The organism is Paenarthrobacter sp. A20 (genome assembly GCF_024168825.1).
Taxonomy (GTDB): domain Bacteria; phylum Actinomycetota; class Actinomycetes; order Actinomycetales; family Micrococcaceae; genus Arthrobacter.
Window position 1 is genome coordinate 1,245,737 of the sequence record NZ_JALJWH010000001.1, and the last position, 922,746, is coordinate 2,168,482.

Annotated in this window: 837 protein-coding genes, 12 tRNA genes, 3 rRNA genes, 1 other RNA gene, 4 pseudogenes and 7 riboswitches (2 of these 864 only partly in view); of the genes and pseudogenes, 474 read left to right on the forward strand and 383 right to left on the reverse strand. The window is 63.2% G+C overall.

All coding sequences use genetic code 11. The annotated features are described in order from the left end of the window. The 4 genes in view from J3D46_RS06005 to J3D46_RS06020 are tightly spaced (each overlapping or abutting the next) and all read left to right on the forward strand, a layout consistent with a single transcriptional unit that may run on beyond the window. Positions 1–492, forward strand: the 3' end of a protein-coding gene (locus J3D46_RS06005; protein WP_308292018.1) for an aspartate aminotransferase family protein. Its footprint begins 1,071 nt before the window's first position; the window shows 492 of its 1,563 coding nt (coding positions 1,072–1,563); its start codon lies off the left edge, out of view; its stop codon occupies positions 490–492. Beyond that, the gene (locus tag J3D46_RS06010) at positions 489–1,832 is read left to right on the forward strand and encodes a lysine N(6)-hydroxylase/L-ornithine N(5)-oxygenase family protein (RefSeq protein ID WP_253465727.1); all 1,344 of its coding nucleotides are present in this window, start codon (positions 489–491) and stop codon (positions 1,830–1,832) included. Before J3D46_RS06005 ends, J3D46_RS06010 begins: the two co-directional genes overlap by 4 nt. After that, complete coding sequence (locus tag J3D46_RS06015) at positions 1,829–2,419, forward strand: GNAT family N-acetyltransferase (protein ID WP_253465730.1); 591 nt, start codon at positions 1,829–1,831, stop codon at positions 2,417–2,419. Before J3D46_RS06010 ends, J3D46_RS06015 begins: the two co-directional genes overlap by 4 nt. After that, entirely contained in the window at positions 2,416–4,257 is a 1,842-nt protein-coding gene (locus tag J3D46_RS06020) for an IucA/IucC family siderophore biosynthesis protein (RefSeq protein ID WP_253465733.1), read from the forward strand. Before J3D46_RS06015 ends, J3D46_RS06020 begins: the two co-directional genes overlap by 4 nt. Here the strand turns inward: J3D46_RS06020 and J3D46_RS06025 are convergent. Then, entirely contained in the window at positions 4,244–5,566 is a 1,323-nt protein-coding gene (locus tag J3D46_RS06025) for a BNR-4 repeat-containing protein (RefSeq protein WP_253465736.1), read from the reverse strand. The two genes, J3D46_RS06020 and J3D46_RS06025, sit on opposite strands and share 14 nt — an antisense overlap. A gap of 135 nt (positions 5,567–5,701) precedes the next feature. Here J3D46_RS06025 and J3D46_RS06030 point away from each other — a divergent pair, with 135 nt between their 5' ends. Together J3D46_RS06030 and J3D46_RS25040 are read left to right on the forward strand one after the other, a co-directional pair. Further along, positions 5,702–6,487, forward strand: coding sequence for an SDR family oxidoreductase (locus J3D46_RS06030; RefSeq protein WP_253465739.1), 786 nt, complete (start codon positions 5,702–5,704; stop codon positions 6,485–6,487). A 149-nt stretch (positions 6,488–6,636) separates the two neighbouring features. Continuing rightward, positions 6,637–8,406, forward strand: coding sequence for a sigma-70 family RNA polymerase sigma factor (locus tag J3D46_RS25040; protein WP_308292019.1), 1,770 nt, complete (start codon positions 6,637–6,639; stop codon positions 8,404–8,406). A 25-nt stretch (positions 8,407–8,431) separates the two neighbouring features. Here the strand turns inward: J3D46_RS25040 and J3D46_RS06040 are convergent, their stop codons facing one another. After that, positions 8,432–9,520 carry an FUSC family protein gene (locus tag J3D46_RS06040; RefSeq protein ID WP_253465742.1) on the reverse strand — a complete coding sequence of 363 codons (1,089 nt, stop codon included), beginning with the start codon at positions 9,518–9,520 and terminating at the stop codon, positions 8,432–8,434. Positions 9,521–9,652: 132 nt separating this feature from the next. Between J3D46_RS06040 and J3D46_RS06045 the strand changes: the two genes are divergently transcribed. Genes J3D46_RS06045 through J3D46_RS06060 form a run of 4 tightly spaced genes read left to right on the forward strand, consistent with a single transcriptional unit; the run spans position 9,653 to position 12,434 of the window. Next, positions 9,653–10,123 (forward strand): SRPBCC family protein, encoded by a 471-nt coding sequence (locus tag J3D46_RS06045; protein ID WP_253465745.1) that lies wholly within the window; start codon positions 9,653–9,655, stop codon positions 10,121–10,123. Continuing rightward, on the forward strand, positions 10,120–10,635 hold the full coding sequence (locus J3D46_RS06050) for a GNAT family N-acetyltransferase (RefSeq protein ID WP_231342809.1): 516 nt from the start codon (positions 10,120–10,122) through the stop codon (positions 10,633–10,635). The genes J3D46_RS06045 and J3D46_RS06050 overlap by 4 nt, the downstream gene beginning before the upstream one ends. A gap of 57 nt (positions 10,636–10,692) precedes the next feature. After that, positions 10,693–11,235: an RNA polymerase sigma factor gene (locus J3D46_RS06055; protein WP_253465748.1), complete on the forward strand. Its 543-nt coding sequence runs from the start codon at positions 10,693–10,695 to the stop codon at positions 11,233–11,235. Next, positions 11,232–12,434, forward strand: a complete 1,203-nt coding sequence (locus J3D46_RS06060; RefSeq protein ID WP_253465751.1) for a hypothetical protein — start codon at positions 11,232–11,234, stop codon at positions 12,432–12,434. Before J3D46_RS06055 ends, J3D46_RS06060 begins: the two co-directional genes overlap by 4 nt. Before the next feature lie 27 nt (positions 12,435–12,461). Here the strand turns inward: J3D46_RS06060 and J3D46_RS06065 are convergent, their stop codons facing one another. Both J3D46_RS06065 and J3D46_RS06070 read right to left on the reverse strand, forming a co-directional pair. Further along, the gene (locus tag J3D46_RS06065; RefSeq protein WP_231342803.1) at positions 12,462–13,085 is read right to left on the reverse strand and encodes an FMN-binding negative transcriptional regulator; all 624 of its coding nucleotides are present in this window, start codon (positions 13,083–13,085) and stop codon (positions 12,462–12,464) included. A gap of 6 nt (positions 13,086–13,091) precedes the next feature. After that, the gene (locus J3D46_RS06070) at positions 13,092–14,012 is read right to left on the reverse strand and encodes a DMT family transporter (protein ID WP_231342802.1); all 921 of its coding nucleotides are present in this window, start codon (positions 14,010–14,012) and stop codon (positions 13,092–13,094) included. On the opposite strand from J3D46_RS06070, the gene J3D46_RS06075 reads away from it, so the two are divergent. Beyond that, entirely contained in the window at positions 14,011–15,426 is a 1,416-nt protein-coding gene (locus tag J3D46_RS06075; protein ID WP_253465754.1) for a PLP-dependent aminotransferase family protein, read from the forward strand. The genes J3D46_RS06070 and J3D46_RS06075 overlap by 2 nt on opposite strands. 140 nt (positions 15,427–15,566) lie before the next feature. On the opposite strand, the gene J3D46_RS06080 is transcribed toward J3D46_RS06075, so the two are convergent. Both J3D46_RS06080 and J3D46_RS06085 read right to left on the reverse strand, forming a co-directional pair. Continuing rightward, positions 15,567–17,189 carry an MFS transporter gene (locus J3D46_RS06080; RefSeq protein ID WP_231342798.1) on the reverse strand — a complete coding sequence of 541 codons (1,623 nt, stop codon included), beginning with the start codon at positions 17,187–17,189 and terminating at the stop codon, positions 15,567–15,569. A 263-nt stretch (positions 17,190–17,452) separates the two neighbouring features. After that, entirely contained in the window at positions 17,453–18,265 is an 813-nt protein-coding gene (locus J3D46_RS06085) for a putative protein N(5)-glutamine methyltransferase (protein WP_253465757.1), read from the reverse strand. 244 nt (positions 18,266–18,509) lie between these two features. On the opposite strand from J3D46_RS06085, the gene J3D46_RS06090 reads away from it, so the two are divergent. Together J3D46_RS06090 and J3D46_RS06095 are read left to right on the forward strand one after the other, a co-directional pair. After that, positions 18,510–18,755: a hypothetical protein gene (locus tag J3D46_RS06090; RefSeq protein ID WP_253465760.1), complete on the forward strand. Its 246-nt coding sequence runs from the start codon at positions 18,510–18,512 to the stop codon at positions 18,753–18,755. Positions 18,756–18,844: 89 nt separating this feature from the next. After that, positions 18,845–19,105 (forward strand): hypothetical protein, encoded by a 261-nt coding sequence (locus J3D46_RS06095; protein WP_231342791.1) that lies wholly within the window; start codon positions 18,845–18,847, stop codon positions 19,103–19,105. A 32-nt stretch (positions 19,106–19,137) separates the two neighbouring features. On the opposite strand, the gene J3D46_RS06100 is transcribed toward J3D46_RS06095, so the two are convergent. Continuing rightward, positions 19,138–21,699 (reverse strand): ATP-dependent DNA ligase, encoded by a 2,562-nt coding sequence (locus tag J3D46_RS06100; protein WP_253465763.1) that lies wholly within the window; start codon positions 21,697–21,699, stop codon positions 19,138–19,140. 38 nt (positions 21,700–21,737) lie between these two features. On the opposite strand from J3D46_RS06100, the gene J3D46_RS06105 reads away from it, so the two are divergent. Continuing rightward, positions 21,738–22,604, forward strand: coding sequence for a Ku protein (locus tag J3D46_RS06105; protein WP_253465766.1), 867 nt, complete (start codon positions 21,738–21,740; stop codon positions 22,602–22,604). A gap of 66 nt (positions 22,605–22,670) precedes the next feature. On the opposite strand, the gene J3D46_RS06110 is transcribed toward J3D46_RS06105, so the two are convergent. Both J3D46_RS06110 and J3D46_RS06115 read right to left on the reverse strand, forming a co-directional pair. After that, on the reverse strand, positions 22,671–23,183 hold the full coding sequence (locus J3D46_RS06110; protein ID WP_231342782.1) for a DUF6328 family protein: 513 nt from the start codon (positions 23,181–23,183) through the stop codon (positions 22,671–22,673). Between the two features lie 171 nt (positions 23,184–23,354). Beyond that, complete coding sequence (locus J3D46_RS06115) at positions 23,355–23,525, reverse strand: hypothetical protein (protein WP_231342779.1); 171 nt, start codon at positions 23,523–23,525, stop codon at positions 23,355–23,357. Between the two features lie 309 nt (positions 23,526–23,834). Between J3D46_RS06115 and J3D46_RS06120 the strand changes: the two genes are divergently transcribed. Together J3D46_RS06120 and J3D46_RS06125 are read left to right on the forward strand one after the other, a co-directional pair. After that, positions 23,835–24,314, forward strand: coding sequence for a Dps family protein (locus tag J3D46_RS06120; protein WP_231342776.1), 480 nt, complete (start codon positions 23,835–23,837; stop codon positions 24,312–24,314). A 35-nt stretch (positions 24,315–24,349) separates the two neighbouring features. Further along, positions 24,350–25,306 carry a DNA topoisomerase IB gene (locus J3D46_RS06125; RefSeq protein WP_231342774.1) on the forward strand — a complete coding sequence of 319 codons (957 nt, stop codon included), beginning with the start codon at positions 24,350–24,352 and terminating at the stop codon, positions 25,304–25,306. Positions 25,307–25,385: 79 nt separating this feature from the next. On the opposite strand, the gene J3D46_RS06130 is transcribed toward J3D46_RS06125, so the two are convergent. The 5 genes from J3D46_RS06130 to J3D46_RS06150 all read right to left on the reverse strand — a co-directional run bounded on the left by J3D46_RS06130 (position 25,386) and on the right by J3D46_RS06150 (position 30,537). Further along, positions 25,386–25,664: an HPr family phosphocarrier protein gene (locus tag J3D46_RS06130; RefSeq protein ID WP_231343400.1), complete on the reverse strand. Its 279-nt coding sequence runs from the start codon at positions 25,662–25,664 to the stop codon at positions 25,386–25,388. A 55-nt stretch (positions 25,665–25,719) separates the two neighbouring features. After that, positions 25,720–27,720: a fructose-specific PTS transporter subunit EIIC gene (locus J3D46_RS06135; RefSeq protein ID WP_253465769.1), complete on the reverse strand. Its 2,001-nt coding sequence runs from the start codon at positions 27,718–27,720 to the stop codon at positions 25,720–25,722. Beyond that, complete coding sequence (locus J3D46_RS06140) at positions 27,717–28,709, reverse strand: 1-phosphofructokinase family hexose kinase (RefSeq protein ID WP_253465771.1); 993 nt, start codon at positions 28,707–28,709, stop codon at positions 27,717–27,719. Before J3D46_RS06140 ends, J3D46_RS06135 begins: the two co-directional genes overlap by 4 nt. Continuing rightward, on the reverse strand, positions 28,706–29,497 hold the full coding sequence (locus J3D46_RS06145) for a DeoR/GlpR family DNA-binding transcription regulator (protein ID WP_231343397.1): 792 nt from the start codon (positions 29,495–29,497) through the stop codon (positions 28,706–28,708). The genes J3D46_RS06140 and J3D46_RS06145 overlap by 4 nt, the downstream gene beginning before the upstream one ends. A 707-nt stretch (positions 29,498–30,204) precedes the next feature. Then, positions 30,205–30,537 carry a hypothetical protein gene (locus J3D46_RS06150; RefSeq protein WP_231343396.1) on the reverse strand — a complete coding sequence of 111 codons (333 nt, stop codon included), beginning with the start codon at positions 30,535–30,537 and terminating at the stop codon, positions 30,205–30,207. Positions 30,538–30,813: 276 nt separating this feature from the next. On the opposite strand from J3D46_RS06150, the gene J3D46_RS06155 reads away from it, so the two are divergent. The 3 genes from J3D46_RS06155 (at position 30,814) to J3D46_RS06165 (ending at position 33,447) form a co-directional block, all read left to right on the forward strand. Continuing rightward, positions 30,814–31,587: a GAF and ANTAR domain-containing protein gene (locus J3D46_RS06155; RefSeq protein ID WP_231343395.1), complete on the forward strand. Its 774-nt coding sequence runs from the start codon at positions 30,814–30,816 to the stop codon at positions 31,585–31,587. Positions 31,588–31,800: 213 nt separating this feature from the next. Then, positions 31,801–32,256, forward strand: coding sequence for a hypothetical protein (locus J3D46_RS06160; RefSeq protein WP_231343394.1), 456 nt, complete (start codon positions 31,801–31,803; stop codon positions 32,254–32,256). 33 nt (positions 32,257–32,289) lie between these two features. Continuing rightward, a complete protein-coding gene (locus J3D46_RS06165; protein WP_374110767.1) occupies positions 32,290–33,447 on the forward strand; it encodes a glutamate--cysteine ligase in 1,158 nt (385 codons plus the stop codon). Positions 33,448–33,466: 19 nt separating this feature from the next. Here the strand turns inward: J3D46_RS06165 and J3D46_RS06170 are convergent, their stop codons facing one another. Both J3D46_RS06170 and J3D46_RS06175 read right to left on the reverse strand, forming a co-directional pair. Beyond that, positions 33,467–33,868 (reverse strand): VOC family protein, encoded by a 402-nt coding sequence (locus tag J3D46_RS06170; RefSeq protein WP_159704170.1) that lies wholly within the window; start codon positions 33,866–33,868, stop codon positions 33,467–33,469. A 10-nt stretch (positions 33,869–33,878) separates the two neighbouring features. Then, positions 33,879–34,340 carry a helix-turn-helix transcriptional regulator gene (locus J3D46_RS06175; protein ID WP_231341406.1) on the reverse strand — a complete coding sequence of 154 codons (462 nt, stop codon included), beginning with the start codon at positions 34,338–34,340 and terminating at the stop codon, positions 33,879–33,881. A 26-nt stretch (positions 34,341–34,366) separates the two neighbouring features. Between J3D46_RS06175 and J3D46_RS06180 the strand changes: the two genes are divergently transcribed. The 4 genes from J3D46_RS06180 (at position 34,367) to J3D46_RS06195 (ending at position 39,366) form a co-directional block, all read left to right on the forward strand. Beyond that, entirely contained in the window at positions 34,367–34,990 is a 624-nt protein-coding gene (locus J3D46_RS06180; RefSeq protein WP_253465775.1) for an alpha/beta hydrolase, read from the forward strand. A gap of 249 nt (positions 34,991–35,239) precedes the next feature. After that, positions 35,240–36,241: a LacI family DNA-binding transcriptional regulator gene (locus tag J3D46_RS06185; RefSeq protein ID WP_231341407.1), complete on the forward strand. Its 1,002-nt coding sequence runs from the start codon at positions 35,240–35,242 to the stop codon at positions 36,239–36,241. 14 nt (positions 36,242–36,255) lie between these two features. Beyond that, a complete protein-coding gene (locus J3D46_RS06190; protein WP_253465777.1) occupies positions 36,256–36,981 on the forward strand; it encodes an HAD family phosphatase in 726 nt (241 codons plus the stop codon). 30 nt (positions 36,982–37,011) lie between these two features. After that, positions 37,012–39,366, forward strand: a complete 2,355-nt coding sequence (locus tag J3D46_RS06195) for a glycoside hydrolase family 65 protein (protein WP_231341409.1) — start codon at positions 37,012–37,014, stop codon at positions 39,364–39,366. 28 nt (positions 39,367–39,394) lie between these two features. On the opposite strand, the gene J3D46_RS06200 is transcribed toward J3D46_RS06195, so the two are convergent. Continuing rightward, positions 39,395–41,074, reverse strand: coding sequence for a CdaR family transcriptional regulator (locus J3D46_RS06200; RefSeq protein WP_253465779.1), 1,680 nt, complete (start codon positions 41,072–41,074; stop codon positions 39,395–39,397). 128 nt (positions 41,075–41,202) lie between these two features. Here J3D46_RS06200 and J3D46_RS06205 point away from each other — a divergent pair, with 128 nt between their 5' ends. The 6 genes from J3D46_RS06205 (at position 41,203) to J3D46_RS06230 (ending at position 46,551) form a co-directional block, all read left to right on the forward strand. Continuing rightward, on the forward strand, positions 41,203–42,501 hold the full coding sequence (locus J3D46_RS06205) for an alpha-hydroxy acid oxidase (protein WP_253465781.1): 1,299 nt from the start codon (positions 41,203–41,205) through the stop codon (positions 42,499–42,501). Further along, positions 42,501–43,430, forward strand: a complete 930-nt coding sequence (locus J3D46_RS06210; protein ID WP_231341412.1) for an ABC transporter substrate-binding protein — start codon at positions 42,501–42,503, stop codon at positions 43,428–43,430. The genes J3D46_RS06205 and J3D46_RS06210 overlap by 1 nt, the downstream gene beginning before the upstream one ends. A 44-nt stretch (positions 43,431–43,474) precedes the next feature. After that, a complete protein-coding gene (locus J3D46_RS06215) occupies positions 43,475–44,398 on the forward strand; it encodes an amino acid ABC transporter permease (RefSeq protein ID WP_231341413.1) in 924 nt (307 codons plus the stop codon). After that, entirely contained in the window at positions 44,398–45,162 is a 765-nt protein-coding gene (locus tag J3D46_RS06220) for an amino acid ABC transporter ATP-binding protein (protein ID WP_305884636.1), read from the forward strand. The genes J3D46_RS06215 and J3D46_RS06220 overlap by 1 nt, the downstream gene beginning before the upstream one ends. 32 nt (positions 45,163–45,194) lie before the next feature. Further along, positions 45,195–45,575, forward strand: coding sequence for a RidA family protein (locus J3D46_RS06225; protein ID WP_231341414.1), 381 nt, complete (start codon positions 45,195–45,197; stop codon positions 45,573–45,575). A gap of 166 nt (positions 45,576–45,741) precedes the next feature. Further along, positions 45,742–46,551: a sigma-70 family RNA polymerase sigma factor gene (locus tag J3D46_RS06230; protein WP_253465784.1), complete on the forward strand. Its 810-nt coding sequence runs from the start codon at positions 45,742–45,744 to the stop codon at positions 46,549–46,551. Here J3D46_RS06230 and J3D46_RS06235 read toward each other — a convergent pair. The 3 genes from J3D46_RS06235 to J3D46_RS06245 all read right to left on the reverse strand — a co-directional run bounded on the left by J3D46_RS06235 (position 46,522) and on the right by J3D46_RS06245 (position 49,170). Next, positions 46,522–46,929: a hypothetical protein gene (locus J3D46_RS06235; protein WP_253465786.1), complete on the reverse strand. Its 408-nt coding sequence runs from the start codon at positions 46,927–46,929 to the stop codon at positions 46,522–46,524. The genes J3D46_RS06230 and J3D46_RS06235 overlap by 30 nt on opposite strands. Before the next feature lie 159 nt (positions 46,930–47,088). Further along, entirely contained in the window at positions 47,089–48,591 is a 1,503-nt protein-coding gene (locus tag J3D46_RS06240; RefSeq protein WP_253465788.1) for an MFS transporter, read from the reverse strand. 87 nt (positions 48,592–48,678) lie between these two features. Continuing rightward, positions 48,679–49,170, reverse strand: coding sequence for a MarR family winged helix-turn-helix transcriptional regulator (locus J3D46_RS06245; protein WP_231341418.1), 492 nt, complete (start codon positions 49,168–49,170; stop codon positions 48,679–48,681). 64 nt (positions 49,171–49,234) lie between these two features. On the opposite strand from J3D46_RS06245, the gene J3D46_RS06250 reads away from it, so the two are divergent. After that, a complete protein-coding gene (locus J3D46_RS06250) occupies positions 49,235–49,993 on the forward strand; it encodes a class I SAM-dependent methyltransferase (protein WP_253465791.1) in 759 nt (252 codons plus the stop codon). A gap of 4 nt (positions 49,994–49,997) precedes the next feature. On the opposite strand, the gene J3D46_RS06255 is transcribed toward J3D46_RS06250, so the two are convergent. Further along, a complete protein-coding gene (locus J3D46_RS06255; RefSeq protein ID WP_231341420.1) occupies positions 49,998–50,393 on the reverse strand; it encodes a hypothetical protein in 396 nt (131 codons plus the stop codon). Between the two features lie 76 nt (positions 50,394–50,469). Between J3D46_RS06255 and J3D46_RS06260 the strand changes: the two genes are divergently transcribed. Then, a complete protein-coding gene (locus tag J3D46_RS06260; protein ID WP_231341421.1) occupies positions 50,470–50,805 on the forward strand; it encodes a hypothetical protein in 336 nt (111 codons plus the stop codon). A gap of 49 nt (positions 50,806–50,854) precedes the next feature. Here J3D46_RS06260 and J3D46_RS06265 read toward each other — a convergent pair whose 3' ends face one another. Continuing rightward, a complete protein-coding gene (locus J3D46_RS06265) occupies positions 50,855–52,378 on the reverse strand; it encodes an HNH endonuclease (protein ID WP_374110768.1) in 1,524 nt (507 codons plus the stop codon). A 127-nt stretch (positions 52,379–52,505) separates the two neighbouring features. Next, positions 52,506–53,297 (reverse strand): tryptophan-rich sensory protein, encoded by a 792-nt coding sequence (locus J3D46_RS06270; RefSeq protein ID WP_253465797.1) that lies wholly within the window; start codon positions 53,295–53,297, stop codon positions 52,506–52,508. A gap of 124 nt (positions 53,298–53,421) precedes the next feature. On the opposite strand from J3D46_RS06270, the gene J3D46_RS06275 reads away from it, so the two are divergent. Then, on the forward strand, positions 53,422–53,943 hold the full coding sequence (locus tag J3D46_RS06275; protein WP_253465800.1) for a MarR family winged helix-turn-helix transcriptional regulator: 522 nt from the start codon (positions 53,422–53,424) through the stop codon (positions 53,941–53,943). Here J3D46_RS06275 and J3D46_RS06280 read toward each other — a convergent pair. From J3D46_RS06280 to idi, 6 genes are read right to left on the reverse strand one after another with little or no spacing between them, the layout of a single operon-like run. Continuing rightward, positions 53,938–55,149: a prenyltransferase gene (locus J3D46_RS06280; RefSeq protein WP_253465803.1), complete on the reverse strand. Its 1,212-nt coding sequence runs from the start codon at positions 55,147–55,149 to the stop codon at positions 53,938–53,940. The genes J3D46_RS06275 and J3D46_RS06280 overlap by 6 nt on opposite strands. Then, positions 55,146–55,502 (reverse strand): lycopene cyclase domain-containing protein, encoded by a 357-nt coding sequence (locus J3D46_RS06285; protein WP_253465806.1) that lies wholly within the window; start codon positions 55,500–55,502, stop codon positions 55,146–55,148. Before J3D46_RS06285 ends, J3D46_RS06280 begins: the two co-directional genes overlap by 4 nt. Beyond that, positions 55,502–57,154: a phytoene desaturase family protein gene (gene crtI, locus J3D46_RS06290; RefSeq protein ID WP_253465809.1), complete on the reverse strand. Its 1,653-nt coding sequence runs from the start codon at positions 57,152–57,154 to the stop codon at positions 55,502–55,504. The genes J3D46_RS06285 and crtI overlap by 1 nt, the downstream gene beginning before the upstream one ends. Next, a complete protein-coding gene (locus J3D46_RS06295; RefSeq protein ID WP_231341428.1) occupies positions 57,151–58,089 on the reverse strand; it encodes a squalene/phytoene synthase family protein in 939 nt (312 codons plus the stop codon). Before J3D46_RS06295 ends, crtI begins: the two co-directional genes overlap by 4 nt. Beyond that, entirely contained in the window at positions 58,086–59,180 is a 1,095-nt protein-coding gene (locus tag J3D46_RS06300; RefSeq protein WP_253465812.1) for a polyprenyl synthetase family protein, read from the reverse strand. Before J3D46_RS06300 ends, J3D46_RS06295 begins: the two co-directional genes overlap by 4 nt. Next, positions 59,177–59,731, reverse strand: a complete 555-nt coding sequence (gene idi / locus J3D46_RS06305; RefSeq protein WP_231341430.1) for an isopentenyl-diphosphate Delta-isomerase — start codon at positions 59,729–59,731, stop codon at positions 59,177–59,179. The genes J3D46_RS06300 and idi overlap by 4 nt, the downstream gene beginning before the upstream one ends. 104 nt (positions 59,732–59,835) lie before the next feature. Between idi and J3D46_RS06310 the strand changes: the two genes are divergently transcribed. Next, a complete protein-coding gene (locus tag J3D46_RS06310; RefSeq protein ID WP_253465815.1) occupies positions 59,836–60,417 on the forward strand; it encodes a MarR family winged helix-turn-helix transcriptional regulator in 582 nt (193 codons plus the stop codon). Between the two features lie 19 nt (positions 60,418–60,436). Here the strand turns inward: J3D46_RS06310 and J3D46_RS06315 are convergent, their stop codons facing one another. Next, on the reverse strand, positions 60,437–61,255 hold the full coding sequence (locus J3D46_RS06315; RefSeq protein WP_253465818.1) for a CPBP family intramembrane glutamic endopeptidase: 819 nt from the start codon (positions 61,253–61,255) through the stop codon (positions 60,437–60,439). Between the two features lie 173 nt (positions 61,256–61,428). On the opposite strand from J3D46_RS06315, the gene J3D46_RS06320 reads away from it, so the two are divergent. Beyond that, entirely contained in the window at positions 61,429–62,568 is a 1,140-nt protein-coding gene (locus J3D46_RS06320; RefSeq protein WP_253465822.1) for an EAL domain-containing protein, read from the forward strand. Here the strand turns inward: J3D46_RS06320 and J3D46_RS06325 are convergent. The 5 genes from J3D46_RS06325 to J3D46_RS25080 form a co-directional block, all read right to left on the reverse strand. Further along, positions 62,565–63,449 (reverse strand): SGNH/GDSL hydrolase family protein, encoded by an 885-nt coding sequence (locus J3D46_RS06325; protein WP_253465825.1) that lies wholly within the window; start codon positions 63,447–63,449, stop codon positions 62,565–62,567. The genes J3D46_RS06320 and J3D46_RS06325 overlap by 4 nt on opposite strands. A 47-nt stretch (positions 63,450–63,496) precedes the next feature. Beyond that, a complete protein-coding gene (locus J3D46_RS06330; protein WP_253465828.1) occupies positions 63,497–64,261 on the reverse strand; it encodes a maleylpyruvate isomerase family mycothiol-dependent enzyme in 765 nt (254 codons plus the stop codon). After that, positions 64,261–65,085 carry a fumarylacetoacetate hydrolase family protein gene (locus J3D46_RS06335; protein ID WP_253465831.1) on the reverse strand — a complete coding sequence of 275 codons (825 nt, stop codon included), beginning with the start codon at positions 65,083–65,085 and terminating at the stop codon, positions 64,261–64,263. Before J3D46_RS06335 ends, J3D46_RS06330 begins: the two co-directional genes overlap by 1 nt. Continuing rightward, entirely contained in the window at positions 65,086–66,222 is a 1,137-nt protein-coding gene (locus J3D46_RS06340) for a cupin domain-containing protein (protein ID WP_253465833.1), read from the reverse strand. A gap of 99 nt (positions 66,223–66,321) precedes the next feature. After that, positions 66,322–67,161, reverse strand: a complete 840-nt coding sequence (locus J3D46_RS25080) for an IclR family transcriptional regulator (protein WP_253465835.1) — start codon at positions 67,159–67,161, stop codon at positions 66,322–66,324. Between the two features lie 48 nt (positions 67,162–67,209). Here J3D46_RS25080 and J3D46_RS06350 point away from each other — a divergent pair, with 48 nt between their 5' ends. From J3D46_RS06350 to J3D46_RS06360, 3 genes are all read left to right on the forward strand, one after another. Then, complete coding sequence (locus tag J3D46_RS06350) at positions 67,210–68,493, forward strand: aromatic acid/H+ symport family MFS transporter (RefSeq protein ID WP_253465839.1); 1,284 nt, start codon at positions 67,210–67,212, stop codon at positions 68,491–68,493. Further along, positions 68,486–69,736: an FAD-dependent oxidoreductase gene (locus J3D46_RS06355; RefSeq protein WP_253465842.1), complete on the forward strand. Its 1,251-nt coding sequence runs from the start codon at positions 68,486–68,488 to the stop codon at positions 69,734–69,736. The genes J3D46_RS06350 and J3D46_RS06355 overlap by 8 nt, the downstream gene beginning before the upstream one ends. 134 nt (positions 69,737–69,870) lie before the next feature. Continuing rightward, a complete protein-coding gene (locus tag J3D46_RS06360) occupies positions 69,871–70,980 on the forward strand; it encodes a DNA alkylation repair protein (protein ID WP_253465846.1) in 1,110 nt (369 codons plus the stop codon). Positions 70,981–71,002: 22 nt separating this feature from the next. On the opposite strand, the gene J3D46_RS06365 is transcribed toward J3D46_RS06360, so the two are convergent. Then, a complete protein-coding gene (locus J3D46_RS06365) occupies positions 71,003–71,830 on the reverse strand; it encodes a helix-turn-helix transcriptional regulator (RefSeq protein WP_253465849.1) in 828 nt (275 codons plus the stop codon). A gap of 86 nt (positions 71,831–71,916) precedes the next feature. Between J3D46_RS06365 and ilvD the strand changes: the two genes are divergently transcribed. Further along, complete coding sequence (gene ilvD, locus J3D46_RS06370) at positions 71,917–73,779, forward strand: dihydroxy-acid dehydratase (RefSeq protein WP_231341442.1); 1,863 nt, start codon at positions 71,917–71,919, stop codon at positions 73,777–73,779. A 66-nt stretch (positions 73,780–73,845) separates the two neighbouring features. Here the strand turns inward: ilvD and hxlA are convergent, their stop codons facing one another. Further along, positions 73,846–74,469 (reverse strand): 3-hexulose-6-phosphate synthase, encoded by a 624-nt coding sequence (hxlA, locus tag J3D46_RS06375; RefSeq protein WP_231340532.1) that lies wholly within the window; start codon positions 74,467–74,469, stop codon positions 73,846–73,848. Positions 74,470–74,530: 61 nt separating this feature from the next. After that, positions 74,531–75,127: a 6-phospho-3-hexuloisomerase gene (hxlB, locus tag J3D46_RS06380; protein ID WP_231340533.1), complete on the reverse strand. Its 597-nt coding sequence runs from the start codon at positions 75,125–75,127 to the stop codon at positions 74,531–74,533. Positions 75,128–75,266: 139 nt separating this feature from the next. Between hxlB and J3D46_RS06385 the strand changes: the two genes are divergently transcribed. Next, positions 75,267–76,538: a response regulator transcription factor family protein gene (locus J3D46_RS06385; RefSeq protein WP_231340534.1), complete on the forward strand. Its 1,272-nt coding sequence runs from the start codon at positions 75,267–75,269 to the stop codon at positions 76,536–76,538. A gap of 55 nt (positions 76,539–76,593) precedes the next feature. Here J3D46_RS06385 and J3D46_RS06390 read toward each other — a convergent pair whose 3' ends face one another. From J3D46_RS06390 to J3D46_RS06415, 6 genes are read right to left on the reverse strand one after another with little or no spacing between them, the layout of a single operon-like run. Further along, the gene (locus tag J3D46_RS06390; RefSeq protein WP_231340535.1) at positions 76,594–77,271 is read right to left on the reverse strand and encodes a response regulator; all 678 of its coding nucleotides are present in this window, start codon (positions 77,269–77,271) and stop codon (positions 76,594–76,596) included. Then, positions 77,264–79,822, reverse strand: coding sequence for an ATP-binding protein (locus tag J3D46_RS06395; RefSeq protein WP_231340536.1), 2,559 nt, complete (start codon positions 79,820–79,822; stop codon positions 77,264–77,266). The genes J3D46_RS06390 and J3D46_RS06395 overlap by 8 nt, the downstream gene beginning before the upstream one ends. Before the next feature lie 29 nt (positions 79,823–79,851). After that, on the reverse strand, positions 79,852–80,463 hold the full coding sequence (gene kdpC / locus J3D46_RS06400; protein WP_231340537.1) for a K(+)-transporting ATPase subunit C: 612 nt from the start codon (positions 80,461–80,463) through the stop codon (positions 79,852–79,854). A 9-nt stretch (positions 80,464–80,472) separates the two neighbouring features. Next, positions 80,473–82,611 carry a potassium-transporting ATPase subunit KdpB gene (kdpB, locus tag J3D46_RS06405; protein WP_231340538.1) on the reverse strand — a complete coding sequence of 713 codons (2,139 nt, stop codon included), beginning with the start codon at positions 82,609–82,611 and terminating at the stop codon, positions 80,473–80,475. After that, complete coding sequence (gene kdpA, locus J3D46_RS06410; RefSeq protein ID WP_231340539.1) at positions 82,608–84,275, reverse strand: potassium-transporting ATPase subunit KdpA; 1,668 nt, start codon at positions 84,273–84,275, stop codon at positions 82,608–82,610. The genes kdpB and kdpA overlap by 4 nt, the downstream gene beginning before the upstream one ends. Positions 84,276–84,281: 6 nt before the next feature. Beyond that, positions 84,282–84,380 carry a potassium-transporting ATPase subunit F gene (locus tag J3D46_RS06415; protein ID WP_159708520.1) on the reverse strand — a complete coding sequence of 33 codons (99 nt, stop codon included), beginning with the start codon at positions 84,378–84,380 and terminating at the stop codon, positions 84,282–84,284. A gap of 477 nt (positions 84,381–84,857) precedes the next feature. On the opposite strand from J3D46_RS06415, the gene J3D46_RS06420 reads away from it, so the two are divergent. Next, on the forward strand, positions 84,858–85,079 hold the full coding sequence (locus J3D46_RS06420; RefSeq protein ID WP_253465852.1) for a hypothetical protein: 222 nt from the start codon (positions 84,858–84,860) through the stop codon (positions 85,077–85,079). Between the two features lie 53 nt (positions 85,080–85,132). On the opposite strand, the gene J3D46_RS06425 is transcribed toward J3D46_RS06420, so the two are convergent. Next, positions 85,133–85,273, reverse strand: coding sequence for a hypothetical protein (locus tag J3D46_RS06425; protein ID WP_231340541.1), 141 nt, complete (start codon positions 85,271–85,273; stop codon positions 85,133–85,135). Between the two features lie 128 nt (positions 85,274–85,401). Here J3D46_RS06425 and J3D46_RS06430 point away from each other — a divergent pair, with 128 nt between their 5' ends. Next, the gene (locus J3D46_RS06430; protein WP_231340542.1) at positions 85,402–86,139 is read left to right on the forward strand and encodes a GAF and ANTAR domain-containing protein; all 738 of its coding nucleotides are present in this window, start codon (positions 85,402–85,404) and stop codon (positions 86,137–86,139) included. Between the two features lie 105 nt (positions 86,140–86,244). On the opposite strand, the gene J3D46_RS06435 is transcribed toward J3D46_RS06430, so the two are convergent. From J3D46_RS06435 to J3D46_RS06445, 3 genes are all read right to left on the reverse strand, one after another. After that, the gene (locus tag J3D46_RS06435) at positions 86,245–86,556 is read right to left on the reverse strand and encodes a hypothetical protein (RefSeq protein ID WP_231340543.1); all 312 of its coding nucleotides are present in this window, start codon (positions 86,554–86,556) and stop codon (positions 86,245–86,247) included. 97 nt (positions 86,557–86,653) lie between these two features. After that, positions 86,654–87,370 carry a hypothetical protein gene (locus J3D46_RS06440; protein WP_231340544.1) on the reverse strand — a complete coding sequence of 239 codons (717 nt, stop codon included), beginning with the start codon at positions 87,368–87,370 and terminating at the stop codon, positions 86,654–86,656. A 37-nt stretch (positions 87,371–87,407) separates the two neighbouring features. Next, positions 87,408–88,331 (reverse strand): AraC family transcriptional regulator, encoded by a 924-nt coding sequence (locus J3D46_RS06445; protein WP_231340545.1) that lies wholly within the window; start codon positions 88,329–88,331, stop codon positions 87,408–87,410. A gap of 207 nt (positions 88,332–88,538) precedes the next feature. Here J3D46_RS06445 and J3D46_RS06450 point away from each other — a divergent pair, with 207 nt between their 5' ends. The 6 genes from J3D46_RS06450 to glsA all read left to right on the forward strand — a co-directional run bounded on the left by J3D46_RS06450 (position 88,539) and on the right by glsA (position 94,691). Then, positions 88,539–89,891, forward strand: a complete 1,353-nt coding sequence (locus tag J3D46_RS06450; protein WP_231340546.1) for a sugar ABC transporter substrate-binding protein — start codon at positions 88,539–88,541, stop codon at positions 89,889–89,891. 21 nt (positions 89,892–89,912) lie between these two features. Next, entirely contained in the window at positions 89,913–90,881 is a 969-nt protein-coding gene (locus J3D46_RS06455; protein ID WP_253465855.1) for a carbohydrate ABC transporter permease, read from the forward strand. After that, on the forward strand, positions 90,878–91,792 hold the full coding sequence (locus tag J3D46_RS06460; protein WP_231340547.1) for a carbohydrate ABC transporter permease: 915 nt from the start codon (positions 90,878–90,880) through the stop codon (positions 91,790–91,792). Before J3D46_RS06455 ends, J3D46_RS06460 begins: the two co-directional genes overlap by 4 nt. Positions 91,793–91,831: 39 nt before the next feature. Further along, complete coding sequence (locus tag J3D46_RS06465) at positions 91,832–92,944, forward strand: NAD(P)-dependent alcohol dehydrogenase (RefSeq protein ID WP_231340548.1); 1,113 nt, start codon at positions 91,832–91,834, stop codon at positions 92,942–92,944. 311 nt (positions 92,945–93,255) lie between these two features. Next, positions 93,256–93,636 (forward strand): META domain-containing protein, encoded by a 381-nt coding sequence (locus J3D46_RS06470; protein ID WP_231340549.1) that lies wholly within the window; start codon positions 93,256–93,258, stop codon positions 93,634–93,636. Positions 93,637–93,683: 47 nt separating this feature from the next. Then, complete coding sequence (glsA, locus tag J3D46_RS06475) at positions 93,684–94,691, forward strand: glutaminase A (RefSeq protein ID WP_231340550.1); 1,008 nt, start codon at positions 93,684–93,686, stop codon at positions 94,689–94,691. A gap of 13 nt (positions 94,692–94,704) precedes the next feature. Here glsA and J3D46_RS06480 read toward each other — a convergent pair whose 3' ends face one another. Continuing rightward, positions 94,705–95,112, reverse strand: a complete 408-nt coding sequence (locus tag J3D46_RS06480) for a DUF6855 family protein (protein WP_253465858.1) — start codon at positions 95,110–95,112, stop codon at positions 94,705–94,707. 30 nt (positions 95,113–95,142) lie between these two features. Continuing rightward, positions 95,143–96,447, reverse strand: coding sequence for an MFS transporter (locus J3D46_RS06485; protein WP_231340552.1), 1,305 nt, complete (start codon positions 96,445–96,447; stop codon positions 95,143–95,145). A 242-nt stretch (positions 96,448–96,689) separates the two neighbouring features. Here J3D46_RS06485 and J3D46_RS06490 point away from each other — a divergent pair, with 242 nt between their 5' ends. The 3 genes from J3D46_RS06490 to J3D46_RS06500 are packed head-to-tail and all read left to right on the forward strand — an operon-like array spanning position 96,690 to position 99,061. Beyond that, the gene (locus J3D46_RS06490; protein ID WP_231340553.1) at positions 96,690–97,508 is read left to right on the forward strand and encodes a hypothetical protein; all 819 of its coding nucleotides are present in this window, start codon (positions 96,690–96,692) and stop codon (positions 97,506–97,508) included. Further along, positions 97,492–98,241, forward strand: a complete 750-nt coding sequence (locus J3D46_RS06495; protein WP_231340554.1) for a LamB/YcsF family protein — start codon at positions 97,492–97,494, stop codon at positions 98,239–98,241. The genes J3D46_RS06490 and J3D46_RS06495 overlap by 17 nt, the downstream gene beginning before the upstream one ends. Positions 98,242–98,269: 28 nt before the next feature. Then, positions 98,270–99,061 (forward strand): biotin-dependent carboxyltransferase family protein, encoded by a 792-nt coding sequence (locus tag J3D46_RS06500; RefSeq protein WP_231340555.1) that lies wholly within the window; start codon positions 98,270–98,272, stop codon positions 99,059–99,061. Positions 99,062–99,189: 128 nt separating this feature from the next. Here J3D46_RS06500 and J3D46_RS06505 read toward each other — a convergent pair whose 3' ends face one another. The 3 genes from J3D46_RS06505 to J3D46_RS06515 are packed head-to-tail and all read right to left on the reverse strand — an operon-like array spanning position 99,190 to position 101,876. Beyond that, positions 99,190–99,999: an MBL fold metallo-hydrolase gene (locus J3D46_RS06505; protein ID WP_231340556.1), complete on the reverse strand. Its 810-nt coding sequence runs from the start codon at positions 99,997–99,999 to the stop codon at positions 99,190–99,192. 45 nt (positions 100,000–100,044) lie between these two features. After that, positions 100,045–100,479: a VOC family protein gene (locus J3D46_RS06510; RefSeq protein WP_231340557.1), complete on the reverse strand. Its 435-nt coding sequence runs from the start codon at positions 100,477–100,479 to the stop codon at positions 100,045–100,047. Between the two features lie 41 nt (positions 100,480–100,520). After that, positions 100,521–101,876, reverse strand: coding sequence for a DUF445 domain-containing protein (locus tag J3D46_RS06515; RefSeq protein WP_231340558.1), 1,356 nt, complete (start codon positions 101,874–101,876; stop codon positions 100,521–100,523). A 50-nt stretch (positions 101,877–101,926) separates the two neighbouring features. Here J3D46_RS06515 and J3D46_RS06520 point away from each other — a divergent pair, with 50 nt between their 5' ends. From J3D46_RS06520 to J3D46_RS06535, 4 genes are all read left to right on the forward strand, one after another. Then, positions 101,927–102,814, forward strand: coding sequence for a glycerophosphodiester phosphodiesterase family protein (locus J3D46_RS06520; protein ID WP_231340559.1), 888 nt, complete (start codon positions 101,927–101,929; stop codon positions 102,812–102,814). Between the two features lie 98 nt (positions 102,815–102,912). Next, on the forward strand, positions 102,913–103,347 hold the full coding sequence (locus J3D46_RS06525; protein ID WP_231340560.1) for a hypothetical protein: 435 nt from the start codon (positions 102,913–102,915) through the stop codon (positions 103,345–103,347). After that, on the forward strand, positions 103,344–104,102 hold the full coding sequence (locus tag J3D46_RS06530; protein ID WP_231340561.1) for an AzlC family ABC transporter permease: 759 nt from the start codon (positions 103,344–103,346) through the stop codon (positions 104,100–104,102). Before J3D46_RS06525 ends, J3D46_RS06530 begins: the two co-directional genes overlap by 4 nt. Next, a complete protein-coding gene (locus J3D46_RS06535) occupies positions 104,099–104,410 on the forward strand; it encodes an AzlD domain-containing protein (protein ID WP_231340562.1) in 312 nt (103 codons plus the stop codon). Before J3D46_RS06530 ends, J3D46_RS06535 begins: the two co-directional genes overlap by 4 nt. Here J3D46_RS06535 and J3D46_RS06540 read toward each other — a convergent pair. Beyond that, positions 104,407–104,895: a DUF5684 domain-containing protein gene (locus J3D46_RS06540; RefSeq protein ID WP_231340563.1), complete on the reverse strand. Its 489-nt coding sequence runs from the start codon at positions 104,893–104,895 to the stop codon at positions 104,407–104,409. The two genes, J3D46_RS06535 and J3D46_RS06540, sit on opposite strands and share 4 nt — an antisense overlap. 74 nt (positions 104,896–104,969) lie before the next feature. Further along, a complete protein-coding gene (locus J3D46_RS06545; RefSeq protein WP_253465861.1) occupies positions 104,970–105,599 on the reverse strand; it encodes a TetR/AcrR family transcriptional regulator in 630 nt (209 codons plus the stop codon). A 92-nt stretch (positions 105,600–105,691) separates the two neighbouring features. Here J3D46_RS06545 and J3D46_RS06550 point away from each other — a divergent pair, with 92 nt between their 5' ends. The 7 genes from J3D46_RS06550 to J3D46_RS06580 all read left to right on the forward strand — a co-directional run bounded on the left by J3D46_RS06550 (position 105,692) and on the right by J3D46_RS06580 (position 110,805). Next, on the forward strand, positions 105,692–106,024 hold the full coding sequence (locus J3D46_RS06550) for a thiamine-binding protein (protein ID WP_024819214.1): 333 nt from the start codon (positions 105,692–105,694) through the stop codon (positions 106,022–106,024). Between the two features lie 40 nt (positions 106,025–106,064). Beyond that, positions 106,065–106,736, forward strand: coding sequence for an O-methyltransferase (locus J3D46_RS06555; RefSeq protein ID WP_253465864.1), 672 nt, complete (start codon positions 106,065–106,067; stop codon positions 106,734–106,736). Further along, the gene (locus J3D46_RS06560) at positions 106,737–107,255 is read left to right on the forward strand and encodes a GNAT family N-acetyltransferase (RefSeq protein ID WP_231340567.1); all 519 of its coding nucleotides are present in this window, start codon (positions 106,737–106,739) and stop codon (positions 107,253–107,255) included. It begins immediately after the preceding gene. A 68-nt stretch (positions 107,256–107,323) separates the two neighbouring features. Then, entirely contained in the window at positions 107,324–107,584 is a 261-nt protein-coding gene (locus tag J3D46_RS06565) for a hypothetical protein (protein WP_253465866.1), read from the forward strand. A gap of 3 nt (positions 107,585–107,587) precedes the next feature. Beyond that, complete coding sequence (locus tag J3D46_RS06570; RefSeq protein WP_253465870.1) at positions 107,588–108,799, forward strand: cupin domain-containing protein; 1,212 nt, start codon at positions 107,588–107,590, stop codon at positions 108,797–108,799. A 75-nt stretch (positions 108,800–108,874) separates the two neighbouring features. After that, entirely contained in the window at positions 108,875–109,783 is a 909-nt protein-coding gene (locus tag J3D46_RS06575; protein WP_308292020.1) for a sucrase ferredoxin, read from the forward strand. Between the two features lie 98 nt (positions 109,784–109,881). Further along, the gene (locus J3D46_RS06580; RefSeq protein WP_253469165.1) at positions 109,882–110,805 is read left to right on the forward strand and encodes a spermidine synthase; all 924 of its coding nucleotides are present in this window, start codon (positions 109,882–109,884) and stop codon (positions 110,803–110,805) included. Here J3D46_RS06580 and J3D46_RS06585 read toward each other — a convergent pair. Both J3D46_RS06585 and J3D46_RS06590 read right to left on the reverse strand, forming a co-directional pair. Then, on the reverse strand, positions 110,788–112,542 hold the full coding sequence (locus tag J3D46_RS06585; protein WP_253465873.1) for an ABC transporter ATP-binding protein: 1,755 nt from the start codon (positions 112,540–112,542) through the stop codon (positions 110,788–110,790). The genes J3D46_RS06580 and J3D46_RS06585 overlap by 18 nt on opposite strands. Continuing rightward, positions 112,539–114,311, reverse strand: coding sequence for an ABC transporter ATP-binding protein (locus tag J3D46_RS06590; RefSeq protein ID WP_253465876.1), 1,773 nt, complete (start codon positions 114,309–114,311; stop codon positions 112,539–112,541). The genes J3D46_RS06585 and J3D46_RS06590 overlap by 4 nt, the downstream gene beginning before the upstream one ends. Before the next feature lie 40 nt (positions 114,312–114,351). Between J3D46_RS06590 and J3D46_RS06595 the strand changes: the two genes are divergently transcribed. The 6 genes from J3D46_RS06595 (at position 114,352) to J3D46_RS06620 (ending at position 120,231) form a co-directional block, all read left to right on the forward strand. Next, on the forward strand, positions 114,352–115,218 hold the full coding sequence (locus J3D46_RS06595; protein ID WP_231340572.1) for an AraC family transcriptional regulator: 867 nt from the start codon (positions 114,352–114,354) through the stop codon (positions 115,216–115,218). A gap of 135 nt (positions 115,219–115,353) precedes the next feature. Next, complete coding sequence (locus J3D46_RS06600) at positions 115,354–116,307, forward strand: ABC transporter substrate-binding protein (protein WP_231340573.1); 954 nt, start codon at positions 115,354–115,356, stop codon at positions 116,305–116,307. Continuing rightward, entirely contained in the window at positions 116,304–117,185 is an 882-nt protein-coding gene (locus J3D46_RS06605) for a siderophore-interacting protein (RefSeq protein ID WP_231340574.1), read from the forward strand. The genes J3D46_RS06600 and J3D46_RS06605 overlap by 4 nt, the downstream gene beginning before the upstream one ends. Continuing rightward, positions 117,186–118,295 (forward strand): Fe(3+)-siderophore ABC transporter permease, encoded by a 1,110-nt coding sequence (locus J3D46_RS06610; protein WP_253465879.1) that lies wholly within the window; start codon positions 117,186–117,188, stop codon positions 118,293–118,295. Next, a complete protein-coding gene (locus J3D46_RS06615) occupies positions 118,292–119,380 on the forward strand; it encodes an iron chelate uptake ABC transporter family permease subunit (RefSeq protein WP_253465882.1) in 1,089 nt (362 codons plus the stop codon). The genes J3D46_RS06610 and J3D46_RS06615 overlap by 4 nt, the downstream gene beginning before the upstream one ends. 23 nt (positions 119,381–119,403) lie before the next feature. Next, entirely contained in the window at positions 119,404–120,231 is an 828-nt protein-coding gene (locus J3D46_RS06620) for an ABC transporter ATP-binding protein (protein WP_253465885.1), read from the forward strand. 19 nt (positions 120,232–120,250) lie between these two features. Here the strand turns inward: J3D46_RS06620 and J3D46_RS06625 are convergent, their stop codons facing one another. Next, positions 120,251–121,147, reverse strand: coding sequence for a LysR family transcriptional regulator (locus J3D46_RS06625; protein ID WP_253465887.1), 897 nt, complete (start codon positions 121,145–121,147; stop codon positions 120,251–120,253). Positions 121,148–121,284: 137 nt separating this feature from the next. Between J3D46_RS06625 and J3D46_RS06630 the strand changes: the two genes are divergently transcribed. Both J3D46_RS06630 and J3D46_RS06635 read left to right on the forward strand, forming a co-directional pair. Then, complete coding sequence (locus J3D46_RS06630; RefSeq protein WP_253465890.1) at positions 121,285–122,673, forward strand: MFS transporter; 1,389 nt, start codon at positions 121,285–121,287, stop codon at positions 122,671–122,673. A 4-nt stretch (positions 122,674–122,677) separates the two neighbouring features. Further along, complete coding sequence (locus J3D46_RS06635) at positions 122,678–123,427, forward strand: 3-hydroxybutyrate dehydrogenase (protein ID WP_091464813.1); 750 nt, start codon at positions 122,678–122,680, stop codon at positions 123,425–123,427. A gap of 24 nt (positions 123,428–123,451) precedes the next feature. On the opposite strand, the gene J3D46_RS06640 is transcribed toward J3D46_RS06635, so the two are convergent. Beyond that, positions 123,452–123,829 carry a helix-turn-helix domain-containing protein gene (locus J3D46_RS06640; RefSeq protein WP_231340580.1) on the reverse strand — a complete coding sequence of 126 codons (378 nt, stop codon included), beginning with the start codon at positions 123,827–123,829 and terminating at the stop codon, positions 123,452–123,454. A 106-nt stretch (positions 123,830–123,935) separates the two neighbouring features. Between J3D46_RS06640 and J3D46_RS06645 the strand changes: the two genes are divergently transcribed. Then, complete coding sequence (locus tag J3D46_RS06645) at positions 123,936–124,799, forward strand: SDR family oxidoreductase (RefSeq protein ID WP_231340581.1); 864 nt, start codon at positions 123,936–123,938, stop codon at positions 124,797–124,799. Between the two features lie 81 nt (positions 124,800–124,880). On the opposite strand, the gene J3D46_RS06650 is transcribed toward J3D46_RS06645, so the two are convergent. After that, positions 124,881–126,317 carry an amino acid permease gene (locus tag J3D46_RS06650; protein ID WP_253465892.1) on the reverse strand — a complete coding sequence of 479 codons (1,437 nt, stop codon included), beginning with the start codon at positions 126,315–126,317 and terminating at the stop codon, positions 124,881–124,883. A gap of 265 nt (positions 126,318–126,582) precedes the next feature. Between J3D46_RS06650 and J3D46_RS06655 the strand changes: the two genes are divergently transcribed. The 4 genes from J3D46_RS06655 (at position 126,583) to J3D46_RS06670 (ending at position 131,291) form a co-directional block, all read left to right on the forward strand. Continuing rightward, the gene (locus J3D46_RS06655; RefSeq protein ID WP_231340583.1) at positions 126,583–127,389 is read left to right on the forward strand and encodes an IclR family transcriptional regulator; all 807 of its coding nucleotides are present in this window, start codon (positions 126,583–126,585) and stop codon (positions 127,387–127,389) included. 129 nt (positions 127,390–127,518) lie between these two features. Further along, positions 127,519–129,246 carry a urocanate hydratase gene (locus J3D46_RS06660; protein WP_231340584.1) on the forward strand — a complete coding sequence of 576 codons (1,728 nt, stop codon included), beginning with the start codon at positions 127,519–127,521 and terminating at the stop codon, positions 129,244–129,246. A gap of 4 nt (positions 129,247–129,250) precedes the next feature. After that, complete coding sequence (gene hutH, locus J3D46_RS06665; protein ID WP_253465895.1) at positions 129,251–130,843, forward strand: histidine ammonia-lyase; 1,593 nt, start codon at positions 129,251–129,253, stop codon at positions 130,841–130,843. 199 nt (positions 130,844–131,042) lie between these two features. Then, complete coding sequence (locus tag J3D46_RS06670) at positions 131,043–131,291, forward strand: hypothetical protein (RefSeq protein WP_159709121.1); 249 nt, start codon at positions 131,043–131,045, stop codon at positions 131,289–131,291. A 135-nt stretch (positions 131,292–131,426) separates the two neighbouring features. Here J3D46_RS06670 and J3D46_RS06675 read toward each other — a convergent pair whose 3' ends face one another. The 9 genes from J3D46_RS06675 to J3D46_RS06715 form a co-directional block, all read right to left on the reverse strand. After that, entirely contained in the window at positions 131,427–131,648 is a 222-nt protein-coding gene (locus J3D46_RS06675; RefSeq protein ID WP_090823628.1) for a hypothetical protein, read from the reverse strand. A 102-nt stretch (positions 131,649–131,750) separates the two neighbouring features. Beyond that, a complete protein-coding gene (locus tag J3D46_RS06680) occupies positions 131,751–136,649 on the reverse strand; it encodes an NAD-glutamate dehydrogenase (protein WP_253465898.1) in 4,899 nt (1,632 codons plus the stop codon). 87 nt (positions 136,650–136,736) lie between these two features. After that, complete coding sequence (locus tag J3D46_RS06685; RefSeq protein WP_374110765.1) at positions 136,737–137,921, reverse strand: IS30 family transposase; 1,185 nt, start codon at positions 137,919–137,921, stop codon at positions 136,737–136,739. Between the two features lie 95 nt (positions 137,922–138,016). Further along, positions 138,017–138,877 (reverse strand): phosphogluconate dehydrogenase C-terminal domain-containing protein, encoded by an 861-nt coding sequence (locus J3D46_RS06690; protein WP_231338825.1) that lies wholly within the window; start codon positions 138,875–138,877, stop codon positions 138,017–138,019. 1 nt (position 138,878) lies between these two features. Further along, positions 138,879–139,691: a sugar phosphate isomerase/epimerase gene (locus J3D46_RS06695; RefSeq protein ID WP_253465901.1), complete on the reverse strand. Its 813-nt coding sequence runs from the start codon at positions 139,689–139,691 to the stop codon at positions 138,879–138,881. Beyond that, the gene (locus tag J3D46_RS06700; RefSeq protein WP_308292021.1) at positions 139,688–140,512 is read right to left on the reverse strand and encodes a triose-phosphate isomerase family protein; all 825 of its coding nucleotides are present in this window, start codon (positions 140,510–140,512) and stop codon (positions 139,688–139,690) included. The genes J3D46_RS06695 and J3D46_RS06700 overlap by 4 nt, the downstream gene beginning before the upstream one ends. Then, the gene (locus J3D46_RS06705) at positions 140,496–140,966 is read right to left on the reverse strand and encodes a ribose-5-phosphate isomerase (protein ID WP_024819245.1); all 471 of its coding nucleotides are present in this window, start codon (positions 140,964–140,966) and stop codon (positions 140,496–140,498) included. The genes J3D46_RS06700 and J3D46_RS06705 overlap by 17 nt, the downstream gene beginning before the upstream one ends. Next, on the reverse strand, positions 140,963–142,723 hold the full coding sequence (locus J3D46_RS06710) for a dihydroxyacetone kinase family protein (RefSeq protein WP_253465904.1): 1,761 nt from the start codon (positions 142,721–142,723) through the stop codon (positions 140,963–140,965). Before J3D46_RS06710 ends, J3D46_RS06705 begins: the two co-directional genes overlap by 4 nt. An 85-nt stretch (positions 142,724–142,808) precedes the next feature. Next, positions 142,809–144,176: an MFS transporter gene (locus J3D46_RS06715; RefSeq protein WP_231338829.1), complete on the reverse strand. Its 1,368-nt coding sequence runs from the start codon at positions 144,174–144,176 to the stop codon at positions 142,809–142,811. Positions 144,177–144,388: 212 nt separating this feature from the next. Between J3D46_RS06715 and J3D46_RS06720 the strand changes: the two genes are divergently transcribed. Next, complete coding sequence (locus J3D46_RS06720; RefSeq protein ID WP_231338830.1) at positions 144,389–145,129, forward strand: FadR/GntR family transcriptional regulator; 741 nt, start codon at positions 144,389–144,391, stop codon at positions 145,127–145,129. 94 nt (positions 145,130–145,223) lie between these two features. On the opposite strand, the gene J3D46_RS06725 is transcribed toward J3D46_RS06720, so the two are convergent. The 4 genes from J3D46_RS06725 to J3D46_RS06740 form a co-directional block, all read right to left on the reverse strand. Continuing rightward, positions 145,224–145,294, reverse strand: a tRNA-Cys gene (locus J3D46_RS06725). Positions 145,295–145,455: 161 nt separating this feature from the next. Continuing rightward, positions 145,456–145,920: a hypothetical protein gene (locus J3D46_RS06730; RefSeq protein WP_253465907.1), complete on the reverse strand. Its 465-nt coding sequence runs from the start codon at positions 145,918–145,920 to the stop codon at positions 145,456–145,458. Between the two features lie 54 nt (positions 145,921–145,974). Then, positions 145,975–146,919: a formimidoylglutamase gene (gene hutG, locus J3D46_RS06735; protein ID WP_253465910.1), complete on the reverse strand. Its 945-nt coding sequence runs from the start codon at positions 146,917–146,919 to the stop codon at positions 145,975–145,977. Between the two features lie 74 nt (positions 146,920–146,993). Next, positions 146,994–148,436 (reverse strand): NCS2 family permease, encoded by a 1,443-nt coding sequence (locus J3D46_RS06740; RefSeq protein WP_159705375.1) that lies wholly within the window; start codon positions 148,434–148,436, stop codon positions 146,994–146,996. Positions 148,437–148,550: 114 nt separating this feature from the next. On the opposite strand from J3D46_RS06740, the gene J3D46_RS06745 reads away from it, so the two are divergent. Together J3D46_RS06745 and J3D46_RS06750 are read left to right on the forward strand one after the other, a co-directional pair. Further along, on the forward strand, positions 148,551–149,180 hold the full coding sequence (locus tag J3D46_RS06745) for a copper resistance CopC family protein (RefSeq protein ID WP_253465913.1): 630 nt from the start codon (positions 148,551–148,553) through the stop codon (positions 149,178–149,180). Positions 149,181–149,330: 150 nt separating this feature from the next. Beyond that, a riboswitch (cyclic di-AMP (ydaO/yuaA leader) is annotated at positions 149,331–149,523 on the forward strand. A gap of 3 nt (positions 149,524–149,526) precedes the next feature. After that, positions 149,527–150,303 (forward strand): NlpC/P60 family protein, encoded by a 777-nt coding sequence (locus tag J3D46_RS06750; RefSeq protein ID WP_231338834.1) that lies wholly within the window; start codon positions 149,527–149,529, stop codon positions 150,301–150,303. Between the two features lie 164 nt (positions 150,304–150,467). Here the strand turns inward: J3D46_RS06750 and J3D46_RS06755 are convergent, their stop codons facing one another. Beyond that, positions 150,468–151,160, reverse strand: a complete 693-nt coding sequence (locus tag J3D46_RS06755; protein ID WP_231338835.1) for an FAD-binding protein — start codon at positions 151,158–151,160, stop codon at positions 150,468–150,470. A gap of 417 nt (positions 151,161–151,577) precedes the next feature. Here J3D46_RS06755 and J3D46_RS06760 point away from each other — a divergent pair, with 417 nt between their 5' ends. Both J3D46_RS06760 and J3D46_RS06765 read left to right on the forward strand, forming a co-directional pair. Further along, complete coding sequence (locus J3D46_RS06760) at positions 151,578–152,615, forward strand: universal stress protein (RefSeq protein WP_253465916.1); 1,038 nt, start codon at positions 151,578–151,580, stop codon at positions 152,613–152,615. A gap of 20 nt (positions 152,616–152,635) precedes the next feature. After that, positions 152,636–155,404 carry a PEP/pyruvate-binding domain-containing protein gene (locus tag J3D46_RS06765; protein WP_253465919.1) on the forward strand — a complete coding sequence of 923 codons (2,769 nt, stop codon included), beginning with the start codon at positions 152,636–152,638 and terminating at the stop codon, positions 155,402–155,404. Here J3D46_RS06765 and J3D46_RS06770 read toward each other — a convergent pair. Both J3D46_RS06770 and J3D46_RS06775 read right to left on the reverse strand, forming a co-directional pair. Further along, positions 155,401–156,321 (reverse strand): cation diffusion facilitator family transporter, encoded by a 921-nt coding sequence (locus J3D46_RS06770; protein ID WP_159705357.1) that lies wholly within the window; start codon positions 156,319–156,321, stop codon positions 155,401–155,403. The two genes, J3D46_RS06765 and J3D46_RS06770, sit on opposite strands and share 4 nt — an antisense overlap. A 10-nt stretch (positions 156,322–156,331) precedes the next feature. Continuing rightward, entirely contained in the window at positions 156,332–156,841 is a 510-nt protein-coding gene (locus tag J3D46_RS06775; RefSeq protein WP_231338838.1) for a metallopeptidase family protein, read from the reverse strand. Between the two features lie 91 nt (positions 156,842–156,932). Here J3D46_RS06775 and J3D46_RS06780 point away from each other — a divergent pair, with 91 nt between their 5' ends. Beyond that, on the forward strand, positions 156,933–157,856 hold the full coding sequence (locus J3D46_RS06780) for a carbohydrate kinase (RefSeq protein ID WP_231338839.1): 924 nt from the start codon (positions 156,933–156,935) through the stop codon (positions 157,854–157,856). Between the two features lie 7 nt (positions 157,857–157,863). Here J3D46_RS06780 and J3D46_RS06785 read toward each other — a convergent pair whose 3' ends face one another. Next, complete coding sequence (locus J3D46_RS06785; RefSeq protein WP_159705348.1) at positions 157,864–158,805, reverse strand: DMT family transporter; 942 nt, start codon at positions 158,803–158,805, stop codon at positions 157,864–157,866. A gap of 247 nt (positions 158,806–159,052) precedes the next feature. On the opposite strand from J3D46_RS06785, the gene J3D46_RS06790 reads away from it, so the two are divergent. From J3D46_RS06790 to J3D46_RS06800, 3 genes are all read left to right on the forward strand, one after another. Continuing rightward, positions 159,053–159,125, forward strand: a tRNA-Glu gene (locus J3D46_RS06790). 84 nt (positions 159,126–159,209) lie between these two features. Continuing rightward, a tRNA-Asp gene (locus J3D46_RS06795) sits at positions 159,210–159,283 on the forward strand. A 46-nt stretch (positions 159,284–159,329) separates the two neighbouring features. After that, positions 159,330–159,405 (forward strand) — tRNA-Phe (locus tag J3D46_RS06800). Positions 159,406–159,610: 205 nt separating this feature from the next. Here the strand turns inward: J3D46_RS06800 and J3D46_RS06805 are convergent. Together J3D46_RS06805 and J3D46_RS06810 are read right to left on the reverse strand one after the other, a co-directional pair. Further along, on the reverse strand, positions 159,611–160,339 hold the full coding sequence (locus J3D46_RS06805; RefSeq protein WP_231338840.1) for a PKD domain-containing protein: 729 nt from the start codon (positions 160,337–160,339) through the stop codon (positions 159,611–159,613). Positions 160,340–160,571: 232 nt separating this feature from the next. Then, the gene (locus J3D46_RS06810) at positions 160,572–161,036 is read right to left on the reverse strand and encodes a DUF6318 family protein (protein ID WP_231338841.1); all 465 of its coding nucleotides are present in this window, start codon (positions 161,034–161,036) and stop codon (positions 160,572–160,574) included. A 383-nt stretch (positions 161,037–161,419) separates the two neighbouring features. On the opposite strand from J3D46_RS06810, the gene J3D46_RS06815 reads away from it, so the two are divergent. The 8 genes from J3D46_RS06815 to J3D46_RS06850 all read left to right on the forward strand — a co-directional run bounded on the left by J3D46_RS06815 (position 161,420) and on the right by J3D46_RS06850 (position 165,527). Next, on the forward strand, positions 161,420–161,950 hold the full coding sequence (locus tag J3D46_RS06815; protein WP_231338842.1) for a hypothetical protein: 531 nt from the start codon (positions 161,420–161,422) through the stop codon (positions 161,948–161,950). Between the two features lie 90 nt (positions 161,951–162,040). Then, a complete protein-coding gene (locus J3D46_RS06820; protein WP_231338843.1) occupies positions 162,041–162,487 on the forward strand; it encodes an Asp23/Gls24 family envelope stress response protein in 447 nt (148 codons plus the stop codon). Continuing rightward, positions 162,484–162,675, forward strand: coding sequence for a DUF2273 domain-containing protein (locus J3D46_RS06825; RefSeq protein ID WP_018779541.1), 192 nt, complete (start codon positions 162,484–162,486; stop codon positions 162,673–162,675). The genes J3D46_RS06820 and J3D46_RS06825 overlap by 4 nt, the downstream gene beginning before the upstream one ends. Next, positions 162,672–163,052, forward strand: a complete 381-nt coding sequence (locus J3D46_RS06830; protein WP_231338844.1) for a hypothetical protein — start codon at positions 162,672–162,674, stop codon at positions 163,050–163,052. The genes J3D46_RS06825 and J3D46_RS06830 overlap by 4 nt, the downstream gene beginning before the upstream one ends. Next, the gene (locus J3D46_RS06835; protein ID WP_231338845.1) at positions 163,049–163,684 is read left to right on the forward strand and encodes a DUF6286 domain-containing protein; all 636 of its coding nucleotides are present in this window, start codon (positions 163,049–163,051) and stop codon (positions 163,682–163,684) included. The genes J3D46_RS06830 and J3D46_RS06835 overlap by 4 nt, the downstream gene beginning before the upstream one ends. Next, complete coding sequence (locus tag J3D46_RS06840; RefSeq protein WP_231338846.1) at positions 163,681–164,292, forward strand: hypothetical protein; 612 nt, start codon at positions 163,681–163,683, stop codon at positions 164,290–164,292. The genes J3D46_RS06835 and J3D46_RS06840 overlap by 4 nt, the downstream gene beginning before the upstream one ends. Before the next feature lie 102 nt (positions 164,293–164,394). Further along, positions 164,395–164,730 (forward strand): hypothetical protein, encoded by a 336-nt coding sequence (locus J3D46_RS06845; protein ID WP_231338847.1) that lies wholly within the window; start codon positions 164,395–164,397, stop codon positions 164,728–164,730. A gap of 116 nt (positions 164,731–164,846) precedes the next feature. Then, the gene (locus tag J3D46_RS06850) at positions 164,847–165,527 is read left to right on the forward strand and encodes a DNA alkylation repair protein (RefSeq protein WP_374110770.1); all 681 of its coding nucleotides are present in this window, start codon (positions 164,847–164,849) and stop codon (positions 165,525–165,527) included. 13 nt (positions 165,528–165,540) lie between these two features. Here J3D46_RS06850 and J3D46_RS06855 read toward each other — a convergent pair whose 3' ends face one another. Next, positions 165,541–165,942: a helix-turn-helix transcriptional regulator gene (locus tag J3D46_RS06855; protein WP_231338848.1), complete on the reverse strand. Its 402-nt coding sequence runs from the start codon at positions 165,940–165,942 to the stop codon at positions 165,541–165,543. 252 nt (positions 165,943–166,194) lie between these two features. Here J3D46_RS06855 and J3D46_RS06860 point away from each other — a divergent pair, with 252 nt between their 5' ends. The 4 genes from J3D46_RS06860 (at position 166,195) to J3D46_RS06875 (ending at position 170,729) form a co-directional block, all read left to right on the forward strand. Continuing rightward, a complete protein-coding gene (locus J3D46_RS06860) occupies positions 166,195–167,541 on the forward strand; it encodes an ABC transporter substrate-binding protein (RefSeq protein ID WP_231338849.1) in 1,347 nt (448 codons plus the stop codon). Between the two features lie 96 nt (positions 167,542–167,637). Next, positions 167,638–168,603, forward strand: a complete 966-nt coding sequence (locus tag J3D46_RS06865; protein WP_253465922.1) for a carbohydrate ABC transporter permease — start codon at positions 167,638–167,640, stop codon at positions 168,601–168,603. Continuing rightward, entirely contained in the window at positions 168,600–169,562 is a 963-nt protein-coding gene (locus J3D46_RS06870) for a carbohydrate ABC transporter permease (protein WP_231338851.1), read from the forward strand. Before J3D46_RS06865 ends, J3D46_RS06870 begins: the two co-directional genes overlap by 4 nt. A 114-nt stretch (positions 169,563–169,676) precedes the next feature. Further along, positions 169,677–170,729: a LacI family DNA-binding transcriptional regulator gene (locus J3D46_RS06875; protein ID WP_231338852.1), complete on the forward strand. Its 1,053-nt coding sequence runs from the start codon at positions 169,677–169,679 to the stop codon at positions 170,727–170,729. Positions 170,730–170,760: 31 nt separating this feature from the next. Here J3D46_RS06875 and J3D46_RS06880 read toward each other — a convergent pair whose 3' ends face one another. From J3D46_RS06880 to J3D46_RS06900, 5 genes are read right to left on the reverse strand one after another with little or no spacing between them, the layout of a single operon-like run. Then, positions 170,761–171,648 (reverse strand): hypothetical protein, encoded by an 888-nt coding sequence (locus J3D46_RS06880; RefSeq protein ID WP_231338853.1) that lies wholly within the window; start codon positions 171,646–171,648, stop codon positions 170,761–170,763. 35 nt (positions 171,649–171,683) lie between these two features. Next, a complete protein-coding gene (locus tag J3D46_RS06885) occupies positions 171,684–172,490 on the reverse strand; it encodes an exodeoxyribonuclease III (protein ID WP_231338854.1) in 807 nt (268 codons plus the stop codon). 60 nt (positions 172,491–172,550) lie between these two features. Then, complete coding sequence (locus tag J3D46_RS06890; protein WP_231338855.1) at positions 172,551–173,117, reverse strand: HdeD family acid-resistance protein; 567 nt, start codon at positions 173,115–173,117, stop codon at positions 172,551–172,553. A gap of 26 nt (positions 173,118–173,143) precedes the next feature. Continuing rightward, positions 173,144–173,770 carry a response regulator transcription factor gene (locus tag J3D46_RS06895; RefSeq protein WP_253465925.1) on the reverse strand — a complete coding sequence of 209 codons (627 nt, stop codon included), beginning with the start codon at positions 173,768–173,770 and terminating at the stop codon, positions 173,144–173,146. Beyond that, positions 173,767–174,933 carry a sensor histidine kinase gene (locus J3D46_RS06900; RefSeq protein ID WP_253465928.1) on the reverse strand — a complete coding sequence of 389 codons (1,167 nt, stop codon included), beginning with the start codon at positions 174,931–174,933 and terminating at the stop codon, positions 173,767–173,769. Before J3D46_RS06900 ends, J3D46_RS06895 begins: the two co-directional genes overlap by 4 nt. 194 nt (positions 174,934–175,127) lie before the next feature. Here J3D46_RS06900 and J3D46_RS06905 point away from each other — a divergent pair, with 194 nt between their 5' ends. Then, on the forward strand, positions 175,128–175,703 hold the full coding sequence (locus J3D46_RS06905; RefSeq protein WP_231338858.1) for a heme-binding protein: 576 nt from the start codon (positions 175,128–175,130) through the stop codon (positions 175,701–175,703). An 80-nt stretch (positions 175,704–175,783) separates the two neighbouring features. Continuing rightward, complete coding sequence (locus tag J3D46_RS06910; RefSeq protein WP_231338859.1) at positions 175,784–176,461, forward strand: ankyrin repeat domain-containing protein; 678 nt, start codon at positions 175,784–175,786, stop codon at positions 176,459–176,461. On the opposite strand, the gene J3D46_RS06915 is transcribed toward J3D46_RS06910, so the two are convergent. From J3D46_RS06915 to J3D46_RS06925, 3 genes are read right to left on the reverse strand one after another with little or no spacing between them, the layout of a single operon-like run. Beyond that, on the reverse strand, positions 176,458–177,672 hold the full coding sequence (locus J3D46_RS06915; RefSeq protein ID WP_253465931.1) for an acetyl-CoA acetyltransferase: 1,215 nt from the start codon (positions 177,670–177,672) through the stop codon (positions 176,458–176,460). The genes J3D46_RS06910 and J3D46_RS06915 overlap by 4 nt on opposite strands. Further along, entirely contained in the window at positions 177,669–178,355 is a 687-nt protein-coding gene (locus J3D46_RS06920; RefSeq protein WP_253465933.1) for a CoA transferase subunit B, read from the reverse strand. Before J3D46_RS06920 ends, J3D46_RS06915 begins: the two co-directional genes overlap by 4 nt. A 19-nt stretch (positions 178,356–178,374) precedes the next feature. After that, positions 178,375–179,091, reverse strand: a complete 717-nt coding sequence (locus J3D46_RS06925) for a CoA transferase subunit A (protein ID WP_253465935.1) — start codon at positions 179,089–179,091, stop codon at positions 178,375–178,377. A 177-nt stretch (positions 179,092–179,268) separates the two neighbouring features. Between J3D46_RS06925 and J3D46_RS06930 the strand changes: the two genes are divergently transcribed. After that, positions 179,269–180,033: an IclR family transcriptional regulator gene (locus J3D46_RS06930; RefSeq protein WP_253465937.1), complete on the forward strand. Its 765-nt coding sequence runs from the start codon at positions 179,269–179,271 to the stop codon at positions 180,031–180,033. On the opposite strand, the gene J3D46_RS06935 is transcribed toward J3D46_RS06930, so the two are convergent. Beyond that, positions 180,030–180,602 carry a GNAT family N-acetyltransferase gene (locus J3D46_RS06935; protein WP_231338864.1) on the reverse strand — a complete coding sequence of 191 codons (573 nt, stop codon included), beginning with the start codon at positions 180,600–180,602 and terminating at the stop codon, positions 180,030–180,032. The genes J3D46_RS06930 and J3D46_RS06935 overlap by 4 nt on opposite strands. A 207-nt stretch (positions 180,603–180,809) precedes the next feature. On the opposite strand from J3D46_RS06935, the gene J3D46_RS06940 reads away from it, so the two are divergent. After that, complete coding sequence (locus tag J3D46_RS06940; protein WP_253465940.1) at positions 180,810–181,184, forward strand: VOC family protein; 375 nt, start codon at positions 180,810–180,812, stop codon at positions 181,182–181,184. Between the two features lie 206 nt (positions 181,185–181,390). Next, the gene (locus J3D46_RS06945; protein ID WP_231338866.1) at positions 181,391–182,077 is read left to right on the forward strand and encodes a fasciclin domain-containing protein; all 687 of its coding nucleotides are present in this window, start codon (positions 181,391–181,393) and stop codon (positions 182,075–182,077) included. Positions 182,078–182,421: 344 nt separating this feature from the next. On the opposite strand, the gene J3D46_RS06950 is transcribed toward J3D46_RS06945, so the two are convergent. The 9 genes from J3D46_RS06950 to purU all read right to left on the reverse strand — a co-directional run bounded on the left by J3D46_RS06950 (position 182,422) and on the right by purU (position 195,895). After that, the gene (locus J3D46_RS06950) at positions 182,422–184,443 is read right to left on the reverse strand and encodes a BCCT family transporter (protein ID WP_231338868.1); all 2,022 of its coding nucleotides are present in this window, start codon (positions 184,441–184,443) and stop codon (positions 182,422–182,424) included. A 453-nt stretch (positions 184,444–184,896) separates the two neighbouring features. Next, on the reverse strand, positions 184,897–185,703 hold the full coding sequence (locus J3D46_RS06955) for an IclR family transcriptional regulator (RefSeq protein WP_231338869.1): 807 nt from the start codon (positions 185,701–185,703) through the stop codon (positions 184,897–184,899). Positions 185,704–185,847: 144 nt separating this feature from the next. Next, positions 185,848–187,092 carry a molybdopterin molybdotransferase MoeA gene (locus tag J3D46_RS06960; RefSeq protein ID WP_253465943.1) on the reverse strand — a complete coding sequence of 415 codons (1,245 nt, stop codon included), beginning with the start codon at positions 187,090–187,092 and terminating at the stop codon, positions 185,848–185,850. Positions 187,093–187,212: 120 nt separating this feature from the next. Next, positions 187,213–188,430 carry a formaldehyde dehydrogenase, glutathione-independent gene (fdhA, locus tag J3D46_RS06965; protein WP_026005570.1) on the reverse strand — a complete coding sequence of 406 codons (1,218 nt, stop codon included), beginning with the start codon at positions 188,428–188,430 and terminating at the stop codon, positions 187,213–187,215. A 161-nt stretch (positions 188,431–188,591) separates the two neighbouring features. After that, on the reverse strand, positions 188,592–190,910 hold the full coding sequence (locus J3D46_RS06970; protein WP_253465946.1) for an FdhF/YdeP family oxidoreductase: 2,319 nt from the start codon (positions 190,908–190,910) through the stop codon (positions 188,592–188,594). 10 nt (positions 190,911–190,920) lie between these two features. After that, on the reverse strand, positions 190,921–191,805 hold the full coding sequence (locus J3D46_RS06975) for a bifunctional 5,10-methylenetetrahydrofolate dehydrogenase/5,10-methenyltetrahydrofolate cyclohydrolase (RefSeq protein WP_253465949.1): 885 nt from the start codon (positions 191,803–191,805) through the stop codon (positions 190,921–190,923). Continuing rightward, the gene (locus J3D46_RS06980) at positions 191,802–192,428 is read right to left on the reverse strand and encodes a cyclodeaminase/cyclohydrolase family protein (protein WP_231338873.1); all 627 of its coding nucleotides are present in this window, start codon (positions 192,426–192,428) and stop codon (positions 191,802–191,804) included. Before J3D46_RS06980 ends, J3D46_RS06975 begins: the two co-directional genes overlap by 4 nt. Before the next feature lie 3 nt (positions 192,429–192,431). After that, entirely contained in the window at positions 192,432–194,924 is a 2,493-nt protein-coding gene (locus J3D46_RS06985) for an FAD-dependent oxidoreductase (RefSeq protein WP_253465952.1), read from the reverse strand. 56 nt (positions 194,925–194,980) lie between these two features. Next, on the reverse strand, positions 194,981–195,895 hold the full coding sequence (gene purU, locus J3D46_RS06990) for a formyltetrahydrofolate deformylase (protein WP_231338875.1): 915 nt from the start codon (positions 195,893–195,895) through the stop codon (positions 194,981–194,983). 121 nt (positions 195,896–196,016) lie between these two features. On the opposite strand from purU, the gene J3D46_RS06995 reads away from it, so the two are divergent. After that, positions 196,017–196,697: a GntR family transcriptional regulator gene (locus J3D46_RS06995; protein WP_231338876.1), complete on the forward strand. Its 681-nt coding sequence runs from the start codon at positions 196,017–196,019 to the stop codon at positions 196,695–196,697. A 149-nt stretch (positions 196,698–196,846) separates the two neighbouring features. Next, positions 196,847–197,761 (forward strand): pyridoxal 5'-phosphate synthase lyase subunit PdxS, encoded by a 915-nt coding sequence (pdxS, locus tag J3D46_RS07000; protein WP_308102696.1) that lies wholly within the window; start codon positions 196,847–196,849, stop codon positions 197,759–197,761. A gap of 231 nt (positions 197,762–197,992) precedes the next feature. On the opposite strand, the gene J3D46_RS07005 is transcribed toward pdxS, so the two are convergent. Further along, positions 197,993–198,925 (reverse strand): LysR family transcriptional regulator, encoded by a 933-nt coding sequence (locus J3D46_RS07005; RefSeq protein WP_231338877.1) that lies wholly within the window; start codon positions 198,923–198,925, stop codon positions 197,993–197,995. Positions 198,926–199,087: 162 nt separating this feature from the next. Between J3D46_RS07005 and J3D46_RS07010 the strand changes: the two genes are divergently transcribed. Then, positions 199,088–200,389 carry an SRPBCC family protein gene (locus J3D46_RS07010; RefSeq protein ID WP_231338878.1) on the forward strand — a complete coding sequence of 434 codons (1,302 nt, stop codon included), beginning with the start codon at positions 199,088–199,090 and terminating at the stop codon, positions 200,387–200,389. Continuing rightward, the gene (locus J3D46_RS07015; RefSeq protein WP_253465954.1) at positions 200,386–201,801 is read left to right on the forward strand and encodes a ferredoxin reductase; all 1,416 of its coding nucleotides are present in this window, start codon (positions 200,386–200,388) and stop codon (positions 201,799–201,801) included. The genes J3D46_RS07010 and J3D46_RS07015 overlap by 4 nt, the downstream gene beginning before the upstream one ends. An 8-nt stretch (positions 201,802–201,809) precedes the next feature. Here J3D46_RS07015 and J3D46_RS07020 read toward each other — a convergent pair whose 3' ends face one another. After that, entirely contained in the window at positions 201,810–203,963 is a 2,154-nt protein-coding gene (locus J3D46_RS07020; RefSeq protein ID WP_253465957.1) for a glycogen debranching N-terminal domain-containing protein, read from the reverse strand. A gap of 295 nt (positions 203,964–204,258) precedes the next feature. Between J3D46_RS07020 and J3D46_RS07025 the strand changes: the two genes are divergently transcribed. The 8 genes from J3D46_RS07025 to J3D46_RS07060 all read left to right on the forward strand — a co-directional run bounded on the left by J3D46_RS07025 (position 204,259) and on the right by J3D46_RS07060 (position 211,831). Continuing rightward, complete coding sequence (locus J3D46_RS07025) at positions 204,259–204,600, forward strand: hypothetical protein (protein ID WP_231338881.1); 342 nt, start codon at positions 204,259–204,261, stop codon at positions 204,598–204,600. A gap of 95 nt (positions 204,601–204,695) precedes the next feature. Then, positions 204,696–206,102 carry a deoxyribodipyrimidine photo-lyase gene (locus J3D46_RS07030; RefSeq protein WP_253465959.1) on the forward strand — a complete coding sequence of 469 codons (1,407 nt, stop codon included), beginning with the start codon at positions 204,696–204,698 and terminating at the stop codon, positions 206,100–206,102. A 152-nt stretch (positions 206,103–206,254) separates the two neighbouring features. Next, positions 206,255–207,754, forward strand: a complete 1,500-nt coding sequence (locus J3D46_RS07035; protein ID WP_231338916.1) for a CoA-acylating methylmalonate-semialdehyde dehydrogenase — start codon at positions 206,255–206,257, stop codon at positions 207,752–207,754. After that, complete coding sequence (locus J3D46_RS07040; RefSeq protein ID WP_253465962.1) at positions 207,754–208,818, forward strand: enoyl-CoA hydratase/isomerase family protein; 1,065 nt, start codon at positions 207,754–207,756, stop codon at positions 208,816–208,818. The genes J3D46_RS07035 and J3D46_RS07040 overlap by 1 nt, the downstream gene beginning before the upstream one ends. 11 nt (positions 208,819–208,829) lie before the next feature. Then, on the forward strand, positions 208,830–209,771 hold the full coding sequence (gene mmsB, locus J3D46_RS07045) for a 3-hydroxyisobutyrate dehydrogenase (protein WP_231338884.1): 942 nt from the start codon (positions 208,830–208,832) through the stop codon (positions 209,769–209,771). A gap of 45 nt (positions 209,772–209,816) precedes the next feature. Next, complete coding sequence (locus tag J3D46_RS07050) at positions 209,817–210,596, forward strand: enoyl-CoA hydratase (protein ID WP_253465965.1); 780 nt, start codon at positions 209,817–209,819, stop codon at positions 210,594–210,596. Between the two features lie 73 nt (positions 210,597–210,669). Continuing rightward, positions 210,670–210,963: a DUF4190 domain-containing protein gene (locus J3D46_RS07055; RefSeq protein ID WP_231338886.1), complete on the forward strand. Its 294-nt coding sequence runs from the start codon at positions 210,670–210,672 to the stop codon at positions 210,961–210,963. Positions 210,964–211,252: 289 nt separating this feature from the next. Beyond that, a complete protein-coding gene (locus J3D46_RS07060) occupies positions 211,253–211,831 on the forward strand; it encodes a dihydrofolate reductase family protein (RefSeq protein ID WP_253465969.1) in 579 nt (192 codons plus the stop codon). On the opposite strand, the gene J3D46_RS07065 is transcribed toward J3D46_RS07060, so the two are convergent. Further along, positions 211,828–212,490, reverse strand: coding sequence for a TenA family protein (locus tag J3D46_RS07065; RefSeq protein WP_253465971.1), 663 nt, complete (start codon positions 212,488–212,490; stop codon positions 211,828–211,830). The two genes, J3D46_RS07060 and J3D46_RS07065, sit on opposite strands and share 4 nt — an antisense overlap. Before the next feature lie 106 nt (positions 212,491–212,596). On the opposite strand from J3D46_RS07065, the gene J3D46_RS07070 reads away from it, so the two are divergent. The 4 genes from J3D46_RS07070 to J3D46_RS07085 are packed head-to-tail and all read left to right on the forward strand — an operon-like array spanning position 212,597 to position 214,813. Beyond that, the gene (locus tag J3D46_RS07070; RefSeq protein ID WP_253465974.1) at positions 212,597–213,457 is read left to right on the forward strand and encodes a universal stress protein; all 861 of its coding nucleotides are present in this window, start codon (positions 212,597–212,599) and stop codon (positions 213,455–213,457) included. 60 nt (positions 213,458–213,517) lie between these two features. Next, on the forward strand, positions 213,518–214,408 hold the full coding sequence (locus J3D46_RS07075) for a helix-turn-helix transcriptional regulator (RefSeq protein ID WP_253465977.1): 891 nt from the start codon (positions 213,518–213,520) through the stop codon (positions 214,406–214,408). Continuing rightward, positions 214,368–214,664 carry a hypothetical protein gene (locus J3D46_RS07080; protein WP_253469286.1) on the forward strand — a complete coding sequence of 99 codons (297 nt, stop codon included), beginning with the start codon at positions 214,368–214,370 and terminating at the stop codon, positions 214,662–214,664. The genes J3D46_RS07075 and J3D46_RS07080 overlap by 41 nt, the downstream gene beginning before the upstream one ends. Continuing rightward, a complete protein-coding gene (locus tag J3D46_RS07085) occupies positions 214,619–214,813 on the forward strand; it encodes a PDDEXK nuclease domain-containing protein (RefSeq protein ID WP_253469169.1) in 195 nt (64 codons plus the stop codon). The genes J3D46_RS07080 and J3D46_RS07085 overlap by 46 nt, the downstream gene beginning before the upstream one ends. Positions 214,814–214,980: 167 nt before the next feature. Here the strand turns inward: J3D46_RS07085 and J3D46_RS07090 are convergent, their stop codons facing one another. The 5 genes from J3D46_RS07090 to J3D46_RS07110 all read right to left on the reverse strand — a co-directional run bounded on the left by J3D46_RS07090 (position 214,981) and on the right by J3D46_RS07110 (position 218,176). Further along, the gene (locus J3D46_RS07090; protein ID WP_231338892.1) at positions 214,981–215,685 is read right to left on the reverse strand and encodes an RES domain-containing protein; all 705 of its coding nucleotides are present in this window, start codon (positions 215,683–215,685) and stop codon (positions 214,981–214,983) included. A 3-nt stretch (positions 215,686–215,688) separates the two neighbouring features. Beyond that, on the reverse strand, positions 215,689–216,081 hold the full coding sequence (locus J3D46_RS07095) for a hypothetical protein (protein ID WP_231338893.1): 393 nt from the start codon (positions 216,079–216,081) through the stop codon (positions 215,689–215,691). A gap of 96 nt (positions 216,082–216,177) precedes the next feature. Next, positions 216,178–216,336 (reverse strand): hypothetical protein, encoded by a 159-nt coding sequence (locus J3D46_RS07100; protein ID WP_231338894.1) that lies wholly within the window; start codon positions 216,334–216,336, stop codon positions 216,178–216,180. Positions 216,337–216,476: 140 nt separating this feature from the next. Further along, the gene (locus J3D46_RS07105; protein WP_231338895.1) at positions 216,477–216,983 is read right to left on the reverse strand and encodes a cyclophilin-like fold protein; all 507 of its coding nucleotides are present in this window, start codon (positions 216,981–216,983) and stop codon (positions 216,477–216,479) included. Beyond that, the gene (locus tag J3D46_RS07110) at positions 216,980–218,176 is read right to left on the reverse strand and encodes an MFS transporter (protein WP_231338896.1); all 1,197 of its coding nucleotides are present in this window, start codon (positions 218,174–218,176) and stop codon (positions 216,980–216,982) included. The genes J3D46_RS07105 and J3D46_RS07110 overlap by 4 nt, the downstream gene beginning before the upstream one ends. Before the next feature lie 147 nt (positions 218,177–218,323). On the opposite strand from J3D46_RS07110, the gene J3D46_RS07115 reads away from it, so the two are divergent. Then, complete coding sequence (locus J3D46_RS07115; protein ID WP_253465980.1) at positions 218,324–219,697, forward strand: HNH endonuclease signature motif containing protein; 1,374 nt, start codon at positions 218,324–218,326, stop codon at positions 219,695–219,697. Between the two features lie 33 nt (positions 219,698–219,730). On the opposite strand, the gene J3D46_RS07120 is transcribed toward J3D46_RS07115, so the two are convergent. Together J3D46_RS07120 and J3D46_RS07125 are read right to left on the reverse strand one after the other, a co-directional pair. After that, entirely contained in the window at positions 219,731–220,237 is a 507-nt protein-coding gene (locus J3D46_RS07120) for a MarR family winged helix-turn-helix transcriptional regulator (protein WP_231338898.1), read from the reverse strand. 41 nt (positions 220,238–220,278) lie between these two features. Beyond that, a complete protein-coding gene (locus tag J3D46_RS07125; RefSeq protein WP_231338899.1) occupies positions 220,279–221,997 on the reverse strand; it encodes an AMP-binding protein in 1,719 nt (572 codons plus the stop codon). Positions 221,998–222,112: 115 nt separating this feature from the next. Here J3D46_RS07125 and J3D46_RS07130 point away from each other — a divergent pair, with 115 nt between their 5' ends. Then, positions 222,113–223,330 (forward strand): acyl-CoA dehydrogenase family protein, encoded by a 1,218-nt coding sequence (locus tag J3D46_RS07130; protein ID WP_253465983.1) that lies wholly within the window; start codon positions 222,113–222,115, stop codon positions 223,328–223,330. A 17-nt stretch (positions 223,331–223,347) separates the two neighbouring features. Here the strand turns inward: J3D46_RS07130 and J3D46_RS07135 are convergent, their stop codons facing one another. The 3 genes from J3D46_RS07135 to J3D46_RS07145 form a co-directional block, all read right to left on the reverse strand. Further along, complete coding sequence (locus tag J3D46_RS07135; protein ID WP_253465986.1) at positions 223,348–224,931, reverse strand: APC family permease; 1,584 nt, start codon at positions 224,929–224,931, stop codon at positions 223,348–223,350. 144 nt (positions 224,932–225,075) lie between these two features. Beyond that, positions 225,076–226,728 carry a GMC family oxidoreductase gene (locus J3D46_RS07140; protein ID WP_253465989.1) on the reverse strand — a complete coding sequence of 551 codons (1,653 nt, stop codon included), beginning with the start codon at positions 226,726–226,728 and terminating at the stop codon, positions 225,076–225,078. Continuing rightward, entirely contained in the window at positions 226,729–228,240 is a 1,512-nt protein-coding gene (locus J3D46_RS07145; RefSeq protein ID WP_253465992.1) for an aldehyde dehydrogenase family protein, read from the reverse strand. It lies immediately after the preceding gene. Positions 228,241–228,365: 125 nt separating this feature from the next. Here J3D46_RS07145 and J3D46_RS07150 point away from each other — a divergent pair, with 125 nt between their 5' ends. Then, positions 228,366–229,952, forward strand: coding sequence for a molybdopterin-dependent oxidoreductase (locus tag J3D46_RS07150; protein WP_253465995.1), 1,587 nt, complete (start codon positions 228,366–228,368; stop codon positions 229,950–229,952). 91 nt (positions 229,953–230,043) lie between these two features. On the opposite strand, the gene J3D46_RS07155 is transcribed toward J3D46_RS07150, so the two are convergent. Further along, a complete protein-coding gene (locus J3D46_RS07155; RefSeq protein ID WP_253465998.1) occupies positions 230,044–230,274 on the reverse strand; it encodes a hypothetical protein in 231 nt (76 codons plus the stop codon). 193 nt (positions 230,275–230,467) lie between these two features. Between J3D46_RS07155 and J3D46_RS07160 the strand changes: the two genes are divergently transcribed. The 3 genes from J3D46_RS07160 (at position 230,468) to J3D46_RS07170 (ending at position 233,948) form a co-directional block, all read left to right on the forward strand. Next, the gene (locus J3D46_RS07160; RefSeq protein ID WP_231338906.1) at positions 230,468–231,934 is read left to right on the forward strand and encodes a cytosine permease; all 1,467 of its coding nucleotides are present in this window, start codon (positions 230,468–230,470) and stop codon (positions 231,932–231,934) included. Between the two features lie 38 nt (positions 231,935–231,972). Then, the gene (locus J3D46_RS07165; protein WP_253466000.1) at positions 231,973–233,139 is read left to right on the forward strand and encodes a Xaa-Pro peptidase family protein; all 1,167 of its coding nucleotides are present in this window, start codon (positions 231,973–231,975) and stop codon (positions 233,137–233,139) included. Between the two features lie 62 nt (positions 233,140–233,201). Next, on the forward strand, positions 233,202–233,948 hold the full coding sequence (locus tag J3D46_RS07170) for a carbon-nitrogen hydrolase family protein (RefSeq protein ID WP_253466003.1): 747 nt from the start codon (positions 233,202–233,204) through the stop codon (positions 233,946–233,948). Between the two features lie 7 nt (positions 233,949–233,955). On the opposite strand, the gene J3D46_RS07175 is transcribed toward J3D46_RS07170, so the two are convergent. Then, positions 233,956–234,690, reverse strand: a complete 735-nt coding sequence (locus J3D46_RS07175) for a LacI family DNA-binding transcriptional regulator (RefSeq protein ID WP_253466006.1) — start codon at positions 234,688–234,690, stop codon at positions 233,956–233,958. Between J3D46_RS07175 and J3D46_RS24945 the strand changes: the two genes are divergently transcribed. After that, positions 234,689–234,811 carry a hypothetical protein gene (locus J3D46_RS24945; RefSeq protein WP_256490977.1) on the forward strand — a complete coding sequence of 41 codons (123 nt, stop codon included), beginning with the start codon at positions 234,689–234,691 and terminating at the stop codon, positions 234,809–234,811. The genes J3D46_RS07175 and J3D46_RS24945 overlap by 2 nt on opposite strands. Positions 234,812–234,867: 56 nt before the next feature. Here the strand turns inward: J3D46_RS24945 and J3D46_RS25130 are convergent. The 7 genes and pseudogenes from J3D46_RS25130 to J3D46_RS07205 form a co-directional block, all read right to left on the reverse strand. Next, positions 234,868–234,972, reverse strand: a pseudogene (locus J3D46_RS25130) (LacI family DNA-binding transcriptional regulator); the annotation flags it as partial. Next, entirely contained in the window at positions 234,954–235,937 is a 984-nt protein-coding gene (locus J3D46_RS07180; protein WP_253466009.1) for a polyprenyl synthetase family protein, read from the reverse strand. The pseudogene J3D46_RS25130 and the gene J3D46_RS07180, both read right to left, overlap by 19 nt. 97 nt (positions 235,938–236,034) lie before the next feature. After that, on the reverse strand, positions 236,035–236,625 hold the full coding sequence (locus tag J3D46_RS07185) for a TetR/AcrR family transcriptional regulator (RefSeq protein WP_253466012.1): 591 nt from the start codon (positions 236,623–236,625) through the stop codon (positions 236,035–236,037). 44 nt (positions 236,626–236,669) lie between these two features. Beyond that, the gene (locus J3D46_RS07190) at positions 236,670–237,428 is read right to left on the reverse strand and encodes a MerR family transcriptional regulator (RefSeq protein ID WP_253466015.1); all 759 of its coding nucleotides are present in this window, start codon (positions 237,426–237,428) and stop codon (positions 236,670–236,672) included. A gap of 76 nt (positions 237,429–237,504) precedes the next feature. Beyond that, the gene (locus J3D46_RS07195; protein ID WP_253466018.1) at positions 237,505–238,155 is read right to left on the reverse strand and encodes a PadR family transcriptional regulator; all 651 of its coding nucleotides are present in this window, start codon (positions 238,153–238,155) and stop codon (positions 237,505–237,507) included. Positions 238,156–238,412: 257 nt separating this feature from the next. Continuing rightward, positions 238,413–239,234, reverse strand: coding sequence for an ammonia-dependent NAD(+) synthetase (gene nadE, locus J3D46_RS07200; protein WP_253466021.1), 822 nt, complete (start codon positions 239,232–239,234; stop codon positions 238,413–238,415). A gap of 67 nt (positions 239,235–239,301) precedes the next feature. Beyond that, on the reverse strand, positions 239,302–240,321 hold the full coding sequence (locus J3D46_RS07205; RefSeq protein WP_231342019.1) for a LacI family DNA-binding transcriptional regulator: 1,020 nt from the start codon (positions 240,319–240,321) through the stop codon (positions 239,302–239,304). A gap of 212 nt (positions 240,322–240,533) precedes the next feature. On the opposite strand from J3D46_RS07205, the gene J3D46_RS07210 reads away from it, so the two are divergent. From J3D46_RS07210 to J3D46_RS07310, 20 genes and pseudogenes are all read left to right on the forward strand, one after another. Next, positions 240,534–241,379, forward strand: a complete 846-nt coding sequence (locus J3D46_RS07210) for a sugar phosphate isomerase/epimerase (RefSeq protein WP_253466024.1) — start codon at positions 240,534–240,536, stop codon at positions 241,377–241,379. Positions 241,380–241,421: 42 nt separating this feature from the next. After that, a complete protein-coding gene (locus J3D46_RS07215; RefSeq protein WP_231342025.1) occupies positions 241,422–242,429 on the forward strand; it encodes a Gfo/Idh/MocA family protein in 1,008 nt (335 codons plus the stop codon). A 245-nt stretch (positions 242,430–242,674) separates the two neighbouring features. Next, positions 242,675–244,213: an ABC transporter substrate-binding protein gene (locus J3D46_RS07220; RefSeq protein WP_253466026.1), complete on the forward strand. Its 1,539-nt coding sequence runs from the start codon at positions 242,675–242,677 to the stop codon at positions 244,211–244,213. Positions 244,214–244,219: 6 nt separating this feature from the next. Next, positions 244,220–245,161 (forward strand): ABC transporter permease, encoded by a 942-nt coding sequence (locus tag J3D46_RS07225; RefSeq protein ID WP_026542293.1) that lies wholly within the window; start codon positions 244,220–244,222, stop codon positions 245,159–245,161. After that, a complete protein-coding gene (locus tag J3D46_RS07230) occupies positions 245,158–247,038 on the forward strand; it encodes a dipeptide/oligopeptide/nickel ABC transporter permease/ATP-binding protein (RefSeq protein WP_253466029.1) in 1,881 nt (626 codons plus the stop codon). Before J3D46_RS07225 ends, J3D46_RS07230 begins: the two co-directional genes overlap by 4 nt. Then, positions 247,035–247,910, forward strand: a complete 876-nt coding sequence (locus J3D46_RS07235; RefSeq protein ID WP_253466032.1) for an ATP-binding cassette domain-containing protein — start codon at positions 247,035–247,037, stop codon at positions 247,908–247,910. The genes J3D46_RS07230 and J3D46_RS07235 overlap by 4 nt, the downstream gene beginning before the upstream one ends. A 66-nt stretch (positions 247,911–247,976) precedes the next feature. Next, positions 247,977–248,837 carry a sugar phosphate isomerase/epimerase gene (locus J3D46_RS07240; RefSeq protein ID WP_253466035.1) on the forward strand — a complete coding sequence of 287 codons (861 nt, stop codon included), beginning with the start codon at positions 247,977–247,979 and terminating at the stop codon, positions 248,835–248,837. A gap of 26 nt (positions 248,838–248,863) precedes the next feature. After that, the gene (locus J3D46_RS07245; RefSeq protein WP_253466038.1) at positions 248,864–250,030 is read left to right on the forward strand and encodes a Gfo/Idh/MocA family protein; all 1,167 of its coding nucleotides are present in this window, start codon (positions 248,864–248,866) and stop codon (positions 250,028–250,030) included. A gap of 77 nt (positions 250,031–250,107) precedes the next feature. Further along, positions 250,108–251,154 carry a LacI family DNA-binding transcriptional regulator gene (locus J3D46_RS07250; RefSeq protein WP_253466041.1) on the forward strand — a complete coding sequence of 349 codons (1,047 nt, stop codon included), beginning with the start codon at positions 250,108–250,110 and terminating at the stop codon, positions 251,152–251,154. Between the two features lie 91 nt (positions 251,155–251,245). Next, positions 251,246–252,652: a glucuronate isomerase gene (uxaC, locus tag J3D46_RS07255; RefSeq protein ID WP_253466043.1), complete on the forward strand. Its 1,407-nt coding sequence runs from the start codon at positions 251,246–251,248 to the stop codon at positions 252,650–252,652. Then, on the forward strand, positions 252,649–254,016 hold the full coding sequence (locus tag J3D46_RS07260; protein ID WP_253466046.1) for a mannitol dehydrogenase family protein: 1,368 nt from the start codon (positions 252,649–252,651) through the stop codon (positions 254,014–254,016). The genes uxaC and J3D46_RS07260 overlap by 4 nt, the downstream gene beginning before the upstream one ends. A 172-nt stretch (positions 254,017–254,188) precedes the next feature. Next, entirely contained in the window at positions 254,189–255,586 is a 1,398-nt protein-coding gene (gene uidB / locus J3D46_RS07265) for a glucuronide transporter (protein WP_253466049.1), read from the forward strand. Between the two features lie 121 nt (positions 255,587–255,707). Continuing rightward, positions 255,708–256,937, forward strand: a complete 1,230-nt coding sequence (manD, locus tag J3D46_RS07270) for a D-mannonate dehydratase ManD (protein ID WP_091328003.1) — start codon at positions 255,708–255,710, stop codon at positions 256,935–256,937. Next, a pseudogene (locus J3D46_RS25135) lies at positions 256,927–259,210 on the forward strand (gluconokinase, GntK/IdnK-type). Before manD ends, J3D46_RS25135 begins: the two are co-directional and overlap by 11 nt. Positions 259,211–259,571: 361 nt before the next feature. Continuing rightward, positions 259,572–260,696, forward strand: a complete 1,125-nt coding sequence (chvE, locus tag J3D46_RS07285; RefSeq protein WP_374110772.1) for a multiple monosaccharide ABC transporter substrate-binding protein — start codon at positions 259,572–259,574, stop codon at positions 260,694–260,696. 120 nt (positions 260,697–260,816) lie between these two features. After that, positions 260,817–262,346, forward strand: coding sequence for a multiple monosaccharide ABC transporter ATP-binding protein (gene mmsA / locus J3D46_RS07290; RefSeq protein ID WP_253466056.1), 1,530 nt, complete (start codon positions 260,817–260,819; stop codon positions 262,344–262,346). Between the two features lie 5 nt (positions 262,347–262,351). Then, complete coding sequence (mmsB, locus tag J3D46_RS07295) at positions 262,352–263,635, forward strand: multiple monosaccharide ABC transporter permease (protein ID WP_231342055.1); 1,284 nt, start codon at positions 262,352–262,354, stop codon at positions 263,633–263,635. Between the two features lie 63 nt (positions 263,636–263,698). Beyond that, positions 263,699–264,706 carry a LacI family DNA-binding transcriptional regulator gene (locus J3D46_RS07300; protein ID WP_253466058.1) on the forward strand — a complete coding sequence of 336 codons (1,008 nt, stop codon included), beginning with the start codon at positions 263,699–263,701 and terminating at the stop codon, positions 264,704–264,706. Between the two features lie 5 nt (positions 264,707–264,711). After that, positions 264,712–265,284 (forward strand): orotate phosphoribosyltransferase, encoded by a 573-nt coding sequence (gene pyrE, locus J3D46_RS07305; protein ID WP_253466060.1) that lies wholly within the window; start codon positions 264,712–264,714, stop codon positions 265,282–265,284. 106 nt (positions 265,285–265,390) lie between these two features. After that, on the forward strand, positions 265,391–266,515 hold the full coding sequence (locus J3D46_RS07310) for an alpha/beta hydrolase (protein WP_253466062.1): 1,125 nt from the start codon (positions 265,391–265,393) through the stop codon (positions 266,513–266,515). 10 nt (positions 266,516–266,525) lie between these two features. On the opposite strand, the gene J3D46_RS07315 is transcribed toward J3D46_RS07310, so the two are convergent. Both J3D46_RS07315 and J3D46_RS07320 read right to left on the reverse strand, forming a co-directional pair. Then, positions 266,526–267,275 (reverse strand): tyrosine-protein phosphatase, encoded by a 750-nt coding sequence (locus J3D46_RS07315; RefSeq protein WP_253466064.1) that lies wholly within the window; start codon positions 267,273–267,275, stop codon positions 266,526–266,528. Between the two features lie 12 nt (positions 267,276–267,287). Continuing rightward, positions 267,288–268,118, reverse strand: a complete 831-nt coding sequence (locus tag J3D46_RS07320; protein WP_090826227.1) for an HAD-IIA family hydrolase — start codon at positions 268,116–268,118, stop codon at positions 267,288–267,290. 263 nt (positions 268,119–268,381) lie between these two features. Between J3D46_RS07320 and J3D46_RS07325 the strand changes: the two genes are divergently transcribed. The 4 genes from J3D46_RS07325 (at position 268,382) to J3D46_RS07340 (ending at position 271,921) form a co-directional block, all read left to right on the forward strand. Continuing rightward, the gene (locus tag J3D46_RS07325; protein WP_253466067.1) at positions 268,382–269,575 is read left to right on the forward strand and encodes a hypothetical protein; all 1,194 of its coding nucleotides are present in this window, start codon (positions 268,382–268,384) and stop codon (positions 269,573–269,575) included. A 56-nt stretch (positions 269,576–269,631) separates the two neighbouring features. Then, positions 269,632–270,318 (forward strand): TrmH family RNA methyltransferase, encoded by a 687-nt coding sequence (locus J3D46_RS07330; RefSeq protein WP_253466070.1) that lies wholly within the window; start codon positions 269,632–269,634, stop codon positions 270,316–270,318. A gap of 161 nt (positions 270,319–270,479) precedes the next feature. Further along, positions 270,480–271,499 (forward strand): class II fructose-bisphosphate aldolase, encoded by a 1,020-nt coding sequence (fbaA, locus tag J3D46_RS07335; RefSeq protein WP_024819363.1) that lies wholly within the window; start codon positions 270,480–270,482, stop codon positions 271,497–271,499. Further along, positions 271,499–271,921, forward strand: a complete 423-nt coding sequence (locus tag J3D46_RS07340; RefSeq protein WP_159705111.1) for a DUF3151 domain-containing protein — start codon at positions 271,499–271,501, stop codon at positions 271,919–271,921. Before fbaA ends, J3D46_RS07340 begins: the two co-directional genes overlap by 1 nt. Positions 271,922–271,988: 67 nt before the next feature. On the opposite strand, the gene J3D46_RS07345 is transcribed toward J3D46_RS07340, so the two are convergent. Genes J3D46_RS07345 through J3D46_RS07355 form a run of 3 tightly spaced genes read right to left on the reverse strand, consistent with a single transcriptional unit; the run spans position 271,989 to position 274,959 of the window. Further along, positions 271,989–272,810, reverse strand: a complete 822-nt coding sequence (locus J3D46_RS07345; protein WP_231340291.1) for an ABC transporter ATP-binding protein — start codon at positions 272,808–272,810, stop codon at positions 271,989–271,991. Then, the gene (gene fepG, locus J3D46_RS07350) at positions 272,807–273,871 is read right to left on the reverse strand and encodes an iron-enterobactin ABC transporter permease (RefSeq protein ID WP_231340292.1); all 1,065 of its coding nucleotides are present in this window, start codon (positions 273,869–273,871) and stop codon (positions 272,807–272,809) included. The genes J3D46_RS07345 and fepG overlap by 4 nt, the downstream gene beginning before the upstream one ends. Beyond that, a complete protein-coding gene (locus tag J3D46_RS07355) occupies positions 273,868–274,959 on the reverse strand; it encodes a Fe(3+)-siderophore ABC transporter permease (RefSeq protein ID WP_374110773.1) in 1,092 nt (363 codons plus the stop codon). The genes fepG and J3D46_RS07355 overlap by 4 nt, the downstream gene beginning before the upstream one ends. A gap of 150 nt (positions 274,960–275,109) precedes the next feature. Here J3D46_RS07355 and J3D46_RS07360 point away from each other — a divergent pair, with 150 nt between their 5' ends. Then, positions 275,110–276,102: an ABC transporter substrate-binding protein gene (locus tag J3D46_RS07360; protein ID WP_374110834.1), complete on the forward strand. Its 993-nt coding sequence runs from the start codon at positions 275,110–275,112 to the stop codon at positions 276,100–276,102. 152 nt (positions 276,103–276,254) lie between these two features. On the opposite strand, the gene J3D46_RS07365 is transcribed toward J3D46_RS07360, so the two are convergent. Continuing rightward, complete coding sequence (locus tag J3D46_RS07365) at positions 276,255–276,887, reverse strand: uracil-DNA glycosylase (protein ID WP_231340294.1); 633 nt, start codon at positions 276,885–276,887, stop codon at positions 276,255–276,257. A gap of 242 nt (positions 276,888–277,129) precedes the next feature. Between J3D46_RS07365 and J3D46_RS07370 the strand changes: the two genes are divergently transcribed. The 7 genes from J3D46_RS07370 to J3D46_RS07400 all read left to right on the forward strand — a co-directional run bounded on the left by J3D46_RS07370 (position 277,130) and on the right by J3D46_RS07400 (position 282,082). Beyond that, entirely contained in the window at positions 277,130–277,468 is a 339-nt protein-coding gene (locus J3D46_RS07370) for a hypothetical protein (protein WP_253466073.1), read from the forward strand. A 111-nt stretch (positions 277,469–277,579) separates the two neighbouring features. Beyond that, complete coding sequence (locus J3D46_RS07375) at positions 277,580–278,197, forward strand: SipW-dependent-type signal peptide-containing protein (RefSeq protein ID WP_231340296.1); 618 nt, start codon at positions 277,580–277,582, stop codon at positions 278,195–278,197. 3 nt (positions 278,198–278,200) lie between these two features. Then, positions 278,201–278,860, forward strand: a complete 660-nt coding sequence (locus tag J3D46_RS07380) for a SipW-dependent-type signal peptide-containing protein (protein ID WP_231340297.1) — start codon at positions 278,201–278,203, stop codon at positions 278,858–278,860. After that, on the forward strand, positions 278,857–279,381 hold the full coding sequence (locus tag J3D46_RS07385) for a signal peptidase I (protein ID WP_231340298.1): 525 nt from the start codon (positions 278,857–278,859) through the stop codon (positions 279,379–279,381). Before J3D46_RS07380 ends, J3D46_RS07385 begins: the two co-directional genes overlap by 4 nt. Next, positions 279,368–280,030, forward strand: a complete 663-nt coding sequence (locus J3D46_RS07390) for a hypothetical protein (protein ID WP_253466076.1) — start codon at positions 279,368–279,370, stop codon at positions 280,028–280,030. Before J3D46_RS07385 ends, J3D46_RS07390 begins: the two co-directional genes overlap by 14 nt. After that, a complete protein-coding gene (locus tag J3D46_RS07395) occupies positions 280,027–280,557 on the forward strand; it encodes a hypothetical protein (RefSeq protein ID WP_253466079.1) in 531 nt (176 codons plus the stop codon). Before J3D46_RS07390 ends, J3D46_RS07395 begins: the two co-directional genes overlap by 4 nt. Positions 280,558–280,792: 235 nt before the next feature. Further along, positions 280,793–282,082 carry an adenylosuccinate synthase gene (locus J3D46_RS07400; protein WP_011773318.1) on the forward strand — a complete coding sequence of 430 codons (1,290 nt, stop codon included), beginning with the start codon at positions 280,793–280,795 and terminating at the stop codon, positions 282,080–282,082. Positions 282,083–282,142: 60 nt separating this feature from the next. Here the strand turns inward: J3D46_RS07400 and J3D46_RS07405 are convergent, their stop codons facing one another. Beyond that, positions 282,143–282,868 (reverse strand): DUF2306 domain-containing protein, encoded by a 726-nt coding sequence (locus tag J3D46_RS07405; RefSeq protein ID WP_253466081.1) that lies wholly within the window; start codon positions 282,866–282,868, stop codon positions 282,143–282,145. A 142-nt stretch (positions 282,869–283,010) separates the two neighbouring features. On the opposite strand from J3D46_RS07405, the gene J3D46_RS07410 reads away from it, so the two are divergent. From J3D46_RS07410 to J3D46_RS07430, 5 genes are all read left to right on the forward strand, one after another. Further along, positions 283,011–283,751 (forward strand): TetR/AcrR family transcriptional regulator C-terminal domain-containing protein, encoded by a 741-nt coding sequence (locus J3D46_RS07410; RefSeq protein WP_231340302.1) that lies wholly within the window; start codon positions 283,011–283,013, stop codon positions 283,749–283,751. After that, positions 283,732–285,189 (forward strand): MFS transporter, encoded by a 1,458-nt coding sequence (locus tag J3D46_RS07415; RefSeq protein WP_253466084.1) that lies wholly within the window; start codon positions 283,732–283,734, stop codon positions 285,187–285,189. The genes J3D46_RS07410 and J3D46_RS07415 overlap by 20 nt, the downstream gene beginning before the upstream one ends. 9 nt (positions 285,190–285,198) lie before the next feature. Then, on the forward strand, positions 285,199–286,071 hold the full coding sequence (locus J3D46_RS07420) for an SMP-30/gluconolactonase/LRE family protein (RefSeq protein ID WP_253466086.1): 873 nt from the start codon (positions 285,199–285,201) through the stop codon (positions 286,069–286,071). Between the two features lie 219 nt (positions 286,072–286,290). Next, complete coding sequence (locus J3D46_RS07425; protein WP_231340348.1) at positions 286,291–286,665, forward strand: MarR family transcriptional regulator; 375 nt, start codon at positions 286,291–286,293, stop codon at positions 286,663–286,665. Continuing rightward, positions 286,662–287,924 carry an MFS transporter gene (locus J3D46_RS07430; RefSeq protein ID WP_253466089.1) on the forward strand — a complete coding sequence of 421 codons (1,263 nt, stop codon included), beginning with the start codon at positions 286,662–286,664 and terminating at the stop codon, positions 287,922–287,924. The genes J3D46_RS07425 and J3D46_RS07430 overlap by 4 nt, the downstream gene beginning before the upstream one ends. Positions 287,925–287,945: 21 nt before the next feature. Here the strand turns inward: J3D46_RS07430 and J3D46_RS07435 are convergent, their stop codons facing one another. Next, entirely contained in the window at positions 287,946–289,295 is a 1,350-nt protein-coding gene (locus J3D46_RS07435; protein ID WP_253466092.1) for an MFS transporter, read from the reverse strand. A gap of 265 nt (positions 289,296–289,560) precedes the next feature. On the opposite strand from J3D46_RS07435, the gene J3D46_RS07440 reads away from it, so the two are divergent. Together J3D46_RS07440 and J3D46_RS07445 are read left to right on the forward strand one after the other, a co-directional pair. After that, entirely contained in the window at positions 289,561–290,646 is a 1,086-nt protein-coding gene (locus J3D46_RS07440; RefSeq protein WP_231340307.1) for an App1 family protein, read from the forward strand. A 249-nt stretch (positions 290,647–290,895) separates the two neighbouring features. After that, positions 290,896–292,401 carry a CoA-acylating methylmalonate-semialdehyde dehydrogenase gene (locus J3D46_RS07445; RefSeq protein ID WP_253466095.1) on the forward strand — a complete coding sequence of 502 codons (1,506 nt, stop codon included), beginning with the start codon at positions 290,896–290,898 and terminating at the stop codon, positions 292,399–292,401. A 30-nt stretch (positions 292,402–292,431) separates the two neighbouring features. Here J3D46_RS07445 and J3D46_RS07450 read toward each other — a convergent pair whose 3' ends face one another. Both J3D46_RS07450 and J3D46_RS07455 read right to left on the reverse strand, forming a co-directional pair. Continuing rightward, positions 292,432–293,631, reverse strand: a complete 1,200-nt coding sequence (locus J3D46_RS07450; RefSeq protein ID WP_231339521.1) for an IS110 family transposase — start codon at positions 293,629–293,631, stop codon at positions 292,432–292,434. A gap of 353 nt (positions 293,632–293,984) precedes the next feature. Then, the gene (locus J3D46_RS07455) at positions 293,985–295,514 is read right to left on the reverse strand and encodes a PucR family transcriptional regulator ligand-binding domain-containing protein (RefSeq protein WP_253466098.1); all 1,530 of its coding nucleotides are present in this window, start codon (positions 295,512–295,514) and stop codon (positions 293,985–293,987) included. Between the two features lie 125 nt (positions 295,515–295,639). Here J3D46_RS07455 and J3D46_RS07460 point away from each other — a divergent pair, with 125 nt between their 5' ends. The 8 genes from J3D46_RS07460 to J3D46_RS07500 all read left to right on the forward strand — a co-directional run bounded on the left by J3D46_RS07460 (position 295,640) and on the right by J3D46_RS07500 (position 304,084). Then, on the forward strand, positions 295,640–296,968 hold the full coding sequence (locus J3D46_RS07460) for an aspartate aminotransferase family protein (protein WP_253466100.1): 1,329 nt from the start codon (positions 295,640–295,642) through the stop codon (positions 296,966–296,968). 136 nt (positions 296,969–297,104) lie between these two features. After that, positions 297,105–297,560, forward strand: a complete 456-nt coding sequence (locus tag J3D46_RS07465; RefSeq protein ID WP_253466103.1) for an iron chaperone — start codon at positions 297,105–297,107, stop codon at positions 297,558–297,560. Between the two features lie 367 nt (positions 297,561–297,927). Continuing rightward, a complete protein-coding gene (locus J3D46_RS07475; protein ID WP_253466107.1) occupies positions 297,928–298,974 on the forward strand; it encodes a saccharopine dehydrogenase in 1,047 nt (348 codons plus the stop codon). Continuing rightward, positions 298,971–299,585 carry a TetR/AcrR family transcriptional regulator gene (locus tag J3D46_RS07480; RefSeq protein WP_253466110.1) on the forward strand — a complete coding sequence of 205 codons (615 nt, stop codon included), beginning with the start codon at positions 298,971–298,973 and terminating at the stop codon, positions 299,583–299,585. The genes J3D46_RS07475 and J3D46_RS07480 overlap by 4 nt, the downstream gene beginning before the upstream one ends. Further along, entirely contained in the window at positions 299,582–300,838 is a 1,257-nt protein-coding gene (locus J3D46_RS07485; protein WP_253466113.1) for an alpha-L-fucosidase, read from the forward strand. Before J3D46_RS07480 ends, J3D46_RS07485 begins: the two co-directional genes overlap by 4 nt. 268 nt (positions 300,839–301,106) lie before the next feature. Next, complete coding sequence (locus J3D46_RS07490; RefSeq protein ID WP_374110835.1) at positions 301,107–302,348, forward strand: HNH endonuclease; 1,242 nt, start codon at positions 301,107–301,109, stop codon at positions 302,346–302,348. Between the two features lie 339 nt (positions 302,349–302,687). Further along, a complete protein-coding gene (locus J3D46_RS07495; protein ID WP_231340316.1) occupies positions 302,688–303,242 on the forward strand; it encodes an RNA polymerase sigma factor in 555 nt (184 codons plus the stop codon). Next, positions 303,239–304,084: a hypothetical protein gene (locus J3D46_RS07500; protein ID WP_253466118.1), complete on the forward strand. Its 846-nt coding sequence runs from the start codon at positions 303,239–303,241 to the stop codon at positions 304,082–304,084. The genes J3D46_RS07495 and J3D46_RS07500 overlap by 4 nt, the downstream gene beginning before the upstream one ends. 17 nt (positions 304,085–304,101) lie before the next feature. Here J3D46_RS07500 and J3D46_RS07505 read toward each other — a convergent pair whose 3' ends face one another. Genes J3D46_RS07505 through acs form a run of 4 tightly spaced genes read right to left on the reverse strand, consistent with a single transcriptional unit; the run spans position 304,102 to position 309,273 of the window. Next, complete coding sequence (locus tag J3D46_RS07505) at positions 304,102–304,596, reverse strand: CoA-binding protein (RefSeq protein WP_253466120.1); 495 nt, start codon at positions 304,594–304,596, stop codon at positions 304,102–304,104. Then, positions 304,593–305,960 (reverse strand): O-acetylhomoserine aminocarboxypropyltransferase/cysteine synthase family protein, encoded by a 1,368-nt coding sequence (locus J3D46_RS07510; RefSeq protein ID WP_253466122.1) that lies wholly within the window; start codon positions 305,958–305,960, stop codon positions 304,593–304,595. The genes J3D46_RS07505 and J3D46_RS07510 overlap by 4 nt, the downstream gene beginning before the upstream one ends. Further along, on the reverse strand, positions 305,960–307,150 hold the full coding sequence (gene sfnG, locus J3D46_RS07515; protein ID WP_253466125.1) for a dimethylsulfone monooxygenase SfnG: 1,191 nt from the start codon (positions 307,148–307,150) through the stop codon (positions 305,960–305,962). Before sfnG ends, J3D46_RS07510 begins: the two co-directional genes overlap by 1 nt. After that, the gene (gene acs / locus J3D46_RS07520) at positions 307,147–309,273 is read right to left on the reverse strand and encodes an acetate--CoA ligase (RefSeq protein ID WP_253466128.1); all 2,127 of its coding nucleotides are present in this window, start codon (positions 309,271–309,273) and stop codon (positions 307,147–307,149) included. The genes sfnG and acs overlap by 4 nt, the downstream gene beginning before the upstream one ends. A 217-nt stretch (positions 309,274–309,490) precedes the next feature. Between acs and J3D46_RS07525 the strand changes: the two genes are divergently transcribed. From J3D46_RS07525 to J3D46_RS07565, 9 genes are all read left to right on the forward strand, one after another. Then, positions 309,491–309,916, forward strand: a complete 426-nt coding sequence (locus tag J3D46_RS07525) for a CoA-binding protein (protein ID WP_231340322.1) — start codon at positions 309,491–309,493, stop codon at positions 309,914–309,916. Between the two features lie 126 nt (positions 309,917–310,042). Continuing rightward, entirely contained in the window at positions 310,043–310,822 is a 780-nt protein-coding gene (locus tag J3D46_RS07530; protein ID WP_253466131.1) for a polysaccharide deacetylase family protein, read from the forward strand. A gap of 9 nt (positions 310,823–310,831) precedes the next feature. After that, a complete protein-coding gene (locus J3D46_RS07535; protein ID WP_159705716.1) occupies positions 310,832–311,242 on the forward strand; it encodes an MmcQ/YjbR family DNA-binding protein in 411 nt (136 codons plus the stop codon). A 97-nt stretch (positions 311,243–311,339) separates the two neighbouring features. Further along, positions 311,340–311,606, forward strand: coding sequence for a hypothetical protein (locus tag J3D46_RS07540; protein WP_253466134.1), 267 nt, complete (start codon positions 311,340–311,342; stop codon positions 311,604–311,606). Between the two features lie 176 nt (positions 311,607–311,782). Continuing rightward, complete coding sequence (gene ngcE / locus J3D46_RS07545; RefSeq protein WP_253466137.1) at positions 311,783–313,192, forward strand: N-acetylglucosamine/diacetylchitobiose ABC transporter substrate-binding protein; 1,410 nt, start codon at positions 311,783–311,785, stop codon at positions 313,190–313,192. A gap of 5 nt (positions 313,193–313,197) precedes the next feature. Continuing rightward, positions 313,198–314,214: a carbohydrate ABC transporter permease gene (locus J3D46_RS07550; protein ID WP_231340326.1), complete on the forward strand. Its 1,017-nt coding sequence runs from the start codon at positions 313,198–313,200 to the stop codon at positions 314,212–314,214. Continuing rightward, positions 314,214–315,107, forward strand: coding sequence for a carbohydrate ABC transporter permease (locus tag J3D46_RS07555; protein WP_231340327.1), 894 nt, complete (start codon positions 314,214–314,216; stop codon positions 315,105–315,107). The genes J3D46_RS07550 and J3D46_RS07555 overlap by 1 nt, the downstream gene beginning before the upstream one ends. 79 nt (positions 315,108–315,186) lie before the next feature. Next, complete coding sequence (locus J3D46_RS07560) at positions 315,187–315,729, forward strand: GNAT family N-acetyltransferase (RefSeq protein ID WP_253466140.1); 543 nt, start codon at positions 315,187–315,189, stop codon at positions 315,727–315,729. 98 nt (positions 315,730–315,827) lie between these two features. Then, positions 315,828–316,145, forward strand: coding sequence for a putative quinol monooxygenase (locus J3D46_RS07565; RefSeq protein WP_231340329.1), 318 nt, complete (start codon positions 315,828–315,830; stop codon positions 316,143–316,145). Between the two features lie 76 nt (positions 316,146–316,221). Here the strand turns inward: J3D46_RS07565 and J3D46_RS07570 are convergent, their stop codons facing one another. From J3D46_RS07570 to J3D46_RS07595, 6 genes are read right to left on the reverse strand one after another with little or no spacing between them, the layout of a single operon-like run. Further along, positions 316,222–316,746: a flavin reductase family protein gene (locus tag J3D46_RS07570; protein ID WP_231340330.1), complete on the reverse strand. Its 525-nt coding sequence runs from the start codon at positions 316,744–316,746 to the stop codon at positions 316,222–316,224. A gap of 1 nt (position 316,747) precedes the next feature. After that, entirely contained in the window at positions 316,748–317,119 is a 372-nt protein-coding gene (locus tag J3D46_RS07575; RefSeq protein WP_231340331.1) for a cupin domain-containing protein, read from the reverse strand. Positions 317,120–317,121: 2 nt separating this feature from the next. Next, on the reverse strand, positions 317,122–318,594 hold the full coding sequence (locus tag J3D46_RS07580) for a 4-hydroxyphenylacetate 3-hydroxylase family protein (RefSeq protein ID WP_253466142.1): 1,473 nt from the start codon (positions 318,592–318,594) through the stop codon (positions 317,122–317,124). Beyond that, on the reverse strand, positions 318,591–319,277 hold the full coding sequence (locus J3D46_RS07585; protein ID WP_253466145.1) for a DUF2848 family protein: 687 nt from the start codon (positions 319,275–319,277) through the stop codon (positions 318,591–318,593). The genes J3D46_RS07580 and J3D46_RS07585 overlap by 4 nt, the downstream gene beginning before the upstream one ends. Positions 319,278–319,313: 36 nt before the next feature. After that, on the reverse strand, positions 319,314–320,108 hold the full coding sequence (locus J3D46_RS07590) for a carbon-nitrogen family hydrolase (RefSeq protein ID WP_253466148.1): 795 nt from the start codon (positions 320,106–320,108) through the stop codon (positions 319,314–319,316). Then, positions 320,105–321,472: an MFS transporter gene (locus tag J3D46_RS07595; protein WP_253466150.1), complete on the reverse strand. Its 1,368-nt coding sequence runs from the start codon at positions 321,470–321,472 to the stop codon at positions 320,105–320,107. The genes J3D46_RS07590 and J3D46_RS07595 overlap by 4 nt, the downstream gene beginning before the upstream one ends. Before the next feature lie 221 nt (positions 321,473–321,693). Here J3D46_RS07595 and J3D46_RS07600 point away from each other — a divergent pair, with 221 nt between their 5' ends. The 7 genes from J3D46_RS07600 (at position 321,694) to J3D46_RS07630 (ending at position 331,435) form a co-directional block, all read left to right on the forward strand. After that, on the forward strand, positions 321,694–322,335 hold the full coding sequence (locus tag J3D46_RS07600; protein WP_231340336.1) for a GntR family transcriptional regulator: 642 nt from the start codon (positions 321,694–321,696) through the stop codon (positions 322,333–322,335). A gap of 197 nt (positions 322,336–322,532) precedes the next feature. Continuing rightward, the gene (locus J3D46_RS07605; protein ID WP_253466152.1) at positions 322,533–324,575 is read left to right on the forward strand and encodes a cellulose biosynthesis cyclic di-GMP-binding regulatory protein BcsB; all 2,043 of its coding nucleotides are present in this window, start codon (positions 322,533–322,535) and stop codon (positions 324,573–324,575) included. Then, positions 324,565–326,259, forward strand: coding sequence for a glycosyltransferase family 39 protein (locus J3D46_RS07610; protein WP_253466155.1), 1,695 nt, complete (start codon positions 324,565–324,567; stop codon positions 326,257–326,259). Before J3D46_RS07605 ends, J3D46_RS07610 begins: the two co-directional genes overlap by 11 nt. Beyond that, entirely contained in the window at positions 326,256–328,214 is a 1,959-nt protein-coding gene (locus J3D46_RS07615) for a glycosyltransferase family 2 protein (protein WP_231340339.1), read from the forward strand. The genes J3D46_RS07610 and J3D46_RS07615 overlap by 4 nt, the downstream gene beginning before the upstream one ends. Before the next feature lie 124 nt (positions 328,215–328,338). Next, entirely contained in the window at positions 328,339–329,517 is a 1,179-nt protein-coding gene (locus J3D46_RS07620) for a GGDEF domain-containing protein (protein ID WP_253469171.1), read from the forward strand. After that, positions 329,514–330,017, forward strand: a complete 504-nt coding sequence (locus J3D46_RS07625) for a hypothetical protein (RefSeq protein WP_231340340.1) — start codon at positions 329,514–329,516, stop codon at positions 330,015–330,017. Before J3D46_RS07620 ends, J3D46_RS07625 begins: the two co-directional genes overlap by 4 nt. Continuing rightward, the gene (locus tag J3D46_RS07630; protein ID WP_253466157.1) at positions 330,014–331,435 is read left to right on the forward strand and encodes an EAL domain-containing protein; all 1,422 of its coding nucleotides are present in this window, start codon (positions 330,014–330,016) and stop codon (positions 331,433–331,435) included. Before J3D46_RS07625 ends, J3D46_RS07630 begins: the two co-directional genes overlap by 4 nt. A gap of 84 nt (positions 331,436–331,519) precedes the next feature. On the opposite strand, the gene purL is transcribed toward J3D46_RS07630, so the two are convergent. The 3 genes from purL to purS are packed head-to-tail and all read right to left on the reverse strand — an operon-like array spanning position 331,520 to position 334,852. Then, positions 331,520–333,829: a phosphoribosylformylglycinamidine synthase subunit PurL gene (gene purL / locus J3D46_RS07635; protein WP_253466160.1), complete on the reverse strand. Its 2,310-nt coding sequence runs from the start codon at positions 333,827–333,829 to the stop codon at positions 331,520–331,522. Continuing rightward, positions 333,826–334,599, reverse strand: a complete 774-nt coding sequence (gene purQ, locus J3D46_RS07640) for a phosphoribosylformylglycinamidine synthase subunit PurQ (protein WP_253466163.1) — start codon at positions 334,597–334,599, stop codon at positions 333,826–333,828. Before purQ ends, purL begins: the two co-directional genes overlap by 4 nt. Before the next feature lies 1 nt (position 334,600). After that, positions 334,601–334,852: a phosphoribosylformylglycinamidine synthase subunit PurS gene (gene purS, locus J3D46_RS07645; protein WP_011773385.1), complete on the reverse strand. Its 252-nt coding sequence runs from the start codon at positions 334,850–334,852 to the stop codon at positions 334,601–334,603. A 329-nt stretch (positions 334,853–335,181) separates the two neighbouring features. Between purS and J3D46_RS07650 the strand changes: the two genes are divergently transcribed. After that, complete coding sequence (locus J3D46_RS07650) at positions 335,182–335,367, forward strand: hypothetical protein (RefSeq protein ID WP_231340344.1); 186 nt, start codon at positions 335,182–335,184, stop codon at positions 335,365–335,367. A gap of 161 nt (positions 335,368–335,528) precedes the next feature. Continuing rightward, entirely contained in the window at positions 335,529–335,819 is a 291-nt protein-coding gene (locus J3D46_RS07655) for a DUF1540 domain-containing protein (protein WP_159705675.1), read from the forward strand. A gap of 73 nt (positions 335,820–335,892) precedes the next feature. On the opposite strand, the gene J3D46_RS07660 is transcribed toward J3D46_RS07655, so the two are convergent. After that, entirely contained in the window at positions 335,893–336,840 is a 948-nt protein-coding gene (locus tag J3D46_RS07660; protein ID WP_253466166.1) for a phosphoglycerate dehydrogenase, read from the reverse strand. Positions 336,841–337,022: 182 nt separating this feature from the next. On the opposite strand from J3D46_RS07660, the gene J3D46_RS07665 reads away from it, so the two are divergent. Beyond that, the gene (locus J3D46_RS07665; protein WP_253466168.1) at positions 337,023–339,965 is read left to right on the forward strand and encodes an exo-alpha-sialidase; all 2,943 of its coding nucleotides are present in this window, start codon (positions 337,023–337,025) and stop codon (positions 339,963–339,965) included. A gap of 348 nt (positions 339,966–340,313) precedes the next feature. Then, complete coding sequence (locus J3D46_RS07670; RefSeq protein ID WP_374110836.1) at positions 340,314–343,400, forward strand: S8 family serine peptidase; 3,087 nt, start codon at positions 340,314–340,316, stop codon at positions 343,398–343,400. 101 nt (positions 343,401–343,501) lie between these two features. Here the strand turns inward: J3D46_RS07670 and J3D46_RS07675 are convergent, their stop codons facing one another. Together J3D46_RS07675 and J3D46_RS07680 are read right to left on the reverse strand one after the other, a co-directional pair. Next, the gene (locus J3D46_RS07675; RefSeq protein WP_253466171.1) at positions 343,502–344,758 is read right to left on the reverse strand and encodes a nitrate/nitrite transporter; all 1,257 of its coding nucleotides are present in this window, start codon (positions 344,756–344,758) and stop codon (positions 343,502–343,504) included. Positions 344,759–344,772: 14 nt separating this feature from the next. Then, positions 344,773–345,570, reverse strand: coding sequence for an alpha/beta fold hydrolase (locus J3D46_RS07680; RefSeq protein WP_253466174.1), 798 nt, complete (start codon positions 345,568–345,570; stop codon positions 344,773–344,775). Positions 345,571–345,729: 159 nt separating this feature from the next. Between J3D46_RS07680 and J3D46_RS07685 the strand changes: the two genes are divergently transcribed. Continuing rightward, the gene (locus tag J3D46_RS07685) at positions 345,730–346,983 is read left to right on the forward strand and encodes an FAD-dependent monooxygenase (RefSeq protein WP_253466177.1); all 1,254 of its coding nucleotides are present in this window, start codon (positions 345,730–345,732) and stop codon (positions 346,981–346,983) included. On the opposite strand, the gene J3D46_RS07690 is transcribed toward J3D46_RS07685, so the two are convergent. Continuing rightward, the gene (locus J3D46_RS07690) at positions 346,976–347,443 is read right to left on the reverse strand and encodes a MarR family winged helix-turn-helix transcriptional regulator (protein WP_231340473.1); all 468 of its coding nucleotides are present in this window, start codon (positions 347,441–347,443) and stop codon (positions 346,976–346,978) included. The genes J3D46_RS07685 and J3D46_RS07690 overlap by 8 nt on opposite strands. A 90-nt stretch (positions 347,444–347,533) precedes the next feature. On the opposite strand from J3D46_RS07690, the gene J3D46_RS07695 reads away from it, so the two are divergent. Next, positions 347,534–348,268, forward strand: a complete 735-nt coding sequence (locus J3D46_RS07695) for a S9 family peptidase (protein ID WP_253466180.1) — start codon at positions 347,534–347,536, stop codon at positions 348,266–348,268. Between the two features lie 42 nt (positions 348,269–348,310). Here J3D46_RS07695 and J3D46_RS07700 read toward each other — a convergent pair whose 3' ends face one another. From J3D46_RS07700 to J3D46_RS07715, 4 genes are all read right to left on the reverse strand, one after another. Further along, a complete protein-coding gene (locus tag J3D46_RS07700) occupies positions 348,311–348,712 on the reverse strand; it encodes a serine protease inhibitor (RefSeq protein ID WP_231340475.1) in 402 nt (133 codons plus the stop codon). A 29-nt stretch (positions 348,713–348,741) separates the two neighbouring features. Further along, positions 348,742–349,680, reverse strand: a complete 939-nt coding sequence (locus J3D46_RS07705) for a 3-methyladenine DNA glycosylase (protein ID WP_253466183.1) — start codon at positions 349,678–349,680, stop codon at positions 348,742–348,744. Continuing rightward, complete coding sequence (locus tag J3D46_RS07710; protein ID WP_231340477.1) at positions 349,667–350,176, reverse strand: SSI family serine proteinase inhibitor; 510 nt, start codon at positions 350,174–350,176, stop codon at positions 349,667–349,669. The genes J3D46_RS07705 and J3D46_RS07710 overlap by 14 nt, the downstream gene beginning before the upstream one ends. Positions 350,177–350,294: 118 nt before the next feature. Beyond that, the gene (locus J3D46_RS07715) at positions 350,295–350,762 is read right to left on the reverse strand and encodes a MarR family winged helix-turn-helix transcriptional regulator (protein ID WP_253466186.1); all 468 of its coding nucleotides are present in this window, start codon (positions 350,760–350,762) and stop codon (positions 350,295–350,297) included. A gap of 111 nt (positions 350,763–350,873) precedes the next feature. Between J3D46_RS07715 and J3D46_RS07720 the strand changes: the two genes are divergently transcribed. The 3 genes from J3D46_RS07720 (at position 350,874) to J3D46_RS07730 (ending at position 351,860) form a co-directional block, all read left to right on the forward strand. Beyond that, positions 350,874–351,098, forward strand: coding sequence for a hypothetical protein (locus J3D46_RS07720; RefSeq protein WP_026541816.1), 225 nt, complete (start codon positions 350,874–350,876; stop codon positions 351,096–351,098). A gap of 96 nt (positions 351,099–351,194) precedes the next feature. Beyond that, complete coding sequence (locus J3D46_RS07725) at positions 351,195–351,431, forward strand: hypothetical protein (protein WP_253466189.1); 237 nt, start codon at positions 351,195–351,197, stop codon at positions 351,429–351,431. Positions 351,432–351,500: 69 nt separating this feature from the next. Further along, positions 351,501–351,860: a lipopolysaccharide assembly LapA domain-containing protein gene (locus J3D46_RS07730; protein WP_231340480.1), complete on the forward strand. Its 360-nt coding sequence runs from the start codon at positions 351,501–351,503 to the stop codon at positions 351,858–351,860. Between the two features lie 109 nt (positions 351,861–351,969). Here J3D46_RS07730 and J3D46_RS07735 read toward each other — a convergent pair whose 3' ends face one another. From J3D46_RS07735 to J3D46_RS07745, 3 genes are all read right to left on the reverse strand, one after another. Continuing rightward, the gene (locus J3D46_RS07735) at positions 351,970–352,269 is read right to left on the reverse strand and encodes a DUF4193 domain-containing protein (protein ID WP_011773410.1); all 300 of its coding nucleotides are present in this window, start codon (positions 352,267–352,269) and stop codon (positions 351,970–351,972) included. Between the two features lie 155 nt (positions 352,270–352,424). After that, on the reverse strand, positions 352,425–354,920 hold the full coding sequence (locus tag J3D46_RS07740; protein ID WP_253466192.1) for a beta-glucosidase: 2,496 nt from the start codon (positions 354,918–354,920) through the stop codon (positions 352,425–352,427). Further along, a complete protein-coding gene (locus J3D46_RS07745) occupies positions 354,921–356,201 on the reverse strand; it encodes an MFS transporter (protein ID WP_253466195.1) in 1,281 nt (426 codons plus the stop codon). It abuts the gene before it with no gap. Positions 356,202–356,336: 135 nt separating this feature from the next. Here J3D46_RS07745 and J3D46_RS07750 point away from each other — a divergent pair, with 135 nt between their 5' ends. Continuing rightward, the gene (locus tag J3D46_RS07750; protein WP_253466198.1) at positions 356,337–356,933 is read left to right on the forward strand and encodes a TetR/AcrR family transcriptional regulator; all 597 of its coding nucleotides are present in this window, start codon (positions 356,337–356,339) and stop codon (positions 356,931–356,933) included. 69 nt (positions 356,934–357,002) lie between these two features. Here J3D46_RS07750 and J3D46_RS07755 read toward each other — a convergent pair whose 3' ends face one another. Next, positions 357,003–358,349 (reverse strand): aspartate kinase, encoded by a 1,347-nt coding sequence (locus tag J3D46_RS07755; RefSeq protein WP_159705651.1) that lies wholly within the window; start codon positions 358,347–358,349, stop codon positions 357,003–357,005. 144 nt (positions 358,350–358,493) lie between these two features. After that, positions 358,494–359,021 (reverse strand): DUF427 domain-containing protein, encoded by a 528-nt coding sequence (locus J3D46_RS07760; RefSeq protein ID WP_253466201.1) that lies wholly within the window; start codon positions 359,019–359,021, stop codon positions 358,494–358,496. Positions 359,022–359,136: 115 nt separating this feature from the next. Between J3D46_RS07760 and J3D46_RS07765 the strand changes: the two genes are divergently transcribed. Next, the gene (locus tag J3D46_RS07765) at positions 359,137–360,231 is read left to right on the forward strand and encodes a hypothetical protein (RefSeq protein ID WP_253466204.1); all 1,095 of its coding nucleotides are present in this window, start codon (positions 359,137–359,139) and stop codon (positions 360,229–360,231) included. Here the strand turns inward: J3D46_RS07765 and J3D46_RS07770 are convergent. From J3D46_RS07770 to ffs, 4 genes are all read right to left on the reverse strand, one after another. After that, on the reverse strand, positions 360,212–360,817 hold the full coding sequence (locus J3D46_RS07770; protein ID WP_253466207.1) for a dihydrofolate reductase family protein: 606 nt from the start codon (positions 360,815–360,817) through the stop codon (positions 360,212–360,214). The genes J3D46_RS07765 and J3D46_RS07770 overlap by 20 nt on opposite strands. Before the next feature lie 35 nt (positions 360,818–360,852). Then, positions 360,853–361,452, reverse strand: a complete 600-nt coding sequence (gene recR, locus J3D46_RS07775) for a recombination mediator RecR (protein WP_253466209.1) — start codon at positions 361,450–361,452, stop codon at positions 360,853–360,855. Positions 361,453–361,485: 33 nt separating this feature from the next. After that, the gene (locus tag J3D46_RS07780; protein ID WP_253466211.1) at positions 361,486–364,812 is read right to left on the reverse strand and encodes a DNA polymerase III subunit gamma and tau; all 3,327 of its coding nucleotides are present in this window, start codon (positions 364,810–364,812) and stop codon (positions 361,486–361,488) included. 34 nt (positions 364,813–364,846) lie between these two features. Beyond that, positions 364,847–364,943, reverse strand: an RNA gene (ffs, locus tag J3D46_RS07785) — signal recognition particle sRNA small type. Positions 364,944–365,407: 464 nt separating this feature from the next. Here ffs and J3D46_RS07790 point away from each other — a divergent pair. Then, a tRNA-Ser gene (locus tag J3D46_RS07790) sits at positions 365,408–365,492 on the forward strand. 64 nt (positions 365,493–365,556) lie between these two features. Here J3D46_RS07790 and J3D46_RS07795 read toward each other — a convergent pair. Next, positions 365,557–366,486: a LysR family transcriptional regulator gene (locus tag J3D46_RS07795; RefSeq protein ID WP_231340529.1), complete on the reverse strand. Its 930-nt coding sequence runs from the start codon at positions 366,484–366,486 to the stop codon at positions 365,557–365,559. 123 nt (positions 366,487–366,609) lie between these two features. Here J3D46_RS07795 and J3D46_RS07800 point away from each other — a divergent pair, with 123 nt between their 5' ends. Further along, positions 366,610–370,071: a bifunctional proline dehydrogenase/L-glutamate gamma-semialdehyde dehydrogenase gene (locus tag J3D46_RS07800; protein WP_231340488.1), complete on the forward strand. Its 3,462-nt coding sequence runs from the start codon at positions 366,610–366,612 to the stop codon at positions 370,069–370,071. Positions 370,072–370,185: 114 nt separating this feature from the next. On the opposite strand, the gene J3D46_RS07805 is transcribed toward J3D46_RS07800, so the two are convergent. Beyond that, complete coding sequence (locus J3D46_RS07805; RefSeq protein WP_231340489.1) at positions 370,186–371,109, reverse strand: oxygenase MpaB family protein; 924 nt, start codon at positions 371,107–371,109, stop codon at positions 370,186–370,188. Between the two features lie 97 nt (positions 371,110–371,206). Beyond that, on the reverse strand, positions 371,207–372,649 hold the full coding sequence (locus J3D46_RS07810) for an MFS transporter (protein WP_231340490.1): 1,443 nt from the start codon (positions 372,647–372,649) through the stop codon (positions 371,207–371,209). Positions 372,650–372,763: 114 nt separating this feature from the next. On the opposite strand from J3D46_RS07810, the gene J3D46_RS07815 reads away from it, so the two are divergent. Next, positions 372,764–373,141 (forward strand): MarR family winged helix-turn-helix transcriptional regulator, encoded by a 378-nt coding sequence (locus tag J3D46_RS07815; RefSeq protein WP_159705631.1) that lies wholly within the window; start codon positions 372,764–372,766, stop codon positions 373,139–373,141. 101 nt (positions 373,142–373,242) lie between these two features. On the opposite strand, the gene J3D46_RS07820 is transcribed toward J3D46_RS07815, so the two are convergent. Beyond that, the gene (locus tag J3D46_RS07820; protein WP_231340491.1) at positions 373,243–375,963 is read right to left on the reverse strand and encodes a carboxypeptidase regulatory-like domain-containing protein; all 2,721 of its coding nucleotides are present in this window, start codon (positions 375,961–375,963) and stop codon (positions 373,243–373,245) included. Positions 375,964–376,393: 430 nt separating this feature from the next. On the opposite strand from J3D46_RS07820, the gene J3D46_RS07825 reads away from it, so the two are divergent. The 6 genes from J3D46_RS07825 to J3D46_RS07850 all read left to right on the forward strand — a co-directional run bounded on the left by J3D46_RS07825 (position 376,394) and on the right by J3D46_RS07850 (position 380,124). After that, complete coding sequence (locus J3D46_RS07825; protein WP_231340492.1) at positions 376,394–377,002, forward strand: DUF2185 domain-containing protein; 609 nt, start codon at positions 376,394–376,396, stop codon at positions 377,000–377,002. Positions 377,003–377,072: 70 nt separating this feature from the next. Further along, positions 377,073–377,537 (forward strand): immunity 26/phosphotriesterase HocA family protein, encoded by a 465-nt coding sequence (locus J3D46_RS07830; RefSeq protein WP_231340493.1) that lies wholly within the window; start codon positions 377,073–377,075, stop codon positions 377,535–377,537. A gap of 559 nt (positions 377,538–378,096) precedes the next feature. Then, entirely contained in the window at positions 378,097–378,282 is a 186-nt protein-coding gene (locus tag J3D46_RS07835; protein WP_231340494.1) for a hypothetical protein, read from the forward strand. A gap of 90 nt (positions 378,283–378,372) precedes the next feature. Further along, a complete protein-coding gene (locus J3D46_RS07840; RefSeq protein ID WP_253466215.1) occupies positions 378,373–378,897 on the forward strand; it encodes a hypothetical protein in 525 nt (174 codons plus the stop codon). Positions 378,898–379,096: 199 nt separating this feature from the next. Next, on the forward strand, positions 379,097–379,438 hold the full coding sequence (locus J3D46_RS07845; protein WP_231340496.1) for a hypothetical protein: 342 nt from the start codon (positions 379,097–379,099) through the stop codon (positions 379,436–379,438). 170 nt (positions 379,439–379,608) lie between these two features. Beyond that, positions 379,609–380,124, forward strand: coding sequence for a DUF4265 domain-containing protein (locus tag J3D46_RS07850; RefSeq protein ID WP_253466218.1), 516 nt, complete (start codon positions 379,609–379,611; stop codon positions 380,122–380,124). A gap of 55 nt (positions 380,125–380,179) precedes the next feature. On the opposite strand, the gene J3D46_RS25140 is transcribed toward J3D46_RS07850, so the two are convergent. Both J3D46_RS25140 and J3D46_RS07855 read right to left on the reverse strand, forming a co-directional pair. Continuing rightward, positions 380,180–380,791 carry a suppressor of fused domain protein gene (locus J3D46_RS25140; RefSeq protein WP_369122338.1) on the reverse strand — a complete coding sequence of 204 codons (612 nt, stop codon included), beginning with the start codon at positions 380,789–380,791 and terminating at the stop codon, positions 380,180–380,182. Between the two features lie 174 nt (positions 380,792–380,965). Then, complete coding sequence (locus J3D46_RS07855; protein ID WP_231340498.1) at positions 380,966–381,505, reverse strand: hypothetical protein; 540 nt, start codon at positions 381,503–381,505, stop codon at positions 380,966–380,968. Between the two features lie 207 nt (positions 381,506–381,712). Here J3D46_RS07855 and J3D46_RS07860 point away from each other — a divergent pair, with 207 nt between their 5' ends. Beyond that, the gene (locus J3D46_RS07860; protein WP_231340499.1) at positions 381,713–382,258 is read left to right on the forward strand and encodes a hypothetical protein; all 546 of its coding nucleotides are present in this window, start codon (positions 381,713–381,715) and stop codon (positions 382,256–382,258) included. An 870-nt stretch (positions 382,259–383,128) separates the two neighbouring features. On the opposite strand, the gene J3D46_RS07865 is transcribed toward J3D46_RS07860, so the two are convergent. Then, positions 383,129–383,467 carry a hypothetical protein gene (locus J3D46_RS07865; RefSeq protein WP_231340500.1) on the reverse strand — a complete coding sequence of 113 codons (339 nt, stop codon included), beginning with the start codon at positions 383,465–383,467 and terminating at the stop codon, positions 383,129–383,131. A gap of 42 nt (positions 383,468–383,509) precedes the next feature. On the opposite strand from J3D46_RS07865, the gene J3D46_RS07870 reads away from it, so the two are divergent. Further along, positions 383,510–383,746, forward strand: a complete 237-nt coding sequence (locus J3D46_RS07870; RefSeq protein WP_231340501.1) for a hypothetical protein — start codon at positions 383,510–383,512, stop codon at positions 383,744–383,746. 369 nt (positions 383,747–384,115) lie between these two features. Here the strand turns inward: J3D46_RS07870 and J3D46_RS07875 are convergent, their stop codons facing one another. Beyond that, positions 384,116–384,616: a barstar family protein gene (locus J3D46_RS07875; RefSeq protein ID WP_308102718.1), complete on the reverse strand. Its 501-nt coding sequence runs from the start codon at positions 384,614–384,616 to the stop codon at positions 384,116–384,118. Between the two features lie 11 nt (positions 384,617–384,627). After that, positions 384,628–384,927, reverse strand: coding sequence for a ribonuclease domain-containing protein (locus J3D46_RS25145; protein WP_374110837.1), 300 nt, complete (start codon positions 384,925–384,927; stop codon positions 384,628–384,630). Between J3D46_RS25145 and J3D46_RS07880 the strand changes: the two genes are divergently transcribed. Beyond that, the gene (locus J3D46_RS07880) at positions 384,853–385,203 is read left to right on the forward strand and encodes an N-acetyltransferase (protein ID WP_256492137.1); all 351 of its coding nucleotides are present in this window, start codon (positions 384,853–384,855) and stop codon (positions 385,201–385,203) included. The genes J3D46_RS25145 and J3D46_RS07880 overlap by 75 nt on opposite strands. A 155-nt stretch (positions 385,204–385,358) precedes the next feature. Here the strand turns inward: J3D46_RS07880 and J3D46_RS07885 are convergent, their stop codons facing one another. Together J3D46_RS07885 and J3D46_RS07890 are read right to left on the reverse strand one after the other, a co-directional pair. After that, positions 385,359–385,886, reverse strand: coding sequence for a hypothetical protein (locus J3D46_RS07885; RefSeq protein ID WP_231340503.1), 528 nt, complete (start codon positions 385,884–385,886; stop codon positions 385,359–385,361). 30 nt (positions 385,887–385,916) lie between these two features. Further along, on the reverse strand, positions 385,917–386,309 hold the full coding sequence (locus J3D46_RS07890) for an ankyrin repeat domain-containing protein (protein ID WP_231340504.1): 393 nt from the start codon (positions 386,307–386,309) through the stop codon (positions 385,917–385,919). A gap of 148 nt (positions 386,310–386,457) precedes the next feature. Between J3D46_RS07890 and J3D46_RS07895 the strand changes: the two genes are divergently transcribed. The 7 genes from J3D46_RS07895 (at position 386,458) to J3D46_RS07925 (ending at position 389,987) form a co-directional block, all read left to right on the forward strand. Beyond that, entirely contained in the window at positions 386,458–386,916 is a 459-nt protein-coding gene (locus J3D46_RS07895; RefSeq protein ID WP_231340505.1) for a DUF4262 domain-containing protein, read from the forward strand. A 76-nt stretch (positions 386,917–386,992) separates the two neighbouring features. Continuing rightward, positions 386,993–387,571, forward strand: coding sequence for a hypothetical protein (locus J3D46_RS07900; protein WP_231340506.1), 579 nt, complete (start codon positions 386,993–386,995; stop codon positions 387,569–387,571). Between the two features lie 204 nt (positions 387,572–387,775). Continuing rightward, the gene (locus tag J3D46_RS07905; RefSeq protein ID WP_231340507.1) at positions 387,776–388,015 is read left to right on the forward strand and encodes a hypothetical protein; all 240 of its coding nucleotides are present in this window, start codon (positions 387,776–387,778) and stop codon (positions 388,013–388,015) included. Next, entirely contained in the window at positions 388,016–388,243 is a 228-nt protein-coding gene (locus J3D46_RS07910; protein ID WP_231340508.1) for a hypothetical protein, read from the forward strand. It begins immediately after the preceding gene. A 90-nt stretch (positions 388,244–388,333) separates the two neighbouring features. After that, positions 388,334–388,966: a hypothetical protein gene (locus J3D46_RS07915; protein ID WP_253466220.1), complete on the forward strand. Its 633-nt coding sequence runs from the start codon at positions 388,334–388,336 to the stop codon at positions 388,964–388,966. A gap of 118 nt (positions 388,967–389,084) precedes the next feature. Beyond that, entirely contained in the window at positions 389,085–389,507 is a 423-nt protein-coding gene (locus J3D46_RS07920; protein WP_231340510.1) for a hypothetical protein, read from the forward strand. A 132-nt stretch (positions 389,508–389,639) separates the two neighbouring features. Continuing rightward, positions 389,640–389,987 carry a hypothetical protein gene (locus tag J3D46_RS07925; protein WP_231340511.1) on the forward strand — a complete coding sequence of 116 codons (348 nt, stop codon included), beginning with the start codon at positions 389,640–389,642 and terminating at the stop codon, positions 389,985–389,987. Positions 389,988–390,610: 623 nt separating this feature from the next. On the opposite strand, the gene J3D46_RS07930 is transcribed toward J3D46_RS07925, so the two are convergent. Then, positions 390,611–391,150, reverse strand: a complete 540-nt coding sequence (locus J3D46_RS07930) for a hypothetical protein (RefSeq protein ID WP_253466223.1) — start codon at positions 391,148–391,150, stop codon at positions 390,611–390,613. A 215-nt stretch (positions 391,151–391,365) separates the two neighbouring features. On the opposite strand from J3D46_RS07930, the gene J3D46_RS07935 reads away from it, so the two are divergent. The 4 genes from J3D46_RS07935 (at position 391,366) to J3D46_RS07950 (ending at position 395,625) form a co-directional block, all read left to right on the forward strand. Beyond that, positions 391,366–391,932: a recombinase family protein gene (locus J3D46_RS07935; RefSeq protein ID WP_374110838.1), complete on the forward strand. Its 567-nt coding sequence runs from the start codon at positions 391,366–391,368 to the stop codon at positions 391,930–391,932. Between the two features lie 403 nt (positions 391,933–392,335). Next, positions 392,336–393,898: a M23 family metallopeptidase gene (locus tag J3D46_RS07940; RefSeq protein ID WP_231340514.1), complete on the forward strand. Its 1,563-nt coding sequence runs from the start codon at positions 392,336–392,338 to the stop codon at positions 393,896–393,898. 119 nt (positions 393,899–394,017) lie between these two features. Then, entirely contained in the window at positions 394,018–394,500 is a 483-nt protein-coding gene (locus J3D46_RS07945) for a glutathione peroxidase (protein ID WP_231340515.1), read from the forward strand. 141 nt (positions 394,501–394,641) lie between these two features. Beyond that, positions 394,642–395,625: a phosphodiesterase gene (locus J3D46_RS07950; protein ID WP_231340516.1), complete on the forward strand. Its 984-nt coding sequence runs from the start codon at positions 394,642–394,644 to the stop codon at positions 395,623–395,625. On the opposite strand, the gene J3D46_RS07955 is transcribed toward J3D46_RS07950, so the two are convergent. The 6 genes from J3D46_RS07955 to J3D46_RS07980 all read right to left on the reverse strand — a co-directional run bounded on the left by J3D46_RS07955 (position 395,603) and on the right by J3D46_RS07980 (position 401,973). After that, the gene (locus tag J3D46_RS07955; protein ID WP_374110774.1) at positions 395,603–397,018 is read right to left on the reverse strand and encodes a stealth family protein; all 1,416 of its coding nucleotides are present in this window, start codon (positions 397,016–397,018) and stop codon (positions 395,603–395,605) included. The two genes, J3D46_RS07950 and J3D46_RS07955, sit on opposite strands and share 23 nt — an antisense overlap. A gap of 224 nt (positions 397,019–397,242) precedes the next feature. Continuing rightward, positions 397,243–398,163: a hypothetical protein gene (locus tag J3D46_RS07960; RefSeq protein WP_231340517.1), complete on the reverse strand. Its 921-nt coding sequence runs from the start codon at positions 398,161–398,163 to the stop codon at positions 397,243–397,245. 128 nt (positions 398,164–398,291) lie between these two features. Then, positions 398,292–398,684, reverse strand: a complete 393-nt coding sequence (locus tag J3D46_RS07965; protein WP_231340518.1) for a hypothetical protein — start codon at positions 398,682–398,684, stop codon at positions 398,292–398,294. 183 nt (positions 398,685–398,867) lie between these two features. Continuing rightward, complete coding sequence (locus J3D46_RS07970; RefSeq protein WP_231340519.1) at positions 398,868–399,257, reverse strand: hypothetical protein; 390 nt, start codon at positions 399,255–399,257, stop codon at positions 398,868–398,870. 180 nt (positions 399,258–399,437) lie between these two features. Further along, complete coding sequence (locus J3D46_RS07975) at positions 399,438–399,833, reverse strand: hypothetical protein (protein WP_157731655.1); 396 nt, start codon at positions 399,831–399,833, stop codon at positions 399,438–399,440. A gap of 151 nt (positions 399,834–399,984) precedes the next feature. Continuing rightward, on the reverse strand, positions 399,985–401,973 hold the full coding sequence (locus J3D46_RS07980) for an alpha/beta hydrolase (RefSeq protein ID WP_253466226.1): 1,989 nt from the start codon (positions 401,971–401,973) through the stop codon (positions 399,985–399,987). A 321-nt stretch (positions 401,974–402,294) separates the two neighbouring features. Here J3D46_RS07980 and J3D46_RS07985 point away from each other — a divergent pair, with 321 nt between their 5' ends. Both J3D46_RS07985 and J3D46_RS07990 read left to right on the forward strand, forming a co-directional pair. Beyond that, the gene (locus J3D46_RS07985; protein ID WP_011773432.1) at positions 402,295–402,594 is read left to right on the forward strand and encodes a type II toxin-antitoxin system VapB family antitoxin; all 300 of its coding nucleotides are present in this window, start codon (positions 402,295–402,297) and stop codon (positions 402,592–402,594) included. A gap of 16 nt (positions 402,595–402,610) precedes the next feature. After that, positions 402,611–403,300: a LytR C-terminal domain-containing protein gene (locus tag J3D46_RS07990; protein ID WP_253466229.1), complete on the forward strand. Its 690-nt coding sequence runs from the start codon at positions 402,611–402,613 to the stop codon at positions 403,298–403,300. Between the two features lies 1 nt (position 403,301). Here the strand turns inward: J3D46_RS07990 and J3D46_RS07995 are convergent, their stop codons facing one another. Continuing rightward, positions 403,302–403,988 (reverse strand): TetR/AcrR family transcriptional regulator, encoded by a 687-nt coding sequence (locus J3D46_RS07995; RefSeq protein WP_231340522.1) that lies wholly within the window; start codon positions 403,986–403,988, stop codon positions 403,302–403,304. 44 nt (positions 403,989–404,032) lie between these two features. Continuing rightward, positions 404,033–405,040 (reverse strand): LacI family DNA-binding transcriptional regulator, encoded by a 1,008-nt coding sequence (locus J3D46_RS08000; protein ID WP_231340523.1) that lies wholly within the window; start codon positions 405,038–405,040, stop codon positions 404,033–404,035. 107 nt (positions 405,041–405,147) lie between these two features. Here J3D46_RS08000 and J3D46_RS08005 point away from each other — a divergent pair, with 107 nt between their 5' ends. From J3D46_RS08005 to J3D46_RS08035, 7 genes are all read left to right on the forward strand, one after another. Continuing rightward, entirely contained in the window at positions 405,148–406,269 is a 1,122-nt protein-coding gene (locus tag J3D46_RS08005; protein ID WP_253466232.1) for a Gfo/Idh/MocA family oxidoreductase, read from the forward strand. After that, positions 406,266–407,057 (forward strand): TIM barrel protein, encoded by a 792-nt coding sequence (locus J3D46_RS08010; RefSeq protein ID WP_231340525.1) that lies wholly within the window; start codon positions 406,266–406,268, stop codon positions 407,055–407,057. Before J3D46_RS08005 ends, J3D46_RS08010 begins: the two co-directional genes overlap by 4 nt. Positions 407,058–407,214: 157 nt before the next feature. After that, on the forward strand, positions 407,215–408,216 hold the full coding sequence (locus J3D46_RS08015; RefSeq protein ID WP_231340526.1) for a LacI family DNA-binding transcriptional regulator: 1,002 nt from the start codon (positions 407,215–407,217) through the stop codon (positions 408,214–408,216). Between the two features lie 184 nt (positions 408,217–408,400). After that, positions 408,401–409,735 carry an extracellular solute-binding protein gene (locus J3D46_RS08020; protein ID WP_231340527.1) on the forward strand — a complete coding sequence of 445 codons (1,335 nt, stop codon included), beginning with the start codon at positions 408,401–408,403 and terminating at the stop codon, positions 409,733–409,735. A gap of 35 nt (positions 409,736–409,770) precedes the next feature. Continuing rightward, on the forward strand, positions 409,771–410,691 hold the full coding sequence (locus tag J3D46_RS08025) for a carbohydrate ABC transporter permease (RefSeq protein ID WP_231340528.1): 921 nt from the start codon (positions 409,771–409,773) through the stop codon (positions 410,689–410,691). A gap of 2 nt (positions 410,692–410,693) precedes the next feature. Then, positions 410,694–411,596 (forward strand): carbohydrate ABC transporter permease, encoded by a 903-nt coding sequence (locus J3D46_RS08030; protein ID WP_253466235.1) that lies wholly within the window; start codon positions 410,694–410,696, stop codon positions 411,594–411,596. An 80-nt stretch (positions 411,597–411,676) separates the two neighbouring features. Continuing rightward, on the forward strand, positions 411,677–413,215 hold the full coding sequence (locus J3D46_RS08035) for an alpha-N-arabinofuranosidase (RefSeq protein WP_231341935.1): 1,539 nt from the start codon (positions 411,677–411,679) through the stop codon (positions 413,213–413,215). Between the two features lie 98 nt (positions 413,216–413,313). Here J3D46_RS08035 and J3D46_RS08040 read toward each other — a convergent pair whose 3' ends face one another. Then, positions 413,314–414,012, reverse strand: coding sequence for a DsbA family oxidoreductase (locus J3D46_RS08040; protein ID WP_231341936.1), 699 nt, complete (start codon positions 414,010–414,012; stop codon positions 413,314–413,316). Between the two features lie 147 nt (positions 414,013–414,159). Here J3D46_RS08040 and J3D46_RS08045 point away from each other — a divergent pair, with 147 nt between their 5' ends. Further along, a complete protein-coding gene (locus J3D46_RS08045) occupies positions 414,160–415,194 on the forward strand; it encodes a glycosyltransferase family 4 protein (protein WP_253466239.1) in 1,035 nt (344 codons plus the stop codon). Continuing rightward, positions 415,191–415,535: a hypothetical protein gene (locus tag J3D46_RS08050; RefSeq protein ID WP_374110775.1), complete on the forward strand. Its 345-nt coding sequence runs from the start codon at positions 415,191–415,193 to the stop codon at positions 415,533–415,535. The genes J3D46_RS08045 and J3D46_RS08050 overlap by 4 nt, the downstream gene beginning before the upstream one ends. A gap of 47 nt (positions 415,536–415,582) precedes the next feature. On the opposite strand, the gene J3D46_RS08055 is transcribed toward J3D46_RS08050, so the two are convergent. Continuing rightward, positions 415,583–416,626, reverse strand: coding sequence for a LacI family DNA-binding transcriptional regulator (locus tag J3D46_RS08055; RefSeq protein ID WP_231341938.1), 1,044 nt, complete (start codon positions 416,624–416,626; stop codon positions 415,583–415,585). 195 nt (positions 416,627–416,821) lie between these two features. On the opposite strand from J3D46_RS08055, the gene J3D46_RS08060 reads away from it, so the two are divergent. From J3D46_RS08060 to J3D46_RS08085, 6 genes are read left to right on the forward strand one after another with little or no spacing between them, the layout of a single operon-like run. Further along, positions 416,822–418,192, forward strand: a complete 1,371-nt coding sequence (locus J3D46_RS08060) for an FAD-binding protein (RefSeq protein ID WP_231341939.1) — start codon at positions 416,822–416,824, stop codon at positions 418,190–418,192. Continuing rightward, a complete protein-coding gene (locus tag J3D46_RS08065; RefSeq protein WP_231341940.1) occupies positions 418,189–419,190 on the forward strand; it encodes a zinc-binding dehydrogenase in 1,002 nt (333 codons plus the stop codon). The genes J3D46_RS08060 and J3D46_RS08065 overlap by 4 nt, the downstream gene beginning before the upstream one ends. Before the next feature lie 52 nt (positions 419,191–419,242). Beyond that, positions 419,243–420,610, forward strand: coding sequence for an MFS transporter (locus J3D46_RS08070; protein ID WP_231341941.1), 1,368 nt, complete (start codon positions 419,243–419,245; stop codon positions 420,608–420,610). After that, a complete protein-coding gene (locus J3D46_RS08075) occupies positions 420,607–421,725 on the forward strand; it encodes a Gfo/Idh/MocA family protein (protein WP_231341942.1) in 1,119 nt (372 codons plus the stop codon). The genes J3D46_RS08070 and J3D46_RS08075 overlap by 4 nt, the downstream gene beginning before the upstream one ends. Then, entirely contained in the window at positions 421,722–422,582 is an 861-nt protein-coding gene (locus tag J3D46_RS08080) for a sugar phosphate isomerase/epimerase (protein WP_231341943.1), read from the forward strand. The genes J3D46_RS08075 and J3D46_RS08080 overlap by 4 nt, the downstream gene beginning before the upstream one ends. After that, positions 422,579–423,313, forward strand: coding sequence for an SDR family NAD(P)-dependent oxidoreductase (locus J3D46_RS08085; protein ID WP_231341944.1), 735 nt, complete (start codon positions 422,579–422,581; stop codon positions 423,311–423,313). Before J3D46_RS08080 ends, J3D46_RS08085 begins: the two co-directional genes overlap by 4 nt. A 22-nt stretch (positions 423,314–423,335) precedes the next feature. Here the strand turns inward: J3D46_RS08085 and J3D46_RS08090 are convergent, their stop codons facing one another. The 8 genes from J3D46_RS08090 to J3D46_RS08125 all read right to left on the reverse strand — a co-directional run bounded on the left by J3D46_RS08090 (position 423,336) and on the right by J3D46_RS08125 (position 432,260). Beyond that, positions 423,336–423,866, reverse strand: coding sequence for a GNAT family N-acetyltransferase (locus J3D46_RS08090; protein WP_253466241.1), 531 nt, complete (start codon positions 423,864–423,866; stop codon positions 423,336–423,338). A 77-nt stretch (positions 423,867–423,943) separates the two neighbouring features. After that, complete coding sequence (locus tag J3D46_RS08095; RefSeq protein ID WP_253466244.1) at positions 423,944–425,299, reverse strand: NosD domain-containing protein; 1,356 nt, start codon at positions 425,297–425,299, stop codon at positions 423,944–423,946. 46 nt (positions 425,300–425,345) lie between these two features. After that, entirely contained in the window at positions 425,346–426,287 is a 942-nt protein-coding gene (locus J3D46_RS08100; RefSeq protein ID WP_253466247.1) for a carbohydrate kinase, read from the reverse strand. 12 nt (positions 426,288–426,299) lie between these two features. Further along, positions 426,300–427,889: a glycoside hydrolase family 32 protein gene (locus tag J3D46_RS08105; protein ID WP_253466251.1), complete on the reverse strand. Its 1,590-nt coding sequence runs from the start codon at positions 427,887–427,889 to the stop codon at positions 426,300–426,302. Positions 427,890–427,930: 41 nt separating this feature from the next. Next, positions 427,931–428,980, reverse strand: coding sequence for a LacI family DNA-binding transcriptional regulator (locus J3D46_RS08110; protein WP_231341949.1), 1,050 nt, complete (start codon positions 428,978–428,980; stop codon positions 427,931–427,933). A 97-nt stretch (positions 428,981–429,077) separates the two neighbouring features. Further along, entirely contained in the window at positions 429,078–430,007 is a 930-nt protein-coding gene (locus tag J3D46_RS08115) for a carbohydrate ABC transporter permease (protein ID WP_253466255.1), read from the reverse strand. Beyond that, the gene (locus J3D46_RS08120; protein WP_105692744.1) at positions 430,007–430,894 is read right to left on the reverse strand and encodes a carbohydrate ABC transporter permease; all 888 of its coding nucleotides are present in this window, start codon (positions 430,892–430,894) and stop codon (positions 430,007–430,009) included. Before J3D46_RS08120 ends, J3D46_RS08115 begins: the two co-directional genes overlap by 1 nt. Positions 430,895–430,973: 79 nt before the next feature. After that, a complete protein-coding gene (locus J3D46_RS08125; protein ID WP_172325718.1) occupies positions 430,974–432,260 on the reverse strand; it encodes a sugar ABC transporter substrate-binding protein in 1,287 nt (428 codons plus the stop codon). Positions 432,261–432,572: 312 nt separating this feature from the next. On the opposite strand from J3D46_RS08125, the gene J3D46_RS08130 reads away from it, so the two are divergent. The 3 genes from J3D46_RS08130 (at position 432,573) to J3D46_RS08140 (ending at position 436,668) form a co-directional block, all read left to right on the forward strand. Further along, positions 432,573–432,764: a hypothetical protein gene (locus tag J3D46_RS08130; protein ID WP_253466258.1), complete on the forward strand. Its 192-nt coding sequence runs from the start codon at positions 432,573–432,575 to the stop codon at positions 432,762–432,764. Between the two features lie 72 nt (positions 432,765–432,836). After that, positions 432,837–434,042: a NosD domain-containing protein gene (locus tag J3D46_RS08135; protein WP_253466261.1), complete on the forward strand. Its 1,206-nt coding sequence runs from the start codon at positions 432,837–432,839 to the stop codon at positions 434,040–434,042. A 34-nt stretch (positions 434,043–434,076) separates the two neighbouring features. Further along, positions 434,077–436,668 carry a GH32 C-terminal domain-containing protein gene (locus tag J3D46_RS08140; RefSeq protein ID WP_253466264.1) on the forward strand — a complete coding sequence of 864 codons (2,592 nt, stop codon included), beginning with the start codon at positions 434,077–434,079 and terminating at the stop codon, positions 436,666–436,668. A gap of 66 nt (positions 436,669–436,734) precedes the next feature. Here J3D46_RS08140 and J3D46_RS08145 read toward each other — a convergent pair whose 3' ends face one another. The 4 genes from J3D46_RS08145 to J3D46_RS08160 are packed head-to-tail and all read right to left on the reverse strand — an operon-like array spanning position 436,735 to position 440,219. Then, positions 436,735–437,127: a universal stress protein gene (locus J3D46_RS08145; RefSeq protein ID WP_253466267.1), complete on the reverse strand. Its 393-nt coding sequence runs from the start codon at positions 437,125–437,127 to the stop codon at positions 436,735–436,737. A 46-nt stretch (positions 437,128–437,173) separates the two neighbouring features. Continuing rightward, the gene (locus tag J3D46_RS08150) at positions 437,174–438,712 is read right to left on the reverse strand and encodes a tripartite tricarboxylate transporter permease (RefSeq protein WP_231342892.1); all 1,539 of its coding nucleotides are present in this window, start codon (positions 438,710–438,712) and stop codon (positions 437,174–437,176) included. Further along, positions 438,712–439,215: a tripartite tricarboxylate transporter TctB family protein gene (locus J3D46_RS08155; RefSeq protein WP_231342888.1), complete on the reverse strand. Its 504-nt coding sequence runs from the start codon at positions 439,213–439,215 to the stop codon at positions 438,712–438,714. Before J3D46_RS08155 ends, J3D46_RS08150 begins: the two co-directional genes overlap by 1 nt. Next, a complete protein-coding gene (locus J3D46_RS08160; RefSeq protein WP_231342885.1) occupies positions 439,212–440,219 on the reverse strand; it encodes a tripartite tricarboxylate transporter substrate binding protein in 1,008 nt (335 codons plus the stop codon). The genes J3D46_RS08155 and J3D46_RS08160 overlap by 4 nt, the downstream gene beginning before the upstream one ends. A gap of 274 nt (positions 440,220–440,493) precedes the next feature. Here J3D46_RS08160 and J3D46_RS08165 point away from each other — a divergent pair, with 274 nt between their 5' ends. The 4 genes from J3D46_RS08165 (at position 440,494) to J3D46_RS08180 (ending at position 444,468) form a co-directional block, all read left to right on the forward strand. Beyond that, positions 440,494–442,092 carry a sensor histidine kinase gene (locus tag J3D46_RS08165; RefSeq protein WP_253466270.1) on the forward strand — a complete coding sequence of 533 codons (1,599 nt, stop codon included), beginning with the start codon at positions 440,494–440,496 and terminating at the stop codon, positions 442,090–442,092. After that, on the forward strand, positions 442,089–442,757 hold the full coding sequence (locus J3D46_RS08170; protein WP_253466273.1) for a response regulator: 669 nt from the start codon (positions 442,089–442,091) through the stop codon (positions 442,755–442,757). The genes J3D46_RS08165 and J3D46_RS08170 overlap by 4 nt, the downstream gene beginning before the upstream one ends. Before the next feature lie 475 nt (positions 442,758–443,232). Then, positions 443,233–443,817, forward strand: a complete 585-nt coding sequence (locus J3D46_RS08175; protein ID WP_231342880.1) for a sugar O-acetyltransferase — start codon at positions 443,233–443,235, stop codon at positions 443,815–443,817. Positions 443,818–443,826: 9 nt separating this feature from the next. Continuing rightward, a complete protein-coding gene (locus J3D46_RS08180; RefSeq protein ID WP_231342879.1) occupies positions 443,827–444,468 on the forward strand; it encodes a TetR/AcrR family transcriptional regulator in 642 nt (213 codons plus the stop codon). Positions 444,469–444,517: 49 nt separating this feature from the next. Here J3D46_RS08180 and J3D46_RS08185 read toward each other — a convergent pair whose 3' ends face one another. After that, complete coding sequence (locus tag J3D46_RS08185; protein WP_253466276.1) at positions 444,518–445,192, reverse strand: TetR/AcrR family transcriptional regulator; 675 nt, start codon at positions 445,190–445,192, stop codon at positions 444,518–444,520. A gap of 307 nt (positions 445,193–445,499) precedes the next feature. Between J3D46_RS08185 and J3D46_RS08190 the strand changes: the two genes are divergently transcribed. From J3D46_RS08190 to J3D46_RS08215, 6 genes are all read left to right on the forward strand, one after another. Continuing rightward, the gene (locus tag J3D46_RS08190; RefSeq protein WP_253466279.1) at positions 445,500–447,116 is read left to right on the forward strand and encodes a GMC family oxidoreductase; all 1,617 of its coding nucleotides are present in this window, start codon (positions 445,500–445,502) and stop codon (positions 447,114–447,116) included. Beyond that, a complete protein-coding gene (locus J3D46_RS08195) occupies positions 447,109–448,902 on the forward strand; it encodes a thiamine pyrophosphate-binding protein (protein ID WP_253466281.1) in 1,794 nt (597 codons plus the stop codon). The genes J3D46_RS08190 and J3D46_RS08195 overlap by 8 nt, the downstream gene beginning before the upstream one ends. Before the next feature lie 12 nt (positions 448,903–448,914). Then, a complete protein-coding gene (locus J3D46_RS08200; RefSeq protein WP_253466283.1) occupies positions 448,915–449,772 on the forward strand; it encodes a sugar phosphate isomerase/epimerase in 858 nt (285 codons plus the stop codon). Between the two features lie 15 nt (positions 449,773–449,787). Further along, positions 449,788–451,101 (forward strand): ABC transporter substrate-binding protein, encoded by a 1,314-nt coding sequence (locus J3D46_RS08205; protein ID WP_231342868.1) that lies wholly within the window; start codon positions 449,788–449,790, stop codon positions 451,099–451,101. 128 nt (positions 451,102–451,229) lie between these two features. Beyond that, positions 451,230–452,072, forward strand: a complete 843-nt coding sequence (locus tag J3D46_RS08210) for a carbohydrate ABC transporter permease (protein ID WP_231342866.1) — start codon at positions 451,230–451,232, stop codon at positions 452,070–452,072. After that, entirely contained in the window at positions 452,069–452,926 is an 858-nt protein-coding gene (locus J3D46_RS08215; protein ID WP_253466286.1) for a carbohydrate ABC transporter permease, read from the forward strand. The genes J3D46_RS08210 and J3D46_RS08215 overlap by 4 nt, the downstream gene beginning before the upstream one ends. Before the next feature lie 220 nt (positions 452,927–453,146). Here J3D46_RS08215 and J3D46_RS08220 read toward each other — a convergent pair whose 3' ends face one another. Together J3D46_RS08220 and J3D46_RS08225 are read right to left on the reverse strand one after the other, a co-directional pair. Further along, positions 453,147–454,112, reverse strand: a complete 966-nt coding sequence (locus J3D46_RS08220; RefSeq protein WP_231343429.1) for a LysR family transcriptional regulator — start codon at positions 454,110–454,112, stop codon at positions 453,147–453,149. A 9-nt stretch (positions 454,113–454,121) separates the two neighbouring features. Further along, entirely contained in the window at positions 454,122–455,576 is a 1,455-nt protein-coding gene (locus J3D46_RS08225; RefSeq protein WP_231343428.1) for an aspartate ammonia-lyase, read from the reverse strand. A 247-nt stretch (positions 455,577–455,823) separates the two neighbouring features. On the opposite strand from J3D46_RS08225, the gene hisD reads away from it, so the two are divergent. Together hisD and J3D46_RS08235 are read left to right on the forward strand one after the other, a co-directional pair. After that, positions 455,824–457,122 carry a histidinol dehydrogenase gene (gene hisD / locus J3D46_RS08230; RefSeq protein ID WP_253466288.1) on the forward strand — a complete coding sequence of 433 codons (1,299 nt, stop codon included), beginning with the start codon at positions 455,824–455,826 and terminating at the stop codon, positions 457,120–457,122. Positions 457,123–457,633: 511 nt separating this feature from the next. After that, the gene (locus tag J3D46_RS08235; RefSeq protein WP_231343425.1) at positions 457,634–457,789 is read left to right on the forward strand and encodes a hypothetical protein; all 156 of its coding nucleotides are present in this window, start codon (positions 457,634–457,636) and stop codon (positions 457,787–457,789) included. A 34-nt stretch (positions 457,790–457,823) separates the two neighbouring features. On the opposite strand, the gene J3D46_RS08240 is transcribed toward J3D46_RS08235, so the two are convergent. Then, complete coding sequence (locus tag J3D46_RS08240; protein ID WP_231343424.1) at positions 457,824–458,714, reverse strand: LysR family transcriptional regulator; 891 nt, start codon at positions 458,712–458,714, stop codon at positions 457,824–457,826. A 143-nt stretch (positions 458,715–458,857) separates the two neighbouring features. Between J3D46_RS08240 and J3D46_RS08245 the strand changes: the two genes are divergently transcribed. From J3D46_RS08245 to J3D46_RS08255, 3 genes are all read left to right on the forward strand, one after another. Further along, complete coding sequence (locus J3D46_RS08245) at positions 458,858–460,018, forward strand: iron-containing alcohol dehydrogenase (protein WP_231343423.1); 1,161 nt, start codon at positions 458,858–458,860, stop codon at positions 460,016–460,018. A gap of 75 nt (positions 460,019–460,093) precedes the next feature. Further along, positions 460,094–461,587, forward strand: a complete 1,494-nt coding sequence (locus J3D46_RS08250; protein ID WP_253466290.1) for a CoA-acylating methylmalonate-semialdehyde dehydrogenase — start codon at positions 460,094–460,096, stop codon at positions 461,585–461,587. 152 nt (positions 461,588–461,739) lie between these two features. Next, entirely contained in the window at positions 461,740–462,759 is a 1,020-nt protein-coding gene (locus tag J3D46_RS08255) for a Gfo/Idh/MocA family protein (RefSeq protein ID WP_231340641.1), read from the forward strand. A gap of 82 nt (positions 462,760–462,841) precedes the next feature. Here J3D46_RS08255 and J3D46_RS08260 read toward each other — a convergent pair whose 3' ends face one another. Further along, a complete protein-coding gene (locus tag J3D46_RS08260; protein ID WP_253466293.1) occupies positions 462,842–464,101 on the reverse strand; it encodes an MFS transporter in 1,260 nt (419 codons plus the stop codon). A gap of 203 nt (positions 464,102–464,304) precedes the next feature. Next, positions 464,305–465,600, reverse strand: coding sequence for a sugar MFS transporter (locus J3D46_RS08265; protein ID WP_253466297.1), 1,296 nt, complete (start codon positions 465,598–465,600; stop codon positions 464,305–464,307). 294 nt (positions 465,601–465,894) lie between these two features. Here J3D46_RS08265 and J3D46_RS08270 point away from each other — a divergent pair, with 294 nt between their 5' ends. Beyond that, on the forward strand, positions 465,895–466,569 hold the full coding sequence (locus J3D46_RS08270; protein ID WP_231340638.1) for a ThuA domain-containing protein: 675 nt from the start codon (positions 465,895–465,897) through the stop codon (positions 466,567–466,569). Here J3D46_RS08270 and J3D46_RS08275 read toward each other — a convergent pair. From J3D46_RS08275 to J3D46_RS08335, 13 genes are all read right to left on the reverse strand, one after another. Next, entirely contained in the window at positions 466,566–467,042 is a 477-nt protein-coding gene (locus tag J3D46_RS08275; protein ID WP_253466300.1) for a heme-degrading domain-containing protein, read from the reverse strand. The two genes, J3D46_RS08270 and J3D46_RS08275, sit on opposite strands and share 4 nt — an antisense overlap. Then, on the reverse strand, positions 467,039–468,061 hold the full coding sequence (locus tag J3D46_RS08280) for a Gfo/Idh/MocA family protein (RefSeq protein WP_253466303.1): 1,023 nt from the start codon (positions 468,059–468,061) through the stop codon (positions 467,039–467,041). The genes J3D46_RS08275 and J3D46_RS08280 overlap by 4 nt, the downstream gene beginning before the upstream one ends. 4 nt (positions 468,062–468,065) lie before the next feature. Then, the gene (locus J3D46_RS08285) at positions 468,066–468,950 is read right to left on the reverse strand and encodes a biopolymer transporter Tol (protein ID WP_253466306.1); all 885 of its coding nucleotides are present in this window, start codon (positions 468,948–468,950) and stop codon (positions 468,066–468,068) included. Further along, positions 468,947–469,834, reverse strand: coding sequence for a DUF1080 domain-containing protein (locus J3D46_RS08290; protein ID WP_253466309.1), 888 nt, complete (start codon positions 469,832–469,834; stop codon positions 468,947–468,949). Before J3D46_RS08290 ends, J3D46_RS08285 begins: the two co-directional genes overlap by 4 nt. A 3-nt stretch (positions 469,835–469,837) precedes the next feature. Beyond that, entirely contained in the window at positions 469,838–470,839 is a 1,002-nt protein-coding gene (locus J3D46_RS08295) for a sugar phosphate isomerase/epimerase (RefSeq protein ID WP_253466312.1), read from the reverse strand. A 2-nt stretch (positions 470,840–470,841) separates the two neighbouring features. Then, the gene (locus J3D46_RS08300; RefSeq protein WP_253466314.1) at positions 470,842–472,032 is read right to left on the reverse strand and encodes a Gfo/Idh/MocA family protein; all 1,191 of its coding nucleotides are present in this window, start codon (positions 472,030–472,032) and stop codon (positions 470,842–470,844) included. Positions 472,033–472,053: 21 nt separating this feature from the next. Next, entirely contained in the window at positions 472,054–473,175 is a 1,122-nt protein-coding gene (locus tag J3D46_RS08305; protein WP_253466318.1) for a Gfo/Idh/MocA family protein, read from the reverse strand. Next, entirely contained in the window at positions 473,172–473,918 is a 747-nt protein-coding gene (locus J3D46_RS08310; protein WP_253466320.1) for a sugar phosphate isomerase/epimerase, read from the reverse strand. The genes J3D46_RS08305 and J3D46_RS08310 overlap by 4 nt, the downstream gene beginning before the upstream one ends. A 58-nt stretch (positions 473,919–473,976) precedes the next feature. Further along, entirely contained in the window at positions 473,977–474,870 is an 894-nt protein-coding gene (locus tag J3D46_RS08315) for a carbohydrate ABC transporter permease (protein WP_253466323.1), read from the reverse strand. Continuing rightward, positions 474,870–475,832 carry a carbohydrate ABC transporter permease gene (locus tag J3D46_RS08320; protein ID WP_253466326.1) on the reverse strand — a complete coding sequence of 321 codons (963 nt, stop codon included), beginning with the start codon at positions 475,830–475,832 and terminating at the stop codon, positions 474,870–474,872. The genes J3D46_RS08315 and J3D46_RS08320 overlap by 1 nt, the downstream gene beginning before the upstream one ends. Before the next feature lie 12 nt (positions 475,833–475,844). Further along, on the reverse strand, positions 475,845–477,173 hold the full coding sequence (locus tag J3D46_RS08325) for an ABC transporter substrate-binding protein (RefSeq protein WP_253466329.1): 1,329 nt from the start codon (positions 477,171–477,173) through the stop codon (positions 475,845–475,847). 118 nt (positions 477,174–477,291) lie between these two features. After that, positions 477,292–478,107, reverse strand: coding sequence for a hypothetical protein (locus tag J3D46_RS08330; protein ID WP_253466332.1), 816 nt, complete (start codon positions 478,105–478,107; stop codon positions 477,292–477,294). After that, the gene (locus J3D46_RS08335; protein ID WP_253466335.1) at positions 478,104–479,195 is read right to left on the reverse strand and encodes a Gfo/Idh/MocA family protein; all 1,092 of its coding nucleotides are present in this window, start codon (positions 479,193–479,195) and stop codon (positions 478,104–478,106) included. Before J3D46_RS08335 ends, J3D46_RS08330 begins: the two co-directional genes overlap by 4 nt. A gap of 144 nt (positions 479,196–479,339) precedes the next feature. Here J3D46_RS08335 and J3D46_RS08340 point away from each other — a divergent pair, with 144 nt between their 5' ends. Further along, positions 479,340–480,557, forward strand: a complete 1,218-nt coding sequence (locus tag J3D46_RS08340) for an ROK family transcriptional regulator (RefSeq protein WP_253466337.1) — start codon at positions 479,340–479,342, stop codon at positions 480,555–480,557. Between the two features lie 50 nt (positions 480,558–480,607). Further along, positions 480,608–481,801 carry a CynX/NimT family MFS transporter gene (locus J3D46_RS08345; protein WP_253466341.1) on the forward strand — a complete coding sequence of 398 codons (1,194 nt, stop codon included), beginning with the start codon at positions 480,608–480,610 and terminating at the stop codon, positions 481,799–481,801. A 126-nt stretch (positions 481,802–481,927) separates the two neighbouring features. Here the strand turns inward: J3D46_RS08345 and aceB are convergent, their stop codons facing one another. Both aceB and aceA read right to left on the reverse strand, forming a co-directional pair. Next, a complete protein-coding gene (gene aceB / locus J3D46_RS08350; protein WP_253466344.1) occupies positions 481,928–483,580 on the reverse strand; it encodes a malate synthase A in 1,653 nt (550 codons plus the stop codon). A 229-nt stretch (positions 483,581–483,809) separates the two neighbouring features. Then, complete coding sequence (aceA, locus tag J3D46_RS08355) at positions 483,810–485,138, reverse strand: isocitrate lyase (protein WP_253466347.1); 1,329 nt, start codon at positions 485,136–485,138, stop codon at positions 483,810–483,812. A gap of 144 nt (positions 485,139–485,282) precedes the next feature. On the opposite strand from aceA, the gene J3D46_RS08360 reads away from it, so the two are divergent. Both J3D46_RS08360 and J3D46_RS08365 read left to right on the forward strand, forming a co-directional pair. After that, positions 485,283–486,797 (forward strand): helix-turn-helix transcriptional regulator, encoded by a 1,515-nt coding sequence (locus tag J3D46_RS08360; RefSeq protein ID WP_253466350.1) that lies wholly within the window; start codon positions 485,283–485,285, stop codon positions 486,795–486,797. 140 nt (positions 486,798–486,937) lie between these two features. Continuing rightward, entirely contained in the window at positions 486,938–488,239 is a 1,302-nt protein-coding gene (locus J3D46_RS08365) for a serpin family protein (RefSeq protein WP_253466353.1), read from the forward strand. Here the strand turns inward: J3D46_RS08365 and J3D46_RS08370 are convergent. Beyond that, a complete protein-coding gene (locus J3D46_RS08370; protein ID WP_231340620.1) occupies positions 488,211–488,849 on the reverse strand; it encodes a TetR/AcrR family transcriptional regulator in 639 nt (212 codons plus the stop codon). The genes J3D46_RS08365 and J3D46_RS08370 overlap by 29 nt on opposite strands. A gap of 301 nt (positions 488,850–489,150) precedes the next feature. Here J3D46_RS08370 and J3D46_RS08375 point away from each other — a divergent pair, with 301 nt between their 5' ends. Further along, entirely contained in the window at positions 489,151–490,083 is a 933-nt protein-coding gene (locus J3D46_RS08375; RefSeq protein WP_253466355.1) for a cytochrome b/b6 domain-containing protein, read from the forward strand. Between the two features lie 69 nt (positions 490,084–490,152). Here the strand turns inward: J3D46_RS08375 and J3D46_RS08380 are convergent, their stop codons facing one another. The 7 genes from J3D46_RS08380 to J3D46_RS08410 form a co-directional block, all read right to left on the reverse strand. Next, a complete protein-coding gene (locus tag J3D46_RS08380; RefSeq protein ID WP_374110780.1) occupies positions 490,153–490,989 on the reverse strand; it encodes a hydroxymethylpyrimidine/phosphomethylpyrimidine kinase in 837 nt (278 codons plus the stop codon). 61 nt (positions 490,990–491,050) lie between these two features. Then, complete coding sequence (locus J3D46_RS08385) at positions 491,051–492,067, reverse strand: TAXI family TRAP transporter solute-binding subunit (RefSeq protein ID WP_253466361.1); 1,017 nt, start codon at positions 492,065–492,067, stop codon at positions 491,051–491,053. Further along, positions 492,060–493,472 (reverse strand): HAMP domain-containing sensor histidine kinase, encoded by a 1,413-nt coding sequence (locus tag J3D46_RS08390; RefSeq protein WP_253466363.1) that lies wholly within the window; start codon positions 493,470–493,472, stop codon positions 492,060–492,062. Before J3D46_RS08390 ends, J3D46_RS08385 begins: the two co-directional genes overlap by 8 nt. Further along, entirely contained in the window at positions 493,469–494,131 is a 663-nt protein-coding gene (locus J3D46_RS08395; RefSeq protein WP_253466366.1) for a response regulator transcription factor, read from the reverse strand. Before J3D46_RS08395 ends, J3D46_RS08390 begins: the two co-directional genes overlap by 4 nt. Positions 494,132–494,249: 118 nt before the next feature. After that, positions 494,250–495,647 carry an MFS transporter gene (locus J3D46_RS08400; RefSeq protein ID WP_253466369.1) on the reverse strand — a complete coding sequence of 466 codons (1,398 nt, stop codon included), beginning with the start codon at positions 495,645–495,647 and terminating at the stop codon, positions 494,250–494,252. A 797-nt stretch (positions 495,648–496,444) separates the two neighbouring features. Then, positions 496,445–497,344, reverse strand: coding sequence for a TIGR01777 family oxidoreductase (locus J3D46_RS08405; protein WP_253466372.1), 900 nt, complete (start codon positions 497,342–497,344; stop codon positions 496,445–496,447). Continuing rightward, positions 497,341–498,003 (reverse strand): TetR/AcrR family transcriptional regulator, encoded by a 663-nt coding sequence (locus J3D46_RS08410; RefSeq protein WP_253466375.1) that lies wholly within the window; start codon positions 498,001–498,003, stop codon positions 497,341–497,343. Before J3D46_RS08410 ends, J3D46_RS08405 begins: the two co-directional genes overlap by 4 nt. Positions 498,004–498,307: 304 nt before the next feature. Here J3D46_RS08410 and J3D46_RS08415 point away from each other — a divergent pair, with 304 nt between their 5' ends. Continuing rightward, complete coding sequence (locus J3D46_RS08415; protein WP_231340610.1) at positions 498,308–499,018, forward strand: queuosine precursor transporter; 711 nt, start codon at positions 498,308–498,310, stop codon at positions 499,016–499,018. Positions 499,019–499,033: 15 nt separating this feature from the next. On the opposite strand, the gene tgt is transcribed toward J3D46_RS08415, so the two are convergent. From tgt to J3D46_RS08455, 8 genes are all read right to left on the reverse strand, one after another. After that, positions 499,034–500,344: a tRNA guanosine(34) transglycosylase Tgt gene (gene tgt, locus J3D46_RS08420; RefSeq protein WP_253466378.1), complete on the reverse strand. Its 1,311-nt coding sequence runs from the start codon at positions 500,342–500,344 to the stop codon at positions 499,034–499,036. Between the two features lie 47 nt (positions 500,345–500,391). Next, the gene (locus J3D46_RS08425) at positions 500,392–501,102 is read right to left on the reverse strand and encodes an SRPBCC domain-containing protein (RefSeq protein ID WP_231340608.1); all 711 of its coding nucleotides are present in this window, start codon (positions 501,100–501,102) and stop codon (positions 500,392–500,394) included. 50 nt (positions 501,103–501,152) lie between these two features. Further along, positions 501,153–502,199, reverse strand: coding sequence for a DUF6707 family protein (locus tag J3D46_RS08430; RefSeq protein ID WP_253466381.1), 1,047 nt, complete (start codon positions 502,197–502,199; stop codon positions 501,153–501,155). Between the two features lie 73 nt (positions 502,200–502,272). Continuing rightward, the gene (locus J3D46_RS08435) at positions 502,273–502,812 is read right to left on the reverse strand and encodes an NUDIX hydrolase family protein (protein WP_091465301.1); all 540 of its coding nucleotides are present in this window, start codon (positions 502,810–502,812) and stop codon (positions 502,273–502,275) included. A gap of 77 nt (positions 502,813–502,889) precedes the next feature. Next, the gene (locus J3D46_RS08440) at positions 502,890–503,498 is read right to left on the reverse strand and encodes an RraA family protein (RefSeq protein WP_253466383.1); all 609 of its coding nucleotides are present in this window, start codon (positions 503,496–503,498) and stop codon (positions 502,890–502,892) included. Then, the gene (locus J3D46_RS08445) at positions 503,495–503,914 is read right to left on the reverse strand and encodes a RidA family protein (RefSeq protein WP_253466385.1); all 420 of its coding nucleotides are present in this window, start codon (positions 503,912–503,914) and stop codon (positions 503,495–503,497) included. The genes J3D46_RS08440 and J3D46_RS08445 overlap by 4 nt, the downstream gene beginning before the upstream one ends. Continuing rightward, positions 503,911–505,278 carry an MFS transporter gene (locus tag J3D46_RS08450; protein WP_253466387.1) on the reverse strand — a complete coding sequence of 456 codons (1,368 nt, stop codon included), beginning with the start codon at positions 505,276–505,278 and terminating at the stop codon, positions 503,911–503,913. The genes J3D46_RS08445 and J3D46_RS08450 overlap by 4 nt, the downstream gene beginning before the upstream one ends. Before the next feature lie 156 nt (positions 505,279–505,434). Further along, positions 505,435–506,646, reverse strand: a complete 1,212-nt coding sequence (locus J3D46_RS08455; RefSeq protein WP_253466389.1) for a CdaR family transcriptional regulator — start codon at positions 506,644–506,646, stop codon at positions 505,435–505,437. Positions 506,647–506,782: 136 nt separating this feature from the next. Here J3D46_RS08455 and J3D46_RS08460 point away from each other — a divergent pair, with 136 nt between their 5' ends. The 5 genes from J3D46_RS08460 to J3D46_RS08480 are packed head-to-tail and all read left to right on the forward strand — an operon-like array spanning position 506,783 to position 514,147. Beyond that, positions 506,783–508,114 carry an MFS transporter gene (locus J3D46_RS08460; RefSeq protein WP_231340602.1) on the forward strand — a complete coding sequence of 444 codons (1,332 nt, stop codon included), beginning with the start codon at positions 506,783–506,785 and terminating at the stop codon, positions 508,112–508,114. Next, positions 508,111–509,733, forward strand: coding sequence for a thiamine pyrophosphate-dependent enzyme (locus J3D46_RS08465; RefSeq protein WP_253466391.1), 1,623 nt, complete (start codon positions 508,111–508,113; stop codon positions 509,731–509,733). Before J3D46_RS08460 ends, J3D46_RS08465 begins: the two co-directional genes overlap by 4 nt. Before the next feature lie 12 nt (positions 509,734–509,745). Then, a complete protein-coding gene (locus J3D46_RS08470) occupies positions 509,746–511,152 on the forward strand; it encodes an aldehyde dehydrogenase family protein (protein WP_253466394.1) in 1,407 nt (468 codons plus the stop codon). An 8-nt stretch (positions 511,153–511,160) separates the two neighbouring features. After that, positions 511,161–512,882: an amidohydrolase gene (locus J3D46_RS08475; protein ID WP_253466396.1), complete on the forward strand. Its 1,722-nt coding sequence runs from the start codon at positions 511,161–511,163 to the stop codon at positions 512,880–512,882. An 8-nt stretch (positions 512,883–512,890) separates the two neighbouring features. Next, the gene (locus J3D46_RS08480) at positions 512,891–514,147 is read left to right on the forward strand and encodes a M20 family metallo-hydrolase (protein ID WP_253466399.1); all 1,257 of its coding nucleotides are present in this window, start codon (positions 512,891–512,893) and stop codon (positions 514,145–514,147) included. A gap of 5 nt (positions 514,148–514,152) precedes the next feature. Here J3D46_RS08480 and J3D46_RS08485 read toward each other — a convergent pair whose 3' ends face one another. Then, positions 514,153–514,875, reverse strand: a complete 723-nt coding sequence (locus J3D46_RS08485; RefSeq protein WP_231340597.1) for a hypothetical protein — start codon at positions 514,873–514,875, stop codon at positions 514,153–514,155. Positions 514,876–514,976: 101 nt separating this feature from the next. Here J3D46_RS08485 and J3D46_RS08490 point away from each other — a divergent pair, with 101 nt between their 5' ends. Then, entirely contained in the window at positions 514,977–515,570 is a 594-nt protein-coding gene (locus tag J3D46_RS08490; protein WP_231340596.1) for a YdeI family protein, read from the forward strand. A 14-nt stretch (positions 515,571–515,584) separates the two neighbouring features. Here the strand turns inward: J3D46_RS08490 and J3D46_RS08495 are convergent, their stop codons facing one another. From J3D46_RS08495 to J3D46_RS08510, 4 genes are all read right to left on the reverse strand, one after another. Beyond that, positions 515,585–516,751 carry an ABC transporter ATP-binding protein gene (locus J3D46_RS08495; protein WP_231340595.1) on the reverse strand — a complete coding sequence of 389 codons (1,167 nt, stop codon included), beginning with the start codon at positions 516,749–516,751 and terminating at the stop codon, positions 515,585–515,587. Then, a complete protein-coding gene (locus tag J3D46_RS08500) occupies positions 516,748–518,349 on the reverse strand; it encodes an iron ABC transporter permease (protein WP_231340594.1) in 1,602 nt (533 codons plus the stop codon). The genes J3D46_RS08495 and J3D46_RS08500 overlap by 4 nt, the downstream gene beginning before the upstream one ends. 4 nt (positions 518,350–518,353) lie before the next feature. Then, entirely contained in the window at positions 518,354–519,400 is a 1,047-nt protein-coding gene (locus tag J3D46_RS08505) for an iron ABC transporter substrate-binding protein (RefSeq protein ID WP_231340593.1), read from the reverse strand. Positions 519,401–519,581: 181 nt separating this feature from the next. Further along, on the reverse strand, positions 519,582–520,742 hold the full coding sequence (locus J3D46_RS08510; protein WP_253466402.1) for a glycoside hydrolase family 76 protein: 1,161 nt from the start codon (positions 520,740–520,742) through the stop codon (positions 519,582–519,584). An 84-nt stretch (positions 520,743–520,826) separates the two neighbouring features. On the opposite strand from J3D46_RS08510, the gene J3D46_RS08515 reads away from it, so the two are divergent. Further along, on the forward strand, positions 520,827–521,630 hold the full coding sequence (locus J3D46_RS08515; RefSeq protein ID WP_253466405.1) for an SDR family NAD(P)-dependent oxidoreductase: 804 nt from the start codon (positions 520,827–520,829) through the stop codon (positions 521,628–521,630). Beyond that, positions 521,630–522,901, forward strand: coding sequence for an acyl-CoA dehydrogenase family protein (locus J3D46_RS08520; RefSeq protein ID WP_253469178.1), 1,272 nt, complete (start codon positions 521,630–521,632; stop codon positions 522,899–522,901). Before J3D46_RS08515 ends, J3D46_RS08520 begins: the two co-directional genes overlap by 1 nt. Here J3D46_RS08520 and J3D46_RS08525 read toward each other — a convergent pair. The 3 genes from J3D46_RS08525 to J3D46_RS08535 form a co-directional block, all read right to left on the reverse strand. Continuing rightward, a complete protein-coding gene (locus J3D46_RS08525) occupies positions 522,898–523,728 on the reverse strand; it encodes a DUF1684 domain-containing protein (RefSeq protein WP_231340590.1) in 831 nt (276 codons plus the stop codon). The two genes, J3D46_RS08520 and J3D46_RS08525, sit on opposite strands and share 4 nt — an antisense overlap. Positions 523,729–524,010: 282 nt before the next feature. Beyond that, on the reverse strand, positions 524,011–525,381 hold the full coding sequence (locus J3D46_RS08530; RefSeq protein ID WP_253466408.1) for an Ig-like domain-containing protein: 1,371 nt from the start codon (positions 525,379–525,381) through the stop codon (positions 524,011–524,013). 94 nt (positions 525,382–525,475) lie between these two features. Beyond that, positions 525,476–526,240 carry a hypothetical protein gene (locus J3D46_RS08535; protein WP_231341255.1) on the reverse strand — a complete coding sequence of 255 codons (765 nt, stop codon included), beginning with the start codon at positions 526,238–526,240 and terminating at the stop codon, positions 525,476–525,478. A 147-nt stretch (positions 526,241–526,387) separates the two neighbouring features. On the opposite strand from J3D46_RS08535, the gene J3D46_RS08540 reads away from it, so the two are divergent. From J3D46_RS08540 to J3D46_RS08555, 4 genes are all read left to right on the forward strand, one after another. After that, positions 526,388–527,947 carry a sigma-70 family RNA polymerase sigma factor gene (locus J3D46_RS08540; protein ID WP_231341256.1) on the forward strand — a complete coding sequence of 520 codons (1,560 nt, stop codon included), beginning with the start codon at positions 526,388–526,390 and terminating at the stop codon, positions 527,945–527,947. 173 nt (positions 527,948–528,120) lie between these two features. Beyond that, positions 528,121–529,035 (forward strand): ATP-grasp domain-containing protein, encoded by a 915-nt coding sequence (locus tag J3D46_RS08545; RefSeq protein ID WP_231341257.1) that lies wholly within the window; start codon positions 528,121–528,123, stop codon positions 529,033–529,035. Between the two features lie 473 nt (positions 529,036–529,508). Further along, a complete protein-coding gene (ppc, locus tag J3D46_RS08550) occupies positions 529,509–532,307 on the forward strand; it encodes a phosphoenolpyruvate carboxylase (RefSeq protein ID WP_231341258.1) in 2,799 nt (932 codons plus the stop codon). A gap of 199 nt (positions 532,308–532,506) precedes the next feature. Next, on the forward strand, positions 532,507–532,812 hold the full coding sequence (locus J3D46_RS08555; RefSeq protein WP_253466410.1) for a hypothetical protein: 306 nt from the start codon (positions 532,507–532,509) through the stop codon (positions 532,810–532,812). A 10-nt stretch (positions 532,813–532,822) separates the two neighbouring features. Here the strand turns inward: J3D46_RS08555 and J3D46_RS08560 are convergent, their stop codons facing one another. Beyond that, on the reverse strand, positions 532,823–533,467 hold the full coding sequence (locus J3D46_RS08560) for a DedA family protein (RefSeq protein WP_253469180.1): 645 nt from the start codon (positions 533,465–533,467) through the stop codon (positions 532,823–532,825). Between the two features lie 54 nt (positions 533,468–533,521). Here J3D46_RS08560 and J3D46_RS08565 point away from each other — a divergent pair, with 54 nt between their 5' ends. Next, positions 533,522–534,070: an O-acetyl-ADP-ribose deacetylase gene (locus J3D46_RS08565; protein WP_253466413.1), complete on the forward strand. Its 549-nt coding sequence runs from the start codon at positions 533,522–533,524 to the stop codon at positions 534,068–534,070. Positions 534,071–534,098: 28 nt separating this feature from the next. Here the strand turns inward: J3D46_RS08565 and J3D46_RS08570 are convergent, their stop codons facing one another. Together J3D46_RS08570 and J3D46_RS08575 are read right to left on the reverse strand one after the other, a co-directional pair. After that, entirely contained in the window at positions 534,099–534,755 is a 657-nt protein-coding gene (locus J3D46_RS08570; RefSeq protein WP_253466416.1) for a hypothetical protein, read from the reverse strand. Positions 534,756–534,843: 88 nt separating this feature from the next. Then, on the reverse strand, positions 534,844–535,773 hold the full coding sequence (locus J3D46_RS08575) for an RluA family pseudouridine synthase (protein WP_231341279.1): 930 nt from the start codon (positions 535,771–535,773) through the stop codon (positions 534,844–534,846). Positions 535,774–535,916: 143 nt separating this feature from the next. Here J3D46_RS08575 and J3D46_RS08580 point away from each other — a divergent pair, with 143 nt between their 5' ends. Together J3D46_RS08580 and J3D46_RS08585 are read left to right on the forward strand one after the other, a co-directional pair. After that, positions 535,917–536,567 (forward strand): helix-turn-helix domain-containing protein, encoded by a 651-nt coding sequence (locus J3D46_RS08580; protein ID WP_253466419.1) that lies wholly within the window; start codon positions 535,917–535,919, stop codon positions 536,565–536,567. Beyond that, positions 536,560–537,252 (forward strand): SRPBCC domain-containing protein, encoded by a 693-nt coding sequence (locus tag J3D46_RS08585; RefSeq protein ID WP_253466422.1) that lies wholly within the window; start codon positions 536,560–536,562, stop codon positions 537,250–537,252. Before J3D46_RS08580 ends, J3D46_RS08585 begins: the two co-directional genes overlap by 8 nt. Positions 537,253–537,264: 12 nt before the next feature. On the opposite strand, the gene J3D46_RS08590 is transcribed toward J3D46_RS08585, so the two are convergent. Continuing rightward, a complete protein-coding gene (locus J3D46_RS08590) occupies positions 537,265–537,840 on the reverse strand; it encodes a TetR-like C-terminal domain-containing protein (RefSeq protein WP_253466425.1) in 576 nt (191 codons plus the stop codon). 88 nt (positions 537,841–537,928) lie between these two features. On the opposite strand from J3D46_RS08590, the gene J3D46_RS08595 reads away from it, so the two are divergent. Further along, positions 537,929–538,423 carry a DUF4188 domain-containing protein gene (locus tag J3D46_RS08595; RefSeq protein ID WP_231341266.1) on the forward strand — a complete coding sequence of 165 codons (495 nt, stop codon included), beginning with the start codon at positions 537,929–537,931 and terminating at the stop codon, positions 538,421–538,423. Here the strand turns inward: J3D46_RS08595 and J3D46_RS08600 are convergent. Continuing rightward, positions 538,420–539,874, reverse strand: coding sequence for a PLP-dependent aminotransferase family protein (locus tag J3D46_RS08600; protein ID WP_253466428.1), 1,455 nt, complete (start codon positions 539,872–539,874; stop codon positions 538,420–538,422). The two genes, J3D46_RS08595 and J3D46_RS08600, sit on opposite strands and share 4 nt — an antisense overlap. A gap of 61 nt (positions 539,875–539,935) precedes the next feature. Between J3D46_RS08600 and J3D46_RS08605 the strand changes: the two genes are divergently transcribed. Beyond that, positions 539,936–540,574, forward strand: a complete 639-nt coding sequence (locus J3D46_RS08605) for a YitT family protein (protein ID WP_253466430.1) — start codon at positions 539,936–539,938, stop codon at positions 540,572–540,574. Between the two features lie 78 nt (positions 540,575–540,652). On the opposite strand, the gene J3D46_RS08610 is transcribed toward J3D46_RS08605, so the two are convergent. The 10 genes from J3D46_RS08610 to J3D46_RS08655 all read right to left on the reverse strand — a co-directional run bounded on the left by J3D46_RS08610 (position 540,653) and on the right by J3D46_RS08655 (position 560,093). Further along, complete coding sequence (locus tag J3D46_RS08610; protein WP_253466432.1) at positions 540,653–541,483, reverse strand: DNA-formamidopyrimidine glycosylase family protein; 831 nt, start codon at positions 541,481–541,483, stop codon at positions 540,653–540,655. Continuing rightward, positions 541,476–546,413, reverse strand: a complete 4,938-nt coding sequence (locus J3D46_RS08615; RefSeq protein WP_253466435.1) for an ATP-dependent helicase — start codon at positions 546,411–546,413, stop codon at positions 541,476–541,478. The genes J3D46_RS08610 and J3D46_RS08615 overlap by 8 nt, the downstream gene beginning before the upstream one ends. A 55-nt stretch (positions 546,414–546,468) precedes the next feature. Continuing rightward, positions 546,469–547,101, reverse strand: a complete 633-nt coding sequence (locus J3D46_RS08620; protein WP_253469182.1) for a DUF4232 domain-containing protein — start codon at positions 547,099–547,101, stop codon at positions 546,469–546,471. Between the two features lie 104 nt (positions 547,102–547,205). Beyond that, entirely contained in the window at positions 547,206–547,946 is a 741-nt protein-coding gene (locus J3D46_RS08625) for a YcnI family protein (protein ID WP_231341271.1), read from the reverse strand. Positions 547,947–548,065: 119 nt separating this feature from the next. After that, positions 548,066–548,686 carry a hypothetical protein gene (locus J3D46_RS08630; RefSeq protein ID WP_231341272.1) on the reverse strand — a complete coding sequence of 207 codons (621 nt, stop codon included), beginning with the start codon at positions 548,684–548,686 and terminating at the stop codon, positions 548,066–548,068. Between the two features lie 152 nt (positions 548,687–548,838). Continuing rightward, positions 548,839–549,393 (reverse strand): SRPBCC family protein, encoded by a 555-nt coding sequence (locus J3D46_RS08635; RefSeq protein WP_253466438.1) that lies wholly within the window; start codon positions 549,391–549,393, stop codon positions 548,839–548,841. Positions 549,394–549,489: 96 nt separating this feature from the next. Then, entirely contained in the window at positions 549,490–551,472 is a 1,983-nt protein-coding gene (locus tag J3D46_RS08640) for a serine/threonine-protein kinase (protein ID WP_253466440.1), read from the reverse strand. Between the two features lie 73 nt (positions 551,473–551,545). Then, positions 551,546–555,835, reverse strand: coding sequence for an FtsK/SpoIIIE domain-containing protein (locus J3D46_RS08645; RefSeq protein ID WP_253466443.1), 4,290 nt, complete (start codon positions 555,833–555,835; stop codon positions 551,546–551,548). A 56-nt stretch (positions 555,836–555,891) separates the two neighbouring features. Continuing rightward, a complete protein-coding gene (locus J3D46_RS08650) occupies positions 555,892–557,235 on the reverse strand; it encodes a hypothetical protein (protein WP_253466446.1) in 1,344 nt (447 codons plus the stop codon). Next, positions 557,232–560,093, reverse strand: coding sequence for a hypothetical protein (locus J3D46_RS08655; RefSeq protein ID WP_253466449.1), 2,862 nt, complete (start codon positions 560,091–560,093; stop codon positions 557,232–557,234). The genes J3D46_RS08650 and J3D46_RS08655 overlap by 4 nt, the downstream gene beginning before the upstream one ends. Before the next feature lie 232 nt (positions 560,094–560,325). On the opposite strand from J3D46_RS08655, the gene J3D46_RS08660 reads away from it, so the two are divergent. From J3D46_RS08660 to J3D46_RS08685, 5 genes are all read left to right on the forward strand, one after another. Next, entirely contained in the window at positions 560,326–560,607 is a 282-nt protein-coding gene (locus J3D46_RS08660) for a pyrophosphorylase (protein ID WP_144653423.1), read from the forward strand. Positions 560,608–560,796: 189 nt separating this feature from the next. Next, positions 560,797–566,574, forward strand: coding sequence for a DUF6531 domain-containing protein (locus J3D46_RS08665; protein ID WP_308292022.1), 5,778 nt, complete (start codon positions 560,797–560,799; stop codon positions 566,572–566,574). Positions 566,575–567,302: 728 nt separating this feature from the next. Further along, positions 567,303–567,677 carry a hypothetical protein gene (locus J3D46_RS08675; protein WP_231343311.1) on the forward strand — a complete coding sequence of 125 codons (375 nt, stop codon included), beginning with the start codon at positions 567,303–567,305 and terminating at the stop codon, positions 567,675–567,677. A 263-nt stretch (positions 567,678–567,940) separates the two neighbouring features. Beyond that, the gene (locus tag J3D46_RS08680) at positions 567,941–568,501 is read left to right on the forward strand and encodes a DUF805 domain-containing protein (RefSeq protein ID WP_231343309.1); all 561 of its coding nucleotides are present in this window, start codon (positions 567,941–567,943) and stop codon (positions 568,499–568,501) included. A gap of 297 nt (positions 568,502–568,798) precedes the next feature. Continuing rightward, a complete protein-coding gene (locus J3D46_RS08685) occupies positions 568,799–569,056 on the forward strand; it encodes a hypothetical protein (RefSeq protein WP_231343308.1) in 258 nt (85 codons plus the stop codon). A gap of 160 nt (positions 569,057–569,216) precedes the next feature. Here J3D46_RS08685 and J3D46_RS08690 read toward each other — a convergent pair. Then, positions 569,217–569,306, reverse strand: a tRNA-Ser gene (locus J3D46_RS08690). Between the two features lie 137 nt (positions 569,307–569,443). Between J3D46_RS08690 and J3D46_RS08695 the strand changes: the two genes are divergently transcribed. Genes J3D46_RS08695 through J3D46_RS08705 form a run of 3 tightly spaced genes read left to right on the forward strand, consistent with a single transcriptional unit; the run spans position 569,444 to position 571,864 of the window. Beyond that, positions 569,444–570,451 (forward strand): zinc-binding alcohol dehydrogenase, encoded by a 1,008-nt coding sequence (locus tag J3D46_RS08695; RefSeq protein ID WP_231343307.1) that lies wholly within the window; start codon positions 569,444–569,446, stop codon positions 570,449–570,451. A 3-nt stretch (positions 570,452–570,454) separates the two neighbouring features. Then, complete coding sequence (locus J3D46_RS08700; RefSeq protein WP_231343306.1) at positions 570,455–570,853, forward strand: 6-carboxytetrahydropterin synthase; 399 nt, start codon at positions 570,455–570,457, stop codon at positions 570,851–570,853. Next, entirely contained in the window at positions 570,854–571,864 is a 1,011-nt protein-coding gene (locus J3D46_RS08705; protein ID WP_231343305.1) for a glycosyltransferase family 4 protein, read from the forward strand. Here J3D46_RS08705 and J3D46_RS08710 read toward each other — a convergent pair. The 3 genes from J3D46_RS08710 to J3D46_RS08720 all read right to left on the reverse strand — a co-directional run bounded on the left by J3D46_RS08710 (position 571,842) and on the right by J3D46_RS08720 (position 573,233). Then, a complete protein-coding gene (locus J3D46_RS08710) occupies positions 571,842–572,132 on the reverse strand; it encodes a hypothetical protein (RefSeq protein ID WP_253466451.1) in 291 nt (96 codons plus the stop codon). The two genes, J3D46_RS08705 and J3D46_RS08710, sit on opposite strands and share 23 nt — an antisense overlap. Before the next feature lie 156 nt (positions 572,133–572,288). Then, positions 572,289–572,669, reverse strand: coding sequence for a VOC family protein (locus tag J3D46_RS08715; RefSeq protein ID WP_231343303.1), 381 nt, complete (start codon positions 572,667–572,669; stop codon positions 572,289–572,291). 27 nt (positions 572,670–572,696) lie between these two features. Continuing rightward, the gene (locus J3D46_RS08720) at positions 572,697–573,233 is read right to left on the reverse strand and encodes a nucleoside deaminase (RefSeq protein ID WP_231343302.1); all 537 of its coding nucleotides are present in this window, start codon (positions 573,231–573,233) and stop codon (positions 572,697–572,699) included. Positions 573,234–573,255: 22 nt separating this feature from the next. Here J3D46_RS08720 and upp point away from each other — a divergent pair, with 22 nt between their 5' ends. The 5 genes from upp (at position 573,256) to J3D46_RS08745 (ending at position 578,309) form a co-directional block, all read left to right on the forward strand. Next, positions 573,256–573,891 (forward strand): uracil phosphoribosyltransferase, encoded by a 636-nt coding sequence (gene upp, locus J3D46_RS08725; RefSeq protein WP_159704801.1) that lies wholly within the window; start codon positions 573,256–573,258, stop codon positions 573,889–573,891. A gap of 283 nt (positions 573,892–574,174) precedes the next feature. Next, entirely contained in the window at positions 574,175–574,945 is a 771-nt protein-coding gene (locus J3D46_RS08730) for a hypothetical protein (RefSeq protein WP_231343301.1), read from the forward strand. A gap of 812 nt (positions 574,946–575,757) precedes the next feature. After that, positions 575,758–576,135, forward strand: coding sequence for a VOC family protein (locus J3D46_RS08735; RefSeq protein ID WP_253466454.1), 378 nt, complete (start codon positions 575,758–575,760; stop codon positions 576,133–576,135). A 45-nt stretch (positions 576,136–576,180) separates the two neighbouring features. Next, on the forward strand, positions 576,181–576,864 hold the full coding sequence (locus J3D46_RS08740) for an HAD-IA family hydrolase (RefSeq protein WP_253466456.1): 684 nt from the start codon (positions 576,181–576,183) through the stop codon (positions 576,862–576,864). Between the two features lie 53 nt (positions 576,865–576,917). Then, positions 576,918–578,309, forward strand: coding sequence for an aminotransferase class V-fold PLP-dependent enzyme (locus J3D46_RS08745; protein ID WP_253466458.1), 1,392 nt, complete (start codon positions 576,918–576,920; stop codon positions 578,307–578,309). Here J3D46_RS08745 and J3D46_RS08750 read toward each other — a convergent pair. The 4 genes from J3D46_RS08750 to J3D46_RS08765 all read right to left on the reverse strand — a co-directional run bounded on the left by J3D46_RS08750 (position 578,306) and on the right by J3D46_RS08765 (position 582,869). Beyond that, positions 578,306–579,319 (reverse strand): glycosyltransferase, encoded by a 1,014-nt coding sequence (locus tag J3D46_RS08750; RefSeq protein ID WP_253466460.1) that lies wholly within the window; start codon positions 579,317–579,319, stop codon positions 578,306–578,308. The genes J3D46_RS08745 and J3D46_RS08750 overlap by 4 nt on opposite strands. 170 nt (positions 579,320–579,489) lie before the next feature. After that, entirely contained in the window at positions 579,490–580,332 is an 843-nt protein-coding gene (locus J3D46_RS08755) for a hypothetical protein (RefSeq protein ID WP_253466462.1), read from the reverse strand. 3 nt (positions 580,333–580,335) lie between these two features. After that, a riboswitch (cyclic di-AMP (ydaO/yuaA leader) is annotated at positions 580,336–580,523 on the reverse strand. A gap of 108 nt (positions 580,524–580,631) precedes the next feature. Further along, on the reverse strand, positions 580,632–582,125 hold the full coding sequence (locus J3D46_RS08760; RefSeq protein WP_253466463.1) for a HAMP domain-containing sensor histidine kinase: 1,494 nt from the start codon (positions 582,123–582,125) through the stop codon (positions 580,632–580,634). Positions 582,126–582,128: 3 nt separating this feature from the next. Further along, positions 582,129–582,869, reverse strand: a complete 741-nt coding sequence (locus J3D46_RS08765) for a response regulator transcription factor (RefSeq protein ID WP_090825045.1) — start codon at positions 582,867–582,869, stop codon at positions 582,129–582,131. A gap of 653 nt (positions 582,870–583,522) precedes the next feature. Between J3D46_RS08765 and J3D46_RS08770 the strand changes: the two genes are divergently transcribed. Both J3D46_RS08770 and J3D46_RS08775 read left to right on the forward strand, forming a co-directional pair. Continuing rightward, a complete protein-coding gene (locus tag J3D46_RS08770; protein ID WP_253466465.1) occupies positions 583,523–584,389 on the forward strand; it encodes a winged helix-turn-helix domain-containing protein in 867 nt (288 codons plus the stop codon). Between the two features lie 237 nt (positions 584,390–584,626). Next, positions 584,627–585,151, forward strand: coding sequence for a histidine phosphatase family protein (locus J3D46_RS08775; protein ID WP_253466467.1), 525 nt, complete (start codon positions 584,627–584,629; stop codon positions 585,149–585,151). 4 nt (positions 585,152–585,155) lie between these two features. Here the strand turns inward: J3D46_RS08775 and J3D46_RS08780 are convergent, their stop codons facing one another. Then, positions 585,156–585,482: a hypothetical protein gene (locus J3D46_RS08780; RefSeq protein ID WP_253466469.1), complete on the reverse strand. Its 327-nt coding sequence runs from the start codon at positions 585,480–585,482 to the stop codon at positions 585,156–585,158. Between the two features lie 116 nt (positions 585,483–585,598). Then, entirely contained in the window at positions 585,599–586,519 is a 921-nt protein-coding gene (locus J3D46_RS08785) for a LysR family transcriptional regulator (protein ID WP_253466472.1), read from the reverse strand. A 21-nt stretch (positions 586,520–586,540) separates the two neighbouring features. Here J3D46_RS08785 and J3D46_RS08790 point away from each other — a divergent pair, with 21 nt between their 5' ends. Further along, positions 586,541–587,506: an EamA family transporter gene (locus tag J3D46_RS08790; RefSeq protein WP_253466475.1), complete on the forward strand. Its 966-nt coding sequence runs from the start codon at positions 586,541–586,543 to the stop codon at positions 587,504–587,506. Positions 587,507–587,548: 42 nt separating this feature from the next. Here J3D46_RS08790 and J3D46_RS08795 read toward each other — a convergent pair whose 3' ends face one another. Both J3D46_RS08795 and J3D46_RS08800 read right to left on the reverse strand, forming a co-directional pair. After that, on the reverse strand, positions 587,549–589,027 hold the full coding sequence (locus J3D46_RS08795; RefSeq protein ID WP_253466477.1) for a gamma-aminobutyraldehyde dehydrogenase: 1,479 nt from the start codon (positions 589,025–589,027) through the stop codon (positions 587,549–587,551). 113 nt (positions 589,028–589,140) lie between these two features. Beyond that, a complete protein-coding gene (locus J3D46_RS08800; protein ID WP_253466480.1) occupies positions 589,141–589,818 on the reverse strand; it encodes a TetR/AcrR family transcriptional regulator in 678 nt (225 codons plus the stop codon). Positions 589,819–589,996: 178 nt separating this feature from the next. Here J3D46_RS08800 and J3D46_RS08805 point away from each other — a divergent pair, with 178 nt between their 5' ends. Genes J3D46_RS08805 through J3D46_RS08830 form a run of 6 tightly spaced genes read left to right on the forward strand, consistent with a single transcriptional unit; the run spans position 589,997 to position 598,346 of the window. Further along, a complete protein-coding gene (locus J3D46_RS08805) occupies positions 589,997–591,709 on the forward strand; it encodes an amidohydrolase (protein WP_253466483.1) in 1,713 nt (570 codons plus the stop codon). Then, positions 591,706–593,403, forward strand: coding sequence for an ABC transporter substrate-binding protein (locus tag J3D46_RS08810; RefSeq protein WP_253466486.1), 1,698 nt, complete (start codon positions 591,706–591,708; stop codon positions 593,401–593,403). Before J3D46_RS08805 ends, J3D46_RS08810 begins: the two co-directional genes overlap by 4 nt. Before the next feature lies 1 nt (position 593,404). After that, a complete protein-coding gene (locus J3D46_RS08815; RefSeq protein ID WP_374110783.1) occupies positions 593,405–594,433 on the forward strand; it encodes an ABC transporter permease in 1,029 nt (342 codons plus the stop codon). Further along, entirely contained in the window at positions 594,430–595,287 is an 858-nt protein-coding gene (locus tag J3D46_RS08820; RefSeq protein ID WP_253466490.1) for an ABC transporter permease, read from the forward strand. The genes J3D46_RS08815 and J3D46_RS08820 overlap by 4 nt, the downstream gene beginning before the upstream one ends. Next, complete coding sequence (locus tag J3D46_RS08825; protein ID WP_231341367.1) at positions 595,284–596,888, forward strand: ABC transporter ATP-binding protein; 1,605 nt, start codon at positions 595,284–595,286, stop codon at positions 596,886–596,888. The genes J3D46_RS08820 and J3D46_RS08825 overlap by 4 nt, the downstream gene beginning before the upstream one ends. Positions 596,889–596,927: 39 nt before the next feature. Beyond that, positions 596,928–598,346 carry an FAD-binding oxidoreductase gene (locus J3D46_RS08830; protein ID WP_253466492.1) on the forward strand — a complete coding sequence of 473 codons (1,419 nt, stop codon included), beginning with the start codon at positions 596,928–596,930 and terminating at the stop codon, positions 598,344–598,346. A 78-nt stretch (positions 598,347–598,424) separates the two neighbouring features. On the opposite strand, the gene J3D46_RS08835 is transcribed toward J3D46_RS08830, so the two are convergent. The 5 genes from J3D46_RS08835 to J3D46_RS08855 form a co-directional block, all read right to left on the reverse strand. Further along, positions 598,425–598,988: a hypothetical protein gene (locus tag J3D46_RS08835; protein ID WP_253466495.1), complete on the reverse strand. Its 564-nt coding sequence runs from the start codon at positions 598,986–598,988 to the stop codon at positions 598,425–598,427. A gap of 85 nt (positions 598,989–599,073) precedes the next feature. Continuing rightward, positions 599,074–599,706: a TetR/AcrR family transcriptional regulator gene (locus J3D46_RS08840; RefSeq protein ID WP_253466498.1), complete on the reverse strand. Its 633-nt coding sequence runs from the start codon at positions 599,704–599,706 to the stop codon at positions 599,074–599,076. Beyond that, positions 599,703–601,739: a YhgE/Pip domain-containing protein gene (locus tag J3D46_RS08845; RefSeq protein ID WP_253466501.1), complete on the reverse strand. Its 2,037-nt coding sequence runs from the start codon at positions 601,737–601,739 to the stop codon at positions 599,703–599,705. The genes J3D46_RS08840 and J3D46_RS08845 overlap by 4 nt, the downstream gene beginning before the upstream one ends. Then, the gene (locus J3D46_RS08850; RefSeq protein ID WP_253466504.1) at positions 601,736–602,593 is read right to left on the reverse strand and encodes an ABC transporter ATP-binding protein; all 858 of its coding nucleotides are present in this window, start codon (positions 602,591–602,593) and stop codon (positions 601,736–601,738) included. The genes J3D46_RS08845 and J3D46_RS08850 overlap by 4 nt, the downstream gene beginning before the upstream one ends. Before the next feature lie 70 nt (positions 602,594–602,663). Further along, positions 602,664–604,121: an NAD(P)/FAD-dependent oxidoreductase gene (locus tag J3D46_RS08855; protein ID WP_253466507.1), complete on the reverse strand. Its 1,458-nt coding sequence runs from the start codon at positions 604,119–604,121 to the stop codon at positions 602,664–602,666. A gap of 155 nt (positions 604,122–604,276) precedes the next feature. On the opposite strand from J3D46_RS08855, the gene J3D46_RS08860 reads away from it, so the two are divergent. Beyond that, the gene (locus J3D46_RS08860) at positions 604,277–605,107 is read left to right on the forward strand and encodes a sulfurtransferase (RefSeq protein WP_253466509.1); all 831 of its coding nucleotides are present in this window, start codon (positions 604,277–604,279) and stop codon (positions 605,105–605,107) included. A gap of 60 nt (positions 605,108–605,167) precedes the next feature. Here the strand turns inward: J3D46_RS08860 and J3D46_RS08865 are convergent, their stop codons facing one another. The 7 genes from J3D46_RS08865 to J3D46_RS08895 all read right to left on the reverse strand — a co-directional run bounded on the left by J3D46_RS08865 (position 605,168) and on the right by J3D46_RS08895 (position 613,434). After that, complete coding sequence (locus J3D46_RS08865) at positions 605,168–605,854, reverse strand: N-acetylmannosamine-6-phosphate 2-epimerase (RefSeq protein ID WP_253466511.1); 687 nt, start codon at positions 605,852–605,854, stop codon at positions 605,168–605,170. Continuing rightward, positions 605,851–606,861, reverse strand: a complete 1,011-nt coding sequence (locus J3D46_RS08870; protein ID WP_253469186.1) for an ROK family protein — start codon at positions 606,859–606,861, stop codon at positions 605,851–605,853. The genes J3D46_RS08865 and J3D46_RS08870 overlap by 4 nt, the downstream gene beginning before the upstream one ends. An 18-nt stretch (positions 606,862–606,879) precedes the next feature. Next, positions 606,880–607,797, reverse strand: a complete 918-nt coding sequence (locus J3D46_RS08875; protein WP_253466513.1) for a dihydrodipicolinate synthase family protein — start codon at positions 607,795–607,797, stop codon at positions 606,880–606,882. Between the two features lie 37 nt (positions 607,798–607,834). Next, positions 607,835–608,641: an ATP-binding cassette domain-containing protein gene (locus J3D46_RS08880; RefSeq protein WP_231341342.1), complete on the reverse strand. Its 807-nt coding sequence runs from the start codon at positions 608,639–608,641 to the stop codon at positions 607,835–607,837. Continuing rightward, the gene (locus J3D46_RS08885) at positions 608,638–610,749 is read right to left on the reverse strand and encodes a dipeptide/oligopeptide/nickel ABC transporter permease/ATP-binding protein (RefSeq protein WP_253466515.1); all 2,112 of its coding nucleotides are present in this window, start codon (positions 610,747–610,749) and stop codon (positions 608,638–608,640) included. The genes J3D46_RS08880 and J3D46_RS08885 overlap by 4 nt, the downstream gene beginning before the upstream one ends. A 3-nt stretch (positions 610,750–610,752) precedes the next feature. Further along, positions 610,753–611,709: an ABC transporter permease gene (locus tag J3D46_RS08890; RefSeq protein WP_024819607.1), complete on the reverse strand. Its 957-nt coding sequence runs from the start codon at positions 611,707–611,709 to the stop codon at positions 610,753–610,755. Between the two features lie 102 nt (positions 611,710–611,811). Then, positions 611,812–613,434, reverse strand: coding sequence for an ABC transporter substrate-binding protein (locus J3D46_RS08895; RefSeq protein ID WP_374110784.1), 1,623 nt, complete (start codon positions 613,432–613,434; stop codon positions 611,812–611,814). A gap of 338 nt (positions 613,435–613,772) precedes the next feature. Between J3D46_RS08895 and J3D46_RS08900 the strand changes: the two genes are divergently transcribed. After that, a complete protein-coding gene (locus tag J3D46_RS08900) occupies positions 613,773–614,501 on the forward strand; it encodes a FadR/GntR family transcriptional regulator (protein WP_253466517.1) in 729 nt (242 codons plus the stop codon). Positions 614,502–614,663: 162 nt separating this feature from the next. Here J3D46_RS08900 and J3D46_RS08905 read toward each other — a convergent pair. Beyond that, positions 614,664–614,737 (reverse strand) — tRNA-Arg (locus tag J3D46_RS08905). Between the two features lie 284 nt (positions 614,738–615,021). Between J3D46_RS08905 and J3D46_RS08910 the strand changes: the two genes are divergently transcribed. Next, on the forward strand, positions 615,022–616,848 hold the full coding sequence (locus tag J3D46_RS08910; RefSeq protein ID WP_017198121.1) for a phosphoenolpyruvate carboxykinase (GTP): 1,827 nt from the start codon (positions 615,022–615,024) through the stop codon (positions 616,846–616,848). A gap of 93 nt (positions 616,849–616,941) precedes the next feature. Here the strand turns inward: J3D46_RS08910 and J3D46_RS08915 are convergent, their stop codons facing one another. From J3D46_RS08915 to J3D46_RS08930, 4 genes are all read right to left on the reverse strand, one after another. Next, positions 616,942–618,099 (reverse strand): globin domain-containing protein, encoded by a 1,158-nt coding sequence (locus J3D46_RS08915; protein WP_253466519.1) that lies wholly within the window; start codon positions 618,097–618,099, stop codon positions 616,942–616,944. Positions 618,100–618,255: 156 nt separating this feature from the next. Then, positions 618,256–618,726, reverse strand: coding sequence for an Rrf2 family transcriptional regulator (locus J3D46_RS08920; protein ID WP_231343207.1), 471 nt, complete (start codon positions 618,724–618,726; stop codon positions 618,256–618,258). Positions 618,727–618,766: 40 nt separating this feature from the next. Beyond that, on the reverse strand, positions 618,767–619,222 hold the full coding sequence (locus tag J3D46_RS08925) for a hypothetical protein (RefSeq protein WP_253466522.1): 456 nt from the start codon (positions 619,220–619,222) through the stop codon (positions 618,767–618,769). A gap of 8 nt (positions 619,223–619,230) precedes the next feature. Further along, positions 619,231–620,649, reverse strand: a complete 1,419-nt coding sequence (locus J3D46_RS08930) for a phosphomannomutase/phosphoglucomutase (RefSeq protein ID WP_231343213.1) — start codon at positions 620,647–620,649, stop codon at positions 619,231–619,233. A gap of 125 nt (positions 620,650–620,774) precedes the next feature. Between J3D46_RS08930 and J3D46_RS08935 the strand changes: the two genes are divergently transcribed. Then, positions 620,775–622,940, forward strand: a complete 2,166-nt coding sequence (locus J3D46_RS08935) for an ATP-dependent DNA helicase RecQ (protein WP_253466525.1) — start codon at positions 620,775–620,777, stop codon at positions 622,938–622,940. 121 nt (positions 622,941–623,061) lie between these two features. Continuing rightward, entirely contained in the window at positions 623,062–624,495 is a 1,434-nt protein-coding gene (locus tag J3D46_RS08940) for an MFS transporter (RefSeq protein WP_231343216.1), read from the forward strand. Between the two features lie 38 nt (positions 624,496–624,533). Here J3D46_RS08940 and J3D46_RS08945 read toward each other — a convergent pair. Beyond that, positions 624,534–624,621, reverse strand: a tRNA-Ser gene (locus J3D46_RS08945). Between the two features lie 153 nt (positions 624,622–624,774). Next, positions 624,775–627,021 (reverse strand): prolyl oligopeptidase family protein, encoded by a 2,247-nt coding sequence (locus J3D46_RS08950; protein WP_253466528.1) that lies wholly within the window; start codon positions 627,019–627,021, stop codon positions 624,775–624,777. 60 nt (positions 627,022–627,081) lie between these two features. On the opposite strand from J3D46_RS08950, the gene J3D46_RS08955 reads away from it, so the two are divergent. Beyond that, positions 627,082–629,019 carry an FAD/NAD(P)-binding protein gene (locus J3D46_RS08955; RefSeq protein WP_253466532.1) on the forward strand — a complete coding sequence of 646 codons (1,938 nt, stop codon included), beginning with the start codon at positions 627,082–627,084 and terminating at the stop codon, positions 629,017–629,019. A gap of 24 nt (positions 629,020–629,043) precedes the next feature. Here J3D46_RS08955 and J3D46_RS08960 read toward each other — a convergent pair whose 3' ends face one another. Continuing rightward, positions 629,044–630,279 carry a transposase family protein gene (locus J3D46_RS08960; RefSeq protein ID WP_253466535.1) on the reverse strand — a complete coding sequence of 412 codons (1,236 nt, stop codon included), beginning with the start codon at positions 630,277–630,279 and terminating at the stop codon, positions 629,044–629,046. A 185-nt stretch (positions 630,280–630,464) separates the two neighbouring features. Next, positions 630,465–630,563, forward strand: a riboswitch (glycine riboswitch). Between the two features lie 150 nt (positions 630,564–630,713). On the opposite strand from J3D46_RS08960, the gene cycA reads away from it, so the two are divergent. Beyond that, on the forward strand, positions 630,714–632,174 hold the full coding sequence (gene cycA / locus J3D46_RS08965) for a D-serine/D-alanine/glycine transporter (RefSeq protein ID WP_231341794.1): 1,461 nt from the start codon (positions 630,714–630,716) through the stop codon (positions 632,172–632,174). 98 nt (positions 632,175–632,272) lie between these two features. Here the strand turns inward: cycA and J3D46_RS08970 are convergent, their stop codons facing one another. From J3D46_RS08970 to J3D46_RS08985, 4 genes are all read right to left on the reverse strand, one after another. After that, positions 632,273–636,805 (reverse strand): ExeM/NucH family extracellular endonuclease, encoded by a 4,533-nt coding sequence (locus J3D46_RS08970; RefSeq protein ID WP_253466537.1) that lies wholly within the window; start codon positions 636,803–636,805, stop codon positions 632,273–632,275. A 182-nt stretch (positions 636,806–636,987) separates the two neighbouring features. Beyond that, entirely contained in the window at positions 636,988–637,479 is a 492-nt protein-coding gene (locus tag J3D46_RS08975) for a septum formation family protein (protein WP_253466541.1), read from the reverse strand. A gap of 171 nt (positions 637,480–637,650) precedes the next feature. Beyond that, positions 637,651–638,436 carry a VOC family protein gene (locus J3D46_RS08980; RefSeq protein WP_253466543.1) on the reverse strand — a complete coding sequence of 262 codons (786 nt, stop codon included), beginning with the start codon at positions 638,434–638,436 and terminating at the stop codon, positions 637,651–637,653. A gap of 202 nt (positions 638,437–638,638) precedes the next feature. Next, a tRNA-Ser gene (locus J3D46_RS08985) sits at positions 638,639–638,729 on the reverse strand. Between the two features lie 103 nt (positions 638,730–638,832). On the opposite strand from J3D46_RS08985, the gene J3D46_RS08990 reads away from it, so the two are divergent. From J3D46_RS08990 to J3D46_RS09025, 8 genes are all read left to right on the forward strand, one after another. After that, complete coding sequence (locus J3D46_RS08990; RefSeq protein WP_253466546.1) at positions 638,833–639,816, forward strand: NAD(P)H-quinone oxidoreductase; 984 nt, start codon at positions 638,833–638,835, stop codon at positions 639,814–639,816. 30 nt (positions 639,817–639,846) lie between these two features. Next, positions 639,847–640,389 carry a PadR family transcriptional regulator gene (locus J3D46_RS08995; RefSeq protein ID WP_231341800.1) on the forward strand — a complete coding sequence of 181 codons (543 nt, stop codon included), beginning with the start codon at positions 639,847–639,849 and terminating at the stop codon, positions 640,387–640,389. Positions 640,390–640,542: 153 nt separating this feature from the next. Beyond that, complete coding sequence (locus J3D46_RS09000) at positions 640,543–642,858, forward strand: carbon starvation CstA family protein (RefSeq protein WP_253466548.1); 2,316 nt, start codon at positions 640,543–640,545, stop codon at positions 642,856–642,858. After that, positions 642,858–643,049 (forward strand): YbdD/YjiX family protein, encoded by a 192-nt coding sequence (locus J3D46_RS09005; RefSeq protein WP_231341818.1) that lies wholly within the window; start codon positions 642,858–642,860, stop codon positions 643,047–643,049. The genes J3D46_RS09000 and J3D46_RS09005 overlap by 1 nt, the downstream gene beginning before the upstream one ends. A 79-nt stretch (positions 643,050–643,128) precedes the next feature. Beyond that, on the forward strand, positions 643,129–643,827 hold the full coding sequence (locus J3D46_RS09010) for a bacterial proteasome activator family protein (protein WP_253466552.1): 699 nt from the start codon (positions 643,129–643,131) through the stop codon (positions 643,825–643,827). An 8-nt stretch (positions 643,828–643,835) separates the two neighbouring features. After that, a complete protein-coding gene (locus J3D46_RS09015) occupies positions 643,836–644,276 on the forward strand; it encodes a hypothetical protein (protein WP_253466555.1) in 441 nt (146 codons plus the stop codon). Positions 644,277–644,413: 137 nt separating this feature from the next. Then, positions 644,414–645,253 (forward strand): aldo/keto reductase, encoded by an 840-nt coding sequence (locus J3D46_RS09020; protein WP_231341804.1) that lies wholly within the window; start codon positions 644,414–644,416, stop codon positions 645,251–645,253. A 149-nt stretch (positions 645,254–645,402) separates the two neighbouring features. Further along, entirely contained in the window at positions 645,403–646,359 is a 957-nt protein-coding gene (locus tag J3D46_RS09025; protein ID WP_231341805.1) for an Lrp/AsnC family transcriptional regulator, read from the forward strand. On the opposite strand, the gene J3D46_RS09030 is transcribed toward J3D46_RS09025, so the two are convergent. After that, a complete protein-coding gene (locus tag J3D46_RS09030) occupies positions 646,340–647,788 on the reverse strand; it encodes an amidase (protein ID WP_253466558.1) in 1,449 nt (482 codons plus the stop codon). The genes J3D46_RS09025 and J3D46_RS09030 overlap by 20 nt on opposite strands. 270 nt (positions 647,789–648,058) lie before the next feature. On the opposite strand from J3D46_RS09030, the gene J3D46_RS09035 reads away from it, so the two are divergent. The 4 genes from J3D46_RS09035 (at position 648,059) to J3D46_RS25150 (ending at position 651,311) form a co-directional block, all read left to right on the forward strand. Then, complete coding sequence (locus J3D46_RS09035; protein WP_231341807.1) at positions 648,059–648,808, forward strand: DUF5058 family protein; 750 nt, start codon at positions 648,059–648,061, stop codon at positions 648,806–648,808. A gap of 52 nt (positions 648,809–648,860) precedes the next feature. Further along, positions 648,861–649,598 carry a hypothetical protein gene (locus tag J3D46_RS09040; protein WP_231341808.1) on the forward strand — a complete coding sequence of 246 codons (738 nt, stop codon included), beginning with the start codon at positions 648,861–648,863 and terminating at the stop codon, positions 649,596–649,598. A gap of 67 nt (positions 649,599–649,665) precedes the next feature. Next, positions 649,666–650,895 carry an amidohydrolase gene (locus tag J3D46_RS09045; RefSeq protein ID WP_253466561.1) on the forward strand — a complete coding sequence of 410 codons (1,230 nt, stop codon included), beginning with the start codon at positions 649,666–649,668 and terminating at the stop codon, positions 650,893–650,895. A gap of 74 nt (positions 650,896–650,969) precedes the next feature. Beyond that, positions 650,970–651,311, forward strand: a complete 342-nt coding sequence (locus tag J3D46_RS25150) for a DUF6226 family protein (protein WP_374110785.1) — start codon at positions 650,970–650,972, stop codon at positions 651,309–651,311. On the opposite strand, the gene J3D46_RS09050 is transcribed toward J3D46_RS25150, so the two are convergent. From J3D46_RS09050 to J3D46_RS09060, 3 genes are all read right to left on the reverse strand, one after another. Beyond that, positions 651,238–652,500, reverse strand: a complete 1,263-nt coding sequence (locus tag J3D46_RS09050; RefSeq protein WP_253466564.1) for a type II toxin-antitoxin system HipA family toxin — start codon at positions 652,498–652,500, stop codon at positions 651,238–651,240. The two genes, J3D46_RS25150 and J3D46_RS09050, sit on opposite strands and share 74 nt — an antisense overlap. Then, positions 652,497–652,757, reverse strand: coding sequence for a helix-turn-helix transcriptional regulator (locus tag J3D46_RS09055; RefSeq protein ID WP_231341811.1), 261 nt, complete (start codon positions 652,755–652,757; stop codon positions 652,497–652,499). The genes J3D46_RS09050 and J3D46_RS09055 overlap by 4 nt, the downstream gene beginning before the upstream one ends. 165 nt (positions 652,758–652,922) lie before the next feature. Then, positions 652,923–652,995 (reverse strand) — tRNA-Thr (locus tag J3D46_RS09060). Between the two features lie 216 nt (positions 652,996–653,211). Here J3D46_RS09060 and J3D46_RS09065 point away from each other — a divergent pair. Next, a complete protein-coding gene (locus tag J3D46_RS09065; RefSeq protein WP_253466567.1) occupies positions 653,212–653,958 on the forward strand; it encodes an HAD family hydrolase in 747 nt (248 codons plus the stop codon). Here the strand turns inward: J3D46_RS09065 and J3D46_RS09070 are convergent. From J3D46_RS09070 to tmk, 3 genes are read right to left on the reverse strand one after another with little or no spacing between them, the layout of a single operon-like run. Then, entirely contained in the window at positions 653,955–655,550 is a 1,596-nt protein-coding gene (locus tag J3D46_RS09070; protein ID WP_253466570.1) for an alpha/beta hydrolase, read from the reverse strand. The two genes, J3D46_RS09065 and J3D46_RS09070, sit on opposite strands and share 4 nt — an antisense overlap. Before the next feature lie 8 nt (positions 655,551–655,558). Further along, the gene (locus tag J3D46_RS09075) at positions 655,559–656,710 is read right to left on the reverse strand and encodes a DNA polymerase III subunit delta' (protein WP_253466573.1); all 1,152 of its coding nucleotides are present in this window, start codon (positions 656,708–656,710) and stop codon (positions 655,559–655,561) included. Then, positions 656,707–657,366, reverse strand: a complete 660-nt coding sequence (tmk, locus tag J3D46_RS09080) for a dTMP kinase (RefSeq protein WP_231341815.1) — start codon at positions 657,364–657,366, stop codon at positions 656,707–656,709. Before tmk ends, J3D46_RS09075 begins: the two co-directional genes overlap by 4 nt. 83 nt (positions 657,367–657,449) lie before the next feature. Between tmk and J3D46_RS09085 the strand changes: the two genes are divergently transcribed. Next, positions 657,450–658,634: a PLP-dependent aspartate aminotransferase family protein gene (locus J3D46_RS09085; RefSeq protein ID WP_231341816.1), complete on the forward strand. Its 1,185-nt coding sequence runs from the start codon at positions 657,450–657,452 to the stop codon at positions 658,632–658,634. A gap of 10 nt (positions 658,635–658,644) precedes the next feature. Next, on the forward strand, positions 658,645–658,986 hold the full coding sequence (locus tag J3D46_RS09090) for a DUF2516 family protein (RefSeq protein ID WP_159704615.1): 342 nt from the start codon (positions 658,645–658,647) through the stop codon (positions 658,984–658,986). 13 nt (positions 658,987–658,999) lie between these two features. On the opposite strand, the gene J3D46_RS09095 is transcribed toward J3D46_RS09090, so the two are convergent. Then, positions 659,000–659,833 (reverse strand): class I SAM-dependent methyltransferase, encoded by an 834-nt coding sequence (locus tag J3D46_RS09095; RefSeq protein WP_231341819.1) that lies wholly within the window; start codon positions 659,831–659,833, stop codon positions 659,000–659,002. Positions 659,834–659,903: 70 nt separating this feature from the next. On the opposite strand from J3D46_RS09095, the gene J3D46_RS09100 reads away from it, so the two are divergent. Further along, positions 659,904–660,650, forward strand: a complete 747-nt coding sequence (locus J3D46_RS09100; RefSeq protein WP_253466575.1) for a phosphoglyceromutase — start codon at positions 659,904–659,906, stop codon at positions 660,648–660,650. A 73-nt stretch (positions 660,651–660,723) separates the two neighbouring features. On the opposite strand, the gene phoU is transcribed toward J3D46_RS09100, so the two are convergent. Then, a complete protein-coding gene (gene phoU / locus J3D46_RS09105; protein ID WP_024819653.1) occupies positions 660,724–661,377 on the reverse strand; it encodes a phosphate signaling complex protein PhoU in 654 nt (217 codons plus the stop codon). A 199-nt stretch (positions 661,378–661,576) separates the two neighbouring features. Here phoU and J3D46_RS09110 point away from each other — a divergent pair, with 199 nt between their 5' ends. Both J3D46_RS09110 and J3D46_RS09115 read left to right on the forward strand, forming a co-directional pair. Continuing rightward, a complete protein-coding gene (locus J3D46_RS09110) occupies positions 661,577–662,881 on the forward strand; it encodes a cell wall metabolism sensor histidine kinase WalK (protein WP_253469188.1) in 1,305 nt (434 codons plus the stop codon). Further along, positions 662,878–663,558: a response regulator transcription factor gene (locus J3D46_RS09115; protein WP_020608526.1), complete on the forward strand. Its 681-nt coding sequence runs from the start codon at positions 662,878–662,880 to the stop codon at positions 663,556–663,558. Before J3D46_RS09110 ends, J3D46_RS09115 begins: the two co-directional genes overlap by 4 nt. A gap of 84 nt (positions 663,559–663,642) precedes the next feature. Here J3D46_RS09115 and J3D46_RS09120 read toward each other — a convergent pair whose 3' ends face one another. Continuing rightward, positions 663,643–664,185: a hypothetical protein gene (locus tag J3D46_RS09120; protein ID WP_231343363.1), complete on the reverse strand. Its 543-nt coding sequence runs from the start codon at positions 664,183–664,185 to the stop codon at positions 663,643–663,645. A gap of 293 nt (positions 664,186–664,478) precedes the next feature. Between J3D46_RS09120 and J3D46_RS09125 the strand changes: the two genes are divergently transcribed. The 8 genes from J3D46_RS09125 to J3D46_RS09160 all read left to right on the forward strand — a co-directional run bounded on the left by J3D46_RS09125 (position 664,479) and on the right by J3D46_RS09160 (position 670,903). Next, positions 664,479–664,961, forward strand: a complete 483-nt coding sequence (locus J3D46_RS09125) for a CarD family transcriptional regulator (RefSeq protein ID WP_011690592.1) — start codon at positions 664,479–664,481, stop codon at positions 664,959–664,961. Positions 664,962–665,072: 111 nt separating this feature from the next. Next, positions 665,073–665,855, forward strand: a complete 783-nt coding sequence (gene ispD, locus J3D46_RS09130; RefSeq protein WP_253466578.1) for a 2-C-methyl-D-erythritol 4-phosphate cytidylyltransferase — start codon at positions 665,073–665,075, stop codon at positions 665,853–665,855. After that, positions 665,855–666,406 (forward strand): 2-C-methyl-D-erythritol 2,4-cyclodiphosphate synthase, encoded by a 552-nt coding sequence (ispF, locus tag J3D46_RS09135; RefSeq protein ID WP_253466580.1) that lies wholly within the window; start codon positions 665,855–665,857, stop codon positions 666,404–666,406. The genes ispD and ispF overlap by 1 nt, the downstream gene beginning before the upstream one ends. Beyond that, positions 666,399–666,755, forward strand: a complete 357-nt coding sequence (locus tag J3D46_RS09140) for a hypothetical protein (RefSeq protein WP_253466583.1) — start codon at positions 666,399–666,401, stop codon at positions 666,753–666,755. Before ispF ends, J3D46_RS09140 begins: the two co-directional genes overlap by 8 nt. A gap of 35 nt (positions 666,756–666,790) precedes the next feature. Beyond that, positions 666,791–668,245, forward strand: coding sequence for a cysteine--tRNA ligase (gene cysS / locus J3D46_RS09145; RefSeq protein WP_253466586.1), 1,455 nt, complete (start codon positions 666,791–666,793; stop codon positions 668,243–668,245). Positions 668,246–668,325: 80 nt separating this feature from the next. Beyond that, a complete protein-coding gene (gene rlmB, locus J3D46_RS09150; protein WP_159704595.1) occupies positions 668,326–669,318 on the forward strand; it encodes a 23S rRNA (guanosine(2251)-2'-O)-methyltransferase RlmB in 993 nt (330 codons plus the stop codon). Between the two features lie 335 nt (positions 669,319–669,653). Further along, positions 669,654–670,052, forward strand: a complete 399-nt coding sequence (locus tag J3D46_RS09155; RefSeq protein ID WP_231343490.1) for a helix-turn-helix domain-containing protein — start codon at positions 669,654–669,656, stop codon at positions 670,050–670,052. After that, positions 670,049–670,903 carry an IS3 family transposase gene (locus J3D46_RS09160; RefSeq protein ID WP_231343491.1) on the forward strand — a complete coding sequence of 285 codons (855 nt, stop codon included), beginning with the start codon at positions 670,049–670,051 and terminating at the stop codon, positions 670,901–670,903. Before J3D46_RS09155 ends, J3D46_RS09160 begins: the two co-directional genes overlap by 4 nt. A gap of 116 nt (positions 670,904–671,019) precedes the next feature. Here J3D46_RS09160 and J3D46_RS09165 read toward each other — a convergent pair whose 3' ends face one another. Then, positions 671,020–671,829, reverse strand: coding sequence for a carbon-nitrogen hydrolase family protein (locus J3D46_RS09165; protein WP_231342673.1), 810 nt, complete (start codon positions 671,827–671,829; stop codon positions 671,020–671,022). 237 nt (positions 671,830–672,066) lie between these two features. On the opposite strand from J3D46_RS09165, the gene glgX reads away from it, so the two are divergent. The 6 genes from glgX to J3D46_RS09195 all read left to right on the forward strand — a co-directional run bounded on the left by glgX (position 672,067) and on the right by J3D46_RS09195 (position 678,156). Further along, positions 672,067–674,181, forward strand: coding sequence for a glycogen debranching protein GlgX (gene glgX / locus J3D46_RS09170; RefSeq protein ID WP_253466589.1), 2,115 nt, complete (start codon positions 672,067–672,069; stop codon positions 674,179–674,181). Positions 674,182–674,207: 26 nt separating this feature from the next. Next, positions 674,208–674,669: a ribonuclease domain-containing protein gene (locus J3D46_RS09175; RefSeq protein ID WP_253466592.1), complete on the forward strand. Its 462-nt coding sequence runs from the start codon at positions 674,208–674,210 to the stop codon at positions 674,667–674,669. A 6-nt stretch (positions 674,670–674,675) separates the two neighbouring features. Beyond that, the gene (locus J3D46_RS09180; RefSeq protein WP_231342681.1) at positions 674,676–675,035 is read left to right on the forward strand and encodes a barstar family protein; all 360 of its coding nucleotides are present in this window, start codon (positions 674,676–674,678) and stop codon (positions 675,033–675,035) included. Positions 675,036–675,343: 308 nt separating this feature from the next. Beyond that, entirely contained in the window at positions 675,344–675,526 is a 183-nt protein-coding gene (locus tag J3D46_RS09185; RefSeq protein ID WP_253466594.1) for a hypothetical protein, read from the forward strand. A 384-nt stretch (positions 675,527–675,910) separates the two neighbouring features. Next, entirely contained in the window at positions 675,911–676,567 is a 657-nt protein-coding gene (locus J3D46_RS09190; RefSeq protein ID WP_231342684.1) for a hypothetical protein, read from the forward strand. 167 nt (positions 676,568–676,734) lie between these two features. After that, positions 676,735–678,156, forward strand: coding sequence for an ABC transporter permease (locus J3D46_RS09195; RefSeq protein ID WP_253466596.1), 1,422 nt, complete (start codon positions 676,735–676,737; stop codon positions 678,154–678,156). Positions 678,157–678,279: 123 nt separating this feature from the next. On the opposite strand, the gene glgP is transcribed toward J3D46_RS09195, so the two are convergent. Next, the gene (glgP, locus tag J3D46_RS09200) at positions 678,280–680,904 is read right to left on the reverse strand and encodes an alpha-glucan family phosphorylase (protein WP_231342686.1); all 2,625 of its coding nucleotides are present in this window, start codon (positions 680,902–680,904) and stop codon (positions 678,280–678,282) included. A 104-nt stretch (positions 680,905–681,008) separates the two neighbouring features. Here glgP and J3D46_RS09205 point away from each other — a divergent pair, with 104 nt between their 5' ends. From J3D46_RS09205 to J3D46_RS09240, 8 genes are all read left to right on the forward strand, one after another. Next, positions 681,009–683,114: an alpha-1,4-glucan--maltose-1-phosphate maltosyltransferase gene (locus J3D46_RS09205; protein WP_231342687.1), complete on the forward strand. Its 2,106-nt coding sequence runs from the start codon at positions 681,009–681,011 to the stop codon at positions 683,112–683,114. After that, positions 683,114–684,910: a maltose alpha-D-glucosyltransferase gene (gene treS, locus J3D46_RS09210; protein ID WP_231342690.1), complete on the forward strand. Its 1,797-nt coding sequence runs from the start codon at positions 683,114–683,116 to the stop codon at positions 684,908–684,910. Before J3D46_RS09205 ends, treS begins: the two co-directional genes overlap by 1 nt. A gap of 1 nt (position 684,911) precedes the next feature. Beyond that, complete coding sequence (locus tag J3D46_RS09215; RefSeq protein WP_253466598.1) at positions 684,912–688,565, forward strand: 1,4-alpha-glucan branching enzyme; 3,654 nt, start codon at positions 684,912–684,914, stop codon at positions 688,563–688,565. 511 nt (positions 688,566–689,076) lie between these two features. Then, positions 689,077–690,596: ribosomal RNA gene (locus tag J3D46_RS09220) — 16S ribosomal RNA — on the forward strand. A 550-nt stretch (positions 690,597–691,146) separates the two neighbouring features. Next, positions 691,147–694,291, forward strand: a 23S ribosomal RNA gene (locus J3D46_RS09225). Positions 694,292–694,436: 145 nt separating this feature from the next. Next, positions 694,437–694,553, forward strand: a 5S ribosomal RNA gene (gene rrf, locus J3D46_RS09230). Together the 16S, 23S and 5S rRNA genes form the textbook arrangement of a ribosomal RNA operon. Positions 694,554–694,657: 104 nt before the next feature. After that, positions 694,658–695,152: an SRPBCC domain-containing protein gene (locus J3D46_RS09235; RefSeq protein WP_231343238.1), complete on the forward strand. Its 495-nt coding sequence runs from the start codon at positions 694,658–694,660 to the stop codon at positions 695,150–695,152. A 31-nt stretch (positions 695,153–695,183) separates the two neighbouring features. Next, positions 695,184–695,666 carry an N-acetyltransferase gene (locus J3D46_RS09240; RefSeq protein ID WP_231343236.1) on the forward strand — a complete coding sequence of 161 codons (483 nt, stop codon included), beginning with the start codon at positions 695,184–695,186 and terminating at the stop codon, positions 695,664–695,666. 9 nt (positions 695,667–695,675) lie between these two features. Here the strand turns inward: J3D46_RS09240 and J3D46_RS09245 are convergent, their stop codons facing one another. Then, positions 695,676–696,698 (reverse strand): LacI family DNA-binding transcriptional regulator, encoded by a 1,023-nt coding sequence (locus J3D46_RS09245; protein WP_253466600.1) that lies wholly within the window; start codon positions 696,696–696,698, stop codon positions 695,676–695,678. A 19-nt stretch (positions 696,699–696,717) separates the two neighbouring features. Next, positions 696,718–698,463 carry a glycoside hydrolase family 13 protein gene (locus tag J3D46_RS09250; protein WP_253466602.1) on the reverse strand — a complete coding sequence of 582 codons (1,746 nt, stop codon included), beginning with the start codon at positions 698,461–698,463 and terminating at the stop codon, positions 696,718–696,720. 283 nt (positions 698,464–698,746) lie between these two features. Here J3D46_RS09250 and J3D46_RS09255 point away from each other — a divergent pair, with 283 nt between their 5' ends. From J3D46_RS09255 to J3D46_RS09265, 3 genes are all read left to right on the forward strand, one after another. Continuing rightward, a complete protein-coding gene (locus J3D46_RS09255) occupies positions 698,747–700,192 on the forward strand; it encodes an FAD-binding oxidoreductase (protein ID WP_253469191.1) in 1,446 nt (481 codons plus the stop codon). A gap of 178 nt (positions 700,193–700,370) precedes the next feature. Next, positions 700,371–701,630 (forward strand): MFS transporter, encoded by a 1,260-nt coding sequence (locus J3D46_RS09260; RefSeq protein ID WP_253466604.1) that lies wholly within the window; start codon positions 700,371–700,373, stop codon positions 701,628–701,630. Between the two features lie 102 nt (positions 701,631–701,732). Beyond that, entirely contained in the window at positions 701,733–702,221 is a 489-nt protein-coding gene (locus tag J3D46_RS09265) for a pyridoxamine 5'-phosphate oxidase family protein (protein ID WP_253466606.1), read from the forward strand. Between the two features lie 51 nt (positions 702,222–702,272). On the opposite strand, the gene J3D46_RS09270 is transcribed toward J3D46_RS09265, so the two are convergent. The 6 genes from J3D46_RS09270 to J3D46_RS09295 all read right to left on the reverse strand — a co-directional run bounded on the left by J3D46_RS09270 (position 702,273) and on the right by J3D46_RS09295 (position 709,526). Further along, positions 702,273–703,502, reverse strand: coding sequence for an amidohydrolase family protein (locus J3D46_RS09270; protein WP_231343228.1), 1,230 nt, complete (start codon positions 703,500–703,502; stop codon positions 702,273–702,275). Between the two features lie 37 nt (positions 703,503–703,539). Further along, positions 703,540–704,562 (reverse strand): ABC transporter ATP-binding protein, encoded by a 1,023-nt coding sequence (locus tag J3D46_RS09275; RefSeq protein ID WP_253466608.1) that lies wholly within the window; start codon positions 704,560–704,562, stop codon positions 703,540–703,542. Between the two features lie 8 nt (positions 704,563–704,570). Then, the gene (locus J3D46_RS09280) at positions 704,571–705,626 is read right to left on the reverse strand and encodes an ABC transporter ATP-binding protein (protein WP_253466610.1); all 1,056 of its coding nucleotides are present in this window, start codon (positions 705,624–705,626) and stop codon (positions 704,571–704,573) included. Continuing rightward, positions 705,623–706,624, reverse strand: a complete 1,002-nt coding sequence (locus J3D46_RS09285) for an ABC transporter permease (protein ID WP_159708702.1) — start codon at positions 706,622–706,624, stop codon at positions 705,623–705,625. The genes J3D46_RS09280 and J3D46_RS09285 overlap by 4 nt, the downstream gene beginning before the upstream one ends. Positions 706,625–706,705: 81 nt before the next feature. Further along, complete coding sequence (locus tag J3D46_RS09290) at positions 706,706–708,430, reverse strand: ABC transporter substrate-binding protein (RefSeq protein WP_253466615.1); 1,725 nt, start codon at positions 708,428–708,430, stop codon at positions 706,706–706,708. Between the two features lie 43 nt (positions 708,431–708,473). Continuing rightward, positions 708,474–709,526 (reverse strand): ABC transporter permease, encoded by a 1,053-nt coding sequence (locus J3D46_RS09295; protein WP_253466619.1) that lies wholly within the window; start codon positions 709,524–709,526, stop codon positions 708,474–708,476. 148 nt (positions 709,527–709,674) lie between these two features. Here J3D46_RS09295 and J3D46_RS09300 point away from each other — a divergent pair, with 148 nt between their 5' ends. Together J3D46_RS09300 and J3D46_RS09305 are read left to right on the forward strand one after the other, a co-directional pair. Next, positions 709,675–711,141 (forward strand): chlorohydrolase family protein, encoded by a 1,467-nt coding sequence (locus tag J3D46_RS09300; RefSeq protein ID WP_253466622.1) that lies wholly within the window; start codon positions 709,675–709,677, stop codon positions 711,139–711,141. A gap of 34 nt (positions 711,142–711,175) precedes the next feature. Beyond that, positions 711,176–711,877, forward strand: coding sequence for a GntR family transcriptional regulator (locus J3D46_RS09305; protein ID WP_253466625.1), 702 nt, complete (start codon positions 711,176–711,178; stop codon positions 711,875–711,877). Between the two features lie 63 nt (positions 711,878–711,940). Here J3D46_RS09305 and J3D46_RS09310 read toward each other — a convergent pair whose 3' ends face one another. From J3D46_RS09310 to J3D46_RS09330, 5 genes are all read right to left on the reverse strand, one after another. Further along, positions 711,941–713,356, reverse strand: coding sequence for a DUF4032 domain-containing protein (locus J3D46_RS09310; RefSeq protein WP_231341011.1), 1,416 nt, complete (start codon positions 713,354–713,356; stop codon positions 711,941–711,943). Next, complete coding sequence (locus J3D46_RS09315) at positions 713,353–714,933, reverse strand: beta-N-acetylhexosaminidase (RefSeq protein ID WP_231341010.1); 1,581 nt, start codon at positions 714,931–714,933, stop codon at positions 713,353–713,355. Before J3D46_RS09315 ends, J3D46_RS09310 begins: the two co-directional genes overlap by 4 nt. 93 nt (positions 714,934–715,026) lie before the next feature. Then, on the reverse strand, positions 715,027–716,109 hold the full coding sequence (locus J3D46_RS09320; protein ID WP_159735410.1) for an ABC transporter ATP-binding protein: 1,083 nt from the start codon (positions 716,107–716,109) through the stop codon (positions 715,027–715,029). Between the two features lie 206 nt (positions 716,110–716,315). Further along, a complete protein-coding gene (gene otsB, locus J3D46_RS09325) occupies positions 716,316–717,113 on the reverse strand; it encodes a trehalose-phosphatase (protein WP_231341009.1) in 798 nt (265 codons plus the stop codon). Then, positions 717,103–718,596, reverse strand: coding sequence for a trehalose-6-phosphate synthase (locus J3D46_RS09330; RefSeq protein ID WP_269215732.1), 1,494 nt, complete (start codon positions 718,594–718,596; stop codon positions 717,103–717,105). The genes otsB and J3D46_RS09330 overlap by 11 nt, the downstream gene beginning before the upstream one ends. A 176-nt stretch (positions 718,597–718,772) precedes the next feature. On the opposite strand from J3D46_RS09330, the gene J3D46_RS09335 reads away from it, so the two are divergent. From J3D46_RS09335 to J3D46_RS09345, 3 genes are all read left to right on the forward strand, one after another. Beyond that, positions 718,773–719,651 (forward strand): thioredoxin domain-containing protein, encoded by an 879-nt coding sequence (locus J3D46_RS09335; protein ID WP_231341008.1) that lies wholly within the window; start codon positions 718,773–718,775, stop codon positions 719,649–719,651. 143 nt (positions 719,652–719,794) lie between these two features. Beyond that, a tRNA-Thr gene (locus tag J3D46_RS09340) sits at positions 719,795–719,871 on the forward strand. A 144-nt stretch (positions 719,872–720,015) separates the two neighbouring features. Then, positions 720,016–720,273 (forward strand): hypothetical protein, encoded by a 258-nt coding sequence (locus J3D46_RS09345; RefSeq protein WP_231341007.1) that lies wholly within the window; start codon positions 720,016–720,018, stop codon positions 720,271–720,273. A 79-nt stretch (positions 720,274–720,352) separates the two neighbouring features. Here J3D46_RS09345 and J3D46_RS09350 read toward each other — a convergent pair whose 3' ends face one another. From J3D46_RS09350 to J3D46_RS09370, 5 genes are all read right to left on the reverse strand, one after another. Further along, a complete protein-coding gene (locus tag J3D46_RS09350) occupies positions 720,353–720,640 on the reverse strand; it encodes a hypothetical protein (protein WP_231341006.1) in 288 nt (95 codons plus the stop codon). 90 nt (positions 720,641–720,730) lie between these two features. Continuing rightward, positions 720,731–721,198, reverse strand: coding sequence for a hypothetical protein (locus J3D46_RS09355; RefSeq protein ID WP_231341005.1), 468 nt, complete (start codon positions 721,196–721,198; stop codon positions 720,731–720,733). A gap of 326 nt (positions 721,199–721,524) precedes the next feature. Further along, entirely contained in the window at positions 721,525–722,130 is a 606-nt protein-coding gene (locus J3D46_RS09360) for a TasA family protein (protein WP_253466628.1), read from the reverse strand. Between the two features lie 207 nt (positions 722,131–722,337). Then, complete coding sequence (locus J3D46_RS09365; RefSeq protein WP_231341003.1) at positions 722,338–722,568, reverse strand: hypothetical protein; 231 nt, start codon at positions 722,566–722,568, stop codon at positions 722,338–722,340. Between the two features lie 238 nt (positions 722,569–722,806). Next, entirely contained in the window at positions 722,807–723,112 is a 306-nt protein-coding gene (locus tag J3D46_RS09370; RefSeq protein ID WP_231341002.1) for a hypothetical protein, read from the reverse strand. 316 nt (positions 723,113–723,428) lie between these two features. Here J3D46_RS09370 and J3D46_RS09375 point away from each other — a divergent pair, with 316 nt between their 5' ends. From J3D46_RS09375 to arr, 4 genes are all read left to right on the forward strand, one after another. Next, on the forward strand, positions 723,429–723,713 hold the full coding sequence (locus J3D46_RS09375) for a DUF1905 domain-containing protein (RefSeq protein WP_231341001.1): 285 nt from the start codon (positions 723,429–723,431) through the stop codon (positions 723,711–723,713). Positions 723,714–723,935: 222 nt separating this feature from the next. Then, a complete protein-coding gene (locus J3D46_RS09380) occupies positions 723,936–724,139 on the forward strand; it encodes a hypothetical protein (RefSeq protein WP_159708676.1) in 204 nt (67 codons plus the stop codon). An 8-nt stretch (positions 724,140–724,147) separates the two neighbouring features. After that, entirely contained in the window at positions 724,148–724,597 is a 450-nt protein-coding gene (locus J3D46_RS09385) for a Clp protease N-terminal domain-containing protein (protein ID WP_231340999.1), read from the forward strand. Between the two features lie 2 nt (positions 724,598–724,599). Continuing rightward, positions 724,600–725,010, forward strand: a complete 411-nt coding sequence (gene arr / locus J3D46_RS09390) for an NAD(+)--rifampin ADP-ribosyltransferase (protein ID WP_231340998.1) — start codon at positions 724,600–724,602, stop codon at positions 725,008–725,010. Between the two features lie 12 nt (positions 725,011–725,022). Here the strand turns inward: arr and J3D46_RS09395 are convergent, their stop codons facing one another. The 6 genes from J3D46_RS09395 to J3D46_RS09420 form a co-directional block, all read right to left on the reverse strand. Further along, a complete protein-coding gene (locus tag J3D46_RS09395) occupies positions 725,023–725,676 on the reverse strand; it encodes a DedA family protein (protein ID WP_231340997.1) in 654 nt (217 codons plus the stop codon). 109 nt (positions 725,677–725,785) lie between these two features. Next, positions 725,786–726,868 carry a LacI family DNA-binding transcriptional regulator gene (locus J3D46_RS09400; RefSeq protein ID WP_253466630.1) on the reverse strand — a complete coding sequence of 361 codons (1,083 nt, stop codon included), beginning with the start codon at positions 726,866–726,868 and terminating at the stop codon, positions 725,786–725,788. A gap of 38 nt (positions 726,869–726,906) precedes the next feature. Continuing rightward, positions 726,907–727,809: a carbohydrate ABC transporter permease gene (locus J3D46_RS09405; RefSeq protein WP_231340996.1), complete on the reverse strand. Its 903-nt coding sequence runs from the start codon at positions 727,807–727,809 to the stop codon at positions 726,907–726,909. Further along, complete coding sequence (locus J3D46_RS09410; protein WP_231340995.1) at positions 727,809–728,687, reverse strand: carbohydrate ABC transporter permease; 879 nt, start codon at positions 728,685–728,687, stop codon at positions 727,809–727,811. The genes J3D46_RS09405 and J3D46_RS09410 overlap by 1 nt, the downstream gene beginning before the upstream one ends. Positions 728,688–728,733: 46 nt before the next feature. Beyond that, positions 728,734–730,071, reverse strand: coding sequence for an ABC transporter substrate-binding protein (locus J3D46_RS09415; RefSeq protein WP_253466632.1), 1,338 nt, complete (start codon positions 730,069–730,071; stop codon positions 728,734–728,736). A gap of 53 nt (positions 730,072–730,124) precedes the next feature. Next, positions 730,125–731,561, reverse strand: a complete 1,437-nt coding sequence (locus J3D46_RS09420) for a GH32 C-terminal domain-containing protein (RefSeq protein WP_253466635.1) — start codon at positions 731,559–731,561, stop codon at positions 730,125–730,127. Positions 731,562–731,907: 346 nt separating this feature from the next. On the opposite strand from J3D46_RS09420, the gene J3D46_RS09425 reads away from it, so the two are divergent. Next, positions 731,908–733,467 (forward strand): glycoside hydrolase family 32 protein, encoded by a 1,560-nt coding sequence (locus J3D46_RS09425; RefSeq protein ID WP_253466638.1) that lies wholly within the window; start codon positions 731,908–731,910, stop codon positions 733,465–733,467. Positions 733,468–733,593: 126 nt separating this feature from the next. Continuing rightward, complete coding sequence (locus tag J3D46_RS09430) at positions 733,594–734,202, forward strand: dihydrofolate reductase family protein (RefSeq protein ID WP_231340991.1); 609 nt, start codon at positions 733,594–733,596, stop codon at positions 734,200–734,202. Between the two features lie 4 nt (positions 734,203–734,206). Here J3D46_RS09430 and J3D46_RS09435 read toward each other — a convergent pair. Both J3D46_RS09435 and J3D46_RS09440 read right to left on the reverse strand, forming a co-directional pair. After that, positions 734,207–734,709: pseudogene (locus tag J3D46_RS09435) on the reverse strand (NAD(P)H-hydrate dehydratase). Continuing rightward, positions 734,693–734,983: a hypothetical protein gene (locus J3D46_RS09440; RefSeq protein ID WP_231340990.1), complete on the reverse strand. Its 291-nt coding sequence runs from the start codon at positions 734,981–734,983 to the stop codon at positions 734,693–734,695. The pseudogene J3D46_RS09435 and the gene J3D46_RS09440 overlap by 17 nt, the downstream one beginning before the upstream one ends. A gap of 133 nt (positions 734,984–735,116) precedes the next feature. Between J3D46_RS09440 and J3D46_RS09445 the strand changes: the two genes are divergently transcribed. Together J3D46_RS09445 and J3D46_RS09450 are read left to right on the forward strand one after the other, a co-directional pair. Continuing rightward, the gene (locus J3D46_RS09445) at positions 735,117–736,397 is read left to right on the forward strand and encodes an NAD(P)/FAD-dependent oxidoreductase (RefSeq protein WP_253466641.1); all 1,281 of its coding nucleotides are present in this window, start codon (positions 735,117–735,119) and stop codon (positions 736,395–736,397) included. 72 nt (positions 736,398–736,469) lie between these two features. Then, the gene (locus tag J3D46_RS09450) at positions 736,470–736,931 is read left to right on the forward strand and encodes a GatB/YqeY domain-containing protein (protein WP_231340988.1); all 462 of its coding nucleotides are present in this window, start codon (positions 736,470–736,472) and stop codon (positions 736,929–736,931) included. A gap of 18 nt (positions 736,932–736,949) precedes the next feature. Here J3D46_RS09450 and J3D46_RS09455 read toward each other — a convergent pair whose 3' ends face one another. Then, entirely contained in the window at positions 736,950–737,192 is a 243-nt protein-coding gene (locus J3D46_RS09455; RefSeq protein ID WP_231340987.1) for a hypothetical protein, read from the reverse strand. A gap of 101 nt (positions 737,193–737,293) precedes the next feature. Beyond that, on the reverse strand, positions 737,294–737,752 hold the full coding sequence (locus J3D46_RS09460) for a MarR family winged helix-turn-helix transcriptional regulator (RefSeq protein WP_231340986.1): 459 nt from the start codon (positions 737,750–737,752) through the stop codon (positions 737,294–737,296). Between the two features lie 139 nt (positions 737,753–737,891). Here J3D46_RS09460 and J3D46_RS09465 point away from each other — a divergent pair, with 139 nt between their 5' ends. The 12 genes from J3D46_RS09465 to J3D46_RS09520 all read left to right on the forward strand — a co-directional run bounded on the left by J3D46_RS09465 (position 737,892) and on the right by J3D46_RS09520 (position 748,445). Next, the gene (locus J3D46_RS09465; protein WP_231340985.1) at positions 737,892–738,845 is read left to right on the forward strand and encodes an SDR family NAD(P)-dependent oxidoreductase; all 954 of its coding nucleotides are present in this window, start codon (positions 737,892–737,894) and stop codon (positions 738,843–738,845) included. A gap of 2 nt (positions 738,846–738,847) precedes the next feature. After that, the gene (locus J3D46_RS09470; RefSeq protein ID WP_231340984.1) at positions 738,848–739,744 is read left to right on the forward strand and encodes an amidohydrolase family protein; all 897 of its coding nucleotides are present in this window, start codon (positions 738,848–738,850) and stop codon (positions 739,742–739,744) included. Next, complete coding sequence (locus tag J3D46_RS09475) at positions 739,741–740,991, forward strand: acyl-CoA dehydrogenase family protein (RefSeq protein WP_231340983.1); 1,251 nt, start codon at positions 739,741–739,743, stop codon at positions 740,989–740,991. The genes J3D46_RS09470 and J3D46_RS09475 overlap by 4 nt, the downstream gene beginning before the upstream one ends. Before the next feature lie 31 nt (positions 740,992–741,022). Then, on the forward strand, positions 741,023–741,478 hold the full coding sequence (locus J3D46_RS09480; RefSeq protein WP_231340982.1) for a MaoC family dehydratase: 456 nt from the start codon (positions 741,023–741,025) through the stop codon (positions 741,476–741,478). A gap of 50 nt (positions 741,479–741,528) precedes the next feature. Further along, entirely contained in the window at positions 741,529–742,854 is a 1,326-nt protein-coding gene (locus tag J3D46_RS09485) for an MFS transporter (protein ID WP_231340981.1), read from the forward strand. Between the two features lie 12 nt (positions 742,855–742,866). After that, a complete protein-coding gene (gene menE, locus J3D46_RS09490; protein ID WP_231340980.1) occupies positions 742,867–744,417 on the forward strand; it encodes an o-succinylbenzoate--CoA ligase in 1,551 nt (516 codons plus the stop codon). Further along, positions 744,414–744,884: a DUF3237 domain-containing protein gene (locus J3D46_RS09495; RefSeq protein WP_231340979.1), complete on the forward strand. Its 471-nt coding sequence runs from the start codon at positions 744,414–744,416 to the stop codon at positions 744,882–744,884. Before menE ends, J3D46_RS09495 begins: the two co-directional genes overlap by 4 nt. 184 nt (positions 744,885–745,068) lie before the next feature. Continuing rightward, positions 745,069–745,566 (forward strand): DUF805 domain-containing protein, encoded by a 498-nt coding sequence (locus J3D46_RS09500; protein WP_231340978.1) that lies wholly within the window; start codon positions 745,069–745,071, stop codon positions 745,564–745,566. A 168-nt stretch (positions 745,567–745,734) separates the two neighbouring features. Next, on the forward strand, positions 745,735–746,955 hold the full coding sequence (gene lhgO / locus J3D46_RS09505; RefSeq protein ID WP_231341017.1) for an L-2-hydroxyglutarate oxidase: 1,221 nt from the start codon (positions 745,735–745,737) through the stop codon (positions 746,953–746,955). Between the two features lie 72 nt (positions 746,956–747,027). Beyond that, entirely contained in the window at positions 747,028–747,249 is a 222-nt protein-coding gene (locus tag J3D46_RS09510) for a hypothetical protein (RefSeq protein ID WP_231340977.1), read from the forward strand. A 132-nt stretch (positions 747,250–747,381) separates the two neighbouring features. After that, positions 747,382–747,684 carry a DUF4193 domain-containing protein gene (locus tag J3D46_RS09515; protein WP_090820569.1) on the forward strand — a complete coding sequence of 101 codons (303 nt, stop codon included), beginning with the start codon at positions 747,382–747,384 and terminating at the stop codon, positions 747,682–747,684. A 215-nt stretch (positions 747,685–747,899) separates the two neighbouring features. Continuing rightward, positions 747,900–748,445, forward strand: a complete 546-nt coding sequence (locus tag J3D46_RS09520; protein WP_231340976.1) for a hypothetical protein — start codon at positions 747,900–747,902, stop codon at positions 748,443–748,445. 130 nt (positions 748,446–748,575) lie between these two features. Here the strand turns inward: J3D46_RS09520 and J3D46_RS09525 are convergent, their stop codons facing one another. After that, entirely contained in the window at positions 748,576–750,114 is a 1,539-nt protein-coding gene (locus J3D46_RS09525) for an APC family permease (protein WP_231340975.1), read from the reverse strand. A gap of 12 nt (positions 750,115–750,126) precedes the next feature. After that, positions 750,127–750,309: pseudogene (locus tag J3D46_RS09530) on the reverse strand (agmatine deiminase family protein); the annotation flags it as partial. Positions 750,310–750,806: 497 nt separating this feature from the next. Here J3D46_RS09530 and J3D46_RS09535 point away from each other — a divergent pair. Beyond that, on the forward strand, positions 750,807–752,321 hold the full coding sequence (locus tag J3D46_RS09535; RefSeq protein WP_231340974.1) for an HNH endonuclease signature motif containing protein: 1,515 nt from the start codon (positions 750,807–750,809) through the stop codon (positions 752,319–752,321). A 51-nt stretch (positions 752,322–752,372) separates the two neighbouring features. On the opposite strand, the gene map is transcribed toward J3D46_RS09535, so the two are convergent. After that, a complete protein-coding gene (map, locus tag J3D46_RS09540; protein WP_231340973.1) occupies positions 752,373–753,152 on the reverse strand; it encodes a type I methionyl aminopeptidase in 780 nt (259 codons plus the stop codon). 70 nt (positions 753,153–753,222) lie between these two features. On the opposite strand from map, the gene J3D46_RS09545 reads away from it, so the two are divergent. Beyond that, positions 753,223–753,525 carry a helix-turn-helix domain-containing protein gene (locus J3D46_RS09545; protein WP_231340972.1) on the forward strand — a complete coding sequence of 101 codons (303 nt, stop codon included), beginning with the start codon at positions 753,223–753,225 and terminating at the stop codon, positions 753,523–753,525. A 17-nt stretch (positions 753,526–753,542) separates the two neighbouring features. Here J3D46_RS09545 and J3D46_RS09550 read toward each other — a convergent pair whose 3' ends face one another. After that, positions 753,543–754,124, reverse strand: a complete 582-nt coding sequence (locus tag J3D46_RS09550; RefSeq protein WP_231340971.1) for a helix-turn-helix domain-containing protein — start codon at positions 754,122–754,124, stop codon at positions 753,543–753,545. Between the two features lie 130 nt (positions 754,125–754,254). Here J3D46_RS09550 and J3D46_RS09555 point away from each other — a divergent pair, with 130 nt between their 5' ends. Together J3D46_RS09555 and J3D46_RS09560 are read left to right on the forward strand one after the other, a co-directional pair. Next, positions 754,255–755,232, forward strand: coding sequence for an NAD(P)/FAD-dependent oxidoreductase (locus J3D46_RS09555; RefSeq protein WP_231341016.1), 978 nt, complete (start codon positions 754,255–754,257; stop codon positions 755,230–755,232). 151 nt (positions 755,233–755,383) lie between these two features. Further along, a complete protein-coding gene (locus J3D46_RS09560; RefSeq protein WP_231340970.1) occupies positions 755,384–755,596 on the forward strand; it encodes a hypothetical protein in 213 nt (70 codons plus the stop codon). Between the two features lie 112 nt (positions 755,597–755,708). Here the strand turns inward: J3D46_RS09560 and J3D46_RS09565 are convergent, their stop codons facing one another. Then, positions 755,709–756,932 (reverse strand): amidohydrolase, encoded by a 1,224-nt coding sequence (locus J3D46_RS09565; RefSeq protein ID WP_231339632.1) that lies wholly within the window; start codon positions 756,930–756,932, stop codon positions 755,709–755,711. A 90-nt stretch (positions 756,933–757,022) separates the two neighbouring features. On the opposite strand from J3D46_RS09565, the gene J3D46_RS09570 reads away from it, so the two are divergent. Further along, positions 757,023–757,682 (forward strand): cyclodeaminase/cyclohydrolase family protein, encoded by a 660-nt coding sequence (locus J3D46_RS09570; protein ID WP_231339631.1) that lies wholly within the window; start codon positions 757,023–757,025, stop codon positions 757,680–757,682. Positions 757,683–757,720: 38 nt separating this feature from the next. Here J3D46_RS09570 and J3D46_RS09575 read toward each other — a convergent pair whose 3' ends face one another. Then, a complete protein-coding gene (locus J3D46_RS09575; RefSeq protein WP_231339630.1) occupies positions 757,721–759,271 on the reverse strand; it encodes an MFS transporter in 1,551 nt (516 codons plus the stop codon). 73 nt (positions 759,272–759,344) lie between these two features. Between J3D46_RS09575 and J3D46_RS09580 the strand changes: the two genes are divergently transcribed. The 9 genes from J3D46_RS09580 to J3D46_RS09620 all read left to right on the forward strand — a co-directional run bounded on the left by J3D46_RS09580 (position 759,345) and on the right by J3D46_RS09620 (position 771,723). Further along, on the forward strand, positions 759,345–759,884 hold the full coding sequence (locus J3D46_RS09580) for a TetR/AcrR family transcriptional regulator (RefSeq protein WP_231339629.1): 540 nt from the start codon (positions 759,345–759,347) through the stop codon (positions 759,882–759,884). A 92-nt stretch (positions 759,885–759,976) separates the two neighbouring features. Continuing rightward, positions 759,977–760,074, forward strand: a riboswitch (glycine riboswitch). A gap of 181 nt (positions 760,075–760,255) precedes the next feature. Further along, a complete protein-coding gene (gcvP, locus tag J3D46_RS09585) occupies positions 760,256–763,102 on the forward strand; it encodes an aminomethyl-transferring glycine dehydrogenase (protein WP_231339628.1) in 2,847 nt (948 codons plus the stop codon). Positions 763,103–763,111: 9 nt separating this feature from the next. Beyond that, entirely contained in the window at positions 763,112–764,245 is a 1,134-nt protein-coding gene (gene gcvT / locus J3D46_RS09590) for a glycine cleavage system aminomethyltransferase GcvT (protein ID WP_231339627.1), read from the forward strand. Between the two features lie 261 nt (positions 764,246–764,506). Beyond that, positions 764,507–764,893, forward strand: coding sequence for a glycine cleavage system protein GcvH (gcvH, locus tag J3D46_RS09595; protein WP_231339626.1), 387 nt, complete (start codon positions 764,507–764,509; stop codon positions 764,891–764,893). 407 nt (positions 764,894–765,300) lie between these two features. After that, a complete protein-coding gene (locus J3D46_RS09600) occupies positions 765,301–766,713 on the forward strand; it encodes an L-serine ammonia-lyase (RefSeq protein ID WP_231339625.1) in 1,413 nt (470 codons plus the stop codon). Positions 766,714–766,751: 38 nt separating this feature from the next. Then, entirely contained in the window at positions 766,752–767,573 is an 822-nt protein-coding gene (locus J3D46_RS09605; protein WP_231339624.1) for a DNA/RNA non-specific endonuclease, read from the forward strand. Positions 767,574–767,691: 118 nt separating this feature from the next. Continuing rightward, entirely contained in the window at positions 767,692–768,780 is a 1,089-nt protein-coding gene (locus tag J3D46_RS09610; RefSeq protein ID WP_231339623.1) for a peptidoglycan bridge formation glycyltransferase FemA/FemB family protein, read from the forward strand. Between the two features lie 111 nt (positions 768,781–768,891). Continuing rightward, complete coding sequence (locus J3D46_RS09615; RefSeq protein ID WP_231339622.1) at positions 768,892–770,208, forward strand: peptidoglycan bridge formation glycyltransferase FemA/FemB family protein; 1,317 nt, start codon at positions 768,892–768,894, stop codon at positions 770,206–770,208. A gap of 27 nt (positions 770,209–770,235) precedes the next feature. Next, the gene (locus tag J3D46_RS09620) at positions 770,236–771,723 is read left to right on the forward strand and encodes a threonine/serine exporter ThrE family protein (RefSeq protein WP_159709126.1); all 1,488 of its coding nucleotides are present in this window, start codon (positions 770,236–770,238) and stop codon (positions 771,721–771,723) included. A gap of 76 nt (positions 771,724–771,799) precedes the next feature. Here the strand turns inward: J3D46_RS09620 and J3D46_RS09625 are convergent, their stop codons facing one another. Continuing rightward, positions 771,800–772,639 (reverse strand): siderophore-interacting protein, encoded by an 840-nt coding sequence (locus J3D46_RS09625; RefSeq protein WP_253466644.1) that lies wholly within the window; start codon positions 772,637–772,639, stop codon positions 771,800–771,802. A 141-nt stretch (positions 772,640–772,780) separates the two neighbouring features. Next, positions 772,781–773,551 carry a uracil-DNA glycosylase gene (locus J3D46_RS09630; RefSeq protein ID WP_231339634.1) on the reverse strand — a complete coding sequence of 257 codons (771 nt, stop codon included), beginning with the start codon at positions 773,549–773,551 and terminating at the stop codon, positions 772,781–772,783. Between the two features lie 106 nt (positions 773,552–773,657). Here J3D46_RS09630 and J3D46_RS09635 point away from each other — a divergent pair, with 106 nt between their 5' ends. From J3D46_RS09635 to J3D46_RS09655, 5 genes are all read left to right on the forward strand, one after another. After that, entirely contained in the window at positions 773,658–773,993 is a 336-nt protein-coding gene (locus J3D46_RS09635) for a DUF3263 domain-containing protein (protein ID WP_374110786.1), read from the forward strand. A 49-nt stretch (positions 773,994–774,042) separates the two neighbouring features. Continuing rightward, the gene (locus J3D46_RS09640; RefSeq protein WP_231339620.1) at positions 774,043–774,651 is read left to right on the forward strand and encodes a LytR C-terminal domain-containing protein; all 609 of its coding nucleotides are present in this window, start codon (positions 774,043–774,045) and stop codon (positions 774,649–774,651) included. A 172-nt stretch (positions 774,652–774,823) separates the two neighbouring features. Continuing rightward, positions 774,824–775,027: a cold-shock protein gene (locus tag J3D46_RS09645; RefSeq protein WP_011773737.1), complete on the forward strand. Its 204-nt coding sequence runs from the start codon at positions 774,824–774,826 to the stop codon at positions 775,025–775,027. A 315-nt stretch (positions 775,028–775,342) separates the two neighbouring features. After that, positions 775,343–776,968 carry a chaperonin GroEL gene (gene groL / locus J3D46_RS09650; protein WP_091465695.1) on the forward strand — a complete coding sequence of 542 codons (1,626 nt, stop codon included), beginning with the start codon at positions 775,343–775,345 and terminating at the stop codon, positions 776,966–776,968. A gap of 137 nt (positions 776,969–777,105) precedes the next feature. Further along, a complete protein-coding gene (locus tag J3D46_RS09655) occupies positions 777,106–778,173 on the forward strand; it encodes an RNase H family protein (protein WP_231339619.1) in 1,068 nt (355 codons plus the stop codon). A gap of 133 nt (positions 778,174–778,306) precedes the next feature. Here J3D46_RS09655 and J3D46_RS09660 read toward each other — a convergent pair whose 3' ends face one another. From J3D46_RS09660 to J3D46_RS09675, 4 genes are all read right to left on the reverse strand, one after another. Beyond that, complete coding sequence (locus tag J3D46_RS09660; protein ID WP_231339618.1) at positions 778,307–778,597, reverse strand: WXG100 family type VII secretion target; 291 nt, start codon at positions 778,595–778,597, stop codon at positions 778,307–778,309. Positions 778,598–778,768: 171 nt separating this feature from the next. Then, positions 778,769–780,235: a cell wall metabolism sensor histidine kinase WalK gene (locus tag J3D46_RS09665; RefSeq protein ID WP_253466647.1), complete on the reverse strand. Its 1,467-nt coding sequence runs from the start codon at positions 780,233–780,235 to the stop codon at positions 778,769–778,771. Positions 780,236–780,237: 2 nt separating this feature from the next. Beyond that, positions 780,238–780,948 (reverse strand): response regulator transcription factor, encoded by a 711-nt coding sequence (locus tag J3D46_RS09670; RefSeq protein ID WP_026543233.1) that lies wholly within the window; start codon positions 780,946–780,948, stop codon positions 780,238–780,240. A 101-nt stretch (positions 780,949–781,049) separates the two neighbouring features. Continuing rightward, positions 781,050–781,685 (reverse strand): LysE/ArgO family amino acid transporter, encoded by a 636-nt coding sequence (locus J3D46_RS09675; RefSeq protein ID WP_231339616.1) that lies wholly within the window; start codon positions 781,683–781,685, stop codon positions 781,050–781,052. A 68-nt stretch (positions 781,686–781,753) separates the two neighbouring features. Between J3D46_RS09675 and J3D46_RS09680 the strand changes: the two genes are divergently transcribed. Both J3D46_RS09680 and J3D46_RS09685 read left to right on the forward strand, forming a co-directional pair. After that, positions 781,754–782,677, forward strand: a complete 924-nt coding sequence (locus J3D46_RS09680; RefSeq protein WP_231339615.1) for a LysR family transcriptional regulator ArgP — start codon at positions 781,754–781,756, stop codon at positions 782,675–782,677. Between the two features lie 69 nt (positions 782,678–782,746). Then, complete coding sequence (locus tag J3D46_RS09685; protein WP_231339614.1) at positions 782,747–782,971, forward strand: hypothetical protein; 225 nt, start codon at positions 782,747–782,749, stop codon at positions 782,969–782,971. A gap of 22 nt (positions 782,972–782,993) precedes the next feature. Here J3D46_RS09685 and J3D46_RS09690 read toward each other — a convergent pair whose 3' ends face one another. The 5 genes from J3D46_RS09690 to J3D46_RS09710 all read right to left on the reverse strand — a co-directional run bounded on the left by J3D46_RS09690 (position 782,994) and on the right by J3D46_RS09710 (position 790,207). After that, positions 782,994–785,075: a multicopper oxidase family protein gene (locus tag J3D46_RS09690; protein WP_231339613.1), complete on the reverse strand. Its 2,082-nt coding sequence runs from the start codon at positions 785,073–785,075 to the stop codon at positions 782,994–782,996. 12 nt (positions 785,076–785,087) lie between these two features. Continuing rightward, on the reverse strand, positions 785,088–785,561 hold the full coding sequence (locus J3D46_RS09695) for a hypothetical protein (RefSeq protein WP_231339612.1): 474 nt from the start codon (positions 785,559–785,561) through the stop codon (positions 785,088–785,090). A gap of 200 nt (positions 785,562–785,761) precedes the next feature. Then, a complete protein-coding gene (locus J3D46_RS09700) occupies positions 785,762–787,420 on the reverse strand; it encodes a DNA repair helicase XPB (protein ID WP_231339611.1) in 1,659 nt (552 codons plus the stop codon). 55 nt (positions 787,421–787,475) lie between these two features. Next, complete coding sequence (locus J3D46_RS09705) at positions 787,476–789,938, reverse strand: helicase-associated domain-containing protein (protein WP_231339610.1); 2,463 nt, start codon at positions 789,936–789,938, stop codon at positions 787,476–787,478. Between the two features lie 53 nt (positions 789,939–789,991). Beyond that, complete coding sequence (locus J3D46_RS09710) at positions 789,992–790,207, reverse strand: hypothetical protein (protein WP_231339609.1); 216 nt, start codon at positions 790,205–790,207, stop codon at positions 789,992–789,994. A gap of 238 nt (positions 790,208–790,445) precedes the next feature. Here J3D46_RS09710 and J3D46_RS09715 point away from each other — a divergent pair, with 238 nt between their 5' ends. Together J3D46_RS09715 and J3D46_RS09720 are read left to right on the forward strand one after the other, a co-directional pair. Beyond that, the gene (locus J3D46_RS09715; RefSeq protein WP_011773749.1) at positions 790,446–790,829 is read left to right on the forward strand and encodes a cold-shock protein; all 384 of its coding nucleotides are present in this window, start codon (positions 790,446–790,448) and stop codon (positions 790,827–790,829) included. An 8-nt stretch (positions 790,830–790,837) separates the two neighbouring features. Then, on the forward strand, positions 790,838–791,452 hold the full coding sequence (locus tag J3D46_RS09720; RefSeq protein WP_231339608.1) for a DUF3027 domain-containing protein: 615 nt from the start codon (positions 790,838–790,840) through the stop codon (positions 791,450–791,452). Positions 791,453–791,629: 177 nt separating this feature from the next. Here J3D46_RS09720 and serC read toward each other — a convergent pair whose 3' ends face one another. After that, positions 791,630–792,760, reverse strand: a complete 1,131-nt coding sequence (gene serC / locus J3D46_RS09725) for a phosphoserine transaminase (protein WP_231339607.1) — start codon at positions 792,758–792,760, stop codon at positions 791,630–791,632. Between the two features lie 293 nt (positions 792,761–793,053). Here serC and J3D46_RS09730 point away from each other — a divergent pair, with 293 nt between their 5' ends. The 10 genes from J3D46_RS09730 (at position 793,054) to J3D46_RS09775 (ending at position 806,390) form a co-directional block, all read left to right on the forward strand. After that, positions 793,054–793,749 carry a metal-dependent transcriptional regulator gene (locus tag J3D46_RS09730; RefSeq protein WP_231339606.1) on the forward strand — a complete coding sequence of 232 codons (696 nt, stop codon included), beginning with the start codon at positions 793,054–793,056 and terminating at the stop codon, positions 793,747–793,749. A 185-nt stretch (positions 793,750–793,934) separates the two neighbouring features. After that, positions 793,935–794,176, forward strand: a riboswitch (cyclic di-AMP (ydaO/yuaA leader). A 4-nt stretch (positions 794,177–794,180) separates the two neighbouring features. Then, entirely contained in the window at positions 794,181–795,011 is an 831-nt protein-coding gene (locus J3D46_RS09735) for a M23 family metallopeptidase (protein ID WP_253466651.1), read from the forward strand. Positions 795,012–795,136: 125 nt separating this feature from the next. Next, a riboswitch (cyclic di-AMP (ydaO/yuaA leader) is annotated at positions 795,137–795,318 on the forward strand. Positions 795,319–795,322: 4 nt separating this feature from the next. Continuing rightward, positions 795,323–796,066, forward strand: coding sequence for a C40 family peptidase (locus J3D46_RS09740; protein ID WP_253466654.1), 744 nt, complete (start codon positions 795,323–795,325; stop codon positions 796,064–796,066). Positions 796,067–796,166: 100 nt separating this feature from the next. After that, complete coding sequence (locus J3D46_RS09745; RefSeq protein ID WP_231339604.1) at positions 796,167–796,940, forward strand: NlpC/P60 family protein; 774 nt, start codon at positions 796,167–796,169, stop codon at positions 796,938–796,940. 217 nt (positions 796,941–797,157) lie between these two features. Beyond that, entirely contained in the window at positions 797,158–797,658 is a 501-nt protein-coding gene (locus J3D46_RS09750) for an HNH endonuclease (RefSeq protein ID WP_159703451.1), read from the forward strand. 42 nt (positions 797,659–797,700) lie between these two features. Further along, positions 797,701–798,606, forward strand: coding sequence for an NTP transferase domain-containing protein (locus J3D46_RS09755; RefSeq protein WP_253466657.1), 906 nt, complete (start codon positions 797,701–797,703; stop codon positions 798,604–798,606). Beyond that, the gene (locus J3D46_RS09760; RefSeq protein ID WP_231339602.1) at positions 798,603–799,961 is read left to right on the forward strand and encodes a molybdopterin molybdotransferase MoeA; all 1,359 of its coding nucleotides are present in this window, start codon (positions 798,603–798,605) and stop codon (positions 799,959–799,961) included. Before J3D46_RS09755 ends, J3D46_RS09760 begins: the two co-directional genes overlap by 4 nt. A 51-nt stretch (positions 799,962–800,012) precedes the next feature. Further along, complete coding sequence (locus tag J3D46_RS09765) at positions 800,013–802,319, forward strand: FdhF/YdeP family oxidoreductase (protein ID WP_253466660.1); 2,307 nt, start codon at positions 800,013–800,015, stop codon at positions 802,317–802,319. A 1-nt stretch (position 802,320) separates the two neighbouring features. Beyond that, positions 802,321–803,211, forward strand: coding sequence for a formate dehydrogenase accessory sulfurtransferase FdhD (gene fdhD, locus J3D46_RS09770; RefSeq protein WP_253466663.1), 891 nt, complete (start codon positions 802,321–802,323; stop codon positions 803,209–803,211). A 149-nt stretch (positions 803,212–803,360) separates the two neighbouring features. After that, positions 803,361–806,390 (forward strand): glycoside hydrolase family 38 C-terminal domain-containing protein, encoded by a 3,030-nt coding sequence (locus tag J3D46_RS09775; protein ID WP_253466666.1) that lies wholly within the window; start codon positions 803,361–803,363, stop codon positions 806,388–806,390. Between the two features lie 52 nt (positions 806,391–806,442). Here the strand turns inward: J3D46_RS09775 and J3D46_RS09780 are convergent, their stop codons facing one another. From J3D46_RS09780 to J3D46_RS09810, 7 genes are all read right to left on the reverse strand, one after another. Next, positions 806,443–807,501 carry a hypothetical protein gene (locus J3D46_RS09780; RefSeq protein ID WP_253466669.1) on the reverse strand — a complete coding sequence of 353 codons (1,059 nt, stop codon included), beginning with the start codon at positions 807,499–807,501 and terminating at the stop codon, positions 806,443–806,445. A gap of 2 nt (positions 807,502–807,503) precedes the next feature. Further along, on the reverse strand, positions 807,504–808,412 hold the full coding sequence (locus J3D46_RS09785; RefSeq protein ID WP_253466672.1) for a hypothetical protein: 909 nt from the start codon (positions 808,410–808,412) through the stop codon (positions 807,504–807,506). 13 nt (positions 808,413–808,425) lie between these two features. Then, the gene (locus J3D46_RS09790; protein ID WP_253466674.1) at positions 808,426–809,232 is read right to left on the reverse strand and encodes an amino acid ABC transporter ATP-binding protein; all 807 of its coding nucleotides are present in this window, start codon (positions 809,230–809,232) and stop codon (positions 808,426–808,428) included. Beyond that, complete coding sequence (locus tag J3D46_RS09795; protein ID WP_231339595.1) at positions 809,219–809,878, reverse strand: amino acid ABC transporter permease; 660 nt, start codon at positions 809,876–809,878, stop codon at positions 809,219–809,221. The genes J3D46_RS09790 and J3D46_RS09795 overlap by 14 nt, the downstream gene beginning before the upstream one ends. Then, positions 809,879–810,694, reverse strand: a complete 816-nt coding sequence (locus tag J3D46_RS09800; RefSeq protein ID WP_231339594.1) for an amino acid ABC transporter substrate-binding protein — start codon at positions 810,692–810,694, stop codon at positions 809,879–809,881. Positions 810,695–810,934: 240 nt separating this feature from the next. Then, a complete protein-coding gene (locus J3D46_RS09805; protein ID WP_231339593.1) occupies positions 810,935–811,642 on the reverse strand; it encodes a hypothetical protein in 708 nt (235 codons plus the stop codon). Then, on the reverse strand, positions 811,639–812,361 hold the full coding sequence (locus J3D46_RS09810) for a hypothetical protein (RefSeq protein ID WP_231339592.1): 723 nt from the start codon (positions 812,359–812,361) through the stop codon (positions 811,639–811,641). Before J3D46_RS09810 ends, J3D46_RS09805 begins: the two co-directional genes overlap by 4 nt. A 210-nt stretch (positions 812,362–812,571) precedes the next feature. On the opposite strand from J3D46_RS09810, the gene J3D46_RS09815 reads away from it, so the two are divergent. Further along, positions 812,572–814,233 carry an ABC-F family ATP-binding cassette domain-containing protein gene (locus J3D46_RS09815; RefSeq protein ID WP_253466676.1) on the forward strand — a complete coding sequence of 554 codons (1,662 nt, stop codon included), beginning with the start codon at positions 812,572–812,574 and terminating at the stop codon, positions 814,231–814,233. A gap of 2 nt (positions 814,234–814,235) precedes the next feature. Beyond that, positions 814,236–816,149 (forward strand): ABC transporter ATP-binding protein, encoded by a 1,914-nt coding sequence (locus tag J3D46_RS09820; RefSeq protein ID WP_253466678.1) that lies wholly within the window; start codon positions 814,236–814,238, stop codon positions 816,147–816,149. A 12-nt stretch (positions 816,150–816,161) separates the two neighbouring features. Here J3D46_RS09820 and J3D46_RS09825 read toward each other — a convergent pair whose 3' ends face one another. The 3 genes from J3D46_RS09825 to J3D46_RS09835 form a co-directional block, all read right to left on the reverse strand. Next, positions 816,162–816,569: an NUDIX domain-containing protein gene (locus J3D46_RS09825; RefSeq protein WP_253466680.1), complete on the reverse strand. Its 408-nt coding sequence runs from the start codon at positions 816,567–816,569 to the stop codon at positions 816,162–816,164. After that, positions 816,566–817,024 carry a DUF6314 family protein gene (locus tag J3D46_RS09830; RefSeq protein WP_253466682.1) on the reverse strand — a complete coding sequence of 153 codons (459 nt, stop codon included), beginning with the start codon at positions 817,022–817,024 and terminating at the stop codon, positions 816,566–816,568. The genes J3D46_RS09825 and J3D46_RS09830 overlap by 4 nt, the downstream gene beginning before the upstream one ends. 1 nt (position 817,025) lies before the next feature. Next, positions 817,026–817,098: transfer RNA gene (locus J3D46_RS09835), tRNA-Arg, on the reverse strand. Positions 817,099–817,206: 108 nt separating this feature from the next. Between J3D46_RS09835 and J3D46_RS09840 the strand changes: the two genes are divergently transcribed. Both J3D46_RS09840 and J3D46_RS09845 read left to right on the forward strand, forming a co-directional pair. Beyond that, the gene (locus J3D46_RS09840; protein WP_253466684.1) at positions 817,207–817,992 is read left to right on the forward strand and encodes a DUF998 domain-containing protein; all 786 of its coding nucleotides are present in this window, start codon (positions 817,207–817,209) and stop codon (positions 817,990–817,992) included. A 70-nt stretch (positions 817,993–818,062) separates the two neighbouring features. Beyond that, positions 818,063–818,890 carry a DUF998 domain-containing protein gene (locus J3D46_RS09845; RefSeq protein ID WP_253466687.1) on the forward strand — a complete coding sequence of 276 codons (828 nt, stop codon included), beginning with the start codon at positions 818,063–818,065 and terminating at the stop codon, positions 818,888–818,890. Here the strand turns inward: J3D46_RS09845 and J3D46_RS09850 are convergent. Further along, positions 818,829–819,455 carry a hypothetical protein gene (locus J3D46_RS09850; protein ID WP_253466690.1) on the reverse strand — a complete coding sequence of 209 codons (627 nt, stop codon included), beginning with the start codon at positions 819,453–819,455 and terminating at the stop codon, positions 818,829–818,831. The two genes, J3D46_RS09845 and J3D46_RS09850, sit on opposite strands and share 62 nt — an antisense overlap. Positions 819,456–819,488: 33 nt before the next feature. Between J3D46_RS09850 and J3D46_RS09855 the strand changes: the two genes are divergently transcribed. From J3D46_RS09855 to J3D46_RS09885, 7 genes are all read left to right on the forward strand, one after another. Then, positions 819,489–820,334 (forward strand): inositol monophosphatase family protein, encoded by an 846-nt coding sequence (locus J3D46_RS09855; protein ID WP_231339584.1) that lies wholly within the window; start codon positions 819,489–819,491, stop codon positions 820,332–820,334. 142 nt (positions 820,335–820,476) lie between these two features. Beyond that, a complete protein-coding gene (locus J3D46_RS09860) occupies positions 820,477–821,766 on the forward strand; it encodes a choice-of-anchor G family protein (RefSeq protein WP_253466692.1) in 1,290 nt (429 codons plus the stop codon). Positions 821,767–821,808: 42 nt separating this feature from the next. After that, positions 821,809–821,991: a hypothetical protein gene (locus J3D46_RS09865; RefSeq protein WP_231339582.1), complete on the forward strand. Its 183-nt coding sequence runs from the start codon at positions 821,809–821,811 to the stop codon at positions 821,989–821,991. Positions 821,992–822,085: 94 nt separating this feature from the next. Beyond that, a complete protein-coding gene (locus J3D46_RS09870; RefSeq protein ID WP_231339581.1) occupies positions 822,086–823,447 on the forward strand; it encodes a glycosyltransferase family 2 protein in 1,362 nt (453 codons plus the stop codon). Positions 823,448–823,452: 5 nt separating this feature from the next. Continuing rightward, positions 823,453–824,043: an exosortase S gene (gene xrtS / locus J3D46_RS09875; protein ID WP_253466695.1), complete on the forward strand. Its 591-nt coding sequence runs from the start codon at positions 823,453–823,455 to the stop codon at positions 824,041–824,043. Further along, positions 824,033–824,914, forward strand: a complete 882-nt coding sequence (locus J3D46_RS09880) for a septum formation family protein (protein WP_253466698.1) — start codon at positions 824,033–824,035, stop codon at positions 824,912–824,914. The genes xrtS and J3D46_RS09880 overlap by 11 nt, the downstream gene beginning before the upstream one ends. Further along, a complete protein-coding gene (locus tag J3D46_RS09885; protein WP_253466701.1) occupies positions 824,907–826,595 on the forward strand; it encodes a hypothetical protein in 1,689 nt (562 codons plus the stop codon). Before J3D46_RS09880 ends, J3D46_RS09885 begins: the two co-directional genes overlap by 8 nt. Here the strand turns inward: J3D46_RS09885 and J3D46_RS09890 are convergent. From J3D46_RS09890 to J3D46_RS09900, 3 genes are read right to left on the reverse strand one after another with little or no spacing between them, the layout of a single operon-like run. Further along, positions 826,569–827,210, reverse strand: coding sequence for a hypothetical protein (locus tag J3D46_RS09890; protein WP_231339577.1), 642 nt, complete (start codon positions 827,208–827,210; stop codon positions 826,569–826,571). The two genes, J3D46_RS09885 and J3D46_RS09890, sit on opposite strands and share 27 nt — an antisense overlap. Then, positions 827,204–828,349, reverse strand: coding sequence for a hypothetical protein (locus J3D46_RS09895; protein ID WP_231339576.1), 1,146 nt, complete (start codon positions 828,347–828,349; stop codon positions 827,204–827,206). The genes J3D46_RS09890 and J3D46_RS09895 overlap by 7 nt, the downstream gene beginning before the upstream one ends. After that, the gene (locus tag J3D46_RS09900; protein WP_231339575.1) at positions 828,346–829,572 is read right to left on the reverse strand and encodes a sensor histidine kinase; all 1,227 of its coding nucleotides are present in this window, start codon (positions 829,570–829,572) and stop codon (positions 828,346–828,348) included. The genes J3D46_RS09895 and J3D46_RS09900 overlap by 4 nt, the downstream gene beginning before the upstream one ends. 89 nt (positions 829,573–829,661) lie before the next feature. Here J3D46_RS09900 and J3D46_RS09905 point away from each other — a divergent pair, with 89 nt between their 5' ends. Beyond that, a complete protein-coding gene (locus J3D46_RS09905; RefSeq protein ID WP_253466704.1) occupies positions 829,662–830,315 on the forward strand; it encodes a response regulator transcription factor in 654 nt (217 codons plus the stop codon). A gap of 78 nt (positions 830,316–830,393) precedes the next feature. Further along, on the forward strand, positions 830,394–832,937 hold the full coding sequence (gene pcrA, locus J3D46_RS09910) for a DNA helicase PcrA (protein ID WP_253466707.1): 2,544 nt from the start codon (positions 830,394–830,396) through the stop codon (positions 832,935–832,937). Positions 832,938–833,092: 155 nt separating this feature from the next. On the opposite strand, the gene J3D46_RS09915 is transcribed toward pcrA, so the two are convergent. Further along, positions 833,093–833,350, reverse strand: a complete 258-nt coding sequence (locus tag J3D46_RS09915) for a hypothetical protein (protein ID WP_253466710.1) — start codon at positions 833,348–833,350, stop codon at positions 833,093–833,095. A 56-nt stretch (positions 833,351–833,406) separates the two neighbouring features. Between J3D46_RS09915 and J3D46_RS09920 the strand changes: the two genes are divergently transcribed. The 12 genes from J3D46_RS09920 (at position 833,407) to J3D46_RS09975 (ending at position 847,081) form a co-directional block, all read left to right on the forward strand. Next, positions 833,407–834,096, forward strand: coding sequence for a hypothetical protein (locus tag J3D46_RS09920; protein ID WP_253466713.1), 690 nt, complete (start codon positions 833,407–833,409; stop codon positions 834,094–834,096). A 276-nt stretch (positions 834,097–834,372) separates the two neighbouring features. Next, entirely contained in the window at positions 834,373–835,542 is a 1,170-nt protein-coding gene (gene sucC, locus J3D46_RS09925) for an ADP-forming succinate--CoA ligase subunit beta (RefSeq protein ID WP_089593935.1), read from the forward strand. A 12-nt stretch (positions 835,543–835,554) separates the two neighbouring features. Next, the gene (gene sucD / locus J3D46_RS09930) at positions 835,555–836,457 is read left to right on the forward strand and encodes a succinate--CoA ligase subunit alpha (protein WP_253466716.1); all 903 of its coding nucleotides are present in this window, start codon (positions 835,555–835,557) and stop codon (positions 836,455–836,457) included. Positions 836,458–836,670: 213 nt separating this feature from the next. Beyond that, positions 836,671–837,075 carry a tautomerase family protein gene (locus tag J3D46_RS09935; protein ID WP_231339569.1) on the forward strand — a complete coding sequence of 135 codons (405 nt, stop codon included), beginning with the start codon at positions 836,671–836,673 and terminating at the stop codon, positions 837,073–837,075. Between the two features lie 160 nt (positions 837,076–837,235). After that, positions 837,236–838,255 carry a 5-dehydro-2-deoxygluconokinase gene (gene iolC / locus J3D46_RS09940; protein WP_231339568.1) on the forward strand — a complete coding sequence of 340 codons (1,020 nt, stop codon included), beginning with the start codon at positions 837,236–837,238 and terminating at the stop codon, positions 838,253–838,255. Continuing rightward, complete coding sequence (locus J3D46_RS09945; protein ID WP_231339567.1) at positions 838,252–839,226, forward strand: deoxyribose-phosphate aldolase; 975 nt, start codon at positions 838,252–838,254, stop codon at positions 839,224–839,226. Before iolC ends, J3D46_RS09945 begins: the two co-directional genes overlap by 4 nt. Positions 839,227–839,232: 6 nt before the next feature. After that, positions 839,233–841,179, forward strand: coding sequence for a 3D-(3,5/4)-trihydroxycyclohexane-1,2-dione acylhydrolase (decyclizing) (gene iolD / locus J3D46_RS09950; RefSeq protein WP_231339566.1), 1,947 nt, complete (start codon positions 839,233–839,235; stop codon positions 841,177–841,179). A gap of 30 nt (positions 841,180–841,209) precedes the next feature. Continuing rightward, positions 841,210–842,721 (forward strand): CoA-acylating methylmalonate-semialdehyde dehydrogenase, encoded by a 1,512-nt coding sequence (locus J3D46_RS09955; protein WP_253466720.1) that lies wholly within the window; start codon positions 841,210–841,212, stop codon positions 842,719–842,721. Positions 842,722–842,748: 27 nt separating this feature from the next. Then, a complete protein-coding gene (locus tag J3D46_RS09960; protein WP_231343421.1) occupies positions 842,749–843,666 on the forward strand; it encodes a sugar phosphate isomerase/epimerase in 918 nt (305 codons plus the stop codon). Between the two features lie 50 nt (positions 843,667–843,716). Continuing rightward, a complete protein-coding gene (locus tag J3D46_RS09965; RefSeq protein ID WP_231343419.1) occupies positions 843,717–844,730 on the forward strand; it encodes a Gfo/Idh/MocA family protein in 1,014 nt (337 codons plus the stop codon). A gap of 10 nt (positions 844,731–844,740) precedes the next feature. Beyond that, positions 844,741–845,613, forward strand: a complete 873-nt coding sequence (locus J3D46_RS09970) for a sugar phosphate isomerase/epimerase family protein (protein ID WP_231343416.1) — start codon at positions 844,741–844,743, stop codon at positions 845,611–845,613. 25 nt (positions 845,614–845,638) lie between these two features. Continuing rightward, positions 845,639–847,081, forward strand: coding sequence for a sugar porter family MFS transporter (locus J3D46_RS09975; protein ID WP_231343414.1), 1,443 nt, complete (start codon positions 845,639–845,641; stop codon positions 847,079–847,081). Positions 847,082–847,151: 70 nt separating this feature from the next. Here J3D46_RS09975 and iolB read toward each other — a convergent pair whose 3' ends face one another. Together iolB and J3D46_RS09985 are read right to left on the reverse strand one after the other, a co-directional pair. Continuing rightward, entirely contained in the window at positions 847,152–848,045 is an 894-nt protein-coding gene (iolB, locus tag J3D46_RS09980) for a 5-deoxy-glucuronate isomerase (protein ID WP_231343412.1), read from the reverse strand. Positions 848,046–848,062: 17 nt separating this feature from the next. Then, positions 848,063–848,803 (reverse strand): GntR family transcriptional regulator, encoded by a 741-nt coding sequence (locus J3D46_RS09985; RefSeq protein ID WP_231343410.1) that lies wholly within the window; start codon positions 848,801–848,803, stop codon positions 848,063–848,065. A 318-nt stretch (positions 848,804–849,121) separates the two neighbouring features. Here J3D46_RS09985 and J3D46_RS09990 point away from each other — a divergent pair, with 318 nt between their 5' ends. The 3 genes from J3D46_RS09990 to J3D46_RS10000 are packed head-to-tail and all read left to right on the forward strand — an operon-like array spanning position 849,122 to position 852,159. Next, positions 849,122–850,117, forward strand: coding sequence for a substrate-binding domain-containing protein (locus J3D46_RS09990; RefSeq protein ID WP_231343408.1), 996 nt, complete (start codon positions 849,122–849,124; stop codon positions 850,115–850,117). A gap of 53 nt (positions 850,118–850,170) precedes the next feature. Further along, the gene (locus J3D46_RS09995) at positions 850,171–851,220 is read left to right on the forward strand and encodes an ABC transporter permease (RefSeq protein ID WP_231341792.1); all 1,050 of its coding nucleotides are present in this window, start codon (positions 850,171–850,173) and stop codon (positions 851,218–851,220) included. Between the two features lie 12 nt (positions 851,221–851,232). After that, on the forward strand, positions 851,233–852,159 hold the full coding sequence (locus J3D46_RS10000) for an ATP-binding cassette domain-containing protein (protein ID WP_231341791.1): 927 nt from the start codon (positions 851,233–851,235) through the stop codon (positions 852,157–852,159). Between the two features lie 72 nt (positions 852,160–852,231). Here the strand turns inward: J3D46_RS10000 and J3D46_RS10005 are convergent, their stop codons facing one another. After that, positions 852,232–853,251 (reverse strand): LacI family DNA-binding transcriptional regulator, encoded by a 1,020-nt coding sequence (locus J3D46_RS10005; RefSeq protein WP_231341790.1) that lies wholly within the window; start codon positions 853,249–853,251, stop codon positions 852,232–852,234. A 158-nt stretch (positions 853,252–853,409) separates the two neighbouring features. Between J3D46_RS10005 and J3D46_RS10010 the strand changes: the two genes are divergently transcribed. The 4 genes from J3D46_RS10010 (at position 853,410) to J3D46_RS10025 (ending at position 857,857) form a co-directional block, all read left to right on the forward strand. Then, on the forward strand, positions 853,410–854,597 hold the full coding sequence (locus J3D46_RS10010; protein ID WP_231341789.1) for a Gfo/Idh/MocA family protein: 1,188 nt from the start codon (positions 853,410–853,412) through the stop codon (positions 854,595–854,597). Next, entirely contained in the window at positions 854,594–855,613 is a 1,020-nt protein-coding gene (locus J3D46_RS10015) for a sugar phosphate isomerase/epimerase (RefSeq protein ID WP_231341788.1), read from the forward strand. Before J3D46_RS10010 ends, J3D46_RS10015 begins: the two co-directional genes overlap by 4 nt. Before the next feature lie 84 nt (positions 855,614–855,697). Further along, complete coding sequence (locus tag J3D46_RS10020) at positions 855,698–856,720, forward strand: Gfo/Idh/MocA family protein (RefSeq protein ID WP_231341787.1); 1,023 nt, start codon at positions 855,698–855,700, stop codon at positions 856,718–856,720. A 111-nt stretch (positions 856,721–856,831) separates the two neighbouring features. Further along, positions 856,832–857,857, forward strand: coding sequence for a Gfo/Idh/MocA family oxidoreductase (locus J3D46_RS10025; protein ID WP_231341786.1), 1,026 nt, complete (start codon positions 856,832–856,834; stop codon positions 857,855–857,857). A 75-nt stretch (positions 857,858–857,932) separates the two neighbouring features. On the opposite strand, the gene J3D46_RS10030 is transcribed toward J3D46_RS10025, so the two are convergent. Beyond that, the gene (locus tag J3D46_RS10030) at positions 857,933–860,848 is read right to left on the reverse strand and encodes a chitobiase/beta-hexosaminidase C-terminal domain-containing protein (RefSeq protein WP_231341785.1); all 2,916 of its coding nucleotides are present in this window, start codon (positions 860,846–860,848) and stop codon (positions 857,933–857,935) included. Positions 860,849–860,975: 127 nt separating this feature from the next. Next, positions 860,976–861,767 (reverse strand): gamma-glutamyl-gamma-aminobutyrate hydrolase family protein, encoded by a 792-nt coding sequence (locus J3D46_RS10035; protein ID WP_231341784.1) that lies wholly within the window; start codon positions 861,765–861,767, stop codon positions 860,976–860,978. Positions 861,768–861,841: 74 nt separating this feature from the next. On the opposite strand from J3D46_RS10035, the gene J3D46_RS10040 reads away from it, so the two are divergent. After that, the gene (locus J3D46_RS10040) at positions 861,842–862,993 is read left to right on the forward strand and encodes an LOG family protein (protein ID WP_231341793.1); all 1,152 of its coding nucleotides are present in this window, start codon (positions 861,842–861,844) and stop codon (positions 862,991–862,993) included. Here the strand turns inward: J3D46_RS10040 and J3D46_RS10045 are convergent. The 3 genes from J3D46_RS10045 to J3D46_RS10055 all read right to left on the reverse strand — a co-directional run bounded on the left by J3D46_RS10045 (position 862,990) and on the right by J3D46_RS10055 (position 866,157). After that, a complete protein-coding gene (locus J3D46_RS10045) occupies positions 862,990–863,880 on the reverse strand; it encodes a matrixin family metalloprotease (RefSeq protein WP_253466723.1) in 891 nt (296 codons plus the stop codon). The two genes, J3D46_RS10040 and J3D46_RS10045, sit on opposite strands and share 4 nt — an antisense overlap. A 110-nt stretch (positions 863,881–863,990) precedes the next feature. Then, positions 863,991–864,881 carry a matrixin family metalloprotease gene (locus J3D46_RS10050; protein ID WP_253466726.1) on the reverse strand — a complete coding sequence of 297 codons (891 nt, stop codon included), beginning with the start codon at positions 864,879–864,881 and terminating at the stop codon, positions 863,991–863,993. Between the two features lie 85 nt (positions 864,882–864,966). Then, positions 864,967–866,157, reverse strand: a complete 1,191-nt coding sequence (locus J3D46_RS10055) for a VIT1/CCC1 transporter family protein (protein WP_231341781.1) — start codon at positions 866,155–866,157, stop codon at positions 864,967–864,969. Positions 866,158–866,388: 231 nt separating this feature from the next. On the opposite strand from J3D46_RS10055, the gene J3D46_RS10060 reads away from it, so the two are divergent. Further along, on the forward strand, positions 866,389–866,577 hold the full coding sequence (locus tag J3D46_RS10060) for a hypothetical protein (protein ID WP_231341780.1): 189 nt from the start codon (positions 866,389–866,391) through the stop codon (positions 866,575–866,577). Here J3D46_RS10060 and J3D46_RS10065 read toward each other — a convergent pair. After that, positions 866,574–866,900 carry a hypothetical protein gene (locus J3D46_RS10065; RefSeq protein ID WP_231341779.1) on the reverse strand — a complete coding sequence of 109 codons (327 nt, stop codon included), beginning with the start codon at positions 866,898–866,900 and terminating at the stop codon, positions 866,574–866,576. The two genes, J3D46_RS10060 and J3D46_RS10065, sit on opposite strands and share 4 nt — an antisense overlap. 16 nt (positions 866,901–866,916) lie before the next feature. Then, positions 866,917–867,036: riboswitch (SAM riboswitch) on the reverse strand. Between the two features lie 114 nt (positions 867,037–867,150). Beyond that, complete coding sequence (locus J3D46_RS10070; protein ID WP_231341778.1) at positions 867,151–868,686, reverse strand: sodium:solute symporter; 1,536 nt, start codon at positions 868,684–868,686, stop codon at positions 867,151–867,153. 266 nt (positions 868,687–868,952) lie between these two features. Between J3D46_RS10070 and J3D46_RS10075 the strand changes: the two genes are divergently transcribed. Then, positions 868,953–869,528 carry a helix-turn-helix domain-containing protein gene (locus tag J3D46_RS10075; RefSeq protein ID WP_024819844.1) on the forward strand — a complete coding sequence of 192 codons (576 nt, stop codon included), beginning with the start codon at positions 868,953–868,955 and terminating at the stop codon, positions 869,526–869,528. A gap of 27 nt (positions 869,529–869,555) precedes the next feature. Here the strand turns inward: J3D46_RS10075 and J3D46_RS10080 are convergent, their stop codons facing one another. Next, positions 869,556–871,529 carry an amino acid transporter gene (locus tag J3D46_RS10080; protein ID WP_253466729.1) on the reverse strand — a complete coding sequence of 658 codons (1,974 nt, stop codon included), beginning with the start codon at positions 871,527–871,529 and terminating at the stop codon, positions 869,556–869,558. 229 nt (positions 871,530–871,758) lie between these two features. Between J3D46_RS10080 and speB the strand changes: the two genes are divergently transcribed. Both speB and J3D46_RS10090 read left to right on the forward strand, forming a co-directional pair. Then, complete coding sequence (gene speB, locus J3D46_RS10085) at positions 871,759–872,820, forward strand: agmatinase (RefSeq protein ID WP_253466732.1); 1,062 nt, start codon at positions 871,759–871,761, stop codon at positions 872,818–872,820. Beyond that, positions 872,817–874,517: a thiamine pyrophosphate-binding protein gene (locus tag J3D46_RS10090; protein WP_253466735.1), complete on the forward strand. Its 1,701-nt coding sequence runs from the start codon at positions 872,817–872,819 to the stop codon at positions 874,515–874,517. Before speB ends, J3D46_RS10090 begins: the two co-directional genes overlap by 4 nt. A gap of 63 nt (positions 874,518–874,580) precedes the next feature. Here the strand turns inward: J3D46_RS10090 and J3D46_RS10095 are convergent, their stop codons facing one another. Beyond that, entirely contained in the window at positions 874,581–875,915 is a 1,335-nt protein-coding gene (locus J3D46_RS10095; protein ID WP_253466739.1) for an MFS transporter, read from the reverse strand. Between the two features lie 30 nt (positions 875,916–875,945). Continuing rightward, complete coding sequence (locus tag J3D46_RS10100; RefSeq protein WP_231341773.1) at positions 875,946–876,974, reverse strand: MBL fold metallo-hydrolase; 1,029 nt, start codon at positions 876,972–876,974, stop codon at positions 875,946–875,948. A gap of 94 nt (positions 876,975–877,068) precedes the next feature. Between J3D46_RS10100 and J3D46_RS10105 the strand changes: the two genes are divergently transcribed. From J3D46_RS10105 to J3D46_RS10135, 7 genes are all read left to right on the forward strand, one after another. Next, the gene (locus J3D46_RS10105; RefSeq protein ID WP_231341772.1) at positions 877,069–877,968 is read left to right on the forward strand and encodes a LysR family transcriptional regulator; all 900 of its coding nucleotides are present in this window, start codon (positions 877,069–877,071) and stop codon (positions 877,966–877,968) included. 83 nt (positions 877,969–878,051) lie between these two features. Further along, positions 878,052–878,534 (forward strand): MarR family winged helix-turn-helix transcriptional regulator, encoded by a 483-nt coding sequence (locus J3D46_RS10110; protein ID WP_231341771.1) that lies wholly within the window; start codon positions 878,052–878,054, stop codon positions 878,532–878,534. A gap of 9 nt (positions 878,535–878,543) precedes the next feature. After that, positions 878,544–880,619 (forward strand): MFS transporter, encoded by a 2,076-nt coding sequence (locus tag J3D46_RS10115; protein WP_253466742.1) that lies wholly within the window; start codon positions 878,544–878,546, stop codon positions 880,617–880,619. A gap of 322 nt (positions 880,620–880,941) precedes the next feature. Next, positions 880,942–882,675, forward strand: a complete 1,734-nt coding sequence (locus tag J3D46_RS10120) for an ABC transporter ATP-binding protein (protein ID WP_231341694.1) — start codon at positions 880,942–880,944, stop codon at positions 882,673–882,675. Beyond that, a complete protein-coding gene (locus tag J3D46_RS10125; protein WP_305884637.1) occupies positions 882,672–884,750 on the forward strand; it encodes an ABC transporter ATP-binding protein in 2,079 nt (692 codons plus the stop codon). The genes J3D46_RS10120 and J3D46_RS10125 overlap by 4 nt, the downstream gene beginning before the upstream one ends. Before the next feature lie 74 nt (positions 884,751–884,824). After that, positions 884,825–885,241 (forward strand): thioesterase family protein, encoded by a 417-nt coding sequence (locus J3D46_RS10130; RefSeq protein ID WP_253469195.1) that lies wholly within the window; start codon positions 884,825–884,827, stop codon positions 885,239–885,241. Between the two features lie 80 nt (positions 885,242–885,321). Further along, positions 885,322–886,086, forward strand: coding sequence for a copper homeostasis protein CutC (locus J3D46_RS10135; protein WP_253466745.1), 765 nt, complete (start codon positions 885,322–885,324; stop codon positions 886,084–886,086). Positions 886,087–886,101: 15 nt separating this feature from the next. On the opposite strand, the gene J3D46_RS10140 is transcribed toward J3D46_RS10135, so the two are convergent. Further along, positions 886,102–886,263, reverse strand: a complete 162-nt coding sequence (locus J3D46_RS10140) for a hypothetical protein (protein ID WP_253466747.1) — start codon at positions 886,261–886,263, stop codon at positions 886,102–886,104. Between J3D46_RS10140 and J3D46_RS10145 the strand changes: the two genes are divergently transcribed. From J3D46_RS10145 to J3D46_RS10185, 9 genes are all read left to right on the forward strand, one after another. Then, positions 886,262–889,282: a glycoside hydrolase domain-containing protein gene (locus J3D46_RS10145; RefSeq protein WP_253466750.1), complete on the forward strand. Its 3,021-nt coding sequence runs from the start codon at positions 886,262–886,264 to the stop codon at positions 889,280–889,282. The two genes, J3D46_RS10140 and J3D46_RS10145, sit on opposite strands and share 2 nt — an antisense overlap. A 1-nt stretch (position 889,283) precedes the next feature. Beyond that, positions 889,284–891,221 carry a DUF5107 domain-containing protein gene (locus J3D46_RS10150; protein WP_253466753.1) on the forward strand — a complete coding sequence of 646 codons (1,938 nt, stop codon included), beginning with the start codon at positions 889,284–889,286 and terminating at the stop codon, positions 891,219–891,221. A 186-nt stretch (positions 891,222–891,407) separates the two neighbouring features. Next, the gene (locus J3D46_RS10155) at positions 891,408–895,694 is read left to right on the forward strand and encodes a family 43 glycosylhydrolase (RefSeq protein ID WP_253466756.1); all 4,287 of its coding nucleotides are present in this window, start codon (positions 891,408–891,410) and stop codon (positions 895,692–895,694) included. Positions 895,695–895,785: 91 nt separating this feature from the next. Further along, a complete protein-coding gene (locus J3D46_RS10160) occupies positions 895,786–896,415 on the forward strand; it encodes a hypothetical protein (protein WP_253466759.1) in 630 nt (209 codons plus the stop codon). A 47-nt stretch (positions 896,416–896,462) separates the two neighbouring features. Next, positions 896,463–899,357, forward strand: a complete 2,895-nt coding sequence (locus J3D46_RS10165; RefSeq protein ID WP_253466762.1) for an RICIN domain-containing protein — start codon at positions 896,463–896,465, stop codon at positions 899,355–899,357. Between the two features lie 97 nt (positions 899,358–899,454). After that, the gene (locus tag J3D46_RS10170) at positions 899,455–900,528 is read left to right on the forward strand and encodes a WxL protein peptidoglycan domain-containing protein (RefSeq protein WP_253466765.1); all 1,074 of its coding nucleotides are present in this window, start codon (positions 899,455–899,457) and stop codon (positions 900,526–900,528) included. 235 nt (positions 900,529–900,763) lie between these two features. Then, on the forward strand, positions 900,764–902,080 hold the full coding sequence (locus J3D46_RS10175; RefSeq protein WP_089593958.1) for an ABC transporter substrate-binding protein: 1,317 nt from the start codon (positions 900,764–900,766) through the stop codon (positions 902,078–902,080). A 116-nt stretch (positions 902,081–902,196) separates the two neighbouring features. Then, complete coding sequence (locus J3D46_RS10180; RefSeq protein ID WP_231341685.1) at positions 902,197–903,207, forward strand: carbohydrate ABC transporter permease; 1,011 nt, start codon at positions 902,197–902,199, stop codon at positions 903,205–903,207. Beyond that, on the forward strand, positions 903,204–904,106 hold the full coding sequence (locus J3D46_RS10185; protein WP_091465792.1) for a carbohydrate ABC transporter permease: 903 nt from the start codon (positions 903,204–903,206) through the stop codon (positions 904,104–904,106). Before J3D46_RS10180 ends, J3D46_RS10185 begins: the two co-directional genes overlap by 4 nt. 31 nt (positions 904,107–904,137) lie before the next feature. Here the strand turns inward: J3D46_RS10185 and J3D46_RS10190 are convergent, their stop codons facing one another. Continuing rightward, positions 904,138–905,271, reverse strand: coding sequence for a LacI family DNA-binding transcriptional regulator (locus J3D46_RS10190; RefSeq protein WP_253466768.1), 1,134 nt, complete (start codon positions 905,269–905,271; stop codon positions 904,138–904,140). Positions 905,272–905,394: 123 nt separating this feature from the next. Continuing rightward, entirely contained in the window at positions 905,395–906,432 is a 1,038-nt protein-coding gene (locus J3D46_RS10195; protein WP_253466770.1) for a Gfo/Idh/MocA family protein, read from the reverse strand. Between the two features lie 413 nt (positions 906,433–906,845). Between J3D46_RS10195 and J3D46_RS10200 the strand changes: the two genes are divergently transcribed. After that, positions 906,846–909,134 (forward strand): alkaline phosphatase family protein, encoded by a 2,289-nt coding sequence (locus J3D46_RS10200; RefSeq protein WP_253466774.1) that lies wholly within the window; start codon positions 906,846–906,848, stop codon positions 909,132–909,134. A 41-nt stretch (positions 909,135–909,175) separates the two neighbouring features. Here J3D46_RS10200 and J3D46_RS10205 read toward each other — a convergent pair whose 3' ends face one another. Beyond that, on the reverse strand, positions 909,176–910,267 hold the full coding sequence (locus tag J3D46_RS10205; protein WP_231341681.1) for a LacI family DNA-binding transcriptional regulator: 1,092 nt from the start codon (positions 910,265–910,267) through the stop codon (positions 909,176–909,178). A 64-nt stretch (positions 910,268–910,331) separates the two neighbouring features. Here J3D46_RS10205 and J3D46_RS10210 point away from each other — a divergent pair, with 64 nt between their 5' ends. Beyond that, positions 910,332–911,249, forward strand: coding sequence for a carbohydrate ABC transporter permease (locus J3D46_RS10210; RefSeq protein WP_231341680.1), 918 nt, complete (start codon positions 910,332–910,334; stop codon positions 911,247–911,249). Here J3D46_RS10210 and J3D46_RS10215 read toward each other — a convergent pair. Then, positions 911,246–911,413, reverse strand: coding sequence for a hypothetical protein (locus J3D46_RS10215; RefSeq protein WP_253466777.1), 168 nt, complete (start codon positions 911,411–911,413; stop codon positions 911,246–911,248). The two genes, J3D46_RS10210 and J3D46_RS10215, sit on opposite strands and share 4 nt — an antisense overlap. On the opposite strand from J3D46_RS10215, the gene J3D46_RS10220 reads away from it, so the two are divergent. The 9 genes from J3D46_RS10220 (at position 911,403) to J3D46_RS10260 (ending at position 919,699) form a co-directional block, all read left to right on the forward strand. Beyond that, entirely contained in the window at positions 911,403–912,209 is an 807-nt protein-coding gene (locus J3D46_RS10220; protein ID WP_229785142.1) for a carbohydrate ABC transporter permease, read from the forward strand. The two genes, J3D46_RS10215 and J3D46_RS10220, sit on opposite strands and share 11 nt — an antisense overlap. A 67-nt stretch (positions 912,210–912,276) precedes the next feature. After that, complete coding sequence (locus J3D46_RS10225) at positions 912,277–913,632, forward strand: ABC transporter substrate-binding protein (protein ID WP_253466780.1); 1,356 nt, start codon at positions 912,277–912,279, stop codon at positions 913,630–913,632. A 70-nt stretch (positions 913,633–913,702) separates the two neighbouring features. Further along, complete coding sequence (locus J3D46_RS10230) at positions 913,703–915,472, forward strand: beta-galactosidase family protein (RefSeq protein WP_253466784.1); 1,770 nt, start codon at positions 913,703–913,705, stop codon at positions 915,470–915,472. 2 nt (positions 915,473–915,474) lie between these two features. After that, positions 915,475–916,470: an aldose 1-epimerase family protein gene (locus tag J3D46_RS10235; protein WP_253466787.1), complete on the forward strand. Its 996-nt coding sequence runs from the start codon at positions 915,475–915,477 to the stop codon at positions 916,468–916,470. A gap of 2 nt (positions 916,471–916,472) precedes the next feature. Further along, entirely contained in the window at positions 916,473–917,447 is a 975-nt protein-coding gene (galE, locus tag J3D46_RS10240; protein WP_253466790.1) for a UDP-glucose 4-epimerase GalE, read from the forward strand. A gap of 30 nt (positions 917,448–917,477) precedes the next feature. Further along, positions 917,478–917,693 carry a hypothetical protein gene (locus J3D46_RS10245; RefSeq protein WP_089593971.1) on the forward strand — a complete coding sequence of 72 codons (216 nt, stop codon included), beginning with the start codon at positions 917,478–917,480 and terminating at the stop codon, positions 917,691–917,693. After that, entirely contained in the window at positions 917,683–918,048 is a 366-nt protein-coding gene (locus J3D46_RS10250) for a hypothetical protein (RefSeq protein WP_253466793.1), read from the forward strand. The genes J3D46_RS10245 and J3D46_RS10250 overlap by 11 nt, the downstream gene beginning before the upstream one ends. 322 nt (positions 918,049–918,370) lie before the next feature. Continuing rightward, entirely contained in the window at positions 918,371–918,994 is a 624-nt protein-coding gene (locus J3D46_RS10255) for a hypothetical protein (RefSeq protein ID WP_089593973.1), read from the forward strand. A gap of 102 nt (positions 918,995–919,096) precedes the next feature. Beyond that, positions 919,097–919,699: a DUF1349 domain-containing protein gene (locus tag J3D46_RS10260; protein WP_253466796.1), complete on the forward strand. Its 603-nt coding sequence runs from the start codon at positions 919,097–919,099 to the stop codon at positions 919,697–919,699. A gap of 42 nt (positions 919,700–919,741) precedes the next feature. Here J3D46_RS10260 and J3D46_RS25085 read toward each other — a convergent pair whose 3' ends face one another. Further along, positions 919,742–921,589: a peptidoglycan DD-metalloendopeptidase family protein gene (locus tag J3D46_RS25085; protein ID WP_253466799.1), complete on the reverse strand. Its 1,848-nt coding sequence runs from the start codon at positions 921,587–921,589 to the stop codon at positions 919,742–919,744. A 131-nt stretch (positions 921,590–921,720) separates the two neighbouring features. Next, positions 921,721–922,008 carry a chorismate mutase gene (locus J3D46_RS10270; RefSeq protein ID WP_253466802.1) on the reverse strand — a complete coding sequence of 96 codons (288 nt, stop codon included), beginning with the start codon at positions 922,006–922,008 and terminating at the stop codon, positions 921,721–921,723. A 67-nt stretch (positions 922,009–922,075) separates the two neighbouring features. Here J3D46_RS10270 and J3D46_RS10275 point away from each other — a divergent pair, with 67 nt between their 5' ends. Continuing rightward, positions 922,076–922,746, forward strand: partial view of an McrB family protein gene (locus tag J3D46_RS10275; protein WP_253466805.1) — the 5' end (the start) only. The gene runs 1,564 nt beyond the window's last position; the window shows 671 of its 2,235 coding nt (coding positions 1–671); its start codon is at positions 922,076–922,078; the stop codon falls past the right edge of the window.

A 922,746-nucleotide genomic window follows, 5' to 3' on the forward strand; every position in this document is an offset into this window, starting at 1 on the left:
TATCTCAACCCGGAGAGCGCCGCGAAGGCCGAGATCCCCAACCAGGTGGACAAGAGCATCCAGACCACCCGCCGCTTTGACGCCCTGAAGCTGTGGCTCACGCTGCGCATCATGGGTGCCGACGCGATCGGCGCCCTGTTCGATGAAGCGATCGACCTCGCCGCCCGGGTGGGGACGCTGCTGGCTGACGACGCCGAATTCGAGCTCGCCGCCGAGCCCCAGTTGAGCACCCTGGTGTTCCGCTACCGCCCGCTGGTTGATGGCGCGACCCTTAACGACGATGCTGCAGACGTCCTCAACCCGGCCATCCGCGCAGCCATCTTCGCCTCCGGCGAGGCCGTGGTTGCCGGCACCAAGGTGGCTGGCCGCCACTACCTCAAATTCACCCTCCTCAACGCCGAGGCGAGCCTGAGGGACATCCAGGAAATCATCGAACTTATCCGCCGGACGGGCCACAGCCTGCTTGCGGACACCACGGAGGCTGCAGCGTGAGCACCCAAGACAACGGCAAGATCTACGACGTCGCCGGAATCGGCGTCGGGCCTTTCAACCTGGGCCTGGCCGCGCTGAGCGAACCGGTGGAGAACCTGGACTGCGTGTTCCTGGACCGCCGTGAGTCCTTCGACTGGCACCCTGGCATGATGCTGGAGCCCGCGCACCTGCAGGTCCCGTTCATGGCGGACCTCGTGACGCTTGCCGATCCGACGTCGCCGTTCTCGTTCCTGAACTTCCTGAAGCAGACAGGCCGCCTGTACCGCTTCTATATCCGGGAGAACTTCTACCCGTTGCGCGCCGAGTACAACCAGTACTGCCAGTGGGTGGCCGGCCAGCTTGAATCCGTTCGTTTTAGCACGGATGTGCTGGATGTGGCGTACGACGACGGCGTATACCGCCTTTCGGTGCAGGGCCCGGACGGCGCTGAGGTGCTTCGCGCCCGCAAACTGGTCCTTGGCACTGGCACGTCCCCGTATGTTCCGGACTCCTGCGCGGGGATAGTCGAAGCCGGCGGACTTGTCCTCCACAACGCCGACTACCTGTCGAGGAAGAGTGAGCTGCAGTCCAAGCGCAGCATCACCATCGTGGGCAGCGGCCAGAGCGCCGCGGAGCTGTATTACGAACTGCTTCAGGAAATCGACGTCTACGGCTACCAGCTCAACTGGGTGACCCGTTCCGGCCGCTTCTTCCCGCTGGAATACACCAAGCTCACCCTTGAGATGACTTCCCCGGAATACGTGGACTACTTCCACTCGCTCCCGGGCGGGCAGCGGGATTCCCTGATCAAGAGCCAGAAGAACCTGTACAAGGGCATCAACTCGGACCTGATCGACGACATTTACGATCTCCTCTATACCAAGAGCCTCTCCGGCATGGTGGATACGCAGTTGCACACGCACTCGTCCCTCACCGCCGCAGAGTGGGACCCCACCACTGGTACCCACGCCCTCCAGTTGCACCACGAGGAACACGGCCGCGACTACAGCCTGGAGTCCGAGGCCGTCGTCCTCGCTACCGGCTATACCTACAAGGAGCCCGCCTTCCTGGCCGGCATCCAGGACCGGATCCGCCGCGATTCCAAGGGCCGTTTCGACGTCGAGCGCAACTATGGGACCGGCGTCGAACCCGGCGAAATCTTCGTCCAGAACGCGGAGCTGCACACGCACGGCTTCGTCACCCCGGACCTCGGTATGGCGGCCTATCGCAACTCCTGCATCCTGCGCGAAATCACGGGCCGCGAGGTCTACCCGATCGAGCGCAGCATCGCCTTCCAACAGTTCGGCGCTCCCGCTCCCGTGGCCGCAGCGCTTCCGGATGCAGTGGGGGCAACCGTATGAGCTTCACCTTCCGGCCCGTCGATCCAGTGACGGACGCACCTGTCCTCCACAGCTGGGTCAGCCAGGAGTACGCGCGGTTCTGGGGCATGGTTTCCGCCAGTGAGCAGGATGTTGTGGAGGAGTACACGAAGATCTCGGATTCGGGCCATCACCAAGCGTTCCTGGGGCTCGACGACGGCGTTCCCGCCTTCCTGATGGAGCGGTACCGTCCCGAGTTATCGCCGTTGGCGGACGTCTACGAGGTCCAGCCCGGTGATGTGGGCATGCACCTCCTGGTATCCCCGCCATCCGGCGAACCGCAGCCTGGGTTCACTACGTCCGTCATGCAGGCCGTGATGGCCGAACTGTTCGCTGACGCGGAAACCCTGCGGGTCGTCGTCGAGCCTGACGCCCGGAACCACAAGATCCATGTCCTGAACGAAAAAGTGGGCTTCCGTCCGCATGGCGTGGTGACCCTTCCCGCCGTCGATCCCGCCGAAGACCACAAGCAGGGCCTGCTGAGCTTCTGCACGCGCGAGGATTTCCTCGCAACCCTGACCCCGATTCTGGCCGCGCCTGTCGCGGCGACCAGAGGAGAATCCCTGTGACCACCACTGCCGACAACGCGACTGCCACCGCCGTTGATTCCGTGTTCCACCTGGCCCCTGAACGCTGGGCCATTGCCAACAGGCACCTGGTCCGCAAGGCCATCGCCGAGTTCTCGCACGAACGCATCCTGGTCCCGGAGCTGATCCGGGAGGAGGGCGCCGGCGTCGGCCTTTACAAGGTGGTGAGCGACGACGACACCGTTGAGTACCGCTTCCGGGCGCGCCTCCTGCAGTTGGAGCACTGGTCCGTCTCCGCGGAATCCATCGTGAAGCTGCGCGACGGCGAGGAATTGCCGGTGGACGCTTTGGACTTCATCGCCGAGTTCCATGAGGCACTGGCCATCCGCCAGGAAATGCTGCCTGTCTATCTGGAGGAAATCAGCAGCACGCTGGCCAGCCACGCGTACAAGCAGGGCAAACCGTTCAGCTCAGCCCAGTTGGCTGCGGGCATCACTGGCGGGGCTGACCGCGCTGCCGACTTCCAGGCCATCGAACACAGCATGACCGAGGGGCACCCTTGCTTCGTGGCCAACAATGGCCGGCTGGGCTTCGGGATTGCCGACTACCACGCCTTCGCGCCGGAAACGGGTGCCACGGTGAAGCTGCAGTGGATCGCGGTGCACCGCAGCAAGGCGGTGTTCACGTCCAGCGCAGGACTGGATTACCGGACCCATTTTGAAGCCGAACTCGGACCAGCCACGCTTGATTGGTTCAACGCTGAACTCTCCGCATCCGGACTGGACCCCGAGGACTACCTGCTCATGCCAGTCCACCCCTGGCAGTGGGACAACAAACTCACCGTGACGTTCGCGGCAGAAATCGCCCAGCGCCACATTGTCCACCTCGGAGCCGGGGAGGACGCCTACCAGGCGCAGCAGTCCATCCGCACGTTCTTCAACACCGACTACCCGGAGAAGGCCTACGTCAAGACGGCCATGTCCGTGCTGAACATGGGCTTCATGCGTGGCTTGTCCCCGCAGTACATGAAAGCGACGCCGGCCATCAACGACTGGTTGCAGGAACTGATCGGAAACGACCAGGAGCTCCAGAACCGGGGCCTGGCCATGATCCGCGAATCAGCAGCCATCGGTTACCACAACCACTACTACGAGGCCGCCTCCGCCAAGGGCTCTCCCTACCGGAAGATGCTCTCAGCGCTGTGGAGGGAAAGTCCCCTTCCGCTGCTCAAGGACGGCCAGCAGTTGGCCACCATGGCATCGCTGCTGCACGTTGATGGGGCCGGGAACTCCGTGGTCACGTCCCTGATTGAACGTTCAGGCCTGGCACCCACAGAGTGGCTTCGCCGCTACTTCGACGCCTACCTGGTGCCGCTGGTCCACTGCCTCTACGAGTACGAGCTCGCGTTCATGCCCCACGGCGAGAATGTCATCCTGATCCTCGAGGACGGTGTGCCGGTCCGCGCAATCATGAAGGACATCGCCGAGGAAATCGTGGTCATGGGGGACAGGCTGGAACTGCCGGAGGAGGTCTCCCGCGTGAAGGCCGAGATCCCTGCCGAGGAAATGGTCCTGGCGATCTTCACGGACGTGTTCGACTGCATCTTCCGCTTCCTTGGAGCCATCCTTGTGGAGGACGGGACGTTGCGCGAGGACGAGTTCTGGGGAACCGCAGCTGCCGTGCTCCGCGAATACCAGCAGCGCCACCCGGAGCTTGCAGACCAGTTCGCCATGCACGATCTCTTCGCGGCCGACTTCGAACTGTCATGCCTCAACCGCCTGCAGTTGCGGAACAACCAGCAGATGCTGGACATCTCGGATCCCTCCGGAGGACTCCAGATGGCAGGCCGGCTGGCGAACCCGTTGGCTAAGTTCGCCTAGTCAGGCGCAGTACCACCTCGGTCTCATACGCCTGCGAGGACTTCATTGATCCCCTGAACCAGCACACTGCGTGCACCGAAGGGTCGCCGGGCACCACCATCGGGCGGAGGTTGTCCACGGAGGAGTCTTCGGTCACGGCTTCCCACGTCCAGCTCACTCCGGCGTCGGAAGTTACACCGCGGTAGATCTCGTAGTGCGCGGTAGCAACAGCCGTCCGTGGATCTACCGGCGTGGAGATGTACACCCGGTCCAGGTTGTTGGGGTCCACGGCGCCCAGCCCTGTGTAGTCCTGCTCGTGCGGCAGCAGGCCCGCACCGGCGACGGCGAGCGGATGAAGTTCCCAGCGCACCCCATCAAAGCGGGCGTACAGCAGGCGGTGATCGTCGACGTCGAGCATTTGCTCCCGCTGCAGCGGACCGTTGACGTCGTTGGCCCGGCAGGTGACGATCGCGGCAAGTTCCTTGCCCTGCCGGCGAAGGTCAGTAGTCCAGCCATGGGTGAGGGTGTCGCCGTCGAGCGTCATCCCGGCCTCAAAAACGGTGGTGAGGGCCATCTGGTTGACGCCGGCCGAACCGATGACGGGCTTGCCAACCACGGTCCCCCCGGCGTCGTGGAGCCCATCGCCTTGGATGTAGCCGTGGTAGATGCTGTTGTTGAAGTCGCGCGGGTGGTGGTCCGTGGTGATGAGGTCGATGCGGTCAACGCCGTTGGACACGTACCGGGTGTAGCCGTTGACATAGCCGATCTTAGGGCGGGTGAAGAGCTTGCCGCCGTAGCTCCAGGTGCTGCCGTCATCGTCGGAGACCAGCAGCGTGGGGTCGTCGTTGATGGCGCGGACAAAGTTGTAGACCCGTTCTTCGGCGTCGAGCCGCTGCAGGTTGGAGTAAGTGGCACCGCGGCCGTCCGCAAGCTCAGTCCAATCGAACTGCTGCTCCGGTTCCCATGCTGAAGCGTCGTGCGGGTGGGTGGAAACCCGCCACCGTGAGTAGTTGTCCGTCTTGTGCTTGGCGTACATTGCCACGTAACGGCCATCCGGCCGGATCAGGAGAGCCGGCGCATTGTGGTCATCGGCCTCCAGGCGTTCGTGGAGGACGTGGATGCTGCACTCGCCGGTAGCAAGATCCAGGACAGAGATCTCGATGTTGCCCCCGCGTTCAAGCCCTCCCGGGCCCTCCGGTGCGGCAACCGACCCGAGCAGCAGCGAGTTGTTGGCGGGGTCGATGAGTGCCCGCTCATCCTGGAACCAGCACCAGGCGCCGTTGTTGTTGAGGACCAGTGGCTCCTGCAGGGATGGTGCGTCGTTGACCATGGAAATCCTTTGCGGCTTTGCATCGTTTCAAAACCATCTTACGCACCGACGTTCCCGTTAGTGGCAATCCTCCTCGGCCGTATCGTCATGAGGTGCCATCCCGGCGCGGGCCGGGGAGGGGACTAGTCTTGGCGCATGACGACACGAGCCAATGAACTCACCGCCTTGGTCACTGGGGCCACCGCCGGGCTCGGTGCGGAATTCGCCCGCCAACTCGCCGAAGCCGGACACCACCTGGTCCTGGTAGCCCGCGACGAAGAACGCCTGAAGGAAAAGGCAGAAGAGCTTGAACGCGACTTCAGTATCTCGGTGGAGGTCCTGTCCGCGGACCTGACCACCGACGTCGGGGTTTCGGCAGTGGCGGACCGGTTGCGGGACGCTGGCCGTCCGGTGGACGTGCTGGTCAATAACGCCGGCATCGGGTTGTTGAAGCCATTCGAGAGGAACGGCCTGGATGAGGAACGGCGACACCTTCGGCTGCACGTCCAGACACCCATGGAGCTGTGCCACGCTGCGCTCGAAGTGATGCTGGCACGGGGGAAGGGCCGGATCATCAACGTCGCCAGCGTGGCAGCGTTCGCCAACAGGGGCACCTACTCTGCTGCCAAGGCCTGGCAAGTGACGTTCAGCCGGTGGGCCAACATCACCTACGCGAAATCCGGAGTGCAGGTCACCGCGGTTTGCCCGGGTTTCACCCACACCGAGTTCCACGATCGCATGGGCATGGATAAGTCCGTGGCTCCCCGATTCCTGTGGCTCACAGCCGAACGAGTGGTGCGCGAAGGGCTGGAGGACAACGCCGAAGGCAAAGGCGTTTCCATACCGACGCGCAGGTACAAGGTGGTCAGCTTCTTCGCCCGCATCCTGCCAGCCAAGCTCACGTCCGGCCCACCTCGTCGGCCACTGGAGCCATCGACGTAAAACCCGGTCCGGTGGTGTTCACTTGATCGGTTCCGGGCCTTAGGCTGGGGCTGGAATGTGGCACCGGGCGCGGCTGCCGCACTGGGGCTACAGCAGCGTGGTCCCGCATGCAGGCCTCACGAAGGTCTTGTTTGCCCGCGTATGATGCCGTGTCCGAAGCGGGTAGCGGCATGGGCGAATCGGCTCCAATGGGTGGCCAGGGGCGGCGCGGAACGCACGACGGCGGTGCCGTCGCCATGGCGGACAGCGACATGGAACTGGTCCTGCAGGTCCGTTCGGGGGACAAAGCTGCGTTCGAGACGCTCTATGGGCGGCACCATTCCATTGCCCGAACGGTGGCCGCAGCGCAACTGGACAACTTTGCTGACGTGGACGATGTTGTGGCTGACGCTTTCGCCTCTGTTTACCAGGCCCTGGCCGCGGGGAAGGGACCTGATACCTTTTTCCGCGCGTACCTTCTGACCGCGGTCCGGCGAACGGCCCACCTCATGAACAGGGCGGCGACCCGTACGCGCCCAACATCTGAGTCTTACATGTTGGATTCGGCAATTGCCCATGATGATCCAGCCCTGGCTGCGTTCGAATCAACAGCGGTGGCCCAGGCGTTCCGCTCTCTTCCTGCCCGTTGGCAGGAAGTCCTTTGGTACGTGGACATCGAGGGGCTGAAGCCCGCTGCAGTTTCGCCGCTGCTTGGCCTGACTCCCAATGGAGTCTCCTCCCTTGCCCTCCGCGCACGGGAACGCCTGCGCCAGGCCTACCTTCAGAACCACATCAGGTCCTCGGCAGGGGAAGACTGCGAGGAATGCTCAACCCAGTTGGGCGCGTACTCCCGGGACGGGCTGAACCGGAGGAGCCAGGACAGGGTTCAGGCACATCTTGAGAACTGCCCCAAGTGCACTGCCTTGCTCCTGGATCTCAATGACGTCCAGTCAGCCATGCGGGCTGTGGTCTTCCCGTTGGTCGCAGGTGCAGCGTTTACCTCCGTCTTTCCAGCTCTTGCAGGGGCGGGCACCGGCGCCGGGGCGGGCGCCGGCTTGGTGCACGGCGTGCCGCACAAGGAGATGGCCTTCTTCTTGAAAGTGGGCGCAGGTGTGCTGGCCGTCGCGGCAGTGACGGTGGGCGCGGCCGTGGCGTTTGGAGGTGGAGGACCGGCCGCGGTGGGCCCGCCTGTGGCGGAGGCGTACCCTACCTCTGGTGGGCAAGTTTCCCATGGCACAGATCCGCCCGGCCCTGGAGCCGGGGAAGACGAGGAGTCCGAACTACCGGGCCCCGATGAGCCGTCAAACGGAGGGATCGAGAAGCCAGCCTTGTTTCCCTTTCCCATGCCCACGAAAACAACACCCATCGGGTTCCCAAAGCCCGCGCCGTCCCCGACGCAACCACTGTTTCCGACGTTCGCACCCACAGGGCCACCGACCTTCCCGGCCCTGGTGCCGACTCCGGGCCCAACCCTTGCTCCAGGCCCAACGTCAACGCCGAGTCCTTCCGCAACGCCAGTCCCCCCTCCGCCGCAAACCCCCACGGCCACGCCCACCCCTACCGCCACCGACGCACCGACACCGGAGCCCGCAGTGACGGCGACGTTCACAGCAGAACCGGGTACCACGGCCTCGGATACCAATGTCTCCATCACCTTCCACCTGCAGGGAGGGACTGTGCCGGCCGCCGCCGAGGTGGTGTTCACGATTTCTGCCGGCGCGGACATGATTCCAGGAAAATTGATCGAACCGCCAGGCTGGAACTGCTCGTCAGCTGACTCGGCCACCAGGCAATTCCGCTGCACCAGCACCGCTGTGGACCCGGAGGCCCTGGAGTTCCTGCTCGGCGTCTCCAAAGTGGACGACGCGGGGACCACCACGATGTACTACGAGTTCAGCGGTACAGGCATTGAGACGGCAACATTCTCCAACACCTTCTAAGCAACACGTTCGGAGGTGACTGGCTTCAGGTGCGGGGGACCGGGTTAATCTGCGGTCCTTGAGGAACGCTCCTCCGCGGTGCCCGAACCAACACGGCCACCGCGATGCCCACCACCGCTCCCACGAACGTCTCGATGGCACGCTCCATCACCAGCACGCCTGGATCCATGGGTGCCGCAAGCTGGGCGATGAGCAGGATCACGGGAGTGAAGAACACCATGGCCCATCCGTAATGCCGCGCCATGAACAGCTCGGTGGGGAACTGGCACACCACCACCAGCACGGCGAGGACCACTGCGGTCTGGCCAGGGAAGTACTGAAGCGGCGATAGTGGACCGGGGAAAAGTACGACGGCGACCACCGCCAACCCGAGGAACGTCCCCACAATGCGGTGGATGCCCCGGTGGACTCGGCTGGGGAGGTCAGCGCCGGCGAGTGGAACGGCTGCGGCAGCCATGGCCCAGTGCGGGTGGCCACTGCCGCTGAGGACACCGATGGCCCCGGCGGCACTTACTGCGAGGGAATAGCGCGCAGCATGGACCAGCGCTGCCTGACGCAGCGGGCCGCGGAGGACGGGAACATCACGGGCGGCGCCAGCCTCCCACGCGCGGTGCCGGAACCAGCCGGCGAAGCCAACCAGCAAGGAAAAGCCGGCGGATGCAGCTCCGATGAGTACCGCCGTCGTCCAGGGAACATTGGTGGGCACGGACGCGCAGGCGCCCAATGCGAGGATGCCGAAGAACGGTCCGATGGGCCTGAGGCGCACGGCGTCCGCATAGAGGGAACCGGCGCCGGCGAACACGGTGACCACGAGGACCAACCACCAGGAGTGGATGTGGTTGACGGACAGGAACACGCCGATGGACAGCCCACCCACCAGGAACAGGGCCGCTTGGGACTGGTGCTTGAGCCTGAGCTGATGTGCCTCGTTGCGCCCGTACATCCCGGTCAGAGCACCAAACACGGCGTACATCATGAGGTCCGGGCGGCCGATGAGGATAAGGAACAGTCCCGGCACCGCGACACTGAGGGCAACACGTACAGCCGAGAGGCGATCGTTGTTGGCAGGGCCCAGCCGGTGTAGTTCGCGGGCATGGGCGATGATTGCGGGCACGGGGAAACACCACCAATCATCGAGGGACTCCCTTGAAAATTATCAGGATGACCAGCACCCCGCCATTAGCCCGGTCACAAGCCGTAGCGGGATAGGGCACACGCACCCCGGATGGTCTGGGAAGATCGAGGTATGCCCGTCGCTTTCGTCTGCCGCACCCGCTCCGCCATGCCGCCGCAGGAGTTGTTCGATCTCGCCCGCAACATTGACGCCCACGTGGGGTCCATGACCAAGAGCCGCGAGAAGGCCGTGGACGGTGTCACCACTGGTTTGATCTCCGAAGGTGAGACTGTCACCTGGCAGGCGTGGCACCTCGGCGTCCGGTTCCGCATGACCAGCCGCATCACGCGGATGGAGGCACCGGCGTCGTTCTCGGACGAACAGGTGAAGGGCCCCTTCAAGTACCTCCGCCACACGCACGAGTTCCGGCCCAACGGAAGCGGGACACTCATGGTGGACACTGTGGAGTTTGCCGCACCGTTCGGTCCATTGGGCCGATGGGTGGAGAAGCTGGTGCTGGCCCGCTACCTGCAGAACCTGATCGAAGTACGCAACGAATTCCTGGTGGCCCAAGCACCTCCAGCGCTGGATAGCCGGCCATGATCAGGCTCGCGCATGCGGACGATCTCCTGATTTTGCAGGACATCGAGCGTGCCGCGGGCCAGGCTTTCCGGGCATTGGGGATGGACTCCATCGCCGAGGACGAGCCCCTCTCCGTCGAGGAGCTGAACCACTATGCCGTAGCTGGCCGGGCATGGGTGTTCGTGGACGGGCTCGACTATCCAGTGGCTTATCTCCTGGCGGACATCGTGGATGGAGCCGGCCACGTTGAGCAAGTCAGCGTCCACCCCGACTATGCCCACCAGGGCCTGGGCCGCGAACTGCTGCACGCGGCGCGGGTATGGTCCAGGGGACATGGGATGCATCGGCAAACCCTCAGCACTTTCCGGGATGTGCCGTGGAACGCCCCGTACTACCGTCGGCTTGGGTTCGAAGTGCTCGACGCCGGCACCTGGGGGCCCGAACTGGCCCGCCTCATGGAGCACGAAGCCGGGTTGGGCTTGACCCGCTGGCCACGAGTAGCGATGTGGCGCCCGGCGGTACCGCCGAAGTAGGGCAGGAAACTTTCGTACCGTGGTTACACTTGCCGGGCTGCCGGACATTAACCGGGTATGAGCTTGCAAACGCATCTGGGGGATCGCGTGGACGTGAAAAGACAAAAGCGGTTTACGGCGGCCCATGCAGCCTGTCACGACGCCGTGTACCGCTACTTTCGTCGCCGAACCACGAATCCTTCCACGGCGGAAGACCTATGCGCCGAGGTCTTTCGGATCACGTGGGAGAAGTCCGCGCATGAGGACCAAGACCTCTCGGCCATGGTCCTCTTCGGCATCGCCCATAACGTATTGCGCAATCACATGAGGTCCTCGGCTCGTTCCGCCAACCTTTTGTCTTCCCTTCTCATGGAGCGCATGGACTTGGGCCAAGACCACGGAACCGACGCAGACGCGTCCGTCCGGGATGCCTTGGACCAGCTCAAGCCGGACGACCGCGAGGTCCTGCTGCTCACGTACTGGGACGGATTCACCTCGAGCGAGGTATCCGACCTCCTCAACACCTCGGCCACCGCCGTACGGATGCGCCTTCACCGTGCCAGGAAAGCGCTCGGCCACCTGCTCCAGCGCGAACGAGAGTCACAGGAGTCCCAACGATGAAAGAGCTTTCCGCAAAGGATGTGGACCGCCTGCTCGCTGCCGACCCTGCCTCGGATGTCACAGAGTCCGAGTTGGAACGGAGCCGGGCCAGAAGCCTGTCATTCCAGGACTCGGACCTGACCCACATCTTTGCCGGCGGTTCCGGGATCGGCCGCCAGCGGAGGGCCGTGAGGCGCCGCCGCTGGGTCGGCGGCATAGTGGTGGCCGCCGCGGTGGTGGGGGCCACAGTCCTTGTTCCCGCCATCCTTCAGTCACCGCCCTCCACTCCGCCGGCGGCAATAGAGCTGCCGGCTGGTACGGGGACCGGGGCAGCAACTCCGACGCCCACCGCCGCGCAACTTCCGCCGGCCGGGCCGTTCCATGACATGTTCGTCTCCGCGGACGAAGTGCTGGTGGTTGAAGCATTGCCCACCGGGAGCATGCAGCAACTCGGCATCGAACCGGTCAACGTCAGGCAGGTGTTGAAGGGCTCAAGTGCTGTGGGAACCACCTCGGTTGACGTGTCTGCAGCTGACGACAGGATCAGCGGAACGCTGCTTTGGCGGGATTCCCAGAAGGAAGCACCCATGACGTTCCTCGGCTTCTTTGCCCGGGGTGGTGACGGCGGTCTGCAGTTGATGAACACAGCACACTCACTGCTGCGGGTTCAAAATATCCGTACCTCCACCACAGTAAATCCGGTCACGGATGAGCCCGTCGACATCGGCGATGACCTGCGTGCACGCATAAATGTCGCACCCATGGGGGATGTTCCGGTATCGACATACGAAGGAAACCGTTCAGGAGGGGTGGCTCCCGATGTCGTCAAGGGAACGGAGGGCACGGGAGGATCAAGGGAAGGGGTGGTCCGTGGGCACATGTCCGTTGCCGGGGCCTGCTTCACCTTTGAGAACAGTGCCGAGAAGGTGTACCTGCGCTGGCCCACCGGATTCACAGCGGCCATCAGGTCGCTGCCCGTGGATGCCGAGGGCCGCGTTTACGCTAATGCAGCGGTGCAGGCGGACACTCCGGTCATTCTTAATGAGTGGGGCTTCATTTACATGACCGACCTTGAACCGCGGCCCCAAGTGTCCGGCGAATTGACCACGGAGACCGCTTCCTGCGCTGGCGAGACGCTGCGGGTCTTCGAAGTCACCCCCGAGCTTCCAGGGGCCAGCCCGTTCCAGAAGAAGCACGGAGTTGCGCTGCCACGGCCCTAACGCGCCACGAGTTCAACCTCGAAGCTTCTATGAGGTCCGCGCCCGTTCCACATCTGCCGCGCTCGCCGGGTCGCCCACGGTGCGCAAGCCCTCGATGACCCCGGCCACGTCTGCGGCGCTCCGGTTCTGGCTGAGCTTCGTCTTCGCCTCCACCCGGGTGATCACAAGTTCGACGCCGACAATCGCCTTCAGCTGCCCGGCGATGAACCGCTCGGGTGCTTCGTCCACAGTCCAAGGCTGCGGCATCGCGGCTTCGTGCTGGTGTGACAGGCGGCGCACGTGCCGGGCCAGCCATTCGGCGTCGTCATGGATCACCAGCTCGCCGTAGACGTGGGCGGTGGAATAGTTCCAGGTCGGCACCACCCGGCCGTGCTCGGCTTTCGAGGCATACCAGGAGGGCGAGATGTAGGCGTCGTTGCCCTGCACGATCATGAGTGCCTCACCGGTAACGGGCGAGGACCACTGCGTATTGTTGCGGGCCATGTGGGCGTGCAAGGCACCGTGGTCACCTATCGATGGCTCGTAGACAAACGGTAGGAGCGTGGCGAGCAGTCCATCCTCCGACATGGTCACGAGGTTTGCGGCACCGGCGTCCTGGAGCAGCGCCTCCACGGCTTCGGCGGAGGGGGCAAAGTGTGCGGGTGTGTACATGGCTTCCTACTTCCTGAGCCTGACGCGGACAGCGGCACCGGCGCAGACGATGACAGCGAGGCCACCCACTACGGTGGTCCACGTCATCGGCTCGCCCAGGAGAAGGGCGGCCCACGCGATGGTCATGACGGGTTGGACGAGCTGGATCTGGCTGACCTGCGCCATGGGCCCAATGGCCAGGCCCCGGTACCAGGCGAAGAAGCCGAGGAACATGCTCACTACACCCAGGTACGCGAAGGACAACCATTGGACGGGCGTAGCGTTCGGCATGCCGGAGTCCAAAGACAACAGAGTCAGCACGATCATCGCTGGCGCAGCCACCACCAGTGCCCACGAGATGGTTTGCCATGAGCCGAGTTCGCGGGCCAGCAATCCTCCTTCTGCGTAGCCAACGGCTGCAGCAAGGACCGCTCCGAGCAGCAGGAGGTCGGCCCAATGCAGGGAGCCGAAACCACCGGCCTGAACCAGCGCGAAAACAAGCGCGGCCACAACACCCACGGCCGTAAGGATCCAGAAGAGCAGGCGTGGACGTTCCCGTCCCCGGATGACCGCCGCGGTAGCCGTGGCTGCGGGTAGTAGCGCGATCACCACGGCGCCATGGCTGGCAGAGGTGCTGGTGAGGGCGAAGGTGGTGAGCAAAGGGAACCCGGCCACAATTCCGCCGGCCACCACGGCCAGTCGGATCCACTGGCGGCCCTGTGGAAAACGCTGCCGGGTCAGGGCCAGTGCCAGCGCCGCAAGGATGGCTGCCACAACGGCCCTGCCCGCTCCGATGAACAGGGGAGACATTCCCTCCACAGCCACGCGGGTGAGCGGCACGGTGAAGGAGAAGGCAACAACACCGAGGAGGCCCCACCAGATTCCGATCGATGTCGGAGTGGATACCACTGTCCGCGAAAGAGTAGTAGCGCTACTATTGTGACTCATGAACAACGATAGCAGTTCCCTCATCGTCTCGCGAGTAAAGGAATGGATCGCAGGGGCGGCCCCGGGAGCTAAACTGCCATCTACCCGGCAACTCGTAACTGAACACAAGGCAAGCCCGGTCACCGTTCAAAAGGCCCTGCGGACGCTCACAGCCCAGGGTTTGATCGAGAGCCGCCCGGGCGTCGGGACATTCGTCCGGGCGTACCGCACGGCACGGCCTTCGGACTACGGCTGGCAAACAGCCGCTCTGAGGGCAGCCAAGGCCGCGCGTCCCCTGAATTCAGCCGCCATGCGCAGCGCCTCCAACGACGTCATCGCGTTCCACTCAGGCTACCCGGCCCGCGAATTGCTTCCCGAACGGCTCGTACGTGCGGCGCTGACGCGGTCTGCCCGCGGAGACGCTGCCCTTTCAAGACCGCCGGCGCAAGGCATTCCCGAGCTGCAATCATGGTTCGCGCAAGAGCTCAGCACCTCAACGCCAGTGGGCGTCACGCCGCCCCAGCCGAGCGACGTCGTCGTACTTCCCGGCAGCCAGAGCGGACTCAGCTCGATCTTCCGAGGTCTGGTGGGGCACGGCCAGCCCCTGCTGGTGGAGTCCCCCAGTTACTGGGGCGCGCTGCTGGCCGCCGGCCAGGCCGGCGTGAATGTCATCCCTGTCCCCAGCGGCCCGGAAGGCCCCGATCCCGACGAGCTGGACAGGGCCTTTGCGGAATCCGGGGCACGCCTGTTCTACGCCCAGCCCAACTTCGCGAACCCCACGGGTGCGCAATGGTCGGCGGAACGCGGCGAGGAGGTCCTGCGGATCGTCCAGCGACACGGCGCTTTCCTTGTGGAGGACGACTGGGCCCACGACTTCGGCATCACTGCCCCGTCCGTTCCGATCGCAGCCAAGGACGATTCCGGCCACGTGGTCTATATCCGCTCGCTGACCAAGAGTGTCTCGCCATCCGTCCGCGTGGCCGCGATCATCGCCCGTGGTCCGGCGCGCGAACGCATTATGGGCGCGCAGGCCGCGGAGTCGATGTACGTTAGCGGACTGCTTCAGGCGGCGGCGCTCGACGTCGTCACGCAACCGGGGTGGCAGACCCACCTTCGCGGTCTCAGCCATCAGCTGCAATCACGCCGCGACCTCCTGGTCACCAGCCTGCGGGAGCACGTGCCGCAGGCGCACCTCAGCCATCTGCCCAAAGGCGGCCTTAACTTGTGGTTGCGGATGCCGGACGGGTTCGACGTCGAGCAACTCACCAGGGATTGCGAGGCGGCCGGGGTGCTCATTGCCGCCGGCACGGAGTGGTTCCCCGCTGAACCGGAGGGCCCGTACATCAGGCTCAATTACGCGGGACCCAACCCGGGCGCCTTTCCGGAGGGTGCACGGATCATCGGTGAGGCAGTCAAAGGCTTGCTGCAGGCCTGAGCCGCGGGCGCCGTCGAACCCCACTTAACAGCCGTAGCCACCAGCACCAAGGAGAGCGCCTTGGGGTTGGTGGCTACGGTGGGCGGCAAGCTGCCGCGAACTATCTGAATCGCTGCGCAGAAGTTGCAGGCAAAGAGTTCCTAAGCGGGTGTCAGGTCCTTGTTGCCTTTGCCAAACACGGCATCATCGATTGGCTGGCCGTCGAACGGCATCTCGTCCAGGTTGATGAGCGGGTTGGTGTCCTGCGTTGCTACGAGCTCGCGTGCTTCAGCCTGGGTGTCCACGCTGGGCATGGAGCCCGGCAGGGGGCGCTGGGCCGATTCGCGCAGGAAGTAGATGGCGATCGCACCGATGATGGACGTACCCATCAGGTAGTACGCCGGCATCATGTCATCGCCGGTGCCCTCAATGAGTCCCTGGACGATGAACGGCGTGGTTCCGCCGAAGATCGCCACAGAGAAGTTGTAAGCGATACCCATGCCGCCATAGCGGCTGGACGTCGGGAACAGCGCCGGCAGGGCCGAAGCCAGGTTGGCGATGTAGAACGTCACTGGGAATGCGATCAGCGCAAGGCCGGCCAGTGTGGACCAGATGTCGCCAATGCCGATCAGAAGGAAGGCAGGTACCGAGAACACGATGGTGCTGCCTGCGCCTACCCACAAGACGGGGCGGCGGCCGATACGGTCCGAGAGCTTGCCGGTCAGCGGGATGCATACGGCCATGATCACCAGGACCGGGATGGTCAGCAGGGTGCCGTGGACGGGGTCGTAGCCCTTGGAATCCGTCAGGTACGTGGGCATGTACGAGGTCAGCGCGTAACCAACGGTGTTGGCTGCGGCCGCGAGGATCATGGCCAGCACGATCTGGCGCCAGTAGGCCTTGATGATGCCAATGGGTCCCTTGGCGACAGCTGCATCCTGGGATGCGGCGTCCTTGGCGGAGGCCTCCTGGGCGTCAAGGGTTGCCTGGAACTGGGGAGATTCCTCGATCTTGCTACGGAAGTACACGGCGATAAGGCCCAGCGGACCAGCGATCAGGAACGGAATCCTCCAACCCCATTCCTCCATGGCTGCCTGTCCGAGCGTGAGCTGCAGGACCGAAACCAAGGCGGCGCCGAGGGCGAAGCCGATGTAGCTGCCCATATCGAGGAAGCTGGCGAAGTAACCGCGGCGCTTGTCCGGGGCGTACTCGCTGACGAACGTTGTGGCACCGGCGTACTCGCCACCGGTGGAGAAGCCCTGGATGAGCTTCAGGATCACCAGCAACGCGGCGGCCCAGATGCCGATCTGCGCGTAACCGGGAAGGAGGCCGACGGCGAATGTACTTGCCGCCATCAGCATCAGTGTTGCTGCGAGGACCTTCTGGCGGCCCACCTTGTCGCCGAGCCAACCGAATACGACGCCGCCGAGGGGGCGCGCGATGAAGGTTGCGGCGAAGGTGCCCAGAAGGAAGAGTGTCTGGACGGACTTGTCTGCTTCCGGCAGGAAGACAGGGCCCATGGTGGTGATGAGGTAGCCGAACACGCCGACGTCGTACCACTCCATGGTGTTGCCGACGATCGTGCCGCCGAGTGCTTTGCGCAGCATCGGCTTGTTCACCACGTTAACGTCGGACTCTTTGAGCCGGCGCTTCGGGCGAAGCTTCGTTTTCTTCGTTGCGTTCTTTACTGCGTTTGCGGCGCCCGTGGGGGCTGCCGGTTCCTGGTTTCCGGTGGCGTTCCTTGCGCCATCCGGAGAGACGGACTTGCTTTGGTCTATGGGCATTTGGGCTTCTCCTAGGGAGGTCATTTGCTTGCGACTTCTGCTGCCCCGCTCTGGGCAGGGTTTCAATTTTACGCGTTTTGGGCCGAAAACCCGAGTTGAGATCGGATTTTTGGGCCAAATGAGGGTGCAAATTGCCTAGCTGTGTTGCATCTCATTACCCGCTCTTGCCCTGCAATCAAGCGGAACGTGGCCGGTTTTTGCCCCGGTGAGCACGTTGTTACCAAATTGTTTAGCTGAGCCCACTTAACGGGGCGGATTCGGGCCTAAAAGCTGATGGTTTGCCGGGTCCCGTGGTTCCAGCCGAGCACCACGGTGGCGCCCAGTTCCTCATCGGCAGCCACCGCTGCGAGCAGGCCCGCCGTGGTCAGGATCCTTACCGTCTGCCCGGCCTGCTGCAGCGAGGTTTCGACCAGGAGTACACCGCCCGGTGCCAACCACTGAGCCGCCCCCTGCGCAACCCGGCGTTGAACGGCCAAACCGTCAGCGCCGCCGTCGAGCGCCACCAGCGGCTCGTGGAGCCGCGCCTCCGGTGGCATCATCCCGATGGACCGGGTGGGAACATACGGCGCATTCGCCAGAAGCACGTCCACCCGGCCCATGAGTTCCAGCGGGAGCGCCGTGTAGAGGTCGCCTTGGTGGACGTTTCCGCCGCGGGGCTCAACGTTGCGTCGTGCGCAGCGGACCGCTGCCGGGTCGATGTCCGCAGCGTGCAACTCGCAGCGCCCCAGACAGTCGCTTAGCGCCGCACCCAAGGACCCCGAACCACAGCAAAGGTCGACGACGACGGCACCAGGCCGGGCGATCATCGCCGCCTGACGCACCAGGAACTCCGTGCGACGACGCGGCACGAACACTCCGGGTTCCACTGCCATGCGCTTCCCGGAAAACTCCACCCAACCAACGATGTGCTCAAGGGGAAGCCCACTGACGCGTTGGCTCACCATGCGGTTGAGCTCGTCCACGTGGCGGGCCGCGTCAACCAGGAGCTGGGCCTCGTCGTCGGCAAAGACGCATCCAGCAGCGCGCAGGGTGGTGGCAACGTTGGCGGTGGTGGCAACGTCGGATACCCGGGTCATGTTGGCCATGCTAGCCAAGGGGTTCCCAAAGTTCGCAGTTTTTGGTTAGGGTAAGAGGCATGGGAACACTGATTTTTGAGTAGACCGGCGCCTGCTTCTGTAGCACGCACCGAGTTTCACCTGACAAAAATCCACGCCTGTCGAGGCCCTGCCTCCATGCCGTTCCCGTTGTCGACGCCTTTTCTCGAACCGCAACGCCATGGCACAAGTGTCTCTTCAGGACTCACACTCTAGGAGTCCACGCATGACTGCCAACCCTTCCGACAACACCTCACCTGAGAACACCACCCCTGGGAGCGGAACCGAATCCGCTGCCCAGGCTCCGGCCTCCGGCGGCATCAAGTCCAAGCTGACCGACGCCCAAAAGGCCATGCTCGCCAGCAAGTCCGGTGGCGGGGCTCCCGCTGGCTGGCAAAGCACGGGCAAGGGCCACAAGCCCACATCGGCCAGCGGCAAGCTGGCCAAAACGGAGAAGAAGGTCCGCTGGTAGGAAGCAGCAGCCAGCTGATTCCTGCAGACAAGCCTCTCCGGCGCACCTAGTATTGAAATCCCTTCGTTTCACTCTGGAAAGGAAGAATCATGACTGCGAAACATGAAGCTGAAAACATCAATCCTGAGGTAGCCAGCCACTTGGTGGAGTCCATGGACATGGCTCCGATGCCCGAACCGGCAACCATCGCGGTTGCGCTGGGCACGGAACAAGGCAATCAGTGGCCTGACGGGAATGGCAAACGCCGGCACCCGAAAGACCGCGACCAGGCCCACGGCCGCATGGGCCAAGGCGCAGCTGTGACGGCAATCCACAGAACCAGCCGCCCGCAGATGCCACACTCCTCCTAGGCCCGTACCCCCGCAGCCAGCCCAACTGTGACTCAGTTGGGCTGGCTGACGTCTAAGGGGGACTTGTCCGGACGCCACCCACGCCACACGGGGTGCCGCAGCCGGCCGGGGCCCGTCCATTCGCCGAACGTCACCTCGGCCACAAGGCCAGGACTCACCCACTTCGCGCCCGCAGCGTCTTCCCGGGGAATATCGGCAAAGGGAGAATCAGCAATCACCAGGGGCTCCAGCTTTTCCATGATGTCCCGGAGCTGCCAATCCTTGAACCCGCTGCCAACCCTGCCCACATAGTGCAGCTTGTCGCCGTCCGGAATGCCCAACAGCAACGAGCCGAACGTCCCGCTTCGGGCCCCCGCGCCGGTACGCCAGCCACCCACCACCACCTCCTGGCTCTGCTCCAGCTTGAGCTTGAGCCAGGACCTGCTCCGGCGCCCGATCACGTAGCGGCTGTCCGCCTTCTTCGCCATGACGCCTTCCAGGCCAAGCTCGGCGGCGCTGGCCATGAGGTCTTCCACGTCGTGGTCCAACACGGCGGATAGGTGAAGGGGACAGCCTTTGCGCAGGCGATCCGCAAAGGCTGAAAGCCGTTCGCGGCGCTCGTGGAATGGCAGGGCGCTCAGGTCCGTGCCGCCGTCGTAAAGAAGGTCGAACAGCATGAGCTGCACCGGCACCGATGCGCGTGCCCGCTCGATATCTGCGGTTTTGACCAGGTTCATCCGCAGCTGCAGCCGACCGAAATCCGGTCGGGAGCCCTTGCCCAGCGCCACGATTTCGCCGTCCGCCACGAAGTCACCGTCGGGCCAGCACGAACGGTCAGTGAGCTCCGGGTACGTGGCCGTGAGGTCGTTCCCGTTGCGGCTCATGAGGCGGATCCTTCCCTCTGTACCTGTGATAACTGCGCGGATCCCATCCCACTTCAGCTCATACAGCCAGTCGTCGCCGTGGAGATCGTCCGTGGACCCCGAGGTGGCCAGCATGGGGGTGTAGTCCGGCATGGCCTGGGGTGCGGGCGGCTTGACCGGCGGCTGGGAGAGCGCCGGCTTCACGTCCTTGCTTGGTGGGCCCTTCCGCCCTCCAGGCTGCTCCTTCATGAGGTGGATCAGCCAGTTCTGACCAGTGTTGATGAGGGCGAACCGCTTGGTCCCATGCAACCCACCGCCGGGCTCGCCCGTGAGGGTCGCGATCACTTCCTTGCCATCGCGCCATTTCTCGCAGGTGTACTCCCCGCGGTCCCAGATGGTGACCGTCCCGGCGCCGTATTCACCTTTGGGAATGACGCCGGCGAAGTTGGCATAGTCCATGGGATGGTCTTCGGTGTGCACGGCAAGGTTGTTCCGGTCCGGGGTTTCGGGCACGCCGCGGGGGAGTGCCCAGGAGACCAGGACGCCGTCGTGTTCCAGCCTGAAATCCAGATGGTAGCGGCGGGCGTGGTGCTCCTGGATGACGAAGGTGCCGCCCGGTGGCGGTGGCTCGCCGGGTTTCGGCTGGTCCGGGGACGAGCTACCGGACGGCGCCCTCGCGGCAGATGCGGCCGACGACGACGGAAACGGCTCCGGAGTCTTGTCCGGATCGCGCATCCCAACGTACTTGGCGAGACGGTTCTCGACCGTCACCGCCCGCTCACGGGCGGCCCCACCCGTGCCTGAACTGCCGCCGGCAGCACCGCCGTCGTCATTGCCATCCTCGCCGTGCGGCGGCAGGTGCCGGTCGGAGATCGAAGCGAAGTGGTCCTTGCCTGACTTGACCCGTTTCATCACGGAAAGAAAGTCCAGGTGCTCCAACGAGGGGGAGGCGAGCTCCCGCCACGTACGCGGCGCTGCGACGGTGGGCCGAGCTTTTCCGCGGAGTGAGTAGGGGACGATCGTCGTCTTATTTCCGCTGTTCTGGCTCCAGTCCACCAGGACTTTGCCTTTGCGGAGGGACTTCTTCATGTCGCTGACCACCAGTTCCGGGTGGTCGGACTCCAGGGCGCGCGCGAGCTCGTGGGCGAAGGCGGAAACCTGCTCGGACTTCAGGGTCCCGTCAACGCCCGTGTAGAGGTGGATGCCTTTGCTGCCGCTGGTGACCGGGACGGGGTCCATGCCCATGTCCTGCAGGATGGAGCGGGCCAGCTTGGCCACTTCAACGCATTCGGGAAGGCCGGCTCCGGGGCCGGGATCAAGATCCAGCACGAAGCGGTCGGGCCGGAGCGGATTCCCGGCGGCGTCCACCTGCCATTGCGGAACGTGGATCTCCAGGGAGGCGATTTGGGCCATCCAGGTGAGCGTGGCCAGGTTATTGACCATGGGGTAGTCGTTGGTGTGGTCCGAGTGGTGGATGGTGGCCCGCGGTATCCACTTGGGCGCGGAGTCCTCAAGGTTCTTCTGGAAGAACACCTGGCCTGGGTGCTCTGCCGTACCAACGCCGTTGACCCAGCGCTTTCGCGTCACGGGCCTGTTCGCCGCTGCCGGGATGAGAAAAGGCGCCACGGCGGCGTAGTACTCCAGTACTTCAGCCTTGGTTGTCCCGGTTTCCGGGTAGATGATTTTGCCCAGGTTGGTGAGGGTGAGCTCGTGGCCTTCCACGTTTACCCGCTCCTGTTGCTTGCCTGCCACCTCTTCTCCTCTGCTGTCTTGTGCTGTTGACTGGGTGCATGAGGGCCATATGGAAGGGATCCATCGCGTTCGGTCTGGTCAACGTACCAGTGAAGCTCTACAGTGCCACGGAGGATCACGATATTGGCCTGCACCAAGTCCACAATAAGGACGGCGGGCGGATTCGGTACCAGCGAAAATGCGAAATTTGCAGCGAAGTCGTGGCCTATGAGGATATCGACAAGGCCTACGAAGAAGAAGGCCGGACAGTGGTCCTTACCGCCGCTGAATTAAAGTCCTTGCCCGAGGAGAACAGCCGTGAGATCGAAGTGGTGGAGTTTATCCCCGCTGAGCAGCTGGATCCCATCATGTACGAGCGCAGCTATTTCCTTGAGCCGGATTCCAAATCCCCCAAGGCCTATATGCTGTTGCGGCAGACGCTGGAGGACACGGACAGGATAGCCATTGTCCAGTATGCGCTGCGCCAAAAGACCCGGCTGGGGGCGTTGCGGGTACGCGGCGATGTGCTGTTGCTCCAGGCACTGCTATGGGGCGACGAAGTCCGTGAGGCCAAGTTCCCGTCGCTGGAGACGGACATCAAGATCTCCGACAAGGAACTCGAGATGTCCTCCGCCCTGGTGGAGTCCATGGCGCACGACTTTGATCCGGACGAATACACCGATGACTATCAAGCGCAGCTGAAGACACTGATCGAGGCGAAGCTGGAGAAGGGCGAGGCCCTGGACACCGAGGCCACCTTCGGCGTCGTGGAAGGCGAAGGCGAGGGCGGCGACGTCATCGACCTCATGGAAGCACTCAAGCGCAGTCTGGATAAGAAGCGCGGCAAGGAAAAAGAGTCCGACGACGATGCTGCCGCCAGCAAAACTGCCAGCAAGCCAAAGGCGCGGGCAAAGAAAAAGGCGTGAACCGGCGTCGTCAATTTCCTTTCCCGGATGAGGTCGCCGCATTGCTCACTTGGGTCGCCGCATTGCTCACTCTTCCTTCGAGTCGCCGTTGTTGCGCATTCCTTGCCGGTACAGCCATAAAGGCATTCCGACCACCAGGACAAGCAGCACCAGGATGATGAAGCCGCCCGCCACCAATCCGGCGGTCCTGCCTGCCGTGACGTCGAAGACCAGCGATGCGGAGCCGGTGATCAAGATGGCGACTCCACCCAGCGCCCATTTGGTAATGGTGTCTGCGCTGGAGACGAGCACGGATTTGAGGCCGCGGCGGAAGAGTCTTCGGTGAACGCTGACGGGAAGCACTATGAGCACGGTGGTCAGGGCGGCAACCATCACGTTGGTGAGGTAGAGGCTCCGTTGCCAGTCGTCCAGCTCGCCAAAGCGCGGTTGAAAAGGCAACGTCAGCAGGAACCCGCCCAGGATCTGCACTCCGGTTTGAAGGACACGAAGTTCCTGGATTAACTCCATCCAGTTCCGGTCCATCCGTTCTTCGGTGGACTCGTTCCTGCCGAATCTGGGTGCCGGTTCCGGCTCTACCATTCGTGAACCTCCGCGTATTGGTGGACGCCGACGAACGCCTGCGCCCGAACAGGAACTGCCCGCCCAAGGATCCCGACGCGGCGCCGCCGCCCTCAGCAACTGGTAGCGCTTCGGACGGCGGTTGATCACGCCGGAGGATCGACCTCAGTGCGCGTTGGGGTCGCGGTGTGTCTAAACCGTATGGCCCCGACGGCCTGACATGAAGCTCAGCAACCATCCGATGGCCGCGACGACGAGGAGGATGACGCCCACCCAAAGCAACCAGTTAAGGGCTTGGGAGAAACCGCCTACAAGGAGGAGAACAATTGCCACTACACCAGCAATGATCAGAAGCGTATTCATGGTCAGCACATTCCTTTCTGGGGGAACTTTGGCTATTGCCGCCCGTTCCCAACTATGCATTCCGTTTACTTCGATTTAGTGATGCCGGTACTTTGAAGCGGCCCTGCCGCCTCGAAGTGCCTTTCAGTTATCACATACTGGTCTTCGCTGAAGGGCGAAGTTCGCCAGTCGTGAACAGTAACACTTCTCATTGTACTACTAAGCACCCTTATGAAAGGCTTGTTGAAGTCGTCACCTGATGATGGGGGCAGATGCCGTGGGTATTAGGCGGCATCTCTTCGCTCACATGAACGTCCACGAGAGGAACACATGAAAGCGTCACAGCAGCTTGCAGACAACCTTCAGATCGTCCTGACAGACCTTATCGAGCTACAGCTCCAAGGGAAGCAGGCCCACTGGAACATCGTGGGACCGAACTTCCGCGATCTGCACCTTCAGTTGGACGAGCTGGTCCTCGCCACCCGCCAGTTTGCCGATGACACCGCCGAGCGCATGCGGGCCCTTCATGCATTGCCTGATGGCCGCAGCGCAACCATCGCCAAGGGCACCCGCCTGGAGGAATTCCCAGCCGGCCTGGTCAACACCAAGAACGCCGTCAAATTGGTGACCGACCGCGTGGAGCGCGCTGTCCAGACAATGCGCGACGTCCATGATGAGGTGGACGAGGAAGATCCCACGACGGCGGACCTGCTGCACGCGTTCATCGCCCGCCTTGAGCAGCTGGTGTGGATGATCAACGCGGAAATCATGAACGCCGGCGCTTCCGTAACGGACCCGGACGAAGCCTAGCCTGGCCGGCTGATCACGGACAGGGCGGATCAACCGTGCCAAGGCTTAAGCGGAGTGACCTTTCCAAGCCCGGCATTGTTCGCCGCAAGGTAGGAAAAGGATTCAGCTACCGCCACCCGGACGGGAGTCTGGTCAGCAAGGAGGATCGCCAGCGCGTCAATGCGCTGGCGATCCCGCCTGCTTGGACCGATGTATGGATCAGCCCTTTCGAGAACGGGCACATCCTGGCGACTGGCGTGGATGATGCGGGGCGCAGCCAGTACATCTACCACCCCACATGGCGGGAACGGAAGGACACCGAGAAGTTCATTCGGGCTGCCACGCTGGGGAGGGTCCTGCCGTCCGTCCGACGTAACGTGACCGTGCATCTCCAGGATTCAGGGGACCCCCGGCAGCAAACCCTTGCTGCCGCAGTGCGGTTCATGGATCTGGGTGCCCTGCGCGTCGGGTCGGAGATCTACATGAAGCAGAACGGCTCCTACGGGCTCACCACTCTCCGGTGCCGTCACGCGCGGGTGGAAGGACCGGACGTCTTCCTCAAGTTCCCCGGCAAGAGCGGCCAATTGTGGGACACCTCCATCCGCGACCCTGCCCTGGCGGCCTTTCTGGAACCACTGGCGGAGCGGCCAGGCAAGGAACGCCTGCTGGCTTACCAATCCGACGGAACCTGGGTACCCGTCGACGCGTCCATGATCAATGAATACCTGCGTGGCATCGCGGGGGAGGCCTATTCCTCGAAGGATTTCCGGACATGGAAAGGCACTGCGGCTGCGGCGCTCTGCCTCATCAAATCCGGCCACAAAGGCACTCCCCGCCAGGCCGTAGTGCGGGCCATCAAGGAAGCCTCGGAACTTCTGGGCAATACTCCATCCGTGGCGCGATCCTCCTACGTGGACCCGAGGATCATCGAGGGGTACCTGTCCGAAGAACTCAAGGACGTGAAGCCCACCGAAGCGTCGATTGCGGCCTACCTGAACGGAAGCGACTCCTAGAGGCGGGTGCTACAGAAAGAGCCTGGCGACACCCATATCCGGGTGTCGCCAGGCTCTTTCTGCGTCGCTGAGTGGTTCCCTACTCGGCGTCGTGGTCCGTTTCGAGGATCTTCACCAGGCTGTCCAAAGCGGCGTCCGCACCTTCACCCTCGGCACGCAGAACCACCACGTCACCGTGGGATGCTCCCAAGCTCATCAGGGACAGGATGCTGGCAGCGTCCATGGCGTCGTCGGCAGGCTCGCCTTGGCGGGCGATGGTGATGTCGAGGTCAAGGTCGCCGGCAGCTTCGGCGAAGATTGCGGCGGGGCGGGCATGGAGGCCCACACGGCTTGCGATGGTGGCGGTACGTTCAGGCATTGGTGCTCCTTTGTGGTGGTGGGTGGCTTTGTGGGAAGTCTAGACCGTAGGACCTTTAGACACTGGCGGTTGCAGGAACGGGTTCTGCTTCAACCGGCTTCTTCACGGCCCAGCGCTTGAGGGCGATGACAGCCAGGGCGCTGACCACCATTCCGGCCACGATGGCGACGACGAACATCACCAGGTTGCCGATGGCGAAGAAGACGAACAAACCGCCATGGGGAGCCTGCGAGGTGACCCCGGTGGCCATGCAGAGTGCGCCGGTCAGTGCGCCGCCCAGCATGCTGGCGGGGATAACACGCAGCGGGTCGGCTGCGGCGAAGGGAATGGCGCCTTCGGAGATGAAGGATGCACCCAGCAGCCAAGCCGCCTTGCCGTTCTCACGCTCGTTGAGGGTGAAGACCTTCTTGTCCAACGCGGTAGCCAAGGCCATCGCCAGCGGCGGGACCATGCCGGCCGCCATCACGGTGCCCATAATCATCCACGGAGCCTGGTTGTCGGCGCTGCCCGCGCTCAAGCCGGCAACTGCGAAGGCGTAGGCAACCTTGTTGACCGGACCACCCAGATCGAAGCACATCATGAGGCCGAGGATGATGCCAAGGACCACGGCGGAAGCGCCGCTCATGCCGGTGAGCCAAGTGTTCAGGGCTACCGTGAGGCCTGCGATGGGACCGCCGAGAACCAGGAACATCAGGCCGGACGCGACGATGGAGGCAAGCAGCGGGATGATGACGACGGGCATCAGGCCACGGAGCCAGCGGGGTACCTGCCAGGTTCCGATCAGATGCGCGATGTAACCGGCCAGTAGGCCGCCGACGATGCCGCCGAGGAACCCTGCACCCATGAAGCCTGATACGGCACCGGCGACGAAGCCCGGGGCAATACCCGGACGGTCGGCGATGGCGTAGGCAATGTAGCCAGCCAGGGCCGGGACCAGGAAGCCCATGGACAGGGCGCCGATCTTGAACAGGACCGCACCGAGGTAGATGGTGAGGCCGCCCTCAGGCAGGTTGCCGAAGTTGTTCTCCAGCACCACCTTGTCCGCCACGGCAGTGATGTCATAGCCGCCCAGCAGGAACCCGAGGGCAATCAGCAGACCACCACCGGCCACGAACGGAATCATGTAGCTCACACCGGTGAGGAGTGCGCGCTTCAGCTTCTGGCCGATGTGCTCGCCCTTCTCGTCCTCGGCACGCTCAGCCTGCTCTTCGGCGCCGGAGTGCGGAACACGGCGGGCATGCGGATCTTCAGCGGCGGCGAGAGCTTCCTGGACCATCTTGGTGGGTTCGTCGATGCCGCGCTTGACCGGTGCGTTGATGACAGGCTTTCCGGCGAAGCGCTCCTTGCCGCGAACATCAACGTCGACGGCGAAGATCACTGCGTCAGCCGCAGCGATCACCGCCGGGTCCAACGGCTTGGCGCCGGAAGAACCCTGGGTTTCGACCTGCAGGTCAACGCCCATTTCCTTGGCGGCGGCGACGAGCGAATCAGCGGCCATGTAGGTGTGTGCAATACCCGTTGGGCAGGCGGTCACGGCGACAATGCGCTTTGGTGCGGCAGCCGCCGTCGTGTTTTCTACAGGAGCTGCGGCAGCAGCCGCAGGCTTGTCTGCCAGCGCGCCGTCCACGAGGTCCACGATGTCCTGCTCAGTGGCGGCCGCACGCAGCGCCGCCGTGAAGTCCTTCTTGATCAGCGAACGAGCCAGTTTGGAGAGCAGCTTCAGGTGTTCCTGGTCCGCGCCGTCCGGGGCTGCGATGAAGAAGATCAGGTCTGCCGGGCCGTCCTTGGCGCCGAAGTCCACCTTGTGCGAGAGGCGGGCCATGGCAAGGGCAGGTTCGGTGACGGCGGCCGAGCGGCAGTGCGGGATGGCGATACCGCCGGGGACGCCCGTTGCGGTCTTCTGCTCGCGGGCAAAGGCATCAGTGAAGAGCCCTTCAACCTCGGAAGCACGGCCGGTGTCGGCAACTTTGCCGGCCAGGACGCGGATGACGTCGGCAGGGGAGTCGCCCAGGTTTTGGTCGAGGGTGACCAATTGGGTTGTGATCAGCTGGGTCACTGTGAGTCCTTCTGGAGGGCCGTGATGGTTACGGCATCGGGGGTTGTTTGGTGGACTGCCGGGACAGTGGAGCCCGGCAGGGAAGCAGCAGCGGCACCATGTGCCACGGCCTGACGAAGGCAGTCCTGCGCGGACCCGCCTTGGGTTGCAGCCAGCAAATATCCGGCCAATGCAGAGTCCCCGGCGCCTACCGTGCTGACGGCTTTGATGGGCGAATGAGTGGCAAGCCACGCTCCGTCTGCCGTCACCAGGATTGCTCCCTTGGACCCGAGTGTTGCGAGAACGGCGCCTACACCGCTGGCGACGACGGCGGCGGCGGCTTGGACGGCCTTGGCCGGGTCCGCTTCCAGTTCGTCAGCTGTGGAGACGTTGGTGAAGCCGGCGGCGGCGGCAAGCTCTGCGAGCTCTTCAGCGTTCGGCTTGAGGAGGTCCGGTTTACCTGGGGCGTCGCCCACCAGCGCAGCCGCAAGCGGTGCCCCGGAAGAGTCGATGGCGATGCCGGGGGCGGCCGTTCCGTCCGCGTTCGACCGGAGCCGACGCGCGATTGTGGCGTAGAAATCCGCGGGAACTCCTGGTGGGAGCGATCCTGCGAGTACCACCCAGCTGGCGCCACGGGAGCGCTCCAGCAAGAGCCCGATCAGGGCCTCCTGCTGGTCACCGCTCAGCTCCGGGCCGGGTTCGTTGATCTTGGTAGTGACGCCATCCGGTTCCGTGAGCGTGACGTTGCTGCGCAACGCCTGACCGATGGGCAGCGCCGCGAACGGCACGCCGGCGTCGTGCAGTCCTGAAAGGACCGGGTCCGAATCTGCGCCCGGAAGCACTGCCAGGGTGTCGAGTCCGGAGGCCACCAGCGCCCGGGAAACGTTGACGCCCTTTCCGCCGGACTCCTGGTGGACGGCCACGGCGCGCTGTACCTCACCGCGGGCGAGGGCTCCTGGAAGTTCCACGGTGCGGTCCAGGCTGGGGTTGGCGGTCAGGGTGACGATCATGCGATCACCACGTCAACGCCGGCATCGGCCAGGGCCGCTGCGAGTTCCGCGGACGGTTCGCTGTCTGTAATCAAGGTGTCAACATCCTTCAAAGTGGCGAACTGGACCAGCGTTTCGGCGTCCAGCTTGGAAGAGTCGGCCAGGGCCACCACTCGGCGGGCTGACGTGACGAAGGCGGCTTTGACCGCGGCTTCCTCAGGATCGGGAGTGCTAAGCCCGAAGGTGGAGTGAATGCCGTTTGCGCCCACAAATGCGATGTCGGGGCGAAGTTTGTAGGCGGCCTCCACAGTGGACTGCCCGACGGCGGCCTGCGTCAGTCCGCGGACACGGCCGCCAAGGATCTGGAGTGCGATGCCCTGCGTGGAGGAAAGTTTGCCGGCGATGGGAATGGCATGGGTGATCACCACGAGTTCATCGTTTCCATTGGCCGATGGTGTCCGCTGGGCCAGCAGGTCCGCCAGGATTTCCGTGGTGGATCCTGCGTCCAGCAGGATGCTGCCTGTCGTAAGTTCCGGGATAAGCGCCAAGGCCGCGTTTGCGATGCGAAGCTTCTCTATCTGACGTTGGACCGCACGTTCCAGGATGCTTTCTTCACGTGTGCTGAGACGGTCCGACGGGACGGCGCCACCGTGGACTCGCCTCAGGTTCCCCGAGACTTCAAGGGCTGCGAGATCCCGGCGGACTGTCTCAGTAGTGATGCTGAAACGGTCGGCGAGGTCGGTAACGCTCACCCGTCCGCGCTCTGCGACGAGTGCGGAGATCAGTTGCTGGCGCTCTTCTGCGAACACTTACCCTCCATTGCGGTAAAAGCCAAGATTTTCAGTTCAGCCACCTTGGTGACTGCTGTCACAACGTTGTGGAATTGCTTGACTCTATCTTTGTTTATGTTGGTAAGTCAATAGAAATCAACATAAACAAAGATCGCTGGGGTGGGCTGCCTCCGGACATGCCAAAGGGCATGCCGCGCTCCCTGTGGCGCGACATGCCCTCGTTCGGATCCCGACTGGGGGATTTGCCGGGATCCGGTCCTTGGATGTGCCCGGTGGACCCTAGGTCAGGGGAGCGGGCGGTTCTCCCTGTCCGGGCGGCGACGGCATGGTCGGTCCGGGCGTGGGGTCAGGAATGGGCGGTGGCCCAGGCTCCGGCAAGGGGACGGGCTCGGGAGTAGGGCCGGGCTCCCGGGTTGGATCCGGACTTGGATCGCGTGTGGGATCAGGCTGTGAAGGGTCCGGTGGGAACTCGCTCATGATCAGGCGCTCCTTCGGTGTGAGGGGTGTTTTGGTTCCGGACTTTTGGGGACGGCGGAGGGGTTTCGCTGGGAATCCCACCCGGCGGCCCTGTAGTCAATGGGCAAATTGTCCGGATCCGGCGGGTCGGGAAGTTTGTGCCTGCTGGCCGGCCGCGGCGTGGAACCTGTTGTGGACGTTTCTTTCCTCTGTGATTCTGCGTGCATGCTTTCCCTCCCTGTAGCTCCGAAACTGCTGTGCGCTGGTCCTCAGTCCGGGATTTCCATGCGGAAACCGCACTGGCACCCCAGGATGCGCGTGTTGATGAGTACCTCGTAGATCCGCAACTGTCCACCGGGCTTCAGGGCAAGGGGAGCCTGGATCCTCCGCAACTCGCAGCTCTTGGTTTTCATGGGCTCACCGCAGTGCAGGTACTGGCCGCCGAATTGAAGGACACCCTGCGAGACGCCGGGACGGTTCAGTATCACCGCAACCCTCTGAACGGAGGCGATCTGTTGGTAGGCGTACTTGCAGGCATGGCATTCATAGCTGACGTCAACCATGTTGGGCGCGGGTGGATAGTGCGACTGGATGGAATTCACCAGCAAGTGCTTGTCCGAATTGCACCGCTGGCACCAAAGAGGTTGGTCAGGCGGTTGGTGGGCTTCGTCCGGGACTCTGGACGCTGGCTGGGCGGGCATGGGTGTAACCTCTGCATCAAAAAATGCGGGACGCCCGTCTGCATGAGCTAAAAGCCTGGGTCCTGTGATGGGGACTGTTAGCTAGATTGTGCACATAGGTGCACCGCAGATGCAAGGATTTCTGCGGCCTTTCGCCAGAGGGTGACAAGCCGAACCCGGACGACCGTAAACTAAGGCATGGACGAAATGAACGTTGAATTGGCGCTGCCTGATGCCGCCTCAGCGCCCGACGATTCTTCGGTGCCTGAACGGCTGCAGGACCTTGTGATCGACAGCGAAGACGTGGGTGGATTCCTGGGAGAACTCGCTGTGTTCTCGGCTGCGGCCGTGTCCCAGGCCGTTGGCATGAATGTTCATTGTGGCATCACCCTTAGCCGGCGCCGCCGTACGGCAACGGTGGCCGGCAGCACCCACGAAGCCAGGCTGATCGATGAAGTTCAGCAGGCCTACGGTGATGGGCCGTGCCTGGAGGCGATGCGCAGCCACGCAACCGTGCATGTTCCCCATACTTCCACCGAGGAGCGGTGGCCGGAGTACTGCACGGTGATTGCGGAGCGTGGTCATCTTTCCGCCCTCTGCGTCCCGCTGGAGCTGGATGAAGGAGCCACTGCGGCCTTGAACTTCTTTGCTCCGCAGATCGACGCCTTCGATGCAGCCACCATCCAAAATTGCGAGCTGTACGCCAGCCAAGCCGAGCGCTCCCTGCGGTTGGCTGTGCGGATAGGCGTGAAGCAGCAACATGCTGATGACCTCCAGGAGGCCATGCAGTCAAGGACTGTCATCGACCTTGCATGCGGCATCATCATGGGGCAGAACCGCTGTACCCAGGAAGAAGCATTCCAGATCCTCAAGAAGGCCTCGAGTACCCGGAACCAGAAGCTGCGGGTCGTCGCCGAGTCGTTGGTCAAGACCGTGGCGCAGCAGGCTCCCGTTGCCCACTTTGAGGCCTGACCCCACAAAGGGTGCAAGCCGGCAAACCCATGACTTGTGACGCGCGCCACTGGTGAACTACATTTTAGGTGGGTTAAGCAGATAGCCCTTGGAGTCTCATGACGTTGTGCCATCCCGGATGGACCAAGAACTGCACCTTTAGCCGTGGCCGCTTTCGGCCGGCTCGCAGCGTGCCGCATGCAGGCTCCTTGGAGTACTAAAAGGAGAATGGCAATGACGCTTGGATCCCTGCCCGTCCCGAAGCCTGCGCGAGAGACAGAACCCGCAACTGCCGAGACCGGGGTACGTCCTTGGTGCACAGCTTGCGGCACTGATTCCTACATTTTTGTGGAAACGGTGGTGGAAGCGGAAGCGAATCAGTCAGAGGTTGTCGAAGTCAGCTACACCTGCAGCGAGTGCGATACGTTCTATGCCCACACAGTCCGCCTGGAGTCATTGGTACCGGAGATCCAGCGGGAATTTCTTTCCACTTCGGCAGCGGGACTCTGGTTCAGCTGTACCCATTGCGGCGATCCGATGACCTTGGGGCGTCCCGCCGAGCGGGTGATTGAGGCCCCCCGGACCACCGATGATCCGGAAAGCCCCAGCCTCCTGGAGGTCTACTTGCAGACGCAGGTGCTGCATTGCCGTTGCGGTTTCCAAATGGAGGTTCCACGCCACGTTGGATGACCGCCGTCTCTGAATAACTCATCGCGGGGAGGGGTGGCTGTGCGCACGTTTGGTGTTGAAGAGGAACTGCTGATCTCGGATCCCTCGGACGGCTTGCCGTTGGCGCTGGCGGCCGACGTCCTGGACGTGGCAGCTCCTCGGAGTGGGGAGGCCGGGCGCGGGGAGTATGGCGCTGATGAAGCGACGCTCAAATCGGAGTTCAAGCAGGAGCAAGTGGAGGTCAATTCACGCCCCTGTAGAACTGCGGCCGAGCTCCGTGCTGAAATCCGTGCCGGACGGGCGATGTCGGACGAGGCCGCGAGTGCCGTGGGTGCGCGGGTTGCCGCGCTGGCCACACCCCCGGTTTTTCATGCCACGCCTACCTTGGGTAATCAGCGGTACAGCACCATGGGCAACGAGTTTGGGTTGATAGCGCGCGAGCAGCTCACCTGCGGCTTCCACGTGCACGTCTCCATCGAGTCGCCCGAGGAAGGTGTCGCAGTCCTGGACCGGATGCGCCATTGGCTGCCCGTACTCCTGGCGTTGAGTGCGAACTCGCCGTTCTGGATGGGGGCCGATACCGGCTTTGCAAGCTACCGTACCCAGATTTGGAACAGGTGGCCCACGGCCGGACCCATGGACGTTTTCGGTTCCGCCGATGGCTACCGGGCAGTGCTTTCCGAGCTTCTGGAGACGGGAGTTCCGCTGGATGAAGGCATGATCTATTTCGATGCCCGGCTGTCCAGGGGGCACCCCACGGTTGAAGTGAGGATCGCCGACGTCTGCCTCTACGCCGAAGATGCACTGACCATTGCGGTCATCGCGCGTGCCCTGGTGGAAACAGCGGCCGCCGAATGGCGGAGCGGCGGGCCGCCGTCGAGCACCATGACCCCCGTGATTCGTATGGCGAACTGGAAAGCCAGCCGGTTTGGTGTCAGCAACCAGCTGCTCCACCCGCTGGAGCAGCAGCCCTATCCCGCCGCGGACGTGGTGGGCGCCCTGCTCCGACACGTCCGCCAAGCCTTGAGCGAGGCCGGGGACTTGGGGCTCGCGCGGGCTGGAGTCGCGAACATTTTGCGCCGCGGAACCGGCGAGCGGCTGCAACGCCAGGCGTACGGTCAACGGCGCCGATTGTCCGACGTCGTGTCCGCCGCCATTGCGTCGACGCACCAGGACGGTGAACTGTCCGACGCCGGCCTGCTGAGTCTCTAGCAGGCCGGCGTCGCCTGAATCAGCCTTGGTTGATGCGGATCATATTGCCCGAGGGATCGCGGAAGGCGCAGTCGCGCGGACCCCACGGCTGGTCGATCGGTTCCTGGAGTACTTCGGCGCCGGACGCGCGGAGCTTCTCAAAGGTGCCGTCCAGATCGTCCGTGTTGAACACGAGCATCGGCATGACGCCCTTGGTCAGCAGTTCCTGGATGGCGTCGCCGTCGGCCTGGGAGCGGCCGGCGTGCGGAGGGGACAGGACCAGTTCAAGGTCAGGCTGGGCATCGCTGCCCAAGGTGACCCAGCGCTGGCCGTCGGAGCCGACGTCGTTCCTTACTTCCATGCCCAGGGCGTCCCGGTAGAAGGCGAGCGACTCATCGACATCGTTGACTGTGACGTGTGCGTACTTCAATGAAATGTTCATGAATCACACGCTATTGCAGCTGTGACGTGGGCGCTTCTTCAATCCTGCTCAGGTTTTTGTTGCTGTCACTGTTCCTGGTTCTTTCAGGGCGGGTTTGTTGCTTGGCGATGCAATTGGGCATGGCTTTCACCGCGTGATGTTCACGGGAGCGGTATTCGCTGGGGTTGATGCCCACGATTTCGGTGAAGCGTGCGCTGAAGGAACCCAACGACGTACAGCCCACTTCCATGCAGGCATCGGTGACGCTGGTGCCCGCACGAAGCAGGGCCATGGCCCGCTCGATCCGCCTGGTCATGAGGTAGTTGTAGGGGGATTCGCCGTATGCGGCTTTGAACTGGCGGGAGAAATGCGCAGGAGACATGAGCGCGCCGGCGGCCATGGTGGGCACATCCAATGGACGCGCATACTCGCGATCGATGAAGTCGCGTGCGCGCCGCAGATGGGCCAGGTTGGCCAGTTCCTGCGGAGTCATGGCGACAGTCTACTAGGCTCGTGACCATGGATTCAGTGGTGTGGTCGAAGCCCGAAAGCCAGCGCAAGGACACTCCTCTGCTGGTGATGATGCACGGTTATGGAACCAGCGAACAGCGCATGGTGGACCTCTTCCCGCACCTGCCCGGCGAGTTCGCGTGTGCCGCACTTCGGGGTCCCAAAGTGATCGGCGACCACTACGGATGGTTCCTGCTGGACTACTTCCTGACCAACGACTTCGCCGACGTCATCGCGTCCACCAACTCGGTGTTCAACTGGATCAACTCCGTCAAGGACAACCACAGCAGTGTCAGCCTGCTGGGCTACTCGCAGGGTATGGCCATGGCCAGCACCCTCCTGCGTTTGCGGCCGCACGCCTTCCAAGCCACCGTCGGCCTGTCCGGTTTCGTCCTGGACAACGACCTCCTCGCCCTGAGTGAGTCCTTCGATTCCCCGCCGCCGTTCTTCTGGGGCCGGGACAAGGCTGACCCCGTGATCAACGAGGACGCGATCGCCCACACCGAAGAGTGGTTGGAGGCCAACGTTGCCCTCACCGCGCGAAGCTATCCGGGCATGGGGCACAGGATCGAAGCGCCGGAGTTGGTGGATGTCAGTGCATTCCTGAAGTACTACGTCCTGAACGGTGCCTGACCTGTCCTGAACGGTGCCTGACCGCTGCCGGACCGTGGAAGGAATGCCCGGATTAGAAGGCATCAGGGCTCCGGAATCAAGCCCTTGGTGAGATTCGCGTCACAATATCGCATTCGACTGCACTCTATTGAATGACAAAATTGTAAGCGCTTACACTTTTGGCTGGTGACCCGGTCGGGGTCTCACGCCCCAGGCGTCAGGCGAGCATGGAAAGGGTTGAGGCCGTGTTGCATGGTTAGGACTCACAGGGTGACGATCCAGGACGTAGCCGTCCTCTCCGGATTGTCCATTTGCACGGTGTCGCGGGCACTCAGGAAGCTCCCCAATGTTTCTGAAAAGGCACAACGACAGGTGGCGGAGGCCGCCAGCAAACTTGGCTACAAAGCCTCGGCTGCCGCGTCACGGCTGGCAGGCGGCACCACGGGATCGGTGGCCATCGTTGCACCGACGGCCACGGCCTGGTTCTTCGCCCAAGCAGTGGAAGCAGCAGAAGAAGTCTTCGGCGACAGCGGCTATGACACAGTCCTGATCAGCCTGCGCAACAAACCCAGCGTGAGGAAGCAGGTCTTTGGGGAGTTGGAGAACCTCGCCCAGCGGGTGGACGGGCTTCTCCTGCTCAATATTGACCTCGCGGCCGCGGAGGTGGAAGCGTTGCAAGCGTCCGGGCTGGCAGTGGCCAGCGTGGGTATGGGAAATGTTCCGTGGGACAATGTAGGTATCGATGACGAACACGCGGCCTGGCAGGCCACCCAACACCTGCTGGGGCTGGGCCATTGGGACTTGGCCGTTCTCTCGAGCAATGAGCACCCCGTTGTGACTGAGACCCCACGGTTCCGTGGTTTCAGGCGTGCGCTGGATGAACACCACCTCACCGTCCACCCGGACTTTGTGGTGGGTTCCGGGCCAAGCATCGACGACGGCCGGCGGGCAATGACAGAACTCGTCGCCCGCGGTGCAAGGCCCACGGCAGTGTTTGCCCACTGTGATGAGGCCGCGTTCGGTGTGTTGACTGCGCTGCGAGAACACGGCCTGTCCGTGCCCAAAAACGTGTCCGTGATCGGTATGGACGACCACCCCATGAGCGGGTTCCTTGGCCTGAGCACTGTGGCGCAGCCCGTCGCAGACCAAGGCGCCTTCGCAGCAAACCTGCTGTGTGAACGCCTGCTGAATATCGAAACTCCCCATCAACCGACCAACCACCTGCTCGATACCAAGCTCATCGAACGCAAAACCACGCGCCACAAGCGCTGAACGGAATACTGCACATGACTGATCTTCGTACTGCCTGGACGGGCGCCTCTGCGCTGCTGTTCGACCTCGACGGCGTGCTGACGCCCACTGCCGTGGTGCACGAGCATGCGTGGCAGGAGCTGTTCGATGGCTACCTGACTGGTGCGGGCCATCCGCAGGGTTACCAGGAGAGCGACTACTTCGATCACATCGACGGGAAGCCGCGCTTCGACGGAGTCCGGGATTTCCTGGCCTCCCGTGGCATTACCTTGCCCGAAGGTCCGGTCCACGACGACCCCGACAACGAGACGGTGCAGGGCCTGGGCAACCGGAAGAACGCGATTTTCAATGAGATCGTAAATTCCCGCGGCGTCGAGCCGTACGAGGGCTCGGTCAAATTCATCAACGCGGCGGTGGAGTTGGGGCTCAAGGTGGCTGTGGTGTCCTCCTCCCGCAACGCGCCCGCAGTACTGAAGGCCGCGGGCCTGGACCACCACTTCGAGGTTGTCGTCGACGGTCAGGTGGCCGCCGCCGTCGGACTTCCCGGTAAGCCGGACCCGGCCACGTATGTCTATGGAGCAAGCCTGCTGGGCGTGCCCGTGGAGGAATGCATCGTGGTGGAGGACGCAGTGTCCGGCGTGCAGGCCGGCGCCGGTGCCAACTTCTTCGCCGTGATCGGTGTGGACCGCGGAGCAGGCCGACAGGCCTTGCTCGACGCCGGCGCCACGCTGGTGGTCGACGACCTCAACGATCTTCTCTGACCCTACTTTTTCGAAGGACTTCAACAGCCCATGGCACTCATCAGCTCCGATCGGCTGCGCTTCCCCTGCGAGCCCTGGAAGCTCGTGGAAAACATCCACGTCGCCGGTGACGAGGGAACGCTGGAAACGCTGTTCGCGCTCGGCAACGGCCACCTTGGTATCCGTGGCTCGCATTCAACGGCCGGGGACAGCGAACTTCCCGGTACGTTCGTCAACGGTTTCCATGAGATCTGGGACATCAAGCACGCCGAGAATGCTTACGGCTTCGCCCGGACGGGCCAGCGGATCGTCTACGTGCCGGACGCCAACAATTTCACGGTGTCCATTGACGGTGAGGCCCTGAGCCTGGCGGAGTCCACGGTGGTGGACTACCACCGCAGCGTGGACTTCTCCACAGGCGTCTACGAGGAAAGCATTACCTGGGCCTGCCGTTCAGGTGCCACGGTCACCACGGTGGAGCGCCGTGCGGTCGGGTTCGATTCGCGCGGATGCCTTGGCTTGGAACTGTCGCTGACAGCTGACCGGGACGTGTCCGCGGACATCACTTCCGGCGTCGTCAACCGCCAGGACCAGCCTGTGGAGGACCACTCCGTCCATGATCCGCGCCGCTCCGGCCGGCACGCCGGCCGCGTCCTGTTGCCCTTGCACCTGCAGGGAGCCGACGGTTCCCTCCGCCTGGCGTGGGAGACCTCCGAATCGCGACAGCGTGTTGCCATGGCCGTGGATCACTGGATCTCTGCCGAAGGCCAGCCGTTCGAGACGTTGGTGGCTGAGGACGAATCGTCCGTGCGCTATGTCCTGGCAATCCACGACGGCGACACTTTCCGCGTCGAGAAGTCGGTCAGTTACGTCGTGGCCGGCTCCAGCGACGCCGAGGACCGCGGCGAGAGCCTGGCCGCCGATGCGGAAGCCAACCTCGTTTCCTTCGCCGAGGTCCTGGCGCAAAGCAAAGCGCACTACGAGCAGTACTGGACCACGGCCGACATCTCCATCGGCGGCCAACCCGAGATGCAGCAGGCCGTTCGCTGGGGACTCTTCCAGCTGGCGCAGGCCACTGCACGTGCCGGGGTGGCCGGTATTCCGGCAAAGGGCGTCAGCGGGTCCGGCTATGAGGGCCACTACTTCTGGGACCAGGAGGTCTACCTCCTGCCGTACCTGACGTACACCAACCCCTGCGGTGCCCGGAAGGTGCTCGAATCCCGCCATGCCATGCTGCCGGATGCCCGGGTGCGGGCCAAGGAGCTCAGCGTTGATGGCGCACTGTTCCCGTGGCGCACCATCAACGGGCTTGAGGCCAGTGCCTACTACGCTGCCGGGACTGCCCAGTTCCACATCGCCGCGGCCATCGCTTTCGCGGCCAACCGGTACCAGTGGGCCAGCGGCGACGACACCTTCAGCGGCGAACTGGGGGCCGACCTGCTGATTGAAACAGCACGCATGTGGGCCTCCCTGGGGTTCTTCGGCAAGGACGGCATGTTCCACATCCACGGCGTCACCGGCCCGGATGAATACACGGCCGTGGTCAACGACAACCTGTACACAAACGTCATGGCGCGTTTCAACCTGCGTGCCGCTGCCGCCCTGGAGGATGAGGGAATCGCCGACACCGAGCGGATGGTGTGGCGCCAGGCCGCCGAGCGCATGTCACTGCCTTACGACCCCCACCTTGAAGTGTTCAGCCAGGACAACGACTTCATGACCCTGGAGCCATGGGACTGGAACACTCCCAAGTCCAAGTACCCGTTGCTGCTGAACTTCCACCCGTTGGTGATCTACCGGCACCAGGTCCTCAAGCAGGCCGATACCGTGTTGGCGATGTTCCTCCAGTGGCAGGACTTCACGGCGGAGGAAAAGCAGCGCGCCTTTGACTTCTACGATCCCATCACCACCGGCGACTCCACCCTGTCTGCGTGCGTCCAAGGCATCATGGCGGCCGAGGTCGGGTATGGCGACGTTGCCTTGAAGCACTTCACCGACGCCCTGTTCATCGACCTCGACAATTCCCACGGCAACACGATCGACGGCGTCCACATCGCCTCCACCGGCGGAATCTGGAGCTCCTTGGTGTGCGGTTTCGCGGGCATGCGGGACCAGGGCGAGGTGCTGCGCTTCGATCCGCGTCTGCCCGTGGAGTGGGAGGGTTTGTCCTTCCGGCTCAAGGTCCAGGGGCGCTTGCTGGCCGTGGATCTTTCGCAAGGTTCCATCGCGCTCACACTCGCAGGCGGACCGGACTACAGCGACGAGCCGCTGCGCCTGAACGTGCGGGACCACCACGTTACAGTCGGCGCGGACACCGTGACGGTGCCGCTGGAAACCGTACCGGTCCCGCCGCCGTCGATCTTCCCCAGCGTCTTCCCGACGGCGGGCCTCCCGATCATCCGTTAAGTCCCGCCTTCGCGGGGCTACTTGGCGGCTACTTGGCCGCGAGGTCCATGGTGGTCAGGCGCAGCCACAACCACAGCCGTTTCTGCGGGTCCGCCAGGTCCAGGTTGAAGTCCTCGGCCAGGCGGGCCACGCGGTAGCGGACGGTGTTGTTGTGTACATGGAGTTGGGTGGCCATGGCGGAGATGTTGCCGTTGGACGCCAGATAGGCCCGGAGGGTTTCGAGGTAATCTGTTTGCTGCTCGGCGTCGCGGGCCTGGATCCTGGCGATCCCGTCCGAGCCGCCCAGCCCGTTGTCTTCAATGAACGCGCCGATTTTCAGCAGGTCCAGCGGTATTTGAAAGTCTTCAAAAAGTGCAATGCCCGGCGCTTTTATCCCGCGTGCCTTGTTCTCCCGTGACTGGAGGTTCAGCAGGTGGTGCAGGGTTTGCATGGCCTCGGACCTGGATCGGGCAAGGCCCTCGATGCTTTCGGCGATGCCTCCCACGGTGGCGATGACCGGGAAGGAGCTGATGGTATGCGAGTACGCCTCAATTTCCTGGATGATCCGTCCGTGCAGTGCCCGCGGTGAGGTCCCGTTGCAGGGGAGCAGTGCGTAGACCACAGACCCGATCAAGGCGCTGTGGCTGGTGCCGAACTGCACATTGCACACAGTGGTTACAAGGTGCAGCAGGCGATGGATGTCACGCACTGATTCAAGGCTTCCGGTCTCCGGCCGGACTATGGAAAAGGCTGCCACGGCCAGGCCGTTGGCTGTGTCCAGGCCCAGTTGGGCAGCAGCAAACGATGCGTGCGGAGTGTCATCCATGAGGGTCCGGATGAGGTCGGCATTGCGTCGCTCGCCAAAGTCCGAGGCCGAGCGCGCGTGGAGCATGTGCAACCCGGCCAAGGGCGCCATCCGGTCCAGTGCGTTCAACGCGGTGGCGCGTTTCTCCTCACCAGGGTCGATGATCCAGACGGAACCCAGCAGCTCACCGCCGGCCCGGACGGCCAGCGCAAGGCGGGCCATGCCGTCGTCGGGCGCCGGCACCAGCACCGCTCCCGGGGCTGCGTAGACGATCTTGAAGTCCTGGTCGAAAGCCGGTTGGGTGGTCTCCTGCAGGGTGAGCGTGGTGATGCGCCTGAGCTCATCGATGGGCTGGCCCGGCAAGGTGGAATAGCCAAGGATGCGGCCGAGCGGATCTACTATGCTGGCGGCGCCGTTGGTGATGGAGGCCGCGGCGTTGGCGAAGGCGTAGAGGTCACCGAGCCGTACCCCTGAGACTGAATCCGCTGCCGCACCCATCACCGATGCCCTGGCCAGTGCCACCAACCGCGTCCAGTCCGCGGTATCAGGGGCGACGAGCACGGACAGGCTGTAACCAACCGCAGCAGAACGCAGCTGCTCCATCTTTGCGCCATGTGCCTTGACGATCACTGCAGCCGCGTTGCTGTTCGCCGCCCTGTGGAGGAGTTGATCGAAATCCGGGGACCCGAAGGTGCATCCGACCGCCAGGATGATGCGGTCGCCCACACTGGACCAGTTATCCAGGGGGTCGTACATCAGTACGTCAGAAACGGGGTGCCCCAGGTTCTCCGGTGTGGGATTGGCGTGCACCAGGTCCGCCTGCATGAGTTGGATGCAGTCGGACAACCGCACCACGGATTGCTGCATCCCTGACTGGGAACGCTCGGCCTGTTGAGGATCGGGAAGCGGCGCTGCTTGGTCCATGAATGGACGTTATCACAAGAGGGATTCCTATCTTATAGAGGAATTCACATATAGAGAGATGGAGATCTGCGTCACTATTGGGAAAGGAGCTGGGAGGGTAACCCCAGCAGGAACGCAGAGGACACACCATGAAACTCAAGGACATCAAGGCGCTCGCCTCGGTGCAGGGACCGGCCCGATCCGTCTCGGAGCGCCTGTCGCGTAAGTGCTACAGCGTGGAGGACATGCGGAAGCTGGCGGCCAAGCGCCTGCCCAAGAGCATCTTCGAATACATCGAAGGTGGCGGCGAGGACGAGGTGTCGCTGCGCCGCAACCGCTCATCGTTCGACGATTGGTCCTTCCTCCCCAAATGGGGCTCCGTGGAGAACCTGGACCTCAGCTCAACCCTCCTGGGCGGACCCGTTTCGATGCCGGTGACCCTCTCACCCACAGGCGGTACCCGGCTGTTCCACCCGCAGGGCGAGTCCGCCGTCGCCCGTGCAGCGCTCGCCGAAGGTATTCCGTACGGCCTGGCCCACCTGAGCACCACCACCATGGAAGACGTCAGCGCGGCGGCACCGGGACTTCGCCGATGGTTCAACCTGGAACCCACCTCGGACAAGGGCCTCCTGCAGGCCGTCCTGGACCGGGTATCCAACGCCGGCTACGAAGCTCTGCTGGTCAATGTCGATTGCCGGGCCATAGGACACCGCGAGCGCGATTACCGCAACGGATTTACCGCCCCGCCGTCCATCAAGCCGAAGACGGTTGTGGAGGGAATGTTGCACCCCGCGTGGGCGCTGGGATTCCTGGCCAATGACGCGATCGCCTTCCCCAACCTGGACGCCGAGGTGCCTGAGGGCCCACTGGCCAGCTCGCCGGACATGTGGCGCACGCTGCTTGCCGGTTCCTATGAGCCCACCGATTGGGACGATATCAGGGACCTGCGGGATCGCTGGAACGGTCCCATCGTGCTGAAGGGCGTTGTGAACGCGAACGACGCCGCGCTGGCAGCTGCCATGGGAATCGACGCCATCCAGGTCAGTAACCACGGCGGACGGCAGCTGGACCACATGGCTGCTCCACTGGATGTCCTCGCGGACATCGTTGAGAGGACCGCCGGCCGGATGGAAATCATTGTCGACGGCGGAATCCGCCGGGGTTCGGACGTGGTCAAGGCGTTGGCGCTGGGCGCGGATGCCTGCTCCATCGGCCGCCCCTACCTTTACGGGCTGGCTGCGGCCAGTGAAGCGGGCGTTGCCCACGTCCTAAAAATGTTCCGGGCCGAAATGACCCGCACCATGATGCTCCTCGGAGTATCCACCATCAAGGAACTGCGTACCGAAGGCCGGGACTTGATCCGGCACCGCAACGAAGCGTTCACCCGCACCCAACCCAACCTAATCCCTGGGGCCCCTTCGGGCCTCGAAGAAATGAGGACCCCCTGATGAAGAACTTGCCTGCCAAACTCGGCTTACCCACCGTCGTCGTCACGGCAGCGCTCATGCTGGCAGTGACGGCATGCAGCCCCACCGGCAACGCATCGGCGTCGAACCCGTCCGGCGACGCAGCCGCAGCGGGGACCGGCGTCCCCGCGCTGGAAGTCAACCAAGCCGCCGTCGACCTTCTTCCGGAGTCCATCAAGGCTTCCAAGGTCCTGCGCGTGGCCATCCCCACCAACGAACCGCCAACGCAGTTCTACCGCGAAGGCACGCAGGAAATGACCGGAACCAATCCGGATGTGGCCCGTCTCATCGGCGAGGCATTGGGTGTCAAAGTGGACATCCAGGTGGCAAACTTCGACTCCATCATTCCCGGCCTTGCAGCCGACCGCTACGACATGACGGTCTCCTCCATGACCCCCACTGAAAAGCGCATGGAAGTCCTGGACTTCGTTGACTACATGCAAATCGGTAACGCGATCGCTGTTCCCAAGGGCAACCCGGCAGGCATCAAGGACGAGAACGCACTGTGTGGAAAGAAGGTAGGACTCCTCACGGGCTCGTACCAGCTGACCGTCAACGTTCCTTCATACGACGAAGCGTGCGTCGCGGCCGGCAAGGAAGCCATCCAGAAGAGCGAATTCCAGGACACCCGGCAGGCAATCTCCGCACTGACCAGCGGACGGCTGGATACGGTATTGGCTGACTCGCCCATCCTCAATTACGCAGCTACCCAGAACCCGCAGATCGAGGTTGCCCGTACGTACGAGTTCGCTCCCGTAGGGGTGGGGATGCCTAAGGAATCCGGCTTGGTGAAGTCCGTTTCCGCCGCCCTGGACGTCGTGATCAAGAGCGAGTCCTACATCAAGGTCCTCGGTAAGTACGGCCTGGAGACCAGCGCCATCACCGACGCCCGCGTCAACTTCGCCCAGTAGCGGAATACACAGTAATGAATTCCACCAGCAAAGAGGTGACGGCAATGCACAATCAACCCCCAGTCCCTGACACCAAGGAGCCGGCGACAGCGGCTTCCGGAGATTCGATTCCCGTAGTGCCCCTGAAGCACCCGGTCCGCTTGGCCCTGGCCATCGTCCTCATCCTTGTTGCGCTGAGCGCCGCCTGGGATGTGGCGGTGAACGAGCGTTACCGCTGGGACGTCGTGGTGTCCTACCTGTTCGCCCCGCAGATTCTTGCCGGCGCCGGACTGACAATCGTGCTGACAGTGGTGTCCATGACCGTCGGCATAGCCCTGGGTACGCTGCTGGCCATCATGCGGCTTTCCGACAACCCGATCCTGAGCACCATCAGCCGTGCCTACATCTGGTTCTTCCGCGGTACGCCGCTGCTGGTCCAGCTGATCTTTTGGTACAACATTGCAGCCCTTTACCCGGTGATCGCCTTCGGTCTTCCGTTCGGGGGACCGTCCATGGTCCTGGGCTCGGCCAACGTGCTGATCTCACCGCTGGGGGCTGCGCTCCTGGGATTGTCCCTGAACGAGGCCGCGTACATGGCCGAGATTATCCGCGGCGGCATCGGCTCCGTGGATAAGGGCCAGTACGATGCAGCCCGTGCCTTGGGAATGAGCGGTGGCAAGCTGATGAACCGGGTCATCCTGCCCCAGGCCATGCGGGTGGTCCTTCCGCCCACCGGCAACCAGGTCATCTCGATGCTGAAGGGCACGTCCCTGGTGAGTGTCCTGGCGATTTCGGACCTGCTCTACTCGGCCCAGATCATCTACGCGAACAACTACCAGACCATCCCGCTGCTCATTGTGGCCAGCCTCTGGTACCTGCTCATGACCACTGTCCTGAGCTTCTTCCAAAACAAACTTGAACGCCGTTACGGACGTGGCTTCGACTCAGCACCCCGACGGATCCGTAAGCCTAAGACAAGGACAGCATGATGACTACCGCCATGGTGGAAGCCCGGGGAGTCCGGAAGAACTTCGGCGTTATCGAAATCCTGAAAGGCATCGACCTCAGGGTTGAAAAGGGATCGGTGACCTGCCTGATCGGTCCGTCCGGTTCCGGCAAGACCACGTTCCTTCGCTGCATCAACCACCTCGAAAAGGTTGACGCCGGCCGGCTCTACGTGGACGAGCACCTGGTGGGCTACGCAGAGCGCAACGGGAAGCTCTACGAAATGAAGGAACGCCAAACGGCCCGCTCACGGCTCAATGCCGGCATGGTGTTCCAACGCTTCAACCTCTTCCCGCACATGACCGTGCTGGAGAACATCATCGAGGCACCCGTGCACGTTCTTGGCCGGCCCCGGCGTGAAGTTGTTGTCGAAGCCCAGGCCCTGCTGGACCGGGTGGGCCTGGGTGACCGCGGGCACTCCTACCCCCAGGAGCTCTCCGGCGGGCAGCAGCAGCGCATTGCGATCGCCAGGGCCTTGGCCATGAAGCCCAAGCTGATGCTCTTCGACGAGCCCACCTCCGCTCTTGACCCCGAACTGGTGGGCGAAGTCCTGGACGTGATGAAGTCCCTGGCTGAAGCAGGAATGACCATGGTTGTGGTCACGCACGAACTCGGTTTCGCCCGGCAGGTGGCCGATCAGGTGGTGTTCATGGACGGCGGCGTGGTGGTGGAAAGCGGCCCGCCCGAGCAGGTCCTGGGCGATCCGCAGCACGAACGCACCAAGGCGTTCCTCTCCAAGGTTTTGTAAGTTCTCCAAGCACCGCGAAAGGCATCACCATCATGACCCGTCACCAAGTCACCACGGACCTCGCACCCAGCCCGGCCGGTCCCTACTCCCAGGCCATCGTGGCCAACGGATTCCTTTTCACCGCAGGCCAGACCCCGCACGACCCCATGACGGACGAACGCGTCGGGATCACCATCGAGGAACAAACCATCCAGGCCATGAAGAACCTGGGTGAGGTCCTGGGTGCCCACGGTCTGGACTTCTCCCACGTGGTTAAGGCGACCGTGCACCTGCACCACCCGGGGCGCGACTTCGAGGGCTTCAACGCCATCTATGAAAAGTACGTCGTGGCTCCTTACCCGGCGCGGACCACCGTTGGTTCGTTCCTGGGTGACTTCCTGGTGGAGATCGACGTCGTGGCGGCCATCCCGTAACAACCGCGACCCCGCAGGAACGTCCCAACACCTTCACGCGGCCCCGTCCGATGCATGTCACAGCGTATTTGGGCGGGGCCTTCCTTGACTGCGCCCACGACACTGCCCGCATCACCTCAATCCCGGCAGCTCCGTCCAGGCTTCTCCATCCCTTGAAAGGCCCGTTATGGCAGTCCAAACGACGCCCTGCCCAAACGGTGGTGACCCGGCTTCCGCAGAACCACTGAGCGACCAACAGCTGTTGGCGTTGGTGCGGGGAGGTGATGTTGCAGCCTTCGGGGAACTGTTCATCCGGTACCGGCGGGTGGGAAGTTTCGTGGCCCGCGCGGAATCAGACAACCCCTTTGACGCCGCAGACGTAGTGGGTGAAGCTTTTGCCGCCGTCTTCCAAGCGACCATTAAGGGCAAGGGTCCTGTGGAGTCGTTCCGGCCCTACCTCCTGACCACCATCCGCAGGATGGCCCACCGAAAGAACCAGACGTCCGCCCGGCTGGTTCTCACTGACTCCAGCGCGATGGATGCCCTGGCCTTTGCCGGTGACGATCACGTCCTGGGGACCCACGAGACCATCATTTTGGTGCAGGCCTTCCGTGATCTTCCCCGGCGCTGGCAGGATGTGCTCTGGTATGTGGACGTTGAGGGTCTCAAGCCGGCACAAGCCGGCCCGTTGCTGGGGCTGACCCCGAACGCCGTGTCCGCGTTGGCCCTGCGTGCACGCGAGGGGCTCCTGCAAAGGTACCTGCAGAAGCATGTGGGCGAGCCCACCATCCAGTCCTGCGCACAATATCTGAAGCATTTCGGCAGGTACGTCCGCAACGGCTTGAGCGGAAATGCGCAGGCCAGAATCAGGCAGCACGCGGATCACTGTCACCACTGTTCAGCAGTCCTGGCGGAACTGAGGGAGCTTCAGGTTTCCATGGGGGCCAACGCCAAAGGCCAGCCAGCCTCAGGAGGCGTCCTTGTCCGGGGCGACTGATGCCTGTCCTGCCACCACTGCGTCTCCGACCGGTGCCGTTCCGGACGCCTGATTCCCCGCCACACGTCGACGCTCCAACTCGCAGTTGATGAGGTCCAGCAGCGCCTGCGCTGGTTCGGATAAGTGATGCGTGTCGGGTGAACCGAGTTGATCGCAATGGATCAGTACGTGGCGGATGCGTTCCAGTTCACGGGATGGCACCAAGGGCCAGCGGTGGAACAGCTGACGGACTGCAATCGCTCCGAGGAGGGCATCGGGCTTGTTTGCCACGCCATGGTTGCCGTGCTGAGCGGCTGCCCGTCGCCTGGCGATGGTGGCCGCCGAGAGCGCGACGCCATGGGCCATGAGATTCTCGGCCTTGAGTGAATTCGGGGCCATGGGGACCTCCCCGGGTAGGGCGAAGGAAGCCGTATGCCTGACTTTGAAATTAGCTTACAGAATGTGACTTATGTCATGTCAATATTAACGCGAGATATCCGCCGAGCCGTACTAAAGATGCGGGCGCCGCCACCCGGACAGGGTGGCGACGCCGATCGTTCAGCCCAGGTGAACGTGCGGGGTATCGCTTGTTCCGCTGAAGCTCCTGCGGTCGATCCTGATCAGGAGGAGTGTGAGTGGGGTTATCAAAACCGCCACCCCGGCCGCCCAAAGGAACACCATTGAATAGCCCGAGGTCAGCGCCGTAAGGGGACCGCCGCCAGCTGCCGTAGTGGTCGCTGCCGCGGTGGTAGCAGCCGCTATGGCGCTGAAGAGTGCAATGCCCAGCGATCCGCCGATCTGCTGCGAAGCGTTGACCAGGGCGCTGGCCACCCCGGCGTCGTCCTTGTCCACACCGAAAAGGGCCAGGTTCTGCATGGGGACGAAGACCAGGCCCAATCCGATGCCCATGAGGATCAACGCAGGCAGCATGTTCACCGCGTACGTCCCATCCGGCGTGACCTGAGTGAGCCACAGCATGGCTGCGGCCATGAAGACCGGACCCACTGCGCTGGGGACCTTGGCGCCCAGTCGGGGCAGGTTCTTCGCCGCAACGCCCGCCGTGATGATCAGCACCACCGTCATGGGCAGGGATGCGATTCCGGCCGCGAACGGGGCGAAGCCCAGAACGATCTGGAGGTAGAAGTTGATGAACAGGATGCCGCCGATCAGCACTGCTCCGGCAAGGAAGGACGCCAGGAATGCAGCGGCGCGGTTACGCTCGGTGGCGACGCGCAACGGAAGCAGCGGGTTCTTGACCTTGCGTTCGACGGCGACGAAAAGTACCAGCAACAGCGCACCTGCCGCAATGAAGCCCCACGATTCCACCGCACCCCAGCCGTGTTCGGCGTTGGCGAAGCCGTAGACCAATGAGCCCAGGCCCAAGGCGGCAAGGACGACGCCGGGCCAGTCGTATTTGGTGGAGCCTCCCGCTTTGCTTTCGCCCACCAAGGTCCACACGCCGATCAGCGCGATGACCGCGATAGGTACGTTGACGAAGAAGCACCACCGCCACGAGACAAATTCGGTGAGGAAGCCGCCCAGCAGAACTCCCACCGCTGCACCGACGCCGCTGATGGAGCCGAAGATGGCGAAGGCTGTGCCGCGGTCCTTGCCACCGGGGAAGGCTACCGTCAGGAGTGCCAGGGCCGCCGGCGCGAGGAGGGCAGCGAAGATGCCCTGAAGTGCGCGGGCCCCGATGAGTTCCCAGGGCTGCTGGGCCAGTCCGCCGATGAGTGATGCCACCGCGAAGCCTGCCGAGGCCGTGATGAAGGTCCGCTTCCGTCCCCAGAAATCGGAGATCCGTCCGCCCAAGAGGAGGAAGGCGCCGAAGACGAGGGCGTACGCAGTGACCACCCAGGAGCGGGTGGAATCGCTGATGCCCATTTCCATCTGGAGGCGGGGGAGTGCCAGGTTCACGATGGTGCCATCCAGGACCACCATGAACTGGGCGAGGGCCAGGAAGGGTAGGGCCCGCCAGCCGATGTTGCCTTTACCGCCCGGTGGGGCTGGTGTGTTTGCTTGGGCTTGTCCGCCCGATGTCTCCAGTAGTTGCGATGCCACGCGTCACCCATTCTTGAAAGTAGTAATACTTATAAATGTATAAGTACTTATGGTGGCGGGTGTAAGCCCGGATCAGGGTGACGTGCCTTACGTGTTCCTGGGGTGCGGAAGCTTGGGGTGTGCCGGGTCCATCTCAGGTTCTGAAAGGAACGAAGCCAACCGCTGCAGCGCCGGAAGGCTGGCCGCGATCTGCTCGCGCTCTTCGGGAAGCAGGCGGGCGCTCGCCGCGATGATGGCGTCAGCCCACCCATTCTCCAGGAGCGCCTTGATCCGTCTGGATTCGTCCGTGGGGTGGAGGGAAACGTAGCGCTTGTCTGAGGCATCCTTGACCCGCGTGACCAAGCCGGAAGCTACGAGCTCGCGCAACTGGGAACTGATGTTGCTCAACTGCCGCCCAAGTCTGGCCGCCACCTCGGCAACGGTGACACCAGGATGGCTTTCAACAACGCGAAGGATTTCCAGCAGACCATTCGAGATGGGGCGGAGGCCGGTCTCGTTCAGTGACTTGCGGCGAATGTCGGACGAGATATCAATCATGCAGACGGCCAGGGCCTTGTGGTCCACAGTCTCTTCTCCCATCCCTCAAGCATAGGTGGGGCCATGCCTCTTCAACTCGCCGGCGGTCGGCTGCAATAGTGGCAGGATGATCAACCAGCAACAACTCTGGGACGACGATGCCGCGCAGCAGTACGACACTCCCGGGCAGGGGATGTTCTCCCCTGACGTACTTGGCCCCACCGTGGAGGTGTTGTCGGAACTCGCGTCGGGAGGTCCCGCCGTCGAGTTTGCGATCGGAACCGGGCGCGTGGCCATCCCGCTCCTGGAAGCCGGCGTGCCGGTCAGCGGCATTGAGCTGTCCCACGCCATGATCGCGCGCTTACGCGAAAAGGTGGGCGAGGACCAGATTCGCGTGGTTCAGGGCGACATGTCCGAGGCTTCAATAGGCGGGAATTTCACCCTGGCCTTCCTGGTGTTCAACACCATCGCGAATCTTCTGACACAGGACCAGCAAGTCCGGTGCTTCGAGAACGCTGCCGGCCATCTCGCCCCCGGCGGTCGGTTTGTCATTGAACTCTGGGTCCCACAACTGCGTTCACTGCCCCCGGGACATGGGGGAACGGTGGAAGTGAGCGAGCCCGGCTACTTGTTGGTGGACACTTACGATGTGCTCCGCCAGCACGTTGTCTCGCACCATGTGCGGTTCGGCTCTGAGCTATCCGATGGGCGTGAGGCCCTGATTGGCCGGACGCCACACCGCTATATCTGGCCGAGCGAGCTCGACCTCATGGCACGGATAGCAGGTTTTGAACTGGAATCCAGGTGGGCCGACTGGGACCGCAGCGAATTCACCGCTGAGTCCCGCAGCCACGTATCGGTGTACCGGCTCATAGAACGCCCCTAGCCAATCACTGCCCTGACCTGGCGAATAGGCGTCGCATCCCACCACGCGCCAGCATCAGCACGATGATGAGGGCTGTCACTGCGAAGAACCCGCCGAGTTGTACGGCGTCGCCGAACACGAAATCGACCAACTCCAGCACCACGAACTTGCTTCCCGGCATGACAAACAGCAGTGCGACAACGCTGACAATCCGGGCTGCCACGGTCTTTCCATCCCTGATGCGTCCGACGATCTTCTTCTTGGCGAACATCACGATCTCGAGCACTGCTTTCAGCAGGATCGCCGTGAGAAGGGCCAGCAGGAAGGACTCTGAAATGACGGCGGGGAACAGCTGGATAAACACGCCCAACACGACCAAGTAGACGAGTACATCCACAAGATCGATCGGCCGGATCCGCATTCCGCGAGCGTATCAATCCAAGCAACCACGGACTAGGCAAACATGGGCCATGCTGCCGGATTGCTAGGCTGGACTCATGACCCGTCGCCTTGCAGCCCTGTCCGCCGTCCCTCTTTTGCTGCTGCTTGTCGGCTGCGGAGCAGTAGAGGAAGCTGCCGGAAATGCCGCCAGCGAGGCCGCCTCAAAGGTAGCCACTGCCGCTGCCGATGAAGTAACCAAGCAGATTTGCGCAGTGGTCCAGGACGGCTTGGTCAGCGTTCAGGACAAGCAGCTGCTGTCCGGTTTGGTGTCGGCAGCCAATGCTGCTGGAGTTCCCTCGGACATCACGACGCCGTTGAACCAGATCGCGGAGGCCGGCGACCAAGTGCCAGCTGAGTCCGTTCAGGCATTGAAGGACGCCTGCCCGGCATAGGGCGCGGCTGCGCTGGGGCTGCGCGGCGTTGCTGCTGCCCGGCCGGTTTCTAGGCTGGGACCCGCTTCTTTCTCCGGTGAAACTTGCCTGCCTTCGCGCGCTTGATGTGCCTGCGTCGGTTGTGCTGGGACTGCCGTTGGTGTGACTGCTGTTGCTGTTCAAGCGTGGGAACTCTGCTTGCCGGTGGAGGCGCCGCCACGTGCCCGTAATTATGCCCGGGCAGAGGCTGGGCCTTCGATTGATAACTGTGACCGGTGGGTGTGCGGATTTCGAGAGTGTGGACACCTTCGGGGAGGGTTTTCGCCGTCCAGCCGGGGTTTTCTTTGGTGTGGTTGCAGGCTTCGCAGAGTCCGGCCCCGTTGGCCAGGGTGGTGGTCCCGCCGGAATGCCAAGGGACCACGTGATCGATATGCCGGATGGGCGCGTCGCAATATGGGGTGCGGCAGGTGTCATCACGGGTTTCGATGAAACGCCTGAGTCGTGGTGGAAAGAGCCTCGCTTTGGAGTCCATGCTCAGGAGTTCGCCTGTGGCCGGCGCGGTGTAGAGCCGGCGGAGCCACACGGTTAGCTCGTCGTCCCGCGTTGGCGCCGGCTCCTGCCTTGGTGCGGGGTCTTGCTCGGACAGGGCCCCGCTTCCGGCGCGAAGTAGCTTCCTGGCCCATTCAGCGGGGACGATTCCGTAGCCTTCGAGCCGGGCAGGTTCGCTGTCGCCCTGTAAGAGGGTTCGATCGGTCATGACGAGCTGCAGGTCGATTCCGCTGATCCCGCCGCGCCTGCCGGTGATGCGCTCGACGAGGGTGTCTGCCATGACCTGGCCCCGGATCCGGGGGTCCCCGGCCGAACGGGCAGAGTCAGCAGCCCGGGTCAGAGCGGTGTACGCCGCCACACCCTTCGCGACCGGAAGGAGGGCGGTCAGGTAGGTCATGGCGTCCGGCGCCGGGCGCAGGGTCACGGTCCGTTCGGTGGAAGCGTGGGCGGCGCGTTGGGCAACGGAACGCGGATCACGCCGGTAGGCGGCTGCCTTCGCCGCGGCGATGATCGCCCGGTCGCCCTTCCCCTCGAACGTGCCGGTGTCTGCGGAGAGTTCCTCGTCCACGGCGCAGCGGTCCTCCGCAGACAGGCATGCTGTTTCCTTGACCAGCAGCGTGGCCCGCCATTCATTCAACTGGCCCGATTCCAGCGCTGCCATGGTGTGCGGCATCTCTGTCACCAGCGCCTTCGCCATGCCCAGGAGTCGCGAGCCCCGGTTCGGGGATTCCCGCCGGGCCAACGCGATCTGCGCCCCAACACCGTGGCCCCGTTCGGACGCGGGCACACCCGCCGCGGCCTGCTCCTGCCGTTGGGCGAAGTCAAAGGCCACCGCGGCACGGGCCTGCAACCCCACGATGGCGGACTTCAGGTCTTCAAGCCCGCGGATCTGGTCGATAAGCTCCCGGCTCGCGGTGCCGAGGGGGATCGCGCCCAGGAGCGTGATGAGATCAGAAACCCGAGGCGTGGTCTCGTCGGTCCAATGCCTCGAGACAGGAACAAGCGCCGCGTCTGGCGGTGTCTGCATGCCCCGAATCTGCTCCATGCCTCAACTCTTCCAGCAGGCATTGGGCGCCATAAGGTCGAAAGCCCCCTATGTGGAAAAGCGATGACGTCTACGTCCAACGAGCAACTGATGCCATGCCGGAGCTGTCGGGGAAACGTGGTTGGATCTAGCGGCCTGCCAACACAGTCCGGGCCCTCACCGTGATGGCCGCCCCGAGAACCAGGGCAGCAGCGACGGCCGCCGCGACCGCCGTCGGGAAGGACTCGGGTGCATCGGTACTGCGGCCGACCGTGATCCAGACGAGGCCCCACGCGATGGCGGCTGCCAGGGCGAGGCGCCCGTGTCCTTTGATAGCCAAGGCGACACCGACGACCGCCACCACCACGAGCACAGCGACGGACCAGATCTCAGGACGCAGTCCGAAGCCCAGAAAACCAAACGCTTTCAAAGCTGCTGCGATGTTGGCGCACACGGCCACGCTGGTCCAGCCCAGATACAACCCCAGGGTTCCGTCCACCACAACTGCCTCAACCCACGAGGCAGCGCGGCTCTGGCTGTAGCGAAGGAACGCCAGGACGAGGGACACCAGCAGCGCCAAGATCACCAGAACACTGACGAAGAGCCACCCAGCCTGCACGGACAGGATCCACGCGGCGTTCAGGACCATGGACACGGCCACGATCCAGCCGAGGGAGCGCTGCCGCGGATTGGCCTGCTGGGACGGCAGCCACTGCCACACCGTGTAGGCAACAAGGCCGGTGTACACCACGGACCAGATGGAGAACGCGGGGGTGGCCGGAGCCAGCAGAGTGGAGTCGGCGGACAAAGCCCCGCCCGCTGCCTGCGCAATCGGGGTGCCGCCGAACACCCCCACGCCGATCATCGAGCCGATGATGCAGACCGCCAAGCTCACGGTGACCGTGATTTGCCGGGCGAGGTCGGAGCTTGCTGTTGCCATGTGCAGTGCCTCTTTCCTGGTGCTGCGTGGGTGTGGGATGGACGGTGTCATGCATTCACGAGGTCCTTGACCTAGTATCAAAATGCTAGTGAATCAAGCTTTACGCTTATCGAAGGAACATCGGATGGACTCGGAAGGCCACTCAAAGGGCTACTGGTACGGCAAAGACCCAGGTCAGAAGGCCATTGCCATTGACGTACTGAACGCCCTGCGCGACTACCGCGCCTCCGAGCAGGCGATGCGCCGGAGGACGCGTTCGTCCATGGGAATGGGTGAGAAGGACCTGCTGGCCCTGCGTTATTTGTTCGAGGCAGAGGCCGCCGGCAAGGTGATGAAGCCGAAGGACTTGGGCGACAAGCTGGGGATAACGTCGGCGTCCATGACCACCCTGATCGACCGTTTGGTGGAATCCGGCCATATTCGCCGCGAACCCCACCCCACTGACCGGCGGGCCTTGATCCTGAAGGCCACTCCCGGTTCAGACCAGGAAGTGCGGCACACCCTGGGCGGAATGCACCGCCGGATGCTGGATGCGGCGTGCGCGTTGAGCCCGGACGAATCCCAGATCGTGGTGAATTTCCTCCAGCACATGCGCGAGGCCCTGGATACCCTTGACGAAGAGCCCGGGGACCAGCCCCGTTCATGATGTGAGGCTCCACTGCAGGATCAGTATCAGGGTCACCAAAAACCCTGAACCGTAATTGAGCCAGATGAACCGCCGCCAGGCCACATTGGTGCGTGCCGCCGTCGTATCCGTCACGTTCCTGTAAGGCGCGCAGTTAACGATGTACGGGACGGCGATGATCGCCGCCAGGGGTCCGGGCCACGGCGTGGCCAACATTGCCAGACCGGCAACAAACCAGAGCACGACGGCGAGCCTCACCGTTCGTCGGGCACCGATGACTGTCGCTATGGAGCCGATGCCGGCCTGCCGGTCGGGCTCGATGTCCTGGACGGCGCCGAAGGCGTGCGCGGCCATGCCCCACAGGAAGAACGCCGCCAGCACGACGATCAAGCCCGGTGTCACATTGGCGCCGGCCAAGGCAAGGCCGACGACGGCGGGACTCACGAAGTGCGTGCTGGACGTCAGCGAGTCCAAGACCGGGCGTTCCTTGAAGCGCAGGCCGGCCACGGAGTAGGCCACAACGGCGAAGGCGCTGACGGCCAGGCTCAGCCATGCGGCTGGTCCTCCGGCGACGGCGAGCAACAGCAGGAACGGCACATTGGTGATCGCCGCGAGCCACAGCATGGGCCGGTGCAACCGGGGCTGGAGCAGCGCACCCTCGATCCCACCCTTGCGCGGATTCTTCAGGTCCGACTCATAATCGAAGACATCGTTGATCCCGTACATGGCCAGGTTGTAGGGGATCAGGAAATAGAACGTGCCGACAACCAGCACCCAATCGATCTCGCGGGTGGTCAGGAGCATGGCCGCGGCGAATGGGTAGGCAGTGTTGATCCAGCTGACCGGGCGGGATGCGAGCAATGCTTGGGGGACAAGGCCCTTGAGCCCCGGTTCCGCGCCGCCCTCGCTGGGTTGCTTGCGCTTGCGCGTCAACCACATCCACAGTCCTGGAAGTGCCACGACGCCGGCCAGCGGATAGGCGAAATCCTCGATCGGCGCGAGTCCTACCTTGACGCCAAGGATGTGCGATGCGTCGTAGTGGAAGAGCTCCATGCCGATCATGACGGAGTCGAACACAGCGGTCAGGACAACCAAGGCCGCGAACGCGAGGCCAACCGCTTTCCAATGCCTGCCTGCCTCGCCGGGAAACGCGCCATGGCGGGCAAAAACCACGCCGGCCACCACTGCCGCCGCGATGAAGACGAGCGCGAGCCACAAGTACGTCATACGTTCACCCGCTCCCGCTGCTTCCCGCTGCGGGTGGACGGGATCCGGTCAAGCAGCCGCCGGGAGCCTGTGTACAAAACCATCGTGCACAGCACCAGGAAAAGCAGGAAGACTGGCTCCTCGATGGGCAGCTCGGGGGCGATCAACAGACCTGTCGCGATGGTACCTTCACCGCGCAGGAAGATCCCCAAGCCGATTCCGGCCAGGTCCCAGAAGAGAAGGAACAAGACCCCGACGGCGGTGACGATCGCCGCTGCTTTGGCATCGCGCCAGAAAAACAGGCGGAAGCGGTGGTCCAGCAGGAGCATGCAGCCGATCCCGAGCAGCAGCGAGAGCAAATAGAGGACACCCATCAGCCAATCCTGCTGGCTACGGGCCTCACCGTGGTGGGGCCGGGACTGTGGTCGCCGCGGATCCGCTTCAGTACCAGCTCTGCACTGATGAGGCACATCGGTACCCCCACGCCGGGGGCAGTGGTGGCGCCGGCGTAGTAGAGGCCACGCACACGCTTGGAGGCGTTCTGGGCCCTGAACATTGCGCTCTGCCTTAGCGTGTGTGCCGGTCCCAGCATGCCGCCGCGCCATGAGTTGTACTCGTGGACGAAGTCAGCGGGGCCCGTGGTGTGCCGGACAACGATCCTCTCGCGGAGGTCCGGGATGTTGGCCCAACGGGCGATCTGGTCGATGGCGGCGTCGGCGGTCCGCTCGATGAGGGCATCGCCGCTACCGTCGGGACCACCGGCGCCAAGCTGCGGATCGGCCGGGACGGGAACCAGGACGAAGAGGTTTTCGTGGCCCTGCGGGGCGACGCCGGAGTCGGTGGCGCTGGGTTTGCAGACGTAGATGGAGGCGGGGTCGGGGATGCTGGTCTCCTCCCCGAAGATCGCGGCGAAGTTCGCCTCCCAGTCCCGCGTGAAGAACAGGGAGTGGTGGGGAAGTTCCGGCAGCGAACCCTTCACGCCAAGCATGACCAGGACTGCGCCGGGACCGCTGGTGCGGCTCTGCCAGTACTTGCTGTTGTAGCTCCGGTCCCTGACACCCAGCAGTTGGGTTTCGGTGTGGTGCAGGTCGGCGCCGGAGACCACGAGGTCCGCAACGCTGTAATGCTCCGCACCGGCATGGTCGCGCCACTTTACCCCGGTGACCTCCCGGCAGTCCTTCCCGGAAAGAGGAGCAGGGAGCCTGACGCCATCGAAGCGGCCCAGCTTCTTGGTCCGGGAGGCCTCGCGCGTGGTGATCTTTTGGGCTTCCGCTCCGGTGTGGATCCTGACGCCGGCGTCCACTGCCAGCGCCTCAAGCCGGCCCACGAGCTCGTGGAACCCGCCCATCGGATACTGCACGCCGTCGCCCAGGTCCAAGGCACTCATCAAGTGGTACATGGCGGGAGCAGCTGCGGGGTTGGTGCCAAGGAAAACCGCCGGGTATCCGAGGACCTGACGCAGAACAGGGTGCTGGAACCGCTGGGAGACGTACTTATCGAGGGGCGTCAGGAGCAGTTGCGCGAGCCTGGGCAAACTCCGCACCACCTCCGGATGGAGCAGTGCCTGCAATTTGGTGAACGGGTTATAGAGGAAAAAGCGTTCCGCCATCTCCGTCGTGTGCCTGGCGGAGGCGAGGTAGGAGGTGAGCTCCTTCGCGCTGCCAGGCTCAACTCCCTCGAAAGTCTCCAAGACCTGATCGCTGCCCAAGGGGACCGTCAGGGGGTCCGGCCGCACGCCGTCGTGGTTTGGTTCGCTGAAGACGCGGTACGCGGGACTGAGGGTGTGAAGGTCCAACTGTTCGGCAGCGCTGGTGCCGAGCAACCGGAAGAAGTGGTCGAAGACTCCCGGCATCAGGTACCAGGAAGGGCCGGTGTCCCACCGGAAGCCGTTCCGTTCAAGGCTGCCCGCGCGCCCGCCAACCCGGTCGCGCTGCTCGAGGAGCTGGACCTCGTGTCCTTCATGGGCGAGGAGTGCGGCCGTGGCAAGCCCCGCGATGCCACCGCCGATCACCACTGTCCGGGTCATCGGTGCAACTCCATCCAGGTAGAGGCGACCGCGCGGGCGGCGAGGCCGGCCTTCACGGCGTCCGGAACCCGCACCCGGTGGCGGTACAGCTCGTCCACGGTTGTCTGTTCAATCCGGTCCGTCAGTGCGGAGAACAGGGCCAGGGCGCTGCGGACTGCCGCCCGGGCGTCGCGCGGCAACAGCGGAATGACGGCGTTGGCATCGGCCAATTGGGACCGGATGGTGCTGACCCATTCCATGCGATCGCGGTCCTCAAGGTGGTCCGAGGTGCCGAGGTAGCTGCGGCCCAAGCGGGTGGTGTCGTCGGCGAGGTCCCGCAGGAAGTTGATGTTTTGGAAAGCAGCGCCCAACCTGCTGGCACCATGCTGCAAAGCCGCTGCGTCGCCGTCGTCGATGTTCTCATCCCGCATGAAGACGCGCAGGCACATCAGCCCCACCACCTCGGCGGAGCCGTGGACATAGCCGTCGTGGGCATCGGCATCGAAGCGGAGGGGTGCCGGCTGTTGCGAAGACGCGCGTGAGCCGGTGCCCTTGAGAGAGTCAGTGCGCTCGCCGAGGTCCATGCGCATGGAGTCAAAGAACGGATCGATGAGCGTGTCATCGATGCCCGCAGTCCGGGCCGTTTGGGCAAATGCATGGACGATGAGGTCGCTGCTGTAGCCGAGTTTGACGGCGCGGTGGGTCTCATCAATGAAGTGGGCCAAGGCGTCGCACTGTTCCTGGTAGCTGAGGCCGGCTTCGGCAGTGACGCCATCGACGAGTTCGTCCGCCACCCGCACCAGCGCATAAATATTGCGGACGTGTTGGCGGTGCCTTGGTCCCAGCAGCCTGCATGCCAGGCCGAAGGACGTGGAGTAGGCGGCGATGACCTGGTTGGCCGCGCGCTCGGCTGTCCGGGTGAAATGGATGAACGAGGTTTCGGTGGCGACGCTCATGATTGCCGTCCTTCCAGCTGCCCCGCAAGGTCAAGCAGTACATTGCGTGCGCCCGGCGGAATCGTGCTTGTCAGCAGTGTGTTGAAGGCCTGTACCTGGTCTTCGATGAGGCCCTGGACAAAGGCTTCCGCCCCGCAGTCGCTGAGGTGCCGGCGAACATGCTCGCCTTCGTTGCCATTTAGCCTGGGCCTGCCGAAGTAGGGCTCGATGTCCGGCCACGTGCTGGTGGTGCGGGCATGGGCGATGATGGCGGTTTCCTTGCCTTCCCGGAGGTCCGAAAAAGGATCTTTGCCGTGGCGGCGGGGATCTCCGAACGTGGACAGGAGGTCGTCCTGGAGTTGGAACGCGAGCCCCAGATGCCGGCCTGCAGTTGCCAGGGCAGTCTCGACGGCGAAGTCGGCGCCGGCCAGGGTCGCGGCCGCCCGCAGCGGGAGTTCGAAAGTATAGGTGGCGGTCTTGTAGCCGCACATGACCAGGATGGTCTCGAGGTCCGGGGCAATGATGCCGTCGCCCAGGCCGACATCCAGTTGCTCACCGGCAACGGTCTCGTTGATGGTGTGTTCCAGGAGGTCCAGCAGGCGCAGACGCGGTTCCCGGGGTAGATCGGCACGCGCAAAGGCTTGGTGCGTGGCGGCGAGCAGCATGTCACCCATCAGTATCCCGCCGGTTTGTGCCCAGTGCAGTCCGCTTCCGCTGCGTGCGCCATGGGTGTTGTCCGGGAGTTCGCCGGCCTCCGCGAGGAGGGAACCAATCAGGTTCGGGTGCCCGCGGCGGACGAGGTCGCCGTCGATCACGTCATCGTGGAGGAGGAAGGCATAGTGGAGGAGTTCGACGGCGGCGGCGATGTTGATGGCGGTTTCGCGCTGTTTGGAGCCGGCCTGTTCCAGGGCGTCGAACATTTCCATGAGCAGCAAGGGCCGGACGAACTTGCCGCCGAGCACATTCCGGCCTGCCAGCGCCCATAGCCGTGCGAAGTTGGGGCCATAGGCCGCTGCCGCGCTGGCCCTCTTGCCGATAAGTCCGCCCAGTTCGTTTTCGATGGCGGCGCAGAGATCGGTACGGCTTCGAATGGCGCCGGAGGTGACGGTCATGCGTCGGCCCCAGCTTGGAGGGGCAACGCGCGCGCTTTGAGGAGCTGCGGGAACTGCAGCCCGAGCCAGGGGCTGAAAGCGGACGGCGTGTGCTCCAAAGCGTCAGCGAGCAGCGAGGGCGAAATCCAGGCCCAGTCAGCGACCTCGGCGGGATTCGGGTGCAGTGCGCCGCTGATCCGGGCCACAAAGACGGGGCACACTTCGTTCTCCACGATGCCCGTGGGGTCCACCGCCCGGTAGCGGAAATCGGGGAGGACGAGTTCGATCCGGTTCGCGTCCACCCCGAGTTCGAACTGCGCACGCCGCAGCACGGCGTCTTCGAAGTCTTCGCCCGGTCCAGGGTGTCCGCAGAAGCTGTTGGTCCAGACTCCCGGCCAGGTCTTCTTCTCAGGTGAACGGCGGGTCAGGAGAATTTCGCCGGCCTCGTTGAGCAGGTAGCAGGAAAAGGCCAGATGGAGTGGGGTTTCCAGTGTGTGCACACTGCTCTTCGGGGACTCCCCGATGGGAGCTCCGGCGTCATCAAGGAGGACCACCATCTCTGTCGCGTTCATCTTGCGCCTTCCTCCCACACCCTGTGCCTTAGAGAAACTTGAATATTGCTAGACAAGCTAGAAGAAAGGCTACCATGTAGGAAGTTAGGTGTAACATACTCAACATGTCCAGTCCAGAACAGATTCCTGAAGAAGCCGGGACCCCGGTTTCCTTCGGGATTTACCATTTGGACGCCAATGATCCGAACCACGAACTGGTGGATCGCTCAGGTCTGTCCGAATCTGATGTTGAGCAGATCAGTGACCTCATGGCTGCACTGGGAAGACTGCGAGAGGCCGAACAGCGACTCTCCGACGCCTCACTGCGGTACATGAAACTCAACCAATCAGACATGCGCGCACTGCATTACCTGATCATCTGCGCCAACCATGGCGTGATTGCCACCCCTGGCGCAATAGCCGCCCAGCTTCACATTTCGACGGCGTCCACCACCAAGCTGCTTGATCGGCTGGAACGCGCGGGCCACGTCACGCGACACGCCCACCCCTCCGACCGCCGCGCGCTTGCCATCGCCATCACGCCCGCAACGCACGACGCTGCTATGCGGACAGTCGGGCGGCAGCAGGCCAAGCGTTTTCTGGCTGCGGCCCGACTGACGCCCGCGGAACGTGAAACGGTGATGCGCTTCCTGGACGACATGGCCCGGGAAATCGAAGTGACCGAAGAGGCATGGGCAGGGAGCTAGCCAGCTACTGCAGCGAGGGCTAGTACAGGAAGATCGGCAGCCACTCCCGGTTGTGGGCGTGCACCAGCGCCAGGAACAACACGAAGTCAAAAAGCAGGTGCACCGACACCACGTAGGTGAACGACTTGGTCAGCTTGAACGTGTGGCCCTGCAGCAGTGCGAAGGGGAACGTCAGCAAGGGACCCCAGGATTGGTAGCCGATCTCCCAGAGGAATGAGGAGAACACCACGGCCTGCAGGAGGTTGGCCAGCCAATCCGGGAAGTGCTGGCGGAGCAGGGTGAACGTGGTGCAGATGAAGAATAACTCGTCCCAGATCCCCACGGCATTGACGCCAACGAAGAGCCGCCAGAAGACGTCGGGATCGGAAGCATCGGGCCAGTTTTGGTACACGCCGGTGCTGATCAGGTAGACGGGAAGAATGAAGTAGCCCAGTGCCACTACGCCAACCAGGTACAACTTTGCGGCCAACGGCCACTTACGGCCGGTGTTGACGGGGAACTTGATGATGTCTTCGCGATACACGAAGCGGGACACCAGCCAGGGCACCACGACAGCCAGCGCCAGCGCACCACCCATGAGGGCCATGTGTTCGGTGCTGAGGTCCGCGTTGAGGGGGACCTGGCTGAAGATGAACATGCCCGCAGCTATCAACGCGAGGTGACGCATCAACCGGTAGTCGATGAAAGCGGCCGTGACGACACCCGCGAGCAGCAGGCCGTACCCGAGAAGCTCGTTGCCAAAGGCGAAGAGCGGTACACCGGATAAGGAAAGCAACGCTGCGGGCAACAGTTTCCAGCTGACCGCGGTGCGGGATGCTTCCGTTGAGATGGACGTCACCCCCTAAGCATCTCAGGGCTTGTGGCGCTGCGACACGGTTTTGCGCGTCTGGAAAAGCGCACCGCCACAACGTCGGAGGGTTCTTCTGTATTATTCGTGACAGGGCCCACAGATGGGTCGGTCGGGTAGTTGTCTGGCTCAGCCAGCGGGGGATACACATAAAGGAATAGCCGATGGCTCAAGAAGAGGGCTCTCTCTCACCGGACGGCGGTGCGGAATCCGTACGCCCGAACGGCGTTGACGCGTCACCGCCCGCTGGGGCGACCGTATCTGCTGAAACGACCGCGTCTGCCGCAGCGACCATGCGCGAGCAGGTGAAGGACATTATCGAGTCCATCCTTGCCGATTCTGAACCGCGCAGCGAAGGCGCCAGAATCAAGCTCCGCGAGTTGGTGGAAGCAAATCCGGACGATCCTGCGGGGGCCCTGCTGGAGCACCTGCTGGAAACGCGCAAGGAGCCTTCATCGGCAGCCGCCGTCCCCGTTCAACTTGAATCCTCCAGCGTCCACCTTGAGTCCGTTGGCGCCGCCCGGACCGTTTCAGTCCCCGTCAGCCACGAGGTGCGCGAAGGTATCCAGGCGATCCTCGCGGACAAGCTCCTCCTGACGGCCTTCCAACCTGTCCATGCACTCCCAACCGGCGATGTGGTTGGCGTGGAAGCATTGACAAGGTTCGTCGGAGAAGATGGTGCCGGCGCCGACGTCTGGTTCAACGAGGCTGCTGCCGCTGGGCTGGGGACCGAGTTGGAGATTGCTGCGCTGCACTGCGCGCTGACGGCGGCGCACGACGTCCCGGACAACATGTCTGTTGCACTGAACCTCACTCCGGCAACTTCCAGTGACCCGAGGGTGCGGAACCTGCTGGCCGCCGCGTCCCTCGCCCCGGACCGGATCATTGTTGAACTGACCGGCAGCCTGGCGGATGTTGAGGCCCAAACCGGCAACGACGGACTGGGGCCGCTGCGCACACTCGGCCTGCGGGTAGCCATCAGCGCATCCGGCGCAGCTTTGGTCTCCTTGGAGCGGGTGGAACAACTGCGCCCCGACATCATCAAACTGGACCGGCACCTGATTGAGGGCATCGAAGGCAGCGAGGGGCAACGGATCCGGGCCCGGGCCATCGTTGAGCTTGCCAGGGAGATCGGTGCCGAAGTCATTGCAGTCGGCGTCGAAACCGCGGAAGAACTCCAGGAAGTCACCGCGCTCAAGATCACCGCAGCCCAGGGATACCTCTTGGGACGCCCTTCGGTTCACCCCCTGGACTGGTCGGCTTGGAGCATCCGCGCGCAAGCGGAAGCCCAGCCTGCAGGCTAGGTGTCCGCGATGTGCCGGGGATCGTTGCCAACGAACGTTCCGGGAGGCATCCCGGCGCCAAAGACAGGGCCCGGGTCCGGTCGCTTGGGGTGACGGCCGTCGTCGGCATTCCGCTGCGTCAGGCGGCGCACCACCCACGGAAAGAGGTGTTCGCGCGCCCAGACGATGTCGTCCGCCCGTGCTTCGCGCCAGTTGCGCTCGGGCAGGGGTTTAGGCGTTAGGGGCTCCAAGGAATGTGGGACATTCAGGGTATCGAGCACCATGGTGGCGATGGTGTGCTGCCCCAGCGGCGAGAAATGCAGCCGATCCGGGTCCCACATCCGGGGATCGGTGAGTCGGCGCAGCGCCCACAGATCCGCCACCACAGCGTCATGGCGGGCAGCTACTACCCGGATGTTCTCGTTGTAGATGGCAACCTTGCCGCGGGCCAGGCCCAACACCGGGGTAGCGCCCCAGTCCGGCCCGGTGAACAGCAGGATGGCGGCGCCGGTGGAGGCAAGTTCTGCCACGCCTGCGTCCAGTTCCAGCGCGAGTTTGTCGGGGTCGCTCCTATGGAAGAGCAGGTCATTGCCGCCGGCGTTGAGGGTGATCAGATCCGGCTTGAGGTCCAGTGCCGGGCCCACTTGCTCTTCGAGGATCTGATGGAGCAGGCGTCCGCTGATCGCCAGGTTCGCATAGGCGAAATCATCGTGACCGGCGCTCAATTCTTCCGCCACCCGGTCCGCCCACCCGCGGAGGCCGCCGGGGCTCCGCGGCTCCGGATCGCCTAAACCCTCGGTGAACGAGTCGCCCAAAGCCACATAACGGCTCCACGGGTGCAGGCCGGCCCCGAAGCTGCCGGAACCGCCCTGTGACCATCCATTGGCACTCTGGGCGTTCATCCCCCCATAGTGCGCTTAGTCGACCCGCTGCGCCATGGGTGGAGTGGCTAGATCCACTGTGGCGCTGCCGGTGTGATGCTGTTGTTGTTGGGTCCGGTTGCTGTGACGCCCGTAGTTCCGCGGCCGGTGGCCCATTCGACGACGGCGGGAAGGGAGCCGGTGATGATCGTCGGGTCCGTGGCGGTGGTGTCGCCGAACGTGAGGTCGGTGCCGTTCCCGGCAGTGTTGGTGGCCTTGATGACGAGTCCGGTGTCTGTGCCGCGGGTTTTCCAGGCGCCGGTGATGTCTTTGAGCAGACGTTCGAGGACGAGGGCTGGGATGTCGTTGAACGTGGCTCCGTTGTCCAGGTCAATGGCGTGGATCCAGACTTCGCGGGTGCGCATCCACACGGTTTCCGAGGCGGGGACTGTGCGGCCTTGGGCGGTGCGGACTTCGTTGGCCCAGTTCGCGTCGGGCAGGTCGCGCCATTCGACGGACAGGTGCACCGCGGAGTGGTCGAACAGGTTCCGCAACGCAATCGGAGACAGGGTCGCGCCGAAGTTGATTTCGTGGTTCCGCGCCTCGGGGGAGGGATACATGGGCGTTTCGACGCCGGTGGCAGCCCATTCGATCAGGCGTGCGATTGCACGGGCGTTGTAGCCGACGTGTGCCACGACGTGGCGGCGGGTCCAGTCCGGAAGGCGGGTGCCGCCGTCGAGCTCTGCATCGGTGAGTTCGTTGAGTTTGCGGGCGAAGAACGCGGTGCCCCGCCGCGCCTGCAGGAGGTCTTCCTGCAGGCCCGGATCGGTGGCGAGGTCGTGGCGGGCTGCCATCAGGCTTCCTTGACCACGCGGTTGTTCAGTTGGCCCAGGCCCTCGATGGTGGTGACCAGGAGCTGGCCTTCCTGCAGGTACCTTTTGGGGTCCTGGGCGTGGCCGACACCGCCGGGGGTGCCGGTCGCGATCACGTCACCGGGGTTCAAGGTGATGATCGTGGAAATATACGAGACCAGGAACTCCGGAGTGAAGACGAGGTCGCCGGTGGGGGTGGACTGCTGGATTTCGCCGTCCACGGCGGAGGTCATGAGCGGGCCGGCGGTGAATTCGTCGCGGGTGACCAGGGCCGGGCCGAACGGGGTGGAGTTCTCCCACGTCTTGCCCTGCAGCCACTGGATGGTGCGGAACTGGTAGTCCCGCATGCTGATGTCGTTCAGGACCGCGTAGCCGGCGATGTGGTCGGCGGCGTCTGCCTCGGCGATGCGGCGGCCCTTTTTGCCGATGATGACGGCGAGTTCGGCTTCCCAGTCCACGGTGTCCGATTCCTGCGGCAACGCCAGGTCATCATTCGGGCCGATCAGCGATTCCTGGTACTTGGCGAACAGGGTGGGGTGTTCGGGGATGTCCCGGCCCATTTCCTTGATGTGGTTGCGGTAGTTGTGGCCCACGCAGATGATCTTTCCCGGTGCGGGCACGACGGCGGCCAGGTCCGCGCCGTCGGCCGCGTGCGTTGCGCCGTTGGCCGCCGCAGCGGTGGTTTCCCAGGCGGGGTCCGCCAGCAGCGCGCCGACATCGGCGAAGCCTGGGATTTCGGTGAGGGTGTCGCCGTCCTGACGGACGGCCTTGGTTCCGGTTTCGGTGCGGAGGGTGAGGAGTCTCATTTACTTGCGTCCTTCGGTGTAGCTGCGGTTGAAGTTCAGTCGTTCGAAGATGGGGGCGTCGCTGAAGCGGAACAGATCAAACCCTGGCTGGTCAGCGTCGGCGGTCAGGGACCACTCCTGCCAGGACGGGACCACGAACAGGTCACCCCTGGCCAGCTGCTTGGTTTCACCGTTCAACACCACGGAGCCGGTACCCTCGAAGACCTGCCAGACACTGGAGCCGACCTCGCGGAGCGGCTCGGTGGAGGCGCCGGGACGGAGGCGGTGGAACTCGGCCCGGATAGTGGGCATAACGTCCCCGCCCGTGGTCGGGTTCGAGTACCGGACGGCAGCGTGGCCCTGGGACACCGTGGCCGGGTGGCCCTCATCCTCCAACAACAACTGCTCACGGAGGGCAGCGTCGGTGTGTTCCCAGCGGTACGCCGCGATGGGGGAGTTGGTCGTGTCATCCAACCCGGACAGGGGACGCAGGCCCGGGTGGGCCCAGAGCCGTTCGGAACGGGAAATATCCGGGGTCGCTTCGTCGGTGACGCGTTCGGTGCCGAACTCGAAGAACCCGGCATCGGCGTAATGCACGAACGGGATGTCGAGGCCGTCGATCCACGCCATGGGCTGGTCGGTGTCATTGTGGTGGCCATGGAAGTTCCACCCCGGGGTGAGCAGGAAATCGCCGCGGCGCATCGCCACCGGATCCCCGTTCACCACGGTCCACACGCCTTCACCCTCCACCACGAAACGGAACGCGTTCTGGGAATGGCGGTGCTCTGGAGCGACTTCGTGTGCGCCGAGGTACTGGATGGCGGCCCACAACGTCGGAGTCGCGTACGGGGTGCCGGCAAGGCCCGGGTTCGCCAGGGCAATCGCGCGGCGTTCCCCACCTCGGCCCACCGGAACCAGATCCCCGGCACGGGCGGCCAACGGGTACAAGTCATTCCAGCGCCACACATGCGGAACAGCCTTCGGAGTAGGGACCATCGGCATCAAATCACCGATCTCCGTCCACAAAGGCACCATGTTCCCCGCAGCGAAATCCTTGTACAGCTGCTCCAACTGGGCAGCTTCCTCCGGAGTCGGCTCCGGCAAGGCGTGGCTGGCGGCCACGGATTCATGGGTCGTGTTCTCGGCGCTGATGGACACGTAGGCCTCCTCGATAGGGTCCGAACAGTTTTTGGCGTAGTTCGACCCTAGGGATGCCAGGCTGCGACATCGAGTCAATTCTGCTGTACAGAATTATTCTTATTCGGGATCAGCCGGGTTTGCAGCGATGTCGATCTCCAACTGCCGGCAGGTTTCGCGCAGGGCGGCGACCAATCCGGCGTCGAACACCTTTCGGAACCGTGTGGCAGGCGTGGCGACGCTGAGCGCCCCAACTACCTGGCCGTGCCGGTTATGCAGAGCCATGCCCAGGGCGCTGACGCCTTCCTCGGTGCCCTCGAAGTTGGCCGCGAAGCCGTTGGCGCGGATGCTGTCGAGTTCGCGCAGGAAGGCCTGGTACTCGGCCTCCGGAATGGTGTCCCCGCCGATTTCGGCGTTCTGGCTCCGGAACAGTTGCTCGATCATGGCCGGGTCCAGTTCGGCCAACATCACCTTGCCACCGGACGTCTTGTCGGCAGGCATCACGGTACCCTGGCGGTCTCCGATCCTCAGGACGTTGCCGCCTTCAACTGTGCTGAGGAAGCGGACCTTGGTGCCGACGCGGACCATCAGGTTTACGGTCTCGTCGAGCCGCGAGGACAGGAGCTCCATGTGGGGCTGGGCGAGGTTTCGAAGGAGCCTGGTCCAGCTAAGTCCCGCCGGGCCAACACCCATTGCTGGCCCGGGCACGTAGCGGCGGTTTTCATCCTGGACCGCGAAACCGCGATAGACCAGCATCGCCAGGAGTCGATGGGCGGTTGACGGGGCTACGGCCAACTCCGCCGCGGCATCCTTGAGGCGGAGGGCGCCGCCGTCGCGGAGCAGCTGGAGGAGTTGAAGGGCGTTGTCCACGGCGTCAATGGAATACGTGGGCCGCTTCTGCACGGGTTTCCGGTTTTGGGCTGGCTTCCGGCTGGCCCGACCCGGGTTGATGTTCTGCACAACAGAATTGTATGGCCCTTCGCTTGCCGTTCACCGGACAGTGGTGGGATGAATCACACACTTCCCGCTGCAGCGTCGCAAGGGTCAATCGTCAACGCTGCCGGCAGTGCGCCGCGGTTCTCCAAAGGCTCTGCACTCGCCGTCCTGGTTTGTTGGCTGTTGGTGGTCTTCGACGGCTATGACCTCATCGTTTACGGAACGGTGCAGTCCTCCCTGATCTCCGAAACAGGCTGGGGCCTCACCAAGGCAACCGCAGGGACCATTGGCTCCATGGCGTTCCTGGGCATGATGATCGGAGCCATCTTCGCCGGACGCATGGCCGACTCCTGGGGCAGGCGCAAGACCATCCTGGGTTGCGCGATCGTCTTCTCCATCTTCACCATCCTCTGCGCCTTCGCCCCCAACGCGGCCGTGTTCGGTGCTCTGCGGCTGCTCGCCGGCATCGGACTCGGCGGTTTGGTGCCGTCCGCCAACGCCTTGGTGGCCGAACTGGTTCCCACCAAGTGGCGGTCCACTATTGCCACGCTGATGATGTCCGGCGTCCCGATCGGCGGCTCAATCGCCGCACTGGTGGGCATCCCGCTGATTCCCGCGTTCGGTTGGGAGGCCATGTTCTTGGTGGCCGTGCTGGCACTCGTGATCGTGGTGCCGCTGGGGCTGAAGTACATTCCGGAGACACTGACACCCGCCGGATCCGCAAGCAAAGCCTCCAAGGGCTCCGCCGGTTTCGGTTCACTGCTCCGGGCGCCCTACCTAGGCGTCAGCGTACTGTTCGCAATGGCCACGATTGCCACTCTCTTCGCTTGGTACGGCCTGGGCACGTGGCTGCCTAACCTCATGCAGCTGGCTGGCTACAACCTGGGATCGGCGCTCACCTTCGCCCTGGCCCTGAATCTCGGCGCCGTTGCCGGTTCGGTCATTACCGCTTGGGCCGGCACGCGCTTCGGTCCGATTCCGACGGCGATAGCGGCAGCCGCGGTGGCCGCCGTCGGGCTTTCCGTCCTCCTGGCCAGCCCGCCCGTCACCGTTGTTTACCTCGCCCTGGTGCTTGCCGGCGTCGGAACCCACGGCACGCAGTGCCTCATCATCGCCGCAGTCGCCAGTCACTATCCCGACCATTTGCGGGGGACCGCGCTCGGCTGGGCGCTCGGAACCGGCCGCATTGGCGCCGTCGTCGCACCGCAGGTGGGTGGCCTCCTGCTGGCAGCCGGGCTGGGCGTCAACTCCAACTTCCTCGCGTTCGCCGGAGCCGCCGCCATCGCAGCGGTCCTGTTGGCCGCCGTCGGACTCAAAATCAAATCCACCATCTCGCAAGGAGCACGCAATGCCTGAGTACACCACATCCACCGATGTCCTGGTGGTGGGAGGGGGCATGGCCGGTTTGGCCGGAGCCCTGGCCCTCCGCGAAAACGGTGCCAACGTCACGCTCGTGGAACGGGCACCGGAATTTGGCGAGGTCGGTGCCGGCCTGCAGATGGCCCCGAACGCCTCCCGGGTTTTGAAGCGTTGGGGCCTGTTGGAGAAGGCGCTGGAGATCGGGGTGCAGCCCAGGCATCTGGTGTTCCGCGACGCGACCACCGGTGAGGAGCTCACCCGTCAGTCGCTGCGCGGGGAGTTTGAGGAACGCTACGGCGCCCCGTACGTAGTGATCCACCGCAGCGACCTGCACCGCGTGCTCCTCGAAGGATGTGAAGCTGCCGGCGTGAAGCTGGTCAACGACGTCATGGTTGAGAGCGTGGAAACCGTGGACGGACGCGGCGTAGTGCACACGGCAGCCGGCGTGGACTATGAAGCAGACGTAATCATCGGCGCAGACGGTCTCAAGTCCACGCTTCGCCCGCTCGTGGCAACAGATGAGCCCGTGTCCTCTGCCTACGTTGCCTACCGCGGCACCGTGCCCATTACCTCCGAGACCCCGGCGGCCGACCTGGAGGACGTGGTGGTTTACCTCGGCCCGGACTGCCACCTGGTGCAGTACCCGCTGCGCAAGGGTGAACTGCTGAACACCGTGGCCGTCTTCAAATCGCCGTCGTTTGAGCGCGGTGAAGAGCAGTATGGGGGAGTAGACGAGCTCCAGGCCGCCTACAAGGACTGCATTCCCGCGGTGCAGGCAGCCCTCGCGAACCTCGGCACGGGCATCCGCTGGCCCATGTACGACCGCGATCCGATCGAGAACTGGATTGCCGGCCGAATGGTCCTGATGGGCGACGCCGCCCACCCCATGCTCCAGTACTTGGCCCAGGGTGCCTGCCAGGCACTCGAAGACGCCGCCGTGCTGCAGGACGTCAGCGCAGGCACCGTCTTCACCACCGACGGCGTCAACCCGGCGGCGTGGGACGAGGCAATTGTCGCGTTCAACTCCGCCCGCGCCGCCCGGACCGCCCGTGTCCAAAGCACGGCCCGCGTGTGGGGAGAGTCCTGGCACGTCTCCGGCTTGGGGCGCACGCTGCGAAACCTGCTCTTCAAGAGCCGCAAGGACAACGACTTCCAGTACAACGACTGGTTGTATGGCCAGGCGGGCGAGGGCGTGCCTGCCCCCGTGGCGCCCCGCGTCGCCAACCAGCTGCCTGCCTGACGGATGGCGCTTAAGCCGCCTGCCGCCGTCGTGCCTTATTAACAGCAGCACGACGGCGGTGGGCGGCTTTGCGTGTCTGCTTTCGGTGTCACTCCCATCGCCTACGATGACAGCACCGGCGAAGGAGGACGTATATGGGCGCCATGGATGAGCTGATCAATTCCACGGTGGTGACCGAGCTGCGCTCCATACTCATGGGCGCCAGTCCGGGCATTGAGCTGCCAACACTGGAGCGCTCACATGGTGACCTCGACGGGCAACGCCTCCGGCAGCGGGTGGATGTAGTGAGGGATGCCCTCCTTCAGGACTTACCGGCGGGATCCTCCGATGTTCAGAGGATCATGATCGATGCTCTCGACGACCCCCGCTTTACGGGATGGATGGTCTGGCCGGCCACCGAAGTGGTGACCGGAAGGGCTCTTCACTCGGGATCGCTCACCGATTTTGATGCTGCGCTCGCGGTCCTGTCCCGCCTGACGGGGAGGCTCACGGCAGAGTTCGCTATCCGCGACCTCATAGCCACCCGGCCGGAACGTGCCATTGCGACGATGCAAACCTGGACGAATCACAACGACGAACACGTCCGCCGACTCGCAACGGAGGGCTCCCGCGCCTACCTGCCATGGGCTAAACGGGTACCTTGGCTGGTGGCCAATCCAGCGGCAACCCAGGGGATCCTTGATGCCACCTACCAGGATCCCACCGACTATGTCCGGCGCTCCGCAGCGAACCATCTCAACGACCTGAGCCGGATCGATCCGCAGCTGGTGCTGGCTACAGCGCGCCGTTGGTCAGGCAAACCTGATGACACCACACCCAAGGTGATACGGCATGGACTTAGGACCCTGGTTAAACAAGGCAATCCGGACGCGCTCGCCCTCCTGGGCTACACCGGCGGCCAGCTGGTGGTCAGGGAGCCTCACCTCCGCCACACGGCAGTGGCATGGGACGGAACCGTGGAATTTTCAGCCGAGGTAGTCAACGAAGGCCCCCAGCCCGCCAACGCAGCCATCGACTACTCCATCGGGTTCCAGCGTTCCAACGGCACGGTCAGCGCAAAGACCTTCAAGCTCACGTCCCGCCGCATTCCACCCGGCGAGACCGTCACAGTCACAAAAACACACTCGTTCCGCCCCATAACAACCCGCTCCTATTACCCAGGGCAGCACTACGTTGTGGTCCAGGCAAACGGCGTCGCTTCGACCCCTGCGCACTTCGTCCTGGACAAGCAGGAGCTCAGCTGAACCGGGTGCCCGGCAGCGTGCTTCAGCTCCCCATCAACCGCCGCATCTGCTCACCGGCGTCATTCCCGGGTGCAGGTGTATAGACCACGATGTGGAGGTCCGGCCGGTCCGATGGGGAGACCTGGTGATGTTCCATGTGGAGAACGCCAACCGCGGGGTGGTGGAACTGCCGCTCGCGGGATTCGAAGCCCAGGATGTCGTACCGGTCCCAGCTCTCTTGGAACTCCGGGCTGGCTGCTTTGAGCCGTTCCACTTGGTACTCCACATCCGGATCACCCAACCGTTGGCCGGTTTCGGCCCTGAACTCAGCCAAAAAGCGTTTGCTCGTGACGTCCCAGTCCGGGAGCAGGTCGCGGATGTAGGGGTCGGTGAAGACAAGCCACAGCAGGTTCCTGTCCGAGGCATCGAACGTTCCGATGTTGGGGTACAGCGCCTCGTACGCTCGATTCCAACCGGCGATGCCCCAATCCGGGGACAGTGCGTAGGAGGGGTTGGGGTCCAAGGCATCGAGCAGGCGTTGGACATGGGCCGGTGCATCGGCGGCCACCGGGCCCTTCGGTGGAGCGGAGGAATAGCCACCCAGGGAAAGCACGTAGCTCAACCCGGTATCGGAGAGATGCAGCGCCCGCGCTATGGATTCCAGGACCTGCCGCGAGGGACTGATGTCCCGGCCTTGCTCCAGCCAGGTGTACCAGGTGACGCTCACGCCGGACAGGAAGGCGATCTCTTCCCGGCGAAGCCCTCGCTCGCGGGATCGTCCTACCGGGGGCAGCCCGTAGTCCGAGCGCAGGGCCTGGGTGCGGCGTGTCCTGAGGTATAGCCCCAGCTCCTTGCGCCTCTCATCTTTCACGCCTTCAACACTATTACTCTGGTACTTTCACTACTAGTAGCAACACCGTCTTCCACCGACCAAGGAAGAACAGCAGGATGGTATTCATGCCTGCACTACGCTCAAGAACAGTTACCCATGGCCGCAACATGGCCGGCGCCCGCGCACTGCTGCGTGCCTCCGGCGTCGCCAACACGGACATCGGCAAGCCGATCATCGCCGTCGCCAACTCCTTCACGGAATTCGTCCCCGGACACACCCACTTGGCTCCCGTGGGCCGGATCGTCTCCGACGCGATCCTCGCCGCCGGCGCTGTTCCGCGCGAATTCAACACCATCGCCGTGGACGACGGCATCGCCATGGGCCACTCCGGCATGCTCTACTCCCTGCCGTCCCGCGACCTGATCGCCGACTCCGTTGAGTACATGGTCAACGCACACTGCGCCGACGCCCTGGTCTGTATCTCCAACTGCGACAAGATCACCCCCGGCATGCTCATGGCGGCGCTCCGCCTGAACATCCCCGTAGTGTTCGTTTCCGGCGGTCCCATGGAGGCCGGCCGCGTGACCCTGACGGATGGGTCCGTCCGCTCCCTGGACCTGGTCAACGCGATTGCCGACGCCGTGGACGAATCCATCTCCGATGAAGACATCAACCTCATCGAAGAGAACGCCTGCCCCACCTGCGGTTCCTGCTCGGGCATGTTCACCGCCAACTCCATGAACTGCCTCGCCGAGGCCATCGGCCTGGCCCTGCCGGGCAACGGCTCCGTGCTCGCGACCCACACCGCCCGCAAGGCGCTGTACGAGAAGGCCGGCGCCACCGTCGTCGATCTCGTGAAGCGCTACTACGACGGCGACGACGACTCCGTCCTGCCGCGCTCCATCGCCACCGCCGAGGCCTTCGACAACGCCATGGCCCTGGACATCTCCATGGGCGGCTCCACGAACACCATCCTGCACCTGCTGGCCGCGGCGCAGGAGGCGGGCGTGGAGTACGGCCTGGCCGAGATGGATGCCAAGTCCCGCCAAGTGCCTTGCCTGGCCAAGGTGGCCCCGAATGTTGCCGGGGACAAGACGTATTACATGGAGGACGTGCACCGCGCCGGTGGCATTCCCGCCCTGCTGGGTGAACTGAACCGTGGCGGCCTCCTGCACAAGAATGTTCATTCCGTGCACTCCAACGACCTGGACGGCTGGCTGGACGACTGGGACGTCCGCGGCGGCAAGGCCACCGAGGAGGCGCAAGCGCTCTGGCATGCGGCTCCCGGAGGCGTCCGCTCCTCCACCGCGTTCTCGCAGTCGAACGAGTGGACCTCCCTGGACACCGACGCCGAGGGTGGCTGCATCCGTTCCGTGGAGCACGCCTTCTCCAAGGACGGCGGCCTGGCTGTGCTGCGCGGCAATGTCGCAGTGGACGGCGCCGTGGTGAAGACCGCAGGCGTGGATGAGTCCATCTGGATCTTCGAAGGCCCGGCCGTTGTGTGCGAGTCACAGGACGAAGCCGTGGAAAAGATCCTGAACAAGTCCATCAAGGAAGGCGACGTGGTGGTCATCCGCTACGAAGGCCCCAGGGGTGGTCCGGGCATGCAGGAAATGCTCTACCCGACGTCGTTCCTCAAGGGCCGCGGCCTGGGCAAGAAGTGCGCCCTCATCACGGACGGCCGCTTCTCCGGCGGCACCTCGGGCCTGTCGATCGGCCACATCTCCCCGGAGGCTGCCTCCGGCGGCGCGATCGCCCTGGTTGAGGACGGCGATATCATCAGCATCGATATCACGCAGCGCTCCCTCCAGTTGCAGGTCTCCGACGAGATCCTCGCCGAACGCCGCGAAAAACTTGAAGTCAACGGTGGCTACAAGCCAAAGGACCGTGAACGCCACGTCTCACCCGCGTTGCGCGCTTACGCCGCCATGGCACTGTCCGCGGACAAGGGCGCCGTCCGCGACGTCTCGCTGGTGGAAAACCTGTAACGCACCGCGGCACGCGAACGTCGACCTGCCCGGTTGGGCAGGTCGACGTAGCGGAATTGGTCTGAGCTAGTTAATGGCTGCCTTCAGTTCCTTGGCGGCCAACCCGGGGTCTGAAGCGCTGTAGATGGCACTGCCTGCAACGGCGACGTCTGCGCCAGCCAGCTGCACGGCTGCAATGGTTCCGACGTTCACGCCACCAGCTACGGAGAACGGCACGCGTGCTTCCTCGCCTGCGTTGAGCAGCGTGCGCAGGTTGTAACCGGGCTGTGCCTGCTCATCCAGGCCTGCATGGAACTCAACGAACTTGGCTCCCAACGCGCGGGCTTCCTTGGCACGGGAAACCTTGTCCGCCACACCGATCAAGTCCACCACGATGCCCTTGTTGTGAGTCTTCGCGGCCTTGACCGCGCCGGCAATGGTGGAGTCATCGGCCGTGCCCAGGACAGAGACCAGGTCCGCTCCGGCGCTGAAGGCGATGTCGGCTTCGAGCTCACCTGCATCCATGGTCTTCATGTCCGCGAAGACGATCTTGCTGGGGTGGGCTTCCTTGATCGCGGTGACTGCGCTCAGGCCTGCAGCTTTGATCAGCGGTGTGCCGAGCTCGATGATGTCCACGTGCTCGGCCACTTTGGCGGCCAGTTCCAAGGCGTCCTCGACGGTGAGGAGATCCAGTGCTACCTGAAGTTTCATGGTGTTCTTCTTTCATTCGGAATGTTTCGTGTGGAGCGGGTAGTGCGGGCTAGGGGTGGGATTACTCGAGATTGGCGTGGCGCAGCCAGAGGTGTTCCGCAGGCTCGTTGGTGTCCTCCCAGAGCGTTTGGAACACTGTCTCCGTTGCAAGGAAGAGGGATTGCTCGAACAGGCTGCCGGAGTACTGGCGGGAACGGCTGGAGCCGTGATCGGTTTTCTGCGCTGCGGGTATGATCACCAGCGCATCGGCCAGGGCGGCCAAGGGTGATTCCTGGTCGGTGGTCACGGCGGCAACGTCCGCCCCGGCGGCGGCTGCGGTTTGCGCTGACTTGACCACACCTGAGGTGGTTCCCGAGCCGGATGCCACCAGCAGGAGGTCACCAGAGGCGATGGCGGGCGTGGTGGTGTCGCCGGCAACATGGACCGTCAGGCCCAAGTGCATGAGTCGCATGGCTGCCATGCGAAGAACCAGTCCGCTGCGCCCGGCTCCTGCGAGGAAGACACGCTCTGCCCCTCGGATTCTGTCGGCGAGGACTGCCAGCTGGTTGACGTCGATCGCGTTGGTGGTGCTGACAAGTTCGTCCTGGATCAGGGACAGGTTGAGCGCGGCCCGGGCTGGCGTTTGGCTCAGGGCGGGCTTTTCTGCGACAGCGTCCACACTCTCTCCTTCAGTAACCGTGGTGTTTGCTTCCCTTCCAGCTTGGTGCAGTCCAAGGGTGGGGAGAACGCTGATTTGTGACAGTCTTTCCTATCCGTTTGGGTAGTACCGGACCCTGTTTGGCACATATGCTGGCCGAATGCAGAACTGGGCACTCCTCCACTCCGTCAGCGACCTGGCTGCCGCGCCGCTGAACCGCATTGCCGAAAGCCTCCGTGAGGCCACTCTCCCGTTCCTGGCAAGCAGTGCTCTGGTCATCTTCACGGAGGACTGCACGGGACGGCCCCAGAAGAAGGCGGGCGACGAAAGCATAGTCAGCCGCGTGTCCATCACGGAACTGGACCAGTTGCGCTCGGCGATGCCGGGTGAGGATCCGTGGCGCACGTCCGCGGTCATCGCCGGTGAGGAGCGGCAAGTCCTTGCCTTGGGCTATGCGCCCAGCCAGGCGCTGCTGGTGCTGACCGACCCCTCCGTGACTGCCGGGTTGGAAGGATCGGAAGCAGCAGGGGAAGCGCACCGTCTTCTCAGCTATCTGTGGGGATTAACCGCCCGACGCATCCAGGAGAAGGTAACCGACGCGCCGCCGTCGTACCTTTTGGAATCACGGGCCGCATCCGCTGAGCGGATCCGCGTAACGGCCGAGCTGGTCGACCAGCACTCCACGACCCTTGAAACGCTGCTGGCGGCCTTGCGGTCGACCTCCATGAACGACGCCGTGGCGCGCGCCTCAGTGACGGACCTAGCCGTCAAGGCACTGGTGGATTTGCGGACGCTCAGCGACCGGACCAGTGATCTGGTGGAGGAACCGGTGGCGACCGCATTTGAGCGGCTTCGCGAAGACCTCCGCCCCCTGATGCACTTCAGCAATATCGACATCCAGTTCATCGAGCCGCCCGCCAACGGGCGTGCACTCCCTGGTGAGGTTGCCCATGCTGCCCGCGCCGTTGTCCGTGGGCTTGTGCTGGCCATCGCGGAGCAGCCGGACGTCCGCCGGGTCCGGGCACAGTGGGATTGCGACGGCGAGAACCTGCTGATCAATGTGCGCGACGACGGCCTGGGCGCCCTCTCGCCGGATTCTCCCAACATCGTCCGGCTGCAGCAGCGGGTGCAGGCAGTTGACGGGCGGATGTCCCTCGAGGTGATGCAGGGCTGGGGTGCCGATATTTCCGTGGTGTTGCCGCTGGATCCGCCGGCGGCTCCAGCAGGTGATGTTGCCGTCTGGGATCTGGCGCCCCGCGAGTTGGAGGTCCTGCAGTTGCTCACTTCAGGGCAGCGGAACCGGGGCATCGCTGGTGCGCTCCACATCAGTGAGAACACGGTGAAGTTCCATATCCGGAACCTCTTCCGGAAACTCGACGTGCGTTCCAGGACCGAGGCGATTGCTTTGGCGCACTCAGCTGGCCTGCGGTAAAGGAATCTATTTCGCACGACATCATGAACGCACGACGCCGGTGGGCGGCTTTCGTTTATGGGACGAACCGGTAGCCCATCCCGGGCTCGGTGATGAAATGGCGCGGGTTGCCCGGTTCAACTTCCAGCTTTCGGCGGAGCTGGGCCATGTAGACGCGCAAGTAGTTGGCTTCCTTGGCATACGCCGGGCCCCAGACTTCGCTGAGGAGCTGCTGTTGGGTGATCAGTTTGTCCGGATTGCGGACCAGGATGTCCAGGATGTTCCATTCGGTGGGCGTCATCCTGACGTCCTGTCCGGACTTGGTGATTTGCCTCTTCGCAAGGTCCACGGTGAAAGAGCTGGTCTCGATCGTGGTGGTTTCCCCGCTGGATTCGGTGCTTCGCCGCAGGATGGCCCGGAGGCGTGCCAGCAGTTCGTCCAGTCCGAAGGGCTTGGTGATGTAGTCGTCCGCGCCGGCGTCGAGGGCTTCCACCTTGTCGCTGGACCCGTGCCGGGCTGACAGGACCAGGATGGGCACGGCGCTCCACTCGCGGAGCCGGGTGATGACCGTGGTGCCGTCGATGTCCGGCAAGCCCAGGTCAAGGATGACGACGTTGACTGGCCGTTGCGCGGCAGCGTGGAGTGCCGATTCCCCATCCATGGCTGTTGTGACCGTGTATCCCTGCCCTTTGAGGGTGATGGCAAGTGCGCGGACAATGTGGGGATCGTCGTCCACTACCAAAACGCTATTCATGCCGGATGCCATTCACTGGGTGTCTTTCGGGGGACGGGAGGAAGTACACGCCCGTGGATAAGGGCAGCCGGATCACCATGGTCAGGCCGCCGCCGGGTGTTTCCTCGGCGGTGAGGGTGCCGCCCATTGCCTCGGTGAATCCCTTGGCCACGGCGAGTCCCAACCCCACTCCAGTGGCGGCCGGGACGTCGTCGAGCCGCTGGAAGGGCTGGAACATTTGGAGCACGCTGGCCGCGGGGACACCTTGGCCATGGTCGATGATTCGGAGTTCGCTGGCCGGTTGCCCGGCCAAGGTGGTGGTGCTGAGTCCGCCGGCGGCGCCAACAATCACGATGTCGGAGGTCGGCGCGTATTTCACGGCATTCTCCACGATGTTGGCAACCACCCGTTCAAGCATGCCGGCGTCGGCGTCCACCTCGGGCATGTTGGGGAGGAGGTCCACACGGACCCGTCCAGCCGGGACTCCGTGAAGTGCAGCTGGAATCACGTCGAACCAACGGACGGGCTTGATCAGGGCGTTCACAGAATCGGAGGTAATCCGGGACATGTCCAGGAGGTTCCCCACCAGCACGTCCAAGCGGTCCGAGCATTCATCGATGGTGGCCAGGAGCTCCTGTTCCTCTTGTTCCGTGTAGTGGATACCGGGCTGCCGCAGGCCGCCGACGGCCAGTTTGATGCCGGCCAGGGGGGTGCGGAGGTCGTGGGATACGGCGCGGAGAATGGACGTGCGCATCGTGTTGCTTTCGGCCAGCCGCATGACTTCGCGGCGGCTCGCTGCAAGTTGCCGGCGTTCCAGCTGTGCTGAGAGGTGTGAGCCGAAGGCACCGAGCAGGCGGCGGTCGCTGGCAGGGAGGACCCGGCCGGTCAGGACCAGTCGCGTGCTGGCGTCGATCTGTTCGATGTTCTCGTTGTCGTCCGGGGCTTCATCCCCGGCCGCGGCTACGAGTCGCCAGCCGTCGTCAGGGGAAGACGACTCGTAGAGGGCGGCCCGGCGGACTTGGAAGACGTCCACAGCCTGCTCCAGCAGGCCCACCACCGTGTCCTCGGCCGTGGTCGCTCCGCGGGTGAGATCGCCCAGGGTGGCTGCTTCCGAACGGGCCCGGGCGGCCTCCTTGGAGCGCCTGGCCGAAAGGTCCACCACCACGGCCACAGCCGAGGAAACCCCCGCGAAGACCAGCAGTGCCAGCAGGTTCTGGGGATCGCTGATGGTCAGGGTGCCAAGGGGCGGAACGGAGAAGAAATTCACCAGGGCACTGCTCCACAGGGCACCCAGCAAAGCGGGCCACAGGCCACCCACCAGGGCAACGGCAACAGAACCGCTGAGCTGGACCAGGACGGCCGTCGCGATGTTGTGCGATGGGCTTGCGGCCAACAGGAGTTGCAGCAGGACGGGCACCACAATGGCCATGGCAAAGCCAACCATCACCCGGACCCGGCCCAGGTCGCGTGGCCGCGAAGGTTCCTTGCCGCGGCCACCAAGGGGATGCGAAACCATGTGGACGTCGATGTCGCCCGAGTCCCGGACCACTTTGTTCCCTACGCCGCCGGTGAGCCGCCCGGCCAGGGCCTTCCGACGCGATACGCCCACCACGATCTGGGTGGCATTGACGCTTCGGGCGAAGTCGAGCAAGGCTTTGGCGGGGTCCTCACCAGCCACAATGTGGTAGCTGCCGCCGAGATCCCGGATGAGGGTGCGTTGGGCTTCCAAGGCCTGCGGGGATTCGGCGGCCACGCCATCGGCCGCGCGAACATGGACGGCCAGCAGATCGCCTCCGTTGACACGTTTGAGGATCCTCGCGGCCCGTCGGATCAGGACCTCACCTTCGGGACCACCTGTCAGTCCGATGACGATGCGTTCCCTGGCCGGCCAGCTTTCCTCGATCTGGTTTTCTTCACGGTAGCGGGCCAGGCCTTCGTCCACCCGGTCCGCAAGCCACAGCAGGGCAAGCTCGCGGAGCGCCGTCAGGTTACCCACCCGGAAGTAGTTGGACAGGGCCGCGTCGATCTTGTCCGCGGCGTAGATCTTGCCGTCGCCCAGCCGCTGCCTCAGCAGTTCCGGTGAGATGTCCACCAGGTGGATCTGGTCGGCGCGACGCACGACGTCGTCCGGGACAGTCTCCGCCTGGTGCACATCGGTGATGGCGCTGACGACGTCGCCCAGGGAGGCCAGATGCTGCACGTTGACGGTGGAGAGGACATCGATACCCGCTTCCAGCAGTTCCTCAATGTCCTCCCAGCGCTTGTGGTTGCGGCTGCCGGGGATGTTCGTGTGCGCGTACTCGTCAACGATGGCTATGCGCGGCCGACGCTCCAGGACGGCGTCCAGGTCCAGTTCCTCAAACGAACTGCCCCGGTAGTCGATGCTCCGGGTGGGGATGACTTCGAGCCCTTGGGTCAATGCGCGGGTATCGGCGCGGCCGTGGTGCATGGCGAAGGCCACCACCACGTCCTCGCCACGGCCAAGCAATCTGTGGGCTTCCTCGAGCATGGCGTAGGTCTTGCCGACGCCCGGGGCGGCCCCCAGGAATATTCTCAGTGTTGCCCGCGCCATAACGTCATTCTTCCACTCGGAACGGGAGCCTACTGATCATTGCCGGCCGCGGCGACATCCAGGTTCAGCAGTGTCACGTTGACCGACGGTTGGCCGAGGAACGCTTCCAGCCCGCTGCTCGTCCGCTTGTCCACCAAACCCTGCACAACGTCCGTGCTGAGCCCGTGGGCTGCAGCAACCCGGGCGACCTGGAGGGCCGCGTAGTCAGGTGAGATGTGTGGATCAAGGCCGGACCCGCTGGCCGTCACCGCATCGGCGGGGACGTCGGCCTCACTGACGCCTTCTGCCGCGGCCACTGCGGCGCGGTTGGCGGCAACGGCGTCGAGCAGTTTCGCGTCGTTGGGGCCCAAATTGCTGGCCGAAGACGATGCGGGATCCCATCCGACGGCCGAGGGCCGTGCGTGGAACCACGCGGGATCCTGCGTGCCGGCGTCGTCTGCGGACACCTGGGCGATCAGTGCCGATGCCGCGGGTTCGCCCGCAGAGTCCTTGACCACTGAACCGTTCGCTTGGAAGGGAGCCACCAACTGCCCGACCCCGAAGATCGCAAGCGGGTACAGGAGCCCCAGGACGATGGTCGCGAGAAGCAGGAACCGGGCTGCGGTGCCCGCCTGGCGAAGATAACCGGTAAACACATTCATGGTGGAGTCCTAGCCGATGCCGGGGATGAGGGAAATGATCAGGTCAATGAGCTTGATCCCGAGGAACGGTGCCACGAGGCCGCCGAGGCCATACAGCAGCAGATTCCTGGCAAGCGCTTGATTCGCGGACACGGCACGGTACTTCACGCCACGCAGCGCCAAAGGAACCAGTACCAGGATGATGAGGGCGTTGAAGATCACCGCCGAAAGGATGGCCGACGACGGACTCGCCAGGCCCATGATGTTCAGCATCCCGAGTCCCGGGAACGCAGCAGTGAACAGCGCCGGCACGATCGCGAAGTACTTCGCCACGTCATTGGCCACCGAGAACGTGGTCAGCGCCCCGCGTGTTATCAGCAGTTGCTTGCCGATGCCCACGATGTTGATCAGTTTGGTGGGATCGGAATCCAGGTCCACCATGTTGGCCGCCTCCTTGGCAGCGGGTGTTCCCGAATTCATCGCCACGCCCACGTCAGCCGCGGCCAACGCTGGGGCGTCGTTGGTGCCGTCACCCGTCATGGCAACCAACCGCCCTTCGCCCTGCTCGCGCCGGATGACGTCCAGTTTGTCCTCGGGCGTGGCTTCCGCCACGAAGTCGTCGACGCCGGCCTCCGCCGCGATTGCCTTTGCCGTCACGGGGTTGTCGCCGGTGATCATCACCGTGCGGATCCCCATCCTGCGCAGCTCCGCGAAACGGGCGTGCATGCCGGGCTTGACCACATCGGCCAGGTGCACTGTTCCCAGAACCCGGGCGCCGCCGTCGTGCGTGTGCTCGGCGACCAGCAGCGGCGTGCCGCCCTCGGCGGAGATTTCCTGCACTCGACGCTGGACTTCTGCAGGCATGCGCCCACCGGCTTCGGCGACGAAGCGTTCGACGGCGGCCGCGGCGCCTTTGCGGATCAGGCGCCCGTCGACGTCCAGCCCGCTCATGCGTGTGCTGGCCGTGAACTCCACGATGCTGATGTCCTTGGAGTCCTTACGGAGGTGGTCAAGCTCCGGGCCGTCCACGCCTTTGTCGTTGGCGAGTTCCACAATGGAGCGGCCCTCAGGGGTTTCATCCGCGAGGCTGGACAACCGGGCCGCGGTGATGAGTTCGTGGCGTTCCACGTCGTTGGCCGGGAAGAAGTTGACCGCCCGCCTGTTGCCGTAGGTGATGGTGCCCGTCTTATCCAGCAGCAATGTGGTGATGTCACCGGCAGTTTCCACTGCCCGCCCGGAGGTCGCCAGCACGTTGTGTTGGACCAGTCGGTCCATGCCGGCGATGCCGATAGCCGGAACCAGGGCGCCAATGGTGGTGGGAATGAGGCAAACCAGGAGGGCGACCAGGACGATCGGCGACGGTGTTGCTCCCGCCAGCGACGCGAGCGGGGCCAGGGTCATGGTGACCACCAGGAACACGATGGTCAACGAAACCAGGAGCACGTGCAGGGCGATCTCATTGGGAGTCTTTTGACGGACGGCTCCCTCAACGAGTTTGATCATCCGGTCAATGAACGTAGCTCCGGGTTCAGCCGTGATGCGGACCAAGATCCGGTCCGACAAAACCTTGGTACCGCCGGTCACTGACGAACGGTCACCGCCGGACTCCCGGATGACCGGTGCTGACTCGCCCGTGATGGTGGACTCGTCCACGCTTGCTAGGCCTTCGATGATTTCGCCGTCGGAGGGGATAACGTCACCCGCTTCGCAGATGACGACGTCGTTGAGCTTGAGGTCCGTGCCGGCCACTTCCTTGGTGGTTCCATCGTCCAGCCGCAGGCGGGCCAGGACGCCCTTGCGGCTGGCGCGGAGGCTGTCCGCCTGGGCTTTCCCCCGGCCCTCGGCGATGGCCTCGGACAGGGTGCCGAACAGGACCGTCAGCCAAAGCCACGCCGTGACAACAATGCCAAAGACTGCCGGTTTGAACACACAAATCAAGGTGCAGGCGGCGGCTCCCACCAGCACCACGAACATGACGGGCGAATGGACCATCTGCCGGGGATCCAGCTTTTTGAACGCCACCGGCAGGGCCGCGCGGAGAGTGGCGGCATTGAGTTTCGCCGGAGCCTTGGTGTGGTGTTTGTGTTCCCCGGGTGTTCCGAGTGGGTTGCCGTCAGCGTAGGTGAGTGCTGACGTGTCCGCGGCTGTAGCCGTGCTGGACCGGGTCATTTGATAAGTCCTTCTGCGAGTGGGCCCAGGGCGAGGGCAGGGAAGTAGCTGAGGGCCGTCATGATCACGGTGACGCTGAGGAGGAGTGATCCGAAGAGCCCTCCGTGGGTTGGCACGGTTCCCGCTGATGCGGGGATCTTCCGTTGCCGCGCCAAGGACCCGGCCAGTGCCAGGACCAGGACGATCGGGAGGAAGCGACCCAGCAACATGGCAATTCCGAGCATCACGGACAGATACGGTCCGGAGCTGGTGATACCACCGAAAGCTGAACCGTTGTTGTTGGCGCCTGAGGTGAAGGCATACAGCAACTCACTGAACTGGTGGGGTCCGGCCGCCGGCGCGTTGGCCATGACGTCAGGGAGCAGCGCTGTGATGCCTGCCAGGACCAGCACCAGGGTGGGGGTCACCAGGATGTAGAGGGCCGCGAGCTTCATTTCCCGCGGGCCGATCTTCTTGCCCAGGAACTCCGGCGTCCGGCCGACCATCAGGCCTGCGATGAAGACGGCGATAATCGCCAGGATCAGCATGCCGTACAGTCCGGAACCGGTGCCTCCGGGGGCCACCTCGCCCAGCATCATGTTCACCATGGCGATTCCGCCCGCGAGAGGGGGAAGGGAATCATGGGCCACATTCACCGCTCCGGTGGAGGTGAGGGTGGTGGACGCGGCGAAGATGGAGCTTGCGGCTGGCCCCAGGCGTTGTTCGAAGCCTTCACCCAAGCCTCCGGCCGCCGACGATGCAGCCCCTTGGCCCGACGCGACCGCCCAGCCCATCAGGGCAGTGGAGGTCAGCCAAAGAGCGGCCATGACGCCGGCAACGGTGAAGCCTTGGCGCCGGTCGCCGACCATCCTTCCGTAGGTATAGGGAAGGGCGGAAGGGATGAGCAGGATCAGGAACACCTGGAACAGGCTGGTGAAGACACTTGGATTCTCGAAGGGGTGGGCGGAGTTGGCGTTGAAGTAGCCGCCGCCGTTGGTGCCCAGGACCTTGATGGCCTCCTGGGAGGCTACCGGTCCGCCAGGTATCACCTGGGTGACCCCCGTGGCTTGGTTGGCAACCTCGGTGGACCAGAAATTCTGTACGACGCCGCCCATCACCAACGCGATGGCGCCCACTGCGGCGATGGGCAGCAGGAGCCGGAAAGATGCCCGGGTGACATCAACCCAGAAGTTACCCAAACGGTCCGTCTTTGTCCGCACGATGCCGCGGATCAAGGCCACGGCCACCACGATTCCAACTGCGGCGGAGAGGAAATTCTGCACTGCCAGGAGGCACATCTGGACGAAGGTGCCCACGGTGGCCTCAGGCACGTACGTTTGCCAGTTGGTGTTGGTGACAAAGGAGATGGCCGTGTTCATGGCGATCCACGGATCTACGCCCGGAAGCCCGTTGCTCCCGGGCAGCAGACCCTGAAGCCGCTGCAGGGCAAAGATAGCCAGGATGGAAACGGCCGAAAAGACCAGAACGCTGCGCAGATACACAGACCAGCTCTGTTCAGTTCCGACGTCCACCCCCGCGAGCCGGTAGAACACCCGCTCCAACCTGGAATGCGTGCTCCCCGCGAAAACGCGTTCCATGTAGAGGCCCAAGGGCTTGTGCAACAGAAGCAACGCGAGGAGAAGGACAACTATTTGGGTGATGAATGCTGCCGTGCTGAAAACCACTTGCCGTCACCACTTTTCCGGGTGAAGCAACACAGCCAGCAAGTACCCGGTCATGGCCAGGCCCACGATGAACAACGCAACCCACATGATGGCGTCCAGGTTCATTGCCCGCTCACCGGGCCCTCGCCGTCGATCATTTTGCCCAAAAGGTGGGCCACCCACATCACGATTCCCATGCTCACCACGAGAATCGCCACAACAGCCACGTCGGCCATTGGAACGTCCTTTCATCCGCGCCCCGTTCGCGGGGCTGATGTCAGTCAACCCCCGTGAAAGTGGCCAAAAGGCGTTCCTTACGGTTCCTTAACGCGGCGGCCCCAAATCTTGACGCGCTCTTAACGTTCCCCCGTATGGCGGGCTTCCCAAGGCAGCAGGGTGGCGCGGCCAGCGACCCGGTTCACGCATGCCTGGGCAATTTATGGTTCAGAGGCCAACAAATTTGCGCCATTGTGGGCTATCTTGATCGTTAGGCGGCTCAAATTGACAATTCCCCCGGGAGGGTCCGCAGGCTGCTTGGTAATAATGCTGTTGTTTCATGTTCTGCACGTTTGTAATTGTTCTGTATCGATGAAAGGAAAAGCCTTGGCTGTTTCTGTTGAATTGGGCAAAGCACTCGACAAATCCTACGAAAATGCAAGCCTGGACGAAGTCCTCGCCGCACCGCCGTCGGCGCTTGCCGGACTGACCGAAAAACACGATGAATTACTTGCAGGGCTGGGCATCAAGACGGTGCGCGATCTCGGCAGCAACAAGTTCTTTGCCACCGCCGGCGTGCTGGTGGCGTTGGCTGGAAAAGCTGACTGAAAGACTCAACGCCAAGCGAACGACGACGGGACTTCCCGTCGTCGTTCGCTTTGTCAGCGCAGTATCTCCACCAGGGCCACCCACGAAAAAACCACCGCACCGATCAGCGCGATGATCGTTCCGAGGGCCACCACCACCAAACCGGCCGGAAGGGATATAACGATCAGGACGCCGCCCACGGCGTAGATCACCAAAGGGAAAACGAACGAGGCGATGTGCTGGGCATCCCAGCGGTGCTGATGTCCGGGAGTGTCGTCCTCCAGGAAGGTGGTTTACCCGGCAACAGGTGACGGGAGGCCGAACTCTTCCTACGATTAGGCCCATGGAACCCATGGACAATGCCGAACACATCCGAAGCCTGCACGAATTGGTAGTCGGCAGCTCAGACATCCACGGAATTTTGAACGGCGTGACTGGCTTCGCCTCCGACGCAATGAGCAAAGTGGCCGGGGAGAACATCGATTGTGCCCTCACACTGCGTCGCCGCAAACGGACCTCCACTGTTGCAGGTAGCAGTGAGAGGGCAATTCAGCTGGACAAGATTGAACAGGCCCTTGGGCAGGGCCCCTGTCTGGAAGCGTTGGACGCCGGCCGTCCGGTGCTTCTGGCAGACGTTGCCACCGACACCAACTGGCCGGAGTACAGCCGGGCTTTGGCTGCAGAAGGTATCCACAGTGCCTTGGGTGTACCGATGGCCCTGGGTGAGACATCCCAGGCGGTCATCAACTTCTTCGCCCCAAAGGCGGGTACATTCACTGATGCTGTGATAGCCGAAGCTGCCTCGTTTACGGAGGTCACGGGAAGTACCCTGCGTCTGGCCATCAGGATCGAAACCGTGGAGCAACTGAACGCGGACCTGAAGACGGCGATGTCCTCCAGGACTGTCATTGACCTTGCCTGCGGCGTCATTATGGCCCAGAACCGTTGCAGCCAGGACGAGGCCTTCGAGTTCCTGACCAAGGCCTCGAGCCACAGGAACAAGAAACTGCATGCCGTCGCAACGGACATCATCGCGCACTTGAGCGGCAGCACCGAAAGCCATCTGCGCTTCGAAGACTGAAACCAGCGGTACAGCCCCCTCAGCAGTTCCACAATCTGCTCACGCTCGCGCGGTGGTGCCGGAATCCTGGCGTCCTCATAAGCATCAACCCAGTGTTTGCCGCGATCATCGGTGCCGTAGCCCTGCATCAGGACCTTGCCGTGGGGCAGTGGGCCGGGATCGGTCTGATCGTCGCAGCCACTGCGGCCGTGCTGCTGCTAAGCGGGTGCCGGGAGTCGTCGCGGCAACCTTGCGTTGATAGCCACGGCCCATGAGGGCCAAACTGATGATGGGTGCGAACAGCAGGAGCAGCAGGACGCTGCCCGTACCGGCTAGACCCGCCAGGAACACCAGTCCTGCCATGAACAACAGGCGGAAGTCCGGCGCTTCGGGCAACACAAAGGCGGCCGTCATGGCCATTCCGTGGGGTGAGTTCATTTCTTGCTCCTGGGGCGCATCCGTTGGCAGTTTTTCCGTCCACTGATAAGTGGGCGGAACCAGCTGAAAGTGACGCGGGTTCAGGCGGCCTTGTTGGTCAGGGCCGGCGCAACGGCATGTCCTTGGCCAGTTTCACCACGATCTTCTTGTCATTGCCTGGGTCCAGGGGGTCGTACCAGAGAGTGGTCTCCTGGCCGTCCACTACAGGCTCGGCGGCAGTAATCAGCAGCGGGCGCTGGACCCAGCGTTGGGTCCCGTTCGCATCGTGGAAAGTGAAAGTCACAGTAGTGAGGATCTTGGCGCTGTCGCTGAAGGACAGGTAGCCCTTGTCGGTGACCCTCGCTGACGTCATGGTGCCGGTGCTCATCACCATCGCTTCGCGGTGCGCGATGGCCCTGCGGGTCCTTGCGCCGATGATTCCCAGGATGCCGAGGAACAAGGCAATGGCCAGGCAGCCGGCGCCCACCCAGGTGAGCAGCGGCGTCAGGCCCGACTGGACCGCGATCGCTGCGACTCCGAGCGAGGCGCCAAGCCACGCCAAGGTCCCACCAAGGGCGAGTCCGAGTTTGCTGTGCTTTATGGCCACGGCAGTCCACGCGATGGAGCTCAGGACCAAAACCGGGATGCTTGAGACGATCGCGATCATGGGCAATGCCGGCGGTTCGACCTCTTCCAACAGGGCCAGGTGCGGCCAGCCATAACCTGCGGCGAGTCCGCCGATGAATTGGAAGGCCAGCGCCAGCACGATGCTGACCGGACCGGGGCGTTTGTTTGCGCGGAGTTTCCTGAGGGCGATGGGGTCCACAGTGCTCATGGGGCCCATTAAACAGGGTGGATGCAGTCATTCGGTGCTAGCCCTGCATCCGTTGCCTGAATTTTCGCGGCGTCTCGCCGGTTTCCCTGAGGAACTGACGGTTGAAGTTGGACAAGTTGCTGAAGCCTACCTCGTAGCAAATGTCCGATACTGGCTTGTCGGTGCGTTCCAGCAGGCGCCGTGAATGGGCCAGCCGCAGCTTCCGGACAAGGTCCGTGAAATTTTGCCCGGTGGCACGTTTGAAGTATTTGGAGAACGTGGGCTCGGCCATGCCCACCATCGCTGCGGCCTCTGACATGGAGACGCTGCCGGCATGGTTGCTGAACACGTACTCCAGGACAATGTCCACCACAGCTTCGGCCTGGCCGTCCAACTGCGGCCGGAACCATTCGTCGGCGAGGTATTTGCGTTCGTGGTCCGGTGCCCGGGAGAGGATCGCGAACAGGGCCAGCAGGTGACGCAGCCGTTCCAATCCGTTGGAGCCGCCCATGGCTTCAATGGAGGCGGCTGCCGTTTGTGCCGTCTGGCCAAAGAATTCGATCCCACGAGCCGACTGTTCCAGGAGCGGCAGTACCTCGGTCAGTTCGGGCACCAGTACAGCAGCCTGCTCCACCCATTTGCCGTCGAACTGGATCACGGCATCGCGATTTTCAAGGACTTCCCCTGGGTCGAGGTCGCTGACCCAGTCGTGAGGTAGTCCGGCCCCGACCAACGCGACGTGGCCGGCCTCGAAGGTGCCGATATGGTCGCCCACAATGAACTTCCCGGTGCCCTTGCGGATCAGGTGGATCTCGTACTCGGGATGATAGTTCCAGCGGGCTATAGGGCTGGGGTAGTCGTGTTCGTGCCATCTGACCGAATGATGTGGATCTTCGGGAATCACTTCGCGGTTGGCGCGCATCCCCACCAGACGGTGTGCCAGCCGCGTCGCTGCACCGTCTCCAGGATCGGTTGGACTCATCAGAGGCCTCCAGGGGAGCAGGGAAAATAAGTATCAGTATGCGTCATCAAGGACGCTAGTTGTGTCCCACCCCACACGCCTAGTGTTGAGGAACACAGCGAGGCTCCCCGGATATCCCGGCTGAATGCCCCGCCCAGGTCTTGTACTTCCACGCAGTAGTAGGAGTGCGGAGACTGCGCACCCCCATGAAGAACGAAGGAGTCCTCAATGCGCCCAAATACACGTGCGGCAGCCCTTGCAGCCGGCGCCCTGTGCATCGCGCTCACCGCCACGGCCTGTGCCGGAGCGGGCGGAACAGGGGCTGGTGACCGGAACAGCATCAGCGTCCTCATGGTCAACAACCCGCAGATGGAAGATCTGCAGAGGCTCACTGCGGATAACTTCACCAAGGAGACCGGCATCCGGGTCAACTACACGGTGCTGCCGGAGAACGATGTCCGGGCAAAGATCAGCCAGGAGTTCTCCAGCCAGGCCGGCCAGTACGACGTCGCCTCGTTGTCCAACTACGAGATCCCGTTCTACTCGGCCAACGGCTGGTTGGCGCCTCTTGACGATGTCGCGGACGACCCGGAGTTCAATCAGGCCGACATCCTCCCGGCCTACACCGCGTCCCTCACCGGCACCGACGGCAAGCTCTACGGTGAGCCGTTCTATGGCGAATCCTCATTCCTGATGTACCGGAAGGACGTTTTCGACGCCAAGGGCCTCACCATGCCGGACAAGCCCACCTGGGACGAAGTGGCACAGCTCGCCGCCAAAGTAGACGGTGCGGAACCAGGGATGAAGGGCATCTGCCTCCGGGGCCAGCCTGGGTGGGGGCAGGTCTTCGCGCCGCTGACAACGGTGGTCAACACCTTCGGCGGTACGTGGTTCGACAAAGACTGGAACGCCAAGGTCAACTCGCCCGAATTCACTGAAGCAACAGAGTTCTACACCAAGCTGGTGCGGGAACATGGTCAGGCCGGTGCAGCCCAGGCGGGCTTCACCGAATGCCTGAACAACCTCACCCAAAGCAAAGTGGCCATGTGGTACGACGCCACGTCGGCTGCCGGCGCGCTGGAGGCTGAAGCTTCCCCGGTGAAGGGCAAGATCGGTTACGCCCAGGCACCGGTGAAGGAAACCGCATCCTCCGGTTGGTTGTGGACGTGGTCCTGGGCCCTGCAGGCGGCTTCAAAGAAAAAGGACTCCGCTGAGAAGTTCATCGCGTGGGCCAGCTCCAAGGAATACGAAGAACTGGTGGCCTCCGAACTCGGTTGGGCCAAGGTGCCCTCGGGCAAGCGCATCTCCACGTATGAGAACGCCGACTTCCAGGACGCAGCCCCGTTCTTCGAAGCCGAACGTTTCGCCATTGAGAATGCAGACCCGAAGAACCCCGGCCTCCAGGAGCGGCCCGCCGTCGGCATCCAGTTTGTCGGCATCCCCGAGTTCGCCGCGCTTGGCACCAATGTCTCCCAAGGCGTGAGCTCTGCAATCGCCGGTCAAGGGAGCGTGGCCGATGCGCTGGCCAAGGGCCAGGAGGCCGCGCAAAAGGTTGGCGACAAATACAAGAAGAAGCAATAACGGAAACCGCAGGAGAACATCATGACTACCGCAACGGCGCGCATCTCCCGCCCGGGACATGCCACTGCCAAACCTTCACGAAACAAAGCATCGCGGGAACGCGCCCTGGCCTGGGCACGGCGCGCGCCGCTGCTTCCTGCCCTCATCTTCCTCATCATCGTCACGCAACTGCCGTTCGTGGTGACCCTGATCATCTCGTTCCTGAACTGGAACAGCCTGAGCCCCGGCACCACCGGCTTTGCTGGCTTCGAGAACTACGTCACGGTCCTCACCGATCCCGATCTCCGCCAGGCAATCTTCACTACCATCCTCCTCACGGTGGCCGTGGTCCTGGCGAGTCTGGTCATCGGCCTGGGACTGGCGCTGCTGTTGGATAAGAAGTTCATCGGACGCGGCTTGGCAAGGACGCTGCTGATTGCACCGTTCCTGGTAGTGCCCGTGGCCGCTGCCCTGATTTGGAAGCACGCACTGCTCAACCCCACCTACGGGCTGATCAATGGCGTCCTGACGTGGACCTGGTCCCTGTTTGGCAGCGATACTCCTCCGCAGCTGGACCTGCTGTCGCAAGCACCGCTGATGGCCGTCATCATCTCGCTGGTGTGGCAGTGGACTCCGTTCATGATGCTGATTCTGCTGGCAGGCCTGCAGTCGAGGCCCATGGATACCGTGGAGGCAGCCCAGATGGACGGCGCCACGCCGTGGGCCATCTTCCGGCACCTGACGCTCCCGCACCTGCGCCAGTACCTGGAACTCGGCGGCCTCCTGGGCGCGATCTACATCGTTCAGAATTTCGACGCCGTTTTCACCCTGACGTCGGGTGGCTTGGGTACCGCGAATCTTCCGTACGCGATTTACCAGACGTTCTACTACGCCAATGAGTACGGGCTGGCCTCCGCTGCCGGCGTCGTGGTGGTCATTGGCACCATCCTCGTGGCGACGTTCGCCCTCCGCACCGTTTTCTCGCTCTTCAAGAAGGAGGCAGCACGATGAGCACCCTCAGTCCCGCCGCAGCCCGCACGACGCCTGAAAAATCGAGCGCGCCCGCCGTTGTCCGACGTCGCGGCAAATCCCGGATGGATCCAACGCGAAACAACACGGCCGCCGGCATCACAGCCTGGCTGCTGGCATTGCTCTTTGCCACACCCGTCCTCTGGATGATCCTGACCTCGTTCCACTCCGAGACGGACGCCGCCACCAACCCGCCATCCGTGGCTGCCAATCTCACCCTGGATGCCTACAAGGAGTTCTTCGGGGAGGCCTCAGGCGTGAGCCCGTGGCCGTCGCTGATCAACTCCGCCACCGCCTCCATCCTGTCCACGGTACTGGTGCTCGCCCTGGCCATTCCCGCCGCGTATGCCCTGTCCATCCGGCCGGTGAAGAAGTGGACGGACGTCATGTTCTTCTTCCTCTCCACGAAGATGATGCCGGTGGTGGCAGCTATCCTGCCGCTCTACCTTTTCGCCAAGACAGTGGGCGCACTGGACAACATCTGGTTCCTGATCCTCATGTACACGTCCATGAACCTGCCCATCGCCGTGTGGATGATGCGGTCCTTCCTCGCCGAAGTCCCCGTCGAAATGCTGGAAGCGGCACAGATCGACGGCGCCAACCTGATCCTCACGCTCCGCAAGGTGATCGCACCAGTGGCAATGCCGGGCATCGCCGCCACAGCCCTGATCTGCTTCATCTTCAGCTGGAACGAACTGCTCTTGGCCCGGGTGCTCACAGGCGTTGTCGCCGGCACGGCCCCCGTGTTCCTGACCGGATTCGTCTCCAGCCAGGGCCTCTTCCTCGCGAAAGTCTGCGCGGCCGCCGTCGTCATTTCGCTCCCTGTACTGTTCGCCGGATTCGCGGCGCAGGACAAGCTCGTCCAGGGCCTCTCGCTCGGCGCGGTCAAGTAATTCAGCGCGGTCAAGAAACCAACTCCAAGGACTTTCATCATGACAACCTCAACCACTCAAGCCCCTCTGCCCAACCAGCCCGGGCTGCCGGCCACCATGCGTGCGGCCATCCTGCAGCGCCAAGGCGAGATGACCATGGAAACCCTGCCCATCCCGCACCTCGAAGCCGATCAAGTCCTGGTGCAGGTATCCGCCGTCGGAGTCTGCGGAAGCGACGTGCACTACTACGAGCACGGCCGGATCGGCGATTACGTGGTGGACCACCCCTTGATCCTCGGCCACGAACTCGCGGGGCGGATTGCCGCCGTCGGAAGTTCCGTGGACCCGGCCCGCATTGGTGCCAGAGTTGCCGTCGAGCCGCAACGCCCGTGCCGGACCTGCAAGCAGTGCAAGGCAGGACGCTACAACCTCTGCCCCGAAATGGAGTTCTACGCGACCCCTCCCGTGGACGGTGCTTTCGCCGAGTACGTCACCATCCAAAGCGACTTCGCGCACGACATCCCGGACAACGTCAGCGACGAAGCCGCTGCCCTGATCGAGCCGCTCTCGGTAGGGCTCTGGGCGTGCGAACGCGCTGAAATCAAGCCCGGCAGCCGGGTCCTGATTGCCGGCGCCGGCCCCATCGGCATCATCGCCGCGCAGGCCGCCCGGGCCTTTGGCGCAAGCGAAATATATGTCACGGACATCGCCGGGGACCGCCTCGCCTTCGCCTTGGAACACGGCGCCACCCACGCGCTGAACGCGCTGACGGACACCGTGGAAGGGCTCGACGTCGATGCCTTCATTGACGCTTCCGGCGCACCTCAAGCTGTCCGTTCCGGCATCAAAGCAGTGGGGCCCGCAGGCCGGGTGATCTTGGTGGGACTCGGCGCAGACGACGTCGAACTGCCCGTTTCCTACATCCAGAACCGCGAGATCTGGCTCTCCGGCGTGTTCCGCTACACCAACACCTGGCCCCTTGCCATCCAACTGCTCGCAGACGGCAGAGTGAACCTGGATGTCCTGGTCACCGGCAAGTTTGCCCTCTCCGAGTCCGAAGCCGCACTCAAGGCCGGCAAACAGCCCGGCCAGCTCAAAGCCGTGGTGTACCCGGGAGAGCGTGCGTCAAGGGCGACGGCGTTGCCAGATTGCGCGCCCGAAAACAATTTTTGAAACACCGCGTCACGTTTACGCAGGTCAGAGCACATATTCAGTGCCCATGTCGCTGAACTGCGGAATGCGCCGTTGCCCTTTTCGGCTGCGTTGCGGTTCATCGACGGAGTTAGCAGCGATGGGTGTGGCGGGTTCTGGGGCCCGCCCGGGGCGCCGTCGCTGCGTAAAACGGGGCTAGTGCGGTCGGTCGTCTGAGTCGCGATCGACCGCACGATCCTTTTCTACGGCCGAATTGTGAGCGCAATTAGGTGTTTGTAGGCAGTTTGCCCAAGCTCTGGTGAATTCCGGAGATGTAAACCTAAACTGACCGCATGGCGCAGACCCAGACCCGCATTATTCGCACTGTTTCCCTGGCCTTCGTTGCTGCTTCTTTTCTGGCAGGCTGTGCGGGAAGCGGCACCAGTCCATTCGTCGGAGTCTGGGGCGACACCAGCGATGCCAAGCAACCGTCCCTCGATATGAAGTCCGACGGCAGCGCCACGGGAACTGACGGTTGCAACAGGCTGGTCGGCTCCTGGAAAGAAGACGGCAAAACCATCACGTTCGGGGGTTTCTCGTCCACTCGCATGGCTTGTGAGGGCGTTGACACGTGGCTGTCGAATGCCGTGACCGCCAAGATCCAGGAAGACGGAAAGCTGGCAGTATTCGGCCAGGGCGGGGATGATCTCGGCACGCTTGCCCCCGGCAAATAGCAGGTGTCTCACGATCAGGGTTTATAAGCCAACCTTTGGGGGCAGCCGTGTTGGATTCGAATGTTGAAGGCGTGGAGCAGTCGGTCTCCACAGGAACATTGCCCGGCTGGGAGCAGGTTGATTCGCTGGTCGTCGAATCGCATAGCCGGAATCGTGCGTGCAAGGACGGTGCTGTCGCAGACTACATTCCTGCCTTGGCACATGCCGATCCGGAACTCTTCGGCGTCTGCTTGGTGGAGGTGGACGGCGGAGTGCATGCGGCCGGCGACGCGAACGTGGAGTTTTCCATACAGTCCATTTCCAAGGCTTTCGTTTACGCCTTGGTCTGTGGGGAATTTGGCCATGCCGCTTTGGCAGGCCTTGTGGGCGTCAACAACACCGGCCTGGCGTTCAACTCCGTGATTGCCCTTGAGCTCAACGACGGCCATCCCATGAACCCCATGGTTAACGCGGGTGCCCTGGCCACCACAGCACTGATGCCCGGCAGTACTCCCGATGAGCAATGGGAGGCCATTCACTCAGGACTATCGGCTTTCGCGGGTCGGGACCTGGTGCTGGATGAGGAGGTGTGCCGGTCCGAGGCAGCCACCAACACCCGCAACCGTGCCATTGCCCGCCTATTGGAAAGCTACGGGAGGATCGCTCGCGATCCGATGGAAGTGGTGGACGTCTATACCAAACAATGCGCACTCCGGGTCAGTGCCCGCGACCTTGCCACCATGGGCGCCACACTCGCCGATGGCGGCGTCAACCCTGTGACAGGCACGCGGGTGGTCTCAGCTGACGTCTGCCGGGACACCCTGGCGATCCTTGCAGCAAACGGGCTGTACGAAAGGTCGGGGGAATGGTTGTTCGAGATCGGCCTTCCGGGTAAGTCCGGAGTGTCCGGCGGCCTGCTGACCGTGTCTCCCGGGAAGGCCGGAATCGGGGCCTTCTCTCCGCGGCTCGATCCCGCCGGCAACAGCGTTCGTGGCCAGCAGGCCACAGCGTATCTCTCCCGCGTCCTGGGCCTGAACATCTTCGCTTCCCGGGCACAAGGTCAACCAAACGATTGATGGTCCGGCAGTCCTACCGCGTGATGGCCCGCATGGTGTTGTTCCGCTTCTCGTGGGTGAGCTCAGCCAAACCGAGCGCCTCCAGCAGCGGCGGCATGTACATGCCGAACCTGCCACGGTAACCCTTGCGAAGCCCGTACCAGCCACCCACGGGGTTGCTTTCGCTGCGGCCCCAGGCTTCGACGGTTCCGGGGGCGGCGTCCTTGCCTTCGTCAGCAGCACCCAGGGGAACCCAATCGCCTTGTTCCACGAGCCATGCATGGAGGTCCTCTATGGCGCGCAGCTGGTAAAGCAACTTGGTGGAACCCACTTGGCAAACAAGGGCAGGCGGATCTGCGGCTTCGTCCTTGTACATGGTGTAGTCGGAGGATCCCGGGGCAGTGGTGAGTTGCCAGGGATCGTCTTTGATTCCAGCGGCCATGGATGTGTCCTTCCTGAGGTACTGCACACGCTACACAGAGTCTGGCTGCGTGTCTGCAGATTCCGGATCCTCGGCACCGGAGGTCAAGGGGTTCTCGATCTCATCAGTCATCATTCGTGCTGCGAAGAGCGCCACGAAGGCCATGATGGGGCACGCCAAACCACCGATAAAGAAGATCAGCCAGAGGGGAACAACCTCCGCAACCGGGCCGGCCAGAGCCATGGAAACCGGCATCAGAGCCAAGGAAACAAAAAAGTCCAAACTGGAAATCCGGCCCAGCAAATGCCGTGGCACGCGCCGTTGCAGCAACGTGCCCCAGATGACTGTCCCGATGCCCTCTGTGACTCCGAAGATGAGCATGGCAGCACCGAGCATCCAGAAGCTGTCCATGAAACCAATAGCGGCAACCGGCAGGCTCCCCAAACCCCATGTCACCACCATCACCGTCAGGTAGCGCCGGGGGAGGCGTAAGGATGCCGTTGCCAGTGCAGCTATGGCGCTGCCGACTCCCATGATGGCCAGCAGGAAGCCAAACATCCTCGAATCGCCTCCCAACTGGTCCTGGACCACGAAGGGAAGCAGGACCTCGATTGGACCGATCAGGAACAGTACGGACAGGCATGCCCACATCAGCGTCCACAGCAGCCACGGGGTGCGGATGGTGTAGCTGAATCCTTCCCGGAGGTCCTTGAAGAGGGATGACTTTGCCGGTGGCCCGCCAGGATCGGGGGAGGACGGACCGAACGTTTGGCGGCTAAGGAAGTTCACGATCCCGAACGCCAGCAAATGGCAGACAGCAACCCCTGCGACAGCGTGTGCCGGAGACAGTGCAGCCACCAGGATCCCCGCAAGGGCTGGGCCGGCGGCCTGCTGCAGAACCGGCCGCACAGTACCTTCCAAGCCATTGGCTGCCAGGAGATCATCAGCAGGCAGGATGCGCGGCAGGATGGCCGAGTAGGCGGGGAAGAAGAACGCCTGTCCAACGCCCAGGACGAAGGCGCCGATGGCCAGGTGCCACAGTTGCAGGACATTGAGCATGGCCAGCGCCGTCACCGTGGCGATGACGGCCAGGTTGGCGCCTTCCACCGCGATGATCAGCAGCCGCTGCGGCAGCCTGTCAGCCGCGATGCCGCCCGCCAGAACGAACCCCACCAAACCGACGCTGGCGGCCGTAGCAACCAGCGACAACTCCAGCGGGCCGCCGCCGAGGTGGATCACTTCATAGACCATCGCCACTGCCCACATACCGGATCCGAAGATGGAGATGGACAGCGCAGAAATCAGCACCCGGAATTCCCGGTGTGCAAAGGGACGCAGCGCCCTCAACGCGGCCATCCCACCAGCCTAAACCTGTGCGATGACACTGTGGAAGGCGGGGTTTGTGCTGTGGCCGGCGCCCGGGGCACCGGAACGGCGAGCGGGAGGAGGTCACCCTCCGCCGGAGCTCCCCTGTGGTGTGCGCTCTGCGCGGAATCCTGTCCACATAGGGCCATTTGCGGGTCCAGCATGTCAGGGGCGTGGCATAGGCTGAATCCAGCAGTTCCCGTGAAACGACTAACTGCCAAGGAGAGGTGAAGATGCCAAAGCGACCCAACCCGGCGGTGAAAATCGCCCAGGAAACAGCCCACAACGCTGTGTTTGACGAGCAAGGCAACACCAAGCCCGGAGTGCACAACGTCTTGCTGAAAGCGGTGGAAGTCCAGCGTCCACTCGTCCTGGCCAACCTCCGCAGGCTGCAACGCCGGCACCCTAACGACTCACCGGCCCAGCTCGCCGCGAAACTGGAGCGCCACTACCTGCTGGCCATCTCCGGCGGGGGAGCAGCGGTGGGTGCTACCGCCGTCGTGCCCGGTATTGGAACCGCCGCGTCGCTGGGACTTTCCGCGCTCGCAACAGTGGGCTTCCTGGAGACAACCGCGCTGTACGCGTCGTCCCTGGCCGAACTCCATGGCATCCGCCTGACTGACCCGGTGCGGGCGCAGACCATGGTCATGGCCATCATGTTGGGCGAGGAAGGTACTTCCATGCTCGGGGCACTGAGCGGACAGTCTTTGGGGCGCGGCAAGGGCGTCACCAACGCGTGGGGCAGGACGCTGACCAAGAAGATTCCCGGCAGCGGCTTCGGGGTCATCCGTGACACCATCCAGCGGGCATTCCTCAAGAGCCTGGTGAAGCGGCAAGGTTCCGCATTCCTGGGCCGCGCCCTGCCGTTCGGCGTAGGTGCCGTGGTAGGTGGTGCGGGCAACCTGATGATGGGGCGTGCCGTGGTGTCCACCGCCAAGGATGCGTTCGGCCCGCTGCCGGACACCGTCCCGGGCGAATTGCTCCCGAACGCACCCAAAAACGCCCTGATCAACACAACGCTGGAAGGCGGTAGCAGTGGACCTGAACGCTGACCTCGGGGAGTCTTTCGGCTCATGGACCATGGGAGACGACGCATCGATGTTCCGCATCGTGACCAGCGCCAATGTGGCCTGCGGCTTCCACGCAGGCGATCCCCTCACCATGCTGGACAGCTGCCGCGCGGCCTTTGAACTGGACGTCCGCGTTGGAGCCCACGTGGGATACAGGGACCTGGCTGGCTTCGGGCGGCGTTCCTTGGACATGACGTTCGACGAACTCTTCGGCGATGTGCTCTACCAACTTGGTGCACTCGATGGCATGGCCCACGCGGTGGGAGCCTCGGTGGATTATGTGAAACCGCACGGCGCCCTCTACAACAGGATCGTCCGTGATGAAGAGCAGGCCGAGGCCGTGGTAGCCGCCGTCCACGCGTACGATCCCGGGCTGCCTGTGCTTGGCCTGCCGGGCTCGGCATGGCTGACACTCGCCGAACAATCCGGTCATCCGGTGTTCCGCGAGGCGTTCGTGGACAGGGCCTACCTGCCGGACGGCACGCTGGTACCCCGCACCCAGGAAGGTGCAGTTCTCCATGACCAGGCCGCCGTGGTGGCACAGGCCGTGCGGCTGGCAACGCGCAAGGAAGTGCTGGCCATCGACGGAACCGTGGTGCCGGTGCAGGCCGATTCGCTGTGCATCCACGGGGATACGCCCGGCGCCGTCACCATGGCTGCCGCTGTCCGGGAGGGCCTTGACCAGGCCGGCGTTCAGATTGAAGCGTTCGCATAGGTCTGGATCCTTAAGGAGGGTTTGCCTGATGAGTGCAGTCGTGACGGATCCGGGGACGTTGACACTTGCTGTCGAGCCCGACCACGCCTTGGACCGCGCGTCCATGTACCTCGCCAACACCCTGCTCGGCAATCCGGACACCTCAGCCGGGCTTGAGGTGCTGCTGGGCGGGCTCAAGCTGAGGTTCGTGACAGGGTCAGCCGTGGCAGTTACAGGTGCCGAGGGCATGGTGACGCTCAACGGCTCTGAACTTCCCCTGAACAAGGCGGTCCGGGTGGCCCCGGGGGCAGTGCTGGAATTCGGTCCCGCGCTGTTTGGCATTCGGTATTACGTAGCTGTTCAGGGCGGCGTGGAAGCTGGGACTGCACCCTTGCGGGCCGGTGCTTCGGTGACGTTCGGACGGCCGCACGGCCACGGCTTCCCCGAGCTCAATCATCCCGCCCGGCGTGCGCTGGATCCGGAACGACCGGTGGTCGCCAGGGTTACGCGGGGGCCCCAGGCCAGGAATGACGACGCCGGCAGTTGGCTTCGGTTGACCAGCGAACCTTGGATTCTCTCGCCGGAGTCGGACCGGGCAGGTGCGCGACTGGCGGGGCGGCCTCTTGAGGTCGCTCCGAGGGAGGGCGGCGCGACTCAGGTACCCCAACCACAACCGCTGGAAGCAGGCTTGGTCCTCTTGCCGCCGTCGGGCCTTCCCGTCATTGCGTTGGCCGGCCACCCGCCAACTGCCGGGTCCCCCGTGATAGCGGTGGTCCGCGACGAGGACCTGGACTTGATCGGCCAGGCAAGACCGGGACAGATGGTGCATCTGCTCGGCTGAGAAAGCGCGATATCGATTTTCTCGCGATGGGCTGGCTTTGGGAAACTGCTCGCCAGAGGACCATCTAAGGCCGCCGTGCCGCCTCCTATCGCCGACTTGATTCTGTGTCGTCGGATCCTGCCCTGAACCTATCCTTGCCGTTTCGCGGCCAGTTGCTGCATCTGCCAACCATGTACGTCAGCCAGCCATTCCAACGGGGCCGAGGGGCCGATGCGGGGATCGTCGGGTTCCCGGCCATCTCTGAGCGCCTGCGCGTACGCGCGATCCATGCTGACCCGTTCCCCCAGTTGCACGGATCCGCCCACCGAGCCGTGGCCGGGGATGACGGCAACAACGTCGTCGGCCACCGACTCGAAGAGCCGCAAAGCGTGGAGGTAGTCGTCCAGGGGATCCGCTGCCTGCAGGTCGAGGAACGGCATCAGGATGTCGGAAAGCATGTCGCCCGCCACCAGGACGCCGGCTCCCTCGATCAACAGCGCCGCATGTCCGGGCGCATGGGCCTGATGCTCCAGGATGCGGACTGCGGGGCCATCCCAAGGAATGTGCGGGGTCTCTGCCGGCAGTCCGGTGATGAGCCCGAGCAAGTCCATCGGGATATCGTCGGCGTGCTCCGGCGGCAGCCCTTCGGCCACCTGTTCCTTCCAGTCCGCGTTGGACAGGACATCCTGGATGGAAGCCGCGCATCGGGACGTTCCGTACCGGGGCGGATCACCAAAATCGGGGTGCCACAGCACGTGGTCCCAATCAGGATGTGTGGAAAAGCCTGCAACCACCGGTTGGCCCAGCCAGCGAAGGTCCTTCGCGATCGCCGCCATTTCGTTGGCAGTGATCCCGGGGTCGATCAGCAGCACCCCGTCCCGGCCTTGAACCACGGTGCAATTGCTCTGGATGAATTCGCTCTCGTGAACCAGAACGCCCTCAGCAAGTTGCTTCAGCATGGAAGGGCCTCCTTCCTGCAGTGCAACATTGTGCCCGCCCCGGTCTCAGCCTTGGAGTTTCTGGGCCAGCATGACCAAAATCCCGCTGGGGCCGCGGAGATAGGTGAGTTTGTAGACGTCGCCGTAGGTCGCCACGCCCCGCAGGGGGTGGCATCCATGCTTCGCAGCTATGTCCAGCGCGTGATCGATATCGTCCACCGAGAAGGCCACCCGGTGCATTCCGATCTCGTTGGGAAGAGTCGGGTTGGTTTCGATCGCGTCAGGGTGGATGTATTCGAAAAGCTCCAGTTGCCCGTTGCCATCCGGGGTCTGGAGCACCGCAATTTTTGCGTGGTTGCCATCCAGCCCCACGGCAGTGTCGGCCCACTCACCGCTGACTGTGTCACGGCCCAGCACTGTGAGGCCGAGGTCCGTGAAGAACGCGATGGTTTCTTCGAGATCCCGAACCGCAATACCGACGTTCTCAAGTTTGATAGGCATGCGTTGAAGGTACCAAGGCCCACTGGATAGCTCCAGTGCCCCTAACCGAACAGCAGATGCGCCACCGTGAAGATCGCCAACCCGGCCAGCGCACCAACCACGGTTCCATTGATCCGGATGTACTGGAGGTCCTTGCCCACCTGCAGTTCGATCTTCTGTGACGTTTCCTCGGCATCCCAACGGGCCACGGTATCCGAGATGACGCCGGCGATATCCGAACGGTAGGTGTTGACCAGGTACCCGGCCGCATCACCGATCCACGCGTTGACCTTGCCGGCCAGTTCGTCGTCGTTGACCAGGCGCGCACCGAACTCGCGGACGGCGGTCTTGAAGCGCAGGCTCAGTTCGCTGTCGGGATCGTCGACGGCGTTGAGCAGCGCAGTCTTCACGGTTCCCCATGTGCGGGATGCCAGTTCGCGGACCTCGGGGTCGCCCAGGATTTGCGCCTTGATGCTTTCAGCGCGCTCAATCATGGCGGGATCGTGCTGCAGGTCCTGTGCCAGGTCCGTGAGGTACGCATCGATCGACTGGCGGACCTGGTGGTTCTGGTCCGCTTGTACGGCCCGAACAAATTTGGAGAGTTCAACGTACACCCGGTCGCCCACCAGGCCGTCCACGAACGTCGGCACCCACAAAGGCGAGCGGTCCGAGACGAGCCGGTTCACCGTGGCATGGTTGGCGTCCACCCAGTCGGCGGCACGGTCAACCAACAAGTCAACCAGCGTGTGGTGGTGCCCGTCCGCGAAGATCCGTTCGGCCATCCGTCCAACGGGCGGTCCCCAAGGCGGGGTGAGCAGGTGCTTGCGGACCATACCCTCGATAACTGCCTGCACGTCGTCGTCGTTCAGGACGGTGAAGGCACCGCGGATCATCGCGCCGCCTTCCTTGGCTACACGTTCGGCGCCGCCCGGCGCGGACAACCAGCGGCCGGCCTTGCGGGCAATATCGATGCTGGCCAACTTGTCCTGCACAACTTCCTGGGACAGGAAGTTGCTTTCGACGAAGTCGCTGAGCGATTCGCCGATCTGGTCCTTGCGGCGCGGAATGATGGCCGTGTGGGGGATTTTCAGGCCCATGGGGTACTTGAACAGCGCCGTCACCGCGAACCAGTCAGCCAAGGCGCCCACCATGCCGCCTTCGGCCGCTGCACGGACGTATTCCAGCCACGGATACTGCTTCTGGAACGCAAACGCCAGCGTAAAGATGACGGCCATCGCGATCAGCAGCGCCAACGCCAACCGTTTCATTCGGAGCAGCGCTGCCGCTTTTTCCATGTCGCCGGCAGAAAGGCCGACGACGGCGGAACGTCCTTTCGCGGGAGCGGAACCTGTGGCCGGGGCTGGCCGGGCGGGGTTGGTGACGTCTTCGGTTGGGATTTGTTCAGAGTTCACCTGCATGAGCCCAGCGTAGCCCCCGTACATGCACCAGCGTGGGCTACCGTGTCTGCATGACTAGCGACGACTCCACCCCAAGCCGGCCCAAGGTCTACGCCCATCGAGGTGCCAGCGCGGCCTTCGCCGAGCACACCCGTGCCGCTTACCTGAAGGCCATTGACGAGGGTGCCGATGGTGTGGAATGCGATGTCCACCTGACCCGGGACCAACACGTTGTGCTGCTGCACGACGCCAACCTGGACAGGACCTCCACCGGTACGGGGCCAGTCGCGGAGCACACCCTGGATGAACTCCGTGGGTTGGATTTCTCCTCATGGAAAGGCGCACGCATTCCCGAGGCCTATGGGGGAGTGGCAGACCAACTCCTTACCCTGCCCGAACTCCTGGATATCCTGCGCGGGGCGGGCCGGGAGATTGGCTTGGCCATTGAGCTGAAGCACCCCAGCCCCTACAAGCTCAAGCTCGAGGACCGCGTGCTGGCCCTTCTGGAAGAAGAGGGCTGGACTCCGGAGGAGTCCCGGTTGGAGAACATCCGGATTTCCTTCATGAGCTTTGATACCGATTCTGTCCAGCGCCTCCTGCACAGCGTGCCGAAGGAATACATCTGCCAACTGGTGGACGACTTTACGGTCCAGGAACTCCGGCAGGAACTCGGATTGGGCTTCCTGACGGGCGGCGCCGTAGCCAACGTGATGCGGGCAACCCAGCTTGAGGCCGAACGAGTATTGGACGAAGGAGAAGTGGTCATTGCCGGCCCCGGAATTGAATACGTGAGGGAGCATGCACGGAACGTTCAGCGCTGGTTGGAGTCGGGCCGCATCTTCCGGGTTTGGACTGTCGACTCGGAAAGGGACGTCGCGCTCTGCCAAGGCCTCGGCATTCACGAAATCACGACCAACAGGCCGGCGCAGGTACTTGCGCAGCTGATGGTGTCCAGGTAGGTCGCAGCTGGCGACGTTTTGAGCCGTCAAAACGGCATCTTCTGCTACTTACTTGGGTCCGGCTTTGGGGGTCACCGCGCTTGTGATTGAGTGGTCTCATGTCACTTCGCTGGTCAGCACAAGCAACCCGAACAACTTCCGCAGTAGCCTTGAGCGCACTGCTCCTGGCCAGCGCAGCGAAGCACTTCCGCACGCCCAAGTTCTATTACCCAGTGGTCCCGGAGTACCTGTGCCGAAAGGACGAGCCGGGGAGCCGGCCCAACGGGCCCCTGGCAGTTATGTCCCGCGAGGAATGGGTTGCCTCCTCCGGCCTGCTTGAGGCGACTGCCGCCGTCGGACTTCTGATCCCTGCTACCCGTAAGGTTGCCGCGAACGCAACGACAGCGATGTTTGCTGCATTCCTGGCGGGGCATATTGACGCCCTCCGGCGTGCCTATGGCCCCCACGGCACAGCGACCGAGCGGCGTATCCATACCCTTCGCCTGCCCCTTCAGGTTCCCCTCATCCTGTGGTCGTGGAGTCTCCGGAAATGAGCGGCAATGCCGCTCCCATGAAGCTCCGGGATTCGCCCGCCTTCAAGATCGCGGTGTCCCTGAGTATCGCCACGGGTCTTTACGGCGTGTCTTTTGGCGCCCTTGCCGTGGCGTCGGGGTTCGATTTCTGGCAGACGATGGTGTTGAGCCTCCTGCTGTTCAGCGGGGGATCGCAGTTTGCCTTCATCGGTGTCGTGGCCGGCGGGGGTTCCGGCGTGGCGGCCATGACGGCCAGTGCCCTTTTGGGCCTCCGCAACGGCATCTACGGTATGCAGATCAACGCCATGCTGCGCCCCGGAGGGTGGAGACGCTACATATCCGCCCATGTCACCATTGATGAATCGACGGCCACGGCGTCCGGCCAGTCCGATCCCGATGAGCAGCAACGCGGTTTTTGGACTGCCGGAATCGGAATATTCATCTTGTGGAATATTTTCACGGCCATCGGCGCCCTGGCTGGTGACGCGATGGGAGACCCCAAGCAATGGGGCTTGGACGGAGCAGCTGTTGCGGCGTTCCTGGCCTTGCTGTGGCCGAGGCTGAAGGGCCGTGAACCGTGGGCCATCGCCGCCGCGTGCGCATTGGCCACCATCCTGGCCGTGCCGTTTGTGCCCTCAGGTGTTCCCATCCTGGTGGCGGCAGTGGTGGCGGGCGTTATCGGATGGTTCAGCCACGCACGCATGGATGAAGGGCTTGAACCGGACGTGGATCCCTACGCAGGGCAGCACAAGCGCGAACACGGGGGCGGGAAATGAACCTCTGGCTTTGGATTCTTATTGCCTGCGCGCTGGCGTACCTCACCAAGCTGGTGGGCTATTTTGTGCCCGCAAAGCTGCTGGAGAGCCCGCGGATCATGCACGTCGCCGGAACCATGACCATTGGCCTCCTGGCCTCCCTGACAGCGGTGAACGCCGTAGCTTCGGGCCAGGGCTTGGTCCTCGATGCCCGCATCGGCGCCTTGGTGGCTGCCGCCGTCGCGCTATGGCTTCGGGCTCCGTTCCTGGTGGTCGTCATCTCAGGGGCAGCAGCCGCAGCGTTGCTGCGGCTGCTGGGTTGGGGCTAGCGGTACTGCTGCCCGTTGGGCTGCTGGACCGGCGGCTGGGCGTAGCCTTGCGGGTACGCCGGCGGATAGGCCACGAACTGTCGACCGGCAGCAGGTCCGAGGTACTGGGCGGAGCCGTAGGAAAGCATCGGCACGAAGACAACTGGCAGCAGGACCAGGCCGACCGTGTAGCCGGCGTCCTTTCCAAACGACTTGGCGAGGTCGTTCAATGACACGATGCCGAAGTAGATGCCTGCAAACGGGATGAAGAACAGCAGGTACCAGTACCAAGGACGGCCTGCGATCTCCAAGAGTTTAATGCCGTTGTAAACCGGCACGAAGGCACCCCACGCGGGGCGGCCGGCCTTGGTGAAGATTCCCATGTAAAGCACGCCAACGATCGCGAAAACCACGGCGAAGTAGATCAGCATAAACAGCAGGACGAGGCCAGCCGTGGCAGCGGACTCGGCGCCGCTGGAAGAGTATGAGCTCAGGGGAATATTCATGCGATCGACACTACGTGGGGTTGGGCTGTCCTGCCATGGGCAGGACTCACCATCGCAGGCCCGGCAAATGGGCCTTAGAGAGGCTCCGCGAACGTCACGCCAGGGATATCCGATTGCTCAGGAAGCGGCCGGGACGGGCGCTCGGTACGGATAGCGTCTTCGATCAATGCCACCGGACGCTTCCAGGCTTCTGATCCGGGTTCCATGGTGTCCACTGCCCCGATCAGCATTGCAACCAGTCGGACCATATCTTCGATGGTGATGTCACGTCGCAAGGACCCTTGGCCCTGGCCGCGCTCAAGAAGGGTCGCCATGGATCCGATGAGGCCGCCGGTGATGCCCATGAGGAGTCCGCGTCGGCCGGCGACGGCGTCAAGCAGGTTCGCATCGTCGCTGGCGACCTTCATCACGGCGTCGATGACGTTGATCAGGCCCTCAGCGGCGTCCATGCCGTCCAGGGCATCCGCAGCCACCGGGTCCACATGCTGCCGCAGCTGGCGGGACAGCGCGGCGAGGACCAATTGCTCTTTATCCGAGAAGTTGCGGAACAGCGTTGCGGGGCCAACTCCAGCGGTGGCGGCAATGGTCTGCAAGGGTACGTCGGGGCCATGTTCCCGGAAACACTGCCGGGCCGCCGTAATGATCTTGTCCACATTGCGTGCGGCGTCGGCCCTGAGGGGCTTGCGTTCAGAGGGCTGTTCCATGCTTGCCAGATTAGCAACGGAGGACTGCTGGCCCGTTGTTACGCGGGAGTACGTTGTTATATGACAAACCAGCACGTGAAACACTGGATTTCATGTTGCTTGCATTCTCAGTCGCCCCATCGGGCCAGCCCGCTTCCGCCGCCAATGGGGGACCGACCCCCGACGCTTCGGTTCACGACGCCGTAGCTGCCGCCGTCAAGATCGTCCGAGAGTCTGGATTGCCGAACCAAACGGACTCCATGTTCACCACCATTGAAGGTGAATGGGACGAAGTCTTCGACGTCGTCAAGCGCGCCACCGAGGCCGTCGGCCGCTATGGGAGCCGCGTCTCCCTGGTGATCAAGGCAGACATCCGTCCCGGTTACAGTGGAGAACTCACCGGCAAGGTGGAACGCTTGGAAGACGCCATCTCCGCCACGGACTAGATCCTTCCCCCGGGGTGCCGCGGATGCCAGACTGGGGGCCATGATTGAACACGTGACTGAACCCGGGTGGGTTGACGTCGAGCGTTACTTGACTGACGTCGTCGTCCGTCCTGATCCTGCCCATCAGCGCGCCCTGGCATCCGCCGTCGAGGCAGGCATGCCTGCCATCGAAGTCGCGCCCAACGCGGGCAAGCTGTTGCGGATGCTGGTGCAGATGTCGGGAGCCAGGCGGGTCCTGGAGATCGGAACCCTGGCCGGGTTCAGCAGCATCTGGATGGCGCAGGGACTGCCCGACGACGGCAGGATAGTTACGTGCGAATTCCTCCAGAAACACGCGGACGTAGCGCGGGCAAACGTGGATGCTGCGGGCGTGGGGCACAAGGTGGACATCCGGGTGGGGGCTGCGCTGGACACCCTCCCCACACTGACGAGCCAGGAATCGTTCGATTTTGTCTTCATTGATGCGGATAAGGAAAACGACTCCAACTACCTGGAGTGGGCCATCAGGCTTGGCCACCCGGGAACGGTGATCGTGGTGGACAACGTCATTTGGGACGGCGCCATCCTTGAACCCGGGCGGGACGATGTCAATGCGCCCGGAATCGTGAAGGCGTTGGAAATGATGGGGCAGGATCCGCGCTTGGATGCCACGGCGATTCAGACCGTTGGCAGCAAAGGCTGGGACGGTTTCGCGATAGCGCGGGTGCGGTAGGTGGATTTCACTCTTCGCCCGGCAACGGTGGATGACGCCGAAGCCATGGCCATCATGCACGTCCAGTCATGGCGCGAGAGCTACGGGTCCTTGTTGCCTCCGGAGTTCTTCGCAAAGCAGGAGGCGGCGCTGCCTGATCGCATCGAACGGTACCGGGCCTTCATAGCAGCGGGGCACACACGGATGCTGGCCCACGGTCCTGACGGTGATCTTGTGGGGCTCGGGGCGGCCGGACCCAGCAGGGACGAGGACGGCCCCTGCGACGTTGAGCTGTTCATGCTTTACACCCTGGAGCGCATCCATGGCCGTGGTGTGGGCCAGGCCTTGATGGATGCCTTGATCGGCGACGGACCGGCCTACCTCTGGGTCCTTGATGACAACCCCCGGGCCCAGGCTTTCTACCGGCGCAACGGTTTTGTGCCGGACGGAAAACGGCAGTTGTGCGATCCCTCGTGGCATTCGCTGCCGGAACATCGGATGGCGCGTCCCGGAGCGCCCGCGGACTGTTCCCAGGGCTGACTCATCTCGATATGGTGATCACGGGCGGTGTCGATGGGGATCGCCCGGGTCGATTCTTGGGAGGAAACATGTCCAATCCAGAGCAGGATCCAAGCGAGCAGGAAGGGCCGGCAGACGGCGGTGCGGCCGGAGTCCCTGGCGCCCACGACGGCGGCGCGGATGGTGGTGCCGACGGCGGCGCGGATGGTGGTGCTGAAGGGCCGGCAGACGGCGGTGCGGATGGTGGTGCTGAAGGGCCGGCAGACGGCGGTGCGGCTGGAGTCCCTGGCACCCACGATGGTGGCGCCGACGGTGGCGCGGATAGTGGCGCCGAAAGACCAGGCAGCTAGGTTTTGAGTTCCACCAGCACTGATTTCCAGGACCCCGGAGCTGTCAAGGATGCCGGGGTCCTGGAAACGCGCCTGATCGACATCGGCTATGAGAGGTTCGCCCGCGACGTCTGGGGGCGGACCGCGTTGCTCACGCGTGGTGTCAGTGACTTCTCTGATTTGTTCTCGGCCAACGCCGTCGACGAACTGGTCTCGCGCCGCGGATTGCGGACACCTTTCCTGCGCGTCGCCAAGGGGGGCTCGACACTTCCAGAGTCCTCATTCACTTCCCCGGCGGGCGTCGGGGCCACCATCTCCGACCAGCTCGACGACACCGAACTTTGGCGCAAATTCGCCGACGGAGCCACCCTTGTCCTGCAGGCGCTGCATCGTACATGGGAGCCGGTATCGAGCTTCAGCACCCAGCTAAGCACCGAGCTGGGACATCCAGTGCAGGCCAATGCCTACATCACCCCGCCCCAGAACCGTGGTTTCGACGATCACTACGACATCCACGACGTCTTCGTCCTGCAAATCGAGGGCACCAAGCGCTGGATCATCCATGAGCCAGTCCATGTGGACCCGCTGCGCAGCCAGCCTTGGACCGATCGCCGTTCCGCCGTCGCCGAGGCCGCTCAGGGCAAGGCCTACATCGATACGGTCCTCGAGCCCGGTGACGTCCTCTACCTGCCGCGTGGATGGTTGCACGCCGCAGAGGCCCAGGGCAAGGTCTCGATCCATCTCACACTGGGAGTCCATAACTGGACCCGCTACGCGCTGGCCGAGCAGCTCGCCCAGGCCGCATTGGCGGCTCTCAACGACGATCCCGAGATGCGCCGGTCCCTGCCATTGGGCGTCGATGGACCCGATGGGGACATCGCCGCCGTCCGTAAACGTCTCGCCGAGGCAGTCGTCGAGGCTGATTCCGCTTCCCTTTTCCACCGCACCCGGAGGGGACAGGGACGCCCGTCTCCGCTTGGTCCCGTCGCCCAGCTCGCGGCTGTCGAGGGCCTCGGCCCCGAGTCGCTGGTGCGGCTTCGGGATGCCTTGGAGGCCAGGCTCGAGGGCTCACGCCTGACGACCCGCGTGGGTTGGCTCGACTTTGCCGAGGCAAATCTGTTGACTGTAAGGCGCCTGCTCGACGGCGGGGATCACCTCGCGGCCGATCTCGGCATTGAACTCGTCGAAAGGCTGTTACGCGCAGGCGTTCTCGTCCCAGCTGAACAGTCGCATTGAGTTGAACAGTCGCATTGAGTTGAACAGTCACGTTGAGCTGAACAGTGACCTTGAGCTGAACAGCGACGGTGGACAGTGACGACCCCGGTGGCCGCAACAGGACGTTTCTTCTGCGCGGACAGCGCCCGGATACGCGGCGACTCGATGGCGGGCACGGCGTCACCAGGCGTGGTTTGGGTCCTCATAGAGCACCGGGGTGGGTGGCCATCCACCGGCTTCGACGGCCTTGAGCTGGAGGCTGGGACCAAGGCCCTGGTGTTGGCGGCGGCGCGGACGGCGCGAGCACGGGTTCTCCTGGTCCGGCGGCCTGGCCCCCGCCAGAGCCGCGGTCCGAGCCGTTGGGCCGTGCTGCGCCATCAAAGTACCGGCGCCTATCAACAACTCTGGGGAACGTGGGCTCGGGATGGGGACCTTGCCGATATTGTTCCAGCACTGGCGTCACCTGGAATGCCCGGTTACCCGCCGGTCATCCTGGTCTGTGCGCATGGTCGGCATGATCCTTGTTGCGCAGTGCGGGGCCTGCCCGTGGGGCGTGCGCTCGGTGAGCGGTGGCCGGAGCAGGTATGGGAGTGCTCCCACATTGGGGGTGACAGGTTCGCAGCCAACGTCGTCGTCGCTCCGGACGGTGTGTACTACGGCGGACTCGATGCGAAGTCCGCCGTCGCTACCGTTGAGGATCATCTCGCAGGCCTCATCCACGCAGAATTCCTTCGGGGGTATACGGATCTATCCCCACCGCAACAAGCTGCTGTCGTGGCCGTGCTCGACCGCTTCGGTCCTGCCGGCCGGAATGACTTTCTGGTCACTGAGTCCTTGCGCGAGGGCGACTATTGGCACCTCCATGTCACTGGCCGCCCACCCCACCCGGCAATGATCGAGGTGGAGCTGCGAGCCCGCCGCGAACCGGCGACCCAGTTGACGTGCCGGGCCCCGGCGGCACGCTCGGCCACCGTCTACGAACCCATCTCCATCCGCAGCTCCTGACACTTGTGGACCACCGGCACGAGCCAGCAGTCGACGGTCGATACCTCCGTCCCCATGCTCCACTAGGCTTGAAGTATGACTGGGACAGGGCGGCAGTAGTGGCGAAACGCGGTAAACCAAACAGGTCTCAGAGGTCGACGGCGGGAGTCGTCGAGGTGCCGGTCGGCGCCCGTCCTGACGGTCCGGTGGCGGGCGTTTACTACATCGATACCGGCGACTGCGAGTTGGTCCCGGACCAGGACAACTCCAACGGCTGGCTCCTGAAGATCAACGGTGTGATGAGCTCGCACATCGACCTCGCCGATCCGCTGTTCCTCGACTTTGAATACATGCGCTGGATCGCGGCGTTGGTGGAATCGCGGTGGCCGCGGGAGCAGAAACCGAAACTCCGCGCACTGCATTTGGGCGGGGGTGCCTGTTCCATGGCGCGCTACTTCCATGCCGCTTACCCCGAGGCCCGTCAGGTAGTCGTTGAGCTCGACGGCAAGCTGGCCGACTACGTCCGTGGCTGGTTCGATCTTCCCAAGGCCCCCTTGCTGCGGATCCGTGTGGGGGAGGCCCGGCACGTGACCGAGTCACTTACTCCGGACACCCGCGACCTCATCATTCGCGATGTATTCGCCGGAGCCTTCACACCCCGTGCCCTCACCACTCGTGAATTCACTGCGTATGCGGACGCTGTCCTGGCCCCCGACGGCTTGTATGTGGTCAATTCCGGTGACGCCCCGGACCTCAAGAACGCCCGGGCCGATGCTGCCACCATCGCGGACACGTTCGAGCACACCATGATCATCGCCGACCCCGCCATGCTGAAGGGCCGCCGCTACGGCAACATGATCATGGCAGGGAGCCATGCGCCGTTCGGTGAAGACCCCACGTTGGCCCGTAAGCTCCTGGGCGGCGGCGTCCCCGCGCACATCTGGGATGATGCCAAGGTGCGCGCGTTCGCCGCAGGTACGCCGGTCCGGCACGACCCAGCGCCGGAGCCGGCCCCCGAGCCGGCGTCAGCTCCGGCTGAGTGAGCTGTTCCACGCTTCCCAGAGCGTTGCGTAGCGGCCGCCGTTAGCCAACAGTTCCTGGTGGGAGCCCGACTCGACAATCCCACCGTGGTCCATCACTACTACGATGTCCGCCGAGGCAGCCTGGGACAGGCGGTGCGCGATCACCACGGACGTCCTTCCTGCCAGCGCAGCCTCGGCGGCCTGATCCAGCATGGTGGCCGAGCCCGTTCCTGCCTCAGCGGTGGCTTCGTCAAGGACCGCGATGGGCGGGTCCTTGAGCATCAGGCGTGCGAGCGCCAACTGCTGCGCCTGCTCGGGTGTGAGTTGGTGGCCGCCGGCACCTACGGACGTCTGCAGCCCGTCGTCGAGCGTTTGAACCCAGGCAGCCCCTACTTCCTGGAGGGCGCGCGTAAGTTCCTCGGCGGAAGCGTCGGGCTTGGCGAGCAGGAGGTCCTCGGCGAGCGTGCCGGAGAAGACGTGCACCTCCTGGCTGACCATGGCGATGCGCTCATGCAAGTCTTCCGGGGGAGCCGCCGCGGAGTCCAGCCCACCCACCCAGGCCGTCCCGCTTCCCGGATGTTCCAATCCCATGATGACTTTGGCCAGGGTGGTTTTGCCTGCGCCGGAGGTTCCCACAATCGCCACTCGCTCGCCGGGCTTCACGGTGAGGGAAACGCCGCGGAGGGCGGGGCGCTGGCCGGGGTAGGCGAACGTGACGTTGTCCAGGACGATGCCGGCGTCAGTGACCGGTGCCCTGGTCGGGGCGGGGGCCGGCGCCGCGGATATGGTCAGACCGAACATCCGGCCCAGGCCGGCCGCGGCTTTCTGGAGCTCGTCGAACTGTCCCAGGACAAGGCCGATCGGATCGAAGAGCCGGTAGAAGTACAGTGCGGCAGCCGTGGCCGCACCAATGGTCACTGCGCCCTCGGCATGGAGCCAGAAACCCACCACCAGCACGGCGGACAGGCCGATGAGTTCCGCCAGGTTGAGGCGGTTGTAGAAGCGGGTCAGGTAGTTGACGCCCTTGAGTGCATGGCCGATGTTCTCCCGGGAAGCGGCAGCAACCAGGTCGGCGTGACGTGCCCCGAGCCCAAGGGCCAGGACGGAAGCGGATCCGTGAACCGTCTCGATGATCTGCTCGGTCCTGTTGGCCTCGGTAATCCGGACAGTCCGATAAATGGGTGCGGTGCGCCGGAGGAACCAGCGGAGGGTGAAGACCTGCAACGGGGCGGCAATGAGCACCGCGACGGCGAAGCGCCAGTCGATCACGCCCAGGCCCAACAGCGTCACGGCGATGGTGAAGGCCGCGCTGGTGAACGCGGGCAGTACTCCGGAAATTGCCTCGCTGACGGCCTCAACGTCGCCGGACACGCGGGCCACGACGTCGCCGATGCCTGCCTTTTCGAGTTGCGCGAGCGGCTTGCGGACAGCTGCGGCGAACACTTCCTCGCGAAGTCCGGCGAGGGCTTCCTCGCAGATCCGGGCCAGCAGGTTCTGTCCCAGTATGCCCAGCAGGGCACCCAGGCCACCGGCAACCAAGAGCCCGATCGCCAGCCAGAGCAGGGCCATGACGTCTCCGCCGCTGGCTGCAATATTGACCATGATGCCCAGGATGGCCGGTGCCGCCAGCCCACAGCAGGATGCTGCCAGCAGCACCAGGATGGTCAGGGTGAGTCGGCCGGGCCGCTGCGCCAGCAGGCGCCACATGGCCTTCCGGGTCTCGCGGGGTGTGGCAATGGGAAGGATTTCGGTGCTCAAGAGCCCACCACCCCGCGGTAGCCAGCGGACGTGGCAAGCAGTTCGCGGTGCGTGCCGGTTTCAGATGCAGCAGCGCCGCTTCCGCCCATCACCACCCGGTGGCAGACGGCCAGCAGCGTGGGACTGGTGGTCACCAGCACCAAGGCCTTGTCAGGGAAGTTCCGCAAGCCATCGGCGATCACGGCTTCGGTGGCGGTATCGACGGCGGTAGTGGGGTCGTGCAGGACCAGCACCGCTTGCTTTTGGTGCAGGGAACGGCCCAGGACCAGTCGCTGACGCTGACCGCCGGACAGGCTCTGGCCGTGCCCGGTAAGTACAGTTTCGGTGCCTTCGGCCAGTTGCGAGACGAAGTCCCCGACGGCGGCAGCTGCCATGGCGCGTTCCTCCAGTTGGGCGTCGGCTGCTGCGACGTTCTCGCGGACACTGCCGCGGAACAGCACTCCGTCATGGCTGTCTGCGAAGATCCTGGACCGGACGTGGACCGGGTCCAGGTCTGCGGCGTCCTGGCCATCGATGGCCACCAATCCGCGGGGAGCGGGCGTGCGAAAGCCCAGGGTGTCCACCAGGAGCCGGGCTTGAGTACCGCTGGGAAGAACGACGCCCACGATTTCGCCGGCCGAGGCTGTGAAGGGAGGGAAAGCAGCGTCGCCGGAGCCGGGCCGGAGTTCCAGCAGCGGGACTGGTTCGCCCCGGGAGGTGAGCGTTGCTGCTGAGGTGGCTGCCGCCGTCGTGCGTTCTTCTGATTCAGGTGCGGGGACAGCATCCGGTTCCGCGAGCAGGACTGCTATGCGGGCCGCTGAGGCGCGCTTCCGAGCGAGTTCGACGCTGAGGAAGCCAAGGGCGGTCATGGGGCCCTGAACGAATTGGGTCACGCCAACAACTGCCACCAACTGTCCCACTGTGATGCTGCCCTGGACGGCGAACCAGGCCGCGAAGAAGGCGATTCCGGCCAGGAACGCTGCGGACAGCGCGGTGCTGGCGCCGTTGTAGGCAGATCGGGAGCGGACAGCCCGCAACCCCGCCACCAAGGAGGTCCGGCTGGCGGTCCGATAGCGGGTCACGGCTGCATCTTCGGCGCCCAAGCCTTTGAGGGGTCGTGATCCCGTGATGAAGTCCGTCGCCAGGGCGCCGGCGCGGGCCGCCGTCGACTGCTCCACGTCGCTTCGGTCCTCCAAGGGTTTGGTGAGCCGGCGCATGACCAGCAGCATCACGGGAGTCGCAATGAGAACGGCCAGTCCCAGGGGGACGGAAATGAGGAGGAGTGTGACGGCTGATGTGACGACGCCGGCCGTGGCAGCGAGGGCGCCGGCGATCAGCCACGCCAAGCCGGCCACCCTGTCAGCGTCGGAGGATGCAATGGCAACAATTTCGCCGGGTGCGCGCCGGGCGGCCATCCCGCGGGGGTGCAGGGTGCGCTCCACGGCAAGTTGCCGGAGGTCGTGGGAGCTCAGAAGGAAGGAACGCTCGGTGGCCAGTGTGCCAAGCCGCCAGGAAAGTGCCAGCACGACGAACACCACAGCCAACGCGCCGAGCCATCCGAGGAGGGCGCCGAAATTGTTCGGTTGAATGGCGTTGTCCACTGCGGCGCCGATGGTTGCAGGGACCAAAGCCTCGCTGACCTGGTGCAGTCCAAGCCCGGCACAACCGGCCAGCAGGAGCTTCCAGCGGCCGTTGGCGAACAGTGCGACGGTGAAGAGTCTGGAGACCTTCCAGGGTGCTTGCTTGTTACGCCCGGGTGGGCAGGACGGAATGGCAGAACTGGAGGGCATGCTTACCATAGTAAGGCTCACCTAACTTCAAGAAGGCCAGATGACCCGCCAAGCTTTATCGCAATCCGGACAGTCCGTACCGCCGGTGGATGCAGAGCCGGACTTGCGGCCGGTAGCCCCCGACGAGGACCCGGCGTCCTTTCCGGTGTACGGCGTCTACACGGGATACTTCGAGTGCGCCACGCCCGCGACGTGGACTGAACATGTCCACGAAACCCATGAGCTGCTATGGGGTGCCCGTGGCGTGCTGACCGTTGAGGCCGATGGCGGCTTCTATGCTGTTCCGGCCACCTTGGGGCTATGGATTCCCGCGGGCGTGGTCCATGCCGTGAAATCCACGCAGGGGACCGGGTTTTACTGTTCGCATATTGATGCGCGGGTTGCCCCGAACCTGGCAGCTCGGACCGTGGCGGTCACGGTGCCCACTGCGGCTCAGGAGCTGTTGCGCCATATGAGCAATTTCGACATGGACGACTCCCTGAGGAGGCGTTCGGAGCGGGTGGTGCTGGGGTTGCTCGACGTAGTGGATGCGCGCCCCATGCTGCTGCCGATGCCCACCGATCCGCGGCTGGAACTCATTGCCCGCGCCCTCCTGGACAACCCCGCCCTGGACCGCTCGCTGGAGGAATGGAGCATCGAAGTATCCATCAGTGTCCGCAACCTGTCCCGCTTGTTCCACAAGGAAACCGGCATGACGTTTGCGCAGTGGCGCATCCATGCCCGGGTGCGCGTGGCGCTGGGATTGCTGGCGGCGGGGTATCCGGTGTCGTCCGTCAGCAGGCGGGTGGGCTACAACAACCCCAGCGCCTTTGTTCAGGTGTTCCGGAAGGTCATGGGGCACACCCCCGGTTGGTACGTGTCCTCACTTAAGGCCGGAAACCACCACTCTTTGGCCGGTTCCGAATAGAATCGAGCGGTTTCAGGGGTCGATGCATTGTTAGGGTAGGTATACCTAACTTCGGTAGCCGCTCAGAGAATCCATCAACGGGTCGCGGCGCCAACGGGAGCTTCCCCAACTCCCCTGAGAATCAAGAGGACCGCAGTGATTTCACGCACCAAAACCATGTCCGCCGCCGTTGCGGCCCTGGCCTCCGCAGCTCTTCTCCTGAGCGGATGCGCCACCACCGACGCCAGCGCCACCGCCACATCGGAAACCCGGACGGTCCAAAGCGAGGTCAAGGAAGTAGTCATGCCGGCCGAGCCCAAGAAGGCTCTGGGCATGTACACCACGGACCTGGACATGCTCATCACCCTCGGGATTCCGCTTGCCAGCCAGCAGCCCATCCGCGACAGCGGTTACTCGGGCTTCCCGTACTTCTTCGACCAGGACGCCCTCAAGGACATCACACCGTTCACCAACTACCCGGAGTTCAACTTTGAGGCCATCCTCAAGGCGCAGCCGGATGTCATCCTGAACGGCCTGGGTTACGAGAAGGAGCTTGACGCCAAGCTCTCCGACATCGCCCCGACCTACACTTTCAACGGATTCGACGGCAGCGACTGGCGCACCAAGTTCAAGACCGTCGCCGAGGCCTTCGGCAAGACCGGGCAGTACCAGGCGTGGATGGACAAGTACCAGGCCAAGGTTGACGACGTGAAGAAGCGTCTGGCCGAGGCAGGCAAGAGTGACCTGGTCATCGGCCCGGTGGACTACTACGAAGACCAAGTATCGGTCAGCTGCTACGGAACGCCGTGCCTGGTCATCAAAGACCTCGGTTTGAAGGTTTCCCCGCTGGCCGATGGTGAAGGCGTCAAACTCAGCGCCGAGCAGCTCGAACAGCTCAACGGAATCGACGCCATCATCACCACCGAGGTCCCCGAAAAGGACGGCGCCAACCCTGATGCCTTCGCTCCTTTGGCCAACAACAAGCTGTGGACCTCGCTGCCCTTCGTGGCCAACAAGCAGATCCACACCTACGACCTCGAAATGATCTACGGCTCCCCGAGCGGCCAGTACGCACTGCTGGAGAAGTTCGAAAAGGCCCTCCTGTCATGATGGGCATCTACCGGGCCGAGGTAGTCGCTACCCGCAAGCTCACCCCCGGAATGGTCCGGATCACCTTTGGCGGTCCAGGGCTGGCCGGCTTCGACACCACGGGTGTCGGCGACGAATACCTCCGTGTGTTCCTGCCGGATCCGGGCACCCATGAGGCTCGCCTGCCGATCTCCACCGGGGACTCCTGGGATTGGTCCGAGGGCGTCGAACCGTCCGCCATGCGGACCTACACGGTCCGCGCTGTGGACGCCGCTGCAGGAACCGTGGACATCGACTTCGTCGTCCACGACGGCGGTTTGGCAGCTTCGTGGGCGCAGCGCGCCCAGGTGGGTGACGCCGTCGGGCTTAACTCGCCTACCGGACTGTATGAACCGCCGGCCGGGCTGCAGTGGCAGATCCTGCTGGCCGACGCCACTGGCCTTCCGGCTGTTGCCCGGCTGGTGGAGCAGACGCCGCCGGGTGTCCGGACGCGTGTGCTGATCGAGGTTGAGGACCCGTCGCACCAGCAGGAGCTGACGCTCGGCGCTGGAACGGAAGTCGCATGGATTCACGGCGGGAACGGCCACAGCCAGTCCCGGCTGGACGAGGTCCTCAAGAGCATGGAGTTCCCCGGCGGCGTCGGCTACATCTGGGTGGCCGGCGAGACCAAGGTGCTGCGTGGGATCCGCAAGTACCTTCGGCACGAAAAGAAGCTCACGCCCGAGTCCTACAAGCTGATCGGCTACTGGACGGACAAGAGCGAAGCCTGGGAAGAGCGCTGGGAAAACCTCGACGCCGAAACCCGGCGCTGGTTCGACGACCTCTGGTCCAACGAGAAGCGGGATCGCGAGGAAATCGTGGACCTGCAGGACGCCAAGTTCGAATTGCTGGGCCTCTAAATGGCGTCCGGAACCATGGTGCCGCGTTCTGTTGCACCTCAAGCGCAGGACGCGGCACCGGTTTCTGCCCAGGACGCGCGCCAGGGTGGTCCACGCCCAGCGGGCTTGGCGGGCGTGAACCGGTACCGGTTCCTGGGGTTGCTGGGGGCGGTCGCCGTGCTGGCCCTGGTTCTCTGGTTGAGCCTGGTGGTGGGCTCCAAAGACGTGGACATGGCCAAGCTGTGGCCCGCGATCACCGCATACGACGGCTCGCCGGAACACGTGATCATCCACGACCTCCGCCTGCCCCGAACCGTCACCGGCGTGGTGGTGGGCATTGCCCTGGGACTGTCCGGGGCACTGATCCAGGCGCTGACACGCAACCCGTTGGCGGACCCCGGCATCCTGGGCGTCAACGCTGGTGCGGGCTTCTTCGTGGTCCTGGGAGTGGCACTTTTCGGAGTGACCAGCATCCAGGACTACATCTGGTTCTCCTTCGCCGGTGCCGTGGTGGCCACTGTGGCTGTGTACTTCATAGGGTCGCGGGGCAGGGGAGGGGCAACCCCGCTCCGACTCACCCTTGCCGGAGTTGCCCTGGGAGCAGTCCTGGGCGGTATTTCGTCCGGCATCACGCTCCTGCGCCCCGCCGTTTTCGACAGCATGCGCAGTTGGAGCGCGGGTACTTTGAACAACCGCACATGGGAAATCTTCACCACCGTGGCATCGTTCATCCTGGTTGGAACCCTCATCGCCCTCGCCATGGCCCGACCCTTGAACGCCGTTGCCATGGGTGACGATACCGCCAGGTCGCTTGGTGCCAACATTGTGCGAACCCGGATCTGGACCATCGTCTCAGTCACCCTGCTCTGCGGCGCCGCGACGGCAGCCGCCGGCCCTATCGGATTCGTAGGGCTCATGGTCCCGCACGTCGCCCGGTGGATCGTTGGGCCGGACCAGCGCTGGATCCTGGCCTACACCCTGGTGCTCTCGCCCGTGCTGCTCCTGGTGTCCGACATTCTTGGCAGGCTCGTTCTCCGCCCCGGCGAAATGCAGGTAGGAATCATCACCGCATTCGTTGGCGCACCCGTCCTCATCTGGCTCATTCGACGCCGGAAAGTGAGCACGCTATGACATCGGTTGATCAGGCGACGTCCGCTGATCGTGCGTCTTCCATCGACTTCGGTCGTCGCACCTTCGCCGTTCGCCATTTTGGCGGACGCGTCTCACTTCGCGTCGACGTCCGCACCCTGGTTGTCACCGCCGTCCTGTTTGCCGCCGCACTGGCGCTCGCCGTCGTCGCCCTTGGCCTGGGCGAGTTCAGAGTTGCGGTACCGGACGTTGTTTCGGCGCTGCTGGGGCACTCCAGCGGTGCCGTGCACATGGTGGTGGTGGAGTGGAGATTGCCCCGCGTCCTCCTGGCCCTGTTGTTGGGGGCGGCCATGGGGGTCAGCGGGGCAATCTTCCAATCGCTGACCCGCAACGCGCTGGGAAGCCCGGACGTGATCGGTTTCAACACCGGCGCCTACACGGGAGCGCTGGTGGTCATCCTGTTGATGGGCGGCGGCTACTTTGCCGTGTCTGCCGGTGCGCTGGTGGGCGGGCTGGTGACTGCCGCACTGGTTTACTTGTTCGCCTTCAAGAAGGGCATCCAAGGTTTTCGGCTCATCATTGCCGGCATCGCAGTGAGCGCCATGTTGGCGTCGGTGAACACCTTCATGATCCTCAAGGCGTCCTTGGAGCAGGCCATGTCCGCTGCCGTCTGGGGTGCCGGGTCCCTGAACAAGATCACATGGGACCAAGTTCTGCCTGTGGTGATCGTGTTCGTGGTGCTGCTGGCGGTGCTGTCATTGTACGGGCGGCGGTTGGGGCTCCTGGAGATGGGCGACGACGCCGCCCGGGCCTTGGGCGTCCGGCTGGAAGGCTCGCGGCTGGTCCTCGCAGTGGTGGGCGTGGCTTTGACCGCGATGGTCACCGCCGCGGCTGGTCCCATTGCCTTTGTTTCTTTGGCGGCACCACAGCTGGCCCGCCGCCTGACCCGTTCCGCTTCCGTGGGAATGGTTCCCTCTGCCGCCATGGGTGCATTCCTCCTGGTGGCCAGCGACATCGTGGCGCAGAACCTTTTCGCGCCGATCCAACTGCCCGTGGGCGTAGTGACCGTCAGCATCGGTGGCTGCTACCTCGTGTGGCTCCTTGCCCGTGAGGTGAAGCGGCAATGAGTGAAGAATTGAAGGAGATTGCTATGACTGACGTGGTGCTTGAAACGGTTCCTGTTCCTGGGTTGGCGCCGGTTGCCGCACGCCTCAGCGCCGAGAACGTGAGCCTGGGTTACGCGGGCCGCACTGTGTCTTCGGCGCTGGACGTGCGGATTCCCGACGGCGAATTCACGGTCATCGTGGGCCCCAATGCCTGCGGTAAATCGACGCTGCTGCGGGCGCTGTCCCGGCTGCTGGAGCCCAGCTCCGGGTCCGTGCTGTTGGACGGCAAGAGCATCTCGTCCTACGGTGCCAAGGAGGTGGCCCGACGTCTGGGTTTGTTGCCGCAAACCTCCATTGCGCCCGACGGGATCACCGTGGCGGACCTCGTTGCCAGGGGGCGCTACCCGCACCAGAAGTTGCTGCGTCAGTGGTCTGAGGCAGATGAGGCCGCGGTCGTTGCCGCCCTGGAGGCCACCAACGTGACCTCGCTGTCCGGCCGATTGGTGGACGAACTCTCCGGCGGGCAGCGGCAGCGCGTGTGGGTGGCCATGGTCCTCGCTCAGCAAACCCCGCTGCTCCTGTTGGATGAGCCCACCACGTTCCTTGATATCGCGCACCAGATCGAGCTTCTGGAGTTGTTCCGGCGCCTCAATGGCGAAGGCAACACCCTGGTGGCCGTGCTCCACGACCTCAACCACGCCTGCCGCTATGCCACCCACCTGATCGCGATGAAGGACGGCGCAGTGGTTGCCGAGGGCCGGCCCGCCGATGTTGTGACGGCCGAGCTGGTGGAGCACGTGTTCGGGCTGCCGTGCATCGTGATCGACGATCCCGTGAGCCACACGCCGCTGGTGATCCCGCTGGGGTCTTGATTTACCCGCGGGGTGGACCTCAGCCTGCGCCCAACAACTCCTCCCGCCGGTTCTCCGTCTCTTCACGCAAGGCCTGCACGACGGCGGCTACCGCGGGGCGGCGCATGGAGTCCGGGCGGAGGACCATCCAGTAGGGGAGGAGCTCGGCGAAGTCCGACGGCAGGAGCCGCACCAAATCCGCGTGCCGATCGGCCATGAAGCACGGCAGGAACCCGATGCCTGCCCCTGCCCGGGTGGCCTCGACGTGGACGAACACATTGGTGGAGCTCAGCCCGTCGCGCATGGTCGGGACCAACCTGCGGGGCGCATCCAGGTCGTCCACTTGCAGCATGGAATCCACGAAGTAGACCAGTTGGTGCTCCGTGAGCTCTTCGACGCTGGCGGGTGACCCGTGGTCCGTCAAGTACGCGCGGGACGCGTACATTCCCAGCCGGTATTCGCCGAGCCTGATCGCTTGGGCACGGTGCACCTGCGGCGTCCCGACCACCACCTCGATGTCCAAACCGGACCGCTGCTGCAATGCCCGCCGGGTCACTGTCACGATCTCGAAACTCAGCCCGGGGTGCGCCCTCCGCAAGCGCGCCACCGCTGGGGCCGCGATATATGCGCTGAAGCCATCGGTCGCGGTCATGCGCACGACGCCGGTAATCGGGTCTGGTGCGCGGTCGCTGGGTCCCAGCGTGCCCACCGCAGCTTCGATTCGCTCTGCGGCCTGCACGGCTTCGGTGCCCAACTCCGTCACCTCCCAACCACCGGCTGCTCGTGCAAGGACCCTGCCGCCCAGCGCCTTCTCCAGCGCCGCTATCCTGCGCGAAACGGTGGTGTGGTTGAGCCCCAAGGCTTGGGCCGCCGTCGTGAATCTTCCTGAACGTGAGACGGCCAGGAAGATGAGAAGGTCATCGGGATTCGGCTTCATATCTGCAATTTTGCACACACATGGTGCCTCTTTGGTCATTGAGGCGCGGCAAATCTGCGGCAATACTCAGTGGAGCATTTCGTGTTGTGGATCACATCACGTTCACAAGGGTCAAAGAGGACACTGAGGAGATGGATATGAGCGTAGAGCAGCGCTCCGCATCAAGAGCCGGGAAAGACGCCGGCAAGGGCTCCGGCCTGAAGAAGATCGTCGCGGCGTCGATGGTGGGCACCGTGGTGGAGTGGTACGAGTTCTTCCTGTACGCCACCGCCGCCACCCTGGTATTCGGCAAGTACTTCTTCCCCAGCACGGGCAACGAACTGGACGGCATCATTCAGGCGTTCATCACCTACGCTGTGGGTTTCGTAGCCCGGCCACTCGGCGGAATCGTGTTCGGCCAGATCGGTGACAAACTCGGCCGCAAGCCCACCCTGCAGCTGACCATCGTGATCGTGGGCGTCTCCACCTTCCTGATGGGCTGCCTCCCTGGCTTCATGGAAATCGGGTACTGGGCACCGGCCATGCTGGTGGCTCTCCGCTTCATCCAGGGCTTCGCGCTCGGCGGGGAATGGGGCGGCGCCGTTCTGCTCGTGGCTGAGCACAGCCCCAACAAGTCCCGCGGCTTCTGGTCCTCATGGCCACAGGCTGCCGTGCCGGTGGGCAACCTCCTGGCCACCCTGGTCCTGTTCGTCATGTCCACCACGCTCAGCAGCGAGGCCTTCCTCGGCTGGGGCTGGCGCGTCGCGTTCTGGCTGTCTGCCGTGATCGTGTTCGTTGGCTACTACATCCGTACCCACGTCACCGAAGCCCCGATCTTCCTTGAGGCCAAGGCGCAGGTGGAGGAGTCCAAGGCCATCAGCTACGGCGTGGGCGAGGTCATCCGCAAGTACCCCAAGGGAATCCTCCAGGCCATGGGCCTGCGCTTCGCGGAGAACATCATGTACTACCTGGTGGTGAGCTTCGCGATCGTCTACCTCAAGAGCGTCCACAAGTACGACACGTCCTCGCTCCTGATGGCACTGCTGATCGCCCACGTCATCCACTTCCTGGTCATTCCCCAGGTGGGACGACTGGTGGATTCATGGGGACGCAAGCCCGTGTACCTGGTTGGCGCGATCGCCGGTGCAACCTGGCCGTTCTTCGCCTTCCCCATGTTCGACACCAGGAACGCTGTGGTGATCGTGCTCGCCGTGACCATCGGCCTCTGCCTGCATGCCTTCATGTACGCCGGGCAGCCGGCCATCATGTCCGAGCTCTTCCCCACCCGCATGCGCTACTCCGGCGTTTCCCTCGGCTCGCAGGTCACGTCGATCTTCGCCGGCTCACTCGCGCCGCTCCTGGCGACCCAGTGGCTCAAGGACACCGGCTCATGGGTTCCCACCGCGATCTATCTTGTGGTCGCGTGCGCCATCACCGTCGTCGCCGTCGTTTCGCTCAAGGAAACCAAGGGCATCGCGCTCCAAGAGGTGGACGAGGCCGACGCGATCCGGCACGGGCTGGTTACTTCATCCGCTTCGAAAGGCTAGACCCATGGACAACTCCCTGAACGGACGCAAAGCCCTGGTGACCGGTGGCGCGAGCGGAATCGGGGCCGCCTGTGCCCGGGCCCTCGCCGCCCGCGGGGCGAAGGTAGTAGTGGCCGACGTCGATGCCTCCGGAGCCGCGGCCTTGGCCGACGAGCTGGGCGGCACCGCCTGGACGGTTGATCTGCTGGACGTGGACGCCCTGGCCGCACTGAGCCTCGACTGCGACATCCTGGTCAACAACGCCGGCATCCAGAAGGTCGCGCCGATCGAGGAGTTTGAACCCGCGGAGTTCCGGCGGATCCTGGCCCTGATGCTGGAGGCTCCGTTCCTCCTCATCAGGGCCGCGCTCCCGCATATGTATGCCAACGGGTTCGGCCGGATCATCAATATCTCATCGGTCCACGGCCTCCGGGCCTCCGCCTACAAGAGCGCGTACGTCTCCGCCAAGCACGGCCTTGAGGGACTCAGCAAGGTCACTGCCTTGGAGGGTGGCGAGCACGGCGTCACGTCCAACTGCATCAACCCGGGCTACGTACGCACGCCGTTGGTGGAGAAGCAGATCGCCGACCAGGCCCGGCTCCACGGCATCCCCGAGGCCGAAGTCCTGGCCAAAGTGATGCTGACGGAGTCCGCGGTCAAGCGCCTGGTGGAGGTGGAGGAAGTTGCGTCGCTGGCAGCCTGGATGGCCTCCGACGACGCCGGCATGGTCACCGGCGCGAGCTACACCATGGACGGTGGTTGGTCGGCCCGGTAGGCCCGGTCGGCGGGGGAATTCGGGCTAACTTTGGCCGCCGATGATTTCTTCGGCATTATCGAAGGCCCAGGTCACCAGGGGGATCAGCAGTGCCGTGAGCTCGCGGCCGCGTTCAGTCAGGCTGTAGTCCACGCGCGGCGGGATGACGGGTCGTGCGTCGCGGCGTACCAGTCCGTCCCGTTCGAGCGTTTTCAGGGTTTGGGCCAGCATTTTCTCGCTGATGCCCTCAGCCCGTCGGCGCAGTTCGCTCCATCGCTGATCTCCTTCGGACAGCGACAGCAGGATCAGCACGCCCCATTTGCTGGTGATGTGGTCCAGTACCGTCCTGCTCGGGCAGCCGGCTGGGAAGACACCGTCCGCGACGCCGGCAGGGAGGGGAGCCAAGAGGGTACTTACTTTCATGTCAGTACCTTACCTTTAAGTGCGTACTCTCTTTCGGGAAGTTATCCATGAAAGCACTGGTTGTGATCGGTGACCGACCCAATAACTTCCTTGAAAGGAACCAGTCATGAGCATCGTCATTACCGGAGCAACAGGCCAGCTGGGCCGCCACGTCATAGAGGCCCTGCTCGAGCGCAATGTCCCCGCTGACAGCATTGTTGCCACCGGCCGCTCCATCGAAAAGCTGTCCGGCTTTGTTGCCCGCGGCGTTCGCGCGGCTGCAATGGACTACGACGACGCTGCTTCGGTGGCCCAAGCGCTTAAGGGTGCCACCAAGGTCCTTCTCATTTCGGGAAGCGCCGTCGGTCAGCGGGTAGAGCAGCACCGCACGGTCATCGAGGCAGCAAAGGCCGAGGGCGTGGAGCTTCTGGCCTACACCAGCATTGCCAACGCAGACACCACCCGCATGAAGCTGGCCGCAGAGCACCAGGCCACGGAATCCATCCTCAAAGAATCCGGCGTTCCCTTCGCCCTCCTTCGCAACAGCTGGTACATCGAGAACTACACCGATCAGCTGCCGGGAACGCTTGCGCAGGGGGCGCTTGCTGGCAGCGCCGGAAACGGCAAGGTCAGCGGCGCTTCCCGCGCAGACTATGCACAAGCTGCAGCCGCGGTTCTGGTCGCGGAGCACCAGGCCGGCAAGATCTACGAACTGGGTGGGGACGAGGCCTTTACCTTGGACGAGCTGGCCGCCGAAATCAGCGCTGCATCAGGGAAGTCCATCGAATACCGAGACCTCCCGGCAGACCAGTACGCCGATCTCTTGACGGGCGCAGGGGTACCGGAAGGCTTCGCGCAGATCCTGGCCGATACCGATCTGGGCATTGGCCGCGGCGAACTGTTGGTCACCACCGGTGATCTCCGGAAACTGATCGGGCGCCCGGCAACTCCCTTGTCCGACGCCGTGCGCTCCGCAGCTGCTGCAATCTGAGCCGAACCCCCTCGCACGACAACAGTTAATGCCAATGTTCCGCGCGAACATTGGCATTAACTGTAGTTTCGGCGCAGGGAATCAGGCGGTTTCGTCCACCAGCTCTGCCCGGCGCAGCCCTCCACCGCGGACCCACAGTTTGTAGGCCACGAACAGCAGCACCAGCCACGTGCCACCTACATACAGGGCTACCCGGGTGTCCTCGAAAACGCCGAGGATCACGATCACCATGGCCATGAACGCCATGGTCAGGATGGACGCGGCAGGCCACAGCGGTGAACCGAATTCCGACGCCGGCAGGCCCTTGCGCTTGATCTCCCGCTTCATGGCGACGTGCGAAGCGAGGATCATCACCCAGACCCACACGGTGGCGAACGTGGCGATCGATGCAATCAGCACGAACACGTCCTCTGGAATGACGGCATTCAGGACGACGCCCACCAGCAGGATTCCGCCCATCATCACCACGGTCATCCACGGAACACCATGGCGGGAGATCTTGCTGAAGCTCTTGGGTGCGTGGCCCTGCTGGGCCAGTCCAAACAGGATGCGGCCGGCGCCGAAAATGTCGCTGTTGATCGCCGAGAGAGCAGCCGTGATGACCACGGCATTGAGGATATGCGGAGCGGCAGGGATGCCCAGTCCGTCAAAGATCTGCACGAACGGGCTTCCACTGCTGCCGATTTCATTCCACGGGAAGATGCTCATCAGCACGCCCAAGGTCAGGACATAGAAGAGCAGAACGCGGACCGGAACAGTGTTGACTGCCTGCGGGATGACCTTCTTGGGATTGGCCGCTTCGCCGGCGGTGATACCGATCGTTTCGATCCCGCCGAAGGCAAACATCACGACGGCGAACGCGGCCAGTAGCCCCTCGAAACCGTTCGGGAACAAACCGCCGTGGTTCACGAGGTTCCCCAGCCCCGGTGCCACGCCACCGCCGTCGCCCGTTTGGAAGCCGAACACGACGATCGCTGCGCCTCCGACGATCATGGCGACAATCGCCACCACCTTGATGAGCGAGAACCAGAACTCGAGCTCACCGAACACCTTCACGCTGAGCAGGTTCATGGCGCCCAGGAACAGGATGATCGCGAGCACCCAGATCCATCTCTCCACCTGAGGGAACCAGAAGCCCATGTAGATACTGAAGGCCGTGACGTCGGCAATGGCTACGATCGCCATCTCGAACACGTAGGTCCACCCGGTCACAAAGCCTGCGAACGGTCCCAGATACTTGCTGGCGTACTGGCCGAACGAGCCCGACACGGGGTGTCGAACTGCCATTTCGCCGAGGGCGCGCATCACCATGAACACGGCCGCGCCGCCGATGATGTAGGCGAGCAGGACGGCCGGTCCGGCCTTTTGGATGGCGGAGGCGGAGCCGTAGAAGAGGCCCGTGCCGATCGCGGATCCGAGTGCCATAAAGCGGATGTGGCGGACGTTGAGGCCTCGGCTGAGCGCCGTACCCGCGGCTTGGAGCACAGAGCTCTCCGCAGCCAGCTTGGTCTGTTGCATAGTAAAACCTTCTCGTCTTTGGGAGGGGATCGCTATCCAGCAGATCACTTTTGGGCCGCTTGTGATCGGACTCACGGGGGTTTGGTGTCTTTGATCGCAGACACTTCCCGGAAGGCTTGGGTGGCGGGAACGGCAATGTCTGGCATTTCAGACATCACCCCGGCGTGGTGGGCTGGCGCCTGCCCTGCCGAGGGTGCACGCTGGAGTACGGGATACCGGACATGCGCTGTTCGACGAGATACCGACCCCCCAGCAGTGAGGAACCATGACAACGTCGCCAATGGCACCAGGCAAGGCCACCTCCAAAGTCCCTGCCGCCGAAAACACGCTGCGGATCCTGAAACTGTTGGCCTCGCGCCGTGGTCCCATGGCGGCGTCGAATATTGCCACCGCGCTGGGTCTCCCGCGCTCCAGCGTGTATCACCTGCTGGGTGTGATGGAGGCCAATGGCTTCGTCCTGCACCTGCATGAGGAACAGCGTTATGGTCTGGGCATCAGCGCCTTCGAGCTCAGCTCGGCCTACTCACGCCAGGAACCACTGTCGCGTCTTGGCCGGCCCATGCTTGCTTCGCTGGTGGACGTGATCGGCGAGAGCGCCCACCTCGCCGTGCTCCATGGCCGCGACGTTCTCTACATCGTGGAGGAACGCGCCAAGAACCGCCCGAGCCTGGTGACCGACGTCGGGGTCCGCCTGCCCAGTCACCTCACGGCCTCGGGCCGCGCGATTCTGGCCGCCCTGCCAAAGTCGCAGGTCCGTGCCCTTTACCCCAACGCCGCAGCCTTTACCTCACGGCACGAGGTGGAGTTCCCCATCATGAAGTACTCCGCATTGTCCTCGCATTTGGACCAGGTGCGCCAGCGTGGCTACGCCACGGAAAACGGCGAAATTACGCCGGGGTTCTGCTCCATCGCGGCCGCAGTGACGGACCACGTTGGATGGCCGACGGCGGCAGTCGCCGTCACGTTCTTGGAGGACAAGGTGCCGGCTGAGCAATGGCCGGTGCTGGCTGCCCGCATCCGCAAAGCGGCAGACGAGTTGTCGGTCCGGATCCACGGGCGCCCTGCCCAGTAGGAAACGCCGGGCGCGTCTGTAATCCCGGACAGCACCCTTCCAAAAGCCGTTCCGGCCGCGGGATAAAGGGGCTTTAGTAGAAGCAGAAGATCTTTCCACCACACACTTCCCACAGACGAAGGAGTCACCATGGCACCCGCCGATTTCACCACTGGTGCCCGTCCGGTCAAGGCCGCCCGGGGTACTGAACTTACTGCCAAGTCGTGGCAGACCGAGGCGCCGTTGCGCATGCTGATGAACAACCTGGATCCCGAGGTCGCTGAGCGCCCGGATGATCTGGTGGTGTACGGAGGCACGGGCCGTGCTGTGCGTTCCTGGGCTGCGTTTGATGCGATCACCCGGACCCTGGAAACCATGGAGAAGGACGAGACGCTGCTGGTGCAGTCGGGGAAGCCGGTGGGTGTGTTCCGCACCCACGAGTGGGCGCCCCGTGTTCTCCTCGCCAACTCCAACCTCGTCGGTGACTGGGCCACGTGGCCTGAGTTCCGCCGGCTCGAGGCTGAGGGTTTGATGATGTACGGCCAGATGACGGCTGGTTCCTGGATCTATATCGGCACCCAGGGCATCCTGCAGGGCACCTACGAAACCTTTGCCGCCGTCGGAAACAAGTTGGCTGCTGAGGGACGCCACCCGGCACCCGCCGCGGAGGGTTCCACCGAGGGGCCGCTGGCCGGGACGCTGACGTTGACGGGTGGTTGTGGTGGCATGGGCGGGGCCCAGCCGCTGGCCGTGACCCTGAACGACGGCGCCTGCTTGATCGTGGACGTCGATGAGACCCGTCTCCGCCGCCGCGCCGGCAAGCGCTACCTGGACGAGGTCGAAACGGACCTGGATGCTGCGATCGCGAAGGTCCAGAAGGCCAAGGACGAGCGCCGTGGCTGGTCCGTCGGTTACGTGGGTAACGCCGCGGAAGTGTTCCCGGAACTGCTGCGCCGCCACAAGGCCGGCGAGGTCACTTTTGATGTGGTCACCGACCAGACCAGTGCGCATGACCCCCTGTCCTACCTGCCCGAAGGCATCACCGTCAACGAGTGGCACACCGAAGCCGAGGCGGATCCGGAAGGGTTCACCAAGAAGGCCCAGGCTTCGATGGCCCGCCACGTCCAGGCGATGGTGGAGTTCCAGGACGCCGGCTCTGAGGTGTTCGATTACGGCAACTCCATCCGGGATGAGGCACGCAAGGGCGGGTACGAGCGGGCGTTCGAGTTCCCCGGCTTCGTGCCGGCCTATATCCGGCCGTTGTTCTGCGAGGGTTTGGGCCCGTTCCGCTGGGTCGCGCTCTCCGGTGACCCGGAAGACATCGCCGTAACGGACAAAGCCATCAAGGAACTGTTCCCGGAGAACACCCACCTGCACAAGTGGCTCGATGCCGCGGCGGACCGGGTGGAGTTCGAGGGCCTCCCGGCACGTATTTGCTGGCTCGGGTACGGCGAACGTGCCAAGGCCGGGTTGTTGTTCAACCAGCTCGTGAAGGAGGGCAAGGTCAAGGCCCCGATCGTGATCGGCCGTGACCACCTGGATTCGGGTTCCGTGGCGTCTCCATACCGTGAGACGGAGTCCATGGCTGACGGGTCCGACGCGATTGCTGACTGGCCGTTGCTGAACGCCCTGATCAACACCTCTTCGGGCGCTACCTGGGTTTCGATCCACCACGGCGGCGGTGTCGGTATTGGCCGGTCCCTGCACGCCGGACAGGTTTCGGTCGCCGACGGCACCGACCTGGCTGCCGAGAAGCTCGAACGGCTCCTGACCAACGACCCCGGTATGGGCGTCATCCGCCACGTCGACGCCGGCTACGACCGCGCCGTCGAAGTCGCCAACGAACGCGGCGTCCGCATCCCCATGAATGAGAAGTAAGAACATGACCATTACATCCAACGAACAGCTCACCGTCACCCTCGGCTCCAGCGGCGTCACGCCGGAAGACGTCGTCGCCGTCGCACGCCACGATGCCAAGGTGACCATCGCCCAGGACGCCCTGGACAACGTTGCCAAGGTCCGCGCCCACATTGACGACCTCGCCACCAGCGATGTCCCCGCCTACGGCATTTCCACGGGCTTCGGCGCGCTGGCCAACCGCCACATCCCCAACGACCTCCGCACCCAGCTGCAGAAGTCGCTGATCCGCAGCCACGCTGCCGGCATGGGCCCGGCCGTGGAACGTGAAGTGGTCCGCGGCATCATGTTCCTCCGCGCCAAGACCCTGGCCTCCGGCCGCACAGGCGTCCGCCCCGTGGTCCTGCAGACCATGGTGGACGTCCTCAACGCCGGCATCACCCCGCTGGTCCGCGAGTTCGGTTCACTGGGCTGCTCCGGCGACCTCGCCCCGCTGTCCCACTGTGCGCTGGTCCTCATGGGCGAAGGCGAAGCAATGGGTCCCGACGGCGAACTGTACGGAACCGCAGGCAAGCCGCCTGTCGCTGAGCTTCTTACGCAGCACGGCATCGAGCCGGTCACCCTTGCCGAGAAGGAGGGCCTGGCCCTCGTCAACGGCACCGAAGGCATGCTCGGCATGCTGCTGATGGCCATCGCCGATATCCGCTTGCTCCTTGCGACGGCGGATGTCACCGCCGCGCTCAGCGTCGAGGCGCTGCTCGGCACGGACCAGGTGTTCCTCCCGGAGCTCCACGCCGCACTCAGGCCGCACCCCGGCCAGGCTGCCAGTGCGGACAACATGCTGCGGGTGCTGTCCAACTCGCCGATCGTCGCATCCCACCGGATCAACGACACCAAGGTCCAGGACGCCTACTCGCTGCGCTGCGCTCCGCAGGTTGCCGGCGCTGTCCGCGACACCGTGGACCACGCCGCGCTGGTGGCGTCCCGCGAGCTCGCCGCAGCGATCGACAACCCGGTGGTCCTCCCGGACGGCCGCGTGACGTCCAACGGCAACTTCCACGGCGCTCCCGTGGCCTACGTCCTGGACTTCCTGGCCATCGCCGTGGCGGACCTGAGCTCCATCGCCGAACGACGCACGGACCGTATGCTCGATCCCGCCCGCTCGCACGGACTGCCGGCCTTCCTCGCCGGAGACCCCGGCGTTGACTCCGGCCTGATGATCGCCCAGTACACCCAGGCCGGCCTGGTCTCGGATAACAAGCGCCTGGCCGTTCCGGCGTCGGTGGACTCGATCCCGAGCTCCGCCATGCAGGAAGACCACGTGTCCATGGGCTGGCACGCTGCCCGGAAGCTGCGCAAGGCCGTGGAGAACCTCCGCCGAGTGCTCGCCGTCGAGCTTGTCACCAGCGCCCGTGCCATTGACATGCGGACGCAAATGTCCGACGGCGAACTCACCCCGGGTCCCGCCGGTACGGCTGTGCTTGAGGTGCTTCGTGAAGTGGTCCAGGGTCCCGGTACCGACAGGTTCCTGTCGCCGGAACTGGAAGCGGCTGACCGTTTGGTCGGCTCCGGAGCGGTCCGCGCGGCCGCCGAATCCGCCGTCGGCATATTGGCCTGACGTCGAATAAAACGCTCATTTGATGGGCATATTTGTCACGCCCCGGTCTTTGTTCGCAACGCAATCACCGGGGCGTGGCAAATGTAGTAGAACTTATGGTGTACGTCACGTCCACGCCAATGATGTCGTGGGCTTGACGGTCAACCGTTCGAACAACTCAATACACAACAGAGAACATCCACAAAGGGGTAGAAGTTCAATGAAGGCACGCGGAGCAGTCCTGTCCAGGCGAAACGCTCACTCGGCTACGGTTTCCGACTGGAAGACGCTGAACGTTGGCGAGGCGGTGGAAGTGGTCAAATACGCCCACGTGATCGCCACCGGCCGGGTCGAGGAAATTTCCAGCAGCGGGAATGTGGTGTGGCTTGAGCACTCGGGCCCCGGCGTCACCGAAGAGGGCAAGGAACTGTTCATGAAGTCCGACGGCGTCACTCTCCGCCGGGCATAGGTACCCAATTGCGACCTGCTTGGGTGGGATAGTTGTTAAACAGAAACCGGGGCTCGTTCCCTTCCGCGGGTAGTAGATGCGGAAGGGAACGGGCCCCGGTTTTTGGCGTCGCTGCCAGAAAATACGTTGGGGGTATCAGGCGGCGAGGACTTCGTGGGTCTGACCGAAGGGAACGGATTCGTCCAGGGCCACGGTGTAGGTGCCGGGCTCGTGGCGCGTCACCAGAATTCCACAGGCAGCGTCTGCTGCTGCGTTTTCGATCAGGGCATCCACTGCGCGGTCGAGTCCGTCGTGGATCTCGTCTGCCTTCGAGAAGGACAGGCGAATTTCGCGTTCTGCAGTCATTGCAGGGGTCATTGGGGGCCTCCTATTACGTGCCGCATGCGAGGGCGACCCATCAATCATAATCGCTGAGACCCGAAAATATGTAAGATGACTGGCAGGTGAGTGACCTGGGTCTCATCTGCGAACCATGGCGCGGAGCAGTTTTACCGCCACGGAAAGAGCCGCGATGTCCACCGGACCTGGCTTGATGGCTTCCTGGATGGTCTCCTGGATGCGCGCCAATTGTTCGATGTTTCCGTGCTCCCAATCCATGATCCGTTCCACGGGATCAGCAGCCACGGTGGACCGCGGAGTATGCCGGACCACCGCCTTGGTCATGTCGGCCAGGACCAGATACATGTCGTCCCTCAGCGCTGCCCTCGCCAACGACTCCCAGTGCGTGTCGCGCGGAAGCATGGTGATGTGTTCCAGCAAGGGGATTGCGGAGATCCGCTCAAAAACGGCGAAGTACACCTCCGCCACACCCTCTGCCGGCTCCTGCAGTTCCTCGGCGATGGCGGAAATGTCCAGCAGTCCGTAGCTGACCAGGAGCTCTGAAGCGCGGATCCCCAAAGAGTGCGGCAGGCCGACGGCGTCAGTGTGGGCGAGGCGCTTCAAAGAGTGCGCCAGATTGATGCCATGCAGCAACCCGGTGAAATTGGCGCGCATCAAGGACATCGGTTGTTCAAGCCGGGCCAAGGCATCGGAGATCGGCTTGTCACGGAAATCGTGGGTCACGTACCAGCGCACGGACCGGTCCAACAGGCGCCGCATGTCCAGGGCCACGGCTGCGCCATGCTCGCTGGGTGTGCTGGCCGGCAGTCGGGCGATTGCCTGCGTTACCGAGTCCAGATCCCAGACGTTCCGCATCACCACGAACGCGCGTGCTACGGCCGCGGCTGACACGGTGGTCTCTTCCATGGCCCGGAAGGCGAACGCAATGCCACCCATATTGATCATGTCGTTGGCCACCACAGTGGCTACGATCTCCCGGCGCAGGGGGTGGGTGGACAGATGTTCGCCGAACCGCTCCGAGACTTGTTGGGGGAAATAGTCGTGGAGCGTCTGCGAGAACCACGGATCGTCGGCAAGGCCTCCCTCCGTGAGTTCCCGGGCCAGCTCGATTTTGGCGTAGGCGGCCAGCACTGCGAGCTCGGGGGTTGTCAGCCCCTTGCCCGTCAGGACGCGGGCCTGGAGTTCCTCGTTGCCGGGGAGGAACTCCAGGTCCCGGTCCAGGTCGGTGACTGACTCAAGCCAGTCCATGGTCCTTTCGAAGCTGGGGCTCCACTCGACGGCCAACTGCTTGTCATTGAGCAACAGGACGTTCTGGTGGTCATTGGTTTTCAGCACCAGCTTCCCCACTTCACCTTGGAGTGAGTGCAGGAATACGGTCCGTTCGGCCGCAGGCATCCTGCCGGCCGCGATCATACGGTCCAGGAAGACCTTGATGTTCACCTCATGGTCGGAACAATCCACCCCTGCCGAATTGTCGATCGCATCGGTGTTCACCAGGATGCCCGCCAGCGCAGCCTGGATCCGGCCGCGCTGGGTGACGCCGAGGTTGCCGCCTTCAGCGATGATGTGGGTGCGGAGCTGGTTGCCATCAACGCGGATGGCATCGTTCGCTTTATCCCCGACGTCGGCATGGGACTCCGTGGACGACTTCACGTAGGTGCCAATTCCGCCGTTGTACAGCAGGTCCACCGGCGCCATGAGGATCGCCTTGAGGAGCTCCGGCGGACTCATGACCTGCTGGCCGTTGGGTTCGGAGCCTGCTTCCAGCCCTGCACCCTCTTCCAAACCCAGGGCGAGCCGGACCTCCTCGGTAATCACTATTGACTTCGCCGTCCTCGCGAAGACACCGCCACCCGGGCTCAACCTTCCCGGGTTGTAGTCCGCCCAGGATGACCGGGGGAGCTTGAACAGGCGTTCCCGCTCGGCATAGGACTCCAGCGGATCCGGTGTGGGGTCCAGGAAGATATGCCGATGATCGAACGCAGCTACCAACTTGATGTGCTTGGAGAGAAGCATGCCATTGCCGAAGACATCACCGCTCATGTCCCCGATGCCCACCACGGTGAAATCCTCCGCGGTTGAATCGATCATGAGTTCACTGAAATGGTGGCGCACCGATTCCCATGCGCCGCGGGCCGTGATGCCCATCTGCTTGTGGTCGTAACCCACTGAGCCGCCGGAAGCGAAGGCGTCCCCCAGCCAGAAGCCGTACTCCTCCGCCACAGCGTTGGCGATGTCTGAGAAGGCGGCAGTTCCCTTATCCGCCGCGACCACCAGATAGTAGTCGTCGCCATCGTGGCGTACCACCCGGGGCGGGGTCGCCACCCGGCTGTTGCTGCCGCCGTCGGGATCCGGCATGAGGTTGTCCGTGACGTCCAGCAGCCCACGAATAAAAGTCCGGTAGCTTTCCTGGCCCTCCGCGAGCCAAGCAGCGCGATCCTCCGCCGGGTCCGGTAGTAGTTTGGGGAAGAAACCACCTTTGGCGCCGGTGGGAACAATCACGGCGTTCTTGACAGTTTGTGCCTTCACCAGCCCAAGGATTTCCGTCCGGAAGTCCTCGCGCCGGTCCGACCACCGGAGTCCTCCGCGGGCCAACGGTCCGAAGCGCAGGTGGACCCCCTCAACGCGGGGTGAGTAGACCCAGATTTCGAATTTAGGACGTGGCGCCGGTGCGGCCGGAATGCCGGACGGATTGAGTTTGAAGCTGATGTACGGCTTGTCCAAGTAGAAATTGGTGCGCAGGGTGGCGTCCACCAGGCTTGCGAGCGTCCGGAGGAGTCGGTCGGCGTCCAGGACCGGGATGGCGTCAATAGCCTCGCCAAGTCTGGCACGGGCTGCGTGGATGGCCTGCGTACGATGGCTCAGTTCGCTGCTGCCTTCCTCAAAAACATCGCCGTCAGGCCGGTGTGCGTGGCTGTTGAGTTCGGGATCAAACAGGTCCGGCGCGTAGCTGTCCGGATTGAACTTCGCCTCGAAGAGTTCCAGGAGCGCATGTGTTGCCTCCGTGTTCGCCCGGAGTGTGTCCGCGATGAAGCCGTAAGAGTTGGTGCTCCCCAATTGCCGCAAGTACTTGGCGTAGGCGCGGAGGATAGCCACCCGCCGCCAACCGATGCCTTCGCGGATGACCAAGGCATCGAAGGCGTCCGACTCCGCAGCGCCGCGCATGGCGGCGCAGAACGCGCCGCCCAGCAGTTCGCCCGTGGTCAACGGGTCCACCCCGCGCGGGTACTTCAGCCCGAGGTCGTACAGAAAGAACTGTCGGCCATCTCCACGCTGGACGTCGAACGGACGCTGGTCCAGTACCTTCAAGCCAAGGTTGTGGAAGAACGGAAGGATCTGGGTGAGGCTCTGGGGGCGGGTCAAATACAGCCTGATCCTGGCATCTTCGATGAGAACAGCAGTTCCGGGTCGTTTGTAGACGGTCAGCAGCGGGTCTGGTTCCTCGCTTTGGCCTGGCGGAAAGCTCTCGAACTTCGAGATGTCCTCCACCGCGTCCTCTACTTCGAAATCGGCTTTGTAACTGGCAGGGAAGGCCGCGGCCCATTCGCGGGAAAGCCGCCCGGCCTCCTCCAACGGGTAGCGCGCCTGCAGCGCTTCGGCCAGGCCTTGGGCCCAGGTCCTGGTGGCGGCGATGATCCGCGGCTCCAGTACCGAGGCATCTACGACGCCGGGAGTCCCCTGACGCGTCGACGCCGCCTGCGGTAACAGCACCCGGAAGAACACCCTGGCCATGGCGGATTCGCCCAAGCGGAGCTCAAACTCGATGGAGTCCGCACCGAATGCCTCGCGCAGTTCGCGTTCAATGTTGAGCCTGACTGCGGTGCTGTACCGACGGCGCGGGAGGAACACGAGCGCTGTCATGAACCGTCCATAGGAGTCCGGGCGCAGGAACAGTCGGGTGCTGTGGCGTTCCTGGAGTCGCAGGATTTCGCGGGCATGGGCGGCGAGCTGTTCGGCGTCGATGTGGAATAGCTCATCGCGGGGATAGCCCTCCATGACGGCCAGGAGTTCCTTGCCGTGATGCGAGCTGGGCGGGTAGCCAAACGCCCGCAGCACTTCCTTCACGGTGTCCCGGATGACAGGAATCTCCAAGGCCGATTGCGCCGTGGAATTGGGGGAGAAGAGACCAACAAAGGTTTGTCCGCCGTCCTTCCCCTCCGGGCCGGACGAGGCCACCGTAATCTCGTCGAGGTAGGCGCGGCGCAGGACCGTGGAACGCTGGGCGGACTTGGTGAGCGTGAGGATCCGGGGTTCTGCCCCCGGAGGATTCCTGTGCAGTTCCTCCGCGTCCATCGGTTCCCGCAGAACGCCTAGCCCGCGGCGCCCGCGAAATCCGAGGAACACGAAGTTCCCGTCGCCCAGCCATTGCAGCAGCTCGCGGGCTTCCCTGGCTTCAGGATCCGAGCCTGCCCGCTCACCCAAGGCCCTGACCTCGCGGGCCAGTTCCTCATGGATTGCAGCATGGTCCTCAGCGGCGGTCCGGACATCGTGCAGGACCCTGTGCAGCCGGCCAATGAGGAGTTCCGTCCCGGGCTCGTCCGGGAGCCTTGGAATCTCGATCGCCATCCACGCCTCGGCGAGTGGTCCGCCGTCGTACTCCTCGTGTTGGGCGGGCACCTGCGCACTGGTGCCGGCGGCGGAAGCTTCGACGCTGGCGGGGAGCCCGGTGCGGTGCGGTGCCCGCTGGATTTCGGTCAGGCGATGGGTGGCTGGATCGCGGGTGACGCTGAAGGTGGGATGGACGAGGAGTCGGATGGAGGCGGTATCCCGGGCGATCTCCGCAGTGACGGAGGGGAGGAGGTAGGGCATGTCATCTGCCACGACGGCCACCACGCTGGCGTCGGACTCATGCAGAACTCCGATGACGGCCTGCCCCGGTTCCCGCCGTTCGGCCAACGACCGGTGGTAGCGGGCGCGTTCCAGCAGCGTTTCCGGCGTGTAGTTGCGGGCGTCGTCCTCGGCCACGTGCTCGTAGTAGTCGGTCAGGAATCCGTCCGCCGGCTCGGTGCTGGAGGACATATTCTCATGATCGCTTAAACCCCGCGAGATGGCACCTCATGCCACTGTTTGAGCGGCAAAGTCAACTGGTGGGAGCAACGCTGGGGGTTAGGCCGCTTGTAGCAGCTGGTTTAGTCGGTTGGCTGGTGTTTCGAGGTTCAGGGTTGGTCTGGGTCGGCGGTTGAGTTTCGCTGCGACCAGGCGGAGGTCCTCGGGGGTGTGCACTGAAAGGTCGGTGCCTTTCTCGAACCAGAACCTCAGGAGCCTGTTGGTGTTCTCGTTGGTGCCGCGTTGCCAGGGTGAGTGCGGGTCGCAGAAATACAGGGTCGTTTCGAGTGCGGTTTGGATCTTCGCGTAGTCGGCCAGTTCGGTTCCGCGGTCCCAAGTGATCGAGAGTCGCAGGTGATCCGGGAGGGAAGCCATCTCCCGGATCATCGCAGCGGCAACGGTCTCCGCGGTGTGGTCCCCGGGCAGGTGCAGCAGGATCGTGAACCGGGTCGAGCGTTCCACCAACGTGCCGATCGCGGTCCCGTCGGTCCCGATGATGAGGTCCCCTTCCCAGTGGCCAGGCACTGCCCGGTCTTGGACCTCGGGCGGGCGTTGGCTGATCTTGAATGCCTCACCGTAAGGGCTGTTCTTACGGCGGTCACTGGTGTGCGGAACGCGTTGCTTGCGTTTCAGGCTGAGCTTTTCGGCCAGGTCCGCCCGCAGGTTCCCGCGGGTTTGGACATACAGCGCTTGATAGATCGTCTCGTGGCTCACCTGCATAGTCTGATCGTCGACGAAGTAGTGCGCCAACATTGAGGAGATCAATTTCGGGCTCCACCCGTCATCCATCCACACACCGATCAGCCGGCAGAGGTCCTCGTCCTGGACGAGTTTGAACGGTTTGGGCCGGCGCCTGTCCTGGTGCGCTTTGGCGTGGGCGACCGAGGCGTAATACTTCCCGTCCGCGCTTCTGTGCCGTTTCACCTCCCGCCAGACCACGGACTTATCCCGGCCAATCAATTCACCGATCTTGGCGTAACTGAGCCCCAGCAGAACACCCATCTGGATCATCCCCCGCTCGCCCAGACCCAAGGCCCGGCCAGGTCCCTCTGCCGAAGGCGCAGGATCGGCAAGACCCCCGACAGCGCCACGGTTCAACGTCATCATCAGGCCAGACTGAGCCCACCAGTTTCCCCCGGTCGCGTGCACCGCCCCGACACGCCGGGAAGCCTCAAGAACCGAGACCCCCGCACACACCAAATCAACAAACTCGGCACGCGCACCCGAAGGAAACAACTTGACCATGAAACGCTCCATCAATCAGAGCGTTGCAACGACCCTATGACTTTGCCAGCCAAACATTGGCATCAAATGCCACCTCGGTGGAGGGATGGGAGGCCTTAGCGCTTGACGGCGTCCAGCTTGAGCATCTTGGCGATCACGCCGTCGAGTTCGGAGTCGTCGAAGATCTTCTTCCAGTCGTCCTTGATGATGGTGTCCTTGCCGTACTGGATGGCGATTTCGCAGGCTTCGGAGAACGGGTTGGATCCGCGCAGGGCGTTGGTGAGGGCGATCTGGACGTGGCCGAACAGCATGGCCTTGGCTGCTTCCTCGGGAACGCCGGCGGTGTGCACGGTCTCGTGGAGTGCCTCGTTGAGGAGCGTGCCGATCATGCAGGCCACGGTTTCCACCAGGGTGGGTTCCAGGATGGCGAGTTGCTTGACCGTGACCCAGTGAACGTCGATCACGGGTGCGTAGATGGTGCGGATGACGGCTTCGGCTACGTCGCGGGTTGCTGCGGGTGCGTCCTCGTCGATCGCGGAGACCACGTTCTGTGGGGCGCCCTGGCCGCCGAAGGTGTCGGCCCATTCTTCCTTGGTGGTGCGCTCCAGGAACACGGACGGGTGGCAGGGGTGCGCGACCGCCTGGACGACGTCGTCGCGCTTGGCCAGCAGGCCTGCGTACGCGGCGGCGGGATCGAGAGTCAGCAGGATCGCGCCTGACTTCATCTGCGGGACGACGCCCTCGGAAACGATGCCGAGGACGGTGTCCGGTACGGCGAGGATGACGACGTCGGCTGTGGGAACGGCGTCGTCGGTGGCGGTGATGTCGCGGCCTTCGGCGCGGACGCGGTCCTGGCCGGCGGGGGAGTTCTCACTGTAGAAGACGTTGTGGGTGGACTTCTGGAGGTTGCGGGAAACGCGCATCCCCATTTTGCCACCGGCTCCGACAACGGCGACGGTCAATTGTTCTGCTGACATTTCACTTGCTCCTTAGGAAATCGAGGCTTTGTTGGGTCCACTGGTTTTCGAGGCGGATGGTCTCCGCTTCGGAGTCCTTCCACGGCAGCCAGTGCTCCACGATTTGGTTGATGTTTCTTTCTTTGGGCTGGATCTTTTCGACCATGTAGTCGTAGTCGAGAAGGCCTTCGCCGAGGGGTGCGCCCGAGTACGTAAACCCGACCCATCCCTGCTTGCGGCTGAACGCAAAGTCTTTGATGTGCATGTTCAGGACATAAGGCGCGACGGCGTCAATCACCTGCCGCGGCATCTCCAGCGCAGCCACGGTGTTGGCGGGGTCGCTGCAGATTCCGAGGTAGGGGCTGTTGACGTGGCGGACGACGTCCAGGATCCGTTCCGTGGGGACCTGTTCATAGGTCTCGACGGCGATCCTCACCCCGGCTGCCTGGAATTCCGGCAGGATCCCGGTGAAGATCCTGACGGTTTCCTCGGTGTCCGGGGTGTGGCCGGGGACGTTGAACATGGTCCGCAGCAGGTCCGAGCCCAGCATCTGGGCGATGTGCAGGAACTTCGCCAGGTGCTCCGGACGGATACCCTTGGTCCCCACTTCCAGGGTGATGCCCAGCTCGTCCGCCGTACTGCGGACGGCGGCGAGCCCGGCGTCGTTCATGTCTTCCAGCGGCGCGTAGTCGCAGATCTGGAAGAGGTCCACGCCCATATCCGACGCCTTACGCAGCGCGTCATGGATGCTCAGCGGCTGGCTGACCTGGTCCGAGAGCTGCCAGAAGAACGCGTAGCTGCTGAGGCCGATCCTGCTTTGCGAGGCGCCGTTCATGCTGCCACCGCCTTAGCGGCCAAGCGCGCGGCGGTCTCGTCCAGGATGGTTTTCAGCGCTGCGGGATGGTGCGCGAAGCGGCCCAGGAACAAGCCGGCGACGGCGGTGTCCAGTTCCGTGATGAGGCCCGGTCCGGCGCTGCCGCCGTAGATGACGCGGCTCTCTTCCTGGCCGGGCAACGAACGCAGGTGCTCGTCCAGTCCGCGGACCACGGCGCTGATGTATTCCGGTGTTGCAGGTTCCGGGGCGCCGATGGCCCATTGCGGCTCGTAGGCCACGATGGTCCGGTCTGTGGGGCCGAGAGTTGCGGCGCGGTTGAGGGCGGCGTCGATTTCGGCCGTGCACTGGGCGATGGCTTCCTCGGGGGAGCCTGCGATCAGTTCGCCAACGCACAACACCGGGGTGAGCCCGTTGCGGTAAGTGGCAGCGGTCTTCAGGCCGATGATCCGTTCGTCTTCGCCGAAGATCCTGCGGCGCTCCGCGTGCCCAACCTCAACGTACCGTCCGCCGAGTTCGGCGACGGTTTTGCCGCCTACCTCGCCGGTGTACGCGCCTTCGTCTTCCCAGAAGATGTCCTGCGCTCCGGTACCAACGCCGGCCGCGCCCAGGATCCGGGCAGCTTCGGGCAGGGCGGGGAGAGTGGGCAGCACGAACAGTTCGATGTCGCCGCCCACCACTGCCGGGTGCTTGAAGGCGATGGTGGCGATGTCGCGGCAGTAGTCCACGGAGCGCTGGTAGCCGAAGTACATCTTCAGGCTCACGCCGATCACCGCACGTGGTTGCCGGGAAGCCGCGTCGGTGGTCTTAGCAGGAAGTGACACCCTCGTAGTCCTTAATCAGTGTGACCTTCTCGGCCGAGGCAGAGGTTTCGTCGAAGGTGTAAGTGAGCCATTCCTTGGCCAGGCGGCGGGCGAGTTCCAGCCCGACCACGCGCTGGCCGAACGTGAGGACCTGGGCGTTGTTGCTCAGGACCGAGCGTTCCACGGAGAAGGAATCGTGGGCGGTGACGGCACGGATGCCGGGGACCTTGTTGGCGGCGATCGCGACGCCCAGGCCGGTGCCGCAGACCAGGAGTGCCCGGTCGGCCTTGCCGGCGGCGATCAGTTCAGCAGCGGCGATGGCTACGGACGGGTACGGAGTGTGGCTCGTGGCGTCCACTCCGACGTCGGTGACGGACTCAACGAGGCCGTTCGCTTCCAAGTCGGCTTTGAGGGCTTCCTTGTACTCGAATCCGGCGTCGTCCGATCCTATGACCAGGCGCAGTTTGGTGCTCATGCGTTCTCCTTAACTGGTGTGTTCCCTGCGGTTTGTGTTTCCGCGAAAGTGTTGTGGATGGCCCGGACGATCAATGCCATGGAGACGGCTCCGGCGTCGGGGGTTCCGAGGCTCTTTTCGGCGTGCGGGCGGGCGCGGCCCATGAGGGGCAGCAGGTTGGCGGTCGCTTCGGCGGATTGCTCGGCGATGGTGGCAGCGGCGCCCCATGCATCCCGAAGTGTTGCTCCGCCCTGAACTGCCGCGGTGAGTGCTTCGCTGAACGGCGACAGGACGTCCACCAAGGTTTTGTCGCCTACCTTGGCCTTGCCGAAGTCCATGATGGAACGCTTCGCTTCGGCCACACCCTCGGCCACGGCTACGGCGCTGGGGGCGTCGGTGTCGCCGACGGATTGTCCGACGGCGCGCAGGGCCATGCCCCACAGCGCGCCCGAGGTGCCACCGGCTTTGTCCGCCCAGGCGTCGGCGGCCAGGTTCAGGGCGGTCCCTGCCCCTGCACCGCGTTCGACGGCGTCTGCCGCAGCAGCGACGGCGGCGTGGATTCCACGCTCCATGCCGATCCCGTGGTCACCGTCGCCGGCGATCGCGTCGATCCGGCCGAGTTCTTCCACGTTGGCGTCAACCACGGCTTTGGCGGCGTTGAGGGCCGCGAGGATGGTGGGCGCTGCGGTTTTGGACTCTTTGCTGGCGTCCGGGATCACGGATTGCTGCTCGGCGGCCATGGTGAGCTGGTCGGCGTCGAGCGCTTGAGCGCTGACCGCACCGCGGCGGAAAGCCGGGGCGTCCGCGGGTGCGAGCCAGAGTTCCTCGAGCTCGGAGTCCAGCCAGAACAGTGTGAGGGAGGTGCCGGCCATGTCGAAACTGGTCACGAGCTCGCCCACCTGCGGGTCCACAGCCTCGATACCGGCCTCGGCGAGCAGCTGGGCCACGCGGCGGTAGACCACGAACAGCTCTTCGTATTTGACGCTGCCCAGGCCGTTGAGGATCGGGACCACCCGTGCGCCGTGCACGGAAAGGGCGTCCGGGATCTCGGCAAGGAGGTCCTTGACCAGCAGTTCGGCGAGTTCATCCGCCGTCGGGATGTTCGTCTCGGCAATGCCGGGTTCGCCGTGGATGCCCATGCCCACTGCCATGCGCCCTTCGGGAACGGAGAAGAGCGGGTGGTCCGCGCCCGGGAGCGTGCACCCGGTGAACGCGACGCCGAAGGAACGGGTGCGGTCATTGGCGCGCTCGGCGATCTCCACCACAGCGTCCATGGAGTAGTCGGCCTCAGCGGCAGCGGCCACCACCTTGAAGACTGTCAGGTCCCCGGCGATCCCGCGGCGCTTGTGTTTCTCGGCCAGGGGAGCCGAAGAGATGTCGTCCGTGACTGCGATGCTCCTGCAGTCGATGCCCTCGGCACGGAGTTTTGCCTGGGCCTGGGTGAAGTGCAGGACGTCGCCGGCGTAATTGCCGTAGCCCAGGAGTACGCCGCCGCCGTTATCCGCTGCCTTGGCCACGTTATAGACCTGCTGTGCCGAGGGTGAGGCGAATAGGTTGCCCATCGCCGCGCCGTGCGCCAGGCCCTGGCCAACCAGCCCGGCGAAGGCCGGGTAGTGGCCGGAGCCCCCGCCGATCACCAAGGCGACCGAATCCGGCGTCGACCGCGTGCTGCGGGCAACCCCACCGGAGACGCGCCGGACCCACCGGCTGTGCGATGCGACGAAGCCTTCGATCATTTCATCAGCGAAGGCTGAGGGCTCGTTGAAGAGGCGGGTCATGGGGTATCTCCTGGGCTGTACTGAAGGGTGTGAAGTGTGGTGGTTGTGCCCTCCCTGCTGGAAGGGCACAACCTGCTTGTGGTGGTTACGGCTCCGCGTGCTGCCCGGCCCCTTGTGGGTCCAGCGCCTCGGCAGGCGTGCCAGCAGATGCCTTGCCCTGCTTGCTGAGGGTCACCATGAGGATGGAGGAGAGCAACATGAAGCCGCCGACGACGAACATCGGGACCGTGTAGCCGCCCGTCAGATCCTTAAGCCAGCCGGTGATGTAGCCGGCGCTGAAGCCCGCCAGGTTGCCCACCGTGTTGATCAGTGCGATGCCTGCTGCTGCGGCTGCGCCGGTGAGGAACTGCGTGGGGACGGTCCAGAAGTTCGGCAGGGCAGCGAAGATGGACATGGCCGTGACCGTGATGACGGCGATGGTTGCCGCGGGGGATCCGGCAAACAGCGCCAGAGGGATGCTGACACCGCCGATGAGGGCCGGAAGGGCGATGTGCCAGGTCTTCACGCCGCGCTTGGTGGCGTCCTTGGACCAGAAGTACAGGGCAAAGGCTGCCGGCAGATACGGAATGGCCGTGATGAGTCCCTTCTGGAACACATCGAACTTGGTGCCGTAGAGGCCTTCGAAGCCGGCGATGATGGTCGGCAGGAAGAAGCCCAGCGCGTACAAGCCGTAGATGAAGCCGAAGTAGATCAGGGAGAGCATCCAGACGCGGCCGTTGCCGAACACCGTGCGAACGCTGACGTGCTTGTTGCTGGCGGCGGTTTCCTTCTTTTCCTTTTCGAGGGCGCCGGTCAGCCAGGTCTTCTCTTCTGCGGTAAGCCACTTGGCCTTGGAGGGGTTGTCTGCCAGGTAGAACCAGGCGATGATGCCGACGATGATCGCGGGGATGGCGACTCCGAAGAACATGAAACGCCAGCCCTCGAGGCCAAAGAACATTCCGTGCTGCTGGATCAAAGCGCCTGCGAGGGGAGCACCGATCACCGTGGTGAGCGGCTGCGCCAAGTAGAAGAGGGCCAGGATCTTGCTGCGGTGCTTGGACGGCACCCAGAGGCTCAGGAAGAGGATGGCGCCGGGGAAGAAGCCGGCTTCTGCCACACCCAGGATGAATCGGAGAATGTAGAGCTGCTCAACGTTGCCCACCCAGGTGAAGAGCAAGGACACGATGCCCCAGCTGACCATGATGCGGGCCAGCCAGCGGCGGGCGCCGAACTTGTGGAGGGCCAGGTTGCTGGGGATTTCGAGCAGGATGTACCCGATAAAGAAGACTCCGGAGGCGAAGCCGAACTGTGCCGCTGAGAGGGCGAGGTCGTTATTCATGCCGTTGGGGCCGGCGAAAGAAATGGCGGTGCGGTCCAGATAGTTGATGAAGAACATCAGGGCGACGAACGGCACAAGCCGGACTGCCACCTTCTTAATTGCGGATTTTTCGACCACCGATTGTGTGGTGTCCACATTGACTCCTAGATGTTGGTGTCCCTGCGGATCCTGCACTGGATGCGCCGGGCTGGTTCGTGGCATGGCCGGCGGGGATCCGGCGATGGCGAAGCTTGTGATTTAAACCATAGGACTGGATTCTAAATTGGTCAACCGGTTGACTGGTTAAAGTTTTTTGGGCGCTGACTAGTCGCCGCAGGGATTGGTCATCCGGTTGCTACGCTGTGAAGGTGTCAGCGAACTCAGCAGCAGCGGCCCACATGACGGCCGCGCTTGCCCCCATGGAGCAGGGCTCCGTTGTGTCCGAAGTAGCGGAGCGCCTCCTTGCCTACTTCACGAGTGGAGACATCGCCCCCGGCACCCGGCTTCCGGCAGAGCGGCAGTTGGCGGCTTCACTTGGTGTTGGACGTTCGGCCGTCCGCGAGGCCCTCGCTGCCCTGGAGATCCTCGGGATCGTGATCGTCCGTCCCGGCTCGGGAACGTACCTGCGCGACGGTGTCTCCGAACTTTTGCCGCGGACGCTCAGCTGGGGGTTGATGCTGGGGGAGCCGCGGACCCGCGAGCTGGTGGAATTGCGCAGCGGACTGGAAGTTCAGGCTGTTGAGTTGGCGGCCCTGAGGGTCACGGATGAAGCCTTGGAACGGATGCGGGCCGACCTTGACGTCATGGAGAGGAACCTCGACGACCTCGCAGCCTTCGTGGAAGCCGATGCGGCCTTCCACCGCGAGATCGCCGCGGCCTCCGGCAACATGGTCCTGGAAGAACTCCTCCAAAGCATCCGCTCGCTGCTGCGGATCTGGGTGGACCGGGCACTGACCGATGAAGGCCACGCCGAGGCTGCCCTGCGCGAACACACTGCCATCTACGAGGCACTTGTTGCCCGGGACGCGTCCGCCGTTTCACAGAACATGCGCTCGCACATGGCTACGGCATCGCGGCGCCTGTTGGCGGGCTTCGACGCAGCCCAATAATCTCCCGCCAGACGGCGAATAATGCCAATGCCTGAGCGGAACATTGCCATCAAATGCCATCCCGCGAAGGGGATTCCGGCTCAGGTCCCCCGAGACGTGGTGGCGGGATTCGAACCCGCGTGCGCTGCTTTGCAGGCAGCTCCCTGGCCTCTCGGGTACACCACGTGCAAACGACACTAGGCGCCTGGGCGCAGCCGGATCAAAGTTCATTTCGCAGGCTTTCGCAGGGCTACGAAGCGTTGCCGCAGGTTGCTGCCCGTGACCTCAAAGCTGTCAAATGCGACCCCATCCCCGCGGCCGTACACGGCCCAACAAGCGGTGGGCGGTCAGAGGCTGTGGTTCGCCCTTCGAAGCGGCTGTGCTCGTTTCTGCGCCGCCAGCCTGCTCACACCCGCGGCAATCACAAGTGTGAGGATTGCCGCTGCCATGTGGGTGTAGAGCAACAGGTGCACGGAGCCACCGCTGGGAGCGGCCCCTGCTGGCACTTCTCCCAGGACCTGGCCGCTGTGTAAGTGGTCCAGCAGTCCGCTGCCGGCAAAGAAGCCACCGAATGCGACGAAGCCGAAGTGAAGCAGTTGCTGCGCCAGCCCGGAAAACAGCAGCAACAACAGCGGCCCGTGCACCCAACGGGCAATGAGCTGGGCGGCGAGTGCAGCCAGCGCAGCGAAGGCCAAGACGACAGGTATGGCCGGAGCGCTGCCGCCCGCGAGCATGTGCGCTGCGAGTCCCAGAACCACAGCCACGGGCCCGGCAATCCAGGCCCACTTGTCCTGCACAGGAGTTTCGCGCATCGCCATCCTTCCCTCCCCACAGGCTAAGCGGAGGAGGCGGCTGGCAACAGGGGCCTAGGCGAGCAGCGTGTTTACCAGACGTGCCGCTACTTTTGCTGTCCTGGAATCAATGTCGAACTCCGGATTCAGTTCCGCGACGTCCAAGTGCACCAGCTTCCCGCTCGCAGCGACCTGACGGCAGATTGCGCTGATCACCGGCAACGGCACGCCATATGCGGCAGGCGCGCTCACTCCGGGCGCCACGGATGCCGGCATGACATCCAGGTCGATCGTCAGGTACAGCGCGTCAACGCCAGCCAGGAAGCCGGCAACAAATACCTCCACGGCCTCCGGGGAGCACAACTCATCAAGCATGTACTTCACGCCCAGCCGGTCTGCGGTGTCGAAGAGTGTTCGCGTATTGTTCGGCTCCGAAATGCCCACGACGGCGTACTGGAGTTCGCGCCCGGCGGCCGCTTCAGCGTGGGCCATCTGAAGGAACGGCGTACCCGAGCTCGGCGTGGGTTCATCGCGCAGGTCAAAGTGGGCGTCCAGGTTCAGCACGCCCAGTCGCTTCCCACGAACGGCTTCAGAGCCGGCTACGCCCAGGTAACTGGCAAACGCGGTCTCGTGGCCGCCGCCCAGCACTACAGTGAGGTTTCCGGCGTCGAGCAGTCCCGAAATGGCGCGTCCGGCGCGCTCTTGGCCCGCTTCCAGTGAGTCGTCCTCCACAACCACATCGCCGGCGTCGAATACGTCACGGTCAAGGTGGAAAGCCAGCGGACCCAGCGCCGAGCGGATGGCGGCCGGTGCCGCCGCGGCACCCACGCGGCCCTTGTTGCGGAGGACTCCGGCGTCGCTGCAGAACCCAAGTACGACGGCGGGACGCGATGCCGTTGCGGGCGCGGGCGACGTCAGGGGTGCTACAGCCTGCCACCACCGGCGGTGCCCGGCACCGTCGCCGTCAAAGCGGCCGGTCCACGGGGTGGGGCTGACATCTACGGCGAGGGTGGTTTCCATGCTTCAAGCACACCCGAACGGGCACGCGAAAACCAGCCACCCCGCACCGCGCGTGTCTGAAACCCCGGATTTCCCTATTTGACCCCGAGCAGCTCTTCCACGGTTCCGATGCCGAAGAACAGCAGGAACGCGGCAGCCACAGCCCACATGAGCGGGTGGACTTCGCGGGCACGGCCTTGGAACGTGCGGATCAGGACGTAGGAGATGAAGCCGGCGCCCAGGCCGTTGGCGATGGAGTACGTGAACGGCATCAGGGCGATGGTCAGGAACGCCGGGATGCCGACGCCCCAGTCCTGCCAGTCGATCTTGCCCACCTGGGAAACCATCATGAAGCCCACGACAACCAGTGCCGGGGCAACGGCTTCGAACGGAACCAGGTTGATCAGCGGCGTGAAGAACATGGCCACCAGGAACAGCACTCCGGTAACGATCGAGGCGAGGCCGGTGCGTGCGCCTTCGCCGATGCCCGCTCCGGATTCAACGAAGATCTGGTTGGACGATACGGACGCGCCGCCACCGACGATTGCGCCGAGGGCGTCAACCTGCAGGACCCGGTCCACGTTGGGGATGTTGCCGTCCTTGTCCACGGTTCCGGCCTCGTTTGCCAGGCCCACCATGGTGCCCATGGCATCGAAGAAGATGCTCAGGAGGATCACGAAGGCCAGCAAAGCAGCAGCGATGAAACCGAGGTGCTCGAACGCGCCGAAAGGGTTCGCCTTGCCGATCAGGGACAAGTCCGGGGCGCCCCATTCGGAGAGCGTGGGCGCCACGAGCGACCATCCGCGCGGGTTGACGTTCTTGCCGTCAAAGCTCGGGCCGATGTGGAGCGTGAATTCAAGGATGGCTGCCAGGGCGGTGGAAACCACGATCCCGATCAGGATGGCGCCGCGGACTTTGCGAACCACCAGGGCGATGGTCAGGATCAGGCCCACCGCAAAAACCAGGGTGGGCCAGCCCATGAGCTTGCCGTCCACGCCCAGCCCCAGGGGAACCGTGGTGCCGGCGGCGTCCGGGATGCGGCGCACGAATCCGGCATTGACCAGGCCGATCAGTGCAATGAAGAGACCAATGCCCACCACGATTGCCGTCTTGAGGGCTTCTGGAACGGCTTTGAACACCGCAGTACGGAAACCGGTGAGCACCAGGATGAGCATGGTGACGCCGGAAAGCACCACGAGGCCCATCATGTCCGGCCAGGTCAGTCCGGGGTGTGAGGCCACGGTGACGGCCACGAACGCGTTCACGCCGAGCCCCGTTGCAACGGCGAACGGGTGCTTGGCCCACGCGCCCATGAGGATGGTCAGGATGCCCGCCACGAAAGCAGTAGTGGCTGCGACGGCCGTGAAGCCCAGGGACGCTCCGCTCGAGTCCGCTCCGGAGAGGATCAGGGGGTTCAGCACCACGATGTAGCTCATGGCGAAGAACGTTGCGAAGCCGCCACGAATTTCCCGGGAGTACGTGGATCCACGTTCAGTGATTTTGAAGTAGCGGTCGACTGCAGAACCTTGTTTAAGCATGAAGGACTCCGGGGATCGAGGGGAGTGTGCTCTCAAATCCTATGCGGTCGGATACGGGCGCCCCGGACGATTCGCCTAGTCTGTAAGGAAGCCAACACTAGGAGAAACCGCCCCATGCGTACCATCCGCCCGCTTCTGGCCGCCGTCGTTGCTGCCCTCGCCTTCGCGTCGGCCTTGCTGTTTTCCGCGGCTCCGGCGTCCGCCCATGACGTCGCCGAATCCACCACGCCGGCCAACGGTGCCAGCGTGACTGTCGTCCCGGCGTCGGTCTCCATCACGTTCAACAACCGGCCGCTGGCCATCGGTTCGGGCGTAACAGTCACGGCGGGCGGCGAAAACTGGGCAGACGGTCCCGTGGAAATCATTGACAACCAAGCTGTCCAGAAGCTGCGCGAAGGCGCACCCGCGGGCGAGTACACGGTGGTCTGGCGGGTCGTCAGCAGCGATTCGCACCCCATCGAGGGCACCTTTACGTTCACGGCAGCCGGAGGCGCGACGTCGGCAAGCGGTTCGGCGGTTGCCTCACCGTCTGCTTCGGCTCCTTCAGCCTCGGTACCGACGGCCGGTACCGGTGCGCCGGGAACGGGCACCAGCGAACCGGCCGCGGATGCCTCCCAGCCGTTCCCGTGGAGCATCGTGGGACTGGCCGTTGTTGCTATCGGACTCGTTATCTTTCTGGCTGTTACGGCACGTAGGAAACTCGCTGCTTCCAACGACGCGGATGGCGAGAATCCCGCGGAATAACGGGGTTTTCTACGTACCTGCGAATATCTCGAAACGGTCACCGCGACACGCCAGAAGAGTAGTTCTCGTTACTTAAATGTGACTTCGGCGTGATCATCGCGTACGGTTGTACCTGTGCCTGTTCCACGTAGCGGGCACTTCCGGCCTGATTGCCTAGCTCTGCCGCAGTCCGGAATCCGTTCGCAGACAAACCTTACGGCAGAGACGGGGAACCCATTTTAGGTCGCTTTCGAGCGTGCCTTGGGGTGAAGTCACGAAGCTTCCGCTGAACAGCGGGGGATAGTGACCGGGTGACTCCCATCCGAATCCGACAGCTAACCTCGCAGGCATCGGGAGAGGCTCTTTCATGTCTTCACGCATTCTTCGCGGCCGTCGTAAGGCGGACAGCGTACGTCCTAATCCGTTCATCTCCATCTCCAAGGCAGTTGCCAGCAACGCCTCCGGCGCTGGCCGCCAGGCAGCTGTCATCGCAGCAGCCTCGGGCCTCGTCTTGACCGGCTCCATCGCCGCCCACGCAGCTGAAGCTCCGGTTCAGCGGGACTCCAGCCCCGCCACGGTCGCAGAGACCGCCTCCGAAGCTCCCACCCAGGTTGTTACCGCCGCCTCCACGGCGACCATCAACTTCGAGCGCCCTGCCGTTGCTTCCGTAGCGGCTCCGGTCATCGAGAAGCCGGCTCCCGTCGTTGAGGCTCCCGTAGCCAAGAAGGCAGCAGTCACCACTGCCGCTGCAACGGCTCCTGTCGCCAAGGCCGCAGCTGCCGCTCCGGCTGCTGCTGCTCCCGCTGCTGCTGCCCCGGCAGTCGGTGGCGTCAACGCAGCCATGGTTGCCTCGGCTTACGCCCAGATCGGCATCATGCAGGACTGCACCGCCATGGTGGAACGGGCTCTCGGCTCCGCAGGCATCCCTGTTGGTGACCTTGGCCCCATGCAGTTCATGAACTACGGCAAGGTCGTCAGCGACCCCCAGCCCGGTGACATGATCGTTCAGTCCGGCCACGTCGCCATCTACATCGGCAACGGCCAGGCCATCAGCGGTGGCATCAACGGCAACCAGACGGGCATCCACCCGATCAGCTGGTTGACCGCAACGGGTCCCCTGACCTACGTACGCGCTGGCGCATAAGCCTCACGCTTCAGTCCAAAGGCCGGTGTCTTTGAGGAATCACTCCTCGAAGGCACCGGCCTTTGGCGTTAAGTTTTGTGCGTAAAAGTTCCAGACATGGACGTACGACGGCGGGTAGGCGCGCCTTTGCCGCGTAGTGGGGCAGGGTGTGCCGGTTGGATCGGCTAGGCGGTGGCCAGGCCTGGCCCTGCCGGGAGGGCAACCTTGGAAGAGATCGCCTGACCCACTGCTTTGGCCTGCCGAAGGACTTCCTTGGGGGTGGGCGTAATGAGTTCGCCGACGCCTACAAGATGCATCCCGACTGCCCTCATGGCCGCGGCCAGGTTTTGGCCGATGGCAATCCCGAGTTCGGCCAGCATCCGGCGCAGCTGGCTCTGCGCACAGCGCGTGACCACGATGTGGTCGGCCAGGAGAACCCCGTTGGCGGTGTGGACTGCCCACTGGCGACGGGTGGATTCGAGGGGGCCGGATACGTGGAGTCCGGTTCTCAGCCCCGCAGTGGTCATGCTGGCGGCCAAACCGTAGCCAATCTGCTGTGACGGATCCGAGCCCAGGAAATCAAGGCGCACGGCGCGCGTGGTGCTGCGGACGTCCAGCTGATGGCTTGCCGCGTAGTTCCGCAAGTGGCGGAGGATCTCGTTGCGTTCCTTCATTGCAGCGGGATCGGCGGCGTCGCAGCGTTGAAGCATACCTGTATGGACCGACGGGCCCGTTGCGGACAACGCACCAAAGCCGTCCACGACGATGGAACCCACGCCATAACGGCTGAGCTCACTGGCAACTGCCAAGCCGGACAAGCCGGCTCCGATGACCACGGTGGTGGTGCGTTCCGTGGCGGAATCAGGCGTGAGTGACACTGCTTGGTTCCTCCTTGACGTGTGTGCCCTTCGGCATCGCGTGGGGTCGCGTCCGAGTTCCCCAAGCGGCCGCAAATAAATGGCCGGAGTGTGTCGTGAAACACGTTTGCCGGCCATTCGGTGACTCGAACACTACCGAACTTTTTCGGCCATGGATAGCCTCCCGGATGCGCGTGTTTGGGTTGTTCATCCGGAGCGCAAAATGGACCTCCGATAACCGAGCCCGGACCGTTATACACATAGCCCAAAGTCGCCTTGATTCGGCGTTGCCGACCGAGAATAGTGGGCCTTGGAAGGAGAAATTTCCAGGTTTCTCCTGCCCCGGCCATTGACAATGAAGCAGTCAGGGAATCCGACCCGGAAAACCTCTGGCAGAATAGCCGGAACATCAAGCAGTAGGTGGAGAGGCGGGCCCCAATGGACCAGCACGGCAGACACAGTGAAGAGCCACAGCGGGGCGACGACCAAGCTGTCGCACCAGGCGGCATCGTCGTTGGAGTGGACGGTTCGGAGCACGGTCAGTGTGCCTTGGTTTGGGCCGCGCGGGAAGCAGAGCGCCGGCAGCTTCCGTTGCACATCGTCACGGCCTACTCAGTGCCCATCTTCGCCGCATCAGGGCTGGACGGTGGCTACGCAACCGTGGACGATTCAGTGATTCGCGAGGGCGCGGATGCGATCGTGAAGCAGGCCATGGACAAGATCTCCGGCTATGCCATCGACGTCGACGCTTCGGTGGAGAACGGCGACGCTGCAGGTGTCCTGCTGGATCTCTCTGCAGAGGCCGCACTCCTTGTTTTCGGCAGCCGGGGCCGTGGGGGTTTCGTCGGGCGCCTGTTGGGTTCCGTCAGCAGCGCCTTGCCGGCCCACGCCAAATGCCCCACCGTGACGGTGCCCCTGTATTGCGCCGACCGGCTGGGGGAGAATACCGAGGACAAACACATCAAGGCCGAGCATGCCAAGGCAGGCCCCCGCACCGTGGAAAACGTGGTTGCAGTGGGCGTGGATGGCTCCGAGCAAGCCCGTGTGGCAGTGCTCGAAGCAGCTGAGCAAGCCCAGCGCATGGGCGCCAAGCTCCGAGTGATCTGTGCTGTGCCGCAGTACAGCGGTTCCCTGGCCTGGGTCCCGGCCCCGTTGGACCGCGATGCTCTGTTTGCGGACATCAGGGTCCAGCTCGACGCAGGTGTCGCGTGGCTTAGGAGCCACTTCCCGCACCTGACCATTGAGACGGACCTCCGCGATGGATCGCCGGTGGACGTCCTGGTGGAGACGAGCCGCAGCGTGGAGTTGGTGGTGCTGGGGACCCGTGGCCGCGGCGGGTTCGCTGGCATGCTCCTGGGTTCCACCTCGGACGGCGTCCTGCACCACGCCAAGGGGCCGGTGCTGGTGGTCCCGGACCGTGAGGATCCCCGGCTTGCTGACCGCGACAAGTTTGGGCCGATGCTCGGCGCAGCCTAAGCCGCGGATTGCCACCTTCCATGGACAGCCAGCAGGCCGGGGAGCAGCCGCAGGACCAAGGAGCGGACCCAGTCGCGTCCGGGTCGGTGTTCACGCTGGATATTGCCGACATCCGCGCACCTATGCTTCCGGAAGTGGGTGGCAAGGCCGCGAACCTGGGTGAGCTGGCAAGCGCCGGGTTGCCCGTCCCTCATGGCTTCTGCCTCACCACAGCGGCATACCGGCTCGCGCTCTCGGACATCGGCCTGCAGGAGGTCATTGCCGCCTTGGAAGCGGCCGGCCCTTCTGATCTTGACCAGTTGAACGGGCTCGCCACCCGTGCCCGGTCCTTGGTGCTCGACGCCGGAGTCCCGGTTGCGGTGGCTGACGCCGTGCGGTCCGCCTACCAGCAGTTGGGAGGCAACGTCCCTGTCGCCGTCAGGTCGTCAGCTACCGCCGAGGACCTGGCCTTCGCGAGTTTCGCTGGCCAACAAGACACATACCTGAACGTCGTCGGCGTCGACGCTGTGCTGGAGGCCGTTAGCCGCTGCTGGGCCTCGCTCTGGACAGACCGTGCCGTGGCCTACCGGACCACCAACGGCATTGACCATGCTTCGGTGACGCTGGCCGTGGTCGTGCAGGAAATGGTGGATTCCGCTACCGCCGGTGTCATGTTCACCGCCAATCCGGTCACAGGGAACCGGTATGAGGCAGTGATTGACGCCAGCCCTGGTTTGGGAGAGGCCGTGGTGTCCGGAGCGGTGAATCCGGACCAGTATGTTGTGGACGTCCGTCGAAGGTCCATTGTGAAAAGGACCATCGGGGACAGGCGGGTGGAGATCCGTTCGCTTCCTGGTGGTGGCACGGAACGTGTCGAGCGCCCCGGCCGGGATGGTCCTGGTGCTCCTGCCCCGCACCCTTGCCTCAGCGATCCCCAAGTCCTCGCCTTGGCGGACTTGGGCCGTAAAGTCCAGAAGCACTACAGCGCTCCGCAGGACACCGAGTGGGCCATCGATGATGATGGAAAACTCTGGCTAACCCAGGCCCGGCCCATTACCACCCTGTATCCGCAAACCACGCGCACACCTCCGGGCGCCGGCGAGCACGCTTTCCTGAACTTCAGTCTTGCGCAGGGCCTCACCAGGCCACTGACACCCATGGGCCTGGCCGGTATCCGCCTCATAGCCTCGTCCGTTGCCAGGACTGCGGCGTTCGATGTCCCGGATCCCCGGTCCGGGCCACCGCCGTACTACGAGGCGGGCCAGCGCATCTTCTTCGACCTCACTGCGGTGCTGAGGAGCCGGGTTGGCCGGGCAATCGTGCCGCGGGTTTTCGATGTCATGGAGGCCCGGTCAGCCACGCTCATGCGTGGCCTGTTCGACGATCCACGCTTCACAGTCAGAATCAAGACACCCCTGAAGCTGATTCGCCACGTCGCTCCGGTCGCTGCCAAGTATCGTGTGCCGGAGTCACTCTTCCGCGGCCTGTTCCGCCCGGCTGCCGCCATGAAACGTCTAGAGGCGCTGACCGCGGAACTTCGCAAAACCCTCGATGTCCCGCGTACGGCAACGTCCCATCAGCGGCTCGCCCACGTCCAAAGAATCCTTGGCGAGGAGCTGTTCGCCACAGTGCCGCAGGTACTGCCCCTTCCCGCGCTCGGTTTTGCGATGCTGGCGCTGGTGAGGCGGATCCTGGGGGATCAAGCCACGTACGACGAACTTCAGACGGTGATCCGCGGCCTGCCCAACAATGTCACCACAGAGATGGATCTGGCCCTGTGGCAGCTTGCCTCGCAGATCCGCGACGACCCCGACGCCGTTGCCTTCATGGCTGGCCGGACGGCAGCGGCGTTGGCGGAACAGTATCGGGACGGAAGCCTCCCACCCGTTGCACAGTCAGGACTGGATTCCTTCCTGAGCCTGTACGGGCACCGGGCCGTTGCCGAGATCGACCTCGGCATGTCCCGCTGGTCAGACGATCCCACCCACATCCTTGGGGTCGTCGCCAACTACTTGAGGCTCGCGGACGGCGCAGAACCTCCGGATCAGCAGTTCCAAAAAGCCGCTCGGGAAGCGGATGAGCAGGTTGCGCGCTTCGTGGCGCGGGCCAGGGCGAAGAGCCCGGTGCACGCGGCGATCGTGCGCGTCGCGTTGGACCGGACCAGGAGGTTCGCGGGGCTTCGCGAATTGCCCAAGTACAACCTCGTCCTGGGACTGGCTGCCGCGCGGGAGCAGTTGCTCTCGGTGGGACGCGAACTGGCAGAGTCCGGGCGCATTGAGCGTGCTGAGGACATCTTCTTCCTGGATCTTGACGAAGCTGAGGCTGCGCTGGCTGGAGATGACCTCCATGGAAGAGTGGCCGAGCATCGTGCGGCCTACCAGCAGGAACTCCGGCGCAGGCATATCCCGCGGGTGCTGTTGTCTGATGGAACCGAACCAGAGGCCACGCCGGGGATCAGCGGAAAACAGCGCCCAGGCACCTTGTCCGGCAGCCCGGCGTCGGCAGGCCTCGTGACAGCACCGGCGCGCGTCATCATGGATCCCGTTGGCGCGCACCTCGAGCCAGGAGAAATCCTCGTCGCACCGTCAACGGACCCAGGATGGACGCCGCTGTTCCTTACTGCTGGGGGACTGGTCATGGAGATGGGCGGGCCCAACTCACACGGTGCAGTGGTGGCCCGTGAATACGGGATCCCCGCAGTGGTCGGGGTTCCGGACGCAACATCGCGCCTTGGGACCGGTCAGCGCGTCACGGTGGACGGGGGCGCCGGGACGGTCAGCGTTGAGGACGCGGGTGGCGGGACAGCCTAGGCGTGCTGGTGCGATTCGTGCTCGGAGTGGCTCACAGGCTCCAACTGGAAGGTGCAGTGCTCGGTGTCGAAGTGCCGGCCAAGGCAGGACCCCAGCTGGTCAAGGATGCTGTCCGCCCCGCTGGCGTTGAGGACCGCGTCCTCCACCACAACATGGGCTGAGAACACGGGCACGCCGGAAGTGATGGTCCAGATGTGAATGTCGTGGGCCTCGACCACCCCATCCACAGCGAGGATGTGCTCGCGGATCATGTTCACGTCCACGCCCTTCGGGGTGGCCTCCAGGAGGACATCCACCACGTCGCGAAGCAAGTGCCAGGCACGGGGAATGATCATCAATGCGATCACCACAGAGGCGATGGGGTCTGCCGCGCTGAAGCCCGTGGTCATGATGACGATTGCTGCCACGATGACCGCGATGGAACCCAGGAGATCTCCAAGGACCTCAAGGTAGGCGCCACGGACATTGAGGCTTTCCTTTTGTGCACCCTGCAGGATCAGGAGCGAGACAAGGTTGGCCACGGCACCCAGAATGGCGGCCCACAGCATGACATCGGTATGAATGTCCGGGGATTCCCCGAAACGGCGGATGGCCTCGATCATGATCACAACAGCGATGACAATCAGAATCAGGGCGTTGGCCAGGGCAGCCAGCACTTCGGCCCGCTGATAGCCATAGGTGCGCTGGTCACTTGCTGGACGCGTAGCAATCCACGCCGCCATGAGGGCGATGAAAACGCCTGCTGCATCAGAGAGCATGTGGCCGGCATCAGCCAGCAGGGCCAAGGATCCAGACACGACGGCGCCAACAACCTGGATGCCCACCACCCCTAAGGTGATGGCCAGGACGGCAATGAGCCGCTTCCGATGCTTGCCGGTTGCTGTGACTCCGTGGGAGTGGTTGTGGTCGTGCCCCATGGATATAAGGCTAGCCCCAGCCGAGCTCATGCAAGCGGTCGTCGTCTATCCCAAAATGGTGAGCTATCTCATGGACCACAGTGATGGCCACTTCATCAATGACTTCTTCACGCGTGCTGCAGATGTCCAGGATCGGCTGGCGGTAAATGGTGATCCGGTCAGGCAGGGAGCCCGCCTCCCACCAGGAATCACGTTCGGTCAGCGGGACGCCCTCGTAGAGTCCCAACAACACTGTGTCCGGATCTTCTCCGGCTTGCGGCGTGTAGTCGTCCTCAATGAATATCGCTACGTTGTCCATGGCGCTGGCCGCCTTGGGCGGGATCAGTTGGAAGGCGTCACTGACTGCCTCTTCAAATTCCTCGGGAGACATTTCGAAAGGCCGGGCCGCTCCAGCCGCGTAGGCCTCGTCCACGGGATTGTGCTCAACGGGACTGTGCACCGCGTTCCGTTCCCTGAGGGGAGACGAAGGGCGCTCGCCGTCCGGGACGATGGGCAAGCCGGGAGGAAGATTCGCGGGCATGATCCGACTTTAGTCCGCTGCGGCCGCATCGGCGCCGTGTGTGATGAGAGATACTAAAAGTCAATCTCTTTTCGACAGACACAGGAACCGCATGACCGGCACCTCTTCCCTCGCGCCTGAGCCCCTCGACGTCGTCGTTGTAGGTGAGGCCTTGATCGACATCGTGCAGTCCTCCGATGGGCAGGTGGAGTACCCCGGTGGTTCGCCGGCCAACGTCGCCTTCGGCCTGGGCCGATTGGACGTCAAAGCCGGCTTGCTGACCGCCATTGGCCGTGATGCGCGGGGCGACGCCATCGCAGCACATCTGCACAGCGCGGGTGTGGTGCTGTTGCCCGGCTCCATGTCAGCCGGAAAGACCGCGACGGCGACGGCCCGCATAGCTGCCGACGGTTCTGCTGATTACACCTTCGATATCGATTGGGACTTGCCTCCGATTGCCTTGCCCTATGCGCCGAGAATCCTGCACACAGGCTCAATCGCCACCTTCCTTGAACCCGGCGCAAGCGTTGTCCGGAGTTTGCTGGAGCAAGCTCAGGGTGGGTGCATGGTCACCTACGACCCCAACATCCGCGCCGATCTTCTGGGGAGCCACCACGAGGCCCTGGCGCTCTTCGAGGAAATAGTGCCGCTGACCGACGTCGTAAAGCTCAGCGGCACCGACGCCCGCTGGCTGTATCCGGGCAAAGCGCTCGAGGATACGGCGAACCACCTCCTCGCCCTTGGCGCCGGATTGGTAGTGGTGACCCAAGGGGTCAAGGGCTCCCTCATGGCTACCCGGCACATACAGCTCAACGTTCCCGCCGTTCCCGCCACTGTCGCGGACACCATCGGGGCGGGCGACTCCTACACGGCTGCGCTCATCATGGGGCTCCTGCTTCGTGGAAGTGACGGACTGGCTCCTACCGTCATGGAACGAATCGGCACCATTGCCTCCATGGCTGCCTCCATCGCCGTCGGCCGGCCGGGCGCCAATCCGCCCACGCACCGCGAACTTTTGGCCGGAATGGCCCGCTAACGGGAAGCTAACGGGTTCGACGACGGGTCAGGCCGACGCCGATCAGGCACACCACGCCTCCGATCAGCCCCCAGATGGTGGGGACCTCCTGAAGTACGGCCCATGAAATCAGGATGGTGGTGCCCGGCACCAGGTACGTGGTGGCAGCCAGCTTTCCCGCCGAAATCAGTGACAGGGCGTAAGCCCACGTGGTGAATGCGATGGCCGTGGGGAAGATGCCAAGGTAGATCAAACCCAGAGTGGCGGGGAGCGGTGCTGCTTGGACCTCGGAAATCAGCTGCCCTGTCCAAGGCAAGCAGCAGATCGCGCCCACCATGATCCCGAACCACGTCGCCTGTCCTGCCGTGAACTTCCGGAGCACGGGCTTCTGCAGGATGGCACTCACCGAAGCGAGTACGGCGGCGAGCAAGCACAACAGCACCCCGGCGACGTCCGCCGTCGAACGCTGTCCCGAACCCAACGCGATCATCGCGACGCCGCAGAATGCCACCCCGCTGCCAATCAGCAGCCAACGCGGGAAGCCCTCCTTGAGGAAGATTCCGGCAAGGATCGCGATCAGGATGGGCGAGACGTTGATCAGCATGGCGCTGGTCCCGGCGTCCAGCATGTGCTCCGCAGCGTTCAGAGCTACGTTGTAACCGCCAAACCACATGACACCGTAGGCCACGATCGGCAACCATTCCCGGCCGCTTGGCCAGACTTTCAGCGTTGGAAGCACCACGATTCCCAGCACGACGGCGGCAACCGCCAAGCGTCCGAGCGTCAAGGAACCGGGGGAGAAGCTGGGGCCGACTGCGCGGATGCCCACGAAAGCCGAAGCCCAAAGGACGACGGTGACGATCACGGCCGCGATGCCGAGCTTGCTGATGGCCGGTGCCGGCGCGGGGGTGGTGCGCTGGGGCAGGTCCGGGGAAGGCTGGCCGGGTTCGGCCGGGGAGGTGGTTGTCATAGAGCCAAATCTAGCCGTCAGACAGTCGGTGCGGCTGGCGGTTTTCGGACGCGTCAGGGCAATATCCTGCCAATGTTCGGCGACCGGCCCGATGGCCTCAGCTGTGGGTCCCTGGACCGTGCGCAGACCTCGATTTGGGAATATCGCCATCTATGCTCTAAAGTTTTAGAGTCCAGTTCGGACGAGCGAGACACGGAAAGAACGCGTAAAGCGTCGCTTTTCTTTGCGAAATCCGAATTGAGTTCAGGCCCCCATCGTCTAGCGGCCTAGGACACCGCCCTTTCACGGCGGCGGCACGGGTTCGAATCCCGTTGGGGGTACGCAAGGAAGTGGTAAATCGGATGAAAAAAGTCTGGTAAGCTAGAAGCCTTGAAAAAAACGCGGTAGAGATACTGCAAACGCAAGGCCCTGTAGCGCAGTTGGTTAGCGCGCCGCCCTGTCACGGCGGAGGTCGCGGGTTCAAGTCCCGTCAGGGTCGCTCTGAGCGCCGAAGAAATTCGGTTCTCAAGGTGACACGTCACCTAGGCTCTGTAGCTCAGTTGGTAGAGCGTTCGACTGAAAATCGAAAGGTCACCGGATCGACGCCGGTCGGAGCCACCACTGGGAAGCATCAGTTCTTCGGAACTGGTGCTTTTCTTCTTTAACGCGATCAACCCGCCTGACGCGTAGGGCCGTGTGCGGCCAGCATTTACTCTGATTCTTCGCAGGGGCTGACCCGCCGGATCTCCGGTGTGTCGAAGCTCACGTCAGTTCATAGAGGGTGGTGGCGGTACGGATACTTCGCCCGCTGGCTCCTCCGCATCCCCTAATGTGCGGATTCACCGCCGGGGCAGCCCCAGGATTTGGGGTTCTCTTCGCAGGTGTCGGCTACGAGTGCTCTTTCTGTTTTCCAGACCTGGATGGTTTTGGGCGGTGTGCTGATGTCCAGGGTTCCGTTGATGGGCAGTGGTGGGCCGTTGTTGACGGAGTAGGTGCCGGTGAAGCTTGCTGTGAGGGTGGCTTGGTAGTTGCCGGTTTCGGTGTAGATGTGGCTGGTGCGGGTCTCGTTGCTGAGCCATTCGGTCTCGGGGATGGAGTAGCCAGCTACCGGGGTCGGTCCGAGGTTTGTTCCGTCGCCGAAGGTGTAGGTGTAGCTGGCGGGTGTTGCGGTGAGGTGGACGCCTTGGCCGAGGATGGTGACGTCGAAAGCCTGTTCTCCTGCGGTGGCGTAGAAGTTGGTGGGTCCGCCTTTGAGGGTGTGTGGGAAGGGTTGGGCTTCGAGGGTTCCTGGACTTACGGGTAGTTGGCGGAAATCGTTGAGGATTCTGGCGGCGATGTTGGCCAGGACGTTCTCGGGGTGGGGGTCGTACAGGCACGTGGGTCCGCTGACGGGGATCCAGTCGGTCCAGCCGGGGTTGGTGATGGCTTTCGGCGCCTGTTTCCAGATAACAGGGGTGCCTTCTTCGCCGCCAACTGTGGTTGCAGGGCATTCGAGGGCGTCACAGCCGGGGTCCTTGGTATCGGGCCCGTCGGCGCGGCAGTGAGTATCAGCCATGTACTGGTTTGGGTCGTCAGTGGCCGGCGAATCGCCAGATCCGCCGAGGCTAGGGGCTAGCTGTCCTGTCAAAGGATCGACGTGAAACCTTGCACCTATTTCGATGCCCCGGTCCCCAGCATTGTTTGCTGCCCACGCACCATCGGCCGGGGTAGAGGGAAGGGCAAGAGCCAAGGTGAGGATGATCCAACCTAGGACCCCCAGAGCGAAGAGGGACAGCCCTCTGGCGGTCTCATTCAATGACGCCAAGGTCCACCACCGTCCATTTTCCCTCGACATACTTAGCGAATATGGCGAAGGCATCATTGGAGGCTTCCGACCTTGACCTCCCGACAGTTCCGTCAGCGTTGTAGTAGTCAATTTGACCTTGAATGACCTGCACCTTCACCGCCTGTACGGCTTCGGCGGTCCATAGCGCTTCTATGGCCGGTACGGAGATTTTCCCTCCGGCTAACCAGCGCCCATCGACGAAGCCATCTTCACCGGACTCCTGAAGGCCAAGACAAAGCTGGCATTCCGGCGAGCTCAAAGGGAGCCACAATGACATGTCACCTGTTTCTCCAACGTAGGACAGTTGTGCATACCAATATCTGATAAACGCTTCCAGCCCAGCCTTCGAGTTCTCTTTCGCCAGGTCGGGCATCACAGGAACCGGCACATTCTGTGCCTTCCCCTGGGCATCCGCAGGCTTGTACACGGCAGACGCCGACGCTGTACCCGTGGTAGCCGAAGCTGCCGGGACCGAAGAGCTTGTGGTGGGTGACGCCGTCGTCGTGCCCGTATTAGATGGTGAACCGCCGGGCGTGGAGCCGTTCTGGCAGCCCGCCAGAAGCAAAGCAAGCCCCACGCCCAAGGCCGCCGTCCGGGAGAGCGCAAAAGGAAAAGTGGCAGACGAAAGGCGTGGCATGACAGGCTCCCCAGCAGCTGTTTGGCGGTGTGTCGGCCAGTCTAGGTGCGTCAAACGCGCCCACCACAGTCACGAACCGGGTCTTGTGGATAACCCAACCCTTTTCACCGCGGGGTGCTGGGCGTAGTCTTGCCTCGCTGGCCCGTCAATCGCACGCATCCTATGGGGGAACCATGGTCACCATCCCACGTTCAAGTACGCCCAAGCGCCGCCGCCTCATTCCGGTAGCCCTTCTGATTGCCACGCTGACCCTCAGCGCGTGCACCATCCCGTCGCCGGTTGCGCAGCAGTCTCCCAGTGCGTCGTCGGAGGCTCCGGCCGCGGAGGTGGGAACCAGTTCAGCCGCACCCTCAGAATCGAGCCCGGACGCAACAGCCAGCACCGGCGCCACCACTGGCATGGGCGGAGCCTATGGTGAGTTCACGTCGATTTCCGAAGCCTGCATCTCGGTCAGCGCCACCATGCTGAGCGTCACCATCCTGCCGTTGGCTGGACTGGTGGGCGGCAATCCCGATGACGTGGAGAAGGCCAAGCAGGAGTTGTCCCAAATGCAGGGCAAAGTGCCGGATGAATTGAAGCCCGCCTTCGAAAAGCTCAGGGCTTTCACGGAGTCCGCAGGATCGGATTTCAGCAAGTATGGCGATGGGAAGTTCGAAGAACTCATGAAGCCCATTCAGGACTGGATGGATAAGAACTGTAAGTAGCCGCCGCGCGCACTCCCCTCTCGCCTGACGCTTCTCCCAAAGCGTCGGAGCTAGACGCTAGGGTGGTACTCAAGAGAAGGGGAGTGCTCCATGGAAGACCAGAACGTGCAGTTTGATCCCGTGCCTGGGGGCGAGATCCTTGGTACCGGACGCACCATCATCTCCGAGGCGGCCGTGGCCAAAGTTGCGGGCATCGCTGCTCGAACCGTGCCGGGCGTCTACTCGTTGGGATCGGGGCCGTCCCGTGCTCTGGGCGCCATTCGCGACGCCGTCGGCAGTTCGGACCATGCAGCGGGCGTCCGCGCAGAAGTCGGCGAAACCCAGGTGGCCGTGGACATCAATCTGGTAGCCCTTTATGGACATCCCCTGCACAGCGTCGCCAACCAGGTCCGGAGTGCTGTTTTCCGTGCGGTTGAGGAACTTGTTGGCCTCCAGGTCATTGAGGTCAACATCGAGATCAACGACGTTTACGTGGCCCCATCGGCCAAACCTGTTGGTACCAAGAATGTCCTCGCTGAAAGGGAGGCACTCCAGTGAGCATGACCGTTGTTGGAATTGCGATCGGCGCCTTCGTGGCCTTCATGTCCTTTTCGTTCGGACTCTGGGGTTTCCTGATCTCGCTTCTTTTCATGGGCATCGGTGCGCTGCTGGGCCGCGCAGCTGAGGGCAAACTGGACCTCCGCAGCGTCCTGGATGCCATTACGGGCCGGCGCTCTTCGTCATGAGCGTGGCTGAGGCTGTGGACACCACCACCAGCCTGGCCGGCCACAACCGGATCAGTACCCAGGCATTGACATCCTTGGCGCGCGCTGCCGCCGCCGAGGCTCTTGGCGTTCCCGCCACCGACATCCGCGCCGATTGGGCGGACGACGACGGCCTGCTGGCTTTGTCGATCGTGGCACCGATCAGCATCCCGGCTTTGACCGAGGTCCTTCGGGATCCGTTGCGTGTACAGGGCTTCGGGGGATCCATCTGGGATCGTGCGGTGGCAGCCAAGGCAAGTGTTCTTGACACGGTCACGAGACTCAGCGGCTCCCAAATAAGCCGGGTAGACATCAGGATCAGTGGAGCGCATGTGACGGAGGGAGGCCGCGTTCAGTGACACAGGACCAGGAAACACAGGTGGACTCGAACGCAGGAGCAGGCCCGGTGGCAGGTGAAGACCCAGAAATGAGCCGAATCCTGCGCCGTGAGACCCATTCGTCCCGGGCAGGGGCATCCGTCATCGCCGCGGTGCTGGTGATCCTTTTCTGCGTCTATGCGCTGCTCGAAGCAGGTGTTCGCGCAGTTGGGCAACCGCCGTGGCTCATCGACCCCACCACAGCGGCCGAACGCATTATCAAGCTCCCCGACGGCATTACGCCCCTGCTGTTGGGTGCCAGTGGTGCCGTTATCGCGATGATCGGCCTGTTCTTTTTCCTGCATGCAGTGCTGCCCGGCAGGCGGGCACGGCATCTGCTCCGGGACCCGCGTACCGCCGTCGTAGTTGATGATGAGGTCCTTGCCTCCGCCCTGGCACGTCGTGCACGAACTGCTGCGAACGTGACCCAGGAGCAGGTCATGGTGGTTGTCTCGCGCCAAATGGTGGTGGTCAATGTACGGCCCACCTCGGGCAGCAGGGTCAGTGAAGAGGCTGTTCTGGCTGCGGTGCAAGCCGAACTTGATGAGATGTCGCCGGTACCGATGCCTTCTGTCCGGGTAAACCTGGCGTCGTCGGGGGTGATTGGCGCGTGAACGGAACACCAAGGGCCCTCAACCGTGTACTGCTGTTCATTATTGGCGTGAAACTCCTGGCCGTCGGTCTGCTTCTCCTGTTGTTGGCCACCGTGCCAGCGGTGGCTGCATGGTGGCATGGCTGGTCCGCCAGTGTCTGGGCTGGCATGGAGACCGCCTTCCGCGAGACGCGCTTCCCAGGGCGGGAAGAAAGCTGGCTGTGGATTGCGGCCGGCGCGATCCTGGTGGTCATCATCATCGCCATGGTCGCCTGGCTCTCCCAGCAAGGTAAGGGCCGGGCCAACCTTTTGGTCGCCAGTGACGACGACAGCCATATCAATGGCGAAGTCCGGATTGGTGGAGGGGTCGCCGAGCAGGCGCTCAGGGCGGCCTTGTCTGAGAGATCAGACCTCGCGGGCGCCTCAGTGGCGACCTATGAAGTGAAGGGCAAGCCTGGCCTGCGTATTCGGATCCAACCGAGGCAAGGAGTGGCGCCGCATATCCTCGCGGCCGAGGTGTCGCAGCTTGTTGAAGTATTGGACCAAGTAATTGGTCAGAAGACGCCGGTGCTTGTCCACATGGTTTCCGGAGCCCGGTCCCGTTTCACTAAGGCGGAACGTGTCCGCTGATATTGCAGAACCCGACACCAAGCCAATAGGTTGAATCCAAAGGGGGAATAACTTCCTTTGGCACGTACTGTCCCAGATCCAACCGTCACAAAGGAGAGCACCATGAGTGAAGAGACCACGGGAGCCGAAGCGGTCAACGGCGCGGCGGAAAATGCCAAGGATGCCGCTGGCGATGCCTTGGAGAATGCCAAGGAATTTGCTGGCGAGGCTGTTGAGAATGTCAAGGAGTTTGCCGGTGACGCTGCTGAGAATGTCAAGGAGTTTGCCGGTGACGCAGCCGAGAATGTCAAGGAATTCTTCTCCGGTGATGTAGGAGAAAACGCCAAGGAATTGGCGGGCGATGTCGCGGAGAAATCCAAGGAAATCGCCGGAGACGTTGCCGAAAACGTCAAGGGTTTGGGCTCGAAGATCGCCGGTCTGTTCAAGGGCGAGAAGTAACCACGCAAAACAACTGATGGCAGCCCCCACCGCGGACAACCGACGGGACGGGGGCTGCCATCTTCTTGTCCTTGCCTAGTAGCCTGAGATTCATACGCAATGGACAGGAGACTGCAGTGGCTGGAACGACGGTGCTGGAAACGACCGTGGCCGAACTCATGGACGAGCTGGCCGCTCTGGAGGAACCCCGGGCCCGGGAAGTCAACGAAAAGCACGGCGACGACCACGGCGTGAACCTCAGCAAGCTGCGCGCCGTCGCGAAGAGGCTGAAAACGCAGCAGGAGCTGTCGCGCGAACTGTGGTCCACGGGCGACACCGCTGCCAGGCTGCTGTCACTCCTGATTTGCCGCCCCAAGGCCTTTGAAAGCGAGGAGCTGGACAGCATGCTCCGTGAGTCCCGGACTCCCAAGCTGCAGGACTGGCTGGTGAACTATGTGGTGAAGAAGAGCCCGCACTCCGAGGACCTGCGGGTGGCGTGGTTTTCTGACCCTGACCCTGTTGTGGCGAGTGCGGGGTGGGCGCTGACGTCCGAGCGGGTAGTCAAGAAACCTGAGGGCCTGGCCCTGGAGCAGCTTCTGGACATCATCGAGGCCGAAATGAAGGGCGCTCCGGACCGCCTCCAGTGGGCCATGAACCAGTGCCTGGCCCAGATCGGGATCGAGTTCCCGGAACATCGAGCCAGGGCTTTGGATATCGGCGAGCGGCTTGAAGTCCTCAAGGACTACCCCACGCCGCCTAACTGCACGTCACCTTTCGCGCCCAGCTGGATCAATGAGATGGTCCGGCGCAAGGGCTGACCATCCGCCGGGCCTAGCCCCTGTTGCGGTGCATCATCCGGTAGGTGAGCTCTGCGAGGAGTTCTTCGTCGGAGAGGTGCGAAGCCCGGGCGATGGGAGCGGCGGGTACTGCTATGCGCGGAGGCCCCTGACGCGGTTCGTCGCCCGAACGCATGTCGTCGGGGGTGATCATTTCCGGCGCAAAGCTGGATTTTCCTTTGAGGACCTCTGAGACGGAGCCGGCCCGCCAACCCAACGCGTGTTCCAGCTTGCGCTGGTTGATTTCCTGGGTGCGCCGCGTGCCCGATTCCAACGTGCGGACGGTCTTGATGGCGGTGCCTGCCTGCTTGGCCAACTGCACCTGGCTCAAGCCTTGCGCCAGGCGTTCTTCCTTGATCAGTCGGCCGATAGTCTGCAGTGCTTCAAGTTCATCCACACTTCCTACCCTTCCATAGGCAACACTGGGTAAACAAATCGGAAGGCTGCCCTGCCGGTCGCGGCGGACTTCCGAAGAGGCGGCTCCAAGGGGTCGCTACTGACCCTCAATCGAGATCAGCAGACTGCTTGGTATCGATGCGGTTACGTTCGGTGTAAGCGCTTGCATTTATGCTTCCATCATGGCTAGTGTGAGCGTCACCACATCAATTGCGCCGCCGAAATCACTTGTACTCAGCGAGGAGTCTTTAGCATGAAGAAAACCAAGTACCTGCTACCGGTCGCAGCCGCCGGTGTTCTGGCACTTACCCTCTCAGCCTGTAGCGGAGATGGTGGTGGTGGGGGATCCACCGCCGGCTCGGATAACTGCTCCGCCTACGAAAGCTACGGCAAGCACGACGGCAAGACCGTCTCCGTCTACTCGACGATCGTCGATATCGAAGCCACCAACCTCGAGGAATCCTGGAAGCAGTTTGAAGACTGCACGGGAATCACCATCAAGTACGAAGGCAGCAAGGAATTCGAAACGCAGATCGGCGTCCGGGCCCAGTCCGGCACCGCTCCTGACGTGGCAATCTTCCCGCAGCCCGGTCTTCTTGCAACCCAGGCCCGGGCCGGGTACTTGAAGCCTGCTCCCAAGACCGTCTCCGACCTCGTGGACAAGAACTGGTCCCCGGACTGGAAGAAGTACGGCACCGTGGACGGAACGTACTACGCGGCCCCGATGCTTGCGAACGTCAAGGGCTTCGTTTGGTACGCGCCCAAGACCTTCAAGGACAAGGGCTGGGAAGTCCCCAAGACGTGGGACGAAATGATCGATTTGTCCAAGAAGATCGCGGCAGATGACAAGAACATGAAGCCGTGGTGTGCCGGATTCGAGTCCGGTGAGGCTACGGGTTGGCCCGGCACTGACTGGATCGAAGACGTCGTCCTGCGTGCCCACGGCCCCGAGGTCTACGATCAGTGGGTTGCCCACCAGATTCCGTTCAACGACCCCAAGATCGTGGAGTCCTTCGATAAGGCCGGCGACATCCTGCTCAACCAGGACATGGTCAACGGCGGCTTCGGTGACGTCCGCTCGATCCTGAGCACCGGCTTCGCCCAGGCTGGCCAGCCGGTCCTGGATGGTACGTGCGCGATGCACCACCAGGCCAACTTCCAGGCCGCCAACTGGCCTGCAGGAACCAACGTTGCCGAGGACGGCGATGTGTGGGCCTTCATCACCCCGCCGATTGACGAAAGCAAGGGCAAGGCAGTCACCGGTGGCGGAGAGATGGTTGGAGCGTACAAGGACACCGCAGAGGTCCAGTCGTTCCTGGCCTACCTGGCAAGCGCCGACTTTGCCAACAACCGCGTCAAGCTGGGCGGCGTTGTCAGTGCAAACAAGGGCCTGGACCCCAACAACGCACAGTCCGACCTCGACAAACTGACCGTCAAGATCCTCCAGGACCCCGAGACTGTCTTCCGTTTCGATGGCTCGGACCTCATGCCGAGTGCAGTTGGTTCCAACTCGTTCTGGAAGGGCATCGTGCAGTGGATCAACGGCACGTCTTCCCAGGATGTTGCCAACAGCATCGAGTCCAGCTGGCCTAAGAGCTAACTCCCAAAGTGCTGCCTCCCCTGACTGGAATGCCCAGCCGGGGAGGCAGTGCTTTTCCCGGAACTCAGTGATTCACTCACGCCCCGGAGGTTGGGTATGGAATTTATCGGAGGAAAACTCCTTCAAGTAGTGATAGCCCTGGCGATATTCGCAGCGGTTATCGGCATCATCATGCTGGTGGTGGACAGGGCACCGAAATCGGTCAAGGACAGGGTTACCGTGGCCGGCTTCCTTGCCCCGGCCGCAATCCTTATGCTGGTGGGCCTGGTGTATCCCGCGATCCGCACATCAACGCTGGCCTTCACCGATGCCAGCGGCAATGGCAACGGATTCGACAACTTCGTCTGGATGTTCACGCAGCCGGAGGCTCTGACCACGCTGCGGAACACCGTCATCTGGACTGTCCTGGTTCCCCTGCTGTCCACGAGCTTTGGACTCGCCTACGCAGTCTTCATCGACAAGGCCAGGGGCGAGAAAGTACTGAAGTCCTTGGTCTTCATGCCGATGGCCATCTCGTTTGTGGGCGCCGGCATCATCTGGAAGCTTGTGTACGACTACCGTGGTCCTGGCATTGAGCAAACCGGTGTCCTCAACTTCTTCCGCGACGCCCTGGGAATGGACCCGAAGCAGTTCCTCCTGGACGCCCCGGAAAACACGTTCTTCCTGATCATCGTGATGGTCTGGATCCAGACCGGCTTTGCCATGGTGATCCTTTCGGCCGCCATCAAGGGTGTCCCGGTGGAACTCGTCGAGGCAGCCCGCCTTGATGGAGCGAACGCCTGGCAGCAGTTCCGCAACGTCACCATTCCGGGTATCCGTGGAGCACTGGTGGTGGTGCTGACCACCATCACCATCGCCACCCTGAAGGTGTTCGACATCGTCCGGACCATGACTGCCGGAAACTACGACACTTCTGTTGTGGCCAACGAAATGTACACACAGGCCTTCCGCGCAGGTGAGCCGGGACGCGGTGCCGCATTGGCGCTGGTCCTGTTCCTGATGGTTCTGCCCATCGTCGTGTACAACGCTCGAGTCCTTCGCAAGCAAAGGGAGATCCATTGACAGCCACGCCAGCCCCGAAAGAGGCCTCGAAGGCCACCCGGCAGCGTCCTGGATCCGACCCTACGGAGGACGCCCAGCCGATCATGCGGAGGGTCAAAACCAAACTGACCTCCAAGTGGGCAACAGCGGCAGCGATCGTTATCGCCGTCGTCTGGTCCGTCCCGACGTTCGGTCTGTTTGTCACCTCGTTCAGGCCGGCTGCCAAGCAAGTTGGACCCCGGTCCAACGGCTGGTGGAATGCCTTTGTGGACTGGGACTTCACGTTCAAGAACTACACGGACGTCCTCACACCGGCCGGCTCACAGTCGGCCAACTTGTCCCAGTACTTCGTCAACTCCATAGCGATCGTCATCCCGGTCACCATCTTTGTGCTGGTGCTGGCATCCATGGCTGCCTACGTGTTCGCCTGGGGCAAGTTCAAGGGGCGGGACGCACTGTTCATCTTCGTCTTTGCCCTGCAGATCATCCCGCTCCAGATGGCGTTGATTCCGCTCCTGCAGTTCTTCACGCAGACCCTGCACCTGCCGGCGGGCTCGTACGCCCAGCTCTGGATCGCCCACACCATGTTCGGTCTTCCGCTGGGTATCTTCCTCCTCCACAACTTCATCTCCGAAATTCCCGGTGAAGTCATCGAGGCGGCAAGGGTCGATGGTGCCGGACACAGCACCATCTTCTGGCGGATCATCCTGCCGCTCTCCGTTCCGGCTCTGGCATCCCTGGCGATCTTCCAGTTCCTGTGGGTCTGGAATGACCTGCTGGTGGCCCTGGTGTTCTCCGGTGGAACAGCGGATGTAGCCCCGATTACGCAGCGTTTGGCGGAGATTTCCGGTACGCGCGGCGCCAGGGACTACTTGAACCCGGCGGCGGCATTCGTTTCCATCATCATCCCGCTCCTGGTGTTCTTCGGCTTGCAGCGCTACTTCGTGCGCGGCCTGCTGTCCGGCGGCCTCAAGGGCTAGGAACCGCAGCCCTCGGCTGCGCAGCGCATTACGACGCCGCGTAACCGAGGGCTGCAAACCACCCGTCCACATTTAAGGTGAAGGCGGAGCAACGGCGGCCGGAGAGGGGAGCCTGTGTCACGAACAACGGGTAGGTCCCAACGCGGCGGCCACACCGGCGTCAGTATTGAGGACGTCGCTGCAGCCGCTGGCGTCTCGACGGCGACCGTCTCACGGGCGGTGCGGGGACTGCCGCGGGTGTCTCCGGCGACCCGCGAAAAGATCCTCGAAGTTGCCAGTTCGCTGGGATACGTGGCGTCGTCGTCGGCGTCCGGGCTTGCAACGGGCCGCACCCGTACCATCGGCGTCCTGGCACCCTTCGTCAGCCGATGGTTCTTCTCCAAGGCCATCGAGGGCGCGGACCGGGAACTGCATTCCCGCAAGTACAACCTTTCCCTGTTCAACCTTGGTGGCCACGGCAGCAACCGTGAGCGGCTCTTCAGTTCCACCATGGTCTACAAGCAGATCGATGCATTGTTGGTCCTGTGTATGTCCTTGACCGAGGAAGAACTCGAACACCTCCACAAAATCGACATCCCGCTGGTAGTGGTGGGTGGCCATGTTGAAGATTGCGCCTACATCGGCATCAATGATTACGACGCCGCTTCCACGGCCGTGCGGCACCTCCTGGACCTGGGCCACAAGGACATCGCCCTGCTCCACGGCGACGACGAAACGGACCTGAACTTCGACGTCCCCCGGGTGCGGATCCGCGCCTTCCAGGAGGTCATGGCCGACGCCGGGCTGGAAGTCCGCCCCGAATGGGACCAGTGGGGCGATTTCACGGTTGCCAGCGGCCAGCAGGCCTTCAACAGGCTTTGGAGCCAGCCGGGGCGCAAGCCCACGGCCATCTTCTGCTCTTCGGACGAGATGGCGATGGGCGTTATTTTCGAGGCGGGCCGCCACGGGGTCAGGGTGCCGCAGGATCTCTCGGTCATCGGCATTGACGACCACGACTTCTCGTCCTCCATTGGCCTGACCACCGTGGGCCAACGGCCCGACAACCAGGCCGAACTTGCCACGAAAATGCTCCTTGACGAGCTGGACGGCAACCCGGAAGCCGTGCATTCGGAAGTTGCCCCCCATGAGCTGATCGTTCGCGAGACAACAGCCCCGCCAAGCGCCTAAAGCCCCCTTCGGCGCCTCAAGCCCCGCCAAGCTAGGAAGCGCGCGCCAACTGCCGGATGGGGATCCACCGCGACGCGAGCCGGCGGTAGGCAGCGGCCGCTCCGGTCATGTCGCCCTCAGCCAAGCACTCGATACCCAGCCGCACATCCATGGGCGACTCGTCCGGGTACACCTTGTCGGCCACGGCTCCATAGTCCAGCTCAACCATCGACTGAAGGTGGAACAGCTCCAGCCATTCCGTCAGCTGCGTCAGGTCATCCAGCATGTCCAGGTCCGGCGCGGCCAGGGCCAGGTGGGCCACGGCGAAGCGGGCCCGATCCAGGGCCTCCGTCAGGGGAGTCCACACCCGCACGGTCAGAATGCGCCCCTCGGATTCCACCACGTCCTTGCGGTCCGACTCGGCAAAGAGCGAGAACCAACTGAACGGGATTCCCCATGTTGACGCCCGGGTGTGGACGCGCTTGGCGTCTTCCCCGGCATTGATGCGATCGATTCTGACCTGGTGCCTATCCCTTTGAGAGACCGGAATCAGAAGGTCGGCCAGCGGACTATGCACACCGTCCATGAGCGCGTTCGCCGCCAAGCCGGCCCGAATCACCAGTTGGCTGGGGCAGTAAAGCAGCCGACCGGCGTCGTGATCTTCTTTATCCGCCCCGGCGGCATGCCGCCCGGCGGGCACCCGCGTCATGCGGACCAGGTCCGTTCGCCCGGTGGGAAAAGGATCGCCGCCGGACCGCGTGATGCGGCCCAGCGAGGCCTGCAGCTCCGCATTTTCGACGGCGGCCCGGGAACCTATCTTGCCGCCCTCCGCCACGAGTTGGCGCTGCTGTTCGGGCGGGAACGCTTCGAGCGGCTCATAAATGCGCAGCGACGAAGAGAACGGCAGTCCTGCCTGGCCCCGATACAGGTTTCCAGTCATGTCCAGCCGTCCCCTTTCGTCGCGGTGAGCTGTTCTTAGTCTGCGAGCTCCACCATCACGGGAGCGTGGTCCGAGGCGCCCTTGCCCTTGCGTTCCTCACGGTCGATGGAGGCACCTGTGACACGCGATGCCAGCGCCGGGGACGCGAGGCAGAAGTCGATGCGCATGCCTTCCTTCTTGGGGAAACGCAGCTGCGTGTAGTCCCAGTAGGTGTAAACGCCGGGGCCGGGAGTGTAAGGGCGGACGACGTCGGTGAACCCGGCGGCTTCGAAGGCGTGGAAGGCGGCGCGCTCGGGTTCGGAGACGTGGGTGTAGTTGTTGGTGCGGAACAGCTCGATGTCCCACACGTCGTCGTCGAACGGGGCGATGTTCCAGTCACCCATAAGTGCGATCTGGGCGGTCGAGTCGGACTTGACCCACTCGGCTGCGTGGCCCTGCAAGACGTCGAGCCACTTGATCTTGTACGGCATGTGTTCGTCGTCCAACGAGCGGCCGTTGGGAACGTAGAGGCTCCAGATCCGGATGCCGCCGCAGGTGGCTGCAATGGCACGCGCTTCCTGGGCGGGGTCCTTGCCTGCCTTGCCGAATGCCGGCTGGTCCAGGAAGGTGCGCTCCACATCGTCCAAACCCACACGGGAGGCGATGGCCACCCCGTTCCACTGGTTGACGCCGAAGTGTGCAACCTCGTACCCCATGCGCTCAAAGAGCTCCCACGGGAAGTTCTCGTCCTTGCATTTGGTTTCCTGGATGGCCAGGACATCGCAGTCGCTGCGCTCAAGCCAGGCTTCAACGCGGTCGGCACGGGCGCGGAGGGAGTTCACATTCCAGGTAGCTATCTTCACAGCCACTAACTTACCGAACTTGGCGCTGAGCGCATCCCCTCACGGCTTTTTACCGGGATACTAGTGGCCATACAACGGCCGGGTATCGGCCAGTTTGCGCAGCCCGATGCCTGAGGCAATGAGCAGCAGGCCAGTCAGGATCGCGAACCCTGCCAGCATCCACACCACGCCCAGGAAGCCGAGGCCCGGATTCACCAGCACCACAATCCCGAACACCGTGGTGATGAGCCCGGTCAGGAACCAGAGCCCCCAGTTGCTGACGAAGTTCCTGGCAGCCAAGGACAAGACAATCTGTGAGAGCCCGAGCACCAGGGCCCACAACCCGATGAGGACGCCTACGGCCGCTGCCGTGATCCCGGGCCAGGCGATGGCCAGGATGCCGGCAGCGATCGAGATGAGGCCACCGGCAATCGACCACCGTGACCGGCCCGCGGGGTCATAAAAGTAATGGGCCAGGCTGGTGATGCCGTCGATGATCGCGAAGAACCCGAACATCACAACCACAACGAACGCCGTGGCGCTTGGCAAAGCCAGGATTAACAGGCCAAAAACGATGGCGAGGACACCCCTGACGATCAAAGCCGTTCCCGGGGTCTTGAACAATTTTCGATCCGCTGCGTCCGACATACGGTCAGCGTAGCCAACCACGTGTCCTACCGCATCCCCTCGCGCCGGATAGCGGTGGCAATTGCTGCAGCCCGTGTCTCGACACCGAGTTTGGCGTAGATATGGGCGAGGTGGGTTTTGACGGTTGCCTCGGAGATGAACAGGCGTTTCCCGAGATCGCGGTTGCTGAGGCCCTCGGTCAGCAGGCTGAGCAGTTCGGCTTCGCGCGGGGTGAGGATCTCGTCCGGATTTCGAAGCTGTTGGAACAGGCGCGAGGCCACTGGCGCGCTCATCACGCTCTTACCCTCCACAGCGCCACGGACCGCTGCGAAGATCTCTGCCGGCGCCGCGTCCTTGAGCAAATAGCCCATGGCCCCTGCGTCCACGGCACGGACGATATCGGCATCGGAGTCATAGGTGGTGAACACGATGACTGCCTGCTTGGGTCTGCGCTGGCGGAGCTGTTTGATGGCTTCGATGCCGTCCATCCCTGCGCCCATGGCAAGGTCCATGAGGACGACGTCGGGTGCGTGCTGCTGGGCCACTTCGAGCGCTTCCTCACCGGATGCGGCTTCGCCGACGACGGCGATATCAGGTTGGGTGCCCAGAAGCGCCTTGAGTCCGCTCCGGACTACGGTGTGGTCGTCCACGAGCACCACGGAAATGGTGGTCACAGGGCCTCCTTGGAAGAACTGGCCGGCGGGCTGACAGGCAGCTGCGCCGCGATAATGGTGCCTTCTCCCGGCGCGCTTTCCACCGACAATTCTCCGCCCAACTGTTCCACCCGTTGCCGCATGGCCCTCAGCCCGTAACCGCCCTTTTCCGACGGCGATGGCAGCGCTGCGGGGTCAAAGCCGCGACCGTCGTCGAATACGTCCAAGGTCACCGCATCCGGAAGGTACCCAAGCGTCACGCTGGCGTGGTCGGCACTGGCGTGCAGCTTGATGTTGGCCGCGGCGCTCTGGGTCACGCGCAGAAGGGCGTGCCGTACCTCGGAGGGAAGGAGCCTCGGGTCTCCGGTGACTTGGACCCGGATGGCATCGACGTACTGACGGGCCGCATGTTCCAGCGCCTCGGGGAGGGGCGCGGCCTCCAGGCCCGGGGCGGAGAGTTCGTGAACCAGGCTGCGGGTGTCGGCGAGGTTTCGTCGCAGCACATCGGTTGCCTTGCGCACGTCAGGGTTCGCGGCATCGGGCCAGGACCGCTGTGCTGCCTCCAGGAGGAGCAGGCTGCTAGCCAGGCCTTGGGTGACGGTGTCGTGGATTTCGCGGGAAACACGCTCGCGTTCCGCGGCGATGCCGGCCTCCCGTTCGCTTACGGCAAGCTGCTCCTGGCCGCGCTCGACCTTGTCATAGATCAACGTGAGCATGGCACCGGCGGCGAGCGGGCCCAGGAGCATGGCAACGTCCGTCCACTCGCTCATCCGGAAGAGTCCGACGGCGGTGGCGGCCACTGTTGCGCCGCCCGCCACATACGCGGCCGGCCCGCGGAAGGCCGTCCGGGTGAGGAAGAAGATGGCGAAGGAACACCACGCGAAGCTCGGGGCGACCACCACCAACGCGGCCCACGCTGCAACCAAAGCGATCATCCATGCCAACCACAGCTGGTGCCTGCGTTCGCCGGGTTGCCGCCGATGGGCCAGGAGCGCGGTCACGGTGTACAGCGCACAGACTGCTGCTGCCAACGCCACGGTCCAGAGGTTGTCCGCGGGGGAGTGCCGCATGACGTAGCGGACCGCCGAAGCGACCATCAGGACGGCAAAGCCCGAGTGCACGACGGCGTCGATGCGGCCGTCGATCCGGCTGCTTGTGTCCGGCCGTGGCGCGGCTGCTGGCATGCGTGGTTCCCGTTTCCGATTCTGTAGAGGGCGTTCTTCCCATGCTAGATGCCCCGCGTTCATTGGTCTCTCCACCTTTTGGCTGATACCGCTGGCGGAAGGTATGAGGCCGTGGCCTGCTTCGGGCCGATGCCGCAGCGGTTCCGTCCCGGGAGCATGGAGATGTACCCGATGCTTACTACGAGGAGAACTCTGTGAAGAAGTCCAACAAGATGATTGCCGCCGCCGCAGCCGGAGCACTGTTGCTTACCGGCGGTGTTACAGCCGTGGCCAATGCCGTTGCGCCTGCCGCCGCGCCGGTTGCCGCCCCCGTCAAGGTCGCAGCCGACGTTCAGCCTGCACCGGAGAACGTCGTGGCCCAGAACCGCATCACCGTGGGAGCTTCGAGCAAGGCCGTGAACGCCGCGCTCGCCAAGTGCCAGGCTGACAAACTGCCTTTCGTGACAGTGGCCCTGGTGGACCGGTTCGGCACCGTTCAGGCGCTCCTCCGTGGTGACAACGCCGCCGAGCACACCATTGAGGCGGCCAAGCAGAAGGCGTACACGGCGGCTGCGTTCGGTGCTCCCACCAGTGAACTGGCCAAGCGCATCAATGGCAACGGACCCTCGATTGCCGACCTCCCCGGCACCCTGTTCCTGGCCGGTGGCGTCCCGCTGAAGGTCAACGGTGTTTCGGTGGCCGGCATCGGCGTGGGTGGAGCACCGGACGGTGCCCTGGACGAAGCCTGCGCCACCGCCGGCGCTGAGGCCTTGGCCGTGGCAGCGAAGTAGCCATGAATCCTCGTGGAGTTTTTGTACAGATACCGCCCTTATGGAAGCGTTTTAGGGGCGTTTTCTGTACAAAAACTCCCGTGGTTGGGGCGGGATTGCTGGTGCTCGCGCTGCTGTCCGGATGTACGACGGCGACAGCCCCGCCGTCCGGCGCGCAGCCTTCCAGCCCGAGCCCGACTCAAGCAGCTCCCACCTCAGCCGCACCGTCGAGCGTGGGCCCTGGCCCGGCGTCGTCGGCTGCCGCGCCGCCCCAACTGTCACCGGAGGCCCAGATCAAAACCGACCGTCTCCTGATCCTCGCCGCGAAAGCCAACGATGTTGTGAAGGTCCGTGAACTGATCGCGGCCGGTGGCAACGTCAACGCGAAGGATGACATCCAGGACTCAGCGTTCCTCTACGCGGGAGCCGAAGGATTCAACGAGGTCCTTCAGCTGACGTTGGGTGCCGGGGCGGATGTTCGCAGCATCAACCGATACGGCGGCACTGCCCTGATCCCGGCGAGCGAACACGGGCACACGGACACTGTGCGCATCCTCATCGCGGCGGGCGTTCCTGTGGACCACGTGAACAACCTGGGATGGACCGCCATGCAGGAAGCCATCCTGCTCAACAACGGCGGACCCAACCAGCAGGACGTGGTCCGGCAGCTCCTCGCTGCGGGAGCCAACCCGGATATCCGTGACCCCCAAGGCCGAACCGCCCTGCAGAACGCAGAGCGGCTCGGGTTTGCGGAGATCGCGGCGCTGATCCGGGGTTAGACAGACTCCAGCACGCTCACGTAGTTCGCGATGCCCACGCCGCCCATGTTCTGCACGGCACCGCGGCGCGCGTTGGGCAGTTGCATGTCCCCTGCGGTTCCGCTCAGTTGCATGGCCGAGATGACGTGCTGCGAGACACCTGTGGCGCCGACGGGGTGGCCCTTCGCTTTCAGGCCGCCGGAAACGTTGATGGGCAGCTTGCCGTCCTTGTAGACCCAACCCTCCTGGACGGCACGGCTGCCTTCGCCGCGCGGTGTCAGCCCCATGGCCTCGTACATGATGAGCTCGGCGATGGTGAAGCAGTCGTGCACCTCGGCGAAATCCAACCCCTCGATGCCGACGCCCGCCATGGTGAAGGCGCGCTCCCACGACGCCCTGGTGGAGGCGAATTCGGTGGGATCGCGCTTCTCTGCCGGGAAAAAGTCGTTCGCGTGGCCAAAACCAGCCAAGCGCACAGGTGCGGTTGCGCCCCCGGTTGCCGACGTTGAGAGCACGACGGCGGCGGCACCGTCCGATACCGGCGAACAGTCCGTGCGGCGCAAGGGCTCGGCCACCATGGGGTTCTTGTCGGAAATAGTCCGGCAGAACTCTACGCCGAAGTCGCGGTGCATCTGGGCGTACGGGTTGTCCATGCCGTTGTGGTGGTTCTTGGCGGCGATGGAACCGAGGATGTCGCCGAGGCCACCGGGGTACTTTTCAGCGTCGATGCTGGACCCGTAGCGCTTCCCGTAATGCTTGGCCACCTCTGCGAACAAGCCCGTGAATCCGGTGCTGGATGCCTTGCCGGCCATTTCATACGAAGCACCGAGGAGGGCTGCTCCCACCACATCTGCGCCGGCGTCGGTCATTTTCTCTGCGCCGATCACCAAAACGTTGCGTGCTGTTCCGGCGAGCACTGCTTTCACGCCCTGCTGGAACGCCGCGGATCCTGAAGCGCAGGCGTTCTCAGTGCGGGTGGCCGGGACATTGCCCAGGTCCGCTGAGAGTTGGAGCGCCAGGGACGACGTGAATCCCAGGGGCTGCATGCCGGAATTGAACTGGCCCAGGTAGATCTCGTCGATGTCCTTGGGGTCGAGCCCGGAGTTGCTGATTGCTTCCCCCGCAACCTGGACAATTAGTGATTCCAGGGTGTCGTCCGTCAGCTTGCCGAACTTGCTGTGTCCCCATCCCGTGAGCAGGATGTCCTTGCCGAACTGGTCTTTCAGGCTCATGCGTTGGCTCCTTCAAGCGTGTGTTCTTCAGACGTGTGCGCTTCCGCGAACTCCGCGTCCGTCTTGCTGCGGATCTCCTCCACCGTGACGCCGGGCGCGAGGCGGGTCAGCAGAAGGCGGGTGCCGCCGTCGTGCGTTTCTTCGATATCGAAAACGGCGAGGTCCGTGATGATCCGGTCAACGCATCCGAGCCCGGTCAAGGGCAGGGTGCATTCGCTGACGATCTTGGCCGTGCCGTCCTTGGCATTGTGCTCTGTGAGGACCACGACGCGCGGTGTCCCGGCCACTAAGTCCATGGCTCCGCCCATTCCCTTGACCATCTTGCCGGGGATGGTCCAGTTGGCGAGGTCGCCGGAGCCGGAGACCTGCATGGCACCCAGAATGGCCACCTTCACGTGCCCGCCGCGGATCATGCCGAACGACGTTGCGGAATCGAAGATGCTCCCGCCGGGGGTGATAGTGACGGTCTGCTTGCCTGCGTTAATAAGGTCGGCGTCTTCGTCCCCTTCATAGGGGAAGGGGCCCATGCCGAGCAGGCCGTTCTCGCTCTGGAGAACCACCCGCACGCCGTCGGGCAGGTTGTTGGCCACCAGCGTGGGGATGCCGATGCCGAGGTTGACGTAGTCGCCGTCGTTCAATTCTTCGGCCGCGATGGCGGCCATCTGGTCGCGTGTCCATGCCATGGTGAATGCTCCTTTGTTTCTAAACCGTGAGGGATTCGCGTCGCGACCGGACCGTACGCTGTTCGATGTCTTTGACGCGATCGGTCGCCTGCACCAGCCGTTGGACGTAGACGCCCGGGGTGACGATGTGGTTGGGGTCCAGCCCGCCCGGCTGCACAATGACTTCGGCCTCGGCGATGGTCACCTTGCCTGCGGTGGCGACCACGGGGTTGAAGTTCCGTGCGGTATAGCGGTAAATCAGGTTGCCGTCTGTATCTGCCGTGTGGGCATGGACCAGCGCGACGTCGGCGGTGATGGCGCGCTCGCGGACGTACGTGACGCCGTCGAACTCTTCCAGAGGCTTGCCTTCGGCAACCAAGGTGCCCACACCCGTCCGCGTGTAGAAGGCAGGGATGCCTGCGCCACCGGCGCGGAGGCGCTCGGCCAGCGTCCCCTGCGGCGTGAACTCGACCTCGAGCTGCCCGGCCAGGTATTGCTCGGCGAAAAGCTTGTTCTCGCCGACATAGGACGCGATGACCTTCCGGACCTGGCCCGCCTCAATCAGGACGCCCAGGCCCTTGCCGTCCACGCCCATGTTATTCGAGACGATGGTGAGGTCCTTGGCGCCCGACTCCTGGACGGCGTCGATCAGGTCTGCGGGGATGCCGCTCAGGCCAAAACCGCCGACGGCGATGATCATGCCGTCTGCCATCAGGTCATGGAGCGCCTGGGCTGCGCTCGCGTGGATTATGGACATTCTGGACTCCTCGTTGAGTGTGGCTGGATGGTATCCACTTTGTGGACTCGTTGCCTCTGTACTGGAGCCTAGGTTTCTTCGGGTGGGTGGTCAACGATCAATGGTGTTGGCTACTCACGGTGTGGACGCTACGCTAGAAGGTGTCCATATTGTGGATGAATTCTCCAGGAGGATGCCGTGGCAGTACAAGGAGCCCAAGTAGTGGGCCGAGTGGCCTTGTTACTGCGCCTGGTGGGTCGGAAGCCCGAGGGCACGTCGTTGGCGGGCTTGGTGCGCGAATCCGGGCTGACCAGGCCAACGGTTCACCGGCTGCTGACGTCCTTGGCCGCAGAGGGTTTGCTGGAACATGATTCCGCCTCCGGAAAGTGGGTATTGGGACCGGAGATCTTCCTGCTGGGATCGGTGGCCGCGGCTCGCTTTCCCATGGAGGACATTGCCCGGCCGTCCCTGCGCAGGCTCGCTGCGGAGACGGGCGAGAGCGCGTTCTTCTCCATCCGCCGCGGGAACGAAACCGTATGTGTCCTGCGGGAAGAGGGCTCGTTTCCGGTGCGTTCATTCGTACTCCACGAAGGTGTGCGTTTCCCGCTGGGAGTGGCGTCAGCGGGCACAGCCATCATGGCTTTCCTGTCTTCCGAAGAACAGGAGTCGCTGCTGGCGGATTGGCCGTCGCATGCGGGCGACTTTGCTGGAGGGCATCCTGCGGACGTGGTGCGGAGTAACCTTTCTCAGACCCGGCTGGCGGGCTTTTCCGTTAATCCCGGGCTGATCCTGGAAGGCAGTTGGGGGATGGGCGCCGCCGTCTTTGACCAGCAAGGCCGGCCGGCCTGGGCACTTTCCTTGACGGGAATTGAACCCCGGTTCCGTCCGGACCGCCAGGAATTCCTCGGCAAGCTGTTGCTCGAGGAGGCGCACCGAATGACGGCCCGGTTGCAGGGCGGCTAGCTGAGGTCCAGGCGCATCAGCACCCGGGGGAAACCGTTGAGCACGGAGGTCGTCTCAGCTACCTTCTTGAAACCTGCCTTCTCGAAGAGCTTCCGCGTGCCTACGTAGGCCATGGTCAGATCAACCTTGCCGCCCTTATTGTCCACGGGATAGCCCTCGATGGCCGGGGCGCCGTGGCTCTTGGCGAAGTCGATGGCGCCGCGCAGGAGTTCATGGGAGATGCCTTTGCCGCGATGCCCGGGCCTGACGCGGATGCACCAGACCGACCACACCTCGGCGTCGTCAACGTGGGGGATCTTCCGGTTCTTCGCGAAAGTGGTGTCCGCGCGGGGGTGGACAGCTGCCCACCCCACCACTTCGTCGCCGTCGTACGCCAAAACGCCGGGAGGAGGGTCCTCGGCCACCAGCTTCTTCACGAACTTTCCACGGTCCTGCCTCTGGAGTTCTTGGTTGAGTTTGGAGGGGATCCTGTAACTCAGGCACCAACACACATTGGAGTCGGGGCTCTTGGGCCCAACAAGGGCTTTCACGTCATCGAACACCGTCGCGGGCCGCACTTCGATTGCCATGGCGCCCATCTTGTCATTGGGTTGAGCCCCTCAGCTAGACTTGCGGACGTGATGACCGGATCGGGCTTCTGCCCTGCACGGATCGGCTACCCGGCCGACCTCTGACGCGCTGCGGCGCCCACCGTGGTGTTGCCCCGCGGGCGCCTCCTTGTGGATCGATGAACCCTTCAGCCCATCGACATAACCCCGCATACAAAGGAGTTCCGCATGCCCGCGTTGTTCAACCACACCATCATCGCGTCCCTCGACCGCACGGCGTCAGCCGAGTTCTATCGTTCCATCCTTGAAGCTGAGGAAGCCCCAGGCTGGGGGCCCTTCACCAACCTCACGCTGGACGGCGGGGTGATGCTGCAATTCGCCGAGCCGCCGGTCGAGATCCAGATGCAGCACTACGCATTCCTGGTTGATGACCAGCACTTCGACCGCGCCTATGAGCGTCTGGTGAGTGCCGGCGTCGAACATTGGGCGGATCCGCAGATGACCCGCCCGGGCGAGACAAACACCGAACACGGCGGCCGCGGCGTGTATTTCAAAGACCCCGCCGGTCACGCGCTGGAGCTGATCACCAAGCCGTACTTCTAAAGGCGGAGCGGCGGCTGTCGAGGGGCCGCGGTGGGGTGGGTATCGCTGGTTTAAAAAACTTTTTCAATCCGGACCCATCCACCCCGTCCCATCCTCCGAATAGCTGGTGAGACACAAACCGCCGGTGTAGCAAAAGCCGCACCTGCAGCCCGTGTCCCACCACCCGATGGATCCAACGCCCTGGTTCCAAAAACAAGGAGAATGACATGTTGTCCACAAAGCGCCCCGCCCTCGCCTTCGTTGGCCTCACTGCAGCCGCCCTTCTCGGACTCACTGCCTGTGGTGGTTCGAGCACACCTTCATCCTCGTCGGCAGCTCCGTCCTCCGCGCCGGAGTCGTCGTCGGCCATGCCGTCTGCTTCGCCGTCGGCCTCCATGAGCAGCGCCGCCATGGATCCGGCCGCTAACCTTGTGGGCCCCGGCTGCGCCGGTTACGCCGCACAGGTTCCGGACGGTGCCGGTTCGGTCATGGGCATGGCCCAGGACCCGGTAGCCGTAGCAGCATCGAACAACCCGCTGCTCAAGACCCTGACCGCCGCTGTGTCAGGCAAGCTCAACCCCAAGGTGGACCTGGTTTCCACCCTGAACGGCAGCGAATTCACGGTGTTCGCACCGGTTGACGATGCCTTCGCCAAGATCGACCCCGCAACAATCGAGACGCTCAAGACGGACGATGCCCTGCTGAGCAAGATTCTCACCTACCACGTAGTCCCCGGTCAGCTGACCCCGGACCAGATCGTCGGCACCCACAAGACTGTCCAGGGTGGCGAAGTGACGGTTGCCGGCACCAAGGATGCCCTCACGGTTGACGGCGGAGCCAACGTGATCTGCGGTGGCGTCCAGACTGCCAACGCGACGGTTTACCTGATCGACTCGGTGCTGATGCCCAAATAAGCCTTAGGGTTTTGGCAGTAGCAACAACAAAGCAGTAGCAACAACAAAGCAGGCGCCGGGATCCGGCGCCTGCTTTGTTGTGTTGCGGAGTGTTGTGGTGAGGCCTAGCGGCCGAAGTCACTGTCGACGTACGAGCCGGCCCTGTTGTGTTCCGATCCACACGGGCAGTGGTCAACCTCAATCCGGACTGTCATTGGCTTGGATAAGTCCAAGGTGAGGCTCACATCCTCGCTGGCTCGGGCATTGCGACTTGCCTGGGTGTTGAGGCGGAGGGTGCCTGGGGCAGACGTGTTGGGCATGGTGGACCTTCCTGATGCGTGAATGGGTGTTGGCCGGAAACCGGGTTACTTGGTGTCTGGGTCCTGAGGTGGTTTGCCAACCAGGGGGATGGTTCCCGTCGGTGTTCCCCCGGCGCAATCGGATTCCGTGCACTTTTCGGCGCAATCGTGCCTGGTGACGAGGTCGAACTGAACGCCGCCGTGTTGTTCCACCCCGGTCCGGATGGCTCGTTCCACCACCGAGGTGGCCAGGCGTTTATGCAATTGCAGGGGATCGCGGCGAAGGTCCTTGACCAAGGCGAAACAGAGCAGCAGCATGACGATCACAAAAGGCAGGGCAGCCACAATGGTCACTCTTTGCAGCCCGGACAACGCTTCCGAGGGTTTATCGCCGCCTGCAAGCAGCATGACCGCTGCCACTGCACCGGTGAGGCTTCCCCAGAAGATCACGACTCCTCGACGCGGGTGCTCAGCACCATTGGAGCTGAGGGATCCCATCACGATGGAAGCCGCGTCGGCACCGGTGACGAAGAAGATCGCCACCAGGACCATGGCCAGGACAATGACGGCTGCGGTCAGCCAGCCGGGCATGCCCAGGTTCTTTACCAAGTCGAAGAGGGCGCCGTCGAAGTTGATGGAGGGGGCGCCGTCCACCATGGTCACCAGCCCGGGAGTTCCGGCCTTGTCCGCCTCCTGCTGAACGTGGAAGGCGGCACCGCCGAAGATCCCGAACCAGATCACGCTGACTACGCTCGGCACCAGCAGCACGCCGGTGACGAACTGGCGGATGGTGCGTCCACGGCTGATGCGGGCGATGAACATTCCCACGAAGGGCGTCCAGGAGATCCACCAGGCCCAGTAGAAGATGGTCCAGCTGGTCATCCAGCTGCGCAGGGAGTCATCTCCCACGGCCTCGGTGCGGGAGGACATTTCAGCCAAATCCCGGGCGTAGTCACCCACGGCGGAGGGGATCAGGTTGAGGATGAACAGTGTCGGCCCGGCCACGAACACAATGAGAGCGAGGACAACGGCCAGGACCATGTTGATGTTGGACAGCCACTGGATGCCGCGGCTGATGCCTGAAACGGCTGATGCCACGAAGCAGAAGGTCAGGATCGCGACGATGACCACCAGCACGGGAGTGCCGATCTCGCCCAGCCAGCCGTTGGACGTCATGCCGCTACCGATCTGGAGGGCACCGAGGCCCAGCGAGGCGGCAGTTCCGAAAAGCGTGGCGAAGATGGCCAGGATGTTGATGAACTTGCCGAGCGGCCCTTCCACCATGCGGATGCCAAAGAGCGAGGTGAAGGCCGCGGAAACCAGTTGCTTGCGGCCCAGACGGTAGGTGCCGTAAGCCATGGCGATGCCGACTACTGCGTACATGGCCCAAGGGTGCAGGGTCCAGTGGAAGATGGAGGTGGCCATGGCAGTCTGGATGGCTGCCGGTGTGCGGCCGTCCACTGTTCCTGGTGGTGGCGAGATGTAGTGGTACAGCGGTTCAGCCACGCCATAGAACATGAGCCCGATGCCCATGCCGGCGGCGAACATCATGGCCACCCAGGAGATGGTGCGGAATTCGGGCTTCTCGCCGTCCTTGCCCAGCGGGATGTTGCCGAATTTTCCGAGTGCGAGCCAGAGGACGAAGATCACGAACAACGAGGCGAGGACCATGAAGAGCCAGCCCGTGTATTCCATGACCCAGTTGAGGGCACCTTTCGAAGTTTCAGAAAGGCTGTCCCTTCCAACAAAGCCCCAGACCACGAAGGCGACGGCGATGGCGCCCGTGATCCCGAAGGTGACTTTGTCGAGGGTAAGTTTGCGGTTCCGGCGGGCCGAAACGGCCTGCTCGGTCTTGGCATGGCGCAGCTCTTCCATGATCTGTTCGTGTTCTACAGAATCGGAGAGGGGCTCTGCGCCTCCGTCCTCAGCGTTGAGGGCGGCCAAGTTGGTGTCGTCGGGGGAGACGCTGATGACTGCTTCAGGGTTCTCCGCGTGGGCGGGGCTGGCTGCGGCCGGGGTACCTGCCACGTGATCATTGGCAGGTAATTCGTCGGGTGTTAGCGGTTTTGTGTCACTGTTTATAGCCATGAGCGGGTCCTTTGCTCGGCGTGTCATGAGCCTGCATTTCTACGAGGCCTTGGTGAATGGACTGGTGGGAAGGTTGGGTCTTCCTCCGATCCGATGGTCATGGCGGGCCGTGGCGCCTCCCCGAGTGCGCGGTCACGGAGCGGGCAGGCGATAGCGATGATGCACCTCTTCTGGTTCGTGGGGCGGGGGCGGTTGAATCGTCCTTCCGCGCTCCGAAAGCGTGTTCCGCAGGAATCAACAACATCCGCACTATGCAACAGAGTGCTCTCCGTCACATCCAAAGTCAAGGGATTTTCACTCTTTAACGGCAGATTGATATATCAATTGGCTGGAAGCATACGCGTTGCGTATCATGGATGACGTTGCAAATAGCGCGTCACCTTGGGGTGCTTGGAGCAGCGGGCGTTATGCCGGCGAACGCCATCCCGGAGTGTTGGCCGATGCGTGGTCGCGCTAGCGGCGCCTGTAGCCCATTCGGTCGCTGATGGTCAGCCCGGCCTCGCGGAGACCGTCAATGAGTCCTGGCTGGTCCTCGGGTGAGAAGCGGAACGCGGGGCCGGAAATGCTCACCGCGGCAATGACGCTTCCCGCGTGGTTGTAGATGGGCACGGCAACGGCCGTGAGGCCGATTTCGAACTCTTCGTGCACTGTGGCATACCCTCTGCGGGCCACGTCCAGCAGCTGCTTTTCCAGCTCTCCACGGTTCGTCACGGTGCGGGGCGTACGCGCGGGCAGGCCCACCGTTTTGAGGACCTGGCTTCTCTCGTCGGCCGTCAGTGCAGCAAGAAGAACCTTGCCGCTGGACGTGGCGTGCAGGGGTGTCAGGCTGCCGACCCAGTCGTAGGTGGCAAGCGTCGACGGTCCCATCGCCTGGTCCACGTTTACCGCGTAGTTCGACCTCAGCACGGCCAGGTTGACGGTCTCCTTGTATTCGGCCGCCAGCGCCTCCAGGACTCCGCGTGCCTCATGCACCACACTGAGCCGGCCGGGGATGGAAGAGGCCAGGCGGAGGATCCCAAAGCCCAGCTGGTACTTGCCGCGTTCACTGTTCTGCCGGACGATGTCGCGGTTGACCAAGGAGCCCACCAGCCTGGACACGGTGGATTTATGGACGCCCATTTCTTCGGCGATTTCACTGACTCCGGCATCACCTTGGCGAGCCAGGATTTCCAGGATCTGGAGCGCGCGGTCCACAGATTGGACGCCGCCGCCTTGGGCGTCTGCGTCCTTGTCGATGTCCGGGTTGTTGCGTGCGGCCATGGTGCCTCGTGTCGTTGTCCAGGCAGGCCGCCCCGGGCTGATCGCTCTGTCCGGCCTGCACCCCTAGTCTGTCCTCATCCTAGACGGAGTTTTGCACGGACCCTTTCACACCGAGGGAACCCGCGATGGTCAACGGACCGCTGGTCAGCGGGGCTGCTGGAGGTCTGTCCACGGCAACGGCAGGACGGGTACTGGAGAGCCGGCTGCCACGCCCTCCGGAGGGACAGCCATGTATGCGTCCGCCCATGAAAGCCCACGCATCATCCCGGGCCCAGTGTGGGAGGCGGGGAACACGAGGCCGTGGATCAGGGTGCACGGTATGAGACGGGTGCTTCCGGGGGCGGGGTCAAGGTCCGCCCCGGAGACCATCTGCGCGGCCGGTTGGAAGGAACGGCTGCCCAAAGCGGCGAAGAGGGGTTCACCGAGGGTCATCAGGGCCATCATGGCGGCCAGCGGGTTTCCCGGTAATCCGATGACGAAACGGCCATCAGGAAGTTCCGCCAACACTGCCGGATGGCCCGGCCGCATGGCAATCCCGTCCAGGATGAGGCGCCCACCGAGTGCCGCAACGGCGTCGCGGAAGTGGTCTGTCCCCGATTTCCCGGTTCCGCCGGTAGTAATGGTCACGTCCGGCCGCGGTCCATCAGGGGCGCAGCCCAGGGCTGAAAGCCACTCTTCGTACGAATCGCCAATCCTGAGCTGGCCCCCGGGCGTCCCACCCAATTGCGAAATGACGGCATCGAGCTGCGGCCCGAATGCGTCGCGGACCCGTCCCGGCACAGGCTCACCTGAGGTCACCACCTCCGATCCGGTAAGTACGACGGCGACCCTCGGCTTGCGCTGTACCGGCAGGTGATCGTGTCCAGCCACAGCGGCGAGGGCAATGTGGGCTGGATTGAGGACCGTTCCTGCGGGTATGAGGACTTCACCCGCGGAGGCTTCTTCACCAGCGGGACGGATGTGCCGACCAGGGGCAGCTTCGCCCGGCTTCGTGTCGTGCCTGACTGAGAGGTGCGCGTCCCCGCAGGCCTCTCCACTCTCCTTGCGGAGTACCGCAGTGGCACCGGATGGAATCAAGCCGCCGGTGGCAATAACACTGGCTTCACCGACGGCGAGCGTCCGGCCTGACTCTGTGACGATCCACGGACCGCTGCCATTGACGGCCCAGCCGTCCATGGCCGATGACGCGTAATGGGGCAGGTCCTGGTGGGCAGTGACGGGGCTGGTCAACGTGCGCCCGATCGCTTCGCCGAGGGCGACGTTCGACGACGGAAGCGGGCCGGCCCAGTCGTAGGCCAGCTGCCGGGCTTCGGCCCAAGCCAGGGCATGCCTTCGTTCATCCGCAACCAGGGGACTGGGAGCGTCGGTAAAGATTGCTTGTGCGAGCATGGATGCCCCTGCCTGATGTGGTGGTGCTGATAAGAGCAGATACCGGGGACTGCACGGCCTTCCCGTCATGCTTGCCGCGCAGTCCCCGGTATCCGTTGGTGCGTACTGAATTTGTTCGTACTACGCCTTCACGTAGCCGTTGGGGTTCAGCACGAACTTTGTTGCCGCTCCGGCGTCGAATTCGGCGTAGCCTCGGGGAGCGTCCTCGAGCGGGATCGCTTGGGCGTTGACTGCCTTGGCGATCTGGACCTTGTCATGCAGGATGGCCATCATCAACTGACGGTTGTACTTCATGACCGGGCACTGGCCAGTGGTGAAGGACAAGGACTTGGCCCAGCCGGTACCAAGGGACAGCGAGAGGGAGCCGTGCTTGGCGGCGTCGTCGATTCCACCCGGGTCGCCGGTGACGTAGAGCCCCGGGATACCCAGGGATCCGCCGGCGGCAGTGATGTCCATGAGGGAGTTCAATACAGTGGCCGGAGCCTCATGTGAGGCATCCTTGCCGTGACCGCGGGCTTCGAAGCCAACTGCGTCCACGCCGCAATCCACTTCCGGAACGCCAAGGATCTGTGCGATCTGTTCCTTGGGATCGCCGTTGGACACGTTGACGGTTTCGCAGCCGAAGGAGCGCGCCTGCGCCAGCCGGTCCTCGTTCATGTCGCCCACAATCACGACGGCGGCGCCCAGCAGTTGCGCGCCCACGGCGGCAGCAAGGCCCACGGGCCCGGCACCTGCGACGTAAACCGTGGATCCGACGCCCACGCCGGCGGTGACGGCGCCGTGGAAGCCGGTGGGGAAGATGTCCGAGAGCATGGTCAAGTCCATGATCTTTTCCAGTGCCTGATCGCGGTCCGGGAAACGCAGAAGGTTCCAGTCGGCGTAGGGAACCAGCACAAACTCGGCCTGTCCGCCCACCCAGCCTCCCATGTCCACGTAGCCGTAGGCGCTGCCCGGGCGGTCAGGGTTGACGTTGAGGCAGATGCCGGTCTTTTGCTCCTTGCAGTTGCGGCAGCGGCCACAGGAGATGTTGAACGGTACCGAGACGATGTCGCCCACCTTGATGAACTCGACGTCGGGGCCAACCTCCACCACTTCGCCGGTGATTTCGTGGCCGAGGACCAGGTCCTGCGGAGCTGTGGTGCGGCCCCGGACCATGTGCTGGTCCGAACCGCAGATGTTGGTGGTTACCGTCCGGAGGATCGCGCCATGCGGCACCTTCCGCCCGACGTTTGCCGGGTTGACGCCCGGTCCGTCCTTGAGCTCAAACGTTGGGTAGTCAGTGTCGATGATTTCAACGACACCGGGTTCCTTGTAGGCGACTGCTCTGTTTCCTGACATGGTCACTCCCTATTCTTTGGCTGTTGCTGCAAAGTGCTGCCCAATGATCCGAAAGCGGTGCTTCGATGAGGAAATACCTCCCCAGGTTTCAGGCACCGAAGCACCATTCACGGACCATTGGACACGTGGAAAATTAGACGGGTGGGAATCTTGTTATGGATCTATGCCTTTTCCAGCCGGATGATCACCGACTTTGAGGTGGGCGTTCCGCTGGTATCCGCTACGGAATCGAGGGGCACAAGGACGTTGGTTTCGGGGTAGTACGCGGCCGCGCAACCCTTCGGCGTCGAATAGGACACGATGCGGAAGTTCTCGGCCCGTCTGTCGGTTCCCTCGAACTCGGAGATCAGGTGGACCATGTCCCCGTCGGCAAAGCCGAGCCCGCTGATGTCCTCCGCGTTCACGAGGACTACGCGCCGGCCGCCATGGATGCCACGGTAGCGGTCGTCCTTGCCATAGATGGTGGTGTTGTACTGGTCGTGGGAGCGCAGGGTTTGGAGGACCAGCCGGCCAGGCGGGATCTTGATGAACTCCAGGGCGTTGCCTGTGAAGTGCGCTTTCCCGGAGGCGGTGTCGAACTTCCTGGCATCGCGTGGCGGGTGTGGCAGCACGAAGCCGCCCGGATGTTGGATCCGCGCTTCGAAGTCCTCAAATCCGTCGAACACGGCTTCGATGTGTTTGCGGATCAGGGTGTAATCGTCCCGCATGGCCAGCCACGACGCCTGCGGTGTGTTGGGCAGGCGGGCATTCCCATCAGTAAAGAGCCTGTGGGCCAGATTGCAGACGATCGCCACTTCTGAGTGGAGGTGGTCGCTGGCGGGCTTGAGCCGTCCCCGTGAGGCATGGACGGCGCTCATGGAGTCCTCCACGGTGACGCGTTGATCGCCGGTGCGCTGGGTATCTTTCTCGGTGCGGCCGAGTGTGGGCAGGATCAGCGCCCGGCGTCCGGTGGACAGGTGCGAGTGGTTCAGTTTGGTGGAGATCTGGACACTCAGCCGGGTGTTGGCCAGCGCCAGTTCAGTTACGTCCGAATCCGGGGCTGCCCTGACGAAGTTGCCACCCATGCCCATGAAGAAGCGGACTTTCCCGTCCTGCATGGCGCGGATGGCTGCCACGGTGTCATAGCCGTGCTCCCGGGGAGAGCGGAACTCGAATTCCTGGTCCAGCCGGTCGTGGAACGTCGAAGGCATTTTCTCGAAGATGCCCATGGTGCGGTCGCCTTGGACATTCGAGTGGCCGCGCACGGGGCATACGCCGGCTCCGGGCTTGCCGATGTTGCCCTGGAGCAGCAGGACGTTGACCACATCGCGCAGGGTAGGGACAGAATGCTTGTGCTGTGTCAGTCCCATGGCCCAGCACACGATGGTGGCATTGGATGCGAGCAGCCGCTCACCCGTCGAATGGATCTGATCCAAGGTCAGGCCGGTTGCCTCCACGATGTCATCCCACTCCACCTTCTCCAGGAACCGCAGGTAGTCGTCGATACCCACGGTGTGGTTGTCGATGAATTCATGGTCCAGCACAGTGCCCAGGCCCGGGGTGTTCCGTCCCGCAGCTTCGGCCTCCAGCAGGTACTTGCCGAGGCCCTGGAACAGGGCTTGGTCCCCGCCGGCCCGGATCTGCAGGAAGTCGTCCGTCAGCTGGGTCCCTTGAATCATGCCGGCCACATGCTGTGGGTTTTCGAAGTGCAGGAGCCCGGCTTCGGGAAGGGGGTTGACGGACACGATGATCGCGCCGTTCTTCTTCGCCTTTTCCAAGGCACTGAGCATGCGCGGGTGGTTGGTGCCGGGGTTCTGGCCGGCCACGAAGATCAGCGACGCCGTTTCCAGGTCCGTCAGGCTGACAGAGCCCTTGCCGATGCCAATGGTTTCCACCAGCGCGGAGCCGGAGGATTCGTGGCACATGTTGGAGCAGTCCGGGAGGTTGTTGGTGCCCAGGCCGCGCACCAAAAGCTGGTACACGAACGCGGCCTCATTGGAGGTCCGGCCGGAGGTGTAGAAGACCGCTTCGTCAGGGTGTTCCATGCCCCGCAGCTCCTCGGCCATGAGGTCATAAGCGTCGTCCCAGTCGATGGGTTTGTAGTGCGTCGCACCTTCGTCCAGGTACATCGGGTGCGTGAGCCTGCCCTGTTGACCCAGCCAGAAGTCATCGCGGGTCTTGAGCTCGGCAATGGAATGCTTGGCGAAGAACTCCGGCGTGACACGGCGACGGGTGGCTTCCTCGGCCACTGCCTTGGCCCCGTTCTCGCAGAATTCCGCTGCATTGCGCTTTTCATGTTCGGGCCAGGCGCAGCCCATGCAGTCGAACCCGTCCAGCTGGTTCACTGCCAGCAGGGTCTGGACACTGCGAAGCGGTCCCATCTGTTCCAGCGAAATTTTCAACGCGTTGGCAACGGCCGGGATGCCGACAGCCTTGGTCTTGGGCTTGCTGACGGTCAGCTTTGACTCGTCGATGTTCTCGCGCGGAGCTTTGGAATGCATGGGAGACCCTTCAGATCCGGGAAGTGGAAGCGGCCAGCAACCCGCTGCGGGACTGCTGCCGGGCGGCTTCGACCGTGTGCAGCAACAAAAGCGCGGTGGTCACTGAGCCTACGCCCCCCGGAACCGGACTCAGGCCGGCCGCGACGCCGGTGACGCTGGCTTCGTCAACGTCCCCCACCAGGGAACCATCGCGCAGGACATTCGTGCCGACGTCGATCACTACTGTCTCCGGCGAGAGGTGGCTGCCCTTCAGCAGCCCCGTCCGGCCGGCAGCAACAACCACGACGTCGGCTGGCTGGGTATAGCGCTCCAGCGGTCCCGATTTTGAGTGGCAGATGGTGACGGTCGCGTCCCGTTCGAGCAGGAGCAGGGACAGCGGCTTGCCCACCACGGCGGAACGCCCGACGACGGCCACGTTCCGTCCTGCGACGGGGATGTGGAAGTGGTCCAGCAGTTCCACGACGGCGCGTGCAGTGGCGGGTGCGAAGGCGGGCTGACCGACAGCCAAGCGGCCGAGGCTGAGGGGATTGGCGCCGTCGATGTCCTTTTCCGGAGTTATGAGCCCCACCAAGCCGTCAGCCCTGACGCCGTTGGGCAGTGGCGTCTGGAGAATAATGCCATGTACGGATGGTTCAGCGCTGAGGTCCTCCAGGACACCAGCCAGCGCTTGTTCGCTGGCATCGTGGCCGAGGTCGACGATCCTGCATCCGACGCCGGCGCGTCCGGCGGCGCGTTCGATGGACCGCACGTACCAGTGCGTTGATTCGTCGTCCGTGGCGACGACAACAGCCAACGCCGGGCGAAGTCCATCGTTTTCGAGAATGCGCGCGCCGTCCTGTGCCTGTTGCTGGATGAGGCCAGCGAGCACCCTGCCGGAGAGTATTTCGGTGTTCACGCAAGGATCCTTTCGCGGACACGCTTCGCCAGGGAATCGGCCGCCAGGACTACCTTGTCCTCGATGCCGTTGGTCTGCCCGGCCAGGACGGAGCGGGCATCGAAGTCCTTGATGGCGACGACGTTGATATCGATGTTGACGCGGGCGGTTGTGGCGGCTGCGCGGGCTGCATCGGCGGCAGCTGCGACGTCGCTGATGACGTTGGGGTTGGCCACGTCAAAGAGTTCGGTGGCGAGGTCCACCACCTCACCGGCAACCTTGATGAGCTGGGCCGGAGTATGGGCAGCCTGGACCAAGGCGTCTTGGATGGCTGTTGTCTTAACTGCCTTGAGCTCGTCGGTTTCCGAGGGGAGCTTGTAGGAATCGATGACGGACTGGAAAGCGTGTTCGTCGGCGTCCGCAAGGCGCAACGCCTCGACGATCAGGTGGTCGGCGGCGCTGGTGATCCGGCTGACAAGTGCGGCATGTTCCTCATATTTTGCACCGGTGGTGTACCTGGCGACCATGGCGACCAAGGCAGCGCCCTGGGCGGCATGCAAGGCTGCGGCTGCGCCTCCGCCGGGAGTGGGCTGACGTGAGGCAAGCCTGGAGAGGTAGTCGTTGATGGTTTCTGAGCTGATCATTGATTAGCCCCGGAGCCGGCTCATGGTGGGGTCGTACAGCGGGTCCTGGGTCACGGTCGCCTGGATGCGGCGGCCGAAGTACTCGATTTCCACGGAGTCGCCGATTGATACTGCAGCGGGTAGGTACGCGTAAGCAATCGGTTTGCGGACCGAGTAGCCGTAAGCGGCACTCGTGACGTAACCCACCGCCTGGTCCTTGTAGAACACCGGTTCCTTGCCCAGCACCAGGCTCCTGCCGTCGTCGACCGTCAAGCAGCGCAGGCGGCGCTTGGAGCTTTCCTCGCTGCGCCCCTCCAAAGCGGCCTTGCCGACGAAGTTCTCCTTGGTCATCTTCACCGCGAAACCAAGGCCCGCTTCGTAAGGATCATGCTCAGTGGTCATGTCCGTGCCCCAGGAACGGTAGCCCTTTTCGAGCCTCAGCGCGCTGAAGGCTGCGCGGCCTGCGGCGATGACGCCGAACGGTTGTCCGGCCTTCCACAGGGCGTCCCAGAGGCGCTGCCCGTTGTCCGCGCTGGTGTAGAGCTCCCATCCGAGTTCACCCACGTAGGACAGGCGCATTGCGGTGACGGTAACGCCGCCGATGGTGACCTTCTTGGCACGGAAGTACTTCAGGCCGTCGTTGGTGAAGTCATCGCTGCTGACCGTGCTGATGAGGTCACGGGCGAGGGGACCCCACAGGCCAATGCAGCAGGTGCCACCGGTGGTGTCGCGGACCTGGACCCAGTCGCCGGCGCTGCCGTTCTCGGTTTGGTGCCGGGCTGCCCGCTCGAAGTAGGCGGTGTCGATGTTGCCGTTGGCGCCGAGCTGGAACGTGTCTTCGCTCAGGCGGGCCACCGTGATGTCGCTTCGGACGCCGCCGGCTTCGTCCAGGAGGAGGGTGTAGGTGACTGCACCCGGCTTCTTGGCCAGGTCTCCAGTGGTCAGTTCCTGGAGCAACTTCAGGGCGCCGGGACCGGATACTTCAAGGCGCTTGAGCGGCGTCATGTCGTACATGGCGACCGCGGTACGGGTCTTCCACGCTTCGGCGGCGGCGATGGGGGAGCTGAACATTCCGGACCAAGCATCGCGGGCCGGCGGCTGCCAGTCGTCCGGCATCTCCTTGAGCAGCTCAGCGTTGGCTTCGAACCAGTAAGGGCGTTCCCACCCGGCGCCTTCCAGGAAGTATCCACCCAGTTGCTTGTGGCGGGCATGGAAAGGGCTGACGCGAAGGTTGCGGGGGGAAAGCTTGGGCTGGAGGGGGTGCATGACGTCGTAGATTTCCACGAAGTTCTGCTGGGAAGTTTCGCTGACGTATTCGGGGGTCAGCTGGACCTCCTCGAAGCGGTGGATATCGCAGTCGCCGAGGTCGATCTGCGACTTGCCGGTGGTGAGCAGCTCCGCCACGGCTCGGGCGATGCCGGCGGAGTGGGTGACCCACACGGCTTCAGCAACGAAGAATCCGTCCACTTCCTTGGACTCGCCCACCAGCGAGCCGCCGTCCGGGGTGAAGGAGAAGATGCCGTTGAAGCCATCCTCAATTTCGCTTTCCCGCAGTGCCGGCAGGATCTGCTTGGTTGCCTCCCACGCGGGGAGGAAGTCTTCCAGGGTGAAGTCCAGGCGGGAGGGCATGTTGTGTTCGCTGATGCTGCTGGGCTCGTAGCTTCCCAGCTCATCGAGGTCCACGGGCATGGGGCGGTGCGCGTACGAGCCGATGCCGTAACGGTCGCCGTGCTCGCGGTAGTAGAGGTCCTGGTCCTGGTGGCGCAGGATGGGCAGCTGGGCGCCGTTGGGCAGCTCGTTCTTGCCCTTCTGGGCGGGAACCGGGGTGGTCTTGACGTACTGGTGTGCCAGTGGGAGGAGCGGAACGGACATCCCGATCAACTCGCCCACCTTGGCGCCCCAGAATCCGGCGCAGGAAACCACGATATCTGCGGGGATGACGCCATCGGCGGTTTCGACGCCGGTCACGCGGCGGTTTGACTGCTCAATTCCGGTGACCTCGGTGTTGCCGATGTACTTCACGCCGGCAGCTTCGGTGCGCTTGATCAGCAACTGCACGGCGCGGGCGGCAAGCGCCAGGCCATCGGTGGGGACGTGAAGGCCACCCAGGATGTCTTCCTCATTGATCAGGGGGTAGAGCTCCTTGCATTCCTCGCGGGTGAGGATCTTGCCGTCGATGCCCCACGATTGTGCGTAGCCGAGCTTGCGCTTCAGGTCAGCCAGGCGCGTCTCATTCGTGGCAACTTCAAGGCCGCCCACTTGGTTGAAGCAGCTCTGGCCGTCCTCGGTGAGGGATAGGAGCTTTTCCACCGTGTACTTGGCGAAGAGCGCCATGGACTTGGAGGGGTTGGTCTGGAACACCAGGCCCGGTGCGTGGGACGTGGAGCCACCGGGCATATTCAGGGGTCCTTGGTCCAGGACGGTGATGTTGTTCCAACCGCGGGTGACCAGTTCGTCGGCGAGGTTGGTGCCAACAATCCCAGCTCCGATGATGACAATGCGAGGCGTGGATGCCATGGGGGTTCTCCTGCTGAAGTTAAAGGGGTGAGTCTGCTGGTGTTCTAGTGCGGTGTCTAGCGGAAAACCACTGTGCTGGTCTGGTCCAGCAGCACGCGGTGTTCGCAGTGCCACCTGACAGCGCGGGACAATGCCAGGGCTTCGGCGTCCTGGCCCACGGTTGAGAGGGTGGTGGGGCCGTAGCTGTGATCGACGCGGATGACTTCCTGCTCGATGATCGGTCCCTCGTCCAGGTCCGCAGTGACGTAGTGGGCAGTGGCACCCACCAGTTTCACGCCGCGGTCATAGGCCTGGTGGTAAGGGCGGGCGCCCTTGAATCCCGGCAGGAACGAGTGGTGGATGTTGATGGCACGTCCTTCGAGGGCGCGGCACAAATCGTCCGAAAGCACCTGCATGTAGCGTGCCAGCACAACGAGGTCCACGTTGTACTCCTCCACCAGGTCCAAAAGCTTCTGCTCGGCCTCTGCCTTGGTATCCGGGGTGACGGGTAGGTAGACGAAAGGCAAGCCTGCGGCTTCAGCCATGGCCCGGTGGGTTTCGTGGTTGGAAGCAACCACTACGAGGTCGCCGCCAAGGCTGCCACCCCGCCAGCGGAAGATGAGATCGTTCAGGCAGTGCCCGAACTTGGACACCATTACCAGGACGCGTTTCTTGGTTTGGTCGTGGAAGCTGAACTTCATCTCGAAACGGTCGGCAATCGCGCTGAATTCCTCTTCAAGCCGCTCCGGTGAGTAGGACAGCGGGCCCGAGAAAGCGGTCCGCAGGTGCAGCGTCTGGCGGAGGCCGTCGTCGAACTGCTGGTGTTCTTCGATGTTGAAGCCGCGGTCAAACAGGAAGGTGGTTACTGCCTGAACGATTCCGGCGCGTTCGACGCACGACAATGTGAGTACGAACTTCTGTGCTTGCTCTTCTTTGAGCAATTCGGGCTTCGGCAGGGTGCTTACCGGTGAGTCTGTCGCCATGAGGGTCATGTCGCCTCCTTTAGATATATTCTTGGGTCCTGAACTGATATATTAGGATTGGGATTCAGCGTATACTGGTGACTCAGGCAGGTCAATAGCTTTTTTTGGTTGTGAAGAAGGGGATGGCGCTGTGGCTTTTGGAACTTTGGCATTAGCCGGCGAGGACACGAAGAAGTCCTTGGCCGACATCGCCTATGAACGCCTCCGGGATCGACTCCTGATGTTGGATATCAAACCCGGCGACCTCCTTAACGACGATCAGCTCGCCAAGGACCTGGAGATCGGCCGGACGCCGGTGCGTGAAGCACTGAAACGCCTGGAGCTGGATCGCCTGGTCATTACGTATTCGAGGCGGGGGACGTTTGCCACCCGCGTTGAAGTAACCGACCTCGCCTTTATCTCCGAAATTCGGGCACAGCTGGAACCCCTTGCCGCTGCCAGGGCGGCGCGGGTTGCTTCCGCTGCCACCAAGGAGCACCTGCGCGAAGTGATGCGCGCAGTGGAGGACTTTGACGTTGACGCCGCCTCGGTGGTTGAAACCCTACGGCTTGACGCCAGCGTTCACCGTGGAATCTATGCAGCGGCGGCGAACCCGCACCTCGAAGACATCCTGATTCGCTACGACAATCTGGCAACCCGGATCTGGTGCATGGTTTTGGATCGCTTGCCCGATCTTGAGCACCACGTGCGTGAACACCTGGACTTGCTCAGGGCGGTCATTGACGGTGATGAGGATCAGGCTGCCGAGTTGGCCCGTGTCCACGTCAGCGGCTTCGAGCAGGCCGTGCGCCAGGCGCTTTTCGCGGCTTAGTTCCAGCGCTAAAACCCCTGTTGACTCCGCGCTTCCGTGATTGCATACTGAAGATTCCATCTAATATATCACCCGGATATCAGTAGCTCTTCCAGCCTGCGTCCGGGCGCTTGTGATGCAATCACAGCCTTCAGCCCTTGGAGTATCACGTGCCTACAAGACCCCTCCTTTTTGAAAACATACCGTTGACGGGCAGCAGCCGCGTTAAGCGGGGCATGGCGGAGATGCTCAAGGGCGGCGTCATCATGGACGTCGTTAACGTCGAGCAGGCCCGCATCGCCGAAGACGCCGGTGCCGTCGCTGTCATGGCGCTCGAGCGTGTCCCGGCCGATATCCGCGCCCAGGGTGGCGTGTCCCGCATGTCGGATCCGGACATGATCGATGCGATCATCGCCGCCGTGTCCATCCCGGTCATGGCCAAGGCCCGCATCGGCCACTTCGTCGAAGCCCAGGTCCTGCAGTCCCTCGGTGTTGACTACATCGACGAGTCCGAGGTCCTGACCCCGGCGGATTACATCAACCACATCGACAAGTGGAACTTCACTGTCCCGTTCGTGTGTGGTGCCACCAACCTTGGTGAGGCTTTGCGCCGCATCAACGAGGGTGCGGCGATGATCCGGTCCAAGGGTGAAGCCGGTACCGGTGATGTTTCCAACGCGACCGGGCACATGCGCAAGATCCGTTCGGAGATCGCCAAGCTCGCAGCACTTCCCGAGGACGAGCTCTACGTTGCGGCCAAGGAGTTGCAGGCCCCGTACGAGCTGGTCAAGGAAGTTGCCGCGACCGGCAAGCTTCCCGTGGTGTTGTTTACCGCCGGCGGCATCGCCACTCCGGCTGATGCTGCGATGATGATGCAGCTCGGCGCTGACGGTGTGTTCGTTGGCTCGGGGATCTTCAAGTCCGGCAACCCGGCAGAGCGCGCCGCCGCAGTCGTCAACGCCACCGCCTACTATGACGATCCTGACGTCATCGCCAAGGTCTCCCGCGGCCTCGGCGAAGCCATGGTGGGCATCAACGTCGACGACATCCCGCAGCCCCACCGCCTCGCAGAACGCGGCTGGTAGGTTCCGTTGCCCCCGGCGTGCCCTGATCCTCTGCGTGCTATTCCCCGCTCTCGCTGCCGCCATTTTGCTGGCGGGCCGGGGCGGGGACCCTTTTACGCACGCTGCCGGATCAGCGCTCACCGCTCCGTTGTGGGAGTGTTTGTTTGTTAGTGAGGGACTCTCCACCAGGAAGTTGTTCGATAAGTCGACGGGCTACCAGGTCTGGGCCTGAGCGGCTGTTACTCCGGACTTTTAGCGGTCATCCTCTGGGCGGGCCGTGAGGATCCGATGAGCGCTCTCCTGCAGGATGGCGAGCGACTCCTGGATGAGGGGCGAGGCGATGCTGCCCCTGCGAACCGCAGCGACGATGCGGCGTGAGGGCCTGCCTTTGCCGCTGATACGAAGCCGAACCACGTTTTCGGTGCTATGCAAGGGTGCCAACCGCGGCAGCAGACCCACGCCCAGCCCCGCTCCGACGAAGGCGATCTGGGTTTCCCACTCAACGGCCTCATGGGCAATCCGCGGCGTCACCCCGACGGCCGTGAACGCCGCTGTGAAAAGGGCGTGGTAGGTGGAGCCGGCGGCTTCGGTGATCCATGGTTCAGACGCGAGCTCTTCCAGCGTCACCGTTTCCCGCGAGGCCAAGGGATGGTCAGCCGGAATGATCACGTCCAGGGGATCGTCGAGCAGGACCGTCTGTTCGAAGCGAGGATCGTCTTCCACGTAGGTGTCGGACTGCATGGCGACGATGACCGCAAGATCAATTCGTTCTGCCACCAGCAGGTCGAAGCAGCGGGCCGGGTTGGCCTCGAGTACCTGCACCTCCACTAGTGGGCGCGTGGTGCGGAGGGTGGCGGCCAGCGGGGCGAGCAGCTGCGCGGCCGCCGTCGAGAATCCGCCGAGGCCAAAACGGGACTGCACCTGATCGCCCGCCTCCATGGCTGCCGCGCGCAGGCTTTCCCACTCGGCAATGAGGGTGTCCGAGCCCTCCACGAGAAAACGGCCCGTGGCGGTCAGCCGAACGCCCCGGCCGTCCTTGGTCAGCAACTGCATTCCCAGCATGCGCTGGAGCTCCCGCAGCTGTGCGGAAACAGCGGACGGGGAGTAGCCGGTGAGCTCCGCGGTTGCGCCAATGGTGCCGCACCGGGCAAACACCCGAAGTGTGATGAGCCTCGCATCGATCATGCACCTATTGTGCACGGTTATCTTCTGAATCTTGCGCTTTTGTTGCGGTTCAATCGTCCCTAATCTCATGACTATAAGGTTTTCGACCACGCCGCCCGCCCCCAACGCAGCGGTGCTCCCCACGAAACACACTCTGACCCACGCCTCCCGGGAGGAAAACATATGTCTGCTCCAGTCTTGCCCCTCAACTCACGCGGAAAACTCGCCTCATCTTTGCCTGCAGAGCAGCTGGCGGAGATCAGCGCGTTGTTCGAGTTCCGGCGCAAGGGATTTTCCCTCGATGCGCCCTTCTACACCGATGCCACGATCTTCAAGATCGACATGGAAGCCATTTTTGGCCAGCACTGGATCTTTGCCGGCAGCGTCGCCGAGCTGCCGGAGCCAGGCGACTACATCACGGTGGACTACGGGCCCTACTCCCTGATCGTGCTGCGCAATGACGACGGCGGCGTGAACGTCCTGCATAACGTCTGCCGTCACCGTGGCGCCCGCGTCCTGACCGAGGCTGCCGGGTCCACAGGAAACCTGGTGTGCGGCTACCACTCGTGGACGTACTCTCCGGAAGGCAACCTGATCCACGCCTCGGCGCCAGGGGAGACGAAGTTCGACAAAGGCTGCTTCGGCCTCAAGCGCGCCCACAGCCGTGTGGTGGCCGGACTCATCTTCGTCTGCATTGCCGACGAGCCACCAGCCGACTTCGACGAAACCTCAAAGATCTTTGAGCCGTACCTCGCGCCCCACGATCTGTCGAAGACGAAAGTCGCCTACCAGCAGAACATCATTGAGGAGGGCAACTGGAAGCTCGTCATGGAGAACAACCGTGAGTGCTACCACTGCGACGGACACCCGGAGCTCGCCTGTTCCCTCTTCCCCACCTGGGGCCTGACGGAGGGCCTGATCCCCGCCCACCTCGAAGAAGTGTGGGACCGCAACAAGGAGGCACAGTCCTCGCTCGAGGAGCGTTGCCGCCGCTATGGCCTTCCCTACGAAGTGGTGGAGGAGCTGGACACCCGCATCGCCGGAATCCGTATTTCACGCGAATCCCTCGACGGCGAGGGCGAATCGTTCTCGGCCGATGGGCGCAGGCTCTCCAAGAAGCTGCTCGGTGACTTGCCGGACTTCCGCCTTGGCCGCTGCTCCATGCACCTGCAGCCCAACAGCTGGTTCCACTTCCAAAGCGACCACGTCATCACGTTCGGCGTCTTCCCCGTCAACGAGCACCAGTCCTTGGTCCGCACCACCTGGCTGGTAGCGGATGACGCCGTGGAAGGCGTGGACTACGACCTGGAGAAGCTCACCTACACCTGGAAGCAGACCAACCTGCAGGACAAGGCATTCGTGGAGCTGTGCCAGACCGGTGCCGGCAGCCCTGCCTACGAGCCCGGCCCGTACATGAAGAGCGAGTACCAGGTGGAGGCCTTCATCAACTGGTACGTACAGCGCGTCCAGGAGCACTTGGCATGACCGAACTCCTCACTGAGACGCTGGTCCAGGAGCCACATCGCATTCGCGGCCTTGAAATGCCGTGGAACAGGGTGATGGGAAGCAGCGAGGGACCCGCCAGCGCAGCCCGTGCGTTGGGCCCCTGGCATCCGCAGGAGTTTACGGCCGAATGCGTGGAGATTGTTGCCGAAGTGGGCGGCATGATGACCTTCGTGTTCCGTCGCTCCGATGGTGCACCCCTGGCGTTCCGAGCCGGCCAGTACGTGAACGTGGCCTTCCCTGTGAACGGGGAAGACCAGGACCCGGCGGACCGCAGCTACTCGCTGTCCAGCGCCCCCACCAGGCCGTGGACCTTCGACATCACTGTTAAACGCGATCCGACGGGCCTGGTTTCACCGTGGGTGCACCAGAACATCAAACCCGGCACCGTTTTGGAGATGCTGGGGCCCGTGGGGGCCTTCCACCTGCCCGACGTCGACCGGCGGGCACGGTACCTCCTGCTGGCTGCCGGGGCCGGCATCACCCCCATCATGTCCATGGTTCGGACCATCCATTCCCTCCCTGGACAGGCCGATGTGGTGGTGCTTTATCACGGGGCGGCGGACGAGGGCTTTGCCTTCAACAAGGAACTCGCCTACATCGCCTCCGTGGACTCGCGCATCAAGGTCTTCTACTCCCTGGGCAACCGAGCCAAACCCGCGGACTGGGAAGGGCTGAGTGGAAGGCTCACGGCGGCCATGCTGGATGAGGTGGCTCCGGATGCCAACGGACGGCAGGTCTATGCGTGTGGTCCCGAGGGCTACCTGAACACCGCCACTGAGCTCCTGGGGAAGGTGGGCGTGGACGACACCTCCATCCACATGGAGTTCTTCACCGGAGACCGCCAGACCATCCTTGAATACCAGGCGGAGCTTGCGCATGCGGCGGACATCGCGGAGGAGATCGCCGAGGAAATAGCGGAATCCGCCGAGGATTACTACGAAAGCCAGCCCGCTGCGTTTGGGCTCTACGAGCCAGGCTACGACGCCGAGGGAACCTTGCAGGCGACCGGCCTGGAGCTGGAATCCGCGGAGCCGGACCTGACCGGTCCCGAAGCTTTCGACGGCGGTGCGGATGCGGGAGCGGAGGTCTCAACTCCCGATGCTTCGAGCTTTGAGACAGTGGGAACGGGGAGCCTCACCCTGTCCTTCATGCGCACCGGCATCAATGTGCGCGTGGACCCGTCCGAGCACATCCTGGGCCCGGCCCAGCGTGCCGGCGTCAGGATCGGCGCCAACTGCAAAGAGGGCATGTGTGGCTCCTGCAAGATCGTCAAGCTTTCCGGTGACGTCGAGATGAACCACCAGGGCGGCATCCGGGCACGCGAAATCGACGCTGGAAAGTTCCTGCCCTGCTGCTCAACGGCGCTCACTGACATGGTGATCGACGCTTAGCTCAGGGCTCAGGGCTCAGTACGCCGCAGCTCTGCCCGTTCCACGAGCTCCGTGATCCACGGCCGTTGGGCACGGTGGAGCGTCAAACCTTCCGGAAGCCCCTCAACCCGGGAGGAAGAACCGACCACGTCGATGGTGATGCGCCCGCTTCCCATGGGGGCGTTGCTGATGTGCAGGTCACCGTAGGACTCGGGCAATACGGGATCCAGCCAGACGCCGCCCAAGGAAATGTGGGCGTCGTAGCGCATGAGTCCGGTGATGAGCTGGATGGGAGTAGCGGCAGCCCAGGCCTGTGGGGAACATGCCGTGGGGTACGGCACGGGCTCCCTGAACTGTTCGCGCGCAAACCCGCAGAACAGTTCGGGGAGCCTGCCGCCGGAGAACTCGGCTGCTTCAAGCAGGGCAGTGGCGATGCGCTGCGCTTCCTCCACGAATCCGTAGCGGAGCAAGCCTGCCGCTATCAGCGCATTGTCATGCGGCCAGACCGAGCCATTGTGGTAGCTGGCCGGGTTGTAGGCGCCCATGTCGCTGGCCAGGGTGCGGACTCCCCAACCGCTGAACATTTCCGGAGACATCAGCCGCTCCACCACACGGGGAGCCTTGTCTTCGTCCACCAAGCCAAACCACAGGCAGTGCCCCATATTTGACGCGCAGGCGTCGACAGGGCGCTTGTCCTTATCCAAGGCCACCGCGTAATAGCCCTTGTCCGGGAGCCAGAAGTCCTCGTTGAACTTCTTTTTCAGGCGATCCGCGCGTTCCCGAAGCTCGGCTGCCAAGGTGTGGTCGCCGTCGTCGTAAGCCATCCAAGCGCGCGCCATGTAGGCGCCATGTACGTAGGCCTGGACTTCGCACAGGGCCAACGGTGGCTCAGCGATGGTGCCATCGGCAAAGTTGATACCGTCCCAGGAATCTTTCCAGCCCTGGTTGATGAGGCCGTGCTCGTTGGGACGCCCGTACTCCACGAAGCCGTCGCCATCCCGGTCGCCATAGTCCCTGATCCACTCGAGCGCGCGATCCGCGTTGGGGAGGAGCTCGGAAATCACGTCCTTGGCGAAGCCCCAACGGCTGACCGAACCCAGGACAGCGACAAAAAGGGGAGTGGCGTCGACGCTGCCGTAGTAGGCGGACTTGCCGCCGAGGGCCAGGCTGCTGGAGACGTCCAGCCTCACCTCATGCAGGATCTTGCCGGGTTCTTCCTCCGTAGCGGTGTTCACCTCGCTTCCTTGGCGGTCAGCCAGGGTGCGCAGCGTGCCCAACGCCAGGGATGGATCCACGGGAAGTGCCATCTCTGACGCCCAGAGGGAGTCCCGGCCGAACAACGTCATGAACCATGGCGCTCCTGCGGCCACCACCACCCTGTCCGGGTGCGCCGGATCCTGAATGCGGAGGGCACCCAAGTCCTCGTAACTCCTGCGGAGGGTCTTTTCGATGGACCGGTTGCCTATTTGCATCACCGGGATCTTGCCCACCCATTCCTGCCTCCGCCGATCACTGGGGGACATCTCGCCCCGGCCGGGATGGGTGAAGGGAGCTGCCGACCCGTCAAGGGTGGGCATCGCGCTGATACGTGTACTCCATTGCCCATAGGGCGGAATGCTCGTCCTGAAACCCAAGGCCTTGGCTCCGGCGCCGGCGCCTTCGGCCCTGATCATCACGCCCTTCTTCAGCCCCTCCCACAGCCCGCGGATTTCCAGCGAATCACCTTCCAAACGACGCGTTTCCTTCCATTCGCGGGTGATCCGGGCTTCCTTCACTTCAAAGAGATCCGCGAAGTCCGCTTCGACCGCCAGCGTGATGCTGCACTCAGCCGGTTCTTTGGAGTAGTTCCGGATAGTGATTTCCTCAAGCATGCCGGCCCCTACTTCACGGAGCCGTTCTACGAGCAGGGGACTGTCGGCGTAGCCGCCTGAGCGCGGCACACGGCCTGCGAACAGGGCCCGGTACGGCTCTTTGGTTTCTGCCGCCAGGGGTTCGACGGTCTGGCCGTTGATGGTCAGCTCCCAGCGGGACAAGATGCGTGTGTCCAAGTGGAACAGGCCCTGCGGCAGGTCAGGCCTGATGTCTCCGTTGGCTGCAGAGATGCAGAAAGTAGAGCCTTCCACGAGGGTTACGGTGCCGGAGCCCAGTGGGCCGGCTGCGGTGTCTGCGTTCCATCCAGCCACGGCTTGCCTCCAATCATCACGCCCTGATTGCCCGCTCCGCTGGGGGACGCAGGATTCCGGGGTGTGTGGCTGTATCTGAAGCTACGCCGAACTCGGGGATGGCGCCAGAGCCCGCGCATCGGTTGCCACGGCCCGGTGTGGCGCCGGTTTCGGCGCGGGACAGCACCTCTTCGAAACCCAGAGTTAATCTGTTTTCCGGTTACTCCGCGGTACGGGGGGTCTATAGTGGGGGAACAGGACATTCGCTGATGCAGCCCGGCGGCCCGTATTTTCTTCCGACGCCGGAGGCCCCGTAATGACCGACACCCAAATAGGCAGCTTTATTCGCGACTGCGTGGTGTTTGAGGACGACACCGAGAACGGCTTGGATTTTGACACTTTCTATGGCCTGTACATCAGTTGGTGCGTTCTTGGACGAAAAATTCCCATTCCAGACTCCGCTTTCAAAACGGCCCTTGTCCGTGAGGGTCTGAGGTCCATCAAGGAAAACGGCCGCAGGATCTATGCAGGATTGAGCATGGTAGGCCCTGCAGCCAGGGACTACGTGGTAAACAGCGTTCCCGTGTGGGATGCAACGGGGGCCGATGCTCCCGCACTTTCCGAGATCGTCGAGGAAGCTGTTCCATCCATCGCCTAGCCTTATTCAACAGCGAGCGTTCAGCCCATGCCCCTAGGATTCATAAGGGGGCATGGGCTGTTCCCATTTCCGGGGGTGCCCGCTGAAAGGAATTAATGAAACCGTCCATCGTTTGGTTTCGCGACGACCTGCGGGTCGCCGACAACCCGGCCCTGCGTGCCGCCGTCGACGACGGTGAAGCCGTTGCCTTATTCGTCCTCGACGAAGAATCGCCAGGCATCCGCGCCCACGGCGGTGCCGCACGGTGGTGGCTCCACCACTCGCTGACGGCGCTCCGTGATGAGCTGGACAAGCTGGGCATACCGCTGCTGCTCCGCCGCGGAGCGGCCTCTGACGTGGTCCGGAAGACGACGACGGCGGTTGGCGCCGGCGCGCTTTACTGGAACCGCCGGTACGGCTCGGCTGAGCGGACGGTCGACGCCGGAATCAAGGCCTGGGCGGGTGACGCAGGACTGCATGTGGCGAGTTTTCAAGCGTCCCTGCTCCACGAGCCATGGAATGTGGCCACGAAAACGGGCGGGCAATACAAGGTCTTCACTCCTTTCTGGCGGACCGTGTCTGCACAGGATTTCCGCGAGCCGTTGGCTGTGCCCGCAAAGGGCCATGGGTATGCCGGCGAACTGCCGGGGTACGACGAACTGGACTCCTGGCATCTCTTGCCCACCGACCCGGACTGGTCCGGCGGATTGGCCGACATGTGGACGCCGGGGGCTGCTGCCGGGCACCAGCGCCTTGCCGGGTTCGTGGAGAAGGGGCTTTCCAATTACAGCGAGGGGCGGAACCGTCCGGACACCGATGGCAGCAGTTGCCTCTCGCCTTACCTGCGCTGGGGTGAGCTGAGCCCGTTTGAGGTGTGGCATGCCCTGGGTTCCAAAAGGTCGGACAGCGCTTCGATTTACGCTTCCGAGCTGGGCTGGCGTGAATTCTGCTGGCACCAGTACTTCCACAACCCTGGGCTCGCAACGGCTAACCTTCGCCCTGAGTTCGATCGCTTCCCCTGGGCGTGGCCCGGGGTTGCTGGAGACGGAAGCAGTGGTGGCGACGGTAAACACCCCGGCCACGAAAGTGCGCCGGAGGAGCTCCGCGCATGGCAGCAAGGCCGCACCGGCTTCCCCATGGTGGACGCCGGACAACGGCAGCTCTGGCATACGGGGTGGATGCACAACCGTGTCCGCATGGTTGCCGCGAGCTTCCTGGTGAAGAACCTTGGCATCCACTGGCAGCTCGGCGAGCAGTGGTTCTGGGACACCCTGGTGGACGCTGATCCGGCGTCGAACCCCGCCAACTGGCAGTGGGTGGCAGGGTCCGGGGCCGATGCGTCGCCGTTCTTCAGGATCTTCAACCCGGAGGCCCAGCGCATTAAGTTCGATCCCCAGGGAAAATACATTGCCCATTGGATTCCGGAGTTCGGCACACCCGGCTACCCGGAGGAGATCGTGGACCTCAAGACCACCCGGGCGGAAGCGCTGGAGGCGTACAAGGGGATGAAAGAGGTCCATTAGGCGTCCCAGGACACCCCTCTGGAAATTAGTAGGAAGTCCGAGTATATTCGGGTTCAGAGATGACCTGGATCACAGTTGGTCACGTGTTCCCCGCAGCGGTCCCAGCACCCGGCGGCATGGCAGTCATTCACGATGCAAAGGAGCATTCCACCATGGTGCGCGAGCTTTCACACTACGTAGACGGCCAAAGGATTGACGGCACGTCCGGTCGGTTCAGCGATGTCTACGATCCCTGCACCGGCGAAGTCCAGGCCCGGCTTCCGCTGGCCAGCGCGGACGAGGTCCGCAACGCCGTCGCAAATGCGGAGAAGGGCCAGCTCGAATGGGCGGCCATGAACCCGCAGCGCCGTGGACGCATCCTGCTCAAGTTCGTGGACCTGGTCAACGACAACATGGACGAGCTCGCCAAGCTCCTGTCCTCCGAGCACGGCAAGACGTTCGCCGATGCCAAGGGCGACATCCAGCGCGGCATCGAGGTAGTCGAGTTCTCCGCAGGGGCACCACACCTGCTCAAGGGAGAGTTCTCGGACAACGCGGGGCAGGGCATTGACGTCCACTCACTCCGCCAGCCCTTGGGCGTCGTCGCGGGCATCACGCCCTTCAACTTCCCGGCCATGATCCCGCTGTGGAAGTCGGGCCCCGCGCTCGCCGCCGGAAATGCGTTCATCCTCAAGCCCTCCGAACGGGACCCGTCGGTTCCCCTGCGCCTGGCCGAGCTGTACAGCGAAGCCGGGGTTCCGAACGGCGTCTTCAACGTGATCAACGGCGACAAGGAAGCCGTGGACGCGTTGCTTGAAGATCCGCGCGTCAAGGCAATCGGCTTCGTGGGCTCCACACCGATCGCCCAGTACATCTACGCCACAGCAGCCGCGCACGGCAAGCGCGCGCAGTGCTTTGGCGGCGCGAAGAACCACATGGTGATCATGCCCGACGCCGACCTGGACATGGCCGCCGACGCCCTGATTGGTGCTGGGTATGGTTCGGCGGGCGAGCGCTGCATGGCGATCTCGGTGGCCGTGCCGGTGGGCCAGGAAACCGCCGATGCCTTGGTGGCCAAGCTGACCGAGCGCGTCAAGGACCTGAGGGTGGGCCACAGCCTGGACAAGGACTCGGACTTCGGACCCGTAGTGGCTGCTTCAGCCAAGGAACGGATCGAGGGGTACATCCAATCCGGCGTGGATGAAGGCGCAACGCTGGTTACTGATGGCCGCGGCCTCACCGTGGACGGCTACGACGGCGGTTTCTGGGTTGGTCCTACGCTCTTCGACAATGTCACCAAGGACATGAAGATCTATAAGGAAGAGATCTTCGGCCCTGTCCTCAGCGTGCTGCGCGCGGCTGACTATGACGAAGCGCTCAGGCTCTGCAGCGAGCACGAGTTTGGCAACGGCGTCGCAATTTTCACCCGCGACGGCGACTCCGCCCGGGACTTCGCCAGCCGCGTGGAGGTAGGCATGGTGGGCATCAACGTGCCTATCCCCGTCCCGATCGCGTACTACACGTTCGGTGGTTGGAAGGCGTCCGGCTTCGGCGACCTCAACCAGCACGGCGCCGACGCCTTCCGCTTCTACACCAAGACCAAGACCGTGACATCACGGTGGCCCTCCGGCATCCGACAGGGCGCCAGCTTCGTGATGCCGGCAGGCAGCTAATGGGGGCATTGGAGACAGAAGACGAGGTTCTCTTTGAGCGCCGGGGCCATTTGGGCATCGTGACCCTGAACCGACCCAAGGCCGTCAACGCGCTCAACGCGGGAATGGTGAAAGCCATGCTCGGGCAGTTGGCGGACTGGGCGGACGACGACGCCGTCGCCACAGTTTTGGTGCGCGGCACCGGCGACCGCGGCCTGTGCGCGGGCGGGGACATCGTGGCCATCTATAAGGACATGCTCCACAGTGGAACAGAAACAGCGGAGTTCTGGGCCGACGAGTACCGGCTGAACGCCCTGATCTCGCACTATCCCAAACCGTATGTGGCCTTCATGGACGGCCTGGTGCTGGGCGGTGGTGTCGGCATCTCGGCGCACGGTTCCTTGCGTGTCGTCACCGAACGGACACGCACCGGAATGCCCGAAACCACCATTGGATTCGTGCCCGACGTCGGCGGCACGCTCCTGCTGTCACGCTCGCCGGGGGAGACGGGAACCCACGCTGCCCTGACGGGTGCCCATCTGGCCGGCGCCGATGCCCTGTTCCTGGGCCTCGCGGACCACTTTGTGCCGTCCGAAAGCCTGCCCGCGTTGGCGGAAGCGCTGGAAACCTCGACGGCGGAAGCCGCCGTCGAGCGCTTCGCCCAAGCCGCGCCGGACTCGGCCCTGGCGGCCCAACGCGGGTGGATCGACGCCGCGTACGCGTACGACGATGCCGAGGAGATCGTGCGGGGCCTGCGCTCGGCGGGGGCTGAAGCGGCTGCCGTTGCGGACACGATCGAGGCGAAATCGCCAACGTCGGTGAAAGTCGCTTTGGCATCCCTGCGCCGGGTCCGGGGGCTCTCGCTCGAGGAAGCGCTGGACCAGGAGTACCGGGTAGGGCTTCGTTGCCTTGCAGGTCCGGACTTCCGTGAAGGCATCCGCGCGCAGGTGGTGGACAAGGACAGGAATCCGCAATGGAAGCCGCCGACGCTCGCTGACGTCCGCACGTCCGACGTCGAGGGCTACTTCGCGCCGCTTGGAGAACGCGAGCTGGGGCTTTCAGCCAGTCCAGTCCAGTCGAATTGAAGGAGACGAGCATGACAGAGAACGCAGCCACGTCAGATATCCAAGCCCCCTCAACAGGACTCATCGCTTTCCTCGGCCTCGGCCACATGGGCGGACCCATGGCGGCGAACCTGATCAGAGCGGGGCACGAAGTCATCGGCTATGACCCAGTCCCTGCGGCTGTCGAGGCAGCGCTGGCCCACGGGATTCCCATGGCGTCCACGGCACATGAGGCCGCAGCGGAAGCGGCGGTGGTGTTGACCATGCTCCCCAGCGGCAAGCACGTGCTGGACGCCTACCGGGGCGTGGACGGTCCTGGGCTCCTTTCCGTTGCGAAGCCGAACACCCTGTTTCTGGACTGCTCAACCATCAACGTGGACGAAGCGCGCGAAGCGGCTGCCGTTGCACTGGAAGCCGGGCACCGCTCCGTGGACGCCCCGGTTTCCGGCGGCGTGGTGGGTGCCGAAGCGGGCACCCTGACGTTCATGGTGGGTGCATTGCCGGAGGATTTCGAGACCGTGAAACCGATCCTGGAACTCATGGGCAAGAGGATCGTCCACTGTGGTGACCATGGTGCAGGGCAGGCCGCCAAGGTCTGCAACAACATGATTCTGGGCGTGTCCATGATCGCTGTTGCGGAGGCTTTTGTCCTCGGCGAGAAGCTGGGCCTCACGCACCAGGCGTTGTTCGACGTCGCCTCCAACGCGTCCGGACAATGCTGGGCACTGACCACCAACTGTCCCGTTCCGGGACCTGTGCCCACCAGCCCCGCCAACCGCGATTACCAGCCGGGGTTTGCCGGTGCGTTGATGGCCAAGGACCTGCGCCTGGCACTGAACGCGTTGGAAAGCACAGGTGTTGCGGCAGAGATGGGACCGCTGGCATCGCGTATTTACGATGCTTTTGCCGCCGGCGAGGGTGCCGGCAGGGACTTCTCCGGCATCATTACGGAGATCCGCGACAAGTCCGTGTGAAAGGTTGGAACTGAACTTATGACGAGCTTGGCGGAGAGGGAGAGCATGACGGAGCAGTACAAGAACATTGTGATGGAACGGCGGGGCCGGGTGGGCCTGGTGACCCTGAACCGGCCGGAGGCATTAAATGCGCTGAACACGGCGCTCATGACTGAACTCGTGGATGCTGTCACGGCCATGGACACCGATCCGGACGTGGGCGCGGTGGTCATCACGGGCTCCGCCAAAGCGTTCGCTGCCGGGGCCGACATCAAGGAAATGTCTTCCAACAGTTACATGGACATGTACGCCGCAGACTGGTTCCGGCGGTGGGAGGACCTCACACGCCTGCGGATTCCTGTCATTGCTGCTGTCTCCGGTTTCGCCCTCGGCGGTGGCTGCGAACTGGCGATGATGGCCGATTTCATTATTGCCGGAGACAACGCCAAGTTCGGCCAGCCCGAGATCAACCTCGGTGTAATTCCGGGGATGGGCGGCTCGCAGCGGCTCACCCGCGCCGTGGGCAAGGCCAAGGCGATGGACATGATCCTGACGGGCCGGTTCATGGATGCCGACGAGGCCGAACGCTCCGGCCTGGTCTCCAGGGTTGTTCCTGCCGCTGAGGTGATCGATGAAGCAGTCAAGGCTGCCGACGTCATCGCGTCCAAGTCCAAACCGGTCGCGATGGTGGCCAAGGAGGCCGTCAACGCTGCCTTCGAGACGGGCTTGGCCCAAGGGGTTGTCTTTGAACGGCGGGTGTTCCACTCACTCTTCGCCACTGAGGACCAGAAGGAAGGCATGGCCGCGTTTAGCGAGAAGCGCCAACCGGAGTTCAAACACCGCTAATTCGCAGGCGGGGCAGCCAGGGTTTTGGGCACTGCGCGGATAGACTCGGGGCACTTACAAATGGGGAGAGAACATGTCAACGGAGATCGTTCAGGCTAACCACACTGAAGCGTCCACCCAGCCGATCAACCGGCAGGCCCTCGTAGCCGCCGCGATGGCAGTAGTTGCCCTCGTGGGGCTGTTCTTCGCGGGTATGGCAGTCATCGCGGTCTTCGTCGTCGGGGCGGGCCATGTGGCCTTGAACCAGATACAACAGCGCGGTGAGCGCGGACGGGGCTTCGCCATTGCGGCTTTGGCTGTGGGCTACGGCATCGGTCTCCTGTCCTTGGGCTCGGCGCTGATCTTCGCGTTCACCTCGGCAGGCTGATCTTCACTTCGGCAGGTCAATAGGGTGCAGGTCACGGTCCTTCTTTCGTCACGTTCCGCCTGCTCGCGTGTCCTATCAATGGACACACGAACAGGCGACGACGAGGGACCCATGACCTGGCAATTTTGCGATAACGACGACTGCCCTAACAGCTGGCACTGGACGAACCTGGCGGGAACTCCGGAGGCCTGCCGAGGGTCCGCTGAACAGGAGAACCGTGCAAGGGTTGTCCCCTCATACTTCGCGGCGTAGGCTCCTGCGGGCCATCACCGCGTTCGAGGAGTGAGTCATGGGACAACTGATCGTCCAGGATTTTGTCACCGCCGACGGATTCGCCGCCGACACCAACAATGAGTTCAAGGCCTATGAACTGCTGGAAGGTGGAACGGCTGAGTTCGACCGCGCCCAGCTCGAGTGGCTCGGCAGCGTTGAAGCCATGGTTCTGGGCGCCACCACGTACAGATACTTCGCCGAGTTCTGGCCTACGCCTGCATCGGAGGGCGAAATCATTGCACCGGCCCTCAATGGCCTGCGCCGCCACGTGTTTTCGCGCCAACTGAAGGAAGCCCCGTGGGGTGACTTCCCGCCGTCGACTATTGAATCCGGCGACGCGATCGAAGCGATCCGCCGCATCAAGCGCGAGTCCGAAAAGGACATTGTCCTGTGGGGCAGCCTGTCCCTCGGCGGGACGTTCTTCGCGGCAGGCGAGGTGGACGCGGTCCGGTTGGTGGTCATGCCGGTGGGCCAAGGCGCCGGCCGCGGCGTCTTCCCCGCCGGACACGACCCCGCGCTGTTGAAGCTAGTGGACGTGAACAGCTACGACCAAGGCCTGGTGGAGCTCAGTTACACCCTGCGGAAGCAGAGCTAGCGGATAGCTGCGCTGACAAGCGCCGCGTCGAAGAACGCCCGCTCCAGCCGCACCGCTTCCGCGAAAGTACCGGTCACACGGTGCCGATCCTGCGGGGATGAAGGCTCGACGGCGTCGAACTCGTCGCGCAACCACGTCACCCACGCGTTGTACTCAGGGTTGTTGTGGAGACGGATCCACTCGGCATGCTTGGGTTCGGCGGGCCAGCTGTCAGGATCGCCGGCGCGGGCCGCCCAGTCGCCGTAGAGCCACTCGGCAACCAGCAGGACTGCCAGGACATCCGGGTAGGAGCGGGTGGCGAGGGCGCTGCGCATGAGGGCATCGAAAGCGCGGGTGGCAGGTCCGAGGACTGGTGTTGTCCTGTCTGCTTCCGGTACGTCCAGTTCATTGAAGCAATCCTGGAAGAACGTGTTCTCGTCCGAAGCGAAGGCCCCGAGGACTCCAGCGAACACCAGCCGCGAAGGAAGGGATGGAGCCGACGCCACGGCCTGGCCCAGGAGGGCCGTGAACGCGTCGCAGAACTGGTAATCCTGCACGAGGTAGTGGCGCAGGTCCTCGTCCAGGAGGGACCCGTCCAGAAGTTGGTCCACGAACGGATGGTTGACGGCAGCGTCCCAATCTTCGGCGTACTGGTTCCTGAGTTCTTCGGCAAAGCCCACGGTGTTTCCTCCTGAAGTGTCAGCATCGGAGCCTAGCAGCGTACTGGGTTTTGGCGGCGGGCGTTACGCTATGGTGCCGCTTCCCGCGCCAGCGTAGGCTCTGGCCATGACGGAAACCCGCACGATCGTGGTTGGCTATGACGGATCCGAAGAAGCGAAGCGTGCCGTCCAATGGGCAGCCCGACACGCGGTCCGGCGGGACTGTTCCCTGCAGATTGTCCACTGTTCCCTGTGGGTCCTGCTGTCCCATAACAGGGGGCCGGTCCCCGGGGTGGCTGACAGCGGCCTCGAACGTGCGGCACAAAAAGTCCTGGAAGAGGGGTTGGCCCTCGCCCAGGAGACTGTTCCCGAGCTGACTGTCCACACCACCTTGTTGCATGGGATGCCCCGCGACCATCTTGCCCACGTTTCCGTCGGCGCGGAGATGCTGGTGCTGGGAAGCCGGGGCCTTGGCGGGTTCATGGGATTGCTGGTGGGATCCGTCAGCCTTGAATTGGCCGCAACCGCAGAATGTCCCGTGGCCGTGATCCGTGCGGATGACCACCCCTCCGGCCCCGTGTTGCTTGCCGTGGATGACTCAGGATCACCGGCAGCACTCGACGATGCCTGCGTATTCGCTGCGGCAACGGGCGCGGACCTCATGATCGTCCATGTACTTCACGAACCTGCCGGCTACCGCCTGCTGCGTGAACCTGTGGAAGCGTACCCGGACGCTGAAGCCTTGCTGGACTCCGTGCTGAGCCAGGCCCGCCACAAAGCACCCGGGATCACCGTGGCCGGAGAGTTGTTAGTGGATGCTTCCTTCTCCCGGGCGGTGGTCAAGGCCTCCCAAGGAGCACGCCTTACGGTGGTGGGGACCAAAGGGCACGGCGTCATCAAGGGCACCATCGGCTCCACCGCCCACGCCGTACTCCACCATGCCCACAGTCCAGTGTTGGTGTCGCGCCGGAAGGCCGGGCCGGCGTAAGCCGTTGGGGGCCCTCAAAGGGACTCCCTCTGATGGCCAGACCGGCCCTATGGTGAAGTCATGGACAATCGGGCAGAAGTACGCGAATTCCTGATCTCCCGGCGCGCCCAAGTGGCCCCCGAGCAGGTTGGATTGCCGGTCGGCTCCAATCGGCGCGTGAAGGGATTGCGTCGCAGCGAGGTGGCCACGCTGGCCGGGCTGAGTGTCGAGTACTACACCCGCCTGGAGCGCGGCGCCATCAGTGGCGCTTCGCCACAAGTACTCGAGAGCCTAGCCAGGGCGCTGAATATGGATGATGCCGAGCGCGCCCACCTCTTTGATCTGGCCCATGCAGCGAGTCCAGTTGCCCGACCGCCGCGACGCCGGAACTCGAAGTCCTATGTGCCCCACCAGAGCCTGCAGTGGGCGTTGGATGCTGTCACGGCAGGACCTGCGTTTGTCCGCAACGGCCGGATGGATCTGCTGGCCGTGAACCCGCTGGCCCGGGCGTTCTACAAGGACTCCTACGACATGCCGGGCCAGCCACCCAACATCGCCCGCTTCACCTTCCTGGACGATCGCGCACATGAGTTCTATCCGGACTGGGATGCGTTTGCCGAGGCGACTGTCTCGATTCTCCGCACGGAGGCCGGACGCGACCCGCACAACAAGGAGCTCCACGATCTCATTGGTGAGCTCAGCACCCGCAGCGATGAGTTCCGCACCCGCTGGGGCGCACACAACGTCCGCCATCATGGCACCGGTTTCAAGACCTTCAAACACCCCATCGTTGGTGAAATGACACTCGCCTATGAGGGCCTGGAAATGGCCGCGGAACCTGGACTGACCCTCACGATCTATGCAGCCGAGCCTGGATCGCCGTCGGCCGAGCGCCTTCAGCTGCTGGCATCGTGGGCGGCCAGCGAATACGGTGTTCAGCCTGCTGCCGAAAGGACCGTCGCGGACAGCTGACTGCCGGACGGCTGATGCGTCTTCAGCGGCTGACTTCTACACGGACTTCCTGGCCTTCGAAGCGTGCAAGCTCTTCGGGGAAGTCTCCGAACGCGAAATGGAAAACGCCCTGACCAACCGGATTGCCGAAGGCCTCCGGGAACTTGGACCGGGCGCTCCGATCGACAACGACTTGGTCGATCTGCTCTTCCTCGCTACGTCGTCGTTGAACTGGAGACGGGCAAGTTCCAGCTCGACTTCCACGTCGCCCTTATAGAGGAAATGCTGCGACGCGAGAACCGCAACGAAACCATCGGCATTCTCATCTGCGGTACCCAGAACGATCGCAGCGCCTGGCACAGCCTCGGCCGCTCAACCTCACCAATGGCAGTCGCAGCCTACGCCAACGACCATCGACAGACGTGAAGCGTGCCCGACCCAATGGTGGACCCGTCGTGGACGCCCTGGAATGGTCCAACCCAACCACCGCCCTTAGAACTGAACGCACCACGGTCCGGTTAAAACGCCGATAAGCACTCTTTCGTCCGCTTGCCGATAGCTGGAGCTGTCGAAGAGCCTCGTTGAGGAGTGCGCTACGCTTCACGCCAGTTGAGTTTGAGGATTTCGAATGCTTCGTTGATCGCCGCAGCGTCGTGGTGGATGTCAACCACTTGGGTCCGGCCAAGTTTGGGGCTGGTTGGGGGATCCCCGGGCCGCTCGAAGATTGCCCACAGCCGGAGCTCGTCGCCGTGGCGGGAGTTGAAGGTGACACCATCGACAGTGGTTGTTTCGTATAGCCAGGCGGCGACGCCCTGAGTCAGTTGTCTCGGGCGGGCGTCTTTCAACGCCGCCGCGTCGAAATCGGCCAGTCCGAGACTCAAGGCAGTAGCGATGAAGTTCGGATAGAGGGCGGCGATGGTTTGGGAGGCGGTGACGGCGCAGTAGTGCCCGGAGAGTTCGGCGCGGGTCGCTGCTCGTGGTTCCAGCCATTCACGTGGAACTTCTCCTGGCGGGATGGTCGGGTGCAGCACTTGGTCTTCATCGTCTTCGACGATTTCGTCCAGTTCCGCGGCGAGTCTGGCGTCGCGGCGGAAGCCGGCCAGGACTTCCAGGAGGCATGCCTTCAGGCTTGAGCCGGCGTAGACGGTGCGGAAGTTGCCGTGCAGGTCATCCCAGCGTCCCGGGAAACGGCCATCCGTTGCCCATTCCCAGCCGCTCCACGCCCAGGGCTCGGGGCGGAACCCGATGCGCCACACAGGGCCGGCCGCTGGGATGATGGCTAGTTCGTTCTGTTCCACCCGTCAGCCGGCGGCCGCGAAGGCCCGGGCAGCTGCAAGGACCGATTGTGCGGCCTCGTCGATATGGCCTTCGCGCAAGAGCCTGGCCGGCGGCACATCGTCCAGCTGCGGGTTCATGCCCTGGAACCAAGCCTGGACCACGGCCCTGGAATCGCGCTCTGCCAGCAAGGCCGCGACATGGTAGGCGTGCCGCAGCCGGGTCATGACCTCTGCGGAGGGTTTCCGTTCACCGTCTGCCCATTGGCGTACCGCACGGGTTTCCTTGACTGAGCCGATGTAGGCGACAAGTTTTGCGCCCAGGATGTCCCTGAGGTCGCGGACTAGCTCGGCCTCGGGCAGCCGAATGGAATCCTGATGGGCCTTCAGCCCTCCCCGGGCTCCTGCAACTGCTGTCATGTCTCCATGCTGTCATGAATGACACTTTGTTTCAACGGTTAGAACACACCATTGATCACACCCGAAATCTCACGCACGGAAAGCCGACAACCGTGTCTATGACATGTTGAAGCGCACTGTATGCCTTCGGCAGCGCGTGGCCAGCTCAAGGTTGGCAAGACTCTCTACGGGCACTTGGTGGCCTTCTACTTCCGATCCGAGTTTCGCCGCCTGCTCACGGACATCTTCGGTGCGGCGAAGTGCGAGGAGCTGCATGGCCTTTTCTTGCTCAGCCGCCGCTTCAAGGCCTCTTCCTGGGCTGGGTGCAAGTGCGACCTAGCGACCCCTCTCCGTGGTGACGGTCCGACTCGAGGCAAGTGGCGTCCGTGCCGACGTCGTGGATGTCGATGCCACGCTCAGCGGCTGACTTCTACCCGGACGTCCGGCCCCTCGAACTGCGCAAGCCGTTCCGGGGTGGCGGTGTAGCGCCCCAAATGGATGGTCTGGTCCGAAAATCCGATACCTGAGGCATCGTAGTAGAAACCAAGATTCCCCCAAGGGACGAAGTAGATCAGGTCGCCGTTTTCAGGGTCGGACCCGGGGGATCCTTGGTGGTTGAGAGGTCTCGGCAGCTCAGCGATTTTCTCCCGGCCGGCGAACTCTTCCATAGTGAGCGTGAGCGGCAGCAGGCTCAAGAAGTCCCGGGTGGCCGGGTTGTCCTCACCGATGGTCACGTCAAGTGATGCCGAGCCGGTGCTGAAGCGGACCACGGTACCTACGACGCTGCCGGTGGCGGGAGTTGATGTTTCGTCGGCCGGACTCGGTGCGGGTTCGCCGGAGGGCGTTGTGTTGCAGCTGGCCAGCGCCGCGGCCGCCGCAATGGTGATGGCGGGCAACAATCTTCCAGCGACGCTGCGCCTCATGCCACGGCACCTTCCTTCCGATCCTTGAGCATCAGCACCGTGAGCGGCAGGAAGTAGAGCGCAGCTACTCCCGCACCCACCAGCACCGGACCGCTGGCTCCCAGCGCGGACTCCAGCGCGAAGCCGGCCATCCACGATCCCACGGCCGTGCCCAGATTGAACGCCGAAGTGCTGAGTGCCGAGGCCAGGGTTGGAGCTTGCCCGGCGTAGCGCACTGCCTTGCCGATCAATATTGGGTTCGTTGCCATGCCGAAGAGGCCCAGCAGGAAGATCAGGACCACTGTCACCACGGCGTAGTGGGAGAACAGGAAGAGGGCTCCGAGAACCAGGAATGTCATGCCTGCTGAGATGAACAGGGCCGGGTAGGGGTGGTGTGCCCCGAAGTGGCCACCCAGGGTGGATCCGATGAACGCCCCGATGCCGTAGGCCATCAGCACCAGCGGAACCGCGGCTGCGGCAAGCCCAGTGTTCTCGGTGAGCAGCGGAGAGATGAAGGTGTAGGCGGCCAAGGAAGATCCGCACACCATCGCGCAGCCCGCCAGGACAAGCCAAACCCTCGAGTCCCGCATACTCGCCAGCTCAGCACGGACCGACGGGGTGGGTCCGGAAACAGGATCCGAGGCAACCAACCGGTACACGGTAACTGCACCCACCAGGGCCAGGCCAGCGAGTACCCAGAACGGTCCCCGCCAGCCAATGACCTGACCGGCAAACGCCCCAAGGGGAACACCCACCACGTTGGCAAGCATCCCGCCGCCCAACACCACCCCTAGCGCCCGCGAGGCTGCCGCAGCGCCTGCCGCTTTGGCACCCACGACGGCGGCTACCGCCCAGAAAGCGCCCGTCGCCAAGGCCGTCAGGAAACGTGCGCCAAGAATGAGCGTGAAATCGGAGGTGAGCGCCACGATGACGTGACCAACAGAGAACACCACCAGCGCGAGGCTCAGCGTCAGCCGGCGTGGCAGCTTGAGGGTCAGGATGGACATCGTGGGAGTGCCCACGATCATGCCGACAGCAAACACCGTGATCATGAGTCCCGCACTTGCCACGGAGGTGCCCAGGTCGCTGGCGATCTCCGGCAGTATCCCCGCAACAATGAACTCGGTGGTTCCCATCAGGAACACACCCGCAGCCAGAACGTAGGTCACCAGGGGTAAACGCCGGGTCCTGGCGGTGGAAATTGTAGTGGTCATGACTTCAGAACATCAGGTTCGCAGCGGGGGAGGGAGTCCCGCTTGAGGGAGGTCCTCCAAGGGACTCCCTCACCTCGCGGCCAGTGAATGGGGCTCCCCTGTGATCGCTGGCCTTATATTGTCAGTGCCTGCTGCCAGAGTTAGGGCATGGAGCGGATTGGGGAGAGGCAAGCGGGCGCAGTAGTGGCGCTCGGGCGCGCTCCAGTCGTCGTGGATTCCGTTCAGCGCGGCAGGGGTACAGCCAGCACCGTTAGTGGGGACCTGATCGAGCAGTTGCGGGCCCTGGAGGAGATGAAGTCGGCAATCACCGCTTTGCAGGCGCGGGTTGCTGTGGCTTTTGATCTTGCCCAGCGCGCCGAGCAGGCCGAGGCAGGGGTCCCCGCCTCGGAGCGTGGCCAGGGCGTGGGAGCCCAGGTGGCACTGGCACGGAGGGAATCACCGAACCGTGGCTCCCGGTTGCTTGGTTTGGCGAAGGCGCTCGTGATCGAGATGCCGCGCACCTTGGCGGCGCTGCAGGCCGGGCAGCTGAATGAGTGGCGTGCCACGCTGCTGGTGAAAGAAACCGCCTGCCTGTCTGTTGAGGACCGAACCGCTGTCGACGAGGAGCTCGCCCCCGACACAGGGACCTTTGCCGGGAAGGGCGACAAAGCGATCGTGGCCGCGGCGAAGGCTGCCGCGTATCGGCGGGATCCGCGGTCGGTAGTCGGGCGTGCCAGTCGCGCTGCGGCCGAGCGGACTGTCAGCCTGCGCCCGGCGCCGGACACCATGACCTACCTGACGGCCCTCCTTCCGGTTGCCCAGGGAGTGGCGGTCTACGCGGCGCTGACCCGAGCGGCTGATTCGGCCCGTTCCAGTGGGGATCCCCGAGGTCGGGGCCAGGTTATGGCCGACACCCTGGTCGAACGCAGCACCGGTACCCCGGGCGGGATTTCGGGGATCAACGTGGACCTCGTTATGACGGACCGCACCTTGTTCCAAGGTGACAGCGAACCAGCCCGGCTCAAGGGCTACGGAATCGTCCCCGCTGAATGGGGAAGGGAACTGCTCGGATCGGCGCAAGCCGCAACCCTGGGACAGGAGGGCGCGAACTCAGCTTCCGGAACAGGGCAAACCGGTCAAGGTCATGCGGTAGTGCCGAAGACAGAGCTCACTGTCTGGCTTCGCCGGCTCTACACCGCGCCAACCACGGGAGAACTCCTTGCCGCCGACTCCAAGGCCCGGGTCTTCGCTGGTGGGCTTCGGCACTTCATCGAAACCCGTGACGACATCTGCCGGACCCCGTATTGCGATGCGCCGATCCGGCATATTGACCATGTGGTTCCGTGGCGTTCCGGAGGGCAAACAAACCTCGCTAATGGCGCAGGACTCTGCGAAGCCTGCAACCACACCAAGGAAAACCCCGGCTGGAGCACCAAAGCCGTGCCCGGTGACGTGCACACCGTGGAAATCAGCACCCCCACCGGACACTCGTACCAATCAAAGGCACCGCCCCTGCCGGGACACCGCCCCTCCAGAACGTAGAAACCCCGGACACGAGAAAGCCCGTTGAGCGCCTTAGTCTTCGAAATCTCCCGCATCCCTGCGGAAGGTGCCCAGTACGCGGATGAGGTGATCGACGTCGTCGTCTCCGAAACCTGACTTGCCGAAAACCTCGGAGTTGAGTGCCGCCGTCGCCTTCTTGGCGAGGGTCCGGCCCTCGGCGGTGAGTTCTATCAGGGTGGTGCGGCCGTCGGTGGGATGCGGCGAGCGGGCCACCAGGGCGGCTTTTTCCAAGCGGTCGACGGCGTTGGTCACCGAGGTGGGGTGCACCTGCAGGAGCGCGCTGGCTTTGTTCATGGGCAGCGCACCGCTCCGGGCGAAACTCAGCAGCGCCAGAAGTTCGTAGCGTGCGAAGGTCAGCCCGAACGGCTTGAGGACCGTTTCGATGCGCGCCAGCAGGATTTGCTGGGTGCGCATGATCGCGGTGATGGCAGCCATGGGCGCGGCGACATCGCCCCAGCCATGCCGTTCCCAGTTGCGCTGGGCATCGGCAATGGGGTCGCGGGGGAGTGGGGTGCCCATGGGCCTCCTTCGTTTGCTTGGTTGGCCGAGTGTTCGGTTGGCTAGTCTTTCAGATTCGGGAACTCCTCCTCGGAGTATTCGACGCCCAAACCTGACGGGAGCGGACCGTCGCCGTGCCGAGCAACCTCTGTACCGCGCAGTTCGACGCGCCGGATCTTGCCGGAAATGGTCTTGGGCAACTCGCCGAATTCCAGCCGCCGGATGCGCTTGAACGGCGCCAGATGCTCACGGCAATACTTGAGAATGTCCTCGGCCACAGCAGGTCCCGGTTCGTAGCCGGCGGCCAGCACCACAAACGCCTTGGGTACCGACAACTTCACGGCATCAGGTGAAGGCACGACGGCGGCTTCCGCCACTGCGGGGTGTTCGATCAGGACGCTTTCAAGTTCGAATGGCGACAAACGGTAGTCGGAGGACTTGAAGACGTCATCGTCCCGGCCGACATAGGTGATGACGCCATCGGCGTCCCGGCTGGCCATATCGCCGGTGTGATAATAGCCATCGCGGAAGGCCTCGGCCGTCTTGGCCTCGTCACCGAAGTAGCTCTTCATGAGCCCCACGGGCCGGGGGTCCAAGCGCAAGCAGAGTTCGCCGTCGTCGGCTTCCTGGCCGGTGACCGGGTCCACCAGGACGACGTCGTACCCGGGCAGCGGCCGTCCCATGGAGCCGATCTTTACCGGCTGGGCAGGAGTGTTGGCGATCTGGACCGTGGATTCGGTCTGGCCGAAGCCGTCACGGATGGTGACGCCCCAGGCCTCCTCTACTTGCCCGATGACTTCCGCGTTGAGTGGTTCGCCGGCCGAAACCACCTTCAGCGGAGGAGTGGTGAGCTGCGTGAGGTCTGCTTGGATGAGCATGCGCCACACCGTGGGCGGCGCGCAGAAACTGGTGACGCCCTCCCGGCCCATCTGCTCCATGAGGGCGGCGGCATCGAAGCGTTCGTAGTTGTAGATGAAGACGCAGGCCTCAGCGATCCAAGGAGTGAAGACGTTGGACCATGCATGTTTGGCCCAGCCGGGGGAGGCGACGTTGAGGTGGACATCGCCGGGTTCGAGGCCGATCCAGTACATCGTAGACAGGTGGCCCACGGGGTAGGACGTGTGGGTGTGCTCCACCAGCTTGGCGCGGGAAGTGGTGCCGGAGGTGAAGTAGAGGAGCAGCGTCTCGTCGGCGCGAGTGGGGGCGTCGGGCGCGAAGTCCGTTCCGGCGTCGTACGAATCTGCGTACTGTTTGGCGTCCGCGTTGGTGGGTTCCGCGCCGATCTCGATCAGGGTGTAATCGCCTTCCACTGCGGCGAACTTGCTGATGTTGGCACTTCCGACGGCCACCCAGCTGGCCCCACCGCGCTCAACGCGGTCCTGGAGATCGCGGGCGCCCATGAGGGTGGTGGTGGGGATCATGACGATGCCCAGTTTGATGCCGGCCAGCATGAGTTCCCAGAGTTCAACCTGGTTGCCGAGCATGATGATCATGTGGTCGCCGCGCTGGACGCCCTGGCCGCGCAGCCAGTTGGCTACCTGCGATGACCGATCTGCGAGCTCCTTGAACGAGCGGCGGGTGGAACTGCCGTCCTGTTCCACGATGACCAGCGCGGGCTTGCCGCCTTTTTCCTGGTCCGCCGCGATCTGGTCGAACCAGTCCAAGGCGAAATTGAACTCCTCGAAGCGTGGCCACGCGAATTCGCTGTGTGCCTGCTTGTAGTCCTCGCGCAGTTCCAGCAACCGGTCGCGGGCCGCACGGAAGTCATCGGTGACTGTCATAGTCCGCCTTTCGCTGGGGCTTCATTGCCCGGCCTAGTGATCCACATCACCTTGCAATATACTAGGACATCCAAGGGTTTGGAAGAGCCTGTGCGGGACATGACGAAGGGGTCTAATGCTCGACGAAAAAGCTGCCGGCACCGTCACCAGCGGTGCGGCAACAGAACGTGTCCTCCCTCCTTACCCGGAGGCGGACCTTATGCACGTAGTGGATCTGCTCCCACCATCGGAGCGTGTGCGCTACCTCGAGATCAGGGAATTCCTGCAGGCACGCATCCGGGCGGCCAGTATCGAGTACTGGAACCGGGAGGAATTTCCGTTCGGACTGCTGGCCGACATGGCCAAGTTCGGGCTTGGAGGACTACAGACAGACGGCTCCACCAAGCTCTTCAAGGGCCTCATGTACACCGAGATCGCCAGGGCGGACGTGTCTCTTTCGGCGTTGGTGGGCATCCACAACGAACTCATCGTGGGCATGATCCACGAGCTCGGCTCTGATAAGCAGAAGCGCACGTGGCTGCCTGGGCTGGAGGCCTTTACCCAGTTGGGCGCCTTCGCCCTCACCGAACCTGACCACGGCTCCGACATCGCCGGAGGACTCTCGACGACGGCGCGGCGCGACGGCGGCGAATGGGTCATCAACGGTGCCAAGCGCTGGATTGGTGCAGGCACCATCGCCGACTTTGCGCTGGTGTGGGCCCGGGACGAATCCGACGGGCAGATCAAGGGCTTCATTGTGGAGACCGATCGCCCCGGGTACTCGGCCACTAAGATCTCCAACAAAATCGGGCTCAGGATCATGCAGAACGCGGACATTCTCCTGGATGAGGTCCGCATACCTTTGGAGAATCTCCTGCCGGGGGCCACGGAGTTCTCGCGGGCGAACGATCTTTTGCGTGATTCCCGGGCTTGGGTGGGTTGGCAGGCTGCAGGGATTCAACTGGCCGCGTTTGATATCGCCCGTTCTTACGCCTTGGAACGCCAGCAATTCGGCAAGGAGCTGGCCCGTTTCCAGCTGGTGCAGCAGCAGCTCGCGGATATTTTGGGCAACGCGAATGCCTCACTGTCCATGATGGTTGAGCTCGCGCGGATCCAGCAGGCCGGCAAGCTCGAAATGGTCCAAGCTGCCATGTGCAAGGCCACCACCACCCGGCTGGCGCGCTCATCCGTGGCGATGGGCCGTTCCCTCTTGGGCGGGAACGGGATCACCACGGATTACGAGATGGGCAAGCTCTTCGGTGACGCCGAGATCCTTTACACGTATGAGGGCAGCTACGAGATCAATTCGATGATCGTTGCCCGGGCGGTGACAGGGAAGTCGGCCTTCGTCTGAGACCGCCCGGGCATGCGTCAGGCTTTCCGGGCTGCGACCAAGGCCGGATCCGGGTCCGAAGGCGCAGCGACGGCTGCGTGTTCGGCCAGGACTCCGGTCTTGTGCCGGATGCGCAGGCGGTAGAGGAGCGTCCCGCCGATGATGACCGTGCCGACAAACATGACGCCGCCCCATTGCAGGTACCACTCGAACGGCGGCACCGAGTTGTAAATCTCCGGCCGCGGCCACACCAGGTTCAGTGTCATGGCACCGCCCCACAGCACCGCCAGGATGTTCACGGGCAGCCCCCATTTGCCGAGGCTGAATCCCGGTTCTGATCCGTCGTCCTTGAGGGGCCACTTCTTCAAGAAGCGGCGCCGCAGCATGGGCACCGTCACCAGGAGGTATGACAGGTAGATCAGGACGATGCTGATGCTGGAGAGAATCGTGAAGATAGCTGGCTGGGAGATGTTGACGATCAGGGGAATCACGGCCACGACACCGATAACGATGGCGGCCACTGTGGGGGTTTTGCGGGTGGGATGGACTTTGCTGAGCTGACGGCTGAACGGGAGGTTGTTGTCCCTGGCCATGGCGAACATCATCCGGATGGCTGCTGCGTGGACGGCCAACGTGCAGACCACCACGGCCACCACGATGCACGCCAGGAAGGCCTTGCCGAATGGACCGCCCAGCACCGACAGCACGATGTACTGCAGCCCGCCATCGGCCGCTCCGAGTTTGGGATCTGAAAGATCGGGCGCGGCAAGGATTCCGCCGAGGAGGAGCAATCCTCCCAGGAGGAAGGACGCCGTAACGGCGCGCAGGATCGCCCTGGGCGCCGTTTTCTTGGGGTCCTTGGTTTCTTCACCCAGGGAACTGGCGGTGTCGAAGCCGTACATGACGTAGCCGGACGCCATGGCGGCAATGAGGAACACGCCAAAGAAGCCCAGGGGATGTTCTTCGCCGAATCCCGCAGTATCCAAGAGGACTTCCGGTCCGCGAACGGAGTGCCAGATGAGCGCCGCAATGAGCAGGACGGCTGCAACCAGCTCCACGAACACGCCCACGCTGTTGATCATGGTCATGAGTTTCACGCCAAAAGCGTTGATGAGGGTGGAAATACCGATCATGATGCTGGCCAGAATGACCCCGTTGACGGCGAAGTCGTAAGGACCTGTTCCGTCGCCCACCAGTTGGAAGCCGCTCCAGATTTGCGGGAGGGTGATTTGGAGGGCCAAGGCAACGGACCCCAGGGCCATGATGGAGGAGAGCAACAGCAACCAGCCCGCCAGCCACGCCCACGTTCCAGTCGAGAGCCTCTTGGCCCAGTTGTAGACCGACCCGGCCACCGGGTAGCGTCCTGCCAATTCCGCAAAGCACAGGGCGACCATCAGCTGGCCGACGAAGACGATGGGCCACGACCAAGCGTAGGCAGGTCCCGCCGTCGAGAATCCGAAGTAAAACAGTTGAAAAACGCCGGTGAGGATGGAGATGTAGCTGACGCCGGCGGCGAAGCTGGCGAACTTACCGATGCTGCGGTCCAGGGTTTGGGCATAGCCAAACTCGTCCATGCCGCTTGCATCGCTCTTGCAGGGTCCTAATTTGCTGGGTTCTGACATGCGAACTCCTAGTTCAGACGTGCACGAATGGTGACTTTCTGCGGCCGCCATTGGACGCAGATGAAATCAAGGCCGGGCACCGCGTTGTGCCTCCGGCTGTTTCCCCCATTGTTTGTTGCGTGGGTCTAAAAGCAGGGTGCCTGGTCAGGCGAGGGACAAGCTGAAGCCGGCTTCCGCCGTCGTGGTGTCCTCCGTCCGGCTGTTGTTGAAATCGGCCTTGATGAAATCGGCGCAGCGCTCGCCAATCATCATCACGGTGATATTCGGATTGACGGTGATGTGTTCCGGCATGACGGAGGCGTCCGCCACGCGCAATCCGGTAACGCCCTTGACCCGCAGTTCGGGATCCAAGGGTGACATATGGTCGTCCACCGATCCCATGCGGACTGTGCCGACGGGGTGGTAGACGGTGTTGTGCGTTTTGCGGATGTAATCCTGCAGTTCTTCATCGGTCTGCGCTTCGATGCCAGGGGAGAGTTCCCGACCGGTCCATTCGGCCATTGCCGGCTGCGTGGCGATTTCGCGGGCCTTGCGGATACCGGCCACCATGACGCGCATGTCGTGCCCCTCCGGATCGGTGAAGTACCGGGGATCCACCATGGGCTTGTCGCGGAAGTCCCGGCTGCGCAAGCGAACGGTCCCGCGGGAACGCGCGTGGGTGACATTCGGAGTGAGGCTGAAGCCGTTCTCCGTGGTGGGGTAGCCGTACCGCAGGGTGTTCATGTCGAACGGCACGGAGCCGTAGTGCATCATCAGGTCCGGGCGGTCCAGGCCATCCTGGGTGGGAGTGAAGATGCCGATCTCCCACCACTGGGTGGAGGCCTGCACCATGGGCTGCTTGGCCTCGAACTGAACCACGCCTTCCGGGTGGTCCTGCAGGTGCTCGCCGACGCCGGGGGAATCCACCAGGACCTCGATGCCGTGCGTGGCCAGGTGTTCGGCCGGGCCTATGCCGGAGAGCATGAGGAGCTTGGGGGAGTCGATGGCGCCGGTGGACAGGATGACCTCGCGATGCGCGTTCAGCCTGTGCGTACGGCCGAAAGCCGAGTCCACGACGTCGACGCCGGTGCAGCGCTTGTCCGCGTCGAACACCAGTTGTCGCGCCCGCAGGCCGGTCAGCAGGGTGAAGTTTTCGCGATCAATGATGGGGTGGATGTAGGAGACCGAGCTGGAAGAACGTGTCCCGTCCGAGCGTCGGTTGATCTGGAAGAAGTTGGCGCCGTTGATCACTGTGGTGCCGTCATTGAACTTCGCGCGGGGGATGCCGGTCTGCTCGCAGGCATCAAGGAGCGCGACCCCGGCGGGATCGTTCGGAGGAACGTTCATCAGGTGCACCGGGCCGTCGTGGCCGTGGTGTGGAGCTTCCGGTCCGGCGTCCTCGTTCGTTTCCAGACGCTGGTACAAAGGCCAGGCGGCACTAGCGTTCCAGCCCGTGGCGCCGTACTTCGATTCCCATTCATCCAGGTCTTCGCGGGGAGCCCAAAAAGCGATGCAGGAGTTGTGGCTGGAGCAGCCGCCCATGACCTTGGCGCGGGCATGGCGCATGAAGGAATTGCCGTTCTCCTGCGGTTCTACTGGGTAGTCCCAGTCGTAGCCGGATTCCAGCAGTTCCATCCAGCGGTCGAGCTGCAGAATTTCGGGCAGGCCCCGGTCATCCGGGCCGGCTTCCACCAGGGCAACGGTGACGGCAGGGTCCTCGCTCAGCCGGGCGGCGACGGCAGCTCCGGCAGATCCTCCGCCAATGACGACGTAATCGAACCCGCGCTCGCTGAGGTTCTCGATGTTGTCAACGTGCATCTATTTCTCCTTGCCGTGGTCTGCGAACCAGCCGGTCACCTGCGGGCTGGTGTTCTGGTAGATGTGCTTGGCTTCCTGGTACTCGCCCAGCCCGGTGGGACCGAGTTCGCGGCCGACGCCGGACTGGCCGAAGCCGCCCCACTCGGCCTGCGGAAGGTAGGGGTGGTAGTCGTTGATCCAGACCGTGCCGTGCCGCAAACGGCCCGCTACCCGCTGGGCCTTGCCGGCATCCTGGGTCCAGACGGCGCCCGCCAGCCCGTAGATGGTGTCGTTGGCGGTGGCCACGGCTTCGTCCTCGGTGCGGAAGGTTTCCACTGTTACTACCGGGCCAAAGGCTTCATCGATGACTACGGACATTCCCCGGGTCACGCGGTCCAGGACGGTGGGCTGGTAGTAGAAACCGGCGTCGAACTTTTCGCCTTCAGGGGCCGCGCCGCCGCAGCGCAGCCGCGCGCCTTCGGCAACACCGCGCTGGACGTAGGCGTCCACCTTCTCCCGGTGTGCGGCGGAAATCAGCGGACCGGTTTCGGCGGACTCATCGAACGGGCCGCCCAGGCGGATGTCCTTGGCCTTGCGGACCAGTTCCTCGACGAAACGCTCCGCGATGGATTCCTCCACCACCAGCCGAGCCCCGGCGGAGCAGACCTGCCCTGAGTGCACAAAGGCGCCGTTCAGCGCATTGTCGACGGCGGCGTCGAAGTCAGCGTCAGCGAACACCACGTTGGGGTTCTTGCCGCCGAGCTCCAGCGCCACCTTTTTCACGGTGCCGGCTGCGGCGGCGGCAATGCGCTTGCCGGTTTCCAAGCCGCCGGTGAAGGACACCAAGTCAATGTCGGGGTGCTCAGAAAGTGGTGCGCCCGCTTGAGCGCCGGGGCCCGTTACCAGGTTGGCGACGCCGTCCGGTAGGCCCAGGTCCTGCAGCAACTGCATGGCAAGGATTGCGGTGGAGGGGGTCAGCTCCGCGGGCTTCAAAACGAAGGTGCAGCCGGCGGCCAGTGCGGGAGCGATCTTCCACGCGGCCTGCAGCAGCGGGTAGTTCCACGGCGTGATCAGGCCGCAGACTCCGACGGGCTCGTAGACGATTTTGCTGACGACGGCGGGGTCCCCGGCGTCGACCACCCGGCCCGCCGACTGCCCGGCGAGGCGTCCGAAATATTCGAAGCAAGCGGCGATGTCATCGATGTCGATGCGGCTTTCGATGATCCGCTTCCCGGTGTCCAGGGATTCGGCGCGGGCAAACTTCTCGCGACGTTCGCGCAGTTCCGCGGCGACCTTGAGCAGGAACGCGCCCCTCTCGGGAGCGGGGACGTTTGCCCAAACACCGGAATCGAAGGCCTTGCGGGCTGCGGAAATGGCGCGCTCGGCATCTTCGCGGCCGGCTTCGGACACCGTGGCGACCAGTTCGCCGTCGGCCGGGTTGCGGATCTGCCGCACGGCGCCTGACGCGGCCGACTCCCACGAGCCGTTGATGAAAAGCGTGGAGGCAGAATCAGAAAATGTGGCTTGGGTCATACGAAGCAGGCTAGTGCATCTTGAACATTCGTTCAAGGAAAATTATGAACAGATGTTCAAAGTTTGTGGTTGGGGTGGTCCGGATTCTCACCCATCCCTGTTCCCTGCCGCTACGAACCACTGACATGAAAAAGCTCGGACTCCGGACCAAAGGCCCCGAAACCATGGCAGCGCTGGCAGGCGTGGTATCTGCCGCCGTCGTGCTTGCCGTTGCCGAGCTGGTCGGTGCATTCTTCACCGCCAGGGCGACCCCCGTATTCGCGCTGGGATCCACGTTCATCGACTTCACGCCCTCGTGGATGAAGGACTTTGCGATTGCCACGTTCGGTACCAACGACAAAGCCGCATTGTTCGTAGGCATGGGCCTTACCATCGCCCTGCTTGCCTGCGTTCTGGGTGTTGTGGCCTACAAGAAGTGGGCGCTGGGCGTCCTGGGCGTGCTGTTCATGGGTGCCGTGATTGTTGCCGCCGTCACCACCCGCGCCGGCGTTGGACCCGCCGACGCCGTCCCTTCAATCGTGGGAACCATCGCAGGCCTCTTCGTCCTGCGCCGCCTTATCAAGCCGTTGTGGGGCTTGAAGTCGTGGCCGGAAGCCCCCGCTGACATAGCGGCCGACGCCGACAACCAGGTTGGGGGTCCCGGCACCAGCCGCCGCCGCTTCTTCGCCGCGGCCGGCATCACCGCCGTCGCCGCCGGAATCGCGGCCACCGGTGGGCGGCTGCTGGGTGCCGCACGCAACAATGTTGCGCAGGCCCGGGATGCACTCCGGTTGCCGGCACCCGTCAAGGCTGCGCCCGCTGTTCCGGCGGGAGTCCAGTCCCCGGTGGCAGGAGTCTCCGCTTGGCTGACACCGAACAACGATTTCTACCGCATTGATACCGCCCTGAGCGTCCCGGAAATCAACGTCGAAGACTGGGTACTGCGGGTGCACGGAATGGTTGAGAAGGAAGTGACCCTCACCTTCCAGGACCTGCTCGACGCCGATCTGATCGAATCGCACGTCACCCTCACCTGCGTATCCAACCCCGTAGGCGGAAAGCTCGCCGGAAACGCCAAATGGCTGGGCATGCCCCTCCGCGAAGTCCTGGCCATGGCCAAACCGAAGGAAGGCGCGGACATGGTGCTCTCAACATCCATTGACGGCTTCAGCGCCTCCACTCCGCTGGAAGTCCTGCAGGATGACCGCGATGCCATGCTGGCCATCGGCATGAACGGTGAGCCGCTTCCGGTGGAACACGGATACCCCGTGCGGATGGTGGTTCCAGGGCTGTACGGGTTCGTTTCCGCCACCAAGTGGGTGGTGGACCTGGAGGTCACCCGCTTCGCTGACAGCAAGGCGTACTGGACGGAACGCGGCTGGTCGGAGCGCGGCCCCATCAAGACCATGGCACGTGTGGACGTACCCAAGTCCTTTGCGAAGTTCGCGCCGGGAAAGGTCGCCGTGGGCGGCACAGCATGGGCCCAGACGCGGGGAATCACCAAGGTGGAAGTCCAGATTGACGACGGCGAGTGGGTGGAAGCAACCCTTTCCGACGAAGCCTCCACCATCACCTGGCGCCAGTGGTCCTATGAATGGGATGCCACGCCCGGCCTGCACTACGTCAAAGCCCGGGCCACCGACGGCACCGGCGAAGTCCAGACGGAGCAGCGCGCCGATCCAGTGCCGGACGGTGCCTCGGGCTGGCCGTCGGTGATGGTGACGGTGGAGTAGCTGTTCGAAGTTCGCGGGCTGACAGGGGGGGACGACGACGGCGGCGCGCTGCCGCCGTCGTCGGCTCTTTAAGCCCGGCAGTAAGAAGGGGCTAGCCGAACACCCGGGTACCTTCAGGCATCGCGGGCATGGAGGAGGCTCCGCCGCCGAGGTCCTGGTCATTGGCGGTCAGTCCGGTGGGGAGGGTGGCCATCAAGACGGCCACAGGCGTGCCGGTGATGGACTTCTGGAACCAGCCGTTGCCGGTGGTGGTCACTGGTCCGTCGATGGAGTGCTTCCAATTGCCGTCTGCCTGGAGGCGGACTTCCCGCCTTACCCACACTCTTCCCGTGGAAGTTGATGGAAGCCGGCGAAGTGCTGGACAAGAAGAAACGCTTCTGCAATCATAGATCCTAAGCTTCATGAGGTGACATAAAGCACACGCTTTTGCAGAAGCGTTTCTGCAGAATTGCGTCTTGGGGAACGCTGACATCCAACATCTGCCGGACAACAGTCCGGCCCTCAATCATTTGGAGGTGGCCACATTGAATAATGGGGCCTCAACAGTCAAAACGGAGCCGCTGGGCTCCTCCAGTTCAGAGGCACTGGTTGAAGACCACGGAGTTTGTCCGATTCCGGCGCGGGACAGGACCTCCGGGGGAGCTGATCAATTCTGGATCTGGGCCGGTGCCAACCTTGCTCCCATCAACTGGGTGCTGGGAACGGTCGGTCTCGGGCTGGGCTTGAGCTTGGCCGAAACCCTGATCGTCATTCTCGTTGGCAACATGATGGGCTCGGCACTCTTCGGGCTCTTCTGCATCATGGGCCACAAGACCGGCGTGAACGCCATGATTCTGGCCCGGCTCGCGTTGGGACGGCGCGGGGCCAAAGTCGTGGCCGCAGTCATGGTTCTTATGCCCATGGGGTGGGTCGGAGTCAATACGTGGATCGTCTTGGACCTGGCGATGACAGCCCTCAAAGAAGTGGGCGTGCAACCCAATGACACGGTGAAGTACTCCATCGCGGCAGTCATCATGATTATCCAGGTCCTTTTGGCCGCCTGGGGATTTAACGCCATCAAAAAGTTCGAACGCTGGACGATGCCCGTCATCCTGGTGGTGATGGTCGTGATGACGATCGTTGCCTCACTCAACGTACATCCGAGCTTCGCCCCCGGGACCTTGGACGGCACCGACAAACTGGCTGCCATGAGCCAGGTCATGACCGCGATTGGCATCGGTTGGGGCATCACCTGGTTCGTTTATGCAGCCGACTTCACACGCTTCACCCGTCCGACCATGCCCACTAAGAAGGTGTTCTGGTCCGCGACGCTTGGAATGTTTGTTCCCGTCGTCTGGCTCGGCTTCCTCGGCGCGTACATCGCATCAGCCGGCGGAGGAACCGACCCTGCTGAATTGGTGCTGACCGCCTTCGGCGCATTGGCTTTGCCAATCCTCGTCCTTATCCTCCACGGGCCGATCGCAACCAACATCGTGGTCATGTACTCGTCCGTCCTGGCGGTCCTTTCCCTGGACATCAGGGCGCGGCAGTGGAAGATAGCGCTCGGCGGGGGAATCGTCGGCTCCTTTGTCCTCTGGCTTTTCCTTCAGTCCGAAAACTTCGCCAACTCCGCAGCGCAGTGGATGAGCGTTCTCGTGCTCTGGATCTCGCCGTGGGCCGCGATGACCTTGGTTGACTTTTTCATCCTCCGCCGCCAGCGGGTTGATGTTTCAAGTCTCTACGCGGCTCCTTCAGTCAAATGGTCCCGTGACGTCAACTGGCCCGGAGTGGTGTCCCTGGCAGCGGGGCTGCTAGCCGGGTGGCTCTTCCTAAAAACCGGCATTCCTGGGGTCGAAGGCCCCCTTGCGATAGCCCTCGGAGGCACGGATCTTTCCTGGCTATCCAGCAGCATCGTGGCCGGCACTCTCTATTACTTCCTGGGACACAAGAACGCACTGCCCGCCACCGTTCCCAGCGCGTCAACGATGACGTCCGCTGAATAACCCCCACAGACCTGCACCACCAAGAAAAGAAGGAAATCATGTACAACTGGTCCACCATCAACATCGACAGGCTCCGCCAGGATCGCCGCACTGCCATCGCCGAACTGATGCAGCGAAACCAGCTCTCCCACCTCCTCCTGACTGGGTTTGACCACATCCGCTACGCCACGGACTACCGCACCCAAATCATCGCCGAAGCCTTCGACTGGTTCGCAGCCGTCGTTGACCGCGACGGAAACGCGGAAATCTTCACGCCTTGGATCGACGAGACCCAGGCAAACCCGGTCGCAGACCTGCCATGGGTTACGGCCATCCATGCCATGCCGTCATGGGCTCCCGTCGTCGGCCACCCCGAAACCTGGACCAGAGGTTTGGCAGCAGCGCTGAAGGGGGCTACGAAAGTTGGCATCGAGCTCATCGACCCTGCGATCCTCGGCCGCCTCCAAACTGTGCTGCCGCAGGCAAGCTTTGTTTCGGTCGGCCAGGAACTCTACGACATCCGCATCCGAAAGACCCAGGATGAAATCATCCTGCTCGAAGACGCCAGCATCGTTAACTCCATTGGGGCTGAAGCCGGAATCGCAGCCGCCGTGCCGGGTGCAACAGACCACGATATCCTCGCTGCCGTGATGGGCAAACTTCAGGAATCGGGACCTGAGTTCCTGAGCCACTCACTGTGTAACCACAGGAGGGGAAATGGTGGATGGTTCGCCGAAGGCAGCGTTCTTCGCGAAGGAGACCCCTACTTCTTCGACATCGGCGTTTACGGGCAGCACGGCTACGCATCCGACATCGCCCGCACTGGCTTCGTGGGCGGAGAAGCGCGTCCGGAAATTCGTGCCGTCTACGAGAAGCTGCTGAACGCCCACCGCATCGCGGAGGAAGCGGCAAAACCGGGCGTCCTGGTCTCCAAGGTTGACGAAGCAGTCAACAAATACCTCGCCAGCGAGGGCCTGCCGACCACCCCGTACGCGATCGGTCACGGCGTGGGGCTCCGCGCCTGTGAACTGCCCACTATTTACCGTCACGGGCTCTTCGACCGAGACCAGGTCATCGTGGAAAACAGTGTCATTTCCCTCGAACCCGAAACCGGCATCGAAGTGGACGGCGAATTCATGCTCCTCAAGCTCGAAGACAACTACCTCGTGCAGTCTGACGGCGTCCGCCGTCTCTCGCCTGCGGGTTACGGACTGGAGCTGGTCTAATGCAACGCGGTGTACATTCTCTGCCCGTCGAACAACATCTCCGTCCGACAACACTGCGCCTGGTGCTGGCCCAACTTGAGCCGGTTCCCCGTCGGATCGACGAGAATGTACACCGCGTGCTCAGCGTTCTTGAGGAACATCACGAAGCGGATCTGGTGGTCTTCCCCGAGCTGTTCCTGACCGGCTACACGTCCGTGGACGTATGGGAGCTGCAGCTTTCGGTGGACAGCCAACCCATCCAGGTGCTCCAGGCCGCCTGCCGTGGCCACCAGACGGCGTTGGTTGTTGGTTTTATCGAACAAGCCGGGTTGCGTCCTTACAATTCGATGCTGATGATCGACAAGGACGGCACTGTAGCCGGCGTCTACCGAAAGACACATCTTTTTGGCGGAGAAGCAGAAGTGTTTACTCCGGGGGACAAACTTGAATGTGTGAACTTGGGAGCCATTACGGTAGCGCCCCTGACCTGCTTCGACATCGAGCTCCCCGAACCGGCGAGAAAGCTGGCCAAGGAGGGGGCGGACCTCATCATCTCCATCGCCGCGAACATGGACCCGTATTACGACGATCATGAGCTTGCAGGCAGGGCGAGGGCGCTGGATAACCGGATCCCCCACATTTACGTCAACCGCACTGGCTCTGAAGGTCCGTTCGACTTCGTCGGCGGCTCAAGGGTCGTTGCACCAAACGGCGCCGTGCTGTCCCAGGCCGGACGCAGCGAGACGATTCTCTGCGTAGACCTGAGCTACGGATCCCGGGTCGAATCGGACATCGACTACCTGCTCCACCTGAGGCCGGAACTGTACTAGGCGGTTCCTAGTTGGTCGGACGCGCGCCGGCTTCCGTGCTTGCGCGGACAACGAGGTGAGCCGGAATGGTCACGCTCTTTATTGATTGTTCTCCTTCAATTTGTTCGATGAGCATCTCCGCGGCCGCGCGTCCGATCTCCACTGGTTGCAGTTCGACGGCGGTGAGGGGCGTCGAAGCGCCAGCTACTGCTGAGCTGTCACCCAGGCTGACGATCATGACATCCTGCGCAGCAGAGGCTGCCATTGAAGCCCCAAGGGCGAGTCGGTCCAGTGTTGCAAATATGGAGTCCGGGGCATCCTCCCTGCTGAGGAGCCGTTCAGCAGCCTGGCGCCCGGAGTCTTCCGAGAGGCTTCCCGACACCACTTCCAGCCGGGGCTGAACTCCGCGGACCTTGCACCAGCCCTCGTAGGCCTGAACACAATCCGCGGCATAGGAAGCGCTGACTGGGCTGGAAATCAAGCCAGGTCGCCTGGAACCCTTCTCCCACAAGTGATCCAGGACCTCGGAAACGACAGCAGAGAAATCGTTGTCAACGCTGCTGGTGACTGTGGAGTCCAACCTGCCCACTGTCACCAAGGGCCTGCCGTCCACCAATGCACGCTGCACCAGCCTGTTCTCAGGCACGGGGTCGACAACTATGGCTCCGTCGTAAGGAATTGTGGTTTTACCCGCCCAGTCGCCGATAGGAGCCATCGCCAGGGCGTAACCCCTGGACGAGGCAACTTCGGAAGCTGCGCTCATGACCCGGACAAAAAACTCGACATTCCACATCGACGTTACAGCTGTCTCCGGCGCCGCAATCGACATCATAAGAATGCCCGTCCTGCCGGACGCGAGACTCTTCGCGGCAGAGCTTGCCTGATACCCCAAGCTCTTGGCCGTCTCCAGTACTTTCTTTCGAGTCTCCTCAGGCAGTCTGCCCTTGCCACTTAAAGAATCGGAGACTGTCGTCACCGAAACGCCCGCTGCCTTGGCAACGTGCCGGATCGTAACTCTCGTAGCCACTATTTGTCCCTTCCCCACTGCAGCGGCAAAAGATGCCGGTATTCAGCGCGCATCCCGTCTTCCAAGGCCTCCTTGAAGTATTTCTTCGTCCACGAGACCAGAGGACCGGCGTTGTCCAATGGCAACGCGCACTCGAGGGAATGAGCAGAAGCATCCACATAGCCCTCGAGCAGGCCCAGGCAATAGGAAACGACGTCAGGATCGCGAAGCAACTCGTAAGCCTTGCTGAATTGGCCAGCCTCCAAGGCCTCTTCCAAAGCAGCTCCTGAAGTGGTGGAAGCCCTGATGGCCGCTACCCCGAACACGCCGTTGGGGAGGTCCGTTTCGACAGGTTTGCCCAGAACCTGGTCGTCCCCTAGGAGATCGAGAAGGTCATCCAACAGTTGGAATGCCATCCCGAAGTTCCACCCGAACGAACGAACCTGTTCAACTGTCGACGGCGACAGTTCCAGGACGAGAGCGCCCATCTCACAGCTGGCAGCAAAAAGCTCGGCCGTCTTCATGGAAATGTAGGAAAGGAAGTCCTGTTCCGCTGAACGTAGTGACAAGCGGGACTCTGCCAGCTGCCCGAGCGTCAGACGCTCAAAGGCAGACTGCCAAGCCGAGGCGGCAGCGGGCCCTGCCTCATGGGCCAGCTTCATGCCCCTGGCCAACAGCAGATCACCCGACAGGATGCTGATTCCCTCCCCGGCAGTGACATGTACAGCGGGTGCATCGCGTCGATAATCCGACCCGTCGATCAGATCGTCATGAATAAGTGAAGCCGCGTGAAGCAACTCGACCGCCGCCGCAGCCGAAAGGAGCGACGGACTGGGCACGGCACCGACGGTGGCCCCGATATCGAGAATCAAACCGGACCTGAGCATCTTTCCGGCTGAAGCAACCGGACCCAAAATCTCGTCGAGCGCCTCCGACCCTGTCCCTCCGGCGTTCTGGACAATAAGGCTGCGGACCTGACTCCCCACGTATGCAAGGTCATTCATTGGCTTCAAGACAACTCCGATTCACACTGAAGAAACGCTTCTGTAGACAATGCTACCGTGAGATCCTCGCGGCGGAATGGGGCAAGGGCGGTTCGAATCACCGCGAAGGTGCGAAGGCGATGTCTTCCGTGCGGGCAATACCGCGCTCGATGGCTGCCTTGTCGATGCCCAGGAGCGTGGTGAGCCACATGCCGTTCTGCACCACGACGACGTCGGCCGCCCGGTCCCGGCATTCCTCAGGTGACAGCCCGGGAATGGCGTTGCCGATCAAGGCCGCGAGCCCTTGGAGGTACCTCTCAAAGGCTGCGGCATTGATGCGCGCAAAGTCCTCATCCGCCTGGGCGAGGGCCCACAAATGAAGGCGGAGGGATAGATACGGCGTGGTCAGGAGGCGTGGGTCCGCAACGCGACGAAGGGACTCCCGGAGTTGCTCGTCCGGGGTCGACGTAGCCTGCGGCTCCACCAAGAGGAGGTCGTGCTCTTCAATCTGGTGGAGCACCGCGCGGATCAAACTCGGTTTGTCCTCGTAGTAGTAGTTCACAAGCCCAAGTGCGACGCCGGCTTCACGCGCCACAGCGCGCATGTTGATGCCCGAAATGCCGTGGCGGGACAGCAGTTCCAAGGCTGCGTCGAGGATGCGTTTTTGTCTGTCAACCTGTCCGCCGGACTTTGCGGTGCTTGTACCCATTCGGCCAGACTATTGTGAAACCCTGATCAGCGCATCCTGAGCGTCTACAGGTTCTTTTCTGCGTAAACCCGCAGCGCATCCCGGACGAATGTCGCCCCTGATTCCCCGCCGTAGTTGGCCGCGAACCGCGGATCAGCAACGTACATTTCTCCGAGTCCCGTGACGTAACCCTTGACGTCTCCGCCAGGCGCCGCCGTCGGGGTTCCCGGAATGCCGCTGAGCCACTCAACGTGACGCCTTGCCAGGTCCTGCGCCTCGGCGCTGTCCGGTGAAATCCCGGATTCTGCGGCTGAGATCCAATCCGTGCCCAGTTTCTGGACGCGGTCCTTCCACTGCTGCTTTTCGTCGGTGCTCATCCCGCGCCACCACGAATCGCTGGCGGCGTAGGCATCCTTGCCCCAGCGCTCCTCCACCTCGTCTTTGTACTGAGTGTGGTCGAAGCCATCAAACATGTTCTGTGCCATGTACTTTCCATCCCCTTTCATCGTGTCGATGGTTTGCCGAACGGAGGCGATCTGCCGGGTCAGCCTGTCCTGCTCCTGGGCGAGCCATTCCAGATGGCTGCTCAGCGCTTTGACGGTGTCCGTCTCGCGGTCAAGTACTTCGGCGATGGCCGGCAAGCCAAGCCCCAGTTCCCGGAGCAGGAGGATGCGCTGGAGCTGAACCAGAGCCGGACCGTCATAGTAGCGATAGCCGTTATGGCCGGTCCGGTTTGGCTTCAGCAGGCCGATGTCGTCGTAGTGACGCAGCGTGCGGCTGGTGGTGCCTGCGATCTTTGCGATTTCCTGGATTGACCAGTCCATCAGTCCTCCGTCCTAGCCTTGTTCTTCGACTGTAGGGGTTGACGCTACGTCAAGGTCAAGGGGACTGTGGCGATCACTAGTCAGCCAGGATCAGGTAGAGCGCCCTGCGGGTTTCGTCCAGCTTCTCGATGGCAGCTTGACGCTGTTCGTCAGTGGCTGCGGCGCGGAACTGATGGATGACGCCCATGAGCTTGCCGACGCTTTGGTGGAATGCGGCGCCGGTTCCATCGGCCTCGGTGTTCCAGGCGTTGGCGAGTTCCTCTTCATGCTCGGCGATATAGGCCTTGCCGTCATCAGTGAGCGTGAATTCGGTGCGCCGACCTTCGCCGACGGCGACGATCAGTTCTTCGTCGACCAACTGCTGCAGCGTCGGGTAGACCGAACCGGGGCTGGGGCGCCATGCGCCGGATGTCTTCTCGGCGATGGTCTTGATCAAGCCATAGCCGTTGGACGGAGACTCGGCCAGCAGCGAGAGAATTGCTGCGCGGACGTCGCCGCGGTTGGCTCGGCGTGAACCGCCGGGACCGAAGCCCCTGGGGCCGAATCCGGGTCCAAAGCCGGGGCCGAAACCGCCCGGTCCGAAGCCTGGGCCAAATCCGCCGCCGCCGTGTCCGCCCGGGCCGCGTCGGCCTTTGCCGCGATTGAAGCGGCCTCGTCCATGTCCGTGTTCCGGGTGTCCGTGATCGTGCTCGGGGAATGAGTTGTCGTGTTCGTTGATGCCTTTCATAACAGCATCGTCCTTTCGGTTGTTGTTACGCCGAAGGAGTATCGGCGATAGTTAACGATATATCGGTAACTATCGCGACGTCAAGACCCTGAAATTAGGGGGTGAGAGAGGGGCCGCGGGAAAGCGTCGAAAGGTGAGAGAGGGACCGCGGGAAAGCGTCGAAAGGTGAGAGGGGATCGGTTAAAGCACGACGGCGGGTGCGGACTTCCGTTCGGAAGCCGGCACCCGCCGTCGTGGTTTGTTCTAAAAAGCGGTGGCTATTTCCACCACGTATCAAAGATGGTGACCGGAACAGTGCGCTTGTGGCGCGTCCGGAGGTACTTCTGCTCGATCAGTCCGGCGGCCTCCTCGGGGACGTCGCGGCCCTCAAGGTAATCGTCGATCTGGTCGTAGGTGATGCCGAGCTCGTCCTCGTCGGTGCGGCCGGGCTTGCCGTCCAGGAGGTCGGCGGTGGGGATCTTCTCCCACACGCGGGCTGGTGCGCCGAGTTCGGCGAGGAGGGCGCGGTTCTGGCGTTTGTTCAGGCCGAACAGCGGCAGGATGTCCGCGCCGCCGTCGCCGAATTTCGTGAAGAAGCCCGTCACGGACTCGGCGCCGTGGTCGGTCCCGATCACCAGGTAGTTGTGCTCGCCGGCCAGTGCATACTGGGCGATCATGCGCGCGCGGGCCTTGGTGTTGCCCTTGTGGAAATCGGAGATCGGAGATCCGGTGGTCTTCTCGAACTCTTCCTCGAAGCCATCCACGGCCTGGGAAATGTTGTAGGTCCACTCCGTCTTGGCTTTGATGAAGTCCAAGGCTGCTTGGGCATCGTCTTCATCGTGCTGGATGCCGTACGGGAGGCGGACCGCAACGAAGTTCGCGTCGACGCCTTCAGCCTCCAGCTCCTCGACAGCCAACTGGGCGAGGCGGCCGGCAAGGGACGAGTCGATGCCGCCGGAAATGCCCAGGACAAAACCCTTGGTGCCTGTCGCTTTGACGTAATCCTTCAGGAAGGCGACCCGTTTGCGGATCTCCTCCGCAGGATTGATCCGGGGCTGTACGCCCATTTCCTCAATGATGGTGGCCTGGAGTTCGCGCATGGTCCAACACTAGTCAGCGGTGTGACGAAGGCTCAACCATGTTGCACGCGTATGGCCCAAGTGACAGTTAGTTGGGGGAGGTCGGTCCCGTTGAGCCGCGGACCGTGAGGTGGGTGGGCATGACGGAGCGGCTGCGGTTTCCGCCCCCGGCCAGCGGGTTGAGCTGGGCAAGCAACATGGACACGGCCACGCGTCCCGCCTGTTCGATGGGGGAGCTCATGGTGGTCAACGGGGGATTGCAGAAGTCGGCACCAAAGATGTCGTCACAGCCCACGATGCTCATGTCCTCCGGTACCCGCAGTCCGCGCTCCCGAAGTCTCTGCAGCATGCCGATGGCAATGAGGTCGTTGAAGACGATGCACGCCGTGACTCCGCTGTGGACCGCCGCATCAGCGGCAGCAGCTCCCGACTGTGTCTTGGGCGCGAAGGGACCAATGATGCGAACGTCCACGCCCCGGCTTTCAGCGGCCGCGGATAAAGCATCCCACCGTCGGGCACTGGACTGGGAAACCGCCGGTCCGGAAACGTAGGCGACGGACGTGTGGCCCAGGGAGATGAGATGGTCCAAGGCCTGTGGCATGGCCGAGGGCGTATCGATGATGACCGCCGGGACGCCGTCGACGTCCCGGTTGACGGTGACCATCGGCATGCGGGCGGCGGCAGCGGCAAGTGCCTCGTCGTTGAGGCGTGACGCCGCAACAATCACGCCATCGGCGCTCTTGCGGAGTTGCTCCAGGGTGCTGGCCTCCACTTCATCTGACTCTTCGGTGTCCACGAGCAGCTGTGTGTAGCCGGCGGCCTTGAGCTGCAGCTGCGTGCCCCGGATGAGGTCGAAGTAGAACGGGTTGGTGATATCCGGGACCAGGACTCCCACGGCTCCGGTCCGGCCGGAACTTAGTGCCTTCGCTTGGGAGTTGGGCGTGTAATTGAGTTCGACGGCGGCGGCCTGGATCCGCTCGCGGGTGCGGATATTGACCCGGTCCGGATTGGCGAGGGCCCTGGATACCGTGGACGCCGCGACGCCGCACAGGGCGGCGATGTCGTGGATGGTTGCAGGCCGGCCTGCAGCCACGGGTTGCGTCGCCATGGGCGTTCCTCTCTGAACGTCGGATCATGCGGCTGTGACCAGTGCCACACCGTTGATCTAGAGTGCCACACCTTGGCAGATTTTGGCAATCGGTTGTCAAGCTGATGCCACTATGGCTAAACTCAGGGGAACAAGACCTGCCTGTGAACCGCATCACCGAGCCCCTTCGCCGTGCGGCCACAGGACTAAGCCAGGACCACCTAGGAGATTTCGTGACTCAACCCAATGCCGTGTGGAACCTGTCCGGTTTCGGCGACGAAGTAGATCCTGACCCCGCCATCCAGGCCGCAGTGCTGCTGGCCCTCGGAGCGAACCACATCGAAGTCCGCAGCGCGTGGGGCACCAATGTTTCAGAACTGGACACGGAGTCGGTGACGCGGCTCAAGGCCTTCCTTGATGGGAAGGGCCTCAAGGTTTCCGCCGTCGCCAGCCCTATTGGCAAGGTGGATGTCAGCCTGCCGGTGGAGCACGAGGTCACCCGGCTCCGCCAGATCATCTCGGTCGCCAAGGCCCTGGACACCAAATACGTGCGCATCTTCTCCTTCTACCGCGCTGAAGGCCAGAGCCAGGACGACATCCGCGAGGCCGTCATGGAACGCATGGCTGCGCTGGCGGGAGAAGCCGCGGCACACGGCATCATCCTGTTGCACGAAAACGAGAAGGGCATCTACGGCGATACCCCGGACCGGGTCCTGGACATCATGGAAACGGTCAACTCACCAGCGCTGCGAGTGGCATGGGACAACGCCAACTTCGTCCAAGTGGGCGTCAAGCCATACACCGAGGGCTACGCCATCCTGCGCCCGTACCTGGAGTACCTGCAAGTCAAGGATGCCATCGCCACCACTGGCGAAGTGGTCCCGTCAGGTGAAGGTGACGGAGAACTGGACGCCACCATCAGCGCCCTTGCCGCCGATGGCTACACCGGTTTTGCCTCCCTTGAGCCGCACCTGGCCAGCGCCCATGAACTGGGCGGATACTCGGGCCCCGTCGCCTTCGGCGTCGCGGCACGCGCATTTTCCGGCCTCGCCGCGAAGAACAACGTCACCCTCGCCTGACAAGCGCAAAACCCGACAGCATCATCCTTCGAAGGAGCAGGAATGACTACAGCGGCAATTATCGGATGCGGTGACATCTCAACCGTCCATTTTTCGGCGATCTCCACCCTGGCCGGCGTCCAGTTGGCGGCGGTCTGCGACACCGATCCCGGGAGGTTGGAGGCGGCGTCAGCCGCCCACGGCGTACCGGGGTACGCGGATTACCTGGACATGCTCCAGGAGGTGCGTCCCGACGTCGTGCATGTCTGTACGCCGCACCACCTGCATGCCTCGGTGGCCGCCGACTGCCTTGAGCGCGGTGTCAACGTCATTGTGGAGAAGCCCCTGGCGCACACGCTGGCGGAAGGTAAGCGGCTCATTGAGGCGGCTGAGCGGAGCCCGGCGAAAATCGCCGTCTGCTTCCAGAACCGCTACAACGCGACGTCGCAGGCCATGCGGAAATTGCTCGACGACGGCGGGCTGGGCCAGGTGATTGGCGCGTCGGCCACCGTCATGTGGCACCGGGACGGCGACTATTACCGGAGCCGGCCGTGGCGCGGGACGTGGGCCGAAGGCGGCGGGGGCTTGATGATGAATCAAGCCATCCACACAGTCGACCTGCTGCAATGGCTGGTGGGCGATGTGGCCAAGGTGGAGGGCCGGGCGTCGACGCGATCGTTGGGTGGCGTCATCGAGGTGGAGGACACCGCGGAGTTCGTGGCCGAGCATGTTGGCGGTGCGCGGAGTGTCTTCTATGCAACGTTGGCCAACGCGGTCAACGCCCCTGTGACCCTGGATATTGTGACCGAAAAGGCCACGCTTAGCTTGCGGGGTGACCTCACGGTGACCTACGCCGACGGCCGGGTGGACGTCATCCCGGAGCGGGTGGTGGAGTCCGGCGGCCGGTCCTATTGGGGTGTCTCGCACGAGCTGCTTATTGCTGACTTCTATTCCCGGCTGGCAGAACCCGGACCTTTCTGGATCAACCCCGCGGAGGCCGGGAAATCATTGGGCATCATCAAGGACATCTACGCACAGAGCTACCCTGAAATGCCCGGGCGGGTGGGCTGAGCCATCTGTGCAACCGCTTGGCGATGGGGGCCGGAAACCGTTGGGGGTTCCGGCCATTTTCGTGTCTGATTCACGGCTTTTGATGAGGGCTTGCGGCCACTTGGCAACAATCTAAGAAACTTTTGACAATCGGTTGCCAACCTCGAACAAAGTCCGTACTGTAAATCCCACACCCAGAAATATGTGGCGCAGGCCACATCACCCGCTCTGACTCGCATCAGGCAAAGACTCAGTAGGAGCCGACAATGAAGTTAGGTCCCAAGGCGGCAGCAGCCGCCATCGTCCTCAGCGCCTCCCTGGCGCTCACCGCATGTGGCGGCGGGAATGCCGGTGCCGGAGCCGGTTCCACTCCCGGCACCAAGACGGTCACGGCCTTGACGCTGGGCACCCTGCGCGACCTCACATCCTGGGACCCGGCACAGGCCCACGTAGGCCACGCGCTGCAGCCGTACCAGGCAGCGTACGATTCCCTGATCCTGCGCGAACCCGACGGCAAGCTCAGCCCCATGCTTGCAACGGCGTGGAAGTACAACGACACCAACACCAAGCTCACAGTGGATCTCCGGAAGGACGTCACCTTCAGCGATGGCGCCAAGTTCGATGCCACTGCGGCCAAGGCCAATATGGACCACTTCAAGAAGGCCAACGGTCCCCAGATGGCCCAGTTGAGTTCTGTGTCTGACATCGCAGTGGTGGACGAGGACACCATCGACATCAACTTGAGCGCACCAGAGCCAGCACTGGAGTACTTCCTGAGCCAGGCAGCCGGCCTGATGGGAAGCCCCGCAGCACTGGGGACGGACGCCATCAAGACCGTGCCCGTTGGCTCCGGCCCGTACGTCATGGACAAGGCAGCCTCGGTGAAGGACTCGCAGACGGTGTTCACCGCCCGTGAAGGTTACTGGAACACGGACCTGCAGAAGTACAAGAAGCTGACCCTCAAGGTCCTCCTGGATCCCACTGCACGCACCAACGCACTGGTCTCCGGCCAGATCGACGCCACCCTGCTGGACCCGAAGAACGGCAAGCAGGCCGAGGGCGCCAAGATGAAGCTTGAGACCAACCAGGTTGACTGGTCCGGGCTCCTGCTGCTGGACCGTGACGGCACCAAGAACCCGGCGCTGGCCAACGTCAAGGTCCGCCAGGCCATCAACCACGCTTTCGACCGCAAGACCATCCTCGAGCAGGTCATGCTGGGTCAAGGAACTCCCACCTCACAGCCGTTCGGCAAGGACAGCGGGGCGTGGACCGAGGAGCTGGAGAACTACTACAGCTACGATCCGCAGAAGGCCAAGGATCTCCTGAAGGAATCCGGTTTCGAAGGCAAAGTGACCATTGACGTTCCCACCTTGCCGGGGGCTGAAACCCTCATTTCGGTGCTCCAGCAGCAACTGGCGGATGTCGGAATCACCCTGAAGCCGGGCGCTGCGATCACCAACACCTTCACCTCTGATGTTGCGGCGCAGAAGTACCACGCCCTGTTCTTCAACCTCTTCCAGGGCGAGCCCACGGTTGCGATCGACCAGATCGTCTCCACCAAGGCTCTTTACAACCCGTTCAAGAACACCACTCCCGAGCTTGAGGCCAAGATTGCGGCCGTCCGCAGCGGCGGCCAGGATGCCGGCAAGCTGGCCCAGGAAGTTAACAAGTACGTGGTGGAACAGGCCTGGTTCGCCCCGCTGTTCCGCGTGAACCAGATGTACTACCACAACGACAAAGTGAACGTCACCCCGCAGGCACAGCAGGCCGTTCCATCCATCTACAACTACTCGCCCGCCAAGTAGGAACCCATGATCAAGTTCATTGCGAAAAGACTGGGCAGTGGTCTGGTGGTGTTGTTCGTAGTCTCGGTCCTCACCTTCACCCTGCTGTACACCTCCAGCGGAAGTATCGCCCAGAACATCCTGGGCGATCAGGCAACACCGGAACAGGTTGCCTTGAAGGAACAGGAACTGGGACTCGATCAACCGCTCTTTGTCCGTTACTTCGCCTGGTTGGGCGATGCGCTCACAGGCAACCTTGGAGCTTCCTGGTTCACCTCGGAGCCGGTGGCCAACTCCCTGGCCACCCGTATCCCGGTCACCATGACCATGGTTTTCACCGCAATGATCCTGATCGCCATCTGTGCAGCACTGATCGGTGTTGCCGCAGCCGTGAAGCGCGGCTGGGTGGACAGGGTGGTCCAGATTGGCGCGATCGTTGGGGACTCCATTCCCGGGTATGTGATTGGCGTGTTCCTGGTAACCATCCTGGCCATCCAGCTGGGCTTCTTCCCCGCCACCAGCACCATCTCTCCGGAGGTGGGGCCGGAGGCCTGGGTCTACTCCATGACCCTCCCGGTGATCGCTTTGCTGATCAACGGCGTGACTGGCGGCGCACAGCAGATCCGCTCCGCAGTCATCAAACAGCTTGAGCGTGACTACGTCCGGACGTTGCGCAGCCGCGGCATTGGAGAGCGAGAAATCCTCTTCAAGCACGTGCTCCGCAGCGCGGCACCTGCAGGCTTGACGGTGTTGAGCCTGCAACTGATCGGCATGCTGGGCGGCGTAGTGATCATCGAGCAGATCTTCGCCCTCCCGGGCATGGGTCCGCTGGCTGTTGCCGCTACCACCCAAACCGATCTTCCCGTGGTCATGGGAGTGGTGATGTACACCGTGGTGGTGGTCATCGTCGTGAACCTCCTGGTGGACATCCTCAATGGTTGGCTCAACCCGAAAGTGCGTGTCTCATGAGCGACTCCGTAGATTCAACAGCAGCAACAGCTGCAGTCACCGGCCTTGCGGCCAAGACAGGCCAGAGCGGCACGGTGGTCCGTTCCACCGTGATGCGCCGTCTCCTGAAGAACCCCATGGGCATCGCCTCGCTGGTGATCCTGCTGACGATCGCTGCGCTGGCCATCCTGGCGCCGGTGATCGCGCCTTTCGAAGAGAACTTCGCCAACATTTCCAAGACCCTGGCCGCCCCGGATTCAGTGAACATCCTGGGCACGGACAGTGCAGGACGCGACACCTGGAGCCGCCTGCTCTTCGGTGCGCAGCTGACGTTGTTGTCTGCGCTGCTGTGTGCCGGTGTGGCGATCGCCATCGGACTCCCGGCGGGCCTGATCGCCGGCTACTACGCAGGCAAATTCGAGGCCGTTTCCAACTGGGTAGTCAGCATCCTCATGAGCCTGCCCGGCCTGATCGTCCTGCTCACCATCCGCGCAGCCTTCGGACCGTCGGTATGGATTTCCATGATCGCCTTTGGTGTCCTGATCAGCCCGTCGTATTTCCGGTTGACCCGGACCGCAGTCCAGTCGGTCCGGAACGAGCTCTACGTCGACGCTGCCCGGGTTTCCGGTCTTTCGGACCTGAGCATCATTGCCCGCCACATCTTCTCCGTGGTCCGCGCACCCATCATCATCCAAACCGCCGCCATCGCCGGGGTTGCCATCGCCATCCAGTCCGGACTCGAATTCCTGGGCCTGGGCGATCCCACCAAAGCCACCTGGGGCGTCATGCTCTCGGAAGGCTTCAAGAACGTCTACCTCACCCCGATTCTGCTGCTCTGGCCGGCACTGGCCATGGCCCTGACCATCGGCGGACTGGTCCTTCTGGGCAACGCCATCCGCGACGCCCTGGAAGACGGCGAAAAGATCAAGCACCGCAAGAAGCGGGCGGTTGCCTCTGTTGCAAGCACGACGCCGGACCCCGCCACGGCGGGCCAGTCACGGAAGTCCGTGGCCGCCGTCGACGTCGGAACCGAGCACCACCTGGTCAAGGTGACCAACCTCGGCGTCGGCTATCCGCAGGCTGACGGTTCCATCAAAAAGGTAGTGGACGATGTTTCCTTCCACGTGGACCGCGGCGAGATCCTGGGAATCGTTGGTGAATCGGGCTCGGGCAAGTCCCAGACCGCGTTCTCCATCCTGGGCCTGCTGCCGGACAACGCCCGGATTGTGGGCGGCTCCATCCAGTTCGACGGCAGCTACACGGTGGCCCCCGGCGATGACCGCGTCAACCAGGAACGGCTGTCCAAACTGCGCGGCAAGCGGATCTCCTACATTCCGCAGGAGCCCATGAGCAACCTGGACCCGGCGTTCACCATCGGCTACCAGCTGGTGACGCCCATGGTCCGTGTCCTGGGAATCTCCAAGGCAGAAGCCCGCCAGCGTGCGCTCAAGCTGCTCACCGACGTCGGCATTGCCAACCCGGAACGCACCTTCGAGGCGTACCCGCACGAGGTCTCCGGTGGCATGGCCCAGCGCGTGCTGATTGCCGGTGCCATCAGCTGCGAACCGGACCTGGTGATCGCTGACGAACCCACCACCGCACTCGATGTCACCGTGCAGGCAGATGTGTTGGACCTGCTCCGCGAACTGCAGCAACGGCTGAACATCGGCGTGATCCTGGTGACCCACAACTTCGGAGTTGTTGCCGACCTCTGCGACCGCGTGGCCGTGATGCAGAACGGGCGGCTCGTGGAAGAAGGCACGGTCCGGGACATTCTCCGGAACCCGAAAGAGCCGTACACGCAGACCCTGCTGGGGTCCATGCTCGAAGGAAAGACCCCCATGACCATGCTTGTGTCACAGCCTGGATCAGCAGCACAGAAGGAGCCTGTCGCATGAGTGCCGCAGACAAGTCCCCGCTCCTCTCAGTGGAGAACCTGGTAGTGGAGTACCCCAGCAAGCGGTTCCGGGCCAAGCCCTTCCGAGCGTTGACGGACATCAACATCACCATCGGCCAGGGCGAAACCCTCGGGCTGGTAGGGGAGTCCGGTTCGGGCAAGACCACCCTTGGCCGCGCCGTCCTGGGCCTGGCCCCGGTCACCGCCGGAAAGGTGATCTTCGAGGGCAACGACATCAGCAACGCGTCGCGCAAAGAACGCCGCACGCTCAGCCGGGACCTGCAAGTGGTGTTCCAGGACCCTTACACCTCGCTCAACCCGGCGCTGGAAATCGGCGACATCCTGGCTGAACCGTTGGGGGTGCAGGGCATGGAACCCGCCGCAGCGAAGAAGCGTGTCAAGGAACTCCTGGACCAGGTGGGCCTGCCCACCGACGCCATCCACCGGCTGCCACGCGAGTTCAGCGGTGGCCAGCGCCAACGCGTTGCGATCGCCCGGGCACTTGCCCTGTCCCCAAAACTGATTGTCTGCGATGAGCCCGTGAGCGCACTGGACCTCTCCACCCAGGCCCGGGTTCTGGACCTCTTCCTGCAAATCCAGAAGGACACCGGCGTTTCCTACCTGTTCGTCTCGCACGACCTCGACGTCGTGCGGCACATCAGCCACCGTGTGGCCGTCATGTACCACGGCGAAATTGTGGAACAAGGCCCCGCGGAGATCGTCACCCGCGATCCCGAACACCCCTACACGCAGCGGCTTTTGCTCGCATCGCCCGTGCCCGATCCGGACCGGCAGGAACAACGCCGGGCAGACCGGCACCGGCTGATGGCCACCCAACGTAACCAGATTGAACAAGCGGGTGCCGTGGCCTGATAGCCGGCGGCACCCAGCAGAACCCACGCGGCCCCTTAACTGTGGCCGGAAATTTTGGAGGAAAAAGTGGCCACAATAGGCGTACAGGCGATGATGTTGAAGGACAGCTTCGCCGAAGTTGGAGCGTTTGAGACCCTGCGGAAAGTGAACGCAATCGGGTACAACGCGGTGGAGATCTCCCAGATCCCCATGACACCGGAAAATGTTGACGAGTTGGACCGCTCACGCTCGGAGCTGGGCATGGATATTGCTGCCCTCTCCGTGAATGTGGAAGGCCGCAAGGGCATGCCCGTCGAGTCCCTTGCGGACAACTTCGACAAGATTGTGGATGACGCGAAGCGCCTGGACACATCGCTGCTGCGGATTGGCATGCTGCCGTTCGGGGCCATGAAGTCCCTGGAGGCCGTGGTTGACTTCGCCAAGCAGGCAAACGGTTATGCCGAGCGGCTCCAGGAGCAGGGCATCAGTCTCTACTATCACAACCACCACATCGAGTTTGCGAAGTTCGACGGCAAATACATGCTGGACATCATCGCGGAAAACTCTCCGGCCATGGGCATGGAAATCGACGTGCACTGGGTTCAGCGCGGCGGCCTGGACCCGGTCCGGACACTTGAAAAGTACTCGGGACGCACAGCAATGGTCCACCTGAAGGATTACAGGATCGGGCAAATGCCGGAATCGTCCTTCGGCCTCCTGGAAAAGGGCGACTTCCCCGGCTTCATGGCCGAGTTCAAGAACGTGGTGCAGTTCGCTGAGGTGGGCGAGGGAAACCTGGATTTCCCGTCAATCGTGCCCGCAGCGGTGGCCGCCGGCGCCCAGTACCTCTTGGTGGAGCAGGACGAACTGTACGGCCGCACTGTATGGGATGCCCTCCAGACCTCGTACGACAACCTGGTGGCCATGGGCCACGCCGACCTTTTCTAGATTATTCACCACAGGAGAATGCATTCATGAGCAAGAAAGTACGCCTCGGCATCATCGGCCTGGGCCAGCAGGGTGGCGCCTACGCCAGGTTCATCAAGGACGGCACCGTCACCAACATGGAGATCGGCGCCATCTGCGACATCGATCCCGCCAAGAAGGAACTGGCAGCATCCCAGTATCCGGGCGTTCCGTTCTACGACGACTACCTGGCGATGCTTGAAAGCGGCTCCGTGGACGCAATTGTCACCTGCGTCCCCCATTTCCTGCATCCCGAGATGGGCATTGAATCGCTCAAGCGCAACATCCACGCGCTGGTGGAGAAGCCTGCCGGGGTGTACACCAAGCAGGTCAAGGAACTGAACGAGTTCGCTGCATCCAAGCCGGAGCTTTCCTTCGGCATCATGTTCAACCAGCGCAACAACCCGCTGTACAAGAGGCTCAAGGAAATCGTTGATAACGGCGAGATCGGCAGTATCCGGCGCACCAACTGGATCATCACCAACTGGTGGCGACCGCAGGGCTATTACAACTCCAGTGAGTGGCGCGCAACGTGGGGCGGCGAAGGCGGCGGAGTCCTGGTCAACCAGGCACCGCACCAGCTGGACCTCTGGCAGTGGATCTGCGGCGTCCCCAAGTCCGTGTACTCCAAGGTGGCGTACGGTTTCCGCCGCGACATCGCCGTCGAGGATGAGGTCACCGCAGTAGTTGATTATGGCGACGGCGCCACAGGCGTTTTCGTGACAGCCACCCACGACATCGTGGGAACCGACCGCTTCGAAATCCTGGGCGACCAAGGCAAGATCGTGGTGGAAGACAGCAAGGTTGCCACGGTAACGCGCCTGGTCAAGCCGGAACGCGAACTCAGCGATTCCATGGACATGGACGATGTCCGGAAGCTCTTCATGGGCCAGCTGAACCGCGACGAGTTCTACACCACCGAGGTCATCGAGTTCGAGTCCGTGTGGGGCGGCCAGCACGCAGGTGTCCTGGAGAACTTTGCCGCCAACATCCTGGACGGCACGCCGCTGCTCGCTCCGGGATCCGACGGCATCAACGGTGTCCGCCTTGCCAACGCGATCCACCTCTCCAGCTGGACGGGCAAGGAAGTCTCCCTGGACTTCGACGAGGACGAATTCCTGCAGGAACTGAACAAGCGCATCGCCGAAGAGGGCAAGTTCCCCGAGCGCTCCTGACCCCTTCGGAACAGGCCGGCTGCCACCATTCTTTGGCAACCGGCCTGTTTTGTTGCCACGAGGTCTACGATGGAGCGGTGACCGACGTGACGAGCCCCGGAGCAGCAACCGCACCCGCCAAGCGTGGACGGGGCGAGAAATCCTCCGCCACCATCTACGACATCGCCAAGCTTGCGGGGGTGAACCCCTCCACGGTGTCCCGGGCCCTCAGCAAGCCGGGCAGGGTCAGCGCCAAGACCCAGAAGATCATCGAGGACGCGGCGGCGGAACTGAACTACCAGGTGAACCCCTTCGCCCGCGCACTCCCCACGGGCCGCACACAGACCATCGGGCTGATCGTCGCGGACATCACCAACCCCACCTTCTTCGACATCATCCGCGGTGCCGAGACCACAGGATCAGCCCGCGATTACACGCTGGTCCTGGCCGAATCCGCAGAGTCTCCGGAGACCGAGGTCACGGCCGCGCGACGCCTGCTGAGCACTGTCGATGGCCTCATCCTGGCCAGTCCCCGCATGGACGACGACCATATCCGTGCTCTTGCGGCGGACAAGCCGGTGGTGGTCATCAACCGGCAAATCGATGGCGTGCCGTGCGTCGTGCCTGACGTCAACAAGGGCATCAGCGAGGCCGTTCGCAGCTTGGCCGCCAACGGCCACACCAGCCTCGCATACGTTGCCGGACCGGCGCAGTCGTGGATGACGGGCCGCCGATGGGAAGGTGTCAAAGCTGCCTGTGAGTGGTCCAAGTTGGGGGCCGTCCGCCTGGAATCGTCCAAGCCAACGGTCGACGGCGGCAGGCAGGTTGCGCGCGATGTCCTGGAGAGCGGGGTGACGGCGGTCATCACCTACAACGACCTCCTGGCCATCGGCCTCATGCAGGAACTGCAGGCCGGCGGCATGCGCGTTCCGGACCAGATCAGCATTGTTGGTTTCGATGACATCTTCGGGGCGGATTTCACCACCCCTGCCCTGACCACCGTGCGTTCACCCCTGGGGGAGTGCGGCACCCGCGCCGTGACCATCCTGCTGGACGTGCTGCAGGGCCATGACGCCCCGGATGAAGCCGTAAGCGTGGAAACCGAACTCGTGGTGCGCGGCTCCAGTGGCAGGCTTCTCGCCTAGCTGGCGGCTCCAGGAAGTGCTCAGTAGCAACTAGTTGGCAATTTTTGGCAACCGGTTGACAAGGATGGCAAGTGGGCCGCAAGATTGACCTATGTCACAGTCCATTGCCGCACACCCTGACAGGCTCCTGCCCGCAGATCCCGGGACGCGCAGCATCGCGCGGTCCTTGCTGGAGCGCGTCCAGGACCTGCCCATCATTTCTCCGCACGGCCACGTTGACGCCGCCGTCATCGAGCAGAACACTCCGTTCCCCGATCCCGCGGCCCTCCTGGTCAGTCCGGACCACTACGTCACGCGACTGATCCACGCCAATGGTGTTCCGATGGACCAGTTGCTCTCCGGCGCAGCCTCCGCGCCGGAATCCAGGGAGATCTGGCGACAGTTCGTTGAAGCCTGGCCGCTGTTCGAGGGCACGGCCTCCGGGTACTGGCTGCGCACGCAGTTCGACGACGTGTTCAAGCTCGGCGCGGATCTCCGCGACATGCCGGCGGACGCGAGCTACGACGCGATCGCCGCAAAGCTGGTGGAACCTGACTTCAGGCCCCGGCAGCTCTTCAAGGACTTCAACATCGAAGTCCTTGCCACCACGGATGACCCCCTGGACAGCCTTGCCAGCCACAAGGCCCTCACCGAAGACCCCAGCTTCAACGGCCGCGTCCTGCCAACCTTCCGCCCCGACGCCTACCTCAATGTGGCGCACCCCAGCTGGAGTGCCAACGTAGACAGGCTGATCGAAACCGCGGCCGACGGCGCGACAGGCTACGCCGGCTACATCGCAGCCCTGGAAAACCGCCGTCGCTACTTCGTGGAGCATGGCGCGGTCTCCGCGGACCATGGCGTCCGAACGCCCGCAACACTCAAACTCGATCCTGCCGAAGCCGAAGCCCTCTTTGAGAAGGCGCGCTCCGGCAAAGCGACGGCTGTAGACCGCGACGCGTTCGAGGCCCACATGATGTACCAGATGGCCCGGATGTCCGTGCAGGACGGCCTGGTCATGACCATCCACCCGGGCTCCTACCGGAACCACCACGAACCCACGTTCAATGAGTTTGGGGCTGACACCGGTCACGACATTCCGTTCGCAGTGAACTACACCGAGGCCATCCGTCCGCTGCTGCAGGACTTCGGCACGGCCAAGGACTTCCACCTGGTGCTCTTCACGCTGGACGAGACAGTCTTCTCCCGCGAACTGGCTCCACTTGCCGGTTTCTACCCGTCTGTCTACATCGGCGCACCCTGGTGGTTCCTCGACGCGCCCGATGCCATGCTGCGCTTCCGCTCCGCCGTCACTGAGACCGCTGGCTTCTCGCGGTCATCGGGTTTCATCGATGACACCCGGGCGTTCTGCTCCATCCCTGCGAGGCACGACGCCTCGCGCAGGATCGAAGCCTCGTTCCTGGCGCGTCTCGTTGCCGAGCACCGCGTGACCGAAGACCGCGCGCATGAGCTGATCCTCGACGTCGTCGATTCCTCGCCCCGCAGGGTGTTCAAGCTGTGACCGCCGGGAATCTTCCGCGCCTGGGCCGTTCGGTGTCGCCCGCCGCCAAAGCACCCATCCGGATAGTGCACCTTGGCCTGGGCGCCTTCCACCGTTCACATCAGGCCTGGTACACGCAGCACGCCGGCGACGCGGGGGAGTGGGGCATTGCCTCCTTCACCGGTCGTCGCCCGGACGCCGCCGAAGTTCTCGCCGCGCAGGACGGTTTGTTCACGGTGGTGGAGCGCTCGGACGCCGGCGATTCCTTTGAAGTTGTGGGGAGTATCGTCGAGGCCGTCGATGGCGCCAACGTGGACCGTTTGGTTGAACTGGTGGCGTCGTCGGGGACTGCTGTGGTCACGCTGACCATCACGGAAGCGGCCTATGGCCTCGGTGCCGACGACGTTCCGCTGCTGGTTTCCGGCAAGCAGCCTACGACGCCGTTGGGCCGCTTGGTCCTCGGCCTCGCCGCCCGTCGGGATGCCGACGCCGGTCCCCTCGCCGTGGTTTCCTGCGACAACCTTTCGGACAATGGAAACGTCGCCAAGGAAAGCGTGCTGGGTATCGCCCGCGCATACGACACTGGGCTTGCGGACTGGATCGAAGCCAACGTCAGTTTCGTCAGCACCTCGGTGGACAGGATTACGCCGCGCACTACGGAAGCAGACCTCGACGCCGTCGCGGCCTCGTGTGGGTACCAGGACGACGCCCCGGTGGTCACCGAGCCCTTCCACAACTGGGTACTGAGCGGGGATTTCCCGGCCGGTCGCCCTCGGTGGGAAGACGCCGGAGCCGCCTTCGTGGACGACATTGAGCCCTACGAGAACCGCAAGCTCTGGCTCCTCAACGGAGCGCACTCTATCCTGGCCTACTCCGGGCAGCTTCGAGGGCATACCACCGTGGCCGAAGCGTTGGCCGACGCCGTGTGCCGCGACGCTGTGGAGGAGTTCTGGGAGGAAGCGTCCCGCCACCTTCCGGGTGACGAGCTGGGGATTCCCGAATACCGGGCTGCGTTGCTGGAGCGATTTGGCAACTCACGGATTGCGCACCACTTGGCCCAGATTGCCATGGATGCCAGCACCAAACTGAGGATGCGGGCACTACCTGTCCTCCGGGCTGAACGTGAGGCGGGTCGGAGTGGTGCGGGGGCGGCCACCATGATCGCGGTGTGGGCCGCATTTGTGGCAGGCAATCCCGGCCTGCAGGACCCGCAGTCGGATGCCGTCTCTGAGGCCAACCGACTTTCCGGCGTTGAACGTACCGCTGCCCTTGTGGCGTTGCTTGATACAGGGCTTGCCGGGGATCCCGCGGTTGTGGAGCTCATCCAGGAGCTCAGCGCAGGCTTCGCGTCTGTGGTTCCCGCGAAGACAGGGACTGCGGCTTAGGCCTCTTTGAGATTCGGCACCCGTTAGCGTGCCCAGGCTGTCCAGAGTTCACCGGCAACCGCTTGCCAAAGTGACTAGAATTACAACAGCTGCACAACCGAGCCGCCAGTTCCAGTGATCCACTGTCGAGTCGACTCGGACCGCAATGACGCGAAGGGTAAAGGAGCCCGCATTGAAAAAGCTCAGCAAACTCAGCATCGCCGGCTATGGTGCCGGCGACGCCGCCAATAATCTCGCCTTCACCACTGCCACCATGTTCCTGTTGGTTTACTACACGGATGTCGCGGGAATCTCAGCCGCCGCGGCAGGCACCTTGCTCCTGGTGGTCAGGATCTTCGACGCCTTTGCCGACGTTTTCGCCGGACGCCTGGTGGACCGCACGTACAGCAAGCGTTTCGGGAAGTTCCGCCCGTTCATCATGTTCGGTTCCATTCCGCTGCTGCTCCTGAGTGTTGCCACGTTCTCCGTGCCGCAGCTGGGGGAGACCGGGACCCTGCTCTACGCCTACGTGACCTACGCGGCCCTGGGGTTGGCCTACTCCTTGGTCAACATCCCCTATGGATCCCTGGCCGGAGCGATGACCCAGGACCCGGGGGACCGCGCCAAGCTTGGCTCGGCCCGCATGGTGGGCGCGCTGCTGGTCGGTTCTGCCCTGGGAATCTTCGTGGCTCCCCTGATCAAGCCCGGCGCGGATCTCCAGTCCACCTTCACCACCATCACTTTGGCCTTTGTGGTGATCGGCGCAGCGCTGTACTTCTTTACGGTGCTTACCGCCAAGGAGCGCGTTCACCGTTCGGTGCCCAATGTTTCCTTCAAGCAGAGCATGGATACCCTGAAGACCAACCGCCCTCTGCTGATGCTGTGCCTGAGCAGCTTCCTTTTCCTCACCGGCTATATGGCCTTGTCCTCCGTGCAGCTGTACTACCTGCGCGACGTCCTGGGGCGATTGGATCTCTACCCGGTGCTGGCCATCGTCCAGTTGGTCATGACGCTGGCCCTGGCGCCGCTGATGCCGAGGCTGGTCCGCAAGCTGGGTAAGAAGAACGTCTACATCGCGGCGGGAGCCCTGTCCACGGTGGGTGGAATCATCGTTTTCCTCTCGCCTTCATCCATGGTCTGGGTTGGATTTTCCGGTCTGGTGATCAGCCTGATGGGCGTCATGGCCGTGAACATCGTGGTGTGGGCCCTGGAGGCAGACACTGTGGAGTACGGCGAGTGGAAGACGGGCGTACGCACCGAAGGAATCACCTATGCGTTGTTCTCTTTCACGCGGAAGACCGGCCAGGCTGTTGGTGGTGCCCTGGCCGCCTACTGCCTTGCCGTCGGCGGGTACAAGTCCGGCGTAGCGCAGAGTGCCGAAGCCTTGCAGGGCATTCAGTTTGCCGCCGGGGCGCTCCCGGCCATCATGACCATCCTGGCAATCGTGGTGATGACCAAATACAAACTCACGGATGTTTTGCACGCGCAGATCGTTGGTGAGATCAGCGCACGGCGTTTGGTGGAACAGGAGCCCGACGCATCCGGACGGGCTGCCCGGGAAACCGTGGAAGCTGACGCCCACAAGAAATAGTCCGGCAACCGGTTGCCACAAGATGGAAACCAACCTAAAATCGTACTTAATCCCCCGAAGCGGGCACCGCATCGCCGCGAGTGTCAACGCTTCGACCAGCAGAATCCCGAAAGGTCAAGCTGTGAAAATCATTGCCGCTGAAGTCTTTGTGACCAGCCCGTCCCGCAACTTCGTCACCCTGCGCATCACCACCGAGGACGGTGTGACGGGCATCGGTGACGCCACGCTCAACGGCCGCGAACTCGCCGTCGCCGCGTACCTCAAAGAACACGTCGCGCAGTTGCTCATCGGCAAGGATCCGCACCGGATCGAGGACACCTGGCAGTTCCTCTACCGCAGCTCGTACTGGCGCCGCGGCCCGGTCACCATGGCGGCCATTGCCGCCGTCGATATGGCGCTGTGGGATATCAAGGGCAAGATCGCCGGCATGCCGGTGTACCAGTTGCTCGGTGGTGCGTCCCGCAACGGGCTTCGTGCCTACGGCCACGCCTCGGGTGCTGACATTCCTTCGCTGTTCGACTCCGTCCGCGAGCACCTGGAACTGGGCTACAAGTCCATCCGCATCCAGACCGCGATCCCCGGCATCAAGGCCGTCTACGGTGTCGCCGCCCAGGCCCAGGCTTCGGGTGAGCGTTACGACTACGAGCCCGCTGGCCGCGGCGCGTTCCCGCAGGAAGAGGACTGGGACACCCGCGCCTACCTGCGTCACCTGCCCACCGTCTTCGAAGCCGTCCGCAACGAATTCGGCCCCGAAATCCCGCTGCTGCACGACGGCCACCACCGGATGACGCCCATCCAGGCCGCCAAGCTCGGAAAGGCCCTGGAGCCGTACGACCTCTTCTGGCTGGAGGACTGCACCCCGGCCGAAAACCAGGAAGGCCTGCGCCTGGTCCGCCAGCACACCACCACCCCGCTGGCCATCGGCGAAATCTTCAACACCGTGTTCGACTTCCAGACCCTCATCAAGGAACAGCTGATCGACTACGTCCGCGCAGCCTCCACCCACTTCGGCGGCATCTCACCGTTGAAGAAGGTCATGGACTTCGCCGCCCAGTACCAGATCAAGTCAGGCTTCCACGGACCCACTGACATCTCCCCGGTGGGCTTCGCCGCCCAGTTGCACGTTGGCCTGGCCATCCACAACTACGGCATCCAGGAATACATGCAGCACTCGGACAAGACCAACGAGGTCTTCCAGCAGTCCATGACCTTCAAAGATGGCTACTTGCACCCGGGCGACAACCCCGGCATCGGCGTCGAGTTCAACGAGGAAGCTGCCGCGGCGTTCCCGTACCAGCAGGCCTACCTGCCCTACAACCGCCTCGTGGACGGCACTGTTCATGACTGGTAAAGCGGTCATGACTGGTGATGTGAATGCCCGCCACCACATCGTGGTGATGGGGGTGGCCGGCTGCGGCAAGAGCACCATTGGTGCCGCCCTTGCTGAGCGCCTCGACGCAGAATTTCTCGACGGCGATTCGCTGCACCCCCAAGCGAATATCGACAAGATGGCTTCGGGTACTCCGCTGGACGACGACGACCGGGCACCATGGCTGGCCGAAATCGGACGGCGGTTCCCGGCGTCGAACTCTGCTCTTGTCATTGCGTGCAGCGCGCTCAAGCGCTCGTACCGGGACATTATCCGCAGTGCCGATCCCTCGGTGGTGTTCGTTCACCTGCACGGCACGCGTGAGCTGCTGAACGCACGCATGAACGCGCGTCCCGGACACTTCATGCCGGCGTCGCTGCTGGACTCGCAATTGGCAACCCTGGAGCCGTTGCAGTCCGACGAAGCCGGGGTGGTTGTGAACATTGCCCAATCCGTGGAAGACATCGTGGCTGAAGTGGGCGCAGCCCTGAGCGGGTTGGCGGAAGTACCGGCCGGAGGGTTCTCCGTGGACCTCAAAGCTGCTCCGTTCAAGCTGGACGACGCCGCTGTGCAATGGGTGGAGTCCACCATCAGCACCATGACGCTGGAAGAGAAGATCGGCCAGCTCTTCATCAACCACAACAACGATTACTCTCCCGGGTACCTCGACGGCGTGCTGGAGAACTTCCACGTGGGCGGCATGCGGTACCGTCCCGGACCTTCGGCGGCTGTTCAGGAACACATCCGCTACGCCCAGTCCAAGACCCGCATCCCATTGCTCATTGCGTCCAACCCGGAAATGGGTGGGGCGGGCAGTTGCGACGACGGCACGTTCGTGTCCACCCACCTGCAGGCGGGTTTCCCACCCGGACAAGTCAATCGCCCGGCAGATGGGCCAGGTTGCCGGCGTCGAAACTGCTGCGCTGGGCTGTAACTGGGCCTTCGCGCCGATCGTGGACATCCACTACAACTGGCGGAACACCGTGATCTCCACGCGTGCGTTCGGCAACACCCCGGAGATTGTGGTGGAGCGGGCCAAGGAGTACTTCGACGGCATCAGTGAATCACCCACGGTCTGCGCCATGAAGCACTTTCCGGGGGACGGGATTGATGAGCGCGACCAGCACGTGGTGACCTCGTACAACACTCTTGGCTATGACGAGTGGAACAAGAGCTACGGGCACGTGTACCGCGAAATGATCGGGCACGGCGTGCAGTCCATTATGGTGGGCCACATCGGCGCTCCTGAGGTGTCCCGGCATTTCCGCCCAGGACTGTCGGATTCCGAGGTGTTGCCGGCAACGCTGGCTCCGGAACTCCTGCAGGATCTGCTGCGTGGCGAACTCGGTTTTAACGGGCTGGTCCTGACGGATGCGTCACTGATGGTTGGTTTGACGCAGGCCATGAAGCGGCGCGACCTGGTGCCCGCGACGATCGCCGCGGGCTGCGACATGTTCCTGTTCTTCCGGAACCCGGAAGAGGACTTCGGGTACATGCTGGACGGCTACAAGTCGGGAGTCATCAGCGAGGGGCGGCTGCAGGATGCGTTGCGGCGGATTCTCGGCCTGAAAGCGAGCCTTGGCCTGCACCTTCGTGCGGACCTGGTCCCAGCTGTGGAGGCCCTTGAGGTGATCGGCAGTGCGGCCCACCGTGCCATTGCTGCGGACATCGCGGACAAGACCGTCACCCTGGTGAAGGACACTGGTCACAACCTTCCGATCACCCCGGAAACTCATCCGAGGATCCGCCTCTACGGCATTTCGGGTGGAGCCGACTTCACCCGGGCCGATCCTTTGGCGTACCTGGACACTGTCCGGGAGGAACTGGAAGCTGCAGGCTTTGAGGTCAGCGTCTTCAAGACCGCTGAGCAGCGTGAAGCTGCGGGAGAGGCCGGCGTGAACTTCATGCGGGTCCTGTCCGAGGAAGCCACCGGCGACTACGCGGAGCGCTATGACGCTGCCTTTGTGTTCGCCAATGTGAAGGGCTTCGCCCAGGAGGCGGCCATCCGTATCAAGTGGTCGTCGCCCATGGCTGCCGAGATTCCCTGGTACACCACGGAAGTTCCCACGGTGTTTGTCTCGCTGAACCAGCCAAACCACCTGATCGACGTGCCCATGGTCAAAACAGCCATCCACGCCCACGCAGGAACGCGCGAGGCCATTCGCGCCACCATCCGGAAAATCCAGGGCAAGTCCGAATTCCAGGGGACGTTCAACCAGAACGTGTTCTGCGATTCGTTCGACACCCGCCTCTGATTTCCCTGTTCCCAGCAGGGAAGAGTTCCTCCCCGCCATCACGGAGGAGCCAAATAAAACCCGGCGCTGCCCACAAGGCAGCGCCGGGTTTTTGTTGCCTGCGGCGCGGCAGTGAACAATTGTGAACGCTAACAACGTTTCAAGTCAAGGCCCTTGGGAGACCTTTCGAATCGCGGCCGTTTCGTGATCCACGGCACTTGACCGCGAGTATTGTTAGCGTTCACAATGGCAGTCGCACCACCTTGACGTGGCATGTGCCGCCCCCAAGCCCACAAGCCCGGAAAAGCGTTACCGTGCCGGACGCGCAGATGCTCCGGCTGCATCAGAGTTCGCGGCAATGCTGCCGCGGAAGGAGAGCAACGTGAGATTGAAGAAACTCCTGGGCGCCGTAGCGGTTGTCCTTGCCGTGACTGTCGGAGCCACGGGCTGCGGCAGCCGTGGAGGCACTGCAGAATCCAGCAGCACTGCGAATCCCAGCGATTCACTGGTAGGTATCTCGATGCCCACCCAGACATCCGAACGTTGGATCGCTGACGGTGCCAACGTAGAGAAGTCCCTGAAGGACCTCGGCTACAAAACAGACCTCCAGTTCGCCAACGATGACATCCCCACGCAGGTCTCCCAGATCGAGAACATGCTGACCAAGGGTGCCAAGGCACTGATCATTGCCGCCATCGACGGCACGACGTTGACCGATGTCCTGGCCAAGGCCAAGGAACAGAACGTCAAGGTCATCGCCTACGACCGCCTCATCAACGGCACGCCCAACGTTGACTACTACACCACGTTCGACAACTACACCGTGGGCGTCCAGCAGGCCACCTCGCTGCTGACCGGCCTGGGCCTGGTGGACGCCAGCGGCAAGAAGGTTGAGGGCAAGGGCCCGTTCAACGTTGAGCTGTTCGCGGGCAGCCCGGACGACAACAACGCCAACTTCTTCTGGACCGGCGCCATGGACACCCTCAAGCCGTACATGGATGCGGGTACCTTGAAGGTCCCCAGCGGCCAGACCAAGTTTGAGCAGGCTGCAATCCTGCGCTGGCAGGCACCCGTAGCCCAGAAGCGCATGGAAGACATCCTCACCTCGGCCTACAGCTCCGGCACCAAGCTGGACGGCGTGCTCTCCCCGTATGACGGCCTGTCCATCGGCATCATCTCCGCACTGACCAGCACCGGTGGCTATTCCACCGGAAGCCTGCCCGTCGTCACGGGCCAGGACGCAGAAAAGGGCTCCGTGAAGTCCATCGTCGCCGGCGAGCAGTACTCCACGATCTTCAAGGACACCCGCCAGCTCGGCGCGCAGGCCGTGAAGATGGTGGACGCTGTCCTCAAGGGCACCGAGCCGGAAACCAATGACACCAAGACCTACAACAACAAGGTCAAGGTTGTTCCGGCCTTCCTCCTGAAGTCCGTCATCATCACCAAGGACAACTTCCAGAAGGAACTCATCGACTCGGGCTACTACAAGGAATCCGACGTCAAGTAACACCACCTGTGGCCCCGCCGCGCCCGTGCGTTCCTGCGCGGCGCGGTGGGGCCACAGCCTCCCTTAGAGCCTCCGAGCCCTCGGTCCGGCCAAGTTCCAACCAGTCAGCGGGAATTGACGATGAACGTACCCATTCTTCAAATGCGAGGAATCACCAAGACTTTCCCCGGAGTTAAAGCCCTCCAGGACGTCACCCTGGACGTCAACCGAGGCGAGGTCCACGCCATTTGTGGTGAGAACGGCGCCGGCAAGTCCACCCTGATGAAGGTGCTCTCCGGCGTCTACGCGAACACCACCTTCGACGGCGACATCCTCTTCGAGAACGAACCCTGCGAATTTTCAAGCATCACGGACAGCGAGAAGCGCGGCATCGTGATCATCCACCAGGAACTGGCCCTCAGCCCGTACCTGTCCATCGCCGAGAACATCTACTTGGGCAACGAGCTGGCCAACAAAGGCTGGGTGGACTGGCGCAGGACCAACCTGGAAGCTGCCAAGCTGCTGGCCCGCGTGGGGCTCAGCGAAAACCCGGTCACGCCCATCCAACACATCAGCGTTGGCAAGCAGCAACTGGTGGAGATCGCCAAGGCCCTGTCCAAAGAGGTCAAGCTCCTCATCCTGGACGAACCCACCGCGGCGCTGAACGATGAAGATTCAGACCATTTGCTGGACCTCATCCTGCACCTCAAGGGCCAGGGCGTTACCAGCATCATCATCAGTCACAAACTCAACGAGATCCGCAAAGTGGCCGACGCCGTCACCATCATCCGCGACGGCAAATCCATTGAGACACTGCGGCTGGACCAAGGCCAGATCACGCAGGAACGCATCATCCGTGGAATGGTCGGGCGCGACCTTGAGAGCCTCTACCCGGACCGAACACCCAACATCGGCGAGGAAGTCCTCCGGATCGAGGACTGGACGGTGCAGCATCCGCAGGACCACGCGCGGACAGTGGTTAACAACGCCAGCCTGAACGTCCGCAGGGGTGAGGTAGTGGGCTTGGCCGGGCTCATGGGGGCCGGCCGGACCGAACTTGCCATGAGCGTCTTCGGCCGGACCTACGGACGCGCCGTTTCGGGCAAGGTCTACAAATACGGCCAGGAGATCAACACGTCCACCGTCTCCGACGCCATCGACCACGGGATCGCCTACGCCACCGAAGACCGGAAGCACTACGGCCTGAACCTAATCGAAGATATCAAACGGAACATCTCCATGGCAGCGCTGAACAAGCTGACCAAGCGCGGCTGGGTGGACGGCAACAAAGAGACCACCGTAGCCAACCAATACCGCAAGAGCATGAACATCAAGGCGCCGTCCGTCGCTGCCATCACCGGCAAGCTCTCGGGCGGAAACCAGCAAAAAGTAGTGCTGAGCAAATGGATGTTCTCTGACCCGGACGTCCTGATCCTGGACGAACCAACCCGCGGGATCGACGTCGGCGCCAAGTTCGAGATCTACACGATCATCGCGGAGCTCGCAGCTGCCGGGAAGGCCGTCATTGTGATCTCCTCCGAGCTTCCGGAGCTCCTGGGTATCTGCGACAGGATCTACACGCTGTCAGCGGGCCACATTACCGGCGAGGTCCCCATCGCCGAAGCCACCCAGGAAACCCTCATGCACTTCATGACCAAAGAGAAGGAATAGCGAACATGTCCGCCCTACGAGAATCCCTTGGCTTCCTCACAAGCCGCCTCCGCCAGGTTGGCATCTTCGTCGCCCTGATCCTGATCGTCATCCTTTTCCAGGTCCTGACCGACGGCATCCTGCTGCAGCCGCAGAACGTCACCAACCTGGTGGTCCAGAACAGCTACATCCTGATCCTGGCCATAGGCATGGTGATGGTCATCATCGCCGGGCACATCGACCTTTCCGTCGGTTCCATCGCAGGCTTCATCGGCGCCGTAGCCGGCGTGATGATCGTGCATTGGGGCTGGGCGTGGTGGATTGCCATCCCGGCCTGCCTCCTGGTCGGTGCCCTGGTGGGAGCATGGCAAGGCTACTGGATCGCCTATGTGGGGATTCCAGCCTTCATCGTCACCCTCGCCGGAATGCTGATCTTCCGTGGCCTGACACTCATCACCCTCAAGAACCAGCAGATCACCCCGTTCCCCAACGAACTCCGTGCACTGGGCGGCGGCTTCCTGCCGGACATTTCCGGGGGCACCTCCGTCCTTGAATGGCTCACGGTCATCCTCGGCGTCGGCGGCACCGCAGCCATCCTCTTCCAGGCCCTGAAGGAACGCCGGGTCCGCCGCAAGTTCAACCTCGAGAATGAGCCCATGGCCTGGTTCGCCGTCAAGAACGGGTTCATCGCAATCCTGATGCTCATCATCACCTTCCTCCTGGCCAGCTACCGCGGTACACCCATCGTCCTGATCGTCCTGGCTGTCCTGGTGATTGTTTACTCGGCCCTGATGAACAACAGCGTTTTCGGCCGCCACACGTACGCGATCGGTGGCAACCTCCACGCAGCCGAGCTCTCCGGCATCAAGACCAAGAAGGTCACCTTCCGGTTGTTCGTCAACATGGGCGTCCTCGCCGCGTTGGCCGGACTGGTGTTCACGGCACGCCTGAACTCGGCGCAACCCGCGGGCGGCACCGGCTTCGAACTGGACTCCATTGCTGCTGCCTTCATCGGTGGCGCCGCGGTCCAGGGCGGTATCGGCACCGTGGCCGGCGCTATGATCGGTGGCCTGATCATGGGCGTCCTGAACAACGGCATGTCCATCCTTGGCCTGGGCACGGACTATCAGCAGCTCATCAAGGGCCTGGTGCTCCTGCTTGCCGTCGGCTTCGACATCTTCAACAAGAACCGGACCGGTGCAGGTGGAGGGTCCTCCATGGGCCGCCGCTTCAAATGGAAGACCACGCCGCCTGCAACTGAGGCCGCACCGGCTGCCAGGACTGAACCCGTCGGCGTCGACGCGAAGTAATCCCTGATGTCATCAGGGGGAGCGGCCGGGCCCCAGGCAACGCCCGGGGCCAGGCCGCCAGTGATGAGCGACGTCGCGAAGATGGCAGGTGTCTCGCACCAGACCGTCTCCCGTGTGCTGAACCACCACCCGAACGTCAGCGGCAAGACCAAGGAACGCGTGGAATCCGCCATCGCAGTGCTTGGTTATCGCCGTAACACGGCAGCCCGCAGCCTGGTGACGCGGCGATCCCGGACCATTGGGGTGCTCGCCTGCGAGACAGGCCAGTTCGGGCCTGCCAACACCCTCTTGGGTGTTGAACAGGCGGGAAGGGAAGCGGGGTACTTCGTCAGCATCGCCAACCTTCGCGAAGTGACCAGCGACAGCGTCAACGACGCCATCGCCCACTTCCGAAACCAATCCGTGGACGGCATCGTCATCCTGGTTCCGCACCCTGACGTACTGGCCGTCCTGGGCGACGTTTCGGTCCCCGTGCCGATCGTCGCCGTGGGAGCGGGTGCCGGAAACCAGCTGACGGGCGCCTCCCTGGATCAACGTTTGGGAGCCCGTCTGGCTGTACAGCACTTGATCGCTTTGGGGCACCGGAATATTGCGCACATTTCGGGACCGCCACACTGGATCGACGCTGCCGAACGCATCAAAGGATGGCAGGAAGCGCTGGGCAGTGCAGGCCTTGAAGCCGAGGTTCTGCTCCAGGGCACATGGGACGCAGCATCCGGCTACCGCGCCGGCCTGGAACTCCTCCGACACCACAGCATCACCGCTGTTTTCGTCGCCAACGACCAGATGGCCGTGGGCGTCCTCCGGGCTGTACAGGAAGCCGGGTGCGAGGTTCCGGGAGACATCAGCGTGGTGGGCTATGACGATCAGCCGGAGGCAGAGTTCTTCATGCCGCCACTGACAACCATCAAGCAGGATTTCGAGGAATTGGGCCGCCGCTGCATGGAAGCGGTGCTGCAGCAACTGGAGGGAGACGGAGGCAGCGGCGAACAGATGGTCAATCCCCGCTTGGTGATCCGCTCCACCACGGCGGCCCCTGCCCTTCACAAAGCTCCGTTCCCACTAAACTAGGAGCCATGACTTCCACGCCTGACACTGCTGCTGCCCGCGCCCGCCTTCTTGAACTCATCAAAGAACTCGCGGTGGTCCGCGGCAAGGTGATCCTCTCCAGCGGCAAGGAAGCGGACTACTACATCGACCTTCGCCGCATCACCTTGAACCACGAGGCCTCCAAGCTGGTGGGCCAGGTCATGTTGGCCATGATCGACGACGCCGGCGTTTCAGTTGAGTGCGCCGGCGGACTCACCATGGGTGCCGACCCCGTCGGTACCGCCGTGATGCACGCTGCTGCCGACGCCGGGCGTGCCGTGGATGCCTTCGTGGTCCGTAAGGCCCAGAAGTCCTACGGCATGGGCCGCCAGGTGGAAGGTCCCTCGGTTGAAGGCCGCAACGTTGTGGTCCTGGAGGACACGTCCACCACCGGCGGGTCTGCCCTGACCGCCGTCGAAGGTGTCCGCAAGGCGGGTGGCAACGTGGTGGCCGTCGCCGTGATCGTAGACCGCGACACCGGCGCGAAAGAGAAGATCGAAGCCGAAACCGGTGTGCCGTACCTCTTCGCTTTCGGCAAGGACGAGCTGGGCCTCAGCTAAGGAGTTTTTGTACAGCTCTTGACCTTAAAGGCGCATCTTAAGGGCATCAGCTGTACACAAACTGCGGGGCTGTGAGGCACCGCCTTTCGAAGCCTATGCTTGCTGCGTGGACGTTCAAGTAGGGAAGCTCCCGGCACCTCCGGAGGTGGACGAAAACCTCCCGGTGCCGGCTTCTCCAGAAGCTGGGAAAGCAGAGGATCCGGGCGCATGGGCCCGGGTCCTGCCTTACGCTGCCCGGCTGAAGACGACGTCCCGCCGCAACTTCCTCATCACCGCCGGAGCCTCGGCAGCGCTCGCGGGGGACATGCTCTTTACCCGGCATGTGCAGGCCGAGCGCCGGGCCACCAAGATCCTCCGCGTGCCCGATCCGTACTCGGACCTTTACTTTCCCAAGGCTAGCTGGATCCTCTTCCCCGGGTACAAAACGAGCTGGGAAGAAGCTCAATGGATTCTCAACACCCTGCGCCCGGCCCTGCACCAGCGCGGCCGTCTCGCCGCCGTCGGATATTCCAACCTGGGCCTGGACGTGGACGAGGTCGTCCGCGCAATCATCCTGCACGTCCGTGAACTGGAGTTGGAGAAGCTGTACTTCTACGGCCACAGTTTCGGTGGGATGCTGGCCACGCAAGTGGCCGCCCGGCTGCTGGAGCTGCACGGCGTTGAGACACAGTTGATCGTCTTGGACTCGAGCCCGTTCAGCCGGGCGGACGTCTTGGACCAGAGCTGGTTCGACGGTGTGGTCTTCCTGTACGAAAACGGGTTCCGTATTCCGTCGGTCCTGCGCGGCGGCTATGAGCTGGGGGAGCGTGTGGCCCACAAGGACGAGCGCACGTGGCGGCAGATCCTTGACCAAAGCCTGGAGCAGCTCTCGCCGATCGCCCCTTCCAGTGTGCTGATCCAGACGGAGTCGGCGTACATCTACCACTTCGACGGACTCCGCCTGGCTGGAAAGATCGGTGGCGCCAAGATGGCGTTCATGGGCAACTCCAAAGACGGCACCGTGAATTACGAGTCTGCGCGCGCCGGGTGGAGCAAGGTGTTCGGCGCCAACATGGCGATGCCTACGCTCAGCACAGAGGGCGCCCGGCCAGCGCACGCGAGCCCGCAATGGAACGGGAGTGTGTACCGTCCGTTGCTGGAACGCGTCCAGAATGAGCTCCAGCCGCTCCCGCCCGAGCCCGAGGAACCGTCATTCCAGGAGCCGAATGGCAAGGTTATCCGCCCGGTGTAGGTTTCTCCGGTCAGCGCGCTTCACGCAGCGAATCAACCTCGACGGCGGTAAGGCCCGCCTCGCGCAGGAAGCCGTGAACGTCGCCGAACTCCTGCGCGAAACCGGCCAGAAAACGCCGCATCGCAGCTTCGGGACTTTGCAGGATCATGAGGTCAGGGCTGAAGTACTCCTCCGGGGTTGACGGGACGCTGAGGCGCCATGTCTCTGCCATGATCTTCAGGACATCCGGAAGGTTGGCTGTGGTTGCGGCGTAGTCAGCCACCACTTGATCCTCGGTCCCGCCGGATGCCAGGAACCCGATCGCCGACACCACGCCTGTCCGGTCCTTACCCAACGAACAGTGCACCAAAGTGCGTTTGCCTCGGGCGACGGGACGCAGTGCGTCAGCAACCCACTCAGGCCGTATCCGGATCCAGCCCAGATAAAGGTCACCAAGATCCTCGGCCGTTTCGACTGCCTGGAGCGAGCCCGCCACGGCGTTGGGGTCCAGTGGGTTATTGACGAGTTCGACGGCGGGCGGGACCGCGCCGCCGTCGTGAATCAACCCGCCGTCGTTAATCAACCCGCCGTCGTGAATCAACCGGTCGTCGTGAATCAACCATGGAACCAAGGACCGCTCCAGCTCGCTGCGCAGGTCCACGATGGCCTGGATGCCGTGCTCCGCCAGGAAGCCGGACGTTGCAGCGGCATCCATACCGAAGGGCTGGCTCCCCCTGAGAATCCGGCCGCCGGCCAGGGGACGCAGATTGAGCACAGCCATGGTTCTATCCTTCTAGATTTGGCTCTTGAGGTCGGCCACGGAGTTCAGGATCTGATTGGGCCTGAACGGGAAGGACACGATTTCCTCCCGCTGGGTGATGCCGCTGAGCACCAGGACCGTGTGCAGGCCAGCTTCCATGCCCGCCACGATGTCCGTGTCCATTCGGTCGCCGATCATAGCCGTGGTCTCGGAGTGGGCATCGATCTGGTTCATGGCGGAGCGGAACATCATGGGGTTCGGTTTGCCCACGATGTACGGCTCGCGGCCGGTCGCTTTGGTGATCATGGCCGCGATGGCGCCGGTTGCGGGCATGGGGCCGTCCTTGGAAGGACCGGTGGCATCCGGGTTGGTCGCGATGAAGCGTGCACCGGCCAGGATGTGGCGGACGGCCATGGTGATCGCTTCGAAGGAGTAGGTGCGGGTCTCCCCGAGGACCACGAAGTCGGGATCGGTGTCAGTGAGGATGAACCCGGCCTCGTGCAGTGCGGTAGTAAGGCCGGCCTCGCCGATGGTGTAGGCGCGGTTGCCTGAGTCCGAGGATTGGACCTGGTCCTTCAGGAACTGGGCGGTGGCCAGTGCGGAGGTCCAGATGTTCTCTTCGGGGACTTCCAGGCCGGACGCACGGAGGCGGGCGGCAAGGTCACGCGGGGTGAAGATGGAGTTGTTGGTCAGCACCAGGAAGCGCTTGGAGGTATCTACCCAGCGCTGGATGAGTTCAGCTGCGCCGGGGATCGCCTGGTTTTCATGGACCAAGACGCCGTCCATGTCAGTGAGCCAGCATTCGATTTCGTGGCCGTTCCGGTAAACGGACGTGGATGTGTGGGGCGTGGATTCTTCTGCCATATTTGCCTCCGGCTGGGATTGTTCATGCACTGCCATCCAGTCTTTCATCAATCCGCCGCCTTAACCTCCTGCAATCCCTCTTATGTGGGTAGTTCTGCCCATGCGGATTATCCGCTGTGACTTGCGTCTGGAGCCTCATGCTCGACTACGCTTGGGGCGGCGCAGGCGTGCCACCACCGTGGGTCGGGGGATCGACACGGCGGATTTCTTGTGTCGCCGCGCTGGAGCAGGTCCCCACTCACTACCTCTGAAAGGGCCTGTCTATGAGCAACAACAACGGAGTGCCGCAGCCTCCCTACAACCCCGACGGCGTGCCGCAGCCCCGCTACGACACCGGCCAAGGCCAGTATGGCCAGTACCAGCCGGGGCAGACGCAGCCCACGTACCAGCCTGAGGGCCAGACTGAAGCGTTCCCGGCGCAGCAGCCACCGACGCAGGCATTCCCAGCAGCGTCCAACACTGTGCCGCAGGGACAGCCAGGATTCCCGCCGCCCGGTGCAGGCAACCCGTCCCAGCCCGGATACCCAGGACAGCCCGGCGGACCCGGACAGCCCGGATACCCCGGACAGCCCGGCGGACCCGGCCAGAACCCGGGCGACCACAACAGGAAGTCCCTGTTCCTCATCCTGGGTGGGGTCGCCGTCGTCGTGATTATTGCGTTGGTCGTGGCGTTCACATGGCTGATCCCCGCAATGACCAAGCCCACGGCTGTCGAAACGCCGTCGGTGACATCCTCTGACGCAGCGTCGGACGCGGCGGCTGAGCCGTCCGCCGAGCCGTCCGCCGAGTCGGAACCCTCCGGTGACGCGTCGGCGTCCACCGATATGCCCGCTGACGCCATTCCGTTGCCTGCAGTATGGGAAGAATTCGCCGGACCCACCAACGTTCCGGCCGACGGCGACCCCCTGTTCAGCAAGTGGGTCACCGGCGAATCGTCCTTCCAGTACCTTGCCGAATGGACCCACGATGAGTCGTTCGGCATCACCAAGGACCCCACCACGGGTGAGGAGATCCAGAAGAAGGCCCAGGGCACGGTTGAGACCGACGGCGACGGAATCGCGCTCGCCTACGCGTTCTTCGCGGAGTCCGAGGAAGGCAAGTTCGGCAAGGATCCCGCAGAGGTCAAGAAGGCCATCGAGGACATCGAGGCCCGGTACAAGGGCATGACGGCCACCGAACTTCCCCAGAACCTGGTAGGCCACAAGTGCACGTCCGATTTCAAAACCTCGATGCCGGAAATCCGTGAATTCCGCCGTGGCGCCGCAGTAGTCATTGGTTTCACCTGCACCAACGCCCGCGGCGAAGCAATCCAGGCCGTCAACCTGTTCTCCGTGACACCGTGGGGTACACCCCAGATGCTGGGCGTCAGCGGACACAAGGAATACTGGGATGCCCACCCCGGGCTCTTCGAACAGCTGGCCAACTCCTACCGCATCAACAAGTGGAAGATGGGCTAGGTCCGCTGGCCGAAGCCCGATCAAAACGGGCAACAGGGCAGGGCTAAAGTTGAGGGGTGACTGACCTTCCCCCCACCACAGCCCTGCCCACGCCTGCTGAAACGACACCGGACGGCGAGGCAGAAGCGAAACCCGAGGTCGGCGTCGGGCCTTGGGAAGGTGAGTTGCCGGTTGGTGAGCACTGGGACCCGGACCTGTTGAGGGATGGTGACCGCCGCAACGTGGTGGACCAGTACCGGTACTGGAAACACGAGGCGATCGTGGCCGACCTTGATTCCAAGCGCCACGAATTCCACATCGCCATCGAGAACTGGCAGCACGACCTCAACATCGGCACCGTGGTGCGGACCGCCAACGCGTTCCTCGCCAAAGAGGTCCACATCATTGGCCGACGGCGGTGGAACCGTCGCGGGGCCATGGTCACCGACCGCTACCAGCACGTCCGCCACCACCCCACCGTTGAGGACTTTGTCCAGTGGGCCGAGGGGGAGGGGCTTGCTGTAATCGGCATCGATATCTTCCCGGATTCCGTGCCGCTTGAAACCTTCGACCTTCCCAGGAAGTGCGTCCTGGTGTTCGGCCAGGAGGGCCCGGGCCTCACGCCCGAGGTGCACGAAGCCGCCGTCGCAACCCTGTCCATTGAGCAGTTCGGATCCACCCGGTCCATGAACGCGGCGTCGGCCGCAGCGATCGCCATGCACGCCTGGGTCCGCCGGCACGTGTTCCAGCAGCCAGTCGCTTAGCCCTGCGCCGAGATGGCAAGAGTGCCAACTCGGCGGAAGTGTTAAGTGCCACAGTGACCCGAAACACGGCGTCCCGGCGGATATCGCTAGGATGGGTGCTAGCCGTAAGCGGTCTACTCCAGGGTTACCAACCCACAGACGAATTCAGCATAGGAGTCACCATGCCCATTGCAACCCCAGAGATTTACTCCGAGATGATCGACCGTGCGAAGGCTGGCGGATTCGCTTTCCCCGCGGTCAACGTGACGTCGTCGCAGACTCTGAACGCTGCGATCCGCGGTTTCGCCGAGGCCGAATCCGATGGCATCATCCAGGTTTCCACCGGTGGCGCAGCCTACTGGTCCGGCGCTTCGGTCAAGGACATGGTGGCCGGTTCCCTGGGCTTCGCCGCGTTCGCCCGCGAAGTTGCCAAGAACTACAACGTCAACATCGCCCTGCACACGGACCACTGCCCGCAGGACAAGCTGGCGGACTTCGTCCTGCCGTTGCTGGCCGCGTCCGAGGAAGCCGTCAAGGCCGGCAAGGACCCGATCTTCAACTCGCACATGTGGGACGGCTCGCACGAGACCCTGTCGGAGAACCTGCGCATCGGCCGTGAACTGCTGGAGCGTGCCGCTGCTGCGAAGATCATCCTCGAGGTTGAAATCGGCACTGTTGGTGGCGAGGAAGACGGTGTTGAGAACGAAATCAACGAGAAGCTTTACACCACCACCGAGGACGCGCTGGCCACGATCGAGGCACTGGGTGCCGGCGAAAACGGCCGCTACCTCACCGCGCTGACCTTCGGCAACGTGCACGGTGTGTACAAGCCGGGCAACGTGAAGCTCCGCCCGGAACTGCTTAAGCAGATCCAGGCCGAGGTTGGCGCGAAGATCGGCAAGGAAAACCCGTTTGACCTGGTGTTCCACGGCGGTTCGGGCTCCACGGAGCAGGAAATCGCTGACGCTGTTTCCTACGGTGTCATCAAGATGAACATCGACACTGACACCCAGTACGCGTTCACCCGTCCGGTGGCCGGGCACATGCTCGCCAACTACGACGGCGTGCTGAAGATCGACGGCGAAATGGGCAACAAGAAGACCTACGATCCCCGCGTTTGGGGTGCTTCGGCTGAAGCCGGTATGGCCGCGCGCATCGTCGAAGCCGCCCAGCAGCTCGGATCGGTGGGCAAGACCTTCTAATGTCGGACGAATTCCGGAAGAACCTGATGGGGCCGGAGCCCACGCTCCTGCCCGCCGAAACCGAGATCTACCAGCACCTGGCTCTCGGCAAGGAAGCACTGGACCTCGTGGAGAAGAACCCCACGTCGTCCCTGCTGTGGGCCATCCTCGCGGAGGAAGCCTGGGCCGAAGGCCGGACCATCGAGTCCTACGCCTACGCTCGTGTCGGCTACCACCGCGGCCTGGATTCCCTGCGCCGCAACGGGTGGCGCGGCGTCGGACCCATCCCGTGGGAGCACGAGCCCAACCAGGGCTTCCTGCGTGCGCTCTACGCGCTGGGCCGTGCGGCCTCCGCTATCGGCGAGGCTGAAGAGCCGGAGCGGATCGAGAAGTTCCTGAACGACTCGGACCCCAAGGCCAAGGCAGCGCTCGAAGCCCGCTAAGGCATCAAAGCAATGAACGACGGCGGCCCTCACCAAAAGGTGAGGGCCGCCGTCGTCGTTAAAAGCGTTAGTCCGTGACCGCTGCGTGGCGGGGTCGCCCGAGCGGGACCACCAGCGGCGTGTGCGTCACGGGGTCGTCGATGATTTGGCAGGCCATGCCGAACACGTCCTCCACCAAGGACTCGGTGATCACGTCAGCGGGAGCCCCTTCGGCCACTACCACGCCGTCTTTCATGGCGATGATGTGGTCTGCGTAGCGGCTGGCATGGTTGAGGTCGTGCAGCACTGCGACCAGCGTGTGGCCCTTGTCCAGGTTGAGCTCGCGGAAGAGTTCCAACAGTTCGATCTGGTGTGCGATATCAAGGAACGTGGTGGGCTCGTCCAGGAGCATCAGCGGCGTCTGCTGGGCGAGAACCATGGCCACCCACACACGCTGGCGCTGGCCGCCGGAGAGCTCGTCAACCAGCCGCCCGGACAATGCGGCGACGCCGGTGGCATCCATGGCTTCCACGACGGCCATTTCATCGGCTTCGGACCATTGCCGCAGCAGTTTCTGGTGCGGGTACCGGCCTCGTGCCACGAGGTCGGCCACGGTGATGCCGTCGGGTGCGATGGAGGACTGCGGCAGCAACCCGAGGCGCCGGGAGAGTTCCTTCGAGGGCAGCGCGGTCACGGATTTGCCGTCCAGCAGCACCTGTCCGCTGCGCGGCTTGATGAGCCGGGCGAGGGCGCGCAGGAGCGTGGACTTGCCGCAGGCGTTGGGCCCCACGATCACGGTGAACTTTCCCTCGGGGATGCGCACGTTGAGGTTCTCGGAGATGATGCGTTGCTCGTAGCCGATGGTCAGGGCTTCGGCGTGGAGCTGCGGAGCAGAAGTAGTGAGGATCATGATTTCCTTGCTTCCCTGGCCAGCAGCCAGACGAGGTAGATACCGCCGATGCATACCGTCACAACGCCGACGGGGAGCTGGATCGGAGAGAACAGGCGTTGCGCGGCGAGGTCGCTCGCCACCAGCAGGAAGGCACCCATCACTGCGGACGGAACCAAGGTGATGCCGGCGCTCCCGGTGAGCCGACGGGCCAACTGCGGGGCGGCGAGGGCGACGAACGCTATGGGACCGGCCACTGCCGTCACAGCCGCAGTGAGCGCCACGCCCAGGCTGAGCAGCAACAAACGGGTGGGTTCCGCCCGGACGCCCAAGGCGCGTGCGGCGTCGTCGCCCATTTCCAGGAGTTGCATCCGACGCGTCACGGCCAGCGTGGCCAAGCCAACCACAACAACCACGACGGCGGCAGGCGCCGCTTGCTCCCACGTGATGCCGTTGAGGGACCCGGCTCCCCAAACGGCTGCCGCCAGGGCGGCTTCAAGTTCGGCCTGCAGGATGAGCCAGTGATTCAAGGCGGCCAGCATTGCGCTGATGCCGATGCCCACGATGATGAGCCGGAAGCCTTGGGAGCCGCGGCGGTAAGCCAGCAAATAGACGGCCAGAGCGGTGAGGACGCCACCCACAAGGGCGCCCGCTGCGATGCCAAGGTAGCCCCCACCAACTGTCAGCATCACGATCAGCGCACCAGTGTAGGCGCCTGTGTTGAAGCCGATGATGTCCGGGCTGCCCAAAGGGTTGCGGGTCATGGACTGGAAAATGCCGCCGCTCATGCCCAGGGCGGCACCGAACACCAACGCCGCCAGCACACGAGGGAGACGCCACTCCATGACGATGGTCTGTGCAAGTCCCGGGGCATCTCCGGTGAAGGCTTGCAGGACCTGTTGCACAGTGACGTCGTAGTCGCCGGTGGCCAGTGAAACCACGGCCACGGCAAGCGCGGCCAGGAGCAGCGGGATGCAGACGAGGATGCTGCGGACATCGAACCGGAGGCTCAGCGAGCGGTTGCGAAGCAGGACGGTGGGCCGGCCAAAGTCCACTCGAGTCCCGGGGTCCAGGCGACTCATAGTCCGCTCACCTTCCGGCGCCGCGCCAACGCGATCAGCACGGGAGCACCGATGAACGCGGTCACCACTCCCACTTGGAGCTCACCGGGTGCGGCAACCCTGCCAACGACGTCGGACACCAGCAGCAGGATGGGGGAGAGCACCACGGTGGTGGCCAGGATCCACCGCTGGTCCGGGCCCACGATCCACCGGGCCACGTGCGGAATCATGAGCCCCACGAATCCGATGGCTCCGGCACCGGCCGTTGCTGCGCCGCTCAGGAGGGTGATGGAAATAATCCCCAGGATGCGCGTGCGGTTGACGTTGGCCCCCAGGGAGGTGGCGAGGTCGTCGCCCAGCGCCACGGCATTGAGTCCGCGGACGCAGAACAACGCCACCAGCAGGCCCGCGCCCATGAACGGCGCCACAGTCAGGACCGACTCCATGCTGCGCGTGTCCAGTGAGCCGATGCTCCACGAGCGCAGGTGGTCAAAAGCTTTCGGATTCAGGAGCGTGAGCCCGGATCCAATGCCGGTGAGCACCGCGCCCAAGGCCACTCCGGCCAGCGTCAGCCGGATCGGATTCACCACGTTCCTGCCGGAAGTGCCGATCAAGTACACGGCCGCCGTTGTGAGGATGGCGCCGGCAAACGCGAACCAGATGTAACCACTCAGGGAACCAACGCCGAAGACGCCGATCGCCAGCACGATCGCGAAGGATGCGCCGGCGTTGACGCCCAGGATGCCAGGATCTGCCAGCGGATTCCGCGTGATCGCCTGGATCAGCGCGCCGGCTACACCCAGGGCGACTCCGACGGCGATCCCCATCAAGGTACGCGGCAGGCGGCTTTCCAGAATGATCGCGTGATCTGCCGTGTCCTGTGGGTTGGTGAACGCTTCCAGGACGGTGGCAGCCGGGATGAACTTCGCCCCGATGCCCAGGCTCAACATCACGGCACCCAGGAGTACCGCCGCGGCAAGGGCCAGGAAGACGATCCGCCAGCGGGATTTATTGACGACGCCGGAATGCGGCACCGCGCCGGCAGCCGGAAGGGCGGGAGCGGCTACTTGGGACATAGCGCCGTCATGTGGGACACAGCAGGGGACCATTCCGGAGAGGTGGGGCGGTAATAGGGGGCGATCCCGTGACTGTTGTCACAACGTCACGGAAGTGTGCCTTAATTAGGTTAGCCTTACCCAGTGAAAAATGACGATTTTGAAGTACAGCCGCGTAAGGCTTCCCGCATGCGCAAGCTTTCCATGAAGGTGGCCGGAGTCGCCTTGGTAGCTGGCCTCCTTGCGGGCTGCGGCGCCAGTGGTGGCTCGGGCTCCAGTGCCGGCAACGCGGATGTTGCAACGGGCGGATCCAAGTTCACTACTGCGGACCAGGAAACGGCCAAGCTCGGCACGGACGCCGCCCCCGGCGTTTTCCCGCGTACCCTGAAGCACGCCAACGGTGAGACCACCTTGGAGAAGAAGCCCACACGCGTGGTGGTCCTCGACACCGGGGAGCTGGACGACGTCGTGACCCTTGGCATCACGCCGGTAGGGATGGCCACCACCGAAGGCGCCAACCCTGTCCCCACGTACTTGGCTGACAAGGTCAAGGATGTGGCTTCGGTAGGCACCATCCAGGACCTTAACCTCGAAGCAATCGCTGCGCTGAAGCCGGACCTCATCCTGGGCAGCCAGCTCCGCGCCGACAAACTGTACAAGCAACTGTCCGCCATTGCCCCCACAGTCTTCAGCATCCGCCCCGGCTTCCCGTGGAAAGAGAACTTCCTCCTGGTGGGCAAGTCCTTGGGCGAGGAAGACAAAGCCGTCAAGGCCTTGAACGACTACCAAACGGAAGCGGACGCCCTCAAGGCAGACGTCAAGGGCGATCCCAAAATCTCGCTGGTCCGCTTCCTGCCGGGCAAGATCCGCCTCTATGCGAACAAGTCACTGATCGGCGTCATCCTGAAGGACGCTGGCCTGGACCGTCCCGAGAACCAGAATATTGACGAACTCGCCGCCGAGATTTCGGCCGAAAACATCGAGCAAGGGGATGCAGACTGGATCTTCTACAGCAGCTACGGTGACCCCGCTGCCACCGGCGAAACGTCCGTGGTTGAAGGCGCTGTCTGGCCTAAGCTCGGTGCCGTCAAAGCCGGCCAGGCCAAGGCCGTCAGCGACGACGTCTGGTTCCTCGGCCTCGGCCCCACCGGCGCCCAGCTGATCCTCAAGGACCTCCGGAGCATGCTGGTCGGCTAACGCCTCCACCCCAAAACAAGCACCCCAACGTACGACAGCGGCCCCCACCAAAAGGTGAGGGCCGCCGTCGTCGTTAATTCGCCCAAGTAGGTCGCATTTGTGCGCGTATTGAGCGCTCAAAACGCGCACAAATGCGACTCAGTTGGGTACGGCTAGGCCTTGCGGGGGATGCCCGTGCGTGCCATGGCCTCGGCGTAGGCGCCGTGGATGGCATCCAGGTATTCCTGCTGGCGTGCCGGAGTTCCGGCGAAGGAGCGGCCACCGAGCGAGCGGACCTTGAAGGTCTTGAAGCCGCGGCGGGCGATGCTGGCCGGAGCAGCCTTCATGAGCTGGTCGGCGAGGCGGTGGGCCTCATTGCCGTGCGCCACCAGTGCGGAGGTGCGCGGGAGGAGCTGGAGGAGGCGCAGCAAAGGCTTGAGGCCTTCGGTGATGTTGGCCGGCGTGAGCTTGCCCGGTTCCTCGGTGGGTTCGATCCACGGGTACGCGTTCCACGGAATCATGAGCTCGGGGCGGAGGCCAAGCTGCCACTGCATGCCGAGCATGCGGGTGGCGGCTTCGTCGTCACCAGGGGTGATGAAGCCCTCGCCGGTGTTGGTGCGCTGATTGGAGAAAAGGCTGACGATGCGGCAGTCATCCATGCTGTGGGCGGGGTCGATGTAAAGGACCTCGCTGCCCGGCTTCTGCTCCTTGATGGAGTCGCACAGCTCGTTGACCTCGGCGATGTGCGGTTCGTAGCGGCGGTTCCAGAGGATTTCTTCGGGTGATTCAGTCGCCAGTTCTTGCATCAGGGGTTAGGTCTCCTAGGTGTTACAGCGCACCATTCCAAGGGGCCGCGGGCATGCCGCAGCCGAACCTCAAAGGGTGCTGTTGGGGGCTAACTAACCTTACCGGACTATGGGGGTTAACGGGGCCCGCTCCGGCGCGCCCCGAAATGCGACGCGGCGTGTTGCCCGGAAACGTGTCGGGTATCTCGACGGCGGCGGTCAAGTCTCGACGACGGCCCGCGGGGTCGTGCATGATGCGGCATATGGAGAAACAAGAACCGTCCGCTGCCGCCCTTTCCGCTTTCGAGGGCCTGGGCGCAGAACTTGCCGCGGCCGGCGTCGTCATGGGAAAGATGTTCGGGGCCAGTTCGCTCATGCTGAACAAGAAGGCGTTGGCCTGCTTGAACGGCGACAAGGTGGTCTTCAAACTCGGCCGGGACACCGCGGAGCACGCCCGTGCGCTTGATCTGCCGGGCGCGGTGTTGTTTGATCCGTCAGGAATGAAGCGCCCGTTCAAGGACTGGGTTGAAGTACCTTTTTCCTGCAACGAAGAGTGGCCCGCGTTCGCCGAAGCTGCGCTGCAGTTCGTGGCCGGTGAGTGATTAACCCTTAAGTGCCGGTCAGCGCCGCTGCTGTCCACCCGAGTAGAAGATGGGTTGGAAGGGGAGCCATTTGGCGACCCGTCACGCGCCAACACTCATCTCGGGGGAACAATGGTTGCACATGAAGTAGCTTCACCGGAAACAAGGCAGCGTCACAGCAAGGCACCCAAGGTCCGCGCTTTCCTGGCCGGTGGGCTGGTACTCGGAGTAGGCGCTGCGATTACCTTGGCAGCGTGGAACGACTCCGAATTTGCCCAAGGCACCTTCACCGCTGGTTCGTTCAACCTTGAGGGCAGCACGGACGGCACGGCGTTCGGAGAGAACCCGGTTGCGACACCGGCAACGCTTGGCTTCACTGCCACGCCGTCCAACCTTTCACCGGGGGACGTGGTCACGGCGCCCTTCGCGGTCAGGCTGGATGATGCCACCACCAACGACGCCACCGTCACCGTCTCAACTGAAGCATCAACGGGTGCACTGACCGGTCTCACGTACTCCCTCACGCAATCGACGGATTTTGGGTGCGCCGAACCAGTGGACACCACGTTGGTGGCAGCCGGACAAGTACTGGGGACGACGCCGGGCAGTGTCACCTTTGCGCTGACGCAGGGAGCGGGCACCAATCCGGGCGATGCAGTGAACCTGTGCTTCCGGATCACGGCCGACGATGACCTCGTCCAGTCCCAAACCGGGACCACCACCTGGGAATTCGCCGCGCAATCGCAGTGATCCATGGGTCGTCGACAAGCCAAGACCAAGCACGGTGCGGTTGCCCTGCGCATCCGTGCGATCCTCGCCGGGGCGTTGGTGCTGGGGCTCGGCAGCTCAGTGACCCTGGCGTCCTGGACTGACAGCGACTTTGCCGGTGGCTCCTTCGGGGCGAGCGTTTTCCAAACGGAATCCAATGTCACCAAGCCGTACAGCGCCGCAGGCGCATGGAATACCAATGACGTGTCTCCGGGCGGCACGCTGGTGTTCGCCGCTACTGCGATGAGCCCTGGCACTGTGGCCTATGCACCGTTCGCCATCCGGACCAAAGCCACCTCGGTAGCCGGCGAGGTGGTCCTCGGGGTTCCGGTGGTGACCAGCAGCGGTACCGGAAACGCGGACCTGGGGGCGGCGCTCAGATACCGCGTGGTCCGGTCGGCCACCTGCGACGCGTCGTCGTTTACCGGGACGCCAACGTTCGTGGTGGGCAGCGACGGAGCCAAACCGTTCACGCAAGGGCAGGCGGCCGGCGTCGTAAATCCCCTGGCCGCCGCAACAGCGACGCTTCCCGGGGCTCCGACGCAGTTCTGCTTCGAGGTCACCCTTCCCCTTGGCGCAAACAATGCCCTGCAAGGCCAGACCGCCACCGCAACCTGGCAATTTACTGCCACCTCAAGCTCATGAGCCGCCGCCCGTTCCGCAGCCGGCTGCGGGAAGTCCTGTTGAACATCGCGGCCGCAGGCGGGGCTGTGTGCATCCTTGCGGTGATCTGCGCACTGCTGTTCAACATCACGCTGATCATGTTCAAGACGGGGTCGATGTCGCCCGGTATCCCGGCGGGTTCGCTCGCCGTGGTCCGTGAAATCCCTGCCAGCGGGATCAACGCAGGCGACGTCGTGACCGTGGACAGGCCGGGGAAGCTGCCCATCACGCACAGGGTCCAAACAGTGGAGCCTGCGGACGGATCTGCGCGAACCATCACCATGAAGGGTGATGCCAACACCGAAGCGGATCCGGCACCCTATGTGGTGGAGAAGGTCCGGCTGGTCCTCTGGTCCGTGCCGGGGCTCGCCCAGCCACTGTCCGCGGCCGCCAATCCGGTGGTTCTTGGCGCCACAACTATTGCTGTCTCCGGGCTGGTGACCTGGGTCCTGTGGCCAAGGAATCCGAGCCGGCGCAGGAGCGGGCAGCATGTGGCGGCGTAGTGGGTTGTGGACGGCAGCCGTTGCGGCAGTGCTGCTGCTGGGTGCCGCACCCGCGGTTGCCGCCGATGGGGAGGCTTCGGGTTGGTTGGAGCTCGACGCCGGTCCAGCCGGCCAAGTGCATCGGCTCACCCCGGGCGGCAGTGCGGATTGGGCGGTGGATGTCCATGTTCGCGGCGAACCTGCCACATCCCTCGACGTCGGGCTGCAATCCGAGCCGGCGTCAACGGAGGTGCTGCGGGATTTCCTGAGCGTGGAGCTCAAGGCTTGCTCGCAACCCTGGGAGGGAAGCTCCTGCGCGGAGGGCCAGCGTGTCTTGTTGGGACGGACATCGCTGGACACTGCCGGGGGTGTGCAGGTGGACCTCATGGAACCCGGCAGTGCCGAATCGACCAACGCCTACGTCCTCCTGACAGCAACGTTGGCCGAGGACGTGCCCCGTGAGGTGCAGGGGAGCCGTACGCAGATCGTGGTGGGCGTCCACGGGTCAGGGGACGACACGGGTGGGCCGGGCTTCCCCGGAAACCCGGCCGGGCCGTCGTCGGGAATCCTGGCAGACACCGGTTTTCGCCTGGGAGGGTTTGCGCTCCTCGGTTTCGGGGCGGTCGCGGCAGGGTTTGGACTGGCCCGTTTGCGGGGTGCTGCCGGGTGAATATGTTCAAGCGGGCGCGGGTTGGACTGACGGTGGCGTTGCCCCTCGCCGTCGTGCTTTCCGCGGTGAACCCACCGGCCGTCACGGAAGCGGCATGGCAACGCGATCAGTACTCGGCAGGGAGCTTCGGCACGGTGACCATCCCGGCTCCAACACTCAACGGTCCATGTGTGTACAACAACGGGATCGCCGGTCTGGGCGCCTATGTGCGGGTGTACTGGAAACCACCAGCAGGCTACGCACTGGCGGATGCAGAAATGCAGGCTTCCACCAGTGGCCTGGGGTCCCTTCTGGCGCCACTGACCGGCTACTCGTTGGCTGGGAACACTACCGGAACAGCGGCAGGCGGATACACCACGGACGTTGCCACCAATTTGTTGGGCGGTCTGCTGGGCCTTGGCACGGAACTCCAACTCGCCATTGTGGTGAAGCGGTACGGGTGGACCTCCCAGCCGGCCTCAGTGGCCACGAATGCGGGACTCATCCTTGGACTGGGCGGCAACTGCCGGAACCTGCCGGCCGCTTAGAGATGGCCCGTCCCAGGTTTCACTGAAGAAAACTTCACCCTGCCGCCTTCCAAGACACCTTGACACCAGAGAAAGCGGTGTCATCGGCTAAACTTGGCTGGTAAGAGCCCCGAAACTCTTGCGTAGGTCGCCGCTCGCGGCAGGCTGCACCGGTAACGTCGGGGCATTCTCATGTACGGCGTCGAGTTCTGGTCATCCGGCCAGTGTCTCGCCCGAAAGAATGGGGGAGGATCCCATGCCCGCTATCGTGATCGTCGGAGCCCAGTGGGGCGACGAAGGCAAAGGCAAAGCAACCGATCTGCTCGGTGGCCGCGTTGACTACGTGGTCAAGCCCAATGGCGGTAACAACGCCGGGCACACCGTGGTTGTTGGCGGTGAGAAGTATGAGCTGAAGCTCCTTCCCGCGGGCATCCTGAGCCCCAACGCAATTCCTATTATTGGCAACGGCTGCGTGGTGAACCTCGAGGCCCTGTTCCAGGAAATCGATGGCCTCGAAGCCCGTGGCGCGGATACTTCCCGCCTGCGCGTCTCGGCCAACGCCCACCTGGTTGCCCCGTACCACCAGGTGCTGGACAAGGTCACCGAGCGCTTCCTCGGCAGCCGCGCCATTGGCACCACCGGCCGCGGCATCGGTCCGGCCTACATGGACAAGGTGGCCCGCCTCGGCATCCGCGTCCAGGACGTCTTTGACGAGTCCATCCTCCGCCAGAAGGTGGAAGGTTCGCTGCGCCAGAAGAACGAACTCCTGGTCAAGGTGTACAACCGCCGCGACATCATTGCTGACGAGATCGTGGAGTACTTCCTGTCCTTCGCCGAGCGCCTGCGCCCGTTGGTCATCGACAGCACCCTCGAGCTCAACAACGCACTGGATGAGGGCAAGGTCGTCCTCATGGAAGGTGGCCAGGCCACGTTCCTGGACGTCGACCACGGCACCTACCCGTTCGTCACCTCGTCCAACCCGACTGCAGGCGGCGCCTCCGTTGGTTCGGGCATTGGCCCTACCCGCATCTCGCGCTCCATCGGCATCATCAAGGCGTACACCACGCGTGTTGGCGCCGGACCGTTCCCCACGGAACTGTTCGATGAGATGGGTGTTTACCTGCAGAAGACCGGTGGCGAGTTCGGTGTGAACACCGGCCGTCCCCGCCGCTGCGGTTGGTACGACGCCGTCCTGGCACGCCACGCTTCCCGCGTCAACGGCTTCACGGACTACTTCGTCACCAAGCTGGACGTCCTCACGGGCATCGAGCAGATCCCTGTCTGCGTCGCCTACGACGTCGACGGTGTCCGCCACGACGAGATGCCCATGACGCAGACCGAGTTCCACCACGCTGTCCCGATCTTCGAGTACTTCGACGGTTGGACCGAAGACATCACCGGTGCGCGCACCCTGGAGGACCTCCCGGAGAACGCCCGCAACTACGTGCTGGCCCTCGAAAAGCTCTCCGGAACGCGCTTCTCGGCCATCGGCGTCGGCCCGGACCGCGACCAGACCATCGTTGTTCACGACCTGATCAACGACTAAGGTCTTCCGGACTTCGCCGTTCATTGAACGCTGACGACGGCGGCGGGTCACCTTGGTTCCTTATGGAACCGACAGGTGGCCCGCCGTCGTCGTTTCCGGTTTAACGGCCCGGCCCGCCGTGCGGGAGGCGTGGCCGGGCCTTCTGGCGCGCCTGCGGATGACGTACTCGGCCACCGCAAGGTTGATGACCCAGGAGGCACCCATGAGGATTGCCCGTGTTGTCTCGTTGGTGGGGCCGGCAACCAGTATCCACGACAGGATGACCAGGGCTTGCGTTCCGGCCCCCAGGGCGATTGCGTAGGCCCGCGTCATCCATGCGCCGTGGGTGGCGTAGTCCCGGCGTCGAATCGCAAAGAGTCCCAGGATGATGCTCGCGACCATGGCCGAACCAAAGATCAGCCGAAGGACCAGAAGCGCCTCGCCGTCGCCTTCGGGGAGGTCGTAGAACATGGACATCCATAAGCCGGACAGGGCAGCGAGCAAGCCGGCCGGCACAAGGATGCGTCCGGCCATCCGGTGCCATGACCGCTTGCCGCGCCGAAGCGAAGGGATGAACTGGAAAGCCCCGAGCAGGCTGTAAACCGTCACGGTGACGATGTGGGTTATCACCGGGATGGGCGAACCGAAGAACCTGGCGTTTTGCGGAGTGGGTGCGCCGCCCGTCAATTCAGAGAGGCGGGCGGCACCGGCTATGACCGGGACGAGGCTGAGTGCGATCAAGGCCGCGGGCACCGCCCACTTTGCCTGGTGGTTGCCGCGGGAGGATGTGGTGGTTCGTGCTGTCATGGCTCTGCCTTGCGCTCTTTGGTGACCGGCGTCCTGAAAGGTGTACGGCGTACACCTTCATGATGGAAAGGCTAGGTGTACGCTGTATACCTGTCAACCCCCGGACTCCGGTCCTTGCGGTACTTTTCGGAAGGCATGTCATATGACCCAGCTGGCGGAAGCAGCCCGACGCGTACCCCTGAACCGCGACCGCGTGCTGGAAGCCGCCGTCGCGCTTGCCGACGAGGTGGGAATTGAGTCACTGAGCATGCGTCGGCTCGCGCAGGAACTCGGCGTTGTTCCAATGGCGCTGTACAAGCACGTCGCCAACAAGGAAGAACTCCTGGACGGCATGGTGGACACCCTCGTCAGCGAAATCGACCCGCCCGTTCCGGAGGCGCCGTGGAAGTCTGCCGTCCGGCTGCGGGTGCTTTCGGCCAGGCGGGCACTCCTGCGGCACCCCTGGGCCCGCCCTGTGATTGAGACCCGCACCACCACCACGCCGGCCGTACTCGAGTACATGGACGGCTTTGTGGGAATGTTCCTTGGGGGAGGGTTATCCGTGGATCTCACGCACCACGTCATGCACGCCTTGGGCAGCCGGATGTGGGGGTTCACCCAAGAGGTCTTCGACGACTCGGCGGGGCGGGATGCCGGCGGGCAGCAAAGCATGCCGGCCGAGGTCCGGACCGCCATGGCGAGGCAGATGGCCGAGAGCTACCCGAATCTCTTTCGGATTGCCTTGGCGGCAGCACATGAGGATGAGTCCGTTGTAGGGTCCGGTTGCGATGACCAGTTCGAGTTCGAGTTTGCCCTCGACCTCCTCCTTGACGGATTTGAGCGGCTCCACGAGCAGGATTGGACGAGCACGATTGGACGGGCAGATGACCACAGTGACCGATGACGGAATCGGGTTCCGATCCCGTCGTGGACCCATTCTGATTGCTTTGATGCTCTCCACGGGCCTGGTGGCGATCGATGCCACAATTGTTGCCACGGCGGTGCCATCGATCGTTGATGACATCGGCGGGTTCTCCTCGTTCCCGTGGCTCTTTTCCGCATACCTGTTGGCCCAGGCGGTGTCCGTCCCTGTCTACGCCAAACTCTCGGATGTCCTGGGCCGCAAACCGGTCATACTCCTTGGCATCGGCCTTTTCCTGCTCGGATCGATTCTCTGCGGAGTGGCGTGGAGCATGCCGGCGCTCATCGCATTCCGCGTGCTTCAAGGGCTCGGTGCGGGAGCCGTGCAGCCTGTAGCCATCACCATTGCAGGCGACATCTACACGCTTGCGGAGCGGGCGAAGGTGCAGGGCTACCTGGCGAGCGTGTGGGCCGTTTCTTCCGTGGTGGGGCCAACACTGGGTGGCGTGTTCGCGTCGCTGGAAATCTGGCGTGGGATCTTCCTCATCAACATCCCGCTATGCCTCCTGGCGGGTTGGATGCTGATCCGTACTTTCCACGAGAACGTGGAGCGTACCAAGCACCGCATCGACTACCTGGGAGCCGGACTGCTGACGATCTCCCTGAGCCTGCTCATCCTGGGGGCGCTCCAAGGGGGCCAGGCCTGGCCGTGGAACTCACCCATCAGCATCACTGTATTTGCCGGGGGAGCCGTGGTGCTGATCGCGTTCCTCCTGGTGGAGCGGAAGGCGTCGGAGCCGGTCCTGCCGCCCTGGGTCGTCTCGCGCAGGCTGCTGGCGACGACGGCGATGGTCGCTTTCGGGGTCGGCGCGGTGATGCTGGGGCTCACCTCTTACGTGCCCACCTTCCTGGAAGGCGCACTGTCCACGTCACCGCTCCTGGCTGGCCTTGCGTTGGCAGCATTGACGCTGGGCTGGCCCATCAGCGCTTCCCAAGCCGGCCGGTTCTACCTCCGGATCGGGTTCAAGCGGACGGCCGTCATTGGCATCGTGATCACGGTGGTTGGCACCGCCGTCCTGGCCCTCACCGCCTCGTCGCCCAGCGTTCTGCTGGTGGCGGTTGCCTGTTTCATCGTTGGACTCGGGTTGGGCCTGGTGGCAACTCCAAGCCTCATTGCCGCCCAGACCAGCGTCGAATGGAATGAGCGCGGCGTCGTCACCGGGACCAACCTCTTTGCGCGTTCCATCGGCAGCTCCATCGGTGTGGCCGTGTTCGGGGCGGTGGCCAACGCCATTTATGCCAACGGTCCAAGCGGCGGCCCCGATCCTCAAACCACAGTTCACGCATCCGCTGCCGTCTTCATGGCTGTGCTTGTCAGTGCCATCCTCACGGTCGTGGCAGTTCTGGCGATGCCGTCGGAGGGCAAGGTCAGCAGGACGGAACCGGCAGGGAAGGCCAGCCCGGAACCTGCCAACGACTAGTCTCAAATCATGGAGAATCTGATCACGGGCACCCTGGAGAAGCTGTTCGAAGGCACTGTGTGGGCGGAGGGGCCAGTCTGGGTTCCTGCGTCGCAGACGGTTCGCTGGAGCGACATCCCCAACAACCGGATTCTCGAGTTCACGCCCGCCACTGCTCGGACGCGTGAGTATGCCACCGCCGTCGAATACACCAACGGGCGTACCCTCGACCGCGACGGCAGCGTGGTGCAGTGCAGCCATGGCCGCAGGCGCGTTGAGCGGGATCACGACGGCGTGGTGACCGGAATCGTCGATTCGTTCGGCGGACATCGGCTCAATTCGCCCAACGACGTCGTGGTGGCCGGCGATGGCACAGTCTGGTTTACGGATCCACCGTACGGAATCCTGCCCGGGACCGTCGAAGGCCACGAGGGCGAGCAGGAATACGGTGGTTGCTACGTCTTCCGCTTCGACCCGGGAACGGAAGAGCTGACGCCGGTGGTGACGGACCTTGTTCACCCCAATGGCCTGGCGTTCTCTCCGGACGAGTCGCTGCTGTACGTCGCTGACACGGCGGGTCCGGGCCTCGGGGTCCCCTTCCGGATCGCTGTTTATCCCGTTGAGGGCGGCGTTTGCGGGGAAGGCCGGACGTTTGTTGAGCTTGAAGATGACGCGGCATCGGACGGATTCCGCGTTGATGTCGACGGTAGGGTGTGGACGTCAGCTGGGTCATCGGTCCGCGTGTATTCGCCCGACGGCGGGTTGCTGACCGCCGTCGACGTTCCGGAAAGAGTCTCCAACCTTTGCTTTGGCGGAGCCGATGGCCGCGACCTGTACATCACCGCCACCACGTCCTTGTACCGACTGCGGACATCGACGCAGGACACGGTCGCGAAGCGTTAGCCAAGGCGAACCGTTCGACAGCTGGCCGTTAAGGGGAGCATAATGGTTAGCGGAGCTAATTAGCATTGCTAACTATTATCGCACCTCAGGAGGCGCCTCCCAGTGACGGCAAGCAAGCCAGCAACTAAAACCAGCACAGCAACTAAAACCCAAGCCACAGCCCAGGAATCCGACGGCATTCGGGCGGATATCCTGGCCATCGATCTTCGTACCGCCGTGATGCGCACTTCGCGCAGGCTCCGGATCGAAGCCACGGGCGATGTCATTACCCCAGGCCAGTACACAGTGCTCGCCCACCTCAACGCCGGTTCGCAGACACTCCGCGAATTGGCCGAACGCGAGCACGTCCAGGCCCCGTCGATGACCCGGATTGTGAACGCCTTGACGGACCAGGGTTTCGCTGCCCGGCAGCCGCATCCCGGAGACGGGCGGCAAGTCCACATCAGCATCACTCCCGCAGGCCAGGAAGTCCTGGCGGAGGCACGCAGCCAGCGGACTGCCTGGCTGGCCCAGCGAGTCGCAGGACTTAGCGAGGAGGACCGACTGACGCTCAGCCGCGCCGCGCACATCATGCAGGAAATGAGCGCCAAGTGAGTGCCATGTTCCGGGCCTTGGAGAACCCCAACTACCGGGTCTGGGCGGGCGGTGCGCTGGTCTCCAACGTCGGCACCTGGATGCAGCGAGTAGCCCAGGACTGGCTGGTCCTGACTGTCCTCACCAACCACTCCGGTACGGCCGTTGGCATCACTACGGCACTTCAGTTCCTCCCCATGCTGCTGCTGGGCCCCTACGCCGGCGTACTTGCCGACCGGTACCGCAAGCGCGTGATCCTGCTGTGGACCCAGGCCGCGATGGGGGTCTGTGGGCTGATCGTTGGCCTGCTGGTGGTCATGGGCTGGGCGCAATTGTGGCATGTCTACCTCGCTGCCCTTGCGCTCGGACTTGCTGCAGCGATCGACGGCCCGGCCCGGCAGGCGTTCGTTTCCGAACTTGTAGGACCGGACAAGATCTCCAATGCCGTGGCCCTCAATTCCGCGTCGTTCAACAGTGCCCGGCTGACCGGCCCGGCCATTGCCGGCGTGCTCATCGCGTGGATCGGTACGGGGCCCGTCTTCCTCCTGAACGCCGCGAGCTTTGTGGCGGTCATCATTTCGCTCTTCCGCGTCAAGATCTCCCAGCTCGAACCGAGCGTCCCGGTGGTTCGCGGCAAGCACCAAGTGGCGGAGGGCCTGCGCTACGTGCGTCAGCGTCCGGACCTGGTCCTCATCCTCGTCATGGTGGGGCTCCTGGGTGCCTTCGGCATGAACTTCGCTGTCACGAACTCCCTGATGGCCACCACCGAATTCGGCATGGGTCCTGAAGAATTTGGACTCCTCGGCTCCATCATGGCCGTGGGAACACTCGCAGGCGCCCTGCTGGCCGCCCGACGGTCCGGTCCCCGTCTGCGCTTCATGCTGGGGGGTGCCTTGACCCTGGGGGCCTTCACCCTCCTGGCCAGCATCTCGCCCACGTTTTGGATCTATGCGGCCGTCCTCATCCCCGTTGGCCTCGCCTCCATTACGTTCCTCAACAGCTGCAACACCACTATCCAGTTGTCCGTGGAACCACAGTTCCGGGGACGGGTCCTCGCCCTGTACCTTGCCATCCTGCAAGGGGGAACGGCGATTGGTGCTCCCCTGATGGGCTGGATCGGCACGGAGTTTGGTGCTCGATGGGCGGTGGCCGCTGGCGGAGCGATCGTCCTCGCCACGGGCGTCGCATCAGTGATCCTGGTCAGCCGTCGCAGCCAGCGCACCATCCGCGATCAGGTGCGTGCCGCGTGGCTCAGGAGGCGTGCGACGCAGGCTTCCTGAGGCCTTGGGCTCCTTGATGATCTAGCGGACCTCGAGGTCCTCCAGGGATTTGCCCTTGGTGTCCGAAGACAGCAGGGTGGCTATCGCCGAGACAAGGCAGATTCCCAGTGTGGTCAGGCCGATGACCATGGGGATGTTCGCTGATCCCGGGGGAGCGATCGCTGTGAAAAGGCTGGGGAAGAACGACGCGATCATGAGGCCGATGTTTTGTGAGACCGCGAAGCCCGTCACCCGCATCCGCATGGGGAACTGCTCCTGGAAGAAGGTGGCAAAGGTGGCGTTCCACATCTGGAAGAGGATGCCTTGCACGATCACAACGCAGATGAACACCAACGGCAGGCTTCGCTGTTCGATCGCCCAGAGGTACCCAACGGTCAGCAGTCCGCCGGAGATTCCACCGGCCACCATGAGGGCACGCCGACCGATCCGGTCGGACAGGGCGCCGAACAACGGGATGGTGGCTACCGCGGCCACGTTGGCAGCCATGGTGACCCAAAGGAACTCGCTGCTGGAGAAGCCGATGCCGTAGCCCTTCTGGGTGGCGAAGGAGACGCCGAAGATGAGGGTGGCCATGCCGATGACGTTGGTGAAGGTCATGAGGATGCACCGGACCAGGACCCAGGGGTGGGTGCGCAGGAGGTCGACCAAGGGGAACCTGCGCTTGGCGGTGGCGTCCTCGGACTGTGCCAGGTAGGCGGGCGGCTCCTGCACTCGGCGGCGGATGACGTACCCGGCGATGATCACGACTGCGCTGAGCAGGAAGGGCAGGCGCCAGCCCCATGAGTGGAACTGTTCTTCCGGGAGGAGGGCGGCGAGTGGAATCAGGACGGCTGTGGCGAGGATGGAGCCCACCTGCGTGCCTTGCAGGCTGAAGCTGGCAAAGAAGCCACGCTTGGAATCGGGGGAGTGCTCCACGATCATCGCGCTGGCGCCGCCCAGTTCGCCGGCGACCGCGAAACCCTGGATCAGCCGGAGGATTACCAGGAGGACGGGCGCAAGAAGCCCCACTTGACCGTAGGTGGGCAGGAGCCCCACGGCAAAGGTGGCGAAGCCCATGAGGAGCATCGCGAACACGAGCACCTTTTTGCGGCCGTGCCGGTCCCCGTAGGCACCCAGGACGACGGCGCCGAGCGGGCGGGAAACATAGCCCACCGCGTAGGTGGCCAGCGAGGCGATAATGCCGACGGTGGGATTCTCGGTGGGGAAGAAGATAGTGGGGAAAAGCAGGGTCGCTGCCAGTGAGTACAGGGCGAAGTCGTAGTACTCCAGCGCACTTCCGATCCAGCCGCTCATCGCGGCTTTCCTGGGATCCTTGTGGCCGGTGGCTTCGCTCTGGGTGGAGGGGAGATCCCTCCCGTGCATGACGCTCATTGCGGCTGAACTCCTATGTCGTCGTTGGCAAGGAACAAGAGCTCTTCCCATCCAAGACTGAACAATGCGGTGCTCATTCAGCGTGAGGAAGGTTACATCTTGAATCGATTCATAAATCATAAGTCGTGACCTGCGCTACGTCAACGCGCGGCGGATCCTTTATCACTCCACCGATGTCAATGGTTCGGACACGCTGGTTTCGGGTCTGGTCATCGCACCCGCTGCTCCGGCTGCGTTAGGGGGCATGCCGTGGAAGACTGGACGCATGTCTCCCCGTCCCATGAAACCGCGCCCCCAGTCCGACGCCGTTGAAAGCGACGGGCCCAAACCGGCGGCCAACGCACGTCGCCACCTCGCCATGAGGCTCGACGACGCGTGGCTGGGTTTCCAGACCCGCATTGCCATCCGGCGTGGCCGGGTAGAGACAGTAATTCCCTATACGGGCTACGGTTCCACGTCCTGGGTCCGGGTTCTCGCCCGGGTTGTACGGAGCGACCCCCGGGACGCTGCGGGCCACGCCAAGCCGTTGCAGGAAAGCATGCGCGGCTGGCGAAACTTCACGAGTGCCCCCGTGGCCAACGCCGCAGTGAAAGTCACTATCGACGGCACCGTTCATGACGTCGTCGCAGACCGCGGCGGAGTGGTGGATGCTCGGATCCCGGTAGCCCTCGACGCCGGGTGGCACGCCATCACGCTGCAGTCCGGTGAGTCCCGGGTAGTGGAGGCGCCCGTACGGATTGTCGCGGACGACGCAGACTTCGGCGTCGTATCCGACATCGACGACACCGTCATGGTCACTGCGCTGCCCCGTCCGTTCCTGGCCGCCTGGAACACGTTCGTCCTTAACGAGCACGCGAGGACGCCCACCCCCGGGATGGCCGTGCTGTACGAACGGATTGCCCGGACAGCCCCCTCAGCTCCCGTGTTGTACCTGTCCACGGGAGCATGGAACGTGGCACCCACGCTGTCACGGTTCCTGTCGCGCAATTTGTATCCTGCCGGCCCCAAGCTCCTGACCGACTGGGGCCCCACCCCTGACCGCTGGTTCCGCAGCGGCCAGGAGCACAAGAGGAACTCCCTGGAGCGCCTCGCCGAAGAGTTCCCGCACGTCAAGTGGCTGCTGGTGGGCGACGACGGGCAACATGACGAAGCCATCTATTCCGAATTCGCCCAGCAGCATCCCGAAAACGTCAGGGCAATCGCGATCCGCCAACTCTCGGCCGGCGAAGCCGTACTCGCCGGTGGCCGTTCCAAGTCCGGGGGCCAGCCCACTCCTGGCGTCCCGTGGATCTACGCCCCGGACGGTGCCGGGATGTCCGCGCAGCTCGAGGAGTTGGGGATTATCCGGTGACGTCGATGAACACAGGGTTCGCGTAGAACCAGGTGTCCGTCCACGGATCGGCGTCGCCGAGGTTGTCACCGTGGCGGATGGGGCCTGCAGGATCCACGGACGCGCCGTAGTATCCGGCCCTGTGGTCTGTACATTTGTCTATTCAGCAAACAGCTTTTCGCTGAATGTAGTGCCTCTTCCTGCAGGTCCCTTCCCTACGGTGGAACCAGATGCTTCGCACATCGATCCGCCGTAAGAAATGAGAATGCAGTGACTGAAATCAACCAACTCCACGTCGTCCCGCACTGGATCGGTGGCGCCGAGTCGCCGTCGGCCGGGGATCGCACGGCCCCTGTCTTCGATCCGGCCCTCGGCCGGGAAACCAAGCTGGTCAACCTCGGGAACGCGGAAGACATCGAGTCGGCCATCTCTTCGGCCCACAAGGCATTCCCGGCCTGGCGCGATATGTCCATCACCAAGCGACAGCAAATCATCTTCCGCTTCCGGGAACTGCTGAATGAGCGCAAGGGCGAACTCGCCGGCATCATCACCTCCGAGCACGGCAAGGTGGTCTCCGACGCCCTTGGTGAAATCACCCGCGGCCAGGAAGTCGTGGAACTGGCCACCGGCTTCCCGCACCTCATCAAGGGTGAGCATTCGGAAAATGTCTCCACCGGCGTCGACGTTTACTCCACCAAGGCCCCGCTGGGCGTTGTGGGGATCATCAGCCCGTTCAACTTCCCGGCCATGGTGCCGCTGTGGTTCCTGCCGATCGCCATCGCCGCCGGCAACACCGTGGTGTTGAAGCCGAGCGAAAAGGACCCGACGGCGGCCAACTGGCTCGCTGCCCTGTTCACCGAGGCCGGGCTTCCTGATGGTGTCTTCAACGTGCTGCACGGCGACAAGGAAGCAGTGGATGGGCTTCTGGAGCACCCGGACGTCAAAGCGATTTCCTTTGTCGGTTCCACACCGATTGCCCAGTACATCTACGAGACCGCTGCCCGCAACGGCAAGCGCGTCCAGGCGCTGGGCGGGGCGAAGAACCACATGTTGGTCCTGCCCGACGCCGACCTCGAGTTGACTGCCGACGCCGCCATCAACGCCGGCTTCGGTTCCGCCGGTGAACGCTGCATGGCCATCAGCGTGGTGGTCGCCGTCGAACCGGTCGCCGACGCGCTGATCGGGAAGATCACCGACCGCATGTCCACCCTGAAGATCGGCGATGGCCGACGCAACTGCGATATGGGCCCGCTTGTCACCCGCCAGCACCGCGACAAGGTGGCGTCCTACATTGACGTCGCCATCGAGGACGGCGCCAAGGTCGTGGTGGACGGCCGCGGCATCGAGGTGGACGGGGACCAGAACGGTTTCTGGCTTGGCCCGACGCTCATCGACGACGTTCCGGTCACCTCCCGGGTGTACACCGAGGAAATCTTCGGCCCCGTGCTGGCCGTGGTCCGCGTGAAGAGCTACGAAGAGGGCCTGCACCTGATCAACTCCGGCGCCTTCGGCAACGGCACGGCGATCTTCACGAACGACGGCGGCGCCGCCCGCCGCTTCCAGACCGAGGTCGAGGTGGGCATGGTGGGCATCAATGTGCCGATCCCCGTGCCCGTGGCCTACTACTCCTTCGGCGGCTTCAAGGACTCCATCTTCGGCAGCTCCAAGGCCTACGGCCTGCAGGGCTTCCAGTTCTTCACCCGCGAGAAGGCCATCACGTCACGTTGGCTCGACCCCAGCCACGGCGGCATCAACCTGGGCTTCCCGCAAAACTAACGAAAGGTGAGAGTGTCCCTATGTTTTTCGTCAAGCGGTTTTGGGTGTTGGGGGTTGGTAGAGGGTGCCGTCGCGGAGCATGGCGTAGAGGGTGTCGCAGCGTCGTCGTGCGAGGGCGATGAGTGCTTGGTTGTGGCGTTTTCCTTCGGCTCGTTTGCGTTCGTAGTATGCCCGGGACGGTGGGTCGTGGAGCGCAGCGAATGCGGAGAGGAACAGGGTTCGTTTGAGGACTTTGTTGCCTTTTCTTGAGGAATGGTCGCCGCGGATGGAGGACCCGGATCGCCAGGTGACGGGGGCCAGCCCGGCGTAAGAGGCCAGGTGCCCGGCGGTGGGGAACTCTTTCCCGGCGACTTCGGTGAGGATTCGTGCGGCGGTCCTGATGCCCACGGCCGGCAGAGACATCAGGACCGGGTGAAGAGGGTGGGCCTCCACGAGAGCTTCGACCTGGGTGAGGACCGTGGCGCGGCTTTCGTGGAGCCCGGCGAGCATGGCCGCGAGCTGGGGCAGCACGATGGTCGCGGCGTTCGTTCCTACGACAGTGACTGTTTGCCGGCCCAAGGCCTCGATGATGTCATCGGCAAGACGTTCACCCATCCGCGGCGCGAGTTTGCTCAGCCGGGTCCCGATCCGGCGCCGGCCCGCGTGACGGAGCGCTTCAGGGGTAGGCCAGGTCCGCAGCAGGTCATGCACCGCCGGGTGGTCCATGTAGGGTCCCAGCACCCTTTCCAGAGCTGGGTGGATCTGGGTGAGCAGCCCACGGATCCGGTTCGAAGTCGCCGTGGCCTGCTTGGCCAGATCCTCGTCGAACCCGCAAAGCATGCTCAGCTCAGCGAGCTGCTCATCGACCAACTGAACCGAGCGCAGGGCATGCGGCATGGTCCTGGCGGCCTCGGCGATGATGAACGCGTCCCGGGCATCGGTCTTCGCCTCTCCGGGGTGAAGATCCGCGATCCGGCGCATCGCCAGCCCCGGCAGGTAGCCGACCAGCACCCCGGCGGCCTGGGCAACCGCTACCGGCAACGCGCCGATAGTCGCTGGCTGGTCAACGACCAGCAACACACGTCCGGCGTCCACAAGTTCGGCGATGATTTCCCGGATTTTGGCTTCATCGTTGGGCAGCGCCCGGTCCAGTAATTTCCTGCCGGCCCGATCCACGGCAACGGCATGATGGACGCCCTTGCCAACATCCAGCCCAATAAACACCTCGACACCGTCGTGGTTCGTGATCATCTGGCACCTCCAGTCGTAGTCAACTACCTCCACTGGCCCACCATCGGTGTCAGGACCCGGCACCCACGTTACGCACGACGTTCCCGAACTGTCCTGCCCCTATCAGCGGTCTCCCGGCACCTACCAACCCCGGTGACAACACTCTCAAGATCATCGACTGACAGAGCGTCACAATCATGCCGGGATCAGCAGGCCAGCACACCCATATCCTGCACCAGGAAACAGGCTACGAAAAAGGTAACGAGCGTCCGTATTTTGTGGCCGGGAGGTGAGAGCGCGTCTGACCTGATGGACGCCCTCTCACCTCCTGCCCGTTTTGGGCTAACGCTCTTCCACCTTTCGCCCGTTTTGGGCTAACGCTCTTCCAGGAACTCGACGGCGGCGAACAGTTCCAGCCTGTCGCGCAGGCTGTCGAGGTTGAGTCCCAGGACGGTGCCCGCAGCATCAATGCGGTTCCTGAGGGTGTGCCGGTGAACCCCCAACTGCCGTGCCGTCCGGTCCCAGACGCAGTTGTTCGCCAGCCACGCAGTGACCGTCGGCAACAGTTGGGTCTGCTCCGATTCATCATGCTTGGCCAACGGCTCAATCAGGCGCCGAGCAACTGACCCAGCCTCTTCCCGGTGCAGCAGGCCCAGCATCCCGCCTTGCGAAATCTCATCGAAGGCCACCAGTGGGCGGGAGAGTTCCGACGCCCGTTGCAATGATCGCCCGGCTTCCTTCAATGCCTTGTCGAGGTGGCCGAAGTCCGTTTCCCCGGAAGAGCCCGCGGTTGCGCCGTACCTTTCCAGGAGGACAGTGACCTTTTGCTGGAGGGCTGGCCCGGCCAGCACCACGATGTTCTCGTTCCGCTGGGCGTAGAAGACGGCACCGCGGTGGTCGTCCGACAACAACTCCAGCGCTTCCAAGAGGTTCTGTCCCTGCCCGGGAGGCTGCGCCAAGGTCACCACCAAGGGGTTCGCAGGCAGCCGGCCCCAGACCTGCCGGGCCGTGCGCTCAGCAACATCCGTGCTTCCCGCCAGCAATTGCTCGAAAACGCCTGCACGCAGGTGGCGGCGTGCCGTATCCAGGTTTCGCGTCTGCTCCAGTGCAAGGCTTGCCAAAGCAATCACGCTGTTGATGATGTCCGTGCGGGCCGGGTCCAGGGGTTCGATGGCGCCCAGGACCAAGACTCCGCGCAAATGGTGCCTGCGGCCCAGCGTCTGCAGGGTGATCTGCTCGCCGTCGACCGTCAGTTGCGACACAGAACGCGATCCTTGGTCGAGGGATTTCCGCACGGCTTCTTCCACTCCAGGCATCAGGGCAGAGGGCACGGGACGGTTGTTGGGCATCAGGATGTGGTTTCCTGCGGCGTCGAACAGGGCTACCCAGCCATGCAGTTGCCGTTCGAGTTCGGCCAATATGGATCGCAGTCCGTCGGGACGAAGGGCGGCCCGCGCGATGGCCCGTTGGGCTTGGAGCGACCACTCAGACCGCGCGTTCTGTTCCCTCGCCAACCAGTCCGCAACGAACCGTATGACAGCGATGAAGGGAGTCCTGTCGGGGACCTCGAGCAAGGGCAACCCTTGGGTCCGGCATGCCTCAACCAGCCCTGCCGGCAGTGCACCGTGGATCACTTGAGTGGCAAAACCGAGGCCGCTGATCCCGTGTTTGACCAACCGCTCCACGTAATCGCTGTAAAGGGAAACAGGGGCATCGCCGACAGGAAATTGCGTTCCATCCGTCAGGAGCAGTTGCCCGGCGTCGAGGAACGGGGTGGGGTCGTCAAGGTCCGAACTATGGACCCAGGACACCGAAGCATCCGCCGCGGGATCTGCGGCCTCCGGGGTCACCAGCCTCAGGTTCAGCGAGCCCTTGTGGAGGATCGTGTTGATAGTTGGCGGCATGCTCAAGCGCTCCTTGGAAAAACGTAGTTCCACACCCCGCTAACTATACAAATGTCGAGAGATACATCTCCTCCCAAAAGCTCATGATGAAAGGGAAGCCCCCGCCCTTTCGAGAGGACCCTCCAATGTCTCCCACCCGGACCGCCCTGGCAGTTTCCACGTCAAATGCCGAGGTTGCTGCCTTGGACACGGCCAATGTCTTCCACTCGTGGTCAGCACAGAAGTCCTTGAAGCCCCTGGCTATCGCCGGTGGTTCCGGCAGCACGGTCTGGGACCACGAAGGCAGGACGTACCTGGACTTCTCCAGCCAGCTGGTCAACACCAACATCGGCCACCAGCACCCGCGCCTGATCGAGGCCATCAAACAGCAGCTGGACACCCTCACCACGGTTGCACCCTCGCATGCCAACCACACCCGCGCCCTGGCAGCCCGGAAGGTCCTGTCCCACGCGCCGTCGAATATGGACAAGGTGTTCTTCACCAACGGCGGCGCTGACGCCAACGAGAACGCCATACGCATGGCCCGCCTGCACACCGGGCGGGACAAAGTCATCTCCCGTTACCGCTCGTACCACGGCAACACCGGTGCAGCCATCGTGGCCACCGGTGACTGGCGCCGCATCCCCAACGAATACTCCCGCGGACACGTCCACGTCTTTGGGCCGTACCTTTATCGCTCCGAGTTCTGGGCCGAAACCCCGGAACAGGAAGCGGAGCGCGCCCTGCAGCACCTGCGCCGCACCATCGAACTCGAAGGGCCGCAATCAGTGGCCGCTGTGCTCCTCGAAACCGTTCCCGGCACCGCCGGCATCCTGCTCCCGCCGCCCGGCTACCTGGAAGGCGTCCGCGCACTCTGCGATCAGCACGGAATCGTCCTGATCCTGGACGAGGTCATGGCCGGCTTCGGCCGCACCGGCGACTGGTTCGCCCTGGACGCCTTCAACGTCAAGCCCGATCTCATCACCTTCGCCAAAGGAGTCAACTCGGGCTACGTGCCGGTGGGCGGCGTCATCATCTCCGAAGAAATCTCGGCCACCTTCGACGAAAGGGTCTTCCCCGGAGGCCTCACCTACTCCGGCCACCCACTTGCCGCTGCCTCCATCGTGGCCTCGATTGAGGCGTTCGAAGAAGAGAACATCATCGGGAACGCCGCACGCATCGGCGCCGACCACTTGGAGCCCGGCCTGAAGGTCCTCGCTGCCAAGCACGGTGTCATCGGTGAAGTGCGCGGACGCGGCGTGTTCTGGGCCCTCGAACTCGTCGAAGACCGCGAAACCCGCACGCCCGTTACTGCAGGGTTCATGGGCAAGCTCAAAGCGGAACTGCTCAACCGCGGACTGTTGCCCTTCATCGCCGACAACCGCGTGCACGTGGTGCCTCCCGCCGTCGTGACCCCCGAAGAAGTGCGCCAGGCACTGGCGATTTACGACGACGCCCTGACCGCCGTTAGTTGACAGGAAAGTGCCCATGACTTTTTTAGCCCAAGACCCACCACAGCCCCAACTGAGCAGTTTCGGAGAAGCATCCAGCCTGCCGGCACCGTAGCTTTGGGATATCCGCAAGATATCCAGCAGAGAAGAGGGGCCTGCCATGGCTGAGACCGGAACGACCCACAAGACCAAGTCCTACGACGGCTTTACGGAGGAAGAGCGCGCCGCAATGAAGGAGCGCGCTCAGGAGCTGAAGAAGGCTCCGCGCAAGAAGGCGTCCAAGGCAGACGGTGAAGCCGACGTGATGGCAAAGATCGCCGAAATGCCCGAGGCGGACAAGGTCATGGCCGAACGGCTCCACGCAATCGTCAAGGAACACGCGCCGGAACTGACGCCCAAGACCTGGTACGGGATGCCGGCCTACGCCAGGGACGGGAAGAACATCGTCTTCTTCCAGAGCTCACACAAGTTCAAGGCACGGTACGCCACGCTCGGCTTCGAAGAAAACGCCAAGCTCGACGACGGCGCCATGTGGCCCACGTCGTTTGCCCTCAAGGAGATTACTCCGGAGGTCGAAACGAAGATCGTCGAACTCATCAAGCGGGCCATCGCCTGACGGTCTGAAATCCGCGACGGCGGCTGGTCGCCCACACGGGCGACCAGCCGCCGTCGTTGACTCTCAAAGGAGGTCAGTAGGTGGGATCTGGGTTCGGGTGCGGCGGAACGGGCCCAGGATCGGGCGCCGGTGACGGGCCAGGTGTTGGGTTGGGGCTTGGAATGGGACTGGGCGGAAACGGTGTGGTGGGGTCCGGTGGTGGCGCCACGGGTCCGGGATCCGGTGGGAATGGCTCGGGCTCGTGAGTTGGCGGAAGGGTCATGGTCTCTCCTTTGCGTCCTCAGGTAGATACCCGCAGCCTACGCGCCGTCGGCACGAAGGTGAACGCATCAGGCGATTTTAGGTCAAATGACCTAGAATCAAGTTTATGAACGATCTCCTTGAACTCGATCCCTCCGGCCCTGTGCTGATCGCAGGCGGCTACGGCACAGTCGGAACTGCCCTCACCCAACTCGCCGCGAAGGAGTGGCCCCTACTTCTGACCGGGAGGAATCCAGACCGGGGAAGCAGCCTCGCCAACGAAAGAGTTGCCGTCCGTCGGTGGGACCTCAACCAGCCGGAACCCTTCAAAGCCAACGTCAGGGCCGTCATCAGCACGGTCAACGACCCCGACGACAGGGTGCTCCGCGCGGCAGTCCAGGCCGGGATTCCATATGTTGACGTCACCCGCTGGACCAGCCGTGTCACCCGGGCCCTGACCCTGGCAACCCTCATGCAGCCGGAAGCTCCCGTGCTGTTGAGTTCGGGCTGGATGGGAGGCATTACCAACATCGTGGCAGCGGCATTGGCTGAGGAAGTGGGAGGCGCTGACCAGATCGACGTCGCCATCCGCTATGACACCAACGACCAAGCCGGCGCCGACTCTGTCGACTTTATCGACCGGCTGGGACTGGACTTTGAAGTACGCAAAGGCGGTACGGCCGCCGTCGTACGTCCCCTCAGTGACACCCGCTGGGTGGACATTGCCGGCCACCGCACCAAAGTCGCCCGCCTGGACACCCCTGAGCAGTTCACCTTGCCGCTGACTATCGGCGCCGGCTCGGTGGCCACGAGGATTGGCTTCAGTTCCAACACCTCCACGACGGCGTTGCTCGCCGCGAGGACGATAGGGCTGTTCCGCTGGGGGAGCGGAGAACGGTGGGAACCGCTCCGGCGGTCCCTTTTGTACTCGCCGGGATCGGGCGGAACCGCGCACCTTCGTGTGGATGTGGAGGGGCCGGGCGGCACCAGAACTGCCGTCATTTCGGATCCCCAGGGACAGGCGCACCTGACCGCGTTGGGTGGTTTGTTGGGACTCCACTCGGTGCTTGGCGCCGGGGCACAGGCAGGAGTCTTTTTCCCTGAATCGGTGCCGGAACCGGCCTCGCAGCTCGCGAAACTGGAATCGTGGGGTGTGACAATATTGAGGTCATGACCGAAAGCAAGGGCGCCCTGCGGAAGGCGGCGCTCCTTGACGCTGCGGAGGAAGTGCTGGTCACCAAGGGGAACGCAAACGCAGCAATGCGGGACTTCGCCGCCGCTGCAGGTGTGCGGATAGGGCACCTGCAGCACTACTTCCCAACCCGGGCCGACCTCATCCGTTCCGTCCTTGAACGGACACTCGAGCGCTCGCTGCGGAGGCTTGAGGAAACGGCCGGGTTTGAGCTCGGTGCCGAGTCTTCCGGCCAACTTTCCCAGAACGATTCCCACCGCCTGCTCACGGCGCTGCTCCAGGAGCATTCGGGCCTGGCAGACGTCAGGATGCACCTGGAAATCTGGGCCATGGCTGCCTCCGACGAGTCAGCGGCCGGTGCCGTGAGGGCGTTCTATTCACAGTACTCGGCGCGTGTGCAAGGCGTGGTCCGGCGTGGCAGGCCGGACCTTACCGAGCCCCAAACAAGCGACGTTGCCGCCGCGATAGTGAGCCTCTTCGAAGGCGCTGCCGTCACACGGTCCGACATCGCAGGACTGCGAACTGAACAAGGCGACCAAACCATCATTCGCACGGCACAGTGGTTGATCCACGGACAGGAAGCTCCTCTGTGACTCAGGTGATGCCCACCCCCGCCCAACTTCGGTGGCAACAGTTGGAATTCGGCGCGTTCATCCACTTCGGCATCAACACCTTCGCCGGTAAGGAATGGAGCGACGGCAGCATCCCGGCCTCCACCTTCAACCCCTCAGAGCTCGACGCCGGAAGCTGGGTTCGCGTGGCCAAGGAAGCGGGTGCCAGGTACTTGGTCCTCACTGCCAAGCACCATGACGGCTTCTGTCTCTGGCCGACGACCACCACTGACTACTCCGTCGCTTCCTCGCCGTGGCGCGGTGGCAAGGGCGACGTGGTTCGCGACGTCGCCGAGGCCTGCGCGGAACAGGGGATAGGACTGGGCCTCTACCTGTCACCCTGGGACCGGAACGCCGACTGCTACAGCGATTCCGCAGCCTATGACGACTTCTACCTCCAGCAGCTCACGGAACTGTGCACGGGCTATGGTCCGCTCATGGAGCTGTGGTTCGACGGCGCGGGTTCGGTGGGCCGGGAGTACGACTGGGACAGGATCATTGCGGTAGTTAAGGAACACCAGCCTGAGGCCATGATTTTCAACATGGGCCAGCCGACCATCCGCTGGGTGGGCAACGAGAACGGCCTGGCGTTGGATCCCGTGAACTACGTGGTGGACCGCACGTCCGATACCCAATACACGGACTCCAGCTCGGGGCTCGGAACTGCGCACTACTTGCCGCCCGAATGCGACGTTTCCATCCGTCGTGGCTGGTTCTGGCACCCGGACGACGAAGTAAAATCCACCGGGCACCTGCTCGCGATCTACTACCAGTCTGTGGGTATGGGAGCCAACCTTCTGCTGAACCTGCCGCCGGACACCCGCGGATTGATTCCCGACGAGGACGTGCGACGGCTCCGGGAATGGACGGCGGAGTTGGACCGTCGGCTCTCCGGCGCGGTTGAGGCAACCGTAGAACATCACGACGGCGGAGCGACCTTGAGCTTTCCGGCTGCGGTCACCTTCAATCACCTTGAGCTCGTGGAGGACCTGAGTTCGGGGCAGCGGATCACGCACCACGTTGTTTCCGGAGATGATTCAAAGCTTGTTGAGGGAAAGACGGTCGGTAACCGACGCATCCACCAGCTGCCCGTTGTCACCGCAAAAAGGTTGCACGTGAAACTGAGCGGTGAAGGTGGCAGCATGGCATCGGCGCGGGTCTACACCGGGGCCCTCGATGCTGCAGTGCCAGCGATTCCCGAGGGCTACGAGGCTCCCACGGACGCGCCGGACTGACGTCTGCAGGGCCCGGGCGGGCCGGCACTGCCAGCCGCCGGGCAACGTTCCCGGGGGTGCTCCTTATTTTGTCGGTGCCTCCTGCAAGAGTATGGACATGGAGCAGATTTGGGACAGGCGAGCGGGTGTGGTGGCGTCGGGCGCGCCCATTCCTGCGCTGGTTCCTGTCGGTGACGATTCCGTTCGTCCAAGCCGTATCCGGCTCGGTGCTGTGGAGTCCGGCACTGTCAGTGGCGACTTGATCAATCAGTTGCGGGCGTTGGAGGAGATGAAGTCAGCCATCGTTGCTTTGCAGGTGAGGATCGCGGTGGCGTTGGATCTGGCGCAGCGCCAGGAGCAGGCAGAAGCCGGTGTGCCCGTGTCCGAGCGGGGTAAGGGTGTTGGGGCGCAGGTGGCGTTGGCTCGGCGGGAGTCCCCGAACCGTGGGTCCCGGCTGTTGGGGATGGCCAAAGCCCTGGTCATGGAGATGCCGAGGACTCTGGCGGCGCTGGAGTCAGGGGAGTTGAATGAGTGGCGTGCCACGTTGCTGGTGAAGGAAACGGCGTGCTTGTCTGTGGAGGACAGGTGTGCGGTGGATGAGGAACTCGCCGCGGACACCGGAACTTTCGACGGCGCTGGGGATCAAGCGATCATTGCCGCGGCGAAAGCGGCCGCGTACCGGCGTGATCCGCGGTCGGTGGTGAAGCGTGCCTCCCACGCCGTGTCCGAGCGGACCGTGAGTCTTCGTCCGGCGCCGGACACCATGACGTACTTGACTGCGTTGCTGCCGGTCGCGCAAGGGGTCGCGGTCTATGCCGCGCTCACGCGTCGGGCTGATTCTGCCCGTTCGGCCGGTGATCCCCGGAACCGGGGCCAGGTCATGGCCGACACCCTCGTCGAGCGCATCACCGGTACACCGGGAGGGATCTCAGGGATCAACCTGGACCTCGTCATGACCGACCGAACCCTCTTCCAGGGCGATGCCGAACCCGCACGCGTGAAGGGCTACGGAATCGTCCCAGCAGGGTGGGCCCGGAAACTGGTCGGTGCCGGCGGTGCAGGCCCTGTCGGCGGTGCAGGCGGCGCAGGCAGGGAGATTCCAGTCGTCCAGGATCCCTCGGCTGGCAGCGACTCCGGTCCTCCGCGGAATCCTGAGCTCCAGGTCTGGGTCCGCCGGCTCTACACTGCACCGGCCACAGGAGATCTCCTGACAACGGATTCCAAAGCCAGACTCTTCCCACCACGACTCAGACGTTTCATCGAAACCCGCGATGACACCTGCCGCACCCCCTACTGCGACGCGCCCATCCGCCCCATCGACCACATCGTGCCCTGGCACGCCGGAGGCACCACCACCCTGGCCAACGGGGCCGGACTCTGCGAAGCCTGCAACCACACCAAAGAAAACCCGGGCTGGAGCGCCAACACCAGGCCCGGGGAAAGACACACCCTGGAAATACGCACGCCCACCGGACACAGCTACCGCTCGCAAGCGCCGCCCCTGCCCGGGCACCGGCCCTCCAGAACGTAATCACCGCCGTTCAAACGTGCCCGCAGGACGCCCATATCGGTGCGTCCTGACGTGCCCTGAAAAGTTTTCAAAAAAGATTCGTACCCGGCGTAACCCTTTGGCGTACGTGGACGATTACGTCTGTGAAAGGGCCGAGCTGGAATTTGTCCCCCATCATGTTCCAGCTCGGCTCTTCCTTGTCCGGATCAATTTGCCTGATCAGATTTTCCTCGGACAAGCGGGTCCTCCGTGAGGATGGCCCGGCAGAGCAGATACCCTTGGTGAAGTCCTCCGTCGTGCAAAGGCGGGTGACCTGGCTACAAAGCCACGGACCTGCCGCCGATCGAAAGTCCCATAACTGTGACCGACGCATTGACCGACGAAGCGCTTCATGCGCTCAAGGGCAATAACGCGGAACTGTTCAGTGCCGTCTACCAGTCCTACGCGGGCCAGGTTCTCGGCTACCTGACGGCCAAAGGCGTGCCCGATCCTGAAGCAAGTACGCAGGATGTGTTCCTCGCGGTCTTGCCGCGGCTGGATGACCTCAGCGGCGGTGTTAACGGCCTGCGGACATTCATCTTCTCGGTGGCCCATGCACGCATGGTGGATGAGCACCGGAAGCAAAGCCGGGCTCCGATACACCACGAGTTCGAGCCCGAGCGGGATACGCGCGAATCGAGCTCTGCGGAGGCCGAAGCTTTGACCAGGCTGGCGCCGAATGAGGTGGCAGCACTCCTGGATTACCTGGGCGACGACCAACGTGAGGTCCTGAACCTCCGCATCGTGGCCGGCCTGACGGTTGAACAGGTAGCCGACATCATGGGGAAAACCGCCGGCGCAGTAAAGCAGTTGCAGCGCCGGGCTCTTATTACGCTCCGTGAGCATTCGGCAGTAAAGGAATACGTGTCGCCATGACATACAGGGATACAGACCGCGAAGCGATGGTTGACGAGTTGTTGCTCGACGCCGATCTCGCCGACGCCTCGGACGTCCGGAATACGCTGCTTTCGCTGGGTACCTTTGCCAATCTGTCGGCTCCTGCCCCCAGCGCGGAGCTCGCTGCCATGATCGCCGGACCGCACGATGAACTGTCCAAGCGTCGTTGGCGGCACAAGCATCGGACCGCTGTGGTCAGCATTGCCGTGGTTGCTGCGATGGGACTTGGTGTGAGCGGTGTTGCCGCGGCCAGTTCGGGCTTCACTCGGAACCCGTCTTTCATTGATGAACTCATCGGGAATTTCCAGCCCCAGCCGGCAGTCGCCGCGCCGGTACTCCCTGCGCCCGATGCGCCACGTGTCAGCACGGAAGCGGCTCCTGCCGCAGATCCGGCCGCTGTTCCACCTGCCTCGGAAGTGCCGTCGATTCCCGTCGCAGGCACCGTGCCAACACCAGCGATGCCTGTCGAAAATCCCGCCCCGGCACAAACCCCGGCAAAGGCGCCGGCAGCGGACGTGGCACAGCCGCCGGCAGCGGTCGCTGTCCCGGAAGCCACCGTACCCACCCCCGCCGTCCCGAACGGGTCCAAGCCAAACCCGGCCCACAACGCGCAGGCGAAGCCGAGCCAGGTCAAGCCGCGGGGCCAGGAAGCAGTCTGGCCTGAAGCATCAAAACCCGGTGCGGGGCAGTCAGACAAGCCCGGGGCCCAGGGCAGCAAACAAGGCCCGCAGCTTCCGTCGTTGTCCGACAAGCGCGCAGAAGAGCAGTTCCAGACTGCGATGGACAAGTGGAAGCAGTGGCTGAAACGCGGTCACCGCTAGTCGTGTTTGGGGGCTGGCTACGCCAGAACCTGGCGCTTCGAAGAGATAACCCCGGTATCGAAGCCAGCCAGATGGAGGCCACCGTGGAAGCGGGCGTGCTCGATCTTCACGCAGCGGTCCATGACCACGTTGAGGCCCGCAGATTCGGCGTCGCGGGCAACCTCTTCATGCCACGAACCGAGCTGCAGCCACAGCGTCTTGGCGCCAACCGCGACGGCTTCGTCCAAGACCCCCGGAAGGTCGTCGTTCTTGCGGAAGACGTCCACGATATCCGGTGACTCGGGAAGGTCGGCCAGCGACGCGTACGTTGGCTGGCCCAGGATTTCCTTGACCACAGGGTTGACGAAGTAGACCTTGTAACGGGTGGACGACTGCAGGTACGTGGCCACGAAGTAGCTGGCACGGGACGGCTTGTCCGAGGCACCAACGATCGCGATGGACTTCGCCTGCCGGAGGAGTGCCAGGCGCTCAGGAGCAGATGGGCCCTCCCAGGTACGTTCAGTGGTGCTCATGCTTTCGCTCCTACGGTTTGAGTGCCTGCCGCCGGGATTGCCACCGCGCAGGCTTCACCTGGTTCTTCATCAGATGCAACCGTCTGGGCCGCCGTCAGCGCCTGGTCCAGGTCCCAGAGGATGTCCTCAAGGTCTTCCAAGCCAACGGAGATCCGGACCAGGTCCTCCGGCACACCAGCCGACTCAAGCTGTTCGGCGCTGAGCTGCTGGTGGGTGGTGGAACCGGGGTGGATGACCAAGGTGCGGGCGTCGCCCACGTTGGCCAGATGGGACGCGATCTGCAGCGACTCGATAAACTTCCGGCCAGCTGCACGACCCCCGGCAACACCGAACGAGAAAACGGAACCCGGCCCCTTGGGCAGGTACTTCCGTGCGCGATCGAAGTGCGGGTGGGACGGCAAACCTGAGTAGTTCACGTACGCCACGCGGGGATCGGCATCGAGCCATCCGGCCACGGCCTGGGCGTTCTTCAGGTGCTCATCCAGGCGCTGGGGGAGCGTTTCAACACCCTGCAGCAGCTGGAACGCGGAAAGGGGTGAGAGCGCCGGGCCGATGTCGCGAAGGTGCTCGCAACGCAGCTTGGTGAGGAAGCCGTATTCGCCAAAGTTGCCCCACCAGGAGACATTGCCGTAGGACGGGACAGGTTCGGTCATCATGGGGAACTTGCCGTTGCCCCAATTGAACCGGCCGCTTTCCACGATCACACCGCCCAGGGTGGTGCCGTGGCCGCCGATGAACTTGGTGGCCGAGTGGATCACGATGTCCGCACCGTGCTCGAACGGCCGCACGAGGTAAGGCGTGCTCAAGGTGGCGTCGACCACCAAGGGGATACCGGCGTCGTGCGCTACCTTGGCCAGCCCGGCAAGATCCTGCACTTCCGACGACGGGTTCGCAACGACCTCGACGAACAATGCCTTGGTGTTCTCCTGAATGGCTGCGGCGTAATCGGCCGGATCCGTTCCGGGCACGAAGGTGGTGCCCACGCCAAAGCGGCGAAGGGACACGTCCAGCTGCGTGACAGTGCCGCCGTACAGCTGGGACGCCGCGACGATGTGGTCGCCGGACTGCGTCAGCGCGGCGAAGGTGATGAACTCGGCAGCCATGCCCGACGCCGTTGCTACCGCCCCGATCCCGCCCTCAAGGGACGCGATACGCTCCTCGAAAGCCGCGACAGTTGGGTTGCCGATGCGCGAGTAGATGTTGCCGTACTTCTGCAGGGCGAAGAGGTTCGCGGCATCGTTGGTGTCCTTGAAGACGAAGGACGTGGTCTGGTAGATCGGCACCGCGCGGGCGCCGTGCTCGGCGTCGGGAGTGCCTCCGGCATGGAGGGCACGGGTGCGGAATCCGAAGGTACGGTCAGCCATCAGACTGCCACCGAATCGGCGACGGGTGTGGAGGAGAGGTCCAGCTCGGTGCCGTTCTTGCGGGCAAGGTCTGCTTCGAGTTCACGGACGATCGGCAGGACGTCCTGGCCGAACGCAGCGAGCTCTTCCTGGAAGTGCAGGTACCCGGTGAGGAACAGGTTCACGCCGATCTTCTTGTACTCCACGATCCGCTCGGCAATCTGTTCCGGGGTGCCGATCAGCTGGGTCTTGAAACCGTCGTTGTACTGGACCAGGTCCTCAAACGTGGAGTCCGCCCACATGCCCTTGCCGTCCTTGGTGGAGGCGCCGGCTTCCTGCACGGCGTCCCGGAAGCCCTGGACTGCCGGCTTGTGGGCCTTTTCCACGATCTCACGGAGGGTGTCGCGTGCTTCCTTCTCGGAATCGCGGGCGATCACGAAGCCGTTGAGGCCAAACTTCGGCAAGGACAGCGCTCCCTCGGTGCCGCGCTTAGTCTCACCGGAAGCGGCCACCACGCCGGCGATGTTCTCCTTGAAGCCCTCCAGGTCCTTGCCGTTGGAGAAGTACCAGTCCGCCACGCGGCCCGCAGTGGCCTGAGCCGCCGTCGAGTTTCCGCCGAAGAAGATTTCCGGGTGCGCACGCCCGGGAACGTCGACGGGCGCCGGGTTCAGGGTGAAGTCGGTGATGTTGTAGTACTTGCCGCCCTGGCTGTAGCCCTGCTCGGTCCACAGGCCGCGGAGGACCTTGATGAATTCCTCGGTGCGGACGTAGCGCTCATCGTGTTCCAGCCATTCGAGGCCGAAGTTGGTGAACTCGCTCTTGAGCCAGCCCGAGACGATGTTCACGGCAGCACGGCCATTGGAGATGTGGTCCGCGGTGATGATGAATTTCGCCAGGACGCCGGGGTGCCACATGCCCGGGTGGACGGCGGCGATGACCTTGAGACGCTCGGTCGCCGCGAGGAGCGCCAGGCTGAACGACGTCGCTTCGTGCTGCTTATCCGCACCGTAGGAAGCGGCGTAGCGGGTCTGGGTCAAGGCATATTCGAAGCCGGAGTTCTCCGCGATCCGGGCAAGCTTCTTGTTGTAGTCGAAGTCCCAGCCGGTGCGCTGCTCGATGGTGGACACCACCAGGCCGCCGGAGACGTTGGGAACCCAGTAGGCGAACTTGAGCGGCTCGGAGAGTCGGGCGACGTTGCTGATCTCGGTCATGAATTTTCCTTTACTAGGGCCCGCTCGCGCAGGACGTCCTGGATGCCGGCAATAGCCGGTTCGTTCTGGAGTGAGGTGGTATCGCCCAGGGCGGTCCCCTCAAAAAGCTGGGTCAACAGACGGCGCATGATCTTGCCGCTGCGGGTTTTGGGTACGTCAGCCACCACGACGACGTCGCGCGGCTTGGCGATGGGGCCGATCTCCTTGGCAACGTGGTTGCGCAGGTTGTTGGTCACTTCCGCAGCTGACCCACCGGAGGCGTCACTGCGGGCGTCAGTGCGGGCGTCACCGCGAAGGACGACGAACGCGACCACCGCGTGCCCGGTGGTGGGATCGGCCACCGGACAGACCCCGGCCTCCACCACGTCCGGGTGTGAAACCAGCGCAGACTCGATCTCGATGGTGGACAGCAAATGGCCTGAGACGTTGAGGGTGTCGTCCACGCGCCCAAGGATCCAGATGTCGCCGTCGGAGTCGTATTTGGCGCCGTCGCCGGCAAGGAACCAGCCCTGCTCCGCGTACTGGCTCCAGTAGGAATCGAAGTACCGCCGCGGGTTGCCCCAGACGGTCCGTGCGATGGCGGGGCCGGGACGGTCCACCACGATGAAGCCCTGCACGCCGGGCTCCGAAAGAGTGCCGGCCTGGTCCACTACCCGCGTGCTGACCCCTGGAAGCGGCCGTGCGGCACAACCGGGTTTGAACTCGGTGTCCGTTGGTGAGGGAGACATGATGGTGGCGCCCGTTTCGGACTGCCACCACGTGTCCACCATGGGTGCAGTGCCCCCGCCGATGTTCCCGCGCAGCCAGCGCCAGGCTTCGGGGTTCACGGCCTCGCCCACCGTGCCCAATACACGGATGGAGGAGAAATCGTAGCTCTCCGGCACGCCGTCGGGGAACCAACCCATGAGGGAGCGGACCAGCGTGGGCGCGGTGTAGTACTGGGTGACCTTGTAACGCTCGATGATCTCGAAGTGCCGGCCCGGATGCGGGGTGTTGGGGGTGCCCTCGAAAATCACCTGGGTGACGCCGTTGGAGAGCGGCCCGTAGATCTCGTAGGTGTGGGCCGTGACCCACGCGAGGTCAGCGGTGCACCAGTGCACGTCGCTTTCCCGCAATGACGGGTCCGGGTTGCTGAAGAGGTACTCGAAACTCCAGGAGGCCTGCGTGAGGTAACCGCCCGAGGTGTGAACCAGGCCTTTCGGCTTACCCGTGGTCCCGGAGGTGTACATGATGAACAGCGGAGTCTCGGCGTCGAAAGCCTTCGGCTCGTGCACGTCGGAGGCGGTGTCCACGACATCGTGCCACCAGACGTCGCGGCCTTCCTTCATGTTTACGCTGGCCAGATCCCCGGCAGGAGTGGTCCGGTTGATAACCAGTACGTGCTCGATGGCGTTGTCACCGGCGACGGCGGCATCGGCATTGTCCTTCACGGGCACAGCCGTTCCGCGCCGGAACTGCCCGTCCGTAGTAACCAGGAGCTTCGCCTGTGTGTCCTGCACGCGGAAGCGGAGCGCCTCGGCCGAGAAGCCGCCGAAAACCAAGGAGTGGATGGCGCCGATGCGTGCCACGGCAAGCGTAACGATCACAGTTTCGGGGATCACCGGCAGGTAGATGACCACGCGGTCGCCCTTGGTGATCCCAAGGTCCAGGAGCGCGTTGGCGGCCTTGGACACCTCGCGTTGAAGCTCTGCATAGGTGATGGCACGGCGGTCACCCGGCTCGCCCTCGAAGTACAGGGCTACCTTGTCACCCTTGCCGGCAAGCACATGCCGGTCCACGCAGTTGTACGCGACGTTCAGTTTGCCGCCGTCGAACCATCTGATGTCCGGGCCGCGGCCCGCTTCGACGTCTGTCGGCGTCCAAGTGTGCGCGGTGTGCCACGGCGCCGCCCAATGCAGGCGGCGTGCCTGCTCTTCCCAGAAGCCGACGGCCGATCCGGTCTCATCAAAACCGCTGTGACGCGCCCGCTCGCCGAAATCAGCGCCGTGCACTGCGCCGTCCGCGGGCTCAGTCGAGGACCATCCCGATGAGCCGTGAAGGGAGCCGGGCGCGTCAAGCAGCCCTGCTTCAGAGGCCGTCGCGTCCGAAGTGGTGTGTGAAATTTTGGGTACGGCAGAAGTCATGCGAAATCTCCATGCCTGGAATTGGCGCAGTGCGATTCAAGGGATGGTCGCCCATTGTTTCGCTGGGATGGTCGTTCCTTACTAAAGCCGATCGTTCATTTGACTCAAAATTGGGCAGACTCCATGCGTAATATTCGCTGTTGAGCCGGGTCGAGCGGCGAATGATGCAGATTATTCGGCAAAGCAGCTCCTGGAGGGGCGGGAGTAGGCTTGGCTCATGATGCATGTCAACGATCCGGCCGTCGTCGAGCGGTTGATGCGAACAAAAGGCACATGGGCCGTCGTGGGCCTCAGTACCAACCAGTGGCGCTCCGCTTACGACGTTTCGCTCTATGTCCGGGACACCATGGGCATGGAAATCATCCCGGTCAACCTCAAGGGCGAGGACGTGCACGGCGAGAAGGGGTACAAGACCCTGGCTGATATTCCAGAGGCGAGGCGCCCCATCGACGTTGTGGACTGCTTCGTCAACTCCCAACGAGTCGGTGCAGTGATCGACCAAGCCATTGCCATCGGCGCCAAAGCAGTGTGGCTCCAGCTCGGCGTGTTCGACGACGAAGCCACGCAGCGCGCCAGGGACGCAGGATTGGATGTCGTGGTGAACTCCTGCCCGGCGCGCGAGGGCTGGCACTACGGCTTGTGATTCCTCTGCTAGATTGCAGCTGAATCATTTCTTGAGTCTTGGGGGACAGCCATGTTCGGCGGCCATTCTGCGGTGCCATTTTCCACTCCCAGCAGACGGGCCGCCTTCAGTATTCTTGGCGCTTCCGTGGTTGCTGGCTTGACGGCGTGCACAGCAGCGGAAGGCGCTGACAACACTCAAAGCGCTGAAAGTTCGACGCCGGCGCTGACGCCCGGTGCCGCTTCAGCGTCGCCGGCTGTTACTCCCACGCCTACTCCTACGGCCACCAAGCGCCTTCGGAAATCGTTCATTCCGGACTACCAGTTGCCGCCGATCGTGGGCGGATTGGCTCCGGTCATTACTAAGATCGAGACCCAGCATCCCGTGGTGTTCCTGACCATCGATGACGGCAACATCAAGACGCCCGAATCGATCAAGCTCATGGCCGGGTACGACTACCCGGCATCGCTCTTCCTCACCAGGGACACGATCGCCGACAATCCTGCCTTCTTTAATGCGTTCAAAGCCCAAGGCAGCCTGATCGAGAACCACACGGTAACGCACAACATCAACATGGTGCGGCAGTGGGGATACCAGCAGCAGGTGAACGACATGGTGGGAATGCAGGAGTACGCGTTCCAGCACTACGGCCGCAGACCCACGCTTTTCCGTCCCCCGGGAGGCGCCTATTCCAACGTGATGCGCAAGGCTGTGGCAGACGCAGGCATGAAGGCGATCGTCACGTGGGAAGCCAAGGCAAACGCCGGAAAGATGGACTACCAGGTGGGTAACTCGCTGCGCCCGGGCGACATCGTGCTCATGCATTTCCGTGCCGAGTTCGCGGCGGACCTCGCTGCGTTCCGCGCGGCCCAGTTGGCTGCGGGGCTCGAAGTAGTGTTGCTGGAGGACTTCCTGGGCGTTGCGTAAGCTCGCTGCATGGACGTTTCCCGCCTCCGCGAAATCTGCCTGGGCTTTCCCGGCGCCTTTGAAGACTTCCCTTTCGGTCCCGAGACATCCGTCTTCAAGGTGCGTGCCGCCGTCGCGGGTGGAACCCGGCACGAGGCAAAGATGTTCGCCCTGTCCTCGATGGACCCGGACAACTGGTCCGTGAGCCTCAAGTGTGAGCCGGCCTTGGCCGAACAGCTCAGGGCCGCAAACCCCGAAATCACTGGTGCCTGGCACATGAACAAGACCCACTGGAACGGTGTCCGGCTGGATGGGGCCCTCTCCGATGACATGGTCAGGGACATGGTGGAGGACTCCTACGACCTTGTTGTTGCCACCCTGAGCCGCAAGCAGCAGGAGCAATTGGGCTGGGCCAGGCTCGCCAATCCGCGCGGCAGCTGACACGCGCGCGAACACACTCCCCACGGCGCTGACATGGGACTAGATTGATACTGCATACCTAAGGACCTCAGCCTCAGCGCTGGTCAGGAGCGGTTTGATGCTGGATCAGAAGACGCAACTCCATATGCGCTCCACTGGCGTCGAAAATGCCTCTACGGCCCATGATGATCGAACCAAGGCCTGGATGATTGCTTTGCACGTTAGCCCCAGCATGTTTCTCGGCGGTAAAAACCGGCTCACTGAGGCCGTGGTGGAGTTCCAATTAGCCGAACAATGGGCGGAAAGACGGGGAACTGAGCGGCAAAAGACCCTGGCCCGGGAAGCCATCACAGAGTGCGGAAAAGCCCTCGCGGAGGGTCCGTAGAAAGATCACGCTTTGACAAATGTTGATCGAAACTGCCGCGAAATATTGATTTTCGATCATTCGTGGTGAATTATGTCACAGAAGGTTGGTGCTGCCAGAGCGCCAACCCAGACTGTCTGACTGAACGGCTTTCCCGCCGCAACAGTCGACACTACGAGTCACTGGAGGGTTTAGAAATGAACGTTCAGCACCAGTCCGTCGGTCGCCGTGGATTCCTGCGTGGAGCACTCGCTGCAGCCGTGCTCGTGCCCATGGGGGGAACCATTGCTTCATGTGCCGCAGGTGGCGGTACCACCACCACCGGCCCCACAGGCACTGTCTCCGACACCAACCCGTTCGGTATGGCAGAGAAGGCCACCATCGACGCCGTGATCTTCAAGGGTGGCTACGGCATCGACTACGTCGAGTTCGCCGGCAAGATCTTTGAGAAGACCCACGAGGGTTCCACCGCCAAGATTTCCCCGTCCACGGACATCGCCCAGGAGCTCCAGCCGCGCTTCGTGGGTGGCAACCCGCCGGACCTGATTGACAACTCCGGTGCCAAGTCCATCGGCTTCAGCACCATCCTGGCCCAGCTCGAGGACCTCACGCCGCTCGTGGAGGCCAAGAACCTCGAGGGCAAGGTCATCAAGGACACCCTGTACACCGGCGTACTGGCTCCAGGCACTTTCGATGGCAAGCTGGCCGCCCTGAACTACGTGCTGACCGTCTATGCAATGTGGTACTCGGATTCCCTCCTCAAGGAGAACGGCTGGACCGTTCCCAAGACCTGGGACGAAATGTACGCCTTGGGCGAGCAGGCGAAGGCCAAGGGCAAGTACCTGTTCGTCTGGGGCAAGGAAGCCGCTACGTACTACCAGGAAATGGCGATCGCCTCCGCTATCAAGGAAGGCGGCGACGACGTTCGCCTCGGGTTGGAAAACCTCACGGCGGATTCCTGGTCGCACCCCGCCATCCAGTCCGTCTTTACCGCTCTGGACAAGATCGTCAAGGCCGGCTTCTTCAAGCCAGGTGGCTCGGGCACGCAGTTCACCGCCGCGCAGGCGCAGTGGAGCAACGCCCAGGAAGCTGTGTTCTACCCGTCCGGTTCGTGGATCGAAAACGAAATGAAGGACCAGACCAAGGCGGGCTTCAACATGATGGGCGCACCCGTGCCCACCGCGAGTGCAAGCTCCAAGAAGCCTTATGCGGCTCTCCACAGCGCCGCCGGCGAACCTTTCATTGTCCCCTCCCAGGGCAAGAGTGCCGCTGGCGGCAAGGAATTGCTCCGCATCATGCTGTCCAAGGAAGCTGCCACCAACTTCGCCAAGACCAAGCTGGCTCCCACCATCGTCAAGGACACCGTTCCGGCCGATGGCTTCGGTTCCACGGCCCTGGTTTCGCAGACCAAGTTGCTGGGCGACGCGGGCGAGGACATCTTCACCTGGAACTTCATCGATCTCTACGGCACCAACAAGGACCAGCTGGTTGTCTGGAACAGCTTCCTGGACGGCAAGTCGGACGTAGCAACCTTGACCTCCGCACTGCAGAACATCACCGACAAGGTCCGTAACGACAGCTCGGTCAAGAAGATCGAAGTGAAGTGACCTCAGTGAAAACTCAGCAGAGCCGGAACGACGACGGCCTGGCCGCCGTCGTTCCGGCGACGGCTGCCCCGCAAGTGATAAAGCGGAGGCGGAAGCCGTTGACATGGGACAAGGTCAGCTTCTTCGCGGTTTTCCTCGGACTGCCGCTGGCGATCTACCTGTTGTTCGTGATTTGGCCCTTCGTTCAAGCTTTTGGTTACTCGCTGACGGACTGGTCGGGCTTCTCGCCGAACCAGAACTTCATCGGCCTCGAGAACTACGTAAAGATCTTCACCGACGACATTTTCATGAAGGCCATGGGGAACAACATCCTCCTGGTCATCTTCCTCCCGATCATCACCATCATCCTGAGCCTGGTGCTTGCCTCGTTGGTGACCGTGGGCGGAAGCAGCAAAGGCCAGATCAAGGGACTTCGCAATTCCAGCTTCTACCGTGTTGTGTCGTTCTTCCCGTACACGATTCCGGCAGTAGCCATCGGCATCATGTGGGGCCAGATCTACGATCCCTCCGGCGGCCTGCTCAACGGCATCCTGACGGGGCTGGGCTTTGACCAGTTCAAGGACTTCGCCTGGCTCGGTGACAAGAACACCGCCATGATTGCCACGATGTTCGTGATCGTTTGGGGCTTTGTCGGCTTCTACATGGTCCTGTTTGTTGCAGGCATCAAGGGCATTCCCGCCGAGCTTTTCGAGGCCGCCAGAATCGATGGCGCCGGTCGCTTCCGTACCGCCGTGTCCATCACCATCCCTTTGATCCGCGACAACATCCAGACTGCCTACATCTACATGGGCATCCTGGCTCTGGACGCTTTCGTTTACATGGCGGCACTGAACTCCGGCGGTGGTCCGGACAACTCAACGCTGGTCATGGCCCAGCAGCTGTTCTTCACCGCCTTCAGCAAGGGTCAGTTCGGGCTCGCAAGTGCCATGGGCGTTGTCCTGGCCATTGCAACACTGATCTTCTCCGGCCTGGTGTTCGTGGTTAACCGGCTCACCGGCGGCGACAAGGATGTGAGTCTGTAATGACAACCAAAGTCTCAACTCCGGAAATGAAGTCGTTGCACTTCCAACCGCGGACGCCGGCAACCACAAAGGGCGACAAAGTGGTGGGAGCCGTGTCGCACACGGCTTTGACCATTTGGACGCTCATCGTCATTCTTCCGCTGCTGTGGACGTTCATGTCCTCCTTCAAGACGTCCAGCGAGATCTTCGCCTCGCCGTTCGCCTTGCCGGGTGAGTGGAAGCTGGATAACTACGTCAAGGCCTGGAGCGAAGCCGGCATCGGCAGCGCTTTCCTGAACTCGGTGATCGTTGTTGCAGTTGCCTTGGTGATCGTCATGGTCCTCGGTGCCATGTGTGCCTACGTCCTTGCCCGGTATACGTTCCCGGGCAGCAGGGCCATCTACTACCTGATGCTCGCCGGCCTGACCTTTCCGATCTTCCTGGCCATGGTGCCGTTGTTCTTCGTCCTGAAGAACATGGGCCTGCTGAACACCTTGCCCGGACTCATCCTGGTGTACGTGGGCTTCGCGCTTCCGTTCACGGTGTTCTTCCTGTTCTCCTTCTTCAAGTCGCTGCCTCACGAAATTACCGAAGCAGCGGCCCTTGACGGCGCAGGGGAGTGGCGGACGTTCTTCCAGGTCATGCTGCCGATGGCCAAGCCGGGCCTTGCCTCGGTTGCCATCTTCAACTTCCTGGGCCTGTGGAACCAGTTCCTGATTCCGGTGTCCATCAACGCCGCCGGCCCACGCGTCCTCTCGCAGGAGCTCGCCGCCTTCGCCGGCCAGATGGGTTACGCAGTGGACTATGGCGCGCTGTTCGCCGCGGTCAGCGTCACCGTCATTCCGGTCCTGATCGTCTACGTGATCTTCCAGCGCCAGCTGCAGGGTTCCGTGTCGCAAGGCACCTCCAAGTAGTACAGCCAAGCTAAAAAAACGGTCGACGGCGGTCCTCACCTTACGGTGCGGGCCGCCGTCGGGCGTTTACCATTGGCTGATGTTCGAGCCACACCAACTCCGTAACGACGTCAGCATGCGCCTGCTCCGTGTGGGCGACGCGCCAGCGCTCGCGGCCGCGTATGTACGCAACCGTGAATACCTTGCGGCCTGGGAGCCGGTGCGTTCCGACGAGTACTTCACCGAAGAGTGGCAGGCGGCGGATATCGCCAAGCGCCTGGCCTTCCATGAAGCAGGCGAGGGGTTCCCCCTGGCGTTGATTGCCGACGATGCCGTTATTGGCAGGTTCACCCTTGCAGGAATCGTGCGCGGTCCTTTCCAGAGTGCAGGACTGGGTTACTGGATTGACAGCAAGTACGCGGGCCGTGGTTTGGCGTCCGCCGCCGTTAAAGTGATCGTGGAAAAATCCCGGGACGAGCTGGGTCTGCATCGGATGGAAGCGAGCACTCTCCTGCATAACGTTGGCTCCCAGCGCGTGCTGTTGAAGGCGGGCTTCCGGAAGATCGGGATGGCGCCGAAGTACCTGCACATCGCTGGGAAATGGCAGGACCACAACCTTTACCAGGTCATTTTGCATGACTAGCCGGTGGACCGGCCCTGCCGGCTGACGCACGACTCCGAATGGACCCGCGGCTGTGAAAGGCTGGACTGATTCTGTAGTGCAACGAAAGGCAGCAGCCCGTGATCTTTATCGTGGTCAAGTTCAACGTCAAGCCTGACTGGTCCGGCCGGTGGCTGGACCTGGTGGCCGATTTCACCGAAGCGACCCGCGCTGAGCCCGGCAACCTGTGGTTCGACTGGTCCCGCAGCGTGGACAACCCGAATGAGTTCGTCCTGGTGGAAGCGTTCCAGGATGACGCTGCCGAGGCCCACGTCAACAGCGAACACTTCAAGAAGGCCATGGCGGACATGCCCCAGGCCTTGGTGGAGACTCCCCACATCATCAGCCGCCAGTTCGAAGGCAGCGGCTGGGACCGCATGGGCGAGCTCACCATTTAAAGCAACGCGGGGTCACTTACGGCCCATCCCAGAGGGATTCATGGGCCGTAAGTGACCCCGCGTTGTTCTATGGGAACTAGAACATCCAGGGGATCTCCGCATGGCCGAAGTCGCTGAACGAGCCGAAGCGGCCGGCCTTGAACGCGAGCACCTCGCCGTCCCGGTCCCGGCACGTGGTGACCTGGCCGAAGAAGACCTGGTGATCGCCGACGTCGTACTGCTGCACCACGCTGCAGTCCGCCTGGGCGAGGGCGCCCTTGATGACCGGAAGGCCGTTGTCGGTGATGTCGAAGTCGCCGTCGCCAAAGCGGTCCCCGCCGCGGACGGCGAACCGCCGGGCCACGGACTCCTGCTTCGCGCCGAGGATGGACACCGCGAACTTGCCGCTCTCCATCAGGGCCTCGCCGGTCCGGGTGCCGAAGTTCAGCGAGATCATCAGGATGGGCGGCTCAAGGCTGATGGACGTCAGCGAGCTGATGGTCATCCCATACTGCTCGTCCTCGTGCTGGGTGGTGACCACGGCAACGCCCGTGAGGAAGCGGCCCATGGCGCGGCGCATCCCCATGGCATCGGGGATGGTGAAGGCTGGTGCCAGGCTCATGTCAGTTGCTCCGCTCCGCTGGGACCGGCTCCGTGTAGTACCGGACTTCGAACATCCTGGCTCCATTCTCGGAGACCCACGGGCCGTGCTCCATGCCGGGTGGGCGGGTGGCCCAGTCGCCGGCCTTGAAGGTCTTGCCGAGACGCTGGTCCACGAAAGAGCCCTCGAAAATGAAGACCTCTTCCCAGAAATCGTGCGTGAGGACGCCGTTGGGGGAGGTATCCGTGCCGGGCTCGAACTTGAGGATCCGGGTGACGCTGTCATTGTCCGAATCGCGGGCGAGGATGGCCTCGGACAGCCCCTCGATGTGCGGGTTGCAGGGTGCGAAGTCCACCGAGGAAACGGGGGTGAACTCGAATTCGGGCTTTGCCATGGTCAGATCCCCTCCGATTCGGTGGAGCCCTCGATGCTGTAGGAACCGAGGAACGTGTCCAGCTCCGCCACCAGGGCGTCGTAGCCGTAGTTCCGGTAGGTGTAGGCGCCGCGGACCACGAACGGTGCGCCAGCGTAGAACATCTCGTACTGCTGGTGGCGGCCGGCGAACTCGGAACCGATGATGTCCCAGGCCAGCTTGAAGAGCTTCACCCGTTCCTCGCTGCTGACGCCGGGCGACTGGACGTAGCGTTCCATGTCCGGCCGGGTCACGCTGCTGGTCATGTCGGCGATGCTGGAGGGAAGCTGCAGGACGCCGCCGCCCACCAGGTCGCGCAGGATCGAGATCACTCGCGGGTAGGTCTCGGACTGCAGGCCCATGGCCCCGTACAGTGCACTCTTTCCGGGAACCCTCATGCCGGCGTCGTCCGTTGTTGCCGTGTATTCGGCGGCGAGAACCGCCGACTCAACGGACTGCACGATCGCTGCGAGCTCGCCGAGCTTCTCCTGGACGCCGGGAATCTTGTCCGTGCCGTTCACCTGGGTGACCTTGCGGGCCACGGAAGCGATGAACTTCAGCTTGGTGGAGAAACGGATCTGGGCCTGCCAGTTGCCCAGGGCGTGGGCGCCGGTGTCGAAGAACTGACGGCGCAGGGTGTCGATGTTCCGGTTGATGAAGACGCGGTCCCACGGGATGAGGACGTCGTCGAAGACCACCAGGGCGTCCGGCTCGTCGTAGTGGCTGGTCAGCGGGTAGTCGAAGTCGCTGGTGGCGGCCGGCGCGAACGGGCGGCGGCAGTAGAGCTTCAGGCCGTCCGTGGCCACGGGGATGGCGAAACTGATCGCAAAGTCCACGTCGTCCGGGCCCAGTGGCTTGATGCAGGTGACAAAAACTTCATCGGCAATGGCGGCACCGGTGGCGAGCATCTGCGAACCACGGACAATGATGCCCTCCTCGGTTTCACGCACGACGCCGACCTGCAGGTATTCGCCCTCCCAACCTGACGCTGTGGTTGCGCGGGAAACCTGTGGGGGAATGATCGCGTAGGAAAGGTACAGGTTCTCGGACAGGATCTTCTTGTAGTACCGCTCCACGTTCCCGGCGAAGTCCCGCTCGTCATTCTTGAAAACGTCCGGGTGGGAACCGAACGCGGCGAAGAACGTGCCCACATGGTCCGGGCTGCGGCCAACCCAACCGTGGGTGTGCTTGGCCCATTTCTCGATTGCCTGGCGGCGCAGGACGAGTTCCTCCTGCGTCCTGGGAGCGGCGAAGGTCCTGTTGGCCGGTCCGTCGATCTCCTCCGAGTGGAACTGCATTCCGTTGGCGGGATCGGCCGCGATGTCGAACAGCTCGGACATGGTCCGGGCAACCTTCGCGAAGGCCGGGTGTTCCAGGACGTTGCCGACTACCTCGCCATCGAGGATCACTGTCCGGCCGTCGTTCAGGGACTTCAAATACTGCTTACCGGTTCTCATCGAAGTGAGCCTTTCCTGATTTTGTAGTTATGTTCGATTGTGGTCCCATTCGGGAAGGAGAGCTCCAACTTCCAGGAAGTTCCATAAACGAACTTCCCGTCCAGCAGCGGCAGGGTGCCGCCGAGGCACATGAAGTCGGCGTCGCCGATGTCGGTACGGTCCAGGAGGCGCTCGACGACGTCGGCCGGCGTGCGCAGGCCGCTCAGCGAACCCTCTTGGTACAGTTCCCCGTCCACCCATGAGCGGGCGGTGCAGCTGTCGAGGTCGAGATCCGCCAAGGATTCGACGGCGATGACCTCACCGGCGACGGGCTTGGGGCAGGCGCGCTTGGAGTCTCCAATGTCCCGGGCCTCGATGTCGCGGTCCGTGTGGTCCGAGCCGATGCCGAGATAGTACTTGCCGTCGTGGCGGATGTAGAGGGGTTCAATCTCGCCTGAGGTCAGGTTCTCCGAGGTGTCGTGCTCGCCGGAGGTCTCGAACAGGTCCGAATCCATGCGGTAGAACATGGGAACCTCCGGTGGCGGAGCTACGCCGATGGCTGCCAGTTCATCGATGTGGTGCTGGACTGCCTTCGGATCCCGGCCTGTGTAGCCGGCCACCACTCCGTGGAAATCCGTGACCACGATGGTTTTCTCTGTGCCCACCACCTGGAAGGTCAGCGGGACTTGCCTTGTTGTTTCCATTCCGTCTCCTTGGATGGCTTCTGAACGGTCTTGGGTCTAAACGGTGAGTGCGTCGTAGGCCGCGAGGCGGTCCCCGATGACGGGGAACTCGCTGCGGACGGCCTGGACCTGCAGGGGATCGATGTCCACCAGGAGCACTGATTCCCCGGCGTCCGCTTCGGCAAGGACGTTGCCGGCGGGGTCCACCACCCGGCTGTGTCCGCCGAGTTCCACACCTTCCTGGCTGCCTGCTGCATTGCAAGCGATCACGAAGATTTGGTGCTCCACAGCCCGGGCCGTGGTGAGCAGGCGCCAGTGTTCACGCCGGGCCGCCGGCCAGGCCGCGGGGACGATCACGATCTCCGCACCGCGGTCGCTCAGCTCCATCCACAATCCGGGGAAGCGGAGGTCGTAGCAGGTGATGCCTGCAACGGACCCGAAAGGCAAGGGGACTACGGGGAGGGACGATCCAGCGGTGAGGAGGCTTGCCTCCTTGGACTTGTACCCGAAGACGTGGATTTTCCGATACGTGTGGACCACGTTGCCGTCAGGGCCCAGCAGGATGGAGGTGTTGCTGAGCCGGCCGTCGTCGCCCGCCTCGATGATGCTGCCGAGGTGAAGGTATACGCCAAGGTCTTTGGCTACCCGTGAGCACATGGACACTGTGGGGCCGGTGAGCGTCTCCGCCAAGGCCTCGTATTCGTCGAAGTGGAAGTATCCGGCGCTCCACAGTTCCGGCAGGACGATCAGTTCGGCGCCGTTGATACCGCGAAGGATGGCTTCTACGCGCTGGATGCGGTCCTCGCGGGTTTCGGAGTCCGGGCTGGCTACTTGGACAAGTGCGATTTTCATGCTTTTTCCTTTTCCGGGGCGCCGTGTGGATCGTTGTCCAGGTCGCTGAGGCGCAAGCCCTTGGTTTCCTTGGCAAACATCACCGAGACCATGGAGATCAGGCCCATGACGGCGAGGTAGATGCCGATCGCATAGCCGGTGCCGAATGCGCTGTAGAGGGCCAGGGCGATGATCGGTGACAACGAGCCGGCGATCAGCGATGCCAGGTTATAGGCCACTGAGGTGCCGCTGTACCGGACGTCCGTGGGGAAAAGTTCGGAGAAGAACGCGCCGATCACCGAGCTGTACGCGGCGAAGATCAGCAGGCCGCCCACGGCGGCTGCAATGATTCCCCAGGTCTGTCCCGTATTGAGCAGGGCGAAGAACGCGAAGGCCCACACCATGGTGGCAATCGACGCTCCGATCAGGATGGGCTTCCGCCCTACCTTGTCCGCGTACAGCGCCAGGATGGGAATGGCGACGACGGCCACGCCCTGCCCGATCATGACGGCGGTGAGGCCTGTCTGCCGCTGCAACCCCATGATCTGGGTGACGTAGGTAATGATGAACAGCGAATAGATGTAGAAGCCTGCGTTCTCGCCCATCCGGCTGCCGGTGGCGATGAGGATCTCGCGCCAGTTGCGGCGGAACAGGATGGTCAGCGGCATCTTCCGTTCCTTGTTGCCTTCGGCTTCGCGCTTGCGCTGTGCTTCCTTGAACAGCGGGGTTTCCTGGACGTAAAGCCGCAGGACGAGGCCAATGACTACCAGCAGTGCAGACAAACCGAACGCGATGCGCCAGCCCCATGCCAGGAACTCGCTCTCCGGCATGGTGGCGGCGAGGATGGCCAGGACGCCGGCAGCCATCAGGTTGCCCAGCGGTGGGCCCATGTTCGGCCACGAAGCCCAGAACGCGCGGCGGGCGCTTTCGTTGCTGTGCTCGGAGACGAGGAGTACCGCGCCGCCCCATTCGCCGCCGAGGGCAAATCCCTGAATCAAGCGGAGCAGCAGGAGGAGCAGGGGTGCTGCAAGGCCGATCGCTGCGTACGAAGGGATGAAGGCGATGAGGGTGGTGGCGACACCCATGAGCATCAGGCTGGCCACCAGTGTTGCGCGCCGGCCGTGTTTGTCTCCCAGATGACCCAGGACTATGGCGCCGATGGGGCGTGCCAGGAAGCCGGCCGCGAACGTTCCGAGGGCCAGCATGGTGCCCACCAGGGGATCGTCGGTAGGGAAGTAGAGCTTGTTGAATACCAGCGCTGCGGCGGTGCCGTAGAGGAAGAAGTCGTACCATTCAACGGCCGTGCCGGCCAGGCTCGAAGCAGCCACCACGGGCAGGCTGGAGTGCTTCTGTTGCCGCAGTTCTGCTTTCTTCAAATCGGTCATTGTGGGAATCCTTTGCGAGTGGGAGCCGCGGAGCTTCTGTTGAGTCTGGCGGCCGGGCTCCCAGGAAAATTTGGGTATTTCCGATGCGTGAGCGGAGTCACTGAACAACACTGTAGACGGGTTGTATACAACCTGTCTATATTTGAAGGAGAAGTTTTCAGGAACGTCCCGAACAGTCCTGAATGCAACTCGTATACTGGGCTACGCGAGAAAGGCTCTGCATGATCCAGATGACCCCCGCTGCACAGTCGCAGCCAGAAGTGGCCTACCAGTGGATGAAAAGCTACATCGCAGCCCTGCCCCGTGAGGAAGAAACATTCCTCAACGAGGGAGTCCTGGCCAAGACCACGGGTACCTCACGAACCCCCGTGCGTGAGGCATTGCTGCGCCTTGAAGCCGAAGGATTCGTCAAGAGGATCCCGCACAAAGGCGCCTACGTGCCACCCATCTCCGACCCCGACGTACGCGCCATCCTGCAGGCACGGTCCGTGGTGGAGAAGTGGGCCGTCTCGGCAGTGGAAACCATGCTTGAGGCCCAGATCGATGCCTTCCAGCGCGTGATTGACCAGCAGCAGGAGGCCCGGGACGATCCCGCCAGGTTCATCGAGCTGGACACGGAATTCCACACGCTCATGGTCCGTGCCGGCGGCAACCCCGTACTCGCCGACTTCTACGCGTCGCTCCGGCAAAAACAACTCAGGATCGGCGTCAAAGCCGTTACCCAGGGCACGGATCGAGCCGGGGACGTCCTGCGGGAACACCAACTGATCGTCGACGCGCTCCGCAGCCGAAGCCTGGACGCAGCGCACAAAGCCATCGACGAGCACCTCGATTCCACCCGCTTGGCAGTCATCGGGTACTAGTCCTCGCTGTGCAGCTCCCGTTGCCGATCCCCATGGTTCATTATCACCGCAGGTCAACTGCGGTAGGGGCGACATGGTCTTGATCGAATCTTGAGCCAACTCAGCAATGCGCCTTGAGTTCGGTTCGGCAGTGTCTATGAGGTTGGCCTTGATCGGCTAACGGACACATTCGCTGCTAGTTACTCAGGACTGACATCGTGACCCAAACCCCTGCCGGACCACGCCCGCGCCTCCAAACCCGACCCCACCCGGTCAGGATCCTGCTCGCCTCTGCCGCAACCCTGGCGCTGGCCGCCGTTACCGCCCCTGGAGCAAGCGCTGAACCTGCACCAGCGCAGGGAGCGGCCCTGCAGACCTCATCCAGCGTTTCGGCCCTCGCAGGCCAATCCGAGCAGATGGTGGTGGTGCCCGTGACGGCCGGCTTGGAACCCACCCGGGTGAAGGGGACAATCGCGGTGTCGGGGAAGCCTGAGGGGATGGTCCGGGCCACGGTCAATGGCCGGATCATCCTCGAAAGCAACGCAGCAGCCACTGTTCCCCTCGACGAAGCAGTCAGCAGCGCCGACGTTGTTGGCCAGCAACTCTCCGTTGGACTGCAATACATTCCGGCAACGCAGACCATGTGCGTCCTGTCCAACTCCACGGCAACGCTCGGCAATCTGTCGGTTGACTTCAGCGGAACCGCCAAGGATCCCACCACCGTTGGCGAGTTCTTCCCGGCGTCCGTGCCCGCCGTCGTACTTCCCGTCCCGGCCGATCCCGGAGCAGATGTTTCCGCGGCCATCATGACCGCGTCGGCCGCCATGGCCCACCGCTACCCTGAGGCCAGCATCAGCGTGGTTCCGGACGCTGAACTCGCGGCCCGCACAGCCGGCCTGCCGGCAGGGAGCCGGATCATCAGCGTCGTCGCCGGCTCCGGGGACACCAACACACAGCTGACCGCTGCGGCCGGCCTTCCCCAACTCATCCTCAGCGGCCACGATGAACAACTCCGCACCGCAGCCCGGGCGTTCTCCAGCGATAAGACGGCGCTCGCGGTGACCTCCTCCGTCACCGGCCTTACCTCCGCGCTACCTGCCGCCCCCGGCCTGGTCCAGAGCCTCAAGGACCTCGGCAGCGCCACGCTCAAGCTCTCCGGCTACGGCACGCCGGAATCCTACGTCGGCGTTAGCCAGTCGCAGTTCGGCGGCCCGGTTTCCTCAGTGAAGGTCCAGCTCAAAGGCACCCACACAGCCGTCCCGGACAACGCCCATGCGCAGCTTTCGGTCTTCTGGAACGACTACCTGCTCGGCTCGAAAAACCTCGACGGCGGTGACACCTTCACGGTGGACGCCGAGGTTCCAGCGGGGCAGCTCCAGGCGAAGAACGGCCTGCGGATCCGCCTCGCTGCGCTCCCGGCCGGCGGTGACTGCACCGGGCCCGCGGGTGTCATGCCCATGGAAGTCACCCTCGATACCGCGGGTAGCACCCTCACCGCCGTCCGGGGCGCTTCCACGAAGGCAGGCTTCGCACGCTTTCCCCAGGCATTGGGCCAGAGCGTTGCCGTGGCCTTCGGAGACGGCAACGCCCAGGCAAACACCGTCAACGCAGCGTCCCTGACAGCGTCCCTGCAGCGGGACAGTGCCACCTTGCTGGACACCCGCGTGGTGGGCCTGGATACCCTGGCAGGCTCCAGCGAGCCCGGGCTGGTAGTGGGCGCCACCGCCGAGGTGGCCAACAAGCTCTCGGCGCCCCTGCGGTTGGCGGAGTTCCGCACCATCTCTCCGTCCGACGTCGAATATGGCGTGGGCACTACGGCGCCGTTCGGCGTGCTGGAAGCGTTCGAGCAGGGCGGCCGCGACCTGTTGCTGCTCGGTGCGTGGGCGCCGGAGGGCGACGCAGCTGCGGCGTCCACGTTGCAGGCATCCCTGGTCTCCCATGTGGGTGGCGTTGAAGGCGGGTGGGCTTCCCTGTCCCGCAATCTCCTGGTGACCCAACCCTCGGGAACCCCGGTCCTGCTGGAAAGCAACGTACTGGTTCCGCAGAAGGCTGTTACCGACGACTACCGTCCCTATGCCTGGTGGATCGGCGGAGCTGTCCTGGTGCTCGGACTGGCCTTCGCACTCCGGACCGTGCTCATGAGGCGTCGTGCCAAGGAAGCACAGACATACGTGGACGCTGAACAGGCGGCAACGGAACGGGCCGAACAGGCAGAGCAGGCCGAACCGGCAGAGCAGGCCGAACAGGCACATGGCAACTAGCGTCGCCACCCGGCGCCGGGCTGCCCACCGGCAGCCGGCGCTGCGGGCCCTGGTGTTGCTGGCCCGGAAGGGCTGGGTGCGGCTCGGTGCCCCGGTGGTTGGCCGCAAGGTCCCGGGCACCAGGATCGTCGCGGTGGTTTCGCTGCTGGTGGGCTACATCGCATGCCTTTACACGATCGGCCACGGCACCAACCTGGACTACTCCGACGCCCAAAGCCACCTGACCATCGCCCGGCGTATCTTCGACAGCAAGGCGCCCGGCTTTGAACAATTGGGCACCGTTTGGCTGCCCATGCCACACCTGCTGCTGGCACCGTTCGTGCTGAACATGTGGTTGTTCAGCACGGGCTGGGCTGCAGGAATCCTGGGTATCCTGGCGTTGTCCGCCACCGCCACCGGTTTGTACTTGATCGCCGCCCGCCTCGGGTTGGGAAGGGCGGGGCGGCTGGCCGCTACCCTGGTGGTCCTGGCCAACCCGGCGGTCCTCTACGTCTACACCACGGCGTTGACCGAGCCCGTGCTCATCATGTGCATCGTGGGAGGCATGGCCGGCCTGGCGCATTGGGCAACCAGCCGGCGCCGGATGAGTGCCGGCGAGCTGGCAGTCTTCGCCGGGATCCCATCGGCCGCCGCAGTGCTTTCCCGTTACGAGGGGTGGGCCTTGGTGATGACCGGAACGCTCTTTGTACTGATCGTGGCCAAACGCCGCACCGGCGGGTGGCGGGAAGCCTTCGTTATGGCCGGCGGCTACGTGATGATCCCGGCCGCGGCAGTGCTTTGGTGGATCTCCTATAACTGGGCCATCTACGGCAACCCGCTGGAGTTCATGTTTGGGCAATACTCCGCTTACGCGCAGCAAAAGAACATTACCGACGGCGGACTGTTGCCAACCAAGGGCAACCTGGGGCTGACGCTGACTACTTTCCACTGGTCGCTGCTGGAGACGGTCGGCGTCGTTGTCCTCGCCTTGGCGGCGTGCGGCGCCGTCGTACTGGTCTTCAGGCGCGGCTTCGCCAACAGCACTTTGCTGGTGGCGGTGACCGGCAGCGCTTATGCTTTTGCGCTGCTGAGCCTGTTCCTGGGCCAGACCGCCATCAACAACGATCACTCGCTGCCATCCACGTGGTGGAACAACCGCTTTGCGCTGACGGCCTTGCCGCTGGTGGCCATCCTGGTGGCCGTGTTCGTCGAGGAAATCACCAGGCCCGCACGGCTCAGGCTTTGGCTGACCGGCGCCTTGCTGGCAGGACTCGTGGTGCAGAACGTGTGGTGGAGCGAGGACCCAACTGGGCGGCTTGCCGTGCTGGCGGAAGGGCGGATGTCCGCTGAATCCACCACGAATTCCACGGCCGCGGCGCGCTGGCTCAACGAGCACTACGAGTCCGGCGGAATCCTGATGGACGAGAGTGCCCGGGGCAATGCGGTGCTTCCAGTGATGGGTATTCCGCTCAAGGAGATCTACAACCGAGCTTCCGGGGATTACTTCGGGCCGGCGCTGGAGGACCCCGCGAAGTACGCACAGTGGGTCTTCGTCAACGTTGAAGCAGGTGCAGGTGCGCGGGACTCCGGGCCCACGGACCTGGTGTACCAGGCGATCGGCAAGAACCCGTCCTTCAACGTCCGCTATTCCGTTGCCTTTTCCACCCCCACCCACCGGATCTATGAAAGGTCCTCCGACCGATGACTTCCTCTTCGCACCTTGCGGACGCCACGCTCAACCGGCAATCGATCGGACAGGCACTGCTCGCCGCCGGATTGGTAACACCGGAACAGTTGCAGCGGGCACTTGACCGGGCAGTGAGCGAAGGTGGATTGCTGGGCCGGCACCTCATCCTGGAAGCCGGCCTGGACCGGCGTCGGATTTATGAAGTCCTGGCTCAGCATTGGGAGGCGCCACTGGTGGACCTGGTTGCCGAACCGGCCGACGACCGGCTCATGGAGATGCTCGGCTACAGCGGACTGGGTGAACCACGTTGGCTGCCATGGCGGATGGAGGGAGACCTCCTGACAGTTGCCACGGCGGTGGCTCCGTCGGCGGCCATTGCGCACGAGGCGGCCCTGACGTTCGGGGCCAAGGACGTCGTCTTCCGGACCACCACTGACTGGGACATCAACCAGTCCATCCAGCGGTCCTTCCGCCGCCACCTCCTCTACGAGTCCGCCGAGCGCCTTGCCGAAGAACGGCCCGGAGAGTCCGCCCGCACCGCCCTGACACAATGGCAGCGCTACCTTCCGGTGGTCCTGGTCCTGGGAATGGTGGCCGCCTTCGTGCTCTCGCCGCTGACTGCGATCATCGTGTTGTTGGCCGCTGCGAACATCGTGTTCCTGGTGAGCATCGGCTTCAAGACACTTGCCAGCCTTCGCAGCCCTTTCGACCGTTTGCATGACGCCGCGGTGGCCAAGGCCAGGGATAAGGAGAGGGCCGGCCGCGGGTTGCCTCCCTTGGCGGAGGAACGGGTTCCCGATGGGGAGTTGCCCGTCTACACCATCCTGGTGCCCGTGTTCCGGGAAGCCAACATCATCGATAAGCTGCTGACCAACCTGGGCCAGTTGGACTATCCGCGGTCCAAGTTGGATGTCCTGGTCCTCCTGGAAGAGGACGACGCCGAGACCATCGCCGCAGCGAAAGCCTCACGGCCGCCGGAGTATGTCCGCATCCTCATCGTGCCCAAGGGCGATCCGCAGACCAAGCCCAGGGCCTGCAATTACGGGCTCACGTTCGCCCGCGGCGAGTATGTGGTCATTTACGACGCCGAGGACCGCCCGGAGCCCGGCCAGCTCCGCGCATCCATAGCCGCGTTCAAGCAGGACGAATTCGAGCGGAAACACCTTAACCCCAAGCGCAAGCCACTCATCTGCGTCCAAGCCGCGCTCAACTATTTCAATGCAGACCAAAACGTCCTCACCCGGATGTTCACCATCGAGTACACCCACTGGTTCGACTCGATGCTCCCTGGCCTGGACAACTCCGGAATCCCGCTGCCGCTGGGCGGCACGTCCAACCACTTTGTCACCGCCCTGCTGAAGGAAGTCGGCGCGTGGGATCCGTGGAACGTCACGGAAGACGCCGACCTGGGCCTCCGGGCTGCAGTGGACGGATACCGCGTGGGCGTCATCAATTCCACTACGTGGGAGGAAGCTTGCTCGCAGGTGCCGGCGTGGATCAAGCAACGCACGCGCTGGATCAAGGGCTACATGGTGACCTCGGCAGTCAATACGAGGAACACCCTGCGCTACATCAAGAGCACCGGGATTGCCGGCGCCGTCGGATTCCTCGGCCTGATCCTGGGAACACCCCTGGCTTTCCTGGCCTACCCGCTGGTTGTGGGGTTCACCGTAGTGACGTACATCGGGTACGACATCGTCGGCCTGGTCCTGCCCGAATGGCTCCTGGTAGGAGGCGTGGTCTCCATGCTGTTCGGAAACGCCATGATGATTGTTGTCTCCGGGGTTGCCACGCTCCGCCGCCACGGATGGCGGATCGCGATCTTCGCCCTGCTCAACCCGTTCTATTGGGTGCTGCACTCAGTGGCTGCGTGGCGGGCGGCATGGCAGATGCTCACCAGCCCGCACAAGTGGGAAAAGACGCCGCACGGGCTGGAAGCGGAGTACCACGACGACGGCCACTGGACTGCCTAGGGAGCGCACCTTGGTGGAGTACAGCTGATCTTGAGCAAATCTTGAGCAAATGCCGCATCGGGATTGAGTAAGCCCCGAGACACTGAACTCAATGCCGATGGATGACCAGCTGAGGGGGTTGGACATGGTGCTCGATGCGTTTTCGGTAAGAGTTGCCCTGGGCGTGGTTACAGTGACTCTCCTGGTGCTGTTCTGTACCTCATTCCACCGCACGCGCTCGCCGTATGCAGGCTGGTGGAGCCTGGCCTTGCTGGAGTTCATGGTGGGCAATGCTGCTTTCCTTCTGAACGGCACCCCTCACCAACAGTGGGCCAACCCCTTGGGCAACGTCCTGGTGGTGGCGGGTGCATTCAGCGTTTGGGCTGGGGCGAAGACCCTGCGGGACCAGAAAGCGCCGCCGTGGCAGTTGGCCATTGGACCAGCCGTAACAGCTATCGCTTCCATCCTGGAGAGCCCCGCAACCAATGTGTGGTCCGGAGGGTTCGTGTACCTGGCCATGATGACCGTGGGCATTTCGTTGGCCGCCTACGATCTGTGGTTCATCAAGTCCTCGCACTCCCAAGTCCACAAAGCGCTGTCCATTGCCGCAGGCCTGTTGGCCATCTATTACATGGGCCGCTGGATGGTTTATGCATTGGAGGGACCGGCGAGCCACGCCTTCACCACCTACTTTGGCCCCGGACCCTCCGCGCTGATATCCATGGTTCTTCTGGTCACCGTGTCTTTCAGCATGACAGCGCTCACCAGCGATCAGCTCATCAGGGGCCTCAAGGAACGCGCAGCCCGGGATCACCTCACCGGCCTCCTCAACCGCGGCACCTTCCTGGACTTGGCCGGTACTGAACTGAACCGACTGCACTCCACGGGATCCGGCGCGGCTGTAGTCCTGGCCGACCTGGACCACTTCAAAGCTGTCAACGACGAATACGGCCATGGTGCCGGGGATGTGGCCCTGCGGGCCTTCGCCGAAGCCTGCGGCGCTTCGGTCAGGTCCACGGACCTCATCGGACGCTACGGCGGCGAAGAGTTCATTCTGTTCCTGCCCGGGGCCACCCAGGATCGTGCCGAAAGCATCGCAGCGGAAATCAGCCGCCGCATGGCAGCCACACCGGCGCCTGAAGGCGTCTCCTTCCCCACCATCAGCTACGGAGTCACCTCCAGCATCCCTGCCGGCGCCGATCTGACATTCATGATCGAAGTAGCGGACGCAGCCCTCTACAGCGCCAAAGCACAAGGAAGAAACCGGATTGTAGGAGCTGACCGCCTCGAGGCGGCAATTATCGCGGATGAGGCACGATCATGACCTTCAACGAACTCACCACCAGGATCCAGGTCCAGCACACCCAGGAGCTATCCGCCTTCCGGCAAAACATCACCAGTGCTCCCTACATGGCGGGAACACCCACCTCGCTGAATGCGGACCGCCGCTCGGTCAGGATGGGGCCTGTTCAGTCGGTGGAGGATGGAAATGCCAACCTGACCATAGTGGCCGACGTCGAAGGCCTCGCCTGGTTCACGGCCGACAAAGGCCTTCTGGGAAGCTGCATCACAGTATCCATCGCGGGACACCGCAGGAATACCGGCACCCGCGTCCACCTTCCGCTGGCCGAATGCGACGCTTGGATCGAGGCCATCCTCGGCGGATCCTGGATCACCCACGTGTACCGCGCCGGCAAGCGGGTGGAGCCTGACGGCAGGCTGGACATTGCCTCCTACCGGCTCTTCCTGGACGAACGCCGCAATCCCGTGGACAAACCTCAGGCTGTCGCCGACACCACGCTGCGGCGCCTGGAAGAATCGTGACCAGCACCAAGCCTCGAAGGCTGGTCTCAACTGACGATGCCCGCATCGAAAAACTGGAACGGCACGTCCAGGCCCTGATGCAAGAGCTCCACCAAGCACGTTATGAGCAGCGGCGGGAGGCGCTCACCGATGCGCTCACCGGGCTCGGCAACCGTTTGGCCTTGGTGGACGCGTTCACCGCGGCCCGCGATTCCGCTGCCCGGGGCGCCGCTCCGCCTGTGCTACTCCTGCTGAACCTGGACAGTTTCAAAGCACTAAAGAACTCTGCCGGCCATGCCGCGGGTGACCAGGTTCTGGTCACCGTTGCGATGCGCATACAGTCGGCTGTCCGGGAGAACGACGTCGTTACCCGCCTGGGTGGCGACGAATTCGCCGTGCTGTTGCCCGCCACGCCCCAAACCCGGGCCACCGCCGTCGGCAACCGGATCCTGGCCGCGCTGGAACCCGCCATCGATCTCGGGAACAACAGTGTCCGCTGCGGTGCCAGCATGGGCCTGCGGATCGCAGAGCCGCACCACACCCTCGAGGACCTCCTCCAGGAAGCCGATTTTGCGGTCGACGAGTCCAAGAGCGAGGGACGTAGCAAGCTCAAGGTGTTCGACCCTGCCACCCTGCACGCCCGTCAGCTCCAGCGGCAGATTGTGGGCGAACTTCGCGAAGCGATCCGCTCGGATCAGCTGGTTCTCTTCTATCAACCGATCGTGGAACTGGCGAGTGGAAGGTTAGAGGGCTGCGAGGCCTTGGTCCGCTGGAACCACCCCGTACATGGCCTCATCATGCCGGACCAGTTCATCCCTGTTGCCGAAGCGACGGGGCTCATCGCGGAGCTGGGCAGGTGGGTCCTGCGTACCGCCGTGGGTCAACTCCGGCATTGGCGGGACAACCCGGCCACCGCACACCATGACTTTTCCATGCGCATCAATGTTTCAGCCGCGGACCTTCAAAGCCTGGAATTCGTGGACGACGTCAGCGAGGCCCTGGCGGAGGAAAGCCTGACCCCGGAATCCCTGGTCCTGGAGTTGACCGAGAGCGCCATCATCCAGAACAACGAACTGGACCGATACACCCTGGCAAGCCTGCACAGGCTTGGCGTGGGAATGGAGATCGACGACTTCGGTGCCGGCTACTCGTCCATGGGCTACCTGAGGAAACTCCCCGTGGACCGGGTAAAAGTGGACCGGCAGTTCGTGAAGGACCTCGGAAAAGACCCTTCCCAGCTCAAGTTCCTTGCCGCCATCCAGGAGGTCATCCGATCGTGCGGGCTTGAAGGCGTTTGGGAAGGCATCGAGACCGCCGACGAGGCAGAGGCGCTGCGGAGCATCGGCTGCGCAAGCGGCCAAGGCTATTACTTCGGCAGGCCTTTGCCGGAGGGCGAATTCACGGCGCAGCTGGCGCGGCAGACTGTTTGGCCGGCTTAAACAAGCAACGCGGGGTCACTTAGGGCCCATCCCGAAGGGATTTATGGGCTGTAAGTGACCCCGCGTTGCTTTAGGCGGGGAGGATCAGCCGAAGTACTTCGGCAGGGTGGCTTCGTGTGCTTCGCGGAGAGCATCCAGGGAGAGCTCGTCCACGCCGTTGATCTCCAGCTTTCCGCCGGCGGCGTCAACAACGCCGATCCGGAGGTGGGCGAAGCCGCGGGCGGTGCACATGTCCTTGAACCGGACTTCCTCGGAGCGGGGAACGGACACGATCGCACGTGCCTGTGACTCGGAGAAGAGCGCGGTGAACAGGTCCACGCCGTCGCGCTCCATGAGTTCCTCAAGGGCGATGCGGGCGCCGACGCCGTAGCGCAGCGAGGACTCCACCAAGGCAGCCGCGAGGCCACCCTCGGAGAGGTCGTGTGCTGCGTCAACCATGCCGTCGCGGGAAGCGTTGATCAGGATCTCGCCCAACGCGCGCTCTGCTGCGAGGTCAACCTTCGGCGGCAGGCCACCGAGGTGTCCGCGGAGGTTTGACCATTCCGAACCGTCCAACTCTGCTGCGGTGGTGCCCAGCAGGTAGATGGCCTGGCCGTCCTCGCGCCAGCCCGACGGCGTGCGGCGGGCGACGTCGTCGAGCTTGCCCAGGACAGCCACCACAGGGGAGGGGTGGATGGGCGTGGTGCCGGTCTGGTTGTACAGGGACACGTTGCCGCCCGTGACCGGGATGCCGAGTTCCATGCAGGCGTCGGAGAGGCCACGGATGGCTTCTGCGAGCTGCCACATGACGTCCGGGTCCTCGGGGGAACCGAAGTTCAGGCAGTCGCTGACGGCCATCGGAACAGCGCCGGACGTGGCGACGTTGCGGTAGGCCTCGGCCAAGGCAAGCTGTGCACCCTGGTACGGCTCGAGGTAGGTGTAGCGGCCGTTGGCGTCGGTGGCCAGGGCAACGCCCAGGCCGGTTTCCTCGTCAACGCGGACCACACCGGAGTCGTCCGGGAAGGCCATGGCAGTGTTGCCGCCCACGTAGCGGTCGTACTGGTTGGTGATCCAGGCCTTGCTGCACATGTTCGGCGATGCCACGAGCTCGGTGACGGCTGCGGCGAGCTCCGAGGGAGCCGAAGGACGGCCGGCGTCCTCGACGGAACCGGTGAAGGTGTTGGCCTGAACCGAGTCCTGCCACTCCGGGCGGGCGAACGGACGGTCGTAGACCGGTCCGTCGTGCGCTACGGTGCGGGGATCGACGTCGACGATTACGTCGCCTTCCCAGGTGATGATGAGGCGACCGGTGTCGGTAACCTCACCCAGCCAGGAGTACTCCACGGCCCACTTGTCCATCACGGCTTCGAACGCGGCGATGTTCTCCGGGGTCACGACGGCCATCATGCGTTCCTGCGACTCGGACATGAGGATTTCGCCCGGAGTCAGCGTGGGGTCGCGCAGCAGGACGGAGGTCAGCTCCACCTGCATGCCGCCGTCGCCATTGGAAGCGAGCTCGGACGTGGCACAGGAAATACCTGCAGCGCCGAGGTCCTGGATGCCTTCAACCAAGGAGCCCTTGAAGAGCTCCAGGCAGCACTCGATGAGGACCTTCTCAGCGAAGGGGTCACCCACCTGGACGGCCGGACGCTTGGAGGGCTTGGTGTCATCGAAGGACTCCGAGGCCAGCACCGAAGCGCCGCCGATGCCGTCGCCACCCGTGCGGGCACCGAACAGGACAACCTTGTTGCCCTTGCCGGAGGCGTTGGCCAGGCGGATGTCCTCGTGGCGCATGACGCCCACGGCCAGTGCGTTCACCAGCGGGTTGCCCTGGTAGACGGAGTCGAAGACCATTTCGCCGCCGATGTTCGGCAGGCCAAGGCAGTTGCCGTAGCCGCCGATGCCGGCAACGGCGCCATGCATGACGCGGGCCGTGTCCGGGTGGTCGATCGCACCGAAGCGCAACGGGTCCATCACGGCCACCGGGCGGGCACCCATGGAGATGATGTCGCGGACGATGCCGCCGATGCCGGTAGCGGCACCCTGGTACGGCTCAACGAACGACGGCGAGTTGTGGGACTCGATCTTGAAGGTCACGGCCCAGCCGTCGCCCAGGTTGGTGACGCCGGCGTTCTCGCCGATGCCCACCAGCATGTCCTTCTTCATTTCCTCGGTGACCTTCTCGCCGAACTGGCGGAGGTGGTTCTTGGAGGACTTGTAGGAGCAGTGTTCGCTCCACATGACGGAGTACATGGCCAGCTCGGCGCCGGTGGGGCGGCGGCCAAGGACCTTGACGATCTCGTCGAATTCGTTCTGCTTCAGGCCCAGTTCGGCCCACGGGAGTTCCGTGTCCGGGGTCTTGGCCGCGTGCTCAACGGTGTCGATGTTGAACTTCTTGGTGGTTTCCGTGGTCACTTGTCGCCTCCCACAATCTTGGTCAGTACGGAGGTGAAGAAGCCCAGGCCGTCGGTGTCCAGGCCGCCGGTTCCATCAAGCGATTCGGGACCGAAGCCAGCCTCAACAGCGTGCTCGGGGTGCGGCATGAGGCCCACCACGTTGCCCGCGGCGTTGGAGATGCCGGCGATGTCGCGGCGGGAGCCGTTCGGGTTGAAGCCCACGTAGCGGAACACCACGCGGCCCTCAGCCTCGAGGGCATCCAGGGTCTTCTCGTCGGCGATGTACTGGCCGTCCTGGTTCTTCAACGGCACAATGATTTCCTGGCCGTCCGTGTAGTCCACGGTCCAGGCGGTGTTGGCGTTCTCCACGCGCAGCGTCTGGTCGCGGCAGATGAACTTCAGGTGGTCGTTCTTGATCATGGACCCGGGCAGCAGGTGCGACTCGGTCAGGATCTGGAAGCCGTTGCAAATACCCAGAACCGGGAGCTTGGCGTCGGAGTTGGCAGCGTCGATGATCTTGGACATCAACGGAGCGAACCGGGAAATGGCGCCGGCACGGAGGTAGTCACCGTAGGAGAAACCGCCGGGGATGATGACTGCGTCAACATCGCCGAGTTCGCTGTCGGCGTGCCAGAGCGGCACCGCCGTAGCGCCTGCAAGCCGCACTGCACGGGCGGCGTCGCGGTCGTCAAGGGTTCCGGGGAAGGTCACAACGCCGATCTTGGCGCCTGCCAAGCGGGGTTCCGCGGCGACGGCTACAGCCTCGCCAATCAGGGGGATCGACGTCATATCAGGCCTCGACGACCTCGACGTTGACAACATCCTCGATCACCGGGTTGGACAGGAGGGTCTCGGCAGCTTCACGGGCCTGGGCCAGGATAGCGTCGGTCACCTCGCCGTCGACCGTCAATTCGAAGCGCTTGCCTTGGCGGACTGCGCTGAAGCTGTTGAAGCCGAGGCGGGGCAGAGCACCCACGATGGCCTTCCCCTGGGGGTCCAGAATCTCGGGCTTGGGCATGACGTCAACGACGATCCGGGGCATCCGGTAACTCCTGTGCGTGAGTTGGGTGAACCTTAAATAAGGCTGCCGCGGAGGTGCCGTCTCACGCCGTTCAGCCGCATTCAAACAGCGTTTCGAACACAGGGTTGGACACGGTGGTGAACTGCAATGTTTGAACGGCATGGGGGGCGCTCCGCGAGCTTGCACACCCATTCTACCGGGCGCGGCGCGCATACCCTATTCAGCCGGAATGCGCGAGGGCACCCCGCCGAGGCGGGGCAAATTGGACCAGATGGCGGCCCGATACAGGTACTGGAAAACGGCCGACGGCGGCACTGGCCGCGCGTGGTGGGCGTCACTAGGATTGCGGCATGGCTGAGAAACCGAAATCGATGGTGCTGGGCGTTGTGGCCGCGGCAGTTTTTGCTGGTTTGGGCCGTATGGTCATCCAGAAAATCATGGCGGACAGGGCTGCCCGCGAGAACCGGGTGACCGCTCCGCTGGATGCGGAAACGCGAGCCAGGATCAGCGACGCCCTGCGCAGGCCAAGTAAGTAATACCTAACGTTCAAACCGCCGTTTTGCGGCGGAATGGCGCGGATTAGGGCACAGACAAATGCGCTATTCGAAGGGGTTAAATAGCGTGGTTCCGGCGTAGTTTGGAGAGTACACGCGGGGTTCAACCCCAGTACTATTCAGGATCCACACCAGGAGGAACAATGACCGAACACGTTGCCGAAGTATCCGCCTGCAGCGTTGGCACTTGCGGGTTCAACCACAATGGCTGCACGGCCTTCGGAATCACCATTGGCGGAACCACGGATCACGCATCGTGCGCCACGTTCATCGACACGAATGCCATGGGTGGCCTCCCCAAGGTCCTCGCCCACGTAGGAGCCTGCCAGCGCTCGGAGTGCGTCCACAACAACAACCTCATGTGCGAGGCACACGACGTCAAGGTTGGTCCGGGCCGCGAAGCCGCCGACTGCCTGACGTACGAGCACGCCTGATATTCCACGAAGAAGCGGGTCTGCCCTCCTTGGAGGACAGGCCCGCTTCTTTGTGGGTGCGTGCTACTTCTTCCTAGCCGGCCACCTGGTTGGTCAGTGGCTTGCCGTCCTTCAATGCTGAGATGTTCTCCGTGACCAGGTGGGCCGAACCCTTGGGGCGGTTGCCTGCCACGTGGGGCGTGATGATGAGGTTCGGGGCCGCCCACAGCTTCGAATCGGCGGGCAGCGGCTCAACCTTGGTGACATCGAGGGCCGCGGCGCGCAGGCGGCCCTCCTGCAGTGCCGCAAGGAGGGCGTCTTCGTCAACCGTGGCACCGCGGCCCACGTTGACGAATATGGCGGTCTGGGGGAGGGCTCGGAGGATGTCTTCGTTGAGGGCGTCGGTGGTCTCGTCCGTGGCGGGCAGGATGGAAATCAGGACGTCGGTGGTGCCCAGAACCTCGGGTAGCTCGCCTGTTGAAACCACAGGGAATCCATAGCGCTCACCCTTGGAGTTGGCCACGCCGGTGACTTTCGCACCCAGGGCGGTCAGCAGGGGAGCGAGCCGCCCCGCGATGGAGCCGAAGCCCCAAATGGTGACGTTGGCGCCGTCGAGCGTGTAGAGCTGTTCGGTTGCCGGGTTGGACTGTGCCTCGTTGTAGGGCTTGTTCCACGTGGCTGCCTTTTGGGATTCCAGCAGAACGTCCAGCCTGCGGGTTGCTGCCAGTACGAGCGCCAGGGCGTGTTCGGCGACGGGGCCGTCATGGAGTGAGCGGCCTGAGGTGATGGCCACGCTGTCTGCGAAGCCTGCTGCCAGCACGGGGTCCGGTCCGGCTGCGAGGGTTTGCACCAGCTTGAGGGTGGGCATCGAGCGGGCGGCGTCGGTCAGGTTCTCCGTGGTGTTGCGCCACACCACCAGGACCTCCGCGTCGCGGTGCTCGCTGGGAATGAGTTTGTCTACTGCGTAAACCACCGCGTTATCCCCTGCCGCGGTGAGGTGGGCGAGGTCAAGGTCGATGGTGTCGGGGACAAGGATTTTCACGGCGACTCCAGGGTTCGAAAGACGTTGGCGGTTTCGCTTTCGAGGCTACAGCTTTGCCGCGTCGAAGGGCTTCCCCCAACTTCATCCCTAGCAATGTGACGCCCAACACCCTATGGTTGTAGGACGTTCGACGTAGCACGTAACACGAACGCCCATCGTGATGATTCGAAAGGACACTGGATTTGAAATCCATACCCCCTGCACCATCGCTCGCCCGTATCGCAGCCGCCGGCGCACTGAGCCTGGGCCTCCTGGCAGGCCTCGGCCTCCCGGCCATCGCCGCACCGATCCCACCAAGCAACCCCACTGCAGCTCCCGGCACCTTCACTGAGGCCAACATCGGTGCCGACCGTACAGGCGCCAACTTCTTCTACCGGATCCCCGCCTTGACGTACCTGGGCAACAACGTGGTGCTCGCGGCCTGGGATGGGCGTCCGGATTCAGCCGCGGACGCTCCCAATCCGAACTCGATCGTGCAGCGCCGCAGCACCGACGGCGGCCAGACCTGGGGGCCGGTCACGGTCATCGCGGCCGGCCATGTGGGCGATGCCAGCGGTCCCAAGTACGGCTACAGCGACCCCTCCTACATCTACGACTCTGAGGCGGGGAAGGTCTTCGCGTTCTTCGTGTACTCCAAGGACCAGGGCTTCGGTGGCAGCCAGTTCGGCAACAACGACGCTGACCGGACCGTGATTTCCTCGGCAGTCATCGAGTCCTCCGATGGTGGGGTCACCTGGAGCCAGCCGCGGCTCATCACCAATGTGACCAAGCCCGGAACCAGCAAGACCAGCCCCGCAGCAGGCGATGTCCGGTCCAACTTCGCGTCCTCCGGCGAGGGCATCCAACTCAAGTACGGCCAGTACAAGGGCCGCCTGATCCAGCAGTACGCAGGGGACATCCGCCAGGCGGACGGCACCAACAAGATCCAGGCCTACAGCGTCTACTCCGATGACCACGGCGCCACCTGGCACAAGGGCGCCAACGTCGGTGACCGCATGGACGAGAACAAGACCGTGGAACTCTCCGACGGCCGCGTGCTCCTGAACTCACGGGACAACGCCAACCAGGGCTACCGCAAGGTGGCCATCTCCACGGACGGCGGCGCCACCTATGGTCCCGTCACGCAGGACACCGAACTCCCGGATCCTGCCAACAACGGCGCCATTGCCCGCATGTTCCCCAACGCGGCGCAGGGCTCCACCGATGCCAGGAAGCTCATCTTCACCAACGCCAACTCCAAGACCGGCCGCGAAAACGTCTCCGCCCGCGTCTCTTGCGACGACGGTGCAACCTGGCCCGGCGTCCGCACCATCCGGTCCGGCTTTTCCGCCTACTCCACGGTGAGCCGCCTCGGGGACGGCAAGTTCGGCGTGCTCTACGAGGGCAATTACACGGACAACATGCCGTTCGCGGCGTTCGATGACGCCTGGCTGAACTACGCCTGCGCCCCGCTCTCGGTCCCGGCTGTCACCACCGCGCCGGGGGCTACCCAGCAGGTGTCCGTGACCGTCACCAACCAGGAAGCCGTCACGTTGTCCGGCGCAACAGCCACTGTCTACACGCCCACTGGCTGGTCGGCCACCACGGTGCCGGTGCCCGCCGTCGCCCCCGGAGCCTCGGTAACCGTCAACGTCGCACTGACGGCGCCCGCGAACGCCAGCGGACCGCAGAACCTGAACGCCGCATTTACGACGGCGGATGGCCGGGTTTCGCAATTCACGTTCACGGCGACGGTGCCGGTGGCCCCGCAGGTAGGCCTGACCATCACGGGAACGGCTCCGACACGCGATGTCGTCGCCAGCCCGTACCAGGTGGGAGAGGTCCTCAGCTACTCGCTCAACGTCAAGAGCACGGCCAACGTCACGGCCAACTCAGTGCCGGTTTCCGGGACTTTCGACTCCGGCTTCCTGCCGCCGTCGGCCCCTAACTGCCGCTTCAACAACCTGGCCGCGGGTGCCAGCTACAATTGCACCACCGCCAAGCACATCATCACCGCTGCCGACGTTGAGCGGGGCTACTTCGTGCCTGAAGCCAGCTTCAGCATCACCGCAAGTTCGACGCCGTCCCTCACCAAGACTGTTCCGTTCGCCGGCGCTGCGGTCGCCCTGCGCGACGGACTGCTGACGGCAGACATCAGCGGGGCGCGTGCCGACGTCGGGCGTGACCTCGCAACCCAGCCGTACGCTGCAGGTGACGTGGTTCCGTATACGTTCGCAGTGAAGAACACCAGTCCGCTGGTTGAGAAGGTGGTCCCGACTGCCGGCAACTTCAGCCCGTTCCTTCCGGAAGGGCCGGGCAACTGCCGCTACGGTGTGCTGCCGGCCGGGCAGAGCTACCAATGCGCCACCCCACGGCACACCGTGACTGCTGAGGAAGCCGAACAGGGATTCTTCACTGCGAAGACCACTTGGGAAGTCAGTTCGGCAGGCCAAAGCACCAAGACCATCACGGTGGATGGCGGCGAAGTGGACCTCAAGGTTCGTGAACCCAAGCTTGAGGCCACCGTCTCGGCCGCGTGGGAAGACGCCGACGGCGACCGGTTCGCCAGTGCCGGTGATCCCGTCACGTACACCTACACGGTGGGCAACGCGGGCAATGTCGCCGTGACCGGTTTGGAAGCACCCGACGCCGGCATCTCGGCGGCTGCGCTCGCCGCCGGGTCCACGGTGACCGCTACGAGCGAGCATGTGCTGACGGCAGCAGATATCGCTGCCGGAACGCTCGGTGCCGTTTCCTTTGAGGCAAAGGCGCGCAACGGCTCCCGTGAAGTTGCCACTGCTGCCGAAGGTGATTCGCTGGTGCTGGCCGTGCAGCCGCTGCAACCGGAGACTGAGCCCACCGTGACCCACCAGAACCTGGGCACGCCGCCCACCGACCTGGGAACCGCGGACAAGTACCGCACGGGCCAGAAGGTGGTGCTGAAAGGCCTGGAATACGGGGACTGGTACTACGTCTACCTGAACAAGGCCAGCTACCGTCTGGGGTGGATCTTCCCCACCACGGACAACACCGTGGAATTCATCCTTCCCCCGGACGTCAAGAACGGGCGGGACGACGTGGTGGTCCTGGACAAGGACGGCGTCCAGGTCTCGTTTGACCGGCTGCAGGTGACGCCCAAGGGCTGATCATTGCCGTTCGACAACAGTAACGGACCGCAGGAACTTCCTGCGGTCCGTTACTGGTTGTTCCATGACAAATCGCCGGTGCTGTGACAAGACAAATTTCTCCAAATGTGCTCTATGTCATATTTGGCTCTCACTAGGTACTCTGTGACTCGGCTGGTTGCGCTTCTTTGACAGGAACTGTCAAAAAACCAACCAACTCCAGTTGACAGGCCTTGGCGATGGAGCCCGGGCCTCCCTCAGTGAAAGGTGCAACGACTCGTGAAATCACAAGGAAAGAGCTTCGTCAGAAGCGGGGGGCTTCGAAAGGCTGCGGCACTGGCCGTGGGCTTGCCGTTGCTTCTCTCTTCGATGGCGATGCCGGCCCAGGCCGCTCCCGCTCCGGAGACGCCCGGGAATGTTGCAGGCGTGGCCAAGAAGAACCTTGACCCCAGCGCGTATAAGGACGGCCGTTACATGGTGGTCCTTGCCGAGAAGCCTGCAGCAACCTACGACGGCGGCACGGCGGGCCTTGCGCCCACCAAACCGGAAGAAGGCACGAAACTCGACGCCGACAGTGCCGAGGTGAAGGAATACCAGCAGCACCTGCAAACGCAGCAGCAGGAAGTTGCAACGCAGGAAAACGTCACCATCGAGCGTGACTTCACCACCGCCGTCAATGGTTTCAGCGCCAACCTGACGGCAGACCAGGCCATTAACCTGGCCAAGGACCCCAAGGTCCTCATGGTCGCACCGGACACGCAGTACGCCCCGGACTACTCAACAACCGACTTCCTGAAGCTCAGCGGTCCCACCGGTACATGGGCCACCCAGTACGGCGGACAGGACAATGCCGGCAAGGGCACCGTTGTTGGCGTGATCGACACCGGCTACACCCCCTCCAACCCGTTCTTCGCAGGTGAGCCCGTTGGCCCGCTGGTAGGCAACCCGCAGGTCGGCGTTCCCTACCGCACGGCCGACGGCAAGATCGCCATGCTCAAGGCAGACGGCGATACCTTCGTCGGAGAATGCCAGGCCGGCACCGACACCGGCTCGGATTATGACGGCAGCGCCTGCAACTCCAAGGTCCTCAGCACCCACTACTTCGCGGACGCCTTCCTTGAGACCGTTCCCCCGGAGAATCGTGCTCCGGAAGAGGTCATCTCTCCCGTCGACGTGGACAGCCACGGCACCCACACCGCGTCCACCGCTGCGGGCAACGCCAACGTGGACGCAGTGGTGGACGGCCGCAGCTTCGGAACCACCAGCGGCATCGCACCCGCCGCAAAACTGTCCGTCTACAAGGTCTGCTGGGAAGACACCGACCCCGCCACGGGTGGCTGCTACGGCTCCGCTTCCGTGGACGCGATCGAGCAGGCCATCCTGGATGGCGTGGACGTCCTGAACTACTCCATCTCCGGTTCCACCACGTCCACCACGGATCCCGTTTCGCTGGCGTTCCTGTCCGCGGCCTCCGCTGGTATCTTCGTGGCCACCTCGGCCGGTAACTCCGGACCGACCGCCAGCACAGTGAACCACGGAGCACCCTGGCTGACCACCGTTGCCGCAACCTCCTTCTCGCAGGAGCTCCAGGGCACCGTTGAATTCTCCGATGGCAGCAAATTCCGCGGAGCGAGCATCATGAACCGCGAGGTGAACGGGGCCGGCGTCGTGCTGTCCACCAACGCTGCAAGCGGTGAAGGCAACGCGGCACTCTGTGCCCCGGGGTCCCTGGACCCGGCCAAGGTAGCCGGCAAGGTTGTTGTCTGCGACCGCGGCGTGGTTGACCGTACCGCCAAGAGCGCCGAGGTGCTGCGTGGCGGCGGCGTGGGCATGATCCTGGTGAACCTGACGGATTCGTCGTTGGACACCGACAAGCATGTGATCCCCACGGTCCACGTGAACCCGCCTGCTACCCAGGCCATCAAGGACAAAGTCACGGCCAACCCGGCCATCACCGTGTCCCTGCTGAACCGGGACACCACGGGCCTGCCTGCCGAGGCGCAGCCGCAGATCGCCGGGTTCTCCTCGCGCGGACCGCTGCTTGCCACGGACTCGGACCTGTTGAAGCCTGACGTGTCCGCCCCCGGCGTCGCCATCCTCGCCGGTGTTTCTCCGATCGGTACCGGTGGAGACAACTTCGGCTTCCTGTCCGGAACGTCCATGGCCTCCCCGCACGTTGCCGGTTTCGGCGCGCTGATCCTGGGCAAGAACCCGAAGTGGTCCCCGGCCACCGTGAAGTCCGCCATGATGACCACCGCCGGTCCGGTCAAGCTGGCCAACGGCGCCACCAACAAGGACGTCTTCGCAACAGGTGCCGGACAGGTTGATCCGGCCAAGGTCCTCTCGCCCGGCCTCGTCTACGATGCCACCACCGAGGACTACCTCAAGTTCATCCAAGGCACAGGCATGGACCTGGGCATGGAAGGCCTCGGCACCACGGCCCCGCGCGACATGAACGTTCCTTCCTTCGCCCTCGGTAACCTCGCAGGCAAGATCGAGGTCACCCGTACGGTGACGGCGCTGACCCCGGGCCTCTACCGTGCCTCGGTCAACGTCCCGGGCGTCAACGTCAAGGTCACTCCGTCCGTCCTGAACTTCGGGGCAGCCGGTGAGAAGAAGACGTTCAAGGTCCAGTTCGAAAACAACAACGCAGCCCTGGGCAAGTTCGCCATGGGTTCGCTGAGCTGGCAGGGTGCCAACAAGACCGTCACCTCGCCGATCGCTGTCAGGCCGCAGTCCGTCATCGCGGACAAGGCCCTGGCGTTTACCGGAACGGGCCGCAACGGCTCGGCCACCATCAACATCACCTCCGGTACCAACCTGCCGGTGGGCGTCACTGTTGATGGCCTGTCCAAAGCTGATTCCTCGGCAGTCGAGCTTGTTCCCGGCCCGTTCGCGGGTGAGACCAATGCTTCGAACTACGTGAAGAAGGTGACGGTTGGCCAGGGAAGTGCCCTTGCCAAGTTCTCGGTCATTTCCTCCAACGAGGCCGCGGACTTCGACATGCTGGTGCTCACTCCCTCCGGTCAGCAGTTGCCGGCGGCTACGGCTTCTGCCAGCGAAACCCTGTCCGTCCCCAACCCGGAGGCCGGCGACTACTACGTCTTCGCCAACCTCTACGCGAGCCCCAACAACCAGGCCACCAAGGCCACTGTTGATGCCGCAGTCCTGGGAGCCAACCAGGGCAACGCCACGGTGACGCCGAATCCGATCCGCCTCGCCAACGGCAAGACGGGCCAGATTTCGCTGAACTGGAAGAACCTGGAGCCCGGCTCCTACATCGGCCGCCTGACCTTCGCAGGTACCAGCGAGCCGAGCTTCGTCACCGTCCTGGTCAATGCCGGCGGCACCGTAGTGGTTCCTGACGACGAGGACCCGAAGAAGGACAAGAAGGACAAGAAGGACCGCGGCAAGATCCGCGCCGACGAGCCGACGCAAAGCAACAACGCCGGCTAAGGCCTTCTTGACGAGTCAACTGATGGTGGAAAGGCAGTGGCCGGTGGGATATCCCGCCGGCCACTGCCGTATCTTTCCATCATTTACCGGCTTCCCATCAGTTACGAGGAAGGAACAGCGCTGGTCGGTTCGGAACTCGGCAGATCGTCGGCTTTGGGTGGCACAGGTGGTTTAGGCTTGCCTGGCCCCAGCGCGAACAAGCCGAAGGCGAGAGTTGCGATGCCGATCATCAACCACGCTGGGGTGTAACCCGCCGAAGCCGCCATCCCACCGAAGATCCAAGGCAGAATAAACCCGCTGACAGCCGTCACGGTCAGGAGAAGGCCCACCGCTGTTCCAATGAGTTCCGGTGGCACGTCCGGATCTTCTCCGGGAGCGGTTTGCCACACCGCAAAGCAGCCGTTGAAGCCAAAGCCGATGAGCGCTGCGGACAGCCACAGCACGTCGGATCCCGCAGCGGGCAACAAGAGGATCCCGATTCCCTGAATCGCCAGGAAAAGGAGGAACGTGATCTTTGCGCTCAACAGTCGATCAGCGAGGAGGCCGGCAATGATGCTGCCCGGGATGCCCGCGAGGCCGACCAGCAATCCCGCCAATGCCACCACCTCCACGGAGAACCCGCGTTCTTCTGCCGCATAAACACCTATCAGTTGGGAAGCGACGAAGTACGCCCCGTAGCCACCGAAAAACGCCATGCTGTGACGCCACAGCCTTCGATTGCGGAGTATGGCCGCGATGTTCCGGCCGCTAAGCCTCGTGCCCAGCAGGGCCGGAACTCCCTGCGGAATCCGGTACACCACCAGAACCAGAAGCGCACATGCCACGGCGATGAGCCCTGCCAGGATGAGGGCTCCCCTCCAGCCCATTGACCGTTCGACCGGTCCCCAGGCGTACAGGCCGACGGCTACGCCTGCACTGAACGCGGCGGAGACAACACCCAAGGCCGCAGCATGTTCACGCCCGCGGAACCAGACGCTGACGGCCGCAATGCCTATTCCTGCATACACAGATGCGGCAAGCCCGGCCAGTACGCGCAAGGTCAGCAGCATTGTGTATCCATCAACGATCCCGGCCAGCGCGGTGAAGAGGCCTTCCAGGAGCAAGCCTCCGACAAGGGCGGCGCGGATGCCGCATTTCGCGGCGATGAAGCCGGCGGGGATGTGCATGATTCCGTAGCCGACGACGAAGCCGGAAATCAGCAGGGCAAGCTGGGGCAGGTCCGCGTCGTAGTCCGCTGAAATGCCGGCGAACGTGGACGGCATGACGAACCAGTTGAAGGTCATCGCAACGAAGCCCACGGCGATGACGCCCAGCATGACCCATCGTGCGGAAGCGTTCTGCTGGAGTTGACTGTTCATGTCGAAACCGGCGCTTAGCTGAAGAACGTCTTGATGGCGGCGGCCACTGATTCGGGATTCTCCAGCGTTGGGAAGTGCGTCTTCCCAGGGATGTGGATGGGCGTGAACCAAGGGTTCCCGGCCGCGAATTCCTCCTGGAACTTCCGGTATTCGGGGTCCAGTGGCTGAGAGTAGATGTGAGCCACCTCGAGGTTGCCCGGGACGGCTTTCATCCGTTCAAGTGGGTTTTCCCATTGTGCATAGCTCTTCTGGATCTCCCGGCAGGCCCGCATCCACATGCTTTCACCGAACCAGGTCATCTCCCGCTGGACGTGGTCGATGACATCAACGGAATCCGTGCCTTCGGTCCATTCGTCGAACATGCTCTGCCGTGCCGCGGCGACGGTAGTGGGGGAGGCTCCTTGTTCGATCTGCTGGTGAAATCCTTCAAATGGTTTCAATAGCCAGTCGATCACCACGGCTTGGCCGAAACGCTTGGCGCCAAGCCGCTCCTGAACGCCGATGTTGACCCAGCAGCCGTGGGAAGTTGAGGCGATCCTGACATCCTCGAGATCGAGTTGTTCGATGAACTCCACGGTGTCCTGGATGAGGTCCTCGGCAGTGAAATCGGCCGGCGTCCCTGCACTGCCGTCGTGACCACGGAAATTCAGCCGCAGCACACGGAAGTGGTCCCGCAGATGGGGTTCCAGGAGTCGAAAGAGCCGGTGGTCCTGGGCCCACCCGTGGATCAGGATGAGCGGGGGAGCCGAGGGGTCGCCCGATTCGACGTATTCGAGGGATGTTTTGTTGATGGACGTGGTTTTGAGCTGCACGATGACCTCACTCGAGAGTGTCGGAAAGAAGGGGATATTGATTCAATGTGACGAGCGTCACCGGAAGCTTATGGGCCGCTGCTTCGCCAAGTCAATAGCCTGCTATGTAAATATTTTGAGAGTTCCAATTACATAGCTAGGTATGTAATACTTCTCGGCGTGAGCGAGCTCACATCCACCCAAGCACCGATCGAGGAGTTCCAAATGAGCGTTTCGCAGGGCCATGTTGAAATTGCCGGTGGCGGCATCGGGGGGTTGACCGCGGCGGCTGCCTTGGCGCGGCGCGGCTGGACGGTCCGTCTTCACGAAGCCAATCAATCAATCCGTGCTTTGGGCGCGGGGATATACCTGTGGGACAACGGGCTGGCGGTGCTCCGCGCGCTGGGCGTCGAAGGTATGGCCACGGAGGGCGCCCATTACGGGCCCAGCATCCAGAGCCGCGACAGCCAAGGAGCCTTGATCGGGGAGACGCCCATCAACACCGCGGGATCCGTTCGGGTGCTTACCGTGCTGCGCGAGAAGTTGATTGCAGCCCTGCATTACGCCGCCGTTGAGTCGGGCGTTGAGATTGTCACAGGTTCGGTGGCGGTGGGGGCTGAGGTGGAAGGGGTTCTCAGGTTCGCCGATGGCAGCTCGAGGGCGGCCGATCTGGTCATTGCGGCCGATGGTGTTGGATCGCAGGTACGTGAAAGCCTCGGCCTGTTGCGTCGCCGGCAGGCCTTGGGCCAGAGATGTGCACGACTCCTCCTGCCCCGTGCCGCCGGTGATGTTCCCCGTGAGATCGAAGACAACTACATCGAGTACATGTCAGGCCAACGGTTTCTGCTCTATACGCCCAGCAGCTCAGGGGATCTCTATGTGGCGCTCGTTTGCCCGGCCTCGGACCTGGGGGCAATGGGCGGCCATCTGCCGAAGGACGAATGGGTGCGGTCATTCCCTGCACTGGAGTCCCTCATCCGGAGATTGGGTCCCGTTCCCCGTTGGGATGACTTCGAGTGGGTGGAGCTGTCAAAGTGGTCCGCCGGCCGGGTTGCCGTCATCGGAGATGCGGCACACGCCCAGCCACCCTATCTGGGGCAAGGGGGCGGCTGCGCCATGATGTCGGCACTTGGCCTGGCGCATGCAGTCTCCGAATCCGGACGTTCCCTCGAAGGAGCCCTTGCGCTGTGGGAATCCACGGAGCGACCGGTCATCGAACACACCCAGAGGTTCTCGGTTCGCGTGAGTGAACTGAACAACGTCCCCGACGATGCGCGTCGGGAGATCCTCAAAGTTGCCGCCATCTTGCCGCGGATAGGCCGTTCCCGGGCCCGCGCGGCATCAACGGTTCCCACGGGAATGAAGGTGCCGGTGGAAGTCGGCGAACGGTTCAAAGGGTGGGACAGGCTCGCCGATCCAAGCCCCGCTATTTAGCAGAGATCTGGGCGTCAACGATCTGGACGAAGTCCTGCAGGACGGCAACAACCTGGCGGCGTGTTTCCGGCGGAAATTGAAGCAGCGAATCTTTCTGGAAGTCCCGAAGGATACGTCTCTTCCCTTCCCAAAGTTCAGCCCCCCGGGAGGTGAGCTCCACCAGCGTCACCCGGTCATCATGCTCGGAGGGCCTACGGGAAACTATGCCGCGTTCTTCAAGGGAATTCAGCATTCGGGTCACAGTAGGCTGCGCGATTCCGGCTTGGCGGGCAATCTCGCCGACGGGAAGGGCGCCACGCTGGGCGACTGAATCCAGCACGGCCACCTGGGATTCTGTCAGGGTCTCGCCTTCGCCCAGCACGCCTACCCGGCTGCGTCCCCGACGCAGCACCCGATACACGTCGTTGCAGGCGCGGATCCAGTCATCAAGCAGTTCGGGAGGGACGTCGTGGCTGCTCATAATGTGAGGGTTCCTGTGAGAAGTGATTCCTGAAATCCAGACTAGTCGCGTGCCCTTCCTCCAACAAATCCATGAGAGGCAGAAGGAAAAATGCAATCCTCACTTCATAAGTACGGCTCATCTGACCAACAAGTGGTCAGTTTCCATCAACCCGGTGATGGTGGTGCGATCCATGGCACGGCGGTGCTGGTGCATGGAGGGTACTGGCGTGAGGCCTTCACTGCTGAGCTCATGGTGCCGCTTGCGGCAGACCTGGTCATGCGCGGCTGGGCGGTTGCCAATGTGGAGTACCGGCGGGTCGGCCAAGCGCCGGCACCATCCGCAATGGTCAATGATGTTTCGAGGGCTGTGCAGTGCGCGCTCGACTGGAGTGCCGAATCAGGGAAGCCAAGGAAGGTGGTCGGAATTGGGCACTCGGTAGGTGCCCAGCTTGGGATGCTCAATGGTGGCCTTCTGGACGCTTTTGTAGCTCTGGCGCCCGTCACCGATTTACCCCGGGCCTACAGGGAAGACCTGGGGGAGAGTGCAGTAAAAGGGTTCATTGGTGACGACGCAGGGGACCTCCCCGCCCGGCTGGAGAGGTACTCTCCTGTGCATCAGTTGCCTCTAGGGAAGCCCCTGCTCGTTGTCCATGGTTCAGACGACCAAAGGGTCCCGGTTGCCCACTCCAAGGCATACCGCGCTAAAGCCACGAGCCTTGGCGACGCGGTCGACTTCCGGCAGCTGCCCCATTTGGACCATCTGCAAGCCATCAACCCTGACGGCATCCATTGGCCGCAAGTGGTCGAATGGATGCACGCCCGGCTGGTGGATCGACCGACTTAGAACGGCTATCCCCTGGGAAAGCTGAGCGGGCGGGGTCGCCGCCTATGCGGCGCCGGTTGAGCCTCCGGTGTTTCCCAGCAGTGACGCCAGGGTTTTCCAGCGCGAAATCTCGCAGCCGTCGGTCCTGCTGAAACGGCTGTGGACCTTGCGTCCACGGAACCAGCCAGTGACCACGGCTACTTGGGGGCCGCCGTACTGTTGCGTGCAGATCCGGTCCGGCCGGGGTTCCGGGAAGAAGATCTCCTCGCCAAACTGCTCGACGGCGGCCAGCGCCGCAGGTGCGTCCGGCAAGTTCGAGTCCAGTGAGTCGGAGTCCGGGGAGAGGAGGCCGGCGACGGACCGGAGGTGGAATTCGTGGCTCTCAGCGCCAGGTGCCTCGGTCAGCGTGACTGTGAGGTCGACGTCGTACTCGCTGTTGGGTGACTCGCTCGTGGGGGAAACCATAGTGACCTTTCGCTGGTGGCGGCGGGTGCTCAGGCGGCCAATCCACCCAGCTCATGGAGGAGCGGATCTACTGCCTGGAGCACGCGGGCCCGCAGCTCCTGGGATTCTGCTGCGAAAGCCCGCTGGTATTCAACGTACTCGGCCTTGCCCTGCGGTGTCTCGATCCTGATGGGTGGGTAGCCCCATTCTTCGAGATCGTACGGGGAGGCCTTCATGTCCATGGCACGGATCCGCCACGAGAGCTCGAAGCAGTCCATCACCAGCTCGCTTGGCAGTGCCGGGGTCAGCTTGTACGCCCACTTGTAGAGGTCCATGTTGGCGTGCAGGCAGCCCGGCTGCTCCATGGCCCGCTGGGTTTCGCGGGTGGGTTCGAGCTCGTTCAGGGGAATGGCATCAGGGGTGTAGAAACGGAACGCATCGAAGTGGGAGCAGCGGATGCGGTTCTCTTCCACCACGGTGTCCGTTCCTTCACCGCCGAGCCTCAGTTGCAGGTATTCGTGCCGCAGCTCGAACTTCTCCTGGCGGTACACCATGGCCCACTCGTGCAGGCCGAAGCACCCGAACTGGGCCGGACGCTTGGCTGTGCCTGCGAGGATGATGCCCGCGAAGCGGACGGCTTCGGCGCGGTCGGCCACGAAGCTGCTGCGATCAAAGGTGACGGCCGGCGTGCCCGCGGGAAGCCCGAGTGAGGCGAGTTCGCCGTCGTCGAGCGTTCTGTAGAACTTCCACGTGGCACGCTCAAGGGCGCGCGGACCGCTGAGGACTGTGCCGTCCCCAGGGTGCCAGCGCAGCAGTTGGCCCGGTTTTTGGGTGTAGTACGTGAAGAGGAAGTCCTCTACAGGGTGCTTCCTACCGGCCGAGCGTCGAGTCAGGTACGGGTCTGCGTAGCGCGCGACGCGTGCGTGATGGGCTGCCTCCAGCCCGAGCCATTGCTCTTGGGGGAGGTGCTGCGGCCTAGAGGCCGCCATCTGATCCGAGGACGCTCTTGGCGGCGTCCCATAGCGCGATCTGGCAGCCGTCCGTCCGGCTGAACGCCGCCGTGACGTCCTTGCCGTCCACGGCACCGGTCACCTTGGCCGTTGCCGGGCCGCCGTATTGCATGGTGCAGGCCTGGTCGGTCTTGGTGGGGGCAGGGCTAAGGATGGAGGGGCTGTTCTTGATGGATGTGCACGCTTCGGCAGCAGACGGGTGGTTGCTTTCGGCGGCCGGCGCGCCGGCCGTGCAGACGAGGGTGAAGGTCTGCGGTGCGGCTTCGGGCGTTTCAATCAGCGTGATGGAGAGCTCGGCATCGCCTGCGCCAGTGGCTGCTGACGCGCTGGGAGTTGCGCTGCTGCTTGAGGGGGCCGACGACGACGGTGCCTGCGTTGCGCTGCCCGTCGAACCTGGCGATGGGGTGCCTGAGCATGCGGCGAGGCCAGCGACGGCCAGGACTGCCAACAAGTACCGAACAAATCGCGTGCGCATGGAATCTCCTAGGTTGCGTCCATTTTACGTGGCACTTTTGGTGCCCGCCTCTGTGTCCGCTTCCAGCAGACCACTGCGGCTGTGCGCTTGGCTAGGGAAACTGGCTGTCGGTTTGGTATCAGGTTGAGCTGCTGCGTTGGGTTGCCGCGATCAGGCCGGTCATGGCTTGGTGGAGCTCGGCTACCTCTTCGCGGCTGAGCTGCAGGCGTTCGCGGATTTCGCCCGGGACGGCAGTCGCCTGCTTGCGGAGGGCGGCGCCCTTCTCCGTCAGCTTGATGGCCAGGGCGCGTTCGTTGCCGGGCACGCGTTCGCGGGTGATGAGCTCGGCTTCCTCGAGGCGCTTCAGCAAGGGGGAGAGGGTGGCTGGATCATGGAGGAGGCTGTCGCTGATGTCCTTCAGCGTCCGGGGGCTCCGTTCCCACAGGGCAAGCATCACCAAATACTGGGGATGGGTTAGTCCAAGCCGTTCCAGCACGGGCTTGTAGACGCCCACCACGCTGCGGGACGCGACGGTCAGGGCAAAGCAAAGTTGGCGCTCCAGGAGGAGGTCGTCAGTCTCCTGGGTGGGCTCGTCGATGGCCGTCATGGCTGCCTCCTGGGCTTGCTGCGTCAGCTCGCGCCGATCAATTAGTTAGTGTACTAACAATTAGCGTACTATGGACTCATTGAACCGTCTAAAAAAGAGGAGTCGATCCGCGTGGCCAAGGAATCTCTCACCCGGAAGTTCATGCGCGCCACTGGGAAGTTCAGGGTTGTTTTCGGCCCCGCGCACAGCAGTTCGCTCGACCATGAAATGACCGAAGCGAACCGGAAGCTCCTCGCCCAGCGCCAGGCCGAGACGCAGCAATGGGAAACGCTCCGCCGCCCCGATGGCAGCACCTATGTAGTGCCCCGCAATCCGGATGACAAGTCGCTGCGGTAGGCGTTCTTTCACGGATTTGGGCGTAAAATTGCCTCACTGAACGGCATGCACTGGCCCTGCCGCTCTTTCTCTCCCGTAGAAAGGAGGTGGAAGAACATGGGACGCAAGTTGGAGGGATTCCAGCATGTCACTGAACGGCTGCAGTCCGTCTTTGGACCGGCAACCCACGGTGACATGGATACCCCTGTAGTGCACAAGCATGACGATTTTGAGACCGCCTCCGAGGCGGATCTGAAGAACTTCGACGTCGAGACCGATTCCGAAGGCCATCACTACGCTGTCCGGAACAACGATCCCGGCCCGACCTCAACTGACTACTCGGTACGTCACTGACTATCGCGCAACTCATCAGCATGCTTATGATGTAGAAAGCGGTGATGCCGTGACAAAAGGGGGTCGTCGATGAGTTTTCAGGATGATGTTGCGGGGGTTCCAAGCGAGGCTCCCCGTCAGGATCGGACCGCCCCGCCTTCGGTGGCGCCCACGTCCAGGCCAACCCGCACCGCGGCCCTGTGGGTGGCTGTGGCCGTTGGCTTGGTGGTCCTGGTGATGCTGATTGTGTTCTTTGTCCAAAACCAGGACATGATCACGGTCCGCTTCTTCGGACTCCAAGGGACGCTGGCCCTCGGCACCACGCTCTTCATCGCAGCTGTAGGCGGCGGCGTGCTGGTGGCCCTGGCAGGCGGTGCCAGGATCCTCCAGCTCAGAATGGTCAACCATCGCCGCAAGAAGGCTGTGGGCGGCCCGGGGGCGGGACCCTAGAAGCTGTTAACTGCGGAAGGACCGGAGCGCTTGCTCCGGTCCTTCCGCAATTTAATCCCGACGGCGGCACTCCCTGACGATGTTTAGCCCGCCGGGGTGGTGGGTCGTCTTAGCCTTCGCAGTCAGTGCAGTAGGCGACGCCATCTTTCTCGCGTGCGATCTGCGAGCGGTGGCGGACCAGGAAGCAGGAGTGACAAGTGAACTCGTCGTTAGCCTGCGGGATGACCTGGATGACCAGTTCTTCAGCGACGATTTCGCCGCCGGGGCCGTTGGCGTCAAGGCCATCGGTTTCGTCCAGTTCCAGCACGACGCTCTTGGCCGTGGGGGCGCTGGCGGATTGGAGAGCCTGGAGGGATTGCTCCTGGTTCTCTTTTACATCGGTACGGAGTTCGTCGTAATCGGCTGCCACTTTTTAATGCCTCTTCGTGTTAGGGGGTTACCGGGTATGCAACGTACAGCATGCCACGAAAATTCCATACCATACCCCAGTTCTGACGCTTGTGGCGAAAACCACGTGTCTGGCAGCCCAAAAAAGCTGCCAGACACGGTGATTTCGCGCCTGTATTACCGGAGTTCGATGTCCAATGATTGAAATTCGTCGTCGGCGTGGCGACCCACCAGCAGGCCGAACGTGCCCCGTTCAAACTGCCAGCCGCCGTCGTAATGTGCAAATGCCTTGGCCGGAACGCGGATCTCAACGCTCTCTGTACCAGCCGGGGCGAGGTGCGTTCCTGAGTAGCCTGCGAGCCAGCGGACCGGCCTGTCCACGGCGGAATCTGCGCGTTCCAGATACACCTGGACCACTTCGCGTCCCGTGCGGGTGCCGGTGTTCTTGACGGGAACGTGCACCACAATATCCTTCCCGGCCTGCGCTACCTGCGGGGCGTGGGCTGTGCCCAGTTCGAAGGTGGTGTAGCCGAGTCCGTAGCCGAACGGCAGGGCAGGAGCTGCGCCGCCCGCGGCTTCCTGCTTGAGCCAGGCGCGGTAGCCGATGTGGATGCCCTCGGAGTAGACCACCTTGCCGTCAACGGGCGTGGTGTTCAACACCGGGACGTCTGCCAGCGCGGCGGGCCACGTGGTGGGCAAGCGACCACCTGGTTCTTCGATGCCCAGCAGGATGGCGGCGATGGCGCTGCCGAACTCCTGGCCGCCGAACCAGCCCAGCAGGACCGCATCCACCGCGTCCAACCAAGGCATGAGCACTGGCGAGCCGGAGTTCACCACCACTACTGTGCGCGGGTTGGCTGCTGCGACGGCCTCCACCAACTTGTTCTGGTAGCCAGGCAGGTCCAGGTCCTTGCGGTCGAAGCCTTCGGACTCAATAGCCGCGTTTGTACCCACAATCACCACTGCGACGTCGGAAGACCGGGCAGCTTCCACGGCGGCATCGATTTCCGCCTGCGGGTCCGTAACCACAGTCTCCTCACCCAGCAGAATGGCCGTGAACGGGATGACCTGCTGCTTGGGCAACTGGTACTCGGCCTCGATCCGGACAGTCTGCCCGGCTGTTGTTTCGAAAGCATGGACAGTCTTGGGCGGATCGAACAGCGCGGCGCCGAGGACGTCCGTATAGTCCTCAAGCTCGCTGTTGAAGACTTCGGTACCATCCAGGGCAAAGCGGATCCGGCCCACGGTACCTACGCCCAGGTGGTGGACGCCTGCTGTTTCGGCTGTCCAGTCCGCTTCCATGCGGATGGAGGCGGCGCCGTCGGGAATGCCTACTCCGAACCAGATCAGGTGCGAGGCCAGGCGGTCTTCGCCGGAGATCTCCGTGCCGTCTTCCGCCAGGAAAGTCACCCGGATTCCGGGCACGTTGGAGACAGGGTTGTGCAGTGAGGTCCGGGGGAAAGCCTGGATGCCCTCGGCAACCTTGGCGCCGCGCGCGTAGGTGACCTTGACGTCGTCGGGCAACGCTTTCCGCAGCCCCTCCCGCGGCGAGACGGTGTACTTGGGCATCACGGTGGCGCTGCCGCCGCCCTGGGTGCGCGCTTCGTCCGCGTTGTGGCCGATCACGGCAACACTGCCGAGCGCCTTGGCGTCCAGCGGCAACAGGCCCTTGTTGCGGACCAGCACGGCGCCGCGGACGGCAACTTCACGCGCGACGGCGGCCCCTTCCAGTTCCGTGGGGAGCTGGGTGACTGCGGGAGTGAAACCTTCGAGGGATCCCACCCGGGCGGCGAGGCGGAGGATGCGGGTGACCTTTTCCAGGATGGCGTCCCGGCTGACCCGGCCATCGTTGACGGCCGCCAGCAGCTTGGGGCCCCAGTGGCCTACTGGACCGGGCATTTCGAGGTCCTGGTGGGCGTTGGCGGCGTCGATGGAGCGCACGCCGGTCCAGTCGGAGACTACGACGCCGTCGAAGCCCCATTCGGTGGACAGCGGGGTTTCAAGGAGTGTGTTCTCGCTGGCGGTGGTGCCGTTGATGGAGTTGTAGGAGCTCATGACCAGCCAGGCGCGGGCCTCGGTGATGGCGTCCTCGAACGCGGCCAGGTAGAGCTCTCGGAGCGGGCGTTCGTCCACCACGGAGTCGGCAGTGAAACGCTCGGTTTCGGCCTCGTTGGCCAGGTAGTGCTTGGGCGTTGCGCCGACTCCCATGGACTGGACGCCGGCAACGTAACCGGCGGCCATGGTGGCGGTGAGATGCGGGTCCTCGCTCATGCACTCGAAGTGGCGGCCGCCCAGGGGCGAGCGGTGCAGGTTGATGGTGGGGCCAAGGACCGCGTGGACGCCCTTGCGGCGCGCCTCCTGGCCCAGCACCTGTCCGTAGCGGCGGGCCGTCTCAACGCTCCAGGTTGCTGACAAAGCGGACGACGACGGCAAGGAGACTGAGTCGTGGCGCTCATCAAAGTCTTCGCCGCGGACACCTGCCGGCCCGTCCGACATGACCACGCGGGACAGTCCGATCTCCGGGATGGCGTGGGTGGACCAGACGTCCGCGCCGGTCAGAAGTTGAACCTGCTGCTCAAGAGTGAGGCTTCGGGCGAGTTCGCTGATCTTCGCCTCCGCATCCTGTGTTCCTGCCTGGGGCGCCGTGACAGCTGCCGGGAGGGTGGGGTTCATTTACTTGACTCCTTTGATACGGGTGACGAGGAGGGCGCCGATGATGCCGACTGTTGCACCACCGAGGAACAATGCGGGGTAGCCGCCAAAAGCGATCACCGGGAAGGCAATGGCGGGAACCAGGGACTGGGGAAGGGCCTGTGCGATGTTGAAGACACCAAAGGTCTTGGCATTCTCCGACTGGTTCTTGGGCAGCAGGTCAGTGATGAGGGCGACGTCCACGGCGCTGAAGATGCCGAGGCCCAGCCCGAGGATGCCTTGGCCAACCAGGACCTGGCCGGTGCCTGTGCTGGTGGCGATGACCACCAGGCCCGCCATCATGATCAGCGCGGACATGATCACCATGCTCTTGCGCTTGCCGATGCGGTCGCTGATCCAGCCGCCGGCGAGGCTGGTGATGACGGTTCCTGCCGAGCTCACCAGCGTTGCCTGGAACACCAGGCTGGTGACCTGCGTTTCGGCCACGTGGAGGTGGTCCGTAAAGAAGTATGGAAGGTAGAGCAAGCCCGCGCAGTAGCCCACATAGACCAAGAACTTGGTGACCCAAGCCCACCCCAGGCCGGGGTGATCTTTGGGGTTGAAGTAGAAGGAACCGAGAATCTCCTTGATGTTCAGCGGTGCCGGCTTCTCGGTGAGGACGCGGTCCTTGAACGTGAAGGCAAAGGCGATGGCAACTGCCGTGCCCACGATCCCGGGCACCACAGCCATCTGCAAGGCGTTATCGAACATCTGGGCGAAGAAGGCCGCGGACACAAGTCCAATGGGAAGTGTCATGCCGATAAGGCCTGAGAGGCGTCCGCGCTCCGCTGGGCCCGCTTGGTCGGGAAGGGTTGCGACCAGGGCCGCGAGAGCCGCATTGAAGCCCAGCTGTGCTACAACCCAGGCCAGGAGGACGGTTCCGACCTCCGTGGCCGAACCCAGCAGGAGGAGCGCCGCCAGGCCTATCAGTGAGCCTCCAACGATCCAGGGTTTCCGCATGCCGAACCGGGATGTGGTGCGGTCGCTGAGGCGTCCGAAGAATGGGTTGGCGAGCAACGCGACAGCTGCCCCGACTCCTGCCACAAGACTGAGTGCTCCGGCGCGCGTATCCGGGGTGGTGATCTCCGAAACCTTGATGGCGAGGACCACCAGTGCTGGTGCAATAACGGCCATCCAGAGACCGGCGCTCGCGATGGGCATGCCGATGACGTAGGCGCGGGACGCGGTTTGGTGCTGGGTGCTTCCGGTGCCCGGGGCGGCGGTTGCTGCGCCTGCCATCTGCTGATCGATATTGAGGGCCACATTGCCTCCTGATGAACGGGTGGCCCACCGTTGGGCCGCTGCAATGACTTTAGCTTCAAAAATCTAGTGTGACTAGGTTTTCAGGAAAAAAGTCGAGTGATACTCGATTTTCACGCTATGAAATAGACTGAACGGATGTCAACGTCCAGGGCCCGGGGCCAGTACGCCAAGGGTGCGGAACGCCGAGAACAGATCATCCAGACAGCAACGGACGTCTTTGCCACCGAGGGGTTTGAGGGAACTGCGCTCAAGCGCGTCGCCGAACTCGTGGGCGTCAAGGAAGCCACCCTCTTCCACTACTTCAAGGGCAAGCAGGAACTCCTCACCGCAGTCCTCGCCGAACGGGACCGGCGCTCAATCGCCGTGAGTGGCCAGGCAGATGTGGGGCTGAACCTGATGCCGCCCATCGCGGAAAGGAACGAGCGCGAGCCTGGATTGACCACTCTTTACGCAGTGGCGTCGGCAACCGCAAATGATCCCGGGCACGACTCCCACAGCTACTTCAAAGAGCGCTACGAGACAGTGGTCCGGGATATCGCCGCTGACATCGAACGGCGTCAGGCATCCGGGGAAGTCCGGACAGACGTCGACGCCGTCATGCTGGCACGTCTGACAGTGGCCGCTTTCGACGGCTTGCAACTGCAGTGGCTCTACGACAAATCCGTTGACATGGCGGACGGCCTCCGGCAGCTCATTGACGTCCTGCTGGCACCGCCCCACCCAACTGAGTAACAGATAACGCCGTTCTGAAGGTTCAGAACGGCGTTATCTGCCTTACTTTGGGGCGTTGCCCGCGGCTGGCTAGCGGCCGGTGCCGCCGTAGACGGTTGCCTCAGCGTCGCCGTCGAGCTCGAACGCGTTGTGGATGGCGCGGACGGCGTCATCCAGCTTGTCAGCGCTGGTCACCACGGAGATGCGGATTTCCGAGGTGGAGATCATGTCGATGTTGATCCCGGCGTCGGAGAGGGCCTTGAAGAACGTGGCCGAAACACCCGGGTGCGAACGCATGCCCGCGCCGATCAGGGAAAGCTTCCCGACATGCTCGTTGTATTCGATGCTCTCGAAGCCGATCTGGCCCTCAGCGGCGCGCAGGGCTGCCAAGGCGTCGGCGCCCTCAACGATGGGCAGGGTGAACGAGATGTCCGTGCGGCCCGTGCCGTGGGTGGAGACGTTCTGGACAATCATGTCGATGTTCGAGTGGGCATCGGCGATCACCTGGAAAATCGCAGCAGCCTTGCCGGGGATGTCCGGGACGCCTACTACGGTGACCTTGGCTTCGGACCGGTCGTGTGCAACGCCGGAGATGATTGGCTGCTCCAAGGCAACTCCCTCTTGAATGTTGAACTTTTCGTCGGCGCCGGGGATAACCCAGGTGCCTTCGTGCTGGCTGAATGAGGAACGGACGTGCAGCGGCACACCGAAGCGGCGGGCGTACTCCACGCAACGCAGGTGCAGGATCTTGGCTCCCGAGGCGGCCAGTTCCAGCATTTCTTCGCTGGAGATACGGTCGATCTTCTGGGCGGACGTGACCACGCGGGGGTCTGCAGTGTAAATGCCGTCCACGTCCGTGTAGATCTCGCAGACGTCTGCTTCCAGTGCTGCGGCGAGGGCAACGGCCGTAGTGTCCGAGCCGCCGCGGCCAAGGGTGGTGATTTCGTTCGTGATCCGGCTCATGCCTTGGAAGCCGGCCACGATCGCGATGTGCCCCTTGTCCAGCGCGGTGCGGATGCGGTGGGGGTCCACGTCGATAATCCGCGCCTTGCCGTGGATGCCGTCGGTAATCATGCCTGCCTGGGAACCCGTGAAGGACTGTGCAGAGGCACCGAACTTGTTGATGGCCATGGCAAGCAGGGCCATGGAAATTCGTTCGCCGGCGGACAACAACATGTCCATTTCGCGGGCGGGAGCGGAGTCAGTGACCTGCCCCGCAAGGTCCAGGAGTTCGTCGGTGGTGTCACCCATTGCGGAAACAACAACCACAACCTCGTTGCCGGCCTTCTGCGCATCCACGACACGCTGTGCGACCCGCTTGATGCCATCGGCATCGGCAACCGAGGAACCGCCGAACTTCTGAACGATCAGCTGCTTGGTAATGGCAGCCTCGTTGGAGAGCTCTTCGATCTTCACTTCGGTAGTGGGCATAGTCATGCGCGCACCCTCACTGCATCAATAGGGTTCGAACGCGGCATGCCAATTTCAAATTTGAGCACGCCAGCGTAGCTTATTTGCCCAGTTTATCGCCGCGTGCATGGCTGATAGGAATTGTGACCATATAGCGGCCGCCTGCGTTGGCTACCACCCGGACGTGCCTGGACCACCCTTGAACGGGCCTACGATCTGCTGGGTGATCCAGCCGCCGTAGAAGCTACCGTCCTGGAAGGTCACCTGCTCGCCGTTCACCTCACAGGAATCCATATGCTCCGGGTAGAGGGCCACCCGGCTGCTGAGGGCCTCGAAACCCCTGGCTGGCCTCGGGTAGGTCCACCCGCCACGGGAAACTATCCTTCCGCCGGCAACGACGTCGAAATAGTATGCCTCTCCTTTGAACTCGCAGAAGCTGGTGCCTTCCCGGGGAATGAGGACACCCGGGGGAAAGGCATCCAACGGCAGGTAGTAGACCGGTGGATGGCTGGTTTCCAAAACCCTCACGGAATCGGTGGAGTCCGCAATCACCTGGCCGCCAAGCCGAACCACGATCCGTTCCGGGCGTGGTTCAACCTTGGGCGGCCGTGGGTAATCCCACACCGATTCCTGGCCTGGCTTGGGCTTGATGGGCTTGGGACGACGGAAGGACTCGGGAAAGCCGGGAACACGGACCATGCACCCATGCTGCCACCTCCCGCTGGGTCCAGACTGTGAACGTAGAAGCGGGCGGCACGTATTGCTCCCGGGCCTGCCCGGCGTACCATCCAATTCATGAGGAGTGCGAGAGGCGATGGCCGGCGTCCCTGACCATCCGGGCAGTTCGGGTCCGGGATGGAATGAGCCCGAGTATGAGGTCATCGGTGGCGGGATGATCGATGATCAGCGGCGGGTTCCCGATGCTCCGCGGACTGGGCCGGATTCGTCTGCCCGTACCCGTGCGGTGTTCACAAATGCTGTTGCCCAGGCATGGCAGATCGCCCGCCAATCCCTCGCTTCGTGGTGGTTCTGGGTTGCCAGCGCGGCCGGGGTGGCACTCTCATGGGGGATGGCCGTCGGCTTCGTCAGCTGGGGAGAATCCAACGGGTGGTTCCAAAGTACGGTGGCCGGCGCCGTCTTGTTGATCATGGCCGCTTTCCTGGCGTTGATGGCCGCCATATTGGGAACCGGCTGGGGCTTCCGCCATGCGGGCGGAAGCGTTCTGGAATTGCTGCTGGCAGGAGCCATGAGGGGTGTGGCCCTGGCCGTGCCGGTGTGCGTTGCTTTGCTCGTGGTGGGCATCAGCGTCGGCGGTCCGATCGCGCTGGTCGGTGCCGCCGTCGTCGTGATTGTCCTGGAAGCAGCCCTGTTCGGGCTGATCGGTTCTGGTTCGCGGGCGTTGTTCGCAAGCGTGGCGCCCGGCATGGCGTTGGCTGTGGTGTTGGTGGCGTTCCTTTGCGTTGGAAACGTTGCGGTCACCCTCATGCTGCTTCCTGCAACCACCGCCATGGATCAGGCTTCCGTGCCTGTAAACGTGGAGCGGGACGACTCAGGCAGAGTCGTCTCCTACCAGTGCGTGGGCGATCTCCGCCCGGTGGAAGTGGCGCACACGGATCGGGTGGCCTGGGTGGCAGCGTCCAACCCCGCTTTGCTGTTGGGCAGCGTCGGAGCCGGCTTCGTGGCCACAGACAATGAGATCGGGTGGGTATTGTCCGGACTTCAGTGGGCTGTCGACGGGCCCTCACGCGAGGTCCCATGCCTCGGCGGGGAATCAAGCGCGGGACTCGCTCCTTCGGTGCCCGTATTCCTGACCGGTCTCGCGCTCCAGGCCTTGGCGGCCGCAGTGGTCCTGGCGCCGGGTCGCTGGCTGATGGCGCGACGGCAGAATGCTAGTTCGGGTTCCGGCTAGCGTCTTGGCGCGCGTACTCCGAGATCACGACGCCCGACGCGAACGCCGTCGTGGAGACCTCCTTGAAGGCGCTGGGCTGGTAGGCGCCGGGCGCAAAGAGCGGTATGCCATCGCCAAAGAGCAGCGGGCTTCGTTTGAGCACAAGCCTATCGATCTCACCGGAGAGCACAGTGGCCAACTTGCCGCCACCACACAGCCAGATCGATTCTCCTGGCTCGGATTTCAACCGGCGTACGACCTCCACCGGATCTTCGGAGGTCAGCGCAAGGTTCGGGTGGTCTCCCGGGATGTCAGCCTCGGACCGGGTCCGGGAAAAGACCACCTGCCGCAGATGCTGATACGGGCTGGTCATGCCAAAAGGCAGGCCTACCGCGTAGGTGTTCCAACCCATCAATACGGTGTCGAACATCGTCCCGCTGCGCTCGATGCCCATGGCGTCGGCAATCGCCGTAGGTATGGCATCAGAGAAACGTTCATTTTGTGCGTCCATATGGTCGCCCTCAACCGGAAATGCGTCGAACTCGCCTCCGGGACCGGCAATGTATCCATCCAGGCTGACGGCAACGTAGAACACAAGCTCTCGCACGGGACCCCCATCACGGTGTTGTTGTGATTGTGAGACTAGAACAGTGCGTTGCGCCTGCCCTCGAAGGCCCTGCCGAGCGTGACCTCGTCGGCGTACTCAAGGTCCCCACCGACAGGGAGGCCTGAGGCCAGCCGCGTCACGGTGATCCCGATCGATTTGAGCATGCGCGCCAAGTACGTCGCCGTGGCCTCGCCCTCAAGGTTCGGGTCCGTGGCGATGATGATTTCCTGGATGGCGCCGTCGTTGAGGCGTGTCAGGAGTTCCCGGATCCTCAGCTGCTCGGGACCAACTCCAGCAATGGGATTGATGGCCCCGCCCAGCACGTGATAGCGCCCGCGGAAGGACCGCGTACGCTCAACGGCCAGAACGTCCTTGGACTCCTCAACCACGCAGATCACCGACGGATCACGGCGCGGGTCGCGGCAGATATTGCACGTTTCCTGCTCGGTCACGTTGAAGCAGACACTGCAGAACTTCACGCGTTCCTTGACCGTGGTGATGGCCGTGACGAGGCGCTTCATATCCTCGGGATCGGCCTCAAGGATATGGAATGCCAGGCGCTGCGCCGATTTCGGGCCCACACCGGGAAGCCGGCCGAGCTCATCAATCAGCTCTTGAACTGCACCTTCGTACACAATGTCCTCATTTGTTTGAAATCAATGCTGGAGTCAGCGGGGTTGCAGAGGAGAACCGTCCAAGGCGCGCTCTTCGATCAGCTTTCCGCCCAGAATACGCTCCACCGCAGCCCGACCAAAGACCCTCGATTCCTCGATGGTTTCGTCCTCCGGGCTGGGGATATCCTCAGCCATGGTGGCCGGCGCTGCCTGGGTCCGCACGGGTGCTTGGACACGACCGGCTTGGGCTTCAGGACTGTTCGTCAGCCGCTGGTACAGGCTCTGACGGCCGTTGGGATTGCCCGACGGCGCGTCCTCCTCGAGCGTCGCAACCGAACCATGCGCTTCCTCAGGTTGCGTCGCCAAGGACGGCCACACTGCGGGAGCGTTGCCGGCCCCCGGGTTGCTGCCTGCCGGGATGCTGCCGCTTGCGGGGGCGGGCATGGATTGGGTTGCAGGCCAACTCGATGCCGGTGCGACGTCCCAACTGGAGCTTGGGTTCTGCTCGGCATTGGTTGGGTGGCCGTACGCTCCGTTGGTGCTCTCCGGAACCTGGGCTGCAGCTGGCTCGTAATCCGGAGCCTCCGTTGCCTGCTCGACGACTTCCGATGCCGTGGCGGGCTGCTTGCCCACGTTGGATTCCGTGCCCACTACCCAGGTGCCCGGCGCCTGCTCCACAGCCCTTGACCACGGGTCGGCGGATGATGCCGCGACCGCGGCGCTGCCCCCTGCGCCCGAAGCTGCGGCTGTCGGGGTCGTGGAAGATGCCGCCGGTGCCTGGTTGGCCGGTGGTTGGTTGGCCGGGGATTGGTTCACCGGCGCTTGGTTGACGGCGGGCCGCTGGCTGCCAGCTGCAGCAGCCGGGGCAGGGCTTTGTTGTTGGCCATAACCGGATGGGGGTTCCCAGTCTGCCGGAGGCTCTTCATCCAGCGGCGGGGCATCCTCGTCGAGTGGGGGACCCCAATCGTCGTCAGGGTACGAATAGTCGCCGGTGGACTCGGTGCTCAAAGGTGCCGAGGTTCCAGCTGCTGCAGGGGTGCCCGCCGGCGCAGCTGTGCCCGGGGCAGGCGTTGGGGTCGACTGCGAAGGAGCGGGTGCTGCCGGAGTGGTTGGTGCATTTACCGACGCCGTCGCTGTTGCTGCAGGAGTGGTTGGTGCTGCCGCCGTCGCGGGCATTTCCGGCGGAGTGGATTCCGTCGGCAACGGAGTGGTCGCTGACGTTGTCCCTGCAGCCGCAGGGCTGGCGGGGGCAAGACCCCAAGCGGAGTCGACAGCTGAAACCGGGGCTGGTCGCGATTCTGCTGACGACGACGCTGCTGACGATGCGTTGCCTGCTGGCGATTCATCATCAGCCGACGCCGGGGCGCCTGTTGACGATGAAGCAGCCGGAGTTTCCCGGCTAGTAGGCGCTTTTGGGTTTGGCTCAGAGCTCGCTGAGCTGTTGCCGCCAGCGACTGCCACGATCTGGCAGTCGATGCCGAGGGTCTTGTGGATTGCCTGGCGAAGGTTCTCGGAGTGGTCCGCACGTCCAAACGCGCCGGCAAGGCCGCCCGTGGTGAACGCGAGAGTCAGCACCTGCCCGTCGAACTGCGCCACTTGGGCGTTCGGTTCCACGAGCGCCCACGTGCTGCGCTTGATCTTGGTCAACGTCTGCAGGACATCCGGCCATGCGCGGCGCAAGGCCTCAACATCGCCGCTGCCTCCGGAAGCAGCAGGTCCTCCAGAAGCAGCAGGTCCTGCCGTTTGAGCGGGCTGCGGAGCCGGCGCCTGGGGCGCAGCTTGCGCTGGGGCTTGAACGGCTGGTGCTGCTTGGGATGGTGCTGGCGTCGGCGCTTGTACAGGCTCGGGCTGCGAGGTTGGTTCCTGGACCCGATCCGCAAGGGCTGGAGCCGCCACGGATTCAGCAGCCTGCGGAGCGCGACCGGATGCCAGGCGGTCCTCAACAGGCCAGTCGTTGGTGGACACCCGTGGCGCTGTGATGGCCTCACGCGCCCCAGCCTCATCGGCCGGTACTGGAACGGGCGTCGCTGCAGGGGGTACCGGTGCGGCCGGGGTCGGCTCAACGGCAGCGGGTGCCACTGGCGCGGAGGCGGGGACCGGCGTCGACTGAGCAACAGGCGCAGCAGCAGCCTGGCCAGCAGCAGCAGACTGGCCAGCAGCAGCAGCAGCAGCAGCCTGGCCAGCAGCAACAGCTGGCGCGCCGCCGTCGCCCGTGTAATTCAGGCGACGTTCCACGCGGTCGATGCGGGCCGCAATGCCCCGCTCGGTCTGTTCAGCGCTGGGCAGGAGGATGCGCGCGCACAGCAGCTCAAGGTGCAGCCGAGGCGAGGTGGCGCCGGTCATCTCGGTGAGCGCCGTGTTGGTGACGTCCGCTGCCCGTGAGAGTTCGGCTGCGCCCAGGTTGGTTGCCTGGTTGCGCATACGCGCGATCTGGTCGGCGGGCATCCCGCGGAGAATCGCCTGCGCGCTCTCGGGCATCGCCTGGACGATGATGAGGTCGCGGAAGCGTTCCAGCAGATCCTCGACGAAGCGCCGGGGATCGTGGCCGGTCTGGATGACACGGTCCACGGCCCTGAAAACAGTAGCGGCATCGGCGGCGGCGACGGCATCAACGATGTCGTCCAACAAGGAAGCGTGCGTGTAGCCAAGCAGCGCGACGGCGAGTTCGTAGTCCAGCCCGTTGGGTCCGGCGCCCGCCATGAGCTGGTCCAACACGGAGAGGGTGTCGCGGACAGAGCCGCCACCCGCGCGGATCACCAGCGAAAGCACGCCGGGAGCGACCGGAACGTTTTCCTGCTGGCAGAGGAGCTCGAGGTACTGCATGAGCGGCTCGGGCGGCACCAACCGGAAGGGGTAGTGGTGCGTGCGGGAGCGGATGGTCCCGATGACCTTGTCCGGCTCGGTGGTGGCAAAGATGAACTTGATGTGTTCCGGTGGCTCTTCGACGATCTTCAGGAGCGCGTTGAAGCCTGCCGACGTGACCATGTGGGCCTCGTCAATGATGAAGATCTTGTAGCGGTCCCGGACGGGAGCGAAGGTTGCGCGTTCACGGAGGTCGCGGGCGTCGTCGACGCCACCGTGGCTGGCGGCGTCGATCTCGATGACATCGAGCGAGCCGGAGCCGCCGCGGGCGAGTTCGATGCAGCTGGGGCACTTGCCGCAGGGGGTGTCAGTGGGGCCCTCGGCGCAGTTCAGGCAGCGGGCGAGGATGCGCGCAGAGGTGGTCTTGCCGCAGCCGCGGGGGCCGGAGAAGAGGTAGGCGTGGTTCACGCGGTTCTTCCGGAGGGCCGTCATCAGCGGCTCTGTGACGTGTTCCTGCCCGATAACGTCCGCGAAAGAGTCCGGGCGATACCTGCGGTACAGGGCAGTTGTAACAGTCACAGGGGAAACCTACCTATAGGGACTGACATTTAAAGTAAGTGACCCCTCATGCACCCGCCAGAGCCCATCTACCCTTGCTACCTTCCGGTCCTGGGGGAGTTCAACAGGATGACGCCACATGAGGGGCCGTCGACAAGCTTACCCGAACTTACTTCGGGGTTCGAATCGGCCCGAAGGGGGTGTGGAAAACGCTCGACGGCGGGTGGCTGGGCTGCGCGAAACACCGCCAGCCGTTCACTCTTCAATGTGAGTCTCCGGTACGTAAACCACCAAAGCATGAAGCTGCGTCATGGGGACATTTTGTCAGTAACTTCGGCTACAAACAGGTCTCAGCCATTGCAAATCCATAGGCGGCAGCGGACCATGGGTATGTACACCGATTGGGGCAATCTCAAGATTGTGAGCTGCGGGGCCTGGGGGCGAGGGGCCGGACCCGGTGGCTCAACGGTGATACCGCAAGAATGGGCGCGTTGGGGGCGTCCATTTTTCCGTTAAGCGGCACTTCGCCAAGCCGGTCCAAGGGCGCCCAAACGGCCCGATTACACGATGCCGAAATTCTCAGGTACAGTAGTATCTGCTTTCGAATCGGAAGCAAGGAGAATTCGCCTAGCGGCCTATGGCGCACGCCTGGAACGCGTGTTGGGTTAACGCCCTCGGGGGTTCAAATCCCCCATTCTCCGCGGTTGGCCCCAGTCTTCGGACTGGGGCCTTTTGCGTTCCCGGACGCCGTCGCATGGAGCCGGGCTAGTCAGCGTCCGCCTGTTGCTCGGCATCCAGCTGCTGTGCTGCCGCCACCCGTTCCAGCACTTCGCGGCACGCCGCTGTGGCGGGATGGATGCGGCCGGCGGTCCTGGTGGAGGTGAAGACGGTTCGTTTCGGCAGGCCCGGAAGATCCAGCAGCTGAACCGTCCGCGTGCGCCCCGTCCAGACGAGGTCCGGCATCAGGGCCACGGCGTTCCCGGATTCGATGAGCCGGATCTGGGCTTGAAGGTCGGCTGTTTCATAACGCACGTCGGGTTCGAAGCCGGCCGAGCGGCAGGCCTGCTCTGCCCAATGCCGGGAAGCGGCACCCCGGGGCTCCATGACCCACGGCATCGACGCGGTGTCCGCAAGGGAGGAAACGGTCTCGCCGCCGAGTCCCACTGGGGGAGTGGCCAGGCGGATGGCGTCGCTGGTGAGGATGACGCGGTCCAGGCCGCTGTGGTGCGGGGCCGCGTGGCCCGGGTATTGCTCGGCCACCACCAGGTCGAAGTCCCGCGCCCACGTTTCATAGAGGGCTGTTTCGGGTTCGCGCTGGGTCATTTCCACGCGCACCTCCGGGTACTCCTGGCGCATGATGCTGAGGAAGTCCGGAAGGAGTGCCAAGGCGGCGGATTGGAAGACGGCCAAGCGGACCGTCCCTGTGACCATGGAGAGCGATGCCGCGAGTTCGGTTTCTGCCCGCTCCAGGGTCTCCAGCAGTGCGGCAGTGTGTGCCACCAGGATTTCGGCCTGGGGCGTCAGTTGCACGCGGCGCCCTGCTTTCCGGAGCAATTCGACCCCCGCTTCCTTCTCCAGCAAGGTCAACTGCTGGGACACTGAAGACGGGCTGTACTGCATCGCGTCAGCCACCTCCGCGAGGGTTCCGCGGATCTTTAGTTCGTGCAGCAAACGCAGTCTGCGGACGTCCAGCACGGTGGCCTCCAAAGCATCGGGAAGGGTAATCAATATTCGTCAGAAAAGATCGCTTTTCCTAACGTGATTGTAGATCCATACTGATGGAAACAAACAAACTTCTCCGTCTCAGAAGGAGCCCCCATGACCAGCACCATCCCGGATGCCACCGCCCCGAGCACCCAGGATTCCGGACAGTTCGACGCTTTGGCCCAGGAAGCCATTGCCTTGGTCCGCCACTGGCTGACCGAAGCCAGTAAGATCCCGGTCGACGTGTCCGCCCAGCGCCTCGCCGGCGTCCTGAAGGACCCGAACGGCTTGGACTTCACGGTTGGATTCGTCGACGGCGTCATCCGCCCCGAGGACTTGTCGGTCGCCGGCCGTAAACTCGCCGAACTGGCTCCGAAGGTCCCCAAGTTCCTCCCGTGGTACATGCGCAGCGCTGTCCGCGTTGGCGGCGTCATGGCCCCGATCGTCCCGCAGGTTGTCATCCCGATCGCCCGTCGTGTGCTCCGCGAAATGGTGGGCCACCTGATCGTGGATGCCACGGACGCCAAGCTCGGCCCGGCCATCGCCAAGATCCGCCAGGACGGTGTGCACCTGAACGTGAACCTCCTGGGCGAAGCCGTCCTGGGTGAGCACGAAGCGCAGCGCCGCCTGGAAGGCACCCTGAAGCTCCTTGCCCGCGAAGATGTGGACTACGTCTCCATCAAGGAGTCCTCCACCGTTGCACCGCACTCCCCGTGGGCCTTCGACGAAGCCGTCGACCACGTAGTGGAGAAGCTCACCCCGCTCTACCGCCTCGCAGCGTCCTTCCCCAAGCCCAAGTTCATCAACCTGGACATGGAGGAATACAAGGACCTCAGCATGACCATCGCGGTGTTCAAGCGCATCCTGGACATGCCCGAGTTCAAGAACCTCGAGGCCGGCATCGTCCTCCAGGCCTACCTCCCGGACGCGCTCGGTGCCATGCAGGAACTGCAGGAATGGGCGACTGCCCGCCGTGCCCAGGGCGGTGCCCCCATCAAGGTCCGCGTGGTCAAGGGCGCCAACCTTCCCATGGAGCAGGTTGAAGCCTCCCTGCATGACTGGCCGCTGGCCACCTGGGGTACCAAGCAGGACTCGGACACCAGCTACAAGAACGTCATCAACTACGCCCTCACCCCGGAGCGCGTTGACGCAGTCCGCATCGGCGTCGCAGGCCACAACCTCTTTGACGTCGCTTTCGCCTGGCTGCTGGCCAAGGAACGTGGCGTCACCAAGGGCATCGAGTTCGAAATGCTCCTGGGCATGGCAACCGGCCAGGCCACCGCGGTCCGCAAGGACGTCGGCAGCCTCCTGCTCTACACACCGGTGGTCCACCCGGGCGAGTTCGACGTCGCCATCGCATACCTGATCCGCCGCCTCGAAGAAGGCGCCAGCCAGGAAAACTTCATGTCCGCTGTCTTCGAACTGAGCGAAAATGAAGCCCTGTTCCAGCGTGAGCAGAAGCGCTTCCTGGATTCCCTGGCCGGCATGACGGCCGAGGTCCCGGGCCCCAACCGCAAGCAGGATCGCCGCCTCCCGGCCGAGCCCGCGCCGCTCGAGGGCTTCAGCAACACCCCCGACACTGACCCGGCCCTCCCCGCCAACCGTGCATGGGGCCGGGACATCCTCGCCCGAATCCCCGGTTCCACCGCAGGCGACAAGATCGTCGAGTCCACCAAGGTCTCCGACGCCGCCCAGCTGGACCGGATCATCGCCACCGCCGTCGATCACGGCAAGGCCTGGGGCGCCCGTCCGGCTGCCGAGCGTGCAGCCATCCTGCACCGCGCCGGCGAAGTCCTCGAAGCCCGCCGTGCCGAGCTTCTGGAGGTCATGGCTTCCGAAACCGGCAAGACCATCGACCAAGGCGACCCCGAGGTCAGCGAAGCGATCGACTTCGCGCACTACTACGCCGAGCGCGCCAAGGACCTGGAAACGGTCGACGGCGCCACGTTCGTCCCAGCCAACCTCACCGTGGTGACACCGCCGTGGAACTTCCCGGTGGCGATCCCCGCAGGCTCGACGCTCGCAGCGCTCGCCTCAGGTTCCGCCGTCGTGATCAAGCCTGCAAAGCAGGCCCGCCGCTCCGGTTCGGTCATGGTGGATGCGCTGTGGGAAGCCGGTGTGCCGCGCGAAGTGCTGGCACTCGTGCAGCTTGAAGAACGTGAGCTGGGCACCCAGCTGGTTTCGCACCCGAGCGTTGACCGGGTCATCCTCACCGGTGGCTACGAAACCGCTGAGCTGTTCCGTTCCTTCCGCCAGGACCTGCCGCTGCTCGCGGAGACCTCCGGCAAGAACGCCATCATCGTCACCCCGAGTGCCGACCTGGACCTCGCTGCCAAGGACGTCGTGTACTCGGCCTTCGGTCACGCCGGCCAGAAGTGCTCGGCTGCCTCACTGGTGATCCTGGTCGGTTCGGTTGCCAAGAGCGCCCGCTTCCACAACCAGCTGATCGACGCTGCCCGCTCACTGACCGTCGGCTACCCGGAAGATGCCACCACCCAGATGGGGCCGATCATCGAGGCCGCCAACGGCAAGCTCCTGAACGCCCTCACCACCCTGGGCGACGGCGAAACCTGGGCAGTCAAGCCTGAGCGCCTCGACGAAACCGGCCGCTTGTGGTCCCCGGGCATCCGCTCGGGCGTCAAGCGTGGCTCCTACTTCCACCTGACCGAGTTCTTCGGCCCGGTCCTGGGCGTCATGACTGCTGAGACCCTCGAGGAAGCCATCGCCATCCAGAACGAGATCGAGTACGGCCTCACCGCTGGCCTGCACTCCCTGGACTCGGCCGAAATGGGCGTCTGGCTGGACACCATCCAGGCGGGCAACTTGTACGTCAACCGTGGCATCACCGGTGCGATCGTCCAGCGCCAGCCGTTCGGTGGATGGAAGAAGTCGGCTGTTGGTGCCGGAACCAAGGCCGGTGGACCCAACTACCTGATCGGCCTCGGCAGCTGGCTTCCCGCCGAAGCGAAGGCCAAGCGTGGCACCGTGCTCCAGGGTGCGGCCGCGCAGCTGCTCTCTGCTGCAAAGTCCGCTGATGTGACGGCTGACGAGCTTCAGATGCTGCAGCAGTCACTCTTCAGCGACGCCGCAGCGTGGGAATCCGAGTTCGGCACCAGCAAGGACGTCTCCGCCCTGTCCGCAGAGCGCAACGTCTTCCGCTACCGCTCCCTCCCCGTCACCATCCGCCTCTCCGAAGGCGAGCGGCTCGCTGAGTTGCTGCGCGTCGTAGCAGCCGGTGCAGTGGCGGGCTCGAAGCTGACGGTGAGCTCCGCCGTCGTACTTCCCGACGCTGTGGTCACCGTGTTCGCGAACCTGGGCGTCAGCGTCCGGATCGAGGACGACGCCGCGTGGCTGGCCCGTGCGGCCAGCTTCGACGCCGGCCGGATCCGCCTGATCGGTGGCGACTTCGCCGCGCTGAGCGCAGCCATGGGTGGCCGTCCGGACGTCGCGGTCTACCACGGCGACGTAACGCAGGCCGGTCGGATCGAGATGCTGCCGTTCCTCCGCGAGCAAGCTGTGTCCATCACGGCCCACCGCTTCGGCACGCCGAACCACTTGTCCGATCACTTGATCTAAGGGCATGCGCCGAGGGGTGAGCTCTCGGCTGAAAGCACGCGCGAAAAGGTTGAAAGCCAACCCCTCGGCGGGCCCATATAACGTGGGCTTGCGTCGAGGGGTTGGCTTTCGCTTTTAAGCTTCCGCGTAGCCCAGCCTTTGCAACCTTCGGCGGGCCGCTTGCTCGCTCGGACCACGGGAGCCCAAGGCAAAACGCACCATCCCCAGCACGCCCCGTGCCGCCGAGATGACGGGCAGGCGCACGGGACCAAGCCGGGCGGGACGAAGACCGAGCAGGTCTCGATACTTGGGTTCAAGACTCGCGACGGCGGCCGCGAACAATATGCGGTAACCGGGTTGGAGCAGCGGGCTCAGTGGCGGATAGCGAATGAACGACACCGTCTCGGCCAGACGCTCATCGGCCCGCAGGATCCCGGAGGCGTACCACTGCTCCAGCTCGTCGTGGACCTGGGCCTCGGTGAGCGGGGGATCGGTCACTCCCATGAGCCGTCCCGCTGCTGCCCACTCGCGGACATAAGCATCCGGACCGCCAGGGATCGGCCGGCCCCAGATCCTGTTGGCGGTGATGAAGGACTCCGCGTAGGTGACATGGACCCAGCGGAGGAGTTCGGGATCATTGGCGGCGTACTGTCGTTGGACTCCGTTGCCATCCATGTAGGTCCCGCGGACGCGTTCGTGGATCTTCCGGACACGGGAGGTTGCGGCTTCGGCGGCCTCGGTGGAGCCATAGGTCACGGTGAAGATCCATCGCACGGTGTTGGCGAGCCTGCCCAGGGGGTCTTTCTGGAACCCCGAATGCTCGTACACCCCGGCCAGCGCACCTGGATGGAGGGCCTGCATCAACAAGACCCGGATCCCGGCCACGATGGTGGCCACATGGCCATGCACCGCCCAGACAGCCGACCCCGGAAGGTGATATCCGGCGTCGTTCCCGTCTGCGAGGCGCGGCACCCACTCCGGAGGCGTGCCCGACGTTCCCGTGAAGGTGCGCTGCAGTTCGTGCCTGTACTCGGTGAGGTAGTTCCTCATGCATCCCATTCGACCTCCATTTAGCGGAGGTGTACAGGGGAGATTCTGTACAGGTAATGCCCTAATGCGGACGCATTAGGGCATTACCTGTACAAAAACGCGGGTATTAGCTGCGGACGCGGCGTCGTTTCGGTGCCGCGGCCACCAGCAAGGCGGCGATGGCGACGGCGGCACTCAGGATCAGTCCCGGACGGTACTGTTCCAGCATCGCCTGGGCGCTGACGGTCCCGGCGGCTTGACCGTGGCCGCTGACCAGGGCCGTGGTGACTGCCAGGACCAGCGCCGCTCCCACCTGGGTGCTCGTTTGGATCAGGCCGGCGGCGAGACCCTGTTCGGAGTCCTTGATTCCGGCCGTGGCCTGTACGTTGATGGACGGGAAGGCCAGTGCGAAGCCGATGCCCAGGAGGACCACCGACGGCAGGATGTCCAACACGTAGTTTGGCGTGGTGCCGACGCGCAGGAACAGGACGTAGCCCAACCCGAGGGCGGTGAGGCCCGTCAAGATCAGTTGCGTCGCACCGAACTTCTCGATGAGCCGGTCCGCGAAGGGTGCACTGGTCGCCACCAACAAGCCCGCCGGCAGCAGGGCCAAGGCCATTCCCAGCGGTGTCCAGCCGAGGACGGACTGCAGGAACATGGTGACGATGAACTGGAAGCTCAGGTAGGAGCCGAACAGCCCCACCGCGCTGAGGTTGGCCCTGGCCACCCAACCTTCCTTAAGGATGCTGAAGCGGATCAGCGGGTGCTTGACCTTGTTTTCGATCACCGCGAAGGCTGCCAGTACGGCAACGGAGACTGCGAATCCGGCGATTGTTGCCACAGATCCCCAGCCTTGTTCCGGTGCTGACACCAAGGTGTACACGAGGCCAAGCATGCCCAGCGCCAGGGTCACTGCACCCCAGATGTCGTGCCCGCTGTCTTCAACGGACGGCTTGTCCTTGGGAATGAACTTGATGCCCAACAGGACAACCACCACCGCGATGGGCACCGAGACCAGGAACGTCCAACGCCAGCTGAGGCTGGTCATCAGCCCGCCCACCACCAGGCCCAGCGAGAAACCGCTGGCACCGAACGTGGTGAAGATGGACAGCGCCTTGTTGCGCTCGCGTCCCTCCGCGAAGTTGGTGGTGATGATGGAGAATCCGGTGGGTGCAGTGAAAGCGGCCGCGAGGCCCTTGATGAACCTTGTGGCGATGAGGATGGCGGGATCGTCCACCAACCCGCCCAGGAGCGACGCTGCGGCGAACACTGTCAGCGCAATGAGGAAGATTCGACGGCGGCCCAACAGGTCCGCGAGTCGGCCGCCGAGGAGCAACAGGCTCCCGTAGCCAAGGACGTAGGCGGAGACGATCCACTGCAGGGAATCGGTTCCGAGGTTGAGTTCCTGTCCGATGGAAGGCAGAGCGACGCCAACCATGGAGACATCCAGCCCATCAAGGGCCAGGACGGTGCAAACAACCATCAGCAGCAGCCACTGTGCCCGCGTCCAGCGGACGGCTGAAACCAAGGGTGGCTCGGTGGAAGTTTTGAGGGTGGTGGGTGATGTCATGCGATCAATCTATATGACGCGTCATTCAATGACAAGGACTACGATGATGTGTCATTCAATGACGAAGAATCTTATGACGTGGATTCAAATGGCGTAATGAACTAGAATCAGGGCATGGCAACGACGCATGACCGTCAGCTGGTTGAGCAGTGGCGCAGCATCCAAAACTCCTACTTCCGTACCGCGGGAGCTATCGACCGCGCCCTGGAAGCCAAGTTCGACATCGGCCTGAACGAGTTCGAAATCCTGGATCTCGTGGCCGAAAGCGAAGAGTCTGCATGCCGGATGAAGGCGTTGGGAGAGCGCACCCCCATGACGCAAAGTGCAGTTTCCAAGGTTGTCGACCGGCTGGAGAAGGCGGGCCTGGTCTCGCGCCAAACCTGCGTGGATGACCGCCGTTCGTTGTTCCTGGAGCTGACCGAGGCCGGCCGCGCGCTCCACTCGACTGCCGCCGTCGAGCACCGTGCGTTGCTGAAGGAAAACCTCGGATAGAGGTGCAGGCTACCCACTAACTCCAGACAGGGGGAGGCCTCTCCAGGCAAGGTTGTTCCGCGGGTCCTCCCGGCGTTCGCGGCTCAGTCGATGGTCGCGGATCAGCCGATCAGTGCCGTGGCCGCAGAGTAGCGGGCCAGTGTGGTGTACGCAGTTTTGGTGCCCGTCACGCGTACTTTGATGGCGCTTCCCTTGTCCGCGGCGACCAGTTTGTAGGTCTGGGCGGTGGCGCCTGAAATGGCAGTGCTTCCACGGAACCACTGGTAGGTCAACGTCACCGGAGCAGGGCCCCACACGCCGGGGGTCGCGGTAAGTGTGCTGCCTACTGTTTTGGTTCCTGAGATGGTGGGAGTGGGCGCAGTCAAGGTGCCCGCCGCCACGGCAGCAGTCGCAGCGGAGGTTTTTGCCGTCGTCGTAAATCCGGTCTTGGACCCGGTCACCCGGACCGTCATGGTCTTGCCGAGGTCAGCAGCAGCCAAGGTGTAGGAAGCAGAAGTAGCACCTGTTACCGCAACACCGCTCCGGAACCACTGGTAGGCCAGCGTCACCGGGGCCGGACCCCACGCCCCGGGAACAGCCGTCAACGCCGAACCAACCTTCGCCGTCCCCGAAACCGTCGGCACCGGAGCGGTCAACGTTCCCACTGCCACCGCAGCAGTCGCAGCGGAGGTCTTCGCCGCCGTCGTAAACCCGGCTTTCGTTCCGGTCACCTGGACTGTCATGGTCTTGCCGAGGTCAGCAGCAGCCAAGGTGTAGGTAGCTGACGTAGCACCCGTCAACGCGACACCGCTCCGGAACCACTGATACGCCAGCGTCACCGGAGCCGGTCCCCATGCGCCGGGGGTCGCGGTGAGTGTGCTGCCCACTGTTTTGGTTCCCGAGATGGTGGGAGTGGGCGCAGTCAGCGTGCCCGCCGCGACGGCGGCAGTTGCGGCGGAGGTCTTCGCCGTCGTCGTAAATCCGGTCTTGGAACCCGTGACCCGGACTGTCATGGTCTTGCCGAGGTCAGCAGCAGCCAAGGTGTAGGAGGCTGACGTAGCACCGGTCACCGCGACACCGCTGCGGAACCACTGATACGCCAGCGTCACCGGAGCCGGACCCCATGTCCCGGGAACAGCCGTCAACGCCGAACCAACCTTCGCCGTCCCCGAAACCGTGGGGACCGGAGCAGTCAAAGTACCTGCAGCAACAGTGACGGAGGCCTGGCCGTAGTACGGCTGGAGCGGCCAGTCGTGGACGCTGAGCCGGGCCGTGACTTTTTTGCCGGCGTCTGAGGCCTGCAGGACGAAAGTTTTCAGGTTCGACCTGTAGTCCTGGACGCCGTTGACGAACCAGTCGTAATAGGGGCCAAAGTCGGGCGCGGGGGTCAAAATGCCGTGGTCCACGGTCAGGGTATTTCCGGCGCTGGGCGTACCCAGGATAGTGAAGGGCTTGGAGGCCGTGACAGCCTCGGCGCCCGATTTACCGGCGTGCACCGTGTCGTAGTGCGGAGCATACCCGGCCTTGGAACCCGATACTCTTGCCCAGATATCATACCCGGCGTCGGCAGCGGTGGGCACATAGGTAGGCGCGGTAGCACCTGCGATGTCCTGCAGTTCGGTACCGTCAGTGGAGCGCTGCCACTGGTAGGCCAGGGCTACCGGAGCGGGACCCCATACGCCGGGGTCAACGGTAAGTGTTTGCCCTGCCTGGGCTGAGCCGTACACGAAGGGCTTGCCGGGCGCCAACGACAGACCCGCTACGTCCAGCTGCATGGTCAGCTTCACGCGTTGACCAGCAGCGGTTGCCGTCAGGACAGTGGCCGTGTCCTTGGTGGGGGTGTTGTCGTAGCACTCGGACTTGTAACGCTTTTCGCGGGGCGTGCCATCGTAGAAAGTGTCCGAGACGCAGAGCTTGTACTTCTTGCCCACCGCCATCCGCCAGTAGATCTTGCCCTGCGCATCAGAGGTGAGGGGGCCCATCTGGGGTCCGTCCCAGGCTCCCGTTGCGTCGTTGTAGACCCACGGGATGTAGCCGACGTCGGCGATCGGCGCGCCAGCGGTGTCTGTCACCGTGGCTTCGATGATGGTTTCATCCTTGAGGACGAAGTTCACGTTGGTCCAGGCGACTCCCGACGGTACGGTAGCCGCCGTGTAGGTGTCTACGGTGCCGGTGCCGGTCCAGTACTGCTCCAGATAGAGGCGCTGGCCCGATTCGTCCCGGACGCTGATGTACGCCTGGTTGGGCGGGATCTTGGTGAGGCTGAAGTAACCGTTGGCATCGGGCTTCGTGCTGCTTACTTGTCCGCCGCCGCTGGGCGAGGCTGAGACGGACACTGCTGTCAGCGGCTGGCCTGCCTTATTGGTGACCCGGCCACTCATGCTGCCGAAGGCTTCCAACTGCGGGTTGTAAGTGGTGGTGGGGGCAGCATCGGTGACCGCAACCGGCGTCGAACCGTAGGAGCCGGACTGGTTCACGTTCCACTCGCCGGCGTAGGTGGCGGAGCAGGGGCCGCTGCTGCAGGTGGTCCACATTTTGTAGCTGCCGGCGGCCGGCACGGTGAAACTGTAGGAGCCATCGGGAGCGGACCAAGCACCAGCAACGAAGTCGGCCCGGTCGTCATTGGTGTACGCACCCACCCACACGTCGCCCAGCACGGTGGCCGTTGCCGTGGCCGTCGGTTTTCCCTTGACCACTCCTTTGAAGGTGTAGGTTGCGGCCGAGGCAGGTGCAGCCCCGGCGAAGAGGCCTGCGGCTATCAGGACGACGGCCGCCAGGATAGCCCACACCCCCTGCCGTGAACTTTGAAACGGATGGTCTGCGGCAGGTCGCGGCAACGGCATGGGTAAGGTCCTTTTCCCCAAAAAAGTGACTGAAGGGACCGAGCGGTCCCCTGCCATCCTAGGCGTCGGCCGGCAGCAGTGCCATGGGTAGTTCTGCCCTGTCCGCCACCCCGTCCACCAAGGGTAAGAAACCCACGACGGCGGCAGCCCACTGCCGCTGACAGGCGACCAGTGCGCGCTCTCTCCATTGGCCCGTTCGGATTGGAAAGTGTTCCGCCGACGATGTTCCGTTTCCAAGGACGTGGGACGGTTATATGTGTAGCGTTTAGGGCACCTTCACCGGGCATTTTTGCGGGCGGGTCTTACGGGAATCCAGTGGCCCTGGAACGGCGGGGACTTCGATACACGGTCGATACGGCCGGTGGGGGACCGGCTTACGGGCAGACACACGGGTCATCCGTGACCCTTAGTGTTCGGGGACAATATCTCCATGTCGCAAAATGCTGAGATGCACCGAGAGATGCCGTGGCCGTTTCCGGATGACCGCTTTCCCGAAGGTCTAGGTGCTGTAGTCATGAAGTCCGTTCTTTCTGGTCAACGACCCGTTCTTCAAGTCCTTCATGACCCTGACAACGGGTGGGGGTTTGCTGATGGCGTGGATGACCCGAACACCCCTGATGGAGCAGTTGCTGCGCACATCAGTCACCTCACACGGCTTGACCCGTCGCTTGCTGAGATGGCGAAGCTGCCTCCTGGAACGCTGGCTGACCGTTTAGAAGTCGGCGGAGAGTGGCACATTCGAAACTTCGCGTGGGAAGAGGAATCGACGACGCCAAGTTCCCAAGAGAACAGCCTCGAAGTGAAGTTTGAAGACTTATCACCCAGTGTCCGTGTCGTTCACAATGCCCTGGAGCTTGCGATGGAACCTGAGCTGTGGGCTGTTGAACTGCGCGATGGTTCGCAGCTGACTGTCCTCGCACACTCCCGCTCTGTTCAGGGCCATGAGGTTGTCTTTTCCCTGCTCTTTAGTGGGAGGCCTAACTTGCTCGTGGAATCCCTTCGGATTCCCTTAGTCCTTATGCCGGAGGACTACTCGTGAAGCATGAGCTGCAAGGGGCCAAGGTAAGGCGGGCAGCCGTGGGACTTCATAAGCCGGACGGAGGGTTAGTGTGGGAAAACTGAAGTACGGTCCCGGAGTGCTTTTTGCGGTTCCCCTGAATAGCGGTGGCTACTGTCTTGGTTTAGTGGTCAGAGCCAACCCGCGGGGAGTGTTGTTTGGATATTTCTTCGGCCCCAAAACGGCGCAGCCGCTTGAAGCCAGCCAGGTGGAGCAACTGAGCGGACTGGATGCAGTCCTCGTTGGGCGTTTTGGTGACCTGCATTTGAAGCAAGGCAAGTGGCCGATCGTTGGACCAATACCAGGCTGGAGCCAAGAACTGTGGCCAATGCCGGAGTTCGTTCGTACTGAGCCCATTATGGGCCGCTCGTTTCGGCTTCGCTACGATGATGCCGACCCGAATCTTCTGCTGGAGGAAGTCCAAGTTCCCCCTACAGAAATAGAAGGGTGCGTACCCGACGGACTCATGGGCGCCGGCTATGTCGAAAACAAGCTCACAAGGCTCCTGGGCGAGTAGGAACCAGCCACCTTTTTATCCTCGAACGGCACGATCCTCACTTCATACCGCGGCGCTGCTGACCTCTGGCACGCGACCGGTGAAGGATCCCTAACCGGGCGGTGTGGCAAGGCGGAGCAATGGAGAAGATGAGACAGGCCGCGCCGAAATTGCAGTTACTTATTCATACACTCTGGCAGCGAGTAGCATCTGAGCGATAAGCCGCCAGGAAGGTACGTCGGGGACTGGCTCGCCGCGGTTTGTGAAGTAACCATCCATATCGCGCGTCCAAGCCGACAACGCCTCCAGGAAGCTATCGAGGTCGTTATTCTCCCAGCTTTCAGGATCTCGTCTCAGTGAATCCCTGAATTGATCAATAAAGTCAGCCAAGTCTTGACGGCTCAAGTTGGGCTCGGGGCTTCCCATGGATGTCATGTCTAATGCAAGCACACCTCGTCCGCGTTTAATGATCGGTCCGTATGAGGATCCTTCTCAGGGCGCCGAACTTCGTATTGATACACCACGGGCGGAGATCTAGATGCAGGGCTTACTCTCTACACAGGTGACGAGGGAAAAGCAGATGGCGGAGAAGCCCCGCAGGGCGTTTAAAGGCGGACTGGTAGGCCTAGCGATCGGTTACGTGTCGGCGCTGCTTTTCACTGGTTTCGATCCGCTGAAGGCCTTAGTGGCGTGGCTGTGGGTTCTTCCGGCAATGCTGGGCGTTGCGGTCTACGGACTTGTCCTGGAACGGCGACAACGAAGTTAGTTCTGGTGGCGCAGCCCCGGTGAAGGATCCTTCACCGGACACCAGATCGGAGTGAGCCGCAACTGTGACTTTCAGCTATTCGTGGCGGCTATGTCGGGCGACGTGGTGCTCGATACCGTTTCCAGCGATGACGGTTTCCTGCTGGATAATCAGGGCATGCTGATTCGAGAGTCCAAGGCCCAATTGGAGCAGATGCTTGCGGTGACAGGGGCCGACGCACGCGTCGGGGCTCGGAATCCCGGTGCCGTGATGAACGTCTTCGAGCGTTTCGCGGCTATGCCGGCATATGACTGCGCCCCTGTGGACGAAGATGGCGATGGTGTTCTTGCCCAGTTCGGGACTTATGGGGTGCGGGGCATCCAGGAATTCAACGTGGATCTCACACGTCAGTTCATTGAAGCCGGCGACGACGATGCTCCGACGTGGCAGCTGTCATGCACGTTCTACTGGGATCCGACGCCTGAGACCCTTGCAATGGGCAGTGACAGCCTGTGGTCCTTCGACTTTGCTCTCGAAGACTTCTTCAGGAACGCTGCCCTGCTACCCGGATGGGAATGGGCGCTTGGCACAAACGAGCAGCCCAAGTCCTTGGAAATCACATTGGACCAGGTCTGAGTGAGCGAGGGCTCCATTCTGAGCCCGAGAGTTTGACCGAGCTATCTGGCAACACGAGAGTCCTTTCGAAGTGGCCGTCCGGTTAGGGATCCTTCAGCGGGCTCCCTGCGCAATCCTGCGCTACGGAGGGATCACGTGAGCGCCTGTGCGTCGACCACCCCCGGGAAGGGCGGCCCGACCCGATCGAAATGGAGGAGAAGTGGAAGGCAACCGACTTGAGATGCAATTTCTGGACGCCATGACCGCGGTAGCCCGGCTGGTACTTCAGCCCGACAGCGGACGTACCTACGACGTCACCATGGATAACGCCGGTCAGTTCATTGCTGAGTGCTTCGATTGCTCTCATGGTGGTGCCGCGTACGCCATCTGGATGGAGGTCAGCGACTACTTGGACGACCCAAGGGGCCCGATGACGGAGGAAGCGTGCGAGCAGGTCGGACGCAAAGTGGCTACTGAATGGCTGTCCGTCGACCAGTCATCTCCCGAGGCCGTCAGCACGTTTTTTGCCCGGTGGCGCAGCCCGGAACCTTGGCCAGCTTAAGAGCTGGGAGAGGATCTGCAATTGGAGGCATGTTGGCGATGCTTCCTATATGCCACCCTGACAAGTCTGACCGCCGCAACAGCGCCCGGTGAAGGATCCCTCATCGGACATAGGGCATGTATGCCCGCCGGAGCGCTCTCATGGGTGCGTTCATTGGGTAGTCTCAGCTGGTGACTGACTACCGGCAACATCCCAGCGTCGTGGCGCACTGGCGCGATGACTCACTCCAGCCGATTCCAGAAGCTCAGGAAGCGGAAGAGATCCTATGGTTTGCGGTGCCCCCTGAACCTGACACGGAGCAGATGTGGGAGGGTCTTCGGGGTCGCTTGGAGAAGGACGGCACAGCGACTGTCCTGGCAGTCCCTGCGTATCTCTATGACGTCAACTTTGGCGACCGCGTGAACGTGATGCGATCGGCGGAGAATGCGCTTGTTGCCACCGGAGTGGAGCGTGACGCTCTCAACTTCACATTCAGAGTCCTGCTGAAATCGGATGACCCTAACGCCTGGCAGCCCCTGGCCTCTGAACTTGCCGAGCAAGGTTGCCTCCTCGATTTCATCTCTCCGCGGTTCTTCGCCATATCTTGCGGCGAGCCCCAGGCACAGGAAGTCGCCGACAGATTGTTCACATTAGAACGCGATGGCGTCCTTCATTATGAGACTGGCCGAACACAACAGTTGAGGTAGTCAGCCGATGGAATGGGTTTCCGGTGAAGGATCCCCTTACGAGACGCTCTTGAACTTAGAACGTCGGGGCGTCCGGTCCACGCTCAGAATCCCAGAAAGGCACGAGTCGCTCTTCCCAATGGGCCGTCAGGGCATCCATCCCGTGACGGCGCTTGTATTGCAGTTCAGATTCATGCAGGGGCATAGCTTGGAGGAAGTGGACGTGCGACCCATCCGATAGTCGGACAGTCGGAATTATCGCTTCCTGTTCACGGATCAGGAACGCCATCATTTCTGTTCCAGGCCAGAGTGGACCGTCCGACGGGACGGTGTGTCCGTCCGCTATGGTGACTCCGTTCCGATGTCCGTAAAGCCCTAGTGCGGCGAATGGACTGGCCACTGCGTCTTGTCCCGGACGCAGGCCTAACAGGAACTCCGCACGATGATCTACCGTGCCCGGGCTGTGGGTAGGAGCGCCGCCGGCGGCGCCTACGGTTACATATACGTCGACTCCCTCCCCTGTAGTTGCGGCATCCCATTTCCACACCTGGATGGAAAGCCCTTCAACTTCGAACCTGATTCGCCCTGCTGGGTCACCCCAGCGAGAGAGCAGATACGCTCCGACTGATTCGTGCATTAAGTGTTGACCTCCATACGGCCACCATATGCCGCTTGGCTTAGGATTCATGCCCTCTGTGCGACTTCACCGCGCGTTACCCACCGTTGACCTGGATTCACTGTACGCACACTAAAAGGCGCATATATAGGCTCCTGCTGCCTTACGGCGCTATGCCCGGTAAAGGATCCCCTAGCGGGCAGCGTCACGCAGAGTTTTGAGAAACTCACCTGGTCAGCACGAACGTCAACGCGTGTTCGTACGTGTTGGGCCGGATGTCCAGACGTTTGTGGGAGAGAAATCCATCTCCCACGCTGGAACGAGTCCCGTCACATCTATGTGGTCTGGATAGCTGGGTATGTCGGCTGGAAGGGCGGGTAGTCTGCCCGCATAGAATTCGACGGCCTGCGCTTTGATTTGCAGATCCATGCCATTGATCCCTCCGAGAGGACTCACTGTCACGCCGGTGGCAGACGTTTCTATGTGGCATTCAGCCACAGACCAAACTTGAGGGTTTGGCCTGTCCACTTGGTGAGTGCTCGTCCACGTCACTTCTGTCGTCTTTCGAAAGATCATGACCCCGCAGTTCAGTGAAACGATGTCGATCTCGGCAGGAAGATAAGACGTGCGAATCTCGAACAGGGCGCCGACGGCTGAGTGGAGCACGTCTATGCGCACGTCGAGGAGTTGTGCTTCCTCGAAGATCCAGTCAGTAGTCAGTGGATTGTGTTCGGGTTTTCCGGGCAGGTCTAGTATCTGCCGTAAGAAGAGGTCGGAAAGCTTCATGCACCGAACTCTACGTGGGAGCGGCCAGCGGGTAGTGCCTTTCGAATGGGGGTGGTTTTACGGACGCTTCAAGAGCCCGGTAGAGGATCCTCTACCGGACGGTTAACGAGGTGCGCAGACCGCCAAGTCACAATTCTTGGTCCAGGGACCCTAAGTGCTGCCTTAGCCTCGGCGCCGAATGTGCTCAACTTCCCCTACGGTTACATAATGATCGCTGATTTCATGAGAGACGAAGCTCGGTCCATGCCGGCGCACCCTGCTCCAGCCGAAGTGACGGCCCTGCGCGTGTGGCATTGCAAATACAGGTCGCTGGAAAGCCTCGCAACTTTTGCCAACCTTAGAACGCTTGTCATTGCAACTTATCCAGACGCTGACCTGACTCCTTTGAACGGTCTCAGTCAGCTCGAGTATCTGAGCGTCATGCACATGCCAAAGGTCTCCGATCTAGACCCTCTCGGTGAGCTGCACAAACTGAAGACGATCAGGCTCAGCACACTCCCCAGTTGGGACTCATCTGGGAAGAAGACGATTGTGCATTCCCTGGCCCCTCTAACTGAGTTGCCGCACCTCGCTCACCTCGAGCTCTTTGGTGTGCTTCCCGAGGACGGCAAACTAAACGTCTTGGAGAACTGTCAGTCTCTGGCATCAATTCGTGTGAGCAAATACAAGAAAAGTGAAATCGAGCGCTTCTACCGATCAACCGAACTGCCCAACTCATTTGCGCCTCTGCCGGGCGTGGACGCTTGGATCTGACAACGCGCGGTGAAGGATCCGCTACGGGCAAGTGGGCTGTCCGAGCGGCACTCTTAGTACTTGGAAAGTATGCCGGAGTAGCGCACGTAGACCTTGAGGCCCCCAGTGTCACTAGAGATCCCGGTGCAGGTCTTTCGCAATGTCCAGAGGTTCGTGGGCTCGCATCGCTCTTTTGCCAGCCCCATCTCGGCTGCCAGCGACCGTGACGTATGAGGGGGTCTGACATCTACAGACATTTCCCGCCAACAGCCTCCCGATCCACACCCCGTGGAGATCCTCCCCGCTTCGCTTGGCAGAGGGATAACCTAGAAAGCCGAGTCTGAGGGCACCGCCCCTTCATCTATGGCGGTCCAGAGGATGGAGCCCACCCACGCTAACAGAAAGATCCCAAGAGCGAGCATCGTGTGAGACGTCCTACGCGCTGACGAGTCATTTCGGGGCAACCATGGATTTCTCTGGTCTCGGGGTTCGCTCAAATTGCTTGCGTATTCTCTTGAAAATGCTCACGCTCATGAGGACGAGCCCAAGGAGCAAGAGGCTAAACCCTAGGAGTATGAGGAAGCTCCCGGCCAGCGTAAGCAGGGTGTAGAAGTCTTCGTCATTGCGATACTCCTGGTGAGCGGCGCGTCCACCAAGCGGAACGGCCAGAACCCACCCAACAAGTCCGAGGATTGCTCCAAAAAGTAAAGACTGAGCTATGGACGTCCGAAGCATTATGTTCCCCCAAATCGAAGATCTCAGACTACACGCCGCACAGACGCCGGCCTTTTCAGGAGCAGGCAAGTGCCAGGTGAGGGATCGGCTTACGTGCACGGGTCGCTTCTGGACTTCTCAGCCCTCTACCCGGGCACTGCGCTAACCGTCGCGACTTTAGGACTTTGAGTGTTGCTCACCTATGGTGCTGTGCCAGTACTGGCCGTTGATGCTCATGGAACGGAGTACTTGGTCGGGGCTAGATGGTTCCGGCCAGATCTCCAGCAGATACCAGTCGAGAAGCTGTTCGGCGAACTCGCCTTCAGCGCCCTCGTCGCGTCCCCTCTCGCTGGCCCGGAGCCGATACTTGCCCGGGAGAATCGCGTCCAAAGTGCCGCTGGTTTCAGCAGCCCAGGAACTCCACTTCAACTGTCTTCCAGCGGGAAGAGTGAAGGATACTTCGACGATGTCCTCCCATATCGCGTCGTCAGTGGCGTCCAGGGGCCGCTCTTCCATGAGAATGATGCGAAGAGCAGAGCCACCTGAGCGGCGGCCGAAGTGAACGTACAGTCCCTCAGGGTCGGACGCGCCAACAAGGCCATTGACTTGCCCCTTGAAGAACTATTCGAAAATTCCATTGAAACCAACACCATCAGCGAACTCGTCGCCCCATGTGAGATCGAACTGACCGTAGTCAGTAAGAACGACCTGATCCAAAAGAACGCTGTACATGCCGCCAGCATAGTGCGGCCTGCTGTCGCTCCGGTTGGCGACATAGCCCGCATGGAATCGTGAGTTCGTTTGTGCCCGCTGAAGGATCGGCTTGCGGGCGGTGATTTATGAAGTTGGCCGTAGTTCACCACAAGGCGCATTTGGTTAGGACTTCGTTACCGGCCCGGCATGGTCACCTACCGGATTATTAATCGGAAGTAGACGCCCTAGCGTCCGGCGTGCTCACGTAGTGGAGAATGTCGATCATGGGTGTTCTTTTTGACTACTTCTCTGCTGCCTCCGATGAGGAAGCAGCGCATCGAAGCCTGTCGTCTTCGGCTGATACGGAGTATCCATACAACTGAGAGTAACCAGACGAAAGCAGATGGATCCTCCACCAGACGCTGTCTCTGTCGTGATCCGAAGGCACGAGCCACCTCACTTCCCAGCAGGCTAAATAGCGACAGCTTTTGTCTTCGCCCCCGCATAACCCCACTTTTCGGCGGTGATCTGTTCGTCTGTTTGCTCCGCCTGCAGAACGACGTAAAAGGGGACTGCTGGCCTGTCCCAGGCTTCACCCAGTGCTATCGGTTCCGCAAAGGTCGAGACTGCTGTTTTGAGCACCCCGGTTAGGGTGTGCAGTTCCTTCTGATCCTCGTTTGCCAAAACCACGCTAGCGTCTTGAATGATCAAGACGAGCGCTCCTGCAGGCAAGAGCCAGTCCAGATCGTTAAGGCATTCATCCAACGCAGGCCAGTTCTCGCCGAAGAACCTAGGAAACTGGAGAGCAGCCCCGAATTCGTCCATGACGCCTTGCACAGTCCGCATCTTTCTACCGCGGAGTGTCCTAACCAGACCTGTATTCCCAACCATCCGACGTACTACGTCATCGACGAGCGCTGCCTCTGCGGCGCAAAGTAAGAAGGACGTTTCAGTGGGCACACTGGCGAACATCTCTGGGTCAATCACCTGAACCTCACAAACGTATCGTAATGGTCCAGTGTCGAATACGCAGACCCGTCTGAACCTGTGACAATTCGTTCTCCACCCCGATTAGTTCCCTTCTGGAAGGGATTGACATCCCATTCTCGATACTTGATCGGGCCGTTCGCGCTGGACGTGGGTAGAGTCATAGGTCCAGTATTCTCGAAGGGTCGCCCGCCTTTGAAACCCGGGAAGGGCGCGCCCTTCTGCGCAACGCGTTCTGCTACCTCCATTGCATTCTGCTTCACCGGCCCATAGGTGTTGCGCTGGTGAACCGTCATTTTCCAGAATCCGCGGAACTGAGCCTGATCGCCGTGCAGGCCAATCACCGGGGCAAGGGAGTCGGTTCGGCTCTGGTCAACGCGGTCTCGATGTCGCTCGTTGTCGAGGGCTGCCAACTGCTTCAAGTCCATACTGTGGGTCCATCATTCGAGGACGAGGCCTATGCGAAGAGCAGGGCTTTCTACCATCGAGCTGGGTTTCTACCTCTACAAGAGTTTGAACGCATCGATTGGGACGGTCCCTCGCTTGTTATGGTGAGGCCGCTCGCAAAATAGTCTGTCCGGTCAGGGATCCTCTAGCGAACGCTCTGGTGCTCTCCTCTGAGAGCCTGGGCGTTAGGTCAGCCGCAGCCAGAGGGCAATGGACACCTCATCGGCGGGCCCACAAAGCTCGCGCGTGGACAGCGCTCTTGAAGAAAATACTCCTGTGTTCAGCGGCGGCTTCCCCACGTCTTGTGCCAGTACTCAGCGTCCTTGCTGTTGGAGCATAGGATGGCGTCCGGCTGCGGCGAAGCTGGCCACATCTCCAGTAGGTAATGATCGACCACCTCTTCGGAGAATTCTCCGTCATGGCCTTCGTCGCGGCCTCTGGCGCTGGTCCGCAAACGGTAGCTGCCGGGCGTCACGTCGCGTAGTTCACCGCTGTTCTCGTCGCCCCAGGAAGTCCACCGCATGTGATGTCCCTCGGGAAGAGTGAAGGACACCTCGACGATGTCCTCCCACGGGGAATCGGGGTTTAGCTCTGGTGGCTCATCCAGGAGCACGACGCGGACTGCTGACCCTCCCGACCGTCGACCGAAGTGGAGATAGATTCCATCCGGATTGGTCGACCCGACCAGGCCATTGACTTGGTCGTCGAAGAAGCGTTCAAAGATTCCATCGAAGCCATAGCCGGCCCAATACAGGTCGAACTGGCCGTAGTCGGTCATGATGACTTGATCGAGCAGCACTCTTTCCATGGCATCAGGATAGGGGTGGGACCGAGAGGGTCATTCAGCTACGTCCGTGAAGTACTGTGCGACGTCGTAATTGCCGATCAGTCGTGCAAACCCAACGGGGGTCTTTCCACTTCCGTTGACGCTGTGTGGATCAGCTCCGTGCGAACGCAGGAGTTTGATCAGTTCGCCACGGCCGTTTGAATTACCAACAGCAGTAAAGAGCGCAGTGTTGCCCCAGCCGTTTTGCAGGTCAACGGTGGCGCCGGCATAAAGCAAAGCAGCAGCTGCGGCGACGGCATATTCCTGTGCAGCAAAATGTAGTGGCGTGAAACCAGCCTTGTCCTGGGCATCGGGCGAAGCGCCGTCAGCCAGCAGCGCCTCCACGGTGGCAACATCATTTTCCAGGGCCGCGTAGTGGAGCGCTGTGCGGTTCATTCTGTCCATACGTGCAGTCTGCCATCCGGGAACCAGCGGCGGAGAGCGACGCCCTTCGAAATAGCTGTCCGGTGAAGGATCCCCATCCGGGCGTGCAGGGGATGGGCAGCACTGACGATTGGCGACGGAGCTTTTACGGCGTTGCTAGATTGAGTCCGTGAAACTTAAGGACAGCAATGACCCCGTCTTCAATCAACTGCTGTCGTTGATCGAAGAGCACGGGTGGGCGGTACGTCATGTCGGCGCGGGTGATGAGGCTGCTTTTTCCTACACCGTTGGTCTTACAGCCCTAAAGCATCCGGAGATTGTTATGGAGGGCCTGCCGTTCGAGGTAGCTCAAGCCTTCCTGAACCTCATGGGTGAAGAGGTAAAAGCAGGTAAACGCTTCATCCCGGGAACCATCGCCACCGACCTCACCGAACCTCCGGCTCCCATCGCTTTCATCGCGGTGGAAAACATCGCGGGACTGACAGCGGTGGCAGAAGTTTACGGCCAAGTAAACGCCCTACAAGCAATTTGGAGCGACTCCACCGGACATTTACCCTGGGAGTCGTCCTACCGCAACCCTGCGGATGCGCAACCTCTCTTAGGTCCAGTACCCGACTCCTTCAAGTAAATTTCTGGGTTCTCGCTTGATCGCAACATCGCCCGGTGAAGGATCCTTCTGCGTTCGTCTGGTTACTCTCAGTTGTATGGATGCTGTGTACCAACCGAATGCAACAGGCCTCGATGCCTTGGACGAACTCGACTACGTCGACTGGAACCAACTGCAGCACGCGTACGGAAAAGGCATCGTTTTCCTGGAGGGCTCCAACGCTTCACCTAGCATTGCCGGCGACGTAGCCCGATCATTAGCTGCACTTCGAGACGACCCTTCCCTCGCAATCGGTGAGGGGCTCTACTCCAATGTCTGCCACCAGGGCACGGTCTATGAAGCAACCGCCTATGCAGTGCCCTTTATCGCAGCAGTTGCCGCTGGTGATGTCCCAGACTCGATCCGCGTACCCTTGCTGGCGCTCTTGGGGGACATCTCTATCGGAGGAAGCTACGTGGCTCCTGACGGGTCTCACTCGGGTGCTTACGGCGATCAGGTAGGTGTCCTCGTCACTGAATCGCTCGCCACTTCGATGAGACGCTTCACAACGCTCCGGACGCCCGAGCTCGAGGCCCTGATGCAAGCGATCCAGTCGCTTCTTGATCGCTCAACCGACGCACGCCGCGAGGCGGTTGAGTCCGCAATCGATTCTGTACTCAAGCTCGCTCAGCAGTAGACACGGCGCCCGTTAGCCGATCCTCCAACGGGCGGTCTCCTGGGGACCCCGTACGTCCGACACTGGCTAGAGAAGTCCGGGGTGTAAGGCCCTTCCGGTGTAGTGACCTGGGTAAAGCTGGGCCTCAGGCACCGTAAGAGGCGGTGCTCGATCATCACAGCGGGCAACGTCCTACGATGGTGACATACCCACAAAGGACAAAGAATGACACTCGCCCTTCTCATGATCGCCGTTAGCCTGGTCTGGCTGGCACTTCGAAAATGGATCGCGCAGATGCAATACACTGCCACAACACAGATGTTCGGTGAGAATGAGGAACTTAAGGAAGAGCGTCTTAGAGGATTCGAGCGGGCCGGAGTCTTCTTCTGCATTGTCTTTTTCTTAGCAGGGCTAGCCATCCTCACGCTCACGTTCATCTTTCGGCCCCCATGGGAAGGTTCTTAAGTGAATGAACCATTCCTGGCCTTGGCAGGAGCATTCATCACGCTCAACGGAGTAGGGCTCTATCTCCTGAGAGAGAAAATGGCACGATCAGGTGTAGATGGATGGGCTTGGCTCCCTGACGGCACGGACTTCAAAACCTATCGCTTTCAGCTCTTGGCATCGAAAGTCGCGGCGGCCGTGGTGTTCGGAGCAGGTCTGGTCTTTTTGCTGTTGTTTTTTGTTATCTGACCAAGCTCGATCAGTGCCCGGTAAGGGATCCTCTAGCGGACACAGGTGCGTCCTTCGATTCACCGGTTAGCAGGCGGAGCTAAGGGTAGTGTGACGTCGAAGGAGGGGAAACAGCATGTGTTCTCTGCGTCCGGCCAACGAGTAACAGCGTTCGTTCCGCCTGGCTACGAGCGGTACGTGCGCGTTCTTAATCCGATCGAGATTGCACCCGGCTTGGTGGTCATGTGGTCAGAGGTCGTAAATCGTGGTGGCCTGGAGGCGAGCCCGTGGATGCAATGGGATGAAGTGACGGTCAGCTACGAAGCGATGCCCGCCAACAATTCGCAACCCGACATGGGCAACCCACATCCGAGCCTCGCCAAATCCCTGATACGCGTGCTCGAGCTCGACTCCAGTCGCTACAACTTTGCAACGTGGGAAGGGTATGCCGCGGAGGACGGCAAATCGGTGATCGATTTCTCCCCAGCCCATCGGGGAATGGTCTTGTACTCGGGCAAGGTGGTCGATGAAAAAGGAACTGCTATCGTTCCGATCACCGACAGCGGGCGCGTTCCCATGTACTGGTGGCCGGATGATCTGCACTGGTGTATCGGCCAAGATATATACGCTCGAAGCCTCATCATCGGGTGTGATATCGCTACAGCCGGGAGAATCCTCGCCGATCCAGAACTGGACGCATACCTCATCCGAGAAACGGATACCGTGCTGCTTGAAGACTTTTGAGGGACGCCTCGCTCATGCACGCTGCGGGATCCTCGACCGGACACGTCGGCGTCCTTTGAGCCATCCTTTGCCGGCGACGATTCAAAGCGGAATGGGCGGGACCAACTACACTGCGACCATGGAGCCCTTCACCACTCTTGCGCTTGGCGTTGACCTGCATCTGGCGACGACGGCAGACGGAGGGCGGCGGACGCCTCTACTTGGTGGTTACGCGGCGGAGAACCGCTTCAAGTACCGACCGAACTGGGGACTGCCGGGCTGGCCCGACGGCGAGCAGACCGCAGCCCCCGTGCTGGGGTTCTCAAGAAAGGACATCCAGCCAGGAGAAACCGTAGGTGCGGTGCTGGTGCCTCTCTTCCCCGACCGCGTGCCGGCATGGCGTGACGTGCAGCCTGGAGATGAGCTACGCATGTACGAAGGTTCTCAAATTTGCGCGCGCGGAATCATCGTTTGGGTAGAACCAACAACCTGGTTCACGACCGACGACGACCGAGATCGGTTCACCGAGTGGCTGAGAGACCGAATCTCCCGTAGCCACTGAGTGTTTCGTCTCTGAATGCCGTTCTATCGAAGGTCATTGAACGCTTCGGCAATGCGCTTTGTCCGATTGGGGATCCATCAGCGTTCATCTGGCCCAAAGCATTGTGGCGGGCTGTTATGGCAGCATTTGGTTATGAGCGCACAGCTTGAAGTTCCTAGGCTTGAAGACCTGAGTGATATCGGGATTATGGTCGAACCGTCTGAGCAGCCTTGGGTGGTCTCTCTGGTCGCGTGGGCGCAGGACGGAAGCACCGTAACGCTTACTTGGGACGAGATCGCTGGGTCGGCGAGGATCCGCTGGACCATCGGTAACGAGGTGCGCCTTGTTATCGAACGAGAGACCCCGGTGAAGATCAGTGTCCGAGACGAGCACGGCGCCATTGAGTTCCACGTTTGGTCCCGATGGGAAGGAATCGGCGGCGAATTGATCGTGCGTGTCGGCGAGCACGTGGCGGTTCACGACACACTTCTGCATACCTAGCAGCCATCCTGTGTTCGGTCGAGGATCCTGCAACGGGCATGCCCTCGAGCCTGGAGAAGAAGCTGACTCAACGATGAATCACCTCGCCAGGGTCGAACCCCAGCGATAAGAGGTCGAATTCGATTTGACTGAGGAACTCTCTTCCTTCACCGTGTGCTGGGAGCGGTTGGAGAGCTACCGGCTTACCGGCGCTATCGAGGGAGACTCCACGCGGGGCACCTAACCATTGACTGCGTGGTTAGGTATCGATACCCACACCCGACGACAAAGGATCTCTATTTTCCGATCCCAGCCCTCCCAGACGACCCTGAGGCGGAAGCGGCCATCCTCCGGTTCTAAGGTGACGAGGGAGACTTCGCTGAAACCCCAGTTGACCTCTTCAGGATGCTCCACAGAATAATCCATTAGGGCTCCTACGAGATTCAGGGAGTCCACTGCTTCCAGATGAATCTCGACATCATATGAACGCTGAGCACGTCACCGCCATTATCGATGACGCGTCTGAAAACGGCCTGGACGGAATAGCCATATTTTTCGAGAGACAAATTATGGAGCATTGACTCTGAGAGTGAATCGTTTGCCTTCAACCAGCCCATGAAGGCCTCTGAATCAATGTTCATTTTTCATCCATCTCTATGGTCCAGCTGGGAAGTCATGCGAAAGACCGGCTGTTCGAAGGCCGCCAAGTCGCCAGCCCAGAGGTCGTCTGCCCTGTAGGTCACGAAGCGGAAAGCAGCGGAGGGGTACTCCTCGTCGGGACCATAATCCACGGATATCCAGACGTCGACCGGCTTGCTTCCTAGATCAGCGGCAGCCGAGGCGATGCCGCGACCCAGCATCATGCCCTGGGCCAGACAGCGGGCCGCCCATTCGCTCGTGCCCACGAAGGCCAGCCAAGAAGCCGACCTATCGGCGCCGTCGATCAGTTGATCCAGCGGGAGCTTGTTAATGTAGCCCTCGAATCCGGTGGGACCACCGAGACTTGTCACGCTCGAGTGCCGGATGTTGTGCAGCTGCGATACGAAAAGTAGACACCCGTCCCGAATCGTCAGCCCTTCAACGACTTCAGCCTGCATCCGGGGATCCAAGCTGCCGGACTCAACGAAGGGCTGTGCCAAAAGACGAAGGGGCCTCATGGCCTCGTTCATCGACTCGATAATCACAAAGCCATAGTGCCATGGCCCGAAACGGAACCGGACATGGGTCTGGACCCCAACTAGGACCATTGCCGCATGCCCGTAAGCCGGTCGATCACCGAGCCCGGGAATCCCGCCGTCACGTTCCGCGCGCTTGCTGGTCAAGGCCATGCACGTAAGACCCGCACGATGAAATGCACGGTGACGGGGGGATTACTGCAACCATGTTCCTTATGACTGGAATGAAGATCGGTCATGCCCGGGTATCGACGAACGACCAAGACCTCACCGCGCAGCGAAATGCCCTAGTTGCCCTAGGCGTTGAGGAAAAGCTGATCTTCGTTGACCACGGACTCACGGGAGCGAATCGGATGCGCCCTGGGCTCCGTGAAGCGATGGCAGCCTGCCGGGCCGGCGATACCCTCGTGGTAACCAAGCTCGACCGGCTGGCGCGCTCCCTATCTGATGCCAGGGACATTGCCGATGAACTGACGCCTAAGGGCGTTGTGCTGAGTCTCGGCGGCAGCACCCATGATCCGACTGATCCGGTAGGCAGGCTGCTGTTCAACGTCCTGGGAATGGTAGCCGAGTTTGAGGCGGATCTGATCCGGATGCGCACCCGCGAGGGCATGGCGGTCGCAAAAGCCAAAGGGCGGCTGAAAGGCAAACAACCAAAGTTGTCCAAGGCGCAGCGGAAGCATCTTCTGACGCTGCACGACGCCGGGGAGCACACCCAAGCTGAATTGGCGGAGCTGTTCCGAGTATCCCGGACCACGGTGTACCGCGAGCTCCAAAGGCGCACCATGTGAAGACCGACGCGGAGCCTACTGCTAGGAACACGCCAAATAGCGCCGCAAAAAGACCGCCATTTATAGCCGAACTCCACAACTAGGGGCTGACAGGCTTGCACGGGCCACCGGTGCATCCACTCCTGCAGGAAACGAACGTTTTCGTGCATCTCTTCACCGGCTTGATCTGTATCGATCTGCATCCGTGGATCCACCGGTGCACCCCTCCTCTGCGGCAACTTCCCCCATCGTCAACCCTCTGCTAGAAACGCCTGAAACAAAGCTCAAGACGTCTTGAGCAAAAACTGATGGAACCTTTCCGCGGCAAGGACCGGGGAAGACTTTATTTCTGGTGTAATTCCCGCAACAATGGTGCTTGCACGCCAGGCTGGGGTTTGGTGCCGCTGGCTTTGGGGAGTGTTTTGTGGGCAAGCATCATGATTCAGACCGGGTACTTGATTTGATCCGTGCAGAAGGTTTCCGCCGCGTCTTCGTCGCAGGAAGCCTGGCCATTTTGGCCTTCTTCGCGTTTGGCTTCCAGCCACTGAACGCCATGACCACCGGTTCGGTCACTGGTTCCTTGGCACAGGGCGTCGTAGGGCCAACATCATTGGGCACGTTGGTGCCACCGGAAGCTGAAACGCTGGTGATAGACCCCCTCCCGGACCCGCCGGAACAAACCGCTGGCACCCCCATGGTTTACTTCGACCGCGCCATGGTCAGGACCGTCAGCAAAGACGGATCCACAGGCCTCACGGTGGCTTCCGCAGGTCTGTCCCGCCCTCCTACCGGCGCCTTGTACGCACCCCTTGAGGTCCTCAACCCGAGTTCACCCTACGGATACCGCTACAGCCCGCTGACGGGTCTTGCCGGCGAATTCCACTGGGGCCAGGACTACGCGGCCGCCTGCGGAACACGCGTTTACGCTGCAGACGCCGGCGTGGTCCGGGCCGTTGGCTGGCACATCTGGGGCGGTGGCAACAGGGTGGAAATCGAGCACGGCAACGGCCTGGTCACCACCTACAACCACTTGCAGGCCATCGGAGTCACCAAGGGCCAATCCGTTCGCGTAGGCGAAGTCATCGCCGAGGTTGGCACCACTGGCTGGTCCACCGGCTGCCACCTCCACTTCGAGACGATCGTGAACGGCCTGCACACCAACCCCAACGGCTGGACCTACCTGCCCACGCGGCAGATTGATCCGCTGCAGACCATTGCCATGGTCAACTACCAGCCAGGTGTCGGATCGGGCACCTCGGCAGCCCCGCAGTGGGCCGTCCCCGTAGCCGACGGCACCAACCGCGCCGTCATTGGTGGCGAGCACGAAGAACCCGTGGCCCCGCCTGTGGTGGTTCCGCCGGTCACCACGCCGCCGGCCAACTCGGGAGGCACTCCAACAACGACGCCGCCGGCTACGCAGACACCCACGACGCCGACGCCCTCGCCGTCCGTGACGGCCACGCCGACGCCGACCGCGACGCCGACCCCGACGGTCACACCCACGCCAACCCAGACGGCCACGCCGACTCCGACGCCAACACAGACTCCGACGCCGACGGGCACGGCAACGCCGACGCCTACCCCGACGCCAACCACCACGGTCCCTGCAGCGACCAAGCCGCCGGCCACGACTACCGTCGTACCAACGGTGACCACGCCTGCAGCTCCGGCACCGGCCGCCGTCGTGCCTCCTGCAGAACCGGCGCCGGCAGCTCCTGCGCCCGCAGCGCCGGCACCAGCACCAGCCGTAGTGGCCCCTGCACCGATCGTAGTTCCGGCGGCTCCAGCCCCCGCGCCGGCGGTAACCCAGGTTGTCGCCCCGGCCCCGGTGGCTCCTGTGCCGGCACCGACACCGGCTGCTGTGCTCCCGTCGTCGCTCCCGGCCGTGATTCTTCCGCCTGGATACATCCTGGTTGGACCGGATCTGGTTCAGCGACCTGACGGCGTGATTGTGCCGCTGTCCACGCTCATCATCCCGACGCCCTAAACGTCCACACGCTGAAGGAACGCGAAACGCAGGCACCCCTGCGTTTCGCGCCCCAAGCCAGCTCCCGTAAGCTCGATGGCGGTAACCCCGCCAGCCGACGTCGTCAGGAAGCGAACCCCATGACCAGCCTGTACAGCATTCCCCTCACCTTCAACGATGGCTCCGAAGCAGACTTCGGCCGGTTCGAGGGGAAAGCAGTCCTGGTGGTCAACGTCGCTTCCGAATGTGGCTACACGCGCCAGTACGCGGGCCTTGAGGAGCTCTACGGCAAATACCGCGGGCAGGGCCTGGAGATCCTCGGCGTGCCCTGCAACCAGTTCGGTGGGCAGGAGCCTGGCGCTGACCAGGAAATCGCCGAATTCTGCGAGCGGAACTTCGGTGTGACTTTCCCACTGACCACCAAGGCGAACGTCCTGGGCAAGCAGCAGCATCCCCTGTTCGCGGAGCTGACCCAGGACGAGGACGGGCAGCCGGTCAAGGTGAAGTGGAACTTCGAGAAGTTCGTCATCAACCGCGACGGTGAGCTCGTGGCAAGGTTCCCATCCGCAGTGGAGCCTGACTCCGAAGACTTGGTAGAAGCAGTGGAAAAGGCGCTGGCATAAAGCCACCGATTCTGAAGGGAGGAAAGTAATTTTCCAACATTCCGCCGGATGTTAGCCAGTTGTTGGCTAGTTGTCTGGTTGGATTAGCCCTACTGGATTGATACGGGAGACGCCGTCTCCCACCAAACGCTAAGGCAAGCTATGGAGCTCATCGAGGCAGAGTACCCCAAACCAGGTCATGTGCTTTTGCACCTGAGCGATCTACACCTGGTGGGTGGTCCGGGCACGCTCTATGGCTCCGTAGACAGTGCAACCAGGCTCCAGGAGATCTGCGACCAGATCATAGCGTCCCGGATCAGGCCCGAGGCCATCATTTTCACCGGAGACCTCGCGGACAGGGGTGAGCTGGAAGCCTACAAGCGTCTCCGCGACATGATCGAACCGGTCTGCGACGCCCTCGGGGCCAAGGCCATCTGGGCCATGGGCAACCACGACAACCGCGCCAACTTCCGTTCCGCCTTCGTGGATGCCTCCGAGGCCAGCAAGCCCCACGACCCCGTGGACCGAAGCTACTTCGTCAACGGACTCCGCATCATCACGTTGGACACCACCGTCCCTGGCCACCATTACGGTGAACTGTCAGAATCCCAGCTGGAGTGGCTGGCCTCTGAACTGTCCACGCCGGCCCCTGACGGCACCATCCTCGCCCTGCACCACCCGCCCGTCCCGTGCGTCCAGGACCTCGCGGTGTTGGTGGAGCTGCGCGGCCAAGCCGCACTGGCCGCCGTCGTCCGTAATACGGACGTCCGCACCATCCTGGGTGGCCACCTGCATTACTCCACGACGGCGGGCTTCGCCGGCATTCCGGTCTCTGTCGCCTCGGCCACGTGTTACACCCAGGACCTGGGCGTGCGCGCGGGAGGGCAGCGGGGCCGGGACGGCGCACAGTCGTACAACATGATCCACGTCTACGAGCACACGATCGTGCATTCGGTGGTGCCGATGTCCGGTGGCGTCACCGTGGGCGAGCCCGTGGACGCAGCCGAGGTTCAGCGTCGGCTGGCTGAAGCAGGTATCCGCATACCCCACGAATCGCGGGTGGGTGCCCACACTTCGCCGGGCACGCACACTTCTTCCATCCCGCTTGTTTCTCCGGGCGGTTTTACTTCTCCCAAGGCGCCTTGACCGGGAAGTACTTCTCCAGGAAGTCCGTCACCAGGTCGGCACGTTCGTTGGCCTCAACCTCCGGGAAACTGCCGTCATTCAGGCAGAAGAAGTCCATGTGGCGCTTGGCCAGGAGCTTGGGCAGATAGTGCAGCCCGGCCCACATGGTGGAATCCACATACCGGACCTTGGCGTTGGTCTGCGTCACCGCGCGACCTGTGAGCAAGGCGTAATAGTGGTAGAAGGAGTTGGTCACCGAGATGTTGTCGGCGGCGCGGAAACGGCTGCCGGCAGTCTTGGCGAATTCGGCCGGGAATTCCTTCTCCATCCGGGCCACCACGCTACGGCGCAACGGAGCAGCCGTGTGTTCGAGGTGACGGGTGGTGATCCTGCCGAAGCGCTCCCACAGCAGCTTGCGGTTGACGCGTGCCGCGTTCTCGAAGCCGCTGCGTTCGGCGTCGTTGTCGCCCAGCCCGATCCGGGTGTCAGCTTCGATGAACTTGGTGATGCCGCCGGGGGTGAAGAACATGTCCGGGCCAACGGGTCGGCCAAAGAACATGTCGTCGTTGGAGTACAGGAAGTGCTCTGAGAGCCCCTCAATGTGGTGAAGCTGGCATTCCACGGCCTGCGAATTGTGGGTGGGCAGCACTGACTTGTCGGCGAAGAACTCCTCGCTGCGCACAATGGTCACTGACGGGTGGTCGGCCAGCCAGGCCGGTGCGGGGGAGTCGGTAGCGATGAAGATCCGGCGGATCCAGGGCGCAAACATGTGGACCGATCGCAACGCGTATTTCAGTTCATTGATTTGGCGGAAGCGGGCCTCATGGTCGTCGCCTTCACCAAGGACCGCGCCAGCCTGCTGGGCGCGCCTCCTGGCGATGTATTCGGGGTCGCTGCCATCCACCCACGAGAAAACGATGTCGATGTCGAAGTCGATGTCGCTGGCATGGTCAGCGAACATGTTCTCGATGGTGGGCCACGTCAGGCCATGCCGCTGGACAGTGCCGCGTACTGCGTCCTGGCGCAGCATGGTGCGGCGGGTCAGGGAATTCTCCACCGGGAGCTCCAGATGGTCGCCCTCGAACCGCCACAGCTCAAGCTGCACGCCCAAGGCAGGGCCGTACCAGAGCCCGCCGCCGATTTCGACGCGGGGGCGGTACAAGCGGAAGATGCGGGATTTTCGGTTGGCGGACAGCTCGCCGTCGGCCACCAGCACCGAGGTCTTCTTTTTTGCGTCCACGGTCATGGAGTAGAACGGCTCATTGTGGAACGCCGACACCAGCGCCTCCCGCACCTCCTTGCGCGACTCCCAATCGACGGCGACAACGGGCCTCTCGTCATTGCCGCGCACAAGGATGAAATCGACGCCGGCAGCGTCCAAGGCGGCCCGTACAGCCAAGAGGTCGGACACCATGGCCTGTTGCGGGGTGAGGTCGCCGTTGACCAGGGCGTACCGCCCGCGGTGACGGACGACGTCGGACCTGTGCCTAAGATGCGCAACGACGGCAGGCGAGACCGCCTCGGCAATCGCGTCCTCTTCGATGGACGGGCTGCCGTGGTAAATCGGATCGACCTGTGCTTGTGTGATGGCTGTGTCTCCGGGATCGTCGGTGTGCGTGAAACTGGACTTGCTGGTTGTTAGATGGAAAGGGCCTCGCGCCAGCTGCGGAGGAAAGCGCCGCCGGCGTCGTCGTGGATGACGTCGTCCGCCAGTTGGAGGTCAGCGGCCGTCAGTATGGTGTAGGGCTTCACCGGTACGCCGTCTGCGGGCCGGACGTCCACGTGCTTTACGTCGTGATCGTTGTGGTGAAGCCAGTCTGCCATGGCATAGTCCGTGCGGGAATCACCCACGGTCCGCCAAGAGAGCGGAGTGATGCCCTGCGCCGCGAGCAGTTCGACGGCGCGGCTGGCTCCGAGGTCCTTGCCGAGGCGGACGGATTCGATGTCCGTGGAGATGATGGTGGGGTCCAGGCGGTAGTCCGCCGTGTCATCGGATTCCGGCGCGTGGTGGTCCAGGATTGCCGCGTTGAGACCATGCCGTCCCATGATGTCCAGGGCGTCGGCGTCGAAGAGTTTCTGTTCGGCCAGGTAGTCCGCGCTGGCCACGTCGAGGTGCTGCTCCACGGAAACCATGGCGCGCTTGGTCTCGTCGAAAAACATGTGCGCGGAATAGTCCTCGGCAACCAATCGGCGTATATCGTCGCCGTAGGCCTTGGGCACTGCGAGTTCGTGGTCCACGTGGATAGGACCGGGGCCTTCCGCCGTGTAGCTGAACCACACAGCGCCCTTCTCGCAGATGGCGTGGATGACGGTGTTGGCTGGCATCCCGGCGGCGATCATGGGGCCCATGACCTGCTCGCTGATGAACGCATCCGAGCGGCCCGTGTTGAAAACGACGGGGATCCCGGCCGAAGCCAGGGCAACCATGTCCGCAATAATGTCCGGCTTGACGTCACGCGTCACAGGGCTGGCGATGGGGCCATCGACGTCCAGCAGCAACGCCAAAGGAGGCGTGGCGTGGGCAGCGGTCCGGTCAGTACCGTGGAGCGGTTGAGTCATGCCCCTATTCTGTCAGTCCCCGCGGTCCCCATCACAGCTATGACGTCTGTGACGCCCTACGAAGGATATGGACGGCACTCGTGGAAAGGACGCGCCAGTACCGACGGACATTGCTTGGTCACTGCTTCCTACCGGAATTTGCCTTCGGGATCCGGCGCGCATCGGGTGTTGCCGCCGAGTGTGGTTCCGAAGCTGCTCGTTCCAAGCTGCATGGAGAACTTGCCATCGCCAAAGCCTGTGGTCGTCTGGTCTCGGTTCGCTCCCGAGGGCTGGGTTTGTACAACTCTTAGCCCTTTGCTTTCAAAGACTTCCTTTACCGTCTTATGTATCGCTTCAGCCTGATCTTCTGAGATCGCGCCGTGCATGCTGTCGAAATTGAACCGAGTGCCCTCGGTCCCGTCCGGGAGGGGGCACGCCATACCGGGTTTATCGGGTGTAATTTTCGTCCAATCGCCCGGGGCGAGAGCTTGAATTTGTGTGAAGATGCCGAGGTATTCCGTGCGGGCTTGTTCCGGCTCCATGGTCTGCTCCGCGGTGCTGATAGGCGGGTTGGTGCTCGGCGCTGAGCCGCATCCTGCAAGGGTGAGAAGAATTACCGCCGCGGCAGTAAGGACGTGTCTGGACCTAGACACCATCAGTAGTCGATTCAACGTTTCTTGATTCCCTCTTTGGCCGCTGTAACCATTACCGTGCCCGTGGAGAGGCTATTTTGCTACCTCCGGGTCCGGGACACAGCGGCTGCTGCCATCGATTATTGTGCCGAGGTCGCCCGTGTATAGGGCGACGGATAACCCATCGGGTCCGAATGCAGTAGTGATGAGCAAATTATTCGTGGTGGTTGATTTATCGAGGGTCTGAACTTTGTACCCGCGTGATTCATAAAATGCTGAGACTTTCTGCCTGAGTGTCTCGCGCTCGGCGGAGCTGAGGGGACCCGTGGTCCGGCCGCCGGAGAACTGCTTGCCGCTTCCGGTGTCCTGGAAGTTGCAGTATCCACCTGCCGGTACGTCCTCGTTCACCCAGTCACCTGGTGACAAGGCCTGAATCTCATCGAGGAGTCCGAAGAACTCCGTTCTGGCCTCTTCCGGTGTCATATTCAACCCATTCCCACCATTGGGAAGCATGTTGCTTGCGGCGGTTTGAGAGGGTGGGAGACCTCCATCAGCACTCCTGCCCGAAGACCCAGCGGCGCATCCGGACACGAGCAGCAGCAGGACGGCACTGGTGGAAAGTACGCGTCTGTAAAGGGGGCGGTGCATGGTTGTCATCGTTTTCTAGCGAAATTTGCCTTCCGGGTCGGGAACGCAGCGGGTGTTTCCGCCAAGGTTTATTTCGTACTTTCCGGTGGTGAGCCCCATGACGAATTTGTCGGGCCCGAACACGTCGGTGTGTCTGACGAAGTTCGGGCCGCCATCGGATTCTTGCTTCACAGTGAACCCCGTGGACACGAAGACAGTTTTTACCTTGTCGTGCAGAGCGTCCATTTCTTCCCGGCTCAGCGGACTTCGACTGGTATCGATTGAGAATTGGGTACCGTCAGACCCGTCCGGGAGCCGGCAGACATCCCCTTGATATTCGGAGGGCGGCGCGACATCCCAGTCGCCGGGGGCGAGGGCCTGAATCTTGTTGAAGAGGTTGAAGTACTCTGTGCGGGCTTGTTCTGGGTCCATGGTTTGCTCCGCGGTGCTGGTAGGTGGGTTGGTTCCAGGGGTTGTTCCGCACCCTGCAAGGGTGATTAGAAGGATGGCTGCGGCGGGAAGGATGCGCCTGTTAAGGGGGCCGTGCATGGTTGTCATCGTGTCGCATTCGTGAGTTGGTCATTCAAGCCGAGGGCGATTCTGGCTTGGTTATAGCTTGACTGGGTTCTCCTGTCGAAGTACCCGTAGATGCCGTCCTTGCCGCCTGTTTGTCCGTCGTGGGTTTTCGTTGGGAGTTCTGTGGCACCATCAGGTCCCGTGATGCCGTCCGTGCCGAAGGTGACGGCGCCGAATCCGGGGCTGCGGTGCTTTTACGCTGCCAGCCGAGCCCATGCCCGACTTCAGCTACGTGATCCCAGTCGTAGGTTCCCCGGTATACGGTGCCGCCGGGGTTCAGGTGGAGATCGTTCACGGAGGTCACGTTATCAGGGGCCCCAACGTCCCCGACGAGAACGAGGTTATCGACAGGCAGCTCGGTTTTTGCTGCCTCCATGGCCCCGAGGGAACCCATGGAGTGCCCGACTGCTGTTGTCATGGCTGCGTTGTCGAGGTTTTGGTGAACGGCGTTGACCCCTGTCGCGTAGTTGCGAAGGGCAGGACCCACGACTTTTGCTTGGTCGTTGCTGAACACACCCAGACCCTGGGCCGGCTCGACACCAATCCAGGCAACGACAGCAATCCGGTTCTTATCCAGCCCGTTGGAACCGGCGAGTTTGCGTTGATCAAGCCGCTGATCATTGGCCTGTTTGGTCTTGGATGCCAGGTCCTTGCCGATGGTGGTGTCCAGCCCGGGGAGCTGGTAGGTGACGTGCTTGGCGGCGTCGAGGTCTCCCACGGAAATAGATGCACCGAACCCGGTCTCCGATCCTGTCCCGAGACTAAAGGGAGCGAAGCTGATTAGTTGCCGGATGTCGGATGGATCCTGAGGATTGGTTTTCGGCTTGCCCTGGCTGTCGTAGAGCGATTCCCAGACTTTGTTGACCATGCCTTCCTGGGAGCCTTCATCAACTTTTCCGCCGTGCTCTTCGCGGTACTTCTTCCAGTAGTCGTGCATCTGCAGCAACTTTTTGCGGTTGGCAAGGTCCCTGGCGGTCGCGGTGACACCGTTCAGGTTCCCAATAACGTCCGGAAGTGCATCGATCAGAAGGTGCTGTTCTTCACCGACGGTGATTTTCCCGGTGGCAGGCTCGACGGTGTGGCCGAGGCCAGACCACCACGTGGCTGTGGCTACGGGGTCCAGTCCTGGTTGGGTCAGGAGTTCCCGCAGCCGGGCGGTGCCACCATTACCGAGCCAAACCTTCAGTTGCGCTGCACTCATGGTTCCGATGTCGTTCAAACCCACTTGGTTTGGTGCTGCGTACTGGATGAAGAGCCCGTTGAGCATGCTGTCCGCCACGGCGCCGCTGCCGGCTGTTTCGAATGCGGTGGCGACCTGCTCTATCCAATCGGCGTCTGCTGCGTTGGCGGCGAGCAACCGCTCAAAACCAGCAACAAACGATTCAGTCTCGATGTTCACCCAGGAACAGGATGCTGTGAAGCCGCTCCAGGCGTTCCGGACTGCGACAAAGTGTGAGTTCAAGGTGTTCGTGGCAGTCCGGGACACTGAGGCGAAGCCGCGCAGCTTGCCCGGGTCAGCCGAGGTGGTTCCGGTTCCTGGTCCGCCGGCGAACCGGGGCCGGTCCCGCGGAGAAAACACAGCTGAAACAGCCGGTGCAGGGACCGGCGTTCTCTCGGGCATCGGGTCCAAAATCATAGTTGCGACTGTCGCGGATGCTTTCGCGATGTCACCGGAGAGCAGTTGCTGTTTGCGGATGTTGTCGCGTTGCTGCCAGGCTTCCATGTTCTTTTGCCGGGCTTTCTCTTGCTGGGCCCTGTGCTTGGCCTCGCCGACATCCTCGGCCAGAGCCGCCAGGACACCTGAAAGCTTGCCGCGATCATCGGACCTGATGGCGCAGGCGTCCTTGAACAAGCGCCCGTAGCCCCCGTTGAAATCCTGCACTGCCTGCTCCACGGCCCCATACAGGAAGCCTCCCTCGGCACGCAGAACCTCGTCGGCGGAGTTTGCGGCAGTGATCAGCGCGTCGGCCGCGCCGTCATCAAAAGCAATTCCCATGCCTGCCCCCAAACCAGAACGATAAATCCAACGATTAGCATAACTGCTGTTTGGGCAATTGGAGGTCGTGGTGTTGTACGGCTTTAGGAGGTTGTGTATGCCAGAGGATGCCAAGATGCACCGATTCCTGACGACGGAGCGGGTGGCCGAGGAACTGAATGTGTCAGTGAAGCAAAGCAAGGTGTTGCTTGAGCGGGTGATCTGCGGGAGTCCAGCTCCGGGGCCGTAGGAGCAGAAGCCGGAAGTCACCTTTTGGCTACAACCTGCCTGTGCCGCGGGTCACAAGTTCCGTTAGGGCGCCAACTTCCATAGGCTTGCAGGGTGATCTTCAAAGCTGTGGGCGAGGGACGCCCGTACCCTGACCATGGATACTCGGCGCCGCGGGACTGGGCTGCCTTGCCCCCGCGCCCTATCCGCCTCGATGAACTGGTAACCACCAAACGAACCCTGGATTTGGAGGCATTGTTGGCTGAAGACTCAACCTTCTTCGGCGACCTGTTCCCGCACGTTGTCCAGTATCAGGGCGTCATGTACCTCGAAGACGGGCTCCATAGGGCCGTGCGCACGGCGCTCCACCAGAGGACGGCGATCCACGCACGCGTCCTGGTGATCGATGGCTAGGCTGACGGGTCCGGAGGTGGACACGTCCCCAGCAAAAAAACCTAAGCGTCCCAAGGATGCGACGCAGCTTCACGGCCACCACGTGGTCACCGGACCGGAGCTGCGGGCAACGTTTGCCGAGGATGCCGCGGCCCAGAAGAGCCGTTTCCGACGCCGGTTGTTCCACGGAATCGTTCTTGTGCTGCTGGTGGGCGTGATCGCTGCCGGTGCCGTTGGCGCTTGGGCGATCATGAACGGCGTCATCAAGGTCCCCACCGCGATCGCCAGCAAAGCTCCCACCAGTCTGTGCCCCACCACCACGTTCGACTACGTCCCGAACGAAACGGTTAATCTCAATGTCTTCAACGCTACGTCCCGTGGTGGGTTGGCTGGAACCGTCGCTGAGCAGTTCACGGCCCGCGGTTTCAAGGTGGCGTCCGTGGACAACAGCGACACCGCCTACACAGGCGTCGGCGTTGTGGTTTCCGGAGTCAAGGGGCAAGCGGCCGCGTTCAATATCCAGCGCAACCTTGCCGGAACTGACTACTTCCAGGACAACCGCGAGGACGAATCCGTGGATGTCATCCTCACCTCGGGCTACGAAGGCCTGGTGGAACCGGAACTGGTGGACCAGACTCCGGGGAAGCTGCTCTGCCCGCGTGAAGACCTCCGGATTGCAGACAACTCCAAGTGGCCGGTCGTCCCCACGCTTCCGGCGGGGCAGTAGCCTAGCTGGCCAAGGCGTTGTGGGACGGTGAATCCAACCGGAGGGGCCTGCCCTTTTCGTCGAAGCGGGCACCCGCACCCAGCTGGATGAAGCGCACAGTTTGAGATGTGTGGGCCTCGACGTCGGTGGCCGGGGCTGGCGGGGGAGTCTCGCCGTCGGGCGTTCGGTTGCGTCGTGCGGCGCTGGCAGACAGCGTTCCGAGAATGAGCCGGGCCAGTTGGGCGACGTCGACGTCGGGGAGGTAGCCCTGGTGGACACCGTCCTGCAGGATGTCCTGCAGCAGGACGTTGAGGTCTCCCACGTGGTCCGCGAGCTTCGCGAAGGAACCGGGGGAGAGGACCGCGGCCATGGCCGGCCCGGGAGGCAAGTGGCGGCGGCTCAGATCTTCCACCTGCGCGCGGACATAGAGGGCCAGCCTATCCACCGGATTCTCGAGTGCGGCCAGCGAATCGCGGAGGTCCACGATGAAGCGTTCCGTCTCATCCAAGGCGTACGCGATGAGCAGTTGCTCCATGTCCGCGTAGTAGTTGTAGACGGCGGTGCGGCCGACGCCTGCGTGGCGCGCGACGTCGGTCATGGTGAGGCCGGGAAGGCCATGGGTGAAGAGGAGCTCTCCAAAGGCGGTCAGAATCCGACGTTGGGTCTCGGCACGTTGGGCAGCATTCGTGGCGGCCGTGATCCTTGGCATATAGACACTTTACAGTGATCTGTCACTAAGAGCTGCGGGTTTTGTCAGGTGTCGCTGTTTCCTTCAGGGGCCCGGGCTGTGGTTTTGCGGGTGACCAGGTGTGGTGTCCGGACCACGCTGCCCGGTGGCTTTGCCCCTTCGATCCGGTCCACGGCACGGCCAACGGCGGCGGCGGCAAGGAGCGGAGCGTCCTGGCTGACAGAGGATAACTGGACATAACTCAGCTTGGCGAAGTTGCTGTCGTCGTAGCCGAGTACTGAAACATCGGCGGGAATGCTGATTCCCGCGGCCCTGAAGCTTTCCATGATTCCCAGGGCCGACCTGTCGTTGAAGGCGATAACAGCCGTTGGCAGATCGGCCTGAAGGATCTGCCCTGCCCCCATGCCGTCCTCCTCTCCTGGGCCGCCCGAAACAACCACGGGTTGCAGGCGATGCCGGATCATTTCCGTGCGGTACGCCTCCCGGCGTTTGTCCGACGAGACTGCAGTGCCGCCGTCCACGTGGACGATCCGGCGATGACCCAGGCTAACCAGATGGTCAACGGCCAGTGCGATGCCGGCATGATCGTCACTGCTGACCGAATCCACAAGATCGCCCACGTCATCGCGCAGGAGGCTCACCACCGGCACCTGGCGGGCGTGCAATGCCAGGTCATCCACGCTGAGGGTGGGAGCGATGATGATCAACGCCTCGGCGCCGACGTCCAGCAAGGTCTCGATGGCGCGGGCCTCAGGTCGGCCTCCGGCCACTGCGCTCAGCGTTATCTCATAGCCCTTGGCGGACGCCTCCGCGTACGCGGCATCGACAATCTCCGCGTGAAACGGCTGTGAGCTGGAGAAGGCGAGGCCCAGGAGTTTGGTTCTGCTGCTCCGCAGCAGCCTCGCGCGGGAGTCTGCCCGGTAACCGAGATCGCTGGCCGCCTGCAGGACTCTTTGTCGGGTAGCTTCCGCCGCGCCGGGGGCGCCCCGCATCACGATGGAAACCAAGGCGCGCGAGACGCCGGCCGCCTCGGCTACGTCCATCAGGGTGGGGCGGCGCTGCAGTTCTGACATATTTCCTCCAGTTGCAACCAGTGTATAGAACGATCTAGACGAGGCGTGAATCCCGTGTCAGTATGGTTCGACTAGAACGATCTAGAAGATACGCATCAGGAGCTCTCATGGTTTACCTTCAGCATCCGGTCAGTGAAGACCGGCCCGTTCGTCTTGGTCTGATCGGAGCGGGGTGGATTGGAAGTTTTCACGCCGAATCCATTGCCCGGCGCATCCCCAATGCCCGACTCGAGGCAATCGCTGACCCGGCCCTTCCCGCGGTCCAGGCGCTGGCTGACCGGCTGGGTGTCCGCAAGATCAGCACTGACCCGGAGGATGTGCTGGCTGATCCGGAAGTGGATGCTGTCCTGATCTCCGCGCCGGCCCGCTATCATTCCGGGCTGATAGCGGCGGCGGCACGTGCTGGCAAGCATGCCTTCTGCGAAAAGCCAGGCGGCCGTACTGTGGAAGAAGTTGATGAGGCGCTGGAAGCAGCGGAGGCCGCGGGTGTGACGGTCCACTTCGGTTTCAACCGCCGCTACGCAGAAGACTTTGCTGCCGCCCGCCGACTCATTGATGACGGCGCTGTGGGAACCCCGCAATTGTTGCGGTCCTTGACCCGCGACCCGGGACACAAGGACGGGATTGCCAATCCGGAGCGGATTGCACCGGGCACCATTTTCCTTGAGACCCTCATCCACGACTTTGATACCTTGAACTGGCTGAACCCCGGCGCTGTCCCTGTTCGCGTCCATGCAGTGGCTGACGCGCTGGTAGCTCCCGAGGCAAAAGAGGGCGGGCTGTTGGATACCGCTGTGGTCACCGTGACCTACAGCAACGGGGCCATTGCCGTGGCCGAGGCCAACTTCAATGCCCTGTACGGCTATGACGTGCGCGGAGAGGTATTTGGCACTGCGGGGATGGTGACGGCGGGAGGCCCGCAGGCCAACTCGGCCACGAGCTACACTGCTGCCGGCATCAATGCGGCCACCGTCCGCCTGAACGTGGACCTCTTTCACGATGCCTACACGGCTGAACTCGCCCACTTTGTGGATGCGGTGAGGGCTGACCGCGATGGGACCCAGGCTCCCGCGGCCCAAGGTGCTGGCGGAACCGACGCGCGGAATGCGCTGGCCGTTGCCCTGGCTGCCACCCGTTCGGCCCACACCGGGCTGTCTGTTGATGTGGCATCGATTGCCGCACTGCGTCCGGCGGAACCCGCGCTGCTCACTGTGGGGGACAACGCATGAGCTTCCGCCTGGCCGTATGCGCTGAAATGCTCTACGGCGAACTGCCCTTGACGGAGCGGGTGAAGAGGATCCACGGGCAAGGGTTCGAGGTGGAGCTGTGGGACACCCGCGGCCGGGATGTCGCGGCCCTGGCAGCAACAGGTGCCCGGTTCTCGTCGATGAGCGGCTATTTTGGCGGCAGCCTTACTGATCCCGGCGGTGCCGAGGACGTGCTGGCGTCCGCGGAGAAGTTGATTCCCGTGGCGCTTGAACTTGGCGTCGAGCGGATGGTGGTCCACCCTGCGGAGCTCGGGGAGGGAGGCAGGGCTGTCCGACCGGTTCACCGGTCTACCGGTGAGATGTGGCTGACCGGTCGAAGCACCCTCGAACGCCTGGGGGCGCTGGGCGAGAAGCACGGAGTGACCTTCGCGCTTGAGAACCTGAACACCATCCTGGACCACCCTGGAATCCCATTGGCGCGGGCCAAGGACACTTTGGCGCTGGTCTCCGCAGTTAACCACCCCAATGTCAGGATGATGCTGGACCTGTATCACGCCCAAATCGGCGAGGGAAACCTGATCGAACTTGTCCGGGCCGCGTTGCCCTGGATCGGAGAAATACAGGTGGCTGACGTCCCCGGCCGTTGCGAACCCGGCACCGGGGAAGTCAACTACCGCGGCGTCGCAGATGCTCTTCAGAAGGCCGGATACGCGGGGGTCATAGGCCTCGAGGCGAAGGCCGACGGGGGAGAGGACCTGCAATCAGGTGATGCCGCGCTGGCGGCTTTCCGTGCGGCCTTTGAAGGCTAGCCAAGAGCAGCCTGCCCGCGGGCCCGGGACGGCACCGAACGCCCTCGCGTTGGCCGTAACTGGCGCCAGGGCGCTGCATCCAGGGAGAAAAACTCGCGTAGCATCAAGGAAAACCGGTCAGTCGCTGCGCCGGTCAACACTGTAGCTAGGGGGCGTATTGCGCGCAACGGTCAAGGACGTGGCGCGCCGTGCAGGGGTTTCGCCCAAAACGGTCTCGAACGTGATGAACGGTGTGGTCCCTGTCAGCGCTCCTACCCGGCTCCGGGTTGAACAGGCCATGGCGGAACTGGATTACGTACCCAATCTTTCTGCGCGCGGACTGCGGAATGGCCGCTCCGGGGTTATTGCCCTCGCTTTGCCGGACCTGGCAACACCGTACTCGGCGGAGGTGGCCCACCATATTGTGGAGGTGGCCCATGAGCAGGGCTGGATTGTCCAGATTGAGGAAACGGGCTCGGACCCGCGCCGCGAGCAGGAACTGATGACCCGGGCCCGCTCCAACCTGATCGACGGATTGATCCTCAATCCCGTGGTGTTGGATGAGAGTGCGGTCAAGGTTGGAGTGGCCCTGCCTCCTGTGGTTCTTTTGGGCGAGGTGACGCAGCAGCTGGCCGATCGGGTCTTTGTGAACAGCCTGACGGCGGCCCGGGACATGACGCTGGCGCTGGCCAAGCCCGGGCGTCGGCGCATTGCGGTCCTTGGAACAACCCAGGGGCGAGGATCTGCGGCGGCCATCCAGCGTACCCAAGGGTATGAAGCCGCTTTGGACATCCTGAGTATTCCGCGGGATGAGTCGCTGCTGATTCCTTGCGAAAAGTGGACGCCCGAAACCGCCGCCAAAGCCCTGGAGGCTTATCTGGAGACGCATCCTGTCCCAGAGGCTCTCTTCTGTTTCACCGACTCCATGGCGATTGGTGCCCTGAGCGTGCTCTGGAAGAGGGGTTTGCGGATCCCTGAGGAAATCGCGGTGGCGGGTTTCGATGATATTGCCGATGGCCGCTACGCCGTCCCTTCCCTGACGACCGTCTCCTTTGACAAGCGAACCATTGCCAGCGAAGCCCTGCGTCTCCTCACGGAGCGCATGGGCGACCGGGGCCAGGGCCAGCGCCTCGTTGAAATCGAGTACAGCATTGTGGAGCGGGACAGCAGCAAGGCCTGAAACGAGAGCCGGTCACCAAATTGTGTGCGCTAACAATTTTCTCTTGCCCAGTCTATTACATCGATGTAATGTGAGACCTGCGTCACCCCCGGGCCACCTATTACCGAGTGTGGGGACGCGCCGGAGCCGGATCTTGAGCAACACAGCAGTGACCTTTCAGCGGACCCATCCAAAGGAGTGACGGGTGAAGCAGTTTGAATCTTTGACCGGGAAACAGTTGTCCCGGAGACAGTTATTGACAGGTTCCGCCCTTCTTGGCGGGGGGCTCCTGGCAACCGGCCTCAGCGGTTGTGGAGGGGCCGCCCAGGCTGCGGCCGTCCAGGACATTGGGTTCTGGCACCTCCTCTCCGGCGGTGACGGCATCAAAATGCAGGCCATGATCAACGCGGCCAACCAGGCCAATCCCGGTTTCAAGGTGCACCCCACGGTGCTTGCCTGGGGGCCTCCGTATTACACCAAATTGGCCATGGCATCGGCAGGAGGCCGCCCACCGGAGGTGGCCATCATGCACGCCAGCCGGGTGCCCGGTTATGCGCCGGGCGGACTCATCGATCCGTGGGACCTGGACCTTCTTGCCGAGAACGGGGTGACGGCATCCGACTTCGCTCCCAGAATCTGGGAGAAGAGCCAGCATGGCGGCAAGGTCTTCTCCATCGCCTTGGACTCACACCCGTTCGTGATGTTCTACAACACAGATGTTGCAGGCAAAGCGGGCGTCCTGGGCAGCAACGGGCAGCTTCAGGAGGTGAGCTCTCCGGACGAGTTCAAAGCCATGGCCTTGGAAATGCAGAAAGTGACCAAGGCCCACGGCCTGTCCTTCGGCTACCTGGGCAGTGGGTCGCAGATGTGGCGCCTGTTCTACACCCTCTACAAGCAGCATGGCGTGGACATGGAACTGACGCCGGGCCAGCCTATGAAGGTGGACCGGGACGCGGCCATTGAGTCGCTGGAATTCATGGCTTCACTGTTTGACGACACCATCGCAGCCCAGGCCGGAGACATCAGCACCGGCATCGCCGAGTTCGCCCGCGGCGGCTCGGGAATGTTGTTCAGCGGTGTCTGGGAACTTCCCACCATGAAGAAAGCCGGCATCCCCGTTGACGCCGCCACCATTCCCACGCTGTACGGGACGCCGGCCTCCTACGCCGACTCGCACTCGTTCGTCCTGCCGCGCCAACTCAACGTCAACGAGGACAAGCGCAGGGATGTCTACAAGTTTGTCACCGACGTCCTGAAGGGATCGCTGTCCTGGGCAGAAGCCGGACACATTCCCGGGTACCAGCCTGTGGTCCAGTCGCAGGCGTACCGCGAACTCACCCCGCAGATTCACTACGCCAACGCGGCGGACATCATTGCCTACGATCCCGAAGCCTGGTTCAGCGGCTCCGGCTCGGACTGGCAGACCTACTTCGCCGAGAACGTCCAGAACGTGCTCCTGGGAAGGGACAAGGCATCGGCAGGATGGGATGCCTTCGAACAACGCACCAACACCCTCCTCTCCCGTCCCAACCCGGTCTGACCGGCCCACGCACCGAGCGACAAAGGAGTCCTTTCATGAGTACCTCTACGCTGTCCCGGCCGAGGCCGGAGACCCTGCGCAAACCCGGGAGCCGATCCCGCAGCAACGTGAGCGGATGGGCGTTCGCCACCCCGTTCCTGGTGTTCTTCCTCGTTTTCCTCGTCTGGCCCATCCTCTACGGCTTCTACATGAGCCTCACGGGCAAGTCCCTGACCGGGGCCAATGACAGCCTGATCGGTTTCGCCAACTACGCCGAGGCATTGGCCGACGCAGATATGTGGCGGTCCCTGGGCAACACCCTCTACTTCACGGTGATCAGCACCGTACCCCTGGTCCTCGTGGCCCTGGTCATGGCCGCATTGCTCAACGTGGGGCTTCCTGCCCAGTGGCTGTGGCGGCTCTCCTACTTTGCACCGTACCTGCTGGCCTCCACGGTGGTTTCACTGTTCTTCACCTGGATGTACAACCCGCAGCTTGGCCTGATCAACGAGTTCCTGACGGGAATCGGTCTCCCCAGGGTTGCCTGGCTGAACGATCCGAACGTGGCCATGTGGGCCATTGTGATCGCCACACTTTGGTGGACTGTGGGCTTCAACTTCCTGCTCTACCTGGCCGCCATGCAAAACATCCCGGCCCAGCACTATGAAGCGGCATCGCTGGACGGCGCCGGAGCCTGGCGCCAGTTCTTCTCCATTACGCTGCCGCAGCTCACCCCCACCACCGTGATGATTGTGCTCCTCCAGATCCTGGCGTCACTGAAGATTTTCGATCAGGTGTACCAAATGACCGCAGGCGGGCCGGCAGGATCCACCCGCCCCGTGGTGCAGTACATCTTTGAAACCGGGTTCACCGGCTACCGGCTGGGCTACTCCGCAGCCATCTCCTACATCTTCTTCGGACTGATCGTGGTTGTTTCTGTCATGCAGTTCGTCATCACCCGCCGCAGGAGCGCATAACCATGGCAACCCCTACCCTGACCCGTCCCGCCCCCAGCACCACCACCGGTAACAGCCCCAAGATCCGCCAACCCCGCAAGAAACTGACGGTGGGCAGGATCGCGGCCATCGTGGTCGCCGCCTTTATTGCCGTACTGTGGCTGATCCCGTTCGCGTGGGCCACCGCCACCGCTTTCAAGACCGAGACGGATGCCGCAGCTCCGGACGTCACCTGGCTGCCGCCGTCGGGCTTCACTCCTGAAGCGTTCGTCAAGGTGTTCCAAGACGGCAACATCCCGCTCTGGACATGGAACTCGCTCTACACCTCGGCGGCCATCACGGCCATCACCCTGGTGATCTCGGCACTGGTGGCATATGCACTGTCGCGGATCGATTTCAGGGGGAAGAAGGTGCTGATGACCGTGATCATCGCGTCCATCATCATCCCGCCGCCCGTGCTGATCATCCCGCTGTTTTACCAAATGCTGGCGCTGAACCTGATAGATACCTCGTGGGCCATCATCCTGCCGCAGGTCATCCACCCCGCGATGGTGTTCGTGCTGAAGAAGTTCTTCGACCAAATCCCGCGCGAGCTCGAAGAAGCGGCCGTGATGGACGGCGCCAGCCGCTTGCGCATCTTCACCCAAATCATCCTGCCGTTGTCCCGGCCCATCCTGGCCGCCGTCGCGATCTTCGTTTTCATCGGCGCGTGGAACAACTTCCTGTGGCCGTTCATCGCCACCAACGACGGCAACCTGCTGACCCTCCCAGTCGGCTTGCAGACCATCAAGAGCGCCTACGGCATCCAGTACGCGCAGAACATGGCGTCCGCCCTGCTTGCAGCGCTGCCGCTGATCGTCGTCTTCCTGTTCTTCCAACGCCAGATCATCAAGGGCGTCGCGACGACGGGACTCGCCGGCACCTGACCGGCACCCGGCGCCCACCACCAGTTTCAGAACCCAACAGTTTTCAACACAACAGTTTCAGATCACAACCAAGGAGATACATGTCCCGCGCACGCATCACCCTCGACCGCGACTTCACCATTGGCGAGGTACCCCGACGACTCTTCGGCTCCTTCGTGGAGCACATGGGCCGCTGCGTCTACACCGGCATCTATGAGCCCGGGCACCCCGAGGCTGACGAAAACGGCTTCCGCCAGGACGTCATGAAGCTGGTCAAGGAACTCGGCGCCACCGTCATCCGCTACCCCGGTGGCAACTTCGTCTCGGGCTACAACTGGGAAGACGGGATCGGCCCGAAGGAAAACAGGCCGCGCAGGCTCGACGGTGCCTGGCACACCGTGGAGACCAACGCCTTTGGCCTGCACGAGTTTGTGGACTGGTCCAAGCAGGCCGGTACGGAAATCATGGAAGCCATCAACCTTGGCACCAGGGGAGTGGATGCTGCCCGCGAGATCGTGGAGTACGCCAACCACCCCGGCGGAACTTACCTGTCCGACCTCCGCGCCAAAAACGGCCACAAGGACCCGTTCAACATCAAGCTCTGGTGCCTCGGCAACGAGTTGGACGGGCCGTGGCAGATCGGCCACAAGACCGCCGACGAGTATGGCCGGCTGGCACAGGAAGCCGCCAAAGCCATGCGGTTCGTGGACCCCTCGCTTGAACTGGTGGCCTGCGGCAGTTCCAGCTCCAGCATGCCCACCTTTGGTTCGTGGGAGCAGACCGTCCTCACCCACACCTACGACGAAGTGGACTACGTATCCCTCCACGCCTACTACCAGGAACATGAAGGTGACGTGGGCAGCTTCCTTGCCTCCGCCGTCGATACTGACTATTTCATTGAGTCAGTGGTGGCCACCGCGGACGCCGTGCGCGCCAAGGGCAAGCACAAGAAGCACATCAACCTGTCCTTCGACGAGTGGAACGTTTGGTACCAGCGCGGCCTGGACACCGAGGACCAGCCGCACAATGTGGCCAAGGCAGGCTGGCGGGAACACCCGCGCGTTATTGAGGACAAGTACAACGTCACCGACGCCGTTGTGGTGGGTACCCTGCTCAATTCGCTGCTCCGCCACGGCGACCGCGTGAAGATCGCCAACCAGGCCCAGTTGGTCAACGTCATTGCGCCGATCCTCTCGGAAGAGAACGGGCCGGCGTGGAAGCAGACCATTTTCCACCCGTTCGCACGCATGGCCGAGCTCGCCAAGGGCCAGATCCTGCGGCTCTCGGTGGACTCGGACAAGTACTCGAATGCGCGGTTTGGCGACACGGACCTGGTGGACGTGAGTGCGACGTGGAACGAGGAGACGGGCCGCGTGGCACTCTTCTTCGCGAACCGTGGGCTGGAAGAAGCCGCCGACGTCGAGGTAGCTTTGCGCGGTTTCGACGCCCGACAGGTGCTCCGCGCCGAGGTCCTTGAAATCCCCGAGGGCGGCGACCGCTTGACCGTCAACACCCAGGATCAGCCGCGCCGTGTGGGCCTGACGGCGCTGGAAGGTGTGAAGGCGACTGGCTCGGAGCTACGCCTGACGCTGCCCGCCTTGTCGTGGGCCGTCGTCGAGCTTGACGTGGTGAAGGGCTAGCCGCCCACCCGACTGAGTAACAGCAAACGTCGCTATGAGCACTCATAGCGACGTTTGCTGTCACCTGGTTGGGTTAACGCACGACGGCGGTTGGCTGGCTAGATTGCGCAGCCGTCAGGGCCGCAGGCCTCGGCGTCGGAGGCGCCCACCGGGATCAGGGGGTTGGCTTCCTGCCAGGCCTGGTTCAGGGCTTGGCTGAAGAGGTCCGCGGGCTGGGCCCCGGAGATGCCGTACTTGCGGTCGATGACGAAGAACGGGACGCCGGTGACGCCAATGGCGCGGGCCTCATTGATGTCCTGGTTGACCTCTTCCGCGTATTTGTCCGAGGTGAACAGTTCTGCAACTTCGTTGGCGGGCAGACCGAGGGCGGCACCGAGCTCCGTGAGGTACTCCTGGTTGCCGATGTCCTTGCCGTGCTCAAAGTGGTCGCTGAGCAACTGCTCCTTGGCGGCGTCCTGGCTTCCGTGGGCAGCGGCGAGATGGATGAGGCGATGGGCGGTGAAGCTGTTGGCCACCACCACCTTGTCGAAGTGGTAATCCAGGCCCTCGCCCTTGGCCGTCTCGGTGACGTGGGCGAACATCTGCTTGACCTGCTCCGGAGCCATGCCCTTGCGGTTGCTCAGGTAGTCCAGCTCCGTCCCGTCGTAGTGCTCCGGAACGGAAGGGTCCAGCTGATAGCTCTTCCACTCGATGTCAACGGAGTCGCGGTGCGGGAACTGTGCCAGGGCGGTCTCGAAACGGCGCTTGCCGATGTAGCACCACGGGCACGCGACGTCTGACCAGATCTCAATCTTCATGCTGTTGGCAACCCTGTAGGCCGGCCGGGCATTCCTTGCACTGCTGTTATTTTGCTCACCCATTGTTGTTACCACCGAAGCCCAATACTCTTGAAAAGGGTTATGAAGCCAGCCCTTGGACTGGGGGTTTTGCGCGGAGGCTCCAGCATGCGCATCGGACTCATTGTTGGCCCTTGGTTTACCGTGCCGCCGGAAAAGTACGGCGGAACGGAACGTGTTGTGGACGCCCTCGCCTGCGCGTTGATGACAGCCGGACACCAAGTTCTGTTAGCCACAACATCGGACAGTACCTGTCCTGTGCCCAGGGTCCCCGACCTCGGAGAGTCAGAACCCGGGGAGCTGGGGACCAGCGAATCGGAACTGAACCACGTCATCAAGGCCTACGCCGGAATGCACCACGTGGACATCATTCACGACCACACGTTGGCCGGCCCTCTCTACGCTCACCGTCCACCGGGGATACCTGTAGTGACTACCATCCATGGGCCCCTCACCGGCCGGACGGCCGGGCTGTACCGTGACATGGCGCGGAACACCGCCATTGTGGCCATATCCCATGACCAGTGCAGCGGAGTCCCCGACCTCCCCATCTCGGCTGTCATCCACCACGGCATTGACCTCTCCCAAGTATCTGCGGGTGAAGGAAAGGGTGGCTACGCGTGCTTCGTGGGCCGGATGTGCCCGGACAAGGGGCTCCTGGAAGCCGTGCACATTTCCCGGAAAGCCGGCGTCCCGCTCCGCATTGCTGCCAAGATGCACACCCCGGCCGAGAGGGAGTTCCATGACCAGGTGGTGCTACCACTGTTAGGACCCAATGAGGAGTTCCTGGGCGAACTTTCAGACCCGGAGAAATATGAGCTCATGGGAGACGCCTTGGTCCTGCTGAACCCCATCCAATGGCCCGAACCCTTCGGCTTGGTGATGATTGAGGCGCTGGCCACCGGAACACCTGTACTTTCCACCCCCAGGGGGGCCGCTCCGGAAATCCTGACCCACGGACTCAACGGCTTCCTCGCCCCGTCCAATGAGCTGGCCAATTACATGGAAGCCGTGGCCGGGATCAGCCGGGCAGCGTGCCGCCGCACTGTGGAAGAGCGCTTCACTGCTGCCCGCATGGCGGCAGACCATCTGGAACTCTACGCCCGCGTCTTGGCCCCCGTGGAGGAAGCTGTTCGCCCTTGACCGCCTGGAACGCCGATCCGGACGCTGGTACCTCGGAATTCGGTCTCGTGCGGTACGGCTTCGTGAAGGAAGCCAGCCGGGTTGCGAGCGGACTGTTCGACGCCGCCGAGCACTTTAGCGGTCAACTTCCGGAGCTTTTTCCGGCGCCCTTGCAATTAGCCCGCATCCTGCTGCGGTCCTACCCAGATTTCACCCGAAACGTCCTGCATTTGGCACCCATCCTGCCTGATTCCTTCGGCACCTTCACCGCGGACAACGACTTGCTGGGGCGCTCGATGATCACCATCCAGGCGTCCGGCTCCTCAGGGAACGTGACCGGGCACCCTCTGGGCTGGAGTTGAGGTCCGATCCAAGGCCGCCCTTGACAGGGGAGATGTTCGGTTAGTTTCTAGAGGGTGCCGCGGCGGCCGTACCTCTCACTAGATTCGGTGGTGTCCTTCGCAGCGGTTGTGGTGCCGGGCCGCAGCTCAAATTGCGGGGCTTCCGGGATTTTGGGCGATCGGCCGGCATCGGCGATGTAGGCGGCGGCCAGCCCGCCGAGTTCCACAAGCGGAAGGGTGACGGTGGTGAGGCCGAAGACCGCCCCGCCTCTGGTACCTCCGATGCCGGCCACCGAAACATCATCCGGAATGCGGTAGCCGGAGGTCCACAGGCCGGCCAAAACACCCACGGCGATCTCGTCATTGGCGCATACGATCGCTTCGGGCAGTTCTCCCGCGGCGATCAGGTGCGCCACTGCCTCCCGCCCGGATTCCTGGCGCATGCCGGCGTTCCCCAACACCATGGGAAGGGCTCGGGCTTCGAACATCGCACGGCGATATCCGATGACGCGCTGTTCCACGGCTGTCAGCCCCGGCATACCGCCGACAAATGCAATCCTCCGATGGCCCAGGGAGAGCATATAGCGGGTCAATTCGTAGGACGCGGCATGGTTGTCGATGACGATTTTGGTGGAATCGAATCCGCGTGGAGCCAGCGCCACCACCCTGGTTCCGGCCCTGACAGCAAGATTGACCTCCCGCGCCAGTTCAGCCGTTCCAGGGGAGCCCTCGATGTCGCTGCCGCAGAACACGATCCCGGAGGCCTGATGCTCCCGGAGAACGCGGAACTTGGTTCGTTCTTGTTCAGGGTCCCTGTTCGCATTGGCCAGGATGGTGACGAATCCAGCCTTGGCGGCTTCTATTTCGATGCCCCGGGTCAACTCGGCGAAGTAGGGATCCAGGATGTCGCTGGCAATGACCCCGATGATCTTGCTGCGCTGCTGCTTCAAGGCCTGGGCGGCGGCGCTTGGTGTGTAGCCCAGCGTCTGGGCAGCGGATTGGACACTCTCGCGAATGTCCCGGGACACCGGATGGGCTGAGCCATTGAGCACGCGCGAGGCTGTAGCCACGGAGACGGCGGCAAGCTCGGCTACTTCCCGCAATGTGGCCATGTTTCCCAGACTCCTTCGGTGGATTCAACCGTCCAAGCCTAACTGCCACCGGGATGGTTCCCTGGTCGCGGCACGAAGTGCTTGACAGGTGCGTCAGTACACCCTTAGCGTAATGGTAAACCTTTGCCACTGCGATGTATGCCTTTACGGATATAGTGGCAAACGTTATCCGTTAGAACTCAAAGGAGAGATGCAATGACCGACCTTACAAAACCCTTCGACCTGATCGTGGTTGGTGCGGGCGCGGCTGGATTGGCGGCCGCCAACCGTGCGGTGGACCTCGGGGGACGGGTGCTGCTCCTGGAGAAGGGCGGGGCACCTGGTGGTTCTGCCGCACTGTCGGCGGGGATTCTTTGGACCGCCCCAAATCTTGACGTCCTTCGGAGCATCCAACCGGACGGGGATCCTGTTCTTGGACCGTTGGTGGTTGAAGGCTACGACCAAGCGGTGCAGGATGTCCGTGAAGCCGGTGTAACTGTCAGCGATGAATGGCTGGACCATCTGGAATGGGGCCGTGCCTGCAAGATCGACATCAAAGAGCTGATTTCCAAATGGTCGGCAAAAATTGAAGCCACCGGTGGCGGGCTCCTGACGGGCGTGAACGATATTGAACTCATCATTGAGGACGGTGCTGTGGCCGGTGCCTCGTTTGAGTTTGGTGGGGAACGTATCGCCGTCCTCAGTGGGGCAGTTCTCCTGGCCACAGGCGGATTCCAGGGCGATCCTGAGCTGAAACAGAAGTTCATTGGCAATGGCGCCGATGATATTGCTGTCCGAAGCAATCCCCACTCGGTGGGCGACGGATTCCGCTTGGGAGCTGCCGCCGGAGGTGCCGCCAGCCGTCACCTTTCAGGTTTCTATGGGCACACGTTGCCCAGCCCCTTGCCTGTATCTCCGGAAGTGTTCTTGCGGCTGACCTTGTACTTCTCCGCCTACGGCGTCATGGTAAACCGGCTGGGACGGCGGTTCACCGACGAGTCTCTGGGCGATGAGGTCTCCAACCAGGCAGTTGTCCGTGAACCGGGACGCCGTGGTGTTCTGATATGGGATGACGAAGTTCAGCAGACGCGGGCGCTTGCCGTACCGTATCCCAGCGGCATGGCCCTCGACCGGCATGCTGAGGCCTCCCAGTTGGGAGCGCGCACCGCCGAAACTGCCACTCTTGAGGAACTGGTGGAAGTGGTGGCCGGCTGGGGTGTTGACCGTGCGGGCCTAGTGGAGACCTTGGAGAACTACCAGCGTGCATCCAATGGCGAATCAGTCAGCCTGGACGCACCGCTTCCCAAGCGTCCAAGCCCGCTCAAGAAGGGCCCGTTCCGCGCCGTGGAATTCCAGCCCTGCATCACCATCCCGTTCGGCGGACTGAGGGTGAACGGTGACAGCCAGGTTCTGGACCGCGACAATCGTCCTGTCACCGGGCTGTTCGCCGCCGGAGCAGACGCGGGTGGGGCCCAGGACCTCCGTTATGTGGGAGGCATCGTGTTTGGTTTCGTCTTCGGCCGGCGCGCAGCAGATGCGGCCATGCGCACTGTCCGTGCCTCGGACAAACTGGTTGCAGTCTCATGATCACCTCGACAGTGGGCTGCAGGGTAGCGTGGGAAGGACCCGGACAACTCGACTTCGAAGACAGCGCGTGGCCGGCGCCGGGTCCGGATCAGGTGGTGATTCGTGTCGAAAGTGTTGGAGTCTGCGGCACTGACCTCAGCATCTGGCGGGGCGACCATGACGGTCTCCGGAAAGGCTCTGTTCTGGGGCACGAATTCGGCGGCACGATTGTGGACGTCGGGGCCAACGTGGAGTTCAGGTCCGTTGGACAAAAGACAGCTGTAGACCCCAACCTGACGTGCGGAAAGTGCCAGGACTGCCGTGCGGGCTCCCGTGGCCTTTGCAGCGAGCGCAAACTTATGGGACGGGACGTCGACGGCGGGCTGCAGAGCTTTGTGGCGGTGGATGCCGCTCAAACAATCCTTGTTCCCGGGGAACCGGATTCCCGTGCGCTGGCGCTTGTCGAACCGATCGCTGTGGGAGTCCACGCATGTGCACGGGCCGAAGTAAGGTTTGGCAGTCACCTTGGCATCATCGGTGGAGGCGCGATCGGAATGGCCTGCGCCCTTCAGGCCCGCAGCCTGGGCGCCGCGAGCATCACGGTGGTGGAGCCTGACCCCCAGCGCAGGGAAGCCATCGAGGCCTTCGGCGTGAGCGCCTTGGCTCCCGGTGACGTTCCCGGACAGCGCTGGAACGTTGCGATCGACACTGTCGGCAGTGCCGCCACCATCAGTGCCGTGATGGACCTGATGGTGCCGGGCTCCACGATTTGCGTGGCAGGCCTTGCCACCGGCGGAACGCTGCCTGCCGCCGGTGACCTGGTACGCCGCGAGCTCACCATCACCGGAACGTTCTGCTACACCACTGCCAATCTCCACACAGCTGCAGCGCTCGTGGCACTTCACGGGCTCAACGCCCTTCCGCATGACCTCATTCAAGGTCTCCGCAATGCCCCCCAGGCAATCGAAGACTTCGCCCAAGGCCGTCTTGGCCGCGGCAAAACCCTCATCATCCCCTAGCCCAACAGGGCAATTACCAAAGACGACTGAATCTGCAATGAAGGAGAAATCAGTGAAAACCTCCCTGCAAGACACCGCGGTGCTTCCACCGCATGCCAAGAACAGCCCTCGGCGGGCAGCTGTCGCCAGCATGGCCGGCGGAACGCTGGAGTACTACGACAACTACATCTACGCTCTGGCAGCAGCCCTCGTTTTCGGGAAGATCTTCTTCCCGGAGGCAGGAGGCGTGGCGACGTTGGCTGCGCTGGCCACCTTCGCGGTCTCTTACGTTGCCCGCCCCCTGGGTGCAGTGCTCTTGGGACACTTTGGCGACCGGATCGGCCGGAAGAAGGTGCTGGTCTTCATCCTGATCCTCATGGGAACGTCCACCTTCCTGGTCGGCTGCCTGCCCGGCTACGCGCAGATTGGCGTGTGGGCGCCCACCCTGCTGATCACGTTGCGGATTCTCCAGGGAATTTCCGTGGGCGGCGAGACCGCTGCCGCCACAGTATTGACCATTGAAGTTTCTCCTGAAGGCCGCCGCGGCTTCTTCACGAGTTGGGCTCCTAACGGCATCGTGGCCGGTTTCGTTCTGGCAACACTTGTCTTCGTACCCATTTCGGCTCTGCCTGAAGCCCAACTCCTCAGCTGGGGCTGGCGGATCCCGTTCTTCCTGAGTGCCTTCGTCACCATTGCCGGATTCGTGATCCGGGCAAAACTCACCGAACCAGAGGCATTCGTGGAAGCCCAGGCTGAGCACGCGCTGGTCAAAGTGCCGGTTGTGGAGGTGTTCCGGTCCCACTGGGGTGCCATTATCCGCGTGACGTTCTGCTCACTCGCCTTCGCCATCGACACCGTGATCAAAGTCTTCGCCCTCTCCTTCGCCACCAGCGTGTACGACATCCCGCGGAGCACCATGTTGTGGGTCCTCATCGTCAGCCACATCTGCGCACTGGTGACGCAGCCCTTGCTCGCTGCCCTTTCCGATCGAGTAGGCCGCAAGCCGGTCTTCATCGCCGGAAATCTGGGCTGTGCCGTGATGATCTTCGCCTACTTCGCCGCGATTCAGTCGGGCAACGTCCCCCTGCTGTTCCTCACGGGGTTCCTCTCGGTCTCCTTCGCTTACGCGGCCATCAATGCCACGTATCCGTCATTCTTCGCGGAGATGTTCAACCTGAAGGTCCGCCAGACGGGAATGGCCCTGGGCCTGCAGATCGGATTGATCGCTGCGGGCTTCGCCCCCACGATCTACACCGCGCTGACGGCCGGAAACCCGACTGACTGGCTGCCAGTGGCAGTGATCTCCGCCGTCATCTCCCTTCTCGCTGTAGCCGGCGCCCTCACGGCAAAAGAAACGTCCAAAATCCCGTTGGATCAACTCGGATCTCCCATCTCAAACCAGTCCCAGCCCACCCCCATCCGTTCAGGAGAACAGTCATGAACCAACCTTTCCGCGTAGGAATTGTGGGCTGCGGCAACATCGCCGACAACCACTTCCAGTCCTACTCCGCAATCTCCAACGTCCACGTCGTGGGCGTCTGCGATGTGGATCTTGGCCGCGCCCAGGATTTCGCTGCAGAACGTGGCATTGCCGGAGCGGTCCAGTCCGTTCGTGAACTCATTGAGTTGGGGATCGAAGCACTCAGCGTCTGCACGCCGCACCCCACCCACGAGGCAGTAGTGACTGAAGCAGCAGCCGCAGGCGTTCACATTCTGTGTGAAAAGCCGGTGGCGACGGACGTAGCGTCAGCCCAACGAATGGTGGCTGCCGCTGAGCGCCACGACGTTACTTTCGGCGTCGTATTCCAGCGTAGGTTCTGGCCTGGGGCCCTGGCTTTGCGCGCTGCCATCGACGACGGCCGGCTCGGGCAGCCGATGCTCGGCCACTGCCAAGTACTCCTGCATCGCGGGACCGATTACTACAACGCTGCCGCGTGGCGCGGTACATGGGCGGCCGACGGCGGTGGAGTGCTGATGACCCAGGCCATCCACTACATAGACCTGTTGCAATGGTTCATGGGAGATCCAGTGGAGGTCAGCGCTAAGGCCGGCACGTTCGTCCATGGGGAGTCCATCGAAGTAGAAGACACGGCGGCGGCACTTATTACCTTCGCCTCCGGTGCGATAGCGACCCTTAGCGCCACAGTGGCGGCATCGCCCAATCTGGGAAGCCGGATCGTGGTGACAGGAAGCCGCGGTGCCACCGTCAACGTCTCTGAATACCCGGAAGGCTCCGACGCCATCAACGACTTGTGGGCTGTCCGGGGTGAAGAACGAGCCATCGACGTGTTCCAGGACGGACTTACGGGGGACATTCCCGTGGCAGAAGTGAATGCCAAGCTCCTCCCTTTGCACAAACTCCAGGTGGCTGACTTCGTCGATGCCGTGAGGAGTGGCCGCGCACCCTGCGTGAGCGGGCGGGAAGCGATGAAATCACTGCAGATCGTCGCAGCGGTCTACGAGTCTGCCCGGACGGGACTGCCGGTTCGGATCGGCAAGGGATCCACGGAAGCGCAGGCCTTCCCCCATTTGAACCAAGTGGTGGCTTCACGATGAGGACCAATGTAGAGCTCAGCCTGAACCAAGCCACGACGCGCCCATACCCCCTGATTGAAACAGCAGAGGCTGCCATGCGAGCGGGCATCCGACACATCGGCCTCTGGATTGAGCCGGTGGAAGAGCTCGGCCTGGCCCGGACCCGCCGGTTGCTCAGCGACACCGGCCTTTCCGTCAGTTCGGTCTGCCGTGTGGGTTTCCTCGCCGACAAAGAGGGAGCCGAATTACGGGCGGCCATGGATGGCGTCAAACGGGCACTTGAGCTCTCATCCGAGGTGGGCAGTCCAATGCTGACGCTCATTGCTGGAGGGTTGCCGCTGCACGATCCGTGTATCCGCAGCGCCGAAAACCGGCTTCGCGGCCTGCTGGAGGAACTTGAGCCACACGCACGTGCAGCGGGAGTGCGCTTGGCACTGGAACCCCTGCATCCGTTGTTCGTTCAGAGCAGGAGCGTCGTCACGACGATTTCCCAGGCGCTCCGTGTAGTCGAGGATTTTCCGGTTGAAAGTGTGGGAATCCTCATCGACGCCTACGCAACGTTCTGGGATCCGAATTTCGACGACGACGTCCTCGCCGCAGGCAATAGGATCGCCGGTTACCAGGTCAGCGATTTCACGCTTCCCTTGCCCGTTCCGGAAAACATGAACGGAAGGCTGTTTCCTGGAGACGGATCCCTCGACCTTGGTGCCCTCACCTCATCCGTCCGCCGTTCAGGCTATACGGGACCCATCGAGGTGGAAATCTTCAACGAAGACATCTGGCGGTTGCCGCTGCAAACCATAGTGGATCGCACCGTGGACAGCTTTAGCCGCCACGTCGCAGAACCCGTCAACGCTAGGGAACGCCAAACAGTATGAAAACCCTGAACTTGACGGGTACAGGACTTCGATGCCTCATAGTGGGAGCGGCTTCCGGCATAGGGGAGGCAACTGCGCGGAGGCTTGGCAGCAACGGTCACCGAGTCATCGGCGCGGACCTTCCATCGTCGCGGTGGCCTGTTTCGGGTAGTACCTATAGCCAACTGGACATGGATATTACGGACAATCAGTCGGTACAGGCCGTGGTTGCGGAAGTGGTGGCCCGCTTGGGTGGCCTGGATGTGGTTGTTAACACGGCAGGCATCCTTGGCAAGATTCAGCCGTCCTCTGAAGAGTCCGTCGAAGAGTTCGATCTGCTTTTGCGGGTCAACCTCACCGGGGCGTTCGCGCTCTCCAAAGCCGTGCTTCCGGTTATGGCGGAGAACGGCTTCGGGCGGCTCATCCACTTCTCCTCCACAGCAGGCAAGGAAGGCGTTCCGGGGATGACAGGTTATTCAGCGAGCAAAGCCGGCATCACTGGCTTGGTGAAAGCGCTGGCCAAGGAGTACGCCGCCGCGGGCATAACGATCAACGCCATCGCACCTGGCAAGATCGATACGCCGTTGCTCAACGGAGAGGCGCCGACAGCCGAAGACCTGCAGAAAATACCCATGCGTCGCCTGGGGACAGCTGAGGAGGCAGCAGCCCTGGTGGAGTTCATCGCTTCACGTGAGGCCTCGTACACCACGGGCTTTGTGTTCGATCTCTCCGGCGGCCGCGCCGTTTACTAGGAGCCCGTTTTCCAGGATTCGGTCAGAGCTCGTATTCCATCACGAAGTCGTGCTCCACGGTGTTTCCCAGGGTGAAGGACTTGGTGCCGATCCGTTGGAAGCCGCTCTTCTCATAGAAACGGATTGCCTTCGCGTTCTCGCTGTTCACCCCGAGCCACACCCCGGCAGCGCCCTTGTCTGCGGAATGGGCCAACGACGCCTGGATGAGACGTGACGCGGCGCCCTTGCCATGGTATTCCGGGTGCACGTAGCACTTGCTCAATTCGGTGGAAGGGAGCGAGGACAGCACAGAGGCGACATCCGGGTCGCTGGCCGGCTTGGCAACCAAGAGCGTGTACCCGTTCAGCTGCCCGTCGTCGTCGAGCACCAGGATGGTGATGTTCGCGTCGGCGAGGTAGTCCTTGAACTTGGCCTCACTGAGCGTCTTTTCGATGTGGGCCTGGATATCGGCCGGCGAGGAGCCCGGCGGGCAGGCTAGCGGGAAGGTGATGGCGGCAAGCTCAGCCAGCTTCCCGGCGTCGTGCGTTGTTGCGGTGCGGATGGTTTCAGTCACGTGGTCCCCCCCGGGAGTTTTTGTACAGGTAATGCCCCTAAGAACGAATCTTAAGGGCATTAGCTGTACGAAAACTCCTAGTCCACCGTGGGGGTGGCCCTGAAGGCGTTGGTAGTCCTGTCCGCGAGTACTTGCCGTTCACTGCCCGAATCGAGGATGGTGTTGCGTGTTGATTCGGGGTCAACCAGGACAGCCGTCACGGAAAGGGCATCAGCAGCGTCTGTTGTCAGCAGGGCGTCCACCTGACCTTCGAAGCAATCGTCGCTGGTGGTGGCATGCACGTTCATTGCAACGACGTGGTTGTTGGACACGAAGTTCCCTGTACCTTCGCGCAACCGGATGATGACCGGCGTCGCGCCTTCGGGACGGATACTCCCCGAATCGATGATCTGGGAAAAGTGGTTGCCGATCACGGAGTTGTTGTTGCCGCTGACACTCAGGACTCCGTGGAGGTCATCCAGCCCGTTGTCGATCCCCAGGAAGGGTGTCCAGGGCTCGTGGTCACGGAGGAAGTGGTTGGTGGCCACGAGGTTTTCCGAGCTGTTCCCGTCGAGGACGACCATGCCCGCGTAGAAGGAGTGCAGGCGGTTGTTGGTGACGCTCGAACGGGTTACGCCGTTGAAGTGGACGCTGCTCGCTCCTCGGGGAAAGATGTTGTTGGCAGTGACAAGGAGCCCGCCGTGGTTTTCCGCGTAGATGGAATGACCCTTGAAACCGGCTCCGATCAGGTTGTCGGTGATCTTGGACGCCTGTCCCCAGCCACGCAGCTCGATGCAGCTTCCGCATTCCGCGATGAAGTTGTTATGGATGGACAGGGCGTCCGCGTTGTGGATGGTCAGGGCGTGTTCAAGGTAGATAAAACCCATCTCGTTGACGCGGAAGGAATCGTTGGCACTTGAGACTTGGATGCCGGTCTTCCCATTCACATAGCTGTTTTCCGCGGGTAGCTCCGAGCCGTCCGGAGCGAAGTGGAGCCCATCGATGCAGAAGTTGGCGAACTCCACCGAACTGATCCGGGGACTGCCCGCACGTTCAACCCGGAAGGCAGCTCCCTTGGCCGGGTCAGCCTTGGACGGGTCAGTGCCCCCGCCAGCCGGGAGCAGGTCCACCAGGACGCGGCTCCCTCCCGGCCACAGTTCGTGCAGATCGGGCCATTCGTCTTCGGGGACGTTGAATCGGATGCTTGAGGAGGTGAACCCGTGGCCCGAGCCCTGGATCCTCAGGAAGCTGATGTCTATCAAAACCTGGGTGCGCAGGCGGTAGTCACCCGGCGGCAGGTAGATCACCGCTCCCGGCTTTCCGCCGTCGTTGACGTCTGAGGCGTTCTGCCGTTCCTTGATGTCAGCGATGATGCTGTTGATGACCTCGCCGACGTCCTCGGACGGATTGCCGATGGGCCAGTTGGTCACGTCGTAGTAGTTCTTGCTGGACATGGCTTGAGTTCCCTTGATGTGTATGCGGTGGGTTGTTTGGGCGTGGTCAGAGGGCAGGTTGGTGTTCAACCACGTCAGCCAGCAGTTCGTCCGACGTCGGTGGGTTGGCGCCCGCGCGCCGCACTGTGATGGCCGCGGCCTTGGTGGCCCTTCGTCCCAACGATTCCAGAGCCTCTTGCCGTAAGCCGACCGCCCCGGTCAGGAGAAGCCCGTAGATCAGGGCGGACATGTACGAGTCACCGGCGCCAATGGTGTCCACCACGGTGGACTTCAAGGAGGGAACCAACAGCCGGGCGCCGGGGGTTGAAAGCATGGATCCTTCGGAGCCCTTGGTGACCACAACAAGCCCGGCCCCAAGGTCCAATATGCGCTGTGAAGTGTCCTCAAGCGACCAGCCCGGGTAGAGCCACCGTGCGTCCTCGTCGCTGAGTTTGACCACCTCGATCAGGGGGATGAGGTCCTCGAAAATGGTCTTTGCCTCGGTCTGGCTGCCCAGCAGGGCAGGGCGGACGTTGGGATCGTAGGTGACTACGCATCGCTGATGCACCTGCTCCAGGAGTTGTCGTACCGCGGATGCTCCAGGCTCCAGGAAGGTGGCGATTGATCCCGTGTGCAGGATTTTTGGCACGCTCACGGGGGCAATGGCGGGAAGCTCCCATTGGATGTCGAAGTCGTAGTGGGCTGAACCGTCCGACGCCAGGGTGGCGGTGGCCGTAGCAGTCCGGCCGGGCCTCCCGGCAGCGGTCAGGAGTTCGACGCCGGCGCTCGCCAAGTGCCGCTCGATGGCAGCACCGTGGTGGTCATCTCCGATGGACGTCAACAGGGCGGTTGATACGTTGAGCCGCCCGAGCCCGTAGGCAACGTTGGCGGGGGATCCTCCCGGGTGCTCAACGGTGCCCCGTGACGAAACGACGATGTCGATCAGAGCTTCACCGACAACTACGACGTCGGCGCCCGAGCCCTGTCGGGTTGCTTGAACGTTGTTCATTCCTGCTTCTCCTTATACGTGTGACGAGACCGTAAGCTTCAGAACCGTTGCTGTGCCGCCCTCGGCGGTCAGCCAGTTCTCCTGGCTCCCGGCGTCCGGGAAAACGAGGTCGGTCAGGACCACCTTGCCGTCCTGGGCAAAGACTTCCACTGAGCTCTGGTCCACCACGATGAGCAGCTTGAGGATGCCGTCCTCCAAGGCAGCGGGCGCTGATTCGGCTGACGCGAACTTTTCGTGGAACGTGGTGTCTCCTGACCGGGTGCGGTCAAGGGTGATGCGGCCGTTGCTTGTGGTGTAGCTCAGTACAGTGCCCTGGCTCCCGTCGGCCCTCGCGAGAAGCCGCAGATCAACGCGCTCGGCGGTTCCCGGCACGATGTCAGCCTCGATCACTTGAGCGGTATCCGGCCTTGCATCCGGCAACCGGAAGGCGTTGGCGCCCAGCGTGAAGCTGCCGGACTTGGCCAGCTCTTGTTTCAGATCTCCCAGGATGGGCCGCTGGACCAGTCGTGTGGCGCCGTTCAAGGAAACGCCGCTGACGGAATCGCCGTTCACTGAACTCAGTACGACCTCTCGGGCAAGAGTCATGGAGGACCGCCACGGTGCCGTGGGCAACTGGTTGGCGTAGTCCCAGTTATTCATCCAACCCATGATGATCCGCCGGCCATCCGGGGTGTTGCTGAAGGACACGGAAGCGTAGCAATCACGTCCCCAATCCAGCCACATGCAGCGCTGCAGTGCCGCAGCTGCCTCATCCGCGTCTCCGATTGACGAGAGACCGGCAGGAGCCACCAGAGAACCGGCATCCGGGAGGAAATGGACGCCGTCGAAGTGCCCGACGAAATACTGGCCGCCCGAACCTCCCGCCACCGCACCGGGGTTGATGTTGACGATCAGCACCCATCTGATGTTCTGTGGATCCCCGTCCACCGCCAAGGGAAAGAGGTCGGGGCATTCCCACTCACCGGAGTCGGCGTTGGCCGGACCAAAGTGGCTCAGGAAGTCCCAGCGTTTGAGGTCGTCGGAGCGGTAGAAAACCACCTCCTGCTGCTGCGCTTCGACAGCGACCATCACCCAAAAGGAACCTTCCCCGCCGTGGTAACGGAACACTTTGGGATCGCGGAAGTGCTCGGAGTTCCTGGTCACCACAGGGTTCTGATCGTATTTGCGCCATGTCATTCCGCCATTGGTGCTGTACGCCAGGGATTGGGCCTGCGTCCCGCTGTGAAGGGTCCCTGGCTTGAAGGCGCTGGTGTACACAGCCACCAAAGCCGGTGACTCCACGGTGCCAAAACCGGAGGTATTGCCGTGGTCCACCACCACGCTTCCGGAGAAGATGTCCTCCTTCTCATCGCCGGCAATAGCTACAGGATGCTCCGTCCACTGCAGGAGATCCGTTGAGGTGGCGTGGCCCCAGGACATGTTCCCCCAGACGTTGCCGTAAGGGTTGTTCTGGAAGAAGAGGTGATACAAACCGTCGTGGTAAACCAAGCCATTGGGATCGTTCAGCCAGGTGTCCCTTGCCGTGAAATGGATGGCAGGCCGGAATCGGGGAGTTACGGCCGCGGCTGTTTCCGGGCGTGCGGCATCAAGGCTACTGGACATGTGGTGCGTTCCTTTTGGGACGTTGAAGTGGCTTGTTGGGGTTACCGCGGAGCTGCGACTGATTCGCGGCTGACCAACGGGCAACCCAGGATGGTTGGGTGGAGCGCCATCAAGGACAGATCGTCCTTGCCCTCGATAGCGTCTATGAGGTGTTCAGTGGCCCAGGCACCCATTTCGTAGTGGGGGAGGGCCACGGTGGTCAGCCCGGGGTAGAGGTTGGCCGCGATGAGTTCCTGGTCATCAAAACCAACAACTGAAAGGTCCGCCGGGATGCTGAGGCCCAACTCGGCTGCGGCCCGGTAGGCGCCCATTGCCATGCGGTCGTTGTAGCAGAACAGGGCTGTAGGAATATCGGCGCGGTCATCCCGCGACAGGATCCGTTTGGCCGCCTCATAGCCGCCCTGCACTTCCGAGATCTCGGACTCGACAGGTGCAGCATCGCCGTCGAGCCCTGCTTCGGTGAGCATGGCCCGGAAGGCCTGAAGCCGCTGGCGGGTTGCGGGGACGTCGTCGGTGTTGTTGATGAAGGCTATCCGGGTGTGGCCGGCGTCGAGGAGTGCCCCAACAGCGGCGCGGGCACCTCCGTCCTCGTCCGGGACCACAGCCGTGATGTTACCGCCGATAGCGACGGAGTCCACCAGCACGGACGGGACGCTGCCCAGGTTGTCCGGGAGTTCCACATTGCGGTGGTACATGGTGGCATAAAGGATTCCGTCCACGCGACGTTCCAGGAGGGCCTGGACGTCGGCTTGCCTCGATTCGAGGCTGGCGGAGCCCGGAGTGTTGATGATCATGAGATTGTAGCCCCGGGCCTTGGCGGCCTCATCAGCGCCCAGGATGATCCGGCCGGCGTGGGGAGTGGTGGCGATTTCCTCGCTCACCAACCCCAGCATGCCGGTCCTTTGCGTGCGAAGGGCCTGGGCCAGGCGGTTGGGGCCATAGCCTAGTTCCTCGGCCGCGGTCTTGACTTTGTCCCTGGTTTCGCTGCTGATCCGGGCGTAGGAAACCTCGTTGAGGACATGGGACACCGTGGTGACGGACACGCCGGCGGCGACGGCTACGTCCTTGATACCGATGTTCTTGTTGCTCATCCGACTCCCACGTCCTTATGGTTGGTGATGCCCTTGGGGGCTATCAGTAGGCTACTCGTTGATGGTGGCACTGGCCCTTGAGTACTGGACTTGATGATCAGCCCTTCACAGCGCCCAGCGTCATGCCTGCCACGATTTTCCGCTGCAGCAGCAGCGTCAGCAGGATGACCGGGATCGAGTAGACAGCAGCGAGGGCCGTCATGGATCCCCAGTCCAGGCCGAACTGCGTTTGGAAGTTCGCAATCACCACGGGCGTGGTCTGGGACCGGATGGCTGTCATCAGGAGGGCGAACAGGAACTCGTTCCATGAGGCCAGGAAGGCGAAGATCGCGGTGACGGCGATACCGCCGGACACTACCGGGATCACCACCCGCCACAGGGCTCCAAGCCGGCTGCACCCATCCACGGTTGCGGCTTCTTCCAAGTCCCGGGGGACCGACTCGAAGAAGCTGGACATCAGCCAGATGGACAGCGGAAGGGAGATGGTGGTGTGGGCAATGGACAGGGCTATGGGGGTATCCGCCAGGCCCACCGAGGACATCATGGACGCCAGCGGAATGCCGATGGCCACTGGCGGCACCATGCGGGTGACCAGGGCGGCCATGATGAAGACGCGTCCGCTCGGTGTCTTGTAGCGTGTGATGCCGTAAGCGGCCGGAACGGCCAGGACCAGTGACAACACAGTACTGATGACAGCCGTTTGGATGCTGTTGATGAAGGACGCCAAGACCCCGCTTCGGCCCAGGGCGTTGGTGTAGTTCTCCAGAGTCCACTCCCGCGGCAGGATGGTGGGGGGAACCGCGATGGTGTCGATCGGCGTCTTGAACGACGTGAACAGCAAGTACAGGAACGGGAAACCGTACAGCACCATGGCCACGGCCAGCAGGATCCAGAGGATGGTACGGGTGCTCCGTTTGCCGGCTTCGAGGCCTTCGCGGTTGACCCCCCGCCGGTTGCGCAGCGGTTGTGGCTCGGAAGTATCCGACGCCGGCGGGCTGGCTTTGGTGGCTAGGCTCGCGTTGCTCATCAGTTGTCCTTTCCAGGCCGCCAGATGGTGGCCACTGCAACGAAGGCAATGGCGAGCATTGCGAGGAGATAGATGGTGCCCATGGCACTGGCGAGCCCTGGGTCGCCGAAGCGGATCATGGTCCGGTAGATCAGCAGGCTCATGGTTTCCGAAGCCGACTGCGGTCCGCCGTTGGTCTGGATGAGGATGGTGTCGAAGGCCCTTGCTGCGTCAATGCCGCGAACCACCAGCGCGACGGCGATTACCGGACGCAGGAGCGGAAGGATGATCCGGAAGAGGAGCGCCGGAGCCCGTGCCCCATCAAGGCGGGCGGCCTCGATCAGATCGCCCGGGATGTTCTGGAGGCCCGCAAAGAGCACAAGGCACATGAAGGAGGTGGTGAGCCAGATGTCCGGAATGGCCACCGAGAACAACACAATGTTGGGGTCGGAAAGCCAGCCGATCTGGTTGGGATCGGACAGGATGCCGGCTTGGTGGAGGAGTGTGCCGATGAGGCCGAAGTTATCGATCATCAGGAACTTCCACAGCAGGCCAGCCACGATCGGGGCGATCATCAGGGGGTAGAGGAAGACGGTCCGCCAGATCTGGGATTTCTTCCCCAAGGTGGTGAACAGCAGGGCCATGCCCAAGCCGAGTGCGAACTCGAGTGTCACCACCACCAGGGTGTAGGCAAGGGTCCGCCATCCGGCGCTGGTGAAGGCTTCGGAGGTGAACGCCGTGACGTAGTTTTGGAAACCCACAAAGTCACGGGGGCCGCCCGCGATAGGGGAGATCTTGAAGAAGCTGTCCGCCACCAAGCGGAAGAGGGGATAGGCCACGAATACGGCCAGGAACAGTGCCGCGGGCGTCATCAGATAGAGGGCGAAGCGGCGATCGGAGATACGCACGGTTTTCTTTTCTGCTGGTTGGGACCGCGGCCGGCACTGTCTTTCGCGCTGTGCGCGGGCCGGTGCCGGCCGCGGAGTTCTACTTCAGGAGGTCCTGGACCTGCTTCTTGGCATCGGCCAGGAGCGCCGAGGTGTCTCCCCCGGCCACGGCCTTCTGCAGCAACGGGATCAGGACGGTGTCAACGATCTGCTGCCACTTGGCGGTTGCCGGCCGGGTGGCCGTTGCCGGAGCGTTGAGGGTTTCAATCAGCGGCTTGAAGCTTTCGTAGCCAGGCTGGTCCTGGTATTTCTCAAACGCGCTGATGCGCGAAGCCAGGCCGAGCTTGGAGTCGATGCCCATGCTGTTGTAGTCATAAGCACATTTGACGAACTTCTTGGCGGCTTCAGTGTTCTTGGTTGCCTTGGGAACGGACAGGTACCAAGGTCCCGGGACGCCTGCGACGCCGGCGCTGCCGCCGATCATCGCTGCGGCACCTACTTTTCCTGCCACGGGTGCATCAGCAGGGATCTGGCGGTAGGCATGGGCCCAGAAGCGGGTCATGGCTGTCTTGCCCTGGTTGAACAGGTTTTGTGCCGCGGCCCAGTCAACCTGTGCGGCGCCGGTGGGGGCAGACTTGGCCAGGCTCACATAGAAGTCGAGAGCTTCCTTGTGGGCCGCGTTGTCGATGACCACGTTGTTGTCCTGGTCCAGCACCATGGGGGAACCGGCCTGGAGCACATGGGCCAGCCATTCTGTTTCGACGGCGCCCTTCACGTCCGTGCCGTACATGCCGTCCTTGGTGAAGAACTCGGAAATGTCCTGGTACTGCTTCCACGTGGTGGGTGCGGCGAGTTCGTAGCCATATTTTGCCTGGAAATCGGCCTTGTTCTTGGCGTCTTCGAAGAGGTCCTTGCGGTACAGGATGATCTCGGCGTTGGTCCAGGCTGGCAGGCCGATGAAGTGGCCGTCCACGTTGGCTTCCTTGACCAGTGCGGGGAAGATGTCCTTCTTGACGTCGTCTGTGAACAGCTCATCGATGGGTTGGACGGCGTCCTTGAAGCTCGGCAGCCAGACCGAGTCCAAAGCCGCGACGTCGAAGGACACGTTGCCCGAGGAGAACTCGCTGGACAGGCGGTTGAACATGCCGTCGTAGGGGAGCTCCACAAAGTTCGCTTCAATTCCAGTGTCCTTCTTGCACTGCTCAGCCACGCCCGTGAGTTCGGCGTGACCACCGGCTTCGACCAGGACGTTGATGGAGCTGGAGCCGGCGGAGCCGCCGGAGGATGGTGCCGGGCCGCCTGCGCCACAACCGGTGGCAGCGAGTGCGACGGCGGTGCACAGCCCGCCGAGGGTGACGAGCTTGGAGATGGTGTTTCGAGTGGACATCGCTGTCGACTCACTTTCTCTTGAACGGAAATTGCAGAGAGACGAAGGGGATTGCAGTTGGCTTGAAAAATCGTTTTGCCAAAACGACTTGGCATTGACATTAGGACTGTAGGGCGAGTTCTGTCAATGGCTTCCGCGAAACATTTAGGACCCCTTGACGCCATTGGTGGCTTGATCATAAAGTGGGCCGCGCCAGTGGACAAATCGTTTTGGCATATTTTGGCTGATTTGGCATTTTTTGGCAAACATCCCAGTCCTGACCCGTTCCGGGCCGCCGGGCCGCCAAGTCACCATCGAGTTCAAAGGAGAACCATGGACCCAACCCCATCCCCATACCTCAGCCGAAGGAGCATCCTTCGGCTGATTCCAGCGGCGGCAGTTGCCGGCACCGCCGTCGTGCTGTCAGCGAAGGAAGCCATGGCGAAAGGCCCGGCGCAGAAGGTGCCTGCTACGGGAGGGGCCCAGGCAGCCCCAGGGCACCGGGGCATCATCGGTGTGCTCTAGCAGCAAAAGCACCACCAGCACCACCGCAAGGCCACTCGAGCAGTACCCCCAATGATGTGAGGAGAAAACGCTGTGACCACTGTCTACGACGTCACCACCTGGAGCGTGCCAGGGAACCCCGCCGCCACCCCGTACAACGACATCGGGCTCATCATCAACAGCATCATCGCTGACATTAAGAGCCAGCAGACCAACCAGGCATCAAAACCCGGCGCAGTGATCTACATTCCGCCGGGAGACTACTCGCTCAAGACCCGTGTCAACGTGGACGTCAGCTTTTTGACCATCCGTGGATCCGGGCACGGATTCACGTCCAGCAGCATCCGCTACAACGCCGGCAACACCTCCGCCTGGCATGAAATCAACCCCGGGGGCAGCCGGATCCGCGTGGAGAACACCGACGGAAATACAGACGCCTTCCGCGTCTACCGGACCGGAGACCCGCGGCTTAGCTCGATCGTGTTCCAGAACTTCTGCCTGGACGGTGTCTCCTTCGGCTCCAACGAGAACGACTACACCAACGGCAAGACAGGCATCCGCTTCGACTCCGCCAACGATTCCTGCAGGGTTGAAGGCATGGGCATGGTGTACCTCGAACATGGCTTGGTGGTGCGCGACACTGATGCCCTCAGCGTCAGCGGCAACTTCCTGGCTGAATGCGGATCGTGCATAGAGCTGACGGGATCAGGCCAGGCCTCCAAAGTCACGGACAACCTCATTGGCGCAGGATTCGTGGGATTCTCCATCTTCGCCGAGGGCCACTGGGGCCTTCTGGTGACAGGGAACAATGTGTTCCCCCGTGGAAAGAGCAGCGTGCACTTCAAGGACTGCGGCCGATCCTCCATTACGTCCAACCGTTTCCACGCTTTCTATGCCGGCATGGTGAATTTCGAGGGGAACTGCACTGAGAATCTGGTGGGAGCCAACCATTTACTGCGGCAGATGGAACCGTTCGATCCACTGAAGCCCTACAACAACGGCCTGGACGATCTTTATGGCCTGGTGCACATCGCCGGCAGCAACAACACGGTCACTGGCAACCACTTCAGCTACGACGTCCCATCCGGTTCCGTGGTGCCGGCAGGGCAGACGCCCACCATCATCCTGGTGGCGTCCGGAAACAACAATTTCATTGCCACCAACAACACGGTTTCGGCCGTTCCCGTCCACACGGTGGTGTTGGATGCTTCAACGTCCGGGTCCAAAGTGCTGGACAGCGGCGACAGCAACCAAGTGGTGCGGTACGCGTCCAGCTACTCCTTCAGGCCCACGCCATAGCGGCCGGCAAGCACTCGTGAAAGGTCGGTCAAAGATGACCAGACGTACCAAAGCCTGGCTGTCGATCGGGACTGCCGTGGCACTCACCGCAGCCTCTTTCGCAGTGACTACCAGCGCTGCCCGGGCCACCGACGCGGATCCAGCCACGCAACAATACCGGCCCTCGCTTCACTACACGCCGGAGGCCAACTGGATGAACGACCCCAATGGGTTGGTTTACCACAACGGCAAATACCACATGTACTACCAGTACAACCCCAACGGAACACGGTGGGGTGACATGAGCTGGGGGCACGCCTCCTCAACGGACCTGATCCACTGGGAGGAGCAGCCCCTCGCGATTTCGCGGGGACTCAACGGCAACGGGCAGGTGATCGAAGAGATCTTCTCAGGATCCGTGGTGGTGGATACCCACAACAGCAGCGGATTCGGGACCCTGCAGAACCCGCCCTTGGTTGCCGTATACACGAGCAACTACACGGGAGCGCACCCGCTCTACCCGGGTAAACAGGCGCAATCCCTGGCGTTCAGCCTGGACGATGGTCAAAGCTGGACCAAGTACGGCGGAAACCCTGTCCTCAGCCGGAACACGCCAAGCTTCCGCGACCCCAAGGTCTTCTGGTACGACAATCCATCCGGAGGGGACTATTGGGTGATGGCTGCGGTGGAGGCGGACGAGCACAGGGTTCTCTTCTACAAGAGCAGCGACCTTAAGCAGTGGGAATACCTGGACGACTTCGGCCCGGCGAATGCTGTCGGCGGGCAATGGGAGTGTCCTGACCTGTTCCCGCTGGCAGTCGATGGGAACCCCAATAACGTCAAGTGGGTCCTGGCTGTGAACATCAACCCGGGGGCCGTCGGCGGCGGCAGCGGCGGACAGTACTTTGTGGGGGACTTCAACGGAACAACGTTCACCGCGGAAAACATCGACCCCGCCGACCAGCTTCCACCCGGCAACGTCCTGGCCGGCTTCAACGGCGGCAACTACGGCGGGTGGAACGTGCAGAACGATCCTTCCAACGGTTCCGGTCCATGGGGGAGCGCTCCGGCGTCGGGAACCATCCCCGGACAGCAGCAAGTAACGGGTCACATCGGTGCGGGACTGGTGAACGGCTTCCACGGTGGCGACACTCCCGTCGGCACCATGGAGTCCGCGCCGTTCACCGTGGACAAGGATTACCTCAATTTCCTCATCGGAGGCGGAAAGCATGCCCAGCAGCCCGGACAGCAGTCGGGCAACCAGGCTCCGCCGGGTTACCTGCTTTTTGACGGGTTCGACTACCCAGGAACGCTCTCCCAAGCCGGGTGGCAACTCAGCGGCGACTTCCAGGCGGCACTGAACCCATCGACGTCGGGCGGTGAATTCGCCTACGGGAAAAGAATCAATACCTTCGAAGGCGGCCCCTACCAGGACAACAACGTCGGCACCATCACGTCCCCTGAGTTCTACCTGACCAACACCAACATTGCTTTCCTCCTGGGCGGTGGAGAACGAACCGACGGGCAACTCCAAGTGGAACTGCTGGTGGGCGGCGTGCCGGTCCGGACCACGACGGGAACCAATTCGGGGGACCTGAATTGGAAGAACTGGGACGTTTCCCCTTGGTACGGGCAGATCGCGCGCATCAGGATCGTGGATAACGCAACGGGTCCGTGGGGGCACCTGACCCTGGACAACATGGTCCTCGGTTCGGAGCCGGCCAAGGTCCGCAGCAGCGAAACCACCGTGAACCTCGTGGTCAACGGCCAGACGGTGCGGAGCGCAACCGGAGCCAATTCCGAGCACCTGGCCTGGAACGCCTGGGACGTCAGCGCCTATAAGGGCAGCCAGGCCACCATCAGGATCGTCGACAACAACCGCGGAGGATGGGGGCACATCCTTGCCGATGAGTTCGTTTCTTCGGACGCATCCCATCTGGAACAGCACGATTGGCTGGATTGGGGCAGGGACTACTACGCCACGGTGTCGTTCAACAATGCGCCCGACGGCAAACGCATCATGCTGGGCTGGATGAACAACTGGGATTATGGCCAGGACACCCCCACCTCCACCTGGCGCGGAAGCATGGCCCTGCCGCGGGAGGTGGTTCTCACCCAGACTCCTGCCGGACCAAGGCTGCGGCAGCAGGTGGTGTCACAGGCGGACGCGTTGAAGAACACGGCCGCGAGCTACACGGCATCCGCGCAGGACCTCCAACAGGGAACCACCGCACTTCCGATCACGGGCGATGTGGTGCAGATTGATGCTGAGTTCTCCCCGGGCAGCGCGTCCGCGTTCGGCCTGAAAGTGCTCGGAAACGCCAACGAATCAACAAGGATCGGTTACGCAACGGCCTCTCAGCGGCTCTCCATCGACCGGACCAACTCGGGCAACGAAGGCTTCCATCCCGCCTTCAGTTCAGTCGAGGACGCGAAGGTGGAGTTGATCAATGGCAGGCTCCACCTCCGGGTCTACGTCGACAGGGCATCTGTGGAGGTCTTTGCACAGGATGGCCTGACGACCCTCACGGACCAGGTCTTCCCCGGTGCTGGCGCCACAGCAATTTCGGTCTTCTCCGAAGGGGGTACTGCCCGGCTGGAAAGCTTGACCGTGACGCCGCTCAACCCGGCTATGTGGGGAGGCTGACCCGCCTTGCAACGCACGACGGCGGCTGGTCGCCAAGGTGACCAGCCGCCGTCGTGCCCTCTGACGTTAGTCCGCTTTGACCGCCAGCACCGGGCAGTCCGCTTCCAACAGGATCCGCTGGGAGACGCTGCCCATGATGAGCTTGCCTACCGGGCTGCGCCGGCGCAGGCCGATGACAATCAGATCGGCATCGTTCTCGTCGGCGGCGTCCAGGACTTCGGCAGCTGCATCATGGCCGCGGACCGGCTGCTTGATGATGTGCTGGATGCCGTGCTCGGCAAGGCGTTCCTCGATGCTCTGGATATCCGGCTCCTGCGCGTAGCGGTTGTCCACCAAGGCATCGCCCTTGGACGAGTTGATGACCAACAGGGTGTCGTTGCTCTTCTTGGCCTCGGCGATGGCCTGCGTCAAAGCCGCTTCGCCTTCTGGTGTGGGGACGTATCCCACCACGATGGTCATGGTTTCTCCTTGTTGTACCGAAACTTGTTGTCGTGAAATGGGTTGGTCAGTCGCTGTAGTCGGCAGCGCCCGAATTGGCCGGGAGCAGAGGGCTCTTCGCAGGAAGGTTGCGCCGGATGAGCTTGTAGACAAACGGCCATACCAGGATGATCGCCACGATGATGTAGACCACGATCGCGATGGGTTCGCTGAAGAGGCCTGCGGGGTCGCCGGCGCTCAGCTGCAACGTCTTACGGAGCTGGCCTTCGATGCGCGGACCAAGGATAACTCCGAGGATCAGCGGCAGGACCGGAAGTCCGAAGCGCCGCATCATGAATCCCAGTGCGCCGAGTACCAGCAGGATCACAAGATCGAAAGCTTGCAGGTTGACCGAGTAGGCGCCCAGCGTGGCGAAGAACAGGATGCCCGCGTAGAGGTATGGGCGGGGGAGCTGCAGCAGCTTGGCCCAGACCGGTGCCAAGGGCAGGTTGATGAGCAGTAGCAGGAAGTTGCCGATGAAGAGGCTGGCGATCAACGCCCAGACCAAGGGGCCCTGGCTCGAGAACAATTGCGGGCCGGGCTGGATGCCGTAGGACGTGAAGGCCGCGAGCATGACGGCGGCTGTTGCGTTGGTGGGCAGGCCGAGGGCGAGCATCGGGGTCAGTGTCCCGGCGGCGGCGGCGTTGTTGGCGGCCTCGGGTCCGGCGACGCCTTCGATGGCGCCCTTGCCGAACTCCTCCGGATGCTTGCTGAGCCGTTTCTCGGTGACATAGGAGAGGAAGGTAGGGATTTCGGCGCCACCGGCGGGCAAAGCGCCGAACGGGAAGCCAAAAGCGGTGCCGCGCAACCAAGGCTTCCAGGAACGGGACCAGTCCTTTTTGCCCATCCACGGGCGGCCTACCGGAATGACGTGGAGGGGAGTGCGGCGGAGGTGGGCGGCAACCCAGAGGGCTTCACCCACGGCGAAGATCGCGACCGCGACCACTACGATGTCCAGGCCGTCCACCAGCAAGGGCTGGCCGAAGGTCAGGCGGCGTTGGCCGGTCACGGAGTCGATGCCCACCAGTCCGATGGCCAGGCCGAGGGCAAGCGAAGCGAAACCGCGGAGCCTTGATGAACCCAGGACGGCAGTCACTGCCAGCAGGGCGAGGACCATGATGGCGAAGTAGCTCGGAGCGCCCAAGCTCACGGCAAACTGCACCACGATGGGTGCGAACACAGCCAGCAGGGCCGTGCCGATGGTACCGGCGATGAACGAGCCGATGGCGGCGGTAGCGAGGGCCTGCGCGGCCCTGCCCGCTTTGGCCATCTTGTTGCCTTCGATGGCCGTCACCACTGACGACGATTCACCCGGTGTGTTCAGCAGGATGGAGGTGGTGGAACCGCCGAACATGCCGCCGTAGTAGATGCCGGCGAACATGATGAAGGCGCTGGTGGGTTCCAGCGCAGCAGTGACGGGCAGCAGCAGCGCGACGGTCATGGCCGGGCCCAGCCCGGGAAGAACGCCGACGGCGGTCCCCAGCAGCACGCCGATCACGGCGAACAAGAGGTTCATGGGGGTCAGGGCGGTGGCGAAACCGTCCATCAGGGAGGACCAGACGTCCATTAGAGGATTCCTTCCAGGAGTCCGGCCGGCAGCGCGATGCCCAGGCCGAGGTAGAAGCCGTAGAAGGTCAGCAGGGAGAGGGCGATGGAGATCAGGCCATCACGAATGTAGCGGCGGCTGCCCAAGGCAAGGACGCTGCCCCAGAACAGGACGGTCCCGGAAATGACCCAGCCGGCCCAGTCGATGAGCAGGATGTTGAGGATGAAGGCTCCGGCCAAGGGGAGGACGGTCTTCCAGTCCGCAGGGTGGGCCAGGTCGACGTCCTCGCCGCCTTCGGCCTCACCTTTGCCGCCACGCAGGACATTGATGGCAAGGAGGATGGCGCAGATGATCAGCAGCCCGGAAACAATGAACGGAACAGTCTTCGGACCCACAGGGTCGGACTGCGAATACGGGGTCACCAGGCCGTTCGCGTCCAGGAAGACCAGGACGCCGACCACGCCGAGCAGGAGGGCTACCCCCAGCTCGGCGCGGCCTTTCAGGCCTGTGGCTATGGAGCTCACGCCAACCCGAGCTTGGTGAGGACATCCGCCACGCGCTTGTCCTGGTCGGTCAGGAAGGTCTGGAACTCGTCGCCGGTAACGAACGCGTCAGACCAGCTATGGGTCTTCAGCGCTTCCTTCCAACCGGCAGATGCGTGCATCTTCTCCAGCGCGGCGATCAAGGACTTCTTGTCGTCCTCGCTGATGCCCGGAGGGGCCACGATACCGCGCCAGTTGGTGAAGACCAGGTCAATGTTGGATTCCTTCAACGTGGGGGCATCCACGCCTTCCAGACGGTTCTCGCCGCTGGTAGCCAGCACGCGGATTTCGCCGGACTTGATCTGCTGCAGGTACTCGCCTGCGCCGGAAGCGGCGAAGCCAAGCTTGTTGCCGAGGATGGCAGGCAGAAGGTCGCCGCCGCCGTCGTAGGAGACAAAGTTGACCTTGGTGGCGTCGATGCCAACAGCGCCTGCCAACTGCATCGGCAGGAGATGGTCCGGGCCGCCGGGCGAGGAGCCGCCGCCGACGGCGATGGAACCCGGGTTGGCCTTCCAGGCTTTCACCAGGTCATCGATCGTCTTGTACGGGGAGTCCTTGCCGACCATGATGGCCCCGGGTTCCTCGATGAGCTTTGCCAACGGGGTGGTCTCGGTCAGCTTCGACTCCGACTTGTTGGTGTAGCTGGCTCCCACGACGCCGAGGCCCATGAGCATGGTGAGGTCGCCGTTGCCCTTCTCGTTGACAATGCGGGCCAGGCCTACGGTGCCACCGGCGCCTGCCAGGTTGAACACCTCGGTATTGGTGGAGATCTTCTCGTCATCAAGGACCTTCGCGGCTGCCCTTGCTGTGGTGTCGTAGCCACCGCCCGGAGTGTTCGGAACCATGATCTGGAAACCGGTCAGCGGTCCTGCGGCGCCGGTACTCTCAGAACCGGTGGAGTTCTTGCCTGTGGCACCGCAACCGGTGGCCATCAGGGCGATGCCGGCGGCGACGGCGGCGACTCGCAATGCGCGGATCTGGCGCATGGTGTTCCTCTTCTCATCATCGAAAATTCGGTGCAGGGCGATCAGCGTTGTGCCCCGTTCACTCGATGCTAGGTGCGCACGTGACGGCGGTCACTCTTGTGTTCGCAGTGATCTTTAAGTTCATTGCGTTCACGGGTTCTGGCCGTCTGAGCTGGTCTTCCGTGCCGCTGGGGTATAGTTCCGGTACGCCACGCAGCGGGCCCTGCCAACCCACCCGCATCCGGCTCCACCCAAAGGAATCCACGCAGTGACTCGACGGTCTCGAAGAAGAGGGATGTCCCTGGCCGGGCAATACCTTGTGCTGCAGCTGCTCATTGTCCTGGCCGTTCTCGTGGCTGTAGTCGCCATCTCCCTTGCCCAATCAGCCGCAGTATTCGAGCGGACCGAGGGGCGTCGTGCGCTGTCCGCCGCGGAAGCCTTGGGCAACAACCCCACGGTGCGCGCTTTGCTGCCCACCGCGGAACCCCGCGCCGGTTCAGCCCTTCCCGCCGTGGCCGAATCAGTCCGCACCGTGTCCGGATCATCCCATGTGGCGCTCGCCAAACTCGACGGTACGGTGGTGGCGTCGTCCGATCCCAGCCTGGTGGGTCAGCCGCTGCCCCTCGGTGAGAGCCGCGTGATGGAAGGCAGGGCGTGGACCGGGGTTTTGCCAGGCAGCGGAGGCGCCGTGCTCTCTGCCCACGTCCCTGTCCTGGACGACTCCGGAGTCATGATCGGCGTAGCCTCGATCAGCCGCAACTATCCCTCCACCATCGAGCGCCTCGGTGATGCCGTGCCCAACCTGCTGACGTACCTGGGTGTCGCCAGCGTGCTGGGTGTCGCCGGCTCCTTCCTCCTGTCCCGACGCGTCAAACGGCAAACCCTGGGCATGGAACCACGGGAAATCACGGGTCTGGTGGAAAACCGGGAGGCGATGCTGCAGGGCTTGAAGGAAGGCGTGGTGGCCCTGGATCCCCATGAGCGGATCACAGTGGCCAACCAGAGCGCCCGCCAACTCCTGGGACTGCCCCCGGATTGCGTGGGAAAGAAGCTGCGATCCCTGTCCGTGGACCCGGCATTGAAAGTGGTGCTGACCCGGGAACAGTCCGACCCCGACCAGCTGGTGCTAGTGGGGGAGCGGTTGGTGGTCATGAACCGTGTGGCCCTCCGCTCCCACGGCCGCGACATCGGATCAGTGACAACCTTGAGGGACCGGACCGAGTTGTCGTCCTTGGAGAGCGAACTCGGAGCCACCCGCACCGTCACCGACACCCTGCGGGCCCAGGCCCACGAATTCGCGAACCAACTGCACGTCATTTCCGGCCTCATCCAGATCGGCGAATACGATTCCGTGGTTCAGTTCGTCAATGGCGCCACCGTGGACCGCACCCGGCTTAATGACGACGTCACCAGCCGCATCGAGGATCCCGCGCTCGCCGCCCTCCTGATCGCCAAAGCCAGCCTCGCCACCGAACGTGGCGTGGAGCTGCAGCTTGATCCGCAGTCCGCGCTGCCGCGCGTCAACGAAGAACTGTCGCGAGACCTCACCACCGTGGTGGGAAACCTGGTGGATAACGCGTTCGACGCCGTCACTGGCCTCGCCGGGGCCTCGGTCCGCGTGCTCGTTGTTGTTTCACGGGACGAGGTCACAGTCGCCGTCCGGGACAACGGTCCCGGTGTGCCCACGGGCTCCGCAGAGGACATTTTCCGGCAGGGTTTCTCCACGAAGGACCCCGGGCCGGGCGATGCGCGGGGATTCGGATTGGCGTTGTCCCGGGTGATCTGCCGGCGGTCCGGAGGCGACCTTTCGGTGTCCAACGACAACGGGGCAGTGTTCACCGCGCGGTTCAGCAAGCGGGATTCAGACTCAGGCAAAGGGGCAAAGCGGCTGTGATCAAGGTACTGATTGTTGACGACGACTTCATGGTGGCCAAGGTCCACGCAGGGTTCATCCAGAGGACCACGGGGTTCGAGGTGGTAGGCGTGGCGCACACGGGTGCCCAGGCCGTGGTTGAGACTGAGCGGCTGCAGCCGGACCTCGTGTTGCTGGACATCCACCTCCCGGACATCAACGGGCTGGACCTCATGCACCAACTCCGCGACGTTGCACCGGACCTGGACGTGCTGGTGATCAGCGCAGCCCGTGAAGTTGAAACCGTGCGGAAAGCCCTGCGCGGTGGGATCGTCCATTACCTGATCAAGCCGTTCTCCCAGTCGGACCTTCAGGAGCGGTTGGAGCACTATCTCAGCGCCTACCAGGGCTTGGACGCGTCCAAGGTAGAGGCCGAGCAGTCCGATGTGAACCGTGTGTTCGGGCTCGGCGTTTCCGAACGGACCCTGCCCAAGGGCTGCAGCGTTGAGACGCTCGAATTGGTGGAGGCCGCACTTAAGTCCGCTGCGGGCGACGTGTCCGCAGCGGAGGTTGCCGAGCAACTCGGGACCTCGCGCGTCAGTGCCCGCCGCTACCTGGAGTACCTCCACGACGAGGGGGCGCTGGAGGTCAGACTCAAGTACGGCGTCGGACGTCCTGAAAGACGCTACGTGTTGAAGGGGCGGTAAGCATGCTGGACGCCGGGTAGCCCAAGGGCAGATCCAGCTGCGATGTGTACGAACGTACGCCGGGTGATTTAGAATAGTGGAGCGCGGGCCAGGGACCGGCCTCAGTTGCTTGGATCTCATCTACGGGCAGTGGTAACTGCAAGCCTCGGGGCAGCCCCCAACCCTTGAAGTCCGCGCACCACAAGCCCATGGTCGTCGCCCCGTGACGCATAGTCGGAGAATTCAATGATTAATACGCACCCAGTAGCCCTCTTTCTTACCCAGCTGGATCAGAGGGCACAAAGTGCCCTTCCGCATGCCCCGACGGTGGTTGAGGCAGCGAAGGCGAGACGGACGCGACTGGTCGGGTTCCGTCGCCGCGTAGCCACTGTCCTGCACAGAACTGCGTGGACAATCGAGCCCACGAAGACGTTCACGTCGTAGGCCGCAGCAAAGGCGCGAGTGGTGTTAGCCCGTGTTTAGTACAGTTGTACATATGGCCTCTGACTACTTCCTTGGCGACCCTCGCACTAACTACGAGCGGATGATTTCAGGCGACTTCTACATCTCCGACGACCAGGACATCACGGCCAAACAGCAGCGGGCAATCCGGCTTGCGGGGGAATTTCACGCGGCATTCCTGGACGACGTCGAAGCCGCTCAGGCTGTCGCCCGTGAATTGCTGGGTGCCATGGGTGCGGACTCCCACATTCGCGCACCTATTTATGTTGATTATGGGTTCAACGTGACCGTGGGATCCGGAACGTTCATCAACTACAACCTGACCGCTTTGGATGTAGCCCCGATCCGGATCGGCAGCGACTGCCAGATCGGTCCTAACGTTCAGCTTTTGACGCCAACCCATCCTCTGGAGGCCAAGCCTCGGCGGGACAAGTTGGAGGCAGCGAAGCCAATCGTCATTGGTGACAATGTTTGGCTGGGTGGGGGAGTCATTGTGCTGGCGGGCGTGACCATAGGCGAGAACAGTGTTGTGGGTGCCGGTTCAGTTGTTACCAAGGATTTGCCTGCGGACGTCTTGGCTGTGGGAAGCCCCGCAAAGGTGATCAAATCAATCGGTTAGGTGGGGCATATGACAACCCGGAGAACTGACCCGGACAGGCGCGACCGGATCATCGAAGCCGCCTTGGATCTGATCGCGGCAGAAGGCGTCGCCGGAACGTCGCATCGAAAAGTCGCGGCCTTGGCAGACGTTCCCTTGGGCTCAATGACGTACCACTTCGATGGCATGGACCAGCTGCTCCACGAGGCGTTCACGCTTTTCGCCACCCGAATCAGCGACCGCTTCGAGCGACGCATGAACGAGGCGGAATCAGTCGAGGACGTGAAAGCGGCCGTTGTTGAGATGATCCTTGAGGATACCTACGGCGATCGGAACGCCCTGGTGCTGACGCTGGAGCTCTACACCCTGGCGGCCCGGCAACCGGCATTCCGGCACCTCACGCACGATTGGATGATGCGCAGCCGTACCGCGTTTGAGCGTCACTTCGAACCTGACGTTGCCCGGCAACTGGACGCTCTCGTTGAGGGGTTGTCGATACATAGGGCTTTTGAGCCACAGGACTACGATCGCGGGCTGGTCACCGAGGCGGTCGAGAAGCTGCTGGCCTCCGTGGCAACCCGGCCGGCTCCGACCACAAGCACAGGCCTGTTCTTCTCCGACAGCGCTCCGGCAACCGATCTTGCCGGGACCCGGCCGGCGAAGAGGCTTTAGCGACGTTGGGCTGTCAGGCTTGACCCTTGGCCCGAATCAGCGTCTCCGATCATGGGTAGGGTGCCGGCGAGTTTCCGGGCGTAAGCACTCTACGCAGGGCGTCTTTGGCGAGTGCTGTTGGAGCGTCCGTGAACGAGACGAACCGACGCACGGTCAGGCCCTCCACAAGGATCTCCAGGATCTCCGCGGTGACAGGGTCGAAGTGGCGCTGGAGGATCCGTGTGGTGCCATTGATCCATGCCCGGGCAAGCCTTCTGCATTCAGGGTCCCTCAGTGCAAGGGCCTGGAGTTCCCGACTCAGGCACAGGCTCCTCGCCGGTCTTGAAGCCTCTTCGTCGATGAGGATCAAGAGTTCTCGTGAAGCGCCGGCAGCATCGGTGACTCCTTCAAACCGACCCTCAAGCCGGTCCAGTTCATGGGCTATGAGCCGCTCGAACGCCGTCGCCAGAAGGTCCTGCAGCCCCGTGAAGTGATACGTCAGCGAGCCCAGCGGAACGTCGGCTTTGACGGCAATCCGCCGGAGGCTTGATTCTGCGACTCCATATTCGGCCACTACTTCCAAGGCCGCCTCCGCGATCCGGTCCCTGCGGTTCGGGTCGAAGCGCCGGCGTCTCCGAGCGGGGAGTGGCTGCGTGGCCGAGCTCCCGGAATTGTCCCGGGTGCGGAGACGGTCTCCTGCGTCCTGGCCGGATCCCGATCCCACGGTTGGCTGCGGATCATCCATGGCAATCTCTCAATCTGCCGAGTACTTCCTTGTATATGTACGTACGTACACTAGACATTAATTAGGTACGATCGTACACTAAAGTCTTGGAACTTGTGATGGGCATCACTCCATAACCGGAAAATCTGACGTGCTGCCCCAATAGGCAAAGCGTTACCCATGGATAATGCTTGAGTAAATGAATATAACGTGTACTCTTGCTTATAGGTGATGCGCCTCACTGGCCCAATCACAGCACTCCGTAGTCCATGGAGCAGCCCAAAGCTCAAGCAAACCAGCGATGGCTACAATCGAGAGGTTTTGAAGAATGACTGTTCAGCCTTCCTTGCAGACCGAAGGTCCAGCACAGACGAACTATGACGTCGTAATCATCGGCAGCGGCATGGGTGGCGGCACCCTCGCATATGCCCTGAAAGACAGCGGGGCAAGCGTTCTCCTTGTAGAGCGTGGAGGATTCGTTCCCCAGGAGCCGGAGAACTGGGACCCGGATGCGGTCTTCGAACAGGGGCGCTACAAGAATGCCGAAAAGTGGTACTCCGAGACCGGTGAGGCTTTCAACCCCGGGACGTATTACTACGTTGGCGGCAACACTAAGTTCTACGGCTCCTCGCTGGTGCGTTTCCGGCGCGAAGATTTTTCCGCCTCCGAGCATGAGGAGGGAACTTCGCCTCGGTGGCCATTCGACTATGACGCTTTGGCGCCGTACTACTCACGTGCAGAACACGTCTACAAAGTGCATGGCGATCACGACGATGACCCAACCTTGCCCAGGTCCGAACCATTCCCCTATCCCGCGATCGGGCACGAGCCGGAAATTCAAGCGGTCGCGGATGGTTTGCGCCGGCAGGGACTTACTCCGTCCAATATTCCCTTGGGGATCGACTGGCGCCAGGGCGGGGCATGCCTCCGTTGCCGGACCTGCGATGGTTTTCCATGCAGGGTCCTGGCAAAAATGGACGCCGACGTCGCCTGCGTTCGGCCCGCCCTTGAATCCGGAAACGTCGAAATCCTGACCGGTGCCTACGCCGAGAAGGTGCTGACGGATGCTGCGGGGCAGACGGCTACCGGCGTCGAGCTCGTTGTAGGAGGCCGGAGCATCGTGGTCGAGGCCGGCAAGGTCGTCGTTTCATGTGGTGCGGTCAACTCCGCAGCTCTTTTGCTGAGATCGGCGGATGATCAGCATCCCAACGGGCTCGCCAATTCTTCGGGCATGCTCGGCCGGAACTATATGGTGCACAACAACAGCATCATGGTTGCCTTCCATCCCAAGCGAAACAAAGTCGACTTCCAGAAGACGCTCTATTTCAACGACTACCTCCTCAAGGGCACCAAGGACTTTCCCTATCCACTCGGCCACGTTCAGCTGATCGGGAAGCTTCAAGGCGCCATGCTGGTTGGACAAAAGCCTTTCATTCCCAAATGGGCGTTGGATATCGCCGCCGGGCACAGCCTGGACTGGTGGCTGTTCACCGAGGATCTTCCGGACCCCGAAAACCGCGTGACCCTGAGGGACGACAAGGCAATTCAAATCAACTGGAAACCCAACAATGTCCGGGCCCACCAGCTCCTTGTCAAAAAGGTCAAGCGAATCCTGCAGAAGATGGGCTATCCCATGATCTTCAGTGAGACCACAGGAATTGCCGTGAATTCCCATCAGGCAGGGACCATCAGGGCAGGGGAGGACCCCCGCACATCCGTGCTCGATCCCACCTGCCGCACCCACGATGTCGACAACCTTTTCGTCGTCGACTCGTCCTTCTTCCCATCGCTACCCGTGATGAACCCGGCCCTGACGATCGCCGCGAACGCGTTCCGCGTAGCGGACCACATTGTGCCTGGTGCCAGCCAGCATTGGGCAGCAACACGTCAGAACCAATTTCTACCGATAACACCCGTACTTACAGGAAGTAACCACAATGACTGAGAAGCAGCTGACCGGCGGACAAATGATTGTCGACTGCCTCATCCGCGAAGGCGTTGATCGAGTCTTTGCCGTGCCCGGCCATGGCAACACCGCGCTCTTGGACGCCTTCGTGGATCGCTCGGATGAAATCCAAGTGATACCAGCCATGCACGAGCAAGGTGCTGCACACATGGCGGACGGGTATTACCGCGCCTCCGGCAGGATTGCCGCGGTGTGCACCTCCATCGGCCCTGGGGCCACCAATACGCTGACCGGCCTGGTAACAGCCTTCGCCGACTCCCAGCCATTCATTCTCATCACCGGCGCCGTCCACACGTATATGGAAAACCGCGGCGTCCTTCAGGAAATCGACCGCCCCCACGGTAACAACTTTCCCCGGATGGCGGAACCGGTTGTCAAGCGCTGGTGGCAGCCCAACCGCCTCGAACAGATTCCCACTGTCATGGCCCAAGCGTTCAACACCATGAACGAAGGCCGTAAAGGACCCGTTCTCGTAGACGTGCCCCAGGACCTGCAGGCCGAATACGGGAACTACGGACATATTCCAGGAGACCGGCGTGCACACACACGGCCCACTGGCGATGCACGGACCATCGCTGAAGCGGCGGCCCTGCTGGCTTCGGCCAAGCGTCCCGTAATTCTCGCTGGCGGCGGCGTCATCGCAGCTGAAGCCAGCGAGGAACTTCGCTCGATCGCCGAGCGGCTTGGTGCCCCCGTTACACACTCCTTCATGGGCAAGGGCGCCTTCCCCGCAGACCACGACCTGTACGCCTGGCCCTGTGGTGACATGGGCTCCATCCCGGGAAATCGCATGACGACCCAAGCCGACGTCATTCTCGCCGTCGGCTGCCGTTTCAGCGACCGCATCACTTCCTCCTACAAAGAGGGCACAACCTTCAACATCCCCTCCAGAACCAAGCTTGTCCAGATCGACATCGATGGTTTCGAGATTGGACGCAATTACCCCGTCGAGGTGGGGATCGTCGGTGACGCGAAGACTTCCTTGGCGTTGCTGCGGGAGTTGCTCGGCGACGGCCCCGACTACCACGGCACGGAATACTTCGAAGAACTCCAGGACTACAAGCAGCGCTGGGAGGACCACCTTGCCCCAATGCGCGAGACAGACTACCTACCGATGACCAATTCGCGGGCCATGGTGGAGATCCGCAAAGCTCTTCCCCGGGAGGGCATCCTGGTTACCGACTCCAGCAACCCCGCCAACCAGGCATTCAATGAGTTCCCTATCTACGGGCCGAAGACCAACATCGTCGCCGGAGGCATGTCCGGGATCGGTTTCGGTCTTCCTGCGGCCATTGGCGCCCAAATCGCAGTCCCTGAGACTCCTGTCCTCGCCATGGTCGGCGACGGCAGCTTCCTGCAGACCGGAACCGAGCTTTCAACCGCAGTCATGCTGGGCACACCCCTGGTGGTCGTTGTTTTGAACAACGGAGGCTGGGAGGCAATCAAGGACCTCCAAATCAGCCTGTTCGGGGCCGATCGGCGGCTCATCACCAACTGGTGTACTCCAGACGGAAAACCCTACTTCGCAAACATTTCCGAGTTCGCGCGTTCCCTGGGATGTACCGCTGAACGAGTCGAGGATCCGGCACGGCTTGCAGAGGCAATCGAGCGCGGTTTCGCTACGGACGGCCCTGTCGTCATCGAAGCCATGAGCGCGCACGAGCTTCCCTGGAGCGAGATGCACCCCACCGGGTGGTGGGACATCGCCGTCCCCGCATATCACGGCGAAACCCGCGACGAATACGTCGCGCAGCGCGGATTCTGACGAGGTAAAGCCATGGGTGAGATCAAGCTGGGCCTCAATCTCGAGTTTGCACGCTACGAAAACGGTTCGTTTGACTGGGCTATGGACCGCGCGGCGGAAATCGGCTTCCGATACGTGGAGCCCATGGTCCACTGGGGCCGTGAACTCTTGAGCGAGGCTGGCTACTTTCACAGCAGGTCCATGCTGGATGACCCGCTGAAGCTAAAGCATGCGGCGGAAAGCCGTGGACTGCAGATCTCGTCTATCTCCAGTCATGCTCCACTGGCCAAACCGGACATCGCTGTGGATTACCTCAAACAGGCCGTCCGCTATGCAGCTGAGTGCGGCGCTCCCATGATTATGGTCGACGACGGTCCCGTGCCTGTCTGGACTACGGAGGAAGAAAACTTCACCTTGATGAAGTACACCCTTCAAGAGGCGGCCATGGTTGCAGAGCCTCGCGGCATCGCCATCGCTATCGAAACCCACGGCCCCTATACGGCAACCCCCGAAGGGCTGGACCGGCTGATGAAGCTCGTGGACACACCCGTCCTCACCATCAACCTGGACACCGGAAACAGTTACCTGAGTGAGAACGATCCTCACGCTTGGCTGGAAGACATCATCTCCAACGTTACCCACCTTCACGCGAAAGATATCTCCGTAGAGGACGCCAGGAAGTACCGCGGGAAAGTCCGCGGAATGCTTGGGTGTGCCTGCGGCGAGGGCGTCATTGACTGGGAACGCATCGTTCGCACCCTGGCATCCGCTAACCACGACACCGTTCTCTCCGTTGAATGTGGGTCGTTGGATGCCGCAACCAAGAGTTTCCACTACCTGAGCGACGTGATTCGACGCGTCGGTCAACACTCTCCCCAACCCATCAGTTAATCCGGAGGAATAGTCATGAACAACAACTCATCGCTGGTCAGTAACCTGTCCCGGCGCGGCTTTATCTCCCTGGCAGGAGCGGCTGCGTTGACGGCCTCGATGTCCGCATGTGCAGCAGGAGGTGGAAGCGGCAACGCCGCCGGTTCCACCACCCTGAAATTTTGGGACATGCCTTGGGGCCCTACCGGCTACGCAGAAGAAGCCGAGAAGCTCGCCAAGTCATTCCAAGGTGCCGGCAACATCAAGGACATCGGATACCAGCAAGTTCTGTGGAACGGCTTCAACGAGACCTACTCGTCGGCCATCGCTTCAAAGACCGGCCCTGCAGTCTCGACCGGCGGCGGCTTCCAGTCGTTCCAATATGCTGCCCAAGGCGCCGTGGAGTACGCGGACAAGCTCATCGAATCGTTCAAATCGGACGGGCTCTACGACGATTTCCTTCCACACGTCCTGGACGCCATGAAGACACCGGAGGGCTACGTCGCCGTTCCATGGGCCGTGGACATCCAGACGCTCTGGTACCGCAAGTCAGTCCTGGACGCCGCAGGCGTGGCGGCGCCGACCACCTGGGATGAGTTCCTGGAAGCAGGCAAGAAGATCGCTGCGAAGGGCTACTACGCCTGGGGCATCAGCGGCGGTAGCGGCAACTTCGGCCCCATGGCAATCCTGAGCCTGATGATCAACAATGGCGGCGGCCTCTTCAACGAAGGCGGCGAACTCGACATCGTCACCGAACGGAACACCGAAACGGCCGAATTCGTCATCGAAGCAGTAAAGGCTGGATTGACCGATCCGGGCGCAGTGAGCCTCAAGGACGACGACCTGGTTACCCAGTGGACCAACAAGAAGGTCGGCATGGGTTTCTACTACCTCGGCCTGGACGATCAGCTTGCTGACAAGGACATCGTGGTCATGGACCCGCTCAAGGGACCCCACGGCGACACCGGCACCATCCAGTACGTCAACAACATCATGATGTACAAAAACACTCCGTCCCTGGAAGCATCCGAAGCTTTTGTCACCCACTACCTGAAGAACATGAAGGTGCTGTGGGAGAAGAAGCTGGTAACCCAGCTTCCCGCGCTGAAGTCCATCGCGGAGGCATCGTTCTTCACAGCAAGCCAGTCCAACGTCGACATCGTCAACAAGTGGCAGCCAGTAGCCAAGACCCTTGCTTCACAGGGTTCACAGTCCTCCGCCAAGCTTGCAGCGATCGACGGTGGACAAGCTATGGCGGACTTCTGCCAGACGCTGCTCGGAGGCAAGACCGACGCCAAGACAGCTCTCACTAAACTCCATGGCGATATCAAGTCTGTTACCTCGTCATGACTCAGCAATCTTCACTTGTTCGTCCTCCTGCCGGGCAGCATGGTGCCGCCCGGCAGGGGGAAGTAGCCCCCACCAAAAGGCGGAACCAACGGCGCCGTCAGCAGGTGCCCGGACAATCGCGTTCGACAATGGCATTGCTGATCGCGCCATCGGTCCTGATCCTGTTGCTGACCAATGCGTACCCCATTGCTTACGCTGCATTCCAGGCCGTTCACAACGGCTCCCTGATCAACTCCGGCGAGTTCGTGGGTCTGGATAACTTCGCCCGTGTCCTGGGTGGGGAAGCGTTCTGGAAGGCTGCGGGGTTCACTCTTGTCTTCACCTTCACAGGTGTCTTCGGAAGCTGGATTTCAGGACTGGGCCTTGCCCTTCTGCTTCAGAAGCGCATCCCGGCCCGGGGTTTTCTGAAAACCATCCTGCTGCTGCCTTGGGTGGTTCCGGTTGTCGTTTCGTCCACTTCCTGGAACTGGCTGCTGGCGACTGATTCCAGCCCCATCCCCTCGCTGTTCCGGACTTTAGGACTGGGCGAAGTGCGGTTCTTGTCAGATCCGTTCCTTGCACAGGTCACGGTGTGCCTGTTCATCGTCTGGCTGAATTTCCCGTTCATGATGCTCATGATGAGTGCTGCGCTTACGTCAGTGGACGAGAGCATCTATGAAGCCGCAAAGATCGACGGCGCCACACCGCGCCAGCAGTTCATCCACATGACACTGCCCATCATCGCCAAGCCCACCTATATTTCCTGGGTGCTCATGACGATCTTCTGCGTCAACGAATTCCCAGCCATCTACCTCCTGACGCACGGTGGCCCGGTGGGCTCAACAAGCACCCTCGTGGTCCTGGCCTACCGGACGGTTTTCCAGAACTTCCAAACCGGACCCGGGGTGGCCATCGCATTCATGATGACTGTTGCGCTGGCGACGGTCGCAACGATCCTGTTCCGGCAGATCCGAAAGTCGAGAGTCGAATGACAACCACCAGCCTCACCCGAAGCCCAGGCACCCAGGTGCGCAGGACCATGGACCCGGCGGACCGCGGCAAATGGAAGCGGTTCTGGATCCTGATCGTCGTCGCAAGCGTTGCCTTGGTCCCTATCGCAGGAACATTCATCCTGTCCCTGAGGTCAAACAACGGCACCGGCGGTGTGACACTGGATAACTTCATCCATGTCCTCGCCGACACCGAAGTAGTGGCATGGCTACTCAACAGCCTTCAGGTAACACTGGCAACTGTTGTTGTGTCCGTCCTTGTAGCCGCACCCGCCGGTTATGTGCTTTCCCGTGGCCGAAGCCGGCTCGTGGAAGGTTACTCGCTCCTGCTCTTCGTGATCCAGTCACTTCCCGTCATTACGTCGGTCATTCCATTGTTCATTTTGTTCTCCGGTATGGGCCTGGCCGATAACCTGATCGGGATCACCATCCTCTACGTCGCCAGTTCAATGTCCGTATCAACCTGGATGATGGCTTCGTACATGGACGGCATTCCAGACAGCCTGGAAGAGGCGGCCTGGATTGACGGGGCTTCTGTATTCGGTAGCTTCTGGCACATCGTCATGAAGAATTCGTTGCCGGGAATCCTCTCGACAGCCATCTTCACGTTCCTGATGGCCTGGAACGACTACCTGGTGGCCAGTATCTTCCTGCGGTCCTCAGGGACGTTTACGCTGCCCATCGGTGTTCAAACGTTCTTCCAGCAGCATTCAACAGACTGGGGTTCGGTTATGGCCGTCGCCGTCATCATGATGCTGCCTCCGGCGATCGTCTTTGCGGCCCTGAACAAATACTTCAGTGTCGGCGGGGTCGCGGGTTCCTTGGCAGGACGCTAAAAACGGCCACCACGTTGATGGAAGCGTAAGATCCGCCCGTTGGCTGCGCCCGCTCCCCATATTGGGGCGGTAGTGCCCGGGGATCCGCAATAAGCCGCTGCGCGGCCCTCCCCTCGGCGGAGACGACGACGGGCGGCATCTGAGGAGATGCCGCCCGTCCGTTCGTTAACAGCGCGGAACCCTTGCCCAGTCATCAAGGCAAGGACGGAGCGGGCCCCCGTCAGCGGTCACCCAGAAACGCTTCAATATCGTGTCCGCCGTTGAGTATCTCAGCGGTCCCATGGTCAGACGTTTGATGATCGATGAGCGCCGAATGCGCCAGCCGGGCCATTTCCTTGGTCGCAGGGGACAGCAGCTGTCCGTGCCTCTTGATCAGCGCCAGTGTGTCGTACATAGGCTCGGCCATGGATACAGCTTGCAATCCCCTCGGGTAAACCTCGGACTCCAGTGCCGCTCTGCAGGCAATTGTGTCGCCGAATCCGTCGGCGGCCAGGGAAAGCGCTGCCGAGAGGTACTCAACTTCAATACCGGCGTTCAGCGACAACCCCCGCAGGCGTGCCCTGGCGGACAGCTGCTTGCGGGCAGGGTCGGTTTGCGCGTAGTGGGCGTCGTAAAGGACCAGAGGAGCTGCGCATATCGCAGCGATGTCCGGTGGCGTTTGAACCCGCTCGGGAACTGCACTGACGTAGACCACTTCGTCACGTGCCAGCGGGAGTACATCGAGGCGGTCATCGTCGATCGGCAGGGTGACAAGACCCGCTTCCAGATGCCCGGCGACCACATCGCTTACGGTCTCTGCGCTGTTCTGGCCCACCAACCGAATCCGCACATTCGGGTGTTTTTGACGGAACCGCTTCGCCAGGTCCTGCCTGATGTAGTACTCCGCATTTCGTAGAAGGCCAAAGGTCGCCGTTCCTCCGCCTAAGGAGAGTAAGGCACTCACGGCTTCAGTGCCCTGTTTGGCGGCAAAAACGGTTTGCTCTGCATATGGCAGCAATTCTTCCCCCGCCGCCGACAACACAAGCGTTCGGCCACTGCGACTGAACAGAGAGGCTCCGAGTTCGGTTTCCAACCGACGAATAAGGTCGGATACTGCAGGTTGACTCATGCCCAGCGCCGCAGCCGCAGCCGTGAAAGTCTGTCCGCTGGCTGCTGCCACAAATGCTTCAAGTTGGGCCAAAGTCATAAGGCAATCCTATAGGTCGGTGGGGGATAGGACGGAGGCGGACTCGCCCTCCGGGAAGACGTGTCCACCCGCAGCTATGACCTGCGGCTGAAGCAAGCGGGCCAAAAGCCCGGGATCAAGGAGCCCCCGGGCCACGACAAGGTCCACGACCGTTCTTCCGGTTCTCAATGACTCCGCGGCTATCTCACCGGACGTCTGGTAGCCGAGGTAGGGGCTCAGTGCGGTGATGACTCCGATGCTGCGGGCAAGGTGTTTTTCGAGCGTGTGCTCGTTCGCAGAGATTCCGTCAACACATAAGTCGGCCAATGACTCGGCGGCGCCGCGCAAATGGTCGATACTTCTGAACAGACTCGCGGCGATGATCGGTTCGAAGGCGTTGAGCTGAAGTTGTCCTGCCTCGGCGGCCATGGAGATCGTCACGTCGGCACCGATGATTTCGAAAGCAACTTGATTGACGAGCTCGGGAATGACGGGATTCACTTTGCCTGGCATGATGCTCGAACCAGCCTGGCGCGGAGGAAGGTTGATTTCTCCCAGCCCAGCCCGAGGCCCGGACGAGAGCAGACGCAAGTCGCTGCTGATCTTGGATAGTTTCACAGCTGCCCGCTTGACCGTGGCGGAAATGAGCACAAAAACACCACAGTCCTGAGTCGCTTCCACGAGATCAGGGCTGGTGGTCAATGGCAGGCCCGTGAGTGACGCCAGCTTGTCCCGAACCAGGGCGGCGTATCGAGGGTGGGCATTAAGCCCCGTACCAATGGCAGTCGCGCCCATGTTGATCTCGTGGAGATTCGCCACCGCCTCACCCAACCGGGCCACATCTTCACGGATGGTCACTGCGTAGCTACGGAACTCCTGCCCCAATGTCATCGGCACTGCATCTTGAAGCTGGGTCCTGCCCATCTTCACAATATGGTCAAACTCCCGTGCCTTCCGCTCACAGGACCGCTCGAACTTGCCAAGGGCCTCCGCCAAGGCCCGGCAGCCCCAGATCGTGGCAATCTTTAAGGCTGTCGGATAGACGTCGTTTGTGGACTGACCCATGTTCACATGCTCATTGGGACCAACTAAGGCATAGGAGCCCTTCGCCTCCTTCATATACTCCAAAGCCCGGTTGGCTATCACCTCATTGGAGTTCATGTTTGTCGACGTCCCTGCGCCACCCTGAATCAGGGGTACAGGGAACTGTTCATGCAGTTGACCCGCCCTGAGGTCCCGGCAGGCCGAAACGATGGCATGCCCTACGCGCGGCGCAAGCAAACCCAGCTCCATGTTGGCCTGGGCCGCTGCTTCCTTGACCGATGCGATGGCCCTGACGAGTTGCGGCGTGGAGCCAACAGTCTCTCCGTTCAGCCGGAAGTTTTCCACCGCCCTCAGCGTGTGGATGCCCCAGTAGGCATCCCCGGGAATCTCCCTGGTTCCCAGAAGATCTGTTTCCACCCGGGTGTCACGCTCTTGGGTCATTCTCGTCCCCTAACTCTCTGGTGGGGTCCGAGATGTGGGCCCCACCCAGTTATAAGTTGATATGCATAGAAATCAGAAAAAGCATAGCTTTAACGTGCCTCAATGGGTGCCGTCGCTCGTCTTTGATAAGTAAAAGCTTTCGACTCTGTTACTTTCCCATAGGTAATGCTATGGTTGAAGGGTTTTCAAGTAACGTGGAGCACACGCACTACCTGCGCTCTGGCTCCAGCAACGAAAGAGAAATCCATTGCGCACCTCCCTTAAGAACGCTGAATTCACCATCTCGGACCCATCGTCGCCAGTCGGCGTGAGGCAAACAGTCGAAACAGTCATCGCGGACGTTCGTGACCGCGGCGACGCCGCGGTCCGCTCCTACTCCGAAAAGTTCGACAAGTGGTCGCCCGCGTGCTTCCTTCTTTCGCAGGACGAGATCGACGCGGCCATTGCCCGGCTCCCCGAACAAACCGTGGAAGACATCAAGACTGTTCAGCGGAACGTGGAGCGCTTCGCCCGTCTGCAATTGGACTCGCTCACTGAATTCGAAGCAGAAGTTGAGCCTGGAGTCATCCTCGGCCAGAAGAACATTCCAATTGACGCAGTTGGCGCCTACGTGCCCGGTGGCCGGTATCCTCTGTTGGCCTCTGCGCACATGACCATCGTCACTGCCAAGGTCGCCGGGGTTCGCAGGGTGGCTGCCGCCACGCCGGCTGCCGGGGGAGTGGTCCCTGACGCTTCAATCGCCGCCATGCACTTCGCCGGAGCGGACGAGATCTACCTCCTCGGGGGCGTTCAGGCCGTGGCCGCTCTTGCCGTCGGCACCGAGTCCATCGCCCCGGTCGATTTCCTGGCCGGCCCAGGAAATGCGTACGTTGCCGAGGCGAAACGGCAGCTGTTCGGTGAAGTGGGAATTGATCTCTTCGCCGGCCCCACAGAGGTTTTGATCGTCGCTGACGAGACGGCCGATCCGTTCCTTATCGCCGTCGATCTGCTCAGCCAGGCAGAACACGGCCCCGACTCGCCTGCCATTCTCGTCACCACGTCGCGCGTGGTTGGTGAGCAGGTTATTGAAGAGATCGACCGTCAACTGCTCGGCCTATCAACCCGTGCAGTCGCCGAAGTCGCTTGGCGCGACCACGGCCAAGTAATTCTGGTCGACGATCTGAAAGAGGCCTATGCCGTCGCCGACGAGTTCGCAAGCGAGCACGTGCAGATCCTGACTGCCAATCCCCGCGAGGCACTCGACAGCATGACCAACTACGGTGCACTATTCCTGGGCGAGAACACGTGTGTTTCCTTTGGCGACAAAGTCATCGGCACCAACCATGTGCTGCCCACACGTCAGGCCGCCCGCTACACCGGCGGCCTGTGGGTCGGGAAGTACATTAAGACCGTCACTTACCAGGAAGTCACTTCCGTGGCTGCCAGCGCTGAGCTGGGGGAGCTGCTTGGCAGGGCAGCTCGCGCGGAAAACTTCGAAGGCCACGCACGATCCGGTGACATCAGGGCTGCCAGACTCGCCGGTGAACGCCCAGCCTGGGCTTCGTAGGTTCCTTGAGGTGGGGTGCCTGTTCTCTCAGTTCGCCCCACCGTTTACCTGCGGGGCTGCCACGGCGCCAATCCGATCGCCAAAGCAAGGAAAGGAGCTTCCCTATGGAAAAGAACGCCCGGCGGCGAGGTCGCGGTGACGTTTCTCCACTGCCCCGTTGGATCGAAACTGCCCTGGCCTGGCTCGATCCCAACAACGTTGTGAACCCAAAAAGACTGGCCGGTCCGAACAGTACTTCGTCAACTGTTGTGCCTTCTGGAAGCTTGTTCAGCACAATCTACGCCGGAAGCCATCGCCGCTACTCCAGGCACGAATCCGACTGACAAGGTCTGTTCGGCCGGAGCGCCCGGTGCTCCCATGCGCATTCAACCTATGGAAGAAGATGAACAATTTTACTGCCGCTCACGGATCTCCAGCTGTCTCCCTCTCTGGCAAGCCTATGCCGCAGGACGACTGGTGTCTCACGAGAGGTCGCCATATCGAAGTACGTCACCGTCTGAACGCTACCCGTATGGGTCTCGTGGAGGACGTCACCTCGGACGGGTCCATACTCTGGCTCGCGGCGGACGGACCGGTAACCAGGACGATGGTGGAGAAGTCCGAGGGCTACGAAGTATGGGCAAGCGAGGAACAGTTTCCGACATGGAACGCGATGCCCACTCTGTAGTCGGAGCCTTGCCATCCCCGACGGCAACTGGCCCTCATGCCGCTTCCAAGTAGGGATGAGCAACTGCCAGTTCAATCAGGGCATTTTGGACTGCCCGCGTACGCGCCAAGCGCTGAAGTTCCCGCGGTACCGCCAACCAATACATTCTGCGGATACTCACCGAGTCTGCCAGGATCCGGACGAGACGTCCGTCGGGTTCGCCCACAAACAAAGGCAAAACGGCAACCCCAAGGCCGGCGACCGCAGACATCCACTGTCCCGTGAGGTTGTTGGTCTGAATGGCGGGGCGGACCCCTGGCAATGCTGCGTCCAGGAATCGCAAGTCGGGGATATCCAGGAGGGAGTCCACGTATCCAATAACAGCGTGTTCCTTCAGGTCCTCGACTGCGGATATGACGGGATTCGCTTCCAAATACGCCGGGGCAGCATAGAAACCCAGGGGATACGCGGCCAGTTCGGTGGCGTCCACGCCCCGGATGGTGGGCTTGGCCAGCGAAATGCCGACATCAAACTCTTTCGTTGCCAAGAGGTTCAAGCGGGTAGCTGTAACGATCTCAACCGCCAAGTCCGGGTGCCTGCTTCTCAGGGCTCCGAGCCCGGGACTGAGGACAAATGCCCCGAATCCATCCGGGGCTGCTATGCGGATGGTTCCCGATATGCGTCCGGGTCCCGACCCGAGTTCTTCGGCGGCGGCTAACAACGAGGACTCAACGGCTTCCGCGTGGACCGCGAGGCGTTCACCGGCATCGGTGAGCTTCCATCCGCCTGCGGAACGAACGAACAATCTGGAACCGGCACTGCGCTCCAAGTGCGATATCCGTCGTCCCACGGTCGTGTGGTCCACTCCGAGGCCGCGTGCAGCAGCAACGAGCTTGCCGGTTCGGGCTGTTTCGAGGAAGAAGCGGAGGTCGTCTGCCGAAATCATGCCCCCATCTTACGTGCATATTTGCACAGCAACGGGTACTTTTGGTCATTGTTTCGGGCGAAAAACCTATGGAGACTCGAAAGAGAATATCAATGACAATCGCCGGGACGGAGTCCGTCCCCTAGGAAAGAACAGAGGAAGATATGGTCGCAAATATCGCGTTGCCCAGGATCATGAAAGTTGGCGGAGGTGCCATCGAACACGTTGGTGCCCTGCTGGAGGAACTTGGAGCAGCCAGGCCTCTGGTTGTCACAGACGCATTCATGCTGACGACTGGCAGCGTAAACGCGCTCCTGCATTCCATCGAGAGCAGCGGGCTGGAGGCTGCTGTCTTTTCAGGCGTGGTGCCGGACCCCACCACGGACTCCCTCCACGAAGGTGTAACTGCCGCGCACAACCACGAGGCGGACATCATCATCGGTCTGGGAGGTGGGAGCGCCATCGACACAGCCAAAGCTCTCGGTTTGCTGAGCCGCCAAGGCGGTCAGATGCGTCACTATAAGGCTCCACGCAACAACAACGGGCCAGCCATTCCCGTCGTCGCCATCCCCACGACGGCAGGCAGCGGATCGGAAGCAACGCAATTCACGATCATCAGCGACTCGGAAACGCATGAAAAGATGCTTTGTGCTGGGATCTCGTTCCTGCCAGTGGCCGCAGTCATTGACTACGAGCTAACAGTCTCCATGCCACCGCGGCTGACGGCCGATACTGGAATCGATGCGCTCACACACGCCATCGAAGCCTACGTAAGCCGTAAATCGAACCACTTTTCTGATGCGTTCGCGCTCTCGGCAATACGGGCCATCGGCTCGAATCTCAGGCCCGTGTATGCCGACGGGGCGAACACCAAGGCGCGAGAAGCGATGATGCTTGCCTCAACCCAGGCAGGTATTGCCTTCTCGAACTCCAGCGTGGCACTGGTCCATGGCATGAGCCGCCCCATCGGAGCCCACTTCAACGTCGCACACGGACTTGCGAATGCGATGCTGTTTCCGGCCGTTACAAAATTCTCGATCTGTGCCGCCGAGTCGAAGTACGCGGACTGCGCACGGGCATTGGGCGTCACCTCTTCGAGCAGTTCGGACCATGAAGCAGCAAACGCCTTGGTCGCGGAACTGGACACGTTGAACCGGGACCTTGCCGTACCGACACCTGAGGCCTTTGGAATCGATCGCTCCGAGTGGGAAGCCAAAATCGCGCTCATGGCCGATCAGGCGCTTGCCTCCGGCTCGCCGGGTAACAACCCGCTCATTCCTGATGCCGGGCAGATCCGGGCCATCTACGAGGAAATTTACGCCTAACTATCCTCAGCGGGACCGAAGCCAGGTCTCGCCGATCACGAACCGTGCCGATGCATTAAGACACAAAGGAACAAAATGACCACTATTCATCATTTCATTAACGGCACTGAGACCACGGGCGAGGGGGACCGTACGCAACCGGTGTACAACCCGGCGACGGGGCGGGTTTCGGCAGAGCTGCGTCTGGCCAACGAGGCAGACCTGAACGCAACCGTCGCGGCGGCCCGCGCAGCAGCTGATTCCTGGGGCGATATTTCCCTTGCCAAGCGCACCGCGGTGTTGTTCAAGTTCCGTGAACTCGTCGCAGCGCACGTGGACGAACTCGCCGAGCTGATCACCGCCGAGCACGGCAAGGTCCTTTCGGACGCGAAGGGTGAGATCGGCCGTGGCCTGGAGGTCATCGAGTTCGCCTGTGGCATCCCTCAGCTGCTCAAGGGCGACTACTCCGACCAGGTCTCCACCGGCATTGACGTCTTCTCCTTCCGCGAACCCCTGGGCGTGGTGGCTGGTATCACGCCGTTCAACTTCCCGGTCATGGTGCCGTTGTGGATGGCCCCGATGGCCATCGCCACCGGCAACGCGTTCATCCTCAAGCCTTCCGAGCGTGACCCGTCCGCCTCGATGCTGCTGGCCCAGCTGTGGAAGCAGGCCGGCCTGCCCGATGGCGTGTTCCAGGTCCTGCACGGCGGCAAGGAAACGGTCGATGGGTTGCTGACCCACCCGGACGTGGACGGCATCAGCTTTGTTGGGTCCACTCCGATCGCCCAGTATGTCCACGAGACCGCCACCAAGCACGGCAAAAGGGTTCAGGCCTTGGGCGGGGCGAAGAACCATGCCATCGTGATGCCCGACGCGGACCTGGACAACGCCGCCGACCACCTCGCTGCTGCTGCTTTCGGTTCCGCCGGGGAGCGCTGCATGGCCATCTCCGTCGCCGTGGCTGTGGGGGACGCTGCGGATCTGATCGTGAAGAAGGTCGAGGAACGCGCCCTGGCCATCAAGGTCAAGAACGGCACCGAACCCGACGCCGACATGGGCCCGGTCATTACCCCGGCCTCCAAGGAACGCATCCTCCGGATCGTCACCGAAGCCGAAACCGCCGGAGCGGCGATGGTGGTGGACGGCCGCGACCTGGTAGTCCCCGGTCATGAAGATGGTTTCTGGGTTGGGCCTACCGTGATCGATCACGTCACGGCCGAAATGACGGCCTACGCCGAGGAAATCTTCGGACCGGTCCTGGTCGTGGTCCGTGTGGCGGATCTGGAGGAAGGCATCGCCCTGATCAACTCCAACCCGTACGGTAACGGCACGGCGATCTTCACCTCCAACGGCGCTGCAGCACGGAAGTTCCAGCGCTCCGTGACGGTGGGCATGGTCGGCATCAATGTGCCGCTGCCCGTCCCCGTGGCCTACCACTCCTTCGGCGGTTGGAAGAACTCCCTCTTCGGCGACAAGCACATCTACGGCCCCGAAGGCGTCTCCTTCTACACCCGTGGCAAAGTCATCACCTCACGCTGGCCCGAACCCACCCACGCCTCCGGCGCCTCCTACAACTTCCCCTCCAACTAGTCCCCAACCGAACGCCGGGGCCGTCGGGCTTGCTTATGGAGCGGCCACCGTCCCCGGCGTTTGGAATCCCGACCGCTAACATCGGTCGACGCATGGAAAGGCAGTACTTTGCACCTCGAATCCCTGATACCACGTTTCTGGAAGAACATCACATGAACGAGGATGGGCACTTGGTCTGGGGACTTGTCGGCGCCAGCGACATCGCTGCCACCCGCATGATCCCTGCCTTTCGCCGGGTCGGTGACCTGGTGGCTGGAGTCTTCAGCAACGACGCCAAGCATGCGAAGTCCTATGCCCAGCGCCATGACATCGCCCGGCATCATGGAACCCTTGAGGAGCTCCTGTCGGACGGGGCAATCGATGCTGTCTACATTTCGAGCCGAAACGAATACCACTCGTCACAAGCCCTCGCGGCAGCCGCCGCGGGAAAGCACATTCTGTGTGAAAAGCCCGTAGCAACGACGCTCGAAGATGCTTACACAATGATCGGGGCGTGCCGGGCCAATGACGTCGTGTTAGCCGTCAATCACCACCTCCCGGCAGCTGGAACTCATCGCACCATCCGGGAACTTGTCGCCGCTGGCGCCATCGGACGTCCTCTTAGCGCAAATGTCAGGCACTCCACACTCCTGCCTGAACGCCTCCGTGGCTGGCGGCTGGAGAGCGCCCCGGGCGCCGGCGTAGTCATGGATCTCTCGTGCCACAATGCCTCAGTCGTCAACCCACTGCTGGGCACTCGTCCCCTTGATGTCGTTGCCACGACGCTTTCCCAAGGCAGTTGGCCTTCCGGCGCGGACGACGCCTCCAGCGCCTCAATCCGATACGACGGCGGGGTCCTGGTCGATTTCCAGGACTCATTTACGCTGCCCTTTACGCCCTCGTTTATCAGAATCAACGGTGAACAAGGCAGCCTCGTTGGGCTTGATGTCATGACGCCAGAGCCGGTCGGATCTGTCCATCTCACTGACAACAGGGGGTGCCGGGAGATCTTGGTGGGGGACCGAAGGCATAGCTATGACATCACGCTCGAGCATTTCCGCTTAGCGGTACGCTCGGGTGCCCGACCCGTAGTCGATGGGCTTGATGCCGCGAACAATCTGGCGGTGAGTCTCGCTATCCAAGCAGCGTCAAACAGTGGCAAGAGAGAAGAAATAAGGTTCATGGAACGGTAGCTGCAGCGCCCGGCCGTCGACAACCAGGAACCGTTGGCGGCCAAGTGCTGGCTCAGTGACGGGGCATATAGTGCCGCCCGCCCTAGCGATCAGAGCTGGACGCGGGGATGCTTCGCAGGTGGTCGGCTACACCATCGTCCTTCCCAGGGGCCACGGCTTTGGCAAGGAGGACTCCGAAACCACAAAACAGCAACGGCAGGATGAACGCCAGCGTCAGCCCAACCATTCCACCCAACCAGCCAATAATTGCCGGACCTGCCAGAAGGCCCACATACCCGCAGCTGACCACCCGTGCGAGTGTTTTGCCGGAATCGCTCCTTCCCGCAGCGCCCGCTGCGGTGTAAACCTGCGGAATGATCCCTGAAAGTCCCAGACCGAACAAGGTCCATCCGATGATGGAGAGCGGATAGAAGGTCGACACGACTACCGCAAGCATTCCTGCTCCGGCCATGATGGAACCGTAGCGGACCACTCGGACTGGACCCAACGCATTCGAAGCTCGATCGGCGAGGAGCCGACCGACTGTCATGGCCCCCGCAAACGCCCCATAGGCCAGGGCGGCCGCAGCCTCGGGCTCGTTGAGATGCTCGACCGTCTGGAGAGCGCTCCAATCGTTTGCCGCCCCTTCCGACAGCAGTATCAGGAACGCCATGACGGCGAGAGCGACGATTCTGCGCCTGTTACGACCAGACGTATCACGTACTGGCGATGCATGTTCGGCCAGCGACACAGGGCTGGTGCCGGTTTCGAGTCGGCGTTCGGTTGCCCGGGAAAGAAGGGCAGGCACCGAAGAAGCTGCGGCTGCCGCACCAACGAGGCAAGCAATGAAAAGAATCCATGCAAGGTCCAGACCGGTGGATTGCCCCGCTGCTGCGGCAACGGCACCCAGTGCGCCGCCAAGGGAATAGAAAGCATGGAAGGCGGACATGATGGGCCGCCCGTATTCCCGCTCCACGACCACGGCATGCTGATTCATCGCCACATCGGTAATCCCGTGGCCGAGACCAAAGATAAAAAGGGCGATCCCAAGGGAAACGGCGTCGGTGGCCATACCCGGTAAGTTCACCGTGATGACCAAGAGCCCTAGCCCCAACGAGCAGCTGGCACGGCTTCCGATCCTGCGGATCAAGAGGCCGGTGAACTGCATGGACACCAACGCACCGAGCCCCAGAAGAAGGATGAGTCCGCCGAGCACGGCATGGGAAGTCCCTGTCCGCTCTTGGATGTCCGGAATATTGACAAGCCATATTGCTGAGAGGAACCCGACTCCCGCGAACGTGCCGAACACACCCCATCGTGCACGGACGAGTGCCCGTCGAGGCGTGAGGATGCTGGGAGACATGGAGATCCTTCCGGACAATATTGTGGTTGGCGCTGCTACACATCGAGGGATGCGGTTGTCATTCGGAACGCGCATCCTCTAGAACCTGGAACGTTGGGAGCGGCCGTCAAAGGAGACCTCGAACGCCCCTCAGCCTCTGGACTGGTGCGTGCATCACAGGGAGAAGCAAGGTTCCCCCCCGAATTTATGTGTACGATCGTACGCTAACGCGCAGATTCGGACAAGGCCAGCTCCGCGCTGCGTTGCGCCGGAAGGACCTTTGAGACCATCGGTGAGAATGCGACGATCAAGACAAGGAGGGCAAGGGCAACAAATGGAATCGAAATCGAGCCAAACGCGCTCACGACGACGGTCATTCCCAGGGGCCCTGCGAGCATCGCAACGTAGCCGATTCCGGTGACGATACCGATGCTCCGCCCGGCGTTCGCGGGGTCGAGTCGACCCGCGCTCGATAGCATGACGGGGGCCATGCTTGCGACGCCTACGCCAACGAGGAACATGCCGCTGGCAAGTGTGAGATCACCTCGTCCCAGGATGAGGACCAGCGCTCCGAAGATGCCGATAAGTCCGCTCACCAGTAATACTCTGACCTCTCCGAATCGCATCACCAGCCGATCGGAAATCATTCGTCCGGCAAACTCACCCAGGGAGAAGAAGGAGATTGCGACCGCAGCGGCTGCGGTGGTGGAGCCGTAAACCTCGACTCCGAACGTTTGACCCCAATCCCAAAGGGAAGACTCAACCCACATGGACAACACGAGCATGCCGCCAAGTACGCATGCCAGGGCCGGCAAGCCTTTCTGGACGACACTCGTTTGTAGCCGCACTGAGTTCAGCTTGTGGTTCTGGTGGTCAGCCGGAAGGATCTGGTCTTTGCGGAGTACCCAGCCTCCGACCACCGCGCCAATCCCTGCGAGGATGAGGCCCTCTACTGCGTACAGGGGCAGCGGCGAATCATGGACGCCCAGTAGCACGATGAGGCCGCTCGACGCCCAGCCGCCCAAGAATCCACCGATGGGGAAGATGGCTTGGAATCCAGCCATGAGCGGCCGTTCGTAGTGACGTTCCAAGGCTATTGCCAAGGCCCCCGTGGCGGTGTCGAGGCCGCCCCTGACGAGGCCGATGGCGACGCCCAGCACCAGCGCTGCGACGAAGGAATTAGTCAGGGCAAGAGGGAGGAAGCTTGCGGGAAAAAGCACCAAGAGGGGCCAGATGACCATTCGCGGCCCATATCTATCGGCCAAGGGACCGGTCAAAAAGCTTCCAATGACGGCGCCGACGCCTATGGCCGTCGTCAGCATGCCGAAATGGAGGGCGTCGACGGTGCCGTCGGACCCGATCCAGCCATAGCTGCGCTGGAGCGAGGATGTGCTCGACGACCACATGTTGAGGGCTACGCCTATCTGGAAGTAGCCGAAGAAGGTGGCGATACGGGCACGCACAAGCTGCGTTCGCGTGACACCGCCCCACGTAGAAGATTGAGCGTGCGTTAGGGTCATTGCTGTTCTCCAATGGAAGGCGCCGGGCCGTTGCGCAGTTGTGCTGGCAGGCCGCCTCGGTTTCCAACGCCCTACCCCTCGGGCGTACCCAAGGTAATGTCCACATTACTTCCAGTAAAGGAAAGTAAACCTTATAAGTCAAGAGGTAACGGTTGCTGATGCGGCAGCTACAGAGGGCGCTTGGTCGCGCTGGTTGCATAAGGTAAAGTATGCGTAAGCTTCATATTTACATATATAAGCTTTTGCCAGTCTTGGGCCTGCCCCGGCTGGGCGGTGCACCGTGAAGGAGTCCGAATGACCAAAGTTCTATATCTCTACGGTGGCTGGCCGGGACACAACCCTTACGGCGTTGCGGACTGGACGCGGTCCTTGCTGCAGAGTCTGGATTTCGAGGTGCAGGAATCGACGGATATCTTCATCCTCGACCAGGATCTGACCGATTACGACCTGATAATCAACAACTGGAACAATGCCCTCCTCAGCGAGACTCTGACCCCGTCCCAGGAAGCACATCTGCTCGGCGCGGTGGAGGCAGGGACCGGATTCGTCTCATGGCATGGTGGTGGGGCGGCGTTCAGGGGCAGCGTGATGTACCACATGATGCTGGGCGCCGACGTGTTTTACCACCCTGCAGGTGAGGGAACGCGTCATCCATACCCGTTGTATGTGATGGATCGGGACCATCCGATTACCCGTGGAATACAAGACTTCCATGCTGCCAGCGAGCAGTACTACATGAACGTAGACCCCCGCAATCACGTACTTCTTGAGACAGTGTTCGACGGCGAACACATGCCCTGGCTTGATGGCCAGCGCATGCCGCAAGCGTGGACCAAAGACTGGGGCAAGGGCCGGGTGTTCTATAGTGCCCTCGGCCACTACTTGGACGACCTAACAGCTGCCCCGGTAGAGGAAATCGTCCGACGAGGTCTTCTTTGGGCACGCCGTAACCATCAATCCGCCGACTAAACCCCCACCGTCTTCAGATAGCTCCGAATCCCGTCCACCACCAGTTGGTGGTCGTCGTCGGACGACAGCCCGGACACCGTGATCGCACCGATCACGCCGGCGCCGCGCACCCGGATAGGGAACGAGCCTCCAGCCAAGGTGTAGTCCTCGTGGGCGAGCCAGCCGCCACCAACAGGACTGTGTCCTCGGGCGGAGAACTCCTCGGACAGCAACGCCGTGCTGTGCTCAAAGCGCAGCACCGACGCGGACTTGCGGCGGATCCACTCCTCCTGGTCCGAGGTTGCCCCCGGCAGGACGCAGCGGAAGAGCACGATGTTATGACGGCGGATGTCGATGGCAACCCCGAAGCCGGCAGCGATGGCATGGTTGGCGATCAGCGAACCGAGCCGCCAGGCGTCGTGGTTGTCGAAGGCTGCGAAGACCAGCTCTTCCTCGTGCTGCTTCAGCTCAGCAATGCGCGGCGAGTCGGTCATGACGCACCCTCTACTGCGTCGGCCTCGTAGCTCAAACCGATCTGCCGGCGCATCTCGTCCATCGCCGCCATGATGGCCACGGTCTCGGCCGGGGGAAGGACGGTTCCAGCAGTAGAACCATCCCGAACCAGACGCTCCAGCTCAGCGGCCTGGAACTGCATCCCACGGCTGCCGACGGGCTCGTCATACCGTTCAATAACGCTGCCGTCCACGGCGTGGACTGTGAAAGGAACGGGGTTGTACCAAGTGTGCTCGATGTCGATCCAGCCGTTGGTTCCGATCACCATTGCGCGGTTGGCGCTGGCGGCATCGAGCTCACAATCAACAATCGCCTGGGCGCCGTTGGTGTATTCGAAGATCGCAGCGGTCTGCCGGTCGACGCCCGTCGCGGACATGGAGGCGCTGGCCCGGATTGCGGCCGGCGTTCCCAGGATGTCAAACGCGAAGGAGACCGGATAAATGCCCAGGTCCAGCAGCGCTCCGCCGCCGAGCGCGGGATCGTTGAGCCGGTGCGCAGGGTCTTGGGGGAGGCTCTGGTTGTGGCTGGCGACCACCTTGCGGACCTCCCCGATGGTGCCGGCAGCGATGATGTCGCGAACGCGGATCATGTGCGGGAGGAACCGGGTCCACATGGCTTCCAGGGCCACGAGCCCCTTGGACTCGGCCACGTCAATGATGTCCTGTGCTTCGCGGGCGTTCATGGTGAACGACTTCTCCACCAGCACGTGCTTGCCAGCGTTCAAGGCCAGCAGCGCATTGGCGTGGTGGAACGGGTGCGGTGTGGCGATGTACACCACGTCAATCAACGGGTCAGCCACCAGATCCTCATAGCAGCCATGCGCGGTGGCCACGCCATACTGCTCGGCGAACGCCTTGCTCGAGTCCAGCGAACGGGACCCCACGGCCTGCACCGTGAAGCCGTTCTCGTTCAGGTCCTTCGTCTGCAGCCCCGCAATAAAACCGGTGCCGAGGATTCCCCAGCGGATGGTTCCGTCGGAGGTGCCATTGCTGAGAGTCACGTGCCTAGTCCTTTGTTGGGTCGGAAATTGGGTACGCCACAAACGCAAAGCGCCCGGAATCCGGCGACCAGCTGTTGACGTTGAGGGTACCTTGGCCGCCGAAGAGTGGCCATGTATGGAGGGGAGTGGTCCAGTCCTCGGTCGAAACAAGCACGACGTCGACCGGCAAGTCGGCGGGGTGGCCTTCCGTTCCGCTGGGGAATCGGATGTAGCTGGCGAAGCGCCCATCGGGGGAGACGTGCGGAAACCAGTCGACGGTATCGGACTCGAGGAGCTGCTCGAATTCGTTGCCGTCGATCGTGATCCGGGCAAGCTGGGCGTGGCCGGGTACCGAGCTGAACGATTCTGTGTTCAGGTACAGCCACTCCCCATCCGGCGAGTACTCCGGGCCGTCGCAGTGACCGGACCCGACATCAACGCGGGCGGCAGCACCGCCGTCGGACGCCAGGGTCATCAGGCGGCCCGGCTGCGTAAAGTCGCCCGCCTCGATGCCCACGTAGGCGAGTTCCTTTCCGTCAGGGCTGACTCCGTGGAGGAAGTGGAAGGAACCGTCGTCGTCAGTGATCCTGGTGGCCGGGCCACCGGAAAGCGCGGCACGGTAGATGTGGCCATCGTTGGCGGAGAGGAAGATGTCCTTGCCGTCAGGTGCCAGAACGTGATCGTTGTTGAGGTCCGGGACGCCACTCAGCGGAACAGCCTCCAGGGAACTGGCGGACAGATCAAAGCGCCACAACTTTCCGTCCCCGTTGAGGACGAGTGCCTCGCCGTCGAGGGTCCAGTTGGGCGCCTCCAGCAGCACGTCATCAGCGGAGTACACCAGCTCGGCCTGGCCGGTGACCGACGCGATCCAGACTTCGCAGCGCTGCCCGGGTTGAAGGGCGCGGATCACTCTGACACCTCCGTGCCGATAGGCGTGAGTTCCTTAATACGGATATTCCGCCAGCGGCATTGCGCTCCGACACCCCAGCGTGCCTCGCCGAAGTACGAGTCGTTGTCGTGGACCTCCAACGCGATATGCCCGCGTTCGCCGAGCACGTCCAGGACATCGGACGGGTTGTAATCGGGCGAGTCCAGGGTGGCGGTGTCAAGCTCGGCGATCTTGAGGCCATTGACCCAGGTCGTTATAACAGGAAGCGCACCCACGCAACGGATCCGAAGCTCGTTCCAGTCGTCCCAGCGCCAGGCATTGAGGAAATCGTCGACGTCGGCCGCGTAGCTCAGTCGGGCACGCTTTTCTTCGGTGACTGGTTCGACAGACGAGGTGGGGTCATCGGCGATCAGGCCAGTCGGCCGTCCCGAGGTGTCGCGGGCTACGTCCACGGCGAACGGTACAGCCGAGAAACTCGCCAGTCCGTTGCCGAAGAACCCGCCGATGCCGCCGGACGGACGGTGGTCCACCAAGACCTGGAAGCCTTCCCAACTGTCAGGCAGGCGTCGAAGCATGACGCCAGTATCTGCAGGCCAGTCGGGCCGCATTTCCAGGACCAGTTCAAAGTCACCGTAGGCCTTCTCCGTGACGAGGTATCCGCCGTAGCCGCTCCCCGGGGAGTCCTGTTCGCCCACCAGCACACCGTTGTCCACGAACCACTTCGCTGGATGCTTCTCGGGCTCGACCGGAAGTTCCCTTCCGTCTTGCGCGAAGAGATCCAGGACGGAAGGGCCACCCGGGTACAAAGATCCGTAAATGCGGGGCACGGTTCTCCAACCGGACAGAGTGGTGCCGTCGAACAGGGGGACGAACCCGGCGTCCTCGTGAGTTTCTGTCTCAGCCACGCCCTAGTCCTTGCTGCTGAAGGCGGCGTCGAAGGAGGTCTGGGAGGCAGGGAAGTCGAACTTCTTCAGGGCGGCGAGGGCTTCGGGTGCGCCGTGGAGACGGTCCATGCCGGCGTCTTCCCACTCAACGGAGATGGGTCCGTTGTAGCCGATGGCGGTGAGGGCGCGGAAGGACGATTCCCAGGGCACATCGCCGCGTCCGGCGGAGACGAAGTCCCAGCCACGGCGCGGGTCGCCCCAGGGCAGATGGGAGCCCATCACAGTGTTGCGGCCGGTGGGGCGGAGCTTGGTGTCCTTGCAGTCCACGTGGTAGATCCGGTCCTTGAAGTCCCAGATGAAGGAGACGGGGTCGATGCCCTGCCACATGAAGTGGGAGGGATCCCAGTTAAGGCCGAACGCTTCGCGGTGGCCGATCGCTTCGAGGGTCCGGACGGTGGTCCAGTAGTCGTAGGCGATCTCACTCGGGTGGACTTCGTGGGCGAAACGGACCCCGCATTCGTCGAAGACGTCCAGGATGGGGTTCCAGCGGTCGGCGAAGTCCTGGTAGCCGGCCTCGATGACTTTCTCGGGGACGGGCGGGAACATGGCGACGTACTGCCAGATGGAGGAACCGGTGAACCCGACCACGGTATCCACCCCGAGCGCGCGGGCGAGGCGTGCGGTGTGTTTCATTTCCTCGGCAGCGCGTTGGCGGACGCCTTCGGGATCGCCGTCGCCCCAGACGCGCGTGCCGACGATGGCTTCGTGGCGGAAGTCGATGGGGTCATCGCAGACGGCCTGGCCTTTGAGGTGGTTGGAGATGGCCCAGACCTTCAGGTTGTACTTCTCCAGGATGGCGAGCTTGGACTCGACGTAGCCGGGCTCGTCCCAGCGCCAGGCGTCAAGGTGGTCTCCGGAGACGGCGATTTCCAGGCCGTCGTAGCCCCAGCCCGAGGCTAGGCGCGCGACTTCCTCGAAGGGGAGGTCGGCCCACTGGCCGGTGAACAGGGTGTACGGGCGGGACATGGTCAGGCTCCTTCAGTTGCGGTGCTGGAAAGTTGGATCAGTGAGCTTTTGGCGGCAGCGGACTCTTCCACGGCGGCGAGGATGTGCTGGACGTTCAGGCCTTCCTCGAACGACGGCGACGGAGCCTCACCGGCCGCGATGGCAGTCAGGAAGTCCCGGATCTGGTGGGTGAAGGTGTGTTCCCAGCCGATGATGTGGCCCTGCGGCCACCAGGCATCGAGGTAGGGGTGCTCGGGTTCGTTGACCAGGATCCGCCGGAAACCCTGCTCCCGGACGGGCACGGTGGCGTCCAGGAAGCCGAGTTCATTGAGGGCTTCAAGGTCGAAGAGGATCGTGCCCTTGTCGCCGTAGATTTCGAGTTTGAGGGAGTTCTTCTGGCCCGTCGCTACCCGCGAAACCTCTACTGAGGCGATTGCTCCGGAGGCGAGGGTCAGCGTGGCCCAAGCGGCGTCGTCGACCGTGACATCTTCCAGCCCATTAGCGCCGGGGCGACGGTCCACGAAGGTGTGCAAGCGGCCTGAAACCTCGGTGACCGCGTCACCCAGGAGGAACAGGACCTGGTCGATGGCGTGGGAAGCGATGTCGCCCAGGGCACCGGAACCGGCCGTTTCCTTCCGGAGGCGCCAGGTCATGGGGGACTCGGCATCCGAGAGCCAGTCCTGCAAGTACGCGGCGCGGACGTGGCGGATGGTGCCGAGGCGTCCTTCGGCGATGAGTTCCCGGGCAAGCGCCAGGGCCGGGACACGGCGGTAGTTGAAGCCGATCATGGACTGCACGCCGTTGGCCCGCGCGGAGGCGGCTGCGGCCACCATCAACTCGGCCTCACCCAGGGTGTTGGCCAGCGGCTTCTCCACCAGCACGTGTTTCCCGGCGGCCAATGCCGCAATGGCGATTTCGGCGTGCATCCAGCCGGGCGCGCAGATATCGACGATGTGGATGTCGTCGCGTTCAATCACGGAGCGCCAGTCGGTGGCGGACTCGGCCCAGCCATACTTGGCTGCTGCCTCGGCCACCTGGGTGGCGTCCCGGCCCACCAGCACTTTCTGCTCGAAGGCCGGGACGTCGAAGAAACTGGCCACGTTCCGCCACGCATTCGAGTGGGCCTTTCCCATGAAGGCGTAGCCGATGGCGGCCACGCCGAGTGGTTGATGCGCCTGGGAAGGATGGTCGGATGGGTGGGCGGGGGTGGTCATGTTCTTGTTCCTCGCTGATTCTTAGAGAGTGGCTGTTTCGGGTGCCCAGTCCTCAGGGAGGGCCGCCGAGACAGGTGCGTTGCTGGTGACGTCCACGAACGTGCCCGACTCCACGGACTCGGCGATCGAGACCATGCTGTCCAGCACGTGGTAGGCAAGATCGCCCGTGGCGCGGTGCGCAGTGCCGGAACGCAAGGCGCGGGCCATGTCCAGCACACCCAGGCCGCGGCCGTTGGCCGGACCGGTGGCAGGGATGATCTCCGGTTCTTCCGCGCCCGGACGCCAGAGCTTCAGGTCGCCGTCGAAGTAGTTCGGGTCCGGCAGGGACAGCGTAGCCTCCGAGCCCGTGATTTCGACGAAGCCCATCCGCAGGCGCGGCGACTCAAAGGAGAACACGCTGTGCGAGGACTGCCCGCCCTCGAACTGCGCCATCGCGGACACGTGCGTGGGGACCTCGACGGCGAATTCCTCGCCGGCTTTGGGACCGGAACCAATAATGCGGGTCGCCTTCGCCGAGGAGCCGACGGCGGCTACCTTGCGGACCGATCCGAACGTCTGGATCAGGGCGGTCAGGTAGTACGGACCCATGTCGAACAGCGGACCGGCACCGTGCTGGAACAAGAACGCCGGGTTCGGATGCCACGACTCCGGACCGGGAGTCTGGAACGTGGTCATACCGGTCAATGGGGTACCGATGTCGCCACGTTCGATGATCCGGCGTGCCGTCTGCAACCCTGCGCCCAGGAACGTGTCCGGGGCGGTGCCCAGGCGGATGCCGGCGGCATCAGCGGCCTTGAGCAGACCCAGCCCCGACTCGCGATCCAACGAGAAGGGCTTCTCGGTCCAGACGTGCTTGCCCGCGTTGACCGCCGCAGTGGCCACCTCCACGTGCGCTGCCGGGATGGTCAGGTTCACAATGATTTCGACGTCGGGATGGTTCAGTGCCAGCTCGGGCGCACCGAACTCCGGGATCCCATATTCCTTGGCCCGTGCTTCGGCGGCCTCGACGAAGAGGTCCGCGATCACCAGGACCTTCAGGTCAGGGAAGGTGGTGAGGTTGTCCAGGTACTGCTTGCTGATGTTGCCCGCGCCGATGACGGCAACGCCCACCGGGCCTGTACGGGTGGAGGGTGCGAAGCTCATGCCTTGGCTCCTTCTGCTGCGGCGTTGAGGTACGCGAGGCTTTCCGTGATGCCTTCGAAGATGTCGCCGGAGTAGTCGTCGAATTCCACCACGCCAACTTCCAGGGACTTGGCAGCAGCGATGACATCCAGGACCGGAATGGTGCCTTGGCCAGCGGGCTGCTGAGCCTTGGTATCGGTGTTGCCCGGGCCGTCCTTAATGTGGATGAGCTTCACGCGGTCGCCGAGGCGGGCCAAAAGTTCCACGGGGTCTTGCCCACCAACGGCAACCCAGTACGTGTCTACTTCGAGGACGAGTTCCGGATCCAGCAGTCCTTCGAAGTATTCCAGGGCGGTCTTGCCCTCGATGGTGGACTCCAGCTCCCACGCGTGGTTGTGGTAACCCACGCGGACGCCATACTCAGCACCCTTCTTGGCTGCAGCGTTGAGCTTGGCGGCCGTGGCCTGAATGGTCTCGGCGTCCTGCCAGTGCTCCGCGGGAAGGAACGGATCGATCACCGTGGTGATGCCCAGTTCCTTGGCCGCGGCAAAGATCTCGTCCTGGTCCTGGCTCAACAAGGGTGCGTGGCCGGACGGAGCAGTGAGGCCGTTTTCCTTCAACGCCGCGCCGAGTTCCTTGGCGGTGGCCACGAAGTTGTACGGCTCAACCTGTGTAAAACCGATCTCGGCAACCTTCTTGATGGTTCCAGGCAGGTCCTCCTGGATGGCATTGCGGAGGGTGTACAGCTGGAGTGAGTAAGACATTGGGTTCCTTTTCGGGAGTTGGATTTTCCGGGAATTTAGGGACGTGCGGCCAGTCTAGCTAGCGGCCTGCGAGGGATCCGCCGATGCCGCCGACGCTGAAGTATTTGTTGAGGGCGGCGAAGACGATGATGGGTGGGAGCATCATGATGACGGCGAGGGCCATGACACCGGACCAGTCGGTGAGGTTTTGTTGGAAGAAGGATTGGACGCCCATGGGGAGGGTGAAGATTTCGTTGGAGCGGAGGAAGACGATGGCGACGAGGTAGTCGTTCCAGGCTAGGAGGAAGGCGAAGATGGCGGTGGAGAGGATGCCTGGGAGGGAGTTGCGGAGGACGACTTTGGTGAAGGAGCCGAAGACGGAGCAGCCATCGATCCAGGATGCTTCTTCGAGGCTGATGGGGATGGAGTCGAAGTAGGCGGCCATCATCCAGGTGGCCACGGTCATGGTGGAGCCGACGTAGATGATGGTCAGGCCCATGAGGTTGTCTACCAGGCCCATGGCGGCGAAGAGGATGAAGAGGGGGACCACTGAGGTGATGATGGGCAGGGATTGCATGACGAAGAGCAGCAGGGAGTAGCCGGAGACGGCTTTGGATCGGCCGCGGGAGAGGACGTAACCGGCGGGTGCGGCGACGGCGACGGAGACGATCACGGTGGAGAGGGTGGTGACGAGGCTGTTTTGGAGCCAGACGCCGGCGAGGGTTTTGGTGAAGACGCCGGTGATGTTTTCGAAGGTCAGGCCTGTGGTGGTGCTGTTCGGTGCCGGGGTGAGGGCCAGGATGACGGTGACCATGATGGGGACCAGGACGATCGCGGTGATGGCCAGGATCAGGGCGAACCGCCACCAGCGTCCGCGCATGCCGGCTTCGGAGAGGGTGCGGCGGGTTTTGCCGGTGGGGGTGATGCCGAGGGCGGGCCCGGATTCGGGGTGGGCGTGAAGTACTGCGCTCATTATTCGACGCTCGACTTTCGGATCTGGCGGTACAGGATGACCGAGACGACTACCAGGGTGACGGTCATGAGGAAGGCGATGGCGACGCCGGGACCGGTAGCGAAGTCCTGGAAGACGGTGCGGTAGGCCAGGACGACCAGGGAGGTGGTGGCGTCAACGGGTCCGCCGCCGGTGAGCAGGTAGATGGTGGGGAAGTCGTTGACGCAGAAGATCGTCATGAGGATCCACGAGATGTAGGTGGAGCGGGCGATCAGCGGCAGGGTGATTTGGGTGAATTGCTGGAACCGGGAGGCGCCGTCCATGTTGGCGGCTTCGTAGACGGTGTTGTCCACGGAGGCCAGGGCTGCGGAGGTCATCATCATCATGAAGGGGAAGGAGACCCAGACTTTGAAGATCATGACGGTCACGGCGGCCAGGGTGGGGTCTGCCAGGAACAGGGGTGTTCCGAGTCCGAGGTTGCGGAAGATGGACGGGATGAGGCTCTCAGGGGTGGCGACGAGCCAGTTCCAGGCGGTGGAGGAGACCACGATCGGGACGACCCAGGGCAGGAGGAGGAGGACCTTGAAGGTGCCCCCGGCGGGGATCTTGGTCCTGAGCAACAAGGCCAGGCCAAGGCCCACGGCCCAGGACCCGAACACGCCGACGATGGTGAACAGCAGGGTGAATTGGGCGGCTTTCCAGAAAGCCGGTGAGGACAGGACCTGCTGGAAGTTCTCGATCCCGACGAAGTCGCCGGTTTGGATCAGGTTACCGTCGTGCGTGGCCTGGATCCCGGCTTGGAAGAGCGGGTAACCATGGATCAGGACGAGCAGGATGACTGAGGGAAGCAGGAGCCAGAAGAACGTCCTGGACGTCTGCGCCGACAGCTTGCTTTTGCGGTTCCCGGTCCCGCCGCCGGACCCGCCGGGGGCGAGCCCCTTGCGGGCCCGGGCAAGGCCCGAGCTGGTAGTCGTGGAAGACATGATGGTGGCCGCTTACTTCTTCAGCACTGACTTGAGGCCGGACTCGAAGGCTTGCAGCGCGGACTTCGCATCAGTCTTGCCTGTCAGGACGGTCTGGGTGAACTGATTCAACGCCTGCCCACCATCCAAAGCAGCGAGATCAGCGCTGAGAGCTGTTCCCTGGGCGGCGAACGTCTTGGCGATCGGGACGTACTCATCGACAATCTTCACGTTGTTCGGGTCAGCAGTGAACTCGGGCATTTCGGTGATGGACTTGAACACCGGCAGGGCATTCATGAGCTTTTGCTGCCACAGTTCCTTGAGCTTGCCCAGGTAGTAGACCACGAACTCTTCGGAAGCTTCCTGGGACGGAGTGTTGGTGTACATCATGATGTTGTTCGGGAAGATCAGGGCTGCCTTGTCTCCGTGCGGACCGGCGATCGGGCTCGCCACCACGATGTCGCCGGAGGTGTCGCCCACGCGCTCGGGAACGCCCAAAGTCAACATGCCGTAGGCGGCCTTGCCGTCCTTCCACTGGGCGTTGAGGTTGTCCGTGGTGTAGCTAACGGCAGCAGGGTCAACGATGCCGTTGGAGACAAGCTCAAGCATGAACTCGATGGCCTCCACGTTTCGGTCGTTCATGACATCCAGCTGGCCGCCGTCCTTGCTGAAGACGCCGCCACCGTTGTTCAGCATCATCATGATCATCAGGTGGTTGCCGATATTATTGCCAGCGCCGGAACCCGTGGCGAAGCCAACAGCACCTATGCCCTTCATCTTCTTGCCCGCTTCCAGAAGCGAAGCCCAGTCCGTGGGAACCGCTACGCCTGCCTTCTCGAACAGGGACTTGCGGTACCAGAGCGGCCGGATATCCAGCTGCCACGGAACCGCTACGTAGCCCTTGTCCGTCTTGAACGGCTCCACCACGCCGGGCAGGAAGTCATCGAACTGGCCGTTGGACTTCAGCTTCTCAATGACCTTGTCCGCGTACGCGATCTGGCCCTGCTGCTCGAACTGGAAGGCCTGGAAGCCGCCGCCGGTGGACACTGCCGGGCCGGTCTTGGACGCGATGGCCGAGGAGAACGTCTGGTAGAAGTTGTTCCACTGGATGATCTGGTAGCTGGCCTTGGCGTTGTTCGCACCCGCGAAGCCTTCTGCGATCTTCTTGGCGGAGTCGTTGTAGGCCGGCGTAGCCCAGGGCATATCCCAGAACTTTACGGTTCCACCGGCGCCGCCCCCGCCGCCCTGGGTGGCTGAGCCACCGCCGCAGGCAGCCAGGAGCGGCACCGAGGCCGCTGCTGCCGTGAGGCCGAGGAAATTGCGGCGGGAGAAGGAACGGGTGGCTGCGGACTGAACATTCATAGTGATTCCTTTCGGGACCGGCAACGCGATCTCTGCGTTGATGTTCCGGTCCAGCTCAACTTTGAGGAGGGCAAACGGATACTGAATGGCTGGATAGTGCTGTTGTTGTAGAGCTCGGTTAGATGAGTGCTGTGATGGTTTCCGACAACACCGCGAAGCTGTGCAGGTCGGATGGGCTGGTGCCGGCGTCGAGGTGTTCCTTGAGCCGACGCCATGTAGCGCGGTGAGCGGATTCGTAGATCGTGGGAAGAAGCAGGTCACCTTGGGGCCCGGTGACTTTGATGGTTGCCGGCCACGCAGCGACCGGTTCCGGCAGCGTGACGCTGACGCCGCCGTCGTCGGTCAGCAAGGTGACTTTGACGACTGCCGGACAGGCGTTGGAGCGGACGCCCTGCAACGCAACCGGTGCGCCGTTGGCGAGTACCGCCGTCGCCGTGTAACCGTGCGGTCCGCGGCTCAGGACCCTGAGGCTCCCCAACGGTCCGGTGACGCGTACGACGGCGGCAAGATGGTCCGCGAGCAGCTCGCCGGAGTCGGTTCCCACCGGCGCGGTGGCCACGGAGTCGAGCACGGCGGCGCGGCCCGCCATGGAACGGACGGCATCCTCGGCTGCCGGGATGGCGGGGTTGGAGGCCCAGCGCTGGTCGAGGACAACGACGGTGCCCCTGTGTTGGGCTGCTGCCTGGAGCAACTCCGTGTTTTCCGCGGCGGGGTTCACCACTACGATTCCGCGGGCTCCGGCGCTGATGGCCTCTACGGCGTGTGCGGTCCAGCCCGGTGTACCCGCGATGACCTGGACGTGGGGCTGGTTGTCTCCGGCGGCTGGGCCGAAGGATTCGGGAAGGGACGCGACTGCCAGGGCAACCGCACCAGCTTCCTGGGCCTCCGGGGTGGCGCGGACGGTGTAGTGCTTGGTTTCCACGGGGGCGCTCATGCGTGGGCTCCTTCGGCAACCGCGTGCTGGGCTGTGTGCTGTGCTTCGACATTGGCCACCGTGGCATCGGCGATGTCCAACGCGAAGGTCAGGTCGTCAATCAGGGTTTGCGCAGACGGCGGTTGCTTTGCTCCTGCAGCCAATGCGGCCAGTTCGCGCCACTCACCTTCGTAGCCGTTGTGGTCGAAGGGGCCGTGAATGGTGGTTTCGTTGCCGCGGGTGAAGGTCGCCACGGCCGAACCCGCCTGGACGTAGGACGGTGTGAAGTCGATGCGGAGGACGGCGTCGTCGGAAAACGCCTCGAAGCTCCACTCCGGCTTCCATGTGTTGTTCATGGCTGCGCGGAGCTCGATGGTCCGTGTGGGGGTGCGGAGCGGGATGACGTAGCCGAACGGGCGGACGTGGCGTGCTTCCAGTACTTCGATGTCCTTGAAGTCCGGTGTGAACCTGCGGATCAAGGGGAGGTCGTGGATGGCCAGGCCCATGATCCCGCCGCGGAGTGCGCCCTTGATGACCTCGGGGTCCGAGTAGTCCGGGGCGCCGCCGGCGGGACGGGTGATGATCTCAGTGGCGAAGTCCTCAAACCGGGCGTTGGGCGGCAGGACGATCGAGGAACGGATCGTGTGGACGTTGTCCGGCAGGTCTCCCCAGTTCTCGCTTGCGGCGAGCCAGCCGGGATCGAAGGTGTGCATGGCGCCCACGATGATCGGCACTCCCGTTTCTTCGCTGACGGCGGAGATCTGCGCTGCTTCTTCGGCGTTCATGGCAAATGGCTTTTCGCAGAGGACGGCTTTCTTGCCGGCGCGGCAGGCGGCGATGACCTGCGCGGCGTGGAACTGGTGCGGGCTGCAGATGGCCACGATGTCTACGGAGGCGTCGCCCAGGAGGGCGTCGATGCTGGTGCTGTGCGTGGCACCAACGCGGGCGGCCACGGACTCAGCGACGGCGGGGTCGACGTCCATGATGTGGCGGACGGTAAGGATGTCGCCCAAGCGGGCGAGTGACGGCAAGTGGATGGCCTGGGTGACCGGGCCGGCGCCGAGGATGCCAACTCCCAAAGTAGGGGCGACGTCTATGTGGCTGGACAAGTTCAGTTACCTCTTCGTAAGCGGACTGGTGTGCTGCTCATCACAACCTAAAGGGACTTTTGTCGAGCGTCAAGCAAAAGTTGAAATATTGCCGACAAACTTCTGCTGCATGACACGCATAAGCAATCGTGCTTCACTAAAGGCATGACAACAGCCACCGGAAACGACGCCGGAAATACCTCCGTTCTGGAGGCTGGCAACCTTTCGCGTGCTGGCGACCTGTTCCAACTACTTCGCGACGGGCAAGCCCGCACCCGCGCCGAACTCGCAGTCACCACCGGGCTGGCCCGATCCACCGTCGCTTCCCGTATTGACGCCCTCATCAGTTCGGGTCTCGTGGGACCCGCCGGTGAGGCGAGCTCCAGCGGCGGCAGGCCGCCGTCGCGCTTTGCTTTCAACCCCGCCGCACGCGTCGTCCTCGCGGTCGACGTCGGAGCGACCCACGTGATTGTTGCCGTCACCGACCTCAGCGGCAGCATCCTCGCGGAGCGACGCCTCGCACAAGAAGTCGCCGACGGCCCCGAGATGGTCCTGGGCCGCGTCATCTCCGCGGGCCGTGAACTTTTGGCCGAGGCGGGCCGCCAAATTGGCGACCTCGCCGGCATGGGCATCGGCTTGCCCGGGCCCGTTGAACACGACACCGGGCGGCCCGTGAAGCCGCCCATCATGCCCGGGTGGGACGGATTCGACGTCGTCACGTACGTCCAGCGCTCGTTGCCCGTTCCCGTCCTGGTGGACAACGACGTCAACATCATGGCCCTCGGCGAACGCACCGCGTACTGGCCGGACCACGACAACTTCCTGTTCATCAAAGTGGCCACCGGCATCGGCGCCGGCATCATCAGCAGCGGTGAGCTGCAGCGTGGTGCCAACGGCACCGCCGGCGACCTCGGCCACGTCCGGGTGCCACGCGGCGACGACGTCCTCTGCCGATGCGGCAACCACGGGTGCCTCGAAGCGCTGGCCTCAGGTCCCGCCGTCGCGCGTCAACTGCAGGCGCAAGGCCTGGAAGCGTCCACAGGTGCCGACGTCCTCCGGCTGGTCGGCGAGGGAAACCTGCAGGCGATCCAGGCGCTGCGCCAGGCGGGCCGCGATGTTGGCGATGTGCTGGCAACCGTGGTCAACCTGCTCAATCCGTCCATGATCATCATCGGCGGCAGCGTGGGGGAGGCCGGCGAACACCTCGTGGCCGGCATCCGCGAAGTGGTGTACCGACGTTCGCTGCCGCTGGCCACCACGCACCTGCGCATCGGCATCTCCATGGCCGGTGACCGCGCGGCCATCCTGGGTGCCAGCCAGATGGTCACCCAGCACGTTCTGTCGCCGGCAGTGATTGAGGCCACGCTCCAAGCGACGGGATAAGCCTTGTTCGGTGCCGTATGACGGGTGGTGGCGTGATAGCAATGAAAGTGATGTCTACTTTCTTTGCCAAAATTCCCCGCGGTTGGCTGATCCTCGCGTGCATCGGCCTCATTGCCCTGAACATGCGCGGACCCTTCGTGGCCGTGGCTCCCGTGGTGGATTCCCTGCAGCAGGATCTCGGCTTCTCGCCGGTTGAACTCGGGCTGCTGACCGGCATTCCGGTGCTCTGTTTCTCCCTCGCGTCCCCCTTGGCCTCCCTGGCCGGACGACGCCTCGGAGCCGAATTCGCCGTGATGCTCACGCTGCTCGGCGTGCTGGCCGGGGTGGTGATCCGTTCCAGTGGCGGCAGCGTTTCGATGATGGTGGGCACGGTCATCATTGGCGTGGCCATCACCATCGGCAATATCGCAGTGCCGCTTATTATCCGGCGCGACTTTGCACCTCGGCGGCAGGCAACCGCGATGGGCGTCTATACGGCCGCGCTCAACATCGGCTCGTTCCTCACGTCGGTGGCAACTGCGCCCTTGGCTGAGCTGGTGGGGTGGAGGCTGGCCCTGGCCGCGAGCGCCTTGTTGTCGTTGGCGGCCATCCTGTTCTGGGTGCCAACCGTCGGTGCCCGACGGGCCTTTATTCCGGCAGCTGTTCCTGCGCCTCCGGCTTCCAGCGCCGGGCCTGTTGCGGGTGTGGGCTGGCTGACTGTGGGCCTGACCTTCGGTTTCGCTGGCCAGGCCTTCTCCTACTACGGCATCACCGCGTGGCTGCCCAGTTTCCTCTCCGATGAACTCGCCATGGGCACCGCCGAAGCCGGTGCGGGGTCCTCGCTGTTCCAGATCTTCGCGATCGTGGGCGGTCTGGGCGTGCCGCTTCTGGCCCGCTTCGCCAGTACGACGACGGTGGCGGTCACCTTGAGCGCGCTGTGGCTGACAGTTCCCGTGGGCTTGCTGCTCTCGCCTTCGCTGTGGTGGTTGTGGTCCTCGCTGGGCGGTGTTGCCCAAGGCGGTGGCATCACGGTGATCTTCATTGCCATCATCAAGTTCGCGCAATCCCAGGCCGCTGCCGGGAAGATGTCCGCGATGGTGCAGGGGGTGGGTTACTGCTTTGCTGCGTTGGCGCCGACTGTTGTGGGATACGTGCACAGTGTGACCGACGGCTGGACTGTCCCGCTCTTCGTGATCCTCGGCTCGGTGCTCGCGTTCTGCGTCTGCACCACGTTGTCCGTGCGCTGGGTGGCCCGGCAGCGCTAGGGCTGCCCGGCAGCGCCAGAGTATTCCGCTGCTGGGCTGCCTCCCCGGCGGTCGGGGTCACTTGTTGCGAAGAGTGCAGGCAGCCCAGCGTCGGGGCTTGATGTGTCGCTTGCTCAGGTCCTGGACCTAAGCGGCGACGAGTTCCTCTTCCGTGGCCTCTTCTCGGGCCTCGGTGAGGAAACGTGCGTACGCGGGGATGGTCAGGAAGGTGGGGAATTCCTCGGCCAACGTGACTTCCTCGAAGATGGCGCGGGCATCAGCGAAGCGGTCTCCATCGAAGCGTTCCAGGCGGGCGAATTCCTCGTCCAGCAGGTCCTCTACCCATTCACGGGTGATCACGTCACCGTTCTCGATGATGGCGTGGGAGTGGATCCACTGCCACAGCTGGGACCGGGAGATCTCGGCGGTGGCTGCGTCTTCCATGAGGTTGTGAATGGCCACAGCCCCGTTGCCCCGCAGCCAGGACTCGATGTAGCGGATGCCCACCTCGATGTTCAGACGGACCCCGCCCTCGGTGATGGTGCCCTCCGTGCTGGCGATATCGATCAGCGCACGGTCATCCGGGGTGACATCCTCGCGGGAACGGTCCAACTGGTTGGAGCGGTCTCCGAGAACTGAGTCAAAAACTTCCCGGCATACCGGCACCAGATCCGGGTGGGCCACCCACGAGCCGTCGAAGCCGTCGTTGGCCTCGCGGGTCTTGTCAGCACGAACCTTCTCGAACGAAGCAGTGTTGGCTGCCTCATCCTTGCGGTTCGGGACAGCTGCTGCCATCCCACCGATCGCCATGGCCCCGCGGCGGTGGCAGGCCCGGACCAGTTGCTCGGTGTAAGCGCGCATGAACGGCTGGGTCATGGTCACCTGGCCGCGGTCCGGGAGCACAAAACGCGGTCCGCGGGTACGGAAGTTCTTGATCAGGGAGAAAATGTAGTCCCACCGGCCGGCGTTCAAACCGCTCGCATGGTCGCGGAGTTCGTACAAGATCTCCTCCATCTCGAACGCGGCGGTGATGGTCTCGATCAGCACCGTGGCCCGGATGGTGCCCTGCGGGATGCCCAGCAGGTCCTGTGCCAGGACGAAGATGTCGTTCCACAACCGGGCTTCGAGGTGGTTCTCGATCTTCGGCAAGTAGAAGTACGGGCCCTTGCCCTGGGCCAGCAGGCGGCGGGCGTTGTGGAAGAAGAACAACCCGAAGTCCACGATTCCGCCGGCGATCGGCTTGCCGTCGATCAGCATGTGCTTCTCCGGCAGGTGCCAACCACGCGGGCGGACCACGATAGTGGGCAGGTCCTCGGCCGACTTGAGCTTGTATTCCTTGCCCTCAGGGGACGTGAAATCAATCCGACGCTCCAAAGCATCGGTCAGGTTCAGCTGACCCTGGATCACGTTCCGCCATGTCGGCGTGGACGAATCCTCCATGTCAGCCAGCCACACCTTCGCCCCCGAGTTCAGGGCATTGATGGTCATCTTCTTATCCACCGGACCCGTGATCTCCACCCGGCGGTCCTCCAAACCCGGAGCCGGGGGAGCCACCCGCCAGGTCGGATCGTTCCGGATGCCCTCGGTCTGCGGCAGGAACCGCGGATCCTGGCCACCGGAAATCTGGTTGCGACGGGCGTGCCGTGCCTGCATCAGCTCCTGACGACGATCAGCCGTAGCCCGGTGCAACTTGCCAATGAACTCAAGGGCATCCGGCGTGAGGACCTCGTTCTGCCGGCACATGGGCTGCGCGGTCAAAGTAATGCCATTGATAGTGAAGTTGTCAGTGAAGCTGTTCATTTCAATCTCTCCTATGAGAAGCAAAAGTTCGACGGCGGCGGGCCGGGTTGGGTAATCCTCCGCGTGCTATTCCCCATCCCGCCCGCTTGGCCTCGCAGAGCTCGGCCGGCGTCCGGGACAGGGCCCCTTTTACGCACGCTTCCGGATTCCCCATCCCGCCCGGTGGCGGTGGGTGCCGCCGTCGTGCCTTCCGGTGAGCGAAGCGAGCAGCTCACCTTGGGCGATGTGGTTAGTGGAATTGGCCCTCTTCGGTCGATCCGACCAGTGCGAGGGTGGATGCGTTCGGGTTGAGCGCGGTTGCGATGTCGTCGAAGTAGCCGGTGCCGACTTCGCGCTGGTGCTTGGTGGCGGTGTAGCCGCGGGACTCGGAGGCGAATTCCTTTTCCTGGAGCTCGACGTAGGCGCTCATGCCTTCACGGGCGTAGCCGTGGGCGAGGTCGAACATCGAGTAGTTCAGGGCGTGGAAGCCGGCCAGGGTGATGAACTGGAACGTGAAGCCCATGGCGCCGAGTTCACGCTGGAACTTGGCGATGGTGGTGTCGTCCAGGTGCTTGCGCCAGTTGAAGGACGGGGAGCAGTTGTAGGAGAGCATCTGGTCCGGGAAGTCGGCCTTGACCGATTCGGCGAACTTGCGGGCCAGTTCCAGGTCCGGGGTTCCGGTCTCCATCCAGATGAGGTCGGAGTACGGTGCGTAGGCCTTGGCCCGGGCGATGCAGGGTTCGATTCCGTTGCGGACCTTGTAGAAGCCCTCGGCAGTGCGCTCGCCAGTGGTGAATTCCTGGTCGCGCTCGTCAACGTCGGAAGTGATCAGGGTTGCTGCTTCGGCGTCCGTGCGGGCAATGACCACCGTGGGAGTATCGGCGACGTCGGCTGCCAGACGTGCGGCGTTCAGGGTCCGGATGTGCTGCTGGGTGGGGATCAGGACCTTGCCGCCGAGGTGGCCGCACTTCTTTTCGGAAGCGAGCTGGTCTTCCCAGTGAACGCCCGAGGCGCCAGCGGTGATCATGGATTTCATGAGCTCGTAGGCGTTCAGCGGGCCACCGAAGCCGGCTTCTGCGTCGGCGACGATCGGGACCAGCCAGTCTTCAACGGTCTTGACGCCCTCGGCGTATTCGATCTGGTCTGCACGGAGCAGGGCGTTGTTGATGCGGCGGACAACCTGGGGCACCGAGTTGGCCGGGTACAGGGACTGGTCCGGGTAGGTCTGGCCCGACAGGTTGGCGTCTGCGGCCACCTGCCAGCCGGAGAGATAAATGGCACGGAGGCCGGCCTTAACCTGCTGCACTGCCTGGTTACCGGTCAGGGCTCCGAGGGCGTTGGTGTAGCCGCCGGTGGGAGCTTCCTCAGTGAGCTGCTTCCAGAGCTTCTCCGAACCGCGGCGGGCCAGGGTGTGCTCTTCGGAGACGCGACCGCGGAGGCGGACGACGTCGGTGGCCGAGTAATCACGGGTGACGCCTTCCCACCGCGGGTTGGCGGACCATTCAAGTTCCAGCGCTGCGGCCTGCTCGCTTGCCGTTTCCTGAGCGGAAGATTCTGCTGGTTCAAATGAAGCGGTCATCTTGATCTCCTAGGTGGTGCCCGGGCCGGCCTCCGCTGCGCCTTTGCTGCATCGGCCGGCTTACCCGGGGTCTGTATTTCTTTTTCGTAAGTCCTACTTTTCTGCACTTCCAAGAGGGTTACTAGAGGAAAACTATGGAAAGAAATGCACTTCTTCGCGTATTCTCAAGAAATGTCGCCTGTGAGCTGGAATCGTGAAGTCGCATCACCGTCGTTATCGCCTGCGTCCCCTGAACTGGACGTCATCAGCCTTGGCCGCCGTGTACGGCACCTGCGCAAGCAGGCCGGACTGACGCTGGACGACTTGAGTGCCGCCGTCGGGACCGCACCGAGCCAGCTGAGCCTGATCGAAAACGGCAAGCGCGAACCAAAACTGGGGCTCCTTCAGCAGCTGGCCGCGTCCCTGAACGTCAGCATCGATCAGCTGCTGGGAGCGGAGCCCCCGAGCCGCAGGGCGGCCTTGGAAATCGAGCTCGAACGGTACCAGCGCGGACCGCTGTACGAGTCGTTGAACCTGCCCAGAATCCGCATCAGCTCGCGGCTTCCGCTGGATGTGCTGGAGTCACAGGTGGGGCTGCTTCAGGAGCTCGAACGCAAGCTCAACGAGCAGGTGGCGACGCCGGAAGAAGCCCGCCGCGCGAACGGCGAGTTGCGTGCCATGATGCGCGAGCGCGGTAACTATTTCCCCGAGTATGAGGCCGAGGCGCAGAAGGTCCTCAAGGGGGTCGGCTACACCGCGGGCCCGCTGAGCCAGCACGTCATTGCTGACATCGCTGAGAATCTCGGCTTCAGCCTGCATCATGTGGGCGATTTGCCGCACTCGACACGGTCTGTGACGGACTTGAAGAACCACAGAATTTATCTCACGCAGAACCAACGGCAGGATCACGATCCCCGCTCGGTGCTCCTGCAGGCTTTGGGCCACTACGTCTTGGGGCATGAAACTCCGCGGAACTACGGGGATTTCCTGGCACAGAGGGTTGCCACCAACTACTTTGCTGCGGCGTTGTTGCTTCCGGAACAGGCAACGGTGGACTTCCTGCAAAAGGCCAAGGCGGCTAAGGAAATCGCTGTGGAGGACATCCGGGACGCTTTCGCCGTGTCCTACGAAACGGCTGCGCACCGCTTCACCAACCTCGCCACCAAGCACCTGGGCATCACCACGCACTTCCAGAAGACGCACCAGTCCGGCATCATCTACAAGGCCTACGAGAACGACGGCGTGACGTTCCCGCAGGACCACACCGGGGCCATCGAGGGCCAGCCGTCGTGCAAGGCGTGGACCTCACGTGCTGTGTTCGACGTGCCGGACAAGTTCAGCGCCTACAGCCAGTACACGGACACGCCGTCGGGCACGTACTGGTGCACAGCCCGCACCGAGCGGTCTGCAGCGGGTGAGTTTTCGCTCAGCATCGGCGTGCCGTACCAGCATGTGAAGTGGTTCCGCGGCCGGGAGACCACCGCACGCGCAACGTCCAACTGCCCGGATCCCAACTGCTGCAAGCGGCCCCCGGCATCTTTGGCGAACGAGTGGGCCGGGAACGCCTGGCCCTCCGCGCGGGCCCATTCGCACCTGCTGGCCGCCATGCCTCCCGGGGCGTTCCCCGGCGTGGACGAGACCGAGGTGTACTCCTTCCTGGCAGCCCACTCCGAGCGCTGACGCTCTATCACCTTCCGCGTGCTTAAGCGTGACGCTCTATCACCTTCCGGCAACATTTGGCGATCCTTCTCTCACCTCCCGGGAGTTTCCACGTCCAAAGGGGCACGATGTGAGGACAACACCAAGCAGGGGGATCCGCCATGAACCGAGTCCGCAAGGCGACGACGCTACTCGCGGCAGCCGCATTGGCCACCAGCTCCGCGACCATCAGTGCCTGCGCGCCCCCACCAGCCGACGTCGGGCTCCTAACCGCCGACGGCGTGACTCGCATTTCGGTCCAAGCAGCGGACTATTCGGCGCAACTTGAAGCCTTCAACGTCTCCGCGCGGAAGCTCAGCGCCGCGCTGTTGGCTGACGGCGGCGACGCGACGAACGGCAATGTGGTGTCATCCCCGTCAAGTTTGCTGATCGCACTGAGCATGCTTCGGGCGGGAGCCAGCGGGCCTACGGCGGCGGAGATGGACGCCGTCCTCGGCCTGCCCGCCGAGGGGCGCGACGAAGCAATTAACGCGCTCCTGGCCTCCCTTGAAAAGTTCGACGGCGACCCCGGCTCGGTGGACGAGGAGAACCCGCCGCGCACACCGGTGATGCACGCTGCCAACGGGCTGTTCGTCGATAAAGGCGTGCCCACGGGCGAGGGCTATCTGGCCACGCTCGCCAAGCATTTCGGCACGGGGGTGTACCCGGTATCGTTCCAGGATGAGGCCGTGACCAAACCGGCAATCGACCAGTGGGTCAGCAAAAATACCGGGGGGCGCATCAAGGAAGCGCCTGCGAAATACAGCCGCGACAACACCTTCAGCCTGCTCAACGCACTCTACTTCGCCGCCGCCTGGCAAAAACCTTTCGACGCCAACGACACATCAGACCGCCCCTTCACCAAGGCCGATGGTGAAGTGATCAACGTGCCAACCATGAACACAGGCACCAGCATGGCCTACGCCGAAGCTCCCGGCTGGAAGGCTGTGGACCTGCCTTACGCAGAGGGTTTCGTCATGCGGCTGGTGCTGCCCGACGGCGGTGCGTCGGGTTCGTCCGGCTCGGCTACGGTTTCCGCGGAGGTGCTTGGAGATGTGGCGGAGCAGCTTTCCGGGGCAGAGCCTGGCATGGTGCAGATTAGTCTGCCCAAGTGGGACCACAAAACCACGTTCGAGCTGAGGGAGGTGTTCGAAACCCTCGGGCTCAACGAGACGCTGGCGACGGACAAGGATTTCGACGCGATCCAGCAGGGCATGAAGCTGACGCAAGCGGCCCAGGCAGCCAACATCACCGTCGCCGAGAAGGGGACCATCGCCTCTGCCGTGACCCAAGTCAACGCCGAGGCCTCAAGTGCCTTCATCCCCGAACGGCAGATCATCCTCGACCACCCGTTCCACTACGAGATCGTGCACGTGGAGACCGGCATGCCGCTGTTCACCGGGTGGGTGGCGGACCCGCGTTAGCTGCCAGGCGCTGCACCAGCACAGCAGCGGCGTCCACAACCTCGTCGGCCTCGCGCTTAGAGGCGCTCAGGGCCACTTCCTGCCCGGACACCGTCACGATGTCCGTGATCACTGCAATGGTGAGCCGGCCCAGAGTGTCGTCGCTGGCGCCCAGGAGTACGGAGTTCTGCCGGACCCATTCACGGCCGCGTTCGCGTCGCAGGACTTCGAAGCCCGGGGGAGTGTCCCCCTCAATGAAAACCCGCTCCAAGTCCCGGTGTTTCCAGGTGTAGTCGAAATAGCTGCGGCTGCCTACGTTGAACAGGGCCAGGGGATTGTTCTCACCGGCCTTCCGTGCTTTGGCCACAGCCGCGGCTACGAGCCTTTCATGTTCGTTTTGGTAGTCGTCCCACAACGCGAGGAAGAGCTCGGTTTTCCCGCCGAAGTGGTGGTAGAGGCTGCCGACACTGGATCCGGCGCGGGTCACGATGTCCGAGATGCTCGCGTCGGTAAAGCCGTGTTCCACGAACACTTCGGTGGCCGCATCCAGCAGATTGCGTCGGGTGGCAGCTGTTCGCGTCCACTGCCAGGAGCCCGCGGTACTGGCCACTTCGGATGTTTTCCGAACCATGTCGGGCTCCTCCCATCGGCAGAACGAAGACCGGAGTGTCGACCTGTCATTTTTTGGAATCCTACCTTCCAATTAATCCACATAGCCAGCAAGAAGCCTTGACTGGCCCAAGATCAACGGGAAATAATTCTGGAAGTCTGTTCTAGAAATATGTATTGCGGCATGTATCCGAATGCTGCGATTTTTGACGTCGGACGCCCCGAAACCCGGGTGCCGTTTTCACCGTCGGGCTGCAACTGGTTGAATCGCTATATAGCGCCAACTGGTCGCAGCCAAACAAGCCAGAGAGGAACGCGGCCTGATGTCCGTTTCAAGCAAGTCGTCCGGGATCACGTCGAACAGGTGGTTCAAACCCGTCGTCGTCACCGCAGGAGCTTTGGTGGTGGCACTGATCCTGGTGCTCGTTGCGCAATGGCTCCGGACCCTTCAGCCGGTGCAGCAGTTCCTCACCGACTACCCCGGGCACTCAGCCATTCCTGAAGGCACTCCCACCGGCTTCCCCGCCTGGCTGGGCTGGCAACACTTCCTCAACATGTTCTTCATCGTGCTGATCATCCGTTCCGGCTGGCAGGTGCGGACCACCACCCGCCCGGCCGCCAACTGGACCCGGAACAACAAGGGCTTCATCAAGACCAAGAACCCGCCCACCAAGATCAGCCTGGACCTCTGGTTCCACCTGACGCTGGACGCGCTCTGGGTCCTCAACGGCATCATCTTCATCGTGCTGCTCTTCGCCACCGGCCAATGGTTGCGGATCGTCCCCACCACCTGGGACGTCTTCCCGAACGCTGTCTCCGCCGGCCTGCAGTATGCGTCCCTGAACTGGCCCGTTGAAAATGGTTGGAACAACTACAACAGTCTTCAGCTCCTGACCTACTTCATCACGGTCTTCATCGCCGCCCCGCTGGCCATCATCACGGGTATCCGGATGTCCGGGGCGTGGCCCAAGAAGGCCGCGATCAATAAGTTCTACCCGATCGAGTTGGCCCGCAAGATCCACTTCCCGGTGATGATCTACTTCGTCGCGTTCGTGATAGTCCACGTGACCCTGGTGCTGGCCACTGGTGCGCTGAGGAACCTCAACCACATGTACGCATCCAACGACGACAACAACAGCTGGTGGGGCTTCGGCATCTTCGCGGCGTCCATTGTCTTCACGGCGGCGGCTTGGTTCCTCGCCCGGCCCCTGTTCCTGCGCCCCATCGCCTCGCTGATGGGCAAGGTCTCGCGCTAACCCGCACGAAAAAAACAGCCGCCCCGGAAGTGTTTCCGGGGCGGCTGCTTTTGTCTGTATCGAGAGAGGCTAGGACAGAGCCCCGCCCTGCCACAGGGCATCAAAAGGAGCGCCGGAGGACACCCGGTTCTTGATGCCGGCAGTCACGAAAGCCTTGGCCGTCCGTGCAGCTTCAAGGGGCGTCGCGCCCTTCGCGAGTTCGGCGGTCACAGCTGCAGCAAGGGAGCAGCCAGCACCGGACACAGCCACTTCGCCAACCTTCGGAGCGCGAAGGACTTCCAGCGTTTCGCCGTCGTAGTAGACGTCGACGGCGTCCGGGCCTTCCAGCCGCACCCCGCCCTTGGCGAGGACTGCTGCGCCGCTGATCTCGTGGATGCGGATCGCCGCGGCCTTGAGCGATTCTTCGTCTGTAATGGTGAGCCCGGACAGGGACTCGGCCTCGAAGTGGTTCGGTGTGACAAACGTTGCCAGCGGCAGGATCTGGGCCTTCAGGGCCTGGTCGGTGTCCAAGGCATGGCCCGGTTCCTGGCCCTTGCAGATCAGCACAGGGTCCAGGACCACATTGGCGAACGAGCCATCAGTGAGTGCCTTCTCCACGGTGCTGATGGTTGCCGGGCTTCCGAGCATGCCGATCTTCACCGTGTCCAACACCGAAGGTGCGCCGGAAGCGGCACCATACGCCGCCGTCGTGGCTTCCAATTGGTCTGCAATAACCTGCTGGTCCACCGGCACAAAGCGGTGGTTCCAGTTGTCCTGCGGGTTGAAGGAAACGATGCACGTGAGGTTCGCGATGCCGAACACTCCGAGTTCCTGGAAGGTCTTGAGGTCGGCCTGCGCGCCGGCGCCACCGGTCGCTTCGGAGCCGGCGATGGTCAGGGCGATGGCAGGGGCAACGGCTGAAGTCATGGTTTCCATTTTGCCAGTTGCCCGGCCGTACGCCGATTCAGGCCCCCGACACTCGCGAGGCCTAGCCGTGCAGCGCCCTGTAAGCAGCTTCCGCGGCCGGATGCAGCGGGATACCCGCGGTGTTGATGAGGGTTTCGGGGCTGAGGAACTGCACTCCGGTGCTCGACGTCGGAACCAGATCCTGGGCCTGGTCCACCAGCAACTCCACCGTCTGCCGAACAACATGGTCGGCCAGATCCCTGCGGCACAGGAGCAGGTTCGCGACGCCGATGGTCCACACGGCGGGAGCGTTGCCGTAGCTGTTGGCCGGGATCAGGACACGATCATAGAAGAATCCCGACTGCGCCCGTGTTGCGGGGATGAACGCGGAAATGTCGAGGAGACGCACGCCGATTTCCTGGGCTGCCGCAGCGATGGGTGCCGTCGGGACACCTCCGGACTGGATCATCACGTCAATGGAACCCTCCCGCAAGGCGGCCAGGGCCTGGTTCAAGCCGAGATTCACCTGCTTCACGGTGCGGGGTGGTTCAGAAAGTCCCGCCGCTGTGATGATCCGTCCAGCGGTCAACGTGGTTCCCGAGCCCACTTCACCCACGCCCACGGTCTTCCCGGCGAGGTCCGCGAGGGTCCGTAGCCCGCTGTCCTCCCGCACGATGCAGTGAACGTAGTTCTGGTACACCTTGCCGATCGCAACAAGGTCTCCGGGCTGTGCTGGCTTCCCGGCGGGCGCTGCGTCGGGCGCTGCGGCCTGCGCTGCTGCAACGGCCTGCGCTGCTGCATCGGCCAGCGCGACGGCGAAGGTCGCCTCGCCGGACACAACCCGCTGTATGTTTTCAAGGCTCCCGCCGGTGGTCAGCGCGACGGCGTTTGCGGCTACGCCTTTGCGCTGCAGCAAGGCCGCGAGCAGGGTGGCGAACTCCAGGTAGAAACCGCCGGATTCGCCACCGGCAACCGTGAGTTCTTTTGGTTGTTCCTCCGGCGTGCAGGCGGTGGTCGACGCGAGCAGGCTGCCGCCCAGGCCCGTGGCGACGGCGGCTTTGAGGACGCTTCGCCGGGAGAACACGGGGGAATCAGGCATGTGTGTCCTCCTCCGGTTTCACGAACTCGAGGCGTGCTGTCAGGCCGTGGGGCTCGTGCGGCTCAAGGACGAGCCGCCCACCATTGGCCTGCGCCAGCCGCTCCACGATGGTCATGCCCAAGCCGTTGCCGGGGATCTTGCCATGCTGCGGCGCCCGCCAGAACCTGGTGGTGGACGCAGCGCGCTGTTCGGCTGGGAGGCCGGGACCGTCGTCGGAAATCACGACGGCGGTCCCTCCTTGCGTCGGTTGCGTCGCCACCGTGATGCGGGAGCCGGGTGCGTACTTTATGGCGTTCGTGAGGAGTTCACCCACCATGTGGGCGAGTTCGTCGGGGTCGCACACGATGTGGCTTTCGGACGTCGGGTCTTCCAACGTCAGCTGTGATCCGGCAAGGTGAGCGGCCCGTGCTGCCCGCTCGACTTCGCCCTGCAGGACTGGGAAGGGATCGATGACGGCCAAGCGCTGATGGTCTGCTTCATCCGCGCGGGCAGACCCCTCGAAGGCGCGGTGTTCCGCCGCAGCCAGCTTCAGCACGCCGTCGAGCATTTCCTCCACTCGCTCAAGTTCCGCGACAACGCCGGCCGCCGCATCTTGCCCCGGCTCACTTTTCAGCTCCAGCTGCAGCAAATCGATCCGCAAGCGCAGCGCGCCAACGGGGTTCCGGAGCTGGTGCGAGGTATCGGCGATGAGCCGGCGCTGGGACTCCATACTTTCCGTCAGGGTATCGGCCATGGCCGTGAAGGAGCGGCTGAGCTCGCGCAGTTCCGGCGGCCCTGCATCGGGAAGCTGGCTGGTTTTGCCGGTGGTTTCCAGTTCGTGGACTGCCTTGCTCAGTCTGTGGACCGGGCGAAGGACCCAGCCGGTGATGCGTAATGCCGCCAACAGGAGCAGCGCACCCAGCGCCACAGCTGCAAGCCCGACGACGAGCCACCGCTCCCGTAGCTTCTGCCGGGCCGCGTCGAGGTCCACTTCAAGGACTACTTCGCCGAGTACCTGGCTGGCGGTACCGAAGGACCGCGAGATGATGTCGTTGCCGGTTCCGAAAGCTCGGATGGGGTTGAGTGTGGTGTCGCTGAGGTTGAGGCTGGCCCGGTTGAGTGCGTCCCGGGCCTCGGGCTGGTCCGCGCTGATTCCGCCGGAACGGATTGTCTTTTCTTGAAGTCGGATCAGGATCCCCTCACCGTAAAGCTCGGAATAGCGGTCCATCTCGCGTTGCAGTTGAGTGGTGTCGTTGTCTTCCGCAGCATCGCTGGCCAGTTGGGCAAAGCGGTTCAGCGCGGCGACGCGGTTGATTTGCAGTTCCTGGGTGAGCTCGCGGCCGGCCGATGTCAGGATCACGCTGGAGACCGTCACCACGATGATCACCACCAGCAGGCTCAGGATGCCGAGGACGCGGAACTTCACGGTTGCTCAACGCGATAGCCGACACCGCGGACATTGATGATGAATCCCGGCAGCTGGAGCTTGGACCTCAGGCCGGTGAGATGCACGTCCAAGGACCGGGAGTGCGCCAGGAATGCGTCGCCCCAGAGTGCGTCCAGGATCTGCTCGCGGGTCACCACCGAGCCTGCGTTCCTGACGAGGAGGCTGAGGAGGTCGAACTCTGTTGCCGTCAGGGCGAGGTGCCGTTCCCCGACGGCGGCCACGCGGCGATCGAGGTCTACTTCCAGTTCTCCAAGGACGATGTTGTGGGGGGCTTGCTGGCCCGACCGGTTGGTTCGCCGCGTCACGGCTTCGATCCTGGCGAGTAATTCCACGAGCTTCACGGGCTTGACCAGGTAGTCATCGGCCCCCGAACGGAGTCCCAGGACCACACTTCTTTCGTCATCGCGGGCCGTCAGGATCAAGATGGGGATCTGGGTGACCTGCCGGAGTTTCCTCAGGACTTCCAGGCCGTCCAAGTCCGGAAGGCCAAGGTCCAGCAGGATCACCTCGTGCTGCCGGTGGGCCAGGAGCGCGTCCTCGCCCCGGGATACCCGGGTGTGCGTGTGACCAGCAGAGGCGACGGCTGCGCTCAAGGCCGACGCCATGGCGTCGTCATCCTCGACGATGAGCACGTGCACTGTCTCTGCTCCTTTGGGTCGCGGGCGGGTTTGCTACTAGAGCTTAACGTTGTGAGGCCCGCTCTGCGCCCTTCGGAGGATCCAAAGTGCGCAGAACGGGCCTCACAAGGCACCTGGGTCAGGCGTTGACGCGATCCTTCGTGCCGTCGTCGTCCTTCACGGCGCCCTTCGCCGCGAAAGCGTTGCCCTGCTCCGCGTCCAAGTGCGTCGCCTTCTTGTTCTTCAGCGCGAAGATGTAGACCAACAGCGAGATGAAGATCGCAGCCGTGACGTAGGTGAAGAACATGTCCACCTGGCCCGACTTCTGCAACGCCGCACCAATCAGCGGCACCGTACCGCCGAACAGGGAGTTGGCAATTGCGTAACCGAGCCCCACGCCGAGGGCGCGGATGGATGCCGGGAACAGTTCAGCCTTCACCAGCGCGTTGATGGATGTGTAGCCACCAACCATGAGCAGGCCTCCGAACATCAACAGGAACGCCACGAACGGGTCCTTGGTTCCAGCAAGTGTGGAGAGCAGCGGCCACGTGAAGAGCACACCGGTCACACCAAACCAGATCAGCAGCGGCTTCCGGCCGATCTTGTCCGAGAGCATGCCGTACACGGGCTGCAGCAGCATGAAGATGAACAGCGCCCAGAAGTTGATGACGGAGGTATCGGTCTTGGCGATGCCGGACGTATCGTTCATGAACTTCAGGATGAAGTTGGTGTACGTGTAGAACGCCACGGTGCCGCCGAGGGTGATGCCGATGCAGATGAGCAGCGGCTTCCAGTGCTTGGTGAACAGCAGCTTCATAGTGCCAGGCTGGGCCTCGCCCTCAACCTTGACGTGCGCGGCGCGGAGCTGGTCAGCAGAGAGGGTTTCCTCCATGGACCGGCGAAGCCAGAGCACGACCAGCGCCGCCACGCCGCCAATGGCGAACGGAATGCGCCAGCCCCACGCGGTCAGGTCTTCCTTGCTCATGGTGTTCTGCAGGATCACCAGTACCAGGAGGGCCAGCATCTGCCCGCCGATCAGCGTGACGTACTGGAAGCTGGAGAAGAAGCCGCGGCGCTTGGCCGTCGCAGCCTCGGACATGTAGGTGGCGCTGGTGCCGTACTCGCCGCCCACCGAGAAACCCTGGATCATGCGGATAAACACCAGCAGGATCAGGGCCCACAGGCCAATAACGTCCTGCGTCGGCAAAATGGCGATGGCGAAGGAGCCGGCAGACATCATGGTCACGCTGAGTGTCAGGGCAGCTTTGCGGCCCTTGCGGTCGGCGTAACGGCCGAAGAACCAGCTGCCGATCGGGCGCATGAGGAACGACGTCGAGAAGACGGCCATCGCCTCTAGGCCGGCCTGAAGGTCGTCGGAGGAGTTGAAGAAGTGCGACTGGAAATACGCCGCGAAAGCTGTGTAAACGTAAACATCGAACCACTCCACGAGGTTGCCCGCGGAGCCCTTGAGGATGTTGCTCACGGCCTTGCGTGTCTGGGCGGCTTCGCTCAGAGTTTCAGCTTGTTGGGTGCTCATCAATGAACCTTCCTGGACGGCAGCTTTTTGCAGCGGCCGTGTCTTGCATGAGTTCGTTCTGTCCATGAAGCTGGTGCTCATGGCGTCCTTGCGCATGGCTCTTCGTCGACTAAGAAAGGCCCTCCAAGGTGAAGAGGACATGTTCCAAACTAGGGGTGATGCACGGCACAGCCCTAGCTCGCGGGGGATTTCCTAACACTTCCTTAGGTTTCGGCCTGCGTTGGGGTGCGGGCCGGGCCCACGAACGTTAATGCTCGACGGCGGCCGCTCGCCCCGGACCCTCGCTCACCGCTGGTCGTGTTTTGGCGGACCCTCGCTCACCGTCTGTCGTGTTTTGGTGGATCCTCGCTCACTTCATGGGGGTTTCGGGGGTTACCGTGCTGGCATGGCGAAATTTTCGGGGACGGCCGAGGGAACGACGCGACCCCGTGGACCGCCCGTCGTCATCGCGTCATGTGAGTGAGCGTCCCTCCAAAGGCGCGAATAGGTGATGGAGGGTCGGCTGAAACTCTCAATGAGGTGAGAGAGCGGTGGGTTGAAGGGCCGATTAGCTGAGAGAGGGTTCGTCGTTGGTGCGGACGAGCTTCCAGATTGATAGCCGGCCGATTCCGGCGGCGACGGCCGTGCATACAGAAAAGCCAATATTGGGAAGTGTGCTGAAAAGTGCGCCGACCAACGCGCCGGCAGCTGTTCCCGAAACAACGAACGCAGCCACATGCACCCACTGATTGCGGACGGCGCGGAGTGCCTTGCCTAGCAGCGTTCCGATCGGCAGGCTGCCGGGGGACTGACCGCGCTCATCGATTCCCCTCGGCGATCTCGTTGAGAGCGCCAGCAAGCGAGGGGTGCTCGAACGCGAAGCCCGCATCGAGCAACTTCCGGGGTTCCACCCAGCGGCTCTTCAGCACCAGTTCTGTCTGCGTCCGGATCAGGACAGCGCCGGCCTCGAGGAGCCATGCGGGCGTTGGAATTCCGAACGGGACGCCCATGCTTTGCCGGACCAGTGACATCAGTTCGCGGTTGTCTACGGGGTAGGGTGTCGCCGCATTCACCGGACCGCTCAGCTCACCGTGACCGTGGATGAACAGGACAACACGGAACAAGTCCTCCACATGGATCCAGCTAAACTTCTGCGTGCCCGGTCCCATGTGCCCGCCCAAGCCGAGCCGGGCAAGATTCCGGAGAGGGCTCATGACGCCCCCGGCCCCCAAGACAATCGCAATGCGCAGGGGCACTCTGCGGGTGCCCGGCACATCAGCTGCCGCCAACTCGTCCTCCCAAGCACGGGCGACATCCACGGAGAACCCACTGCCGAGTTCGCCTGAAACCTCCGACTGCGGGTGGTCTTCCGCGTGCCGGTAGATGGTTCCAGTGCTGGAATTGATCCACGTCCCGGGCGGTTCGGCGCACGCGGCAACCGCCCGGCCCAAGGCTCGAGTTGTGAGAACCCGGGAGCACAGAATCTCCCGCCGGCGCCGCTCGTTGTAACGGCAATTCACGGAGCGTCCGGCGAGGTTCACCAACAACTCGGCGCCGTTCAGCGCTCTGGTGATGGCGCCGTCGTCGTTCCATTGCGCATCGGCCGACGCGTCCCGCCCAACCGTTCGAACCTGCCAGCCCTCGGCAATGAATCGCTGCCGGAAGTAGCTGCCGATGAAGCCGGTGGCACCCGCGATCACCACTGTCTGCGAGCTCATGAGTCTTCCTTGACGTTGCGGACGAGTCCCAGGACGTCGTCGAACACCTTGCTCACGCCCGGAATCTTGGCCAGCGACAAGCCGCGAGCCACCAAAGGCGCGGCCCCGTCGATCAGCTTGCGCGTGCGTCGCTGGCCCGCGGATTTGTCGTAGACCCAGAACAGCGCGACGCCCATGTAGGCCAGCCACAGCAACTCTGGCAGATCGCCGCGAAGCTTCTTTGCGACGGCGGGGGAGGAACCCTCGACGGCGGAGCGGAAGATCGCGAGCGAAGCCTCGCGGGCGGCGGTGGACGCCTCGCCGAACGGGTTGACGGGCGACGACGGCCGGATCGCCGTCGCTATGAAGTCGGAACCGAACTGATGGTACGGCGCCATGACATCGATGCCCGTGTGAAGCACTGCCTTCAGTCGGCCAGCGAGATCCTGGACGTCGTTGAGTGCCTTGGCGGCAACAACCGAGTGTTCGTCCTGAACCTGGAGGTACAGCTCTTGGACGAGCTCGTCCTTGGAAGCGAAGTAGTAGTAGGCGTTGCCGACCGAAACCCCCGCTTCCTGGGCAATGGCTCGCATGGTGGTTTTTTCGAAGCCGATCTCACGGAACATCCTCAGGGCAATGTCGGCTACCAGTTGGCGGGTCTGCTCACTCTTCGCTGCCATGCTGCACTCCTTCGATGAAACTTTTGAACGTGTTCAAGGATGAGTATGCCACCATTTCTGAACGTGTTCAAAAGTGTACGTGAGAGAGCGCCGGGGGAAAGGGCGTGAAAGGTGAGAGGGCGCCGGGGGAAAGGGCGTGAAAGGTGAGAGAGCGCCGGGGGAAAGGGCGTGGGAGGTGAGAGGGCGCCGGCAGGTGGGAGAATGGAACCGGTGCCGGGCGGTATGCCCCACCAACCACAGTGCTAATACAGCGGGGCTCCCTGAACAAAGGGGCCTGCGCGAACCACTACGAAATGGATGACCCATGCCCTCGCCCTCAGGCTCCAGTACCTTGAGCAAGCCCGCCCCACGCTTTGCTTCAATCGGCTCCCCGTATTTCGGCATCATGCTGGCCGTCATGGCCGTGGTGCTGATCCTGTCCAACATCGGCGCGTCCAAGGGCGTCGCACTCGGGCCAATCCTGACGGACGGCGGGTTCTTCCTGTTCCCTCTCGCCTACATCCTGGGCGACGTGATGAGCGAGGTCTACGGCTTCAAGGTGGCGCGCAAGGCCATCATCACCTCGTTTGCCCTCTCGGTCTTTGCCTCCCTCTGCTACTGGATCATCATCGTGTTGCCTGGTTTCAGTGACGACTACAGCACCGCCAAGCAGGCAGCCATCGAGGGGGCCCTTGGGCCCGTGCCGCTGATCGTCCTTGGTTCACTCCTTGCCTTCCTGGCAGGTCAGACCATCAACTCATGGATCCTCGTGAAGATGAAGGCCCGCACCGGCGAGAAATCCCTGTGGGCACGCCTGATGGGCTCGTCCGTGGTGGGCGAATTCGTGGACACCCTGATCTTCTGCAGCATCGCCGCATCGGTCATCGGCATCACGGACTTCGGCTCGTTCCTGAACTACGCCCTGGTTGGCTTCGTCTATAAGACCGCCGTGGAGTTCCTGTTCGTCCCCGTCACGGTGCTGGTTGTCGGCTGGATCAAGAAGCGCGAGCCCAGCTACGGGGTAGTCGCTGCGTAGCCTCGAACTCGGCGACTAGGAGTAGTACCGGCCCAGCGTCTCCGCCTTGAACTCGAAGAAGTCCCCGGATTCGATGGCCAGTCGGGCATCGTCCACCATCTTCACCACGAAGCGTTCGTTGTGGATGGAGATGAGGGTTGCCGAGAGCATTTCCTTGGCCTTGAACAGGTGGTGGATGTAGGCCCGTGAATAGTTCACGCACGTGTAGCAGTCGCATCCATCCTGCAGGGGCCCGAAGTCGGTTTTATAGCGAGCCCCGCTCAGGTTGAACCGGCCAAACGGCGTGTAGAACGCCGAATTCCGGGCCACACGGGTGGGGGAGACGCAGTCGAACGTGTCGGCGCCGTTCTCGATAGCCGTGAAGATGTCGTCCGGCTCGGAGATGCCCAGCAGGTGCCGCGGCTTGTCCTCGGGCAGTTCCTCGTTGCACCACCGCACAATCGTGCCCAGGTTTTCCTTCTCCAGCGCCCCGCCGATTCCGTACCCATCAAAGGGCATGGCGCCGAGGTCTTGGCAGGCCTTGCGGCGAAGGTCCTCGTACTGGGCGCCTTGGATCACGCCGAACAACGCCTGGTATGGCTTGCCCACGCGGGACGAAGTCAGGGAAGCGTGCTCCTCCAAGCACCGTAGCGCCCACAATCGTGTCCGCTCCAGCGACTCCTCCTGATACGCCCGCGAGTTCTGCAGCGTGGTGAGCTCGTCGAAGGCGAACATGATGTCCGCGCCGATCTGGTGCTGGACCTGCATGGAGATCTCGGGGGAGAAGCGGTGCCGGTCACCGTTCAAGTGGGACTTGAACCAGACGCCGTCATCATCGATGTGAGCAAGCCGTTCCTTGCCGGGCGCCACCGCGTCATCCGGACCGGAGCTGTCCACGTTCTTCATGTCGATGACCTTCTTGAACCCCGAGCCCAGGCTCATCACCTGGAATCCACCGGAGTCCGTGAAGGTCGGCCCGGACCAGTTCATGAACGCGCCCAACCCGCCCGCGGCGTCGAGGATTTCGGGCCCGGGCTGCAGGTACAGGTGGTAGGCGTTGGCAAGGACAGCCTGTGCCCCGAGTTCCGCGATGGACTCGGGCAGCACTGCTTTGACGGTGGCTTTGGTCCCGACGGCGATGAACGCGGGCGTCTGGATGGTCCCGTGCGGCGTGGTGATGGTTCCGGTGCGGCCCAGGAAGGCGCCGCCGTTGGCCTCTACCTGGGCGTCCGACGGCGAGCACGTTTCAGTCAGGCGCTTGCCCACCGAAAAGGAGAACTCGGATTGCCGGTGGGACAAACCGGGCAGCGCAGGGGAGGATGCTGGGGCAGATGAGGAAGCTGGCACGCTACCAAGTGTGCCAGCTTTACCGGGAGCAGCCTGCCGAAAAAACCCTAGGACCCGTAGTTCGACTCTTTCCAGTTGTCCCATGAGGACCGGATGTCCGCCAAGGTGTGGGCCCCCAAGTCGTAGGTGGAGGCAATCACCATGGACCCGCCGTCGGGCCTCTTCTCCGGAATCGGCAGCTGCTCGGCGACGATCAGCAGCCCTTCCCCGTGCTCGGCGTAGCTGTGCACGGTCAGGCCAACCTGGTGCCGGCTCTTGAACCAGACCTTTCCGGAAATCTTCTCGCCCGTGGACAGCGTGAGCGAATACTCATCACCGACGGGCGGCAAATCCCCGAGCCCCAGCTTCTCGATCGCCGGCCCGCCCTTGCCCGGGAGGGAAACGAAATGCGTCCGCCGGTGCCCGTGCGGGTGCCGCTCCAAGGCAAAGCGCAGTTGATGAAGGAACGTGAGCCATCCCTGGGTGATGTCCTCGTCCCAGTCAGCCCACTCGGAATCGTGGTCCAGGGCCACCCGGGTGACCCGCACTTCCGTGCCGCCGGAGACGGGGTGGAGTTCAAAGACGTCGCCGCCGTTGACAGCCAGGCTCGTGTGATCGGGCCCTTCCACAACGTCGGTGTTGAAGTAGATCTGCTTGATTTCGGCAGTGAGATCATCGGCTTCCCAGCCATGCCATTGGGCCACCAACGACGGTTCACGCAGCATGGTCCAAACCTGCTGTGCATCGGCATTAACCACAACGCTCAGATTGTTCGTCATGGCCCCGAATCTACCGCCGTTCGCGCCCACATAACAGCCTTGCAGCAGCGTTAGGCGCGCACCGATTCCAGCTCATTGCCGATCCTCCGGGCCAACTCTTCCTCGCCGATGGTCTTCGAACCGCCGTGCGCGCGCAGGAACATCAGCGCTTCGAGGCGCAGGAACCGCCATTCGCGCTCGGCTTCGTGGTTGCCGTTGTCGATCGCGCGGAAGATTTCCTTGTCGTACAGATTGGGTTCGTTGAGTGAGCGCTGGCGGACCCTGGCATTGATCCGGGCCTTGAACGGGTCCTCTTCCTGGGACTCGGGTGCGCGCAGCAGCTTCTCGTAGACGGCGGCCCGTTCGGTCTGCCCGGCTTCGCGGCAGATGAAGCTGGACAGCGCCAGCGCCCGTTCGATCGACGCCCAGCGGTCCAGGTTTCCGTCGAACGGCAGCACGTTCAACAGGTCCGCCACGGCCAAGGCATGGTCCGGATCGCGCAGCACGATGCAGAGGTCGAACGCGAGGTCGCTGAGGTCCCGGAGGCAGCTTCCAGACTTCGTGTTGATTCCCTTGGCGAGCCGTTCGGACAGTACCTGCACGCCGTTCTTGCCTTTGTGGTTGGCGGCGGCGGCACGAACCACGGCTTCAGGGGTTCCGTCGGGCTCGGGGATAAGGGCTAGCTCTTCGGCGCCGGGGCCCGTGTACGCGGGCGGCGTTTCCGGGCGGGGAGGCACGACGACGGCGGGTCCGGCGGAAGCCTCGGCGTCGGTTTCCGCGGGGGTGCTGGAGCCTGGGGTGCGGGAGTCTGGGGTGCTGGAGCCTGAGGTGCTGGAGTCGGGGGCTCCCGATGCTGCGTCGCCGTCCGTGGCCGCATCACCTGGGCCGGCCGAAACTCCGTCACCCACAGGAACACTGGACCCGACAGCGATCCGCACCGTGCCGCCGTCGACCATTGTCACCAGCAGCAGCGCGGCCACGCCGTAGTCGTCATGCTGCACCTCGATGCTGCCGATTTCGACGGCTGGCCCGTCGCCGGGCGGATAGACAAAATCTCCGGGCAACAGGTCCCCAGCCTGCTTCTCTCTGTATTGCTGTGTGGCTGGGCTGTGAGTCATCGGAAGTCCTTTGGTTCTCTTGGGGTCCGCCGTCCAGTCTACAAAGACCGGCCGGCCCGGGGGCGGGGACCCGCTAGAGAACGATGCCCGAGAAAGCCAGCGCCTGCCGCACGAGGTTCCCGCGTCCGCCGTCGAATTCCTGCTGGACGTTCTCGCTCAGCACCTCTTGGGGCGTCATCCATGTGAGTTCGAGGGCGTCCTGGCGGGGTTCGCATTCACCGGTCACGGGAATGATGTAGGCCAGCGAGACGGCGTGCTGGCGGTCGTCCGTGAAGCCGGTCTGCGACGGAGCCGGGAAGTATTCCGCCACGGTGAAGGGAACGGGGCTGATGGGCAGCTGCGGGAAGGCCAGGGGACCGAGGTCCTTCTCCATGTGCCGCAGGAGCGCCGCGCGGATCGTTTCACGGTAGAGGACGCGGCCGGAGACGAGGTAGCGGACCATGTTGCCGTCGGCGTCGCCCTGCAGGAGCGTGCCAACTTCGTTCACATACCCGAGCGGATCCAACCTGACCGGGACAGCCTCCACGTAGACCATGGGGAGGCGGCCGCGGGCTTCGAAGAGGTCTTCATCTGAAAGCCAGCCTGGATACGGGTCGGGTGTACGTACGCTCATGGTTAAGTTCTACCCCATCCCCAGCCGAAGTTCCTTGGTGGCGTCCCGGTGGCTGCGGCGTTACGCTCTCGGCGGTATTAGAGCGCCAGAATGGATTCGAGGGGCTCCCCGGATGTTATGCGCGCAAGGATGGCCGGCTCGGCCGCGTCCGACGCGAGCGCCTTCCCCAGCACCTCGCGGGCAGCTTCGGGGGAGAGGATGACCAGCCCGTTGTCGTCGCCTAGGACAAGGTCGCCGGGGTTGACCTCCACTCCTCCGCAGTGCACCGGAACATTGACGGCGTAGCCGGTCCCGTACAGGCGTTTGGTGGTCAGGCATGACGTCCCGCGGGCGAACACCGGAAGGCCGGCCTCCCTCAGTTCCAACACATCGGTGGCCACCCCATCAACCACGACGCCGGCCGCTCCTTGGGCGAGCGCCGCGGCTGCCGTTACGGCCCCCACGGGCGCGTGCTGGTGGTCGCCGCCCATGTCCACCACCAGCACGTCCCCGGGTTGGAGCGCGAGCAGGGCGTGGTTCATGGCGATGGCGTCGTGGTCCTCGATGCGTACGGTGACGGCGGGTCCGGCGATTTTCACGTTTGCCAGCAGCGACTGGATGGCAGGGGAGACGAAACCGTCCTCGAGGAAGTGGCCGATGGTCGGGTAGCTGACTGCTGCCAGGTCTCCAAGGAGTGTTGGGGTCATGGGGTTTCCTCCGGGGTGTCCGGCGTGATGTTGGCCAGCACTGCTACGCATTCGATTTCCAGGGACACGCCCCACAGGCTCACGCACACGGTGGTCCGCGCCGGCTTGGCGGTGCCGAAGTACTCCACGTACACCCGGTTGTATTCCTCCAGCTGCTCCTGGCTGGTCAGGTAGGTGTTGACCTTGACCACGTGGTCAAGGCTGGATCCTGCGGCTTCCAACACGCCCGCGAGGTTCTGGATGGTTTGCCGGACTTGCCCTTCAAAGGTGTCCGGCTGATGGTCCAGGCCGGTGATCGCGGGGATCTGGCCGGAGGTGAAGACAAAACCGTTGGCAATGACCGCTGGGGAAAAGGGCCCGACGGCGGGCGCCTGGCCGGGGATGCCAGCCAGGCGCCCGATGGTGCTTGGCTTCACTTCGCTGCCGCGGCTTCCGTGGAGCCGGCCAGGGCCGGAGCTTCATCGACGGCGTCGATGTTGCCGTACCGGGTCTCGGTCAGCAGGAAGAGGGCCACCAAGGACAGCCCGGCCGCGGCCATGATGTACCAGGCGATCGAGGAGCTCTGTCCCGTCATGCCCAGCAGCCACGTGGTGACGAACGGCGTGGCGGCGCTGCCCAGCAAGCCGGAGAGCATGTAGGCCACGGAGAGGCCGGAGTAGCGGACCTTGGAGCCGAAGAGCTCGGCGAGGAACGTGGCGATGGGGCCGTAGTTGGCGCAGAACGCGGTCATCATGGCCAGGTAAGCAACAAAGAGCAGTGCCACCGACTTGGTATCCATGAGCCAGAACATGGGGAACGCGAGGGCGGCCTCGGCGGCAACGCCGGCGAAGATGATCGGTTTGCGGCCGAACTTGTCCGAGAGCTTGCCGAAGAACGGGATGAGGAACAGCCCCAGGATGCAGGATGCCAGGACTACCCAGAGCATCAGGCTCTCGGAATGGCCCAGTTCCTTCTTGCCGTAGGAGACGCCGGAAGCAACCAGCAAGGTGAACGTGCTGCCCGTGGACAGGGTTGCGACACCGCCAAGGACCACCTGCTTCCAGTACTTGGCCATCAGTGCGGCGAACGGCATCTTCGCCTTGGCGCCGGCGGTCTTGACGGCCTGGAAGGACGGGGTTTCTTCAATGTGCAGGCGGATGTAGATGCCCACGCTGACCAAGAGGACAGATGCCAGGAACGGGATACGCCAGCCCCACGAGTACAGGGCTTCGGTGCTGACAGTGGAGGCCACAATCAGGAAGGCCACGTTGGCGATGAGGGTGCCGGCGGGAACGCCAACCTGCACGAGTGAGCCGTAGAAGCCGCGGCGGGCGGGAGGAGCGTGTTCAACCGTCATGAGGACGGCACCGCCCCATTCGCCGCCGAGGGCCAGGCCCTGGATAACGCGGAGGAACAGCAACAGGAGCGGGGCCATGATGCCGATGCTGTTGTAGTCGGGCAGCAGGCCGATGGCGAAGGTAGCCGCACCCATGGTCAGGAGGGAGACCAGCAGCATGGACTTGCGGCCCAGCCGGTCACCGAAGTGCCCGAAGATGATGGCGCCCACCATGCGGGCAATGTAGGCGGAAGCGAACGTACCGAAGGCCAACATGGTGCCGACGATCGGATCAAAGCTGGGGAAGAAGATCTTGTTGAAGACAAGGGCCGACGCCGTCCCGAAGACGAAAAGGTCGTACCACTCGACGGTGGTGCCAATAACGCTGGCGAGGGCAATCTTGCGCATCTTTGCCAGGTCGAGCCTGGACGATGATGCGGGGGCAGTATCTACCGTGTGGGCCATCAGATTCTCCGGATGGGGTGCGGGGACGAGTGTCCGGTGCAAGGTAGCTACAACTATGGTGTGTGCCCGATCACACCATCAATGGCATAAATTCCATCAAAAGGGAGCTTGGAATGTGGGAACACACACCGGCTCGCCCCTGCGCCCGCGAGAGAGTTACGCCCATGCCACCACCAACCTGGCCGTCTTCGCGGGAACGGCGAGATCGATTCCCGTGAGCTCCTGGAAGCGGTTGAGCCGGTTGAGGATGGTGTTGCGGTGGCAGAACAGTTGCTCGGAGGTGACGGTGACGTTGCCGGTGGCCAGGTAGTTCCGGACCGTTTCGAGCAGGCGCTCGCGCTCGCCGCCCCGGCACTCCGCCAGGGCTTCCTCGAGTTCCGCGGCGAGGTCCAGCCCGGCGTCCTGCAGGTTTTGCTGGGCCAGTCGCGCCCAGGCCGAGTCGGCGGAGAGCGGTCCGGCATCGCGGGGACGCAGGAGTGCCGCGAGGCTCTCGGCCGTTCGGGCCGCTGTTGGGAGGGCGCGGAGGCCAAGGACCTCGGGCACGTAGCCGCAGGGGACATTCACGACGCCGGGTGGCAGCTGCTGACCTTCGGCTTCCGGGCTGCGCGTCTCGCCAAGGGGTTCAGGGCCGCGGGTCCGAACTGCAGGCAGAGCCCAGAAAACATAGGTGTTGCCGCCCGATTCATGCAGGAACAGCCGCTGCCGGAGGTGCTGCCCTGATCCGAACTGGGACGTTGCCGCCCTGAGCCGCGCCCCGGGATCGCCGCTGGCGGCAACCAGGGCAAAGCGAGATTCAGGGTTGATGCCCAATGCGGAAGCCACTTGGGCGGAGGTTTCCAAGGAAGGGCTGCTCTGGTTGAACAGGCGGGCAATGAACTCGCGTTGAATGCTCGATTCTTCCTGGGCCATCCTGACGCGCTCGGTCAGGTAGCTGGTGTGCGTGCGGGTGGCGAACTCGTCCACGACGCTCCACACCTGGTCCACCCGTGTCGCCAGCAGGGCGGCGTCCGCAGTGTCGGCGATTTCCAGCAGTTCGGCCCACAGAATGCTGAAGTCCAGGCGGACGGCAGAGGTGAGGGACTCTGGTGGAATACCGGCCCTGGCCCGTTTGGAACCGAGGTCCGAGGCGAAGTCGAGCAATCCTTCGCTGCTGTCCGCCTTGCCATTCCTGAGGCCGCTGATCAGGCGCCGGAATGTCTCCCGCGCGGTCTCCTGGATTTCCAGGACCGTCACTTGGCTTTCGCCGTATTCGGGGATCTCGCGAACCCTCGTGGTGAAGGCCTGCGCCAAGGTGTCCAGCCTGCCTTCGAGCTCATCCACCAACTCGGCCCAACGAACAGAATGCCCTGAAGTTTCGGAATTGTGCATTCACACATTCTAGCGCCCTGATTCCGTGGTGTATCGCTAGTCTTTTTGGGGAAAACTACTGGCACTATGGATTGAGTCACACAAATTTGCCCGGGCACCCCCAACGTCCGGTCCCGTTCGCACTCATGGAGCAACTATGGCAAGCACGGTCAGCGGAGCCACGGACGCAAGTCCCACGGCAGTACGCGTCGTCGATGAAAGCGTTACCAAGAAGGTGGCCCTGGCTGCCCTCGTGGGCACTGCACTGGAATGGTACGACTTCTTCCTTTTCACCACAGCCGCTGCGCTGGTGTTCAACGCACAGTTCTTCGTTTCCCAGGACCCCTTCGTGGCGGCCATGGGTTCCTTCGCTACGCTCGCGGTCGGCTTCGTGGCCCGCCCGATCGGTGGCTTCATCTTCGGTGCCCTTGGGGACAAGGTTGGCCGCAAGAAGATCCTCATGGTCACGATCGTGGGCATCGGCATTGTCACCGGCCTCATCGGCCTCCTGCCGAACTACATGACCATCGGCCTGGCAGCCCCCATCCTGCTGGTGGCCCTGCGTATTGTCCAGGGCCTTGCCGTGGGTGGCGAGTGGAGCGGCGCGGTGATCATCGCCGTCGAGAATGCTCCAGTGGAGAAGCGCGCACGCTACGCCGCCCTGCCGCAGATCGGTTCCCCGATCGGCACCATCCTGTCCTCCGGTGGCTTCTTCGGCATGCTGTTCCTGGTGGGCCAAACGAACTTTGACGCGTGGGGCTGGCGCATCCCGTTCATCGCCGCCATCCCGCTGCTTGCCATCTCCCTGTGGATCCGCAGCCGACTCAGCGAATCACCCGAATTTGAAGCCCTGATGGAATCCGGAGAAACCGAACACGCTCCCATCCGCGGCGTCTTGAAGAACAGCTGGCGCCAGATCCTGGTGGGTATGTGCTCGGCGTTGCTCGGCATCGGCGGTTTCTACCTCATCACCAGCTTCGTGGTCTTCTACGGCACCAAGGTCCTCAAGCTGCCCTCTGAACTCCTGCTCATGGGCACCCTGCTGGCTGCAGCCCTGGAGATCGGCGCCCTCATCTGGGCCGGCCGACTGGGCGAGAAATTCGGCGCCAGCAAGGTGATCCTCTGGGGCGGCGTGGCCTCGGCGCTTATCGCAGTTCCCGTGTTCCTGGCCATCGACAGCCGCAACCCCGTCCTTGTTGTCCTGGGCATGATGATCGGCGTCGCCGTCCTCTCCATCCCGTACGCCGTCTCCGGTACCGCGTTGACTGCCCTGTTCGCCACGAAGGTCCGCTACACCGGCGTCGCCATCACGTCCAACACCGCCGGCGTCATCTCCGGCTTCGTGCCGCTGATCGCCACCGCCCTGGTGGCAGCCAACAACTCCTTCTGGCCCGGCGCCATCATCCTGCTGGTGGTTTCCGTGCTGACGGCGCTGTCCGGACTGTTCCTCCCCGCCCTTTCCATCGAAGAAGAAGGAATGAAGCATTGAGCACCACCACCGCAGGCCACCTGATTGTCGGCCAACTCGAACGGGCAGGCGTCAAGCGTGTCTACACCGTCCCGGGCGAAAGCTTCCTTGACGTCCTTGACGGCTTGCACGGCTCGCCGATCCAGAACGTGGTGGCCCGCCAGGAAGGCGGCGCCGGGTTCATGGCACTGGCCGAAGGCCGTCTGACCGAGCTCCCGGGCGTCGCCATGGTGACCCGCGGTCCGGGGGCAGCCAACGCCTTCATCGCCATCCACACCGCCTACCAGGACGCCACGCCGCTGATCCTGTTCGTGGGCCTGATCCCGGTAGCCGACCGTGGCCGGGAGTCCTTCCAGGAGTTCGACATCAACGCGTGGTTCGGCAGCACGGCCAAGAAAGTGGTCACGCTCGACGACGCCGCCTCTGCAGCCCGCGTTGTGGACGACGCCATCTTCACGGCCCTCAGCGGCCGACCCGGCCCCGTAGTGATCGGCCTCCCGGAAGACGTGCTGGTACACGTCGTGGAGAACGCCACCGTCGAACCCCGCAGGATTGCCCGCCCGGAGCCAGCCCCCGTTGACCTGGATGAGCTGAACCAAAAGCTGGCGGCGGCACGCAAGCCGCTCGTCGTCGTCGGCGGTGAAGGCTGGACGCAGCAGTCCGGCGAGCAGCTGGCCGCCTGGGCAAGCCGCAACAGCATCCCGGTGGTGGCCGACTTCCGTGCCTACGACGCCGTCCCGCACCGCAGCGACGCCTACGCCGGCTTCCTCGGCTACGGCCGCAGCGACGCCAACGCCCAACGCCTGGACGACGCCGATCTGATCGTCTTTGTTGGCTGCGTTCGCGGTGACGTCCTCTCCGATGGCTACAAGCGCGGACTGAACGCCGACACCGTGGTGGTCAACGCCGACGCCAACCTCCTGGGCCACTTCGGGCGGGTGGACCAGCACATCATCGCCGATGTCACGGCGTTCGCAGCGGCCCTCCCCGGCACGGCCGGGGCGGGCCGCTGCGAGGAAGGCTGGTTCGCCAGCGCCCGCGCCGATCAGATCACGTTCTCCACGCCCCGGCCCGACGGCGGCATCGGCGTCGACCTTGGCGTCGCCATGGAGGTTCTCACAAAGGAAATGGCCGACGACGCCGTCCTCACCTTCGGCGCCGGAAACCACGCCCTGTGGCCCGCACGGTATCTGGACCACAACTCGGCCAACTCCCTGGCCGCTCCGCGCAACGGCGCCATGGGCATGGGGATTCCCGCAGCCGTGGCAGCATCGCTGGCATACCCCGGCCGCCAGGTCATCTCCGTCGCCGGCGATGGCTGCTTCATGATGAACGGCCAGGAAATCGCCACGGCCATGGGCTACGGCGCCGCGTTCGTCGTTCTGGTGGTGGACAACGGCATCTTCGCCACCATCCGCGAGCACCAGGAAGCGCACTACCCGGACCGCCCCTCCGGCACCCACATGACCAACCCGGACTTCGCCGCACTCGCCCGTTCCTACGGCGGCTACGGCGAGCGCGTGGACCGCACGGAAGACTTCGCAGCCGCGTTCCGCCGCGCCGTCGACTCCGGCCTCCCGGCCTTGCTGCACCTGCCGCAGGACCCCACCACGCGTTCTCCCAAGACTTCAACGAACTGACCGGAGCCTCCTGTGATTCAGCTTCAGAACATCATCAACGGCGAGTCCGTGGACGCCGCGGCCAGCCTGCCGTTCTTCGACCCCGCCACGGGCCAGCAGATCGGCACCGCGCCGGACAGTGACGCGGCCGCCGTCGACTCCGCCTTCCAGGCCGCTGCCGCAGCTTTCAAGAGCTACAAGCGCACGACGCCGGGAACGCGCCAGTCGCTGCTGTTGCAGCTGGCCGACCTTATCGAGGTAAATGTTGACCGCCTGGTCGAGGCCGAGGTTGCCTGCACCGGCAAGCCGTCCGCACTCACCAAAGAGCTTGAAATCCTGCGCGGCGCGGACCAACTGCGCTTCTTCGCCGGAGCATGCCGAGTGGTTTCAGGGACGGCCCAGACTGAGTACGTGGAGGGCTTCTCGTCCACCATCCGGCGGGAGCCCATTGGTGTGGTTGCCCAGATTACGCCGTGGAACTACCCGTTTATGATGGCCATTTGGAAGATCGGGCCAGCCCTCGCGGCGGGCAACACCCTGGTCCTCAAGCCTGCCGACACCACCCCCTGGTCCACTCTGGTCCTGGGTGAACTGGCACAGCAGGTCTACCCGGCCGGCGTCGTTAACGTTGTTTGCGGTGGCCGCGAAGCCGGCGCCGCGATGGTGGACCACGACATCCCGGAGATGGTCTCCATCACCGGCTCCACCCGGGCCGGCGCGCAGGTCATGTCCGCGGCGTCCAAGACGCTCAAGGACGTCCACCTTGAACTTGGCGGCAAGGCCCCCGCCGTGGTGTTTGCCGACGTCGATATACAGCGGACCGCCAGCGAAATCGCCCTGGCTGCCTTCTTCAACGCCGGGCAGGACTGCACCGCGGTGACCCGAGTGCTGGTCCACCAGGACATCCACACGGAATTCGCAGCAGCCCTGGCCGATGCCGCTTCCGCCTTGAAGGTAGGGGGCGAGGAGGCCGACCTTGGCCCGCTCAACAGTGCCGCCCAGCTGGAGCGGGTGGAGGGCTTCATGTCCCGGCTGCCTGCCAACGCCCGCGTCCTGTCCGGCGGCAAGCGCACCGGAACCGGCTTCCACTTTGAGCCGACAGTCATTGACGGTGTGTTCCAAACAGACGAAGTGGTGTGCGATGAAATCTTCGGCCCTGTGCTGACGGTCCAGCCGTTCTCCACCGAGGAAGAAGCGATCGAGCTCGCCAACGGCACCAAGTACGCGCTGGCATCGAGTGTTTGGTCCGAGAACCATGGCGTAGTCACCCGCGTGTCCAACGAACTCGACTTCGGCGCCGTCTGGATCAACTGCCACCAAGTGATCCCGGCCGAAGCACCGCACGGTGGCTTTAAGCACTCGGGCACCGGCAAGGATCTCTCGGTGTTCGGCCTCGAGGACTACACCCGCATCAAGTCCGTCACCACCTCGCACCGCTAGAACCTGACATGAAACTCGACCTCCTCCTGCGGAACGCAGACATCATCACCATGGATCCGGACCGCCCCGTGGCCAGTTCGCTGGGCATCTGGCAGGGACGCATCGTGGGCCTCGACGAGGACCTGGACGGCTTGGACGCCGTCGAGGTCCTGGACCTCGCCGGGGCGACGCTCACTCCGGGCTTCATCGACGCCCATTGCCACACCACATGGTTCGGGCTGGGCCTGGCGGAACTGGACGTGTCCGGCGCGCGCGGCCTGGAGGAGCTCTATGAGTTGCTGCGGGGCGCTGCCACAAACGCCGGGTCCGACGGCGAGGGGTGGCTTTTCGCCACCGGTTTCAGCCAGACCCAGCACGGCGGTTCCTTCCCGGATATCGACGAGCTTGATCGGATCACGGGGGAGCGGCCGCTGTTCATGCGGCACAACTCAGGGCACATGGCGGTGGTCAACACCGCTGCGCTGCGGCTGGCAGGTGCCGAGTCGCCGTCGTTCCCCGATCCCGACGGCGGCGCGATCGTCCGTGACGAAGCGGGACGGCCCACGGGACTCGTCCAGGAGACGGCCCAGGAACTGATCCAGCAGCTGATCCTGCCGTATGCCTTGGAGGACATCGAGGCCGCCCTTGAACGGGCAACGCTGTATTACGCCTCCGAGGGCATCACGAGTTTCACCGAAGCCGGAGTGGGCGGCGGCTGGATCGGGCACAGCCCGGCCGAACTCGCCGCCTACCAGGGCGCTGCGGCCACCGGCCGGCTGCACGCCAGGGCACAGGTGATGCCGGTGCTGGACGTACTGCACGGACTCAACGGCCATTCTTCGGACAGCCCAGGTGCCGCGCCGGCCGGACTGGATCTTGGCATCACCAGCGGATTCGGGAACGAGTTCCTTTCCCTCGGCCCCGCCAAGGTCTTCCTGGACGGCTCACTCCTGGGCGAAACCGCTGCCGTGAGCCACGAGTTCTGCAGCCACGGACACAAGGACAACCGAGGCAATACCGGCTACTTCCAGGCGGACCCGGCCCAGCTGCGGGAACGCATCGAGGCCGCCTACGCCGCCGGCTGGTCCATTGCCGCGCACGCCATCGGGGACCGGGCCGTGGACCTCGCCGTGGACATCATCACGGATTGCCAGGCTGCGTATGGGCCGCGCCGCGTGCCCAACAGGATCGAGCACGCCTCCATGACCCGTCCGGAGCAGCTCAAGAGGCTTGCGGACGCCGGCATTGCCGTGACACCGCAGGCAAGCTTCTTCCGGGACGGCGGGGACGGCATGACCGCTTCGCTGGGACCGGACCGCCTGCCGTGGGCCTACCGGGCAGCCAGTTTCCTGGAAGCCGGAGTGACGCTTGCCGGAAGCTCGGACCGGCCCGTCGCCGACGGAAACGTCCTGCGTGGCATGCAGGCGTTCGTGGACCGCCGGACCGAATCCGGCTCGGTGTTTGGGAACCCGGCGGAGCGCCTGACACCCCACCAAGCATTGGCCGCCTACACGTCCGGAGCCGCCTCAGCAACGGGTTCCCTTGCGGACAAGGGCACCCTGTCAGCGGGCAAACTCGCCGACTTTACTGTCCTTTCCGCTTCACCGTTGACGGCACCGGCCATCAGCGAACTGCAGGTCCTGGCCACCGCCGTCGGAGGCCGCTTTACCTACCAATCACCCGACTTCCAAGCGGCACTTTCCCCGGAAAGTCCGTTCGCGGCGCGTGTTTCAGCCACCCAGAGCTCATAGGGGAGACCATGACAACCACCACAAGTTTCACCACGCAGGACACCGCGTTCGTCCAGGACTTCCGGACCATGAGCGCCTTCGGTGCCACTGAGAACGGCGGCGTGGACCGCCAGGCCGCAACCATTCCTGACGGTGAACAGCGCCGCTGGCTGGCAGGCCTCCTTGAGCAGCACGGCTTCACCGTGAAGTTCGACCACGCCGGCAACCAGTGGGGCCTCTACGAAGCCGTGCCCGGTGCACCCTTCGTGGTGGTCGGCTCGCACATGGATTCACAGCCGACGGCGGGCCGTTACGACGGCGCCTACGGCGTCCTCGCCGCCGCCCACGCCGCGTTCCGCCTGGCAGCCCGCTGGGAAGCCGGCGCCACGGCACCCAAGTTCAACCTCGCCGTCGTCAACTGGTTCAACGAGGAAGGCAGCCGCTTCAAGCCGTCCATGATGGGCTCGTCCGTCTACACCGGCAAGCTGGAACTTGAAGACGCCCTCAACACCAAGGACGCCGCCGGGGTTACCGTCCGCGATGCCTTGGACGCGATCGGCTGCCGTGGAACCTTTGAAGGGCCGGAGGCGGCCTACTGCGCCGAGATCCACATCGAGCAGGGCCGCAGCATGGAACGCGAAGGCGTCACGATTGGCCTGGTCAGCTCCAACTGGGCTGCGAACAAGTACGAGTTCGTGGTCCACGGCGAGCAGGCGCACACGGGTTCCACGGTGATCGCAGACCGGAAGGACGCGCTGCTCGGCGCCTCGATGCTGGTGGTTGCCGCGCGCGAACTTGCCGATCGCTTCCCCGGCGCCCTCCACACCTCCGTGGGGCAGCTGAACGTGTACCCGAACTCGCCGGTGGTGGTGCCCTCCCGCGTGAACCTGCTGCTAGACCTGCGCAGCGCCGATGAAGCGGTCCTGGCCGAGGCCGACGCCCTGCTGCACGCCCGCATCACGGAGATCGAACGGCTGGCCAATGTCTCGGTGGAGAAGCACCATTCACACTCCTGGGCCGTCACCCCGTACCAGCCGAAGGGCGTTGAGCTCGCGGCGAAGGTGGCCGCCGACCTGGGCCTGTCCAACAAGGAAGTCATGACCCTGGCCGGACACGACTCCACCAACATGAAGGACCTCGTCCCCACCGTGATGCTGTTTGTGCCGAGCGTGGATGGCATCTCCCACAACGAGCACGAATACACCACGGACGAGGACATCGTTGCCGGACTGACCATGCTCACCGAAGTTGTCGGCCGGCTTTGTGATGGGGTGTTGGAGGACTAGCTGCTTTAGGGGGCCGGCGTCTTCTGTGGTGGTGTTCTTTCCACCACGATCGACGCCGGCGCCGCACCGCCCGCGGCATCCGGGTTGGCGACGTACAGGACATCTTCGCTGATTCTGGCCTCTATCTTGGCCGCCCTGAGGCGGTCCAGCAGCGGCTCCAGTCCGCCGTCGTACTCGAATGCGAGGTCACCGTTGGTGCCGTCCGCGCCGTGGATCACCCGCAGGATTCCGCCGTTCTTGGTGGTGAACGTGGCCGATTCGTCGTCCTCGGATGACGGACGGGCACCGATGTTCCGGAGGTCGTTGGCGGCAAGGCCCACAAAGGGACTGACCCAAGTGGCTACCACCGTGAGGGCTGGATCGGCCTCCGTCGACGTTGCCCACGTGCCGTCCAGGGCCCGCCGGGCGGGGAAGGCGAAGAACTCGAACCCGTCCTCAGTGGAGATTCGCACAGTGGTTCCGTCGGGTGACTCGTGGATTTCCGCCTGGGTGCCGGCTTCCTCGGTTCGCCGCGCAAACTCCTCAAGGTTTCCTGCCTCGACCCCAAAGATCGTGGATCCGTCCAGCGGGTGGCCGTGCTCCACGTAGCCCAGCGCGAGGCGACCCGAACCGGCGTCGTATTCCCGCCAATCGCCCTCATCCACGGTGGTGAACAACCCCAGCGCCTGAAGAAGCGTGGCCCACTGCTCGGGGTGGGATGTGTAGTGGGTGGGGCGGGATCGCAACATTGGTCCTCCTGGGGTGGGTCCTGCAGGTACGGTGGCGTCAGCTTCCAGCCTATGCCGCGTGGCCTTGTCAATGGCCGCCTGTTTCACAGCAGAATGAACCCATGGCAATTGAGCTTGAGGAATTACTGGTTACAGACGGTGCCGCTTGGCGTGGCTGGCTTTCGGCACATGCCGCGGACAGTCCCGGAGTGTGGCTGATCCTCCACAAGAAGGGTGGCAACGTCACGGAACTGGACTACGACGCCGCCTTGGATGAGGCCCTGTGCTTTGGTTGGATCGACGGGCAAGCCAGGAGCCGCGACGCCGACAGCTACTTCCAACGCATGACGCCGCGTGGCCGCAAGAGCATTTGGTCCGTAAGGAACGTGGGGCACATCGCCCGGTTGGAATCCGTAGGCAAGATGACCGACGCAGGCCGTGCCGCCGTCGAGGCCGCCAAAGCCGATGGCCGTTGGGAGGCCGCTTATGCCGGACCCGCGGACTCAGTTGTCCCGGACGACCTCGCAGCTGCGATCGCCGAAGTTCCCGAGGCCCAAGCCATGTTCGACGTCCTGACGTCCCAGAACCGCTTTGCCCTCATCCATCGCACCAACGGGGTCAAACGGGCAGAAACCCGGGCGCGCAAGATCGCCGGATTCGTCGAGATGCTTGCCCGGCACGAAGCGCCGTACCCGCAGAAGAAACGTCCGGTGTAGTTGGACTTGCCCGGTCAGGACTCGAAAGGGAACGCCACGCCTTCGCCCACCACACGCAGGCACAATTCCGTGCCCGGCTTGGTGATCGAGGCGTTCCAATGCCGGATGGTAATGATCTCGCCGCCGCCAGGATAGCGGTGGCTGTTGCCGGAGGCGCCACCGTCAGGGGCCTTGTATTCACCCAATTTGATACGAACCGTGGTCTCCGGGCCGAAGTAGTCTGTGTCCACCACAACGCCGCGGATGGGCCCGTCCGATGCAATGCGGATTTGCTCCGGCCTCAGCATGAGTTGGACCTTCCCCTGAGCCGGCGGGCGCCGGACAGGTATTCCGCCCAAGGAGCAGGTAGCCAGCGAGCCCTCCATCCACGCATCGAGAATGACGGCATCGCCCAGGAACTCGGCGGTGGCGCGATCGGCCGGGCGGGTGTAGACCACAAAGGGATTGCCGATCTGAGCCAGCTTTCCGCCGCGCATGATGGCCACTTGGTCTGCGAAGGAAAGCGCTTCTGCTTGGTCATGGGTCACCAGGATGGTGGTCACGCCGGCAGCGTTGAGCACCTTGGCGACGGCCCGGCGCGTGGCCACCCGGAGGCCTGCGTCAAGGGCAGAGAAAGGCTCGTCAAGCAGCATGAGTTCGGGTTCCCTGGCCAGTGCACGGGCCAAAGCGACCCGCTGCTGCTGGCCGCCGGACAACTGGTGGGGTCGGCGCTTGGCCATGGAGGCGTCCAAGGACACCATGTCCAGCAGTTCCTGCACCCGTGACCTCACGGCGCCGCGACCGCCGTCGAGCTTTCCTGGATCCACGCCGAACGCGACGTTCTGTCCTACCGTCAGATGGGGAAAGAGGGCACCGTCCTGGGCGACGTACCCTACCTGCCGCTTGTGGGCAGGTACCCACACGCCGTCACCTGCCACCGGGGCGCCACTGAGCCTGATGGATCCAGTGTCCGGATGCTCAAAGCCCGCGATCAGCCTCAACAACGTGGTCTTGCCGGAACCCGACGGGCCAACGATTGCCGTGGTCCCGCCCTTGGCGACAGAAAGGTTGACGCCCTTCAAGACAGCCTGGGAACCGAAGTTCTTGGTGACCTCCGAGATATCCAAGTGCGCATTCGTGGTGGGCGCCACGGAGGGGGCCACCCGCGGTGACGGAAGCCTGGAAGGGGATTGTTCGGTCACTGTCCGGCTACTTTCTTGGACTGTTGGAAGAGAAGGTACGTCATGGGGGCCGACAACAGAATCATCAACAACGCATACGGTGCGGCACCGGCGTAGTCGATCTCGCTGCTTTTGCTCCAGAACTCCGTGGCCAACGTCCGCGTGCCGTTGGGCGAGAGAAGCAAGGTGGCCGTCAGTTCGTTGACAATGGCAAGGAAGACCAGCGCTGCACCGCCTGCAGCGGCCGGCGCAGTAAGCCGCAACGTCACTTTGAAGAAGGACGCCAAAGGGGTCTTGCCCAAGGACTGCGCGGCCTCATCGAGTTCCTTGGGCGCCTGTGCCAGGCCTGCACGGATATTCACCAAAGCCCGTGGAAGGAACAGCAGGACGTACGCGGCAATCAGGACTCCCGCGGTCTGGTAAACCCCCGGTACGGCCCGGATGCTGACGGTGACGAACGCCAGGCCCACCACGATTCCCGGCAGTGAACTGGTGACATAGTTGGAGAGTTCCAGCATCTTGCTGAACCAGCTGGGGTGCCTGACGGCAAGGTAAGCCATGGGAAATGCCACCACCGTGGTGACGATCGCTCCGGCCGCCCCGTACATGAGGGTCTGAAGGAGCGCCGGGACGAACTCCTCGGCTGCCCACACTTCCGAACCGCCCGCCATGACCCACTTGAGGACAAACCAGAGTGGGAGCCCGAAAGCCAGGACCGTGAGGGCCAGGAGGGCCAACTGCGCAGGCAGCTGGTATCCCCCCAGGGGCAACCGAATGGCCCTCGCTTGCGCGCCGGAGCCGATCCGGGCGTAGCGGGCAGAGCCGCGGCTTTTGACCTCCGCCAGCAGCAGGAGCAGGCACAGGAACACCAACACGCTGGCCAGCATGTTGCCTGCGGTCCCGTTGAAGGTGGACTGGAACTGAACCATGATGGCCGTGGTGAACGTGTCAAAGCGGATCATCGCGAAGGCGCCATACTCGGCCAACAGGTGCAGCGCCACCAGCAGAGCACCGCCGGTCATGGCAATTCGCAGTTGCGGCAACACCACCCGGACGAAGACAGCCCAGGAGCCCAGGCCCAACGACGCTGCGGACTGTTCAATGGCTGGGTCCAGCCGGCCAAGGGTTGCAGCGGCCGGAATGTACACCAACGGGAAGTAGGACAGCGTGGCGATCAGAACCCCGGACCAGAGGCCCTCCAAGGAGGGAACCGCGGACACCCAGGAGTAGCTGTTGACGAACGCCGGAATAGCCAACGGGGCAGCCAGCGCCACGGCCCACCAACGGTGTCCGCGCAGTTGGGTTCGTTCCACCAGCCACGCGCCGCCCACTCCGAGCACCAGGCACAGCGGCACGGTGAACACCATCAGCAAAACGGTGTTCAGCAGGAGCTCGCCTACGCGTGGACGCACAATGAGATCAACGGCCGTGTCCCAGCCCGTCGCGGCCGTCATGTACAGCACGTAGCCCAGTGGAATCAGCGAAAACAGCGCTATCAGCACCGCCAGTAACGACACCGTGGAAACGCCGAAAGGCGGGCGGGGGCGCTTGCCCCGGCCCGCCGTCGTCGTGCTTCCCTCTGAACGTGGAACGTTGGGAGCCGATTGTTCGGTGGTCACAGAGTTACAGGAGTCCTGCCTTGGTCATCAATTCAGTGACCTTGGTGGAGTTCAGCTTGGCGGGGTCCACCGTGGGAGCCTGCAGGTCCTTGATGGGAACAAGCTTCTCGTTGGCATCAACCTGTGAGGCGATGGCGTATTCGAAGGACGTTCCGGTCTTGAGGATCTCCTGCCCGGCCTTGCCCGTGATGAACTTCAGGAACGCCTGCGCGTCGGCCGCCTTCTTGGACGACTTCAGGACGCCGCCACCCGAGACGGAAACGAACGCGCCCGGGTCCTGGTTCTTGAAGTAGAACGGCGTGACGTTCTTGGAATTCTCGCCGGTTTTGGCCTGGTCGCCATAGTAGTAGTAGTGGTAGATCAGTGCCGCGTCCACTTCTCCGGCGTTGACGGCCTTCATGGCAGTGCTGTTGCCCTTGTAGGCCTTGAAGTTCTCCTTCATGCCCTTGAGCCACTCTTCGGTTGCGGCCTCGCCCTTGAGCTCAAGCAGTGCCGAGACAATGGCTTGGAAGTCAGCGCCGGAGGGCGACGCTGCCCACTTTCCCTTCCATTCAGGGTTTGCCAGATCCAGCATTGACTTGGGCAGCTGGTCCTCGCTGATTTTGGTCTTGTCGTACACCAGGACGGTGGAGCGCGCAGCAATTCCGGTCCACTTCCCCGTGGAGGGGCGGAATTCCGCCGGGACCTGGTCGATGGTGGCTTTATCGACGTCGGCGAACAGTCCTGCGTTCTCCACCTGCGCCATTGCAGGGGAGTTCTCGGTGAGGAAGACGTCAGCCGGTGAGGCCGCGCCTTCCTGGACAATCTGGTTGGACATTTCGGTGTCCGAGCCCTGGCGCAGGGTGACCTTGATGCCGGTCTCCTTGGTGAAGGCGTCGATCCATTCCTTGGTCAGGCTCTCATGCTGGGCGTTGTAGACCGTGATGCCATCGCCCGCGGCCGACGAACCGGACGCGTCCGGCGAGGTGGTGGTGGAGCCGCAGGCGGAAAGGCCAAGAGCGGCGGTGGCGAGGAGTGCGATTCCGGCCAGAGCGTTTTTGGGGAGCTTCATGGGGCTACTTTCTGGGAACAGGCATGGAAGTCCACGGCAGTGGTGTCGTGTCCATGCTGGCGGGAAGGTTGGGGTCCGCCGTAAAAAGCGTAGGTTAGCCATACCTTTGTTCAAAAGCCGAAAGAGCTTTAAGTGACAGGGATCACGGTAATTACGGAAGTGTTGCGTATCGTAATTCGTTTTACATACTGGCCGCAGCCTCAAATGTCATCCACGCCTGCAACTGCGTGGAAAGTTCGACGGCGGCACCCGCCGGATACGTCCCGCTCGCCGGCCGCAGGGGATTGGGGGAGAAGATCAATGGCACGCTGCCCTTGCCCCGCATCAGCTCGGGCGCTTCCCTCCGGGTCAGCCAGAAAGCTTCAGCCGTGGCGTGCACCAGGGCCCGGGCAGTCCGCCTTGTGGTTTCCTGTAGGCGGTGGTCCCGCGCGGCCAGCGCCAGATACCTGACGAGGATCCCGGTGAAGAGGCCGCCGTCACCGGTTCCATCGCCGTGGACCACACGAGTCCCGGGGACGGTCAGCTCGCGGGCCACCGACTCAACCAAATGCTCAGCCCGTTCCAGATTTTCCTGGCCGCCAAGTTCCAGTAAGGCACCCAGAATCGGGCCTTGGTTATAGGTATAGATGGCCTCTTCCAGGACGGTTTCACCATTCTTGATCCTCAGCCCATCCTGGTAGACGCCCCGTTCCGCGTGGAAGAGCTTGCTGTTGAGCCAGTTCACCAGGGACTGCGCCCTCTCGCGGTGGTCCGTCCGTGCGAAGTACAGAGCCACCGGAGCTGTGGCCGGCGTGTTCTTGAAGTCCCGTTGGGTGCTCCAAAAGGTTCCACCGCCCAGGTCCTCCGTCGAGGCCGAGTCGAACTGCAGCGTCAGCTTCCTGCGGACATAGGCATTGCGCCGACGGCCCGGGTTCCTGGTCTCCTCCGCCAGCCTTTCGAGCCTCAGGGTGGAGAGGGCCAGCCAGGCCATGTCGTCGTAGAAGTGGTTCTCAAACCTGAACAGGTTCCTCAACCGGATGGTGGTGACCAGTCGTGAAGCGAGCCTGCCCGCACTGGGGCGGGAGTCGCCGTCGAACTTTGTTTGGGTGGACAATTCACGACGACCGGCGTCCACCAAGCAATCGACGTAGTGCGCCTGCCACCAATAGTGCCAAGGGCCGAAGACGCTGCGGGCGGCTTTCGCGGGAATACTCACCGCACCTAAGTGGGTGCCGGGCAGGAAAAGAAGGCGCCGGCCGAAATTGCGGGTCACTGAGCGGGCCGCGTGGTCGGCGCGTTCTGCCCACTCTGTTCGCTCCGTGAAGGGGAGCGGCTGCTCGGCAGGGGAGGAATCGGCTGGCATGTCCCCAGCCTACCGAGGGTGCGCTGGCTCACAATTCCAGTTAACATGCATTAACGGATTTGAGTTCTGCATCAAGGAGGATGGATGGACATCAAGGGCACGGTCGCGCTGATCACAGGCGGCGCATCAGGGTTGGGGGCCGCTACCGCAAAGCGTTTGTTCGACGCGGGGGCTTCGGTGGTCCTTGTGGATCTGCCGCAGTCGGCGGGGGACGCTTACGCGGCGGAACTGAACACGGGCAGCCCACACAGCCCATCGGCTCCGAGGGCCGTTTTTGTCCCCGCCGACGTCACCAACGAGGCCCAGGTACAGGCCGCCGTCGACGCCGCAGTTGCACTTGGGCCGCTCCGCATCGTCGTCAACTGTGCCGGCATCGCCACCCCGGGCAAAGTCCTGGGCCGTGACGGCGTGCTGCCCCTGGAAAACTTCAACAAGGTCATCCAGATCAACCTTGTGGGCACGTTCAACGTGATCCGCCTCGCCGCCGCAGCCATGGTGGAAACCGAGCCGGTTGCCACTGAACTTGGCGGGCCCGAGCGCGGCGTTGTCATCAACACCGCGTCCGTCGCCGCATTCGAAGGCCAGATCGGGCAGCCTGCCTACGCAGCATCGAAAGGTGCCGTAGCGGCCATGACCCTGCCGCTGGCGCGCGAGTTTGCCCGTTCGCTGATCCGGGTGGCCACCATCGCGCCCGGCATCTTCGAAACGCCCATGATGGCTGGTCTTCCGCAAGCCGCCCAGGATTCCCTGGGCCAGCAGGTGCCACATCCCGCCCGCCTCGGCCGCGCGGCGGAGTACGCCAACCTGGCCGCCCATATCGTGGAGAACGCCATGCTCAACGGGGAGACCATCCGGCTGGACGGCGCCATCCGCATGGGGCTCAAATGATGGGCGACTACAGCGGCGGTTCAGTGTCCCCTGGCTCGGCGGGCGCCGTTCCGCCATCCGTGGCGGACCTGCCCACTGCCGACTTCTTCGACTTCGAGTCTCTGCTGAGCGTCCAGGAACAGCGGAAACTCAACGAACTCCGGGCCTTCCTCGCCTCGGAGATAGCCCCTTATGCCGGGCAATGGTGGGAAAAAGCCGAGTTCCCGGAGCACATCCTGCCCAAGCTCGCAGCCCTGCGGCTCAGTGCTCCGGCACAGCGTGGATATACGCACCTTTTCGCCGGCCTGGTCATCGCCGAGATGACACGCGTTGATACTTCAATTGCCACGTTCTTCATGGTCCATCACGATCTCTTCGTGGAGTCACTGTACGACTTCGGCAGCGACTCCCAACAGGACCGCTACCTCGACGACGCGTCCAACCTCCGCACCACCGGAGCCTTCGCGCTGACCGAACCGGACCATGGGTCCGATGTTGCCGGAGGTATGGAAACCACCGCCCAACGCGTTGAGCGGGCAGACCACGACGGCGGTGACTACTGGGTGATCAACGGCGCCAAACGCTGGATCGGCAACGGGACGTTCTGCGACTACATGCTGGTGTGGGCCAAGGACGAGGCGGACGGCGCCGTGCGCGCGTTCATCGTTGACGCCTCCCTGCCGGGCATCACCCGGAGCCGCATCGAGAACAAGATCGCCCTGCGGACCGTGCAGAACGCCGACATCGTTTTCGTGGATGTCGAAGTAGCTGAGGCAGATCGCTTCGCAGGCATCAGCAGCTTTGCCGACACCAACCACCTGCTGCGCGGATCCCGGATCATGGTCGCCTGGCAGGCCGTCGGCCAGCAACTGGCAGCGTTCGACGTAGCCCGGCAGTACGCCGTGGAACGGATGCAGTTCGGCAGGCCGCTCGCCAAATTCCAGCTCATCCAGCAACACTTGGTGGACATGTTGGGAAACTCCGTAGCCAGCATGGGGATGATGGTCAGGATCGCGCAATTGCAGGAAGACATCTACACCGACGCCCAAGGTGTGCGGCACGGCGGCGCAGACATGGCACAAGTGGCGCTCGCGAAAGCATACTGCAGTGCCCGGATGCGGGAGACGGTAGCCCTGGGGCGGTCCATTCTTGGCGGCAACGGAATCGTCACCGACTACCGGATCGCCAAGATCTTTGCTGACGCCGAGGCCATCTTCACGTACGAGGGCTCGTACGAAATCAACTCGCTCATCGTTGGCCGCGCTGTGACGGGAGTTTCGGCGATCGCCTAGTCCTGCTGGGGGAGCTTCTCGCCCGCTTCCACCCGCACGTCTATCGAATTGCCACGGACAGGCATGGGGCACGTTCCGTAGGGCGTGAAAGCGCTGGGGTAATTGATACTGCGGTTGAAATCGATCACCACGGAGCCATCGGGACGGGGGCGGGGGATGAATACCTTGCGCCACTCATCCGTGGTGTCTCCGTTGGTTTCATCGTGGAAGGTCACATTGAGGGCCCCCAGCTTCTCCTCTTCGGCGTGAAGACGGATCTCGTGCGGGACGCCCGGTACCCGGAAAACCACCTCGCCCACTGAGCGATGGACCCCGTCCACCAACGGGTTGGCTGTGCCGATGGGTACGTCCTGGGGCTCGGCATAGGCTTCGAAGCGGCCTCCGACAATCCAATCAGGGTTGAAATCGTACGCCGGTACGCCGCTGAACTCCGTCAGTACGGGAGAGCCATTGTCACGGGTGCGAACAGCGTACTTATCCGCACGCATGGCGAGTTCCACCACCACCTGCTTGCCATTGGGGCCGCCGTATTGGACCCACATCAGCGACTCTTCGTCTTCCAGCACGGCAGTGACCGTTCCTTCGACCTTCTCTCCAGTCTCAACGAAAGTGAGCCCGTCAGCCGCGCTCGCTGAAAGAGATGCTGTGGTGCCGTCGGTGGACCAGAGACCGGGAACGAGTTCCAGTTCGGAGGGTGCAGCCTCAAGCCATTGGAACGACGTCAGGGTCAACCAACCATGTTCGGTGGAGAGCGCTTCCTTTCGACCGGTGCGGAACCGTTGCCAACGGGCCAGCTGGGGGTCGGTTGCGGTGGTGGGCGAGCTCATGGGTCTCCTCGGCTGTGTTCACGTCAGTTCGCGGTGGTTGCACTTCCCTCAACTATGCGCCGGGCGTCGCCATTCCCGGAATCCATGGGCAGCGACAACGGGTGTCACCACCACATTGGAACGGCCCGCGCTGGCCCCCAACTCATGCCAGCGCGAGCCGAGATTTCTGGACTGCATCGATGGGCCTAGTACCACGTACCCGGCCCATCGCTGCTGTCTTGCTCCTTCGTGGAGCTCCCTCGACGGTCTTCTCGCCCTACCGCGGGCTCCTACGATCGCCTGCTAGTGCGACCGCCGCCGGGACCACCTGGCACCTGCGAAGGCGAGCACGGAACCCACAGCCAGCAGGGCTGCCGCAACAAACACGAATGCTGCTCCTTGGGTGCCGGTATTGGCGAGTTGCTCAGAGGCGTCCTCTCGGGCAGGTTCGGACGGTTCCATCGTCGGCGGCACAGCAACCGGGCTTGTGGTGTTCGAGGTCGGGGCCGGTGTGGCGGTGGTTGTGGTGGGGCTGGGTGTGGGGGTTGGCGTGGGGGTGGTTGTGGTGGGGCTGGGTGTGGGGGTTGGCGTGGGGGTGGTTGTGGTGGGGCTGGGTGTGGGGGTTGGCGTGGGGGTGGTTGTGGTGGGGCTGGGTGTGGGGGTTGGCGTGGGGGTGGTTGTGGTGGGGCTGGGTGTGGGGGTCGGCGTGGCGGTACCATCGCCCGTTCCACTTCCGCTGCTTCGACGGGTTTGCGCCACGACCGGAGTTTCCTGGCCCGAAATGATGACCGTTCCGTTGTTTTCGTAGGAAGCCAAGGACGCATCGGTCACCTTCGTTACGACGAAGAGTTCCACGTGCTCGCCTTCGGGAAGTCCCGTCCAGGTGACCGTCAGTTCATGGGGGCTGCATTCGATGCTCGCCGGGTACTCGTCATCGTCATAGGGAGTGACAATGTTGCCGGCATTTCCCATATTTTGGCCGACCCGGGGCGTCACCCGGCTGCAGTCGATTTCCATGCCGCTCGCCGGAGTATCGGTAATCACAACATCGTTCGTCTCAGAGGACATGGGAGGCATAGAGAAGACTGATTCAAGTTCCGTCTGGCCAGGGTCCGACCACCACATGGACTTACCCACGGATGTCGGCATTCCCGGGACGCAGTCCGAAGGGCAGGGCTCAATAACCACGGGTACGCGGACCACGCTGGAGCCCACGGTGAACGTCAACTCTTGAGTTTCACCGTTCGCCGGTTTCGCCGAGTACTGGGTGGTGAAGGAACAGGTTCCCCCCACGTCAAGGGGATGTGTGCCGACAAAATCCGTGAGGGTAAAGACAACCAGGCCGGCGTCGTTGGCCACGGCCGTGGCAACGGTGTCGCCCGCCGAGTTATCCAGATCGAAGGAAGAGGCACCGAACCATCGCAGCTCCGACGGGAGCTGGATGCTGAAGGTGTCACCGGGCTGCGAGTTGTCCGGCACGGACCATGCGCATGTCAGATCTACTTGGTCCCATTGACTGGAAACAACTGATTCCGTACTTAGGGTGATTTCCGCGTCCGCCAGCTCTGCAGCGTGGGCTGGAAGTGCCGACATGCTGAGCCCCAGAACGGCCATGACAGCCGCTAAAAGCGCGGCCACCAATGACACGGTTTTTAGATGGATCTGATTTTTCATGAGCAGGGTGGTCCTTAGAATCCGTGGTGGAATGTTCCGTCACAGGATGAGTGTTCGGGCCAGTTGGTTCGTGACGGCGTGAAAAGGCGACCGCCTATTTCGATTCGAAGGCAGAGTCCTGCGCCGCTGCCGTGGTGGCCGGTGCGATCGAGGTCAGGGGATAAAACTTCATGTGCGCAGGGCTCAGTGCGCCATCGCCCAGAGCTTCCAAGGCAGCCCTGCACTCCGACAGCCGGCAGAGATTGCTTTCGCTGAAAGGGAAGAGAACGTGCACGGCGGAGTTTTGATACATGGCCATGGCTCCGGTCCCATGCAGATGCCCGGTGACCTCTTCCCCGAGCCGGGCAAGCAGTGTCCAGCGATGGCTCCGGCTGTCCCGGGGCCGTGCGACGGAGATGATGGCCATGACGTGCGCAGCCGGGCATCCCGGGCCGGATCCCAACGCTGAGACCTCGTGGATCCGTCGCTGGAAGTGGGCTTGGGTTGCCAGTCCTGTGTAGACATCGGTACACGAGATGGGAGGCGCGTTGTCGGCAACTTCGGCCCAACCCTCCGCCAACGATTGAAGCGCATCGACGTCGAGGGTCTGTTCTGCCGCCGCGAACAGGGCCCGGAAGTCAGTCATGGTTTCACTGATGCTGACCCCGTTCCTCGCACGGGCGGCACCCAGTGATTTGGCCGTGGGAGCTGGAACCAGTGCGTTCGTGGCGAGCGAAGTTACGACGGTACGGACTTCGGGCAGGAACCAATCCGCACGGAATCGCCAACCTGTCTGGTAGCTGGTGGTCTGCCATCTACGCAGCAAAAGGTGCCGCGAGAACGTGCACTCTGCGAATGATTTTGTCCGGAACGATGTCATATCCGAACAGTGCGGGCGAAAGCCGTTTCGTGACGAAACAGCACCGAGATTCATTGCTAAAGACCTTGTATAAACCGCGTCACGACTTGCCTCCTGCCACCACTCCTATATATGGGCAGGATTATTTACGGTTTGGGGGTGCCTTAGATGGCACACAGGTCACAATCGGGCAGCAACGTGGGCGTGGACGTCGAAAGCGACGGTCACCTCATTGAGTTGGTCCGCGGCGGAGAGGTGTCCGCCTTCAATGGACTCTATGAGCGCCACGTCTCCATTGCCTCCACGGTGGCAAGACGGAACGTGGACAACCCCAGCGACGTCGAGGATGTTGTGGCTGAGGCTTTTCAGTCCGTGTTGCAAAGCCTCGTGGCGGGGAAAGGGCCGGACACGTTCTTTCGGGCGTACCTGCTGTCCACGGTGACAAGGTTGTCCCACCAGCGGAATCGAAAGGCGGGCAAGGTCCTGCCAAGCGGGGACGATTCTGTTCTGGACCAAACTTTGACCGATTCGGATGCAGCCGTCAACGCTTTCGAATCCCATGCGGTAGCCAAAGCGTTCAGGGCATTGCCGGAACGTTGGCAGGCGGTGCTCTGGTATCTGGACGTGGAGCGGATGAAGCCGGCGGTTGTGGCACCCATTTTGGGGCTGTCCGCCAATGCAGTTTCAGCCCTTGCTCTTCGCGCACGCGAGGGTTTACGACGCGAATACCTTCAGAGCCACATTGCGAACCAACCCGATAGCGGATGCGTCGAGTACGTATCCAAACTCGGCACCTTCCTTCGGGGCGGTCTCTCCAGTGCAGCGGAGCGCAAAGTCCGTAATCACCTCCACGGCTGCTCCAAGTGCACCGCCGCGCTCTCTGAACTAAAGGACGTTCAGGGAAGCATGAGGGCAGTGGTGCTCCCTTTGGTGACAGGCATACCTCTCGCAGCTTGGGCCGGCAAAGGTGCCGGGCTCGGAGTCCTGGGCGGAGTAGTGCCAGTGAAGGCTGCCTTGGTGGTCCCTACCTTGGCGCAGCCAGCCGTTATGGCCATCATCGCAGCGGCGGGGGTTGGCCTGGTCCTGGGCGCCGTGGGCATAGTGGACCAACTGACTCCCGACGCCTATATGGACCAGCGGGCCGTGGAGACCGTCGCCACGCAATTGCCACAGAACCCCGGGACCTTGACGCCGACGCCGACCCCGACACCATCGAGTCCGCCGGCCGAGGCACCGGCTACGCCGCCACCGGTCGCGGCTGCACCCCCCACGCCGTTGCCGGAGCCTTCCCAGGGGCCGGCGCAAACCCCTGATCCCCTTCCTTCGCCGGTTACTACTGCAGCCCCCACGCCCACGGCTGTTCCGTCGACGCCCGCCCCGACGGATATTTCCGGCTCGGTGCGGCGGGACCGGGACGGCCGCTCCAGTGGTACACCTTTGGAAATCGACTTCAAGGTCGCCGGCACCCGACCCTTGAGCAGCGGCAAGGCTGTGTTCTCAGTGAGTCAGAATGCCTGGCTCGTGGAGGACTCGGTTCGAGCCCCGGACGGATGGACCTGCGCCATGGAAAGCAGCAGCGTGCTTAGTTGCACCACTGAGTCAGTACAGCGTGATGACCTTCACTTCCACATCGAGGCTGGTCACAAGCGCAGTCGCGACGACCAGGTTCTGACCTACACCCTGAGCGGTCCCGGGATCGCTTCCAACGATTTTTCTTACAACTTCTGATGTCGATTCCCCGAACCGGACTGCGTCATGAAGTTCCGGGTGAGAGCACTCATCCATCAGTTGGGCCCGAAAGCGGGTGATACGAACCATCCATCAAGGGGAAAAATGAACTCGCCGACAGGCACCGCTACGGTGCATCCTTGGATCCCCGCCACTGCCAAAGGCACCTTCTGATGGCACGCGTGCTGGTGACGGGCATTTGCGGCCCTGCCGGGTCATCGCTGGCCCGCCAGCTCAAGTCCAGAGGGCATTGGGTGCTTGGAGCGGACGCACAGCGTGCCCGCCCCAGTGGGGTTGACGCCGCGGCCGTTGTTTCGCCGCCCCAAGCCCCGGGATATCTATGGGAACTGCGGGGGCTGGTGGCGAATTACGGCATTGAAATCCTCATTCCCACCATCAGCGAAGAACTGGTGCTGATGTCCGAGGCACGCAACGATTTCGCGCCGGGAGTTGAAGTCCTCATCGCTGATCCGGCATCAGTCCGGACGGCAAATGACAGGTACCTCACCATGACCTGCCTTGGCAGCGCCGGAGTCGGGGTTCCCGGATTCGGCCTACCGAGCGCCTTCGGATCCGTGCAGGATGCCATGGACAAATTGGGCGGCCCGTTGGTGGTGAAGCCCCGTGTTTCCCTCGACGGACGCAATGTCCGGCTTCTGGAAAGAACGTCCGACGGCGGCGCCCGCGCGGAGGGAATCTGGGCTGGCTTGGATGATACGTGGCTTGTGCAGCGCGTCGCCCCAGGCACCGAATATGCTGTCGTGGTCCATCGCTGCGGATTGCTCGCTGATCCCGATGATCTGCTCGTGGGTTTGGAGAAAGAACCACCCCCAGCAGCATGGCCAGGGGGTTTCGCCAGAGTCCGGAAGGTGGAGACGAACGCAGAGCCGGATGTCGCCCGCTTGGCAGCGTCCGCGGCTGCCGCCTTGGGTCTGACCGGGGCCTTGGCCGTGGATGTCAGGCGCATGCGGGACGGCCGGCCAGTGGTGTTGGAGATCGAGGCACGGTTCAGCGCGTACAGTGCTTTCGTCCCGCAGCTCTTGGACAACGTCCTGATGCGGTGCTCTCAGGGCCTCCTTTCGAACTGATCACGCTGGGCTACGGCTTTCGTGGGGAGTACCCTGACCGCATGGGGATGGATGCAGTGGTTGCAATAGTGGTCAGTTCTGCCTTGATTCTTGGCTCCATTTGGGCCGGCACATGCCTCGTTCAGCGGGGGGTTTCACCGAAAGGTGCAACGGGCACGCTGGGAAGTGTCTTGTCCATGGTTGAGCCCGCGACCGGTGCACCTACCAGGGTGGAGGCGGCCGCTGCGATCGAAGAGATGCGACAGCGCAGGCACGAGAATCTCACCGCGGGCCCTGGCCCGGCACATGATGAGCTGATGAGCGGAAGAATGGTCCTGCCCGGGCCGCCCACCCAAAAAAGTGAAGTCAAAATCTGAGACGCATTCCATAGGGCGAGTTCGGTACGGGTAAGATCCCGTAGGAAACATTAGTAATCCGGCTCACAGTATCCAGCGCAGTGTACGGGCCAAACCAGATCCTGAAGGTATGCATCCATGGTTCACACTGCCCATCAAGACACCGATCTCGCTGCCGAACTGCGCGCTGATGTGCGACGCGTTTCCACCCTGCTGGGTGAATCGCTGGTTCGCCAGCACGGCCCGGAACTACTTGAACTCGTGGAGCAGGTCCGCCTGCTGACCAAGGAGTCCAAGGAGGCCGCTCGTGGCGGCGCGGACGCGACTGGTCCGTGGAGTGCGCACGACGTCGTTGCCCAGGTACGCGAACTGCTCGCCTCCCTGCCGCTGGACCAGGCGACGGACTTGGTGCGGGCCTTTGCGTTCTACTTCCACCTCACCAATGCGGCGGAACAGGTTCATCGTGTCCGTGGGCTCCGCACCCGCCAGGAAAAGGATGGCTGGCTGGCTAAGGCAGTTTCCGAGATTGCCGGCCAGGCAGGCCCACAGGTCCTGCAGGATGTGATCAATGAGCTCGACGTACGCCCCATATTTACAGCGCACCCCACCGAGGCTTCACGCCGTTCCGTGCTGGACAAAGTCCGTAAGCTCTCAGACGTCCTCGCCGAGCCCACCGCCGAAGGGACGTCTGCCCGGCGTCGCCAGGACCGGCAGCTGGCCGAAATCATCGACCAGATGTGGCAGACAGATGAACTGCGCCAGGTCCGCCCCACGCCCGTGGATGAGGCCCGAAACGCCATCTACTACCTGAACAGCATCCTGACCGATGCCATGCCTGAAATGCTGACGGACCTTTCGGAACTTCTGGCCGAGCACGGTGTCACTCTGCCGGCCGCCGCCGCACCCTTGCGGTTCGGTTCGTGGATTGGTGGTGACCGTGATGGCAACCCCAACGTCACCGCCGCCGTCACCCGCGAAATCCTGCAGCTGCAGAACCAGAACGCCGTGCGCATCAGCATTGCGTTGATCGATGAGCTCATCTCGGTCCTCTCCAACTCCACGGCACTTTTTGGGGCCGACCAGGTGTTGCTGGATTCCATCACCGAGGACCTGAAGAACCTTCCGGGCCTGGACAAGCGCATCCTTGAACTGAATGCGCAGGAGCCCTACAGGCTCAAGCTGACGTGCATCAAGGCCAAGCTCATCAATACCGGACGCCGCGTTTCTGCCTCGACCTATCACGAGCCGGGTCGCGACTACGCCACCACTTCCGAATTGCTGGCAGAGTTCGGGCTGCTCGAAGACTCGTTGCGCAACCACTCGGCAGCTCTGGTGGCAGACGGAGCCTTGGCCCGCGTTCGCCGGGCAATCGCCGCTTTTGGCCTGCATCTGGCAACGCTGGACATCCGCGAGCACGCCGATTACCACCACGATGCTGTTGGCCAGCTCGTGGACCGGCTCGGCACGGAGAAGCCATACAGCGAGCTCAGCCGTGAGGAGCGCTTCACGTTCCTCGGCGCAGAACTGGCCTCACACCGCCCCCTCTCAGGGCACCCGATCAAGCTTGATGGCACAGCAGACGGCACATACGACGTCTTCCGGAGCATCCGTCAGGCGCTGCATACTTATGGTCCGGACGTTGTGGAGACCTACATCATCTCCATGACCCGTGGTGCTGACGATGTCCTGGCAGCAGCGGTCCTGGCCCGCGAGGCCGGCTTGATTGACCTCTTCGGCGGCAAGCCACGCGCCAAGATCGGTTTCGCCCCGTTGCTTGAAACGGTGGAGGAACTCCGCGCCTCGGCGGAGATCGTGGACCAGTTGCTCTCTGATCCGTCCTACAGGGAACTTGTCCGGCTCCGCGGCGACGTCCAGGAGGTCATGCTGGGTTACTCGGATTCCAACAAGGAATCCGGAGTGATGACCAGCCAGTGGGAAATCCACAAAACCCAGCGCAAGCTGCGCGACGTAGCCGCCAAGCACGGGGTCCGCGTCCGCCTCTTCCACGGCCGTGGTGGCTCTGTGGGCCGCGGTGGCGGACCGACGTACGACGCCATCATGGCGCAGCCGAATGGTGTGCTCGAGGGCGAAATCAAGTTCACCGAACAGGGCGAGGTTATCTCGGACAAGTACTCCCTGCCCGAGCTTGCGCGCGAAAACCTCGAGCTGTCCTTGGCCGCGGTCATGCAGGGCTCGGCATTGCACCGGACTCCGCGCACGTCCGATGATGAGCGCGAGCGCTACGCCAACGTCATGGAGACCATCTCCGACGCCGCGTTCGACCGCTACCGCGCACTGATCGATGACCCCGAACTGCCGGCCTACTTCCTTGCCTCCACGCCGGTGGAGCAGCTGGGGTCGTTGAACATCGGCTCTCGCCCGTCCAAGCGTCCCGATTCCGGTGCGGGCCTTGGGGGTCTCCGCGCTATCCCGTGGGTCTTCGGCTGGACGCAGTCCCGGCAGATCGTTCCGGGCTGGTTCGGCGTGGGCTCCGGACTAAAGGCTGCCCGCGAGGCAGGCAACACGGATCAGCTCCTTGAAATGATGGACCGCTGGCACTTCTTCCGCTCAGTCATCTCCAACGTGGAAATGACGCTGGCAAAGACTGACATGGAGATTGCCGGACACTACGTTTCCTCGCTTGTTCCGCAGGAATTGCACCGGCTGTTCCACATGATCCGCGACGAGTACGAGCTCACCGTAGCCGAAATTGAACGGCTCACGGGAGAGATCGAACTCCTCGACGCCCAGCCCACGCTGAAGCGTTCCTTGGAAATCCGCGACCAATACCTGGACCCGATCAGCTACCTTCAGGTCGAGCTTCTCCGCCGCGTGCGGGAAGAATCCGTATCCGGGGCCGAGATCGACGAGCGGCTCCAGCGGGCCATGCTCATCACGGTCAACGGTGTAGCCGCTGGCCTCCGCAACACCGGCTAGCGAACGCTCTCTCACGTCACGCAGGGTTTTACGGATCCCTCTCTCATCCGGTGAGAGAGGGATCCGGCCACGGGTGCAGGTGGTGAGAGAGGGATCCGGCCACGGGTGCAGGAGGTGAGAGAGGGATCCGGCCACGGGTGCAGGAGGCGAGAGAGGGATTGGCTTTAGGGCTGCGCAGAACGGGCGCTAGGGTGGTGGGATGCCGTCGTTCCAGACCAAGTTAAAGATCACTGGCCTCAAACCGGGCAACGCACCCGAATCGGTGATGGCTGCAGCCGTGGAGGCGTTGGAAACCCGCCACCACGTCGAATCCAACCAGCTGGACATCGTGGGCGGCGTCCCCCAGATCAGCCTCCGGTTCACGGTGGGCGACCGCGACTATTCAGGTGAGAACGACGAAGCCCGGACGTCGGCAGCCATGATGCGGGACGCCGTCGAACGTGTAGCCATCACAGGGAGCTTGTACGTGTTGCGTCGCAACCGCGGGCGCTGGGCTCCGGTCTAAACCAGGGAAGCTACTCGGGCTGTGGCACGTCGCCGGGCTTGTCGGCGTCGTACGGTTCATCCACGGGTGAGCGGCTGCCACGCCGCCGCGTGACGATCAAGCCAACCACCACACCGATCACCAGGCCGACGCCCACGCCGATCAGTGAGCTGGCCCAAAAGGGGAGCCTGGTGGCGGAGCCGGTGAAATAGCCCAAGCCGACTTGCCAGACCGCCCATAGAATCGCGCCCAGACCCGCACAAAGGCTGAACCCGCGTGCGGATACGTTGGCGATGCCCGCCGCAGATGATGTTGCCAGCCTGCCGCCGGGGATGAAGCGTGCGCCGATGATCGCGCCGTATGTTGAGGAACGGCCGGCTTTGGCAATTGCCTCGTGAATGCCTCGGTGAACCCGGCGGCCCCATGACCAGCGGTCCAGGACATGGCTGATGCGCCGCTTGAACAAGAGAAAAACCAGTACGTCGCCCAGCCAGGAAGCGAAAGCCGCGAGGAAGAAGATCAGCCAGAAGTTGGCGTGGCCGTCGGCGGCGAGGGCACCGCCGGTGATCACCACCATTTCGGAGGGGATGGGTGGGAAGATGGCGTCGCCCAGCACAATGGGAACGATCCACAGGTAGATTGCGGATCCCCACGTCTCCGGGGCGGTGATGTCCATGGGCACAAGGTACCGCACTTGCCGCTCCTGGCGCTCCGGCGCGAGACTGGCGCCATGCGAATCGAAATTCTGCACGGTGACATCACCACGCGCACGGTGGATGCGATCGTCAACGCCGCCAACTCGTCATTGCTCGGTGGAGGGGGAGTGGACGGTGCCATCCACAGGGCCGCTGGCCCGGAACTCCTTGAGGCATGTCGTGAGCTGAGGCGCACCGAAGTGCCGGATGGATTGCCGGTGGGCGCCGCCGTCGCGACCCCGGGCTTCCAGCTCCCCGCTCAGTGGGTGGTGCATACGGTAGGTCCCAACCGGCACGCCGGGCAGACGGATCCTGCGCTGCTCGCCTCGTGCTTCAACGAAAGCCTGAAGGTGGCGGCCAGGTTGGGAGCCCGGACCGTCGCCTTCCCCGCGATCAGCGCCGGAGTCTATGGATGGGACGCCCGTCAGGTGGCCGACGTAGCGTTCGACGCCGTGAGGTCGTTTTCGTCGTCGTCTTCAGCCGGTGGCGCGTCCGGCAGTTCTCTGACGTTGGTGGAGTTCGTTTTGTTCTCGGAGGATACGACGGCGGCCTTCCGGTCTGCTTTTGGTTCCCCACCACAATGAAGGCCTCAGTGACCCAGGGGCTGGCCGCTCAGGCTGCCGCAGTCGTGCTGCCGGGCACGTTGACCGTGCGCCGGTGACCCAGGAATTTGCCTGCCTTGAAGTACCAATAGGGCCAGGCGATCCAAGCGGATGCCCCTCCGATGATGCCAAGGCCCATCACGGCAAATCGCAGCCACTCGGGCCCGGGAATCACGAAACCGAGGCCCGCGACGGGCAGCCCGATGACCAGCGCACCGCCAATGAACCGGCCTAGCTGGGCCAGCCCGAGCGGGTAGCCCTCCACAGTGCGCAGCTTGTTGTTTGCTGCGAGGAACCACACGGCCTGCATCGTGATCGCAGCAACGGACACTGCAGTGGATGGCTCGAATGCCAGGACCTTGAGCACCAACAATGCCGAACTCGTGGCGCCGGCTCCGCAGGCTGCCACGGTGACCCATTTCAGGGGATCGGACCATGATGTTTTAGGAAGGCGTTTGTGCACCTGGAGGATCACGGGAATGACCAGCACGTTGAAGACGGCGCCGGCAGCATCGTTGATGGTGCCGAAAACGAACGGGCCACCCCTGGGCACTTCCACGGCGTACATGGCAGCGAGGGTCGCGACGCCGGCTATGCCCACCGCGGCAGCAGAGTAGGCCAAGACCGAAGCAGTCCCGTCGCCCGGAAACTCAACCGATTTGTCCATCACACGCTCCCGGAAACTACCCCAGGATCTTCATGGTAGTCCTGCCCTGGGACGCGCGAAATGGGCGGGTCGCGGCTCCCAAAGATTTTTAGGTGCAGGCTTCGCTGAGCTTCAACCGGCTGCGGTATTCCACCGGTTGCTTGCTGATGGGATCCACAAACCGGATGCCGCGGGCCAGGAGTTGGAGCGGTTTGCTGTAGTCATCCGGCGCCTTGTCCAGCAGGTCCGGGTAGAAGGCATCGTTGATGATCCCCAGCCCCAACGAGGCCATGTGCACGCGAAGTTGATGGGTTTTTCCAGTGTGGGGTTCCAGCCGGTACAGCGCGCGCTGGTGAGTGCCGGCGTCGAACGTTGTTGTTTGTTCGATGCGCGTTTCCGCGTTGGGTTCGCCGTCGATCACTTCGGCCAGCAGGTAACTGCGGGACTTGGTCATGCGGTTGCGGACCACGGCCGGGAACTCGACGGCGGGATAGCCTGCGGCGGGCGTCGCGGCGGACACACACTCGTATTCCTTGTGGACCTGGCGTTTCTCGAAGAGAACCTGGTATTTGCCGCGCGTCTCCGGGTTGGTGGAGAGCAGCAGCAGTCCGGCGGTCATGCGGTCCAGGCGGTGCATGGGGATGAGGTCCGGGAGGTCCAGCAGGTTCCGCAGCCGGACCAGCGCGGATTCCTGGATGTAGGTGCCGCCGGGGGTGGTGGGGAGGAAGTGCGGCTTGTCCACCACCAGGATGTGCTCGTCCTGGTGCAGGATGTTGATCTCGACGGGCAGGCGCGTCTCCGGTGGGAGGGTCCGGTAGTACCAAATGAAGGTGTGGTCCTCCAGTTTGGTGCTGCGATCAAGGGGTACTCCGCCCTCGCCCACGATCTCGCCGGCGTCGAAACGATCCTCGATGCCTTGGGGGTCGATGTGTCCCCAGCGGTGCATCATGTAGTCCATTGCGGTGGTCCACGGGCCCTCGTCCGGCAGGCGGAGGCGGGTCGCGTTCACGCCGTCGCGCACGGGGAGGGGGGATTGCATCACCGGACAATTCTACCGGGGCCTCGTTGCGGGGCCTCGCAACGGGGCGTCGCAACGGGGCCTCGCAACGGGGCGTCGCAACTACAGCACCGACGAGAAAAAAGTTCTTGACAATAAAAGTTGTCGGTAAGCATACTGGAGGCATGTTGGACATCGAAGTGATCGAGGACCCGGCCGCGGCGGAAGCGTCGCTGGACCCGATCCGCACGCGCATCCTGCGGGAGCTGTCCGAGCCGGCGTCCGCCACGCAGTTGGCCGCCAGGGTCGGGTTGCCGCGGCAGAAGGTGAACTACCACCTCAAGGCCCTGGAACGTCATGGCTTGGTGGAGCTGGTGGAAGAGCGCAGGAAAGGCAACGTTACCGAGCGCGTACTGCGTGCGACGGCGGCGTCGTACCTGATCTCCCCGGCCGCCCTGGCATCTGTGGCGCCGGATCCTCGTCGTTTCGCCGATCGCTTCTCCGCTTTCTGGCTTCTCTCCCTTGCCTCGCGAACCGTGCAGGAGATGGGCAAGCTCATCGCCGGTGCTGCCGTGGCTAAGAAGAAGCTGGCCAGCTTCGCGATCGACGGGGAGATCACCTTCCGCTCTGCCGCGGAACGCGCAGAGTTCGCGGAAGAGCTCGGCGTGGCGGTGACCCAACTCGTGGATAAGTACCACGACGGCGGTGCTGCCGCGGTGGCGGGCGGGGCGCGCAAGCACCGGCTCGTCGTCGTACTTCACCCCGCACTTAAGACCCCTTCAACGGACCAAGACTCCTCGGAGCAAGCAGCAGAAAAGGACCAAAGCAATGACTGATAACCGGAAATTCGAAATCGAAGCGGACGTCGAACTGCCAGGCACTCCCGAGCGGGTGTGGCAGGCGGTCACCAAGGACACTCCGGCGTGGATGTTCCCCGCGGATCAGTGGCCGGACGTGAAAACGGTCGAGGAATACCCGCGCCACCTGGTGTCCCGCATGGACGGTCCGGACGGGTGGTTCAACCAGCTGGAACACGTCCTGGAGCCTGTGGAGGGCGGCCGCGCCAAGCTGCATTACGTCCACAGCGGGATCTTCGCTGACAACTGGGATGAACAGTATGACGGCGCAAGCAAGCACACCGAGTTCTACCTGCACACCCTGGGCCAGTACTTGCAACACTTCGACGGCAAACCGGTGGTGTTCACGGACATCCAGGCTCCCGGCTCCTCGCAGACGCCTGAGGGTTTCGTGCAGCTGAAGCGGGCCTTGGGCGTGGAGGGTGTCGCTGCTGGTTCTACTTTCGAGGCGGACGTCGACGGCGTGGGGCAGCTCAGCGGGGAGGTCGACTTCTCCAACGAGAACTTCCTTGGGCTGCGGACCGGGGATACTCTCTACCGGTTCTTTGGGCGCAATGCCTTCGGCGCCCCGGTGGGCATGACGGTGCACGAGTTCAGTGGCTCGGGCGATTCCGAACTCACGGCCAAGGCCTGGGGCGGATTCCTGGAGAGGGTGTACGGGTAGGTTCGTCGGGGCCTACGGCGCCCAGGCCCGGGCTACGGATTCCAGAGCCGCCTCGTAGATTCCGGCCCAGTCCGTCGCGGGATCGTTCATTTGTGCCAGCTCGAGGCTGACCAGTCCGTGGACTTGTCCCCAGATGGCCATCGCCACCACGGCGGGGTTCTGGGCCCGGACTTTCCCTCCTGACTGTGCCGCGATGACTGCGTCCACCAGGGGGAGCATCGAGTCGGAGGCGACCTCCGGCGTCGGACTGCATTCGACGTAGGCGGCCATCGCGCCGCCGAACATGAGGCGGTAGAGGGCCGGGTGCTCCAGCGCCCACGCGCGGTAGGCCCGGCCAAGCCCCAGCAGCCCGTCCTTGGCGGCGCGACGTTGGGATTCGCCGAAGGATCGGAAACCGTCGTCGACGGCGGCCGTCAACAGTTGCGCCTTACCGCCGAAGAGCGAGTAGATCGCGGATGTGGACGTGTCTGCCGCGGCGGCCACATCCCTGAGGGTCACGCGGGCGGGCCCCTCACGGTCCACGAGTTCGGCGGTAACCGCCAGAAGCCTCTGCTGGACGTGCTGATCATGAACGATGGGTCTTGCCATGCCTTCAAGTGTTTCATAACATTGTTTCATAACGATGTTACGAAACCTGGCTTCAGGAACTTCGCGGTTCCCCGACTGAAGGATTCACATGGCACAGGAGATTTTCCCCGGCCGCTTCACTGCGGACATTGGGCGCGGGACCGTGACCGTCTTCCTCATTGGGATGCGGGCCAACAAGTGGTGGAAGACGGGCCGCGTAGCGAAGGTCGCGTCCGCCATGCCCACCATGATGCGGCACCTGGCTGCCAACCCGGAGGCTGGCCTGCTGGGAAGCGAGCAGTGGTTTGGGCGGACCACCATCCTGCTTAGCTACTGGGAAAGCCCCGAGCATCTGAGGCGCTTTGCTGCGGACCGCGATTCGCCTCATCTGGGTCCATGGCGGAAATTCATGAAGGAGATCGCCGGCAGCGGGGACGTCGGCGTGTGGCACGAGACCTACCAGGTGCCGGCATCTGGCATTGAGGTGGTGTACAACGGCATGCCACTGTTCGGATTAGCCAAAGCAACCTCGCACGTACCCGTCGGTCCCGGCAGCAACACGGCGAAGCAGCGCATGGGCACAGCAGGCCGGCCGGCCCATTAAGCGACCGCGACGGCGTCGGTCCGCTCGGACTTGAGGGTCCGGCGGAGGTGGGGCGAGGCGTCGAGCTTGTCCTGGGCGGCGCGAAGCGCGCGGACGGCGGACTCCAACTGCTCCGGCGGCAAGGTATAGGGAACGCGCAGGTACTGTTCAAAGGCGCCACCCGCCCCGAAGCGGGGCCCGGCTGCCAAGCGGAGCCCGAAGTCCGGTGCCAGAACGGTCAGCGCCGTGCTGCATGGAGAGGGGAGGCGGCACCAGACGGTCAGCCCGCCCCGGGGGCGCTCGGCCTCCCATTCCGGCAGGTGCTCCGCAAGCAGTCCCAGCAACGAATCCCGGTTGTGGCGGAGCTCCTCAAGGCGGGCGTCCAACGGCTCGGCGAACGATCTGACCAGCCGGGCGGCGGCCAACTGCTCAACCACAGGCCCGCCGAGGTCCATGACGGTCCTCGTCGCCACAAAGCGGGCAATCAAGGCTTCATCAGCGCGGATCCATCCGGTCCGCAAACCTGCCCAGTGGGATTTGCTGAGCGAGCCAATAGACACCACGGCGGGACTGAAGGCCGACATCGGCGCGGTGCGGACGTCGTCGAGGTTCAACCCGCGAAGCGTCTCATCCACCACCAGCACAGTCCCGGACGACGTGGCCGCGCGCACGAGTCGCCGCCGCTGCAGATCGGACATGATGCGACCCGTGGGGTTGTGGAAGTCGGGGACGAGGTAGGCCATCGCGGGCCTCTGCTGGTTCATGGTGGCCACCATCGCATCGATGTCCCAGGCGGGTGAGGTGCCGGCTGGCAAAGCGACCGGAACCGGCTTGCATCCGGCGGAGCGGATGGCGTCCAGTGCGTTGGGGTAGGTGGGGTGCTCCACCAGGACGCGGTCCTGCTTCGCAGCCAAGGTCCGCAGCACGATGTTGAGGGCGTGCTGCGCACCGGAAGTGACCAGGATCTGGCCGGCGGAAGTGGGCACGCCCTCGGCTGTGTACTTTTCCGCGATGGCTTCACGCAGGGCTGGCACTCCGACGGCGTCGTACCCAAAATCCGGGAGAAGTGCGGGAAGTTCGGTCAGCGCGTCAGCGAACGCCCGATGCACCACCTCGCCTGCTGCTGGCAGTGAGGCGTAGGCAAGGTCCAACAGTCCGTCCGGAACCGCGAGCCCGGGCGCGCTGACTGGTACCGTCCGGTGCGGGATGCAGGTCCGGCCGCGGCTGCCTTGCCCGGCGGTGAGGAATCCCTGCTCGCGCAGGCTCGCATACGCGGCCGTAACGGTGGTGCGGCTGAGGCCAAGTGTCTGCGCCAGCGCGCGTTCGCTGGGCAGTGCGACGTCCAGCGGGATGCGCCCGTCCATCACCAGCAAACGTACGACGTCGGCCAGCTCGCGGTAGGCGGGCAGGGCGCCGGAGTTCCATTTGCCCATGAGGCGGGCGAGGGCAGTGGGATTCAATGAGCCGGACATAAGACCAGTATTCCAAACTGGCTATGGAATACAAGGCCAGTTTCCTTGGAAGATGTACTCCATGATGACCCGAAGAATCACACAACTCCTGATCGGCCTCGCGATGTATGGCATCTCCCTGGCCATGTTCATCCGGGCGGGCCTTGGCTTGGACCCCTGGGACGTGTTCCACCAAGGCGTGTCCCAAAAGACCGGCTTCAGCATCGGTGTCGTGGTTATCGCGGTCAGCTTCCTCGTCCTGCTGCTCTGGATTCCGTTGCGGCAAATGCCCGGAATCGGAACCATCGCCAATGCTGTCCTGGTGGGGCTCTTTGCCGACCTTGGGCTATGGCTCATCCCGGCGTTCTCCCATCTCGGCGGACAGATCGCCATGCTCGCCGGAGCCGTGATCCTCAATGGCATCGCATCGGCCTGCTACATCGGCGCCAGGCTCGGCCCCGGTGCCCGCGATGGCCTGATGACCGGCCTGGTCCGCCGCACGGGATGGTCCGTCAGGCTGGTCCGCACCGGCATCGAAGTGGTGGTCCTGGCTGTGGGCTTCCTGTTGGGAGGCTCGGTTGGCGTCGGAACCGTTGTGTATGCCCTCGCCATTGGCCCGATCGTGCAGGTATTGCTGCCGAAATTCATGGTGCCGGAAAAGACCGAGGCAACGGCCTCCACGGCCCCCACGGAAGCCGTGGAGGCCGCTCCCGCCGCTTGACCGCCGGGTGGCGTAAAGGGACCGACGGCGGCCAGCAACTGTTCGCGGGCCGTTGGACAACTTTGGGCGGCTGGGTGATTACGGGGCCGGTTGGCAGTGCGGGCAGAAGTAGATATCCCGTTCCTCAGTTCCGTCCGGGCCAGCCAAGAGACCGCGCCGGACGGTGGTCCCGCAGCGCCTGCAGGGTTGGCGTTCCCTGCCGTAAACCCAGTACCCGGGCCTCATCGCGCGCGGTCCAAGAGTGGTCCGTCGTCCTGGACCCAGGTTTTCGCCGAGGAGGCGTTTGGCATCGTTGACCGTCTTGGCCAGATCGGGAACTTCTCCGAGGGGCAAGGCGGGATGGACGCCGGAGAGGAAGCACGCTTCGCAGCGGTAGATGTTGCCGATCCCGGCAAGCTTCCGCTGGTCCAATAAGGCGAACCCTACGGTGATGTCCGGTTCGGCCCGGAGCCTGCGCAGTGCTTCCACTTCGTCCCAGTCCGGGCCGAGCAGGTCCGGACCCAGGTGACCGACGATCTTTTCTTCCTCAGCTGTGGGGACCACTTCCAGGATACCCAGCGAGAATCCGACGGCGTCCGCCGAGGCCATGCGGAGCACGCACCGCGCCGTGTGGCCCGGTTTGGTCCAGCGACCACCCGGCGGATAGATCATCCAGTTGCCCTCCATCTTCAGATGGGAGTGGATGGTCAGGGCCCGGGGTTTCCTGCTGGCGCCGGGTTCCCCGTCAACCGGGCCGGTGAGGCGCATCAGCAGGTGCTTGCCCCGCGGGACCACTTCGGTCATGGTCCACCCCGCCAGGTTCAGGGTGGCGAAACGGGGCACACGGAAGTCGGAGGCAGTAATGGTTTGCCCGGCCAAGGCCTCGTTCAGACGCGAGGCGGCGCGCCAAATGGAATCGCCTTCAGGCACGGATCCGGAGTCCCTTCGGAGTGGAGTAGGCGCCGGCGGCCGCGAGGGCAACGGCAATAGGGGTTTCGAGGAGGTCGTGTCCGTTGACCTTCTCCATGAAGAGCTTGTCCACGGCACCGCGGCGCACCACATCCACCAAGGCTTGGGCCGCAAGTGCCAGTACGGCATCGTCCTGGCTGAAGGTGAGCAGCGTCTTGCCGCCGCGTTCGACGTAAAGGACCAACACGCCGTCGACCATCACCACCAGGGCTCCGGCCTTCCGCCCCGGGCGGTGCCCGGACCCGGCGTCGACTGACAAGGCAGGCCAAGGCAGGGCGGCGCCGTAGGGGTTGGCCGGATCTGTTGCGGCCAGCGCCAAGGCCGAAGGCTCTGCCTTGGAAATACGGGCATCCTCCGTGAACGATCTCAGCCTGTCCACCGTCGCGGGGACAGCGAATTGGGCAGCCCCCAAATGCTCGATGAAGTAGCCGCGGCGGCACCGGCCAGCCTCCTCCAACCGGGCAAGCACTTTGTACATGAGCCCGAAGCCGCCAATGATGTTCTCGGCCATGACCGAGCCCCGGGTCACCACGCCGTACCTGTCCAGCAGCAGCTCAGCCGTGCCGCGGGCATGGATGGTGGGGTCCAGTTCCGGCGCGGGCAAAGCGGACCAGCGGCCTACAGCCGAAGGCGGCGCCGGCGCGATACCACTTGAGACCGAACCGTAGCGGCCTCCGGTGAGTCCGGGAGAGCCCAGGAGGCCTGTTCCATGGGAGCGGCCCAACCTGCTCAGGCGCGGAGCCCGCGCCCTCGGTGCCTTGGCCACCTGCCGATGTGCGGTCTTGCCGCCGGCGATCATGGCACGCACGGGAGCGAAAGTGTCTCCCGTAACCCGGCCGGCCCACACAAGGTCCCACAGGGCAGAAACCACGGCGTCGTCGCTCAACACCGAATCCATGCCGCCTGCCACTTCCGTGAGTTGCCGGAAGAAATAGCCACCGCCCGCGCTGAAGTGTTCCAGAAGCCGCTGTTGGGCATCGCCGGGTTCGAACTCCGGGGACGGGTTGAGGGTCAGCTCAGCGGAATCGGCCACATGAAGGCTGATCCAGCCGTCGTTCCCGGGCAACGACCCGGCGCCGGACCAGAGAAGCTCGCCTGCGGCCATCAGTTCGTCGAGCATGGCCGGTTTGTAGTCCGCCACCCGGCTCGCCAGTACCAAGGGCTCCCAGGCTGATGCGGGGATTGGCACGCCGGACAGTTGGTCCACGGCCGTGATGATGCCGTCCAATCCACGCAACGCCTGGCTTCTGGACTTGCCGGGCGCGGTGACGTTTTGCCAGGCCGGCAGGAACCGGCCGTAGGCGGCTGTGTCCACAGGCTCCACTTCGGCCCGGAGTGCAGCAAGGGAACGACGCCGGAGCTTCCTCAATACCTCGGCATCGCACCACTCGCTGGACGGCGGGGCATCCAACGTCATGAGCTCGGGATCTGCTCCCTCCGCTGTGGCCTTGGGGGCGACAACGTGCGGACGGAACTCACCTTCCACCACGCGACCATCCCCGGCAAGGCGTTTCAGCGCAGTATTAACGACAGCGACGCCAAGGCCAAGCCGGGCTGCAGCTTCCGATGCAGTGAAGGGCCCGTGCGTGCGGGCATACCGCGAAACGAGGTCACCCAAAGGATCATGGACCGGCTCGATAAAGGCCAGCGGCACACCCATAGGCAAGGGAACGCCGATTGCGTCGCGAAGTCTCGCGGCATCCTCCACTGCAGAGAAGCGTTCGACGCCGCCAATGGTCACCTTGAGTGCACGGTTGGCTTTCTGCAGGGCAGCGAGGTGGGATCCGGCATCGGTGACCGTGCCTGGTGGCGCGGCTGGCGGCGTTTCCTCGAGTTCTTCTACGCCCTCAACTTCAGCTGGTTCCACTCCTTCAAGCCGTTCCGCCACTTCTTCAACGCTGAGCGGACCAAGCAACCGTAGGAGATCTGCGACGCCCTCCATCCCACGCACGCGCCGGTCAGGAGCCAGCCGCTGCAACTCCATTTCCGTGGAATCGATGACTGCCGCGTCCAGGAGCTCGCGCAATTCCACGCGGCCAAGGAGCTCGTTGAGGAGCGTGGAGTCCAAGGCAAGGGCAGCAGCCCGGCGTTCCGCCAAAGGGGAGTCGCCCTCGTAGAGGAACTGGGCCACGTAGCCGAAGAGCAGGGACTTCGCGAAGGGGGAGGGTTGCTGTGTTGTGGTCTCCACGATCCGGAGTTCACGGCGCTCCACGGAAGCCGCAATGTCCTTCAGCGCGGGGAGGTCGTAAACATCCTGCAGGCATTCACGCACCGTTTCGAGCACGATGGGGAATGAAGGGTATTTTCGGGCGACGTCCAGCAATTGGGCTGAGCGTTGCCGTTGTTGCCACAGCGGTTGGCGCTTGGCGGGATTCTGGCGGGGCAACAGCAAGGCCCGGGCAGCGCACTCACGGAACCGTGAGGCGAACAGTGCGCTGCCGCCGACTTCTGCGGTGACGATCTGTTCCAGTTCCTCAGGGTCGAACAGGAACAGCTCCGCGCCGGGAGGCTCGTCTTCCATCATGGGCACGCGCAGGACGATGCCATCGTCAGCTGCCATCGCAGAGCCGTCCAGACCGTACCGCTGCTGGAGCCGTTGGCCCACGGCGAGTGCCCACGGTGCGTGGACGGGCATGCCGAAGGGGCTGTGCAGGACTACGCGCCAGTCGCCGAGTTCGTCGTGGAACCGTTCCACCACCAGCGTTCTGTCGCTGGGCACTATCTCCGTAGCGTCCTTCTGTTCCCTGAGGTACTGGAGGAGGTTGCTGGCAGCGAAGGCATCCAATCCGCTGGCCTGGCAGCGCTCCATGGCAGGCGCCTCATCGGCCGCGGAGAGTTCGCGGATGAAGGCACCGAGCGCCCGTCCGAGGTCGACCGGACGGCCCAGGGAATCGCCCTTCCAGAAGGGGAGTTTGCCGGGCTGGCCAAAGGCAGGGGAGACCAGTACGCGGTCGTGGGTGATGTCCTCGATCTTCCAACTGGTGGCTCCAAGGGCGAAGACGTCGCCCACCCTGGACTCGTACACCATCTCTTCATCGAGCTCGCCAACGCGGCGTCCGCCCTTGGCTGCGCGAGCCGAAGCTGTGGGTTCACTTCCGTCTGTGCCGCCGGGGGAGGACGATCCCTCAACTTCCGTACCGATGATGTACACGCCGAACAGCCCGCGGTCCGGGATGGTTCCACCCGACGTAACAGCCAAGCGTTGGGCGCCGGGCCTGCCCTCGATGGTCCCTGCGTGTCGATCCCAGATGATCCGGGGCCGTAGCTCAGCGAATTCGTCGGAAGGATACCTGCCCGCCAACAGGTCCAGCGTGGCCTCAAACGCGGAGCGGGGCAGGCTCGCGAACGGCGCTGATCGCCGAACCGTGCTGAACCAGTCCTCGACGTCGATACTTCCCAACGCGGTTGCCGCGACTGTCTGCTGGGCAAGGATGTCCAAGGGATTGGTGGGGATGCTCAAGCGTTCAATCTGCCCGCTCAGCATGCGTTCCACTGTGACACTGGTGTGCAGGAGATCAGCTCTGTGCTTGGGGAACAATACGCCCTCGGAAATCTCGCCCACCTGGTGGCCGGCACGCCCCACGCGTTGGAGGCCACTGGCCACCGACGGCGGAGACTCCACTTGGATGACCAGGTCCACGGCACCCATATCGATGCCGAGTTCCAGTGACGAGGTTGCCACGACGCAGCGCAGTCTGCCGGATTTGAGGTCGTCCTCGATCATGGCGCGCTGGTCCTTGGAAACGGAGCCGTGGTGTGCGCGCGCCAGCACGGGATCTGCGCCGGTAGTGCTCCCCGCCTGCGCCATCATATGGGCCGGGGTGGCGGTGGACGCCGGAACGCCGGGGTTCGTCCCGGAGCCAGCCCAATCTCCACCGCCAACCGCCATCAACTGGCGTTCGGCGTAGATTTCATTGAGCCGTGCCGTCAGGCGCTCGGAAAGGCGCCGGGAGTTGGCGAAGACAATGGTGGATTGCTTGGACAGGACCAGGTCAACGATCTGTTCCTCCACGTGGGGCCAGATGGAGGCCTGCGGCTGCAGGCCAGACGCGGGGCCGGAATCGAACGCTCCGGCCGCCCCCTGCAGGTCCGACATGTCCTCTACAGGAACTGTGACAGTAAGGTTCCAGTTCTTCTTGGACGGGGGTGCCACGATCTCCACTGGTGCTTGGCCCGCCAGGAACTGGGCCACCAATTCACGCGGTTGGACGGTAGCTGAGAGTCCGATGCGCTGAGCAGGTTTAGGCAGCAGGGCATCGAGGCGCTCCAAGGAAACGGCAAGATGTGCCCCGCGCTTGGTGCCGGCCACAGCGTGCACTTCGTCGATGATGATGGTGTCCACTTCGCTGAGCGTCTCCCGGGCACGGGAGGTCAGCATCAGGAACAGGGACTCCGGTGTGGTGATGAGGATGTCCGGAGGGCTGGTCAACAGCGTGCGGCGATCCGCCGCCGTCGTATCTCCTGAACGGACGCCGACGGTGACCAGCGGAGCGGGCAGCCCCAAACGCTTGGCGGTCTGCGTGATGCCGATCAGAGGTGCGCGCAGGTTGCGTTCGACGTCTACGCCCAGCGCCTTGAGCGGTGAAATATAGAGGACGCGTGTTTTCGTTTTGGGGCGCCTGGCGCGACCCTTGCCGTTCGCTGGGACGGATTCCAATCCCGGTAGTGCATCTGACGGCGTGGAATGCAGCCGGTCCAGGGCCCACAGGAAAGCCGCGAGGGTTTTACCGGAACCGGTGGGGGCTACTACCAGTGCATGCGAGCCTGACGAAATCGCGTTCCAGGCCCCGTCCTGCGCGGGCGTGGGCTCGGAAAAAGCGCCGAGGAACCATTCCCTGGTTGCCTGGCTGAAACGGCTGATGGCGCCATCCGACGCCTGCGGCTGCTGCATTCCTCCATCATGCCCCACGGCCCCGACAGAATAAGCCGGAGCCGTAGGGACAAGGTCAGACTGCCTGGAACGCGGTGATGGTCAGGAGCTTGATGCCGGCGTTGCTGCACGCATCGTGCGGCTCGGCGACGAACAGCGATGCGGTGTCGTTCGGCGGGTAGATACGGAAGCCGGCCGCTGGGACCTTGGTGCAATCGCCGTAGTTACCGGCCTGCGTGTAACGGATTTCAGCCCACGCCGACTTGCCCGGCGCCAGTTCGATCTTGGTGACCGGGGTGGTGGTTTCACGGGTTGCCGGTTCGCCGATCGGTTCACCACTGGCATCGGGGGTCAGGGAGACACCCGCGAAGCCTTCCAGGACGCAGCTTGTGCTCCCGGAGTTCGTCAAGATCAACTTTTCGTAGATGCTGCCCGCCGCTCCGCCGCCGGTGGAGTCAGTGGCCGCAGTCAATGACGCAGCTTTGCACAGGGTGGAGTCTGCTGACGTGGCAGTGGCCGACGACGATGGCGTCGTTGTAGCCGTTGCAGAAGGTGAACTGGGCGTCGCCGAGGCCGACGGAGTCGAAGTGGTGGGCGGGGCACTACTTGTTCCCGCCGGGCTGGGGCTGGGCCCACAGCCGGCCAGGAGCAGCAGCGAAGCGGCCGCCGTCGTCGTCACAAGTCCTGTTTTAATGCGCTGAGTCCACATGGGCACCAGCCTTGCGTTGGCCGTGACGCGAGTCAATTGAGCCACGGCCAAGTGCATGGATTGGCGCCCGGATCGTGATCTTCCGGACGCCAATCCAGCGTCAATTACTTCGAGGAATCAGCCTTGGCCACTGCGGGCTTGGCCGCGCGGCTGCGGAAGAAGGCCGCACCGCCCAGACCCAGGCCAGCGATGCCGGCGATCAGGCCGGCCCAGCTGCGTGCCTGCGAGCCGTCGTCGGTGACCGCGGAGGCCTGCTCGGTGGAGACTGCTGTGGCAGCGTGGTGGTCGCCTTCCGCGGCAGCGGCGGTGATGGTGACCGACGGTGCCGGGGCCTTGAGCTCGTGCTCATCCTGCCCCTCCTTGGCGATCTCGGACCAGTCAGTCTGCCCCTGCTCGCAGGTCTGCAAAGTGGGGAAGTAAATGGTCTTGCCCGCTGCATCCGGCAGCTTGACTGACAGGACCAGTGCATCGCGCAGGTGCGGATCCAGCGGTGCCTTGGCCGTGTACACGATCTGGCTGGTCCTCTTGGTGATGGTGGTGCCGTCATCCAGCTTCTTGGGTTCGGCGAGGGTCTCTGTCACCTTCTCAACGGTCCAGTTCGGGTTGACAGTCGGCTGGGCGTCGTTCAATTCCTCGGGCAGTGAGATGGCGACTTTGGTGGTGCCGAAGGTGTCGCAACCGTGGGGTATGCCGAAGGTGACCAGCGCGTAGGAGTTTGCAGCAGTCTTGTTGGGATCTGCCCCAACATGCGCTGAGGCTCCGGCCAGGCCGGCCATCATCAGGGCGGCAGTTCCACCGGCGACAGCGGTGGCGGAAAGGGTGCGACGGAGGGCGGACTTGTTCATGGGATTGCCTTTCGGGGGCGCCGGCGGAAGCGGCGCGGGGGTACGGGTTTGGGGCCCGTCACCATGCAAAGGCTTTGCGTTTGCGGCGCGCTGTTGCGACGCCGTGGTGCCGGGCGGAACTAAGGAAGTACGACGACGGCGGGCGGGCCGCGTCGGCTGTCTTGCCTGAGGTTCCGCCAAGGGCGGGGGATGAAGACATCGGGCGTTCCCGGTGCGACAGGCGAGGCGCCGGCGTCGGGCCTGAACACCAAGGTGGGCAGCGCCAGCAAGGGCCGGAGCCAGGCTGCGAGCTGCCAGAGGGCGTCCTCGCCCTTGGTCAGAATGACGGCAGAAGCAAAGGTAGCCAGGACGTGGCCCACCAGCATTATGGCGCCAAAAGCTGTCCCGAGCTCATGGGTGTGCGTCGCTGCGATGTCCACCCCGGGGCTCAAGGCTTCGCCGCCGAGGTGGTGGTTCGCCCCCGGACCGATGGCCGTGATGGGGCTCAACGCGGTGAAGGCCTCGTGAAGTGCCAATTGTCCCGCGCCCAGGAGGCCTGCCATGGTAACGAGGTTCAACTTGAAACGGGTAGCCAGCGTGGCAACCAGGGCTGTCAGCGCTACGAGCGCCAGCAGGACCGGAGCTGTGGGCAGCGTTCCGCCGCCCGCAACGTGCGCCCCTGCAGCGAGAAGAACCACCACAAGCGAGATGACGCCCGACCGCAACGCATGGAAGGGAGCCCTGGTCCGCGATGAGCGCACGTGGTCCTCCCTGATCTCTTTGGCTGCTTGATTGTCGGCGTCTTGATTCTATCGGGAGTTCGGCGCCGAACAGGCCTCGGATGGGTGGCTATGTGGATACCTGCGCCGAGGGGCGGGATCTCGGGGCTTTGGAAGAGCCAAAGCGGCGGGAGCTAACCCCTCGCGCGCCGGACGAACGTGGGTTTCGGCGGTTCAGGCACCCTGGCTCCTGGCATGGAACGTCGACGGCGGAGCTCCAGTTTGAGGCTTTCCTCGCCGCGCGCCATTGCCCAGTGGTGATTGGCAGAGAAGGCGGGTTTGAGAAGCCAGCTCAGCCGACGGAGCAGTGGTTTGGCTGCGCTGACCCGCCAATCGTAGGTGATGACGACTTCAGGTCCATCCGTCTCGAACCGCCAGCGGCCCGTTCCGTTAAGGTCCCCTGTTGCCGTGAGGGCAAAGCCGTCGAGGGTCACAGGTTCGGTAACGGTGAGCCGCCAGCGCAGGGTGTATGGGAGCCAGCCCTTGGTGTGGAGGTCGAAGCTGGCGCCAACGCCGTCAGGTCCGCCGTCGGCGACATTAGTGACCGTGAGATAAACGGAGGGCCACCATTGCTTGAGCGTCGCTGCGTTGCCAAGGACGCTCACCACTTCCTCGCGTGTGCCGGCCACGCGCCACACGGTGACGAACGCGTAGTCGGTGCTTTTGCTTGTGGTAGTGGTCCCGGCCATGATTGCCTCCGCGATTAATCTACTCTTGGCTGCGCCGAAGGGTTAGATCCCATGCCTTGGGAAGTGCTGAGATCTAACTCCTCGGCGGTGGGAGGGCTACTCGCCCGAGTTCTCCCGGGACGTGATGCCGAAGGGAACGGACTGGAGTTCGGTGAAGTTTCCCACGCTGGCCCGGACCGTGCACTGCGGCGTGATCTGCAGAGCGGTGACGGTGAGTCCTGAGCTGTCCACTGCCAAAGCGCCGCCACAACCGTCGGCGAACCGCACTCCCTTTTCACCACCGGTCACCGCCGCGAGCATTTGCGATGGCTTACCTGAAGCCGGGCTCACGTAGAGCGGATTGAGTTCATCGGCACCGCCCGCCCACACCGGAACCAGCGTTATTTTCAGGGGGCTGGGCGTGACAACGCGGGCAGGCGTGCGGACCTCCACACCCTTGAGCCGTTGTACCGGGTAGGCCGTGCCTTTGACCGCGGGGTTCTGCGTGGCGGCCGTGGTCGCGGCCGACCCGCTGCGGAGCCAGGCATCCATTGCTTTCTGGTCCGCGGGCGCCACCGGCACCTTGGCGGTCAGCTGCACGGATCCTCCGGCGGGGATCTCCACGCCGGACATCTTCCAGCCGCAGGCAACGTCCAAACCGGTGATGGAAGCCTGGTTACGGCTCACTGTGCCACCATCCCACGTCACAGCCGGGCAGGCATCGCCATCGGCAAGTCCGGGGATGACCTCCAGGAATTCACCGGACAACGGCGCTTTCTGCGCCGAGTAGGACACCGTTAAGCGGACCCGACCGGAGGAAGGTTCATACGTGGCGCTTCGTGAAATGGTGAGCCCGGTCGGCAGGGCAGGGTCCTGCAACTGCGCCGACAACTGTTGTCCAGGCGGAGTGGGAGCTGCCTGCGGGCCGGCGGGGGACAGGAGAACGAAGCCCACCACCATGGCCACGATCAGTAAGACCGCGCCACCGGCAAGGAGGAGCGCTTTGCGGGTCCGCCAGAACGGGGGCGCGTCTTTTTCCTTTGCCCGTTCCTCCGCCGGTGGGCGGACTTCTCGGCGCGGCATGGGGCGGGCAATGGTAGCGCTGCCGGCCTGCCCCAGGTCCGGAGCCACAGCATCGACGCCGGCAGGTGGGGCCGCTGCGAAGGCTGCAAGTTCGTCATCGGTAAAGGCGCCGCGGACGACGGTAGCGGGACGTTCGACGTCGTCGAACTCTTCCGGCGCTGTCCCCCGGAGAAGAGCGGCCTTGCCCGCAAGCCCGGGCGCAAGGCGTCGGAGCGTCGACGCAGCCTCACCGGCCGTCGGTCGCTGGTCGGGGTCTTTGGACAACAGCCGATCCAGGACGCCCCACAAGGCATCGTCCACCGGAATACGGGGCGGGCGCGAAGAGACATGGCGGTAAGCCACGCTGAAGTCCGTGCCCGGACCAGCGAAGGGAGTGCGCCCGGCAAGGAGTTCGTACAGCAGGACGCCTGTGGAATAGACATCTCCGGCGGGGCCTGACCGCCCCTGGCTGATGAGTTCGGGGGGCATGTACTGAGGAGTGCCGATCAGGCCTGTCGTCTGGCGGATTTTCTCGCCCACGACGTCGGAAATGCCGAAGTCGGACACCCTCACGTCCCCGGTTTCACGCTCGGACCACGGGCGGGCGAGGAGCACGTTGTCCGGCTTGATATCCCGATGCGTTACGCCTCGCGAATGGGCGAACGCGAGGGCGTCGAAGATTTCAGCGGCAACGTTCACAGCATCTTCGGGTGCCAGCGGTCCGGCTTCCTTGACCATGTCGCGCAACGAGCCGCCGGCGATGTAGTCCATGACGATGGCCAGCCGTTCGCCCTCCACCACCATGTCCCGCACGGTGACGATGTGGGAGTCCTGCAGTCCCAACAGCACGGATCGCTCGCGGACGAACCTCTCCACCAAGGACGGATCATCGGCATGCTCCGGACGCAGCACTTTGGCCGCCAACGTCCGGCCGTCCGTCGAAGTGACGGTCCAGACCTCGCCAACAGCACCGGAACCCACCCGTTCGCCGAAGCGGTAAGACGCTCCGAGCGCCTGCCCCGTCTGTGCCAATTGCATGTCCGTACTCTCCAAAGCTGTCGATCAGTTCTCTCCAAGGCCACCCAGCGCAAGGCGCCTACTGCCCGTCGGCTCAGCTCCCGGGGCTGACCGACTGGATGAGCGACATTTGCCCGCCCACCCCTATGTACCCGCGTCCGGCGGTCAGCGCCACGGGTGCCTTCCGCGGAAGTGTGGCACCCAGCAGTTCGCCGTCGTAATTCACGTCCGGCTGAAGAAGAACGCCCAGGCGCGATTTGCGGACAGTCTTGGTCCAGTGGCTGTACAGCCCACGCAGATCAGCGGCTCGCCCGGCCGCGATGATGCACAGCCCCGGAGGCCCGGAGGCCACGATCCCAGCAATGGACTGGTCCGTGTCCTCGAAGCGTTCGGCGTCGTCGATCAGCAGGAACACCGGTCCGCGCTCGATCCGCAGGGAAGCGAGCAGCGCCGGCACCTCGTCCGTGCCGATGGCCACCCTGTCCAGAGTGGCCGTGGCCAAAGGCGAGCGGCGGTCGCAGATGCCCCAGACCTGGGCCGGACCCCGGGAGGTGGCTACACCAGTAACGGCTTCGGCCAAGGCCAGCAGCAAGGTGGACTTGCCCGAACGGGCCGGCCCGGCGATCAGGGCGTGCTCGCCCTCGTAGATTTCCAGGAAGGCCGGGGCGAGGTCCGTCTCGCGGATCCCCACGGGGATGTGCCACGGCTCGGTTTCCAGTTGCGGCTTCACGCCCAAATCCGCCATGGTGACGTCGGTGGGCAGGCTCCGGATCGCGGTGGTCTTCGCAGGTGCTTCGGCCCAACTGTGCCGGACGCGATCCACAGCGGCCTCCAACCCGATTCCGGGTGTGGCAACGTGCATTTGCAGGGAGGTGCGAGGGTCTACGCAGCGCCCGGGGAGTGCCGCGGGGACATTCTTGGCCCGCACGCCCAGCGAGGAGTAGTCGTAGTTATCGGCGAGCCGGAAGAGCCACTTCTGGAGCGTTACTTCATTCATGACCGAAGGAACCGCTTTGGCGCGGGTGGTGGTCACGGCGAAGGACAGGCCAAGCGCCGGGCCGTCGGCGTATGCGCGGTACAGCAGGCCCAGAAGTTGCTGCCCTTCAAAGTCCTGGAATTCGTCACGGAGGGATGCCAGGCCGTCAAGCAGCACCACCATGCGACGATGCGTACCCGGTGCCGCGCGGCGACTCTCCAGCTCAGTGCTCAAATGGCGCAGGAATCGGGCCTGCTGCTCCTTGGCGCCGGCACCCGTACCTACGTAGGCCACGGTGTGCGGCAGGCGTTTCAGCATCTCAAGGTCCCCGGAGCCCATGTCCAGAATCATCAGATCCAGTTCGGTGGGATCTGCCTCCCTGGCAAGCGCCAACGCGATGGACGCCAGAGTGGTGCTTGTGCCGGAGCCTGCCACACCCATCAGCATCAGGTTGCCCACGGACATGTCCCATCCGGCTGCGGACTGACGCTGCAACTCGGGCTCGTCCAGCAGGGTCACCATAACGGTCGACCCGTGGACGCGGCCCACTGTCGGAAGCCTTGGGGTAGAGGCGTGCACCGGAGAAGCCTCCGCCATAAAGCCGTCCAGCTCCACGCGTTCGCCCAGCGCTTCTGGCCAGACCTGCCGCGGAGGGGCGAAGCCAGCCTCTGTATTGGCATCGACAACGGCGTCGATGAGGAGATCCAGATCATTCTCGTCCACTGCCGCGGACCGCGGCAGCGCCGGCGCCGGCGCGGGGACACCGAACTGCCGGATGTCGCGAACATCGACGGCGGGACCGCCGTCGAGCTGCGCCTGTCCGGTGACCAGCGCGGTCTGGACGGGCGTGATGTCGTCCTGGCCGAGTTTCACAAAGGCACGGCCCATCTGGGCCCTGCCAATGGCAGAGGCGGCGGGTACGCCAATAACGTTGTTGGAGTCGTCACGACTCTGGACACGTAGCGCCACCCGAAGGTTAGTGTTCGCGAGGATGTCGTCGCTCACCACGCCGGCCGGGCGCTGCGTTGCCAGGATCATGTGCACTCCCAAGGTGCGGCCCACGGCGCCAATGCTGACGAGGGCGGTGAGCACGTCCGGGAAGTCCTTGGCCAGCATGGCGAACTCATCCACCACCAGCAGCAAGCGCGGCATCGGCTCGGCCGGGTTCGTTGCCAAATAGGCGTTGAGGTTGTCGATGCCCTCGCCTGCCTCGGCGAAAACCCGCTGGCGGCGTTCCATCTCTGCTTCCAAAGCGACCAGGGCGCGGTCTGCGAGCTGTTCGTCCAGGTTGGAGATGGTGCCGATGGTGTGCGGCAGGCGTTCGCAGGCCTTGAACGCAGCACCTCCCTTGAAGTCCACCAGAATGAAGTTCAAGCGGGTCGGATCGTTGCGGGCAGCGAGGCCGGCTACGAGGGAGCGCAGGAATTCGGACTTTCCGGAGCCAGTGGTGCCGCCAACCAGCCCGTGCGGACCGTCCTTGACGAGGTCCAGGGTGAGTGGGCCGTTTTCGCCGGTGCCGATGGGCGTGGAAACGCCGGTGGGGGCCTGCCACATCCGGCGGATCGTCGCCGCGTCGGGGCGCTCGTAGCCGAGCATGCCCGGCATCCGCACCAAGGAGGGCAAGGAAGCCCCGGGAACGCTGAGCTCGGGATCATCGAAGTGTGCCAAGCGTGTGGCGCAGCGCAGGGCTTCTTCCTGGTCGAGACCTGCCAGGATGACGTCCTCCACCCGGGTCAGGTCCTCCGGCTGGTCCACGGTGGCTGCAGCGTCGGTCCCAACCCTGATGATGGTGGTACAGGACGCGGGAAGTTGCTCCTCGGACGTCGCTATGACGATGCCCGCCACGCGGGGTGGGCGCTGCTGCGGGTTGATATGGCCGCCTGGCACGGAACGGCCCATGCCGAGCAAGGCGCGGGCCGGGGCGTCCCTGCCCTCCGTGAGTACGTCGGAATCGAGGACCACCATGAGGGCCGGGGTGGGCAGTTCATCTACTGAGTCCTTGAGCATGCGCAGCATGGCCAAGCTGGTTTCACGATGCGCGGACATCCACCGCTCGCCCGAGCTGCTGCCCGTTTGGCGTGTATGCGGCAGCCACGAGGCCCATTCCCATTCATCGGCCCGGCCGGCGTCGCAGAAAATGCCGATCGTCAGATCTGCCGGACCAACATGCACCGCGGCCTGGGCGACAAGGGAGCGGGCCAACGCCAAAGCGCCGTCCCGTGAGCCAACGATGCCCACCACGCCGGCGTCGGTCAGGTCCACCAGAACGGGTGCGGCCAATAGACGGGCTGCCGTGAGGGATTCCTTGACTTTTTCGTCCGGACGCGAGCCCGCAGCCCGGTCCACCTCTGGCTGCCACGGCACATCACCGGTGCCGGCATGCAGGGCCAGGAAGTCGTCCGAGTCCGCACGGCGCTGCCACAGTGAGGTAGCCGGAAGCGCAGGACGACGAACAACCGTGGCGGGATCGGGGACCATCCGGTGCCTCCGGGCTGTTTCCACCTCTGCGGCCGCACGGATCTGCTGTTCGAACTCCATGAGCGCCCCGTCGAAGCGCTCTGCCTCTTCCTTGAGGCCGCGGGCATGGCGGCGCTTCTGCTCGAACCACATGCCCACCGCCATCACGGGACTGAGCATGGCGAACATGGCGAAGCGCATGTCCCTCAGGATCATCACCATCGCAACCGCCATGACCAGCGGTGCCAGTACCGTGATGTAACTGAACTTGTTGGCCGGCGGTACGTCCTTGCGACTCGGAGGAACCAGTGGATCGCCGGCCGGGGCGCGGCCGGGACGCGGTGGCCTGTTGAAGGGAGCGGTGGAGGCCGGCGTCAGGTTATGCAGGCTCCCCGGAGCGGGAGCGGGGGTCTCCTCCAGGGTTGGTCGTAGGAGAAGGACCGTGCCGCCCGCCGTGATGGTGGCTGTCTGAGTGACCAGGACTCCGTCCTCGCCCACGGGCTCGCCGTTGACCAAGGTGCCGTTGGTGGAGCCTCCATCCACCACCCGCAGTCCGTCCTCTTCGCGGCGAAGGCGGAAGTGATCCCACGACGCACTTTCGGTGGGAAGGCTGAGATCAGCATGGGGCGACCTGCCGATGAGCATGTCACGCCCCTGCGGAACATTCACGACACCACCGGTGCGCTGGCCGCCGGCCAGCGTGAGGCTCCACCCACGCACGCGGTCCGGAACCGGCCAGGGCGCGCGTGAGATGCGGCTGCCTTCCAGCAGAATCAGCTCGGAGAGCGGCGTGGCACCCCGGACCTCTGTCTCATTGACAAACACCGGCTCGTCAGGCGAAACCCTGGGTCCGCCGGCGGCTTCCACTAAGTCGGACAGCGTGGTGGCGGGCGCAGCATGGGCAACCTCGCACTCAAAACGACGATCGTCCAAGTCGATCAGCACACGCACCGGGGCGCTCCTCCTGTAGTGGATCTGTTCCCTTCAGGCCGGGACAGAATGGTTGGTTAGGGGCTGGCTGGCGCCGGTACCCAGACGAGCCGTGGCGCGTTTTCGTCCGCCGGACGGAGACCAAGGTCCTGGGAGGATGCGTAGACCGGGGTTGGTTCAGCGGTGAGCGCTTGGGATTGCGAGAAGTCCAGCGCTGGTCCGGCGAGTCCTTCTCCGGGACCGAACGACATGGTGCGAAGCGACGCTCCGACCTTCGCGGGGTCGTTGCTCCCGGCCAGGGCAGCCGCGCGGACCAAGGCCACCACTGCGTCATGGCTGCGTGCGTCCGCGGCCCACGCGTCCGACGAGAACGGGGTATCGTCCGTCAGGTTCTTGATCTCCGGATTCCCGGTAGCCAGCCTGATGCCGGCGAGGAATGCGGACATTCCCCGCCCTTGGGCGTCCTGCTGGAGCGCGACAGCGTCGCCGGTTGCCGGCGCAATGCTGACCAGTTGTCCTGACGCAGTGCCGTCCAACTCCGAAAGCGAGGACGCGAACGCGGGGGTGGTGGCGCCGTCGGGAAGTATCAGCGGTACAGACACGTCGCGTGACTGGAGGGCTTGGACAAGCCGCGCCAGGCGCTGCGGGGTTGCCGCCGACACCACAACAGCGTCTGCGGGGTTGGCAATCCGTGTGCCCTCAGCGTCAGCCGGCGCATCCTTGGACGGCGGCCGAAGCTGGTCGCCTGTGCGGATGGCAGCTTCCTGGGCCAAGCCGGACACGTCGGACAAGCCATCCAGCGTCAGTGTGTCAGCGGGAGTGACGGATGCCGGGACCTGACCGCCGTCGCTGACCAGCAGCACGCGGCTCTTGCCGGCAAGTGCGGTCCCCAGGCCGGCCTGGACAGAGGCTGCCGTTGGTCCAGTGGTCCACGTGGTGTGAGTCGGTTCCGACGCCTCGCTGTAAGGCAGGATAACCGGGAGGTCCCGCTCCTCAGCTGCCTTCGCTGCTGCTCGGGCTTGCGGCCCTGTGCTGGCTACGACAACGCCGGACACACCTTGCTCGGCGAGTGTTGCGACGGCGGCACGGGCTCCGTCTTCAGTGCCTTGGTCGTTCTGGGTGGGCAGGGTGACTGTCGCCCCGCCTTGGGCGAAACGCTGTGCCGCCACTACAGCACCCTGTGCTGCACGGTTGTCTTCGGTACCGGGCTCCCCGGACTGGCCGAACGTCATGACGACGCCGATCGAAAAGTCCGCCGGGAGGCCGTCAGCCTTCAGGGCGACAGGAACTGTTGCGGCCACAGGATCGGGCCGGGGAGCTTCCGTGGGGCGGTTCAGTGTCATGGTCAGGACCACGGCAGCAGCAATCACGACGGCGGCTCCCGCAGCGATCAGGACGAAGAGACGGTTTCGGGGGTTCACGCGGTGCCGCCGATCTTCAGTGTGTAGAGCGTCTGTGACGTCGCACCTGCAGGGACCTCGAGTTGGAACGGCGGCAGTTCATCCACTGCAGTGAGCGAGGCCTTGAACTGGGCCTGGCGCAGGAGAAGTCCTGCAACGTCGCGGGAGCGTATGTTGGCGTAGCCTTCCGCATTCTGGGAGGCCAGGGCCAACTGGAAGTCCGCGGTGTCCGCTTTTGCCGCGCTGGTGGCCATGGAGCCGAGCAGGCCCGAGCCGTTGACCGCGCGGTCACCGAGATCCAGCATCACTTTGTTGAGGCTGGAAGCGAGAAGGGCGCTGGCACCTTCGACGTCGCGGGTGGAGCCGGACGTGCTGGACGCGATGGTGTCCAGCGAGGACTGTGTGCTCTTGGACAGGGCGGCTGTGAGGTCACCGCTCTGGCCCAACAGCTCGTCCCGCTGTTTGTTGACCGTTCCCTCGGCGTCCTTCACAACGTCGTCCGAGGTGGACTTCAGCCCGGAAATGGACCGGTTGAAAGCCGTGGTCACGGCTTCAGAGCTGGCATCGCCGATGTCGGCAACCTGACGCACTTGTTCGCCCACGGTTTTGTAGACCTCGGCAGCGGTTTCGGCGGAAACGTCGCGGAGGGATTCCTTGATCTTTTCGCCAAGTCCGTCCTGCTGCTCCTTCAACTTCGCGAGTGCGGTCGTCACGGTGCCGGATGAGTCAATCGCGCCAGCGAGTGCAGCATCCAGCGCCTCAAGTCCCCGTTTGGTGCCGTTGACGTTTCCTGTTGCGGCGCCGTCGAGCGTCTTGGCGGCCGCCTTGATGGCTTCCAGTTTGGTATCGGCGTCGTCGAAGGTGGTCTCCAGTGCCGAGAACGCCTGGCCGATTGCCTGGTCGGCAGCGGTGGTGTCGGTGGCTGCAAGGACCTCGTCCCAGGCAGTTGACTGGCCTTCAAGCCGTACGTCCAAAGGCTCTTTGAAGCCCGGGGGCGGATTCAGCCCGGGTGAGGGGTTGCCGTCCTCATCAGTCGGTTCGCACGGCACTGACGTCAGATAGGAACGCAGCCGCTCAACGTCCTTCGTGGACAGCTTGCCCTTGCCGGGGATGAGGCTGTCATCGGACAGCTTGCACAGCTCGTCCGCCACCTTCTGGTTCTGCTGCAGCATGGAGCCGTTCAGCCAGGTTCCCTGACCGAGTTCCCCCTTGGCAGTCTTGGCATTGGTGGCGATGGCGAGCAGTTTCTGCCGGAGAGCGTCAACGCTGGTCTGGGCTGCGGTGGCTGCTTTCCGCGTCGCGGCTGCAGAGTCGGCGGCGGACTTGATGGCCGTATCCAGTGCAGCCAGTGCCTTGCTGTAATCCTCGGAAGTTCCAGAGCCGTCAAGCATCGCACCGAGGTCGGTGCGCACTTTTTCAAGTGCGACGGCGGAAGTCGCCTGGTCTTTGATCGCGCCTTCGACGACCTGCGGCTGGAGACCGGAGACGAGTTCGTCGCCCTTTTGCACCAGACCCAGAAGCGCTCCGGTAACCGTTACGGCCGAACCATAAAGAGAGCAGGTCATGGAACCCTGCTCAGCGCATTCGGCAGCGGACGGGTTTTCGGGTCCCATGGTGGCTTTGAGGGCGCCGGCAACGGTGTCCCGGCAGCTTGCGCTGACTTTCGCGTAGGCATCCAGCTGTGAGGACATCGTGAGGACGCTGGAGTACACGGTGGCCGCCGGCGCCGCTTTGGCAACCTCCGCGGTGCAACCGTCACCAGTGATGGGAGCGACCGGGGGTGTGGCGGAAGTGTCGCCCAGCATCGCGTCCACGGCGGAGACCGTCAGCTTCAACTGGGACATGGTGGTGGATTGGGTGGCGGTGGTTGAAGACTCCAGATCAGTGCCCAGAACCTTCAGTTGCTGCTTCAGGTCCGACATCGTCGCAGCCAGTGCTTGGGAGTTATCGCGCAGTTCACCGGCTGTCTTGGCGCCGAGGGTCTGTGACGTTGCCTGCAGGTTCCGGCGAACCTCGGTGATGGTGGACCCGGCCTTGGCCAGGACCGTGTTGACGTCCGATACCAGCGAGATTGTCCGGCGCTGCAGCTCCATTTCCGAACCTGTCCCTGACGAGAAGGCGCTGGAGAGCACTCCGTTGGCACTGAGGTCCGTATTGAGGCCAGGCTGAACAGCGACGTCGAATTCGGGAACCTGGAAGTCCTTCACGTCTGCGGCGAGACGCAGCGTCGTGCTCGCTCCGGAACGTGGGGGAGCCAGGACCGTGGCCCATTGGACAACTGTGGCGCCGTCTTCGGTGCTGCTCAGGACGCCGTTGGTACCTGTGGCGCCGTCGGCTGAGCCAGGTGTTACGTCGTCCGCCCGGATGCCGGGTAGTTTGGTCGACGCGGCGATTGTCAGCGGGGCGCCTACCAAAGCGGTGTCGGAGCGGGCCTGGCCGGCGGCGTCGTACTGGATGTTCTGGGGTTTGACCGTGAGGTTCTCGAGAGTCAGGTTGATCTCCACCGGCCCGGTGTGGCCCTTAAGGTCAGCGAGGTCGGAGCCCGACTTTTCCCCGGCGCGGTACTGCAGGCTCACGCGCACCGGGAGTTCGCCCACTACCTTGGCGGTGTCGTACGTGGTGTTTTCCGCGGACGAGTCACCCGCAGCGGATACGGAAATGGTGGTGCCTTCGATCGTCTGGACTCCGGCGGCAGGGGACAAGCCCACGCGCACGCTCTGAAGGAGCTTGACGGGGTTGGTTACTGGCTCCGGCTCGGGAGTCTGGGTGCAGGACGTCGTCGCGATCAATCCCAGGGCGACCAAGGCGATGCCGAGAGCGCGGCCCGGGGGGATGCGACGCCCCGGGTGGTGCTGGTTAAAACTAGCCTGCCTGGGCATGGATCGTCCCCTCATTCGTTCACGGTGCCTTGAGTATCATACGGGGTTGCGCTCACGAATGGACTAATCCTGCCTCGCAAGGATCCCGCAGGTCACAGCCGGAAATACGAAGCAATAGTTATTTCTCTGTTTGTTGGATTTATTGGGTGGTGTTGGTAGTTTAGGGGGCGTCTGGTCGCCTGGGTTTGTTTGGCTTGGGTGTTGCGATTGTTCTTATTGGGAGGAAAGTTCTATGTCGCGTGTGTTGTCTACTGAGCAAGCCAAGGCTGCAATTGGTCAGGTGCAGTCGATTATTACTGGTGGGTTTACGGATCAGATTTCGGCGTTGGATGCGCAGGGTCGTGTGTTGTCGGATCCGAATGTGTGGGATGGTCCGTTGGCTGCTGAGTTCCGTGGTTCGACGTGGCCGGAGACAAAGGCTGCGTTGGATAAGGCGCGGGAGGAGTTGGAGCAGTTGCGGGGTCAGTTGCAGAAGATTTCGCAGGATATTTTCTCTGCTGGTGGCGGGGCCTGATTCTTTTTTTGGTGTGAGTGTGGGGGCCGGGTGATCGTGCCGCGCTGATGCGTGGTGTGGTTGCCCGGCCGTTGCGCTGTGTTGTTGTTGCACCGGCTCTTGTGGTTGTGGTGCTGGTGGTCTTGTGGTGCCGGGTTTGTGTGGGTTGTTGGTTTTGTTCGCGTTCTTGTGCTGTGGGGGGCTGTGGTTGTGACCGAGTTCGTTGAGATGCCGTTGTTGCCGGATTCCGATGATGGCCGGTTTGTGTATGGGGTTGCCGAGTCGGTGAAGGGTGCTTTTGAGTCCGCAGCGTCGCGGGTCCAGGAGCATTCGGGGTCGCGGACGCCGTTGGTGACCGGGGCGGGGGAGGATTTCCGGGGGCATTTCTCGGAGGTGTTCGCGGCGAACGCGGCTACGGCGTCCCGGGATGCGGAGTCCCTGGCCGCGGCGTTACGGACGGTGGCCGGGTATGTGGGGACCATGATTTCCGAGGCGCGGGAAGAGGATGACCGGCGCCGGGAGAACAACGAGTGGGTGCGGCGGCATAACAACCGCAACTGGCTCGAGCAGTTTGGTGACAACCTTTGGGGTGAGGAGGCCCGTCCGAATATGGAGCCCGGCAGTGCGCCGTCGTTCCCTTCGGAGTCTCCGGTGTCGGGGTCGCGGGAGACCCCTGGCCCGGGTGGCGGGTTTGGGGGCGGGGTCTCCTCGGCCCGTCCGGAGTCGTTGCGGACTTTCGCGGCTGGTTCGCGTGGCCTGGATGAGGGTGTTGCGTCGGTGCCGGGGTCTTTGGAGTCGGAGTTGTCTTCGTTCGCGGACCGGTGCGGGTGGGGCCGGATCGACGCCGCGGGTGTGGTGACCGCGTTCCGGCAGTATCTGGCGGCTAACGAGGCGGACGCGGCGTGGGCTGTGGTGGTCGCGGACGCGTTCGCTGCCGCCGGCAGCGAGGGCGCGGTTTCGACCCTCTCGGACGCGGCGGTGAACGAGGCACTGGCCGCGGCCGGGGTTTCGGGGACCCGGACCGGGTTGGTCATTGACCCGCCCACCGCGGCCGGGGCGATGCCCTCGTCCGGGTACGCGAACGATCCGGTGAACACGGCCACGGGGAACTTCATTGAACCCGAAACCGATCTCGGGTTCGCCGGGGCGGCCGCGGACCTGGCGGTCACAAGGATGTATAACTCCCTCGGCTCGGGCCTGGACACTGTTGGGGTGTTTGGTCCGGGCTGGGCCTCGGTCCTGGACCAGCACCTGGTTATGTCCGATGAGGGCTGCCGTTGGGTGATGGCCGACGGCCGGGCGGTGGACTTCCCCCGCGAAGGGGCCGGCTGGGCCCGCGCCGTCGGGGAGAACTACTGGCTCACCCGCGAAGATGCCGGCACACCGTTCCTGGCGGAGCTGACCTCGGTCCCTACAGGTGTTACTGAGGTGTTGGTCGTGACCGATAACCAGGGCGGTTGGTGGGCTTACACCACTGCCGGGGTGTGGCTCGGGACCGGGGCAGGGCCCGGCCGGACCATCTCCGCCCACCGCGAAGCAGCGGCTTCGCCGGATGCGGAGGCAGCGGTCGACGGCGGTGGGCCGGGTGTGGTTGACCGGTTGGTGCATGTGCGGGGCCGGTTCGTGGAGATCGATTACGTTGACGGTGTTGTCGGGGTGGTCCGTTCATCGGATGGGCGCCGGGTTGAGTACGGTTACGACGCCGAGGGCCGGCTGACCAGTGTGGGCACGGAGACCGGTACGAGGGTGTATCGGTGGAACGAGCAGGGCCTGATCGGTTCGGTGGTCTCGGCCGCGGGTGTGGTGGAAGCCGAAAACACGTATGACGAGGCCGGCCGTGTCATCATGCAGGTCACGCAGCATGGGCGGCGGACGAGGTTCGCGTACTTACCGGGCCGGGTCACTGTGGTCTCCGATGAGGACGGGTCCCGGTCCAACTCCTGGGTCGCCGATGGCAAGGGCCGCCTGGTGGGGGTGTTGGATGCGGAGGACCGGCGCCAGTCCATGTCTTATGACGGGCATTCGAATCTGGTGTCTTTGACCGAGCGTGACGGTGCTGTCACGGTCCACGGTTACGACGCCCGCGGCCGGAAGATCCGGACCGTGACCCCGGAAGGCGCAGACCTGACGTATGGGTGGGACGAGCAGGACCGCATCACCACCCTGGTCACCGCGTCCGGTGCGACCGTGACGTATGAGTACGCCGATGAGGTCTCCCGGGACCCGTCCGTGGTGGTGGACCCGTTGGGTGGCCGGACCGAGCTGGTATGGCGGGACGGGCTCCTGACCCAGGTCACGGACCCGGTCGGGGTCACTATCGGTTTTGAGTACGACGAGTTCGGGGACCTGACCGGAACGTCCAACGCCGCAGGTGACACCGCGAGGATTGTGCGGGACCGGGCGGGCCGTCCGGTCACGGCGTTGAGCCCGTCGGGGGCTGAGACCCGGTTCAGTTACGACGCTGCCGGGGTGCTGACACGTCGGGTGGACCCGGATGGGGCGGTGTGGGCTTTTGAGCACGACACCGCGGGCCGGACCACCGCAATGGTTGCCCCTGACGGGGGAAGGACGGTGTTCGAGTACGCCCCCAACGGGGAACTGTTCCGCACCACCGACCCGCTCGGGCGCAGTATCGAGCGGGTGGTTGATGAGCTCGGGAACCTCACCGCGGCGGTGTTGCCGGACGGGGCGTCGTGGGGGTTCACCCACGACAACCTCTCCCGGCTCGTGGGGATCACGGACCCGGGCGGGCATGACTGGGTGCGGGAGTACGACACAGTCGGCGCCCTCACCGCCGTCGTGGATCCGACCGGTGTCCGCACCGGAGCCGTCACCGACCGGACCAGCGGCACCGCGTCCCTGACCGACGCGTTCGCCACGAATACCTACAGTTTTGATGAGTACGGCCGCCCCACCAAGACGGAAGCCGCGGACGGGTCCGCGGAGCTGGTCTCTTATGACGCGGCGGGGAACCCGGTCGAGTTGGTCGATGGTGAGGGCGGGTTGACGGTCCTGGGCCGCGACGCTGCGGGGAAGATCACCTCGATCACCTCCCCGACGGGGGCGGTGACCCGGTTCGAATACGACCACTGCGGCCGCCCGTTCCGCAGTTTTGACCCGGTCGGGGCGGTCACGGAACTGTCCTACGACCCGGACCAGCGCCTCACCGCGAGGAGACTGCCCACCGGGGAGATCGAAACCTTCGCCTACGACGCGTGTGGCCGGTTGACCGCGAGGCATACCCCGGGGGAGGGGACGGCCCGGTACGGGTACGACAAGGTCGGGCGGCTGAGCTTCGCCCAGGATTCCTGGTACGGGACCCGCCGCTTCGAATACAACACCGCCGGGGAACTGACCGGGACCATCAACGGGGTAGGGGGCAGGACCCGGTTCGAGTACGACACCCGCGGCCGCCTCACCCGCATCACCGACCCCACCGGTGGGGTCACGACCCGCACCTACACGGCCACGGACCAAGTCGCTAGTGTCACGGACCCGCTCGGCCGTGTCACCACCGCCACGTATGACCCGGCCGGCCGGCAACTCTCGCAGACGGACCCGGACGGGCACACCACCACCTGGAGCTACGACGCCGCGGGCCGGGAAGCGTCCACGTCGGTGGACGGTGCCCTGATCGCCGCCATCGAACGTGACCTTCCCGGCCGCAGGGTGGTCATCACGGACCACACCGGTGGGGCGGGGTACGCGGTGGAGCACGAACTGTGCTTTGACCGCCGCGGCCTCCTCACCCGAAAGTCCAACGGGACCGGGAACGGGACGCTGTCATGGGAGTACGACGCCGACGGGAGCCGGACCGGCTTCACCGACCCCACCGGCACCACCACCCGCTATACCCGCGACGCCGCGGGCCGGGTCGTGAAGGTCTCCAACCCGTTGCTCGGGGACGCGGCCTTCACCCACGACCCCTCCGGGCGGATCACCTCCGCGACGGCCGGGAACTACGCCCAGGAGTGGGTGTATCGGGACGGGAACCTTGCAGAGCACACCCGCACCACCGCCGACAACGGCACCAACCCTGCGGGTGCTGCTGATGTGACCCTGATCGGCCGTGAGGACGGCGGCCGGATTACCGGTCTGGCCCGGAACGGGGCCGTGACCCGGTACGGGTACGACACCGCCGGGCAAATGATCTCCGCCGCCACCACCACCGTGACTGACTCGGAGGCGTCCGGTTCGGTGGTGGGGTGGGAGTACGACGCCGGTGGGCGGCTGCTCCGCGAAACCACCCCCACCGGGGCCCGCACCTTTGAGTACGACGCCGCAGGGCAGCTCCTAACTGTCACGGAACCTGACACTGTCACGGAACCTGACGGGGCCCGGACTGAGTACGTGTATGACGGGTTGGGTCGGCGGGTGCGGGTGATCAACCCGGGCGGGTCCTGGACCGAATACGCCTGGGGCCCCACCGGCTACCTCACCGGCGTCATCGGGCGGGACCGGGACGGGGGAGAGGTGTCCAGGCATCGGCTCCACGTCGACGCGCTCGGTGAACTCGCCACCGTGGACGGCGCACAGTTGTGGTGGGACACCGCAGCGCCCGTGCCGACCCTCGCCGGTGCCAACACCACCCAGGTGTTGTCCCTGCCCGGCGGGGTCACCGGCATCGGCGACGCCTTCACCGCGCCCGGGTGGCGTGCCGCCCGCCCCACCGACCAGCACGATCCCTGGGCCGTCCTCGGCACCCCCACCACCCCACACCCCACCCCCGGAACCACCACAACAAACGGTGCCGGTGCCGGTGCCGGTGCTGGTGCGGGTTTGGGTGCCGGTGGTGTGTTGCCCGCCGGGATCGGCCTGACCGCTGGTGGCGGGATCGACATCGCCGGGCTCGAATGGCTCGGCAAACGCGCGTACGACCCGGCCACCCGGGGATTCCTCTCCACCGACCCCCTCGCCCCCGTCCTGGGCGCGGGCTGGGATGGCAACCCCTACTCCTACGCCGGGAACAACCCACTCAACACCACCGACCCCACTGGCCTGCGACCCCTCACCGACGACGACCTGAAAGCCTACGACGGCTCCTCCCGCGGCGCCCTCGCCGCCACCGGAGACTGGCTCGGAGACAACTGGGAGTATTTGGCTGGTGGTGCGATGGTGATCGCTGGTGGTGTGTTGATGGCTACCGGTGTTGGTGGGCCGGTTGGTTTGGCCTTGATCGGTGCGGGTGCTGACACGATCATCCAGAAAGCAACCACCGGTTCGGTCAATTGGGGGCAGGTGGCTTTGACGGGTGCCGTTGGCGTGGTTGCAGGGCCGTTGGCTGGGAAGGTCAGCAGCGTTGTGACGGCAGGGCTCGGTCGGGCTGGTACGGCGGTGAGTACGCAGTTGCTTCCTGCGATGGGCCGTGCGGGCTCCGTGGTTGCGTCGGGTGCGGCCAGGGCAGGATCTGCTGTGTCGGCTCTGGGTTCGCGTGTTGGGACTGCGGTCACTGCGGGAGTGTCCCGTGTCAGTGCCGGTGCGGGGAGTTACTTGTCGCAGTTGTCGGCCCAGCAGATGGGCCGGGCGGCACTGACGAATGGGATATCGGGGGGACTAGGCAACACAGGCATGTACCTTGTACAGCGATCACCGAACGAGTGGAAACCCGAGGGCGTCCTTGGAGCTGCAGGTGGCGGTATCGTCAGTGGAGCCATTGGCTCCCAAGCGGGCTATTTAGCCCAACCGCTGACAGGTCGGTTCTCGTCATTCGTTCAATACGGTGTCGGCGCGGGAGGATCACTCGCTGGCGGCTCCGTTGATCATGCGATTCGTGGTGAGGGCTACGGAGCCGCGGAGATGGTCTATGACGGACTGGGAGGGGGGGTGCTTACACGCTTCCCAGGGGCCGCGGAACTGAGTCCCAATCCAGGCTGGATGACTCACAGCATGGCAGCCTACGGCGGAGCGCATGCCGGGGCTATCGTTGAAAGCGTGAAATTTGTGGGCAATGAAGTTGTAAAGCAAGGAACAGGGGCGCCACTGTGGTAGATGATGAGAATGGTGCAAAGGGGAATTCGGGGGCAAAGGATGATTTCACGGATGAAGATCTGCGATTGGGAAGGAAAGCCTGTAGATATATAGACATACTTTGCGTGATTGTCGCATTGCTTTGTATAGGTATTGCAGTGTTTGTTTTCACTCACGTCCCTTGGGATACGCGAATGCCCTACGACGGGAGGTTTGATCGCTCTGGCAATGGGATTCCAATGCAGATGGCCATGCTCATTGTGTTTCTTGTGCTCTTCCTCTTTTGGCGGTCCGGTAGAAAGCCTGATGCGCACCGGATGCGAAAGGGATCTCGCGTCGGGACCTACATTCTAGGAACAGCCATGATCATGGCATGTCTTGCTGGCCAGTGGGTTATGGGTCAGTCCATCCTTACTGCAGGCGGTTACTTCGGAACTTAGTATTTCTTTCCGTTCTGTGGTGGCGTGAATTTTCCGGTCTTGGGTGGAGGCGACATCTCGTTGAGGTCGCTTTCCGGGTTTGGCATGGGGCGCGCTGCTGAGTCTGCCTCTATTGCTACGCCGGGAACAATCCCCTCAACACTCCTGACCCGACCGGGTTGCGGGCCCCTGAACGACGCGGACCTGAAAGCAACGACGGCTCATCCCGCGGCGGCCTCGCCGCAGCAGGATGAGTGCTGAAGTATTGAAGGAGCGAGGGGTTTGAGCACAAATGCCGTTGTTGACGAGTCGTGGAAGTGAACTAAATTAGTGTCGAAGAAAAAGGCGTATGTGCCAACGAAACGGGTAGCCCCCGAATGGTACTACTGGTTGGGGGTTCTATTTCCAGGTGTTCTGGTTCTAATTACATGTATTAGAAGAGCGCCGGAGTTTGGGCTTTCCGTCTGGGTGGCAAACATTGTGGTTTCTGCGGTCGCCGTATTATGTGTGGGCGGGTTGACTTACTTGAAATCAAATTTTGTTTCCGCGGTTGCTTTTGGGGTTGTAATCATAGGAGGAAGCTTGGCTGTCGCCGGACTCTCCCATGTTGTGCCGGTCATCGTAGTCGCTTACGGTTCGTTATGGGCGGGTGCAGCAGCCGGTCTATTGATTGGCCTGACACTGACTGTCGGCGAACGTCGTTAGCATTGAGTTGGTGACTGTGATTTGTGTTGAATGCCCCAAGTTGCTTGAGCTGCCGTAAAGTGCAGCGTTCGCGGGGAGGTCTAATGGAAGAAAGTATTCGATTCTGGGTGCGTGAGGTTTCGACTTCTGATCAGTGTTTTTTTCGTTTTGCTCATGCATATTATCTTCTACGGATGAGATTATTGCGGCGCAGAACGATTGCGTTTGGAAGATAGTTGTTTGTTGGTTTCTATAGATGGTTTCTGGGAAGGACATGAAGACAGATGGATATCAAGACTGTTGAACCTGCAGGCGGAGGCGTTGCGGAGGTTACGGGTTCGGACGAGCTGGCTGGTCCTCTATATGGAGCATCGTTTGGTAAGTCGGTGAAGCGGTTCTTTGCCAAGTATGCGAAGTTCGCTGGTCGCGCCTCGCGGAGTGAGTTCTGGTGGAGTCAGCTTTTCGTTTTCCTGGTCATGGTGGTCCCATACCTCGTGATGACGATCGGGTTCGTGGCCAGTACTGCCTGGGCTCAGCAGAACCCTAATGTGCAGTCCATGGGTTTCGATCCGGCCACCGGGAAAGAAGTGTTCTATGAGGCCGCTCCTGGTATTGTGAACGCCCCGACTGGAAGTCTCATGGTGGTAGGTTTCATTCTCGTCGTTGTTCTGGGGCTGGCCATTGTGGTGCCGCAGCTGTCGTTGCTTTGGCGGCGTTTGCATGATGCAAATCTTGCGGGTCCGCTTGCGTTCGTTGGGCTTGTTCCGATGGTCGGTGGACTGGCTGTTTTGATTTTGGCGCTTATGCCGTCCAAGACGGAAGGTCGGCGCTTCGACCCCCGGTGACGGGCGGGGCATCAGAGGGGGGCTGGTGGAAGTCGGGGCGCTCCTTGCGGGCCTGGTGGCGGATGCCCAGCGGGCGGCTAAAGAGGGTCTGCACGCGCTGGATGGGACTGAGCGTGTGCGGGGCCATGTACTGGGCTGCGGGAAGTCGACTTTGGAGGGCAGCTAGTGGACAACCATCGTCAACGGCGACCGAATAGTGCTAGCGCGCTTCGTGAGTTTTGGCTGAGGATGCTAATCCCAGCGGTCCTGCTAACGGTTTTGGTTGCGGTGTTAATCGGATACCGGCCCCACCAAGAGATGGCATCGTCCTTTCTGGTTGTGGGGCTGGGCTTGCTGGCGAGTGCCGCTGTGGGCGTCCTGAGCGGCGTCAAAGGTCCATCGTGGGCCATATATGTACTGATTGTGCTGGAAGTGGGGCTACTCCTCTTGTTGCCCGCCCCGTGGCAGGGCCTCGCTCTGGTAAGCGTCCCTGTGTCGGCCATCGGATTCATGATGGGTAGGGAGATCGCTTTCCTCCGCATCAACAGGACGCAAGGGGTTCCGCCGACCACCTGAGATGTGGCGCGTGAGCTGATCGCTGATTATCGGGACGTCTCCACCGTGCAGGTCGTCACTCGGGTACCGCATGAGGACCTGGAAGTCTCGGTGCTTCGATACAGACATAAGAAAAGGCCCCGCCTCCCTAATAAACAAAGGGAAGCAGGGCCTTTCTCATTGGCGGTGACGGTGGGATTTGAACCCACGTTGGCTTTTACACCAAACAACATTTCGAGTGTTGCACCTTCGGCCGCTCGGACACGTCACCAACTGAAATAGGCTACCCGAGATTGGCCCGGTTCCCCAAAACGAGCCCCTCTGGACCCGCCCAAAAAGCGGGCGGCGCACCCATCAATCCACGCCAACTTCCGTCCGCAGCGCCCCAGCGATAGATTCGTAAGTATCATGACGATTTCGCAGGAACACGACCGAGAACACGAAGCCCACGCCTATTGGGTCACGGAGACGGGCGATGGTGAGCTGCGCTCCGAAACCATCGAGACGCCGAAAGAAGGCGAAGCCCTAGTCAGGACCCTGTACTCAGGCGTCAGTCGGGGCACGGAGCGCGTGGTCCACGAAGGCCGCGTCCCGGAACGCGTCGCAGATCTGATGCAGGCCCCAAATCAGGAAGGCGACTTCCCGGGCCCGGTCAAGTACGGCTACCTGAGCGTCGGGGTAGTGGAACAAGGACCAGACGAATGGCGGGGAAAGACTGTGTTCAGCCTGCATCCCCACCAAGACTTCTACGTCGTCTCCACGAGCCAGCTCACGGCAATCCCGGAGGATGTCCCTGCCCGTCGCGCCGTGCTCACGGGCATCGTCGAAGTCGCCATCAACGCCCTCTGGGAAGCCGGACCGAGGCTGGGTGACCGTGTCGCCGTCGTTGGTGGTGGTCTGGTGGGTGGCGTCCTGGCGACGCTTCTGCGGAAGTATCCGCTCGGTCGACTGCAGCTGGTGGATGCGGACCCGGAGAAGCACAAACTGGCGAAAACCATCGACGTGGATTTCGCCCTGCCCCACAACGCGAACAGCGACAACGACATCGTCTTCCACTGCTCCGCCTCCGACGACGGCCTCAAGCTGAGCCTGCAATTGGCCGGAGACGACTCCGACGTCATCGAGCTCTCATGGTTTGCAGACAAGGAAGTCACCCTGCCACTCGGCGAAGACTTCCACGCTCGCAGGCTCAACATCCGCTCCAGCCAGGTCGGCGCAGTCGCCCTTCCGCGACGGCACCGGCGAACGAATGCCCAGCGCCTGCAAGAAGCGGCGAACCAGTTGAAAGACCCGCTGTTCGACGCGTTCCTGACCAGCGAATGCCAGTTCCGGAACCTGCCCACCACACTCGTTAAATTGTTCGAACGGCCCGGCGGTTTCTGCCACGTGGTCGCCTATCCCACCCCGGAGGATTAGTACATGTTCAGCCTGACCGTCCGACGCCACTTCATGATCGCCCACAGCCTTCCCCGCGAAGCGTTCGGCCCGGCCCAAGGTCTCCATGGCGCGACGTTTGTGGCCGAAGTCAGTTTCCGCCGCCCGGATCTCAATGACGACGCAATCGTTCTGGACATTGGCGCAGCGGGCGGCATCCTTGAGGAAATCCTGGAGGACCTGAACTACAAGAACCTCGATGAGCACCCGGCATTCAAGGGCAAGCTCTCCACCACGGAGGCCCTCGCCAAGCACATCGCCGACGCCATGGCCACCCGGATCCAGGACACCGCCGACGGACCGGCACTCAGCGGCATCGACGTCATCCTCCGCGAAAACCCCGACGCGTGGGCTGGCTACTCGCTGGAGCTTCCGGTCAAGTAAGTGCAGATCCGCTTCCTGGTCCCGGGGAACGTCCGGCACGGCTCCGGCGGCAACAAGTACAACGCCAAGCTTGCCGAGCATCTGACCGCCTTGGGTGCCACCGTTGAGACAGTAACAGTCGACGGCGATTGGCCGGTTGGCAGCCCAGCGGATCGGCAGCGGTTCTCTGACATGCTCGACGGCGGTGCAACCGTGATTGCTGACGGTCTGGTTGCGAGCGGGGCACCGGAGGAGATCGCCGCCGCGGTCAATGCCGGGACCAACGTGTGGATCCTGTCGCACATGGCTTTGGCGTACCACCATGACCTTGAGGCCAAGGCGTTGGTTGCAGCTACGGGCGTCATCTCCCCGAGTGCCCACGCCGCAGCTGAGCTGGAGGTGAGGCACGGCACGCAGAACATCGTCATTGCCACGCCTGGTGCGGAGAAAGCGGACGTCTCGGCAGGTTCAGAGCCGAAGCACATCGTGGCCGTCGCGGCGTTGCTGCCCAATAAGAGCCAGGAACTTCTGGTGCACGCACTGGCCACCCTGCAAGACGTTGAGTGGACCGCCGCCCTCATCGGCTCGGAACACGCTGACCCGAGCTACGCCGCCGAGGTGAGGGCCGCCGTCGAGCATTACGGGCTGGAGAACCGCATCCACGTGACGGGGGAACTGACTGGGCGGGCCCTGGAGGATCAGTGGCAGAGGGCGGACCTCAGTGTCCTCCTGTCGCGCTCCGAATCCTTCGGCATGGTGGTCACTGAATCGCTGGCGCATGGCGTTCCGGTTCTTGTCCGGCAGGGGACAGGGGCCGTTGAAGCCCTCGGCAGTGCGGACGCGGGTTTGGTGCTGGACCTGGGAGACCCCAACAACCTGGCCGACACCCTCAAGAACTGGCTTACTACCCCCGTCCTCCAAGAGCGCTGGCGCAACAACGCCCTCCAAGCCCGCCAGCATCTACAAGGCTGGGACACCACTGCCGCCACTGTCCTCAGCGGGCTGGGGACTAAACCACAAAGTTTGCTGTAGCACTGGTCGAGCAGGCAGAGGGATCGAACGGCGGATCCCACTCCAACTTGGCGGTCGTCTTCGCAAGGGGCGTGGTGGAGCCCGTGAGGTAGACCGTTACTTCCATGGTTTTTATTCCGGCGGCGATCCATAGGGGGTTGTCGGCCACAGCGGCGTGGCGCTCGGTGTCAGAGTCCGGCGTGTACACACATGCTTCCTGCCCCGGACAGTTGACGGTGTACTCCAAGGTTTCCCACGACGTTCCAAGCCGGGAAAAATCGATACTCACGTCAGTGCGCCGAAGCATCGAATCGCATGCCTGTTGTCCGCATGCCGTCATAGTTCCGGCGACCACCACAGCAGCAAGACAAAAAGCTCCCCACGACTTTTTGAGCATGGGCCAGTCTAAGCTCAACCGTCGGCCGCGCGGGCAAAACGGTCAGAGTCAGCCCGAACCGTACGGCCGCGTGATCGCCTCAAGGAAATGCCCATCGGGGTCGCAGAAGTAGATTCCACGGCCGCCGTCGTTGTGGTTGATCTGGTTTGCTCGGGAACGGGCAGGGTCCGCCCAATAGGGAATGTGCTCCGCGGTGATTCGCAGGAAGATCTGGTCGAATTCCTCTTCGCTCACCAGAAAGGCGTAGTGCTGCGGGGCGATGGCACCGCTCGCCTCAAGGAAGTCCAACGTGACACCGTTGTCCAATGCCACGGTGACGAAGGACCACATGGGTTGCGGCTTCGGAAGGCCGAAGATATGGGCGAGGAACTCCGCGGAACGGTGCTTGTCCGTGGCGTAAACGATGGTGTGGTTGAAACTGACAGGCATGGCTTGCTCCCGATATGTTCGGCTACGTCAGGCGGGTGGGCGGTGCTCCGGTGCCGGCACCCGGTGCGAGGCGAAGAAGTCCCTTAGCAGGACCGCGCACTCTTCCTCGCGGACCCCGGCGTAGACCTCCACCCAGTGGTTAAGGCGGCGCTCGCGGAGGATGTCGAACACAGATCCCGCGGCTCCCGCCTTCTCGTCCCACGCACCGAACACGACGCGCGGAATCCTGGCCAGGACGATAGCCCCGGCACACATGGCACACGGCTCAAGCGTGACCACAAGAGTGCAATCCTCAAGCCGCCAACCGTCTCCGTCCTCGCCCACTTCGAGTGCGTGCCGTTGCAACGCAGCGGCAGCTTCGCGGATGGCGACGACCTCTGCATGGGCGGTCGGGTCCCCGTGCGCCTCCCGTTCGTTGCGTCCCGAACCCAGCACGCCGCCGTCGGGCCCCAAGACGACAGCGCCAATGGGGACGTCGTCAGTTTTCAGCGCCAACCGGGCCTCGTCCAGGGCAAGGCCCATCCAGGCCATGTGGTCTGCGTGATACGGCTCGGTGGCGCTCATGTCTCAATGATAGTTTTGGGGGATGCGCACACTCGTCGTGGACCACCCGCTGGTCGCTCACAAGCTCACCGTACTGCGGGATAAGAACACCCCTTCACCGGTCTTCCGGCAACTCACTGAAGAACTCGTCACCCTCCTGGCCTATGAGGCCACCCGCGAGGTCAAGACGCAGCCAGTCGAGATCGAGACCCCTGTCACCAAGACCATCGGCACGGCCTTCACCAAGCCCACGCCGCTGGTGGTCCCCATCCTGCGCGCAGGCCTGGGCATGCTTGAGGGCATGACCAAGCTGGTCCCCACCGCTGAGGTCGGCTTCCTGGGCATGGCCCGCGATGAAGAAACCCTGGACATCATCACCTACGCCGAGCGCCTCCCCGAGGACCTCACCGGCCGCCAGATCTTTGTCCTGGACCCCATGCTCGCCACCGGCGGCACCCTGCGCGAAGCCATTAAGTTCCTCTTCAAGCGCGGAGCTTCCGACGTCACCTGCATTTGCCTGCTGGCTGCTCCGGAAGGGTTGTCCAAGCTGGAAGAAGAGCTCTCCGATGCCAACGTGAAGATCGTCCTCGCGTCGATTGACGAGAAGCTCAACGAGAAGTCGTACATCGTGCCCGGCTTGGGCGACGCCGGGGACCGCCTCTACGGGGTGGCCGGCTAAGGGGAGACCCCTACCGGTTTCCCACATCTTTGGCTGTGCCGCGCTTGTAGTAACTGCGGTGGGCTCACGGGCAGCCATGCTCTGACTTTTACTTGCTTGCCAGTTCACGCCGGTGGTGCCATGACCCTAAAGCGGCGCCCATATCCCTCGTCATTCTGAGCCTCTAACTTGTGTCTGCTTATGGCAGACTAAGTGGTCCTGAATATGGTTCCCGTCACGTTTCGTGCCCTGAGTTCACTTCCATAGCGGGCGGACCCTCCTCCCGAATTGTGATGGGGGACGAATGCGATTGAAACAATTCGCTGCACTCGCTAGTGCTTCGGCCATAGTCATTTCTCTGCTGGGGCCAGCGGCTGCGCAAGCCAAGGAACATGATAAGACCGGAAAGGAAACTGCCGAGACAGCGGCCGCTGTTATCCAGGAGGCCGTGGTCTCCGCGGGCCAAGACTCGGCTGCTGCCGTGCAACCGCACGCAGAGTCGTCCGATTCGGTAACAACTAACGTCAGGGAATCGACCGTCGAAGTTTCAAAGGACGGAGGAGATGGCACTGCATTGCTGGACGGAGGCGCCGACGGGTTGCAACTCTCGTTGGAACTGCCGACGAGCGGTCAGGCAGACGATGCTGCAGTGGCCGAGGATGGTACAACCGTCTTTGCGGACCCAAACAGACATACAGACGTTGGAATTCAAACGCTTGAAGACGGCGCCGTTCGGGAATTGACGGTCATAAATGACCGGCAAGCGCCTACCCGCTACGACTACAAAATTGATGCTCCTGAGGGCGTAGCCCTCACGCTGGCTGACGGTGGTGCTATTTCAATCAAGGGCCTGGATGGGTCGGATCAGGGCATGATCCTTCCAGCTTGGGCGGTCGATGCGAACGGCACGGCAGTGAGAACCCATTATGAGGTGTCGGGGAATACCGTGACCCAAGTCGTGGAACATAACACGCCAGGTCTCGCATACCCAGTGGTCGCCGATCCAAAGGTCTACTACGCATGGTGGCAGCTATTCAGTTGGTCAGAATGGGCTGGAACAGCTACTACGGCATGAATCAGCTTTCCATTGAGCTTTCTGGTTGGGGACGCTACGACGCTATCTTCAATGCTGGTCAATTCTTGAGCTCGGGTTGGAACCTTCTCCGAACGAAACATTCATCATGGATGTTTACAGCGTCCATGTGGCAGCAATGGGAATGCCATGTGCTTGGAGGGATGGCTGAATGGGGAACCTTCGACTTAGAGTACGAACGTTATTCAAATCCAAATTGGCGAAGCCGGATTGGAATGTGGCCCATATCCCAGACCTGTAACTGGTAGCCAAAGGAGGACTTGGCGATGCCGAGACATGCCGTGCATAAGTGGGTCCTGCTGGGAACTACGCTGTTTCCGTGGGCACTCGGATCCTACGCCGTCTACGTCACTTCGGCGCAGTTTTCCGGTCTCGGCATCTTCGAGTCCTACCGGGCATTTGAGGCCGGTTCCAACCTAGGCAATGCCTTGTGGTTCCTTCTTTGGACAGGGATCTCTGCTGCGGTGTGTTGGTTTCTTGTGCGAAGACCGGGCCCCATCGGAGCGGTTCAATCCGGGTGTCACGCACTATACTGCTACGGCACTCCGGCCGCCCTACTGGTTTTTCCAGACGCAGCCATGGGTTTCGCGGTTTCGCACGTCCGGGCGTTCACAGACGACACTGTCTTGCATTCGCCCGTGGTCGAGTTTCTTGTTGTCAGCGGCATGGGGGCTTTGGCCTGCGCTTTCGTCATGTCCCTCGTATTCAAGATAAAGAAGCCGCGTCGTGAGGCTTAGGCTGCCGAAATCAAAGACCCCTACCGGTTTCCGCCATGCCCCGTTAGCCTGTGGCGCATGGACTGGAAACTTGAACTGGTATTTGTCCCTGTCTCCGACGTCGATCGCGCGAAGGACTTCTACGTCAACAAGGTTGGTTTCAACGCCGATTTCGATGAGCGTCCCATGGACGGAATCCGTTTCGTGCAACTGACTCCTCCGGGTTCGGCGTGTTCCATCGCCATCGGGGAGGGGCTCAGCGATGCCCCTCCCGGTACAGCCCCCAGCCTCCAAGTGGTGGTGGCGGACATCAACAAAGCGCACGAGCAACTCAAGGCCAATGGTGTGGACGTGAGCGACATCGACATCCAGGACTGGGGCCACTTCGTCTACTTCGCTGATCCTGACGGCAACAAGTGGGCGGTGCAGTACCTCCCGCAGCGGCCCAACGGCTAAGTCACACTTCAGCACCACCCCATGAGCGTGCGGCAGGATGGAACCATGAGCCATCCTGCCGCACCCGTGCTGACTGTCCGCGCCGTCCTCTTCGACATGGACGGAACACTGGTGGACTCGACGGCGGTGGTCGAGCAGGTGTGGCTTGAGTTCGCCGAGCGTTACGGCTTGGATTTCAACGAAATCCTGCGCACGTCCCACGGTGTCCAAGCCGGCGACACAGTGCGCCGCTACGCTCCCGCGGGAGCCGACTTCGCAGCGCTGACGGCCGAACTTGGCGAGATGGAGCGTTCCCGGACGGACGGTGTGATCGCGCTTCCCGGTGCCGAAGCATTGCTGGCCGGCCTTCCTGATGATGCCATCGCCTTGGTCACCTCAGCAGACCGCATCCTTGCCGATATCCGCATGCAGGCGGCCGGGCTCACCATGCCATCCACTGCCGTGACTGCAGAGTCCGTCACCCATGGCAAGCCGCATCCGGAGGGCTATCTCAAGGCGGCGGCGCTCCTGGGAGCCGACCCGGCCGACGTCGTGGTTTTCGAAGACGCGCCTGCCGGGATCGCTGCTGCGTGCGCCGCGGGGATGCGGACTGTTGTGGTGGGCAAGGCCGCTGCCAGGCACAATGCGGAGCTGGAGCCGGGCATGTGGCGGATTCCGGACTACTCGGCCGTGACGGTCACCGCTGTGAAGGACGACGACGGCGGGCACCTCCTCACGCTGACCCTCTAGTACCGCCGGGTTAAAGACTGTTCCACGCGATAAACCGGGCGTAGGCTGTGCCCATGTCTGCGATGCCGGAGGCGTACGGTGCTGCACTGGAGCGGGCCATGGCCCACGCCGGTGACTGGCTTGCGTCGGTCCCAACACGTTCAGTCCGTCCGTCCTCCGATGCCGATCAGGTAGCCAAGAGCATCCTGTCGCGTTTGCCGGAGGAAGCCACCGATGCCGCCGAGGTAGTTGACGAGCTCGCCGCTCTGGCTGAGCCAGGCCTGATGGCGATCCAGTCCGGACGGTTCTTTGGGTGGGTCATGGGCGGAACCCTGCCCGCAGCCATGGCCGCAGATTGGCTTGTTTCGGCGTGGGACCAGAATGCGGGGCTTCGATTCGCCACACCGGCGGCCGCCGCCATCGAGGAATCAGCGGCCGCGTGGCTGCTGGACCTTCTCCACCTTCCGGCAAGTGCCGACGTCGGATTCACCACAGGCGCCACCACCGCTAATTTCGTGGGGCTGGCGGCAGGGCGGCAGTATCTGATGGACGAGGCGGGCTGGGACTTGGAGGCCCTGGGGCTGACCGGCGCCCCTCGCATCACTACCTTTGCAGGCAGGGAGCGCCACGCTGCAGTGGATCTGGCGTTGCGGTATCTCGGCTTGGGGGCGTGCGTCCCCGTAGACGCCGACGAGGAAGGACGCATTCTCCCCGACGCGCTTGCCGAGGCCATGGACCAGCAACCCGGACCGTCGCTGGTCTGCCTGCAGGCGGGCAACCTGCATTCCGGCGCCTTTGATCCCATGGAGGAAGCCATAGCCGTGGCCCATGATCGTGAAGCCTGGGTGCACGTGGATGGTGCCTTCGGTTTGTGGGCGGCCGTCAGCCCGACGCTGCGGGCCCGCCTGGCCGGAGTGGAAGAAGCAGATTCCTGGGCCACGGATGCCCATAAGACCTTGAACGTCCCCTATGACTGTGGTTTGGCAATCGTCGCCCGCCCGGAAGCTTTGAGGCGTGCTTTCAGTGTCCACACGAGTTACCTCATTGCCACGGATGCCGGACCGGGGGATCCTTTCGAGAAAGTGCCTGAGATGTCCCGCCGTGCCCGGGGTATCCCTGTATGGGCAGCCCTGAGGCAACTGGGCCGCAACGGGGTGATCTCCATGGTGGAGCGGCTCGCTGCAAATGCCCGTGCCTTGGCCGAAGGACTCGCCGCGATCCCGGGAGTCGAAGTGCTCAACGACGTCGTGTTCACGCAGGTCTCGGTGAGCTTCGGCAGTGATGACCGGACACACCGTGTCACGCAACGGTTGATGGCCGAGGGCGCGGTGTGGATGTCCGGGTCCTCGTGGCGTGGACGTGAAATCCTCAGGATTTCGGTGAGCAACTGGACCACGGACGCAGGGGATGTTGCTGCGTCCATCGCCGCGGTTCGCGGCGCGGTGCAGGCTGAACCGGAGTCCTAGCCCACCACGTGGGCCGCGTGGAGGACGACGAACACCACGGCAGCGGACACCGCGGCCCAGCCAACTAAACGTCCCACCAGCCCTGTCACCGCGGACGCCGCCGTGGGTGGAGGCATGCGGCCGATGTCCCGGCGGAGCTCCCTGAAAGGAACCCGCCCCCTGCCAAGATCGCGTCCCAGGCGCGCTACGCCGCGCAGGTCGGCAAGCGCGGTGCGTACGACGTCGACACTTGAGGTGGGATCGTCGGTCCAGTCAACGGGGACTTCGTGAACGCGCAAACCACAGCGTTCGGCGATCACCAGGAGTTCGGTGTCGAAGAACCAGCCGTCGTCCGTCGTGTGTGGAAGGATGCGGTGCGCGACGTCGGCGCGGACGGCCTTGAACCCACACTGGGCGTCGGAAAAGCGTGCCCCAAGAACCACGTGCAGCAGGAAGTTGTAGCTGCGGGAGATGAATCCGCGGTGGGGACTGCGGGCCACCTGCGAGCTCCGTGCCAGCCGCGTGCCGACGGCGAGATCCGAATGGCCCGAGAGCAGCGGTGCCAGAAGGGGAGCGAGGGCCGACAAGTCCGTGGAAAGGTCTGCTTCCATGTAGGCGAGCATGGGTGATGGCGAGAACTGCCAGACGTGGCGGAGTGTGTTCCCGCGACCCCTTTGCTGGAATCGAACCACTCTCAGTTCAGGCAGTTCACGGGCCAAGCGCTCGGCGATCCTCAGGGTGTTGTCTGTGCTGCAGTTGTCCGCCACCGTGATCCGGAAGGTATGCGGAAAGGAGTCTGCAAGGTGTCCGTGCAGCCTGCGCAGGTTCTGTTCCAGGCGGTCTTCCTCATTGAACACGGGAAGGGTGACGTCCAGGACCGGGACGGCAGCGCGGGTGTCAATGGGGGAGCATCGGGTTTGTGGCCCCGCTTGGGCAAGGCCCTGCTGTGTGGTGCTTAACGCCGCGCCACCGAAGCGCGCCGAGTGGAACCGTCGTGGTGGAGCGCTGGTAGATGGGTCTGTGAGCGTCATGTTTCCAGAATGGGCCCGCCGATTAAGAGGGCTTTAGGTGGAAGCTGTGACCCCACTGTGAACCATGGACGGCACCTGTGAGACGCGAAAACCGCGCCGTTTCCCGCCATCCGCTCCAGTGGGTACTGGTGCGAACGGCGGGAACCGGCGCGGTGATCAAGCAGTCTGGCTTAGTACCAGTTGTTTGCCAGGTGGAAGCCCAGGGCGGCCGACGGGGATCCGTAGCGTTCCTTGATGTAGTTCAGGCCCCACTTGATCTGGGTCTGGTAGTTGGTCTGCCAGTCAGCACCCGCGGTTGCCATTTTGGTAGCCGGCAGCGACTGGACAATGCCGTAAGCACCGCTGGAAGCGTTGGTGGCGGTGGTCTTCCAGTTGGATTCCTTCTCCCACAGGGTGTTCAGCGCAGTCATTTCGCTGGCGCTCCAGCCGTAGTTGCCAAGGATGCTGGCAGCGTAGGCCTTGGCGGCGGCGGGGTCGTCCACGGCCTTCGGGGCGGCGGCCGCAGCTGCGGCCTCGGCAGCGGCGGCGGCAGCAGCGGCGTCGGCGGCTTGCTTGGCTGCAGCGTCAGCGGCGGCCTTCTCAGCAGCGGCTTGGTCGGCTGCGGCCTTCTCGGCGGCTGCTTTTTCAGCAGCGGCTTGGTCCGCTGCGGCCTTCTCGGCTGCAGCCTTTTCGGCAGCGGCCTTGTCCACGGCAGCCCTGTCAGCGGCGCCCTTTGCGGCGGCTGCATCCAAGGAAGCGGAGATTTCAGCTGTCTTGTTGTTGCTGACCTGGGCATTCGCCTGGGTCTCTGCAACGCGGCTTACCTCGGGGAGGGTCAGGGCGGCGTTGGCAGCAGTACCGAGCGATGCAACGCCCAGCGCAGCGGCTACAACACCGGCAACAACCGACATGCGGTGGCCGGACTTACCCTGGCGGGCAGCGTTCTTGAGGACAGCCTGCGACTTGGTCAACGGTGCGTTGTGCTCATCGCGGTGACGCGCGGAAGGGCGCGTCTGATCATTGAATTCAGACATGTGTGATTACCTCTCAGCGCCTGCGGAGTTAGCTGTCGGGTTCGGATGAGGTCATCCGGCCGCGCATCACGCTGCGGCTTCACCCCAAGGGTCCGGCATAAATGCCTGGGCCCGGAGACTCTGGGTCCCCCGTCTCTGCCTCGGAGTAAGAACGGACTCCGGGAAGTGGCAGAGCTCGGCGCATCCCGGATGCGGGTCAGTTGGGGCGACCCACCCTTTCGACGGTACAGGAGGAATTCGCAGAAGTCACATTTAGGTAACAGAGATCACGACGCCGGTGAGTCGCCTTGCTGACTTCGTTACATCTGTTCGTTGGCGACAGCGGGGAGTCGAAGGGCGAATTCCGTGCGCCCCGGCCGTGAGGTCACTTCCACGGTGCCGCCGTGCGCTTCCACGATGGATTCAACGATCGACAGGCCCAGTCCGGAGGTGCCCTCAGACCCCGATCGCGCGGCATCGGCGCGGGCAAAGCGGGAGAAGATCCGGCCCTGGAAATCCTCTGGAATGCCGGGCCCGTTGTCCGTCACGGTCACCACAGCGCTGCCATCGGCAGAGAGCATGACGCCGGTGACCACCGTGGTGCCGGAGTCGGTATGTTTACGGGCATTGGAGAGAAGATTGGCAAGGACCTGGTGCAGCTGCGTAGCGTCACCCCGGACCGTGACGGGCTCATCAGGCAGTTGAAGTTGCCAGATGTGGTCCGGTGCCATGACTTTCTCATCGCTGACAGTTTCGATCACCAACTGGGTGAGGTCCACGTCCGTGACCTTGACCGGCTGGCCTTCATCCAGCCTGGCAAGGAGCAGCAGATCCTCCACCAGGGTGGTCATCCGTTCGGACTGGCTCTGGACGCGTGACAGCGACTTTCGGCCGTCATCGGTGAAGTTCTCGGTCATCCTCAGCAGCTCGGTGTAACCGCGGATGGCCGTCAGCGGCGTTCGGAGTTCGTGCGACGCGTCCGCGACGAACTGGCGCACTTTGGTCTCGCTTTCCTGGCGCGCTTCCAGGGCATTGGAGACGTTGTTCAGCATCTGGTTGAGGGCATGGCCAACGCTGCCGACTTCCGTTCCGGGATGGGCGGCCGACGGCGGTACGCGCACAGCAAGTGCCACCTCACCGGCGTCGAGGGGAAGGCGCGAAACTTTGGTGGCTACCTCGGAGAGCTGCTCCAACGGCCGCATGGTCCGCCGGATGATCACTGTTCCCGCGAGGCCGATGATGACCAGACCGCCCAGGGAAACCAGCACCATGGTCCACACCAGTGAGGCCTCGGCGCTTTGCTTGTCCGCGAGCGGCAGGCCCGTGACGATCACATCGCCATAGGCGGTCTCGACAGCCACCAGCCGGTAGTCCCCGTTGGAGAGGGATCGGTCCGCCGGATCACTGTTCTTGGGGAGGGCCAACAGTACTTGCTCGTCGTCCGTAGAGAGCGACACACGATTGCCCTTGGCATCGATCAGGCCCGAGCTGCTCACAGTTGAGCCGTCGATCCGGGCGTTCAGTGTCCCAGCGGCCTGCCCGCGAGCCTCCAGCGGGTCAGGCCTTCCGGATCCAGGAAAGTTCGACGGCGGCCTGCCGAAGTCATTCGCGCGGCTGGACGCCTGCTCCAGCTGCCTGTCGAGCTGCCTGTTGAACACCATGTCCATGGAGGCGTAGCTCACCACGCCCACTGCCCCGCAGATGGCGACCAGCAGGGCCATGGCCACCAGGACCAGCCGCGTGCGCAAGTGCCAGGTGGAGGGGTTGAGCCAGCTGCGACCGGACGTCCTGGCCACTCCTGAAAGTGTGCTCAACGCCTAGTCCGCGGGTTTGATGACGTAGCCGGCGCCACGGATGGTGTGGATCATCGGCGGATGGTTGGCCTCGATCTTCTTGCGCAGGTATGAGATGTAGAGCTCTACGATGTTGGCCTGTCCGCCGAAGTCGTAGTCCCACACCCGGTCCAGGATCTGGGCTTTGCTGACCACGCGTTTGGGGTTTTCCATGAGGTACCGCAGAAGTTCGAACTGGGTGGCGGTGAGGGGAATGTCCTCCCCGGCACGGGTGACTTCGCGGGTGTCAACATTCAGGGTGAGGTCGCCCACCACCAGCTCGGCAGTGTCCATGGCGGCCACGCCGGAACGCTGGACCAGGCGGTGGAGGCGCAGGAGGACTTCCTCCATGCTGAAGGGTTTGGTGACATAGTCGTCGCCGCCGGCCGCCAGGCCAACGATGCGGTCCTGCACAGCGTCCTTGGCGGTGAGGAAAAGCGCGGGAACTTCGGGGGCGAACGCTCGGATGCGGTTGAGGACCTCCACACCGTCGAATCCGGGCAGCATGACATCCAGAACAAGGACGTCGGGCCGGAAATCCTTGGCGAGCTTCACAGCCTCGGGGCCGTCGCCGGCAACTGCTACCGACCAGCCGGCCATTCGCAGGCCCATGCTCATGAGTTCGGCCAGGCTGGGTTCGTCATCCACCACCAAGGCGCGGATAGGTGAGCCGTCCGGGTGGGACAGTTGGGGGAGATTGTTGGTCATGGAATGCGAGGAGGCCATGGGACAACTCTCTGTTCTGCGGGTTAGCGACCGCTTTGCCTGTCCTGTGAGGATGCTGTGAAGTCAACACTAGCGAGGTGGGAGTCCGGAAGCCGTGAGCCTCGAGGAATCCCGTTTCTACGGCTTGTAGCAGATTTTCGGCGGAAAATTCCCGAACGGGGCCCCCGGCGATTGGACAACAAGTGTTTCAGATCGTGAGATTCCGCAGCTGGGTACTTCCCGGGAATGCCGATGCACATCATGCCCGATTGGCCGAAGAAAATTCAGTGGATGGCGAATATTTCTTGTCTCAGTCGAATGAAATGGCGTTCATTTATCACAACCGCTGAATTGTGATTTACGGCACAATAGACCTCTCCGTCTCAAAATGTGGACGGTTCGGCGCTTTGTTACTTGCGTGTTGCCATTGTTACGTTGCACACTTCCAATGTGAACAAGAACTCAACAGCACCTGCAGCCGCAGCAACCTGGTCCAGCACACCCGCTGGCCATGATGACCGCTGTTGTCGAATGCAAGCCTAACTTTCCACCCCAAGAAGTTTCAGGCATTCGCCCCCTAGCCCAGCGTTGGGCGCCCATCCCCAAACTCATTGCGGGGACAACCAGCATTCGAAGCCGCGATGACGGCTATTCACTTTTGAGGTAAGCACTCCATGTCAGTTGCATCTGGATACGTCCACATCTCCGTCCGTAACGCCAACAAGGCCGCGTCGAACGCAGGGCTCCGGCCCGGCTTCGGCAACCGCCCCGGCTACGCCCCCGCCCAGCAAGGCACGGGCCAGCAGGCTCCCGGTTATGTTCCACAGGGTTACAACCCCAACTCCTATGGCCAGTTGCGCGCTGTACCTACCGCCGAGCCGGCACCCATGACTGCGCCCACTCCGGTGATTGCCCAGTCCGACAGGCTCCGCCCCGTTGCCAACGACAACGTGGCCCGTGGCTTTGTGCTCTACATGGGCATTGACGAAGAAACCGCAGCGGCAGCCGGCACCTCCATTGCCAAACTTGCCCAGGAAATCCGCGCCTATGCGCAGTCCCTCGTGACCGGCGCTGAGAGCTATGCTGCCGTGGCAGTCGCCCCAGCCGGCGCGCCCGGGTCCGCACTCGACGTCGTGCGTTCTACCTTCGGTGACCCCACCGTCGCCGCACGCCAGCGCACCGAAGCTGCCCGTCCGACGCCCCAGCAGGAATCCCGCCCCTCCGGCGTGCTGATCGATCTCGCCCGCCGCGAAGTGCACCTCGATGGCGAATCCCTGAACCTGACGTTCAAGGAATTCGAGCTCCTCAACTACCTCGTCGAGAACGGTACCCGCACCGTGGGTCGCGACGAACTCCTTGAGGGTCTGTGGCGCAACGCCGAAGAGGTGCCCAACGAGCGCACCATCGACGTCCACATCCGCCGCCTCCGCTCCAAGCTCGGCCGCCTCGCCAACACCGTCCGCACGGTCCGCGGCCAGGGCTACCGCTTCTACGAGCACCCCGAAGTTATTGTGTGGGCCGCTCCGGAATACTCGATCTAAGCAGTACTGCAGCCGAAAGGCGGCATCATCCCTCTGCGCCTGCGCTCGTTCCTCACGCAACAACGGCGCTGTCGGGATATGCCGTCTTTCGGCTTTTGCTTGCCCTGAAGAGGATTGGCCTCCGCGGCTGAAGGGTCCGTGCGCGAGGGGTGTGTGCGGGCTACCACCTGCATTGGCTGGTGAAGCCCCTTGGCACGCCCGCTGCCGCCGCGTGTCCGGGGCGGATAGGGTTGGTTCATGAGCGACCACCACATCAAGCGCCTCGTGATCATGCGGCATGCCAAGGCTGATTGGCCCATGGGTGTGCCTGATCATGAGCGTCCCCTCGAAGAGCGTGGGCACCGTGAGGCTCCGCTCGCGGGCAAGTGGTTGCTCAAGCAGGGCGTGGTGCCGGACTTCATCCTGTGTTCGTCCGCACTGAGGACCCGCCAGACGTGCACCTGGGTGTGCGATGAGCTGGGTGACAAAGCGCCGACGCCGAAGCTTGAAGAGGGCCTGTACGCCGCCTCCGCGAACCGCATGCTAACGGTCATCAATCATGTCCCCGACACCGTGACCACCCTGATGGTCATCTCGCACATGCCCGGGGTCCAGGACCTCGCCATGCACTTGGCTTCGCGCGATTCGGACCACGACGCCTACATGGATGCCGCCACCCGATACCCAACGAGTGCGTTGACGGTATTGGAGACGGAGAAAACCTGGGCTGAGCTGGATGGGCAGGATGCGCGGCTGACGCACTTCACGGTGCCCCGCACATAACCTGCTACTGCGAGTTGCTGGAATCTCCGTGCGCCAACTGCGGCATGCACATGCAACGAATCTCGAAAACGGGCAGGCCCGCTGCTTCATCTCCGTGCCCCGTTGCGATCAGGTACTCGCCGTCGAACATGTAGACCGGCAACTGCGGTGCCATGTATTCGTTGTAGCGGCTGGGGTACACCCATTGCCCGCGGATATCGAAAGCCGGCAGTGCGTAGGGATCGCGCCGGTTGTGGGCGCTCGGATACAGTCCGTCGTCGATCATGATGTAACTCACCAGGCCATACGTGTGATGGTGGTTCATGTCCGTGGGAAAGAGGATTGCTTCCACAGTTGGGCCCCTTCAGAAGTTTCGACGATCGCGCTCCGGGCGGCGCGGACAGCTAGATAAGGTTAGCCTAAGCTAACATCTGGCTGGGCGTCGAATGTTCCCCTGTGTGACGTTGATCAACCCCGCGGCAAAGGCAGGTCCTCAGCGGCCACGTCCCGCAGTATGCGTACGGTGTGGCGGATGGTGGGGCTGGCGGTCATCGTTTTCCGGTACACCACGCCAACTGAACGTTGTTGGACGGGGTTCATTACGGGAATGGCCATGACTCCCGGTGGGAGCGGTGGCCTTCCCAGACGCGGCACCAGCGCCACGGCTACCCCTTGCTCCACCATGGCGATGTGCGTGGAAAAGTCGGGGTCATAAATGCGGATGTCGGGAACCCGCCCCAGTCCGGCGAAGATCTGCAGCAGAGCCTCGTTACAGATTGCCCCCGCCGGGGTGCTGATCCAGGTCTCGTTGAGCAAGTCTTCACGCTCGACGGCGGTGCGGGACGCGAGCGGGTGGGTGCTGTTGACCAGGACATCAGCCTGGTCGATGCAGAGGTCCTCGTGCACCAGGTTCTCCGGGATCACCAGTGGCACGGAGTTCCAATTGTGGACCACTGCCAGTTCCGCCTCGCCGGATGCCACCCTCTGCACCGCTTCGCGGGGGTCCTCTGCCAGCACTGTGATCTCCACGGCGGAGTGGGCGGCCGCCATGCGCCCGAGCATGGGGCCCACCAGCCCCCGGCACGCGGTTGAGAACGCCACCAATCTCAGCAGGCCGGACGGTTTGGCGGGATCAGCGAGCAGCGTTGCCTGAAGTTCCTCCAGTTCACCCATGATCCGTCGGCCATAGCCGGCCAATGCCAGACCTCGCTCAGTGAGGAGCACGCCGCGGCCATTGCGCTCCAGGACCGCAACACCGGTCTGCTTCTCCAGTTTTTTGATCTGCTGTGAGACTGCGGAGGGGCTGAAGCCCATCACATCGGAGGCCGCCACCAACGAGCCGTGCTGTTCCACGGCAACAAGCGCCCTCAAAGCTGAGATGTCGATCATGAAGCAAATCTACGCGTTTCCATGCAGAATTCAACGCTGGTGCTTCACACTGAAGAGAGTCAGAGTGTACTTGTGAACCTTCGCCACTCCGCCCTCGCCGTTTTGGTCGCCGTCTTGTGGGGCATCAACTTCGTAGCCATTGACCTTGGCCTGCACACGAACGGCAGGGAAGTTCCTCCGCTGCTTTTCGTTGCGATGCGCTTCCTGCTCGTCGTGTTTCCGTTCATCCTCTTCATCCGTAAGCCGGACGTGGGCTGGAAGGCGATAGTCGGCGTCGGACTTTTCATGAGCGCCGGTCAATTCGGCCTCTTGTACCTGGGCATGGCGCTCGGGATGCCGGCGGGCTTGGCTTCACTGGTCCTCCAGGCGCAGGTCCTGTTCACCATCCTGCTGGCATCGAAGGTGCTGGGGGAGAAGCCCAGTCGTCGTCAGATGGCCGGAGTAGTGCTCGGCATTGCGGGCTTGGGCGTGGTGGCACTGGGGCGCAGCGCTGTGGCCCCCGTCCTTCCGCTCATGATCGTGTTGGCTGCGGCGTTGTCCTGGGCTGTTGGCAACGTGGTGGCCCGGCACTCCAAAGCCGCTTCCGGTTTGGGCCTGGTGGTGTGGTCCGGTGCAGTGGTTCCTGTTCCCTTGGCGGGGTTGTCGTTGGTAGTGGACGGGCCGGGCACGGTGTGGGCAACGCTCACGGACCTGCAGTCGGCCACCATCCTCAGCGCGATCTACACGGCGGTGTTTGCGTCCCTGATTGGTTATGGCATCTGGAACCGGTTGTTGTCGCTGTACCCGAGTTCCGACGTCGTGCCCTTCACGCTTTTGGTCCCTGTGGTGGGGATGACGGCGGCGTGGTTGGTCCTGGACGAGATTCCCACGCTCACCGAAATGGTGGGCGGTCTGATCCTGCTCCTCGGTGTGGCCACGGCAGTGCTCGGGGCGGGACGCAAAATCCGTCCCAAACCGACCGTTGCGGGGCCCGCTCTGCGGCTCTAATTTCCGCGGAAGCGCGCAGAGCGGGCCCCGCAACGGAGGGAATCAGCGCAGGGTGAAGATGGTCCGGTGCCAGTCCTTCTCGATGACGCCGTCCAGCTCCACCATCACGTGCTTCACCTGGGTGTATTCCTCAAAGGAGTACGCGGACATGTCCTTGCCGAATCCGGACTGCTTGAAACCGCCGTGGGGCATCTCGGAGATGATCGGGATGTGGTCGTTGACCCAGACGCAGCCCGCCTTGATCTCGCGGGTGGCGCGCATGGCGCGTTGGAGGTTGTTGGTCCAGGCTGACGCTGCCAATCCGTAGACGGTGTCGTTGGCGAGCTGGATCGCTTCGTCATCGGTGTCGAAGGGAAGAACCACCAGGACCGGGCCGAAGACCTCGTCCTTGACGATCTCTGAATCGGGGGCGGCGTCCACCACCAGGGTGGGCCGGTAGAAGGCGCCTTTTTCGAGGCCGCCGCCGGTAGGGGCATGACCCCCGGCCACTACTTTGCTGTAGCCCCGGGCTCGATCCACCATTCCCGCCACATGGTCGCGCTGCTTGAAGGAGACCAGGGGGCCAAGGTCCGCGTCGGTATCCCCAGGCGCGCCAAGGACGATCCCGTCGAACCGCTCGGCGACCTTCGCCACGAATTCTTCGTACACGCTCCGGTGCACAATGGCGCGGGTGGCGGCGGTGCAGTCCTGTCCGGTATTGATGAGCGAACCTGCAACGGCGCCATGCACTGCGGCGTCCAGCGTGGCGTCGTCGAACACCACAAAGGGTGCTTTTCCGCCCAGCTCAAGGTGCACGCGCTTGGCGTTGACGGCAGCAGCTTCCAGGACCGTGCGGCCCACCGCAGTGGAGCCCGTGAAAGACACCATGTCCACATCGGGGTGCCGCATGAGCGCTGCCCCAACAGTGGCGCCGTCGCCCACCACCACGTTCACCACGCCGTCGGGCAGCCCGGCATCCGTGAGCGCCTGCGCGAACATGAGCGATGTCAGCGGCGTGATTTCAGCGGGCTTGAGGACGATGGTGTTGCCAGCGGCGATCGCGGGCAGAATCTTCCATGCAGCCATCTGCAGCGGGTAGTTCCACGGTGCGATGGACCCCACCACGCCAATCGCCTCGCGGCGGATGGAGGAGGTGTGCTGGGGTGAGTACTCAGCTGTGGCTTTGCCTTCGAGGTGGCGGGCGGCTCCGGCGAAGAAATCGATGTTGTCGATGGTGCCGGGGACGTCGAATTCGCGGGTCAGCCGCAGCGGCTTGCCTGTCTGTGAACTCTCCACCCGGGAGAACTCCGCGGCCCGTTCCTCCATGATCCGGGCGAACTTCTGCAGGATCCCGGCTCGTTCTCCCGCGGTGGTCCGTGACCATGCGGGGAAGGCTGAGCGGGCAGCTGCCACCGCGGCTTCGAGGTCAGCCACCGAAGCGAGGCTCACGGTTTCCACCACCTCGGAGGTCGCGGGGTTGATGACGTCCAAGGTGTTGCCCGAGGTGCCGGACAGAAGGTGTCCGTTGATGAACTGATGCATGTGGGTGCCGTGCTTTCCCTGCCGGGCGTCGGTGTCCGGGCAGTGATGAAGGGACGACGCCGGATAATGGCGTCGTGCGGGGGAGGTGCGTTGCGTTGCCGGGCAGGCAGGTGTCAGGCCTGCGTGCTTTCGCGTTCGGCGCTGTCCAGGATGGCCGCGAGACCGGCTTGGAATGCCTTCAATGAGTCGAGGTTTTGCAGTGCGGCGTGGTGTTTTTCCAGGAGGGGGTGCCCGGTGATGCGGGTGAAGACCCTGGGGTTGAGCCAGGGATCGTGGCCCTCGGAGTCCGGGAGTCGCTGGATTTCTACGGCAATGCCGGCGCCGAGTGCAAGGGTGTAGCTTTCCAAGGCTGCGTAGTAGTGCACCACGCGGTCCTCGTCGAGCCCGGCGTCGGTGAGGCATTGCAGGACGAACTCGATTGCCTTTAGCTCGCCGGGGCCGTAGGTGTCCGTGGCGAATGACTCGCTGCCCAAGGAGGGGTGCTGCATGAAAACCCTGAGGAGTTCGTCCAGGTACGCTTCAAGCCGGGTGCGCCAGTCCTGATCGCGCGCCGCGGCCAGCGTACGCTCCACCGATGTCATGAACAGCTTGTCCAGTGCTGCCCTGACGATTGCGTCCCTGTTCCGGAAATGCCGGTAGACGGCGGTGGCATCCACTTCGAGTTCCTGTCCCAGCCGGCGGACGGTCAACCGTTCGCCGGGTTCCTGGTGTGAAATCCGGAGGACGGCGTCAATGATGGTGGCTGGGTCCAAGCGCGTGCGGCGGTCCGTCGACTGTGCTGGCTGCACCATCTGTTGTCCGCCTTCCATGCGATCCCCGGTTGAATATCAACCTACATGATCCATGGGCACCTCCTTTCGAGGATAAGTCAAAGTCTTTGTCAGCGTTGATGTCAACACTGTTGACTTTAATGTGATCCGGCTCATAGTCTGTCTCCCAGAGTTGAATTTCCCTCGAAAGGACTCGATCGTGCACGCAGAGATTTTGTTGGAGAACGGATGGGTGTACACCGGCAAGGGCGCCGGACCCATTCGGGCAGATGTAGCAATAGGGGGCGGCCGGATCATCGCCGTCGGCAGTCCCGAGGACCTGGAGGAAACTGCGACGCCGAACACCCGTCGCGTGAACCTGGAAGGGCAACTGGTGCTTCCCGGGTTCCAGGACGCCCACATCCACCCCATCTTCGCTGGGATAGAGCTGCTCCAGTGCGACCTGACGGAGGTGGCCAGCGCAGAAGAGGCCGTGGCAACAGTTGCCCGCTACGCCGCGGACAACCCGGACCAACCGTGGATCCTGGGCGCAGGCTGGTCCATGGATTTCTTCCCCGGTGGCACACCCGTGCGGGACTTGCTTGATGCTGTGGTCCCGGACCGGCCCGTGTACCTCGTCAACAGGGACCACCATGGCGCCTGGGCCAACACTGCGGCGTTCACAGCCGCCGGGATCACCAAGGACACCCCTGATCCGGACGGTGGCCGGTTGGAACGCGAACAGGACGGAACGCCGGCAGGCACCGTGCACGAAGGTGCCATGGACCTCTTCAACGAGGTAAAGCCGGCCGTGCCCTATGAGTTGGCGTACCAAGGGCTGCTCGCATCCCAGCAGTTGCTGCTCGCCCAAGGCATCACAGCCTGGCAGGACGCCTGGGTTCCCATCCCGGAAGGCGAACATGCCGATCACCTTGAGGTCTACCAGGACGCCGCGAAGGCCGGGGATCTCAAAGTCCGGGTCACGGCATGCCAATGGTGGGACAGGACCGCAGGCATGTCCCAGCTGGACGCAATCGTGGAACGCCGGAATAGCGTACGCGAAGCATTCGACCCCCTGCAGCTCAATGCCAACACGGTCAAAGTCATGGTGGATGGCGTGGCCGAAAACTACACGGCCGCCATGCACCATGTTTACCTGGACCACCACGGCCACCACACGGACAACCGCGGGATCGAGTTCTTCGAGCCGGAGCAGTTGAAGGAGTTCGTCACCGCGATCGATGCCGAGGGCATGCAGGTTCACTTCCACGCCCTCGGCGACCGTGCTGTCACGGATGCCCTGGACGCGCTGGAAGCAGCCCGGATCAGCAACGGCGCCAACGATCACCGGCACCACCTCGCTCACCTGCAGGTGGTCCGCGGCGAGGACATTCCCCGCTTCGCGGAGCTTAATGCGGCCGCCAACGTACAGGCTCTGTGGGCCTGCCACGAGGAACAGATGGACACCCTGACACTCCCGTTCCTGGAACCGGGTGCGGAAGACAGGCACTACCCGTTCGGGGAACTGGCCCGCGCCGGCGCCACAGTGGTGGCAGGCAGCGACTGGCCGGTCTCCACGGCCGACCCCATCGCAGCCATCCATGTAGCGGTGAACCGCACAGCTCCCGGCGAGGACTTGCCCCCGCTCGGCCCGGAATCACAAAAGCTCAGTCTCCACCAGATCGTGGACGCCTACACCCACGGCACGGCATGGATCAACCACCTGGACGCCGCAACGGGAACGGTGGAACCGGGGAAACTCGCCGACCTCGCCATTCTGGACGTCAATCTCTTCGAGCTTCCCGTGGAGGAACTGCACGGCGCAGTGGTGACGCAGACGTGGATTGGGGGCGAGTGCGTCTATGACCGGGCGGCCGCTCAAAGCCCACTCACGGAAACAACCCGCAGTCACCAGACGACGGTAACGCAGTGAGACGGCCGACAGCACCCCTGCCTGCGCAGGGTGCCGTGCGCCGCAAACAGCGGACGACGCCGTCGCGCATCACCGCGGTGACGGTGGCCGGCGTCGTGCTCGGCTTGGTCCTGGGCGGCTGCGGCACGCGGCCCGCCAGTGTGACCGACGCCGCGGGCGGTGCCAAGTACACCCTGTCCGACTCCACAGAGAAGCCCACCCAGGAGATCGACAACTTCACCTGGGCCATGTACGCGGAGCCGTTCTCCCTGGACTACGCCTACGCGTTCGATTACCCGGACAACACTGTCCTGGCCAACGTGTGCGAATCGCTCTTCCGCTGGAATGCGGACCTCTCCACCTCGCCCGGCCTGGCCACGGGAGTGGAGAATCCGGATCCCCTCACGTGGATCTATACCATCCGTCAGGGCGTGAAGTTCCACGATGGCAGCGAGATGACGGCGGACGACGTCGTTGCGTCCCTGAGCCGCCACATCGATCCGGAAGTGGGTTCGTTCTGGGCGTCGTCCTACCAAAACGTGGAATCCATCGAGAAGACCGGTGACTACGAAGTCACGGTCACCACCACGCGTCCGGACTACGTGTTCAACAATTCGTTGGTTGGCGCCCCGGGCGTAGTGGAGTCCGCAGCAACCCTCGAGGAAGCAGGCAAGGACTACGGCAACTCCAAAGCGGGCGTGAACTGCACGGGGCCATTCCAGTTCGACCAGTGGGAAGCGGGGGAGAGCATCACCCTCAAACGCTTCGACGACTACTGGGATCCGAACCTGAAAGCCAAGTCGAAGCAGGTCACGTTCACCATGCTCCCGGACGCCACATCACGTATCAACGCCTTCCAGACCGGCGAAATCGACGGCGGCTTCGCGATTCCGTCCAACGCGATCGACATCCTCAAAGCCAACAAGGACGCCGGGTCCCTGTACTTCGGCAATGACACCTCCGTGCAGAGCATGGTCTTCACCAACCTGGCCGGGACCTTCCAGGATGTCCGGGTCCGCAAGGCACTCATGATGGCCATCAACCGTGAAGCGCTGATCAAGGCCGCGGAGCAGGGGTACGCGAAGAGCACGGACGCACTGACCACCAGGAGTGTGTGGAAGGACGTCCCGGCCGGCACAGCTGATGAGGCTTTTGATGGCCTCCTCTCCACGCCCTATGACCTGGAAGAGGCAAAGAAGCTGGTGAAGGAAGCCGGGGCGGAAGGCAGCAAGTTCGTCTTTGCCACCGCCTCCCTGAATGCCGCGTTCGACATCACGGCACGGGCCATCGCGTCCGCGGCCAAGGAGATCGGCTTGGAACCTGAAATCCAGACCATGTCCAACGACAAATACACCACCCTGTTCTCTGACCCGGAGGCCCGCAAGAACGTGGACCTGCTGGTGACGTCCTGGTACCTCTCCAGCACCGAACCCCTGGAAATGTACAGCGTGCTGCGGACCGGGGACTTCAGCAATTACGGCGGCTGGAGCAACCCGGAATTCGATGACCTGGTGAACTCCGCCTACAGCGTGCAGGACCCTGACGCCCGCGGCAAGCTCACGGGCCGGGCCGCCACACTGGCCAGCCAGGAAGTGGTCTGGGGGCCGCTCTACGAGACCGTTACCTCCATGTGGCTCAGCAAGCGCATTACCGGAGCGGACCCCTCCATCAACTACATGTACTTCCCGTGGGCAGCCCAGATTGGAGGTCGCTGACATGACCGCTGCAGAACAGGTCCTGGCCACCCCGGCGCCGGGCGAACCCATGCGTAAGCAGGCCAGGAACAGGGCAGTCCGCCCGGCCGTGTACATCGTGAAGAAGCTGCTGGCCTTGGCCCTGACGTTGTTTGTCGCCTCCCTGGCCGTCTTCTTCTCCCGCTTCCTGGTCCCCGGAGACCCCGCACGTTTCCTGCTCAGGGGACGCAGCCCCAAACCCGAAGCACTGGAAGAAATCACCCGCCAGTTCGGCTTGGACAAGCCAGCCTGGGAACAGTACCTGAACTGGCTCGGCGGCATCCTGCACGGAGACTGGGGGCGCTCGCTGACCTACCGCCAGGACGTCTCCGACGTCTTGCTCGGCCGCTTGCCCACCACCCTGCAACTCGTGGCTTTGGCCGCAGTGTTCATCACGATCCTTGGGTTGTTCGCCGGGATCGTGGCCAGCCTGAACAAGGGCTTCGGCGACCGCTTCATCCTCATCACCCTCACCGCTGCCGGGGCCGTTCCGCCGTTCGTGGCAGCCATCGCCTTGGTAGCACTCTTCTCCGTAGGCCTGGGATGGTTCCCCTCCTTTGGAAGCGGCGACGGCGGCTTGGACCGGATCTGGCACCTCACCCTCCCCGCACTCGCCTTGGGCATCACCTACATCGCGATGGTGGCCCGGGTGACGCGCTCCTCCATGAACGAGCAACTGCTCCGCGAACACGTCGAAGTTGCAACCAGCCGGGGCCTCACCCGCGGATCCGTGGTGGCACGCCACGTGTTACGCAACGCCCTGGGACCCATCCTGACCGTCAGCGGCGTGCTGGTGGCCGGCCTCCTCGTCTCCAGCGCGATCATCGAGCGGACGTTCGGCCTCTCCGGCATCGGCCAGCTCCTGGTGCAGTCCATTGACAGGCTGGACTTCGCCGTCGTCCAAGCGATCGTCATGGTGGTGGTTGCCGCGTTCGTTGTGGTGAACACCGTGGTGGACCTCGTCCAACCCCTCATTGATCCGCGTATCGCGGCCGGAACGGAGTCCCGATGACCTTGGCCATCCAGCTGCCGCAGACAGGCCTTCGCCGTTACGGCAGCCTCCTGTCACCCATGGCGTGGGGCGCGCTCGCCGTTGCCGCCGCCGTCGTGCTTCTTTCCCTGTTCGCCCCGGCCCTGGCACCGTATGACCCGGACTATGTGGACCTCAACAACGTCCTGGCCGGTCCCAGCGGGCAACATCTGCTGGGCACCGACGCGCTGGGCCGGGACCTCCTGAGCCGGCTCATGCACGGTGGACGGACCTCGCTCCTGGGACCCACCATCGTGGTGATCGGGTCCACTGTGCTGGGACTTCTGCTTGGCTTGGTGGCCGGCTGGTCCGAAGGCTGGCTGGGCAAGGTCCTTGGCCGGGTTTTCGACCTTCTCTTCGCTTTTCCCGCACTGCTGATGGCCATGCTCGCCATCGCCCTGTTCGGTAAGGGGCTCTTTGCTCCGATCCTGGCCATGACCATCGCCTATGTTCCGTACGTTGCCAGGCTCGCGCAATCCCTGGTGGTGGCTGAACGCAGCCGGCCCTACGTCCAGGCGTACCGCGTGCTGGGGTTCCGGACGCCGTGGGTGGTGCTGGGGAGGGTGCTGCCCAACCTCATTCCCACAGTCGGCGCCCAATCCACGCTGAACTTCGGTTACGTGCTGGCCGACCTCGCAGCGCTCTCCTTCATCGGACTGGGCGTCCAACCGCCCACCAGCGACTGGGGAGCCATGATCGAGGAGTCCCGCGGCGCCCTGCTGGGTGGGTACATCCTGCCCGCCTTCTGGCCCGCCTTGGTAGTGGTCCTGGTAGTGGTGGCCGTCAACGTCATCGGCGAGGAACTCTCAGACCGCATCGGAGGAAAACTTTCATGAGCCAGCTGTTGCAGATCGAAAACTTTACGCTCGGGTTTCCGGGCCGTCCGCCGCTGCTGGACAGCGTTTCCCTGCACGTGGACGACGGCGAAGCGGTCGCCTTGGTGGGGGAGTCCGGCTCAGGCAAGTCCCTGACCACCCGGGCCGCACTGGGCTTGTTTCCCGGCGGTGCACAGTCCTCCGGCCTCGTGTCGGTGCAGGGCCTCGATACCCTGACGGCCGGCAAGCAACGGCTGATGGAGCTGCGCCGCAAGCATGCTTCGATGATTTTCCAGGACCCCCGGGCCGGCATCAATCCGGTCCGGACCGTGGGGGACTTCCTCACGGAAACACTCGTGCGGTTTGAGGGTCTGGCCCGCGCCGAAGCCACCGAACGCGCCGTGAAGCAACTGGAGCAAGTGGGGCTTCGGCGGGCCAAGGAACTCATGGACCAGCACCCGCACCAGCTCTCGGGCGGCATGCTCCAGCGGGTCATGATTGCCGCTGCGCTCCTGAATTCACCGGATCTGCTGCTCTGCGACGAGCCCACGACGGCCCTGGACGTCACCACCCAGGCCGGGATCGTGCGGCTCCTGCGCGAGGAACAACAGTCCCGCGGTATGGGCATGCTGTTCATCACGCACGACCTGAACCTGGCCGCGAGCCTGTGCGAACGCGTCTACGTGCTCCGTCGCGGCGAAGTGGTGGAACACGGACCAACCCGGACCGTGTTCCTGGCGCCCCGGCAGGACTACACGCGGCAGCTGGTGGAGGCGACGCCTGTGATTGAGGTGGGTGCCGGTTCTGCGCCGGAGACGGCGGGATCTCCCCTGCTGCAGGTTTCCGGGCTCACCAAGACCTACCAACTGCCCCGCGGCGACGTCATCACTGCCTTGGACGATGCCGGCTTCAGCCTTCCCGAGGGCGGTTCACTGGGGGTGGTGGGCGAGTCCGGCTCCGGAAAGTCCACCCTTGCCCGGCTGGTGGTGGCCCTCGAAACCGCCAGCTCAGGCGAACTCACGCTCCGCGGCGTCCCCAGGCCACACCGGCCGTTGAAGGCCTCCGAGCGGAAAGTCCTGGCCAAGGAAGTGCAGATTGTGTTCCAGGACCCTTACCTTTCCCTGGACCCGCGCATTCCGGTAGGCAATGCTGTGGCCGATGTCTTCCGCTTGCACCAGAAGCAAGGACGCAAGGAAGCCAAGGACAGTGCACGCGATCTCCTGGCCCGGGTGGGGATCGGGCCCGAACGGTTCGACGCGCGGCCCCGTGCCCTCTCCGGTGGCCAGAGGCAGCGTGTCGCCTTGGCCAAAGCCCTTGCCGCCCGTCCCAGGCTCTTGGTGTTGGACGAGGCCACCAGCGCCCTGGACGTCTCTGTCCAGGCCCAGGTGCTGGACCTCGTGGAGGAGCTGCGGGACCAGTTCGGACTCACCATCCTGTTCGTCACCCATGACCTCGCGGTGGTCTCGCGCATTTGTTCCGAGCTGATCGTGATGCACCAGGGCCGGATCGTGGAGCAGGGTCCCACGGCGCGAATCCTTGAGGACCCCGGAGACGACTACACCCGGAACCTCATCGCCTCCCGTCCCCGGCCCTTGTGGGACGCAGAGCCGGTCTCTGCCTGACCGGTTCCTAGATCAACGATTGAAACAGGAGAACCTCCCGTGAAGACCACCGTTTTCGAACGGAATGTCCCGCAGGCCGCCGTCGTATCCCGTGCGCTGGAAGGTGCCGCCCACCGGCCTTTCTGGATCGACGACCTGAAGGACTCAGCAACTCGCTACCCCCAGCTCGACGGCGATGCTGCCGCCGACCTTGTGATCATTGGTGGCGGATACACCGGCCTCTGGACGGCGCTGCGTGCCAAGGAACGCGACCCCGGCCGGACAGTGATCCTGGTGGAAGCAGAACACGTGGCCTGGGCCGCGTCCGGCCGCAACGGCGGCTTCTGCGAGGCCAGCCTCACCCACGGCCATGAGAATGGCAGGAACCGTTGGCCGGACGAGCTGGAGACCCTTGACCGGCTGGGCATGGAAAACCTGGACCGCATGCAGGAAGCCGTGGAGAAATACGGCCTGGACTGCGATTGGGAGCGGACGGGTGAGCTCAACGTTGCTGTCGAACCCCACCAGGTTGCCTGGCTCAAGGACGACGACAGCCCGGGGAGCGTCTTCCTGGACCAGGCAGCCATCCAGGCCGAGGTCAACTCGCCTACCTACCTGGCGGGCCGCTGGCACAAGGACTCCGTGGCGATGGTCCATCCGTACAAGCTCGGCCTCGAACTTGCGCGGGTGGCAACGGAGTTGGGTGTGCGGATCTTTGAAGGCACGCGCGTGCGTGAACTCAAGGACCATGAGGACGGCGTCACTGTGGTTACCGAACGGGGGAGCGTTGAGGCCGGGCACGTCGTCCTTGGCACCAATGTGTTTCCATCCCTGCTCAAGCGGAACCAACTCATGACCGTGCCGGTGTACGACTACGCCCTCATGACCGAGCCCCTCACTGCGGAACAACTGGAGTCCATCGGCTGGGGTAAACGGCAAGGCATCGGGGACGTGGCCAACCAGTTCCACTACTACCGCATCACCAAGGACCACAGGATCCTGTTCGGTGGATACGACGCGCTCTACTTCTGGGGTCGGCGGGTGGACCAGCGGCACGAGCATCAGCCCGCCACGTGGGAGAAGATCGCCTCCCACTTCTTCACCACGTTCCCGCAATTGGAGGGCCTGAAGTTCACGCACAAGTGGGCTGGCCCCATCGATTCGAGCACACAGTTCTGCGCGTTCTTCGGCACTGCGCGGAAGGGCCGTGTGGCGTACGCTGCCGGGTTCACCGGGCTGGGTGTGGGTGCCACGGCGTTTGCTGCCGATGTGCTCCTGGATCTTTTGGCCGGCCTCGACACCGAGCGCACGCGGGTGGAGATGGTCCGGAAACGCCCGCTGCCATTCCCGCCTGAGCCGCTGGCCTCCCTGGGCATCAACCTGACCCGGTGGTCCATGGACCGGGCCGACCACAACCAGGGGAAACGGAACCTCATCCTCAAAGCGCTCGACGCCGTGGGGCTGGGTTTCGACTCCTGAGTCTCCCCGTTGTGGGGCCTGGTCTGCGCGTTTAGATCCCTGGGATGCGTGGAGAGCGGGCCTCGCAATGCAGGGTGGTTAGCGTTTGGGGGCCGGTTTGCGTTGGGCGGAAGCGTTCGACGCCGGCCGCTTGGCTGGCGTCGTTGGCGTACGGGGTGCGGGGCGCTTAGCGGGTGTCCCGGCGCGGGGCGCCGGTTTGCGCGGCGCTGGGGTGCGCTTTGCCGTCGTCGAGGGTCGTTTGGTTGGGACAGCGGCACGCGATCCGAACGAGGGCACTACGGCCCCGAGGAACAGCACCGCCAGTGTCCCAACACCGGCCGCGGCAGCCAGGTAGAAGTAGATGTCGGAGTCCTGGGTGCTGCTGGCACTGCCCAAGGCGTTGGCATCCTGGTTGAAGGCGATGCCCCACATCCTCAGGAACGCGATGCTGCAGCCAATGAAGAGGCTGGTGCCCACTGCGCCAAGGAGGACCACGAGGTAGCGGCGGCGGTTGAAGACCTGGACGAGGGACGCAAGATAGCAGACCAGCACAGCGCCGAGGAACAGGTACAACACCAGTTCCTCGAGCACCACCGCTGCCAGTACCAACAGCCCGAGGGAGACGAACGCGGCCACCACCGCAAGCTTCCCGCTGTTCCCCATGTGACGCATGAGGTTAATCATCGCCGACCGAGTGGCCGCGCCACGCCGTCGTACATTGCAGTTGAATACCGTTAGGGACAGCCAGTTACTTGATGACGTATCCGTGCATGATGGTCATCACAGCTGCGACGCTTTGCTCGCGGGTCCGCTCCGGGTTGTATGTCTGACGATCCAGGCCCACCACAAAGATTGCCCCGAAGATCGCCGCCTCCAAGGAGCCGCGGGCAATGGACTCGTTGACCTTGTACCCGGCCGCCACGCTTTCCACAGCCGAGCCGATCACGGCCAGCAGCTCAGCACGGAGTTCGGCGAACACGGCGCTCCACTCGCCGGGCGTGCGCCAGTTTTCACTGACCCACAAGCGTGCGAAGGAGGGGTAGTCGTCCATGAATTCCATGGCCTGGCCCACCATGTTGTTCATGGACTCCAAGGGGTCGCTGGCCTGTCCACGAACATCCTGGAGCCGGAGCAGCATGATGTCCACGCCGTGCCGGAGCAACTGGGCGATGAGGTCCGATTTGCTGCCGAAGTTGTAGTAGACAGTGCCCTTGGAGACCCCGGCCGCGGCGGCGATTTCGTCCACCGTTACCCCCGCGGCGCCGCGCTCGCCGATCAGCTCCATGGAGGCTTCAAACAGGCGCTGCTTGGTGGCGTTGGTGCGTTCCGGCCGGAGCTTCTTTTCTGCAGGGCCGGCGGGGACGGGCTGAGTGGTGCTCATACTGCGATCTCCGGCTTCAGCGTCTTGAGGGTCCACACCTTGTGCTTGCGGACGGCGAGCGTGGACAGCGCCATTCCCAGCAAAGTGTATCCAAGGAGGCCAAGGACAGTCGGCCAGATCATGCTGAGTTCGCCTCCGTAGATCAAGTGCCTCATGCCGGTGACCACGTAACCCATGGGCAGGACCTCGTGCACCACGTGCAGCGGCATGGGGGTGGTCTGCCACGGGAACGTGCCGCCCGAGGACACCAGTTGCAGGACCAGCAGGATCAGCACCACGAACTTGCCCGGTGTCCCCATCAGCGCCACGATGCCTTGGATGATTGCGCTGAACGCCATCACCGCGGCCAACATGAACAGCCACATTCCGATGGGGTGGGCGGGGTTCAAGCCGAGACCCAGGTTCACTACAAGGGTGAGGATGGTGGCCTGCAGGACCGAGACGACGAAGAACGGCAGCCAGCCTCCGACGGCGATTTTCCAGGCGGGGGCGTTGGACGCCAAGGCCCGCTGGGTGATGGGCCGCATGGCCTGGACCAGCATGAAGACGCCGATCCACAGTGCCAGGGTCAGGAAGAAGGGTGCCAGGCCGGCGCCGTAGGAACCTGCCTTGGCTTGGGAAACGTTGTCCACGGCGACGGGATCAGCGATCACCTTGGACACGCTGCTCTTCTGCTCATCATTCGGGTTGGGGATCTCTCCCGCGCCCTTGGCCAGTTCCGTGGCCAGGGTGTGGGCGCCGTCGGAGGCTGTGACTCCACCGCTGGCAAGCTGTCCCGCGCCGTCGTCCAGTTGGCGGGCGCCGTCGTCGAGCTTGGCAGCACCGTCCAAAGCGGTCTGCTGGCCGGCAGCCAGCGTGGCTGCACCGGTGTTCAGTTGTCCGGCACCGGCAGCAGCCTGCGAGATGGCGTCGGTCAACGTTGGTGTTGCCGCGGCGAGCTTGGAAGCTCCCGCGCTCACGGCGGCCGAACCGTCCGAGAGCTGCTGGATCTTGGCGGCATCGCCGGAAATCTTGGCCTTTGCGTCCGTGACGGGGCCCGAAGCAGCAGCGGCGTCGAAGTCCGCCAGGACCTTGTCGGCCTGCTCCTGGGTCAGCACGCCAGCGGTAACCAGCCGGGCGTTGGACTCGACGACGCGGTTCCGGAGGCCCTTGTCCGCCGCTTCAAGCTGCCCGACGACGTCCTGGACTTTCGCGTTCAGCTCGGCGTTGCCGGCGGCTACTTGCGCGGCACCGTCGGCCAGCTTCTTGGAGTCGGCCGGGAGGGTGGAGGTCTTGTTCTTCAGTTCCGTGAGGCCTGAACTCAACTGGCTGGCGCCGGTGTTGAGTTGCACCGCACCGTCACGCAGCTTGGTTTGCCCCGCCACGAGTTGATCGGCACCCGTCACCAACTGGGTGGTGCCGTCGTGGAGGGTGGCGGCGCCGTCGCTCAGCTTCCCCACGCCCGTGGCCAGTTCCGAGGCTCCGTCCGCCGCTTTCACGATCGACGAATGGATGGTGCCGAACCCGGTGAGGAGCTGGTTGGCGGTTTCCTCGCCCGCTTCCTTTGCCACGGTGGAATGCACGGCCGTGGTGAGCTTGTCCACGATGGTGCTCAACAGGTAGTTGTTGGCGTCGTTGGTGGTGACGTGAAGCATGGCCTGGTTGGCGGCGTCGAAGCTGCCGGGGGAGACCAGGTTGGCGGAGAAGTCCTTGGGGATCCGCAGCGCGAAGGCGTACTCGCCCGTGCGGACACCGGCGTCTGCGTCCTCGGCGCTGGAGACCGGCTTCCAGTTGAAGACGTGGCCCTCAACCAGGCTGTCCGCTACTTTCCGGCCGGCCTGCAGCTCGGTGCCGTCCGATGATGTGGCGCCTGTGTCCTCGACTACCAAAGCCGCGTCGATCTGGTTCAGGTTGCCGTACGGATCCCAGTTCGCGTAAAGGTACACGGCGCCGTAGAGCAACGGCACCATGGTCAGGGCGAGGATGGTCAGCTTGGGCAGGAGCCCGCCGGTCATGCGCTTGAGTTCGGAGCGGGCGAGCCGCAGAACAGTCACTTTGCAGTCCTTTGGAGGTTTTCGGAGTCAGGTTCGGCAGCGGCTTTAGGTGCTGCTGGAGTTTCGGGCGTTTCCGGGTCTTCCGGGGCCGGCTTGGCCGCGTGCTTGGCTTTGGGCTCATCGGCCGGCTGGAGCTTGGCGGCCGGCTGGAGCTCGACGGCGGTGCCCGGCTTTGGCTGGGCGGGCTGAGGTTCGGAGGGGGCGGGTTCCGCTTCCGGTTCAGGGGGGTGAGCGACAGAGTTGCCGATCACCGCTGCGGCTCCGGTCCAGTTCTCCGGGAGGGCACCTACGACGGCGACGACGGCAAGCGGCCGCCCGGCGTCGGACGCCAGCGCCTGAAGTCGCGGCAACCACGCGGCGGGATCGGCGCTGTGGCGGTCCGGGGAGTCAACCACGAGGAGGTCGGTGGCTGGATCAGCCAAGGCAAGCGCGGTCAGGAGTTCAAGGCGGCGGCCGGCCGGAATCTGTTCGATCCAGAGTCCCGCGATGTCCTCGAAGCTGTTGACCTTCAGCCACGGCTTGCTCAGCAGTGCACCGCGGTAGCGGCGGGGGATGAGGGAGAGGTCTTCGGTGACGAGGTCGCGGACGCTGAGGTGCTGCTCGGGCTCGTTGACGCCGGGGGAGTCCACGAGGGCGCTTGCGAGGCGGATCTTCTTGGTCTTGGTGGTGGTGTCCCAGCTGAGGACGCCGTTGCTTGGCTTCATGCGGCCACTCAAGGCCAACGCCAGGGCCGTCCGCTGGTCCTGGCCCTCTCCGGCAACGAGCAGGAGTTCGCCGCGGCGGACTTGAAGGGACGTGGCTGGAAGGAGATCGTCCCGGCGGCCGTTGATCTGGAGTTGCTGTACGGACAGCACAATGAAGCCTTTCGCAGAAATGGTGTCTGCGAAAAGTCTAACTGAACTGACTGGTCAGTTCAAATAGAAATTAGAGTCCGTACTTTTCCAAGAGTCGCAGCCACACTTCGCTGATGGTGGGATACGAGGGAACCGCGTGCCAGAGCCTGTCCAAGGGAACCTCGCCAACAATGGCTATGGTTGCCGAGTGGAGGAGTTCGGCCACCCCCGGGCCTACGAAGGTGGCACCGAGGATGACCTTGCGATCCTCATCCACCACGATCTGCGCCCACCCCTTGTAATCAGGGGAGTGCAGCTGGGAACCGGATACGTTGATGGGGAGTTCCACGCCGGTGACGTTCTTGCCCTGCAACAACGCCTGCTCCAGGCTTGGGCCCACGGAGGCGACCTCGGGGTCGGTGAACACCACGCTCGGGACCGCGTGATCGTTGGCGGTGTGGGCCCACGGGCTCCACGGCTGGGGCGTGCCCTTGAGCTTGCCGTTGGCCCGGGCCACGATGGCGTCACCGGTAGCGCGGGCCTCGTACTTGCCCTGGTGGGTCAGGAGTACCTTGCCGGCGGCGTCACCGGCGGCATAAAGCCAGAGCCCGCTCGTGCCATCGCTCGCTGGGCCTTCAACGAGTCCGCTGGATTCGGTGGTAAGCCGGAGTGGTTTGCCGTTCTGAGCCTCGACGCCCACATTCTCCAAGCCCAGGTTGGCCAAGGCGGGGTGCCTTCCCGAGGCCACCAGGAGCTTATCGGCGGTGACTGTCTTGCCGTCGAACGCGACCGTCACCGAGCCGTCGTCGTTCGTCCCGACCTTCTGGACATCGGTATGAACGTGGACGGACACGCCATCGGCGCGGAGCCCGGCCAGGACCAGGTTCGCGGCTTCCTCCGGGTAACTGCTCAGCAGTCGGCCGCGGGCAATCAGGGTCACGTCGGAGCCGAGACGGGCAAACGCCTGCGCCATTTCCACACCCGCCACGCCGCCGCCGAGCACGGTGAAGCGCCGGGGGACTTCCTTGGCTGCCGTGGCCCCGCGGGTCGTCCAGAACGGGACGTCCTTCAAGCCCTCGATATCGGGGATGGTGGGGGTTGATCCCGTCGCGACCACCACGGCATGGTGTGCCTTGAGCGCGTAGCTGTTGCCGTCGAGGCCATCAACCTGGACCTCGCGGGGGCCGGTGATGCGGCCGCGTCCACGGATCAACTCGATGCCGGCGCTGTCCAGCCATTCCACCTGGCTGCCGTCCTGCCAGTTATTGGTGAACCAATCCCTATGCTTGAGTGCGGCCGGGGCATCGACCACCCCGGTAACGGCCTCGGACGCGCCCGGGACAACTTGCGCGGCGTGCAGGACACTTCCTGGCCGGAGCAATGCCTTGGACGGGATGCACGCCCAGTAGGAGCACTCGCCGCCCACCAATTCGCTCTCGATAATCACCGCCGTCAGGCCGCCTCGGACCACCCGGTCCGCTACGTTTTCCCCCACGGCGCCCGCGCCGATCACGATTACATCGAATTCCCGGGAGCTCTCGGCAGTCATGGGGAAAGCCTACGCCGGGTGAGCATGGGTTGTGAGGCCCGCTTTGCGGGCTTGAGGTGGCTTTTGGGGCGCAGAGCGGGCCTCGCACCGAGCCGTTTGTCCGAATAGTGGGATCTGTATCTCAAAATATGGGACGGCTGACTAATCTGGGGTGCATGGAAGAAGAGCTGAAACCTTTTGTCGACTGGAGTTGGTGCGCGGACAACCCCGGGAAGTTCGTTCTTGCAGATTGCCGCTGGTATCTCGATGGCTCATCCGGGAGCGATGCGTATCGGCGCGGCCATCTTCCCGGGGCCGTCTTCATCGACCTGGACCAGTGGTTGTCCGGGCCGGCATCCCCTGAGGCCGGGAGGAACCCGTTGCCGGACCCCGAAGTATTCGCCGAGGGCATGCGGCAAGCGGGTATCAGTGACTCGGATGCGCTGATCGCCTACGACGACGCAGGTGGAGTCATCGCGGCCAGGCTCGTGTGGATGCTCCGGTCGACGGGACACAATGCAGCGATCCTCAACGGAGGCATGGCCGCTTACCCGGGAGAGCTCACAGCCCAAACACCTCCGCCACGCAGAGGGTTTTTCTCGACACAATCCTGGCCCGGGCGCCTGCTCACCGAAATCTCCGAGTTATCTGACGGCATGTACCCCGTCATCGACGCGCGCAACCGTGACCGCTTCGATGGACTCCAGGATCCCGTGGACCCCCGCCCTGGACACATACCCGGGGCCGTGAACGTCCCGTGCCGCGGAAACCTCCACCCTTTGGGACATCTGCTGCCCGAGCTTGAGATTCGCGCGAACTTCGAACGCCCTGGCGTTCTGTCCGCAGGGAACACTGTCTCCTACTGCGGCTCAGGGGTGACCGCCTGCCACAACCTGCTGATGATGGAACAACTGGGAATGGGCCACGGCAAGCTGTTCGTCGGCGGATGGTCCCAGTACTCCCGCGCGCAGGAGCGGCCAGTGGAGGGGGTGTCACCGGGGTTGTGAGGCCTGCTTTGCGGGCTTGGCGTGGGTTTTGGGGCGCAGAGCGGGCCTAGCAACACAGGGTTACGCGTGCATCGCGCCCTTGAACCAGCCCGTAATCGACGCCGGGTGGGTGATCGCAGTCCCCACCACTACGGCGAACGCACCGGCATCAAGGGCATGCCGCGCGTGAGCCGGGGTATGGATACGGCCCTCCGCGATGAGCGGCTTGCCCAGTCCGGCGGAAGCGATCTGCTCCAACAAATCCAGGTCCGGGCCGTTCGTTTTCGGGCGCTCGCCGGTGTAGCCGGCCAATGTCGTCCCGATCAGGTCTGCCCCGGCTTCAACAGCTGCCGCTGCGTCGTCGAGGGACCCGCAATCGGCCATCACCAGCGCGTGGGACCCAGCGTGGATGCCGGCCACCGTTTCGGCGAGGGAAAGCCCATCCGGGCGTGCCCTGCGCGTTCCATCGATCGCCACCACATGAGCCCCGGCATTCGCCACGGAGAGTGCATGACGGAGCGTGGGGGTGATGAACACGCCGTCGTGGCCGTCTTTCCAGAGGCCAATGACCGGAACTTCGACGGCGGCACGCGTGAACTGCACGTCGGCCAACCCTTGTACGCGGACAGCCGCAGCGCCACCGATGACAGCCGATGCGGCCACCTGGCCGGTGGTGCGGGGATCGCGCATGGGCTCGCCGGGGTATGCCTGGCAGGAAACGATCAGTTGGGAGCGGAGGGCTTCAAGGCCTTCGGGTGTGAGGATCATGATGTTCCCTTACTTACGGACGGCTTAAGGACGAGTTTCGCAGCGCCAACGATGGCGGCTGTGTTGCCAAGGGTGGCCCGGACTACGGGCACGGAAGTCAACGGGGCAAGGAGTTCCTGGCGCAGGGCAGCTTCCATGGGATTCCACCAGAGCTCTCCGGCGTCGGCCAGACCACCGGAGACCACCACAGTTTCAGGGTCAAGGATGTTGATGAGTCCGCCCACGGCTTGTCCGGCAGCGGCTGCGCCAACACCGATGGCACGCACAGCGGCGGCACGGCTGCCAGCGGAGTCAGCGCCAGCACCGCCGTCGTGCGCGTCAGGGACAGAAGAGGCAAGGGCAAACACGCCCCGGGTGTCCACAGCCTCGTCCGAAGACCCGCCAAACCGCAAGTACGCCTCATGGATGGCTGGCCCGGAAGCGATCGCCTCGACGTGCCCGGTTCCACCGCAAACGCAGGCCAAAGGACGCCCGGAAGACACCGCAAGGGGTGAAGCAAAGTGCCCCACATGCCCGCCGACAAAACGGTGCCCCAAGACGGGAGCGCCGTCCAAGACAAAACTGCCGCCCACGCCCGTCCCGAACGCCACCATGAGTGAGCTGGAGGAACCTGCCGCCGCGCCAAGCCAGGCTTCGCCGAGAGCGTGCGCATGGACGTCGTTGACGGCCCGCACCGCAGCAGCCGGCAGCGAAAGCCGCGCAGCAAGCCCGGCCACAAGCGCAGTCCCGGCCCAGCCATGAATCGCGTCGGTCGCAGACACAACGGACCCAACAACAGCGTCAATAACCCCCGCGGAGCCGATGCCGACGCCGGAAACCGAAAGTCCGGCGTCGGCAGCGCGCTCCACCAAGCCCGCGATCAGCGCAGCGGTGGCATCGAGGATGGCTTCGCCACCAGCCCGGTTCAACGTCGGAATGGTCTCCGACATCAACACGTCGCCAGAAGGGGCAACAACCCCGGCGGCGGTTTTCGTGCCGCCGAGGTCAACGCCGATCACATGGGTCATGGAAGCGGTCATGGAACCTTAGACCAGCCCGTTCCGCTCCAGAATTGAACGAATTGCAGCCGTCTCGGAATCGTTCAGGGAAAGCATCGGCGAGCTCATCGTGTTGGACTCGATGACACCCATCACCTGCAGCGCGGTCTTGAACGCACCCAGACCAGCGGCTCCGCCGGACACGCGGCCATTGGGGGTGTAGACGATCTCGAAGACGTCGGCCAAGCGGTCCTGCTCCCTTGCCGCGAGAGCCCAGTCGCCAGCCTGGGCGGCGTCGAACAGTCGACGGTAGCCGGCCGGGTCAACGTTGCCGAGGCCGGGGACAACACCCTGCGCGCCGCCCAGGAGGGCGCCGTCCACCACAACTTCGTGACCGGTGAAGATGTCGAAGTTGGGGATGTCTTTTGCCGCGAGGAGCAGCTGGCGGAAGGAGACGTCGTCGCCGGAGGAGTCCTTGACGCCGGCAAGGACGCCATCGCGGCCGAGGCGGACCAGGAGGTCGGTGGGCAGCTTGAAGTGCGTGCGGACCGGGACGTCGTAGGCGAAGATCGGTTTCTCGATGGCGGCGTGGATGCTGCGGAAGTGCGTTTCGGTCTCCGCGGCGTTGCCAATGGCGTAGTACATGGAGGTGACCACGATCGCGTCGGCGCCGAGGTCAACCACCTTGCGCGCTTCTTCGATGACGCGGTTGGTGGTTTGTTCGTTGGCGCCCACGATCAGCGGGACGGCTCCTGCGTTGGCGTCGGCGATGGTGGAGACCACCAGCTCACGCTCGTCGTTGGTCATGTAGGGGACTTCGCCGGAGGAGCCCAGGACGAAAAGTCCGGACACACCGCCGTCGATCAGGTGCTTGGTGACGTTCTTCAGCGACGCGGTGTCGATGCTGCCGTCGGCGTGGCGGGGGGTGATGACCGGGGGGATGACGCCCTGGAACTGAGTGGACACAGAATTCTCCGTTGTTTGTAGCTTGTGAAGGGAAAAACTAGATGTGGAGCAGGCTCGGCGCGGCGCCGAGCAGCTTCTTGGTGTAGTCGTTGCTGGGGTTGTCGAAGACCTGGGTGGCTGTGCCCTGCTCGACGATCTTGCCGAAGTACATGACGCAGATGCGGTCCGAGACGTACCGGACGGTCTGGATGTCGTGCGAGATGAATACCATGCCGAGGTTCAGCTGGGTCTTCAGGTCGGACAGCAGGTTCAGGACCTGCGCGCGAACCGAAACGTCCAGGGCCGACGTCGGCTCGTCCGCCACGATGATGTCCGGATCCAAGGCCAGTGCGCGGGCGATCGCCACACGCTGGCGCTGGCCGCCGGAAACCTGCGACGGCGTCACTTCAGCTGCCGATTGCGGCAAGCCAACCAGCGCCAACAGTTCCTTGACCTTGGCAGCGCGGGAGGCTGCGTTGCCGATGCCATGGATCTGCAGCGGATCCGTCAGGATGTCCTGGATGGTCATGCGGGGGTTCAGTGCCGTCGCCGGATCCTGGAAGACCACGGAAACTGAGCGGCCGAACTGCTTGCGCATCGCTGCGTTCCGCTTGATGGCGGGCTTTCCATGGAACAGAACCTTGCCCGACGTCGGCGGCTGCAGTCCCACGAGCACTGAAGCGAGCGTGGACTTGCCGCAGCCGGACTCACCGACGATGCCCACGGTTTCGCCGCGGCTGATGGTGAAGTCCACGCCGTCCACGGCTTTGACGATGTTCGGGCGGAACAGGCCACCGGTGCGTGCATGGTGGTAGACCTTGACGTCTTTGAGCTCGATGACCGGCTTTCCGGTTGATTCACTCATTTCGCGTCCTCCTTCAAATGGCTGGCCCAGTAGTGGTCGGCATCGTCTCCGTTCGCTGTGGCAACCGTGGTGAGGACCAGCGTCTGGTGGGGATCGGCGTCGGCGCGCAGCGAGCGGGCCGCGAAGCGGTCTCCTGTTGCGAAGTCCCGCGGGGACGGGACAGTGCCGGGGATCTGGTGGAGGCGGACAGCGTCGGCCTCGATGGAGAGGACCGCACCCAGCAAGCCGCGGGTGTACTCGTGCTTGGGGTTCTGCAGCAGTTCGGAGGCCTGTGCGGATTCAACCACCTGGCCGGCGTACATGACCGTGATGCGGTGGGCCAGGGAGGCCACCAACGCGAGGTCGTGGCTGACGAACACCATCGCGAAACCGAGCTGTTCGCGCAGTTCGTTGAGCAGATCCACAACCTGCTTTTGGACGGTGACATCCAGGGCGGTGGTGGGCTCGTCAGCAACAACGATCTTCGGCGAACGGGACAGGGCCATGGCGATCAGCACGCGTTGGCGCTGGCCGCCGGAGAGCTCGTGCGGGTAGCTGGCGAGGGTCCGGACGGGATCCAGTTTCACCATGTCCAACAGCTCGGCAGGAGTCTTGCGACCCCCGCGCTTGGTCAGCTGTTCCATCTGGTCCTTGATCTTCATGGACGGGTTCAGGGAGCTCAACGCGTCCTGGTAGACCATGGCGATCTGCTCACCGCGCAGGCCCTCGTAGGCCTTGGGGTTGCTGTGCTTGGTGGCGGAGTCCAGGAGTTCCTTGCCATCGAACTTGATGGAACCGGTGACCTGGGCGGTCTTGGGCAGCAGGCCCATGACTGCGAGCGAGGTGATGGACTTGCCACAACCGGACTCACCCACCAGGCCCATGGTCTCGCCTTCGCGGACAGTGAAGGAGACGTTGTCCACGATTGCGATGTCGCCGAAGCGGCCGGGGAAGCGGATGGACAGGTTCTTCACTTCCAGCACATTGCGTGCCCCGGAAGAGACCTGCGGGAGGCGGTCGGTACGCTTCGCTTCGATGGCTGCCAGGAGCTCCAACTCGCGGTCCAGGAGGAGGTGCGGGTTGGCGGCGGCCAGCTTCACATCGGTGAGGACGGCTGACGTGCCCACCTCAGAAGTGGCGGTGTCGCCGGAAGCGGCACGGACGCCGTCGAGCTCGTGTTCCTCAACTACGGAGGGCTGGGCGACGGAGGTTGCGACCTCGGTGTCCACGGCCACAATGGCGGTGGATCCGTCGTCGTCCTTTACTACGGGTGCGCGGCGCAGTTTCGGGTTCACCATGGCGTCGGTGAGGCCTTCGGCCAGGATGTTCAAGGAGAGCACCGTCAACAAGATGGTGACACCGGCGAAGGTGGTGGCCCACCAGCCGCCGGACAGGACCAGGTTGCGGCCGTAGGAAATGACGTTGCCCCATGATGGCGCCGGGTCCTGGACGCCTGCGCCGAGGAAGGACAGCGAGGCTTCGAGGATGATGGCGTCGGCCACCATGACCGTGGCGAACACCAGTACCGGAGCTGCGGTGTTGCGGACGATGTGCTTGACCAGGATGTAGAACCGTCCTGCACCAATCACGCGCTCGGCACGGACGTAGTCTTCGCCATACTGGGCCAGGACGTTGGCGCGGACCACTCGGGCCAGCTGCGGGGTGTAGATGATGGCGATCGCGATGATGATGGTGGGAACCGAGTTGCCGAAAGCAGCCAGCAGCACGGCCGCCAGCGCGATGCCGGGGAATGCCATGAGGATGTCCATGAGCCGCATGATGATCTCGTTCACGGACTTGCTGGACGTCGCGGCGAAGGAGCCGAGGAGCGCACCGGCAAGGATGGCCAAGGCCACCGCGCCGAGGCCGATCATCAGCGATGACTGTGCACCAAAGAGGAGGCGCGAGAAGATATCCCGGCCCAGCCGGTCAGTGCCGAAGAAGTGTTCTGCGCCCGGCGGGGTGGCCGGAATGAAGGTCTCCAGCGGATCGTGCGGGGCGATGACCGGTGCGAAAATGGCCGCCAGAACAATCATGATGAGGAAGAGCAGGGCGATACGGGAGCCCCAGGGCAGGGCCTTGAAACGAATGCCCGGGGCACTTAGCCGTTCTGCGAGCTTGCTGCGCATGAGCTATACCGTCCTGATTCGGGGGTTGATAAGCAGGTAGAGAAGGTCCACCACGATGTTCACCAGAACGAAGGTGACGGAGATGGTGAGCACCACGCCCTGGACCAGGTTGACGTCCAGGTTGGTGATGCCGTTGAGGATCAGTTGGCCCATGCCGGGGAGGGCGAAGATCATTTCAATCACGACGGCGCCACCCAGCAGGTAGCCGACGCGGAGTCCCAGCACGGTCACCGGGGTGACGAGCGCGTTGCGAAGGACGTTCTTGGAGACGACCTCGCGGTAGGGGACGCCGTTGCCGATGGCGGTGCGGACGTAGTCACGGTCCAGCTCTTCCACCATCGAGGTGCGGACCACCCGGATCAGCGATGCTGAGACGGGGATGCCAAGCGCGAGGGCCGGGAGGGCCATCGAGTTGAGCCAACCGCCGAAGCCGGACTCCGGCGTCGCAATTCCGCCCGAGGGGAACATCGGGTTCTCGCCCAGCGCGAACCACTGGATGAGCAGGATGCCCAGCCAGAACGATGGCGTGGCGATCGCTGCAATGGAGAAGACGCGGACCAACTGGTCCTGCCACTTGTCGCGGTACAGGGCGCCGAGGATGCCGAACGCGAGGGAAAGCACGATCGCGATGAGCACGCCCAGGAAGGTGAGCTGGAGCGTCAGGGGGAACGCCGAGCCAATCATGGATGCCACCGACTTTGCCGGCGGGGTGGTGACGCCGAGGTCGAACTGCAGGAGCTTTCCGAGGAAGCGGAAGTACTGCAGGACCAGGGGATCGTTCAGGCCATTGTCCTGGCGGTACTGCTGCTTGGCTTCTTCACTGGCGCCGTCACCGAGGGCGGAGCTTGCCTGGTCGCCGGGGGCGGCCTGCAGGACGAGGAAGACGAGCAACGTAATGCCCAGGATCATCAATGGCAATGCTGCAAGCCTGCGGCCAAGCAGACGCAATATCGTGACCAATTTGTTCTCCGGTTGGTTGGGTGCTGCTGGTTGCGGGGCCCGCTCTGCGGGCTATTTGGGGGATTCAGGCCGCAGAGCGGGCCCCACAACTCGAAGGGTGCTTTAGGCGGTTCGTCCGACGTCGACGAATGACAAGCCGGTGGTGGGCAGGGGCTGGAAGCCGTTGAGCTTCTTCTCGTCCCAGGCACTGGGCAATTGACGGTGGAAGATGGGGTAGAGCGGAACCTCGTCGGACACCATGTCCACGATTTCGCCGACGATCTTTTTGGCCTCGTCTCCGGAGGCCTGCGAGCCCTTGTTCATGAGGTCCTGCAGTTTGGTGCGCTCGGGGGTGGTCCAGAAAGCACGCTTGTCCATCCAGGTTGCGCCGGAGTAGAACCAGCTCAGGAGGAGGTCTGCGTCATTGCCGAAGACTGAGGGATCGCCCGGGGCCGCGACCACCGAGAAATCGCCCTTGCCCACGCGGTCGCTGTACAGCGCGCCGGACTGGAGGCTCTTGACGGTGACCTTGACGCCCGGAATCTTGTTCCAGGATTCAAGGATCAGCGGTGCAACATCCTTGACCCAGGCAGTGTCCGTGGTGAGCAGTTCGAACTCAAGGCTGGTAACGCCTGCCTGCTTCAGCAGGTCTTCGGCCTTGGAAGCGTCGTAACCGTAGACATTCTTGGCCTTGACGTAATCCGGGTGGCCTTCCTGGAAGTAGGAGCTGGCGGCTTTTGCGTTGCCGAACAGCGCCTTCTTGATGATGGATTCCTTGTCCATGCCGTAATGCAACGCCTGGCGGACGAGCTTGTTGTCGAACGGAGCCTTGGCGCAGTTGAACATCAGGAACAGCATGCCGAACGACTGGACGGATTCGACCTTGACCTTGGACTTCAGGCCATCGACGTCCAGGTACGGAACGTCTTCGATGGCCTGGACACGGCCGGACTGGACGGCGGTGACGCGGGCGGCCGCGTCGGAGAGCAGCAGCCAGGTCATGCCCTTGGCCAGTGCGGGCTTGGGGCCGTTGTAGTCGGCGAACGCTTCGAAGACGATCTTGTCGTCCTTGACTGCGGAGATGAGCTTGTACGGACCTGATCCCACCGGTGAAGCGTCGAAGGCCTTCAGGTCGGTGGCGAGTGCCTTGGGAACGATCTTGACCACCGAGATACGGGGACCGAAGCCGGGGAAGGCGTACTTGAGGGTGAACTCCACCGTCTTGGCATCCAGCGGCTTGACGTCCTGGATGAAGGGGATGAACTGGGAGAACAAGGACTTGTTCGCCGGATCCATCACGCGGGTGAAGGAGAAAGCGACGTCTTCGGTGGTGACGGGGGAGCCATCGTGGAACTTTGCACCGTCGCGGATGGTCACCTGGTAGGTGGTGTCGTTGACCTTCTTGGGGTCCGCCGCCGCCAAGGCGTTGTAGGGCTGCCGAGTGGCGGGGTGGAGCTCGATGAGGCCTTCAAAGATGTGGAGGTTGGCGGCCATCGGCGTGGCTCCGGAGGAGCTCAGCGGATCAAAGCCAGTGGACAGCGCGTAGGAGATGCCTGCCTCGATGGTGAGGTCCTTGTTAACTGCCGCGGTATTGGTGGTCGTGCCCGTGGTGGTGCTGGCAGCGCCGCCGCACGCGGAGAGGGTTGCCGTGAAGGCGGCTGCTGCACCAACTGCGCCGCTTAGCTTCAGGAAGTTCCGGCGGCTGGCGTCGTTGACCAGCGGCAGGCTGTGGATCGTCTTGCTCATAGGGTGCCTCACCATTCGCGTTTCGTGGGTTATCGGATGTAGGACGTCCGATGCTCGTATTGAAACTGTAAGGGCGGTCACAACGGGACGTCAAGTGTGAATCGGCGCTGAGGGTGCTGGCGCACGCCTTGTGGATTGCCGGCTGCGGCCGGTTCGGAACGGAAACCTCAAGGATTTCGCGGCACATAGCTATGACGGAGGTGGGACATCCGATATTGTATGTTGCGAGTCACTCATTCTTTGGTGGGCACTAAGCTCGCCTCAATATTAACACCGCACTTGCTTCCAAGGCTGGCCTCCGCCCGCTTCAAGGCAAGTGCATCGGCAAGGAGAAAGCCATGACAACTTCCAGTGTGGTTCCGCAGGCGCGGTTCAGTGCACAGGCCCGGCTGCGGGCTTTGCAGTCGGACATTATGGAATTGATCCTTGAGCGCGAGCTCGAGGCGGGCGATCCATTGCCGACGGAAAGTGAGCTTTCCGGCGCTCTCGGCGTGGGACGCAATACGCTCCGCGAGTCACTCAAGGTGCTGCAAGCCCTCGGTGTCATCGAAATCCGCCACGGCTTCGGCATGTTCGTCGCCCCCAGTAACTTTGACGCCTTGGCTGACGGGCTGACTTTCCGGGGCCGCCTCTCCCTGCGTCACCAGGGCTTGGAAGCCTTGCAGTTGGTGGATGTGCGCCAGGCACTGGAATCCGGGCTCATCGGCTCGTCCATTGATGTCATGACCAAAGAGCAGCTCGCTTCCATCGAAGACGCCGTGAAACAGATGGAAGAGCTCGCCGCTGCCGGCGAAAACTTTGTGGCTGCGGACGCCGAATTCCACCGCCGACTTTTCGAACCCCTGAACAACGAGCTCCTGATCAACCTCATGGGCGTGTTTTGGAAGGTGTACCGGAAGATCCACGTGGAGATCGGTCCGGGCAACGAGGACCTGGTGAAGACTGCCGCGATGCACCGTGGAATCTATGGTGCTGTCGCCGCGGGTGACAAAGTCATGGCCTCCGAACTGCTCAACCGGCACTTTGACGGCATCCGCCGCCGCATCAGCGAGGCCGTTGGGGACTAAGCGTCCGCGGTTAACGCAAGGGGCCGCCGTCGTACTTCTTTGGAAAGTACGACGGCGGCCCGTTTAGTTCTGCGTGTTGCCCACCCGCCGCTGCCCTACTTGGGTGGGTACTTGGGCAAAGCAAAAGACCCGCACCGGCGAACCGGTGCGGGTCTTCATTTGTGCGCCCAAAGGGATTCGAACCCCTGACCTTCTGTTCCGTAGACAGACGCTCTATCCAGCTGAGCTATGGGCGCATTTCGTGTGATTCTCGGCGGTCTGTTTCTCTGACCCCCTCGAACCTCAATAAACTTTACAGAAGTTCATGTGAAGTTCCAAATCGAAAAGCTGTAATCTAGGCAACTAGACCGGTCTACGTGACCTTAGTCACTTAAAACCTGCTTTTGAGAACCTTCCTCCTTGAGTTCTAGCGGTTTTTGCTTTTCCGTCCTCCGGATGTCCGATGTCTGACAGCGGATTGGTCTGGTCCGCGGCCCCTATCGTTTAGGACACACCACTGAACCCGAGGAAGGGAACCGCAATGGGCGATCTGGCGCGACTGCCGCTGCTTGAGAAGGCACCTACTACGCATGCACGCCTGCTGGCCTGGGTTGAGGAAGTTGCCGAGCTGACTCAGCCGGACCGCATCCACTGGGTTGATGGCAGCGAAGCAGAAAACAAGAAGCTCACGGACGAACTGGTTGAGGCCGGCACGCTGAAGCGGCTGAACCCGGAAACGTTCCCGAATTCCTTCGCGGCGTTCTCCGACCCCGCTGACGTTGCCCGTGTTGAAGAGCAGACCTTCATCTGCTCAGAGAACGAGCGCGACGCAGGCTTCACCAATAACTGGATGGCCCCGGCCGAGATGAAGCAGAAGCTGCGCGGCCTGTTCGCCGGCTCCATGCGAGGCCGCACCATGTACGTCATTCCGTTCGTCATGGGCCACCTGGATGCCGAGGACCCGAAGTTTGGCGTCGAGATCACCGACTCCGCCTACGTTGTTGCCTCCATGCGCATCATGGCCCGCATCGGTACGGACGTGCTTGACCGCATCACGCAGACCGATGCTTTCTTCGTTCCGGCATTGCACTCGCTGGGCGCACCGCTGGAAGCCGGCCAGGCCGACGTCGCGTGGCCGTGCAACACCGACAAGTGGATTGTTCACTTCCCCGAAGAGCGCTCCATCTGGTCCTTCGGCTCCGGCTACGGCGGCAACGCCCTCCTGGGCAAGAAGTGCTACGCGCTGCGCATCGCATCGGTAATGGCCCGCGACGAAGGTTGGCTGGCCGAGCACATGCTCATCCTCAAGCTGACCTCCCCCGAGCAGAAGACCTACTACGTCTCCGCTGCTTTCCCGTCCGCCTGCGGCAAGACCAACCTCGCGTTGCTCGATCCCACCATCAAGGGCTGGAAGGTTGAGACCCTCGGAGACGACATCACCTGGATGCGCTTCGGCAAGGAAGGCGAGCTCCGAGCCGTCAACCCTGAAGCCGGCCTGTTCGGCGTCGCTCCCGGTACCGGTTGGGGCACCAACCCCAATGCCATGCGTGCCATCGCCAAGGGCAACAGCATCTTCACCAACGTGGCTCTGACCGACGATGGTGGCGTCTGGTGGGAAGGAATGACGGAGGAAACTCCGGCACACCTGACCGACTGGCGCGGTGAGTCCTGGACTCCGGACTCCGATGCTCCGGCCGCACACCCGAACTCCCGCTTCTGCACGCCGATCGACCAGATCGACATGCTGGCTGAGGAATACTTCAGCCCGGAGGGCGTGGAACTGTCCGCGATCCTGTTCGGTGGCCGCCGTAAGACCACCATCCCGCTGGTTACCGAAGCCCGCGACTGGTCCAACGGCATCTTCATGGGTTCCACGCTGTCCTCGGAAACCACGGCTGCTGCCGCCGGTGCCGTTGGCGTTGTCCGCCGCGACCCCATGGCCATGCTGCCGTTCATCGGCTACGACGCAGGCGATTACCTGAACCACTGGGTCAACCTCTCTGCCAAGGCCAACCCGGAGCGTCTGCCCAAGATCTTCCTGGTCAACTGGTTCCGCCGCACGGCCGAGGGCGGCTTCGCCTGGCCTGGCTTCGGAGACAACGCCCGTGTGCTCAAGTGGGCCATCGAGCGCCTTGAGGGTAAGGCCGACGCTGTGGAAACCCCGATCGGCTTTGTTCCGACCGGTGAGTCCATCGACCTCGAGGGCCTGGACATGACTCCGGCCGAGGTTGAGTCGGCTGTTCGCGTCGACCCTGAAGAGTGGGCAACAGAGCTGGCGTCCATCGAAGAATGGTTCGCCAACTTCGGCGAATCGCTCCCGGCGGCACTCCAGTCCGAGCTGGACGGTCTCAAGACCCGTCTGGGCTAGACCTCTTAGGAACAACGGCGTTCTTAAGTGAACGACGACGGCCCGTCACCTTTCGTTGGAAAGGTGACGGGCCGCCGTCGTGATGTGCGTGCCTTAGTTGGCGAGCCAAACGTCCGGCCCGAACACTTCGTAGTGGATCCGGGTGGCCGGGATTCCGGCGTCGATGGCTTCGTCACGGATTTTCTTCATGAAGGGGAGCGGTCCGCACAGGTAGAGCGATGCCTCGGCGGGCAGGTCTACTTCCCGCAAGGACATGAAGCCTTCGCTGGCACCGGCATGGGGTGATTCAAGCCAGAGCTGCAGCTCTGCGTCGATCGTCGCGGCGTCTGCCGTCATCTGGCCCCTCAACGCCCAGTTGTCCATGGTCTTCTCGGCATGGAGGACCATAACCTGCCGATCCGTGCCGGACTCCGCGAGCGAGCGCAGAATGGACGCCGTGGGAGTGCATCCGATTCCCGCGGATGCCAGGACGACCGGTCCATCGCCATCCTTGAGGGTGATCTCGCCGTAGGGGTTCGAGATCTCCAGTATGTCGCCAGGTTCGACGCCGGCATGCAGGGCGGTGGATACCTCGCCGCCGTCGTTGAGTTTGGTGGTGAAGGTTCGGTTGGTGCCCGTGTCACCGGACAGCGAATACTGGCGCACTTGGCGCAGGCCGTCCCTGAGGCGGACCTTGACGCTGATGTATTGACCCGGGATCGCTTCCGTGGCTGGGGTGTCGTCCGCAGCTTCCAGGGTGAATGTCATGGCGTCCGCGCCCGCGGCTTCCTTGGCGGTTACGCGCCAAGGCGTCCACATTTTTGTGTTCGCCTGGGAAGCGTAGAGGTCCTTTTCGAGCTTGATCAGGGCGTCGGCCATCAGCCAGTACACCTCGGTCCAGGCTTCCGCAATGTCCGGCGTGATGACGTCGGCCAGGTCTGCGGCGATGGCGGCGAACAAGTGCTCATGGACCACGCCGTACTGATCCTCGGTGATCCCGAGTGAGGCGTGCTTGTGGGCGATCCGCGAGAGGACCTTTTCGGGCAGTGTGCCGGGGTTGTTCACCAGGTGGGTTGCGAACGCCGCGATGCTCCCGGCGAGAGCCCGCTGTTGATCGCCTGAACGCTGGTTGGATCGGCTGAAGAGGCCATCGAGTAATTCGGGATGCGCTGCGAAAAGCCGCTGGTAGAAGTCGGCCGTGATCGAGCCGATCCGTGCACCCACCAAAGGGAGGGTTGCTTCGATGATGGGCCGGGACTTTTCCGAGAGCATGGTTCTCCTGGGTGTAGGGGTCAGCCTTGACTGGCCGATATATAAGCATTTGAAATGCATATATTTATACCTCAATTTCTACACTGCGTAGAAGAGTTGTGCAAGCTGTGAAGGGGCCAGCTGCCAGGGAAGTCGTTCCGGGGTTGCCGAGGGCGCTTACGGCTGGGTGGCCGGTACCCTGAACTCCGGGCGCAGCCCGATGGATTGGAACACCGGGTTCATCTGGCGGGCGTGGGGGAGTGAAGCTATGACCACAGTATCGAGCTCGCGGTAAAAGGCCTCCCGGGCGCGATTCATCGCGTGGCGCAGGCCGCATTCAGTGATAAGCGGGCAATTCTTTGTGGGAGATTGGCACTCCGCCGGATCCTGCCGGCTGTCCAAATGCCGAAGGACTTCCCCGACGGTGGCCCGCCGTCCGGATTCATTGAGCCGGGAACCGCCCAACCGGCCACGTTCGACGTCGATGTAACCCAGTGCACGCAGGCGGACCATGGCCTTGCTGACGTGGTTGTACGGTGTCCCGACGGCGTCGGCCACTGCCTGGGTGGTCAACAGCGTACCGTCGGGAGCCGCGGCCAACACCATGATGGCGCGGAGGCTGACATCTGCGAACGCGTTTATCTTCATGGGATCAGCTCACGGGTCGGGTCCAGCTCACGGTTAGGGTCTAGTCCACCCAGATGGATGGCTCGTGTGTATCGGGTTCCATCGCGCTGAAGGCAAAGCCCTCCGCCGTGGGAGAGTACGGGATGATGGCGGCCAGAACGTCGCCGTTCCGGTGCTCGGCTGCGCCGTGGATACCGTCAGATCCATGGTCCGGCAGGCTGACGTCACTTACTACTGCGATGGCCCGGAACTCATCACGGCCCTGGCGGAGAAGGTCCTGGATGTCCGAGAGCATCTGACCGGCGTCGACGTCACCGTTTTCGTCCGGCTCGCCAGGAGCAATCATCACTATCCGCAGCTCGCCGTCCTCGGACAACGTGACTCCGAACGGGAAGAAACCGCCGTTCTGCTGGAGATGCTCCTGGGCGGTTCCAAGCGCGGTTCCCAGGGTTTCACGGAGTTCGCGATCCTGGTCCGATTCTCCTGAAACGCCATCGGTGACGGGCTGGTCACTCATGCCTGGACCTACGCCCGGACCAGTGCGAGGACGCGGTCGCGGATCTTTTCCATGGTGGACTGGTCCTTGGCTTCTGCGTTCAGGCGCAGGAAGGGCTCGGTGTTGGACGGGCGCAGGTTGAACCACCAGCTGCCATCCTTGGCCGCGAACGTGCTGCCGTCCATGTGGTCGATGTCGATGTCTTCGGTTTCAAAGTCGATGCGGACGCGCTCGACTGCGCCTGCCTTGTCCTCGATTTCCGAGTTGATTTCACCGGAGGAGACGTACGGCTCGTACTGGCGGCCGAGCTCGGAGAGCGGACCGTCCTGCTCGCCGAGGGCGGCCAGGACGTGCATGGCAGCAAGCATGCCGGTGTCGGCGTTCCAGAAATCCCGGAAGTAGAAGTGCGCTGAGTGCTCCCCGCCGAACACGGCGCCTTCCTCGGCCATGACGGCTTTGATGAAGGAGTGTCCCACGCGGGTCCGTACCGCACGGCCGCCGTCCTTGGCCACCAGTTCGGGCACGGCCTTGGACGTGAGGAGGTTGTGGATGATCACAGGGGTGTGTTCCCCTGCTGCCTGGGCGCGGGCGATCTCCCGGCGGGCAACCATGCCGGTGATCGCGGACGGAGAGACCGACTCACCCTTTTCGTCGATCACGAAGCAGCGGTCAGCGTCGCCGTCGAAGGCCAGTCCGATGTCCGCGCCGTGCTTGATGACAGCGGCCTGCAGGTCACGGAGGTTTTCCGGTTCCAGGGGGTTGGCCGGGTGGTTGGGGAACGAACCGTCCAGTTCAAAGTAGAGCGGGACGATCTCGAACGGCAGTGCCGGGAGCAATTTGTCTCCAAGGACTGCCGGAGTGGTCAGGCCGGCCATGCCGTTGCCGGCGTCCACGACGATCTTCAGCGGACGGGAGCCGGAAAGGTCCACGAGTTTGCGCAGGTACTCGGAGTAGTCCTTCAGGACGTCGTGCACGCCGATCTCGCCGCGGTTGGCCGCTGCAGGGATGGTGCCGGAGTTCAGGTACTGCTCTGCGAGGGCCTGGATTTCCTTCAGGCCGGACTCGGAGGAGATGGGCTGGGCACCGGCCTTGGCCATTTTGATGCCGTTGTATTCGGCAGGGTTGTGGCTGGCGGTGAACGTGGCGCCGGCGGCGTTCAAAGCGCCGCATGCGTAGTAGAGCTCATCTGTGGAGATCAGGTCCAGCAGTTGGACGTTCGCTCCACGCGTGGCTGCGCCGTTGGCAAAGGCCTGGCTGAACTCGGGCGAGGAGGGACGCATGTCGCCGCCGACCAGGACGGTCTCGCCCTCGAGGCCCAGGACGTCGATAAAGGCAGCGCCAACGGCCTCGACGATTTCAGCCGTGATGGATTCACCCACGATCCCACGGACGTCATACGCCTTGAAGGATGCCGAGAGGTCGAATGTCTTGTTCTGCTCGCTAGTCACGCGCTCAATCCTACTGTGGCAACGCAATTGGGCATGAATGCGGAAGGGAGCTATGTGGATAGCCGTTGTCCACATAGCGTGGATGAACGGTTCTGGCTGTCAGGGTCGGCTGGAATACTGGGGTGATGGCCTACAACTCCCAGAACGCTGCCGTTTCCGTGCAATCACCCACCCAGCAACAGGCTTTGGCGTGCCTGCGGGAGTTGGTGGGGCACCCCGAAGCGCAGTTCCATGACGGCCAGTATGAAGCGATCGAGGCATTGGTTGATGCCGGCCGGCGGGCGTTGGTTGTCCAGCGAACCGGTTGGGGAAAGTCAGCTGTCTATTTCGTCGCATCGTTGCTGCTGCGGAGACGGGGAGCGGGTCCAACGCTGATTGTCTCGCCCCTGCTCGCCCTCATGCGTGATCAGGTTGCCGCCGCCGCGCGGGCAGGTGTGCGTGCCGTGGCCATCAACTCTGCCAATGCTTTGGAATGGGACACAGTCCTGGCCCAGTTGGCCGCAGACGAGGTGGACGTCCTCTTGGTTTCTCCCGAGCGTCTGACAAACCCGTCCTTCAGGGAGAACCAGCTCCCGGAGCTCATCCGTCGTACCGGTCTCCTGGTGATTGACGAGGCTCACTGCATCTCGGACTGGGGGCACGACTTCCGGCCCGATTACCGACGCATTGCCGATCTCATCGCGCAGTTGCCGGCATCCGTGCCAGTCCTGGCCACTACAGCCACAGCCAACTCCCGGGTGGTCCATGACATCGAGGAACAACTCGGCGACGGAGTGCTGACCATCCGGGGTGCTCTCGGCCGTGAATCACTGCGCCTCGGCGTTCTGACCCTGCCCGATTCCCGGGACCGGTTGGGTTGGTTGCTGACTCACCTGGCCGACATGCCCGGCAGCGGGATTATCTACACGCTCACGGTTTCGGCCGCAGAAGACACCGCCCGGCTCCTCGCAGAAGCGGGACACAACGTCCTGTCTTACACGGGACGGACAGATCCCGCGGACCGGGAACGCGCTGAGCAACTCCTCAAGGACAACCAGGTGAAGGCCCTCGTGGCCACGTCCGCCCTGGGAATGGGTTTCGACAAGCCGGACCTGGGCTTTGTCATCCACCTTGGCGCGCCGTCTTCACCCGTTGCCTATTACCAGCAGGTTGGACGTGCTGGACGTGGAGCAGCCAACGCGGACGTCTTGTTGCTTCCCGGCTCTGAGGACCGTGAAATCTGGCAGTACTTTGCCACAGCCTCCATGCCATCCGCGGAAAAGGCCGACGCCGTACTGGCCGTCCTCGGGGAGGCAGGATCCGCCCTCTCTACCGTCGCGCTGGAAGCCCGGGTGGATCTTCGCCGCACGCCGTTGGAACTCCTCCTCAAAGTCCTGGCAGTTGACGGCGCAGTAGAACGCGTCGGCGGGGGGTGGCGTTCCACCGGCATGCCGTGGAACTACGATGCCGAGCGGTACGCGCGCATCGCCGAGGCGCGTGTGGACGAGCAGGACTCCATGGTGATCTACCAGGACACCGCAGGTTGCCGAATGGAATTCATCACCTCAGTACTGGACGACGAAACAGCTGCCGCGTGCGGCCGTTGCGACAACTGCGCTGGCCGTTGGTTCCCCGTGGACGTGGCAGCCTCGGCAGCCGACACCGCGGGACAAACCCTGCGGCGAGCCGGCATAGCCGTGGAACCACGCCTTCAATGGCCCAGCGGCATGGATAGGCTCGGGGTTGCGGTCAAAGGCAAGATCAAGCCCGACGAGAGCGTGTCCGAAGGGCGGATCCTGGCCCGGCTAACCGACCTCGGGTGGGGCGGAGCCCTCCGGGAGTTGTTCGCCGCCGGCGCTCCGGACCGCGCCGTAGACCCTGCCATGCTGCAGGCATGCGTCCAGGTACTGCGCGAATGGTCAGGGGCTGAAGGCGGAACCCCGTGGAGCGGGGTCGGCCGTCCTGCGGCAGTTGTCAGCATTCCGTCACGGAGCAAGCCGCAGCTGGTCGAATCCTTGGCCCAGGGAATAGCCGGTATTGGGCGGATGCCTTACCTCGGGCAACTGCAGCCCCAGCACGGTGGGCCAACGGGAGCTCGTGGAGGCAACAGTGCATATCGGCTGGCCGGGGTCTGGGACAGGCTCGTGGTCGGTCCCGAACTTGCCCAGGCCTTGGCAGGTACCGGGGGCCAGCCCGTACTGCTGGTCGATGACCTCATTGACAGCCGATGGACCATGACCGTCTCGGCCAGGGCACTGCGCCAGGCTGGTGTGGGTGCGGTCCTCCCGCTGGCGCTGGCCCAAGCGGGGTAGAGCGGCTGCCCAGTCCGGTAGGACTGCGTCATGTTGTGATCGCTCCCACGCTGCCTCTATAGGATCGACCAAACAGCCCGCTCCCTGTCGCGGGCCATACGCCAGAACCCGGACCGGAGCCATGAGCACAAACCCGAGCAGCACAGACGTCGACGCAGCCAACCAGACGAGTTGGCGGCCGCGCCTGGCACTGCTCGTGGCGGCGACGTTCTTCATGGAATTCCTGGACGGGACCATCCTCACGACGGCCATCCCCAGCATCGCCTCCGATTTCCGGGTGGCACCTGCTGACATCAACATCACCATGACGGCGTACCTGGTGACGGTCGCCATGGGCATTCCGTTGAGCAGTTGGCTCGCTGAGCGGTTTGGCGCTCGCAGGATCTTCTGCCTTGCGATATCCGTGTTCACCATTGCCTCGCTGCTCTGCGCGATCAGCACCGACCTGACTATGCTCACGCTCAGCCGGGTGGCGCAGGGCATGGGCGGGGCCATGATGGTTCCCGTAGGCACCCTGGTGGTGCTGCGGGGCACCCCCAAATCCGAGCTTCTCCGGGCTACCGCTTATCTGGTGTGGCCCGGGCTCCTTGCTCCTGTCCTGGCCCCGATGGTGGGCGGCGCCCTCACGACCTTCCTTTCATGGCACTGGATCTTCATCATCAACGTCCCGCTGGGCCTGGCTGCCTTCATTGCAGCCCTCCGGCTGGTGCCGCAAACGCAGTTCGACGGGAAGCGCCGGCTGGACTGGTTCGGCTTGCTGCTCACCACCCTGGGTGTAGGCGCGTTGGTGGTGGGGCTGGAAACCCTGGGGGGACACGCATCGAATGTGCTGGCCGCGGGAGTGGTTTCCGCAGGGGTGCTGTCGCTCGCGGGCGCGGTCTGGTGGATGAGCAAGGCGAAAGTTCCGCTGTTCAACCTCAGCGTCTTCGGGACCAGGACGTTCAGGGCAACATCCACCGGGGGGTTCATTTACCGGCTGACCATCAGTTCTGTCCCTTTCCTGCTGCCGCTGATGTTCCAGGACGGGTTCGGTTGGGATCCCCTCAAGGCCGGCGTGATGGTGGCAGCGGTGTTCGTGGGCAACATTGGGATCAAACCGGCCACTACGCCCTTGATCAGGCGTTTCGGGTTCAAGCCCGTGCTGGTCTTTGCGTCGTTTGCTTCGGCCGTGACGTTTGCGTTGTGCGCTTTCCTTGATGCCCAAACACCCGAGCCACTCATTTTCGCCTTGTTGCTGTTCAGCGGTGCCTTCCGTTCCATCGGTTTCTCCGCGTACGCCTCGGTGCAGTATGCGGACATCATCCCTGGACAGTTGCCCTCGGCCAACGCCATCTCCGCAACGCTGGTTCAGCTGGCGGCTGCGGCCGGGATCGCGGTGGGTGCCTTGTTCCTGCGCCTTTTTGAGGCCACAGACGTGTTCGGCCCGGACCAAGTGTCGGCGTACAAGGGGGCCTTCGTAGCCATGGCGGTGCTGATGCTGGTCAGCACTGTGGACAGCCTCACGCTTCATCGGCATGCGGGAGCCGAAGTCAGCGGCGGAGCGAAGCGCGGTTAAACGCAAAAGGTCCCGGTTCGAAAACCGGGACCAATTCGCGGAGACGGGGGGATTTGAACCCCCGGTGGAGTTGTGCCCCACACTTCATTAGCAGTGAAGCCCATTCGGCCGCTCTGGCACGTCTCCCTTTGCTATTGCTAGCCCACCAAGGATACGCAGAACCTGCGGTCCAGTGCAAAACGCGGCCATTCGCCCGCCCATTTCGATGGTTCGCTGCAGGATAGGCCGTTGGCACGGCATGGTGCGCAGGGAACCATCGAATCGGGCCCGGCGGAGAGGTTAGTTGCTTCCAGCAAGCGAACGCCACAGGAAATGGTTGCTCCGTGCCTGCAAAGCCGCCGCTTGCCGGTTGTCCGAGGCTCCGGCATGTCCGCCCTCAAGTGCCTCGTGGAACCAGACGTTCGGGATCCCCATCGCCTGCATGCGGGCGGCCATCTTCCGGGCCTGGACGGGTCCCACCCGGTCATCGGACGTGGCGGTCCAAATGAACGTTTCGGGGTATTCCACACCGTCGTGAAGCAGGTGGTACGGCGAGAACGTGCGGATGAACTCCCATTGTCCGGGGACATCGGGATCGCCGTATTCGGCAATCCACGAATACCCCGCGGACAGCTTGGTGTACCGGCGCATGTCCAGAAGTGGCACGCCGCAGGATACGGCACCGAACAGTTCGGGGTACTGGGTCAGCATGTTTCCCACCAGGAGCCCGCCGTTGGAGCCGCCCACGCAGCCCAGGCGGGGGCGGCTGGTGACGCCGCGGGAGATCAGGTCCCTGGCCACGGCAGCGAAGTCCTCATAGGCACGGTGCCGGTTTTCCTGGAGGGCGGCGCGGTGCCATGAGGGTCCGTACTCGCCGCCGCCTCGGATGTTGGCCACAACGTACACGCCGCCACGCGAGTGTGCTTCGGCGCCGTCCTCGGCGGAGGCGCCCACTGTGCGCCGCTCGAGCCAGGCCCGCCCTATGGATCCGCTGTACGCCGGGGTCCGGGAAATTTCGAATCCGCCGTAGCCGGAGAGTTGGGTGGGGTTCTGGCCGTCGAGCACCAGGTCCTTGGACGCGACCTGGAAATAGGGAACCTTGGTTCCATCCTCAGAAACCGCAAAGTGCTGCTGGACTTCGTATTCGGCTTCGTTGAAGAACGACGGCGACCGCTTCACCTCGGCGTGTTGACTCACCACACCGCCGGACTGCCCGCCATCAGACTGCCCATCCGCACCGCGTGTCAGTGTTCCGCGGGTCAGGGTAGTGGGGGTGGTGAAGCCGGTGGCCACCAGCCAGAAGTCATTGCCGGCAGGGCCCTGGTCTTCGTCGTCCACGGCATAGGCGTTGACGTCGTGAAGCGGCGGGCACGCATCCAGGAGGGTGGATCCCCACACGCCGCCGGCGTCAACAGTGGATGGATCCAGCACCCGGATCTCGGAGGAGACATCGCGCAGGAGGTTCAGCAGCAGGTATTCCCTGGTCCAGCTCCAGGACTGCAACGACGTTTGGGCGTCCGGGGTGAAGAGGACCAGCAGGGAACGGGACCCCGCAAGATACGAATCGAAGTCAGCAGCCAGCAAGGACCCCGCCGGGTACACAACGCCGGCAACATCCCAGTCCTGCTGCGGACGGAACAGCAGCCAGTCACGGTGGGCGCTGATATTCACATCGGTAGGAACGTCTATCGCCACCCATGAGTCGTCCTTCAGCAACGACGTGGTGCGGTTGTAGAAGTCGATGTAGTCCACGGCGAAGGTGCGCTCGTAGCCCGGAGTCGAGTCGTGGGCCACCATTGCCAGCATGTGGTCTTCGGGGATTTCAAAGAGGCGCTCGGCCTGGGCAAGCGATTGGCCGCGGCGCAGCCTCACACCAGTCCGTGCGTAGGAGGAGGTCGTCGCGGGCAGCCCTTCGGCGGTGCTGGACACCAGGAGGGTATCCGCATCGAGCCAGCTGACGTTGCCTTTGGCTGTGGGGAGGTCAAAGCCGCCGTCCACGAAGGTGCGGGATTCGACGTCGAACTCGCGGTGGCGGTCAGCGTCGCCGCCGTCGGGGGAGAGCGAAACCATAGCCAGCCGGTACTCGCTGCCATCTGCGGGACGAAGGAAACCGGCGCCGTGGAACACCCACTCGACACCCTCAGCGGCGGCCAGGGCATCTATGTCCAGCAGGACATCCCACTCCGGCTCCTCGCTGAGGTAGCTCTCCCAGGTGGTGCGGCGCCAGAGGCCTTTGGGGTGTTCCTGGTCCTTCCAGAAGTTGTAGTAATAGTCGCCACGTTTGGAGACCATGGCGATGCGGTCCGTTGAGTCGAGGACTTCCAGGATGCCGGCCTCAACAGCGGCGTACTCGGAGTCCTCCAGGAGTTCCTCGGTGCGGGCGTTCTGTTCGCGGACCCACGCCAGCTGTTCTTCGCCGTGGATGTCTTCCAGCCAGACGTTTTCATCCGTGGGCTCAGGCGCGACGTCCGCAGCGTGGCGCGGTCCGGCGGCCGTCGCAGTGTCATTCTCGGGAAGTGGCGTCTGATCAGCTTCTGTGGTGGTCATCGCCCCATCCAAGCAACACTGTTCAACGGTAAGCAAGTCACGCAGAAGTTAGGCTGGAGCGTGGATGAATCGCAAACCAACCGTGTTGCCCTGATTGGGGCCGGCCCTCGGGGCACCAGTGTCCTTGAGAGGCTGCTTGCGAACTGGGCCGCGGAGACACCTGAATCGACCGCCCTGCACATCCATGTCGTGGATCCTTTCCCGGCCGGTTCGGGCCATGTGTGGCAGCCGGAGCAGTCGCGCCTGTATCTGATGAACACCCAGTCCTTCTACCCGACGCTCATCCCTGAGGAACCCGGGCTTGCCCAGCCGTTGACGGGTGGTTCGTTCGACCAGTGGCGTGAGGCCCGGCGTCGTGATGGTGAGGGCCTGAACGCCGCCGAAAAGGCGGAGCTGGCTGTCCTGGACTCGCACGACTTCCCCAGCCGGGCGCTGTACGGACGGTACTTGAGGCAAACCCTGGAGGGGCTGCTGAACCGGCTGCCCGACGGCGTTGAGGTCACCTTCCACGAGACCCTCGCCGTGGCTGCCCGGCCTGTGAAGGACGGGTTCGACGTCGAACTGGCCAACGGTGCGTCCCTCACCGTCGGCTCCGTGGTCCTCGCGCTGGGACATATCGAGTCCCGCCTGAATCCCGAGCAGCGCTCTTTCAAGAGGGCCGCAGACGAACAGGGGCTGTTGTACTTCCCGCCCGCGCCGCCAGCGGACGTGGACTGGCAGGCCGTGCCGGACAACGAGCCAGTACTGGTCCGCGGTATGGGGCTGAACTTCTTCGACGTGGTGGGGCAGTTGACCGAAGGTCGGGGAGGCACGTTCGTTGATGCGGGTGTGCCTGGGGCCGGTGTGCTGGAGTACCGGGCATCGGGCCGGGAGCCGAAGATCATCGCCGCCTCCCGCAGGGGCACGCCGTACCGGGCCAAAGCGGGCCTGGACGGCTACTATCCACGCAGCATCACCATGCGTTACCTGACCGAAGACGCCGTGGACCGGTTCCGCGCGGCCGGAATCCAACCGGGCTTTGACCACGACCTCTGGCCACTGCTTCACCGCGACGCGCTGTGGGCCTATTATTCAACGCTGGCCCGGTCCCAGCCCACGGCAATAAAGGACCCTGCCCAGTTCCTCGCTGATCTTGAGGACGCACTCCAGCCGCATGCGCACACCACCACGCATTGGGAGGGCAGCGTGGGCGATCTCGTCGAAAAGCACGTCGTTTCCTCCCGCCGGTTGAACCTCCGTGGACTTGCTGCACCGCTGGCAGGACGCACCTTTGCCTCCCGGGGTGAGCTGGACGCGGCCATTACCGCGTACCTGGATGATGATGCCCGGCGATCGGCCCTTGGCGAAGCGGACCCGGTCAAGATGGCCATCGGCGCCCTGCACACCGGCCGGGCAATCCTCAAGTCGGTGGTGGCAGACGGCGGCATTACGGACGAGTCATGGCTCGCAGGGTTGCGGGGCTGGTTCGAGTCCTTCGTTGAAGGACTGGCCAGCGGAGCGCCTGCGCTGCGCTCGGAGCAGTTGGCCGCCTTGGCGCGTGCCGGCGTCGTGAGTTTTGTCGGACCGGACCCGAAGTTCAGCGTGGACAGGGGCGAAAGGGTGTTCCGGGCGGTTTCGCCGTGGGTACACGATGCGCCGGTTGAGGCGCCGACGCTCATCGAGGCGATGTCGCCGGCAAACAGGGTGGGCATGAACGTCTCCCCGCTGCTGGAGCAACTGATGGCTGATGGCTTGGTGCGTACCAAAATCATGATGGGCGGTGAGGGCGCGCCCGTGCAGACCACAGGCCTGGACGTGGAACCGCATCCCTACCGGCCGGTGGCTGCGAACGGATCCGTCACAAAACACCTGTTTGTTTTGGGCCTTCAACTTTCTGCGACGCAATGGGGCACGGCCATTGCCGCGGAAGCCCGGCCGCGGACCGGACCGGCCTACGCCAGCGGACAGCGGACCCTCCGCGACGCCGATGAGATCGCCCGTAGCATTCTGGCCCGATAGCGGCGCGGGGCGTGATGACTCATGTCAAGATGCTCGCGAAAGTGTTGTGCGTGCCTCAGTTATTTCTGCTCGCGTGATTGAGGCTTCCAGAGCCTGTGTTTTCTCGGCGGCGAGGGCGATGAGCTGGGTTTGGATTCTGGTGATGCCGCGGGTGAGTTCGGCCGGGTTGGTGGTCTCCATTAGTTCGGCAAGTTCGGTCGCTTTGGCCTCGGTGAGGATCCCGGAGTCGATGACGCGGTGGTATGGGGTCCGTGGTTTGTCATAGATCCGGGTCTTTTTGCCGTGTTTGTTTGAGCGCCAGCCGATGGCTTTGGTGGTCGCGGTAAAGAGGTTGAGGCGGATCCGGACCAAGGCGTAGAGGGCGTTGAGGAGCTTCAGTTCGGCCGCCGTGTCGTACCTGTAGTGGAAGGCGTGCCGGCGCACGACGTCACCGTTTTTCTGCTCGACGTGAGCATTGTCGTTGGACTTATACGGCCGTGCACGGGTGAAGTAGATGTCCTTCTTCCCGGCCCACTCGATCATGGCGTAGTTGATGAATTCCCCGCCGTTGTCGGTATCAAGCCCCACCAAGGGAAACGGTAGTCGTGCCACGACCTCATCCATGGCCGCAAGGACCCAGACGTGCGCCCCGTTTCGGACGGCCACGTTCTCGGTCCAGCCGGTGAACACGTCCGTGGCGGTCAGGGTTCGTGCGAATTCCCCAGTCAGGGTGGGGCCGCAATGGACGACCAGGTCCGCCTCGATGAAACCCGGGAGCTGTTCGTGCTCGTCGCCGGCCTTACGGACCGTGATCGAATTACGCAGCAGTGGCCCGGCCTTCGTCGCGGAGAGCCCTTTGGGTTTGTCCGCGTCCTTGGTGGGTTTGAGGAGCCGGTCGATCGTGGCCCCGGAGACCTGCATCAACTGCACTCTGACAGCCGGTGTCAGTCTCTTGGTGTCGAGTTCACCAAACGCTTCGAGCTTCGGTAGCCACAGGTCCATGGTCGCGGCCAGATATTTGCCCGAGGGCATCCCCGCCAGCCGCCACACACCGATCAGGACTTTAAGCGTGTCATAGCCATAGGTTCGTCCCCGAGGCTTCCGTACCGCCACCCTCGCAGGGCCCTTGCGCTTGCGCGCTGTGGAAAGCGCCCGCCGGGCATTGGCCCTGGACCAGCCCGTGACGGCGACCAGCTCGTCCAGAACCAATCCCTTGGCATTCTTCGACGACTTCGCATAATCGGCTGCGTACTTCTTCGTGATTTCCCTACGCGTTGCCATCGACAGGTCCATCCCTCATCGTCACCGCCGCGCCCGCAGCGGCCCATGATTTCGCGAGCGTTTCTCAAATGAGGCATGCACCCCGTTTCGCGAGCACTATTCATGAGTCTCGTCGCGGGGTTGCAGAGCAGCCCAGCCTTCGTTACTGTGTGAGCTGCATCACCCAGTGTGGTGGTGCGCGCTTTTGATCCGCGGCGGGAGAGCCCTGCCGGTACACCACCCCAGGCGCCGTAGGAGCAAATCCTCCCCAGGAATCTCTCAGGCCCATGTACCGCCGCGGCGAGGCAACTCTGGAAAGCAGTCCGGCCACCGGGCTCACCGAAGGTGCAAGCGTTCCTGCCGGGCAGGAAGGCGGAAACTCTCAGGTCCATCTACAGAGCGGGGAGGAACCCGAATCTCGTGGCACCCTGTGCCGCCTGAACGATGGAGTTCCTTTGACGATTCATCCTTCCACCGGTAACGATTCACCCCATCTTGAGCGTCAGCTCAGCAACCGCCACATCCAGCTCATCGCCATTGGCGGAGCGATTGGCACCGGCCTTTTCATGGGCTCCGGAAAGACCATCTCCGCTGCAGGCCCTTCCGTCATTTTCGTGTACATGATCATCGGCTTCATGCTGTTCTTCGTCATGCGCGCCATGGGTGAACTGCTGCTGAGCAACCTGAACTACAAATCCTTCAGCGATTTCGCTGCTGACCTGCTCGGCCCTTGGGCCGGGTTCTTCACCGGCTGGACGTACTGGTTCTGCTGGGTCATTACGGGCATCGCCGACGTGATCGCGATCGCCGGGTACTCCCAGGAACTCTGGCCGTCCCTTCCGCTGTGGGTGCCCGGCCTGATCACGATCGGCATCCTCCTGCTCCTGAACCTTGCCACGGTAAAAGCCTTCGGCGAGACCGAGTTCTGGTTTGCCCTCATCAAGATCGTGGCCATTGCAGCACTCATCATTGTTGGCTTGTTCATGATTTTCAGCGGCTTCCAGTCCGACGCCGGACCGGCCAGCTTCACCAACCTGTGGAGCCACGGCGGTTTCTTCCCCAACGAGTTCATGGGCTTCGTTGCGGGCTTCCAGATCGCGGTCTTCGCCTTCGTGGGCATTGAACTGGTGGGAACCACCGCCGCTGAGGCCAAGGACCCGGAGAAGAACCTGCCCAAGGCCATCAACTCCATTCCCATCCGCGTCCTGCTCTTCTACGTGGGCGCCCTCATCATCCTCATGTCAGTCACCCCGTGGACCCAGTTCGCTGCCGGCCACAGCCCGTTCATTGCCATGTTCTCGCTCGCTGGCCTCGGCGCAGCGGCCACCATGGTCAACCTCGTGGTGCTGACCTCCGCCATGTCCTCGGCCAACTCGGGCATCTACTCCACGTCCCGCATGGTGTTCGGGCTGGCGCAGGAAGGCGACGCCCCCAAAGTGTTCGGCGCGCTCTCAGGACGCAAAGTACCCCGCAACGCCCTGTTCCTGTCCTGTGTCCTGCTGCTGTCCGGCGTCGTGCTCATGTACGCGGGCTCGGACATTGGCAAGGCGTTCGACATGGTGACCACAGTGTCCGCGGTCTGCTTCGTTTTCGTGTGGTCCATCATCCTGGCCAGCTACCTGGCCTTCCGGAAGCGCCGACCACACCTGCACGACTCCTCGGCCTTCAAGATGCCTGGCGGGGTGGTGATGGTGTGGGTAGTGTTCGCCTTCTTTGCCTTCGTGCTGTGGACGCTGACCACGCAGCCGGACACGCTCGCGGCCCTGCTCGCTACTCCCGCGTGGTTCCTGATGTTGGGCATCGCGTGGGCGATCCTCCGCCGCCGTCCCGCACATCTGGCCCGCTACGCGGCGTTCCAGGCAGAACTGCAGCGGGACGCGGACAGGGTCCAGGAGCTGGAACCGGCAAACAAGTAAACGGTCCGAGCAGGCAAACTGTCTGACGAGGCAAAAGCAGGGCCCCTCACGAAGGAAGATCGTGAGGGGCCCTGCCCTGTTGTGTCACTGGGAGGTTGTCAGCCCCTCAAGCACTTCTGGTACTCCAACCACGCAAAGGCGTACCGTAGCCAGCCCACGATGTCGTACCACTTGGACGGCTTCACCGGGGGAGTGCACTGCGGCGGGTTGGGTCCGCTCTCAGCCACCTTCACCAGGGCCTTCACGACGGTCCCGGATTCGACGGCGGTCAGCACCAGTGTGCCCGTCCCTGCAGCTGCCGCCGCGGGAACCTTGAGGTTCACTGTGGCCGCACCAGCTGTGACCGGGACGGATCCAAGCGTCACCGCCGCGCCCTTGCTGTCCACGAAGACGGCGTTGAGCGACGCGTTTGCCGGGCTGCCGATGGAGGTCAGGTCGAGCTTGGAGACGGCCAGCGTGATGGACTCTCCGGCCTTGACCTCAGCCGGCGTGGAGTTGGCCACGGCAACAGAACGGCGCGCGAAGTCCGGAGACACGGGCTTGTGTGCCTGCAGGTACTTGATCCACGCATCACGATCCACCAAACCGGTGTCCTTCGTGTTGCTGCCTTCCTTGAACACCCGGAAGTTGTCACCGCCGGTGGCAAGGAAGCTGAAGGTGCCGATCTTGTACTGCTTGGCGGGGTCGATCACAGCGCCGTTCACCCAGATGCCGGTGATGCGGTCACCCGCGGGACGTGTGGCGTCGTAGGTGTAGTTCACGTTCTTGGACAGTCCCAGCTGCTGGTAGGGGCGGCTGGGAACGGTGCCGTCGGCGTTGGTCTGCCACTGCTGCTCTAGGAGCGTCTTGAACTGAGCACCCGTCAAGGACGTGGTCCACAAGTTGTTCACGAACGGCAGGACCGCGTTGGCCTCGGCGTACGTGATGGTGCCGTCCGGCGCGTAGTACAGCTCGTTACGCAGGCCACCGGGATTCACGACGCCGATCTCCGCCGCGCCCAGCTCAGGAGCCTTGAGCGTGTCCACCAGCGAGTCCGCCACAAGGTTGCCCAAGGTGGACTCACTCGCGCGATCGTCCCGCTTGGGGGCGCCGCCGGCCGGATCCGGGGTGAACGCCGTGGTGATATCAGCGGTGACTGCGCCGACCGGCTGGTTGCCGATCTCCGCAGCCTGCGCAAGGGCCTTGTCCACGATGGTTTTCACTGCCGCCACCCGCGGGTAGGCAGCAACGAGGCTTTCGGCCGTCTCCGTGGTCCGGTCCACGACCGCGGCTTTGTACGACGTCACCGACTTGCTTGCAGTGTCCACGGTGAGCGTCACGCTACCCACGTTCTCACCGTAGTTGCCTGTCTGAACGATGGGGCGCGTCGTGCCGGTCGGCTGGCCATTGGCGTCCAGGACCGGGGCATCCCAGGCGTATTCCTTGTGCGTGTGCCCGGTGAAGATCGCCGCGACATCAGGAGTGGTTTCGTTGACGAGCTTGGCGAATGGTCCACCGGCAGCAACTTCCTGCTCCAGGGTGGCGCCCTCGGGCGTTCCGGAAGCAGCGCCGTCGTGGTTTTCCACGATGATCAGGTCAGCCAGGCTTTCAGCCTTGATCCTGGCCGCTACCCGGTTGATGGCTTCCACCGGATCACCGAACTCGAGATCCGTGATTCCGGCAGGGGTTACCAAGGAAGGAACTTCCTGCGTGACCGTGCCGATAACGGCTACGCGCACGCCGTTCATATCCAGGACCTTGTACTCCGGCAAGACCGGAGTGGTGGTGCCCTTTTGGTAGACGTTCGCACCAAGGTAGGCGAACTTGGCGTTGGTGCCTCCCGCAATGACACGGTCGCGCAGGTCCTGCCAGCCGCCGTCGAATTCGTGGTTGCCCACAGCGGAAGCCTGGAGTTCAAGGGTGTTCAGGACGTCGATGGTGGGCTGGTCCTTCGCTACGGATGAAGCGAAGAGCGAAGCTCCGATGTTGTCACCGGCGGAGATGAAGGCCGTCGCACCGGGGGCGGCTGCCGCACGAAGCTTCTCCACGGTGCCCGCGAAGAGGACCGTGTTGGAATCGATCCGGCCGTGGAAGTCGTTGATGCCCAGGAACTGCAGGTCAACGGTTTCCGGTTCCTCGGTGGTCAGGTTCAGGCCCACCACGACGGGGTCGTGGTCGCTGGCCCGGAACTCGTCCCCGGCATAGTAGTTGGTCACATTGTTGTTATACCTGCTGTACTCCAGCGCTACGGACTCCACGGAGTTGATGTTCCAGATGTCGGTTCCCGTGACGGCCTCAGCGGCGGACGGGGAAGCAAGGATGTGGTCCAGGGAACCCACCATGCCGCCGAAGAGGTATGAGTGCTTGCCCGTACCCACTTCCAGATCGGTGTAGCCGGCGCCCGTGAGGACGTTGATGGGGTCTTCCTTGGAGTAGGCGTTGAAGTCACCGATCAGGAAGACCTTGTCAGTACCCTTTGAGGCTTGGAGGTCCTTGGAGAAGGCAAGCAGCGATTCGGCCTGCTTGGTGCGGGCGATATTCGAGGCGCCCTGGCCCTTGTCCGTGTCGTCCGGTGTGGCCGCGGAGCCCTTGGACTTGAAGTGGTTCACTATCGCGATGAACTTCTTGTCATCGTCTCCGCCAACCGGCTTGAAAACCTGCGCCAGCGGCTTGCGGGCACTCGCGAAGGCCACGGTGTCGTTGTGGATGATGGACTCGCCAACGGGCTCGGCCACGGCCTTCTTGTAGATGAACGCAGTTCTGATCATGTCTTCATCGCTCAGCGGGGGAGCATTGGCGGGTGTGCGCACGTAGTCCCACACGCCAGGCGTCTTGACGTTGAGGGCGTCCACGAGCTTGGACAACGCGTCGTCACGGTTCTTGCCGAACTGCGCCGAGTTCTCGATCTCTTCGAGGGACACGACATCGGCGCCGGACTTGCTGATGGCCGTGACGATCTTGCCCTGCTGGCGCTCGAAGTTCTCCGCGTTGGCAGCGCCGCGGGCGTTGCAGCCTTCCTTGACCGTGATGGGGTTGCCATCGCGGTCGGTGTAGAAGACGCAGCCGGCAAGCTGGTCACCGGTGGTGGGGAAGTAGTTGAGCACATTGAAGGAAGCGAGCTTGAGGCTGCCGCCTACGTCAGCGGGGCCCTCGGGCCGTGTGGCGGTGAAGCCTGCCGGCTGGACCGTCTCAGCGTTGGCCGGGCTCAGGGCGGCGAGGGGCTGGAATTTCCAGGAGTTGTTGCCATAACCCAAAATGACGTCGGTCCGGAACTTCGCGGGCGAGCCCACACGTACGGGGTCGGACGCAGTCAGGTACGGTAACTGCTGGGCCTTGGTGGTGGCGTCCTTGAGGAAGTTGGTGGACGCGCCGTCGTCGAGCTTGATGCCGCGCAGCGCGTTGTCAGCAACCACCGCGGCGTACTCCGGCGAACCGTAGGTGGCTACCGCCGTCGGCTGTACCAGGGGCGATGTGCCGGCCGCCAGGCCAATCTCGCCGTACTGGTTCAGGGAGTAGTTGTCCGTGACAGTGAAGTCGCCCTGCGGTGCAACGAGCATGCCCTCGAGGCTTTCCCGGGCAGCCTCGTTGGCCGGCAAGACGAACGGTGTGGATTTGACCTCGGGTGCGGCCTCCGTGAGCTTCTTGAACCCCGCAGCTTCAACGGTGAGCTGGGTCTGGTTGGCGAACTCGCTGACAACACCAGTGAGTTCCACATAGTCGCCCGGCTGGACCGTTCCTGCCGTCGTGGGTGAATAGACGAACAAAGCGTCCGACGCCGTCCTGGCCGCCGCCGCGGTTTCGCCGCCACTTCCGGGAGTCTGGACGTAGTAGCCGTTGAAGCCGCCGGTTGCGTAAGCGGCTGTGACCTTGCCTCGCGTGGTCACGGTACTGCCGACGAACGGGCTGGCCGCGCCGGTCCCTTGGATCTCCGCGATGGCCTTGACGCCGGGTTGCGGCCCAGGGTCGGTGGGAGGAGTTCCGCCATTGGACGGCGTAGGGGTGATGGTGGTGCTGAGGCTGAAGTCTGCGGCGTTGGAGTCAGTGTCCACGCCGTTGGTGCGGTTGAGGCTCTTGACGTCCGAGTTGCCGGTTGGGGCGGTGGCAACGGCGGTCTCAAAGGTGTTGGAGGCGCCGTAGCCCAGAAGGTCGGCAATGGCCGCGTTCCCCGTCACTGAACCTGACGGCAAGGGAGACACCGCGGCGGACTGCTTGGCCAGGATCAGCGTGCCAGTGGTTCCGCTGGGGTTCAGAGTGCCTGTAGCCTGCACATCGGCCGTGGGAAGTGCCGGCGCCGTGGACGTTCCGCTGTTGGTGGCGCCCTGAACCAGGAAATAGCCCTTCGCCGGGATGCTGCCCGTGAGGGGAGTGATCCCCGTGGGTGCTGCAGTGGCTGTGCCGGACCGGTACTGCAACGACCACCCGGCCAGGCTGACCGGCTCATCCGAGGAATAGTAGAGTTCCACGAACTTGTTCTTGAAGGCCGCACCGCTGCTGCCGCCACTGAGGTAGGCCTCGTTGATCACCACGGGCGATGTGCCTGCGGGGGCGGACGGTTCATCCGCTGCCATGGCCGGCGCGGCCGTCAGTGGGGCGGCAAGCAACCCCACTGACAGGACCGTTCCCGCTGCTAATTTCCAATGTTGTTGGTGCATCCGCTCTAACTTTCATTAGGGGGCCCTGTGGGGCCCTTTGGACGACGCCCGCTCTCTTGTGGAACGGGCGCTGTTCCGGAAGTTACTCCGGGGTAAACCTGTTGCTCGGGCATAGCAGAACACGACGGAATGAATGGGAGGTGGACCCATGGTGGCCGGAGGGTTCTCCGGCCACTGGCGTGCTACTTGGCAGCGCCCTTCAAGGACCCGGTGGTGGCGGATCCTGCGGAGCCACCGATGAGGCAGACGATCTCGCGGTCGCCGTTCTTCCAGGAGTCGCTGGTGGGATGGAGGAAGGTGACCTCCAGCGCGGATTCCTCGAACGGCAAGCCAACGAACGTCGCAAACTGTGCGCCACAGTATTCCTCAGCCTGGGTGCCAACCTCGGTATCGCCGGGGAACGTTGAAGCGTCGATGTTTGTCAGTGCAAAGGCCTCCAAATCGTGGCTCTGATCGCACGGAATGATGGTGACATCCACAACTTCCTGGCTGTCCGGGTTGGCGATGCAGTCGCCCATCTTCACTTTGAAGGCGTCGGCCTTGGACGACTCCGTCGGCTTGCCGGATTCATCGCGTTTGGCGTCGCCGCTGCTGATCAACGAACAGCCGGCCAGTGCCAGTGATGCCATAGCCAGCACGGCGGCAGTCCGAACGGTTTTCGAACGGTGGAGCATTCTGTCCTCATTCCAGAAGGACCACGGTGCGTCGGAAGAACGGACCTGTGGTCAACAATGAGGGACCAGAAAAGGACCCATGCCGGCCGATCCCCCAATGCCGGCAATGAGTGGATCAATCCGGCTGCCCCTGGGTGGGAGGCCGCCGGACGTGACCCGAAGTGTCAAAGTCTAGGCTGTCTGTCCCAAATCCTGGATCACCTTGAAGACGGCGCCTGTCGGGTCCGACAACGTAGCCAGCCGCCCGAACGGAGTGTCCTCCGCCGGCTGCGTGACGGTGGCACCGAGGGCCGCGGCTTGCTCCACGGTCGCGTCCGTGTCCTCCACGGCGAAGTACACGCTCCACATGGACGGGACCTGCTCGGGCAGGAAGCCGGAGGCGTCCATGATGCCTGCCTTGGCGTCGTCGCCGGAGCCAAGAGTTGTGTAGCGGAATTCCGGAGTGTCGCTCATGACTTCCGTGTCCCAGCCGAAGACCTTCTGGTAGAAGGTGACAGCGGACTCGTAATCCTTGGAAAGGAGCTCATGCCACGCGGGAGCCCCCGCCTCGGCCGCCACCTCGTAGCCGTTCATGCCACCGAACTGCCAGGCTCCAATGGAAGCGCCTGAGGAGTCCCCGTACATGGCCATGCTGCCTTGCTCCGGGACTTCCATGGGTTCCAAGTACACCTGGCCTCCGTTGGCGGCAGCTGCCTCGGTGGTTGCCTTGATGTCATCGGTGCGCAGGTAGGTGGACCAGACATCCGGCATGGCACCCATGTCCGCCTGCTTCGCCATGATGCCTGCAACCATCCGGCCTTCCTTCGACGCCGTGATGTAGCCGCCGTACTTTTCCTGGTCGCCGGTCTCGTAGGTCCAGCCAAAAAGGGCAGTGTAGAAGGCCTTGGCCTTTTCCGTATCGGACGTCATCAGATCAATCCAGCAGGGTGCGCCGGGAGTGATGTCAGGCTTAGGCATGGGTCAGGCTCCTGTTGTTATTCCGCGGCGAAAGCTACGGCATATGTCAGTGGTGTGGAGACAGACAGAACACTATGCGGGGGGTCTGACAGTTTCAATGATCTTCCGGGTGTCAGTTCTCAGTTCTGGGCTCGGGTGGCCGTGCCGAACAGCAGTTAAACAAACAAAAATGCCCCGGGTCCTGGAACCCGGGGCATCTCATTGGCGGAAGGTAAGGGATTTGAACCCTTGGTACGGGGTTACCGCACACTGGTTTTCAAGACCAGCTCCTTAGGCCGCTCGGACAACCTTCCTCGCCTAGTAGTGTTTCATAGGGAGTTGGCTGTTCCAAAACATCACGTCCTGCAAACCCTGCCCCGGGGCCTTGGAGGACCAGCAAGAAACCGGGAGTTCGTCATGAAAGCCGTCTACATCTCAGAGCCAGGCGGGCCCGAAGTCCTCGAAATCCGGGAGGTCCCCTCCCCGGTACCGGGCGAAGGCGAAGTCCTGATCGACGTCGTGGCTGCCGGCCTGAACCGTGCGGATGTCCAGCAGCGGCGCGGCTTCTACCCGCCGCCACCGGGAGCCTCGGAAATTCCCGGGCTGGAGATTTCCGGGCGCATCGCAGCCTTTGGTCCCGGCGTCACCAAGGCGTTCTCCGTGGGGGACAAAGTAGTGGCCCTGCTCTCGGGCGGCGGATACGCCCAGCAGGTCGCGGTTCCGGCCGAACAAGTGCTCAGGGTTCCCGAAGGAGTGGACCTGATCACGGCGGCGTCCCTGCCCGAGGTAGCCGCCACCGTTTACTCGAACCTCATCATGACCGCCCAGCTGCAGCCTGGTGAAACGGTGCTCATTCACGGGGCTACGGGGGGTATTGGCACCATGGCCATCCAGTTGGCCAAGGCGCACGGCGCAACCGTCGCCACGACGGCCGGATCTGACGAAAAAGTGGGCACCGCCAAGGCCTTCCTGGGCGCCGACATCGCGATCAACTACACAGAAGAAGACTTCGTCGAAAGCCTCAAAGCCCAAAACGGTGGCAAGGGCGCGGACGTGATCCTCGACGTCGTGGGTGCCAAATACCTGCAACAGAACGTCGACGCCCTTGCCGACTACGGCCGGCTGATCATCATAGGCCTGCAAGGCGGAACGAAAGCCGAAATCAATCTGGGGCAACTCCTCAGCAAGCGTGCTGCCGTGATTGGCACGGCACTCCGTCCGCGGCCGCTTGCCGAAAAGGGCATCATTATGTCCGCCGTTCGTGAATCCGTGTGGCCCATGCTCACGGACGGCCGGATCAGGCCACTTGTCGCCAAGTCCTTCCCGCTGGACCAGGTGAGGGAAGCGCATGAATACTTTGACTCCGGCGAGCACGTGGGCAAGGTCCTGCTGCTCCTCTGATTCGACCAACCAACTGCAGCGAGGAACCATATGTCCATCCGGCACAGCCTGCTGGCCCTGCTCCAGGACCAGCCCCGGTACGGCTATGAGCTGCGCGTCGAATTCGAGGACCGGACCGGCGCAGCCTGGCCGCTGAACATCGGACAGGTTTACACCACGCTGGACCGGCTTGAGCGCGATGGATTGGTCAGTAAAGACGGCGACGACGGCGGCGGCCACGTCGTCTACAGCATCACCGATGCGGGAGCTGAGGCCGTCGGGGCTTGGTTTGGTGGTGCCGTGGACCGTGGCACCCCGCCACGGAACGAAATTGCCATCAAGCTGGCGCTCGCCGTGACGCTTCCGGGCGTAGATACCTCAGCGGTGATCCAATCCCAGCGGGAGGTCTCCGTCAGGGCTTTGCAGGAGCATACTCAAGCGCGAAAGGCGGTGTCCGCCAATCAGCGTTCGATGGACACGGCGGGACTGCTGGTGCTTGACTCGCTGATCTTCCAGGCCGAAGCCGAAGTGCGTTGGCTGGATCTCTGCGAAGCACGCATGGTCCAGGCTCAGGGGACTGGCGGAGCAGGCTAGCTGCCTGGCCGCCACGCCCACCGCACGGGAACCACCGCTTACCGCACGGACCCCCTCGTTCCGGAGTGGGCAGATCTGCGGTAGTTGAGCTCCTTGTTAGCGTCCTCCCTGAATGTTCAGCGCCCCAACGGCAGCAGTTCTCAAGGAGGAGACATGGGCAGAGCCCCTGACCAGGAAGAACTTGGCCAAGAAGAACTTGGCCAACAAGAACTTGACCTCAGCGATCTCGAGGAAAGGCTGGATCCTACGCTGCCTTCACCGGCCGTGGATGACTCCGCCCGGGAGGCTGAAGAGCGGAAGTGGACCCCGGCAAAGATCGGGCTCTGGGCGGCGATCTCGCTGCTTGGAGCGGTGGCGTGGTACATGCTCGCGCTGGTGCGCGGCGAGACCGTCAACGCCATCTGGTTCGTTTTCGCTGCAGTATGCACCTACCTGATCGGCTATCGCTTCTATTCCAAAGTCATTGAGCGCTACCTGCTCAAACCGGACGATCGCCGTGCCACTCCTGCCGAGTACAAGGCGGACGGCAAGGACTACGTCCGCACCGACCGCAACGTGTTGTTCGGCCACCACTTCGCGGCCATTGCCGGCGCCGGTCCACTGGTGGGACCGGTCATCGCAGCCCAGATGGGTTACCTGCCAGGCACAATCTGGATCATTATCGGCGTCGTCCTTGCCGGCGCCGTCCAGGACTACCTGGTCATGTTCTTCTCCATGCGCCGCGGTGGCCGTTCCCTTGGCCAGATGGCACGTGAAGAACTTGGCGTCATTGGTGGGACGGCGGCCCTCGTGGCCACCCTGCTCATCATGATCATCATCGTGGCCATTCTCGCCCTCGTGGTGGTCAACGCCCTCGGCGAGAGCCCGTGGGGTGTCTTCTCCGTGGGGATGACCATCCCTATCGCATTGTTCATGGGCGTCTATCTTCGCTTCATCAGGCCGGGCAAGGTGATGGAAGTATCCATCATCGGCTTCGTGCTGCTCATGGCTGCCATCATTGGCGGCGGCGCCGTGGCCGGAACCGAGTGGGGTGCGGCCTTCTTCCACCTGGACAAGGTCACTATTGCCTGGGGGCTCATCGTCTACGGGTTCATCGCCGCCATCCTGCCGGTGTGGCTGCTCCTCGCGCCACGGGATTACCTGTCCACGTTCATGAAGATCGGCGTGATCGTGATGCTGGCGCTCGCCATCATCGTGGTGCGTCCGGAAATCACCGTCCCAGCATTCAGCGAGTTCGCCGGCAAGGAGAACGGCCCGGTCTTCTCAGGGGCACTGTTCCCCTTCCTGTTCGTGACCATTGCCTGTGGTGCCCTGTCCGGATTCCACGCGCTCATTTCATCGGGGACCACACCCAAGCTGATCGAGAAGGAGCGGCAGACCCGCTTCATCGGCTACGGCGGCATGCTCATGGAATCATTTGTGGCCATCATGGCCCTGGTAGCTGCCATCTCGATCGACCGCGGCATCTACTTCGCCATGAACGCGCCCCTTGCCCTCACCGGGGGCACCGTGGAATCTGCGGCGCAATGGGTGAACAGCCTCGGCCTGGCCAACGTAAACATCACCCCGGACGTGCTGGCCCAGACGGCAAAGGACGTGGGCGAGGAGAGCATTATTTCCCGTTCGGGTGGTGCGCCCACGCTGGCTGTCGGTCTGGCGCACATCATGCAGCAGTTCATCGGCGGACCCGGAATGATGGCTTTCTGGTACCACTTCGCTATCATGTTCGAGGCCCTTTTCATCCTCACCGCAGTGGACGCCGGCACCCGTGTTGCCCGGTTCATGCTGCAGGATTCCATCGGCAACTTTGTTCCCAGGTTCAAGGAAGCCTCATGGCGTCCCGGTGCCTGGCTGTGCACTGCCATCATGGTGGGCGCCTGGGGTGCGGTGCTCCTGATGGGCGTGACCGACCCCCTGGGTGGCATCAACACGCTCTTCCCGCTGTTCGGAATAGCCAACCAGCTTCTGGCAGCCATTGCTTTGGCCGTATGCCTCGCCATCTGCGCCAAGCGCGGAGTGTTCAAGTGGCTGTGGATCGTGGCAATCCCGCTGGCTTTCGTCGCCGTCGTGACCATCACGGCCAGTTTCCACAAGATCTTCTCGCCCGTTCCTGCGGTGGGCTACTTTGCCAACAACCAGGCGTTCGCCAAGGCCTTGGCCGATGGCAAGACGGAGTTCGGCACGGCCAAGACCGTGGCGGCCATGGAAGCGGTGGTCCGCAACACCGCGATCCAGGGCGTACTCTCCGTCATCTTCGTGACGCTGAGCATCATCGTGATCGTCGCCGCACTGCTGGCAACCATCAAAGCCATCCGCGCCCGCGGCGGACAAGATCATGAGGACCCGGCTGTTCCTTCCAAAGTGTTCGCCCCTGCCGGGCTGATCCCCACGACGGCGGAGAAGGTCCTGCTCGCGGAATGGGACGCACTCCCGGCGGAGAAGCGGACGCAGAAGGCCGGGCATCACTGATGAATGCCGTGGCCAAAGGGCTTCGTGGCTTCGCCACTTTCATGGGCTCGCTCATGGGTGCCGACGCCTACAGCAAGTACCTGGAGCACTTCACCACCACGGGCCATGCTGGTCCCGCCATGACTGAACGCGAGTTCTGGCGGGACCGGATGGACCGGCAGGACAGCAATCCCCAGGGCCGGTGTTGCTGACGCGGAGTTTCGCTACGAACGAAGTCCAAATACTGCTCCAGGGCCCGGCTTCGCTTGAACCACATGAGAGTATGAACGAATGAGCGATCTGAACAACATTCAGCCCACGGATGAGGCTTCGGACGACACTCCCGTGGAGGGCACCACGCTGGACGGCAGCGGGCTGGACGGCACCGCGCTGGACGGCGCCACGTTGGACCGGGACCTGGCGGCAGCCGATGGACAGCCATCCGGGCAGGAAGAGTCCGGGCAGGACGTCAAGCCCAAGGCAACCAGCCTTCATGAGCTCGTTGACGAGCCTGCAAAGGTGATGCGGATCGGCACCATGATCCGTCAGCTCCTGGAGGAAGTTAAGGCTGCTCCTTTGGACGACGCCGCCCGCGGCCGGCTCGCGGAAATTCATGAGCGCTCCATCAAGGAACTTGAGGACGGACTGGCTCCGGAACTCATTGAAGAGTTGGAGCGGATAAGCTTGCCGCTTCCGGAGGGCAAGGCACCTTCCGACGCGGAGCTTCGTATTGCCCAGGCGCAGCTGGTGGGATGGCTGGAGGGTCTGTTCCACGGTATCCAGGCTGCGATCGCCGCCCAGCAGGCAGCCAAGGAACACGCTGCCGCGCAGATGCAACTCCGTCAGCTGCCGCCGGGAACGGTCATCGCCCCGGGCATTGTCATTGGCGAGAACGGCCAACCACAGCGTGCTTCTGCGCCAGGTGCCCACGGCGCTGCTCCGCAAGGCCGCACGGAAGACCCCGACCACGGTCCGGGTCAGTACCTCTGAGCTCGCACGTGGGTTTCTTTGGGGCCGTCCGCCAAGGACGGAAAGACGATCTGGAGCTCGGCAAGGGGTTGTGGCGACGCGCCCACGACCGTTTCCACCGGGGCCTGGACCGGTACCACCAGGTTCTTGAGGGCGTTGACGATGACGAGCTGTACAACGAACTCGTGGAGATAGCCAACGAACTGGCCGGGTTGTCCCCGCTCGTCAGGACTATCTGCGTGGAGGCCCAAAAACGTTCCCCGAGCGACGGCCTGGATGTCCCCGGGGCGCTTGCGGGGGTTCACCGTGCCTTGTCCAAGGCCGGAAATTCACTTGCTACTACCGCCGAAGCCGCGGCGATGCTGCGGTTGGCTGTTGGCCCCGTCCCGGTAGGAGCGCTGTCCGTCCGGCGACGCGCGGAGTCTGTGTTCGAACAGGTTGCTGACGCGGAGCGCCAGCTCAACAGCTGACGGGAGAGTGACAATAAGCCAAGCGTGCGCAACTACACGCGCACGCCTTTATTCCTCCTTCACAAGAAGTTAAGCGCATAGCTGATCTCCGTAACATTCAGGGCTTTTCACGGGTTTGTGCTGGCAGTATGGCAGACATGACTTCGTCACCAACACTTACTTTCAACGACGGCAACACCATCCCCCAGCTCGGCTACGGGGTGTGGCAAGTTGAAGACGATGTAGCCGAAAAGGTGGTGCGCCAGGCCTTCGAAGCCGGGTTCCGCCACATCGATACCGCCAAGATCTACGGCAACGAGGCAGGCGTCGGCCGTGCCATTGCCTCTTCCGGCCTTTCGGCCGAAGAAATCTTCATCACCACCAAGCTGTGGAACGCGGATCAGGGCTACGAGTCCACGCTCGAGGCTTTCGAGAAGTCCTTGGACCACCTGGGCCTGGAGACCTTGGACCTCTACCTGATTCACTGGCAGCAGCCCAAGCAGGAAAAGTATGTTGACACCTGGAAAGCACTCATCGAGCTCAAGAAGCGCGGTCGGGTCAAGTCCATCGGTGTCTCCAACTTCACCAAGGAAGGCCTGCAGCGCATCATCGATGAAACCGGCGTTGTTCCGGCCATCAACCAGGTTGAACTGCACCCGTTCTTCAACCAGGCCGAGCTGCGCGAATTCAACGCCTCCAAGGGCATCCTGACCCAGGCCTGGTCGCCGCTGGGACAGGGTGGTGAGCTGCTCGAAAGCGCCACCGTTGCTGAGATTGCTGCGAAGCACGATGCGACTCCGGCCCAGGTCGTCATCGCCTGGCACCTGGCCATCGGCAATGTGGTCATTCCCAAGTCCGTCACCGAGTCCCGCATCCAGGAGAACTTCGCGGCTCTCAACGTCACGCTCGACGCCACCGACATCGAGGCCATCAACGGCCTGGACCGCGGTGCCGAAGGCCGCATCGGCCCGGACCCGGCAGTCTCCGACTTCGCCTAAGCCTGAAGCTTGACCCGAATGCCCCGTACCCACCTTGGGTGCGGGGCATCCGGCGTTAATGGTCGACGGCGGCACCCGCCAGAGGAACGCATGCGCGACGAAGTCCGTGGTGAAATTGAACAACCCCAGTGGACGAGGACGGAGCTTGCATGGTGGTGTTTGACGCATTGGAGCGGCAGATCGTTGCCGCCCTCCAACTTGATCCGCGGTGCCCTTGGCGGAAGATGGCAGCAGTCCTCGGCGAGGCGGAGCGAACTGTAGCCCGTCGCGGATCACAGCTTTTGGACTCCGGTGCTGTAGCTGTGGTGGGGATCCGCCCCAGGCCGGCCGTGGTGCTGGTGGAAATGCGGTGCATGCCGGGCACGGTTCGTGCCGCGGCCCAAGCGCTCTCGCAACGGACTGACACCACGTTTGTCTACACCACCACCGGAACGGGCGACTGCGTGGCGGAAATACTCACCGAGCCGTCCCGTCTGGCCGATGTGTTGTCGGATGAACTACCGTCCACCATAGGCTTGCGTGATGCCACGAGCTACCCGGTCCTGCGGTACTTCCGTACCATCCGGGAGTGGCGCCCGGAGATTCTCACGGCCGATAAGTCCGAGGCGCTCCGCTCCAGCCTCACCCAGGACACAGGCATCCTGGTGCCCCGGCAGGATCTGAGCCGCCAGGACAACGAGCTTGTCGACGCCCTCTGTGCCGACGGCCGGATGAGCTTTGAAGCGTTGGGACGCCGCGTGGGTGTTTCGGAGGCAACAGCACGGCGCCGCAGTGAGTGGCTGCTGGCCAACAACCAGATCCATTTGCGGGCAATCGTTGAGCCGGCATCCTTTGGCTTGGGAGTCGAGGCCTTGCTCTGGATCCGGGCCTCCCCGCAGCACGTTGAACACGTTGGAAAAAGCCTGGCTGAGCTTCCCACTGTCCGTTATGCCGCGGCGATCGCCGGGGACTACCAGATCATGGCCGATGTGACAGTGGAGGACATGTCAGCCCTCTACCGCTTCATCACGGACTCAGAGTGGGCGCAGAACGCTGTCACTGTGGATGTTTCGATTTTGTTGGACGCGCGAAAGCGTGGCGGCAGGGTCATGCGCTCATCGTCGTAAGCGGCGGCTGTTCTGCCAGGACAGCTGGAGCAACGGCGGCGTACCCGGTCTGCTGCTCGAAGGCGCGGCCGTAGCGGAGCAGCTGCATATCCGTGTAATGGTTGCCAGCCAGCTGCAGACCGATGGGGAGCCCCGTGGAACTGAAGCCGGCCGGAACGCTGAGCACCGGCAGGCCCGTGGCGGACAGGAGGCAGGCTGACCGCATCCAGTCCAAGTATGTTTCGGAGGCCACGCCGGCAATATCGGAGGGGTACCGCAGCGTGGCGTCGAAGGGCAGGACCTGGGCGCATGGGCTGGCGAAGAGGTCGTAGCGCCCGAAGAACTCCTGCACGCTGCGTTCAAGGCGGGTGCGGGCGGCGGCTGTCTCGATCAAGTCCTGCGCAGTGAGGGCGAATCCCTTCTCCACGTTCCAATGCACTTCGGGCTTGATCACGTCCCCGGCGCGCTCCAGAATCGGCCCCAGGCCCGCGGCGAAGTCCATGGCACGCGTGTTGCCGAATACCAGGTCTGCTTCGCTGAAGTCCGGGGTGGCTTCCTCAACAATCGCACCCAGGTCCTCGAAGACGGCCAGTTGCCGTTCGAGGTGCTCCACGATCTCAGGGTCCACCGGAACGCCGATGCCAAAGTCCCGCGACCAGCCAATCCGAACACCGCGCATGTCGGTCTCGAGTCCGGCCCGGAAGACCTTCGGATCAAGGCCCGCAGGGTGCGGAACGCGGGGATCCTTGCCCGCCGTCACGGACATGAACAGGGCAATGTCCTCCACGCTCCGGGCCATGGGCCCCGTCCTTCCCAGCCACGCGTAGGCGTTGACGTCGGACGGCATGGGGATGACCGCCGTCGACGGCCTGAAACCGACCACATTGCAGAAGGAAGCCGGGATGCGGAGCGAACCGCCCATGTCGCTGCCGTCGCCGATGCTCTGGACACGGGATGCGACGACGGCGGCCACGCCACCGCTGCTGCCGCCGGCACTCAGCGTTGGCGCGTAAGGGTTGGTCGTGGTGCCGAACAGGTCGTTGAACGTATGGGAGCCCGCGCCAAACTCGGGAACATTGGACTTACCTGTAGTGACAACGCCGGCCGCTTTCAAGCGCGCAATGATGAGGTCGTCGGCGTCGGGAACATACTCACGCAAGGCGAGTGAGCCCTGGGTGGTGCGCATCCCGGCGGTGTTGTTGGTGTCCTTGTGCGTCATGGGTACGCCATGGAGGGGTGCCAGGGCGGCCCCCGAGGCCGTCAGCTGGTCGGCGCGGTGTGCCAAGGCGTGGGCGCCTTCGGCGTCGAGCGTCACCACGGCGTTGATCGCTGGGTTTACCTCGGAAATGCGCTCCAGATGTTCTGCCAAGGCTTCGCGCGCCGAGACCTTCTTCTCGCGGATGGCTGCGGAAAGTTCGACGGCGGACAGCTCGCCAATAGTGTCAGGCATGGTGCTCCTTTGCTGGATTGCTACTGCCTGAAAGTGTGCCGGGTCACACGGGGTGGGGGAAGTCCCGAAACGGCGAAAGGCAAGCTTTGACCGATTCGGCCACATTGAAGGCTGATTCCGTCAGCTATTGTGTGTGATCCGGCTCATAGCAGAAGGTGTTGGTAACCCACTGGCCGATCTGGTCGCTGGGTAGGATTTTCCCCAGAGCACCGGATGCGAACAGCGTGGTTCGGATGTGGACTTGCCGAGGGGCCGACACCGGAGGTTCCCATGCACCAACCCCTGGCTCTTCAACCGCTCGCCCCCAACGAGTCCACCGACATCATGGCCATCGCCAACAATCCCATCCTGTGGATCTGCGTGGCAGGCGTGTTCGGCGTGATCATCCTTCAGTCCGTCATCTTCATGAAAGCTGCCCGGACCGCCGCCCCATCCGTGGACATGAGCACGCAGGACATCAAGACCTCGTTCCGCTCCGGCGCTGTATCGGCCATCGGCCCCTCCCTGGCAGTCTCGCTCGTCGCCATTGCGCTGCTCGGCCTCTTCGGCGCGCCGGCTGTGCTGTCCAGGATCGGGCTGATCGGTTCTGCTGCATACGACGTATCCGCCGCCGGCATCGCGGCAGGTTCCATGGGCGCCAAGCTCGGCGATGCCAGCTATACGCAAAGTGTCTTCGCAGTCGCCTTCTTCGCCATGAGCATCGGCGGAGCGATGTGGATGCTCGCCACCCTGATCCTGACCCCGGTCCTGCGAAAGGGCGACGCCAAGATCCGATCCGTGAACCCGGCCGCCATGGCCATCGTCCCGGCAGCCGCCCTGATCGGAGCCTTCTCCTGCCTGGGGCTCACCGAACTGCCCAAGTCAGGGATCCATGTGCTGTCCTTTGTTGTCTCCGCCGCGGTCATGGGCACCTGCCTGCTGCTGGCCAAGAAACTCGGCAAGAGCTGGCTGCGTGAGTGGGGGCTCGGCATTTCCATCGTCATCGGGCTCGGCGCAGCCTACCTCGCTGTCGGCGCCTGATCCCGCCTCCCGCCATCAGACCCGGACTTTGAGCACGAAAGGAACACCCCTCATGTCTTCCATCACTTCCGCTCCCACCACCGCCAACAACACCGCCATGGCGGACTTCAACCGCACCACCTCCCGCTGGGGCCAGATCACCATGATCTGTGGCCTGCTGATCTCCGTGGCCGGCCCTTTGTACCTCGTCTTCGCTACGGGCCTGGACATAGGTCCTGGCCAGCTTTGGATTGCCTTCGCCGCAGTGGCCGCCACGTTCGGCATCATCTGGATCGTCGAGCCACTGACGTACTATCCGATCCTGGGTCCGGCCGCGATGTACCAGGCGTTCATGATTGGCAATATCTCCAACAAGCTCCTGCCTGCTGCCCTGATCGCCCAAACCAATATCGGCGCGAAGCCGGGCAGCAAACGGGCGGAACTTGCCGCCGTCGTTGCTATTTGCGGCGCTGCGGTAGTGCACCTGATCTCGCTGGCAATCTTCGTGGGTCTCCTGGGCAGCTGGCTCATCAGCGTCATTCCTCCGTCGGTCCTGCTCGTCACCCGGCTGTATGTGCTGCCCACCGTTCTGGGCGCCGTCCTGGTTCAGGCAATCGTGTCCATGAAACAGCCCCGCACCACCGTGTTCGCCTTGCTGGTCTCAGCCGTCGTCGTGTTCGTCCTGCTGCCCCTGGTGCCATCGCTCGCCATGGTGTCCACCGCCATTGCCGTCCTGGGCACCATCCTGCTGGCATGGTTCTTCCGCGGCAAAACCACTATCACTGAGGCGAAGCCCATCCACATCGAGTAGCCCCGCAGCGCGCCCCTGACCCAGCCCGAACCGTGCCCTGACAAACAGAACCAGGAAGACAGGAACCATGACTTCAACAGCCACCGCCCTTCAGCTCGACTCCGAACAGACCGCCAAGCTGCACTCCCTGTACCGACACCTCCACGCACATCCGGAACTGTCCATGCAGGAGTACGCCACCGCGGCGTTGATCGAGGAACAACTGGACGGCCTGGGCATTGAGCACTTCCGCTGCGGCGGGACAGGGGTGGTGGGAGTCCTGCGAAACGGTGACGGACCCGTGGTGGCCTTCCGCGCCGATTCGGACGGCCTCCCCATTGCGGAAGCCACCGGGCTGGACTATGCCAGCACGGACACAGGCACACTGCCTGATGGCACGGTGGTTCCGGTCATGCACGGCTGCGGCCACGACACCCACGTGGCCAGCCTGCTGGGTGCCGCCGAACTGCTTGCGGGGAACCCGGGTGCCTGGGCTGGGACGCTGGTGTTGATCTTCCAGCCCGGCGAAGAAACGGCGGCCGGCGCTCTCGCCATGCTCGACGACGGTCTGTGGGACAAGGCGCCGCGGCCTGAAGTGGTCTTCGGGCAGCACGTCATGCCGCGGCCGGTGGGTACGGTTGCGATTTCCAGCGGGCCGGTGGCGGCCATGGCAAATTCGCTCAGGGTCACGGTGCACGGCCAGCAATCGCACGGTTCGCAACCGCAGGATTCCATTGATCCCATCGTGATGGCCGCGCACATGGTCACCCGGCTGCAAGGGATTGTGTCCCGCGAGCTTGATCCACGGAAGTCCGCCGTCGTGACGGTCGGGACGTTCCATGCGGGCCTCAAGGAGAACATCATCCCGGCCTCCGCCGAGTTCACCCTCAACATCCGCACTTTCGATGAGGACGTCCGTGGCCAGGTCCTCGCCGCCGTCCGCCGCATCATCGAGGCAGAAGCCGCCGCGTCCGGGGCGCCGAAGCCGGTTATCGAGGAAATGTACCGCTTCCCCCAGTGCTTCAACGATCCCGACGCCGTTCCTCCCGTCATTGAGGCCCTGCGGCTTGCGCTGGGGTCCGAAGCGGTCGAAATCACCCCGCCCATGATGGGTAGCGAGGACTTCGGGCACCTGGGCACCGCGATTGGCGTGCCGTCGGTGTTCTGGATGTTCGGCGGCACGCCCGCGGCCGGACATGAAGGCCCGGGTCCCATCCCCGTCAACCACTCGCCGTTCTTCGCTCCGGAGCTGGAAGGTTCGCTGGCCGGGGGAGTTGCTGCCGCGGTCGCCGTGCTGATGTCGCGGCTGGGCCGCTGACGTCCTCAGACCCGGGCCCAGGGTGCCAAACAGTCCACGGTGCCAAACATCCGGGCCCGCCCTATGATGGGCCCATGTTCTGCGAAAGTGCAGGCGTTTCCGCGGGCAGCTCCCGTTTGGAGATTCTGGTCCTCGGCGTGGCAGCGGGCGGCTACGGCAAGCGTTACCCCGTGGGCCGGAAGAAGTGGGCAGAGTATGCGCTCTTCGCTGCTGACGGATCCGGAAACCACAGCGGTGCTTGCCCCATGGGTGCCACGCCCGCTCAACTCACCGCCGCTGAGGATCGGCTCAAAGCGGACCCGGATGGGTGGAGGTCATGGCCACTCAGAAGGAACGGGAGCTCTACTCGTTTTTCGGAGCCAGGACCCGCCTGGCTGTGCCGCCGTTCAGTAAGTCCTGGGCCCGGACCGCGATGAGCTCGGACAGGAAGCCGAGAGACTCAGGTGGGGGTGTTTCCGCCGCTGCTATCGCCACCCTCTCCAGCGTTGAAGCCGCGGTCTGCCGCGCATCGTCGGCGTCCATGCCCCAGGCGGTCCCTTCGGCGACCAGATGTTCCAAGGTGATGTAGCTCAGCCGGATCTGGCCGCTGACAGATTGCCCGGCCAGGCCGCTCGGTTGGTACAGCAGCAGGGTTGGCGCCACGTCATAGAGGGGTGCCAGCAGCACTTCTCCATTGTCGTGGAGGGTAAGGGAGTAGTTCTTGGAGTGTGCATCGCCGTTGCCGATCAGGAGGTTGTAGGTCACGGCGCGCAACAGGTCACGGCGAAACGCGGCCTCGTCGCGGGTGTGCGGCGCCGCGGCGTTGACCAGCCGGGTCAGGCGCGAGGGCGGTGCGGTGGTGCCCTCGTACTTCGCTTCACTGGCCAGGGCCAGGGCCTGGGTGAAGTCTTCCTGGTGCAGCCGATCGCCCTCGCCTGTGCGGTCGAAGCGCTCCACGACGATCGCCCGACGCGACCCGAAGGTTTCCAGATGGGCTTTGGCCGCAGAAAGCCCTGCCGCGGCTGCTATCCGCAGGGCCCAGTCCTCAGCGGGGAGCAGATCCGGGATGGTGGAGTCAAGTGGTTCGGGCTTGATGATGTGGGTCGACACCGAACCACGGCCGGGCCAGGCCCAGCCGTCGCCGTGTCGGGACAGCAGTACCTTGGACTGGACGCCGCCCAGTGACGCAGTGACCAGGAAGTCATCCGGCAGGTCCCATGTCGGGAGGGATTCAACCACCCCGATGACCTCTTCTTCGGTCATGGGCGCAGCAGCGCCCTCCCGCGCGGGAGGTTCCCCGGGCGGCAGAACCTGAACGGCGCCGGCGCAGTCGGCGCCCAAGACACGGAGCAGCCCAAAGGCATCCGGGACAGTGACACCGTGTTCCTTGGCCAGATTGGAACGGACCTGGCCTTCTGGCAGGAGCCCGTCAAAGAAGTTGTAGACCTCCACCCCGTCCAGGCGTTTCCTGGCCAGCGGCAGGGACAGGGACAGCAGGATGGAACCGGCACCGTAGGTTGCCAGCACCTGCGGGTCATATTGGAAGGACAGCTTGAGGCCACTGCCGCGCAGCTCACCGATGCGGTCCCCGCGCAGGTACACGTCAAGGGTCTTGCGGGGGCTCACGGCCGCACCTGCAGCTTGGAAAAGCGCGGTACCAAAGCCACGTCGCGGCCCACCGCCCTGATGGCCTGCATGGCTACGACCACCGAGACTGCTCCGCCGGCTTCGAGACGTACGATGGTTCCGCGGGTGACACCCAGTTTCACGGCGAGTTCCTGCTGCGTGATAGCGGCTTCTTTGCGGGCATCGGCGATGGACCGCCCAAGGGAGGTGGCATCCACAGCCCGGTAGAACGGCGTCAGCTCATCGGAATGTTCCATAAATCGATCATACGGCTCATTACTCAAAATGACCTATATTTCGAACATTTCTGGAACTTTGGTGAATGTTCGATATTTCCATCATTGCGTCCGCCACTGCGCGGGACGTAGCAAGCGAAAAGCCCCGGGAACCCTGTTGCAAGGGTTTATCCGGGGCTTATACCGAGCTTCCTATCAGAATCGAACTGATGACCTTTTCATTACGAGTGAAACGCTCTACCGACTGAGCTAAGGAAGCACCGCGTCCATCACCGGTTTCCCGGGCGATCACGCAAGACATAACTGTAATAGAGGCACAGCACCCGGGTCAAAACGAGGGCAGTGGCGGCCGTTGCGGGGATGTTCACCCGGGCGTCGGGCCGGGTTCAGGCGGGCGTTTCCCTGCCGCCGGAAGCTGGGAAATCAACCGTGGCGAGGTCCGCCCGCCACTCACAACAGACGAGGGAGCCGCTCAATGACCGGGGACGCATTGAATCGGGATGAATTCACCAGGGACACCAGCCACGCACCCAACCGGCTGCGGCTGGCCGTGGTGGACATGGTGGGGACAACCATCACCGACGATGGCCGCACCGAGCGGGCCATGTCCCAGGCGCTGGTGGAACACGGCATCGAGCCGGGCAGCAGTAGGTTCGAGAGCATGCTCGGCTACGCCCGGGACACCATGGGCTTCTCGAAATTGACCGTCTTCCACCACCTCTTCGAGGAAGCCGTAGTTGCCGAAAGCGCCAACAAGGTTTTCGAGAAGGCATACGACCACATGATCGACGACGGCGGTGTCCGCGCCATTCCGGGCGCGGAGGACGCCATTTTGTGGATGCGTGAGTCCGGCATGCAGGTTTGCCTGGCAACAGGGTTCGGCCGCCACACCCAGAACATGGTCCTGGAATCCCTCGGGTGGATGGGCTTGGCGGACCTCAGCTTGTGTCCGGCGGATGCAGGGCGGGGGCGGCCTTACCCGGACATGATCCTGACTGCGGTACTCGCCCTGGACCTCGATGACGTCCGCGAGGTGGCCGTGGTGGGCGACACCAGCTCGGACATGCTTTCCGGCGTCCGTGCAGGTGCGTCGTTGGTGGCCGGAGTCCTCACTGGCTCGCACTCGGAGGCGACCTTACGCGCGGCCGGCGCCACCGTCGTCGTGGATTCCATCAAGCAGCTCCCGCTCTTGGTGGAGAAGCGGGAAGCCCGGCACCGCTAGCATTTGAGGCCGTCCTGCGGCAGCTTCCCGTCAACAAAGTAATCGTCGACGGCGGTGCTGACGCAGGAGTTCGAGCGGCCGTAGGCTGTGTGCCCCTCACCCTCCCACGTGACAAGTGAGGCGTTCTCCAGTTGCTTGCGCAGCGACTGCGACCACTCCAGGGGAGTGGCGGGGTCCCCTGTGGTGCCAACCACCACGATGGGAGCGGAGCCGTTGTATTCGACCGGCGCGGGCGTGCGGGTGTTCTTGTACGGCCAGTCCTTGCAGTTGACCCCGCCGTAAGCGAAGAACGAGCCGAACGTGGGGGAGTCCTGGATAAGGCGTGCTTCCTCGGCCCGCATGCCGGCAGTGTCGGTAACCATGGGGTAGTCCAGGCAGTTGATGGCCTGGAACGCGAAAGCCGAGTTTGAGCTGTACGTGCCATTGGGTTCGCGGTCGGCGCCCAGATCGGCAAGCCGCATCATCTGGGACACATCACCGGAAAAGGCGCTTTCCAGGGCCTGGGTGAGGGCAGGCCAGCTTTGATCGTTGTAAAGGGGCAGGATGAGGCCGTTGACGAAGTCGTTGCTGGTCACCAAACGGCCATCCTTGGCGGTCTGGGGGTTCTGGTCCACGGCGTTGATGAGGTCCCTGATTTCCTGGACTCCGTTGTCCACGGAGCCGCTCAGCGGGCACTGGTTCTGTCCCTGGCAACTGGCCACATAGGTGTGGATGGCTCTTTCGAACGCCCGGGCCTGTCCCGCGGTCAGTTCCTCGTTGGTGATGGACGGATCCACGGCGCCATCCAGGACGAGGTGGCCAACGTTGTCGGGGAAGAGTGCAGCATAAGTTGATCCAAGGAAGGTGCCGTAGGAGAAGCCAAGGTAGTTGAGTTTGGCGTCGTTGACCACCGCGCGCAGGATATCCAGGTCCTTGGCCGCGCTCACGGTATCAATGTGCCCCAGGACATCCCCCGTCTGCTCTGAGCACTGCTCAGCGAAGGACTTATTGAAGGCCAGTGCAGCCTCCAGTCCCTCGTCGGTATTCTTCCGGAACACCTTTTCGCGGGCCGCGTCACGTTCGGCATCGCTCATGCAGGTGACGGGGGCGGAGCGTTTCACACCACGGGGATCGAAGCCGACGAGGTCGAAGTTGGACTTCACTTTCTCGGTGAAATTGGTGTTGCCGGCGTCCCTGATGTAGTCCACCCCGGAGCCACCGGGACCGCCGGGGTTGACCAGGATCGACCCCTGTTTATTGCCGGTGCTGGGCAACTTGATGACGGCGAGTGTGATTTCCCCGGACGCCGGGTTGGCGTAATCCTTGGGTACCTGGACTTTGCCGCACTGGAAGCCGTTCTCGCAGGAGCTCCACTCCACGGGCTGTGAATAGAACTTCTCCAAGCCCTTGGGCGCTGATGCTGCGATGGATGGATCCACGGTGCTGGTGGACGGCTTGGCCGTGGGCGTTGGCATGAACGGCAGGGTGCAGGCGCTCAACACCAGCGCGGCAGCAACGGCAACACACGTCGCCACGAAGCCGCGGCCGGCCCCACGCCGGGCAGACCGGTCCCTTGATGGGGCATCGGCGGACCGGCGGGGTGCGGACTTCATGGATTCTCCTATTGCTGGATGAGACTTGTGGCCATGGACTCGACCGCCAACAGCGGGGCCACATTGGTGGTGGTGATACGGACGCGGGCTTTGTTGATGGCGTCCATCCGGGCCAACGTGGTTTCGGGGTTTGAGTGGCCCGCGTATTCTTCAAGATCGCTCTTGAGCTCAACGTTGACCAGCTCTACGGCGTTCCCCAGCTGGATGATCAGCACGTCCCTGTAGAAGGACAGCAGATCAGTGAGGGTGCGGTCCAACGAGTCAGTGATGGAGCGTTTTGCCCGCCGTTTCTGATCGTCTTCGAGCTGCTTGACCTGGCTGCGCATGGAGGGCGGCAGCGTGCCGGACTCGGGGGCACCGAGGCTCGCCAGCAGCGCGATCTTCTCCGCGGCGTCACGTTCGTCATTGGAGCTGTTGGCCTCGTCGGTGGCAATCCTGACCAGCTTCTCGGCCATCATCACCGCAGCGGTGACGCCACGAAGGCCGAGTGGAATGCGGACCGTATCCAAACGGCGTTGCCGCGCGTCAGCGTCGCGGGCCAGCCGCCTGGCGATGCCGATATGGCTTTGGGCGGCGCGGGCTGCTATGTCCGCGAGTTGGCGATCGATGCCGTCGCGCCTGACCAGGAGATCGGCGACGTCGGACGCCGGCGGAAGCCGGAGGCTCACCGGACGGCATCGCGAGCGTATGGTGACCAGGACGTCGGCGGGGGAGGGGGCACACAGCATCCAGATGGTGCGGGGCGTGGGTTCCTCGATCGCCTTCAGCAGGACGTTGGTGGTGCGCTCGGCCATGCGGTCCGCATCCTCCACCACAATGATCCGCCACCGGCCAGTGGCAGGCCGGTCGCCAGCCTTGGAGACCAGTTCGCGGGCTTCGTCAATGGTGATGGTGACTTTCTCGGTCCGCACGAATGTCACATCGGAGTGCGTCTCGCCAAGGATAGTGTGGCACGCGGCACACTCCCCACAGCCTCTAAGGGTGACGTCGTCCTGCTCGCAGTTCAAGGCAGCGGCGAAGGCCTTGGCCGCGTTGGAACGGCCGGATCCAGGAGGTCCGGTAAACAGCCACGCATGGGTGAGGCCGGTTTCGCCTTGCGCAGCCTGCTTCAGTTGCGCAACGACGGGCGCCTGCCCCTGAAGGTCGTCCCAGACGCTCACGAACGGTCGCCGGGAACTCGGTCAGCCAGCAGTGATTCCACCCGATCCAGGATCTGCGCGGCGAGGGTGTTGATGTCCGCGCGTGCCGGCAGGACAAGGTAGCCCGACGGCGAAGCCTCTGCGAGGTCCAGGAACGCGTGGCGGATGGCCGAATGGAAAGCATCAGGCTCGGATTCGAGCCTGTCTTCGGTGGCGTCCCCGGCGGTCCGGCGCTGGCGGCCGTCGGAAGGGTCGACGTCGAGCAATACTGTCAGGTCCGGACGCAAACCTTCCGTGGCCCACTCGTTCAGGGTCAAGACGCCATCGGCGCCCAAGCCACGGCCGGCACCTTGATAGGCAACTGAGGAGTCCACGTAGCGATCAGTGATGACCACCGTCCCCTCAGACAGGGCGGGACGGATCACCTGGCTGGCATGGGCGGCGCGGGCGGCGGCAAACATGAGGGCTTCGGTACGGGCATCGATGGTGCCGTGGCCGTGGTCCAAAACCAGGGAACGCAACTTCTCGCCAATGGGAGTGCCGCCGGGCTCGCGGGTGCGCAGCACGGAAAATCCCCGCGACTCAAGGGCGTCAGAGAGCCGGGCGGCCTGGGTGGACTTGCCCGCTCCGTCCCCGCCCTCGAAGGCGATGAAAAGACCTGGGCTCTGAATACTCACGCGTCTAGCCTACCGAGCTTCCCTGACATCAAAGGCGCGTAACGCCTTTCATCCACAGTGGTGGCCGCGACTACGCTGAAACCATGAGCCTTTCCGATCAGCACGCCGCCGACTTGTCTCCGGAAACCGTCGTGGTTGCGGCTGGCCGCCCCGAGCGGGCCCACGATGAGCCGGTGAATCCGCCCATCGTCTTGTCCTCCACATACTTCGGAACCGGTGCGCTGGGTGAGGGAGACCGCGGCTACGGACGCTATGCAAACCCCACGTGGGATCCGTTCGAGGACGCGCTGGCCAAGCTGGAGGGCGCCACCCTCCCGGGGCTGCTCTACGCATCGGGTCTCGCGGCAGTCAGTTCGGCCCTCTCCCTGGTACCTGCCGGTGGCGTCGTCGTGATGCCGTCCCACAGCTATGCGGGTTCGCTTGTGATGGCAACGGAACTGGCAGAGAAGGGCTTCCTGGAACTGCGCACGGTGGACATCACGGACACCGATGCCGTGAAATCGCTCATCAGCCCTGAAAGCGGCAAGCAGGCGGACCTCCTCTGGCTGGAAAGCCCCACCAACCCAATGCTCGGTATCGCCGATATCCGCGCGCTCACCGATGCCGCCCACGCCGTGGGAGCCATCGTGGTCACGGACAACACGTTCTCCACGCCGTTGGTGCAGCAGCCGCTCAGCCTGGGATCCGACGTCGTGCTCCACTCGGTGACCAAATACCTGGCCGGACATTCGGACGTCGTTTTGGGCGCCCTCGTCACGTCCAACCCGGAGCTGCGCGCCACCCTTCTTCATCACCGGATCATCCACGGTGGAATCGCCGGCCCGTTCGAAGCCTGGCTGGCACTGCGTGGCCTCCGCACGCTGGCGCTTCGGATTGAACGTTCGCAGGCTTCGGCCGCGACGCTCGCAGAACGCCTCAGCACCCACCCGCGCGTCGAAACCATCCGCTACCCGGGCCTCCCCACAGATCCCGGGCACGAGCGCGCCAAGGTCCAGATGAAGGGCTTCGGCTCCATCCTCTGCATCCAGATCACAGGCGACGAGCACCGCAGTGGTGCCGACGCCGCCGACGAGCTGGTCCGTGCGCTGGAGCTGTGGCTTCCGGCCACGTCGCTTGGCGGGGTGGAGTCCCTGATTGAGCGCCGACGCCGGCACACTGCCGAGCCGCTCAGCGTTCCGGAGAACCTGGTCCGCTTGAGCGTCGGAATCGAGAACGTAGAAGACCTCTGGTCCGACCTTGAGCAAGCGCTGAAGTCGCTGGACGGCTAGGCTAAAGGGCGTGGACGGAAAACTCTTGATTGCCTACGTCACCAACGGGGTCTACTTCATCCTCGGCTTGGTGGCCCTCGCCCTGGAAGTGTGGGCCTTCGCGGACTGCCTGCGCCACCGGCCGACGCTCTTCGTGGCTGCCTCCAAGCGGACCAAGACGTTCTGGACCGCCCTCACCGGCGTCGCTTTTGCGATCGGCGCCCTGACGGTCTTCACCGGCGGAAGCGGCCTGGGCCTCTTCGGCATCGCCGCCGTCACTGCGGCGTGCGTGTACCTTGCCGATGTCCGTCCAGCCCTGCGTGAAGCAGGCAGCGGCGGCAACCGCAACGTCGGCCCGTACGGCCCCTGGTAAAAGGCGTTACTGGTCAATCCGGCCGCTGCTGAGGCGCCACGGCGTCCCACGCCACGGTCAGTTCACCGAGGCGCCACCGCGAGGGGCCATCCTGCAGTGGCCACCCGGCGTCGCGCAATGAACGGCACATTCCGGTCCATCGCTGCCGGTTTCCGAAGGACGCCAACGGCGCCGCCTCCAGCCATGCCTTATCCATGGCCTGCAAGAACGCGTGGATGGCTTCACCGGGCACGTTCCGGTGGATCAGGGCTTTCGGCAACCGCTCAGCAACGTCCGACGGCAGCTCAAAACTGCCAAACCGGACAGAAAAGCTCAGGCTCAACGGTCGCTCGGAATCCAGCGCCACCCACGTGACGCGGCGGCCAATCTCGTCGCACGTGCCGTCGATGAACAGCCCGCCCGGAGCAAGCCGCGACTGCACCAGGCTCCAGATTCCGGCAACGTCAGCTTCCTCGTATTGCCGCAGTACGTTGAAGGCGCGGACCAGAACGGGCTTTCCGGGCACCGGGACTTCGAATCCGCCCACATGGAAGCTCAGCCCTGGCCGCTCCAGGGGCTTCGCTGTCCGGACGCGCTCCGGTTCAATCTCGATCCCGCAGACCCGGACATCCGGTCTGACGGCCTGCAGCCGTTCAAAAAGTTCGACGGCGGTAGTCGGCGAAGCGCCATAGCCCAGGTCCACCACCAGGGGCTCGACGGCGGCGCGAAGCCGCCAGGCTTGCGGCCCGGCAAGCCAGCGGTCCAGGCGGCGCATGCGGTTGGGATTGGTCGTGCCGCGGGTGATATTCCCAACGGGCTTTCCGCCCCGACTTCGGGGAGAGCCCACCCGTTCCGCTTTTTGCACCACGGCCCCCACTTTATCTCGCGCGGCCGTAATGCCCGGCAGGCAATGGAGCTGCTCAGCTAGGATGAAAACCATGACTTACAAGCTGATTCTGCTGCGCCACGGCCACAGCGACTGGAACGCCAAGAACCTGTTCACCGGTTGGGTGGACGTTGACCTGAACGACCAAGGCCGCGAAGAAGCAGTGCGCGGTGGGGAACTCCTGGTTGAGAACAACATCCTCCCGGACGTCCTTTACACCTCGCTCCTGAAGCGTGCCATCAACACCGCCAACATGGCACTGGACAAGGCCAACCGCGGCTGGATCCCGGTCAAGCGCGACTGGCGCCTCAACGAGCGCCACTACGGCGCACTGCAGGGCAAGGACAAGGCCCAGACCCTCGCCGAGTTCGGTGAAGAGCAGTTCATGGAATGGCGCCGCAGCTACGACACCCCGCCGCCGCCCCTGTCCGACGACAGCGAATTTTCCCAGGCACACGATGTCCGCTACGCGGATCTCGGCGACGCCCTGCCGCGCACTGAATGCCTCAAGGACGTCCTGGTCCGTCTCCTTCCCTACTGGGAATCGGACATCAAGGAAGACCTGAAGGCCGGCAAGACCGTCTTGGTCACGGCACACGGCAACTCCCTGCGCGCGCTGGTCAAGCACCTTGATGGCATCAGCGACGACGCCATTGCTTCGCTGAACATCCCCACGGGTATCCCGCTGGTGTACGAGCTGGACGAGGACTTCCAGCCGATCAACCCGGGCGGTACGTACCTGGATCCCGAAGCAGCAGCCCAGGCCATCCTCGCGGTAGCCAACCAGGGCAAAAAATGACGCGTTAGTGAAAACTACGACGGCGGCCGGTCACCTCAGGTGACCGGCCGCCGTCGTACTTAATGCGCTGAGGCTAGAAGCCTTCGGGCTGCCATTCGCCCGTCACCAGGTAGGTGACCTTTCGGGCAACCGAGACGCCGTGGTCGGCGAAGCGCTCGAAGTAGCGGCTGGCCAGGGCCACGTCCACGGTGGTGGACGGGCTCTCGCTCCACTCAGGGGAGGCGATCGCCTTGAAGACGCTGAGGTGGAGGTCGTCCACGGCGATGTTGATCTTCAGGATGTCGCGGGCAACCTCAAGGTCGCGGGTCTCGAGAAGCTCGATGACCTTGGCCGTGATTTCGATGTCGTGCTGGGCCATGGCCTTGAAGGTCTGGGTCAGCGAAGCGGGGATAACGGTGGCCGGGTAGCGCAGGCGCGCCAGCTGGGCCACGTGGCGGGCGAGATCACCCATGCGTTCCAGCGATGCACTCATGCGCAGCGAACCCACAATCATGCGGAGGTCGCTAGCGACAGGGCCCTGCAAAGCAAGGATGTCGATGGCACGCTCGTCGAGGCTGTTCTGCAGGAAGTCGATGCGGGCATCTGCCGCGATGACGTCCTGGGCAAGATCCACGTCGGCGCCTTCGAAGGAAGTAGTAGCCTTCGTGATCGCTTCGTGAACCAGCTTGGAGATCTCGATGAGGTCGTCACCTACCTGGGTGAGCTCCTCCTGAAAAACCTTGCGCACTAAGGCGTCCTTTCCTTGGAAATCCCGTTCCCATGGTGGGGGTCGGATTTCAAAACCATTGGCAGTCCAACCAGTAACTGTGTCAGGACCCAGTGAACTGTTCGGCACCTTTAGATGAACGTTAGTTGAACCGTCCCCGTTTAGCGCCGGATCAATGCTTGGCCGTGTTTCCACAGCATAAGCTGGACACGTGGATCCATTGCTCATAGGTGTCGTCGCAGGCCTCGTCGGTCTGTCGTTGGGCGTCTTTGGCATGCTCGCGTTCAAGATCAGCGAGCGGCAACGCAGCATTGTTGACCTGGACGTTACTGAACCCCTGCTCCCCGAGGGGGCAGCGGAAGTGCTGGCCGTGGTCGGGCGTGCGTTTGTTGTTGTGGACGCGATCGACGGCGTGGTCCGCGCCAGTCCGGCAGCTTACGCCTATGGCCTCGTCCGCGGGCACACCGTGGTTCATAAGCAGCTCCTGGACATGACAGCGAAGGTCCGCCGCGACGGCGTGATCCTGGAGGAGCAATACGAGCTCCCTCGTGGGCCGCTGGGCAAGGGCACCATTGTGGTCCAGGTCCGGGCAGCCATGCTCGGCTGGGAATACATCCTGCTCCTGGCGGACGACCGCACCGAGATCACCCGCACCGAGGAGATCCGCAACGACTTCGTGGCCAACGTCTCCCACGAGCTCAAAACCCCTGTGGGCGCCATCTCGCTCCTGGCAGAGGCCTTGGAAGCCTCTCCCGATGACGAGGAAGCAGTGCGCCGGTTTGCCAAGCGCATGCACAAGGAGTCCGGCCGGCTCGCAGCCCTGGTTCAGGACATCATTGAACTTTCCCGCCTGCAGGGTGCCAATGTCGCCCAGCAGGGGCACTCCGTGGACATCAACACCGTGATCACGGAGGCAGTTGATCGTTCACAGCTGCCGGCGGAGAGCAAGAACATTCACATCGTGGTGGGCGGACACTCCGAGTCGCTGGTGTTCGGCGACCGGGACTTGCTGGTCACCGCACTGCGAAACCTGATCGACAACGCCATCCGCTATTCACCGGAAAACACCCGGGTTGGCGTCGGCCTCCGAACAAGGGAAGGCGTCGTCGCCATCTCCGTCACGGACCAGGGCGAGGGGCTGACTCCCGAGGACCAGGAACGGGTGTTCGAGCGCTTCTATCGCGTTGACGCTGCACGTTCCCGGCACACGGGCGGAACCGGCCTTGGCTTGAGCATCGTCAAGCACGTTGTCTCCAACCACGGCGGCGAGGTGACCGTATGGTCCCAGCCCGGCCAGGGGTCCACGTTCACCATCCGCTTGCCGGAGATGGAAGGCCAGGATGACGACGCCGGTGGTCCGGCTCCCGCTGCCACAGCGGTTCCGTCCACCGGACTTCCGGCGGAACCTGCCGCCGTCGAGCCCCACCACGCGAGCCAACAACCTCAGCATGCGGGACAACAACCTCGTATCCCGAGCCAACAAGGGGGCGCCAACGGCGCCCAAGAGCAAGGAGCCAGCGCTTGAGCCGGATTTTGATTGTGGAGGACGAAGAGTCCTTCAGCGACCCCCTGTCCTATCTCTTGGGCAAGGAAGGGTTCGACGTCGAGGTAGTAGACAACGGCAGTGACGCCTTGGTGGAGTTTGACCGCAACGGTGCCGACCTGGTTCTGCTGGACCTCCAGCTGCCGGGAACGCCGGGAACGGAAGTGTGCCGGCAGTTGCGCCAGCGCTCCAGCGTGCCTGTGATCATGCTGACCGCCAAGGACTCGGAAATCGACAAGGTGGTGGGCCTGGAGTTGGGTGCCGACGACTACGTCACCAAGCCCTATTCGTCCCGGGAACTCGTAGCCCGCGTCCGTGCTGTCCTCCGCCGCCAGGGCGAGCCAGAGGAACTCATTACGTCAACTGTGCAGGCCGGGCCGGTCCGCATGGACATCGAACGCCACGTGGTGAGCGTCAACGGCGAGCAGGTGTCCCTGCCGTTGAAGGAGTTCGAACTTCTGGAGATGCTGCTCCGAAACTCAGGCCGCGTCCTGACCCGGGGGCAGCTCATCGATCGCGTATGGGGCTCTGACTATGTCGGCGACACCAAAACGCTGGACGTCCACGTCAAGCGCCTCCGCAGCAAGATCGAGCCCGATCCCTCCGCTCCGCGTTACCTGGTGACGGTGCGCGGGCTGGGCTACAAGTTCGAGCCGTAAAGCCAAAAGGCAACAACAAAGGAAGGGCCCAGTTCACGTGAACTGGGCCCTTCCTTTGTTATATGGCTTGTAGCGTGCTGCCTGCTAGTGTCCGGCTGCTGCGGACTCCGTGGGAGTCGCAGAGGACGTCGACGTCGACGTTGCTGTCGGGGTCGGCGTGGAGGGCAGGTACTTGGCGTACTCGGGGAGCGTGCCATCAACCACCGGTACGTTGACCGTAGCGGAGTCAGATCCACTACGGATGGTGATCGGGGTCAGGCCACCAGGGATAACGCCTGCGGTGCTGAGGATCGCAGCATCAGTGGTGTCGTTCAGGTACGTCTCAGAATTGGCTTTGACCGGAATCTCGGTCTGGGACCCGTTGGCACCGCTCATGGTGAGGGTGGCGTCGCTGCTGGACTGGTTGAACACAGCACCTATGACACGACCAGGCTCGTTCTCGCCCGAGGCAACAATCAGGATGTTGCGCAACTGCAGGGGACCAAGATCAGCTTTGATCCCGTCCGATGCCGAGTACTGGTGGGTAGTCTGCTGGGCGTTGACGAAACCACAGCCGGTGACGGACAGAAGACCGACGCCGATTGCAGCCGCCGCAATTGCCAGCTTGCCGCGCTGGACAGGGTTCATCGCAGTATTGCGCACGACACCTACTCCTCAAGAGTCATTGGAACACTTTTCAGCCATAGCCTATCGGCAAACCCCCCAAAATAAGGATTCGGGAAGGCATTGTGGCGCAGCCAACCGAGAAGATCTGCGCGCCAGGTTGCTTGCTCGAAGCATCTTTCCCCGGTTTCGTCAAGAGGTTGGAGGAAGTCGTTTAAGGCCTTATTCCCTGTATTGGCGCGGCTGGAGGGCCCGTCCGATGCCAGTCGTATGCCTTAACCGTGATAGACTAATCTGCGGGAAAGGGGAAAGTCCACATGGTTTTTGAGGTCGGCGAGACAGTAGTTTACCCTCACCACGGTGCAGCAAAAATTGAGGAAATCAAGATGCGCACCATCAAGGGCGAAGAGAAGATGTATCTCAAGCTCAAGGTGGCTCAGGGTGATCTGACCATTGAAGTTCCAGCAGAGAACGTTGACCTTGTTGGGGTCCGGGACGTAGTGGGCAAAGAAGGCTTGGAGCACGTATTTGACGTTCTCCGCGCCGAGTTCACTGAAGAGCCTACCAACTGGTCACGTCGTTACAAGGCGAACCTGGAGAAGCTTGCTTCGGGCGATGTCATCAAGGTGGCGGAGGTCGTTCGCGATCTTTGGCGTCGTGATCACGATCGCGGCCTTTCCGCAGGCGAGAAGCGGATGCTGGCCAAGGCGCGGCAGATTCTGATTTCAGAACTGGCCCTGGCCGAGAAGACAGACGAAGAGAAGGCTGCAAGCGTTCTTGACGAGGTCTTGGCTTCCTAAGAATTGAGCCCCGGTGGTGCGAAAGCGCCGCCGGGTTTCTTTTTGCCCAAATACAGCCGGAGTTACTTGATCATCAAGTAACTTCAAGTACTTCCAAGTAATCTTGGGCCCATGAGTACTCCTTCCAAGCGCGCCGTCACGGCCGTGATCGTGGTCGCCGCCGGTTCCGGTGAACGACTTGGCTACGGCATGCCCAAAGCCCAGGTTCCGCTCGGCGGCGAAGCCATCCTGATGCACGCTCTCCGCGGTGTTGTAGCGTCGGATGTCGCACGCCAGATCTGCATAGCCGTGCCCAAGGGCAACACCGAACTTCGCGAGCTGATCGCCGACTTCAGGATTGACCTGGTGGATGGCGGCCCGGAAATTTCAGTGGTCGACGGCGGTTCGTCCCGGGCGGATTCCGTCCGGGCTGCCTTGGCTGCCTTGGAAGACGGAACCGAATTCGTACTCGTCCACGATGCTGCCCGCGCGCTGGCCCCTGAGCGCGTGTTCCAACGCGTAGCCGACGCCCTGGCCTCCGGCGCGAAGGCAGTCATCCCCGCGATGCCGGTGGTGGACACCATCAAGACGGTCGCCGAGACCGCTGGCGCGGACTCCTCCATCGCCCCGGAGGTGGTTACCGGAACAGCGCCCCGCGAACACCTCAGGGCCGTCCAGACTCCTCAGGGCTTTGAACTGGCCACCCTGCGCCGGGCACACCAGGCTGCTGAGCTCTTCGACGACAAACAGGCCGCAGCCGTGACGGATGACGCCATGTTGGTGGAGCTTCTGGGCGTTCCGGTCCACGCTGTCCGCGGAGCCAGCCAGTCCCTCAAGATCACGACTCCGCTGGACCTCATCATTGCCGAGGGCCTTCTGGAAGGCCCGCTGGGTATCCGTTGGGTGGAGGGCTGATGACCCGGAACATGGTCCTGCCCCGGACCGGCATCGGCGTCGACGTGCACGCGTTCGCCCCGGAAGGCGACCCCCAGCCGCTCTGGCTTGGCGGGCTTTTCTGGGAAGGTGAGCAAGGCCTTTCAGGGCATTCCGACGGCGATTGCGTCGCCCACGCAGCCGCGGACGCGCTGTTTTCGGCCTGCGGTATCGGTGACCTGGGCACCCACTTCGGCACGGACCGCCCCGAGTTCGCTGGCGCCTCGGGGGTAAAGCTCCTTGGTGAAGCGGCCCGCATTGTGCGCGCTGCCGGCTTCGAGATCGGGAACGTTGCGGTGCAGTTCGTGGCCAACCGCCCCAAGTTCGGACCCCGGCGGGAAGAATCCCAGCGGGTTCTGACCGAAGCCGCAGGTGCTCCTGTCAGCGTTACGGCAACCACCAGCGACGGTCTGGGCTTCACAGGCCGCGGGGAAGGAATTTCGGCTGTTGCCACGGCACTGGTGTACCCGGTCCGCGACCATGAGGCTACGACGGCGGAGACGGGTCCCGCGAAAGGTGCGCCGCATGGATAAGCTGCATGCCGGCGTCGTGCGTTCCGCAGTGGGGCTGTCCGTGGGCGTTGCTGCTGCGCTCCTGCTGGGCGGTTGTGCGGGGACACCGAAGATGGACGTTGCGGCCAGCTGTGAATTCCTGAACAACGACACGTTCAAGCCTGATGGCAACCAACAGCAGCAGTCCAAACAGATCGCCGCGCATTATCACGAGATCGCTGACAAACTGGCTCCGGAGATCGGCAACCCGATCAAGGACATGGCCGCGATCATGGACGAAGCGGCCGCTTCATCGCTTGGCGCGGCCACCAAGGACCAGCAGGAGAAGCTCACGGTCCAGTTCAATAAGATCGGCGAATACTGCAAGTAGGCAGGTCACGCCGCGTCATCGGCTAATCTGGAGCGGTGACCCTGCGCTTCTATGACACCGCCTCCGCCGAAGTCCGCGACTTCGTTCCCCTCGAAGACGGCAAGGCCAGCGTGTACTACTGCGGGGCCACCGTCCAGGGAATGCCGCACGTGGGCCACGTCAGGTCGGCCATTGCTTTCGACCAGCTGACCCGCTGGCTTGAATTCCGTGGCCTCCGCGTGACTGTGGTGCGGAACGTCACCGACATCGACGACAAAATCCTTGCCAAGTCCGCCCAGTCCTTCGGACCGGACTGGGATGCTGAACCGTCCGCGCGCCAGGCCGAAGAGTGGTGGGCCCTCGCGTACCGGTACGAGCAGGAGTTCGAGGGCGCTTACGATTCTTTGGGCGTCCAGCGGCCCACCTACGAACCCCGCGCCACCGGGCACATCCCGGAAATGCACGCGCTCATCCAGCGCCTCATCGACCGCGGCCATGCCTACCCAGCACTGGACGATTCCGGCGATGTCTACTTCGATGTCCGCTCCTGGAGCAAGTACGGCTCGCTCACGCGGCAAAATATCGATGACATGCAGGGAGCCCCCGACGCCGACCCCCGAGGCAAGCGCGACCCGAGGGACTTCGCGCTGTGGAAGGGTTTCAAAGACGGCGAGCCCGTCACCGCCAAGTGGGAGTCTCCCTGGGGCGCGGGACGTCCCGGCTGGCACCTCGAATGCTCCGCCATGGTCACCAAGTATCTGGGCCCTCGATTTGATATCCACGGTGGGGGACTGGACCTCCGCTTCCCGCACCACGAGAACGAGATGGCCCAATCCCAGGCCGCCGGCGACGGGTTCGCCAACTTCTGGATGCACAACGGCATGGTCACCTTCGAGGGTGAAAAGATGTCCAAGTCCATCGGCAATACGGTGAGCCCGGCCGAGATGCTCGAACTCGCCTCACCCCGGGTGGTTCGCTACTACCTGGGACAGGCACACTACCGCTCCATCCTCGATTACCGGCCCACGTCGTTGCAGGAGGCTGCAGCCGCCGTCGAGCGCATTGATGGCTTCATTCACAAGGCCTCCGCCAAGGTGGGGGCAGACGCCTCAGGCATTTCCCCGCAGGCCAACATGCCGGCTGCCTTCATCGCCGCCATGGACGATGACCTCAATGTGCCCCAGGCCCTCGGAGTGCTTCACGAAACGGTACGGGCAGGCAATACAGCCTTGGCCTCCGGGGAGCTTGATGCTGCGAAGTCCGCCCTCTACAGCGTGCTGTCCATGACGGAAGTCCTGGGACTGGACGCAGTAAAGCGTCCGGAAGCTGTCCAAGGGCGCGAACACGCTGCCCTGGAAGTGCTGATCGAAGCTCAACTCGACGCCCGGGCAGCGGCGCGGGCCGCCAAGGACTGGGCCGCCTCCGACGCGATCCGCGACACGCTCGCCGCCGCCGGCGTCGTCGTCGAAGATGGTGCGGACGGCGCCACTTGGAGCCTCAAACGCGACTGACAAACGGCCGCGGCGGCCGAATTGCATCGGGTCAGTAGACTTGATTCCAGACTTACTCACAAAATCAAGGATGGAATCTCATGGCCAACAACGGTCGCCGGTCGGTCAAGCAGAAGAAGGGCCCCTCCACCGGAACCGGTGGCCACGGCCGCAAGGCCCTGGAGGGCAAGGGTCCCACGCCCAAGGCGGAGGACCGCACCTACCACAAGGCATACAAGAACAAGCAGCTGGCTGAGCGCTCAGCTGCCAAGCGCGGCACGGGTACCCGCCCCGGTGGCGCCGGTGCCCGCTCAGGCCCCAAGGGCCGTGCAACCGAAGAACTGGTTACCGGCCGCAACTCGGTGGTCGAAGCCCTGCGCGCGGGCATTCCGGCCAAGGCACTGCACGTCGCCATCCGGATCGAGATGGACGACCGCGTCAAGGAATCCCTCAAGCTCGCGGCTGAACGCGGCATCCCGCTGCTCGAAACCGGCAAGGTTGAGCTGGACCGCATGACCGAGGACGCCGTGCACCAGGGCCTCGTCCTGCAGATCCCGCCGTACGAATACGAGGACGCCTACGACCTCGCGGAGACAACCCTGGCCAAGTGGAAGAAGGGGCACATCTCCAACGCTCCGATCTTCGTGGCACTGGACGGCATCACCGACCCCCGCAACCTTGGCGCGATCATCCGCTCCGTCTCCGCGTTCAGCGGCCACGGCGTGATCGTTCCCGAGCGTCGCTCCGTCGGCGTGACCGCATCCGCCTGGAAGACCAGCGCCGGTGCCGCTGTCCGCGTACCCGTGGCCCGCGCGTCGAACCTTAACAACGCCCTTAAGCAGTTCAAGAACATGGGCATCTACGTTCTCGGCCTGGACGGCGACGGCGACGTTTCGCTGCCCGATCTCAGTGTGGCCACGGAACCCGTGTGCATCGTCGTGGGCTCCGAAGGCAAGGGCCTGAGCAGGCTGGTCCGCGAAAACTGCGACCAGATCGTCTCGATCCCGATCGACTCCGCCATGGAGTCGCTCAATGCATCCATGGCCGTCGGTATCTCGCTGTACGAAGTGTCGAGGCAGCGCGCCGCTAAGTAATCCACGGTGAGGCGGCGTTGCCGTCATCCTCCGCATGCTCGCTCGTTCCTCGCTTAGACGCATGCTTCCGGATGACGGCCACGCCGCCTTTCCACCGACGCTCTCTCACCTCTTGAACTGCTCCCCTGAAGTTGGACTGAGAATTTCAGTTCCGATTTGAGGGGAGCAGTTTTATGTGTTCGCGTAGTTCTTTGTCTGTGGTGCAGCGGGTGTCGGCTGTAGCGTGTTTTGAAAGAGGGCTTGGCTATCGGGCGGCGGCCCGGTACCTTGATGCGCCCCAGGTGCCGGTAAGGGGACTGTATGGGTTATGGAGGATTCATGGGGAAGGAGTCTTGGTGACCAAGGCGCCGAAGTCATACTCTTTCGAGGTCAAACTGGCCTTGGTGCAGCGGTTCCTGGCGGGCGAAACCGGTCCCGACCTGGCCGTTGAAGCGGGCCTGTCTTCACGGCAACTGCTGCAGAAATGGGTCAGAGCGTATCGCTTGGAGGGCGAAGACGGGCTGATGCCAAAACGCAACGGCACGCCAGCGAAGCCGAAGGCCGCACCTTCTGGGGAACCCGTGGCCCTGCCGTCGCGGAAGCCTGGTGCGATGCTGTCCGTGAAGCCCGGGGCGACGCCGCAGGCCCCGGAGGTTTCGGAGCTTGAGCAACTGCGTCGGGAGAACGAACTGTTGCGGGCAGAGGTGGCCTACTTGGGAAAATTGCGGGCCTTGAGGGCGCAGGAACGACGGTGAAGGTTCAAGCCCTCGTTGCCCTCAAGGCTGATTACCCGCTCCCGGTTCTGCTGCGGGCCGCGGGCCTGGCCCGCTCGACGTTCTTCTACCATCAGGCCCGGCTCCTGTCCCCGGACCCGCAGGAAGCACTCAAGAGCGCCATCACGGAGGTTTTCACGACCAACCACGGCCGTTACGGACATCGCCGAATCCACACCGAGCTGACGAAGCAAGGATGGACGGTGGCGAAGAAGACCGTGCTGAAACTGATGCGCGCCCTGGCCTTGCGCTGCAAGATCCGGCGGCGGAAACGCTATAACTCCTACCAAGGCGAGCAGGGGGTGATTGCACCGAACGTGCTGGACCGGAAGTTCGACGCCGACGCTCCGAACCAGAAGTGGGTCACTGATGTCACCGAGTTCCGCGTCGGGGACCGGAAGCTCTACCTCTCACCAGTCATGGACCTTTTCGACCGGCAAATTATTTCGTATTCCATCGGCAACTCACCGAACCTGGAACTAGCCAACACCTCACTATCTCAGGCCATCACCTGCCTGGAACCGGGACAAAAACCATTGGTTCACTCGGACCAAGGCTTCCAATACCAGCACGTGTTCTGGCGGCAGCTGCTCACCGAAGCCGGCGCCACCCAGTCAATGTCCCGCAAGGGCAACTGCTACGACAACGCCGTCATGGAGAACTTCTTCGGACATCTCAAGGAAGAACTCTTCCACCACGTCCGGTTCCTCAGCACCGACGCCTTGGCAACAGCACTGCACGAGTACATCCGCTGGTATAACAACGAAAGGATCTCCACCAAACTCGAAGGCCTGAGCCCGGTGCAATACCGGGCCCAGACCCTCGCAGCCTAAAATCCCAATTAGCCAGTCCAACAAACGGGGACCAGTTCATCTCGTCGCCTTTCGGCCGACGCTCGCTCACCTTTCGTCGGTTTTCGGCCGACGCTCGCTCACAGTTGGAGCTGGCTCTAGAAGTTGTGGCGGTTGGCCAGCACCGGGAGTTTTTGTCGGGCTTCCTCCACCACCGTGGGGTCGAGGTCGGCGAAGATGAGGCCCGGTTCGCCTTCGAGCGCTTCCAGGACCTGGCCGAACGGGGACACGACGGCGGAGTACCCCACCCCTGTGGGCGCAGCACCCTTGGCCTCGACACCCTGCGTGGCCGGATCGCCTTGGCCGCAGGCGAGCACAAACGTGGTGGTGTCAACGGCACGGGCGCGGGCGAGAAGTTGCCACTGCTCGGCTTTGCCCGGACCTGATCCCCACGACGCCGAGACGATGTTGACCACAGCGCCGCGATCGGCGTTGGCCGTGAACAGCGCAGGGAAGCGGATGTCGTAACAGGTGGCCAGGCCAAAGGTGAGGCCGCCGGCGTCGAACGTTATGGGGTCCGTACCCGCCTCAACGGTGTCCGACTCCGAGAAGCCGAACGCGTCGAACAGGTGAATCTTGTCGTAGCTGGTTTCGACACCTGGTCCGGTGGCGAGCAGCGTGTTCCGCACCCGCCGGGCACCCGAGTCCGAGGCAGTACCGGGAGTGAACATGCCCGCCACGATGACCAGCTGCAGTTCAGCGGCAAGGGCGCGCATGCGGCTGGCCCACGGTCCATCCAAAGGTTCGGCAATGTCCAGCAGCGAGTTTCCGAACGCGCGCATCATCGCCTCGGGAAACACCACCAACCCGGCGCCACCCTCCTTGGCCCGGCGGGCGTACTCCTCCAGGAGCCGCAGGTTGTCGGCCAGATCCCGGCCGGTGATGACTTGGGCGAGTGCCACGCGCACGATAGAACCTCCAGTTGTCTCCATCCCAGTATGCCAAGCGGGCGCCGCGGAAGCGGCCCACGCGACACATTGGAGTAGACCCCGCCGCCTGAATCCGGTTCCGGAATAATGTTCGAGCACGTGAACGGCATAAGTAATCTGGCGCTTAGCGCGCAAGTAATGAAATCGCTATGCAGAACCTCGTCACATGAGAAGCCGGCGCGGCACATACTGGGCGTGGAACTAAACTTGCAAGTAATGGTTATGCCTATTTTTGACACAGAAGCCGCCGTCGACGCCTCACGGCCACGGCCCCTTGGACTGAGCACGCCCCAGCCCGATCTCGTCGATGCCGAAAACACGCAGAATCATCACGTGAACGTGGCCGTTTTCGCGCCCGACCTGGAGCAAGTAGAGATTGCCTTCCAGGCTCCCGGCGAGCCGTGGCGCGCCCACGCCCTTCCCAACGTCGAGGACGGCGTCCACTTCGGGCTGGTGAGCGGGGTAGCGCCGGGCACCCGGTATGGTTTCCGGGCGGCACCAGCCGAGACCGGCCTCCCCATGTCCGTGCCGGCTTTGGACCTGGACGACGACGGCGAACAGCGGCTGCTGCTCGATCCCTACGGTCGCGCTGTGGACCAGCGGGGTGAATTCCTCACGAGTGTCCACCTGGAAATCGGCTTTGACTGGGGCGATGACCAACCGCCGCGTATTCCGCTCCGAACCTCGGTCATCTACGAGGCCCACGTCCGTGGGCAGACGATGCTTCACCCGGATATCCCGGAGCACCTTCGCGGCACCTACGCCGGCATGGCGCATCCGGTGATGATCCAGCACCTCACAGAGCTTGGCATCACCGCTGTTCAGCTCCTGCCAATCCATTTCCACTTGGACGAGTCACATCTCCAGGACCTTGGCATGACCAACTACTGGGGCTACAACACGGCTGCCTTCTTTGCCCCGCATTCGGACTACGCCACCGAAGCTGCCCGCAACGCTGGCCCCCACGCGGTTCAGGACGAACTCAAGGGCATGATCAAGTTGCTGCACGCAGCGGGCATTGAGGTCATCCTGGACGTGGTGTACAACCACACCGCCGAAGCAGGTCCGGACGGTCCTGCCCTCAGCTTCCGCGGACTGGCAGAGAAGCGCTATTACCGGCACGATGCCCACGGGCGCTACCTGGACACCACCGGCTGTGGCAACACCCTGGACTTCAGCGATCCCGTGGTGGTGGATCTGGCCCTGGATTCCCTGCGGTACTGGGTCAACGACTTCCACGTGGATGGCTTCCGCTTCGACCTCGCAGTGACCCTGTGCCGGGATGCGGGCAACACGTTCGATCCCCAGCACCCCTTCCTGCAAGCCATTGCGGAGGATCCGGTATTGTCGGCGGTCAAGCTCATCGCCGAGCCTTGGGACGTTGGCTACGGTGGCTGGCAGACAGGCCGCTTCCCGCACGGTTGGTCGGATTGGAATGACCACTTCCGCGACGGCGTCCGCAGCTTCTGGCTGTCCGACCGCGCAGCCATCGAAGCCGGTGGCCAGGGCGGTTCCGTGGCCTCCTTGGCTGAACTCATGGCCGGTTCGGCCAACCTCTTTGCCTCCTCGGGACGCACCCGGCTGGCCTCGGTCAACTTCATCACGGCCCACGACGGCTTCACCCTCAAGGACTTGGTGAGCTACGACCGTAAGCACAACGAGGCCAACGGTGAGCAGAACCGCGACGGCCACGGAGATAACCGCAGCTACAACCACGGCGTGGAAGGCAGGAGCGAGAACGAGGCCATCGTTGCTGCCCGTGCCCTGTCCGTTCGGAACCTGATGGCCACCTTGCTGTTGTCCTTCGGGGTTCCCATGATTACTGCCGGCGACGAACTTGGCCGCACCCAGCAGGGCAACAACAACGCCTACTGCCAGGACAACCCCACGGCATGGCTGGATTGGAGCCGCACCCAGGAAGCCAACGCCATGTTCCGGACCACACGTGAGCTGGTTCGGCTCCGCCGCTGGTTCCTGAGGCACCAGCCTGAGAGTTTCCCCGGCAACGCGAACAACTCCAGCCTGCAATGGTTCGACGACAAAGGTCAGCGAATGACTCCCGCACGCTGGAACGATCCCAACGTGCGCTCTGTCCAACTCCTGATGGGGCATGAGGACAGCGAAATCCGTGGCTTGATCGTGGTGAACGGAAGCAACCAGGATGTGAAGATGGTGCTGCCTGAGATTCTGAGTGAAACCGGTATCGGCAAGCGCATGTTTGAGCTCCGCTTCACTACGTCGGTGTTGCACGAGCGCCGGAAGGGCGCGTTGGTGGCCTCAGGCGAGCGGGATATCCTGCAAGCCAACACCATCAACATCTACCGCACGTAGCCACACAGACATCAGGAGTTCTCCGCATGAACCGCAGCCGCAGCAAATTGGTGGCGTTCGCGGGTCTGGTGATCGCCGTCGTCGTGCTGGTGGTCGCCATGGTGGGCGGAGGTGGGTTAACAGCGCAAACCACGACGCCGGAACCTGGCTCCGCGACGTCGGCCGCCGCGACGCCGGGGGCCGCGGTGGTGGCAAACCCTTCGTCGCTGCCCGCCATCAACGCCTCGCAGCTACCCAGGGAAGCCCGCCAGACGCTGACCCTCATCGCGAAGGGTGGCCCGTACCCGTATGACCGTGACGGCGTGAACTTCGGCAACTTCGAAGGCCTCCTGCCCAAGAAGTCCGGCGGCTTCTACAAGGAGTACACGGTGCCCACACCCGGAGAGTCGGACCGGGGCGCCCGCCGGATCATCGTGGGCAAGGACGCTGCCAAGTACTACACCGCGGACCATTACGAGTCGTTCAAGTTCATCGTCGAAGGCAAGTAGGAGCCCATGAAGATCTATTCTGCAGACACCTGGACCCTTGAAGAACTACGGGAGCAGATTTCCGACGCCGGCCGCAGGACCGTGATGGTCCCCCCGGCAACCACCAAGCAAGCGGTCCTGGAAGTCTTCGCCCAGGTCCTGGACTTCCCTGAGTACTACGGCGTGAACCTGGACGCCCTGAACGACTCCCTGCACGATTACGCCGACGCCCTCTCAGAGGACGACGGCAGCCCGGTCACCATGATCTGGCAGGTCCCGGCGGCCTACCGCACGGACCGTTCCTTCGGCGTAGTCTGCGAGATCCTGCAGGACGCAGAGCGCTACGCCGGCCGCGACCTCGCGGTCATCGCCGTGTTCGAGAATTAGTCGCTCCAACGTCATACCAGTGGGGGCAAGCCACGACGCAAACAGCGACTTGAGTGCTCTGACGGAGAGTTGAGGCGTGGCCCAGCATTGATCCTATGCGTTCGTGATTCCCGCCGAAGCGCTTAAGTGGTGCGTGCCACCCAATCGTGATGCGAGAATTTAAATATTTCTGCGCTTTTTCCGATTATTTCCAAAGTTTGACGCTAAATGTGTCGAGCGATACATTTCGGAGGGGCCTTTAGGCTCTACGTCATTTGCGTATTAGGGATTACGGCGGTGCCACGTACGGAGCCGACAATTCGACCTGGATGGGGTCGTTTGATAACAGGACCAGTTCGGTCAAGAACTTCGGCTACTACGTCACTTGGTGGCAGGACATCAACTACGGCGGTGCTGGCTTTGGCAGCGCTAACGACTACAGCGCCCTGGGTTGGTACGTGCCGTTCCTGGGTACATGGAATGACAACATCAGCAGCTTCCACAGGGGCTAAACCCACGCAGCGGTTCGCATACATCGAGTGAGCGGCACCATGCTTTGACCTGCCGATAAAGTGTCGGCAGGTCAAAGTTCTTGTCTGAAAATAGGCCCGGTTACTACTAGTCGAGGCGTACGAAACGAGATTGGACGCGGGATGGTGTCGAGAAGAACTACTGGACGACGGGCACGCTGGACAAGGTATTTTGTGGCCTCGCTTGCCACAGGCGTAGCGTTGGCTAGTTCATCTTGTTCGGGGGGTGCGGACAGTTCAATCACGCCGGACTCATCGGGAAAAGTGAATCTGGATTACGAGAATTCTCTGATCGTATTCCCAGTGGACGCATACAGAATTTCGGCCCGTGATCGCTCTCAGATTCTTCTGGCGAGGGAAGTCATCATGACCACGTGCATGAAGGAATTTGGCTTCATCGATGATCCGAATGCTGCTTATCCGAAGGCAGAGAACCGGAACTTCGGCGTGTGGAACGTTGATCGAGTGAGACAGCACGGCTTCCGGCTTATTGGAGAAGATGCTCAATCGAACCAGAAGCACGACGAGGCAGGCTCGTGGGGGGATGCCAGGTACAAATGTCTTGCCAGCGAAAAGAGAAAGATTGATGAAATCACTCCACCTGATGACCTGATGAATGGTGGTGCTGCAGCGGAAATTGCTTTGAAAAGTCTCAGGATGGCATCAGAAACTGACGCTTGGAAGAATGCCAAGGGCGACTGGGACAAATGCATCTCAGCGGCTGGCTTGACGCCGGGGCGGGATGCTGCCAACGCCAAGTGGTCGAGCCAGCAGTCCTTTGACCTGCAGGCGAGGACAGATCAGCAAAACCCGTCGAAGTCGGACACAGCCGAAGGCGTCCGAATCGCCACGATTGAGGCCGAATGCAACCAGGAAGTCCGGCTCACCCAAACGCTCGGTGATATTCAGGCAAGCTACCAGCTGCCGCTCATCAAGCAGAATGAGGCAGTTCTTACCGCGCTCAAGAATAGAAGCCAGAACTACGTGGATGCCGCCGAGAAGTTACTGAAAGAGACGCAGTGATCGATGAGCAGCCCCGGCAGAGTGCCGCGGCAGCTGTTGGATTGAGTCGACTCTCGCGACGGTGGCTAATCGTCCTGTTGGCAGTCACCGGAGTCATGTCCGCGGGGGTGGGTTTGCTCGCCGGACGCGTCTTTGATCAATCAGAGATCATCCGGCCGGAGGACTCCATGGCTGAGATCCCTGTTTATGCAATGGTTGAAAACCGTATCGTCGACGACCGTCTTACCTTCTCTGGAGTTATTAAGGCCGGCCCGGCAGTGCCGATCCAAATCGACTTGGAGGCACAGGAACCGATTGTCGTGCGCCAGACGCTTCAGGCGGGGGAAACGTTGAAGTGGGGCGACCTTGCAGGTGTGGTTTCAGGCAAGCCCTATTTCGTCCTGCCTGATCCGCTCCCTTTGTATCGCGATCTTTCCCGAGGTGATGAGGGAGATGACGTGTTGGCATTGCAACGGGCACTTATGCAGATGGGGTATCCTTCTCCCGAAAATGGTCACATGGACAGCGCAACCATGGAAGCCGCATCCTCTTTCTTTGCCAGCGAGGGTTTCACCTTGAGCAGCGGGAGAATGCCTACCGAGCAAAGTCAACAAGTCGAACCGGGAGCTACACCAGAAACAACGGCACCCAGTTCCGGGGTAGATCGCATTACCCGTCTTCCTCATGTAGTTGGCGCATCCTATGTGTACTCAGCGGTTCCGGCAGACGTACGTATAACACGGGTTAAGCCCTCCGACCTGGAACCCGAAGCGCCATTGTCACTCCACTCCTCCTCGAAGAACTACTTCAATGACTTCGGAATCGACCTAATTCCCCACAACATCCGAAGTGCCCTCGACGACCCACGAGCTGGTCCTCTCGCAGTAGTCTCGACGAAGGCGGCAATTGCGCTCGACATACCGTACAGCAAGAAAACCGGGCCGGTGGCAGGGGTGAGCATATGGATCGATGACCGACTTGTGCCGGTTGTTGGTGTATTCGAACCTGGCCCAAATTTTCCTGAGTACGCTGACTCCGTATTCGTAAACGCCAGCCTCATGCGTGGCGTCTCCAGGTCAGACCTAAAAGTTCAAGTTCGAACCGAAAAGGGCTTCTCGGCTGCGATTGCGCGAGTAGCGCCGCTTGGATACTCGCCGAGCGACCCAGGGAAGGCAAAAGTAGACGTCACAGCCGATATTCAGTCAATCAGGCAGGACGTCTCAAATGATCTCGGGTCGCTCATCGCTTTGCTATCGCTGGTCCTGATGCTCCTGGCGATCATCACTGCGGCTTCCTCGATGTACCTGACCGTTCAGAACCGATCGGCAGAGATAGCCCTTCGACGAGCGATCGGCTCTAGTCGATGGCTAATTTGCCGATCCTTCATCCTTGAGGGCTTCATCGTTGGAGTTACAGCAGGTTCTCTCGGCGGCATCATCGGAACTATGACCACGCTTTGCGTCTCCTGGATCCAGGCCTGGCCGCCCGTACTGCCCCCGGAGCTATGGGTGGTTGGACTCCTTGTGGGTGCGACCACCGGTATTGTGAGCGCCATTTACCCTGCCTGGGTCGCCAGCCGTAAAGATCCCGCTATTGCACTTCGCGCGTAGAAGTCCCGCGGGAGTTCCCCCGAACCAGCTTCATAGATGCTAAACAGCACCCTCCACGGGCGGCCGCCCGCTTTTCCGTCGTTGGGCAACAACGGAAAAGCGGGGCCATGCACCTTCGAAGGCTTAGGCGTTCGCGATCAACCCCAGTTCAGCCTTGGAAGCCAACGCCGAGTGCTTCGGGAACACTCGAACCGTGTAGCCGAAGGAGCCCGAGCGGTTGATGACCACGGAGCCATGGAAGAGGTGGCGTCCGCCGCCGAGGTCCTCCAGGGAGTCCAGTTCCGCAACCACGATGTCCTCGAGCTCGTCGGATTCCTCCGCGCGGCCGAAGGCCACCTCCACGGACACGTCATCCGGGGTGAGGCTGTTGAGGGCCACGTAGGCGTTGACCTGGAGGCTGTCGCCCACCTGGGGTTCCTCGGAGACACCCACGGAGTCAACGTGTTCCACCACGACCTGGGGCCACGCGTTCCGGACCTTGGTGGTCCAGGCGGCGAGTTCCTTGGCTTCCTTGAACGATTCGGCAACTGCCCTGCGCCCGGAGACAGCGGCCGGGCAATAGAGGTTGTTGACGTAGTCGTGGAGCATGCGTTCGGCCGAGACTGCGGGACCCAGGTTGGCCAGGGTGTGCTTGATCATGGATACCCAGTGGGTGGGTACGGTCTCAAGACTGGACTCGGAGGGTCCTGCAGCACCGGCGCCCTGGGCCACCGTGGTTCCGTAGAATCGTGGAGCCACCTGGTTCTCGAGCAGCTCATAGAGCGCTGATGCCTCGATGTCGTCCCGTTCATCGGCGGAGGCGCCATTGTTCGCGGTGGGGATCGCCCAGCCGTTTTCGCCGTCGTACATTTCGTCCCACCAACCGTCAAGGACGGACAGGTTGAGCGAGCCGTTGATGGCGGCCTTCATCCCGGAGGTGCCGCAGGCTTCCAGAGGGCGAAGCGGGTTGTTGAGCCAGACGTCGCAGCCGGGGAACAGCGTCCGGGCCATGGCGATGTCGTAGTTCGGCAGGAACACGATCCTGTGCCGCACTTCGGGGTCGTCAGTGAAGCGCACCAGGTCCTGGATCATCTTCTTGCCGGCGTCGTCAGCGGGGTGCGACTTGCCGGCGATGACCAGCTGGATGGGGTGCTTCGGGTCCAACAGGAGGGCCTTCAAGCGTGCGGGGTCGCGCAACATGAGGGTGAGCCGCTTGTACGTGGGCACACGGCGCGCAAAACCGATCGTGAGCACGTCCGGGTCCAGCACTGAATCGGTCCAGCCCAGTTCGGCATCCGCTGCGCCGCGCTTCTTCCACGAAGCCCGGAGCCGGCGTCGAACGTCGTCGATGAGCTGCGCGCGCAGTTCCCTGCGAAGCCTCCAGACGTCTTCGTCGCTGACGTTGTAGGCCAAGTCCCAGCGTCCCAGTGCTTCGGCTTCTGCACCGAACTGGGTCCGTGCCAGCGAAGAGATGCGCGGGTCAACCCACGTGGGCACGTGGACGCCGTTGGTAACGGAGGCGATGGGGATTTCGGAGTGGTCGAATCCTGGCCACAGGCCAGCGAACATCTCGCGGGACACCACGCCGTGCAGCTTCGCCACGCCGTTGGCGCGCTGCGCAAGCCGCAGGCCCATCACCGCCATGTTGAAAACGGAAGGGTTGCCGCCGTCGTAGTTTTCGCGGCCCAGCTCAAGGATCCGGTCAGTCGGTACGGCAGGCGCCAGCCCGGCTTCAAAGAAATGCTTGATCTGCACGGTCTCAAAGCGGTCGATGCCTGCGGGGACCGGCGTATGCGTCGTGAAGACGGTGGACGCGCGTCCGGCGGCGAGGGCTTCGTCCCAGCTGAGGGGCTCGTTGGGATCGGACATGGCTTCCTGGATGCGTTCGATTCCCAGGAAACCTGCGTGGCCTTCATTGGTATGGAACACTTCCGGCGCCGGTGTGCCGGTGAGTTCCTGGTAGACGCGGAGGGCCCTGACGCCACCCATGCCCAGGAGGAGTTCCTGCTGCAACCGGTGGTCGCCGCCGCCACCGTAAAGGCGGTCGGTGATGCCGCGCGCGGCCTCGTCATTGGAGGGGACGTTGGAGTCCAGCAGCAGCAGCGGAACGCGTCCGACGTCGGCACGCCACACATGCGCGTGGAGTTCCCGGCCGTTGGGCAACGGAAGCGAGATCTGGACCGGCTTGCCGGGCGCGCCGTCCTTGGCCGGGTGGCGAAGCAGCGTCAGCGGCAAGCCATCAGGGTCCAGCACCGGGTAGGTTTCCTGCTGCCACGCATCGCGGGACAGCGACTGCTTGAAGTAACCGGCCTGGTAGAGGAGCCCGACCCCGATCAGCGGCACGCCCAGGTCCGAGGCGGCCTTAAGGTGGTCGCCTGCCAGGATGCCCAGGCCGCCGGAGTACTGCGGAAGCACTTCCGTGATACCGAACTCGGGGGAGAAGTAGGCAATGCACGCCGGAGCGTCTTCGCCGAGGCCCTGGTACCAGCGTGGTTCGCTGAGGTAGCGGTCCAGGTCGGCGGCGGCGTGCTGCACGCGCTCCACTACTTCGCCATTGTTGGCCAAGTCCTGCAACTGTTCGCGGCTGATCGACCCAAGAAGAGCTATGGGGTCGTGCTGCGACGCCTCCCAGAGAGCCGGGTTGAGGCTCGCAAAAAGTTCCCGAGTGGGCCGGTGCCATGACCAACGTAAATTGGTGGCCAGACGTGCCAGGGGCCGGATGGGCTCAGGGAGGACGGTACGGACTGTAAACCTTCGAATTGCCTTCACGAGCGCCACACTAACGGACTCACATGGCAGTCGGAACCGCATTGGGTTTCTTTTAGGTAAAAGACATCTTGCGTCGAGAAGAAAGGTCGTGTGCTTAGCATTCTGTGATGTTTCTCGCTAACGTCGTGCTTGTGACGAATACCGTGCGAACCATCACCGCTCTGAAATCCAAGACGAAAACGGACATCACCGACGGACTTCGCTTCGGCCGGTTCCCCATCACGGCCGTTCAGCCGGTTGTTGAGGGTGGCCGTTTCCCGGCGAAGGCCTTGCCGGGGGAGGACCTCGTGGTTGGCGCCACGGTGTTCCGTGAAGGCCACGACCAGCTGGGCGTTTCCGCTGTGCTGCTCGATCCCAGGGGCAGGGAGCGCCAGCGCGTCCGGCTGAGCCCTGCGCAGGGTGAGCAGTGGAAGGGCCTGGACCGCTGGGAGGGCCTGATCACGCCGGGCGGCACCGGGGCCTGGTCGTTCGTTATCGAGGCCTGGCATGACCGCTACGGAACGTGGCACCACAATGCAGAGGTGAAGGTCGCTGCCGGAATCGACGTCGAGTTGATGCTCGCCGAGGGCGCCGCCCTCCTGGCAGGAGCAGCCGACAACGCCGGACGTACCGGCGCGGAAAAGCGCACCTTGCGTGCCGCTTCCGTTGTGCTGGCAGACACCACCAAAACCGCCGAACAACGCCTCGGCGCCGGTTTCAGCCCTGAGGTGCTGGCCGCCGTCGAACGTCTTCCGATCCGCGAGCTGGTGACCGTATCGGAGCGTTTCCCGCTGCAGGTGGAGCGCGACCTCGCGGGCCGTGGCTCCTGGTACGAATTCTTCCCCCGCTCCGAGGGCGCCGTGTTGGACCACTCCACCGGCACGTGGACTTCCGGTAATTTCCGCACGGCTGCCAAGAGGCTCGACGCCGTAGCGGACATGGGCTTCGACGTCATCTACCTGCCGCCCATCCATCCGATCGGCTTCCAGCACCGTAAGGGCCGCAACAACACCTTGACGCCGGGACCGCAGGATCCCGGTTCGCCGTGGGCCATCGGCTCCAAGGACGGTGGCCACGATGCCATCCACCCGGAACTGGGTACGTTCGAGGACTTCGACGCGTTCGTGGCGCGTGCCAACGAGCTGGAACTCGAGGTAGCTTTGGACCTCGCCCTGCAGGCAGCTCCGGACCACCCCTGGGTGACGTCCAACCCCGAATGGTTCACCACCCGAGTGGACGGTTCCATCGCCTACGCAGAGAACCCGCCGAAGAAGTACCAGGACATTTATCCCCTGAACTTCGACAACGATCCCACTGGCCTTTCCAAGGAAATTCTGCGGATCGTGCAGTTGTGGATCAGCCATGGCGTGAAGATTTTTCGCGTGGACAATCCCCACACCAAGCCTGTCTGGTTCTGGGAATGGCTGATTGGCAAGATCAACAAAAAGAACCCGGAGGTTGTTTTCCTGGCGGAGGCTTTCACCCGTCCCCCGATGATGCACGCGTTGGGCCGGGCAGGATTCCAGCAGTCCTACACGTACTTCACATGGCGGAACACCAAGACGGAGCTTGAGCAGTACTTCCACGAGGTCAGCCACGAGAGTCCGGCGTTCTTCCGCCCGAACTTCTTTGTGAACACCCCGGACATCCTCACCGAGTACTTGCAGTACGGCGGTCCGGCAGCCTTCCGTATCCGGGCTGCACTGGCTGCGACTGCCAGCCCGCTCTGGGGTGTGTATGCCGGTTATGAGTTGTATGAGCACGTAGCCCGGCCTGGCGCCGAGGAGTACATCGACAACGAAAAGTACGAGTACAAGGCGAGGGACTGGGATGGCGCAGCCGAGTCCGGACGCACCCTGGCTCCGTACATCACCAGGCTCAACACCATCCGCAAGGATCATGTTGCCCTGGGTGACCTGCAGAACCTGACGCTGCACAGCAGCACGGACGATGCCACGATCGTGTACTCCAAGCACAAGACGCTGCCGGACGGAACCAAGGACACCTTGATCATTGTGGTCAACGTGGATCCGCACAGCGCCCGCGAGAGCACGGTCTCCCTGGACTTGGCGGCCCTGCAACTGGACCCCCGGGATCTCAATGAGGACGGCAGGTTCCGGGTGGATGACTTGATCAGCGGCCAGAGCTGGGAATGGGGCGAGCACAACTACGTCCGCCTGGATGCCCACGTGGAACCGGCTCACATCCTGAGCATCCGGAGGCAGCCTTAGTGAGTTTTTCCCCGCAGAACCCGAGCCAGTACTTCACTCCGAAGAACACCTTCGAGTTGAACGCCCCAGGTCTCCAGCATGATCCCAACTGGTACCGCAAGGCAGTCTTCTATGAGGTACTGGTGCGGGCCTTTGCGGATGCCAACGGGGATGGGTCCGGCGACTTCCATGGGTTGATCGAGAAGCTGGACTACCTGCAGTGGCTCGGCGTTGACTGCCTATGGTTGCCGCCGTTCTTCCATTCCCCGTTGCGCGATGGCGGCTATGACATTGCGGACTACACGTCCGTACTGGATGAGTTCGGCACCATCAGCGACTTCAAGCGGCTGGTTGCCGAGGCACACGCCCGCGGCGTCAGGGTGATCATCGATCTTCCCTTGAACCACACGTCGGACCAGCACCCTTGGTTCCAGGAATCCCGCAAGGATCCCACAGGTCCCTTTGGCGATTTCTATGTGTGGAGCGATACCGACGAGAAGTACCAGGACGCCCGCATTATCTTCGTTGACACCGAGGAATCGAACTGGACGTTCGATCCCATCCGGCGGCAGTTCTTCTGGCACCGTTTCTTCAGCCACCAACCGGACCTGAACTTCGAGAACCCCAAGGTCATCGAGGCCCTCTATGACGTGGTCCGGTTCTGGCTGGACCAAGGGATCGATGGCTTCCGGGCCGACGCCATTCCGTACCTGTTCGAGGAAGACGGCACCAACTGCGAGAACCTGCCGGCAACGCACACGTTCCTGCAGGACCTACGGCGCATGGTGGACGCGAACTATCCCGGCAGGGTGATCATTGCCGAGGCCAACCAGCCCCCGCATGAAGTGGTGGAGTATTTCGGTACCGAGGAAGCGCCCGAATGCCACATGGCGTTCCACTTCCCCATCATGCCGCGGCTCTACTACGCACTCCGGGACCAGAAGGCCGCGCCTATCATCGAGACCTTACGCGACACCCCGGAAATTCCCAAGGGGGCCCAGTGGGGAACTTTCCTGCGGAACCACGATGAACTCACCTTGGAGATGGTGCCGGGGGAGGAGCGCGCCGCCATGCTGGGCTGGTATGCCCCCGATCCCCGGATGCGTGCCAACATCGGCATCCGGAGACGTTTGGCGCCTCTGTTGGACAACTCCCGCTCGGAGATCGAGCTCATCAACGCGCTGCTGCTCTCCCTGCCCGGCAGTCCCTTCCTGTACTACGGGGACGAAATCGGCATGGGAGACAACATCTGGCTCGATGACCGCGATGCCGTCCGCACTCCAATGCAATGGAACCCGGACCGAAACGCCGGTTTCTCGGGGGCCGATCCGGGCAAGCTGTACCTTCCGGTCATCCAGTCGCTCGTCTACAACTACAGCATGGTCAACGTTGAAGCCGAGGCCGCCCACTCGGGTTCACTGTTGCGCTGGACCCGGCAGATCCTCAGCGTGCGCAAGAACCACCCGGTGTTTGGTTTGGGCGGTTTCCGGCACATTGAAGCGGACCACGAGGTGGTGCTTGCCTACGTTCGGGAACTGCCGGCGGGCAACCCTGAGGGGGAGGACGCCGAAACCATTCTGTGCGTCTTCAACCTCTCCCAGCACCCCGTGGCGGCAACGTTGGACATCCCTGAGTTCGCAGGCCGCGGCCTGCGCGATATTTTCGGCGGCCAGCCCTTCCCGGCCGTCGGCGACAACGGTCATCTGACCGTGATGCTGGGCAGCCACAGCTTCTACTGGCTGAGGGTCCGCTCGGCCTTTTCCAATCCCTCGTCGCCTTTTACCCAGGCGATTCCCGTGGTGACCTCCAAAGGATGAGATGAGCAAGGACAACTTGAACCCCTCCGTTGAAGGACTTCTCCGTAACTGGCTTCCAGGCAAGCGCTGGTTCCCGGTCAATAGCCCCGATTTTGCGCTGGAGCAGGTGGGCGGTTTCAGCCTCCCGGGCACTGGCGGTGACGCTGCTTTTGAGGTGGTGCTGCTGGCCGTGACCTACCGGACGGCCGACGGCGGTCCCCGGACCGACGTGGTCCAGGTTCCGTTGAGCTATCGGAGCCAACCGCTGGTGGACGCTCCGGCCGCCTTGGTGGGTGAGTTTACCGACGATTCGGGCCTCCACCTGATCTACGACGCCGTCTTCGACGCCGGGTTCGTCGCCGCCTGGTTGGAGTTGATGCGCAGCGAGGGCCTGGTGGGACTCGCCCAGGGGCACCTGACGCGTGGACGCGTCGCGCTCCCGGAAACACCCACCTCCGTACGCGTTCTGTCCGGGGAGCAGTCCAACACGTCCGTCATCATCGACGACGGCCATTCGGCGGCGATCGTGAAGATCTTCCGAGTGCTGGCGGCTGGCAGGAATCCCGAGGTTGAACTGGGCGCTGCCCTGACCGCAGCCGGGACCAGTGAGGTTCCCGCGACGCTCGGCTGGATCACGGGCTCGTGGGACGGGCCGGCGTCGAACGGTACAGCAGCGGCGACTGGCGAGCTGACTGTAGCCCACGAATTCCTGGTCGGTGGATTGGACGCCTGGCGGTTGGCAGTAGAGGCCGCAGCAGCCGGCAAGGACTTCACCGCCGAGGCCCGTGGGCTGGGGGCGGCCACTGCCACGGTCCACGCCAGGCTCGCGCAAACCTTTGGAATCCAGGACGGCCAGGAACAGGGCCCGGACATCATCGCAACTGTTGTCCGGCGCGTCCGCCAGTCGTGGGCAGAAGCCGCATCCGCCGTCGGGCCTTATGACGACAATCTGGAAGAGCTGCTGGCGGCTCTGGATCCCCGGGACGTTGGCCGGTTGCAGCGTGTGCACGGTGACCTGCACCTGGGGCAGATCCTTTTGGTTCCCGGCGCCGAGGGGCAGCCGGAACGTTGGGCGATCCTCGACTTCGAGGGCGAGCCGCTACGGACCATCGATGAACGTAATACTCCCGATCTTCCCCTCCGCGATGTCACGGGCATGCTGCGCTCGTTCGACTACGCTGCCGGTGCCGCGACGCGCGAAAATGCGAACGCCAAGGTTCCCGACTCCTGGGTGGACGAGTGCGCAGAAGCGTTCCTTGAGGGGTACATCGAAGTCACTCCCGGAACCATAGACCGCCGCTCGCCGCTCTTTGTGGCATTGTGGCTGGACAAGGCTTTATACGAGGTGGTTTACGAGCTGCGGAACCGGCCCGACTGGCTGTCCATACCGGTGAATGCATCGCGAAAAATCCTCGACAACTCAAGCCGCGGCAAGCATGCGGCAGCTATAGCGGAAGGTAAAGACATGACTGGCTCTGCACGCACCGAACGGCCGCGAGTCCCACTGCATGTGGACACCGAGACCTTGGAACGCGTGGCAGCCGGCGCCTACCATGCGCCGCACTCTGTTCTCGGCGCACATCTGGACGACCACGGCCACGTCACCATCCGAACGGTGAAGCACCTCGCCAAGTCCGTGGTGGTGGTGACCGAAACCGGCCGCACGGAAATGACTCACGAAGCGCATGGCGTGTGGGTTGCCGTCCTGGAACCGCTGCAGGCCGGCCACGTGCCGGACTACCGTTTGGAAGTGGTGTACGACGCCGAACCGGTCACCATCGATGACCCGTACCACTACCTGCCTACCGTAGGTGAGGTGGACCTGCACCTCATCGGTGAAGGTCGCCACGAACGCCTTTGGGACGTCCTCGGTGCCCACGTGCAGCACTACAGTTCCGCGCTCGGCGATGTAGATGGGGTCTCGTTCGCCGTCTGGGCACCGAACGCCCAGGCTGTCCGGGTTAAGGGCGACTTCAATGGATGGGACGGGCGCTCGCATGGAATGCGCTCGCTGGGTTCGTCCGGCGTCTGGGAACTGTTCATTCCGGGTGTTGTAGCAGGGGCGTGCTACAAATACGAGATCCTCACCAAGGGAGGTCACTGGGTAGAGAAGGCCGATCCCTTGGCTTTCGGCACCGAGGTTCCGCCGCTGACCGCCTCACGCGTCGTGGATCCCAGCTACCGCTTCAAGGACGCGGAATGGATGAATGCCCGCGCTCAGATGGACCCGCATAACTCACCCATGAGCGTCTACGAAGTCCATTTGGGTTCGTGGCGCCTGGGCCTTGGCTATAAAGAACTGGCCAAGGAGCTCGTGGAATACGTCACATGGCTTGGCTTCTCGCACGTTGAGTTCATGCCGGTGGCGGAGCACCCCTTCGGCGGATCCTGGGGCTACCAGGTGACGTCCTACTTCGCGCCGACGTCGCGGTTCGGGCACCCGGATGAGTTCCGGTTCCTGGTGGACTCGCTGCACCAGGCGGGCATTGGCGTCCTCCTGGACTGGGTACCGGCCCACTTCCCCAAGGATTCCTGGGCGCTGGCACAGTTTGACGGCCAGCCGCTGTACGAGCACTCCGACCCCGCACTCGGCGAGCACCCCGACTGGGGAACTTTGATCTTCGACTTCGGACGCAGCGAGGTCAGGAACTTCCTGGTGGCCAATGCGCTGTACTGGCTGGAGGAGTTCCACATCGATGGCCTGCGCGTGGACGCCGTGGCCTCCATGATCTACCTGGACTACTCCCGTGAGGAAGGACAGTGGCGGCCCAACAAGTTCGGCGGACGCGAAAACCTCGAAGCTATTTCCTTTATGCAGGAAGTCAACGCGACGGTTTACAAGTCGCACCCGGGCGCCATCATCATCGCCGAGGAATCCACCGCGTTCCCGGGGGTAACCGCCCCCACCAACCACGGAGGCCTGGGCTTCGGCCTGAAGTGGAACATGGGGTGGATGCACGACTCCCTGAAGTACATCTCCGAAGACCCCATCAACCGCAAATGGCATCACGGCACCATCACGTTCTCCATGGTCTACGCCTTCACGGAGAACTTCCTGCTGCCCATCAGCCACGACGAGGTAGTTCACGGCAAGGGTTCGATGCTCCGGAAGATGCCTGGTGACCGTTGGCAGCAGCTGGCAAACCTCCGGGCCTTCTTCGCCTACCAGTGGGCACACCCGGGCAAACAGCTCATCTTCATGGGCAGCGAGTTTGGACAGGAGGCCGAATGGTCCGAGCAATATGGACTGGACTGGTTCCTCGCCGACATTCCCGCCCACCGGGGACTCCAGCTGCTGGTCAAGGACCTGAACGGGATTTACTCGTCCACGCCGGCCCTCTACGAACGGGACAACGAGGCCGGTGGTTTCCAGTGGATCAATGGCGGGGATGCGGACCACAACGTCCTGACGTTCATTCGCTGGGATCACAACGGCAAGCCGTTGGTATGCGCCGTCAACTTCTCAGGCGGCCCGCACCAGGACTACATCCTGGGAGTTCCGTCTTCTGGGGAGTGGAGGGAAGTCCTGAACACCGACTCTGAAACGTATGGCGGTTCGGGTGTGGTCAATGCGGGATCGCTGAAGGCTTCGGCGCCAGGGACCGACGGTCAGCCCGCAGCGTTGACCATCACGCTTCCGCCTCTTGGCGCTTCCTGGTTCACGCCAGCTGAGTAGAGACTTGGCTCCTAGGGGGATTCAGTAGGCCGTGAGGGGTCCGGAGCCACGCGCTCCGGGCCCTCTTCCCTTTGTTTCCGGGGATTTTTCTCGAACGAAGAGGCATGTCGCTGAGCGGTTTTGCCATCCCGGCCGAGTAGGGGTATAGTTAGTACCCGCGCTGCTCCCCAGTGGAGGACGGTGAAGCTGACAAGAAACCGCAAGGAAAATCAAGTCAAGTTCACCGATTTGACCCGGAGGCAGGCAGCGTGTAAGTTTGAAAAGTTGCTCCGGAGCGATCCTGGACCCTGTGGGGTGTGGGTGGTGCCGGGTGTGTCTGTTGTTTGAGAACTCAATAGTGTGCCAAGTTTGTTGATACCGATTGTTTTATTGATTGGTTGAAATTTATGCCAGTTCTGTCATGCACCCCCGTGTGTGGTGGGCTGGTTTTCAGCTGGTTTCGAATTTTGTGCAGCCGCGTTCTACCGTTATTTCCGGTGGGTGTGGTTGTGTCTGTTTGATTTGTTTTACTTCAACGGAGAGTTTGATCCTGGCTCAGGATGAACGCTGGCGGCGTGCTTAACACATGCAAGTCGAACGATGATCCCAGCTTGCTGGGGGATTAGTGGCGAACGGGTGAGTAACACGTGAGTAACCTGCCCTTGACTCTGGGATAAGCCTGGGAAACTGGGTCTAATACCGGATATGACTCCTCATCGCATGGTGGGGGGTGGAAAGCTTTTGTGGTTTTGGATGGACTCGCGGCCTATCAGCTTGTTGGTGGGGTAATGGCCTACCAAGGCGACGACGGGTAGCCGGCCTGAGAGGGTGACCGGCCACACTGGGACTGAGACACGGCCCAGACTCCTACGGGAGGCAGCAGTGGGGAATATTGCACAATGGGCGCAAGCCTGATGCAGCGACGCCGCGTGAGGGATGACGGCCTTCGGGTTGTAAACCTCTTTCAGTAGGGAAGAAGCGAAAGTGACGGTACCTGCAGAAGAAGCGCCGGCTAACTACGTGCCAGCAGCCGCGGTAATACGTAGGGCGCAAGCGTTATCCGGAATTATTGGGCGTAAAGAGCTCGTAGGCGGTTTGTCGCGTCTGCTGTGAAAGACCGGGGCTCAACTCCGGTTCTGCAGTGGGTACGGGCAGACTAGAGTGATGTAGGGGAGACTGGAATTCCTGGTGTAGCGGTGAAATGCGCAGATATCAGGAGGAACACCGATGGCGAAGGCAGGTCTCTGGGCATTAACTGACGCTGAGGAGCGAAAGCATGGGGAGCGAACAGGATTAGATACCCTGGTAGTCCATGCCGTAAACGTTGGGCACTAGGTGTGGGGGACATTCCACGTTTTCCGCGCCGTAGCTAACGCATTAAGTGCCCCGCCTGGGGAGTACGGCCGCAAGGCTAAAACTCAAAGGAATTGACGGGGGCCCGCACAAGCGGCGGAGCATGCGGATTAATTCGATGCAACGCGAAGAACCTTACCAAGGCTTGACATGAACCGGTAATACCTGGAAACAGGTGCCCCGCTTGCGGTCGGTTTACAGGTGGTGCATGGTTGTCGTCAGCTCGTGTCGTGAGATGTTGGGTTAAGTCCCGCAACGAGCGCAACCCTCGTTCTATGTTGCCAGCGCGTTATGGCGGGGACTCATAGGAGACTGCCGGGGTCAACTCGGAGGAAGGTGGGGACGACGTCAAATCATCATGCCCCTTATGTCTTGGGCTTCACGCATGCTACAATGGCCGGTACAAAGGGTTGCGATACTGTGAGGTGGAGCTAATCCCAAAAAGCCGGTCTCAGTTCGGATTGGGGTCTGCAACTCGACCCCATGAAGTCGGAGTCGCTAGTAATCGCAGATCAGCAACGCTGCGGTGAATACGTTCCCGGGCCTTGTACACACCGCCCGTCAAGTCACGAAAGTTGGTAACACCCGAAGCCGGTGGCCTAACCCTTGTGGGGGGAGCCGTCGAAGGTGGGACCGGCGATTGGGACTAAGTCGTAACAAGGTAGCCGTACCGGAAGGTGCGGCTGGATCACCTCCTTTCTAAGGAGCTGCTAGCAACTGGTTGCTGCGCCTGCATGGGTGTGGTGGTGGTTGTCAGTGTTGCCCATTGCGCAGGCGTCTGTTCTGCGGTGGGTGCTCATGGGTGGAATATCAACGAATCAAACTTGTTTGGCATGGCCTTTACCGGTTGTGTCCTGGTGCCAGTACGGCGACCTGTGCCTCTTTGGGGTGTGGTGTTGTTTGGAACGTGGCCGGGGCGTGCGGTTTGTGGGGGTTGTGTTTGGCGCACTGTTGGGTCCTGAGGCAACAGGACCTTTTTGCAGCAATGCAGGGGGGCACTTCTGGTGTTTCTTTTGTTCCTGCTTCCGGTACTGCTGGTCACTGTTTTCAGCCCTGTGTGGGTTGTGGTGGGTGGTGGTCTGGTTGATGGGGTTGTTGTTTGAGAACTACATAGTGGACGCGAGCATCTAGAGCACGCACGTGGCTGATCCTTTTGGGGGTTGGTGTGTGTGTTCTTACAGCAATTTCTTATGAATGAACCTGGCCCTTGTGGTCGTGGTTCTCTCGAGTAAGTTTTTGATCTTTGTGTGGTCAAGTTTTTAAGGGCACACGGTGGATGCCTTGGCATTAGGAGCCGAAGAAGGACGTAGGAATCTGCGATAAGCCTGGGGGAGTTGATAACCGAGCGTTGATCCCAGGATGTCCGAATGGGGAAACCCCGCACAACGCTGTCATGGTGATTGTGTGACCCGCATCTGAACACATAGGGTGCGTGGGGGGAACGCGGGGAAGTGAAACATCTCAGTACCCGCAGGAAGAGAAAACAAGAGTGATTCCGTTAGTAGTGGCGAGCGAACGCGGATGAGGCTAAACCGTTCCATGTGTGATAGCCGGCGGGCGTTGCATGGGCGGGGTTGTGGGACTTTCCGTTTTGGTTCTGCCGGACCAATGGGGTGAGAGCATGAGCATAGGTGAACGGTCTTGAAAGGCCGGCCAGAGAGGGTGTGAGCCCCGTAACCGTAATGTTGTGTGCCGCCTGGAGAGGATCCCAAGTAGCACGGGGCCCGAGAAATCCCGTGCGAATCTGTCAGGACCACCTGATAAGCCTAAATACTTCCTAATGACCGATAGCGGACCAGTACCGTGAGGGAAAGGTGAAAAGTACCCCGGGAGGGGAGTGAAACAGTACCTGAAACCGTGTGCTTACAATCCGTCGGAGCCAGTCTGATTCTGGTGACGGCGTGCCTTTTGAAGAATGAGCCTGCGAGTTAGTGTTACGTCGCGAGGTTAACCCGTGTGGGGTAGCCGTAGCGAAAGCGAGTCTGAATAGGGCGAGTGTAGTGGCGTGATCTAGACCCGAAGCGGAGTGATCTACCCATGGCCAGGTTGAAGCGACGGTAAGACGTCGTGGAGGACCGAACCCACTTCAGTTGAAAATGGAGGGGATGAGCTGTGGGTAGGGGTGAAAGGCCAATCAAACTCCGTGATAGCTGGTTCTCCCCGAAATGCATTTAGGTGCAGCGTTGCGTGTTTCTTGCCGGAGGTAGAGCTACTGGATGGCCGATGGGCCCTACAAGGTTACTGACGTCAGCCAAACTCCGAATGCCGGTAAGTGAGAGCGCAGCAGTGAGACTGTGGGGGATAAGCTTCATAGTCGAGAGGGAAACAGCCCAGACCACCAACTAAGGCCCCTAAGCGTGTGCTAAGTGGGAAAGGATGTGGAGTTGCGAAGACAACCAGGAGGTTGGCTTAGAAGCAGCCATCCTTGAAAGAGTGCGTAATAGCTCACTGGTCAAGTGATTCCGCGCCGACAATGTAGCGGGGCTCAAGTACACCGCCGAAGTTGTGGATTTCACACATTGCCCTAGCCTTCGTGGTTCAGGGGTGTGGAGTGGTAGGGGAGCGTCGTGTGGGCAGTGAAGTCGCGGTGGAAACCAGCGGTGGAGCCTACACGAGTGAGAATGCAGGCATGAGTAGCGAAAGACGGGTGAGAAACCCGTCCGCCGAATGATCAAGGGTTCCAGGGTCAAGCTAATCTGCCCTGGGTAAGTCGGGACCTAAGGCGAGGCCGACAGGCGTAGTCGATGGACAACGGGTTGATATTCCCGTACCGGCGAAAAACCGCCCATGCCAAGCGGGGGATACTAACCGCCCGGAGCCTGCCCGCTCACCCTTGTGGTGTTGTGGGTTTTGGCCGAGCGCGGGACCTGATCCCGGGAGGTAAGCGTATTAACAGGTGTGACGCAGGAAGGTAGCCGGGCCGGGCGATGGTTGCCCCGGTCTAAGGATGTAGGGTCAGGGATAGGCAAATCCGTTCCTGTGTGTTTCGAGCACAATCCTGAGATCTGATGGGACTCCCGTTTGGGGGGATCCGGTGATCCTATGCTGCCAAGAAAAGCATCGACGCGAGGTTTTAGCCGCCCGTACCCCAAACCGACACAGGTGATCAGGTAGAGAATACCAAGGCGATCGAGAGAATTATGGTTAAGGAACTCGGCAAAATGCCCCCGTAACTTCGGGAGAAGGGGGGCCTGCCCCGTGATGGAGACTTGCTCTCCGTGAGCGGGTGTGGGCCGCAGAGACCAGGGGGAAGCGACTGTTTACTAAAAACACAGGTCCGTGCGAAGTCGCAAGACGATGTATACGGACTGACTCCTGCCCGGTGCTGGAAGGTTAAGAGGACCGGTTAGCCACTTGTGGCGAAGCTGAGAATTTAAGCCCCAGTAAACGGCGGTGGTAACTATAACCATCCTAAGGTAGCGAAATTCCTTGTCGGGTAAGTTCCGACCTGCACGAATGGAGTAACGACTTCCCCGCTGTCTCAACCATAAACTCGGCGAAATTGCAGTACGAGTAAAGATGCTCGTTACGCGCAGCAGGACGGAAAGACCCCGAGACCTTTACTATAGTTTGGTATTGGTGTTCGGAGTGGCTTGTGTAGGATAGGTGGGAGACGTTGAAACCCGGACGCCAGTTCGGGTGGAGTCATCGTTGAAATACCACTCTGGTCACTTTGGACATCTAACTTCGGCCCGTGATCCGGGTCAGGGACAGTGCCTGATGGGTAGTTTAACTGGGGCGGTTGCCTCCTAAAAAGTAACGGAGGCGCCCAAAGGTTCCCTCAGCCTGGTTGGCAATCAGGTGTCGAGTGTAAGTGCACAAGGGAGCTTGACTGTGAGAGAGACATCTCAAGCAGGGACGAAAGTCGGGACTAGTGATCCGGCGGTACATTGTGGAATGGCCGTCGCTCAACGGATAAAAGGTACCTCGGGGATAACAGGCTGATCTTGCCCAAGAGTCCATATCGACGGCATGGTTTGGCACCTCGATGTCGGCTCGTCGCATCCTGGGGCTGGAGTAGGTCCCAAGGGTTGGGCTGTTCGCCCATTAAAGCGGTACGCGAGCTGGGTTTAGAACGTCGTGAGACAGTTCGGTCCCTATCCGCTGCGCGCGCAGGAAATTTGAGAAGGGCTGTCCTTAGTACGAGAGGACCGGGACGGACGAACCTCTGGTGTGTCAGTTGTACTGCCAAGTGCATCGCTGATTAGCTACGTTCGGATGGGATAACCGCTGAAAGCATCTAAGCGGGAAGCTCGCTTCAAGATGAGATTTCCATACACATTTATGTGTGAGAGGCCCCCAGCCAGACCACTGGGTTGATAGGCCGGATGTGGAAGCGAGGACTAAAGACTCGTGAAGCTGACCGGTACTAATAGGCCAACAACTTACACCACACAACACACTGCACGCGTCCACTATGTGGTTCCCGAACAACAACCCGCTTGTTCCAGGAACAAAAACACAACAAAATAACAACACCACAGTTGTAACCACACTTCCCACCCACCCCACCACCGGGGCGCGGACGGGTAACAAAGTTACGGCGGTCATAGCGTGGGGGAAACGCCCGGTCCCATTCCGAACCCGGAAGCTAAGACCCACAGCGCCGATGGTACTGCACCCGGGAGGGTGTGGGAGAGTAGGACACCGCCGGACAACCATTAAGAAGAGCCCCGACCACGACGGTCGGGGCTCTTCACATTTAACCACCCTTGTTTAACCCACCTGTGTGCCTTTTGCCACCGGTAGAGTTGGTGGTCATGGAAAACCTCTTCAGCCACCCCGCATCGGAACCCGAGCCGTCCCGGCAGGACGGTGATGCTTTGGAGCCTCTCATCATCACCGTCGTGGTTCCCACGAACGTCCCGCATGCATTCCAGGGATTCACCGATCATCCCCACCTGTGGTGGCCCCTGGAGAAGGAGAGTGTCTTCGGCGCAGGATCGCACGTTGAGTTCGAGGAAAACCTGATCCTGGAGACCGCAGAGGATGGCCGTACGTCGGTGTGGGGGACCATCGACGATTGGCAGCCTCCGCTGTCCTTCCACGCCAGCTGGTATCCGGCCAGCACACCTCTGTGGTCCACTGAGATCCGGGTTGCCTTCCGGGCTGTGGATGATGGCACCGAAGTCCGGCTGGTCCATGACGGTTGGGAAGGCGCCGAAGATCCTGCTGCTTCTCGTGCATCCTACGCCGAAGGCTGGCCAGGCGTCCTTGAACGCTATGTGAGATTCATGGGCGGAGCCGTTGCCTAGGATCCGCAGACTCCACGCCAATGATTGGCGGTTGCTGAAGGCAGTCCGCCTCGAGATGCTCTCGGATACACCCATGGCCTACATCGAGAGCCTGGATGCTGCCCGCCGGCAGACTGATACGCAGTGGCAGGAACGTGCGGCGGCCATGTCCGGGGATGCCAGTATCACTTTGGTGGCTGACGCCGGTGTGGAGGGCAGCAAAATTTGTGCACTGATGCGAGTAGTGGTCAAACACCCGCAGGAGCCACAGAAGCCCCTGCAGGCGATGCTCATCAGCGTCTATGTCGCCCCGGAGCACCGTGGATTGGGTTTGGCTGACGAACTGCTCCACGAATCGTGCAAAGCCGCAGCGCAGGAGCTGGCGGCGGAACTCCTGGAGCTCGGGGTCCATGAGGATAACACCCGGGCGTTGGCCTTCTATAGGCGGCACGGCTTCGAAACCACCGGTGCAAGCAGGCCGTATCCGCAGGACACGTCCAAGCTGGAGCTTGTGATGGTTCGCTGCCTGACATAGAAGCCAGGGCTAGGAAGAGGCCTCCTTCGGCACGGCCGTGCTTGTCCGCACCACGAGCCTCGTGGGGTGTTCCGCGTCGGCTGGTTCCAGGACCAGGCCATTGCTGATCGCGCCCAGGAGGGTGCGCACGGCCAAGGCTCCCTGGCCCTTGGCGTCCTGGTCGATGGTGGTCAGGCCCAGGACGTTGCCCAGGTCATGTCCGTCGATGCCCACCACTGACAGGTCATCCGGGATGCGCAGCCCGAAGTCCCGGGCGGCCAGAATGGTGCCGATGGCCATTTCGTCGGATGCTGCGAACACCGCGGTGGGACGTTCGGGCGCGCTTGCCAGCAGTTGCCGGGCTGCCTTGTAGGCGCCTTCAACGGTGAAGTCCGCAGAAACGATCCATTCGGGCCTGACTGGACAGCCGGCGTCGTTCATGGCTTTTTCGAAGCCGCCGCGACGGGTTCCAGGAAGATGGAAGTCCTGGTCGTAGGCCTCATGACCGGTGACGTGCGCGATTTTGGTATGACCCAAGCCAAGGAGGTGGTTGGTGGCCTTCATGGCGATTCCGGTGTCGTCGATCCTGATGGTGGAGGCTCCCGGCAGGGGGCCACCAATACCCACAATCGGCCTGTTCATTGCATGGAGCTGCTGAATTTCGGCTTCGCTGAGTTCCAGGGAGACTGCGATGACTGCGTCCACGCGTTTGCGCAGCAGGAAGTCGTTGAAGACACTGTGCCGATGCGCGGGGTTTTCGCCGATGTTGTACAGCGTGAGGTCGTAGCCGGCCTGGAGCAGGGCGGCGGAGGCGCCCTCGATTACCGCTGAGAAGAACCAGCGGTGCACCGAGGGGACAACCAAGCCGACGTTGTGCGTGCGACCGGAGGCCAGGCTTGAGGCGTGATAGGACAACACAAAACCGAGCTCAGCAGCTGCGGAGCGTGCCCGTTCGCGGCTGCTCGGGGATACGTTGCCCTTACCGCTCAGCGCGCGTGAAACAGTGGCAACGGACAGCCCTGCGCGCTCGGCTACGTCCTTGATGCCGGTCATGCCGCTCCTCATGCAAAAATCAGCTGACTGTCAGCCAGATTGTCTCCCCAGAGCCTAGTTGATCAGCGTCTGGTTGATCAGCGCCGGTTCCCGCCGCGGAGCTGCGCAGAACCGTCTGGCCTGCCGGGAGCGGCATCGGGTCAGTCCCGACGTTCATGATCACCAAGGTAGTGCCGTTGAGGTAGGCCAGCGAAGACCATGTGCAATAGTCCTCCACCCAGGCGAGGGATCCCTGGCCGAGACGGTGCGCGGCACGCTGGGCGAGCATCTCCCTGTAGAGGTTTAGGTGCGACGCCGGATCGGACTCCTGCTTGTCCCTGGCCAAGGCCGGCCAGGACTCGGGTTGCGGCAGCCACGGATCCAGGCCGCCGCCGAAACCGGCGTGCGGCTCGGCGGACCTCCAGGGGAGCGGTACCCGGCAGCCGTCGCGGCCGATGCGCGCACCCCCGGTACGGGCGAAGGTAGGATCCTGGCGCATGGTGCCGGGAATGCTGGTGGAGTCGGGGAGGCCCAGTTCCTCGCCCTGGTAAAGGTAGGCGCCACCGGGCAGGCCGAGCATGAACATGGTGGCCGCGGCAGCCCGGCGTCGTCCGAGTTCTTCGTTGGGCTGGGCGTCGTCAGGGCCGATGCCGTCACCGTCGCGGGGACCGGGGCCGTCGTACCCGAAGCGTGTGACATGCCGGACTACATCGTGGTTGGACAGCACCCACGTGCTGGGGGCGCCTACTGCGTCCAGGGAGACCAAGGAATCGGTGATGATGTGGCGCAGCCGGTTGATGTCCAGGCCGGCATGCAGGTACGGGAAGTTGAAGGCCTGGTGCATCTCGTCAGGGCGGACCCACTGTGCCAGCCGGGGGAGCGGATCCACGTTCGCTTCGGCGCAGAGGATGCGGTCCGGGCCGTAGTCTTCCAGGATGGAACGCCAGCGGCGGTAGATGTCGTGCAGGGCCGGCTGGCCAAACATGGGTGCGTCGTGGCCCGGGAATCCGTCGGAGCTGTTGCCGTCGGCGCGGCCGCCCCAGTTGGGGAGGCCGGCGGCTTTGACGAGTGCGTGTGCCACGTCCACGCGGAAGCCGGAAATGCCGCGGTCAAGCCAGAAGCGGAGGACGCGTTCGAACTCGGCGTGGACGGCAGGGTTGTCCCAGTTGAAATCAGGCTGTGATGAGTCGAACAGGTGCAGGAACCATTGTCCGGGCTGTCCGTTCGGCTCGGTGATGCGCGTCCATGCCGGGCCGCCGAAGTGGGACTGCCAGTTGTTGGGAGGTTCGTTGCCGTCGGGTCCTTGTCCGTCCCGGAAGATGAACATGTCGCGCTCGGGGCTGTTGGCGCCAGCAGTGAGTGCCGCTTGGAAGGCGACGTGCTGGTCTGAACAGTGGTTGGGAACGAGGTCCGCGATCACGCGGAGGTTGAGTCGGTTGGCTTCTGCTATGAGGGCATCGAAGTCGGCCAAGGTGCCGAACAGAGGATCGACATCGCAGTAGTCGCTGACGTCGTATCCCGCGTCCCGCTGGGGTGAGCGGTAGAACGGAGACAACCACACGGCGTCGACGCCCAGGTTCGCAAGCTGCGCGAGTTCCGCCGTGATACCAGCCAGGTCACCTACGCCGTCACCGTTCAGATCGCGGAAGGACCGCGGGTAGATCTGGTAGATCACGGCGGAACGCCACCACCCGTGCGCCGTTGAGGCGTCATGAATAGGCGTGAGCTGAGTGAATGCTACAGGGGGCTGGTGGGCCTCAACCGGGAGCAGGGAATCGACGGACATGGTCACATCGTAAAAGACATTTCGGGGAATTGGAAACGCTTCCAATAGGAAGTGTCCTGTCTTTTAGGGGGCTAGATCACATTGGTATTTCACGGCATCCCGTTCGGTGCAGAGCGTTTGGAAGCGCTTGCAGGAGGGTAGTTCCTGCCGGGTCCCGGGCCCCGCCAACGATGAGCCATGCCGCTCTGGCTAGACTGTGAGCACTGAAAATGCTGCGAAGACTGCCGATTTGGCGTGTCCGCGGCGCTCATGTGGAGGTATTACCTTGTCGGACGAAACGGCCATGGCCGGTACATCAGAGGAACGTATCAAGGACCGCACTGCTGGTCACCCGGAAGAGCTCCGGCAGACAGCCGCGCAACGAGCGTTCCTGCAGGAGCTGGCGGCCGGTCTCCGGGCCGACCAAGTAGCCGGGGATGAGGAAACCCTCACCGTCTACTCCATCGACCAAGGGCCAATGCTTGAGCGGCACTTACCGCTGGCCGTCGTCTGGGCCGAATCCGTGGAGGACGTGCAGCACATCGTCCGCAGATGCGCCGCACATGGCGTGCCGATCGTCGCCAGGGGTGCTGGAACCGGCGTCTCCGGCGGGGCCCATGCCACCGAAGGCTGCATCGTCCTGGGACTCGAGCGGATGAACCGGATCCTGGATCTGAACCCCGACGACGAAACCGCCGTCGTCGAACCCGGTGTCATCAACGCGGAGCTGAACGCTGCCGCGGCCGAACACGGCCTGATGTATGCGCCGGACCCGGCAAGCTACAAGATGTCCACCATCGGTGGCAACGTGGCCACCAACGCCGGGGGACTGCGGTGTGCCAAATACGGCGTGACACGCGATTCCGTGTTGGCGCTCGATGTCGTCATGGCGGACGGTTCGTTGATGCACACCGGCCACCAAACGTTCAAAGGCGTGGCGGGCTACGACCTGACTGCCCTGCTGGTGGGCTCGGAAGGAACGCTGGGCATCGTGGTGGGAGTGACGGTTCGGCTGAAATACCTGCCCCGCGAAGTCCACACCATTGCGGCGTTCTACCGGGACTTCCGCAGCGCAGCCGCAGGCGTTCTGGCCGTAGGCAGGGCCCGGGTGCAGCCCGCCATCATGGAACTCCTGGACAACGGAACACTGGTACAGCTGGACGAACTCCACGGCGGCGACCTGCAAAAGCGCGGCAAGTCCCTGCTCCTGATCCAGACCGACGGCTTCGGTGCGGCCGCGGAAGCAGACGTCGTCCGGCAAGTGCTGGCCGATGGCGGCGCTACGGTGACCATGGAAGCCAGCGCTGAGGCCGAGATGCTGGTGGAACTCCGCCGCAACAGCCGCGGCGTCGAAGTGGACGACGAATTCAGGGTGGGTGAGGACATCGCTGTCCCGCGCTCACGGCTGGTCGACTTCGTTGCAGCGCTCGAAGCCATGGCCGCCCGTTTTCAGGTCCGGCTCAAGGTAGTGGCCCACGCCGGCGACGGCAATCTGCACCCCACCTTCTGGATGGACCGCGTGGATCCCGCAACCGATGCTGACGCATTGCAGCGCCTCAATGCTGCCCTGGACGAATCCATTCGCGTGGGCCTGGAGATGGGTGGAACGATCACTGGCGAGCACGGCGTCGGGCAGTACAAGCTGCGTTGGTTGGGCCTGGAGCAGCCCGAGCCGGTGCGGGAGCTGCAGCGGCGGATCAAGGAGTTGTTCGATCCGCGGGGAATTCTGAATCCGGGGAAAGCCATCTAGCGCTGCCTTAGGGCGTCCCGCAGGGGACGATGCCAACCACTGGACCCTTCGCTGGTATTCCAAAGGGCATCATTTCCTTCGATTGTCACATCCAGCCTGCTTGTTTATCCGCATTTACTTTCCCTCATCTTCCTCATAGTCTTACTTGGTATACCAAAGATGCTATGAGGGGAATGACGTGCGCAAGAATCGGCAGGCTGGAGCGGGACTGGGTCCGAGGCTGATGACGGGTTTGGCCCTGCTGGCGCTCGTCATGGTGTCGGTCAACCTTCGGCCGGCCATTACTACCGTTGCCGGGGTGATGAACCAGGTGCCCGGAGTGTTCGGCCTGGACCCCGCGCTGCTTCCGTTGTTGGGGACGTTGCCTGTGTTGGCTTTCGGTATCTCGGGGCCGATGGGGCCATGGTTGGCCCGCCGGCTCGGGACCGGGCGTGCCGTTGCCGTGGCCCTGTTGGTCCTGGCCGCGGCGCTGGTTGTCCGGGCTACTGTTCCGGCACTCCTGTTACCCGGAACGTTCCTCGCCGGCAGCGCGATCATGACTGCGAGCGTACTGGTTCCCCAGATCGTCAAGGCAAACCGCGGCAGCGGGTGGTGGACGGGCCTTTGCACCATGGGCTTCGGGCTCGGAGCTGCGCTCGGTGCCGGACTGGTCCAGCCACTGGAGCAGGCCTTCGGCGGCAACTTGCACTCAGCGCTTGCCGTGTGGGCGGTCCCCGCCCTGGTGGCGGCGTTCCTCATCCAGCGGTCCGGAGGGCGCCCGACGGCGGCACCCACCTCGGCGGGCACAGCAACCATAGGTGCTGGTCCCGCCACGCCGCTCAGGAAGCAGGGGACGGCATGGGCGGTCACGGCCTTCTTCGGCCTCCAGGCCATGCTGTACTTCGCCATCACGTCCTGGCTGGCTGTCTATCTGGTATCCCGGGGCCTGTCGCCAGCCGACGCCGCGTCCTTGCTGGCATGGTTCAGCCTTGCCGGGCTCCCAGCGAGTTTGCTGGCCCCCGTGGTGGCTGGCCGTCCCGCCGTCCTGCGGATCATGGCGCCCGGGCTTGGAATGACGGTTGCTCTCGCGCTGTTGGGTGTCCTCTCGGCACCGGCTGAGCTGCAGTTCCTCGCCGTCGGGATCCTTGGAGTTGTCCAGAGCGCAGGGTTCGGACTGGCCATGGCGCTGGTAGTGATCCGATCCGCAGGGCCGCCATCAGCCGGGAGGCTCTCGGCCATGAGCCAGGGCCTTGGATTCGCGTTGGCATCGCTCGGTCCGCTGCTCGCAGGGTTGCTGCACACCATGACCGGCGGCTGGGAAGTGACGTTCTGGGCGCTCGCTGCCGAAGCCGTGGTGTTGGCCGGTGCCGGATTCTTTGCTGTCCGCGGACCGCTTGTGAACGTGGAAGGGGCTGAAGTATCCCGGCAGGACGCGGCGAAACCCTCGCCTGTTCGGTGATCCTGCCCCGGCGCGCCGGGAGAAACGAACAGAGTCGGGCCTGGCTGTGCCAGCCGCCGGCAGGCCTGTTGAGTGGCAAGCCGTCGGCGTATCCTCGGCGATATGACCAACTCACCATCAGGGGCCAATCAGCCAAGCACACCCGCCACCGAGATCCTTGAGACCAACGAGTGTTGGGAGCTCCTTAGGGGTGTCTCAGTGGGCAGGCTTGCCGTGGTGGTGGATGACCACCCAGACATCTTCCCCGTGAACTACAAAGTGGACCACGGAACCATGGTGTTCCGGACAGGCGAAGGCACCAAGCTCCATGCGGCACTCGGCGATGCTCCGGTTGCCATCGAGGCCGATGGCGTCAACGCAGAAACAGGCGTGGCGTGGAGCGTGGTGGTCAAAGGGCAGGCCTCTGCCGTTAAGTTGACCCAGGACGTGCTGGATACCATCGGACTCCTGCTCTTTCCATGGGAGGCGGGCCAGAAGGACCAATTCATTCGGATCAATCCGGGCAGCGTGACGGGCCGCCGCTTCGCAGTCACCCCTGCGGTGACGTGGTGGACACCGCTGGATGACGCACCCACGGCACGGGGCGAGTGACCCTTAACGCCAAAACCCGCCCTCGAAACGAGGGCGGGTTTCCTGCGCCAGCTAGACGAGTTCCAACTGGTCAGCCACCACCCGGCCGGCGTGGATCACGGTGCGGTCCTTGCCACGGTCCATCACTGTGGAGGCCACTGTTTCACCGTCCACCAGGAGCAGTTCAGCAGGATCTCCAACCTCGACGCCGGGACGGTGGGCCGTGTCCTTGAGCCGGGTCGCGTTGGGGTCAAGGATGCTCGCGCCACCGATCGTGGCGATGGCCAGGGAGTGCTCGATCAACTCGTCCTTGCGGAAACCATGGGTGAAGGCGAGTTGCCACGTCCGGTCCAGCATGTCGGTGTTGCCGTACGGAGACCAGTAGTCGCGCTGGCCGTCCTCGCCCAGGCCAAGCCGGACTCCGGCCTCCGTGAGCAGCGGGATGGGCAACTGGCCAGCAGCGGAGGGAGCAACCGAAGCCAGGGAGACATCCAGCTCCGCGAAGGCATCAATCAGCCTGCGGGTAGTCGCTTCGTTGACGCTGCCCAATTGGTAGGCGTGGGACATGGTTACTTTGCCCTGCATGCCCAGGGCGCGGGTGCGTTCCAGTACCAGGTCCGTGCTGAAGACTCCCAGTTCACCGGGTTCGTGGAGGTGGATATCGATAGGGACCTGGTATTTCTCGGCCAGGCCGAACACGATGTCCAGGTGTTTCGCCGGGTCCCTGTCCAAGGTGCAGGGATCAATGCCACCCATGACGTTGGCACCGGCCTTCAGCGCCTCTTCCATCAGCTCAACAGTGCCCTCCTCCAGCAACAAACCGGCCTGGGGGAAGGCGATGATATCCACCGAAGCCTGGCCGGCGAACTTCTCCTTGGCGGCAGCAACGGCGTCGAAACGCTCCAGCCTGCAGTCCACATCCACCTGCGCATAGGAACGCACACGGGTGGTGCCCCGCGCGATCATCCGTCCCAACGTGTCGTTCACCCGCTCCTGCAGCGGGACCTCGGCGTTGCGCCAGTTTTGACGGTCGTTCATCATCATGGTCCATACGCCTGGACCACCTGTGTGTTCACGGAAGGGTAAGCCGATGCGGGTGGAATCCAGGTGCACGTGGACGTCCGAGAAGGACGGCAACAGCAGGCGTCCGCGCCCCTCCACGACAGTGACGCCAGCCGGAACGGCGCGGGCCGGATCATGGGGCTCGACGCCGGTGATCTTGCCGCCTGTTTCGCCCGCCACAAGGGAGACGTCGCTGAGCGCTTGCCCCCACGGGCGGACGGCGCGGATCAGGGTGTTCAATGTTTGCTCCTTTTGGTAGTGAATCTATTGCCTGCGTCTATTGCACGCCAGCCAGGACCGATGCCGCCATACCTGCGTGGTGGCAGGCGGGGGCTGCAGGCGCGGCCGGTGTGGGAATCTGGTCGATGCAGCGTTGACGTTGTTCTTCCGGAAGCGTGCCGATCAAGGGGCAACGGGTCCGGAAGACGCAGCCGCTGGGCGGATTGGCCGGAGACGGCAGGTCGCCGCGGAGCCGGATCTTTACCTGTTCGCGGGCCGCCCGGGGATCCGGCAGCGGCACTGCCGAGAGCAGCGCCTTGGTGTAGGGGTGCAGCGGGTTCTGGAAGAGCTCGTCACGGGGCCCCTGTTCCACGATCTTGCCCAGGTACATCACAGCAACTTCGTGGGAAATGTGCCGGACCACGGAGAGGTCGTGCGCAATGAAGATGTAGGAAACGCCGGTGTCGCGCTGGATCTGCTGCAGCAGGTTCACCACCTGGGCCTGAACGGAGACGTCCAGGGCGGACACTGGTTCGTCGCACACAATCACCGAAGGGTTCAGGGAAATGGCGCGGGCAATACCCACGCGTTGACGTTGGCCGCCGGAGAACTCATGCGGGAAACGGTTGTAGTGCTCCGGCTTCAACCCCACCTGGTCCAGGAGTTCCTTCACCCGGTTCTTGAGCCCACCCGGCGGGTTGATCTTCTGCGCCACCATGGGAGCCGCGATGGCCGTGCCCACGGTTTGGCGGGGATTCAGCGAGGCAAAGGGATCCTGGAAGATCATCTGGACCTTACGCCGGAAGTTGTACAGATCCCTGCCACGCAGCTGGCTGATGTCGACGCCGTCGATCACAATCCGCCCACCCGTCGGGTCCATGAGGCGCGCCACCATGCGTCCGGTGGTCGACTTACCGCATCCGGACTCGCCCACGAGCCCCAATGTCTGGCCTCGGGCAAGACTGAACGACACGCCGTCGACCGCTTTGACCGATCTCTTGGCGGCCCCCGGAAGGAGGCCGCCCTTCAGCGGGAAATGCTTTTGCAGGTTCTCCACCTGGAGAATTGGCTGATTGTCCATGGCGGGTCCTAACGCGAATTCCGGATGGTGATGATCTGCGGGCCACTCAAATGGCAGCGCTTTCCGTGCCCGTCCTCGACCTTCAGTTCGGGCCGTTGGCTGGCACAGACGCCGTCGCCGGCGAGTTCGGCGTAGTGGCACCGTGCGCTGAAGATGCAGCCCTTGGGCAGGTCAAGGAGCGACGGCGGCTGGCCGGGTATGGGGTTCAGCTGGCTTGAGGAGCTGTTGAGCGTGGGCATCGAGTTGAGCAGGCCGAGGGTGTAGGGGTGCTGGGTGTCGTAGAAGATTTCGTCCACCGGCCCGGACTCGACGCACTGGCCGCCGTACATGACCAGCACGTTGTCGCAGACCTCGGCGACTACACCGAGATCATGCGTGATGAGGATGAGCGCAGAGTTGCTTTCCTCCTGGAGCTCGGACATAAGGTCCAGGATCTGGGCCTGGACCGTGACGTCCAGGGCGGTGGTGGGCTCGTCGGCGATCAGGAGCTCGGGCTCGCAAATCAGCGCCATCGCGATCATGGCACGCTGGCGCATTCCCCCTGAGAAATGGTGCGGGTACTCGTCGTAGCGCTGCTCGGGGCTGGGGATACCCACCCTTCCCAGCATGTCGACGGCGGCCGCCCGGGCCTGCTTCTTGCTCGCCTTGTTGTGGACCAGGTAGGCCTCGGCAATCTGGTGCCCCACGGTGTAGAAGGGGTGCAGGGCGGAGAGCGGATCCTGGAAGATCATGCCGATGTTGCGGCCGCGGAGTTGGCGCATGGCCGACTCGGGCAGCGTGACCAGGTCCTTGCCCTGGAACATCGCCTGGCCGCTGACCTGCGCTGATGTGCCTTTGAGCAGGCCCATGAGTGCCTGGCTGGTGACGGACTTACCGGAGCCGGATTCGCCCACGATGCCCAGGGTCTGGCCACGTTCCAGGGCGAAGTCCATGCCGTTCACTGCGGAGACAACGCCGTCGTCCGTCGGGAATTTCACGGTGAGGTCGCGGACCTCGAGGAAGGGGGCGGTGGCGGTTGAAGCCGGGGCGCCCGCCGCTGCCGCGGTGGTACGTAACTGGGTCATTGGAGCCTCACTCGGGGATCGATGGCGGCATAGGCGAGGTCCACCACAACGTTGGCGACGATGACGAAGAACGCGGCCAGCATGGTGATGGCCATGGTGACAGGGAGGTCGCCGGAGATGGCGGCGTGCACTGCGGTGAATCCCAGGCCGGGGACGGAGAAGATCTGTTCGGTGAGGACCGCGCCGCCCAGAAGGAGGCCGATGTCCATGCCGAGCATCGTGACCACGGGGGTGATGCCCGCCCGTACGCCGTGCTTGAACGTCACAGTCCGTGGTGCCAGGCCCTTGGCGCGGGCTGTCCGGATGAAGTCTTCGCCGAATGTCTCGATCATGTTGGTGCGCGTCACCCGGATGTAGGAAGCACTGAAGAGGACGGCCAGTGCGATCCACGGCAGCAGGTAGTTGGCTACCCATGCTCCCGGTCCTTGCGGGCCAAAGGGGCTGTTGATCTCGTTGGTAGTAAAAGGCAAAAGGTGCAGCTGGTTGACGAACAGGAGCAGCAGGAAGAGGCCCGTGACCGGGATGGGCAGCGAAACACCCACGGAGGCGGCGCCGACAATGAACTTATCGACAGGGGAGCCCTTGCGCAGGGCGGCCATGAGGCCGAGCCCGACGCCGGTGATGGTCCACAGCACCAGCGCGCCGATGGCCATGGAGAACGTGTAAGGGAGTGAGCGGCCGATGATGTCCGCTACGTTCTCATTGGTTTGGAAGGACTTGCCCAGGCACGGCCATTCGCAGAGGGTCTGGGCTCCCGGGGCACCGATCATCCGGGAGGAGAAGAGCCCGCGGATGTAGTCGAAGTACTGGACCAAGAACGGCTGGTCCATGCCCAGGGCCACGCGGGCCTCAGCGACGCGTTCGGGCGTGCATTCCTGTCCGCAGGCGGCCGCGGCTGGATCGGAGGGGCCAAGCTGGAAGAGGGTGAAGGTGATGAAACTGACCGCTGCTAGAAGCAATACCAGCGATCCGGTCCGGCGAAGAATGAAAGTCATCATTGTGGTGGTTGCGGGCCGCCCGCTGATGCAGGCGGCCCGCTTCTCCTTCTGGACTATGCCCGATTAATTTTCGAAGCCCGGTTAGTTCTCGACGCCGACGATCGAGAGGTCGATGCCGCCGAAGAAGTAGCCCACCTGGGCGTTGCGGACGTTGGAACCGACCACGCTGTTGGTGTGGCTGCGGATGAGTGGCACGATCGGGTAGGTCTTCAAGGCTGAGCCGAAGGCCTCGGACCACTTCTTACCAAGTTCCTCCGAGTTGCCGTCCGTATTACGGAGCTCGAACATGGCCTTGGACACTACGGGATCGAAGTAGCGGGAAGTGTTGGAGAAGCCGTAGCTGGTGCCGTCGTTGTTCGGGCCGAGCAGGGGATCTGCGGAGGTGCGGATGGAGGCAGGATCGGCGCCGCCACACCAGCCGGAGCGGCCCATGTCCGGGAGTTGCTCGCTGGCCAGGATGGAGTAGTAGTTCGGTGCGGGGATCGCAACCAACTCAACCTCGATGCCCAAAGCCTTGAGGTTCTGCTGAACCACGGTGCCGGTGTTCTTGAAAGCGTCCCGGTTGTTGGCGTAGCCGTAGGTGAGGGTCTTGGGGTAATCCTTGCCCTCCAGCAGCTTCTTGGCTTCCTCAAGCTTTGGCTTGCCGGTGGGATCCAGTTCCAGTTCGGTCTCCACGTAGCCGCGCATCTTGGAGTTCAGCGGGCTCTGCGTGATCTCACCGAAGCGGCGTCCACCGTACTGCACCAGGATGGATTGGCGATCCAGGGCAAGCGCGATGGCCTTGCGGACGTCCGGATCCGTGATCTTCTGGGTGTTCAGGCTCAGGACGTCATTGCAGCCCAGGAGGCCGGAGGCAACGCGGTCCTTGACCTGGGCGTCGGCCAGCTTGGCGGAATCCGAGGTCTGCAGGGCACCGTTGGAATCGAGCGTGATGGCGTTGGGATCCGAGTCGGCCAGAAGCTGCTGGCTGATGGTGGCCTGGGAGGTGGACAGGGAGAAGCTGAACGTGTCCGGAAGGGCGGAGCGGTTGGGATCCGTGGCGGGATCCCAGTGCGGGTTGCGGACCAGCTTGAGGGATTTGCCGCGGTTGTAGGACTCCACCATGTACGGCCCGGAGGAGACGGGGTGGTTGGTGTAGTCGAGCTTGGTGTCCTTGGCCTTCGGGACCGGCGCCGTGTTGGAGCGCGATGCCAGTGCGGGGAACTCGGCGAACGGCTTCTTCAGGTGGAAGACCACGGTGCGCTCATCGGGCGTTTCGACAGCCTTGAGCACAGCGGAAGGATCCTTGTACGGCCCCTTGTACCCGCCGGCGTCGAGCGCTGCGTTCAACTCCTGCGGCGCCTGGGTGAAGACATCCTGCGCGAAGGTGCGCTCCACGCCGTATTTGATGTCCGCTGAAGTGATGGGCGTTCCGTCCTCGAACTTCACGCCTTCCTTCAGGGTGAAGGTCCAGCTGAGTCCGTCATCGGAGACCTTGCCGGTATCGGTGGCGAGGTCCGGGACGACAGTTGGCGGCTGGCCGGCCGTTTCCTTGGCCATGGTCAAGGTGCGGTAGTACAGCTGACCGACGTTGGCCGTCTGGACATAGTTGCTGTTGCCCGGATCCAGGGTCTGGAAGTCGGAAGACATGAGGACGTTGATGTTTCCGCCCTTGCCGTTGAAGCCGGACTTGACCACGTTGGGGGCCAACTCCGTGACCGAACCGGCGGGCTTGGAACTGCTGGGCTGGCTTTGGCCGGCGCCACAGCCGGTAGCGGCCATGGCGATCAACACCGAGAGTGCCAGTGCTCTTGCAGGGGTTTTCATGATGCTCCTTGTGAGGGGGTGAAAGGCGATGCGGGGATGAGGGTTAGTGGCGCGAAGCTTTGGGGTCCAGGGCATCCCGGACGGCGTCGCCCAGGAGGTTGAAGGCCAGGACGGTGATAATGAGCATGACGCCGGGGACAGCGAGGAACCACGGATCGCTGAGGTACCAGTTGCCGGACTGGGCGGCGTTGAGCATCTGGCCCCACGACGGTGTGGGGTCCTTGACGCCCACGCCCAGGAAGGACAACGCGGCCTCCGCCGAGATGTTGGTGGGGATCAACATGGTGGCGTACACCAGGACGACTCCCATCACGTTGGGGATGATCTGGCGGAAGAGAATGCTCAGGTGTGAGGCGCCAAAGGACCGTGCGGCTTCGACGAACTCGCGCTCGCGGAGGCTCAGCACCTGGCCGCGGACAATGCGGGCGAGGTAGGCCCAGCCGAAGAAGCCCAGGATGATGACCAGAGAGGCCATGGGCAGGAAGCTGCCTTCGCCGAGCGGGGTATCCCGGAGCCGCGACTGCAGGATGGGCGTCAGCGACAGCACGAGCAGGAGGTGCGGAAACGCGAGGAACAGGTCCATGATGCGGCTGATGATGGCGTCGGTCTTCCCGCCGAAGTAGCCGGCCGCCGCGCCCAGCACCGTGCCGAGGACTACGGAAACTGCGGTGGATAACAAAGCGATGGTGAGGGAGACCTGGCCACCGTAGGCGAGCCTCGCGAAGAGGTCGCGGCCCAGGCCCGGCTCGACGCCCAACCAGTGCTGGGCCGAGGGGTACATGTAGCCGGGGAGCGGAAGCCCGGGGGTCTGGAAGTCATCCAGCACTTCCGGGCTGGTGTTGGAAGTAAAGGGGTCGTTGCCCGACATGGCACTCAATACGGGAGCCAGGATGGCGAACAACACGATCGCCACCACCACGCACAGGCTGAGGAGCGCGATCTTGCTGCGCCGGATCCTCATCCACGCGGTGGCGAGCAGTGAGCGCGCCTCGGCAGGAGCGGCGGCTTTACCTTCCGGCGACGTTGCCGGAGGCGGCGGGCTGCCGGTGTTCGGTTCGATGGACTGTAACTGGGTCAACGGTTCTGCTCGATTCATGATCCGAGGAGCTGGCTCCGGAGTTCTTGTATACCAAAATAGACTAGAGCACGATCCATGCGATGTAAATCACAAATAATGTAGTGTTTGGAATACCAGAGAGTAGTCACCGCAATGTCCGCCGTAGGACAGGAAACAGGAGTCGCCCGTGCCCACCAAGGTCACCGCCCGCTACGTGCTGGGCCATCACAACGGACACCATGTCCTGCTGGAGAACGCCTGCGTGGTCTACAGCGGCCACACCATCGAGTACGTCGGCCATGACTACACGGGCCCTGTGGACGAGGAACGCCGGCTGGGTGAGGCACTGCTCATGCCAGGCCTGATCGATCTGGACGCCCTGACGGACATTGACCACCTCATCCTGGATAGCTGGGCTGGCGCGGAGCAGACCAAGGGGCACCAGTGGTCAGAGGACTACTTCCAGAACCGCCGCGCGGATGTCTTCACCGCCGAAGAACGCCAGCAGATCCGCGAATACGCCCTGATCCAACTGGTCCTGCATGGCATCACCACTTACATGCCCATCGCGTCCGAGGTGCACTCCGAATGGGCTGAGCCACTCGAGGAACTGGTGGGGATGGCGGAGACCAGCAGCCGCTTGGGCCTGCGGGCCTTCCTGGGTCCCGCCTACCGTTCCGGCGTGAACGTCGTGTTGGACACGGGCGAACGGTCAGTAATGTTCGACGACGGTCGCGGCCGTGAGGGACTCGCTGACGCCTTGCGCTTCATTGACCATGCGAGCGAACTCAACGATCCGCTGGTCAACGCAGTCCTGCTCCCGTGCCGGATCGAGACGCTGGACATCGAGATGCTCAAGGCCACCGCGGCAGCGTCGAGCGAGCGGAACGTGCTGGTGCGCCTGCACTCCCTGCAGGGCTTGGTGGAACGCGAACTCATCCTGGACTGGCACGGCGTGACGCCCTTGGAGCTCCTGGACCAAGTGGGTTTGCTCAACGAACGCCTCCTGATCCCGCATGCCACCTACACGGACCGGAATCCCGCGGTGCATGGCGAAGACCGCGGAGACCTGGCAAGGCTGGCGGGCAGCGGTGCCAGCATCATCCACTGCCCGCTGACCTCGATGCGGTATGGCAGCACCCTGGACTCCTTCAACGCGTACAAGGAAGCCGGCATCAATATCTCCCTTGGCACGGACTCTTTCCCGCCGGACCTCATCCGCGGCATTGATGCCGGCGTTCAGCTCGCCAAGATCCTCGCAGGCACCAACGACGCCGGTGACGTGGCCGGGTACATCGACGCCGCCACTCTGGGTGGGGCCCATGCGTTGAAGCGGCCTGACCTGGGGCGTCTTGAACCGGGGGCCCAGGCCGACATGGTGGCCTTCTCCTTGGCAGATATCCGGGACGGCGTCCACGCCGACCCGCTGCGGACCCTCCTCCTGAACGGCACGGCCCGCCAAGCCGTGCTGTCCGTAGTAGCCGGACGGACCATCATGGCTGATGGCGTGATAGCCGGAGTGGACCTGGATCACTGGCGCCTGAAGGGCCAGGAACTGTTCGAAAAGATGCGCAGCGCCTATACGGTCCGGGATGCCCGGAACCGCCCCGCCGACGAGCTCTTTCCTCCCGTGTATGCTCGGTTGGAACGCTGATCGGCGCCGTCCGGCACAGGGAGCGGACGCTGGCATGAAGGGAAGTTTGACAGTGGCTGAGGCGATGCCGGAAACGGGAAATGGCCGCGATGAAGAGGCCCGCGCGGAAAACGTCTACCAGTTGGTGCTGGAGGGCATCGTCACGGGGAAGTACGCCCAGGGGATGCGGTTGCGTGAACGCGAGCTCTCGGAGATCTACAACGTCTCCCGAATCCCCGTACGTGAGGCCATTCAGCGACTGGAGCAGGACGGCTTTGTGGAGACTTTCCCGCGCCGGGGTGCGGTGGTCCGGCAACTGACGCTCACGGACGTCAATGAGCTGTTCGACATTCGCCTCTGCCTGGAAACCTTCGCTGCCAGGATGGCTGCCACTCGTGTGGCGGAGGGCAGCGACGGCGGCCGGCTGGAGGAGCTCATGGACGCTTCCAAGGCGGCCATCGACGAGGACCGGACCGAAGATGTGGCGGTGATCAGCGCCGAACTGCACGCCGAGATCGTCCGGCTCTCCGGCAACAGGCTGCTCATTGAATCCGTAAAGCCGCTCTTTGGGCGCATGCGGTGGATTTTCGGGCTGGCCCATAATCGCAGCAATGAACTCCAGCGCGACGAACACACTGAGCTGTGCAACGCGATCCTGAAAGGCCGGCCGGACCTGGCATACTCGCTGGCTTACTCGCATATCGAGCTGGGCCGCGAACCGGTCCTGTCAGGGCTCGCCGAAACTCTGGACCCGTGAGTTTTTGTACAGATAACGCCCTTTAGGGGACCTCTTCCGGGCGTTATCTGTACAAAAACTCCGCTAGTCGTCCGCGTCCGGGTACTCTTCCTCGTCGTCGTACCGGCCGGATTCCTCTACCTCGACCTCAAGGATCTTGAGCAGCTCCGTGTCCGGGTTCAGCATGATGGCGGCCTCGTCACGTCGGTGCTGCAGCACTGAGTCCAGGTAGGACTGCACAGTCTCCGCCAAGGGGACGTACCTGTCCTGCTTCTGGCTCATGTACCAGCGGTGCTCCAGGACCTCGTGCACCACTTCTGCCGGCTCCAGCTTCCCTGCCAGGTGACGGGGAATGGACCGCACAATGGGCTCGAAGATCTGGCTGACCCAGATGTGGGCGCTGATTTCCTCGTCGAGATCCGGGTTGTTGTCCGCCCGGAACTGGTCCATGTCGTTCAGCAGCCTGCGGGCCTGGTTCTCCTGGGCGTCCAGTCCGGTGAGGCGCAGCAAGCGGCGCTGGTGGTGACCGGCGTCGACGACCTTCGGCTGGAGCTGGATGGTTGAGCCGTCCGCCGTGGTCTTGATGGCGTATTCCTCCACATCGAAGCCCAGCTCGTTGAGGCGGCGGATGCGGGCGGCCACGCGCCACCTTTCGCCGAGTTCGAAAGATTCCTTCTCGGTCAGCTCAGTCCAGAGCCGACGGTAGCTGTCCATGATCAGCTCGCTGGTGGCGACTGGGTCCACCTTCTCTTCGATGAGTCCGCCGTCCAGCAGGTCCATCAGTTCACCGGCGATGTTCACCCGGGCGATTTCGAGGTCGTATTCGCGCTGGCCCATGGACAGGTCCGGGTAGAGCTCGCCGGTTTCGGCGTCCACCAGGTAGGCGGCGAAGGCGCCGGCATCACGGCGGAACAACGTGTTGGACAGTGAAACGTCACCCCAGTAGAAGCCCACAAGGTGCAGGCGAACCAGCAGCAGGGCCTGTGCGTCAATGAGCCGGGTCAGGGTGTCCTTGCGGAGCATCTGCGAGAACAACGCCCGGTACGGCATGGAGAACTTCAGGTGCCGGGTTACCAGCACAGGGTTCAGTGGGCGCCCGTCCGCGGTGGTGCGTCCGGTGATCACAGCCACCGGCTCCACGCAGGGAACATCCAACCGGGCCAGCTTGCGCAGCATGTGGTACTCGTGTCGTGCCACGTGCTCCGACGTTTCCTTGATGGCGATCACCGAACCGCCCAAGTGCGCGAACCGCACGATGTGCCGGGAGATACCGCGGGGGAGCGCCGCAAGGTTCTCGGCGGGCCAGTCCTCCAGGGCGATATGCCACGGCAGGTCCAGCAGCTCCGGATCAGCCGCAGCCGCCGTAATGTTCAGGGAACCGATGACGCTGGCAGGCGGTGCAGTGTCCTGGGCACTGGCCGCTTCAGTGCGGGGGAGCTTGCCGATCTGCCCGTAGTCGGTAGGTTCGTCGTGCCACTGGGCTTCGTTTTGCTCGCTCATGCCTCAATTGTTCCGTACTTGGCGCTGATGGCTGACGCTTCGGCAAAGGGATACTCCGGCTTCGCAGACCATTCGACGTCGGGTGCTTCCTGGAAGACGACACCCTGCTTGGCGAGCCGGGCACCCAAGGCGCCCAACCGACGTCGGAAGTCACCGGCGTTGCGGACCTCCTGTCCGGACCAGGCGACTTCGGCCAGGGAAACAGCCCGTGGGTAGAGGAGCCACTGTGCCTGCTGGTTGTCGCGGACGGTTTCAGTCCACAGCGGCCCTTCGACGCCCAGGATCTGCTGGTCCGTGAGCCCGCCCTGGGCAGGATCCCAGTTGTAGTACTCGGACCAGGTAAAGGGGCCGCCCTCCACCCATTCAAGTCCGATGGGGCTGTCCGAGGCGTACTTTTGGTCCAGGTAGGTGTTGGCGGCGGGAGACATGATCACCTGTGAGCCAGCCTGTTCTGCCTGCCGCACCACGGGGGCGAAATCGCCGTGCCAGTATTGGATCACGGCACCTTCCGGAAGCTCGACGGCGGCAAATTCGTTCCAGCCCACCACGGTTTTGCCTGTCTCAGCACCGATCCGAACGAACTGCTGCACCATGGCAACGTAATCGTCGTGGTCGGTGACCTTCGCCTCGTCGCCACCGATATGGAGGTAGGGACCCGCTGTGATGGCAGCGAGCTGGCCAAGGACTTCGCGGACGAACTCGTAGGTGGCTGGCAGGTCGGCGGTGAGGGTTGACCACCCCACCTCCGCGGTGGTGCTCATCGGTTTGGCTGCGCCGTCCGGGTTGAGCTGCGGAATAGCGGCAAGGGCGGCGTTGACGTGGCCAGGGAGGTCGATTTCCGGCACTACCAGCACGTTCTTGGTTGCGGCGTAGGCCTGGATGTCCCTGAAATCCTGCTGCGTGTAGAACCCGTGGCGCCCGCGGGCGGGTACGGCGGTGGGGACTTCCACTGCGCCTTGTCCGCCCAAGGCGGTCAGCTGGGCATAGGGCAAACCCGACGGATTTTGTTCCGGTTCGTGGATTTCAATACGCCACGCTTGGTCGTCCGTGAGGTGCAGGTGCAGGGCGTTCAACTTGAACTGGGTCATGACATCGATCTGGGCCTTGACCTCCTCCACCGTGAAGAAGCTGCGGGCAACGTCCAGCATCAGTCCGCGATACGCGAACCGGGGAGCATCGGCAATCTCGACGGCGGGAATCACCCAGGTATCGTCGCTGCGGTCAGCGCCTTCGACAGCCGCCGGGAAAAGCTGCCGGAGTGTCTGCACTCCGTTGAAGAGTCCAGCGGCAGTGGAGGCCGTGAGCTGTACTCCATCTTCGGCGGCGGTAAGGGCATAAGCTTCCGGGCCGCCGTCGAAGGTTTCCGTCAACTCCAAGGCGATGTCGCCGGGGCGGGTGTCCGCAACGAGGGGCAGCTCGAAACCGGTGCCACTGTGCAGAAGCGCAGCGAGCTGTTCACCGACCGGCGCGGCGGAACCGACCGCGGTGATCCGTGCTGTGGAAGCAAGCGTGAAGGCCGGGCCATCCAGGAGTGCGACGTGGGAGGGGCGGGGGATCAGGTTGTCCGTCGTGTTCATGCCGTTCTTTCTGGGAGAAAGGTTAACGCGAGAGCGGCCCGACCTGGAGGGGTCGGGCCGCTTTCATGCGGAGTTATGTGACTGCCGGTGGGATTAGTCGCCCAGGCGGAGGCCGGTCTTCGTGTCGAACAGGTGCACGTGGCCGGACTGCGGACGAACGAAGATGGACTCGCCCTTCATCGGGGGGCGACGACCGTCGACGCGTGCAACGATGTCGTGGCTCTTGCCATCGAGGATGGTGTGGCCGTAGACGTATGCGTCGGCGCCGAGTTCTTCGACAACGTCAACCTCAACCTGGAGGCCTTCGCCGTTGCCGACGGTCTCGAGGTCTTCCGGACGGGAGCCGACGGTGACGGTCTGGCCGTGAGCTTCTTCGAGGACGTCACGCGGCACGGGGTAAACCGTTCCGCCGAACTGGACGCCGCCGTCGACGACGGGGAGTTCCAGGAGGTTCATGGCCGGGGAGCCGATGAAGCCTGCAACGAAGACGTTCTGCGGGCGGTCGTACAGGTTGCGCGGGGTGTCAACCTGCTGGAGGAGGCCGTCCTTCAACACAGCCACGCGGTCACCCATGGTCATTGCTTCGACCTGGTCGTGCGTCACGTAAACCGTGGTGACGCCGAGGCGGCGGGTCAGGGATGCGATCTGCGTACGGGTCTGGACGCGGAGCTTTGCGTCAAGGTTGGACAGCGGTTCGTCCATGAGGAAGACCTGCGGGTTACGGACGATTGCGCGGCCCATGGCAACACGCTGGCGCTGACCACCGGAGAGTGCCTTCGGCTTGCGGTCCAGGTACTGCTCAAGGTCAAGAAGCTTGGCTGCTTCGCGGACACGCTCGGCGCGCTCTTCCTTGGAAATGCCGGCGATCTTCAGTGCGAAGCCCATGTTGTCCGCAACAGTCATGTGGGGGTACAGCGCGTAGTTCTGGAAGACCATCGCGATGTCGCGGTCCTTCGGCGGAACGTCCGTGACGTCGCGGTCACCGATCAGGATGCGGCCGGCGTTGACGTCCTCAAGGCCTGCGAGCATGCGCAGGGAGGTGGACTTACCGCAACCGGAGGGTCCAACGAGGACCAGGAATTCGCCATCGGCGATGTCGATGTTGAGCTTATCGACGGCGGGCTTATCTGTGCCCGGGTACAGACGCGTAGCGTTATCAAAAGTAACTGTTGCCACAGTTATCAATCCCTTCACCGGCAGGTACGTGCCGGACGATCCGTTGTGAATGGTTCATTTTCTTCAGTTGAACTCCCCGGCCAATGGCCGGGGAGGATCGTGTGACGTCGCACGGTTCTGTGCGTCACATCACATCCAAGAGTATGTCAGACTTTTTGACTAACTACCTAAATGTTACGAACGTCACATGTTGCGCTGCTCACACGCTACGCCTCGGCGGTAACCCGCCGACGCTCCTTCAGCAACGCTTCCAGCAACTCCGCCACGTGCACCGGCGCTTCCACCCTGTACTGGGCCTGGGTGAAGTCCAAGCCAACTTTGATGCCCACGTCATCGCCCAGCAGCCGGCCCAAAGCATCCTCGTCGGTGACGTCGTCCCCGGCGAACAGGATGGCCGTAGCGCCGGTGGCCTGGCGCAGGAATTCCACGGCCTCACCCTTGGACGCGTGGACCACTGAGGTTTCCAGCACCCGCTTGCCGGTTTTGAGGTACACGCCAGGGTGCTCGCGCAGCACCCTGGTAGCTGCCTCGACGGCGTCTTCCGCAACGTCGTCGTCGGCCATCCTTGTGTGGAGGACGACGCCGGCGGGTTTGTCTTCGAGCAACGTCCCCGGAGCGATATTCACTATTTCGGCCAGGACCTCGCGGACCGCGGCCAGCTTGGTGCGTTGTTCGTCGTCCAGCTCCAGGCCCAGGGACCCTTCACCAAGCCAGACTTCCGCTCCGTGGCTGCCGATCAGCAGCGTGTTGGCCGGAGGCGACGCGACCAGCCGCAAGCTGTCCAGCGCCCGGCCCGAGATGAGTGCCGTCGTCGTACGCGGAAGTTCGGCGAGGGCCTCCAAGGCCGCTGCTGACCTTGGAAGGGGGCGCGCGTCCTCAGCGCGGTCGACGATGGGGGAGAGCGTGCCGTCGAAATCGAGGGCCACCAGGAGATGCTCCGTGTCGGCGATGTTGCGGATAGCCTCCAACAGTTCCGGCGGGAGGGACAGATTCTCAGCTGTCATCGCGCACTACCTTTTCTTCCAGGGCGGCAAGGAACTCAGCCGACCAGTGATCGACGTCGTGGTCCAGGATTTGCTTGCGCATCAGCTTCATGCGGCGGCGCGCTTCCTTGGCGGGCATGTTGATGGCCCGCAGGACGGTGGACTTGAGTCCGTCGATGTCGTGCGGGTTGATCAGGAGCGCCTGCTTGAGTTGGTCGGCAGCGCCGGCGAATTCGCTCAGGACCAACGCGCCGTCATCCTCGGAACGGGCGGTGACGTATTCCTTGGCCACCAGGTTCATGCCGTCGCGCAGGGCGGTGACCAGCATGACGTCCGCAGCGAGGTACAGCGCCACCATTTCTTCCACCGGGTAACTGTGGTGCAGGTATCGGACAGCCGTGTTCTGGATGGTGTCGTAGGTGCCGTTGATGTGGCCCACGGTGCCTTCGATCTCCTCGCGAAGGAGCCTGTACTGCTCGACGCGTTCGCGGCTGGGGCTTGCCACCTGGATCAGCGTGGCGTCCTCCACCTTGATGTGCCCGTCAGCCAGGAGTTCCTCGAAGGCCTTGAGCCGGTGTCGGATGCCCTTGGTGTAGTCCAGCCGGTCCACGCCAAGGAGGATGGTTTTGGGGTTGCCCAGGTCTTTGCGGATCTGCTTGGCGCGCTCGATGATCTCCGGGTTGGCTGCGAGCTCGCGGATCTGGGCGACATCGATGGAGATGGGGAACGCCTGTGCCCGGGCGATGTGCGTCACCTCGCCGTCGGGACCCTTCACGTGGACCTGCTGCTGTTTGACGCTGGCGCCCAGGAAGCGGCGGGCCGAACGCATGAAGTTGCCGGCGTCGCTGGGCCGCTGGAAGCCCAGGAGGTCCGCGCCGAGCAAACCGTCAATGATTTCCCTGCGCCACGGCAGCTGGGCGAAGATCTCCGGCGGCGGGAAGGGAATGTGGTTGAAGAAGCCGATCTTGAGGTCCGGGCGGGCCTCACGCAGCAGGCGTGGAACCAGCTGGAGTTGGTAGTCCTGCACCCAGACAGTGGCGCCGTCCGCGGCGTGGCGGGCGACGGCGTCGGCAAACTTCCGGTTGACCTTGCGGTAGGAATCCCACCACGTACGGTGGAATTCAGGCGGCGCGATTACGTCATGGTAGAGCGGCCAAATGGTCGCGTTGGAGAAGCCCTCGTAGAACAGCTCGACATCGTCGCTGCTCAGTTGCACCGGGATAAGGTCCATTCCTTCGTGGCTGAAGGGGCGCACCGTCTCATCCGGGGCGCCATGCCAACCCACCCACGCGCCGTCGGACTTCGTCATCATCGGCGCGAGCGCCGTCACCAGGCCGCCGGGCGAACGCCGCCAACCGCTTTCTTCGTTGTCATCGCTGATGCGATCGACGGGCAACCTGTTGGAGACCACCATGAAGTCGAACTTGGTTGCCGTGGGCTTCTTGACGGGAGAAGCCCGGACGCCGTCTTCGGTCTTGAGTTTTTCGCTTGCCAAATCCTGCATTAACGCTCCCTGGGGTTGCTGTGACTCAACTCCCAGCCTACCGGCGGAATCTTCCCTGGCACTTGATCGTTCAACTACCGGGCAGGAAGGTCTGCGGCAGATCTTCAAGTTTGCTCCCGTAAACTGACCCCGTTGCCCTAGCTATGCACTATGACGTCGAGTACCCCGAGGAACTGATGAGCCCCGCAAACGAACCACGCCTGTCCAAGGCCGAACGCACCGCCCAGGCACGGGAAAGAGCGCGCGAAATCCGCGAAGCCCAGCTGAAAAAGGACAAGCGCAGCAAGCTTCTGGTTGGCTGGGGCATTGTGGTTGCCGTTGTCGTCATCATCGCGGTGGTGGCGTTCGTGGTCATCGGCCAGGCGCAGAACAACGCACCCATCGCCGACCAAGGCCCGACGCCGGCCAACGGCAACGTGCACGGTGGCGTCACACTGTTGGCCAACAGTGAAGTTGTTAAGTCCGAACCCGCCACCGTCAACGTGGCAGACGTTCCCAGCCCTGCGGCCACCCCGCCTGCAACCGTGACGGTCCCGGGCGGCGAGGCCGAAGCCGGCAAGCCCGTCAAGGTTGTTGCCTACATCGACTTCATCTGCCCCGTGTGCAAGCGGTTCGAGACCACTTACGGAGAGTCCCTGACCAATCTCCGCAATGAAGGCAAGATCTCCCTCGAATACCGTCCCCTCGGCTTCCTGGACCGGCAGTCCACCACCAACTACTCCTCCCGCGCAGCCAACGCTGCTGCGTGCGTAGTGAACTCATCCCCGGAAAAGTACGCGGACTTCTTCAACTTGCTCTTTGAACGCCAGCCGGCTGAAGGCGGAGCGGGCATTTCCGACAACGACCTGAAGAAGATGGCCACCGAAGTTGGTGCAGCCAACATCGACACCTGCGTTGACAGCAAGCAGTTCCGTCCGTGGGTGAAGGTTGCCACGCAGGAGGCTGCGGCGATCGGTATCACCGGCACGCCCACCGTGTTCATCGACGGCAAGCAGTGGGACGGCAGCACCGACCTGAACGCCGAGATCCAGACGGCAATCACCGCCAAGGGCTAGCCCGGGAATGTACGACGGCGGCCGGTCACCCTTTGTTTTCGGGTGGCCGGCCGCTGTTGTTCCGGCGAATTTCGTTGACGGGGATGGTCTGGGCTAACCTTATCTAGCGCTCTTTCGCGCTTTGCTCCGGGTATCCGGAGCACGCCTCCTTAGCTCAGTTGGCCAGAGCACCGCTCTTGTAAAGCGGGGGTCGTCGGTTCGAATCCGACAGGGGGCTCCACTAACCCCTCCATTCCGGCGATTTTGCCCGGAACGGAGGGGTTTTTTCGTGTCGTATGACTTGCGGCGCCGTTGCCTTCTCTGAAGACTGGGCACCGAGCACGGGCCGAGGGGCCGTGGAGCATTAACTGTTGGGGGGCCGAAAATGCTGGGTCAGAGAATGTATGCGTGGCGTCGCCCCTTGTGGCCGGTCACCTTGGCCATTGTCGTGGCCGACATTGTGGTGTGGTTCCTGCTGATCAACGGTGTCACAGGCGGCGACCCGGCCCTCGGCAATGTCGCGTTTGTGGTGACGATTGGGTGGCTTGTGCTGGGGCAGTCCATCGGCCCGAAGCTCCGGGCCCGGAGGGGCGGGCCCCAAGGCGCCAAGACTGAACGGGCAGACCTCGGACGTGACCACTGACTCCTGAGCCCATCTGGAGAGGCCGGCTAAGGCGACATAGCGCGGGCGGAGGGACCGCTGCGGAATTCAGGTCTGCGGCTTAGCGCCCGTTGAGGGCTGACTGCGTGAACTGGTAGAAGAGTTCTGGGTCGCCTTCGTCCAGTCCGAAGACCATTCCCGCGGAGACCCATCCGCGGCGTGCGAGTAGGCGCTGCAGGCTCAACCACCGTATAGCCGACCTGGGACCGTCCTTGGTGGCTACCCTGACCGAACCGGACTCGAGCCATCTACGGAGTTCCCGTTGCCGGTCTGGATCCTGCTGTGCGACCTGGTCGAGAGCAACCAGGTCGTCGAGCTGATCGGCGTTCCCGTCCCCAATGATTTTCATGCTGACCCTACCTGCGCAGACGGAGACACTCGCAATGGAGCAGCGGCATCAGACGGCGTAGAGGATCCCGACGATTCCGAAAGCCGGACTTCAGGGACAGTTCAGGGTGCCGGTGAGGGGCTGGCCAGCCCAGGCGTTGGTGGAGTTTGGAACCTTGTAATAGCCGCGGATCTGGTAAGTCCACGTCCCGGACAGATTGCTCACGCTTTGGACTCCTGAGCTGTAGGACTTCCCGGAGCTCTTGCTCAGATCGCCGGTGAACTGTACAACGCCGTCAGGGTCGATGATCTTCAGCTCGTGGTAGTTCGCGTAGGCGACGGCACTGAAATTACCGACGCTGATTTTGGCCTGGGCGAACCAGAGGAATGAATCGCAGCTCTTGGTCACGGTCACCGTGTTCGCTGCCGGGGCCGGGATTCGGGCCGCGGTGACTGCCATTGCGCCTGTGTCGGTGTCGTTGAACTTTGCATGGGCCGGCGAGGCGGGGACGCTGATCATCAGTAGCACGACAGCCAGGATGATGGCTGGTACTTGCCAGATGATGCCTTTGCCCTGCATGTGCGTGTTTCCGTCCCTTTAGCGTGTTCGTTCAATTCAACTGTTCCAACGTCAACTGTGCCCCACCAGCCTCAGGAAAGGCCTTGGTGAACACTCAAGGTCCGCTCAAGACCGGAAAATCTCCCATGCGGGGTCGCTCACGGCCTGCTGCCCGGAGCTCTGGGGCGCTTTCCGGGGCTGACTTCTTGGGGGCTTTGGTCCGGACGGTGGCGAGCATTCCAGCCTCGCGACTTGCCCGGGAAATGGGCCGGGGACCGGCCGGAAGGGCATGCCGGCCGGCCCCCGGGGCCTATGGGGTGAACCCCTCGCGGGGATTCAGGTGGTGCTTACTTGGTGGTTTCGGTGCGCTGGGTGCCGGTGAAGGAGAATCCGACGGTGGAGGTGGCGCCCTGGAAGTCGTTGTTCGCGGTGGCGGGCAACGCGGTGGTGACCTTGAGGTTGTCGGTTTTGGTCGAGGTCAGGGAGGTCAGGTTGTTCAGGACCTTGTTCGCTGCGATCACGGGGCCGTTGGCCAGGACGGTGGTTTTGGTGCCGGCGCAGCTGTAGGGGGCGGCGGTGCCGGTCCAGGCGACGGAGCAGTTTTCGATGCTCAGTTGCAGGCCGTTGGTCACGTCGGTGGTGAGCAGGGATCCGGTGGCGCCGGCGGAGGTGGTGAGGGTGACGTTGTTCAGGTCCGAGTTGCCGGTGTTGGCCAGGGTGACGAGCTTTTCGACCTTGTCGCCCGGCAGGAGGCCGGCGACGGGGACGTTCAGCGTGTTGGAGGCTCCGGTGCCCAGGGCGATGGTGACGGTTCCTGCGGTGACGGCCTGGGAGGCGGAGGTGGAGGAGGTGAACGCGCCGTAGGTGCCCATGCCGGCGACGGCGGCTGCGGTGCCGACCAGTGCGACGGAGGCGAGGATCTTGCCGGAGGTGGTCTTGAGGGTGATGGCCATCTGAATCGGTTTCCTTTCGGGTGGCCACCGTGTTCGGCCGGCCGTCTTGTCGGCCTCTCTGGCTGACAAGAACTACTGTGCCGGGCCAGGATCAAGAACCAATCCAGTGTTCAGTCAACAGTCGCTCAGGAAAAACTCAAGACTCCCGCACCGGCAAAATCCTGGCATGATTCCGGGCGGTCGTGTCCGCTGCACGCCGCAGGCGATTCAGAAACGCCCGATGGCCTTGGACCGTGCAGCCGAGTCGATCTTGGTTGCGACAGCATCAGCCTTGACGTACATACGCATGAGAAGCACGACCAGGACTGCAGTGAAGCCAAGGCCACTGAAGAAGATCAACGGCACGCTGGCGTCATCCTTGGGCAGGACCGCGAAGAGAACCCACAAGGCTGCCGTGCACACGAGCAAGAAGACGGCTGTCCCTTTCAGAATCCTCAAGGAAAGCGATGCTGAACATGGTCGTGCTGAATGCTGCCCCCAAGAAGCCGCCCTTTCGTTGTGGCGTCACTTATCCGATGACCGACGCTAACCAGCCAGTATGGAGTGGCACAAGTCAATGACCTGAGCCGAGACTCCGCCTCGGCCGCTTGCCAGTGGCCGTTCGTGATACGAATGACCGCTCTTTCTGCAGCACGCCTCACCCGAACCCGGGAAGGTGTCTCCTCGGCCGATTACTTCACTCGGCTCTTCTGTTGAAGCCTCGCTGGCTGACCCTCTGTCGTACCGCGATTATCATCGGACGCGTAGCGAGGGCTGCTGAATTCACGGAACGAAGAAACTTACTGACATCTCCGATGAATCGTCCTCTACCACGCCAGGTTTGCGTCAGTTCCCACATGGTTCGGACAGCATGCACAGCGAGGACGACGACGAAGAGTGAGATCACCAGGCCGGCAATTGAGGCGGCCACGATCATCACCCCTGTGATGTGGACCAGGAGTACGGCAGTGATCACAGCAGTGTGTGCGTCAAGAAGTTCCATATTCATTTCTCGTTATGCGGGAGGGCGGATCGGGTTTGCGCAGGAGGCTCGGGGAAGCGTACTCGCGCGGATCCCGGCACAGTCAAAGCTGTTGACAGCCGGCACGGCAAACGGACACCGAAGCTCACCCCGTGTCGTTTTCGGGCGCTACTCATATCAGGCTGTTCCCCCACAACACCAAGCCTCCCTGATTTCAGTTTCGTCTTATCCTAGCGATGAGCGCGCGGGCGTTCGTTGGCAACGCGTCAGGGACGAGTCAGAATCGACATGGGGAGGGTGTCCGGCACAGCGCTCCCCATAAGGAGGAGAAGAGAAGATGGCAGAACCACAACCACTGGACATCACCTTCGTTGCCCGGCTCGGCAAAGTCCGATCAGGTGACACTTGGACGTGTGTCCAGCTCCCCGAGTCTGCGAAGATCTTTGGAACCCGTGGACTGGTCAAAGTGGCCGGCACCGTAGACGGACACCCATTCACCGGGGCTTTCATGGCGCTGGGAGACGGTACGCACAAACTCCCGGTGGCTGCTCCTGTCCGCAAAGCCATTGGGAAGGGCGACGGTGACGCCGTCGAAGTTCACCTCACTCAGCGACTGAACTGACCTCACTCAGCGACTGAACTGACAGAGCGCAGTGGTGCGACGTGGGACGGCGGATCAGCTCTTGTGTGCGGCCGTCAGGTGTCAGGTTCATTGCCAGGCTTCCGTGGGAGCGCAAAGGCACGTCAGATTCCTCCTTGAGCCTGGCTGTCTGGGCGAGGCGGTGCCACAAGGCTTTGTCAGTCTGCATTGACAGACGAATTCTGTCAGTCTAGCCTGACGGATATGAATGCTGATGAACTCTCCGAACAGATTCGTTCGACGAGCCCCGCTATCGGCTTACGCGCCGTGGGAGCCCTTCACCGCCTGGCCGAACAGGTCGAAGCAGTCCACGTAGGGGCGGCCCGCGAACAGGGTTGGACGTGGGAGCAGATCGGTGACGCCCTGGGCGTTTCACGACAATCGATACACGCTAAATACCGGGAATGAGTTGAGCCATGTTTGAACAATTTGCCCATGACACCCGAAGGATCGTTGGGTACGCCATGGAAGAAGCCCGAAGCCGGGGCGACAAACGAATGGGAACGGAGCACCTCCTTCTGGGTGCGCTCCACGAACCGGGTCCGGAAGCGGTCCTTGGCGTCAGCCTGGAAGACGCCCGGAAGGCAGCTTCGCGGCTGGATGCCACTGCCCTGAAGAGCATCGGACTCGAAACCAAGGACCTCAAGCGGGCAGCCATGCCTACGAAGGGGAGGAAGCCGCCGTTCAGTTCGGGGGCCAAGGAGACCATGGCCAGTATGCTCAAGCATGCCGTGGATCAAAAGTCCCGGCAGATCACCGCCGCCAACCTTATCGAGGCGCTCCTGGAGCGCGGAGAACACGACCCCGTATCGGCGCTTTTTGACGAGCTTCGCATCGACCGTTCTGCCGTGCGGAAGAGGCTGTAGCTGTGAACCAACCGCTGGACAAAGGACCGTTCTTTCACGGAACAAAGGCCAATCTTCGGGAGGGTGATTTCCTGGGCGCAGGGTTCAGGTCCAACTACCGTCCCGAAGTCGTGATGAACCACATCTATTTCACGGCTCTTCGAGATGGTGCGGGACTCGCCGCCGAACTTGCCGCCGGCGACGCTGAGCCGCGCGTCTACGCCGTCGAGCCGACCGGGCCCTTCGAAAACGACCCGAACGTAACCGACAAGAAGTTTCCCGGCAATCCCACCCGGTCATATCGCAGCAGCGCACCACTCAGGGTCATTGGCGAAGTCGCCGAATGGACACGGCTGGCACCCGAGGCGCTGCAGGCCTGGAAGGAACGATTGGCAACACTCCTGTCCGACGAGCGCGGTGAAATTATCAATTAGGGCGGCTCTGCCCTACTGGGCGTTTTCCTTGCCTCGTCGTACCTTGCGGACAATGAGCCATGCCACGAAAGCGGCCACACCTGCGTACACGGCGTAGTTGAGGAATCGTGAGTACTGGTCCACTAAGTGGTATTGCTTGCCAAGCAACGCGCCCAGGCCAATGAGCAAGGCGTTCCACAGCCCGGTCCCGGCAATCGTGAAGATGCTGAAGGTGACCAGGTTCATGCTTTCGGCGCCTGCCGGGAGGGAAATGAGGCTGCGAACGCCGGGCAAAAGCCTGCCGAAGAAGATGGCCGACTTGCCGTGACGTTCGAACCATTTGGCGGCTTTCTCGAAATCCTCACGATCAACCAGGGGAAGTTTCGACAACAGGTTGATGGACCGTTCCAGCCCCACCTTGTATCCCAGCCAATACAACAACAGTGCTCCTGCGTACGCTCCAAGGGTGCTGGTGAGGAACACCAGGAGCAGGCTGATGCTGCCTTGCTGGGTAAGGAATCCGGCCAGGGGGAGGATGACCTCGCTGGGAATCGGGGGAAAGACTGTCTCCAGCAGCGTCAGCAAGCCCACGCCCCATTCGCCAAGGGCTTCGATAACCTGCGCGGCGACACCGACAAGGCCGGTCAATTGGTCCGCTGAACCCGTCGCTTCCAAAGAGCCGATCAAGCAAGTTTCCTTCCAGGGGGTACGGGTCCAAAGGGAAGCCCAGTGATGGGGGACCACTGGGCTTCCACCTCAACGCTATTCCCACTGACGCCGAAGGGCAACGAAAGGATTACTGGGCTGGTGAATGCACTGCAACGGACGCGCGCTCAACCGGCGGGCATTCGATCTTGACAGCCGACTCCAGGGGAGCGGCGTCGAGGCCCAAGAGCATGCGTACGCCCGCAGCGCCCAATTCGTAGTGAGGCAATGACACGGTGGACAGCGGCGGACGCAGGTGGGCTGCGATGACTTCCTGGTTATCGAAACCCACCACGGCCATGTCGTCCGGAATGGACAGCCCGTTTTCCCGCAGGCCATCGTAAAGTCCCATGGCCATGCGGTCGTTGTAGCAGTACACCGCACAGACCTCGAGCTTGAGCAGGTCGCCCGTGGCGCCGTAGCCGCCCTCCTGATCCGGGTAGGCCTCCAGCACCAGCGCGGGATCGAAGGGAATTCCGGCGGCTTCGAGTGCGTCCTTGTATCCCTGGAGTCGACCGTCCCGGGCCGGTGCGGGGGTGGTGGCATTAATGAAGGCGATGCGGCGGTGGCCACCGCGGAGGAGGAGTTCCGTGGCCGATTGCCCGCCCTGTGTTTCGTCCGGGACCACGGCCCTGGCAGTTCCGGCCTCCGGGGAGAAACAGTTGACCAGGACAAAATCCGATTCCCGGAGGGTTTCCGGGATGTCGGTGGGGCGGTGGAACCAGGTGGAATACAGGATGCCGCGTACTTTGTACTCCAACATCATGGCAATCGCATCTTTTTCGAGCTCTTGATTGCCCTCGGTGTTCGCGATCAGCAGCGCGTAGCCATGTTTCCAGGCTTCGTCCTGGGCCCCATGAATGATTTGGCCGGCGAAGGGCGTAGTGGCTACGCCGTCGGCAACCAGTCCTATGAACTTGGACGTGCCGCTCACCAACGTTTGGGCCATGGCGTTGGGACGGTAGCCCAGTTGGGTGATCGCCGCTGTGACGCGTTGACGGGTTTCGTTGGCAATGCGGGCGTTTTTCTTCTTGTTGATCACCAGGGAGACCGTGGCAGTGGACACGCCGGCCAGTTCAGCAACTTCGCGGAGGGTCACCGGATGGGCGTGGCTTTTCTTGACAGGAACGCCCTGGGCGGCCGCGTTGCCTGACTCTCTCTCCTGCGAAATCATCTGTCCTCCATCAGGAGTATATCCGTCTGCCATGGGCGTCATCCCTTGTTCGCTCCGCTCTCAAGGCCTTGGATCATGGCCTTGTTAAGGACCAGGAACACCAGCAGCAACGGCGTGATGGTCACGCAGACGGCGGCGAAAGTTGCCGTCCAATCGACCTTGCCCATGGCACCGATGTAGTTCTGCAGGCCCAGCGGGATGGTCTTGAGGTCTTCGGAAAGAACGAACGTGTTGGCGAAGATGAAGTCGTTCCAGATGAAGATACTGTTCACCAACACCACGGTGACCACCGTGTTGAGGGACAGCGGCAGGGTGATCAGGCCAAAGATCCTGTACGGGCCAGCCCCATCCAGTGATGCTGCCTCGTAGGTTTCCCGCGGAATGTATTCGAAGAAGGACGAGAAAAGGTAGATGGACATCGGCAGGGCGAAACCGGCCAGCGGAATGATCATCGACTGGTAGGTGTCCAGCAGGTTCACGGCGGAGTAGTCGATGAACAGCGGGACCAAAGCGATCTGGACGGGAACAATGATCCCGATCAGGAAGAGGCCCCGGACCAATTTGCTGAGGCGGAACCCAAGGACCTGGATGGCGTAGGCGGCCATCATGCCGAACAAGACAATGAGGATGTTGGCGCCCATGGTGACGATGAAACTGTTCAGGATGTTCCGCCCGAGGTCACCGGTTTCGAAGGCCCGGGCGTAGTTCTCCCAGGTCAAGGAGCTGGGAAGCGCGAACGGATCACCCGTGGCAAAGTCGTGTTCTGTCCGCAGGCTGGTCAGGAACAGCCAGGCGAGCGGGTAGACCTGGACGATCACGATGAGCATGATCAGGACCCGCGAGAGCGTTCGGTACAAGCTTGGCTTCCGCCGCCGTCGCTGATGAACCGGGGAAGACGGAGCCGAAGCGCGCGGAGTAGCCGGTGCTGTCTGGGTGATCATTAATCTGCCTTCCGCTTGAGCATGAACAAGATGAGGCCGACGGCGACGAGGCACTCGATCACGATGAAGACGGAGATGGTGCTTGCGTAGCCAAAATCCGTGCTGGTGAAGGCTGTCTTGTACATATAGGTAGTGAGCAGCTCGGAGGATTGTCCCGGGCCGCCATTGGTCATGAGGTAGGGGATGTCGAAGCCCCGCAAGCCGTACGTGGTGGCCATGATGGTGGTGGTAATCCAGACGGGTCGTATGTAGGGGAAGCGGATCTTGGTGAAGAGCGTCCACTTCGAAGCGCCGTCCAGGACCGCGGCTTCTTCGAGTTCCTTGGGCACGGCGATCAGTGCCGCGTAAATGATGAGCATGTAAAGCCCGGTGAACCGCCATCCTTCCGGGGCGGACACGGCGGCCAGGACGGTGTTGACGTCGGACAACCAGGCCCGTTCAAAGGAACCCAGCCCCACCCAGTGCAGCAGCTGGTTCAGCAGTCCGACTGGATCAATGGAGTAGATACGGACGAAGAGGAACGCAATGGCGACCGTGGAGATCACGGCAGGAAGCAAATACAGGGTCTTGATCAGTTCACGTCCCCGGCGCAGGGAAGTGAGCAGGCTGGCGACAACCAGTGCACCGCCCAATTGCAGGACCAAGCAAATGGCCAGGTAGATGAGGGCGTTGAAGAAGGAGCGCCAGAAGATGTCATCAGCAGTCAGCATTCGGACGTAGTTGGCAAGACCTACGAACTCCATGTCGCTGATGCCGTTCCAGGAGAAAAAGCTCAGGAACAGGGATTGAAGAATCGGGAAGAGGACAGCTGCGCAGTAGAGCAGCAGGGGTGGGAGCAGGAAAACCAGGACTGAGGTCCTTGACCTGTTGGGAAGCATGGTGGGCCTTTCGGGCGGGGGCCTTATCGGCCCCCGCCGCTTCGGTTTACTTGAAGAACTTGGGCGCGTTCTGCTTGATGGCGTCGTCCATGGTCTTGGTGAACTGTTCGGGCGTGATGTTGCCTTGGACCAGGAGGACGAGCTCTTGTTGCAGGCGCCCGTTGGTGGTGGGATCCAGCTGGGTGTCCCACGGCATGGCTTGCTTCTCCCCGAGTGTGTTGGCCGTTTCGAGTGCCTTCTTATACAACGGGGTGGCGTTCGCGGGGACGGTCGTCTGCACATTGGTGGTGGGGGAGAGCGCTCCGGTGGCCGCGTATTCTGCCGGGTACTTCTCCAAAGCAAACTTCAGGAAGTCGCTGACCAGCGGATCGTACGTCTTTGAGTTCACTGCCATGCCGATGCCGGAGGGTGAGACGAACTCGTTGGCCGCCGTCACGGAACCCGACGTGGTGGGAAGGGTGAAGAAGTCGATGTCGTCCCGGACATCGGGGTTGAGCTTGTCGGTTGCCAGGCTGGGCAGCTCCCACGTGCCGATGTTGTACATCGCGGCCTGGCCGGAGGTGAACTGGTTCTGCGCGTCCGAGTAGCCTTGCGCGGAGAAACCATCCTGGAAGCACTTGGCCTTACCGAGTTCAGCCATCCATTGAACAGTCTTTTGGCCCGCGGGATCGCTGAACGCAGCCTCGCCCTTCTTCAGTTTCTGGACGAAATCCGGTCCAGCGGCCCGGAACGGCTGGTACGCGACGTAGCGTTCCAGCGGCCACTGGTCCTGCCCGTCGATGGCGATCGGCGTGATTCCTGCGTTGCGCAAAGCGGTGCACATCGCGGGGACGTCGTCCAAGGATGCAGGCACAGTCACGCCTGCTTTTTCCAGCAAGGCCTTGTTGTACCAGATGAATTCCAGCTCGAACTGGAACGGGATCATGTACAGGGAGCCGTCGTCGAAGCGTTGGTAGTCCAGTGCGCCGGGGCGGTAGTCATCATAGAGGTCCAGCGACTTCAGCAGCTTGTCGGCGTCCACCATCTTGCCTTGCTTCGCCAGCTGCTGGGCGAAGGGGGTGGCGTCCGTGTCGAACAGTTCGGGGAGCTTGTTTGCCGCGGCCAGGGTTTCGAGTTTCTGGATGTAGGAGGGGCGGTCCGGGGTGGTGATGAGGTTTAGCGCGAAGCCCGGGTGGTCCTTGGCGTAGTCATCGGCGAGCTTCTTCATGATGTTGATCACCGCCCCATCGGCGGGCCTGGAGAGGAGCCACGATATTTCGCGGGGTTTGATCTCCCCGGTGGGGCTGACGTTGGCGGGGTCGCTGGTGCTCCCTCCGCCGCCGCAGGCCGTCAACGCCAAGGCTGCGACGGCCGCGACGGCGGCAGCACGGAATAGTTTCTTCATTGCGGCAATCTCCCTTGATTGGAACAGAGGTTGGTTGGGGTAGGGCGGAGTATTCAGTTGTCGGTGCGCTGACGTACCTCAAGTTCGGTGACAGTGACGTTTCCTTCGCCGGCGAAGACGCCGATCCGTCCGGAAGCGAGGTCGTAAATCCTGGCGCTGAGCGCCACCTGACGGTCGACGACGGCGACGCAAATGTCGCCGTCGACGATGACCTCAAGGGTGTGCACGCCCGGGGTGAGGTCACAGGGCCGCTCCAGTTCGACGTCGAACGGGACGTCGCCGGAGACGTGCCACTGCGCATCGCCTGTGATGGTGCGCGGCCAGCGGTCGAAGACGAGCCGGCCGCGCTTGGGTTCCAGACGCAGGACGTAGGAATGGTCGCCGTCGTGGCTTGAGCGGAGCAGCAGCCCGCACTCGGTGGTGTTGGCCGCGATGTCCAGCACAGCCTTGGCGTAGAACTGATCCGGCAGCTCTTCCGCGGAGATCAGGGCGGAGTATCCGTCCGGCACGGCCAGCCGGGCCGGCAACGCGCTGGTCAGGGATACCGGAACGTCGTCCCAGAAGCTCTCCACCAGCTCATCCGCGAAGGAGAAAGCGAGTGTCCCGTCGGGGTTTTGGCGGGCTTCCAGCACGGACATGGTGCCAGCCCACTGCCACGGCCCTTGATCGCGGTTGCCTTCCTTGCTGGCGATCCATCCGAAGAAGAATCGTCGCCCGTCGCGCTCGGCGGACTTTGACGCGTAGAAGGCGCGCCCGTCGATGCTGTCCAGGTCCGGCACGATCCATGGCCCATCCGGGCTCTTGGCCATCCGGTAGCGGGTGGTGAACGATTCCGAGAACTCGGAGTACACCATGTACCACCAGTCACCCCAGGCGAACACGTCCGGGCATTCGTGGGTGATGTAACGGCGCGGATCCCAGAACGGCTCGGTGTGCTGCCAGGTCATCAGATCACTGGACACACACTGCGCGATGACTCCGCGGCGCCGTTCAGGCCCGGTGGAATGCCGGGCTGCCAACAGCATCTTCCATTGCGACTTGCTGTCATCCCAAAACACGAAGGGATCCCGCCAGTCACCGGACTCGTAACCGTCCGGAGCGCCGAAAGTCAGTTCCGGGTGTTTTTGCCAGGTCCGCATGCCATCGGTGCTCGTGGCGTGCATGACCAGCTGGAGCGGCGCGCCGTCGGGTCCCAGGTTGCGGGGGTTCTGGCCTGTGTAGAACAAGTGGTGGATGCCGGACTCGTCCGTGACGATGCTGCCGGTATAGGCGTTGAAGTCCAGGTCGGTTTCGCTGCCATGGTGCAGGGAAACGCCGTGGTCCTCAAACTGCGTGAGGTCCTTGGTGGTAACAAGGTTCCATGAGGTTCCGGGCTTCGGGTCGGAGCGGTCTTCGTGAAGGTAGAAGAGCCAGAACTCCCCGTCCTTCTCGAAGGGGATGAGGTCCCCAACCCATCCGTCGGCGGGTTGGAAGAAGACTGAGCGTTTCATCTGCGCTGATGTCCATTCTGCTAAAGCGTTTGATCACTCGTAAGCTAGCGCGAAAACCATCTGTGTTCAAGCGTTTTAGCAAAATTCATTTTCAGTAAAAGTAGTGGTGCTAAAACGCTTGACCGTCGGAACCCCTGCCACTAATGTCCTGCGTAGCCGATGACTTACCGGACCGCTCGATGCTGAGCCGTACGGACCAGGCCACGAGTACCGATCCAGCTCTCCCACATGACGTGCAGCATCAGGCTGCCCCGGAACCGCATCCGGCAGCCCGCGCCCGTTCATTACCGCCGAATGACGTTTGGCGCGCCGTCGTGCCTGCCAAACCTTGAGAGGAAACGAATCAATGACGTATGACATCTCTCGCCGCACTGCCCTGCAAGGTGCAGGAGTTGGCGCACTGGCACTTCTGATGTCCAGTGCCGTCCCTGTAGCAGCGCACGCCCAGGCATCCCTCCGGGCGATCTACCACATGACTCCGCCATCGGGATGGCTGTGTGATCCGCAGCGTCCCGTTCATACCAACGGCGCCTACCAGCTCTACTACCTGCACTCCGGCCAGAACAACGGACCGGGCGGATGGGACCACGCGACCACGAGTGACGGTGTGTCGTACACCCACCAGGGCGTGGTGATGCCACTGCAGCCGGACTTCCCGGTGTGGTCGGGATCGGCCGTCGTGGACACCGCCAACACGGCAGGCTTCGGGGCGGGCGCCGTGATCGCGCTCGCCACCCAACCCACGGACGGCATCCGGAAATTCCAGGAACAGTATCTTTACTGGTCCACGGATGGCGGCTACACCTTTACCGCATTGCCTGACCCGGTGATCGTGAACACTGACGGACGAACGGCCACCACCTCGGCGGAAATAGAGAACGCTGAATGGTTCCGTGACCCCAAGATTCACTGGGATGCGGCGCGGAACGAGTGGGTTTGTGTCATCGGCAGGGCCCGCTACGCTGCCTTCTACACCTCTCCCAACCTGAGGGACTGGCAATGGAAGTCCAACTTCGACTTCCCCAACCACGCCCTGGGCGGCATCGAATGCCCGGACCTGTTCGAGATGACAGCCGGAGACGGCACCCGGCATTGGGTGTTCGGCGCGAGCATGGACGCCTACAGCATTGGCCTGCCCATGACCTTTGCCTACTGGACAGGTTCATGGAACGGCACAGCGTTCATCGCGGACAACCTCACACCGCAGTGGCTTGACTGGGGATGGGACTGGTACGCCGCCGTGACCTGGCCGGCCGTGGAAGCACCTGAGACCAAGCGCCTTGCCACCGCGTGGATGAACAACTGGAAATACGCGGCCCGCGACGTGCCCACGGACGTATCCGATGGTTACAACGGACAGAATTCCATCACGCGCGAACTCAGGCTTGAGCGCCAATCGGGTGGCTGGTACACCTTGCTCAGCGCCCCCGTTCAGGCGCTTTCCAACTACGTCACGTCGACCACCACCCTTCCGGATCGCAGCGTCAACGGCAGCTTCGTACTGCCGTGGGGCGGGCGGGCGTATGAGCTGGAGCTCGATATCTCCTGGGACACGGCCGCGAACGTTGGGGTATCGGTGGGCCGCTCGCCGGATGGCGCGCGCCACACCAACATCGGGAAGTACGGTGCTGAACTGTACGTCGACCGCGCACCCTCGGACCAAAGCGGCTACGCACTGGCGCCGTACACGCGCGCTGCAGCACCCATCGACGCCAACGCGCGGTCTGTTCACCTGCGCATATTCGTTGACACGCAAAGTGTGGAGGTGTTTGTGAACTCCGGGCATACGGTGGTCTCCCAGCAGGTGCATTTCGCAGACGGCGACACAGGGATTTCCCTCTATGCCGACGGCGGCCCGGCCAACTTCACCGGAATCACCATCCGCGAGTTCGGGAACGCCATTTAGGGGCCGTCCACCAAGGCGGAAAGTACGACGGCGACGCTCCAGCGGGCGGACGCGTCGCCGTCGTACGTCGCTGTCAGTTGATGGTTCCAGCCTTGACAACCGGGACGCTGCCACGACACTGATTGCATGTACAGGAACAGCCGTGTGTCCGCCCAGTTTTCGATGTCCCTCGACGGCTTCATTGCCCGCGACGATGACGGGATCGGCCCCCTATTCGACTGGTACGAGGCCGGAAGCGTTGAAACCTGGATGCCGGGACACCCTGTTCCGTTCCACCTCAGCGAGGCCGATGCTGCGTACTGGACCTCCCTTCCGCGCGAGGGCGCGTTCATCGCCGGCCGCCGAATCTTCGACATGACGAAAGGGTGGGGCGGGCATCCACCCAACGAATCGCCGACGGTGGTGTTGACCCACCGCGAACCCCCGGCGGATTGGCCGCCCATCAGGCGGGACGGCAGGCCCGTGCCGTTCGAGTTCGTCGCGGACCTGGAATCGGCATTTGATCGTGCTGCCGACCTCGCGGCAGGCGGAGAAATTGGCGTCGCGGGCGCGGACGTCGTTCAGCAGTGCTTGCGCCGCGGGCTGGTCGACGAACTGCGCGTGGACCTCGTGCCGGCACTGCTCGGGAGCGGCATACGGTGGTTCGGAGAGCTCGATGGTGACATCATGCTTGACGAGCCGGTGATCGTTCCGGGTAACCGGGTGACCCACTTGATCTACCGGGTACGTCGCTGAGGGCTCAGGTGTTGAGCTCAAGCATCAGTGCCGGCAGTTCGGCGGCCAGTTCGCGTGCCAGGAAACCCAGCGGGCCGAGCTTGCTGGCCAAACGGTCCGCCGCCGCAGCGTGAAGGTGGGTTCCCCAACAGGCGGCCTGCGCGTCGCTGGTTCCCCGCGCCCGCAGCCCGGCGACGGCGCCAGCGAGAACGTCACCGCTGCCGGACGTCCCCAGTCCGCCGTGCCCGGTGGTGATCTTCCATAACTTCGCGCCGGCGCCCGACGGCTCGGCAATGACGCCCTGGCAGCTCACCACGGCATCAAACCGATCTGCCACGGCGGCAACATCGCGTTCGAGGTCTTTCACGTCCCGACCAGCAGCGCCGCGCCGGGCGTGGTCCGGGCCCCTCCGATCACCAGCACAGCTCCCCGCGAGTACTTGTCCTCGCCCGGTTCCGGCAACGGCCAGTCACGCAGCAGCGAGGGCGTCACCAGGATGGTGGCACCGGATTCACTGCGGGTGGACATTGGCGTCCCCTGCATGTTCGGTCACTGCCACTCCCTGCTCGGCCAGATGGTCAGCCACATTGAAACTCTCCAGTTCCCAGGGGCCCGCACCCGTAGGACGCACGTAACGGGTGATCGACGCATTCAGCACCGACGTGGTCGCCTGGATGGTCTCGGCTCCGGCCAAGCTCGCCTCTGTCGCGGCCACGTTGCCTTCGCTTTCACCGTGCCGGATCAGCAGCAACTCCACGGCACCGGCTTCCTGCACCGCGTCCGTCAGCCCGTCCTCGTTCACAAAGATCACTCCTCCGCGTGCGTTGCCGAATGCAGAACACTACCCACTGGGTACCCACCGGTCCAGAGAATAAACGCACGACGGCGATCGGGGAACCCTGTTCCCGGAACCCGCGGTGAAGTAGGTTGCTCGCATGGAGGACTCATATCAGGTCATCATTGCCGGTGCCGGATTCGCCGGAGTTGCAGCTGCCAAAGAACTTGGCCGCAAGGGTGTGCGCGTCTTGCTGATCGACTCAAACAACTACCACCAGTTCCAGCCACTCCTATATCAGGTAGCGACGTCCCAGATTGGCGTGTCGGCCATCGCCCGGCCGCTGCGTTCAGTTTTCCGCCGCTACAAGACGGTGAAAGTCCTGACCGCCAAGGTGGACACCGTCAATGCGGGAGAGCGGGCGGTCACAACTGCTGATGGCCAAACGATGCGCGCCGAAATCCTGGTTATTGCTGTCGGGGCCGTCCCGAACTTCTTCAACACCCCTGGGGCGGAAGAACTGGCTTTCCCGTTGTATTCCGTCACCGACGCCACCCGGCTCGGCACAGGCCTGACGCGGTTGCTGGACCAGGCGGACAGAAAGCCTGACGGTTCCGTGGATGTAGTAGTGGTGGGAGGCGGCCCCACTGGAGTTGAAACTGCCGGGGCAATGGCCGAGAACGTCAAGTACGTGGTTCGCAAATACTTCTCGCCGGAGCTCGCAGCGCGCTGCCGTGTGCACCTCGTGGACATGGTTCCCAGCGTGTTGAACATGTTCTCCTCAAAATCCCAGAGCTACGCAACAGAACACTTGAAGAAGGTGGGGGTCCAACTTCACATGGGAGTTGGTGTTACCGAGGTCCGCGCTGACGGCGTGACCTTGGCCGATGGGAGTTCCGTACCTGGCCAGATCGTGGTGTGGGCCGGAGGCCTGAAAGCGGGCGATCTTATTGCCGGCTCCGGACTGACCCAGGGGAGAGGGGGCCGCATTGACGTTGATACGGACCTGACTGCTCCGGATGTGGAGGGCGTGTACGTCGTCGGGGATTGCGCCAACATCACCGATTCCACGGGTGCGAAGTTGCCGCAGCTGGGGTCGGTGGCTCAACAGGCAGGTAAGTGGGCCGCATCAAACATCCTTGCGGATCTCAAGGGTGGGACCCGTACCCCGTTCCGGTACGTCGACAAGGGGTACATGGCGATGATCGGACGGGGTGCCGCCGTTGCGGAGCTCGGCCGCAAACGGATCCAGTTGCAGGGCGTTTTTGCCTTCCTTTCATGGCTGTTGGTACATCTGGCCCTGTTGTCGGGCTTGCAACAAAAGATCCGTGCCCTGTTTTCGTGGCTCAACGGATACATCCTTCACAGCCCCGCTCAAGTGGTGGTCAGCGGGCCTATCGAAAAGGAAGGGCCCGAGCAGGCGGCCAGCGGGAAGCCATGATGTCACGTCCTTCGGGTCGAGGGTGTGCGCAAGCTGCGAAGATATGAGTAGGAATCCCGAACAAGGAGCATCATGACCCTCAAAGAACGCCTGAAGGCCGACGTCGTTGACCACATGAAAGCCGGAAACAAGATCGCGCTGACCACGGTGCGCAACGTGCTGGGTGAGATCACCACACGGGAGAAGTCGGGCAAGACCCCTGTGGAACTCGACGACGTGCAAGTGACGTCGCTGCTGCAGAAGGAAGCTGCGAAGCGCCGGGATACGGCCCGTATTTACACCGAGGCCGGCGAGGCGGACCGGGCGGCAGCCGAGGTGGCAGAAGCGGAGATCATCGAGGAATACCTTCCCAAGGCACTCACCCGGGAAGAAGTGGAATCCATCGTTGACGAAGCCATCGACGCCCTGAAGGCCGACGGCCAGGAACTTTCCATGCGTTCCATTGGGGCCGTCATGAAGCCCGTCACCGCCAAGGTAGCCGGTCGTTTCGACGGCAAGACCGTCAGCGAAATTGTGCGCGGACGCTTGGCCTAGAGCAACCCCGCAAACAGGTCAGTGTTTGGCGGCCGTTCGGGCCATCAAGGCCCGGAGGTCGTCGGCTACCTTGGCTACCTCGCGTTGGCGGGCGCTTCGGTGAGGCCTTGATTCATGGCCCGCCGGCCTGGCTTTAGGAGGAGTGGCACGGAGCTGCGGATCGCGACGGAACGCTGCGTCGCGTCCAATCTTGGGATCACGCACTGGGGCGTCAACGCTGACGGAGCCCTGCAGGGGATCGTGGAAGAGCGGAAGGTTCATGGTCACTGATCCTGACACATGCGCTCGCCCTCCGATATGGACAACCGCCCACGATCTACCCGAATGACTGTGCAGATGTCCATTCGGGCTGTAGCGCGTGCCTAGCCCCAGAGCGCCTTCTTGAGCAGCGCCCTCAGTTGCACATTCTCCTCGTCGGTCAATGCGGCGAGCTGCGTCTCCTCGCAAACTTCCAGCGCGGCCCGCGCCTTGTTGTGGATCCGCCGGCCCTCGGCTGTGGAGACGATGATCTTCGCCCGGCGGTCCTGCTTGCCCTGGGCTCGTGTGACCAGGCCGCGGTGTTCGAGATCGTCCACGAGGCTGACCACCTGGCTTGGGTCCAGGCTGAGGAAATCAGCGAGCTCCCGCTGCGTGGGTTCCAGCCCGCTGCACGCGAGAGTCAGCACGGAAAATGAGCGTTCCCTCAGTCCGTAATCCGCCAGCGCCTTGTTGTTCAGCAGCGAACCCGTGGCGTGCAGTTTGGCCAGCAACAGGCCCACATCACTGCCGATTTTTGCTGCGGCCAGGCGCGGGGTTTCCACTTCGGTGCTTTGCGGGCCCATGACAACTCCAATAGTAATGAAAAACAATCGTTGACTTTTTCAATGATCCGTATTCTCATTGATCATGACAAGGATCTCACGATGCTGTGGGATCGGCCCCACCGGCGTCAGCCGGTTACTGCATGCGAAGGAGCACGCCATGAGCTTGAACGGCAAGGTTGCAATCGTTACTGGGAGTGGGCAGGGTCTTGGACTCGCTTACGCGAGGGAACTCGCCCGCCGGGGTGCCGCCGTCGTGATTAATGACGTGAATGCTGAGACTGCGGCGGAGGCTGTTGCGCTGATTGAGGCCGACGGCGGTCGGGCTACGGCGGTGGTGGTTCCGGTGGGTTCGACGGATGCTGCGAAGGCGTTGGTGGCCGGTGCTGTGGAGGCGTTTGGCGGGCTGGACATTCTGGTGACGAACGCCGGGATTCTGCGGGACAAGAGCTTGTTGAAGATGACGGATGAGGATTTTGACGTCGTCATCAACGTCCACCTGAAAGGCACATTCACGTGTGTCCGTGAGGCGTTTGCGTACTTCAAGGAGAACAACATCCCCGGCCGGATCATCACGATTGGTTCGCCGACCGGCCAGCGCGGCAACTTTGGCCAGAGCAATTACGCCGCGGCGAAGGCCGGCATCGTCGGCATGGTGCGCACGTGGGCCCTGGAGATGAAGAGGGCCGGTGTGACGGTGAATTCGGTGATTCCGGTGGCGGCAACAGCAATGACCAAGACGGTGCCGTATTTCCAGAAAGCTGTCGAGGCTGACGAGCGTGGCGAGGCGATGCCGTCGTTCTTCCGTCACGATCTTGGTTTTGGAACGGCCGACGACGTTGCCGGGCTGATTGCCTTCCTCGCCTCTGATGAGGCCACCGGGATCACGGGCCAGGCGATTGGTGCCGGTGGTGACCGGTTGCAGGTCTGGACGCACCCGACCGCGGCGAGCACTGAGTACCGAGAGGGCGGCTGGAGCTACGAGGCGCTGCAGGAGAACGCCGGCTCGCTGTTTGGCGCAGAGGCGCTGCAGAGCTTCGGCGAGGAATTCCTGCCCTTGCCCGCGGAGTTGCAGCCCGAGCCGGCTAAATCTGAAGCGGTTCAGGCGCGCTGATCATGGCAGACCGTTACGAACTGGGCATCGACGCCTCCGGGCTGGATGCGATCGACATGCATGTCCATCTCGAGGTGGACAGTTGCGGGCATGGCTCACTCCCGGAGGCGTTGACGGAGGCGTCGGCGAAGTACTTCAAGGCCGAGGACCGGACACCGTCGCTGGACAGGATTGCGGAGGTGTACCGCGAACTCAACATGGCCGCCGTCGTTTTCACGGTGGATGCCCGGACGCAGCTCAAGCACGAACCGAACAGCATCCCGGAGCTGATTGCCGGGGCTGCGCGGAACAATGATGTGCTGATTCCGTTCGGCAGTGTGGACCCGCGGACGGGGGAGGACGCGATCGCCGGGGCCAAGCACCAAGCTGTTGAGCTCGGCGCCCGGGGTTTCAAGTTCCATCCCTCGTTGCAGGGCTTCGACCCGTCCAATGAAGCGTTCTACCCGTTGTGGGAGGCCCTGCAGGAGTTGGGGTTGCCGTGTATTTTCCACACGGGCCAGAACGGCATGGGGGCTGGTCTTCCGGGCGGGTATGGGATCAAGCTGGCGTACTCGAACCCGTTGTTGCTCGATGCGGTGGCTGCTGATTTCCCGGGCCTACAAATCATCATGGCCCACCCCTCGGTGCCGTGGCAGGACGAGGCGAACTCGATCGCGACGCACAAGTCCAACGTGTTCATCGACCTGTCCGGGTGGTCGCCGAAGTACTTCCCGGAATCCTTGGTGAAAGCCTCGAATTCGGTGTTGCAGGACAAGGTGTTGTTCGGCACGGACTTCCCGCTGATCACCCCGCAAAAGTGGCTGGGCGCATTCGCGGACCTGCCGCTCAAGGACGAGGTCCGTCCCAAGATCCTCAAGGACAACGCGGTCCGGCTCCTGGGACTGGGCGGCTTGGGATGAGCACCACGACGACAGCAACAGGTGTGGAGCAGCGGCTGTACTCCGTCGCCGACTGGTACGACGCCGAAGCGCTCCTGACCACCGAAGAGCGCCGGGTTTTGGGCCGCTTGCGGGACTTCCTGGAGACCGCGGCCAAGCCGTTGCTGGCCGAGTATTGGGAGCGTGGGGAGTTCCCTGAGCAGTTGGCCCGGCCGTTGATTGATCTTGACCTGATGGAGCCGGCCGAGCTGACCGTTGAGGCTCCCGCGCGGGGGATCTTCCACGGGTTCCGGAATTTCGAGCTCGCCCGCACGGATGCTTCATTGGCTACTTGGTTCAACGCCCAGTCTGGTTTGTTCCGGACCGCGATCCGCGTCGGTGCCTCCGAGGAGCAGCAGAAGGAATGGATGCCCAGGGTCCTGGACTTCTCCCTCAAAGGCGTTTTCTCGTTGACCGAACCGGACCATGGTTCGGACATCGCTGGCGGGCTCGCCACCACCGCCCGCTACGAACCAAGCCCAGGAACAGACCCCGACGGCGGAACTGGATCCGACGGCGGTAGCTGGGTTCTGGACGGTGCGAAGCGGTGGATCGGGGGAGCCTCCACGGCGGATGTGTTGTGTGTGTTCGCCCGCGATGTCGCCGACGGGCAGGTCAAAGCTTTCCTCGTGGACCGCACCGCTCCCGGGGTGTCCCTGGAGAAGATCCAGGGTAAAACTTCGCTGCGGATGATGCAGAACGCCCACATCACCCTGGACAGTGTCCGGGTTCCGGAGGGAATGCGCCTGCATAACGTGAACTCGTTTAAGGACGTCGCGGCGATGCTGCGGGCGATGAGATCCGATGTTGCCTGGATCGCCACCGGTATCCAGGCCGGGGCGTTCGAAGCCGCCCTGGCGTATGTGAGGGAACGGCAGCAGTTCGGCCGGTCACTGGGTTCGTTCCAACTGGTCCAGGAGAAACTGGCCCGCATGCTGGGCAACATCACCGCGAGTTTGTCGTTGGTGGTGCGGCTCACCGAGCAGCAGGGCTGGGGGATCTACCGGGACCAGGACTCGGCCCTGGCCAAAATGCAGACGTCCCTGATGATGCGCGAAACCGTCGCCCTCGCCCGCGAAGTCGTGGGCGGCAACGGCATCACCCTCGCCGCCGACGTCGCGCGTTTCCACGCCGACGCCGAGGCTGTCTATTCCTACGAGGGCACCCACGAAATCAACGCCCTCATCATCGGCCGCGCCCTCACCGGCGCCAGCGCCTTTACCAACTAAATCTCTTCACACAACACCACAGGAGGCAAAGATGCCCAATCTCATCGTCGATTTCGACACCCTGCTCACCATGTCCGGCAAGGACCTCGGCACCACCGATTACCGTGAGATCACCCAGCAGCAGATCAACCTGTTCGCTGACGCGACGGACGACCAGCAGTGGATCCACACCGACCCCGAACGCGCCAAGGACGGTCCTTTCGGCGCCCCGATCGCGCATGGTTTCCTCACCTTGTCCCTGATCATCCCGTTCTGGGGCGAACTCTTCGACGTCGACGGGGTCACCACCAAGGTCAACTACGGCCTGGACAAAGTCCGCTTCACCTCCCCGGTGAAGGTCGGCTCCAAAGTCCGCATGCAGGGCAGCATCGCCGAAGTCACCGAAGTCAAGGGCGGCGCCCAGATCAAAGTCAACGCCACCATCGAAATCGAAGGCCAGGAACGCCCCGCCGTCGTCGCCGAATTCCTCGCCCGCTTCTACAAGTAACCCGCTTTCCTTCGCTAAGAAACCCACCCCTCCTCTCCCAAGGAACAGCCATGTCAGGACACACTGCGCTCGCTACGTCGAGCACGACCGCAAAGCGCAAGGAAGCGCGCACGGTCATCTTGTCCAGCTATCTGGGCAGCACCATCGAGTTCTACGACTTCCTGCTCTACGCAACTGCGGCGGCGGTCGCTTTCCCCAAAGTGTTCTTCGCCGGTACGGACGAATGGGTGGGCGTCGTTGCTGCTTACGCCACGTTCGCTGCGGGCTACGTTGCCCGGCCTCTGGGCGGCATCATCTTCGGCCACTTCGGTGACCGCATCGGACGCAAGGGCATGCTCATCGTGTCCATGGCCATGATGGGCATCGCCTCCACCCTGATCGGCCTGATTCCGGGCGCCAACGTCATTGGCCCCTGGGGTGCCGTGATCCTGGTGGTCTTGCGGGTCTGCCAGGGAATCGCCGTCGGAGGCGAATGGGGTGGAGCCGCCCTGATGGCTTTGGAGCACTCGGATCCCAAGCGACGCGGTTTCGCGGCGTCGTTCGTGAACGCCGGAGCTCCCACCGGCGCGGTCCTCGGCACCGTTGTCATGGGGATCTTCTCAGCGCTGCCACAGGACGCTTTCCTGGCGTGGGGTTGGCGCGTGCCGTTCCTGTTGTCCTTCGTGCTCCTGATCGTGGGCATGTTCGTAAGGCTCAGGGTTTCCGAGAGCCCCATCTTCGCCGAGGCCGTGGCGAAGGAAAGTGCCCAGGGTACCAAGCGCAAGATCCCGTTACTCGAAGTCCTGAAGCGTCCCAAGGCACTGATCATGATCATGTTCGCCGGCGCCGCGGGCTTCGGACTGCAGGTAGTACTGCCCACGTTCTCCGTGACCTACGCGGTCTCCAAGGGCGCACCGCAGCAGGGCGTGCTCTATGCGTTCGCGGGTGCCTCGGCCATCTCCATCCTGTTTGTCCTCCTGGGAGGCCGGCTGTCCGACCGCTTCGGCCGCCGTCCGGTGATGGTCACCGGTTTGGCCTTGTTCATCCTCTACCTGTTCCCAATGTTCGGGATGCTCAGCTCCGGCAACATCGGCCTCATCTTCCTGGCCTTCACCGTGGCGCTCATTCTGCACTCATCCCTGTACGGACCCCTCGCTGCGTTCGTGTCAGAACAGTTCGGCACCACCAACCGCTACACCGGCGCGGCTGTCGGCTACCAATTGGCCACGCTGATCGGGGCGGGCTTCACACCCGGGATCGTCGCCGGCCTCTACAAGGACGCCGGCCAGAGCATCGTCCCCGTGGTGGTGTTCCTGTCGGTCATGTCGCTGGTGTCGATTGTCTTCATCCTGCTGACGCGGGAGTCTAAGAACAACGACCTTTCCACGGTCAGTTAGGAGTAGCGCACCATGGACAACAACGGAGTTGGATCCTGGCTGCACCGCCGCCGCGCCAAGTCGGGTGCCAAGACGGCGCTCATTTCCGGCAGTCATGTCCTGAGCTACGCCGAGCTCGCCGAACGGACCGATCAATTGGCGAACGCCCTCAGAGACAGGGGAGTGGCCAAGGGGGACCGGGTGGCCTATCTCGGCGAAAACCACCCCTCCTTCGTGGAAACCTTCTTTGCCTGCGGACTGCTCGGAGCGATCTTTGTTCCGCTCAACACGCGGCTCGCCGCCCCGGAATTGCAGTTCCAGCTGGAGGACTCGGGCGCCCGGCTCCTGATCAACGCTGATGCCCTGGAGGGTGTGGCGTCCGCGTCCGTGAAGGACACACTGGTAACCCACCGTCTTGTGGTGGCGCCCGACGGCGGCACTGCCGGTTCCGCTGTGGAGCTGCCGTCCGGCGTCGAGCAGTATGGCGAGGTGATCGCTGCAGCGGCCGGGATGCCGCTGGATCAGGCCGTAACCCTCGACGACGGCGCCATGATTCTTTACACCTCCGGCACCACCGGCAAGCCCAAGGGTGCGCTGTTGACGCATGGCAATATCACGTGGAACTGCTTCAACACGGTGGTGGACATGGATTTGAACCGCAACGATGTTGCGCTCATGATTTCGCCGTTGTTCCATGTGGCCTCCCTGGATATGGGCCTGCTGCCGATGCTGCTCAAGGGCGCCACAGTGGTGCTCGAAACCAAGTTCGACCCAGGCCGCGTCCTCGAGCTGATCGGGCAACACAAAGTCACCACCCTCAACGGAGTGCCAACCACCTTCCAGATGCTCTGCGATCATCCGGAATGGTCGACGGCGGACCTCGCCTCCCTGGATAAGCTCACCTGCGGCGGTTCTGCCGTTCCGCAACGGGTGCTGGACGCATATGAGGAGCGCGGCATTGGTTTTACGAGTTGTTATGGCATGACCGAAACCGCGCCCGGCGCGACGATGCTGCCCGTGTCCCGCTCCAAGGAAAAGGCTGGCTCTTCCGGTTTGCCGCACTTCTTCACGGATGTTCGGATTGCGGATCCCCTGGGCGGTGTTGCTGCCCTAGGCGCGGTGGGGGAGATCCAGATTTCCGGCCCCAACGTCATCAAGGAGTACTGGAACCGGCCGGAGGCCACCGCGGACAGTTACGCTGACTCTTCCTGGTTCCGTTCGGGGGACATGGGCCACCAGGACGAAGAAGGCTTCCTGTTCGTCTCGGACCGTATCAAGGACATGATCATTTCCGGTGGCGAGAACATCTACCCGGCCGAGGTGGAAGCAGCCATCGCGGACCTGCCTGCTGTGGGGAGCGTGGCCGTGATCGGAGTTGCCGACGACAAGTGGGGTGAAGTTCCCCGGGCCATCGTCACTTTGCGTGAGGGTGCCACTCTCACGGAGGAGCAACTGCGCTCGCATCTGGAGAGCCGGCTGGCCAGGTACAAGATTCCCAAGTCCGTGGTGTTCGTGGAGGAGATGCCGCGCACGGCCAGCGGGAAAATCCGGAAGATGGACCTGCGGAAGCACTACGCCCAGTGACCACCTTTCCGGAGCCACCCGCGCTGACGTTCCTCGCAACGTTGGACGTCCAGGTGGGGGCGCCGATTGATGTCGGGGTAACGCCCCAGGGGCATCGGCGGATCATTCCGATTGTTGGCGGGACCGTAGCCGGCCCTGGATTCAACGGACGCGTGTTGCCCGCCGGCGCTGACTACCAGGTCCTCCGCAGCGCCGAACTGACCGAATTGGACGCCAGATATGCGGTGGAACTTGATGGAGGAGCCGTGGTCCATGTCCACAACCTGGCTCTCCGGTTTGGGGCTGCGGAAGACATCGCCCGGCTCAACCGTGGCGAGGACGTGGACCCCGCGCTGATCTACTTCCGTTGCACTCCACGGTTTTCCACCGCAGCCCCGGAGTTGAACTGGCTGAACCACGTGGTCACGGTGGGAAATGGGCGTCGCCGTCCGGGTTCGGTGGAGATCGACGTCTTTACGGTCGCCTGAAGAGCTTCGGGAAAAGAGGAAATGTTGGAGCGTTTTATGGCGACATATTCCGTTACTGGGCTAAATCGGGGTTAATTTCATCCAACGAACTGCCTAATTGGCGCGGGGGGCATTACGATGGGCACGACTCATCACTGAGTACGACCCATCTCAATGATTCACACCTACCCCGGGGGAAATACCAATGACCAGCTATCCTCAACAACCGCAACAGACCCAGCCCTATGCAGCAGAGGCCGGCGAGCCGCCGCTGTGGGCTCCGTACTATGGCGCACCGATCGGTGCCGCCGTTAAGCGTTTCTTCAAGAAGTACGCCGACTTCACCGGCCGCGCGAGCCGCAGCGAATACTGGTGGTGGACGCTGGTTTCGGTCATCGTCAGCTCGGTCTTCAACATCCTCGCAGGAGTTGTTGGAGCCGCCGGTGCAACCGTTAGTGACTCAGGCACGGTAGTCCTGGGTGGTGGAGCATACGTGTTCTACGCACTCCTCGGCATCTGGGGCCTCGCTACGATCGTCCCGTCCATCGCGCTGCTCATCCGCCGTCTGCACGACGGAAACTTCAGTGGACTGCTTGCTCTGCTCATCCTGATCCCGGGTCTTGGAGCGCTGGCAGTATTCGTCTTGGCACTCCTGCCGTCCAACCCGGCCGGTCAGCGTTTCGACCAGCCCAAGGCTGCATAGCAACAGGAGAATCACCATAAAGGGGCGGCACCACGTGTGCCGCCCCTTTTGCGTGCCCTGTGCCTGCTTCGGACCGCCCCGTGAAATGCTGTGACTGACGCGGACCGATCCCCAACGACGAGGAGTGCCATGTCCAGCCCTTCACCGATGAGGCCCAGCCCTTCACCGATGCGGCCCAGCCCTTCACGCATACGGGCCGTCAAGCGCTGCGCCGTGGTGGGCGGCGGAATCATCGGCGTTGCGGTGGCCAGGGAGCTCGCCACCAAGCTCGACGGCGCCCGGGTCACCGTCTATGAGAAGGAAGACCGCCTCGCTGCTCACCAGACCGGCCACAACTCGGGCGTGGTCCATGCCGGCCTCTACTACGAGCCCGGCGGGCTGAAGGCGCGGTTGTGCCGCAGGGGAGTGGAGTTGCTGCAGGAATTCTGCGCCATGAAGAACCTTCCCTACGAGGCCTGCGGCAAGCTGGTCATCGCCCAGACGCCTGAGGAATCAAAGCGGCTGGACAGCATCTTCGCCCGCGCTACGGCCAACGGCGTGCCGGGTGCGCGAATGCTGCACGGTGACCAAATACGCGAGGTGGAGCCGAACGCCGTCGGACTTTCTGCTTTGCACTCTCCGGAAACCGCGATCGTCGACTATACGGCCATTACCCAGGCGCTCGCCGACGACGTCCGCGCCATGGGCGGAACGATCCGGCCTGGGCAGGAGGTGACAAGGCTTGAACAGCAAGGCAGTGGGGTGGTGGTTCATACGAAGGGCGGGCGGGATCACTATGACCTCGTTGTGGCTTGCGCGGGCCTCCAGTCCGACCGTCTCGCCGAGGCAACCGGCGAGCCGGCCACCCCGCGGATCGTGCCGTTCTTCGGGCAGTACTACCTTTTGGGCCAGGAAGCCCGGGACCAGGTGAAGGGCTTGATCTACCCTCTGCCAGACCCCAGGCATCCGTTCCTGGGTGTGCACCTCACCAAGCGCATCGACGGTGAGATGATGCTCGGGCCGAATGCGTTTATCTCGTTCGGCCGTGAATCCTACGCGTGGAATGAGGTGAATTTTTCCGACATCCTGAATTACGCGCTTTTCCCGGGGTTCTGGAATTTTGCCCGCCAGAACGTGCCCTCTGCCGTCCGTGAATTCCGGACCGTCGTGAGTAGGAAGAAGTTCATCCGGGAAGCGATGCGCTTTGTTCCCTCGCTGGAGGGCGCCGGCATCCTCCCCGGAACGCGCGGCGTCCGGGCCCAGGCCATGAACGGTGACGGTTCGCTGGTGGATGACTTTGTGATCGCACGACGCCGGGACACGGTCTTGGTGCGCAACGCGCCATCGCCGGGGGCAACGTCGTCGATGGCCATCGCCGAGTACATCGTGGAGCAGGCGCTGCAGGACTGATTGGCGCCAGAGTTAACAAGCCTGTGACCCAGCAGAAACGGCGCCCACATCAGGGCTGGATACGGTTGCGGCATGATCGCATCACTGGCCTCCCTGGCAACCCGCATCGGCACCACCCTGGCGGCGTGGATCGAGGCGGCCTATGTTCTGGATTGCGTGGACCCTTCAACGGAGGAAGACGCCGGAGCGGGGTACGGAGCCAGAAGCGATCTGACCTGGCTGCCGGCACTTAGCGGCGTCACGGTAGCCAGTGCACGAGCCATCCAATCGCACGCGGAAAGGCCCCGTATTTAGCGCTGGAACCAGCTCGAAAAGCTGCAGTATGTTGCGTTGGGCACACTATTCGTTTATCGCGGGTAGTATGCCCTAAACTGCTTCACTGAGGTGCCGGTATAGGCACTATGCAGCAACGAAAGCGAACCTTCAATGGCTACTGATTACGACGCCCCGCGCAAGACAGAAGAAGAGTCTCCCGCCGAATCGCTTGAAGCCCTTCAGGCATCCCGTGGGAACAGTGCGCAGACTGCAGTGATCGACGTCGAGGAAAACGATACCGCCGAAGGAATCGACCTTCCTGGCGCCGACCTTTCCGGTGAAGAACTGACTGTCATTGTGGTCCCGGAACAGTCCGATGAATTCACCTGTGGTTCCTGCTTCCTTGTCCGCCACCGCTCCCAGATTGCGCTGGAAAAGAACGGCCTGAAGTTCTGCAAGGACTGCGAGGGCTAAGTAACGCCAGGGTCTCGTTATCTTCGATCACGAAAAAGTGCGCGGAGACCTTTAAAACAGCCGCGGAATGCGGCTGTTTCCGGCTTTCGACGACCCTCCTGTGATCACTGGACAGCGCGCTTAACGGTTGCGCGCCGAAGCGGCCACAACCCGTTCAAACCCCGCATGCGCTCCTACAGTTGAAGTATCAACTTCGCCTGAAGGGGGCACAAAAAATGAGGAAACTAGGAGCGGGTTTGGCAGCCGTCCTGGCAGCTGCCGGACTCGGTCTGGCGGCACCGGGGCCGGCCTCGGCAGCGCCATATTGCGGAATCGCGTGGGGTTCCTTGGCCAAGGCCGATCCCGACATGAGTTCCGCCAACGTCACGAACGTCCGCACCGGCCAACAGCCGTGTTTCGACCGTTTGGTGATTGACATGACCGGCAAAGTGGCTGGCTATTCGGTGCAGTATGTGCCGGTGGTGGTGCAGGACGCCACTGGCTATCCCATCCCGGTTCTCGGGGACGCTGACCTGCAAGTAGTGGTAACGGCACCCTCCCACGACCAGTACGGCCAGCCCACGTACCTGCCTGCAGCCAAGGCAGAGCTCTCCAACGTGTCGGGCTACCAGACGTTCCGTCAGGTGGTCTTTGCGGGCAGCTTCGAGGGCACCACGAGCATCGGCTTGGGCGTCCGTGCCCGGCTTCCGTTCCGGGTGTTCACCTTGGACGGGCCCGACGGCGGGTCCCGCCTGGTGGTGGACGTCGCCCATCGCTGGTAGGAGGTTCGGCCACTGCTCGCCACAACGCGGGAAGTCCGCCACAACGCGAGAAAGCGGCCAGTTCGCCGGAGACTTCCCTGCGAACTGGCCGCTTTCCCACGAACTCGACGCAGGCGTACCGGGGGGGCGTCTATTCCGGTACCACCAGGGCCGGGGTGTCCTTCCGGATGGTCTCGCCGCGGAAGAAGCCCGGGCGGACACGGGACATGATCAGCATGACCACGGCACCCAACGCCAGGATCCCGATGCCGAGCACGAACACGAGCCCCACTCCGAAGATCTCCGAGCCGCTGCCGAACTCCGGAGCCCAGCTGTCAACGGCGGTCTGCAGGAAGACCACGAACAGGCCTACGCCACCCAGCAGCGGGCAGACGAGCCGGAAGAAGAAGTTCCGGGCGCTGGAGAACACGCTGTTGCGGAAGTACCAAACACAGGCAATCGCCGTCAGCCCGTAGTAGAAGCAGATCATCAAGCCCAAAGCCAGGATGGTGTCGTTAAGGACGTTCTCGCTGATCACGTGCATCACTGCGTAGAAGCCCGCCGACAGGACGCCGGCCGCAACGGTGGCGAAGCCCGGCGTCGAGAACTTCTTGCTCATGTGGCTGAAGCGCTCGGGCAGGGCGCCGTAGTGCGCCATGGCCAGCAGGCTGCGCGACGGCGAGGTGAACGTGGACTGCAGGGAGGCGGCGGAGCTGGACAGCACCGCCAGGGACATGAGGATCGCGAAGGGACCCATGACCGGGGAGGCGAGTGCCGTGAAGACGTTGGCATGGTTGTCGGCGTTGTTCAGGCCGATTCCCGTATCGCCGACTCCGGCAAACATCATGGTGGCGATGGTGACCAACAGGTAGATGCCCAGGACGATCACTGCGGTCAGCGTGCCTGCAAGGCCGGCCGTCTTCTTGCCGTTGGCGGTTTCTTCGTTCACAGTGAGGCAGACATCCCAGCCCCAGTAGACGAAGATCGACAATGAGATGCCGGCCGCGATCTGGCCGAAAGTCTCGATCTTGGTGACGTCGAACCAGTCCCAGCTGAACGGAACAGCGGTCTCGGAGGTGGACCAGTTGGCGAAAGCCATAGCCACGAACAGTCCCAGGACCAGCAGCTGGAAGCCCACCAAACCGTACTGGACGATCTTGGTGGTGTGCAGTCCGCGGTAGCTGATCCACACCGCCAGGGCCACGAAGACGAAACATGTGGCAACGTTCAGGAGTTTGTCCGAAGCGAGGTCGGCGAGCTCGGGTGAGCCCGTGGCCTGCGCCAGGAACAGGTAGAAGAAGTCCACGGCGACGCCCGCGAGGTTGGACAGCACAATGATGTTGGCCGCGAGCAGGCCCCAGCCACCCATCCAGCCCACCCAGGGGCCGAATGCCTTGGTGACCCAGGTGAACGTGGTGCCGCTGTCCGGGGAGTCCGCGTTGAGCTCCCGGTACGCGAGCGAGACCAGGATCATCGGAATGAACCCGATCAGGAAGATGACGGGTAGTTGCAGCCCGACTTCGTTGACTGTCGGGCCAAGGGCGCCCGTTAGTGTGTACGCCGGAGCGATGGTTGAAATGCCAAGAACGACGACGGCGAGGAGCCCCAACTGCCCCGTCTTCAGTCCTTTGCCGCTGATGTCGTGCGACTTCGCAGCGTCACTGCCGCTGCGGCGGATTGTCTGGCTCATGAGAGGCCCTTTCTAGATGGCCGAAGGCTGTTGCTGCGTAATGCAGTGGATGCGGCCGCCCCGGGCGAAGAGTTCCGGCGTGTCAACACTGACCACGCGGCGTCCGGGGTAGGCATCGGCGAGAATGCGGAGCGCTTTCTCGTCCATGGGGTCGTTGAATCTGCAGGCGATGACGCCGCCGTCTCGGACGGCATGCGCCAAGAGCTCACGCGGAGGCTCCTTTGGATAGAGGTCCGTGCTTGTGCTTGTGCGGTGCCGCGCGGTGCGTTGGGGTGTGGGCTCCCCGTTTGGTACGGGCCAGGAAAGTCGGGGCTTCCAGGCTGGCAATTTCAATCATGGGGGCAAGTACTCCGTGAGACGACAGTCACTAAATGAATAGCGTTCATTTAGTATGACCGGAGTCACGCTTCAGCGCAAGGAGCGGGCAGAATGCCATGCATTTATGACTGGTCTGGGTTGGGCTGCGGGTGGAGCCGCTCCCGGCTCGAGGGTACGGCCTGCGTGGGGCGGCATCTCAACCAGTCCCGTGCCCCGCACTATGGGTGGGTTCGACTGCCGAGGGGCGGCATCTCGGCTCTTTGCCGACGGAACCAACGCTCATCGAGCTGGGCTCCCTCATGTCTTGGGGCAAGTTTTCCACATAGGGAAGTTGGGGCCTGATGGTGCTACGTGCCGGCTGGAAGAGTTGAGGCATGGAGCAGATTCGAGCCACTCAGACGCCGTCAGGCACGGCTCTCGCTCGCGCCCAACGGCCGCCGTCCAGGGGATCCGGACCTCGGGTTTCTGACCTCATCACACTCCTGGGCGCAGTCCGCCTCGGCGCCGACAGCGGGGAGCTGATCGATCAGATCCGCGGGTTGGAGAATCTGAAGTCCGCCGTCACCGGGTTGCAGGCGAGGATCGCGGTGGCTTTCGATCTGGCACAACGGCAAGAGCAGGCCGAGGCCGGTGTGCCCGTGTCCGAGCGGGGTAAGGGTGTCGGGGCGCAGGTGGCGTTGGCTCGGCGGGAGTCCCCGAATCGTGGCTCCCGACTCCTGGGGATGGCCAAAGCCCTGGTCATGGAGATGCCGAGGACTCTGGCGGCGCTGGAGTCAGGGGAGTTGAATGAGTGGCGGGCGACGCTGCTGGTCAGGGAAACGGCGTGCTTGTCTGTGGAGGACAGGTGTGCGGTGGATGAGGAACTCGCCGCGGACACCGGAACTTTCGACGGCGCTGGGGATCAAGCGATCATTGCCGCGGCGAAAGCGGCCGCGTACCGGCGTGATCCGCGGTCGGTGGTGAAGCGTGCCTCCCACGCTGTCACCGAGCGGACCGTGAGTCTTCGTCCGGCGCCGGACACCATGACGTACCTGACTGCGTTGCTGCCCGTCGCGCAAGGGGTCGCGGTCTATGCCGCGCTCACGCGTCGGGCTGATTCTGCCCGTTCGGCCGGTGATCCCCGGAACCGGGGCCAGATCATGGCCGACACCCTCGTCGAGCGCATCACCGGTACACCGGGAGGGATCTCAGGGATCAACCTGGACCTCGTCATGACCGACCGAACCCTCTTCCAGGGCGATGCCGAACCCGCACGCGTGAAGGGCTACGGAATTGTCCCAGCAGGGTGGGCCCGGAAACTGGTCGGCGCGGGAGAAGCGGCATCACCAGGACACAGGCCAATAGCAGGCGTCGAACCCGCACCACGCCAAAAGCGACCGCCGGTCCCAGACCCCTCGCTACGGCAGAGCTTCGGATCATCGCCAGACCGGGATGTCCCGCGGGTTAGGGATGCCCCGCCGGAGCAGGATCGCGAGTTCCAGGTCTGGCTTCGCCGGCTCTACACTGCACCGGCCACGGGAGACCTCCTGACCATGGATTCCAAAGCCAGGCTCTTCCCACCCCGGCTCAGACGCTTCATCGAAACCCGTGATGACACCTGCCGCACCCCCTACTGCGACGCGCCCATCCGCCATATCGACCACATCGTGCCCTGGCACGCCGGAGGCACCACCACCCTGGCCAACGGGGCCGGACTCTGCGAAGCCTGCAACCACACCAAAGAAAACACCGGCTGGAGCGCCAACACCGTGTCCGGGGACGTCCATACCGTGGAATTACGCACGCCCACGGGGCATGTGTACCGTTCCAAAGCCCCGCCGATGCCGGGCCCTGGCACTCTTCGCGCCACCGCTCCAATGTCCGAGTCGCCTGAGATTTTCGTCAGCTGAACCTGAAGGCTCAGGGCTTATTTAGCGGCCCAGTATCTAGCGGCCCGGTGATTAGTAACCCAGTGTCGGCAACGTCAGGATTTCGGCTCCGTCGTTGGTGATGGCGATGGTGTGCTCGCTGTGGGCTGTCCGGCAACCCGTCACGCTGCGGAGCGTCCATCCGTCGGCGTCGGTGACCAGTTGTGCGGTGTCGGCCATGACCCAGGGCTCGAGGGCCAGCAGCAAACCGGGACGCAGCTTGTAGCCGCGGCCGGGCCGTCCCATGTTTGGGACGTGGGGATCCTGGTGCATGGTCGACCCGATGCCATGGCCACCGAACTCGGTGTTGACGGGGTAGCCCGCCTCGCTCAGGACTGCGCCGATGGCGTAGGAGAGGTCTCCGATCTTGGCGCCGGGGCGGGCTGCTGCAATTCCGGCGCGCAGGGCTCGCTCGGTCACCTCGATCATCGCCACGCTCTCCGCCGGCCTCGATTCGCCCACGATGAAGCTGATGGCAGAGTCGGCTGCGACGCCGTGGAGGGAGACGGCGAGGTCGAGTGTCAACAGGTCGCCGTCGGCAAGTGCGTAGTCCCGGGGCAACCCGTGCAGCACGGCATCGTTGACGCCTGTGCAGATGTAGTGGCCGAAGGGACCCCGTCCAAAGGAGGGTGCGTAGTCGACGTAACAGGAGACTGCTCCTGCCTCGAGGATCATGGACTTTGCCCACTGGTCGATGTCCAGGAGGTTTGTGCCCACAGTGGTACGGCCCTTCAAGGTGTGCAGAATGTTGGCGACCAATGCCCCCGTATCCTTTGCGCGGACAAGCTCAGCGGGGCTGAGGATTTCGATCATTCGGCGCCTTTCGTTCATGTGAGACCAATAACTATCCCGGCCATATTATCCCGGTATTACAATTGGAGCCATGGTCAGGCTGCCGCTTACTCCCGCAGAGGCCGAGCGTGGACAACGCCTCGGTGCTCTGCTGCGTCGCGCCCGGGGCGGGCGATCCATGTTGGAGACCGCCCTCGATGCCCGGGTCTCGCCGGAAACGCTCCGAAAGATTGAGTCGGGCAGGGTGGCTACGCCGGCTTTCCCAACCGTAGCTGCGATCGCCGACGTCCTTGGGCTTTCCCTTGACGAGGTATGGGCCGAGATCAACCAACCCGACAAGGGCGTAGATGCTGAAGGCTCTCGACGAAGCGCCCGCGAATGGCTCGCCTCCTAGGCTTTGTGGCAGACGCCTCAGCGCTTGGGGCGGGCCCGAACATGAAGTCGCTCGCCTTGCTGGCCAAATAGTGTGAGGAGTTCCACCGGTTCCGAGGTGGCACTCGTAAACCAGTGTGGAGTGCGGGTGTCGAATTCCGCCACCTCGCCCGGTTTCAAAATGAAGTCGCTGTCGCCAAGCACTAAGCGCAGCTTTCCGTTGAGGATGTACATCCAGTCGTAACCTTCGTGCGATTGCGGCTCCGGAATCTCCTTGCCTGTGCCACTCTTGAGCACCATCTTGAACGCCTGGATTCCGCCGGGTCGCCGAGTGAGGGGGAGGGCGGTGCCCCACTCGTGAACGTGTGGTTTGAGGTGGATGCGGGGATCACCAGTCTCCGGGGCGTCGATCAACTCTTCCAGGGGGACTTGATGGAGCCGCGCGATCGGGAGCAGGAGTTCCAGGGTGGGTTTGCGCTGGCCTGACTCCAGCCTCGAAAGCGTACTGACGGAGATGCCGGTTGCCTCCGAAGCTTCCGCAAGCGTCACGTTGCGCTGTGTCCGCATCGTGCGCAGGCGGGGACCGACGGCGTCGAGCATGGTGCTGAAATCTGTAACCATTCCTCCAGTTTGCCATAGCGGCAAAAATACTTGCTGATACTGCCGAGTGTCCCGAACCATGGAAGAAAGCGGTACGGAGCCGCTTGAGACATGTGGAGGCACCGTGGGTGAAGAATTGAACAACAGCCAGATGGTCGAGCAATACGACGTCGTAGTGGTGGGAGGTGGCGCAGCTGGGTTAAGTGCGGCGGTCACCCTGGGGAGGGCATTGCGCTCGGTCCTGGTCATCGACGCCGGCGAGCCCAGGAATGCGCCGGCGGCCGGGGTGCACGGTTTCCTGTCCCGGGATGGCATCAATCCCATGGAACTGCTGGCGCTCGGACGCGCTGAGGCGCGGCAGTATGGGGCCGACCTCGTGGACGGCATCGCAGTTGCAGCGAGGACGACGGCGGATCCCGGCTCAGGCGCGGAGCTCGCGTTCGAGGTGGACTTGGCCGATGGCCGGACCGTGGCCGCACGCCGCCTGCTGGTCAGTACCGGGCTGGTAGACAAACTGCCCGACATCGATGGCATCAGGGAGCGCTGGGGAAGGGATGTTCTGCACTGCCCCTACTGCCACGGCTGGGAGGTCAGGAACAAGGCGATTGGAATTCTGGGTTCGGTGCCCATGGCGCTGCACCAGGCCCTGCTCTTCCGCCAGTGGAGCCCCAACATCACCCTGTTCCTGAACGACATTGTGGAGCCGACGGAAGAGGAATGGGAACAACTTGCTGCCCGTTCCATCACGGTGGTGGACGGCAAGGTGCGGTCCCTGGACGTGACCGATGACGTCTTGTCCGGCGTTGTCCTGGCATCAGGGAAAATGATCCCCGTGGAAGCTGTCGTTACAGGGCCTCGACTACAGGCGCGCTCGGCCGTGCTGGAATCGCTGGGCATCGCATCAGTGGTTCACCCGATGGGCGTGGGGACCCATGTCGAGGTGACGCCACAGGGCGCGACGTCGATGCCGGGTGTGTGGGCGGCGGGCAACGTCTCCGACCTCACCGGTCAGGTGATGGCGTCGGCAGCTTCGGGCGTCATGGCAGGGGCAGCCATCAATGCCGATCTGATGGTTGAGGAGACGAGGTTGGCTGTGGATGCGGCCCGACTCTCAGCCTTGTCACGATAACGGTCCAAGTCCGTGGCAGCCTCTTCTTCGACCACTGGGACCCGGCGGTGGTGAGCTGGTTGGGCAACCGCCGCGACAGCTGACCAGAAAACAGTCGGCTTGTGGCGTTCACGAGAGGACGATTAAGGGACAGCAGTTGGAGGAGGTTGGTATGTGCTGCGCGCACTACGACGACTTCGAGCGGCGCACGAAGAAGGACTCCGCGCGCAAGCCCGAGACGCACACGTTTGATGCAAGCAAAGATGAAGCACCCGCAGGGAAGCGTCCGCAGACAGAAGGAACACTGTGGACTTTCCTTGCCCGCCGTCGCAGGGAATTTGAGGTTTCAGAACCGAAGATCGACCGCATCCGCGAGAAGGTTTAGGCATTCACAGGCACAGTCATGGAAGCTGGACCTGCTCGAACAAAAGGGTGAAGGCGCTGCGGTCGCAGCGCCTTCACCCTTTGCCGGCGGGCTGGTTCTTGTGGATAAAACCCTAGGACGGAATGGCCAGGAACTCTCGGGCAGCCGTCACCAGGGCTTCCGTCCCTCGCGTCAGCGTTGGCTGGATAACTGGTGCAAAGTATGGCGAGTGATTCGACGGAATGTCCTCGGGAAGGCGACCTGTTGCGGCGAATTCCTTGAACAAGGAAGGCTCAGAGCCACCCAGGAACCAGAACACCAGCGGAGCACCGGCAGCGGTGGCCAAGACTCCCACGTCCTCGCTCCCGGACACCGGTCCGGGGTCGATAATCTGTGTTTCGCCAAACTTTGCCTTGAAGGCTGCGGACACCTTCCCGGTGGCATCTTCGTCGTTGACTGTCAGTGGGAACCGTTCTTCGAAATGAACTTCCGGTTCCTTGGGAGCACCTGAAGCTGTGGCTTCCCCCTTGGCAATGCGTTCAATTGAACCGAGGATCTTATCCCTGGTGGCGTCACTGAAGGTACGGACGCTGAGGCCCAGAGTTGCCGTTTCCGGGATGATGTTATTCTTTGTCCCTGAGTGAATCTGCCCAACGGTCACCACCGCGGAGTCGCTGGCTGCGAGTTCACGTGAGACGATGCCCTGCAACCTGACAGTGGTTGCAGCAGCCATCAATACTGGATCAATAGTGGTCTCCGGGCGCGATCCGTGCCCCCCTCGTCCATGCAAAGTGATGTTGAGGGAATCGGCGGACGCCATGGTGACGCCGGTACGCATGCCGAACCATCCGGCAGGGAAAGGGGCCACGTGCTGGCCTAGGACGACGTCGGGTTTCGGCACCACGTCATACAACCCAGCGGCAACCATGGTTTCCGCCCCGCCGCCCCATTCTTCTGCCGGCTGGAAGAGGGCTATCAGGGTGCCTTGCCACTCATCACGCTGCGCGGCCAGGACCTCCACCGCGCCAACAAGGCAACTCACATGCACGTCATGGCCACAAGCGTGCATGACCGGCATGTCCCTGCCCTCATGATCAACACCCACAGCCGTGCTCGCATAGTCCAAACCCGTTGCTTCCTTGACCGGCAACGCATCCATGTCTGCCCTGAGCATCACCACCGGTCCGGGTCCATTCTCCAGAACACCAACAACCCCGGTCTTTCCGATATTGCGGTGAACCGTGAATCCGAGGTCTTCAAGATAACCCGCGGCGATCCCGGCGGTTCGGGTCTCTTGGAACGACAACTCCGGATGGGCGTGCAGGTCCTTGTAGAGCTTTTCGAGGTCAATGGTCATGAGTCTGCCCTTTTCGTTCGACGCCTAGATCTGGTCAGTGTATCCAGCCCAAAGCTGCAAAGGCTGGGAAGCCCCGGCACACTGGATGGCATGAGGGATTCAGAACCAGTCACCACTCAGCAATCCACCGTGGAGGAGTGGACCAAGGCCTTGGCGGAAGCAACCGGTTCGCCGGGCGGGGGTGCCGGGACCGGCGTCATGCTCTCCATCGCGGCCTCGCTGACGTCCATGGTCGCCGGATACACCCAGGCGGAGGAGGCCCAGCATGAACAGCTCGGTGACATCCACGCCCGGGCCCATGCACTTCGCCAAGCTGCGCTTCAATTAGCCGACGACGACGCGTCCGCCTCCAACGCTTTCGGCGCCGCCTTCCGCCTCGACCCCGGTCCGGAACGCGACGCCGCGATTCATCAGGCCTCCGTCGATGCTGCCGAGGCTTCAGGCGTCCTGGGGAAGCGAGCCATCGAGGCCATCGAAGACCTGGGCTGGCTCGCTTCCAAAGGGAACCCGGCGCTGATCGCCGATGTCGTTGTGGGCTTTGGAGCCCTCCGTGCAGCCATAGCCGGAGCCAGAACCAACGTGAGCTTCGACCTCGCGTCCTTGACCTCGGCCGGCACCACGCTCCAGGAAGTTGGGGAACAGCATCCAGAGCTTTGGAATACGGTGACCCGACTCAGTGACGCCCTCGACAGAATCGACGAACTCACCGCTGGAGTCGACCCAAAAGCGGCGCCGACCGAAGCTGTCTAGCTTCAGTCGGCACCGCTTTGACTACACCACTGGGTTTACTACTGCGCCTTCGGCACACGCCGAAGTACGACGGCGGCGAGTACTGCCGCGCCTGCCATCAGGACCAGCCCAATCGCCGCAGTGATGTGGACACCGGACTCGAAAGCTGTCCGGGCGGCATGTGTCAGCGCCTCCGACAACGGGGCCGGAAGGGCGGCCGCCGCATCAACAGCGCCGGCGAGCGTTTCGCCGGAGTTCCCGGCAGCTTGCTCGGAGATGCCGTCCGGAATGATCAGGTTGTGCTGGTAGGAAGCCGTAAGGATGGAGCCGAGCACGGCCGTTCCCAGGAGCGACCCCAGTTCGTAGCCGGTTTCGGAGATGGCCGAGGCCGCTCCGGATTTATCTGCCGGCACCGAGGCCAGGATGAGGTCGTTGGAGATGGTCTCCGCGGCACCCACACCCACCGCAAGCACGGTCAGTGCTGAGAGCAGGAATACGGGTCCACTGCCGTGGTCGCCCACCACCACTACCAGGTAACCCACTGCGCTCAAGGTCAGCCCGGCCGCCACCACGAATCCGGGCCGCACACGCTTCACCAGAGGCACCACCAGGAGCCCGGCAATGACTGTGGCCAGGAGCGCGGGAATCATCGCGATGCCCGCCTCCATGGGGGACTGCCCCTCCACCAACTGCAGGTGCTGGGCGAAGAAGTAGATAAAACCCGTCATGGAGAAGAGGGACAGCACGTTGGCCACGATGGCCGTGCTGAACACCTTGTTCCTGAACAATGCGACATCCAGCATGGGGTTCTCGATCCGCTGCTGGCGGCGAACGAAGAGAATGCCCATCACCACGCCGAAGCCCATGAAGGCTGCCGCGGATGCCCCGAAGCCATGCACTGCGAATTCCTTGATGCCGTAAACAAAAGGAGCCATGGTGACCACAGACAGGACGATGCTGGGCACGTCCACACGTCCCGGATTGGAGTCCTTGGACTCGGGAATCAGGACCCGGCCGAAAGCCAGGAGCGGCAGGAGCAGGAAAGCTGCCACCAGGAAGACGGCACCCCACCAGAAGTGTTCCACCAGCCAGCCGCCAAAGATCGGGCCGAGGGCTGCGCCACCGGAGAAACCGGCAGCCCAGACGGCGATCGCAAGCCGGCGGCGGTTGGGGTCGGTAAAGATGTTCCGGATCAGGGAAAGCGTGGACGGCATCAGCATGGCGCCGAAGACGCCGAGGCCGGCGCGTCCGGCAATGAGCCACTCCGCGGAAGGTGCGAAGGCTGTAGCAGCCGACACCGCAGCGAAGCCTGTGCTGCCGACCAGCAGCAGCCGCCGTCGTCCGATCCTGTCGCCCAGGTTACCCATGGAAACGAGAAGCGCCGCGAGGACCAGCGGGTAGGCGTCAACAATCCATAGGAGTTGAACGCCGCCCACGTCCAGGGAGCGGGCGATCTCGGGCAGGGCAAAGGTGAGCGCGGTGTTGTCGACGGCCACCAGCAGCACCGGGAACATCAGGAGCGCCAGTGCCGTCCAATCGCGCCACGGTGCTGCCTGGCCCATATCGGGACGAGCGGAGCGGGGTGCTTGGGTTGAGGACGGCGAGAACATGTCACTTACTATACCGTCCAGACGGTACAGTTTCAAATGGAACCCCAACAAGCCTTTAGGGAATGATGTACTCATGCCACGAAAACCAGTTGCCCGGGATGCCGTCCTGGATGCCTACGAAGCCCTCCTCATAGAGGTAGGGGAACGGGCTGCCACGCTCGACGCCGTCGCCAAGCGGGCCGGGGTCTCCAAGGGTGGGCTGCTGTACCACTTCCCCAACAAGGAATCGCTGATCAGTGCCTTGCTGGAACGACTGGACCAACTGGCTGAACAGGACATTGAGCGGATGAGGGCCGCGCCGGACGGTGCTGCCGCGTACTTCATCCGGACGTCCCTGTGGGCCGGGACTCCGATGGACCGTGCGTTTGTGGCCGCGACCCGCCTGGCCGAGGTTGCCCATGAAGAAACCCGCCGCAGGTTTGCCGGAATCCAAAAGCAATGGCTCGATGTCCTGGCCAAGGATGTGGGACCCGAGGTCGCCAAGGCCGTCAGTTACATGGGTGACGGGCTGTATTTCAACGCAATGTTCGAAGGCGGCCAGGACGACGGCAACGCAGGCCGGGAGGCCGACGTCGAAATCCTGTTGGGAGTCCTGGACCGGCTGCGGAAGTAGCACGTCGCCCATTTGCGGCGGCGACCGCCACGTAGGACAATTAACCCTTGTGGCCTGCCCTGACTGAGGTCGCGTACAACTGAACATGCCTATGATCTGCGGCGGGAGAGTCCTGCAAGCATGTGGTGCAGGCGCCGTAGGAGCAAACCCTCCCCAGGAATCTCTCAGGCCCACGCACCGCCGCGGCAAGGCAACTCTGGAAAGCAGCAGGCGCTCAGCCCACCTTCGGGCCAATGGGCGCTGTGCTCACCGACGGTGCAAGCGATGGTTGTCCCAACAACCCGCGGAAACTCTCAGGTCCAATACAGAGCGGGGAGGAACCCGAGCCGCTGTGGCGTACCCAAACGCCGCCCAAGTATTGGAGTTCCTTCGTGACGGTTAGTTCTGCCTCCACCACCTTCGTCGATCGGCATATCGGCGCACGCCGCCAGGCCGACATTGAGACCATGCTCAAGTCCGTCGGCTACGACACCGTTGATTCGCTGGTCGACACCGCCGTTCCGAACGACATCCGCCAGGACGTCGCCCTCACACTGCAAAACGCGCTGAGTGAAGTGGAGGTCCTGGCAGAGCTGCGCAAACTTGCGTCCAAGAACAAGACCGCTGTCCAGATGATCGGCCAGGGCTACTACGACACCGTGACGCCGCCGGTGATCCGCCGCAACATCCTTGAATCCCCGGCCTGGTACACCGCCTACACCCCGTACCAGCCGGAAATCTCCCAGGGCCGCCTCGAAGCACTCTTGAACTTCCAGACCATGGTCCAGGACCTGGTTGGCCTGCCGATCGCCAACGCCTCCCTGCTGGATGAAGCAACGGCCGTGGCCGAGGCCGTCCTGATGATGCGCCGCGCCAACAAGAACAAGGCCGCCCAGGACGGCAAGACCGTTCTTGACGCCGACTGCCTGCCGCAGACCATCGCCATTGTGAAGGGCCGCGCCGAAGCCCTCGGCTTCGACGTTGAGGTCGCCGACCTCTCGCTCGGTCTCCCGGAAGGCGCCATCAACGGCGTCGTCCTGCAGCAGCCCGGCGTTTCGGGACGCGTGTTCGACCACTCTGCCGTCATTGCTGAAGCCAAGGAACGCGGCGCGCTGGTTACTGTTGCTGCCGACCTCCTGTCCCTGACGCTCATCACCCCTCCGGGTGAGCAGGGCGCCGATATCGCTGTTGGTTCCGCGCAGCGCTTGGGCGTTCCGCTGTTCTTCGGCGGCCCGCACGCCGCGTACATGGCCGTCCAGAAGGGCCTGGAGCGTTCCATGCCCGGCCGTCTGGTGGGCGTTTCCAAGGACGACGCCGGTGTCCCCGCCTACCGCTTGGCGCTGCAGACCCGCGAGCAGCACATCCGCCGCGAGAAGGCTACCTCCAACATCTGTACCGCCCAGGCACTCCTCGCCATCGTGGCCTCGATGTACGCCGTCTACCACGGCCCGGAAGGCCTGAAGGCGATCGCCGAGACCGCCCACGGCCACGCCCGGACCCTCGCAGCGTCGCTGAAGGCTGCCGGCGTCGAGGTCCTCCACGGTTCCTTCTTCGACACCATCACCGTCCGCGTCCCCGGCAAGGCTGCCGCGATCGTGGCCGCTGCGGAAGCGAAGGGCATCAACCTCCGCGGCGTTGACGCTGACACGGTGGGCATCTCGGTTGATGAGACCACGACGACGGCGGTTGTCGCCGACGTCGCGTCGGTCTTCGGCGCTTCGGTGCTTGAGTCCGCTGATGGCTTTGCGCTTGAGGGCTCTGTTGAGCGCACGAGCGACTTCATGCAGCACCCGGTGTTCAACACGCACCGCTCCGAAACCCAGCTCCTCCGCTACATCCGCAAGCTCTCTGACCGCGACCTCGCACTGGATCGCACCATGATCCCGCTGGGCTCGTGCACCATGAAGCTCAACGCCACCGCTGAGATGGAAGCCATTTCCTGGCCGGAGTTCGCTTCGATCCATCCGTTCGCCCCGGATTCCCAGACCGAAGGCTGGCGCGAACTCATCACCGACCTTGAGGCCCAGCTGACCGAGATCACTGGTTACGACCAGGTCTCCATCCAGCCGAACGCCGGCTCCCAGGGTGAGCTCGCCGGCCTCCTGGCCATCCGCGGCTACCACCTCTCCAACGGCGATGACCAGCGCAACGTATGCCTCATCCCCGCCTCGGCGCACGGCACCAACGCTGCCTCCGCAGTGCTCGCGGGCATGAAGGTAGTGGTTGTCGCCACCGCACCCGATGGCACCATCGACCACGTTGACCTCAAGAACAAGATCGAGGCCAACAGGGACGCCCTCTCGGCCATCATGATCACCTACCCGTCCACGCATGGTGTGTACGACGCCGACGTCCGCGAAGTCTGCGACGCCATCCATGAAGCCGGCGGCCAGGTGTACATCGACGGCGCCAACCTCAACGCACTCGTGGGCCTGGCCCAGCCGGGCAAGTTCGGCGGGGACGTTTCCCACTTGAACCTGCACAAGACCTTCTGCATCCCGCACGGCGGTGGCGGACCCGGCGTTGGCCCCGTAGCAGCCAAGGCACACCTCGCTCCGTTCATGCCGGGTGACGCCGCATCCTGGACCGAAGGCAACGACGTCCCGATTTCCGCGTCCCGTTTCGGTTCCGCCGGCGTCCTGCCGATTTCCTGGGCGTACGTGAAGCTGATGGGTGGCCAGGGCCTCACCGAAGCGACCAAGTCCGCGCTGCTGGCTGCGAACTACATCGCTTCGCGCCTCAACGACCACTTCCCGGTCCTCTACACCGGCGAAGGCGGACTCGTAGCGCACGAGTGCATCCTTGACCTGCGCGAACTGACGGCCAAGACCGGCGTCACGGCTGAAGACGTGGCCAAGCGCCTCATCGACTTCGGCTTCCACGCACCCACCCTCGCGTTCCCGGTTGCCGGCACGTTGATGGTGGAGCCCACCGAGTCCGAAGACCTCGTGGAGATCGACCGCTTCATCGAAGCCATGATCACCATCCGCAAGGAAATCGACCAGGTTGCCAACGGAGACTTCGCCGTTGAGAACTCGCCGCTGCGCAAGGCACCCCACACTGCTGCCGCCGTCGTAAGTTCTGATTGGGACCGCGCGTACCCGCGCGAGCAGGCCGCCTTCCCGGTCCACCACCTCAAGCAGGACAAGTACTTCCCGCCTGTCGGCCGCATCGATGGCGCAGCGGGAGACCGCAACCTGGTCTGCTCCTGCCCTCCGATCGAAGACTTCGAAAACTAAGGACTGGTCATGACTGAGAACTACACCGCTCTCTACGAAGAGCACAAGAAGCTCGGCGCGTCCTTCACCGACTTCGGTGGCTGGCAGATGCCGCTCAAGTACTCCTCCGAACTGGCCGAGCACCACGCAGTCCGCAAATCCGCCGGCCTGTTCGACCTCTCCCACATGGGCGAAGTCTGGGTCACCGGTCCGGAGGCTGCTGCGTTCCTCGACTTCGCCCTGGTGGGAAAGATCTCCGCCATGTCCGACGGCAAGGCCAAGTACTCGCTGATCTGCCAGGAAGACGGCGGCATCATCGATGACCTCATCACATACCGTCGCGGTTCCGAGAAGTTCCTGGTGGTTCCAAACGCGGGCAACGCTGCCGTTGTCGCCGAAGCCCTTCTGGAGCGAGCGGCCGGTTTCGACGTCGCGGTTGAGGACGCTTCGGCCGAAACTTCACTCATTGCAGTGCAGGGCCCGCTCGCCGAAGCCATCCTGCTGCGCTTGGTTCCGGCCGAACAGCACGCACTGGTCACCGAACTGAAGTACTACGCGGCAGTTGAAGTCCCGTTCACGTTCGACGGCGGCACTCAAGACCTGCTGTTGGCCCGCACCGGATACACCGGCGAAGACGGCTTCGAGATCTTCGTGGCGAACGATTCCGCCGCAGCCCTGTGGCAAGCCATCGCCGACGTTGCTGAGGAAGGCGAACTCACTCCCGCCGGCCTGGCTTCCCGTGACTCACTGCGTCTCGAAGCCGGCATGCCCCTCTACGGCAACGAGCTCTCCCGCGAAGGCAACCCCTTCGCTGCAGGGCTCGGCCCGGTGGTGGCGCTGTCCAAGGAAGGCGACTTCGTCGGCAAGGACGCACTCGCTGCCCTCAAGGCTGACGGGGCCGGTGCCACCAGCGGGCGCAAGCTCGTGGGCCTCAAGGGCTTGGGACGCCGCGCCGGACGCGGCCACTACCCGGTCCTCAAGGACGGTGCAGTGGTTGGCGAAGTGACCTCCGGCCAGCCCAGCCCCACGCTCGGCTACCCGGTAGCGTTGGCGTATGTCGACGTCGAGCACTCTGGTCTGGGTACCGCGTTGGACATCGACCTGCGGGGTAAGAGCGAGCCGTTCGAAGTCGTCGCACTGCCGTTCTACAAGCGCCAAAAGTAAGTTGCGGGTCCTTTGGGACCGACATCCTCCGCGGGCTCGGTCGCATGTGCGCCCGCTGAGCGGACGCGATGCTCCCTTGGACGCCCGCTTCCGGATGTCGGTTCCAAAGGGGAGAGTCCTCCGGCGCTTCGTGAACCGCTAAGGTGCTGGGGGAGTGGGGGCCTGCCGAAGGTGATCCTTTGCCACACCCCTGAATCATCCGCGCTCACGGCCCCCGGCGCGACACAATTAGATGTAGCCACTACACGTAAAGGAATCAGAATGCCCAAAGTAGCGCCCGAACTTCAGTACTCCGACGAGCACGAGTGGGTCTCCCGCGGCGAAGGGAACTCGGTATCCGTCGGCATCTCCGAGGTTGCCACCGACGCTCTGGGTGACATCGTGTACGTTGACCTGCCCGAGGTTGGCTCCACGGTCACCGCTGGCGAGACCTGCGGCGAAGTTGAGTCCACCAAGTCCGTCTCGGACCTGTACTCGCCGGTCACCGGTGAGGTCACGGAGATCAACGACGCAGTTGTCGGCGACCCCGCACTGATCAACAGCGACCCTTACGGTGCCGGCTGGCTCTTCAAGGTCGCCGCTGAGTCCGACGGCCCGCTGCTCTCTGCCGAGGAATACGCCTCCAAGAATGGCGGAGACCTCTCCTAACTCCCTTCGACCGAGTCTGATTCGGGGGGTCGCTGCGGGTCGTGCCGTGCGCACGGCATGTTCCGCAGCAAGACCCCGTATTGGGCGCCGGGATGGCCCTCGCCAAGGGCCCCTTTGGGCTGGCGTCCGGAAGCGGGCGTCCAAGGGAGCTTCGCGTCCGCCCAGCGGGCGCTTCAGCGACCGAGCCCGCGGAGGACGTCGACCCAACGGGCCCGAACGCTCGCAGGCAGCACCGGCCCACAAGGCGTAGCGTGGGATTGTAGAACTGAATAAATTTGCGACGCCGGGTTGCCGCCTTTGGGGGCCATCCGGCGTCGTGCTTCGGTCGCCTACCGCCACAAGCGGGGGAGGCCATCCGGCAGGACCATCTGCCGGACCGTTTCAAGCTGTATTAAGGGATCCCGACCATGGCTGTTGGTGTTTTCGATCTGTTCTCTGTGGGTATTGGTCCGTCGAGTTCTCATACTGTGGGGCCGATGCGGGCCGGGGCGGTGTTTGCCCGCGAGCTGCGTGAGTCCGGCGTGCTCGATTCCGTGGTGGGCTTGAGGGTTGATCTTTACGGCTCATTGGCTGCGACGGGCAGAGGCCATGGGACGTTCACCGCAGTGTTGCTGGGACTGGAGGGCTTCGACCCTGAGCTCATTCTGCCTGAGGAGGTGGAGGAGCGGTTGGCCATGATCGCTGAGACGGGTGTGCTGAACCTGGCCGGTGCGTCCGGTGAAGGTGTGGAGCTGCCGTATGCGGTGGAGGATATGGTGTTGCATCCGTTGACGGTGTTGCCGCGGCATACGAACGGGATGAAGTTTGCTGTCTCTGATGCTGAGGGGAATGTTCTGCGGGAGGCGACGTTCTTCTCGGTCGGTGGTGGGTTCATTGTCCGTGAGGGTGAGGAGAACGCGGCCCAGCAGGAGTTGGAGGAGTCCAAGAAGGAGTTGCCGTTGCCTTTTAGGACGGCGGCGGAGTTGATGGGCCGGTGTGCGTCCAAGGGGTTGGGGATCAGCGACATCATGTTCATCAACGAGCGGGCGTCCCGGTCGGAGGAGGAGATCCGGGAGGGTTTGCTGCATATCTGGTCGGTGATGGAGGCCTGTGTTGAAACGAGTTTGAAGCGTGAGGGTGTGTTGCCTGGTGGGTTGCGGGTCCGGCGTCGTGCTCCTGATTGGTTGGAGCGGTTGCTGAAGGAGGATAAGGACCGGAACGATCCGAAGTATTGGCAGGAGTGGGTGAACCTGATCGCCCTGGCTGTCAATGAGGAGAACGCTTCGGGTGGCCGGGTGGTGACGGCGCCGACGAATGGTGCGGCGGGGATTATCCCGGCGGTGCTGTATTACGCGTTGAATTATGCTCCGGGCATGGATCAGGCTACCCAGGCTGATAGGGATGATGTGGTGGTGAAGTTCCTGCTCGCTGCTGGTGCTGTGGGTGTGTTGTACAAGGAGCAGGCCTCTATTTCGGGGGCTGAGGTGGGTTGTCAGGGTGAGGTGGGTTCGGCGTCGTCGATGGCTGCTGCTGGGTTGGCTGAGGTGATGGGTGGTACGCCGGGTCAGGTGGAGAACGCTGCGGAGATCGCGATGGAACATAACCTGGGGCTCACGTGTGATCCGATCGGGGGGTTGGTGCAGATTCCGTGTATTGAGCGGAACGCGATCGCTGCGGCGAAGGCGATCAATGCTACGAAGATGGCGCTCTGGGGTGACGGGACGCACCGGGTTTCCCTGGACGAGGTGATCGTGACCATGCGGGAGACGGGCAAGGACATGTCCCATAAGTACAAGGAAACCGCGATGGGCGGCCTCGCCGTCAACGTCGTCGAATGCTGAGTCTGTTTACTGTCGGTGGCTAGTGCCATGCTGTATCCATGAGCGGGGGATACGACAGGGATTTTTTGCGGGCACGCCTTGAGCTGCCCAGTCCGTCGGCGACGACGATTCTGTTGGACTACATCCACTTTTCTGTGCGTTTCCGGGCTGCCCGGAAGCTTGCGGCGATCGTGGGTGTCAACATCAGCGGTGCGGAGCTGAACCCTTTGGCCCGCGAGGGAACCTGGCACTTCGACGACAGGATCCCCAAGGAGCAACAGGCAGGCCCGGACGTCTACAAGAACAACGCGTTCGACCGTGGACACCTGGTCCGGCGCCTTGATCCTGTCTGGGGCGATGCTGCTACGGCCAAGAAAGCCAACCAGGATACGTTTGCCTTCACCAACGCTGCGCCGCAAGTGGATGACTTCAACCAGGGCAAGGAGCTGTGGGTGGGGCTCGAAGACCATGTGCTTGAACATGCCGACGCCCACGACGCCAAACTCAGTGTCTTCACAGGACCGGTCTTCCGTGATGATGATCAGCCGTACCGTGGTGTCCAGATCCCGCGGAAGTTCTGGAAGATCGCGGCATGGACCAACGATGCCAAGCTGGCCGCCGTCGGGTTCGTCCTGGACCAGTCGCCGCTGCTGGGCAAGGTTGACCTGAAGAGAGCCATCGAGACGCGGCTCCTGGAAGGCGAACCGCCCCCGCTGGGTCCGTTCCGGACCTTCCAGGTCCCCATCGGGGAGATCGCGGACCTGACAGGACTAAGCCTGAGCCGGCTGTCCACTGCGGACCGCCTTGTCAGCGGCCAGCGTGAACTCGGAAAGCAACCGAAGGCAATCCAGCTGGAGAGCATGGACCAGATCCGTTTGTAAGCACCTGTTAGCGCCCGCTTCAGCTCAGAAATGAGCCGATTTTTCTCAGCCCGATAGACTTAGGGCTGCATGTCCGCATGCGCACCACGCTTTTGAACACTGCACCAAAACCCTGAGATTGGACACGGCCACCTTGCGAGAATTCACCGCCCGCTTTGCCACCGCCGAGGAAATCGACAACTGGGACAAGCACGTCACGGCCAATCCGAATGGCGGCAACATGCTGCAATCGGACGCCTACGCGGCAGTCAAGGACGGCAACGGCTGGCTGGTCCGCCGCCTTGTGGTGGAGAGCGCCGGCTACGCCAGCTACAACCTGCTCCTGGAGAAGAAGTTCCCGGTCATGGGCCGGCTCTGGTACCTGATCAAAGGCCCGGACGCTGCTGCCGTAGAGGACATGACCCCCATGCTCACGGCCATCGCCGCCCTGGCCAAGGAACAGAAGATGAACGTCTTCGCCATCAAGATAGAGCCCGACGTCGTGGACTCACCCGAGGCGGTGACGCACCTGAAGGCCGCTGGCTTGGTTAAAGCACCGAACATCCAATCCAACGACTCAACGGCGATACTCGATATCTCGGCACCGGCCAATGAAGTGCTCCGCAACATTTCCTCGCGTGCCCGGAACGCAGTCCGCAGGGCGGAGCGTGAAGGCTGCGAGGTAGTCCAGGCGGAGCCCGGCGAAGACAGTTACCGCAAGCTTTACGGCCTCATGCAGAACACCATGAACGCCAAGGGGGCCATGCCGCTCCGGAATTATGAGTACTACGCCACGTTCTGGGAAGAGTTCAGCAGCCGAGGCCAAGGGCACTTCTTCTTCGTTCACGAGGACGGGGCGCCGAGCGTTGGCGCTTTCGTCATCAACTACGGTTCCAAGGCGACGTACAAGGACGGCGGTTCCACCCAGAACCGCAAGCAGTACGGTGACTCACACTTGGCGCAGTGGGCTGCGATCCGGCGCATGCAGGAGCTTGGCTGCGTGGAATACGATTTCTGCGGCACACCCCCTGCGGCCAAGATCAAGGACAAGTCGCACCCGCTCTATGGCCTGGGATCCTTCAAGACCAGCTTCACCAAGACCGTCACGGATTTCGTGGGCTGTTACGACCTTGTGCTGGGACCAGTCCGCTACAAGCTGTGGCTAAAGGGAGCGGAACGTATCTTCCGTCGACTCGAAACCATGCGCACCGGCGGCCAGTTCTACTGACAGCCAGTTATCGGCAGCAAGCAAACTTCAGGCCCGCCCCGGCCACCAACGGGTGCAAATCTACTGTTAGGTGAGGTATTTTCTTTGACTCCGATTGAGGCTGGAACCGACATGGAATTCGTGATTCTCAGTGACGCTGATTTCGAGACGTTTGCCAAGGGACACCCCCAGGGCAGCTTCATCCAGTCCATGGACCTGACACGCTTCCAGCGCGCCCGTGGGCAGGAAGTCGAGCTCTTTGGCGTGAGGCAGGCCGGGAGCCTGATCGCCGCTGGCAAGCTCGTCTACACAAGCAACCGCTTCGGCTACAAGGTGTGCGACTGCGCCAAGGGACCACTGATGGACTACAGCGACCCCGCGATGGTGAGCTTCGTCGTCGAGCAGCTGAAGAAGCACGCGGCTTCGAAGAAGGCCGCGGAACTGCGGATCTCACCCAACATCCGGTACATCGCACGGGACGAAGAAGGCGCCGAGCACCCGGAGGTAGAGGACAACCGCCCACTGCTGAAGGAGTTCGAAGGCCTGGGCTTCAAGCACCAGGGCTTCGACATGAACTTCGCCAACATCAACTGGATGTTCATCAAGCAGCTCGACGGGATCGCAGATTCCGAAGAGCTGATCATGGGCATGAACTACCGCACCCGCAAGGCCATCCGGAAAGCCGAAAAGAACGGCGTTTACCTGGAGCAAGCCACGCTGGAGACCTTGGATGAGTTCTACAACGCGCTGAGCACCGCCGGCGACGAGAAGGGCTTCACGTACCGCGAACGCGAGTACTACGAGCAACTGCTCCGCAACACCTCCGATGAGTTCACCAAGCTCATGATGGCCAAAATCAACATCCCCGAGTACCGCGCGTCCATCACCGAACGCCTGGATGCCGAATCCAAGACCCTGGCAGACCTCAAGCGCGAGGTTGAGGAAACAGGCAGCAAGAAAAAGGCCAACCGCATCAAGGTTGTCCAGGACCTCGTGGACAGCTACGAGCGAAGCCTCAAGGACATCGAACGGTTCCCGGACTCCGTAGGCGTCGCCACCGTCGCAGCCATCCACTTCGCTTGCTCAGGTGACGAACTGGTGTGCGTCATCGGCGGCACAGTTCAGGATTACATTTACTTCAACGGTGCCACCTCCCTCTACTGGGGCATGATGCTGCACGCGCTCAACAACGGCTACTCGCGCTACAACTTCTACGGCACGTTCGGCATCCAGGGCCAGGATGAGACCGGCCACGGCGGCTACGAATTCAAGAAGGGCTTCGGTGGCGAAGTAGTCCAACTGGTGGGAGACTTCGTGGCCCCGGTGAACCCGCTCATCTTCAACGCCTATCGGGTGGTCAGGAAGCTCGCAGGAGCCGCCCAGACAGTGCTGGGACGATTGCCCCTTGAGAAATTGCCAGTAGTACGAAACCTGCGGGGGAACCGCTAATCAATCAAGCCAAGGGAGGATCACCGCGTGACTGAACGCCCCGAGGGGTCCGCCAGCAGGCCCCATACCGACGGCTTGCCCAAGACCCAGCCGCTGCGGCCATCGCAGGTCCGGCAGAACGTCAACGCCAAACGCATGCTCATGCGCCTGGTCCAGGGTGACAGCCCGCCCACGGCGCCCATGAACATCGTGGACCGGCTTGCCGGAAGTCCGTATGCCAACCCCACCATCCAGGTGGTGGGAGTGGATGCCTCCGCCCGTAAGACCATCGACTTCGCCCTGCACCTGGCTGAGGTCATGTTCCGCTACGGGGCAGGTGCCTTGGAAGTCGAGACGAGCATGATCGCCGTTACGGCTGCCCTTGGCCTGAAGAACGTTGAAGTGGACATCACCAACCAGTCGGTGGCCATCAATTACGCGCCCAAGGACCAGACCCCCATCACGCTGCTCCGCGTGGTGCGCTCCTGGACCAACAACTACGCCGGCCTTGCGCAAGTGCACCAACTGGTCACGGACATCGTGGCCGGGGGAGTGGGCCGCGACGAAGCCGTGCGCCGCTTGAACGAGATCATCCGCAGCGCCAAGCCCTTCCCACGGTGGATGGTCACCATTGCCTTCGGCATCTTTGCCGCAGTCTTCGTCGGCGTTTTGGGTGGCGGCCTGGGAGCTTCTGCGGTTGCCTTCGGTTCCAACATCCTGGTCAGCCTGCTCTCCCGCCAACTTGCCAGATGGCGGACCGCAGACTTCTTCAACACCATGGCGTGCGCCTTCCTGGTCACCTTTATCGCCTTGATGTTGCGGTGGGCGGGCGCGGACATCGCTCCGTCCATTGTGGTGGCCGGCGGCATCCTGCTGCTGCTTCCAACAGGGCGGCTGGTCTCGTCGGTGCAGGATGCCATCAATGGGTTCCCCGTAACGGCCGCGGGCCGGTTCCTGTCGACGCTGTTGACCTTCGGGGCCATCGTGGCGGGCATCGGCGTCGCCGTCGTGGTGGGGACGCTCATGGGCAGCGCCGTCCTGGACGTCACACAAACATTCCCCGACGCGTACCCCCTCTTGGTCCAAGCCATCCTCATCGCCATCGCGGTGGTGGCCATTGGCGTCACCGAACAAACCCAAATGCGGCTGTTATTCCCGACGGCGGCAGTCGGCATCGTGGGGTTCTTCGTCTTGTGGGGTGTGGGCGAAGCCGGGCTCGGCGACCGTTTATCGCCCGCCGTCGCGGCGGTGGTTATCGGACTGCTGGCTCGCGTGGTCGCGCTTAAATTGGGTGCTCCCCAGCTGGTGGTCGCAGTTCCAGCAGCGCTGATCCTGCTGCCTGGACTGACGATATTCCGCTCCATGTACGCCCTGACCGTGGAAGGGGGCGACTTCCTGGCGGGTGCCGGTGGCATGCTGAATGCCGGTGCGATAGTGCTGGGTGTCGCCGCAGGCATCGTGCTCGGTGACAACCTGGCCAGGCCGCTCACGAAGGGCCTCTCCAGTAACGAGCGCCGCCGGGTACGGAGGCGTTAACAACAAAAGCCGAACGGCGCCGCCACCTGGGCGGCGCCGTTCGGCTTTAAGAACGAAAGCTGGATTTGGCCTGTATCTAGATTTGGCCGACGGGAAGCTTCTTCTCGGCCTGGAAGACTTCCTCCACCCGGCCCTGGGCCCAGTAGCCCGACAGCGAGACCTGGGAACGCTCCAAGCCGCGCTGTGCGAAGAAGATCTCGCGGAGACCCTTCATGTAGCCACGCTCGCCGTGGGCGAAGACGTCCACGCGGCCGTCCAGCCACTCGGTGTTGCGCATGGCCTCGAGCAGGAGGTCGCTGGCCCCTGCAGGCACTCCGCTGCGCAGCAGCCAGTGCAGTTCGACGCCGGCCGGTGCGGAGATCGGAAGGATGTCTGCTTCGCTATCCACCTCGAGGTAGACCGTGCCCCGGGCGTCCGCCGCAAGGGTTTCCACACAGGCCGCAATGGCGGGAATGGCGGCGTCATCGCCGGCGAAGAGGTACCAGTCGGCGTCCGGGGCAGGGTTGTAGGCGCCGCCCGGGCCAGTGAAGATCAGCGAATCGCCGGGTTCGGCCGCAGCCGCCCAAGGCCCTGCCAGCCCTTCATCGCCATGGACGACGAAGTCGATGGCCAGCTCCTGGGCTTCCAAATCTACCCAGCGGATGGTGTAGGTCCGTGTGTGCGGCCACTGCTCGCGCGGCATGGTTTCGCGGATGGCCCACAAATCCAGCGGGTACTGGTAATCGACGCCCGGCTGAGGGAAGACGATCTTGACGTAGCGATCCACGTACTCGTTGTTCGCATAGTCACTGAATCCTGCCCCGCCTGCCACGATCCGCACCATATGCGGTGAGAGGAGCTCGGTGCGCAGGACGGTCAGGTTGACCTGCGGGCGTGTTTTGCGTGTGGCGGACGATGTGACGGGGAGGGCAGTCATATAGGTAAGCCTAAGCTAATCCGCTGGACGTCCGCTGGGTATGAGTCGAACGTTACAACCCCGGCGCTCTCTCACCGATCGTCGCTTTGGGGCGGATCCCCTCTCACAGATCGTCGCTTTGGGGCGGGGTTGGTGGACGGGCTACAGGACGGGCAGTTCCCAGTCGATGGGATCCGCACCCTGCCCCACCAGCAGTTCGTTGGTGCGGCTGAAGGGCTTGGAACCGAAGAAACCCCGCGACGCCGAGAGCGGACTCGGATGGACCGATACGATCGACGGCGCCCCACCCAGCAACGGAACCACGCCCTCGGCGTCCTTGCCCCACAAGATCGCCACCAGCGGGCTCTGGCGCCCCGCGCCGTCCGTACGGTTGGCGACGGCGGTAACTGCCGCCGTCGTGATGGCCTCCCAACCCTTGCCGCGATGTGAACCGGCATCGCCGGCTGCGACGCTGAGAACGCGGTTCAGCAGGAGGACGCCTTGGTCCGTCCAAGCGCTGAGGTCGCCATGGACCCGTGGCGGCAGGCCGAGGTCGTCGTGAAGTTCCCGGTAGATGTTGGCCAGGCTTCGCGGGATGGGTCGCGTTTGCCGCGACACTGCGAAGGAAAGCCCGACGGCGTGTCCCGGGGTGGGGTACGGGTCCTGGCCCAGAATCAGTACTTTGACGTCGGCCAGCGGTTGCTTGAAGGCCCGCAGAAGGTTCTCGGCGGAAGGCAGGACCTGTGTCCCCTTGGTGGCTTGGGTGGCTACGAAAGCCAGCGCACTGCGGAGATGGCCTTCGACAGGGCGCAGCGCATCGGCCCAGTCAGGGGTCATCAGTTCTTCGAGTGGGCGGTCAGGCAGCTCGGCGAAGCCAGCCTCGCCCGCATCTGCTGGTTCTAGATCAAAGAGTGCGTCCTCGCCATTCACCAGGCCATTGTCTCCCGCGCCGCCCCGGCCCGGCGAATGACAGCGTTGTTATTCGCCTATAACATGGGGGTAGGACATTTTCCCCCAACAAGCGTCGAAGGAGTGTGCCGTGGCAGAACCAGCACCGGAACCGATGGCGCCGCAGGCAACGGGTTTTGACCTCCAGGACCTCGCGGCCGGGATACGCAGTGACTCTCCGCTCAGCGAACGGGACCAGCAGATGCTGGCGCTGGAACGGCAGTGGTGGAAGTATGCCGGCGCCAAGGAACAAGCCATCCGTGAGCTGTTCGATCTCTCGGCCACACACTATTACCAGATCCTGAACGCGTTGATTGACACCGAAGACGCGTTGGCCCACGATCCCATGCTCGTCAAGAGATTGCGTAGACTACGTACGTCCCGCCAGCGTGCGCGGACGGCACGTCGCTTGGGGTCCGACGCGTAAATCGCCAGGCTGATCTGTCAGCAGCAACCAGCAAGGACAACGCTTCACCATGACCAAGTATGCCAAGGACGAATTCGACCAGGTTCCGCAGAACACATCCCGGCAGGGCGTACATCGCGACGCCCAGGAGACCGCGCGCCCCACGTTGTGGCCGGTCCTGACTGTTGGGGCGGTGGCCTTGGTCCTCGGATTGGTGGCCTTCCTGGTCCTTCCGAACCTCGGCGTCGTGGCACCCGGCGCCGCGCCCAGCGCCTCGACGCCGGCACCTCAGCAGACTGACGCCTCGTCTTCAGCGACACCAAGCGAATCCAGCAGCGCCCCGGCCACATCCGGCGAACCGACCCCGTCCGATAGCCCATCCGCGACGCCGTCCTCGGCTCCCGTGGACAAGGCCACGCCGGTCGCGGTCTACAACGGCGCCGGCACCGCTGGGTTGGCTGGCCGTGTTGCTGGCCTGGTGGAGGCCGACGGATGGACGCTCAGCACTGTGGGCAACTGGGGCGGCCTGCCGCAGCAGACGTCCGTGATCTTCTACAACGCACCGGAGCAGAAGGTGAACGCCGAGGCTTTGGGCGCCCTGCTGGGTATCCAGTCGATCGTTGAATCTCCCGAGGTCCAGCAGCCCTTGGTAGTTGTGGCAGGGCCGGGCTTCCAGTAGCCCAACTGGCCCGGATGGGCTCCGAATGCCCAAACTCGGTTAAGCCTCAATAACAAAAGTCACCCCCGCGCCTTGCATGGGAGCGCGGGGATAGTGACAGTGGTTACAGTGGATTAATTCCGGTACGGAGATCCCGGCAACCGGACTTGGCTACTGCGAAAGTGTGGGCATCATGGCATTGGGAACCGTCAAATGGTTCAACGCCGAAAAAGGCTACGGCTTCATCACTGTGGATGAATCCGGCGACGACGTCTTTGTACACTGGTCAGCTATCCAGATGGATGGCTTCCGCGCCCTCGAAGAGGGCCAGCGGGTTGAGTTTGAACTGGGTGAGGGACAGAAAGGCCCGCAGGCCGAAGGTGTACGCGTCGCCTAGCTCCCACGGCACGCCACCGTCAGCCATTGGCTGAAACCCCCTGTGTATGTAGAGCAAAGTGGCGTCCCTGCTTGCACTCTCCCCGGTCGAGTGCTAATTATTGATTTAGCACTCCTATGGTTCGACTGCTAAGTCCGGCCCGGGTAACCCCGGTGGTGGACGGCGCATGGACCACTGGAGGATCAAGAAACACCTTGGTGGGGTGAGGTTCGGAGCGCGGGGCATACATAGGCCGCAAGCGAAGAACCGTCCGTCGCGGGCACCCCATCTGACAGGTACCTTCTTAACGACTGTCCCGAAAGGACTACCGCCGTTATGGCCAAGATCATTGCATTTGATGAAGAGGCACGCCGCGGCCTCGAGCGGGGCCTGAACATCCTCGCAGACGCCGTCAAGGTCACCCTCGGCCCGCGTGGACGCAACGTCGTCCTCGAAAAGAAGTGGGGCGCCCCCACGATCACCAACGATGGTGTTTCCATCGCCAAGGAGATCGAGCTGGACGACCCTTACGAGAAGATCGGTGCAGAACTGGTCAAGGAAGTTGCCAAGAAGACGGATGACGTCGCTGGCGACGGTACTACCACTGCAACTGTCCTCGCCCAGGCACTGGTGAAGGAAGGCCTCCGCAACGTAGCTGCCGGCGCCGACCCGCTGTCCCTCAAGCGCGGCATCGAGAAGGCCGTTGAGGCAGTCATCAGCGAACTGCTGGCCTCCGCCAAGGAAATCGAAACCAAGGAAGAGATCGCAGCCACGGCTTCCATCTCCGCCGGTGACCCGGAAATCGGCAGCCTGATCGCCGAAGCCCTGGACAAGGTGGGCAAGGAAGGCGTTATCACGGTCGAGGAGTCCAACACCTTCGGCCTGGAGCTCGAGCTCACCGAGGGTATGCGCTTCGACAAGGGCTACATCTCCGCTTACTTCGTCACCGACGCAGAGCGCCAGGAAACGGTCCTCGAAGACCCGTACATCCTGATCGTCAACTCCAAGATCTCCAACGTGAAGGAACTCGTCACGGTTCTGGAGAAGGTCATGCAGTCGAACAAGCCGCTGCTGATCATCGCCGAAGACATCGAGGGCGAGGCCCTGGCCACCCTGATCGTCAACAAGATCCGTGGCACCTTCAAGTCCGTTGCCGTCAAGGCTCCGGGCTTCGGTGACCGCCGCAAGGCCCAGCTCGCCGACATCGCCATCCTCACCGGTGGCCAGGTCATCTCCGAAGAAGTTGGCCTCAAGCTCGAGAACGCTGGCCTTGAACTCCTCGGCACCGCCCGCAAGGTTGTTGTCACCAAGGACGAGACCACCATCGTTGAAGGTGCCGGCGACGCCGAGCAGATCGCAGGCCGTGTGGCCCAGATCCGCGCCGAGATCGAAAACTCCGACTCCGACTACGACCGCGAGAAGCTGCAGGAACGCCTGGCCAAGCTGGCCGGCGGCGTTGCAGTCATCAAGGCCGGTGCCGCAACCGAAGTTGAGCTCAAGGAACGCAAGCACCGCATTGAGGACGCAGTCCGCAACGCCAAGGCTGCTGTTGAAGAAGGCATCGTCGCCGGTGGTGGCGTTGCCCTCATCCAGGCTGGTGCCAAGGCATTCGCCAACCTGAACCTGCAGGGCGACGAAGCAACCGGCGCCAACATCGTCAAGGTTGCCATCGACGCTCCGCTGAAGCAGATCGCCTTCAACGCCGGCCTCGAGCCGGGCGTTGTGGTGGACAAGGTTCGCGGCCTGCCTTCCGGCCACGGCCTGAACGCTGCCACGGGCGTCTACGAAGACCTTCTGGCTGCCGGCGTCAACGACCCCGTAAAGGTCACCCGCTCGGCTCTCCAGAACGCTGCTTCCATCGCTGGTCTCTTCCTGACCACCGAGGCCGTAGTTGCCGACAAGCCTGAGAAGAACGCTCCGGCTGCCGGCGGCGACGACATGGGCGGCATGGGCGGCTTCTAAGCCTCCTTGCTGTAGCGATACAGCGCCCAGCATCACGCTTTAGAGCAAACGACGGCGGTCCTCACCTTTTGGTGGGGGCCGCCGTTTTTGCTGCCTATCACGGTTTCAGTGTCGGTGGGGTCTGGCAGGATTAACGCATGACGATTATTGCTGCCGCTGACGGGTCCGCCCTCGGCAATCCTGGGCCGGCCGGTTGGGCCTGGTACGTTGATGACTCCTGTTGGCGCGCAGGAGGCTGGCCGCACGGCACCAACAACCAGGGTGAACTCATGGCCGTCCTGGACCTGTTCCGGTCCACGGCGCACGTGCCGGAGGAAGAACTGCTGATTCTTTGCGACAGCCAGTACGTCATCAACTGCGTCACCAAGTGGATGCCGGGATGGAAGCGCAAAGGCTGGCGCAAGGCCGACGGCAAACCCGTGTTGAACGTGGACCTGCTCAAAGACATCGATCAGGCGATCGTTGGCCGCAAATACACGTTCGAATGGGTCAAAGGGCACGCCGGGCATGACCTCAACGAGGCCGCTGATGAGCGTGCACGCGCCGTAGCCACGGCCTACCAGCAGGGTGTGGCGCACCGGGCCGGGCCCGGGTTCCCTGGCGCGCTGGGGCAGGGCCACGGGCAAGTAGAGACCCCCGCGCAGGCCAAGACGCAGACAGCAACTCAGGCAGGGACTCAGCCCCGTGCGTCAGAGCCCGTTCCCGCGGGTGCGGCTGCCTCCTCTACGGGCACCGCAGCGAAAGCTTCCCCCAAGTTTGAACGCAGCCCCCGGCCCCATTTCGAGCCGACCCTCTTTGGGGAGTCCGGAATCTTTGGCCAGCCCGACCTTTTCAGTGAACTCGAAGGAGCTTCGGCCCAGGAGCTCTCCGCTGAAGACACTGTTCTCGCCTTGGAACGGGAATTGCTCCGGCCCGACGTTCGGGCTGACATCGGCCGGATTGGCGTGCTGCTCCACCCGGATTTCGCGGAGATAGGCAGCTCGGGCCGTTTTTGGACCCGGGACGCCATGATGATGGCGCTGGAAGAGGACCCGGGTGAACCCACGGAGCTCGAACTTCTCAGCGCCGACCGCCTGAGCGAAAATACCATCCTGCTGAACTACCGCAGCCTCGCCCATACGGGGTCCGCCCTTCGCAGTTCTGTCTGGATGCTGGACCGCGGTCAATGGCGGCTCCGCTTCCACCAGGGGACTGTGGAGAACTAGGGACTGTGGAGAACTAAGCACTGTGGAGAACTAAGGACTGCGGAGAACCAAGGACTCTGGATGAATGACCTGCAGGGCCGGGATGCACAGGGGGAAGACAACCGGCCCCGCAGGAGCTCAATGGGCGGGAAGCCTAGTATGTGAAGCGTTGGGTGTTGCCCTGTTCCACTTCCGAATAGCTTGTGGCGGCTGAAGACAGTGCCATGGTGATGGATGCGAGCGAGGCTTCGACCTTGCTCTGAGTGAGGGACCATTCCACGACGAGGGACTGAAAGTTGGTGGCTGCGGACCCCCGCCACGTGGTCTGGAGTTCCTCCAAGCCACGGGTCATGGCCAACACATCGGAACTGATGCGGTCAACGGTTCCTTTGACATTGGCCGATTTGAGCTGAAGCAACTCGGTATCGACGGAGATGACGCTCATGGGTATTGCCTTTCGACGAAGATGTTCCGCAGGCTGCGGCGGGATGCGTGGGCCACAACATCGAGCCTAGGCAGGGCACAGCAACCGCGAAACACAGCTTCGCCGCTATGTGGACAACACCGCTATGTGGAAATACTGCCCGTAGGGCAGCAGTGTCGGCCGGTGGCAGAGCTACTGGGAAACCAGCTCCGCCGGCTCCTCACGGAACGGAAGGCTGACCACCAACGTGGCGCCGCCGCCGTCGGTCTCCGTAACCCGCACGGTACCGCTGTGCGAGCCCACAATCGCCGCAACAATGGCAAGGCCGAGTCCGCTGCCACCGGTTTCCCGGGTCCGCGAAGTATCCGCGCGGTAGAACCGTTCGAAGATCTTGTTGGTTTCCGTCTCCGGAATTCCGGGCCCGTGATCGCGGATCTCCACGACCGACACTGAGCCGGCGGGGGTGGTCCGGACACCCACAGCGAGTTCAATCGGGCTACCTTCCGGCGTGTACCTGAGGGCATTGCCCACCAGGTTGCCGATAACCTGCCGAAGCTTGGCTTCGTCGCCGTGGACGGGAGCCGCGGAAGGGGAGTCGCCGTCGAGCCCTGCAAGCGTGATGCTCCGGTCTCCGGAGGAGGCCTTGGTGTCCACCATGGCATCGTGGGCCAGGAGTTGCAGGTCCACCGGCTTGAGCTGAAGTGGTCGCTGCTCGTCCAGACGGGCCAGCATCAACAGGTCCTCCACCATGGAGCCCATGCGCTTGGCTTCGCTTTCGATCCTGCCCATCGCCATCGCCACATCCTCCTGCGAGGTCAGGGCGCCGTGCCTGTAGAGCTCAGAGAAGCCGCGGATGGTCACCAAGGGCGTACGCAGTTCATGGGAAGCATCTGCTGCGAAGCGGCGCATCCGCCCCTCGGAAGCAGCGCGGGCCGCAAATGAGGCCTCAATGTGCGCGAGCATGGCGTTCAGGGAGCCGCCGAGCCGTCCGACTTCGGTGTGCGGATTGTCGATTTCCACACGCCGGGAAAGGTCACCGGCTGCGATGGCCGCGGCCGTCTTTTCCACCTTGGCCAGGGGCCGGAAGGATCGGGCCACGGTCCAAGTGGCGATGAAGAAGGCAAGCACCAGGGTCAAGAGGCCAACGCCTACCACCACCAGGACGGCATGTTCCATGACCTTGTCCACTGGCGTCAGCGGCAGTCCGATGATGACCACGCCGTTTTGTCCATCATTGGTCACCACCCCTACGGCAACTACGCGCCAGTCGGTCCCGCCTGTGCCCCTGACCTGGAACGGGGTATTGCCGCGCTGTTTCGCCTCAGCAAGGCTGATATCGGCAATCGCGGGACGGTCAGTCTGGCTGCCGCCCAATTGGTAAGGATCAAATCCGGGAACATACAGCGTGAGCGAGTAGTCCGTGGGCACGGCGGAGTCGTTGGGCGCCGTGGGGTTCGGACGGGACAGATTGTTGAAACCACCCTGCTGTTGGGCCAGGGCGACCGCTGTTTTGAGTTTGTCGTCCACCTGGCCCTGCAGGTAGCTCTTGACGAGCGTCAACGTGCCCGATCCCGTCGCCGCCAGGGCCAGCAGGAGCAGGCCCATGATGATGGCGACGAGCTGCGACCGCAGGGACGCCGATTTCCAGCGTTGCAGCAAGGTCAGCGCTTCTCTGCCGTTCGCAGCACGTAGCCCACGCCGCGCTTGGTCTGGATCAGGGCAGCGGCATCGGGATCGATGTCCACTTTGCGGCGCAGGTAGGAAATATAGGACTCAACGATCGAGGCGTCACCGTTGAAGTCGTATTCCCAGACGTGGTCCAGGATCTGGGCCTTGGAAAGTACCCGGTTGGGGTTCAGCATGAGGTAGCGCAGGAGCTTGAATTCGGTGGGGGACAGCTCGATCACGGTTCCGCCGCGGCGGACCTCGTGGGCGTCGTCGTCGAGTTCAAGATCGTCGACGCGGATCACGGCGTCGTCATCTTCCAGCGGCTGGGTCCGGCGGAGGACGGCCCGGATTCGTGCCACGACTTCGTCGAGGCTGAAGGGTTTGGTGACATAGTCGTCGCCGCCGACGGTCAGGCCGGTGACTTTGTCCTCGGTGTCATCCTTCGCCGTGAGGAACAAGACGGGGAAGTGCTTGCCCGCGGCACGGAGGCGGCGCGTCACCGTGAAGCCGTCCATGTCAGGGAGCATGACGTCCAGGACGGCGAGGTCGGGGGCATGGAGGTCCGCTGCTGCGAGGGCTTCGCGACCATTGGACGCGGCAACGACCTCGAAACCTGCAAAACGCAGGGACGTGGAGAGCAGCTCGCGGATGTTGGGTTCGTCATCGACGACAAGGAGCTTGGCTTCGGGGCCGTTCTTTTTCATGACATCCATGATGCTCCCAGAAACTGGGAGTTCTCTGGACGCTGCATGTGAGCGCACTGCGTGGCAGGGTTGCGTCGTCCGACCTTGCCCGGAGCCGCAGCTCAGGCACCCAATGCGAGGCCAGCCCCCAGCGCCACCATGGTCACGGCGATGCCGCCGTCCAGGAACCGCCACGACAACGGCCGGGCGAAGAAGCCACGGAGAAACCGGGCACCAAAGCCCAGCGAGCAAAACCACAGGATGCTGCCCAGCATCGCGCCGGCCCCAAACCACCACTGCAGCTGAGTGCCCTGGGCGCTGGCGATCGAACCCAGAAGGGCGATATCCAGGTAGACGTGCGGGTTGAGCCAGGTCAGTGCAAGGACGGTGGTGACGGCCGCTGCTAGGCCGCGTTTCGCACCGCCGTCGTCGGCTGCTCCCTCGCTGGCAGTCAGCGACTGCGGACGCAGTGCCCGCCGGGCGGCCAGCAATCCGTACGTCACCAGGAATGTGGCGCCAATGTAGCGGAGTACGACGACGGCGGCAGGGGCTGCCGTAATCAGGGCGCCGGTGCCGAGGACACCGGCAGCGATCAGCACGGCGTCGGACAATGCGCAGACGGCCACGACGGGAAGGATGTGCTCGCCACGGATGCCTTGTCGCAGCACGAACGCGTTCTGTGCGCCAATGGCGACGATGAGGGCCAGGCCTGTGGCCAGGCCGAGGCCTGCGGAGTGGAAGAAGTCGGTGTAGGTCACTCTTTGAAACTACGGTCGAAGCAAACTTTAGGCCAGCTAATGATTCTGATGCCACGTAAGATCTCCTTATGCCACAGTTTCCCTCCGAGCAATTGCTGACCTTCGCCACAGTCCTCTCCGAGGGGACGCTGGATTCGGCAGCGCGCCTGCTTCACATCACCCCCTCTGCGGTGTCGCAGCGGTTGAAGTCGCTGGAACAATCAGCGGGTCGGGTGCTGCTGCAACGCAGCAACCCTGCGCAGGCCACCGAAGCAGGCGAAGTGGTTCTCCGGCTGGCCCGCCAGGTAGCCCAACTGGAGGCCGACGCAGGCCGGGAGCTCGGGCTGGGCACTGACGGTGCGCAACGTGCCGTTCCGATCGTGGTCAACGCGGACTCGCTGGCTGTGTGGTTCCTCCAGGCGCTTGCCCACGTGCCCGGTGATCTCAACGTCACTTTCGACCTCCACCGGGACGACGAGCAGCACTCCACGTCGTTGCTGCGGTCCGGGACTGTGATGGCTGCCGTGACGGCAACCCCCGAGCCCGTGCAAGGGTGTCGCGTGGAAAGCCTGGGCGTCATGCGATACCGCGCAGTGGCAGCGCCGGGCTACCTGGAGAGGTGGTTCCCGGATTTTCCGGACGGTTTGGACCGGGCCGCACTCAACACTGCGCCCACAGTGGATTTCGACCGCAAGGATACCTACCAGTGGGCCTTCGTGCGCTCGTGGCCCGACGCCTCGGGAGATCCTGTGCCTGAGCGGCGGGGGCCTCGGCACTACGTGCCGGCCTCGCATGATTTCGGCGACGCGATCCGGCTTGGCCTGGGGTGGGGCTTGATCCCTGAAGTCCAGTGCGGACCGGACATAGCCGACGGCAGGCTGGTTGAGCTGGCCCCGGAGAGGCCCTTCGATGTGCCGCTTTACTGGCAGCGATGGAAGACAGCTTCCAGGGTGCTGGACGTACTGAGCGATACGGTGCGTGAGGTGTCCGGCCGGTACCTCACCAAACCCTGAAAGCGGCTAAATCCGAACACGCCCAAGGATGCTTCCAATAATGTCAGTGCCCCGTTCCACACTTAAATCATGGCAAACACAGCAGCACCAGTGAGCATCCACCACCGTCAGCTCTCCGAAGACATCGAGTTTCACGTGACCTACCTGGACAGCGAAACGGGCCGGGTCCGGCGTGAGGACTTCCACGACCTCGCGGCGGCCGAGCGCTTCGCCAGTGCCCAGCTCCGCGACGAGGATTGCTGGGCCGTGGTGGACCACGTCAAGGTCCAGCACACCAGCCGGATGGTTGCCTAGGCACCAAGCACATCCGGCCACGCTACTCGGGCCGGTTGTGCGAATGGCCCCCGTGGACGAACGGCGATGACACACCCTGGTACTTCAGCAGCATCATCATTCCTTCGGCAGCATGATCCAGATTGTGGCAGTGGTCCATCCAGATTCCGGGGTTGTCAGCGTGGAGCAGCAACTCCCACACTTCCCCTGGCAGGACATCCACGGTGTCCAGGACGAGCGGCGAGCCACTGGGCGCAACGCCGTTCCTGCTGAGCACCTGGACATGGTGGCCGTGGGGATGCATCGGATGCGGGTCGGCGGTGCGGTTCACCACCGTCACTTTCACGGTGTCCCCGAGCGCTACGTCCATGGATGGCACCAACGGATAAGCGGCACCGTTGACTGTAAAGGCGTAGCGCGGAATGCCATTAACAAATCGGAATTGCCGGTCCAGGACAATTATCTCTTCGCGGGTGATGGCAGCGCCGTCTGAACCAGCCCTTGTCCCGACCAACGGTTTGCCATATTCCAGCAGGTCCAGCGCAGGGGTGGTGTTGAAGACTCCCGGCGGAGCTTTCCCAGGGACGTCTACCGGAGCCGCCGCCGCGCCGGCCCCGGGGGCACCCGATGGAGCAACCACCACAACGGCGCTGGAAGCAGCATCTGAGCGTAGGGCCACGGCCTTGTCCGGCATGGTGAAAGAGATGTCCACCCGTCCACCGGCCCCGAGGCGTACCACCTTGCCGGACACGTCTTCGGGCTGATTCACCTCGGTTCCGTCCATCGCCACCGCCTTGAAGGTCGTGCCCTCCACAAGGTAGCGCTGCGGCAGGGAATCGGTATTGATGAGGCGCATCCTCACGCTTGTACCTGGCGGGGCCGGGTACACACTGCTGCGGTCTGAGGAGCCCAGCAACCCCAGACCGCTGAGGTCGTGACCGGCCACTACGATGTCCGTTTCAGCACGGGGCAACGTTGGGTCGTGCACGACGAATGTGCCGTAGAGGCCCTTGCGGACCCCCTCGGCCGAATCCTGGTGGGTGTGGTACCAGTAGGTACCCGACTGTGCTGCAGTAAAGCGATAAGTCATGGACTGCCCGGGCATCACGGCGTCCTGGGTTGCTCCGGCCACTCCGTCCATGGCATTGGGGACGTCGTACCCGTGCCAGTGCAGGGTGACACCGGCCGCCACATCGCGGTTCTTGAGTACCACCTCCATCACCTCACCCAGCTGGGCTTCCAAGGCTGGGCCGGGAAGGCTGCCAAACGTCCAAGCCTCGGTGCCCTGGCCGGACGGCAACGTCACCTGTTCCACCCGGGCCGTCAGTTCGTAGTGCCGGACCACGGCATCGGCAGGGGATTCACCCAGCAGGCTGGTTACCGGTGTCGGGTCCGCAACAGCAGCGGCCTCGCCGCCGTCGTGATGTCCGACGGCGGCCGCGATCACCGCGCCGTCGGCGGACCGGCTCCCAAGCCAGGCAAAGACTCCGGAGCCCAAAGCGGTACACGCCATGAGTCCGGCGACTGCGGCAACCGCCGTCGGACGCCTTCCTGACGGGACAGCACCGCGTCCTGTCCGGGCAGCGCGTCCGGGCGTGAACAGCGCCAGTTTGGCCAAGAGCACCGCCAACACCACCATGGACAGGAGCACCGCGATGCTCCACGGAGCCGGGAACGGGCCCAGGATGAACGTCAATGCCAGCGACGCTACGGCCGACGCCGCGGCTGCGACCATGGCCAGTATTGCCCACTCCCTGGACCGTGCCGAATCTCCCGGCCTGCCAGGTTTGAAGCCGGTGTTCCGTCTCCTCAGCAAGAACGGAACACCGGCCATCGCGGCCCAAGCCGCGGGGATGGCGGTCAGAGGCAGGTTGATGGTTGTGCGTTCGCTGGCAAACCACCAACTGCCGGCCACCAAAGCTGGAAGCAGGGCGTAACGCGCCGCCGTCAGCACGACGGCGGCACATACCAACAGCAGCGCCAGGCCGGTTACCCGGGTCGTGGCTGGATTGCGGTCGGCACTGGACGTCGTTGAGGCGACGGCCAACCAGACCGCGGTGATCCATGCGCCGGCCGCGAGGACGGCAAGCACAAGGTCCACCGCGAGCAGCTGCGAGGTGCTCACAGCTGCCGGCAGTCAGGCCGTTGTGGGCGAGGTGGAAGCATCCGAGGACGCGGCCTTGGGAGGCAGCGGCTGCGGGTTGAGGGCTGCCGCCCTGGCGCGGTTAAAGAGCCAGTAGGACATGAAAATCATCAATACGCCGACGATGGGGTGGATCGAGACAACCCATGAGCCTGCCGGTGTGATGAATTCCGGTGAGGAACCAGTCAGCATGCCGCCGATGATGAAGATGAACAATTGGAGCCACGTCAGCAGGAAAATGCCTGCCGCCAGCCAGATTGTCCGGGATCCAACCCGGGCAATGGCAGCGACGATGGCGGCCAGAAGCGCTGAATAGCGGAGGACGTACTGTCCGTTCGCCGCGTGGAAGACGCCCGCTTCACGCTGGGCTTCGATGGTGTTTTGGAAGTGGAAATATCCCGCGAAGAACAACTGCGCGAGTGCTGACAGCAGGACGATCGCGGAGAGGACCAGGAGGGCTTTGCGCATGGGGGAATCCTCTGGTGGAAATTCGCAGATTCTTCTAGGCCTTCAAACCGCCGGCTCCCTGGCTGCGGGCTTCCCCCACCGCCGACGGCTGGCCGCCAGGATGCCTGGACCAAGGGCAACCATTAAGGGCGGAGAGCTTCACTTGGAATCGTAAATTCGCTGGAGATGAATAGCAAGGGTTTATTGCTTCCCAGCCGGCTTTACTGTTCGTGCCCCACGTCCTTGCCCACGTCCTTGGCATCCATGATCCGGTAGGCGTAGCCCTGTTCGGCCAGGAAGCGTTGGCGTTTGGCTGCGAAATCCTGGTCAAGGGTGTCACGGGCCACCAGGGAGTAGAAGCGGGCGGCACGGCCGTCCTGCTTCGGACGCAGGAGCCGTCCCAGCCGCTGGGCCTCTTCCTGGCGTGAGCCGAAGGAGCCGGATACCTGGATGGCTACAGATGCTTCCGGAAGGTCGATGGAGAAGTTGGCCACCTTGGAGACCACCAGCGTGTGGATCTCACCCTTGCGGAAAGCATCGAAGAGCCTCTGGCGGGCTTTGACGGTGGTTTCGCCTTTGATCAGGGGAGCATCCAAGCGCTCGGCGATCTCGTCCAGCTGATCGATGTACTGGCCGATCACCAGTAACTGTTCACCCTTGTGGACCGCAACGAGCTCTTCCACCAGCTTGGTCTTTGTTTCCGAGGTAGCGCAGAGCCGGTACTTGTCCGCGTCGTCGGCCATGGCATAGGCAACGCGTTCGTCCCGGGGCAGGTCCACACGGACTTCCACGCAGTCGGCGGGTGCGATGTAGCCCTGGGCCTCGATGTCCTTCCACGGTGCGTCGTACCGTTTGGGCCCGATCAGGCTGAAGACCTCGCCTTCGCGTCCGTCCTCCCTGACCAGGGTTGCCGTGAGGCCAAGGCGACGCCGGGCTTGCAGGTCGGCGGTCATGCGGAAGATCGGGGCGGGCAGCAGGTGGACTTCGTCGTAGATGATGAGTCCCCAATCGTGGCCGTCCACGAGTTCCAAGTGGGGATACAGGCCTCCACGCTTTGTGGTGAGGACCTGGTAAGTAGCGATGGTCACGGGGCGGACTTCCTTGACTGCTCCGGAGTATTCACCGATCTCGTCCTCGGTCAGGGAAGTGCGCTTGAGGAGCTCGTCCTTCCATTGCCGTGCAGAGACGGTGTTGGTGACCAGGATCAGCGTGGTGGTGGAGGATGTCGCCATCGCTGCCGCACCTACCAGCGTCTTGCCGGCACCACAGGGGAGTACAACGACGCCGCTGCCACCGGCCCAGAAGTTCTCCGTGGCCAGCTTCTGGTAAGGACGCAGCTGCCAGCCGCTTTCGTCCAGCATGATGAGGTGTGGTTGCCCGTCCACGTAGCCGGCCAGGTCCTCCGCCGGCCAGCCCAATTTGAGGAGCAGCTGCTTCAGCTGGCCGCGCTGCGAGGAGTGCACCACCACGGTTTCGCCATCGATCCGCGGACCCAGCAGGGGAGCGATCTTCTTGGCACGGATGACTTCCTCCAGCACGGGGTAGTCATCGGTACGCATCACCAGCCCGTGTTGAGGGTCTTTCTCCAGCCGCAGACGGCCGTAGCGGGACATGGTCTCTTCAATATCGATGAGCAAGGCATGCGGAACCGGGAAGCGGGAGTACTTCAGCAAGGTGTCCAGTACCTGCTCCGCATCCAGCCCGGCAGCCCGGGCATTCCAGAGTCCCAGCGGGGTCAGCCGGTAGCTGTGCATGTGTTCGGGGGCGCGTTCCAACTCTGCGAAGGCCGCAATGGCGTGTCGTGCCTCGGTAGCGAGCTCGTGGTCGACTTCCAGCAGGATGGTCTTGTCACTTTGTACGATCAGCGGACCGTCGGTCACTGTTGAATCCTCACTGCGCTTTTTTGGAACGGCGGTCTTGGGAACGGCGCGGTTTTCATGACCGCAGTTCGCCTGCGGGCTCCACATCGATGATCCGGTGGATGGACAAAACCCGTTCGGTGTCCTTGGCGGGATCGAACACCCTGACTCGTCCACCGGATACGGATACAGGAACAACGGTTTCCGTGTTGGCATTCCCCAGGCTGTCCACCACGTTCATGGTGACCGCCTGTTTGAGCCGGATGGCCGTTTGCAAGGTCTCCAGGCCCAGCTGCGTGGACGCTTCGCCCGCCGCTTCGGACCGCACTCCGCGGTGCTGGCGAAGGACCGACAACTGTGCCTCGACGTCGTCGTCCGGGGGTGCCGTCCGTGGCGCCGTGTACACAGGGCGGGCGCTGCCGGGCACCGCTGTTGTCCGTTTGAAACGCACGACGGCGGGCTCGGCCTCTTGCACGGCGGGCGAAAGTCCCAGCTCGCGCAGAACGCGCGCCGTTTCACGGGGGCTCGCGGACGACGTCAGGACGGTGGGAGCTATGCGCACCAGGCTCAAAGCCGACGTACGGGCCTCATTCAAGAGATCGGTGATGGCCGTTTCGTCATCGCTTTGGATGAAGCTGGCGCTCGTGCCGATCCGGAGGCGTCCATGCCGCGACGCCGTGTCCTGCACGAGGTACGCCAGTGGTTGCGGCACGTCCGTGGCCGAGTGCTCCCGGAGGAACGCCAACAGCGATTCCGCATCCTGTCCGGCGTCGAGCGCCCTGCGGATGGTGGTGGCAGAAAACCGGTAGATCGACGCCGGCCCCTGCCCCTCGGCGTCGGCCATCAACAGGAGCGTCTCGCTCAGCTCCGGCGCAAGGTATCCGGGTGCGACGGCTGTCAGGTCGGCCTGCAGGAGGATGTGGTTCACCGCGGCCGGCAAATGCTCGCCGAGGATGGTCAGTGCGTGTTCGGGCTGGGCCTCGGCAATGGCCGAACCCAATTGGGTCAGGGCACCGGAACCCATCAAGCCAAGGAGCGTGGCTTCCTCGAGGATGCCGCGGACCAGGGAACTGAACCGGCGGGACATTCGCGGCTGGGACCATTCAGCCCGTTGCAGGACGGCCCTGGCATCCAGGACGGGCGCTTTGCCGTCCGGTGCGGCGGCTTCTACGGTGAGTTCGTTCAGGATCTCAAGGACCCGGCGTCGGACGACAGGAGCGTCAGGCCGCTGCGCTTCCGCGGACAGCGCATTGATGGTGGTGCCGGCGGCTCCTTGATGCGCGGCCGACGACGGACCCGTGAGTGGTTGTCCCACCAGTGAAGGTGCACGCTCGCTGGCCAGCCAGGCATTGACCAGCCAGAGCCATTGCTCCTGCCGGGGAAGGTTGAGCCATTCAAGCGACGGTGGCTGCACCCACGTGGAGCTGTCGACGTCCAGGCGCAGCAGCCCGGCCATTGCGCACAGTTCAAGGATGACCGCTGTTTCATGCACGCCCATGCGGACGGATTCGGCCAGTCGCCGCAGTTCGCGCACGCCCACACCGCCGCTCCTGAGGGTGGACAGGGGCTGCTCCCGCACAGCGAACAGCAGCTCGCTGGTCAGTCGCAGGATCTCCGCAATGGCACCCATCGCAGCGTTCCGCCGCAAGGCAGCGCTGGTGTGGCCCAGCTCCGGAACGGGCGGCGAGAGCGTGAAGTCATCCACGATCGCACCCCCACGGAGGGCAAGTCCCACGCTGTGGGGCAGTTCAACATGGCCGGCATCCAGGGGAACAAGCAGGCCGCGGGCCAACAGCCAGTCGATGGGCCCGACGTCGTGGCTTTCGTGGGTGACGGACGCCCGCCGCTGTGCTTGGGGTACTGCGCCCATGGCCCAACTGCCAAACTTGTCCAGCAGGCCCACGGTCCGCTCCGGTGCCGTCGCCAGGATCGCGCGCAGGTTATCCGGTGTGGAGGTCCAACGCTGGAGCGCGAGGGCTGCATCCATGGGAGTGCTGGCAGGGTGGATGCCAGCGCCGCTTTGCTGGAGTTCGGCCACCAATTGCACCACGCGCTGGGCAAAGGCGGGCTGCAGACGGACCAGTTCCGTATAACTCCTGCCCAAACCTGCCGGATAGATTCCGATGACGTCCTTGAGGCTGCCTACTGGAAGGTAGAAGCGCTGGCGGGACGAGGTGGCAGGCGAACCGGCCGGCGGATCGGCACGGTGGATGAGGGCCAGCTCCTGCAGTTTGGCAAGGATGGGGTCCAGCGCCGACAGGGTGGAGCCGGCAATGACCTTCTTGAGTCCTGCTGCGGAAATGCTGTGCCCGGTATCGGCGTTGGTACACAGGTGCAGTGTCTCCAAGACCTGCATTTCGGGCTTGTTCAGGCGTTCCAAGGCCCGCTGAACACTGACACGGGCACTCGCCCTCGCAGCCAAGGCGGCAAAGTCCGGCGCCATGGGGGAGATCAGGTCCGGTCGCGCAGCAAACAAGGCCCGCAGCGAATTGTCGCTGCGCGCTTCCAGTTCCTTGCTGAGCGCGCGTATAAGGGACATCAATCCAACGTTACCGCCCCGCGGCCGCTGGTGCCTGCCGGCAGCTCACCTGGTTACTGACGGCGGCGCTGGCGAACCGCGTCCAATACCAGGACCACCGCCAGCATGAAGGCCACGGGCAAGCCATAAAGGGCTGTGTAGGTGACCCAAACCGGTGCCGCACCACCGTTGTAGGCGATCGCCATGACGGCCCCGACGGCGGCCAGGGAGGCTACCGCGATCACGGCGGCGATGATCATGAGGGGGCGGCGGTAACCCTGGGAAGTCATGCCCCCAACGCTAGCAGCAGCACCGGAACAGGATGCATTACGGCTGCCTCGATGCTGTTCGGGTACGGCTGCTGTCCTCCCTGATCGCGGCAAAGCGGGAATAGCGGGCCAGGCAGGATAACCTTGAAGGAACAGACCAACACGGACCGGGCTGTCACCCTCGATCCCGCAGAACCCTGCGGATGCGGTGTTTGGCCCGACGTGTCTCCCAAAAGCAAGAACGAAGAAGGTTGATTACGTGCCTACCGGCAAGGTCAAGTGGTATGACAAGGAAAAAGGCTTCGGATTCCTCGCGGCTGAAGACGGCCAGGAAGTATTCCTGCCCAAGACGTCCCTGCCCGCGGGCGTAACGGAGCTCAAGGCCGGAACCCGCGTGGAGTTCGGCGTGGCCGATGGCCGCCGCGGCGCGCAGGCGCTGGGGCTGCGTGTCCTGGAAAAGACCCCGTCCATCGCCAAGGCCAAGCGCATGAACGCCCGGGACCTCGCGCCAATGGTGCAGGACCTGGTGACGGTACTGGACAACCTCTCGGGTTCTTTGTCGTCCGGCAAGTACCCTGACGGCAACAAGGCAAAAGCCATCAGCATGGCGCTGCGCAAGGTTGCCGACGAGCTGGAAGCCTAGGACCGGCCATGACATCGGAATCCGCACAGGATACAAAGGCCGGAAGGAACGCCGAGGCAAGCCCTGCGGCCGGTCCTGACGCTGCCCAGGCTCCTGGCAACGGGGAAGCCCCCGCGCGGAAGCCCGTTGCGGACAAGTCACGGGCCGGCTTGCCCGTGTGGCGCACCGGGAAGCCGGACGCGTTCCTTGCTGCCGCCGTCGACACTGCGCGCGAGGCCGTGGAGGGCATTGCCAATCCCGGTGAGGTCGGGCCGCACCTCGGTGCCAAATCGGAGGGCGACCGCGTTGTCACCCACCTGTTTGAGTCCAGGCTTGCCGGATATGGCGGTTGGCAGTGGTATGCCGTGGTGACCCGCAATTCACGATCCAAGATCGTGACCGTGAGCGAACTGGGCCTGCTGCCCTCAGAGGATTCCATCCTGGCCCCTGAATGGGTGCCATGGGCCAAGCGTGTCCGTCCCGAGGATGAGACGCCCTTGGTGGAGGAAACCGTGGAGGACGTCACGGAGGAGTCCGTTCAAGCGGACGAAGACGAGGCCACGGAACCGGCTGACGCGGACGCCGATTCCGACGAACCCGGCGCAGGCAGTGAAGATGACGACGACGAAACCGGTGCCGAATAAGCGTTGCGGTAATCCCGGGGTGAACGGAGCTGAAGGTGGACACTGATGTCCACCTTCAGCTGTTTAACCACTGGATGCGCCTTGGACACCGAACTGCGCCTTGGACACCGAACTGCGCCTTAAACAGCGGCGGCGCCGTCCGGACTTACCGAACGACGCCGACCACAGCCGGTGTTGCTACTTCTTCAGTTCGCCCACTACGTAGTCGATGCTGGCGAGCAGTGCGGAAACGTCGTCCGGTTCGATGGCGACGAACGTGGCAATGCGCAGCTGGTTGCGGCCGAGCTTGCGGTAAGGCTCGGTGTCCACCACGCCGTTGGCGCGCAGGACCTTGGCGATGGCTGCGGCATCAATGGAATCGTCGAAGTCGATCGTGGCGATGACATTGGAGCGGTCTTCGGGGTTGGTGACAAACGGCGTCGCGTAGTCCGAAGCCTCTGCCCACGAGTAGATGCGGTTGGCCGAGTCCGCAGTGCGCTTGCTGGCGAAGTCCAGGCCGCCGTTGCTGTTGAGCCACTGCACCTGGGCGTCCAGCGTCACCAGGGTGGACAACGACGGTGTGTTGTACGTCTGGTTCAGCTTGGAGTTGTCGATGGCCGTCTGAAGGTCCAGGAAGTCCGGGATCCAGCGGCCGCTGGCCTTGACCCGCGCGGCGCGTTCCAGGGCGGCGGGGGAGAAGAGGCCCAGCCACAGTCCACCATCGGAGGCGAAGTTCTTCTGCGGGGCGAAGTAGTAGACATCCGACTCGGCAACGTCAACGTCGAGGCCGCCGGCAGCCGAGGTGGCATCCACCAGGACGAGGGAGCCTTCGTCGGCCCCCTGCACGCGCTTTACGGGAGCAGCTACACCCGTGGAGGTCTCGTTCTGGGGCCAGGCATAGACGTCGACGCCCGTTTCGGCCTGTGCCACCGGGCGGGTGCCGGGCTCGGATTTAATGATGGACGATGCATCAAGGAACGGTGCCTTGTTGGTAGCGGCGGCAAACTTCGATCCGAATTCGCCGAAGGAAAGGTGCTGGGCCTTCTTCTCCACCAGTCCGAAGGCAGCGACGTCCCAGAATGCCGTGGAGCCGCCAACGCCGAGGACAACCTCATAGCCCTCGGGTGCGCGGAAGAACTGGCTGAGCCCTTCCCGGACGGACCCCACCAGGTTTTTCACCGGTGCCTGGCGGTGTGACGTGCCGAGGATGGTGGACGACGCGGCAGACAGGGCCTCGATCTGCTCCGGGCGGACCTTGGACGGTCCTGCGCCGAAGCGTCCGTCCTTGGGCAGCAGATCGGCGGGAATGGTGATGCTGTTGTCGCTCACGTGTGGCTCCAATGGGTATCGGCTAGAGATGGGTCGTGGCAGGTGGCATCAACTGCCCCTTCGACACCCCAATTCTGCCTGACGTGGCCCGGGGGCAGGAACCTGTGGCCGTCATAGTCCGCCACGTGGAATATGGACGAACCATATGCGACCGGAATTATCCAGAGTAATTCCAAATAAGCTAGGCTGGGGGTTGGCGTTCATGGGGCGGCGGTGCACACCGTCCGCACCGGCAAGGGACGCGGTACGGTGGAGATTACGCAAGGAACTGCGTTCGAGGAGAGCTGAGCTGGATGACGGATCTGATCGATACCACTGAGATGTATCTTCGGACCATTTTGGAGCTTGAGGAAGAAAACATCGTGGCGTTGCGGGCCCGCATCGCCGAGCGCCTGCGGCACTCCGGACCTACGGTTTCCCAGACCATCGGACGCATGGAGCGCGACGGCCTGGTGGTTGTGTCCAACGACCGCCACCTGGAACTTACCGAGGTTGGACGGAAGCGTGCCACAGAGGTCATGCGCAAGCACCGCCTTGCCGAGCGGCTCCTGGCGGACGTTATCGGCCTGGACTGGGCCTACGTCCATGATGAAGCGTGCCGGTGGGAGCATGTGATGAGCGAGCGGGTGGAGCGCCGGTTGTACGAGCTCCTGGAACACCCCACCGAATCCCCGTATGGCAACCCCATCCCCGGACTTGAAGCGCTTGGCGGCCTTGCGAGCCAGCCCTTGTCCCGGATTGACGTCAACCTCCTGCAGGCTATGGACGGCTATGCCACAGATTCCCGGGTGGCGGTAACCCGCCTCGCGGAGCCCATCCAGGTGGAACCTGAACTCCTCACGCAGCTGGACGAAGGTGGAATCCGTCCAGGCGCAACAGTCTCGCTGGCGCGCGTCGGCGAGTACATCTCCGTCCGGGTTCCCGGCATCGAGGGCGCGCTGGAGCTTCCGCCGGAAGTTGCGGCACACGTCTTCGTATCCGTCAGCTGAGGGCTGGCCTGTACCCAACCCGTGTCATATCTCACTTTCGCGGCTTTGGCGCGCGTGTGACCTGCGGTTTTTCAGGATTGATGATAAGGGCCTGCCGCGCCACGTGCGTTTCTGTTGATAACGAATTTATTACTGCGGGGCTTAATCCCCTATAGTTATCTACTAGCGCTGATACCAAAGCGTTACCTGTTCCGGAGCCGAGCTCTGCCAGCGGAACAGGTGTGTCATCCACCACTGGCAGAGGCGGGGGAACCACAAGCGGCTGTCTAAAGAAGCAGCCTTGGGGTGAAGTCCGCAGCAGAAGTGCCCACTGACGCAAGTCCTTCCTTGGATACCTGTGTGCCGTGAGCGCCTCGTGCGGACCGGGTCTTTGAACTCTCTGACCCGAATCCGACAGCTAACTTCGCAGGCTTTTTAGAGAGGAACAGAGTTTGACAACGCAGAACGTCAGGGGCCGCCGCCGCGCGTCCGGCCCCGCTGCTGAGCTGCGGCCAGCCCGCGTCGTATCGGAGATCCGGCCACGCGACACCGAGCGCCAGGTGCGTCGCCGTAAGAGCCCGTTGCGCCAGGTAGCCGACTTTGCCGCAGCCAGTGGCGTCGGGCAGAAGGCCGGAGTTGCGCTTGCCGCCACCGGACTCGCCCTGACTGTCGGTCTGCCGGCCACGAGCCCCGTCATGGCCACCTCGGAATCAGGCCAAACCGAGTCGGCCCTTGCCGTCGCCGGTGGCAGCCAGCCCGAGGTTTCCGCAGCCGCATCCGCCAAGATCGACTTCAGCCGCGCTGCCGTTGCCACTGCAGCCGACCCCGACGGAAAGCTGAAGCAACTGCTCAGTGCGCAGTCCGCGGGCAGCATTCAGCGGGCCTCGTCGGCGGGCACCATGGCCAGCCCCTTGGACACGCTGACCACAGCTTCCCCGTTTGGCTACCGCGTCAGCCCCCTCACGGGCGGCGCCGGCGACTTCCACCGCGGCCAGGACTTCGTGGCTCAGTGCGGCACCGCCGTACATGCGGCAGCCAGCGGCAAGGTCACCTTTGCTGGATGGCACGAGTACGGCGGAGGCAACCGCGTGGTGGTAGACCACGGGAATGGCCTCGAAACCACGTACAACCACCTGTCATCCTTCACCGTCAAGGTGGGCCAGACGGTCAGCCGCGGCGATACGGTCGCACTGAGCGGCACCACAGGCGCTTCCACCGGCTGCCACCTCCACTTTGAGGTCCAGGTCAATGGTGAAGTTGTCGACCCCATGGGCTGGCTCTAGGGCCAGTTGATGGTTGTCTCTCGCATTCGTGACACACCCCGTGACCTGAATGTGACATTCGCGTTCAACTGTTGTACCGTACAAAGCGCATCGGCTTTTTAGGGGGCCGGTGCACTTGAGTGGATTGCCTAGCTCTGCCACCACTCGAGGTCCGTTCGCATAAATCGTCTGGCAGGGGCGGGGGAACCACTTCTGGTCTTCGAAAGAAGGCCTTGGGGTTAAGTCGCAAAGCTTCCTTGAAGCAGCGCGGCCGGATGACTCCCATCCGAATCCGACAGCTCACCTCGCAGGCATTGGGAGAGGCTACCTACGTGTCATCACGCACTACCCCTGCGCGCCACCGCGCCGAATCGGTTCGTACGAACCCCTTGAACACGCTTTCCAAGGCTGTTTCATCGAATGCCGGTACCGTTGGCCGCCAGGCCGTCGTTCTGGCAGCAGCATCAGGCCTCGTCCTCAGCGTCGGCTTGCCGGCACAGGCAGCTGACACCGACGTTTCCAAGTCGGAAGCCTCCAGCACCCAGCAGATGGTTACCACCGCCGTCGTCACCGCGGAGCCCACAGCTACCGTTTCCTTTGAAAGCCCCGTTGTGGCCACCAAGGAAGCCCCCAAGATCCAGCGCGCTTCGCAGACCACCCAGCGGGCCACTGCAAACGGCACGCAGGACGCAGCAGGTGCTGTCACCGCCAAGTCGTCCGAAGCCAAGGACGCTGCTTCCAGCGCCGCGGCCTCCGGCCTCGCTGCCATCGCCTACACCGGCATTGGCCACCCGTACGTTTGGGGCGGCACAACGCCCAACGGATGGGACTGCTCCGGCTTCACCCAGTGGGTCTACGCACAGGCTGGCATCAGCATCCCGCGCGTCAACGCCTGGACGGCCATGAAGCCCACCAGCACTCCGGCCCCCGGTGACCTGGTCATGCAGAACGGCGGAGCCCACGTAGGCATCTACGTTGGCAACGGCATGATGATCAGCGCTTTGAACCCGGGCCAGGGCACGCTCCTGCACTCAGCTGCCTCCACCGGCACGTCCTCCTTCTTCACCCTCCGCTAGAAACAATCCGGTTCGAGGTTCGCCAGCATGCCCCCCAAGTGCTGGCGCGCCGATTAGCCGCGTGTACCCCAACTGCATGCGGATATGAAAAGAGAAAACCATGACCAGTGCAAACAAAGTTGCACGGCATCGCGCTGAGGCCCCCAAGACCAGCTCGCTTGCCGTCATCGCCAAGGCCGTCAGCGACAACGCCGGTGGCGTTGGCCGCCAGGCAGCAGTCATTGCCGCAGCTTCAGGCCTGGTCCTGACCGGTAGTGTTGCTGCCAACGCTGCCGAGACCAAGGTGGACCGCGAGTCCACCTCGACGTCCACCCTTGACGTCCAGTCGGTAGTTCAGGCGACCATCGCTGCGGACTCCACGGTTGCCATCTCCTACGAGCGCCCCGTGGTCACCACGGTGGAAGCTCCGGCTCCGGTAGTGAAGAAGGCTCCGGCCAAGGTTGAAACCAAGGCGGCCACGGAGAGCACAGCAACGTCCGGCAACGCTACGGTCGCCGTCAACACTGCGGCTCCGGCGGCAAAGGCTCCGGCAGCTGCCAGCGGCCTTGGTGCAGCAATCGCTGCTGCCGCCTACGCACAGCTTGGCGTCACCCAGGACTGCACCATGTTGGTGACCAACTCCCTGGCCGCCGTTGGCATCAACTTCCACGACTGGCCCGCTGGTTACCTGTCCCTGGGCCGCACGGTCAGTGCAGCAGAAGCGCAGCCCGGCGACCTCGCCTACTACGCCAACGGTGGTTTGGCTGGACAGGCCCACATCGCCGTCTACGTTGGCAACGGCATGGCAGTCCATGGTGGATGGAACGGATCCACCACGGCACTGTTCAGCGTCAACGTCGGCTCCGGCCCGGTTTTCATCCGCGTCAACGGCTGATCCCACATCATCATGAACACCCCGCAGGCTCCGGCCGGCGGGGTGTTCTGCTTTAACCGCGCATGAACTCTTGCCGACACCGCAGGCGAAACGGCAGAAAGATTCGTGGATACGGCATATAAGTGCTTACCCTTATGTTGTCGATCCACAGCCCGTACAAGCAGAGGGCAGCCGGCCCTCGTGCCCCTGACGGGTGCGGCCGTGAAGAGGTACGTGCATGCGCACACTCGTTCTGAATGCTGGATATGAACCGCTGGCGGTAATAACATTCCGCCGGGCGCTGGTCCTTGTGCTCACTGGGAAAGCTAGCGTTGTGGCCGAAGGCGACGAGCCTGTCGTCGGGCCACAGGAGATTCTCGGACGACCATCCGTGATCCTCCTCAACCGCTACATCCGTCCCCGGTACAACAGGATTACTGCCGTGAGTCGCCGCGGGGTCCTTCGCCGCGACGGTCACCACTGCGCCTACTGCGGGAAAACAGCCCACACCATAGACCACGTCCACCCCAAGTCCAGGGGCGGCGCGGATTCCTGGGAAAACCTGGTTGCGGCGTGCTTGAAATGCAACAACGCCAAGAGCGACCACACGCTGGCCGAAATGGGTTGGAAACTCCGTTTCAAGCCCGGCGTGCCCCAGGGAACCATGTGGCAGATCAAAGAACTCGAGAAACCTGCGCCGGACTGGGACCCGTTCCTGTTGCCGGAATCCGCTGCCTGATCGATTTCTGCTGACCTCCGGACGTCCGGGTAATCTGGGCGGATGGAGTTCAACGCCGTGATTTTGGCGGGAGGCAGGGCCACCCGCCTCGGAGGCGTGCCCAAGCCGTCGCTGACGTACGACGGCGCGTCGCTCCTTTCGCATGCCCTGCAGGCAGTCCGGGGTGCCGCAGCCGTGGTAGTCGTAGGGCCCGATGCTTCAGGATCCGGCGGTGTGCTGCTACCGGACAATGTGCTGAGGGCGCGGGAGGAACCGGCGTACGCGGGTCCGGCCGCTGCGATTGCAGCGGGCTTGGCCGCGTTGAAGAACCACGGCATGGGCGCTCCGTGGACGCTTGTCCTGGCTTGCGATATGCCGCATGCCTCCCGTGGCGTTGCACTCCTGTGGGAAGCACTTGCCTCACAGCCCGGGGTGGAGGGGGCCATGGCGGTCTCCGCGGACGGCCGGAAGCAACCGCTGCTGGGCGCCTACAGCACCGCAGCCATGGAACGGGAGGTAGGCGTAGCTTCGCAAGGTTCCGGGTTAACGAACTCTTCAGTGTTCCGGCTGCTTGCTAGGCTGAATGTGCTGGACGTTGCCGTCCCCGCAGGCTCTACGGATGACGTGGACACGTGGGAGGACGCAGCGGCCTTGGGCATTGACTACGAGTTGGAGGCGCACGTGAAGAGCCAGGAAGAGACGCTCGAGGAATGGTGCCGCACATTGCTGCAGGCGTTTGAGCTTGAAGGCGTTGAAGTGGACGTTAACGAGGTCCTGGCAGTGGCTGGCGTTGCTGCGCATTCAGTGGTGCGCCCCGCCGCACCCTTGACCACGTTCATCGCCGGATACGCCGCCGGCATGGCCCGCGGCATTGGCCAGGCCAGCGACGACGCGTCCATGAACGCTGCCTTGGACCTGGCCCGCAAAGTTGCCCAAGAGTATTCGGAGTCCGGGGCTGGCGCCGAATGACCCAGGCCCCCAACGAGGGCCATCACGCGGCACACACGTGGCATGAGGCTCGGCAGCGCGCGTTCGATGGCGCTGCTCCCATCCCGCCAGGCCCGGTCCCGCTGGGGTCTGCCCTTGGCCGCACCTTGGCATCGGATGCCCTGGCAGTGCAGGACATGCCCCACTATGCTTCTTCCGCCATGGATGGCTGGGCCGTCAATGGTAGCGGCCCGTGGATACTCAGTGAGCCGGGCCAGAGGCTTGCGCCTCACCAAGCCAGTCCCATTGTTACCGGTGGGCTGATACCTCCCGGGGCCAAAGCCGTGCTGCGCAGCGAGAGTGGCGTCATCACTACGGACGACGACGGCCTTCCGGTCCTTGCGTTGGGCGGCACCGCCAAACCGGGGGAGCCGCGCAACGGCCAACACATCCGCAGGGCTGCAGAAGAGGCAGCCGAGGGTGATGTCCTGCTCAAAGCCGGGACAGTGCTCAACCCGGCGCACATCGCGCTGGCAGCGTTGGCAGGCCTGGATCACGTGGAAGTCATGGGCAAACCACTGGTCAGGTTCCTTTTGACGGGTTCGGAGGTGGTGGCCCAAGGTATCCCGCGGCCTGGACAGGTCCGGGACACCTTCGGCCCGCAACTCGGCGCCGTGGTGGAACTCCTGGGCGGTATCGCCGGGGAGCAGCTCAGGGTGGGCGACAGTTATGGGGAGTGGCTCGCCGCACTTCAGGACACCGAGCCGTCCCCCGAGGAACTCAGCGCAGACGAACCGTACGCAGAAACTGAACCGCCTGCCGACGTCGTCATTACGACCGGCGGGACAGGGCGTTCGGGGACTGACCACTTCAGGCGGGCGGTGGCAGAACTTGGTGGCCGGTTGCTGATCGACGGTATTGCCATGCGGCCTGGACATCCGGCCGTGTTGGCGGAGTTGCCCGATGGCCGGTTCGTCCTGGGTCTGCCTGGAAATCCGCTTGCCGCGATGATGGCCTTATTTACCCTGGGGGCGCCCTTGCTGGCTGCCTTGGGCCACGGAAGCCTCCAGGAAGTGGGCGAAGTTCCTTGTGGAGCGATGATCGACGCGGAGCCCGGACGGACCCGCCTGATGCCTTTCAAACTGGTGTATGGCTTGGCGTCGCCGGCACAGCATGCTGGCCCGGGAATGATGCGTGGCCTGGCCGGTGCGGACGGGGTCATGGTGGTACCGCCGCATGGAGTCCAACTGGGCGAGCTGGTCCCGGCCTTTGCCTTGCCGTGGGGCAAACCGTTGCCCGCGCCGAAGACACCTGAAGACAAGCCCCGCAAGGCGCCGCCGCGGAGCCAAAAGAAGACCCCGCCAGGTCCGGTGGACTGGAGTGCCCTAGACGCATGAGGGCCGGGGCCAGCCTCCTGGTCGGTGCCCACAAAGTGCAATGATGGACTCATGAACAGGCATGCTCCCGAACAGGACATCAACGAAGATGACCTGCAAATCCATCCGCCCAAACAAGCTGCGGCAGGCCTTAAAGCCGTCACCGTTGCCCTTGAACGGGGATACGCCCAGGCCGGGGTGGCCCGCACGGTCCGGTCCATGCTCAGGGTCAACCAGCATGATGGCTTTGACTGCCCCGGGTGTGCATGGCCGGAATCCATAACCGGAAGGCGCAGTCCCGCTGAATTTTGCGAGAACGGGGCCAAGGCGATCGCCGAGGAAAGCACCACCCGGACCGTCGGTGCCGAATTCTGGGCGAAACATTCCCTGGCCGACCTTGAGGATAAGACGGAGTACTGGCTGGGGAGCCAGGGAAGATTGTCGGAACCCGTGGTCATCAAACCGGGCGACACTCACTACTCGCCCATCAGCTGGACCGAGGCATTCGCCCTGATCGGCGAGCACGTCAACGCCACCACGCCGGACAAGTGCGTCTTCTACACCTCCGGCAGGACGGCCAATGAGACGGCCTTCATGTATCAACTGTTTGCACGAAGCCTCGGCACCAATAACCTGCCGGACTGCTCCAACATGTGCCATGAATCCTCCGGGAGCGCGCTCAACCCAACCATCGGCATCGGCAAGGGCACTGTTTCCCTGGAGGACATCCACCACGCTGAGCTGGTACTGGTAGTAGGCCAGAACCCGGGAACCAACCATCCCCGCATGTTGTCCGCCCTCCGCGACTGCAAGAACAACGGCGGAAAGATTGTAGCCGTCAACCCGCTCCCCGAGGCCGGCCTCCTGAACTTCAAGGATCCGCAATCCCTCAACGGCGTCATCGGCGGCGGCACCACCATCGCGGATGAGTTCCTGCAGATCAAGGTCGGTGGCGACCTCGCGCTGTTCCAGGCGCTGGGCCACTTGCTCCTGGAGGAAGAGAAGCGAAACCCGGGCACCGTCGTCGACCATTCCTTCATTGAGCAGCAGACCGAAGGGTTCGCGGCCTACAGGGAAGCGCGTTCGGTGCTGGACTGGGACGAAACAGAACGGGCAACAGGGCTGACCAGGGAAGAAATCACCAAGGCTGCCGGCATGATGGCCGCGTCCAAGGCGACCATTATTTGCTGGGCCCTTGGACTGACCCAGCAGCCGCACTCGGTGGATACCCTGCGGGAAATCATCAACCTCCTGCTGCTCCAGGGAAACTTCGGCAAGCGCGGGGCCGGTGCGTGCCCCGTCCGTGGACACTCGAACGTCCAGGGTGACCGGACCATGGGCATTTGGGAGAAACCCAAGGAATCGTTCCTGGCCGCGTTGGACGCCGAATTCGGCTTCCACATGCCGCGCGACCACGGCTATGACTCCGTGGAAACCCAGCACGCCTTGGAAAAGGGAGACGTGAAGGTCTTCGTGTCCATGGGCGGAAACTTCGCAGCCGCGGGATCGGACACGGCGGCCCTGGAACAGGGGCTGAGGAACGCCGGGCTCACCGTCCACATTTCCACCAAGCCCAACCGCGCCCACGTGGTGCACGGCAAGACATCCCTGATCCTTCCCACGCTGGGGCGGACGGACACGGATGACAAACACCCCAAGGGAAAGCAGTTCCTGTCGGTGGAAGACTCCATGTCCGTCATCCATAAAACGCAGGGCCGGCTGGAGCCGGTCTCAGATCACCTGCTGAGCGAGCCGGTGATCGTGGCCCGCATGGCACAGGCGACACTGGGTGAGAACCACAGCGTCGACTGGCGGGCCATGGCAGAGGATTACGACGTGATCCGCGACCACATTGCCAGGGTCATTCCGGGCTTTGAGGACTTCAACGCCAGGGTCCGGACCAAGAACGGTTTTGTCCTTCCCAACCCGCCCAGGGATACCCGCACCTTCGCCACGGACATCGGCAAGGGGCGGTTCTCGGTGCGGCCACTTGAGTACCTGGAAGCCCCTGCCGGTCACTTGATCCTGCAGACGGTCCGCAGCCACGATCAGTACAACACCACGTTCTACGGCTTGGATGACCGGTACCGGGGCGTTTCCGATGGACGCCGGGTCATCCTGGTGCACCCCGGAGACATCGAGGATTTGGGATTCAAGGACCGTGACCTGGTGGATGTCATTTCCACGTTCGCAGGGACGGAACGGCGTGCCAACAAGTTCAGGCTCATCGGGTACCCCACGGCCAAGGGGTGTGCCGCAGCGTACTTCCCCGAAGCCAACGCATTGGTGCACCGCGAGCTGGTGGCCCGGGAATCCAACACCCCTGGCTACAAGGCCATGACCGTGCGTTTCGTCAAGAATGAAGAGAACGGATCCTGACATGGGACGAGTGACGCAGCGCCGCAAGGTGCACAAGTTTGTCCTGGACGGCTCGCCACAGGCACTGGAGCATCCCGTCCGCTTCAAGGAGGACGTGCTGGCAGTGGAGGAGCCCCTGGAAATCCGGTTGGGGGACATGTCCTTCTCCGTCACCATGCGCACCCCCGGGGACGACTTCGACCTCGTGGCGGGATTCCTTGTCTCGGAAGGCATCGTGTGGGAACCTTCGCAGCTGATCTCCGAACGGTTCTGCGCGGGGGAGAACGAAGACGGTGTGCAGACCTTCAACGTGGTGGACGCCCAGCTCAGGCCTGACGTGGTGAGGCCTGACACCGGGCGCAACGTCTACACGTCCAGCTCGTGCGGGATTTGCGGCACTGATTCCATCGACGCCGTCCGCAAGTCCTCCCATCACAGTCCCAAGGAAGACGACGTCACCATCCCGGTCAGGGCGCTTGCAGCTCTGCCGGACCGCCTCCGGGAGGCGCAGGCGGTCTTCGACAAGACCGGCGGCGTCCATGCTGCCGGCCTCTTCAGGATCCACGACGACGGCACCACCGAGCTGCTGTGCCTCCGCGAAGATGTGGGTAGGCACAACGCGGTGGACAAAGTGGTGGGCTGGGCCTTGCGTGCAGGAATGCTGCCGTTGAGGGGCACAGTGCTCCAGGTATCCGGCAGGGCATCCTTTGAACTCGTCCAGAAAGCTGCCATGGCCGGCATTCCTGTTCTGGCCGCCGTCAGTGCGCCGTCCAGCCTCGCGGCGGACCTGGCGGAGGAAACCGGAATTACGCTGGCGGGGTTCAGCCGCGGACACAGTCTGAACGTCTACGCCGGACGGGACAGGATCGTCGGGGAAACAGTCGAATCGGAGCGGCAGGTCGTCGGGGGATAGCAGGCAATCACTTGGCTATTAAGCTGGAACAACGTAGATTTTATCCATCGATTGGAAGCGCGGCGACCCCAGAATCGCCGCCCGTGCCCGGCACATCCGGGGCGGGGCTGCCAACCTTGTTATTCAGCTGAAGCCCAAAGGGGAATTAATTGCACGACGACCGCCGGATCACTGAACAGCGTCTTGACCGATTTGTTCGGGAACGCATTCTTCCGGCCATTTACGGCAGGGCCATACCGCTGCAGCTCAGCAGCTGGGATGCTCCGGGTGAGCCCGTGCCGGCTGCGGAGGCCATCCGCCAGCTCTTCACGCCCCAGGAACACGGCGCCCCCTGGGGAAAGGCCTGGAGCACCAAGTGGCTGCACCTTCAGGGCGAAGTTCCGCAGGACTGGGGCATGGCCGATTCCACGTCGGTGGAAATCATCGTGGACCTCGGCTTCAACAGCGACGCCCCCGGATTCCAGTGCGAAGGCACTGCCTGGCGTGCCGATGGCAGCATCATCAAAGCGATTTCCCCCCGGAACTTCCACGTCCCGCTCAAACTTCTGGGTGGTGGACTGTCCGTCGACTTCTATGTGGAGGCCGCCGCCAACCCGGACGTTGCGCAAGGCTGGTCCTTTGCACCCACACCGTTAGGGGATAAGGCCACCTCCGGCGACGATCCCCGGTACCGCCTGGGCCGCATCGCCATGGCAGAGCTGAACGAAACGGTCTGGGAACTGAACCAGGACATCTGGACGCTCAGCGGCCTCATGCATGAACTCCCTACTGAGCTTCCCCGCCGCCATGAAATCCTGCGGGCGCTGGAACGGATGCTGGACGTTATGGACCCGGACGATGTCGCCGGGACCGCGGCGGCAGGTCGCGAGGAGTTGAAAGTGGTCCTGGACCGTCCCGCGTATGCATCCGCGCACCAGCTCCTGGCCACCGGCCATGCGCACATCGACTCGGCTTGGCTGTGGCCGGTCCGTGAAACCATCCGCAAGTGTGCCCGGACGTTCTCCAACGTGGTGGCCCTCATGGACGAGGATCCGGATTTTGTGTTCTCCTGTTCCTCGGCCCAGCAGATGGCGTGGATCAAGGAGTACTTCCCGGAGCTCTTTGTCCGGATCCGGGAGAAGGTCAAAGCCGGTCAGTTCATTCCCGTAGGCGGCATGTGGGTGGAATCGGACACCAACATGCCCGGCGGCGAGGCGATGGCCCGCCAGTTCGTGGAGGGCAAGAGCTTCTTCCTGAAGGAGTTCGACGTCGAGTGCCAGGAAGCCTGGCTGCCTGACTCCTTCGGCTACTCCGGCGCCATCCCGCAGATCGTCAAGGAAGCCGGTTCCCGTTGGTTCCTGACACAGAAGATTTCCTGGAACAAGGTCAACCGGATGCCGCACCACACCTTCACGTGGGAAGGCATCGACGGAACCCGGTTGTTTACGCACTTCCCGCCGGTCGACTCGTACAACGCTGAACTGCACGGCCGCGAACTGGCCCACGCGGAGCGCAATTACCGGGACCACGGCCGGGGGACCATGTCCTTGGTGCCTTTCGGTTATGGCGACGGCGGTGGCGGCCCCACGCGCGAAATGGTGGCTGCTGCGCACCGTACGGCAGACCTGGAAGGTTCGCCTAAGGTCCGCATGGGCACCGCCAAGGACTTTTTCACGCAAGCTGAAGCCGAGTACACCAACCTGCCGGTCTGGGTGGGTGAAATGTACTTGGAAATGCACCGCGGTACCTATACCAGCCAAGCCAAGACCAAGCGTGGCAACCGCCGCAGCGAGCACCTTCTGCGGGAGGCCGAGCTGTGGTGCTCCACGGCTGCCGTCCGGCTCGGTGCGGACTATGCATACCCCCGGGACGAGTTGAAGCGGCTCTGGCGGCTTGTTCTCCTGCAGCAGTTCCACGACATCCTGCCGGGCAGTTCCATTGCCTGGGTGCACCAGGACGCCGAGCGCAACTATGAGGCCATTTCCCGTGACCTCGAGGCCATCATCAGCGACGCCGCGCAGGCCCTGGTGGGGGACGGCGACACAAGCTACCTGCTCAATGCGGCTCCGCATCGCCGCGACGGCGTGGCCGCCCTGGGTATCGGTGAAGGCGCCGGATCCGGCGTAGGCGTCCAGGTGGACCAGTCCGGGGAGAGCTTCATCCTGGACAACGGCGTCATCCGTGCAGTCCTGGACGGGAACGGCCTGCTCACGTCATTGGTGGATCACGCCAGCGGCCGTGACGCGATCGCCCCGGGACAAACCGGCAACCTGTTGGAGCTCTTCCGCGACACCCCTAATGAGTGGGATGCGTGGGATATCGAGGAGTTCTACCGTCGGAACGTCACCCAACTGACCCAAGCGGACACCATCGACCTTGAACGCACGCCAGCAGGCGCCGTCGTGGTGGTCCAGCGCAAGGTGGGCGCCTCCACCATCACCCAGCGCGTGACGCTCGACGCCGGCGCCAAGTCATTGGGCATCGCCACCACCGTGGACTGGCAGGAACGCGAAAAGATGCTGAAGATCGCCTTCCCGCTGGATGTGAGGGCGGATCGCTCGGCGTCGGAAACGCAGTTTGGCCACGTCTTCCGGCCCACCCATACCAACACCTCCTGGGAAGCGGCGAAGTTCGAGATTTGCGCCCACCGCTGGATCCACGTGGCCGAGCCCGGCTATGGAGTCGCGGTGAGCAACTCGTCGAGCTACGGGCACGATGTCACCAGGGCGGTTCGCCCCGACGGCGGAACCACGACGACGGTCAGGACCTCCCTGCTGAGGTCCGCCCGGTTCCCGGACCCGGAAGCAGACCGGGGAGAGCACACCCTGGAACTGTCCATCAGGCCAGGGGCAGCGATTGCCGACGCCGTGGAAGAGGGGTACCGGACCAACCTGAAGCCGAGGTTCGTCACCGGCGGACATGCTGTGGAGCCGCTGGTCTCGGTGTCCAACCCCGCCGTGGTGGTGGAAGCCGTGAAGCTGGCCGAGGACGGTTCAGGCGATGTCATCGTCCGGTTGTACGAATCGCTGGGTGAGCGCTCATCTGCCACTGTCAGGCCCGGTTTTGAGGCTGTTGGAGCGACGGCCACTGACCTGCTGGAGCGTGTGGCAGTGGCTCCAGGAGTGACCGTGGGGGAGGACTCGGAAGTCCACCTGGTGCTTCGTCCGTTCCAACTGGTGACACTGCGCTTCACGCGCTGACGGGTACCCCCGGCGTCAGATGCCGCCGGGGGTTACTCGACCAGGCGGGGGGCTATTCGACCAGTTCGACGTCCACTGCGTCTTTCAGGATTTGAACGCGCAAGGGGATCACCGCGTCGTAGCTCTTGAGTTCGGCTGCGATCTTCTTGGAGAACACTTCCTCCACCAGGACAGGCATGTCCTTCACTCCCGACAGGTAGCGCTTGGCTGCGAAGTCAAACTCTGACCTGTTGTTCTTGATGCGGGTGTTAAGTGCCTTGGCTTCGTCGGCAATTTTCAGCAATTCCTCATCAGAGGCGTTGCGTGCGGTCGCTTCATCCGTCTTCTGGACCAACTGGTCCTTGAGTCGGACAAACTCGTTGTAAGTCTCTTCAGACTTTGCCGTGATCCCGGCGTTCGATTCGAGCTGTCCTACCCGGTTGTCAAAGGTACGGGCAAATTCGACGTAGGCCACGTTCTTGGATTGCTTGAGTTGGCCGGCTGCTTCGCGGCAAGGGGCCGCGGCCTGGCTCAGCAAGGTTTGGCGCTCCCGAAGGTTGGCGGCCTTGGAACCGACAAACAGGCCGTTGCAGCCTGCACCGTCGGCCCTGAAGAGGCCTTCAAACTGTGGGTATGACTCCACCAGGCCTTCCATATGGTCGATGTAGCCTTCATACGAGTCTTCGAGTTGCCCGATGGCGACGCCGATTCCATCTTCACGGGACTCGTGGGCGGACTGTACTTTCTGCAGTGCGGACCGGGCCTCATCTGCAGCTTTCTGGAACTCGTCCCGTTCCTTGCGGGAGTTCTTCCCGGCCTCTTCCTGTGAGGCGGGGGCGTTCCGCGCTTTCTTGTAGGCAGCGAGGTATTCATTGGCTGCCGGCTGAAGCTTGGCCCGGGAATCCACCAGCGCGGTGAGCTGGCCATCCTTCAGCTGCTGCAGGCTTTCCTTGCGCTGCTGTCCGGATACTTGGGTCATGGTCACAACAGCCGCCGCGGCAATCACCAACAGGACAACAACGCTGGAGATCAGGATGAGGGCCAGTTTGCGCTTTTTGGGCGCCGGTTGCCCTGCGGGGTCCGGTTGCTGCGGGAGGTCCGGTTGACTTGTGGGTCCGGGTTCAATCGTCATGGCTATTCCCCGTCCTTGCCTGCAGCATCAAACTGGTCCGTGCGCTTCTTGAGGGCACTTTCAAAAGCTTTGTTGGAGTCATTGGCGTTATTGATGAGCTGGGTGTATTGCTCCTTCGCGGAGCTCTCATACTTTGTTTCGGCGGTTTTGAGTGCGTCGTTGATATCCAGCATCGCCAGGCCAGCCAGCATCCGTTTGGCCAGGCGCTCGAATTCGTCCTTGCCATCCAGGGCTTCCTGTTGTTTGTCCCGCTGTCCGCGGATGATGCCCTCAACCGAGGTCAGGAGTTCGGTTGTCCCGGCGTCGGTGTTCTCCTTGGCTGAGGCTATGGCCGTTAGGCAGGACTCTGCAGCCTTGACGTAATCTGCGGAGTAGGTCTCGCTGCCAACATTCAAGGACGAATGCAGGGGAGCGCAGGGACCACCAATGGATTGGGTAATGTTCGCCGTGTTGACCACCAGTTGATCGTTGTAGGCGATCACGGCTCCGTAGTGCTCTTTGAACCGGTTGTAGGCGTCGCGGATTTCCTGTTCCTGCACTGCCGGTGATGACCCCATCCGTTCCAAACGGTCCCGGTTTATCCCTGACTCGCGTTTCAAGCGGTCACCATCCTGGTTGAGGACCGTGTCCTTGGCCTCTTGCCCGGCGGTTTCGGACATCACGTTCGTCAGCCGGACCGAGAACTGGGTGACCAGCGGATCGTAGAGGTTCATTGAGTTGTCCAGTATGAGGCGTTCCTTGTCCAAACGGACCACATCTGCGCGCTGGACGCCTGCCGGGCGGGAGAGGGCAAACCACGTGCCGAGTCCTCCAGCCAGAACAGCGATGACAACCACCGCGACGATGATGATAGTACGCCGGGACTTTCTGCGGCCTGGTTGGGCTGCTGCATCCAAAGTCTCTTCCCCCATTTTCTTGAGTCTCCTAGACGTCGTGCTGTAGCCGTTTGACAAAAAGTTTGGTCCGTTCCTGCCGGGGTGCGCGCAGCACCTCGGCAGCGGGACCCCGTTCCACCACCACGCCGCCATCCATGAAGATGACCTCGTCCGCCACGTGCTGGGCGAAAGCAAGTTCATGGGTCACGATCACCATGGTCCAGCCCTCTTCAGCGAGTTCCTTGATGACGCCCAGGACGTCTCCCACCAATTCGGGGTCCAGCGCGGACGTAGGCTCGTCGAACAGGAGCAACTGGGGCTTGAGGGCAAGGGCCCTGACAATGCCCACACGCTGCTGCTGTCCGCCGGAGAGCTCAAAAGGGTATGCGTCGCGCTTGTCGGCAAGGCCAACCCGTTCCAGCAGGCGTTCGGCTTCGGCGATGGCTTCGGCACGCAGCCGCTTCTGGACCTGGACGGGGCCCTCGATAATGTTCTTCAGGACCGTCATGTGCGGGAACAGGTTGTAGTGCTGGAAGACCATGGCGCTCCGGTCCCGCAGTGCGGCGATCTCCTTCTTGCCAACTTTGGCATCGAAGTCGATGGCCAGACCGCCCGCGGCATCACTGTCCCCGAAGGTGACCGTGCCGCCGTCGGGAATTTCAAGGCCGTTGAGCGAGCGCAGGACGGTGGTCTTGCCTGAGCCTGAGGGACCGATCAGGGCTACCACCTGGCCGCGGCGGATATCGATGTCGATGTCCCGCAGCACCACGTTGCTTCCGAACGCCTTGGCGAGGTTCCTTGCTTTCAGGACAGACGTAGCGCTCGGCTCCGGGATGGATTCGTTAGTGGGCGACATAGCGGTCCAATCTCTTTTCCACGGCGGACTGCGCGGTGGAAAGGACCAGGCAGATGACCCAGTAGACCAGGGCTGCCTGCAAGTAGAGGATCAGGAACTCGTTGCTGAACGCCGCAATTTGCTGGGCGTTGCGGAAGAGTTCGGTGACCAGGATCAATGATGCGAGGGACGTGTCCTTCACCAGTGAAATAAAGGTGTTGGACAACGGCGGTACTGACACCCTTGCGGCTTGGGGGAGGATGATGCGGACCAGGGTCTGCGGGCGCGACATGCCGATGGTGTGGCCGGCTTCCCACTGGCCCTTGGGCACGGACAGGATGGCGGCGCGGATGATCTCGGCCGCGTAGCCGCCCACGTTCAGGGAGAACGCGATGATGGCGCTGGGCCAGGGATCCAGCCTGACCCCGATGCTGGGTAGCCCGAAGAAAATCACGAAGAGCTGCACCAGCAGGGGCGTGCCTCGGATGACCGATACGTAGAAGCGCCCCAGGCCCGAGAGAAACCAGTTGGGGCTCAGCCGCAACAGTGCAACCACCAACGCCAAAACCAGCCCGAAGGCGAACGAGGCAAGGGTCAGGGGTATGGTGCCCGTGACGGCGCCGGTAATGATCGGCCCGAAGGAACTCCAGATGAGGTCCCAGTTCATTTATTTGGTGACATCTGCGCCGAAGTACTTATCCGAAATCTTCGCAAGGGTGCCATCGGCCCGGAGATCGGCCAGCGCCTTGTCCACCGCTGCGGTGAGCTCGGTGGACCCCTTGCGGAAGACAAACGCACTCTCGGTCTTCTCCGGCGCTTCCGCCGCGACCTTCAGTCCGGAGTCGGGAGTGTTCTTGGCGTAGTCCAAGTAGGTGAGTTTGTCGTTCACGGTGGCATCCACGCGTCCCTGCTGCACCAGGGTGGCGGACTGCGCCCAGCCCTCAACCGCCTGGACATTGGCGCCGGCTTCAACGGCCATCTTGTAGAAGTTGCTGGTCAGCGATTGTGCCGTGGTTTTGCCCTTGAGGTCCGCGAAGCTGTTAATGCTGGTGTTGTCCGACTTGGTCACCACCACTCCGGTGGAGACGGTGTAGGGCGTGGAGAAGTCGTATTTGGCCTTGCGCTCGTCATTGATGGAAATCTGGTTGGCGATGGTGTCGAAGCGCTTGGAGTCCAGCCCGGCGAAGATGCCATCGAACTGCGTTTCCTGGAACGAGGCTTTCACGCCGAGTTTCCCGGCCACGGCCTGGGCGATCTCGACGTCGAATCCGGTCAGTTCGCCTGCGCCGTCAGCATGGAAGCTGAAGGGACGGTAGGTACCCTCGGTGGCGATCACCAATTCACCTTTGGACTTCACATCTGAAAGGGACGTGTCGCCGCCTGACTGTGCGGGCGTGGACCCGCCACCGCACGCAGAAAGTGCAAGGGCGGCCGAGGCCAGCGTAGCTGCGAGGACAGAGCGTCGGGTGCGAAGGCTGTTCATGGAGCCATCTTAGCCACCGTAAGGAACCTTGCTGGGTGTGGGGCCGCCGGCGACCGGCAACAGGGGCGTTAAAAAGGCTGAGTGGGGGCGGTCCCCAACAGCCCGCCACCACTCATCCCCCCAATTGTGTTCACGTGGGCGCCACATCCACCGGAAACCCGTTCTCTGATTCCGGTGTCAGGCTGCAACCGCGTTCACACATTCATGATTGTGCCACGATCTAATGGTTTTGTGAAAGTCTTACGCCGAGAGACGTCGTTTTCGGCGCGAATAGGCTTTCGAGAACCAGATCCCGGCCAACCCAATGGCCGTGGCCAGCACTGCGGAGTAGTTGATCAGCGAACGCAACCACAGGTGGACCAAGGGGATCAGGGGGAAGAGCTGGGAGATCAACAGCAGGGCCAGGCCGAGGAAGAGCAGGGCTGAGGCACCCCTGAGCAAGGCAGGGTAGCGGCCAACGATGGTCCGCCAGATCGCAGGCAACAAACAAGCCGACACATAGCCGGGATAAAAGCGCCCCAGCGCCGCGTAGGCCTCCATCGAAGGTCCCCACGTCAGCCCCGTCATGCCCACAGTGGAACCGCGTGTGTCCGTGATGACGAAGAAGAAAATGGTCAGCGCCACGGTGAATCCCAGGACGGTCAGCCCCCAGGGGCCGCGTATGGCGCGGACGGCTGACTGCGAGCCGAACCCCATGGCGATCTTGATGCCCATGAGCAGGAACGTTCCGTAGAGCAGGAACCGCAGGACCAGGTTAGTGACGTTGATTCCGCCCAAGAGTGCGTCGATGGCAAGGTAGGGCCCCTCGATGCTGAGGAGGATGTCCAGGGTGATCAACGCGAAGATGTAGAAAACCACCCGGTTCTCGCCCCGGATCAGGCTTGGGATCCGCGCAAGCGTAATTGCCAGGCAAACAACCAGCGTCACCCAAGGCAGGACAGCCGTCATCCGAGGTTCTCCCATATTCGTTCAGTACGTTCGTGGTCTTGTTCCTGGCGGCGCAGTGTCTTACCGAGGGCCAGGAGCCGTTCGCCGGCCAGGGTTACCAGTTCGCTTTGGGACATTTTGTCCAGCGCCTCCTGCCGGGCATTGGGTGGCCATCCGGCCTCGGCTTCGGTGATGAGCCCGCCCGCCACCAGTCCTCCGGCCGGTCCCACTCCTGCTGCCCGTGAGGTGGCGATGGCGAGTTCTGGTGGAAGCCTGTTGGCCGTCAAATGTGCGGAGAAGTTTTGCGGGGCGATCCCCGTGGTGTCGCTGACCCGGTGGCGTAACTCGCCGTCGTCGATTGCGTCCACCCAGTTCCGCACCGACGTAGGGTGCGGTGGTTCGGAAAGGTGGCCAGCGGGCGCGGAACCTGGTTCGCTTCGGTCCACTACCGCGCGCAGTAAATCGATGGTGGCGATCTGGCTCACGAGTTCGCAGCCCGTGGGCGGGACCGGCGCGCCGCGGAGTTCGGAGTAAAGATCGAAAGTGGACAGTGCTTCCACGGGGCTCAGCTGGAAGCCGCGGCTGATACTCACCAAAGTGGACTCGGCAACCTTGCCGCGGACCAACTGCTGGGCCAGTGTTGTCCGCTTGATGCCGGCGATCCTGCAGACGTCAGCTGTACTGGCATCGGGCGCAACGCCGTGAAGCCAGCGCTGGAACGCCTTGGACTGTAAGGGCATGTGGAACTTTCCGGGAAGGGTCGCGGGGCAGGACAGGAGTAGGCCGTAAGTGGGAGTACGAATCGATTTTACGCGGACGCCACATTGAATTATGCTTGATGCTTGAACCCGTTGGTCCGTACACCCCCCAAGTCCGGACCAACGGGTTTTTCCATGCCTGCGGGAATCGCGGCCTGAATTCCTGCGTTTTCCCTGCTGGAGGATACACAAATGACAGCAACCTTGGTGGCCAAGAATCTTGCCGGTGGCCACGGCCATCGAACACTCTTTTCCGAACTTTCCCTGACGGTGGCTCCCGGCGACGTTGTCGGCGTCGTCGGCGCGAACGGTGCCGGCAAATCCACGCTGCTGCGGATCCTTGCCGGCGTGGACCAGCCCCAAGCGGGCAGCGTCAGCCTGGCGCCGTCGGACGCGTTTGTTGGCTGGTTGCCGCAGGAGCACGAGCGCACTGCCGGCGAAACAATCGGGGCCTACATTGCCCGGCGCACCGGCTGCGCCCAGGCAACGACAGAGATGGAATCCACCGCAGAGGCCCTCGGCTCCGGGGCTCCCGGCGCCGATGATGCCTACTCCCTGGCCTTCGACCGCTGGATGGCGTCAGGGGCAGCAGACCTGGAAGACCGTATCCCGGCCGTGCTGGCGGACCTCGGGCTGGAGCTTGGCGCAGAGGCCCTCATGACCGGACTTTCCGGCGGACAGGCCGCGCGCGTGGCATTGGCTGCATTGCTGCTCAGCCGCTTCGACGTCGTCCTCCTTGACGAACCCACCAACGATCTTGACCTCGACGGCCTGGCCCGCCTGGAGGCTTTCGTCCAGGGCCTGCGCGGCGGCGTGGTGCTGGTGTCCCACGACCGTGAATTCCTGGCCCGCTGCGTCACTACCGTGGTGGAACTGGACCTCGCCCAGAATTCCGTGGCCGTTTATGACGGCGGATACGAGGCCTTCCTCGAAGAGCGTGCAGTAGCCAGGCGCCACGCCCGTGAACGCTACGAAGAGTTCGCCAACACCAAGGCAGACCTGGTGTCCCGCGCGCGCACCCAACGGGAATGGAGTTCCCAAGGCGTCCGGAACGCCATGAAGAAGAACCCGGACAACGACAAGATCCGGCGCGCCGCGAGCAGCGAATCCTCGGAGAAGCAGGCCCAGAAGGTCCGCCAGATGGAGTCCCGGATTGCCAGGCTCACCGAGGTCGAAGAACCTCGCAAGGAATGGCAGCTTCAGTTCAGCATCGGCCAGGCACCCCGCTCCAGTGCCGTCGTCGCCACCTTGCGTGACGTCGTCGCGCGCCAAGGTGACTTCACGCTGGGACCGGTGAACCTCCAACTCAACGGCGGCGAACGCATCGGCATCACAGGACCGAACGGGGCCGGCAAGTCGACGCTCCTGCGCCTGCTGCTGGGAACGCAGGAACCGGACGACGGCGATGCCTCCATGGGCGCCTCCGTCGCCATCGGCGAAATCGACCAGGCGCGTGGACTGCTCGACGGCGGGCAGCCGCTCGGAGATGCAGTGGAAGCCGTGCTGGTGGGCTGGAACAGTGCGGATGTCCGGACGCTTTTGGCCAAGTTCGGCCTGAAGGCGGACCACACCGCTCGGACAGTGGATTCGTTGTCCCCGGGGGAGCGGACCCGTGCTGCCCTGGCCCTGCTGCAGGCCCGTGGCGTCAACCTCCTGGTGCTGGACGAGCCCACCAACCATTTGGACCTCCCTGCGATCGAGCAGCTTGAAGAGGCGCTGGAAAGCTACGAGGGCGCGCTACTGCTGGTCACCCATGACCGCCGGCTGTTGGAAAACGTTCGGCTCGATTCCCGCTGGCACCTCGAGAACGGCCAAGTCCAGGAACTTCACCACACCCCAAGCCAGGAGAAATAACCATGAGCATGGACCGCGTGGCCTGGAGCTCGCTGTACAACATCACCACGGCCAAGATCGGATCGAAACCGTTCTCCAAGGAAACGCTGAAGCGCGTCATGGCTTTTGCTGCCCCGCACAAGGCCAAGCTCATTGCCTTCGTGATCGCTTCCATCGCAGGTGCTTTCCTGGCTGTTGCGACGCCCGTGCTGGCAGGTCAGGTAGTTGACGCCATCATCGCCAACGCCGGTGTTGGAACGGTGATTTGGCTCGCCGTCCTGATCGCCATCGTCGCCGTAGGCGAGGCCGGCGTGGGGCTGGTGACCCGCTGGCTGTCATCCATCATTGGCGAGGGCGTCATTGTGGATCTCCGCACCCGCGTCTTTGACCATGTGCAGCGCATGCCCATTGCCTTCTTCACCAGGACCCGCACCGGTGCCCTGGTCAGCCGACTGAACAATGACGTCATCGGAGCGCAGTCCGCCTTCGCCGGCACGCTGTCCGGAGTGGTCAGCAACGTGGTGGCTTTGGCCCTCACACTTGCGGTCATGCTGAACACGTCATGGTTGGTGACCGTGCTGGCCATGGTCCTGCTGCCCATCTTCCTGATCCCTGCCCGGCGCATGGGCTCCAAGTTGGCGGACCTCCGCCGTGAGGCTGCTGCGCACAACGCGGCCATGGGTACGCAGATGACCGAACGGTTCTCCGCGCCGGGTGCCACCCTGGTGAAGCTGTTCGGCCGCCCCGACGAGGAATCCCGGGAATTCGCTGCCCGCGCGGGACGGGTGCGGGACATCGGTATCCGGACTGCGATGCTGCAGTTCACCTTCGTCACGGCACTGACCTTGGTGTCGGCGTTGGCTCTTGCCCTGGTCTACGGACTCGGCGGCTGGCTGGCCATCGGCGGGCAACTGGCGCCCGGTGACGTGGTGGTCCTGGCGCTCCTGCTGACCCGCCTCTACGCTCCGCTGACAGCGCTGTCCAACGCCCGTGTGGAAATCATGAGCGCGCTGGTCAGCTTCGAGCGGGTGTTTGAGATCCTGGACCTGCAGCCCCTGATCACCCAGAAACCGGACGCCGTGGAAGTTCCGGCCGGACCCGTGGCCGTGGAGTTCGACGACGTCCGCTTCTCCTACCCTTCCGCGGATAAAGTGTCCCTTGCCTCGTTGGAAGAGGTGGCAACCCTGGACACCCGGGGCGGCGAGGAAGTCCTGCACGGGATCAGCTTCAGGGTGGAACCCGGCCAGACTGTGGCCTTGGTGGGCTCCTCGGGTGCGGGCAAGTCCACAGTGGCCCAGCTGCTCTCGCGTTTGTACGACGTCGATTCAGGCGCCGTGCGCCTTGGCGGACAGAACCCCGGAACCGGTGTGGATGTCCGCGATCTAAGTTTCGATTCCCTGCGGGACACGATGGGCATGGTGACCCAGGACGGCCACCTGTTCCACGAAAGCATCGCGTCCAACCTGCGCCTCGCCCGTCCGGATGCCACCGAAGACGACATGTGGGATGTGCTCCGCCGGGCACGCCTGGAACCGATGATCCGGTCATTGCCTGACGGCTTGGAAACCGTGGTGGGGGAGCGCGGCTACCGGCTCTCCGGCGGTGAACGCCAACGCCTCACCATTGCCCGCCTCCTGATCAAGCAGCCGCGGGTTGTGATCCTCGACGAAGCCACTGCGGCCTTGGATTCCACCAACGAAGCCGCCGTGCAGGCGGCCTTGGGCGAGGCGCTCGAGGGGCGTACCGCCGTCGTGATTGCGCACAGGCTGTCCACCATCCGTGCGGCGGACGCCATTTTGGTGGTTGAGGACGGCAGGATCGTGGAACGCGGCACGCACACCGAACTGCTTGCGGCAGAGGGAAGGTACGCCGAGCTGTATCAAACCCAATTCGCCGAAGCCACAGCGGTGGCCCAGGAAGCCGTCCCGGAGCTGTAGCTGATCTGCTACCTACTTGGGCGTGGTCAGCAGCGGGATGACGTGGTCCGTCAGCAGGGGCGCAAGGTCCGTGGGCAACGGCCCGTTCAGGTCCAGCCAACGAATCTCGGCGATCTCCGCCGAAGGGTGCGCCTCCCAGGTTCCGGGAGCGGTGAAGACTGTGGCCTCAATGTTCGTTGCTGCTTCGTTGGCGGCCACGGCAAGCCAGACACCAAGGGGCTGGAGCCGGTCCGCTGCTACTTCGATGCCGACTTCTTCAGACAGTTCCCGCGAAGCTGCTTCAACCGCTGTTTCGCCGGGCTCGGGCTTGCCGCCCGGATGCATGAACTTATCCGTCCCGCGCTTGCGAACGGTGAGCAGGTGGCCTTCGTCGTTGTAGACGCAAACGGCGCTGACCACGATGAGGTCCGTAGTGGTCACAATTGCCTCCCGGCGTTGAGTCGGACCAGGTGCGATTCCAGGAGCAAATCCTTGGCGGGCCCATGGACATCCCACGTAAAGCTGAACGAATCCGGGCCCTCAAGGACGTAGTTGACGCGGTAATCGTCGGGATCGCACCAATGCTTGTCCTGGTTGCCCTGCTCAGAGAAGCTCATGATGTGGAAGGGCCTGCCGTCAGGAAAGAACACGTCCATCGAATCCGTGGCGGCGCCTGGTGTGAGGACATACTCGCGGAAAGCCGGGCCGGAATGGGTAGGCCAGTGCATGGTGCCGTCTTCGCGGTAGTCCAGGCCGCCGTCGGGGTTCAGTGCATAACGCACGACGCCGGTAAAAGTACCGCGGGTGCCGGAGGCCCGGTCCAGGAGTGTCCGCTCCACAGTCCAGCTGCCGGCCAAGTAGGCCTGCAAGTCCTGGATGGGTTCCTGGTGGTTCAAGTGCCCTCGATTGGAATCGAACCAACGACACCGGCTTTAGGAGAGCCGTGCTCTATCCACTGAGCTACGAGGGCCTGTGTGTCCATGGCTCTGAATCCCACTGCTGGAGCTCAAGGGCCCGGACACGACTACAAGCATACAAGCTGCCGGGGCGCTGCCCGAACACCGCTAGGCTGGCGACCATGAAAGGGCACTCGACTGCAGCAGCACCGGCCGGATCGTTCCTCCCCAACCTCCGCAGCGTCAGGGCGAACATCGGCGGCTGGGCGCAGCTGAGCGTCGTCCAGTACTTTGTGGCCGAAGCCGCCGTGATCCAGGCCTGGGCAGGTCCGGAGCCCTACAGCAGGGCCACTGGCTACATCAGCGACCTGGGAGCCATCTCTTGTGGCGTGTACGAGGACAGGGCCGTCTGCTCGCCCTTGCACTTGCTGATGAACGCCTCCTTCGTGGTCCAAGGACTGGGCCTGATCCTGGGTGCGCTCTTCCTGACCGCCGGGCTCCTGTGCGTAGCAGCGCGACCCGGTGTTGCTGCCCGGCGTTTCCGGTCCGTTGCAGCCGATTCCGCTCCAGCCCGCGTGCTGACTGTGCCGTGGATCCTGGCTGTCGCGATCCGGATCCTCACCGGAGTTGCCGGCGTAGGAACCGTCCTTGTTGGGTTGGTGCCTGAAGACCTCGACTCGCCATGGCATTTCGCAGGTGCCCTGATGTTCTTCATCGGCGGTGGATTCGCCCTGCTGCTGTTGGGCGTCCTGTGGTTCCGGCAGACTCCGGTCAGCTGGTTCCTTGCCCTGTGCGGCCTGGTTTGTATCGTTGCGCTCATCATTGGTGGGGTCACCGGGATGGAAGTTGCCTTGCCCGGCCTTGTGGAGCGGCTGATGGGGTACCCGGTGACTATCGGGTTGGCAGCAGCCGGGCTGGTGATCGCCCAGCGGGTGCACGCGGAACGGAAGGCAATACGGGTGGGCTGAGGGCGGGCCCTGATGCACGCAGAAGCGAACAACTGGTGCGCCGGACCTTGGCGGGGTCTATTCTGGCGCTATGACGACGGCGGCCGGTCCGCGCGGCAGTGACCGCGGGCTTCTGCCCGACCTCGCCGGGAGACGCGAGCTGGTTGGGGGATGGGCAGCGATCACGCCCATCCACTACTTCATAGTGGAAGCCGTGGCGATAGCTGCGTGGCTGGGCAACCCGGGCTATGAACGGCGGGCACACGTCATCAGCGATCTCGGTGCGGCCCACTGCGGACCTTTCAACGGGTATGAAGTCTGTTCCCCGCTCAATTGGTTGATGAATGTCTCGTTCGTGCTTCAGGGCGCAGCCATGATTCTGGGCGCCGTGTTGGTCAATACGGCCGTGTTGTCCATCGCGGCCGAGCCGGGCGCGCGGGTCATCACTCCCCGGATGGCCTCGGAGTCCCGCAGGGCAGCGGAGTCCATTCCCTGGCTCGCGGCCGGGGTTGTGCGGGCGCTGATCCTCGTGGCGGGCATAGGCCAGGCAATGGTTGGGCTTGTTCCCGAAGACACGGACCTGGCGTTGCACCTGGTCGGCGCGGGCATGTACTTCATTGCCGGGCCACTGTCCTTGGCGATCCTGGGCGTCGTGTGGAGGAGGCATACGCAGATGTCCTGGTTTGTCCTCGTGTGCGGTGCGGTGTCCCTGGGAACCACCATCTACATCCTTGCAGTGGGGCTGCGCGTGGAGGAACCGGGTGCGATCGAACGGACCATGGCCTATCCGATCATCATGGGGTTATCCATGGTGGGCCTGGTAGTGGCACGACGGGTGACGAAGCAAAGGAAAGCTGTCAGGGCTGTGGTGCGTTCTTCCGTCCCAGGAACACCGCAGCCACGCCGCACAGGAGGCTGATGAGGAACAGCACCCACGACGCAACGGTGAGCGAAGAGGCCAAAGCCACCGCACCGGCGTCGGGCGTGTCCGTTGACAGCATGGAATCGATGGCCACATTGGACCACAGGTGGGCCACCGCGAACAGCAGCGGAGCAGCCCACATGGCCCAACGCCATGACTTCCGCGCCACATTGGTGCCGATCAGCAGCAGCCAGCTGAAGCCGAAGATCAGCGGAAACAGCGTGCCGGCAGTCTTGTGGACGTAGTTGAGCTGGCCGCGCGCGGACTCATCCATGGCATCGCGGAGCTGCGAGACGTAGTCCTGTGAGAAGCCGCCGATCAGCGAGTCCGGCATCGCCAGGCCGCCGGAGAGCTGGGTCATCTGGTTCAGGGTCAGCAGGTGCAGGTACCAGAACAGGAACAGGCTGGCCACGACGCCCGCGATCACAATGAGCTTGGAGTTGCCCTGCGCCTTTTGCGGGGTGCGCTGGGTGGTGGTGTTGATCACGGGAGGCAAGGTGTGATCGGGAACCACAGCCTTTGCTCCGTGCTTCTTGATGCGCTGCGCTGGTGTCTTGGCCATGTCATCCATTATCCCGCCACATAAGCTGGAACCATGACCACCGGCAGGCACACCGCAACTGAACTCGATCCTTCACTCGACGACTACCAACTGGCAAGCGCGCTTGTCCGCGAGGCAGGCCAACTGGCGCTGCTCATGCGGATGGGCGGCCTGCAGGGCGAACGCAAGACCTCGGTGTCCGACGTCGTCACGGCGGCCGATCACGCTGCAGAGGCATACGTCCTGGAACAGTTGCGGCGCTGCCGCCCCGAGGATGGCATCCTCGGGGAAGAAGGTGCGTCGGTGGCCGGAACAAGCGGCCGGACCTGGGTGATCGACCCCGTGGACGGCACCTACAACTTCCTGCACGGCTCCACGTACTGGTGCTCGGCCATTGCCCTCAAACGGGACGATTCAGACCACGGGGGCACCGCGGTTGTTGATCCGGACGTGCTGCTTGGCGCCATCTACCAGCCCGAATTGGACAAGCTTTGGCTTGGCGGCGGGGAACACCCCGCCACGCTGAACGGAGAACCGATCTCCGGCTCCGGCGACCGCTCCGTCAGTGAAATCAGCGCAGCTACCTACATCCACCCCACGTGGCTGGCGGACCCCCGCACAGCCATGCCGTGGCACGCTGCCGCGATCACTGCCGCGTCCCTTCGTATGTTCGGGTCCGGCTCCTGCGACCTTGGCCGGGTTGCCGACGGCGAACTCGGCTGCTGGTTCCAGCACAGCTGCCCCGAATGGGACTGGCTCCCCGGTAAGGCGATTGTCCGTGCCGCAGGCGGGGACACCGCCGTCGTGAAGGTCAACGGACTTAACTGGTTCGTCGCTGGAGGCCCGACGGCGGTGCGCGAGTTGAGCGCGGCGCTCACCTCTGTTCCCCAATTTGCCTAGGTGCTGAAACCGGGTTAACCCCTTCGGGTACCCCCGCGAAGCTCCACTGTTTGCCCTTGTTATTTTGCACCGGGGGGCGTTTGCCCCCACGGTCTCAGCTGCAGGCAAGCCTTGTCCTGCAGCGTTCGCAAGGGGGAAGTACTTGAACAGCAAGAGCAAGCTGTGGCCCACCGCCGTCGGCGTCACCGCCGTCTCGGTTCTGGCCATCGGCCTCGTGGCCGTACCGGCAGCCAACGCAGCACCCACTGACGTCATTTCGGTCGGCAGTGGACAGATCATTGATGGCTCAGTCCTGGCCATCCCGAACTTCGCCGGCCTCGCAGCCAACGGCGCAGCCAAGGCCGAACAGATCGGCACGCCGCCGTCCGGCCCGGCCATCATCGAAAACACCACCCCGCTGGATCTCAGCGCGGTCTTCGGCGTAGTCAACGTCGGTGCGGGCAACATCCCGCTCCTGCAGGACAACGGCATCATCCAGGTTGGTGCGGTCAGCCAGTACGGCAAGGCCGTCAACGACGGTTCCTCCGAAGCATTCTCGGGCACTGTCTCCGGCGCCCCGGGTCTGGTAACCCTGCCCGGCGGCCTTCCGACCTCCGGCGACCCGGCCATTCCGGCAGCCCGTATCTCGGCCGGCACCGCAGACATCCTTGGTGGCACCGACCTGGTCAACCTCCAGCTCGACATCACCACCCTCGCGGCAGCAGCCAAGAAGGACCAGGGTGCAGCACCCCAGGGCGCCTACGCCCTTGCCGGTGTTTCGGCTGAGGTCGGCGGCACAGTGGTGGGAGGCGTTGCAGGCACCGTCAGCACCGCGATCAACACAGCCAACCTCGTCCTGACCCCGCTCGGCGTGACGGTTGCCAACCCGGTGGCCGGCGGCACCATCGCCATCACCGAAGCTGACCTCCTGGCCGCGGCAGGCGTTGCGGACCTGAATTCCCTGGCGCCTGGAACGGATTTGGTTTCCTTCCTGCCCCAGGCCGTCGCCACCAAGCTGACCACCCTGGTCAGCAGCACCCTGGCAACTGCCACTACTGCCGTGAATGGCCTTGGCCCGATCGCCCAGCTCACCGCCGGACCTGCCCTGGCAGTCCTGACCGCGGCACTTAACGGTGTTGTCGCAGGCGTGGCAACCACCATCGTCACCCCGCTTGGTTCAGCCCTGACTGCTTTGGTTTCGGCCAAGGTCAACGTCCAGGAAACCGCACCGTCGGGCGCCTTCACCCAGCGCGCCCTGCAGGTCGGTATTGCCGGGGGCGCCATTGCCACCGTCAACCTCGCCAACGCAACTGTTGGTCCCAACCTTGACGCAGCGGCGATCCCGCTGGTCAACGCCGACACCATGGCCATCAGCGGTGGCGTGGCCCTCCTGGCACTGCTCACCTGGCTGTTCGTTCGCTCGCGCCGCCGGTCTGCGGTAGCTGCTGCCTGATCGCCTTGAGCGCATCAAGCATCAGCGAAAGGAGAACTCCTTATGTACGGCCATAACTGGACTGCAGGCGGCACAGCAGCCGGCGGTACCGCCCTCGCTGTCACCGGAGCCCCCACCCTTGGGTGGGTCATCCTGGTGGGTGTTGCCTTGCTGATCACCGGCTTCGTGGTCCTGCGTAACAGCAGGCTCAAGGCTGCGAAGCGGGATGCGGGCCCTAACCCGTAGCACCACCGGCGGGACGGCTCCTGCAAGGGCCGTCCCGCCACCCTTAATCTTTTCGAACAGGCCTCCCCGGCCACGCCCCAAGCATGGGAAGTAAATGTCGGTACTCGAATCCGCGCAGGCGCTGGCTTTTGTGCTCCTGGTGGTTTTTCTGTCGTATATCCTCGTGATCCTGGTGCCGTTCCTGCGGCGCAAACCCGATCCCGAGGGCGATCCCGGCTCTTTCTCCTGGCATGTGTTCATTCCATGCCGTGACGAGGAGGTGGTCATTGGGAAAACGCTGGAGCTGCTCCGTGCGAAGTTTCCCGAAGCCCATGTCTGGGTAGTCGATGACGACAGCGACGATGCCACGGCGGCCATTGTTGAAGCGGCTTCGGACCGCGACAGCATGATCCACCTGGTCCGACGCCGGCGGCCACTGGCCCGCACCGGCAAGGGGGACGCCCTCAACGCCGCCTACCGGACCCTGGACGGATGGCTGCCCGCCGACGTCGACCGTTCCTCGGTGATTGTCCTGGTGGTCGACGCCGATGGTCACCTTGCGGACAACGCCTTCCGGCAGGCGGCCGGTCCCCTCGCGTTCGGCGACGCAGAGGTCGGCGCCGCGCAAACCGCCGTGTTTATGTCCAACCTGGAGGACCCCGAGCTCAAGGGTGGCCAGGGGCTCGACCGCATCAAGAAGGCCTTCGGCCGCTACCTGGTCCTGATGCAGGACATGGAATTCCGCACGACCATCGCAGCAATGCAGTCCCTCCGGCGCCACACCCTGACCGTGGGGCTGGGCGGAAACGGCCAGTTCACCCGGCTGTCCGCCCTGGACGCCATCGCCAGGACGTCGGGACAACCGTGGCACGGCGCGCTCCTTGAAGACTATGAACTCGCCATCCACATCATGCTGGGCGGTTACAAGACCGTGTATATGCACGACACCCACGTCGCCCAAGAGGCACTTCCGGACCTCCGCCGCCTCCTGACCCAAAGAACACGCTGGTGCCATGGCGGCATGCAATGCAGCACCTATTTGAAGCGGATCTTCGAGTCGCCGTACTTCAGCAATGTTGGCGCGATCGAATCCAGCTACTTCCTGATCCAGCCGTTCATCCAGATTGTTGGCCTGGTCCTGTGGCCGACGCTGTTCGTCACCATGGTGGCCCAGGGCGCACTGACCATGGGCAGCTTCGCAGCCTGGATTTCCGCGGCCTGGTTCATCATTCCGTTGATCTTCGCCACCGGCGTGCTGCCCTTCGCCCTGTGGGGACTGGTGTACCGGCGGCAGGTGACGCCGGAAAAGAACTTCATGATGGGCGTGGTGTGGGGCCTTGGCTATTGGCTCTATATGTACCAAAACTACGTGACGGTACTGCGGGCAACGTACCGCCTCATCACGGGCCGGCAGGGCTGGGCAAAAACCCGCCGTAACCACGAGTCCGACGTCAAACTCCTAGCGAAGGAAGCCTAGTGGCAATGAGCGCCGACATCAGCAACGTCTCCGTCCCCCGTGGACCGCGCGCCATACCCGTTCGGAAGGGCCGCGGCGGGGGCGTGATCGGGCTGGTCTTCATCGCTGCGGCCGTAGTGGCGATGCTCCAACAGGAAAGCATCCGGGCAGCGGAAGCCTGGCTCATGGCTACCGTCTTCGACGGAATCCTCGGCGGGGCGTCCTACAGTGTGGACGACATCATCTTCCACAACGTCGGTGGCGGCCAACCCTACGCACTCATGGTCACTGGCCTTTGCTCCAGCGCGGTCCTCCTGACACCCATCGCCGCACTCGCCGGAATCCTGTTCCTCATGGGCCGCATCCCGGTTGCGCGGCTCATGCCCGCTGCCATCACGGCCCTGGTCATCGTCTCTGTCAGCAACGCCATCCGATACTTCATGATCGCGGCGGCACAGCAGAGCTGGGGCCAGCAAGGCTTCGACCTCATGCACCACTTCTTCGGCTCCTTCGTGGTGATTCTCGGCTTCGTGGCCGCCATCATCGTCCTGGTGCGGGCCGCCGTCGTCCGTAAAGACCGTGCCGCTCCGGCTCGCAGGGGCCGGCGTGCGTCGTAGGTTGCCACTGGTCTTCGCGGCTGTTGCGCTCACGGCCGCCATGGCTTTGGCCGGCTGCGCGCCCGGAGATGCCGAATCGGCCACTGACGGCCAGGTAACCGGCGCTTCTTCGGAAAGCACAGCGGGCCAGTGCCACGTGATCACCACCCCGGAGGAATACGGTGCAAGCAGTGACTCGCGTCCCGCCGTTGCGTGTTCCGAGCCGCACACCACTCAGACATTCCTGGTTTCCAGTGTCCCCGAACCGTTGGCCGGCCAGTCCGAGCGCCCGCTCCACGAGCAATTGCAGAACCTCACCACTCGTCTTTGCCCGGCAGCCGAGCTGCGCAAGTACCTTGCCGGCAACGACCGCGACGCTACGGCGGGCATGGCCGTCACCGGTTTCTATCCGAGCCGGTCCGAGTGGGCTGCCGGGAGCCGGACTGTACGCTGCGACGTCCTGCTGACGTCGCCCGACCAGGCTCCGCGGGAAACCACCATGGACCTCAAAGACGCGCTCGCGGGGCCGGATTCGGCGCAGATCCGCCTTTGCTATGCCCAGGAAATCAAGGACGGCGTGCTCAGCTCCGAAGGCTCGGATACCACCTGTTCCGAGCCCCACACCACCGAGGACGTCAGTGCTTGGTTCGGCCAGGACGCCTCGTTGGTCGGCCTCGCCGCGCAGCAGGAACGCTGCCTGCCGTTCGTTCTTGACTTCCTGAAAGTGGACGTCCTGCCGGCGGACGTGGAAGTCCGGCCAATTGTCAGGATCGACGGCGGTGCAAGGGCTGTCCGTTGCGGAGTGGCACCGCTGCAAGCCAGCCCGGAGCCCTGGACAGGAACGCTTGCGCCCCTGGCCGGCACACTGAATGGGGGAGCGGCCAATGGTTGAGACCAAGCCTGGAGAACCGAAACCATCCACACCCGAAGCGGGAGAGTTCGCTCCGATGCCGGTGCGGTCCGGCAAGGGCCCCACGTCCGGCCCGGTTCGCAGGGCAGCGGGATTTCTCGCCAGGTTCTTCGGACCCGGAGAGCTGGCGCTTGGAGGAGTCCCCGTCCCGGCTGTCCTTGCCGGCGTGGTGTCCGCCGTCGCCATGATGGTGAGGCTCTTCGTTCCAGGGCCTGTAGGCATGGCGGACCAGGGAGACGGCCACGCGCTGGTCTGCTCCCTTGGCGTCAGCAATGTCCGGCCCTGGGACTACGCCGACTTCACGAGGTTCATTTACCCAAGCTGGTCCCCGCACCACTTCGTCGGGGAGGCGTGCGGGGCTGTTGGCTCGGGTGAAGCCGTGTACTCGTCCCAACTGGCCTTCCTGTGGTTGGGCAAGGTGTTCACCCCGTTGTTTGGTTGGGGTCCCGGCCTGGATATGCGGGCCGTGGGGATTGTCTGCTGCCTCGTCTTCGGCTCGCTGATTGCCGCGCTGGTTGCTGTGCTGCCGGGACGCACCAGTTTCCGGCTCCTGGTTGCCGCACTGGTCGCTGCAGTGATGGCTGACGGTGTCTTTGCTGATTTCTTCATTTCCCCCTACCCCGAAGCTGCAGCTTTCCTGGGGACGCTGGCATTGCTGGTGGCGTTGCTGAACTACTGGAACGGCCGTGGAAACCGCTGGTTGGCCATCCTGTGGGTGGTCGCGGCCGGTACTTTCACTGTCGCGGCAAAGCCGGAGATGGTTTCGTGGCTGCCTGTGCTCGCGATGGCGTTGTTGTGGCTGCCGTATGTGCGTTCGCAACGTTCCGGCCGCAGGGCGCCGACGGCAAACTGGTGGCGGCAGCGCATGGTTCCGTTCGCGGCGATTCTGGCAATCGTAGCTTTCGCGGTGGCATTCCTTGCCGTTCAGCCCAAGCGCACCAGTGACGTGAACCTCTACAACGCTGTCTTCGCCGAAATCCTGCCGCACAGTCCGGTTCCTGAAGATGACCTCAAGTGGCTGGGCCTGGAACCGGGTTTCCTCGCGGCCAGCGGAACCACAGTTGCGTCGCCGCGTTCAGCTGCGTTGAACCCCAGGTTCCACGAGTTCCAGGAGCAGGCCGGGCCAGCGAAGCTCGTTGGGTTCTACCTGACGCACCCTGAACGGCTGATCGGTATTGGTGAACGGGGGATCACGGCCATGCTGGCACCCGAACTTGGCTACATTGGTTCCTACATGGAGGGGCAGGGGCATGAACCTTTCGACAAGGACCGCCGCTTCCCAGTGATCCTGGGCCTTTTCACCGCCATGAAAGCCGTGCCTGTGGCCTTGGTGGCCATGCAGTTGCTGACTCTATTGCTGGGCTTTGCCGTTGCCTTCCGTAAGAAGGCAGCAGTGGGTCGCCTTGCGGTAATTGTCGTGGTGGGCGGATGGTTGCAGTTCTGGGTGGTCATGCTGGGATCGGGACAGCCCGAGATGTATCGCCAACTGATCCTTTCCGGGTTCCATGCTGCGCTGTGCGTGCCATTGCTGGTGGCGTTGATCAGCATCCTGGCGTCCCAACCGCAAAAGCCTGTGCTTCAGCAACCGGAACCCGCGGTGCCTGACCAAGCGACGCCGGAGGTACGCCCTGAGAAGCTACGTGACCCAGCCGTCAGCGTTTAGCTGCTTGCGCAGGCTGATCACGTTGCCGAGCTTGATTCCGGCAGCGGCATAGCGCTGCCTGATCCTGTGCAGGTGGGCCTTGACGGTTTGTTCACTGATGCCCATGGCGTCCGCAACGCCGCGCACGGACAAAGCTTCGCTTCCGAGGTAGAGCTCCGCCAGCCGCTGTTCGCGCAGGGATAACTTGACCCGAACGGGGGCGGTATCGACCATGATGGCGGCCGCGTCGGGGTGCACGTACGGCTGCCCGTCAGCCGCAGCCCGGATGGCCGTCTCGGTGTGTGTTGGACCAGCGGACTTGGGCACGTATCCCAGGGCGCCGGCTGCGCGGGCTGCCCCTGCCTCCCACCCGTCCATGGCGGTGGCCAGGACCACCACCCGGAGGCCGGAGTCGATAAGCCAGTGGACCGCAGGAATCAGTTCAGCTTGGTGGTCCAAGGTCCCCAGGACGGCAACTGAAATGGAGTCCCCACCAAAATCGGGCTTGTCCAGGCGGGGTGGAATGGCGTTCAGCCCGGAGGCAACCACCAAGTCCGGAGCGTTGCAACGCAACCATGCATCCAAGGTGTCGATCATCAGCTGGTGATGATCGACAACCACCATACGGGTCACCATGGTTTCTGCGCCTTGGTACGGACCATGATGCTGGCACCTCCTGGATCTGTGTGGACTCGGGGGGAACCCAACAACTCGAGCTCGCTCCACAATGCCGGAGTGCATCGATTGGGGTTCAGCTGGGTCACCCGCCATGTAATGAGCAACGTGGAGTCCATATCCGGTTCCACAAAGATGTGGATCCTTCGGGGCCGGTCAATCAACCGGTTGTCGGGCTCTCCTGCCGCTGTGGCCAGGAGCATGGTTGCCGCCAACACAGCTGACCGCGAAGCCTGCGGCATCCGGTCCACCAGGTCCGATTGCGCCACGACCATGACGGTGGATTCCAGGTCGGCCAACGCCAAGGACTCAGTGAGCCACGTGGTGGATTGCGAAAGCACCAACTGGTTGCGTAGCTGCTTTGCCAACTCCTGGGCCTGTTCCGAGAAGTGGGGGTCGAGGGGGAGTTCACGCCCCTCGGCAACCTTGGCGAACAACGACTGGATCTGTTGGTGCGTTTCGGCCAGGCCCTCGACCCTCCCGGAATCGCGCGACACGGATTGTTCGGTCAGTGTGTTCAGGGCCTCCAGGGTCCTCCGCTCCATGGCGCCGTGCAGGTGGCTGTGGAGGATAAAGACAGACAGCCCGCCCAGGAGGCCGGGGAGGAGGGTGATGAAGAAGATGAGCAGCCCTTCCCCGGAGCCGAACCGCGGGGTGGTGGCGTAATAGGCGCCGCTCAGGACCGAGTTGGCGGCTACAAGGACCAGGAAGCCCAGCAGGTCCCAGCGCATGGCGACAAGGAAGACCAACGCAGTCCCAAGGAGAACGTTCAACGCCAGGGACAGGTAACCCGATGTGAGCGTGACGAATTGGGCGGTCATGGTTCCGGAAGCAATGGACGACGCCAGCCAGATGAGGCGCACGTAGGGCAAATGGCGGCGAGGTGTCTTCGGGGCCGAAGCCATGCTGGCCACGGCAAGCCCCAAAAGGTCGAACGCCAATGCGCCAAGCTTCAAACGGTCAAGGCTGCTTCCATCGAGGGAGGCGGCGTTCAGGATGCAGGAAATGATCCAAATGGTCACGCTGGTGATCACTACGACGGTCCGGGAAACGAACAGCGGGCCGTCCTTGGAAGCTGTGTTCAGGTGCGCCAGGCTCATGGCGCGTCCGCTTCGAGGACAATGGTGGTCCCACGGCCGGGGGCTGACATGACCTGGGCCCGGCCACCGACCCCGCCCATGCGGTTCACCACGGAATTCTTCACCCCGAAGCGTTCCGCGGGGATGGCATCGGGGTCGAACCCTACCCCGGAGTCGCTGATCAACACCGACACCAGTGAACCGGAGCGCGATACCAGCACGTCAACACGGTCGGTTCCGGCATGGCGGGCGGCATTGACCATGCATTCCTCGGCGGCATCGGCAATCGCCAACTGAAGCGGCACCGGCAATGTTCCCCCTTCGCCGAAGACGTCCACGGCGAATCCATCACGGCTGTGGTGGCGGGCGCGGTCCGTCAGCAGCAGGGCAAGTTCGTTGCAGGGTTCGACGCCGGCCACCGCACCTTGGGCGCCGACAGGACCGTCCAGGTGCCTCATCGCATCCCGTAGGTGGGCTTCGGCGGCCGAGGTCCGCGGATCCAGCCCACCGGCGTCGGGTGTTCCAGTGGTGAGCATTTCCCGCAACTCGTCCGGGGCCGCTCCTGCACCGCCCCTGGCCAAGAGCGTCAGTGAGCGCAGGACGGTGTCATGCAGGACCCTGGCCTCGGCTGCGGTGGCGTCGATTTTGGCGCAGGCTACAGCCTGGGCAGCGGCCGATTCCGCCCTGACGGCTTGATCGCGCCAATAGGCCGCAAGGGCTTTGGGTGCTGAATGGCCCACCACGAACATGACGTACCAGGCCCCCGTGACCATCAGCATGGTGGTAGGCCCCAGGTTATGAACCATGGACGACATGAGGGTGTGTCCCAAGACCAGAACTGCCAGAATTCCCGTAAAGACCGCGGATTTCCATGAATCACGCAGGGACAGGACCAGGGGTGAACTTGCCGCGAGGACCAGGCTGTGCGCCAGGAGTAATGAGTCTGAATCCTGGCGGTAGGTGACACCGGCAAGGAGTTCGGAAAGGGTGATCATTGCCAGGACGATCACCAGCCTGAGCGGCCAGGCGTCGGTCCACCACATCGCGGTAAGGCAAGCAAAAACCAGGACCATCAGCACGGCGGCAACCACACGGTGCCATCCCGGCCCGCCCATGATTGGCGCCAAGTACAGCCACGAAGCCGCGATAAAGACGAAGCTGACCACGGCACCGCTGCGGACCAGCACGTCCGAACCATACTGCACCGGCCGCTCTGTTGCCGGCCGGTTAATCCATGCCCCCATGAATGTCTCCCCCGAAACCCGTGTCACCTAAAATGGTGACGACATTTCCAAATCATATGGGGGGGAGGGGCGCGTTGTTGCGATACCCGGTGTCCCGACCCGCCATTGAAGTCGACATCGTGGAAGACCACGCCGTCCTTCTCGAAGGGTTGGCTCAATGGCTCCAGGCCAATGCCCCCGGGATTCGGGTGGTGGGCCGGTACGGCTCGTGGGCCGAAGCGGCCGCGAACCTGCGGGGGTTGTCCGACGTCGTGGTCCTGGACGTACTGCTCGGCGACCAAGTGCCGCTTCGCGCCAAAATCCAGGCAATCGTCTCCACCGGACCACAGGTGGTGGTCTGCAGTTCAGTGGTGGACCCCGCCGTGATGCGCCAGGCCATCGCTGCAGGCGCACTGGCCTACATCCCCAAGACGGCGCCCGCCGGCGTGGTGGAAACCGCGCTCCGCCAGGCGGCACAGGGAATCTCATATATTACGGAGGAAGTCGCAGCTGCCCTGCAAGCCGAGCAGGCCGGGCCTCAACTATCGGCGCGGGAGCATCAAGTGGTTTCCGTGTATCTGGGCGGCGTTGCCGGCACCCTTGCAGAGACCGCGCATGTCCTCGGAATTTCCATCGATGGGGTGAAGAAGCACCTGGCGGCGGTGCGGCGAAAATTCCAGGACGGTTCCGAACCGTTGACCCGGCTGGCACTCAGGGAGCGATTGGTCTCGGACGGCTGGCTGCTGGAGGACCCAAAACAGTGACCTCCATGGCCTTCGATCCGGCCGCCGTGGAGTGCCCGCCTTATAGTGTCGGAGCCACCGCCTAGACTGGTAGGCACCATGGATATGTTGTTTGACCCCTACGCAGACGGACCCTTCAAAGCAGGCACCAAAGCCGCAGTCAAGGCTGCCCCGGAGCTTTCCCACTCAGGCGGCGGTGCGGCCGGCGCCCGCCTCCAGCCGGGAAACAGCGGGTCATCGGACGCTCCTCAAGGACCAGCTTCAGGTGGATGGGGCAACCAAAGCGGCTCCGGTCTGCCAACTGCTGAGGCACTCCTCCAAGGTCTGAACCCGCAGCAGGAAGAGGCAGTCAAACACGCCGGCAGCCCTTTGTTGATCGTGGCAGGTGCCGGGTCAGGCAAGACCCGCGTCCTCAGTAACAGGATCGCCTACCTCATCGCCACCAAGCGTGCCCACCACGGGGAAATCCTGGCCATCACCTTCACCAACAAGGCGGCGGCGGAAATGCGGGAACGCATCGAAGCCCTGGTGGGCGGCCGCGCCAAGAGCATGTGGATCTCCACGTTCCACTCCTCCTGTGTCCGCATCCTGCGCAGGGAAGCCACCACTGTCGGGCTGAACTCGAATTTCTCCATCTACGACTCCGCGGACTCACTGCGCCTGATCACCCTTGTGGCCAAGAACCTGGACCTTGATCCAAAGAAGTTCGCACCCAAGGCCATCCAGCACAAGATCTCTGCCCTCAAGAACGAACTCGTCGACGCCGACTCCTATGCGTCCTCCGCGAATTACAACGACCCCTTCGAAACCGCCGTGGCCGAGGTCTTCAAGGGCTACACGCAGCGCCTTCGCCAAGCCAATGCCATGGATTTCGATGACCTCATCGCCGAGACCGTCTACATGTTCCGGGCTTTCCCGGCGCTCGCAGAGTCCTATCGACGCCGTTTCCGCCATGTCCTGGTGGACGAATACCAGGACACCAACCACGCCCAGTACGCCTTGGTCAGGGAAATCGTGGGCCTGGGGACCGATACCAGCGTCCAACCCAGCGAACTCACCGTGGTGGGCGACTCGGACCAGTCCATTTATGCCTTCCGGGGTGCGGACATCCGCAACATCGTCGAATTCGAGGCCGACTACCCCAATGCCCGCACCATCAAGCTCGAACAGAACTACCGCTCCACGCAGAACATTCTCAGCGCCGCCAACTCGGTGATCTCACGCAACCCGAACCGCCAGGAAAAGCGCCTGTGGACCGCTGAAGGTGATGGCGAAAAGATCGTTGGCTACGTCGGTGAGAACGAGCACGACGAAGCGCAGTTCATCGCCAAGGAAATAGACCGGCTGCAGGACGAGGAAAGCCTGCGTCCGGGCGACGTCGCCATCTTCTACCGCACCAATGCCCAGTCGCGCTCCATCGAAGACGTGCTGGTCCGGGTCGGCTTGCCCTACAAAGTTGTTGGTGGAACCCGCTTCTATGAGCGCAAGGAGATCAAGGACGCCCTCGCCTACCTGCGCGTCCTGGTGAACCCTGACGACGACGTCAACCTGCGCCGTATCCTCAACGAACCAAAGCGCGGGATCGGTGATCGGGCCGAAGGCGCCGTTGCTGCCCTGGCTGAACGTGAGCGGTCCTCCTTCATGGCCGCCGCCCGCCGTGCGGATCAAGCGCCCGGAATGGCCAGCCGCTCCGTCAACCTGGTCCTGGGCTTCGTGAAGCTGATGGATGACCTCTCCGAGGTAGCGTCCGGTTCCGGTGCCGCTGCGGCCCTGGAGGCCGTCCTGGAGCAAACCGGCTACCTTGCCGGGCTGCGCGCCAGCACGGATCCGCAGGACGAGTCCCGTGTGGAAAACCTCGCCGAACTGGTGGCCGTAGTCCGCGAGTACGAACGCGACAACCCGGAAGGTTCCCTGGGGGAGTTCCTGGAGCAGGTTTCCCTGGTGGCGGACGCCGACCAGATTCCGGATGCACCCGGCGCTGACATCGACGCCGCGGTTGCAGAGGCCAAGCGCATGGGTGTGGTCACGCTCATGACCCTGCACACCGCCAAGGGCCTGGAGTTCCCGGTGGTCTTCCTGACCGGCATGGAGCACGGGATCTTCCCGCACCAGCGCTCGGCCACCGATCCCAAGGAACTCGCGGAAGAACGCAGGCTCGCCTACGTTGGCCTCACCCGCGCCCGCAAGCGGCTCTACGTCACGCGATCCGAAGTCCGCAGCATGTGGGGCCAGAGCCAGTACAACCCCGCCAGCCAGTTCCTCGAAGAAATCCCTTCCGAACTGGTGGAGTGGAAGCGCGAAGGCATGAGCCGCCAAGCAGGCGGTTGGGGCAGCGCCCCCATCGGTTCCAACCGCTATGGCGGTTCGTTCTGGGGAGCGGGCACCTCGCGCGGTGCTGCCGCCAGCCCCACTGCGGGGTTCGACGCCGACGTTCCTGCCGCCGTCGCACGCAACAGGGTGCAGCCCCAGAAGGAAGTCATTTCCGTGGTGGTGGGGGACAAGGTCAACCACACGAGCTTCGGTAACGGCGTGGTCCTGGGCGTTGAAGGCGCGGGGGACAAGACAGTGGCCAAGGTGAAGTTCGACGTCGGGGAGAAGCGCCTGCTGTTGCGTTACGCGCCGCTGACCAAGCTTGATGCATGACCTTCGCCGGCAGCTGGCCTCCGTACCTGTTGTCCTGACCCCCTTCCCGGCCTAGACTGGCCGGGCGTTGCACTGGGGCCGACGTCTGTTTGCTGCCCCATCGCCGCAACCCGTGTTGGCAGTTTCAGCATTGCTGTGTGGGTCCGCGACTCTGATCAGCTGAAGCAGCGCATTTTCTGGACAACGGTGACGGTCCTGGCCGCCCGGCCACCCGCGGAGAACCCGCCGCCTGCTTCGGCAGTTCCAGCACCTCCGGCGGCGGTGACTCCGGCAGGAGCAGTGGTCCCGGCGTCGGGCACTGAACTTACCTGCGCTGAACTTGCGGCGACCGGCCTGGAGTCCGAAAGGCTGCACACCACTCTGTGGGCTGCCGCGGGCCTGCTGGCCGCGGGCGCCGCGCTGATGGTCTTCAACAGCCTCCGGCGCCGCCGAGGCAGTCCGGCGTGAGGTTACCGGCATAATTGGTGGCATGCGACGGACTGTTCTGGGGATTCTTGCTGCCGTGCTCTTGGTGTTGGCCACGGGCTGCTCCTTCGCCACCGAGGATCCGGACTATGTTCCTCCGGCTCCTTTGGCGCCGCTGGAGCAACTGGAACAGGTTCCCGTCACGGAGCAGAGCAGCCTGTCTGCCGGTGAAGATGTCACCGCTTTCGTCACGGCGGACCGGAACATTGTGTGCGCCATGACATCCTCACGGGGTGGCCACCTCAACCTGCCCTACGAGGCCAATTCATACTCGGACGCCGCCAACAACAAGTTTGCGGTCATCCCGGTGGCGCACTGCGAACTGGCCAAGTATGCCAAACCGGAGCTGGCTGACATTGCCGACGACTGCGCCGGAACGGGCCTCGGCTACCTCGGCGGGACAGTGCTGCTGTCCCCGGACGCGGCTGTCTATGGCTCGTGTCGTTCCGGCGTAACACAAATGGAGTCGGAGTTTGGGCCCAAAGGCAGCCGAAACGGTCCGATCTCCAAGTTGCGGGAGTTGGCGGATGGGCAGAACATCGAGCGCAACGGCCTGCGGTGTTCGGCGTACAACGGCGGTGTTGCCTGCGGAAACGTCTCCGGTGGCGTCGCTTTCTTCGTGACGTCCGAGGGCTACCAGTTGATTTCCGACGGCGGCAAAACGGTCAGCGGGACGCTGAAACAAGCGTCCTGATCGCCGGCGGACAGACGACGGGCAGCCGTTGAAAGGTCCAAAAACCGCGTCATTCTGCGGTTTTTCTACAGCCGATAGAAGTGTAAGGTTACTCACTTAACAGGTAGTGTGTAGCTGGCGGGACTCCTCAAAGGGCTAAAGTTCCGAGAGGACCTTACGCAATGTGACCGGCTTCAATCCTGGTTGTTTACCGCGTACTTTCCGCAGCTGGCTATCGCGGTCATCGCGGTTCCCGGCTGAACAGAAAACTACTTCGACGTAGAAGGACACTAAACCGTGGACCTGTTTGAATATCAGGCGCGCGATATGTTCGAAGCGCACGGTGTACCCGTGCTCGCCGGCATCGTGGCGCACACTCCTGAAGAAGCAAAGGCAGCTGCCGAGAAGATCGGCGGCGTAACTGTCGTCAAGGCACAGGTTAAGGTTGGTGGCCGCGGCAAGGCTGGCGGCGTCAAGGTTGCCAAGACCGCCGAAGAGGCGCTTGAGCACTCCACCAACATCCTGGGCATGGACATCAAGGGCCACACCGTCAACAAGGTGATGATCGCCCAGGGCGCGGACATCGCCGAAGAGTTCTACTTCTCGGTCCTCCTGGACCGCGCCAACCGCAACTACCTGGCCATGTGCTCGGTTGAGGGCGGCATGGAGATCGAACAGCTTGCTGTCGAGCGTCCCGAGGCCCTGGCCAAGATCGCCATCGACCCCGCTGTGGGAATCGACCAGGCAAAGGCTGACGAGATCGTCGCAGCTGCAGGTTTCGCTGAAGAACTGCGCGGCAAAGTGGCCGACGTCATTCTGAAGCTCTGGGATGTCTTCAAGAAGGAAGACGCCACCCTTGTTGAGGTCAACCCGCTGGTTCGCACCGGCGCAGGCGAGATCGTTGCCCTCGATGGCAAGGTTTCCCTGGACGAGAACGCTGACTTCCGCCACGTGCACCACGCCACGCTGGAAGACAAGGATGCAGCTGACCCGCTGGAGGCCAAGGCCAAGGCGCAGGACCTCAACTACGTCAAGCTGGACGGCGAAGTAGGCATCATCGGCAACGGCGCCGGTCTTGTGATGTCCACCCTCGACGTCGTCGCTTACGCCGGTGAGAACCACGGCAACGTCAAGCCCGCCAACTTCCTGGACATCGGCGGTGGAGCTTCCGCCGAGGTCATGGCCAACGGCCTGGACGTTATCCTGGGCGACTCCCAGGTCAAGAGCGTCTTCGTGAACGTTTTCGGTGGCATCACCGCGTGTGACGCCGTGGCAAAGGGCATCGTGGGTGCACTTGCTGAGCTTGGTTCCTCCGCGAACAAGCCGCTGGTCGTTCGCCTCGACGGCAACAACGTTGAGGAAGGCCGCCGCATCCTGACCGAGGCCAACCACCCGCTGGTTACCCTGGCCGCCACCATGGACGAGGGCGCCGACAAGGCCGCCGAGCTCGCCAACGCAGCTAAGTAAAGGGACGCGACAATGTCTATCTACCTCAACAAAGACTCCAAGGTCATCGTTCAGGGCATCACCGGCGGCGAGGGCACCAAGCACACCGCCCTGATGCTCAAGGCCGGCACCAACATTGTTGGTGGCGTCAACGCCCGCAAGGCCGGCACCACGGTCCTGCACGGCGACAAGGAAATCAACGTCTTCGGCACCGTCAAGGAAGCCATCGCTGAAACCGGCGCAGACGTCTCCATCGTCTTCGTCCCGCCGGCATTCACCAAGGACGCCGTTGTTGAAGCCATCGAAGCCGGCATCGGCCTCGTAGTCGTCATCACCGAAGGCGTTCCGGTCCAGGACTCCGCCGAATTCTGGGCACTCGCCCAGTCCAAGGTGGACGCTGACGGCAAGCAGGTCACCCGCATCATCGGGCCGAACTGCCCCGGCATCATCACCCCGGGCGAAGCGCTGGTTGGCATCACCCCGGCGAACATCACGGGCAAGGGCCCCATCGGCCTGGTGTCCAAGTCCGGTACCTTGACCTACCAGATGATGTACGAACTCCGCGACCTCGGCTTCTCCACCGCGATCGGCATCGGTGGCGACCCCGTCATCGGCACCACGCACATCGACGCCCTGGCTGCGTTCGAAGCTGACCCCGAGACCAAGGCGATCGTCATGATCGGCGAAATCGGTGGCGACGCTGAAGAGCGCGCAGCCGACTTCATCAAGGCCAACGTCACCAAGCCGGTTGTCGGCTATGTTGCCGGCTTCACCGCTCCCGAGGGCAAGACCATGGGCCACGCAGGCGCCATCGTTTCCGGCTCCGCGGGCACGGCCCAGGCCAAGAAGGAAGCCCTCGAAGCCGCTGGCGTGAAGGTCGGCAAGACGCCGTCCGAGACCGCCAAGCTGCTGCGCGAAGTTTTCGCAACGCTCTAGGTTTTCGGCCGCAAGGCACAAGAAGTACGACGACGGCCCGGCGCCTTCCCCACGGAAGGTACCGGGCCGTCGTCGTACTTTAAGCGGACGTAGCTGACGCGTACGTCCATGAAAAGTCCAAGGCCCACCCGGGAGATCCGGAGGGGCCTTTTGTTGCACTCCTGTAGCAATAGTTTGTTAGTATGTAAGGACAAACTACAGAGGGGGCTGAGCATGCCACTTGTTCGAATCGACGTCAACCAGGGCCGTTCGCCGGAAGAGCTGGCGGGGCTGAGCCGCGCAATCCACGATGCAATCCTCGCCGAGTATGGGATTCCCGAGCGGGACTACTTCCATATCCTCACGGAGCATCCGCAGGGCCAGATTGTGGCGCAGGATGCAGGGCTGGGTTTTGAGCGCACGTCCGGCGTTGTGATGATCCAGATCTTTACCCAAGGCGGCCGCAGCCAAATGGCCAAGAGCTCGCTTTTCGAAGCGATCGCGAGCGGCCTGGCCGAGCTTGGCATCGTCGGAGAGGACGTCTTTGTGGGCTATGTGGAGAACTCGCCCGGGGACTGGTCTTTCGGCTTCGGGCGGAGCCAGTATGTCACGGGAGAATTGGCCGTTCCGCGCAAGTAACCCTCCGGGTGTCATGTTGTAAATATGTCAGTACAAACCTTTGACAGGACATGAAATCTGAGGCAAAGTAGTCATGTGGCCTCGCTCACTCAGGGGTGGCAAGGCATTGGGGCCCAGCGCTCAAGGTTCAGAGTTCACAAGAGAAAGGTCAACGATCACCGTGACCCACGAACTACTCACGATCGGGCGCATCAGCGTTGATATCTACCCGAATGACATCGGAGTTGACCTGGAGGATGTTACGTCCTTCGGCAAATACCTCGGAGGCTCACCCTCCAATGTGGCCGTTGCTGCGGCACGCCACGGCCGCCGCACCGGAGTCATAACCCGCACCGGCGACGACGCCTTCGGCAACTACCTCCACCGGGAGCTCCACAAGTTCAACGTGGACGACACCTTCGTCTCCCCGGTCAAGGAGTACCCCACGGCTGTGACCTTCTGCGCCATCAAGCCACCGGAAGACTTCCCACTCTACTTTTATGGCCGCTTCCCGACAGCCCCGGACCTGCAGATCAAGGCAGAGGAACTGGACCTGGAAGCCATCAGGAACACCGGGATCTTCTGGTCCACCGTCACCGGCCTCTGCCAGGAGCCGAGCCGAAGCGCTCACATCGCGGCGCACGAGGCCCGTCCGCGCACGGGCTTGAAGGATGGCCAGTTCACCATCCTGGACCTGGACTACCGCCCGATGTTCTGGGCCTCGGAAGAGGAAGCCCGCGCCGAGGTCGCCAAAGTCCTCCCGCACGTGACTGTCGCCATCGGCAACGACAAGGAATGCGCCGTAGCGGTTGGCGAGGGAACTCCCGACGAACAAGCGGATCGCCTGCTGGCCGCCGGCGTCGAAATCGCCGTCGTGAAACTCGGGCCCGAAGGTGTCATGGCCAAGACCCGCACCGAACGCGTCGTCTCCGCACCGGTTCCGGTGGAAACCGTCAACGGCCTGGGCGCCGGTGACTCCTTCGGTGGCGCGTTCTGCCACGGCCTGCTGTCCGGCTGGCCTCTGTCAGAGGTCCTGGATTACGCCAACGCTTCCGGAGCGATCGTAGCCTCCCGCCTGTCGTGCGCGGACGCGATGCCGACGCCGGAGGAGGTCACCTCGCTGCTCGCGGAACGCGGTCGGCCCATCCCCGGTGCCACACTTGCAGCCTCCGCCACCATTCCAGAAGGAGCAGTGCGTTGAGCCTCAACGATGATCCCCGCCGTTACGAGCACTTGAGCCGGATCAGGCTTGAGGACCCCGAGGCTGTTGCCCGCGCTGCGGCCACCCGCCGCAAACATCCCGGCCTGAAGCACGGCGTCCAGAATTTCATCGTCGCTGCCGACCACCCTGCCCGCGGCGCCCTCTCCGTGGGTACGCAGCCGATGGCCATGGCTGATCGCCGCGACCTCCTGGACCGCCTGCAGATCGCCTTGGCCAACCCGGCAGTGGACGGCATCCTGGCTTCGCCGGACATCATGGACGACCTCCTGCTCCTGGGCGCCCTGGAAGGAAAACTTGTCTTCGGTTCCATGAACCGCGGAGGGCTGGCCGGTCTGGTCAACGAATTCGACGACCGGTTCACCGGACACACGGCGGCTGCGTTGGAGGCCCTTGGCGCCGATGGCGGCAAGATGCTCACCCGCATCTGCCTTGGTGACCCGGACACGGTGGCCACGCTCGAAGCGACTGCCAAGGCGATCGATTCGCTTGCTGCCCGCAAGCTCATCGCTATGGTGGAGCCGTTCCTCTCCGTTCGCGATTCCCACGGCAAGGTCCGCAACGACCTCCGTGCGGACGCCGTCATCAAATCCGTCGGTATCGCCGAGGGCCTTGGCTCCACCAGCGCCTACACGTGGATGAAACTGCCGGTAGTGGACGAGATGGAACGCGTTATGGCCTCCACTACTTTGCCTACCGTGCTCTTGGGCGGCGACCCCAGCGGCACCCAGGATGAAGTATTCGCCAGCTGGCAGGCAGCTCTTGCGCTTCCGGGCGTTCGCGGCCTCACGGTTGGGCGGACGCTGCTTTACCCGCACGACGACGACGTGGCAGGTGCCGTTGCTACGGCCGCCTCGCTGCTGAACAACACGGCGTCCGCGCCGGCAATCGTTGAACAGGGCGTTTCAGAGCACTCAGCGTCAGACCGCATCCCCGTGAAAGTATCGGAGTAAAGACCCATGGGAACAGCAACCCGTCGGATGACTGTGGCGCAGGCCGTGGTCGAGTTTCTATCCAAGCAGTACACCGTCGATGCGATCAACGGCGTCGACTACCGTGAGCGCCTGATTCCGGGGACGTTTGGTATTTTCGGGCACGGCAACGTTGCCGGCGTGGGGCAGGCCCTGAAGCAGTACCAAGCCGCGGACCCGTCGATCATGCCGTACTACCAAGGCCGGAATGAGCAGGCGCAGGTACATCAGGCTGTTGGTTACGCGCGGCACACGCGTCGCCGCCAGACGTTCGCGATCAGCACCTCTATCGGCCCGGGGTCCTCCAACTTGCTGACCGGTGCCGCCCTGGCCACCACCAACCGCCTGCCGGTGCTGCTGCTGCCCAGTGACACGTTCGCCACCCGCGCCGCAGATCCTGTGCTCCAGCAGTTGGAGTTGCCCTACGCCTACGACATCACGGTCAATGATGCTTTCCGTCCGTTGTCCAAGTTCTTCGACAGGGTCTCCCGTCCGGAGCAGTTGTTCTCCGCGTTCCACCACGGACTGCGTGTCCTGACGGACCCTGCCGAGACCGGCGCGGTGACCATTTCGCTGCCGCAGGATGTCCAGGCTGAGGCCTTCGACGTCCCGGAAGAGTTCCTGGCCGAGCGTGAATGGCGGATCCGCCGTCCTGAGGCCGAGGATGACGACATTCGCCGCGCAGTCGCGGCCATCCGCGCCGCCAAGCGCCCGCTGATCATCGCCGGCGGCGGCGTCCTTTACGCGTATGCCAACGACGAACTCGCGAAGTTTGCTGAAGTGACCGGCATTCCGGTGGGCAACACCCAGGCAGGCGTCGGCGTCCTGCCGTGGGACCATAAGTTCTCCCTCGGTGCCATTGGTTCAACCGGCACGACGGCGGCTAACGCCATTGCTGCCGAAGCGGATCTCATCATCGGGATCGGCACGCGCTACGAGGACTTCACCACCGCATCCCGGACGGCGTTCCAGAACCCGGACGTGAAGTTCGTGAACATCAACGTCGCCGCGATTGATGCATACAAGCACGGCTCCACGCTGCCGATTGTTGCTGATGCCCGCAAGGCACTGGTGAAATTGAACCAGGCTTTGGGCGGTTACCGGGTCGGCGGCGATTTGGAACAGAAGGTCGCAGCGGAGAAGAAGCGCTGGAACGGAATTGTGGACGAGGCCTTCGAGACCCGCTACACGCCGCTTCCGGCCCAGAACGAAATCATCGGGGCCACCAACAAGGCCATGGATGACCACGACGTTGTCATCTGCGCTGCAGGTTCACTGCCTGGTGACCTGCATAAGATGTGGCGCGTCCGTGACCCGTTCGGCTACCACGTGGAGTACGCGTACTCCTGCATGGGCTACGAAATCCCCGGCGGCCTGGGCGTCAAGCGTGCCGCTCTGGCCGAAGCCGCCGCCGGTGGCCCGGACAGGGATGTGGTGGTCATGGTGGGAGACGGCTCCTACCTGATGATGCACACCGAACTGGTCACCGCCGTCGCCGAACGCATCAAACTGATCGTGGTCCTGATCCAGAACCACGGATACGCCTCCATCGGTTCGCTGTCCGAGTCCCTTGGCTCGCAGCGCTTCGGCACGCAGTACCGCGTCCTGGACAAGGAACAGCACAGCTTCGACGCCGGTGAGAACCTGCCCATCGACCTCGCCACCAATGCAGAATCCCTGGGCGCCAAGGTCATCCGGATCGAACCGGGGGAGAACGTCATCGAGGCACTCGGCGCTGCCATCAAGGAAGCCAAGGCAGCCCCGGAGAGTGGGCCGATTGTCATTCACGTCGAGTCCGATCCTCTGTTGGACGCCCCGAGCTCGGAGTCCTGGTGGGACGTTCCCGTCTCGCAGGTTTCAGACCTCGAATCCACCCAGCAGGCCTACAAGACGTACACCGACCACAAGAACCGCCAGCGCAAGCTGCTCGGCTGAAATCCCAAAGACTAAAAGGAAGTCCGCACAATGACGACGACGACCACACTGGCCACCATTCACCACTTCATTAACGGCACTGAGACCACGGGCGAGGGGGACCGTACGCAACCGGTGTACAACCCGGCGACGGGGCGGGTTTCGGCAGAGCTGCGCCTGGCCAACGAGGCAGACCTGAACGCAACTGTCGCGGCGGCCCGCGCAGCAGCTGATTCCTGGGGCGATATTTCCCTGGCCAAGCGCACCGCGGTGTTGTTCAAGTTCCGTGAACTCGTCGCAGCGCACGTGGACGAACTCGCCGAGCTGATCACCGCCGAGCACGGCAAGGTCCTTTCGGACGCGAAGGGTGAGATCGGCCGTGGCCTGGAGGTCATCGAGTTCGCCTGTGGCATCCCGCAGCTGCTCAAGGGCGACTACTCCGACCAGGTCTCCACCGGCATTGACGTCTTCTCCTTCCGCGAACCCCTGGGCGTGGTGGCTGGTATCACGCCGTTCAACTTCCCGGTCATGGTGCCGTTGTGGATGGCCCCGATGGCCATCGCCACCGGCAACGCGTTCATCCTCAAGCCTTCGGAGCGCGACCCGTCCGCCCCGATGCTGCTGGCCCAGCTGTGGAAGCGGGCCGGCCTGCCCGATGGCGTGTTCCAGGTCCTGCACGGCGGCAAGGAAACGGTCGATGGGTTGCTGACCCACCCGGACGTGGACGGCATCTCGTTTGTTGGGTCCACTCCGATCGCCCAGTATGTCCACGAGACCGCCACCAAGCACGGCAAAAGGGTTCAGGCCTTGGGCGGGGCGAAGAACCATGCCATCGTGATGCCCGACGCGGACCTGGACAACGCCGCCGACCACCTCGCTGCTGCTGCTTTCGGTTCCGCCGGGGAGCGCTGCATGGCCATCTCCGTCGCCGTGGCTGTGGGGGACGCTGCGGATCTGATCGTGAAGAAGGTCGAGGAACGCGCCCTGGCCATCAAGGTCGCCAATGGCACCGAACCCGACGCCGACATGGGCCCGGTCATTACCCCGGCCTCCAAGGAACGCATCCTCCGGATCGTCACCGAAGCCGAAACCGCCGGAGCGGCGATGGTGGTGGACGGCCGCGACCTGGTAGTCCCCGGTCATGAAGATGGTTTCTGGGTTGGGCCTACCGTGATCGATCACGTCACGGCCGAAATGACGGCCTACGCCGAGGAAATCTTCGGACCGGTCCTGGTCGTGGTCCGTGTGGCGGATCTGGAGGAAGGCGTCGCCCTGATCAACTCCAACCCGTACGGTAACGGCACGGCGATCTTTACCTCCAACGGCGCCGCAGCACGGAAGTTTCAGCGCTCCGTGACGGTGGGCATGGTGGGCATCAATGTGCCGCTGCCCGTCCCCGTGGCCTACCACTCCTTCGGCGGTTGGAAGAACTCCCTCTTCGGCGACAAGCACATCTACGGCCCCGAAGGCGTCTCCTTCTACACCCGCGGCAAAGTCATCACCTCACGCTGGCCCGAACCCACCCACGCCTCCGGCGCCTCCTACAACTTCCCCTCCAACTAGCAGCCCCAGCAGAAAGACAACGCTGTCATGACTGATGTCGAGAACAAGCTGATCATCGGCACCGCCCCCGACTCCTGGGGCGTATGGTTTGCCGACGACCCGCAGCAGACACCGTGGGAACGGTTCCTGGACGAGGTTGCAGAGTCCGGCTACAAATGGATTGAACTGGGTCCGTACGGCTACCTGCCGAACGACCCCACCCGCCTGGCAGAAGAACTCAAGCAGCGTGACCTCCAGGTCACCGCAGGAACGGTCTTCACGGCCTTCCACCGCGGCGCCAAGCAGTATGACGAAGCGTGGGAACCGGCGCGCAAGGTAGCCGAACTGACAGCAGCCATGGGCGGCGAACACATCGTCGTGATCCCCGCGATGTGGCGTGACGATGTCACGGGCGAAGCCGTGGAAAACGGTGAACTCACGGGCGGGCAGTGGGCCGACCTCTTCGCCGGCCACAATCGCATGGGCAGAGTCCTGCTGGAGGACTTCGGCCTGCACCAGCAGTTCCACTCCCACGCCGACTCGCACGTCGGTGCGCAGAAGGACATCGAGACCCTGCTGGCGGCGACCGATCCGCAGTACCTGAACCTCTGCCTGGACACGGGACATGCTGAATACTGCGGAGCTTCCAGCCTGGAACTCATCAAGAACTACCCGGACCGCATCGGCTACCTGCACCTCAAGCAGATTAACCCTGGGATCCTGGCCGAGGTCAATGAGAAGAACATGACCTGGGCAGCTGCCAACCTGGCCGGCGTCATGACTGAGCCGCCGAACGGCCTCCCGGACCTGCGTGCCGTCATTGAAGCTGTGGAAGCGCTCAACCGGCCGATCTTCGGCATCGTGGAGCAGGACATGTACCCGGTAGCGTTCGATGTGCCGATGCCCATCGCCAAGCGCACCCGCAATTACCTGCTTTCCTGCGGATCCCGCACCCGCGTCCAGTAATACGGCCAGTAACGCCGTTCCAGCCAAGAACCCCACGAAGGACAGATACAGTGACAAAGACTCTCCGCGTTGCCGTTATCGGCGCAGGCCGCATGGGTGCGGATCACATCAAGCGCCTCAGTACCCGCATCCACGGCGCTGAAGTGGCCGCCGTCGTCGACGTCGACCTTGCACGCGCACAGGTTGCCATCGAAGGCATTGATGGCGCCGTGGCGCTGGCCAGTGCCGACGAGGCACTCAACAACGGCGACGTCAACGCCGTGCTGATTGCTACCCCGGGATTTCTCCACGAGGAGATTCTTTACAAGGCCTTGGAGAAGGACTTCCCGATCCTGTGCGAGAAGCCGCTGACGCCGGATGCCCACAGCGCATGGAAGGTGGTCCAGGCTGAGCAGGCGCTCGGGCACAAGCGCATTCAGGTGGGCTTCATGCGCCGCTTCGATGCCGAGTACTCGGCGTTGGGTGCGATCATCCGCAACAGCGATTTGGGGGAGCTGTTGATGTTGCACCACCAGCACCGCAATCCGACCACCCCTGAGGGCTTCACCAACGAGATGCTGATCAATGACTCCGTGGTTCACGAGTTCGACGCGATCCGCTACTTCACCGGTGAGGAAATCACCTCCGTGCAGGTCCGTCTGGGCAAGGCAACGCGCAACGCGCCGAACGGCCAGCACGACCCCCAGCACGTGCTGCTGGAAACCGAGTCCGGTGTCCTGGCCGACGTCGAAATTTACGTGAATGCCAAGTTCGGCTACCAGGTTGCCACGCAGGCGTCCTTTGAGGACGGCATTGTGAGCATCGGCGGCGACAGTGGCCCGTACGTCCAGTCCTCCGGTAAGTGGGGCGGCAACGTCACCCCCGGCTTTGAGGAGCGTTTTGGAGCGGCGTACGACGTCGAGGTGCAGGCTTGGGTGGACGCCGCCCTCCGCGGTGACATCGGCGGTCCCACCGCCTGGGACGGTTATGCAACCGCCGCGTGCTGCGAGGCCGGCATCGAGGCCCAGAAGTCCGGCGAGAAAGTCAAGGTTCAGCTGAACACCAAGCCGGATCTCTACAAGTAGGGGATTGACCATGAAAATCGCACTGGACCCCACTCCGTTCCACCACAGCCACAGCCTGTTGGAATTCCCACGCGTTGCGGCCGACCTCGGCTACAAGTACCTCCAGATGACTCCGCACGCGGACCTCATCCCGTTCTACAACCACCCCAAGGCCGATGACGATCTGGTGGGGAAGCTGAAGGCAGCGTGTAAGGACGCCGGCGTCGACATCGCTTCCGTCTTGCCTGTGCTGCGCTGGTCCGGTCCGGACGAGGACGCCCGCGAAGCTGCCGTCCGCTATTGGAAGCGTGCCATCCAGATCGCCGTGGACTTGGGCGTCCAAACCATGAACACGGAGTTCAGCGGCCGCCCGGAGAAAGCAGAGGAGTCCGAGCGCGCATTTTACCGCTCCATGGAAGAACTGCTGCCAATCATCGAACGGGAAGGTATGGACGTCCTGATCGATCCGCACCCGGACGATTTTGTGGAGGACGGCTTGGCCGCCCTGCGCGTCATTCGCGGCATCAACTCGCCGAACATCGGCCTGGTCTACGTTGCCTCGCACACGTTCCACATGGGCAACAAGCCGCTGGAGATCATGCGCGCCGCTGGAGACAAGCTGCGCTTGGTCCACGTCTCGGACACCATGAACCATCACGCTTCCCACGGCCTGAGGTACATCACCAACCCGCCCGGCAATGCTGTCCGCGTCCACCAGCACCTGAAGATCGGTGACGGCGACGTGAACTGGGACGAGTTCTTTGGTGGGCTCAAAGAGATCGGGTTCCTGGATAAAGAGAACACCGTGATGGTGTCCTCAGTGTTCGCCGAAGATGACAATGCGGAAGACGTGTCCCGCTACCAACTCAAAACGATGGTGGACCACGTTGCCCGGGCCCGCTAAGGACCGGTGACGAGCTAAGGAACCCATGACCAATTCATCCTCACTGGAAACCCAAACCGACCAGACCGGCGTCCCCCGCACGAGCGGAGGGAAGGACGCCAAGCCGGCCAATCCCAAGAAGTTCCTCAGGAAGGTGGCGCTGTTCTCCACCTTCGGCGGGCTGCTGTTCGGCTACGACACCGGCGTCATCAATGGCGCCCTGCCGTTCATGCAAAAAGACCTTGGACTCACACCGCTGACCGAAGGCCTTGTGACGTCCACCCTGCTGTTTGGTGCCGCGTTCGGTGCAATCAGCGCAGGGCGGTTGTCGGACCGTTTCGGCCGGCGCAAAACCATCATGGGCCTGGCCCTGATCTTCGCCTTCGCCACTGTGGCGTGCTCTTTGGCTCCGACCACCGAGCTGCTGGTGCTTGCGCGCACTGTCCTGGGGCTGGCCGTTGGCGGTGCCTCCGTGATTGTTCCCGTCTACCTTGCGGAGATGTCGCCTGCCGCCCAGCGGGGCAGGATCGTCACGCAGAACGAGCTCATGATTGTGACGGGCCAGTTCCTGGCGTTCACCTTCAACGCGGTCCTGGGCAACCTGTTCCCGGACTCGATGCACGTGTGGCGCTGGATGCTGGTGATTGCCACCCTGCCGGCCGTTATTCTGTGGTTCGGCATGCTGGTACTGCCGGAGAGCCCGCGCTGGCTGGCGTCTTCCGGCCGTTTCGGCGAGGTGATGGACGTGCTCCGCCGGACGCGCGCTGCCGGCGAAGTCTCCAAGGAGTTCGACGACGTCCGCCGCGCCGCCCGCGAGGATTACCAGTCGAAGATGGGGACGTTCAAAGACCTCGCTGTTCCCTGGGTCCGCAGAATTTTTGTGGTGGGCCTGGGCATGGCCGTGATCAACCAGATCAGTGGCGTCAACGCCATCATGTACTACGGCACATCCATCCTGTCCTCGTCCGGCTTCGGCGATCAAGGCGCTCTGCTGGCCAACGTGGTCAACGGCGTGACGTCGGTGGTGGCCGTCATTGTGGGCATGTGGATGATGACGCGGCTGAACCGTAAATCAATGCTGATCTTCGGATTGTGCGGGACGGCGGCCTCGCTGACGGCTATCTCCATCACGTCCTTTGCAGTGCCCGAAGGCATGCTCCGTGGTTACTTGGTACTCCTGTTCATGGTGACGTTCCTGGCCTCCATGCAGTCCTGTATCGGCACTGTCACGTGGCTGACCCTGGCCGAGATCTTCCCGCTGCACGTCCGCGGCGTGGGAATGGGCATCTGCGTCTTCGTATTGTGGATCATCAACTTCATGGTGGGCTTCTTCTTCCCCCAGATGGTGGCCTGGATGGGCGTCTCAGCCACGTTCCTGGTGTTCGTTGCCCTGCAGTTGGTGGCGATCGTCTGGGTGAAGCGAACCGTGCCGGAAACCAGGGGTAAGAGCCTGGAAGAGCTGGAAGCGTTCTTCAAAGCACGCGCCTAACCGGGTTTGAACACAGCTAATGCCCCTAAGAAACGTTCTTAGGGGCATTTGCTGTGTTCAAACTACGGCGCTACGGGCCGAACGGGAGCCGGGAGTCGATGTCCTGGCCGTCCCAGGTCTGGCGAATCCAGCCGTGGTGCGGGTCGTCGCTGATGAGCCAGTCACGCACGCGGCCGGGGCCGGCCATGACGTTGAGGTAGTAGAGGTCGTAGCCGGGGGCAGCCATGGCCGGACCGTGCCAGCCATATGGCACCAGCACGACGTCGCCCGTGCGGACCTCCGCAGAGACGTCAATGGGCCGTTCGTCGGATGCGTACACGCGCGCGTAGCCGATGGCGTCGGAGTCTTCCGGTGCCGGGGATTCAGGCGCCACGCGGGTTTCGAAGTAGTAGATCTCTTCGAGGCTGGTTTCGCCCTCCTTCTCCTCATCGTGCTTATGGGGAGGGTAGGAGGACCAGTTGCCGGCTGGGGTGATGACCTCGCACACAATGAAGCGATCGGCTTCCAGCGCAGCGGGAGTGCCGAAGTTGTGGACCTGGCGTGAGCAATTACCGGCTCCGCGAAGTTCTACGGGTGTCTCGGCAGCAGTCACCAGGCGGGTGGGGTACCCGGCCTTGGCCGGTGCGGTCGCCACGGCAACACGGCCGCCGTCGTGCGAGCTGATGGTGAGGGCCTTGCCGATACCGGTGTAGAGGACGTCGCTGGGTCCGTGGAAAACGGACTGCCGGCCCGCGAGGCTGTACTCGCCGTCGTCGAGCGTTACCGTGAACGTTCCGCTCAACGGCACCACGATGCGCTCTTCCGCTGCGGCGGGAAGTTCGACGGCCGCACCTGCGGCGAGTGTCGCGACCTTCAGGCCAGTGTGGGCCCAGCCGTCAATGGCCAGGGTGGAATCGGAAGTCCCCAGCGAGATGTCCCATTTGCCGTCGTTGGCTGTTCCCAGCGGGTATACCCAGTTGGCCATAAGTAGTTGTCCTTGTGTTAGCGCTGTACGAGTGTCATTTCAAAGCTGTAGGAATCGGCGCGGTAGACGTGGTGGCCGGTTTCCACCATGCGTCCGGTGTCGTCCACCGCCGTGCGTTCCATGGTGACCAGTGCTGAGCCCGCCTCGGCTTCGAGGAGGGGAGCCTGGTAGTCATTGGCGATCATGGCGCCGATACGTTGGGAAGCCAGCCGGAAGTTCACGCCGCCACGCCGGAGAATGGCGTAGAGCCCTTCCTTGGCGAGCTGGGCTTCATCGATGCTGGTGATGTCGTCGCGGACCCAGTTCTCCATGAGCGCCAAGGGTTTGCCGCCCACTTTGCGCAGACGAGTGAAGTGGTAGACCTTGGACCCGGCAGGTAGTTGGAGAGCTGCGAGCGTGAGGGGGTCTGCCTCCACGTGGGAGAAGCTCAGGACCTCGGTGGTGGGCTTCTTGCCGTTGTTGCTGAGGTCGTCGTAGAGGCTGGAGAGTTCCAGCGGGCGACGCACCTGGCTGGAGACCACCTGCGTTCCCACACCGCGTTTGCGGACCAATAGTCCGGCGCGGACAAGCTCGTCCATGGCCTTGCGCATGGTGGGGCGGGACAGGTTGAGCTGGGCTGCGAGGTCGATCTCGTTGTCCAGGCGGCTGCCGGGTTCCAGGATGCCGCTGTGAATCGCGGCCTCGATGCCCTGGACCACCTGATGGTAGAGGGGCACGGGGGACGAACGATCGATGCTGAGACTGAGTTGGTTCGCCACTGGATTCTCCTAGACGCCTGCTGAAGGCCGGGCGGGAGCGGGGTTGCGGCTCCTGTGCCGGATGGATGCCTATGTCCGCTCATGTTCTCTTGATAGGACATATTGCCTTTTTCTGATAATAGCAGCCGGGGTGCGGCCGTCAAGGAAGTCGCCGCCGGGCGGGGCCGCGAGGCCTTCCACTCGAGAAGGTTACGTTAAAACATCCTAATGTCAGGACAAACTATTGACAAAGTGTGAGGCGAGTCACCATGATCTGAGTAGTAGGTCATCCGGATACGAGTCTCCGGAGGCCTGAACCTGACATCAAAGGAGATAACGGTGGCAAAATTCTCATGGCGAACAGCGGCAGTCGTCGCGGCAGTGGTTCCCCTCGTGGCACTGAGCGCCTGTTCCAGCCAGGGTGGCAAGCCGGCTGATACCGGCGGGGGTGGAGCGGCCGGCCAAGTCGCAAGCACCGAGCGCATCAAGATCGCCCTCATCACGCACGCTCCTCCCGGTGACACCTTCTGGGACACCGTTCGCAAGGGGGCGGAGGAAGCAGCAGCCAAGGACAACGTGGAACTGCTGTACACCAGCGACGCCGAAGCAGGACGCCAAGCGCAGTTGATCCAGCAGGCCGTGGACCAGAAAGTCGACGGCATCGCGGTCACGCTCGCCACCCCCGATGCGCTGAAGGATTCACTCAAGAAGGCAACCGAGGCCGGAATCCCGATTGTCAGCTTGAACGCGGGCGAGTCGGTCTCCAAGCAGCTCGGCGCGTTCACGCACTTCGGTTCCAATGAGAAGCTTGCCGGTGAAGCGGTGGGTGAGCGGCTGGCCGCAGAAAACTTCAAGCACCCCATCTGCGTCATCCAAGCGCAGGGGCACGTAGGCTTGGAAGCCCGTTGTGCCGGTGTTAAAGCGAAGGTTCCTGGCACGGAAATCCTCTACGTCAACGGCGCGGACATGACCTCCGTGGAATCCACGGCAACCGCCAAACTGCAGGCTTCCAAGGATGCAGACGTGATCATCGGCTTGGGTGCGCCGATCACCCTGACGCTCATCAAGTCCGTGTCCACGGCAGGAAGCTCCGCCAAGGTGGCCAGCTTCGACCTGAACAAGGAACTGGCACAAAAGATCGCGGACGGCGGAGTGCTGTTTACCGTGGACCAGCAGCCATGGTTGCAGGGCTACGGCGCCATCGACGCCATTTGGCAGAACAAGCGCGGTGGTTTCACTATCGGTGGCGGCCAGTCCGTCCTGACCGGGCCGGCCATCATCGACAAGGCCAACGCCACCGACGTCCTGAAGTTCGCTGAGCAGGGTATCCGCTAGCACTGACTCGCCGGGCCCGGTGGAAACCGGGCCCGGCAGCAAGGAACATCATCATGACTATGACCCCCACTGCCGCAAAGCCAATTCCAGCTGACGAGCGCGTTGGTCAACGCAACCCGCTCCAGAAGCTTCTGGGCCGTCCGGAAGTCGGCGCCCTCGTTGGCGCCGTCGTCCTCTTCATCTTCTTCGCCTCCGTCTCGCAGACGTTCATCCAGCCGAACGCGTTCGCCACCGTCCTCTACGGAAGCTCCACCATTGGCATCATGGCTGTTGGCGTGTCCCTGCTGATGATCGGCGGCGAGTTCGACCTCTCCACCGGTGTCGCCGTCATCTCTTCGGCGCTCACGGCCTCGCTGTTCAGTTGGTACTTCACCACCAACGTCTGGGTGGGAGTCTTCCTGGCCCTCGTCGTTTCCTTGGGGATCGGCCTGATCAACGGCTGGATCCTGGTCAAGACCAAGCTTCCCAGCTTCATCGTCACCCTGGCGTCCTTCCTGATGTTGACCGGTTTGAACCTCGGGCTGACCCGACTCATCGGCGGATCTGTATCGTCGCCGTCAATCTCAAACATGGATGGCTTTGACTCGGCTCAAGCCGTATTTGCCTCGTCAGTGTCGATCGGTGGCGTTGACGTCAAGATCACGGTGTTCATCTGGATCGCCCTGGTGGCTGTAGCCTCGTGGATCCTGCTCCGCACCCGGGTTGGCAACTGGATCTTCGCTGTTGGTGGTGATGCCAACGCTGCCCGCGCTGTGGGCGTCCCGGTGACCAAGACCAAGATCGGCCTGTTCATGGCTGTCGGTTTCTGTGGCTGGATCCTGGGCATGCACAACCTCTTCGCCTTCGATTCGGTGCAGTCGGGTGAGGGCGTGGGCAACGAGTTCCTGTACATCATCGCCGCCGTTATTGGCGGCTGCCTCCTGACCGGTGGCTACGGGTCGGCCGTGGGTGGCGCCATCGGTGCCTTTATCTTTGGCATGGCCAACAAGGGCATCGTGTACGCACAATGGAATCCAGACTGGTTCAAGTTCTTCCTGGGCTTGATGCTCCTGCTGGCCACCATCGTCAACCTGATCGTCAAGCGCCGGGCAGAGCTCAAGTAAAGGACCGGAACAATGAATGCACAACAGATTGACCAGCAGACCCTGCTAAAGGATGAGAAGGACCCCTTGACGCACACACCAGTGCACCTGCTTTCGCTTGACGGTGTTGGCAAGCACTACGGCAATATCATTGCCCTGCGCGATGTCACCATGGCCGTGGATAATGGCCGCGTCACCTGCGTCCTGGGCGACAATGGCGCCGGCAAGTCCACCCTGATCAAGATCATCGCGGGCCTGCACCAGCATGACGAAGGCACGTTGCACGTAATGGGAGATGCCAAGAAGTTCTCCTCGCCCCGTGAGGCCCTGGATGCCGGTATCGCCACCGTCTACCAGGACTTGGCGGTGGTCCCGTTGATGCCCATCTGGCGCAACTTCTTCCTTGGCTCCGAACTGACCAGCGGGTTTGGTCCGTTCAAGAGCATGGATGTCCAGAAAATGAAGGACATCACCAAAAAGGAGCTCGCGGACATGGGCATCGACTTGCGCGATGTTGAGCAGCCCATCGGCCAGCTCTCAGGCGGTGAGAGGCAGTGCGTCGCGATCGCCCGCGCGGTCTACTTCGGCGCGAAGGTTCTGATCCTGGACGAGCCGACGGCCGCGCTGGGAGTCAAGCAGTCCGGCGTCGTACTCCGTTACATCCTCCAGGCCCGTGACCGCGGGCTGGGTGTCATCTTCATTACCCACAACCCGCACCACGCCTTCCCCGTGGGTGATCGGTTCCTGCTGCTCAAGCGCGGCAAGTCGATCGGCTACTACGACAAGAAGGACATCACCTTGGATGAGCTGACGGCCCAGATGGCCGGCGGCGCCGAACTGGCCGAATTGGCCCACGAGCTGGAACAGCTTGGTGGGCATTCAGATGCCCTTGAGGAAGTGAAAGCCGAAGTGGCGGGCGTGGCTGACGCCGCTCCGGAGAGCGCTGCGAAGCGGCACTAGCCTTCCGAAGGTACTCTGCCCGGAACCCGTAGTGGCTCCGGGCAGAGTCGTCCCTAGCGAGCAGAGTCGTCCCTAGCGAACGGTCGAGGTGGTGCCGCGCAGTACCAGCGCCGGCTCGATCAGTGTCCGCTCCGGTTGGAGGGTGGGGTCCTCGATCCGTGCCAGCAGCCTGTGCGCCGCGTCAACGCCTACGAGGTCGCTTCGGTTGTCCACGGATGTGAGGTCCAGGTAGCGCGACTTCGCTAAAGGGGAGTTGTCGTAGCCAATCACCGAAACATCCCGGGGTACCGACAGCCCACGGGCTTTGATGGCGGCGAAGGCGCCCAGCGCCATGGTGTCGTTCGCGGCAAAGATCGCGGTGGTGTCCGGGCGGTGCTCCAAGAGCCGGCAGGCTGCTGCGTAGCCGTCCTCTTCCGACGTTCCGTCGGACTCACTGATGACAGGCTCGACGCCGGCAGCCTCCACCGCGCGAAGGAAACCCGCCCGCCGGTGTGCGGAGGCGCCGTCGGAACCTGAGAGGTGGCCGATGCGGACGTGACCCAACCCCAGTACGTGGTTGGCAGCCATGCTGCCCCCGCCGTCGTCGTCGTTGGTGATGAGGTCCGCGCCTACCGGAACACCCTTGCGCCACCCCGCAACCACAGTGGGGACCCATGTTCTGGACAGCATGGCTTCGCTGGGCTCGGCTGCGAGGACCAAGGCGTCCACGTGCATGGCGAGCAGGCCGTCCGTGGCTTCCCTGATGCGGTTTTCACCCGGTCTTGAGTCCGCGAGCATCACCTGGTAGCCACGGTCTGAAAGGACGGATTCCATACCGCGGAGGAGGTCGACGAACCACAGGTTCCGGTAGTCGTCGATGACCAGGCCGATGCTCTTGGTACGGCTGCTGGCGAGCGTGGTGGCGGCCCGGCTGGGCCGGTATCCGAGCTCGGAGATGGCTTGTTGTACGGCGACCCGACGCTTTTCGCTGATCCTCCCTGGGTCCTTGAGGAATAAGGAAACCAGCGACGGCGAGACTCCGGCCTGCGTGGCGACGTCGTAGAGGGTGGTGCGTCGGGCGCGGGGACTGTCCTGCGTTTCGGGGCTCTTCAACGGAATCGGTGTGCCTTTCGTGTCTGCTCTCGAGGATAGTCGGTTAATGATTGACAGGACATATAGACATAGTTACGATCAAATCCAGCGTAAAAATTGTAGCGCTACAAAATGCCGCACAGCGCCCCACGCGGCGGCGAAATTTCGAAGGAGAATCAATGGCTGAAAGCCTCGGCGTCGCCGTCATCGGAGCAGGCATGGCCGGCAAGGCCCATGCTGCCGCATACCGCACGGCATCTGCCCTCTACAGCCCCGTGCTTCCGCCCGTGCGCCTGGTCTCGATCGGCGACGTGAACGCCGAGTTCGGCTCGCTGGCTGCACGCCGCTTCGGGTACGAGCGCACTGACACGTCCTGGCAGGCCATTGCCGAGGCTGACGACATTGATGTTGTCAGCGTGGTCATTGCCAACTCGCTGCACCGCGAAGTGGTTGAAGGTTTGCTGGCCGCGGGCAAGCACGTCCTGTGCGAGAAGCCACTCAGCGACACCTTGGACGACGCACGTGCCATGGCCGACGCCGCCCGCGCAGCGGAAACCCGCGGAACCCTCGCCCGCATCGGCTTCACGTTCCGCCGGACGCCTGGCATCGCCTATATCCGGGAACTGATCCGCAACGGAACGCTCGGCAACGTCCTGCATTTCAGCGGCCGGTACTGGACCGACTATGGCTTCAGTCCCGCCGCTCCCATGAGCTGGCGCTACAAGGGCGGGCCCGGCTCCGGTGCGCTGGCCGACGTCGGAAGCCACCTGACGTACGTCTCCGAATTCCTCTGCGGCGACATTAAGTCCATCAGTGGCGGTCGCCTGACGACCGCGATCGACAAGCGCCCCCTGCCCCTTGGCGCGGTCATGGGCCACGACCACGTGGCTGTGAGCGACACGTACGAGGCCGTGGAAAACGACGACTACGCAGCCTTCAACGCAGAGTTCGCCAGCGGCGCCGGCAGTTTCGAAGTCTCCCGCGTAGCGGCCGGCCATGCGAACAGCCTCCAGTTCGAGGTTTTCTGCGAGAACGGTGCGGCCAAGTTCGACCAGCGCCGCCCATCCGAAATCCAGTTGTTCCTGAACGATGGATCCGGGAATGAGAATGGCTACCGACAGGTCATGCTCGGCCCGGGCCACCCTTACATCACCGGCGGCCTTGCCATGGACGCCCCGGAAGTCGGCTTCGGCCAGAACGACGCTTTCGGCTACCAAGCGCGTGCATTCCTCGAAGAGGTTGCGGGCCTCGGCGCAGGTTCATCCCTGCCCCGCTGTGCGACCTTCGATGAAGGCGTCCGCAACATGGAGCTCCTCGGTGCCGTCACCGAATCCGCCCTCAACAACGGAAAGAAGATCACGGTATGAAGCTCGGCGTCTACAACGCGATCCTGCACGACCGCCCGCTGCCCGAGGCGCTGAAGGTCATCTCTGACTTGGGACTCACGGGAATCGAGATCAACACGGGCGGCTTCCTGCCTGCCGTGCACGTCCCCACCTTTGATCAGATCCTGGAAAGCGACGCAGCCCGCGACGACTACCTGGCGATCTTCGAGGGCACCGGCGTCGCCATCGCCGGCCTGAACTGCAACGGCAACCCGCTGCACCCCAAGCGTGAAATCGGTGAAAAGCACGCGGAGGACATTCGCCGCTCCATTCGCCTCGCGAGCCGCCTGGGCCAGAACCGCGTGGTCACCATGTCCGGCCTGCCCGGCGGCGAGCCCGGCGCCACCACCGTCAACTGGGTGGTCAATGCCTGGAACTCGGCAGCACTGGACGTCCTCGATTACCAGTGGGGCATTACCGCGGAATTCTGGAAGCAAACCGACCGGCTCGCCGCCGATCACGGCGTCAAGGTGGCGTTGGAGCTGCACCCGCAGAACATCGTCTTCAATACAGCGGACGTTTACAAGCTCATCGAGCTCACAGGTGCCACGCACGTGGGTGTCGAATTGGACGCCTCCCACTTGTTCTGGCAGCAGATGGACCCGGTAGCAGTGGTCCGCGAACTCGGACCCCTGGTCTTCCAGGCGGCCGCCAAGGACGTCCGCGTCAACACGGAGAATGCGGCGCTCTATGGGGTGCTGGACAACAGCTTCCGCAGGCTCTCAGCCGACGAGAACCGCACCAACCTGGGTGGCGACGAGTGGGCAAACGAGTGGCCCAAGAACTCGGCCTGGGATTTCGTGGCACTTGGCCGCGGTCACGATACTGCCTTCTGGACCCGGTTCCTCCGTGCGCTCCACGACGTGGATCCGAACATGCTGGTCAACATCGAGCACGAGGACGTCTCGCTGGGGCGTATCGAAGGCCTTGAGGTTGCGGCCAAAGTCCTGCGGGATGCCGACGCGGCATTGGAAACATCCCTGAACGTTCCAGCCTGATTACTGCAGCATGAGGCAAGGCGGCGGCGTACGGCCGCCGCCTAGCCGTGTAAGACGACCATTCATACGGAAGGACTGTGGCGCGTGCGCATTGGAATTGTGGGATACGGAGTGGGGGGCAGGTACTTTCATGCCCCGTTCATTGACGCCGCGGAGGGACTTGAGTTGGCAGGTGTCGTGGCGCGCTCCGAGGCACGGCGGGCGGAAGTCCAGGCCGACTATCCGGGGGTCCCGGTCTATGGGAGCCTTGCTGACATGCTGTCCGCCGGGGTGGACGCCGTCACCATCACCACACCTCCGCACACTCGCCGGGAGCTGGTCCTGGAGGCCGTGGCAGCAGGCGTCCATGTGGTGGCGGATAAGCCCTTCGCCCCCGATGCTGAATGCGCGCGGGAACTTGTCCATGCCGCCGGGGAGGCCGGCGTGGTGCTGAATGTCTACCACAACCGCCGCCGCGATGCCGACATCCTTACCCTGGCCGATGTGCTGTCCTCCGGAGCCTTGGGGGAGCCGTGGCGCGTGCACTCCATCATGGACCAGGATGGCGCCGACACCCTGGAGGTTGGCCCGACGGGAGGCCTCCTGCGGGATTTGGGCAGTCACCTTGTGGATCAGATGCTCTGGCTGCTGGGCCCCGCGTCCCGGGTGCACGCCACGCTCGACTGGACGGACAAGTTTGGTGAAGAAACGGACTGCGGGTTTTTCATCACCCTGACCCACGCTTCGGGCGTCGTGTCCACCGTGTCCGCCAGCAAACTCAACCACTCCACCACGCGTGAATTGCGTGCCTATGGAAGTGCTGGCAGCTATGTCGCCGCTGGGGCTGATGTCCAGGCCGACGCCCTCTTTGCCGGCCGGCGGCCAGCCGCGGAACCGGAAACGTGGGGGATTGATGTGCCCGGGAACGAAGGCACCCTGGCCGTTGGCGGACATCGAACACGGGTGGCGTCCGCGCAGGGCAATTACGCTACCTTCTACACGGAGTTCGCCCGGGCGGTCCGTGGGGAAGGCCCGGAGCCGGTGCCGGCCGAGGAGGGCGTGAGGACGATTGAAGTGCTCGATGCCGCCCGCCGGAGCGCCCGTGAGGGCATTGTCGTCCAGCTCTAGCACCTGTGATTCCACCAGCAATGTTTGACAGGACAAACTAACAAGGTTTAGTGTCGCCTGAAGGATCTCTCCCATGAGACAAAACTTCTGCTGCACTGACGGAGACAGAAAATGACGAAGCAAGTGACCCTCGGCCTGGTAGGTGTTGGCCGGATCGGCGTGATGCACGCAAAGAACATCAGCGCGCTCAACGAAGCCCTGGCCCAGGACGGTATCCAGGTCCAGCTAAAGCTCACGGATGTGGCAGAAGAGCACGCACGTTCGGTAGCACGCGACGTCGGCGGGGAGTACGTGGGCTCGGTGGGGGAACTCATAGCCTCCGGAGTGAACGGGCTGGTCATCGCGACAGGCACCGCCACCCACCCGGACCTCATCCGGGCCGGCGTGGACGCGGGCATTCCGGTGTTCTGCGAAAAACCAGTAGCCGTGAACGTGGCCGAGTCACTCCCGGTCCTTGACTACATCCGTGAGAAGGCCGGAGTGGTGCAGATCGGCCACCAGCGCCGTTTTGACGCCGGCTACCTGGAAGCCAAACGGGCCTATGAGGCCGGGGAACTCGGGTGGATCCACTCGGTTCGGGCCGTCACATGCGATATGACCCCGCCAGCAGTCCAATTCCTTGCAACGTCCGGCGGGTTGTTCCGGGACTGCTCCGTCCACGACTTCGACATCCTCCGGTGGCTCACCGGCAAGGAAATCGTGGAGGTCTATGCCAAGGGCTCCAATAACGGCGACCCGGCCATCGGTGAGGTTGGCGACGTCGATACCGCCCTGGCTTTGGTGACTTTCGACGACGGCACGGTAGGCACGGTGTCGGCCAGCCGATACAACGGGGCCGGGCATGATGTCCGGCTGGAACTCCAAGGCTCCGAGAGCTCTGTGCTTGTGGGAATGGACCAGCAGATGGCCTTGCGGTCAGCCGAACCCGGAGTCGAATTCCCCACCGGTGCCTCCCATACCACCTTCGCCGAGCGCTTCGATCAGGCGTATCGCTCAGAGATGGCCGCGTTCGTGGAACTTGTGCTTGGCCAGCGCAAGAACCCCTGCACTCCCGAAGATGCTGTCGCGGCCTCGAAGGTGGCAGACGCTGCGCAGGAGTCCCTGGAAAAAGGCGCCCCGGTAAAGGTTGCCCCGTAGAAGGTTTGGACATGGCTGACGCGGGCCGAAGAGTCTGGGGGAAAACTCCGACCCGCGCCAGGTTCAGGGGGCAGGCTAGGCGATGACTTTCATGGCCTGCCAGCCGGTGCCGAGGCTGATCGGCGGCACGTTGCTGAGCGTTCCGCCTCCCGATCCGGGATACAGCCACAAGGTGTCTCCGATGCGGCCCACGACGTCGTTCCTGCCGTCGCCGTCAAGGTCCCGCGGACCGGCCACCGCAGTGCGGGTTCCCCAGCCCGTCCCGATCTGCGTCCATTGCAGCCAGCCCCCGGAGCCATTGCCCGGATATAGCCATAATGCGCCTGTGTCGGTGCGCCGCGCCAGTACATCTCCCTTGCCGTCCCCGTTGAAATCGCCGGTGCTGAAGATGGCATTCATGACGTCCCAACCCCAGCCGACGGTGTAGGGACTCCGCTGGCCTCCGGTGCCGTTTCCTTCGTAGAGCCGGAGCTCGCCATTGCTTCGGCGGCCAATAAAATCGGGGATGCCATCGCCGCTGAAATCGCCGGGGGAGAAGATCTGCGTCATGGTGCTCCACCCGGTGCTGACCTGCTTCCTGGCCGCGAAGCTGCCTGCGCCGTCGCCGGGGTAGAACCAGAGGATGTCTCCGGCCCGGGCCAGAAGGTCAGGCTTGCCATCCTTGTTGAAGTCGCCAGGGGTGACGGTGTCCGTGATGGTGGACCACGCTGGTGCTGCGAGGGCGACCTGCCGCGGATCGAGTCCGCCCGAACTGTTGCCGGGGTAGAGGTACAGGTTGCCGGCGGCATCAGCGGCCAGCACGTCCGCACGGCCGTCACCGTTGAAGTCATGGGCCGACGGCGGTCCGGCTGCGGGCACCGTGTAGGTCTGGGTACCCACGGCTGAGGTGTTGCCGGCAGTGTCGACGCCGATGTATTTGAGCACCAGCGTGGTACTGCCCATGACGATCGGTTGCGCGGCACTGTACTTGATGTTGGTGGCTGATTCCGTGGCCGTAGGGGTGCTGCCATTGGTGGTGTAGTAGATGGCGGCAGGCTCATTGGCGGTCAGCGCGATGGTGGCCCCACTGGCCAAGGCCCTGCCGGTGGGATTGGCCGATACCGTGGGCGCGGTGGTGTCCGGTGGCACGGAGTAGCTCTGCGTGGCTACCTCGGACACGTTTCCGGCAGTATCCCGGGCGAAGTACTTCAACGTCATGGGACCGGGTCCGTTGAAGGGGATCGCCGTGGTGTAGGGGAGTCCAGCCGTCAGGGGATCGGTGCCGTCCGTGGTGTAGCGGATTTCGGCCGGCTCGTTCGCAGCCAAGGTGATGGTGGTGCCTGGCGCGTACTGACCTCCCAGGGGCGTGGCCGTGACCACGGGCTTCGTCACATCCGGGCCGGTGGAGTACGTCTGGGTGACCACAGCCGACGAGTTGTTCGCGCTGTCCACGGCGAAGTACTTCAAGGTCAGCGGACCGTTCAAAATCAGCGGAGCGGTGTACTTGCTGCTTGCCGTGGTGGGGGTGCTGCCATTGGTGGTGTAGTAAATGGTGGATGTTTCATTGGCGGTCAGGGTTATCGCCTGGCCCGCCGTGTAGGTTCCACCCGGGGGTGCCGCGGTGACGACGGGAGCCACGTTGTCGGTGCCGAGATAGGCCTCAAACTCAGCCAACCCGGCGTTGGTGGTGCCCGCGCTGACTGAGGTGATGTTGAGCCGCACGGAGCTCACTGTCTTGGCGGGGAAGTTGATGGTGAGGCCGGAGCCGTTGTTGGGCAGGGCTGGAACGGCCACGGTACTTCCATCAGAGAACTGAAGGTTGCCACCGGTAATCTGATCGGTCAGGAGTGGCCGATCGGACAGGGTGACCGCATTGATGGTCCGGGTGGGGGAGAAACTGTACTGAATCCAACTGCCGGCCTTTTCACCAGCAGAGACCCACTCCCGCGTGGCATCCATCGGAGCACCCCACTGGTAACCGTCCCTCGCCTTCTCCGGGCTCTGTGCGGAGGCTTTCTGCGAAGACGCCGTGACGGTGGTGCCCGCCGATTTGGCAGCGTTGCCCACCCACTCAATGGCTGTGATGTATTGCCGCTTCAGCCATTCGTCGTAGGGGGAATCCGGGCACCCTTCACCGGGGCTGCTGCAGACGTACATGTCGAAATCGGCGAACCGGACAAACGTGTCCACTTTGGCCGTGAGTTCGGCCCCGGTCACGTTCTGCGCATACTCATCGATGACGTAGGCATCGTAGGCCAGGGACGTGTGCGGCCCGGTGTAGCTTCGGGTCGCCAGCTGGGCGAACTTGGCCGTGGCCCAGTGGTCGCTGTGGTCGTAGGGGGTATTGAAGTTCCCGGTCCAGTCCTGGGTGCGGAAGGTGGTGGGCTGGAAGTTGACCACCAGGCGGTTCAACGCGGTTTGGAACTGGGATTTGGTGAAGGTCGCTGCATTGTCCACGGGCCGGATGGAGGAGAGCCGGCCGTCCCAGAGTTTGAGGATGCTCTGGCTGTTGTAGGCGGCGCTGCCCAGGCCGTTCGGAAAGCCATCGGGAAGCCGCATATAGACCACCGAGACGTTGGGAGCACCGTTCAGGGTACGCATGGTCAGCGGACGCCCGGGCACTCCGGCATCGGATGTTGTCCAGCTGTTGGATACACCGGCCATTTTGGCGTAACTGGCTTGGATGCCTGACTCGAGGCTCCGCCAGTAGGTGGCTCCCTCGCCGGCCTCTCCCGCGGTGGTGAACACCGTTTGAACACATCGCTTGGCTTGGATGTCCCGCATGAAATCCGGGCTGAGGAAGAGCAGATCGTCGTCTGTGTGGGCAACGATCTGCATGGCTCCGCCAGTTCCCGCGCACGGCGGTTCAGCAGCAGCCGCAGGCGATGCGGAGGTCAGGACGAGTCCGCCCAAAACCAAAGCAGGCCCGAGGAGCAGCCCTAGCAGGCGCTTGGGGAAGGATGGACGGGTCTTCGGATGAGAGGATCGGCTGACGTGTTTTGGACGGTCCACAACTATGCTCCTTTGAGCAGATGTTGGGCCCCCCAGCCGGCAAACTTACGACGCCCCCTGGACGTCATGCGAATGAAATTGGGCTTTTGCTGAACTTTCAACGGAACTGAAAGCGATGCAGTGAGCGCTACTGTACTCCACCGGGACGAGCCTGGGTAGGGTTCCGGCAGACATCTACGAAGGATGTGAAAGGCAGCAACCGATCAGAGTCGGGAAGCTGGGACGCCTCGGGGTGCCACTGCACTGAGGCCACCCACCGTGAGGGGTCTTCCAGGGCCTCCACCGTACCGTCGTCGGCGACGGCCGTGACGACCAGGCCTTCGCCCACCCTTGCGACAGCTTGATGGTGCCCGGAAGCGATCTTGATGGTGCTCCCTTCGGGGGAACCATACAGTGATGCAGTTTTGGATCCGGCGGTGAGCAGCACATCGTGCCATGCCCATTCGCTGGCCGTGGTGTCGTGTGGATCCAAGCCGTTGTGGGTCACAGCAGTGGGTGCCATGTCCTGAATCAGCGTCCCACCATAAAGCACATTCAGCAGTTGGTGGCCGCGGCAGATGCCCAGCAGCGGAAGTCCGGCGTCGATGGTTGCGCGGGCAACATCCATGTCCAGATGGTCCTGCTCAGCGTTGACGTCGTACAGGGAGTCCTGCGGATCCTGGCCATAGAGGCGCGGATTGATGTCGCCGCCGCCCGGCAGCAGCACGCCGTCGAGCTCCTGCATTTCAGTGGCCAGCCTCCCGGCGCTGTCAGCCGACACCGGGGTCAGCAGCACGGGCCGCGCACCGGCCTCACGCAGCAGGTCCACGATGAAGGTGAACAGTCGGTTGGCCTCACCCACACGGGCGTCCGGAGCGTCCGAACTGCTGAGGCGAACCGGAACGCCGATACGCGGACGGGCAACTTCTGAACTCTTCATCCTTCATGATGCACCGCTCAGCGGCCGGGTGCGCAAACGCCGGCGTCATGGCGCAGCGATACTACGCTGAAGCCATGAACCGCAGCGCACCCTTGAACCCGAGTCCGCGAACTCTCGACATCCAAAGCGTTGTCCACTTCGAACGTCTGGTGAGTGCCGGTGCGGGGTCCATGAGTGGTTGGCACGCGCAGTCGCTGGACCTTCGAGGCCACGCCCGGGACCTCAAGGCCCTCAACCCCCAAGGGGCGATCTTCCTGGGATGCACGTTCGACGACGGCGTGGAAGAGAGCCTCCGACGCCGCGGGGCACTCATCTTTCCCAAACTGCAGGGCGTTCCGTTCGACCCCTACCGGGGCAGCCTCTACAGCGCCGCGGAGCTCTACCAGGACATCTCCTCCACAGAATACGAAGCCACCCTCGACGCGCAGGTCTACCAATGGAGCATCCTTCCCGGACAGCGGGCGAGCCTCGACGCCACCCTTGCCGCGGCCCTTCATGACCACGCGATCGGCGACGCCCTGGATGAGTTGCTGGATCATGGGGCGCTCGCCGGGAGCAAAATCGTGGGAGTCATGGGTGGACACGCCGCCCAGCGTGGCACCAGCGAATTCGCCGACGCCGCGAGGCTGGGCCGCCTGCTCGCCCAGGCCGGTTTCGCTGTCGCCACCGGAGGTGGACCCGGAGCCATGGAAGCGGCCAACCTGGGCGCCTACTTGAGTGGGCTGCCCGACGTCGACACAACAGCCGCGCTGGGAACCCTCGCCGAGGTACCGGGGTTCAGGCCCTCGGTGACGGCTTGGGCACGGCAAGCAGCCGTCGTCGTCGAACGTCATCCGGAAGGCACCCCGACGCTTGGAATACCCACGTGGTTCTACGGCCATGAGCCTCCGAACCTGTTTGCCACCCACATCGCCAAGTACTTCGCCAACGCCCTCCGGGAAGCCATCCTGTTGGAGCTTTGCAATGGTGGGACCATCTTCCTTCCGGGGGCCGCAGGAACGGTGCAGGAAATCTTCCAGGACGCCTGCGAAAACTACTACGGAGCGCCGGAGACCATCACTCCCATGGTGCTGGTGGGACGCGACCATTGGGAACGGACACTCCCGGCATGGCCGATGTTGCAGGGCCTCGCCGCGGGGAAGCCCATGGAGCACAGGATCTTCCTGGTCGATAGCGTGGAGGAGGCACTCGCAGTAGTTTCCGGCCAAGGAGCACGGCGCGGCTAGAAGTCCTTGCTGCACGGACCTTGGCCGAGTTGGGCCAGGCCCGTCCGGTCGCCGGCAGCGTATTGCCGGACCCACGAAGCCTGGTCAAACATGAGCTGCCGGGGATCGTCCACGTGGTCCAGGCCCAGCAGGTGTCCCAGCTCATGCATGATCACCGCGATGCCGATCTCCTTGCCCTCGGAAGTGTCCACAATGCCTGCGAACTGGGGCGCGTCCAGGGACACGGTGCCTGTGACGTAGGCCTTATAGCCGTTGCTCAGGCCAATCGATGAGCTTCCGCCCAGACCCACAGTCTGGCCTGTCAGGCGCGGCACCTGCTCCGGAGTGGTCCAGGCGATCAGGACAGGAGCCCATCGGTCCCCGTACCTGGCCGGCTGGTATCCGGTCCTGTTGGTGGAAGGGACCTCGGAACTCGGACCGTCGTAGATGAACTTCAATCCAGTGGCCACGCTGGCTTGCCGGACGGCTTCTTCCACCAGGGGCTGCCAGGAAGGATCCGCCTGGTCGGCGTTCACCACGTAATGGATGGGCCTGCACGGCGAGTAGGCCAGAGGGGTTCCGTCTTCTTTGACGGCAAGGAACTTGTAGGAGGTACTGGTCCGGTTTACTGGCGCCGGAGTTCCCAGCGGCGCGTCGGCTTCTTCCAGCCCGGGCAACGGGTCCTGGCGTTGTCCGAACGGTACTAAACCGGGGCGTGGAGCCTGGCTCTGCGTGGCGGATGATCCGTAGAGGAACCGCTGCAGGTCGCCGCTGAAATACGCGCCCGCGCAGACAAGGCCGAGGACGCCGAACAGGAACAGGATGGCGGCGATGCTGCTGTGCTTGATCGGTGGACGCGGCGCTGGGGGATCGGGGTCCGGCCACTGGGGCGACCCGTAAGGTTCCATGGAACCCCCTGACGTGGAGGCCGCGGACGGGAGGTGGGGCGCCGCCGTCGGCCGTAGTCGCCAGCATAAGTCCGGACGCCACGGGAGTCCATGCCGGAAGTGGTCGGCTGCTAGATGTCCTTGCGGCAGGGCGCTGATGCCAGGAGGTGCAGGCCGTTCAGGTCGCCGGCCGCGAGGCCGTCCGGGGCACCGATTTCCGGGTACATGAGCTGGACCGGATCATCCACGTGGTCCAAGCCCATCACATGTCCCAGTTCGTGTTGCATGACCGCCAGGACGTAGTCGGCCCCTTCTGGGTTGGCCAGTAGTTCGGCTACCTGCGGAGTGTCCAACTCGAGGCTGCCGGTGATATAGCTTTTGGGTCCATTGTTGAGCGAGTACATGGTGCTGCCGCCGGTCCCGATGACTTTGTCTGCCAAGGCCGGCGCTGCCTCCGGCGTGGTCCATGAGATCAGCAGGGGAGCCCATCGATCGCCGTATTTGGCGGGCTGGTATGGTTCGCGGCGGTCCACGGGCAACTCATCGGTGCTGCCGTCGTTGACGAACTGGATTCCCGAAGCGGCGGATACCTTGGCGATCGCAGCCTCCAGCAACGCATCAGAGCCTTCCGGCGCAGAGGCGTTGTTCACTACGTAGTGCAGCGGCCGGCACGGTGAATAGCCAACGGGAGTGCCGTCGTCGTTGGTGGCCAGGAACTTGAACGAATCGTTCGCTGTCCCGGGCGCCGGCGGTGAGGCGAGAGGGGCGTCCGCCTCGTCAACACCCGGCGGCGGGGCGTCGGCGGCACGGGCAGGTTTTGTTTGGTTTTGTCCGCTTTGCGGGGCGCCGGGGACGCTGACCCCGGGGAAAAGTGCGGTGATGCGGGGGTCTCCGTGCAGGAATCCGCTCACCAGGACGGCCACCACTGCGGCGATGCCGGCCATGAGGAGGCCGCGAAGGACCCGCCAGGCAGTTGCCGCACGTCGGTGCTTTGGCGCACGCGTTTCCCGCTCCGAGTCCACGGTTCTCCATTCCTCACGCCCTGGTCACGCGGGGCAGCGCGGAGGACGAACCAACATTACGGGCTGCGGAGGGAGGCGTCCAAACCTAGACGATCGTTGCGCCGAACACCAGGCCCAGCCCATAGGTGGCAGCCGCTGCTCCAAGACCAATGGCGAGCTGCCGCAGCCCGCGGCTCAGCGGCGACGTTCCGGACAGCAAGCCCACGACGGCGCCGGTCGCCAGGAGCGCGATGCCCACCAGCACGCCGGCTACCAGCAAAGCAGCCACACCCGTCATGCCGAAAATGAACGGCAGGATGGGCACGATGGCGCCCGAGGCGAAGAAGCAGAAGCTGGACAACGCGGCGCCCCACGCCGAACCGACGGATTCGTGCTCATCGGTGGCCGGCTTCTCTGGCTGCAGGGAGAGGCTGGGGTCGCAGTCGCAGCTGAAGACGCCCATGCGTTCGGCGGCGCGGTGTTCGGCGGCTTCGTGGGTCATGCCCCGCGCCAAGTACACAAGAACCAGCTCGTTGTGCTCGATGTCCAACGAAGGTGCTGCTGTGAGCGTGGCCTGAGTGGGCAACGTGGCGTTAAGCAATTCCCGCTGGGAGCGCACAGAAACGTACTCGCCGGCGCCCATGGACAACGCCCCGGCCAACAGGCCTGCGACGCCGCTCATCAGCACGACAGGGCTGGGCACGCCGGTTGCGGCCATGCCCATGACCAGCGAAAGGTTGCTGACCAAGCCATCGTTTGCGCCGAAGACAGCAGCGCGGAAAGTGCCGGAGAGCCTGTTGCGTCCACGCGTGGCCAGGCCCCGGACCACTTCTTCGTGGATCTGCTCATCGGCCACCATGGCTGCTGTTGCCGCCGGTTCGGTGCCGTAGGGGGAGCGGCCCTCTGCACGCTGGGCCAGCGCCAGCACAAACACGGACCCGAAGTTGCGGGCCAGGAAGCCCAGGAACTGGCTGCGGGTTGAGGCGGCCTTGGGCATTCCGGCGTGCTCGCCCAGGAGCTTGAGCCAGTGGGCCTCGTGACGCCCTTCGGCTTCGGCCAGGGCCAGGAGGATTTGGCGTTCTTCGCCGTCGCGCCTCTGGGCGAGTTCGCGATAGACGGCAGCCTCGGCGCGCTCATCGGCCAGATACTGACGCCAGCGGCGGATGTCCGAGGACGACGGGGATGCATCATTTTTCGAGGCTACGCTGGCGACGGCCGTTGTTTCGGGGGCCGTGTTTTCGGTGGCGGGGTCCGGAGCCGGGCTCGACGAACCGGGGGATTCCTGGTGCTGTTGCACTTTCTCTCCTGTGCTGGGTGGGGTGGTTTCGGCCCCATTGCACGCCCCACACTACCGCTTATTGGCGGGGATTTTTGGCTGGTATTCCTCAACTGGAATGTTCGGCGCACCGTAATTCCGGGCACCCTTGACCCTCGACTGAGGCGGTGCTCAGATGGAAGGACAGGAGCGGGGAGCTCCCCGTTTTCCGGTTACCGGGCTTTGACCGGCCCACGAGACGGAGGTTGCATTATGGACACCACCGAATCACACGCCAGCCACCCGCGGGCGACCATCGAGTCGGACCCAGCCTATGACTACGCCGAGGATCAGGAAGTGGACGAAGCCTGGGTGGAAGAGGTGGACGCCCCGGAGGACGACGAACGCGTCGTCCCGATCGATGAAACCGAGGACTTCCGCGAGGAGGACGAAGGGAACTAGGCCTGCTCCCACGGGCAGAGAGGGAAGTGCCGCTGCACGCCCTCGCGCTTTCCGGCGGCAGCAACGGTCACCGTCAGGGTCCTTGAGGCCGCACACCATTGCGTCGGCCGGACAGCCTGCGTCAGGGCCCGGGTGATCAAGTGCGGTTCGGGATGCCCAAACCGCGCCGTACCGGCGTTGGAGATGATGGTCACCGTGCCCAGGAAAAGGTCGACGGCGGGAATCACCGTGACCGTGCGGGCTGCGGTTTTGGCAGGGGTTCCTGTGGCCGGCGCACTTGCGGCCGGCGTGGATGCCTGGGTGGTATCGCCTTGGTACGGCAAGGGACTGCTCCTCAGTGGAGTGCTCTTGCCCGCTCGGTTGTCTCTGGTCCGGGACGGGCCGCTTCCTCATCCGAACCACCCGTGAACATGGGGTTGGTGTGTGGCCAGTCGGAGCTTGGCACCACATCTCTTGAAGCTGGGACAACCCTACCCCACCGGGCGTTCTTCCCGGGGACGAAACAACGGCGACGCCTCCCCGAAAAGGGGTGGCGCCGCCGTCGAACGTTGCTCTGTTACTTGCCGTGCACTTTTACTTGTGGCTGCTGACCGGGTGGGCCTCCGGCGGCAGCTCTTCCGAGACAGCACCTGCGACGCGCTTGTCCCATGCCTCGCGAACCGCGGGATCCGTGGGCGGGGTGAGCAGCGAGATCACTACGTAGGCGATGAAGGAAGCCGCGAGGCCGAAGTAGATCGGCTCGTTGGCGTAGACGCCGTCAGCGCTGGGAATGACTCCAACGGCGAAGAAGATCAGCAGGACAAGCGTCAGCACCGAGCCCACTGCCATGGACCACGCGGCGGCGATGCCCGTGCCGCGCTTCCACACCAGGCCGCCCAGGATTGCCACCAGGAGGCCACCTACCAGGATGTCGTAGGCGATGGTGAGGGCGACAACCACGTCCTGCGCAGCCATGGAAATCAGCACGGCTACGATACCGAGGCCAAGTACCCAGTAGCGGTTGGCCTTGACGTCGTGCTCGGGGTTCTCCGTGTCATCAGTGTTGATGGTCTTGCCGAACCAGCTGGCCACGAACGGGACGACGTCTGCACGTGCCACCGTTGCCGCGGCAATCAGGGCTCCGGATGCGGTGGACATCATTGCTGCAACAGCTGCGGCCATGACCAGGCCGCCGATGCCGACAGGCAGGATGTGCGTTGCTACCTCTGCGTAAACCACGTCCTTGCCGAGGTTGGCGACGTCGATGTCCGGGAGCGCTACGCGGGCAGCCAGGCCGATCAGGGCCCCGGCGATGCCGTAAAGGATGCAGTAGACACCTGCGGTGGCGCCGCCCCAGCGTGCGACGGTGGGGGTCTTGGCGGTGAAGACGCGCTGCCAGATGTCCTGGCCGATCAGGAGGCCGAGCGTGTACACCACGAAGTAGGTGATGATCGTCTGGACACCAATGCCGTCGATCTGGAAGAAGCTTGCGTCGAGGCGCTCACGGATGCCGTCCATGCCGCCGGCTGCGTTCATGACGAACGGGAGCATCAGGAAGAAGATGCCTACGGTCTTGATGATGAACTGGACCTGGTCGGCCAGGGTGATGGACCACATACCGCCGATGGTCGAGTAGACGAGCACGATCGCGCCGCCAACTGCGATGGCCAGCCAGCGTTCCCAATCGAAGAGGACCACGAAGATGGTGGCGTAAGCGCCGGTGGACGTGGCACACAGCATCAGCGTGTACGCCAGCATCACGATTCCGGAGGTCTGCGTGGCCTTGCTGCCGTAGCGAAGGCTCAGCATCTGGGAGACCGTGTAGATCTTCAGGCGCTGGATGGTGCCTGCGAACAGGAGGCTGAGCAGCAGCACGCCCGAGCCGATTGCCACAACCAGCCACATGCCGGAGATGCCGAACTTGTAGCCGAGGCCGACGCCGCCCACGGTGGATGCGCCACCGAGGACCACTGCGGCCATGGTGCCGGTGTAAAGGAAGGGGCCCAGGCGGCGGCCGGCCACCAGGAAGTCGCTGTTGTTCTTGGTGCGGGACTTGCCCCACCAGCCGAATGCCAGCATGGCGAGCAGGTACACCACCACGATTGCGATGTTAATAGCCGAAGATTCCATGAGAGGTCCTTGGAGCTGATGCACGGAGGTTGGGGTTTTCGACGATACTCCTGCGAAGCGTCGAAGTCTCTGTGCTGATGATTGGAGATTGGGGATGTGTTGTGTGCCTCACAGACAACACTTGTTGCCTATGAGGATATGTTGTGATCGGAGTAACAGTCAAGATGCTTTGGTCATGGTTCCGCGGATTCTGGCCTTGTTGGCCTGTCTCCCGGCTACTATTGCTCCAATGACAGGGCCACATGACAGGCCTGAAAGGTTCGTGAATGAAGGCTCTACCCGTTGAACCGAGCAATGTTCCCGTTGCCATCGGTTCCAGAATCCGCGCAGCCCGGCAGGCGCAGCGCCTCACCATCGAGCAAGTGGCGGACGCTACCGGGCTGACCAAGGGCTTCCTCAGCCGTGTGGAGCGAGACCTGACATCGCCGTCGGTCGCTTCCTTGGTCACCCTGTGCCAGGTCCTGTCGGTATCGGTGGGGGACTTGTTCGCAGCCCCGGAGACGCACTTGACCAAGCGCGACGACGGTCCCCGCATCTCCCTGGGTGGCCAGGGCATAGTGGAGCGCTTACTGACCGCCCGCTCGGAGCGGCGGCTCCAGATCCTGCAAGCAACCATCGAGCCCCGGGGCCGCGGTGAAAACGAGCTTTACGCCGTGGACTGCGACGTAGACGTCCTGCACGTGGTCAAGGGCAGGATCAAGCTCATCCTGACCAATGAGGAGTACGACCTCGAAGAGGGGGACACCCTCTCCTTCCCGGGGCGCGAGCCGCATACCTGGATCAACCCCACGGACGAAACCGTCGAGGTGCTCTGGGTGCTGGTTCCAGCGGCCAGCCGCTAGTTTCGCGCCAACGCGCGGGGGCGGCAGCTAGCCGACGTGCACCCACGGCCGGCGGGTGATGTCCGGCTCGGCTTCCCTCAGCACTTCACGGGTGACAGGCGCGATCTCGCCTTCGCCGAAGAACAGGAACTTGCTGAGGTTGGAGATCGGGTTGCCCTCGGTCCAGCGGAAGTAGATGTGCGGCATGAACCCGGTGACGTCGCGGATGTGCAGCAGGACTGCGGCTACGGTGTTGGGCACGTTGTTGCTGTGCACTTCCAGGATCTTGAACCCGTGCCTCTGCCTGCCTACGACCTGGAGTTCCTGCTCGAAGTCCGAGCTGTCGTCCACGATGACTTCGATGAACACGGCGTCGCAGTCAACGGGCAGGTGGTTGGCCTGCTGGGCGTGCTGGAGCTTCTCCCGGTAGCGGCTTGCGCTGAGGTGCTTGGGCTCGTGGGCGATGATGCGCACTGGTCCTTCGGCAGCGTTCGCCGTGAATTCGAGGGCCTTCTCATCCATCTTGATGTGGGTGGCCCGGAGTTCGAAGGCGCGCCTCATGCGGGAAATGAAGCTGACGACCATGATGCCCAGGATGAAGAGCGCCGCAATCTTCAAGCCGTCGGGGCGTTCGATCGAGTTGACCACGGTGGTGTAGACGAACACGAGGGAGATCAGCCCGAAGCCGATGACCTGGGCCCGTTGCTTCTTTCGCCGTGCGGACAGGGTCACGGCTATGGAGGCCGAGGTGATGAGGACCAGCACGCCTGTGGCGTAGGCGCCACCCTGGGCGTTGACGTCCGCCTTGAAGATGATGGTGACAAGGAAGGCGATGACTGTGAATACCAGCACCAGCGGACGAAGGGCGCGGGCCCACGCCGGCGCCATGCCGTAGCGGGGCAGGTACCTCGGGACCAGGTTGAGCAGTCCCGCCATGGCGGAAGCGCCGGCGAACCAGAGGATGGCGATGGTGCTGACGTCATAGACAGTTCCGAAGCCGTCGCCGAGGAATTTGTGGGCGAGGTAGGCGAGTGCGCGGCCCTCGGCCTTGCCGCCGTCTTGGAATTCGGCGGCGGGGATCAGCATGACGGTGGTGAAGCTGGACGTGATGAGGAATGAGCTCATGATGATGGCTGCTGTGGTGAGCAGCTTGTGGGCGCCCTTGATCCGGCCTGTGGGCTTGGCTTCGGTGTCTGTAGCGTGGCCCTTGATCTGGGGCATGACAGCCACGCCGGTTTCGAATCCGGAGAGGCCCAGTGCCAGGCGGGGGAACACCAGGAGTGCCAGGGCGATCATCATGATCGGGTCGCCATGGGAGGTGGTGAGGGCGGTCCACCAATCGGTGATGACGCCGGACTCTGTGAAGAGGTGGGCCATGGATACGGCAATCACCACCAGGTTCAGCGCCAGGAATGCCGCCACGAGGACTACTGCCACGTTGATGGCTTCCTTGAAGCCGCGGAGGAAGACGACGCCGAGGCCCGCTATCAAGGCCAACGTGATAACCACTTGCTGGCCTTCGAGGAAGTGCGGAGCGAAGGGGTTCTCGATGAGGTGGGCTGTGGCGTCCGCGGCGGAAAGGGTAATGGTGATCATGAAGTCCGTGGCGGCGAAGCCGAGGAGGGCCAGGACGAAGAGCTTGCCTCCCCATCGGGGCAGTAGGCGTTCCAGCATGGCAATGGAGCCCTCGCCGCGCGGGCTTTCCTTCGCAACACGGCGATACACGGGCAGTGCGCCGGCAAGGGTTGCGAACACCAGGAGCAAGGTGGCCAGCGGGGACAGCAGGCCGGCGGCCAGTGCGGCGATGGCCGGCTGGTACCCAAGGGTGGAGAAGTAGTCCAGGCCGGTGAGGCACATGACTTTCCACCAGGCTTGGGGCTTATGCGAGTCCGTGGGGCGGCCGTGTGGGCCTTGCCGCTTTCCTGAGGTTTCCGGCATTCCTTCCAAAAGCCATGCTTTGAGCTTGAAGGAATTCTTTGGCCGGTTGGCCGGGTCGGCCGGAGGCCTCGTCAGGGTGGTCACGTTTTCCTTTCGCGCAGCACGGTACTGCTTCCGCTAGGAGCGTATGGCCGCATTCGACGCCGGGACCCCGGTTTTTATGGAATCTTTACGCCTGCTGTGACCGGCATCTCACCCTCTCGGTTCACCACAAATTTGTAAACAGGTGATGCATATTAGGCAACTTCGAGTGTATGATGGGTGTCACAGCTAGTGATCCAATCCCCCCAAAGATGACAAGGAGTGGCACATTTTGGAAGAGCTCCGTATTGAAGCCAACGGGAACCTCGGCCCCATCGATTCGTCCCGCATCCCGCGCTACGCCGGTGCCGCCACCTACGCCCGACTGCCTCGCCTGGACCAGGTCGCCAAGGCCGACGTCACCGTAGTTGGCGTCCCCTTCGACTCCGGCGTTTCCTACCGTCCCGGCGCCCGCTTTGGCGCCAACCACGTGCGTGAGGCCAGCCGTCTGCTGCGCCCGTACAACCCGGCTTGGGACGTCAGCCCGTTCGAGAACATCCAGGTTGCCGACGCAGGCGACATGGCCGTGAACCCGTTCAACATCAACGAGGCCATCGAGACCATCCAGCAGAATGCCCTGGACCTCACGGCCGGCGGCAGCAAGCTGGTCACCCTCGGTGGCGACCACACCATTGCCCTCCCGCTCCTGAGGGCAGCAGCAGAACGCGCCGGCGAACCCATTGCCATGCTCCACTTCGATGCGCACCTGGATACCTGGGACACCTACTTCGGCGCCGAGTACACGCACGGTACGCCGTTCCGCCGCGCAGTGGAGGAAGGCATCCTGGACACGGAAGCCATCAGCCATGTCGGCACCCGCGGTCCGTTGTACGGCAAGAAGGACCTCGACGACGACCACCGCTTCGGCTTCGGAATCGTCACCTCCGCTGACGTCTACTACCAGGGCGTCCTGGAGACGGTAGCCAAGATCCGTGACCGCATTGGCAACCGACCGCTGTACATCTCCGTTGACATCGATGTCCTGGATCCGGCGCACGCGCCCGGAACCGGAACCCCCGAAGCCGGCGGCATCACCAGCCGCGAACTCCTGGAAATCATCCGTGGCTTCCGCGGCATGAACCTCGTGGGCGCGGACATCGTGGAAGTCGCTCCGGCGTATGACCACGCAGAAATCACCGGTGTTGCCGGCAGCCATGTAGCTTATGAGCTCGTGACCCTCATGGCAGACAACGCCGTGGAAGGCGACCGTCTCGGCGCTCCGAACGGCTACGCACAGCAGGCGCTCGGCGCCCGCATTGCCGAGCTCGCCAAGGCAACCGGAGACCAGCGATGATCGACTTCGATCCCGGTACAGCAGCCCCGACAAAGGGGACCAACCAGCGCAACGGCGGGGACCTCGTCGTCGAGACCCTCGAAGCGTTGGGCGCAAAGACCGTTTTTGGTATCCCGGGGCAGCACGCGTTGGGTCTTTTTGACGCCATGGGCCGCGGCAACCTGCACTTTGTTTCCTCCCGGGTGGAGAACAACTCGGCGTTTGCCGCTGACGGCTATTCCCGCGCCACCGGTGAGGTGGGTGTGCTGTTCCTGTCCACCGGGCCCGGCGCGCTGACCTCCCTTGCAGGGCTGCAGGAGGCTTACGCCACGGGTGTTCCCATGGTGGTTGTTGCCAGCCAGATCCCGCTTGACGGCCTGGGCGCACGCCGCAAGGGCATGCTGCACCAGCTTGATGACCAGAAGGCCTCGGCCGCGAACGTCACCAAGAGCCAGCGCCTGATCCAGCACGCTTCCGGGATCCCGTCGGCCATCCAGGATGCCTGGACCGAAGCGATCTCCTCGCCGCAGGGGCCGGTCTGGATCGAAATCCCGCAGAACGTCCTGTTGGATCCCATCATGGTTCCCCCGGTGGAAGACGCGCTCGCCGAGGCCTTCGATAACCCGCCGCGCGTGGAGTTGATCCGCGAAGCCGTCAAATGGCTTTCGACGGCGGAACGTCCGGCGATCATCGCAGGCGGCGGTACGCGTCGTGGCCGGGCCGAGAAGTCGCTGCTCTCCATCGCCGAACAGCTCCGTGCCCCGGTGATCTGCACTCCCGGCGGTAACGGTGCGTTCCCATGGACCCACGAGCTGTCACTGCAGTCGTGGATCGAGGACCGGTACATGACTGACGTCCTCGAAGACGCCGACGTGTTGATCGTCATTGGCTCCTCGCTGGGTGAAGTGACCTCCAACTACTTCACCTTTGAACCCCGCGGCCGCATCATCCAGATCGACGCCGAACCCCGCGTCCTGGAATCCAACCGGCCCGGGCTTGGCATCCGCGCCGACGCAGGCCAGGCCCTCGCAGCGCTGGACGAAGCCCTCGCTGAGGCGGGTGCAGCGGATGCGACACAGCGTTCCTGGCATGGCACCAGCCCGGAAGAGGTGGTCAAGGAGTCCTTGGCCAAGGTCACCGCACGCCTGGAATCGCAGGACCTGGCCAAGGAACTGAAGTTCATGTCGGACATCCGCGAGGCTGTGCCGGCTGATATGCAGACGTTCTGGGACATGACCATCTCCGCTTACTGGGGTTGGAGCTGCTGGGATGCCCGGCAGGGCCAGTTCCACTCCGCCCAAGGAGCCGGCGGCCTGGGCTACGGCTTCCCCGCAGCAATCGGCGGTGCCGTGGGGCTGGAAACCACGGGCAAACCGAGCCGGGTGCTGGCTGTGTCCGGTGACGGTTCCTCCATGTACTCCATCTCCGAACTCGCCACCGCCAAGCAGCACAACGTCCCGGTCACCTGGCTGATCGTGGACGACGGCGGCTATGGCATCCTGCGCGAATACATGGTGGGCGCCTTCGGCCAGGCCACGGCCACCGAACTCGCCCGCCCGGACTTCGTCAAGCTTGCCGAGTCCTTCGGCGTCCCGGCCCGCCGGGTTGCCCCCGAGGAAGTCGGGGACGCGCTCAAGGAGTCGTTCGAAGCGGACGGACCCAACGTCGTCGTGGTTGAAACGCTGCTGAAGATGTTCGGCCCCACGCATTTGGATTAAACAGACCCAAAAACAGCCAGCCCCGCAAGGTCATCCGTGCGGGGGCTGGCTGCTTAAGGACACTCAGTCGAGTTCGCGCTGGGTGCCCTCAGGAGTGAGTTTCACAGCGACAACCGCGGCAAGCATCGCGGCGATCCAGAACACCGCGATGAGCCACAGGCCACCGCCGGCTGCGAGGCTGAGGCCGGCGACGATCATGGGAGTGAAGCCGGCACCGATCATCGAGGCACCTTGATAGGCCAGGGACGCGCCGGTGTAGCGGTTGCGGGTGGGGAACTGTTCGGCCACGTAGGCGGCAATGGGCCCGTAGAGGAAGCCTTGCACGAGGCCATTGCCCAACACGATGGCCAGGGCAAATGCCCACAGGTCGCCGTTGTTGATGAGCAGCAGGATGGGGTAGGCAAGGACAGCGCCCAGCAAGGATGCGCCAATAAGGACGCGGCGTCGGCCGATCCTATCGCTGAGGCGTGCCGAGTAGAAGCAGATGATCAGCGTGAGAAGTGCCGCGAAAGCCTTGATGTTCAGGACACCGTTCTTGTCAGCACCGTTCTCAACGGCCACCGAGACACCCCACACGGTGGTCATCGACTGGCACACATAGAACGCTGTGGTTGCCAGCAACCCGAGCACCACGGCGCGGCGGTTGTTCTTGAGGACGTCGAGCAGGGGGACCCGCCGTTTGGATCCTTCCGCTTCCAGTTTCTGGAAGGCAGGAGTCTCGGAGACTTTGAGGCGGATGACCATACCGACGGCGATCAGCGCGGCGCTGAGCAGGAACGGTACGCGCCAACCCCACGCCAGGAAGTCGTCGCCGGAGAGTGCTGCGAACAGGGACAGCGCGAGCGTGCCCAGGATGGCTCCAGCCGGGCCTCCGGCGTTGGCGAAAGCTGCCGCGAATCCGCGGTGCTTCTTGGGCGCGTGCTCTATGGCCATGAGGGCAGCGCCACCCCACTCGCCGCCCACAGCGACGCCCTGGACCAGCCTGAGCACCACCAACGCGATGGGCGCGGCAATGCCGATCTGGGCCGTGGTTGGCAGCAGTCCGATCATCGTGGTCCCAAAACCCATGATGAGCATGGAGAGGACAAGCATCTTCTTGCGGCCCATCCGGTCTCCGAAGTGGCCGAAGATCAGGCCGCCAAGGGGTCGGGCAATGTAACCGACGGCGAGCGTGACAAAGGACGCGAAGAGCGCGAAGCCGGGGCCGAGATTGGCGAAGAAGACCTTGTTGAACACCAAACTGGCGGCTGTGGCGTAGAGCATGAAGTCGTAGTACTCGATCGCACTGCCGATGAAGCTGGAGGCAAGGATGCGGCGCATGTCCTTGGACTTCATGGAATTCTCAGGTGCGAGGGGCGCCGTTCCTGGCAGGATGTCCTGCGGTGATGCTGGGCTCATGTGATTCCTCAGGTTGCTGGGGTCCGGCCGTCAGCGTTGACGGGCGAACGGAATGACGTCGAGATCGTTGGGGACGGTGAACTTTCCCGTGAAGTGTTCTGCGGCCTCGTGCCAGACAGATGCGGAGGCCGAGCCCGGAACGAGGTGATGCAGGGCCAGGTGCCCGGCACCGGCGGCTTCGGCCAGTTTCGCTGCCTCGCGGACGCTGGTGTGGGACTTGTAATGGTGGTCCCGCGCGGCCCGGCTGCCATCGTCGGTCTTGTCCGCATACAGCGATTCCACCCACGCGAAGTCGATGGCCTCATGCAACAGGAGGTCCGTGTCCTGGGCCAGGGTGATCATGTTTTGCGTGTAGGCGGTATCGCCGGAAATCGTCACGGAGCCCTCGGCAGTCTCGAAGCGGAAGGCGAACGCCGGAGCAACCGGCGGGTGCTCCACCAGGATGGCGGTCACGGTGACAAGCTCATCCCGGTAGACCTCGAACGGCTCCATGTCCGGCGTTGGATTGCTGTTGGGGTGGTACCCGGTTTCGACTGGTATCCGGAGATCTTCGGCCTTGAAGATTTCCAAGGGGCTGGGCCGGAGGCTGTCCAGGATGCGGTCATTGAGGTCCGTAGCGTGGGCGGCCATGAGTTGCTCGAACATCTGCCGGGTACCCGGCGTCGGATTCTCCGGCGCCAGCGGAAGAGGCTCGACGACGGCGCGCGGCGACACCGGGGGAAGCTCACCCCGGTTGCCCGGGCCAATGATCCTGACCGGATTATCGGTGCGATCAGCAAGGGCGTACAGGCCAAAGATGCCCAGGCCGGCCAGATCATAGACATGGTCCGAATGGAGGTGGGTGATGAAGAGCGCCCTCAAATCCTTGAGTTCCAGGCCTGACTGGCTGAGCCTGCGTCCGGCGCCTTGGCCGAAATCCACCAGGTAGAAGGCCTCTCCCACCACCACGGCAGTGGCGATTCCCGTGCGCTCGCCGGTTTCGGCTGCCGCCCACCATCTGGGGCCGCCGGCGGTCCCCAGGGTGACGATGTGCGGTTTCAGGGATGACGTCAGTGTCACGGGTGTCTCCTTCGACGTTGGCTTTTCTCCAGTGTGGCCCGGCTCCCTGCGCTTGTATAATCAATCAATTCTAAGAAGTTCATAAGGAGAACTGATGGCCGAGTTCACCCTGCGCCAGCTCGAGTATTTTGTGGCCGTGCTCGATCATGGCTCCCTCACCAAAGCTGCGAGCGAAAGCAACATCTCCCAGGCCGCTGCCTCAATGGCAATCGCCCAATTGGAAAAAAGCCTCGGCCTGGACCTGCTCATCCGGACCCGCGCCAAGAGGGTGGAGCCCACGCCGGCGGGACTTGAACTCGGCGTCCGTGCCCGGCGAATCCTCGGGGAAACGGCGGATCTGCAGGCCGGGGCACTGATGCGGTCCCATGAAGAGATGCGCGGCCGGGTGTCCATCGGCTGCATGGTGGCCATTTCGCCCCGGGTGATCCCGGAACTCATCGGCTATTTCGCGGAGAAGTGGCCCGAGGTGGAGCTCGACTTTGTGGAGGGCGCTGCCGAAGACCTGCAGAAGGCGGTGGGGGAGGGTGAACTGGACCTCGCGTTTGTCTACTCCCTTCAGGTGGTGCCGGGCGTGGATGTGGTCAAGGTGGTGGAGTCGCGTCCGCAGTTCATGCTGGCCGCGAGCCACCCCCTGGCGGGAAGGGCATCGCTACGCTTCGCCGACCTCGCCAGCGAGGATGTCATCCTCTTCAACGTGCCGCCCAGTGCCGAGCGCGTCACGGCCATGTTCCTCTCGGCGGGCATTGAGCCGAAGGTCCGCTGGAAAAGCGTGGTGGCGCAGACCATCCGCGGCGTGGTGGCCAGCGGAAGGGCTATCTCCGTCACTCACGCGTGGCCGGGGGTCGCGCCTGTTTACGCGGACGCCAAAGTTGCCCTGGTGCCCATTGAAGACGATCTCCCTGAGAGTTGGCTCGTCGCTGCCGTGCCCCCGGGGATCACGCGGCCACGCAGGGTAGATGAGGTCATCAAGGCAGCGATCCACCTGGCCCGGTAAGCCCTCCTCCTCATCTTTAGTTTCCCAAAGCAATCAAATAAGGTTATAGTTGCTTTAGGCAAACAAAAAGAGGGGTGTTTCCCATGTCCGTCGGTTCTGCCACAGCGACCGATCTTGTGCATCAAATCTTCGACCTCCAGCGCACTCTGCGCTGTGTGGTGACCGCCCACATGGCCCGCGTTCCCGACGTCGGAATGGCAGTCCAGGGCGTCATGCGGTTCATCGGCGAGGGGGAGACCCGCGCTACGCACCTGGCCACGCGCCTGGGCGTCAGCGCCCCGGTGCTCAGCCGGCACATCACCGAGCTGGAAGAGCTTGGCTTCGTGGTCAGGCGGCCCGATCCAGCGGACGGAAGGGCCCAACTCCTCGCCCTCACGGACAGGGGCGCGGCGAAGCTGCACGAATTCGAAGAACAACGCAGCGTGAGACTGCGGGATTACCTGGCGGATTGGAGCGAGGCAGACGCCCTCGAGGCCTCCCAGGTCATCAACAAACTCACGGAGTCCCTCAAGGACTCAATCCGGGCAACGGCGGCCGGCTCCATCACAACAAACCAGACAGCTTAGGAGCCAAGCATGGCCACACCAGCAGTTCAGCACACCAAGGCGGTGGACGCCTCAGTTAACAAGGCCGCCGCGCCCATGACGCACCGTCAAATCATGGAAGCCCTGACGGGCCTCCTGGCGGCCTTCTTCACGGCGATCCTCAGCAGCACGATCGTCGCCAACGCACTGCCCACCATCATGTCCGAACTCAAGGGCACGCAAACCGACTTCGCCTGGGTCATCACGGCCGCGTTGCTGGCGAACGCTGCAACCACGCCCATCTGGGGCAAGCTCGCGGACCTCTTCGACAAAAAGCTCCTGGTCCAGCTGAGCATCATCATCTTTGTGGCCGGTTCCGTCATGGCCGGTCTGTCCGAAACGATCCCCCTGCTGCTGACCGCACGCGTCATCCAGGGTGTAGCGATGGGTGGCCTCACGGCCTTGGCGCAAGCCATCATCGGCTCCATGATCCCGCCGCGTGATCGTGGTAAGTACTCCGGCTACATGGGTGCCGTCATGGCCGTCGGCACCGCCGGTGGCCCGCTGCTGGGTGGCTTCATCGTTGACAGCCCGCTCGGCTGGCGCTGGACGTTCTTCGTCTGCGTGCCACTGGCCGTCGTCGCGCTCATCCTGCTCCAGGTGACCCTGAAGATCCAGCACATCAAACGGCCCGCCAAGATCGACTGGCTCGGCTCCATCCTGCTGACTTCGGGCGTGAGCCTGCTCCTGATCTGGGTCTCCTTCGCCGGCAACCCGGACTACTACGACTGGTTCTCCTGGCAGTCGGCCCTCATGGTGGGTGGCGGCGTAGCGCTGCTGGCCGTCCTGGTATTCGTGGAAACCAAGGTTGCCCAGCCGATCATCCCGCTGAAGATCATCTCCGAGCGCACCACGGCCCTGGCCATCGTCGCGTCGGTTGCTGTCGGCATCGCCATGTTCGGTTCCTCCACGTTCCTGGGTCAGTACTTCCAAGTTGCCCGCGGCGCCACGCCCACCGAGGCCGGCCTGCTGACGCTGCCGATGATCGCCGGCAACCTGATTGGTTCCGTCGCGTCCGGCATCCTGATCAGCCGCTTCGGTAAGTGGAAGAGGTTCCTGATCGCAGGCTCCGTCCTGCTGATTGGCGGCCTCGCATTCGCCGGAACCATGGACCACACCACTGAACTGTGGATCGTCGCGATCTACACCGGCGTGTTCGGCCTGGGCCTTGGCATGCTGATGCAGAACCTGGTGCTGGCCGTGCAGAACACGGTCCAGGCCAAGGACATCGGAACCGCGAGTGCCTCCGTGGCATTCTTCCGCTCGGTGGGTGGCGCAATCGGCGTTTCCGTCCTGGGCGCCATCATGTCCAACCACGTGAAGGACCTGGCCGTTGAAGGCATGGCCGCTGCAGGCATCCCCGTCCAGGGTGGCGCTTCAGGAGCCAGCATGGACCTCGCCGACATGCCCGCTCCCATCGCCGAGATCATGCGTGCTGCCTATGGCGACGCCACAGCACAGATCTTCCTGATCTCCGCGATCATCAGTGTCGTGGCCCTCCTGGCCGTACTGTTCATCAAGGAACGTCCGCTGCGCCGCACCGTGGATGCCGCTCCTGAGAAGGAACTCATCGCCACAGCATCGGGAGACGCCGGGATGTCGCTGGACACCTCTTCCTTGGACGCCGTGAAGGCGGACGACGACGGCGGCAACGCCTTTGGTGCCGGACGCACTGTTTCCGGGGCCGGGCATCAGGCTCCGAAGCAGGATTCCGGGGCAGACCTGGACCTCGAGTTTGCCCGGATCCTCACGCAGGAACGCCCGCACCCCACGGCTGCTGTCAAGGAAGCAACTGATGTGAAGGAAGTGCAGGAACAGCTGACCCGCACCCAGTACGTACTGGCGGAGCAGCAGTTGCAGCTCAGCCGTGCCAATGTGGAACTGCAGGCGCGGTTGAGGGAACAGCAAACAATCGCGGAGCAGCAGGCCAACACCGCAGGGGAACTCGCTGCGATCCGGAAGGAACTCAAGCGCGAACGCAGGCAGCAAGAGCGGATGGCGTTGTTGCTGCTGCAGGGTGTTGAAGCGCGCGAAGCCCGTCCGGACCACGGAAAGCACGCAGGCTGAATCTGGCCCCCATTCGAAATTCCCGGTTGTCCTGCGCCGGGGGCAGCGAACGAGTGCGGGACCAAGGCGCCGGCTGGAATACCAGCCGGCGCTTTGCTGCCTCTGCTGCTGCCTCTGCCCCTTGGGCTGCTGTGTCTGCCCCTTGGGGTGCTCCGGCAGGGGAGCACCCCGCGACACGGCGGATACTCCGCTGGGATGATCTTTTCCGTAAGTTGTTTCGCCGGGGCAACGGATTTCGTAGAGTAGGGAGGCTAATACTGTCAGCCCCCGCTGCAACACTTCTCTTATCTCATTCACGCACTCTTTCTAAGGACCCGTGGGCATGCTTGTCACCCTTATACGGCGCTACTCCAAGCCGTATTTGCCGCAGATTGTGGCCGTGCTGATCTTTCAGTTGGCATCCACCATCGCCACGCTCTACCTTCCCAGCCTCAACGCCAAAATCATTGATGAGGGAGTTTCCCGCGGCGACACCGATTTCATCTGGCAGACCGGTGCGCTCATGCTCGCCGTCGCCCTTGGACAGGTGCTTGCTGCCATCGTCGCCGTCTACTTCGGCTCCCGCGTGGCCATGGCCATTGGGCGGGACCTGCGCCGCGGTGTTTTCCGCCAGGTCAGCAGTTTCTCCGCCCAGGACGTCAACAAGTTCGGTGCTCCCACGCTGATTACCCGTGGAACCAATGATGTCCAGCAGGTCCAGATGCTTGTGCTGATGGGCTTGAACTTCATGGTGTCCACGCCGATCATGTGCATTGGCGGCATCATCATGGCGCTTCGCGAGGACCTCAATCTTTCCTGGCTCGTGTGGGTTTCCGTCCCGGTTCTGGTGGCGGTCGTGGGTTACCTCGTAGTCCGTCTGATGCCGCTGTTCCGTTCCATGCAGACCAAGATCGACGCCATCAACGGCGTGCTGCGCGAACAGATCATCGGTATCCGTGTAGTCCGTGCCTTCGTGCGTGAACCCCACGAGGCAAAGCGCTTCGGCGACGCCAATGAGGAACTCACTGCCGTGTCCGTGAAGATCGGCAACCTGTTCGTCCTGATGTTCCCGGCGATTGGCATGATCCTGCACCTCTCCACAGCGGCGGTGTTGTGGTTCGGTGGACAGCGCGTGGACTCGGGCGAGATGCAGGTGGGCGCGCTGACGGCGTTCCTCCAGTACCTGTTGCAGATCCTGATGGCAGTCATGATGGGCACGTTCATGGCCATGATGATTCCCCGCGCTTCTGTTTGTGCAGACCGTATTGGCGAGGTGCTCGACGTCGAGCCTTCCATTCACAACCCCACCTCACCTGTGGTGCCGGCCGAGAAGAAGGGACGCGTGGAGTTCCGCGACGTCACGTTCAAGTACCCCGGTGCCGAGGCGCCAGTGCTGAGCAACATTTCCTTCACCGCGGAGCCCGGCAAGACCCTGGCCATCATCGGCTCCACGGGTGCCGGTAAGACCACCCTGGTTTCGTTGCTGCCGCGGCTTTACGACGTCGCTTCCGGTCACGTGCTGCTCGACGGCGTCCCCGTCACCGACATGGATGCCTCCGAGATCACCAGCCGCGTGTCGGCCGTGCCGCAGAGGCCATATCTGTTCTCAGGGACCATCGAGCACAACCTGCGCTTCGGCAAGCCGGACGCCACCGACGAGGAACTGTGGGATGCGCTGGAAACCGCGCAGGCCAAGGGATTCGTCGAGGAGAAGTCCTCAGGCCTGAACCGGCGCATTGCCCAGGGCGGAACCAACGTCTCCGGTGGCCAGCGCCAGAGGCTGTCCATTGCCAGGGCCCTGGTGACGAAACCGAATGTGTACCTGTTCGACGATTCATTCTCTGCCTTGGACGTCGCGACGGACGCCCGGCTTCGAAAGGCCTTGAAGGCCAAAACCCGAGAGGCGACGGTCATCATAGTGGCCCAGCGCGTCTCCACCATCGCGGATGCGGACGAGATCCTGGTGCTGGATAACGGCCGCATCGTTGACCGCGGAACGCACGACGAACTCCTGGAGACGTCACCCACGTACCAGGAAATCGTTGAATCCCAGCTGAGCGTGGAGGAAGTGGCATGAGCGAGCAGAACCAGCAGAAGAAGCGTGGCTGGGCTGCCAAGGCAGAAGCCGCCAAGGAGGCCAAGGCAACAGCCGAGGCCGAGGTGGCAACAGAGCTGCTTGACGACGAGGACTTCGTCGAGGAGGAATACGTCCCCTCGGAAGCCGATGGCGGCATGTTCGGCGACGTCCCGGCAAAGAAGGCCAAGGAGTTCTGGCCGTCCGCCAAACGGCTTATGGGGCTGCTGAAGCCCGAGGCCGTTGGCGTGTACATCGTGATCGGGCTCGTTATCGTCTCGGTGGTCCTCAACGTGATCGCCCCCAAGGTCCTGGGCAACGCCATGGACGTCATCTTTGGTGGTGTCATGGGAAAGCAGATCCCTGAGGGGGTCTCCCAAGAGCAGTTCGTGGAACTCATGCGCCAGCAGGGCCAGGGCAACTTTGCGGACATGGTCTCCAAGATGGAGCTCACCAACGGGATCGACTTCCCCAAGCTGACGTTCCTGATTTCGATCGTGCTGCTCATGTACTTTGTGGCCAACATCTTCCTGTGGGCCCAGGGCTGGTTGCTCAACAGGATCGTCATGCGGGTCATCAAGAAGCTCCGCAACGATGTCCAGGCGAAGCTCAACAGGCTCCCGCTGAACTACTTCGACACCCGCCAGCGCGGCGACATCCTGTCCCGCGTGACCAACGACGTCGACAACGTCCAGCAAGGTCTGCAGCAGGCATTCTCCCAGTTGGTCAGCTCAGTGCTCACGGTCCTTGGCATCACGGTCATGATGTTCATCGTGTCCTGGGAGTTGGCGCTGATCGCGCTGATCGCCCTGCCGTTGTCCGGCATTGTGGCGGGTGTTATTGGTGCCCGCAGCCAGAAACTCTTCGCAGCACAGTGGAAGAACACCGGCGCATTGAACGGCCAGATCGAAGAATCGTTCTCCGGCCACGATCTTGTGAAGGTCTTCGGGCGCGATGCCGACATGCTGGAGCGTTTCGACGCCAAGAACGAGGAACTCTACAAGGCCTCCTTCGGTGCGCAGTTCGTGTCCGGTGTGATCTTCCCGGCCATGAACTTTGTTTCTTACCTGTCCTACGTCGGGATCGCCGTGGTGGGTGGCCTCCGGGTTGCCTCGGGCTCCATGAGCCTGGGCGACGCCACGGCATTCATCCAGTACTCGCGTGAGTTCACCCAGCCGCTGGGCCAGATCGCCGGTATGGCGAACATGCTCCAGTCCGGCGTGGCCTCTGCCGAGCGCGTCTTCGAGTTCCTTGATGCTGATGAAGAAGTCGAAGAGAACGGCACCCGCCACCTGCCCTCCAAGACTGACGGCCACGTTGAGTTCGAGCACGTCTCGTTCAGCTATGTGGAGGACAAGCCGCTCATTGAAGACCTGTCCTTCGCAGCGGAGCCTGGCCATACCGTTGCGATCGTAGGACCCACGGGCGCCGGCAAGACCACCTTGGTGAACCTCGTGATGCGTTTCTACGAGCTCAACGCCGGCCGGATCACTTTGGATGGGGTGGACATCAAGGACCTCACCCGTTCCGAACTGCGCTCCAAGGTGGGCATGGTGTTGCAGGATGCCTGGCTGTTCGGCGGGACCATCTACGACAACATCAAATACGGCAAGCTGGACGCCACCGAAGAGCAGATCATGGAGGCGGCCAAGGCCACCTACGTGGACCGCTTCGTACGTGCGCTCCCGGACGGATACCAGACGATCATCGACGAAGAAGGAAACAACGTCAGCGCCGGTGAAAAGCAGCTCATCACCATCGCCCGTGCCTTCGTCTCCGATCCTTCGCTCCTGATCCTGGATGAAGCCACGAGCTCCGTGGACACCCGCACCGAGTTGCTGTTGCAGAAGGCCATGGCCGCCCTCCGCACGGACCGGACGAGCTTCGTGATCGCCCACCGTCTCTCCACCATCCGCGACGCCGACACCATCCTGGTGATGGAGAACGGCAAGATCGTGGAGCAAGGCAACCACACCCAGCTGCTCGCCCTCCAAGGCGCGTACTACCGGTTGTACATGTCGCAGTTCGCAGGCGAGGAAGAGACCGCTGTGGATGATTCGACGGCGGTGCACAGCTGAGTACCGATTCACTGAAGACTGGGCAAACCGCCCAGGATTCCTTTGCACCCCAGCGCATTGAGGTCCTCGTGCCGATGCGCTGGGGTGACATGGACGCATACGGACACATCAACAATGTCCAGATCGTCCGTATGTTGGAGGAAGCCCGCATCGCAGCCTTCGGGCCACCCCGCGGCGCGGGCCTTCCCGGTGTAGAGCCTCCGGCTGCCCTGTTCAACGATGTCGAAGAGGGCACCATGACCCTCGTGGTGGAGCACAAGGTCCGGTATGTCCGGACCTTGGAGTACCGCAACATTCCTGCTGTTGTGGAGATCTGGGTGGGTGCCGTCAAAGGCGCCAGCTTCGATCTTCACTACGTCATCAAGGACCCCGTTACGCGGGAGGACTGCGTCAAAGCCACCACGCATTTGGCTTTCGTCGCCGAGGACACCGGCCGGGTGCTCAGGCTCACCACGGAACAAAAGGAAAAGCTCGGGCGCTACCAAGCCTGACGAGTTTTTGTACAGGTGATGCCCTTAAGGAGCCTTCTTAGGGGCATTACCTGTACAAAAACTCCGCGTAGAGTTTCAGCATGAAACTTGAAATTGCCGTGGTCAGTGCCGCCGGTGCAGGTACCGCCGCCGCCGAAGGCGCCAACCGCGTTGAGCTCTGCAGCAGCCTGGAACTTGGTGGCATCACGCCCAGCCAAGGACTCATGGAAGCCAGCATGGAGCACGTTGACGGCCGCTTGGAAATCCATCCCCTGATTCGCCCAAGGCCCGGCGACTTCCGGTACTCAGCGTCGGACGTGGACACCATGGTCCACGAGATCCGGCATCTTCTGGCGCAGGGAGCACGCGGGGTGGTGGTGGGGGCCCTGACTCCGCAAGGCGACGTGGACATTCACGCGATCCGGCGCCTGGTGGACGCGGCCAGGGAGGCCAACGCGGACGCCCAGCTGACCTTCCATCGCGCGATCGATCAATCCCGGGATCCGTTCGCGGCCCTGGATCAATTGCTGGATCTCGGCTTTACCAGGGTCCTTACTTCAGGCCATGAGGCCACCGCCGGGGCGGGGCTTCAGACCTTGACCGCGATGGTGGAAAGAGCCGGCGGCGCCTTGGAAATCATGGCCGGCGGGGGACTGTCCTTGGAGGACATCCCCGCGATGCATGCAGCGGGCCTCTCCGCCGTTCACTTGTCGGCCAAGAAGACTGTCTCCACGCTGGGCGATGGCGTGATCTCCCTTGGCGCCCAGGACGGTGCCGACCCCACCGCGTACACCGTCACTGACCGCGAGATTGTCCGGGCCGCCAAGGCGAAGGTCAACGCGCTGAACCTGGCCGCCACGAAGTAGCCCCCGTCCAGTGCCTCAAGGCAGGAATGCCAGTGAGTACGCATCGCAATAACCCTTTACGATTCTGCGGAACGCCGGGATGATGTAAGGATTCACCAAGTCGGTGAACAAGCCCCGGAAGCTACCTTCAGGAGTCCCAGCGATGCCGCTGCCCACGCCGGTTTCACCGGTTGTCATGTCCCCTCCAACAACCTCCCAAAACAGCAGGAAGACAGGCCATCCGGAGGTGGCATGTGGCATCGGAACGTGGGACAAACTGCTCTACGGAAACCACCGGTTTGTGGTGGAAGCGCTGCAGGGTGAAAGCACCGGAGGAGCGCACGCGCACAGGGTAGTCCTCCCTTGGCGCCGGCAGGACCAGGACCCGGCATCCGTGGATGTCATCGTCGTCTCGGAAGAGTCGGGCACCAGGGTGCGAAACGTGATCGTGGAAGAGGCCACGCGCGCATCGGGGACGCTGCTGTTCGAGGCCATCGACGGCCCCGGGATCTACTTTGTGTACTACCTGCCCTACGCCATGCTGGGGAAACCGCACTATCCGCAGGCGCAGTACCTCCCGGGTCGCCCAGCGGCAGAACCCGCGTGGGCTGCCGCCGTCGTGCGTTCTCCTTGGACGCCCGCAGCGCAAGTCGAACCGTCCCAGGCCCGTGTCCTGCGTTATGAGGCGGCCAGCGAGCGGGACTCGTTCGCGCCAATGAACTTCACCGCCCGCGCCGATGAACTGGAGGACCTCCACAGCAGCCACGCAGGCGAGGCCTTCCTGGTTTTCCCCGAGGACCGGCTGAATCCCGTTTCCATGCGTGATGACCTACCGGCTCACTGGGTGATCGATGGACCGTCGAGGATCGTCCATGGAGCTGCCCAGCCGGGGGAGGACTTCGTGGTCCAACTTGGGCTGTACGCCTTGGAAGACGTGGACGGCGTGGACGTCCACGTGGCCTCGCCAGGAGGCGGCCACTGCATCAACACCCATGGAGTGGACCGCCTGGGTAATCCGTGGCAGAGGACGCTGACTGTTCCGGCTGGGAAGGTGCAGGCACTGTATGTGGTCCTGCCGGTCCCGTCGGAGAGCGCGGGAACCACACTGGCGGTGGCCGTGACCATCACGGCCACCGGCCAAACGGCCCAAGAGATTGGCATCCGCTTGGACGTGGCAGCCGAAAAGGACGCAGACCCGTCGGTGGGGGCGGGCGGTTTCGGCGACCCCCGTTTCCTGCGGCGGCTGGCATGGCTGGACTCGACGGTGGCCCAGGATGCGGAGCTTGTGGAGCCGTTCACCGCCATCACGCTGGACGAAGCGGACAGGACATTGGGAATCCTGGGCAGGACCCTTCGGCTGAACGCGTCGGGGCTTCCGGAGCAGGTGACGTCCACCTTTACCGCAGCTGTCACCTCAACGGACGGCCCCGCCGTCGAGCTTTTTGAGGCTCCGGTGAATCTGGAGATTGAGGGGATCGACTGGAACTACTCACCGCTCACTTTCACGGCGGAAGGGCCGGCACGGATCTCGTGGCACTGCCACTGGAATGGACAACACGGCGGCAAGGCTGCCGTATCGGTGGACCTGACCGGCGTGCTCGACGCTGACGGAACAGTCGGGTACTCGCTGCAACTCACCCCGGTGCAGACTGTGGAGGTGCCCGACGTCGGCCTGCAGCTTGGGTTCCACGAGGCTGCAGTGCCGCTCGCCATGGGCTTGGGCGTCCCGGGCGGACGGCGGCCGGAAACCCTGGACTGGACGTGGGACGTGGCCGCGAAGAACCAGGATGCGCTGTGGCTCGGTGGGGTGAACGCCGGGGTTCAGCTGGCCCTTCGGGATGGGAGCTACGAACGGCCCCTCAATACCAACTTCTACCGGGAGAAGCCTCTGGTGGAGCCGAAATCGTGGGCCAACCGGCAACCCGGCGACGGGAAGGGCGAGGTGGTGCGAGGTGGGGTTAGGCTGCGGACTGCGGGAAGCACAGTGACGGTGCGCGCCTTCAGTGGCGCCCGGACCCTCAATACGGGTGAGCCATTGCACTTCGATTTCCGGCTGCTGCTGACGCCCTTCAAGCCGATCGAGCCCGGGAAACACCTGTCCAAGCGTTACTTCCACCAGCCCGCCGACCCAGCGGACATCAAGGCGGCCGGCGCCACCGTGGTCAATGTCCACCACGCCACGGCCCCGGCTCCGTACATCAACGACCCCCTGCTCACTGGTGACTCGCTGCGCAGATACGTTGCTGCGTGCCATCGGCATGGCCTGAAAGCCAAGATCTACAACACCGTCCGGGAACTCACCTTCCACAGCCCGGAGTTGCTGCCGCTGATGCAACTGGATCATGAGATCTTCAGCGACGGACCGGGCAAGGGACACATCTGGCTCCAGGAGCACGCCGGGAGCGGCTACGTGTCCGCCTGGTTCGCTCCGAACGTTGAGGACATCGCAGTGGTGACCACGGGCGAGTCCCGGTGGGAGAACTTTTACGTTCGGAGCCTGGCGGAATTGGCCAAGGGTGAGGACGGGATCGACGGTATCTACCTGGACGATGTCGCGTACGATCGGCACGCCATGCTGCGTGTCCGCAAGGTCCTTGAGCGGGCTTGCGAGGCGCGCGGTGTGGACGGCCCTGAGATCGATCTCCACTCGGCCAACCAGTTCACAGCCCACGACGGCTACGCGTCCTCAGCCAATCTGTACATGGAACAGCTGCCCTATGTGGACAGGCTATGGCTGGGGGAGTACTTCGACTACGACACCACCGATCCCGACTATTGGTTGGTTGAACTGTCCGGCATTCCCTTTGGCCTGATGGGCGAGATGCTGGAGGGCGGCGGCAACCCGTGGCGTGGCATGGTGTTCGGCATGACTGGCCGGGCGCCTGCCGTGGACAACCGGCCCCTCTGGGAGTTCTGGGCCGAAACCGGGCTGGAGCACGCGACGATGCATGGGTTCTGGGACCACCACGCACCGGTGCGGACAAGCCACCCCGAGGTCCTTGCCACCACCTGGGTGACGGAACGCGGAATGGTCGTAGCGCTGGCTTCATGGGCCGGGCAGACTGAACATGTGAGGCTGATATTCGACGACGAAGCGGCCACTACCAGCGCGGATGCCCCGGCGATCCCTGGCTTCCAATCCGCCGCGAGCTACGTGCCCGGCGAGCCCATCACCCTTGAGCCGCAGCGCGGCCTCCTCCTCACGATCGGATACTGACGTGGCAGACACAGCAACCTCCAACCTTACCGTCACCACCATTTCCCTGACCATGGCCGAACTCGGTCCGCTCAACCCCTTGCCCGTGGTCGCCGCCGAACTCGACCAGCCCTATACCGTGGGCGAGGGCGTTCCCGACGATCTGCAGGCCTCGGCCCGCTACGGTGTGGTGCCCAACGTGTACCCGTACCTTATGCAGGATGGCTACAGCCGCGAGGCGGCACCCAAGGAAGTGCCCGCCGTCGTGCTGGAAAACAGCAAGCTCAAGGTGACGGTCATCCCGTCGCTGGGTGGCCGCATCTGGGAGCTCTTCGACAAAGCGACCGGCAAGCAGCTCCTCCACACCCACGATGCTCCGCAACTGGCAAACATCGCGCTGCGTAAGGCGTGGTTCGCGGGCGGACTGGAGTGGAACATCGGGACCCGCGGGCACTCGCCCACCAGCTGCGATCCCTTGCACACCGCCATCGTCCACACGCCCGACGGCAAGCACATCCTGCGCATGTGGGAGTTCGAACGGCTGAGGGAAGTGGTGTTCCAAGTGGACATCTGGCTCCCCGCGGACTCGCCCGTGGTGTTCGCTGCGGTGCGGATCCGGAACCCCAATGACCACGACGTTCCGATGTACTGGTGGAGCAATGCGGCCATCCCGGAGACGGACCGCACCCGCGTCATCGCCCCGGCCGATGAGGCCTACGGCAGTGACTACACCACGGACATCACCCGCGTCCGGCCCACCAGCCACGAAGGCTATGACGGCACGTGGCCGGTCAACAGCCCCCACGCGGCGGACTTTTTCTTCGACATCGACCCTGCCGAACGGCGCTGGGTTGTGGCAGCAGACGACGACGGCGACGGGCTGGCGATGCTGTCCACGGGCCTCCTGCGCGGCAAGAAGCTCTTCGTGTGGGGCCAGGGACAGGGCGGCAAACGCTGGCAGGAATGGCTGAGCCCCGGAGCTGGGCCGTATGCCGAGATCCAGGCCGGTTTGGCGCAGACGCAGTTTGAGCACCTGGTGATGCCAGCCGGCGCCCAGTGGGCATGGGTTGAGGCGTACGGTAACGGGCATCTGGATTCGGAGACCTCGCACGGTGATGATTGGGCCGCCGCGGTGGCGCACGCCGGCGAACGTTTGGAAGGGCTTCTGCCGCACGAAGAACTCGAGGCGATGCTTCCCGCAGCCATCGCCGACGCCGACGTCCCGCCGTCGACAATGTTGCTCCACGGCAGCGGCTGGGGAGTGGTGGAGCGGGCCCGGCGGCTGAAGACCGGCAAGGGCTGGGTCGACGAGAGTGGAACTCCGTTCGTGGATGAAAGCATCACGGGGGAGCAGGAACCGTGGCTTGGGCTACTGCAGGGAAAAGCGTTCGACGGCGCCCCCAGCTTCGTTGCGGGAACGGACTGGGAAGCATTGCTCGTGGCGCAGGACAGCCCTGAGGCGACCTTCCAACTGGCCACCATGCGGCACGCCCGGCAGGATCTGGAGGGTGCGAAGGAGTTGTACCGGGACGTGCTGTCCAATGGAGAGGCTTCTGCCGGTGTCAAGGCGCTCGCACACCGCGGATTGGGCTTGGCGTTGCTCGCCGCCGGACAGGACACCGCTGGACTCGCTGAACTCCGGAAGGGCGTGGAGTCTGACTTTTCAAACGCAGCTTTGCTGACAGAAGCCGTGACGCTCAGCATCCGGCACGGGGACCCGGCCATGGCGCTGGAACTGAACGACACGGCACCCAAGGAGGGTGCCGGCGTCGGACGTTTGAGGTTCCTCAGGGCGTTGGCGCTCGCAAGGACCGGAAACCCCGGTGGGGCGGCTGCGATCCTGCGCGAGGGCGTCGAGATCCCGGACCTCCGGGAGGGGGAGGATGCGCTCGCGGCGCTGTGGCAGGAAGTCTGCCCGAACGAGGCGGTGCCTGCCGCGTACCAATTCGGGATGCATTAGTCCCTTCGAAGGATAAAAAGTCCCGGGGATAGTGGGTTGCAGTGGGAATGCGCTATCCCCGGCGGCCGGGTGGCAGACGTTGGGCGGCCAGCAAAAATCACCACTTGACGGGTGACGTGGGTCACTGTATGTTTACGTAAACCTCTTCTATGTTCACGTAAACATGAACGGATTGGATTTAAGACAATGTTGTCGAGCTCGCACGCATCGTCGCGTCATCGTTTGGTCGCGGCCTTAGCTGCTTCAACCCTCGCCCTAGGCGCCCTTCCCCTGCTGGCCTCGCCGGCATCCGCCGCTGAGGACCTTGTCCTCACCCCCAACCCGGCCCAGGCAGGCCCGTCGTTCAAAGGCTGGGGCACCAGCCTCGTCTGGATGGCCAACGCCACCGGACAGTATCCGGAAGCCATCCGGAACGATCTGATCGACAAGGTCTTCGGTGACGACGGCCTGAACCTCAACATCGCCCGCTATAACGTTGGCGGTGGCAACGCCACGGATATCCCCGACTACCTTCGTCCCGGCGGAGCTGTTCCCGGCTGGTGGAACCCGAATGCCGGCCTCTCCGACCAGAATGGGCCGATCACCACCAACTACGCTGACCGGGACCGTTTCCTGGCCGCCTGGACCGGCGAGAACGCCTCGGATTACAACCTCGACGCCGATGCTTCCCAGCGGGCCTGGATCGCGGCCATCAAGGACAAAGTGACCACCTGGGAGGCCTTCAGCAACTCGCCGCCCTACTTCATGACCGAAAGCGGCTACGTCAGCGGTGGTACAGACCCCAACGCCGACCAGATCAAGCCCGCAGCCATCGGTAAGTTCGTCAACTACGTCAAAAAGGCGGCTGAGCACGTCGAAGACACTGAAGGCATCAGCTTCGACACGATCAACCCCCTCAACGAGCCCAACACGAATTACTGGAAGACCACCTTCGGCGGCAACGGCCTGCCAAATGGAGGAGGCCAGGAGGGTGCCCACGCAGGCCCCGCACTGCAGTCCCAGGTGCTGACCGCCATGGCTGCCGAGCTCGCCGAACCGGGCACCACCACCGAGGCCAAGGTCTCCGGTCCGGATGAGACCTCCCCGAGCCGCTTCCTGGAAGATTGGAACGGCTGGACTCCGGAAACCAAAGAGGCCGTCAGCCAGCTGAACGTCCACACCTACTCCACCGGCGACCGCCTCGCGGTCCGCGACATCGCCAAGGCAACGGACAAGCCGCTGTCCATGAGCGAAGTCGAAGGCAACTGGGGCGGTGACTCCTGGAATCCGGAGAGCATCGAAAACGGTTTGGGTATGGCCACGCGCATCACCGATGACCTCCGCGAGCTCGATCCTGAGTCCTGGGTGCTGTGGCAGCCGGTCGAAGACCTCTACAACATGGAACTGGGCGAGAAGAAGAACTGGGGATCCGTCTTCATCGACTTCGACTGCAACGCCGATGGCGACTCCGTGCGGCGTTTGGCCGCAGACGCCGCAGATCCTTCGTGCCGCACCACGGTGAACTCGAAGTACAACACCATCCGCAACTTCACCCACTACATCGCCCCGGGTGACCGGATCATTCCCACCAGCGACGGCAAGACCACATCTGCGCTGAAGGCCGATGGTTCCGGCCTGTCGATGGTGCACACCAACGATTCCGACCAGGCCAAGACCATCAAGGTGGACTTGTCCAAGTTCGCAACGATCGCTGCCGGTGCCACGGTTACTCCAGTGGTCACCACCCAGTCCCCATCCGGTGATCCGACGGCCAACGCGCTTGTCAGTGGCACCGCCGTCGCCGTCGACGCCGGAACGCGCTCGGCGACGCTGACCGTTCCTGCCAAGTCCGTCACCACCTTCGTGGTGAACGGGGCATCCGGCGTCGCAGCGGATGCGCCGGCGGTACAGGATGGACAGTCCTACAGCTTCGTCGGAGTTCAGAGTGGCCGTGCAGTTACGGCATCGGATGGCTCACCGAAAACCGTGCTCAGCGATTCGGTCGCCGGCGGAAACCAGGTATGGAAAGCAACCCTTATCGCCGATGAAGACGGCACCACTCGTGACCGTTTTGTCCTGAGGCTCGCTGATGGCCGTGCTTTGGCGGCCGATACCAACGGCACTACGCTGCGCACCATCACTGACGAAGAAGCACGCACGGATAGCTCGGCCCAGTGGCTGTTCAGCACCACGGACGGTACCTCGTTCAGCCTTCTGAACGCTGGCGTTCACCAGGTCCTGGACGTCTCAAACCAGTCCACGCACGAAGGTGCTTGGATTGGGTTGTGGACCTCCAACGGTGGGGCCAACCAGGCCTTCACCCTGCGGAATGCCAGTGAGGGCACGGGCTACAACAGCTTCCGGCCCGGCCAGGACTGGCGGGATAACAACGGCAACCTGATCCAGGCCCATGGTGGCCAGGTGGTGACGTCCAAGGATTCCGAAGGCAAGACGATCTACTACCTGTACGGGGAGGACCGCACCAACGGTTACCACTCCGCACCGGGCGTGCACGCTTACAGCTCCTACGATCTGTACAACTGGAAGGACGAGGGAGTTGCGCTGAAGACGTTGTCCTCACGCGGGCAAATCGACTCGGATCCGTACTTCCAGAACCTGTACTCGGGCTACACCACGGAGCAGAAGGACGCCGTCTACCGTGACCTCGGTACGGTGCCTGTGAATGGCCAGACCCCGCCGATCCTTGAGCGACCGAAGGTTATTTACAACGCGGCCACCAACAAGTGGGTCATGTGGGTCCACGCTGACGGGCCGTCGTCGTGGTCTACCGCTCAGTACGCCAAAGCCAACGCAGGCGTAGCAGTTTCTGATTCACCGTTCGGACCGTTCCGGTACATCGACAGCTACCGCCTCCACAAGGCAACGGCCGGCGATCCCACCAACTTCGCTCCGAACAACCCGGGCATGGCCAGGGACATGAACCTCTTTGTGGATGACGATGGCACCGGCTACATCATCTACTCCAGCGAAGAGAACAAGACCATGTTCATCTCCAAGCTCAACGCTGATTACACCTACCTGTCCGCTTCACCGGATACAGCGGTGGAGGGCGTCGACTTCCGGCGGGCCTTTGTCAACCAGTCCCGTGAATCACCGGCCATCATGAAATACCAGGGCCGCTACTTCATCATCTCGTCGGGAACCACTGGTTGGTCGCCGAACCCGTCCCGGTACGGCACGGCCACCAGCATCCTGGGGGAGTGGACTGACATGGGAGATCCGTTCAGCAGCGATGTTTCCTGGAACTCCAACAACTCGCAGCCGTCCTCGGTGATCCCCGTTGATCCAGCGAACGGCAAGTTCATCTACATGGGCGACCGCTGGAACGGCGGATCCGACCAGGCCCTGGCCACCGCACCGATGGTGTGGCTGCCTATCCAGATGGGCGAGGGTGGCAAGACGCTGGCGGTGAAGTCCCCGTCCGAGTGGAAACTTGAGGATCTGGACGCCAACTCCGCATGGAACGTCACCGGTGTTCCTGCCAGCCTGGCTGTTGGCTCAACCTTCAGTGTTAACTCCGTGACAGTCACCCAGAACGGACAGAGCTCCACCCAGCCCGTCACCTGGCAGGTCACCGGCAACACGAACACCGTGGGAGTCATCACCGCTACGGGCACGCTCCCCGGTTTCGGTAACCGGACATTCACCCGGACCATCCCTGTTGTTCCTGACGGTGTCCAGTACGCGGTCAACGCCGGTGGGCAGCAGACAGCCGACTGGACTGCGTTGATGGCAGCAGCGGCCCAGGACGGACCTGTCCTGAACAGCGCGGCGGACCAGCCCTTCGGCGCTGATCCGGCGACGGGCAAGAGCTGGGGTTACGAAAGCCAGGACAGCGGAGTCTCCGGAACCGCGGATGGCAATATCTTCACCACCCTCCGCTACGCCAAGGCCGGGAGGGACCTGACCTACAAGTTCAACGATCTGGCTCCGGGCACCTACACGGTCTACGCCGGGTACTACGATCCGTGGGCCCAGTGGGACGACCGCGGGGCCAAGGTCACCGTCAACGGCGCAGTGGTGGAAGCTGACCACGACTACAGCGGTGACTACCAGTCCGCGGCCTACCAGAACGTCACGGTGGGCACGGACGGGAAACTGACCTTCTCCTTGAGCCCCACCCGGGGCCCGGATGTGCAGCTCAGCTGGCTGATGATCGCCAACCCGGTCCCGGCCGCACCGCAGCTGAACGTCACGGCAGTGGCCAGCACCAAGTGTGTTGCCGGCAAGGTCACCGTGACCGCGCAGCTGACGAACAACGACACCAAGTCGGTCCAGGCCACCTTCACCTCGGCCTACGGAACCAAGTCCTTCGCCGAGGTCAAGCCGGGCAAGAACGCGGTCCATGCCTTCACCACCCGTGCCGCTTCGGTACAGGCAGGCACCGTGGCCGTTGAAGCCAAGGCCACGGTCAACGGCCAACCGGTAACAGTGACAGCAAACGCCGCCTACAACGCAGCATCCTGCAACTAACCTGACGCTGGTGGTCCGCCTGATTGGCGGGCCACCAGCTTCTCTTACCCCTCTCCATCCGGCTGGTGTGCCGGACCTACGTGAAAGAAGCATGAAAGTGAACCGACATAAATTTCTGCCCCGTGTTGGCGCCGTCACAACTGCCACGGCGTTGTTGCTGGGTGTCGCCGGTATGGCGATGGCTGACCAGAACCACGGCGACCAGGACGTGGATGTCAACGTCGGCATTACCGAAATCGTCGACGGCGGTGTGCTGGCCATGAGCGTGGCAGGCACGGCCACGGCACTGACCGAGGACGGTTCCACGCCTACTGTGCGCCAGTTCAAAGGCACCCTGCCTACAGTGACGGTGACCGATACCCGGTCCCCGGATGAGATCCCTGCCGGTGCCGGCTGGTATGTGCTGGGCACCTCAACGGATTTCGTCGGCGGCGCGGGACAACCGGCCATCAGCGCATCACACTTGGGGTGGGCACCGAAGGTGATCGACGGCGGCGCGTCCGGTCAGGTGGCCGAAGGCGACCAGGTAGACACCGTCATGGACCAGGGGCCGATTGCTGTGGGCCTGGTGGACCAGGAACTGCTGGCGCTGGCCCTGGACTCAGGAGCGATTGCCTCGGAAGGACAGTGGACAGCCAACGCGGACCTCTTCATGAAAACCCCCGCAACAGTGGCCCCCGGTAACTACACCGCCAAGCTCACCCTGTCCCTGTTCGAATAATCCGTCTACTTCAAGTCCGGCAACGATGCCGGCTGAAAGCCTGTTTCATGAACATCGCAAGCACCCCCTTTAATCGGCGTGGATTTCTGGCCGGTACAGCTTTGGCCGCGGGCGCCTTGGCCTTCCCGTTTTCGCAGCGGGCTGCTGCTGCACCACCAAATTCTGCCGTCCTCCCCGAGCGTGGAGTCTTTGATACAAGTCCCGCGTCGTCCTGGACCGACGGGTTCCTGTCCGGCAACGGCGAGTACGGTGCCATCTTCCACGGCACGCCTGCCGCGGAGCGAGTAGTACTGAATCATCATCGCTTTGTTATGCCCAACGGCACCCGCGGCATGAAGGCCCCCGACGTCGCTGACCGCCTCCCCGAGGTGCAGGACAAGGCCCTTGCAGGTGACTATTGGGGAGCCGCTTCCACCTTTGCGTCCGACTGGGAATTGAAATGGACCCAGAGCTTCCACCCGGGATACGAATTGCTCATTGCAAGTCCTGATCTCACCACGTACAACGACTACGCGAGGACCACGAACTTCCGGACCGGCGAAGTGGTGACCACGTGGTCCGACAGTGCCGGGAGCTGGAAGCGCCGTGCGTTCGTTTCACGAGCCAGCACAGCTGTGGTCCAAGAGCTGCTGCCGGGCGCGAACGGCAAAATCAACACTGTCTTGAGTGTCAACACTGCGTTGGAGGGTGTGCCATCGTCCGTGACTTATGACGTCAATGCGACCGTCAGCGGCCGGAACGGTTATCTGGGATTGCGGGGGACCTACCCCGCTGGTTTGGGAGCGTTCGGGTACGAAGGTGTCACGCGGGTAGTCATCACGGGGACCGGCTCCTCCATCACCAGCGATGGTTCCAAGCTAACCATTACCAATGCCACCAAGGTCATCCTTTTGACCAAGCTTGGCCGTTATGAGTCGGCCGCTGAATGGAACAGCAAGCCGCTGCACGCGGCCTTGAGTGTCCTGTTGAGCGACTACGACGCCCTGCTGCGCAAGCACACCCCCAAGCACCAATCGCTCTTTGACAGCTCGTCCTTGCAACTCAACGTTTCCCAGCAGGACCGCCAGCTGTCCACCAGCGAGCTCACCTCGCGCCAGAATGCCAACCGGTCCGCCCTCGATGTTGCCCTGCTTGAACGAATGTACGATTCCGGCCGTTATCTGTTTGCCAGCTCCAGCGGTATCTTGCCGCCACGGTTGACAGGTATCTGGACCGGTAGCTGGACCAACGCATGGGCAGGCGACTTCACTACTGACGCTAACGTCAACCTTCAGGTGGCCGGTGGCAATATCCTCAACCACGGCGACGCAATGAAGGGCTACTTCGATCTGGTGCTAGGTCAGCTCGATGACTGGCGCAGCAACGCTATCCGGATGTACGGGGCCCGGGGGTTCCTCGCGCCCACCAGAACTGATGGCGAACATGGTCACATGCTCCACTTCAACGGCAGTGATTTTCCCGGGCAGGCCTGGACCGGTGGTGCGGACTGGATGCTGTACCCATTGTTGGAGTACTACCAGGTCACCGGCGATGAAGCCTTTATGCGGGACAAGCTGGGCCCGGCCTTGATGGAACTGGCTCTCTTTTACGAGGACTACCTCTCCCGAACTGATCCGCAAGGGAACGTCATCTTCGTCCCGTCCTTCTCCATGGAGAACTCTCCGTCCTCAACTGGTCAGATGCTGTCCACCAATGCGACCGGTGAAATCATGGCGGGTCGACATGCTTTGGAATCAGCCATCCTTGCAGCGAATACTCTGAACCGCGAACAAGGGGCCGGACAAGGCGTAGCCCGTTGGACTGCGATGCTGGGCAAGCTGCCCAATTACACCATCAACGGCGACGAAGCATTGGCCGAATGGTCCTGGCCAGGGCTCACCGACCGGTACAACCACCGGCACGTCCATCACCTCTATGGTGCCTGGCCGCTCCACGAAATCAACCCCGAGGACAAACCTGAGCTGGTACGAGCCTCCCACCGCGCACTGGAACTGCGCGGCGACGAGAATTACTCCGCGCACGGCAGCCTGCATCGCGCCCTTGCGGCGGCTCGCATCAAAGACGGTGCCGGGGTTTACACCAACATCAAGAAGGTTCTTGGAAGCAACATGGTGCTTCCTTCCTTGATGACCACGCACAATCCTGATTTGCACATCTTCAATTCGGATGCGGCCAATGCGCTCCCCGCAATCATTGCGGAGGCATTGATCTACAGCCGCCCGGGAATGCTGGAGCTGCTGCCGGCGCTGCCGGAACAGCTGGCCAAGGGCACCATCACAGGCGTCCGAGGGCGTAACCGGGTCCTCGTGGAGAATCTGGTGTGGGACACCGACGCCCGTACCGTGGAGGCCAGCATTGTGTCGGCTATTACCCAGAGCCTTGAGCTGGTGTGCCGCCGCGGGATCAACACCGTCACCGCCACTGGTGCGACGCTGACCTCATCCTCGATCGGAGGTCATGGCAGAACGCTGCAGCTCTCTGCCGGGGTGCGCACGAAGATCGTGATCGGCCTGTTGCCCACAACCGTAAAACTCGTCAACCGAAACAGTGGCAAAGTGATGGACGTTGATGGGCAGTCCCACAATAACGGCGCCGCTGTCATTCAATGGCCATGGAGCGGCGGTGCAAACCAGAAATGGAAGCTGGTCTCGGTCCACGATGGATCGTTCAGGCTCACCAGCGTCATGAGCGGAAAGGTCCTGGATAACCCGGCAAGTTCAACCACCAGTGGTCAACAACTGGACCAATGGTCGGATACCTACGGGCCCAACCAATGGTGGCGGCTGGTCCCCACGGACAACGGCCAGTACTACCGGCTAGTTAATGTGTCGAGCGGTCTTTGCCTGGACGTCAAGGATGGTTCGAGCTCCAACGGTGCCCGTTTGGTTCAGGCCACCGCAACCGGATCGTCAAGTCAGGAGTGGGGCTTGGAACCTGTATAAAACCTCTTAGGTAGCACTACCCCCAGCTCCCGGCAACTACACCGCCAAGCTCACCCTCTCCCTGTTCGAATAGATACACCGGAGGTATCTTCATCCCATGAGGCTCCCATTCCTCGGGCAGGCAGGCCTTGGTCACCTGCGGCGAGCTGTCCTTGCCATGTACCTTGTGGCGTCAATAGTCCTTGCAAGTGCCGCTTTCGCGCCGGCCGGCTTTGCTACCACCGGCGGTGCCACGGAGAGTCCGGTCACGTGGGCCGTGACTCCTGCGGACGCGGCGGGCCCTGACGGCCGCTCGTGGGTGGAACTCGAACTCGACCCAGGAGCCAGTGTCGACGAACACTTGGCGGTCAGGAACCTCAGCGACAGGGACGTTACCTTTGCCCTCACCGCGGCTGATGGGTATTTCACTCCGACCGGCCGCTTCAACATGCTCCCTGGCGACAAGCAGTCGGTAGCTGCAGGTACCTGGATCTCCATGGACAAGACGGTCACCGTAGCGGCGGGAGGTACCGCCGTCGTGCCGTTCACGGTGACGGTCCCGGACAACGCGACACCAGGCGACCATGCAGCGGGCATAGCAGCCTCAATCTATTCACAGGGCGGCTCGGACGGGACGCAACTGGGTGTGGAAAGCCGTGTTGGGTTCCGTGTCATGACCCGGGTAAAGGGGGAGGTCAGACCTGCGCTCAGCATGAAGGCAACCGCGAGCTACGATATGTCGTGGAATCCCCTGGAACCAGGATCCGCTGACCTTACCGTTGACCTGGAGAATACGGGCAACGTCCGACTTTCGGTGGATCCCTCCACCATGGTCAATGACGCCCGGTGGCCGGCCGCCGGGACCGAAGAAGCCAGAACTCTCGAATTGCTGCCCGGGGACCGTCGAACCGTCAGTATCCACGTACCTCAGGTGTGGCCGCTGGGCATGATGACTTTGCCGGTGACCGTTTCGCAAGGGGTGATTGCCCCTGACGGGGCCACCCAATCGCTGGATCCCGTGCAGGAAAGCGTGACGCTATGGGCGATTCCCTGGCCGCAGCTCGCCGTCCTTGTTGCTTTGTTGCTTCTGTTTGCGGGCCTTTTCCTAGGTCGCAAGCGGCGGAAGAAGGAGCTTGTCCGGCTGGTCGAAGAGGCCCGCGAGGCCGGGCGTCGGGAAGCGGAAACCCCCTGATATCGGGGTGCTTGCCGCGCTCCCGTAAAAGTGCCGGAATGCAGCAAAAATACCCTTGTCAAACCACCGATGTTTACGTAAACTTCTTGCAACTCAATGTTTACGTGAACATTCACAAGAATGTTGATTAGATCCGGCGACTTTCTGCCTCCACAGGCCCACACTTGAGCTATCTCACGGTGCGCATGTGGATGTTGGACAGTCTCACGAAGAACCACGATCCAAAGGAGTAATCATGGCTGTAAATCTTGGCCCGTTCCAGGCGGCGGAAGGCGCCGGTCCAGGACGGCGAACCTTCCTCAAAACACTTGGAATCGGCGCCGTAGCCGCCTCCGGCATCCCGTTGCTGTCTGCATGCACGGGTGGTTCCGGTCCAGCCCCTGGTGCTTCATCAAAAAGCCTCACCTTCGGCTCGGGTTCATCGGACGAAGTTCCCCGTGCTGCCTACAAGGCAGTAACGGACGCCTTCACCAAAAAGTCGGGCTTCGACGTGGTGACCAACGTGGTTCCCCACAACGACTTCCAGAACAAGATCAACTCCTACCTGCAGGGCAGCCCGGATGAGTCCTTCACCTGGTTTGCCGGTTACCGCATGCAGTACTACGCAGAGAAGGGCCTCCTGGCTCCCGTCGACGACGTGTGGGAAAAGATCGGCGGCAACTTCTCCGACGCCATCAAGAAGGCGTCCACCGGCCCCGACGGCAAGATGTACTTGGTCCCCAACTACAACTACCCGTGGGGCTTCTTCTACCGGAAGAGCTTCTGGGCGGAAAAGGGCTACTCAGTTCCCGCTACCTTCGATGAGCTGACCACGCTCGCTGCCAAGATGAAGGCCGATGGCATCATTCCGATCGGCTTTGCCGACAAGGACGGCTGGCCCGCCATGGGCACTTTCGACTACATCAACATGCGCCTCAACGGGTACCAGTTCCACATCGACCTGACCGCGCACAAGGAGAGCTGGGACCAGAAGAAGGTCAGCGACGTCTTCGATACCTGGAAAGCACTCCTGCCGTTCCAGGACCCCGCAGCACTGGGGCAGACCTGGCAGGACGCAGCCAAAGCCCTCGAGGCCAAGAAGACCGGCATGTATCTCCTGGGCTCATTCGTGACGCAGCAGTTCACGGATCCCGCAGTACTGGCGGACATCGACTTCTTCCCGTTCCCGGAGATCGCCATGGAGGGAACTGACGCTGTTGAAGCTCCGATCGATGGCCTGCTGCTGTCGAAGAAGGGTGGAGAGAACCAGGCTGCCCGCGACTACCTTGCCTTCATGGGAACCCCGGAGGGCCAGGACGCTTACGCGGCCGTAGATACTTCCAACATCGCGACGGCCAAGGGCGCTGACACCTCCAAGTACTCTGCCCTGAACAAGAAGTGTGCGGACACCATCGCGAACGCGAAGTACATCAGCCAGTTCCTGGACCGCGATGCGTTGCCGGCCATGGCCAACAACGTCATGATTCCGGCTCTTCAGTCCTTCATTAAGGATGGAAGCGTCGACGTGAAGAACCTGGAAGCGCAGGCAAAGTCGCTCTACGCGGCCCAATAGCGCAGGACTGCCTTGGCCATACGGTTGCTGGTCAACCGGCCAGGCTTCCCGAGCAAGGGTCGGCCGCGGGTCACACCGCGGCCGGCCCCTGTGCGACGAATACCAAAGGAATTCCCATGAGTACCACAGCCGAAAAACCGGCCTCCCCGAACAGTGGGCCCCCTGCAGGCGGCGCCCAACGCGGGGCAGCACACGCCTCGCCGGCAACAGCCGGAAGAACGCGCAAGAAGTCCAGGAAGGTTCGCCGCCTGAGTCGCAGGGACAAAATCGTCCTTGGCATCATGGTGGGCCTTCCAACGCTCATTCAGCTGCTGTTCGTTTGGTTGCCCACCCTGGCCTCTATTGGTCTGAGCTTCACCCGATGGAACGGGCTGGACTTGGCCGACATCAAGTCTGCCGGGACGGAAAACTATGAGTTCATCAGCCAGAACTACCCACCGTTCTGGCCGGCCATGCAGCACAACGTGCTGTGGCTGGCTTTCCTGGCCCTGATTGCAACGCCGCTGGGCCTTCTGCTCGCTGTGCTCCTGGACCAGAAGATCCGGGGAAGCAAGATCTACCAGAGCATCTTCTTCACGCCCGTCATGCTCTCCCTGGCATTGATCGGTATCATCTGGCAGCTCTTCTACAACCGCGACAGCGGTCTGCTGAACTTCCTGCTCGGTACGGCCGGCACGCCCCAGGCAGTGGACTGGTTCGGCGACTCGAACGTCAACATCTGGGCCGCCATGATCGCGGCTACGTGGCGCCACGCAGGCTACGTCATGATCCTCTACTTGGCTGGCCTGAAGGGTGTGGACCCTGCCCTCAGGGAAGCAGCGTCGATTGACGGCGCCAACGCTGTCCAGACCTTCTTCCGGGTTGTCTTCCCCGCCATGCGCCCGGTCAACATCGTGATCGTGGTCATCACCATCATTGAGTCCCTCCGCGCCTTTGACATTGTCTATGTCATCAACCGCGGCACCAACGGGCTTGAACTGCTCAGCGCCTTGGTGATCCAAAACCTGATCGGTGAAGGACAGGTGATCGGCGTCGGTTCAGCATTGGCCGTGGTACTGCTGGTGATTTCCCTGGTGCCGATTGTCTTCTACCTCATCCGCACCTTCGGCAAGGAGAAAGAGGCATGAGCACCATCGCCCGTACCCTTCCTGTCCAGACCGGCAGGACCGGCAAGACAGGCAAACGCCACTATGGCACTCACATCTTCCTCATCGTCATGGCCGCCATCTGGTTGGTGCCGCTGGTCTGGTCGCTCTATACGGCGCTCCGTCCCAAAGAGGACACCGACAAATACGGCTACTTCAGCTTCGGCGGCAGCTTCGGCTTCGAGAACTTCGTCCAGGCCTGGAACCAGGGAGGATTCTCGAAGTACTTCCTGAACTCAGTCCTGATCACGGTTCCCACCGTCCTGCTGACGCTTCTCTTCGCGTCCATGATGGCTTTTGCAGTATCGCGGGTGAGCTGGAAGTTCAACATCACGCTGCTGATCATGTTCACCGCCGGCAACCTCCTGCCACCGCAGGTCCTTGCAGCACCGCTGTTTGAGATGTTCAAGCATGTTTCCCTGCCGTACTCCATCAGCGACTCCGGTAACCTGCTCAATACCTACATAGCCGTCATCATCGTGGACACTGCTTTCCAGATTGGCTTCTGCACCTTTGTGCTCTCCAATTACATGAAAGCCCTGCCGCAAGACCTGACGGAAGCTGCGTTGGTGGATGGCGCTGGAATCTGGCGGCAGTACTGGAACATCATCATGCCACTCTGCCGTCCGGCACTCGCGGCTTTGGGCACGCTGCAAGTCATCTTCATCTACAACGACTTCTTCTGGCCCTTGCTGTTTATCCAGAGCGGTGACAGGCTCCCGATCACCACCGCCATCAACAACCTCCAGGGCCAGTTCCTGAGCAACTACAACCTGATCGCGGCTGGTGCCATGATCACCTTGATTCCCACCATGATCATCTACCTTGTCCTGCAACGACAGTTCGTGGCAGGGCTTACCCTGGGCGCAAGCAAGGGGTAGCAGTCCACAACGGCGTAGCTGCGGAGGAGGGTCAACCCTTGTCCGCAGCTACGCGCTTTTTCCGCGCAGACGGCGGCCGGGCTCCCTGAGGGGGAGCGGCAGTGCTCTTGCGCACCACCATGCTGGTAGGCACGGTGGTGAAATCGTCCACCGAACCGGTGCCGGCAATCTGCTGAAGCAGGTTTTCGATGCTGAGTCGGCCCACGGCGTAGAAATCCTGGTGGATTGTTGTCAGTGGCGGCCAGAAGGACGTGGACTCGTCCAGGTCGTCGAATCCAACAATGCTGACATCTTCGGGAATGCGGCGACCCTGTTCATGCAGGGCACGCATCGCTCCCAAGGCCATTTGGTCGTTGGCGGCAAAAATGGCGGTGACATCCGGGTTGCCCGCAAGCTCCAGACCGATTTGGTAGCCGGATTCGGTGGACCAGTCGCCATGGGGGACCGAAGGGGCCTCAATACCGGCGTCCTTGAGCGTCCGCCTCCATGATTCTTCCCGGTGCGTCGCCGAGAAGGACGTGGTGGGTCCACCGATATGCCACACCTGTTGGTGGCCAAGGTCCAAAAGGTGCTGGGTAGCGAATCGTGCACCCTGTGCCTGGTCAGTATCCACCATGGGATAGCCAAAACCGGCGTTGGAATCGATGACCACGGCCGGGAGGTCCTCAGGAAGCGTTATGTCAGCGTCATCCAAAAGGTGGGCTTCGAAGATGACAACTACACCGTCGACCTGCTGCTCCCGCAGTCTTTCGTAGGCCCCGGACACGGTTCCGGTGGTGGGGTCCTGCACGGGGATGAGCGTCACTGAATAGCCCGCCTGCGAGGCAGCCGTGGCGATGGCGTCCAAGGTTCGCATGTTGCCGAAGCTGGAGAGGGTGAACATGATGACACCGATGGATTTGAACTGGCCGCTCTTGAGCGCACGTGCGGCCCTGTTGGGCCGGTAGCCAAGTTCCTTCATGGCGTCGAGAACCCTGTTCTTAGTGGATTCTTCGACATTGGTGAGTCCGTTGGAAACCCGGGAAACGGTTTGGGCGGAGACGCCTGCGGCCTGTGCCACGTCCCCGATGGACGGCCCCCTGGTGGCGCGCTTTTTGGCCGCGAGCTTCCGGGACTCCTTGGACGGTCCCGCCGGAGTCCCGATGCTTGTGTTCTCCTGATCCATGTTCACCTAAACAAAGGTACTGTCACTTTCAGTCCCGCTTGCGTAGATATTTCCAAGTGTTGCCAAAAGGCTTCCAGTGCCGGAACGGCCGGGAGGTCGGCGCTGGCGGAAGGAAGGGGTTGTCTAGAGCGATGCGGATGCATCGAGCTGACGGCGCGCTTCGTCAAGTGTCTCGAGGATGGAGATGGTCTCGTCCAGAGTATGGATGGGCGATTCTGTACGGCCTTCGCCAACGAATCGTGCCAATGCCGTCGCTTCCCAAGACAGCCCGGCCATGGACGTCACCCCGGTCGTATCGTTCCACACCATTGCGCCACCATCATTGCCCGCGAGGCGGAAAGTGGTCGGCATGTAGAAGGAACCATCCATCTCGATTCTCGCTTGTGTGCCTGAGATGACTGCGGTGGACGGAGTACGGACGGCAAGACTGGTGGTGAGAGTGGATTGGACGTCACGCCCATGTCCAAGCACAAGAGTGGAGAAGGCGTCGACGCCGGTATCGAGTAGACCGCCGATCGCCGTGATCGATTGTGGCGCACCCAGGACCATCGAATCCAGTTGTACGGGGTAGATGCCGAGGTCGAGCAGTGCCCCTCCGCCCAGTTCGCGGCGGTGAAGGCGATGATCCGGGTAGCCAGGAATGGCCTGGCCGTGATCGGCGACCACAGAACGGACGTCCCCGAGGAACCCGTCGTTGACCAGAGTGCGCACCACGGAGGTCTGCGGTAGGTAGCGGCTCCACAGCGCCTCCATCAGCAGCACTCCGGCGTTTCGAGCCGCCGCGGCCAGCGCGCGGGCTTCGTCGGCAGTGGTCGCCATCGGCTTCTCGATCAAAGTGTGCTTTCCGGCAGCGATAGACAGGCGCCCGAGCGTTAAGTGCTCACTTTGCGGCGCAGCTATATAGACCACGTCAACCTCGGGGTCGGCGACGAGCTGCTCGTACGAGTCGTACGCCCTTGCAATGCTGTGCTGCGCTGAGAACGATCGCGCACGGTCAGCAGACCGGGAGCCGACGGCGACGAATCGTTGGTCAGTGTGCTCGTGCATGGCGGACACGAAAAGGTCCGCTATCCATCCAGGCGCCAGCAGCCCCCAACGCAACGCCGGGACGTCTTTGCCCGGGGAGAAGAGTTCAGGCTCGGGAAACGTGGTCGGAAACATTGGTGGATTATTCCTTCATTCTGCGCCTTGGTGCGCATCGAAACTCATGGGGGCAGGCAACGGACTTGGGAAAGCGCAGCGGTGGAGAAGGAAGCGGCCAGTGCCACCGGTACAAGAATCTTCGGAACGATCCACCCTAAGGATTGCACCATTATTAAACAATAGCTACCAAAATAGAACATTCTACGCGGGTAGTCCAAGCCCCTTCGGCAGGGGTGCTGGCGGGGCGGCCCGCGACTACGGCTGTGTCATGGCGGGATCGCGGTTCCCACACTCTTGACAATGACGCCGGGGCAACCCTTCAATGTTTACGTAATCATTCGTAGGTGCAGACGATTTCGGGTGTTGGTGGGGCACTGCCTGGCAGCTGGTCGCTGCACCACGAGCACCCTAGAGATCGTGAGAACCACTCCATGGCACACCATCTACGTCTGTGGGCGGGGGTCGCGGCTACGGCCGTGGCACTGACCGGCACAGTCTTGTCCAGCGCCCCCGTGATGGCCGCCGAGGCGCCCATAGCGAAGACGCTGATTATCGGGGTTGACGGGGCAGCCTTCGATTCACTGGGCCCGGCAGAGATGCCCCGGTTGGATGCGCTGCGTGCTCAGGGCACAACGTCGGTCAGCAACCTGTATACCCAGCCAATGGCGGAGACGTCCTCCGGGCCGGGATGGGCAACCATCGCCACCGGCGTCTGGCCGGACAAGCACAACGTCCTGGACAACGGGTTTGGCTCTCCACAATTTGGCGCTTACCCGGACTACCTGACACGCATTAACGCGGCATCACCGTCGCGCAAGACCGCGGCAATGGGAACATGGCAGCCAATTACCGCCACCATTTTCGGTCCGGGTGTGGACGTGCGGACCAAGTTCTCCACCGATGCGGACACAACGACGGCCGCAGTGGACGCAATCTCCACTGGCTCAGTGGACGATCTCTTCTTCTACCTGGAGGACGTGGACACGGTGGGGCACCGTGTGGGCACCAGTGGGGCTGACTACGGCGCGGCTCTTGCCAGCGCGGACGCAAGGATTGGCCAAGTCATGGACGCGGTGGCGGCACGCCCAAGCAACGAGGAATGGACGGTTGTTGTCACCACCGACCATGGGCACACCCCAACAGGAGGCCACGGCGGAAGCTCCGCGGGGGAGCGGCGTGTCTTTACCACGATGGTTGGCAAGGGAATCGCCGCAAACGTCACCCGGTACGACGCCAAGCTTGTGGACGTTGCCCCCACCGTCATGGCCGCCGCAGGGGTGCCCGTGAAGTCCGAATGGAATCTCGACGGAAATTCCTTTGGCAGCCTCACCCACGATGACTTCGACTCCCTGCGCCCAGTGCTGCAGCCCGGCGTCGATGAGACCGCGATCCCCGCGGGCATTCTTGGGTGGACCAAGGCGACGCCTGTGGGGTGGTCCATCGACAACTCGGCAATGCCTACCGGTGGGACTGCGGAGTGGCGGGGGTGGACCTTTGCCACGGATGACTTCTGGACAGCAGCCGATCGCGATCAGGGCCGTGAAACCACGGTACGTGGCCGCGACGTGATCGCGGTGGCTGACTCGGACGAATGGGACGACAAGCAGCACACGTCCGGTCAGTTCGACTCGACGCTGGTCAGTCCCGCTTTTCCCGTTGACGGGCTGCGACGCGCGAGCCTCAGCTACGCAACCAACTACGCCATCGATGGTCCCCAGTCAGCCACGGTCACAGTAACCTTCGATACCGGGGCCGCCCAGACGCTGAAGAGTTACTCCACGGCTACGAATACGGTGGAGAAACTGCCCTTCACCGTGCCAACAGGAGCCACGACGGCACAGTTCCGGTTCCGTTACACGGGAGAGAACAGTTCCTTCTGGGCTGTGGACGCGGTGGGTATCCAGGACGCGATCGCGGCGTCCGACATCCGTTACGTGGTCAACGCCGGCGGACAGCAGACATCTGACTGGGTGTCGCTGACCGGTGCGGCCGCCCAGGACGGGGGTCTCCTCAACAGCACGGCCGATCAGCCCTTCGGTGCGGACCCGGCCGGCGGAGCGCCTTGGGGATACGAAAGCCCCGGTAGTGGGAGCAGCGGCGAATCCAGCGGAGATATGTTCTCAACGTTGCGGTACGCCGTGTCCAGCCGGGACCTGACCTACCGGTTTGGAAACCTTCAGCCGGGCATGTACACGGTTCACGCCGGGTATGCCGATCCCTGGTCCTGGGACAACCGCGGTGCCGAGGTGACCATTAACAACGAGGTCCGCGAAGCCGACCATGACTACTCATCGGAGAACCAGGCCGCGGCCTACGGCAACGTCACCGTTGGCGAGAACGGCGAACTCACCTTCACGCTCAGCAAGACGCGCTCCTCTGATGTGCAGTTGAGCTGGCTCATTGTCAGTGCCGTGAACCCTGGGGAAACCGGTAACCCGCCCACGCACTCGGCCACCACCGCCATGCGATGCATCGGAAACAAGGCCTATCTCGCGGTCTCCGTGCAGAACACCACGGCAGAGGCCCTGACCATCGCTGTGGATACTGCCTATGGGTCCAAGTCCTTTGCCGGGGTAGCCCCGGGGAAGGGTGCTTCGATCGCTTTCAACAGCCGTGCTGCGATACTCCCGGCTGGCTCCGTCAGTGTCACCTCGGGTGCAACGGATGAGTCTGCAGGCTTCACCTCGACAGTTCCTTACGCCGGCACCAGCTGCCCATAAGCAGCCCGGCTGCCTCAGCAGGCCAGCACGGTCGCGTTGCCCTAATGGGCCGGCGCGGCCGTGCTTTTGCGCACCATGAGGCGGGTCGGCACCGTGGTGACGACGCTGGCCGGGGTGTTTCCGGCGATCTGCTGAAGCAGCTTTTCAATGCTCAGCCGGCCAACTGCGAGGAAGTCTTGACGGATGGTGGTCAGCGGAGGCCAGAAGGAAGTGGATTCCTCGAGGTCATCAAATCCCACAACGCTGACATCCTCCGGGATGAGGCGCCCAAGTTCATGAAGGGCCCGCATTGCCCCGAGCGCCATCTGATCGTTCGCGGCGAAGATTGCCGTGACTTCCCGATCGCGGCCGAGCTCCATCCCGACCTGATATCCGGATTCGGTGGACCAATCTCCATGAAGGACAGTGGGTGCTTCGATGCCTGCCTCGTCCAGCGTCCGTCTCCAGGACTCCTCCCGGTGCCTGGCTGAAAAGGAGGACACCGGGCCCCCGATGTGCCAAACCTGCTGGTGGCCTAGATCGAGGAGGTGCTCGGTAGCAAAGCGCGCACCCTCGGCTTGGTCTGTGTCCACCATGGGATAGCCGTAACCGGGGCTTGAGTCGATGACCACAGCGGGGAGGTCCTCGGGCAACGTAATGTCCGCACGATCAAACAGGTGCGCCTCAAAGATGATGACCACCCCGTCCACATCCTGTTCCTTCAGCCGGTTGTAGGCGCCTGTCACGGTACCTGTAGTGGGATCGTGGAGGGGGATGAGGTTCACCGAGTATCCGGCCTGTGAGGCCGCGGTGGCGATGGCATCCAGGGTGCGTCTGTTGCCGTAGGTCGAGAGATTGAACATGATGACGCCAATGGATTTGAACTGACCACTCTTGAGTGCGCGTGCAGCCCTGTTGGGCCGATAGCCCAGTTGTTTCATGGCGTCCAGCACCCGCTGCTTGGTCTTTTCTTCTACATTCGTCAGGCCGTTGGATACGCGGGAGACGGTCTGGGCGGAAACCCCGGCTGCTCGTGCAACATCGCCGATTGAGGGGCCGCGGGCAGCCCGGGCACTCCTGACCGAGGGCGAATCGCTGTTGTGCGACGTGCTGGCCGGGCTAACGCTGTCTGCGGCATCCTCTTGTATGTTCACCTAAACATGCTAATCTTCTTTCAAGAATGTTTGCGTAAACATAGCGAGAAGAGAAGAATTCATCATGACAACGACGTCGCCCGTGGCCGACGCTCCACCCTTGGTCCAATCCCGCAAGCGCGCAGGTCGATGGATGGGGTGGGCATTTGTGGGCCCGTTCATGGCTGTCTTCCTGCTGGTATTCGTGGCTCCAGTCCTCTACGCGTTCTACCTGAGCCTCTTCCAGAACCAGATGGTGGGCGGCGACAAGTTCGTTGGGGGAGCCAACTACCTTCAGGCGCTTGGCGATCCCCAGTTCTGGGACTCCGTGATCAGGGTGGCCGTCTTCCTGGTGGTCCAGGTCCCCATCATGTTGTTCCTCGCCCTTTTCGCGGCCTTGGCACTGGACAGCGGGCGTCTGCGCGCGTCGTCGTTCTTCCGCATTTCGGTGTTCCTCCCGTACGCCGTCCCGGCAGTAGTAGCGACGCTGATGTGGGGATTCATCTACGGCCCCCGTTTTGGCCTGTTCGGCAGCATTAACGACTTCTTCGGGTTGGATCTGGCCGAGCCCCTCTCTTCCAGCTGGATCCTCGCCTCGATCGGGAACATCAACACCTGGGAGTTCACGGGCTACAACATGCTGATCTTCTATTCGGCGCTGAAGGTCATCCCCGCGGAACTGTATGAAGCAGCAAACCTTGACGGAGCAGGCACGTTCCGGGTGATACGGAGCATCAAGCTTCCCTCCATCCGCGGAGCCATCGGCATTGCGAGCATCTTCTCGGTCATCGGCAGCTTCCAGTTGTTCAACGAGCCGAACATCCTCAAGGCGTTGGCACCAAACTCCATCAGCTCCTACTTCACGCCGAACATGTACGCATACAACCTCTCGTTTGCAGGCCAGCAGTTCAATTACGCCGCGGCTATCTCCATCATCATGGGCGTCCTGACGGTCATTGTTGCCTACGTCGTCCAGCTCTCCGGCTCGCGAAAGGATGCCTAGCCCATGTCCGTACGTTTGAGCCCAGCCCATTCCAGCGATACCGCGCCCACACCGTCACCGGCGGTGAGGCCCCGGCGGTCACCTGCACCCAGGTTGAACACCCGGCGCCACGGGGTCAGCCGGAAGCGCTCGTCCGTCCTCCTCACCATCCTGATGGGGGTCATGGCAGTGTACGCACTGCTTCCCTTGTTCTGGTTGCTGGTCAACTCCACCAAGACGCAAACCTCCCTTTTCAGCTCCTTCGGCCTGTGGTTCTCCGGGGACTTCGCACTGTGGGACAACATCGTGGGTACCCTGACCTACAACGACGGCGAATTCCTGCGCTGGCTTGCCAACACCGTGCTCTATGTCGTGGTGGGTGCCGGCGGGGCAACATTCCTTGCCACCCTGGCCGGCTATGGCCTGGCCAAGTTCGATTTCCCCGGCAAGCGCGGCGTCTTCGCGGTGGTCCTGGGAGCGGTAGCTATTCCGGGCACTGCCCTTGCCGTTCCGACGTTCCTCATGTTCAGCCAGATGGGGCTCACCAACACCCCGTGGTCGGTCATTATTCCGTCCCTGATCAGCCCGTTCGGGCTCTACCTGGTGTGGATCTACGCCCTCGAGTCCGTCCCCACGGAAGTTCTGGAAGCAGCGCGCATGGACGGCGCAGGGGAGTTCCGCACGTTCTTCACCATCTCCTTGCGAATGCTGGCTCCCGGCTTCATCACCGTCCTGTTGTTCACGGTGGTGGCCACCTGGAACAACTACTTCCTCCCCTTGATCATGTTGAGCCAATCAACCTGGTACCCGCTCACCGTGGGGCTCAACAGCTGGAACGCCCAAGCGACTACGGCCGGAGGCGAGGCCATCTACAACCTCGTCATCACCGGATCATTCCTCACCATCGTGCCCATCGTGGGGGCGTTCCTCTTCCTCCAGCGCTTCTGGCAGTCAGGACTGTCTGCGGGAAGCGTCAAGTAGAAGACCCGACGACGGCGACCTCCCGCCGTCGTAAATCTCCAAACCGCATCTGAAAGGCACTCATTCAATGAAGAACAACCATCGCTTCCGGCGGGTGGCCACTGCCGCCCTGGCGGCCAGCCTCCTGGTAGGCGGACTCGCGGCCTGCAGTGGCTCCGGAACAACCGCAAGCGCCGGGGCCGAAGGCGCCAGCGCCGCCGACATCGCCAAGGCGCTGGACACGGAGACCACCCTCACGGTGTGGGGCTGGGCTCCGCAGCTCGAGCCGATCGTGGAGGCCTTCGAGGCCAAGTACCCCAAGGTCCACGTCAACCTGGAAAACGTGGGAACGGGCAACGCCCACTACACCAAGCTTCAGAACGCCGTTAAGGCCGGAAGCGGTGCTCCGGACGTTGCGCAGATCGAATACAACGCCCTGCCGCAGTTCGCCCTGTCCGATTCCCTGGTAAATCTGAAGGACTTCGGTGCCGAGGAACTCAAGGACAACTACACGGCGTCCACCTGGGGTTCGGTGAACCTCAACGGTGGCGTCTACGCACTCCCGCAGGACTCCGGTCCCATGGCCATGTTCTACCGGGCGGATGTCTTCGAAAAGCACGGCATCAGCATCCCCACCACCTGGGATGAGTACGTTGAAGCCGGCAAGAAGCTCCACGCTGCCGACCCCAAGGCCTACATCACCAGTGACACCGGCGATGCCGGATTCACCACCAGCATGATCTGGCAGGCCGGCGGCAAGCCCTACACGCTGGACGGAAGCACCAAGGTAGCCGTTGATCTCCAGGATGAGGGCGCCAGGAAGTGGACCGGCACCTGGAACCAGCTGCTCAAGAACGATCTCCTGTCGCCCGTCACCAGCTGGAGCGACGAATGGTACAAGGGCCTCTCGGACGGAAGCATTGCCACGCTGATCATCGGCGCATGGATGCCCGCAAACCTGGAATCGGGTGCGGCAAGTGCCAGCGGACAGTGGCGTGTAGCGCCGATGCCCACCTACGAAAAGGGTGCGGCAGCAACGGCTGAAAACGGCGGCGGCGGTGACGCCGTGATGAAGCAGAGCAAGAACAAGGCGGCCGCCTACGGCTTCCTGCAGTTCGCGAACGGCCCGGAAGGGTCCAAGATCCACGCTGCAAACGGTGGGTTCCCCTCCACGACGGCCGATCTTCAGAGCGAAGCGTTCCTGAACGCCGAAAGCGCCTACTTCGGCGGCCAGAAGATCAACGAGGTCCTGGTCCAGGCTTCCAAGGACGTTGTTCCGGGGTGGAGCTACCTTCCGTTCCAGACCTACGCCAACAGCATCTACAGCGACACCGTTGGTCAGGCCTACGGTTCCAAGGGCGATCTGAATGATGGCCTCAAGGCCTGGCAGGATGCCACGGCAAAGTACGGCCAGCAGCAAGGCTTCACAGTTACCACCAAGTAAGACGTGGCGCGGGTCCAGGGCGTCCCCCGGCCCTGGACCCCGTTCCACCATTTCAGATTGGATTTCCCCTATGCCAACCTTCACTATCGGCGAGCAGGACTTCATGCTTGACGGTCAGCCCCACCGCATCCTTTCCGGCGCCCTGCATTACTTCCGCGTCCATCCGGATCAATGGGCGGACCGGATCCGGAAGGCCAGGCAAATGGGGCTCAACACCATTGAGACCTACATTCCGTGGAACACCCATGCTCCGTCCCCTGAAGTCTTCGACACCTCGGGGGGATTGGATCTGGGCCGATTCCTGGACCTGATCGCTGCGGAAGGAATGCACGCGATCGTTCGCCCTGGTCCATACATCTGTGCAGAGTGGGACAACGGCGGGCTCCCTGCATGGTTGTTTGACCGCGGCGCTGCGGCCATTCGGGCCGATGATCCCGTGTATATGGCAGCCCTCACCGAGTACCTTGAACAGCTCGCCCCCATTCTTGTTCCCCGTCAGATCGACGCCGGCGGTCCCATCATCCTGATCCAGATTGAGAACGAGTACGGTGCCTATGGCGCTGACCGGTTCTACCTGGAAAAGCTCGTCAAGGTCAACCGGGAAATGGGGCTGACCGTGCCGTTCACCACGGTTGACCAGCCGCAGGATGACATGTTGGCCAACGGCAGCCTCCCGGAACTGCACAAGACGGGCTCGTTCGGCAGCCGCTCTGCGGAGCGCCTGGAAACACTTCGCCGCCATCAGCCCACCGGCCCCCTCATGTGTTCTGAATTCTGGGTGGGCTGGTTCGATCACTGGGGTGCGCACCACCACACCACCACCGTGGAGCAGTCCGCCACCGACCTGGAGGTGCTGCTGGAGCTTGGCGCGTCCGTGAATATCTACATGTTCCACGGCGGCACCAACTTTGGATTCACCAACGGTGCCAACGACAAGGGTGTTTACCAGCCGATCGTCACCAGCTACGACTACGACGCCCCTTTGGACGAAGCTGGAAACCCGACGGCGAAGTATTGGGCGTTCCGTGACGTTATTGCCAAGTACACAGACCTCGACGACGACGACGTGCCGGCACCTGCGCAACTCGGTTCCAGTTTTAGCGTCCCGCTGGCGCAGTCCCTCCCGCTGTGGGATTGCCTGGACCGGTTCGGGAAGTGGACCTCGCACGAGGGAATCCGCTCCCACGATGAGCTGGGCCACTACTCCGGCTTCACCCTCTACCGCAGGGAAATCGAAGTGTCCGGTCCCGCTGTACTGGAGTTCGACGAAGTACGTGACCGGGCCCAGGTATTCCTGGACAGGGTGCCGGTGGGAATCCTCTCCCGGGATCACCATGAAAGTTCCCTGGCGCTGCCCCATGACGCGGTTGGCACGCTGGAAATCCTGGTGGAGGACCAAGGACGCGTGAACTACGGTCCCCGTTTGGGGGAGTCCAAGGGCCTGATCGGAAATGCCCGGATCAACGGAGAAACTCTCTGGAACTGGGACATCCTTCCCTTGGAACTCGACGACGCAGTTCCGGTCTCAGCGGCGTTGGAGGAACAGCCCTCCCTTCCTGACGTACCAGTGTCCGGGCCGGTCTTTGTCCAGGGGACTTTTGACCTCCCCGGCGGCGGCGATACCTTCCTTTCCACCGTGGGTTGGACCAAGGGTGTGGTGTGGATCAACGGCTTCTGCCTGGGCCGGTACTGGTCCCGCGGACCGCAGGCCACGCTTTACGTTCCCGGCCCCCTCCTGCGAAAGCACGGCAACACCATCACCATGCTTGAACTCCAGGCGGCCTCCCACAGCACGGTTTCCTTCGTGGCCAGCCACGACCTTGGCCATACGGAGTTCTGACCATGACGCTGACTCAAGCAACAACGGCAGGAACTGCTGCTCCGACCGGCCGTCAGTTTCGGATTTCTGCGGAATCGGAGACAGATGGCCGCGTGGTTGCGGCGGTGATCACGGAGGTCGGCGGCACCATCCGCAGCCTCACCGTGGACGGCGAGCCCCTGATCGAGGAGTTCCCCGAGTTCGGTCTCCCCAAACACTGCGAGGGCGAGATCCTCATTCCTTGGCCCAACAGGGTCCGGGATGGGCGATGGACGCATGACGGGAAAGACCTCCAACTGGCCATCAGCGAACCCGGGCGTGGCAACGCCATTCACGGCCTGGTCAGGTTACGTCCTCACACGATGGTTAGCCGGTCCGCCAGCGAGCTGACCCTTCACGTTCGGATCTACCCGAGCGACGGTTACCCGTTCGCTGTGGACGTGGAGACCACGTATTCGGTATCTCCGGAGGGGCTGGCGGTCACTCACGCTTTGACCAACAAGTCAGCCAAGCCCGCCCCTGTGGCCATTGGATCCCATCCGTACATGCGGGTGGGTGCCACGCCCATGCAGGACGTTTCCTTGACCATCAACGCTGCCTCGTATGTGGTGGTGGATGAGCGTCTGAATCCCGTGGGTACGTCCCCTGTCTCCGGGACGCCCATGGATCTGTCCGCAGGGCCCAAGGTGGGCTGGCTGCACCTGGACACAGCATTCCTGGATCTCACTCCGGCGCCGGACGGAATGTACCGGCACCTCCTGGAGGCGCCCAACGGTGACGCCGTGGAGGTCTGGGGCGATGCCAACTACCAGTACGCGCAGGTGTACACCACCACGAGCTATCCAGCGGGAGGCCACCGGACCGCGGTAGCGGTGGAACCCATGACGGCGCTCCCCAACGCCTTCAACTCCGGAGCCGGCCTGCGCTGGCTTGAACCGGGGGAGGAATGGATCTCGACCTGGGGGATTTCACACCGGCTCGGCCCCGCACAGGGCAACCACCATAGAGGAGAGAACTGACCATGGCATGGCTAGTAACTGGAGGAGCCGGCTACATCGGCTCCCACGTAGCCCAAGCACTCATGGATGACGGCCACGACGTGGTGGTCATCGATGACCTGTCCAGCGGCAAGCTCGGATTTGTGCAGGAAGGCGCAGCCTTCGAACAGGGATCCCTGCTGGATACTGGTTTCCTTAAAGACGTCTTCGCACGCCACGACGTGGCCGGCGTGATCCACTTAGCGGGTTTCAAGTACGCCGGCGTATCGGTTGAATGGCCGCTTCACACCTATTTCCAAAACGTCACCGGTACGGGAAACCTGCTCGCCGCCATGGAAGCAGCCTCTGTACGGGCGATCGTTTTTTCCTCGAGCGCCGCCGTGTATGGGAACACTGACGTGGATCTCGTGACCGAATCGACGCCCACGAGGCCGGAATCTCCCTATGGCGAATCCAAGCTCATTGGTGAGTGGCTCATCGCAGACCAATCACGGGCAACCGGGCTTCGCCATACATCCCTCCGGTATTTCAACGTTGTTGGCTCCGGGATTCCGGACGTGGTGGATGTCAGTCCGCACAACCTGTTCCCCTTGGTCTTCCAAGCGCTGAAGGATGGCGCAACGCCGAAGATCTTTGGTACCGCCTATGCCACGCCGGACGGCAGCTGCGTCAGGGATTACGTCCACGTTGCCGACGTTGCCGCGGCCCACGTGGAAGCTGCCCGGAAACTCCAGGAGGGCGTTGATCTTGAACCCGTCTACAACCTTGGCAGCGGTACCGGGGTATCTGTCCGTCAGATCATGACCGAAATGGCCTCTGTGACGGAGATTCAGTTCGCTCCACAGATTTGCGCAGCCCGGCCCGGCGATCCTGCCCGGATCGTCGCTTCCGGCGAACTGGCACGCCGGGACATCGCCTGGGAACCGAGGCATACGCTCCGGGACATGATCTCCAGCGCCTGGGCGGCAGCCGGGAACCAGAAGTTATCCACCCACTAGCACTGCAACGCACTATCCCAAAGGAACATCATGATCGACGCCCCGGAACTGCTGGCTACCGTCACGGCTACCAGCAAGACCACCATGGAAATCAACCTCAACGCCGCCATCCAGGCTGCGGAGCAGCGTGCGCGCAATGAAGGCCGCTGCGGGATCCTGGTCACGCGGCTGGACTATGCGTCCTACACGGTGGAGCTCTCACCGGACGTGCCCTACGGCTACACCTATGAGAAGCATGACGCCTGAGACGAAGGGATCGCGGGGCACGCCTCGCTCCACCCGCCGGCGCTTCACTGTTCGAATCCGTTCAGCGGATTCGGCCAGGATCCTCTTGTCATGCGTGCTGGTCGGCTTCAGCCTGGTGCTGGGGCTTACGCCGGGTTGGGCTTCGGAGATCAACGGCTCCGACATCAAGATCAGTGTTGACATTGCGCCGCGCACACAATGTAGCGGCCAGTGCCTTCCGAACGGACTCCCCGCGACGGGCCTCGACCCCGTAGGGGCCCTCGTGGCTGCCGGGCTCTGCGGCGGGACCGGGGTGCTCCTCCTGTTCGTCGGGCGCGGGCAAGCCGCTACGCGACGCCTTCCCACGGGCGGCTAGGCCAAGGACGCGACATCATGGATGCACGCCCCGCCAAAAGGTACAAAAACCCCTTGCTGGGTGCCAATATTCCGTGTAAGTTTACGTAAACATTCTTAAGAATCTTTGCACCTGGTTACCTGAATCACCTGCTTCGGTGCGCACAGCCGCGCATCGCCCAGCATGCCCACCCACCCTCGAGGCAACCGCTCACAGCGGGCGGGGGAGGGTGGAATTTCGCCCAACTGGACTCCGTATACGAGCACGGAGTCCGCCCTGGCGCTTCCCTTACCGACACCTCAGGATATGAATCTCCCCCGCATTGCAATGAAGGAGCAAGACGATGAGCAAAACAAGCTTGATCGTAAGAATCTCAGCAGTTGCCGCTGGCACTGCCGTACTGGCCGGCGTGGCCGGAGCCGCACTGGCTGAAGAAAACCATGGCGACCAGGACGTCGACGTGAACGTGGCGATTGCGCAGATCGATGAGCCCGGAATTCTGGCCATGAGCGTGGCAGGAACCACGGCCACCCTGACCGAAGCCGGATCGTCTCCCACCGTCCGCCAGTTCACGGGTTCGCTGCCCACGGTAACGGTGACTGATACGCGACTCCCGGACCAGATCCCGGCCGGTGCCGGCTGGTACGTCATTGGTACATCCACCGACTTCACGGGAACCACGGGCCAGCCGGCGATCGGGGCTGGACATTTGGGGTGGTCCCCTTCGCTGATTGACGGTGGTGAATCGGGGCAGGTTGCCGAGGGCGACGTTGTGGAAACGGTCATGGACTCGGGTGCGGACGCAGTGGGCCTGGTGGACCAGGAATTGCTGGCCCTGGCCCTGGACTCAGCCGCGGTTGCGCCTGAAGGGCAGTGGACCGCAACGGCCGGATTGTTCCTCCGTACGCCGGCTACCGTCGCGCCCGGCGACTACACCGCGAACCTGACGTTGTCGTTGTTCGAGTAGACGCATTGGTGGTCCGGCTCCTGGGGGAGCCGGACTATTTTTGTGTCCAGTATGAAAAAGTTGCAGAGAAATGTCCTGACTGCCGAATACAAGGAGCGCCCATTGATTCCCGAAATAGCTGGACTTCCTTCCCTTGGGTGGACGTCATCGCCCAGCCACGCGAGCTACGACGACGCCGAGGGAACACTCACGCTCACGGCAGCGCCCGGCGTCGATTGGTCCAACGACTCGCTCGGGGGCGAACAGCAGCACCGGGCCTCGGCCCTGGCTTTCACGGCTCCAGCGTCGTTCTCGTTGTCGGCCAGGGTCATGGTGGCCTCGCCACGCACAACGTTCGACGCCGGTGTGCTGGCTTTGTGGACGGACAGCGACCACTGGGCCAAGCTCTGCTTCGAGTACTCTCCGCAAGGGGAGGCCATGGTGGTCAGCGTGGTGACCAATACCTACTCTGATGACTCGAACGGTCCGGTGGTGACCGCACCGTGGGTCTACCTGCGGGTCAGCCGGGTGGGTCCCGCTTGGGCGTTCCATTCGTCAACCGACGGGCGGGACTGGTCCTTTGTCCGTCTTTTCAGGCTGGACACCGACAAACCTGTCCGCGTTGGGTTCATGTCGCAGGCGCCCATGGGGGATAGCTGCGAGGCGCGGTTCGACAGCATCAAATTCATAGAGACAGCGCCGGAGAACCTCCGCGACGGCAGCTAGCCCCCGGCCGCGCTGCCCGTTCTCCGACGCAGACTGGCTGCCTCAGGGAATCGCAGGCACGGCGGTCGCCGTCGCGACCGGTGCGGGAATAGGCAGGATGGCCGGTGCCGGTGCCGGTGCCGGTGCCGGTGTGGTGGGCGGCGTGACGGGTTCGACAGGTGCCGGTGTGGTGGGCGGCGTGACGGGTTCGACAGGTGCCGGTGCGGTGGTTGGCGGTGCTGTTGGCGTTACCGGCGGTGCCGGTGCGGTGGTTGTCGGAGTCGTTGGTTCCGTGGTTGGCGGCGTTGTTGGCGCTACAGGCGCGGTGGTTGTCGGAGTCGTTGGTTCCGTGGTTGGCGGAGCTGTTGGCACACCCGGCGTTGCCGGCGGTGACGTCGGACTAGACGCAGGCGGTGTGGTTGCCGGTGTGGGGGCGGCTGTCGGTGACGGGGGAGTGGTTGGCGGCGCGAACGGTATCGGTGGGTCTGTGGCCGGCGGTGTGGATGCCGGTGCCGGCGGTGGAGTAGCGGGACCGGCGGCAGGTGTCTCTTGGTTCCCAAGCGCGGTGGTGGGCGACCATTGCGGCACGTTCCATGCCGGCGTCGTATCTGTCTGCTGCGCGAAGCTGGTCAGCCGCAGCGCATTGACATGCGCCTCAAATGCCAGGGGTACCAGGCTCCACGCTGACGGATCGGCCAGTGTGCCGTTCACGATGGTTTCAAAATGAAGATGGCACCCGGTGGACGCGCCGGTTGAGCCAACAAGTCCTACGACGTCGGCAGCCAGGACCGTTTCTCCCTTGCGCACTGCGACGGACTGCAGGTGGTTATAGGTGGTGACCAGGCCGCTGCCGTGGTCTATTTCCACCCGGTTCCCTCCGCCCCAAGGATGCCAGCCGACCTCGCGCACGGTTCCCTCGTCAGCGGAATGCACCGGCGTGCCACAGGCTGCGGCGTAGTCCTGTCCCGTATGGAATTCTCCGGCGGAACCCGTCATGGGGTTGGTGCGCTGCCCGAAGGGCGAACTCGGATGGAGGTTCACCAGCGGAGAAATCAAGGTCCCTGGGCCAGGCCGGGCCGGTCGGCGGGACGTGTCACCAGCGGTTGCGCCCCATGAGCCGCCGCTGAAGGAACAGGTGCCGGGTGCTGACAGGCTTTGGGAGCCCAGGAAGCCCGCGATCTCCTCGGCCAACTGCCGGTATTTGGTGTAGTGGTCAGGATCTTGGTTCCGCTGCACGCGGTGGATGGCAATGCTGGAAGGCAGAGCCTGCCAGTCCTTGACGTCTTTCAGGGCCAGGAAGAAGCTGGTTGCGCTGACAAAGGGATCCATGCGATCGGCGGAGGAGCCCCAGGCCCCATTGGCGCGCTGCTGGAACAGGCCCCGCGAGTCCGGCCCTGCGGCGTCACCGTAGTCCTTGCTCTCCAGGGACGATTCGCCAAGTGCGGCCTGAATGCCAAGGATCCGGGCATCGGCGGGCAGGGCCAACTCTTCCGCCGCCGCCACAATGGCGGAGGCGTTCCGGAGTTGGACGTCTGAAACGGGGCCGCCCGCTGGGAGCGCTCCGCGCCCGGTGTTCGTTTGCCCGCACAGCAGCGCCCCTAAGCCATCCGAAGATGCGAAGGTGGGTGGCGTCGTCGTGGAGGCGCTTGAGGCCCGAAATGCGGGCTCGTTCGCGGAACCCCTGGATCCTGCTGGGCTCCCTGCTGCCGCCGGAGCGGGTTCAACGGTGTGTGCCTGGGCTTGCTCTGCGGAGGGGTGGAGAGTCTGAACAGCACCCGAAGGGAAGCTGCCGATCAAGGTTGCGGCAGTGAGTACTGCCAGGGGCAGCGGGATCCGGTGGCGGGTCCGGGTGGCGGGCGGAACGTGGAGCGGGGTTACGCGGTGGTGGCCGTCAGAATGGCCGGTATTCACGGCGCTCACCGTTAGGGGCGGGGTCTAGCCCGGCCAAAGAGTTGGAGGTCGACGACATTGTCTTGATCCGATCCGGGTATGTTTACGTGAACATGATGTCAACGTAAACATACCGCCGACCGGTGGAGTGGTCAAGACTTATGCTGCTGGTGGACTGACAATTCCAGATCGATAAATGCCGCAATCATGGCCCGGTACATTCGCTCGACCACATCCGGCGCAGCCCCGGACTCCTCAGCGATTGAGCGTACCTTTGCAATGACCTTCTCGACTCGATCAGGCGCCTGGACGGCAGCCCGATCCGCCTTGAGCTTGCCGGCCTCCTCCACCCAATGTTGACGCCGGGAAACAAGCCCCACGATCTCCCGATCCAATTCATCGATCTCCGCGCGAATACTCTCAATGTCCAGGCTCGTCATCCCACCAACCCTACCCATGCCCTGTGGAAATCCGGATGCTTAGGTAAGCCAAACAAGGTAAGTTGGCATGGTGATTCCCTCCGTAAAACCTGCCATTGACCGCGCCCCCGGAGTCTCAAAGGAGATCGAGGACGCGGCCTGGTATGTGCTCGGTCCGGCGCTGCAGGGGAGACCTTCGGCGCTGGACGGCGCGACGTTGACGTGGACCGCGGATGCCGCAGGAGAGTTGCTCGAAAGGCTTGAGCGCGGGGTTGAGGACTCCAAAGCGCCCATGATGACCAACCTTCGGCAGAACCTGGACGGCGCGTCCAGGGAAGCCAAGCTGCTTGCCGTGGAATTGCTGTTCCTGCAGTCGCTGCCGCTCGCCCATGAGGTCAAGTCACTCAGGGTGAAGCGCGCCCGCGTTGCCGAAGCCGCGTCCTGGGTTGAGCCTGCCATCGCCTTGCCGGATGAGCTCTACGAGGGCATGACGGACCATGGAGTCATCCGAGACCGCACTGCCGAATTCAACTGGACCATCTGGGACCACTTGAAGTGGCTGTGCCGGTTTGTGGCCCACGTCGACAGCCAAAACACCGACGCCATCAACCAGGCGCTCGCGGACCCCTTGGCATTCCATGAGCTCGCGGCAGCAACGCCGGAGGACCAACCCGCCCTGCGCCGCAGCATCGAGTACCTGGTGTGGCCCAGCTATTTCGAACCCGTGGTGGCGGACGTGGAACGCCAGGAAATCCGGGA

Bases quoted from the DNA above. Each gene is read 5' to 3' on its own strand.
- J3D46_RS06015 (WP_253465730.1), top strand. From the start codon at position 1,829: ATGAGCTTCACCTTCCGGCCCGTCGATCCAGTGACGGACGCACCTGTC.
- J3D46_RS06025 (WP_253465736.1), bottom strand. From the start codon at position 5,566: ATGGTCAACGACGCACCATCCCTGCAGGAGCCACTGGTCCTCAACAAC.
- J3D46_RS06030 (WP_253465739.1), top strand. From the start codon at position 5,702: ATGACGACACGAGCCAATGAACTCACCGCCTTGGTCACTGGGGCCACC.
- J3D46_RS06045 (WP_253465745.1), top strand. From the start codon at position 9,653: ATGCCCGTCGCTTTCGTCTGCCGCACCCGCTCCGCCATGCCGCCGCAG.
- J3D46_RS06050 (WP_231342809.1), top strand. From the start codon at position 10,120: ATGATCAGGCTCGCGCATGCGGACGATCTCCTGATTTTGCAGGACATC.
- J3D46_RS06055 (WP_253465748.1), top strand. From the start codon at position 10,693: ATGAGCTTGCAAACGCATCTGGGGGATCGCGTGGACGTGAAAAGACAA.
- J3D46_RS06060 (WP_253465751.1), top strand. From the start codon at position 11,232: ATGAAAGAGCTTTCCGCAAAGGATGTGGACCGCCTGCTCGCTGCCGAC.
- J3D46_RS06065 (WP_231342803.1), bottom strand. From the start codon at position 13,085: ATGTACACACCCGCACACTTTGCCCCCTCCGCCGAAGCCGTGGAGGCG.
- J3D46_RS06075 (WP_253465754.1), top strand. From the start codon at position 14,011: ATGAACAACGATAGCAGTTCCCTCATCGTCTCGCGAGTAAAGGAATGG.
- J3D46_RS06070 (WP_231342802.1), bottom strand. From the start codon at position 14,012: ATGAGTCACAATAGTAGCGCTACTACTCTTTCGCGGACAGTGGTATCC.
- J3D46_RS06080 (WP_231342798.1), bottom strand. From the start codon at position 17,189: ATGCCCATAGACCAAAGCAAGTCCGTCTCTCCGGATGGCGCAAGGAAC.
- J3D46_RS06085 (WP_253465757.1), bottom strand. From the start codon at position 18,265: ATGACCCGGGTATCCGACGTTGCCACCACCGCCAACGTTGCCACCACC.
- J3D46_RS06090 (WP_253465760.1), top strand. From the start codon at position 18,510: ATGACTGCCAACCCTTCCGACAACACCTCACCTGAGAACACCACCCCT.
- J3D46_RS06095 (WP_231342791.1), top strand. From the start codon at position 18,845: ATGACTGCGAAACATGAAGCTGAAAACATCAATCCTGAGGTAGCCAGC.
- J3D46_RS06105 (WP_253465766.1), top strand. From the start codon at position 21,738: ATGAGGGCCATATGGAAGGGATCCATCGCGTTCGGTCTGGTCAACGTA.
- J3D46_RS06110 (WP_231342782.1), bottom strand. From the start codon at position 23,183: ATGGTAGAGCCGGAACCGGCACCCAGATTCGGCAGGAACGAGTCCACC.
- J3D46_RS06115 (WP_231342779.1), bottom strand. From the start codon at position 23,525: ATGAATACGCTTCTGATCATTGCTGGTGTAGTGGCAATTGTTCTCCTC.
- J3D46_RS06120 (WP_231342776.1), top strand. From the start codon at position 23,835: ATGAAAGCGTCACAGCAGCTTGCAGACAACCTTCAGATCGTCCTGACA.
- J3D46_RS06130 (WP_231343400.1), bottom strand. From the start codon at position 25,664: ATGCCTGAACGTACCGCCACCATCGCAAGCCGTGTGGGCCTCCATGCC.
- J3D46_RS06140 (WP_253465771.1), bottom strand. From the start codon at position 28,709: ATGATCGTCACCCTGACCGCCAACCCCAGCCTGGACCGCACCGTGGAA.
- J3D46_RS06155 (WP_231343395.1), top strand. From the start codon at position 30,814: ATGGACGAAATGAACGTTGAATTGGCGCTGCCTGATGCCGCCTCAGCG.
- J3D46_RS06160 (WP_231343394.1), top strand. From the start codon at position 31,801: ATGACGCTTGGATCCCTGCCCGTCCCGAAGCCTGCGCGAGAGACAGAA.
- J3D46_RS06170 (WP_159704170.1), bottom strand. From the start codon at position 33,868: ATGAACATTTCATTGAAGTACGCACACGTCACAGTCAACGATGTCGAT.
- J3D46_RS06175 (WP_231341406.1), bottom strand. From the start codon at position 34,340: ATGACTCCGCAGGAACTGGCCAACCTGGCCCATCTGCGGCGCGCACGC.
- J3D46_RS06180 (WP_253465775.1), top strand. From the start codon at position 34,367: ATGGATTCAGTGGTGTGGTCGAAGCCCGAAAGCCAGCGCAAGGACACT.
- J3D46_RS06190 (WP_253465777.1), top strand. From the start codon at position 36,256: ATGACTGATCTTCGTACTGCCTGGACGGGCGCCTCTGCGCTGCTGTTC.
- J3D46_RS06195 (WP_231341409.1), top strand. From the start codon at position 37,012: ATGGCACTCATCAGCTCCGATCGGCTGCGCTTCCCCTGCGAGCCCTGG.
- J3D46_RS06200 (WP_253465779.1), bottom strand. From the start codon at position 41,074: ATGGACCAAGCAGCGCCGCTTCCCGATCCTCAACAGGCCGAGCGTTCC.
- J3D46_RS06205 (WP_253465781.1), top strand. From the start codon at position 41,203: ATGAAACTCAAGGACATCAAGGCGCTCGCCTCGGTGCAGGGACCGGCC.
- J3D46_RS06210 (WP_231341412.1), top strand. From the start codon at position 42,501: ATGAAGAACTTGCCTGCCAAACTCGGCTTACCCACCGTCGTCGTCACG.
- J3D46_RS06215 (WP_231341413.1), top strand. From the start codon at position 43,475: ATGCACAATCAACCCCCAGTCCCTGACACCAAGGAGCCGGCGACAGCG.
- J3D46_RS06220 (WP_305884636.1), top strand. From the start codon at position 44,398: ATGACTACCGCCATGGTGGAAGCCCGGGGAGTCCGGAAGAACTTCGGC.
- J3D46_RS06225 (WP_231341414.1), top strand. From the start codon at position 45,195: ATGACCCGTCACCAAGTCACCACGGACCTCGCACCCAGCCCGGCCGGT.
- J3D46_RS06230 (WP_253465784.1), top strand. From the start codon at position 45,742: ATGGCAGTCCAAACGACGCCCTGCCCAAACGGTGGTGACCCGGCTTCC.
- J3D46_RS06235 (WP_253465786.1), bottom strand. From the start codon at position 46,929: ATGGCCCCGAATTCACTCAAGGCCGAGAATCTCATGGCCCATGGCGTC.
- J3D46_RS06245 (WP_231341418.1), bottom strand. From the start codon at position 49,170: ATGGGAGAAGAGACTGTGGACCACAAGGCCCTGGCCGTCTGCATGATT.
- J3D46_RS06250 (WP_253465791.1), top strand. From the start codon at position 49,235: ATGATCAACCAGCAACAACTCTGGGACGACGATGCCGCGCAGCAGTAC.
- J3D46_RS06255 (WP_231341420.1), bottom strand. From the start codon at position 50,393: ATGCGGATCCGGCCGATCGATCTTGTGGATGTACTCGTCTACTTGGTC.
- J3D46_RS06260 (WP_231341421.1), top strand. From the start codon at position 50,470: ATGACCCGTCGCCTTGCAGCCCTGTCCGCCGTCCCTCTTTTGCTGCTG.
- J3D46_RS06265 (WP_374110768.1), bottom strand. From the start codon at position 52,378: ATGGAGCAGATTCGGGGCATGCAGACACCGCCAGACGCGGCGCTTGTT.
- J3D46_RS06270 (WP_253465797.1), bottom strand. From the start codon at position 53,297: ATGGCAACAGCAAGCTCCGACCTCGCCCGGCAAATCACGGTCACCGTG.
- J3D46_RS06275 (WP_253465800.1), top strand. From the start codon at position 53,422: ATGGACTCGGAAGGCCACTCAAAGGGCTACTGGTACGGCAAAGACCCA.
- J3D46_RS06280 (WP_253465803.1), bottom strand. From the start codon at position 55,149: ATGACGTACTTGTGGCTCGCGCTCGTCTTCATCGCGGCGGCAGTGGTG.
- J3D46_RS06285 (WP_253465806.1), bottom strand. From the start codon at position 55,502: ATGGGTGTCCTCTATTTGCTCTCGCTGCTGCTCGGGATCGGCTGCATG.
- crtI (WP_253465809.1), bottom strand. From the start codon at position 57,154: ATGACCCGGACAGTGGTGATCGGCGGTGGCATCGCGGGGCTTGCCACG.
- J3D46_RS06295 (WP_231341428.1), bottom strand. From the start codon at position 58,089: ATGAGCGTCGCCACCGAAACCTCGTTCATCCATTTCACCCGGACAGCC.
- J3D46_RS06300 (WP_253465812.1), bottom strand. From the start codon at position 59,180: ATGACCGTCACCTCCGGCGCCATTCGAAGCCGTACCGATCTCTGCGCC.
- idi (WP_231341430.1), bottom strand. From the start codon at position 59,731: ATGAACGCGACAGAGATGGTGGTCCTCCTTGATGACGCCGGAGCTCCC.
- J3D46_RS06310 (WP_253465815.1), top strand. From the start codon at position 59,836: ATGTCCAGTCCAGAACAGATTCCTGAAGAAGCCGGGACCCCGGTTTCC.
- J3D46_RS06320 (WP_253465822.1), top strand. From the start codon at position 61,429: ATGGCTCAAGAAGAGGGCTCTCTCTCACCGGACGGCGGTGCGGAATCC.
- J3D46_RS06325 (WP_253465825.1), bottom strand. From the start codon at position 63,449: ATGAACGCCCAGAGTGCCAATGGATGGTCACAGGGCGGTTCCGGCAGC.
- J3D46_RS06330 (WP_253465828.1), bottom strand. From the start codon at position 64,261: ATGGCAGCCCGCCACGACCTCGCCACCGATCCGGGCCTGCAGGAAGAC.
- J3D46_RS06335 (WP_253465831.1), bottom strand. From the start codon at position 65,085: ATGAGACTCCTCACCCTCCGCACCGAAACCGGAACCAAGGCCGTCCGT.
- J3D46_RS06350 (WP_253465839.1), top strand. From the start codon at position 67,210: ATGAATCACACACTTCCCGCTGCAGCGTCGCAAGGGTCAATCGTCAAC.
- J3D46_RS06355 (WP_253465842.1), top strand. From the start codon at position 68,486: ATGCCTGAGTACACCACATCCACCGATGTCCTGGTGGTGGGAGGGGGC.
- J3D46_RS06360 (WP_253465846.1), top strand. From the start codon at position 69,871: ATGGGCGCCATGGATGAGCTGATCAATTCCACGGTGGTGACCGAGCTG.
- ilvD (WP_231341442.1), top strand. From the start codon at position 71,917: ATGCCTGCACTACGCTCAAGAACAGTTACCCATGGCCGCAACATGGCC.
- hxlA (WP_231340532.1), bottom strand. From the start codon at position 74,469: ATGAAACTTCAGGTAGCACTGGATCTCCTCACCGTCGAGGACGCCTTG.
- J3D46_RS06385 (WP_231340534.1), top strand. From the start codon at position 75,267: ATGCAGAACTGGGCACTCCTCCACTCCGTCAGCGACCTGGCTGCCGCG.
- J3D46_RS06390 (WP_231340535.1), bottom strand. From the start codon at position 77,271: ATGAATAGCGTTTTGGTAGTGGACGACGATCCCCACATTGTCCGCGCA.
- J3D46_RS06395 (WP_231340536.1), bottom strand. From the start codon at position 79,822: ATGGCGCGGGCAACACTGAGAATATTCCTGGGGGCCGCCCCGGGCGTC.
- kdpC (WP_231340537.1), bottom strand. From the start codon at position 80,463: ATGAATGTGTTTACCGGTTATCTTCGCCAGGCGGGCACCGCAGCCCGG.
- kdpB (WP_231340538.1), bottom strand. From the start codon at position 82,611: ATGACCCGGTCCAGCACGGCTACAGCCGCGGACACGTCAGCACTCACC.
- J3D46_RS06415 (WP_159708520.1), bottom strand. From the start codon at position 84,380: ATGAACCTGGACGCCATCATGTGGGTTGCGTTGTTCATCGTGGGCCTG.
- J3D46_RS06430 (WP_231340542.1), top strand. From the start codon at position 85,402: ATGGAACCCATGGACAATGCCGAACACATCCGAAGCCTGCACGAATTG.
- J3D46_RS06435 (WP_231340543.1), bottom strand. From the start codon at position 86,556: ATGAACTCACCCCACGGAATGGCCATGACGGCCGCCTTTGTGTTGCCC.
- J3D46_RS06440 (WP_231340544.1), bottom strand. From the start codon at position 87,370: ATGAGCACTGTGGACCCCATCGCCCTCAGGAAACTCCGCGCAAACAAA.
- J3D46_RS06445 (WP_231340545.1), bottom strand. From the start codon at position 88,331: ATGAGTCCAACCGATCCTGGAGACGGTGCAGCGACGCGGCTGGCACAC.
- J3D46_RS06450 (WP_231340546.1), top strand. From the start codon at position 88,539: ATGCGCCCAAATACACGTGCGGCAGCCCTTGCAGCCGGCGCCCTGTGC.
- J3D46_RS06455 (WP_253465855.1), top strand. From the start codon at position 89,913: ATGACTACCGCAACGGCGCGCATCTCCCGCCCGGGACATGCCACTGCC.
- J3D46_RS06460 (WP_231340547.1), top strand. From the start codon at position 90,878: ATGAGCACCCTCAGTCCCGCCGCAGCCCGCACGACGCCTGAAAAATCG.
- J3D46_RS06465 (WP_231340548.1), top strand. From the start codon at position 91,832: ATGACAACCTCAACCACTCAAGCCCCTCTGCCCAACCAGCCCGGGCTG.
- J3D46_RS06470 (WP_231340549.1), top strand. From the start codon at position 93,256: ATGGCGCAGACCCAGACCCGCATTATTCGCACTGTTTCCCTGGCCTTC.
- J3D46_RS06480 (WP_253465858.1), bottom strand. From the start codon at position 95,112: ATGGCCGCTGGAATCAAAGACGATCCCTGGCAACTCACCACTGCCCCG.
- J3D46_RS06485 (WP_231340552.1), bottom strand. From the start codon at position 96,447: ATGGCCGCGTTGAGGGCGCTGCGTCCCTTTGCACACCGGGAATTCCGG.
- J3D46_RS06490 (WP_231340553.1), top strand. From the start codon at position 96,690: ATGCCAAAGCGACCCAACCCGGCGGTGAAAATCGCCCAGGAAACAGCC.
- J3D46_RS06500 (WP_231340555.1), top strand. From the start codon at position 98,270: ATGAGTGCAGTCGTGACGGATCCGGGGACGTTGACACTTGCTGTCGAG.
- J3D46_RS06505 (WP_231340556.1), bottom strand. From the start codon at position 99,999: ATGCTGAAGCAACTTGCTGAGGGCGTTCTGGTTCACGAGAGCGAATTC.
- J3D46_RS06510 (WP_231340557.1), bottom strand. From the start codon at position 100,479: ATGCCTATCAAACTTGAGAACGTCGGTATTGCGGTTCGGGATCTCGAA.
- J3D46_RS06515 (WP_231340558.1), bottom strand. From the start codon at position 101,876: ATGCAGGTGAACTCTGAACAAATCCCAACCGAAGACGTCACCAACCCC.
- J3D46_RS06520 (WP_231340559.1), top strand. From the start codon at position 101,927: ATGACTAGCGACGACTCCACCCCAAGCCGGCCCAAGGTCTACGCCCAT.
- J3D46_RS06525 (WP_231340560.1), top strand. From the start codon at position 102,913: ATGTCACTTCGCTGGTCAGCACAAGCAACCCGAACAACTTCCGCAGTA.
- J3D46_RS06530 (WP_231340561.1), top strand. From the start codon at position 103,344: ATGAGCGGCAATGCCGCTCCCATGAAGCTCCGGGATTCGCCCGCCTTC.
- J3D46_RS06535 (WP_231340562.1), top strand. From the start codon at position 104,099: ATGAACCTCTGGCTTTGGATTCTTATTGCCTGCGCGCTGGCGTACCTC.
- J3D46_RS06540 (WP_231340563.1), bottom strand. From the start codon at position 104,895: ATGAATATTCCCCTGAGCTCATACTCTTCCAGCGGCGCCGAGTCCGCT.
- J3D46_RS06545 (WP_253465861.1), bottom strand. From the start codon at position 105,599: ATGGAACAGCCCTCTGAACGCAAGCCCCTCAGGGCCGACGCCGCACGC.
- J3D46_RS06550 (WP_024819214.1), top strand. From the start codon at position 105,692: ATGTTGCTTGCATTCTCAGTCGCCCCATCGGGCCAGCCCGCTTCCGCC.
- J3D46_RS06555 (WP_253465864.1), top strand. From the start codon at position 106,065: ATGATTGAACACGTGACTGAACCCGGGTGGGTTGACGTCGAGCGTTAC.
- J3D46_RS06565 (WP_253465866.1), top strand. From the start codon at position 107,324: ATGTCCAATCCAGAGCAGGATCCAAGCGAGCAGGAAGGGCCGGCAGAC.
- J3D46_RS06590 (WP_253465876.1), bottom strand. From the start codon at position 114,311: ATGCCCTCCAGTTCTGCCATTCCGTCCTGCCCACCCGGGCGTAACAAG.
- J3D46_RS06595 (WP_231340572.1), top strand. From the start codon at position 114,352: ATGACCCGCCAAGCTTTATCGCAATCCGGACAGTCCGTACCGCCGGTG.
- J3D46_RS06605 (WP_231340574.1), top strand. From the start codon at position 116,304: ATGATGGGCATCTACCGGGCCGAGGTAGTCGCTACCCGCAAGCTCACC.
- J3D46_RS06610 (WP_253465879.1), top strand. From the start codon at position 117,186: ATGGCGTCCGGAACCATGGTGCCGCGTTCTGTTGCACCTCAAGCGCAG.
- J3D46_RS06615 (WP_253465882.1), top strand. From the start codon at position 118,292: ATGACATCGGTTGATCAGGCGACGTCCGCTGATCGTGCGTCTTCCATC.
- J3D46_RS06620 (WP_253465885.1), top strand. From the start codon at position 119,404: ATGACTGACGTGGTGCTTGAAACGGTTCCTGTTCCTGGGTTGGCGCCG.
- J3D46_RS06625 (WP_253465887.1), bottom strand. From the start codon at position 121,147: ATGAAGCCGAATCCCGATGACCTTCTCATCTTCCTGGCCGTCTCACGT.
- J3D46_RS06630 (WP_253465890.1), top strand. From the start codon at position 121,285: ATGAGCGTAGAGCAGCGCTCCGCATCAAGAGCCGGGAAAGACGCCGGC.
- J3D46_RS06635 (WP_091464813.1), top strand. From the start codon at position 122,678: ATGGACAACTCCCTGAACGGACGCAAAGCCCTGGTGACCGGTGGCGCG.
- J3D46_RS06640 (WP_231340580.1), bottom strand. From the start codon at position 123,829: ATGAAAGTAAGTACCCTCTTGGCTCCCCTCCCTGCCGGCGTCGCGGAC.
- J3D46_RS06645 (WP_231340581.1), top strand. From the start codon at position 123,936: ATGAGCATCGTCATTACCGGAGCAACAGGCCAGCTGGGCCGCCACGTC.
- J3D46_RS06650 (WP_253465892.1), bottom strand. From the start codon at position 126,317: ATGCAACAGACCAAGCTGGCTGCGGAGAGCTCTGTGCTCCAAGCCGCG.
- J3D46_RS06655 (WP_231340583.1), top strand. From the start codon at position 126,583: ATGACAACGTCGCCAATGGCACCAGGCAAGGCCACCTCCAAAGTCCCT.
- J3D46_RS06660 (WP_231340584.1), top strand. From the start codon at position 127,519: ATGGCACCCGCCGATTTCACCACTGGTGCCCGTCCGGTCAAGGCCGCC.
- hutH (WP_253465895.1), top strand. From the start codon at position 129,251: ATGACCATTACATCCAACGAACAGCTCACCGTCACCCTCGGCTCCAGC.
- J3D46_RS06670 (WP_159709121.1), top strand. From the start codon at position 131,043: ATGAAGGCACGCGGAGCAGTCCTGTCCAGGCGAAACGCTCACTCGGCT.
- J3D46_RS06675 (WP_090823628.1), bottom strand. From the start codon at position 131,648: ATGACCCCTGCAATGACTGCAGAACGCGAAATTCGCCTGTCCTTCTCG.
- J3D46_RS06680 (WP_253465898.1), bottom strand. From the start codon at position 136,649: ATGTCCTCCAGCACCGAGCCGGCGGACGGATTCCTGACCGACTACTAC.
- J3D46_RS06685 (WP_374110765.1), bottom strand. From the start codon at position 137,921: ATGGTCAAGTTGTTTCCTTCGGGTGCGCGTGCCGAGTTTGTTGATTTG.
- J3D46_RS06690 (WP_231338825.1), bottom strand. From the start codon at position 138,877: ATGTCAGCAGAACAATTGACCGTCGCCGTTGTCGGAGCCGGTGGCAAA.
- J3D46_RS06695 (WP_253465901.1), bottom strand. From the start codon at position 139,691: ATGAACGGCGCCTCGCAAAGCAGGATCGGCCTCAGCAGCTACGCGTTC.
- J3D46_RS06705 (WP_024819245.1), bottom strand. From the start codon at position 140,966: ATGAGCACCAAACTGCGCCTGGTCATAGGATCGGACGACGCCGGATTC.
- J3D46_RS06710 (WP_253465904.1), bottom strand. From the start codon at position 142,723: ATGACCCGCCTCTTCAACGAGCCCTCAGCCTTCGCTGATGAAATGATC.
- J3D46_RS06730 (WP_253465907.1), bottom strand. From the start codon at position 145,920: ATGCGCGAAACTCCTGTGCAGGACAAGTGGGCCTGGATTGCCGGGCCC.
- hutG (WP_253465910.1), bottom strand. From the start codon at position 146,919: ATGGAAACCACCCTCGCCGTAGATGTCAGCCCCACCCCGTGGACCGGC.
- J3D46_RS06740 (WP_159705375.1), bottom strand. From the start codon at position 148,436: ATGCTTAAACAAGGTTCTGCAGTCGACCGCTACTTCAAAATCACTGAA.
- J3D46_RS06745 (WP_253465913.1), top strand. From the start codon at position 148,551: ATGCGTACCATCCGCCCGCTTCTGGCCGCCGTCGTTGCTGCCCTCGCC.
- J3D46_RS06750 (WP_231338834.1), top strand. From the start codon at position 149,527: ATGTCTTCACGCATTCTTCGCGGCCGTCGTAAGGCGGACAGCGTACGT.
- J3D46_RS06760 (WP_253465916.1), top strand. From the start codon at position 151,578: ATGGACCAGCACGGCAGACACAGTGAAGAGCCACAGCGGGGCGACGAC.
- J3D46_RS06765 (WP_253465919.1), top strand. From the start codon at position 152,636: ATGGACAGCCAGCAGGCCGGGGAGCAGCCGCAGGACCAAGGAGCGGAC.
- J3D46_RS06770 (WP_159705357.1), bottom strand. From the start codon at position 156,321: ATGGGGCACGACCACAACCACTCCCACGGAGTCACAGCAACCGGCAAG.
- J3D46_RS06775 (WP_231338838.1), bottom strand. From the start codon at position 156,841: ATGCCCGCGAATCTTCCTCCCGGCTTGCCCATCGTCCCGGACGGCGAG.
- J3D46_RS06780 (WP_231338839.1), top strand. From the start codon at position 156,933: ATGACCGGCACCTCTTCCCTCGCGCCTGAGCCCCTCGACGTCGTCGTT.
- J3D46_RS06785 (WP_159705348.1), bottom strand. From the start codon at position 158,805: ATGACAACCACCTCCCCGGCCGAACCCGGCCAGCCTTCCCCGGACCTG.
- J3D46_RS06805 (WP_231338840.1), bottom strand. From the start codon at position 160,339: ATGGCTGATACTCACTGCCGCGCCGACGGGCCCGATACCAAGGACCCC.
- J3D46_RS06815 (WP_231338842.1), top strand. From the start codon at position 161,420: ATGGTCACCATCCCACGTTCAAGTACGCCCAAGCGCCGCCGCCTCATT.
- J3D46_RS06820 (WP_231338843.1), top strand. From the start codon at position 162,041: ATGGAAGACCAGAACGTGCAGTTTGATCCCGTGCCTGGGGGCGAGATC.
- J3D46_RS06830 (WP_231338844.1), top strand. From the start codon at position 162,672: ATGAGCGTGGCTGAGGCTGTGGACACCACCACCAGCCTGGCCGGCCAC.
- J3D46_RS06845 (WP_231338847.1), top strand. From the start codon at position 164,395: ATGAGTGAAGAGACCACGGGAGCCGAAGCGGTCAACGGCGCGGCGGAA.
- J3D46_RS06860 (WP_231338849.1), top strand. From the start codon at position 166,195: ATGAAGAAAACCAAGTACCTGCTACCGGTCGCAGCCGCCGGTGTTCTG.
- J3D46_RS06865 (WP_253465922.1), top strand. From the start codon at position 167,638: ATGGAATTTATCGGAGGAAAACTCCTTCAAGTAGTGATAGCCCTGGCG.
- J3D46_RS06880 (WP_231338853.1), bottom strand. From the start codon at position 171,648: ATGACTGGAAACCTGTATCGGGGCCAGGCAGGACTGCCGTTCTCTTCG.
- J3D46_RS06890 (WP_231338855.1), bottom strand. From the start codon at position 173,117: ATGTCGGACGCAGCGGATCGAAAATTGTTCAAGACCCCGGGAACGGCT.
- J3D46_RS06900 (WP_253465928.1), bottom strand. From the start codon at position 174,933: ATGCCAGCAGCCGCGCCACGGCCGGACACAAGCAGCCGGATCGACGGC.
- J3D46_RS06915 (WP_253465931.1), bottom strand. From the start codon at position 177,672: ATGAGCCTGAAAGACCAGTTCGGCAAGGACATCCTGCTCACGGGATGG.
- J3D46_RS06920 (WP_253465933.1), bottom strand. From the start codon at position 178,355: ATGGCATGGACACGCGACCAGATGGCCGCCATCGCGGCCGAAGAATTG.
- J3D46_RS06925 (WP_253465935.1), bottom strand. From the start codon at position 179,091: ATGTCCATAATCCACGCGAGCGCAGCCCAGGCGCTCCATGACCTGATG.
- J3D46_RS06935 (WP_231338864.1), bottom strand. From the start codon at position 180,602: ATGGCAATCGAAGTGCGGCCCGCGACGGTGTTCGATGACGTGAAAGCC.
- J3D46_RS06940 (WP_253465940.1), top strand. From the start codon at position 180,810: ATGCCCGCGTTGTTCAACCACACCATCATCGCGTCCCTCGACCGCACG.
- J3D46_RS06945 (WP_231338866.1), top strand. From the start codon at position 181,391: ATGTTGTCCACAAAGCGCCCCGCCCTCGCCTTCGTTGGCCTCACTGCA.
- J3D46_RS06950 (WP_231338868.1), bottom strand. From the start codon at position 184,443: ATGGCTATAAACAGTGACACAAAACCGCTAACACCCGACGAATTACCT.
- J3D46_RS06955 (WP_231338869.1), bottom strand. From the start codon at position 185,703: ATGGCCGCACGCAACAACCCGGACATCGACAAGGACGCAGACGCCCAA.
- J3D46_RS06960 (WP_253465943.1), bottom strand. From the start codon at position 187,092: ATGCTCGCACAAGCAATCTTTACCGACGCTCCCAGTCCCCTGGTTGCG.
- fdhA (WP_026005570.1), bottom strand. From the start codon at position 188,430: ATGTCAGGAAACAGAGCAGTCGCCTACAAGGAACCCGGTGTCGTTGAA.
- J3D46_RS06970 (WP_253465946.1), bottom strand. From the start codon at position 190,910: ATGCATTCCAAAGCTCCGCGCGAGAACATCGACGAGTCAAAGCTGACC.
- J3D46_RS06980 (WP_231338873.1), bottom strand. From the start codon at position 192,428: ATGATCAGCTCAGAAACCATCAACGACTACCTCTCCAGGCTTGCCTCA.
- J3D46_RS06985 (WP_253465952.1), bottom strand. From the start codon at position 194,924: ATGGCATCCACGCCTCGCATTGTCATCATCGGAGCTGGGATTGTTGGC.
- purU (WP_231338875.1), bottom strand. From the start codon at position 195,895: ATGACCCTCATGGCGACAGACTCACCGGTAAGCACCCTGCCGAAGCCC.
- J3D46_RS07005 (WP_231338877.1), bottom strand. From the start codon at position 198,925: ATGATCGATGCGAGGCTCATCACACTTCGGGTGTTTGCCCGGTGCGGC.
- J3D46_RS07010 (WP_231338878.1), top strand. From the start codon at position 199,088: ATGTCTGCTCCAGTCTTGCCCCTCAACTCACGCGGAAAACTCGCCTCA.
- J3D46_RS07015 (WP_253465954.1), top strand. From the start codon at position 200,386: ATGACCGAACTCCTCACTGAGACGCTGGTCCAGGAGCCACATCGCATT.
- J3D46_RS07025 (WP_231338881.1), top strand. From the start codon at position 204,259: ATGACCGACACCCAAATAGGCAGCTTTATTCGCGACTGCGTGGTGTTT.
- J3D46_RS07030 (WP_253465959.1), top strand. From the start codon at position 204,696: ATGAAACCGTCCATCGTTTGGTTTCGCGACGACCTGCGGGTCGCCGAC.
- J3D46_RS07035 (WP_231338916.1), top strand. From the start codon at position 206,255: ATGGTGCGCGAGCTTTCACACTACGTAGACGGCCAAAGGATTGACGGC.
- J3D46_RS07040 (WP_253465962.1), top strand. From the start codon at position 207,754: ATGGGGGCATTGGAGACAGAAGACGAGGTTCTCTTTGAGCGCCGGGGC.
- mmsB (WP_231338884.1), top strand. From the start codon at position 208,830: ATGACAGAGAACGCAGCCACGTCAGATATCCAAGCCCCCTCAACAGGA.
- J3D46_RS07050 (WP_253465965.1), top strand. From the start codon at position 209,817: ATGACGGAGCAGTACAAGAACATTGTGATGGAACGGCGGGGCCGGGTG.
- J3D46_RS07055 (WP_231338886.1), top strand. From the start codon at position 210,670: ATGTCAACGGAGATCGTTCAGGCTAACCACACTGAAGCGTCCACCCAG.
- J3D46_RS07060 (WP_253465969.1), top strand. From the start codon at position 211,253: ATGGGACAACTGATCGTCCAGGATTTTGTCACCGCCGACGGATTCGCC.
- J3D46_RS07070 (WP_253465974.1), top strand. From the start codon at position 212,597: ATGACGGAAACCCGCACGATCGTGGTTGGCTATGACGGATCCGAAGAA.
- J3D46_RS07075 (WP_253465977.1), top strand. From the start codon at position 213,518: ATGGACAATCGGGCAGAAGTACGCGAATTCCTGATCTCCCGGCGCGCC.
- J3D46_RS07095 (WP_231338893.1), bottom strand. From the start codon at position 216,081: ATGACAGCAGTTGCAGGAGCCCGGGGAGGGCTGAAGGCCCATCAGGAT.
- J3D46_RS07100 (WP_231338894.1), bottom strand. From the start codon at position 216,336: ATGCAGCTCCTCGCACTTCGCCGCACCGAAGATGTCCGTGAGCAGGCG.
- J3D46_RS07105 (WP_231338895.1), bottom strand. From the start codon at position 216,983: ATGAGGCGCAGCGTCGCTGGAAGATTGTTGCCCGCCATCACCATTGCG.
- J3D46_RS07110 (WP_231338896.1), bottom strand. From the start codon at position 218,176: ATGACCACTACAATTTCCACCGCCAGGACCCGGCGTTTACCCCTGGTG.
- J3D46_RS07115 (WP_253465980.1), top strand. From the start codon at position 218,324: ATGGAGCGGATTGGGGAGAGGCAAGCGGGCGCAGTAGTGGCGCTCGGG.
- J3D46_RS07120 (WP_231338898.1), bottom strand. From the start codon at position 220,237: ATGGGCACCCCACTCCCCCGCGACCCCATTGCCGATGCCCAGCGCAAC.
- J3D46_RS07125 (WP_231338899.1), bottom strand. From the start codon at position 221,997: ATGACAGTCACCGATGACTTCCGTGCGGCCCGCGACCGGTTGCTGGAA.
- J3D46_RS07130 (WP_253465983.1), top strand. From the start codon at position 222,113: ATGCTCGACGAAAAAGCTGCCGGCACCGTCACCAGCGGTGCGGCAACA.
- J3D46_RS07135 (WP_253465986.1), bottom strand. From the start codon at position 224,931: ATGTCAGAACCCAGCAAATTAGGACCCTGCAAGAGCGATGCAAGCGGC.
- J3D46_RS07140 (WP_253465989.1), bottom strand. From the start codon at position 226,728: ATGCACGTTGACAACATCGAGAACCTCAGCGAGCGCGGGTTCGATTAC.
- J3D46_RS07145 (WP_253465992.1), bottom strand. From the start codon at position 228,240: ATGACCCAAGCCACATTTTCTGATTCTGCCTCCACGCTTTTCATCAAC.
- J3D46_RS07150 (WP_253465995.1), top strand. From the start codon at position 228,366: ATGAAAAAGCTCGGACTCCGGACCAAAGGCCCCGAAACCATGGCAGCG.
- J3D46_RS07165 (WP_253466000.1), top strand. From the start codon at position 231,973: ATGTACAACTGGTCCACCATCAACATCGACAGGCTCCGCCAGGATCGC.
- J3D46_RS24945 (WP_256490977.1), top strand. From the start codon at position 234,689: ATGACCCGGACAAAAAACTCGACATTCCACATCGACGTTACAGCTGTC.
- J3D46_RS07175 (WP_253466006.1), bottom strand. From the start codon at position 234,690: ATGAGCGCAGCTTCCGAAGTTGCCTCGTCCAGGGGTTACGCCCTGGCG.
- J3D46_RS07180 (WP_253466009.1), bottom strand. From the start codon at position 235,937: ATGAATGACCTTGCATACGTGGGGAGTCAGGTCCGCAGCCTTATTGTC.
- J3D46_RS07185 (WP_253466012.1), bottom strand. From the start codon at position 236,625: ATGGGTACAAGCACCGCAAAGTCCGGCGGACAGGTTGACAGACAAAAA.
- J3D46_RS07190 (WP_253466015.1), bottom strand. From the start codon at position 237,428: ATGGACTGGTCAATCCAGGAAATCGCAAAGATCGCAGGCACCACCAGC.
- J3D46_RS07195 (WP_253466018.1), bottom strand. From the start codon at position 238,155: ATGAAAGGCATCAACGAACACGACAACTCATTCCCCGAGCACGATCAC.
- nadE (WP_253466021.1), bottom strand. From the start codon at position 239,234: ATGCGCGAACTCCAGGCCACCATCATTGAGGAAATGGGCGTACAGCCC.
- J3D46_RS07205 (WP_231342019.1), bottom strand. From the start codon at position 240,321: ATGGCGACGCAACCCGTGGCTGCAGGCCGGCCTGCAACCATCCACGAC.
- J3D46_RS07215 (WP_231342025.1), top strand. From the start codon at position 241,422: ATGACTACAGCGGCAATTATCGGATGCGGTGACATCTCAACCGTCCAT.
- J3D46_RS07220 (WP_253466026.1), top strand. From the start codon at position 242,675: ATGAAGTTAGGTCCCAAGGCGGCAGCAGCCGCCATCGTCCTCAGCGCC.
- J3D46_RS07225 (WP_026542293.1), top strand. From the start codon at position 244,220: ATGATCAAGTTCATTGCGAAAAGACTGGGCAGTGGTCTGGTGGTGTTG.
- J3D46_RS07230 (WP_253466029.1), top strand. From the start codon at position 245,158: ATGAGCGACTCCGTAGATTCAACAGCAGCAACAGCTGCAGTCACCGGC.
- J3D46_RS07235 (WP_253466032.1), top strand. From the start codon at position 247,035: ATGAGTGCCGCAGACAAGTCCCCGCTCCTCTCAGTGGAGAACCTGGTA.
- J3D46_RS07245 (WP_253466038.1), top strand. From the start codon at position 248,864: ATGAGCAAGAAAGTACGCCTCGGCATCATCGGCCTGGGCCAGCAGGGT.
- uxaC (WP_253466043.1), top strand. From the start codon at position 251,246: ATGTCACAGTCCATTGCCGCACACCCTGACAGGCTCCTGCCCGCAGAT.
- mmsA (WP_253466056.1), top strand. From the start codon at position 260,817: ATGAACGTACCCATTCTTCAAATGCGAGGAATCACCAAGACTTTCCCC.
- mmsB (WP_231342055.1), top strand. From the start codon at position 262,352: ATGTCCGCCCTACGAGAATCCCTTGGCTTCCTCACAAGCCGCCTCCGC.
- J3D46_RS07300 (WP_253466058.1), top strand. From the start codon at position 263,699: ATGAGCGACGTCGCGAAGATGGCAGGTGTCTCGCACCAGACCGTCTCC.
- pyrE (WP_253466060.1), top strand. From the start codon at position 264,712: ATGACTTCCACGCCTGACACTGCTGCTGCCCGCGCCCGCCTTCTTGAA.
- J3D46_RS07315 (WP_253466064.1), bottom strand. From the start codon at position 267,275: ATGGCTGTGCTCAATCTGCGTCCCCTGGCCGGCGGCCGGATTCTCAGG.
- J3D46_RS07320 (WP_090826227.1), bottom strand. From the start codon at position 268,118: ATGGCAGAAGAATCCACGCCCCACACATCCACGTCCGTTTACCGGAAC.
- J3D46_RS07325 (WP_253466067.1), top strand. From the start codon at position 268,382: ATGAGCAACAACAACGGAGTGCCGCAGCCTCCCTACAACCCCGACGGC.
- fbaA (WP_024819363.1), top strand. From the start codon at position 270,480: ATGCCCATTGCAACCCCAGAGATTTACTCCGAGATGATCGACCGTGCG.
- J3D46_RS07340 (WP_159705111.1), top strand. From the start codon at position 271,499: ATGTCGGACGAATTCCGGAAGAACCTGATGGGGCCGGAGCCCACGCTC.
- J3D46_RS07345 (WP_231340291.1), bottom strand. From the start codon at position 272,810: ATGATCCTCACTACTTCTGCTCCGCAGCTCCACGCCGAAGCCCTGACC.
- fepG (WP_231340292.1), bottom strand. From the start codon at position 273,871: ATGAGTCGCCTGGACCCCGGGACTCGAGTGGACTTTGGCCGGCCCACC.
- J3D46_RS07355 (WP_374110773.1), bottom strand. From the start codon at position 274,959: ATGGTCCCCTGCTGTGTCCCACATGACGGCGCTATGTCCCAAGTAGCC.
- J3D46_RS07360 (WP_374110834.1), top strand. From the start codon at position 275,110: ATGAAGGTGGCCGGAGTCGCCTTGGTAGCTGGCCTCCTTGCGGGCTGC.
- J3D46_RS07365 (WP_231340294.1), bottom strand. From the start codon at position 276,887: ATGCAAGAACTGGCGACTGAATCACCCGAAGAAATCCTCTGGAACCGC.
- J3D46_RS07370 (WP_253466073.1), top strand. From the start codon at position 277,130: ATGGAGAAACAAGAACCGTCCGCTGCCGCCCTTTCCGCTTTCGAGGGC.
- J3D46_RS07375 (WP_231340296.1), top strand. From the start codon at position 277,580: ATGGTTGCACATGAAGTAGCTTCACCGGAAACAAGGCAGCGTCACAGC.
- J3D46_RS07380 (WP_231340297.1), top strand. From the start codon at position 278,201: ATGGGTCGTCGACAAGCCAAGACCAAGCACGGTGCGGTTGCCCTGCGC.
- J3D46_RS07385 (WP_231340298.1), top strand. From the start codon at position 278,857: ATGAGCCGCCGCCCGTTCCGCAGCCGGCTGCGGGAAGTCCTGTTGAAC.
- J3D46_RS07390 (WP_253466076.1), top strand. From the start codon at position 279,368: ATGTGGCGGCGTAGTGGGTTGTGGACGGCAGCCGTTGCGGCAGTGCTG.
- J3D46_RS07400 (WP_011773318.1), top strand. From the start codon at position 280,793: ATGCCCGCTATCGTGATCGTCGGAGCCCAGTGGGGCGACGAAGGCAAA.
- J3D46_RS07405 (WP_253466081.1), bottom strand. From the start codon at position 282,868: ATGACAGCACGAACCACCACATCCTCCCGCGGCAACCACCAGGCAAAG.
- J3D46_RS07410 (WP_231340302.1), top strand. From the start codon at position 283,011: ATGACCCAGCTGGCGGAAGCAGCCCGACGCGTACCCCTGAACCGCGAC.
- J3D46_RS07415 (WP_253466084.1), top strand. From the start codon at position 283,732: ATGACCACAGTGACCGATGACGGAATCGGGTTCCGATCCCGTCGTGGA.
- J3D46_RS07420 (WP_253466086.1), top strand. From the start codon at position 285,199: ATGGAGAATCTGATCACGGGCACCCTGGAGAAGCTGTTCGAAGGCACT.
- J3D46_RS07425 (WP_231340348.1), top strand. From the start codon at position 286,291: ATGCGCACTTCGCGCAGGCTCCGGATCGAAGCCACGGGCGATGTCATT.
- J3D46_RS07435 (WP_253466092.1), bottom strand. From the start codon at position 289,295: ATGAGCGTCATGCACGGGAGGGATCTCCCCTCCACCCAGAGCGAAGCC.
- J3D46_RS07440 (WP_231340307.1), top strand. From the start codon at position 289,561: ATGTCTCCCCGTCCCATGAAACCGCGCCCCCAGTCCGACGCCGTTGAA.
- J3D46_RS07450 (WP_231339521.1), bottom strand. From the start codon at position 293,631: ATGATCACGAACCACGACGGTGTCGAGGTGTTTATTGGGCTGGATGTT.
- J3D46_RS07455 (WP_253466098.1), bottom strand. From the start codon at position 295,514: ATGCCGCCAACTATCAACACGATCCTCCACAAGGGCTCGCTGAACCTG.
- J3D46_RS07460 (WP_253466100.1), top strand. From the start codon at position 295,640: ATGTCTCCCACCCGGACCGCCCTGGCAGTTTCCACGTCAAATGCCGAG.
- J3D46_RS07465 (WP_253466103.1), top strand. From the start codon at position 297,105: ATGGCTGAGACCGGAACGACCCACAAGACCAAGTCCTACGACGGCTTT.
- J3D46_RS07475 (WP_253466107.1), top strand. From the start codon at position 297,928: ATGAACGATCTCCTTGAACTCGATCCCTCCGGCCCTGTGCTGATCGCA.
- J3D46_RS07480 (WP_253466110.1), top strand. From the start codon at position 298,971: ATGACCGAAAGCAAGGGCGCCCTGCGGAAGGCGGCGCTCCTTGACGCT.
- J3D46_RS07490 (WP_374110835.1), top strand. From the start codon at position 301,107: ATGAAGTCAGCCATCGTTGCTTTGCAGGTGAGGATCGCGGTGGCGTTG.
- J3D46_RS07500 (WP_253466118.1), top strand. From the start codon at position 303,239: ATGACATACAGGGATACAGACCGCGAAGCGATGGTTGACGAGTTGTTG.
- J3D46_RS07505 (WP_253466120.1), bottom strand. From the start codon at position 304,596: ATGAGCACCACTGAACGTACCTGGGAGGGCCCATCTGCTCCTGAGCGC.
- J3D46_RS07510 (WP_253466122.1), bottom strand. From the start codon at position 305,960: ATGGCTGACCGTACCTTCGGATTCCGCACCCGTGCCCTCCATGCCGGA.
- sfnG (WP_253466125.1), bottom strand. From the start codon at position 307,150: ATGACCGAGATCAGCAACGTCGCCCGACTCTCCGAGCCGCTCAAGTTC.
- acs (WP_253466128.1), bottom strand. From the start codon at position 309,273: ATGACTTCTGCCGTACCCAAAATTTCACACACCACTTCGGACGCGACG.
- J3D46_RS07525 (WP_231340322.1), top strand. From the start codon at position 309,491: ATGATGCATGTCAACGATCCGGCCGTCGTCGAGCGGTTGATGCGAACA.
- J3D46_RS07535 (WP_159705716.1), top strand. From the start codon at position 310,832: ATGGACGTTTCCCGCCTCCGCGAAATCTGCCTGGGCTTTCCCGGCGCC.
- J3D46_RS07540 (WP_253466134.1), top strand. From the start codon at position 311,340: ATGCTGGATCAGAAGACGCAACTCCATATGCGCTCCACTGGCGTCGAA.
- ngcE (WP_253466137.1), top strand. From the start codon at position 311,783: ATGAACGTTCAGCACCAGTCCGTCGGTCGCCGTGGATTCCTGCGTGGA.
- J3D46_RS07555 (WP_231340327.1), top strand. From the start codon at position 314,214: ATGACAACCAAAGTCTCAACTCCGGAAATGAAGTCGTTGCACTTCCAA.
- J3D46_RS07560 (WP_253466140.1), top strand. From the start codon at position 315,187: ATGTTCGAGCCACACCAACTCCGTAACGACGTCAGCATGCGCCTGCTC.
- J3D46_RS07570 (WP_231340330.1), bottom strand. From the start codon at position 316,746: ATGAGCCTGGCACCAGCCTTCACCATCCCCGATGCCATGGGGATGCGC.
- J3D46_RS07575 (WP_231340331.1), bottom strand. From the start codon at position 317,119: ATGGCAAAGCCCGAATTCGAGTTCACCCCCGTTTCCTCGGTGGACTTC.
- J3D46_RS07580 (WP_253466142.1), bottom strand. From the start codon at position 318,594: ATGAGAACCGGTAAGCAGTATTTGAAGTCCCTGAACGACGGCCGGACA.
- J3D46_RS07585 (WP_253466145.1), bottom strand. From the start codon at position 319,277: ATGGAAACAACAAGGCAAGTCCCGCTGACCTTCCAGGTGGTGGGCACA.
- J3D46_RS07590 (WP_253466148.1), bottom strand. From the start codon at position 320,108: ATGAAAATCGCACTTGTCCAAGTAGCCAGCCCGGACTCCGAAACCCGC.
- J3D46_RS07595 (WP_253466150.1), bottom strand. From the start codon at position 321,472: ATGACCGATTTGAAGAAAGCAGAACTGCGGCAACAGAAGCACTCCAGC.
- J3D46_RS07600 (WP_231340336.1), top strand. From the start codon at position 321,694: ATGATCCAGATGACCCCCGCTGCACAGTCGCAGCCAGAAGTGGCCTAC.
- J3D46_RS07610 (WP_253466155.1), top strand. From the start codon at position 324,565: ATGGCAACTAGCGTCGCCACCCGGCGCCGGGCTGCCCACCGGCAGCCG.
- J3D46_RS07615 (WP_231340339.1), top strand. From the start codon at position 326,256: ATGACTTCCTCTTCGCACCTTGCGGACGCCACGCTCAACCGGCAATCG.
- J3D46_RS07620 (WP_253469171.1), top strand. From the start codon at position 328,339: ATGGTGCTCGATGCGTTTTCGGTAAGAGTTGCCCTGGGCGTGGTTACA.
- J3D46_RS07625 (WP_231340340.1), top strand. From the start codon at position 329,514: ATGACCTTCAACGAACTCACCACCAGGATCCAGGTCCAGCACACCCAG.
- purQ (WP_253466163.1), bottom strand. From the start codon at position 334,599: ATGACGTCGATCCCCCTGATTGGCGAGGCTGTAGCCGTCGCCGCGGAA.
- purS (WP_011773385.1), bottom strand. From the start codon at position 334,852: ATGCCCCGGATCGTCGTTGACGTCATGCCCAAGCCCGAGATTCTGGAC.
- J3D46_RS07650 (WP_231340344.1), top strand. From the start codon at position 335,182: ATGGCTGAGAAACCGAAATCGATGGTGCTGGGCGTTGTGGCCGCGGCA.
- J3D46_RS07655 (WP_159705675.1), top strand. From the start codon at position 335,529: ATGACCGAACACGTTGCCGAAGTATCCGCCTGCAGCGTTGGCACTTGC.
- J3D46_RS07670 (WP_374110836.1), top strand. From the start codon at position 340,314: ATGGCGATGCCGGCCCAGGCCGCTCCCGCTCCGGAGACGCCCGGGAAT.
- J3D46_RS07675 (WP_253466171.1), bottom strand. From the start codon at position 344,758: ATGAACAGTCAACTCCAGCAGAACGCTTCCGCACGATGGGTCATGCTG.
- J3D46_RS07690 (WP_231340473.1), bottom strand. From the start codon at position 347,443: ATGAGCAGCCACGACGTCCCTCCCGAACTGCTTGATGACTGGATCCGC.
- J3D46_RS07695 (WP_253466180.1), top strand. From the start codon at position 347,534: ATGCAATCCTCACTTCATAAGTACGGCTCATCTGACCAACAAGTGGTC.
- J3D46_RS07700 (WP_231340475.1), bottom strand. From the start codon at position 348,712: ATGGTTTCCCCCACGAGCGAGTCACCCAACAGCGAGTACGACGTCGAC.
- J3D46_RS07705 (WP_253466183.1), bottom strand. From the start codon at position 349,680: ATGGCGGCCTCTAGGCCGCAGCACCTCCCCCAAGAGCAATGGCTCGGG.
- J3D46_RS07710 (WP_231340477.1), bottom strand. From the start codon at position 350,176: ATGCGCACGCGATTTGTTCGGTACTTGTTGGCAGTCCTGGCCGTCGCT.
- J3D46_RS07715 (WP_253466186.1), bottom strand. From the start codon at position 350,762: ATGACGGCCATCGACGAGCCCACCCAGGAGACTGACGACCTCCTCCTG.
- J3D46_RS07725 (WP_253466189.1), top strand. From the start codon at position 351,195: ATGGGACGCAAGTTGGAGGGATTCCAGCATGTCACTGAACGGCTGCAG.
- J3D46_RS07730 (WP_231340480.1), top strand. From the start codon at position 351,501: ATGAGTTTTCAGGATGATGTTGCGGGGGTTCCAAGCGAGGCTCCCCGT.
- J3D46_RS07740 (WP_253466192.1), bottom strand. From the start codon at position 354,920: ATGAACCCCACCCTCCCGGCAGCTGTCACGGCGCCCCAGGCAGGAACA.
- J3D46_RS07750 (WP_253466198.1), top strand. From the start codon at position 356,337: ATGTCAACGTCCAGGGCCCGGGGCCAGTACGCCAAGGGTGCGGAACGC.
- J3D46_RS07755 (WP_159705651.1), bottom strand. From the start codon at position 358,349: ATGACTATGCCCACTACCGAAGTGAAGATCGAAGAGCTCTCCAACGAG.
- J3D46_RS07760 (WP_253466201.1), bottom strand. From the start codon at position 359,021: ATGGTCCGTGTTCCCGGCTTTCCCGAGTCCTTCCGTCGTCCCAAGCCC.
- J3D46_RS07765 (WP_253466204.1), top strand. From the start codon at position 359,137: ATGGCCGGCGTCCCTGACCATCCGGGCAGTTCGGGTCCGGGATGGAAT.
- J3D46_RS07800 (WP_231340488.1), top strand. From the start codon at position 366,610: ATGACCAGCACCATCCCGGATGCCACCGCCCCGAGCACCCAGGATTCC.
- J3D46_RS07805 (WP_231340489.1), bottom strand. From the start codon at position 371,109: ATGGGATGCATGAGGAACTACCTCACCGAGTACAGGCACGAACTGCAG.
- J3D46_RS07810 (WP_231340490.1), bottom strand. From the start codon at position 372,649: ATGACATCACCCACCACCCTCAAAACTTCCACCGAGCCACCCTTGGTT.
- J3D46_RS07815 (WP_159705631.1), top strand. From the start codon at position 372,764: ATGGCAACGACGCATGACCGTCAGCTGGTTGAGCAGTGGCGCAGCATC.
- J3D46_RS07820 (WP_231340491.1), bottom strand. From the start codon at position 375,963: ATGCCGTTGCCGCGACCTGCCGCAGACCATCCGTTTCAAAGTTCACGG.
- J3D46_RS07825 (WP_231340492.1), top strand. From the start codon at position 376,394: ATGTCGCAAAATGCTGAGATGCACCGAGAGATGCCGTGGCCGTTTCCG.
- J3D46_RS07835 (WP_231340494.1), top strand. From the start codon at position 378,097: ATGGCGGAGAAGCCCCGCAGGGCGTTTAAAGGCGGACTGGTAGGCCTA.
- J3D46_RS07840 (WP_253466215.1), top strand. From the start codon at position 378,373: ATGTCGGGCGACGTGGTGCTCGATACCGTTTCCAGCGATGACGGTTTC.
- J3D46_RS25140 (WP_369122338.1), bottom strand. From the start codon at position 380,791: ATGAATCCTAAGCCAAGCGGCATATGGTGGCCGTATGGAGGTCAACAC.
- J3D46_RS07855 (WP_231340498.1), bottom strand. From the start codon at position 381,505: ATGAAGCTTTCCGACCTCTTCTTACGGCAGATACTAGACCTGCCCGGA.
- J3D46_RS07860 (WP_231340499.1), top strand. From the start codon at position 381,713: ATGATCGCTGATTTCATGAGAGACGAAGCTCGGTCCATGCCGGCGCAC.
- J3D46_RS07865 (WP_231340500.1), bottom strand. From the start codon at position 383,467: ATGGAAGAGCGGCCCCTGGACGCCACTGACGACGCGATATGGGAGGAC.
- J3D46_RS07875 (WP_308102718.1), bottom strand. From the start codon at position 384,616: ATGTTCGCCAGTGTGCCCACTGAAACGTCCTTCTTACTTTGCGCCGCA.
- J3D46_RS25145 (WP_374110837.1), bottom strand. From the start codon at position 384,927: ATGACGGTTCACCAGCGCAACACCTATGGGCCGGTGAAGCAGAATGCA.
- J3D46_RS07885 (WP_231340503.1), bottom strand. From the start codon at position 385,886: ATGGAAAGAGTGCTGCTCGATCAAGTCATCATGACCGACTACGGCCAG.
- J3D46_RS07890 (WP_231340504.1), bottom strand. From the start codon at position 386,309: ATGGACAGAATGAACCGCACAGCGCTCCACTACGCGGCCCTGGAAAAT.
- J3D46_RS07900 (WP_231340506.1), top strand. From the start codon at position 386,993: ATGGATGCTGTGTACCAACCGAATGCAACAGGCCTCGATGCCTTGGAC.
- J3D46_RS07905 (WP_231340507.1), top strand. From the start codon at position 387,776: ATGACACTCGCCCTTCTCATGATCGCCGTTAGCCTGGTCTGGCTGGCA.
- J3D46_RS07920 (WP_231340510.1), top strand. From the start codon at position 389,085: ATGGAGCCCTTCACCACTCTTGCGCTTGGCGTTGACCTGCATCTGGCG.
- J3D46_RS07925 (WP_231340511.1), top strand. From the start codon at position 389,640: ATGAGCGCACAGCTTGAAGTTCCTAGGCTTGAAGACCTGAGTGATATC.
- J3D46_RS07935 (WP_374110838.1), top strand. From the start codon at position 391,366: ATGAAGATCGGTCATGCCCGGGTATCGACGAACGACCAAGACCTCACC.
- J3D46_RS07945 (WP_231340515.1), top strand. From the start codon at position 394,018: ATGACCAGCCTGTACAGCATTCCCCTCACCTTCAACGATGGCTCCGAA.
- J3D46_RS07950 (WP_231340516.1), top strand. From the start codon at position 394,642: ATGGAGCTCATCGAGGCAGAGTACCCCAAACCAGGTCATGTGCTTTTG.
- J3D46_RS07955 (WP_374110774.1), bottom strand. From the start codon at position 397,018: ATGGTGTCCGACCTCTTGGCTGTACGGGCCGCCTTGGACGCTGCCGGC.
- J3D46_RS07960 (WP_231340517.1), bottom strand. From the start codon at position 398,163: ATGACTCAACCGCTCCACGGTACTGACCGGACCGCTGCCCACGCCACG.
- J3D46_RS07965 (WP_231340518.1), bottom strand. From the start codon at position 398,684: ATGGAGCCGGAACAAGCCCGCACGGAATACCTCGGCATCTTCACACAA.
- J3D46_RS07970 (WP_231340519.1), bottom strand. From the start codon at position 399,257: ATGACACCGGAAGAGGCCAGAACGGAGTTCTTCGGACTCCTCGATGAG.
- J3D46_RS07975 (WP_157731655.1), bottom strand. From the start codon at position 399,833: ATGGACCCAGAACAAGCCCGCACAGAGTACTTCAACCTCTTCAACAAG.
- J3D46_RS07980 (WP_253466226.1), bottom strand. From the start codon at position 401,973: ATGGGAATTGCTTTTGATGACGGCGCGGCCGACGCGCTGATCACTGCC.
- J3D46_RS07995 (WP_231340522.1), bottom strand. From the start codon at position 403,988: ATGCCAAGGATCACGGCCGCCACGAATGCTGCCCAACGTGCCGAGACC.
- J3D46_RS08000 (WP_231340523.1), bottom strand. From the start codon at position 405,040: ATGTCAGAACTGCAGCGCCGCCCCACCCTGATGGACGTAGCCGAGGCG.
- J3D46_RS08005 (WP_253466232.1), top strand. From the start codon at position 405,148: ATGGTTTACCTTCAGCATCCGGTCAGTGAAGACCGGCCCGTTCGTCTT.
- J3D46_RS08010 (WP_231340525.1), top strand. From the start codon at position 406,266: ATGAGCTTCCGCCTGGCCGTATGCGCTGAAATGCTCTACGGCGAACTG.
- J3D46_RS08025 (WP_231340528.1), top strand. From the start codon at position 409,771: ATGAGTACCTCTACGCTGTCCCGGCCGAGGCCGGAGACCCTGCGCAAA.
- J3D46_RS08030 (WP_253466235.1), top strand. From the start codon at position 410,694: ATGGCAACCCCTACCCTGACCCGTCCCGCCCCCAGCACCACCACCGGT.
- J3D46_RS08035 (WP_231341935.1), top strand. From the start codon at position 411,677: ATGTCCCGCGCACGCATCACCCTCGACCGCGACTTCACCATTGGCGAG.
- J3D46_RS08040 (WP_231341936.1), bottom strand. From the start codon at position 414,012: ATGAAGATTGAGATCTGGTCAGACGTCGCGTGCCCGTGGTGCTACATC.
- J3D46_RS08045 (WP_253466239.1), top strand. From the start codon at position 414,160: ATGCGCATCGGACTCATTGTTGGCCCTTGGTTTACCGTGCCGCCGGAA.
- J3D46_RS08055 (WP_231341938.1), bottom strand. From the start codon at position 416,626: ATGGCCACATTGCGGGAAGTAGCCGAGCTTGCCGCCGTCTCCGTGGCT.
- J3D46_RS08060 (WP_231341939.1), top strand. From the start codon at position 416,822: ATGACCGACCTTACAAAACCCTTCGACCTGATCGTGGTTGGTGCGGGC.
- J3D46_RS08065 (WP_231341940.1), top strand. From the start codon at position 418,189: ATGATCACCTCGACAGTGGGCTGCAGGGTAGCGTGGGAAGGACCCGGA.
- J3D46_RS08075 (WP_231341942.1), top strand. From the start codon at position 420,607: ATGAACCAACCTTTCCGCGTAGGAATTGTGGGCTGCGGCAACATCGCC.
- J3D46_RS08080 (WP_231341943.1), top strand. From the start codon at position 421,722: ATGAGGACCAATGTAGAGCTCAGCCTGAACCAAGCCACGACGCGCCCA.
- J3D46_RS08085 (WP_231341944.1), top strand. From the start codon at position 422,579: ATGAAAACCCTGAACTTGACGGGTACAGGACTTCGATGCCTCATAGTG.
- J3D46_RS08095 (WP_253466244.1), bottom strand. From the start codon at position 425,299: ATGTCCAGCAAGAACTACTACGACGTGACCAACTGGCCCATCGGCAAT.
- J3D46_RS08100 (WP_253466247.1), bottom strand. From the start codon at position 426,287: ATGAACAACGTTCAAGCAACCCGACAGGGCTCGGGCGCCGACGTCGTA.
- J3D46_RS08105 (WP_253466251.1), bottom strand. From the start codon at position 427,889: ATGTCCAGTAGCCTTGATGCCGCACGCCCGGAAACAGCCGCGGCCGTA.
- J3D46_RS08110 (WP_231341949.1), bottom strand. From the start codon at position 428,980: ATGAGCAACAAGAACATCGGTATCAAGGACGTAGCCGTCGCCGCCGGC.
- J3D46_RS08115 (WP_253466255.1), bottom strand. From the start codon at position 430,007: ATGAGCAACGCGAGCCTAGCCACCAAAGCCAGCCCGCCGGCGTCGGAT.
- J3D46_RS08125 (WP_172325718.1), bottom strand. From the start codon at position 432,260: ATGTCCACTCGAAACACCATCTCCAAGCTCGTCACCCTCGGCGGGCTG.
- J3D46_RS08130 (WP_253466258.1), top strand. From the start codon at position 432,573: ATGGACCCAACCCCATCCCCATACCTCAGCCGAAGGAGCATCCTTCGG.
- J3D46_RS08140 (WP_253466264.1), top strand. From the start codon at position 434,077: ATGACCAGACGTACCAAAGCCTGGCTGTCGATCGGGACTGCCGTGGCA.
- J3D46_RS08145 (WP_253466267.1), bottom strand. From the start codon at position 437,127: ATGACCATCGTGGTGGGATACGTCCCCACACCAGAAGGCGAAGCGGCT.
- J3D46_RS08150 (WP_231342892.1), bottom strand. From the start codon at position 438,712: ATGGACGTCTGGTCCTCCCTGATGGACGGTTTCGCCACCGCCCTGACC.
- J3D46_RS08160 (WP_231342885.1), bottom strand. From the start codon at position 440,219: ATGCGCCAGATCCGCGCATTGCGAGTCGCCGCCGTCGCCGCCGGCATC.
- J3D46_RS08165 (WP_253466270.1), top strand. From the start codon at position 440,494: ATGTCCCTGGCCGGGCAATACCTTGTGCTGCAGCTGCTCATTGTCCTG.
- J3D46_RS08175 (WP_231342880.1), top strand. From the start codon at position 443,233: ATGGCCTCTGACTACTTCCTTGGCGACCCTCGCACTAACTACGAGCGG.
- J3D46_RS08180 (WP_231342879.1), top strand. From the start codon at position 443,827: ATGACAACCCGGAGAACTGACCCGGACAGGCGCGACCGGATCATCGAA.
- J3D46_RS08185 (WP_253466276.1), bottom strand. From the start codon at position 445,192: ATGGATGATCCGCAGCCAACCGTGGGATCGGGATCCGGCCAGGACGCA.
- J3D46_RS08190 (WP_253466279.1), top strand. From the start codon at position 445,500: ATGACTGTTCAGCCTTCCTTGCAGACCGAAGGTCCAGCACAGACGAAC.
- J3D46_RS08195 (WP_253466281.1), top strand. From the start codon at position 447,109: ATGACTGAGAAGCAGCTGACCGGCGGACAAATGATTGTCGACTGCCTC.
- J3D46_RS08200 (WP_253466283.1), top strand. From the start codon at position 448,915: ATGGGTGAGATCAAGCTGGGCCTCAATCTCGAGTTTGCACGCTACGAA.
- J3D46_RS08205 (WP_231342868.1), top strand. From the start codon at position 449,788: ATGAACAACAACTCATCGCTGGTCAGTAACCTGTCCCGGCGCGGCTTT.
- J3D46_RS08210 (WP_231342866.1), top strand. From the start codon at position 451,230: ATGGCATTGCTGATCGCGCCATCGGTCCTGATCCTGTTGCTGACCAAT.
- J3D46_RS08215 (WP_253466286.1), top strand. From the start codon at position 452,069: ATGACAACCACCAGCCTCACCCGAAGCCCAGGCACCCAGGTGCGCAGG.
- J3D46_RS08220 (WP_231343429.1), bottom strand. From the start codon at position 454,112: ATGACTTTGGCCCAACTTGAAGCATTTGTGGCAGCAGCCAGCGGACAG.
- J3D46_RS08225 (WP_231343428.1), bottom strand. From the start codon at position 455,576: ATGACCCAAGAGCGTGACACCCGGGTGGAAACAGATCTTCTGGGAACC.
- J3D46_RS08235 (WP_231343425.1), top strand. From the start codon at position 457,634: ATGGGTCTCGTGGAGGACGTCACCTCGGACGGGTCCATACTCTGGCTC.
- J3D46_RS08240 (WP_231343424.1), bottom strand. From the start codon at position 458,714: ATGATTTCGGCAGACGACCTCCGCTTCTTCCTCGAAACAGCCCGAACC.
- J3D46_RS08245 (WP_231343423.1), top strand. From the start codon at position 458,858: ATGGTCGCAAATATCGCGTTGCCCAGGATCATGAAAGTTGGCGGAGGT.
- J3D46_RS08250 (WP_253466290.1), top strand. From the start codon at position 460,094: ATGACCACTATTCATCATTTCATTAACGGCACTGAGACCACGGGCGAG.
- J3D46_RS08255 (WP_231340641.1), top strand. From the start codon at position 461,740: ATGAACGAGGATGGGCACTTGGTCTGGGGACTTGTCGGCGCCAGCGAC.
- J3D46_RS08260 (WP_253466293.1), bottom strand. From the start codon at position 464,101: ATGTCTCCCAGCATCCTCACGCCTCGACGGGCACTCGTCCGTGCACGA.
- J3D46_RS08265 (WP_253466297.1), bottom strand. From the start codon at position 465,600: ATGACCCTAACGCACGCTCAATCTTCTACGTGGGGCGGTGTCACGCGA.
- J3D46_RS08270 (WP_231340638.1), top strand. From the start codon at position 465,895: ATGACCAAAGTTCTATATCTCTACGGTGGCTGGCCGGGACACAACCCT.
- J3D46_RS08275 (WP_253466300.1), bottom strand. From the start codon at position 467,042: ATGACCGACTCGCCGCGCATTGCTGAGCTGAAGCAGCACGAGGAAGAG.
- J3D46_RS08295 (WP_253466312.1), bottom strand. From the start codon at position 470,839: ATGTCCCGCCCGTACACCCTGTTCACCGGCCAGTGGGCCGACCTCCCC.
- J3D46_RS08300 (WP_253466314.1), bottom strand. From the start codon at position 472,032: ATGACCACCCCCGCCCACCCATCCGACCATCCTTCCCAGGCGCATCAA.
- J3D46_RS08305 (WP_253466318.1), bottom strand. From the start codon at position 473,175: ATGAGCTTCGCACCCTCCACCCGTACAGGCCCGGTGGGCGTTGCCGTC.
- J3D46_RS08310 (WP_253466320.1), bottom strand. From the start codon at position 473,918: ATGTCTTACTCACTCCAGCTGTACACCCTCCGCAATGCCATCCAGGAG.
- J3D46_RS08315 (WP_253466323.1), bottom strand. From the start codon at position 474,870: ATGAGCGCAGTACTTCACGCCCACCCCGAATCCGGGCCCGCCCTCGGC.
- J3D46_RS08320 (WP_253466326.1), bottom strand. From the start codon at position 475,832: ATGTCTTCCACGACTACCAGCTCGGGCCTTGCCCGGGCCCGCAAGGGG.
- J3D46_RS08325 (WP_253466329.1), bottom strand. From the start codon at position 477,173: ATGAATGTTCAGTCCGCAGCCACCCGTTCCTTCTCCCGCCGCAATTTC.
- J3D46_RS08330 (WP_253466332.1), bottom strand. From the start codon at position 478,107: ATGAGCGCCCCCGTGGAAACCAAGCACTACACCGTCCGCGCCACCCCG.
- J3D46_RS08340 (WP_253466337.1), top strand. From the start codon at position 479,340: ATGACAACAGCCACCGGAAACGACGCCGGAAATACCTCCGTTCTGGAG.
- J3D46_RS08345 (WP_253466341.1), top strand. From the start codon at position 480,608: ATGTCTACTTTCTTTGCCAAAATTCCCCGCGGTTGGCTGATCCTCGCG.
- aceB (WP_253466344.1), bottom strand. From the start codon at position 483,580: ATGAACAGCTTCACTGACAACTTCACTATCAATGGCATTACTTTGACC.
- aceA (WP_253466347.1), bottom strand. From the start codon at position 485,138: ATGACCGCTTCATTTGAACCAGCAGAATCTTCCGCTCAGGAAACGGCA.
- J3D46_RS08360 (WP_253466350.1), top strand. From the start codon at position 485,283: ATGCACTTCTTCGCGTATTCTCAAGAAATGTCGCCTGTGAGCTGGAAT.
- J3D46_RS08365 (WP_253466353.1), top strand. From the start codon at position 486,938: ATGAACCGAGTCCGCAAGGCGACGACGCTACTCGCGGCAGCCGCATTG.
- J3D46_RS08370 (WP_231340620.1), bottom strand. From the start codon at position 488,849: ATGGTTCGGAAAACATCCGAAGTGGCCAGTACCGCGGGCTCCTGGCAG.
- J3D46_RS08375 (WP_253466355.1), top strand. From the start codon at position 489,151: ATGTCCGTTTCAAGCAAGTCGTCCGGGATCACGTCGAACAGGTGGTTC.
- J3D46_RS08380 (WP_374110780.1), bottom strand. From the start codon at position 490,989: ATGACTTCAGCCGTTGCCCCTGCCATCGCCCTGACCATCGCCGGCTCC.
- J3D46_RS08385 (WP_253466361.1), bottom strand. From the start codon at position 492,067: ATGCCTGATTCCCCCGTGTTCTCCCGGCGAAGCGTCCTCAAAGCCGCC.
- J3D46_RS08400 (WP_253466369.1), bottom strand. From the start codon at position 495,647: ATGAGCACCCAACAAGCTGAAACTCTGAGCGAAGCCGCCCAGACACGC.
- J3D46_RS08405 (WP_253466372.1), bottom strand. From the start codon at position 497,344: ATGAGCTCGCAGACAGTGGTGATCGCGGGTGCCACCGGCTTCATCGGC.
- J3D46_RS08410 (WP_253466375.1), bottom strand. From the start codon at position 498,003: ATGGCAGCGAAGAGTGAGCAGACCCGCCAACTGGTAGCCGACATTGCC.
- J3D46_RS08415 (WP_231340610.1), top strand. From the start codon at position 498,308: ATGCCCTCGCCCTCAGGCTCCAGTACCTTGAGCAAGCCCGCCCCACGC.
- J3D46_RS08425 (WP_231340608.1), bottom strand. From the start codon at position 501,102: ATGACGAACAATCTGAGCGTTGTGGTTAATGCCGATGCACAGCAGGTT.
- J3D46_RS08430 (WP_253466381.1), bottom strand. From the start codon at position 502,199: ATGACTCACAGCCCAGCCACACAGCAATACAGAGAGAAGCAGGCTGGG.
- J3D46_RS08435 (WP_091465301.1), bottom strand. From the start codon at position 502,812: ATGAGCGTACGTACACCCGACCCGTATCCAGGCTGGCTTTCAGATGAA.
- J3D46_RS08440 (WP_253466383.1), bottom strand. From the start codon at position 503,498: ATGACCCCAACACTCCTTGGAGACCTGGCAGCAGTCAGCTACCCGACC.
- J3D46_RS08450 (WP_253466387.1), bottom strand. From the start codon at position 505,278: ATGGCCCACACGGTAGATACTGCCCCCGCATCATCGTCCAGGCTCGAC.
- J3D46_RS08455 (WP_253466389.1), bottom strand. From the start codon at position 506,646: ATGCACAATTCCGAAACTTCAGGGCATTCTGTTCGTTGGGCCGAGTTG.
- J3D46_RS08460 (WP_231340602.1), top strand. From the start codon at position 506,783: ATGGCAAGCACGGTCAGCGGAGCCACGGACGCAAGTCCCACGGCAGTA.
- J3D46_RS08475 (WP_253466396.1), top strand. From the start codon at position 511,161: ATGAAACTCGACCTCCTCCTGCGGAACGCAGACATCATCACCATGGAT.
- J3D46_RS08480 (WP_253466399.1), top strand. From the start codon at position 512,891: ATGACAACCACCACAAGTTTCACCACGCAGGACACCGCGTTCGTCCAG.
- J3D46_RS08485 (WP_231340597.1), bottom strand. From the start codon at position 514,875: ATGTTGCGATCCCGCCCCACCCACTACACATCCCACCCCGAGCAGTGG.
- J3D46_RS08490 (WP_231340596.1), top strand. From the start codon at position 514,977: ATGGCAATTGAGCTTGAGGAATTACTGGTTACAGACGGTGCCGCTTGG.
- J3D46_RS08505 (WP_231340593.1), bottom strand. From the start codon at position 519,400: ATGAAGCTCCCCAAAAACGCTCTGGCCGGAATCGCACTCCTCGCCACC.
- J3D46_RS08510 (WP_253466402.1), bottom strand. From the start codon at position 520,742: ATGCCAGCCGATTCCTCCCCTGCCGAGCAGCCGCTCCCCTTCACGGAG.
- J3D46_RS08515 (WP_253466405.1), top strand. From the start codon at position 520,827: ATGGACATCAAGGGCACGGTCGCGCTGATCACAGGCGGCGCATCAGGG.
- J3D46_RS08520 (WP_253469178.1), top strand. From the start codon at position 521,630: ATGGGCGACTACAGCGGCGGTTCAGTGTCCCCTGGCTCGGCGGGCGCC.
- J3D46_RS08525 (WP_231340590.1), bottom strand. From the start codon at position 523,728: ATGAGCTCGCCCACCACCGCAACCGACCCCCAGCTGGCCCGTTGGCAA.
- J3D46_RS08530 (WP_253466408.1), bottom strand. From the start codon at position 525,381: ATGAAAAATCAGATCCATCTAAAAACCGTGTCATTGGTGGCCGCGCTT.
- J3D46_RS08535 (WP_231341255.1), bottom strand. From the start codon at position 526,240: ATGACATCGTTCCGGACAAAATCATTCGCAGAGTGCACGTTCTCGCGG.
- J3D46_RS08540 (WP_231341256.1), top strand. From the start codon at position 526,388: ATGGCACACAGGTCACAATCGGGCAGCAACGTGGGCGTGGACGTCGAA.
- J3D46_RS08545 (WP_231341257.1), top strand. From the start codon at position 528,121: ATGGCACGCGTGCTGGTGACGGGCATTTGCGGCCCTGCCGGGTCATCG.
- ppc (WP_231341258.1), top strand. From the start codon at position 529,509: ATGGTTCACACTGCCCATCAAGACACCGATCTCGCTGCCGAACTGCGC.
- J3D46_RS08555 (WP_253466410.1), top strand. From the start codon at position 532,507: ATGCCGTCGTTCCAGACCAAGTTAAAGATCACTGGCCTCAAACCGGGC.
- J3D46_RS08560 (WP_253469180.1), bottom strand. From the start codon at position 533,467: ATGGACATCACCGCCCCGGAGACGTGGGGATCCGCAATCTACCTGTGG.
- J3D46_RS08565 (WP_253466413.1), top strand. From the start codon at position 533,522: ATGCGAATCGAAATTCTGCACGGTGACATCACCACGCGCACGGTGGAT.
- J3D46_RS08570 (WP_253466416.1), bottom strand. From the start codon at position 534,755: ATGGACAAATCGGTTGAGTTTCCGGGCGACGGGACTGCTTCGGTCTTG.
- J3D46_RS08575 (WP_231341279.1), bottom strand. From the start codon at position 535,773: ATGCAATCCCCCCTCCCCGTGCGCGACGGCGTGAACGCGACCCGCCTC.
- J3D46_RS08580 (WP_253466419.1), top strand. From the start codon at position 535,917: ATGTTGGACATCGAAGTGATCGAGGACCCGGCCGCGGCGGAAGCGTCG.
- J3D46_RS08585 (WP_253466422.1), top strand. From the start codon at position 536,560: ATGACTGATAACCGGAAATTCGAAATCGAAGCGGACGTCGAACTGCCA.
- J3D46_RS08590 (WP_253466425.1), bottom strand. From the start codon at position 537,840: ATGGCAAGACCCATCGTTCATGATCAGCACGTCCAGCAGAGGCTTCTG.
- J3D46_RS08595 (WP_231341266.1), top strand. From the start codon at position 537,929: ATGGCACAGGAGATTTTCCCCGGCCGCTTCACTGCGGACATTGGGCGC.
- J3D46_RS08600 (WP_253466428.1), bottom strand. From the start codon at position 539,874: ATGTCCGGCTCATTGAATCCCACTGCCCTCGCCCGCCTCATGGGCAAA.
- J3D46_RS08605 (WP_253466430.1), top strand. From the start codon at position 539,936: ATGATGACCCGAAGAATCACACAACTCCTGATCGGCCTCGCGATGTAT.
- J3D46_RS08615 (WP_253466435.1), bottom strand. From the start codon at position 546,413: ATGCAGCAGCCGCAGGCGTCGGATGGCGCCATCAGCCGTTTCAGCCAG.
- J3D46_RS08620 (WP_253469182.1), bottom strand. From the start codon at position 547,101: ATGTGGACTCAGCGCATTAAAACAGGACTTGTGACGACGACGGCGGCC.
- J3D46_RS08625 (WP_231341271.1), bottom strand. From the start codon at position 547,946: ATGAACAAGTCCGCCCTCCGTCGCACCCTTTCCGCCACCGCTGTCGCC.
- J3D46_RS08635 (WP_253466438.1), bottom strand. From the start codon at position 549,393: ATGGCCGGGACCACTACCACAAGCAAAAGCACCGACTACGCGTTCGTC.
- J3D46_RS08640 (WP_253466440.1), bottom strand. From the start codon at position 551,472: ATGCAATTGGCACAGACGGGGCAGGCGCTCGGAGCGTCTTACCGCTTC.
- J3D46_RS08655 (WP_253466449.1), bottom strand. From the start codon at position 560,093: ATGCCCAGGCAGGCTAGTTTTAACCAGCACCACCCGGGGCGTCGCATC.
- J3D46_RS08660 (WP_144653423.1), top strand. From the start codon at position 560,326: ATGTCGCGTGTGTTGTCTACTGAGCAAGCCAAGGCTGCAATTGGTCAG.
- J3D46_RS08680 (WP_231343309.1), top strand. From the start codon at position 567,941: ATGGATATCAAGACTGTTGAACCTGCAGGCGGAGGCGTTGCGGAGGTT.
- J3D46_RS08685 (WP_231343308.1), top strand. From the start codon at position 568,799: ATGGCATCGTCCTTTCTGGTTGTGGGGCTGGGCTTGCTGGCGAGTGCC.
- J3D46_RS08695 (WP_231343307.1), top strand. From the start codon at position 569,444: ATGACGATTTCGCAGGAACACGACCGAGAACACGAAGCCCACGCCTAT.
- J3D46_RS08700 (WP_231343306.1), top strand. From the start codon at position 570,455: ATGTTCAGCCTGACCGTCCGACGCCACTTCATGATCGCCCACAGCCTT.
- J3D46_RS08715 (WP_231343303.1), bottom strand. From the start codon at position 572,669: ATGCCTGTCAGTTTCAACCACACCATCGTTTACGCCACGGACAAGCAC.
- J3D46_RS08720 (WP_231343302.1), bottom strand. From the start codon at position 573,233: ATGAGCGCCACCGAGCCGTATCACGCAGACCACATGGCCTGGATGGGC.
- upp (WP_159704801.1), top strand. From the start codon at position 573,256: ATGCGCACACTCGTCGTGGACCACCCGCTGGTCGCTCACAAGCTCACC.
- J3D46_RS08730 (WP_231343301.1), top strand. From the start codon at position 574,175: ATGCGATTGAAACAATTCGCTGCACTCGCTAGTGCTTCGGCCATAGTC.
- J3D46_RS08735 (WP_253466454.1), top strand. From the start codon at position 575,758: ATGGACTGGAAACTTGAACTGGTATTTGTCCCTGTCTCCGACGTCGAT.
- J3D46_RS08740 (WP_253466456.1), top strand. From the start codon at position 576,181: ATGAGCCATCCTGCCGCACCCGTGCTGACTGTCCGCGCCGTCCTCTTC.
- J3D46_RS08745 (WP_253466458.1), top strand. From the start codon at position 576,918: ATGTCTGCGATGCCGGAGGCGTACGGTGCTGCACTGGAGCGGGCCATG.
- J3D46_RS08750 (WP_253466460.1), bottom strand. From the start codon at position 579,319: ATGACGCTCACAGACCCATCTACCAGCGCTCCACCACGACGGTTCCAC.
- J3D46_RS08755 (WP_253466462.1), bottom strand. From the start codon at position 580,332: ATGTCTGAATTCAATGATCAGACGCGCCCTTCCGCGCGTCACCGCGAT.
- J3D46_RS08765 (WP_090825045.1), bottom strand. From the start codon at position 582,869: ATGGCCTCCTCGCATTCCATGACCAACAATCTCCCCCAACTGTCCCAC.
- J3D46_RS08770 (WP_253466465.1), top strand. From the start codon at position 583,523: ATGTCAGTTGCATCTGGATACGTCCACATCTCCGTCCGTAACGCCAAC.
- J3D46_RS08775 (WP_253466467.1), top strand. From the start codon at position 584,627: ATGAGCGACCACCACATCAAGCGCCTCGTGATCATGCGGCATGCCAAG.
- J3D46_RS08785 (WP_253466472.1), bottom strand. From the start codon at position 586,519: ATGATCGACATCTCAGCTTTGAGGGCGCTTGTTGCCGTGGAACAGCAC.
- J3D46_RS08790 (WP_253466475.1), top strand. From the start codon at position 586,541: ATGCAGAATTCAACGCTGGTGCTTCACACTGAAGAGAGTCAGAGTGTA.
- J3D46_RS08795 (WP_253466477.1), bottom strand. From the start codon at position 589,027: ATGCATCAGTTCATCAACGGACACCTTCTGTCCGGCACCTCGGGCAAC.
- J3D46_RS08800 (WP_253466480.1), bottom strand. From the start codon at position 589,818: ATGGTGCAGCCAGCACAGTCGACGGACCGCCGCACGCGCTTGGACCCA.
- J3D46_RS08815 (WP_374110783.1), top strand. From the start codon at position 593,405: ATGACCGCTGCAGAACAGGTCCTGGCCACCCCGGCGCCGGGCGAACCC.
- J3D46_RS08820 (WP_253466490.1), top strand. From the start codon at position 594,430: ATGACCTTGGCCATCCAGCTGCCGCAGACAGGCCTTCGCCGTTACGGC.
- J3D46_RS08825 (WP_231341367.1), top strand. From the start codon at position 595,284: ATGAGCCAGCTGTTGCAGATCGAAAACTTTACGCTCGGGTTTCCGGGC.
- J3D46_RS08835 (WP_253466495.1), bottom strand. From the start codon at position 598,988: ATGGGGAACAGCGGGAAGCTTGCGGTGGTGGCCGCGTTCGTCTCCCTC.
- J3D46_RS08840 (WP_253466498.1), bottom strand. From the start codon at position 599,706: ATGAGCACCACTCAGCCCGTCCCCGCCGGCCCTGCAGAAAAGAAGCTC.
- J3D46_RS08855 (WP_253466507.1), bottom strand. From the start codon at position 604,121: ATGACTGCCGAGAGCTCCCGGGAATTCGATGTAATCGTGATCGGCGCG.
- J3D46_RS08860 (WP_253466509.1), top strand. From the start codon at position 604,277: ATGGAAGAAGAGCTGAAACCTTTTGTCGACTGGAGTTGGTGCGCGGAC.
- J3D46_RS08865 (WP_253466511.1), bottom strand. From the start codon at position 605,854: ATGATCCTCACACCCGAAGGCCTTGAAGCCCTCCGCTCCCAACTGATC.
- J3D46_RS08870 (WP_253469186.1), bottom strand. From the start codon at position 606,861: ATGACCCATGTGATCGGCGTTGACCTCGGCGGCACGAAAACCGCCGCC.
- J3D46_RS08880 (WP_231341342.1), bottom strand. From the start codon at position 608,641: ATGAGTGAATCAACCGGAAAGCCGGTCATCGAGCTCAAAGACGTCAAG.
- J3D46_RS08885 (WP_253466515.1), bottom strand. From the start codon at position 610,749: ATGCGCAGCAAGCTCGCAGAACGGCTAAGTGCCCCGGGCATTCGTTTC.
- J3D46_RS08895 (WP_374110784.1), bottom strand. From the start codon at position 613,434: ATGAGCAAGACGATCCACAGCCTGCCGCTGGTCAACGACGCCAGCCGC.
- J3D46_RS08900 (WP_253466517.1), top strand. From the start codon at position 613,773: ATGACAACTTCCAGTGTGGTTCCGCAGGCGCGGTTCAGTGCACAGGCC.
- J3D46_RS08910 (WP_017198121.1), top strand. From the start codon at position 615,022: ATGGGCGATCTGGCGCGACTGCCGCTGCTTGAGAAGGCACCTACTACG.
- J3D46_RS08915 (WP_253466519.1), bottom strand. From the start codon at position 618,099: ATGCTCTCGGAAAAGTCCCGGCCCATCATCGAAGCAACCCTCCCTTTG.
- J3D46_RS08920 (WP_231343207.1), bottom strand. From the start codon at position 618,726: ATGAAGATAAACGCGTTCGCAGATGTCAGCCTCCGCGCCATCATGGTG.
- J3D46_RS08925 (WP_253466522.1), bottom strand. From the start codon at position 619,222: ATGAGTGACCAGCCCGTCACCGATGGCGTTTCAGGAGAATCGGACCAG.
- J3D46_RS08935 (WP_253466525.1), top strand. From the start codon at position 620,775: ATGGCCTACAACTCCCAGAACGCTGCCGTTTCCGTGCAATCACCCACC.
- J3D46_RS08940 (WP_231343216.1), top strand. From the start codon at position 623,062: ATGAGCACAAACCCGAGCAGCACAGACGTCGACGCAGCCAACCAGACG.
- J3D46_RS08950 (WP_253466528.1), bottom strand. From the start codon at position 627,021: ATGACCACCACAGAAGCTGATCAGACGCCACTTCCCGAGAATGACACT.
- J3D46_RS08960 (WP_253466535.1), bottom strand. From the start codon at position 630,279: ATGGCAACGCGTAGGGAAATCACGAAGAAGTACGCAGCCGATTATGCG.
- J3D46_RS08970 (WP_253466537.1), bottom strand. From the start codon at position 636,805: ATGCACCAACAACATTGGAAATTAGCAGCGGGAACGGTCCTGTCAGTG.
- J3D46_RS08975 (WP_253466541.1), bottom strand. From the start codon at position 637,479: ATGCTCCACCGTTCGAAAACCGTTCGGACTGCCGCCGTGCTGGCTATG.
- J3D46_RS08980 (WP_253466543.1), bottom strand. From the start codon at position 638,436: ATGCCTAAGCCTGACATCACTCCCGGCGCACCCTGCTGGATTGATCTG.
- J3D46_RS08990 (WP_253466546.1), top strand. From the start codon at position 638,833: ATGAAAGCCGTCTACATCTCAGAGCCAGGCGGGCCCGAAGTCCTCGAA.
- J3D46_RS08995 (WP_231341800.1), top strand. From the start codon at position 639,847: ATGTCCATCCGGCACAGCCTGCTGGCCCTGCTCCAGGACCAGCCCCGG.
- J3D46_RS09000 (WP_253466548.1), top strand. From the start codon at position 640,543: ATGGGCAGAGCCCCTGACCAGGAAGAACTTGGCCAAGAAGAACTTGGC.
- J3D46_RS09005 (WP_231341818.1), top strand. From the start codon at position 642,858: ATGAATGCCGTGGCCAAAGGGCTTCGTGGCTTCGCCACTTTCATGGGC.
- J3D46_RS09010 (WP_253466552.1), top strand. From the start codon at position 643,129: ATGAGCGATCTGAACAACATTCAGCCCACGGATGAGGCTTCGGACGAC.
- J3D46_RS09020 (WP_231341804.1), top strand. From the start codon at position 644,414: ATGACTTCGTCACCAACACTTACTTTCAACGACGGCAACACCATCCCC.
- J3D46_RS09025 (WP_231341805.1), top strand. From the start codon at position 645,403: ATGGTGGTGTTTGACGCATTGGAGCGGCAGATCGTTGCCGCCCTCCAA.
- J3D46_RS09030 (WP_253466558.1), bottom strand. From the start codon at position 647,788: ATGCCTGACACTATTGGCGAGCTGTCCGCCGTCGAACTTTCCGCAGCC.
- J3D46_RS09035 (WP_231341807.1), top strand. From the start codon at position 648,059: ATGCACCAACCCCTGGCTCTTCAACCGCTCGCCCCCAACGAGTCCACC.
- J3D46_RS09040 (WP_231341808.1), top strand. From the start codon at position 648,861: ATGTCTTCCATCACTTCCGCTCCCACCACCGCCAACAACACCGCCATG.
- J3D46_RS09045 (WP_253466561.1), top strand. From the start codon at position 649,666: ATGACTTCAACAGCCACCGCCCTTCAGCTCGACTCCGAACAGACCGCC.
- J3D46_RS25150 (WP_374110785.1), top strand. From the start codon at position 650,970: ATGTTCTGCGAAAGTGCAGGCGTTTCCGCGGGCAGCTCCCGTTTGGAG.
- J3D46_RS09055 (WP_231341811.1), bottom strand. From the start codon at position 652,757: ATGGAACATTCCGATGAGCTGACGCCGTTCTACCGGGCTGTGGATGCC.
- J3D46_RS09065 (WP_253466567.1), top strand. From the start codon at position 653,212: ATGACCGGGGACGCATTGAATCGGGATGAATTCACCAGGGACACCAGC.
- J3D46_RS09070 (WP_253466570.1), bottom strand. From the start codon at position 655,550: ATGAAGTCCGCACCCCGCCGGTCCGCCGATGCCCCATCAAGGGACCGG.
- J3D46_RS09085 (WP_231341816.1), top strand. From the start codon at position 657,450: ATGAGCCTTTCCGATCAGCACGCCGCCGACTTGTCTCCGGAAACCGTC.
- J3D46_RS09100 (WP_253466575.1), top strand. From the start codon at position 659,904: ATGACTTACAAGCTGATTCTGCTGCGCCACGGCCACAGCGACTGGAAC.
- J3D46_RS09120 (WP_231343363.1), bottom strand. From the start codon at position 664,185: ATGAACCCTGTCCAGCGCGGCAAGCTGGCAATTGCGGCGGCTGCAATC.
- J3D46_RS09125 (WP_011690592.1), top strand. From the start codon at position 664,479: ATGGTTTTTGAGGTCGGCGAGACAGTAGTTTACCCTCACCACGGTGCA.
- ispD (WP_253466578.1), top strand. From the start codon at position 665,073: ATGAGTACTCCTTCCAAGCGCGCCGTCACGGCCGTGATCGTGGTCGCC.
- ispF (WP_253466580.1), top strand. From the start codon at position 665,855: ATGACCCGGAACATGGTCCTGCCCCGGACCGGCATCGGCGTCGACGTG.
- J3D46_RS09140 (WP_253466583.1), top strand. From the start codon at position 666,399: ATGGATAAGCTGCATGCCGGCGTCGTGCGTTCCGCAGTGGGGCTGTCC.
- rlmB (WP_159704595.1), top strand. From the start codon at position 668,326: ATGGCCAACAACGGTCGCCGGTCGGTCAAGCAGAAGAAGGGCCCCTCC.
- glgX (WP_253466589.1), top strand. From the start codon at position 672,067: ATGGTTATGCCTATTTTTGACACAGAAGCCGCCGTCGACGCCTCACGG.
- J3D46_RS09175 (WP_253466592.1), top strand. From the start codon at position 674,208: ATGAACCGCAGCCGCAGCAAATTGGTGGCGTTCGCGGGTCTGGTGATC.
- J3D46_RS09180 (WP_231342681.1), top strand. From the start codon at position 674,676: ATGAAGATCTATTCTGCAGACACCTGGACCCTTGAAGAACTACGGGAG.
- J3D46_RS09185 (WP_253466594.1), top strand. From the start codon at position 675,344: ATGGGGTCGTTTGATAACAGGACCAGTTCGGTCAAGAACTTCGGCTAC.
- J3D46_RS09190 (WP_231342684.1), top strand. From the start codon at position 675,911: ATGACCACGTGCATGAAGGAATTTGGCTTCATCGATGATCCGAATGCT.
- J3D46_RS09195 (WP_253466596.1), top strand. From the start codon at position 676,735: ATGGCTGAGATCCCTGTTTATGCAATGGTTGAAAACCGTATCGTCGAC.
- J3D46_RS09215 (WP_253466598.1), top strand. From the start codon at position 684,912: ATGAGCAAGGACAACTTGAACCCCTCCGTTGAAGGACTTCTCCGTAAC.
- J3D46_RS09235 (WP_231343238.1), top strand. From the start codon at position 694,658: ATGGAAAACCTCTTCAGCCACCCCGCATCGGAACCCGAGCCGTCCCGG.
- J3D46_RS09245 (WP_253466600.1), bottom strand. From the start codon at position 696,698: ATGACCGGCATCAAGGACGTAGCCGAGCGCGCAGGGCTGTCCGTTGCC.
- J3D46_RS09250 (WP_253466602.1), bottom strand. From the start codon at position 698,463: ATGTCCGTCGATTCCCTGCTCCCGGTTGAGGCCCACCAGCCCCCTGTA.
- J3D46_RS09255 (WP_253469191.1), top strand. From the start codon at position 698,747: ATGGCCGGTACATCAGAGGAACGTATCAAGGACCGCACTGCTGGTCAC.
- J3D46_RS09265 (WP_253466606.1), top strand. From the start codon at position 701,733: ATGACCAACTCACCATCAGGGGCCAATCAGCCAAGCACACCCGCCACC.
- J3D46_RS09275 (WP_253466608.1), bottom strand. From the start codon at position 704,562: ATGGACAATCAGCCAATTCTCCAGGTGGAGAACCTGCAAAAGCATTTC.
- J3D46_RS09280 (WP_253466610.1), bottom strand. From the start codon at position 705,626: ATGACCCAGTTACGTACCACCGCGGCAGCGGCGGGCGCCCCGGCTTCA.
- J3D46_RS09285 (WP_159708702.1), bottom strand. From the start codon at position 706,624: ATGATGACTTTCATTCTTCGCCGGACCGGATCGCTGGTATTGCTTCTA.
- J3D46_RS09290 (WP_253466615.1), bottom strand. From the start codon at position 708,430: ATGAAAACCCCTGCAAGAGCACTGGCACTCTCGGTGTTGATCGCCATG.
- J3D46_RS09295 (WP_253466619.1), bottom strand. From the start codon at position 709,526: ATGAATCGAGCAGAACCGTTGACCCAGTTACAGTCCATCGAACCGAAC.
- J3D46_RS09305 (WP_253466625.1), top strand. From the start codon at position 711,176: ATGAAGGGAAGTTTGACAGTGGCTGAGGCGATGCCGGAAACGGGAAAT.
- J3D46_RS09310 (WP_231341011.1), bottom strand. From the start codon at position 713,356: ATGAGCGAGCAAAACGAAGCCCAGTGGCACGACGAACCTACCGACTAC.
- J3D46_RS09315 (WP_231341010.1), bottom strand. From the start codon at position 714,933: ATGAACACGACGGACAACCTGATCCCCCGCCCCTCCCACGTCGCACTC.
- otsB (WP_231341009.1), bottom strand. From the start codon at position 717,113: ATGACAGCTGAGAATCTGTCCCTCCCGCCGGAACTGTTGGAGGCTATC.
- J3D46_RS09330 (WP_269215732.1), bottom strand. From the start codon at position 718,596: ATGCAGGATTTGGCAAGCGAAAAACTCAAGACCGAAGACGGCGTCCGG.
- J3D46_RS09335 (WP_231341008.1), top strand. From the start codon at position 718,773: ATGAGCCCCGCAAACGAACCACGCCTGTCCAAGGCCGAACGCACCGCC.
- J3D46_RS09345 (WP_231341007.1), top strand. From the start codon at position 720,016: ATGCTGGGTCAGAGAATGTATGCGTGGCGTCGCCCCTTGTGGCCGGTC.
- J3D46_RS09350 (WP_231341006.1), bottom strand. From the start codon at position 720,640: ATGAAAATCATTGGGGACGGGAACGCCGATCAGCTCGACGACCTGGTT.
- J3D46_RS09355 (WP_231341005.1), bottom strand. From the start codon at position 721,198: ATGCAGGGCAAAGGCATCATCTGGCAAGTACCAGCCATCATCCTGGCT.
- J3D46_RS09360 (WP_253466628.1), bottom strand. From the start codon at position 722,130: ATGGCCATCACCCTCAAGACCACCTCCGGCAAGATCCTCGCCTCCGTC.
- J3D46_RS09370 (WP_231341002.1), bottom strand. From the start codon at position 723,112: ATGGAACTTCTTGACGCACACACTGCTGTGATCACTGCCGTACTCCTG.
- J3D46_RS09375 (WP_231341001.1), top strand. From the start codon at position 723,429: ATGGCAGAACCACAACCACTGGACATCACCTTCGTTGCCCGGCTCGGC.
- J3D46_RS09380 (WP_159708676.1), top strand. From the start codon at position 723,936: ATGAATGCTGATGAACTCTCCGAACAGATTCGTTCGACGAGCCCCGCT.
- J3D46_RS09385 (WP_231340999.1), top strand. From the start codon at position 724,148: ATGTTTGAACAATTTGCCCATGACACCCGAAGGATCGTTGGGTACGCC.
- J3D46_RS09400 (WP_253466630.1), bottom strand. From the start codon at position 726,868: ATGATTTCGCAGGAGAGAGAGTCAGGCAACGCGGCCGCCCAGGGCGTT.
- J3D46_RS09405 (WP_231340996.1), bottom strand. From the start codon at position 727,809: ATGATCACCCAGACAGCACCGGCTACTCCGCGCGCTTCGGCTCCGTCT.
- J3D46_RS09410 (WP_231340995.1), bottom strand. From the start codon at position 728,687: ATGCTTCCCAACAGGTCAAGGACCTCAGTCCTGGTTTTCCTGCTCCCA.
- J3D46_RS09415 (WP_253466632.1), bottom strand. From the start codon at position 730,071: ATGAAGAAACTATTCCGTGCTGCCGCCGTCGCGGCCGTCGCAGCCTTG.
- J3D46_RS09420 (WP_253466635.1), bottom strand. From the start codon at position 731,561: ATGAAACGCTCAGTCTTCTTCCAACCCGCCGACGGATGGGTTGGGGAC.
- J3D46_RS09425 (WP_253466638.1), top strand. From the start codon at position 731,908: ATGACGTATGACATCTCTCGCCGCACTGCCCTGCAAGGTGCAGGAGTT.
- J3D46_RS09430 (WP_231340991.1), top strand. From the start codon at position 733,594: ATGTACAGGAACAGCCGTGTGTCCGCCCAGTTTTCGATGTCCCTCGAC.
- J3D46_RS09445 (WP_253466641.1), top strand. From the start codon at position 735,117: ATGGAGGACTCATATCAGGTCATCATTGCCGGTGCCGGATTCGCCGGA.
- J3D46_RS09450 (WP_231340988.1), top strand. From the start codon at position 736,470: ATGACCCTCAAAGAACGCCTGAAGGCCGACGTCGTTGACCACATGAAA.
- J3D46_RS09455 (WP_231340987.1), bottom strand. From the start codon at position 737,192: ATGAACCTTCCGCTCTTCCACGATCCCCTGCAGGGCTCCGTCAGCGTT.
- J3D46_RS09460 (WP_231340986.1), bottom strand. From the start codon at position 737,752: ATGGGCCCGCAAAGCACCGAAGTGGAAACCCCGCGCCTGGCCGCAGCA.
- J3D46_RS09465 (WP_231340985.1), top strand. From the start codon at position 737,892: ATGAGCTTGAACGGCAAGGTTGCAATCGTTACTGGGAGTGGGCAGGGT.
- J3D46_RS09470 (WP_231340984.1), top strand. From the start codon at position 738,848: ATGGCAGACCGTTACGAACTGGGCATCGACGCCTCCGGGCTGGATGCG.
- J3D46_RS09475 (WP_231340983.1), top strand. From the start codon at position 739,741: ATGAGCACCACGACGACAGCAACAGGTGTGGAGCAGCGGCTGTACTCC.
- J3D46_RS09480 (WP_231340982.1), top strand. From the start codon at position 741,023: ATGCCCAATCTCATCGTCGATTTCGACACCCTGCTCACCATGTCCGGC.
- J3D46_RS09485 (WP_231340981.1), top strand. From the start codon at position 741,529: ATGTCAGGACACACTGCGCTCGCTACGTCGAGCACGACCGCAAAGCGC.
- menE (WP_231340980.1), top strand. From the start codon at position 742,867: ATGGACAACAACGGAGTTGGATCCTGGCTGCACCGCCGCCGCGCCAAG.
- J3D46_RS09500 (WP_231340978.1), top strand. From the start codon at position 745,069: ATGACCAGCTATCCTCAACAACCGCAACAGACCCAGCCCTATGCAGCA.
- lhgO (WP_231341017.1), top strand. From the start codon at position 745,735: ATGCGGCCCAGCCCTTCACGCATACGGGCCGTCAAGCGCTGCGCCGTG.
- J3D46_RS09510 (WP_231340977.1), top strand. From the start codon at position 747,028: ATGATCGCATCACTGGCCTCCCTGGCAACCCGCATCGGCACCACCCTG.
- J3D46_RS09515 (WP_090820569.1), top strand. From the start codon at position 747,382: ATGGCTACTGATTACGACGCCCCGCGCAAGACAGAAGAAGAGTCTCCC.
- J3D46_RS09520 (WP_231340976.1), top strand. From the start codon at position 747,900: ATGAGGAAACTAGGAGCGGGTTTGGCAGCCGTCCTGGCAGCTGCCGGA.
- J3D46_RS09525 (WP_231340975.1), bottom strand. From the start codon at position 750,114: ATGAGCCAGACAATCCGCCGCAGCGGCAGTGACGCTGCGAAGTCGCAC.
- J3D46_RS09535 (WP_231340974.1), top strand. From the start codon at position 750,807: ATGGAGCAGATTCGAGCCACTCAGACGCCGTCAGGCACGGCTCTCGCT.
- map (WP_231340973.1), bottom strand. From the start codon at position 753,152: ATGATCGAAATCCTCAGCCCCGCTGAGCTTGTCCGCGCAAAGGATACG.
- J3D46_RS09545 (WP_231340972.1), top strand. From the start codon at position 753,223: ATGGTCAGGCTGCCGCTTACTCCCGCAGAGGCCGAGCGTGGACAACGC.
- J3D46_RS09550 (WP_231340971.1), bottom strand. From the start codon at position 754,124: ATGGTTACAGATTTCAGCACCATGCTCGACGCCGTCGGTCCCCGCCTG.
- J3D46_RS09555 (WP_231341016.1), top strand. From the start codon at position 754,255: ATGGTCGAGCAATACGACGTCGTAGTGGTGGGAGGTGGCGCAGCTGGG.
- J3D46_RS09560 (WP_231340970.1), top strand. From the start codon at position 755,384: ATGTGCTGCGCGCACTACGACGACTTCGAGCGGCGCACGAAGAAGGAC.
- J3D46_RS09565 (WP_231339632.1), bottom strand. From the start codon at position 756,932: ATGACCATTGACCTCGAAAAGCTCTACAAGGACCTGCACGCCCATCCG.
- J3D46_RS09570 (WP_231339631.1), top strand. From the start codon at position 757,023: ATGAGGGATTCAGAACCAGTCACCACTCAGCAATCCACCGTGGAGGAG.
- J3D46_RS09575 (WP_231339630.1), bottom strand. From the start codon at position 759,271: ATGTTCTCGCCGTCCTCAACCCAAGCACCCCGCTCCGCTCGTCCCGAT.
- J3D46_RS09580 (WP_231339629.1), top strand. From the start codon at position 759,345: ATGCCACGAAAACCAGTTGCCCGGGATGCCGTCCTGGATGCCTACGAA.
- gcvT (WP_231339627.1), top strand. From the start codon at position 763,112: ATGACTGAGAACTACACCGCTCTCTACGAAGAGCACAAGAAGCTCGGC.
- gcvH (WP_231339626.1), top strand. From the start codon at position 764,507: ATGCCCAAAGTAGCGCCCGAACTTCAGTACTCCGACGAGCACGAGTGG.
- J3D46_RS09600 (WP_231339625.1), top strand. From the start codon at position 765,301: ATGGCTGTTGGTGTTTTCGATCTGTTCTCTGTGGGTATTGGTCCGTCG.
- J3D46_RS09605 (WP_231339624.1), top strand. From the start codon at position 766,752: ATGAGCGGGGGATACGACAGGGATTTTTTGCGGGCACGCCTTGAGCTG.
- J3D46_RS09615 (WP_231339622.1), top strand. From the start codon at position 768,892: ATGGAATTCGTGATTCTCAGTGACGCTGATTTCGAGACGTTTGCCAAG.
- J3D46_RS09625 (WP_253466644.1), bottom strand. From the start codon at position 772,639: ATGACTGCCCTCCCCGTCACATCGTCCGCCACACGCAAAACACGCCCG.
- J3D46_RS09640 (WP_231339620.1), top strand. From the start codon at position 774,043: ATGACCAAGTATGCCAAGGACGAATTCGACCAGGTTCCGCAGAACACA.
- J3D46_RS09645 (WP_011773737.1), top strand. From the start codon at position 774,824: ATGGCATTGGGAACCGTCAAATGGTTCAACGCCGAAAAAGGCTACGGC.
- groL (WP_091465695.1), top strand. From the start codon at position 775,343: ATGGCCAAGATCATTGCATTTGATGAAGAGGCACGCCGCGGCCTCGAG.
- J3D46_RS09655 (WP_231339619.1), top strand. From the start codon at position 777,106: ATGACGATTATTGCTGCCGCTGACGGGTCCGCCCTCGGCAATCCTGGG.
- J3D46_RS09660 (WP_231339618.1), bottom strand. From the start codon at position 778,597: ATGAGCGTCATCTCCGTCGATACCGAGTTGCTTCAGCTCAAATCGGCC.
- J3D46_RS09670 (WP_026543233.1), bottom strand. From the start codon at position 780,948: ATGAAAAAGAACGGCCCCGAAGCCAAGCTCCTTGTCGTCGATGACGAA.
- J3D46_RS09680 (WP_231339615.1), top strand. From the start codon at position 781,754: ATGCCACAGTTTCCCTCCGAGCAATTGCTGACCTTCGCCACAGTCCTC.
- J3D46_RS09685 (WP_231339614.1), top strand. From the start codon at position 782,747: ATGGCAAACACAGCAGCACCAGTGAGCATCCACCACCGTCAGCTCTCC.
- J3D46_RS09695 (WP_231339612.1), bottom strand. From the start codon at position 785,561: ATGCGCAAAGCCCTCCTGGTCCTCTCCGCGATCGTCCTGCTGTCAGCA.
- J3D46_RS09705 (WP_231339610.1), bottom strand. From the start codon at position 789,938: ATGTCCCTTATACGCGCGCTCAGCAAGGAACTGGAAGCGCGCAGCGAC.
- J3D46_RS09710 (WP_231339609.1), bottom strand. From the start codon at position 790,207: ATGACTTCCCAGGGTTACCGCCGCCCCCTCATGATCATCGCCGCCGTG.
- J3D46_RS09720 (WP_231339608.1), top strand. From the start codon at position 790,838: ATGACATCGGAATCCGCACAGGATACAAAGGCCGGAAGGAACGCCGAG.
- J3D46_RS09730 (WP_231339606.1), top strand. From the start codon at position 793,054: ATGACGGATCTGATCGATACCACTGAGATGTATCTTCGGACCATTTTG.
- J3D46_RS09745 (WP_231339604.1), top strand. From the start codon at position 796,167: ATGACCAGTGCAAACAAAGTTGCACGGCATCGCGCTGAGGCCCCCAAG.
- J3D46_RS09750 (WP_159703451.1), top strand. From the start codon at position 797,158: ATGCGCACACTCGTTCTGAATGCTGGATATGAACCGCTGGCGGTAATA.
- J3D46_RS09755 (WP_253466657.1), top strand. From the start codon at position 797,701: ATGGAGTTCAACGCCGTGATTTTGGCGGGAGGCAGGGCCACCCGCCTC.
- J3D46_RS09760 (WP_231339602.1), top strand. From the start codon at position 798,603: ATGACCCAGGCCCCCAACGAGGGCCATCACGCGGCACACACGTGGCAT.
- J3D46_RS09765 (WP_253466660.1), top strand. From the start codon at position 800,013: ATGAACAGGCATGCTCCCGAACAGGACATCAACGAAGATGACCTGCAA.
- fdhD (WP_253466663.1), top strand. From the start codon at position 802,321: ATGGGACGAGTGACGCAGCGCCGCAAGGTGCACAAGTTTGTCCTGGAC.
- J3D46_RS09780 (WP_253466669.1), bottom strand. From the start codon at position 807,501: ATGACGATTGAACCCGGACCCACAAGTCAACCGGACCTCCCGCAGCAA.
- J3D46_RS09785 (WP_253466672.1), bottom strand. From the start codon at position 808,412: ATGGGGGAAGAGACTTTGGATGCAGCAGCCCAACCAGGCCGCAGAAAG.
- J3D46_RS09790 (WP_253466674.1), bottom strand. From the start codon at position 809,232: ATGTCGCCCACTAACGAATCCATCCCGGAGCCGAGCGCTACGTCTGTC.
- J3D46_RS09795 (WP_231339595.1), bottom strand. From the start codon at position 809,878: ATGAACTGGGACCTCATCTGGAGTTCCTTCGGGCCGATCATTACCGGC.
- J3D46_RS09800 (WP_231339594.1), bottom strand. From the start codon at position 810,694: ATGAACAGCCTTCGCACCCGACGCTCTGTCCTCGCAGCTACGCTGGCC.
- J3D46_RS09805 (WP_231339593.1), bottom strand. From the start codon at position 811,642: ATGACGGCTGTCCTGCCTTGGGTGACGCTGGTTGTTTGCCTGGCAATT.
- J3D46_RS09810 (WP_231339592.1), bottom strand. From the start codon at position 812,361: ATGCCCTTACAGTCCAAGGCGTTCCAGCGCTGGCTTCACGGCGTTGCG.
- J3D46_RS09815 (WP_253466676.1), top strand. From the start codon at position 812,572: ATGACAGCAACCTTGGTGGCCAAGAATCTTGCCGGTGGCCACGGCCAT.
- J3D46_RS09820 (WP_253466678.1), top strand. From the start codon at position 814,236: ATGAGCATGGACCGCGTGGCCTGGAGCTCGCTGTACAACATCACCACG.
- J3D46_RS09840 (WP_253466684.1), top strand. From the start codon at position 817,207: ATGAAAGGGCACTCGACTGCAGCAGCACCGGCCGGATCGTTCCTCCCC.
- J3D46_RS09845 (WP_253466687.1), top strand. From the start codon at position 818,063: ATGACGACGGCGGCCGGTCCGCGCGGCAGTGACCGCGGGCTTCTGCCC.
- J3D46_RS09850 (WP_253466690.1), bottom strand. From the start codon at position 819,455: ATGGCCAAGACACCAGCGCAGCGCATCAAGAAGCACGGAGCAAAGGCT.
- J3D46_RS09855 (WP_231339584.1), top strand. From the start codon at position 819,489: ATGACCACCGGCAGGCACACCGCAACTGAACTCGATCCTTCACTCGAC.
- J3D46_RS09865 (WP_231339582.1), top strand. From the start codon at position 821,809: ATGTACGGCCATAACTGGACTGCAGGCGGCACAGCAGCCGGCGGTACC.
- J3D46_RS09870 (WP_231339581.1), top strand. From the start codon at position 822,086: ATGTCGGTACTCGAATCCGCGCAGGCGCTGGCTTTTGTGCTCCTGGTG.
- xrtS (WP_253466695.1), top strand. From the start codon at position 823,453: ATGAGCGCCGACATCAGCAACGTCTCCGTCCCCCGTGGACCGCGCGCC.
- J3D46_RS09885 (WP_253466701.1), top strand. From the start codon at position 824,907: ATGGTTGAGACCAAGCCTGGAGAACCGAAACCATCCACACCCGAAGCG.
- J3D46_RS09890 (WP_231339577.1), bottom strand. From the start codon at position 827,210: ATGGTGACCCGTATGGTGGTTGTCGATCATCACCAGCTGATGATCGAC.
- J3D46_RS09895 (WP_231339576.1), bottom strand. From the start codon at position 828,349: ATGAGCCTGGCGCACCTGAACACAGCTTCCAAGGACGGCCCGCTGTTC.
- J3D46_RS09900 (WP_231339575.1), bottom strand. From the start codon at position 829,572: ATGGGGGCATGGATTAACCGGCCGGCAACAGAGCGGCCGGTGCAGTAT.
- pcrA (WP_253466707.1), top strand. From the start codon at position 830,394: ATGGATATGTTGTTTGACCCCTACGCAGACGGACCCTTCAAAGCAGGC.
- J3D46_RS09920 (WP_253466713.1), top strand. From the start codon at position 833,407: ATGCGACGGACTGTTCTGGGGATTCTTGCTGCCGTGCTCTTGGTGTTG.
- sucD (WP_253466716.1), top strand. From the start codon at position 835,555: ATGTCTATCTACCTCAACAAAGACTCCAAGGTCATCGTTCAGGGCATC.
- J3D46_RS09935 (WP_231339569.1), top strand. From the start codon at position 836,671: ATGCCACTTGTTCGAATCGACGTCAACCAGGGCCGTTCGCCGGAAGAG.
- iolD (WP_231339566.1), top strand. From the start codon at position 839,233: ATGGGAACAGCAACCCGTCGGATGACTGTGGCGCAGGCCGTGGTCGAG.
- J3D46_RS09955 (WP_253466720.1), top strand. From the start codon at position 841,210: ATGACGACGACGACCACACTGGCCACCATTCACCACTTCATTAACGGC.
- J3D46_RS09960 (WP_231343421.1), top strand. From the start codon at position 842,749: ATGACTGATGTCGAGAACAAGCTGATCATCGGCACCGCCCCCGACTCC.
- J3D46_RS09970 (WP_231343416.1), top strand. From the start codon at position 844,741: ATGAAAATCGCACTGGACCCCACTCCGTTCCACCACAGCCACAGCCTG.
- J3D46_RS09975 (WP_231343414.1), top strand. From the start codon at position 845,639: ATGACCAATTCATCCTCACTGGAAACCCAAACCGACCAGACCGGCGTC.
- iolB (WP_231343412.1), bottom strand. From the start codon at position 848,045: ATGGCCAACTGGGTATACCCGCTGGGAACAGCCAACGACGGCAAATGG.
- J3D46_RS09995 (WP_231341792.1), top strand. From the start codon at position 850,171: ATGACTATGACCCCCACTGCCGCAAAGCCAATTCCAGCTGACGAGCGC.
- J3D46_RS10000 (WP_231341791.1), top strand. From the start codon at position 851,233: ATGAATGCACAACAGATTGACCAGCAGACCCTGCTAAAGGATGAGAAG.
- J3D46_RS10010 (WP_231341789.1), top strand. From the start codon at position 853,410: ATGGCTGAAAGCCTCGGCGTCGCCGTCATCGGAGCAGGCATGGCCGGC.
- J3D46_RS10015 (WP_231341788.1), top strand. From the start codon at position 854,594: ATGAAGCTCGGCGTCTACAACGCGATCCTGCACGACCGCCCGCTGCCC.
- J3D46_RS10025 (WP_231341786.1), top strand. From the start codon at position 856,832: ATGACGAAGCAAGTGACCCTCGGCCTGGTAGGTGTTGGCCGGATCGGC.
- J3D46_RS10035 (WP_231341784.1), bottom strand. From the start codon at position 861,767: ATGAAGAGTTCAGAAGTTGCCCGTCCGCGTATCGGCGTTCCGGTTCGC.
- J3D46_RS10040 (WP_231341793.1), top strand. From the start codon at position 861,842: ATGAACCGCAGCGCACCCTTGAACCCGAGTCCGCGAACTCTCGACATC.
- J3D46_RS10045 (WP_253466723.1), bottom strand. From the start codon at position 863,880: ATGGAACCTTACGGGTCGCCCCAGTGGCCGGACCCCGATCCCCCAGCG.
- J3D46_RS10060 (WP_231341780.1), top strand. From the start codon at position 866,389: ATGGACACCACCGAATCACACGCCAGCCACCCGCGGGCGACCATCGAG.
- J3D46_RS10070 (WP_231341778.1), bottom strand. From the start codon at position 868,686: ATGGAATCTTCGGCTATTAACATCGCAATCGTGGTGGTGTACCTGCTC.
- J3D46_RS10075 (WP_024819844.1), top strand. From the start codon at position 868,953: ATGAAGGCTCTACCCGTTGAACCGAGCAATGTTCCCGTTGCCATCGGT.
- J3D46_RS10090 (WP_253466735.1), top strand. From the start codon at position 872,817: ATGATCGACTTCGATCCCGGTACAGCAGCCCCGACAAAGGGGACCAAC.
- J3D46_RS10095 (WP_253466739.1), bottom strand. From the start codon at position 875,915: ATGAGCCCAGCATCACCGCAGGACATCCTGCCAGGAACGGCGCCCCTC.
- J3D46_RS10105 (WP_231341772.1), top strand. From the start codon at position 877,069: ATGGCCGAGTTCACCCTGCGCCAGCTCGAGTATTTTGTGGCCGTGCTC.
- J3D46_RS10110 (WP_231341771.1), top strand. From the start codon at position 878,052: ATGTCCGTCGGTTCTGCCACAGCGACCGATCTTGTGCATCAAATCTTC.
- J3D46_RS10115 (WP_253466742.1), top strand. From the start codon at position 878,544: ATGGCCACACCAGCAGTTCAGCACACCAAGGCGGTGGACGCCTCAGTT.
- J3D46_RS10120 (WP_231341694.1), top strand. From the start codon at position 880,942: ATGCTTGTCACCCTTATACGGCGCTACTCCAAGCCGTATTTGCCGCAG.
- J3D46_RS10125 (WP_305884637.1), top strand. From the start codon at position 882,672: ATGAGCGAGCAGAACCAGCAGAAGAAGCGTGGCTGGGCTGCCAAGGCA.
- J3D46_RS10130 (WP_253469195.1), top strand. From the start codon at position 884,825: ATGCGCTGGGGTGACATGGACGCATACGGACACATCAACAATGTCCAG.
- J3D46_RS10135 (WP_253466745.1), top strand. From the start codon at position 885,322: ATGAAACTTGAAATTGCCGTGGTCAGTGCCGCCGGTGCAGGTACCGCC.
- J3D46_RS10145 (WP_253466750.1), top strand. From the start codon at position 886,262: ATGTCCCCTCCAACAACCTCCCAAAACAGCAGGAAGACAGGCCATCCG.
- J3D46_RS10140 (WP_253466747.1), bottom strand. From the start codon at position 886,263: ATGACAACCGGTGAAACCGGCGTGGGCAGCGGCATCGCTGGGACTCCT.
- J3D46_RS10155 (WP_253466756.1), top strand. From the start codon at position 891,408: ATGTTGTCGAGCTCGCACGCATCGTCGCGTCATCGTTTGGTCGCGGCC.
- J3D46_RS10160 (WP_253466759.1), top strand. From the start codon at position 895,786: ATGAAAGTGAACCGACATAAATTTCTGCCCCGTGTTGGCGCCGTCACA.
- J3D46_RS10165 (WP_253466762.1), top strand. From the start codon at position 896,463: ATGAACATCGCAAGCACCCCCTTTAATCGGCGTGGATTTCTGGCCGGT.
- J3D46_RS10170 (WP_253466765.1), top strand. From the start codon at position 899,455: ATGAGGCTCCCATTCCTCGGGCAGGCAGGCCTTGGTCACCTGCGGCGA.
- J3D46_RS10175 (WP_089593958.1), top strand. From the start codon at position 900,764: ATGGCTGTAAATCTTGGCCCGTTCCAGGCGGCGGAAGGCGCCGGTCCA.
- J3D46_RS10180 (WP_231341685.1), top strand. From the start codon at position 902,197: ATGAGTACCACAGCCGAAAAACCGGCCTCCCCGAACAGTGGGCCCCCT.
- J3D46_RS10185 (WP_091465792.1), top strand. From the start codon at position 903,204: ATGAGCACCATCGCCCGTACCCTTCCTGTCCAGACCGGCAGGACCGGC.
- J3D46_RS10190 (WP_253466768.1), bottom strand. From the start codon at position 905,271: ATGGATCAGGAGAACACAAGCATCGGGACTCCGGCGGGACCGTCCAAG.
- J3D46_RS10195 (WP_253466770.1), bottom strand. From the start codon at position 906,432: ATGTTTCCGACCACGTTTCCCGAGCCTGAACTCTTCTCCCCGGGCAAA.
- J3D46_RS10200 (WP_253466774.1), top strand. From the start codon at position 906,846: ATGGCACACCATCTACGTCTGTGGGCGGGGGTCGCGGCTACGGCCGTG.
- J3D46_RS10210 (WP_231341680.1), top strand. From the start codon at position 910,332: ATGACAACGACGTCGCCCGTGGCCGACGCTCCACCCTTGGTCCAATCC.
- J3D46_RS10220 (WP_229785142.1), top strand. From the start codon at position 911,403: ATGGGGGTCATGGCAGTGTACGCACTGCTTCCCTTGTTCTGGTTGCTG.
- J3D46_RS10215 (WP_253466777.1), bottom strand. From the start codon at position 911,413: ATGACCCCCATCAGGATGGTGAGGAGGACGGACGAGCGCTTCCGGCTG.
- J3D46_RS10225 (WP_253466780.1), top strand. From the start codon at position 912,277: ATGAAGAACAACCATCGCTTCCGGCGGGTGGCCACTGCCGCCCTGGCG.
- J3D46_RS10230 (WP_253466784.1), top strand. From the start codon at position 913,703: ATGCCAACCTTCACTATCGGCGAGCAGGACTTCATGCTTGACGGTCAG.
- J3D46_RS10235 (WP_253466787.1), top strand. From the start codon at position 915,475: ATGACGCTGACTCAAGCAACAACGGCAGGAACTGCTGCTCCGACCGGC.
- galE (WP_253466790.1), top strand. From the start codon at position 916,473: ATGGCATGGCTAGTAACTGGAGGAGCCGGCTACATCGGCTCCCACGTA.
- J3D46_RS10245 (WP_089593971.1), top strand. From the start codon at position 917,478: ATGATCGACGCCCCGGAACTGCTGGCTACCGTCACGGCTACCAGCAAG.
- J3D46_RS10250 (WP_253466793.1), top strand. From the start codon at position 917,683: ATGACGCCTGAGACGAAGGGATCGCGGGGCACGCCTCGCTCCACCCGC.
- J3D46_RS10255 (WP_089593973.1), top strand. From the start codon at position 918,371: ATGAGCAAAACAAGCTTGATCGTAAGAATCTCAGCAGTTGCCGCTGGC.
- J3D46_RS10270 (WP_253466802.1), bottom strand. From the start codon at position 922,008: ATGACGAGCCTGGACATTGAGAGTATTCGCGCGGAGATCGATGAATTG.